This is a genomic window from Janthinobacterium sp. CG_23.4 (genome assembly GCF_029892305.1).
Taxonomy (GTDB): Bacteria; Pseudomonadota; Gammaproteobacteria; order Burkholderiales; family Burkholderiaceae_D; genus Janthinobacterium; species Janthinobacterium lividum_D.
The window spans coordinates 2069723-2992468 of sequence record NZ_JARXUX010000001.1; the positions used below are offsets into that span (position 1 = coordinate 2069723).

764 protein-coding genes, 7 tRNA genes, 15 pseudogenes and 1 riboswitch (2 of these 787 only partly in view) are annotated in these 922746 nt (G+C 61.2%); of the genes and pseudogenes, 401 read left to right on the top strand and 385 right to left on the bottom strand.

From position 1 onward, the window contains the following. The 6 genes from H4V96_RS09410 to def form a co-directional block, all read left to right on the top strand. Nucleotides 1–434, top strand: partial view of a phosphatase PAP2 family protein gene (locus tag H4V96_RS09410; RefSeq protein ID WP_029496360.1) — the 3' portion only. It extends 202 nt beyond the left edge of the window; the window shows 434 of its 636 coding nt (coding positions 203–636); the start codon falls outside the window, past its left edge; its stop codon occupies nucleotides 432–434. Between the two features lie 181 nt (nucleotides 435–615). After that, on the top strand, nucleotides 616–4143 hold the full coding sequence (smc, locus tag H4V96_RS09415) for a chromosome segregation protein SMC (protein ID WP_196855428.1): 3528 nt from the start codon (nucleotides 616–618) through the stop codon (nucleotides 4141–4143). Then, a complete protein-coding gene (locus H4V96_RS09420) occupies nucleotides 4140–5306 on the top strand; it encodes a cell division protein ZipA C-terminal FtsZ-binding domain-containing protein (RefSeq protein ID WP_196855427.1) in 1167 nt (388 codons plus the stop codon). Before smc ends, H4V96_RS09420 begins: the two co-directional genes overlap by 4 nt. Before the next feature lie 14 nt (nucleotides 5307–5320). Then, entirely contained in the window at nucleotides 5321–7681 is a 2361-nt protein-coding gene (ligA, locus tag H4V96_RS09425; RefSeq protein ID WP_196855426.1) for an NAD-dependent DNA ligase LigA, read from the top strand. A gap of 34 nt (nucleotides 7682–7715) precedes the next feature. Continuing rightward, entirely contained in the window at nucleotides 7716–8609 is an 894-nt protein-coding gene (galU, locus tag H4V96_RS09430) for a UTP--glucose-1-phosphate uridylyltransferase GalU (RefSeq protein ID WP_010397607.1), read from the top strand. Beyond that, complete coding sequence (gene def / locus H4V96_RS09435; RefSeq protein WP_196855425.1) at nucleotides 8606–9142, top strand: peptide deformylase; 537 nt, start codon at nucleotides 8606–8608, stop codon at nucleotides 9140–9142. Before galU ends, def begins: the two co-directional genes overlap by 4 nt. Nucleotides 9143–9228: 86 nt before the next feature. Here def and H4V96_RS09440 read toward each other — a convergent pair whose 3' ends face one another. The 4 genes from H4V96_RS09440 to map form a co-directional block, all read right to left on the bottom strand. Next, complete coding sequence (locus H4V96_RS09440; protein ID WP_010397609.1) at nucleotides 9229–9993, bottom strand: PilZ domain-containing protein; 765 nt, start codon at nucleotides 9991–9993, stop codon at nucleotides 9229–9231. A gap of 149 nt (nucleotides 9994–10142) precedes the next feature. Further along, a complete protein-coding gene (locus tag H4V96_RS09445) occupies nucleotides 10143–10892 on the bottom strand; it encodes a pseudouridine synthase (protein WP_010397610.1) in 750 nt (249 codons plus the stop codon). A 42-nt stretch (nucleotides 10893–10934) separates the two neighbouring features. Continuing rightward, nucleotides 10935–13502, bottom strand: coding sequence for a [protein-PII] uridylyltransferase (locus H4V96_RS09450; protein ID WP_196855424.1), 2568 nt, complete (start codon nucleotides 13500–13502; stop codon nucleotides 10935–10937). A 36-nt stretch (nucleotides 13503–13538) separates the two neighbouring features. After that, complete coding sequence (gene map / locus H4V96_RS09455; protein ID WP_029496361.1) at nucleotides 13539–14351, bottom strand: type I methionyl aminopeptidase; 813 nt, start codon at nucleotides 14349–14351, stop codon at nucleotides 13539–13541. 414 nt (nucleotides 14352–14765) lie between these two features. On the opposite strand from map, the gene rpsB reads away from it, so the two are divergent. The 18 genes from rpsB to H4V96_RS09545 all read left to right on the top strand — a co-directional run bounded on the left by rpsB (nucleotide 14766) and on the right by H4V96_RS09545 (nucleotide 31043). Then, complete coding sequence (gene rpsB, locus H4V96_RS09460; protein WP_010397614.1) at nucleotides 14766–15518, top strand: 30S ribosomal protein S2; 753 nt, start codon at nucleotides 14766–14768, stop codon at nucleotides 15516–15518. A gap of 158 nt (nucleotides 15519–15676) precedes the next feature. Further along, nucleotides 15677–16588 (top strand): translation elongation factor Ts, encoded by a 912-nt coding sequence (tsf, locus tag H4V96_RS09465; protein ID WP_010397617.1) that lies wholly within the window; start codon nucleotides 15677–15679, stop codon nucleotides 16586–16588. Nucleotides 16589–16735: 147 nt separating this feature from the next. Next, entirely contained in the window at nucleotides 16736–17452 is a 717-nt protein-coding gene (gene pyrH / locus H4V96_RS09470; protein ID WP_070347215.1) for a UMP kinase, read from the top strand. Between the two features lie 175 nt (nucleotides 17453–17627). After that, on the top strand, nucleotides 17628–18188 hold the full coding sequence (frr, locus tag H4V96_RS09475; protein WP_010397622.1) for a ribosome recycling factor: 561 nt from the start codon (nucleotides 17628–17630) through the stop codon (nucleotides 18186–18188). 99 nt (nucleotides 18189–18287) lie between these two features. Further along, nucleotides 18288–19055, top strand: coding sequence for a polyprenyl diphosphate synthase (gene uppS, locus H4V96_RS09480; RefSeq protein ID WP_029496362.1), 768 nt, complete (start codon nucleotides 18288–18290; stop codon nucleotides 19053–19055). Then, entirely contained in the window at nucleotides 19055–19888 is an 834-nt protein-coding gene (locus tag H4V96_RS09485) for a phosphatidate cytidylyltransferase (RefSeq protein ID WP_196855423.1), read from the top strand. The genes uppS and H4V96_RS09485 overlap by 1 nt, the downstream gene beginning before the upstream one ends. Before the next feature lie 8 nt (nucleotides 19889–19896). Continuing rightward, the gene (gene ispC / locus H4V96_RS09490) at nucleotides 19897–21081 is read left to right on the top strand and encodes a 1-deoxy-D-xylulose-5-phosphate reductoisomerase (protein WP_196855422.1); all 1185 of its coding nucleotides are present in this window, start codon (nucleotides 19897–19899) and stop codon (nucleotides 21079–21081) included. Further along, nucleotides 21078–22439 carry an RIP metalloprotease RseP gene (gene rseP, locus H4V96_RS09495; RefSeq protein WP_196855421.1) on the top strand — a complete coding sequence of 454 codons (1362 nt, stop codon included), beginning with the start codon at nucleotides 21078–21080 and terminating at the stop codon, nucleotides 22437–22439. Before ispC ends, rseP begins: the two co-directional genes overlap by 4 nt. 83 nt (nucleotides 22440–22522) lie before the next feature. Continuing rightward, a complete protein-coding gene (bamA, locus tag H4V96_RS09500) occupies nucleotides 22523–24859 on the top strand; it encodes an outer membrane protein assembly factor BamA (protein WP_196855420.1) in 2337 nt (778 codons plus the stop codon). A 51-nt stretch (nucleotides 24860–24910) separates the two neighbouring features. Then, on the top strand, nucleotides 24911–25429 hold the full coding sequence (locus H4V96_RS09505) for an OmpH family outer membrane protein (protein WP_010397635.1): 519 nt from the start codon (nucleotides 24911–24913) through the stop codon (nucleotides 25427–25429). A gap of 149 nt (nucleotides 25430–25578) precedes the next feature. Next, nucleotides 25579–26634, top strand: a complete 1056-nt coding sequence (lpxD, locus tag H4V96_RS09510) for a UDP-3-O-(3-hydroxymyristoyl)glucosamine N-acyltransferase (protein WP_029496364.1) — start codon at nucleotides 25579–25581, stop codon at nucleotides 26632–26634. Continuing rightward, nucleotides 26631–27113, top strand: coding sequence for a 3-hydroxyacyl-ACP dehydratase FabZ (fabZ, locus tag H4V96_RS09515; RefSeq protein WP_010397639.1), 483 nt, complete (start codon nucleotides 26631–26633; stop codon nucleotides 27111–27113). Before lpxD ends, fabZ begins: the two co-directional genes overlap by 4 nt. Further along, nucleotides 27113–27901 (top strand): acyl-ACP--UDP-N-acetylglucosamine O-acyltransferase, encoded by a 789-nt coding sequence (gene lpxA, locus H4V96_RS09520; RefSeq protein WP_010397640.1) that lies wholly within the window; start codon nucleotides 27113–27115, stop codon nucleotides 27899–27901. The genes fabZ and lpxA overlap by 1 nt, the downstream gene beginning before the upstream one ends. Next, the gene (gene lpxB / locus H4V96_RS09525; RefSeq protein ID WP_070346662.1) at nucleotides 27885–29060 is read left to right on the top strand and encodes a lipid-A-disaccharide synthase; all 1176 of its coding nucleotides are present in this window, start codon (nucleotides 27885–27887) and stop codon (nucleotides 29058–29060) included. Before lpxA ends, lpxB begins: the two co-directional genes overlap by 17 nt. 44 nt (nucleotides 29061–29104) lie before the next feature. Then, nucleotides 29105–29743 (top strand): ribonuclease HII, encoded by a 639-nt coding sequence (gene rnhB, locus H4V96_RS09530; RefSeq protein ID WP_196855419.1) that lies wholly within the window; start codon nucleotides 29105–29107, stop codon nucleotides 29741–29743. Continuing rightward, nucleotides 29740–30525, top strand: coding sequence for an RNA methyltransferase (locus H4V96_RS09535; protein WP_010397649.1), 786 nt, complete (start codon nucleotides 29740–29742; stop codon nucleotides 30523–30525). Before rnhB ends, H4V96_RS09535 begins: the two co-directional genes overlap by 4 nt. A gap of 21 nt (nucleotides 30526–30546) precedes the next feature. Beyond that, the gene (locus H4V96_RS09540) at nucleotides 30547–30744 is read left to right on the top strand and encodes a hypothetical protein (protein ID WP_010397651.1); all 198 of its coding nucleotides are present in this window, start codon (nucleotides 30547–30549) and stop codon (nucleotides 30742–30744) included. Between the two features lie 131 nt (nucleotides 30745–30875). Next, complete coding sequence (locus H4V96_RS09545; protein ID WP_280720888.1) at nucleotides 30876–31043, top strand: hypothetical protein; 168 nt, start codon at nucleotides 30876–30878, stop codon at nucleotides 31041–31043. Between the two features lie 52 nt (nucleotides 31044–31095). Here H4V96_RS09545 and H4V96_RS09550 read toward each other — a convergent pair whose 3' ends face one another. Next, nucleotides 31096–31944, bottom strand: a complete 849-nt coding sequence (locus H4V96_RS09550; RefSeq protein WP_010397654.1) for a pyruvate, water dikinase regulatory protein — start codon at nucleotides 31942–31944, stop codon at nucleotides 31096–31098. A gap of 152 nt (nucleotides 31945–32096) precedes the next feature. On the opposite strand from H4V96_RS09550, the gene ppsA reads away from it, so the two are divergent. The 5 genes from ppsA (at nucleotide 32097) to H4V96_RS09575 (ending at nucleotide 37659) form a co-directional block, all read left to right on the top strand. Beyond that, complete coding sequence (ppsA, locus tag H4V96_RS09555) at nucleotides 32097–34529, top strand: phosphoenolpyruvate synthase (RefSeq protein WP_010397656.1); 2433 nt, start codon at nucleotides 32097–32099, stop codon at nucleotides 34527–34529. 165 nt (nucleotides 34530–34694) lie between these two features. Further along, entirely contained in the window at nucleotides 34695–35192 is a 498-nt protein-coding gene (locus tag H4V96_RS09560; RefSeq protein ID WP_010397658.1) for a Dps family protein, read from the top strand. 178 nt (nucleotides 35193–35370) lie between these two features. Further along, nucleotides 35371–35787, top strand: a complete 417-nt coding sequence (locus H4V96_RS09565; protein WP_010397660.1) for an NfeD family protein — start codon at nucleotides 35371–35373, stop codon at nucleotides 35785–35787. Nucleotides 35788–35802: 15 nt separating this feature from the next. Next, nucleotides 35803–36747 carry a stomatin-like protein gene (locus H4V96_RS09570; protein ID WP_010397662.1) on the top strand — a complete coding sequence of 315 codons (945 nt, stop codon included), beginning with the start codon at nucleotides 35803–35805 and terminating at the stop codon, nucleotides 36745–36747. 603 nt (nucleotides 36748–37350) lie between these two features. After that, nucleotides 37351–37659, top strand: a complete 309-nt coding sequence (locus H4V96_RS09575) for an H-NS histone family protein (protein ID WP_010397665.1) — start codon at nucleotides 37351–37353, stop codon at nucleotides 37657–37659. 316 nt (nucleotides 37660–37975) lie between these two features. On the opposite strand, the gene smpB is transcribed toward H4V96_RS09575, so the two are convergent. Next, complete coding sequence (smpB, locus tag H4V96_RS09580; protein WP_010397668.1) at nucleotides 37976–38425, bottom strand: SsrA-binding protein SmpB; 450 nt, start codon at nucleotides 38423–38425, stop codon at nucleotides 37976–37978. Nucleotides 38426–38517: 92 nt separating this feature from the next. Here smpB and H4V96_RS09585 point away from each other — a divergent pair, with 92 nt between their 5' ends. The 4 genes from H4V96_RS09585 to guaA all read left to right on the top strand — a co-directional run bounded on the left by H4V96_RS09585 (nucleotide 38518) and on the right by guaA (nucleotide 42574). Then, nucleotides 38518–38949 (top strand): type II toxin-antitoxin system RatA family toxin, encoded by a 432-nt coding sequence (locus H4V96_RS09585; protein ID WP_196855417.1) that lies wholly within the window; start codon nucleotides 38518–38520, stop codon nucleotides 38947–38949. Beyond that, a complete protein-coding gene (locus H4V96_RS09590; RefSeq protein ID WP_010397674.1) occupies nucleotides 38942–39238 on the top strand; it encodes an RnfH family protein in 297 nt (98 codons plus the stop codon). Before H4V96_RS09585 ends, H4V96_RS09590 begins: the two co-directional genes overlap by 8 nt. 130 nt (nucleotides 39239–39368) lie before the next feature. Next, the gene (gene guaB / locus H4V96_RS09595) at nucleotides 39369–40829 is read left to right on the top strand and encodes an IMP dehydrogenase (protein WP_010397676.1); all 1461 of its coding nucleotides are present in this window, start codon (nucleotides 39369–39371) and stop codon (nucleotides 40827–40829) included. 134 nt (nucleotides 40830–40963) lie between these two features. Next, nucleotides 40964–42574 (top strand): glutamine-hydrolyzing GMP synthase, encoded by a 1611-nt coding sequence (gene guaA, locus H4V96_RS09600; protein ID WP_070346660.1) that lies wholly within the window; start codon nucleotides 40964–40966, stop codon nucleotides 42572–42574. Between the two features lie 283 nt (nucleotides 42575–42857). Here the strand turns inward: guaA and H4V96_RS09605 are convergent, their stop codons facing one another. Both H4V96_RS09605 and H4V96_RS09610 read right to left on the bottom strand, forming a co-directional pair. Then, the gene (locus H4V96_RS09605) at nucleotides 42858–43295 is read right to left on the bottom strand and encodes a helix-turn-helix transcriptional regulator (protein ID WP_196855416.1); all 438 of its coding nucleotides are present in this window, start codon (nucleotides 43293–43295) and stop codon (nucleotides 42858–42860) included. Nucleotides 43296–43618: 323 nt separating this feature from the next. Continuing rightward, nucleotides 43619–43990: pseudogene (locus H4V96_RS09610) on the bottom strand (DUF4291 family protein); the annotation flags it as partial. Nucleotides 43991–44486: 496 nt separating this feature from the next. On the opposite strand from H4V96_RS09610, the gene H4V96_RS09615 reads away from it, so the two are divergent. Beyond that, entirely contained in the window at nucleotides 44487–45515 is a 1029-nt protein-coding gene (locus H4V96_RS09615) for a PEP-CTERM sorting domain-containing protein (RefSeq protein WP_196855415.1), read from the top strand. 651 nt (nucleotides 45516–46166) lie between these two features. Beyond that, the gene (locus H4V96_RS09620) at nucleotides 46167–48398 is read left to right on the top strand and encodes an NADP-dependent isocitrate dehydrogenase (RefSeq protein WP_010397737.1); all 2232 of its coding nucleotides are present in this window, start codon (nucleotides 46167–46169) and stop codon (nucleotides 48396–48398) included. A 141-nt stretch (nucleotides 48399–48539) separates the two neighbouring features. Here H4V96_RS09620 and H4V96_RS09625 read toward each other — a convergent pair whose 3' ends face one another. The 4 genes and pseudogenes from H4V96_RS09625 to H4V96_RS09640 form a co-directional block, all read right to left on the bottom strand. After that, on the bottom strand, nucleotides 48540–49658 hold the full coding sequence (locus H4V96_RS09625; RefSeq protein ID WP_196855414.1) for a sulfotransferase: 1119 nt from the start codon (nucleotides 49656–49658) through the stop codon (nucleotides 48540–48542). A 34-nt stretch (nucleotides 49659–49692) separates the two neighbouring features. Next, complete coding sequence (cysC, locus tag H4V96_RS09630) at nucleotides 49693–50319, bottom strand: adenylyl-sulfate kinase (protein ID WP_010397742.1); 627 nt, start codon at nucleotides 50317–50319, stop codon at nucleotides 49693–49695. Between the two features lie 24 nt (nucleotides 50320–50343). After that, nucleotides 50344–52056 carry a methyl-accepting chemotaxis protein gene (locus H4V96_RS09635; RefSeq protein ID WP_043461715.1) on the bottom strand — a complete coding sequence of 571 codons (1713 nt, stop codon included), beginning with the start codon at nucleotides 52054–52056 and terminating at the stop codon, nucleotides 50344–50346. 462 nt (nucleotides 52057–52518) lie between these two features. Next, a pseudogene (locus tag H4V96_RS09640) lies at nucleotides 52519–53879 on the bottom strand (amino acid permease). Nucleotides 53880–53949: 70 nt separating this feature from the next. Between H4V96_RS09640 and H4V96_RS09645 the strand changes: the two are divergent. From H4V96_RS09645 to H4V96_RS09675, 7 genes are all read left to right on the top strand, one after another. Further along, nucleotides 53950–54201, top strand: coding sequence for a hypothetical protein (locus H4V96_RS09645; RefSeq protein ID WP_280720889.1), 252 nt, complete (start codon nucleotides 53950–53952; stop codon nucleotides 54199–54201). A gap of 56 nt (nucleotides 54202–54257) precedes the next feature. Continuing rightward, a complete protein-coding gene (alkB, locus tag H4V96_RS09650) occupies nucleotides 54258–54920 on the top strand; it encodes a DNA oxidative demethylase AlkB (RefSeq protein ID WP_010397747.1) in 663 nt (220 codons plus the stop codon). Nucleotides 54921–55037: 117 nt separating this feature from the next. Then, nucleotides 55038–55952: a GTP cyclohydrolase FolE2 gene (gene folE2 / locus H4V96_RS09655; RefSeq protein ID WP_196855413.1), complete on the top strand. Its 915-nt coding sequence runs from the start codon at nucleotides 55038–55040 to the stop codon at nucleotides 55950–55952. A 33-nt stretch (nucleotides 55953–55985) separates the two neighbouring features. Then, nucleotides 55986–56153, top strand: a complete 168-nt coding sequence (locus H4V96_RS09660; protein WP_196855412.1) for a hypothetical protein — start codon at nucleotides 55986–55988, stop codon at nucleotides 56151–56153. 101 nt (nucleotides 56154–56254) lie between these two features. Beyond that, nucleotides 56255–57073, top strand: coding sequence for a class D beta-lactamase (blaOXA, locus tag H4V96_RS09665; RefSeq protein ID WP_196855411.1), 819 nt, complete (start codon nucleotides 56255–56257; stop codon nucleotides 57071–57073). Nucleotides 57074–57296: 223 nt separating this feature from the next. Beyond that, nucleotides 57297–59750, top strand: coding sequence for a transglycosylase domain-containing protein (locus H4V96_RS09670; protein ID WP_196855410.1), 2454 nt, complete (start codon nucleotides 57297–57299; stop codon nucleotides 59748–59750). Nucleotides 59751–59792: 42 nt separating this feature from the next. Next, nucleotides 59793–61334: a cryptochrome/photolyase family protein gene (locus H4V96_RS09675; RefSeq protein ID WP_280720890.1), complete on the top strand. Its 1542-nt coding sequence runs from the start codon at nucleotides 59793–59795 to the stop codon at nucleotides 61332–61334. 161 nt (nucleotides 61335–61495) lie between these two features. On the opposite strand, the gene H4V96_RS09680 is transcribed toward H4V96_RS09675, so the two are convergent. Continuing rightward, nucleotides 61496–62062, bottom strand: coding sequence for a hypothetical protein (locus H4V96_RS09680; RefSeq protein ID WP_196855408.1), 567 nt, complete (start codon nucleotides 62060–62062; stop codon nucleotides 61496–61498). 79 nt (nucleotides 62063–62141) lie between these two features. Next, nucleotides 62142–62429, bottom strand: a complete 288-nt coding sequence (locus H4V96_RS09685) for a putative quinol monooxygenase (RefSeq protein ID WP_196855407.1) — start codon at nucleotides 62427–62429, stop codon at nucleotides 62142–62144. A gap of 516 nt (nucleotides 62430–62945) precedes the next feature. Between H4V96_RS09685 and H4V96_RS09690 the strand changes: the two genes are divergently transcribed. The 5 genes from H4V96_RS09690 to H4V96_RS09710 all read left to right on the top strand — a co-directional run bounded on the left by H4V96_RS09690 (nucleotide 62946) and on the right by H4V96_RS09710 (nucleotide 68132). Then, entirely contained in the window at nucleotides 62946–63908 is a 963-nt protein-coding gene (locus H4V96_RS09690) for a DMT family transporter (RefSeq protein ID WP_196855406.1), read from the top strand. A gap of 86 nt (nucleotides 63909–63994) precedes the next feature. After that, nucleotides 63995–64450, top strand: coding sequence for a homoprotocatechuate degradation operon regulator HpaR (hpaR, locus tag H4V96_RS09695; protein ID WP_280720891.1), 456 nt, complete (start codon nucleotides 63995–63997; stop codon nucleotides 64448–64450). A 381-nt stretch (nucleotides 64451–64831) separates the two neighbouring features. Further along, entirely contained in the window at nucleotides 64832–66013 is a 1182-nt protein-coding gene (gene hmpA / locus H4V96_RS09700; protein WP_196855405.1) for an NO-inducible flavohemoprotein, read from the top strand. A 128-nt stretch (nucleotides 66014–66141) separates the two neighbouring features. Then, nucleotides 66142–66450 (top strand): DUF485 domain-containing protein, encoded by a 309-nt coding sequence (locus tag H4V96_RS09705; RefSeq protein WP_010397770.1) that lies wholly within the window; start codon nucleotides 66142–66144, stop codon nucleotides 66448–66450. Further along, entirely contained in the window at nucleotides 66447–68132 is a 1686-nt protein-coding gene (locus H4V96_RS09710; RefSeq protein WP_010397772.1) for a cation acetate symporter, read from the top strand. Before H4V96_RS09705 ends, H4V96_RS09710 begins: the two co-directional genes overlap by 4 nt. 95 nt (nucleotides 68133–68227) lie before the next feature. Here the strand turns inward: H4V96_RS09710 and H4V96_RS09715 are convergent, their stop codons facing one another. After that, complete coding sequence (locus H4V96_RS09715) at nucleotides 68228–68683, bottom strand: Rrf2 family transcriptional regulator (RefSeq protein WP_010397774.1); 456 nt, start codon at nucleotides 68681–68683, stop codon at nucleotides 68228–68230. 472 nt (nucleotides 68684–69155) lie between these two features. On the opposite strand from H4V96_RS09715, the gene ppc reads away from it, so the two are divergent. The 6 genes from ppc (at nucleotide 69156) to H4V96_RS09745 (ending at nucleotide 79841) form a co-directional block, all read left to right on the top strand. Beyond that, nucleotides 69156–71921, top strand: a complete 2766-nt coding sequence (gene ppc, locus H4V96_RS09720; protein WP_196855404.1) for a phosphoenolpyruvate carboxylase — start codon at nucleotides 69156–69158, stop codon at nucleotides 71919–71921. Nucleotides 71922–72030: 109 nt separating this feature from the next. Further along, on the top strand, nucleotides 72031–73041 hold the full coding sequence (gap, locus tag H4V96_RS09725) for a type I glyceraldehyde-3-phosphate dehydrogenase (RefSeq protein WP_196855403.1): 1011 nt from the start codon (nucleotides 72031–72033) through the stop codon (nucleotides 73039–73041). 87 nt (nucleotides 73042–73128) lie between these two features. Further along, nucleotides 73129–74589, top strand: a complete 1461-nt coding sequence (gene pyk, locus H4V96_RS09730; protein WP_196855402.1) for a pyruvate kinase — start codon at nucleotides 73129–73131, stop codon at nucleotides 74587–74589. Between the two features lie 228 nt (nucleotides 74590–74817). Beyond that, a complete protein-coding gene (locus H4V96_RS09735; RefSeq protein WP_196855401.1) occupies nucleotides 74818–74979 on the top strand; it encodes a hypothetical protein in 162 nt (53 codons plus the stop codon). 139 nt (nucleotides 74980–75118) lie between these two features. Next, nucleotides 75119–78832: a PAS domain S-box protein gene (locus tag H4V96_RS09740; RefSeq protein ID WP_196855400.1), complete on the top strand. Its 3714-nt coding sequence runs from the start codon at nucleotides 75119–75121 to the stop codon at nucleotides 78830–78832. Nucleotides 78833–78845: 13 nt separating this feature from the next. Then, nucleotides 78846–79841 carry an HD domain-containing phosphohydrolase gene (locus tag H4V96_RS09745; protein ID WP_196855399.1) on the top strand — a complete coding sequence of 332 codons (996 nt, stop codon included), beginning with the start codon at nucleotides 78846–78848 and terminating at the stop codon, nucleotides 79839–79841. Nucleotides 79842–79856: 15 nt separating this feature from the next. Here the strand turns inward: H4V96_RS09745 and H4V96_RS09750 are convergent, their stop codons facing one another. Both H4V96_RS09750 and H4V96_RS09755 read right to left on the bottom strand, forming a co-directional pair. Then, the gene (locus tag H4V96_RS09750; protein WP_280720892.1) at nucleotides 79857–81722 is read right to left on the bottom strand and encodes an alpha/beta fold hydrolase; all 1866 of its coding nucleotides are present in this window, start codon (nucleotides 81720–81722) and stop codon (nucleotides 79857–79859) included. Nucleotides 81723–81750: 28 nt separating this feature from the next. Beyond that, a complete protein-coding gene (locus tag H4V96_RS09755) occupies nucleotides 81751–82527 on the bottom strand; it encodes a DUF481 domain-containing protein (protein WP_070347392.1) in 777 nt (258 codons plus the stop codon). Between the two features lie 454 nt (nucleotides 82528–82981). On the opposite strand from H4V96_RS09755, the gene H4V96_RS09760 reads away from it, so the two are divergent. The 9 genes from H4V96_RS09760 to H4V96_RS09800 all read left to right on the top strand — a co-directional run bounded on the left by H4V96_RS09760 (nucleotide 82982) and on the right by H4V96_RS09800 (nucleotide 94721). Then, nucleotides 82982–83668, top strand: coding sequence for a winged helix-turn-helix domain-containing protein (locus tag H4V96_RS09760; protein WP_070347401.1), 687 nt, complete (start codon nucleotides 82982–82984; stop codon nucleotides 83666–83668). Beyond that, a complete protein-coding gene (locus tag H4V96_RS09765) occupies nucleotides 83661–85025 on the top strand; it encodes a HAMP domain-containing sensor histidine kinase (RefSeq protein ID WP_196855397.1) in 1365 nt (454 codons plus the stop codon). The genes H4V96_RS09760 and H4V96_RS09765 overlap by 8 nt, the downstream gene beginning before the upstream one ends. Nucleotides 85026–85094: 69 nt before the next feature. After that, nucleotides 85095–86330, top strand: a complete 1236-nt coding sequence (locus H4V96_RS09770) for an acyltransferase (RefSeq protein WP_196855396.1) — start codon at nucleotides 85095–85097, stop codon at nucleotides 86328–86330. Between the two features lie 315 nt (nucleotides 86331–86645). Further along, on the top strand, nucleotides 86646–87620 hold the full coding sequence (gene hemB / locus H4V96_RS09775; RefSeq protein WP_196855395.1) for a porphobilinogen synthase: 975 nt from the start codon (nucleotides 86646–86648) through the stop codon (nucleotides 87618–87620). 78 nt (nucleotides 87621–87698) lie between these two features. Then, a complete protein-coding gene (locus tag H4V96_RS09780; RefSeq protein ID WP_070347389.1) occupies nucleotides 87699–89042 on the top strand; it encodes an MBL fold metallo-hydrolase in 1344 nt (447 codons plus the stop codon). Between the two features lie 53 nt (nucleotides 89043–89095). Beyond that, entirely contained in the window at nucleotides 89096–89605 is a 510-nt protein-coding gene (gene msrA / locus H4V96_RS09785; protein ID WP_196855394.1) for a peptide-methionine (S)-S-oxide reductase MsrA, read from the top strand. Nucleotides 89606–89972: 367 nt separating this feature from the next. Beyond that, nucleotides 89973–90371, top strand: coding sequence for a DUF1842 domain-containing protein (locus H4V96_RS09790; RefSeq protein ID WP_010397807.1), 399 nt, complete (start codon nucleotides 89973–89975; stop codon nucleotides 90369–90371). 129 nt (nucleotides 90372–90500) lie between these two features. Next, nucleotides 90501–91805, top strand: coding sequence for a homogentisate 1,2-dioxygenase (gene hmgA, locus H4V96_RS09795; RefSeq protein WP_196855393.1), 1305 nt, complete (start codon nucleotides 90501–90503; stop codon nucleotides 91803–91805). Nucleotides 91806–92015: 210 nt separating this feature from the next. Next, nucleotides 92016–94721, top strand: coding sequence for a polysaccharide deacetylase family protein (locus H4V96_RS09800; protein WP_196855392.1), 2706 nt, complete (start codon nucleotides 92016–92018; stop codon nucleotides 94719–94721). A gap of 21 nt (nucleotides 94722–94742) precedes the next feature. On the opposite strand, the gene H4V96_RS09805 is transcribed toward H4V96_RS09800, so the two are convergent. The 7 genes from H4V96_RS09805 to H4V96_RS09835 all read right to left on the bottom strand — a co-directional run bounded on the left by H4V96_RS09805 (nucleotide 94743) and on the right by H4V96_RS09835 (nucleotide 102768). Continuing rightward, complete coding sequence (locus H4V96_RS09805; RefSeq protein WP_196855391.1) at nucleotides 94743–95966, bottom strand: response regulator; 1224 nt, start codon at nucleotides 95964–95966, stop codon at nucleotides 94743–94745. 115 nt (nucleotides 95967–96081) lie between these two features. Further along, nucleotides 96082–97104, bottom strand: coding sequence for a hypothetical protein (locus tag H4V96_RS09810; protein WP_196855390.1), 1023 nt, complete (start codon nucleotides 97102–97104; stop codon nucleotides 96082–96084). Beyond that, nucleotides 97101–98120 (bottom strand): hypothetical protein, encoded by a 1020-nt coding sequence (locus H4V96_RS09815; RefSeq protein WP_196855389.1) that lies wholly within the window; start codon nucleotides 98118–98120, stop codon nucleotides 97101–97103. The genes H4V96_RS09810 and H4V96_RS09815 overlap by 4 nt, the downstream gene beginning before the upstream one ends. A gap of 71 nt (nucleotides 98121–98191) precedes the next feature. Beyond that, nucleotides 98192–99448 carry an alpha-xenorhabdolysin family binary toxin subunit A gene (locus H4V96_RS09820; RefSeq protein WP_010397819.1) on the bottom strand — a complete coding sequence of 419 codons (1257 nt, stop codon included), beginning with the start codon at nucleotides 99446–99448 and terminating at the stop codon, nucleotides 98192–98194. Between the two features lie 69 nt (nucleotides 99449–99517). Continuing rightward, the gene (locus tag H4V96_RS09825; RefSeq protein ID WP_010397822.1) at nucleotides 99518–100792 is read right to left on the bottom strand and encodes an alpha-xenorhabdolysin family binary toxin subunit A; all 1275 of its coding nucleotides are present in this window, start codon (nucleotides 100790–100792) and stop codon (nucleotides 99518–99520) included. Nucleotides 100793–101302: 510 nt separating this feature from the next. Beyond that, nucleotides 101303–101602, bottom strand: coding sequence for a hypothetical protein (locus H4V96_RS09830; protein WP_196855388.1), 300 nt, complete (start codon nucleotides 101600–101602; stop codon nucleotides 101303–101305). 83 nt (nucleotides 101603–101685) lie between these two features. After that, nucleotides 101686–102768: a YeiH family protein gene (locus H4V96_RS09835; RefSeq protein ID WP_196855387.1), complete on the bottom strand. Its 1083-nt coding sequence runs from the start codon at nucleotides 102766–102768 to the stop codon at nucleotides 101686–101688. A 118-nt stretch (nucleotides 102769–102886) separates the two neighbouring features. Between H4V96_RS09835 and H4V96_RS09840 the strand changes: the two genes are divergently transcribed. Continuing rightward, nucleotides 102887–103789 (top strand): LysR family transcriptional regulator, encoded by a 903-nt coding sequence (locus tag H4V96_RS09840; protein WP_196855386.1) that lies wholly within the window; start codon nucleotides 102887–102889, stop codon nucleotides 103787–103789. Between the two features lie 12 nt (nucleotides 103790–103801). Here H4V96_RS09840 and H4V96_RS09845 read toward each other — a convergent pair whose 3' ends face one another. From H4V96_RS09845 to H4V96_RS09855, 3 genes are all read right to left on the bottom strand, one after another. Continuing rightward, nucleotides 103802–104908 (bottom strand): flavodoxin family protein, encoded by a 1107-nt coding sequence (locus H4V96_RS09845; protein WP_280720893.1) that lies wholly within the window; start codon nucleotides 104906–104908, stop codon nucleotides 103802–103804. 296 nt (nucleotides 104909–105204) lie between these two features. Next, entirely contained in the window at nucleotides 105205–105633 is a 429-nt protein-coding gene (locus H4V96_RS09850; protein WP_280720894.1) for a cytochrome c family protein, read from the bottom strand. A gap of 164 nt (nucleotides 105634–105797) precedes the next feature. Beyond that, nucleotides 105798–106676: an EamA family transporter gene (locus tag H4V96_RS09855; protein WP_029496377.1), complete on the bottom strand. Its 879-nt coding sequence runs from the start codon at nucleotides 106674–106676 to the stop codon at nucleotides 105798–105800. Between the two features lie 202 nt (nucleotides 106677–106878). Here H4V96_RS09855 and H4V96_RS09860 point away from each other — a divergent pair, with 202 nt between their 5' ends. The 9 genes from H4V96_RS09860 (at nucleotide 106879) to H4V96_RS09900 (ending at nucleotide 115517) form a co-directional block, all read left to right on the top strand. Further along, a complete protein-coding gene (locus H4V96_RS09860) occupies nucleotides 106879–107811 on the top strand; it encodes an IS5 family transposase (protein WP_280720895.1) in 933 nt (310 codons plus the stop codon). Nucleotides 107812–107920: 109 nt separating this feature from the next. Beyond that, a complete protein-coding gene (locus tag H4V96_RS09865) occupies nucleotides 107921–108334 on the top strand; it encodes a hypothetical protein (RefSeq protein WP_196856668.1) in 414 nt (137 codons plus the stop codon). Beyond that, nucleotides 108331–109281 carry an IS3 family transposase gene (locus H4V96_RS09870; protein ID WP_196856667.1) on the top strand — a complete coding sequence of 317 codons (951 nt, stop codon included), beginning with the start codon at nucleotides 108331–108333 and terminating at the stop codon, nucleotides 109279–109281. The genes H4V96_RS09865 and H4V96_RS09870 overlap by 4 nt, the downstream gene beginning before the upstream one ends. 236 nt (nucleotides 109282–109517) lie before the next feature. Further along, on the top strand, nucleotides 109518–109970 hold the full coding sequence (locus H4V96_RS09875; RefSeq protein WP_280720896.1) for an AraC family transcriptional regulator ligand-binding domain-containing protein: 453 nt from the start codon (nucleotides 109518–109520) through the stop codon (nucleotides 109968–109970). After that, complete coding sequence (locus H4V96_RS09880) at nucleotides 109957–110448, top strand: AraC family transcriptional regulator (protein ID WP_280720897.1); 492 nt, start codon at nucleotides 109957–109959, stop codon at nucleotides 110446–110448. Before H4V96_RS09875 ends, H4V96_RS09880 begins: the two co-directional genes overlap by 14 nt. A 226-nt stretch (nucleotides 110449–110674) precedes the next feature. After that, nucleotides 110675–112069, top strand: coding sequence for a class I SAM-dependent methyltransferase (locus tag H4V96_RS09885; RefSeq protein ID WP_196856666.1), 1395 nt, complete (start codon nucleotides 110675–110677; stop codon nucleotides 112067–112069). Next, nucleotides 112069–113427 (top strand): HAMP domain-containing sensor histidine kinase, encoded by a 1359-nt coding sequence (locus H4V96_RS09890; protein WP_010397842.1) that lies wholly within the window; start codon nucleotides 112069–112071, stop codon nucleotides 113425–113427. The genes H4V96_RS09885 and H4V96_RS09890 overlap by 1 nt, the downstream gene beginning before the upstream one ends. Next, nucleotides 113414–114511: a hybrid sensor histidine kinase/response regulator gene (locus H4V96_RS09895; protein ID WP_196856665.1), complete on the top strand. Its 1098-nt coding sequence runs from the start codon at nucleotides 113414–113416 to the stop codon at nucleotides 114509–114511. The genes H4V96_RS09890 and H4V96_RS09895 overlap by 14 nt, the downstream gene beginning before the upstream one ends. Beyond that, entirely contained in the window at nucleotides 114504–115517 is a 1014-nt protein-coding gene (locus tag H4V96_RS09900) for a response regulator (RefSeq protein ID WP_196856664.1), read from the top strand. The genes H4V96_RS09895 and H4V96_RS09900 overlap by 8 nt, the downstream gene beginning before the upstream one ends. A gap of 73 nt (nucleotides 115518–115590) precedes the next feature. Here H4V96_RS09900 and H4V96_RS09905 read toward each other — a convergent pair whose 3' ends face one another. Beyond that, nucleotides 115591–116118 carry an SRPBCC family protein gene (locus H4V96_RS09905; RefSeq protein WP_196856663.1) on the bottom strand — a complete coding sequence of 176 codons (528 nt, stop codon included), beginning with the start codon at nucleotides 116116–116118 and terminating at the stop codon, nucleotides 115591–115593. Between the two features lie 227 nt (nucleotides 116119–116345). Here H4V96_RS09905 and H4V96_RS09910 point away from each other — a divergent pair. The 9 genes and pseudogenes from H4V96_RS09910 to H4V96_RS09950 all read left to right on the top strand — a co-directional run. After that, nucleotides 116346–116708: pseudogene (locus H4V96_RS09910) on the top strand (DNA/RNA non-specific endonuclease); the annotation flags it as partial. A 103-nt stretch (nucleotides 116709–116811) separates the two neighbouring features. After that, on the top strand, nucleotides 116812–117672 hold the full coding sequence (locus H4V96_RS09915; protein WP_280720898.1) for a DNA/RNA non-specific endonuclease: 861 nt from the start codon (nucleotides 116812–116814) through the stop codon (nucleotides 117670–117672). A gap of 22 nt (nucleotides 117673–117694) precedes the next feature. After that, nucleotides 117695–119077 (top strand): gamma-mobile-trio recombinase GmtY, encoded by a 1383-nt coding sequence (gmtY, locus tag H4V96_RS09920; RefSeq protein ID WP_280721181.1) that lies wholly within the window; start codon nucleotides 117695–117697, stop codon nucleotides 119075–119077. Then, nucleotides 119074–122136 carry a VPA1269 family protein gene (locus H4V96_RS09925; protein WP_280720899.1) on the top strand — a complete coding sequence of 1021 codons (3063 nt, stop codon included), beginning with the start codon at nucleotides 119074–119076 and terminating at the stop codon, nucleotides 122134–122136. Before gmtY ends, H4V96_RS09925 begins: the two co-directional genes overlap by 4 nt. Beyond that, entirely contained in the window at nucleotides 122133–122831 is a 699-nt protein-coding gene (gene gmtX / locus H4V96_RS09930) for a gamma-mobile-trio protein GmtX (RefSeq protein WP_280720900.1), read from the top strand. The genes H4V96_RS09925 and gmtX overlap by 4 nt, the downstream gene beginning before the upstream one ends. A 113-nt stretch (nucleotides 122832–122944) precedes the next feature. Further along, entirely contained in the window at nucleotides 122945–123322 is a 378-nt protein-coding gene (locus tag H4V96_RS09935; protein WP_280720901.1) for a hypothetical protein, read from the top strand. 31 nt (nucleotides 123323–123353) lie between these two features. Then, on the top strand, nucleotides 123354–124553 hold the full coding sequence (locus tag H4V96_RS09940) for a DUF559 domain-containing protein (RefSeq protein ID WP_280720902.1): 1200 nt from the start codon (nucleotides 123354–123356) through the stop codon (nucleotides 124551–124553). Nucleotides 124554–124909: 356 nt separating this feature from the next. Next, nucleotides 124910–125338: pseudogene (locus H4V96_RS09945) on the top strand (DNA/RNA non-specific endonuclease); the annotation flags it as partial. A 21-nt stretch (nucleotides 125339–125359) separates the two neighbouring features. Then, nucleotides 125360–125614, top strand: a complete 255-nt coding sequence (locus H4V96_RS09950; protein WP_010397849.1) for a hypothetical protein — start codon at nucleotides 125360–125362, stop codon at nucleotides 125612–125614. Between the two features lie 117 nt (nucleotides 125615–125731). Here the strand turns inward: H4V96_RS09950 and H4V96_RS09955 are convergent, their stop codons facing one another. The 3 genes from H4V96_RS09955 to H4V96_RS09965 all read right to left on the bottom strand — a co-directional run bounded on the left by H4V96_RS09955 (nucleotide 125732) and on the right by H4V96_RS09965 (nucleotide 130748). Further along, nucleotides 125732–128620: a pitrilysin family protein gene (locus H4V96_RS09955; protein ID WP_280720903.1), complete on the bottom strand. Its 2889-nt coding sequence runs from the start codon at nucleotides 128618–128620 to the stop codon at nucleotides 125732–125734. Between the two features lie 152 nt (nucleotides 128621–128772). After that, nucleotides 128773–129843, bottom strand: coding sequence for a diguanylate cyclase (locus H4V96_RS09960; protein WP_196856662.1), 1071 nt, complete (start codon nucleotides 129841–129843; stop codon nucleotides 128773–128775). A gap of 5 nt (nucleotides 129844–129848) precedes the next feature. Next, nucleotides 129849–130748, bottom strand: coding sequence for a sensor histidine kinase (locus H4V96_RS09965; RefSeq protein WP_196856661.1), 900 nt, complete (start codon nucleotides 130746–130748; stop codon nucleotides 129849–129851). Between the two features lie 286 nt (nucleotides 130749–131034). Between H4V96_RS09965 and queE the strand changes: the two genes are divergently transcribed. Genes queE through tadA form a run of 3 tightly spaced genes read left to right on the top strand, consistent with a single transcriptional unit; the run spans nucleotide 131035 to nucleotide 132638 of the window. Then, nucleotides 131035–131670 carry a 7-carboxy-7-deazaguanine synthase gene (queE, locus tag H4V96_RS09970; protein ID WP_010397857.1) on the top strand — a complete coding sequence of 212 codons (636 nt, stop codon included), beginning with the start codon at nucleotides 131035–131037 and terminating at the stop codon, nucleotides 131668–131670. A gap of 19 nt (nucleotides 131671–131689) precedes the next feature. Beyond that, on the top strand, nucleotides 131690–132136 hold the full coding sequence (queD, locus tag H4V96_RS09975; RefSeq protein ID WP_010397859.1) for a 6-carboxytetrahydropterin synthase QueD: 447 nt from the start codon (nucleotides 131690–131692) through the stop codon (nucleotides 132134–132136). Nucleotide 132137: 1 nt separating this feature from the next. Continuing rightward, nucleotides 132138–132638, top strand: a complete 501-nt coding sequence (gene tadA, locus H4V96_RS09980) for a tRNA adenosine(34) deaminase TadA (RefSeq protein ID WP_043461748.1) — start codon at nucleotides 132138–132140, stop codon at nucleotides 132636–132638. A 440-nt stretch (nucleotides 132639–133078) separates the two neighbouring features. Here the strand turns inward: tadA and H4V96_RS09985 are convergent, their stop codons facing one another. The 6 genes from H4V96_RS09985 to H4V96_RS10010 all read right to left on the bottom strand — a co-directional run bounded on the left by H4V96_RS09985 (nucleotide 133079) and on the right by H4V96_RS10010 (nucleotide 138159). Next, nucleotides 133079–133951, bottom strand: coding sequence for a CPBP family intramembrane glutamic endopeptidase (locus H4V96_RS09985; RefSeq protein ID WP_010397864.1), 873 nt, complete (start codon nucleotides 133949–133951; stop codon nucleotides 133079–133081). Between the two features lie 4 nt (nucleotides 133952–133955). Further along, entirely contained in the window at nucleotides 133956–134633 is a 678-nt protein-coding gene (locus H4V96_RS09990; RefSeq protein WP_196856660.1) for a DUF2987 domain-containing protein, read from the bottom strand. 2 nt (nucleotides 134634–134635) lie between these two features. Continuing rightward, complete coding sequence (locus H4V96_RS09995) at nucleotides 134636–135676, bottom strand: lysophospholipid acyltransferase family protein (protein WP_196856659.1); 1041 nt, start codon at nucleotides 135674–135676, stop codon at nucleotides 134636–134638. A 19-nt stretch (nucleotides 135677–135695) separates the two neighbouring features. Continuing rightward, nucleotides 135696–136637 (bottom strand): hypothetical protein, encoded by a 942-nt coding sequence (locus H4V96_RS10000; RefSeq protein WP_196856658.1) that lies wholly within the window; start codon nucleotides 136635–136637, stop codon nucleotides 135696–135698. Further along, entirely contained in the window at nucleotides 136637–137917 is a 1281-nt protein-coding gene (locus H4V96_RS10005; RefSeq protein ID WP_196856657.1) for a hypothetical protein, read from the bottom strand. Before H4V96_RS10005 ends, H4V96_RS10000 begins: the two co-directional genes overlap by 1 nt. A gap of 116 nt (nucleotides 137918–138033) precedes the next feature. Then, nucleotides 138034–138159 (bottom strand): hypothetical protein, encoded by a 126-nt coding sequence (locus tag H4V96_RS10010; protein WP_280720904.1) that lies wholly within the window; start codon nucleotides 138157–138159, stop codon nucleotides 138034–138036. A gap of 396 nt (nucleotides 138160–138555) precedes the next feature. On the opposite strand from H4V96_RS10010, the gene H4V96_RS10015 reads away from it, so the two are divergent. The 11 genes and pseudogenes from H4V96_RS10015 (at nucleotide 138556) to H4V96_RS10065 (ending at nucleotide 150051) form a co-directional block, all read left to right on the top strand. After that, nucleotides 138556–139128, top strand: coding sequence for a DUF2975 domain-containing protein (locus tag H4V96_RS10015; protein WP_196856656.1), 573 nt, complete (start codon nucleotides 138556–138558; stop codon nucleotides 139126–139128). Further along, nucleotides 139128–139373, top strand: a complete 246-nt coding sequence (locus H4V96_RS10020; protein ID WP_196856655.1) for a helix-turn-helix transcriptional regulator — start codon at nucleotides 139128–139130, stop codon at nucleotides 139371–139373. Before H4V96_RS10015 ends, H4V96_RS10020 begins: the two co-directional genes overlap by 1 nt. 369 nt (nucleotides 139374–139742) lie before the next feature. After that, a pseudogene (locus H4V96_RS10025) lies at nucleotides 139743–140528 on the top strand (Tn3 family transposase); the annotation flags it as partial. A gap of 301 nt (nucleotides 140529–140829) precedes the next feature. Continuing rightward, on the top strand, nucleotides 140830–143205 hold the full coding sequence (locus H4V96_RS10030; RefSeq protein ID WP_280720905.1) for a TonB-dependent receptor: 2376 nt from the start codon (nucleotides 140830–140832) through the stop codon (nucleotides 143203–143205). A 61-nt stretch (nucleotides 143206–143266) separates the two neighbouring features. Then, the gene (locus H4V96_RS10035; protein ID WP_196856653.1) at nucleotides 143267–144424 is read left to right on the top strand and encodes a ChuX/HutX family heme-like substrate-binding protein; all 1158 of its coding nucleotides are present in this window, start codon (nucleotides 143267–143269) and stop codon (nucleotides 144422–144424) included. A 162-nt stretch (nucleotides 144425–144586) separates the two neighbouring features. Continuing rightward, nucleotides 144587–145528 (top strand): alpha/beta hydrolase, encoded by a 942-nt coding sequence (locus H4V96_RS10040; RefSeq protein WP_196856652.1) that lies wholly within the window; start codon nucleotides 144587–144589, stop codon nucleotides 145526–145528. A 206-nt stretch (nucleotides 145529–145734) separates the two neighbouring features. Further along, nucleotides 145735–146652: a muramoyltetrapeptide carboxypeptidase gene (gene ldcA, locus H4V96_RS10045; RefSeq protein ID WP_196856651.1), complete on the top strand. Its 918-nt coding sequence runs from the start codon at nucleotides 145735–145737 to the stop codon at nucleotides 146650–146652. Nucleotides 146653–146675: 23 nt separating this feature from the next. Further along, on the top strand, nucleotides 146676–147857 hold the full coding sequence (locus H4V96_RS10050) for a DUF418 domain-containing protein (protein ID WP_280720906.1): 1182 nt from the start codon (nucleotides 146676–146678) through the stop codon (nucleotides 147855–147857). 225 nt (nucleotides 147858–148082) lie between these two features. Beyond that, on the top strand, nucleotides 148083–149207 hold the full coding sequence (locus H4V96_RS10055; RefSeq protein WP_196856649.1) for an alkene reductase: 1125 nt from the start codon (nucleotides 148083–148085) through the stop codon (nucleotides 149205–149207). 93 nt (nucleotides 149208–149300) lie between these two features. Continuing rightward, nucleotides 149301–149606, top strand: coding sequence for a helix-turn-helix transcriptional regulator (locus H4V96_RS10060; protein ID WP_010397896.1), 306 nt, complete (start codon nucleotides 149301–149303; stop codon nucleotides 149604–149606). A gap of 223 nt (nucleotides 149607–149829) precedes the next feature. Continuing rightward, on the top strand, nucleotides 149830–150051 hold the full coding sequence (locus H4V96_RS10065; protein ID WP_010397898.1) for a hypothetical protein: 222 nt from the start codon (nucleotides 149830–149832) through the stop codon (nucleotides 150049–150051). Between the two features lie 13 nt (nucleotides 150052–150064). Here H4V96_RS10065 and H4V96_RS10070 read toward each other — a convergent pair whose 3' ends face one another. From H4V96_RS10070 to H4V96_RS10105, 8 genes are all read right to left on the bottom strand, one after another. After that, a complete protein-coding gene (locus H4V96_RS10070; RefSeq protein WP_070347237.1) occupies nucleotides 150065–150310 on the bottom strand; it encodes a hypothetical protein in 246 nt (81 codons plus the stop codon). 56 nt (nucleotides 150311–150366) lie between these two features. After that, nucleotides 150367–150588 carry a hypothetical protein gene (locus H4V96_RS10075; protein ID WP_196856648.1) on the bottom strand — a complete coding sequence of 74 codons (222 nt, stop codon included), beginning with the start codon at nucleotides 150586–150588 and terminating at the stop codon, nucleotides 150367–150369. Next, the gene (locus H4V96_RS10080; protein ID WP_010397903.1) at nucleotides 150585–150791 is read right to left on the bottom strand and encodes a hypothetical protein; all 207 of its coding nucleotides are present in this window, start codon (nucleotides 150789–150791) and stop codon (nucleotides 150585–150587) included. Before H4V96_RS10080 ends, H4V96_RS10075 begins: the two co-directional genes overlap by 4 nt. A 95-nt stretch (nucleotides 150792–150886) precedes the next feature. Beyond that, nucleotides 150887–151456 (bottom strand): manganese efflux pump MntP, encoded by a 570-nt coding sequence (gene mntP, locus H4V96_RS10085; RefSeq protein WP_010397905.1) that lies wholly within the window; start codon nucleotides 151454–151456, stop codon nucleotides 150887–150889. A gap of 58 nt (nucleotides 151457–151514) precedes the next feature. After that, on the bottom strand, nucleotides 151515–152369 hold the full coding sequence (locus H4V96_RS10090) for an undecaprenyl-diphosphate phosphatase (protein WP_280720907.1): 855 nt from the start codon (nucleotides 152367–152369) through the stop codon (nucleotides 151515–151517). A gap of 288 nt (nucleotides 152370–152657) precedes the next feature. Continuing rightward, a complete protein-coding gene (locus H4V96_RS10095) occupies nucleotides 152658–152816 on the bottom strand; it encodes a hypothetical protein (RefSeq protein ID WP_157998732.1) in 159 nt (52 codons plus the stop codon). A gap of 2 nt (nucleotides 152817–152818) precedes the next feature. Then, on the bottom strand, nucleotides 152819–153460 hold the full coding sequence (locus tag H4V96_RS10100) for a hypothetical protein (RefSeq protein ID WP_196856646.1): 642 nt from the start codon (nucleotides 153458–153460) through the stop codon (nucleotides 152819–152821). Nucleotides 153461–153612: 152 nt separating this feature from the next. Continuing rightward, entirely contained in the window at nucleotides 153613–153930 is a 318-nt protein-coding gene (locus H4V96_RS10105) for a hypothetical protein (protein ID WP_196856645.1), read from the bottom strand. Between the two features lie 250 nt (nucleotides 153931–154180). Here H4V96_RS10105 and H4V96_RS10110 point away from each other — a divergent pair, with 250 nt between their 5' ends. After that, entirely contained in the window at nucleotides 154181–155257 is a 1077-nt protein-coding gene (locus H4V96_RS10110; RefSeq protein ID WP_334686047.1) for a HAMP domain-containing sensor histidine kinase, read from the top strand. Nucleotides 155258–155367: 110 nt separating this feature from the next. Here the strand turns inward: H4V96_RS10110 and H4V96_RS10115 are convergent, their stop codons facing one another. Beyond that, nucleotides 155368–156186 (bottom strand): AraC family transcriptional regulator, encoded by an 819-nt coding sequence (locus H4V96_RS10115; RefSeq protein WP_196856643.1) that lies wholly within the window; start codon nucleotides 156184–156186, stop codon nucleotides 155368–155370. Between the two features lie 111 nt (nucleotides 156187–156297). Between H4V96_RS10115 and H4V96_RS10120 the strand changes: the two genes are divergently transcribed. The 6 genes from H4V96_RS10120 to H4V96_RS10145 all read left to right on the top strand — a co-directional run bounded on the left by H4V96_RS10120 (nucleotide 156298) and on the right by H4V96_RS10145 (nucleotide 163874). After that, nucleotides 156298–157923: a methyl-accepting chemotaxis protein gene (locus tag H4V96_RS10120; RefSeq protein ID WP_196856642.1), complete on the top strand. Its 1626-nt coding sequence runs from the start codon at nucleotides 156298–156300 to the stop codon at nucleotides 157921–157923. Nucleotides 157924–158223: 300 nt separating this feature from the next. Continuing rightward, nucleotides 158224–158913, top strand: coding sequence for a DUF3334 family protein (locus H4V96_RS10125; protein WP_010397915.1), 690 nt, complete (start codon nucleotides 158224–158226; stop codon nucleotides 158911–158913). Nucleotides 158914–159278: 365 nt separating this feature from the next. Continuing rightward, complete coding sequence (locus H4V96_RS10130; protein WP_010397937.1) at nucleotides 159279–160877, top strand: ABC-F family ATPase; 1599 nt, start codon at nucleotides 159279–159281, stop codon at nucleotides 160875–160877. Nucleotides 160878–161113: 236 nt separating this feature from the next. After that, a complete protein-coding gene (nadA, locus tag H4V96_RS10135; RefSeq protein ID WP_196856641.1) occupies nucleotides 161114–162247 on the top strand; it encodes a quinolinate synthase NadA in 1134 nt (377 codons plus the stop codon). After that, nucleotides 162244–163110, top strand: coding sequence for a carboxylating nicotinate-nucleotide diphosphorylase (gene nadC, locus H4V96_RS10140; protein WP_196856640.1), 867 nt, complete (start codon nucleotides 162244–162246; stop codon nucleotides 163108–163110). The genes nadA and nadC overlap by 4 nt, the downstream gene beginning before the upstream one ends. Nucleotides 163111–163166: 56 nt before the next feature. Beyond that, entirely contained in the window at nucleotides 163167–163874 is a 708-nt protein-coding gene (locus H4V96_RS10145; RefSeq protein WP_280720908.1) for a transporter substrate-binding domain-containing protein, read from the top strand. Nucleotides 163875–163916: 42 nt separating this feature from the next. On the opposite strand, the gene H4V96_RS10150 is transcribed toward H4V96_RS10145, so the two are convergent. The 8 genes from H4V96_RS10150 to H4V96_RS10185 all read right to left on the bottom strand — a co-directional run bounded on the left by H4V96_RS10150 (nucleotide 163917) and on the right by H4V96_RS10185 (nucleotide 170593). After that, the gene (locus H4V96_RS10150; protein WP_196856638.1) at nucleotides 163917–164804 is read right to left on the bottom strand and encodes a neutral zinc metallopeptidase; all 888 of its coding nucleotides are present in this window, start codon (nucleotides 164802–164804) and stop codon (nucleotides 163917–163919) included. A 272-nt stretch (nucleotides 164805–165076) separates the two neighbouring features. Further along, nucleotides 165077–165757 carry a DNA alkylation repair protein gene (locus tag H4V96_RS10155; RefSeq protein ID WP_196856637.1) on the bottom strand — a complete coding sequence of 227 codons (681 nt, stop codon included), beginning with the start codon at nucleotides 165755–165757 and terminating at the stop codon, nucleotides 165077–165079. Nucleotides 165758–165939: 182 nt separating this feature from the next. Continuing rightward, nucleotides 165940–166716, bottom strand: coding sequence for a peptidylprolyl isomerase (locus tag H4V96_RS10160; protein ID WP_010397951.1), 777 nt, complete (start codon nucleotides 166714–166716; stop codon nucleotides 165940–165942). A gap of 116 nt (nucleotides 166717–166832) precedes the next feature. After that, nucleotides 166833–167612, bottom strand: coding sequence for a peptidyl-prolyl cis-trans isomerase (locus H4V96_RS10165; protein WP_010397952.1), 780 nt, complete (start codon nucleotides 167610–167612; stop codon nucleotides 166833–166835). 123 nt (nucleotides 167613–167735) lie between these two features. Beyond that, complete coding sequence (locus tag H4V96_RS10170) at nucleotides 167736–168029, bottom strand: BolA family protein (RefSeq protein ID WP_010397954.1); 294 nt, start codon at nucleotides 168027–168029, stop codon at nucleotides 167736–167738. After that, nucleotides 168026–168655: a septation protein A gene (locus H4V96_RS10175; RefSeq protein WP_196856636.1), complete on the bottom strand. Its 630-nt coding sequence runs from the start codon at nucleotides 168653–168655 to the stop codon at nucleotides 168026–168028. Before H4V96_RS10175 ends, H4V96_RS10170 begins: the two co-directional genes overlap by 4 nt. Nucleotides 168656–168739: 84 nt before the next feature. Further along, complete coding sequence (gene msrB / locus H4V96_RS10180; RefSeq protein ID WP_010397957.1) at nucleotides 168740–169141, bottom strand: peptide-methionine (R)-S-oxide reductase MsrB; 402 nt, start codon at nucleotides 169139–169141, stop codon at nucleotides 168740–168742. A 9-nt stretch (nucleotides 169142–169150) separates the two neighbouring features. Then, entirely contained in the window at nucleotides 169151–170593 is a 1443-nt protein-coding gene (locus tag H4V96_RS10185; RefSeq protein ID WP_196856670.1) for a protein adenylyltransferase SelO, read from the bottom strand. A 19-nt stretch (nucleotides 170594–170612) separates the two neighbouring features. On the opposite strand from H4V96_RS10185, the gene H4V96_RS10190 reads away from it, so the two are divergent. The 3 genes from H4V96_RS10190 (at nucleotide 170613) to H4V96_RS10200 (ending at nucleotide 174941) form a co-directional block, all read left to right on the top strand. Further along, complete coding sequence (locus H4V96_RS10190; RefSeq protein WP_280721207.1) at nucleotides 170613–170777, top strand: hypothetical protein; 165 nt, start codon at nucleotides 170613–170615, stop codon at nucleotides 170775–170777. 78 nt (nucleotides 170778–170855) lie between these two features. Then, a complete protein-coding gene (locus H4V96_RS10195; RefSeq protein ID WP_196856635.1) occupies nucleotides 170856–172517 on the top strand; it encodes a 3-(methylthio)propionyl-CoA ligase in 1662 nt (553 codons plus the stop codon). Nucleotides 172518–172853: 336 nt separating this feature from the next. Beyond that, on the top strand, nucleotides 172854–174941 hold the full coding sequence (locus H4V96_RS10200) for a 3-hydroxyacyl-CoA dehydrogenase NAD-binding domain-containing protein (protein ID WP_196856634.1): 2088 nt from the start codon (nucleotides 172854–172856) through the stop codon (nucleotides 174939–174941). Nucleotides 174942–174995: 54 nt separating this feature from the next. Here the strand turns inward: H4V96_RS10200 and H4V96_RS10205 are convergent, their stop codons facing one another. The 3 genes from H4V96_RS10205 to H4V96_RS10215 all read right to left on the bottom strand — a co-directional run bounded on the left by H4V96_RS10205 (nucleotide 174996) and on the right by H4V96_RS10215 (nucleotide 176745). Continuing rightward, nucleotides 174996–175844 carry an alpha/beta hydrolase gene (locus H4V96_RS10205; protein WP_196856633.1) on the bottom strand — a complete coding sequence of 283 codons (849 nt, stop codon included), beginning with the start codon at nucleotides 175842–175844 and terminating at the stop codon, nucleotides 174996–174998. 107 nt (nucleotides 175845–175951) lie between these two features. Then, entirely contained in the window at nucleotides 175952–176356 is a 405-nt protein-coding gene (locus H4V96_RS10210) for a VOC family protein (RefSeq protein ID WP_196856632.1), read from the bottom strand. Between the two features lie 95 nt (nucleotides 176357–176451). Beyond that, complete coding sequence (locus tag H4V96_RS10215) at nucleotides 176452–176745, bottom strand: DUF2798 domain-containing protein (RefSeq protein ID WP_010397968.1); 294 nt, start codon at nucleotides 176743–176745, stop codon at nucleotides 176452–176454. Between the two features lie 109 nt (nucleotides 176746–176854). Here H4V96_RS10215 and H4V96_RS10220 point away from each other — a divergent pair, with 109 nt between their 5' ends. Both H4V96_RS10220 and H4V96_RS10225 read left to right on the top strand, forming a co-directional pair. Then, on the top strand, nucleotides 176855–177793 hold the full coding sequence (locus tag H4V96_RS10220) for a LysR family transcriptional regulator (protein ID WP_196856631.1): 939 nt from the start codon (nucleotides 176855–176857) through the stop codon (nucleotides 177791–177793). Nucleotides 177794–177908: 115 nt separating this feature from the next. Next, nucleotides 177909–178112, top strand: coding sequence for a hypothetical protein (locus H4V96_RS10225; protein ID WP_010397974.1), 204 nt, complete (start codon nucleotides 177909–177911; stop codon nucleotides 178110–178112). Nucleotides 178113–178193: 81 nt separating this feature from the next. On the opposite strand, the pseudogene H4V96_RS10230 reads toward H4V96_RS10225, so the two are convergent. Next, nucleotides 178194–179563: pseudogene (locus H4V96_RS10230) on the bottom strand (IS3 family transposase). Between the two features lie 103 nt (nucleotides 179564–179666). Next, the gene (locus H4V96_RS10235; protein WP_196855817.1) at nucleotides 179667–181367 is read right to left on the bottom strand and encodes an MFS transporter; all 1701 of its coding nucleotides are present in this window, start codon (nucleotides 181365–181367) and stop codon (nucleotides 179667–179669) included. A 233-nt stretch (nucleotides 181368–181600) separates the two neighbouring features. Here H4V96_RS10235 and H4V96_RS10240 point away from each other — a divergent pair, with 233 nt between their 5' ends. The 4 genes from H4V96_RS10240 to H4V96_RS10255 all read left to right on the top strand — a co-directional run bounded on the left by H4V96_RS10240 (nucleotide 181601) and on the right by H4V96_RS10255 (nucleotide 184997). After that, on the top strand, nucleotides 181601–182779 hold the full coding sequence (locus tag H4V96_RS10240; protein ID WP_280720909.1) for an acetyl-CoA C-acyltransferase: 1179 nt from the start codon (nucleotides 181601–181603) through the stop codon (nucleotides 182777–182779). A 126-nt stretch (nucleotides 182780–182905) separates the two neighbouring features. Next, on the top strand, nucleotides 182906–183208 hold the full coding sequence (locus tag H4V96_RS10245; RefSeq protein ID WP_196855815.1) for a Dabb family protein: 303 nt from the start codon (nucleotides 182906–182908) through the stop codon (nucleotides 183206–183208). Between the two features lie 226 nt (nucleotides 183209–183434). Next, complete coding sequence (locus H4V96_RS10250; RefSeq protein WP_280720910.1) at nucleotides 183435–184430, top strand: NADP-dependent oxidoreductase; 996 nt, start codon at nucleotides 183435–183437, stop codon at nucleotides 184428–184430. 117 nt (nucleotides 184431–184547) lie between these two features. Continuing rightward, complete coding sequence (locus tag H4V96_RS10255) at nucleotides 184548–184997, top strand: GNAT family N-acetyltransferase (protein ID WP_196855813.1); 450 nt, start codon at nucleotides 184548–184550, stop codon at nucleotides 184995–184997. A 73-nt stretch (nucleotides 184998–185070) separates the two neighbouring features. Here the strand turns inward: H4V96_RS10255 and H4V96_RS10260 are convergent, their stop codons facing one another. From H4V96_RS10260 to H4V96_RS10300, 9 genes are all read right to left on the bottom strand, one after another. After that, complete coding sequence (locus H4V96_RS10260; RefSeq protein WP_196855812.1) at nucleotides 185071–186081, bottom strand: ribose ABC transporter permease; 1011 nt, start codon at nucleotides 186079–186081, stop codon at nucleotides 185071–185073. Nucleotides 186082–186117: 36 nt separating this feature from the next. Further along, nucleotides 186118–187617, bottom strand: a complete 1500-nt coding sequence (locus H4V96_RS10265; protein WP_010397990.1) for a sugar ABC transporter ATP-binding protein — start codon at nucleotides 187615–187617, stop codon at nucleotides 186118–186120. Nucleotides 187618–187699: 82 nt separating this feature from the next. Then, a complete protein-coding gene (locus H4V96_RS10270) occupies nucleotides 187700–188635 on the bottom strand; it encodes an ABC transporter substrate-binding protein (RefSeq protein WP_196855811.1) in 936 nt (311 codons plus the stop codon). Between the two features lie 104 nt (nucleotides 188636–188739). Beyond that, entirely contained in the window at nucleotides 188740–189699 is a 960-nt protein-coding gene (gene tal, locus H4V96_RS10275) for a transaldolase (RefSeq protein WP_070347250.1), read from the bottom strand. Between the two features lie 6 nt (nucleotides 189700–189705). Further along, the gene (xylB, locus tag H4V96_RS10280) at nucleotides 189706–191187 is read right to left on the bottom strand and encodes a xylulokinase (RefSeq protein ID WP_196855831.1); all 1482 of its coding nucleotides are present in this window, start codon (nucleotides 191185–191187) and stop codon (nucleotides 189706–189708) included. Between the two features lie 31 nt (nucleotides 191188–191218). After that, nucleotides 191219–192226, bottom strand: coding sequence for a LacI family DNA-binding transcriptional regulator (locus H4V96_RS10285; protein ID WP_196855810.1), 1008 nt, complete (start codon nucleotides 192224–192226; stop codon nucleotides 191219–191221). A gap of 283 nt (nucleotides 192227–192509) precedes the next feature. Beyond that, nucleotides 192510–193247 (bottom strand): NRDE family protein, encoded by a 738-nt coding sequence (locus H4V96_RS10290; RefSeq protein WP_070347252.1) that lies wholly within the window; start codon nucleotides 193245–193247, stop codon nucleotides 192510–192512. Then, the gene (locus tag H4V96_RS10295) at nucleotides 193238–193528 is read right to left on the bottom strand and encodes a DUF4936 family protein (protein ID WP_010398001.1); all 291 of its coding nucleotides are present in this window, start codon (nucleotides 193526–193528) and stop codon (nucleotides 193238–193240) included. Before H4V96_RS10295 ends, H4V96_RS10290 begins: the two co-directional genes overlap by 10 nt. Before the next feature lie 7 nt (nucleotides 193529–193535). Further along, on the bottom strand, nucleotides 193536–194666 hold the full coding sequence (locus H4V96_RS10300) for a folate-binding protein YgfZ (protein ID WP_196855809.1): 1131 nt from the start codon (nucleotides 194664–194666) through the stop codon (nucleotides 193536–193538). A gap of 176 nt (nucleotides 194667–194842) precedes the next feature. Here H4V96_RS10300 and mltG point away from each other — a divergent pair, with 176 nt between their 5' ends. From mltG to H4V96_RS10315, 3 genes are all read left to right on the top strand, one after another. Continuing rightward, the gene (gene mltG, locus H4V96_RS10305; RefSeq protein ID WP_196855808.1) at nucleotides 194843–195829 is read left to right on the top strand and encodes an endolytic transglycosylase MltG; all 987 of its coding nucleotides are present in this window, start codon (nucleotides 194843–194845) and stop codon (nucleotides 195827–195829) included. Between the two features lie 35 nt (nucleotides 195830–195864). Beyond that, nucleotides 195865–196497, top strand: a complete 633-nt coding sequence (gene tmk, locus H4V96_RS10310) for a dTMP kinase (protein WP_196855807.1) — start codon at nucleotides 195865–195867, stop codon at nucleotides 196495–196497. A gap of 66 nt (nucleotides 196498–196563) precedes the next feature. Next, a complete protein-coding gene (locus H4V96_RS10315) occupies nucleotides 196564–197592 on the top strand; it encodes a DNA polymerase III subunit delta' (protein WP_280720912.1) in 1029 nt (342 codons plus the stop codon). Nucleotides 197593–197655: 63 nt separating this feature from the next. Here H4V96_RS10315 and H4V96_RS10320 read toward each other — a convergent pair whose 3' ends face one another. Further along, nucleotides 197656–198045: a hypothetical protein gene (locus H4V96_RS10320; protein WP_196855805.1), complete on the bottom strand. Its 390-nt coding sequence runs from the start codon at nucleotides 198043–198045 to the stop codon at nucleotides 197656–197658. A gap of 295 nt (nucleotides 198046–198340) precedes the next feature. Between H4V96_RS10320 and H4V96_RS10325 the strand changes: the two genes are divergently transcribed. The 6 genes from H4V96_RS10325 (at nucleotide 198341) to H4V96_RS10350 (ending at nucleotide 202527) form a co-directional block, all read left to right on the top strand. Continuing rightward, nucleotides 198341–198973 carry a carbonic anhydrase gene (locus tag H4V96_RS10325; RefSeq protein ID WP_010398017.1) on the top strand — a complete coding sequence of 211 codons (633 nt, stop codon included), beginning with the start codon at nucleotides 198341–198343 and terminating at the stop codon, nucleotides 198971–198973. A gap of 108 nt (nucleotides 198974–199081) precedes the next feature. Next, nucleotides 199082–199882: a TatD family hydrolase gene (locus H4V96_RS10330; RefSeq protein ID WP_196855804.1), complete on the top strand. Its 801-nt coding sequence runs from the start codon at nucleotides 199082–199084 to the stop codon at nucleotides 199880–199882. Nucleotides 199883–199929: 47 nt separating this feature from the next. Next, nucleotides 199930–200580, top strand: a complete 651-nt coding sequence (locus H4V96_RS10335) for an ankyrin repeat domain-containing protein (RefSeq protein ID WP_196855803.1) — start codon at nucleotides 199930–199932, stop codon at nucleotides 200578–200580. Between the two features lie 254 nt (nucleotides 200581–200834). Then, on the top strand, nucleotides 200835–201758 hold the full coding sequence (locus H4V96_RS10340) for a methyltransferase domain-containing protein (RefSeq protein WP_196855802.1): 924 nt from the start codon (nucleotides 200835–200837) through the stop codon (nucleotides 201756–201758). Nucleotides 201759–201884: 126 nt separating this feature from the next. After that, entirely contained in the window at nucleotides 201885–202133 is a 249-nt protein-coding gene (locus H4V96_RS10345; RefSeq protein WP_029496388.1) for a hypothetical protein, read from the top strand. Between the two features lie 100 nt (nucleotides 202134–202233). Then, complete coding sequence (locus H4V96_RS10350; protein WP_280720913.1) at nucleotides 202234–202527, top strand: hypothetical protein; 294 nt, start codon at nucleotides 202234–202236, stop codon at nucleotides 202525–202527. A gap of 62 nt (nucleotides 202528–202589) precedes the next feature. Here H4V96_RS10350 and H4V96_RS10355 read toward each other — a convergent pair whose 3' ends face one another. Continuing rightward, nucleotides 202590–203708, bottom strand: a complete 1119-nt coding sequence (locus H4V96_RS10355) for a phospholipase A (protein ID WP_334686009.1) — start codon at nucleotides 203706–203708, stop codon at nucleotides 202590–202592. 199 nt (nucleotides 203709–203907) lie between these two features. Then, nucleotides 203908–205533, bottom strand: coding sequence for a tetratricopeptide repeat-containing response regulator (locus H4V96_RS10360; protein WP_010398034.1), 1626 nt, complete (start codon nucleotides 205531–205533; stop codon nucleotides 203908–203910). Nucleotides 205534–205882: 349 nt separating this feature from the next. On the opposite strand from H4V96_RS10360, the gene H4V96_RS10365 reads away from it, so the two are divergent. The 5 genes from H4V96_RS10365 to H4V96_RS10385 all read left to right on the top strand — a co-directional run bounded on the left by H4V96_RS10365 (nucleotide 205883) and on the right by H4V96_RS10385 (nucleotide 214146). Next, nucleotides 205883–206950, top strand: a complete 1068-nt coding sequence (locus H4V96_RS10365; RefSeq protein WP_196855801.1) for a GGDEF domain-containing protein — start codon at nucleotides 205883–205885, stop codon at nucleotides 206948–206950. A gap of 190 nt (nucleotides 206951–207140) precedes the next feature. After that, on the top strand, nucleotides 207141–211208 hold the full coding sequence (gene purL, locus H4V96_RS10370; protein WP_280720914.1) for a phosphoribosylformylglycinamidine synthase: 4068 nt from the start codon (nucleotides 207141–207143) through the stop codon (nucleotides 211206–211208). Between the two features lie 469 nt (nucleotides 211209–211677). After that, nucleotides 211678–212064 carry an antibiotic biosynthesis monooxygenase gene (locus H4V96_RS10375; RefSeq protein WP_070347257.1) on the top strand — a complete coding sequence of 129 codons (387 nt, stop codon included), beginning with the start codon at nucleotides 211678–211680 and terminating at the stop codon, nucleotides 212062–212064. Between the two features lie 55 nt (nucleotides 212065–212119). Then, on the top strand, nucleotides 212120–213529 hold the full coding sequence (locus H4V96_RS10380) for a hypothetical protein (protein ID WP_010398043.1): 1410 nt from the start codon (nucleotides 212120–212122) through the stop codon (nucleotides 213527–213529). 161 nt (nucleotides 213530–213690) lie between these two features. Then, nucleotides 213691–214146 carry a tellurite resistance TerB family protein gene (locus tag H4V96_RS10385; RefSeq protein WP_196855799.1) on the top strand — a complete coding sequence of 152 codons (456 nt, stop codon included), beginning with the start codon at nucleotides 213691–213693 and terminating at the stop codon, nucleotides 214144–214146. 170 nt (nucleotides 214147–214316) lie between these two features. On the opposite strand, the gene H4V96_RS10390 is transcribed toward H4V96_RS10385, so the two are convergent. The 4 genes from H4V96_RS10390 to nadB form a co-directional block, all read right to left on the bottom strand. Beyond that, a complete protein-coding gene (locus tag H4V96_RS10390) occupies nucleotides 214317–215507 on the bottom strand; it encodes a LuxR C-terminal-related transcriptional regulator (RefSeq protein ID WP_196855798.1) in 1191 nt (396 codons plus the stop codon). Nucleotides 215508–215533: 26 nt separating this feature from the next. Continuing rightward, nucleotides 215534–215983: a hypothetical protein gene (locus H4V96_RS10395; protein WP_196855797.1), complete on the bottom strand. Its 450-nt coding sequence runs from the start codon at nucleotides 215981–215983 to the stop codon at nucleotides 215534–215536. Nucleotides 215984–216671: 688 nt separating this feature from the next. After that, nucleotides 216672–217499 (bottom strand): DUF6624 domain-containing protein, encoded by an 828-nt coding sequence (locus tag H4V96_RS10400; protein ID WP_196855796.1) that lies wholly within the window; start codon nucleotides 217497–217499, stop codon nucleotides 216672–216674. Between the two features lie 216 nt (nucleotides 217500–217715). Continuing rightward, on the bottom strand, nucleotides 217716–219329 hold the full coding sequence (gene nadB / locus H4V96_RS10405; RefSeq protein WP_070347262.1) for an L-aspartate oxidase: 1614 nt from the start codon (nucleotides 219327–219329) through the stop codon (nucleotides 217716–217718). A gap of 202 nt (nucleotides 219330–219531) precedes the next feature. On the opposite strand from nadB, the gene H4V96_RS10410 reads away from it, so the two are divergent. The 7 genes from H4V96_RS10410 (at nucleotide 219532) to H4V96_RS10440 (ending at nucleotide 228907) form a co-directional block, all read left to right on the top strand. Continuing rightward, the gene (locus H4V96_RS10410; protein ID WP_196855795.1) at nucleotides 219532–220920 is read left to right on the top strand and encodes a TIGR03013 family XrtA/PEP-CTERM system glycosyltransferase; all 1389 of its coding nucleotides are present in this window, start codon (nucleotides 219532–219534) and stop codon (nucleotides 220918–220920) included. Beyond that, nucleotides 220917–222968 carry an XrtA/PEP-CTERM system histidine kinase PrsK gene (prsK, locus tag H4V96_RS10415; RefSeq protein ID WP_196855794.1) on the top strand — a complete coding sequence of 684 codons (2052 nt, stop codon included), beginning with the start codon at nucleotides 220917–220919 and terminating at the stop codon, nucleotides 222966–222968. Before H4V96_RS10410 ends, prsK begins: the two co-directional genes overlap by 4 nt. Before the next feature lie 12 nt (nucleotides 222969–222980). Continuing rightward, nucleotides 222981–224336 (top strand): PEP-CTERM-box response regulator transcription factor, encoded by a 1356-nt coding sequence (gene prsR / locus H4V96_RS10420; RefSeq protein ID WP_196855793.1) that lies wholly within the window; start codon nucleotides 222981–222983, stop codon nucleotides 224334–224336. 105 nt (nucleotides 224337–224441) lie between these two features. Continuing rightward, nucleotides 224442–224894 (top strand): hemerythrin domain-containing protein, encoded by a 453-nt coding sequence (locus H4V96_RS10425; RefSeq protein WP_196855792.1) that lies wholly within the window; start codon nucleotides 224442–224444, stop codon nucleotides 224892–224894. A 25-nt stretch (nucleotides 224895–224919) separates the two neighbouring features. Further along, the gene (locus H4V96_RS10430) at nucleotides 224920–225849 is read left to right on the top strand and encodes a hypothetical protein (RefSeq protein WP_196855791.1); all 930 of its coding nucleotides are present in this window, start codon (nucleotides 224920–224922) and stop codon (nucleotides 225847–225849) included. A gap of 221 nt (nucleotides 225850–226070) precedes the next feature. Further along, entirely contained in the window at nucleotides 226071–226640 is a 570-nt protein-coding gene (locus H4V96_RS10435) for a DUF1439 domain-containing protein (RefSeq protein WP_196855790.1), read from the top strand. A 218-nt stretch (nucleotides 226641–226858) separates the two neighbouring features. Further along, nucleotides 226859–228907 carry a M13 family metallopeptidase gene (locus H4V96_RS10440; protein ID WP_196855789.1) on the top strand — a complete coding sequence of 683 codons (2049 nt, stop codon included), beginning with the start codon at nucleotides 226859–226861 and terminating at the stop codon, nucleotides 228905–228907. A gap of 154 nt (nucleotides 228908–229061) precedes the next feature. On the opposite strand, the gene lpxO is transcribed toward H4V96_RS10440, so the two are convergent. After that, a complete protein-coding gene (lpxO, locus tag H4V96_RS10445) occupies nucleotides 229062–229961 on the bottom strand; it encodes a lipid A hydroxylase LpxO (protein ID WP_010398083.1) in 900 nt (299 codons plus the stop codon). Between the two features lie 348 nt (nucleotides 229962–230309). On the opposite strand from lpxO, the gene H4V96_RS10450 reads away from it, so the two are divergent. From H4V96_RS10450 to purT, 3 genes are all read left to right on the top strand, one after another. Next, complete coding sequence (locus tag H4V96_RS10450; protein ID WP_196855788.1) at nucleotides 230310–231890, top strand: methyl-accepting chemotaxis protein; 1581 nt, start codon at nucleotides 230310–230312, stop codon at nucleotides 231888–231890. Between the two features lie 88 nt (nucleotides 231891–231978). Then, nucleotides 231979–232515: a CPBP family glutamic-type intramembrane protease gene (locus H4V96_RS10455; protein WP_196855787.1), complete on the top strand. Its 537-nt coding sequence runs from the start codon at nucleotides 231979–231981 to the stop codon at nucleotides 232513–232515. 91 nt (nucleotides 232516–232606) lie between these two features. After that, nucleotides 232607–233836 (top strand): formate-dependent phosphoribosylglycinamide formyltransferase, encoded by a 1230-nt coding sequence (gene purT, locus H4V96_RS10460; RefSeq protein ID WP_196855786.1) that lies wholly within the window; start codon nucleotides 232607–232609, stop codon nucleotides 233834–233836. Between the two features lie 33 nt (nucleotides 233837–233869). Here the strand turns inward: purT and H4V96_RS10465 are convergent, their stop codons facing one another. From H4V96_RS10465 to H4V96_RS10490, 6 genes are read right to left on the bottom strand one after another with little or no spacing between them, the layout of a single operon-like run. After that, entirely contained in the window at nucleotides 233870–234634 is a 765-nt protein-coding gene (locus H4V96_RS10465; RefSeq protein WP_196855785.1) for an ABC transporter permease, read from the bottom strand. Beyond that, nucleotides 234631–235998: a glycosyltransferase gene (locus H4V96_RS10470; protein ID WP_280720915.1), complete on the bottom strand. Its 1368-nt coding sequence runs from the start codon at nucleotides 235996–235998 to the stop codon at nucleotides 234631–234633. The genes H4V96_RS10465 and H4V96_RS10470 overlap by 4 nt, the downstream gene beginning before the upstream one ends. Next, nucleotides 235992–236879, bottom strand: coding sequence for a hydrolase 1, exosortase A system-associated (locus H4V96_RS10475; protein WP_280720916.1), 888 nt, complete (start codon nucleotides 236877–236879; stop codon nucleotides 235992–235994). The genes H4V96_RS10470 and H4V96_RS10475 overlap by 7 nt, the downstream gene beginning before the upstream one ends. Beyond that, complete coding sequence (locus tag H4V96_RS10480) at nucleotides 236876–237751, bottom strand: hydrolase 2, exosortase A system-associated (RefSeq protein WP_196855782.1); 876 nt, start codon at nucleotides 237749–237751, stop codon at nucleotides 236876–236878. The genes H4V96_RS10475 and H4V96_RS10480 overlap by 4 nt, the downstream gene beginning before the upstream one ends. Further along, complete coding sequence (locus tag H4V96_RS10485) at nucleotides 237748–237993, bottom strand: phosphopantetheine-binding protein (RefSeq protein ID WP_010398099.1); 246 nt, start codon at nucleotides 237991–237993, stop codon at nucleotides 237748–237750. The genes H4V96_RS10480 and H4V96_RS10485 overlap by 4 nt, the downstream gene beginning before the upstream one ends. After that, the gene (locus tag H4V96_RS10490; RefSeq protein ID WP_280720917.1) at nucleotides 237972–238742 is read right to left on the bottom strand and encodes a hypothetical protein; all 771 of its coding nucleotides are present in this window, start codon (nucleotides 238740–238742) and stop codon (nucleotides 237972–237974) included. Before H4V96_RS10490 ends, H4V96_RS10485 begins: the two co-directional genes overlap by 22 nt. A 186-nt stretch (nucleotides 238743–238928) precedes the next feature. On the opposite strand from H4V96_RS10490, the gene H4V96_RS10495 reads away from it, so the two are divergent. From H4V96_RS10495 to H4V96_RS10505, 3 genes are all read left to right on the top strand, one after another. After that, entirely contained in the window at nucleotides 238929–240530 is a 1602-nt protein-coding gene (locus H4V96_RS10495) for an acyl-CoA ligase (AMP-forming), exosortase A system-associated (RefSeq protein ID WP_010398106.1), read from the top strand. Nucleotides 240531–240631: 101 nt separating this feature from the next. After that, nucleotides 240632–241855 (top strand): pyridoxal-dependent decarboxylase, exosortase A system-associated, encoded by a 1224-nt coding sequence (locus H4V96_RS10500; RefSeq protein ID WP_196855829.1) that lies wholly within the window; start codon nucleotides 240632–240634, stop codon nucleotides 241853–241855. Next, the gene (locus H4V96_RS10505; RefSeq protein ID WP_196855780.1) at nucleotides 241852–243828 is read left to right on the top strand and encodes an asparagine synthase-related protein; all 1977 of its coding nucleotides are present in this window, start codon (nucleotides 241852–241854) and stop codon (nucleotides 243826–243828) included. The genes H4V96_RS10500 and H4V96_RS10505 overlap by 4 nt, the downstream gene beginning before the upstream one ends. Here H4V96_RS10505 and H4V96_RS10510 read toward each other — a convergent pair. Further along, entirely contained in the window at nucleotides 243737–244672 is a 936-nt protein-coding gene (locus tag H4V96_RS10510; RefSeq protein ID WP_196855779.1) for a polysaccharide deacetylase family protein, read from the bottom strand. The genes H4V96_RS10505 and H4V96_RS10510 overlap by 92 nt on opposite strands. Next, nucleotides 244669–245973 carry a putative O-glycosylation ligase, exosortase A system-associated gene (locus H4V96_RS10515; RefSeq protein WP_196855778.1) on the bottom strand — a complete coding sequence of 435 codons (1305 nt, stop codon included), beginning with the start codon at nucleotides 245971–245973 and terminating at the stop codon, nucleotides 244669–244671. Before H4V96_RS10515 ends, H4V96_RS10510 begins: the two co-directional genes overlap by 4 nt. Before the next feature lie 149 nt (nucleotides 245974–246122). Here H4V96_RS10515 and H4V96_RS10520 point away from each other — a divergent pair, with 149 nt between their 5' ends. The 8 genes from H4V96_RS10520 (at nucleotide 246123) to H4V96_RS10555 (ending at nucleotide 255411) form a co-directional block, all read left to right on the top strand. After that, the gene (locus H4V96_RS10520; RefSeq protein WP_280720918.1) at nucleotides 246123–248207 is read left to right on the top strand and encodes a glycosyltransferase; all 2085 of its coding nucleotides are present in this window, start codon (nucleotides 246123–246125) and stop codon (nucleotides 248205–248207) included. Nucleotides 248208–248222: 15 nt separating this feature from the next. After that, nucleotides 248223–249692 (top strand): lipopolysaccharide biosynthesis protein, encoded by a 1470-nt coding sequence (locus H4V96_RS10525; protein WP_196855777.1) that lies wholly within the window; start codon nucleotides 248223–248225, stop codon nucleotides 249690–249692. A gap of 34 nt (nucleotides 249693–249726) precedes the next feature. Further along, complete coding sequence (locus H4V96_RS10530) at nucleotides 249727–250800, top strand: glycosyltransferase family 4 protein (RefSeq protein WP_280720919.1); 1074 nt, start codon at nucleotides 249727–249729, stop codon at nucleotides 250798–250800. Continuing rightward, nucleotides 250790–252361, top strand: coding sequence for an MBOAT family protein (locus H4V96_RS10535; protein ID WP_196855775.1), 1572 nt, complete (start codon nucleotides 250790–250792; stop codon nucleotides 252359–252361). Before H4V96_RS10530 ends, H4V96_RS10535 begins: the two co-directional genes overlap by 11 nt. Before the next feature lie 2 nt (nucleotides 252362–252363). Continuing rightward, nucleotides 252364–253557: a hypothetical protein gene (locus H4V96_RS10540; RefSeq protein ID WP_196855774.1), complete on the top strand. Its 1194-nt coding sequence runs from the start codon at nucleotides 252364–252366 to the stop codon at nucleotides 253555–253557. Between the two features lie 87 nt (nucleotides 253558–253644). Then, nucleotides 253645–254649: a 2-hydroxyacid dehydrogenase gene (locus H4V96_RS10545; RefSeq protein WP_010398128.1), complete on the top strand. Its 1005-nt coding sequence runs from the start codon at nucleotides 253645–253647 to the stop codon at nucleotides 254647–254649. Between the two features lie 70 nt (nucleotides 254650–254719). Continuing rightward, nucleotides 254720–254953, top strand: a complete 234-nt coding sequence (locus H4V96_RS10550) for a hypothetical protein (protein WP_010398130.1) — start codon at nucleotides 254720–254722, stop codon at nucleotides 254951–254953. After that, nucleotides 254950–255411 carry a MepB family protein gene (locus H4V96_RS10555; protein ID WP_196855773.1) on the top strand — a complete coding sequence of 154 codons (462 nt, stop codon included), beginning with the start codon at nucleotides 254950–254952 and terminating at the stop codon, nucleotides 255409–255411. Before H4V96_RS10550 ends, H4V96_RS10555 begins: the two co-directional genes overlap by 4 nt. 247 nt (nucleotides 255412–255658) lie before the next feature. Here H4V96_RS10555 and katG read toward each other — a convergent pair whose 3' ends face one another. After that, the gene (gene katG, locus H4V96_RS10560) at nucleotides 255659–257920 is read right to left on the bottom strand and encodes a catalase/peroxidase HPI (protein ID WP_196855772.1); all 2262 of its coding nucleotides are present in this window, start codon (nucleotides 257918–257920) and stop codon (nucleotides 255659–255661) included. 268 nt (nucleotides 257921–258188) lie between these two features. Further along, nucleotides 258189–259061, bottom strand: coding sequence for a TIGR02285 family protein (locus H4V96_RS10565; RefSeq protein ID WP_280720920.1), 873 nt, complete (start codon nucleotides 259059–259061; stop codon nucleotides 258189–258191). A gap of 374 nt (nucleotides 259062–259435) precedes the next feature. Here H4V96_RS10565 and H4V96_RS10570 point away from each other — a divergent pair, with 374 nt between their 5' ends. Both H4V96_RS10570 and H4V96_RS10575 read left to right on the top strand, forming a co-directional pair. Beyond that, complete coding sequence (locus tag H4V96_RS10570; protein WP_196855771.1) at nucleotides 259436–260407, top strand: cation diffusion facilitator family transporter; 972 nt, start codon at nucleotides 259436–259438, stop codon at nucleotides 260405–260407. 1 nt (nucleotide 260408) lies between these two features. Continuing rightward, a complete protein-coding gene (locus tag H4V96_RS10575; RefSeq protein WP_196855770.1) occupies nucleotides 260409–262958 on the top strand; it encodes a cation-translocating P-type ATPase in 2550 nt (849 codons plus the stop codon). A 124-nt stretch (nucleotides 262959–263082) separates the two neighbouring features. On the opposite strand, the gene H4V96_RS10580 is transcribed toward H4V96_RS10575, so the two are convergent. From H4V96_RS10580 to H4V96_RS10635, 12 genes are read right to left on the bottom strand one after another with little or no spacing between them, the layout of a single operon-like run. Then, entirely contained in the window at nucleotides 263083–265518 is a 2436-nt protein-coding gene (locus H4V96_RS10580) for a glycosyltransferase (protein ID WP_196855769.1), read from the bottom strand. After that, nucleotides 265515–266747 carry a TIGR04063 family PEP-CTERM/XrtA system glycosyltransferase gene (locus H4V96_RS10585; protein WP_010398146.1) on the bottom strand — a complete coding sequence of 411 codons (1233 nt, stop codon included), beginning with the start codon at nucleotides 266745–266747 and terminating at the stop codon, nucleotides 265515–265517. The genes H4V96_RS10580 and H4V96_RS10585 overlap by 4 nt, the downstream gene beginning before the upstream one ends. A 4-nt stretch (nucleotides 266748–266751) precedes the next feature. After that, nucleotides 266752–268704, bottom strand: coding sequence for an XrtA/PEP-CTERM system amidotransferase (locus H4V96_RS10590; RefSeq protein WP_196855768.1), 1953 nt, complete (start codon nucleotides 268702–268704; stop codon nucleotides 266752–266754). A gap of 10 nt (nucleotides 268705–268714) precedes the next feature. Beyond that, nucleotides 268715–269929, bottom strand: a complete 1215-nt coding sequence (locus H4V96_RS10595; protein ID WP_196855767.1) for a TIGR03088 family PEP-CTERM/XrtA system glycosyltransferase — start codon at nucleotides 269927–269929, stop codon at nucleotides 268715–268717. Then, nucleotides 269919–271520 carry an exosortase A gene (xrtA, locus tag H4V96_RS10600; RefSeq protein WP_196855766.1) on the bottom strand — a complete coding sequence of 534 codons (1602 nt, stop codon included), beginning with the start codon at nucleotides 271518–271520 and terminating at the stop codon, nucleotides 269919–269921. Before xrtA ends, H4V96_RS10595 begins: the two co-directional genes overlap by 11 nt. After that, nucleotides 271517–272803 carry a TIGR03087 family PEP-CTERM/XrtA system glycosyltransferase gene (locus H4V96_RS10605; RefSeq protein ID WP_196855765.1) on the bottom strand — a complete coding sequence of 429 codons (1287 nt, stop codon included), beginning with the start codon at nucleotides 272801–272803 and terminating at the stop codon, nucleotides 271517–271519. The genes xrtA and H4V96_RS10605 overlap by 4 nt, the downstream gene beginning before the upstream one ends. 15 nt (nucleotides 272804–272818) lie before the next feature. Next, the gene (locus H4V96_RS10610; RefSeq protein ID WP_196855826.1) at nucleotides 272819–274030 is read right to left on the bottom strand and encodes a FemAB family XrtA/PEP-CTERM system-associated protein; all 1212 of its coding nucleotides are present in this window, start codon (nucleotides 274028–274030) and stop codon (nucleotides 272819–272821) included. Next, nucleotides 274030–274881 (bottom strand): XrtA system polysaccharide deacetylase, encoded by an 852-nt coding sequence (locus H4V96_RS10615; RefSeq protein WP_196855764.1) that lies wholly within the window; start codon nucleotides 274879–274881, stop codon nucleotides 274030–274032. Before H4V96_RS10615 ends, H4V96_RS10610 begins: the two co-directional genes overlap by 1 nt. Further along, on the bottom strand, nucleotides 274878–276056 hold the full coding sequence (gene wecB, locus H4V96_RS10620) for a UDP-N-acetylglucosamine 2-epimerase (non-hydrolyzing) (protein WP_280720921.1): 1179 nt from the start codon (nucleotides 276054–276056) through the stop codon (nucleotides 274878–274880). Before wecB ends, H4V96_RS10615 begins: the two co-directional genes overlap by 4 nt. A gap of 12 nt (nucleotides 276057–276068) precedes the next feature. Further along, a complete protein-coding gene (locus H4V96_RS10625; protein WP_196855763.1) occupies nucleotides 276069–277583 on the bottom strand; it encodes a TIGR03016 family PEP-CTERM system-associated outer membrane protein in 1515 nt (504 codons plus the stop codon). Continuing rightward, a complete protein-coding gene (locus H4V96_RS10630) occupies nucleotides 277567–278496 on the bottom strand; it encodes an XrtA-associated tyrosine autokinase (RefSeq protein WP_196855762.1) in 930 nt (309 codons plus the stop codon). Before H4V96_RS10630 ends, H4V96_RS10625 begins: the two co-directional genes overlap by 17 nt. Nucleotides 278497–278516: 20 nt before the next feature. Next, nucleotides 278517–280046, bottom strand: coding sequence for an XrtA system polysaccharide chain length determinant (locus H4V96_RS10635; protein WP_196855761.1), 1530 nt, complete (start codon nucleotides 280044–280046; stop codon nucleotides 278517–278519). Nucleotides 280047–280298: 252 nt separating this feature from the next. Between H4V96_RS10635 and H4V96_RS10640 the strand changes: the two genes are divergently transcribed. Both H4V96_RS10640 and H4V96_RS10645 read left to right on the top strand, forming a co-directional pair. Next, nucleotides 280299–280922: an XrtA/PEP-CTERM system exopolysaccharide export protein gene (locus H4V96_RS10640; protein ID WP_010398170.1), complete on the top strand. Its 624-nt coding sequence runs from the start codon at nucleotides 280299–280301 to the stop codon at nucleotides 280920–280922. A gap of 192 nt (nucleotides 280923–281114) precedes the next feature. Beyond that, complete coding sequence (locus H4V96_RS10645; protein ID WP_280720922.1) at nucleotides 281115–281861, top strand: long-chain N-acyl amino acid synthase; 747 nt, start codon at nucleotides 281115–281117, stop codon at nucleotides 281859–281861. A gap of 3 nt (nucleotides 281862–281864) precedes the next feature. Here H4V96_RS10645 and H4V96_RS10650 read toward each other — a convergent pair whose 3' ends face one another. From H4V96_RS10650 to prsT, 3 genes are read right to left on the bottom strand one after another with little or no spacing between them, the layout of a single operon-like run. Next, nucleotides 281865–282647 (bottom strand): serine protease, encoded by a 783-nt coding sequence (locus tag H4V96_RS10650; RefSeq protein WP_196855760.1) that lies wholly within the window; start codon nucleotides 282645–282647, stop codon nucleotides 281865–281867. Next, nucleotides 282644–285148: a hypothetical protein gene (locus H4V96_RS10655; protein ID WP_196855759.1), complete on the bottom strand. Its 2505-nt coding sequence runs from the start codon at nucleotides 285146–285148 to the stop codon at nucleotides 282644–282646. The genes H4V96_RS10650 and H4V96_RS10655 overlap by 4 nt, the downstream gene beginning before the upstream one ends. A 3-nt stretch (nucleotides 285149–285151) precedes the next feature. Continuing rightward, nucleotides 285152–287932: an XrtA/PEP-CTERM system TPR-repeat protein PrsT gene (gene prsT / locus H4V96_RS10660; RefSeq protein WP_196855758.1), complete on the bottom strand. Its 2781-nt coding sequence runs from the start codon at nucleotides 287930–287932 to the stop codon at nucleotides 285152–285154. 219 nt (nucleotides 287933–288151) lie between these two features. Between prsT and H4V96_RS10665 the strand changes: the two genes are divergently transcribed. The 4 genes from H4V96_RS10665 to H4V96_RS10680 all read left to right on the top strand — a co-directional run bounded on the left by H4V96_RS10665 (nucleotide 288152) and on the right by H4V96_RS10680 (nucleotide 292762). Further along, complete coding sequence (locus tag H4V96_RS10665; RefSeq protein WP_196855823.1) at nucleotides 288152–289456, top strand: nucleotide sugar dehydrogenase; 1305 nt, start codon at nucleotides 288152–288154, stop codon at nucleotides 289454–289456. Then, nucleotides 289456–290646 carry an SDR family oxidoreductase gene (locus tag H4V96_RS10670; RefSeq protein WP_280720923.1) on the top strand — a complete coding sequence of 397 codons (1191 nt, stop codon included), beginning with the start codon at nucleotides 289456–289458 and terminating at the stop codon, nucleotides 290644–290646. The genes H4V96_RS10665 and H4V96_RS10670 overlap by 1 nt, the downstream gene beginning before the upstream one ends. A gap of 398 nt (nucleotides 290647–291044) precedes the next feature. Then, nucleotides 291045–292223: a hypothetical protein gene (locus H4V96_RS10675; RefSeq protein WP_010398188.1), complete on the top strand. Its 1179-nt coding sequence runs from the start codon at nucleotides 291045–291047 to the stop codon at nucleotides 292221–292223. A gap of 200 nt (nucleotides 292224–292423) precedes the next feature. After that, the gene (locus H4V96_RS10680; RefSeq protein WP_196855757.1) at nucleotides 292424–292762 is read left to right on the top strand and encodes a hypothetical protein; all 339 of its coding nucleotides are present in this window, start codon (nucleotides 292424–292426) and stop codon (nucleotides 292760–292762) included. Between the two features lie 301 nt (nucleotides 292763–293063). On the opposite strand, the gene H4V96_RS10685 is transcribed toward H4V96_RS10680, so the two are convergent. Together H4V96_RS10685 and H4V96_RS10690 are read right to left on the bottom strand one after the other, a co-directional pair. Further along, nucleotides 293064–293246, bottom strand: coding sequence for a hypothetical protein (locus H4V96_RS10685; RefSeq protein ID WP_196855756.1), 183 nt, complete (start codon nucleotides 293244–293246; stop codon nucleotides 293064–293066). Nucleotides 293247–293261: 15 nt separating this feature from the next. After that, on the bottom strand, nucleotides 293262–293411 hold the full coding sequence (locus H4V96_RS10690) for a hypothetical protein (RefSeq protein WP_196855755.1): 150 nt from the start codon (nucleotides 293409–293411) through the stop codon (nucleotides 293262–293264). A gap of 239 nt (nucleotides 293412–293650) precedes the next feature. Between H4V96_RS10690 and zigA the strand changes: the two genes are divergently transcribed. Then, a complete protein-coding gene (gene zigA / locus H4V96_RS10695) occupies nucleotides 293651–294883 on the top strand; it encodes a zinc metallochaperone GTPase ZigA (protein WP_010398191.1) in 1233 nt (410 codons plus the stop codon). 22 nt (nucleotides 294884–294905) lie between these two features. Further along, a complete protein-coding gene (locus H4V96_RS10700) occupies nucleotides 294906–295883 on the top strand; it encodes a GTP-binding protein (RefSeq protein WP_196855754.1) in 978 nt (325 codons plus the stop codon). A gap of 13 nt (nucleotides 295884–295896) precedes the next feature. Here the strand turns inward: H4V96_RS10700 and H4V96_RS10705 are convergent, their stop codons facing one another. From H4V96_RS10705 to H4V96_RS10720, 4 genes are all read right to left on the bottom strand, one after another. Then, entirely contained in the window at nucleotides 295897–296322 is a 426-nt protein-coding gene (locus H4V96_RS10705) for a transcriptional repressor (protein WP_029496403.1), read from the bottom strand. Between the two features lie 103 nt (nucleotides 296323–296425). Further along, nucleotides 296426–297784 carry an alpha/beta hydrolase gene (locus H4V96_RS10710; protein ID WP_196855753.1) on the bottom strand — a complete coding sequence of 453 codons (1359 nt, stop codon included), beginning with the start codon at nucleotides 297782–297784 and terminating at the stop codon, nucleotides 296426–296428. A 127-nt stretch (nucleotides 297785–297911) separates the two neighbouring features. Beyond that, nucleotides 297912–298097: a hypothetical protein gene (locus tag H4V96_RS10715; protein WP_196855832.1), complete on the bottom strand. Its 186-nt coding sequence runs from the start codon at nucleotides 298095–298097 to the stop codon at nucleotides 297912–297914. 41 nt (nucleotides 298098–298138) lie between these two features. Further along, a complete protein-coding gene (locus H4V96_RS10720; protein WP_196855752.1) occupies nucleotides 298139–299296 on the bottom strand; it encodes a HAMP domain-containing sensor histidine kinase in 1158 nt (385 codons plus the stop codon). Nucleotides 299297–299772: 476 nt separating this feature from the next. Between H4V96_RS10720 and H4V96_RS10725 the strand changes: the two genes are divergently transcribed. From H4V96_RS10725 to H4V96_RS10735, 3 genes are all read left to right on the top strand, one after another. Continuing rightward, a complete protein-coding gene (locus H4V96_RS10725) occupies nucleotides 299773–300483 on the top strand; it encodes a hypothetical protein (protein ID WP_196855751.1) in 711 nt (236 codons plus the stop codon). Nucleotides 300484–300595: 112 nt separating this feature from the next. Beyond that, a complete protein-coding gene (locus tag H4V96_RS10730; protein WP_196855750.1) occupies nucleotides 300596–300832 on the top strand; it encodes a hypothetical protein in 237 nt (78 codons plus the stop codon). A 15-nt stretch (nucleotides 300833–300847) separates the two neighbouring features. Further along, nucleotides 300848–302038 (top strand): low temperature requirement protein A, encoded by a 1191-nt coding sequence (locus tag H4V96_RS10735; RefSeq protein ID WP_196855749.1) that lies wholly within the window; start codon nucleotides 300848–300850, stop codon nucleotides 302036–302038. Nucleotides 302039–302051: 13 nt separating this feature from the next. On the opposite strand, the gene H4V96_RS10740 is transcribed toward H4V96_RS10735, so the two are convergent. Further along, nucleotides 302052–302582, bottom strand: a complete 531-nt coding sequence (locus tag H4V96_RS10740; RefSeq protein ID WP_196855748.1) for a GNAT family N-acetyltransferase — start codon at nucleotides 302580–302582, stop codon at nucleotides 302052–302054. Nucleotides 302583–302662: 80 nt separating this feature from the next. On the opposite strand from H4V96_RS10740, the gene H4V96_RS10745 reads away from it, so the two are divergent. After that, a complete protein-coding gene (locus H4V96_RS10745) occupies nucleotides 302663–303232 on the top strand; it encodes an XRE family transcriptional regulator (protein ID WP_196855747.1) in 570 nt (189 codons plus the stop codon). 217 nt (nucleotides 303233–303449) lie between these two features. After that, nucleotides 303450–305030, top strand: coding sequence for an EAL domain-containing protein (locus H4V96_RS10750; RefSeq protein WP_196855746.1), 1581 nt, complete (start codon nucleotides 303450–303452; stop codon nucleotides 305028–305030). Nucleotides 305031–305149: 119 nt separating this feature from the next. Here H4V96_RS10750 and H4V96_RS10755 read toward each other — a convergent pair whose 3' ends face one another. The 4 genes from H4V96_RS10755 to H4V96_RS10770 all read right to left on the bottom strand — a co-directional run bounded on the left by H4V96_RS10755 (nucleotide 305150) and on the right by H4V96_RS10770 (nucleotide 308650). Continuing rightward, nucleotides 305150–305809 carry a cupin domain-containing protein gene (locus H4V96_RS10755; RefSeq protein WP_070346910.1) on the bottom strand — a complete coding sequence of 220 codons (660 nt, stop codon included), beginning with the start codon at nucleotides 305807–305809 and terminating at the stop codon, nucleotides 305150–305152. Next, entirely contained in the window at nucleotides 305803–306921 is a 1119-nt protein-coding gene (locus tag H4V96_RS10760) for an FAD-dependent oxidoreductase (RefSeq protein ID WP_196855745.1), read from the bottom strand. The genes H4V96_RS10755 and H4V96_RS10760 overlap by 7 nt, the downstream gene beginning before the upstream one ends. A 284-nt stretch (nucleotides 306922–307205) precedes the next feature. Next, entirely contained in the window at nucleotides 307206–307907 is a 702-nt protein-coding gene (locus H4V96_RS10765; RefSeq protein WP_196855744.1) for a type 1 glutamine amidotransferase domain-containing protein, read from the bottom strand. Nucleotides 307908–308065: 158 nt separating this feature from the next. Beyond that, entirely contained in the window at nucleotides 308066–308650 is a 585-nt protein-coding gene (locus tag H4V96_RS10770; RefSeq protein ID WP_196855743.1) for a TetR/AcrR family transcriptional regulator, read from the bottom strand. Nucleotides 308651–309149: 499 nt separating this feature from the next. Between H4V96_RS10770 and H4V96_RS10775 the strand changes: the two genes are divergently transcribed. Continuing rightward, nucleotides 309150–310352: an HD-GYP domain-containing protein gene (locus H4V96_RS10775; protein ID WP_196855742.1), complete on the top strand. Its 1203-nt coding sequence runs from the start codon at nucleotides 309150–309152 to the stop codon at nucleotides 310350–310352. A gap of 131 nt (nucleotides 310353–310483) precedes the next feature. On the opposite strand, the gene H4V96_RS10780 is transcribed toward H4V96_RS10775, so the two are convergent. From H4V96_RS10780 to H4V96_RS10790, 3 genes are all read right to left on the bottom strand, one after another. Then, a complete protein-coding gene (locus H4V96_RS10780) occupies nucleotides 310484–310879 on the bottom strand; it encodes a response regulator (protein WP_196855741.1) in 396 nt (131 codons plus the stop codon). Nucleotides 310880–310882: 3 nt separating this feature from the next. Beyond that, nucleotides 310883–313342: a hybrid sensor histidine kinase/response regulator gene (locus H4V96_RS10785; protein ID WP_196855740.1), complete on the bottom strand. Its 2460-nt coding sequence runs from the start codon at nucleotides 313340–313342 to the stop codon at nucleotides 310883–310885. 384 nt (nucleotides 313343–313726) lie between these two features. Then, complete coding sequence (locus H4V96_RS10790) at nucleotides 313727–314749, bottom strand: DNA-binding protein (protein ID WP_196855739.1); 1023 nt, start codon at nucleotides 314747–314749, stop codon at nucleotides 313727–313729. Between the two features lie 221 nt (nucleotides 314750–314970). Between H4V96_RS10790 and H4V96_RS10795 the strand changes: the two genes are divergently transcribed. Beyond that, nucleotides 314971–315990: a tyrosine-type recombinase/integrase gene (locus H4V96_RS10795; RefSeq protein ID WP_280720924.1), complete on the top strand. Its 1020-nt coding sequence runs from the start codon at nucleotides 314971–314973 to the stop codon at nucleotides 315988–315990. Between the two features lie 353 nt (nucleotides 315991–316343). Here the strand turns inward: H4V96_RS10795 and H4V96_RS10800 are convergent, their stop codons facing one another. Then, nucleotides 316344–317234: a LysR family transcriptional regulator gene (locus H4V96_RS10800; RefSeq protein WP_010398233.1), complete on the bottom strand. Its 891-nt coding sequence runs from the start codon at nucleotides 317232–317234 to the stop codon at nucleotides 316344–316346. A 98-nt stretch (nucleotides 317235–317332) separates the two neighbouring features. Here H4V96_RS10800 and H4V96_RS10805 point away from each other — a divergent pair, with 98 nt between their 5' ends. The 5 genes and pseudogenes from H4V96_RS10805 (at nucleotide 317333) to H4V96_RS10825 (ending at nucleotide 324674) form a co-directional block, all read left to right on the top strand. Next, complete coding sequence (locus H4V96_RS10805) at nucleotides 317333–318898, top strand: NADH-quinone oxidoreductase subunit L (RefSeq protein WP_196855738.1); 1566 nt, start codon at nucleotides 317333–317335, stop codon at nucleotides 318896–318898. 21 nt (nucleotides 318899–318919) lie between these two features. Then, entirely contained in the window at nucleotides 318920–321472 is a 2553-nt protein-coding gene (locus tag H4V96_RS10810; RefSeq protein ID WP_196855737.1) for a DUF2309 domain-containing protein, read from the top strand. Further along, nucleotides 321469–322323, top strand: coding sequence for a DUF6671 family protein (locus H4V96_RS10815; RefSeq protein ID WP_280720925.1), 855 nt, complete (start codon nucleotides 321469–321471; stop codon nucleotides 322321–322323). The genes H4V96_RS10810 and H4V96_RS10815 overlap by 4 nt, the downstream gene beginning before the upstream one ends. 63 nt (nucleotides 322324–322386) lie before the next feature. Then, nucleotides 322387–322515, top strand: a pseudogene (locus H4V96_RS10820) (recombinase family protein); the annotation flags it as partial. Nucleotides 322516–323003: 488 nt separating this feature from the next. After that, nucleotides 323004–324674 carry a methyl-accepting chemotaxis protein gene (locus H4V96_RS10825; protein ID WP_196855735.1) on the top strand — a complete coding sequence of 557 codons (1671 nt, stop codon included), beginning with the start codon at nucleotides 323004–323006 and terminating at the stop codon, nucleotides 324672–324674. Between the two features lie 127 nt (nucleotides 324675–324801). Here the strand turns inward: H4V96_RS10825 and H4V96_RS10830 are convergent, their stop codons facing one another. The 3 genes from H4V96_RS10830 to H4V96_RS10840 form a co-directional block, all read right to left on the bottom strand. Further along, the gene (locus tag H4V96_RS10830) at nucleotides 324802–325254 is read right to left on the bottom strand and encodes a PaaI family thioesterase (RefSeq protein ID WP_010398249.1); all 453 of its coding nucleotides are present in this window, start codon (nucleotides 325252–325254) and stop codon (nucleotides 324802–324804) included. Nucleotides 325255–325286: 32 nt separating this feature from the next. Then, nucleotides 325287–325799, bottom strand: a complete 513-nt coding sequence (locus H4V96_RS10835) for a MarR family transcriptional regulator (RefSeq protein WP_196855734.1) — start codon at nucleotides 325797–325799, stop codon at nucleotides 325287–325289. A 171-nt stretch (nucleotides 325800–325970) separates the two neighbouring features. After that, a complete protein-coding gene (locus H4V96_RS10840) occupies nucleotides 325971–326855 on the bottom strand; it encodes a LysR family transcriptional regulator (protein WP_043461937.1) in 885 nt (294 codons plus the stop codon). Between the two features lie 97 nt (nucleotides 326856–326952). On the opposite strand from H4V96_RS10840, the gene H4V96_RS10845 reads away from it, so the two are divergent. Next, the gene (locus tag H4V96_RS10845; RefSeq protein WP_196855733.1) at nucleotides 326953–327537 is read left to right on the top strand and encodes a GNAT family N-acetyltransferase; all 585 of its coding nucleotides are present in this window, start codon (nucleotides 326953–326955) and stop codon (nucleotides 327535–327537) included. Nucleotides 327538–327655: 118 nt separating this feature from the next. After that, nucleotides 327656–329143, top strand: a complete 1488-nt coding sequence (locus H4V96_RS10850; RefSeq protein ID WP_280721182.1) for an MFS transporter — start codon at nucleotides 327656–327658, stop codon at nucleotides 329141–329143. Between the two features lie 296 nt (nucleotides 329144–329439). Here the strand turns inward: H4V96_RS10850 and H4V96_RS10855 are convergent, their stop codons facing one another. Together H4V96_RS10855 and H4V96_RS10860 are read right to left on the bottom strand one after the other, a co-directional pair. Further along, nucleotides 329440–330414 carry an alpha/beta hydrolase gene (locus H4V96_RS10855; RefSeq protein WP_196855731.1) on the bottom strand — a complete coding sequence of 325 codons (975 nt, stop codon included), beginning with the start codon at nucleotides 330412–330414 and terminating at the stop codon, nucleotides 329440–329442. Between the two features lie 5 nt (nucleotides 330415–330419). After that, nucleotides 330420–333392, bottom strand: a complete 2973-nt coding sequence (locus tag H4V96_RS10860) for a Tn3 family transposase (RefSeq protein ID WP_280720926.1) — start codon at nucleotides 333390–333392, stop codon at nucleotides 330420–330422. An 808-nt stretch (nucleotides 333393–334200) separates the two neighbouring features. Here H4V96_RS10860 and H4V96_RS10865 point away from each other — a divergent pair. The 3 genes and pseudogenes from H4V96_RS10865 to H4V96_RS10875 all read left to right on the top strand — a co-directional run bounded on the left by H4V96_RS10865 (nucleotide 334201) and on the right by H4V96_RS10875 (nucleotide 340212). After that, a complete protein-coding gene (locus tag H4V96_RS10865) occupies nucleotides 334201–335493 on the top strand; it encodes a TolC family protein (RefSeq protein ID WP_196855729.1) in 1293 nt (430 codons plus the stop codon). Further along, the gene (locus H4V96_RS10870; protein ID WP_196855728.1) at nucleotides 335490–337061 is read left to right on the top strand and encodes an efflux RND transporter periplasmic adaptor subunit; all 1572 of its coding nucleotides are present in this window, start codon (nucleotides 335490–335492) and stop codon (nucleotides 337059–337061) included. The genes H4V96_RS10865 and H4V96_RS10870 overlap by 4 nt, the downstream gene beginning before the upstream one ends. Continuing rightward, a pseudogene (locus H4V96_RS10875) lies at nucleotides 337058–340212 on the top strand (efflux RND transporter permease subunit). Before H4V96_RS10870 ends, H4V96_RS10875 begins: the two are co-directional and overlap by 4 nt. Nucleotides 340213–340413: 201 nt before the next feature. Here H4V96_RS10875 and H4V96_RS10880 read toward each other — a convergent pair. From H4V96_RS10880 to H4V96_RS10915, 8 genes are all read right to left on the bottom strand, one after another. Then, a complete protein-coding gene (locus H4V96_RS10880) occupies nucleotides 340414–342798 on the bottom strand; it encodes a heavy metal translocating P-type ATPase (protein WP_280720927.1) in 2385 nt (794 codons plus the stop codon). A 99-nt stretch (nucleotides 342799–342897) separates the two neighbouring features. Then, nucleotides 342898–343410: a cupredoxin family protein gene (locus H4V96_RS10885; protein WP_196855726.1), complete on the bottom strand. Its 513-nt coding sequence runs from the start codon at nucleotides 343408–343410 to the stop codon at nucleotides 342898–342900. A 32-nt stretch (nucleotides 343411–343442) separates the two neighbouring features. After that, complete coding sequence (locus H4V96_RS10890; RefSeq protein WP_196855725.1) at nucleotides 343443–344342, bottom strand: CopD family protein; 900 nt, start codon at nucleotides 344340–344342, stop codon at nucleotides 343443–343445. After that, nucleotides 344343–344711 (bottom strand): copper resistance protein CopC, encoded by a 369-nt coding sequence (locus H4V96_RS10895; protein ID WP_196855724.1) that lies wholly within the window; start codon nucleotides 344709–344711, stop codon nucleotides 344343–344345. It abuts the gene before it with no gap. Between the two features lie 21 nt (nucleotides 344712–344732). After that, nucleotides 344733–345062 (bottom strand): copper-binding protein, encoded by a 330-nt coding sequence (locus tag H4V96_RS10900; protein ID WP_196855723.1) that lies wholly within the window; start codon nucleotides 345060–345062, stop codon nucleotides 344733–344735. A 23-nt stretch (nucleotides 345063–345085) separates the two neighbouring features. Continuing rightward, nucleotides 345086–346477, bottom strand: coding sequence for a copper oxidase (locus tag H4V96_RS10905; RefSeq protein WP_196855722.1), 1392 nt, complete (start codon nucleotides 346475–346477; stop codon nucleotides 345086–345088). Continuing rightward, a complete protein-coding gene (locus H4V96_RS10910; protein WP_196855721.1) occupies nucleotides 346474–347859 on the bottom strand; it encodes a TolC family protein in 1386 nt (461 codons plus the stop codon). The genes H4V96_RS10905 and H4V96_RS10910 overlap by 4 nt, the downstream gene beginning before the upstream one ends. A 1-nt stretch (nucleotide 347860) precedes the next feature. Next, nucleotides 347861–348214, bottom strand: coding sequence for a hypothetical protein (locus H4V96_RS10915; protein WP_196855720.1), 354 nt, complete (start codon nucleotides 348212–348214; stop codon nucleotides 347861–347863). Nucleotides 348215–348673: 459 nt separating this feature from the next. Between H4V96_RS10915 and H4V96_RS10920 the strand changes: the two genes are divergently transcribed. Next, complete coding sequence (locus H4V96_RS10920; protein ID WP_196855719.1) at nucleotides 348674–349102, top strand: nuclear transport factor 2 family protein; 429 nt, start codon at nucleotides 348674–348676, stop codon at nucleotides 349100–349102. Nucleotides 349103–349141: 39 nt separating this feature from the next. Here H4V96_RS10920 and H4V96_RS10925 read toward each other — a convergent pair whose 3' ends face one another. Next, entirely contained in the window at nucleotides 349142–349486 is a 345-nt protein-coding gene (locus H4V96_RS10925) for a CzcE family metal-binding protein (RefSeq protein ID WP_196855718.1), read from the bottom strand. Nucleotides 349487–349721: 235 nt separating this feature from the next. On the opposite strand from H4V96_RS10925, the gene H4V96_RS10930 reads away from it, so the two are divergent. Both H4V96_RS10930 and H4V96_RS10935 read left to right on the top strand, forming a co-directional pair. Continuing rightward, nucleotides 349722–350201, top strand: a complete 480-nt coding sequence (locus H4V96_RS10930; protein WP_280720928.1) for a four-helix bundle copper-binding protein — start codon at nucleotides 349722–349724, stop codon at nucleotides 350199–350201. A gap of 94 nt (nucleotides 350202–350295) precedes the next feature. Next, nucleotides 350296–350712: a DUF305 domain-containing protein gene (locus H4V96_RS10935; RefSeq protein ID WP_196855717.1), complete on the top strand. Its 417-nt coding sequence runs from the start codon at nucleotides 350296–350298 to the stop codon at nucleotides 350710–350712. A gap of 187 nt (nucleotides 350713–350899) precedes the next feature. Here the strand turns inward: H4V96_RS10935 and H4V96_RS10940 are convergent, their stop codons facing one another. After that, entirely contained in the window at nucleotides 350900–352309 is a 1410-nt protein-coding gene (locus H4V96_RS10940) for a heavy metal sensor histidine kinase (RefSeq protein ID WP_196855716.1), read from the bottom strand. Beyond that, entirely contained in the window at nucleotides 352306–352977 is a 672-nt protein-coding gene (locus H4V96_RS10945; protein ID WP_076568658.1) for a heavy metal response regulator transcription factor, read from the bottom strand. Before H4V96_RS10945 ends, H4V96_RS10940 begins: the two co-directional genes overlap by 4 nt. Before the next feature lie 240 nt (nucleotides 352978–353217). Between H4V96_RS10945 and H4V96_RS10950 the strand changes: the two genes are divergently transcribed. From H4V96_RS10950 to H4V96_RS10990, 9 genes and pseudogenes are all read left to right on the top strand, one after another. Further along, complete coding sequence (locus H4V96_RS10950; protein WP_196855715.1) at nucleotides 353218–353613, top strand: hypothetical protein; 396 nt, start codon at nucleotides 353218–353220, stop codon at nucleotides 353611–353613. Between the two features lie 228 nt (nucleotides 353614–353841). Beyond that, nucleotides 353842–354957 (top strand): efflux RND transporter periplasmic adaptor subunit, encoded by a 1116-nt coding sequence (locus tag H4V96_RS10955; RefSeq protein WP_280720929.1) that lies wholly within the window; start codon nucleotides 353842–353844, stop codon nucleotides 354955–354957. Then, nucleotides 354957–358040: pseudogene (locus tag H4V96_RS10960) on the top strand (CusA/CzcA family heavy metal efflux RND transporter). Before H4V96_RS10955 ends, H4V96_RS10960 begins: the two are co-directional and overlap by 1 nt. Then, nucleotides 358033–358335: a DUF3240 family protein gene (locus H4V96_RS10965; RefSeq protein ID WP_196855714.1), complete on the top strand. Its 303-nt coding sequence runs from the start codon at nucleotides 358033–358035 to the stop codon at nucleotides 358333–358335. Before H4V96_RS10960 ends, H4V96_RS10965 begins: the two are co-directional and overlap by 8 nt. Then, nucleotides 358332–359561 carry a TolC family protein gene (locus H4V96_RS10970; protein WP_196855713.1) on the top strand — a complete coding sequence of 410 codons (1230 nt, stop codon included), beginning with the start codon at nucleotides 358332–358334 and terminating at the stop codon, nucleotides 359559–359561. The genes H4V96_RS10965 and H4V96_RS10970 overlap by 4 nt, the downstream gene beginning before the upstream one ends. Before the next feature lie 99 nt (nucleotides 359562–359660). Then, nucleotides 359661–360323, top strand: coding sequence for a HupE/UreJ family protein (locus H4V96_RS10975; protein WP_280721183.1), 663 nt, complete (start codon nucleotides 359661–359663; stop codon nucleotides 360321–360323). An 11-nt stretch (nucleotides 360324–360334) separates the two neighbouring features. Continuing rightward, nucleotides 360335–360943, top strand: coding sequence for a transmembrane anchor protein (locus H4V96_RS10980; protein ID WP_280720930.1), 609 nt, complete (start codon nucleotides 360335–360337; stop codon nucleotides 360941–360943). 110 nt (nucleotides 360944–361053) lie between these two features. Further along, nucleotides 361054–361416: a hypothetical protein gene (locus H4V96_RS10985; protein WP_196855711.1), complete on the top strand. Its 363-nt coding sequence runs from the start codon at nucleotides 361054–361056 to the stop codon at nucleotides 361414–361416. A gap of 108 nt (nucleotides 361417–361524) precedes the next feature. Beyond that, nucleotides 361525–362613, top strand: a complete 1089-nt coding sequence (locus H4V96_RS10990; protein WP_102123996.1) for a DMT family transporter — start codon at nucleotides 361525–361527, stop codon at nucleotides 362611–362613. Nucleotides 362614–363052: 439 nt separating this feature from the next. Here the strand turns inward: H4V96_RS10990 and H4V96_RS10995 are convergent. After that, nucleotides 363053–364560, bottom strand: a protein-coding gene (locus H4V96_RS10995) for an IS3 family transposase (RefSeq protein ID WP_280721166.1) whose coding sequence is annotated in 2 segments (ribosomal slippage) — nucleotides 363053–364143 and nucleotides 364143–364560 — 1509 coding nt in all. Because the reading frame shifts where the segments join, the coding sequence is not laid out codon by codon here. A 177-nt stretch (nucleotides 364561–364737) separates the two neighbouring features. Between H4V96_RS10995 and H4V96_RS11000 the strand changes: the two genes are divergently transcribed. Then, nucleotides 364738–364929 carry a hypothetical protein gene (locus H4V96_RS11000; RefSeq protein WP_196857169.1) on the top strand — a complete coding sequence of 64 codons (192 nt, stop codon included), beginning with the start codon at nucleotides 364738–364740 and terminating at the stop codon, nucleotides 364927–364929. Between the two features lie 381 nt (nucleotides 364930–365310). On the opposite strand, the gene H4V96_RS11005 is transcribed toward H4V96_RS11000, so the two are convergent. Next, nucleotides 365311–365985, bottom strand: coding sequence for a hypothetical protein (locus H4V96_RS11005; RefSeq protein WP_280720931.1), 675 nt, complete (start codon nucleotides 365983–365985; stop codon nucleotides 365311–365313). Next, entirely contained in the window at nucleotides 365969–366442 is a 474-nt protein-coding gene (locus H4V96_RS11010; RefSeq protein WP_196857167.1) for a type II toxin-antitoxin system antitoxin SocA domain-containing protein, read from the bottom strand. Before H4V96_RS11010 ends, H4V96_RS11005 begins: the two co-directional genes overlap by 17 nt. Nucleotides 366443–366818: 376 nt before the next feature. On the opposite strand from H4V96_RS11010, the gene H4V96_RS11015 reads away from it, so the two are divergent. Beyond that, a protein-coding gene (locus H4V96_RS11015) for an IS3 family transposase (protein WP_280721166.1) occupies nucleotides 366819–368326 on the top strand; the annotation gives its coding sequence in 2 pieces (ribosomal slippage) (nucleotides 366819–367236 and nucleotides 367236–368326; 1509 coding nt in all). Here the strand turns inward: H4V96_RS11015 and H4V96_RS11020 are convergent. The 7 genes from H4V96_RS11020 to H4V96_RS11050 all read right to left on the bottom strand — a co-directional run bounded on the left by H4V96_RS11020 (nucleotide 368309) and on the right by H4V96_RS11050 (nucleotide 373203). After that, complete coding sequence (locus tag H4V96_RS11020) at nucleotides 368309–368920, bottom strand: response regulator transcription factor (RefSeq protein WP_196857174.1); 612 nt, start codon at nucleotides 368918–368920, stop codon at nucleotides 368309–368311. The genes H4V96_RS11015 and H4V96_RS11020 overlap by 18 nt on opposite strands. 25 nt (nucleotides 368921–368945) lie before the next feature. Next, complete coding sequence (locus H4V96_RS11025) at nucleotides 368946–369704, bottom strand: hypothetical protein (RefSeq protein WP_196857175.1); 759 nt, start codon at nucleotides 369702–369704, stop codon at nucleotides 368946–368948. A 19-nt stretch (nucleotides 369705–369723) separates the two neighbouring features. Beyond that, the gene (locus H4V96_RS11030; RefSeq protein WP_102123992.1) at nucleotides 369724–370176 is read right to left on the bottom strand and encodes a hypothetical protein; all 453 of its coding nucleotides are present in this window, start codon (nucleotides 370174–370176) and stop codon (nucleotides 369724–369726) included. Between the two features lie 28 nt (nucleotides 370177–370204). Further along, nucleotides 370205–370987 (bottom strand): hypothetical protein, encoded by a 783-nt coding sequence (locus tag H4V96_RS11035; protein ID WP_102123991.1) that lies wholly within the window; start codon nucleotides 370985–370987, stop codon nucleotides 370205–370207. 75 nt (nucleotides 370988–371062) lie between these two features. Further along, nucleotides 371063–371659, bottom strand: coding sequence for an undecaprenyl-diphosphatase (locus tag H4V96_RS11040; protein ID WP_196855216.1), 597 nt, complete (start codon nucleotides 371657–371659; stop codon nucleotides 371063–371065). A gap of 56 nt (nucleotides 371660–371715) precedes the next feature. Beyond that, on the bottom strand, nucleotides 371716–372051 hold the full coding sequence (locus H4V96_RS11045; protein ID WP_196855215.1) for a PepSY domain-containing protein: 336 nt from the start codon (nucleotides 372049–372051) through the stop codon (nucleotides 371716–371718). A 201-nt stretch (nucleotides 372052–372252) separates the two neighbouring features. After that, complete coding sequence (locus H4V96_RS11050) at nucleotides 372253–373203, bottom strand: site-specific integrase (RefSeq protein WP_196855214.1); 951 nt, start codon at nucleotides 373201–373203, stop codon at nucleotides 372253–372255. 253 nt (nucleotides 373204–373456) lie between these two features. Here H4V96_RS11050 and H4V96_RS11055 point away from each other — a divergent pair, with 253 nt between their 5' ends. The 5 genes and pseudogenes from H4V96_RS11055 to H4V96_RS11075 form a co-directional block, all read left to right on the top strand. Then, complete coding sequence (locus tag H4V96_RS11055; RefSeq protein ID WP_280720932.1) at nucleotides 373457–374071, top strand: DNA-binding protein; 615 nt, start codon at nucleotides 373457–373459, stop codon at nucleotides 374069–374071. A gap of 21 nt (nucleotides 374072–374092) precedes the next feature. Continuing rightward, nucleotides 374093–374545 carry a hypothetical protein gene (locus H4V96_RS11060; protein ID WP_280720933.1) on the top strand — a complete coding sequence of 151 codons (453 nt, stop codon included), beginning with the start codon at nucleotides 374093–374095 and terminating at the stop codon, nucleotides 374543–374545. Between the two features lie 96 nt (nucleotides 374546–374641). Continuing rightward, entirely contained in the window at nucleotides 374642–375493 is an 852-nt protein-coding gene (locus H4V96_RS11065) for a hypothetical protein (RefSeq protein WP_196855213.1), read from the top strand. Nucleotides 375494–375581: 88 nt separating this feature from the next. Beyond that, complete coding sequence (locus H4V96_RS11070) at nucleotides 375582–375824, top strand: hypothetical protein (RefSeq protein WP_196855212.1); 243 nt, start codon at nucleotides 375582–375584, stop codon at nucleotides 375822–375824. 130 nt (nucleotides 375825–375954) lie between these two features. Continuing rightward, nucleotides 375955–376158 (top strand): annotated as a pseudogene (locus tag H4V96_RS11075) (IS5/IS1182 family transposase); the annotation flags it as partial. Between the two features lie 384 nt (nucleotides 376159–376542). Here the strand turns inward: H4V96_RS11075 and H4V96_RS11080 are convergent. Both H4V96_RS11080 and H4V96_RS11085 read right to left on the bottom strand, forming a co-directional pair. Further along, a complete protein-coding gene (locus H4V96_RS11080) occupies nucleotides 376543–377106 on the bottom strand; it encodes a hypothetical protein (protein ID WP_196855211.1) in 564 nt (187 codons plus the stop codon). Between the two features lie 85 nt (nucleotides 377107–377191). Continuing rightward, nucleotides 377192–379507: a heavy metal translocating P-type ATPase gene (locus tag H4V96_RS11085; protein WP_196855210.1), complete on the bottom strand. Its 2316-nt coding sequence runs from the start codon at nucleotides 379505–379507 to the stop codon at nucleotides 377192–377194. 98 nt (nucleotides 379508–379605) lie between these two features. Here H4V96_RS11085 and cadR point away from each other — a divergent pair, with 98 nt between their 5' ends. Next, on the top strand, nucleotides 379606–380037 hold the full coding sequence (gene cadR, locus H4V96_RS11090) for a Cd(II)/Pb(II)-responsive transcriptional regulator (protein WP_010398270.1): 432 nt from the start codon (nucleotides 379606–379608) through the stop codon (nucleotides 380035–380037). Nucleotides 380038–380187: 150 nt separating this feature from the next. Here the strand turns inward: cadR and H4V96_RS11095 are convergent, their stop codons facing one another. Both H4V96_RS11095 and H4V96_RS11100 read right to left on the bottom strand, forming a co-directional pair. Beyond that, complete coding sequence (locus H4V96_RS11095; RefSeq protein WP_196855233.1) at nucleotides 380188–381720, bottom strand: methyl-accepting chemotaxis protein; 1533 nt, start codon at nucleotides 381718–381720, stop codon at nucleotides 380188–380190. Nucleotides 381721–381804: 84 nt separating this feature from the next. Next, nucleotides 381805–382272, bottom strand: a complete 468-nt coding sequence (locus H4V96_RS11100; protein ID WP_050855920.1) for a cache domain-containing protein — start codon at nucleotides 382270–382272, stop codon at nucleotides 381805–381807. On the opposite strand from H4V96_RS11100, the gene H4V96_RS11105 reads away from it, so the two are divergent. Beyond that, entirely contained in the window at nucleotides 382271–382459 is a 189-nt protein-coding gene (locus H4V96_RS11105) for a hypothetical protein (RefSeq protein WP_196855208.1), read from the top strand. The two genes, H4V96_RS11100 and H4V96_RS11105, sit on opposite strands and share 2 nt — an antisense overlap. A gap of 119 nt (nucleotides 382460–382578) precedes the next feature. Here H4V96_RS11105 and H4V96_RS11110 read toward each other — a convergent pair whose 3' ends face one another. Continuing rightward, a complete protein-coding gene (locus H4V96_RS11110; protein WP_196855207.1) occupies nucleotides 382579–383001 on the bottom strand; it encodes a DUF2061 domain-containing protein in 423 nt (140 codons plus the stop codon). A gap of 418 nt (nucleotides 383002–383419) precedes the next feature. Here H4V96_RS11110 and H4V96_RS11115 point away from each other — a divergent pair, with 418 nt between their 5' ends. The 4 genes from H4V96_RS11115 to H4V96_RS11130 all read left to right on the top strand — a co-directional run bounded on the left by H4V96_RS11115 (nucleotide 383420) and on the right by H4V96_RS11130 (nucleotide 392049). Beyond that, the gene (locus tag H4V96_RS11115) at nucleotides 383420–387448 is read left to right on the top strand and encodes a response regulator (RefSeq protein WP_196855206.1); all 4029 of its coding nucleotides are present in this window, start codon (nucleotides 383420–383422) and stop codon (nucleotides 387446–387448) included. A gap of 623 nt (nucleotides 387449–388071) precedes the next feature. Continuing rightward, nucleotides 388072–388401 carry a hypothetical protein gene (locus H4V96_RS11120; RefSeq protein ID WP_196855205.1) on the top strand — a complete coding sequence of 110 codons (330 nt, stop codon included), beginning with the start codon at nucleotides 388072–388074 and terminating at the stop codon, nucleotides 388399–388401. 248 nt (nucleotides 388402–388649) lie between these two features. Then, nucleotides 388650–389684, top strand: a complete 1035-nt coding sequence (locus H4V96_RS11125; protein ID WP_196855232.1) for a zinc-dependent alcohol dehydrogenase — start codon at nucleotides 388650–388652, stop codon at nucleotides 389682–389684. Between the two features lie 421 nt (nucleotides 389685–390105). Next, nucleotides 390106–392049: a cytochrome c/FTR1 family iron permease gene (locus H4V96_RS11130; protein ID WP_196855204.1), complete on the top strand. Its 1944-nt coding sequence runs from the start codon at nucleotides 390106–390108 to the stop codon at nucleotides 392047–392049. A 90-nt stretch (nucleotides 392050–392139) separates the two neighbouring features. On the opposite strand, the gene H4V96_RS11135 is transcribed toward H4V96_RS11130, so the two are convergent. Then, nucleotides 392140–393987, bottom strand: coding sequence for an amidohydrolase (locus H4V96_RS11135; protein WP_196855203.1), 1848 nt, complete (start codon nucleotides 393985–393987; stop codon nucleotides 392140–392142). 149 nt (nucleotides 393988–394136) lie between these two features. Next, nucleotides 394137–395642, bottom strand: coding sequence for a DASS family sodium-coupled anion symporter (locus H4V96_RS11140; RefSeq protein WP_196855202.1), 1506 nt, complete (start codon nucleotides 395640–395642; stop codon nucleotides 394137–394139). A gap of 629 nt (nucleotides 395643–396271) precedes the next feature. Here H4V96_RS11140 and H4V96_RS11145 point away from each other — a divergent pair. Beyond that, nucleotides 396272–397045, top strand: coding sequence for a ferredoxin--NADP reductase (locus H4V96_RS11145; protein ID WP_010398329.1), 774 nt, complete (start codon nucleotides 396272–396274; stop codon nucleotides 397043–397045). 102 nt (nucleotides 397046–397147) lie between these two features. Here H4V96_RS11145 and H4V96_RS11150 read toward each other — a convergent pair whose 3' ends face one another. Further along, entirely contained in the window at nucleotides 397148–398794 is a 1647-nt protein-coding gene (locus H4V96_RS11150) for a phosphoethanolamine transferase (protein WP_280720934.1), read from the bottom strand. A gap of 229 nt (nucleotides 398795–399023) precedes the next feature. Here H4V96_RS11150 and H4V96_RS11155 point away from each other — a divergent pair, with 229 nt between their 5' ends. The 4 genes from H4V96_RS11155 (at nucleotide 399024) to H4V96_RS11170 (ending at nucleotide 401104) form a co-directional block, all read left to right on the top strand. After that, complete coding sequence (locus tag H4V96_RS11155) at nucleotides 399024–399614, top strand: type 1 glutamine amidotransferase family protein (RefSeq protein WP_196855200.1); 591 nt, start codon at nucleotides 399024–399026, stop codon at nucleotides 399612–399614. Nucleotides 399615–399677: 63 nt separating this feature from the next. Further along, nucleotides 399678–400079 (top strand): GFA family protein, encoded by a 402-nt coding sequence (locus H4V96_RS11160; RefSeq protein WP_196855199.1) that lies wholly within the window; start codon nucleotides 399678–399680, stop codon nucleotides 400077–400079. A 208-nt stretch (nucleotides 400080–400287) separates the two neighbouring features. Next, nucleotides 400288–400674: a hypothetical protein gene (locus H4V96_RS11165; RefSeq protein WP_196855198.1), complete on the top strand. Its 387-nt coding sequence runs from the start codon at nucleotides 400288–400290 to the stop codon at nucleotides 400672–400674. Nucleotides 400675–400855: 181 nt separating this feature from the next. After that, nucleotides 400856–401104: a DUF3297 family protein gene (locus tag H4V96_RS11170; protein ID WP_010398340.1), complete on the top strand. Its 249-nt coding sequence runs from the start codon at nucleotides 400856–400858 to the stop codon at nucleotides 401102–401104. A 262-nt stretch (nucleotides 401105–401366) separates the two neighbouring features. Here H4V96_RS11170 and H4V96_RS11175 read toward each other — a convergent pair whose 3' ends face one another. Both H4V96_RS11175 and H4V96_RS11180 read right to left on the bottom strand, forming a co-directional pair. Then, nucleotides 401367–402203, bottom strand: a complete 837-nt coding sequence (locus H4V96_RS11175) for a glutaminyl-peptide cyclotransferase (RefSeq protein ID WP_196855197.1) — start codon at nucleotides 402201–402203, stop codon at nucleotides 401367–401369. 26 nt (nucleotides 402204–402229) lie between these two features. Continuing rightward, nucleotides 402230–403138 (bottom strand): LysR family transcriptional regulator, encoded by a 909-nt coding sequence (locus tag H4V96_RS11180; RefSeq protein WP_196855196.1) that lies wholly within the window; start codon nucleotides 403136–403138, stop codon nucleotides 402230–402232. Between the two features lie 103 nt (nucleotides 403139–403241). On the opposite strand from H4V96_RS11180, the gene H4V96_RS11185 reads away from it, so the two are divergent. From H4V96_RS11185 to phnE, 8 genes are all read left to right on the top strand, one after another. Continuing rightward, complete coding sequence (locus tag H4V96_RS11185) at nucleotides 403242–403700, top strand: CidA/LrgA family protein (protein WP_196855195.1); 459 nt, start codon at nucleotides 403242–403244, stop codon at nucleotides 403698–403700. Continuing rightward, nucleotides 403697–404386: an LrgB family protein gene (locus H4V96_RS11190; RefSeq protein ID WP_280720935.1), complete on the top strand. Its 690-nt coding sequence runs from the start codon at nucleotides 403697–403699 to the stop codon at nucleotides 404384–404386. The genes H4V96_RS11185 and H4V96_RS11190 overlap by 4 nt, the downstream gene beginning before the upstream one ends. Nucleotides 404387–404452: 66 nt before the next feature. After that, complete coding sequence (gene mnmH / locus H4V96_RS11195; protein ID WP_196855193.1) at nucleotides 404453–405544, top strand: tRNA 2-selenouridine(34) synthase MnmH; 1092 nt, start codon at nucleotides 404453–404455, stop codon at nucleotides 405542–405544. A gap of 45 nt (nucleotides 405545–405589) precedes the next feature. Continuing rightward, nucleotides 405590–406654 (top strand): selenide, water dikinase SelD, encoded by a 1065-nt coding sequence (gene selD / locus H4V96_RS11200; RefSeq protein WP_196855192.1) that lies wholly within the window; start codon nucleotides 405590–405592, stop codon nucleotides 406652–406654. Nucleotides 406655–406682: 28 nt separating this feature from the next. Further along, a complete protein-coding gene (locus H4V96_RS11205; RefSeq protein WP_029496418.1) occupies nucleotides 406683–407561 on the top strand; it encodes a putative selenate ABC transporter substrate-binding protein in 879 nt (292 codons plus the stop codon). Nucleotides 407562–407627: 66 nt separating this feature from the next. Further along, nucleotides 407628–408446 (top strand): ATP-binding cassette domain-containing protein, encoded by an 819-nt coding sequence (locus H4V96_RS11210; protein WP_196855191.1) that lies wholly within the window; start codon nucleotides 407628–407630, stop codon nucleotides 408444–408446. Nucleotides 408447–408463: 17 nt separating this feature from the next. Continuing rightward, on the top strand, nucleotides 408464–409276 hold the full coding sequence (locus H4V96_RS11215; RefSeq protein ID WP_196855231.1) for an ABC transporter permease: 813 nt from the start codon (nucleotides 408464–408466) through the stop codon (nucleotides 409274–409276). After that, entirely contained in the window at nucleotides 409273–410073 is an 801-nt protein-coding gene (gene phnE / locus H4V96_RS11220) for a phosphonate ABC transporter, permease protein PhnE (RefSeq protein WP_196855190.1), read from the top strand. The genes H4V96_RS11215 and phnE overlap by 4 nt, the downstream gene beginning before the upstream one ends. 169 nt (nucleotides 410074–410242) lie before the next feature. Here phnE and H4V96_RS11225 read toward each other — a convergent pair. After that, a pseudogene (locus H4V96_RS11225) lies at nucleotides 410243–412920 on the bottom strand (Tn3 family transposase). 133 nt (nucleotides 412921–413053) lie between these two features. On the opposite strand from H4V96_RS11225, the gene H4V96_RS11230 reads away from it, so the two are divergent. The 5 genes from H4V96_RS11230 (at nucleotide 413054) to H4V96_RS11250 (ending at nucleotide 417191) form a co-directional block, all read left to right on the top strand. Beyond that, on the top strand, nucleotides 413054–413596 hold the full coding sequence (locus H4V96_RS11230) for an AAA family ATPase (RefSeq protein WP_280720936.1): 543 nt from the start codon (nucleotides 413054–413056) through the stop codon (nucleotides 413594–413596). A gap of 2 nt (nucleotides 413597–413598) precedes the next feature. After that, the gene (locus H4V96_RS11235; protein ID WP_196855189.1) at nucleotides 413599–414156 is read left to right on the top strand and encodes a recombinase family protein; all 558 of its coding nucleotides are present in this window, start codon (nucleotides 413599–413601) and stop codon (nucleotides 414154–414156) included. A 141-nt stretch (nucleotides 414157–414297) separates the two neighbouring features. After that, nucleotides 414298–414792 carry a GNAT family N-acetyltransferase gene (locus H4V96_RS11240; RefSeq protein WP_196855188.1) on the top strand — a complete coding sequence of 165 codons (495 nt, stop codon included), beginning with the start codon at nucleotides 414298–414300 and terminating at the stop codon, nucleotides 414790–414792. Nucleotides 414793–415027: 235 nt separating this feature from the next. Continuing rightward, nucleotides 415028–415936: a LysR family transcriptional regulator gene (locus H4V96_RS11245; RefSeq protein WP_196855187.1), complete on the top strand. Its 909-nt coding sequence runs from the start codon at nucleotides 415028–415030 to the stop codon at nucleotides 415934–415936. Nucleotides 415937–416021: 85 nt separating this feature from the next. Beyond that, nucleotides 416022–417191, top strand: a complete 1170-nt coding sequence (locus H4V96_RS11250) for an ABC transporter substrate-binding protein (RefSeq protein WP_196855186.1) — start codon at nucleotides 416022–416024, stop codon at nucleotides 417189–417191. A gap of 107 nt (nucleotides 417192–417298) precedes the next feature. Here the strand turns inward: H4V96_RS11250 and H4V96_RS11255 are convergent, their stop codons facing one another. Then, nucleotides 417299–418468, bottom strand: coding sequence for a 4-hydroxybenzoate 3-monooxygenase (locus H4V96_RS11255; RefSeq protein ID WP_010398373.1), 1170 nt, complete (start codon nucleotides 418466–418468; stop codon nucleotides 417299–417301). Nucleotides 418469–418593: 125 nt separating this feature from the next. Between H4V96_RS11255 and H4V96_RS11260 the strand changes: the two genes are divergently transcribed. Beyond that, nucleotides 418594–419505 carry a helix-turn-helix domain-containing protein gene (locus tag H4V96_RS11260; RefSeq protein WP_280720937.1) on the top strand — a complete coding sequence of 304 codons (912 nt, stop codon included), beginning with the start codon at nucleotides 418594–418596 and terminating at the stop codon, nucleotides 419503–419505. On the opposite strand, the gene H4V96_RS11265 is transcribed toward H4V96_RS11260, so the two are convergent. Beyond that, nucleotides 419502–420275 (bottom strand): IclR family transcriptional regulator C-terminal domain-containing protein, encoded by a 774-nt coding sequence (locus tag H4V96_RS11265; protein ID WP_029496420.1) that lies wholly within the window; start codon nucleotides 420273–420275, stop codon nucleotides 419502–419504. The genes H4V96_RS11260 and H4V96_RS11265 overlap by 4 nt on opposite strands. 142 nt (nucleotides 420276–420417) lie before the next feature. Between H4V96_RS11265 and pcaH the strand changes: the two genes are divergently transcribed. From pcaH to H4V96_RS11285, 4 genes are read left to right on the top strand one after another with little or no spacing between them, the layout of a single operon-like run. Beyond that, complete coding sequence (pcaH, locus tag H4V96_RS11270; protein ID WP_010398381.1) at nucleotides 420418–421110, top strand: protocatechuate 3,4-dioxygenase subunit beta; 693 nt, start codon at nucleotides 420418–420420, stop codon at nucleotides 421108–421110. Between the two features lie 10 nt (nucleotides 421111–421120). Further along, nucleotides 421121–421639 (top strand): protocatechuate 3,4-dioxygenase, encoded by a 519-nt coding sequence (locus H4V96_RS11275; RefSeq protein ID WP_010398383.1) that lies wholly within the window; start codon nucleotides 421121–421123, stop codon nucleotides 421637–421639. Nucleotides 421640–421657: 18 nt separating this feature from the next. Further along, complete coding sequence (locus H4V96_RS11280; protein ID WP_280720938.1) at nucleotides 421658–423085, top strand: lyase family protein; 1428 nt, start codon at nucleotides 421658–421660, stop codon at nucleotides 423083–423085. Beyond that, the gene (locus H4V96_RS11285) at nucleotides 423075–424337 is read left to right on the top strand and encodes an alpha/beta fold hydrolase (protein WP_196855184.1); all 1263 of its coding nucleotides are present in this window, start codon (nucleotides 423075–423077) and stop codon (nucleotides 424335–424337) included. Before H4V96_RS11280 ends, H4V96_RS11285 begins: the two co-directional genes overlap by 11 nt. Before the next feature lie 154 nt (nucleotides 424338–424491). Here H4V96_RS11285 and H4V96_RS11290 read toward each other — a convergent pair whose 3' ends face one another. From H4V96_RS11290 to H4V96_RS11320, 7 genes are all read right to left on the bottom strand, one after another. Next, nucleotides 424492–425193 carry an ABC transporter ATP-binding protein gene (locus H4V96_RS11290; protein WP_070347409.1) on the bottom strand — a complete coding sequence of 234 codons (702 nt, stop codon included), beginning with the start codon at nucleotides 425191–425193 and terminating at the stop codon, nucleotides 424492–424494. After that, entirely contained in the window at nucleotides 425186–425947 is a 762-nt protein-coding gene (locus tag H4V96_RS11295; RefSeq protein WP_196855183.1) for an ABC transporter ATP-binding protein, read from the bottom strand. Before H4V96_RS11295 ends, H4V96_RS11290 begins: the two co-directional genes overlap by 8 nt. Further along, nucleotides 425944–426945, bottom strand: a complete 1002-nt coding sequence (locus H4V96_RS11300; protein ID WP_193365530.1) for a branched-chain amino acid ABC transporter permease — start codon at nucleotides 426943–426945, stop codon at nucleotides 425944–425946. The genes H4V96_RS11295 and H4V96_RS11300 overlap by 4 nt, the downstream gene beginning before the upstream one ends. Nucleotides 426946–426950: 5 nt before the next feature. Continuing rightward, complete coding sequence (locus tag H4V96_RS11305) at nucleotides 426951–427817, bottom strand: branched-chain amino acid ABC transporter permease (RefSeq protein ID WP_196855182.1); 867 nt, start codon at nucleotides 427815–427817, stop codon at nucleotides 426951–426953. A 127-nt stretch (nucleotides 427818–427944) separates the two neighbouring features. Continuing rightward, nucleotides 427945–429147 carry a 3-oxoadipyl-CoA thiolase gene (gene pcaF, locus H4V96_RS11310; protein WP_196855181.1) on the bottom strand — a complete coding sequence of 401 codons (1203 nt, stop codon included), beginning with the start codon at nucleotides 429145–429147 and terminating at the stop codon, nucleotides 427945–427947. Beyond that, a complete protein-coding gene (locus H4V96_RS11315; RefSeq protein WP_029496421.1) occupies nucleotides 429144–429800 on the bottom strand; it encodes a CoA transferase subunit B in 657 nt (218 codons plus the stop codon). The genes pcaF and H4V96_RS11315 overlap by 4 nt, the downstream gene beginning before the upstream one ends. Beyond that, nucleotides 429800–430465, bottom strand: a complete 666-nt coding sequence (locus H4V96_RS11320) for a 3-oxoacid CoA-transferase subunit A (RefSeq protein ID WP_010398401.1) — start codon at nucleotides 430463–430465, stop codon at nucleotides 429800–429802. Before H4V96_RS11320 ends, H4V96_RS11315 begins: the two co-directional genes overlap by 1 nt. 208 nt (nucleotides 430466–430673) lie before the next feature. Between H4V96_RS11320 and H4V96_RS11325 the strand changes: the two genes are divergently transcribed. Then, nucleotides 430674–431546, top strand: coding sequence for an IclR family transcriptional regulator C-terminal domain-containing protein (locus H4V96_RS11325; RefSeq protein ID WP_280720939.1), 873 nt, complete (start codon nucleotides 430674–430676; stop codon nucleotides 431544–431546). 71 nt (nucleotides 431547–431617) lie between these two features. Here the strand turns inward: H4V96_RS11325 and H4V96_RS11330 are convergent, their stop codons facing one another. Next, on the bottom strand, nucleotides 431618–432706 hold the full coding sequence (locus H4V96_RS11330; RefSeq protein ID WP_196855179.1) for a porin: 1089 nt from the start codon (nucleotides 432704–432706) through the stop codon (nucleotides 431618–431620). A 252-nt stretch (nucleotides 432707–432958) separates the two neighbouring features. Between H4V96_RS11330 and H4V96_RS11335 the strand changes: the two genes are divergently transcribed. Continuing rightward, nucleotides 432959–434146, top strand: coding sequence for an ABC transporter substrate-binding protein (locus tag H4V96_RS11335; RefSeq protein WP_010398405.1), 1188 nt, complete (start codon nucleotides 432959–432961; stop codon nucleotides 434144–434146). Between the two features lie 50 nt (nucleotides 434147–434196). Here H4V96_RS11335 and H4V96_RS11340 read toward each other — a convergent pair whose 3' ends face one another. The 7 genes from H4V96_RS11340 to cyoA all read right to left on the bottom strand — a co-directional run bounded on the left by H4V96_RS11340 (nucleotide 434197) and on the right by cyoA (nucleotide 440980). Beyond that, nucleotides 434197–434733 (bottom strand): response regulator transcription factor, encoded by a 537-nt coding sequence (locus H4V96_RS11340; RefSeq protein ID WP_070347413.1) that lies wholly within the window; start codon nucleotides 434731–434733, stop codon nucleotides 434197–434199. Further along, the gene (locus tag H4V96_RS11345; protein WP_196855178.1) at nucleotides 434723–436072 is read right to left on the bottom strand and encodes an ATP-binding protein; all 1350 of its coding nucleotides are present in this window, start codon (nucleotides 436070–436072) and stop codon (nucleotides 434723–434725) included. Before H4V96_RS11345 ends, H4V96_RS11340 begins: the two co-directional genes overlap by 11 nt. Further along, nucleotides 436056–436898, bottom strand: a complete 843-nt coding sequence (locus tag H4V96_RS11350; RefSeq protein WP_010398409.1) for an SURF1 family protein — start codon at nucleotides 436896–436898, stop codon at nucleotides 436056–436058. The genes H4V96_RS11345 and H4V96_RS11350 overlap by 17 nt, the downstream gene beginning before the upstream one ends. Continuing rightward, nucleotides 436895–437281, bottom strand: a complete 387-nt coding sequence (gene cyoD / locus H4V96_RS11355) for a cytochrome o ubiquinol oxidase subunit IV (RefSeq protein WP_010398411.1) — start codon at nucleotides 437279–437281, stop codon at nucleotides 436895–436897. The genes H4V96_RS11350 and cyoD overlap by 4 nt, the downstream gene beginning before the upstream one ends. After that, on the bottom strand, nucleotides 437278–437916 hold the full coding sequence (gene cyoC, locus H4V96_RS11360; RefSeq protein WP_070347414.1) for a cytochrome o ubiquinol oxidase subunit III: 639 nt from the start codon (nucleotides 437914–437916) through the stop codon (nucleotides 437278–437280). The genes cyoD and cyoC overlap by 4 nt, the downstream gene beginning before the upstream one ends. After that, nucleotides 437909–439912, bottom strand: a complete 2004-nt coding sequence (gene cyoB / locus H4V96_RS11365; RefSeq protein ID WP_010398413.1) for a cytochrome o ubiquinol oxidase subunit I — start codon at nucleotides 439910–439912, stop codon at nucleotides 437909–437911. Before cyoB ends, cyoC begins: the two co-directional genes overlap by 8 nt. 84 nt (nucleotides 439913–439996) lie before the next feature. Next, entirely contained in the window at nucleotides 439997–440980 is a 984-nt protein-coding gene (gene cyoA / locus H4V96_RS11370; protein ID WP_050855916.1) for a ubiquinol oxidase subunit II, read from the bottom strand. Nucleotides 440981–441197: 217 nt separating this feature from the next. Here cyoA and H4V96_RS11375 point away from each other — a divergent pair, with 217 nt between their 5' ends. The 4 genes from H4V96_RS11375 (at nucleotide 441198) to H4V96_RS11390 (ending at nucleotide 448372) form a co-directional block, all read left to right on the top strand. Then, nucleotides 441198–442544, top strand: a complete 1347-nt coding sequence (locus H4V96_RS11375) for an MFS transporter (protein ID WP_196855177.1) — start codon at nucleotides 441198–441200, stop codon at nucleotides 442542–442544. A gap of 282 nt (nucleotides 442545–442826) precedes the next feature. Continuing rightward, nucleotides 442827–446306: a response regulator gene (locus H4V96_RS11380; RefSeq protein WP_196855176.1), complete on the top strand. Its 3480-nt coding sequence runs from the start codon at nucleotides 442827–442829 to the stop codon at nucleotides 446304–446306. After that, entirely contained in the window at nucleotides 446306–447178 is an 873-nt protein-coding gene (locus H4V96_RS11385) for a CheR family methyltransferase (protein WP_196855175.1), read from the top strand. The genes H4V96_RS11380 and H4V96_RS11385 overlap by 1 nt, the downstream gene beginning before the upstream one ends. Nucleotides 447179–447181: 3 nt before the next feature. Next, nucleotides 447182–448372 carry a hybrid sensor histidine kinase/response regulator gene (locus H4V96_RS11390; RefSeq protein WP_196855174.1) on the top strand — a complete coding sequence of 397 codons (1191 nt, stop codon included), beginning with the start codon at nucleotides 447182–447184 and terminating at the stop codon, nucleotides 448370–448372. Nucleotides 448373–448416: 44 nt separating this feature from the next. Here the strand turns inward: H4V96_RS11390 and H4V96_RS11395 are convergent, their stop codons facing one another. After that, nucleotides 448417–451614: a PAS domain-containing protein gene (locus tag H4V96_RS11395; RefSeq protein WP_142303385.1), complete on the bottom strand. Its 3198-nt coding sequence runs from the start codon at nucleotides 451612–451614 to the stop codon at nucleotides 448417–448419. 127 nt (nucleotides 451615–451741) lie between these two features. Between H4V96_RS11395 and H4V96_RS11400 the strand changes: the two genes are divergently transcribed. Then, nucleotides 451742–452632: an alpha/beta hydrolase gene (locus tag H4V96_RS11400; RefSeq protein ID WP_196855173.1), complete on the top strand. Its 891-nt coding sequence runs from the start codon at nucleotides 451742–451744 to the stop codon at nucleotides 452630–452632. 295 nt (nucleotides 452633–452927) lie between these two features. Here the strand turns inward: H4V96_RS11400 and H4V96_RS11405 are convergent, their stop codons facing one another. Next, nucleotides 452928–453974, bottom strand: coding sequence for an NAD(P)-dependent alcohol dehydrogenase (locus H4V96_RS11405; RefSeq protein ID WP_010398426.1), 1047 nt, complete (start codon nucleotides 453972–453974; stop codon nucleotides 452928–452930). Nucleotides 453975–454180: 206 nt separating this feature from the next. Here H4V96_RS11405 and H4V96_RS11410 point away from each other — a divergent pair, with 206 nt between their 5' ends. Both H4V96_RS11410 and H4V96_RS11415 read left to right on the top strand, forming a co-directional pair. Further along, complete coding sequence (locus H4V96_RS11410; RefSeq protein ID WP_070347279.1) at nucleotides 454181–455122, top strand: AraC family transcriptional regulator; 942 nt, start codon at nucleotides 454181–454183, stop codon at nucleotides 455120–455122. A gap of 168 nt (nucleotides 455123–455290) precedes the next feature. Then, nucleotides 455291–456844 (top strand): NAD(P)H-hydrate dehydratase, encoded by a 1554-nt coding sequence (locus H4V96_RS11415; RefSeq protein WP_196855172.1) that lies wholly within the window; start codon nucleotides 455291–455293, stop codon nucleotides 456842–456844. Between the two features lie 55 nt (nucleotides 456845–456899). On the opposite strand, the gene H4V96_RS11420 is transcribed toward H4V96_RS11415, so the two are convergent. Beyond that, complete coding sequence (locus H4V96_RS11420; protein ID WP_280721184.1) at nucleotides 456900–457538, bottom strand: ABC transporter ATP-binding protein; 639 nt, start codon at nucleotides 457536–457538, stop codon at nucleotides 456900–456902. A 190-nt stretch (nucleotides 457539–457728) separates the two neighbouring features. Here H4V96_RS11420 and H4V96_RS11425 point away from each other — a divergent pair, with 190 nt between their 5' ends. Further along, on the top strand, nucleotides 457729–458361 hold the full coding sequence (locus H4V96_RS11425) for an arylesterase (RefSeq protein WP_043461984.1): 633 nt from the start codon (nucleotides 457729–457731) through the stop codon (nucleotides 458359–458361). 215 nt (nucleotides 458362–458576) lie between these two features. Here H4V96_RS11425 and H4V96_RS11430 read toward each other — a convergent pair whose 3' ends face one another. The 11 genes from H4V96_RS11430 to H4V96_RS11480 form a co-directional block, all read right to left on the bottom strand. Next, nucleotides 458577–460502 (bottom strand): SurA N-terminal domain-containing protein, encoded by a 1926-nt coding sequence (locus H4V96_RS11430; protein ID WP_196855170.1) that lies wholly within the window; start codon nucleotides 460500–460502, stop codon nucleotides 458577–458579. Nucleotides 460503–460945: 443 nt separating this feature from the next. Beyond that, nucleotides 460946–461022 (bottom strand) — tRNA-Asp (locus tag H4V96_RS11435). Between the two features lie 17 nt (nucleotides 461023–461039). Further along, a tRNA-Asp gene (locus H4V96_RS11440) sits at nucleotides 461040–461116 on the bottom strand. Between the two features lie 125 nt (nucleotides 461117–461241). After that, on the bottom strand, nucleotides 461242–461514 hold the full coding sequence (locus H4V96_RS11445) for an HU family DNA-binding protein (RefSeq protein WP_010398442.1): 273 nt from the start codon (nucleotides 461512–461514) through the stop codon (nucleotides 461242–461244). A gap of 204 nt (nucleotides 461515–461718) precedes the next feature. Next, nucleotides 461719–464130 (bottom strand): endopeptidase La, encoded by a 2412-nt coding sequence (gene lon / locus H4V96_RS11450; RefSeq protein ID WP_280720940.1) that lies wholly within the window; start codon nucleotides 464128–464130, stop codon nucleotides 461719–461721. Nucleotides 464131–464403: 273 nt separating this feature from the next. After that, complete coding sequence (clpX, locus tag H4V96_RS11455) at nucleotides 464404–465672, bottom strand: ATP-dependent Clp protease ATP-binding subunit ClpX (RefSeq protein WP_010398446.1); 1269 nt, start codon at nucleotides 465670–465672, stop codon at nucleotides 464404–464406. Between the two features lie 200 nt (nucleotides 465673–465872). Further along, nucleotides 465873–466499, bottom strand: coding sequence for an ATP-dependent Clp endopeptidase proteolytic subunit ClpP (gene clpP / locus H4V96_RS11460; protein ID WP_029496428.1), 627 nt, complete (start codon nucleotides 466497–466499; stop codon nucleotides 465873–465875). 75 nt (nucleotides 466500–466574) lie between these two features. Beyond that, entirely contained in the window at nucleotides 466575–467915 is a 1341-nt protein-coding gene (gene tig / locus H4V96_RS11465) for a trigger factor (RefSeq protein WP_010398450.1), read from the bottom strand. Between the two features lie 763 nt (nucleotides 467916–468678). Beyond that, nucleotides 468679–468761: transfer RNA gene (locus tag H4V96_RS11470), tRNA-Leu, on the bottom strand. 192 nt (nucleotides 468762–468953) lie between these two features. After that, nucleotides 468954–472052, bottom strand: coding sequence for an efflux RND transporter permease subunit (locus H4V96_RS11475; protein WP_196855168.1), 3099 nt, complete (start codon nucleotides 472050–472052; stop codon nucleotides 468954–468956). After that, nucleotides 472049–473212 (bottom strand): efflux RND transporter periplasmic adaptor subunit, encoded by a 1164-nt coding sequence (locus tag H4V96_RS11480; protein ID WP_196855167.1) that lies wholly within the window; start codon nucleotides 473210–473212, stop codon nucleotides 472049–472051. Before H4V96_RS11480 ends, H4V96_RS11475 begins: the two co-directional genes overlap by 4 nt. 290 nt (nucleotides 473213–473502) lie before the next feature. On the opposite strand from H4V96_RS11480, the gene hpnC reads away from it, so the two are divergent. The 6 genes from hpnC (at nucleotide 473503) to H4V96_RS11510 (ending at nucleotide 478583) form a co-directional block, all read left to right on the top strand. After that, nucleotides 473503–474384: a squalene synthase HpnC gene (gene hpnC / locus H4V96_RS11485; RefSeq protein WP_196855166.1), complete on the top strand. Its 882-nt coding sequence runs from the start codon at nucleotides 473503–473505 to the stop codon at nucleotides 474382–474384. A gap of 46 nt (nucleotides 474385–474430) precedes the next feature. Further along, nucleotides 474431–475264: a presqualene diphosphate synthase HpnD gene (hpnD, locus tag H4V96_RS11490; protein ID WP_196855165.1), complete on the top strand. Its 834-nt coding sequence runs from the start codon at nucleotides 474431–474433 to the stop codon at nucleotides 475262–475264. After that, nucleotides 475257–476648, top strand: a complete 1392-nt coding sequence (hpnE, locus tag H4V96_RS11495) for a hydroxysqualene dehydroxylase HpnE (RefSeq protein WP_196855164.1) — start codon at nucleotides 475257–475259, stop codon at nucleotides 476646–476648. The genes hpnD and hpnE overlap by 8 nt, the downstream gene beginning before the upstream one ends. Nucleotides 476649–476776: 128 nt before the next feature. Beyond that, nucleotides 476777–476932, top strand: a complete 156-nt coding sequence (locus tag H4V96_RS11500; RefSeq protein ID WP_157998741.1) for a hypothetical protein — start codon at nucleotides 476777–476779, stop codon at nucleotides 476930–476932. Nucleotides 476933–476974: 42 nt separating this feature from the next. Beyond that, on the top strand, nucleotides 476975–477766 hold the full coding sequence (locus tag H4V96_RS11505; RefSeq protein ID WP_196855163.1) for a DUF1700 domain-containing protein: 792 nt from the start codon (nucleotides 476975–476977) through the stop codon (nucleotides 477764–477766). Between the two features lie 10 nt (nucleotides 477767–477776). Then, nucleotides 477777–478583 carry a head GIN domain-containing protein gene (locus H4V96_RS11510; protein WP_010398467.1) on the top strand — a complete coding sequence of 269 codons (807 nt, stop codon included), beginning with the start codon at nucleotides 477777–477779 and terminating at the stop codon, nucleotides 478581–478583. A gap of 16 nt (nucleotides 478584–478599) precedes the next feature. Here H4V96_RS11510 and H4V96_RS11515 read toward each other — a convergent pair whose 3' ends face one another. Next, nucleotides 478600–479841 carry a TIGR03862 family flavoprotein gene (locus H4V96_RS11515; protein ID WP_196855162.1) on the bottom strand — a complete coding sequence of 414 codons (1242 nt, stop codon included), beginning with the start codon at nucleotides 479839–479841 and terminating at the stop codon, nucleotides 478600–478602. Between the two features lie 163 nt (nucleotides 479842–480004). Here H4V96_RS11515 and H4V96_RS11520 point away from each other — a divergent pair, with 163 nt between their 5' ends. Next, nucleotides 480005–480244 (top strand): hypothetical protein, encoded by a 240-nt coding sequence (locus H4V96_RS11520; protein ID WP_010398471.1) that lies wholly within the window; start codon nucleotides 480005–480007, stop codon nucleotides 480242–480244. 50 nt (nucleotides 480245–480294) lie between these two features. Here the strand turns inward: H4V96_RS11520 and moaD are convergent, their stop codons facing one another. The 3 genes from moaD to thrC are packed head-to-tail and all read right to left on the bottom strand — an operon-like array spanning nucleotide 480295 to nucleotide 483300. Further along, nucleotides 480295–480552 (bottom strand): molybdopterin converting factor subunit 1, encoded by a 258-nt coding sequence (moaD, locus tag H4V96_RS11525; RefSeq protein WP_070347283.1) that lies wholly within the window; start codon nucleotides 480550–480552, stop codon nucleotides 480295–480297. Nucleotides 480553–480562: 10 nt separating this feature from the next. Then, on the bottom strand, nucleotides 480563–481789 hold the full coding sequence (glp, locus tag H4V96_RS11530) for a gephyrin-like molybdotransferase Glp (RefSeq protein WP_196855229.1): 1227 nt from the start codon (nucleotides 481787–481789) through the stop codon (nucleotides 480563–480565). A gap of 14 nt (nucleotides 481790–481803) precedes the next feature. Next, nucleotides 481804–483300 (bottom strand): threonine synthase, encoded by a 1497-nt coding sequence (thrC, locus tag H4V96_RS11535; protein ID WP_196855161.1) that lies wholly within the window; start codon nucleotides 483298–483300, stop codon nucleotides 481804–481806. A 297-nt stretch (nucleotides 483301–483597) separates the two neighbouring features. On the opposite strand from thrC, the gene H4V96_RS11540 reads away from it, so the two are divergent. Continuing rightward, nucleotides 483598–484338, top strand: coding sequence for an AAA family ATPase (locus H4V96_RS11540; RefSeq protein ID WP_196855160.1), 741 nt, complete (start codon nucleotides 483598–483600; stop codon nucleotides 484336–484338). Nucleotides 484339–484460: 122 nt separating this feature from the next. Here the strand turns inward: H4V96_RS11540 and H4V96_RS11545 are convergent, their stop codons facing one another. Genes H4V96_RS11545 through kbl form a run of 3 tightly spaced genes read right to left on the bottom strand, consistent with a single transcriptional unit; the run spans nucleotide 484461 to nucleotide 488137 of the window. Next, a complete protein-coding gene (locus H4V96_RS11545) occupies nucleotides 484461–485873 on the bottom strand; it encodes an L-serine ammonia-lyase (RefSeq protein WP_196855159.1) in 1413 nt (470 codons plus the stop codon). 48 nt (nucleotides 485874–485921) lie between these two features. Continuing rightward, nucleotides 485922–486887 (bottom strand): NAD-dependent epimerase/dehydratase family protein, encoded by a 966-nt coding sequence (locus H4V96_RS11550; RefSeq protein ID WP_196855158.1) that lies wholly within the window; start codon nucleotides 486885–486887, stop codon nucleotides 485922–485924. 20 nt (nucleotides 486888–486907) lie between these two features. After that, complete coding sequence (gene kbl, locus H4V96_RS11555) at nucleotides 486908–488137, bottom strand: glycine C-acetyltransferase (protein ID WP_010398487.1); 1230 nt, start codon at nucleotides 488135–488137, stop codon at nucleotides 486908–486910. Nucleotides 488138–488359: 222 nt separating this feature from the next. On the opposite strand from kbl, the gene H4V96_RS11560 reads away from it, so the two are divergent. Then, the gene (locus tag H4V96_RS11560; RefSeq protein WP_010398490.1) at nucleotides 488360–488935 is read left to right on the top strand and encodes an XRE family transcriptional regulator; all 576 of its coding nucleotides are present in this window, start codon (nucleotides 488360–488362) and stop codon (nucleotides 488933–488935) included. Between the two features lie 180 nt (nucleotides 488936–489115). Here the strand turns inward: H4V96_RS11560 and H4V96_RS11565 are convergent, their stop codons facing one another. Further along, entirely contained in the window at nucleotides 489116–491296 is a 2181-nt protein-coding gene (locus H4V96_RS11565) for a prolyl oligopeptidase family serine peptidase (RefSeq protein WP_196855157.1), read from the bottom strand. 414 nt (nucleotides 491297–491710) lie between these two features. Between H4V96_RS11565 and H4V96_RS11570 the strand changes: the two genes are divergently transcribed. Continuing rightward, nucleotides 491711–493498 carry a GGDEF domain-containing protein gene (locus H4V96_RS11570; protein ID WP_196855156.1) on the top strand — a complete coding sequence of 596 codons (1788 nt, stop codon included), beginning with the start codon at nucleotides 491711–491713 and terminating at the stop codon, nucleotides 493496–493498. Nucleotides 493499–493558: 60 nt separating this feature from the next. On the opposite strand, the gene H4V96_RS11575 is transcribed toward H4V96_RS11570, so the two are convergent. From H4V96_RS11575 to H4V96_RS11585, 3 genes are all read right to left on the bottom strand, one after another. Then, complete coding sequence (locus H4V96_RS11575) at nucleotides 493559–495016, bottom strand: hypothetical protein (protein WP_334685988.1); 1458 nt, start codon at nucleotides 495014–495016, stop codon at nucleotides 493559–493561. A 138-nt stretch (nucleotides 495017–495154) separates the two neighbouring features. After that, complete coding sequence (locus H4V96_RS11580; protein WP_010398502.1) at nucleotides 495155–495784, bottom strand: 3'-5' exonuclease; 630 nt, start codon at nucleotides 495782–495784, stop codon at nucleotides 495155–495157. A gap of 95 nt (nucleotides 495785–495879) precedes the next feature. Next, nucleotides 495880–497130, bottom strand: a complete 1251-nt coding sequence (locus H4V96_RS11585) for an Hsp70 family protein (protein ID WP_010398504.1) — start codon at nucleotides 497128–497130, stop codon at nucleotides 495880–495882. Between the two features lie 482 nt (nucleotides 497131–497612). Between H4V96_RS11585 and H4V96_RS11590 the strand changes: the two genes are divergently transcribed. From H4V96_RS11590 to H4V96_RS11600, 3 genes are all read left to right on the top strand, one after another. After that, nucleotides 497613–498341: a hypothetical protein gene (locus H4V96_RS11590; RefSeq protein ID WP_196855155.1), complete on the top strand. Its 729-nt coding sequence runs from the start codon at nucleotides 497613–497615 to the stop codon at nucleotides 498339–498341. 455 nt (nucleotides 498342–498796) lie between these two features. Beyond that, nucleotides 498797–500014 carry an MFS transporter gene (locus H4V96_RS11595; protein WP_196855154.1) on the top strand — a complete coding sequence of 406 codons (1218 nt, stop codon included), beginning with the start codon at nucleotides 498797–498799 and terminating at the stop codon, nucleotides 500012–500014. A 383-nt stretch (nucleotides 500015–500397) separates the two neighbouring features. After that, nucleotides 500398–502701 (top strand): TonB-dependent receptor, encoded by a 2304-nt coding sequence (locus H4V96_RS11600; RefSeq protein ID WP_280720941.1) that lies wholly within the window; start codon nucleotides 500398–500400, stop codon nucleotides 502699–502701. Between the two features lie 101 nt (nucleotides 502702–502802). On the opposite strand, the gene H4V96_RS11605 is transcribed toward H4V96_RS11600, so the two are convergent. From H4V96_RS11605 to H4V96_RS11615, 3 genes are read right to left on the bottom strand one after another with little or no spacing between them, the layout of a single operon-like run. After that, on the bottom strand, nucleotides 502803–504689 hold the full coding sequence (locus H4V96_RS11605; RefSeq protein ID WP_196855227.1) for a glycoside hydrolase family 15 protein: 1887 nt from the start codon (nucleotides 504687–504689) through the stop codon (nucleotides 502803–502805). A 10-nt stretch (nucleotides 504690–504699) separates the two neighbouring features. Further along, on the bottom strand, nucleotides 504700–505452 hold the full coding sequence (gene otsB / locus H4V96_RS11610; RefSeq protein WP_070347290.1) for a trehalose-phosphatase: 753 nt from the start codon (nucleotides 505450–505452) through the stop codon (nucleotides 504700–504702). Then, nucleotides 505452–507716, bottom strand: a complete 2265-nt coding sequence (locus H4V96_RS11615) for a trehalose-6-phosphate synthase (RefSeq protein WP_280720942.1) — start codon at nucleotides 507714–507716, stop codon at nucleotides 505452–505454. The genes otsB and H4V96_RS11615 overlap by 1 nt, the downstream gene beginning before the upstream one ends. 261 nt (nucleotides 507717–507977) lie before the next feature. Here H4V96_RS11615 and H4V96_RS11620 point away from each other — a divergent pair, with 261 nt between their 5' ends. The 3 genes and pseudogenes from H4V96_RS11620 to H4V96_RS11630 all read left to right on the top strand — a co-directional run. Then, nucleotides 507978–509093: a mechanosensitive ion channel domain-containing protein gene (locus H4V96_RS11620; RefSeq protein WP_280720943.1), complete on the top strand. Its 1116-nt coding sequence runs from the start codon at nucleotides 507978–507980 to the stop codon at nucleotides 509091–509093. Nucleotides 509094–509134: 41 nt separating this feature from the next. Next, nucleotides 509135–509374: a hypothetical protein gene (locus H4V96_RS11625; RefSeq protein WP_196855150.1), complete on the top strand. Its 240-nt coding sequence runs from the start codon at nucleotides 509135–509137 to the stop codon at nucleotides 509372–509374. Between the two features lie 133 nt (nucleotides 509375–509507). Continuing rightward, nucleotides 509508–510506, top strand: a pseudogene (locus tag H4V96_RS11630) (serine hydrolase domain-containing protein); the annotation flags it as partial. A 69-nt stretch (nucleotides 510507–510575) separates the two neighbouring features. Here H4V96_RS11630 and H4V96_RS11635 read toward each other — a convergent pair. From H4V96_RS11635 to H4V96_RS11650, 4 genes are all read right to left on the bottom strand, one after another. Then, nucleotides 510576–510959 (bottom strand): DUF1232 domain-containing protein, encoded by a 384-nt coding sequence (locus H4V96_RS11635; protein WP_050855926.1) that lies wholly within the window; start codon nucleotides 510957–510959, stop codon nucleotides 510576–510578. Between the two features lie 85 nt (nucleotides 510960–511044). Further along, nucleotides 511045–511323, bottom strand: coding sequence for a hypothetical protein (locus H4V96_RS11640; RefSeq protein WP_142303388.1), 279 nt, complete (start codon nucleotides 511321–511323; stop codon nucleotides 511045–511047). Nucleotides 511324–511487: 164 nt separating this feature from the next. Next, complete coding sequence (locus H4V96_RS11645) at nucleotides 511488–512300, bottom strand: ferritin-like domain-containing protein (protein ID WP_070347295.1); 813 nt, start codon at nucleotides 512298–512300, stop codon at nucleotides 511488–511490. 160 nt (nucleotides 512301–512460) lie between these two features. Next, the gene (locus H4V96_RS11650) at nucleotides 512461–513780 is read right to left on the bottom strand and encodes a D-serine ammonia-lyase (protein WP_196855149.1); all 1320 of its coding nucleotides are present in this window, start codon (nucleotides 513778–513780) and stop codon (nucleotides 512461–512463) included. Between the two features lie 258 nt (nucleotides 513781–514038). Here H4V96_RS11650 and H4V96_RS11655 point away from each other — a divergent pair, with 258 nt between their 5' ends. Further along, nucleotides 514039–514227 carry a hypothetical protein gene (locus tag H4V96_RS11655; protein ID WP_142303389.1) on the top strand — a complete coding sequence of 63 codons (189 nt, stop codon included), beginning with the start codon at nucleotides 514039–514041 and terminating at the stop codon, nucleotides 514225–514227. A gap of 233 nt (nucleotides 514228–514460) precedes the next feature. On the opposite strand, the gene H4V96_RS11660 is transcribed toward H4V96_RS11655, so the two are convergent. Both H4V96_RS11660 and H4V96_RS11665 read right to left on the bottom strand, forming a co-directional pair. Further along, nucleotides 514461–516548, bottom strand: coding sequence for a TonB-dependent receptor (locus H4V96_RS11660; protein ID WP_196855148.1), 2088 nt, complete (start codon nucleotides 516546–516548; stop codon nucleotides 514461–514463). A gap of 97 nt (nucleotides 516549–516645) precedes the next feature. Continuing rightward, nucleotides 516646–517056, bottom strand: a complete 411-nt coding sequence (locus H4V96_RS11665; protein WP_196855147.1) for a DUF2946 domain-containing protein — start codon at nucleotides 517054–517056, stop codon at nucleotides 516646–516648. A gap of 284 nt (nucleotides 517057–517340) precedes the next feature. On the opposite strand from H4V96_RS11665, the gene H4V96_RS11670 reads away from it, so the two are divergent. The 9 genes from H4V96_RS11670 to H4V96_RS11710 all read left to right on the top strand — a co-directional run bounded on the left by H4V96_RS11670 (nucleotide 517341) and on the right by H4V96_RS11710 (nucleotide 533469). Beyond that, nucleotides 517341–520958, top strand: a complete 3618-nt coding sequence (locus H4V96_RS11670; protein WP_280720944.1) for a DUF748 domain-containing protein — start codon at nucleotides 517341–517343, stop codon at nucleotides 520956–520958. Nucleotides 520959–521484: 526 nt separating this feature from the next. Then, nucleotides 521485–523215 carry a methyl-accepting chemotaxis protein gene (locus tag H4V96_RS11675; RefSeq protein WP_196855145.1) on the top strand — a complete coding sequence of 577 codons (1731 nt, stop codon included), beginning with the start codon at nucleotides 521485–521487 and terminating at the stop codon, nucleotides 523213–523215. A gap of 93 nt (nucleotides 523216–523308) precedes the next feature. After that, nucleotides 523309–523947 carry an Hpt domain-containing protein gene (locus H4V96_RS11680; RefSeq protein WP_196855144.1) on the top strand — a complete coding sequence of 213 codons (639 nt, stop codon included), beginning with the start codon at nucleotides 523309–523311 and terminating at the stop codon, nucleotides 523945–523947. Continuing rightward, entirely contained in the window at nucleotides 523944–524858 is a 915-nt protein-coding gene (locus tag H4V96_RS11685; RefSeq protein ID WP_070347299.1) for an HDOD domain-containing protein, read from the top strand. Before H4V96_RS11680 ends, H4V96_RS11685 begins: the two co-directional genes overlap by 4 nt. 73 nt (nucleotides 524859–524931) lie before the next feature. Beyond that, nucleotides 524932–525558, top strand: coding sequence for a response regulator (locus H4V96_RS11690; protein WP_010398542.1), 627 nt, complete (start codon nucleotides 524932–524934; stop codon nucleotides 525556–525558). 38 nt (nucleotides 525559–525596) lie between these two features. Then, nucleotides 525597–525959 (top strand): Hpt domain-containing protein, encoded by a 363-nt coding sequence (locus H4V96_RS11695; RefSeq protein ID WP_010398544.1) that lies wholly within the window; start codon nucleotides 525597–525599, stop codon nucleotides 525957–525959. Then, nucleotides 525956–528181, top strand: coding sequence for a hybrid sensor histidine kinase/response regulator (locus H4V96_RS11700; RefSeq protein WP_196855143.1), 2226 nt, complete (start codon nucleotides 525956–525958; stop codon nucleotides 528179–528181). The genes H4V96_RS11695 and H4V96_RS11700 overlap by 4 nt, the downstream gene beginning before the upstream one ends. Before the next feature lie 110 nt (nucleotides 528182–528291). Further along, the gene (locus tag H4V96_RS11705) at nucleotides 528292–530001 is read left to right on the top strand and encodes an ATP-binding protein (RefSeq protein ID WP_280720945.1); all 1710 of its coding nucleotides are present in this window, start codon (nucleotides 528292–528294) and stop codon (nucleotides 529999–530001) included. A gap of 48 nt (nucleotides 530002–530049) precedes the next feature. Continuing rightward, complete coding sequence (locus tag H4V96_RS11710) at nucleotides 530050–533469, top strand: response regulator (protein ID WP_196855142.1); 3420 nt, start codon at nucleotides 530050–530052, stop codon at nucleotides 533467–533469. Nucleotides 533470–533621: 152 nt separating this feature from the next. On the opposite strand, the gene H4V96_RS11715 is transcribed toward H4V96_RS11710, so the two are convergent. The 9 genes from H4V96_RS11715 to H4V96_RS11755 all read right to left on the bottom strand — a co-directional run bounded on the left by H4V96_RS11715 (nucleotide 533622) and on the right by H4V96_RS11755 (nucleotide 546149). Further along, entirely contained in the window at nucleotides 533622–534845 is a 1224-nt protein-coding gene (locus tag H4V96_RS11715; protein WP_196855141.1) for an NnrS family protein, read from the bottom strand. Nucleotides 534846–534981: 136 nt separating this feature from the next. Next, a complete protein-coding gene (locus H4V96_RS11720; protein WP_196855140.1) occupies nucleotides 534982–535644 on the bottom strand; it encodes a response regulator in 663 nt (220 codons plus the stop codon). 23 nt (nucleotides 535645–535667) lie between these two features. After that, nucleotides 535668–537563 (bottom strand): type IV pili methyl-accepting chemotaxis transducer N-terminal domain-containing protein, encoded by a 1896-nt coding sequence (locus H4V96_RS11725; protein WP_280720946.1) that lies wholly within the window; start codon nucleotides 537561–537563, stop codon nucleotides 535668–535670. A gap of 44 nt (nucleotides 537564–537607) precedes the next feature. Then, the gene (moaA, locus tag H4V96_RS11730; protein ID WP_196855138.1) at nucleotides 537608–538594 is read right to left on the bottom strand and encodes a GTP 3',8-cyclase MoaA; all 987 of its coding nucleotides are present in this window, start codon (nucleotides 538592–538594) and stop codon (nucleotides 537608–537610) included. Nucleotides 538595–538710: 116 nt separating this feature from the next. Further along, nucleotides 538711–539472, bottom strand: a complete 762-nt coding sequence (locus H4V96_RS11735) for a peptidylprolyl isomerase (protein ID WP_010398559.1) — start codon at nucleotides 539470–539472, stop codon at nucleotides 538711–538713. A gap of 15 nt (nucleotides 539473–539487) precedes the next feature. Beyond that, on the bottom strand, nucleotides 539488–540174 hold the full coding sequence (narI, locus tag H4V96_RS11740) for a respiratory nitrate reductase subunit gamma (RefSeq protein ID WP_196855137.1): 687 nt from the start codon (nucleotides 540172–540174) through the stop codon (nucleotides 539488–539490). A gap of 34 nt (nucleotides 540175–540208) precedes the next feature. Continuing rightward, nucleotides 540209–540877 carry a nitrate reductase molybdenum cofactor assembly chaperone gene (gene narJ / locus H4V96_RS11745; protein ID WP_010398565.1) on the bottom strand — a complete coding sequence of 223 codons (669 nt, stop codon included), beginning with the start codon at nucleotides 540875–540877 and terminating at the stop codon, nucleotides 540209–540211. A 21-nt stretch (nucleotides 540878–540898) separates the two neighbouring features. Continuing rightward, nucleotides 540899–542449: a nitrate reductase subunit beta gene (narH, locus tag H4V96_RS11750; protein ID WP_196855136.1), complete on the bottom strand. Its 1551-nt coding sequence runs from the start codon at nucleotides 542447–542449 to the stop codon at nucleotides 540899–540901. A 1-nt stretch (nucleotide 542450) separates the two neighbouring features. Continuing rightward, nucleotides 542451–546149, bottom strand: a complete 3699-nt coding sequence (locus H4V96_RS11755; RefSeq protein WP_196855135.1) for a nitrate reductase subunit alpha — start codon at nucleotides 546147–546149, stop codon at nucleotides 542451–542453. Between the two features lie 230 nt (nucleotides 546150–546379). Here H4V96_RS11755 and H4V96_RS11760 point away from each other — a divergent pair, with 230 nt between their 5' ends. Then, nucleotides 546380–546751, top strand: a complete 372-nt coding sequence (locus H4V96_RS11760; RefSeq protein WP_196855134.1) for a ribonucleotide reductase subunit alpha — start codon at nucleotides 546380–546382, stop codon at nucleotides 546749–546751. Here H4V96_RS11760 and H4V96_RS11765 read toward each other — a convergent pair. From H4V96_RS11765 to H4V96_RS11775, 3 genes are read right to left on the bottom strand one after another with little or no spacing between them, the layout of a single operon-like run. Then, nucleotides 546737–547432, bottom strand: coding sequence for a carbonic anhydrase (locus tag H4V96_RS11765; RefSeq protein WP_280720947.1), 696 nt, complete (start codon nucleotides 547430–547432; stop codon nucleotides 546737–546739). The two genes, H4V96_RS11760 and H4V96_RS11765, sit on opposite strands and share 15 nt — an antisense overlap. Before the next feature lie 54 nt (nucleotides 547433–547486). After that, a complete protein-coding gene (locus H4V96_RS11770; protein WP_010398575.1) occupies nucleotides 547487–548872 on the bottom strand; it encodes a NarK family nitrate/nitrite MFS transporter in 1386 nt (461 codons plus the stop codon). Between the two features lie 8 nt (nucleotides 548873–548880). Next, the gene (locus tag H4V96_RS11775) at nucleotides 548881–550125 is read right to left on the bottom strand and encodes a nitrate/nitrite transporter (protein ID WP_010398577.1); all 1245 of its coding nucleotides are present in this window, start codon (nucleotides 550123–550125) and stop codon (nucleotides 548881–548883) included. A 393-nt stretch (nucleotides 550126–550518) separates the two neighbouring features. On the opposite strand from H4V96_RS11775, the gene H4V96_RS11780 reads away from it, so the two are divergent. Further along, on the top strand, nucleotides 550519–550899 hold the full coding sequence (locus tag H4V96_RS11780) for a SirB2 family protein (protein WP_196855132.1): 381 nt from the start codon (nucleotides 550519–550521) through the stop codon (nucleotides 550897–550899). Between the two features lie 219 nt (nucleotides 550900–551118). Here H4V96_RS11780 and H4V96_RS11785 read toward each other — a convergent pair whose 3' ends face one another. The 5 genes from H4V96_RS11785 to H4V96_RS11805 form a co-directional block, all read right to left on the bottom strand. Then, nucleotides 551119–552420: a DUF5077 domain-containing protein gene (locus tag H4V96_RS11785; RefSeq protein ID WP_280720948.1), complete on the bottom strand. Its 1302-nt coding sequence runs from the start codon at nucleotides 552418–552420 to the stop codon at nucleotides 551119–551121. Nucleotides 552421–552545: 125 nt separating this feature from the next. Beyond that, complete coding sequence (locus H4V96_RS11790) at nucleotides 552546–553937, bottom strand: Gfo/Idh/MocA family oxidoreductase (RefSeq protein ID WP_196855131.1); 1392 nt, start codon at nucleotides 553935–553937, stop codon at nucleotides 552546–552548. Between the two features lie 66 nt (nucleotides 553938–554003). Next, nucleotides 554004–557051 carry a TonB-dependent receptor gene (locus tag H4V96_RS11795; RefSeq protein WP_196855130.1) on the bottom strand — a complete coding sequence of 1016 codons (3048 nt, stop codon included), beginning with the start codon at nucleotides 557049–557051 and terminating at the stop codon, nucleotides 554004–554006. 508 nt (nucleotides 557052–557559) lie between these two features. Then, entirely contained in the window at nucleotides 557560–560505 is a 2946-nt protein-coding gene (locus tag H4V96_RS11800) for a TonB-dependent receptor (protein ID WP_196855129.1), read from the bottom strand. 100 nt (nucleotides 560506–560605) lie between these two features. Next, nucleotides 560606–563956 (bottom strand): TIM-barrel domain-containing protein, encoded by a 3351-nt coding sequence (locus H4V96_RS11805; RefSeq protein ID WP_280720949.1) that lies wholly within the window; start codon nucleotides 563954–563956, stop codon nucleotides 560606–560608. A 347-nt stretch (nucleotides 563957–564303) separates the two neighbouring features. On the opposite strand from H4V96_RS11805, the gene H4V96_RS11810 reads away from it, so the two are divergent. The 8 genes from H4V96_RS11810 to H4V96_RS11845 all read left to right on the top strand — a co-directional run bounded on the left by H4V96_RS11810 (nucleotide 564304) and on the right by H4V96_RS11845 (nucleotide 574439). Next, the gene (locus H4V96_RS11810) at nucleotides 564304–565464 is read left to right on the top strand and encodes an SIS domain-containing protein (protein ID WP_196855128.1); all 1161 of its coding nucleotides are present in this window, start codon (nucleotides 564304–564306) and stop codon (nucleotides 565462–565464) included. Continuing rightward, nucleotides 565451–566413 carry an ROK family protein gene (locus H4V96_RS11815; RefSeq protein ID WP_010398601.1) on the top strand — a complete coding sequence of 321 codons (963 nt, stop codon included), beginning with the start codon at nucleotides 565451–565453 and terminating at the stop codon, nucleotides 566411–566413. Before H4V96_RS11810 ends, H4V96_RS11815 begins: the two co-directional genes overlap by 14 nt. Next, nucleotides 566413–567756: a D-tagatose-bisphosphate aldolase, class II, non-catalytic subunit gene (locus H4V96_RS11820; RefSeq protein ID WP_196855127.1), complete on the top strand. Its 1344-nt coding sequence runs from the start codon at nucleotides 566413–566415 to the stop codon at nucleotides 567754–567756. The genes H4V96_RS11815 and H4V96_RS11820 overlap by 1 nt, the downstream gene beginning before the upstream one ends. 35 nt (nucleotides 567757–567791) lie before the next feature. Continuing rightward, nucleotides 567792–568559: a DeoR family transcriptional regulator gene (locus tag H4V96_RS11825; protein WP_029496444.1), complete on the top strand. Its 768-nt coding sequence runs from the start codon at nucleotides 567792–567794 to the stop codon at nucleotides 568557–568559. A gap of 3 nt (nucleotides 568560–568562) precedes the next feature. After that, nucleotides 568563–569657 carry an amidohydrolase family protein gene (locus H4V96_RS11830; RefSeq protein ID WP_196855126.1) on the top strand — a complete coding sequence of 365 codons (1095 nt, stop codon included), beginning with the start codon at nucleotides 568563–568565 and terminating at the stop codon, nucleotides 569655–569657. 38 nt (nucleotides 569658–569695) lie between these two features. Continuing rightward, on the top strand, nucleotides 569696–571489 hold the full coding sequence (locus H4V96_RS11835; protein WP_280720950.1) for an MFS transporter: 1794 nt from the start codon (nucleotides 569696–569698) through the stop codon (nucleotides 571487–571489). Between the two features lie 188 nt (nucleotides 571490–571677). After that, nucleotides 571678–573075 carry an amino acid permease gene (locus H4V96_RS11840; RefSeq protein ID WP_280720951.1) on the top strand — a complete coding sequence of 466 codons (1398 nt, stop codon included), beginning with the start codon at nucleotides 571678–571680 and terminating at the stop codon, nucleotides 573073–573075. A 77-nt stretch (nucleotides 573076–573152) separates the two neighbouring features. Then, nucleotides 573153–574439: a DUF445 domain-containing protein gene (locus H4V96_RS11845; protein ID WP_196855124.1), complete on the top strand. Its 1287-nt coding sequence runs from the start codon at nucleotides 573153–573155 to the stop codon at nucleotides 574437–574439. Nucleotides 574440–574553: 114 nt separating this feature from the next. Here H4V96_RS11845 and H4V96_RS11850 read toward each other — a convergent pair whose 3' ends face one another. Next, complete coding sequence (locus tag H4V96_RS11850; RefSeq protein ID WP_196855123.1) at nucleotides 574554–574817, bottom strand: hypothetical protein; 264 nt, start codon at nucleotides 574815–574817, stop codon at nucleotides 574554–574556. Nucleotides 574818–575210: 393 nt separating this feature from the next. Here H4V96_RS11850 and H4V96_RS11855 point away from each other — a divergent pair, with 393 nt between their 5' ends. The 7 genes from H4V96_RS11855 to H4V96_RS11885 all read left to right on the top strand — a co-directional run bounded on the left by H4V96_RS11855 (nucleotide 575211) and on the right by H4V96_RS11885 (nucleotide 584524). Then, nucleotides 575211–575360 (top strand): hypothetical protein, encoded by a 150-nt coding sequence (locus H4V96_RS11855; protein ID WP_196855122.1) that lies wholly within the window; start codon nucleotides 575211–575213, stop codon nucleotides 575358–575360. Between the two features lie 81 nt (nucleotides 575361–575441). Beyond that, nucleotides 575442–575945, top strand: a complete 504-nt coding sequence (locus H4V96_RS11860) for a chemotaxis protein CheW (protein ID WP_196855121.1) — start codon at nucleotides 575442–575444, stop codon at nucleotides 575943–575945. A 52-nt stretch (nucleotides 575946–575997) separates the two neighbouring features. After that, entirely contained in the window at nucleotides 575998–577056 is a 1059-nt protein-coding gene (locus H4V96_RS11865; RefSeq protein WP_196855120.1) for an HD domain-containing phosphohydrolase, read from the top strand. Between the two features lie 14 nt (nucleotides 577057–577070). After that, entirely contained in the window at nucleotides 577071–578216 is a 1146-nt protein-coding gene (locus H4V96_RS11870; protein WP_196855119.1) for an FIST N-terminal domain-containing protein, read from the top strand. Further along, the gene (locus H4V96_RS11875; RefSeq protein WP_196855118.1) at nucleotides 578213–581767 is read left to right on the top strand and encodes a PAS domain-containing hybrid sensor histidine kinase/response regulator; all 3555 of its coding nucleotides are present in this window, start codon (nucleotides 578213–578215) and stop codon (nucleotides 581765–581767) included. The genes H4V96_RS11870 and H4V96_RS11875 overlap by 4 nt, the downstream gene beginning before the upstream one ends. 62 nt (nucleotides 581768–581829) lie before the next feature. Then, nucleotides 581830–583647, top strand: a complete 1818-nt coding sequence (locus tag H4V96_RS11880) for an alpha/beta fold hydrolase (protein WP_196855117.1) — start codon at nucleotides 581830–581832, stop codon at nucleotides 583645–583647. Between the two features lie 31 nt (nucleotides 583648–583678). After that, the gene (locus H4V96_RS11885) at nucleotides 583679–584524 is read left to right on the top strand and encodes a universal stress protein (RefSeq protein WP_196855116.1); all 846 of its coding nucleotides are present in this window, start codon (nucleotides 583679–583681) and stop codon (nucleotides 584522–584524) included. A gap of 19 nt (nucleotides 584525–584543) precedes the next feature. On the opposite strand, the gene H4V96_RS11890 is transcribed toward H4V96_RS11885, so the two are convergent. Both H4V96_RS11890 and H4V96_RS11895 read right to left on the bottom strand, forming a co-directional pair. Then, nucleotides 584544–585923 (bottom strand): ATP-binding protein, encoded by a 1380-nt coding sequence (locus H4V96_RS11890; RefSeq protein ID WP_280720953.1) that lies wholly within the window; start codon nucleotides 585921–585923, stop codon nucleotides 584544–584546. Continuing rightward, nucleotides 585920–586633 carry a response regulator gene (locus H4V96_RS11895; RefSeq protein ID WP_280720954.1) on the bottom strand — a complete coding sequence of 238 codons (714 nt, stop codon included), beginning with the start codon at nucleotides 586631–586633 and terminating at the stop codon, nucleotides 585920–585922. The genes H4V96_RS11890 and H4V96_RS11895 overlap by 4 nt, the downstream gene beginning before the upstream one ends. A 172-nt stretch (nucleotides 586634–586805) precedes the next feature. Between H4V96_RS11895 and H4V96_RS11900 the strand changes: the two genes are divergently transcribed. The 5 genes from H4V96_RS11900 to H4V96_RS11920 are packed head-to-tail and all read left to right on the top strand — an operon-like array spanning nucleotide 586806 to nucleotide 593192. Beyond that, on the top strand, nucleotides 586806–587939 hold the full coding sequence (locus H4V96_RS11900; protein ID WP_196855113.1) for an efflux RND transporter periplasmic adaptor subunit: 1134 nt from the start codon (nucleotides 586806–586808) through the stop codon (nucleotides 587937–587939). After that, nucleotides 587939–591043: a CusA/CzcA family heavy metal efflux RND transporter gene (locus tag H4V96_RS11905; protein ID WP_196855112.1), complete on the top strand. Its 3105-nt coding sequence runs from the start codon at nucleotides 587939–587941 to the stop codon at nucleotides 591041–591043. Before H4V96_RS11900 ends, H4V96_RS11905 begins: the two co-directional genes overlap by 1 nt. Next, complete coding sequence (locus H4V96_RS11910) at nucleotides 591030–591365, top strand: DUF3240 family protein (protein ID WP_010398638.1); 336 nt, start codon at nucleotides 591030–591032, stop codon at nucleotides 591363–591365. The genes H4V96_RS11905 and H4V96_RS11910 overlap by 14 nt, the downstream gene beginning before the upstream one ends. Then, a complete protein-coding gene (locus H4V96_RS11915) occupies nucleotides 591362–592600 on the top strand; it encodes a TolC family protein (RefSeq protein WP_196855111.1) in 1239 nt (412 codons plus the stop codon). The genes H4V96_RS11910 and H4V96_RS11915 overlap by 4 nt, the downstream gene beginning before the upstream one ends. 49 nt (nucleotides 592601–592649) lie before the next feature. Further along, on the top strand, nucleotides 592650–593192 hold the full coding sequence (locus H4V96_RS11920; protein ID WP_010398659.1) for a cytochrome b/b6 domain-containing protein: 543 nt from the start codon (nucleotides 592650–592652) through the stop codon (nucleotides 593190–593192). 9 nt (nucleotides 593193–593201) lie between these two features. Here the strand turns inward: H4V96_RS11920 and H4V96_RS11925 are convergent, their stop codons facing one another. The 4 genes from H4V96_RS11925 to H4V96_RS11940 all read right to left on the bottom strand — a co-directional run bounded on the left by H4V96_RS11925 (nucleotide 593202) and on the right by H4V96_RS11940 (nucleotide 599493). Beyond that, the gene (locus tag H4V96_RS11925) at nucleotides 593202–594188 is read right to left on the bottom strand and encodes a magnesium and cobalt transport protein CorA (RefSeq protein WP_010398662.1); all 987 of its coding nucleotides are present in this window, start codon (nucleotides 594186–594188) and stop codon (nucleotides 593202–593204) included. Between the two features lie 106 nt (nucleotides 594189–594294). Then, on the bottom strand, nucleotides 594295–596820 hold the full coding sequence (locus H4V96_RS11930; RefSeq protein WP_280720955.1) for an ATP-binding protein: 2526 nt from the start codon (nucleotides 596818–596820) through the stop codon (nucleotides 594295–594297). Nucleotides 596821–596830: 10 nt separating this feature from the next. Then, nucleotides 596831–597859 (bottom strand): NrtA/SsuA/CpmA family ABC transporter substrate-binding protein, encoded by a 1029-nt coding sequence (locus H4V96_RS11935; protein WP_196855109.1) that lies wholly within the window; start codon nucleotides 597857–597859, stop codon nucleotides 596831–596833. Next, nucleotides 597856–599493: a response regulator gene (locus H4V96_RS11940; RefSeq protein ID WP_280720956.1), complete on the bottom strand. Its 1638-nt coding sequence runs from the start codon at nucleotides 599491–599493 to the stop codon at nucleotides 597856–597858. Before H4V96_RS11940 ends, H4V96_RS11935 begins: the two co-directional genes overlap by 4 nt. Before the next feature lie 244 nt (nucleotides 599494–599737). Between H4V96_RS11940 and H4V96_RS11945 the strand changes: the two genes are divergently transcribed. Together H4V96_RS11945 and H4V96_RS11950 are read left to right on the top strand one after the other, a co-directional pair. Then, complete coding sequence (locus H4V96_RS11945) at nucleotides 599738–600754, top strand: M14 family zinc carboxypeptidase (protein WP_010398671.1); 1017 nt, start codon at nucleotides 599738–599740, stop codon at nucleotides 600752–600754. After that, nucleotides 600751–601551, top strand: coding sequence for an alpha/beta hydrolase (locus tag H4V96_RS11950; protein WP_196855108.1), 801 nt, complete (start codon nucleotides 600751–600753; stop codon nucleotides 601549–601551). Before H4V96_RS11945 ends, H4V96_RS11950 begins: the two co-directional genes overlap by 4 nt. A gap of 152 nt (nucleotides 601552–601703) precedes the next feature. Here H4V96_RS11950 and H4V96_RS11955 read toward each other — a convergent pair whose 3' ends face one another. The 5 genes from H4V96_RS11955 to H4V96_RS11975 form a co-directional block, all read right to left on the bottom strand. Then, complete coding sequence (locus H4V96_RS11955; protein WP_196855107.1) at nucleotides 601704–603398, bottom strand: ShlB/FhaC/HecB family hemolysin secretion/activation protein; 1695 nt, start codon at nucleotides 603396–603398, stop codon at nucleotides 601704–601706. A gap of 7 nt (nucleotides 603399–603405) precedes the next feature. Continuing rightward, complete coding sequence (locus H4V96_RS11960; protein WP_196855106.1) at nucleotides 603406–609606, bottom strand: YDG domain-containing protein; 6201 nt, start codon at nucleotides 609604–609606, stop codon at nucleotides 603406–603408. A 71-nt stretch (nucleotides 609607–609677) separates the two neighbouring features. Next, nucleotides 609678–610622, bottom strand: a complete 945-nt coding sequence (locus tag H4V96_RS11965) for a tetratricopeptide repeat protein (protein WP_280720958.1) — start codon at nucleotides 610620–610622, stop codon at nucleotides 609678–609680. Between the two features lie 165 nt (nucleotides 610623–610787). Next, complete coding sequence (locus H4V96_RS11970) at nucleotides 610788–611636, bottom strand: tail fiber protein (protein WP_280720959.1); 849 nt, start codon at nucleotides 611634–611636, stop codon at nucleotides 610788–610790. A 467-nt stretch (nucleotides 611637–612103) separates the two neighbouring features. Then, nucleotides 612104–613006: a LysR family transcriptional regulator gene (locus H4V96_RS11975; protein ID WP_196855221.1), complete on the bottom strand. Its 903-nt coding sequence runs from the start codon at nucleotides 613004–613006 to the stop codon at nucleotides 612104–612106. 87 nt (nucleotides 613007–613093) lie between these two features. Between H4V96_RS11975 and H4V96_RS11980 the strand changes: the two genes are divergently transcribed. Next, entirely contained in the window at nucleotides 613094–614155 is a 1062-nt protein-coding gene (locus H4V96_RS11980) for a nitronate monooxygenase (protein WP_196855104.1), read from the top strand. Nucleotides 614156–614209: 54 nt separating this feature from the next. Here the strand turns inward: H4V96_RS11980 and H4V96_RS11985 are convergent, their stop codons facing one another. From H4V96_RS11985 to H4V96_RS12015, 6 genes and pseudogenes are all read right to left on the bottom strand, one after another. Beyond that, nucleotides 614210–614620: a GNAT family N-acetyltransferase gene (locus tag H4V96_RS11985; protein WP_196855103.1), complete on the bottom strand. Its 411-nt coding sequence runs from the start codon at nucleotides 614618–614620 to the stop codon at nucleotides 614210–614212. A 268-nt stretch (nucleotides 614621–614888) separates the two neighbouring features. Beyond that, the gene (locus H4V96_RS11990; RefSeq protein WP_280720960.1) at nucleotides 614889–615836 is read right to left on the bottom strand and encodes an alpha/beta hydrolase; all 948 of its coding nucleotides are present in this window, start codon (nucleotides 615834–615836) and stop codon (nucleotides 614889–614891) included. A gap of 57 nt (nucleotides 615837–615893) precedes the next feature. Beyond that, nucleotides 615894–616016 carry a hypothetical protein gene (locus H4V96_RS11995; RefSeq protein WP_261981103.1) on the bottom strand — a complete coding sequence of 41 codons (123 nt, stop codon included), beginning with the start codon at nucleotides 616014–616016 and terminating at the stop codon, nucleotides 615894–615896. 44 nt (nucleotides 616017–616060) lie between these two features. Continuing rightward, nucleotides 616061–616534, bottom strand: a complete 474-nt coding sequence (locus H4V96_RS12000) for a DUF1579 domain-containing protein (protein WP_196855102.1) — start codon at nucleotides 616532–616534, stop codon at nucleotides 616061–616063. Between the two features lie 65 nt (nucleotides 616535–616599). After that, the gene (locus H4V96_RS12005; RefSeq protein WP_196855101.1) at nucleotides 616600–617394 is read right to left on the bottom strand and encodes a hypothetical protein; all 795 of its coding nucleotides are present in this window, start codon (nucleotides 617392–617394) and stop codon (nucleotides 616600–616602) included. Between the two features lie 482 nt (nucleotides 617395–617876). Beyond that, nucleotides 617877–618137: pseudogene (locus H4V96_RS12015) on the bottom strand (3-methyl-2-oxobutanoate hydroxymethyltransferase); the annotation flags it as partial. 118 nt (nucleotides 618138–618255) lie between these two features. Between H4V96_RS12015 and H4V96_RS12020 the strand changes: the two are divergent. The 4 genes from H4V96_RS12020 (at nucleotide 618256) to H4V96_RS12035 (ending at nucleotide 621780) form a co-directional block, all read left to right on the top strand. After that, complete coding sequence (locus H4V96_RS12020; RefSeq protein ID WP_196855100.1) at nucleotides 618256–619353, top strand: acyl-CoA dehydrogenase; 1098 nt, start codon at nucleotides 618256–618258, stop codon at nucleotides 619351–619353. Nucleotides 619354–619440: 87 nt separating this feature from the next. After that, nucleotides 619441–620274, top strand: coding sequence for an HDOD domain-containing protein (locus H4V96_RS12025; protein ID WP_280720961.1), 834 nt, complete (start codon nucleotides 619441–619443; stop codon nucleotides 620272–620274). A gap of 109 nt (nucleotides 620275–620383) precedes the next feature. Beyond that, the gene (locus H4V96_RS12030; protein WP_196855218.1) at nucleotides 620384–620815 is read left to right on the top strand and encodes a hypothetical protein; all 432 of its coding nucleotides are present in this window, start codon (nucleotides 620384–620386) and stop codon (nucleotides 620813–620815) included. A gap of 8 nt (nucleotides 620816–620823) precedes the next feature. Further along, entirely contained in the window at nucleotides 620824–621780 is a 957-nt protein-coding gene (locus H4V96_RS12035) for a DUF2145 domain-containing protein (RefSeq protein WP_280720962.1), read from the top strand. Nucleotides 621781–621804: 24 nt separating this feature from the next. Here the strand turns inward: H4V96_RS12035 and H4V96_RS12040 are convergent, their stop codons facing one another. Together H4V96_RS12040 and H4V96_RS12045 are read right to left on the bottom strand one after the other, a co-directional pair. Further along, a complete protein-coding gene (locus H4V96_RS12040) occupies nucleotides 621805–622434 on the bottom strand; it encodes an NAD-dependent dehydratase (RefSeq protein ID WP_196855099.1) in 630 nt (209 codons plus the stop codon). Nucleotides 622435–622479: 45 nt separating this feature from the next. Further along, nucleotides 622480–623760: an arsenic transporter gene (locus tag H4V96_RS12045; RefSeq protein ID WP_196855098.1), complete on the bottom strand. Its 1281-nt coding sequence runs from the start codon at nucleotides 623758–623760 to the stop codon at nucleotides 622480–622482. A gap of 245 nt (nucleotides 623761–624005) precedes the next feature. Here H4V96_RS12045 and H4V96_RS12050 point away from each other — a divergent pair, with 245 nt between their 5' ends. Next, nucleotides 624006–624644, top strand: a complete 639-nt coding sequence (locus H4V96_RS12050) for an NAD(P)H-dependent oxidoreductase (protein ID WP_010398712.1) — start codon at nucleotides 624006–624008, stop codon at nucleotides 624642–624644. Between the two features lie 57 nt (nucleotides 624645–624701). Here the strand turns inward: H4V96_RS12050 and H4V96_RS12055 are convergent, their stop codons facing one another. The 5 genes from H4V96_RS12055 to H4V96_RS12075 form a co-directional block, all read right to left on the bottom strand. Further along, entirely contained in the window at nucleotides 624702–626021 is a 1320-nt protein-coding gene (locus tag H4V96_RS12055; protein ID WP_280721185.1) for an ATP-binding protein, read from the bottom strand. Beyond that, a complete protein-coding gene (locus H4V96_RS12060) occupies nucleotides 626021–626683 on the bottom strand; it encodes a response regulator transcription factor (protein ID WP_029496456.1) in 663 nt (220 codons plus the stop codon). Before H4V96_RS12060 ends, H4V96_RS12055 begins: the two co-directional genes overlap by 1 nt. A gap of 128 nt (nucleotides 626684–626811) precedes the next feature. Continuing rightward, complete coding sequence (locus H4V96_RS12065; RefSeq protein ID WP_261981124.1) at nucleotides 626812–627423, bottom strand: DUF799 domain-containing protein; 612 nt, start codon at nucleotides 627421–627423, stop codon at nucleotides 626812–626814. Nucleotides 627424–627470: 47 nt separating this feature from the next. Further along, nucleotides 627471–627842: a DUF4810 domain-containing protein gene (locus tag H4V96_RS12070; RefSeq protein WP_196855096.1), complete on the bottom strand. Its 372-nt coding sequence runs from the start codon at nucleotides 627840–627842 to the stop codon at nucleotides 627471–627473. Nucleotides 627843–627853: 11 nt separating this feature from the next. Next, a complete protein-coding gene (locus tag H4V96_RS12075; RefSeq protein ID WP_196855095.1) occupies nucleotides 627854–628525 on the bottom strand; it encodes a CsgG/HfaB family protein in 672 nt (223 codons plus the stop codon). Between the two features lie 360 nt (nucleotides 628526–628885). Here H4V96_RS12075 and H4V96_RS12080 point away from each other — a divergent pair, with 360 nt between their 5' ends. Next, nucleotides 628886–630085, top strand: a complete 1200-nt coding sequence (locus H4V96_RS12080; RefSeq protein WP_010398726.1) for a YbfB/YjiJ family MFS transporter — start codon at nucleotides 628886–628888, stop codon at nucleotides 630083–630085. 171 nt (nucleotides 630086–630256) lie between these two features. Here the strand turns inward: H4V96_RS12080 and H4V96_RS12085 are convergent, their stop codons facing one another. Continuing rightward, nucleotides 630257–630958 (bottom strand): aspartate/glutamate racemase family protein, encoded by a 702-nt coding sequence (locus tag H4V96_RS12085; protein ID WP_029496458.1) that lies wholly within the window; start codon nucleotides 630956–630958, stop codon nucleotides 630257–630259. Nucleotides 630959–631179: 221 nt separating this feature from the next. Here H4V96_RS12085 and H4V96_RS12090 point away from each other — a divergent pair, with 221 nt between their 5' ends. Then, a complete protein-coding gene (locus tag H4V96_RS12090) occupies nucleotides 631180–631866 on the top strand; it encodes an AraC family transcriptional regulator (RefSeq protein WP_280720963.1) in 687 nt (228 codons plus the stop codon). A gap of 304 nt (nucleotides 631867–632170) precedes the next feature. On the opposite strand, the gene H4V96_RS12095 is transcribed toward H4V96_RS12090, so the two are convergent. The 6 genes from H4V96_RS12095 to H4V96_RS12120 form a co-directional block, all read right to left on the bottom strand. Next, on the bottom strand, nucleotides 632171–632548 hold the full coding sequence (locus tag H4V96_RS12095; protein WP_280720964.1) for a TIGR03643 family protein: 378 nt from the start codon (nucleotides 632546–632548) through the stop codon (nucleotides 632171–632173). 17 nt (nucleotides 632549–632565) lie between these two features. Next, complete coding sequence (locus H4V96_RS12100) at nucleotides 632566–632697, bottom strand: hypothetical protein (RefSeq protein WP_280721208.1); 132 nt, start codon at nucleotides 632695–632697, stop codon at nucleotides 632566–632568. Between the two features lie 210 nt (nucleotides 632698–632907). Beyond that, nucleotides 632908–632982 (bottom strand) — tRNA-Val (locus tag H4V96_RS12105). An 81-nt stretch (nucleotides 632983–633063) separates the two neighbouring features. Beyond that, entirely contained in the window at nucleotides 633064–633777 is a 714-nt protein-coding gene (gene dnaQ / locus H4V96_RS12110; protein WP_196855093.1) for a DNA polymerase III subunit epsilon, read from the bottom strand. 224 nt (nucleotides 633778–634001) lie between these two features. Beyond that, entirely contained in the window at nucleotides 634002–634451 is a 450-nt protein-coding gene (rnhA, locus tag H4V96_RS12115) for a ribonuclease HI (protein ID WP_010398796.1), read from the bottom strand. Then, a complete protein-coding gene (locus tag H4V96_RS12120; RefSeq protein ID WP_010398799.1) occupies nucleotides 634444–635220 on the bottom strand; it encodes a class I SAM-dependent methyltransferase in 777 nt (258 codons plus the stop codon). The genes rnhA and H4V96_RS12120 overlap by 8 nt, the downstream gene beginning before the upstream one ends. 19 nt (nucleotides 635221–635239) lie before the next feature. On the opposite strand from H4V96_RS12120, the gene gloB reads away from it, so the two are divergent. Continuing rightward, a complete protein-coding gene (gene gloB / locus H4V96_RS12125; protein WP_070347083.1) occupies nucleotides 635240–636049 on the top strand; it encodes a hydroxyacylglutathione hydrolase in 810 nt (269 codons plus the stop codon). 80 nt (nucleotides 636050–636129) lie between these two features. Here the strand turns inward: gloB and aceB are convergent, their stop codons facing one another. Then, a complete protein-coding gene (gene aceB / locus H4V96_RS12130; RefSeq protein WP_196855092.1) occupies nucleotides 636130–637728 on the bottom strand; it encodes a malate synthase A in 1599 nt (532 codons plus the stop codon). 216 nt (nucleotides 637729–637944) lie between these two features. Between aceB and H4V96_RS12135 the strand changes: the two genes are divergently transcribed. Continuing rightward, on the top strand, nucleotides 637945–638856 hold the full coding sequence (locus tag H4V96_RS12135; protein WP_280720965.1) for a LysR family transcriptional regulator: 912 nt from the start codon (nucleotides 637945–637947) through the stop codon (nucleotides 638854–638856). A gap of 183 nt (nucleotides 638857–639039) precedes the next feature. Here H4V96_RS12135 and H4V96_RS12140 read toward each other — a convergent pair whose 3' ends face one another. From H4V96_RS12140 to H4V96_RS12155, 4 genes are all read right to left on the bottom strand, one after another. Continuing rightward, entirely contained in the window at nucleotides 639040–639243 is a 204-nt protein-coding gene (locus H4V96_RS12140) for a cold-shock protein (RefSeq protein WP_010398811.1), read from the bottom strand. A 298-nt stretch (nucleotides 639244–639541) separates the two neighbouring features. Then, nucleotides 639542–639904 carry an Hpt domain-containing protein gene (locus H4V96_RS12145; RefSeq protein ID WP_280720966.1) on the bottom strand — a complete coding sequence of 121 codons (363 nt, stop codon included), beginning with the start codon at nucleotides 639902–639904 and terminating at the stop codon, nucleotides 639542–639544. A 21-nt stretch (nucleotides 639905–639925) separates the two neighbouring features. Next, complete coding sequence (upp, locus tag H4V96_RS12150) at nucleotides 639926–640576, bottom strand: uracil phosphoribosyltransferase (protein WP_010398816.1); 651 nt, start codon at nucleotides 640574–640576, stop codon at nucleotides 639926–639928. Nucleotides 640577–640722: 146 nt separating this feature from the next. Next, entirely contained in the window at nucleotides 640723–642405 is a 1683-nt protein-coding gene (locus H4V96_RS12155; protein WP_196855089.1) for an isovaleryl-CoA dehydrogenase, read from the bottom strand. Between the two features lie 11 nt (nucleotides 642406–642416). On the opposite strand from H4V96_RS12155, the gene H4V96_RS12160 reads away from it, so the two are divergent. From H4V96_RS12160 to H4V96_RS12170, 3 genes are all read left to right on the top strand, one after another. Beyond that, on the top strand, nucleotides 642417–642644 hold the full coding sequence (locus tag H4V96_RS12160) for a hypothetical protein (RefSeq protein WP_196855088.1): 228 nt from the start codon (nucleotides 642417–642419) through the stop codon (nucleotides 642642–642644). A 169-nt stretch (nucleotides 642645–642813) separates the two neighbouring features. Beyond that, on the top strand, nucleotides 642814–644553 hold the full coding sequence (locus H4V96_RS12165) for an EAL domain-containing protein (protein WP_196856917.1): 1740 nt from the start codon (nucleotides 642814–642816) through the stop codon (nucleotides 644551–644553). Beyond that, complete coding sequence (locus H4V96_RS12170; protein WP_196856916.1) at nucleotides 644550–646043, top strand: HDOD domain-containing protein; 1494 nt, start codon at nucleotides 644550–644552, stop codon at nucleotides 646041–646043. The genes H4V96_RS12165 and H4V96_RS12170 overlap by 4 nt, the downstream gene beginning before the upstream one ends. A gap of 208 nt (nucleotides 646044–646251) precedes the next feature. Here the strand turns inward: H4V96_RS12170 and aroC are convergent, their stop codons facing one another. Beyond that, nucleotides 646252–647346, bottom strand: coding sequence for a chorismate synthase (aroC, locus tag H4V96_RS12175; protein ID WP_196856915.1), 1095 nt, complete (start codon nucleotides 647344–647346; stop codon nucleotides 646252–646254). Nucleotides 647347–647769: 423 nt separating this feature from the next. On the opposite strand from aroC, the gene H4V96_RS12180 reads away from it, so the two are divergent. Then, on the top strand, nucleotides 647770–650040 hold the full coding sequence (locus H4V96_RS12180) for an EAL domain-containing protein (RefSeq protein ID WP_196856914.1): 2271 nt from the start codon (nucleotides 647770–647772) through the stop codon (nucleotides 650038–650040). 133 nt (nucleotides 650041–650173) lie between these two features. Here H4V96_RS12180 and H4V96_RS12185 read toward each other — a convergent pair whose 3' ends face one another. Continuing rightward, nucleotides 650174–650620, bottom strand: a complete 447-nt coding sequence (locus tag H4V96_RS12185) for a CBS domain-containing protein (protein WP_010398828.1) — start codon at nucleotides 650618–650620, stop codon at nucleotides 650174–650176. Between the two features lie 128 nt (nucleotides 650621–650748). Further along, nucleotides 650749–651372, bottom strand: coding sequence for a 2OG-Fe(II) oxygenase (locus tag H4V96_RS12190; protein WP_070347089.1), 624 nt, complete (start codon nucleotides 651370–651372; stop codon nucleotides 650749–650751). Nucleotides 651373–651654: 282 nt separating this feature from the next. On the opposite strand from H4V96_RS12190, the gene H4V96_RS12195 reads away from it, so the two are divergent. The 3 genes from H4V96_RS12195 to H4V96_RS12205 are packed head-to-tail and all read left to right on the top strand — an operon-like array spanning nucleotide 651655 to nucleotide 655224. Next, a complete protein-coding gene (locus H4V96_RS12195; protein WP_196856913.1) occupies nucleotides 651655–652965 on the top strand; it encodes an O-acetylhomoserine aminocarboxypropyltransferase in 1311 nt (436 codons plus the stop codon). A gap of 1 nt (nucleotide 652966) precedes the next feature. Continuing rightward, nucleotides 652967–653782, top strand: coding sequence for an alpha/beta hydrolase (locus H4V96_RS12200; protein ID WP_010398833.1), 816 nt, complete (start codon nucleotides 652967–652969; stop codon nucleotides 653780–653782). A gap of 35 nt (nucleotides 653783–653817) precedes the next feature. Next, on the top strand, nucleotides 653818–655224 hold the full coding sequence (locus tag H4V96_RS12205) for a PoNe immunity protein domain-containing protein (RefSeq protein WP_196856912.1): 1407 nt from the start codon (nucleotides 653818–653820) through the stop codon (nucleotides 655222–655224). 115 nt (nucleotides 655225–655339) lie between these two features. On the opposite strand, the gene H4V96_RS12210 is transcribed toward H4V96_RS12205, so the two are convergent. Next, entirely contained in the window at nucleotides 655340–656662 is a 1323-nt protein-coding gene (locus H4V96_RS12210; RefSeq protein ID WP_280720967.1) for a YihY family inner membrane protein, read from the bottom strand. 121 nt (nucleotides 656663–656783) lie between these two features. Between H4V96_RS12210 and wrbA the strand changes: the two genes are divergently transcribed. The 9 genes from wrbA to H4V96_RS12255 all read left to right on the top strand — a co-directional run bounded on the left by wrbA (nucleotide 656784) and on the right by H4V96_RS12255 (nucleotide 667095). Continuing rightward, the gene (gene wrbA / locus H4V96_RS12215) at nucleotides 656784–657392 is read left to right on the top strand and encodes an NAD(P)H:quinone oxidoreductase (protein WP_029496463.1); all 609 of its coding nucleotides are present in this window, start codon (nucleotides 656784–656786) and stop codon (nucleotides 657390–657392) included. Further along, the gene (locus H4V96_RS12220) at nucleotides 657392–657811 is read left to right on the top strand and encodes a DUF2069 domain-containing protein (RefSeq protein ID WP_029496464.1); all 420 of its coding nucleotides are present in this window, start codon (nucleotides 657392–657394) and stop codon (nucleotides 657809–657811) included. Before wrbA ends, H4V96_RS12220 begins: the two co-directional genes overlap by 1 nt. Before the next feature lie 11 nt (nucleotides 657812–657822). Beyond that, nucleotides 657823–659238, top strand: a complete 1416-nt coding sequence (locus H4V96_RS12225; RefSeq protein ID WP_280720968.1) for an FAD-binding oxidoreductase — start codon at nucleotides 657823–657825, stop codon at nucleotides 659236–659238. Next, entirely contained in the window at nucleotides 659235–659663 is a 429-nt protein-coding gene (locus H4V96_RS12230) for a DUF4124 domain-containing protein (protein ID WP_196856909.1), read from the top strand. Before H4V96_RS12225 ends, H4V96_RS12230 begins: the two co-directional genes overlap by 4 nt. After that, on the top strand, nucleotides 659651–662248 hold the full coding sequence (locus H4V96_RS12235; RefSeq protein WP_196856908.1) for an FtsX-like permease family protein: 2598 nt from the start codon (nucleotides 659651–659653) through the stop codon (nucleotides 662246–662248). The genes H4V96_RS12230 and H4V96_RS12235 overlap by 13 nt, the downstream gene beginning before the upstream one ends. After that, entirely contained in the window at nucleotides 662248–663324 is a 1077-nt protein-coding gene (locus tag H4V96_RS12240; RefSeq protein WP_196856907.1) for a carotenoid 1,2-hydratase, read from the top strand. The genes H4V96_RS12235 and H4V96_RS12240 overlap by 1 nt, the downstream gene beginning before the upstream one ends. Nucleotides 663325–663409: 85 nt before the next feature. Continuing rightward, entirely contained in the window at nucleotides 663410–665296 is a 1887-nt protein-coding gene (locus H4V96_RS12245) for an ABC transporter transmembrane domain-containing protein (RefSeq protein ID WP_196856906.1), read from the top strand. After that, complete coding sequence (leuE, locus tag H4V96_RS12250; RefSeq protein WP_010398851.1) at nucleotides 665293–665967, top strand: leucine efflux protein LeuE; 675 nt, start codon at nucleotides 665293–665295, stop codon at nucleotides 665965–665967. Before H4V96_RS12245 ends, leuE begins: the two co-directional genes overlap by 4 nt. A gap of 27 nt (nucleotides 665968–665994) precedes the next feature. Next, a complete protein-coding gene (locus H4V96_RS12255) occupies nucleotides 665995–667095 on the top strand; it encodes a beta-eliminating lyase-related protein (protein WP_280721186.1) in 1101 nt (366 codons plus the stop codon). Nucleotides 667096–667226: 131 nt separating this feature from the next. Here H4V96_RS12255 and H4V96_RS12260 read toward each other — a convergent pair whose 3' ends face one another. After that, nucleotides 667227–668678: an OmpP1/FadL family transporter gene (locus tag H4V96_RS12260; RefSeq protein WP_196856905.1), complete on the bottom strand. Its 1452-nt coding sequence runs from the start codon at nucleotides 668676–668678 to the stop codon at nucleotides 667227–667229. A 220-nt stretch (nucleotides 668679–668898) separates the two neighbouring features. After that, on the bottom strand, nucleotides 668899–671631 hold the full coding sequence (locus tag H4V96_RS12265) for an EAL domain-containing protein (protein ID WP_196856904.1): 2733 nt from the start codon (nucleotides 671629–671631) through the stop codon (nucleotides 668899–668901). Between the two features lie 157 nt (nucleotides 671632–671788). On the opposite strand from H4V96_RS12265, the gene H4V96_RS12270 reads away from it, so the two are divergent. Further along, the gene (locus H4V96_RS12270; RefSeq protein WP_196856903.1) at nucleotides 671789–672763 is read left to right on the top strand and encodes a thymidylate synthase; all 975 of its coding nucleotides are present in this window, start codon (nucleotides 671789–671791) and stop codon (nucleotides 672761–672763) included. 155 nt (nucleotides 672764–672918) lie between these two features. On the opposite strand, the gene H4V96_RS12275 is transcribed toward H4V96_RS12270, so the two are convergent. Both H4V96_RS12275 and H4V96_RS12280 read right to left on the bottom strand, forming a co-directional pair. Then, nucleotides 672919–675195, bottom strand: coding sequence for a TonB-dependent receptor (locus tag H4V96_RS12275; protein WP_196856902.1), 2277 nt, complete (start codon nucleotides 675193–675195; stop codon nucleotides 672919–672921). A gap of 564 nt (nucleotides 675196–675759) precedes the next feature. Next, entirely contained in the window at nucleotides 675760–676335 is a 576-nt protein-coding gene (locus tag H4V96_RS12280) for a TerD family protein (RefSeq protein ID WP_010398866.1), read from the bottom strand. A gap of 203 nt (nucleotides 676336–676538) precedes the next feature. On the opposite strand from H4V96_RS12280, the gene H4V96_RS12285 reads away from it, so the two are divergent. The 5 genes from H4V96_RS12285 to H4V96_RS12305 all read left to right on the top strand — a co-directional run bounded on the left by H4V96_RS12285 (nucleotide 676539) and on the right by H4V96_RS12305 (nucleotide 684041). After that, on the top strand, nucleotides 676539–677336 hold the full coding sequence (locus H4V96_RS12285) for an alpha/beta hydrolase (RefSeq protein ID WP_196856901.1): 798 nt from the start codon (nucleotides 676539–676541) through the stop codon (nucleotides 677334–677336). Beyond that, nucleotides 677333–677818: a dihydrofolate reductase gene (locus tag H4V96_RS12290; RefSeq protein WP_196856900.1), complete on the top strand. Its 486-nt coding sequence runs from the start codon at nucleotides 677333–677335 to the stop codon at nucleotides 677816–677818. The genes H4V96_RS12285 and H4V96_RS12290 overlap by 4 nt, the downstream gene beginning before the upstream one ends. A gap of 253 nt (nucleotides 677819–678071) precedes the next feature. Further along, complete coding sequence (locus H4V96_RS12295) at nucleotides 678072–680324, top strand: arginine/lysine/ornithine decarboxylase (RefSeq protein WP_010398872.1); 2253 nt, start codon at nucleotides 678072–678074, stop codon at nucleotides 680322–680324. A gap of 474 nt (nucleotides 680325–680798) precedes the next feature. After that, complete coding sequence (locus tag H4V96_RS12300) at nucleotides 680799–682583, top strand: DUF1800 domain-containing protein (protein WP_196856899.1); 1785 nt, start codon at nucleotides 680799–680801, stop codon at nucleotides 682581–682583. A gap of 9 nt (nucleotides 682584–682592) precedes the next feature. Then, nucleotides 682593–684041: a DUF1501 domain-containing protein gene (locus H4V96_RS12305; protein WP_196856898.1), complete on the top strand. Its 1449-nt coding sequence runs from the start codon at nucleotides 682593–682595 to the stop codon at nucleotides 684039–684041. On the opposite strand, the gene H4V96_RS12310 is transcribed toward H4V96_RS12305, so the two are convergent. Together H4V96_RS12310 and H4V96_RS12315 are read right to left on the bottom strand one after the other, a co-directional pair. After that, the gene (locus H4V96_RS12310) at nucleotides 684038–684211 is read right to left on the bottom strand and encodes a hypothetical protein (RefSeq protein ID WP_280720969.1); all 174 of its coding nucleotides are present in this window, start codon (nucleotides 684209–684211) and stop codon (nucleotides 684038–684040) included. The two genes, H4V96_RS12305 and H4V96_RS12310, sit on opposite strands and share 4 nt — an antisense overlap. A gap of 75 nt (nucleotides 684212–684286) precedes the next feature. Further along, complete coding sequence (locus tag H4V96_RS12315; protein WP_196857097.1) at nucleotides 684287–684892, bottom strand: Spy/CpxP family protein refolding chaperone; 606 nt, start codon at nucleotides 684890–684892, stop codon at nucleotides 684287–684289. A 192-nt stretch (nucleotides 684893–685084) separates the two neighbouring features. Here H4V96_RS12315 and H4V96_RS12320 point away from each other — a divergent pair, with 192 nt between their 5' ends. Beyond that, nucleotides 685085–685774 carry a response regulator transcription factor gene (locus H4V96_RS12320; RefSeq protein ID WP_010398884.1) on the top strand — a complete coding sequence of 230 codons (690 nt, stop codon included), beginning with the start codon at nucleotides 685085–685087 and terminating at the stop codon, nucleotides 685772–685774. Between the two features lie 2 nt (nucleotides 685775–685776). Further along, nucleotides 685777–687186 (top strand): ATP-binding protein, encoded by a 1410-nt coding sequence (locus H4V96_RS12325; protein WP_196857098.1) that lies wholly within the window; start codon nucleotides 685777–685779, stop codon nucleotides 687184–687186. Nucleotides 687187–687226: 40 nt separating this feature from the next. Here H4V96_RS12325 and H4V96_RS12330 read toward each other — a convergent pair whose 3' ends face one another. The 5 genes from H4V96_RS12330 to H4V96_RS12350 form a co-directional block, all read right to left on the bottom strand. Then, nucleotides 687227–687550, bottom strand: a complete 324-nt coding sequence (locus H4V96_RS12330; protein WP_196857099.1) for a FlxA-like family protein — start codon at nucleotides 687548–687550, stop codon at nucleotides 687227–687229. A 112-nt stretch (nucleotides 687551–687662) separates the two neighbouring features. Continuing rightward, nucleotides 687663–688232: a dCTP deaminase gene (dcd, locus tag H4V96_RS12335; RefSeq protein ID WP_010398891.1), complete on the bottom strand. Its 570-nt coding sequence runs from the start codon at nucleotides 688230–688232 to the stop codon at nucleotides 687663–687665. A 132-nt stretch (nucleotides 688233–688364) separates the two neighbouring features. Further along, on the bottom strand, nucleotides 688365–689165 hold the full coding sequence (locus tag H4V96_RS12340; RefSeq protein WP_010398892.1) for an alpha/beta hydrolase: 801 nt from the start codon (nucleotides 689163–689165) through the stop codon (nucleotides 688365–688367). A gap of 72 nt (nucleotides 689166–689237) precedes the next feature. Next, entirely contained in the window at nucleotides 689238–689918 is a 681-nt protein-coding gene (locus H4V96_RS12345; RefSeq protein WP_010398894.1) for an HAD family phosphatase, read from the bottom strand. Nucleotides 689919–689939: 21 nt separating this feature from the next. Further along, on the bottom strand, nucleotides 689940–690701 hold the full coding sequence (locus H4V96_RS12350; RefSeq protein ID WP_010398896.1) for a TSUP family transporter: 762 nt from the start codon (nucleotides 690699–690701) through the stop codon (nucleotides 689940–689942). A gap of 151 nt (nucleotides 690702–690852) precedes the next feature. On the opposite strand from H4V96_RS12350, the gene H4V96_RS12355 reads away from it, so the two are divergent. Further along, the gene (locus tag H4V96_RS12355; protein ID WP_010398898.1) at nucleotides 690853–691776 is read left to right on the top strand and encodes a LysR family transcriptional regulator; all 924 of its coding nucleotides are present in this window, start codon (nucleotides 690853–690855) and stop codon (nucleotides 691774–691776) included. Nucleotides 691777–691881: 105 nt separating this feature from the next. Here H4V96_RS12355 and H4V96_RS12360 read toward each other — a convergent pair whose 3' ends face one another. After that, nucleotides 691882–694305 carry a DNA internalization-related competence protein ComEC/Rec2 gene (locus H4V96_RS12360; protein WP_196857100.1) on the bottom strand — a complete coding sequence of 808 codons (2424 nt, stop codon included), beginning with the start codon at nucleotides 694303–694305 and terminating at the stop codon, nucleotides 691882–691884. Between the two features lie 347 nt (nucleotides 694306–694652). On the opposite strand from H4V96_RS12360, the gene H4V96_RS12365 reads away from it, so the two are divergent. Next, on the top strand, nucleotides 694653–696641 hold the full coding sequence (locus H4V96_RS12365; protein WP_196857101.1) for a helicase-related protein: 1989 nt from the start codon (nucleotides 694653–694655) through the stop codon (nucleotides 696639–696641). 246 nt (nucleotides 696642–696887) lie between these two features. On the opposite strand, the gene H4V96_RS12370 is transcribed toward H4V96_RS12365, so the two are convergent. From H4V96_RS12370 to H4V96_RS12405, 8 genes are all read right to left on the bottom strand, one after another. Then, nucleotides 696888–697427 carry a hypothetical protein gene (locus H4V96_RS12370; RefSeq protein ID WP_196857102.1) on the bottom strand — a complete coding sequence of 180 codons (540 nt, stop codon included), beginning with the start codon at nucleotides 697425–697427 and terminating at the stop codon, nucleotides 696888–696890. A 266-nt stretch (nucleotides 697428–697693) separates the two neighbouring features. After that, nucleotides 697694–698932, bottom strand: a complete 1239-nt coding sequence (locus H4V96_RS12375; protein WP_196857103.1) for a PQQ-dependent sugar dehydrogenase — start codon at nucleotides 698930–698932, stop codon at nucleotides 697694–697696. Between the two features lie 4 nt (nucleotides 698933–698936). After that, the gene (locus H4V96_RS12380) at nucleotides 698937–699734 is read right to left on the bottom strand and encodes a TatD family hydrolase (RefSeq protein WP_196857105.1); all 798 of its coding nucleotides are present in this window, start codon (nucleotides 699732–699734) and stop codon (nucleotides 698937–698939) included. A gap of 22 nt (nucleotides 699735–699756) precedes the next feature. Next, nucleotides 699757–700482: a lipoprotein-releasing ABC transporter ATP-binding protein LolD gene (gene lolD / locus H4V96_RS12385; protein ID WP_010398907.1), complete on the bottom strand. Its 726-nt coding sequence runs from the start codon at nucleotides 700480–700482 to the stop codon at nucleotides 699757–699759. Between the two features lie 16 nt (nucleotides 700483–700498). Then, nucleotides 700499–701758, bottom strand: a complete 1260-nt coding sequence (locus tag H4V96_RS12390; protein ID WP_010398908.1) for a lipoprotein-releasing ABC transporter permease subunit — start codon at nucleotides 701756–701758, stop codon at nucleotides 700499–700501. Nucleotides 701759–701875: 117 nt separating this feature from the next. Then, nucleotides 701876–703153: a lipoprotein-releasing ABC transporter permease subunit gene (locus tag H4V96_RS12395; RefSeq protein ID WP_196857104.1), complete on the bottom strand. Its 1278-nt coding sequence runs from the start codon at nucleotides 703151–703153 to the stop codon at nucleotides 701876–701878. Nucleotides 703154–703277: 124 nt separating this feature from the next. Continuing rightward, the gene (locus H4V96_RS12400) at nucleotides 703278–704072 is read right to left on the bottom strand and encodes a TolC family protein (RefSeq protein WP_280720970.1); all 795 of its coding nucleotides are present in this window, start codon (nucleotides 704070–704072) and stop codon (nucleotides 703278–703280) included. Between the two features lie 55 nt (nucleotides 704073–704127). Next, complete coding sequence (locus H4V96_RS12405; RefSeq protein ID WP_280720971.1) at nucleotides 704128–705060, bottom strand: IS5 family transposase; 933 nt, start codon at nucleotides 705058–705060, stop codon at nucleotides 704128–704130. Nucleotides 705061–705231: 171 nt separating this feature from the next. Here H4V96_RS12405 and H4V96_RS12410 point away from each other — a divergent pair, with 171 nt between their 5' ends. The 6 genes from H4V96_RS12410 to H4V96_RS12435 all read left to right on the top strand — a co-directional run bounded on the left by H4V96_RS12410 (nucleotide 705232) and on the right by H4V96_RS12435 (nucleotide 712892). Then, entirely contained in the window at nucleotides 705232–706284 is a 1053-nt protein-coding gene (locus H4V96_RS12410) for a hypothetical protein (protein WP_280720972.1), read from the top strand. Further along, nucleotides 706281–707981 (top strand): single-stranded-DNA-specific exonuclease RecJ, encoded by a 1701-nt coding sequence (gene recJ, locus H4V96_RS12415; RefSeq protein WP_196856833.1) that lies wholly within the window; start codon nucleotides 706281–706283, stop codon nucleotides 707979–707981. The genes H4V96_RS12410 and recJ overlap by 4 nt, the downstream gene beginning before the upstream one ends. 463 nt (nucleotides 707982–708444) lie before the next feature. Beyond that, nucleotides 708445–708531: riboswitch (cyclic di-GMP riboswitch) on the top strand. A gap of 83 nt (nucleotides 708532–708614) precedes the next feature. Further along, nucleotides 708615–711233: a S53 family peptidase gene (locus tag H4V96_RS12420; protein ID WP_196856834.1), complete on the top strand. Its 2619-nt coding sequence runs from the start codon at nucleotides 708615–708617 to the stop codon at nucleotides 711231–711233. Between the two features lie 140 nt (nucleotides 711234–711373). Further along, the gene (locus H4V96_RS12425) at nucleotides 711374–711811 is read left to right on the top strand and encodes an antitoxin Xre/MbcA/ParS toxin-binding domain-containing protein (protein WP_196856835.1); all 438 of its coding nucleotides are present in this window, start codon (nucleotides 711374–711376) and stop codon (nucleotides 711809–711811) included. A 2-nt stretch (nucleotides 711812–711813) separates the two neighbouring features. Further along, the gene (locus H4V96_RS12430) at nucleotides 711814–712509 is read left to right on the top strand and encodes an RES family NAD+ phosphorylase (RefSeq protein ID WP_196856836.1); all 696 of its coding nucleotides are present in this window, start codon (nucleotides 711814–711816) and stop codon (nucleotides 712507–712509) included. A gap of 53 nt (nucleotides 712510–712562) precedes the next feature. Then, nucleotides 712563–712892 (top strand): DUF2288 domain-containing protein, encoded by a 330-nt coding sequence (locus tag H4V96_RS12435; RefSeq protein WP_010398930.1) that lies wholly within the window; start codon nucleotides 712563–712565, stop codon nucleotides 712890–712892. A 167-nt stretch (nucleotides 712893–713059) separates the two neighbouring features. Here H4V96_RS12435 and H4V96_RS12440 read toward each other — a convergent pair whose 3' ends face one another. From H4V96_RS12440 to H4V96_RS12455, 4 genes are all read right to left on the bottom strand, one after another. After that, nucleotides 713060–713782, bottom strand: a complete 723-nt coding sequence (locus H4V96_RS12440) for an ABC transporter ATP-binding protein (protein WP_010398932.1) — start codon at nucleotides 713780–713782, stop codon at nucleotides 713060–713062. 10 nt (nucleotides 713783–713792) lie between these two features. Next, nucleotides 713793–715736 (bottom strand): branched-chain amino acid ABC transporter ATP-binding protein/permease, encoded by a 1944-nt coding sequence (locus H4V96_RS12445; protein ID WP_196856837.1) that lies wholly within the window; start codon nucleotides 715734–715736, stop codon nucleotides 713793–713795. A 7-nt stretch (nucleotides 715737–715743) separates the two neighbouring features. Further along, the gene (locus tag H4V96_RS12450) at nucleotides 715744–716634 is read right to left on the bottom strand and encodes a branched-chain amino acid ABC transporter permease (protein WP_010398938.1); all 891 of its coding nucleotides are present in this window, start codon (nucleotides 716632–716634) and stop codon (nucleotides 715744–715746) included. Between the two features lie 93 nt (nucleotides 716635–716727). Beyond that, the gene (locus tag H4V96_RS12455; protein WP_196856838.1) at nucleotides 716728–717885 is read right to left on the bottom strand and encodes an ABC transporter substrate-binding protein; all 1158 of its coding nucleotides are present in this window, start codon (nucleotides 717883–717885) and stop codon (nucleotides 716728–716730) included. A 368-nt stretch (nucleotides 717886–718253) separates the two neighbouring features. On the opposite strand from H4V96_RS12455, the gene H4V96_RS12460 reads away from it, so the two are divergent. Both H4V96_RS12460 and H4V96_RS12465 read left to right on the top strand, forming a co-directional pair. Next, a complete protein-coding gene (locus H4V96_RS12460; RefSeq protein ID WP_142303413.1) occupies nucleotides 718254–719150 on the top strand; it encodes a hypothetical protein in 897 nt (298 codons plus the stop codon). 9 nt (nucleotides 719151–719159) lie between these two features. Beyond that, the gene (locus H4V96_RS12465; protein ID WP_196856839.1) at nucleotides 719160–719567 is read left to right on the top strand and encodes a hypothetical protein; all 408 of its coding nucleotides are present in this window, start codon (nucleotides 719160–719162) and stop codon (nucleotides 719565–719567) included. 14 nt (nucleotides 719568–719581) lie between these two features. Here the strand turns inward: H4V96_RS12465 and H4V96_RS12470 are convergent, their stop codons facing one another. Both H4V96_RS12470 and H4V96_RS12475 read right to left on the bottom strand, forming a co-directional pair. Further along, nucleotides 719582–720100 carry an SEL1-like repeat protein gene (locus H4V96_RS12470; RefSeq protein WP_196856840.1) on the bottom strand — a complete coding sequence of 173 codons (519 nt, stop codon included), beginning with the start codon at nucleotides 720098–720100 and terminating at the stop codon, nucleotides 719582–719584. Next, a complete protein-coding gene (locus tag H4V96_RS12475) occupies nucleotides 720097–722130 on the bottom strand; it encodes a bifunctional 2',3'-cyclic-nucleotide 2'-phosphodiesterase/3'-nucleotidase (protein WP_280721187.1) in 2034 nt (677 codons plus the stop codon). Before H4V96_RS12475 ends, H4V96_RS12470 begins: the two co-directional genes overlap by 4 nt. 248 nt (nucleotides 722131–722378) lie before the next feature. On the opposite strand from H4V96_RS12475, the gene prfB reads away from it, so the two are divergent. The 3 genes from prfB to lysS all read left to right on the top strand — a co-directional run bounded on the left by prfB (nucleotide 722379) and on the right by lysS (nucleotide 725741). After that, nucleotides 722379–723483 (top strand): peptide chain release factor 2 gene (gene prfB, locus H4V96_RS12480; RefSeq protein ID WP_128089338.1). Its coding sequence is split into 2 segments (ribosomal slippage): nucleotides 722379–722459 and nucleotides 722461–723483, totalling 1104 coding nucleotides; the frame shifts between segments, so codons are not numbered across the junction. Nucleotides 723484–723485: 2 nt separating this feature from the next. After that, nucleotides 723486–724193, top strand: a complete 708-nt coding sequence (locus tag H4V96_RS12485) for an HAD family phosphatase (RefSeq protein WP_196856841.1) — start codon at nucleotides 723486–723488, stop codon at nucleotides 724191–724193. Between the two features lie 18 nt (nucleotides 724194–724211). Next, nucleotides 724212–725741, top strand: a complete 1530-nt coding sequence (gene lysS, locus H4V96_RS12490) for a lysine--tRNA ligase (protein WP_010398961.1) — start codon at nucleotides 724212–724214, stop codon at nucleotides 725739–725741. 186 nt (nucleotides 725742–725927) lie between these two features. Here lysS and ppnN read toward each other — a convergent pair whose 3' ends face one another. Further along, nucleotides 725928–727298: a nucleotide 5'-monophosphate nucleosidase PpnN gene (gene ppnN, locus H4V96_RS12495; RefSeq protein ID WP_196856842.1), complete on the bottom strand. Its 1371-nt coding sequence runs from the start codon at nucleotides 727296–727298 to the stop codon at nucleotides 725928–725930. A 332-nt stretch (nucleotides 727299–727630) separates the two neighbouring features. Between ppnN and H4V96_RS12500 the strand changes: the two genes are divergently transcribed. The 4 genes from H4V96_RS12500 (at nucleotide 727631) to H4V96_RS12515 (ending at nucleotide 732282) form a co-directional block, all read left to right on the top strand. Beyond that, nucleotides 727631–729136 carry an oligopeptide:H+ symporter gene (locus tag H4V96_RS12500; protein WP_196856843.1) on the top strand — a complete coding sequence of 502 codons (1506 nt, stop codon included), beginning with the start codon at nucleotides 727631–727633 and terminating at the stop codon, nucleotides 729134–729136. 133 nt (nucleotides 729137–729269) lie between these two features. Further along, nucleotides 729270–729950, top strand: a complete 681-nt coding sequence (locus H4V96_RS12505; protein ID WP_196856844.1) for a UPF0149 family protein — start codon at nucleotides 729270–729272, stop codon at nucleotides 729948–729950. Nucleotides 729951–730081: 131 nt separating this feature from the next. Beyond that, nucleotides 730082–730444: a DUF6232 family protein gene (locus H4V96_RS12510; RefSeq protein ID WP_010398968.1), complete on the top strand. Its 363-nt coding sequence runs from the start codon at nucleotides 730082–730084 to the stop codon at nucleotides 730442–730444. Between the two features lie 308 nt (nucleotides 730445–730752). After that, the gene (locus H4V96_RS12515; protein ID WP_196856845.1) at nucleotides 730753–732282 is read left to right on the top strand and encodes a hypothetical protein; all 1530 of its coding nucleotides are present in this window, start codon (nucleotides 730753–730755) and stop codon (nucleotides 732280–732282) included. A gap of 300 nt (nucleotides 732283–732582) precedes the next feature. Here the strand turns inward: H4V96_RS12515 and H4V96_RS12520 are convergent, their stop codons facing one another. Next, entirely contained in the window at nucleotides 732583–734850 is a 2268-nt protein-coding gene (locus H4V96_RS12520) for an oligopeptide transporter, OPT family (protein ID WP_280720973.1), read from the bottom strand. Nucleotides 734851–735232: 382 nt separating this feature from the next. Between H4V96_RS12520 and H4V96_RS12525 the strand changes: the two genes are divergently transcribed. Next, nucleotides 735233–737512 (top strand): PBP1A family penicillin-binding protein, encoded by a 2280-nt coding sequence (locus H4V96_RS12525; protein ID WP_196856846.1) that lies wholly within the window; start codon nucleotides 735233–735235, stop codon nucleotides 737510–737512. Nucleotides 737513–737627: 115 nt separating this feature from the next. Here the strand turns inward: H4V96_RS12525 and H4V96_RS12530 are convergent, their stop codons facing one another. Continuing rightward, nucleotides 737628–738281, bottom strand: coding sequence for a helix-turn-helix domain-containing protein (locus tag H4V96_RS12530; RefSeq protein WP_280720974.1), 654 nt, complete (start codon nucleotides 738279–738281; stop codon nucleotides 737628–737630). Nucleotides 738282–738669: 388 nt separating this feature from the next. Here H4V96_RS12530 and H4V96_RS12535 point away from each other — a divergent pair, with 388 nt between their 5' ends. Then, nucleotides 738670–739584, top strand: coding sequence for a triacylglycerol lipase (locus tag H4V96_RS12535; protein ID WP_010398975.1), 915 nt, complete (start codon nucleotides 738670–738672; stop codon nucleotides 739582–739584). 10 nt (nucleotides 739585–739594) lie between these two features. After that, entirely contained in the window at nucleotides 739595–740527 is a 933-nt protein-coding gene (locus H4V96_RS12540; RefSeq protein WP_196856848.1) for a lipase secretion chaperone, read from the top strand. A gap of 94 nt (nucleotides 740528–740621) precedes the next feature. On the opposite strand, the gene H4V96_RS12545 is transcribed toward H4V96_RS12540, so the two are convergent. Further along, complete coding sequence (locus H4V96_RS12545) at nucleotides 740622–742373, bottom strand: methyl-accepting chemotaxis protein (protein ID WP_196856849.1); 1752 nt, start codon at nucleotides 742371–742373, stop codon at nucleotides 740622–740624. Nucleotides 742374–742713: 340 nt separating this feature from the next. Between H4V96_RS12545 and H4V96_RS12550 the strand changes: the two genes are divergently transcribed. The 3 genes from H4V96_RS12550 (at nucleotide 742714) to serB (ending at nucleotide 748224) form a co-directional block, all read left to right on the top strand. Further along, entirely contained in the window at nucleotides 742714–743649 is a 936-nt protein-coding gene (locus tag H4V96_RS12550) for a 5'-nucleotidase (RefSeq protein ID WP_196856850.1), read from the top strand. 232 nt (nucleotides 743650–743881) lie between these two features. Then, on the top strand, nucleotides 743882–747325 hold the full coding sequence (mfd, locus tag H4V96_RS12555) for a transcription-repair coupling factor (RefSeq protein ID WP_070347120.1): 3444 nt from the start codon (nucleotides 743882–743884) through the stop codon (nucleotides 747323–747325). A gap of 56 nt (nucleotides 747326–747381) precedes the next feature. Further along, the gene (gene serB / locus H4V96_RS12560) at nucleotides 747382–748224 is read left to right on the top strand and encodes a phosphoserine phosphatase SerB (protein WP_196856855.1); all 843 of its coding nucleotides are present in this window, start codon (nucleotides 747382–747384) and stop codon (nucleotides 748222–748224) included. 41 nt (nucleotides 748225–748265) lie between these two features. Here the strand turns inward: serB and H4V96_RS12565 are convergent, their stop codons facing one another. From H4V96_RS12565 to rimO, 3 genes are all read right to left on the bottom strand, one after another. Beyond that, nucleotides 748266–750161: a serine hydrolase domain-containing protein gene (locus H4V96_RS12565; RefSeq protein ID WP_196856851.1), complete on the bottom strand. Its 1896-nt coding sequence runs from the start codon at nucleotides 750159–750161 to the stop codon at nucleotides 748266–748268. A gap of 175 nt (nucleotides 750162–750336) precedes the next feature. Beyond that, the gene (locus tag H4V96_RS12570) at nucleotides 750337–751503 is read right to left on the bottom strand and encodes a cystathionine beta-lyase (protein ID WP_196856852.1); all 1167 of its coding nucleotides are present in this window, start codon (nucleotides 751501–751503) and stop codon (nucleotides 750337–750339) included. Between the two features lie 423 nt (nucleotides 751504–751926). Beyond that, complete coding sequence (gene rimO / locus H4V96_RS12575; RefSeq protein WP_010398991.1) at nucleotides 751927–753282, bottom strand: 30S ribosomal protein S12 methylthiotransferase RimO; 1356 nt, start codon at nucleotides 753280–753282, stop codon at nucleotides 751927–751929. Nucleotides 753283–753577: 295 nt separating this feature from the next. Here rimO and H4V96_RS12580 point away from each other — a divergent pair, with 295 nt between their 5' ends. Together H4V96_RS12580 and H4V96_RS12585 are read left to right on the top strand one after the other, a co-directional pair. Continuing rightward, a complete protein-coding gene (locus H4V96_RS12580) occupies nucleotides 753578–755110 on the top strand; it encodes a sialidase family protein (RefSeq protein WP_196855908.1) in 1533 nt (510 codons plus the stop codon). A 40-nt stretch (nucleotides 755111–755150) separates the two neighbouring features. Next, entirely contained in the window at nucleotides 755151–755360 is a 210-nt protein-coding gene (locus H4V96_RS12585) for a DUF1203 domain-containing protein (protein ID WP_280720975.1), read from the top strand. 72 nt (nucleotides 755361–755432) lie between these two features. Here the strand turns inward: H4V96_RS12585 and H4V96_RS22490 are convergent. From H4V96_RS22490 to phaC, 3 genes and pseudogenes are all read right to left on the bottom strand, one after another. Then, nucleotides 755433–755944: pseudogene (locus H4V96_RS22490) on the bottom strand (nucleotidyltransferase family protein). Between the two features lie 197 nt (nucleotides 755945–756141). Next, nucleotides 756142–756705: a polyhydroxyalkanoate synthesis repressor PhaR gene (phaR, locus tag H4V96_RS12595; RefSeq protein WP_010399000.1), complete on the bottom strand. Its 564-nt coding sequence runs from the start codon at nucleotides 756703–756705 to the stop codon at nucleotides 756142–756144. 224 nt (nucleotides 756706–756929) lie between these two features. Continuing rightward, entirely contained in the window at nucleotides 756930–758675 is a 1746-nt protein-coding gene (gene phaC / locus H4V96_RS12600; RefSeq protein ID WP_196855912.1) for a class I poly(R)-hydroxyalkanoic acid synthase, read from the bottom strand. A 149-nt stretch (nucleotides 758676–758824) separates the two neighbouring features. Between phaC and H4V96_RS12605 the strand changes: the two genes are divergently transcribed. After that, on the top strand, nucleotides 758825–759058 hold the full coding sequence (locus H4V96_RS12605) for a hypothetical protein (protein WP_280720976.1): 234 nt from the start codon (nucleotides 758825–758827) through the stop codon (nucleotides 759056–759058). 16 nt (nucleotides 759059–759074) lie between these two features. Here the strand turns inward: H4V96_RS12605 and pgeF are convergent, their stop codons facing one another. Both pgeF and H4V96_RS12615 read right to left on the bottom strand, forming a co-directional pair. Continuing rightward, nucleotides 759075–759860 (bottom strand): peptidoglycan editing factor PgeF, encoded by a 786-nt coding sequence (gene pgeF, locus H4V96_RS12610; RefSeq protein WP_070347126.1) that lies wholly within the window; start codon nucleotides 759858–759860, stop codon nucleotides 759075–759077. Beyond that, nucleotides 759860–760885, bottom strand: a complete 1026-nt coding sequence (locus H4V96_RS12615; RefSeq protein ID WP_280720977.1) for an RluA family pseudouridine synthase — start codon at nucleotides 760883–760885, stop codon at nucleotides 759860–759862. The genes pgeF and H4V96_RS12615 overlap by 1 nt, the downstream gene beginning before the upstream one ends. A gap of 89 nt (nucleotides 760886–760974) precedes the next feature. Between H4V96_RS12615 and H4V96_RS12620 the strand changes: the two genes are divergently transcribed. Further along, entirely contained in the window at nucleotides 760975–761778 is an 804-nt protein-coding gene (locus H4V96_RS12620) for an outer membrane protein assembly factor BamD (protein WP_010399011.1), read from the top strand. Nucleotides 761779–762019: 241 nt separating this feature from the next. Here H4V96_RS12620 and yaaA read toward each other — a convergent pair whose 3' ends face one another. Then, nucleotides 762020–762790 (bottom strand): peroxide stress protein YaaA, encoded by a 771-nt coding sequence (gene yaaA, locus H4V96_RS12625; RefSeq protein WP_196855914.1) that lies wholly within the window; start codon nucleotides 762788–762790, stop codon nucleotides 762020–762022. Between the two features lie 30 nt (nucleotides 762791–762820). Here yaaA and H4V96_RS12630 point away from each other — a divergent pair, with 30 nt between their 5' ends. The 3 genes from H4V96_RS12630 (at nucleotide 762821) to H4V96_RS12640 (ending at nucleotide 765660) form a co-directional block, all read left to right on the top strand. After that, nucleotides 762821–763255: a putative toxin-antitoxin system toxin component, PIN family gene (locus H4V96_RS12630; protein ID WP_010399014.1), complete on the top strand. Its 435-nt coding sequence runs from the start codon at nucleotides 762821–762823 to the stop codon at nucleotides 763253–763255. 82 nt (nucleotides 763256–763337) lie between these two features. Further along, nucleotides 763338–764516 carry a pyridoxal phosphate-dependent aminotransferase gene (locus H4V96_RS12635; RefSeq protein WP_196855982.1) on the top strand — a complete coding sequence of 393 codons (1179 nt, stop codon included), beginning with the start codon at nucleotides 763338–763340 and terminating at the stop codon, nucleotides 764514–764516. A gap of 40 nt (nucleotides 764517–764556) precedes the next feature. Then, nucleotides 764557–765660, top strand: a complete 1104-nt coding sequence (locus H4V96_RS12640; protein WP_070347131.1) for an HD domain-containing phosphohydrolase — start codon at nucleotides 764557–764559, stop codon at nucleotides 765658–765660. Between the two features lie 82 nt (nucleotides 765661–765742). On the opposite strand, the gene H4V96_RS12645 is transcribed toward H4V96_RS12640, so the two are convergent. The 17 genes from H4V96_RS12645 to H4V96_RS12725 form a co-directional block, all read right to left on the bottom strand. After that, nucleotides 765743–766669: an alpha/beta hydrolase-fold protein gene (locus H4V96_RS12645; protein ID WP_196855915.1), complete on the bottom strand. Its 927-nt coding sequence runs from the start codon at nucleotides 766667–766669 to the stop codon at nucleotides 765743–765745. A gap of 11 nt (nucleotides 766670–766680) precedes the next feature. Beyond that, complete coding sequence (locus tag H4V96_RS12650) at nucleotides 766681–767766, bottom strand: tetratricopeptide repeat protein (protein ID WP_196855916.1); 1086 nt, start codon at nucleotides 767764–767766, stop codon at nucleotides 766681–766683. 17 nt (nucleotides 767767–767783) lie between these two features. Further along, on the bottom strand, nucleotides 767784–768698 hold the full coding sequence (locus H4V96_RS12655; RefSeq protein WP_280720978.1) for an AAA family ATPase: 915 nt from the start codon (nucleotides 768696–768698) through the stop codon (nucleotides 767784–767786). Next, nucleotides 768699–770483: a pilus (MSHA type) biogenesis protein MshL gene (gene mshL, locus H4V96_RS12660; protein ID WP_043462116.1), complete on the bottom strand. Its 1785-nt coding sequence runs from the start codon at nucleotides 770481–770483 to the stop codon at nucleotides 768699–768701. A 31-nt stretch (nucleotides 770484–770514) separates the two neighbouring features. Continuing rightward, complete coding sequence (locus H4V96_RS12665) at nucleotides 770515–770895, bottom strand: MSHA biogenesis protein MshK (RefSeq protein ID WP_280720979.1); 381 nt, start codon at nucleotides 770893–770895, stop codon at nucleotides 770515–770517. Then, the gene (locus H4V96_RS12670) at nucleotides 770880–771641 is read right to left on the bottom strand and encodes a hypothetical protein (protein ID WP_196855918.1); all 762 of its coding nucleotides are present in this window, start codon (nucleotides 771639–771641) and stop codon (nucleotides 770880–770882) included. The genes H4V96_RS12665 and H4V96_RS12670 overlap by 16 nt, the downstream gene beginning before the upstream one ends. Further along, the gene (locus tag H4V96_RS12675) at nucleotides 771638–772351 is read right to left on the bottom strand and encodes an MSHA biogenesis protein MshA (RefSeq protein ID WP_280720980.1); all 714 of its coding nucleotides are present in this window, start codon (nucleotides 772349–772351) and stop codon (nucleotides 771638–771640) included. The genes H4V96_RS12670 and H4V96_RS12675 overlap by 4 nt, the downstream gene beginning before the upstream one ends. Further along, a complete protein-coding gene (locus H4V96_RS12680; RefSeq protein ID WP_010399030.1) occupies nucleotides 772348–773292 on the bottom strand; it encodes a hypothetical protein in 945 nt (314 codons plus the stop codon). The genes H4V96_RS12675 and H4V96_RS12680 overlap by 4 nt, the downstream gene beginning before the upstream one ends. A 168-nt stretch (nucleotides 773293–773460) precedes the next feature. Next, nucleotides 773461–777198, bottom strand: a complete 3738-nt coding sequence (locus tag H4V96_RS12685; RefSeq protein WP_196855920.1) for a LamG domain-containing protein — start codon at nucleotides 777196–777198, stop codon at nucleotides 773461–773463. Between the two features lie 23 nt (nucleotides 777199–777221). Continuing rightward, entirely contained in the window at nucleotides 777222–777671 is a 450-nt protein-coding gene (locus H4V96_RS12690; protein ID WP_196855921.1) for an agglutinin biogenesis protein MshP, read from the bottom strand. Beyond that, nucleotides 777668–778567, bottom strand: a complete 900-nt coding sequence (locus H4V96_RS12695) for a prepilin-type N-terminal cleavage/methylation domain-containing protein (protein WP_010399037.1) — start codon at nucleotides 778565–778567, stop codon at nucleotides 777668–777670. Before H4V96_RS12695 ends, H4V96_RS12690 begins: the two co-directional genes overlap by 4 nt. After that, on the bottom strand, nucleotides 778564–779187 hold the full coding sequence (locus H4V96_RS12700) for a prepilin-type N-terminal cleavage/methylation domain-containing protein (RefSeq protein ID WP_196855922.1): 624 nt from the start codon (nucleotides 779185–779187) through the stop codon (nucleotides 778564–778566). Before H4V96_RS12700 ends, H4V96_RS12695 begins: the two co-directional genes overlap by 4 nt. Then, entirely contained in the window at nucleotides 779180–779758 is a 579-nt protein-coding gene (locus H4V96_RS12705) for a prepilin-type N-terminal cleavage/methylation domain-containing protein (protein ID WP_010399040.1), read from the bottom strand. Before H4V96_RS12705 ends, H4V96_RS12700 begins: the two co-directional genes overlap by 8 nt. A gap of 127 nt (nucleotides 779759–779885) precedes the next feature. Then, nucleotides 779886–780365, bottom strand: a complete 480-nt coding sequence (locus H4V96_RS12710; protein ID WP_142303414.1) for a type II secretion system protein — start codon at nucleotides 780363–780365, stop codon at nucleotides 779886–779888. Between the two features lie 58 nt (nucleotides 780366–780423). Continuing rightward, nucleotides 780424–780963 (bottom strand): type II secretion system protein, encoded by a 540-nt coding sequence (locus H4V96_RS12715; RefSeq protein WP_196855923.1) that lies wholly within the window; start codon nucleotides 780961–780963, stop codon nucleotides 780424–780426. Between the two features lie 8 nt (nucleotides 780964–780971). Beyond that, the gene (locus H4V96_RS12720; protein WP_010399043.1) at nucleotides 780972–782204 is read right to left on the bottom strand and encodes a type II secretion system F family protein; all 1233 of its coding nucleotides are present in this window, start codon (nucleotides 782202–782204) and stop codon (nucleotides 780972–780974) included. 1 nt (nucleotide 782205) lies between these two features. Continuing rightward, on the bottom strand, nucleotides 782206–783909 hold the full coding sequence (locus tag H4V96_RS12725) for a GspE/PulE family protein (RefSeq protein WP_280720981.1): 1704 nt from the start codon (nucleotides 783907–783909) through the stop codon (nucleotides 782206–782208). Nucleotides 783910–784117: 208 nt separating this feature from the next. Here H4V96_RS12725 and H4V96_RS12730 point away from each other — a divergent pair, with 208 nt between their 5' ends. The 16 genes from H4V96_RS12730 (at nucleotide 784118) to H4V96_RS12805 (ending at nucleotide 804727) form a co-directional block, all read left to right on the top strand. Further along, nucleotides 784118–784846 (top strand): ABC transporter ATP-binding protein, encoded by a 729-nt coding sequence (locus H4V96_RS12730; protein ID WP_196855984.1) that lies wholly within the window; start codon nucleotides 784118–784120, stop codon nucleotides 784844–784846. Continuing rightward, entirely contained in the window at nucleotides 784843–786297 is a 1455-nt protein-coding gene (locus H4V96_RS12735; protein ID WP_280720982.1) for an AAA family ATPase, read from the top strand. Before H4V96_RS12730 ends, H4V96_RS12735 begins: the two co-directional genes overlap by 4 nt. A gap of 107 nt (nucleotides 786298–786404) precedes the next feature. Beyond that, nucleotides 786405–788372 carry a pilus (MSHA type) biogenesis protein MshL gene (locus tag H4V96_RS12740; RefSeq protein WP_196855926.1) on the top strand — a complete coding sequence of 656 codons (1968 nt, stop codon included), beginning with the start codon at nucleotides 786405–786407 and terminating at the stop codon, nucleotides 788370–788372. Then, entirely contained in the window at nucleotides 788369–789832 is a 1464-nt protein-coding gene (locus H4V96_RS12745; RefSeq protein ID WP_196855927.1) for a tetratricopeptide repeat protein, read from the top strand. Before H4V96_RS12740 ends, H4V96_RS12745 begins: the two co-directional genes overlap by 4 nt. Nucleotides 789833–789837: 5 nt before the next feature. Continuing rightward, complete coding sequence (locus tag H4V96_RS12750; RefSeq protein ID WP_010399053.1) at nucleotides 789838–791541, top strand: ATPase, T2SS/T4P/T4SS family; 1704 nt, start codon at nucleotides 789838–789840, stop codon at nucleotides 791539–791541. Further along, on the top strand, nucleotides 791541–792746 hold the full coding sequence (locus tag H4V96_RS12755; RefSeq protein WP_010399055.1) for a type II secretion system F family protein: 1206 nt from the start codon (nucleotides 791541–791543) through the stop codon (nucleotides 792744–792746). The genes H4V96_RS12750 and H4V96_RS12755 overlap by 1 nt, the downstream gene beginning before the upstream one ends. 7 nt (nucleotides 792747–792753) lie before the next feature. Continuing rightward, the gene (locus tag H4V96_RS12760; protein WP_196855928.1) at nucleotides 792754–794313 is read left to right on the top strand and encodes a hypothetical protein; all 1560 of its coding nucleotides are present in this window, start codon (nucleotides 792754–792756) and stop codon (nucleotides 794311–794313) included. Further along, nucleotides 794310–794993: a hypothetical protein gene (locus tag H4V96_RS12765; RefSeq protein WP_010399059.1), complete on the top strand. Its 684-nt coding sequence runs from the start codon at nucleotides 794310–794312 to the stop codon at nucleotides 794991–794993. Before H4V96_RS12760 ends, H4V96_RS12765 begins: the two co-directional genes overlap by 4 nt. Then, complete coding sequence (locus H4V96_RS12770; protein ID WP_196855929.1) at nucleotides 794990–795469, top strand: hypothetical protein; 480 nt, start codon at nucleotides 794990–794992, stop codon at nucleotides 795467–795469. The genes H4V96_RS12765 and H4V96_RS12770 overlap by 4 nt, the downstream gene beginning before the upstream one ends. Next, nucleotides 795466–796188 carry a hypothetical protein gene (locus H4V96_RS12775; RefSeq protein ID WP_196855930.1) on the top strand — a complete coding sequence of 241 codons (723 nt, stop codon included), beginning with the start codon at nucleotides 795466–795468 and terminating at the stop codon, nucleotides 796186–796188. Before H4V96_RS12770 ends, H4V96_RS12775 begins: the two co-directional genes overlap by 4 nt. Continuing rightward, nucleotides 796185–796901 carry a type II secretion system protein gene (locus H4V96_RS12780; protein ID WP_196855931.1) on the top strand — a complete coding sequence of 239 codons (717 nt, stop codon included), beginning with the start codon at nucleotides 796185–796187 and terminating at the stop codon, nucleotides 796899–796901. Before H4V96_RS12775 ends, H4V96_RS12780 begins: the two co-directional genes overlap by 4 nt. Nucleotides 796902–796912: 11 nt before the next feature. Continuing rightward, the gene (locus H4V96_RS12785) at nucleotides 796913–797680 is read left to right on the top strand and encodes an ABC transporter permease subunit (RefSeq protein WP_280720983.1); all 768 of its coding nucleotides are present in this window, start codon (nucleotides 796913–796915) and stop codon (nucleotides 797678–797680) included. Beyond that, nucleotides 797680–798402, top strand: a complete 723-nt coding sequence (locus H4V96_RS12790) for a hypothetical protein (protein WP_196855933.1) — start codon at nucleotides 797680–797682, stop codon at nucleotides 798400–798402. Before H4V96_RS12785 ends, H4V96_RS12790 begins: the two co-directional genes overlap by 1 nt. An 86-nt stretch (nucleotides 798403–798488) precedes the next feature. Next, the gene (locus H4V96_RS12795) at nucleotides 798489–799061 is read left to right on the top strand and encodes a prepilin-type N-terminal cleavage/methylation domain-containing protein (protein WP_010399075.1); all 573 of its coding nucleotides are present in this window, start codon (nucleotides 798489–798491) and stop codon (nucleotides 799059–799061) included. Between the two features lie 222 nt (nucleotides 799062–799283). Next, a complete protein-coding gene (locus H4V96_RS12800; protein WP_196855934.1) occupies nucleotides 799284–803807 on the top strand; it encodes a PAS domain-containing protein in 4524 nt (1507 codons plus the stop codon). Then, the gene (locus tag H4V96_RS12805) at nucleotides 803804–804727 is read left to right on the top strand and encodes a diguanylate cyclase (protein ID WP_010399078.1); all 924 of its coding nucleotides are present in this window, start codon (nucleotides 803804–803806) and stop codon (nucleotides 804725–804727) included. The genes H4V96_RS12800 and H4V96_RS12805 overlap by 4 nt, the downstream gene beginning before the upstream one ends. On the opposite strand, the gene H4V96_RS12810 is transcribed toward H4V96_RS12805, so the two are convergent. From H4V96_RS12810 to metE, 7 genes are all read right to left on the bottom strand, one after another. Continuing rightward, on the bottom strand, nucleotides 804728–805183 hold the full coding sequence (locus H4V96_RS12810) for a MaoC/PaaZ C-terminal domain-containing protein (RefSeq protein ID WP_010399080.1): 456 nt from the start codon (nucleotides 805181–805183) through the stop codon (nucleotides 804728–804730). It lies immediately after the preceding gene. After that, complete coding sequence (locus tag H4V96_RS12815) at nucleotides 805176–805673, bottom strand: MaoC family dehydratase (protein WP_280720984.1); 498 nt, start codon at nucleotides 805671–805673, stop codon at nucleotides 805176–805178. Before H4V96_RS12815 ends, H4V96_RS12810 begins: the two co-directional genes overlap by 8 nt. Continuing rightward, nucleotides 805670–806815: an acyl-CoA dehydrogenase family protein gene (locus H4V96_RS12820; RefSeq protein ID WP_196855935.1), complete on the bottom strand. Its 1146-nt coding sequence runs from the start codon at nucleotides 806813–806815 to the stop codon at nucleotides 805670–805672. The genes H4V96_RS12815 and H4V96_RS12820 overlap by 4 nt, the downstream gene beginning before the upstream one ends. A gap of 16 nt (nucleotides 806816–806831) precedes the next feature. After that, the gene (locus H4V96_RS12825) at nucleotides 806832–808022 is read right to left on the bottom strand and encodes an acyl-CoA dehydrogenase family protein (protein WP_196855936.1); all 1191 of its coding nucleotides are present in this window, start codon (nucleotides 808020–808022) and stop codon (nucleotides 806832–806834) included. Between the two features lie 322 nt (nucleotides 808023–808344). Next, complete coding sequence (locus tag H4V96_RS12830) at nucleotides 808345–809157, bottom strand: hypothetical protein (protein WP_280720985.1); 813 nt, start codon at nucleotides 809155–809157, stop codon at nucleotides 808345–808347. Nucleotides 809158–809381: 224 nt separating this feature from the next. Next, on the bottom strand, nucleotides 809382–809885 hold the full coding sequence (locus H4V96_RS12835) for a hypothetical protein (RefSeq protein WP_196855937.1): 504 nt from the start codon (nucleotides 809883–809885) through the stop codon (nucleotides 809382–809384). A gap of 257 nt (nucleotides 809886–810142) precedes the next feature. Beyond that, complete coding sequence (gene metE, locus H4V96_RS12840; RefSeq protein ID WP_196855938.1) at nucleotides 810143–812431, bottom strand: 5-methyltetrahydropteroyltriglutamate--homocysteine S-methyltransferase; 2289 nt, start codon at nucleotides 812429–812431, stop codon at nucleotides 810143–810145. 133 nt (nucleotides 812432–812564) lie between these two features. Here metE and H4V96_RS12845 point away from each other — a divergent pair. Both H4V96_RS12845 and H4V96_RS12850 read left to right on the top strand, forming a co-directional pair. Next, nucleotides 812565–812787 (top strand): annotated as a pseudogene (locus H4V96_RS12845) (LysR substrate-binding domain-containing protein); the annotation flags it as partial. A gap of 55 nt (nucleotides 812788–812842) precedes the next feature. Beyond that, nucleotides 812843–813526, top strand: coding sequence for a pentapeptide repeat-containing protein (locus tag H4V96_RS12850; RefSeq protein WP_029496483.1), 684 nt, complete (start codon nucleotides 812843–812845; stop codon nucleotides 813524–813526). A 163-nt stretch (nucleotides 813527–813689) separates the two neighbouring features. On the opposite strand, the gene H4V96_RS12855 is transcribed toward H4V96_RS12850, so the two are convergent. Then, a complete protein-coding gene (locus H4V96_RS12855; protein WP_010399097.1) occupies nucleotides 813690–814904 on the bottom strand; it encodes an MFS transporter in 1215 nt (404 codons plus the stop codon). A gap of 443 nt (nucleotides 814905–815347) precedes the next feature. On the opposite strand from H4V96_RS12855, the gene cysC (H4V96_RS12860) reads away from it, so the two are divergent. After that, nucleotides 815348–815971 (top strand): adenylyl-sulfate kinase, encoded by a 624-nt coding sequence (gene cysC, locus H4V96_RS12860; RefSeq protein ID WP_196855939.1) that lies wholly within the window; start codon nucleotides 815348–815350, stop codon nucleotides 815969–815971. Nucleotides 815972–816459: 488 nt separating this feature from the next. On the opposite strand, the gene H4V96_RS12865 is transcribed toward cysC (H4V96_RS12860), so the two are convergent. The 5 genes from H4V96_RS12865 to H4V96_RS12885 form a co-directional block, all read right to left on the bottom strand. Further along, nucleotides 816460–817278: a sulfotransferase gene (locus H4V96_RS12865; RefSeq protein WP_196855940.1), complete on the bottom strand. Its 819-nt coding sequence runs from the start codon at nucleotides 817276–817278 to the stop codon at nucleotides 816460–816462. Between the two features lie 86 nt (nucleotides 817279–817364). Next, nucleotides 817365–817667: an Ig domain-containing protein gene (locus tag H4V96_RS12870; RefSeq protein WP_196855941.1), complete on the bottom strand. Its 303-nt coding sequence runs from the start codon at nucleotides 817665–817667 to the stop codon at nucleotides 817365–817367. Nucleotides 817668–817719: 52 nt separating this feature from the next. Beyond that, complete coding sequence (locus H4V96_RS12875) at nucleotides 817720–820830, bottom strand: filamentous hemagglutinin N-terminal domain-containing protein (protein ID WP_196855988.1); 3111 nt, start codon at nucleotides 820828–820830, stop codon at nucleotides 817720–817722. Between the two features lie 18 nt (nucleotides 820831–820848). Then, nucleotides 820849–822414 carry a ShlB/FhaC/HecB family hemolysin secretion/activation protein gene (locus H4V96_RS12880; RefSeq protein WP_280720986.1) on the bottom strand — a complete coding sequence of 522 codons (1566 nt, stop codon included), beginning with the start codon at nucleotides 822412–822414 and terminating at the stop codon, nucleotides 820849–820851. Nucleotides 822415–822606: 192 nt separating this feature from the next. Next, entirely contained in the window at nucleotides 822607–822834 is a 228-nt protein-coding gene (locus tag H4V96_RS12885; protein WP_280721209.1) for a hypothetical protein, read from the bottom strand. A 224-nt stretch (nucleotides 822835–823058) separates the two neighbouring features. On the opposite strand from H4V96_RS12885, the gene H4V96_RS12890 reads away from it, so the two are divergent. After that, nucleotides 823059–824006 carry a LysR family transcriptional regulator gene (locus H4V96_RS12890; protein ID WP_196855942.1) on the top strand — a complete coding sequence of 316 codons (948 nt, stop codon included), beginning with the start codon at nucleotides 823059–823061 and terminating at the stop codon, nucleotides 824004–824006. Between the two features lie 250 nt (nucleotides 824007–824256). On the opposite strand, the gene H4V96_RS12895 is transcribed toward H4V96_RS12890, so the two are convergent. Continuing rightward, nucleotides 824257–826524: a carboxy terminal-processing peptidase gene (locus tag H4V96_RS12895; RefSeq protein WP_196855943.1), complete on the bottom strand. Its 2268-nt coding sequence runs from the start codon at nucleotides 826522–826524 to the stop codon at nucleotides 824257–824259. 531 nt (nucleotides 826525–827055) lie between these two features. On the opposite strand from H4V96_RS12895, the gene H4V96_RS12900 reads away from it, so the two are divergent. Then, a complete protein-coding gene (locus H4V96_RS12900) occupies nucleotides 827056–829026 on the top strand; it encodes a methyl-accepting chemotaxis protein (RefSeq protein WP_196855944.1) in 1971 nt (656 codons plus the stop codon). A gap of 50 nt (nucleotides 829027–829076) precedes the next feature. Further along, entirely contained in the window at nucleotides 829077–829349 is a 273-nt protein-coding gene (locus H4V96_RS12905) for a DUF2007 domain-containing protein (protein WP_010399114.1), read from the top strand. A gap of 2 nt (nucleotides 829350–829351) precedes the next feature. Here the strand turns inward: H4V96_RS12905 and H4V96_RS12910 are convergent, their stop codons facing one another. Further along, on the bottom strand, nucleotides 829352–829900 hold the full coding sequence (locus tag H4V96_RS12910; RefSeq protein ID WP_196855945.1) for a thymidine kinase: 549 nt from the start codon (nucleotides 829898–829900) through the stop codon (nucleotides 829352–829354). Between the two features lie 291 nt (nucleotides 829901–830191). On the opposite strand from H4V96_RS12910, the gene H4V96_RS12915 reads away from it, so the two are divergent. Continuing rightward, nucleotides 830192–831595, top strand: coding sequence for a cystathionine beta-synthase (locus tag H4V96_RS12915; protein WP_280720987.1), 1404 nt, complete (start codon nucleotides 830192–830194; stop codon nucleotides 831593–831595). An 11-nt stretch (nucleotides 831596–831606) separates the two neighbouring features. Continuing rightward, nucleotides 831607–832773 (top strand): PLP-dependent aspartate aminotransferase family protein, encoded by a 1167-nt coding sequence (locus H4V96_RS12920; RefSeq protein WP_196855990.1) that lies wholly within the window; start codon nucleotides 831607–831609, stop codon nucleotides 832771–832773. Between the two features lie 88 nt (nucleotides 832774–832861). On the opposite strand, the gene H4V96_RS12925 is transcribed toward H4V96_RS12920, so the two are convergent. Beyond that, nucleotides 832862–833698: a hypothetical protein gene (locus H4V96_RS12925; protein ID WP_010399122.1), complete on the bottom strand. Its 837-nt coding sequence runs from the start codon at nucleotides 833696–833698 to the stop codon at nucleotides 832862–832864. A 133-nt stretch (nucleotides 833699–833831) separates the two neighbouring features. Between H4V96_RS12925 and H4V96_RS12930 the strand changes: the two genes are divergently transcribed. From H4V96_RS12930 to H4V96_RS12940, 3 genes are all read left to right on the top strand, one after another. Next, entirely contained in the window at nucleotides 833832–834278 is a 447-nt protein-coding gene (locus tag H4V96_RS12930) for a DUF2939 domain-containing protein (RefSeq protein WP_196855947.1), read from the top strand. 125 nt (nucleotides 834279–834403) lie between these two features. Continuing rightward, the gene (locus H4V96_RS12935; RefSeq protein ID WP_196855948.1) at nucleotides 834404–834907 is read left to right on the top strand and encodes a DUF2939 domain-containing protein; all 504 of its coding nucleotides are present in this window, start codon (nucleotides 834404–834406) and stop codon (nucleotides 834905–834907) included. Between the two features lie 103 nt (nucleotides 834908–835010). Further along, complete coding sequence (locus H4V96_RS12940) at nucleotides 835011–835223, top strand: hypothetical protein (RefSeq protein WP_010399127.1); 213 nt, start codon at nucleotides 835011–835013, stop codon at nucleotides 835221–835223. Nucleotides 835224–835277: 54 nt separating this feature from the next. Here the strand turns inward: H4V96_RS12940 and H4V96_RS12945 are convergent, their stop codons facing one another. Further along, nucleotides 835278–836669, bottom strand: a complete 1392-nt coding sequence (locus H4V96_RS12945) for an HD-GYP domain-containing protein (protein ID WP_196855949.1) — start codon at nucleotides 836667–836669, stop codon at nucleotides 835278–835280. Nucleotides 836670–836745: 76 nt separating this feature from the next. Between H4V96_RS12945 and H4V96_RS12950 the strand changes: the two genes are divergently transcribed. The 3 genes from H4V96_RS12950 (at nucleotide 836746) to H4V96_RS12960 (ending at nucleotide 839695) form a co-directional block, all read left to right on the top strand. Beyond that, on the top strand, nucleotides 836746–836934 hold the full coding sequence (locus H4V96_RS12950; protein ID WP_196855950.1) for a hypothetical protein: 189 nt from the start codon (nucleotides 836746–836748) through the stop codon (nucleotides 836932–836934). 231 nt (nucleotides 836935–837165) lie between these two features. Next, entirely contained in the window at nucleotides 837166–839463 is a 2298-nt protein-coding gene (locus tag H4V96_RS12955) for a TonB-dependent receptor (protein ID WP_280720988.1), read from the top strand. Between the two features lie 145 nt (nucleotides 839464–839608). After that, nucleotides 839609–839695, top strand: a tRNA-Leu gene (locus tag H4V96_RS12960). A gap of 386 nt (nucleotides 839696–840081) precedes the next feature. Here the strand turns inward: H4V96_RS12960 and H4V96_RS12965 are convergent. From H4V96_RS12965 to H4V96_RS12975, 3 genes are all read right to left on the bottom strand, one after another. After that, nucleotides 840082–841581, bottom strand: a complete 1500-nt coding sequence (locus H4V96_RS12965) for a nucleobase:cation symporter-2 family protein (RefSeq protein ID WP_010399136.1) — start codon at nucleotides 841579–841581, stop codon at nucleotides 840082–840084. Nucleotides 841582–841858: 277 nt separating this feature from the next. Continuing rightward, nucleotides 841859–842287 (bottom strand): hypothetical protein, encoded by a 429-nt coding sequence (locus H4V96_RS12970; RefSeq protein WP_196855952.1) that lies wholly within the window; start codon nucleotides 842285–842287, stop codon nucleotides 841859–841861. Between the two features lie 9 nt (nucleotides 842288–842296). After that, entirely contained in the window at nucleotides 842297–842776 is a 480-nt protein-coding gene (locus tag H4V96_RS12975; protein ID WP_196855953.1) for a FeoC-like transcriptional regulator, read from the bottom strand. A gap of 149 nt (nucleotides 842777–842925) precedes the next feature. Between H4V96_RS12975 and H4V96_RS12980 the strand changes: the two genes are divergently transcribed. Next, nucleotides 842926–843648: a S24 family peptidase gene (locus H4V96_RS12980; RefSeq protein ID WP_196855954.1), complete on the top strand. Its 723-nt coding sequence runs from the start codon at nucleotides 842926–842928 to the stop codon at nucleotides 843646–843648. 44 nt (nucleotides 843649–843692) lie between these two features. Here the strand turns inward: H4V96_RS12980 and H4V96_RS12985 are convergent, their stop codons facing one another. The 7 genes from H4V96_RS12985 to H4V96_RS13015 all read right to left on the bottom strand — a co-directional run bounded on the left by H4V96_RS12985 (nucleotide 843693) and on the right by H4V96_RS13015 (nucleotide 852784). Further along, entirely contained in the window at nucleotides 843693–845579 is a 1887-nt protein-coding gene (locus H4V96_RS12985) for a propionate--CoA ligase (protein WP_196855955.1), read from the bottom strand. Nucleotides 845580–845714: 135 nt separating this feature from the next. After that, entirely contained in the window at nucleotides 845715–846914 is a 1200-nt protein-coding gene (gene prpF, locus H4V96_RS12990) for a 2-methylaconitate cis-trans isomerase PrpF (RefSeq protein WP_196855956.1), read from the bottom strand. Between the two features lie 114 nt (nucleotides 846915–847028). Continuing rightward, the gene (gene acnD, locus H4V96_RS12995; protein ID WP_196855957.1) at nucleotides 847029–849623 is read right to left on the bottom strand and encodes a Fe/S-dependent 2-methylisocitrate dehydratase AcnD; all 2595 of its coding nucleotides are present in this window, start codon (nucleotides 849621–849623) and stop codon (nucleotides 847029–847031) included. 11 nt (nucleotides 849624–849634) lie between these two features. After that, nucleotides 849635–850789 carry a 2-methylcitrate synthase gene (prpC, locus tag H4V96_RS13000; RefSeq protein WP_196855958.1) on the bottom strand — a complete coding sequence of 385 codons (1155 nt, stop codon included), beginning with the start codon at nucleotides 850787–850789 and terminating at the stop codon, nucleotides 849635–849637. A gap of 75 nt (nucleotides 850790–850864) precedes the next feature. Further along, nucleotides 850865–851752 carry a methylisocitrate lyase gene (gene prpB, locus H4V96_RS13005; RefSeq protein ID WP_010399154.1) on the bottom strand — a complete coding sequence of 296 codons (888 nt, stop codon included), beginning with the start codon at nucleotides 851750–851752 and terminating at the stop codon, nucleotides 850865–850867. Nucleotides 851753–852174: 422 nt separating this feature from the next. Beyond that, nucleotides 852175–852423, bottom strand: coding sequence for a hypothetical protein (locus tag H4V96_RS13010; RefSeq protein ID WP_010399157.1), 249 nt, complete (start codon nucleotides 852421–852423; stop codon nucleotides 852175–852177). A 124-nt stretch (nucleotides 852424–852547) separates the two neighbouring features. Then, nucleotides 852548–852784, bottom strand: a complete 237-nt coding sequence (locus H4V96_RS13015) for a hypothetical protein (RefSeq protein WP_196855959.1) — start codon at nucleotides 852782–852784, stop codon at nucleotides 852548–852550. Nucleotides 852785–852959: 175 nt separating this feature from the next. Between H4V96_RS13015 and H4V96_RS13020 the strand changes: the two genes are divergently transcribed. Then, entirely contained in the window at nucleotides 852960–853817 is an 858-nt protein-coding gene (locus H4V96_RS13020; protein ID WP_196855960.1) for an MBL fold metallo-hydrolase, read from the top strand. A 187-nt stretch (nucleotides 853818–854004) separates the two neighbouring features. Here the strand turns inward: H4V96_RS13020 and H4V96_RS13025 are convergent, their stop codons facing one another. Further along, complete coding sequence (locus tag H4V96_RS13025) at nucleotides 854005–855462, bottom strand: M20/M25/M40 family metallo-hydrolase (RefSeq protein WP_196855961.1); 1458 nt, start codon at nucleotides 855460–855462, stop codon at nucleotides 854005–854007. 179 nt (nucleotides 855463–855641) lie between these two features. Here H4V96_RS13025 and H4V96_RS13030 point away from each other — a divergent pair, with 179 nt between their 5' ends. From H4V96_RS13030 to H4V96_RS13040, 3 genes are all read left to right on the top strand, one after another. Continuing rightward, on the top strand, nucleotides 855642–856172 hold the full coding sequence (locus tag H4V96_RS13030) for a GNAT family protein (RefSeq protein ID WP_196855962.1): 531 nt from the start codon (nucleotides 855642–855644) through the stop codon (nucleotides 856170–856172). 120 nt (nucleotides 856173–856292) lie between these two features. After that, on the top strand, nucleotides 856293–856760 hold the full coding sequence (locus H4V96_RS13035; RefSeq protein WP_196855963.1) for a glycine zipper domain-containing protein: 468 nt from the start codon (nucleotides 856293–856295) through the stop codon (nucleotides 856758–856760). A gap of 157 nt (nucleotides 856761–856917) precedes the next feature. Further along, complete coding sequence (locus H4V96_RS13040; RefSeq protein WP_196855964.1) at nucleotides 856918–857868, top strand: protein phosphatase 2C domain-containing protein; 951 nt, start codon at nucleotides 856918–856920, stop codon at nucleotides 857866–857868. Here the strand turns inward: H4V96_RS13040 and H4V96_RS13045 are convergent. Then, nucleotides 857849–858268 carry a DUF2177 family protein gene (locus tag H4V96_RS13045; protein ID WP_196855965.1) on the bottom strand — a complete coding sequence of 140 codons (420 nt, stop codon included), beginning with the start codon at nucleotides 858266–858268 and terminating at the stop codon, nucleotides 857849–857851. The genes H4V96_RS13040 and H4V96_RS13045 overlap by 20 nt on opposite strands. Before the next feature lie 353 nt (nucleotides 858269–858621). Between H4V96_RS13045 and H4V96_RS13050 the strand changes: the two genes are divergently transcribed. Together H4V96_RS13050 and H4V96_RS13055 are read left to right on the top strand one after the other, a co-directional pair. Beyond that, the gene (locus H4V96_RS13050; protein WP_280720989.1) at nucleotides 858622–860205 is read left to right on the top strand and encodes an FHA domain-containing protein; all 1584 of its coding nucleotides are present in this window, start codon (nucleotides 858622–858624) and stop codon (nucleotides 860203–860205) included. 323 nt (nucleotides 860206–860528) lie between these two features. Continuing rightward, the gene (locus H4V96_RS13055) at nucleotides 860529–861122 is read left to right on the top strand and encodes a metal-dependent hydrolase (protein WP_070346735.1); all 594 of its coding nucleotides are present in this window, start codon (nucleotides 860529–860531) and stop codon (nucleotides 861120–861122) included. 54 nt (nucleotides 861123–861176) lie between these two features. Here H4V96_RS13055 and H4V96_RS13060 read toward each other — a convergent pair whose 3' ends face one another. From H4V96_RS13060 to H4V96_RS13075, 4 genes are all read right to left on the bottom strand, one after another. Then, nucleotides 861177–862064: a pirin family protein gene (locus tag H4V96_RS13060; protein WP_010399176.1), complete on the bottom strand. Its 888-nt coding sequence runs from the start codon at nucleotides 862062–862064 to the stop codon at nucleotides 861177–861179. After that, nucleotides 862061–862459, bottom strand: a complete 399-nt coding sequence (locus tag H4V96_RS13065) for an OsmC family protein (protein WP_010399178.1) — start codon at nucleotides 862457–862459, stop codon at nucleotides 862061–862063. Before H4V96_RS13065 ends, H4V96_RS13060 begins: the two co-directional genes overlap by 4 nt. Nucleotides 862460–862656: 197 nt before the next feature. After that, nucleotides 862657–864969, bottom strand: a complete 2313-nt coding sequence (locus H4V96_RS13070; protein WP_196855966.1) for an SUMF1/EgtB/PvdO family nonheme iron enzyme — start codon at nucleotides 864967–864969, stop codon at nucleotides 862657–862659. Nucleotides 864970–864988: 19 nt separating this feature from the next. Next, a complete protein-coding gene (locus H4V96_RS13075; protein ID WP_196855967.1) occupies nucleotides 864989–867316 on the bottom strand; it encodes a hypothetical protein in 2328 nt (775 codons plus the stop codon). A 390-nt stretch (nucleotides 867317–867706) separates the two neighbouring features. On the opposite strand from H4V96_RS13075, the gene H4V96_RS13080 reads away from it, so the two are divergent. From H4V96_RS13080 to H4V96_RS13090, 3 genes are all read left to right on the top strand, one after another. Further along, nucleotides 867707–867964 carry a hypothetical protein gene (locus H4V96_RS13080; RefSeq protein WP_280720990.1) on the top strand — a complete coding sequence of 86 codons (258 nt, stop codon included), beginning with the start codon at nucleotides 867707–867709 and terminating at the stop codon, nucleotides 867962–867964. A gap of 146 nt (nucleotides 867965–868110) precedes the next feature. Then, nucleotides 868111–868455 (top strand): YXWGXW repeat-containing protein, encoded by a 345-nt coding sequence (locus H4V96_RS13085; protein ID WP_010399182.1) that lies wholly within the window; start codon nucleotides 868111–868113, stop codon nucleotides 868453–868455. A gap of 162 nt (nucleotides 868456–868617) precedes the next feature. Further along, nucleotides 868618–869646: a transporter gene (locus tag H4V96_RS13090; RefSeq protein ID WP_196855969.1), complete on the top strand. Its 1029-nt coding sequence runs from the start codon at nucleotides 868618–868620 to the stop codon at nucleotides 869644–869646. A 54-nt stretch (nucleotides 869647–869700) separates the two neighbouring features. Here H4V96_RS13090 and rnk read toward each other — a convergent pair whose 3' ends face one another. After that, the gene (gene rnk, locus H4V96_RS13095; protein ID WP_029496493.1) at nucleotides 869701–870108 is read right to left on the bottom strand and encodes a nucleoside diphosphate kinase regulator; all 408 of its coding nucleotides are present in this window, start codon (nucleotides 870106–870108) and stop codon (nucleotides 869701–869703) included. 10 nt (nucleotides 870109–870118) lie between these two features. Further along, a complete protein-coding gene (locus H4V96_RS13100; RefSeq protein ID WP_196855970.1) occupies nucleotides 870119–870343 on the bottom strand; it encodes a hypothetical protein in 225 nt (74 codons plus the stop codon). Between the two features lie 341 nt (nucleotides 870344–870684). Here H4V96_RS13100 and H4V96_RS13105 point away from each other — a divergent pair, with 341 nt between their 5' ends. Continuing rightward, nucleotides 870685–872577: an EAL domain-containing protein gene (locus H4V96_RS13105; RefSeq protein WP_196855971.1), complete on the top strand. Its 1893-nt coding sequence runs from the start codon at nucleotides 870685–870687 to the stop codon at nucleotides 872575–872577. Nucleotides 872578–872654: 77 nt separating this feature from the next. Here the strand turns inward: H4V96_RS13105 and H4V96_RS13110 are convergent, their stop codons facing one another. After that, nucleotides 872655–874331: a peptide chain release factor 3 gene (locus tag H4V96_RS13110; RefSeq protein ID WP_029496495.1), complete on the bottom strand. Its 1677-nt coding sequence runs from the start codon at nucleotides 874329–874331 to the stop codon at nucleotides 872655–872657. A gap of 198 nt (nucleotides 874332–874529) precedes the next feature. On the opposite strand from H4V96_RS13110, the gene H4V96_RS13115 reads away from it, so the two are divergent. Both H4V96_RS13115 and H4V96_RS13120 read left to right on the top strand, forming a co-directional pair. Further along, nucleotides 874530–876596, top strand: coding sequence for a methyl-accepting chemotaxis protein (locus H4V96_RS13115; RefSeq protein WP_280720991.1), 2067 nt, complete (start codon nucleotides 874530–874532; stop codon nucleotides 876594–876596). Between the two features lie 209 nt (nucleotides 876597–876805). Then, on the top strand, nucleotides 876806–877615 hold the full coding sequence (locus H4V96_RS13120; RefSeq protein WP_010399198.1) for a Crp/Fnr family transcriptional regulator: 810 nt from the start codon (nucleotides 876806–876808) through the stop codon (nucleotides 877613–877615). 98 nt (nucleotides 877616–877713) lie between these two features. Here the strand turns inward: H4V96_RS13120 and H4V96_RS13125 are convergent, their stop codons facing one another. From H4V96_RS13125 to H4V96_RS13180, 12 genes are all read right to left on the bottom strand, one after another. After that, nucleotides 877714–879129, bottom strand: coding sequence for a CHASE3 domain-containing protein (locus tag H4V96_RS13125; protein WP_196855973.1), 1416 nt, complete (start codon nucleotides 879127–879129; stop codon nucleotides 877714–877716). Nucleotides 879130–879274: 145 nt separating this feature from the next. Then, complete coding sequence (locus H4V96_RS13130) at nucleotides 879275–879907, bottom strand: response regulator transcription factor (protein ID WP_010399201.1); 633 nt, start codon at nucleotides 879905–879907, stop codon at nucleotides 879275–879277. A 201-nt stretch (nucleotides 879908–880108) separates the two neighbouring features. Further along, complete coding sequence (locus H4V96_RS13135; RefSeq protein ID WP_010399203.1) at nucleotides 880109–880513, bottom strand: MerR family transcriptional regulator; 405 nt, start codon at nucleotides 880511–880513, stop codon at nucleotides 880109–880111. Nucleotides 880514–880523: 10 nt separating this feature from the next. Continuing rightward, nucleotides 880524–880871, bottom strand: a complete 348-nt coding sequence (locus H4V96_RS13140; protein WP_010399205.1) for an integration host factor subunit alpha — start codon at nucleotides 880869–880871, stop codon at nucleotides 880524–880526. Nucleotides 880872–881041: 170 nt separating this feature from the next. Then, entirely contained in the window at nucleotides 881042–883468 is a 2427-nt protein-coding gene (gene pheT, locus H4V96_RS13145) for a phenylalanine--tRNA ligase subunit beta (RefSeq protein WP_196855974.1), read from the bottom strand. Nucleotides 883469–883546: 78 nt separating this feature from the next. Continuing rightward, nucleotides 883547–884563 carry a phenylalanine--tRNA ligase subunit alpha gene (gene pheS / locus H4V96_RS13150; RefSeq protein ID WP_196855975.1) on the bottom strand — a complete coding sequence of 339 codons (1017 nt, stop codon included), beginning with the start codon at nucleotides 884561–884563 and terminating at the stop codon, nucleotides 883547–883549. Nucleotides 884564–884833: 270 nt separating this feature from the next. Beyond that, complete coding sequence (rplT, locus tag H4V96_RS13155) at nucleotides 884834–885193, bottom strand: 50S ribosomal protein L20 (RefSeq protein WP_010399214.1); 360 nt, start codon at nucleotides 885191–885193, stop codon at nucleotides 884834–884836. A gap of 26 nt (nucleotides 885194–885219) precedes the next feature. Next, a complete protein-coding gene (rpmI, locus tag H4V96_RS13160) occupies nucleotides 885220–885417 on the bottom strand; it encodes a 50S ribosomal protein L35 (protein WP_010399216.1) in 198 nt (65 codons plus the stop codon). Between the two features lie 227 nt (nucleotides 885418–885644). Next, the gene (gene infC, locus H4V96_RS13165) at nucleotides 885645–886166 is read right to left on the bottom strand and encodes a translation initiation factor IF-3 (RefSeq protein ID WP_080570656.1); all 522 of its coding nucleotides are present in this window, start codon (nucleotides 886164–886166) and stop codon (nucleotides 885645–885647) included. Nucleotides 886167–886217: 51 nt separating this feature from the next. Beyond that, the gene (gene thrS / locus H4V96_RS13170) at nucleotides 886218–888125 is read right to left on the bottom strand and encodes a threonine--tRNA ligase (protein ID WP_196855976.1); all 1908 of its coding nucleotides are present in this window, start codon (nucleotides 888123–888125) and stop codon (nucleotides 886218–886220) included. A gap of 212 nt (nucleotides 888126–888337) precedes the next feature. Beyond that, nucleotides 888338–888414: transfer RNA gene (locus H4V96_RS13175), tRNA-Val, on the bottom strand. A gap of 80 nt (nucleotides 888415–888494) precedes the next feature. Continuing rightward, a tRNA-Val gene (locus H4V96_RS13180) sits at nucleotides 888495–888571 on the bottom strand. Nucleotides 888572–888719: 148 nt separating this feature from the next. Between H4V96_RS13180 and H4V96_RS13185 the strand changes: the two genes are divergently transcribed. Next, on the top strand, nucleotides 888720–889184 hold the full coding sequence (locus H4V96_RS13185) for a hypothetical protein (RefSeq protein WP_029496496.1): 465 nt from the start codon (nucleotides 888720–888722) through the stop codon (nucleotides 889182–889184). Nucleotides 889185–889216: 32 nt separating this feature from the next. Here the strand turns inward: H4V96_RS13185 and H4V96_RS13190 are convergent, their stop codons facing one another. Then, entirely contained in the window at nucleotides 889217–890326 is a 1110-nt protein-coding gene (locus H4V96_RS13190; RefSeq protein ID WP_196855977.1) for an acyltransferase, read from the bottom strand. A 160-nt stretch (nucleotides 890327–890486) separates the two neighbouring features. Here H4V96_RS13190 and H4V96_RS13195 point away from each other — a divergent pair, with 160 nt between their 5' ends. After that, nucleotides 890487–891440, top strand: a complete 954-nt coding sequence (locus tag H4V96_RS13195) for a succinylglutamate desuccinylase/aspartoacylase family protein (RefSeq protein WP_070346854.1) — start codon at nucleotides 890487–890489, stop codon at nucleotides 891438–891440. Nucleotides 891441–891447: 7 nt separating this feature from the next. Here H4V96_RS13195 and H4V96_RS13200 read toward each other — a convergent pair whose 3' ends face one another. Further along, the gene (locus H4V96_RS13200; protein WP_010399223.1) at nucleotides 891448–891777 is read right to left on the bottom strand and encodes an SMR family transporter; all 330 of its coding nucleotides are present in this window, start codon (nucleotides 891775–891777) and stop codon (nucleotides 891448–891450) included. Between the two features lie 115 nt (nucleotides 891778–891892). Beyond that, a complete protein-coding gene (gene sugE, locus H4V96_RS13205) occupies nucleotides 891893–892213 on the bottom strand; it encodes a quaternary ammonium compound efflux SMR transporter SugE (RefSeq protein WP_010399224.1) in 321 nt (106 codons plus the stop codon). A 210-nt stretch (nucleotides 892214–892423) separates the two neighbouring features. Between sugE and H4V96_RS13210 the strand changes: the two genes are divergently transcribed. From H4V96_RS13210 to H4V96_RS13220, 3 genes are all read left to right on the top strand, one after another. Continuing rightward, nucleotides 892424–892720: a helix-turn-helix transcriptional regulator gene (locus tag H4V96_RS13210; RefSeq protein WP_010399225.1), complete on the top strand. Its 297-nt coding sequence runs from the start codon at nucleotides 892424–892426 to the stop codon at nucleotides 892718–892720. A gap of 56 nt (nucleotides 892721–892776) precedes the next feature. After that, on the top strand, nucleotides 892777–893841 hold the full coding sequence (locus H4V96_RS13215) for an alkene reductase (RefSeq protein ID WP_010399226.1): 1065 nt from the start codon (nucleotides 892777–892779) through the stop codon (nucleotides 893839–893841). A 452-nt stretch (nucleotides 893842–894293) separates the two neighbouring features. Beyond that, nucleotides 894294–894905, top strand: coding sequence for a 1-acyl-sn-glycerol-3-phosphate acyltransferase (locus H4V96_RS13220; RefSeq protein WP_010399227.1), 612 nt, complete (start codon nucleotides 894294–894296; stop codon nucleotides 894903–894905). Here the strand turns inward: H4V96_RS13220 and H4V96_RS13225 are convergent. The 12 genes from H4V96_RS13225 to tssK all read right to left on the bottom strand — a co-directional run bounded on the left by H4V96_RS13225 (nucleotide 894902) and on the right by tssK (nucleotide 909919). Next, nucleotides 894902–895462, bottom strand: coding sequence for a HupE/UreJ family protein (locus H4V96_RS13225; protein WP_280720992.1), 561 nt, complete (start codon nucleotides 895460–895462; stop codon nucleotides 894902–894904). The genes H4V96_RS13220 and H4V96_RS13225 overlap by 4 nt on opposite strands. Continuing rightward, entirely contained in the window at nucleotides 895459–896097 is a 639-nt protein-coding gene (gene ureG / locus H4V96_RS13230; protein WP_010399232.1) for an urease accessory protein UreG, read from the bottom strand. The genes H4V96_RS13225 and ureG overlap by 4 nt, the downstream gene beginning before the upstream one ends. A 49-nt stretch (nucleotides 896098–896146) precedes the next feature. Next, complete coding sequence (locus H4V96_RS13235; RefSeq protein ID WP_029496499.1) at nucleotides 896147–896827, bottom strand: urease accessory protein UreF; 681 nt, start codon at nucleotides 896825–896827, stop codon at nucleotides 896147–896149. After that, entirely contained in the window at nucleotides 896827–897351 is a 525-nt protein-coding gene (gene ureE / locus H4V96_RS13240; RefSeq protein WP_196855978.1) for an urease accessory protein UreE, read from the bottom strand. Before ureE ends, H4V96_RS13235 begins: the two co-directional genes overlap by 1 nt. A gap of 12 nt (nucleotides 897352–897363) precedes the next feature. Beyond that, nucleotides 897364–899064 carry an urease subunit alpha gene (gene ureC / locus H4V96_RS13245; protein WP_196855979.1) on the bottom strand — a complete coding sequence of 567 codons (1701 nt, stop codon included), beginning with the start codon at nucleotides 899062–899064 and terminating at the stop codon, nucleotides 897364–897366. Nucleotide 899065: 1 nt separating this feature from the next. Next, nucleotides 899066–899395: an urease subunit beta gene (locus H4V96_RS13250; protein ID WP_010399240.1), complete on the bottom strand. Its 330-nt coding sequence runs from the start codon at nucleotides 899393–899395 to the stop codon at nucleotides 899066–899068. A 30-nt stretch (nucleotides 899396–899425) separates the two neighbouring features. Next, the gene (locus H4V96_RS13255) at nucleotides 899426–899728 is read right to left on the bottom strand and encodes an urease subunit gamma (protein ID WP_010399241.1); all 303 of its coding nucleotides are present in this window, start codon (nucleotides 899726–899728) and stop codon (nucleotides 899426–899428) included. A gap of 25 nt (nucleotides 899729–899753) precedes the next feature. After that, nucleotides 899754–900620, bottom strand: a complete 867-nt coding sequence (locus H4V96_RS13260) for an urease accessory protein UreD (protein WP_196855980.1) — start codon at nucleotides 900618–900620, stop codon at nucleotides 899754–899756. 130 nt (nucleotides 900621–900750) lie between these two features. Beyond that, nucleotides 900751–902955 carry an EAL domain-containing protein gene (locus H4V96_RS13265; protein WP_280720993.1) on the bottom strand — a complete coding sequence of 735 codons (2205 nt, stop codon included), beginning with the start codon at nucleotides 902953–902955 and terminating at the stop codon, nucleotides 900751–900753. Between the two features lie 174 nt (nucleotides 902956–903129). Continuing rightward, nucleotides 903130–905301 carry an ATP-binding protein gene (locus H4V96_RS13270; protein ID WP_196855610.1) on the bottom strand — a complete coding sequence of 724 codons (2172 nt, stop codon included), beginning with the start codon at nucleotides 905299–905301 and terminating at the stop codon, nucleotides 903130–903132. After that, a complete protein-coding gene (locus H4V96_RS13275; RefSeq protein ID WP_196855609.1) occupies nucleotides 905298–908390 on the bottom strand; it encodes a PAS domain-containing hybrid sensor histidine kinase/response regulator in 3093 nt (1030 codons plus the stop codon). The genes H4V96_RS13270 and H4V96_RS13275 overlap by 4 nt, the downstream gene beginning before the upstream one ends. Before the next feature lie 182 nt (nucleotides 908391–908572). Next, nucleotides 908573–909919, bottom strand: a complete 1347-nt coding sequence (tssK, locus tag H4V96_RS13280; RefSeq protein ID WP_196855608.1) for a type VI secretion system baseplate subunit TssK — start codon at nucleotides 909917–909919, stop codon at nucleotides 908573–908575. Between the two features lie 176 nt (nucleotides 909920–910095). Here tssK and tssF point away from each other — a divergent pair, with 176 nt between their 5' ends. From tssF to H4V96_RS13310, 6 genes are read left to right on the top strand one after another with little or no spacing between them, the layout of a single operon-like run. Then, on the top strand, nucleotides 910096–911901 hold the full coding sequence (gene tssF, locus H4V96_RS13285) for a type VI secretion system baseplate subunit TssF (protein ID WP_280720994.1): 1806 nt from the start codon (nucleotides 910096–910098) through the stop codon (nucleotides 911899–911901). An 8-nt stretch (nucleotides 911902–911909) separates the two neighbouring features. After that, nucleotides 911910–912905, top strand: coding sequence for a type VI secretion system baseplate subunit TssG (gene tssG, locus H4V96_RS13290; protein ID WP_196855606.1), 996 nt, complete (start codon nucleotides 911910–911912; stop codon nucleotides 912903–912905). Nucleotides 912906–912919: 14 nt separating this feature from the next. After that, nucleotides 912920–913174 (top strand): PAAR domain-containing protein, encoded by a 255-nt coding sequence (locus tag H4V96_RS13295; protein WP_010399251.1) that lies wholly within the window; start codon nucleotides 912920–912922, stop codon nucleotides 913172–913174. 12 nt (nucleotides 913175–913186) lie between these two features. Further along, nucleotides 913187–915781 carry a type VI secretion system tip protein TssI/VgrG gene (tssI, locus tag H4V96_RS13300; RefSeq protein WP_196855605.1) on the top strand — a complete coding sequence of 865 codons (2595 nt, stop codon included), beginning with the start codon at nucleotides 913187–913189 and terminating at the stop codon, nucleotides 915779–915781. Next, nucleotides 915778–917637 (top strand): hypothetical protein, encoded by a 1860-nt coding sequence (locus tag H4V96_RS13305; protein ID WP_196855604.1) that lies wholly within the window; start codon nucleotides 915778–915780, stop codon nucleotides 917635–917637. The genes tssI and H4V96_RS13305 overlap by 4 nt, the downstream gene beginning before the upstream one ends. Next, the gene (locus H4V96_RS13310; protein ID WP_280720995.1) at nucleotides 917534–918763 is read left to right on the top strand and encodes a T6SS immunity protein Tli4 family protein; all 1230 of its coding nucleotides are present in this window, start codon (nucleotides 917534–917536) and stop codon (nucleotides 918761–918763) included. The genes H4V96_RS13305 and H4V96_RS13310 overlap by 104 nt, the downstream gene beginning before the upstream one ends. Before the next feature lie 155 nt (nucleotides 918764–918918). Here the strand turns inward: H4V96_RS13310 and H4V96_RS13315 are convergent, their stop codons facing one another. The 4 genes from H4V96_RS13315 to H4V96_RS13330 form a co-directional block, all read right to left on the bottom strand. Continuing rightward, nucleotides 918919–919044, bottom strand: a complete 126-nt coding sequence (locus tag H4V96_RS13315) for a hypothetical protein (protein WP_280720996.1) — start codon at nucleotides 919042–919044, stop codon at nucleotides 918919–918921. 178 nt (nucleotides 919045–919222) lie between these two features. Next, nucleotides 919223–919606: an Imm1 family immunity protein gene (locus H4V96_RS13320; protein WP_196855603.1), complete on the bottom strand. Its 384-nt coding sequence runs from the start codon at nucleotides 919604–919606 to the stop codon at nucleotides 919223–919225. A gap of 2 nt (nucleotides 919607–919608) precedes the next feature. Beyond that, complete coding sequence (gene sulP, locus H4V96_RS13325) at nucleotides 919609–921261, bottom strand: sulfate permease (protein ID WP_196855602.1); 1653 nt, start codon at nucleotides 921259–921261, stop codon at nucleotides 919609–919611. Between the two features lie 76 nt (nucleotides 921262–921337). Then, nucleotides 921338–921481: a hypothetical protein gene (locus H4V96_RS13330; protein ID WP_280720997.1), complete on the bottom strand. Its 144-nt coding sequence runs from the start codon at nucleotides 921479–921481 to the stop codon at nucleotides 921338–921340. A 108-nt stretch (nucleotides 921482–921589) separates the two neighbouring features. On the opposite strand from H4V96_RS13330, the gene H4V96_RS13335 reads away from it, so the two are divergent. Both H4V96_RS13335 and H4V96_RS13340 read left to right on the top strand, forming a co-directional pair. Next, nucleotides 921590–922567: an SDR family oxidoreductase gene (locus H4V96_RS13335; protein ID WP_196855601.1), complete on the top strand. Its 978-nt coding sequence runs from the start codon at nucleotides 921590–921592 to the stop codon at nucleotides 922565–922567. Nucleotides 922568–922739: 172 nt separating this feature from the next. Continuing rightward, nucleotides 922740–922746 carry the beginning of a PAS domain S-box protein gene (locus H4V96_RS13340; protein WP_196855600.1) on the top strand. It continues 2306 nt past the right edge of the window, so only the first 7 of its 2313 coding nucleotides appear in the window; it begins with the start codon at nucleotides 922740–922742; its stop codon lies beyond the right edge, outside the window.

The window sequence follows — 922746 nt, forward strand, 5'->3', positions numbered from 1 at the left end:
ACTTTACTGGCTTCAGCGGTCACGCCATGCGTGCCGGCGCCGTGTTTCCGGTGCTGATGTATGTGCTGTTGCAGCGCGCCGAAGCGCGCTGGCGCCACGCCGGCGTGCTGGTCGGCGTGGCGTTTGCCGTACTGGTGGGCATTTCGCGCGTAGTCGTACATGCACACAGCGTATCGGAAGCGGTCAGTGGCTGCGTGCTGGGTCTGGCACTGGCGCTGGGCTTCATGTGGACTGCCCGTGGCGCCGTCAATATCGCCGTCAGCCACGCGCTGGCGCTGGTCAGTCTGGTACTGATGGTGGTGCTGAGCTTCAAGGCCGAGCCCATGCCGACCGAGCAGTGGCTGCAAGAACTGGCCAAGTTGCTGTCAGGTCACGAGCACGTTTTTTCCCGCGACGATTGGAAACTCGCACACGATCGCCGCCCGGTCCCTTAACTTGGCGCCAGCTGCCATTTGACGCTGTTGTTTTTTGGCCAGAAAAGCATCAGGAAATGGTATGATGAAGCACTTTTTTTCGGTGAGCGGCCAGGCTGCCATCGCCATGGCGAATATGAACTGATTATGCGCCCGCTTCGCCGATCTCAACCGCCAGCATAGGCCAGGAACTCTAAAACACGTGCGTCTCTCTTCCATCAAGTTGTCGGGATTTAAGTCTTTCGTCGATCCCACCAATTTCCAGGTGCCAGGTCAGCTCGTGGGCGTGGTTGGGCCCAATGGCTGTGGCAAATCGAATATCATCGACGCCGTGCGCTGGGTGCTGGGCGAATCGAAAGCATCCGAATTGCGCGGCGAGTCGATGCAGGACGTCATCTTCAACGGCTCCACCCACCGCAAGCCAGCCGGGCGCGCTTCCGTGGAGCTGGTGTTCGACAATAACGATGGCAAGGCGTCCGGCCAGTGGGGCCAGTACGCCGAGATCGCCGTCAAGCGCACCCTGACGCGCGACGGCACCTCCACCTATTACATCAATGGCCAGCCCGTGCGCCGGCGCGACATCCAGGATATTTTCCTCGGTACGGGCCTCGGTCCGCGCGCCTACGCCATCATTGGCCAGGGCATGATTTCGCGCATCATCGAATCGCGCCCTGAAGAATTGCGTGTCTTCCTCGAAGAAGCGGCCGGTGTGTCGAAATACAAGGAGCGTCGCCGCGAGACGGAAAACCGCTTGCACGATACGCGTGAGAATTTGTTGCGCGTGGAAGATATTTTGCGCGAACTCAATGCCAACCTGGAAAAGCTCGAAGCGCAGGCGGCCGTTGCCACCCGCTTCCACACCCTGCAGGCGGACCAGGAAGAAAAGCAGAAACTCTTGTGGCTACTGCGCAAGAATGAGGCGCACAACGAGCAGACGCGCTATGCCCGTGAGGTCGAACAGGCACAGACGGATCTGGAAGAGCAGACGGCCAAGCTGCGCAACGTGGAATTGACACTCGAGCAGATGCGCCAGGCGCACTTTGCCGTCGGCGACCGTTTACATACGGCGCAGGGCCATCTGTATCAGACGAATGCGGAAATCGGCAGCCTGGAAGCGCAGATCAAGTTCGTCATCGAATCGCGCGCCCGCCTGCAGGCCCAGCTAGCCACCTTGACGGCCCAGCGCGACCAATGGAGCAGCCAAGGCGACGAGTACCAGGAGCAGATCGAAGAGGCGCAATTTCACCTCGAAGAGCTCGCTGCCAAGGTTGAGCAAGCGCAAATGATGGCCGAACAGAAGGGCGAGCAATTGCCCGAGCTGGACGCGGCCTGGCGCGCGGCGCAGAACAAGAGCACGGAATCGCGTGCGCGCATCATGCAGGCCCAGCAGCAGCTGGAACTGGAATCGGCGCACCAGCGCAACGCCTCGAACATCCTGGCCAGCCTGTTAACGCGCCGCGAGCGCTTGCAGCAGGAAAAAAATAGCTTGAGCCTGCCCGATAGCAGCCATCTGGAAAACCTGAAGCTGCAACTGGAAGAGAAGCAGCAAACCCTGGAAGAACAGGGTTTCTATCTGGAAGAGGCTTTGGGGCAGCAGCCCAAGCTGGAGCAGGAACGGGCCGCAGCGCAGGCGCAAGTCAATGCCGAAACAAACGCTAACGCCCAGCTCGAAGCGCGTCTTTCTGCTTTGAAACAATTGCAGGAACGCGTGCAGACCCAGGGCAAGGTGCAGCCATGGCTGAAAAAGCACGAACTCGACACCTTGCCGCGCCTGTGGCAAAAGCTGCAGATCGAGGCGGGCTGGGAAGCGGCCATGGAGTCGATCCTGCGCGAGCGCACGTCGGCCTTGCAGCTGTCAAATATCGATTGGGCCAAGGCCTTTTTTGCCGATGCGCCGCCGGCCAAGCTGGCCCTGTACGCGCCGTCGACGGTGGCGCCGCTGCCCGTGGCGGAAGTAGCGGGACTGAAACCGTTCCTGAACTTGCTCAAACTCAACGATCCGGGTTTGCGCGGCTTGCTGCAAGATTGGCTGCACAATGCCTATGCCGTGGAAGACGCGGCCGAAGCGCTGGTCGAACGTGCCAAGTTGCCGCCAGGCGGCTATTTTGTCACCAGGCTTGGACATGTGGTGACGGCTTCCAGCGTGCGTTTCTATGCTGCCGATTCTGAGCAGGAAGGCATGTTGGGGCGCCAGCAGGAAATCGAGAATATAGGCAAACAATTGCGCGCACAGCAATTGCTGGCCGAAGAAGCGCGCGCCCGAGCCGTGCGGGCCGATGCTGCCGTCGCCAGCCTCACGCGCAATCTCTCGGACTTGCGCTTGCGCATACAGCAACTGACGTCTGCCGTGCATACGCTGCAACTCGATGTGGTGAAATTGTCGGAAGTCGAAGCGCGCTTCAACCAGCGCAGCACGCAGATCGGCGCTGACCTGTTTGAAATCGCCGCGCAGGAAGCCGAACAGATGCAGGCCAAGCTGGAATCGGAAGAGAAATTCGAACAGCTGGACATGGAACTGGGCAACTTGCAGGAAGCACACGAAGACGGCCATACCGACTTTTTGCGCAAGGAACAGCTTTTGTCCGAAGCGCGCGAAGCCTTGCGCGACCTGGAGCGAAACGCCAAGGACACGGAATACGCAGAAAAAGCCCAGCGCGCCAAGATCGAGGAATTGCGCCGCAATATCGCCACGGCAAGCACGCAGGCACAGCAAGTGACGGCCAGCCTGCAGGCGGGCGAACTGGAGCTGGCCAACCTGGAAAACGGCGCCGCCGCCGATGGCTTGCAGGACTTGCTCGAGCGCCGCACCACGCAGGAGCGGGCGCTGGCGGACGCGCGCCATGAACTGGACCAGATCACCCAGCAGCTGCGCCTGTCCGAAGATGCGCGCGCGCAATCGGAGCGCAGCTTGCAGCCGCAGCGCGACAAGATCATGGAAATGCAGCTCAAGGAGCAAGCCGCGCGTCTGAACCAGGAGCAATTCGCCCAGCAATTGCTGGAATCGGGCGCCGATGAAGCGCTGCTGACGGAAAAGTTGCATCCGGACATGCGGCCCTCGTATCTGCAGGGCGAAGTCACGCGCCTGACGAACGCCATCACGGGCCTGGGCGCCGTCAACCTGGCTGCGCTGGACGAATTGGCACAGGCATCCGAGCGCAAGAATTTCCTCGACGCTCAAAATGCCGACCTGACGGAAGCGATCAACACCCTGGAAGACGCGATCCACAAGATCGACAAGGAAACGCGCGACTTGCTGCAAGATACGTTCGACAAGGTCAACCACCACTTTTCCGAGCTGTTTCCCATCCTCTTTGGTGGCGGGCAGGCCAAGCTGACCATGACGGGCGACGAAATTCTCGATTCCGGTGTACAAGTCATGGCGCAGCCTCCCGGCAAGAAAAATGCCACCATTCACCTGTTGTCCGGTGGAGAGAAGGCGCTGACGGCGACCGCATTGGTGTTTTCCATGTTCCGCCTCAATCCTGCGCCGTTCTGCCTGCTCGACGAAGTCGATGCGCCGCTCGATGATTCGAACACGGAACGCTTTTGCCGCATGGTCAAGCGCATGTCCGACCAGACCCAATTCCTTTTCATTTCGCATAACAAGATTGCGATGGAAATGGCCCATCAATTGATCGGTGTGACGATGCAGGAGCAGGGCGTATCGCGCATCGTGGCGGTGGACATGGAGTCCGCCGCAAATTTTGCTACCGAGGCACAAGCAGCATGACAGACTTACAAATTACCTTGTTCGGCGCCGGCGGCGTCTTTATCGTCGGTGTTTTTTCGTATAACAAATGGCAAGAATACAAGGCCAAGAAAAGTGTGGAACGGGCCTTTTCCACCGACCACGATGACGTGCTGATGCGCGAGGGCGAGGCGCCAGCGGCGCAGGCACAGGAACCGGTCTTGCGCCAGGAGCCGCGTTTTGACGCCGCACCCAACGCCAAGGCCGAACCGTCGTTTGGCGCGTCGCCAGCGGCCGTTGTAACGGATGCGCCCGTACACGCGGAACCGTCGCTGGGCGATACCCCGGCCGAGCCGCTCCTTGCAACAGGCGCCGAGCCGGTGCAAGAAGTGAGCACCGCCAGCGAGCAGGCGACCAGCCTGGTCGACCCGCTGATCGATTGTTTGTTGCCCCTGTCGCTGGAAGCGCCCGTGCGCGGCGAGAAGATTTTGCCGGTGCTGCAAACTCTGCGCCTGGTGGGCAACAAGCCCGTGCATTTCATCGGCTTGCACGTCAATGGCGACTGGGAACCGATCACGCATGGCGGTGTGTATACCAAGATGCAGGGCGGCGTGCAGTTGGCCAGCCGCAGCACGGCCTTGAATGAACTGGAATACTCGGAATTGGTCACGCGCTTGCGTGGCGTGGCCGACGAGATCGGCGCCGAACCGGAAGTGCCCGACATGATGGAAGTGATGGCCGAAGCGCGCAATCTGCATCGCTTTGTCGCCGGTCACGATGCCCAGCTGGGCGTCAACCTGCACACGAACGGTGCACCGTGGGCCATGTCGACCCTGCTCTTCGCCCTCGAAAAGCAAGGCTTTGACGTGCGTCCTGACGGCCGTTTCGTCATGCCCGATGGTGACGGCAGCTATCTGTTCTCGCTGTCGACAAATGTCACCCTGGCCGAGGAAACCACGCCCCGTTTGACCCTGTTGCTCGACGTGCCGTGCGTGGCGCCTGCACGCGACGCTTTCGGCGCCATGGTTGCCTGCGCCAAAGCGCTGGTGGGCCGCCTCGACGCCACCATCGTCGACGATTACAACCAGGCCCTGTCGGACGCGGCACTGGCCGAGATCGCCGGCCAGGTGCAAGAGTTTTACCAGGAAATGGAAGCGGCCGATATTGCGGCCGGCTCCACCCGCGCCCTGCGTTTATTTAGCTGAAGAATCGCGTAACAATGACTGATCCGACTAACCAGGACGCCGCCCAGCGCGTCCTGGCACTCACTGCCGAACTCAATCGGCACCTGCACGCCTACCACGTGCTCGACAATCCCACCATCCCCGACGCCGAGTACGACCAGTTGTTTGTCGAACTGCAGGCGCTGGAAGCGGCCCATCCGCACTTGCGCACGCCTGATTCGCCCACCTTGCGCGTCGGCGCAGCACCGTTGCCGCAATTCGAGCAAGTCACGCACGCCGTGCCGATGCTGTCGCTGAACAATGGTTTCTCCGACGACGATATCGTCAATTTTGACCGCCGCGTGCGCGAAGGCCTGGACCTTGATGGTGCAGGAGTCGATTACGCCGCCGAAGTGAAATTCGATGGCCTGGCCATCAACCTGCGCTATGAAAACGGTTTGTTCGTGCAGGCGGCCACGCGCGGCGATGGCGCCACGGGCGAGGACGTGACGGCCAATATCCGCACCATCGCTGGCATTCCACTGCGCCTGCAGGGCGACAAGATTCCCGCTGTGCTCGATGTGCGCGGCGAAGTGATGATGTTCAAGGCCGATTTCGCCCGCCTGAACGAACGCCAGCGTGTGGCGGGGCACAAGGAGTTCGCCAACCCTCGCAATGCGGCGGCCGGCAGCCTGCGCCAGCTCGATTCGCGCATCACGGCACAGCGCAAGCTGCGTTTTTATGCTTACGGCATCGGCGCCCTTGATGGCGCCGTCATGCCAGTGTCGCATTCGGCCTTGCTGGACTGGTACGACATCCTGGGTATTCCCGTGTCGAAGGAACGCAAGGTGGTGCAGGGTGCGCAGGGCTTGCTGGCATACTACGCCGATATCGGCGCGCGCCGTCCCGCCTTGCCCTATGAAATCGACGGTGTGGTCTACAAGGTCAACGCGACGCAAGACCAGCAGGCGCTGGGCTTTGTGTCGCGCGCGCCGCGTTTTGCGCTGGCGCACAAGTTTCCCGCCGAAGAGGCGCTGACGCTGGTGCTGGGCATCGATATTCAGGTTGGCCGCACGGGCGCCATGACCCCCGTGGCGCGCCTGGCGCCCGTGTCGGTCGGCGGCGTGACGGTGACCAACGCCACCTTGCACAATGCAGACGAAGTGCTGCGCAAGGATGTGCGCGTGGGCGATACTGTCGTCGTGCGCCGTGCCGGCGATGTGATCCCGGAAGTGCTGTCCGTGGTGCTCGACAAGCGCCCCGAACCGGCGCCGCCGCCGTTCAAGATGCTGGAACGCTGCCCTGTCTGCGATTCCCACGTGGTGCGCGAAGAGGGCGAGGCGATTGCGCGCTGCTCGGGTGGCCTGTTCTGCTCGGCGCAGCGCAAGGAAGCGTTCCGCCATTTCGCGGGCCGCCGCATGATGGATATCGAAGGCCTAGGGGAACGTTACATCGATACCCTGGTCGAACTGGAATATGTGCATGGTCTGGCCGACTTGTACCGGCTGACGCTCGATAGCCTGCTGGAAATGAAAGTGCGCGCCGACGAGCGCGATGCTTCGACGCCAGAAACAGTGCAACAAGGCAAGATTCCCACGAAATGGGCGGAAAACTTGCTGGCAGGCATACAGGCGAGCAAGCGTCCGCCGCTCGAGCGTTTCCTGTTCGCGCTGGGCATCCGCCACGTGGGTGAATCGACGGCCAAGACCCTGGCCGAATGGCTCGGTAGCCTCGACTATGTGCGCCGTGCGCCGGCGGCCTTGCTGCGCGTGCTGCCCGATATCGGCGGTACCGTGGCCGAGTCGATTGCCGATTTCTTTGCCGAAGAAAAGAACCAGCAGGCGCTGCAGGCATTGCTGGACGCTGGCGTCACGCCGCAGGGTGAACGCGCGCCCAGTGCCAAGTTGCGCACGCAGCTCGAGCAGACCACGCTGCTGGCCGCCATCGGCATCCCCAAGCTCACGCAAGCGCGCAGCAAACAGCTGGTGGAGCGGGGCGTGACCCTGGACAGCCTGGCGGCGCAAGGACCCAGCTTCCACGCGGGCTTGCCTGCCGCCGTGGCGGAAGCGCTGGCGCAATGGCTGGCCGAGGCAGCGCATGTCAAGCTGCTTGTGCAATTGGACGCCCTGCGCAATGAATTACTGTCACAATTGCCTGAAATGCCAGTCTCTGGCGGCAAACTGGACGGCAAGACTTTTGTCTTGACGGGGACGTTGCCCAATATGAGCCGCGACGAGGCTGCAGAGCTGATCGAGGCGGCCGGTGGCAAGGTCAGCGGTTCGGTATCGAAGAAAACTGCTTACGTGGTGGCCGGCTCGGACGCCGGCAGCAAGCTGGCCAAGGCCGAGGAACTGGGTGTAGCCGTACTCGACGAGGCGGGCCTGCTGGCCTTGTTGGCCTTGCTGGCAAAAGACTAATCATTCAATATCTTACAGAAGCTACAGAAGACCCATGAAAAAAATTAGAAAAGCAGTCTTTCCCGTCGCTGGCCTGGGCAGCCGTTTCTTGCCTGCGACCAAGGCGCAACCGAAGGAGATGTTGCCCATTGTCGATAAACCACTGATTCAGTACGCAGTGGAGGAAGCGGTGGCCGCAGGCATCACGGAAATGATCTTCATTACGGGTCGCAACAAGCGCGCCATCGAAGACCATTTCGACACGGCCTACGAGCTGGAGTCGGAGCTGGAAGCGGCAGGCAAACGGCAGTTGCTCGACATGGTGCAAAACATCATTCCTAAGCACATCAATTGCATTTACATACGCCAGTCGGCACCGCTGGGCCTGGGGCACGCGGTGCTGTGCGCCCGTCCCGTGATCGGTGACGAACCGTTCGCGGTCTTGCTGGCCGACGATTTCATGGACGTGGAAGAGGGCGTGCGCCCGGTGCTGGCGCAGATGGCCGATGTCTTCCAGTATGAAAATTGCTCGTTGCTGGCGGTGCAGGACGTGCCGCGCGCGGAAACCAAACAGTACGGTATCGTGTCGGCAAAAAATTATCAGCCCGACCTGGAACTGGTTTCGGCCATCGTGGAAAAACCTGCGCCCGAAGTGGCGCCATCGACCCTGGCCGTGGTGGGCCGTTATGTGTTGACCAGCCGCATCTTCGGCCACCTGGAAAATATCGGTACCGGCGCCGGTGGCGAAATCCAGTTGACGGACGGTATCGCCGCCCTGATGCGCGAAGAACGCGTGTTGGCCTATCGCTACCAAGGGCAGCGCTATGATTGCGGCTCCAAGCTTGGCTATTTGAAGGCCAGCATGGCGATGGGCATGAAACATCCGGAAACGGGCGCCGCCTTCCGTACTTACTTGCAAGAAATGCAGTCGACATTGGACGCAAAATGACCGTACGCGACATTTTGAAGATGGGCGATCCGCGCCTGCTGCGCATGGCAGAGCCAGTGCGCGACTTCGATACGCCCGAATTGCACGCCTTGATCGCCGACATGTTCGATACCATGCATGCCGCCAATGGCGCGGGCCTGGCGGCGCCGCAGATCGGCGTCAATCTGCAGTTGGTGATTTACGGCTTCAAGAATAATCTGCGCTATCCCGATGCGCCGCAAGTGCCGGAGACCGTGCTGATCAACCCTGTGCTGACGCCTTTGGCAGAGCGCAAGGAAGAGGGTTTCGAGGGCTGCCTGTCCGTGCCCGGCTTGCGCGGTAGCGTGCCGCGCTGGAGCGAACTGCACTACGAAGGCGCGGACCAGTTTGGCCAGCCCATCAGCCGCGACTGCGACGGCTTCCATGCCCGCGTGGTGCAGCATGAAGTGGACCATCTGCACGGTATTTTGTATCCGATGCGTATCGTTGATTTTACGCAATTCGGCTATACCGAGGTCATGTTTCCCGATCTCGATCCGAACGACGACGACTAGGCCGCCGACATCGGGGGTCAGACCCCCGGATGCGTTAGCGCAGAGCTATGTGTTGGCGGTGTTGAGGGTCTGACCCCAGTACTCACCTAGCGCACTTTGCGGTTGCTGCCGAGGTTGTCGAGCAGGGCTTGCAATTCATCCTGCATGGCCGGCGTCAGGTTCAGGAAGCGGCAGCCGATTTGTACTTGCTCGCCCAGCAGGAAGGAGCGGAAAGTGCGCGAGAGGCGAATTTCCAGGTCGGCAATCATGACCTTGCTCGGCCCCAGTTCCAGGCGCACGCGCGACAGCTTGCGACCCACGTACAGCCCTATCGTATCGCGTGGGTGGGCGCGCATGCCGATGCCGCCGCTCGAAAAGTCATACAGCTGCAATTCATATGGCCGCCCTTCGAGCACAAACGCGGCCAGGTGGTACACGCCTAGCGGGGTTTCCAGGCGGGCCGATTCGCGTCGTTCCAGCACCAGGCAATGGCCGGGGAAGTTCGTCAGGTAGACGTTAGGGCGCCCGGGATACGCTTCCCATTCGCCGTTGACGGTAAATTGCAGCTTGGCACTCTGTACCGATGACACAAACGTGGCGCCGCCTTCAGGCAGAGTTGCGCCTTCATTGAGTTCCAGCACGAATTGCGGCAAGTCGTCGTCGACCGACAGGATGCGCGCCATGATGACATCTTCGCCGCCGGCCGGATAGATCGAGATGGCGTCACCGTTATCGGCCAGGCTGCACAGGGTTTCGCCGATATCCCACGGATCGCTCATATGGTGCGGCTTGGTGCCTGGCTCCATCGGTTCGGTGACATCTGCCAGGCTGGGTGCGCCTTTGCGCAGTGGATTGGGAATGGGATCGTTCACGACAGCGTATCTCTTTTATTCTAATGGGGAATAGTGTATAGGTTTAAGGCAATATTTACTAAGAAAATCACTATAATTGATTCTATATCACTATATTCCTGCTGCTATAAGCTGGCATGCCGCTGCGCATGCCATCTTGACGCCGTCGCTTAAAACTGTTCGTCCGCGCTCAGGTAGCGCCATTGGCCCGTTGGCAAGTCGCCCAGCTTGACCTTGCCGATGCGCACGCGTTTTAGTCCCAGCACTTTCAGGCCGACGGCTTCGCACATGCGGCGGATCTGGCGTTTCTTGCCTTCGCGCAAGGTAAAGCTCAATTGGTCTTCATTCTGCCAGCGCACCTTGGCGGGCAGCAAGGGCTTGCCGTCGAGCCACAGGCCGTGGTTGAGTCTTTTCAGCTCGCTGTCGGGCAGGGTATCGCCCTTGGTGTAGCTCACGCGCACCAGGTACTCCTTGTCGACATCGGTATCGTGGCCGATCAACTGCTTGGCCACGCGCCCATCCTGCGTCAAGACCAGCAAGCCGACAGAATCGATATCCAGACGTCCAGCGGCCACCAGGCTGCGCAGCTGGGTCGGGTGGAACTGTTCCGGGCTGCGGTCTTCCGCCCAGCGGTTTTCCGCCTTGATCAGCGCCACCGCTGGCGTGTAGCCGTCTTCGGCCTGGCCGCTGACGTAGCCGACGGGTTTGTTGATCAGCACGGTGACGCGCTTCGATTGCTCGGCTGCGGCTTGGCGTTCCACGGTAACGCGCTGGCTCGGGGTGACCTTGCTGCCCAGTTCGGACACCACTTTGCCATCGACGCGGACCCAGCCGCGCGCGATCCATTCATCGGCTTCACGGCGCGAGCACAGGCCCAGTTCGGACATGCGTTTGGACAAGCGTAATAATTCTTCGGTCATGTTGTTTCAGTTTCAGTAATAGTAGGCGCTGCGCGCAGGTCGTTACACTTTCAGCGAATCGAGTAAATCGGTTTCCAGCAATATCTGGTTGCGGGCATTGTTGAGCGCGGGACCGTCGACGAGGAAGACGTCTTCGACCCGCTCGCCCAGGGTCATGATCTTGGCCGTGTGCAGGTTGATGCGGTACTTGGTCAGCACATTGGCGATCGTATAGAGCAGGCCCGTGCGGTCGTTGGCGGCCACCGACAGCAGGTAGTACTGGCCCTTTTCATCGGGCCGCAAGTCTACCGTCGGCTGGAAGGGGAAGGTGCGCGACAGACGCGACAGTCTTCCCTTGCCCGGCGGCGGCAGCGGCGTTTGCGACTGCAACAGTTTGCCCAGCTCATGCTCGATCAGGCTGATGATGTCGCGGTAGCTTTTGGCAAAGTTCTGCTCGGTGACGAGAAAAGTATCGAGTGCATAGCCATTCCTGGTCGTGTGGATCTTCGCGTCGAGGATGCTGAAATTCTTGCGGTCGAAATAGCTGCAGATGCGCGCGAACAGGTCGGGCTGATCGGGTATGTAGACGGCTACTTGCAAGCCTTCGCCGATCGGCGCCAGCCGGCATTTTACCACCGGCAACTTGCTGTCGAGCTTGTCACACAGCGAGCGCGTCTGCCAGGCGATGTCAGAGGCGTCATGGCGCAGAAAATACGCAACGTCCAGTTGCTGCCACAGTTTCAGGTGTGCATCCGGTGGCAAGCCGTACAGGCGTAGGGTGGCCAGCGCTTCCTGCTGGCGGTTTTTCAGCTCGCGGTCGGCCGTATGCGGCTCGCCACCGAGCACGCGCAGGGTGATTTTGTATAAGTCTTCCAGTAGCTTGCCCTTCCAGGCATTCCACACTTTCGGGCTGGTGCCACGGATGTCGGCCACCGTCAGCAGGTACAGGCCCGTCAGGTGGCGCTCGTCCTTGACCACTTTCGCAAAGGCTTGCACGACGTCGGGGTCAGACAGGTCCTGCTTTTGCGCCACTTGCGACATCGTCAGGTGATTTTCTACCAGGAAGGCGACCAGTTCCGTGTCCTCTGCCGACAGGCCGTGATCCTGGCAGAACTGGGTGACGTCGGCCACGCCCAGCTTCGAGTGGTCGCCGCCGCGGCCCTTGGCGATATCGTGGAACAGGGCTGCCACGTAGAGCAGCCACGACTGCGAGAAATCGGCCATCAGTTGGCTGCAGAACGGATATTCGTGGGCATGTTCGCTCATCGTGAAGCGGCGCATGTTACGCACCACCATCAAAATATGCTGGTCGACCGTGTATACGTGGAACAAGTCATGCTGCATCTGGCCCACGATGCGGCGGAAATTGGGCAGGTAGCGCCCCAGGATGCTCATTTCGTTCATGCGTCGCAATGCGTGGATGATGCCCACGGGCGCTCGCATGATGCGCAGGAACAGGGCGCGGTTGACGTCATCCTGGCGGAAGGCGGCATCGATCTTGAAGCGCGCGTGCCACAGCGCGCGCGTGGCGCGCGAGGTCATGCCCTTCAGCGCCGGGCGTTCCGTCATCAAGACAAAGATTTCCAGCATGGCCGATGGATATTGCTCGAACGTATCGTCGGCGCTAATGTCGATCAGGCTGTTGACTTCATTGAAGCGTTCGTTGATGGGCACGGCCACATCGTCTTGCGGAAACAGCCGTGCCTCGATATTTTGCAGCAAAATCGTGTTGAGCTGGGTCACCGTCTTGGCGGCCCAGTAATAGCGCTGCATGAGAAATTCGCTGGCGCGGCGCATGTGCGGGCCGCTGCCCGTCGCTTGCAAGCCCAGCGATTCGGCGATGGCCGTCTGTATGTCGAATACCAGGCGGTCTTCGCGCCGACCCGCATGCAGGTGCAGGCGTACGCGGATATCTTTGAAGGCGCGCTCCTTTTCCATCAACTGGCGCGCTTCGGTGAGCGTAATCAGACCGCTGGTGGCCAGGGTGCGCCAGGAATTGGCCAGGCCGGCCGCCTTGGCGACCCATAAAATCACCTGCAAGTCGCGCAGGCCGCCGGGGCTTTCCTTGCAATTCGGTTCCAGGCTGAAGGCCGTGTCTTCATATTTGGCATGGCGCTGACGCATTTCCGCCGTTTTCGCCTGGAAAAATGCCTGCGGCTGCATGGCGGCCTGGTAGCGCTGCTGTAATTGCGCGAACAAGTCCGCGTTGCCGCACACGAGGCGCGCCTCGAGCAGGCTGGTTTGCACGGTAATATCAGCTTTCGATTCGACCATGCATTCTTCGACCGTGCGAATGCTGTGGCCGATCTCCAAGCCCAGGTCCCACAGCAGTTGCACCAGTTCTTCGAGCTTTTCTTGTGTCTGCGCATCGGGCGATTGCTGCAGCAAGATCAGCAGGTCGACGTCGGAATACGGAAACAGTTCACCGCGGCCATAGCCGCCCACACCCACCAAGGCCGTGCCAGGCGGCAAACCTGCTTCCTGCCAGGCGCGCGCCAGCACGCCATCGACGCTGTGGCGCAGGCTGCGCAGCAGTTTTTCAGGCTTGCCGTCGGCCTGGAAGGCCGCAATGACGACCTGGCGGTCGGCTTTCAGTTGCTGTTTCAGCTGTTCCCGAACTTGCTTTTTCATCTGGGCCCTGAGGTGGCGGTGCGTGGGATGGAGAAATCAGGCTTTGTTCAGGATCAAGGCGGGCGGCGGCGGCATGCCGGGCGAGACGGTCAGCACTTCGTAGCCCGTCTCCGTCACCAGCACCGTGTGTTCCCATTGCGCCGACAAGCTGCGGTCCTTGGTTTTGATGGTCCAGCCATCGTTCATCTCGCGGATCTCGCGGCGGCCCGAGTTGATCATCGGTTCCACGGTAAAAATCATGCCTGCTTCGAGGCGTTCGAGAGTGCCTGGCTTGCCGTAATGCAACACTTGCGGCTCTTCATGGAAGACCTTGCCGATGCCGTGACCGCAGAATTCGCGCACCACGCTGTAGCCAGCCTTTTCCGCATGTTGCTGGATGGCATGGCCGATATCGCCGAGGTGGGCACCCGGCTTGATCTGGTCTATGCCCAGCCACATGCATTCATAGGTGACCTCCGACAGGCGCTTTGCCAGGATGGTGGGGGTGCCGACGAGGAACATGCGGCTATTGTCGCCGTGATAGCCATCCTTGATGACAGTGATGTCGAGGTTGACGCTGTCGCCGCTCTTCAAGACCTTGTCGCCCGGAATGCCATGACAGATGACGTCGTTGACGGAGGTGCAAATGGCCTTCGGGTAAGGCGTGTAGCCGGGCGGGCAATAGTTCAGCGGGGCCGGGATGGTGCCTTGCACGTTGAGCATGTATTCGTGGCACAGGCGGTCCAGTTCGCCGGTCGTGACGCCCACCTTGACGAAGGGAGTGATGTAATCGAGTACTTCAGCGCCGAGTTTGCCGGCAACGCGCATGCCTTCGATGTCGGCGGCGCTATTAATACGGATGGTAGGCATGGTGTAAGTCGCAATCTGCAAAATTTCCGGCTGAAAAGCGCGGGTGAAAAGCACAGACGATTTCCATGGTGCGGAAAAAAGTCTGCAAATATGTTGAAATTATAAACGAGGCGCCCTCAATTCGCCGCCTTCTTCCCATGGCTGGGCGGCGATTTGTGCGCAAATCGGGATGAACCGCCAGCGCGGCTACGCCTGGCGCCAGCGTGGTACATCGAGCGCTTCCCCAGGAGCCGGCGATTCGCAGTGCAGACTTGATGCGGCCGTCATTTCGGTGTAGAATTCCGGGTTGCTTGAATTCTCTTTTAGGCAATGCAGTAAAACAGTGTATTTAATCAATATAAACACGCGAATCCGGTCGACAAGGGTGCCTCTATGGTGACTGATCGGATTCCAGACCCAACCCTGGAGTTAATAATGTCCGTAACAATGCGCGAAATGCTGGAAGCCGGTGTCCATTTTGGTCACCAAACCCGTTTTTGGAATCCAAAAATGGCACCGTTCATCTTCGGCCATCGCAACAAGATCCACATCATCAACCTGGAAAAAACCATGGCGATGTACCAGGACGCAATGAAGCACGTGCGTCAACTGGCTGCAAACCGTGGCACCATCCTGATGGTCGGCACCAAGCGTCAAGCTCGCGAAATCATCGCTGCTGAAGCGCAACGCGCTGGCGTGCCTTTCGTTGATCAGCGTTGGTTGGGCGGCATGCTGACCAACTTCAAGACGATCAAAACGTCGATCAAGCGTCTGAAAGACATGGAAGTGATGATCGAAGACGGTTCGATCGAGAAGCTGTCGAAAAAAGAAGCGCTGATGTTCTCCCGCGAAATGATCAAGCTGCAAAAATCGATCGGCGGCATCAAGGACATGGGCGGCATTCCTGACGCAATCTTCGTTGTAGACGTCGGCTACCACAAAGGTGCGATCACTGAAGCGGCTAAACTGGGTATCCCGGTCATCGGCGTTGTCGATACCAACCACTCCCCAGAAGGCGTGAACTTCGTGATCCCAGGTAACGATGACTCCTCGAAAGCCATCATGTTGTACGCTCGCGGTGTTGCTGATGCAATCATCGAAGGCCGTGCAGCTGCCGGTAACGAAGTTGTTGAAATGGTTAAAGCAGCCGCTGGCGACGAATTCGTCGAAGTAAACGAACAGGCTTAATTGCCAGGCTATCGCGAGATAGCTGTTTGTAAGCACAGCAGTAAGGGAAAAGGGGTGGCAGCAGCTCCCCCTTTTTTTTAACAAAAAAACGATAGTGACCGCTGGCGAGGCATATCTGCCCGGCCGCGACTGTCGACTCACCGAATCAGGAGAAACACATGGCAGCGATTACAGCAGCGATGGTAGGCGAATTGCGCGGCAAAACCGACGCACCAATGATGGAATGCAAAAAAGCACTGACCGAAGCCGAAGGCGACATGGCGCGTGCGGAAGAGATCCTGCGCGTCAAACTGGGCGGCAAGGCATCGAAAGCATCGGCACGCATCACCGCTGAAGGCGTCGTGGCAACCTATATCGCCAATGGCGTAGGCGCCCTGGTCGAAGTGAACTCGGAAACCGACTTCGTTGCGAAAAACGACGATTTCCTGGCACTGGCCAACAACGCTGCCCGTCTGGTAGCAGAACACAACCCGGCTGACGTAGCTGCCTTGCTGGCCCTGCCACTCGATGGCAAGACACTCGATGAAGTGCGCGCTGCCTTGATCGGCAAAATTGGCGAAAACATGACCATCCGCCGCTTCCAGCGCTTCGAAACGAGCAACAAGCTCGCTTCGTACCTGCACGGTGCGCGCATCGGCGTGATCGTCGAATTCGACGGCGCCGATGAGCAAGTAGGCAAAGACGTGGCCATGCACATCGCGGCCATGAAGCCAGTATCGCTGTCTTCGAACGAAGTTCCTGCGGAACTGATCGAAAAAGAGCGTTCGGTTGCCCAACTGAAAGCCGAAGAAGACGCAGTCAAAGCGGCCGCCGAAGGCAAGCCAGCACAATCGCCGGAAATCCTGGCCAAGCGCCTGGAAGGCTCGGTACAGAAGTTCCTGAAAGAAGTGTCGCTGCTGAACCAGGCTTTCGTGAAAAACGACAAGCTGTCGGTTGAGCAAATGCTGAAGGCGGCTAACACCAGCGTCAAAGGCTTCGCCATGTACGTGGTAGGCGAGGGCATCGAGAAGAAGCAAGACGACTTCGCAGCAGAAGTCGCAGCACAGATGGCTGCCTCCCAGGGAGCGTAAGTAAAGCGGGCCGAGAGGCCCGTTTTTTTGGCCCGCCCGCACCTGTTGTGCCGGGCGGCGGCATGGGCAGTTGCGCACGCCTGTCCGGCGCTGCAAAGCGCTGCGCCATGTCATACTCGAATAACCTCATTTATGGAGCCCCAGCTCATGTCAAAACCAGCCTACAAGCGCGTCCTCCTCAAGTTGTCCGGCGAAGCCCTGATGGGCGATGATCCCTACGGCATCAACCGCGCCACGATCGAGCGCATGGTGGCCGATGTGGCCGAGGTGGCGAAATTGGGTGTGGAACTGGCAATCGTGATTGGTGGCGGCAATATCTTCCGCGGCGTCGCGCCTGGCGCGCAAGGCATGGACCGCGCCACCGCCGACTACATGGGCATGCTTGCCACCGTGATGAACGCACTGGCTCTGGCCGATGCGATGCGTCACGTCGGCATCACTGCACGCGTCATGTCGGCCATCGGCATCGAACAAGTCGTCGAGCCATATGTACGTCCGAAAGCCCTGCAATACCTGGAAGAAGGCAAAGTGGTTGTCTTTGCCGCCGGTACCGGCAATCCGTTCTTTACCACCGACACGGCAGCCGCTCTGCGCGGTTCCGAGATCAGTGCCGAGATCGTCCTGAAGGCCACCAAGGTTGACGGTGTCTACACGGCTGATCCGAAGAAGGATCCGAACGCCACCCTGTTCCATACGATTACGTTCGACGATGCCATCTCCAAGCATCTGCAAGTGATGGATGCCACCGCATTCGCCCTGTGCCGTGACCAGAAACTGCCGATCAAGGTGTTTTCGATCACCAAGCCAGGCGCCCTGATGCGCGTCATCATGGGTGAAGATGAGGGCACGCTGGTTCACGTATAGAAACAAGGAGCACCGAGAAGCGGCCATGGCTGCGTTGCAGCGCCTCGCCGTATTCGTACCGGCTTCGGCGCTGCTCCTTGCCCTGAACGGTTTTCGGCACTCCCAACTGCGCGGGTTTGTTTCTTGAATCTGGCAAAGTAGAATATTCATTATTATCAAGACAAGGAGTACAGCAATGTCCTTAGCTGACGTTAAAAAGAACACGCAGGAACGCATGACCAAGTCGCTGGAAACACTGCGGGCCGACTTGGCCAAAGTGCGTACCGGCCGCGCTCATACGGGTATCCTCGACCACGTGATGGTCGATTACTACGGGTCGCCGACGGCGCTGACCCAGGTCGCCAACGTGACCCTGGTCGACGCGCGCACCATCGGCGTGCAGCCGTATGAAAAAAAGATGGCCAACACCATCGAAAAAGCTATCCGCGATGCTGATCTGGGCTTGAACCCATCGGCACAGGGCGACCTGATCCGCGTTCCTACGCCGCCGCTGACGGAAGAGCGCCGCAAGGAAATGGTCAAATTGGTCAAGAGTGAAGCGGAAGACGCAAAGATTGCTGTGCGTAACATTCGTCGCGACGCGAACGAGTCGCTGAAGAAACTGGTCAAGGAAAAAGCCTGCTCCGAGGACGATGAGCGCCGCTCGTCGGAAGAAGTGCAGAAACTGACGGATAAGTTTATTGCTGACATCGACAAGATGGTGGTCGACAAAGAAAAAGAAGTGCTGACAGTCTAGTTTTCAGTCCTTTTGATGCTGCCCGGGAAAGCACGGCTTTTCCGGGCAGTGCTATTTGGCGCATAATAGTCATCTTTTATTTTTAGTGTTCGTGTTTTCATGATCTATTCGAGTTCGACAACGGCAGTACCTGAGGTTGGCACGGTGCCGCGCCATGTGGCAATCATTATGGATGGTAACGGCCGCTGGGCAACCAAGCGCTTCCTGCCGCGCGTGGCTGGTCACGTCAAGGGGGCGGACGCCGTGCGCGGCATCGTTGAGGCCTGCCTTGCACGGGGCGTTCAATATCTGACCCTGTTTGCCTTCAGCTCGGAAAACTGGCGCCGCCCGGAAGAAGAGGTGTCGATGTTGATGCGCCTGTTCGTCACCATGCTGGAACGCGAAGTGGTCAAGATGCATGCCAACGACATCCGCTTGAAGGTGGTGGGCGACCTGTCGCGCTTCAACGACGAACTGCAAACCCTGATCGCCAATGCCGAACGCAAGACGGCGCGCAATACGCGTCTGACGGTGACGATCTGCGCCAATTATGGCGGCCGCTGGGACATCATGCAGGCGGTCAACAAAATGACGGCCGAGGCTGCCAACGATGGCCAGCCTGCCGCGCAGGCTTACACGGAAGAACAATTGGCGCCGCACCTGGCCATGGCCTACGCACCCGAGCCCGACCTGTTCATCCGCACGGGGGGCGAGCAGCGCATTTCCAATTTCCTGCTGTGGCAACTGGCATACACGGAACTGTTTTTCACCGACACTTTCTGGCCCGACTTTAATGGCGAGTGCCTCGACGCGGCAATCGCGTCTTACCAGCAGCGCGAACGGCGCTTTGGCCGTACCAGCGCGCAATTAACTGAAAAGACAAACTGATGCTGAAAACACGGATAATCACCGCCCTGGTCCTGTTGGCGGTCTTGCTGCCGGTTCTGTATCTGAATTACTTCCCTGCCTTCGCCGTGATCGCCACGGCGTTCTTCGGCGCCGCCGTATGGGAAAGCTTCCGCATTTTTAAAAATCGCCAGGCGCTCTTGATTGCTGCCGTCTGGACTGCTGCCTTCGCGTATACGTTTTTTGTCGGTAACGGCATGGCGCAGCTCAATTTCTGGTTTGCCCTGTGCGTGGCCATCTGGCTGATCCGCTTCGCGCCCTCGCTGGCGACGGGCTTGCCGCCCACCGAAGGCTTGGGCAATACTTTGCTTAGTCTGGTGTATCCGGTCACCATCGTCGGCTGCTTCGTCGCCATCATTGCCTTGTTCCTGCATAGCCCGTTGTTCCTGCTGTCCGTCATGGCGCTGGTCTGGATCGCCGACGTCGGCGCGTATTTTTCGGGCAAGGCTTTCGGCAAGCGCAAGCTGGCGCCCAGCATTTCCCCGGGTAAATCTTGGGAAGGTGCCATCGGCGGCGGCCTCGCCGTGCTCGTCATCGCCGCCATCACCATCGCTGCTGCGCCTTCGTTGCCGGTGCTGCAAGATACCTTTGCCGTGCAGTTGCAATTGCGCCGCGGCTCGCTGGTGACCTTGCTGGTGCTGCTGCTGGTCGTCGCTGCCAGCATCGTCGGCGACCTGTTCGAATCCCAATTGAAACGTCGCGCCGGCATCAAGGACAGCAGCAATCTGCTGCCTGGCCACGGCGGCGTACTCGACCGTATCGACGCGTTGATCCCGGTCCTGCCATTTGCTGCCCTGGTGGCCAGCTGGCTTTAAGGAAACTCATGCAATACATCACCATCCTTGGCGCGACCGGCTCGATCGGCGTGTCCACCCTCGACGTGCTCGCGCGTCATCCCGAGCAATACAGCGTGTATGCGCTGAGCGCGCACAGCCGTGTGGCCGAACTGGCCGCCCAGTGCTTGCAGTTCCGTCCGCAGCGCGCCGTCGTCGGCACCGCTGACGCGGCCCTTGAACTGACGCGCCTGCTCCGCGGCCAGGGCGTCGCTACGCAAGTCGATTATGGCGTCGAGGCGCTGTGCGCCGTCGCCAGCGCACCACAAGTGACGGGTGTGATGGCGGCCATCGTCGGCGCAGCCGGCCTGGCGCCCACCTTGGCGGCGGCGCGTGCGGGCAAGAAAATATTGCTGGCAAATAAAGAAGCGCTGGTCATGTCCGGCCAGCTGTTCATGGATGCCGTGCACGATAACGGCGCCGTGCTGCTGCCCATCGACAGCGAGCATAACGCCATCTTCCAATGTCTGCCGCATGCGCATGGCCGCGCGCCAGGCGCTGCGGGCGTGGCAAAAATCGTGCTGACCGCTTCCGGCGGCCCCTTCCTTACGCGCGCTGTCGAAACGCTCGATAGGGTCACGCCGGACCAGGCATGCAAGCATCCGACCTGGGCCATGGGGCGCAAGATTTCCGTCGATTCGGCCACCATGATGAACAAGGGCCTGGAAGTGATTGAAGCGCACTGGCTGTTCGGTGCGCCAGCCGAGCAGATCGAGGTGCTGATCCATCCGCAAAGTGTGATCCATTCGATGGTGTCGTATATTGACGGTTCCGTGCTGGCACAGTTGGGCAACCCGGATATGCGCACGCCGATCGCCCATGCGCTGGCGTATCCACAGCGCATCGCCTCCGGCGTCGCGCAGCTCGATTTGGCGCAAATAGCCACCTTGCAGTTCGAGCGTCCCGATTTGCGCCGTTTCCCCTGCCTGGCGCTGGCGTTCGACGCCTTGCGCGCCGGCGGCACGGCGCCGGCCCTGCTCAATGCGGCCAATGAAGTGGCCGTGCAAGCCTTTCTCGACGAGCAGATCGGCTTCCGCCAGATCGACCGCGTCATTTCCCACGTGATCGAGACCGTGCCGCATGGCGCCGCCTCCAGCATCGAGGCCGTGATGGAGCAGGACCGCCTGGCCCGCGCGGCCGCGCATGCGTATATCGCCCAGAGGCTGGCAGCATGACGCTGATCACCACCTTGCTGGCCTTTATCGTCGCGCTCGGTTCGCTGATTACCTTGCACGAGCTGGGCCACTACGTGGTGGCGCGCTGGTGCGGCGTGAAAGTGCTGCGCTTCTCGATCGGCATGGGGAAAGTGGTGTATTCGCGCAAGTTTGGCAAGGACCAGACCGAATGGGCTATTTCCGCGCTGCCGCTGGGTGGCTATGTCAGCATGCTCGACAGCCGTGCGCAAGACCTTAGCGACTTGCCGGAAAGCGAGTTGCGCCGCGAGTTCACACGCCAGAGCGTGTGGCGTCGCATCGCCATCGTCGCTGCCGGGCCGCTGGCCAATTTTCTCGTCGCCATCGTGCTGTACGCGAGCTTGTTCATGCATGGCATCGAGGAGCCGTCGAGCAAGCTCGGCCCCGTGGCCGAGCAAACGCCGGCCCATGCTGCTGGCCTGCGCAGCGGCGATACGGTTGAAGCGGTCAATGGCAAGGCTGTCGCCAGCTGGTCCGAGTTGCGCTGGGAGCTGATCCAGTCCACCCTCGACAAGCAGGCTGCGCGCATCGAAGTGCGTCGTCCTGATCGTGGCCTGCAGGAAGCGACCTTGCCGACGACCACTTTGACGCAAACGGACTTGGAAGGCGACGTGCTGGGTAAGCTGGGCCTGACGCTGGCCCGTTCCGCCCCCACGCTGATGGAAATCATGCCTGGCGGTGCAGCCGCGCGCGCCGGCCTGCAAAAAAACGACCAAATTCTGGCCATCGACGAGCAGCCCGTGCACGACGTGGCGCTCGTCATCGCCACCCTCAGCGAGGCACCGGGTCGTACTTTGCAATTGCGCCTCTTGCGCCAGGGCCAGGACCTGAGCTTGCCCATTACGCCTGACGCCGTGCCTGGCGCGGGGGCAAAGGGAGCTGTAACAGTTGGTAAGATCCAGGCAAAACTGGGGCAGGTGCCGGATATGATCAGCGTCGCATCCGGACCGTTTTCTGCCGTGCTCAAGGCGTCCTCCAAAGTGTGGGATACCAGTGTCATGAGCCTGAAAATGCTGGGTAAAATGATCACCGGCCAAGTCTCGCTGAAGAATGTGACGGGGCCCATTACGATCGCCGATTACGCGGGCCAGACGGCGCGCATCGGCCTGGTAAGTTATCTGAGCTTCATTGCCTTCATCAGTATTAGTCTGGGCGTGATGAATTTGCTACCCATTCCTGTTCTGGATGGCGGGCATTTGCTGTATTATTCGCTGGAAGTTTTGACCGGACGCCCCTTGCCGGAGCGCGTAGGCGAGATTGCTCAGCGCCTGGGGATGGGTTTGCTATTGACCTTGATGGTGCTTGCCGTCTTTAATGACGTGTTGCGATTACTTAATTAGGGCGCTGGTTGATGCCATTGCGTGAGTCGCACAAGCAATCTTTTGTGTATGTTGTCCATTGATTTAGCCATTGAATAACCCCAATGAAATTACATTCTGCTCGTTTTGCCTTGCCTTCCTTTCGTCGCAGCCTGATCGGCGCCGCCGTCATGGCCTTCTGTGCCGGCCATGCGCTGGCCGTCCAGCCATTTACTGTCAAGGACATCCGGGTCGAAGGGATCCAGCGTACTGAAGCGGGGACTGTTTTCAGTTACCTGCCCGTGCGTGTCGGCGAAACGTTCTCCGACGAGAAGAGCGTCGCTGCCATCAAAGCGCTGTACGCGACGGGTTTTTTCAAGGATGTGCGACTGGAAGTCGATGGTGACGTGCTGGTGGTGCTGGTCGAGGAGCGCCCGGCCATCGCTGCCGTGGAATTTACGGGCACCAAGGAATTTGAGAAAGACGTGCTGGTCAAGGCATTGAAGGAAATCGGCGTCGGCGAAGCCAAGATTTTTGACAAGGCGTCGGTCGACCGCGCGGAACAGGAACTCAAGCGCCAGTACTTGTCGCATGGTCTGTACGGCGTGAAGATCACCACCACCGTCACACCGATCGAGCGTAACCGCGTCAATGTGGTGTTCGCCGTCGACGAGGGCGACGTGGCCCGCATCAAGCAAATTAACATCGTTGGCAACAAGGCTTTCAGCGACAAGGAGCTGCGTGATCAGCTGGCCTTGAACACCGGCGGCTGGTTCAGCTGGTACACCAAGGCTGATCAATATTCGAAGACCAAACTGACCGGCGATATCGAGTCGCTCAAGTCCTATTACCTCGACCGCGGCTATATCGAGATGCAGGTCGACTCGACGCAAGTGTCGATCACGCCCGATAAAAAAGACATTTACCTGACGATCAATATCACCGAAGGTGAAAAGTACAAGATCGCCGGCACCAAGTTCGAAGGCGAGATGTTCGGCCGCGAAGAAGAGCTGAAGGCCCTCAATCTGATGCGCGAGGGCGAGATCTATTCGGGCGCGCGCCTGACGGCGACGAACAAACGCATCCAGGACCGCCTGGCTACGTTCGGCTATGCTTTTGCCAACGTCAATGCCAATCCGGAAATCAACCGTGAAAAGCATGAAGTGGGTTTTACTTTCTTCATCGATCCGGGCAAGCGCGTGTATGTGCGCCACATGAATATCGCCGGCAACACCACCACGCGCGATGAAGTCATTCGCCGTGAATTCCGCCAGTTCGAATCGTCCTGGTATGACAGCAACAAAATCAAGTTGTCGCGTGATCGCGTCGACCGCCTCGGCTACTTCAAGGACGTCACTATCGACACGCCAGAAGCGCAGGGCACGACCGACCAGGTTGACGTCAACGTGACGGTAGTGGAAAAGCCAACGGGTAACTTCCTGATCGGTGGCGCCTTCTCGCAATCGGAGAAGTTCACTCTGTCGGCATCGATTTCGCAGGCCAACTTCGCCGGTAGCGGCAACACCGTCGGCATCGAACTCAATACCAGCCATTACAGTCGCACGATCGCGTTTTCGCAAACCAATCCGTATTTTACGGACGATGGCATTTCGCGCAGCTTTGAAGTTTACCTGCGTACGACGGAACCACCAGCGCTCAATATCGGCAGCTACAAGATCAAGCAAACCGGTGGCCGCGTCAGTTTCGGCGTGCCATTCTCGGAAGTCGATACCATCTTCTTTGGCATCGGCGCCGAGCGCTCGCGCATCGAAACCGATCTCACCAGCCCGGTCCGCTTCAAGCAGTACGTGATCGACAATGGCGGCCCGTCGGACGGTATCGGTTCGGCTACCACCAACGCCATCCCGCTGACGGCGGCTTGGCAACGCGACAGTCGCGATAGTGCGCTGACGCCATCGGTCGGTCGTTACCAGCGCGTCAACCTGGAAGCTGACGTGATCGGTAACCAGAAGTATTTCCGTGCCATCTATGAGCACCAGTATTTCCGTCCGCTGTTCAGCAAAGTGACCCTGGCGCTCAAGGGCGAGATCGATTACGGCCACGGCATCGGCAAGCACGTGTATCCAGTCTTCAAGAACTTCTACGGCGGCGGCATCGGTTCGGTGCGTGGCTACCTGAGTTCCTCGCTGGGCGCGGTCGAACCGAGCACCAACGATGCGCTGGGAGGCGCTTCGCGCCTGATCGGTAGCGCCGAACTGCAGATGCCATTCCCAGGTTCGGGCAATGACCGCAGCTTGCGCTGGTTCGGTTTCCTTGACGGTGGCCAGGTCTACCAGGAAGGCGAAAAAATGCGTATCTCGCAATTGCGTTATTCTGCTGGCTTGGGCATCAGCTGGATTTCACCGGTGGGCCCGCTCAAGCTGAGCTATGCCAAGCCGCTGAACGCCAAGCCGACGGACCGCCTGGAGCGCTTCCAGTTCCAGATGGGCACCGGTTTCTAACCGGCCATCTGAACCGGGGCGACAGCTTTTACCTTTTGACCATGGAGTATCATGAACACCGCATCCGCTACTTTGCCCAAGTCCCTTGCCGTGATCGCATTGTGCTGGAGTTCGCTGTTGCCGGTGCAGGCGCAGGCTCAGGAGTCGAAGATCGCCTGGATCAGCAGCGAACGTATTTATAACGAATCGAGGCTGGCGAAAGCTGCCAGCGCCAAGCTGGCCGAAGAGTTCCGCTCGCGTGAAAAAGCCGTGCAGGAACTGGGCAGTCGTTTCAAGGTGGCCAATGAAGCGCTGGAAAAGGACATGCCCACCCTGAGCGAGGCCGAGCGCGCCAAGCGCCAGCGCGAGTTTTTTGAGCTGGACAAGGAACTGCAACGTCGCCAGCGCGAATTTCGCGAAGACTTGAGCCAGCGCAGCAATGAAGAGCGCAGCGCTATCGCTGAAAAAGCCAACGCCATCATCCAGCAGATGGCGCATATCGAAGGATATGACATCGTGCTGCAGGAAGCTCTGTGGGCCAGCCCGCGCATCGACATTACCGACAAGGTCTTGAAGGCGCTGGACAAGTAACAGTAACGGTTTCAAGCCTGACAGTGCCGTAGCGAGCGGACGGGAGTTGTGGTTGAGAAGCGCAGCTGTGCTAAAGCGCAGTGAGCATCGGAGGCCGCAAATCGCGCCGCGCAGCAGGCATCGTCAGGCGTTTTTATAAGGGTATATCGATGGGCACTCGACTAGGAGACTTGGTCGAACGCTTCGGTGGTCAATTGGCGGGCGATGCCAACCTGGAAGTGACAGGGATCGCACCGCTGGCCGACGCTGGCGCTTCGCACATCAGCTTTCTGAGCAATAGTAAATTTCGCGCGCAGGCCGCAAGCAGCGGCGCTGCTGCGTTGATCGTCACGCCTGCCGACGACGCGCTGATCGGCGCCGAGTACGCCGGTGCGCGCATCATCACACCGAATCCCTATGTCTATTTCGCGCGCGCGGCGCAGTATTTCGCCGCCCTGCATGAAATCAAGGCCGCGCCCGGCATCCATCCGAGCGCCTTTGTCGACGCCAGCGCGCAGGTCGATGCCAGCGCCTCAGTCGGCGTGCACGCTGTGATCGAAGCGGGCGCCGTGATCGGTGCCGACTGCGTCATCGGTCCCGGCTGCGTGGTGGGGCGCGACGCCATCATCGGCGCCGGTACCCAGTTGTTCGCCAACGTGACGTTCCATGCGCGCTGCGTGATCGGCCAGCGCGGCATTATCCACTCGGGTGCCGTGATCGGCACCGACGGCTTCGGTTTCGCCAACGAAGGCGGCGTGTATATCAAGATTCCGCAGACGGGCAGGGTGGTGATCGGTGATGATGTCGATATCGGCGCCAACACCACCATCGACCGTGGCGCCCTGGCCGACACCATCATCGAAGATGGCGTCAAGCTCGACAACCAGATCCAGATCGGCCACAACTGCCACATCGGCGCGCATACGGCCATGGCCGGCTGCGTCGGCGTAGCCGGCAGCGCCATCATCGGCAAGTACTGCACCTTTGGCGGCGCCGCCATGGTGCTGGGCCATTTAACGATCGCCGACCGCGTCCACGTCGGCTCGGGCAGCATGGTCTCGCGCTCGATCGCGGAACCGGGCCAGTACACGGGTTTCTACCCGCTGGCCAAGAATGCTGACTGGGAAAAGAGTGCCGCCATCGTGCGCAACCTGTCAAGCATGCGCGAGAAGATCCGCGCGCTTGAAAAAACAATTAAAACACTGACCACGCAAGACGAAAAATGACTACTGAAAAAAAGACCCTCGATATCCTGGCCATCAAATCGCTGCTGCCGCACCGCTATCCGCTGCTGCTGGTTGACCGCGTGCTGGACTGGGAAGCGAACAAATCCATTACCGCGATCAAGAACGTGACGGTCAACGAAGAGTTCTTCCAGGGCCATTTCCCGCACAAACCGGTCATGCCCGGCGTGCTGATGATCGAAGCGCTGGCGCAAACGGCGGCCCTGTTGTCCTTCCTGTCGATGGGCGTCAAACCCGATGAAAATTCGGTGGTCTACTTTGTCGGCATCGACAATGCGCGCTTCAAGCGTCCTGTCGAGCCGGGCGACCAGCTGAAGATGGATGTGGAAATCCTGCGCGTCTCGCGCGGCATCTGGAAATACAAGGCAGTCGGCTCGGTCGACGGCAAAGTGGCGCTGGAAGCGGAGTTGATGTGCACTATCCGCAGCGCGCAGGATGCGAGCCAGCCAGCGGGTCAGTGATGGCGGCCATCCACTCCACTGCAGTGATTGATCCGAAGGCTGAGCTCGATAGCTCGGTCGAGGTCGGTCCGTACACCATTATCGGTCCGCACGTGCGCATTGCGGCCGGCACCAAGGTCGGTCCGCATGTCGTCATCGACGGCCACACAACGATCGGCAGCGACAATCACCTGTTCCAGTTTTCTTCCATCGGTGCGCAGCCGCAGGATAAGAAATGGGCGGGCGAGGCGACGCGCCTGGAAATCGGCGACCGCAACACTATCCGCGAATTTTGCACCTTCAATACGGGAACCGTACAGGGTGGCGGCGTGACGCGTCTGGGCAATGACAACTGGATTTCAGCGTATGTACACCTGGCGCACGACTGCCTGGTGGGCAACAACACGATTTTTTCCAATAATGCCCAGTTGGCGGGCCACGTAGAAATCGGCGACTGGGTCATTATGAGCGGATTCGCCAATGTGCACCAGTTCTGCAAGATCGGCGCGCACGCCTTTGTCGGCATGAGCACCAGCCTGACGCAGGACGTGCCGCCTTTTGTCCTCTTGAACGGCAATCCGGCGCAGGCGCATGGCGTCAATATCGAGGGCTTGAAACGGCGCGGCTTCACGCGCGAGCAGATCAATGGCATCCGCACCGCGTATAAACTCATCTACCGTTCCGGCCTGACCTTGGAAGAAGCCAAGGCAGCGCTGTTTGAAGAAGAAATGGCAACGCCGGCAGCGGCGCAGCATATTCGCGCCATGCGCGAATTCCTCGGTGTGGCCTCGCGTGGCATCGTTCGCTGACCACTGCAGCGACCTGTCGGTCGCCATCGTCGCCGGCGAGGTGTCGGGTGACCTGTTGGCCAGCCGGCTGCTGTCGGGCCTGGTGCCGCAGTTGCCCGGCGCGCGCTTCCACGGCATCGGTGGCGAGCATATGGCCAAGCAGGGTTTCGTTTCCGACTGGCCGCTGGACAAGCTGACCGTGCGCGGCCTGTTCGAAATCATTCCCCGCTACCGCGAGATCAAGGGCATCCAGAACGCGCTGCGCGACCAGCTGCTGGCCGAGCGTCCTGCCGTCTTCATCGGCGCCGACTATCCGGGCTTTAACCTGGGTCTGGAGCAGCAGCTCAAGGAAGCCGGCATCCCCACCGTGCACTACATCGGGCCGCAGATATGGGCCTGGCGCGGTGGACGCATCAAGAAAATCATCAAGGCTGTCTCGCACATGCTGGTGATCTTTCCGTTCGAGCAAGAGATTTACCGCAAGGCTGGCGTGCCCGTCACCTATGTCGGCCACCCATTGGCCGAAATGATTCCCTTGCAGCCCGACGAGGCGGCCGCGCGCCGCACCCTGGGCTTGCCCGAGGACGCCAATGTGGTGACCCTGATGCCGGGCAGCCGCATGGGCGAACTTAAATACAATACGGTGGCGTTCGTGACCGCTTGCAAGCTCTTGTTGGCGCGCGACCGCTCGCTGCGTTTCGTCGCGCCCATGGCTGGCGAGAAGCAGCGCCAGTATTTTTTGCAGCTGGTTGCGCAAGCTCGCTTGCAGGACATCGAGATTTTACTCACCGATGGCGGCTCGCACACGGCCATCTGCGCCGCCGATGCGGTTCTGGTGGCCTCTGGCACGGCCTCGCTGGAGGTGGCGCTGTACAAGAAGCCCATGGTCATCGCCTACAAAATGATGCGCGCGTCATGGGAAATCATGCGCCACATGGGCTACCAGCCGTGGATTGGTTTGCCCAACATCCTGGCGCGCGAGAGCTTGGTGCCCGAACTGCTGCAAAATGCGGCCAGCCCCGAGGCCTTGGCCGACGCCATGTGGCAGCAACTGAGCGACGTGCCCGGCCGTCTGCGCCTGGCGCAGCGCTTCACGGACATGCATCACAGCTTGCTGCGCGACAGCGCGCGCGACAGCGCCAACGCCGTCATGCAAGTCATCGCTGCCAGCGGCAAATAAATCGCGAGCACCGCTTCAACCGCATTACCAACCAAAGATTCAACGTGAAAAATATCTATCCTGGCCTGTTTGACGACTTGCCATTCTCGCTCGATGAAATCATCTGCGGTGTCGACGAGGCAGGGCGCGGCCCGCTGGCCGGTCCCGTGTTCGCTGCCGCCGTGATCCTCGATCCGCAGCAGCCGATCGATGGCTTGCGCGACTCGAAAAAACTGAGCGAGGCCAAGCGCGACCTGCTGGCGCCGCAGATCAAGGCCAAGGCCCTGGCCTGGGCCATCGCCGAAGCGTCGGAAGAGGAGATCGACCGCCTGAACATTTTGCAGGCGTCGATGCTGGCCATGCGCCGCGCCGTCGAGGCCTTGAGTATCGTGCCGACCCTGGCCCTGATCGACGGCAATCGCTGCCCCGTGATGCCAATCCGCGGCATGGCCATCATCGGCGGCGACGACAAGGTCGATGCGATTTCTGCCGCCTCGATCCTGGCCAAGACGGCGCGCGATGCGGCCCTGGTGCACTTGCATGCAGCCTATCCCGAGTATTGCTTCGACCAGCACAAGGGTTACGGCACCAAGCTGCATCTGGAGCGCTTGCATCTGCATGGCGCTTCGCCCGTGCACCGCCGCTCGTTCGCCCCTGTGCGTAATGTGATTGCGCTGTTCGGCGCGCAGGAGGTGTTGGCATGAAGACGATTAGCTCGCGCGACAATGCGCAATACAAGGATTTGCTGAAGCTGGCGGGCAGTTCACAGGCGCGCCGCAAGTCGGGCCGCACCCTGCTCGATGGCGTACATCTGTGCCAGTCCTACCTGCAGCTGCGCGGCATGCCGGAGCAGTGCATCGTCAGCGAAAGCGCCTTGCAGAACCCGGAAGTGGCGGACATCGTTGGCCAGCTGGAAAGCCAGCGCGCGCATGTACTGGGTTTGCCCGACGCGCTGTACAAGGCGGTGAGCCAGGTCGAGCACGGCGTGGGTGTGATGTTCCTGATCGAGACGCCGGAACGCGCTGTCGGCGCGCCGCTGAGCGTGTCAGCGGTGCTGCTCGATAATTTGCAAGACCCGGGCAACGTGGGCTCGATCCTGCGCAGCGCCGCCGCTGCCGGTATCACGCAAGTGTATTGCAGCGCCGGCACGGCCTTCTGCTGGTCGCCGAAGGTGTTGCGCGCTGCCATGGGCGCACACTTTGTGCTCGACATCTTCGAGAACGTCGACCTGGCGGCGCTGGTTGCGGGCGCCAAGGTAAGTACCCTGGCCACCAGCGGCTACGCCACGCAGCGTCTGTATGACGTTGACCTGCGCCAGCCCGTCGCCTGGCTGTTTGGCCATGAAGGGCAGGGCGTGGCAGACGACCTGCTGTCGATGGCCACGCAGCAGGTGGTCATTCCCCACCTGGGCCAGATCGAATCGCTGAATGTGGCCGCTTGCGCCGCCGTGTGCTTCTTTGAACAGGTGCGCCAGAGCCAGAGCTGACACTTTACGCTCAGGCCCGCCATGCTTGACCTTCCGCTTTCCCTCTCGCGTGCCGACGATGCGGCTGTCACTGACGCGGCCCGGTGGCGCCAGGTCGCCGCGCTGTATCCTGCGCCGCCCGATGGCATCGTCAATCTGGAGCACGGCTACTTCGGCGCCATGGCGGCGCCCGTGCATGCTGCGTCAGCGCCTGGCCGCGCTGATCCATGCAGGTGCTGATCACGCAGTATCGGGGCTTGCAGGCCGGTGACACCGTGTTGTGGAGTCATCTCGATTATCCGGCCACGCGCACGGCCATGCGCTGGCTGGCGTAGCGCCGTGGTGTGACCAGCACTGAGGTCAGACTGAGCTTGCCGATCAGCGACGACGAGATCGTCGCCCGCTATGCTGCGGCGATGCAGCAGGCCATCGGGCCTAAACTGCTGCTGTTGTCGCAGGTAACGCCAGCCAATGGGCAGCAGTTGCCGCTGCCCGCCTTGATGGCGCTGACGCTGCTTTCAAGAGAAACGAACAGCTGACAAACCGACGCAAGCCGCCGATACCGACGCGCAGCAGGTTTGCTCAAGCGTTCTAGTACTCGCGGCGGTTCGGCTTGATCTCTTGCAGGATCGTCGTGGAGATCTCTTCGATCGATTTGGTGGTCGATGAGAGCCAGCGGATGCCTTCGCGTTTCATCATTTTTTCCGCCTCGTTGACTTCGTAACGGCAATTTTCTATGGCCGCATACTTGCTTCCTGCGCGTCTTTCGTTGCGTATTTCCGACAAACGTTCGGGCGTAATGCTTAATCCAAAAATTTTATTCTTAAACTCCAGTAGCGCGGAAGGTAGTTTGTCGCGTTCGAAATCGTCGGGAATCAGCGGATAATTGGCCGCCTTGATGCCGTATTGCATGGCCAGGTACAAGCTGGTCGGGGTCTTGCCAGAGCGTGAAACACCCACCAGAATGACATCGGCCGAGGACAGGTTTTTATGCGACTGGCCGTCGTCGTGCGCCAATGAATAGTTGATCGCTTCGATGCGGTTCTTGTACTCCTCGCTGTCGACGATATTGTGCGAGCGCCCGATGGTGTGGGTCGACATCACGCCCAGTTCCTGCTCCAGCGGTGCGACAAAGGTCTGGATCAAGTCCATATGCATGCCGCTGGACTTGCGGATCACGGCCGATAGGTCGTTCTTCACGAGGGTGGAGAAAATGATCGGCCGCTGACCGTCGGCGGCGAAGGCTTCGTTGATCTTGCGCGCCGCCTCGTAGGCCTTGTCCATGGTATCGATGAAGGGCAGGCGGATCTGGCGGAAGCGCAGATCGAACTGCGTCAGCACCGAGTGGCCGAAGGTCTCGGCGGTGATGCCGGTGCCGTCGGAAACGAAAAAGACGGTGCGGGCCGCGGAGGGCAGAGGGGGGCGTGGATCTTGTGTCATGGGTTTTCTGATCAAGATTGTGCGTCGTCAATTTGCGCCGCACAAGGTAAAATGGTTGGAACGGTATGATTGTGCTGCACGACGCCAAGAATAACAAGAACACTGTCAGTGCGCCGCGCGTAAAGATTTCTATCATCAGTAAGGGTGTCATTATGACCAACGCAGTATCGCAACAGCAGGAAGACAAGGACGCGGTGTATGTCGCCGCGTTCGAGCATTTGCGCATGACGGATGTCGAATCTGTCGGCGGCAAGAACGCCTCCCTGGGCGAAATGATCAGCCAGCTGGCAGAAGCCGGCGTGCGCGTGCCCGGTGGCTTTGCCACCACGGCGCAGGCATTTCGCGATTTCCTCTCGTATAGCGCAAACGGCGGCTTGCCGCTGGCCGAACGCATCGCCCAGCGCCTCGAAGGCCTGAACATCGATGATGTGCGCTCGCTGGCGCAAGCCGGTGCCGAGATCCGTCAGTGGATCGTGGAAACCCCGTTCCAGCCACGCCTGGCCGCAGAAATCGACCAGTTCTACGCCAAGCTGGTCGCCGATTCCGATACGGAAATGTCGTTTGCCGTGCGTTCCTCGGCGACGGCGGAAGACTTGCCGGACGCCTCTTTTGCCGGTCAACAAGAAACCTTCCTGAACGTGGTCGGCATCGACAACGTGCTCGACGCCATGAAACAGGTGTTCGCCTCGCTGTACAACGACCGCGCCATCTCTTACCGTGTACACAAAGGTTTTACGCACGCTGAAGTGGCTTTGTCGGCTGGCGTGCAGCGCATGGTGCGCTCTGACCTGGGTGCGGCCGGCGTGATGTTTACCATCGATACCGAGTCGGGCTTCAAGGACGTGGTGTTCGTCACTTCCAGCTATGGCCTGGGCGAAACGGTGGTGCAGGGCGCCGTCAATCCCGACGAATTCTATGTGCACAAGCCGATGCTGGAAAAAGGCAAGTCGCCTGTGATCCGTCGCAATATCGGCTCGAAACTGCTGAAAATGGAATTTACGCACGAAGCAAAAGCTGGCCGCTCCGTGAAAACCGTCGACGTGCCCGTCGAAATGCGCAACCGCTACTCGCTGAACGACAGCGAAGTGGTAGAGCTGGCAAAGTACGCCGTCATCATCGAGAACCACTACGGCCGTCCTATGGACATCGAGTGGGGCAAGGATGGCCGCGACGGCAAGCTGTACATCTTGCAAGCGCGTCCTGAAACCGTCAAGTCGCAGCAAAAGGCGACCGACGTGCAGGAACGCTTCAAGCTGAAGAGCACCGGCACGGTGCTGACTTCGGGGCGCGCCATCGGCCAGAAGATCGGCGCCGGCCCCGTGCGCGTGATTCACGACCCGGCCGACATGGAGCGCGTGCAGCCAGGCGACGTACTCGTTGCCGACATGACGGACCCGAACTGGGAACCGGTCATGAAGCGTGCCTCGGCCATCGTCACCAACCGTGGCGGTCGTACTTGTCACGCAGCAATTATCGCGCGTGAACTGGGCGTGCCTGCTGTCGTTGGCTGCGGCAACGCCACCGACGTGCTGAAAGACGGCACCTTTGTCACCGTGGTGTGCTCCGAAGGCGACGAAGGCAAGATCTATGATGGCTTGCTGGAAACGGAAGTGTCGGAAGTGTCGCGCGGCGAATTGCCTAAGCTCGACACCAAGATCATGCTTAACGTGGGCAATCCGCAACTGGCCTTCGACTTCCAGTCGGTGCCAAATGCGGGCGTGGGCCTGGCGCGTCTGGAATTCATCATCAATAACAATATTGGTGTGCACCCGCGCGCGATCCTGGAATACCCGAACATCGATGCCGACTTGAAGAAGGCCGTAGAATCGGTGGCGCGTGGCCACGCTTCGCCGAAAGCGTTCTATATCGACAAGCTGGCCGAAGGCATCGCTACCATTGCCGCCGCATTCTGGCCGAAAAAAGTCATCGTGCGCCTGTCCGACTTCAAGTCGAACGAGTACAAGAAGCTGATCGGCGGTTCGCGCTACGAGCCGGACGAGGAAAACCCGATGCTGGGCTTCCGCGGTGCGGCACGCTACCTGTCGGCCGACTTCTCTGAAGCGTTCAACATGGAATGCGAAGCGATGAAGCGCGTGCGCAACGACATGGGCCTGACGAACGTTGAAATCATGGTGCCATTCGTGCGCACCCTGGGGCAGGCGGAGAAAGTCATCGACCTGCTGGCGAAAAATGGCCTGAAGCGCGGCGAGAACGACTTGCGCGTCATCATGATGTGCGAAGTGCCGTCGAACGCCATCCTGGCCGATCAGTTCCTTGATCATTTCGATGGTTTCTCGATCGGCTCGAACGACTTGACCCAGCTCACCCTGGGCCTGGACCGCGATTCCGGCATGGAATTGCTGGCGGCCGACTTCGACGAGCGCGATCCAGCCGTGAAAGCCCTGCTGTCGATGGCCATCAAGGCTTGCCTGGCGCGTGGCAAATACATCGGCATCTGCGGCCAGGGTCCTTCGGACCACCCTGACTTCGCCGTCTGGTTGATGGAGCAGGGCATCGAATCGATGTCGCTCAATCCGGACTCGGTGATCGATACCTGGCAAAAGCTCGCTGCGCTGAAAGCATAAGCATCTTTTCGCCTTCTGAAAACCCGCTGCCGCTCACCTGGCAGCGGGTTTTTTTACGCCTCGCGCATAGATCTCAAGCTGATGCTGGGCGCTGCACGCGCCAGATTGATGGGGTGGCGCAAGATCAGCTAAAATGATTTCACCAACACATAGACCGGAGTTCATATGGCAAGCAAAAAACCAAGCAAGACTACAAAGATCGACATCGGTATTTCCGAGGTGGATCGCGCGAAGATCGCGGAAGGACTGTCCGGCCTGCTGGCCGACAGCTATACCTTGTACCTGATGACGCATAATTTTCATTGGAACGTCAAGGGGCCGATGTTCAACACCCTGCACCAGATGTTCATGGCCCAATATACGGAGCAGTGGGGCGCGCTGGACCTGATCGCCGAGCGTATCCGCGCGCTTGGCTATCCGGCACCGGGCACCTACAAGGAGTTCGTCAAGCTCGCCTCGATCAAGGAAATCGAGGGCGTACCGCCGGCACTCGACATGGTCAGCCACTTGGTGGCGGCGCAGGAAGCGACCGCGCGCACGGCGCGCCGGCTGTTCCCGCTGCTGGAAAAAGCCAATGACCAGCCGACGGCAGATTTGATCACGCAGCGCCTCGATTTGCATGAAAAGACGGCGTGGATGTTGCGCAGCCTGCTGGAAGAGTAAATGCCGGGCCCGCGCCCCTGCTGCTGTCCCGGCTATTGACGCCGTCAGGAATTGCGTTAGACTGTTTGCATATAAGTGTTTGGCAAGAAAAATATCAGGCAGTACTGTGCATTAAACCCCGTCGCTTATATAGGCTGCGGGGTTTTTTTATTTTCGGAGATATAAGGGTGGAGGCATCATGGCTGAATGGGTAGGCTGGTTCGTGGCAGCTGGCATGGTATTGATCCTGGAACTATTTACAGGCACGTTTTATTTGCTGATGATCGCCATCGGTATCGCCGCTGGAGGGTTGGTGGCGCTGGCAGGCGGCAATGGCTTCTGGCAGGCCGTGACAGCGGCCATAGTCGGCGTGGCGGCCACGCTGTTATTGCGGCGCAGCCGTTTTGGCAGGGCGGCGCGGCGCGATGCTGCACAGGATCCGAATGTGAATATGGATATCGGCCAAAGCGTGGCGGTCGCGCACTGGGTCGATGGCGCGGCGCGCGTGATGTATCGCGGCGCTTTGTGGGATGTGGAGTTGATTGCAGGCAGCGATGCGCAGGCCGGTCATTACACCATACGTGCCGTGCGTGGCAGCCGTTTGATTGTTGGATAACCTGGAGAGTAGATTATGGAAGTAAGCATCGGAAGCATGTCGCTGGTCTTGTTATTGCTGGCATTGGTATTTGTCTTCAAGACGGTCAATGTGGTGCCGCAGCAGCATGCCTGGGTGGTCGAGCGCCTGGGCAAGTTCCATGCGGTATTAGGGCCTGGCCTGAATATCGTCGTGCCTTTTGTTGATCGCATCGCCTATAAACATGTGCTCAAGGAAATTCCACTCGACGTGCCGCCGCAGGTGTGCATTACGCGTGACAATACGCAATTGCAGGTCGATGGCATTCTGTATTTCCAGATTACTGACGCCATGCGCGCTTCATATGGCTCGTCGAATTATATTGCTGCCATTACACAATTGGCGCAAACCACCTTGCGTTCGGTGATCGGTAAAATGGAACTCGACAAGACATTTGAAGAACGCGACCATATTAATACGGCTATCGTGAATGCCATCGATGAATCGGCGGCGAATTGGGGTGTCAAGGTATTGCGATATGAAATCAAGGATTTGACACCGCCCAAGGAAATTTTGCATGCGATGCAAGCGCAGATTACAGCCGAGCGCGAAAAGCGCGCATTGATTGCCGCCTCGGAAGGACGCAAGCAGGAGCAGATCAATATTGCCAGCGGTGAGCGCGAAGCGAACATTGCCCGCTCGGAAGGCGAGAAGCAGGCATCGATCAACCGCGCCGAAGGCCAGGCCACCGCCATCGTTGCGCTGGCCCAAGCCAGTGCCGAGGCGCTGCGCCAGGTGGCTGCCGCCATTCGTGAGCCGGGCGGCGAGGACGCCGTCAACCTGAAAGTAGCCGAGCAGTATGTGGGCGCGTTTGCGCAATTGGCGAAAACCAATAACTCGATTATCGTGCCGGCCAATCTGGGCGATATCAGTGGTTTGATCGCCACGGCGATGCAGGTGGTGAAAACGCAGAAGCCGAAAGGCAGCGTGGCGCTGCCCTGATTACTGGACTGGTTAGGTCAATAGCAAGCCCGTAGCAAGTTTTCGTCAATACTGCCCGCTGTATAGCGGGCAGTTTGCATTTGTGCTGCTCCGATTATCTGCTGGCGGCAGGATTGGAGTATCGTCGGCTTAATCAATTACGTTGAAAATTTTTTCTTCATGCTATGCTATATGCACTTTCAAGATGATGTGCTGTAAGGCGCCGCTTATTGTCTTGATAGACGTAACATCTGCTGCGCAGGATGCTGGGTGGCGCTTGCAAATGATGCGCGATTGGCGATAGTATTGAGCCCATGCGTATTTTTAATTGCAATTTATAATTATTATAAATCGCAATGAAAAAAGTACGAAAGGTGAATGCAAGCGATGGCCTTGTGTCGAATCGCAGTCGTACGAAACAGCGGTACTTGTGCAGGTCGTCCAAGTTCGATGTGTGCTCGCGTGATTGAAGACTGGTATTGCTTGAAAGCCGGGGAAACAGGTTTTTTGCGCATCGAATTGTAAAAAATAAATCAAATCTTTAGAAAAATCACCTCAGTCGCGTTACAATTGGATAGAATTTAGCTGTTCAGTTATATTTTTCAACTCACACAAGGAAATTTCATGGATCTGTCGAGCTTATCCCTGTCCGAGCTGCGCACCTTGCAGGACGACATCAAGAAGCAAATGAAGAAACGCGAACAGGATGATCTGTCCAAAGCGCGCGAGCAAATCTTGGCGATTGCCCAGAGCGTGGGCGTTTCTGTTAAAGATCTGGTCGGTACAGGTATTCGCGCTAAAACGGGCACGGTCGCAGTGCGCTATCGCAATCCGGATGACGCGACGCAGCAATGGACTGGCCGTGGTCGTCAACCGAAATGGGTTAAAGAGTGGACCGATTCGGGGAAGTCGCGCGATCTGCTGAAGGTTTAAACAACCGTTCATTCGGATGCTTGTCCTATGCAGTGCTACAGACGCGGTGCAAGGCCGCATGCAAGCATCCGTGACTTTGTTAATTTTTTTCTCATTGGTCAAGCCGGCCAAGCTATTTTACTTCTGCGCATCACCACGGCATTTTTGATCATGCCAGTCTACTTCCCGCCTGATCCAATCCCTTCCCTGTTTTAGGCCTGCCGCGCCGAGTTTTCCGCTTGTCCCAGATACTGGCAAAATAAAACCCGGCATATAGCCGGGTTTGTTGATGCGTATGCTCTTTGAAATCGCCCAGCACGCTGCGCGCAGTGGCGTATCAGCGGCGGTGTGACTTCATTGCCGCCTGCACTTCGCGCGCGCCATCGCGGTCGCGCTCGGCAGCACGCTTGTCGTGCTGCTTCTTGCCTTTGGCCAGGCCGATTTCGCATTTTACGCGGCCACCCTTGTAGTGCAGGTTGAGTGGCACCAGCGTAAAGCCGGAGCGCTCCACCTTGCCGATCAGTTTATCCATTTCCGCACGGTGCAGCAGCAGCTTGCGTGTGCGTACGGCTTCCGGGTGGATATGCGTGGAGGCGGTCGGCAGGGCGCTGATATGCGCGCCGAACAGGAATAGTTCGTCGCCGCGAACGACAACGTAGGCTTCCTTGATTTGTACACGGGCGTCGCGTATGGCTTTGACTTCCCAGCCTTCGAGCACGATGCCCGCTTCGTAGCGGTCCTCGATAAAGTAGTCGTGGAAGGCTTTTCTGTTGTCTGCTATGGTCATGAGATGGTAAATGTGCGCGGGTCGGTTAAACTACTGTCTCGCGCAAGCGCGATAAAATCACTATATTCAACATCATAGCAAATGGTTCTTCAATGGCAGTAGTACATAAATCAGTTTTTCTCGGCTATAGCGCTGAACAAATGTTCGCGCTGGTGGCAGCGGTGGAGGATTATCCCAAATTCCTGCCTTGGTGTGGTGTGGTCGAGGTGCGCGAGCGTGGCGAGAGCACGGTCGTCGCCAGCGTGGGCATACATTACCACGGCGTGCGCCAAAGCTTCACCACGTCCAACGAGAACGTGGCGCCGACTTCCATCAAGATGAAGCTGGTCGATGGTCCTTTCAAGACCCTCGATGGCGTTTGGACCTTCAAGGCCCTGCGCGCAGATGCTTGCAAGATCGAACTGGACCTGCACTACGAGTTTTCCAGCCGCGTGCTCGAGCAGATCATCGGCCCCGTCTTCGGCATGATCGCCAACAGCATGGTCGATTCCTTCTGCAAGCGCGCGGAGGCGGTGTATGGCTGAGGCGGACATCACGGTGCAGGTGTGCCACGCCCTGCCCGACAGCACCTTCCTGCGCTCCTTGCGTGTGCCTGCAGGCACTTCCATTGAGCAGGCGGTGGCGCACAGTGGTTTGTTGCAGGCCATCCCAGGCATAGACCTGGCCATCAATATGGTGGGCATCTATGGCAAGAAAAAGCCGCTCGATAGCGTATTGCGCGACGGTGATCGGGTGGAAGTGTACCGGCCCTTGCAGGCCGACCCGAAGGAGGCGCGCCGGCGCCGCGCCGGCAGCAAGCCTGTAAAAGGCTGAGCGGGCAGGGCGCCGCTGTGGTATTTGCCTGGCGAGCGGTTTTTAGCTATTTTCAATTATCTTTTCTGGGCAGCAAGGACGGAGGGCACTTTTTTCTGTATAATCTACTTTTGCGCCAATAGGAAATGCTATGCGTCTACTTCAAAAAGCACTCACATTCGATGACGTGCTGCTCGTCCCAGCCTACTCCAACGTTCTGCCCGCCGATACGTCCCTCAAAACTCGCCTGACCCGCAATATTACCCTGAATATTCCCTTGCTGTCCGCAGCCATGGATACGGTGACGGAAGCGCGCCTGGCGATCGCGATGGCCCAGGAAGGCGGCATCGGCATCATCCACAAGAATTTGAATCCGAAGGACCAGGCACGTGAAGTGGCCCGCGTAAAACGTTTCGAAGCTGGCGTGTTGCGCGATCCGATCACGATTCCGCCAGAGATGAAAATCCGCGACGTGATTGCGCTGACAGAACAATACGGCATCAGTGGTTTCCCTGTCGTCAAGGGCAAGGAAGTGGTCGGTATCATCACCAACCGCGACTTGCGCTTTGAAAAGGAACTCGACGCAGAAGCCTCCGCCAAGATGACTCCGCGCGAAAAACTCGTGGTCGTCAGCGAAGATGCCGATACGGCCGAAGCCAAGCGCCTGATGAACAAGCACCGCCTCGAGCGCGTGCTGGTGGTCAATGACGCGTTTGAGCTGCGCGGCTTGATCACCGTCAAGGATATCCAGAAGTCGACCTCGCACCCGTTCGCGTCGAAAGACAGCCAGGGCAAGTTGCTCGTCGGTGCTGCCGTCGGCGTTGGCGCCAAGGATGAAGAACGTATCGACCTGCTCGTTGCCGCTGGCGTCGACGTGCTGGTCGTGGACACGGCCCACGGCCACTCGCAAGGCATCCTGGACCGCGTACGTTGGATCAAGACCAAGTACCCGCAAGTGGAAGTAATTGGCGGCAATATCGCCACCGCCGCTGCCGCCAAGGCGCTGGTGGAATACGGCGCCGACGCAGTCAAGGTCGGTATCGGTCCTGGCTCGATCTGCACCACGCGTATCGTTGCCGGTGTGGGCGTGCCGCAAATCACCGCCATCTCGAACGTCGCCGAAGCACTCGAAGGTACGGGCGTGCCATGTATTGCCGACGGCGGTATCCGCTTCTCGGGCGATATCTCGAAAGCGCTGGCCGCTGGCGCCTCGACCGTCATGATGGGTTCCATGTTTGCCGGTACGGAAGAAGCGCCAGGCGAAGTGATCTTGTACCAGGGCCGCAGCTACAAATCGTACCGCGGCATGGGTTCGCTCGGTGCCATGTCTGACGGCTCGGCCGATCGTTACTTCCAGGACGCCACCATGAAGGCCGACAAGTTTGTGCCTGAAGGTATCGAAGGCCGCGTGGCTTACAAAGGCAGCGTGCTGGCGATCATCTTCCAACTGGTGGGCGGCGTGCGTCAATCGATGGGTTACTGCGGTTGCGCTACCATTGACGAACTGCGCGAAAAAGCGGAATTCGTGGAAATCACCTCGGCCGGCATGCGCGAGTCGCATGTCCATGATGTGCAGATCACCAAGGAAGCGCCAAACTACCGCTCCGAGTAAGCGCAACAGGAAAAATTGCCCATGGCTGCGTTACAGTGCCTTGCTCTGAATAATTTTTCCGCTGCGCTATAGCGACAGACCAGACCGGCGCCCAGTGCGCCGGTTTTGTAATGACCCCAGATAAAGCCCCCATCATGCATTCTAAAATCCTCATTCTCGATTTCGGTTCCCAAGTCACCCAGTTGATCGCCCGCCGCGTGCGCGATTCCGGCGTGTTTTCCGAAGTTTTTCCGTATGACGTCAGCGACGAATTCGTGCGCAACTATGGCGCCGCCGGCGTGATCTTGTCGGGTAGCCATAATTCCACCCTGGACGGCGATTCGCCGCGCGCGCCGCAAGCCGTGTTCGAACTGGGCGTGCCTGTGCTGGGTATCTGCTACGGCATGCAAACCATGGCAGCCCAACTGGGCGGCAAGGTGGAAAACGGCCTGGTACGCGAATTCGGCTACGCCGAAGTGCGCGCCCGCAGCCATACCAAATTGCTCAACGGTATTGCCGACTTCGTCACCGACGAAGGCCACGGCATGCTGAAAGTGTGGATGAGCCACGGCGACAAAGTGCTGGAAATGCCGCCAGGCTTCAAGTTGATGGGCAACACGCCGAGCTGCCCGATCGCCGCCATGGCCGACGAAGAGCGCCAGTTCTACGGCGTGCAATTCCATCCGGAAGTGACGCACACGGTGCAGGGCAAGGCCATGATCGGCCGTTTCGTGCATGATATCTGCGGCTGCAAATCGGACTGGAACATGCCCGACTACATCAGCGAAGCGGTAGAGAAAATCCGCGCGCAGGTCGGTAGCGACGACGTCATCCTGGGCCTGTCCGGCGGCGTCGATTCGTCCGTGGCCGCTGCCCTGATCCATCGCGCCATCGGCGACCAGCTGACCTGCGTCTTCGTCGACCACGGCCTGCTGCGCCTGGACGAAGGCAAGATGGTAATGGATATGTTCGCCAAGAACCTGGGCGTGAAAGTCATCCGCGTCGATGCGGAAGAGCAGTTCATGGGCCACTTGGCTGGCGTCACCGATCCCGAGCAGAAGCGCAAGATCATCGGCCGCGAATTTGTCGAAGTGTTCCAGGTCGAATCTGGCAAGCTGGTCAACGCCAAATGGCTGGCGCAAGGCACGATCTACCCCGACGTGATCGAATCGGCCGGCAAAGGCAAGAAAGGCCAGACCATCAAGAGCCACCACAACGTGGGCGGCTTGCCTGACACCATGAAGCTCAAGTTGCTCGAACCCTTGCGCGAACTGTTCAAGGACGAAGTGCGTAAGTTGGGCGTCGCCCTGGGCTTGCCGCATGACATGGTCTACCGTCACCCATTTCCGGGCCCGGGGCTGGGCGTGCGCATTCTCGGCGAAGTCAAGAAAGACTACGCCGACCTGCTGCGCCGCGCCGATGCCATCTTCATCGAAGAGCTGCGCAACACGCCGTACGAATTCGTCGCCGGCCAGGCCGTCGATCCGGATGCGCTGCCTGCGAACTGGTACGAAGCCACCAGCCAGGCTTTCGCCGTCTTCCTGCCCGTCAAATCGGTGGGCGTGATGGGCGATGGCCGCACCTACGAATACGTGGTGGCCCTGCGCGCCGTGCAGACGCAAGACTTTATGACGGCCCACTGGGCGCATCTGCCGCACAGCCTGCTGGGCAAGGTGTCGAACCGTATCATCAATGAAGTACGCGGCATCAACCGCGTCGTCTACGATATTTCCGGCAAGCCGCCTGCGACCATCGAGTGGGAGTGATGAGTTCGCTTTAACTGTTTAAAGTTAAAGTGAAAAATAGATGGCCGTTGATAATTCAAAAAGAATTATCAATGGCCATTTTTTTGATGTGCGTGCGCTTGATCCGTCGCGCCAAGGAAATACTTGCATTGACGTCTACACCGCGATCCCAGGTCAATGACTCCATCGAGCCATCAGGCAGTTTTTTGACGACACAGGTCAGCGCGTGAATCACGCTCCGTGTATTTCCCCGTGCGCTGCACCACTCCAGCTACCGCGACTTCCCAGCAAGGTAGTGATCCGGTTATTTCTCGCTCTTGCTTGCGGACTCGGCGCAATCCAAGGCTTTTTTTTGGATGGCTTCGAGGCCTTGACGCGCGAGGTCCAGCAACTCTATTTCTACGGTGCTGCCATTTTGCATGGACAGGCGCTGCACGGCGGAGGCCAGCACGGGGGGAAGTTCCAGAAAATTCAGGATTAGCGCCCCTCCGGCCGGCACTGGCGGGTCGATTTGCGTCCCTCTGGCGATGGGCAATGTGCCATGCACGAGCCAGGCGGTGCTGACGTCGAGGGTTGCGGCAATCTTATCTGCCGCATCCATAAGTAGTTTGGCTTTGCCTGATTCATAGCGATACAGTTGCGTGGGATTGATGCCCGCCAGTTCGGCAAGCAGCACTTGTGAGATATGAAGATTCTCGCGGCAGCTTTTGAGGCGCTCAGAAACATGGGTGTTGCCAGACATACATATTGCCTTTCAATATACAACGTTCCTGAATGACCGGCTGTGACGCAGCTGTCTCCACAGTGATGAAAGGAACGAGAGCGTTTTGCTAACCACAGCCTGGTCAATAGCAATGATTTTACCGCCCGGGAGCGGCATGGCGGCATTCCTTGTTTCGTATTCCTTCCGGTCGACACGGCCAAGGTCGAGATCGTGTACGAATGCCAGAGCTGAGTCCGCCGCGCGCAGGGGGGGGGCCGGTTGCAGTTGAGCTTGCCAATAGTTGGCCTGTGTTGCATGAGCTATCTTGCTTGACCCCGCTCTCAGGTCCTGGATGTCAACGCTCAGGATGGATGAAATACTGACGAATACGGTTTTTCTCGCGGCAGCATGTGCTTTGCTTCCTCAAACTTTTCTTGGGCGAGCAACGCATGGATTGCGTGGGCCAGCGGCGTCACATCCACCACCCTGGTTATCCATTGATTTACGTAAAGTTCTACCGCCTTTTTGCTGAGACCGATCTGAATGGCTCTGTGAGCTTGCGGCCGCAACAGCAGATCCCGCTCCGGGTCCCATTGGATACGCACGGGCGATGCCTCCTTCTTCGCCGACCATTCGTCCTTGCTCATGGATGCATCCGCGTGGCTCAGGCAACCGTGCTCCCGTGCCCATTCAAATCCCGCTCTGTTGATATTGATCGCCAGTATGCGTTGCTGACCAGCGTCTTTGAATCCTCAGTCCGCGCGAGCAGGTAGGCCTCGCTTCTGCGTTTGCCGTTGAGGCGAATGATGATCTGGGTGCGGTATCGCTGCCCCCCATTTCCCACAAGCGTTCCTTGCGGTTGAGCGGCAACACCCGGTGCCATAGGTGCCAAAATTGCCAAAAATCGTAATGAAAATGCCTAAAAACGACTTTTAGGTAAAATATGTCCCGACGCCCAAAAAAATCGCGTCTCAGTCGGTAAAAACCGGAGATCTCTCCCCGTTTTTGACGCCCAGTTAATGGCGACGGCCTGCCCGATTTGGTCGACTTTGCCTGCGACGGTGTCTACGTAGCGATCAATCCCGTGAGTGCGCTCAATCCCCCCGCTCAAATAAATTAGCGATTTTGCTTCGGCGACTCTGTTCGCCGAGACCAATATCGACACCTACCTGCGGACCCTGCTCGATGTCTATGGCAAGCGCTTGTTGGTGATAACCCACTGCCGACTAATTGTATTTTAATATCAACATTTTTGTTTTCAAAAAGGTAATTATTTTGGTGAAAAAAATTAAGATGGCGCTGGCGTTCCTTGCGTTGGCTACCGTTGGTCTGATGGAGGCGAAGGCCGCGACGGACTACAACTGGACGCAGGTCTCGCGTTGGAGGGAAGGAGTCCGCTACAACCAGGATGGTGCCACGATTTATCCCCAAGAGTGGTATCCGGCCAAGGGCTATGACGTGCGTCCCCACAAGCAGCTCTACAAGATGTTTCCCGAGCTGGTCGTCGGAGATGGCAATAACAAGGCCACCAGCGACAACCTGTGGAAGGCCTTGCTCAACTCTCCCAATGTGATAGGCAACTCGAGCAACCTGGTTCGCGCACACGACATCTCCGAAGACTGGGACATCAACTTCGTTGATCCAAACGTGTCCAACAAAAACTACTGGACTGATTGGTATGTCGACAAGGGGTGGGGCGAAGTCCCTCGCGGAGCCTATCCTTTGACCCTGACTGGCGGTCCCCAGGCGGGTCAGAGTCTCTTGGGTAACAACAATCTGTTGGCCATGGGTGATGATAAATCGGTGTGGCTGGATGTCGATGGTACTTTGAGCTACTACAATTACTTCACCGGCACGCTGGCGTTCGATTCCAAGAAGACTGCATTCTCGGGTGGCGCAGCTGGCTGGAGTGGCGCATCCCTGACCGGCAAGCTCGGTAACATGATCGGTTTCGAGCAAAATAATTTGTACTTCCTGGAAGGTGCCAATACCGTCCACGTATACAACTATGACCTTGGCTTCGTGCGCACCGACGAGTTCAGATTCGATGGCGATCTGGCTGGGCGTTCGCTGGCCGATCTCATTGATGGCAAGGTTGATGGCTATAGCTACCTTGGCTGGGACTTGGGGCCCGTAGTCGTCGGGGTGTCGGCGGTGTCGCCGGTACCGGAGCCTTCCAGCATGGCCATGTGGTTGATCGGTGGTGGTTTGTTGGCGGCGCGTCTGCGCAAGAAGCGCAAGGGCGGCCAGCAAGCTTGATTCACCTGTCACGCTTGCTTTCTGACTGACTCCAAGGGTTGGTCGGCCAGGTGCTCTCACCGGGTCGGCCAGCCCTTGCGCCTTGTATGCCGGATCTGGCATATCCCAGCCTCAAAGGGGCGCAGCTCGGGAACACCTTCTCCGATAAGGTGTCGCCATGCCAAGAATTTCTTAAATAGCAAGTCAAGGACGTGCTGTGATGACGGCGATGTGCGACGACAAGTCCGCATCGTCGAACGCCCGGTCACAAAAGCCTTTCACATCCAGTAAGTTCTAGATCGCCCTGCAACTGTGGCTGGCGCTGGCGAACGTGCGCGGGATCGTCAGAACGCGTGAGAGTGACACGATTTGCGCAAATATACGTGTATTTCTGTCTATATTTTTATGCTCGCATACATGCCCGGCCAGTCCGCAGCCATATCTTGTCGCGCGTAAAACCGTCATATATCACTGGCTGCTTCAGATATTTGCTGTCTTATATAAGATTCGTCCCCATCGGATACACAAACAGCGGCAGGACAGTCTAAAATACGTGGTGGGCAAGCACGGCGTCACCGCCGGCACACTAGCCGTCCAAAGCAAGGCTAACCGTCCTGTGTTTGGAATGAAGAAAGTTAACCACCAGGCATCACCGCATACAAGGGAATGAACATGGCAACACAAAAATCCAAAATCATCTACACGCTGACTGACGAGGCGCCGCTGCTCGCGACGTATTCCCTGCTGCCAATCATCAAAAAATTCACCGCGCCCGCTGGCGTGGACGTCGTCGCCAGCGATATCTCGGTGGCCTCGCGTGTACTGGCCGAATTTCCCGAATTCCTGACGGACGCGCAAAAAGTCCCGAATACTCTGGCTGAACTGGGCAAATTGACCCAGAATCCGGACACCAACATCATCAAGCTGCCTAACATCAGTGCTTCCCAGGGTCAATTGATCGCCTGCGTGCGCGAATTGCAAGCCCGTGGCTACAAGCTGCCCGACTATCCGGAAGATGCCAAGACGGAAGAAGAAAAAGCCTTGAAGGCCCGTTACGGCAAGTGCATCGGCAGCTCGGTCAACCCAGTGCTGCGTGAAGGCAATTCCGACCGCCGCGCACCGAAGGCGGTCAAAGAGTTCGCCCGCAAGCACCCGCATTCGATGGGCGAGTGGAGCCAGGCGTCGCAAACCCACGTCTCGCACATGCATCATGGCGACTTTTACCATGGCGAAAAATCGCTGACCCTGGAAAAGGCCCGCGATGTGAAGATGGAACTGGTCACCGCCTCGGGCAAGACTATCGTGCTGAAACCCAAGGTTTCCCTGCAAGCGGGCGAAATCATCGACAGCATGTTCATGAGCAAGAAAGCGCTGCTGGAGTTCTACGAGAAGGAAATCGACGACGCCTTCAAGACCGGCGTGATGTTCTCGCTGCACGTCAAGGCGACCATGATGAAGGTGTCGCATCCTATCGTCTTCGGCCACTGCGTACGCATTTTCTACAAGGACGCGTTCGCCAAGCACGCAGACCTGTTCGACAAGCTGGGCGTGAATGTCAACAATGGCATGAGCAACCTGTACGACAAGATCGAGACCCTGCCAGCGTCGCAAAAAGATGAAGTGCTGAAAGATTTGCACGCCTGCCACGCGCATCGTCCGGAATTGGCCATGGTCGATTCGGCCAAGGGCATCACCAACTTCCATTCGCCGAACGACATCATCGTCGATGCGTCGATGCCCGCCATGATCCGTATCGGCGGCAAGATGTGGGGCGCCGACGGCCGTCCGAAAGACGTCAAGGCAGTCATGCCGGAATCGACTTTCGCGCGCATCTACCAGGAAATGATCGGCTTTTGCAAATGGCATGGCAACTTCGATCCGAAGACCATGGGCACCGTGCCGAACGTGGGCCTGATGGCGCAGCAAGCGGAAGAATACGGTTCGCACGACAAGACGTTTGAAGTGCCGGAAGGCGGCATTGCCAACATCACCGACATCGAAACGGGCGAAGTGCTGCTGACGCAAACGGTGGAAGAGGGCGACATCTGGCGCATGTGCCAGGTCAAGGACGCGCCGATCCGCGACTGGGTCAAGCTGGCCGTCACCCGCGCGCGCAACTCGGGCATGCCTGCCGTGTTCTGGCTCGATTCTTACCGTCCGCACGAGAACGAAGTCATCAAGAAGGTACAGGTGTACCTGAAGGAGCACGACACCAAGGGCCTGGAAATCCAGATCATGTCGCAGACGCGCGCCATGCGCTACACCCTGGAGCGCGCCTTCCGTGGCCTCGATACCATCTCGGTAACGGGCAACATCTTGCGCGATTATCTGACCGACCTGTTCCCGATCCTGGAACTGGGCACCAGCGCCAAGATGCTCTCGATCGTGCCGTTGATGGCCGGTGGCGGCATGTACGAAACGGGCGCTGGCGGTTCGGCACCTAAACACGTCAAGCAACTGGTGGAAGAAAACCATTTGCGCTGGGATTCGCTCGGTGAATTCCTGGCCCTGGCCGTGTCGCTGGAAGACATGGGCATCAAGACGGGCAATGCGAAGGCTAAAATCCTCGCGAAAACCCTCGATGAAGCCACCGGCAAGCTGCTTGACAACAACAAGTCGCCATCGCCACGCACTGGTGAGCTCGACAATCGCGGCAGCCATTTCTATCTGGCCATGTACTGGGCGCAAGCGCTGGAAGCGCAGAAAGATGATGCGCAGCTGGCAGCACACTTCGCGCCATTGGCAAAAGCCCTGGCCGAGAATGAAGAGAAGATTGTCGCCGAGCTGAAAGCAGTGCAAGGCAAGGAAATGGATATCGGCGGCTACTATCTGCCCGATCCGGCGAAGACGGAAGCGGTCATGCGTCCTAGCGCCAGCCTGAATGCGGTGCTCGACAGCATCTGATGCCGTCCTGACAGGCAGTCAGTGCTTGACTGCTGCAGGATAAAAAACGCCGCCGGGAGTGATCCCGGCGGCGTTTTTCATTGCGCCGCAGTGTGCAGCCCGCAAGCGGCCATGGCCCGATGTCTGCGCTGCGCCAGAATATTAATCGTTGACGACAAACGCCTTCGGGTCGAGCTGATCGAGCGTGACGATGCTGCCGCTGTCGGCCGCGCCGCCGCTCTGGCTGAGCCGTGCATGCAACTGTGTCAGATAGTCGGCGCGGCAACGGCGCAGCACGTAGTCGCGAAAATTATCCTCTTCCAGGTCGCTCCAGGCACGCTCGCGTCCTTGCGCCGAGCGCACGCCGGCCATCTCGATGAGCGCGGGCGTGATGCTGGCGTCACCGCCGCTGAGACGCGTGTAGCCGTAGCGGTCCATATACGCTCCGGTGAGCGTTTCGATGAGCTTGATATCGTCATCCGATAGTTGCTGCCGGAATTTGTCGATATTGGCCGCGATCGGCGCATAGCAGTTGGCCGACCAGAGCGACGACAACTGCGCGATTTGCCGCGCTTCCGCCGAGGCGGCGACGTCGAGCATCTGCGGCAGGAAGCGGATGCCGAGGAAATGGCAGACCGTTTCCAGCGTCTCCTGTTGCCGCGAGAGGAAATCTTCATAGCGTATGGTCAGCACGCGCTGCCCATAGCGCTGCATGACATGGTCAGCTGCCACATGGGCTGCCAGCCAGGTCCTGGTATTGAGCAAGGTGTCGAAATCGTGGATGATGGCGCGGTTCATCGACGCCACTTGCGCGCGCGGATCGCGCACCACATTCAGGAACAGCATGTCTGGATACAGCTCCATGAGGTCATCGGCGTAGTGCACGCTGTCGAGCGACTTGTCCATTACCACCTGGGCCTGGTGGCGTTCGCCGGCGCGCAGCAGTAGTTCCCATGCCACGCGGTGGATGCTGCGCGGCTGCTCGCGCAGCGTCTCGAACAGTTCCACCGGATCGAAGACGACGCCCGGCCACTTGACCATGCTGACCGCCGCCAGGCCCACCACATCGACCACCAGGCGAAAGTAGGCACGGTCGTCGCGCAAGTCGCCGTACAGGGGCAGCAGCGGCATCATATCGATCAGGTGCAGCGGATACGGCGAATAAAACTGCGGCGACAGGTTCAGGCGCAGGCGCAGGGCATGGCTGCCGCAGCGGCGCAGGGGGATCATCATGACCGGGCGCGGGCGCGCGCCGATGCCCGAAGGGGAGCTGCTATTCATCTCATCATTCCTCGAAAAAGGTAGCCGCGCGACATCAGATGAAGCGCGGGCAAAGCTGCTGGAATAGCTGTTCGCAAGCCTGTTCCAGCGACAGTGCGGCCGTATCGAGCGATAGCGCTGGCGCCAGCGGCGCCTCATACGGCGCGGAGACGCCCGTAAAGGCCGGTATCAGGCCGGCGCGCGCTTTCTTGTACAGTCCTTTGGGATCGCGCTCCTCGCACAGCGCGCACGGCGTACTGATGTAGGCTTCGATAAAATTGTCGCAGCCGATGATCTGGCGCGCGATCTCGCGGTCGCTGCGCAGCGGCGAGATGAAGGCGCAGATGACCATCATGCCGGCGTCGTTCATCAGCCTGGCGATGACGGCGCTGCGGCGGATGTTTTCCTGGCGGTCGCGGGGAGAGAAACCCAGGTCGCCATTCAGGTGGTGCCGCATATTGTCGCCGTCAAGCACGTAGGCGAGTCGCCCCTCCGCCAGCAGCCGCCTCTCCAGCGCGTAGGCCAGCGTCGACTTGCCTGCGCCGCTCAGGCCGGTCAGCCAGAGCGTCGCGGCCTGCTGGCGGGCCAGCAGGGCCCGCTGCTCTTTGTCGACATGGCCCGCATGCGGGAAGATGTGTTGCGCTACTTCGCTTGCAGCGACGACCTGTTCCAATTTACCCATATGCCTCACTCCTATGTTGCCGCTTTAAAACTGTTCCCACTCGATTTCGCTGGGCTTGGCGACGGCGGAACGGGCCGGCTTTGCCGTGGCGAGCGTGTGCCTCGCCGCTGGCGGTGGCGCTGGCGGGCGGCTAGGCACGCGCGGCGGTGCCGCGCGCACGCTAGCGATGTTGCCCAGACTAAAGACGCTGACTACCTCGTTCAGGCTGTTGACCTGTGCCTGCATCGCCTGCGCGGCGGCGGCCGCTTCCTCGACCAGTGCCGCATTTTGCTGCGTCACATTGTCCATTTGCGTCACGGCCATATTAATTTGCTCGATACCTGTCGATTGTTCCTGGCTCGAGGAGAGCATTTCGGACATGATGCCGGTGACGCGTCGCACGCTGGCGACGACCTCGTGCATGGTCGAGCCGGCCTGTTCGACCAGCCGGTTGCCGGCCTGCACCTTGTCGACTGAATCGCCGATCAATTCCTTGATTTCCTTCGCTGCTGCTGCCGAGCGCTGCGCCAGATTGCGTACCTCGGTAGCCACCACGGCAAAGCCGCGCCCCTGTTCCCCGGCGCGGGCTGCCTCGACTGCCGCGTTCAGCGCCAGGATATTGGTCTGGAAGGCGATGCCGTCGATCACGGCGATAATGTCGACAATCTTGCGTGCCGAGACATCGATCGCCGCCATGGTGTCGACCACCTGCGCCACCACGGCGCCGCCTTTGGTAGCGACATCGGAGGCCGATTCGGCCAGCCCGTTGGCTTGGCGCGCATGGTCGGTGTTAATGCGCACGGTGCTGGTCAATTCTTCCATCGAGGAAGCGGTTTGTTCCAGCGTGCTGGCCTGTTGTTCCGTACGCGAAGACAAGTCCAGGTTGCCCATGGCGATTTGCCCCGCCGCCGTGGAGATCGTCTCGGTGCTGGTATGGACTTGCTGGACGATTTTCGCCAGGCTGTCGCGCATCGACTGCATGGCGAACAGCAGGCTGTGCGTGTCGCCGGCGCGAGTATGGATGGGCACAACCAAGTTGCCACTGGCGATCTGCCCGGCGATCTCGGCTGCCTCGTCGGGCTCGCAACCGAGTTGACGCGTCACGCTGCGCGTGATCAGCACCGCGGCCAGCAGGCTCACGACCAGTGCCAGCGAGCCTATGCTCAGCATCATCAGGCGCGCCTGGTTATAAGCCTCCTCGGCGATGGTAGTGGCTTCGCTATTTTGCTTTTCTTCGAGCGCGATCAAGGTGCGCAACAATTCCCACCAGCGCTTTTGCACGGGGCGGAATTCATAGCGCAGCAGTTGATAGGCCTCTTCCTGCTTTTGACTCAGCGCCAGCGTAGCGGCCCGTTGGATGAAGGGGCCGGCCAGCTCGCTCTGCTGGCGGATCTGTTCGAGCAGATTTCTTTCTTCGGTCGATGTGCCGCCCAATTTGCTGAACATTTCTCCCAGCTTTTGTTGTGCGGCGGCATATTTCTTTTCCTGCGCCGCGATGCGCTCGACCTCGATCTTGATTTCCTTCTCTTCTTTCAGCAAAATAAGATTGCGTAGCGCCAACGCCCGCTCGGTGACTGTCAAATCCATAGTTTGCGCCAGCCTGGTTTCAACGTTGTTGACCTTGGTTGCCTCATCCATGCGGTCCTGGATTTGCTTCATGCTGGCTAGCCCCAGCGTGATGATCAGTAACAGGAGTAAGGCGACCAGGCCAAAACCCAGGCCGAGCCGCTTGGCTATCGTTAAGTTCAAAAGTCTCATGCTGTCTCCTTAGGGCCGTGCTTGATGTTACGTATCAGCGAATGCGGATGTGTTGCGGTGTTCTCAGCGATCATAGTGATTGCGAGCACGGGAAATGTCACACATAGTCACTTTCGGCATTTGAGCAACAGTATAAATTTACTTGCGGCAACAGTGAGGACGTGCGCTATATGCCGAACATACCCCAATCCGGGCGTGGCGGCAGAGCGCGATGCATGGCAATCATAAAAATATTGCAATATAATTTAATATTTAATATTTAATATTTAATATTTAATATTTAATATTTTATATTTTATATTTTGCATGGGCCGATGTGCTGCCGGAGCAGGGCGAGGCTGCCAGCGTTGAGTCTGCTTAGTGTGCTGCCTCTGGTGCAGCGTCAACGACAAAAAAGCCCGCCTTCTTGCGAAGGCGGGCTTTTTGCTGGTTTGTTTTTTGCTTGATTCAGCGTAAAGCAGCCTAGGCCTTGGCCTTGCTTTGCCTGATCCAGTAACCGATGCCCAGGGCGCACAGCCACACGGGAATCAGGTAGACGGAGACGCGCAGGCCCGGTGTCAGGTACATGATCACCAAAATGCCGGCCAGGAAAACCAGGCACAGGTAATTGGTGAATGGGTAGCCCAGGCTCTGGAACAGCGTCGTCTTGCCCTCGGCCTTTTTTTGTGCGCGGAAACGCAGGTGTATCCAGCTGATCATGGCCCAGTTGATGATCAGTGCCGAGACCACCAGGCCCATCAGCACTTCGAACGCTTCGCCGGGCATAAAGTAATTGACCACCACGCAGGCGCCCGTGGCCAGGGCCGACACGCCCAGCGCAGCGAGCGGTACGCCACGGCGGTTCAGGCGCAGCAGGGCGCGCGGCGCATTGCCTTGCTTGGCCAGGCCGAACAGCATGCGCGTGTTGCAGTACACGCCGCTGTTGTAGACGGACAGGGCGGCCGTCAGCACCACCACGTTCAGCGCCGTGGCCACCAGGTTGCTGTCGAGTGCATGGAAGATCAGCACGAAGGGGCTGCCGCCGGTGACGACGTTTTGCCAAGGATATAGCGACAGCAAAATGCCCAGCGCGCCAATATAGAAAATCAGGATGCGGTAGATGGCCTGGTTGGTGGCGCGCGGAATCGTCGTGCTCGGGTCATCGGCCTCGGCCGCCGTGATGCCCACCAGTTCCAGGCCGCCGAACGAGAACATGATGACGGCCATGGCCATCACCAGGCCCTGCCAGCCATTCGGGAAGAAGCCGCCGTGCTGCCACTGGCCACCGACGCCTGCGGACCGGCGTTGCCGGAAGCGAGCAGCCAGGCGCCGAAAACGATCATGCCGATAATGGCGACCACCTTGATGATGGCGAACCAGAATTCCATCTCGCCGAAGGCTTTGACATTCAACAAACTGATGGCGTTGATGGCGCAAAAAAAGATGAGCGCCGAGACCCAGGTGGGCACGTCCGGCCACCAGTACTGCACATAGATGCCGACGGCCGTCAGTTCTGCCATGCTCACCAGCACATACAGGACCCAGTAATTCCAGCCAGACAGGAAACCGGGCAGGTGGCCGCAGTATTTGTGGGCAAAATAGCTGAAGGAGCCGGCCACGGGCTCGTCGACTACCATCTCGCCCAGCTGGCGCATGATCAGAAAGGCGATGACGCCGGCGATGCCATAGCCGAGCAGCACGGAAGGGCCGGCCATCTTGATGGTTTGCGCGATGCCGAGAAACAGGCCGGTGCCGATGGCGCCGCCCAGGGCGATGAGCTGGATGTGGCGGCTTTTCAGGCCGCGCTTGAGCTCTTGTGGTTCGGTATTCCCGACTGCCGTCATATGTTTTATCCTGTTTTTACGGGGCTGAGGTGGCTGATTCTAAAGCATGCACGCGCAAATCAGGAGCGAAATGCATGTTGCACTGCGGGCTGGCAAGAAACGCCATGTATCTTCGCCGAACGGCGCGCAAACTGCAGCATGCTGCGCTGGCGGCACGCTGTCATGCTGGCAAATATCGCGCGCACTCGCGCGCGAAAAGCGCTGCAGCGTTGGCGCGGCGTTCGACTGGCAGGGTTTCTTCTTGCTGCGCGAGGGCGTGCAGCAATGCGGCGTAATGATCCATCGTCGGCGCCGCAGGCTGCTGCTGGAAATGCCACGGTAGCGCAGCCATGGGGCAGGCGCGTGCGCTTTTTCCATGCTGCGCCTACAATAAGTGGCATGAACCTCTCCCTTTTTGCCGATGAAGAGCAAGCCCCTGCCGCTCCTGCGCCGCTGGTGCCGGGCAGTTGCGCGTCGGTCTTGCTGCGCGCTTTTGCCCTGCCTTATCTGGACCAGCTGCTGCCGGCGCTGGAGGCCATTGTGCTGGCCTCGCCCCTGCGCCATATGGCCACGCCGGGCGGCTTGCGCATGTCCGTGGCCATGAGCAATTGCGGCGCCCAGGGCTGGATCACGGATGGACGCGGCTACCGCTACGTGCGGCTCGATCCGGCCAGCAGCCGACCCTGGCCGCCGATGCCGCCCGTGTTCCTGCGCCTGGCCCAGCAGGCGGCGCTGGCTGCCGGCTATCCGGGCTTCACGCCCGACGCCTGCCTGGTCAACCGTTATGTGCCCGGTGCGCGCATGGCCCTGCACCAGGACCGCGATGAATGCGATTTCACCGCGCCCATCGTTTCGGTCTCACTGGGCTTGCCTGCCATCTTCCTGTTCGGCGGGGCGGCGCGCGCCGACAAGGCTGCGCGCATCGCCTTGTTGCATGGCGACGTGGTGGTATGGGGCGGCGCCGACCGCCTGCGCTTTCACGGCGTGGCACCCCTGAAAGAGGGCGAACACGCGCTGCTGGGCGCACAGCGTATCAATTTGACGTTTCGCAAGGCTAGCTGAGCTGGCGCCAGGCAGCGCATGCCATGCCTGCTATGCCTGTAACACCCGTTTAATGCAAGTAACTTGCAAGTTGACGTTTTTCTCTGCATTATATGCAACTTGTTTGCATATGGAGCCATGAGCATGACGCGCGATTGCCTTTCCTTGCCCCTGCCCGACGTGGCAGCCGGCCCCCATCTCGGCCATCCCATACCACTGGACTGGGTCGGCATGCAGGGCATCGCCTTGCCGCTGTGGATCGAGGAGGGCGGGCAGGTACAGCAAGTGCATGCCTGCGCCGACGTGCAAGTCGATTTGCCGGACCCGCACATCAAGGGCATCCACATGTCGCGCCTGTATCTGCTGCTCGATGCGTTTGCCGCCGCGCAGCCGCTCGATGCCGCTGTCCTGGCCGCCGTGTTGCGGCGCATGGTGGACAGCCACGCCGATTGCGGCAGCACGCAGGCGCGCCTGGCGCTGGCGTTCCCCGTGCTGCGGCGCCAGCCGGCGCTGTTGACGGCAGGACTGTCGGGTTGGAAGTCGTATCCCGTGCGCCTGCAGGCCAGTTGCTCCCCGCAGGGCTTTGCCCTGTCACTGACGGTGGAGATCGGCTATTCGTCGACCTGTCCATGTTCGGCGGCGCTGGCGCGGCAGTTGCTGGCTGACGCCTTTGCGGCGCAGTTCGGCAGCGCAAGCGTCGACGCCGTAGCCGCCCGCGACTGGCTGCAAGAGCATGCCAGCCTGGCCACGCCGCACAGCCAGCGCAGCACGGCGACGGTGACCGTGCCATTAACGCAACAGGCGCAGCTCGATTTGTTTCCGCTGATCGACCTGGTGGAAGCGGCGCTGGCGACGCCGCTGCAAACGGCCGTGAAACGGGCCGACGAGCAGGCGTTTGCGCGCTTGAATGGTGCTAATCTGATGTATGTGGAAGACGCGGCGCGCCGCGTGCAGGCGGCGCTGCCACACCATGCGCAGGCGCGTGTTACCGTACGGCATATGGAAAGCTTGCATCCGCACGATGCCGTGGCGCAGGCGGGTCAGCTCGCCTGAACTTTTCACTCAAGCACCGCAGAGGACGACAGCATGCCGGAAAAAATCACGCAGGGCCCTGGCGAAGGTGGCCTGGAAGAGGAACTGGAGCGCGAACGATGCGAACATGCGCTGATCGACGAGGAAAAGCTGGGCATGGACGAACTGGAAGAGGCGCACCTGAAGCGCGAACGCCAACCGGGCGCGCTTGCAGGACGCTAGTTGGCAGGATCACACGCTCACGGTGGTCGATGGTCGCTGGCACCGCGTCGCGCTGCCCAGTACAATTTCGCTTTGTCCTGCTCCCCCAACCCCGGAGGCCCATGAAATATCGCGCACTTTCCCAGTTCATCCTCGGCTTGACAAGCACCGTTCTGGCCGCCTCGCATGTCCACGCCGCTACCATTTGCACCGCCATGGCCGACGCCAAAACGGGCGCCGTCTTGCTGCAGGAAGGTAATTGCATCGACCGCGTCACCCCTGCCTCGACGTTCAAGATCGCGCTCAGCCTGATGGGCTATGACGCCGGTGTCCTCAAGGACCAGCACCAGCCGACCCTGCCGTATCGCCAGGGCTATGTGGACTGGGGCGGCGAAGCGTGGCGCCAGGAGACGGACCCGTCGCGCTGGATGCAGTATGGCGTGCTCTGGTATTCGCAGCAGATCACGCAGGCGCTGGGTGCCGAGCGCTTCCAGAAATACACGCGGGCGCTCGGCTATGGCAATGCCGATGTGTCGGGCGACAAGGGCAAGGAGAATAGCCTGGAGCGCTCGTGGATCAGTTCTTCCTTGAAAATTTCACCGTTGGAACAGCTGGGGTTTCTGCGCAAACTGGTCAATTACCAGCTACCCGTGAGCAGGCAGGCGATGCAGGAAACGCAGCGTCTGACGCGCCTGGCGGACGTGGGTGGCTGGCAAGTGCATGGCAAGACGGGCACGGCCTTCCCGCGCCAGGCCGATGGCAGCTTTGACGAAGCGCATGGCTACGGCTGGTTCGTGGGCTGGGCCAGCAAGGGCGAGCGCAGCATCGTTTTTGCGCGCCTGGTGCAGGACGAGCAGAAAAGCCTGCCATCGGCGGGCCTGCGCACGCGCGAGGCCATGCTGAAAGCATTGCCAGCCTTGCTGGAGCAGGCGCAGAAGTGACGGCCAGCGCCTGCACGTAATGACTAAGGATAAGGATAAGTTTGGTGGTGCGCAGATGGGCGCCGCCCTGCTGCTGGTGGAAGACGCTTTTATACGCGGGACGCAGTCTGGGCAATAATCCTGTCATCTTCCGTCCTTGCGCTTACTTATTTCCATCCCGCCACATTGCCCGCCCTATATACTTGCGCAAACGGATCATCCGGCATCAGACAAGGTTACAAGCATGGCATCAGGCACGGAGCAGTTTCAGGCAAAAGCGCGGCAGGCGTTGATACAGGCGCGCGCGCAGGGGAGGCGCCTGGCCGGTGTGGCGTGGGTAAAGGCAGTGCTGCTGTACCGGCGCGGCCATGCGTACTTGATGACCTTGCCGCCGGTGCGGCGCGCGCTGGTGCTGGCCTCATGGTTGATGCTGGCCGTGCTGGCGCTGCTGGTCGTATACTTGCTGCTGCTGATACCCTTGACGCCCAGCATCCACGACTTGCGCCAGGCGCGCGCGGCCGCACCGAGCAGCATGGTTAGCGCCGATGGCAAGGAATTGGCCCGCTTCGACCAGGGTTTGCAGGAACGCGTCAGCTTGCAGCAGATTTCGCCCAATGTGATCAGCGCGCTCATTGCCACGGAAGACCATCGCTTCTACGACCACCATGGCATCGACTTCACCCGCACGGCCGGCGCCATTGTGCACACGGCCGGTGGCAAGCCCCAGGGAGGCTCCACCATCACGCAGCAACTGGCGCGTAATATGTTTCCAGAGGAAATAGGCCGCTCGCGCAACCTGAACCGCAAGCTCAAGGAGCTGATCACGGCGCTGAAGATCGAGGCCACCTACAGCAAGACGGAAATCCTGGAAGCGTATTTGAATACCGTGCCCTTCCTGTACAACACCTATGGCATCGAGATGGCGGCCCGCACGTATTTCGACAAGTCCGCGTCGCGCCTCGACATCCTGGAAAGCGCCACCCTGGTCGGCATGCTCAAGGGCACAAATTACTACAATCCTGTCGGCAATCCCGAACGCTCGCTGCAGCGGCGCAATGTGGTGCTGGGGCAGATGTGCAAACATGCTGTCATCGACGAGGCGCGCTACAAACAGTTGCTCAAGCGCCCGCTGCGCCTGCATTTCGAACGCCAGAGCGAGCGGGCGCAGTCGGACAGCCATTTCACGGCCTATGTGCGCAAGTGGTTGATCGACTGGGCCGACGAGAACGATTACAACCTGGCACTCGATGCGCTGGTGGTGCACACCACGCTCGACCATGCTTTGCAGCAGGCGGCCGAGCGCGCCGTGGAACGCCAGGCGAATGCCTTGCAGGCGATTGCCGACGTGGAATGGAGCCGCGCGGGCATGCCGTCGTCCACCTCGACCGGCATGTATGCGGGCATGCAGGCGGGCAGCGTGCCGTTCGATTATTTCTGGAAATCGCATCCGGCCCTGCTGGACGCTTTCGTGCGCGAATCGGCCGACTACCGCAAGCTGACAGGCACCGGCGCCGCGCCCGAGGCGGCGCTGGCACAGCTGAAGGGCGACCGCGCCTTCATGGCCGCCCTGCGCAAGTCGAAAACGCGCCTGGAAGCGGGTTTTGCGGCCATGGACCCGGCCACGGGCGCCGTGCGCGCCTGGGTCGGCAGCCGCGACTTTGCGCGCGAGCAATTCGACCATGTATCGCAGGCGGCGCGCCAGCCCGGTTCCACCTTCAAACCCATCGTGTATGGCGCTGCGCTGGAAAAAGGCTTGAGCCCCGAGCACGTCTACCGCGATGCCGTGACGGATATCAAGGCGGCCGACGGCACGCTATGGCGCCCGACCGACATGAGCGGCACCACAGGGCGCGACATGAGTATGCGCGATGGCCTCGTCTACTCGAAAAACACGATCACGGCGCAAGTGATGCAGGATGTTGGCTTGCCTCCCATCATCAAGCTGGCGCGCGCGCTGGGCATCCGTGACAGCAAGCTGGAAAAAGTGCCGTCGCTGGCGCTGGGCACCAGTCCCGTGACCTTGCTGGAAATGGTCAACGCCTACGCCAGCATTGCCGCCCAGGGCGAGGCGCGCCTGCCGTTCGTCGTCACGCACATCACGGACCGCGAGGGCAAGGTCATCGCCCGTTTCGGCGAAGACAAACCCAAGCGCGCCATGCAGGCGGCATCGGCAGCCATCCTGACGGACATGATGCGCGGCGTGATCGACCGCGGTACGGGCACGGCCATCCGCAGCCGCTTCGGCATCCGCTCCGACGTCGCGGGCAAGAGCGGCACCACGCAAAACAATGCCGATGGCTGGTTCATTTTAATGCACCCGGAACTGGTGGGCGGCGCCTGGGTCGGCTTTAACGACGCCAGGGTGAGCATGCGCAGCAATTACTGGGGGCAGGGCGGCCATAATGCCGTGCTGGTGGTGGGCGACTTCTTCAAGGCGGCGCTGGACACGGGCAAACTGTCGCGTGACGCCATCTTCCCCGGTGGCAAGCCACCACCGCCGCTGCGCGCTGTGCAGCCGGTCGAGGAAGCACAGGACGAACCGGTGGAAGAGCCGGGAGAATTGTTGCAAGAAGGCGTGCCGTCGGCACCGCTGGCCATGCCGGTCGAAGCCGAGCAGGAAACGCATGGCAAGGCGCAGCCCGAGCCCGCTCCCGCGCCCGTTCCTGCTTCCGCGCCGCAGCCGGCACCGCAAGGATAAGCGACGCCACTCCGGCCAATTCAACCATTGCATAGAATAATCATGACCTCAACCAAGCCCACGCTGCGCCTGATACTCGGCGACCAGCTCAATGCCCAGCACCGCTGGTTCACCGAAGTCGATGCCGCCACCATCTATGTCTTGATGGAGGTCAGGCAGGAAACCGATTATGTGCTGCACCATGCGCAGAAAATCCTGGCGATCTTCGCTGCCATGCGCGAATTGGCGCGCCAGTTGCGTCAGCTCGGCCACAACGTGCATTACATCGCCATCGACGAGGCGGAAAGCAGGCGCTCGATACCGGACAATATTGAAGCGCTGATTACCCGTTATGACGCTAGCGCCTTCGAATACCAGCAACCCGACGAGTGGCGCCTGGACCAGCAGCTTTACCAGGCGGGAAGACGCTCGGCCGTCCCCTGGCGGATGGTCGACAGCGAGCATTTTTATACGACACGCAACGAGGCAGCCGATATTTTCGCCGGACGCAAGCAATGGCTGATGGAGTTTTTCTACCGTCAGATGCGCAGCAAGCATCAGGTGCTGATGGAAGACGCGAAGAAGCCCGTTGGCAGCCAGTGGAACTTCGATCACGATAACCGCAAGCCCTGGCGCGGCACGCCTGCCGAGCCGCAAGATGCGCGCACGCTGCACGACCATGGGCAATTATGGGCATCCATCGTCGCCGCAGGCGTCAACAGCTTCGGCAACCCCAAGGCCGACCAGCTGGCGTGGGCGCTGAATCGCGATGAAGCGCTGCAGCAGCTCGATGCCTTCATCGGCCGGGCATTACCGTATTTTGGCGATTTCCAGGATGCGATGAGCAGCAAGGCCTGGCGCTTGTTTCATTCCCTGCTGTCGTTTGCGCTCAATGTCAAAATGCTGTCGCCACGCGAAGTCGTCGCCAGGGCGCAGGCGGCGTATCACGCCGGCCATGCTCCGCTGGCCGCAGTCGAGGGTTTCATCCGCCAGATATTGGGGTGGCGCGAGTATGTGCGCGGTGTTTATTGGGCCAATATGCCCGGCTATGCGGAGAAGAATTTCTTTGGCCACACGCGCCCGCTGCCGGCATGGTTTTGGGATGGCAAGACGAAGATGCATTGCCTGTCGCAGGCGATTACCCAGTCGCTGGAGCAGGCGCACGCGCATCACATTCAGCGCCTGATGGTGATCGGCAATTTCGCGCTACTGGCCGGTCTGGATCCAGCCAAGGTGCATGGCTGGTACCTGGGCATCTATATCGACGCCTTCGAGTGGGTCGAGCTGCCCAACACCGTCGGCATGAGCCAGTTCGCCGACGGCGGCCTGCTGGCGACCAAGCCGTATGTCTCCAGCGCTGCGTATATCGACCGCATGGGCGATTATTGCAAAGGCTGTCATTACGATAAAAAGGCGCGCATCGGCGAGCGCGCCTGTCCCTTCAATGCCCTGTACTGGGATTTCTTCCACCGCAATGCGGACACCCTGGAACGCAATCCCCGCATCGGCATGGCCTATCGCCAGCTGGAAAAGATGGACGCGGAGGCGATCGCCGCCTTCCGGCAGCAGGCGGCCACGATGCTCGACAGGCTCGATACCCTTTAAAAGAGGACCATCAGGCAGGACCATAAAACAGGCGCATAAAACAGGCGCATAAAACAGGCGCATCAAACAGACGCATCAAACAGGCGCATCAAACAGGCGCATAAAACACGGCGATCCGGCCCCGCGCGCGCTTGTACGGTGTGCATGCCGCAAGCGCGATATTACTGCGCCGTCACGTCCTGGCGCTGGAATTCGATGCGGTTTTCCCGGTAGTCCCACTTGGTGTAGGGGCCGAACACGCGCCGGTTTTCCTTGCTGTCGGCATTCGCTTGCTCGCGCTTCATGCGCCGCGCCAGCGCCGGGTCGACGAGTGGCGCGGTCGTTGCGCTGAACACCTCATGGCGCACGCTTTGCTTGGCATCGGCGCCGCGCGAAATGATGGTGAGCTTGTGTGACGCTGGATCGAAATACAGGCGCATGGCGAAAGTGTTCATATCCTGCAGATATAAGCCATCGTCGCGCCACTGGGCATAGAAATAGTCGCCGCAGACGGCCTTCGGTTCGCGTTTCCATTCGCAGGCGAGCAGTATCAACAGATGCTGGTCATCGAGCTGCTTGATGGAAACACGGGCCTTGGCATAGCCCCAGCTGCTCGGTGGCACGGTGCTCGACGAGAGCAATTGGTACTCGCCCACCAGCTTGGGCATGGGCGCTTGCGCGGCGGCACTGGTACAGAGCGCCAAGACGGCTGCGGCGCAAGCGCCGTGTATCGAGGAAAGTACGGTCATGATATGCCATGAAAAAAGTTGCCAGATTATAAGTGACAACTTTCTTTGGGGAACGCGCGATTGAATTTCAGCGTGCGCCTTACTTCAGCTTGCTTAACTCCGCCACGTCGATCTTGACGACTTTGTCGCCCACGGCGGCCACCAGCGCCTTGAAGTGGGGCGTCGCTTCGTGCGCCGTCAGCGCCGCCTTGTCGGCCCATTCTTCGAGCATGATGAAGCGCGTCGGCATCTTGTTGTCGAGGTGTAATTCGTAGCGCAGGCAGGTGCTTTCGGCGCGACTCGGTGGGACGACGGCTTCCAGGGCGACGCGCACGGCGTCGATATGGTCGGTGTGGGCATCGATGGTGGCGACGACGATCAGGGTCATGCTAGTCCTTGTAAAGTGGTAGGGCGGATGCAGCTTAGCGCATCTTGCGCATTCTTGCCCGACTTGCCCACCTTGCTGACCTTGCCTACGTTCATCGCGAATCGTTGCTGTCGAGGTAGTCGCGCTGCTGGGGTGGCAGTGGCAGTTCGCTGCGGCTGTCAAAATTGTCGGTCGTGACGGGGCGCAGGCTGATGGACATGATCGAAGAGAGGAAAAAGCAGCACTTAGCGCTATGCGTAGAAATGATTCAATAGTCAACCCGCTTCCACCTTCCACCGCATGCTGCAGCCTGACACTACCACTATCGCGCGGGTTTGCGCGCCAAAAGCTGCGAATCGCGGCGCCCGGTTGGACCCCAAAGACACCGTGCCTTGGGTCGATCTGGCGTAAATGGTCTTTGGCCGCATGCAAAAGGCGTCAATACGGATCCCGATCCGGGAAAAGCCAGGGGCTGACGGCAGTGGGCGCCGCATGCCATACTGTCGCACTTGAAATGATGACGCGAGAGTGGCGGCCATGTGGCGTGGGATTGTGTGTGGTTTGCTGGCCGGCGCCTTCTGGGGCGCCGTTTTCATTGTGCCGGTCTTGCTGCCGGACTTTTCTCCGCTCGAGTTGATGGTGGGCCGCTACATTTGCTACGGCGTGCTGGCGGCCGCACTGATGCTGCCGCGCCTTTTGCCCCTGCTGCGGCGCTTGCGGCGCGACGACTGCTTGGCCATGCTGCGCCAGGCGCTGTCGGGCAACGTCGTGTATTACCTGCTGCTGGGCTACGGCGTCAAGCTGGCGGGCGTGGCGGCTACTTCGCTCATTATCGGCTTGCTGCCCCTGAGCGTGACGATTTTCGGGCGCAAGGATCACGGCGCGCCGCCCTTGCGCCGCCTGGCCTTGCCGCTGCTCGTGGTGGCAATGGGCATCGCCTGTATCAATCTCGATATCTTCAGCCATGCCGGCGGTGCTGGCACGGACGGCGCCAGCCTGGCCCAAAAACTGCTCGGCGTACTGTGCGCCGTCTGTGCGCTCGCCTGCTGGACCTGGTATGCGCTCGACAATGCCCGCTTCCTCAAGTGCCACGCGCAGGTCAGTGCCGTGGAATGGGCCATGCTGTATGGCCTGGCCAGCGGTGTCATCGCCTTGATTGTCGGTGCCGTAGTGCTGGCGCTGCAGCAGGCGGGCGCTGCCGACGCGGTGCCGACGCGCAACTGGTCCCAGTTCTGGCTGGTGTGCCTGCTGCTGGCGCTGGGCGCATCCGTGGTCGGCAACTACCTGTGGAACCTGGCGTCGCGTCTGGTGCCGGTGACCCTGTCGGGCCAGCTGATCCTGTCGGAAACCCTGTTCGCGTTACTGTACGGTTTCCTGTATGCGCAGCGCATGCCGCGACCGCTGGAGTGGGGCGCCATGGTCTTGTTGGCGGCGGGCGTGCTGTGGTCCGTACACGCGCATGCGCGCGAAGAATCGGCTGGCGGGGAAGAGCGGGCGTAGCGAAAAATACATCGTTGCCGGCCTGCTGTGGATACGGGGCGGGCCGTATAATGACGTTCTTTTGCTGGCCATTCAGGGAGTTCCGCTTGCAGCTACCTATCCGTTACCCGAACATGCCGCAATTGCTGTTGAAGGCCCGCGACAGCCTGCTGCAGCACTTCCGCCCCATCCTCAATCACTTCGGCGTGACCGAGCAGCAGTGGCGCATCATGCGCGCGCTCAATGAAAGCCCCACCCTCGAACCACGCGAGCTGTGCGATATCTGCCAGATTTCCAGTCCCAGCATGAGCGGCATCCTGGCGCGCATGGAAGAAATCGGCCTGATCGGGCGCAGCAAGTTCGAAGGCGACCAGCGCCGCCGCAAGGTGCAGCTGTCGGAAGCGGGCGCGAGCTTGCTGCTGCAGATGGGCAAGCTGATCGACTTGCAATATGAGCATCTGGAAGCGGCGTACGGCAAGCAAGTGTTCGAAGAGATGCGCCGCGCGCTGGACGCCTTCATCGCCCTGGAAACCTTGCCGGTGGCGCCCGCCATCCTGCGCTAAACTTTCCCGCCACGCGCATTTTTCTGCCTGCCCGAGTATCCACCGGGCGCGTGCTTTTTTTAGCACGCGCTGCCGCTGCTGTGCCATGCTGGCAATGGCGCATAAAGATGTATATGGTTTGCATGTTTAAGCATATTCCGCTACACTGGCAACACGCAAGCACAGAAGAGCGCCACGGTTAGCACTCGATTCAAACAGCGGTACCTGCCCCTCGCGCAGCACTATTTGTCGCCGCCGGCGCAGGTCTCTAGCGCGAGACGCATGCTCAGACCCCGGTTGCTGAAACGCCGGCCCGCTCCCCGCCTTCCTTGCTTACTTTGCTTACTTTGCTTACTTTAGCTAACGCTAGCTTAGCTATACCTATACCCACAGGAGTTTTACATGCTGACCCAAGCACAACGCGCCATTATCAAGGCCACCGTCCCGATTCTCGAACAGGGCGGTGAAGCGCTGACGCGCCACTTTTACAAGAATCTGTTTCGCGACCATCCCGAAGTGCTGCCGTACTTTAACCAGGCGCACCAGCATAGCGGCGACCAGCAGCGCGCGCTGGCCAATGGCGTGCTGATGTATGCCAAACATATCGACCAGCTTGCCGCGCTCGGCGATCTGGTGGCTACCATAGTCAACAAGCACGTGGCCCTGCAAATCCGCGCCGAGCATTATCGGCTGGTGGGCGCCAGCCTCTTGCAAGCCATCCGCGAGGTGCTGGGCGCCGAGGTGGCCAGCGACGCCGTCATCGATGCCTGGGGCGCGGCGTATGGCCAGTTGGCGGACATCCTGGCCGGTGAAGAAGGGCGCATTTACAAGGCGCAGGCCGCCGCACCGGGCGGCTGGAGCGGCGCGCGTGACTTCATCGTGCAGAGCAAAAATGTGGAAAGCGAGGAGATCACTTCCTTCCTGCTGGCGCCCGCCGATGGCCAGTGCGTGCTCGACTTTGCGCCCGGTCAGTATATTGGTGTGCTGGTTACTGTCGATGGCGTGGCCATGCGTCGCCAATACTCGCTCTCTGCCGCCAGTAATGGTCGCACGTACCGTATCAGCATCAAGCGCGAGCACGGTGGCAAGGTGTCCAATTTCTTCCACGCGCACGTGCAGGTCGGCGCGACCGTGCAACTGACGCCGCCTGCGGGCAACTTCGTGCTGATAGAGAGCGACAAGCCGCTGGTGCTGATCAGCGGCGGCGTGGGCATCACCCCGACCCTGCCGATGCTGACGGCGGCCCTGCGCGGCAAGCGTGCCGTGCATTTCATTCACGCGGCGCGCAAGCAGGGCGTGCATGCGTTCCGCGCGCAGATCGACGAACTGGCCGCGCAGTACCCGCAACTGCAGCGCTATTACTGCTATGCGGAACATGGCGGCGAGCCAGAAGCGCCCGATGCGCTTGGCTTGCTCGATAAAGAGCTGCTCGATCACTGGCTGCCCGCCTCGCGCGACGTCGATGTCTACTACCTCGGCCCGCAGCCCTTTATGCGCGCTGTTAAACAATACCTGCGCGAGTTGGGCGTGCCGGAACAGCAGACACACCATGAATTCTTCGGCCCCGCAGCCGCGCTGAACTGACCTTGCCAGCCCTGTGTTGCTCCTGTGAGAAAAAACCGCTGCCGTAAGGGGCGGGTAAGCCTCGCGCGGTATTGTGAACCTAAGCTCAACACTAAAAGAGCAGATTTTTACATAACGGAGGCAACACCATGCAAGACGATTTGGTACAAAAAATCAAGGGCGATCCCAATTATCATCAATTGGTCAAAGTGCGTTCGCGCTTCGGCTGGGCGCTGACGGGTCTGATGATGCTGGCCTACTATGGCTACATTTTGCTGATCGCCTTCAACAAGGAATTTCTCGCCACTAAAACGGGCACTGGTGTGATGACCTGGGGCATGCCGATAGGCCTGTTCGTCATCGTGTTTACCGTGGTTATTACCGGCATTTATGTGCGCCGGGCCAACAAGCAATTCGACGACCTGACCAGCGCCATCCAGGCACGGGTGCAAGCATGAATCGCCGCCCATTGACGCAACGCACATTCGCCTGCCTGGCAGCCTTGATCTCGCTGGCGGGCGTCAGCGGCAGCGTGCTGGCGGCCGGCGCCGACCTCGGCCAGGCAGTCAAGCAGCCCACCAACTGGACGGCGATCATCATGTTCGCCGCCTTCGTCATCTTCACCCTGTTCGTTACCAAGTGGGCGGCAGCGAAGACCAAGTCAGCCTCCGATTTCTATACGGCCGGTGGCGGCATCACCGGCTTCCAGAATGGCCTGGCCATCGCAGGCGACTATATGTCGGCCGCTTCCTTCCTCGGTATTTCCGCCGCCGTTTTCTTGAACGGCTACGATGGCTTGATCTATGCCATTGGTTTTCTGGTCGGCTGGCCCATCATTACTTTCCTGATGGCCGAGCGCCTGCGTAACCTGGGCCGCTACACCTTTGCCGACGTCGCCGCCTACCGCTTCAAGCAGGCGCCGATCCGCATTTTCTCGGCTTCCGGCACTCTCGTCGTGGTGGCCTTTTACCTGATCGCGCAGATGGTCGGCGCGGGTCAGTTGATCAAACTGCTGTTCGGCCTCGAATATTGGATCGCCGTCGTCCTGGTGGGGACATTGATGATGATCTACGTGTTGTTTGGTGGCATGACGGCGACTACCTGGGTGCAGATCATCAAGGCTGTGATGCTGCTCGGCGGTGCTACCTTCATGGCCGTCGCCGTGTTGGCGCAATTTAATTTCAGCCCGGAAGCGCTGTTTGCCAAGGCGGTCGACGTGCATGCCGCCAAGGAAGCCATCATGGGCCCCGGTTCCTTCATCAAGGACCCGATCTCGGCCATCTCGTTTGGCATGGCGCTGATGTTCGGTACGGCTGGCCTGCCGCACATCCTGATGCGTTTCTTCACGGTGCCTAGCGCCAAGGAAGCGCGTAAATCCGTGTTTTGGGCCACTACCTGGATCGCCTACTTCTACATTTTGACCTTCATCATCGGCTTTGGTGCCATCGTGCTGGTGAGCACCAATCCCGAGTTCAAGGATGCTGCCGGTAAGTTGTTAGGTGGTAATAACATGGCGGCCGTGCATCTGGCCAAGGCTGTCGGCGGTAATGTGTTCCTTGGCTTCATGTCGGCGGTCGCGTTTGCCACCATCCTGGCCGTCGTGGCGGGCTTGACACTGTCGGGCGCGTCGGCCGTGTCGCACGATCTGTATGCCACCGTCATCAAGAAGGGCAAGGCTACTGGCGCGAATGAATTGAAAGTGTCGCGCGTGACCACGATCGTGCTCGGTATTGTCGCCGTGGTGTTGGGTATTGCCTTCGAGAAGCAAAACATCGCTTTCATGGTGTCGCTGGCCTTCGCCATCGCCGCCTCGGCCAACTTCCCCGTGCTGTTCATGTCAGTGTTGTGGAAAGACTGCACCACGCGCGGCGCCACCATCGGCGGCTTCCTGGGCTTGATCACGGCGGTAGCGCTGACGATCGTGTCGAAGTCCGTGTGGGTCGACGTGCTCGGCCATCCGGCAGCGCTGTTCCCGTACGCTTCGCCGGCGCTGTTCTCGATGACGGCAGGCTTTGTCGGCATCTGGCTGTTCTCGGTGCTCGACAAGAGCCCGCGTGCGCGCATCGACCGTGCCGGTTACGAAGCGCAGCAAATGCGTTCCGAGACGGGCATCGGCGCTGCAGGTGCCAGCGCGCATTGATGCATTAATGCATTAGCTGTTTGCTGAACAAAACAATGCCCGGCTTGCCGGGCATTGTTGTTTTAGCGCACCGTCCAAGGTGCCTCGCTGCGTGCTTACTTTGCCAGGTGCAGGGGAATCACGCCCGCCGCTGCCGCTGGCACATTGCCTGCGGGTTCGAGGATGGCTGCCAGGGTGACCGTGTCGAGCACGGCCAGGAAGGCGCTCGTGGCTTGGCCCAGCTTGGCTTTCAGCAGGCAATCTGGCGTGAGTGGGCAGGTATTGTTTTCCTGGTTAAAACATTCCGCCATGAAAAAATCGTTTTCCGTCTCGCGCACCAGCATGCCGATATTGATCTGGGCCGGGTCGCGCGCCAGACGCAGGCCGCCATTCCTCCCACGCACCGTTTCGACGATGCCTGACAGGCCCAGTTGGTGCACCACCTTCATCAAGTGATTTTTTGAAATGCTATGCAAGTCGGCGATGTCCTGGATGGTCACCAGCCGGTCGCGGTGCACGCCCAGGTACATCAGGGTGCGCAGGGTATAGTCGGTATAGGCAGTCAGTCGCATGGGAGAAGAGAGTAAAGCACCCGGCAAGCCTGCAGCGCTTGAAGCTTGATGCCTTGGCAGCCTGCGATGCTCACCATGCATTGGCACAGCTTTGCTACTCGGCCTCAAGGCATTGCGCGCGCCACGGTTTGTCCGGTGGGTGAAAGATGTGGATGACATCCTTGTTTCAGCCGCCAGCATACAGGACAGTGCCTCTATATGTGACTTGCGCCGTCACTTTTCATCCTGGAAAGACAAAAGTTAATTGCCTTTCGTCTAAATGCGTAGTAAATTTTCATATTGTCACCCTGGCAAACACCGTGCGAGCCCTTCGCGGCTCATTGATTATGGATTTTATTGATGAAAATCAAGAGGATGGTGAGATGGTGAAGTAAATTTACTACAAAATGAATGATGGGCGTTTCCCTGGCCGGGAAACGCGTACGACGCAATCTGTGCGGTGCCGCCGTGTCCGCCCCAGGAAATGAATACCATGCCAATGAATGAAGTGAAAGACGAGCTGTTGAGCAGCGATATCCGTCAGCTGGGCCGTCTGCTGGGCGACGCCATCCGCAACCACTTGGGCGAGACCGCCTTTGAGCGCATCGAGCATGTGCGCCAGCTGGCGATCCGTTTTCGTCGCGATAATGATGCAGCGGCGCGTGCGCAGCTGTCGGACGCGCTGCAAGCGCTGTCGCAGGAAGAAACCACGCAATTGACGCGCGCTTTCAGCTATTTTTCGCTACTGGCCAATATTGCAGAAGACCAACATCACATCCGGCGCACGCGCGCCCATTTGATCGCCGGTTCGCCGCCGCGCCAGGGTAGCCTTAGTCATGCCGTCGGCAATGTGTTTGACGCCGGCAAGGCCGATGCGCTGGCAGCGTTCTTTGAAGATGCCTTCGTCAGCCCCGTCTTCACGGCACATCCGACGGAAGTGCAGCGCAAGAGCATCCAGAATTGCCAGATGGCCATCGCGCGCCTGTTAAGCGAGCGCGACCGCGTGCAAATGACGCCGGAAGAGGCCGAGCAAAACGAAGAAGCGCTGGGCCGCGGCATCGTTACCCTGTGGCAGACGCGCCTGTTGCGCACGAGCAAACTGTCCGTCATGGATGAAGTGGCCAATGGCCTGTCGTTCTATGACCACACCATCTTGCGCGAACTGCCAAAATTGTATTCCTCGTTGGAAACCATGCTGGCCCAGCGCGATGCCCGCTGGGAAGATGCAGAATTACCCAATTTCATGAAGGTTGGCAGCTGGATAGGCGGTGACCGCGACGGCAACCCTTTCGTCACGGCAGACATCTTGCGTAGCACCCTGCAAACGCAGGCCGACAAGGTGCTCGATTTCTACCTCGGTGAATTGCGCAAACTCGCGTCGCAACTGTCGCTGGCGCAAATACTCAATGCCTGCAGCGAGCCGCTGCGCGCGCTGGCCGAACGCTCGACCGATGCCTCGCCGCACCGCGTCGACGAGCCGTACCGCCGCGCCCTGCACGGCATCCATGCGCGCCTGGATGCGACGCGCAGCGTGTTCTCCAGCAAGGGCGAGCATGCGGGCAAGCAAGCCGACGAGGTGCAGCCCTACGCTGGTGCAGGCCAGTTGCTGGCCGACCTGGACGTGGTTCGTGATTCGCTGGTCGCCAATGGCTTGCGCGCGCTGGCCCAGGGCCGGCTGCGCCAGCTGCGCCGCGCCGTCAAGGTCTTCGGCTTTTCGCTCGCGCCGCTCGATTTGCGCCAGAATGCCGATGTGCACGAGCGTGTCGTGGGCGAACTGTTTGCGGGAGCGCAGCCGGGCCTCGTGTATCTGGATCTCGATGAAGAGCAGCGCATCGCCGTGCTGCTCGCCGAGCTGGAGTCGCCACGCTTGCTGACGTCGCCGTATGCGCAATATTCGGCAGAAACCACGTCTGAACTCGACATTTTCCGCGCCGTGCGCGAAGCTCACATCAAATATGGCAAGGAATCGGTGCCTAACTGCATCATTTCCAAGGCCGCCAGCGTGTCGGACTTGCTGGAAGTGGCGCTGCTGCTGAAAGAAGTGGGCTTGCTGCGCCAGGATAGCCGCACAGTCGATGTCAACATCATCCCCCTGTTCGAAACCATCGCCGACTTGCGCGCCGGTCCCGCCATCATGGCGCACGCCTTTGGCTTGCCGTTTTACCGGGGCTTGCTGGCGTCGCGCGCTAACCAGCAGGAAGTCATGCTCGGTTACTCGGACAGCAACAAGGACGGCGGCTTCCTCACGTCCGGTTGGGAACTCTACAAGGCCGAGATCGAGCTGGTGTCGGTTTTCAAGCAACACCAGGTCAAGCTGCGATTGTTCCACGGGCGCGGCGGTTCCGTGGGGCGCGGCGGCGGCCCCAGCTATGAAGCCATCTTGGCTCAGCCGGCCGGCGCCGTGCAGGGGCAAATCCGCTTGACGGAGCAGGGCGAAGTCATCACGGCCAAGTATGCGAATCCGGAAGTGGGGCGGCGCAACCTGGAAGTGCTGGTAGCGGCCACCATCCAGTCGACTCTGCTGCCGCAGGCGCAGCTGCAAGCGAAGGCGTCGGCCAGCGCGGGACACCTGGCCGCGATGGAAGAGCTGTCCGGCACGGCCCTGAACGCTTACCGTGAGCTGGTCTACGGCACGGATGGCTTTGAACAGTACTTCTGGGAGTCGACGGTGATTGCGGAAATTGCCGCGCTCAATATCGGCAGCCGTCCCGCCTCGCGCAAGAAATCCACGTCCATCGAGGATTTGCGCGCCATCCCCTGGGTCTTGAGCTGGGCCCAATGCCGTTTGATGCTGCCGGGCTGGTTTGGTTTCGGTTCCGCCGTGCAAGCCTACCTGGCCGCCCATCCGGCGGACGGCGCGGACGTGTTGCGCGGCATGTACACGGATTGGCCCTTCTTTACCTCGCTGCTGTCGAACATGGATATGGTCCTGGCCAAGAGTGACATCGCCATCGCCGGCCAATATGCAGAACTGGTCAAGGACAAGGCCTTGCGCGAGGCTATTTTCACGCGCATCCGCGCCGAATATGCGGCCACCCTCGATGCCTTGAAACTGATTACGGGCCAGCAAGAGTTGCAGCAAGCGAACCCGCTGATGCAGCGCTCGATACGCAACCGTTTCCCGTATATCGACCCGCTCAATCACGTGCAACTGGAGTTGTTGAAGCGTTTTCGCGAAGGCAAGCAAGATGCGGCGGCCCGCACGGGCATTCATTTGTCGATCAACGGTATTGCGGCGGGTTTAAGAAATAGTGGTTGATTAAGGCAAACCCAAGAGCGAGGGCTGGGGTCGTACCCTCAGGGTACGACCCCGGTATTTGCCAGTGGGTTGGCTTTCCGAACTCATTAGAAAACAATAAGGAGACAGCATGAGCATCAAAGTTGCCATCAATGGCTATGGCCGCATCGGCCGCAATGTCTTGCGCGCTTTGTATGAAGGCGGCAAGCAGCACGATATCGAGATCGTCGCCATCAACGACCTCGGCGATGCCAAGTCGAATGCGCATTTGACGCGTTACGACACGGTGCACGGCAAGTTTCCGGCCGTCGTCACCATCGACGGCGACAACATGATCGTCAATGGCGACCGCATCCGCGTCTTCGCGCAGCGCGACCCGGCCCTGATACCTTGGGGCGAACTGGGCGTTGACGTGGTGCTCGAGTGCACGGGCTTCTTCACCAGCAAGGAAAAAGCCTCGGCCCACCTGAAGGCGGGCGCAAAGAAAGTCATCATTTCCGCGCCCGGTGGCAAGGATGTGGACGCCACCATCGTATTCGGCGTCAACGAGCATGTATTGAAAGCCACCGATACCGTCATTTCCAACGCTTCGTGCACCACGAACTGCCTGGCGCCACTGGTCAAGCCGCTCAATGACGCCATCGGCATCGAATCGGGCCTGATGACCACGGTGCACGCGTACACGAATGACCAGGTGCTGTCCGATGTGATGCATGAAGACTTGCGCCGCGCCCGTTCGGCCACGCATTCGATGATACCCACCAAGACGGGCGCGGCCGCTGCCGTGGGCCTGGTCTTGCCGGAACTGAATGGCAAACTCGACGGTTTTGCCGTACGCGTGCCGACGATTAATGTCTCGCTGGTCGACCTGTCCTTCATCGCCAAGCGCGACACCACGGTCGAGGAAGTCAATGCACTGCTCAAAGCGGCGTCCGAGGGCGCGCTGAAAGGCATTTTGACGTACCAGACGGAGCCGCTCGTTTCCATCGATTTCAACCACAACCCGGCCTCGTCGAACTTCGATGCGACCCTGACCAAGGTCTCGGGTCGTCTCGTGAAAGTGTCGTCGTGGTACGACAACGAGTGGGGTTTCTCGAACCGCATGCTCGATACCACGGTCGCCCTGATGGCGGCCAAGTAACAAAAAGCCAGCGCTGATCGAGCGCCCCGGAATGGCCGGCCTACCAGGCTGGCCCTAGTCGCAACTTATTATAGAAAGCAGCACATTATGACTCTGCAAGTACAGCAACGCGCCACCAAGATCGTTGCCACCATTGGCCCCGCTTCGAACGATATCGCCACCCTGGTGCGCATGTTCAAGGCCGGCGTCGACGTCGTGCGCCTGAACTTCTCGCATGGCAAGGCGCAAGACCATATCGACCGCGCCCGCATGGTGCGCGAAGCGGCGGCCCTGTGCGGCCGCGAAGTGGCCATCATGGCCGACTTGCAAGGCCCGAAGATTCGCGTCGGCAAGTTTGAAGAAGGCAAGATTTTCCTGGAAAACGGCGCTTCCTTCATCCTCGACGCAAAATGGGGCGAAAACGGCGAACTGGGCAACCTCGAGCGCTGCGGCCTCGACTACAAGGAATTGCCGCGCGACCTGCGCGCCGCCGACGTTTTGTTGCTCAACGATGGCCTCATCGTTTTGACGGTCGACAAGGTCGTCGGCAGCGAAATTCACACGACAGTGAAAATCGGCGGCGAATTATCCAATAACAAGGGCATCAACCGCCAGGGAGGCGGCCTGTCGGCGCCGGCCTTGACGGCGAAAGACATGGAAGACGTGAAAACGGCGATGAGTTTCCAGGCCGATTACGTGGCCGTGTCCTTCCCGAAAAACGCCACCGACATGGTGATGGCACGCCAGTTGGCCAATATTGCCGGCGAAGCGTGGGACCACAAGCCGATGATGATCGCCAAGATCGAGCGCGCCGAAGCCATTCCTGCGCTGCAAGAGATTCTCGACGCCTCCGACGGCATCATGGTGGCGCGTGGCGACCTGGCCGTGGAAGTGGGCAATGCGGCCGTGCCGGCCTTGCAAAAACGCATGATCAAGATGGCGCGCGCGTCAAATAAATTGGCGATCACGGCCACACAGATGATGGAATCGATGATCGTCAACGCCGTGCCGACCCGCGCCGAAGTGTCGGATGTGGCCAACGCCGTGCTCGATGGCACGGATGCTGTCATGACGTCGGCGGAAACGGCCTCGGGCCGCTACCCGATCGAAACGGTGGAAGCGATGGCCGCCATCTGCCTGGATGCGGAAAAGTGGGATACTTGCAAGCTGGACGCCGATTTCCTCAACGCCACGTTCTCGCGCATCGACCAGTCGATCGCCTACGGCGCCCTGTTTACGGCTCACCACTTGCGCGTGAAGGCGATTGCCACCTTGACGGAGTCGGGTTCCACGGCCCTGTGGATGAGCCGCTGCAACATCGACATTCCCATCGTCGCCCTGACCCCGAGCGTGGGCACGCGCCGCAAGCTGGCGCTGTACCGCAACGTCAGCACCTTGGAACTGACGTCCGGCACGGACCGCGACAAGGTCTTGCAGCAGGCGGAAGACTTGCTGCTGGAACATCAAGTCGTGGCCCAGGGCGACACCGTGGTGCTGACCTGGGGCGAGCCTATGGGCAAGGTCGGCGGCACGAATGCCCTGAAAATCATGAAGATCGGCCAGCACTGATCGATGCGCGGGTGGCGTGCGCGCTACCGTGCGCCACGCCGGGCATCGCGGGGATCGCGACCGCCGGTGGGAAATGCAATCCGAACGACGCCATCGTCGCTCATGCCGTGCCGATGCGCAGGCTGATGGGCGATGGCGGCCAAGCTGTCGCCGGCACGCTGGCAGCAAACGCTTGAGCGGCCCCTTGTCGCGTGGCAGCCGCAATAGCTGTCATTGATGATAACTGCATTGCTGAAGTACTATGAAACTGTCGGCAAAGTAACTATACTCAAGATGCTTTTAAAAATCATCGTCACGCTGGCGGCAAGCTATGCGCGCCAGGGTTTGTACGCATTCCGTTTTTTCTCCCTGAAAGAGCACCTTTTTTCCGCGCTGCAGGCGCTGGCGTGATGACCGAGCCTCGCCTTGGGCGATAGTTGTCGTTGTCATTGTCGCTGTGTTAGTTCTTTGGAAAAATTCCAATCAGCGGCGCGCGGTGCGCTGCCATGTTTTGCGACCTTGGGCTTTACTCTCTTAATATTTCGATAGTATGCTGAGTTCCATCTTTGCCTTCTCGACCGATACCGTGCCGTCTGTTTATGGCACGCATGATGCCGGGCTGGTGCTATTTTCGATCGGCATCGCCATCTTTGCCTCGTTCATGGCCCTGCAGATCGCCGGCATGGCGCGCAGCAGCGAACGGGGCTTCCAGCGCCAGACGGCCATCATCACGGGCGCCATCGCATTGGGTGTCGGCATCTGGGCTATGCACTTCATCGGCATGCTGGCCTTCGATATTTGCACGCGCGTTTCCTTCGACCCCAGCCTGACCCTGCTGTCCATGCTGCCAGGCGTGGCCGCCTCGTGGGTAGCGCTGCACTTGCTGGCGCGCCCGGGCATCAGCCGGCGCCAGCTGGCGGTGAGCGGCGTGCTCGTTGGGCTCGGTATCGGTTCCATGCATTACAGCGGCATGGCCGCCATGCAAACCTCGCTGACCCTGCTTTATGAACCTTGGCTGTTTGCCCTGTCGCTGCTGGTGGCTATCGTCATGGCCATGCTGGCGCTGTGGATACGCTTCGGCCTGAGCGCCTTGTGCCAGCGCCTGAGCCCGTTAGCGGCGCTGCTGTCGAGCAGCGTGGTGATGGGGCTGGCAATTTCCGGCATGCATTACACGGGCATGCTGGCAGCGCGCTTTTCCGGCATTCCCACGGCGGGCGACAACACCATTACCGTGCAGGCCTCGTTCATGGCCCTGGCGGTGGCTCTGATCAGCGTCACCCTGACGGTCTTCGTGGCGGCCGCGAACGGCTTGCTGCGCTACCGCCAGCTGCTTCGTCACGCCAGTGTCAGCGAGTCGCGCCTGCGCGCCATCGTCGATACCGCGGCCGACGGCTTGATCACCATTGACGGTCAGGGCAAGGTGCGCTCTTTCAATCCTGCTGCGGAAAGCCTGTTTGGCTGGCGCGAGGCGCAGATCGTGGGGCGTGACGCAAGCGTGTTGCTGCAAACGGCCGACGCTGTCCAGTACCAAGCTTATCTGCGCGACTACCTGGCAACGGGTTCATCGCGCATCCTCGACAGCGGAGGCGAAGTCGATGGCCGCCACAAGAGTGGCGCGGTGTTGCCCATGCGCGTGGCGATCGGCAAGATCGACACGCCGGGGCAGCTGCTCTTCGTCGCTTTCGTCACCGACATGCGCTCTTCGCGCAGCATGGAGCAGGCGCTCAAGGATAGCGAGCGCCAGTATCGCTCTTTGATACGTAATATTCCCGGCGTATCCTTCCACTGCAGCTATGCGCCCGAATGGAAGATGATTTTCATCAGCGATGCCGTGTTTAACCTGACAGGCTGGATGCCGCAGGACTTCATGGATGGGAAAGTGAGGATAATTGACCTCGTGCATCCGGACGACCGCCAGCGTGTCAACGATACCTGCGTGCAGGCGGCCGGCGAACGGCGCGACTTCGAAAACGTCTACCGCATGATACACCGCGACGGGCGCGAGCGCTGGGTGCGTGAAAGCAGCGGCCCGGTGCTCGATAACGACGGCGTGGTAGGCTGGATCGACGGCGTCATCCTCGACATCACGGACAGCAAATTGCGCAACGCCGAATATGAGGGCAAGGTGACGGCCATCTCGCGTGCAATGGCCGTTATCGAGTTCGACCTGCAGGGCCGCATCCTGGCAGTCAACCAGAACTTCCTCGACTTGCTCGGCTACCAGCTCGACGACGTGCTGGGCCTGCACCACAGCATCTTCTGCGAAGCGGGCTATGTGACTTCGCCAGATTATGGCGTCTTCTGGCAGCAGTTGGCGAATGGCCAATTCAATACGGGCGAGTACAAGCGCATCGACAAGCATGGGCGGGAAGTGTGGATACAGGCGTCCTACAATCCTATCCTCAACACCGATGGCAAGCCGTTCAAGGTGGTCAAGCTGGCCACCGACGTCAGCGAGCGGCGCGCCATGCAGGAAAGCCTGCGCGCGGAGAAAGAGCGCGCCGAGCTGGCGGCCGAATCGAAGACCAGCTTCCTGGCCAACATGAGCCATGAAATCCGCACGCCGATGAACGCCATCATCGGCTTTACGGAAGTGCTGCTGGGCACCGCCCTGGACAGCCTGCAGCGCCGCCATCTGGGCACGGTGGGCCAGTCCGCGCGATCCCTGCTCGAACTGCTCAACGACATCCTCGACACGGCCAAGCTGGAAAAAGGCGCCACCGAGCTGGAACTGGTGGACTTTTCGTTGCCGGACTTAGTCGAGCACGTGGCGGCCTCCCTGCGCATCACGGCGCATGCGCGTGGGCTGTTGCTGCAGGTGGATGTCGATCCGGGCATGCGCCAGTTCTTCCTGGGCGACGCGCGCCGGGTGCAGCAGGTGCTGACCAATTTGATCGGCAATGCCGTCAAGTTCACTGAGGTGGGCCATGTGCGCGTGGCCGTCGGCATGCAGGACGGTCAGGTGCATATTGCCGTGCACGACACGGGCATCGGCATCCCCGCCGACCGTCTGGATAAGATCTTCGCCCCCTTTACGCAAGCCGATTCTTCCATGAGCCGTCGCTTTGGCGGCACGGGCCTGGGCACCACGATTTCGCTGCAACTGGTCGAACTGATGCAAGGCAGCATCACGGTGGAGAGCACGCTGGGCGTGGGCAGTGTGTTTCACGTGCTGCTGCCGTTGGCGCCGGGCAAGGCCATGTTGCGTCGCACCGAGCAGCCCGTGGTGGCCTTGCCGCCGCTGCGCATCCTGGCGGCCGACGACGTGCCGCAAAACGTGGAGCTGCTCCTGATCAGCCTGGGCGCGGCCGGTCACCAGGTGATCGCCGCCAGCGATGGCGAGAGCGCCGTGCGCGAGTTTAGCAAAGGTAGCTTCGACATCGTCCTGATGGACGTGCAAATGCCGCGGATCGATGGCCTGGAAGCGACGCGCCTGATCCGTGTGTACGAGCGCGAACAGGGCTTGAAGCCGACGCCCATCATCGCCCTGACGGCCAGCGTGCTGGAACAGGACCGGCGCGCCGCGCAGGCGGCGGGCATGAATGGTTTCGCCTCGAAACCGCTGGAAATGCACAAGCTGACGGCAGAAATCGCCCGCCTGCTCGATCTTGCCGTGGCCATGCCGCCGCCGCCATTGCTGGGTGCGGTGGAGCGTACTGCCACCGGCCAGGTGGATTGGCCGCGCGGTAGCGCCCTGTGGGGCGGCCACGAAGCGTTGCAGCGGGCCATTACGCGCTTCGTGCAGGCCAATGGCGACTGCGCTGCCATGCTGGCCACGGAACTGGAACGTGGCGATGGCAGCGTGGCCGGCCATTTGCTGCACCGTATCAAGGGCGCAGCGGGCAACTTGTGCCTGGTGCACATCGACAGCCTGCTGGGACGCATCGAGCAGGCGATTGCGCGCCAGTTACCGGTCGGCCAATTGCTGGTGCAATTGGCGGCCGCCTTTATGGCGCTGGGCGGCGAACTGGAGTCGGGCGGCGAGGCCCGGCCGGCGCCGGCGCACGCAGCACTCGCCAGCGCACCCCTCGATGCATGCGCCGCAGGGGCCTTGCTGCGGCAAGCCATCGCCAGCCTCGAAGGCGGGCAGCTGGACGACGCCTTGATGGCGCAGGTCGCCGTCATGCTGGCGCCGCACGGCCAGCAGCAGCGCCTGCACCTTTTGGCCTGCGCCATCGACGACTTCGAATTTGCGCGCGCCACAGGCGTGCTGCGCCAGCTGCTGGCGTGGCTGGAAGCGCCAGTGCCTGCCGACCTTTCCTGATATGGGGCTAGACATGACCTTACATAAAGACAAACCGATCCTGCTGCTGGTCGATGATGAGGCGACGAATCTGCAGGTGCTGCGGCAGATCTTGCAGGACGATTACCTGCTGCTGTACGCCAAGGACGGCGCCAAGGCGCTGGAACTGGCGCAGAAGAACCCCGTCGAACTGATCCTGCTCGACATTATGATGCCCGCCATGACTGGCTACGAAGTGTGCCGCCAGCTCAAGGCCATGCCCCTCACCGCGGCCATTCCCGTCATTTTCGTCACCGCCCTGTGCGACGTGAAGGACGAGGCGGACGGTTTTGATGCCGGCGCCGTCGACTACATCATCAAGCCCGTCAGTCCATCCATCGTGCGTGCCCGCGTGCGCACGCATTTGTCGCTGGTCGATGCCGAGCAATTGCGCCGCTCGCGCCTGCAAGTGATCCAGACCCTGGGTATGGCGGCCGAGTACAAGGATAACGAGACGGGCATGCACGTCATCCGCATGAGCTATTACGCGCGCCAGTTGGCGCTGGCGGCCGGCTACAGTGCGGCCAGGGCGGAAGATTTGCTCAACGCGGCGCCCATGCACGACGTCGGCAAGATCGGCATCCCCGACGCCATCCTGCAAAAACCGGGCAAGCTCGATGCGCACGAATGGAATATCATGCGCCGCCATGCGGAAATCGGTGCGGCCATCATCGGCGAGCATGCGGGCGGTCTGTTGAAAATTGCGCGCAGCATCGCCCTCACGCACCACGAAAAATGGGATGGCAGCGGCTATCCGCAAGGCTTGAAAGGCGCGGAAATCCCGCACGAAGGGCGCATCGTCGCCATCGCCGACGTCTTCGACGCGCTCACCAGTGAACGCCCGTACAAGCCCGCCTGGACGGTGGTGGACGCCATCGCCACCATGCAGCGCGACAGCGGTGCGCACTTCGATCCTGACTTGCTGGTGCTGTTCGTGGAACACTTGCCGGCCATGCTGGAGATCAAGGAAAAGTGGCGCGAGCCGGCGTAGGACGACGGCACTGGCCTAATCAGGCAACCGCAAAATGCGCCGTATCTCCAGGATCGCTTGCGGGCTTTCCTGCACGCTGTGCCAGGACGGGATGACTTTTTCCGACAGCGCGCCGTCGAGGTGGGCGCTGGCGTAGGGCACCACGCCGTCGCTCGATGCCGCCAGCGGCAGGCCCGGCGTGTCGTTGCCCATGATGGAGTAGTAGCGCACTTTCGGGCTAATGGGCAGGTCGGCTATCAGGCGCACGAACGGATCTTTGTCGCTGAGGTTATCGATGCTGTTGGGAATATGCAGCGCTTCGCTGCTGCCCGTGTCGAGCTGCGCCAGGCTGGCGGCGGCGTCCGACAGCTGATCGAGCATGTTGAAAGGGAGCGTCACGAGGTTGGCGATCCAGCGCGCCACCCTGTGGTTGGCGAACGCAGTGCCGCGGTGCGGCGCGGCGATGAAGATGGCGCGATTGACCTGCGCCATGGGCGTGAAATTGAGGTAGGGCGCCAGGCCGGCGCGTACTTTTTCCGCCTTTTCGCCCTCTAAATTGTATTCTTGCGTGATGGCGTCAAGCACGCTGTTGCTGGCGTCGGAGACCATCAGTCGCGCCAGCACGCCGCCCATGCTGTGGCCAATCAAGACCATGTCGTTTGCCGCATCGGCCTTGGCCGCAGGGTCGAACTGCGCCAAAGTCGTTTGCAGGGCCTGGCGGATGGCGACGTTGTTGGCGGCCAGCGGCGCGTTGCTCGGGTAGTACACTTGCCAGATCTGGTAGCGGCGGCGCAGCTGTTCGTCGCCCATCAGTTCATTTGCCACATTGATCCACGCTTCCGGGCTGCTGGCCAGGCCGTGCAGCATGACGATGGTGCGCTTGTTCGGGTCGTAGGGCTGCATCAGGTGCACCTGCGGGCGCGAAATGCCGTCGGCGCGGCCGAACAGGGTGCGCAGCGCCTGCACGCCGAAGCCGGAACGGGCCAGCCACAGGCCATAGCCGGCCGTGAAGTTGGCCGCCACGGGCAAGTCCTGGCCCGCCATGCGCGTCGATTCGTTGCGCGTCGGGTCGACCAGCATCACCATCAACTGCTGCGTGGCCAGCACTTCTTGCAAGCTGTTGCCGTCGAAGCGGATCAGCGCCGTAACGACGGGGTAGCGGGTCTCCTGGTACGGCACATGGCCGCCTGTCGACTCGCGCGGCTTGGGCATGACGGCGACCAGGTCGGCGCCGAAGCCGTCGCGCCGGTATATATTGCGCAGGCCGGAAAACGACAGCGAAGTCGCTGGCAGCAGTTCCTCGGGCAGCGTGCCGTCTTCGGGCAGGCGCAGGGCCGACAGCTCGCTGTCGATCTGCCAGCCGGCGAGGCCGATCACATGACCGTCGGGACGATACTGGCCACGGTGGTGGAACAGATTGCCGACCGCTTTCTGCACGGCGTAGTTATAGTAGTCGCGGATTTGCGTCTGCCGTTCCTCGAAGGCGCGCTGGCCCGGCGTGCGCGCCGTGTAAAACAGGTAGGCATAGGCGTAGCGGGCCGATTCGAGCCAGGCGGCCAGCACTTTGGCGCTGGCATGGCCGCCTTGCTGCTCTTCTGCCAGCGCGCTTTCGAGCCATAATTCGGAGAGTGTGGCCAGGCGCTGCTCGTCGCTGAGCAAATCGGAGCGGGCCAGGTCGGCGCGGCAGCTGCCCGTATTGGCGACGCAGGCGGCGCTGTCGCTGCCGATGATGCGCAGCACTTCGCTGGCTGAGGCGCTGAGCTTACCCGTGGTGAGGATGTCGCCGCGCCGTTGCTGCAGGTAGTCGGACGGCGAGATCGCGCTGACGGTGACGGCAGCGCAGCCGCTCAGTAGCGCCGCAGCGCAGAGCAGGGCGCAGGCGCGCACAGGCCGCATCAGCATCAGCAAGTTGAGGTGAAATGAGGGCGCGTTAGAACGAGTAGACCAGGGTCAGCGACGTTTGCGTATCCGTGTTCTTCTTGTCGTCCGGTACGCGCGTGTCGTTGCGGGCGCTGAAGGCGGCCTTCATTTGCATGGTGCCGTTGATCTTGGTGCTCAGGGCAGTTTCGGCGATGGAGTGGGTGTTTGAGGTGCCCCGTTCGACGCTGATCGTCTGCGTAAATATCGCCGACTGGCTGATTTTCCACTTCATGGAGGCCGCGCCGCGCACCGTCAGGCCGTGCTCCGATTCGCCCGCGTCGTTGGTGCCGCTGAAATAGCCAGGACCGACTTCCACGTCGACGCTTTTGTCGTTCGACTGGTACCAGCGCGAGCCATGACCGACGGCCAGGGTCGAGTACTTGGTGTAGGCGCCGAACTTGTCGTTCACGTGCGAGGCCAGCACAAACAGTTTTTCATGGTTGGACATCAGCTTGTAGGCGGCCTTGGCGGAGGCGGAAAAGCGTTCTGCCGAGCGCTCGCGCACTTTTTCCCCGTGCTCGTTCGTCGTTTCATCTTCCTTGAAGTAGCCGCTGAAGATGTACTGGTTGCTCCAGTCGTCGAGCTCCTGGCGCGCGTCGATCTTGCCCGTGATGGAGGTGCCGACCGTATTGCCCGAGGTGGTGATGGCGCCTAGTTCGGCGGAGGTGCTCCAGCTGCCGATGGGAATTTCATCGAATAGCATGCTTAGCTTGGAGTCTGCGGCGGCGGCGCTGCCGCAAGTAATGGTCGTGGCCAGCGCCAGTGCGAGAGAGTGGGTCGATTTCATGGCAGTATTCGTCTGTGGCACGCGCCAGGCGCACCTGCTGTGTGAGTGGCAGTGGTATCGATGCAGGCCGCGGCAAGCCGGGAGGCGCCGATAAGAGCTGCGCACATGCGCGCGGGCGCGGCCAAACATTCTAGAGCGCATATTGTACCCGACCCTGTCATCGTTCGCCGCACGCGCCGGTGTGCACGAATTATGTTGCAATAGTAGCAGTAATTGAAGAATAAAATATGTGGAGCAGGAGCATGAACACGCCATGCCATGCCAGCTTGTCGCTGTGGCCTGCCATTGCCGAAGCGCAACTGCCCGATTGTCAGGCTGCGCGGAAAGTAGCACTAGCCTGCATGCGCGCTGACGCCACGGGAGTGCGACAAGTCTGGCAAGTGGCGCTTGTCTGGCGTATGCTGCGGCTATTCTCTGCGGCTATTCTCTGCCCGATCTCTACAAGGAATCTCCCGTGCGTTGCCTGGTCATTGAAGACGAAGCCGAAACTTCTCGTTACATTTGTGCCGGCCTGCGCGAGGCGGGCCACGACGTCACCGCCTGCGACAATGGCATCGACGGCATGCGCCTGGCCTGCGGCGAAGATTGGGATGCGCTGGTGCTCGACCGCCTGCTGCCCGGCGAGATTGATGGCTTGGCCATTGTTGCCCGCCTGCGCGGCATGGGCTGCAATACGCCCGTGCTGGTGCTGTCGGCTCTGTCCAGCGTCGACGAGCGCGTGCGCGGCCTGCGCAGCGGCGGCGACGATTATCTGTCGAAACCGTTCGCCATCGCCGAACTGCTGGCCCGCATCGAGGCGCTGCTGCGGCGCGCCGCGCCCGTTCCCGAATCGACGCAACTGCAAGTGGCTGACCTGGTGCTCGACATGCGCACCATGCGCGTGACGCGCGCCAACCGGCAAATCGCCCTGCAGCCGCGTGAATTTCGCCTGCTGGAATACCTGATGCGCCATCAAGGCCAGTCCGTCACGCGTGCCATGCTGCTCGAAGCCGTATGGGATTACCATTTCGACCCGCAGACGAACGTCATCGATGTGCAGGTGAGTCGCTTGCGCACCAAGGTGGACAAGGAGTTTTCCCCGCCGCTGATCCATACGGTGCGCGGCGTCGGCTACACCCTGGGCGTGCTCGATAGTGCTTGACTGGCACCGCTCCATTGCGGCCCGCCTGGCGCTTGGCTATGGCGTGCTGGTGGTCGTCTCGATCAGCATCGTTTGCGCCGTATTCTATTTCGGCACCATCGGCGTGCTTGACCGCAGCGTGGACCGTAAGCTGACCGTGCTCTCGGAGCGCCTCGCGGCGCTGTACCAGCAAGGTGGCAGCAGCCGCACGACGGCGGAAATTGCCCATCTGCTGACCGACCGTACCGATAGCGACACGGAGATATTCTTGCTGGTCGACGCCGATGGCCGCCGCGTGGCGGGCAATCTGTCTTCCTGGCCCGACGCTGCCAGTCCGGTGGGGCGCTTGCTGCACCACGACGTCACGCGCGAAGGGCGCAGGGGGCCCGCGCGCATGTTGGTCCGTGAACTGGCCGGTGGCGCGCGCCTGTTTGTCGGACGCGACATGGAAGAGGGCAAGTCTATCCGCACGCTGGTACTGCGCTCGCTGGCCTATGGCGGCGCGGTGGCCATCTTGCTGGTGGTGGCGGGTGCCTGGCTGTTTCGCCGCCAGCTCGAGGCGCGCATCGGTCAAATCCGTCGCACTGCCGGGGAAATCGAGGCGGGCGACCTGAGCAGGCGCATCCCCGTCGCCAGTGAGGATGAATTCGGCTTGCTGAGCCGCGATATCAACCGCATGCTTGACCGCATCGAACACTTGATGGAAGGCGTGCGTCACGTATCGAACGCTATTGCGCATGACTTGCGCACGCCGCTGGCGCGCATCCGCAACAAGCTCGACGGCGCCTTGCGCCAGCAGCAGAGCGTGGCCGGCTACGAAAGTGCAGCGCAGGCGGCTATCGACGATATCGACGACCTGACGCGCGTGTTCGACAAGCTGCTGCAGATCGCGGCGGCCGAATCGGGCATGCGTCCCGAGAATTTCGATGACATTGACCTGTATCAGATCGGCGCTGACATCGTGGAAATGTACGAAGCCACCGCCGACGAGCAGGGCGTGCTGCTGGTGCAGATGTTTGGCGACAGCGTGCCGGCGCGCGGCGATCGCAATCTGCTGGGCAGCGCGCTGGCCAGCCTGGTCGACAATGCCATCAAGTATGCGGGACCGGGTGCCACGGTGGAAGTGTCGGCCGGCAGCGATGAAGAGGGCAGTTGGTTGGCTGTGCGCGACAACGGCCCCGGCGTGCCGAGCGAAGAATTGGCGAAGCTGACGCAGCGTTTTTACCGCCTCGACAAGAGCCGCCACTTGCCCGGCAATGGCCTCGGTCTATCCATCGTGGCCGCTATCGCCGCCTTGCATGGGGGCAGCCTCGATATCGAGGATGCGGCGCCGGGCTTGCGCCTGCGTTTCAGGCTGGTCGATTTTGTTGTTCGCTAAGCCAGCCTTGCTGTCCGTCGTGTTTTTTGCGGCGTAAGCATTGTTATATTTGATTTTTAATAAAGCATCATGATAAAATATGCCACTTTTTTGTGGCGTCGCCATTCGATGGTGGATTCTGCCCGTCGTCGGGTGGCCGCACCGAGTGATCGCTATATCTGCCTGGCTCTCATTGCTGGCGCGGCGCGCCAGTTCGACAGGCGAATATTGGGAGTAAGCATGACTGGTGCTGGCACGATGAAGGGCCATTTAAGCGGCCGTATCGTTTCTCTCGACGGCTTGCGTGGTCTGGCCGCGATGCTGGTGGCCGTGTACCATCTGCCCTTCCTGTTTGGTTTCAAGATCACGCACGCTTACCTGGCGGTGGACTTCTTTTTCATCCTATCCGGCTGGGTCATGGCACATAGCTATGAAGAGCGCATCCGCCTTGGCATGCCGTTCAAAGACTTTTTGCACAACCGTTTTGCCAGGCTGTATCCGCTGTACGCCGTCGCGTTACTCGCGGCCCTAGCCTTTACCCTGATCAAGAGCCATTTCGGCACCATGTCGACTAACATTGCATGCTCTGTGCCTAATGCGCTGATGCTGCCCTGCCTGCAGGATAGCGGGCCTACCTTTCCCTTTAACGGACCCAGTTGGTCGATTTTCGTCGAGGTTTCCATCAATCTGATCTGGTTCCTTGCCGTCCGCATGGGCATGCATACTTTTCGTCGGAAGCTCGCGCTACACCTTTGCTCGGTGCTGCTGCTATGGGGATTCGCCGTCTGGATGAACCGCTATCTGGGCGGCTATGAGTCAAACGACGTACACGAAGGTTTGTTGCGTGGCCTGTTGGGCTTTGCAGGTGGCTTGCTGTTGTTCCAATGCCGCAGGCAAACCTGGATACTGGCCTATTTTGCAGCCCTGGCGCTTGGCGTGTGCGCCACCTTTTATGCGATGGGCGATACCGCGGATGTAATACCGCTGGGCTTCGTCGTGATGGGCATACTACCCGCAACGGTATGGCTCGCCGCCCGGCTGCGGCCGGCGATAATCGAGGGCCGGGGAGCAGCTTTCCTGGGCGATTGCTCGTATGCTATCTACTTGCTGCACGTGCCGCTGGCCATGATGCTGCAAAAACCGCTGCGCCTGATGTTTCCGGGCACGGGCATATCGGCCTATGTGATGAAGGCGGCGATTTTCACCGCGATCCTGCTATTTGTCAGCAACATGAGCTATCGCTTGCTGGAAGTGCCGGCACGGCGTTGGCTGCTGCAGCGGCTTAAGCGCGGCCCCAAGGAGGCGGTAGCAGACTCCACGCCATAATGTGCTGGCGCGCCAGGCGCCAGGTCGACATTACCAACTTGTAACGCCCTTGATTTTCGCTCCCCCTGTCATCCGTTCTACCCGACACTGGCGGTTGCGTGCGCGCAGCCGCCAGTGTCGGGCTGCTCGCGGCCGTCGCCGTGCAAGCATGTCCATCGCCTCAAGGCTTCCCTAGGCGCGCTGGTATGATGAAGACCCAATCAACGGGCAAGCCTGCATTTTTTGACCTGCGCGGCTTTTTTGCCGGGTGGCCCGGCGCAATCGTCCTGATCGGCGTATACTTATTGGCGTTCCCAACCTGAAGCCAGTGATCCCATGTCAGCACTCTACCCAACTTCGCGTCTGCGCCGCCTGCGCGCGACCCCGCAACTGCGCGAGCTGTTCCGCGAGACCGAGATCAATCCGCGCGACCTGGTCCTGCCAATCTTCGTCGATGAAGGTGCCAGCGATTTCATCAACATCACCTCCATGCCTGGCGTGCGCCGCATTCCCGAAGCGAAGCTGGCGCAGGAAATCGAGCGCTACGCGCGCGCCGGTTTGCGCTCCGTCATGACGTTCGGCATTTCGCACCATAAGGATAGCCATGGCACCGATACCCTGAACCCGGACGGCCTGGTGGCGCGCATGTCGCGCATCATCAAGGATGCCGTGCCGGAAATGGTGGTCATGTCCGATACCTGCTTTTGCGAATACACGGATCACGGCCATTGCGGCATCTTGCATGGCGACACGGTCGACAACGACAGCACGGTGCTGAACCTGGGCAAGCAGGCTGTCATCGCCGCCCAGGCTGGCGCCGACATCATCGCGCCATCGGCCGCCATGGATGGCCAGGTAGCGGCGATCCGCAGCGCGCTCGACGCGGCCGGCTTCCACGACACGCCCGTGATGGCGTATTCGACCAAGTTCGCTTCCGGCCTGTACGGCCCGTTCCGCGACGCCGCCGGCAGCACCCTCAAGGGCGACCGTAAAACGTATCAGATGGACCCGATGAACCGCCGCGAAGCGATCCGCGAGTCCTTGATCGACGAAGCCGAAGGCGCCGATGCGCTGATGGTGAAACCGGCCGGCGCCTACCTCGACATCATCCGCGACTTGCGCGAAGTGACGCGCCTGCCGATCGGCGCCTACCAGGTCAGCGGCGAATACGCGATGATCAAGTTCGCCGCGCAGGCGGGCGCCATCGACGAGCGCCGCGTGGTGCAGGAAACCCTGGGTGCCATCAAGCGCGCGGGCGCGGACATGATCTTTACGTACTTCGCGATGGATGTGCTGAATAATCCGTACTAAGTCAACACGGGGCAGGGCAGCCGCCTTTTCAGCTATCATGCGCGCTGCCCAACCTGGTCCTACGATGTGTAGCCTCCTATGCCCCTGAAAATCTCCCGCATCCTGCACGCCGGCTATGTCTTCGAATGTGAAGGCACGGCCATCGCCTTCGACCCCATCGTCGAAAACCCGTTCAGCCGCAACTGCCACGCCTTTCCCCCGGTGCGCTTCGACCTCGATGCCGTGCGCCGGCTGCGCTGGGATGCCGTCTTCATCTCGCACTTCCACGACGACCACTGCTCGCTGGACAGCCTCGATGTGCTCGACCGCGCTACGCCCATCTACCTGTACTGCGTCTTCGACGAGCTATTCGCGATGCTGCGTGCGCTCGGTTTTACCGCCGTCGCGCGCTTGCATGTCGATATGCCCGTGCGGGTCGGCGCCATCGAGGTGATCCCGCGCCGGGCGCTGGACGATGATGTCGACTCGCTGTTCCAGGTGCGCGCCGCCGGCCTGAATGTGCTCAACGTCGTCGATTCCTGGATCGGTCCGGCAACCTTGGCGCAGTTGGCCGCCTTTGCTCCCTGGGACATGGTCTTGTGGCCCTTCCAGACCATGCGCGAGATTGCCGTCATCGCGCCCTCGCTGGCAGCGCGCGACCAGGTGACACTGCCCGATGACTGGGTGCCGCAATTGCGCGCCCTGGCGCCGCGTTACCTGGTGCCCAGCTCTTGCCAGTTCGTACAGGAAGATTGGTCCTGGTACAACCAGGCGATGTTCCCGATAACGTACCGCCAGTTTGCGCAGGAGATCGGTGCCGCCCTGCCTGATGCGCACATTTTTCGCCTCGATCCGTCCACGTCCGTGCTGCTCGATGCGCAGGGCTTGACGCCCGCCGCGCCGCTGCCCTGGGTCATCCCCGTGGGACCGCAGGACGTCGACTTCGACTATCGTCCGGCGCTATGCCCGCCCGCTACCGCCGACATCGCCCGCCATTTTGCGCCCTTGAATGCCGCCGAGACGGCGCTGGTGCTCGATTTTTGCCAGTCCGGCTTGCTCGAGCGCTACCGCGACATGGAACTGTCCGAAGACAGCTATTTCCAGGCCCCACGCCTGTGGCGCTTGTCGCTGTATGGCCATGACGGCGGCGTCACCGTCCTGCATTACCGCACGCATGGCGACGTGATCGATCGTGTGCCGGCCACCGGCGAGGCGCCGGACTGGACCACCGAAGTGCCCTTGGTGAAGTGCCATGCGGCGCTGGTGCTCGGTGAATCGCTGACATCAATGTATATGCGCATCAACGATGGCCCGTTTGACGCAGCGACGCAGGCAGAACTGATGGACGCCGACATCGTCGACGACCCCTTGATCCGCTGCCTGTTCAACGACGCCATCGGCGCTTACCAGGCAGCGCAGCTCAAGCGTTTGCTGGCCCGCTGAAGAAAATGCCGCGACAGGGTAAGATAAGGTCCTCAGATCAAGGAATGAACAACATGACACAAAATAACGAAACCGCGATCCTGGCCGGCGGCTGCTTCTGGGGTGTGCAGGACTTGCTGCGTCGCTATCCGGGCGTGATCGCCACGCGCGTAGGCTACAGCGGCGGCGACGTGGCCAACGCCACCTACCGCAACCACGGCACGCATGCGGAGGCCATCGAGATCATTTTCGATCCGCACACCATCAGCTACCGCAAGATCCTGGAGTTTTTCTTCCAGATCCACGACCCCAGCACGGAAGAGCGCCAGGGCAATGACCGTGGCACCAGCTACCGCTCGGCCATCTTTTACACCAGCGACGAGCAAAAGCGCGTGGCCGACGAGACCATCCGCGATGTCGACGCTTCCGGCCTCTGGCCCGGCAAGGTGGTGACGCAAGTGGCGCCAGCCGGCCCGTTCTGGGAAGCGGAAGCGGAACACCAGGATTATCTGCAGCGCTTGCCGCACGGCTACACCTGCCACTACATCCGGCCGGACTGGGTCTTGCCGCAGCGTCAGCAATAAAGGCTAGCTCGGCAGGGCAGATGCGCAGCGCTGCGAGGTGGGCGATGCATAGCCATCGCGCCCGCCGGCTGTTCAAAAGGCGCTTGCGCGCAGCAGCATCGCTGCACTCCAGCCAGCACCATTGTTTGCGCCAGATCTAAGGCCGCATGCCGCATTCATGGCAGGGTGCCCCGCATATTGGGGAATGCAGAAAAACCCTGGAATTCAAGGCAATAATGTGAGTATATTGATACAAAAACACAGGCTATGCTGTCGCTAGAGTGTTGATGCGCCCAAGCGCCATCAGCATGGCTGATAGCCAGTGCCTGTCGCCGCGCGCGATCTCTCTTTTCATGGCTCAGTAACCATTTCCCCAAAGGAGTTCATTGTGTCTTCATCTGAACTGAATGCGGTAGAACATGTCTATCTGATCGCCGGCAATCTCGGACTGCCCGGTGCACCTATCCTGAATCTGGCCCTGTTTTACCATCCCGACGATGGCAGTGTCAGCGGTGAAGCCCTGATTACGCAGTCGATCGCGCCGCCGCATGGCCGCGTGGTGATCCGTCCCGTTAGCGGTCCCGTGCATGGCCTGGGCCTGGGTAAAGCCACGCGCGTGTTCAGCCTGACTGGCGAATACGTGGTGTCAGTGCCGCCACCGGCCATAGGCAGCTACCTGGCCAAGTTCGAAGCGACATTTGTGACGGATAACAACTGGAGCGGCCACGGTTCCTTCAGTTATGGCAACCAGAAGATCGACAACGTGCCCATCGCGAAACGCGGCTAGTGTTTTTGGCCAACGGACAATGTTGCGAGCACGCTTGGCCTTGCGGGTCATGGGCGCCATCGGCCAAGGTGACGTGGCGCAGCGCTTGCTGTGCCAGGTCGGCCTGGCCATCGCCCTGGCGGTGAGCGCATGACAGGCGCCGGCTACCAAAGCGGCTTTGGCAATGAATTTGCCACGCAAGCGGTGCCCGGCGCCTTGCCGCAGGGACAAAACTCGCCGCAGCAGGCTCCCCTGGGCCTGTATGCGGAACAATTGTCGGGCACGGCCTTCACGGCGCCGCGCGCGCAGAACCGGCGCTCTTGGCTATATCGCATCCGCCCGGCGTGCCAGCATCGCCCATTTACCCTACTCGACAATAGCCGTATCGTCAGCGATTTCCATGCCATGCCGCCCACGCCGCCAAACCAGCTGCGCTGGGACCCGCTGCCGCTGCCCGACAGCAGTACGCCGGTCGATTTTATCGACGGCTGGCAAACCATGGCCGGCAATGGCAGCGCCGAAGCGATGAGCGGCTGTGCCATCCATGTGTATGCGGCTAACAGCGCCATGCAGCGTTTCTTTTATTCGGCTGATGGTGAATTGCTGGTCGTGCCGCAGGAAGGGCGGCTGGCGATTGCCACCGAACTGGGTTTGCTCGAGCTGGAGCCGCAGGAAATCGCCGTCATCCCGCGCGGCGTGCGCTTTCGCGTGACCTTGCCCGACGGCCAGGCGCGCGGCTATGTGTGCGAAAACTTCGGCACGGCGTTTCGTTTGCCCGACTTGGGGCCCATCGGCTCGAATGGCTTGGCGAACGCGCGCGATTTCCTTACGCCGCACGCGGCCTACGAGGATATCGATGGCGAGTGCATGCTGGTGGCCAAGTTCTGCGGTCATCTGTGGCAGACAACGCTCGACCATTCGCCGCTGGACGTGGTGGCCTGGCACGGCAATTATGCGCCGTACAAATACGATTTGCGCCGTTTTAACACCATCGGCTCGATCAGCTACGATCATCCGGACCCGTCGATCTTTCTCGTGCTGCAAGCACCGAGCGAAAATCCGCTCTTCGGCGCCATCGACTTCGCCATCTTCCCGCCGCGCTGGCTGGCCGCCGAACATACGTTCAGGCCGCCGTGGTTCCACCGCAATGTGGCCAGCGAGTTCATGGGACTGATCCACGGCGTGTACGACGCCAAGGCGGCTGGCTTCGTGCCGGGTGGGGCCAGCTTGCACAACTGCATGTCCGGCCACGGTCCCGATGCGCAAACGTTCGAACGCGCCTCCCACAGTGACGCCTCGGCGCCGGCAAAGGTGGCCGACACCATGGCCTTCATGTTCGAGACGCGCACCATCCTCAAGCCCACGCCCTTCGCCCTGGCCAGCGAACTGCTGCAAAACGACTATCATGCGTGCTGGCAAGGCTTGCGCAAGCACTTTGCTGCGCATCAGCCTTAAGTCCAACCGTCGTCACCCAGAGCGCCCCGACGCAGAGTTTCTTGTGCAGGGTCTTTGCCGTTTTTACGAGCAATCGCGGGTTGCCGGAAATTATTGCCGAAATTCATAGGTGCGCCCTGAGCAAGTGCCAAGCGTGCTCTACAATTATGCATCGTGCGCATCTGCGCCATTTCAATTGTATGCATAGTATGTGAAGGGAATGATAAGCCTGTGACTTCCAAGCAGATCAAGATCGCCGCCACCGTCGTCGTGGCACTCGCCGCCGGGGCCGGCATGTATCGCTACACCCGTCCTGCCGCCACCGCCACGGCGCAGGCGCCCGTCTCGGGCAACCCGGCCGCCGCGCCGCAATCCGGCGTTGATGCGGCCGCCGTGGCCAGCGATCTGCGCGACTTGCTGGGCAATTTCCGCAAGATCATCGTGTTGCTGGCCGATGAGCAAAGCTTGGCGGAAGGCGCGCGCGACGAGGCGAGAAAAGTGGGGCAGGCGCTGTTCCATGAAAACCAGGAACGCATCGCCAAGCTCGACGCCGCGCTGGACCAACTGACGGCGCCCACCAATCCCGGCCGCTTCGAGGCGCTTGATGGTCTGTTGACGTATATCGAATCGGCCCCCGGCCTGTTTGACGCGGACCGCCTGGCTTTTCGCGAACTGCTACAAAGCATGCTGGCCCACGTAGCCAAGGATAGCTCCTTGCCAGCAATCAAGCTGCACAAGCGCATTTCCGAGGATCTCGACGCGCTGGGCGAGATCGAGCGTCATTACGAGAAGGAAATCCGACAAATCTTCGGCAACCTGGGCCAGCGCGCCATCGAACTCAAGCGCGAGCGCTGGGACGATTACGTGGCGCAACTGAAAAAGCTGTACAGCCGCGAGCAGATCCTCAAGGAAAATGGCATCATCGTACCCTACACGGTGCCGCCGGCCGCGCCGTCAGACGGCACGGTGCCTGAAGCGAAGCCGGCGCCAAAAAAAGATGAGGCGGAAATCTTTGGCCTGGGTTTGCCGAAGAAAACCATCGTGCTGACCTTTGACGACGGCCCGCACCGTCGTTACACGGAAGAAATCAGCGCCATCTTGAAACAATATGGCGTGCCGGCCGTCTTCTTCAGCGTGGGGCGCAACCTCGGTAGCCTGGACGCGCAAGGGCGCGCCAAGCTCAATGCAGGCGCGCAAGTGAGCCGCAAGCTGATGCAAGAGGGCTATGCCGTGGGCAACCATAGTTTTAGCCATACACAATTGTCAAAACAGACGGGCGACAAGCTGAAAGGCGAAATCCTCGGCACCGATACCCTGTTGAAAGCTATCAGCCCCGAGCGGGCCGCGCTGTTCCGTTTTCCGTATGGCGCGCGCAATAGTGAAGGCATGGCCGCGCTGGCCGACGCCCAGTTGAAATCCGTGATGTGGAATATCGATTCACTGGACTGGGCCGACCCCGTGCCGAGCTCGATCACGAATCGCGTGCTGGCCTCGGTCGACAAGGCGGGACGCGGCATCGTCCTGTTCCACGACATTCACGAACGCACGGTGAAAGCCTTGCCGGCCGTGCTCGACAAGCTGATTGCCGAAGGCTATCAATTTGCGGGCTGGGATGGCAGTAGTTTCCAGGTCGCCAACAGCACGGCGCCCGCGCCCGAAAAAGTTGCCGTGACGACTGGCTATGCCAATTCCTGGGCCGTGGTGATCGGCATCGACGATTATGCGAAGTGGCCGAAACTACACTATGCGGCGCGCGATGCGCAGGGCATGCGCGAAACCCTGATCGACAAATTCGCGTTCGCGCCCGAGCGCGTCGTGACCTTAAAGAATGGCGAAGCGACGCGCAACAACATCCTGGCTGCCTTCCATGACAAGCTGGCCCACGGCGGCGTGCAAAAGAATGACCGTATTTTCGTCTTCTTTGCCGGCCACGGCGCCACGCGCAAGCTCAGCTCCGGGCGCGACCTCGGCTACATCGTGCCCGTCGATTCCGACCCGGCGCAGTTCGCCACGGATGCGATTGCCATGACGGAAATCCAGAATATCGCCGAATCGCTGACCGCCAAGCATGCGTTCTTCGTCATGGATGCCTGTTACAGCGGCCTGGGCCTGACGCGTGGCGCCGGTTCCAGCACGTTTTTGCGCGACAACGCCAAGCGCATAGGCCGGCAAATGCTGACGGCCGGCGGCGGCGACCAGTTAGTTGCCGATGGTGGGCCCAATGGTCATTCCGTGTTCACCTGGACTTTGCTGCAGGGCCTGGCGGGCAAGGGTGACCTGAACGGCGATGGTCTCATCACGGCCACGGAACTGGCGGCCTACGTGGCGCCGGCCGTGTCCAGCGTATCGAACCAAACCCCTGCGTTTGGCAGCTTGCCTGGCTCGGAAGGGGGAGATTTCGTCTTCGAATTGCAGAGCGAGACGGAATTTCTCAACCCGAACACGACGCAGTTATCGACGCAAGCCATCGCCCTGAACAGCAAGCTCGATGCCAAGCCGCCAGCGGCCAGCGTGACGGTGAAGGATTTGCAGGGCGGCGAACAGACGATCGTCACGCCGGGCGCCGTGCCGACGTCCACGCGCCAGTTGGCGCAGCGGGCCAATGACCGTGGTTTGCAGTTGTATAAGGAGAAACAATATGTGGCGGCGGAAGCGCAATTTACGCAAGCGCTGAAATTGCGTCCCGATTTCGCGCTGGCGGCCAATAATCTGGGCTTTGTCTTTTACAAGCAGGAAAAATACCGCGAAGCGGCGCGCTGGTTTGAACATACGCTCAAAATGGACCCGTCGCGCGCCGTCGCCTACCTGAACCTGGGTGACGCCCATGCCAAGGCTGGCGATGTCGCCAAGGCCAAGGCTGCGTACAAAACTTATCTTGAGCTGGCGCCGATGTCTTCGACGGCGCCAGCCGTGCGGCAAAAGATGGAAAAACTGTAAGCCATGTCTGCCATGCATCTGTCATGAGATAAACGAAGGAGCGCCATCTGCGCGTCCCTGATGCAGTAGCTGGTTGACGCTGGCCAGCAGGCTGGTGCCCGAGGTGGTGATGAAGCGGGCGCCGGCCATTTCCGCTTGCGTGCCGTAGTTGGCGACCGTATCCTTGCTGCAATATACGATGATGGGCAGCTCCGGCTGCACTTGCCGTACCTCGCGCACTGTGCGCACGCCCGCATCCTTGAGCCTGCGGCCGTTTTCCACCCGCCCCATGTCCGTGATGAACAGGGCGTAGCGTTTCTGTTGCAGCATGGCCAGTGCCTGGCGGGTCGACACGGCCTGGTCCACCTTGATGTTTTCCCGTTCCAGTTGTTCCACCAGCAAGGTATTGTTGCGCGGATGGTCGTCCAGCCACAGCACCAGGCTCGATGGTTTTTGCGCCGTCGGCACGCCGGCCATGGCCGTCACGGCCGCGCCGCCATCGGGCGGATGGGCCAGCAGCAGCTGCGTGACGGCTTGCTGCATGTCGTCGAGTGACTTTTGCTGTAATCGGCTCAGTTCCGTCACTTCGATTTCCTTGCCGCTTTCCAGGCGCACGGACTCATTTTTGACAAGGCTGTCGGCGCGCTTGATCATGATGGACAGGTAAATGCGCGTGAGCAGGTAGCCGATCAGGAAACCGTGCACGGAAAAAAACAGCATGATGCCGCCCACCAGCGCCATGGCCGTGGGCATGTCCGTGGCCAGGCTGGGCGCGATGAAGGCGGCCATGCTGTGCGCGCTGCCGGGCAAGCTTTTGAGCTCGATCAAGCCTACGCCGACGATGATCTTCGTCAACCAGTCCGACACCTCCACCAGGTTCGAATTGATTTCCATGGGTGTGGGCGTGCCCAAAAACAGGGTATTTCTGGCGTTGTCGGCCGCCGCATCGGCGTTAGGCGCAGGTGGCTCGTCCGTGGGCCTAGCCTTGCCATTGGCCCGCTCGTCGGACGGCGCGGCGTTGACGGTGCCCAGTGGCAGGCTGCGCGGTATGCCGAACAGAAATCCCAGCAGCATGCCGCTGACGCAAAGGCCCATGCTCCACAGCAGCGCCGGTACAGCGTGGTAGTACGGCGGCAGCAGGGCGCCCGCCATGACGGCCAGCAAGCCCGCCAGCAGGATGTATAGCAGGATGAATGGTAGCGCATCTTTCTTGCGCACCGCTGCCGGCGCACTGGCGCCGACGCTGCTGGTATCCGATTTGCCCACGGCCCCCCCAATAGATGCGGCATTGCACAAGCTGCATATGCTCATCATAGGAAGTAGGGCGGCCGTGGCATTGAGACGGCGCAAAGCGGCGACATCGCGCCAGTGTCAGTCTTTGTCAGCCGCCTCCTTGCGCCAGCGCCGATTCGCGCGCCACCCGCGTATAGGCATTGGCCAGGTCGTGCCATTGCTGTTTCGCCGCATTCAGGTGCAGCCGCTCGAGGAAACTGCCCAGCTTGTCGTTCTGCTCCGCCTTGAGCAGGTCGAGGATGGATTGCATGTCGGTCTGCGAGGTGACGACAGCGCCCAGCAGTGCTGCCAGGCCGGTCTCGGCGCCGCGGCTGCTGCTATCGAGCTGCTGGAACGCTGCCGAGATGCTTAGGATCGAACGCTTGAAGTCGTCGCGGATGGCGTTGAACTTTTGCGGCAAGCCATCCTGGCAGTGATGCGACTGGGCCGCCTGTTCAATCTGCCGCAGCGCTTCCTGGGCCGAGCGGTCGGCACCCTCGATGGCCAGGCGGATCTGTTCGTGATAGGCGCTTTGCTGCTGCAGCGACACCGCCAGCGCCTGCGTGCCCGCCTTCAGCTGGGCCGAACTGCGCTCCATGTCGCTGCTCAGCTGTTGCAGCGCCTGCGTCGCCGTTTGCCGCTGCTCGTCGTTGGGCCCGATTCCCTGGCGAATCTGCTCCTGCACCGCCAGCACGCGATCGGCGTTCGCGTCAAAGGCGCGGCTAAAGGCTGGCAAGCTGTCTATCCACGCCTGGGTGGGAGCATAGGTCGCGCCCAGGTTGCCCGCATCGCGTTCGGCGCGGGCCAGCACTTGATCAAGCTCGTTGCGCGTCCATGTGAAATCGACATTTTGCGACCATGTTTCCGTGGTCGTCTTGGTGCACATGCCAAGGCCCCACCACGCGTGCTCACTGCACCAGCTGCACTGCGTCGACAGCGGGTACGGTCCCAGAGGCTGGCGTACGGCATTGCGCATATTGGCCACTTCGCGCTGGAATTGCGCCAGTTGGCGCAGCGCGTTTTCCAGCGCGGCGGTATTGCTGTTTTGCGCCATGGCGGGCGCATGCAGCAGTCCCAGGGCCAGAGTGGCCATGGCCAGCAGATGCAGCAGGCGTGCGACGGCGCGCATCATGGCTGCCATCCCGTGGCGTTGGGCGGCGCGGGGAAGTCGAGCAGCGCGTTGCTGGCGTAGCGTTGCGCGGCGACGATGAGCGCCTGCCACAGGGGAAAGGCGTTGGCGCTGGCCAGTGTTTGCGCCAGCCAGCTGTCGTTGCCCAGTTCCGCGTCGCTGGCATCAGCCGCCAGCTGGGTCGTACCGGAACCGAGAGCACTCCACGCGGTGCGCAAGCCGTCCAGCCAATGGCTTAGCTCATCGATAGCCGCTTCCAGCCAGCCGCTATTGGCCAGCAGCAGGTTGACGCCTTCTAGTTGTAGTCGCAGCTGTTCGGACAGCGCCGTGTCGCGCGCCAGCTGCTCGCGCAAGGCGTGCAACTGCGCCTCCAGTTCCTTTTTCTTGTGCCCGCTGAACAGGCCCAGGTGCGCCAATTGTTCCTCTATCGATGCGATGGCTGCCAGCAAGCCCCCCAGCGCCTCTTGCTGCGCCTGCAGATCGGTGCCCGTCTGTGTTGCCAGCATGGCCAGCGCCGCATTCGCCGGCAAGACGCCATCCTTCCAGCTGTTCAAGCCTTGCCGCAGGGGGGCAATGGACGCGCGCGCTTCTTCCACCATCGGTCCCAGCGCATGCAGTACTTCGCGCCTGTCGCTGGCGACAACACCGGCCTCGAGCAGTGATTGTTGATACGACAGCATGCTGGCAGCCGAACTTTTCAGGTGCAAGACAAACCACACCAGGCCCGCGTACAGCATGGCCGGCCGCGTGTCCTGCGCCAGGGCGTCAGGCGATGTGGCCAGCAGGGCACGCAAGCTTTTCGGCGTGCCAAAGCGGGCAGCCTCGTCCGCTACGGCTTGCGCCGCCGCTGCCAGCGGCTTGTCCGGACCGGGCTGCTGCTTGTCCGCTTGAACGATGTAGTACGTGAGGTGCTCCCAGGCGCTGCTGCCTTCAAACGCCAGATGGGGATTGCCATCATCAACCGGTTGCCACAGTGCCGCCTGTTGCACTGCCAGCGGATATCCGAATTGTCTCGACATGGTGTTTGCCTTTCTGTATGCCAACGATCGGTATGTTTGCCCCCCGGTGCCTGAACCGGGGGGCAAAGTCATCAAGCTGCGCGCTGGTTTTCCGACAAGTGCTGGCCGAATGCGAGGTTGTCGTAGTCGACCAGCGACTGCACGGTAAACTGCTTGGCGCTGTCATCGATGGCTTGCCAGGAATCGATGGCCAGATTGGCTTTCGCCTTGACGAGGAAAGGCATGCTGCCCACGTTCGATTCCGTGATGCTGTTGCCCAGTGTGATCATGTCCGTATTCATCTGCACCCATACGCCTTCCACCGTTTGCAGGCTGCTGAGGAATTTGGACATGGCCGGCCCCACGCGCGCCATCTGCGTGTTGAAGTCGCCCAGGTCGCTGCGCAGCCGCTGTTTCTTTTGCAATTCCTGCGTCTGGCTGCTGATCTGTGTGCAATATTCGTTGTAGGCGGCACGATTCTGCGCCGCCTTGACGCCCAGCCCGACGCCGGTGGCGATGGCCGCTGCGCCGCCCACCAGCAGCGAGACGCCGCCCGTGAATGGCGCCAGCAGGCCGCCGATCAGCGCGCAGCCGACGGACGCCGTGACGGCGGCGATGGTGAAGTCGCGCCAGGCCTTGTAGGCTGCATCGCGCAGTTTCTCCAGCTCCACGATCTTCGTTTCCAGGCCGCCGATGGTGCGGTTTACATCAGCGATCATCGTCGACGAAGTGCTGGTAAATGCCTGCAGCTTGCTGTTGTATTCATTCATTTTCTGTTCGAACAGACCCAGCTTCCTGATCAGTGCCGCCACTTCGGTCGACATTTTTTGCGCCAGCGGTATCGGACCCATGGTCTGGTCGAACAGATAGGCTTTCAAGTTCTCCACCTGTTCCTTGGCCGGCAGGCCCGGCAGTTCATCGAGCACGCTTTGATAGCCGCTCACCAGCTTGGTCGAGGTGTCATGCACGCGCTGGCCCAGCCATACTGTGTGCGTGTAGATCTCTGTCGGCGGCGTCGGCGTGGCCAGCAGGCCGGGATTCTTGATCAGTGCCGCGCGCAGGCTTTTCGGGTTGCCGAATTCGGTGGAGGCGTTTTGCACGCTTTTCATTGCGCCGATGCAATCGAGTACCGTCTGCGAGCCATCGACGGCACCGTACTTGCTTTCGAAATCGCCCTTGGTGATGGGCAACTCGCTGGCCGAGCCCACATAGGCTTGCAATTCGATCCAGCTATCGCTGAACAGGGCAAACTGGCTCTTTTGTCCGGATTGGGGATTGGCCGGCGTGGTCAGGCCTGGGGGCGGTTCGATCGATGGCGTGGCGGCGGTATTGATAGCGGTAACACTCATGGTAGTTCCCTTCAGTGATCAGATCAGACTGCGTGGAAGTACGGAAAACAGCGACTGAAAACGCTGGCGTCAGGCGGCGAGCCTGGTCGCCAGTTGCTGCTGCCAGTCGGGCTGGTCTGGCGGCAAGCTGGCGCCAAAGCCGATCAGATTGGCATCGACAAAGGACCCGGTAATAAACGCCTTCAAGGCGTTGTCGAGCGTGCGCCAGCCATCGGCAGCCTTGACCATCTCGGCTTCGCGCAGCCATGGTCCGGTATGCAGGTTGTCCACGCTCAAATCGCTGGCGCGCGCGCCCAGTTCCCGCGCCGATGCGCTCCAGGCCGCTTGCACGCTGCGCAACTGGCCCAGGATGCCGTTCGATGCCGGCAGCGAGAATTTCATCAGTTCATCGAGCGCGCCCAGGTCGCTGCGGTAGCACACGCGCTTGGCGAGGAAGGCGCTTTGATCGTGTACTTCTTGTACCAGACCATCGTATTTGCCGCGCGCCACGCCGGCCGCCGCGCCTAGCGCCGCTGCGGACAGCGCCACGCCGCCGCCGGTGACGGCCGAACCGATGGCAAAGCTGCCGCCGCCCGTGGGCACGGCCAGGATCACCATGATGGCAATGCCGACGATGCCGATGACGGCCGGTACGATGCAGGCGGAAATAGTCAATGCCAGCCATTTCGAATAGGCGGCGTCGCGCGCGCGCTCCAGTTCCCCGATTTTCTGCCCCAGCGCGCCGATTTCCTTGTCGAGTTCAGTGCGTGTCTTCGATGAGCGTTCGGTGAAGGTGCGCATCAGCAACTGGGCTTCGTCCAGCGCTGTTTCGATTTGTTCGAATTCCGCAATCAACTCGCCGATTTGCGCGATGGTGTTTTGCATATTGTCGAGTATCTGGCCATTGTTGAGGAACAGGCTCTTGATGCCGGCCGTGACGTCGGCCGCCGATTCGTGGCGCGCCATTTCCGGGATGCTGCGCAAGGTCGACGACAGCGTAAAGGCATCGCGGTGCGCCCGTTCCACGGTCCAGACCGTGGCGGAAAAGGCATCGTTTTTCGGGCGCGTGCCGCTGGCCAGGAAATTCGGGTCGCGCAAGATCTTTGCCCGCAGGCTGCTGGGACTGCCGTAGCGCTCGGCCGTCTGGCGCAGCTTGCGCATGGCGTCGAAGCATTCCTTCATTTGCGAACCGGACGAGGCGTCGCCGTAGCGCTGTTCGTATTCGCCGATATCCGACGGCAGGGCCAGCACGGCCTGGATGCGCGTCTGCAAGTCTATCCATTGCTGCGAGGCCAGCACGAAGCGCTGGCTATCGGGATTGTCGCCCGGTGTCAGCAGAGTGGAAGAGGGCAGGAACAATGTCATGTAGTTCTCCAGTTCAAAGTGGTCGCCAGGCCGCGCCGTGCAGGCGTGCCGGTGTCTGACAATATGGAAAAAACCAAAGATTTTGCCGCGGCTGCGCCAGCCTGCATGGTCGACATGGCAGGGCGTCGCTTAGACGGCGAAATCACAGCGACAGCCCTGATGCGCGCGGCGGTGCGGCGCGGGCGAAAGAGCGGCAGGCGTGGCGGGAGATGCTGGCGGGCCGGTCTTGTGCGCGGATTCTGGAAGCTAGTATGCACTTTTTACATGGCAACATTCTCTCTAAAGATAACCTTGCCTCGATTTATTGAGTTGTTTTAAAACAAATGTTTTGCAGCTTGATTTTGCGCAAATGTTTGAATCTTAACGCCGGTGTTTTGCCTATCTTCAGAAGCGAGTCACGAGCAGTTCTTTTCAGGATGAACGGCACTTGTTGTCCGGCCTGTAGGTCAACGGCAACAATGGACTGTGGGAGGTGCCGCAAAGCGTGCGTAAATATAGCGGCGTGCTGCGCTATAGCCAGGGCAGGCCAGACGATGGGTACAGCGTGACGGGCATGGCGTATCGCAACAACGGGAACGCCACCGACGAGGTGCCGCTGCGCGCCGTGGAGTGCCGCAGCCCTGCCTCTTCTTTCCTTGAATTGGCCGTGCCGAGCGCCACGCGTGCATCGGCGACGATGCTGGTCTTGCTATGCCATTGCGCGATGCCCAGGTACACCAGGTACACCAGGTACAGTGCGCCAGCCAGTTCGACAGATGCATGGGTGTTCCTGGGGGAGGTCCGAAAGGGGAGTGTGGAGTCAAAACGCACTGACTGTCCGGAGTTTTCGACTCGTGCGTCAGTGGCACACGCTTGAATCAGGCTCAAGCTCAAGCTCATCTTCAGCTTCAGATTCAGGCAAACAAGCTGGCCACGACATGGTTGATAGCGGCGCCACCGGCGATCAGCCAGCAAAATAGCAGGCCGCCCAGTAGCAGGGGCTTGACACCGGCGCGGCCGATGGCTGACATGTGCGTCGTCAAGCCCAAAGCCGCCATGGCCATGGCCAGCAGGACCGTGTCCAATTCGGTGATGCTGGCCACTGTGCTTGCTGGCAACAGGCCCAGCGAATTGAAGGCCAGCACGGCAATAAAGATGAAGGCGAACCAGGGAATGGCCAGCGCGGCCGCCTTTTCCTGGCCGCTGTCGCCTGCCTGGCCCTTGCCGCGCGCCAGCACTGCCGACAGGATGACGAGGAAGGGCGCCAGCATCATCACGCGCACCATCTTGGCGATCACGGCCGCATTCGCCGTTTCCTGGCCGATTGACTTGCCGGCCGCCACCACTTGCGCCACTTCATGTACGGTCGAGCCAATGTATACGCCGAAGGCGGCAGGCGTGGCCGCCAGCACATGCCAGCCTTGATTCCATTGATACAGCAGCGGATAGACAAAGATCGCGATGCTACCGAAGAGCACGACGGTCGAGACCGCTACGCTGACGTCCTCGCTGTGTGCCTTGAGCACGGGTTGCGTCGCCATCACGGCTGCCGCGCCGCAGATGGAACTGCCGGCGCCGATCAATATGGCGCTGTTGCGCTCCAGCTTGAATACTGCGGTGCCGAGCAATATGGCCAGGCCAAACGTCGACATCAGCACCAGCGCGTCGATGGCGATGCCGGCCATGCCCACTTGTCCGATATCGTGGAACGTCAAACGAAAACCGTAGAGGATGATGCCCAGACGCAAGAACGTCTGCTTGGAGAGCGCCACGCCCGCGCCGCAAGTGGGCGCCAGGCGGCCATACACGCTGTTGCCGAGCACAATGCCCAGCATGATGGCCAGTGTCAGGGCGCTCATGCCGTGGCTTTGCATCCATGCGAGCTTGCCCAGGACGATGGCGCCATAGGCGATCACGCCGCTCAGCAGCAGGCCTGGAAGAAGGCGGCCATAGCGGTCGCAGAAACTTGTTGTGTTGCGTGTTGATAGCGATGACATGCCGTGCTCCATGGTTACTGGTGTGTTTGGCATGACTGTACAGTGCGCCTATTAAATGGTAAAACGGATTGTTTTTGTATATTCAACCTTAAAAATAGGTAGATAGGGGAGAGAAAGCGTGGCGTTAACCTTGCGGCAATTGCAAATTTTCCTGGCCGTGGCGGACACGGGCAGCACCAGTGCGGCCGGCGAGCACATTGCGCTGTCGCAATCGGCCGCCAGCGCGGCGCTGAATGAACTCGAAACCTTGCTGGAGGCGAAACTGTTCGACCGCGTGGGCAAGCGTTTACTGCTCAACGACAATGGCCGCCTGCTGTTGCCGCAGGCGCGGCAGATGCGCGACGCGGCTGACAGCATCGAGCGCCAGTTTGCGGGCGCCGACCCGTCCGTGCCCGTCAGCCTGCAAATCGGCGCCAGCACCACCATCGGCATCTATCTGTTGCCGCAGCTTTTGGCGCAGGCGGCGCTGCAGCATGGGCCCAGCATTCCGCAGGTGACGATAGCCAACACGGCCGACATCGCCGCCGCCGTGGCGCAGTTTCGTGTCGATATCGGCCTCATCGAAGGGCCGTGTCACGCAGCGGGCTTGCTGGTGGAACCGTGGCTGACGGACCAGATGTTGATCGTCGCTGCGCCCGCGCACCCGCTGGCGCAACGGCGCCGTTTGCTCAGCTTTGTGGAATTGCAGCAGGCGGGCTGGCTGTTGCGCGAAGCGGGCTCGGGCACGCGCGAGGCGGTGGAGCAAGCGCTGCTGCCACATTTGCACTATTTGCGCGCCGCAGGCGAATTCAGCAACTCGGAAGCGATCAAATATGGCGCGGCGGCCGGGCTGGGCATCGCCTGCCTGTCGCGCGTGGTGGTGGCCGATCTGTTGGCCAGTGGGCAACTGGTGGAACTGGAAACCATGCTGCCTCCGCTGGAGCGCAACTTTTACCTGCTGCGCCAGTCCAAAAAGATTCTGTCGCCGCGCTTGAACCGTTTCCTGGCACTGTGTCGCCACGCGACACGCAAGGCGGGGTAGGCCGGCGCGGCCTCATTTTGGCCGTGGAGCCTGTAATGGCGCATCGGGCGGTACCAGCTCACCCGCCCGCAGTCGCTGGACGGCTTGCGCCACGGCGCGCGCCACGTTGCGCACTTCTTCCTGCACATGGGTATCGCGGTCCAGCATCTCATGGCTTTGCGCATAGCTGTCGTAATAACCGATGTAGCGGTCCAGCCGCGATTTCGCGCCCGCATCGATGAGGCCCATCCAGTCGAGCCAATCCGACAGGCCCCGCCGCACGCCTTCGATGCCGGCCACGTCGCCATGCACGACCAGGCCATACGCGCGTCCGGCCAGGTGTTTCGGATAATTCCAGCCTTGTAATTCCAGAGCCTTCGCTTCCACGGCTTTTTTGCCATGCGTGGTCGTGGGGTCGGGGTTGCCGCCATCGGCGCAGACGAGCCGGTCTATCATCAGTTTCAGCACGCCAGGCGTCTGGTACCAGTACACGGGCGTGAGGATGATGACGGCGTGCGCGGCCGTCCAGCGCTCGTAAATGTCGGCCATCCAGTCATTTGTCTGGCGTTCGCCATGGTTCGGATAGCAGCTGCACGGCCAGTGGCACAGGGGCATGGCCGTCGAGACGCAGCCCTTGCACGGATGGATGTGCAAGTCATACGACGATGTCAGCAAGCTCAGGTCCAGCACGTCCGCTTCGATGTGCTCGGCCTGCAGCACGTCCTTGGCCCACTGCGTCATGCGCCAGGTCTTTGAGATTTCTCCTGGGCAAGAACCGTCGTTGCGCGCCGCGCCGCAGATCAGCAGCACGCGCGATGGCGTGGCTGGCTCTTTCTGGCGCGCTGCGGCGGCCAGCAGGCGCTCGCGCGTGGCCAGCCATTCCACCGACAGTTCGTAGTCGGGGTCGGCAAAACCGGGCCCCGCCTTCTGCGTGACGGGCGCCTTGCGGCCATCCTGGTAATTCTTCCAGGCCACTTCTTCCACCTGCACCAGGGCGCCGCTGACGGCGTCGAACGTGGGGTCGACAAACGAGCGGATGAATTGCAGATGAAATTCAACCCTGTCCAGCGGCGCAGGCGCCTGGCCCTGGCGCGGCTGGGGGATGGGGGGAGTGGTTGGCATAGTGGGAGTGGCGGACATGGCTTCTCCTTAAGGATGGCACTATCTTGTCGCAGGAGCTGGCGCTGGTCTGTGCGTTGAGTCACTGTGCAGCGATTAGTCAGCAAAATTGCCGTTTCAGACCCTGCGCCGCGTATGGTCTGGCCATGTAGCGCTTGCTGCGCTCGCTGCGCATGCGGGCCGCAAGGAAGAAGTCGCGGCGCGCATCGTCAACAACAAAGAGCGCAAGTGCGTGAAGTGCAGTCGGTGCCGCCGTTGTCAGCTGCGTTATGGAGGCATGTGAAGCATGCCTTGTTGCCGGCGCTAATCGGAGGTGTTTATTGCGTGCGCAGGTAGGCCAGCAGGTCCGCTACTTGCTGGGCATTGCCGATGCCCCAGAAGCGCATTTTGTTTCCAGGAATGAAATCGCTCGGTGCCTTGAGGTAGCTGGCCAGGTTTTGCTCGGTCCAGACGATGTTCGCGTTTTTCATGGCAGCCGAATATTTATAGTCGGTAGTGGAACCGGCTTTGCGGCCGATCACGCCCGTCAGCTTGGGGCCGAAGCCGGCGCGCGCCGAAGGCCCCACCTGATGGCAGGAGGCGCATTTGTGATACGCGGCCTTGCCCGCTTCGGCATTGCCCGTGAGAGCAGCGGGAGCGGCGGCGGCCTGCGCGGTAGCGCCTGGGGCCAGCAGCAAGGCGGTAGCGGCGAGCGGTGAGAACAGACGCAAAAGAAAGCTGGCAGAGATCATCAGTGAGGCTGGCATAGGCTGTAAGGACCAGAGGTCCGAGATGGCACGCGATAAGGTATTCTACAGGCGGGCAGCAAAACCTGCCGGCCAGTGGCGCAATGATGTCAGTATCCGGTGCCTGTGCCAGTGCCGGTACAGGAAGCGCCGCAGCAATGGGTAGGCAAATAGTTTGAATAGTGTCAGCGCTTGGCGCCTTGGGCACCGAGCGCCGCCATGGCCGATGCGAACACGATGCAGGCGATGGCCAGCCATTGCGTTAGGCTCAGCAGTTCCCCCAACACCGCCATCGCCGCCAGCGCGCTGACGGCGGGCGCGGCGCTGCTGAACATGCCGAACACCCCTTGCGGCAAACGGCGCAGGGCAAAGATTTCCAGGGAGTACGGCAGGGCGCTCGATAGCATGGCGATAGCCAGGCCCATCAGCGCCATCGACGGTGCCAGCAGGTCCGTGCCGGAATACGTGATGCCGATGGGCACAGTCACCATGGCCGCTACCGTCATGCCCCAGGCGACAGCTTGCCCGCCTTGCAAGGTCGAGGCGCGTTTGCCGAAGATGATATACAACGCCCAGCATACTGCCGCCCCCAGCGCGTACGCCACGCCGACCGGATCCAGGCTGCCTGGGCTACCCTGCAGCGGCAGCAATAAATACAGGCCGAACACGGCGCACGCGACGGCCAGCAAATCGCGCGGCCGGCGCGACGCCAGCATGGCCACCGCCAGCGGCCCCGTCACCTCGATGGCGACGGCAATGCCGATCGGTATCAGCGCAAACGCGCGGTAAATCAGCAAGTTCATCAGTCCTAGCACGGCACCGTAGACCAGCAAGTTCAGCACATCCTTGCGCGTCAGCCGGAAACGCCACGGCCGGAAGATCGCCAGCAGGATCAGCGCCGAAAACCCCACGCGATATGCGGTAATGCCTTCGACGCCCATGACAGGAAACAGATTCTTCGCAATCGCCGCCCCCAGATTGACGGAAATCTGCCCTCCCAGTACAGCGAGGGAAGAGAGCAAAATGCTGTCGGGCAGGGGGGAGGTCGAGGCGGATGAGGTCATGGGGCGCTATTTTAATATGCCTAAGCCTGGCAATTGCTGGCAGCTTGCTAAGCGGGGCGATATTTGATTGAATAGTTGCCGACTTTATTGCCGTATCGCGGCTTCCTTTTCGATATTTTCTAGCAAAATACGCTACAGTTAGGCTTTGTTGCACAAATCGCCGTCTTCCCCAGTTGATGCAGGATTTCGGTAAACTGGCGGCATGAGCACACCGACCAAGCAAAAGTACCGAACGACAAACTGGAAAGCCTACAACGCAGCGCTAAAGCAGCGCGGCTCGCTGCTCATATGGGTAGACCAGGACATGTGCTGGCACGGTAGTGCCAGCGGAAAGCGTGGGCGCAGTGCGAAGTACAGTGAGGCAGCAATTCAATTCTGCCTCACCATCAAGGGGCTGTTCAACCTGGCGTTACGACAGGCGACGGGCATGGCACAAAGCCTGTTAAAGCTGGCTGGATTGGATTGGGAAGTTCCCGATTTCAGCACCGTCAGCCGTCGTCAAAAGCATCTTGCTGTGACGATTACGGCGAACGCGACGACGACAGGATTACACTTACTGGTCGATAGTACCGGCATCAAGATGTTGGGCGAAGGTGAGTGGAAAACGAAGAAGCATGGTGCCGACTACCGCCGTCAGTGGCGTAAAGTACACCTTGGCATTGATGCCACGACCCTGGAAATCCGCGCCATTGAGGTGACGGACAATGCTACCGGCGATGCGCCGATGCTGCCATGCTTGCTCGACCAAATTAACGTGAACGAAGCCATCGCAAGCGTCAGTGGCGATGGTGCCTACGACACCAAGGCCTGCCATGACGCCATCGCCCTGCGTGGCGCACACGCCATTATTCCTACGCGCAAAAACGGCAAGCCTTGGAAAGACCATCGACCGGGGACCGAAGCGTGCAATACCATACTGCTTGCCATGCGGCGCCTTGGTCGTAGGATATGGAAGAAGTGGACCGGCTATCATCGACGCAGTCTAGTGGAAACCAAAATGCGATGCTTCAAGTTGCTCGGTGAACGGGTGATGGCACGCGATTTCGACCGCCAGGTCGCTGAGCTGCAAGTACGCGCCGCCATCCTCAATCGTTTCACCCGGCTCGGCACCCCGTTGACGGTGGCAATGGCCTAACTCCGTCTGGGGTAAGGGGTATTACAACCTCAATTTATTTGTGCAACAAAGCCCTTGAGACCGCCCACTTAGTCAAATGGGTGCGCCGCATAACAAGCCTGTGGCTGCAGTGGCACAGCTCACCGGAGTGCCGGAAGCTACGCTGTACCTGTGGCGCAAGCAGGCACGCGAGCAAGGCCGCGCGGTGGCCGGCGATGGGCAAAATCCCGAGCAATGGAGTTCCTCCGACAAGTTTGCGGTGGTGCTGGAGGCGGCCCCGCTGAACGCGGCTGAATTGGCGGCGTACTGCCGTCGCAAGGGATTGCTGGTGGAGCAGCTGGAACGCTGGCGCACTGAAGTCCACACGGCCTTATCTGCTGGACAGAGCCGAGCTGGCGCCACCGAACGGGCGACGGACAAAAAACGCATCCGCGAACTGGAAAGGGATTTGCGCCGCAAGGAGAAGGCATTGGCCGAGACGGCGGCACTGCTGGTGCTGTCCCGAAAGTACGAAGCGCTGTGGACAGACGGCGAGGACGCATGATTGCGTTGCCGCAGCGCCAGGAGTTGGTCGCCGATATTGAGCAAGCCTGCCAGGATGGCGCCCCTCTTGGTTTGGCCTGTGCCGAACTGGGTTTGAGTGCGCGCACCGTCGCACGCTGGCGCCGCACGGGCGAGGTCCAAGCCGATGCGAGACCGACGGCGGTGCGACCGGTGCCGGCGCACAAGCTGAGCGGGCAAGAACGCCAGCGCGTGCTCGACGTCTGTCACCAGGCGCGCTTCGCCGACTTGCCACCGGCGCAAATCGTGCCGCGTCTGGCCGACGAGGGAACCTATCTGGCGTCCGAATCGACGTTCTATCGCATACTGCGTGCTGCGCAAAAACAGCAGCATCGCGGCCGCGCCAAGGCGCCCCAGACCACCGAGCCGCAGCGCCACGTGGCCCACGGCCCCAACGAGGTGTGGAGCTGGGACGTGACGTATCTGCCCAGCCAGGTGCGCGGCATGTTCTTCTATCTGTACGCCGTCATCGACCTGTTCAGCCGCAAGCTGGTCGCATGGGAGGTGCATGCGCACGAGAGCGGCGACGAGGCGGCCGCGTTGATGGAACGGGCTTGCTGGCGCGAACGCCGCCCCCACAGCAAGCCGCTGGTCCTGCACGCCGACAATTGCGCGGCGCAAAAGGCGCACACGCTCAAGTCCAAGCTGGAGACGCTGGGCATCACGCCGTCGCACAGCCGCCCCGGCGTCTCTGACGACAACGCACATATCGAAGCCTGGTTCCGCACTTGCAAGTACGCGCCGGGCTACCCGCCGCATGGATTCGAGGACATCGACCTGGCGCGGCAATGGGTGCTGAAATTCGTCACTTGGTATAACGGCGAGCATTTGCATAGCGGCCTCTCCTTCGTGACACCAGAACAGCGCCACAGCGGCGTAGCCGACGCCGTTCTGCGGCAGCGGCGCGAGGTCTACGCGCAGGCGCGGTAGCGCCATCCGTTGCGCTGGAAACGGCCGCCACGCGCGTGGCAGGTAGCCGACGAGGTTTGGCTTAACCCGCCGTCCAAACTTGACCAGCGCCACGCCGCATGACCTGCTGAGGAAAGGACAAAATCGACGCATTCTAAAATAGATTTATGTGACAACTATCTTGACGTGTACCGGCCCATCATCAGCCTGCGCTGGTACTCGATTACGCGCGTAGCCGCGAGCTGGCCACGGCACCGTTGCTCAAGGGCACGGGCCTCGATGGTGCTGCGCTGCCATCGGCGGAAAGCCAGGTCAGCGCCGTCCAATACCTGCAATTGCTGGCCAACGTGGCGCGCGGCCTGGACAGTGCCGACACCAGCTTCATGCTGGGCCAGCAAATGCTGCCCGGTCATTACGGCGCCGCCAGCCATGCCTTGTTGCAGGCGCAGAATCTGCGCCAGGCCTTGGGCATCCTGTGCGCCTTTCATACCTTGCTGTGTCCGTTGCTGCAGCCCCGCTTGCGTGCGGCGGGCGAGTTGCAGGTGCTGTACTGGACCGATGCGTTCGGCGCACTAAGCCAGCTGCCTTTTTTGGTGGAAATGCACATGACGGCGCTGGCCGCCATGTGCCGCTGGCTGGCTGGCCGGCGAGGCGCTGCCTTGGCGCTTTTGCTTCAACCGTGCGCGGCCGCGTCACGTGGAACAGCATGAAGTGCACCTGGGCCAGGCGCTGCGTTTCGATTGCCAGGTCGATGCCATGCTCATCGATTCGGGCTGGCTCGACAAGCACTGGCCGCGCGGCAATGCCACGGCGGCCGCGCTGGCCCTGCGCTCGGCGGCAATGGCGCCCGTGCCCGCCGCCAGCCTGCCAGGCGCGTTGTACGACTATCTGCTGGCCAATATCGGCTGCGCCCCCACGCTGGAGCGCACGGCGCAGCAGTTTGGCGTCAGTCCAGCCACCTTCAAGCGCCACCTGGCGCGCCACGGCACGCATTTCCAGGCCGAACTGGACCAGGTGCGCGCGCACAAGGCCATCTATCTGTTCCATGTGCATGGCTACGACAACGATGGCGTGGCCGCTTACCTTGGCTTTCATGATGCGACCAACTTTCGCCGCTCGTTCAAGCGCTGGACCGGGCAAACGCCGCAACTGTTGCGTCATGCGCTGGCGCTGTTCGTAGCCGGTTAAGCTGAAGCGGGCGCGTCGCGTGCCTAAGCCGCAGACAGTTGTTGTAGAGGGAACAATTGCCCGTTCTACCACATCCATAGTACACTCGATCAGAGAGCGAACAGACGCGCTTTGAGGCGCTCAGGCACAGCGGCAGACGATCGGTGTGCCGTGCCTTAACCCAGCCTGGAAATTGGCGCGACCAGCGTGGTGCGCCGTGAACCGGGCAACTTGATAATGCTCAATCGTGTATTCACAATCGCAGATCGATCCAGTCGTCAGTTTCCGTAACACCCAGGGTGAGGCCGTGCGCGGCACGATGGTTAACTTGCAGCGCAATTCTCTGGTCATGGAAATCTACAATCCCTACTCGATTGTGCAGGTCAGCGAGATGCTCAATGACGTGACGGTACGCATGGGGGCGAAGAACGCCTACGTGGGCAAGGCCGTCGTCATCAGCAGTGTCAATACTGGCCTGACCGCCATCGTTTCGGTAACCCTGATCGATGAGTGGCGCGAGTTGAGCGACGTGGTGGTGGTCAAGGGCGCCGTAGCGAAAGAATCGAGCGCCTTTGTCGCCGGCTGGGGCGAGCGCTTCCGCATCCGCCGCGATTATCAGATCGTCGTCAACGAAATGCGCGCCTTTCTGACGGAAGTGGCGCGCTGGGTCGAGCAGGTCGATTTGTCCGACTCGCTGCCGAAGGAAAACGGCCGCCTGCGCGCCGATATCTTCGATGAACTGGCCTTGCCGCTGATGGAGCAAACCCAGCTGTACTTGCGCCAGCTCGAGGTGGAAGCCTCGCTCGTCGAGGAAGAGCGGGCGCCGGCCCACCGCGCGTTCGCCCAGGCGGCGTTGCACCCGTTGATCCTGCGCGCACCGTTCGTCTTTCGCACGTACACAAAACCGCTAGGCTATGCAGGTGACTATCAGATGGTCAACCAGTTGTTGGACGATCCGCGCCAGGGGCCGAGCACCTACTTCCAGATCGTCAATGCGGTATTTTTGCAGGCGGCCGTGGCCACGGCGCACCGCAACCGCATCGATATCCTGACGCAATTCCTGGAGCAAAAGGCGCGCGCGGCGCGTGCCGCCGGGCGCGTCTACAGGGTGCTCAACGTGGGCTGCGGCCCGGCCATTGAGGTGCAGCGTTTTATCGAAGCCTGCCCCGATGCGCAGTGGTTGGCCTTCGAGCTGGTCGACTTCAGCAGCGAGACGCTGGACTGGACGCGCGCGCGCCTGAGCAGCATCATGCAGCGCACGGGACGCGTGGTGGCTATCGATTATGTGCACGATTCCGTGCATAAGCTGCTCAAGCGCCGCCATGGCTCGGGCGGCACGGGCTCGCCCGGCAGTTACGATGCGGTGTATTGCGCCGGCCTGTTCGATTACCTGTCCGACAAGGTCTGTGCGCGCCTGATGCTGCACTTCGCTTCGCGCCTGCGACCAGGCGGGCGCTTGCTGGTGACGAATGTGCACGCTGACAATCCGGGCAAGTTTGGCATGGAGCATTTGCTGGAGTGGCATTTGATCTATCGCGATGAAGCGGGCTTGTCGGCCTTGTTGCCCGAACATGCGACGCAGCCGAAAATTTATGTCGACGCCACCGGTGTCAATGTCTTTGCGGAAGTGAGCATTCCTTGATGGATACGCCAGCCCTGCACGCCGGCTACGCCGCTGTTTTGCGCGAATTCCGCCTGGAATTTAGCCGCGGCGGGGCTTACACGGGCATCATGCTGATCCTGCTCGGCATGGGTCTCGATTCGGCCCTGTATCCGGACCAGCAGTCGGTCTTCACCGGTGCGCGCATCGTCGTGTCGGCGCTGATCTTTTGCGTCGTGCTTGCCATGCGCACGCGCTGGGGGCAAGAGCGCATCGAGGGACTGACTTTTGTGTGGCTGATCCTGCCGCAAATCATGATCGCCTCGATGATCGCGGTCACCGAAGGCGCCACTTCCATCTACTATGTGGGCATGACCCTGGCGATCTATTCGTCCGGCATCGTGCTGGCGTTTGGCTTGTGGCAAAACATGGTTTTCGGCGTCATTTCCTGCCTGTTGTACGTGGCCGCCTGCGCCTGGCATGCAGGCGGCTTCGACTTGCCGGGGACGTTTGTCGTCAACTGTTTATTTCTCATCATGTCGGCCAGCGTCAGCGCCGTGTTTACCCATTTCAATGAGCGCGCTCGCTTCATGCTGTTCCAGCTGAAGGCGGAAGTGGCGCAAAAGAACACGCAACTGGAAGAAACCAATAAAAGCCTAGCCGATATCAAGGGGCAGATGCTGCAGCAGGAGAAAATGGCCGCCATCGGCACCCTGGCCGCCGGCATGCTGCATGAAGTGAACAATCCCGTCAATTTCTGCATGATGGCCATCGAAATAGCCATCGAAGACCCGGCTGCCCGGCAAAGTGCGTTGGTGAGTGAGTGCCTGGCCGACGCCAAGCAGGGCATGCTGCGCGTGCAGCACATCGTTTCCGACTTGAAGACCTTCGCTTACCGCAAGAGTGGCGACCAGCTCGAAACGGGCCACTTCCAGTTTCGCAGCGCGCTCGATGCGGCCATCCGCCTGGTGGGGCATGAAACGAAGAATGTCAGCATCAGCCACGACTTGCCTGCCGACACCTTGGTGCGCGGCGACGAGGCGGCCATCGTCGGCGTGCTGATCAATTTGCTGGGCAATGCCGTGCTGTCCATGCGCAAGGGCAATGTGCCGCCGTTCGAGATCCGCATCACGGCCCGTTGGGATGACAAGCGCCTGCGCATCAGTGTGCGCGACAACGGTCCCGGCATTGCTGCGCAAGACCTGGCGCGCGTGTTCGAACCCTTCTTCACGACGCGCGAAGTGGGGCAGGGCTTGGGCTTGGGCCTGAGCATCAGCTATGGCGTGATCGAGCGCCACGGCGGCACCCTCAGCGCCGAAAGCGAGCTGGGCCAATGGGCCAGCATGAATTTCGACTTGCAGCGCTCTGACTGGGAGGGCTGTCAGCATGCACAACGATAGCCGCGCCAGCGTGCTGTATGTGGATGACGAAGCGCTCGCTTGCAAATACTTCGAGCGCAGCCTCGGTCCCCGCTATCGCGTGCTGACGGCGCAGAGCGTCAATGCGGCACTGTTTGTGCTGGCAGACAAGGGTATCCACATCGACGTACTCGTCACCGATTACCGCATGCCGGGACGCCTTGGCAGCGAGTTGCTGCAGGAAGTGGCGCAGCGTTATCCGCACATCGTGTGCATGCTGGTGACGGCGTACGCGGACAAGGACGTGCTGCTCGAATTGATCAACGGCGGCACGCTATTTCGCCTGCTGGAAAAGCCGCTCGACTTGTCCGCCATGCAAACGGCGCTGCAGCTGGCCGTGCAGACGGGACGCGAGCGTGTCGCGCGCCGCCAGGCGCTGGTGGCGATGGAGGAGTCGCTGGCCTTCCTGGCGCATGAATTGAACACGCCGCTGGCAGCCGTCGCCAATTTTGCGCGCGGCATCGCCCGGCGTACGCAGGCGCACGCCGCAGTGCAAGCGGAAATCGGCGAAGCGGCCATCTTGATGCACGACAATGCGCGTTATTGCCTGTCCGTGCTGGCCAGCTTTGTCGACACGCTGCGCCTGGCCAGCGCCGGGCCCGGCATGCAAGGCGGGCGCAGCGCGGGCAGCGCGCGTCAACTGCTGGCTACCTTGCTTGACAGCTATCCTTTGAACACGGCCCAGCGCGCCGCCATTACGCTCGAACAAGGCGAGGATTTCGCCATTGCCGAGTCGCCCAATTGCGTCGCGCTCATCGTCTCGTCCGTGCTGGCGAACGCCTTGCGCTCGGTTGCAGAGAAAGCGCATCCTGCGATCAGCATCGGCATCGATGCGGGGCGCATCACGGTGCGCGACAATGGCGCCGGCATCGCCCCGAAAATTGTGGCGCAGCTCTTGAACGACCCTATCGGTGCCAGCGGCGACGAAAGCAAGGGCTGGGGCATGGTGTTTTGTCAGCGCATGATGCAATCGTTCGGCGGCAACCTCGATATCGCCACCGAGTCTGGCAGTGCCACCACGGTGACCCTGAATTTCCCCGTACACATAAGGAGCGAGCATGACTGAGACCCATCTGCGTTTACCGGCTCAGCGTGAGCCGGTGCAAGGCTTGCCGACGATACTCTATGTCGATGACGAAGCGAACGCCCTCAAATACTTCCAGCGTGCCATTGCGCCGCTGGCCAACGTGCTGACAGCGAGCTCGGTCGAGGAGGGCAAACGCATCCTCGACGAGCACGCCGAGCGCATCGCCGTGCTGGTGTCGGACCAGCGCATGCCTGGCGCCTACGGCAATGAGTTGCTGTCATATGCCTGGGACCGTCATCCGCATATCGTGCGCATTTTGACCACCGCGTATTCTGAACTGGAGCACACTGTGGAAGCCGTCAACCAGGGGCAGATCCACCGCTACATCCAGAAACCATGGGATATCGCGGCCCTGCGCATGGAGTTGAAACAAACGCTGGAACTGGCGCGGCTGCGCAATGAACATGCCCAATTACTGCGCGAAAAACTGATGGTGCGCCAGCGGCAAGTCGTCGCCAACCGCATCGGCACCCTGTATGCGCTGTGCGCCAGCCTGGCTGGTGCGGAGCAGCAGCTGCCCGTGGAGGCGTATCTGTCGGCGGCCTTGACGGCCGGCGTCACGCCGCCCGAGCCGGACTGGCTACTGATGGATTATGCCGACCTGGTCAGTTCGGAAGCCTTCCGCAGTACCGCCTTTGCCGCCACCGTGCGCCTGCAGCTCGACACGCTTGAGCGCGAGCATCCGGGGCGCGGCGTGGAGCAAACCATCGACATGCTGTTGCCCGTGTTTGGTGCTGCTCTGCAACAACAGGGCGGCACGGCGCTGTTCCTCGATGCACGCCTGCTGACGCAATTCCTGGAGTCGCCCACCACCATGCCCGTCTCATCCATCCACGCATTCTGGCTGGCCAGCTTGCTGTGGCTGGCGCGGCGCGGCTGGTCCCTGCAGCTGAGCAAGACGGAACTCGGCCTGCAAGGCAAGGTGGTGCAGGCTGAACCGGCGCTTACGCCCGATCATCTGGCCGCCTGGATAGAGCAGTTCTGAGCGGACCTGAGCACAAGGGGGCGGCCTAAAAAACAGGGCCGCGTGACTCCTGTTTCTGCCGCTAGCGGGCGCCTCAGCGCTCCGCCGCCGCCTTCAGATTATTCAAGCCCTTTTCAAAATCCTTGCCGATCATCGTGTCCATGCTGACGAAAACCATCATGACCTTGCTGACGTAAGGGCTGGGGCCAGTCATGGTCCAGTTCACCCTGGTGCCGTCACCCTCGGTTGCCATGCTGAAGGTAGTGGTGTTGTGGCTTTCGAATGGTTTCTGGAAGTCGAGCTTGATGACAGTGCGCGTGGGCTGGGCCGCTTCCGTGATTTCCATGCGGCCGGCACCCACCTTGTCATTGCCTTGCCATGCATATTGCGCGCCCAGGCCACTGGCCGTGCCCATAAAGGTGCGGCGCATGGCTGGATCGAGCTTTTCCCATGGCGACCAGGCAGCCCAGTAATGAAAGTCCGTGATCAGGGCGGCGATTTTATCGGGCGGGGCCTTGATGACAATTTCGCGCTCGACACTGAAGGTGTCGGGCTTGGTGGTGGCATAGCCGAGGATGGCGGCGACGACGACAACGATCAGCAGCAGGGTTTTTTTGATCATATGCTCTCCAAGTGTTGAATGGTCGATGCGAATAAATCAAGACAATCTTAGCAGATATGAATAGTAGTGCGCAGCCGCTTGACCTATATTTGCGCCAGCTGCGTGCAGCGCCGCATGCACGCCCGTTGCCTCTCGCACACAGGCGCGCACGCCAGCTTTGTGCGCATTGGTGGTGAAGGCCGGCGTCCGCTAGAATGCTGGCCTGCAAAGATTTCATTTAAGGAAATATGATTCAACGATCGATCGCCAGGCTGACCCTGGCGTGCGGCTTGCTAGCCTGCGCTTTTGCCGCCAACCTGGCGCATGCCGATGCCTGTCCGGCCCATTATGTCGATGGCCGCAAGCCGGAAATCACCAACCCGAAGCTGGACGTGGCGACGCAAGAACTGTGCTACAAGGTGTTTGGCGTGATGCATTCGGGGCTGACGCGCACGCCCTTGTGGTCGGCCGAGCACTTGACGGCGAACAAGCTGGAAGCGGCGCATGATCTGTCGCGCGAGAATTCCTTCCATGCCGAACCCAAGCTGCCCGCCGCCCAGCGCGCAGAATTGGCCGATTATGCGCGCAGCGGCTTCGACCGCGGCCACATGCAACACCCGGCCCAAACCATACTCAACCCCTAACTACAACGAGTTGCATTGAGTAGACATACTCAATGTGATATACTCATCAAAATTCTAGGAGCTCACCCCCATGAACCTGCGTAAAGTTGTAGCAGGGCTAGCTGCCCTCTCTGTAGCATTTATTGGCATCGCAAATGACCGTGGCCTGCTGGACTTCGGTGTTCCACAGGAAAAGAAAGAGCGCTACGTTGGTACCACTAGCCAAGCTGAAGCGCTTGCCCTTTACTCCGCCAAGCAACGCCGGAATTCCTTTGAAGCATGTGCTGACCAGTTTCCTAGCAATAAGCTCCTCGACATAGCATACTTCACGACCACATTGAAGCCGATGGCATTGTGCTCGAACGACTTCGCTGTGCTCTATTCCCAGACCAGCAAGACCCCTCTGGTTGTCGTAGAGCGACTGTCTGCGGCGCGCCTGCTGGATGCCAAAGGCGAAGTGCGCACCAATGACTTCTTTGCTGACCCACGTATCCCTGCGAACGGCCGAGCTGAGCTGAATGACTACCGTAGCCAGCAACCGGCGGTAGATAGAGGCCACATGGCGCCTGCTGCTGACTCTCCTGACCAGATGGCAATGTCGCAGTCTTTCGCCCTTTCGAACATGGTCCCACAAGACCCGAATTCGAATCGTAAGAATTGGAACAAAGTGGAGCAGGACACCCGTAAATTTGCCCTTCGGGCACAGGGCAATGTGTTCGTGTTCTCTGGTCCGATTTTCGACCCAGGGCACGAAACTGTCGGCAAAAGCAAGGTCTGGAAACCTACTCGCCTTTTCAAACTGGTCTATGACGAAGCGACGGGGCGTGCTTGGGCCTATGTACTGCCTAACGCGGAATCCCGCATTGAGCGCCCTATAGACTACGCGACCTTTGTGAGGACCACAGACCTGAACTTGTTGGATGGCCTGCGCATTACCGGTACTATTTTGTAATCATGACGAGTAAGTCCTCTTGATGATTTACACGGAAACGGTCCTCGTTCAAGACAAAATCCGTGCTGATGCGCCCACGGTGTTACTTATAGTGGGCGTTTCTCCTTTTGAGCAGTTGCTTGAGTTCTTCAGGGAGAAGTGTGTATCGCTGACCACAGAGCGCACCTATGCCCAGGCGGCCGGGAGGTTCATCGAATGGTTATCAGTACGTGCGGAGGAATTTAAAGAGACGTCGAAACGAAGCTTGCTCTACACGGCCTTTGTCCATGATGTACGGTTCGGCACCTACCGAGACGGGAAGGACGTCTGCGGGCTTAACTGGCAACCAACCAGTCAACAAAATTTAAAGCGGTTGTCCCAGGCCTTGTTGGAATTCTGTGATTGGCTCAGCCGTCGATACGGTACGACGATGTTGAATCCAATCCACCACCAAGCCTCCTTCGCGGACCAGCTAATATTCTGGCGGAAGTGGAACAAGCAAAAGGTGGGCTCTCTGCTGGCCCATACAAAGAGCCGCTCAAAAGCGTCGGCTAACGCCCATATGGCCCGTCGGACAAATCTACCTCGTGACCACAATGGCCTACTTCAAGAGGCCAAGGCGTTTCCTGCGGAGCGGCTGGATGACCTACTCTGGAAGGGCTTTATCAACCCAGGACAGGGACATGACCCTCGCCCTTGGGTAAGGTATAACCTGCGGGACATTCTCATCTCCCTGCTCTGTGGCTATGGCGGCTGCCGAGCCTCTGAACCCCTTCACCTCTGGGTGGATGACGTCTTCGTAGACCCCGACGACCCCGAGCTGGCGCTCGTCCTGGTGCATGAGCCCAGTGACGGCTTCGCCGAATACACCGACGCTCTAACTGGCACCCGGCGCAAAACTACCCGCGCCGATTTTTTGCAGCGTTTCTGTGGTGGCCGCCGGCCGCTTACACAGGAAACAGGGCGCCGGCACGCAGGATGGAAGGGCGGTCTGCTGACTAGCCGGGAACGCAAGGCATTCCAGGTATTCTGGATTGACAAGAACGCAGGCCGCATCTTCTTGAAATTGTGGCGCATGTATATCCAACATGTTCGCCCGGTGACGCCACAGGTACCTTGGGCATTTCTTACCAAGGACAGTCAACCTCTTGGGGTGGAAGGCTTTGACGACTCCTTCAGGGCGGCTGTGCGCCGTATTGGCTTAACACCCGCCAAGTGGTCGGGAACGTCGAGCCACGGCCTACGGCATCGCTACGGACAATGGCTTAACGAGCTGGGCTTGGGCGATAAGGAAGGCCAGGTGGCCATGCACCATCTGAATGCGAAGAGCCAGGAAGTTTATCGCCAAATGGGCGTAGCTAGCGTCGCCGCCGCCATCGGCAAGCTCTCCGTGGCAACGCTCCCTCTTTTCAAGGAAACTGTATGACCCCAATTTGCCAAGTCGACCAGTTCACAACCGTTTTCAGCGACCTGACCGGGCACACCATCTATATCAACAACTCCCTAGACCAGTTTTTGGTCTCTCCTGGCCCCGTACGCAGCGATGTGGCCGAAATTGCTACCCAGTGGCTTGCGAAGGTGGACGCAATTCGACCAGAACACAGGCCTTCGCCGGGCCTGCGCAAGGCAGTAGCAGCCTTGGTCGAATGCCAGACCCGCGAAGAGGTAGCAGCCTCTTTGCAGGTGGTGCTGGTCACTGAATTTCAGGATAGGCTCACCACCAGTTCGATAGCCCGCTCTCAACGCTTCTTGGTGGAACTGATGTTGCAACTGTGGTCCTGTGGTGCGGTGGCCTGGCCTGCAAAGGAGCAACGACCATTCAGTTCCCCCTCGCTGAAGCTGGATAACCCTGGATTCACGGAGCAACCGCTTTCCTATCTGACCCGGATTCGGTCGTACCTTAATCGTGGCGGTAGTGATGACTCCGCCAACTTCCGCTTCATCCTTGACCACATCCTTGCACGGACAGGAGTGCTTGAAATTGGCGACCTGACGCCAAAGACGTTCTATCTCACAGCGGAACGAAGTCGGCAAGGCAAGATGCGGTCTACGGGCATCCAGGGTGTGCTCAGCGGCCTGCGTGAAGAGCATCACGAGCAGGCCATTGCGTGGGCGCCAGAGGACTTCGGCTTCTTTAAAGCCAAAATGGGACACTTGGCACGGGATGACAAGTTCGGCTGGTTAGTTTTGAAAGACCCGGCGATGGCAGAGTGGGCGCGGTTGGCGATTGAGCACCTGGAAGCCAATCCTGCTAACTTCCGTAAGCGGAAATCGGCAGTAAATAATTTTTTGAAGCACTACCAGGAGCATCCTGAACTGCCGCGAAATCCGGCTGAATATTTCGATATCCGTCGCCGCCCGACTACCCTGTTTGACGTCCCGGGGACGAAAGGGCGGCAGACCATGTCGGTCATCCATGAGTTCATGAACGAAGTGCTGCTCAAGGTATGTGCCCAGCCGGATGATAACGAAACACCTATCCTAATGCCGGGCTTTGCTAACCCGCTACCGCGGGCGATTTACAAGAATGCGAATCAAGGCGAGACGCACCGTGAGGCCATGCCGACCCGGCTGATTAGCTTGGCCATGCATATCCTGACCGAGAATGATTTTGCATGGGCCAAGGAAGCGGGTCGAGATAAGGATACCTTTCGCTGGCTTCACCCCGAAACTGGAGAGTTCGAGACGGTCTGGAGCCCCGTACGTGCCTACGCAATTCGCATCAAACTGTTGCTGCCTGCGCGGGCCTATCAGGTCCGCATGCTGGATAGCGGCGAGGCTGACACCTATCGCTACCTGGGTGATAATCAGTGGAAAACGAATCATGGTAAGCACCATCCACCCATCGGCGGCAAGCCCATAGAGCGGGGAGTATTTCGCCGGTACAAACGAAAGGACGGTAGCGAAGGCGCAGTGTTCTACTTCAACACCAACAAGACTGCGGACATCGAGAACGTGGTCAAGGGCTATGTCATGCCGTGGGAAAAGAAAGACGCTTTGAAACTGCTGGTTGACCTGCGGAACTGGCAGGAGAAATACAATTCGGTCAAAGGGCCAACTGCCTGGCTGGACATCATCGAGCTGAAGAAGGTCAAGCACGCAGATGACCTGGCAAAGATGGGCTCGAACTTCTTTCTGTTTCGTGACCCTGCTAACAAGACTCGCCCTGACCTGCCGGTGACCGACCCGCGAGTGCGCAATCTGTGGCTGAAGCTCATGGATGAGATGGAGCGCCGGCTGGCCAATGCGGGCGAGACCCTGAGCAATGGCGACCCCATCAAACTGATTTTGACTAGGGACCACAATGGCCAGCCGACTTCAGCCACTTTCGACCTCCACGGTTTACGGGTCTCCATCATCACGGCCATGTACGAAGAGGGCGTACCGCCGGAATACCTGATGAGGATTGTCGGCCACGCAACCGTACTGATGACGCTCTACTACACCAAGCTTAATGCCGAAACCTTGAGCCTACGGATGGATGAGGCCTTGCTAGAACGGCAGCGCAAGTCACAAGCGGAGATGGCCGGCTTCATTAAGCGAGCCAGCCGTAAAGAACTGGAGAAGGCGGTAGCTTTCCGGCACCATTCAGCCTTGGATGCCGCAGCCAGCGGTACGGGCGTAGGTTTGCTGGTTATGGACCATGGTATCTGCCCAGTCGCCGCCAAACGCTGTCACGAAGGGCTGGCCGTATCCGACCCCTCAACCGGAACTACCCGCTACCAAGCCGTTCCAGGCGGAGCTACCAACTGTGCTCGCTGCCGATTTTTCATGACAGGCCCCGCCTTCCTCTTCGGATTGGAGGCCCACGTCAATGACCTCGCTTATCGGCTAAAAAAAACGTCCTTCACCTTTGAGAAAGCGCAAGGAAAGTTCGATGCGCTGACCGACGCTCATGCTGCATCCCTTGGAGATGGCGCCCCGTTTCATCGGCAGCGTGAGTTGGAGATTACCGAAACGGCGTTCGAGTCGGCTACTGCAGAGGTGGACCACATCGCATTAAGCTTGCAGGCCGCCTATGCTCTTACCGAACAGTGTATCCGGATTGCCTCACAGGAAAAGGGAGACAACTTGGCGTTGGTTGCCGTGGGCGGTACGGGCCAGCTGGAAGCAGTGCTGTCCGAAGGGCACGAATTTGAGCAGCTCAACCGAATCTGCACGAATGCCGTACTGTTTGATGGCTTGAACATCAACTGGCAGCAGCCCAATCTGGAACGGGCACGGCTTTTCGACCGCATGCTGCGCAACTCTGGCCATGACCCCCGGTTTTCTCTGCTGGACGATGAGGCCGCGCTACAGGTGTCCAACGCCATGGGCCGGTTCCTCTATGCTCGCCTAGATGCCAATACGGTGCACGCTCTGGTAGATGGCCGCACGACGCTGCGGGCCATCGGGCTGGACAAGGCATTTATAGCTCAACTGGAACACTTGAAGCCTAAGACTTTGGACTTCGCCCGAGCAACCCATATTCTGGAACAAGCATGACTACCGAGCTTCAAACCACAGCACCGGACATCCTAAAGGATGCCCGCCAACTGTATCTTGCGCATCGTAGTGCGGCGACGAAGCCGACCAAGGTCGAGAACTTGGAAAAGTTGTGGAAGGTTCTCAACGCCATTCGTGATGACGGAGGCCGGGACTACTCGCTTGCCGAGGTCGGGCGGCGGCTTGAGAAGCTGGCGGGGCCGAAAACCCAAAGCCTTCGGAATTCTCAAGGCGCGCATTACCGGGAAATCATCACGGCTTTCGCCAATGCGGTCAGCGGAGCAACGCGGTATGTTGCCAGAACTAAGTCAAATGTCGAGCAGGCACTGGACCTCATCACGGACCCCAGTATTCGGGCGATTATTCGGGTTGCCCTCGATGACGCCAAGCGATTGAAGGTTGTGAACGACAATTTGCACGCGGCATTCAAGTCCCTTCAGGTCGGAGCAACCCTGCTGCCGCAGGCTGACATCGAGGCCGCTCAACAGCCCCCCACCCCAAAAGAGGCGCCTCATCTGTCGCCCAGGCTGCTAAATGCTATGCGTAAGGGTATCGATACATCCAGGTTGGCCCAACAAAGCCTTCGCATTGGAGAAGATGGCAGCATTGAGAACGAGCACGGCGACAAGCTATTCCCGCCAGCATTCGTACTCGCAATACAGGCTGTGTTGGGTTACAACGGCCAAAATGAATAATTACACAGCCGCATTATTCTATCTTTATTCTGTATCATAGGTTTCTTGGCGGCATAACTCTACCGCTCTATTGATGAGATATGTCAAACGCAACGACTTACAGCGACCTAAAAATGAAAAAAAACATGAAGAAAGCTTGTCTGGTGGCAGTCGCTTCGGCCTGCCTATCCACTGTGACAGTTCGCGCCGAACCCACCGTTGAATCCAGCAAGGCCGCTTTTTATGTTGGACAGGAAGCGATGGTGTGTGGCAGGGTCTACGAGGTCAAGCCGTTCGGCAAGGGAGTTTACATCAATATGGGGGCTCGGTATCCGAATCAGCACATCAGTTTTTTGGTGTGGGACACGGACCGGCCAAAATTCGAGGCTAGGTTTGGCGGACTGTCCGTTTTCCAGGGAGCCGAAGCTTGCGCCCGTGGCCTGATTGAGAACTATAAAAGCACGCTACAGATTAAGGTCGCCAATCCGCAATTCCTGCGCCTGATTAAATGAGCCTATTTGCTCTTAAACGACGAGTTTGTTTATGAACTTTAGTAATTGGCTTGAACGTCACCGAGACAAGTTGGGAAGTGAATACGAAATAATATTCGCCGAGCAAGTCCTTCCGTTAGTGGAGGGCTTGCAGTGCGACGTGGTGAGCCCCCAGTACGCCTTCGTCGACAGCGACGGCAAAAACCGCTATTGCGACTTCATTATCATTGAGTCAGAGGCCGTTCGCGTTGCTATTGAAATTGACGGCTACGACAAGCGGGGTACCGGAACGGGAATGTCGTATGCAGATTTTCTGGATTGGCAGCGACGCCAAGCATCCCTCGCCTCGCAGGGTTGGCCCGTCCTGCGGTTTGCCAATCGGGATGTCCGGGATGAGCCTCATCGATGTGCCAAGCATATCTCCCGTCTGCTTAATCGATTGAGGAAAGCGCAGACTGGACGCGTTGAAATCATCACGACTCAGAGTAAGCTACCTGGGGGCACTGCGGTCCCGGCTAAAGTTGAAAACGCGAAGCTAAGTGCTCATCCAGAAATTCTTCCGTTGTCGCCACCGGAAAGGCCAGAAAGCGCCTTAGCCAGTCGTACGGTTAAACTGCCTGTTGAGCACTTACCAGCAGTCCCCACAAAGAGAAACCATAAGCTTCTCCTCATGGTTGCTCTAACGGTACTTGTCGCTTTAGTACTCTGGCGAAACTCCCCGAGCGTGGCTACCCAAGTCGCCCCAAGCAGTTCGCCCCCGCCTAGATATGTGCCAACAGATGCTCTCCCTGCATACGCATCTCCGGCAAGAACATCTACTCTGGCGGGGGTCCCCGTACCGGTAGGTCCAGTTGGCAACAATGCAGGAAGCGAGAAACCTTCCTACGGCACACTGAATTGCAGAAACCCACTGGATTGGTCATTAGCCAAAAAATACATTGGACAAGTGGTCACTGTCATAGGACCTTTGCTCGCTACCAAGCCGATGCCCAATGTCACGGGAAGCCCGATGTGGTTAGATGTGGGGAGCCTGTATCCCAGCCAGAGTAGGTTGACAGTTGTTGTTTGGGGGAAACACTGGTCAAAATTCGATGCCCGACAATTGAACGCAAAATATTGGTCCGAAACAATATTCGATGAAGTGGGGTATGCCTCAATCTGTATCACGGGCAAAGTTTCTGAATATAAAGGTGTCCCGCAGATTGAACTGCAAGACCCCAGCCAGTTCAAGATAGCATTCCACCAGAATTGAATTGTTACGACCTGAACACGGAGACCTCCTCGAATGACAGCAAACCACCCCTTAAAGACTTCACCAGAGGCTTTTTAGTACGCCGTCGAAAATAGTCTCTCGCACAGTAACGATGATTCACGGCCATCCAACCGACGGGGTCTGTCCCTCAGGCGGAACCCACAATTGGATTCTGGAGCGGTCTCCGTATTGCCTTTGGTAGCACCGATGTGATAGTCACTCTGCACTGCCGCGCTATCGCTTGGACTCCTGGCTCCTTCGGCTTCGCCGAAAGAGCCCAGGCTGCGTACGGTGTAAACCCGGAAATTAGACATTGAAGCACAAAAACTTTGAGTATAGAACTCTGCCGGGTATTTCACATGGCGCCGAACGGCGACATGCCGGACCGCCAGAGCCAGCGCGACAGCTTTACCCTGGCCAATATGGTGCCGCAAGACGCGCGCAACAACCGCTATGTCTGGGCTGGCATCGAAGGCGCCGTGCGCAAGATGGCCAAGAAAGAGGGCGACCTGTACGTGATCACGGGGCCAGCCTTTATTGGCGGTAACTTGCGCAAGGTGGGACGCGTGCTTGTGCCCAGCCACCTGTACAAGGTCGTGTACAGCCCGCGCCAGCGCGCCGGCGCCGCCTATTTCATTGAAAACGTCGATACCAAGGCGTATGAAGTGCTGAGCATTGCGCAACTGGAAGACAGGATAGGCATCGATCTGTTGCCGTCGCTGACGCGCCAGCAAAAGCTGCGCATGCTGCGTTTGCCGAAGGTTAATAGCAAGTCCAACAATTAACACGCTAGAAAAGGAAACCCCATGTGCGCAAAGAAATTCGTCCCGTATGCCAATGAAAGCGATGTGCTCGACATCGGTGGCTTGAATATCGAAAACCGCATCGACCGCATCAGCATCAGCGGTGATATCGACCTGACCCTGGACAAGCCGGGCCTGGCGCTGGCAAAACAGCTGCAAAAACTGCTGGGCGACGTAGTGGCCCAGCTGGAAAAGCAAGCGCTGCCCGACCAGTTGCCCCCGCCCAAGGTGACGTCGGTGGCGAATCCCTTCGAGTGAGGTGGGATGCGGCTGGACGCGCTATGCATTGGCTGTGGCAGGGCGCTCGACAGGCGCGCGTGCTGCGCGCAACCCCATCCGACGGCCTGCATCGGGTGGGGCTGACACAGCACCGGCTTACTTGGCGAATGCCTGCGCCGCCGGCGTCACGGTGACCGCTTCGGGCTTGATGCCCAGCTTCATCGCGCCGATGACCTTGTCTTCATCGAGTAAGGCTTGCGGCTTGTTGCCGTCGTACTTGATGGGAGAAAACGCATCGCTGACGAGTTTTTCTTTCAAGCCGGCCGCATCCTTGGCGACCATCACCACGGACAGGTTCTTTGCCGACAGGTGTTGCTTGATGGCGCGGTTGACGTCAAGCACCGTCAGCTTGGCCAAGCCATCACGCATCAGCTTGGTGAACTCGGGCGTGCCATACCATTGAGAATCGAGCGCATAGCCCAGTTGCTGGTCTTGCGTCGAGGTCATGACAAAGACGTTTTTCATCAGGTAATCGCGCGTGGTGGCGAAATCGTCTTGCGTCAAGCCATTGTCGATGAGCTTGCCCAATTCCGTCAGCGCCACGCGCAGCGCGAAGTGGGCGTTATCGGGCGCCACCGGGCGTATCCAGATTTCGAACAGCTGCGCCTTGCGGCCCAGGTTCGGGTTCGGGAAGAACTGAACCATGCCGCGCGGGAAGGCTTCGATATACGCATAATCGCCATAGTTCATGCCGCGCAGTTCGCGGATGCGCTGGTATAGATAGGAATTCGAGGCGCGGTGTTCGCCCAGCCAGGTCTTCGCCAGCCACAGGGCGGGGAAGTCCGGGTGCGTGCGCGTCACCTCGAGCGGCAGGCCGAACGACATCGCCGTGGCGCGCGTGTTTTTCTCGATGATCTCCACTTCCAGTCCCTGTGCCTTGCGGCCCACAGGTTTTACCGTGGCCGGCAAGCCGGCGCCGGCGGGCAAGCTTGCCAGCGCCTGCGTCAGCGTCGCCGTCATGGCAGCCGAGACGTCACCGGAAATGCCCACCTTGACGGCGCCTTGCGCATACGCGCTTTTCCAGAATTGTTTCACGTCGTCGAGGGTGATGGCGTCGATGCCGGCGAGCGTGCCCAGCACCGGGTGGCCATATGGCGTACCCGCATACACATTCGTTTGCAGGCGCTCCTTGGCGAATTCCTCTTCGTTATTGTCTTTCAGGTCCAGCAACAGCGCGTTGCGCTGCGCATCCTTGAGGCGACGGAAGTCATCTTCGCGAAAACCGGGCGAGAGTAGCAGGGGCAGGGCGATGGCGTTGAACTGCGTCCAGTTATCCCTGTGGATGGAGCCCGTAAAGGTTGTCATTTCCTTGTCCGTTTGCTGGCTGAAACTGCCGGCCAGCGGGAACAGGGTCTGGTTGACTTCGTCGATCTTGCGTTCCGACGAACCACCGGAGGCCACCATGGCGGCCGTCAGCGCGGCCAAGCCTTCCTTGCCTTTGGGGTCTTGCGCGGAACCGGCCGTAAACAGCAGCTTGTAGCGGATTTGCGGCAGCGCAGATTTTTGCACCAAGACGTCGAACTTGGCGTTCAAGGCAGCCGGCAGCAGGCTGGCCAGCTTCGGCGTGGCGGCGATGGCGGCCGCCATCGGCTGGTGCGACAGGGTGGTTACCACCAAGCCGTCATCGGTCAGGTATTTGCGCGCGGCCGCCTGCAGGTCGGCCGGCGTGAGCGTATCGATCAGCCGGTAGTACTGGTTCAGGGTGGCATACGAGCGCTCGAAATGCACGAAGGAAGCCAGGGTGCCGGCGATTTGCTCGGTATTGTCCAGGGTGCGTATCAAGCCATACTTTTCGGCCGACTTGGCGTCCGCCAAGTCTTTTTCGCTCACTGGCGTGTCGCGCAACTGCGCTACCGTGGCCAGGATGGCGTCGCGCACGTAGACGGCGTCATCGATGTTTTTCACGCGCGCGCCCAGCACGGCCAGGGTCGGGTCGACCCGATCCGGCGTCATGTCGAACAATTGGTCGACCTTTTGCTCGTTTTGCACCAAACGTTTATACAGCGGCGAGGTGCGGCCGAACGACAGCGACAGCAGGGTCGCCAACGCCGCTTGATCCTTGTCCTTCACGGAAAACGCGGGTGCGTGGAAACCCACGGCTACCCACGGCAGGGTCGGCGTGGGCCAGGCCACGTGCTTGTAGACGGGGCCGCGCGGTTTCGGCTCCACGGGCACGGCCGCCTGCTGCTTGCCGCGCTGCCAGCTGCTCCAGTATTTTTCCACCAGCGCGATGGCATGCTGCGGCTCGACGTCGCCGGCGATGATGATGGTGCTGCGCTCGGGACGGTACCAGCGGTCGAAGAAGAGCTTCGAATACGCGTACTGGTTCGGCATGTCTTCGATGTCCTGGATAAAACCCATCGTCGTGTGCTTGTAGGTATGCGTGGTGTAGGCGCTGTCGCGCATCACTTCGAACAGTTTCGAGACGGGATTGGCGCTGTTCTTGTTGTATTCGCCGAGCACTGCCCGCGATTCCGTCTTGAACGCGTCTTCCGCGTAATCGAGGTGCTGGAAGCGGTCAGCTTCGACCTTCAGCACGGTTTCCAGGTCTTGCTTGGCAAACGTGGTGTGGTAATTGGTCAAGTCGTCGCTGGTGTAGGCATTCTGGCGCGCGCCGGCGCGGGTGATGACTTCCTGGTATTTCTCGGGCGGATAGGCTTTGGTGCCGCGGAACATCATGTGCTCGAAGAAATGCGCGAAGCCGGACTTGCCCGGCTCGACTTCATTGCGCGAGCCCGTCTGCACGGGAATCTGCAGTGAAACCAGGTTGGGGAAGCCGGTCGGCACGATGATGATTTTCAAGCCGTTGGCCAAGGTTTTTTCGGTCGCCTTGAATGGCAGCAGATCGGTCTTGTTGGCAGAGGCGCTGCTGGCGCTGGCCGGTTTGATGGGCGCGGCGCCCAAGTTCGACGCGGCCATGGCTGACAGCGCCAGGGCGAAAGCGGGTAGGAATGTGGGTAGCAAAGCGGGCATGACTCTTGACACGGGGGGCTCCTTCTTTTGGATGTTATGAAAGTGCAACGCCGCAGCATAGAATATTCATGCCCCCCTGCATAGGGGCAAGTGTTTTGGCAGCTCAGCGCTGGCCCGTCAACGGTGCGCCAGAAACTGCCAAGGCCTGCTGCTGGGGCGGGTGCCTAGATGAGTGTCGATTCCGGCAGGCTGATGCGGTTGCGGCCCAGGTGCTTGGCGCGGTACAGGGCGCAGTCGGCCGTGTGGATCAGCTGTCCCAGTTGCGTGCCGGGGCCGGGCAGGGCCGTGGCGGCGCCGATGCTGACGGTGACGCAAGCACCATTGAGGTGCTTGCGCGGCAGTTGCAGCCGCTCCACGCGCTGGCGGATGCGTTCGGCCACGATGGCGGCGCCCTTGAGCGACTGGTTCGGCAAGATGACGGCAAACTCTTCGCCGCCATAGCGCGCTACCATGTCGTTCGCGCGCATTTCGCTGGCCACGGCGCCCGCTACCTTGCGCAGGCACAGGTCGCCGCCCTGGTGGCCGTGGCTGTCGTTGTATTGCTTGAAATTATCGACATCGACCATCAGCAGCGACAGAGGCTGGCCCTGCCGCTGAGCGCGCTGCCATTCGGCCAGGATAGTGTCGTCGAAGCAGCGCCGGTTCGCCAGCCCCGTCAGTCCATCGCGCGTGGCCAGGCGCTCCAGTTCTCCCTGCGCACGCTTTTCATCGGTCATATCGCGCAGGGTTTCGACGACGGCGATCAGTTCGTCGCCATTGTCGCAGATGGGACTGGCATCGACCGCCAGGTAGCGCCGCCGCCCCGTGCGCGGCATGTCGCACCAGTTTTGCGCGCATAAATTATTGCCCGTGCTGCTACGGTACTGCTGCTGCAGATGTCGCGCGCGCGCATCGCCGCCGCGCCCGGCCAGCAGCAACTCGGCCAGGGTGGGGCGTTCGTCGTTGTAAAAGCAGCGGCCCGGCCCGCACATGCCCAGCACTTCGTCTGCCGGCACGCCCGTCAGCTGTACGCAGGCGCGGTTCCAGATGATCACCCGCCCATGCGCGTCGAGGACAAAGGTGGGCACCACCAGCAATTCCATCATCTTGACGGCAAAATCCTGGCTTGCATCGCAGCTTGACGCGCTGGCATGTGCATGGCTATCCGGCATGTATGCATCCTTCTCGGGCGTGAATGGGGGGGGCGCGTAGGCCATGATGCGGCGTGGCGGGCCGATGGTGTTGATGTTGAGCAAGATCTTCAGTGATGGTGCATCGCTTCTTCGTGGCAGTCTGGCAGCGGTAGCGACAGGTGCAAGGTGGTGCCGGCACCGCTGTGGCTATCGATGTGCAGCCTGCCGCCGGCGGCGGCCACGCGTTCATGCATGCCGGACAGGCCGCAGCCCAGGCGCGGCGGTGAGCCCGGCAGCCCGACGCCGTCGTCGCTGATGCTGCACGCCACGGTGCTGCCCACTTGCTGCAGGCATAGCTGGACATGCGTGGCGTGCGCATGGCGGGCAATATTGGCCAGCGCTTCCTGCAGCGCGTGGTACAGCAGGCGGCCGTGTGCGCTGCCGGCGGCGCTGTCGAGCTGATAATTGCAGCTGCAGTCGATGCCCGTACTGCGTTGGAAGTCCGCCAGCAAGGCCTTGCACGCCGCTTGCAGACCGGCATCGAGGGCGGGCGGACGAAGATCGTGGATGATGCGGCGCAGCGCCTCGATGCTGAGCTCGACATTGCGCGCCATCATGGCCAATTGTCGCTCCAGAGCGGGTGTCGCGCCATGCGTGCCCGCTTGCAGCATGGATAGGTCGATCTTCAGGGTCAGCAGATGCTGGCCCAGGTCGTCATGGATGTCGCGCCCGATGCGCAGGCGTTCCTGCTCGCGCGCCTTGCGCTGCTCGCTGGCCAGGTGCGCTTGTTCGGCGTCTACGCGCAGCTGTTCCAGTGCCTGCAGGCGCAGCGTCTGGCGGCGCTGGCGCAGCAGCAGCCGCAGCAGCAACAGCGCCAGCGCGCCCAGCAGTACGGCACAAGCGGCCATCAGCGTCGCTTGTGTGTCAGCCGGCAGCAGCGGCTCGATATGCGGGGCGGCGAGCGCGCCAGCTGGCAGGCAGGCCAGAATGCTCAGGCGGTACAGCAGGCTTAGCCAGCGTTGCAGCATGTTCTCGCTCCCCCAATGTTTTCCGTTAAGCAATGGTCTTACGAAAAATATATTAGCTTTAGGCTATTTACATTGTCTAAGCGCAAAAGCTATGCAGTTATGCCTGTCACCGCAGCAAGCTTGCCCGTTGGTGTCGCCGTGCCTGGGCGGGACGGCTTTTGCACGAAATCTGTCGCGGCGCGATATAATAGAGGGTTGTCAATCGGCTTTTGCGGTGACGGTGCTGCGCGCCGCAACCGCTGCGTACGCCCTGCGCGAGGACGCCAGCCAGCTCTTAGGAAATACAGTGACTTATAGCATCAAAGAGATTTTTTATACCCTGCAGGGCGAAGGTGCGCACGCGGGCCGTCCGGCCGTGTTTTGCCGCTTTTCCGGCTGCAACCTGTGGAGCGGGCGCGAAAGCGAGCGCGCCACGGCCGTGTGCCAGTTCTGTGACACGGACTTCGTCGGCACGGACGGCGAACTGGGCGGCAAGTTCAAGACGCCCCAGGAATTGGCCGCGCTGATCGACAGCCTGTGGCCGGCCAGCTACGCGCCCAGCAAATACGTGGTGTTTACGGGCGGCGAGCCGCTATTACAACTGGACACGGCCCTGATCGACGCCATGCATGCGGTCGGTTTTACCATCGCCATCGAAACCAATGGCACCTTGCCGGTGCCGGCCGGCGTGGACTGGATCTGTGTCAGCCCCAAGATGGGTTCCACCCTGGTCGTGCACAAAGGCAACGAAATCAAGGTCGTCATCCCTCAGTTCCAGCAAGATCTGGCTGCCTATGCAGGACTCGATTTCGAGAATTTTTTCGTGCAGGCGATGGATGGCCCGCTGGCAGCGCACAACTTGCAACTGGCCATCGAGACCTGCAAAAGCAATCCTCAATGGAAACTGAGCCTGCAGACGCATAAACTCCTGCAAATTCCTTAATTATTATTAATATAACAATATGCTGACTATCACACGCAAGCTCGAATTCGATGCGGGCCACCGCATTCCCGACCACAAAAGCCAGTGCCGCAACCTGCACGGCCACCGCTATACGGTGGAAATCACCTTGGTCGGCAAGGTCATCGAAGCGGAAGGCAATTCCGACAATGGCATGATCATGGACTTTTCCGACGTGAAAACGTTGGCCAAGCAACATCTGGTCGATGTGTGGGACCACGCTTTCCTGGTGTATGAAAAAGATACCGCCGTACGCGATTTCCTGGCCAGCCTGCCCGACCATAAAACGGTCGTCATTGACCGCATCCCGACCGTGGAAAACCTGGCCCGCATCGCCTTCGAGATCCTGAAAGCGGCGTTTACCGACCATTTCGGCACCGGCTTGCACCTGCATAAACTGGTGTTGCATGAAACCCCGAATTGCTGGGCAGAAGTGAGCGATGACTGAAATGCACGATAGCGTGCGCGACGCGCGCTATATGCAACTGGCCCTGGAGCAGGCCCAGCACGCGTGGGACCTGGGCGAAGTGCCCGTCGGCGCCGTTGTCGTCAAGGATGGGGAAGTGATCGCCGTCGGTTACAACCAACCGATCGGCCGCCATGATCCGACGGCGCATGCGGAAGTGATGGCGCTGCGCGCGGCCGCCGAAAAGCTGGGCAACTACCGCTTGCCAGGCTGCGAACTGTATGTGACCCTGGAGCCGTGCGTGATGTGCTCGGGCGCCATGCTGCATGCACGTTTGGCGCGCGTGGTGTACGGCGCGGGCGACCCGAAGACCGGTGCTTGTGGTTCCGTGCTGAACCTGTTCGCGCAGCCGGCGCTGAACCACCAGACGGCGATCGTTGGCGGCGTGCTGGCCGACGAGTGCGGCGCTTTCCTTAGGCGTTTCTTCGCCGAACGCCGCCGCGCCCAGGCCGAAGCGCGCAAGCTGGCCAACCCGCCGGATTAATGCCCGCCAGGTGAGGGCAGGGTGGCCAAGTGCTTGCCCTGCCTTCCATGCCAGCCATCCCGGTTAGTTTTTTAGAAACTTTGCGAAAAAGCACTTATCTTGAGCGCTTTGCTATTCTCAAATGAGAATGATTCGTGTTACAGTGTTGTTTTCGCCAGCAAACTTCCCTTGCGTATCGTGATCGATCGAGGTTCAAGAGCCAGCCTTTACTCTTATGCCGGATCATCATGACGACACTGTCTTTGCAGCGCTCTGCTGCGTTGTCAAGCGGCAGAGGTCAAGCCTGACAAGGAGGACAAGCGACGCGAGCTCAACCGTGCGATGTGCGTTCGTCCTGCCAAGGACGCTCGAAAGTCGGGCGCCCTTCCGCTGCGTGGTTGTCGTCAACAACACTGCCTCGCGCAAAACCGCCTGACACAAGGCACCGCGCCATTTCTGTTTCAAACAGCCGCCCGCCGCCACGACGGCTGTACGATCCGCGACGTGCGCACGCAGTGCATCAGCATGAGAATCCCCGCCAGCGTGCATAGGGTGGCAGCGACCACCGAGAGCTCGGCGCCGAACTGGCCGCCGGTGAGCCATTCGGCGCCGGTCAGGCGGGATTGAAACAGGCCCTGCTGGGCGTCGCCGGAGACGGCCACGGAAAAAATGCCGCCTTGGGAAAAATTCCAGGCGAAGTGGATGCCAATGCACAGCCATAGCCGGCGGGTGGCCATGTAGGCGGCGCCCAGCATGACACCGGCTTCGACCGCGATGACCAGGGCGCCGAGCAGACCCGAGCCGGGATTGGCGAAGTGCATCACGCCGAACACGAGGGCCGAGACGAACAAGGCTATCCAGCTTCCCAGCGCTTCTTCGAGAATGCGAAACAGGATCGCGCGGAACACCAGTTCTTCGAAGACGGCGCCGGTCACGAAGCCCGGGATGGTGGCGAGCATGGCCGCTACTTCGTTGCGGCCACTGATCTGGTAGGCGCCTGCGCCGGCCAGAGTCGTCATGCACAGGGTGAAAAGCAGCGCACCGATGCCCAGGCCCGCCGACAATTCGACGGCGGCGCCGTTGCCGCCAAGCTCGCCGACGCGACGCCGTTCGATCCACCGTACATAGCCGGCGTAAGCGCCGAGGATGCACAGCACGCTGATGCAGGCGAAGGGCCAGCGCATGGTGGCGCCGACGGTCATGTAGTAATGTTTTTTCAACGGCGCCAGCGCCGCCATTGGCGCTAACACGCACAGCAAGGCGATCACGATGCGAACGCATGCCCAGCCTGCTTGGCTGGCACGCAGCGACGGCCATGCCGCTCCGTCGCGCATGGCTTTAGTCCTCGATGAAGTCGACGGACTGCGGCCGCTGCTGCAGCGTCACGCGGGGATTGACCGCCATCGTTGCTTCATCGAACGGCAACTGCAGCACGCCGTTGCCGTCGGCGTTGACAACCCGCTCTTGCTCGCCGGAGCGGATGGTCGCGCTGGTGCGCTGGCCGGCGGGAAAGCGCATTTGAACGCCGACAAAGGTGGGCATCAGAAAACGCATCATCCCGGCCTGCGACTTGATCAGGGTGTTGACCTGGCGCACGCTGTCCATCAGGGCGGCATAGTCGAATTGCAGGCAGGCCGGCAGGACCGGGGTAACGGAAAACGAGAACCCGGCTTTTTCGCCGGCAGGCATGCTGGTCAAGACCTTGGGATTGTCGCGTGCCCACAGTGCATGGATCACCGGATCGAAGGTGCCGTCGGCGCCCACCACGATGCGCTTGCTCTCGTCGCCGTGAACGACAGTGAACACCACGTTGGCCGGCGCGATTGCCGGATTGTTCGGCTTCATCGTGCCAAGCATGCGCAATTTGTCACGCTGCGCTGCCGGGGCGGCGTAGAACTTGTCGAGGCTGGTGATTTTCATCAAGTTGCTGTAACTGGTCCATTCGCGGTCGGCGCACAGCGCGGGAGCGCAATACAATGCGGCGCAATACAGCGTCAGTGCAGGTAAGAATTTCATGGTCATGCCTCTCTTGGTATGGCGTGCATGGTGTCGGGGCAAGGCCCGGCGGATTGCATCGTCTTTATTTCCCGCAGGATTGCCGGCCAGTCGGGCAGCAAGGCGCTAAAGTGGCAGGTAGACGCGGCGAGCGTTTCCAGCCATTCTCTGCCGTCGCCGGCGCTCGACACCAGGCGGTCGGCCAGCAGGTCGCCGATCCCCTGCAAATAAAACCAGTGCTCGGGCGAATGGCGGATCTGGGCCTCGAGCTCGCGAAAGATCGCCGCAGTCAGGCCGGCGATATCGGCTTCCAGGTCACCGCTGCGCTCGAACACCAGGGGTCGGCCCAGCTTCAAGGTCGAAGCGAGCCCATCGCCGGGGCAGTTGTAGCCGACGATCACGGTAGCGCGGCTTTTCAATGCAAACAGCGCCGTGCCCGCCATCGCTGGGACGAGCCGGCCGAAAAATGGCACGTATAGGGCGTGGCCGCTGATATCGAACACGTCCGGCATCATCGTCAACGCTTCGCCCCGTTTCAGCACGCGCAGCGCTTTTATCACCGCGGTTTGATCGTTGAACAGGGCATGAAAGCCATAGTCGAGGCCCTTCAATAAGGTTTCGAAGCCTTCGGAGGTGCGGTTTTTCGAAGGCGGATTGTAGAATGCGTTGACGGTTTTCGCGTGGCCGATTTCCTTGATCAGTTTCAGGCAGCCGGCCGGGAAATTACCGTAGTGCGGTGCTACAAAAATGACCGGAGCAGCGCTTTGTTTCACCGTGTCGAGCTGGACTTTTCCATCGACCTGGACATTGCGCTCGATGAAGTCGCTCAACTGCCCGGCCGACAGTCCCGACATGTGTTCCTTCATCAGCATGAATTTACGCATCGACAACTGATGGCGCACGTACAGCGCCGCCTTGGCCTGCTCGCTCAGATGGGGAAAAGCGACGCCGACCGAGGTGGCGAACTGTTCTTTCGCGTTCCTGCTGGCGGCGGTGGGCAAGGCCAGAGCGAGGCGGGCCATGGCGATGCGACCCAGCAGCAGCAATTCTGAAATTGATCGCATGGTGGCGACTCCTGTTCACTTAAGCGGCATCGCGCATGGCGGCAATGCGCGCCATGGCAAATTGGTGGGTATGGTCGAGCAGGCCGCCGCGCGCCTGCTTCCACATACGAAAGTACGCTTCCAGTTGCTTGAGTTGATCGTTGCGCTCGATTTGACGACAATGCAAGCTGGCCCGGTACAACTGCGGCCAGGACAGGGTATGGGCGGGCATAGCGGCCGCCACCGCCGCCAGCTGCGCGCACAACCATTCCAAGGTGCTGCGCATTGCGCCGGCGGGATCGGCCACGCGGCACGCCGCAGCGTCCCATGCAACTAGGTGCAAACCAGCATCGGGCCCGGCAGCGGCGTGGCCGATGGTCAGCAAGGTATTGATCGAGTGTCGGCACAACAAAGGCTCCAGCAGCGAGAAACGGCAAGGCTTGTCGAGGAAAGTCACTGGCGCCGTCGTGCCCGTCCCCAGTGCGTGCAGCTCGGGAAAGCTGACGTAGAGCAGTGGCGCGTCGCTGTTGGCGGCGGCCTTCACGTGGCCGATCACATCTTGGGTAGAGCAGCGCGGCAGGGCACGGTCCGCCAGCGGTATTTCCTCGAGCACCGTGCGCAGCGCCGCGCTTTCGACCAGTATCAGTGGCATGCGCGCGTCGTTGGCCAGGTCCCGCATCAGCTGGATCGCCGCCGTGTTGAACGGCAAAGCGAGCAGGCAGGAACCATGCTCGAGCGCGGTAGCGAGCGTTTGCCGGACGGTGCCGTGCGGCAGCTGTGCGCTGGACTTGACGCTGATGCTGCGCAGAGACTGCCGCTGAACCAGCGCGGCCTGCGCCAGTGCGCCGGTGTCCTGATCGGGTCCGAGGAAATAGGCAGTCCCCCGGCTTGCCTGATCGAGCAGCTGGGCGTCGCGCCGCTGATGGACACGGCGCGCGCCGGTGGGAAGGAAACGCAGCATCAAACGGCGTGGGAAACGCATCAGATTTTCTCCAGGGAAGGCGTTGCACATGCGACAGTGGCGCGGGCCGTCTGCACACTGGCAACGATCTCAGACAGTGCACGGCGAAGCTTGTCAAGGAAGAAAAAGCTGCCGAGCAAAATCATGATTGGCCAAAACAAAAGTGCGCAAAACGCCCCGGCCGCCACGACTAGCTGCCATACGTGATCGATGGAAACGGGTCGCAGCGCTTGCGCAGCGGCCGACAGTTTCGGCAGCAAGGTGGTGGCCAGCAAGCCCAGTTCACGCGCCAGGAACAGGCCGAAGTAGACGAAGTAGCCGATGCTCAACACGGAATACGCGCACAGCACGCTAGAGCGCACACTGGGCCCGGCCAGCGCGCGTTTCCTCATCAACATGGCGATCATCGACGCTGTCGACTGGCGCACCTGCTTGTGCAGATTGTGCAAGCCGCTCAGATCGGACAGCAGCCAATAGCCGTCGAATTTGAACACCGGATTGAGCGTGAACAACATGGTGAAGGTGATCAGCCAGACCAGCTTGAGCGCCATGGGATCGCCGGTGAGCAGGGCGAAGGCATCAACGGCAATAAGAAAGATCGACTGAAAATACACACCGCCCAAGTCGACCACTGCCCGCTGTTTCGCCGGCAACATCCAGGCGGCGGTGACATCGGCATACCAGGCGGGAAAAATGAAGTACAAGCCAACACCGATCGCCCCGTGCCGACACTTGAAGTAGCGGCAGGCGCTGGTATGGCCGAGCTCGTGAATCAGGCCGCTCAACATGAACAGCGCCAGCATTTCGGCCGATTGGCCGGCCGTCCAGGCGCCGTGTGCGGTGCGCATTGCTGCCGGCAAGACCGCGATATGCAAGACGGCAAACGCCAGCATGAGGGCGATTGCCAGGCGCGGCGCGAACAACCAGGTCAGGAAACCGGTGACGCGGGTGGCCGCGCGGGCCGGCAGCAAAGTGAGGCTGAAAAGAAAAGGCAGCTCGCGCGTGGCTGCGGGCGCGCCGGCGAACAACGCGGGGTGCAAGCTTTGCGCCAGTTCTATCAATTGCTCGGCGGGCACGCGGTGGCCGCTTTCGGCCTCGAAGTAGTTTGCGAGCTGTGCGCTGTCGGCGGGCTGATACAGCAGGGCCACCACCAAAGCGCGGGTCTTGCCAGAAACGAGAAAATAACTGTCTTCCAAGGCCAGCAAAAACCGGGGAGAAGGGGAAACGGCACTGTCCTGGTAACGAGTGATGCCGATGCCGGGTTTGAGCCGCGGAACCGGCAGCGTGCTGGGAAGAGGCATGAGGTGGGTCCTGGCGACGATCGAAACGGTTGGACACGCCAGCTACGCCGGAGGGCGCAGCCGGGTGCCGATCAGGAGCGGGGCGCTGGTGCCCCGCTAGCCGGCACTTCCTAGAATCAGGACTCGAAAGTGCAGGTGCATTTCCAGTCGGTGCCTGGCACTTCTGGTACAGCTTCCATTTCAAAGCGGGCTTCCAGTGCTTCGATCGAGAATTCTTCGGTCATGACATTCGATGCTTTCATTTGACACTCCGTAGTAGGTTGGATTGGAACGCCACATCGACGGTGACCGGACACCCGCTTCTTCGAACCGGGCTGCTTCAACCACGTCAACGCGCAGGGCTTCGCGCTGCCCTTGAATGCACCAGCGGCGCCTGTCTTTCAGCGTAATGCTGATGAACTTCGGTACCGCATCTGCTCTCAACTGCTGAGCACACTCTAACCACGAAATTTATTACTGTAAAACAATATTTATTTGTTCTTTTACGATAATTTACGGAGCTTGTCCGGTACCAGCCCGCAGTCCCGATTTGCTTGCACGCCCGGATAACTCCAAGTCATAATGACCTTATAATAGGAAATATTTTTTACGATGAGAAATATTGTAAAAATAATTTTTTAACTTTATTCAATGAGTATATGAATACTAGCGGCTTTACCAATCCTGGCCCGTTGCAGCTCACCCGCATGTGCCAGATTATCCGTGGGCTGCTGCTGACTTTCCTGTTTGCGCAGCTCGGCCTGTTTCTGCTGTCGTGGATCATCGCGTCGCCCTTGAGCATCGGCCCCATGCACGTCGAGCTCGGGCCCGACGGCATGGCGCCAGAATCGGTGCACGCCTTGTCTTTACTGCAGCGCATGGTCGGCATGGCGGTGGGGCTGCCCGGGCTGTTGGGTTTGAGCTACGGCATTTTCCGCCTGGGGCGGGCCCTGGCCAATTTCCAGAAGGGTAAAATATTCGCGGTGGACACGATCGGCCACCTGCGCGCGTCCGCCGGCGCCATGCTCGTGTCGGTTGTGTTGTTCAACCTGGAAAAACCCTTGCGCGGCGTTGCCTTGCACCTTGCCGGTAGCACCAGCCACTATCCGCTGGCGCTCGAAGTCACCTCAAACGAACTGCTGTTGATTCTGGTGTGCAGCCTGTTTTATCTGATTGCCGGCGTCATGCATGAGGGCCGTCGCATCAGTGAGGAAAATGAGGGTTTCATCTGATGGCAATCATCATCAACCTCGACGTGATGCTGGCGAAGCGCAAACTCAAATCCAAGGAGTTGTCAAGTTACGTCGGCATCACCGAACAAAACCTGTCCCTGCTCAAATCAGGCAAGGTACGCGGCATCCGCTTTTCCACGCTCGATAAGATCTGCGAACGCCTGGGATGCCAGCCCGGTGACATCCTCGAGTGGCGTGAAGGGGGGGGGGAGACGGATGATGACGGCGGCGGCATCGACGGGTGATGGGCGCGAGAAAGGCACGTCGCGACGCAGGCAGAGGGTCAGACGCAGGCGCAGGCAGAGGGTCACGTCTGACAAGCGGACACGAACTCTGCCGTACTAGCGTGCGACTTGCCTCTGCTTATCGCATCGTTTCCGTTTTCCAGACGTGACTAGTGTGATTGTTGCGGGCGCGTCAGAAAATCCAGGGCGGCAGAGACATCATTGATGCCTCCGCCCACCGCCTCAAATCCCATAATGCGACCGCTCCGCTGCCCGCACCTTGCGGCGGTGGTGGTCCTGTGTTCCATGTGCTCATCCATCGTGGCGTTGTTGGCGTGGTAGGTGTAGCGGCTCGCGTTTGAAACGTGCCATGCTCGCATTCGACGCGTTTTCACCCGCCACTTCATGCGCCTCAAAAGCGGTGCGCAGGTTCAGAACAAGACCTTGCTGCTGTCGGCGATCCTAGCTGACTCGATGAATCTCGGCTTGACCAAGATGGCGGAGTCGAGCCCGGCGCGAGCTATTTCAACCTGCTCAGACACCGCCCGATTCACGGACCATGTGTTCGCGCTGATGCGCATGCTGGCATTCCGCTTCGCGCCGCGCATCCGGGATCTGGGCGACACCAAGCTGTATTTTTCCGCAGCAGTTGGGGAATATCCCAGGCTGAAGATCATGATCGGTGGCACCCTGAACATCAAGCATATGCGCACCCTTTGGGACGATATCGTGCGTCTAGCCTCGTCGATCAAGCACGGCACCGTGACGGCATCGCTCATGCTGCGCAAGCTCGGCAGCCATCCGCGCCAGAACGGCCTGGCGATCGGGTTGCGCGAGCTGGGGCGCATCGAACGGACGCTGCTCATCCTCGACTGGCTACAAAGCCTTGAACTGCGCCGACGCGTGCATGCGGGCTTGAACAAGGGCGAGGCGCGCAACGCATTGGCCAGGGCGGTCTTCATCCACCGGCTTGGCGAGATCCGGGACCGATGCTTCGAGCAGCAGCGCCACCGCGCCAGTGGATTGAACTTGGTGACGGCCACCATCGTAGTGTGGAATACCGTATGCCTTGAACGGGCGACGCAAGCATTGCCCGAAGCCGACAAGCTGCCCGACGACGCCATGCTGCAATACCTGGCGCCGCTGGGCTGGGAACACATCAACCTGAGCGGGGACTAGGTTTGGCCGCAGAGCCGCAACATTGAAGAGGGAAAATTCCGTCCGCTTCGGACTGGCGTAAATTATTAGCGTAATATTTTTCCGAATTCTGTGGGCGCCCCTATCCCTATGTCAGCCATGTCAGCCCTCCCGGCTGATTTTTTTGAAAACATTGCGATAAAGTATTTATCTGGAACGCTTTGCTATTCTCAAATGAGAATGATTCGTGTTACAGTGTTGTTTTCGCCAGCAAACTTCCCTTGCGTATCGTTATCGATCGAGGTTCAAGAGCCAGCCTTTACTCTTACACCGGATCATCATGACGACACTGTCTTTGCAGCGCTCCGCTGCCCCCGCCGTATTGACCTCCCGCCTGCCTGTGCGCCGGCACAACCTGGTGCTGCGCGCCGCCTTGCTGGGCCTGTTTGCCGCACCGTTGCTGCCCGTGGCTGCGCAAAATAGCGCCATCAATGCGGCCATCAATGCAGGCACTGCCGCGCAGGAACCGGCCAAGCTGCCTGTCTTCCCGGAAATCGTCGTCAGTGCCAAGCAGGATGACGCGCGCCGCGCCGGCACCAAGAGCGTGCTCGGCAGTGAAGACCTGGAGCGCCGCAATGTGACGGAAATGGCTGGCATCGTGCGTTACCTGTCTTTGATTACGGCACCAGTGGCCGCTTCGGGCAGTGGCGCCGTGTGGGATGGCGCGGGTAATACCGGCTACAACATCCGTGGCCTGGAAGGCAACCGTGTCAGCCTGGAACTCGATGGCATTGCCCTGCCCGATGCCGCACCCAAGCCGGACGGCAATACGCTCAACGCCTTCGGCACGGGCCGTGATTATTTTGACCCAGAAACTTTCCGCGAAGTGCGCATCGATTCGGGCACGACGGCCGTCAGCGGCGCCAGCCCTGGGCTGGGCGGCGGCGTGGCCTTCATCACCAAGTCGCCCGACGATTACCTGGGTGAAGGACAGGACCATTACGTGGCCTATAAGTACGCCCGCGCCACGGCAGATCGCAGCAATGCGCACACGCTGACGGGGGCCGCCAAGATCGGCGCCAAACTGCAAGGCCTGGCCGTGTTCGTACACCGCGATGGCGAGCAGACGGACAGCCGTGGCAGCACGGCGCCCAACCCCGATGACTGGCATTCGAATGCCTTGCTGTCCAAGCTGGTGTGGGCCTTGCCGGGTGAGCAAAAGCTGGACTTGACGGTCGACATGTTCGAGCGCAAGAACAAGCGCGATCTGCGCAGCAAGGTCGCCACGTTTTATCCGACCGGCGTGCAGCAGGAGTCCGCCACCAAGCGCACGCGCGTGAGCCTGGGCCATGCGGTGGCACTGAAGGATTTCGTGCTGTTCGAGCGCCTGACGTCAAAAGTGTATCTGCAAAATGCGAAAACCGATGACAAGACGCAAGGCCGCTACACCTACATGACGCCGGCGCAGCGTTCTATCGAGACGAGCTTCAGCAATGACAGCATCGGCGTAAGCTCGGAAGCGTTCAAGCACATCAATGCCGACAATGCACTGCTGTATGGCGTGCAACTGGAACAGCTGAAAACGCGCCGTCCGTGGCGTGAGGACCGTCTCATCATCGCCACCGGCCAGCATCAGATTACCAACAAGAACCGCATGGCCGATATGGATAGCACCAAGCTGGCCCTGTACGTGCGCGATGACCTCAGTGTTAACCTGGCTGGCAAGAAGGCCGTGCTGACGCCAGGCTTGCGTGCCGATTACCGCAAGGATGCGCCTAAAAATTTGCAAAACTACGCCATCGGTGTGCCCGGTGCGGCCAAGGAGGTGCGTGCCGAGAGCGACACCTACTTCACGCCCAGCCTGAGCCTGTCCGTGGAAGTGCTGCCGCAAATGGATGCGTATGCCACCTTCACGCGCGGCACGCGCCTGCCAACGGCGGCCGAACGTACGGGCACTTACGATTCCATCAGCTATACGGGTGTGGGGCAGGGCTATGCCGTGCTCGGCAATGCAAATTTGCGCAAGGAAACCAGCGAGGCGTATGAGCTGGGCTTGAAGGGCGACGTGAGCAAGGGCTTGAGCATGCATGCCTCGCTCTACCAGACGCAATACACGAACATGATCGAGTATGTGACGCAAAAGGATGACCCGGTGAATTATCCCACCATTACACGCGGTTTGTTCCGCCCGGACAACATCGGCAATGCCCGTACCTGGGGCGCCGAGTTGACCCTGCGCGCGGAATTGGGTGCCTGGGCGCCATCCTTGCAGGGCTACCACGTCGACCTCGCTACCGGCGTGGCCAAGGGCCGCTCCTTCAATACCCGGACGGGAAAAAGCGCTGGCCTGGCCTCGGTGGCACCGGCCAAGTCGGCCTTGACCGTCGGCTATGACCACGCGGCCCAGTTGTTCGGCCTGGCGCTGACGGCGGTGCATGCAGGCGCCAAGCAGGCGCCGGAAAACCTGCTCACCGGCGACTCAAGTGCGCTGTTTACCGTGCCTTCGTACACCATCTTCGACTTGGCGACTTACTGGAATGTGCACAAGAACGCCAAGATTGTCGTGGGCGTGTACAACTTGACGGATCGCAAGTACTGGGATTATGCGTCGGCCCGCAGCCTCCTCGCCGGCACCACGGCGAGCAACCGTGCCGAGATCGAACGCTATGCCAAGCCTGGCCGCAATGTCGCCGCCAGCGTCAGCGTGAATTTCTGATTTTTACCGGGGAGGGGTGTTTGCCCCTCTATTTTTCCATGTTTGATTGAATGGTCTTTTTATGAAGTTATCCAAACTCGTTCTATCCCTGCTAGGCAGCCTGCTGATTGCAAACGCATACGCGGCCCCAGCCACTTTGGCGGAACGCTGGTCCACCTTGCGCTTGGAGCAGCCGAAGCTGCAGATCCGCGATGCGGCGCGCGCGCTGGGGGTGTCCGAAGCGCAATTGCTGGCAAGCAATATCGGCAAGGGCGTCACGCGACTGCAAGCGGACGGCAATCAGCCGCGCGAAATCATGCGCGCCGCGCTGGACTTGGGTACGGTGCAAGCGATCACGCGCAATGAAAACGGCGTCATCGAAACGACGGGCGTTGCCAGCAAATTCAAGCAGGCGGGCGACAAGTCGGAACAGGCCGACGTCAAGCAGGATCCAGAAACCGAAGCGCGCCAGCGCAATATCGCAGGCGGCTACCTGGGCGGCAAGATCGACCTGCGTTTCCACTTTGAAAACTGGAAATATGTATTTGCCGTGGAGCAAGCGGGCCGCGATGGCAAGCCGACGCGCAGCCTGCAATTCTTTGACGCCAACGGCACTGCAGTGCACAAGATTTATGTGCGCAGCGAAGCGGGCGTGGCAGTCTACGACAAGCTGGTGGCAACGTTCCGCCAGCCACAGCAAAGCACCGAGCTGAACGTGCTGGCCGTGGCGCCCAAGGTAGTAGAAAAGCCGGATGCCGAGATCGACGTCAAGGAATTCCAGTTGGCCTGGACAGAGATGACGGATGTGCACCAGTTTGCGCAAATCATGCGTGAATTCCATGTGACGCGCGAACAGGCCCTGCGCCTGGCGCCGGCCGGCGTAGCCGAGCGCGTGACGCCGGCAGCGCTGCGCACCCTGCTGGAAAATGCAGCCAAGGACAAGGTCGCGATCATGGCCTTCCTGGGCAATGAAGGCGTGACGCAGATCTACAGCGGCAAGGTCGAGAAAACCATGGCCGGCGGCGGCTTCTTCAACGTGCTGGACCCGGACTTCAATCTGCACATCCGCGACACGGCGCTGCGTAGCGGCTGGGTCCTCAAGCGCGGCGGCGTTACTTCCGTCGAATTCTTCGATAGCGATGGCACGCAAGTGGTTTCCTTCTTCGGCGTGCGCGAGCGCGGCAAGGCGCAGCCACAGGCTTGGGTGGAGCTGGCCGATTCCTTGCCAAAAGCCAAGTAAGCCGCAGCGGCGAGATGGCAGCGTTGCCGCCCGGCGTGTCGGCGCGGCAACAGTTGCACTGCGCGCCGCGTGCCGGTCTCATGTCTGACGCACCTTAGTGGTATGCTAAGCGCAAGGCCGCAGCGATGGTGCCTGCGTGCTGGTTCCTGAAGAGAGGCTATCATGGCAACCATCATGGCGAACGGCCTCAACATAGCGTATGAAAGCGACGGCAAGCCGGACGATCCGTGCGTGCTGCTGGTCATGGGTATGGGCCTGCAGCTGATCTCCTGGCCGGAGCACTTTGTCGAAGGCCTAGTCGAACAAGGCTACCGTGTGGTGCGCTTCGACAACCGCGACAGCGGCTTGTCGAGCAAAATGGCGCAGGCGGGCAAGCCGTATCTGCCGCTGGCCTACGTGAAGAGCCTGCTGGGCTGGCCCCTGAAAACTTCCTACACCCTCGACGATATGGCCGACGATGCGCTGGGCTTGCTGGCAGCCCTGGGCGTAGATCAGGCGCATGTGATCGGCGTGTCGATGGGTGGCATGATTGCGCAAGTGATGGCGGCCCGCGCGCCGCAGCAGGTGCTCAGTCTGACCTCCATCATGTCGAGCAGTGGCCGGCGCGGCTTGCCCGGCCCGACGCGGGCGGCGCGCAATGCTATATTGCAACGTCCGAAACGCAATGCCAGCGGCGTCGAATTGCTGGCGCACATGGCAGCGACCATGCGCGCCATCGGCAGCCCCGCCTATCCCGTGGCGGAAAAACTGCTGAACCAGCGTATCGAAGCGGCGCTGCAGCGCAGCAGGTGCCCTGAAGGCGAGGCGCGGCAAATGCTGGCCATTGCCGCCTCGGGCGAACGCACGGGCTTGCTGGCGAGCATCCGTTGCCCGGCACTGGTCATCCATGGCGCACACGATCCCCTGATACCGCTCGCCTGCGGCATCGATACTGCGGCCTTGATCCCAGGCGCGCAACTGGAAGTGATCGAAGGCATGGGGCACGATATGCCGCCGCAGCTGATCGAGCGTCTGCTCGCCTTGATCGATGTGCATCTGCAAGGTAAGATGGTGCCCCAGATACGCTTCCAGCGATCTCAAGTAACCCGCAAGAAATTAGTGTAATTTCTGGCTTCCACAAGCGGCCTGTGCGATGTTGCCCGCAGTTTGCAGTGCAGCCTGTACTTGTACTTGTACTTGTACTTGTACGTGCGCTTGCACTGCGTCGTGGCAGGCGCCTTGCATAATATCGGCAACTGTTTGTCATCCATTTACAAGCCTATGCCGGGGATTACTTTGCCGCACCCACCACTCGACTTGCTAGGCATATTTTGAAGACACCTGAGATTGGCATCGCCATTGTGGCACCGGGCGGTTGCGCGCCCGACGAAGCGGCCGTGGCGCGCGGCATTGCCCGCTTGCAGGCGCAAGGCGCCACGGTTCACAATTACTACGACCCTGAGCAGACATTCCAGCGCTTCGGCGGCACGGATGCCGGACGTTTGGCGCAGCTCAACGCCGCTGCGGCCGACCCGGACGTGCAAGTGGTGATCGCCTTGCGCGGCAGTTATGGCATCAGCCGCATCTTGCCCGACATCGATTTCGAGCGCATGGCCGACAGCGGCAAGCTGTTTGTCGGCTACAGCGATTTCACCGCTTTCCACATGGGCTTGATGGCGAAAACGGGCCGTGCCAGTTTTGCCGGCCCGATGCTCTGCGACGATTTCACCCGCGACGAGCCCGAGCAATTTACGCTCGATCAACTGTGGTCTTGCCTGGCCGGTCCGACGCACACGGTGACGGCCACGGCAGCGGGCAATGCGCAGCTCGATGTGACCGGAACCTTGTGGGGTGGCAACCTGGCGATGTTGCTTCACTTGCTGGGCACGCCGTATTTCCCGGACATCGATGGCGGCATATTGTTCCTCGAAGACGTCAATGAACACCCCTACCGTGTCGAGCGCATGCTGCTGCAATTGCTGCATGCGGGCGTATTGCATCGCCAGCATGCGGTGGTGCTCGGGGATTTTTCCGGCTATAAACTCAGTCCCATGGATAAGGGTTACGATGTCGACGCCATGCTGGCCTATGTGCGCCAGCGCTTGCCCGTGCCCGTACTGACGGGGCTGGAATTTGGCCATATCCGCCGCCGCCTTACCTTGCCGTTCGGCGGCCTGGCGCGGCTGCAATCGGATGCTGCCGGTTTCAGCCTGCAGGTCAGCGATTATCCAACCTTGTCACGCGCGTAAATGCCATGAGCGCCAAGAGCGCCGTGAACGCCAAATCCGGCAGGTTGCTGCAGCTCGATGTGCTGCGCGGCATCGCCGTGTTTGGCATTTTGCTGGTGAATATATGGGGTTTTGCCTGGGGCACGATTTCCTTGCGCTACGGCACCTTGCCCGCGCCGCCGCCGGTACTGGACCAGCTCCTCATTTTCGCCGTGGCGGCGCTGGCACAATTGAAGTTTTATCCCATCTTCGCTTTTTTGTTTGGCGCCGGCTTTGCCTTGCAGACACGCTCCTTGCAGCGCCGGCTGGGCAGCCGGGAACAGGCGCAAGCAGCGTATCGACGGCGTTTGCGCTGGCTGCTGGCATGCGGCCTGTTGCATGGTTTTCTTGTCTGGAGCGGTGACGTGCTGAGCTCGTATGCCGTTGCCGGCATGCTGCTACTGCCGCTGGCGTCCGCCAGACTCAGCCGCGTGCGCAACTGCGCCTGGCTGGTGGCAGCCGGCTTCCTGCTATTCATTTGTCTATTGATTCCTGTGGGCCAGCAGGGCGGCGCAGCGGACACGGCGCGCGAGTTGCGCAGTTTTGCCGACCGTTACGCGATGTACACGCAAGGCAGCGCGTGGGACGTGGCCTTGCTGCGTGCCAATGACTATCTGGTCTCGCTGCTATACGCCAGCATCATGTTGCCGCATATCATAATGTTGTTCTTGCTGGGCATTTTGTGCGTGCGTTTCGGTTGGCTGACGCAGCCGCAGCGCCACCAGCGCCTGTGGCGCCGCGTGCGTGCCGTGGGACTCGGTGTGGGTTTGCCGTTCAACCTGCTGGCGGCCATCGCCATCGCCTGGCAAGTGGCGGATCCCTATCAAACCGCGCTCGACACGGCCCTGTTCGAGGTGGGTCTGTTCGCCGGCGGCCCACTGCTGGCGGCCGGCTATGTGGCTGCGCTGATGCTGGCCGGTCCCTTCATGCTGCGCTGGCTGGGCACATGGCTGGCGCCCGTGGGACGCATGGCCTTGAGCAATTATCTGCTGCAATCGCTGCTCGGCACCTGCTTGCTGCAGGGGCCGGGACTGGGCTGGGGTGCTCGATTGCGTCCGGCCGAGATGCTGGGACTGGCCGTGCTGATCATGCTGGGGCAGGTGCTGCTGAGCCGCTACTGGCTGCGCCACTTCAGTCAGGGGCCCATGGAAGCGCTGTGGCGCCGCCTTGCGCGCCTGCCGACGTGACTGAGTCGCTATCTCGGCTGTAAGCACCGGGCAGCCTCCCTTCCGCAAGCACCGCGCAAGCGCCTATGATGATGACAGGCAAGGCGATATCGGCTCGGACTGTCACATCTATTTATTAAGATATTGCGATATCGCGATATATGAATTAGAATGTCTGTCTCGTTGCCCCGCAGAGCCTGTTGCTCTTCCTCTGGCAGCTGCTGCACTCAAACAAAGGATGAAATTTTGAAACACTCGACACTTTTTACAACGACCAGCCTCGGCCCGTACACCTTGAAAAGCCGTATCGTCTTGCCGCCTCTGACGCGCTCGCGCAGCACGCAGCCCGGCAATATCGCCAATGATCTGATGGCTACTTACTATGGACAGCGCAGTAGCGCCGGCTTCATGGTGACCGAAGGTAGCCAGATCGAACCACGTGGCCAAGGATATGCATGGACGCCTGGCATACATTCGGCAGAGCAAGTTGAGGGCTGGCGCAAGGTGACGGCGCGCGTGCATGCGCAAGGGGGCATCATCTTCGCGCAGTTATGGCATGTGGGCCGGGTGTCGCACACCACGCTGCAGCCTGGAGGCGCTGCACCGGTCGCGCCATCGGCCATCCTGGCGCCAGGGGTCAGCGTATTTATCGAGACGAGTCCCGGCGTTGGTGCCTTGGCGCAGCCGTCGATGCCGCGCGCCTTGGAGCGTGAGGAAATTACCGAGTTGGTAGCCATGTATGCGCAGGCCGCTGAAAACGCCATGGCGGCCGGTTTCGATGGCGTCGAATTGCATGCTGCGAATGGCTATCTGATTAATCAATTTATTTCGGCCCACAGTAACCAGCGTGACGACGAGTATGGCGGCAGCTTGAGCAAGCGCCTGCGCTTCCTGCGCGAAGTCACGCAGGCGGTGGCCGACAAGGTGGGAAAAGATCGTGTCGGCGTGCGTTTTGCACCCTTGTTCCAGAGCACGGACGAAGCGCGCGTCTATTTGGGGCTGGTCGAGGACGATCCCCATGGCACCTACATTGAAGCGATCAAGGTGCTCGAGGAAGTCGGCATCGCCTATCTGTCCTTGGCCGAAGCGGATTGGGACAATGCGCCCGAACTCCCGGAAACCTTTCGCGTCGCTGTGCGCGCCACATTTAGCGGACAGATCATTTACGCGGGAAAATACACGGCAACGCGCGGCGAACGGGTCATCGAGCAAGGCTGGGGCGACTTGATCGCCTTCGGCCGGCCATTCATCGCCAATCCGGACTTGCCGCAACGCATAGCCAACGGCTGGTCTCTTAATGCTGCTGATCCGAGCACCATGTACGGCGGCACGGCTGTCGGGTATACCGACTACCCACGCTACGGTGCTTAAGACGCGATTGCCGGTTATCACGGGCGGCGTATTTGCGCTGTAATCTTGATCGAAAATATCGTAATATGTCGAAAAGTCGATATGGTGTGATTTATGAGTGTAGATATCAGCGAAGTCCTGAAGGCCCTGGATAACCCGGGCAGGCTGGCGATCCTTTCCTGGCTCAAGGAGCCCGCCAAAAACTTCCCCGAACAGGCCGTCGATGCCGACGAGGTCGGCGTATGCGTGAGCATTATCCAGGCCCGCGCCAACTTGTCGCAATCGACGGTTTCCCTGTACTTGGCGGCGCTGCAGCGCGCCAAGTTGGTGACGTCGCAACGGATAGGTCCTTGGACTTACTATAAGCGCCACGATGAAAACATCGCCGAGTTTCAGCGCGCGCTGAGCGTGATGATATGACGCGAGAGTCGTCGGCGCACGCGCGCAATTGAACCAGCCTGCCACTATTGGCTGACGCCTTGCGCAGCGTCCAGACTCGGGCAGTCATGCCCGAGCGGCGAGGATGCACACGGGGAGGGCGCGCGTTTGGCGTGGGTGTGGTCCAGCGTACAGACTGCGGGCGCCGATCTGGCGCACAGTGGAGCTCAGTCAGATGGCTGACGCTTCTTGCATCGGAGGAACCATGTCGTTTGAAAATCCCACCATCCACAAAGGCTTTATCATTAGCGCCACGGCCAGCCAGCGCCGCGATGGTCGCTGGGTCGGCTCGTACGTCAGCCTGAACCAGGCCTGCGGCGCGTATGCCGACACCTGCGACTACGACGATTGCAGTAATGAAAAAGAGGCGCAGCAACTGGCGCTGTCTGTCGCTTGGCGCCTGGCCGACGGCATGCAGGCCGCTTAAGCCGTACGCCGCGTCAGCTTTTGCGTCGCAAGGCCACCAGCAAGCCAAGCACGGGCAAGAATAGGGCGGTGGCCAGGCGTACGGCATTCAATGAAGCCGTCTCCACGCCCAGCACATGCGGCAGGGCCAGCAGTAACAGTGGAGCCGGTACGGCGATGGCAAAGAAAAACAGATACCATGAGTAGCCCTTCCTCTTGGCCAGCAAGGCAATCAGGGCGCAGCCGATCAGGAAGGCCAGCGGTAAATTCACAAATTCCATGGTGACGCACTCTTAGCAGGGGGAGCGCGATTATACGCGTCTCTGCCTGCGTCGCGTTAATTGCCGACCAGATCAGGCGGCTGCGGCACCCGCTTGCTACCGGCCGGTAAAGCCGCGGGCGGCAGCGCCGTGATGGTGCCGCGATAGAGGCGTTGCCGGGGATGCGCCGACGCCCCGGTCAAGGCCGCATGCACGCGCTTGTCGCTGCACGGCGTTTCGATCAGCACGGGCTTGGTGCATACCTGCTGCGTAGCGCCGCTTGCGGCAAGCGCCATCATCGAGCGCGAATGGCGCGTATTTGCTGGGCCGTTTCCTCGATCTCCCGATACGCTTCCTGGACATAGCCATGGATCGGGTGCTCATCCATCCACGCGACATAGGCGCGTTCGTCGTGCTTGATGGCAAAAGGAATATGCTGGTCGCGTATCGATACGGCTGTTTCGCGCACCAGCGAGGCAAATAGCAGCTCCAGAGTTTCCATGATGATCTCCTCGCGAGACAGCAATACAGGATGATGACTGTAGCACAAAGCGCGCCGCGCGCCATGCCGGCGCCTGTGGCGTGCGCGCCCTGGCCTCAGGCTGGATGACCGATATGCTCGTACAAAATTACGCAGCCGATGATGATCAGCACCAGGCCGCCCAGCAGTTCGGCGCGCCGGCCCGCCAGCGTGCCCAGTACCCGGCCCAGCATGACACCCAGAGTGACCATGACGAAAGTAGAAAAGCCGATGGCGGCGGCTGTCACGACAATGTTGGCGCCCAGCAAAGCTAAGCCCGCGCCCACCACCATGGCGTCGATGCTGGTGGCCAGGCCGGTGACGGCTAGCACCCAGAATGAGTGCGACTGGACCGGTGCTTCTTCCTCGTCGGCGTCGGCGAGGGCATTGCGTATCATTAATAGGCCGATGCTGCCCAGCAGGCCGAAGGCGATCCAGTGGTCCCACGCTTCCACGTATGGCGCCGCCACGCTGCCCAGGGCCCAGCCGATAATGGGCGTGATGGCTTCGATGATGCCAAAGATGAGCCCCGTGCGCAGCGCCTCGCGCCATTGCGGCTTGTGCAGGGCGGCGCCCTTGCCCACGGCGGCGGCGAAGGCGTCGGTGGACATGGCAAGCGAGAGAGCGGCGGTGGCTGCGAAATTCATCGTTGGCTTTCTGTAAAACCTGGCTGGGATGGGAGTGGAAACTGCAAACCCGGCGATTTTACCCCAGGTAGAGCACCACCAGCGAGGCCAGCAGGCAATATCCGCCAAAGAAATGCCAGCGCCCCCGTTCCAGCCAGTGCGACAGCCAGCGCAGGGCCAGCAAGCCCGCCAGGAACGAGAGCAGCATGCCCAACAGGCTCGGGCCGAGCAGGTGCAGCATGCTATTGCCGTGTTGTAGATGGTCCAGGCTGCCATTTGCCATGGCCTGGTAAAAGCGCCAGCCCTCTTTGAGCAGCACGGCTGGCGTCAGCACCACGGCCAGGGCAAAGCTGAATTCTTCCGCACTGCGTTGCGGCACGCCCATGGCGATGCCGGTCGAAATGGTGGCGCCCGAACGGGAAAAGCCGCGCAAGGGCAGGCACAGGCCTTGTACGGCGCCAATCACCATGGCCTTGACCAGCGACAAGGTGCCGCCGTCACGCGCCTTCAGTCGCGAGGACGCGATGATCAATATCCCGGCGGCGGCCAGCGCGGCGGCCATCAGTTGCGCATTGCCGAACAGGTGCTCGATTTCAAAACCGGGCGTATCCTTGCGCATGATGTGGGTAATGCCCTTCAGCAAGCCGAAGCCGACGATGCCCGTCATTGCGGTAGCAGCGGCGAGCAGCAGGACATTGCTGCGCAAGGCGGTGGCCGAACTGAAATACGTGGCGCGCCAGGATGTCCAGAAGTAGACGATGACGGCGAACATGGTGCCGGTATGCAACATCACCAGCAGCATGGTCAGTTCTGGAGACGTGGGGTCCAGGCCCATCAGTTTTTCCGCCATGATGACGTGGGCGGAACTGGATACGGGCAGCAGCTCGGCGAAGCCCTGGACGATGGAAAGAATAAATAATTGCAGGAAGCTCATGGGTATCAGGACGCGGGCATGGCAAAAAGGGTCGCCGATTCTACCTGCCGGTGGCGCCGCGCACGCCCTGCGCCGGATTACAGTTTGTCCATGTTTTGCAGCCAGGCTGCGTCTTGCCGCTTGAATACGGCGCGCAATGCGCGTTCAGGGCTATCCGATAATTGATGATAGAGGCTAGAGGCTAGAGGCTAGAGGCTAGATGCTTGCATGGGTCTCTTCCGGCATCCTTTTCAGATGCCATGGCAAGCCGGGACGCCGCCTGAGGCGCCAGGGTGCCATGGTTTCATCCTAGCAGGTGGCCAATGCCAGACCATGGTTGAACGGCGGCGGTTCCAGCACATATATTTCCAGCACCAACAGGCCCGCCAGCAATTCGCCGACGATGACCGTTTCGCCCACTACGGGGGCGCTCTTGCGCTCTTCGGCGCTGTCTGTCGGGCCCGTCAAATTTACTTGATCGTCAACAGTTCCCGTTCGCGCACGACACCTGTCTTGTCTACCGTATAGGCGACCAGCAGCGCGCCGTCGTCGGCGCAAGCATGGCAGCTTTTCATGGGCGTGGCAAACAGCAGGCGCAAGCCGCCATCGCCGATGGCCGTGCTGCCGACGAACTCGGCCGGAGCAAACGGTACGGCGCCCGGGTGGGCGCTGGCAAAGGCGCGCCAGGCGGGGCTGGCGCGGTCTTCCTCGCGCACCGCGTCTTCGTCGACGTCGATGGCCGCGCCATCGCTGCCAATGAGCAAGCTGCCTTCGTTCGTGTTGGCGCGGAAAGGATAGGTCACGGTGGCCAGTGCCGCCTTGTCCAGCGGGCGCCAGGCCGAGATGAAGCCCGCCTTGCCTGCCTTGACCAGCATCTTGGCTGCGGCGATCGCTTGCGGACGCGCGCCGTAGCGCTGCATGCTGCGCAGCAGGCAGACCTCGGGCGCGGCGCTCGGTTGCTCGCTGCGGCAGGCCGACAGCGAGCGTTCCTGCCATACGGCGCGCGCGTCGACAGGGCCCGTCTCCAGTGCAAGAGCCGCTTGCGGGGAGGTCAGGGCGCAGCACGCCAGGACGGCGCAGCGAATTAGGTGGCGGGAAAAGCGTGTAGACATGGGGAGCTTTCAAGAACGGAAACAGGAGAAGCGTCAATTATAGGAGGGGGCCGGCGTGCTGGCCCGCACCATCGGCTTGCTTCAGGGCGCTGTACGACGCGTATTGCGCGCTTTGGCGCCCGGCCAGACGGGTGGGGATCGTGGTGCGGCTATCAGGACGCAGCGCTAAGGAAGCGCGCGTCGATGTCTTCGGGCAGCGGTCCCACGGTGACCGTGGTGTGCCAGGCGGAAGGCTTGTCGTTGCCATCAAACAAGGCGATGCGCGTGTGGATAAACAGGACCGAATACACGCCAGATTTCACGTCGCGCTGCAAGTCCCAGTGCAGCAGTTCGATCGCTTCACCCAGGCGCGGCAGATGGGCGCCCGTTGGCAGCTGAATGTTCTGATTGATGAATTCCCTGCTTGGGCCCGGTTCCTTGTGGCGCGGATCGATGTAGCGGAACGAGACACTGGTAGTAATGGTTTGCATGCGCAGCACCTGCTTGGTTAGGTATCTGCTGACAATAGCACGGGACGATGATCGGCGCGTGCGCCGCACGTTGCCAGACGCGCGCATGCGCAGTTATGTTCGCTAGCAGACGGTGCTTGGCCGATCATTCGCTTAGGCTGGCGCATTGTCCATCCTTGAGATTGCCGGAAACGCCATGATGCATCTATTTTTATCCGAAAATCGCGCCGAACTGGAGCGTCGTTGCCGAGACAAAGTTGCCAAGAGGCCTTTGCGATTACCGACCGAGCAACAGTTGCAACATGGCATACCCATCTTTCTGGACCAGCTGATCCGCACCTTGAAAGCAGAGGAGGCGGGCCTGATGGTGAAGAGCCTGGCTATTTCCGGTCCCGCCGACGGCAATGCGCTGGCGATATCGGAACTGGCCGATAGCGCCACCACGCACGGCGGGCAATTACTGGCACTTGGCTATTCGGTCAGCCAGGTGGTGCACGATTATGGCGATCTGTGCCAGGCTGTCAGCGATCTGGCCCTGGCGCTGGGCGAGCAATTCGCCGTCGAGGAATTCAGGACGTTGAACCGTTGCCTCGACAACGGCATTGCCGAAGCCGTCTCCGAATTTACCCAGCAGCGCGACGTGCTGATTGCCGACCGGCAGGCTTTGCTGCTGAGCCAGCGCATCGGCTTTTTTGCCCATGAATTGCGCAATCACCTGCGTACGGCCAGCCTGGCCGTCGCCTCGATCAAGCAGGGCGGCATGGGCGTGACGGGGGCGACGGGCGCCGTGCTCGACCGCAGTCTCGTCGGTTTGCGTACCCTGATCGACCGCTCTTTGGCGGAAGTGCGGGTGGAGGCGGGACTGACCTTGCAGCGGTCGGTCTTCTTGCTCAGTAATTTTATCAGTGAACTCAGCTATTCGGCGCAGCTGGAGGCGGACTTGCTGCGCTGCACCTTGGTTGTGGAAGAGGTTGCTCCCTTGCTGCAGCTCGATGCCGACCAGGATTTGCTGCTCTCTGCGGTGGGGAACTTGCTGCAGAATGCCTTCAAGTTCGGTGCGCCAAATGGCACGGTGGTGCTGCGCGCGTATGCGAGTGGCGAGCGTGTCAAGATCGAAGTAGAAGACAACGGCGCCGGCCTGGCGCCGCAGGCCGCGCATGACTTGTTCTTGCCGTTTACGCAAGGCGGTGCCAACAAGACGGGACTGGGCCTGGGCCTGTCGATTGCCCGGCGCAGCGTGGAAGCCAATGCTGGCACCTTGAGTGTGGAAAGTGTGCCTGGTCATGGTTGCATCTTCATCATCGACCTGCCGCAGCGCGCCGCAGCTACCGCAGCGCTGGCCATCTAAGTTGCCATCCGAGCAGATTCGGGCTGGCAGAACACTTGCGGTGCCAGCGTGACGCGATTGCGCAGCCTGGAGCTGGGGCGGGGCGGCGACTCGCTGGCCATCTTCGAGATCTAGCTTGCGCCCTGTGCCAGCCAGTCGCGTGGCGACAAGCCGGTGCATGCGCGAAAGGCCCGGGTGAAGGCCGGCTGGCTGCCATAGCCCACTTCCAGCGCGACATCTTGCACCAGCCAGCCTTGCCGTAGCAGCGCCTGGGCGCGCAGCATGCGCTGGCCCGTCAGGTATTGGGCCGGCGGGCAAGCGATGGCCGCATGGAACTGGCGCGCGAAGCGGCTGCGCGACATGCCGCACAGGCTTGCCAGCGATGCCACCGTCCAGTGGCGCCCTGGGTGCTCGTGCATGGCAGTCATGGCATTGGTGAGGGCGGCGTTGGACTGGTCGAGCAGGCACGCGGCCGACATGAGGCGGTTGGCCAGCGCATGGCGTAATAGCTGGACGATCAGGACGTCGCACAGACGGTTGAGCACCACTTTTCGCCCCAGTCCGCCACGGTGGGCCTCATCGAACAGCAGTTCGAGCACGCCAGACATGGCTGGAAGTTGCGCAAGTGGCAAATGCAGGCAGGCCGGCAGACTGTTGAGCATGGCCTCATCGTCGCCGGCCAGATGCACGGTGGCGCATAGCAGTTGCGCCGTGCAGGCGCCGGTGCGCAGCGCATGCGTATGCGGGCGCGGATAGAAAACCAGCGCGGGCGCATCAATGCGCAGCACGGTGCCGTCTGCGTGGGCGAAAGTCGCCGGCCCCTCGCGCACCAGGTGCAAATGCCCCCTTCCCGGTTGCGCGGGAAAGTGGTTATTGCCGCAAAACGCCCCCTGGAAAAAAGTATCGGCTGAAAATCCAAAGCGCAGCAGCAAGGCAGACAATTGATCCATGGAAGTAAGATAAAGACGATAAGGTATAAATTGTATCCCTAAAGCAACAAAAGTTTCCACATTTTTCGCTATGATGGCGCCTTGATGTTTGTTCTGATATGGAGTGTGAAAATGGCATTATCCAACTTAAAGATCGGTACCCGCCTGTATCTGGCCTTCGGCGTCGTCGTCGCTTTGCTGGCCATATTGGTCGCCTCTGCGCAGGCGAATTTTTCCCGCCTGGATGATGCCAATGGACTCAATATTCATACCTATGAAGTCATGCGGGAGGCCGATGCCTTGCTCGTAAGCCTGATCAACATCGAGACTGGTGAGCGCGGCTTTGCCCTTACCGGCAAGGATAGCTCACTGGAGCCGCTGGCAAGTGGTCAGCGCGATTTTGCCGAACATTTGCAAAAAATCCGCGCCTTGACTGCCGACAACCCTGCACAGCTGGACCGACTGAAGACATTGGAAGGCGCACAGAAGCAATGGCTGGCGACGGCGATCGAGCCCGTGATCGGCTTGCGTCGCGCGGCGGTCGTCGATGGCAGCCTCGACGCCGTGGTGGCTGCCGAGCAGGCTGGCAAGGGCAAGGCCGCCATGGATACGATGCGCATTGTACTTGCCGATATCGGCAAGACGGAAAGTATGTTACTCGCGCAGCGTGCCCTGGATGTGGCTGCCTTGAAATTGCGCACAACGCTGGTCTTGCTGGGCGGCGGCGCGACCGCCGCTTTGCTGGCGTGCATCTTGGCGATCTTGCTGACTCGCAACATCACCGGCCCACTGGCCGAGGCGGTGGCGTTGGCCCAGCGTGTGGCGCAGGGCGATCTGAGCAGTGATATCGTCGTGCGTTCGCACGATGAAACGGGTCAGCTGATGGTCGCCCTGCGTGACATGAACACGGCGCTGGTCAGCATTGTGGGCGAAGTGCGCGAAGGTACCGATACCATCGCCACTGCGTCTGCGCAGATCGCTGTCGGGACCATGGACCTGTCATCGCGCACGGAACAGCAGGCCAGTTCGCTGGAAGAAACAGCCTCTTCAATGGAGGAGTTGACTGCCGCCGTCAAGCAAAATGCGGACAATGCGCTGGCGGCGCGCTCGCTGGCGTCGGCAGCGTCCGCCGTGGCAGTCAAGGGCGGTGCGGTAGTGTCCGAAGTGGTGCAGACCATGGGTTCGATCAATGATTCCTCGCGCAAGATTGCCGACATCATCGGCGTGATCGACGGTATCGCTTTCCAGACGAATATCCTGGCCCTGAATGCTGCCGTAGAGGCTGCCCGTGCCGGTGAGCAGGGACGCGGTTTTGCCGTCGTTGCCACCGAAGTGCGCAACTTGGCCCAGCGTTCGGCCAGCGCCGCCAAGGAAATCAAGAGCTTGATCGATGATTCCGTGGACAAGGTGGGTGCGGGCAGCAAGTTGGTCGACCAGGCCGGTGCCACCATGCAAGATGTGGTCGATAGTGTGCAGCGCCTGAGCGCCATCATCGGCGATATCACCGATGCGAGCGAAGAGCAGCGTCTCGGCATCGAGCAGGTAAATGAAGCCATCAGTCAAATGGACCAGGTGACGCAGCAAAATGCGGCCCTGGTCGAGGAAGCAGCGGCGGCGGCCACTGCGATGCAGGATCAGGCGGCGCAGCTGTCGCACGCCGTGCAAGTGTTTCGCCTGACGGACGCGCAGCAAAGCGCACAGGCCGGCGTGGCGCGCCCAGCCGGGGATCGCCCCCGAGCCTTGTCCCTGCGCGCCTAGGCCGCCGTATCCTGATCCCCACAGGTCGCGGCATATGGCATTTCCGCACAGATCGTCAAGTAAATGCAGGTATGGCTGGACGAGAATGTTACATATGGGTATTCTGCGCTTTGATACTTATTTCTACACAGAAAAAGTAAAATGACGGTCCGTGCCAGCGGTAACGCGGCTCGCACGGCCAGGCAAGGTCAGGCATGCAAAGGTGAAGTCGTCCGCTTGCTGAGCGAAACGGTTGTGTTTCTGCTCGCGACGGTCAGGTAAACAGTGCTGTCATCTTTAAAATAGTAGGAGAGATTGCTCATGGATGCAGAAAAGGATGTTGTGTACGGTACAGAAGATTTGTTAATGAGTTTGTGCAACTCGGTGGTGCGGGTACTCAACGTTGCAACGCAAAGTAAAGTCAATTATTCAGGCATGGTGCAGCGCATCACGAAGACCGGCCTGAAGCCGGACATCGGCTGCTTCGTCATGTTCGATGGCGGTTTCACTGGCCTGGTGGTGCTCAATTTCGCCGCCGATACGGCGATGGAAATCTACGAGCGCTATATGTTGCACATGGGTATGCCAAAGTCGGAACTGGCCAGTTTCTACACGTCGGACGAAGTGTCGAACATCATGGGCGAGCTGATGAACCAGATCGTGGGCGACTTTACGGGCAAGGTGCGGCGCGAGCTGCAAACGAACATCACCCAGAGCCAGCCGAAGATGCTGGTGCTGAACAAGCAGGTGATGCTCAGCGTGGACACGCCGCTGGACCGTCCGGAAATGCGCCGCGTCACCTTTTACACGGAAAAAAATAACATTTTCTATCTGGAACTGGCGATCGACCGTACCGAGTTCATCAAGTTGCACGATTTCGACTCGCGTGAAATCGATACCGACGCGCTGATGGAGACGGAATACGCGAACCGCGAACGCGACGCAGAGCCGGCAGCAGCCGAACCTGAAGACGACGATAACGCCGACCTGCTCAAGTCCCTGGGCATGTAAAAGCGCGCGCATTGCGCATCCCTGGCGGCATGCTTGCCGCCAGTTACTGCCGTTGAGTGCCGATAAAGTCTTGCTCACACATACGCCGCTGGTGCCGTTCCCAACGTAGGCGATGCCTATGAGGCGGCGCCAGCCGCCGCTGCCCAAGTAGGCGCTGACGCTCCTGCTCGCGCACCGCCACCACGTTCAATAGCTGCCGGTCCTGAGCCCCCCCCCATCCGGCGTTGCTGCATATGCCCCATGCTCTCCAGCCTGTTCGCGCTGAGGCTTTCCCCTGGTCGCTATAGAGCGATGGGGGTGGGTGCTGTATAATAGTGAAAAAGTACTTAACTACCTGTTTTCACTGGATAAAGACCCGATACCACATGCTTTCTACAGCTAACATTACGATGCAGTTTGGCGCCAAGCCATTGTTTGAGAATATCTCCGTCAAGTTTGGCGACGGCAACCGCTATGGTTTGATCGGCGCCAACGGCTGCGGCAAGTCGACGTTCATGAAGATCCTGGGCGGCGACCTGGACCCGTCGGGCGGCAACGTCATGCTCGATACCAACGAGCGCCTGGGCAAGCTGCGCCAGGACCAGTTTGCGTTTGAAGACATGCGCGTGCTCGACGTGGTCATGATGGGGCATACGGAAATGTGGGCGGCCATCCAGCAACGCGACGCGATCTACGCGAACCCGGAAGCGACCGACGACGACTACATGCAGGCCGCCGAGCTGGAAGGCAAAGTGTCCGAATACGACGGTTACACGGCCGAATCGCGCGCCGGCGAACTGCTGCTGGGTGCCGGTGTCGCCATTGAACTGCATCAAGGCCCGATGAGCAATGTCTCGCCGGGCTGGAAGCTGCGCGTGTTGCTGGCGCAGGCGCTGTTCTCGAATCCGGACATCCTGCTGCTCGATGAGCCGACGAATAACTTGGACATCAACACGATTCGCTGGCTGGAAGACGTGCTCAACGAGCGCAATTCCACCATGATCATCATTTCCCATGATCGCCACTTCTTGAACCAGGTCTGCACCCACGTGGCCGACATGGATTACGGCACCCTGAAGATTTATCCGGGCAACTACGACGAATACATGTTCGCCTCGACCCAGGCGCGCAACCAGCAACTGGCCAACAACGCGAAAGCGAAAGACAAGGTTGCCGAGCTGCAGGAATTCGTGCGCCGCTTCGCCGCGAATAAATCCAAGGCTCGCCAGGCAACGTCGCGTGCCAAGCAGATCGAAAAGATCAAGGTTGACGACATCAAGCCATCGTCGCGCGCGTATCCGTTCGTGCGTTTCGACGGCGAAAAGAAATTGCACCGCCTGGCCGTTGAAGTCGAGAATATCTCGAAAGGTTTCGATCGTCAGCTGTTCAAGAATTTCAGCATCATGGTCGAAGCGGGTGAGCGCATCGCCATCATCGGCGCCAACGGCGCCGGCAAGACCACCATGCTGCGCTGTATCGCGGGCGATCTGGCCGGCCTGCAGCCTGACCAGGGCCGCGTGAAGTGGGCGGAAAACGCCAACGTGGGCTATATGCCGCAAGACCCGACGGAAGATTTCGCCAAAGATACCAACTTGACCGACTGGATCGGCCAGTGGACGAAAGAGGGCGACGACGACCAGGCCGTGCGTTCCATCCTGGGCCGCTTGCTGTTCGGCGGTGACGATGTGAAAAAAGCCGTCAAGGTGTTGTCCGGTGGTGAAAAGGGACGCATGATGTACGGCAAGCTGATGCTGGGCCGCCACAACGTGCTGATGCTCGATGAGCCGACCAACCACATGGACATGGAGTCGATCGAGTCTCTCAACATCGCGCTGGAAAAATACGCTGGCACTCTGGTCTTCGTGTCGCATGACCGCGAATTCGTATCCTCGCTGGCCAACCGCATCATCGAGATCAAGGAAAATGAAGTGGTCGACTACCGTGGCAACTATGAGGATTACCTCAGAAGCCAGGGCATCGACTAAACACCTGTGCTAACCCATCGAGCGTCGCGCTTTGCGGCCCGAGATGCGCAGCCTGCTGTCGGGCGGTTGCATATCACGGCCACAAATCGCTGCCGCTCGCTACGGGTTTGCCAGGCGTTGGTAAATTGCTGGCGTCAGTTGGCACCATTCAAACCGACGCGCCGCGGTCCTTTTGTTCCGGCGCAACTGCTTCATTGCGTCCGTGCCGGTTTGTCCCGTTTTTGTTTGACACAGCCATGCAAACTTTAGCCATTAAATCCGTCGAGTACGAACATCCACAAGACGGAGCCAGCTGCACCGCCCACGCCTGGGCACGCACGCCAGCGACGCCATCCCCGGCCGAGAAAGCCGAACTGATCACGCGCATCAAGCGCTTGCTGATCGAGCGCGAAGCCGTGCTCGTTGCCCACTACTACGTTGATGCTGACCTGCAAGACCTGGCCGAAGCCACGGGCGGCTGCGTCTCCGACTCGCTGGAAATGGCCCGTTTCGGGCGCGATCATGCGGCCAAGACCCTGGTCGTCGCTGGCGTGCGCTTCATGGGCGAAACGGCAAAGATCCTGAGTCCTGAGAAAACCGTGCTGATGCCCGACCTCGATGCGACCTGTTCGCTCGACCTTGGCTGCCCGGTGGACGAATTTACGGCCTTTTGCGACGCCCATCCCGACCGTACGGTGGTGGTGTATGCCAACACCAGCGCCGCCGTGAAGGCGCGCGCGGACTGGATGGTAACGTCGTCGATCGGCCTCGACATCGTTGCCCATCTGCATGCGCAGGGCAAGAAAATACTGTGGGCGCCCGACAAGCATCTGGGTTCGTATATCCAGAAGGAAACGGGCGCCGACATGCTGCTGTGGCAGGGTAGCTGCCTCGTACACGACGAATTCAAGGGTATCGAGCTCGATTTGCTCAAGCAAGAGTATCCGCAAGCGAAGGTGCTCGTGCACCCGGAATCGCCCGCCAACGTGGTGGCCCAGGCTGACATGGTGGGCTCGACGTCGCAAATGATTGCGGCAGCGCAAACCATGGACACCGACACCTTTATCGTCGCCACCGACAATGGCATCTTGCACAAGATGCGCGCGGCGGCACCGGGCAAGCGTTTCATCGAAGCGCCCACGGCCGGCAACAGTGCTACTTGCAAGAGTTGTGCGCACTGCCCGTGGATGGCCATGAATGGCTTGCTGAATCTGGCGCAAACGCTGGAAAACATGCACAATGAAATCCACGTCGATCCCGCCGTCGGCCAGCTGGCCGTGCGTTCGATCAAGCGCATGCTCGACTTCGCCGCCGCCAAGAAGGCGGGCCTCAAGCCTGGTGCGGACCTGGCAAAAGAATCCACATTGTTCCAAGGAATCGGTCCAGCATGAGTACTCTCGTCAATTCTTTCGCTCCCTTCGATGCGGCCCTGGCGCGCGCGTTCGAGGGTAATTTGCTGGCCGCCTTGCTCGAAGACGTGGGTCAGTGCGACCTGACGGGCGAGCTGGTGCCGCCCGACGAGATCGTGACCGCGCGCGTCATCGTGCGTGAAGCTGCCGTGCTGTGCGGTGCGCCGTGGTTTGAAGGCATCATGAAAAGCCTGGACCGCAGCATCGATATCGTCTGGCATTATGCCGAAGGCGACATGATGAAGGCCGACAGTGTCGTGTGCACCATTGAAGCGCCGGCACGCGCCCTGCTGACGGCCGAGCGCAGCGCCCTCAATTTCCTGCAATTGCTGTCGGCCGTGGCCACCGCCACGCGCCAGTATGTCGATGTGGTGGCGGGCACCAAGGCGTCCATTTTGGATACGCGCAAGACCTTGCCGGGCCTGCGCCTGGCGCAAAAGTACGCGGTGCGCGTCGGTGGTGGCAAGAACCAGCGCCTGGCGCTGTACGATGGCATCCTGATCAAGGAAAACCATATTGCGGCCGCCGGTGGCGTCAGCCAGGCCCTGGAAAACGCGCGCATGCTCGACGCGGGCGTGCCGGTGCAGATCGAGGTAGAAAACCTGGCGCAATTGCGCGAAGCGCTGGAGGCGGGCGCCGTATCCGTGTTGCTCGATAACTTCAGCAACGACATGCTGCGCGATGCAGTGGCCATGACCAACGGCCGCGCCTTGCTGGAGGCATCGGGCGGCATCAATGTCGACACCGTGCGCGCGATTGCCGAAACGGGCGTGGACCGCATCTCTGTCGGCAGCCTGACCAAGGATGTGCGGGCCACCGATTACTCCTTGCGCATCGTCGGCTGATGCAGCGAGCCGCGCGGCGCTGGCTTGCCTTGGCTCTGCTGTGGCCGGCGTGCGCCGTGTCCTTGCAGGTACAGTCTCGCGAGCTGCTGGTCGTGGGCGCGCAGTTCGAGCGCGTGTTCGAGTACCAGGACAGTGGCGAGTATGCGGGACTGGGCGTCGAGCTGGTACGCCTGATGGCGACGCGCACCGGTTATACCGTGCGTTTTCGCATGCTGCCTTGGGCGCGTGCGCAAGCCATGCTGGTGCAGGGCCAGGCCGATATCTTGATCGGCCCCTACAAGACGCCCGAGCGTATCGCCAGCATGGGCTTTTCCGACAAGCCGTTTTACCAGGACCAGATGGTCTTCTACACGCGCCAGGATGCCAGCTTCGACTGGGATGGCGACCCGGCGGTACTGAAGAACCGCAGAGTGGTGCTGCTCAATGGCTGGGCCTATGGCACGGACTGGGAGCGCATGCGTCACGGCTTGCAGATCAGCGTGGCCAATAATGTGGAAAATGGCTTGAAGATGCTGGTGCACAAGCACGTCGATGTGTTCGTCAGCAACCGCCGCAATACCGATCCCGTGATCAGCCGCCTGGGCTATGGCCGCCAAGTGAAACCCTTGCCCAAAGTCATAGAAATACAAAACGGCTATTTCGCCTTCCCCCGTTCGCCCGCCTTCGACAAGCTGCGCCTGCAGTTCGACCAGGAATTGAATAAGCTGATAGAGACAGGCGAATTGAAGCGACTGGGCAAGCGCTACGACGTCGGCGTGCCCTGAGTGCATGCCGTCGGCTGTGGCGGCATGCTTGCTGTAGCGGCATTACAGCTGGCGCGCTTCGAAGGTGTTGCACTGTGAAATCTGGCCGCTTGCCAGGCCCTTGCTGAACCAGCGCACGCGCTGTTCCGAGCTGCCGTGCGTAAACGAGTCAGGCACGACATGGCCTTGCGACTGGCGCTGCAGCGCATCGTCGCCGATGGCCGTGGCCGCTTTCAGCGCCGCCTCCACGTCGCCCTGTTCCAGGATCTTGCGCTCCTGGTTCGCGTGGAAGGCCCAGACGCCGGCAAAGCAGTCGGCCTGCAATTCCAGGCGCACGGACATGGCATTGGCCTGGCGCTCCGACTGTGTGCGGCGCGCCTGGTCGACCTTTTCGGACAAGCCCAGCAGATTTTGCACGTGGTGGCCCACTTCGTGCGCGATCACATAGGCTTCGGCAAATTCGCCCGAGACCTTGAAGCGCTGCTGCATCAGCTTGAAGAAATCGAGGTCCAGGTAGATTTTCTGGTCGCCCGGGCAATAGAAGGGCCCGCTGGCGCTCTGGCCCGTGCCGCAGGCCGTCTCGGTGCTGCCCGAAAACAGCCGCAGCTTGGGGCGCACATAGCTGCCGCCTTCGGCCTTGAACAAGGCGCCCCAGGTGTCTTCCGTATCAGCCAGCACGATTTTCACGAAGCGTGCCATGTCGTCCGATGCCGGTGACTGGCGCGCGGGCGCCTGGCTTTCCTGCGTGCTGACCTGGCCGCCACCGCCGCTAAGCAGATTGAGCAAGGTCAACGGATTGACGCCCAGCACATAGCCGCCGATGAGGGCGATGACGATGGTGCCGATACCGATCGAGCGCCCACCAAGGCCAAAACCGCCGCCACTACCACTGCCTGCCACGCCACGGTAGTCTTCCACATTGTCGCTTTCGCGATTGCCTTCCCATTTCATGCTCTTTACTCCTGCTGTGATGGTGCGCTTGATTGCTGACGCCTGTATGGACGTTGCGCGACGAATCTTGTCATTATCGCAGTTATCAGGACAAGGACACGGGCGAGCATGTTACCCTTTGCAACTTTCCACCCATTCCACATCAGGGGCGCGCATGGCGCTCGCCAGCGAGACACACATTTCGCCCACGGCGGTAGTTCAGTACAACGCCTGCAAGGCCCATGATGTGCCAGCCTTGCTGGCCATCTATGCCGATCTCGCTGGACAGGCGTTCAGCGTGGCTGGTGCTTCAACGCTTCACGGCGGCTGAGCGGGGACAATCGCTGGCGATGCGCGTTAGTAAAGGCCACCACGTCTTCGGGCGCGTGGCGCGCGTAGTCGCGCAGGGCCCAGCCGATGGCCTTGCGGATGAAAAACTCGTCTTCCTGGGCCAGCGCCAGTGCTGCATCGAATAGCCAGCCGGCATCCGTGTTAGCGCGCCAGCCCAGTTGGTGCAGCATGGCGATGCGGCGCAGCCAGAAATCCGTGTGGCGCATGGCGTCATCCATATGTGCATGGGCGTCGCCGCCGCGCCGCAGTTCGGCCTGCAGTACGTCGCCGATGACGCCCGCCATGCCATCGACGCTGTCCCACCACGCGCGCTGGCGCGCCAGCGCCAGCAGGGCGGGGACGTGAGCTGGATTCAGTTGCCTCTGGTATCGGGCCAGCAGGTCGAGCGCCACGTGCTGGTATTCGCGCTGCGGCTGCTGCCACAGCAGTTGCGCCTGTTCCAGCAAGACATCTGAACCGACACCTTGCAAGCGCGCCAGCCAGGTGTTGGCGGCCAGGCGCCGCTGCGGCGCGGCCACCCCCAGGAACACGAACTGGTTGCGCAGATAAGCCTGCATGGACACCGCGCGTGCGGGATCGGCGGCCGCTTCCAGCGCGGCTGTCAATGCTGTCTGCAATTGCATCGCATCTCGCTTTCTTCCAGGCGTAAAAAAAGCGCTCCGAAGAGCGCTCTAGTCTGGCTATCCAAGCGGCTGACGACACCACGGCGCGTGGCAGCGATGTGTGGCCGAGAAGCGCAAGCGTACGCGAGTACGCTCAACGTTGCAGGGCGCACAGCGCCACACGCCAGCCTGGATTGGCGCTATTACTGGACTTTTGCCTTCTTCATCAGTTCATCGCGGTAGGTGGCGAGTTTCTTCTGTTGCAGCGACTCGGCCACTTGCCCCTTGACTTCTTCCAGTGCCGGCAGCTTCGTCGCACGGGTTTCTTCCAGCTTGATCACGTGGAAACCGAATTGCGATTGCACCGGTGTTTGCGTGACTTGGCCTGGTTTCAGGGCGACCATGGCGTCGGAGAATGGTTTCACGTACGAAGCTGGGCTCGCCCAGTCCAGGTCGCCGCCATTGGCTGCGGAGCCGTCTTTCGATACTTTCGCCAGTTCTTCAAACTTGGCGCCGCCTTTCAGCTTGGCGATGATGTCTTTCGCTTCCGCTTCGGTGGCGACCAGGATGTGGCGTGCGTGGTATTCCTTGTCGCCAGCCTGTGCCTTGAACTTGTCGTACTCGGCCTTGATTTCAGCGTCCTTGACAGGGTTTTTCTTGACGTAGTCAGCCAGCAGGGCATTGATGATGATGCTTTGACGGGCATTGTCGATCTGCGACTTGATTTCGGCACGCGTGCCGTAGCCTTGCTTGTCGGCTTCCTGGATCAGCACTTCACGGCCGATCAAGTCTTTTTTGATGGCTTCGCGCAATTGCGGCGAATCAGCTTGCTTGCCTTGGGCGACGACTTGCTTGACGACCTGGTCGAGGCGTGACGAAGGGATGGCCTTGCCATTGACGGTGGCGACGTTTTGCGCGAACGCAGGAACCGCTGCGACGGCGAGCAGGGCTAAGATCAGGCGGGCTGGCTTCAAAATCATGTTCATTCCTAATAAATATACAAAAACCGATACAAGAGATGGCGACTGTCGTGCAGTTGGCATTGAGGCGCACAATACACGACCGGCGCCGAAAAGGGCGCCGGGGAGGTCAGTTCTTACTGAACTTTCGCTTTTTTGATCATTTCTTCCTGATACGCTTGCAGTTTCTTTTGCTGCAGCGCTTCGGCGATCTGTGGCTTGACCTCTTCCAGGGTCGGCAGTTTTGCCGCGCGCGTGTCGTCCAGCTTGATCACGTGGAAACCGTTAGGCGTTTGCACCGGAGTCTCGGTGACTTGGCCTTTTTGCAGCTTGACGAAGGCGTCGGAAAACACTTTCGGGAAGGACGATGGGGCTGCCCAGTCCAGGTCGCCACCATTGTCGGCCGAACCGGCATCTTTCGATTGCTTGGCCAGGTCTTCGAACTTGGCGCCGCCTTTCAGCTTGGCGATGATGTCTTTCGCTTCGGCTTCGCTGGCTACCAGGATGTGGCGCACATGGTATTCCTTGTCGCCGGTCTGGGCCACGAAGCGATCGTATTCAGCCTTGATTTCAGCGTCGTTGACTGGATTCTTTTTCAGGTAGTCGCCGACCAGGGCGTTGATGACGATGGCCTGGCGTGCGTTCTCGATTTGCAGCTTGACAGCGGCATCTTTACCGAAACCTTTGTTTTCCGCTTCTTGCATCAGCACTTCACGGCCGATCAAGTCCTTCTTGATCATTTCGCGCAATTGCGGCGAATCCGGTTGCTGGCCTTGGGCGACGACTTGCTTGACGACTGCATCAACGCGCGACGATGGGATAGGCTTGCCATTAACAACGGCAACATTTTGCGCAAAAACAGGTACCGCGACAACGGCGAGTAGTGCGATCAGCAAGCGGGCTGGCTTAAAAGTCATTATTAAATCCTGTTAGGGAAAGTTTCGTAAAAAACGCATGGAAAGAAAACGCCTACATGACGCTTGCGGCAAGCGGCAAACCAAGTTTCCCTGGTATGCCGAAACGCCATCCCATCCTGATACTCATACTGCTTCGGACGGCGCCAAGGCAACAATTGCCAATGCATGTATCTCATTATGCATCATATCGTGCACGGAATCATACACCAGTCGATGCCGCATGACGAGCCTGAGCCCCTCAAATTGACGAGAAATAATGCGTAGATTGTAATGGCCTCCGCCCGAAGCGGCGCCCGCATGACCGCGGTGGCGCGCCGAGTCGTCTTCCAGCACGCATTCCAGAGGAGAAAGTGCCGTTTCCAGACGGCTACGGATGCGCTGCATGCGCGTTTCTGGCGAGCTAGCTATTGTGTTCATGCTTCTTCCTTGATATGTTTGGCCAGGAACAGGGTTTGCGCCACGATGAAGGCGAAGAAAATGCCGGTCGCGCCAAACGCTTTGAAGCTGACCCAGACGGCCATGTCGCCTTGGAACAGTACAAAAGCGACGAACAGGTTCAATGCGCCGATCGCGCCAAAGAAAATGATCCAGGCGGCCAGTAACTGCTTCCAGACTGCATCGGGCAATTGCACTTGCGCTTCCATGGTCTTGCGGATCAGGTTTTTCTTGAAGCCCACCTGGGCAATCAGGAGGGCCAGGCCGGACAGCCAGTAGATCAGGGTCGGCTTCCATTTCAGGAAGAAATCGTCATGCAGATAAATGCTGGCGCCGCCGAACACGACAAAGATGAACAGCGACAGCCACAGCATGGCGTCGACCTTGCGCCCGCGCAGCAGTAAATAGCTGACCTGGCAGGCGGTGGCGACGATGCCGACCACAGTGGCGAGTATCCATGGTGCCTGCTCAGGCTTGATCAGGCCGCCCGATACCAAGCCGGACAGGTATTGCTGCACCAAATCATGCGTGGCCGTTTCATACATGCCGCCCAGTTTGAAGGCGGCGAAAAAGGCGATCAGGGGGAAGAGGTCGAATAGAAATTTCATGGCGAGACTTTACTATGAGCGTGGTGTAAACATCTTAGGAATAACTTAGGAGCAACATTCGTGCTCCCAGTGACCCCTGTGGCCTTACGGCTGTGGATCGAAGCGCAAGGAGGCCGAATTGATGCAATAGCGCAAGCCGGTTGGCGGCGGGCCGTCCGGGAAGACGTGGCCCAGGTGGGCGTCGCACACGGCGCAGACAATTTCCGTGCGCACCATGGCGTGGCTGCGGTCAACGATTTCCGTCACGTTAGCCGGGTCGAGGGCCTGGAAATAGCTGGGCCAGCCGCAGCCGGAATCGAACTTCGTGTCCGAGGCAAATAATGGCGTATTGCAGCAAACGCAGGTGTAGATGCCGTGTTCATGGTGATCCCAGAACTTGCCTGTGAAGGCCCGCTCCGTGGCCGCATGGCGCGTGACCTGGTATTGCATGGAATCGAGCATGGCGCGCCATTCGGCGTCGGTTTTTTTGACTTTATTCGTGGTCATGGTAGTACCTCAGGATGAGCAACTGACTTCAAGGTGGCTGGCCCAGTCGGGTGGCAGGGCCGCATAGTGATGGTGTTCGGGCTGTTCGTCAAATGGCTTTTGTAAAATTTCCAGCAAGGTTGTCACTTCCGTGTAGTCCTGCTGCTGGGCTTTTTCGATAGCCACTTGCGCCAGGTAGTTGCGCAGCACGTATTTCGGGTTGACCTGGTGCATGGCCACTTGCCGCTGCGCATCGACACTGCCTTCCTGCAGCAGGCGCGCGCGATACGTCGCGGCCCAGGCATCGAAGCCGGGGCGGTCGATGAACATGTCGCGCAGTGGCGTGTCATGCTCGGGGGCGGCCACCTGCAGTGTCGCCAGGGTGCGGAAAAAGTGGGTGAAATCCACGCTGTTCGCTTGCATCAGCGCAAACATGCTGTCGAACAGCGTCGTATCGTCGTCCTGCTGCGCCTGCAAGCCCAGCTTGGCGCGCAGCAAGCCATTCATCTTGTCCGCAAAGGCGGGCTGGTACGCGTCCAGCGCCGCCTGCGCCTCGGCCACCTCGCCGATCAGCGGCAGCAGCGCCTGGCCCAGCGCATGGCAGTTCCAGTGGCCCACCTGCGGCTGATTGGCGTAGCTATAGCGGCCCTGCTGGTCCGTATGGTTGCAGATATGTTGCGCGTCAAACGCTTCCATGAAGCCGAAGGGGCCGTAATCGAGGGTCAGGCCCAGGATCGACATATTGTCCGTGTTCATCACGCCATGCATGAAGCCGACCGCTTGCCATTGTGCAATCATGTGCGCGGTGCGCACGCACACTTCGTGCAGCAAGGCTTGGTAGGGATTGGCTGCAGCGCGTAAATGCGGGTAAAAGCCATCGATGACGTAATCGGCGAGGATTTTCAGCTCTTCCGGCTTCTTGCGGTAAAACCAGTGTTCGAACGAGCCGAAGCGGACAAAACTCGGTGCCATGCGCGTCACGACGGCCGCCGTCTCCACCGTTTCGCGCATGATGCCTTGTTGCGAACCCATGATAGACAGCGCGCGCGAAGTGGGTATGCCCAGCGCCGCCATGGCTTCCGAGCAGAGGAATTCACGGATCGACGAGCGCAGCACGGCGCGTCCGTCGCCCATGCGCGAATACGGCGTGGCGCCAGCGCCTTTCAGCTGCAGCTCCAGCGGACCGTCTGCGGTGGCGAGATCGCCCAGCAAGATGGCGCGGCCATCGCCCAGTTGTCCGGCCCAGACGCCGAACTGGTGGCCCGAGTACACGGCCGACAGTGGCCTGGAGCGCTCGGCGACGACGTTGCCGCTCAGCAGCGCCACAAAGTCCGGCTCGGCCAGGCGCGCGCAATCGAGGCCGACCAGGCTGGCTGCCTGCGCGCTGGCGGCCACGAAATACGCGGCGGGCAAGGGCGTCGGCATCAAATGCGTATAGAACGCCGGCGGCAAAGCCGCAAAGGCATTATCCAGTGGTAAGGTAGTAGCGCTGATGGCGATTCCATTCAAAAAAAGAGATGGCGGCAAACAGCGCCAGTCTGGAGTGCGATTTTACCGCACCGCGCCAAGGCGTGTGGCGGGCGCTGCGGCGGGTGCTTGCGCGGCACAAAACGATAGCGAAAATGCCATGTTGCATTGCAATATCGAAATGCGTTGACGATTTCCGCACGCTCGTACGAAACTAGGGCAGTCTTTCCAATCCAAGAATCACCAAATATTCATTCCAGGAGACACGATGGCGGCATTTCCCTTGAGTCCAGTAATGGGCCAGATGATGAATCAGCCCCTGCTGATTTCGAGCATTATCGAGTTTGCAGCGCGTCATTATGGCGCCAGTGAAATCATTTCCCGGCGCGTCGAGGGTGATATGCACCGCTACACTTACCGCGCATGCCACCAGCGCGCGCGCCGCCTGGCGAACGCCTTGCATAGCCTTGGCGTCGGCATGGGCGACCGGGTTGCCACCCTGGCCTGGAATGGCTATCGTCACCTGGAAGCTTACTATGCCGTGTCTGGCTCGGGCGCGGTGCTGCACACCATCAATCCTCGTTTGTTTCCCGATCAGATCGCCTATATTTCAAATCACGCGCAAGACCAGGTTTTACTGTTTGATTTGACGTTCCTGCCGGTGGTGGAAAAAATTGCCGCCGACTGCACGTTTGTGCGCCACTTCGTCCTGATGTGCGAGCGCGACCGCATGCCCGCCAGCAGCGCCATCCCCGACCTGCTGTGCTATGAAGACTTGATCGCCACGCATAGCGACGATTACACCTGGCCCTTGTTCGACGAGAATGCGGCCGCCACGTTGTGCTACACATCCGGCACCACGGGCAACCCCAAGGGCGCCCTGTATTCGCACCGCTCGACCGTGCTGCACGCGTATGCCTCGGCCATGCCCAGTGCGCTCAACGTGCGCTCCTCCGATACGGTGTTGCCCGTCGTACCCATGTTCCACGTGAATGCCTGGGGCTTGCCATATTCCGTGCCCCTGTCGGGCGCGCGCATGGTGTTTCCCGGCGCGGCGTTGGATGGCAAGTCACTGTACGACTTGTTCGAGGCGGAAAAAGTGACGTTCTCGGCCGGCGTGCCAACAGTCTGGCTGGGCTTGCTGAACCATGCCTTGCAAAACAAGTTGACATTTTCCACCTTCCGCCGCACGGTGATCGGCGGTGCTGCCTGCCCGCCGGCCATGATGGATACCTTGATCGACAAGTTCGACATCGAAGTCATCCACGCCTGGGGCATGACGGAAATGTCGCCACTGGGCACGGCGGGCGGCTTGCAGAGCCAGCACCTGGACTTGCCGAAGGAGGCGCAGCGCAAGATCCTGCAAAAGCAGGGTCATGCCATTTACGGCGTGGACATGAAGATTGTCGACGACGATGGCAAGGAGCTGCCATGGGATGGTGTTGCCTACGGCCACTTGCTGGTGAAAGGGCCGTGGATTATTTCTTCGTACTACAAGAATGAGGGCGGCGACGTGCTGCAAGATGGCTGGTTCCCCACGGGCGACGTGGCCACCATCGACGCGGATGGCTATATGCAGATCACGGACCGCAGCAAGGACGTGATCAAGTCGGGCGGGGAGTGGATAGGCACCATCGACCTGGAAAACCTGGCCATGGCGCACCCGGCCGTGCTGCAAGCGGCGTGCATCGGCGTGTTTCACCCGAAATGGGATGAGCGACCCGTGCTGGTGGTGGTGCTGCGCCCGGGCATGGCGCTCACGCGCGAGGCCTTGCTGCAATTTTTTGACGGCAAGATCGCCAAGTGGTGGACGCCGGACGACGTGCTGTTCGTCGATGCCTTGCCCACAGGCGCCACCGGCAAGATCCAGAAGAACAAGCTGCGCGAGCAGTTCAAGGGCCACCAGTTGCCCGTAATGCCGTTCAGTTAGTGTGTTAGTGATGCTATTTTTAGCCCAAGAACCAGGACAGGGGTCGGACCCTGAGGGGGAATGTGCTTCAATGGAGCACATTCCGATCACGAAGTGACCGACCCCAGCTCTTTGCCTCTGGGGTTAGCAAATTTAGTGGCGCTCATAAATCACGCCAAAATCCTTAACTGAACGGCATTAACCAGTTGCCCGGCATTTAGCGAAACGCCGCGCGTAGGGCTGCTGCTGCTGCTGCTGCTGCGCCAGGCCCGTCTTTTCGGGCCTGCACTCGCACCGCCAAGCAAAAACCGATAATCCGATACACCGATACACCCGATACTCCACTAAGGAAGCGACATGAGTGCTCAATATCAAGTGAACGGCGCCGTTGCCGTCATTACCCTCGCCAATCCACCCGTCAACGGCCTGGGACTGGCCACGCGCACGGCTGCCGTCGCGGGCATCCGCCAGGCCTTGGCCGATGAGGCTGTGAAAGCCATCGTCATCACGGGCGCTGGCAAGGCTTTTTCGGGTGGCGCTGATATCAAGGAATTCAATTCGCCCAAGGCGCTCACGGAACCGACCCTGCACACCCTGATCAATGTGGTGGAAAGTGCGAGCAAGCCCGTGGTGGCGGCCATCCACAGCGTCTGCATGGGGGGCGGCCTGGAACTGGCGCTCGGTTGCAACTACCGCGTGGCCGCGCCCGGCGCGCAGATGGCCTTGCCGGAAGTCAAGCTTGGCATCTTGCCCGGCGCGGGCGGCACGCAGCGCCTGCCGAGAGTCTTGGGTCTGGAAATGGCGCTCAATATGATCGTCTCTGGCACGCCCGTAGCGTCCGAAAAGCTGGCCGGCACGGCCTTGTTCGACGAGGTCACAGCCCCCGGCGCGGACTTGCTGCAAGCTGCCGTCGCCTTCGCCACCAAGGTGGCCGATGTGCGTCCGTTGCCAACAGTACGCGAGCGCAAGGTGGACTACCCGAACCATGCAGCCTTTTTACAGTTCTCGCGCAATACGGTAAAAGCCATGTCCGGCCCGTTTCCTGCGCCGCTGAAATGCGTCGATGCCGTGGCGGCCGCCGTGACGATGACATTCGACGAGGGCTTGCTGTACGAGCGCGAACTGTTCATGCAACTGGTGCAGTCACCGGTATCGAAAGCCCTGCGCCATGCTTTCTTTGCCGAGCGGCTCGCCAGCAAGGTGCCTGACGTGCCATCCGACACGCCCGTGCGCGCCATTGCCAGCGCGGCCATCGTGGGCGCCGGCACCATGGGCGCGGGCATCGCCATGAATTTCGCCAACGCGGGCATTGCCGTAACCTTGCTGGAAACGCGGCAGGAAGCGCTGGACAAGGGCCTGGCGACGATACGCAAGAATTATGAAAACACGGTGAAAAAGGGTAAATTGACGCAAGAGAAGGCCGAGCAGCGCATCGCCCTGGTCAGCGGCACCCTGGCGTATGCCGATATCGCGCAGGCTGACATCGTTATCGAGGCCGTTTTCGAAGAGCTGGCTGTCAAGGAAGCCGTGTTCAAGCAACTCGACGCCGTCATGAAACCGGGTGCCATCCTTGCCTCGAACACCTCGACCCTGGACCTCGACAAGATCGCTGCGTTCACCCAACGCCCGCAAGATGTGATCGGCACACATTTCTTCAGCCCGGCGAATGTCATGAAGCTGCTGGAAATCGTGCGTGGCGCACAGACTGGCAAGGACGTGCTGGCCACGGCGCTGGCGTTGTCGAAAAAGTTGAAAAAAACGGGCGTGGTCTCGGGCGTCTGCGATGGCTTCATCGGTAACCGCATGATCGAGCAGTACAGCCGGCAAGCCGGCTTCCTGCTGGAAGAAGGCTGCTTGCCGGAACAGGTGGACAAGGCGGTCGAGAAATTCGGCTTCGCCATGGGTCCGTTCCGCATGGGCGACCTGGCCGGCAACGACATCGGCTGGGCCATTCGCAAGCGCCGCGCTGTGGAAAAGCCGGAAGTGACGTATTCGAAGACGGCTGATTTGCTGTGTGAACTTGGTCGCTACGGCCAGAAGACGGGCGCCGGCTGGTATGACTACAAGGCGGGCGACCGCAAGGCCTATCCTTCGGAGCAGGTGAACGCCATGATAGTCCAGCACTGCGCCGATATCGGCGTGGCGCGGCGCAAGGTCAGCGACGAGGAAATCGTCGAACGCCTCGTGTATGCGCTGGTCAATGAAGGCGCGCGCATTCTGGAAGAGGGCATCGCCCAACGCGCCTCGGACATCGACATGGTGTATCTGACGGGCTACGGCTTCCCCCTGTTCCGTGGCGGCCCGATGTTTTATGCCGATACGCTCGGCTTGCCCAATGTACTCGATACCATTGCCGCTTATGCGAAAGGCCGCCACGGCGACGCGTGGACACCGGCGCCGCTGCTGCTGAAACTGGCGGGCGAGGGCAAGGGATTTAATAGCTGAACGTTAAACCCCAAAATAACTGCCGGGGTCTGACCCAACGGGTCTGACCCCGGACTATTTCTTCTTCACCACCATCTTGATCGCCTCGTTGACGATGACGGGATTGTCTTTCTGGATGTAATAGCCGGTGCCGGTGATGCGTTCAATGGCGGGCGCACCGGACAGGCGCTGCCACTCTTGTTCCTGCGCCTGCAGCACGTTTTCAAACGACCCCATTTCTTCGATGCCAAACTTGTCGCGCACCAGCAGCATGGCCGGCACGCGCAGTGGACTGGCCATGTCGATATGCTGCAGGCATTGCGTCTGGGCATCGAATTCGGCCGATTCGGTACTATTGAACATCAGCTTGCGCCGGGTTTGCACGAGCATGGCGTAGGCGGACGCGTCTTTTTGCAGGCGGCTCCATTGCTGCGGATGCGTGGGATCGAGCAGTATCAATCCGGCCACGTCCTGCGGGTACAGCTTGGCATACACATACTGGTACAGCCCACCCAAGGCGTGGCCGACCAGTACATAGGGCGGCTTCAAGCCCGCTTGCGCCAGCAGGGCGCGCTGCTGGGCGGCAATGGTGCACGGGTCGCGCGGCGTGCTGGTTTTCTGGCTGTCGCCGTAACCAGGGCGGTCGTACACCAGCACTCGGTGCTGTCGCTCTACTTCGGGCACGACCTTGGCCCAGACATCCTTGCCGTCGCCCATGGCTGACTGGAACACCACGGGCAAGCCGTTCTGGCCGCTCAGGCTGTAGGCGATGCTGGCGTCGGGCAGGGCGGCCGTGGCCGGCACGCCTTGCGTGGCCGGCGAGGAGGGCAGCAGCGAGCAGCCGGAAAAACAGCCTGCCAGCAGCAAGCCGGCGCTGGAGAGGAGCATGGTGCGCGCAGGGCGGCCGACGAGTAGATGATGCATGAATCTCCTTCTTGGTGCAGGGACCGGGTAACAGTATGGCGTGCCAGCCATTATAGGCAAATCCTATGGAAGTGGAAATGCCGAACAGAGGCGGTTTCCCCGTCCTGTCAACCGGCCTCGGCGCGATGGCACACGGCTTCGATGCGGTTGCCGTCCGGATCGCACAAAAAGGCCGCGTAATAGCTGGCGTGATAGTGGCGCAGGCCGGGCGCGCCCACGTCGATGCCGCCGTGTGCCAAGCCGGCGTGCCAGAACGCATCCACGGCCACACGCGTAGCGGCCTTGAAGCAGCAATGGCGGCGCGGCGCGTCGTTGGGCCTGGGGGCCAGGCGTACGGAAAAATAGCTGCGTTCAGGGTGTTCAGCATCGCTGCGCTCGCCATAGCCTACCCAGGCGTCGGCATGGTCGCTGCCCACCTTGGGCACGCCCAGCGCGGCGAAGATGGCATCGTAGAAGCGCTCGGCGCGTTCCAGGTCGGCAACGGTGAGGGAAACGTGATCGAGCATGGGCATTCCACTAACAAAACCAGGACGGCCATAGCATAGCCCGGATCAGGGCGGTCGTGGGCCGAAGTGACCGACAGACACTGGCGGTGGCTAACTGGCGGTTAAGGGCGTTTGTTGCAAGTACATGGCGTAACTGGTGCGCAGACGGGGCAGGCAGGTGCCGGGCGGGTGAGGCGCGCTGCGATACCACGGCTGATCAGCTGCACGCGGGGCGCAAACAGCATCACGGCGCAGAAGGCCACGGGCCAGGCGGCAAAAAACGCATGCCGCCAGCGGGGCAGGAAGTCCGCTTGCAAGCCGATATTGAGCCAGGTGACCCAGGCGCTCATCAGCAATGTCATCACCAGCGACATCAGGAAGGCGAACACGCAGCGCAGGCGCAGAGCTTCGGACATGGGGCACTTTCACAATGTAGGATAGGCTAGCGTAACGAATTGCAGCAATCTATACTAGAGGCATATTTTCAATTTCAAATTCCATAAATGCAATCATGCGAGGGGGCTCATGCTTGATGACTTGGCCTTGTTTGTCGCCATCGTGGAGGCCGGCAGCCTGCATGCTGCGGCCGTCAAGGAAGACTTGCCCGCCGCTACCGTCACGCGCCGGCTGCAAAAGCTGGAAGGCCAGCTGGGCTACCGCTTGCTCAACCGCAGTGCGCGCCGTTTGCAACCGACGGCGGAAGGCTGGCAATACTACGAGCAGTGCCGCCCCCTCGTGCATGCGTTGCGCCAAGCGACGCAGCAGCTCGATGCCAGCCTGTCGGCCGTCTCGGGCTGCATCCGCGTACTGGCACCGGTGAACTTTGCCAGCGGCTTGCTCACGCCCGCCTGGGTCAGCTTCATGCAGCAGTACCCGGATATCCGCCTGGAGCTGGAATTGTCGAATCTGCTGCAAGATCTGGTCAGTAGCGGCGCCGACCTGGCCATCCGCGTCGGCGCGCTCGACGATTCCTCGCTGATGCAGCGGCGCCTGGGCAGCGCCGCGCTGGTGATGGTGGCTGCGCCGGCCTATCTGGCGCGTGCAGGCGTACCGCGCGACTTGCAAGAACTGTCACTGCACCAGTTGATCGTGGCCGAGCCGCTGCGCACTTGGCGTTTGCGGCGGCCAGGCGATGGCGCCGAGATGCTGATCGAACCGCAGGCGCGCCTGCGCGTCAATGAAATGCGCCTGGCTGTGGAAATGGCGGACGCGGGTATCGGCATCTTGCTGTGTCCGCTTCTGCAATGTCGCGATGAAGTCGCTAGAGGCAGCCTTGTGCGTGTGCTGCCCGACTGGATGCCGCAGCCGCGCCATGTGTATGCCGTGTGGACCCAGCGGCGCTACCTGCCGGCCCGCGTGCGTGTGCTGCTCGAGCACTTGGTGGCGTTTGCGGCGGACAACCCGTTGTTGAACGCAGCATTGCTGAGGCATGAGGCCGTCTTGCCCTCACCGTCTCCACTTTGACATACCGAGCTCTTGTACTTTTTGCCAGGATCGCGTTAAGATAAAGCTTGTTCGCTTGCCAATTCGGCAATCTGGTGTTTTTACGCGCAATACGTCCCTATCCATGAGAGTAGCAATGAAATATCTGATCGTCCCTTTTTTGCTGGCCATGGGTGGCTGTGAAGTTTTGTATGACGCGAACCGGGACAAGATCGGCGAGTATTGCAACAGCCTCAATAATTTTGACGACCGCAATGCCTGCCGCAAGCGCAACCAGACCAGCTACCAGCAATACGTGCAGCAGCGCGACCAGGTGAAAAAGAGCAAGAGCGACCAGTAAGCTCGCCGCCGCATACGCCGTATAAAAAATAAACGCCGCTGATGAGTGAACTGACCCCGTAAAGTTGGACGGTTAAGTTTGTTAGGCGGCCAAGGGCTGGGTTCTGTATTGCACGGGACTCAGCCCTTTTAGTTTCATCTTAATACGGTCGTGATTATAGTAGTGAATGTATTTCTTGATGCCGGTTTGTAGCTCTTCGACGCTGCTGAATTTGTTCAGGTAAAAGAACTCCGATTTCAGCACTGCGAAGAAGCTCTCCATTGCCGCGTTATCGAGGCAGTTGCCCTTACGCGACATGCTTTGCACAACGTGCTTGTTCCGCAACGCCCGCTGATACGCAGGCATTCGGTATTGCCATCCCTGGTCCGAATGAAGAATGGGGTTCTCGCCCGCTTTAAGCTTCGCCAGCGCCTTCTTGAGCATGACACCCACCAGTTCGAACGCTGGCCGCCTGGCGGTCTCAAATGCAACGATTTCGCCGTTGTACAAGTCCATCACCGGAGATAGATACAGCTTCTCGCCAGAGACATTGAATTCCGTCACGTCGGTGACCCATTTCTGATTGGCGCATGGTGCATCAAATTGCCGCTTCAGAACGTTAGGGGCAGCGTGGCCTACTTCGCCTTTGTACGAACGGTATTTCTTTGGCCGCACCAGTGACTTGAGACCGAGCTTGCCCATCATGCTTTGAACGGTCTTGTGGTTGACCTTTTCGCCCAGCTGCCGAATCGCCGCTGTGACCCTCCGATAGCCGTAGCGCCCCTTATGGAGGGCAAAGATGATGCCAATCTGCTTTTTCAGTTCCTGATGCTTGTCGCAGACCTGCGCCGCCTTCTGTTGATAGTAAAAAGTGCTGCGCGCCAAGCCGGCCAGCTTGAGCAGGCCAGCCAGGGGAAAGTGCTGCCTTAGTTCAATAATTACTTGCGCTTTTTGCGTGCTGTCGCCTGCGGTAGCTGCTGTGATTGAACTAAGGCCCGCAACTTTTTTAGGTAGGCCACCTCCATGCGCAACTGATTCACCTCTGCGACCAACTCCTCGTGGGTACGCTCTGAATCATTAACGGGCAAAGATGGCTTTGTGTCTGGAGGGCTGGGCATTTTCGTGGGTCTGCCACGGCGACGTGGCATGAGGGCGTCTATACCGCCCGTATGATAGCAGCGCTCCCATACGCCCACGGCGGCATGATGCCGAATATTGAAAACTGCAGCAGTCTTGCCATAAGACAAGTCATTGGCCCACATATGTTGCAATACCGAAAGCTTGAAGTCTGCATCATAGTGGCTGAACTTCTTTCGCAAGCCGTCCTCACCATGCTGGCGAAATAGTCCCACCCACTTGCGAACCATGGAGTAAGGAACACCATGCTGGTTCGCCAAGAATTGGAAACCACTCGCGCCGGCAAGGTATTGCTTGACCACTGCCAGCTTGAACTGTTCTGCGTACTTCGACATGAAAAACCCCAATAGGTTGGTGTCCAACTTATTGGAGTCAGTTCATGAGTCAGCGGCGTTTTGCTTTGCTGGCCCCGGCCTTGCGGTCGGGGCTGGCGCCGCATCAATCGTCGGCGTAGATGTTGTTATCCTTCGTTTCCTTGACGAACAGGGTGCCGATCACGACAGTGGCCAGGGCCACGACGATCGGATACCAGAGGCCGTAATAGATGTCGCCCTTGAAGGCCACCAGTGCGAAGGCCGTGGTCGGCAGCAAGCCGCCGAACCAGCCATTACCCACATGGTAAGGCAGGGACATCGAGGTGTAACGTATACGCGTGGGGAACATTTCCACCAGCATGGCGGCGATCGGACCGTACACCATCGTCACATACAGCACCAGGATGAACAGCAGCAAGACGACCATCGGCTTGTTGATCTGGTCCGGATTGGCTTTCGCAGGGTAGCCCGCTTCCTTGATGCCGGCGCCGATTTCTTTCTTGAGTACCACTTCGCGGGCCTTGCTGTCGGCATCGAAGTTCAGGCCATCGGCCGTCATGACGGCATTGAACGAGGCAAATTCCTTTGCCCCGATGCGCACCTTGGCGATTGAGCCGGCCGGTGCGTCTTCCTTCGTGTAGTTCACCGAGCTGTTCGACAGGAAGCCTGTGACGATGTCGCACGACGAGGGGAACTTCTTGGTTCCGGTCATGTTGAACTGGAAGTGGCAGGAAGCAGGATCGGCCACCACCACCACGGGCGAGTTCTTCAGTGCCGCTTCCAGCTGCGGATTGGCAAAGTGGGTCAAGCCGTTGAAGATGGGGAAGTAAGTCGCTGCGGCAATCAGGCAGCCGCCGAGGATGATGTACTTGCGGCCGATGCGGTCGGACAGGCCGCCGAAGAACAGGAAGAACGGCGTCGCCAGCAGCAGGGCGATGGCGATCAGCACGTTGGCCGTTGCCAGGTCCACTTTCAGGGTCTGGATCATGAAGAACAGGGCGTAGAATTGGCCCGTGTACCAGACGACGGCCTGGCCGGCGGTCAGGCCGATCAGGGCCAGGATGACGATCTTCAGGTTTTTCCACTTGCCGAATGCTTCCGTCAGCGGCGCTTTCGAGGTCTTGCCCTCGGCTTTCATCTTGGCAAACGCCGGCGATTCATTCATGGCCAGGCGGATCCACACGGAAATACCGAGCAGAAGGACGGAGACCAGGAAGGGAATACGCCAGCCCCACGCTTCGAAATCCTTCTCGCCCGTGGCCAGGCGGGTGCCCAGAATGACCATCAGCGACAGGAAGAAGCCCAGCGTTGCCGTGGTTTGTATCCATGCTGTGAACGCGCCGCGCTTGCCTTCAGGCGCGTGCTCGGCCACATAGGTCGCCGCGCCACCGTATTCGCCGCCCAGCGCCAGGCCTTGCAGGATGCGCAGGATGACGAGGATGATCGGTGCGGCGATGCCGATGGACGCATAGCCCGGCAGCAAGCCGACGATGAAGGTGGAGCCGCCCATGATCAAAATGGTGATCAGGAAGGTGTACTTGCGGCCTATCATGTCGCCCAGGCGGCCAAAGACCAGCGCGCCGAATGGACGCACGATGAAGCCAGCGGCAAACGCTAGCAGCGCAAAGATGAAGGTGGTGGTGGGGTCGCCGATGAAAAATTGCTTGGCGATGATGGATGCGAGCGAACCGTACAGATAAAAATCATACCATTCAAAGACGGTGCCGAGCGAGGATGCAAAGATGACCTTGCGTTCTTCGGGTGTAATCGGCGTTCCCTTGCTGGAAAATTTCCGTACGTCGGCTGAGCCGGATGGTGTTGCCATGGTTTGTCTCCCTATGTTTTATAGTGAACCATTGCCGTAGTCTTTTTGACCATTCTTGCAATGGCTGGGTTGGAGTTTGTGCCCCGAACCTTACGCCATGCTTGCTTGAAACTTACGCCAAACTTACAAATTATTATCTGTCATAGCTTTGCGAACGACCGTACTTAAATGTGCTATTCTGCTTTCGAAGACTTTATGATGAAGCACATAATATTTCCACAAGGAGACACAGCATGAATGAAGCCGTCATCGTTTCGACCGCCCGCACGGGCCTGGCCAAGTCCTGGAAGGGCGCGTTTAATATGACGCACGGCGCTGCCCTGGGCGGCCATGTACTGGCCGCTGCCGTCGAGCGCGCGCGTATCGAGGCCGCCGAAGTGGAAGACGTGCTGGTCGGCTGCGCCTTCCCGGAAGGCGCCACGGGTGGCAATATCGCGCGCCAGGTCGCCTTGCGCGGCGGCTGCCCTGTCACGACGGCGGGCATGACCGTAAACCGCTTTTGCTCGTCGGGCTTGCAGGCGATCGTCCTGGCAGCGCAGCGCATCATTGCCGGCGAAGGCGATATCTATGCGGCCGGCGGCGTCGAGTCGATTTCCTGCGTGCAAAATGAAATGAATACGCACATGGCGCGCGATGTCTGGCTGCAGCAGCACAAGCCGGAAGTGTACTGGCCCATGCTGCAGACGGCTGAAACCGTGGCCAGCCGCTACCAGATTTCGCGCGAGCGCCAGGATGCGTATGGCGTGCAAAGCCAGCAGCGCGCTGCCGCAGCCCAGGCGCGCGGCCTGTTCGACGCAGAAATCGTGGCAATGCGCACCATCATGGGCGTGGCCGACAAGGACAGTGGCATGTTGGTGTCGCGCGAAGTGACGATCTCTGCCGATGAAGGCATCCGTGCCGACACCACCTATGAAGGCGTGGCCAAGAATCGTTCGGCCATGCCGGGCGGCGTCATCAGCGCCGGCAACGCCAGCCAGTTTTCCGACGGCGCTTCGATGGCCATCGTGATGAATGCGAAAGTGGCGCAAGCAAAACGATTGCAGCCGCTGGGCGTCTTCCGCGGTTTTGCCGTGGCCGGCTGCGAACCCGATGAAATGGGCATCGGCCCCGTGTATGCGATTCCGAAACTGCTGAAAAAGGCGGGCTTGACGGTGGCCGACATCGGCCTGTGGGAACTGAACGAAGCGTTCGCCGTGCAAGTGCTGTATTGCGCCGATACCCTGGACATCCCCATGGATCGCCTGAACGTGAACGGCGGGGCGATTGCCGTCGGCCACCCGTATGGCGTGTCGGGCGCACGCCTGACGGGCCACGCCTTGATCGAAGGCAAGCGCCGCGGTGTCAAATACGTGGTGGTAACCATGTGCATCGGCGGCGGGCAGGGCGCGGCCGGCCTGTTTGAAGTGCTGTGATGTGGTGTTAAGTTAGTCTGCGGGCGGCTTTCAGGGCCGCCCGTTTGCGTTGCTTTCCCTGTTTCTGCAAGGCGCGCCAATAGCGGTTACAGTCATGCTTCATTTATAGATAAGCAGCCTGCCACCATGATCAAGCATATTATTTTCTGGAAACTGTTAGACCACGCCGAAGGTGCCGACCGCGCCACCAACGCCTTGAAATTGAAAGCCTTGCTCGATTCCTGCGCCAAGCTGGTGCCCGGCATCTTGAAATTCGAGGCAGTCATTGCCCAGCCGGGGCTGGAGGCCACCTATGACCTCGTGCTGTATAGCGAATTCGCCAGCCGCGCAGCGCTTGATGCCTATCAGAACCATCCCGAGCACGTCAAAATCAAGCCATTTTTCGCCGCCGTGCGTGAAGCGCGGCAATGCATGGATTATGAAGTGTGAAAACCCGTTAACTCCAAAGCGAAGGGCTGGGGTCAGTCGCTTCGCGATCGGAATGCGGCCCACTGGGACGCATTCCCCCGGCGGCTCTGACCCTAATGCCGTTAAGTTAGTGTTAGTGATGCTATTTGTAGCCCAAGAACAAGGACTGGGGTCGGACCCGGCGGGTCCGACCCCAGCTCTTGCTTCACGGGCTAAATTTTAAACTTCACCCAAAACAGGATCTCATATGACCACCTACCAACGCATCGTCCTCGCCTCGCGCCCAACGGCCGAAGTGCAGCCAGATAACTTTCGCCTGGAAACGGCGGATATTCCCGCCATCACGGATGGCCAGTTGCTGGTACGTAACCAGTTCCTTTCGCTCGATCCGTATATGCGCGGGCGCATGAGCGAGGGTAAAAGCTATGCGGCGCCGCAAGCTTTGAATGAAACCATGATAGGCGGCACGGTCGGCGTGGTACTCGAATCGCAGCATCCGACGTTTGCCGTCGGCGATACGGTAGTCGGTACCTTGGGCTGGGCTGAAGTGGCCGTCTCCGATGGCAGCATGCTGCGCAAGGTCGACACGACGCACATTCCTGCCTCGGCCTACCTGGGCGCTGTCGGCATGCCCGGCATGACGGCATGGTATGGCTTGAACCAGATCATGGCGCCGAAGGCGGGCGAAACGGTGGTCGTGTCGGCCGCCAGCGGCGCCGTCGGCAGCGTCGTCGGGCAGTTGGCGAAATTGAAAGGCTGCCGCGTGGTCGGCATTGCCGGCGGCGCGCAGAAATGCCGCTATGTTGTCGAGGACCTCGGTTTCGATGCCTGCATCGACTACAAGGCCGGCAATCTGGCGGCAGACCTGGCGGCAGCCACGCCGGACGGCATCGACGCCATCTTTGAAAACGTGGGCGGCGCCATCTTCGACGCAGCCCTGGCGCGCACCAATGCGTTTGGCCGCGTGGCCATCTGCGGCTGGATCGCCGGCTACAACGGCGAAGCGACGCCGCTCGACAATGCGCGCTTCATCCTGACCAACCGCCTGAGCGTGCGCGGCTTTATCGTCTCCGAGCAGCCGCAATGGTGGACGCAGGGCTTGAGCGAACTGGCTACCTTGGTGGCGACGGGCAAGCTGAAGTTCCGCGAATCCGTGGCCGATGGCCTGGCCAGCGCGCCCGAGGCCTTCATCGGTCTGTTGCAAGGACGTAACTTCGGCAAGCAGTTGGTGAAGCTGGGCTGATTCTCGTCTGTCGGGCGGGCCGTGCGATAATCGCGGCCTGTCTCTGTCTGTTTTTAGCCCCAACCTCTAGCCCCAACCTCTAGCCCCAACCTCTAGCCCCTACCTCTAGTCCCTACCATGACCAAGCACACCATCCGCCTCGGCGACTGGGCCACTCTGGGCCCTGACGCTACCGCCATTCGTTTTGAAGTGTTCGTCGATGAACAGAAAGTGCCGGCCGAGATCGAACTCGACGACATGGACGCGGTCTGCCTGCACGCCGTCGCTGTTGACGCTGCCGGCAACGCCATCGGCACGGGCCGTCTATTGCCGGATGGCCATATTGGCCGCATGGCCGTGCGCCAGCCGGGCCGCGGCACGGGCGTGGGCGGCGCCATTTTGACCGCGCTGATGGACCAAGCCCGCGAACGCGGCGATGCAGCGGTGGTGCTGAACGCGCAAACCGTGGCCGCGCCATTCTATGCGCGCCACGGTTTCTTGCCGCAGGGAGAGCAGTTTGAAGAGGCGGGCATAGCGCATGTGGAAATGCGGCTGGTGTTCCAGGCTATTGTCGGATTACGCGCGTAGCGCTAATCGGACCTACGACGTCAACGGTGGGTCGGGTTAGCGCGCAGCGCGTAACCCGACACCACCAGCACAATCAGTTCTGCGCGTGCGACTGGCGCCATCTGTCGAGAATCACGGCCAGCACGATTACCACGCCTTTCGCCACATACTGCCAGAACGATGACAGGCCCAGGATGGTCAAGCCATTATTCATCACGCCGATGATCAGCGCGCCGATGACCGTCCCCCAGACGGAACCGACGCCGCCCATCAGGCTGGTGCCGCCGAGCACGACGGCTGCGATGGCGTCGAGCTCATAGCCGGTACCCCAATTGCCGTTGGCCGCGTACAAACGGCTGGCCGACATCGCGCCACCGAGGCCCGCGAACAGGCCGCTGATGGTGTAGACAAACATCAATACGAAGCCCACCTTGATGCCCGTCAAACGGGCTGCCTGGATATTGCCGCCGACAGCGTAAATATGCAGGCCCAGCGTCGTCTTGCGCAGGATAAACCAGGTCAGCAGCACTACCGCTGCGGCCAGCCAGATCAGCCAGGGAATGGTCAGGAAGCTGCCGTTGCCCATCCATTCGAAGCTGGGGATTTCCGTATTCAGCACGCTGGTGCCGTCGGCCAGCAGGTAGGCTGCGCCGCGCAGGGCCGTCATGGTGCCCAATGTCACCACGAAAGGATTGAGGCCGACGAGCGCCACCAGCACGCCGTTGAGCGCGCCCAGCAGCAGGCCGACGATCAAAAAGGTGGGGATAGAGAAGCCGGCGAACTGCGCCGACAGCGACATCAGCATGCCCGCCACGGCCGAGACGGCCAGCACGGAGCCGACGGACAGGTCGATGCCGCTGGTCAAAATAACGAAAGTCATGCCGGACGCCAGCACGATGTTGATCGACACCTGGCGGAAGATGTTCATGGTGTTATTGCTGGTCATGAAGGTCGACGTGCCGTCGGCCGAGAAATACACGGTCAGGCCGTACATGGCCAGGTAGAGTACGACCAGCACGGGCAGCATGCCCAGGCGGCGCATCAAGTTCGAGGCATTGAAGGGTTCGCTGGCGCGCGCGGCGCCGCTGGTGGTACTCGTTGTCATGCTCTATCTCCTGAATGATTATTCTAATGCGTACTCTTATGCCGCTTCCAGCTCGGTGGCGTAGGCAAGGATGTTTTCCTGCGTGATGTCGTCGCCCGTCACTTCGCCCGTCAAGCGTCCCTCGCACATCACCATCACCCGGTCGCAGATGCCGACCAGTTCGGCCAGTTCGCTGGATATGCACAATACGGCCGTGCCCGCATCCGCCAATTGGTGGATGATCTTGTAAATTTCACTCTTCGCGCCCACGTCCACGCCGCGTGTCGGTTCATCGAGTATCAACACTTTCGGTGCGATTGCCAGCCAGCGCGCCAGCAACACTTTCTGCTGGTTGCCGCCAGACAATCCCCCCACGATGCCGTCCGGCCCCGACACTTTCACGTTGAGGTTGGCAATCGCCTCGCGCGTGAGCTGCGTCAGGGCGCCACGCTTGAGCACGCCCGCCGTGGCATGTTTGTCCAGGATGTTCATCGACATGTTTTCCATGGCCGACAATTGCATGAACAGGCCCAGGCTCTTGCGGTCTTCCGGCAGGTAGCCGATGCCGTGGCGTATCGCCGTCAGCGGCCGCTGGATATGCACTTCCTCGCCGTCGAGCCACACTTGCCCCGATTGCTTCTTGTCGGCGCCAAAGATCAAGCGCGCCAGTTCTGTGCGGCCCGCGCCGACCAGGCCGGCCAAGCCCGTCACTTCGCCCGCATGCAGGGAAAACGAGGCAGGCTTGACCTTGCCGCCGCCCACGTTTTCCACGCGCAAGCGCTCGGGACCACGGCTGCTGCGCCGCTGGTGTGCATAAAAGTCGTCGGCGGGACGGCCCACCATCATTTGCACGACTTTCTTTTGATCCAGCTCATCCTTGCCCAACTCGCCCACATAGGCGCCGTCGCGCAGCACCGTGATACGGCGTGCCAGGCGTTCCACCTCGGCCATGCGGTGGCTGATATACAGCACGGCCAGGCCCTTGTCGCGCTGTTCTTCGATGATGCGGAACAATTGTTCGGTTTCCCGGTCGGACAGGGCGGCAGTGGGCTCGTCCATGATCAGGATGCGGCTTTCGTGCACCAGGGCGCGGGCGATCTCTACCTGTTGCTGCTCGGCAATCGACAGGGTCGACACCATGGTGTCTGCGTCGAAGCGGGAACCGAGGTCGGCCAGGATGGCATTCGTGCGCGCACGCATTTCGCCGCCCTTGACGGTCCAGAACGGTCCTTGCGGTTCGCTGCCCATGAAGACGTTTTGTGCCACCGTCATGTTCCTGGCCACGCTCAATTCCTGGTAAATCAGGTTGATGCCCAGCGCGCGCGCCTCGCCCGGGTTGCGGATCTTGATCGGCTTGCCGTCGAGAATGATTTCACCTGCGTCCGGCGTGTACACGCCCGAAAGGATTTTCATCAGGGTGCTCTTGCCGGCGCCATTTTCGCCCATTACGGCATGGATTTCGCCGCTGCGCACCGTCAGGTGCACGCCGCGCAGCGCACGTGTGGCACCAAAGCGCTTCTCGATGCCGCGCATTTCAAAAATAATATCGTCGCTCATGACTGTCCTCGCTTGCTGGTGAAACTGCTGCCCGCCACCGGCACAGGTCGGGGCGGACAACACGTGGTTCAGGTCAGGCAGCTCAGTTTTTTACCCAGCCCGTGTAAGTGGCGACGTTTTCCTTGGTGATGGCCGGCGTCGGCAACAGCACCATGCTTTGCTTCGGCGTGCGCCCGTTCATGATGTCGTAACCCATCTGCACGGCGTCGGTAGCCATGCGGTAGGGGTTTTGCGCCGCAGTGGCGGCAAACAGCCCGGCCTTGTTTTTCAACGCATTCTGGGCATCGGGTGCGCCATCGACGGCCGTGATCAGCTTCACGTCCGTACGCTTCGATTGCTTGATCGCCAGTTCGGCGCCGATGCCCGTCGGGTCATTGATGGCGAACACCGCGTCGATCTTCGGATGCGCCGTCAGCAAGTTCGACATCACGGTCATGCCGCCATCGCGGCTGCCGTTCGCGTTCTGGTTGTCGGACAGGATCTTGATATCCTTGAATGCGGCCAAGGTTTTCTTGCAGCCATTCACGCGGTCGATGACGGAAGTGACCGGTGGGCCATTGAGGATGACCACATTGCCCTTGCCGCCGATCTGCTTGGCCAGGTAGGCGCACGACACGTCGCCGGCCATGGTGTTGTCGGACATCACGGTGGCCGATGCGCCCACGGCGCCCACGTCGACGGCGATCACGACGACGCCCGCATTGCGCGCTTTCTTGATGGCTGGCGCAATGCCTTTGGAATCGACAGCGTTCACGATGATGATGTCGGTCTTGTTGGCGATGAAGTTTTCAATCTGGTCTACCTGGGTGTTCAAGTCATACTTGCTCGACACTGTGGTGACCTTCACGCCAGGGCCACCGAGTTTTTTCGCGCTTTCTTCCGCGCCGCGGCCGATGGCGACAAAAAACGGATTGGCCAGGTCGCCCACGCTCACGCCGATCGATTTCAATGGCTTGTCGGCAGCAAAGGCGCTGCAGGCGGCGGACAGCAGCAAGGTGGCGGTAATGACTTTTTTCATGAGAATCTCCAAGGTTTTTATTGTGAAAAGCGATTGGTGCTACGGGTGAAAACTTGATTGTTGCCTTAATGTATAGCCTTGATTCATAGCCTCAATACATAGCCTTAATGGCTGCGCAACTGTTCAATCATGGCGTCCAGCTTGCCTGCATCGATGGCAAAGCCGCGTATGCCTTCGGCCAGCTTTTCGCTTGCCATCGCATCGTCATTCAAGGCGTAGCGGAAAGCCGCCTCGTCGTAAGCGACGGCTGGCTGCGCCGCGCCCAGGTCCATGCCCAGCGCGCGCTCGAACGGTACGCTGGACGCTTCCAGCTGGGCCAGCAAGTCCGGGCTGATGGTCAGCAAGTCGCAGCCGGACAAGGCCGTGATCTGCCCGACGTTGCGGAAGCTGGCGCCCATCACTTGCGTGGTGATGCCATGTTGCTTGTAATAATTGAAGATGCGCGTGACCGATTGCACGCCGGGATCGTTAGACAGGCTGCGCGCCGCTTCGTCCCAGGCCGCGCCCAAGGATTTTTTGTGCCAGTCGTAGATACGGCCGACGAAGGGCGAAATCAGGCGTACTTTTGCGTCGGCGCAGGCGACCGCCTGGCAAAACGCGAACAGCAGGGTCAGGTTGCAAAAGATGCCCTCTTTTTCCAGTTCGCGTGCCGCCTGTATGCCTTCCCAAGTGGCGGCGATCTTGATCAGCACGCGCGCGCGCGGGACGCCGGCTTGCTCGTACAGGGCGATCAAACGGCGCGCCCGGGCCACGCTGGCGGCGCGGTCAAAGCTCAAGCGGGCGTCGACTTCGGTCGACACGCGGCCCGGCACGACTTTTAATATTTCCAGGCCGAAGCGTACCAGCACGGCATCGACGATATCGGCCAGCGAGGCATTTTTATGGGCAGCAACCGTGCTTTCCAGCAAGGGCGCGTAAGCGGGCTGCAGCACGGCTTTCAAAATCAGCGACGGGTTGGTGGTGGCATCTTGCGGCGCGAAGCGGGCCAGTTGCAAGAAGTCACCGGTGTCGGCGACGACGGTGCTGTATTGTTTCAGTTGCTGCAGTTGAGCATGTTCAGGCATTGCTGCTTATCCTTTGCTGAGTTGGTGCAAGGCTTGTACGGCGGGAAACAGGCTACGGTAGCGCGCGTAGCGCAGGCTCAACGCAGCGCTGTGCGCGGCATCGGGCAGGAAAGTGTTTTTGACGGGCAAGCCCTGCGCCAGCAGGCTGGTGTCGCCGATGGCGGCAAAGCCCAGCTTGGCCGCGCCCAGGCTGGCGGACAGTTCGCTGTTATGCAAGGTGCGCATCTCGCGTCCCAACACATTGGCCAGCAATTGCGCCCAGTACTGGCTGCGCGCGCCGCCACCCACCAGCATGCAGTGGGGCACCACGGCACCGGTCGAGGTGACAGCTGCCATGGCGTCGCGCAAGGCGAAGGCCACGCCTTCGAGCACGGCGTAGCCGAGCTGCGCCGGCGTGCTGTCGTGGCCCAGTTGCAAGAAGGCGCCGCGCACTTGCGGGTCGTTGTGCGGCGTGCGCTCGCCCGACAGATAAGGCAGGAACAGGGGCGCGGATGGCGCGCTGGGCGCATCGAGCGGCAAGTGTGCTTCGACCAAGGCCAGCAAGGCTGCCTCGTCGGGCTGGCCCAGCACGCTAGTGGCCCAACGCAAGCAGCTGGCGCCCGACAAAATCGCGCCCATCGCGTACCAGCGCCCGGGCAGGGCGTGGCAAAAGCTGTGCACGCCGCTGTCGGGCTTGCCCAAAGGTTCTTCGGTGACGGAAACGATGGCGGCGCTGGTGCCCAGGGAAATAAAACTGTCACCGCCATTGACGGCGCCGATGCCCACGGCCGAGACGGGGTTATCGCCGCCACCACCGGCCACCACCACGTCCAGGGGCAAGCCCAGTTGCTCGGCGATGCTTGCCAGCACCTTGCCCGTGGCCGCATCGCCTTCGGCCAGCGCCGGCATCTGTGCCAGCGTCAGGGCGCAGGCGCTCAGCATGGGGGCAAACCAGGCACGCTTGGCTTCGTCCAGCCACAGGGTGCCGGCCGCGTCGGACATATCCGTCAGTTTGATCCCCGTCAGGCGCAGGCGTAGATAGTCTTTCGGCGACAGCACGCAGGCGATGGCTGCAAACGCGGCTGGCTCGTGCTTTTGCAGCCACAGCAGTTTTGGTGCCGTCAAGCCTGCCATCGGCAGGCTGCCCGTGATGTCAGCGTAGGCCGGATAGTCGCGCGCCAGTGAGGCGGCCTCGGCTTCGGCGCGGGCATCGTTCCACAGGATGGCCGGGCGGATCACGGCGTCATGCGCGTCGAGCAGCACGGCGCCATGCATCTGGCCCGACAGGCCGATGCAGGCGATGCGCGCATAGTCCTGCGGCCAGCTGGCGCGCAGCTGGCCCAGCGCGATGATGCAGGCGGCCCACCAGTCCTGCGGCGCTTGTTCCGACCAGCCCGCTTGCGGGCGGTGCACGTCGAGGCGCACGCAAGCCTGGCCGCGCACGCTGCCCGTGCTATCCATCAGCACGGTTTTCAGTTCGGAGGTACCAAGGTCGATACCGAGGGAAATCGCTGGATGCATATTGTTTTACGCTAAAAGGTCAGGGGCAGCCGCAGGAATTGCGCACGCGCAAGGTCGGCGACAAACGCTGCACGCGCTGGGCGCGGTCTGGGTTGGCGATACGTTCGATCAACAGGTCGACGGCCATGGCGCCCAGCTCTTCGAGCGGCTGCGCCATTACCGTCAGGCGCGGGCTGAAGTAATCGGCCCAGTCGAAATCATCGAAACCGGCCAGTGCCACGTCTTGCGGCACAGCAATGTGCGCGTCGCGCAAGGCGTGCATGGTGCCGATGGTCATCAGGTTATTGCCCGCCACGATGGCGGTCGGGCGCTGCCCCGGTGGCAAGGCCAGCAATTCGCGCGTGGCCGCGCCGCTACGCTCCAGCTTGGAGTCGCCCGAGCGCAGCAGCGCGGGGTCAAAAACGATATTGGCCTGTTGCAAGGCCAGGCGGTAGCCCTCGATGCGCTCGTGTGTCGTGGACAAGCCCGGTGCGCCACTGATGAAGCCGATGCGGCGGTGACCGTGGGCAACTATCAGGTGCTGCACCAGTTGCGCCATGGCGGCGATGTTTTCCACCCCCACCTGGTCGAACGGCTGGGGCGACATGCGGTCGACCAGCACGGAAGCGATTTTGTTGTTGTTCAGATAGTCGAGCGTGCGGTTGTGCGCCTCGCCCGAGGGCGCCAGCACGATGCCGTCAACCCGGCGTTGGTGCAAATTGTGCACCACCTTGAGTTCCTGCGCGGGATCGTCATGCGTATCGGAAAACAGCATCATCAAGCCGTGGCGCGTACAAGCGGCTTCGATGGCGCGCACGGTCTCGCTGAAATAATGATTGGTGAATGCAGAAATGGCCACGCCGATAGTGCCCGACGAGGAGCCGGCCAGCGCGCGCGCTAACATGTTCGGCACATAGCCGATCTGCTGCATGGCCGCGTTGACGGCGGCAACGGTTTTTGGGCTGACCTTGCGGGTGCCGTTGAGTACATGCGAAACGGTCGACAACGATACGTCCGCCGCCCGCGCGACATCTTCCATAGTGGCCATACTGTCTCCGGATGTATTTTTTATTGTGTACTGCGATAACGAGCGGCTGTATCGCCGCGTATGAATCTATCGTAAAAAAATCCAGATGTATTTTTATCCATCTGTGCTGCGATTGGTCGCGGCTGTGTCGTTGCGTATGAATCTATCGTAAACAAAAGAAAGCGCTTGCGCAAGCGCTTTCTTTTTCTGCGCGCAAGCGTTTTAAGCAGTGATTGGAGGGTAGTGCCGAGGAAGTCGTGGCGGTATTTGGGGTCTGACCCGGCGGGTCAGACCCCAGAGGGGCTTACTGAATTACCAGCTCATGCAATTCGCCGGGTGAGTTCGGGAACAGTTTCACGACAGTGGAAGTGCGCGTGCCATAGCCCGGCGTTTCGATACAGACGGCCGATAGCTCGCGCTCGAGGTCGATCGGCACGCCGGTGTCGGGCAAGCGGAAGTCGGGCGCGCGCGTGGTGTCGGCCAGCATGTCGAAATACGCATCGTCGGGCGCGCCCTGGCATAGCAGGCTGGCGAACTGGGCCTTGGTCTTCAGCACTTTCGGCCACGGCGCATCGAGCAGGGCGTTCGACAAGCCATAGATGCCCGGTTGCAACGGTTGGCCATTGCGCGCATCGTCATCGCCCCGATTGGAGAGCCAGATCAGCGTATGCGCGTCGCCCAGCACCAGATTAAAACCGTTGTAGGCTTTGCATCCGGGACGAATTTGCGCGATGTAATCTTGCGGCGACAGCGTGCCGGCAAGATAGTCCGCCACCAGGGCGCCGCGCGAGGGGGCGTCCGGGTTGCGCTCTTGCGGGCTACGGATATTGGTGATGGCGGCAAAGCGCGAGCTGCCGCTGCCGGCCTGGGTGATACCCATCCAGCTGCCACCAGCTTGCAGGTCGCGGCCCGCATACACTTGCGGGTGTTCCGCCCAAGCGCCGGCGGGGGCGCTGGCGCGTGCATAGAATTCATCGCGGTTGGCGGCGGCAATCAGCGGGATGTGCGGATTGACTTTCCAGGCAAAAACGATCAGGCACATGGAGGTAAATCCATGAATACTTCCGTATGGCGCGTACCGGCCGTGAGGGCCAACAAGCCCGCCGCGGCGGCAGCAGCAGCGAGCTGTTCGGCAAAACCTTCGCCGACCACGGGGTAGATTTCCATCCACGTCTGCAAGCCATCCTTCACTTCCGGCCGGCGCTTGATCTGTGGCGCCACGCCGGACGCGGCCGCCAGCTTGGCTTGCATGGCGCGCACGCGCGCCTCCAGCGCCTGGGCGTGTGCTTCGCTTACTTGGTAGTAAATGTATAAATCTTTCATGGCATTCTCACAAGTCGAGTGCGTCGAGCGCATAAGGCATGGGCAGGAAATGCACGGACACGCCCTGGGCCGAGCCGTAGCGCACGGCGCCGGCTGCGCTTGAACCCTCGGCGATCGCGCCCAACTTCATTTCAACGAGGGCGTCGATGCCACCGTTGCCGTTAGGCGCGGTGTTGACGAGCATGCCGCAAGGCTGCTCCGGGTCGCTGACGGCGAACAGTTCGCCGCCGGCTACTGCCGCCGCATCATCAATGCTGACGAGGGTGGTGCGGCGCTTGAGCTTGCCCAGGTACTGGCTGCGCGCGACGATTTCCTGGCCCGGGTAGCAGCCTTTCTTGAAATTGACGCCGCCCAGCAGCTCAAAGTTGACCATTTGCGGCACGAATTGCTCTTGCGTGGCCGCCGTGATTTGCGCGATGCCGGCATGAATTTCCGACAAACGCCAGCTATCGTTGCCGCCTTTGTGCAAGGACGCGGCCAGCTGCGGCCACACCTCGCACGCCGTGGCGGCAGAGGTCAGCCACTCATAGCGGGCGCTGCCGCATGCGTCGGCCACGCGCAGCAGGGTGCCCAGTGCATGTTCGACCTTGCTGAACGGCGTGGCGGGCAAGCTGCTGAACCAGGTGGACAGAGCCGCGCCCGCTTGCTTGCCACCGAGTCCCAGGATGACCTGATTCGCTTCATCGGCGCAGGCATCGTGCAGCTTCGCCTTGGCGCGCAGCACGAACATTTGCAAGCGCTTCTGGATGGCTGGCTGTATGCTGCGCGGCAATTGCAGATAAATGGTGGTGGCGTTGCGCCACATCAGGAAACTGGCCAGCAAGCGGCCCTTGGGCGTGCAGTAGCCGGCCAGGCGTACTTGCTCCTGGCTCAGGTGCTCCACGTCGTTGGTCAGCTGGGCGTGCAGGAAACTGGCTGCGTCGTCGCCGCTCAGGCCGATCAAGCCCTGGTCCGTGATGGCCGCGACAAAACCTTCTTGCAGCTGGGACACTGACAGGGACTGGCCAAAATCGGCGATGGGGGCGGCAGTGGTGGCGACGCCGGTGAGCACAGCGCCGCTGTCGGGCGTGCCATCGAGGGTAGCGGAGCGGGCGCCTTGTGCCGTTAAAAATTGATTCCAGTTATTCATAATTTCCATTAGATCAGCGATTAAGCATTATCATTACGGCTTCATTATAGTGATCTCGCGCAAATTGCGTCGGCAGCGGCAAAATTGCCAGTGATCGAGCCGCTTTGCGCGCACTTTGTTCACAAATGAACGAGCATAACAAGCGGGCGCTGTTTGCCAGCGCCCGCATCACAAGAATCGGAACAATGGCTTTCTTTAAAAAACTTGTAGTCAGTTCGCTCATCGCCGCCATCGGCGTCGGTGCTACTTTTGTGTACTGGGCGCAGCAACCGATCACTGCGCAAGGCGAAGCGATCGCGTTTACGATCACGCCCGGCAGCGGCGCGCATGCGGCCGGCCAGCAGATCGCGGACGCTGGCGTGCCCATTGTGCCCATCCTGTTCAACATGCTGGCGCGTATCGAAGGCAAGACCTCGAAGATCAAGGCTGGCTCCTATGAGTTGAAGCCGGGCACCACGCCGCAGCGTTTGATCACGCAGCTGGTACGCGGTGAATTTGCGCAGGAGTCGCTGACCATCATCGAAGGCTGGACCTTCAAGCAGATGCGCTTGGCGATGGCCAGCCACGCGGGCCTCAAGCACGATACCGTGGGCTTGTCCGACAAGGAACTGATGGCGAAAATCAGCCCGGAATACCGCTTGCCGGAAGGCTTGTTCTTTCCCGATACCTATCTGTTTGCCAAGGGCGCCAGCGAAATGCAGATTTTCAAGCAGGCGCACACGGCCATGATCGCTCGCCTGTCCGAAGCGTGGGATAAGCGCGATCCGGCCCTGCCCTATAAAAACCCGTACGAGGCGCTGATCATGGCGTCCATCGTGGAAAAGGAAACGGGGCAAAAGTCGGAGCGCGCCATGATCGCCGGCGTCTTCGTCAACCGCCTGAAAACAGGCATGCTGCTGCAGACCGACCCAAGCGTGATCTATGGCATGGGTGATAATTTCCACGGCAAGATCCGCAAACGCGACCTGGAAGCGGACACCCCGTACAATACCTACACGCGCGGTGGCTTGCCGCCCACGCCGATCGCCTTGGCTGGTGCCCAATCGCTGACGGCGGCGCTGGCGCCGGCCCGCACGCAGGCACTGTATTTCGTCGCGCGCGGCGACGGCACCAGCCAGTTTTCGACCAACCTGCCCGAGCATAACCGCGCCGTGAACCAGTATCAGCGGTAATTGCCGGCATTCATTATCATCAAAGTAAGAGTTTCATGACACAACACTATCAAGCCCGCTTCATTACCTTCGAAGGCATTGATGGCGCGGGCAAGTCGACGCATATCGGCTTTGTCGCCGACTACCTGCGCCAGCGCGGCGTACGCCTCGTGTCGTCGCGCGAGCCGGGCGGCACCAGCCTCGGTGAAAAGCTGCGCGAACTGCTGCTGCATGAAAAAATGCACCTGGAAACGGAAGCCTTGCTGATGTTCGCCAGCCGCCGCGAGCATATCGCGCAAGTCATCGCACCTGCTCTGGAACGCGGCGAGTGGGTTATTTCAGACCGCTTTACCGATGCCAGCTTCGCCTACCAGGGCGGTGGCCGGGGCATGGACTTGCGCAAGATGGAAGCGCTGGAAACGTGGGTGCATCCGCATCTGCAGCCCGACCTGACGTTCCTGTTCGACGTGCCTTTGGCCGTGGCTAGAGCCCGCCTGGACGCCACGCGCACGCTCGACAAGTTCGAGCAGGAGCGATCGGAATTTTTTGCCGCCACGCGCAACGAGTACCTGCGCCGCGCGGCGCAGTTCCCTGAACGCCTGCGCATTATCGATTCCACGCAAAGCATCGTTGACATTCAAGTCCAGCTCGCGCAATTGCTTGATGTTCTGCTTGAGCAAAGTGCTTGAGCCAGGCCTTGCAAGGCGTGGATTTGAAAGAAGATGAATAAAAGAAGATGAATAAAAGAAAATGATATGACCAGCTCTCTCTATCCCTGGCAACAGGATGCCTGGCAGCAATTGCAAGCCTTGCGTCCGCGCATGCCGCACGCCATTTTGTTCCATGGCGCGCAAGGCATCGGCAAGGCCGATTTCATCGAGCATTTCGCGCAAGCCTTGCTGTGTGAAGACGTGCGCGCGGACGGCCATGCCTGCGGCGCGTGCGCCTCGTGCGGCTGGTTCAGCCAGGGCAACCATCCCGACTACCGCCGCGTGCGTCCGGAAGCACTGGAAGACGAGGTAGCCGATGACGGCGAAGACGGTGAGGGGACAAAGAAAAGCGCCAAGACCAAAACGCCGTCGAAAGACATCAAGATCGAGCAAATCCGCAACCTGGCCGACTTCATGAACATTTCCACGCACCGCCAAGGCTTGCGCGTGGTGGTGCTGTACCCGGCCGAGGCGCTCAATACGCCGGCCTCGAACGCCTTGCTGAAAACTTTGGAAGAGCCGCCGCCGGGCACCTTGTTCCTGCTGGCATCGAATAGCCTGGACCGTTTGCTGCCGACCATCCTCTCGCGCTGCAGGAAATTTGCCTTGCCCATGCCCAGCCACGCGCAGGCCTTGACCTGGCTCAAGGAGCAAGGCTTGAACGATGCCGACAGCTGGCTGCGCGAGCAGGGTGGTGCACCACTGGCTGCGCTGGCGCAGTCCGAGTCGGGTGGCCGCGAGGAAACGGAGCAGTTGCTGCAAGTGCTCGCTAATCCCGGTGTGGAAGCGGCCCTGAAGGCGGCCGATAAATTGCAAAAGGCGCCATTGGCGCCGCTGGTGGCGTCCTTGCAGCGCTGGCTGTACGATGTGTTTTGCGTCAAATTGTCTGGCACCATCCGCTACTATCCGCGCCACCGGCGCGAGCTTGAAGCGCTGGCTGCACGCATCAACGTCAGCCGCTTGATGGCCGCCATCAAGGCAGCCAACGAGCGCCGGGCGATTGCCGAGCATCCCCTGTCGCCCAAGCTGTTCCTGGAAGACATGCTGCTCGACTATGCATCAAGTTGCCAATAGAATCAAACCCTTGCGTTGCCAAGTTAAGCCAGATTGTTTAGTTCTTGAGGCGCCAGTCATGGCTTAGCCGCAGGCGCGCGTGCAACTGCGGTATTGCACTTCACACGCTTGCTGGCGTTCGGCGCGCCGGGTGCGGAAGGCCTGGGCTTGCGTCGGCTGCAACTGCTGCGACTGTGCTCGCGTTTCGCCGCTTGCGGCAACGTAGGGGTTGCTGCTGGGCTTCATCGACAGCAGCGGGTTGGTGTCGTCTTCTGTTGCTTGCTGCACTTGTGCGCGGCAATCCTGGCGCGCCGACGCACACATGGGTGCGCACAAGCCCGCCACGGGGCTGGCCTTGGGGGCGTCGCGCCGGTCTTGCGCTTGTGCTTGTGCTTGCGTTTGCACTTGCGCATGCGTAGGCGTCGTCACTGCCAGGCAGGCGAGTAATATCAAAGGGCCGGCAAATTTCAGCATCAACACTCTCCACGTTTCCGCGCGCAACCCCATGGCGGCACATCGGCCATCCACTATACATCTTGATAACTCTTTTTGCCTAGCGCGTCGTACTGTTTGCCCGGCCCGGCGCCATGCCAAGTGCCAGGTCGAGGCTTGCCCGCTGCTGTAAAACGGGCCTGTAGCGGCGCATGAGCAGTTCGTCGCGCTATCGTTCGTGTGGGCGCGGGTGCCCTGGCAGCCTGCGGCAGGGCAATAGGCGCGAACCGGTACCAGATCAGCGATAATATCGGCATGCCAACCACCGTATTTACTTATGCGCGACATAATTGCTGGATTTTTACGCTTCCAAAAAGATGTTTTCCCCACGCGCCGTGCGCTGTTCAAGACGCTGGCCACGGGACAAACCCCCAAGGCTTTGTTCATTTCCTGTTCCGACAGCCGCATGGTGCCGGAACTGGTGACCCAGCGTGAGCCCGGCGAGCTCTTCGTTATCCGCAACGCCGGCAACATCGTGCCTTCGTATGGTCCCGAACCGGGCGGCGTGAGCGCCACCGTGGAGTTTGCCGTGTCGGCCTTGAACGTCAGCGACATCGTTATTTGCGGCCATTCCGATTGCGGCGCCATGAAGGCGATTGCCACCTGTGCCTGCCTGGATCACATGCCGGCCGTGCGCAGTTGGTTGCACCATGCCGATGCGGCGCGCATGATCAACGAATCGGTCGAGCATCCGACGGAACAGTCGCGCATTGACGGCATGGTGCGCGCCAACGTGGTGGCGCAACTCAATAACTTGCGCACCCATCCTTCGGTAGCCTTGGCCATGGCGCAAAACAAGCTGACCCTGCACGGCTGGGTGTACGACATCGAGAACGGCTCGCTCGATGCGCTCGACGAATCGAGCGGCAATTTCGTTGCGCTGGCACATCACCCTGCCTCGCAGCTGTAATCGACTGCAATCGACTGCAATCGACTGCAAGCGTGCGTAGCGCCTTGGCAGGGGATGGCGCAGCGTTTCCCCTGCCAGTTTTTGCACTCTCCGGTACAATCGTGCCCTATGTATATCGATTCCCATTGCCATATCAATTTCCCCGAGCTGGCTGCTCGCATGCCCGAAATTCTTGCCAAGATGGCCGAGAACAAGGTGACGCACGCCCTGTGCGTGTCGGTCGACTTGCCGGACTTTCCACAGGTGCTGGCCCTGGCCGAGCAGTATCCGCATATTTTCGCTTCCGTTGGCGTGCATCCCGACTACGAGGACACGCCTGAACCGTCCGTGGACGACCTGGTGCGCCTGTCCGACCATCCGAAAATCATCGCCATCGGCGAGACGGGCCTCGACTATTTCCGCCTGACGGGTGACCTGGAGTGGCAGCGCGAACGATTCAGGACCCACATCAAGGCCTCAAGAATCACGCGTAAGCCCCTGATCATACACACGCGGGCAGCCAGTGCAGACACCATCCGCATCATGCGTGAAGAGGGTGCTGGCGTGTCCGACGGCGGCGTGGCCGGCGTCATGCATTGCTTTACAGAATCACTCGAAGTGGCGCGCGCGGCCATAGCCATGGGTTTCTATATTTCCTTTTCCGGCATCGTCACCTTCAAAAGCGCGAAAGACTTGCAAGCCGTGGCCTTGGAAGTACCGCTCGAACGCATCCTGATCGAGACCGATTCGCCCTATCTGGCGCCCGTGCCTTTCCGTGGACGCATGAACGAACCCGGCTATGTGGCCCACGTGGCCGAGTATTTGTCGATCCTGAAAGGCATCCCGCTGGAGCAGGTGGCGCGTCAGACGACGGAAAATTTCTTCAAGTTATTTAGTCAACTGCCAGCACAATCAGCTGCAGTAACTTAATCAGCTGCAGTAACTTAATCAGCTGCAATAACTTTGTAAGGCTAAGCATGATGAAAAAACTCGTCCTGGCGCTGCTCTTGTGCTGCGCCACTGCCAGCCAAGCGGCGCCGGAGCCCGATGCCTTCTTCCGCGCCGTCTCTGTCAACAATGTCAGTGGCGTGCGCAGCATGCTGGCCGAAGGCATGAATCCGAACCAGCTGGACGCGCAGCGCGGCGACATTGCGCTCGTGCTGGCCCTGCGCGATGATGCGGACAAGGTCTTCAAGCTGCTGCTCGATACGCCCGGCATCGACATCGACGCGCGTTCTGCGAATGGCAACACGGCGCTGATGATGGCCGCTTACATGCACAAGCAAGACGCCGTGCAAGCCCTGCTGGCCAAGGGCGCCAAGGTCAATCAGAGCGGCTGGACGGCGCTGCACTATGCGGCTGCGGCCGGCGACTTGCCCAGCATGAAGATTTTTCTGCAGCGCGACGCCGTGCTCGATGCGCGCGCGCCTGCCAACATCACGCCGCTGATGTTTGCCGCCCGCGAAGGGCAGGAAGACGCCGTCAAGCTGCTGCTATCCTGGGGCGCGGACGCCAGTGTGAAGAGCGACCACGGCTGGACGGCGACGCAGTTCGCCCAAGCCGCCGACAAGCCCGGCGTGGCGGCCATCATCGCAGCGGCGCAAAAGGCGCGCGCCGCGCGTAATTGATCTTTCTAGCAATATTTTCCATGCCAGCGCCGAAACTGGCATGGAATTGCCTCTCACCTCAGCCCTTTGTTCTCCCTGCCTATTAACGATAATGATCTTGTCGCATTAATCAGGAGATTTTTTGCATGGGCACTAAAGCCAATCCCAGGCGCCGGCTGCTGTGTTGCCGCCCCTCACGCAGCCCGTGCGATATCACTGCTTTCTGGAATGACAAAACCGATAGGCCATCGGAGCCAGACTCCAAGAGGACAGACATGCTGAATGAACGAGAAATCGAGAGTTGTTACCTGGGGCAATTTATCCCCGTCCATTATCACCACAATATGTTGATGGATCAGAACCGTATGCACGGCTTCAAGTCGGCGATCGATTACGCGGTGAAACCCGGCATGAAGGTGCTGGAACTCGGTGGCGGTACCGGTGTGCTGTCGTGGTTCGCCGCCGCGCGCGCCGACAAGGTCTGGTGCGTGGAGTTCAATCCGGACATGGTCAAGGAAGCGCGCAAGATGCTCGCGCTCAATTCGAACGGAGAAAAAGTCGAAGTCGTCCACGCGGATGCCTTCGAGTACCTGCCGCCCGAACCCGTCGATGTGGTCATTTGCGAAATGATCCATGTGGGCATGCTGCGTGAAAAGCAGGTGGAAGTGATCGAATCGTTCAAGCGCCGCTACCTGGCCCGCTTTGGCGGCCCGCTGCCCATCTTCCTGCCTGAAGCCGTTATCATGGCCGTGCAACCGATGCAGCAGGAATACGATTTCGAAGGCTTTTATGCACCCATCGTGCAATTCCAGGAAACCACGGCCATCCATCCGGGCGTGCAGGAACTGGCAGCGCCGTCCGTGTACAGCATCATCGACTTCAGCCAGCCCACGGATAGCGTGTTCGGCTTTGACGGCAAGTTTGTCGTCGAGCGCAGCGGTACGCTGAACGCCTTGCGTTTCGTCACCAAGAACATCCTGGCCGTCGTACCCGAGCGCTCGAGCACCATCGACTGGCTGAATCACTACATGTGTTTGCCGTTGGCCACGCCGGTGTCCGTGAAGGCTGGCGACGTGCTGCAAGTGAGCTTCCAGTACCGCGCGGGCGGCTCGATACCCTCGCTGGAAGCGTCGATCCGCGCGCAGGTGATTTACGATGTCAATCTGCAGCCCGCGACGCAGAACGCCGTCTACGCCTGAATGCTTGTGTAACGGTGTTGTCGGGCTTGCCGATGGCTATTTGTGCAACGCCGCAGCGATTTCATCCTGCGGCGTTCGTCCATTCAGGGTATATTTCGTGTTTTACCACTGGACAGCTTTATTATCATGGAACAGATCGATCAGCGTTACCTCGTGCAACAGAACAAAATCAGCGATGGCGAGACCAAGCCACCGGTGTTTGCCAAGGTAATGCGCAGCAAGGAAGGCGTGTTTGAAGGCGTGTCCTTCATCAAGTCGAAGGATAAAGCCACCATCATGACCATCGCAGAGGCCAATCAGGCCATCAAATGGGCTACCAGCAAGAAGCCCAACGCGCATGAATACATCACGAAAGTGATTTGCGTCGGTCAATAGTCGGTCAATAGTCGGTCGATAGTTGGCCAATAAGCTGCTTGCAAGCTACCGTTTATTCCCGTTTTTACGCCGTTCATCCTCGCATTCTGCATTTCATCGCATGCTCGTTGCCGCCACGACGGCGCTTTTATATAGTGCTGTCACGGTAGCGGGGCAAGCACGGCTTGCTCCGCACATTTTATTCGAGGGCAATGCGATGCTGGGATTTGTGCTGTGGATGCTGCTTTTGCTGCTGTGCTGGCCCCTGGCCTTGCTGGCCCTGCTGCTGTATCCGCTGGCCTGGCTGCTGTTGCTGCCATTTCGCTTGATCGGCATCGGCGTCGATGGCGTGTTCGAACTGCTGCGCGCCATCGTCATGCTGCCGGCGCGCGTGCTCGGTGGCGCACGGCGCTAAATTGGATATCGCACAAAAAAATGGCGCCTTCGGCGCCATTTTTGTTTGCTACACGGCCTCGCTTACAGGTCAACCATGAAGCCGGCGCCGATCGATTTCTGCGAATAGTTGTAGTCGATCAAGCTCTGGCCATAGCCTGAGAACAATTGCAGATAGCCTTTCAGGTTGGCCTTCAGTGGGAAAGCCCAGCTTGCCTGTAGCGAACCATGTTTCTTGCTGAAATTGCGGCGCGCGGTAACGGCGTATTCATGGCCCTTGTCGCGGTAGCTCAGGCGCAAGTCGCCATGGCCCATATAATCGGTGATGTCGATATTGTCGTTGTTGTTTGCGCTATTGTCGAGGCGGTGCCAGAGGCGGGCCGTGACGGCCAGATTGTCTTTTTCCACGCCCAATTCGGCATACACCCGGTTCCAGCTGCGCGACAGGGTCGAGGTCTGGCCGTTCGACTGGTGCACCAGGCCGAAGTTCAGGTAATTGAATTCCAGACCGGCAAAATTCTTGTTGATCGGCACGACCAGCATGAATTCCGGCTGATAGTTGGTCTCGCGGAAAGGGCTCGATGCCTTGCGGTTATATGCTTGCCAGAAACTTTGCTGCGTATAGCCGAACCACATGTCGATCGGTGTACCGGCGATGTCTTCCAGCATCTTCATCTTGAAGCTCAGCTGGAAGGTCAGTTCCACGTGCTGGCTCTTGATGCCGGCCGGCGTGAAATCCTGGAACGGTTCGTCGTTCGAGGCATCGCTGTAGTTGGCCAGCAGCAGATAGGTGTCGCGGTGCGGGCGGAAGTTGAACAGGCCACGCTTGGATGCCTGGTTGAGTTCCCACGATTGTTGCGTGCGCGAAATCGGTGCTTCCGGTGGCGTCGCGCCAGCCTGCGCGATCGCCGGAATGGCGGCATTCACCGCTGCCGGCGTGGCGACGCCAGGCGGGCTGACTGGCGTAAAGGGGGCGGCTTCAGCGGCAGCTGCCAAAGTGGTGGCCGCCGTGGCGGGGTTGCCGCCGGCGGCGATGGTGGCCTTTTCCGCCGCCTTGGCCAGGGTGTCGAAGCAACCCAAGCGAGCACTGGCATCGCCAAGCACGGCGCAACGCTGCATTTGCTGTTCCAGTTCGCCGGCCATGGCCAGCGCTGGCGACGCCAGCAGGGAGGAGAGAATTATTTTTCTTAGTTCGATAGTCATAAGCTGAGAGGGGCATGTCATTCGGTGCGCACCTTGGCGGGCATGCCGGCGGCGTCGCCTTGCACGGTATTTCACCGTGCGTATTACTCATAATCATGATTGCCAGATTAATCGCATTGAAAGTATAGCTGAATCTCTTGCCTTACTTGCACAAAGCACGTGCACGTTCGTCTGGCAGGGGGAAGGGCGCAGGTGGGAGTCAGGTAGCGATACCATACTTTTGCTGCGTGCCAGCGTATTGCTGCTTGAGCGACTCCAGCTTCGGATGCTTGGGGTCGATCTTGCGGATCACTTGCATCTGGTGCTGCGCCTGTTCCGCTAGCGGAGCTTCCCAGCCCAGCGTGTTGAGCTGGCGCAAAATGGCCTCGACGGAGGCGAACAGCACGGGCAGGTTGCCCGGCGTCTTGCGCAGGGCTTGGCGCAGCACGAATACTGCCCCCTTGAGCTCACCGCTTTCCGATTTGCTGGCCGCATCGTGTAGCAATTCCTGCACCTGGTGCGTAATTTGCTGGCCCATGCCTTGCGCCAGGTCGTGGCGACCCGCCTTTTCAAACACGTCGACGGCCGCTTCCATCGTCACGTCGCTGTCGGCCTCGTTGACCAGCTTCATCATGACGTCGGAGGCGGCCTGTTCCAGCTTGTTTTTCAAGCAGCTTTGCACCAGGCCGACTTTCAGCTGCGTTGACAGACCTTGCGCTGTGTCCAGGGCGGCGGCGGCCAGTTGCAGTTCGCTGGCGGCGGCGTTGTCGTTACCCGACAGTTCATGCAACATGGCAGCCGAGATGGCGCGGCAGGCTTGTACGTTGGCACTGCTGCGCAGGGAGCGCTCCATGTCGCGCAGCACAGTGCTCGCTTGCGGTGCATCGCCCTTCTTGACCAGCGTTTTTACCAGGTTGACATGGTCTTCTGGGTCGCGGAATTCAGAGTACTTTGCTTTGCTCACTACCTGCTTGTAGGCCCGTTCGGCTACGCCGAGATCGCCGGTGTCAAACGCGATGCTGCCAAGGTGGCGCCAGCGGCGCACCATGTGCGGCGAGATCGCCACCGCGTCTTCGAGGATTTGCTTCGCCTGTATCTGCTGGCCCATGGCCTCATAATTTTGCGCCAGCAGGTCGTAGGCGGCCATGAAGCGGGGATAGGTTTCCACCAGTTCCAGCAGCTCCTGCTGCGCATCTTCATGGCGCTGCTGTTTGAACAGGGTACTGGCCAAGCCCAGATGGGCCCATGCCATCGGCCGCGTGGCCAGCATGTCGGCGTACAGCTGTTCCGCTTCCTCCCATTCATCGAGGGCGATGTGCAGCTCGGCGCGCAAGCGTGTGAAATCGCCCGCCAGGCGCGGATACTGCAACTCGGCCGCGCGGCAGCTTTTTACCGCTTCGCGCAAGTCGCCTTTGTCGATCAGTTGATAGGTGGGCAGGAAAATGCCGCGCCGCTCAATGGCCCGGGTGATGCGTCCGCTCAGCACATCGACGGTGAACGGTTTTAATATGTAGTCGGACGGGGTCAGTTCGGCCGCGCCGATCACCCTGCTGTGGATGGCTTCAGAGGTCAGCATGATGAAGATGGTCCACAGGCCGATCAGCTTGTGATGGCGCAAGTCTTCCAGCAATTGCTGGCCATCCTGGCCGTCCGTGCCGCTACCAAGATCGTATTCGCACAGGATGATATCGAACGGTTTCTTCATCAGCAAGCGGATCGCCGCGCCCGAATTGACGGCATACTCCACCTTGGTGATGGCCGCCTGACTCAGCATGTTTTGCAGATTGCCGCGCATGCTCGGGTTCGGGTCGACGATCAGGACAGATAAGTCGCTAGCTTCTGGCATGGTTCAATTCTCGTTCATCCGTTTGGTCGTTTGCTGGAGCTTTTCTTGTCTGTATTTGCCTGCAGCATTATTTATTCTTAGCATACTGCAAAGCCCCTTGATACGGCCAGTAAAATGCAGGCAATCTGACGTACTGCGCGAGGGCGGGCGCGCCCGGCGCCGTCCGACGTTGTATTTAGTGACGCGCGGGCCGCATGCGGCGGTGGCGACACCTGTTTTTACATCCATCCCTGGACTGGCGTGATAGCGTTGAAGAAATACAACATTTGTTGCTCGCCGCGTCATGTCGCATGAAGGCATGCGCAAGCTTGCACGGGCGCTTTATCCTACTCTGGTGTCGATAACCGTCATGCGCATACCTGATCTGGCTACCTTGCACCGCTTTGCCGTTGCGCTTGTGCTTGGCGGCAACCGCGCACAGCAGCTTGCCTATTTTGCAGAAGTGTGCCGGCCCGTCATGGTCTTGCAGATGCTCAGTATCATCGCCTATGGGCTGGGCTGGCTGATGATGCCAGAACCCTATCACCCAAACTTGGCGCACGCCGTACTGGCGTTGCTGGGCATGCTGGCCAGCCTGCTGATGCGTTACCGCTGCACCGGCTTGCTCGCGCTCAATATCACCGGTGTCTGCGCCGTGCTGACCCTGACCTTTGGCCTGCGCACCATGACCGACGCCGTTGGCACTGCCAGCTTCTGGGTCTTGCCCTTGGGCGTATTCCTGACGCTCGTGATCGCCTCCATCTTTAACGGCGGCCTCAGCTATCTGGTCGTGGTGGTGGGCGTGTGGTGGATCGTCGGCCGTGACCTGTATCCCGTCAATGCCGGCTCGCCCGACCAGTCGTGGGCACCGCTGATGATCGCCGCCAGCGTGCTGTTCGGGCTGGCCCTCAATGGCAGTGCCAGCTTATTGCGATTGCGGAAGTATCAATCCAGACTGGAATTGACGCGCCTCGCTTACCTGGACAGCCTGACGGGCTTGAATAACCGCCGCATGTTCACGCAGTGCGCCCAGCAGATGCATGGCGCATCCGATGGCGCCATGCTGCATTTCCTGATGATCGATATCGACGATTTCAAGGTCATCAACGACCAGCAGGGTCACGATGTTGGCGACGAGGTGCTGGTGCGCACAGCCGCCATCATCGCCGACAAGGCGCAAGGCCATTTGTGCGGCCGTCTGGGTGGTGAGGAGTTCGGCGTCATCTACACGGGCAGCGGCGAGGCCGTGCGCGTCTTTGCCGGCGCCCTGGTCGAGGCCGTCGGCCAGGCTTTCCATGCGACGCAGTTCGTGTCGATCAGCGTGGGCGTGACCGAACTGGACAGAAGCAAGGAGTTGGCCTACAGCTACCGGCTGGCCGATGAAGCGCTGTACCTGGCCAAGCGCCAGGGCAAGAACCGCTATGTGATCGTCTTATGATGGCCTGAGGGTGTTGTTGGCGTGTCAAAAACTGCCGCGTTGTCGGGCAGAAGCGGGGCGCAGCGCCAAGTCGCGGTCATAAGGCAGGGGTAAAACGGGTATAATGCGCGCAAAGGAAATTTGCCGTACGAAAGATATTGTCATACCTACCTTTAACCCGCAGCCACGCTGCATCAACCACCTTCCAATCATGTTGATACTGCCGGGTTCCAATGCCCTGTCCGTTTTCCGTAGCCACCGTCTGTTAAGCCAACTGCAAGCGGTTTCGCCTGCGATCGTTGCCGTACAAGCGCGCTACGTCCATTTCATCGATGCCAGTGCGCCTCTCACCGACGACGACAGCACGCGCCTTGGCGCCTTGTTGACGTACGGCGAGCCGGCCCACGCTGACAATACGGAAGGCGTTGCCGAAGAGTTCTTCGTCATCCCCCGTTTCGGCACGATTTCGCCGTGGGCCTCGAAAGCCACCGACATCGCGCACAACTGCGGCATGGCGCACATCAAGCGCGTCGAACGCGGCATCGCTTTCCGCATCAACCTGAAATCGGGCATCCTGGGTAGCGCGATTCTAGCCGGCAAATTGACTGACGCGCAGTTGAACGCCGTGGCCGACCTGCTGCATGACCGCATGACCGAATCCGTGCTGCGCAGCGCCGACCAGGCACAGGACCTGTTCCGCACCCTCGAAGCGCGTGCGCTCGAATCGATTGATTTGCTGGGGCAGGGCAAGCGTGCGCTGGAAACGGCGAACACGGAACTGGGACTGGCGATGTCGGAAGACGAAATCGACTACCTGGACGCCGCCTTCACCAAGGCTGGCCGCAACCCGACGGACGTGGAATTGATGATGTTCGCGCAGGCGAACAGCGAGCATTGCCGCCACAAGATCTTCAACGCCGACTGGACCATCGACGGCGTGGCGCAGCCAAAGTCCTTGTTCGGCATGATCAAGAATACGCATGAACTGCAACCGAAGGGTACCGTCGTCGCCTACAGCGACAATTCTTCGATCATGGAAGGGGCGACTGTCTCGCGCTTCTACCCGCGCGGTGCAAACCATGAATATGCGGCTTCAACCGAACTGACGCACACCCTGATGAAGGTGGAAACGCATAACCACCCGACGGCGATTTCTCCCTTCCCCGGTGCCTCCACGGGCGCTGGTGGCGAGATCCGCGACGAAGGCGCGACGGGCCGCGGCGCCAAGCCCAAGGCTGGCTTGACCGGTTTCACGGTATCGAATCTGTCGCTGCCGAACGCCGTGCGCAGCTGGGAAACTGCCGCTTCCGTGACGGCGCCAATGACATCGCGTCTGGCGGCGGATCAGGCCGATCAAGCGACTCAATACGGCAAGCCGGAGCGCATCGCTTCGCCGCTGCAAATCATGATCGAAGGCCCGCTGGGCGGCGCTGCGTTCTCGAACGAATTCGGTCGTCCCGTATTGGGCGGCTACTTCCGCACGTATGAACAGAACGTCGGCGCAAAAGAAGCGGGCGCCCCTGACGCCGTATTCGGCTACCACAAGCCGATCATGATCGCTGGCGGCATCGGCAATATCTCGGCGCAGCACACGCACAAGAACGACATCCCCGTCGGCAGCTTGCTGGTGCAGCTCGGTGGCCCGGGCATGCGCATCGGCATGGGCGGCAGCGCCGCCTCGTCGATGACCACCGGCAGCAACACCGCCGACCTGGACTTCGATTCCGTCCAGCGCGGCAATCCGGAAATGGAACGCCGCGCCCAGGAAGTCATTAACGCTTGCTGGCAAATGGGCGTCGACAATCCGATCATCTCGATTCACGACGTGGGTGCGGGCGGCTTGTCGAACGCTTTCCCGGAAATTACCAACGACGCCAAGCGCGGCGCGATTTTCGACCTGCGCAAGATCCCGCTGGAAGAATCGGGCATGGCGCCGAAAGAAATCTGGAGCAATGAGTCGCAGGAACGCTATGTGCTGGCCATCGCACCGGAAAGCCTGCCATTGTTCCAGGCCATGTGCGAACGCGAGCGCTGTCTGTTCGCCGCCGTCGGCGTGGCCACCGAAGAACGTCAACTCAAACTGATCGACCCGCAACTAGGCAATGAGCCGGTCGACATGCCGATGGACGTCTTGCTGGGCAAGCCGCCGAAGATGCAGCGCGACGTGGTCCACGTGGCCAACGATTTCCCTGCCATCGACCTGACGGGCATGGACCTGGCCGATGTCGCGCAAAAAGTGCTGCTGCTGCCTGCCGTGGCCGACAAATCCTTCTTGATCACCATTGGCGACCGTAGCGTGGGCGGCATGACCGTGCGCGACCAGATGGTAGGACCATGGCAAGTGCCGGTGGCCGATTGCGCCGTCACCACCATGAGCTTTGAAGGCTATCTGGGCGAAGCGATGGCCATGGGCGAACGCACGCCGCTGGCCGTCATCGACGCCGCCGCCTCGGGCCGCATGGCCGTGGGCGAAGCCGTCACCAACATCGCCGCCGCAGCGATTGCCGACATCTCCGACATCAAGCTGTCCGCCAACTGGATGGCCGCCTGCGGCCAGCCTGGCCAGGACGCAGCGCTGTACGATACGGTGAAAGCTGTCGGCATGGACCTGTGCCCGGCGCTGGGCATCAGCATTCCCGTCGGCAAGGATTCGCTGTCGATGCGCACGACGTGGAAAGACGACAGCACGGGCGCGGCGAAAGCCGTCACGTCGCCAGTGTCGCTGATCGTTTCCTCGTTCGCGCCAGTGACAGACGTGCGCAAGTCGCTCACGCCGCAACTGAAGACGGACCAGGGCGATACGTCCTTGATCTTGATCGACCTCGGTCGCGGCAAGAACCGCATGGGCGCTTCTGCGCTGGCACAAGTCATGGGGCAATTGGGTAATGAGACGCCGGACGTCGACAGCGCGGAAGACTTGAAAGGCTTCTTCGCCGCCATTCAAAAGCTGAACAGCGACGACAAGCTGCTGGCCTACCATGACCGTTCGGACGGCGGCCTGTACGCCACGCTGACGGAAATGGCCTTCGCCGGCCACACGGGCATGTCCGTCAACCTGGACATGCTGACCATGGAAGGCGAGCATTCGAGCGACTGGGGCGACGCCAAGAACTGGGCCGGCCAGGTAGCCGAACGCCGCAACGAACTGACCTTGCGCGCCTTGTTCAGTGAAGAGCTGGGCGCCGTCATCCAGGTGCGCGCGGAAGAAAGATCCTTGGTCATGGACGTGCTGCGCACGTTTAATCTGGGCGCCTGCAGCCATATCATCGGCAAATTGAATGACCGCGACGTGATCGAATTCATGCGCGACGCCAAGCTGATTTACACCCAGCCGCGCGCAGCGCTGCACCGCCTGTGGAGCGAAACGAGCTGGCGCATCGCCCGCCTGCGCGACAACCCTGCCTGCGCGGACGCCGAATACGACCGCCTGCTGGATGTGCAAGACCCGGGCATGTCGCCTGTCGTCACCTTCGACCAGAACGACAACATCGCCGCGCCATTCATCGCCACCGGCGTGCGTCCGCGTGTTGCCATCCTGCGCGAGCAGGGCGTTAATTCGCACATCGAAACGGCCTACGTGATGCACCAGGCAGGCTTCACCGCTGTCGACGTGCATATGAGCGACCTGATTGCGGGCCGCGTCAAACTCGACGACTTCCAGGGCGTGATCGCCGTGGGTGGTTTCTCGTACGGCGACGTGCTGGGCGCGGGCGAAGGCTGGGCGAAAACCATCCTGTTCAACGCCAGCCTGGCGGAACAGTTTGCGCGCTTCTTCAACCGCAAGGACAGCTTCGGCCTGGGTATCTGCAACGGCTGCCAGATGATGAGCAACTTGAAATCGATCATCCCCGGCGCCCACGCCTGGCCTAAATTCACGCGCAACAAGTCGGAGAAATTCGAAGGCCGCTTTGCCATGGTCGAAGTGATGGACTCCCCATCGATCTTCTTCAACGGCATGGCCGGCACCCAAGCCGGCATCGCCATCGCCCACGGCGAAGGCTACGCCGACTTCTCGCAAACGGGCGACATCACCCAAGTCAGCAAAGCCATGTGCTTCGTCGACAACAAGGGCGCCGCTACCGAAGCGTACCCGTACAACCCGAACGGCTCACCGGAAGGCATCACCTCCGTGACCACGCCAGACGGCCGCTTCACGGTACTGATGCCGCACGCAGAGCGCGTGTTCCGTTCGGTGCAGCAGTCGTACCACCCTGAAGCATGGGGCGAGGATTCGCCGTGGATGCGCATGTTCAGGAATGCACGGAAGTTTGTGGGATAATTTATTTAGCTATTTACGGCGCGGCGTCTCGCTTCAAGACGCTGCTGCTGGGATAGGAATGAGAAAGCCGCTGTCGGGAGACAGCGGCTTTTTGTTTTTTGTAATTAAAGTGCTGCGACGAGGAGAGTGGGCATCATCTCCTGGCGTTACAAGCCCTTCGCCACCCCCACAATCACCACCGCCGACTGGCGGTCATGGAGACGGAGACGCCCGATTCCTTGGATGAATGGAGCGGTAAGGTCAAAAAAAGACATATTTTCAATTTGTAAGTATTGGTGAATTTTTGGCAACATTAAACGGTGCAGAATCGGGCATCGTATATTTTGCAAATTCAATAATTCTTCATTGATATCGTCTGATCTATGCTGGCAAGGGCAAGGGCAAGGGCAAGGGCAAGGGCCGCGGCACTGCTGGCAGCAGCAAGATTCTTAACCGAGATTCGTGGGCAGCGCTTGCATGAGGAGCATTGATGATGACGCCATATCCTGATGATGCGCTACATCTGACGTCCGAGTGGTTTATTCTGCCTGGCTGCGAGGCGCAGGTGGAGCAAGCGCTGCCCGTGCTGGTGCAAGCCGTGCTATCGCAGGAACCCGATACGCTGGCTTATCTCGTTCACCGCCCGCGCGCGGCGACCAGCCAGTTTCAATCGCTGCCGCCAGCCAGTCCCCAGTCGCTGCTGTTTTTTGAAATCTATCGCAACGACGCTGCGTTCCTGCGACATCTGAATGGGCCGGTGTTTCAGGCGTTCGTCGCCGAGCACGGTCATCTGTTTATTGCTTCTGAGGGGCGGCCCTTTACTAAGGTGGCGTTTCTCTCGCGGGTGCACGGTTTTGTGCGCAGCACGCCTGCCTAGGCCACATGGCTGCCCGGCTATCGATTTTTTCGTCGTCCTTCAACTGGAGAAAGTCATGCAAAAAATTGCAATGTTGGCCTTATGCGCTGGCATATTTGCCAATGCCAGCGCGCAAACCATTGATCCGTTCGCCAATTCGCAGCTGCCGCCGCCTGCCGGTTATAGCGGCCCCGTGTTTGCCTTGAGCCACGCCTATCCGGCTAGCCAGACCATCCCGGCGATGCCCTGGCGCGCAGCCATCAACAATGGCCAGATCACGACAGCGAATGCGGGCGTCTATGCTGAGGCGCTGAAGGCTGCCATCGGGGCGGATATGCGCGTCATGTTACTCGACTACAAGAACTGGAATGCCGGCCAGCGCGGCTGGTACAACGAGCCGTGGATGGGCGCGACCTCGGTTGCCAAGCAGCGCGTGCGCATGCGAGAACCCCTGCGCGGCATGTATGTGGGCTCCGATGAGCTGGATGCTAATCTATTCAAGGCGAGCGGCCTGAAACGACCGATCACCACCTATGTCCTGACTTACTACGACAAGACCGCCGCCGTGACGCTCAACAAGGTGTGGGGTGCGACGGCGCAGGAACCCAATCTGACGGCGCAATCGACGCAATTTGCCGAAGGATCGGTGATCATCAAGGCCGCGTTCGTCACGGCCGGGCCGGCGCTCTGGCCCGTCATGCAGGGCACTGTCTCCTGGCCCGCGTATGTGAGCGTCAACGCCACGCTCCCCAAGCCACCTACGGCGCCAATGTTGACCAATACCTATTTGATGCAGTTTGATATCATCGTCAAGGACAGCGTTGCCGCGCCGAAGACAGGCTGGGTCTTCACCACGCTGGTATACGATTCGCGCGTGGCAAAGACCGGTGACATCTGGGACAAGATGGTGGTACTGGGCGCACAATGGGGTAATGATCCGCAGGCCAGTGACCCTGCCATTGTCAAGCCTGTGCTGCAGGAAAACTGGATGAACCCGAATGCGCCCGCTTATGGCAGCGCTACCCTGGGCTGGGGAGGACGCCTTTCCGGCCCGAACGATGGTGCGATAAATAATATCGCCTATCCAGTAGGGAAGAAACCCACCCTCAAATATGCGCGCAACGCACAAAGCTCGTCCTGCATGAGCTGCCACAGTTCCGCGCAATGGAACCTGGCCAGCCATTCCATGCCGTCGTTCTTGCTGCCAATACTGAACTCCGGATCCATCCAGCTGCCCAAACCGCAGAACGGCACCGATTTCATGCTCACGCCGGCGCCCGGTTCGGCGCTATGGATGAAATGGTTTCAAAACCGCAAAGGCGACGTGCCGATGGATGCAGGCAACATCGCCGGCGACTTCGACATGGTGCTGACCTTCAAATCGTTGCCAAACTGGTATGCATCGACCCATACCCCGGGCGTGGCGCATACACTGATGAATTTCGACTTGCAGGGCAAGCGCCTGCCCAGCAAGGAGGGCGAGTAACACCGGGGGCCATGCAGGCGCTGCCTGCACGCCTGCCGGCGCGGCGTGCCTTGGTGCCGTTACCGGCGGCCGGTCAATGCTTGCAATTCAGGCACTCACCCCTATATAGGTCGCAGTGGCAGCGTAGCGCTGCCGCACCTACACCAACCCGGAGATACACCATGAGTTTCGATTCCTTTTTGTCCAAACTGAAGACCAAAGCGAGTGAACTGAAAACGGAAGCCCTGAAGTACAAGAACAAGGATTTCCTAAATGCCGCCATGGCCGGCTCTGCCCTGATCGCCATGGCCGACGGCAACGTCAGTGCGGAAGAGAAGCAGAAGATGGTGAAGTTTATTGAAAGCAATGATGCTCTGTCGGTATTTACCACCACCGACGTGATCAAGGCTTTCCAGGAATATGTCGGCCAGCTGGAATTCGACAAGGATATCGGCGAAGCCAAGGCCTATCAGGCGCTGGGCAAGATGAAGTCGAATGTCGAGGCGTCGCGCCTGCTGGTACGCATGATCATCGCCGTGGCGTCGTCGGACGGCAATTTCGATGCCAACGAGCAGCGCGTGGCCAGCAAGATCGCGCGCGAACTGGGTTTGACTCCTGCGGAGTTCGAGCTGCAATAACTGCCAGGCCAGCCGGCCCCGGTTGCCTAGATTAACCCTTGCACCCCCACGGCGGCGTGCCCTCCGACGTAGGGCATGCCATCGTCACTTTGCCCATCCTGTAGCAGATTTCGACCGGCTGGCCGCGGCGAAACGGGTCGTGTAGCGCTGTCTCTGGCAAGGTTCTGACATCATGTTGATCTCGCTGCATTGCTGGCGGCCATGCCAGGTGTGGACGTGCCAGCACGCGCACCGCCTGCGCTTTGGTGTATGAGTGCGATCAGTTCGCCCTGGCGTGCCGTGCCGGTCTTTTCGTAGATATGGTGCAAATGGGTCTTGACAGTGTTGATGGAGACGCCGCCGCCGGCGGCAATGTGTTCGATGGCAGCGCCTTGCGCCAGGGCTTGCGCGACCAGCGATTCGGCTTGCGTCAGCTCGAACAGCTGCTGCAGCGCAGGCGCGGCGATGGCTGGCGCCTGCGGATTGCGCGCCAGCACCAGGGCGCACGGGCGCTGGCCGACCGGGCTTTGCTGCGGCTGGAAGGGCGCCACCGTCAGGCACAGGCCGGGTGCACCCGGGCGCGGCAAACGCAGGGCGCTGGCCACGGGCGCGACGACCCGCTTGCCGCGGCTGGTGCCGATGGCTTGCCGTACGGCTTGCTCCAGTTGCGGCAGCGCGCACCAGCGGGGGCTGCCGCTAGCCGGGCAATGCAGGCTGCGCTCCAGGCTGGGGCCGAATAAGGCCAGCGCGCTGGCATTCGCGTAGAGCACGCCGAGCTGTGCGTCGAGCAGCAGCACCGCCGTGTCGAGCGCGTCGAGCGCCGCGCGCGTGGTGCGTTCCCGCATGCTGCTCAGCGCCAGGCGGGCGCGGATGCACAGGGCGCGCTGCAGGTGCGGCAGCAGCGCTTGCAATTGCACCTGCAGCAATGTGCTGTCCGCAAACGGCCCCTGCGTGTACTGGCGGTGCACGCCCAGCAGGGCAACTTGCCCGGGCGCCATGGGCAAGATTGCGCCGATGACGTGGTACAGCGCATGCGGGCGGCAAAAGTCGGCATAGAATTCCGTGCGCTCGAAGTCGTGAGGCCGAATGTGATCCGCGCTGCAGTGCACTTGGCCCACGCCCAGCCGGTAAGCCAGCTGCGCCCAGATGTCGTGCTGCCAGTAATACGCTTCATACGCGCTGACGGTCTCCTTGCCGAAGCGCCCCACAGGATTGAGCAGCTGCGCGCCGCTGTCGCTTTGCAGGATCAGGCTGGTGTCACTGGCGCCGCCGAACGCCTCGGCCAAATCGCGGCACAGCTGCGGCCACAGCGCGTCATCGAGCGCCGCGTCATACAGGCGGGCGATCAATGCCTCTTGCTGCACTGTCATCGGCATGCTCATGGCGTGCGCCAGCTTGTGCCACGCCGTCAGCGGCTTGGCGAACCGAGCACGGCGACATGTTCGCCCTGCGTGCTACCGTCCGCCAACTGGCGCGCCGGCACTACCATCACTACCTCGCCACCCACGCTGCCATCGTCGTGATGGTCGATGCGTACTTTCAACTGGCGGTCCAGTGCGACAAAGGAATTGCGGCCCGTGGCGACGATGCGGTGCTCGTCCTGGTTGCCTATGCGCGCATACATGATGGTGCCGGCACGGCGTAGCTGCAGGGTATCGCCATTCGACAGGTCGTAGGCGCCGGCGAATTGCCTGAACTCTTCGTGCATCATGTAACGGGGCTGTGCCGGCAGGTCGATGCGCAGCGCATGGCCCGGCACTTCCACGGTGTTCCCTTGCGGTATGGTTTGCGCTGTGGCCGGCATGGTGGCGGCGGCGGTGACCAGGCCCAACAGCGTGCTCAGAATAATGGTTTTCATGATGTTGTGCCTCTATGGTTGAGTGCCCCTGACGTGTCGCCCGGTCGGACGGCTTGAGGCAGGAGTCATTCTAGGCAAGGGCACTTTGCGGCGCATCATTCATCCGAATGAGATGGGGATCGATATTTGCAGGGTGCTGGTGTGTGGAATGCCTCCATGCTCTTGCACGCTCTTGCGGCTCCACATCAAGATAGGACAGATTCTTGCGTCAGGCAACGTCAGCCATGGCAAGGTGCTCTCAGCAATATTTCTATTGGTATAAGGCAATCTGCAAACGCATGCGGGAAATCGCGGCGTGGAATGTAAAACTTTCCGCGCTCGTATTCCATTGCTTTCTAAGCAAAACAAAACATGTAGCAGAAAAAATCGCAGACATGAATGTGCGCATCCAGTGGTAATCGGTTGGGTCGCCGAGAGTGTGGGCATAGAGCAGATTGCCGAAAATCGCTCCAAGGGCAGTCAAGACATAGATACTAAAAATCTTTTTCGTTTATTCCTTTGAATAAAAAATACGTTAATGGTGACGTCATCGACTGCTTAGGGCTCATCGCTGCCGTTGTCAGGTTCCGCTCCAAAGCGGTAATTTCAGGCCTCCAAGGTTACTCATGAATTGGAATTCGGTAGACGTGCTTGATTGAAGAAGGATATCTTGCGTTTTACTCGGTAACTGCTTGACGGCATCCATTCCTTAATTGGCTAGACCACTACCTTTGGCTGCGTTAGGGGAATAGGTCAACCCGAACCGTTTGACATAGTCAGCCAGTGGCTCCAGGCCGATGCTGCGTCTGCGCTCGTCGACATGGGCTTCGTCCTCGATTGGTTGGAGTCGCAGCGGATTGGTGCTCAATTGGCTGCCGTAGCGCTGCAACTTGCCGTCGGCGATACGCACGCGGTCATCGAGCATCGCGAAATGGCTGCCGAGGGCATCACTGCGTTTAACCGCATCGTGCAGCAGCGGCAGGTACTTGCTCTGACTAGCGTGGTCGGCGTGCTGCAGGACCAGGAAAGCGGTCTGTGAAGCGGCGCCGGCAAAACGCAGACCGGGCCAGCCGTAGGCATCGATAATTTCCGCCAGCCGTTTCATGTTGGCGACGTCGATTGCAGTCTGCTGTTTCCACTCGTCCGGGGTAAGGTCGCCGTTTTCTGGGCGTCCGCGGTACAACTGATCGGGACCAGCCATCGCCTCGATGTCCTGTACTGCTTTCACACGCTCAGCACTAATCGCTTCGGTGCTTAGCACAACTTCTTGTCCAAACAGAACGATTGCTTGCCCGGCCGGCGGCGTGAACCTGCCTTGCACGTTGCCCATGAAGCGCGCTTCCTTCACACCGGTGTCAATACGCTTGGCCATGGCTGATAGCTCGACCTTGGCACCGATCGGAAATATCATCCCGGCAACGGGTTTGCCGTCAGCGTAAAACGAAATCGTGGTCTGTGTCTGCCCACCATCTGCATAGCTTGGCTCAGTTATGCAGGCGAGAGTGGCAAGAAGCAGATATTGCGGCCGCAAGGTCATTTCGATTCTCTCTATAGAAAGCGTGCAGGAAAATTGTGCGACTGCGGCAGATAGTCGACAGGTGATGTATCGCGAATGCGCGAGAATCTGACATAGCGGAGCGTAAAAGAATCTCACTGACGCTACTTGAAGGCCGCTTCTGGCTTAAAGCAGAACACCGCAATGACGGATCGCACAATGCGCCTGCTTTGAGAAAGCAGGCGCTTGCTTTGTCGTCTACCTATGCGGCGGCGTCAGTACGCTGGCGATGGCCTTTGGCAAGGTTTCAGGATAGTCGCGGCTGAAGTGCAGGCCACGGCTTTCGCGGCGCGACAGGGCGCTGTTGACGATCATCGAGGCCACGTCGACCAGGTTGCGCAATTCCAATAGATCATGGGTGATGCGGAAGTTGCGGTAGTACTCGTCGATTTCCTCTTTTAAGAGGGCGATGCGATGCTGGGCACGTTCCAGGCGCTTGGTCGTGCGCACGATGCCCACGTAATTCCACATGAAGCGGCGCAGTTCGTCCCAATTGTGAGAAATTACCACTTCCTCGTCCGCATCCGTGACCCGGCTTTCATCCCAGTCGGGCAGGTACGGCGTGCCCAGCTTTTCCTTGCTTTCGATATCCTGCGCGCAGGCGCGGCCGATGACGATGCATTCGAGCAGGGAATTGCTCGCCAGGCGGTTTGCGCCATGCAAACCCGTGCAGGCCGTCTCGCCCACGGCGTACAGACCCGGCAAGTCGGCGCGACCGGACAGGTCCGTGACGACGCCGCCGCAGGTGTAGTGAGCGGCGGGCACGATGGGAATCGGCTGCTTGGTGATGTCGATGCCCAGTTCCAGGCAGCGCGCGTAAATCGTCGGGAAGTGTTCGATGAGGAACTCGGCCGGTTTGTGGCTGATGTCCAGGTGCACGTAATCGAGGCCGCGTTTCTTGATCTCGAAGTCGATGGCGCGCGCCACCACGTCGCGCGGTGCCAGCTCGGCCCGCTCATCGTGGGCCAGCATGAAGCGCGTGCCCGCTGCTGCGCCCGCTTCGGGCGGCAGTTTCAGCAAGCCACCTTCGCCACGGATGGCTTCGGTGATCAGGAAGGATTTCGCATACGGGTGGTACAGGCAGGTCGGGTGGAACTGGATGAATTCCATGTTTGAGACGCGACAGCCCGCGCGCCAGGCCATGGCGATGCCGTCGCCGCTGGCCGTGTCGGGATTGGTTGTGTATAAATACACCTTGCCCGCACCGCCCGTGGCCAGCACGGTGTGCTCGGCAGCAAAGGTGTGCACCTTGCCCGTTTGCTCATCTTGCACGTACAGGCCGTGGCAATGCGGTTGCGCATTGCGCTGCGTCGGCTTCATGGCCAGCTTGTCGGAGGTGATCAGGTCGATCGCGCAATGGTGTTCGAACAGACTGATGTTCGGGTGGGAGCGCACCTTTTCTTCCAGCGTCACTTGCACGGCGTGGCCGGTGGCGTCAGCGGCGTGGATGATGCGGCGCTGGCTGTGGCCGCCTTCGCGGGTCAGGTGGAAACCCAGTTCAGCCGTGGCGTCGCGTGTAAACGGCACGCCTTGTTCGATCAGCCATTCGATCGCTTCGCGGCCATGCTCGACGATGTAGCGCGTGGCGCTCTCGTCGCACAGGCCACCGCCCGCGATCAGGGTGTCTTCGATATGCTGCTGGTGGCTGTCGCCCGAGTCCAGCACGGCCGCGATCCCGCCTTGCGCCCAGTTGCTGGCGCCATCGAGCAGCGCGCGTTTGGAAATGATCGCGACAGTGCGCGTTTCAGCTAAATGCAGTGCAACCGATAAACCTGCCAGGCCACTGCCGACAATCGCTACATCAAATTTCATGACATCTATCTCTTTTGGGGGAAGCATACTATATGCCATTTCCCCACATTCGGTAATGTGTTGAGATAAATTCTGCCAGCGAAAGATGGCGGGGGCTGTAGCTTGTGGCGCATCAATGTCTTCGCGCAACAGTTGGCCATTATGGTAAGACAGCAGCAAGTGGCCCCGTGCGCGGCCTGCTGCTTTTGCCGCAGGAGCAGCCATGATCCGCATCTTCAGCCATTATGTGTCGAAAACAGCGTTCATTTTGCTGTTGCTGGAAATCCTGATCCTGTTGCTGTCGGCCACCCTGACCTCGCTGCTGTGGCTGGCGGACGGCAGGCGGCCACTGCCGGTGGGCGAGGTCTACCTGTCATCGACGATCTTTGCGCTGGTCATCGTGCTGTGCATGAGCGCGCTGGGCATGTACCAGCACCGCTCGCGCGAAGATATCCGCAACACCTTGCTGCGCATCTTGCCATCGTTTGCGCTGGGTTTTGCCGTGCTCAGCGTCTTGATCCGTTTCGTCCCGTCCTTGCATTTCGGACGCGGCAGCGTGCTGATCTTCGGCCTCGGTGCCATCGGCGTGTTGCTGGCGCGCCTGGTGGTGTTCAAATCCTCGCAATCGGCGCTGATGCAAGGCCGGCTGATACTGGTGGGTGGCGGTGCGCTGGCGCGCGAATGCATGGACTTGGCCACCAGCAAGATCGGTTTCCACCAATTTACAGTGGTCGGCTGCATCGATGTGGCGGGCGAGCAATGCTGCGTGCCGGCCTCGGCCTTGTTGCCGGCTGAACCCTCGCTGCTGGCCATGGCCCAGCGCCATGCCGCGCATGAGATCGTCGTGTCTGTCAGCGACCGGCGCAATGGCGCGTTTCCTGCCAAGCAACTGCTGGAATGCGCGCTGGGCGGCGTCAAGGTGATCGACGCGGCCACGTTTTTCGAGCGCGAAGCGTGCCAGATTCGCATCGATTCATTGCAACCGAGCTATCTGATCTATGGCGGCGGCTTCGACCAGAGTTTTCTTCGCGCCGCCTCGAAGCGGCTGTTCGACCTCGCGGCCAGCAGCGTCATCTGCCTGGCGGCGCTGCCGGTGATGCTGCTGACGGCGATCTGCATTCGCCTGGAAGACGGTGGCCCGGTGTTTTATCAGCAGGAGCGGGTAGGGCGCGACGGCTTGCCCTTCAAGGTGCTGAAATTTCGCAGCATGCGCTGCGATGCCGAGCGTGACGGCAAGCCCATCTGGGCGCTGGCCAACGATGCGCGCGTCACGCGCGTGGGTAATCTGATCCGCAAGCTGCGCATCGATGAGCTGCCGCAGATGCTCAATGTGTTTCGCGGCGAGATGAGTTTTGTCGGGCCACGTCCCGAGCGCGCTTACTTTGTCGAACAATTGAAGCAGCAGGTGCCGTACTACAACATTCGTCACAGTATCAAGCCAGGCATTACGGGACTGGCGCAGGTGCGCTATCAGTATGGCGCCTCCGTCGACGATGCCGTAAAGAAGCTGCAATACGATTTGTATTATGTGAAAAATAATAGCCTGTTTCTCGATTTGCTGATCCTGCTCGACACGGTGCAGGTGGTGCTGTTTGGCAAGGGTAGCCGATGATGCGGGCGCAGTCGGACTGGCTGGCGGCAACTGATGCTGCGGCGCTCAGCCATGGCCTGGCGTCGCTGGCCTTCTTCGTGCTGGCATTGCTATTGATCAGCAACTGGCGCGCGCGACAAAATGCGCGCGCCTTGCTGGCGGCTTGCCTGGCGACGGGCGGCTGGGCCACGGGCACGGTGGTGCTGGTGCTGCTGGGACAGCGCATCGCGCTGGCCGGCGATGCGCTGGAACTGTTGCGTACCCTGGCCTGGCTGGTGTTTTTGCTGCTGCTGATCGAACCGTCGCGGCCCCGCTTGCGCCTGGTGCTGATGGGCATCACCGTGACGGCGCTGGCGCCCTGGTTGTGCTCCATGGCCTCAGCCTGGCTGGCGCTGCCTTTGCCAGCGCGCATTATCGCCAGTGCCTGCCGTTTGCTGCTGGCCGTGCTGGGCATGCTGCTGGTGGAACAGTGGTATCGCAATACGCCGCCCTTGAATCGCTGGGGCATCAAGTTCGCCTGCCTGGGCGTGGGCGGCCTGTTTGCCTACGACTTTTACCTGTACAGCGACGCCTTGCTGTTTCGCGCCATCAACGACGACATCTGGGCCGCGCGCGGCATCGTCGACGCCCTGTGCGCGCCCTTGTTGGCCGTCTCGGCGGCGCGCAATCCGGGCTGGGCGCTGGGCCTGTCCGTCTCGCGCCAGATGATGTATCGCTCGGCCGCCTTGCTGGGCTCGGCGATCTATTTGCTGGCCATGGCGGCCAGCGCCTATTATTTACGCTATTTCGGCGGCACCTGGGGCGCCTTGATGCAGATGGCCTACCTGGGTGGCGCGGCCCTGTTGCTGGCCGGCGTGCTGTTTTCCGGTAGCCTGCGCGCCAAGCTCAAGGTCACGATCAATAAACATTTTTACAAGGCCATCTTCGATTACCGCGAAGAATGGCTGCGTTTTACGCGTGCCTTGTCCGCAGATGGCCCGGCGTTGGGCGAACGCGCGATACAGGCCATGGCGCAGTTGGTGGAAAGCCGCGCCGGCGCGTTGTGGATCTTGCGCGAACAGGGGCAGTTTGTCGCGGCCGCCAACTGGAACTGGCCGCCCAGCACGTGGAGCGAAGCGGCGTCCGGCAGCCTATGCCAGTTCCTGGCAGCAAAATTATGGGTAATCGACGTGTCCGATTGTCAGCAAAATCCCGGTCATTACGGCGGTTTGGTCTTGCCGCCAGCGCTGCTGGCGCTGCCCGACGTGTGGCTGCTGGTGCCCTTGATGCTGCATGGCCAGCTATTCGCCTTTGTCGCGCTGGCGCGGCCGCGCACGCGCATAGGCTTGAACTGGGAAATTCGCGACGTGCTGAAAATTGCCGGCAGCCAGGCCGCCAGCTACCTCGCGCACCGCGAATCGCTTGACACTTTGTCGGTGGCGCGCCAGTTCGATTCGTTCAACCGCCTGTCCACCTTCATCGTGCATGACTTGAAGAATCTGGTGTCCCAGCTGTCCTTATTATTAAGCAATGCCGAAAAGCACCGCGCCAATCCTGCTTTCCAGCAAGATATGCTGGGCACGCTCGACCATTCCGTGCAGAAAATGAGGACCTTGCTGCAAAAACTGGCGCGCGGCGAGGCGCCGGAAGCGCCGGCGCCGCTGCAGCTCGATAGCTTGCTGCGTCAGGCCGTGGCCGCCAAGGCCAGCCTGGCGCCAGCACCACGGTTGGAAATCGTCGATGGCGAGCTGACGGTGCTGGCCAACCGAGCTCGGCTGGAGCGGGTGCTCGGTCATCTGATCCAGAACGCCATCGAGGCCACGGCCAGCGATGGCAAGGTGGCCGTCCGGCTGCGCCGCGAGCAGCACACGGCCGTGGTCGAGCTTGACGATACGGGCCAAGGCATGAGCGAGCAATTCATCCGCGAACGTTTATTTAAACCGTTTGACAGCACCAAGACGGCCGGCATGGGCATCGGCGTATTCGAAAGCCGCGAATACTTGCGCGAAGTGGGCGGCAGCCTGGAAGTGCGCAGCGCCCCCGACATCGGTACGACATTTCGCGTCATCCTGCCGCTGCACGCGGCCTAGCAAAGGAGTGCCATGGGCAAGCAAAAACTGCTGGTCATCGAAGACGATCCGGGCTTGCAAAAGCAGTTGCACTGGAGTTTTGACGGCTATGAAGTCTTGCTGGCGGGCGAGCGCGAGGCGGCGCTGGCGCTGGTGCGGCGCCATCAGCCGGCCGTGGTGACGATGGACTTGGGCTTGCCGCCCGATCCGGACGGCGCCACGGAAGGGCTGGCCACCCTGCAGCACATCCTCGCGCTGGCGCCGGACACGAAAGTCATCATCCTGTCGGGTAACCAGGAGCGCGCGCATGCGTTGAAGGCCATCGCACTGGGCGCCTACGATTTCCACCAGAAACCGTTCGACGCCGACATGCTGGGCCTGGTCATCGCGCGCGCGTTCTACCTGCACGCGATGCAGCAGGAAAACCGCCGCATGCTGCAGACGCAGGCGGACTCGCCGCTGGCCGGCATCGTCAGCCGCGACCCCGGCATGCTGAAACTGTGCCGCAATGTGGAAAAAGTCGCGCCCTCGTCGGCCAGTGTGATGCTGCTGGGCGACTCGGGCAGCGGCAAGGAACTGATTGCGCGCGGCTTGCATGCGCTGTCGAGCCGCCACGCCCAGCGCTTCGTGGCCATCAATTGTGCGGCGATTCCTGACAACCTGCTGGAAAGCGAGTTGTTCGGCTATGAGCGGGGAGCATTTACGGGCGCGGCGCGGCAAACCCTGGGCAAGATCGAGTTGGCCCACGGCGGCACCTTTTTTCTTGACGAGGTGGGCGACATGCCGATGGCCTTGCAGGCGAAATTGCTGCGCTTTTTGCAGGAAAGAGTCATCGAAAGGGTGGGCGGACGCGCCGAGATCGCCGTTGACGTGCGCATCGTCTGCGCCACGCACCAGGATTTGAACATGCTGGCGCAGCAGGGACGCTTCCGCGAAGACCTGTTTTACCGCCTCGGCGAAATTATCTTGCGCATTCCACCCTTGCGCGAGCGTGCCGGCGATGCCGCCTTGCTGGCCCAGCATTTCAAGAATAAGTTTTGTGCCAGCGAAGGCAGGAGCAGCCTGCATTTCAGCGCCGAGGCGCTGCAGTTGATCGAAAGCCATGGCTGGCCCGGCAATGTACGCGAGGTGGAAAACTGCATCAAGCGTGCCGTCATCATGAGCGATGGCCCGCAAATCGCGGCCGCCGACCTGGACTTGCCCGCCAGCGCCCAGGCGGCACCGCAAGAGGAACCGCTGAACCTGCGCCTGGCCCGCGAAGGGGCCGAATACAGGGTGATGGTGCGCGCACTGGCGCGGGCCGATGGCAATATCGCCCGCGCCGCCGAGTTGCTCGGTGTGAGCCGGCCCACGCTGTACGACTTGATGGGCCACCACGGCATCAAGTAGGCAGGTAAATAAGTGAGTGTATAAAAACCAATATTGTGTATGGCGGCGCACATACGCTGGCGCCGTCATGACGCATCCTTGTCTCATCCACAACAAGGAGGCGCCATGAATGCGATCAATTTATTAATGCAGGACCACAAGGCCGTCAAAGCCTTGTTTGCTCAATATGAAGGCTTGAGCGACCGCTCATTTGCCACTAAGAAAAAGCTGGCCGACCAGATTTGCCAGGAATTGACCGTGCACACGCAACTGGAAGAGGACATCTTCTACCCGGCCGTGCGCCGCCCCATCCACGACGGCGACCTGATGGATGAAGCCCTCGTCGAGCACGCAAGCGCCAAGGAACTCATTGCGCAAATCGAAGCGATGGACCCCGCCGACGACCTGTACGACGCCAAGGTCAAGGTGCTGTCCGAGCAGATCGAGCACCACGTCAAGGAAGAGGAAGGCGACATGTTTCCCAAAGTGCGCGATACGGCCGTCGATCTTGACGCGCTGGGCCAGGAAATGGCCGTGCGCAAGGAACAGCTGACGGGCATGGCCGCCGGAACAGCTTAAAAATCAACAATCAACGGAGAATTCCATGCAAGCGACACAATTGTCTATCTCGGACCTGAACAATCCTGGCGTGTCCTGGGGCGCCGTGCTGGCTGGCGCCGCCGCAGCGGCCGCCTTATCTTTCATTTTACTGATCCTCGGCGTGGGCCTGGGCCTGTCGTCCGTGTCGCCGTGGTCGTTCAACGCCACGGCCATCGGCGTGTCGAGCATTGCCTGGCTGGCCTTCATGCAGCTGGCCGCGTCTGGTATCGGCGGCTACATGGCGGGCCGTTTGCGCGTGAAATGGAGTTCCATTCACACCGATGAAGTGCATTTTCGCGATACGGCGCACGGCTTGCTGGCCTGGGCCGTGGCCAGCCTGATCACCGTGGCCGTCCTGGCCGGCGGCACGCGCGCCGTACTCAGCGGCGCCATCGATGCGGGCAGCGGCGTGGCGGCGGCAGTGTCGCCGGCCGCAGCGGCGCGTGCCGGTGCGGCCGGTGCGAAGGCGGGCGAGGGCGGCAGCAGTGCCAATGCGCTCGATTACTACTCGGACATGCTGCTGCGCGCAGCTCCCGTGTCCGCTGTGGCGACTGGCACGCCTACGCTAGAGAACCCTGGTGTCACGCTGGCCGAGCAGCGCGTGGAAATCGGCAAGATCTTTGCCAGCGGCCTGTCTACGGGCAGCCTGGCCGCCGATGACCGCGTCTACCTGGGCCAGGTCGTGGCCAGCCGCACCGGCTTGACGCAGCGGGACGCAGAAGCGCGAGTCGACGCCGTCTACGGCCGCGCCGCCAAGGCCGCCGCCGATGCCAAGGCCGGTGTCCAGCAAGCGGCCGAGACGGCCCGCAAGGCCGGTGCCCACACGGCACTGTGGATGTTCGTCGCCTTGCTGCTGGGCGCTTTCGTCGCCAGCCTGGCAGCAACATTCGGCGGACGCCAGCGCGACCATGAGCGCGTGTTGCGCGCCATGTGAGCATGTATTAAATCCCCCATTTCAATTTAGGAGAGTGCCATGCGTTCCATCCTCTTGCTGCTGCTGGGCATTCCATTGCCCATCGTCATACTCGTCGCCTTGTTCGTGCATTGAGTAGGCATAAGCTAACGTAAGGAAACGGCGCCTGCCGCAAGCTGGCGCCGTTTGTGTTGAAGCGGGCGCATGTGTAAGATGGCGCCATCTTTGCACCGAGACTATCCATGAATGTGACTGCTATCCATCCCTTGCTGAAAACCGCCGCCATTGCCACTTTGGCCTGCACGCTGCTGGCTTCGTGCTCCACCCTGATCGGCCCGCGCGACGTGAATGTGTCGCTGAGCAAGATGCAGCAAGGCTTGGAGCGCCGCTTTCCCATCGACAAGCGCGTGCTGTCGGTGCTGGACGTCAAGCTGACCCACCCGCAACTGTCGCTGCAGCCCGAGCGTGAAAGAGTCGCTCTGGGCGTGGATGCGAGCGTCTTGCCGCCGTTTATACGCCAGAGCTGGCGCGGCAGCCTGGCCATGTCGGGCCGTTTGGTGCTCGACGCCCGGCGCAATGCCGTCTACCTGAGCGAAGCGAGCGTGGACAAGGTCAGCATCGACGGCCTGGATGAAGCGCAGCAGCGCCAGTTCGCCAAGGTGGCCAGCCTGGTGGCCGATCAGCTCATGCATGAAACGCCGATCTACACCTTCAAGCCCGATGAATTGCGCTACGCAGGCGTGCAATTCGTGCCCACACAGATCAGGACGACAGGCAATGGGCTGACCGTGACGTTCGAGCCGGTAAAGTAAGCTAGAAGAAATGTGGCGTGCGGCTGGTGTATCTATTTAGCTCACTATCGAGCCTGCCGCCAGCGACGCGGGCTTGAGCTTTGCCTCGGCGCCCATCGGATTACTGGAATTGTTTAACTGTTATTGTTGCCCACTGGCAGGCCGACTATAATCCGGCCTCCCATGCCTGGACACAGCATGTTCCCCAATATGAAGTTAAAACAATTAAAGGAATCTTCGTGAAACGCTCACTCATCAGCGCCGCCTGCTGCGCCCTGTTCGCCTTATCCTCGCCCTCACTGTACGCCCAGCAAGGTGCTACCGCCGCCGCGCCGGTCTCCGGCATCGACCTGAAAACGCTGGACCCGGCAGTTAGCCCCCGCGATGACTTTTACGGCTACGTCAACGGCGTCTGGACCCGCAATACGCACATCCCGGCCGACAAATCCGTGTGGGGCACGTATATTGAGTTGCGCGAAATCGCCCAGGGCCAATTGCGCGGCCTGATCGATGCCAGCGTCAAGAACCCCGGCAAGCCCGGCAGCGAAGCGCACAAGATCGCCGATCTGTACACGAGTTTCATGAACGACAAGGCGCGCAATGCGGCCGGCTTCAAGCCCTTGCGCGCCGAGCTGGCCCGCGTTGCTAGCGTGAAAGACAAAAAAGACTTGCCGGCGCTGTTCGCTTACTTGCAAGGCAATGGCATCGCGACGCCGTTTTCTGCCTATGTGGCGCCCGATGCGCAAGACCCCGAGCGTTACACGGTCAATATCAGCCAGTCCGGCCTGGGCTTGCCTGACCGCGATTACTACCTGAAGGAAGACGACGCCAAGCTGCAAGCCGTGCGCGCCAAATACCTCAAGCATATCGAGAGCATGCTGGCCATGAGCGGCGACCAGGGCGCGGCCGAACACGCGGCGCAAATCCTCGACCTCGAAACGCGCCTGGCGGGCGTGCAGTGGACGCGCGTGCAAATGCGCGACCCCGTCAAATCGTACAACCGCGTCGATTTCGATAAATTCGCCGCCTTGGCGCCGGCCTTCGACTGGAACGCTTACTTTACCGCCGCCGGCCTGGCGCCCAAAGCGTCCTCGGCCGTGGTGCGTCAACCGAGTTTCATGACCGGCTTTTCCGACACCGTGGCCGCCGTGCCGCTGGCATCGTGGAAGAGCTATCTGAACTGGCGCATCATCGAAAGCTATGCGTCCTATCTGGACAGCGCTAGTGTCAAGGAACGCTTTTCCTTCGACGCCACGGTGCTGCGCGGCGTGCCGCAAAGCGAACCGCAGTGGCAACTGGCGCTGCGCTTTACGGACAACGCCATCAGCGATGCCGTCGGCAAGCGTTATGTGGCAATGTATTTGCCGCCTGAAACCCGGCCCCGCGTGATGGCCATGTTCGACAATTTCGTCGCTTCATTCAAGGATGGCATCGAGCAGCTTGACTGGATGGGTCCGGAAACCAAGAAGGAAGCCCAGCTCAAGCTGGCAGCCTTGAAGCCGAAGATCGCCTATCCGGACACGTGGCGCGACTACAGCAGCATGCAGACGCAGCCGAACGACCTGATCGCCAACGTGCGCGCTTCGCGCGTGTGGAGCCGCCAGCAAAACCTGGAGAAATTGGGCAAGTCGGTGGACCGCGATGAATGGTCGATGACGCCGCAAACGGTGAACGCCAGCTACAGCCCGTCGCTGAACGCCATCACCATCCCGGCCGCGATCCTGCAACCGCCATTTTTTAATGTGAAAGCCGAAGATGCCGTCAATTACGGCTTGCTGGGCATTACCTTCGGCCATGAAATCAGCCATGCCTTCGACGATTCGGGCAGCCAATATGATGCCAAGGGACGTTTGCGCAACTGGTGGACGGCTGAGGACCGCGCGGCCTTCAAAGCGCTGGCCGCCGGTCTCGTCAAGCAATATGGTGCCTACAGTCCCGTACCTGGCTACCACATCAATGGCGAACTGACGCTGGGTGAAAACATCGGCGACAATTCCGGCCTGTCGATCACCTACAAGGCTTACCAGCGTTCGCTCGGTGGCAAGGCATCGCCCGTGCTCGACGGCCTGACCGGGGAACAGCGGCTGTACATCGGCTTTGCGCAGAAATGGCGCGCAAAATTGCGTCCCGAAGCGGCGATTGCGCAGATCAAGAGCGACCCGCATTCGCCGGGCGAATTTCGCGCCAAGGGCACGGTGAAGAACCAGCCCGGCTTCTATGAAGCGTTCGGCATCAAGCCCGGCGACCCGATGTATCTGCCGCCCGAGCAGCGCGTGATCATGTGGTAATCAGCTAGGGTAGTCATTCAACCGCGCCGGGGACTATTGCCTGGCGTGGGGCTGCAAGCCTCAGCCCTGGTCGAGCCTAGCATGTATGCTTGATACAAAAAAACCGCCCGAAGGCGGTTTGCTTGTGTGTGAGACAGTGCGGCAACTACATCAGCTAAATAAAGTAGATCAGCGCGGCCACGCCCACCACGAGTGCCACGCGGGTGATTTGATACGCAGTCTTGTTCCACGCCTTGAAGCGGCGGCGGTACTGGCCCATGGTCCAGGAAATCTGGAACAGCTTGCTCACGCCGCCGACCTGGTCGCCCAGTTCGTTGGGCGAGGCGGCGGCCGTCATCAGGGTGCGACCCAGCCAGCGGTTCAGCGCTTGCGCCCAGCGGTAGCGCATCGGGCGTTCGATGTCGCAGAACAGGATGACGCGGTCGCTGTCGGCATCGTTGCGGGCCCAGTGGATATACGTTTCATCAAACATCACGGCCTGGCCATCGCGCCAGCTGTGGCGCTCGCCATCGACGTCGATGAAGCAGCGGTCGTCGTTGGGCGTCTGCAAGCCCAGGTGGTAGCGCAAGGAGCCAGCGAATGGGTCGCGGTGCGGGTTGAGCTTGCCGCCTTGCGGCAGTTCCGCGAACATGGCCGCCTTGATCGAGGGAATCGATTGCAGCAGCGCATAGGTTTGCGGGCACATCTGCTGTGCCGACGGGTGGTTCGCGTCATACCATTTCAGGTAGAAACGCTTCCAGCCATACTTGAAGAAGGAATTGAAACCCACGTCATTGTTTTTTTCAGCTGCCTTGATCTTTTTCATTTCCTGCATGCGCAGCGCTTCATCGCGGATGATTTGCCAGTTCTGCTGCAAGGGCGCCAGTTCCGGGAATTGATCCACGGAAAGATAAGGCGTCGCCGGCACCTTGGAAAAAGTATGCATGAACAGGTTCAGCGGCGCCATGAACGAGGAGTGATCGAAAATCTGGCGGCGAAACGGCAGGCGCACCTTGCCACGAAAATGAATATGTAAAACGGAAAACACAAAAATGCCCAGTAAGGCCCACTTCATACACAACCTCGTTTTTTAAGAATGCGGCAATTATAACCAGTTAATGCCAGCGCCACGCCGTGCCACGCCGTGCCACGGTCAAGGAAAGATGACACAGCGGCCCTCATCGATGCGCCGTTACTTGCCTCAAAGCATTAATTTTGCGCTTCGCTTATAATTTAATCCGCTTTTGTATGGCGTGGGGCGTCTCCCGCGCGCCCACATTGTCCGAAATTAAAAACTGACTGCCCAAAAAACGCCAGTTAGCGAGCCGTTCTGCGCCATGCAGGACAGGCAACACGACGGCGAGCAGATCGCTGGCTCTAGCGAAACCGGCAATAAACAACTTTAGACAGGACAAGAACAACAATGATGTCATTCAATCGTTTGACGATAGGCGTGCGCCTGAGCGCAGGCTTTGGGCTGCTGGTTTTACTCATGCTGGTGCTCGCTACCTTCGCTTTGCTGCGCATCGCTGCCATCTCTGGCGCCATGGACGCGCAAGATAAAGTCCAACTGGAAAAGCTCGACCCGCTGTACGTGGCGCGCGAAGCACTCGACCAGACGGGCCTGGCCGCCCGCAATGCGTATATTTTTTCTGACCAGGCTGCCGCAGAAAAAGAGCTGGCCATCCTCGACAGTCAGAAGGCGCTGTACCTGGAGGCGCTGGCCCGACTGGCGCCGCGATTTGCCGGCGATCCCCAATTCGAGAAAGTCAGCACGGGCCTGAAAAGCATGGCGCAGGAACTGCAGCGTCCGCGCCAGTTCCGCACGGCGGGACAGATGGAGCAGTACGGTACCTTCCTCGTCGATGAGTGCAGCCCCTTGCGGCGCAAGATCGTCGCCGACATCGATACCATGCTGAAAAGCGTGCAGCGCGAATCGGAGCAGGCCAACCTGGCCGCGCGCGCCATCTACGGCCAGTCGCTGCGCTGGATCGGTGTGCTCGCTGCGCTCGGCGTGCTCATTTGCATTGCGGTCGCCACCGTCATCACGCGCGGCTTGCTGCGCCAGTTGGGCGGCGAACCGGCGTATGCAGCCGCTATCGCCGGACGCATCGCGCTGGGCGAACTGGCCATCGACGTGCACACGCGCCACGGTGACGACAGCAGCTTGCTGTTTGCCATCAAGACCATGCGCGACAACCTGGCCTCCATCGTCGGCAAGGTGCGCCTGGGTACGGAAAGCATCGCCACGGCCTCGACCGAGATCGCTTCAGGCAACCGGGATTTGTCGCAGCGCACTGAGCAGCAAGCCGGCTCGCTGGAGGAAGTGGCGTCGTCGATGGAAGAACTGATTTCCACCGTGCGCCAGAATGCGGACAACGCGCAGGAGGCGAACCGCCTGGCGCGCGAAGCATCAACCGTGTCGGAGCAAGGCGGCAAGGCCGTGGTCGAAGTGGTGCACACCATGGGCCTGATCAATGCATCGTCGAACAAGATCGTCGACATCATCGGCGTGATCGACAGCATTGCCTTCCAGACCAATATCCTGGCCCTGAATGCAGCCGTGGAAGCGGCGCGCGCCGGTGAGCAGGGACGCGGTTTCGCCGTGGTCGCCACCGAGGTGCGCAACCTGGCACAGAGGTCAAGCGCGGCCGCGCGCGAAATCAAGACCCTGATCGACGATTCCGTCAGCAAGGTGGGCACGGGCACGCTGCTCGTCGAGCAGGCGGGCGCCACCATGCATGAGGTAGTGGCCGGCATTGGCAGGGTGACGGGCATCATGGCCGAGATCAGCCGCGCCACGCAGGAGCAGGGCACCGGCATCGAACAAGTCAACCGCGCCATCGTCGACATGGACCGCGTCACCCAGCAAAACTCGGCCCTGGTGGAGCAGGCCGCCGCTGCCGCGCAAGAACTACAGGAGCAGGCGGCGCAGCTGGAACAGGAAGTGGGCATCTTCAAACTGGCCCAGTCGGCCAACGCTCCCCTGCGCCTGACGGCTTGACGGCCTGAGGCGGTTGGCGCACCAAAACGGCGCGCCAACAGCGATATTGCGCGCTACAATGAGTGTTGGATCACCTTCAGGACTTCTCATGCAAGTGCGCAGCAGCCATGATCTATCGAGCGCGGACGACGACAAAGCAGCGCCGCCCGTGCTGCAGCTAGCCCTTGCCGGCCTGTGCTGGGGCTTACTTACCTGCGTGCTGTGCTTTGCCATCCTGTTCCTCTCCAAATGGCTAATGCCGCCCGAATACTGGGGTGCGCAAACCGACTTGGCCAAGTTCAAGCGCGAAATGTCCTTGCCCTTGCTGGTGTTCTGGGTCGTCATCTATTCGCCCATCCTGGAAACCTTCCTCGGCCAGCTGCTGCCGCTGGAAATACTCAAGCGCCTGGGCGCCGGCCGCCATCTGAGCATCGTCATCGGCGCCATGCTGTGGGGCATTGTGCATTACATCAGCGGCGGCTTGCTGCATGCCATCGTCGCTCTGGGCTCGGGTGCCATGTTCAGTTTTGTCTACCTGCGCTACCGCGCTCCCTGCGTGGCTGTCGCTTACGCGACGACGACATTTTCCCGCGCTTGCACCAATATTGCCATCCTCATCGCCGTATTCTATGGCCTTGAAGCTTGAAGCTTGAGCGAGCACGGCACCCGCGCCCTGTCCAATAGGGCCGGCATTTGTTATAGTCCCAGCCATCTTTCCAACGCCACCTGACCCTGCCATGACCTCAAACAATAGCAGCACCATCGCGCCGCGCACCTTCGGCACGCCCCTGTCTTCCACCGCCATCAAAGTCATGCTGCTGGGCTCGGGCGAACTGGGCAAGGAAGTGATCATTTCGCTGCAGCGCCTGGGCGTGGAAGTGATCGCCGTCGACCGCTATCCGAACGCACCGGGCCACCCCGTGGCGCACCGCTCGCACGTGATCGACATGAGCGACGGCGTGGCGCTCGCTGCCCTGATTGACCTGGAAAAGCCCGATTTGATCGTGCCGGAAATCGAAGCCATCGCCACCGACACCTTGGCGGCGCTGGAAGCGGCGGGCCAGATCACCTGTATCCCGAACGCGCGCGCGGCCGTGCTGACGATGAACCGCGAAGGCATTCGCACGCTGGCGGCCGAAACGCTGGGCGTGGCGACCTCGCCATATCGCTTCGCCAGCAGCATGCAAGAGTTGCAGCTGGCGTGCCAGGAAATCGGCTTCCCCTGCGTCGTCAAACCCGTGATGTCGTCGTCGGGCAAGGGCCAGTCCAGGCTCGATAGCGCCGCCGATGTGGAAACGGCGTGGGCGTATGCGGCCAGCGGTGGCCGGGTCGATACGGGCCGCGTGATTGTTGAGGGCTTCATCGACTTCGATTATGAAATCACGCTGCTGACCGTGCGCGCCGTGGGCGCTGCGGGACACATTGAAACGCAGTTCTGCGAGCCGATCGGCCACTTGCAGGTGCAGGGCGACTACGTGGAATCGTGGCAGCCGGCGCGCATGGCGCCGCTGGCCCTTGAGCGTTCGCGCGAGATCGCCCGCAAGGTGACGGACAACCTGGGCGGCCTGGGCCTGTTTGGCGTGGAGCTGTTCGTCAAGGGCGACATGGTGTGGTTCTCGGAAGTGAGCCCCCGTCCACACGACACCGGCATGGTCACCATGGCCAGCCAGGTGCAGAGCGAGTTCGAACTGCACGCGAAAGCCATCCTGGGCTTGCCCGTCAATGTGGCGCTGCGCTCGCCCGCCGCCTCGGCCGTCATCTATGGCCAGCTGGAAGCGAAAGGCATCGCCTTCGAAGGCGTGGCCGACGCCTTGAGCGTGCCGGGCGCTGACTTGCGCCTGTTCGGCAAGCCCGAATCGTTCGCCCGGCGCCGCATGGGCGTGGCGCTGGCCACGGCCGACGATACCGACACGGCCCGCGCGCGCGCCGTGCTGGCCGCGTCGAAAGTCAAACCCGTGCTGCGCTGATGCCGGACGCCAGCCTGGCTGCGCGGTTCGCCGTTATTCCCCGCCAGGCTGCTCGACCGGCGGCACGGCTGGCGGCATGAGCGGTGGCCTTGCCGCTTCTGCCGCTTTTGTTGTCTCTGCTGCTTTTGCCGCCTCCGCCCCCTCTGCCGCTGGCACCGCTTTCTGCGTTTCAATGATGGCGGGCCGTGCTTCGCGCCATTTTCCTGCCGCTTTTAGCTTGTTCTTCAGTCCCGGCAGCGGAAAACCCAGCGCATAGGCCTTTTGTGCATGCGCGTTGGCCTTCTCGTACTCCTTCTTTTTGACATACATCAAGCCCAGGTTGTACTGGATGGTGGCTTGTTCCGGCGCCAGGCGGCCGGCCGCATCGAGCTGCTCTAGCGCCGCCGCATCCTGGCCCGTGGCCAGCAGGTAGTTGCCGTACACCATGCGCGCCGTCACGTCGTGCGGCGCGAAGCCGATTGCCCGTTCGAAAAAGCAGCTGACCGTATAGCGCGCGCCCGCTGGCTGCGCGCTTTTCAGGCGCAAGCCCAGCTTGGCCATCGAGGCCAGCGCCCGGTGGTGGTTCGGGAAGTGTTCCAAGGTGTAGCTGATATCGGCGCCCAGGCTGCCCGTCATGCCTTGCGTGAGCGTTTCCACGGCGCGCGAGAAATGGAAGTTCTCGACCACGGGCAGACCGGCGCGGTCTTCCGCGCTCGTGTAGTCGCCGCCCGGCGTATGCTTGACGTAGGGTGGACAAACGGCAGCGCCGGCATGGACGCAGCAGGCGGCGAGGGTGCAGGCAAACAAGCGATGCTTCATGCGGCTCTCCTGTGGCTGATCTGGTCCAGCAAATTGGCCAGGGCCTCGCTGCGGGCTTGCCGTGATTGCTGGGCGATGGCGGTGGCGCTGGCCAGCGGGGCGCGGCCTTGGCGCGCCAGTGCCAGGAAGCGCAGCAGCGCGCGCGCGCAGTCGGCGCTGGAAGCGAGCTGGCCGATGGTGTCGATGCCGCAGTGGCGCAGCTTGGCCGCGCTGTCGCCAGCGAGGTCGGTCAGCGCCAGGATAGGCCGGCGGCAGCGCAGGTATTCATACAGCTTGGCGGGAATTTGCGCATTGCAGTTGGCTGCCTGCAGCAGCAGCAAGCCGTCGGCGGCCTGCATTTCTCGCAGCGCTGCGCCATGTGGCTGCAAAGGTTCCAGGCGCACCAGGTCCTGGATGGCGTATTTTGCCAGCAGGCTGGCCAGCCATGCGTCGTGGCCCGTGGCGCGCAGCACCAGCTGAAAATTGCGCGCATGCAGCACGCCGTCGTGGCGCAACTTGGCCAAGGCCTCGAACAGGGCTTGCGGATCGCGCTCGGATGGATAAATCACGCCGCTGTGCAGCAGCAGGAAGCGTGCATGGTCGCTGCGCTGGCTATGCTGTCTATGCTGGCTGGGCGGCACCTCCAGTGGCGTGGCGCCTTCGTCATCATCATCATCGTGGCCGTTTTCGATCAGGCTGAAGCGTTCGCGTCGCAGCTGTGGCAGGCGCCGCTGGTGTGCCTCGATGGCGCCCGGCGTGGTGCAGACGATGGCCGCACTGCGTGCCGCGATGCGCTGCTCTATCCAGGCATGCATGCGGTACAGGCGCGCGTCGGGCGGATACGGTGCCAGCGGGTCGCTGTCATCGAGCATGGGGTCGCGCTGGTCGGCTATCCATGGCAGGCCGCTGAGTTTTTGCAGGGTCATCGCGATCAGGTGCGCCGTGGCGATCGGGTACGTCGACCAGATGGCGTCGGGGCGGTATTGCCGTATCATCCGCAGGCCGGCCGGCACGGCGCTCAGCCACCAGGAACTCCAGCGGTCGGGCAGCGCCAGGCAGCGCGGATAGCGCCCGGCGATGGCCAGGTGGCGCGCCGCGTCAAGCGCCAGGGTGCGCCACACGGTGGCTTGCGTGCCGATCCGCGCCAGCTGCGCATCTAGCTGGGTATCGAGCTGTGTTTTGAGCTGTGTCTTGAGCTGTGTCTTGAGCTGTCTATCGCTGCGCTGCGCATACGCGAGCGGTGCGGGACTGAGTATCAGCGGCTGCCAGCCGTAGCGGGGCAAATGGCGCGCAAAGCCCAGGGTGCGCAAAATGCCGCTGCCGCCCGCCAGCGGCGGAAAGTGGTAGGCCACCATCAGCAGCCGTTTTGGCGCAATCTCTACCATGACTGCAGCCATCGTGCGCACAGTTGTTCGACTTCGCCGCGCCAGGCGGCGCTGGCGAAGGTGTGGTTGGCGCCAGCCACCTGCGCCTGCGTCCATTGCGCGCGCGCGGTGACGACGCGCCAGGCAGCATCGCTATCGAGCAAGGCTTGCCACTCGCGCGCGCCGAGGTCGTCGCCACTGAGGATCAGCAGCACCTTGCCCGGAAATTGCGCCAACGCCCGCAGCAAGGCAGGCGCGGGCGCATCGTTTTCCGGTGTTGCCGGTCCCTGCATGGCGGTAGCCACCTGCCGCAGCGACGCCAGGCTGGCGCCCAGCTGCAGTCCACCGCCGGCCAGCTTGCGCCAGAACGCGCCTTGCAGCAAGCGTGGCAGATAATAATGGCGCAGCGTGGCGCGCGCCAGGCCGGCGCTGCTGCGTACCCACGGATTGAGCAGGATCAGGGCGCTGATGCGTGGGTCACTTGGCGCATGGCAGGCGGCGGCCGTGGCGCCATCGCACAAGCCCCACAGCACCACTTCGCGCAAGGATGGCACGGCGTCGAAGAATTGCGCGAGTGCGCCGCCGATATCGGGGCTGGCGGCGCGATAATCGCGCGCGCTGCCCTCGCTGTCGCCCATGCCGCGCAGGTCGAAGCGCAACACGGGCCAGCCTTGCGCGGCCAGCGCCCGGGCCAGCAAGACGAACTGACGGTGGCTGCCCACCCGGTATTGGGGCCCGCCCGTGACGATCAATATGCCGCGTGGGCCTGGTGCGGCGGGCAGGCTGAGGATGCCGACCATGCGCGCTTGCGCCTCGGTCTCAGTCTCTGCATCCCTGGCGGCGCTGCGAAAGCGCAGCGCCAGTTGGTACACGGTGGGTCTGGCGACCTGGTCGCGTTTCATAGCGTCATCCATGGCGCGTCGAGCCAGTCGCAGCAAAGTTTTCGCGTCGCGTCCAGCAATTGCGGACAAGCGAGCAGCTCGCCGCTGTGCCAGAACGGGCCATCGCCGAAGCTGGCCACGTGCACGGCTGCACCTTGTTCGCGCCACTGCTGCGCCAGCGCCGGCGATGGCAACGATGGCAGCATTGGCGTACAGGCCTGCTGCGGCGCCTGATACTCGAGCCAGTAGACGGGCACCGTGGGCAGCAGCGCCGCTGCGCTGACGCCATCAATGGCCAGCGCCAGCGCCGGTGCCAGCAGGTAGCCGGCCACTTCCACCGATGCACCGTTCTCCAGTGCGGCGCGCGCTTGGCCCGGCGCTTCGCGTGTGCCGCCGGCCAGCATGTTGCTTGCCAGGCGCAGGCGCAGGAAGCGGTCGATGCTGCGCCGTCCATCGAGTTCGGGCTGCCATAGCAGCAAACGCGCCAGTGGCAGCGACGCGCGGCTGGCAAAATCGAGTGCAAGCAGGGCGCCCAGGCGCAAACCCCAGACGGTCAATGGGCCGTCGACGCGCTGCGCCAGCCAGGCGCAAGCCAGGTGCAAATCGTTGTGCCAGATGTCCCAGCGCGCCTCGTCGAATTCGCCGTCGCTGTCGCCGCAGCCAAACAGGTCGATGTGCAGCACGCAGTAGCCGGCGGCTGCAAAGACGCGTGCCTGGGCGGCGCTCACGTGGCGGCTTTTATTGAGTTCTTCTGCAAACGGATGCACGTAGACGATGGCGCCGCGCGCTCGGCGGCCCGGTGGCGGCAGGTGCAGCAGGCAGTAGCGCTGGCCGCCGCTGGCGGGCAGGAAGAAAGGCTGCAGCGCCAGCGTGTCGAGGGCGGCGCTGCTCATGCTCGTAGCTGTGCAAACACAAAATCGTGCAAGGTGCCCACGGTGGCGAAGTGGCGCGCGTGAATATCGTCGTCGGCCACGCTGATGCTGAAATGCTCTTCCAGCGCGGCGATCACGCCGATCACGGCCATCGAGTCGAGTTCCGGCACGCTGCCCAGCAGCGGCGTGTGCGCTTCCAACGCGCGCCCGTTCAAGCCCAGCGTGCGATCGAGGATGTGCTTTACTGCTTCAAGATGCGACATGTGAGCTCCAGGGAAGGGTAGTGCGGCAGGCTGCTGGTATCGAAGTCCAGGCAGACAAGATCGTCGGGGCGGCGCGACAGGTGCAGATAGGGCGGCAGACTGGCGGCCATCCATTGCCAGCGGCCGCAGCGAAGAAAGGTGGCCGTGCCCAGCGCGTGCATGCCCAGGCGCGCATGGGCGCCCAGCGAGGCGCGGTTGAAACGCGAAATACGGCTGCACGACCAGCGCACGCCCTGCGCATACAGCACGGCATTGGCTTCTTCCCACAGGCGGGCAAAGACCAGGCCGCCCCGTTGTGCGGGATGCACCCACACGTCCAGGTCCCAGGACGACTGGCTGGAGGCCAGCGCATAGCGGGCGCGCACCTCGTCTTCCCGGTAGCCGTGGCGCAGCAGCCAGATCCAGCCAGCCATGTCGGCCTTGCTGGTCTCTGCCTGCCTGCGCGCCACCAGGCATTGCGCACCCTGGCGGTAGCGTTCGCTTAGCGCACCGGGTCGGCGTTCGGGACCGGACGGCAAATCGGCCTGCGTCAGGCAGGGCGTGACTGTGATCGACTGGCCGCGCCCACGGCACAGCGAGCCGGGTGCCACGGCTTGTGCCACGAACTGGTAGCGATGCAGCGCGCAGCGCCCGCCTGGCACCATCGCCAGCAGGCGCGCCAGGGCTAGCCAGCTGCTGTCGCACCAGCCCAGCTGGCGAAGGCTGGCCGCAAGCCGTTGTAACCGTGGAAAACGCGTGAAGCTAATCATGGCGATCAAGGATGGGGCGGCTATGCAGCCAACGCTGTCCATTAGAGCGCAGCGGCGAGCGGCGGTCTTGCGCCGCCTCAAGCTGTGTTGTTGAAACTGTTAACTGATCAAAATCAAGACCGCTGTGGCCATTTGTCTGAATCATAGGGGAAGGCATGGCGATCATGGCAACCCGGAGGCGAGACGATGGCGACACTGATACACGAGCTGATCTTCGACGCGGCGCAGCGCGCGCCCCACGCGCCAGCGTTGTCCTGGCAGGGCGAGGAAATGTCTTATGCCGCGCTGGCGCAAGCCGTGTGCGAGGCGTCCAGCAACTTGCTGACCCTGGGCTTGCAGCGTGGCGCGCGAGTGGCCGTGTACCTGGAAAAACGCCCGGAAAACGTCAGCGCCATGTTTGGCGCGGCGGCCGCCGGTGCTGTGTTCGTGCCCGTCAATCCCTTGCTCAAGCCGGAACAGGTGGCGTACATCCTGGCCGACTGCAACGTGACCATCCTTGTCACTTCGCGCGAACGCCTGGCGCAGCTGGGTCCCGCGCTGGCCGCCTGCCCGGACTTGCAGACGGTGCTGCTGACGGGGGAACCGCGGCCGCAAACCAGCCTTGGCCGCGTGCGGCTGCTGGCGTGGCGTGGCGTCGCCGCCGGCGCATCTACACCCACCCCCCTGCGCCACGCCGTGATCGACACGGACATGGCCGCCATCTTGTACACATCGGGCAGCACCGGGCGTCCGAAAGGCGTGGTGCTGTCGCACCGGAACATGCTGGCCGGCGCGCTCAGCGTCGTCAGTTATTTGCGCAACACGCCGCAGGACCGGATTTTGTGCGTCCTGCCGCTCAGTTTCGACTACGGCTTGAGCCAGCTGACGACGGCGTTTGCCAGCGGCGCCTGCGCCGTGCTGATGAATTACCTGCTGCAGCGCGATATCGTCGAAGCCGTGGAGCAGGAAGCCATCACGGGCCTGGCCGCCGTGCCACCGCTGTGGTTACAGCTATCGCAGCTGAGCTGGCCCCTTTCCACGACGCTGCGCTACATCACCAATTCGGGCGGCGTGATGCCCAGAGCCACGCTAGAGCGCTTGCGCCAGTCGCTGCCGCGCACGCAGCTCTACCTGATGTATGGCTTGACGGAAGCGTTCCGCTCCACCTATCTGGCGCCGGAACAGCTGGAGCGGCGCCCCGATTCCATCGGGCAAGCGATCCCCAACGCGGAAGTGCTGGTGCTGCGCCCCGACGGCAGCGTCTGCGAAGACGACGAGCCGGGCGAACTGGTGCACCGTGGCGCGCTGGTGGCGCTCGGCTACTGGAACGATGCGGCGCGCACGGCAGAGCGCTTCAAGCCCCTGGCGCCGCGGGCGAGCGGGCTGGTGTTGCCGGAACTGGCCGTCTGGTCGGGCGACACCGTGCGCCGCGATGCCGAAGGTTACCTGTATTTTGTCGGTCGCAGCGATGACATGATCAAGACGTCCGGCTACCGGGTCAGTCCGGCCGAGATCGAAGAGGTCGTGTATGCGAGCGGGCTGGTAGGCGAGGCGGCCGCGCTGGGCCTGCCCCATGCCGCACTGGGCCAGGCCATCGCCTTGCTCGTCACGCCTGCGCAGGGCATGGAATTGCTGCGCGACAGCGTGCTGGCCGCCTGCCGCGCGCGACTGCCCAGCTATATGGTGCCGCTGTGGGTGGAAATTCGCGACGGCGCGCTGCCGCGCAATCCGAATGGCAAGATCGACCGTCCATTGCTGGCCAGGGAACTGGCGCGCGTCTATGCGGTCCAATCAGGAGATGGCGCATGAAGGACTCGATCCGCCCAAACAGCACGGGTGTGCTCTCCGATGTTCCCTTGAATTTTTCTTTGCTTGCGCCCCCGAATGCGCCTGTGCACGTGCCTTCTCATATGCCTTCGCATGCGCCCTTGGCTCAGTTTGCCGTGCAAGGCGATATGCTGGAGCTTGGCGGCGTGTCTTTGCGCCGGCTGGCGCAGAGGGTCGGCAGCACACCATTCTACGCGTATGAACGTGCGCATATCACGCGCCGCGTGAGCGCACTGCGCGCCGCCTTGCCTGCTGGTGTGCATGTGCATTACGCCATGAAGGCCAATCCCATGCCGGCCGTGGTGCAATGTCTGGCAGGCTTGGTCGATGGCATCGATGTGGCCTCGGGCGGCGAACTGGCGACGGCGCTCGATACGCCGATGGCGCCGCAGTGCATCAGTTTTGCGGGGCCGGGCAAGCGCGATGGCGAACTGGCGCAGGCCGTGGCCGCCGGCGTGCTGATCAATGTGGAATCGGGCGCGCAGGTGGAGAGGGTGGCGCTGGCCAGTGAACGGCTGGGTGTGACGGCCAGGGTGGCCGTGCGCGTGAACCCCGATTTCGCGCTGCGTCGCACGGGCATGCGCATGGGTGGGGGCGCGCAGCCGTTTGGCGTTGATGCGGCGCTGGTGCCAGCGCTACTGGGCCGCATCGGCCAGCTGGGACTCGATTTTCATGGCTTGCACCTGTATGCGGGTTCGCAAAACCTGTCGGCGGCGGCGCTGGTCGAAGCGCAGGCTCTGAGCGTGCAACTGGCTTTGCAACTGGCCGACAGCGCACCAGCGCCCTTGCGCACCTTAAATATCGGCGGCGGCTTCGGCGTGCCATATTTTCCCGGCGACCAGGCACTGGAACTGGCGCCCGTGGCGCAAGGCTTGCAGCGGCAACTCGCCATCCTGGCCCGGGCGGCGCCCGGCGCGCGCCTGAATCTGGAGCTGGGCCGCTACCTGGTGGCCGAGGCAGGCATTTATGTGTGCACGGTGCTCGAGCGCAAAGTGTCGCATGGACAGGTATTTCTCGTCACCGATGGCGGCTTGCACCATCATTTGGCCGCGTCCGGTAATTTTGGCCAGCTGATACGCAAGAATTATCCGGTCGCCATCGGCAACCGCCTGCAAGGCGGAGCGCGCGAAGTGGCGTCCGTCGTGGGACCGTTGTGCACGCCGCTGGACTTGCTGGCCGACCAGATGGAAATGGCGCGCGCCCAGGAGGGCGACCTGGTGGTGGTGTTCCAGTCGGGCGCGTATGGCTTGACGGCCAGCCCGACCGCCTTTCTCGGCCATCCGCTGCCGGCCGAGGTGCTGGTATGAGCGGCCTGTGCGGTTGGCTGGCGGCGGCTGGCGCTGCAGCGAGCGGCGCTATAGCGAGCGGGGCGGCGGGCGGCGCATCGGGCGTCGCCGTGGCCGATGCCAGTAGCGCCGCGCTGCAGAACATGGCTGCGCCGCTGTCGCGTTTCGATGGCGCGCCCCTGGCCATCAGCGTCAGCGATGTGGGCGGCGTGGCCGTCGCCGCCATCGATGGCAGCGGCCATGTGCACCAGCAAGATGGCTTGCAAGTAGCCATCTGGGGCCGGCCCGTGCTCGACGGTTCGGCCGAGGACGTGGCGAGCCGCTTGGCCTGTCTCTGGCTGAGCCGGGGCGTGGCCGCTTGCACCAGCCTGTCGGGGCCATTCGCGCTGGCCATCCTCGACGCCGTTTCTGGCCAGCTCTTGCTGGCCGTGGACCGCGCCGGCATGCATCCGCTCAGCTATGCAAGCAATGCGCAGGGCCTGTTCTTTGCCACCTCGATGGACGCCTTGCTGGCCCATCCGTCGGTGCGTGGCGTGCTCGACCCACAAGCCCTGTATCACTATCTGTATTTCCACATGGTGCCAGGTCCGGCCACCGCTTACCTAGGCCAGCAGCGCTTGCTGCCGGGCGAATACCTACTGATGCGCGGCGGCAAGCAATGCAAGGGCAGTTACTGGCAGCTGGCCTTCCAGGAACCAGGTGCGCGCCGCGCGCGTGCCAGCTTTGCCGCCAACAAGCAGGAGTTGCTGCGCTTGCTGCGCCTGGCCGTCGAAAGCAGCCTGGGCCCCGATAGCAGCAACACGGGAGCGTTTCTGAGCGGCGGCACAGATAGTTCCACGCTGGCCGCCATCATGGGGCAAGTGACGGGTCGGCCCGCGCGCACCTATTCCATCGGTTTTGATGTCCCCGGCTATGACGAAATGGCCTATGCGCGCCTGGCCGCCAGCCACGCCGGTAGCATCCACCACGAGCGCTACGTGACGCCAAGCGACGTGCTGGCAGCGATTCCCGCCATGGCGGCCATTTTCGACCAGCCTTTCGGCAATGCCTCGGCGATTCCCGCTTACTATTGCGCGCAGATGGCACGCGAGGACGGCGTCACGCGTTTGCTGGGCGGCGATGGCGGCGACGAATTGTTTGGCGGCAATGAGCGCTATGCGCACCAAGCCTTGCTGTCGCAGTACCAGCGCTTGCCCGTCATGCTGCGCCTAGCCATCATCGAACCGCTGCTATTTCGCCAACGCAGGGGCAAGCCGTGGCGGCTGGGCGACAAGGCGCGCAGCTATATCACGCAAGCGAGCCAGCTGCTGCCGGCCAGGCTCGACGGCTACAACTTGCTGCTGCGCCATGGCCACCGCACGGTACTGGAAGCGGACTTTATCGACAGCATAGACCCGGACCTGGCGCCCGGCTATGTGAATGGCGCCTATTGGCAGCGGCAAGGCCAGGGCTTGAGCCAGATCAATGAACTGCTGGCGCTGGACATGCGCTTTACGCTGGCCGACAACGACCTGTTCAAGGTGCGCAAGGCTTGCGAGCTGGCTGGCGTGGAAGCCACATTTCCTTTCCTGCACGATGCGATGGTAGCGTTTGCCGCGCGTCTGGCACCGCGCGACAAGCTCGATGGCAGGCAGCTGCGGCCGTTCTTTAAGCGGGCGCTGGCGGACATATTGCCGGTGGCCATCGTACGCAAGAAAAAGCACGGCTTTGGCTTGCCTTTCGGCCAGTGGCTGCACAGTCATGCGCCGCTACGCGAATTTGCGTTTGACAACCTGACGCAGCTGCGCGGGCGCGGCATCGTGCGCCCCGCCTTCATCGACGATTTACAAGGGCGCTTGCTGGCCGAACATCCGGCCTATCACGGTACCATGGTATGGCTGCTGCTGATGCTCGAACAGTGGCTCAGCCAGCATCCGGGCGCGCTCGGTGCGCTTGCCGGCGGTTTTGCCGCAAGCGCCACAGAAACGCGAGCCGTCCTCGACCCCACGGCGTAAAGCGCGGCAGTTGCAGCAGGTCCAGCCCCGCGCCGGGACGCGCCACGCCCCAGTCCGTAGCCACGGCCGCCTGGAAACCCAGGCTGTCAAGCATTGCCACGTGCTTCGCGCCATAATCACGTCCGGCCTTGCCGTTCGGATACGCAAACAGGGTGACGGGCGCCTGGATCAAACGTTCCAGCTGGCGCTTGCCGTTGGCGATGTCCAGCCGCGCGGCACGCTCGGGCAGGGTAGACAAAATCGGGTGACTCGCTGTGTGCGCGCCCAGGCCCATGCCGGCCGCGTGTAACTGGCGCAACTGCGCCGTGCTGAGCATGGCGGGCGGAGCGGAGCCGGTGCCTGCCTGGCGGCGTATCTGCATGGCCAACTGCTGGCGCCGGCCAAACGGCAGATATTTCAGCTGGCCCAGCAATGTGGCGATGGCCGCTTGCCGCTGCGCCAGGCTGGCGACGGGCAGGCAGTCCAGGCCGATCTCTCGCAAGTCGAGCACGGGCATGGTCACATGGCGCACCGCCTCGATCACCGTGTCATTCCACATCTGTCCACCGTCCAGGTAGCCGGTGGCGATAAAAAAAGTGGCGTGCAAGCCCAGACGCTGCAGCAGCGGCAGGGCGACTTGCGCATTGTCTGCATAGCCGTCGTCGAAGGTGATGCAGGCAGCGCGCGGCGGCAGGCTGCCATCTTGCAAGCGCTGCACGGCCACGGCCAGCGGCAGCGGCGTATAGAAACGCTGCAACAGGCGCATCTGGCGCTCGAACAGGCGCGCATCGACTGCACCGGGAAACAGGGGATCTGGCCGTGCCAGCACGCGGTGGTAGATCAAAATGGACAGGCTGGACGTCATGGCTGCTCCGCGATGGAGGCCCGGGCCTTGGCCTTGGCCTTGCCCTGGCTTGTGCCGGGCGTAGTCGCTGTCGCTGGCTGCTCGACGATGATGCGCGTGGCGATCAGGGCTGCCATCAGGTAGTACGGCATGTCGAAATACAGCAGGCTGAGAAAGGCGCCGCCCACGCCAAAGCCGATCAGGCTGGCCTGGCTCATGGTGGCCAGGCCGTGCGCCCAGCGCAGTGCCGGCTGGCCCCGTGTGCGCCCGATAATGGCGGCGGCAGTACGCCAGGTGGCAATGCCCAGCGCCAGGTAAATCAACAAGCCGACGAAGCCGTGTTCGCCCATCGCCTGGAAGTAGATGCTGTGCGCAGCGTGCACATCCATGGGGTTCGGCGCGTAGCGGGCGAAGATGGCGGCGTCGGAGACATCGAAGCCGCCGCCGAGAAAGCGGTCGCGCGCCAGGTTCCAGGCCATGCGCCAGGCATTCAGGCGGCCCATGGCGGACACGTCATCCTGATACGTGTTGATGGTGTCCATGCGTTCGGCCCAGCGCTCGGGCATGAAGGCCAGCAGCAGCGGCGCGACCGCACCGAGCAGCGCGCCCAGCACCAACTTGCGCTCGCTCTTGACCCACATGAACAGGCTCATGGCGGCAATGGCCAGCAGGGCGCCGCGTGAATACGAGCCCAGCGCAGCCAGTGCCGACAGCAGCATGGCCGCCGACAGGCCGTGGCGCAGCCAGCGTTTATCAGTGTTTTGCTGCAGGTAATACATGAGGGGGATGGTGATGACCAGGGCCAGGGCCAGCGCGTTGTTATCGCCAATAAACGTCTCTTCCGGGCCCCAGACGCGTTCCGTACCGCCGCTGCGGATAGTGAAGAGGCCGCCTTTCACCCCGTAAAAGCCGAGCGAAGCCACCAGCACCCATACGAGACGCACAATGTCGCGCCGCGTGCGTATCACCATCATGATCACAAAGCTCATCAGCATGATCTTCATCACCTTGTTCCACTGCACCCACGACGCTTGCGGCAGCAGGGCGAACAGCGCCGTGACATTCATCCACGCGACGAACAGCAGCAGCAGCACGCTGACGGGCGTGAGCGGCAGGCTTTTCGGCTCGCGCGTTATCAGCAGGCTGAGCATGGTGGCGATGGCGATGATGAAGGCAAACGGCAAGTGGTTGGCAAAGCCCCACGCTTGCGTGTGCGGATTCATCACGCTGACCCATACCCACATCAGGCCGCCGATGGCCGGTGACTTCAGGATGAAGGGCAGCGACCCGAGGATGATGATGGTGATCACGATGTCGCGCATGAACGGGGATGCTCCTGGTTTTGCCTGCATGGTACTGATGTCGCTCAACTTGCTGTCGGGCAGGCTCGGTACACTCGATTGACGCGATTGACTCGGTGAATACTTTTCAGTACCCAGTTTTGTCATGCTAAGACCAAGGAGGCATGTCCTTGTTGACCGTTCTCATGGCGACCTACAATGGCGCCGGCACGTTGCCCCAGGTATTGCGCGCCTACATGCGGCTACGCCCGCCTGCAGCCGGCTGGCGCCTGCTCATCGCCGACAATGGCAGCACGGACGGCACGGCGCAGGTGATCGCCGCTTTTCGCGGGTGCTTGCCCTTGAGCTCAATCTATGTGGCGCGGCGCGGCCGCAGTCCCGCCCTGAACGGCGCCGTCGAGCATGCCTTGCGACAGGGCGGCGATGGCAGCGAGCTGTTCGTCTTTGGCGACGACGACGCCATGCCGGCACCCGACTGGCTGTGCCGCTTGCAGCGCTGCGCGCGCGATCACCCGGGCTACGCCCTGTTTGGCGGCGCCATCGTGCCCGCCTGGCGGGAACCTCCGGCGCAATGGCTGCTGCGCCTGACGCCCGTCGGCGTGACATGGGGCATCACCAGCCCCGACCTGCGCGACGCCCCCATCTATCCGGGCCTGGTGTGGGGCGCCAACATGGCGATTCGCCGCCGCATCTTCGAGTCGGGCGCCCGCTATGACGAGAGTATCGGTCCGCAAGGGAGCAATTACGCCATGGGCAGCGAAACCCGCCTCAACCTGGAGCTGCATGCGGCCGGCAACCCTTCCTGGTTCTGTCCCCAGGCCCGCGTGGCGCACATCATTCGCGTCGCGCAAGTGCAGCGCGCGTCGATACTGCGCCGTGCCATGCTGTTTGGCCGTGGTCAGTGCCGGCTGGCCACGCTTGGGCCCAGCGTGGAGCTGCTGGGCGTGCCGCGCTGGATGCTGGGCCGATACGTGCGCGATACGCTCGGCGCCGTGCGCGCCTGGCTGCGGCGCGACCGCGCCGCGCTGTTCTTGCACCAGTGGGAACGGGCCTGGTTGCGGGGGTTTTTTCATGAAGCATGGCGGGGACGGCGCAAACGCCTGCCGCGCATCGTCATCAGCAGTTATTCGGGTGAGCTGGGCGGCATGGAGCTGCGCCTGGCGCAAGAGGCAAAAGTACTTGCTGCGAGCGGCTATGACAGCGTGCTGGCCCTGCGGCGCTTTCCCGGTTTTCAAGCCTGGGCGCAACACTTGCGCGCCAGCCAGATGCAAGTGCGCGTGTATGAACCGCCGCTATTTCTTGAACACTGGGCGTGGCGCCGTTGGAGTTTATTGCGCGCGCGGCTGACGGGGGCTTGGCGGCTGCGGCAGTTGCGGCCTGATTTGGTCCATGTGGCCTTTTGCTGGACCAGTTATGGCGCTTCCATCGTGTGGCTGGCGCGGCAGTGCCGCCTGCCTGCCGTCATCAGCGTGCACAATGCGTTTCCTTTGGAACCGTTCAGTACTTGGCAGCGGCCACTGCTGCAGGAAGCGTTTCGTAGCGTGAAGGGCGTGTATGCCGTGTCTTCCTCCGCCATGCGCCATTTTCTTGATTTGTACCGTGACATGCTGGCGCCGCAGACGCGGCTGGCCGTGATACCGAACGGCGTCGATACGGACACTTTTATTGTCTCGCCGGAACGCAAAGTGCTGGCGCGGCGCCAACTCGGGCTGCCGCCCGACGCGCTGGTCCTCGGTTGCGTGGCGCGACTGTCGGCGCAAAAGCGTCCGCAAGCGCTGCTGGCCCTGTTCGCCAGCCTGGCCGTGCAATTCCCTCAGTTATATTTAGTGCTGGTAGGCACGGGGCCGCTGGAAGCCATGCTGCGCCTGCAAGTGCAACAGGCGCGATTGCAGGAGCGCGTGGTGTTTGCCGGCTTCCAGCAGCGCGTCGAGTTGTTGATGCCTGCCTTCGACTTGCATGTGCTGCTGAGTAAAAACGAAGGCTTCGGCATTGCCACCATCGAGGCCATGGCCTGCGGCGTGCCGGCTGTGGGCACGGATGTGCCGGGCACCCACGATATCTTGCACGATAGCGCAGGGGGACTGCTGCTGCCGCTCGACGACGAACACGCTGCTTGCGCGCTCGTGGCCAAGCTGCTGATGGACGCGCCCCGGCGTGCCCGCATGGGACGGCTGGCGCGCGAAGAAACCGTGCAGCGCTATTCGATGTCACGCCTGGAACGCCAGTTGCGGCAGTTCTATGCGGGCCTGGTGTAGGCGCGGGCGGCCCGCATGAGCACCACCCGCGCGTCGTTTTCCTTTTCGTTCGCCGAAAGATACACGGCACTGTTGCTGGGCATTATCGCCAGCATGGTGCTGGCGCGCCTGCTGACGCCGGCCGAAGTGGGCGTGTATGCGCTCGCTGCCGTGCTGGTGGCGCTGGCGCAAGTAGTGCGCGATTTTGGCGTGGGACAATACCTGATCCAGGAAAAGCAGCTCGATGCCGTGAAACTGCGGGCCGCGCTGGCGACCAGCTTGCTCGTTGCCTGGCTGCTGGCGAGCCTGGTACTGCTGCTCAGCGCGCCGCTGGCGCGGTGGTATGGCGAACCACGGCTGACCCTGGTGCTGCGCCTGCTGGCCATCAATTTTTTACTGATTCCGTTTAGCGCCTTAACCTTACCCATGTTGCGTCGGCAACTGCGCTTTCGCGCCATCTACGCCATTAATGCCGCCAATAGTGTGGCCAACGTGCTGGTGGCCGTGCTGCTGGCGCTGCAGGGCTACAGTTATATGAGCATGGTGTGGGCGGCGCTGGCCGGTTCTTGCGCCTCGCTGGCAGTGAGCTTGCTGGTGCGCCCGCGTGAACTGCCGTGGCTGCCGGGATGGCGCGGCATGGGCGCCATCGCCCGTTTTGGCGCCTATGCGACCGGTGGCAGCCTGGTCGACGAGGCGGGCGTGGCGGCGCCTGACCTCATCATTGGCAAGCTGCTCGGCATTGAAAGCCTGGCCTTGTTCGGCAAGGCGCAAAGCGTACTGAATATTTTTAATCAGGCCATCACCAGTGCCATTTCTCCCGTGGTGTTTCCCCTGTTCGCGGCGCGCGCGCGCGGAGAGGGAGGGCAGGGTGGGGCGCAACTCGTGTATCTGCGCACGATCAGCTACATGACAGCGTTGGCTTGGCCCTTCTTTCTCTTTCTCGCCTGCATGGCTTTACCTCTGATCAAGGTCTTGTATGGCACGCAATGGCTAGGATGTGTGCCCTTGATACGCATCATATGCCTGTCGTCGGCCGTGTATAGCATGTTTAGCATGGCCCGCTACCTGTTCGTGGCGACGGGCCAGTTGCAGGCGCAGGTGCGCCTCGATGCCTGCGCTGGCGTCATCAAAGTGGCATTGCTGCTGGCGGCGGCACCGTTCGGTCTGGTAACCGTGGCCTGGGCCGTGGTGCTCAGCAATGTACTGCGCAGCTGGCTCAATTATCGCTGCCTGCGGCGCTTGAGCGCACTCGACTGGCGCATCCTGGCGCGGACATTGCACAAGAGTTTGCTGCTCTGCGGTCTCAGCGGCATGGCGCCTGTCGCTGCGCTGTTGTGGCTACCCATGGATGCGCCGGCGCTGCTGGCGCTGACGGGCACGGCGCTGCTCACCTTGCTGTGCTGGCTGGGCGCAATTTTTCTGTTGAAACATGAGCTCGCCGGCGAATTTCTGTTGTTGCAACGCAAGCTGGCCGACCGCTGGCTGGCCGTCAAATCATCGCACTGAGCTATCAGCGGCGCGGGCGCACGAAAGGATGACCATGCGTGTCGGTATCTTGTCCTACCCGATGCTGTTCCAGCGCGACGGCGGCTTGCAGATCCAGGTGCGCGAAACCATAGCCGCCCTGAACCGGCTGCCAGCCAAGGCGGCGCGCCCCATGGAAGTGCAACTGGTCGATGCCAACCATGAGCGGCTGGCCGATTTTGACGTGCTGCATGTTTTTTCGGCCAGCAATGGCACTTACCGCATCATGGAAGCGGCCAGCGAGCAAGGTGTCCCAGTGGTGCTGTCGCCCTTGCTATCGCCTCAATGGGGCCGCGCCTGTGCCTGGCGCGCGCGGCTGGCCGACCGGCTGGCAGGGCGTTTGACGCAGTGGATGGTGCAAACCAGTTATGCGCAAACGCGGCGCGCCTTGCAGTTGGCCGACATGGTCATTGCGCTGGGCGAGGCCGAGCGCGACGCCATCGTGCAAGGTTTCGCCATGCGCGCCGAGGCCATCCGCGTCTTGCCGAACGGGATTAACGCGCACTTTTTTACAGCCAATGGCGATCTGTTCTTGCGTGAAACGGGCATCGCCGAGCCCTTCGTGCTGATGGTGGGCAGCATTTCGCCGTATAAAAACCAGCTGGGACTGGCGCTGGCGCTGGCAGGGACGGGCTTGCGCCTGGTGCTGATCGGCGCTGCCCCGCGCGAACAACACGCGTATTTCCAGCAGTTGCTGGACTTGCCACACGTCAGCTGGCTCGGCACGCTGGAGCACGCCGCCCCGCTGCTGGCGAGCGCCTACCATGCGGCCGGCGTAGTGGCTTTGCCCAGTCAGGGCGAAGTGTTGCCCTTGAGCGTGCTCGAAGCGCTGGCGGCCGGTACGCCCGTCGTCATGACGGCGCAAAGCGCGCTCGATTTGCCCGATTCCGCGTTCGCGCTGCGCAAGCTGCGCTGGGACGATGGCCACGCGCAGCGCCGGGCCATCCTCGAACTGCTGGCGCACCCGCCCGAGCGCACGCGCGTGCAAGCGCTGGTGCAAGGTTTTACGTGGGAACGGGTGGCGGCGCAGATTGCCGAATGTTACTACCAGGTCCAGTTCTTGCCTTCCAGGAGGCAATATGCTGTTTAATTCTTTCGCCTTCCTGTTCGGCTATCTGCCCATCGTGCTGGCCGGCTATTTTCTGCTCGGTCGCCGGGCATCCGCAGGCAGTGCGCCTTCCAGCTGGCGCCGCCTGGCGCCGGCCATGTGGCTGGCGCTGGCCTCGCTGTTCTTCTATGCCTGGTGGGAGGTGCGCTATCTGCCGCTGCTGCTGGCATCGATTTGCTTCAATTACGGCGCCGGGCGCCTGCTCGGCGCCAGCGCTGGCGCAGCGCGCAAGCGCGTGCTGCTGACGGCGCTGGCGCTGAACCTGGGTTTGCTTGCCTACTACAAATATGCGAATTTCTTCATCGATAGCGTGAACGCGGTCGCTATCGCCGGCGGTAGTGGTGGCAGCCTGCCATTGCACGCGCTCGACATCATCTTGCCGATTGGCATCTCTTTCTTTACCTTCACGCAGATCGCCTTCCTCGTCGATTGTTACCGGGGCGAGGTGCGCGAATACCGCTTCATCCATTATGTGCTGTTCGTCAGCTATTTCCCGCACCTGATCGCCGGGCCCGTGCTGCACCACCGCGAGATGATGCCGCAGTTCGCCGACCCGGCCAATGTGCATCCGCGCGCGGCCAACTTCGCCATCGGCTTGTCAATTTTTACTCTTGGCCTGGCAAAAAAGGTGCTGATCGCCGACAATCTGTCACCGCTCGCCATCCCCGTCTTCGCGGCCGGCGCCACCCCCACCCTGATCGAGGCGTGGATCGGCGTGCTGGCCTACACCTTCCAGCTGTACTTCGACTTTTCCGGCTATTCGGACATGGCCATCGGCCTGTCGCGCCTGTTCGGTGTGAAATTGCCGCTCAATTTCAACTCGCCGTACAAGGCGGCCAATATCGCCGAGTTCTGGCACCGCTGGCACATGACTTTGTCGCGTTTCCTGCGCGACTATGTATACATTCCCCTGGGCGGCAGCCGCCATGGCGAGGCCATGCGTTACCGCAACCTGATGCTGACCATGCTGCTGGGCGGCCTGTGGCATGGCGCCGGCTGGACCTTCGTCATATGGGGCGGCTTGCACGGCCTGTACTTGGTGCTGCTGCAGGCGTGGCAGAGTGTCTTTGGCGCGGCGCAGGCGCGCTGGTGGCCGGCTTGGTGCTCAAGCTTGCTGACCTTTCTTGCCGTCATGCTGGCCTGGGTCTACTTCCGCGCGCCCGATGTCGCCACGGCCTCCGATATCGCCGGCGCGCTGGTGGGGGCGAACGGCGTGAGCTTGCCGCGCGCCCTGGTCAGTCACGCGGGCCTCCTCGCGCAGTGGGGCCTGCATCCGGCCTTCGACGGCATCCGCTGGATCGAACTGGCGGGGCCGGGCTTGCCGGTGCTGCTGGTGGCGATGCTGCTGGCGTTCAGGGCGCCAAACACGCAAGAAATTTTCTTTCTCTACGAGCCCGCCATTGAAAGAATATTGCAGTCTGCAGGTCGCTGGAACTTCAACTGGCAACTCACGCGGCGCTGGAGCGTGGGCTTGGCAGCGCTGTTTGTTGCCTGCATCTTCAGCATGAACCGCGTCAGCGAATTTCTCTACTTCCAATTCTGAGCATGGATACCAACGCCCGCCGCTACCTCGCCATCTTCCTTGCCTGCGTGCTGGCCGTGCTGGCCATTGTTTCGGGCATGAATTATCACGTCGATCCGTATTTGCTGCATCAGTGGGACAGCCCGTTGGTGCAGCGCCTGCGCCCGACGGCTGAAAAACTGTCCGTGTGGGGCAAGACCTATGCCGTGGCGCGCTATCGGCCGGCCGTCGTCTATATCGGCAATTCGCGCACGGAAATGGGCTTGCCGGCGAGCAGCATGCGTACTTTGTTCGAGGGCAAGAGCGTCTTCAACAGCGCCGTGTCGGGCGCTTCGATCGGCGACGCCATCTTGCTGGCCGAGCATGCGGCCAGGGTCAGCCATGTCGACACCATGGTGTGGGGCATTGACGCACCCTCGTTTTCCCTGGCGCGCGGTTCGGCCGGCGTGGAGCCGGGCTTGACGGACGATGGCCCCGCCTTTTTCGTGCGGCGTGCCTTGCTCAACATCAAACGCGGCCTGAGCGTGGACATGACGCACGACTCTTGGCGCATCCTTAGCGGCAGCTACGATGGCGTCTGCCTATCCAGTCTAGCCCTGCACGGCCAGCGCGACCAGGCGTGCATTACCAGCCGCAAGCATGGCTGGGCCGGCACGGCGCGCGCATTCACGCCACGCTTGCAAGAGTTTGGCGACGGCCCGGTGCCGACGGCGCCCGCGCTGCTCGCCTTCGACACCAGCGTCGGCAAGCTGTGCCGGGGTGGCACGCGCTTGCGCCTGTACATCAATCCCACCCACGCGCTGACGCTCGACGCTCTGTATTGGCGCGGCAAGTGGGATGCCATGCAGCAGTGGCAGCGCGACCTGGCGCAGATGGCCGGACGCTACCGGCGCGAGGGCTGCGACGTGCGCCTGTACGATTTTTCAGGTTTCAACAGCATCACCAGCGAACCGATCCCGCAAGTGACGGGTGTGCCCGCGATGCGCTATTACTGGGAAGCGTCGCACTATCGCGACAATGTGGGCCAGTTCATCCTGGCGCGCCTGTTCGGCGGCGCGCCGCAGCCGCCGGCGGACTTCGGCATCGAGCTGACGGACACCGGCATCGCGGCGCACCAGGCGGCGATGCGCGCCGCACGCGAGCGCTATCATGCGCAGCACGCCGCCGAAACGGCGTATCTGCGCCATGCCTTGAGCTTGCCGCGCGCGCCCAAATAGGCGGCCAGCGGTAGCAGGCGTACGCCGGGGGCCACGGTGCTTGCGCTATGATGCTGTATTTACATCGAGCTATTTCCAGGACTCACCATGAAAATCGCCTTCTTTGCCAGCCAGCCCTACGATCGTCGCTTCTTCGATGAAGCCTTGGCGTCCCAGCCCGATTCCGCCAGCATCGAACTGGTGTATCACAGCGCCTTGCTGAGCGAGGAAACCGTGGTCCTGGCGCAAGGCGCCCAAGCCGTCTGCGTCTTCGTCAACGACGTGCTCGACGCGCCGGTGCTCGAAGCGCTGCACGGCTACGGCGTGCGCGCCGTCCTGCTACGCTGCGCCGGCTACAACAATCTCGACTTGCAAGCGGCCAAGCGCCTGGGCCTGTTTGTCGCCCGCGTGCCTGCCTACTCGCCGGAAGCGGTAGCCGAATACACGCTGGCCCTGGTGCAAACCCTGAATCGCCATACGCACCGCGCGTATGCGCGCGTGCGCGAAGGCAATTTCTCGCTCGACGGCTTGCTCGGCGCGACCTTGCATGGCAAGACGGTGGGCATCGTCGGCACGGGCAAGATCGGCCTGGCCACGGCGCGCATTTTCAAAGGTTTCGGTTGCAAGGTGCTGGGCCACGACCCGTATCCGGCGCCCGCGTTTGCGCAACTGGGCACCATGGTGGAATTGCCGCAATTGCTGGCCGAGTCCGACATCGTTTCCCTGCATTGCCCCTTGATGCAAAGCACGCGCCACATGATAGGCGTGGCGACGCTGCCGCTGATGAAGCAGGGCGCCATGCTGGTCAATACCTCGCGCGGCGGCCTGATCGACACGGGCGCCGTCATCGAAGCACTGAAATCGCGCCAGCTCGGTTCGCTGGCCATCGACGTGTACGAGCAGGAAAGCAATCTGTTCTTCCAGGACCGCTCGTCCGACATCATCGATGACGACATCTTCCAGCGCCTGATGACGTTGCCGAACGTGCTGGTGACGGGCCACCAGGGCTTTTTCACCATCGAAGCGCTGCGCGAGATCGCCGCCATCACCTATCACAACCTGCAATGCTTCCTGCAGGGCAAGGCGTGCGAAAATAGCGTCCTGGCTGGCTGACGCCGGTTTTTAGGTGCAGCCGCTGCAGCTGCACTTCGGGCTTTATCCTTTTAGTAATCTATATTTTTCCATGACACATCACCTGATTACGCACCGCGGCATCCGCATCATTACCCTCACCTCGGCGCAGGATGTGGCAGCCCACTGCGCGCCTGGCCAGACGGCCATCCGCGAGCAGGACGACGGCTGGTGGCTGTATTTTATGGACCAAGACGGCACGCTCGACGGCTACGATAGCCCGTTCGCCAGCCATGCCGAAGCGCTGTGGGCGGCCAAGGCAGCGGCCGAATTCAGCGCGCAATGAAGGCCAGTCCGTGGGCTTGCCTGGGATTGCCGCGAGCGCCCGTGCCGGAAGCGGAAAGCGCAGACTACGGCGCCTGCCGCGCCGAACTGCACGGCAAGCGACTGGTCTTGCGCGTGGCAAAAACCACGCCGACGAAAACCGGCCAGTTCGTCACCGTCTGGAAGCGACTCCACCCCGCTGCCGAGATCGCCCCGCTCGATGCAGCGGACAGCGTCGATTTCCTCATCATCGCCGTGAGCGACGCAGCGCAGCATGGCTTGTTTGTCTTTTCCCGCGCCGTGTTGATCGAACGCGGCGTGATGTCGCGCGCGGGCAGCGGCGGCAAGCGCGCGCTGCGCGTGTATCCGCCCTGGTGTACGCCAAAATCGCTCCAGGCACTGCACACACAGCGCTGGCAATCGGCGTGTTTTGTGGCCGCGGGCGACCAGCTGCGGCTCGAGCAGCTGTGCAGGGAATGATTGTTTGCCGTTGAATTGATCGATGCCGTGTTGCTGAGCAAAACCTTTTGTGGCTAGATGCGGCACGCTGCGCGCCGCTGGCTTTTGCCTCAATGAGTGGAAGTTTTTTGGAGGGGCGAGCCTGTCGTGTAAGTTGCGTTCCCCGACCGGCAGCTTTTTGCCAGACGCTGTCAGTACAAGCTAAGGCGAGTGCGTCGTCATGATAGTAAATGGTCCGCCTGGTAGGCGGACCATGGCATTGAATCGCTTAATTCACAGCAGGGGCCAAATTTGTGTCGAAACGGTCGAGGTTCATCACCTTGGTCCATGCCGCCACAAAATCGTGCACAAACTTCGCGGCCGCATCGGCGCTGGCGTATACCTCGGCGATTGCGCGCAGTTGGGCGTGCGAGCCAAACACCAGATCGACGCGCGAGGCGTTCCACTTGTGCGCGCCCGTCTTGCGATCACGTCCCTCGAAGCGGTCCAGGGTGCGCGAAACCGGTGCCCACTGCGTATTCATATCGAGCAGTTCGACAAAAAAGTCGTTGCTCAAAGCACCTGGGCGCTGGGTGAACACGCCATCCTGGCTGCCGCCGACATTGGTGTTCAGCACACGCATTCCGCCAATCAATACCGTCAACTCTGGCGCCGTCAAGGTCAGCAGTTGCGCTTTATCGACCAGCAATACCTCGGCCGGCACACTGTAATGCGTCTTCAGGTAATTGCGGAAGCCGTCGGCAATCGGTTCGAGTGGCTCGAATGACTGCACATCGGTTTGCTCTTGGGTAGCATCTGTGCGCCCTGGGGTGAACGGCACGACGACCGCATGGCCAGCATTCTTTGCTGCCTGCTCTACGCCCACATTGCCTGCCAGGACGATCAGGTCGGCCAGTGATATATACTTGCCGCCGGTGTTGAATGCTTGGGCAATCTGTGCCAGGGTGGCGAGTACCTCACTGAGCTGTTCCGGCTGGTTGACAGCCCAGTCTTTTTGCGGCGCGAGGCGAAGCCGGGCGCCGTTTGCGCCACCGCGCTTGTCCGAGCCGCGAAAGCTCGATGCCGAAGCCCACGCCGTGGCGACGAGCTGGGCCACCGTCAAGCCCGATGCCTGCAGCTTTTCTTTCAGCGCCGCGACGTCCTGCTCATCGACCAGAGCATGCTCGACGCCGGGGACAGGATCTTGCCAAATGAAGACTTCTTTTGGTACTTCGGCGCCAAGGTAACGCGAACGCGGGCCCATGTCGCGGTGGGTCAGCTTGAACCAAGCGCGCGCAAATGCATCGGCGAACTGGTCCGGGTTTTCAAAGAAGCGCCGCGAGATTTTTTCGTAAGCCGGGTCCATGCGCAGCGCCAAGTCAGTTGTCAGCATGGTAGGGCGATGGCGCTTGCTGGCGTCATGTGCATCCGGGATGAGTCCGTCGCCGCCTTTGGCGACCCACTGGTGTGCGCCAGCCGGACTTTGCGTCAATTCCCATTCGAAGCCGAACAGGTTCTCGAAATAATTGTTGCTCCACTGCGTAGGTGTGCTGGTCCACGTCACTTCCAGGCCACTTGAGATGGTGTCGCCACCTTTGCCGGTGCCATAGCTGTTGGCCCAGCCTAATCCTTGCGCTTCGATACCGGTACCTTCAGGTTCGGAGCCGACGTGCTCTGCGGCGGCGGCGCCGTGGGTTTTGCCGAAGGTATGGCCGCCGGCAATGAGTGCGACGGTTTCTTCATCGTTCATCGCCATGCGCGCGAAGGTGTCACGGATGTCGATGGCAGAGGCGAGCGGATCTGGCTTGCCGTCCGGACCTTCCGGGTTGACGTAGATCAGTCCCATCTGCACGGCGGCCAAGGGATTTTCGAGATCGCGCGACTGTGGCGCTTCGCTATCGTCGTCTTTTGGCAGCACGGCGTTGACTTTGTCGACTCCGGGCGAACCTTGTGAGTAACGCACGTCGCCGGCCAGCCATTTGTTTTCCCGACCCCAGTACACATCCTGGTCCGGTTCCCACACGTCTGCTCGGCCGCCAGCGAAGCCCAGCGTCTGGAAACCCATGCTTTCGAGCGCCACGTTGCCACTCAAAATATACAGGTCGGCCCAGGAGATTTGCTTGCCATATTTCTGCTTGATGGGCCACAGCAGGCGACGTGCCTTGTCGAGGTTAACGTTGTCGGGCCAGCTGTTCAGTGGCGCGAAGCGCTGCTGGCCACGGCCGGCACCGCCGCGGCCATCGCCTGTACGGTAGGTACCGGCGCTGTGCCATGCCAAGCGGAGAAACAGACCGCCATAGTGCCCGAAGTCGGCCGGCCACCAATCCTGTGAATCAGTCATCAAGGCGGTGAGATCCTGTTTCAACGATGGCAAATCGAGCGTGTTGAAGGCCGCCGCGTAATCGAATTGCTGCGACATCGGGTCCGATTTCGACGAATGCTGGTGCAGCAAATCGAGGCGCAACTGCTGCGGCCACCAATCGCGGTTAGTCGTGCCCACACCCGCTGCAGCATTGAAGGGGCATTTAGCTACTGTTTTTTCTGTACTCATCGCTGATCCTGTCTTTAAAAAAAGGGGGGGAGAATGCAACATAGTTCGAAATCGAAATATATGTACCGAGTATAAGTACCAACGATTGATTGGTAAAATCAATTGTATTTATCAAATTGGTAGTAATTAACTATGAGCCATGCTGTTCATTAGGGAACAAGGTGCGAATGATCATGATAGCGCGCTTGAACGTGGCAGCATGAGTTCAGCTGTGCCGGGCATGGAAAAATCCGTGTTTCGCTCAACAATGCGACACACGCTTGCATGTTTATGGCCCATCAAGATGCAGCATCGGTTTTTCGCGCCGTCGGTAAAAGGCGCCGAATTGATCTGCGTAGCGTCGGCGGGTATACTCGCTCAGCCAGGCCTCCACGCTTTCACGCATCGCCTGCGCCCCTTCCCGGGTCCCCAGAATGTCGTCTATCTTTCGTGCTGTCGCCTTGCCCCATGCGGTCTTCGGGCAGGCGAAACCAAACTTGATTGGTTCTCCATTGCTGGCGATAGGGAAGCTGCGCACCGCAGCCAGTTTGTCGTTACGGCTTTGGTAATAAGAGAGGATGAAATCATAGTCGATCGTATAGTCGACACGGTTAAGCAGCATCATCGCGAAGATAGATTCGCCGTAGTTGCTGATCGTAGTCAGCGTGAGTGGGGCATCCGCAGGCCGCTGGCGCAGCATGTTGTCGAGCTGCTTGCCGAAACTGCGCTTTTCGCTGATCAAGCCACGTAGTTTGTGCTTGGACAGCAGCAGCGGCAAATCGACTTCCTGCCTGGCATTGAGTGGCAGCGCGCCCGCCACCTCGGAGCGCGCCAGCAAATGCAAGGGCGGCAGCACGCCTGTTTCGACAATATAGGCGCTTTTCAGCCGCTCGGGGTTGCTCAAGGTGAAGCAATAACAGGCAGGCTGGCCCGCTTTTAGCATGGCCCAGCTGCGTTTCAAATTGGCGTAGACGAAGCGGTGCTCGACCTGCGGCCAATGCGCAACGATGTAGGCGATTTCTTTGTCGACAATGCCGGACCCAGGCTTGTCATTGCTGCGTATCGATATCGGTGGCAAATCCGGAATCAGCCAGGTCATCACGGCTTGCTCTGCAGAGACGTCTTGCACGAACAAGCTCATTGCCAGCAATATGCGACGCATTTGTGCTCCATAGTCGAGGATGTCCCACTATTATCACCATAGTTGGGGCTGAAAACACGCGATAGGATGAAATTTTTTATGAAAAAGACCGAAATGGCAAGGCTTGCGGTGCTGTCGTAATATTGATATTAAGGCCATATTTTTGCGCACCGGCACCTATCCCCGCAGCCCGGCACGTCGCAAGGCGCGGTGCACAATGTCTGCAGCAGTGTTCATCAAAAGATTGCAATATTGTAACTACTACCATTAAATGAGAAGCATTAAGATAGTAAAAATATAATTTTTATTTTGCTTCGGCATGCACGATAATTTGGCTTTGCCAGTATGCTGAGCCGCACAGACTTGATCGATCAACCTTGCCATTGTGAACCCCTATGACGCCAACAGAATTCGAAGATGAGAACGAGAATTCTTCACACTTCGCCTTGGAGCGAGCAGCTGCAGCGTCGCGTAGCACCTGGGTGAGTGTCGCCGTCAACCTTTGCTTGAGCATTGCACAGATTTGCATCGGTATCTATGCCAAGTCACAAGGCTTGGTGGCCGATGGCATTCACTCGCTCACCGATCTCGTGGCAGACTTTGTCGTCTTGTTCGCCAGTCACCACAGCAAGAAGGATGCCGATGAGAACCACCCCTACGGGCATCAGCGATTTGAAAACGCCGCTTCGTTCATTCTCGGCCTCTTACTTTTGGCCGTCGGCGCAGGCATGGTGTGGAGCGCAATATTGAAGCTTGAGTCGCCAGAGAGCATCGCCGAAGTACACAGCATCGCCTTGTGGATGGCTGGTCTGGCACTATTGGCCAAAGAGTGCCTGTTTCGTTATATGCTGGCGATAGCCAAACGCATCAAATCGAGCATGCTGATCGCCAATGCGTGGCATGCCCGCTCGGATGCTGCGTCCTCATTTGTCGTTGGCGTCGGCATCATCGGCAATCTCGCCGGCTACCCGATACTGGACCCGATTGCTGCACTGATCGTTGGACTCATGATTCTGAAAATGGGTTGGGGCTTTGCCTGGGACGCGCTGCATGACTTGATGGATAGGGCGGTGGACGAGATAGAACTCAGTGCCATACGCGAGACGCTATTGACGACGCCCGGCATCAGTGGCGTGCATGATTTGCGCACGCGAAAAATGGGCGACATGATCATCGCCGATGTCCACATCGAGGTCGAGGCATCACTGACGGTCGAAGCGGGACATACGATTGCTGTCGATGCGCGCCGCCGCGTGCTCGAGCGTCATCGGGTTCTCAATCTGATGACGCATATCGATCCATGGCGGCGACCGGATCTGGATCACGCAAGTGCGTCGCCGTCGGCCACGCCGGAAAAGGCGGGATGATATGTCGCTCCAGCCAGGCAGTGGAGGATTGACAACCGCGCAGGCTGCAGAAAGCTTGCTGAAAAGTGGGCCGAATGCCTTGCCTGCCTCGCGTCCCTTGAGTGCCGCACGCCTGCTGCTCGATGTCGTATCCGAACCGATGTTTTTGCTGCTGGTGGCCTGCGGCATCATCTATCTGCTGCTTGGCGACCGCAATGAAGCGCTGATGCTGCTGGGCTTTGTGTGTCTCGTCATGGGCACCACCTTTTTTCAGCGCAGGCGCACGCAACGCTCGCTGCATGCCTTGGGCGACCTTTCCTGTCCACGCGCCCTGGTGATACGCGATGGCAAGCAGGAGCGCATCGCTGGCAGGGACTTGGTGCCTGGCGACCTGGTGCTGCTTGCCGAGGGCGACCGCGTGCCGGCCGATATCGAACTGCTCAATGCATCGAATTTGACGGCCGATGAGTCCATGCTCACGGGCGAGTCCGTGCCGGTAGCCAAGCATGGCCGCGGCGACACTGGCGACAGTCCGGCCTGCCTGGTGTATTCCGGCACCCTGATCACGCAAGGCACGGCCAGCGGTCTGGTGGTCGCCACCGGACCCGATAGCGCGCTCGGTCGCATCGGCGCCTCGCTTGCCAGCATGGGCAGCGAGCTGACACCGATACAATTGGAAACACGCCGCGTCGTCAGCCATGTCGCCATCGGCGGCTTGTGCCTCGCCGCAGGCCTGGCATTGGCCTACTGGTGGCTGCGTGGCGACGCTTTGCAAGGCTTGCTGGCTGGACTGACGCTGGCCATGGCGATCCTGCCTGAAGAATTGCCGGTCATCTTGACGCTTTTCCTGGGCTTGGGCGCCTGGCGCCTGGGGCGGGAAAGCATTTTGGCGCGCAGCATACCGGCGATCGAATTACTCGGCGCGACGACACTGCTGTGCGTAGACAAGACGGGGACGCTGACGGCCAACCGCATGGACGTAGCCCGGCTTTGGTCGGAGCAGTCGGCCCATGATTGCCAGCGCAGTCCCGCCGCTGCCTTGCCGGAAGAGCTGCACGGCTTGCTCGAATATGGCGTGCTGGCTAGCCATCGACGCGCGTTTGACCCGATGGAGTCGGCCATCGTCGAGACCGGCGCGCGCTTGCTGGCGCATACCGAGCACCTGCATGCCGACTGGCAGCTGATTGACGATTATCCGCTGTCGCGCCAGATGCTGGCCATGTCGCGGGTGTGGCGATCGCCGGACCATGGCGCGCTCCTGGTGGCGGCGAAGGGCGCGCCCGAGGCCATCATCGACTTATGCCATTTGCCGCCAGCGCGCGCCGCCAGCATCGCGGCGCAGGTGCTGGCCATGGCAAACGACGGTTTGCGCGTGATCGGCGTGGCCAGTGCCACCTTTGCCGCGTCGCCCTTGCCGGACAGCCAGCACGTTTTTGATTTTCAATTTCTTGGGCTGCTGGGCTTACACGATCCGCTGCGACCAGAAGTGCCCGATGCAGTGGCGCAATGTCATGCGGCGGGCATACGCGTGGTGATGATCACGGGCGACCATCCCGCCACAGCGCTTGCCATCGCGCAGCAGGCCGGTGTCGCCGGCAACGCCAGCGGTTTGATGTCCGGCGTGGAGCTGACCGCGCTGGATGACGCGGCGCTACAGGCGCGCCTGGTTGATACCGATGTCTTTTGCCGTATCGCGCCAGAGCAAAAGTTGCGCTTGGTGCAAGCTTTTCGCAGCCGTGGCGAGATTGTTGCCATGACCGGTGACGGCGTCAATGACGCGCCCGCTTTGAAGGCGGCCAACATCGGTGTGGCCATGGGCGCGCGTGGCACCGATGTCGCGCGCGAGGCGGCAGCGCTGGTATTGCTCAACGATGATTTTTCTTCCCTCTTGCTTGCGGTGCAGCATGGCCGGCGCCTGTTTGCCAATCTGCGCAAGGCCATCGTCTTTATCGTCGCGGTGCATGTCCCCATCGTTGGCCTGTCCATCGTGCCGGTGCTGCTGGGCTGGCCCTTGCTCTTGATGCCCGTGCACATACTGTTTTTACAAATGGTGATCGATCCCGCCTGCTCGATCGTGTTTGAGGCCGAGCCGATCGAAGCCGATGCCATGGTAAGCAAGCCCAGACGGCCGGACATGCATTTGTTCGACCGTGAAATACTCGTGCGCGGCTTGCTGCAGGGCGCAGGATTGTTGGCCATGCTGCTGGCCTTCCACGTGTGCGTGCGCTCGATGGACTATTCCGATGCGGTGGCGCGCACGACGACCTTCCTCAGCCTGGTGGCGTCGAACCTGGGACTGATCTATGTCAATCGCCAGTGGACCGAGCCGTCATGGAAGAGGGGGTTGAAGTCGAACCGGGCATTCGCATGGATAGGCCTCGCGGCCTCGCTATTGCTGCTGCTGGTACTGGGTGTGGCGATCATCCGCGAGCTGTTCGCCTTCGCGCTGCCGGACATGCTGTTGTTGCTGCCGTGCGCGCTGGTCGCCGCGCTCAGCATCGTCTGGTTCGAGTGCGTCAAGTGGGTCTTGCCGACATGGCGATGGCTACGCGGCGCGCGCTTGCGCACCTGATGATGGAGCACATCGGCATCGAATACTTCGCGGCGTCCGGCGCGTGACGCTGATGTACAGGCTGTTGCCGATGCTGGCCAGGTCCGCTTGGCTGGCAATCCCTCCTTAGTCACCTCACACCACCTCACACCACCTCACTCACCACATAGCGGTACTTGCCCGACGCTTCCGCCGCGATCTCGTCGACTTCCTCGATGACGATGTCTACCTGGGCACCGAGCCTGGCCTGAAAGCCGGTCACGATGGCGTTGCGGGTGGCGTCGTCCAGGCGCGCCACGCATACCAGCAGCACGCGCGTGCGCAGCAGGCTTTCCTGGATGATCTTGAAGCTGCGTACCTGCGGCAGTTCGCGCACGATGTAGACGAGGGCCAGGCCGTGCATGACGCTGCCATCGCAGGCCGTGAGAAAATCCGTGCTGCGCCCTTCGATCTTTTGCAGCAGGGGCAAACCACGTCCACAGGAACACGCTTGCGTGCCCAGCGCGCCCATGTCCCCCGTGGCGTAGCGTATAAAGGGATAGTCCTGCGTGGCAAGATGGGTGACGACGATTTCGCCCGTGGCCCCTGGCGGCAGCGGCTGGCCCTGGGCATCGACGATTTCGACGATGAGGTCTTCTGCCGTGATGTGCATGCCGCCGTCCGCGCATTCGTGCGCGATGAAGCCCGCGTCGCGCGCACCGTAGCCGTTGGCCACGGGGCAGCCGAAAGCGGCGGCGATTTGTGCGCGCTGCTCGTGGTACAGACGTTCGGCCGTCACGAACGCCACTTTCACGCCCAGGCCGTTGAGCGGCAGGTCGCGCGCGCTGGCATGGCTGGCGATGCGGCACAGGGCCGATGGATAGCCGAACAGCATGCGCGGGCGCCAGCGGTGCAGTTGCCTGACATAGCCATCGAGGCGCACGGGCGACATGGCAAACGCGGGTAGCAGGATGCTGCGTAGCAGCGCATCGCGCAGGCGGCGCAGGCGATCCTGCGCATGCAGCTCGATGGGCGAACCCCACAACACGGCTTCGCGGTCGCCGATGTCCACGCCCCACCAGCGCGTGGCGCGCCACTTGGCCGCGATGTCGTGGCTGATCCTGCGCCGACCGAGGAAAAATTGTAGCGGCTCGCCGCTCGAGCCGCCCGTGGCGAAAGGGCGCAAGCCGACGGCGCGGGTAGACTTGAAGCTGTCGCGCGCGCGCGCAATATCGCTCTTGCGCAGCAGCGGCAGGCGCGCCAGATCGGCCAACTGCCTGACCTGGCCGGGGTCGAAACCGCTGCGCGCGAACAGGGCGCGGTAATGCGGTACGTGCTCTCCCGCGTGGCGTAGCAGCGCGCGCAGGCGCGCCAGCTGCCATTGCTGCAATTGCTGTGCGCTCCACCACTGCGAGCGTTCCAGCCGGCGCAGCAGGCGCGTGCTGTGATGACCCTTGCACCATTCATGCAGGGGAAACAGCCAGTGCGCGACGCAGCGTGTGTAGGCGCCCGGACGCGGCGTGGCGCGGATGCGGCGGTAATGTGCGGCCAGACCGGGCGCGATGCGCTTCCAGCTGAAGGTGGAAGCGTGCGCCAGGCCCGCGTCGACCAGCGCTTGTGTGCGCGGCGGGTCGCGCAGCAGCGCCATGATGGCCTGCGCCATGGCGGCCGGCTCGCCGGGTGGCACCAGCAGCGCCGTCACGCCGTCCTGCAGCAGGGCCGGGATGCCGCCCACGTTGGTGCTGACGACGGGCACGCCGCAGGCCAGCGCTTCAAGCACGGAAATGGGCATATTGTCGGCCAGGCTGGGGTTAAGCACGATATCGCTGGCCTGGTACAGCGCGGGCATGGCGGCGTTGTCGACCGGGCCGGCGAAGCGCACGCAGTCCAGAACGCCGAGCGACTTGGCAAGGCGCGCCAGCGCCGCGCCTTGCGGCCCGCCGCCTGCCAGCACCAGGCGCGCCGTGGGAAAGGCCAGTCGCACGATGGCAAAGGCGCGCACGGCGCTGGCATTGTCGTACAGAGTGTCCAGGTGGCGCGCCACGAGGATGCACGGACCGTCGGGCGACGCCGCGCGCGCCGTGGCCGGTGCAAAGCGCTGCAAGTCCACCACGTTCGGCACGATGTGGGCCGTATGGCCATATTGCTCGAAGATGCCGGCCAGATAGGCCGAGGGCACGACGATGGCACTGGCGCGGCGCAGGCTCAATGCCACCAGGCGCGGCGAGCGGGCCAGGAAGGCGGCCGCTTCGCCGCCGCGATAATTGAGCAGGGCAGGTTTGCCTTTCAGACTGGCGATCCACAGGGCGGGCGCCGCGTGCAAATGCCAGGACCAGCCGGAATTGGCCATGATGTGGAACAGGTCGACCGTATTGGCCATGCGCCACAAACGCCACAGGAACACGGGCAGCCGCAATGCAGCGCGCAGGTAGCGGATGCGCGCCAGCCAGGGCGGCAGTACGCTGTCGTTGACGGCCAGCAGCTGCACGTGGGCACCATCGTCGCGCAGCAGGCGCGCCAGCTGCGCCGTCTGGTTGGCCATGCCGGCGGCTGGCGGCGGCAGCGGGCCGACCAGGGCGATACGCAAGCCCGCGAAGATCATGGCAGCCCTCCCGGCACTCCCGCACCCCTGCGCGCCGCAGTCAAACGCGCATACACGGGCGCATAGCGGCGCACGCTGGCATCCCAGCTGCGCTGCGTCTCGACGAAGACACGCGCTTGGCGCCGCAGCGCCGGCCAGCTGGCAGGTGTCAGCAGCAGCGCCAGTATGGCTTGCGCCAGCGCCTCGGCGTCACCGGCGCGAAACAGCATGCCTGTCTTGCCATGTTCGAGCAGTTCGCGGTGCCCGCCCACGTCGGAGGCGACCACGAGCCGGCCCTGCGCCATCGCTTCGAGCGGTTTCAAGGGCGTCACCAACTGCGTCAGGCGCATGGGCAGGCGTGGATACACGCAGATGTCGAGCAGCTGATAATAGCTGGCCACCTGCGCATGCGGCACGCGACCGACGAAGACCACGGCGCTTTGGAGACCCAATTGCGCCGCCAGCGCGCGCAGCGCCTTTTCTTGCGGACCGCCACCTGCCAGCAACAGGCGCAGGCTTGGCTGCGCCGCCAGCAGGCACGGCATGGCGCGCAGCAGCAAGGCCAGGCCCTCGTAGGCATAAAACGAGCCGATGTAGCCGATGACAGGGCCGTCGTCCAAACCCAGGCTGTGGACCAGCGCGGGATCGGCAATGGCATCGACGACTGCGGCATCGACGGCGTTCCCAATGACCGTGATTTTGTGCGCAGGCACGCCGCGCGCGCACAGCTCGCGTCGCAAGCCTTCGCAGATGGTGGTGACGGCGTCGGCGCGGCGCAGCGCATACGTTTCCAGCGCGCGCGTGAGGCGGTAGCGCAGGCCGCCTGGCCGGCTGCTACCCTGGTCGGCGGCCGCGTCTTCCCACAAGGCGCGCACTTCATACACGACGGGAATGCCCAGCGCGCGCCCCGCGTTGAGGGCGGCGATGGCGTTCAGGGCCGGCGAATGCGCATGTAAAATATCTGGCTTGAGGCGCTGTGCCAGTTGGCGCAGGCGCACGGCCAGACCGATGATGACGGCCACCTGCCTCAGTACGGGCAGACGCGCCCACCAGCAGGCATTCGGCGCCGTGCGGTAGAAATGCCAGCCATCGACCAGCTGCTGCGCCCCATCGGACGCTCCCTGCTTGGCACTGGTCAGTTGCATGGTGTGCCAGCCCAGTGCACGCTGCTGGCGCAAAATGGCCAGGGTACGAAAGGTGTAGCCGCTATGCAGGGGCAGCGAATGGTCGAGGATGTGCAGGATGCGCATGGACTCACTCCATTGCCATGGCCGGGGCCTGCAGCGGCGTCTTGCGGCCGTGCACCGGCAGCACCTGGCGCAGGAAAGCCTCGAACATCAGCAGCGCCCACAGGGGCGCGCTGTAGTCGCGCCGTCCGCTGGCGTGCTGATCGAGCAGCAGGCGCACGTAATCCATGTCGAACAGACCGCACTGCACCAGGGTGGGGCCCAGCAGTCGCTGTTGCAGGCGCTGGCGCAGCGGGCCGCGCAGCCAGGCGGCCAGTGGCACCGAAAAGCCCATCTTGTGGCGGTACAGCAGAGTGTCGGGCAGCAGCGGGTGCAGGGCCTTTTTCAGCAAGTACTTGCCGACACCGCGCCGCAGCTTGAAATGCGGCGGCAGGCCTGACATCCACGCCACCAGCTCGTGGTCGAGCAGGGGCGAACGCACTTCCAGCGCATGCGCCATGCTGGCCCGGTCCACCTTGGTGAGGATGTCGCCTGGCAGGTAGGTTTTCAGGTCCAGATACTGCACTTGCGACAGGGGATCTTGCGCGGGACTGGCCAGCGCGTGCCGGCGCAGCACTTCCACGGCGCGGTAGCCTTGCAGGCTGCGCCGCAGCTCGGGGCTGAACAGGCGCGCGCGCATGGCGTCGCCGAGCAGGCTGACGCCATGAAAATACGCATCCGTCGTGTCGCGCGCCAAGCCCTCGAAGGTCGTCTTGGCGCGCAGGAAGCGCGGTGCCCAGTCGGCTTTCGGGTAGAGCCGCCCCAGGGTGCCGAACAGTGACTCGCGCAAGCCCGCCGGCAGCAAGGGGGCCAGCGCCTTGCGCACCCTTTCCTCGCGCGCGTGCAGGCGGTAGCGTCGATAGCCGGCCAGGCTTTCATCGCCGCCGTCGCCCGACAGGGCCACGGTGACGCGCTGGCGCGCCAGCTGGCAGACTCTGTACGTGGGCAGGGCGGAACTGTCGGCGAACGGTTCGTCGTACAGATTGGCCAGCAGGTCGATCAGTTCGAAGTCATCTTGCTCCACCTGGCGTGCGTGGTGCGCCGTGGCGTAGCGGCGCGTCACCTGCTCGGCATAGCGCGTTTCATTGTACGCCGGGTCGCCAAACGAGATGGAGCAAGTGTTGATGGGTGTGGTGCTTGCGCCGGCCATCAGCGCCACGACGGCGCTGGAATCGACACCGCCCGACAGGAAGGCTCCCAGTGGCACTTCGGCCACCATGCGGATGCGCACCGCTTCGCGCAGGCGCGCCAGCAATTCGTCGGCTGCCTGCGCTTCGCTGGCGGGTGGATTCGGCGTGAACGGAATATCCCAGTACGCTTGCGGCACGGGCAAGGCCTGGCCCGCGCGGATGCAGAGGGTATGCCCGGGCGGCAGCTTGCGCGCATGCTGGAAGATGCTGCGCGGCTCGGGTACGTAGCCGTACGCAAAATACTCTTCCACGGCCAGCGGGTCTAGCGCGTGCGGCATGGCTGGATGGGCGAGCAGGGCTTTCAGTTCGGAGCCGAACAGCAGGGTGCCATCGTCCGCCTCGGCGTAATACAGCGGTTTTACGCCGAGGCGGTCGCGCGCCAGAAATAGCAGATGGCGCCGGCGGTCCCACAGGGCGAAGGCAAACATGCCGCGCAGGTGCTGCACGCAATGTTCGCCCCACTGCTCCCAGGCGCGGACGATGACTTCCGTGTCGCTGCTGGTGCGGAACTGGTGGCCAAACTGGCGCAGTTCGGCCGTCAGGCTGCGATAGTTATAGATTTCACCATTGAAGACGATGGCGATGCTGCGCTCGGCGTTGAACAGCGGTTGCTGGCCGCTGGCCAGGTCGATCACGCTCAGGCGCCGGTGCGCCAGTCCCAGCCCCGGCTCGCGGTGCAAGCCCGCTTCGTCCGGCCCCCGGTGGCGCAGGCTATGGTTCATGCGCGCCAGCAGCAGCACGTCGATGTCGCGCTGGCCCTGCAAATCAAAGATACCGCTGATGCCGCACATGGGAAGCCTTTCAGGCAGAGGTGGACAGGGGAGAGGGCTGGCACGCGCCCGTCAGGCGGTCGTACACGGCCAGGTAGGCGCCGGCCATCGCGGGCAGGCTGTGTTCGGCCAGCACCTGGCGTCGCCCGCGCGCGCCATGGCAGTAAGCCAATTCGGGCATGCGGTAGTAGTCGAGCATGGCGTCGGCCAGCATCTGGGGCGAACCGGGCGGCACCAGAGTGCCGCTCCAGCCCGACTGCACCAGTTCGGCGTTGCCGCCGACCTGGGTGGCGACGATGGGCAACCCGGTCGCCATCGCTTCGAGGATGGTGTTCGAGCTGCCTTCGGCCAGCGAGGGCAGCACGAACAGGTCCATGGCGCGCAGCAGCTGCGCCACGTCGTCACGCGTCCCGGGCAACCAGGCCAGATGGGCCACGCCAGCCTGCTGCAGCAGGCTCAGGCATGCCTGGCGGCACGGCCCGTCGCCCACGAGGATCAGGCGCAGGCGCGCGCGCGCGCGCGGCTGCGCCAGCAGCAGCAAGAACGCTTGCACCAGCGACGCATGGTCCTTGACGGCCACCATGCGCCCCACGCTGCCGATGACGAAGGCGTCATCGCACAGGAAACCGGGCGGCCCCACGACGGCCGGTGCCCCCAGGCGCGGATGGAATTGCATGCTGTCAACGCCATTGCCGATGTGCGATACCTGTGTGGGCGCCGCGCCGATGGCATCGACCAGCCATTGCCGCAGGTCGGCGCTGACGGCAATGATGTGCTGCACCAGCGGCAGCATGCATTTGCGCAGCAGCCGGTATTTGCGACCGGTGCCGTGCAAGTCGCTCATGTCGCGCCCGTGTTCGCCATGCACGCGCAGACGCACGCCGGCCATGCAGGCCAGTAGCTGCACTTCGAGACAGCCCAGGTTGCGCGTGTGCACGATTGCCGGTTGCAGTTGCTTCAGTACGCGGTACAGGTGCAGATAGTGGCGCCAGTCCTTGCCTTCGCGCTTGTCCAGGCTGATGATATCGACACCGGGGATGATCAGGCGCTGGCGAAATGCGGTGGCGTTTTTCAGACAGACGATGGCATGCCGGTAGCGCTGCGGCGGCAAATGATTGATCAGGTTGAGCAGGCCGTTTTCCAGCCCGCCCACGTCAAGCTGGTGAATCACATGCACGATCAGGGGGGCGGCATTGGCCGCTGTCGTGCGGTAGGTGGCAGTGTCAGTGTCAGTGTCAGGGGCCATGCGGCAGCTCCTGCAAGCGTTGTTCGATGACCGGTAGCGCTGCCTGCAGGAACGCTTGCAGGCGCGCGCGCGGCGGCGGCGCCAGCTCGTCGTAGGTGGCAAAGACGATGATGTCGGCACCATCCTGGCGCGTGCCCAGCAGCTTCGCTTGCGCCAGCAACAGTTTGACCAGCACGGGCCGGGCCGTGACGATGCCGCCCTGGCGATACACGCGCCACACCAGCAAGCGTTCGCCGGCGTGCGCCAGCACGCTTTCGCGTACGGCCAGGGAGCCGCTGGGCAGGGTGAGCTCTTGCACGCGCTGCGCCAGCGCCATCGAGCGCGCGCCATATGGTGCAGACTGATGCGTCAGCAGTTCGGCATCGCGCGCCTGGCGCGCATACCAGTGCAGCTGCAACATCACTGGCGCGCCGTCGCCCGCCTGGCGCACATACGTGGCGGCAAACAGCGCAGGCGCGCCCGCATACGGCGCCTGCCAGATTGGTCCGCCCGGGACCGCGCCGTGCAGGCGTCGCCAGGCGGGCGGATCGGGCAAAGTCAGTACGACGGCCGAGCCTGGCGCTGCCGCTGCTGCTCGGTGGGTGGCCAGCGCCAGCGCCGGCCACAGCGCCGCCAGCAGTACACAAGCTAGGCTGGCGCGTATGACGGGACGCATGCCGGCCCTAGCAGCGCCAGGGGGCAAGGGCGGCGCGCGCGGCACGCCGCTCTGGGGCGCCAATTCGCGCCAGCGCGTCGCCAGCCAAAACAGCAGCAGCGCCACCAGGCCAAAAAACAGCCAGCCATAAATCAGGTGGTCGAGACCCACGGCCAGGCGCATATTGCTCAGGTGGCCCAGCATCACGATCAGGTAGGCCCGCAGGCCGTTGGCGAGGATGGGCACAAGTAGGGCGGCAGCCATGACGGCCATGCGCCGCCGCGTGCTTTGGCAGTGCAGATGGGCGAACAGGGCGCCCAGAGCCAGCGCAGCGATCAGGTAGCGCAAGCCACTGCACGCTTCTACGACCGACCAGTTACCGCTAGCCAAAGAAAAATTATTGCCATCGCGAAACACGGGTATGCCCGTCCATTGCAGCGCGGTCACCGTGAACGCGGCCGTGAAGTCGATCAGGGGCGCCAGGAAGAATTCGCCAAATGGCACGGCGAGAAACAGATAGCCGAGGGGAAAGGCCAGCAGGCGCACGGCTGGCCAGCCGAGGATGGCCAGCACGCACGCGGGCAGCATGGCCGTGGCCGTAGTTTGTTCCACCACGGGGACGTTGGCGGCGTCGGCCAGCAGCCAGACAAGCCCCAGGGCTGCCAGCAGCAGCAAGCCTGGCGACGACGGCTGGGGCGCCAGCGCGGCCAGGTGGGAGCGCTGGCGCCAGGCCAGCCAGCCACTGATGGGCACGATCAAGAAACCGTGCGCGAACGTCTGCGAGCGCGACCACAGTTCCAGCATCGACCAGAAGGTGGCGTGATACAGCAGAATGACGGCGGCCAAGGCCGGCAGCAGGGCCGTCAGGGCGGGCTGGGCCGTCAGGCCTTGGCCAGGGCCGCACGCCAGGACGGCCGCGTCTGGCAAACGGGCGACGCTGTTGCGCCGCAGGCTCATGTGGAGATCTCCCGCACGGGCTCAGTCGGCGCTGCGGCGCTGCCGCCGGCCTCGGCCTCGGCAGACAAGCCGAGCATGACGCCCAGGCCGCGCAGGTTGCGTTCCCAGTCGTAATCGTGCACGACCAGCCGGCGTGCCGCCACGCCGATGGCCGCGCAGCTCCCTTCGGCGGCACCATCGTGGGCGTTGCGCAGCACGCGCGCGGCATGGTGGATGAATTCGGCATCGTCGCGCGCCAGCAGCAGTTCCAGGCCCGGCTGGGCGGCAATGCCTTCGAGCGCCTGCGGCGTTGCCAGCACGATCTTGCCCATCGCCATCGCTTCGAGCACCTTGTTTTGCACGCCGCGGGCGATGCGCAGCGGTGCCACGGCCAGCGCCGCGCCGGCCAGATAGGGCCGGACATCGGGCACCTTGCCCGTCACCACCACGCCGGCCACCTTGGCCAGCGCCGTTACGGCGGGCACGGGCGCGCTGCCGACGATGTAAAACTGCAACTGGGGAAACTGGCGCCGCAGCGTGGGCCAGACGTGGCGCACGAACCATTGCACGGCGTCGATATTGGGCCAGTAATCCATGGCGCCCGTAAATACCAGCGCCTGCACGCCGGGCCGATACACGCCGGGCTGGGCTGGCATGGGCTTGAAATACGCCGTATCGACACCGTTGTTGACATGCCCCGTCTTGCGCTGCGCCATGGGCGCGCACTGGCGGAACAGAGCCGCTTCGGCCGGCGAGACAAAGCTGGCGGCCGTGAACTGCTGGGCGATATGGCGCTCGTACTGCAATAGCAGCTGCGCTTCGCGCCGGTACAGCAGCGACATGGGCCAGGGCTTGCTGTCGCCGTACTGGCGCCATTTGTCGGAATCGACATCGACGAAATCGATCACGCGGTGCAGGGCGTGGCGCGCGGCGCCATCGATGTATTGCGCCATGGGCCCGGAAAAGGCCAGCGCATGACGCACCTTGCCGCTATATAGCAAGCCATCGACCCATTGCAGCAGGCGCGCATCGCGGTAGTAATGTACGCTCATGGCTTGCCGCGACAGCAGCGCCTGCAAGGCGCGCCAGCGGGCAGTGGCGCGCCGCAAGTCGATGAAGCGCGTGCTGGCGCACAGGGCAGCGACGGTTTTCGCATGTTGCCAGTCGTCGTCATCGTCGATGAAGCAGCCGAGATGCACGCGGAAATGCCGGCTCAGGTATTGCAGCATGTGCCACGCGCGTATCTTGTCACCCTTGTTGGGCGGATACGGCAGGCGGTGGGTGAGCAATAACAGTTCGCGCATCGTGTATCCCCTTGCTTAGCCCAGCTGGCGCACGATATGCGGCCCCAGCAGGTTGGCCAGCGGCAGCGGCAGGCGCCGCCAGAGGCGGATGAAGAGCGCGTATTTGGGGTTCAGTGGGTTGACTTCCGGCAAGGCCTTGGCGCGCACGAGCCGATAGGCATACGGCAGCGCTTGCGCGGTAAAACCCCAGTTTTTCTTGAAGTCGAAGGCCCCCGTGCCCAGCTTGCTGCGGCCGAAATCGAACAGGCGGTAACCGCGCGCGCAGGCACGGCGCATCGCTTCCCAGTACATGAAGTCGTTGGCCCCCGTGCTGCGCGCCAGTGGCGTGCCGCCGCCGTAATACGGCAGCACTTCATCGCGGAAATAAAATAGCAGCACGCTCGCTTGCGCCTGCCGGCCGTGATAGACGGTGAGGATCTCGCAAGCGCTACCGAAGACCGTGCGTAGCAGCGAAAAATGGCGGCGCGCGAAGACGGGCGTGCCCAGCCGGTGTAGGCTGGCTGCGTAAATTGGGTAGAAATGCGCGAGGTCATCTTCGACGGTGCTGTGCAGGCCGGCCGCCATGGCCTTGCGCACGACGGCGCGCTGCTTGCGGGGAATCAATAGCAGATTCTGTTCGGCATCCGGCTGCAAGGGACGGCGGAAGGTCGCGTACAGGGGCTTGTGCAGCCAGCCTGCAGCGGCGCTCTCCCGCGTATTTTTTTGCGCACCGTCCTGCGCATCGTCCTGTACCTTGTCTTGCGTCTTGTCTTGCGTCTTGTCTTGCGCATTGCCCTGCACATCGTCTTGTAGCTCGCGCCAGCGGTATTCCAGGTGCCCCACACCAAGACGCCGCGCCAGCGCCTGCGCGGCGGCGTCGAGGGCCAGCCGCGCGGCCGGGTTGGCGCCGGCGATGCCGCCGTACACGCAGAATGGCAGCGAGACGAGGGACGAGCCGAACAAACGGCTGCGCATGTGGGCCAGCGGCAGCACGCCGACGATGCGCCCGTCCTGTTGCGCGTACAGGAAATGGCAGTCATGCTTGAAACCTTGCTGCACGATGGTTTGCCAGCCGGCGCGGTGAAAGAAGGTGGCCTCGGGACAAGCTTCGACAAAGGCATCCCAGCGCTCATGCTCGTGCGCCTGCAGCGAGCGCACCACGATGGCAGCGGCCTGCGCAAGCTCGGGCTGGGCGCAGAAGGCGGCGCTGGGGCGCGCGGGATCGGGCGGAAGGCTGGCCTCGTGCATCATGTGCTTTCGAGAAAAATACGGTCCATACGGTCCCAAGCGAAGTCGGCCGTCAGGCGCGTCAGCCGCGCTTCCATGCGCCCCAGGTTCAGGTAGTGGCGAAAGCGCGTCTTCATGCTCAGACCCGGCGGGCGCGGCTGGCCTGGATCGAGTTCCCAGGGATGAAAATAGAATATGCCAGCTTGCCCGTCGCACGAATTGATGCGTCGCAAAAGCCAGCGCGACAGTGCATACGGCAGCAGGCGAAAATAGCCGCCGCCGCCGGCCGGCAAGTTGCGCCCGCGCAGGCGCACGGTGCTGACGGGCAGTTCCAGCACGCCGTGCGGCCCGCGCGGGCGCCATGCATAGCGCGGAGAGTCCGGCATGCCGTAATGGTCGTGGCGGATAGGGTAGATGCTGGAACTGTAGCGGTAGCCTGCTTCCTGCAGTACGTCGAAGGCCCACAGATTGGTCGCACCGATGGAAAAGCTGGGCGCCCGGTAACCGCGCACGGCCAGCCCCGTCAATTGTTCCAGGATGGTCTTGCTATGGCAGACATCGTCGGCGAACTGTGCGGCTGACTGCTCGCTGGCGCGCAGGTGGGCATAGCCATGGCTGGCCACTTCGTGCCCGGCCTCGGCCACACGGCGCAGCATGGCCGGATAGCGTTCGGCGATCCAGCCCAGGGTAAAAAAAGTGGCGTGGATGCGGCGGCTCTCGAGCAGCAGCAAAATGCGCTCGATATTGGCCTCGATCCGGCATTCGAGGCGGGGCCAGTCGGCGCGCGCGATGTGTGGCGCAAAGGCCGATACCTGGAAATAGTCTTCCACGTCGATGGTCAGGGCGTTGCGTAATATTGCTGGCGGCGTCATGGCAGACTCCGGCGCGCTGCCAGCCAGGGCGCGATGACGGCGGCGATGCGCGTGGCTGCATGGCCATCCCACAGCGGTGGAATGCAGCCCTGCTTGCCGCCTGTCTCCAGAATGGCGCGTGCCAGCGCCAGGATGGCGGTCGGGTCAGTGCCAGCCAGTGTATTCGTGCCAGCGCTGACGGTGACGGGCCGTTCCGTATTGGCGCGCAGCGTCAGACAAGGCACGCCCAGGGCCGTGCTTTCTTCCTGGATGCCGCCCGAATCGGTCAGCACCAGGCGCGCGCCTTGCATCAGGCCCAGCAATTCCAGGTAGCCCAGCGGCGGCAGGCAGACGATGGCATGGCGCGCCAGCACGGGTTCCAGGCCTGCCAGGCGCAAGCCGGCCAGGGTGCGCGGGTGGATGGGAAACAGCAGCGGCAACTGCTGCGCCAATTGTCCCAGCGCCTGCAGCAGCGCTTGCAGCTGCGCCACGTCGTCCACATTCGACGGCCGGTGCAGCGTCAGCAGGCCATACGCGGGTGGACAGGCATAGCCGTGCGCGCGCAGCGTGGTGGCAGGTGGCACGGCGCGCGGCAACTGCTGTCGCAGGCTGTCGATCATGACGTTGCCGGTAAAGTGGATGCGCTCGGCGGCGATGCCTTCGCGCAGCAGGTTGGCGCGCGCGCCTTCTTCGCTCGTCAGCAGCAGGCTGGACAGTTGATCCGTCAGCACGCGGTTGATTTCCTCGGGCATGCGCCGGTCGCCGCTGCGCAAGCCCGCCTCGACGTGGATCACGGGGATGGCCCGCTTGGCCGCCACCAGCGCGCAGGCCAGGGTGGAATTGACGTCGCCCACCACCAGCACGGCGTCCGGTGCCAGCGGCGGTGCGGCGTCGAGCACGGCATCGAAGCGGCGCGTGATCTCGGCCGTCTGCTGCGCGTGATTGGCCGAGCCGACGTCGAGGGCGATGTCGGGCGCGCGCAGGCCCAGGTCGGCAAACAGCTGGTCGTTCATGGCGGCATCGTAATGTTGCCCGGTGTGCAATAAAGTTATGCGCACGGCAGGCGCCTGGCGTGCCAGGGCGGCCAGGATGGGCGCCATTTTCATCAGGTTGGGGCGCGCCGCTACCACGCACAGCAGGTGCAGATGCGCGCTGGACGGTGGCGAACGATCGGACCTGCTGGACATGCTGGACATGCTGCGGCCTCCTTAGAATTGCATGGTGAGCGTCGCGCTGACGCCGTTTTCGTGATAGCCGTCGCCCCGGTTGCTGGCGTGCCGCGTGTGCCGCACGTCGATGCTGGCCGTCATGTTTGGCTGCAGCAGGCGCGTATAGCCGGCCGTCACGCTGATGTTATTGTCGCGCCGTGGCACGCTCAGCGAACGCACGCTGGCGTAGCCGGCATTGATATTGACGTTGCTGCGCGTACTGGCTTGCCAGCTCCAGCCGACGTTGCTGCCAATCTGGCGCGTGCGCTCTTCGCTGCCGAACTCCAGGCCTGGCAGCAAGACACTGTCGATGCCGCTGGCCGTTTGCGCCGTGCGCTCGACGACTGTGACACCAAAGATCATCGTGCTTTTGGGCGTGGCGCGCGCCATCGTCAGTTTCAACTGCTTTTGCAGGAAGTAACTGTGGCTAAAATAATGGATGGCGCCCTGTTCCGGTCCCAGGCTGTTGGCGTAGCGCAGGAAGGCAATGATGCGCAAGCGCCTCTCGCGTGCATTCGGAAACATGCCGCGCCATAATTGATCGAGCAACTGGCCCGCGTCGCGCTCGCCCAGGCGCGCGAACTGCATCGGCATGGTGGTGATATCTTCGCTGTAATTGAGTTGCCAGTTGGTATGGCGCTGCAGGAATGTGGCATCGACGCTGTAGGTGTTGCCAAAAAAGCGCTTGCCCGTGCTGAAGGCAAGGCTGGTGCGCGGTGAAGGCGTCCACACGCCGCCCAACGACCAGAAACGGCCTTCCGGTGCCTTGCCGCTGCGCGCGATATAGCCTTCCTTTTCCATGCCGCCGCTGGCCATGGTCGCCCATTTTCTGCTCAACGTGTAACGCAAACCCAGGCTACTGCGCTGCATGCGCACTGGCGCCAGCTTGCTGTCCTGCGTGCGGCGCACGTTGTGGCTGGCGTTCCAGTCCCAGCCCATGCTGTGCGGCTCGCCGCTGAGCTGCAATTGCAGCTCGTCACTGTGTACGGACTGCAATTCGCCGCCACTGTTGAATGTATTGCGCGTGTAGCGCAGTTCGGCCGTGGCCAGGCCGCGGAAGCGGTGCCGCAAATAGGGGCTGATGCCGGTGGTGCGCACGGTGCTGGTATTGTTTGTGTCGGGCAGCGCGTCTATCAGTTGCGGGCCGAATGGCGAGAGGTTCTGCCGGCTGACGCTGGCGTTGGCATCGATGAAGAACCAGTCCTTCGCCAGCTCGGCATCGGCCGCGGTATGCAGCGCGTGATTGTCGCTATTGCCGCGTTGCCCCGAGAGCAACTTATGCCAGCTGTAATCGAGATCGACGCGCAGGCGCGGGCCCGTGCCGATGAGGGCGATGGCGGGCGCGATTTCCGTGATGAAATCAGCTTGCGCCTGGCCTGGCGGCGCGCGCAGCGCATTGTCGGTGTAGCTTGCACGCAGGCGCTGCGAGGGTTTCACCAGCCAGTCGACCGCTAAGGCCGGCACGGACAGCAGCAACGATAGCAAGGGCAGCCAGCGGCTAGTCGTAATGGCCATAGCCGTAGTAGTTGTTGCCGGGGAACGATTTGGTTTTGTTATAGATTAAATGTATGTGTTCGCACGAATCGATCTGGCGCAGCGCTTCCTTGACGGCGTGCTGGGTCGTCGTTTCCGCCTCGACGACCATCACCACTTGGCCCATCTGCCCCACCAGCGCGTGCGCTTCGCTGGTGATCAGCAAGGGCGGCGAGTCGAAGACGACGACGCGGTCGGCGTAGCGGCTGGCGATCTCGGCCAGCAGGCGGCTCATGGCCCGGCTGGCCAGCAATTCTGTCGCGTGCTTGTTGCTGCGCCCGGCGGGCAGGATGCTGAGGTTGGCGACGTTGCTTTTCAGGATCACGTCTGCCATCGCCAGTTGCGGGTCGAGCAGCACGTCCATCAGCCCCGGTTCGGGCGGCAGACCCAGCACTTTCAGCACCGACGGGCGCGCCACGTCGGCATCGACCAGCAGCACCGTGATATCCATTTCCATGGCGATACTCATGGCCAGGTTAATGGCGCAATACGTCTTGCCTTCGCCGGGCATGGCGCTCGTGACGACGATCAAGTTGCCGTGGCGGATGGCCTCGGCGCCGCTGGCGCGCGCCTGGCGCAGCAGCGGGCGCTTGATGATACGGAAATCTTCGGCCACCGAACTGCGTCCGCCTTCCTGCGTAAGCATGCCTTGCTCCGCCAGTCGGGTCAGATTCAGGCTGCGGTACTGCGGATTGCCGGCCGCTGCCGCGATGTCTGCACAATCAGCGCTATCTGTGCTGTCTGTGCTGTCTGTGTTAGCCATGCCCTCCACGCTGGCCGCGCCCTCCACGCCATCGGCACTGTTCGCCATATACGGCACGGGGACTTCGGCCACGCCCAGGATGCTGGGTGCCTGCCTGCCGTTATCCTTGCTGCTGCGCTCCTTGCTGGTCATCGTCGCTCCCGTGGCGTGGTCTAGAATTTGAGCAGCGCGGCCGTCATGACGCCGCCGTACAGCAGCAACAGGCTGCCCAGGCAGGCGCTAAAGGCATAGCGCGCGCGGCGGCGGCGCACTTGCTGCAACGGCGTCCAGTTCATCGATACCGTGCCCAGCACGTTCAAGCCCGTGGCATCGCGCAGTTCGGCGGGACTGAGAAAGGTCGGGCGTACCTGGCTGATCAAGAGGGCCGTGGCGATGCCGGTCACCAGGGCTGCGCCCAGCGCCGCACTGAACAGCAGCGGACGGTTCGGGCCGACGGGCGCATATTGCACCGTGGGCGGGTCGATGATCTTGAAGGCCATCATCTCGGTGTTGGAACTGAGTTCGCCCGAGAGTTTCGCCGCTTCGCGCCGGCCAATCAGCTTTTCGTAGTTTTCCTTGTTGATGATGTAGTCGCGGTTTAGCTGCGCCAGCTGCGATTCCACCTCGGGCACGGCGTTGCTTTTTGCCAGCAGACGCTCATTGCGCGTGTTGTATTCCTGCACGCGGGCGCGGATAGCGGCCACCTTGGCGTCCGCCTCCGTCAGCGCCACCTTCAACTGCTGCAGCATGGGGCTGTAGTTCTTGCCCGGGTCGCCGGACGCCGTTTTCAGCTTGCTTTCCTCGATCTTGCGCTCTTCCAGTTGGGCAATGAGGCGCTTCGAGGCGATAATGTCGGGATGCAATTCCGTAAATTGCATGCGCAAGCTGTCGAGGTTCTTGTTGAGTGAGGCGATGCGCTCGTTGAGTTCCGGATGCGCGATAGCCGACGCGTTCGGCTCAAGGTCGAGCACCGGCTCGTCGCCCTCGATCTGGCTGAGGATGGCCTTGCGCGCCTGTTCTGCCTCGAGCAGCTCCAGCTTGGCAGTGTTCAGGCTATCGGACGACATCAGCAACTGGCTGCCATAGTCGATGCCCTGGCGCGGCAGCAGCAACTGGTTGCGGATCTTGAATTCCTTCACCAGGTTTTCAGCCGCGCTGAGCTTTTCGTCGTAATTCTTGATCTGCTCGTCGATAAATTGCACGGCTTTCTGCGAATCGCCCTTTTTGCCCTGGAAACTGCCTTCGACAAAGATGGTCAGCAGGCTTTGCACCACGTCGCGCACCAGTTTCGGGTCGCGTCCGCTATAGCTGATGGTGTAGATATCGTAGGCATTGGTGCCGCTGATCTTGATGCGGCTCATCAGTTCGTCGAGCCGGGATTCGTGTTCGCGCACGGTCTTCGTCCCCAGGTCGAGGTCGACCATGCGCATCACGCGCTCCACGTTCGGGCGGCTGAGCAGGGTGCGGCTCATGATGGCCACCTGCTGTTCCGTGTTCGGCACGCTGGTCATGCCCGCCAGCAGCGGCTTGAGGATGGTTTGCGTATCGACAAACACGCGCGCCGACGTTTGGAAGTCGTCGGGCAGGCTGATGATCTTGATGAAGCCGCCGATGGCCACCAGCCACGCCACCAGCACGGCATGCCAGCGGTATTTCCAGATGCCTTTCAGGCTGGAAAGCAGCTGCTGTATCAATTCCTCCATGTCGCTTCCTTCCGGTGACGGTGCTGCACGCTCGATGTCCGAGCGGCACGAACAATGGCGTCTTGCAAGAAATGCTTGCCCGTTGAGTAAGCAAAGTATAGAACCCCCACGCAGCAAGATTTCCTCAGATGATTGCTTCTTGATACGCCTCAAGGTTCGCTTGCCGGGTTTTAATAATCATAGGAAGTTCGCGGCCCAGGCTGGTTCTGCGGGGCCGGACATGGACGCGCCATCGAATCGAGGAGGCCCCGCATGAATCGCTTACGCCGTGCATTTGTATGCCACACGCTGGTCTTGGCGGGCGCCGCCGGCATGCTGGGGGGCTGCCGCACACGCTATGCACTGGCACCGGCCGACGACAGCGCCCCCATGCACGACTACCTGATCGGCCCGGGCGACACCGTCAACATCATTGTCTGGCGCAATCCGGAAGTGTCGCTGACGGTGGCCGTGCGGCCGGACGGCAAGATCACCACCCCGCTGGTGGAGGATTTGCCTGCCAGCGGCAGGACTTCGACCCAACTGGCGCGCGACATCGAACAAGCGTTGAGCAAGTTCATCCAGCAACCGGTGGTGACGGTCATCGTCACCAATTTTTCGGGCCCGTACGGCGAACAGATCCGGGTCATCGGCGAGGCAGCCAAGCCGCAGGCGCTGCCTTACCGCCTGGGCATGTCGCTCATGGACGTGCTCATCGCCGTCGGCGGCATCACCGACTTTGCCGCCGGCAACAAGGCCAGCATCATCCGCATGCGCGATGGCAGACAGCAGCAGCTCGGTGTGCGTCTGGACGACCTGCTCAAGGATGGGGATATTTCCGCCAACGTCATGATGCGCCCGGGCGACGTGCTGTTGATACCGGAGAGTTTTTTTTAAGCGTGAGCTCAACAACGCTAAAACAGTCATGATATTCGTGCTTTTCGGCAAATTTCAGCGCGCCCTAATGACGCCTAAAGGTCAATTCTTTTGCTTTTTTAACTGATGCTGGGAACTTTTTAAGTTTTTATCTTGTCACAAGGCATAGGCCCCCAATCCATCCCGATGGTTGCCGATGAACGTGAGGACAAGATGAGCTTTGAAGATGAACCCATTATTTCCTTCGACACGCCAGGTACTTTCAGTGACCTGGTGGTGGGCGAAGGCAAGATCGACCCGGCCATGGAGCACGAGCTCGACCTGCAGCGCTTTCATATTCGCATGGCCAATTCGCGTGGTCGGCGCGAGGCGGCCAGTTTGCTGATCCGCAAGATGTATGGCTGGCGCGGCTATGCCGTCAATCCCGGCACCGCGCATGTGCTCAATAAAATCACCCTGTTTGCAGAAACGGCAGGCGCCACCGTCGGTACCATGACTTTGTGCCTGGACAATGAGGAGACGGGCTTGCCCGCCGATGAAAACTTCCGCGACAAGCTAGACGTGCTGCGTGAGGAAGGCCGGCGCCTGTGCGAACCGTCGCGCCTGGCCATCGACAAGGGCGTGAGCAAGCGTGTGTTTGCGGCGCTGATCCATATTTCTTATATCTACGCCCATAATATTCACGGTTTTACCGATTATGTGATCGAAGTCAATCCGCGCCATGTGGTGTTTTACAAGCGCATGCTCGGTTTCAACGATTTTGGCGGCGAACGAGAGTGCACGCGCGTGGGCGCGCCGGCCGTGCTGCTGCGCCTGAACCTCGACTATATGCGAGCCCAGATCGACAAATACGGCGGCATGATGGAACAGCACGGAGGGGAGCGCTCGTTTTACCCCTATTTCTTTCCGACATGGGATGAGCCTGGCATGACCGAGCGGCTGCGACAGGGACGCACCTGAAGGTCATTTTTCTTTCAGCAAGATCGATTGCATATGGCTGCCCGGAATCGCATAGCTGATGCCGCTCGGCGCGCTGATGGCGGCCTCTTTCAAACCTTTGAGATAGACCATATTGACGATGCCGTAGACGATGCCGGTCTCGGGGTCGTACAGGGGGCTGCCGCTGCTGCCCGGATATGCCGTTGCGTCCAGTTGGAACACGATGTACGGTGTTTTTTTCAGTTGCGCCAGGCGCCGCAGGTCCAGGCGCTGTGCATTTTCGCTCGGTATGACCACCGGCGTCAGCGACGATACGATGGCGCGGTGCGTCACGTGATATAAGCCCAGCAAGGTAGCCAGCGGAAAGCCGGTAAAGGCCATGGCTTGGCCTTCGCGCACGGTGGCCGCGTCGCCCAATGTCAGGGCGGGCAGTGGCGCGCCCGTGAAGCGCAGCAAGGCCAGGTCGTGCTCCGCGTCCAGCGCCTGTACCTTGGCGTGGCGAAATTGCGCCGTCTGACCCTGGCCCGTGAGTATGCCGATGACTTCGCCGGGATTGGCGTCGAGCATGTTCTCGATGACATGGGCGCAAGTAAGCACGCTCAAGCCGTCGCCTGCCACGAAGCCTGTGCCGACGAAACGCATGGGCGGCGTGCGCGTCTTTTCCAGGCTGGCCACGCCGACGATGGACGGTTTCACGCGCGTAACGACTTGCGCCAGGGTGTCGTCGGCGCGGCAGGGCGCGGCGACCCAAGCCAGGACGAGGCACGATCGCAGGGCAAAGAAAAATGTGTATGGCATGGCTTTCATGGCGGCGCACTTTCAGCGGCAAGCGGTGGCGGGGGCTGCAGCAAGGCACACAGCAGCATCAGATAGAACAGCACGGCGATGCGCGGTACGTCGAGCAGGCTGTCGAACAGGCCGACGACGAGAAAGCCCAACAGGGCGGCGACGCAGGCCAGCGCGCCCTGGCCGGTCTGCGCCCGTACGCCCTGGCGCAGCAGGCGCAGACCGGCCAGGACCAGCAGGACCAGCATGGATAGTGCGCCGCACCAGCCCGTTTCCACCACTAAGTGTAGCGCCAGGCTCTTGATATGCCACGGCAAGTGATGATGGTCGCTGCTGAAAAACCAGTAATTGTTGGCCTGCGCAAAGTCGCCGTTGGCGATCAATTCCTCACCGCCGGGCGCGCGCAGGCTCAGATTGTCGATGTCGATCACGGACGACGTGGTCGTGCCGCTGGCGGCCAGTTCCAGCTGCACGGGCGGGCGCAGCAGCCAGGCGCCCGCGCCCAGCGAGCCGCTGTCGAACGGTACTTCATAGTGCTGCCACGCGCTGGCCGCAGCATCGGGTTGCGGCAGGCGCAGGCGCAGTGCGATAGGCGCGCAGTTTTGTGCGTACAGCAATTGTCTCTGGCACAGGCGCACCAGCAGCAAGGGCATGGCGTCGGTTCGGCGCGCGTCGAGCGCCAGGGTGTAGCGCGTGGCAGGCTGCACGGGCAGGCGTTGCAACAGGCGCAGCAATTCGCCATAGCCGGCGCTGTAGCCGGGACTGGCCAGGCGCACATAATAGTTGCCAGGCGCGCTGTTTTGCGGCGCATACGCGATGCTGGCTGGCACTTCGCCCGCGGGATTATGCCAGTAATACGTGGCAGGAAAGCTGCCCATGCCCATGCCAAACAGCTGATCTTTCCAGTCGGACGGCTGCATGGCCAGTACTTGCCGCCAATGGCGCAAGCGGCCTTGCATGTCGAAGGCGGTGTTGGCAAAACGTTCGGTGGCGTAATAGCTGGCCGAGATGGGAATGGCCAGCAGCAGTACGATGGCCCCCGCGCCCGCCATGCTCAGGCTGGTGCGATCGAGCCGCCACAGTGGTGGATGCAAGCGTCCATTGCACAGCATCAGCATGGCCAACAGGACGACCAGCCCGGCTGGCGCCAAGGCGCGAGCGCCGGCCCAGTGCCAGCCTATCCAGACGACATTGCACGCCAGCATGGTCCATGCCATCATCGCCAGGCTCAGCCTGGCTGGCTGGCTGGCATCGCTGCTGCACGGCCCCACAGGGCCGGGCAGCAGCACGACCGCCAGCAGCACGGTGGCCAGCGAAAAGAGGAAATACGGACCTTTCAGCAAGCCGCTTGCCTGCTGGCCTTCCCCTAGCGGCCACCAGCTGGCCAGCAGCCCCTGCAAGCATAGCGCGCACAGCACGCTGGCCGGCGCCAGGCGCCATGGCAAGGGCCGCGCTGCCAGCACGAAACTGGCCGCGAGCAGCAGCACGGCGGCGAGCAAACCCCGGTAGCCGGCCACGCTGAACATGTGTACAAGCAGGACGCTGCCCAGGCCGGCTAACAGCAGCCTTAGCATGATGCCACGCACGGCTAGCCAGCGAGCCTGTTGCCGCGCCGCGCCGGAGGCTACGCGCAAGGTTTGCCAGAAGGCAAGCAGCAAGAGCGCTGCCAAGGCCGCTGCAAGGGCTGCATACAGGCCGCGTGAAAAGGTGGCGCATGCCGCGTGCAGGGCCAATGCCAGCAGTAGCAAGGCCAGCGCCGCCTGCCAGCGGCTGCGCGCGCGCGCCAGCCACAGTCCCGCAAATGGCAGGCTCAGGGCCAGATAGCCATCCAGCGCGGCGCCGCCCGTGTGCATGGCGGAAAACGGCGCCGTGATGCGGTAGTCGCTGGACAGGTTCATCAAGCCGGGAAACACGGCCCTTTCCCACAGCGCGAACAGCGACACCATGGCCAGCCCGGCCAGCATGCCCGGCAGCGCGTAGCGGCGCAGGGCGGACGCGTCGCCATCGCGCAGTAACAGCGGCAACAGCAGCATGCTCCAGGCCCAGGCCTTGCCCAGTCGCAAGCTGTTGTAAGGGCTCAGGTAATTATCCCAGGCATACACGTCCAGGGACGGCAGCGGCAGGACGCCGCGCAGCAGCGCTGCCAGCCACGCCAGGGTGCACAGCAGCAGGCAGGCGCGGGCGCAAGGCGCTAGCTGCATCGCTGCGCTCTGGGCCGGTCCGCCCAGGCGCCAATAGCCGCAAGCGACCGTCAGCATTAGCAGCACGTCAATTTCTTCGAGGAAGAAGCGGCCCGTCCACGGTGCCAGGTCCAGCACGGGCAGCAAGGCGGGCACGCAAAACAGCCAGCAGGCCGGACGCCAGCGCAGCAGTAAAAAATAGGCGGGCAGCAGGGCAGTAAACAGCAGGCCCGGCCAGCCATGTCCCAGCGGATAGTGGCGCAGTGCCAGCATGCAGGCGGCGCCTGCCAGCAAGGCCAGCAGTCGTGCTGCCAGGGCGGGCAGGGCTGCGGGCGCCAGCATGGCCTAAAGCTGGGTCAGCAAGGCCTGCGCCTCGGCCCGCTGCGGGAAATTCTTGTGAGCGGCAAGCAGTTGTTCCAGTTGCTTGCGCGCTCCCGGCTTGTCGCTCGATTTGGCCAGTGCCGCACCCAGGTGGTATTGTATTTCAGCTAACTTTGGCGCCAGGCCGGCGGCCTTGCGCAGCAGGGTAGTCGCCTGCTTGACATCGCCCTGTTCCAGCACGATCCAGCCCAGGGTATCGAGCACGATGGGATTGTCCGGCACCAGCTTGAGCGCCTGTTCGGCCGTTGCCAGCGCGCGCGGATCTTGTTGCTGTTGATATGCCCACGCCAGGTCGTTCAGTGCCGCCACATTGGCCGCGTCCTTGGCAACGATGTACTGCAGCTGTTCGATGGCCGAGCGGTATTGCTTTGCCGCCAGTTTGACGCCGGCCACGTAGCTGCGCAGTCCCAAGTCATCGGGCTTGTCTTGCAGCCAGGCCGCCATGCGTGCATCGGCCTCGCGCAGCTGGCCGGCGGCCAGCAAGGCGCGGTATAGCTGTACCTGCATAGGCCCGATATTGCTGAGCTGGAGGGCGTGTTGGTACAGCTTGACGGCGTCCTGCGGCAGTTTCTGCGCCATCAGCACATCGCCTTCGAGCTTGTAGCCGGCCGCCAGCTTCGGCTGCTGATGCTGCACTTGGCGCGCCACGGCCAGCGCGTCGTGCTGGCGGTTCAGGGCCAGCAGCAGCGCCACTTCGACCACGCGCGCTTCGAGCAGCGTAGGATCGAGCACTTGCGCCCGCTTGACCGCTTGCAGCGCATTCTGGTGCTCGCCCAGCGCCAGATGCAGGCTGGAAATGCGCATCTGCACCGGTGCCGATGTCGTCTGTATGCTGGCCAGCTTGCTGTAGCTGTCGAGCGCCGCCTGCGTCTGGCCGGCGCCGTATTCGACCTGCGCCCGCATGGCCAGTGCATCGGCGTCGCCCGGGTGGCCAGCCTGCAGGGTACGCGCCAGTTCCAGCGCCTTGTCCGGCGCGCCTGTCTGCAGGTAAAAGTTACTCAGCAGCAAAGCCGGCGCAACGGCGTCGCGATTGTCGCGATGGCCACGTTCCAGCCAGCGCCGCGCCTCGTCCGTCTTGCCCTGCGAGGCGGCCAGCTTGGCCAGCGCCGCGCACAGGTCGGCGTTTTTTGGCGCTTTCGCCAGCGCTCGCTCGAAGCGCTGTTGCGCTTGTTGTGGTTTTTTCCCGGCCAGGTCGAGTTGCGCCAGGTTGTTCAGGGCCGCTAAGTACACAGGGTCCATCCCCAGGGCCTGCTCGAAACTGGCGCGCGCGGCAGGCACGTCGCGCAAGGCCAGGTAGACGCCGCCTTTCAGGTTCAGCAACAGTGGATTCGTGCCTTGCTGCTGTTCCAGCATCTTGACGGTGGCCAAGGCTTTGTCGTTCTGCTGGTTGCGCAGCAAGGTCAGCACCAGTATGGTGCCCACCTGCGGCGTGTTCTTGTCGAGCACGCTGGCGCGTTCCAGCTCGTCGATGGCACGGCTGTTCTCGCCCATGCCCAGGTGGCTCATGCCCAGCGCTGCATGCAGCCTGGCCGTGTCCGGCGCCAGGGTATTGGCCTGTTCGAAAAACGCCGCAGCCTTGTCATAGCGGCGCGCGCGCAAATGCGCCTCGCCCGCCAGCGACAGCAATTCCACGTCGTTGGGAAAGGTCGATAGCGCCGGCTGTAGCAGGTCGAGGGCGGCGTCCGTTTTGCCGCGCATCAGTTCGATCGACGCCATCATCTTGAGCGCGTACACATGTGTGGGATAGACGGCCAGGAAGCGCTGCAAATAGGTTTCCGCCAATTGCGGCGAGCCCAGCTTCAGTTGCACGGCGCCAGCGAGCAAGATGGCTGGCATGTGCTCGGGCGCCGCCCTGAGCACCAGTTGCAACGATTGCAGGGCCGCTTTGTTCTTGCCTTGGCGGAAATCGAGCATAGCCTGGACTTGCAGCAGGCCCAGGCTGTTGGGTGCCGTTTTGCGCGCCGTGGCCAGCTGGGCGGCCGCTTCCAGGTAGCGGTTTTCCAGGATATCTAGGTTGGCCAGGTCGATATGGGCCTGGGTATTGTCCGGCTTGAGCTTGAGAATGTGCATGTAGGCCAGGCGCGCTGCGCCGTTCTTGCCTTGCAGGCGCAGCAGGTCGCCCTGCAGGCGCAAGGCGTCGAGGTTGGCGGGCGCGTTGTTCAACGCTTGCGCCAGCAGCAACTCGGTCGCCGACAATTGCTGCTCCTGCGCCGCCAGCCGCGCCAGGCCCAGCAAGGCCTCGACCTGGCCGGGATGGGCTTCCAGCAGGCGCGCAAACACGGCGCGCGCCTCGTCCTGGCGACCCAGGGCCAACAAGGCATCGCCGCGCAGGGCCAGCACGTTGGCGGGCTGCGCCGCATCGTCGGCGATCTCGGCCAGGACTTTGTCGAACTGGCCCAGCATCAGCCAGGACTTGCCCAGCAGTGGCATGACTTGCTGCGATGCTAGCCCCAGCGACCTTGCCTTGCGCAATTCTTTCTCGGCAGACAGCGCTTCGCCCGTGTCGATATAGATGCTGCCCAGCAGTAAGCGCGCTGGCGCGCTGTCCGGCTCCTTTTGCAACAGGTTCTTCAACTGGATGATGGCGGCGCGTGCCTCGCCCTTTTGGCGGTACTGCTGCGCGTCGGCCAGCAGGGAAGCGCTGCTCTGCGTGCCGTGGCACCCCGCCAGCAAGGGCAGCAGCAGGGTGCAGCACAGCGCGACGGCCGGCAAGCCGGGAAAAGGGCGGGGCAGGGAACGGACCATGGAAGTCTCCGGTAGCGGCGTGCATCAGCGATGGGCATGGCCTAGCTTAAAAAAATGGCCGTCGCTCTCCTTGATTGCGCTCAACTAGGTGCCGATTCTGCACGCGCCTGCTTATCGTCAATCCGCATTTCTTGTTCCCGCTCAAGAATGACCGGGCCGGCGACCGTAGAATTTCCCGCACGGCGATGCTCAGGCCGCAACCATTTGGAGCACATGCACATGGACAGCAGCGTGGATAGCAAGGCGGTCGTGGTGGCGGTGGTAGGGCTCGGTTATGTCGGCTTGCAGCTGGCCGTGGCGTTTGGCATGCGCCAGCGCACCATCGGCTTTGACTTGTCGACACGCAAGGTCGAGAATTATCGCAACCATGTCGACCCCACCGGCGAAGTCAGTACGGAACAGTTGCGCGCGGCGCAGTGGCTGAGCGTGGGCTGCGATCCGGCCCAGCTTGAACTGGCCGATTTCATCGTCGTGGCCGTACCCACGCCCGTCGACAGCGCGCACAATCCCGATTTCTCCGCCCTGGCCGGCGCCAGCGCTGCCGTCGGGCGCCATATGCGGCGCGGCGCCATCGTCATCTACGAGTCCACCGTGTATCCGGGCGCCACCGAGGAAATCTGCATCCCCATCCTCGAGCAGCATTCTGGCCTGCGCTGGAAGGAAGATTTTCATGTGGGCTTTTCGCCCGAGCGCATCAACCCTGGCGACAAGGCGCATACCCTGCACAGCATCCGCAAGGTGGTCTCGGGTGACGACGCTGCCACCCTGGACAAGGTCGCTGCCCTGTACGAAGGCGTGGTCGCAGCCGGCGTACACCGCGCGTCGAGCATCCGCGTGGCGGAAGCGGCCAAGGTCATCGAAAACACGCAGCGCGACCTGAACATCGCGCTGATGAACGAGCTGGCCATCATCTTTGACCGTATCGGCATCGACACCGAGGAAGTGCTGCAGGCGGCGGGCACGAAATGGAATTTTTTGCCATTCCGGCCCGGGCTGGTGGGCGGCCACTGCATCGGCGTCGACCCCTACTATCTGACGCACAAGGCGGAAATGCTGGGCTACCACCCGCACGTGATCCTGGCCGGGCGCCGCATCAACGACGGCATGGCCAAGTTCGTGGCGGAAAAAACCATCAAGGAAATGGTGCGCGCCGGTTTCAAATTGAAAGGTTCGCACATCAACGTGCTGGGCCTCACTTTCAAGGAAAATTGCCCGGATCTGCGCAATTCTAAAGTGGTCGACATGATTCACGAACTGCAATCGTACGGTGTGCAGGTGCATGTGCACGACCCCGTCGCCGATCGCCGCGAGGCGCTGGAACAATACGATCTATTGCTGGAAAGCTGGGAGCAACTGCCGCGCGCCGAAGCCATCATCAGCGCCGTCTCGCACCAGGCCCTGCTGGCGCGCCCGCTGGCCGATTTCCAGAGCAAGGTGCTGGAAAACGGTTGCTTCATCGACATCAAATCGCATTTTGACCCGCGTCCGCTACAGGACGGCGGCCTGCATGTGTGGCGGCTGTGATGCTGACCGACGCTGGCGATGTGACAGCAGCGACGGCGCAGGACGTAGCCGGCGCCATGGCAGACCCGGCTGCTAGTGCCTACGCGCAAACCTGTGCGCAACTGGCCAGGACGCCGCGCCGCTGGCTGGTGACGGGCGTGGCCGGTTTCATCGGCTCGCACCTGCTGGAAACCTTGCTGCAACTGGGCCAGGAAGTGCGCGGCCTGGACAATTTCCTGACCGGCCACCGGCATAACCTGGAGCAAGTGCGTGTCAGCGTGGGCGTAGCGGCATGGCGACGTTTCACCTTTGTCGAAGGCGATATCCGCGATCCGCAGGCCTGCGCGCGCGCTTGCGGATCGCAAGGCGCCAACGCGGTTCATGCTGATCACGACGCTGCCGGCGGCAGCCTGGCCGGCAGCAGTCGTGCCGATACTGGCGGCCCTGTCGACTACGTGTTGCACCAGGCGGCGCTCGGTTCTGTCTCGCGTTCGCTGGAAGACCCGCTGCTGTGCCATGGCGTCAACATCAACGGTCACCTGAACATGCTGGCCGCCGCGCATGCTGCGGGCGTGCAGCGCTTCGTATATGCCGCGTCCAGCGCTACCTATGGCGACCACCCGGCCCTGCCGAAAGTGGAGCAGCATATCGGCGCGCCCCTGTCGCCGTATGCCTTGAGTAAATATGTCAATGAACTGTATGCGCAAGTGTACGCGCGCTGCTACGCCATGCAAACGATCGGGCTGCGCTACTTCAATGTCTTCGGTCCGCGACAAGACCCGCTGGGTGCCTATGCCGCCGTCATTCCCCGCTGGATTGCCGCCATGCTCGATAAGCAGGCTGTACACATCCATGGCGACGGCGCCACCAGCCGCGATTTCTGCTTTGTACATAATGCGGTGCAAGCGAATATCCTCGCTGCCACGCGCACGGACCCGAACGCCGTCAACCAGGTCTATAACGTCGCCGTCAACGCCCGCACCAGTTTGACGCAGTTGCACGCCACCATGCAACAGATGTTGCTCGCTACACTAGCGCAACATGTGCCGCTGGCGCCCGAATATGGCCAATTTCGCGCTGGTGACGTGCGCCATTCGCAGGCGGACATCACCAAGGCCACCCGTTTGCTGGGCTATGTACCCACGCATGACCTGGCGCAAGGCTTGCGTCACACCATCGCCTGGTATGTGGCGCAGGCGGGCCTGGCCTGAGGTGCGCATTTGTTGTTGATCCGTTGCGCGTGGGGGGAGGTGATGCGCAGGAGGTGTGCAACGGGTGCAAGAGGTTTGCAAGAGGTGCACAGGAGGTGCCTGCGCGATGTGCGTACTGGTGGCCGAGCGCCATGCTGCGCAATACCTGCATTGACTCGGACTCCGATCAGCAGGGTCAAGCATGGAGTTTGAAATTTTAAATTTTAGATTCCAAGCATACGGCATCGCCTACGCCCGCATGCCTGATTTCGCTCAACGTTGACAGAGGAACTATTTTTTCCTTCCTTGCCACAGGCGGCGCGGTGCCGTCATGCGTCAGCACAGTTCAATCTGGATCAATACCGCTTGCCGCAGCCCGCCCACACTGAATATTCAGAGCGACCCACGAGGAGTACATGATGATAGGCAATGACAATGGTTTTAGTGCCCCACCAGGCAGCAGTGGCAGGGGGCAAAACGCGGATGATGAAGAGGCCGTCGGCCAATTTTCCGCCCCCGGCGAAGACGATAATATGGTCGAGAGCGCGTCCGTCTCCGACCTGCCCGACGCCTTGAGCGGCGTCAGTATGGAATTGCTGGAAATCAAGCGCAGCATCGAAGACGGCATGCATCAGAGCCTGGCCCAGGCAGGCGGCGTGCGCGCCGCCGATGCCTTCAGCGACGGCGGCAATATCCAGGGGGTATCCATCGGCCTGGGCGAGGGCGCCAGCGACAGCTCGTCTGGCGAACCGGGCTTGCCAGCGTTGACTCTGTACGTGGCCGAACCCACTTCCGTCGACCGCGCCAAGGCGGCCATCGTGGGGGCCATGGGTGTGCGCGCCGTGGCCAGCGACAGGGTGCCGGTCAACATCGTCGTCACGGGCGTGATCGACGCGCAGCCGCATCGTTTCCGCTTGCGCCCAGCGCCGGGCGGCGTCTCGGTCGGGCATTTCCGCATCACGGCCGGCACTATCGGCTGTCTGGCCGTCGGGCGCAGCGCGCCGCGCAACAGCCGCTTGATGATTCTTAGCAATAATCACGTGCTGGCCAATTCCAACGGCGCCGCGTTCAACGACTGCATCGTGCAGCCGGGTCCCATCGACGGTGGCCGCTGCCCGCAAGATCAAGTGGCCGTGCTGGAGCGCTTCGTGCCCATCAATTTCAGCGGCGGCGTCAATTTTGTCGATTGCGCCACCGGCTGGGCCTGGCCAGACAGGGTGCGGCCCGAACTGGTCTACCTGAGCGGCGGCGTACCAGCCTACTTCCGCATCAGCAATGCGCTGGTGGCACCCTCGCTAGGCATGCTGGTCGGCAAATCCGGGCGCACCACACAATTGACGCAGGGCCGCATTACGGGGCTAGGCGCTACCATCAACGTCAATTACGGCGGTGGCAGGATCGCCTTGTTCCGGGACCAGATCGCTATCACGGGCGTGAGCGGAGCGTTCAGTGCGGGTGGCGATTCCGGCTCGTCCATCTGGACCTGGAACCAGCAGCGTAATCCCGTCGGCCTGTTGTTCGCCGGCGGCGGCAACATCACCTTCGCCAACCAGATGCGGCGGGTGGTGGTGGCGCTCGACGTCAATCTGTACACCTGAACAAGCTGGTAGGAGATGGCGCGGCGGCGGCATGCCGCCTTGCATAACGCTGCCTTTTGCACGATGATGATAGATAGCGTCGATGCCTGGCCGTGGGTAGCGCGTAGCGGCCAGCCTTGGTTTTATCGGGCCATCGTGCATCGCTGCGCCGGATGGCCCGATGCTGGGGTGTATCATGGAATGCATCAGGAGGATGTGTCATGTCAAACAGTAAATTTGCACAATCGCCATATACCGTCTTTGAGGACGCCGCCATGCCGTACTTGCCAGATGAATCTCCTGGCCCTGCGATTGCAGGGGGACCCTACGTCCATGCAGCGCCCCAGGGGCGCCTGGAAGCGGCAAGGCAGCGCAATGAGCGGGCGTTGATGGCCATCGACGGCGTGGAAGGCGTCAGCCTGGGGCGCACTGCCGTTGGTCAGGACGCGATCATCGTGTATCTGCGCGACGCGTCCGTCAAGCGGCGCGTGCCCTTGCAGGTCGATGGCTACCCGGTAGAGACGAGCCTTACGGGCCAGATCGATATCCAGCGCTGGTAGACAGTAAGTAGACCCGGCTGCTTTGACGACTGGGAGCCGGGGCGCAAGGTGCTAGGGAGCAAGCATTGTTTCCAGGACTGCCCAGCCGTCTCGCCAGGACCTGTCCCTGCACTGTCAGGGCTGAGCCTGTATGCCAGGCTCACCGCGCTTGGGCGGGCGTCGCATAAGATTAGTGCCATTGCCGGGCTGGCCGCCGCCGCGCCGCTGTCATGTCATCCCATCAGCTTGCCCACGAACACACTGCGTGCCCGGCAAACTCATGCTTCCAGCAGGCATTCCACCGCGCAAGATGGGTCAGCCTTCATGTGGCTTGAAACCTGTTGCAGTTATTGTGCCGGTGTTCCGTCGCTTCCTTCATCAGGTGGCCCGCGCGGATGGCGTCGTCCGCTTGCACCGTCATGGCCAGTTCCTCGATGGCGGGCGGGTATTCGTGCTGAGCCGCTTCTTCCAGCATTGCACGGCCCTTGAGCTGGTCGCGCGGCACGCTGCGGCCTTCGCGCTAGGCGTTGTACAGAAGGATCATGGCGTGTCGATTGCCCAGTTCGCTCGATTTTTCCAGCCAGCGCGCCGCGATACTTGAATTTTTCGCTACGCCTTCGCCGTTCGCCGCCAGCAGGCCCGGCATCAACGGCGACAAGCTGCCTGCCATTGCTGTCTGCCCGCCATACCCCAAGACGAAGATAGTGACCTGAAGTCAAGCCTAATGCTGGCCTGATTGGCATCGCCATGCGTGTGCGATGGCAGCTGCAGGCCAGAGGCGGGAGCGACAGGCAACGATTGCCACCAAAATGCAATCAAGTTGCATTATAATTGTTAATGCAGGTAAATTGCATTTGATGGTTTAAGCTCCATGATCAGCCCTATTTGGCTCCACCCTGAAGGAATCCCATGCCCCAGTTGCAGCGCAAACTCCCCGTCACCGTCCTATCCGGCTTTCTCGGTGCCGGCAAGACTACCTTGCTTAACCACATACTGCGCAACCGCGAAGGCAAACGCGTGGCCGTCATCGTCAACGATATGAGCGAAGTCAATATCGACGCCGCGCTGGTCAAGGACAGCGCCGCAGCGGCCGGCGCGGCCCTCTCGCGCACGGAAGAAAAACTGGTGGAAATGTCCAACGGCTGCATCTGCTGCACCTTGCGCGACGATTTGCTGCAGGAAGTACGGCGTCTGGCTGCCGAAGACCGCTTCGATTATTTGCTGATCGAATCGACGGGCGTGGGCGAGCCGATGCCCGTGGCCGCCACCTTCGACTTCGAGGATGAGCACGGCGACAGCCTGAACGATGTGGCGCGCATCGACTGCATGGTTACCGTGGTCGACTGCGCCAACCTGCTGGCCGATTTTCATAGCGAAGACAGCCTGGAGCAGCGCGGCGAAACCGCAGGCGAGGGCGACGACCGTCAACTGGCCAATTTATTGACGGAACAAATCGAGTTTGCCAATGTCATTGTCCTCAACAAGGTTGACATGGTGCAGGCCGATGAGCGCCTGCGCGTACTGGCCATCCTGAAGGCCTTGAATCGGGCAGCACGCATCATCGAAACCAACCAGTCTGTCGTGCCCCTGGACGCCATTTTGGGCACAAATCTGTTCGATCTGGAGCAGGCGGCCGCCATGCCGGGCTGGGCGCAAGAGCTGGCGGGGATCCATACGCCAGAAACCGAAACGTATGGCATCGGCAGCTTCGTCTACCGGGCGAGAGAGCCATTTCACGCGCAGCGTCTGCATGACTATATTTCCCAGCCGATTCCCGGCGTGGTGCGCAGCAAGGGATATTTTTGGCTGGCCAGCCGCCCTGAATGGGTAGCGAGCCTGTCTGGCGCGGGCAAACTGATGAATATCGAGCCCGTGGGCTTGTGGTGGGCTTGCGTGCCGAAGGAGCGCTGGCCCACGGATGCGGTCTCGCTGGCGGAAGTGAAGGCGGGCTGGAGCGAGGTATACGGCGACCGCTACCAGGAGCTTGTCTTCATCGGGCAGGACATGGACCAGGCCGCCATCGAGGCGGCCTTGAGACAGTGTCAACTCAACGATACAGAGACGCGCCAGGGCATGGCCGCCTGGCGCAAGCTGCCCGACCCCTTCCCGCAATGGCAGCGCATGGAAGAACTGGAAGACTAAGCGTACAAAGAAAGCATGCCTCATGACAGAATTGATCCCCGTGACCATCATCACGGGTTTTCTCGGCAGCGGGAAAACCACCTTACTCAAGCGCATATTGCAGGCTGATCACGGCGTGCGCATCGCCGTGATTGAAAATGAGTTTGCGGCAGAAAGCATTGACCATGACTTGCTGCTGCGAGAAAGCGACGAGCAGATCGTGGAAGTGAACAATGGCTGTATCTGCTGCAGCGTGCGGGGCGACCTGATCCGCATCCTGGGGCAGTTGCAAGCCAAGCGCGCAGCGCAGACGATCGCCTTCGACCACGTGATCATCGAAACGACGGGTCTGGCCGCGCCTGGCCCGGTGGCGCAAACCTTCTTTGCCGAGCCGTCTGTCAGCGAGTTTTACATGCTCGACGCCATTTTGACGGTGGTGGACGCGCGCCACGCACAAGAGCAATTGACCTTGCACCAGGAAGCGCAGGAGCAGGTAGGCTTTGCCGACCGCATCTTGTTGTCGAAGACGGACCTGGTCGGCAAGGATGAGCTGGCCGCACTGCGCCAGCGTTTGTTCGCCATCAATGGCCGCGCCCGCATACAGAAGGTGCGCTTTGGCCACGTACCGCTGCGCGATATCCTGAATATTCGTGGCTTCCATTTGAGCGCCATCGTTGAGCTGGAGCCCGATTTCCTGGGAGAATTAGGCCACCGCCATGGCGACGGCGTGCAATCGTTCGTCTACCACCAGTCCCAGGCCCTTGATTTACTTCAGGTGGAAAACTTTCTCGATGCCGTGGTGCAGCTGTTCGGCAGTCAGCTGATGCGTTACAAGGGCATTCTCTACGTTGCCGACGTGCCATGCCGCGCCGTGTTCCAGGGCGTGCACATGCTGATGGGATCGGAACTGGGTGCGCCGTGGCGCGATGGCGAAACGCGCGCCAGCAAGATCATTTTCATCGGTCGCGATTTGCCGCAGCAGATGCTGACGCGTGGACTGGATCGCTGCGTGCTCAGCTGATGCCAGAATGGCCTTACTTGCAGCGCGGGCACAGGCCCTTGATTAAATAATCGACTTCGTCGCCGCTAAAACCTTCGGGCAAGAGCACCGGGGCAGGCAGCTTGACTTCATTGAAACAGGTGACGTTCGCGCATTTGGTGCACTGGAAGTGTGCGTGTTCGTGCGCCTGGTGGCCGGCACCCGCACTGAAGCGCCACACCTGGTCGGCGCCCGCGATGCGGTGCACCAGTTCATTTTCCGTCAGCCATTCGAGCACCCGGTACAGCGTGACGGAATCGATATCGCTGTCTTGCGACAGTGCCTGCTGGATTTCATGGTGGGTCAGTGAACGGCTTTGCAGCATTAAAAAGTCGAGCACCTTCACGCGCGTCTTGGTGACGCGGGCGTTGGTGTTGCGTATCAACGATTCGGCTTGCGGTGTAGAGGATGTTGTCAACATGATATGGCCTGCTTGCGGCGGATCGGCGGGCGGCGTCATCGCCGTGCCTTTGCCACCCTATGGGCCGTATCTTAGCATGCGTGCCGACAAGCATGAAGCCGCGTCATGTTTTGAACGCCCAATAGCGACCGGCTACGGTATCGACGGGGTCGAGAAAGCGCTGGTCGGCACGCGTATTGTCGCGTATCAAGTAAAACATGTCGGCAAGAGCCGAGCGCTTTTCCGCAAAGTACGCGTGCTTCATGAAGCTCGTGTCGACGCCCGTGGCGTCGATGGTTTCCACGCCAGCCACGATCAGCATGCCGGCGCCACTGTCGCCTGCGCGCGGGTAGCCGTGCACGGCTTGCGAGGCGGCCAGGGCCAAGTCTTGCGATGAGGCATACAAAGTGACGGGGTTGCGCGCGCCGGCCAGTTGCGGCGCGATATCGTGCTTGAAGATGGCTGCGTCGATATCGGGCGCAGACAAGATGAGTTCCGTGATTTTTTGCGCCAGCTGCGGCTGCGCGGCCAGCAAGTCGGCCACGGCCCGCGTCAGCCCGCGACTACCCATGCTGTGTCCTACCAGATACACTTGCGCCGCCTCCGTGCTGGCGAGAAAGTCGGCCAGAAAGTTGGTGATGTGGGGCGTGCTCCATTCGATATTGTTTTCATCGATGGTGTAGCCGGCCACGTCGCCGCGCGACGGCCAGCTATAAAATACGGGGGCGCCATCGAAACCGAGGTCGTAGGCCATCTGGCCCGTGCGCCGGGCCGCATCCTCGAAGCTCACATTGTAGCCGTGGAAGAAGACAAAGGCGCTCTTGCCAGCCGAGGCGCGTATCTGCGTTTTCAGGGCGGCAAAGAAATTATCGCGGCCCTGCACTTCGGCCGTCAGCAGCACGACGTGTTTGGCCGGGTCGTTGCGAAACTCAAGGCGCCATAGCGACGGCGACTCCAGCTGGCCCATGCGGTGGTCGCGGGGGATGCTGATGTCGCAGCTGCCATAGCTGAGCTGGCCATCGCCGCCGCCATTGCCGCTACTCATGCCTTTGCTGCGTTCGCCGCTGAAGCGCTGGGCCGGCGGCTTGCCCACATTGCGCTGGCGGTCGGTGGCGAAATACACTTTCACCACCGCATAATTGGACACCACGGCGCTCTTGTCGGCTGGCGCGGCTGCCGTTTCTACCTCTGGCAGCGGTGAAGGCAGGCGCTGCAGGGTATCGAGCAAGCGCTGCGCGGCAAACAGCGTTCCCATGTCATCGGGCACGTTTGCCGCGGCCAGGGCCGCCGACAGCGCCAGTTGCAGCTGGGGATTGGCCGGCGCCGCTTCCAGCGCGGTGATGGTGGCCAGGATGGCGGCAGCGCCGTCGCACTTGCCGATGGCCAGCTTCAGGCGTTGATATTGGCCGGTGACAGCCTCGGGCGCATGGCTGGGCACGCCATGTTCGATGGCCGCCAGCACGGCGGAAGTGATCAAGTCCATATGCCACCTGCCTTTCAGGTCACTATACATTGAATATTGATTTATATTGCCATAAAAGCACGCGCAAAGCGATTTGTCCAGCTTCCCGCGCAACAAGCGCGGCCAAGCCAGTGCCAATGACGTAGACCTAAATCGTTCTGCCGGCGCGGTACACGGACAGCAGGACCGTCACGCCCGGCACGGAATCGGAGCAGAAGGCTCGCGGGTCGAGGAAATCGACACCGGCAAACTGCATGCAAATGTCGGGGAGGATGGAAATTGCCTGCATTTCCCAACGCGAATGGGCCATTTTGTTGATTTTCTCGGCGTGCATGATGTCTGGCTTGATGCTGATTTTCTCTTGCTGTTAGGGCGCTAGCTGTCACGCTTGACGGCGTCGGCGGTTTGCACGAAAGGGCGGCAATCGATGGGGACGTCGAAAATGAAGCGGGTGCCCGTTTCAGGCGCGCTGTCGACGGCGACGCTGCCGCCGTGGCTTTCGGCCACGTTTTGCACGAAGGGCAGGCCGATGCCCCAGCCCGGCGCGGCGCTGCCATTCTCGCGGCGCAGATAGTCGAAAATGCGTTCGGCCTGTTCCGGCGCGATGGCCCGGCCGCCATTATGAACGGTGATGAGCAGGCGCTCATGCACCGCTTCCACGTACACATTGATGGGCGCGTCGGCGCCATACTTGAGGGCATTGCCGAGCAGATTTTCCAGCGCCCGCCGCAGCGAGTTCTCGCACCACCAGCCGACGACGGTCAGGCCGCTGACCTGGCATTTGTCGGGCTGCTGCAGATTGACCTGGCTGACCACGGCGTGCACCAGGGGCATCACATCGAACTGGCTCAGCACCAGCGGCAGTTGCTGGCCATGGTAATAGCTGAGGCTATCGAGCAATTCCTCGATCATGCTGTCAAGCCGTTTGCAATGCTCGGCAATCTTGTGCGCCAGCAATACCATCCGTTCCGGGTCCGCCGGCCGCAGCAGCAACTGGGCGCTGGTGCTGATCACGGCCAGGGGGTTACGCATGTCATGCGACAGGCCAGCGGCGATGCGTCGCCGGAAGCCTTCGTGCATGCTGGTAAATTCGCGTATCGATACGCGGATGCCCATATCGATCGATTCGTTGAGCACACGCCAGTCTTTGCTGCGCAACATGATGCCGGCGTCCTGCGCGACGGCGGCAAAGCAGTCGCGAAAAATCTGGTATTCCTGGATCACTTGTTCCGGCCCGTAATTGGTCATGCGCGCCCGTTCATTGCCATGTGCAGCAGGGACGTTGCTGTTGCTGGTGGCGTTGTCACGCGGATGGCCCGGCGTCAGCGCCTCTGCCAGATGAAGGAAAAAGGCCGGCAAGGTATTGATGAGTATGGGCGTGAGCAATTGGTCCGCGCCGCGCACACTGGCGCGCACGCGCGTCTCCCACGCGTTAAGAACGGCGTCGCGCATGGCGAAGATGCGCTGCGCGCGCTGCAGTTGCTGGCGCCTGCCTGCCTGGCGCCGCAGCGCATGATCGGTGGCAATATTCACCCGAACTCCCTCACAGCAATGGCTATGCTTTCGATAGTATGCGCCAATTGCGCCATCGGGGGAACGCCTTATTGCCCGGCATCGCGCTACCGCAGGGGAGGCTACAAGCGGAAAAGGAGGCTGACTATGCGTCCAGGGAAAAGTTTTGTGGATCATCATGAGCAGGCGCAAAGCCTGTATCGAGTTCGGCGTGGAAAGCAGCGATCCTCCACGTGCCCTTGACGCCGCGCTCCCAGGCGGCATACGGGCAGGCAGCTTGCTTTTGCGCAGCAGCGGACTGGGAATGCTGAGCAATAGCGGCAAAGCATGGCACCCACCTCATGCGCTGCTCTGTCGATACCCTGGTGATGCATAGGTGCCAGGTGCCGAATTGCGCCAGAAAAAGGCGCGGCAGGCGACACCTTGCAAATTTATCAATTCGCAAGCGCAAGTGTCGCTAGAATAGGCTATCGCGCCCGGCGCCCACAGGAAACCGTATGCCATTGCACCACCATCTACAAGTCGTTTTCACGCGCAGGCAGATACGCTGGAGCTTGAGCCTGAAAGGCGCGGCCGTTGCGCTGATCCTGGCCATGCACGCGCTGGGTCTGTATTTCCTGCTCTTGCCAGCGCGACAATTCAAACAATATACCGAAGTGGCTTTCATGACCCTGCTGCCGGTACGTCCGCCGCCAGCACCAGCGATGACCTTGCCCATGCCGATGCCCATGCCGATTCTCATGCCGATTCTCAGACCCATGCCCATGCCCATGCCGCGCGCGCGGGGCAGTACGCGGCCCGTTACCATCGAGACAGCTCCCGTGACAGCGCAGGCGATCAGCGTGCCGGTCGACGACTTGCCCGCCGCGCCCGTCACGGCGCCGTCGAGCGCCGACTTGCGCACGCGTGCGCGACTCGCCGCAGGCGCCGCCGACAAGGCCGTGCGTGCCGAGCTGAAGCAGGAACAACCATGGCTGGCCACTACCGAGCTCAAGAGCGCAAGCAGCTTCCAGAATCTGGTCGCCTCGGCGTGGCGCGGCGGTCCGCTTATCCGCGTGGAGCAATACCTGACGGCCGATGGGCGGCCCGCCACGCGTGTCGTCAGCCCCGGCGGTGCCACCTGCTATGGCATGGATGCGAATCCGGGCGCAGGCGCCGATCCATTCAAGACGGGCGGCAAGGTAAAACGCGTGCCTTGCCCAGGCTAAAGAGCGCCCAAGGCACACGGTTTTTACGCCCATTGCAGGGCTTGCTCCACGGCTGGTCGTCAAATATGCTAAGTTGCTTCTGCACTTCATGTTGAAACGAACCAAGATGCCCATGCTGCCCGAACTTCTCATGCTCGCCCCCAGGCCTTCGGCTGCCGTCTATGCGCAGCTGGAACAGCAATACAGCCGTCACCACGCCCGGCAAATGCGGGTGCACGAGCGCAACGCCTGGCGGCTTGAACACGCATCAGGCGCTGGCGCAATGGCGGCTCGATCTTCTGGCGGCACACTTGGTCCGCTTGCCCTGATTGAGGCCAGGCACGCCCAGGCTCTCACCTTTTACCAATAAGAATGAAAGAGATGTATGGAATTAACTAAATCGCTGCTGCGCACGCGCGGCGGACATGACAGCGGCAAGGTGAGCATGATCGAACTGTTCTTCGACCTGGTGTTCGTGTTTGCCGTGACGCAACTGTCACACGGTTTGCTGGCGCACCTGAGCGCCATGGGCTGGTTGCAGACAGGCTTGCTGCTCATTGCCGTCTGGTGGGTATGGATCTTCACATCGTGGATCACCAACTGGCTCGACCCTGAGCGCATTCCCGTGCGCATCAGCTTGTTTGTGCTGATGCTGGGCGGCCTGATCATGTCGGCCTCGATACCGGAAGCGTTTGGCACGCGCGGCCTGGCCTTTGCAGGCGCCTATGTCGCCATGCAAGTGGGGCGTCCTTTGTTTGCCTGGTGGGCCGTGCGCGCCGACACCGTGGCGCGCCGCCGCAATTTCCAGCGCATCGCCCTGTGGGCCGCTTTGTCCGGCGTTTTCTGGATCGCCGGCGGCGTCGCATCGCCCGAGCAGCGCATGTTTTGGTGGGGCGCGGCTTTGCTGATCGACTTGGCCGGTCCATGGATGCAGTTCAGCCTGCCCGGCCTGGGACGCTCGATGATCGCCGACTGGGATATTGATGGCAGCCACATGGCCGAACGCTGCGCCCTGTTCGTCATCATCGCCCTCGGCGAATCGCTGCTGGTGACGGGCACCACCTTCGCGGGCCTGGAGTGGACGGCTGCCAACTGGCTGGGCTTTTTCTCGGCCCTGGTCGGCAGTGTCGCCATGTGGTGGCTGTATTTTGACACGGGCGCCGAAGCGGGCCGCCACCGCATCGCCCATGCGAAAGACTCGGGCAGCATCGCCCGCAAGGCCTACACATATATCCACGTGTTGATCGTGGGCGGCGTGATCGTTAGCGCCGTGGCCGATGAGCTGGCCCTCGTGAGTCCGGACGAAGCGAGCTTCGCCGGCATCAGCGCCTTGCTGGGCGGGCCGATCCTGTATTTACTGGGCAATGCGCTATTCAAATGGGTCAGCAACGACCGTGCCACGCCGCCGCTGTCGCATTTGCTGGGCATCGGCATCATCCTGGCGCTGATCCCGATGGCTTACGGTCGCCTGTACACGCCTTTGACTCTGGCCTGCATCACCAGCGGCGTGCTGGTCCTGGTGGCTGCGTGGGAACATACTGCCTTGCGCCGTCTGCCGCCGGAGCTCGATGCGTGATGCTGGTGTAAGCTTAGCCGGGCGGCGTCACGCCGTCCGGATCGCTGCGCGTATCGAGTTGCAGCTGAAAGAACGCCAAGTCCAGCCAAGTGCCGAACTTGGTGCCCACCTGACGCATCAATCCCACTTCGTCGAATCCCAGTTGCTTGTGCAAGGCGATCGAGGCGGCGTTGCCGGCCTCGATGCCCGCCACCATCACGTGCTTGCCCAAGCCGCGCGCGCGCACAATCAATTCCCCCATCAGGGCCTTGCCGACGCCGGCGCCGCGACTATCGGCGCGCACGTATACGGAATGCTCGACCGTATGGCGAAAACCCTCGAATGGGCGCCAGTCGCCAAACGAGGCGTAGCCTGCCACCTGCTGCTGCGCATCGATGGCGACCAGCACCGGATAGCCGGCGCGCGCGCGCTCAGCGAGCCAGGCGGCGCGGTTGGCTACATCGACGGTCCGCTCATTCCAGATAGCCAGGGTGTTGCTCACGGCATCGTTGTAGATGGCCGTAATTGCCTCGATATCGCCGATCAGGGCGTCGCGTATATGCATATTGATTTCCTCGCTGGGCGTCTACTATAATGGACAAATCATAGATTGGCGACCCCGCCTTGTCCACTAGAATCCGATGTATGTCCACTAAACCAGACGAATTGAACCAGCGCATCGGGGCCCGGGTGCGCCTCGAGCGCGACAGCCTGGGCTGGTCGCTGACGCACCTGGCAGCCCGTTCGGGCGTGTCGCGCGCGATGGTGCACAAGGTGGAACGCGGTGATTGCAGCGCCACGGCCACCTTGCTGGCACGGCTGTCGGGTGCCTTCGGCCTGAGCATGTCCGAACTGATCGCCCGTGCGGAGATGCGCGAAGGGCGCTTGCTGCGCAAGGCTGAGCAGCCCGTGTGGATCGACCCGCAGAGCGGCTATGTGCGGCGCCACGTGTCGCCCGCGTCGGGCATACCGCTCGACCTGGTGCATATCAGCTTGCCGCCGGGCGCGGTGGTGGCGATGCCAGCGGCCGCTTATGTGGCGCGGCGCCAGCTGATCTGGGCGCTGGCCGGCAAGCTCGTCTTCATCGAAGGCGACACCCGCCACGTGCTGGACGAAGGTGATTGCCTGGAGCTGGGTGCGCCCGCCGATTGCGTGTTCAAGAATGAAACGTCGGTCGATTGCACTTATGCCGTGGCCGTGCTGAAGCAGGGCTGAAGCAGCATCGTCTTGAATCAATTGATGGTCGCCGCCGCGCGCAGTTGGGCTTAGCACCTGTTTCGGTCGGGCACTGCCGGTAAAAAAATAAAAAAAATGTAACTATTCAGACAGTTTCGTGTGCGCCGTCTGCACTTGTAATATGATGCAATCGAGCAATTCATAGCAATCATATAACTACCGCAGCTAATCCTCGGTGACGGCACGGGAGGCGCGCATGCGCAACAAACGCATTATCATTACCAGCGTGCTGGCGGCAGTCATCGGCGTGGCGGCCCCCCTGAGCCTCGCTTTTTACCTGTCGTCCGTGCGCGCCGAACAGGGCGAGCAGGAACGCCTGCGCCTGCTGGGCCGCTACGCCCTCGAACGTGCCCACCGTGCTATCACTTCGGCTGGGGCCGTCCTGCGCCGCGCCGATGCGCTCGACCTGCTACCTTGTTCGGCAGCGCATATTGAGCAACTGCGCCGCATGACCATCACCGAGCGTAGCATCGACGATATCGGCTATGTCGAAAATGGCTTGCTCGAATGTACCTCTACGGGCATCGAACAGGCGCGCATCGTTGTCAAGCCAGCACAGTACACGATGGACAATGGCATGGGCCTCGATTTCAAGCTGTACCCCGTCGTTAGCGGCGGCAAGCGCATGGTCGGGCTGTCTTACCGTGCCTATAAAGTGTTGATCGATACCGTGAGCTTTTCCGATGTCATCATCGACGATGACATCCAGATGGCCGTGGCCATGGGCAAGCGCGGCGTGCTCGACACTTTGCATCATCCCGACCCTGTGCTGGTGCACCGCTTGCTCGCCGACGAACGAGCGGTGCACGACGCCATGCACGCTGACAGCATTCATGCGCTGCTGTACCGCGATGGCTTGACGGCCATCATGATAGAGCCGCGTAGCAAGCTGAACGCGAGGCTGCGCCGCGAACAATTGCTGCTCTTGCCGTTGGGCCTGCTAATGGCCGCCTTCATCGTCGGCATCGTCATCTGGCTGTCACGGCGCCGTTTGTCACTGCTCGGTGAACTTAAGATCGCCATCGAGCGGCGCGAATTTTTTGTCCATTATCAAGCCATCATCGCGCTCGACACGGGCGTGTGCGTGGGCGCCGAGGCGCTGATACGCTGGCGCCGTCCCGACGGCAGCATGATACGGCCCGACCTGTTCATCCCCGTGGCCGAGGAAGGTGGCTTGATGCTGCCCATTACCGACCAAGTGATCGATTGCGTCATCGCCGATATGCGCGCCGCCCTGCAGGCCGACCGCGCGCTGCACATCGCCATCAACCTGTGCGCCAGCGATATTGAAACGGGCAGGGTGCTCGATGTGCTCGAACGGGCGCTCGACGGCACCGGTATCGAGGCGCGGCAGATCTGGCTGGAGGCGACGGAACGCGGTTTCATCAATGTGGAAGCGGCCCGCGCTACCATCGAAAAAGCCCGCGCGCGCGGCCATCAGGTATCGATTGACGACTTCGGCACGGGATACTCAAGCCTGTCGAGCCTGCAAAACCTGCCGCTCGACTCCCTTAAAATCGACAAATCCTTCGTCGACACCATCGGCACGGACGCCGCCACCAGTAGCGTCACGCCGCACATCATCGACATGGCCCGCGCCTTGAGCATGCAGATCGTCGCTGAAGGCATCGAAACACAGCAACAAGCCGATTATTTGCGCGAGCGCAAAGTGGAATTCGGCCAGGGCTGGCTGTTTGCGAAAGCGCTGCCGGCCGCAGACTTTCTCACTTTTTACAGCAAGCGCCGCACCCGCTCGACTGCATCCGCGAGCGGCTGAACGTTTGCTTCACTGCAGCATGCGCGCAAGAATGATGGCACCGGCTTTGCCCAAATCGGTATGCGCATATCACTGTGCCGTGGGTAAGCGAGGCATCAGGCGCAAAGATGTCCGGTGATTTAGGTCTTCGTCAAATGGCGTTTCACCCAAAGCGTCGCCGTCTCGGAGACGATGCGCGCATCGAGGCGGGCGCCCGCCGGCAGGCGCAACCAGCTCCAGGCGCGCAAGGTGTCTGCGCCTTCTCGCACCTGGCCTTGCAACACCAGCAGTTCTGCGCCATAGGGGAAAGTTTCTTGCCATGTCTGGCCGCCTTGCCAATATTGTGCAGTGACGCTTTCACGTGCATCGTGGTGCAAATCTTGCACCAGCACACCGGGACGCTGGGCATCGCCGTGCTGCGGTGCACGGCCCAGGTCAACTTCGACGAACTGGCGGTCATGGGCATGGAATTGGCGTAGCTTGACAAAAATGACGGTACCAGCTTGCGAGCCCGGCGTGTGCCGACTGCCCGGTGGATTGCGCACGTAGCGGCCCACCGGGTGATCGCCCATTTCGTCTTGAAACACGCCATCGAGCACCAGATACTCCTCGCCCATGTCGTGCGTATGTGCTGGGAACATCGAGCCCTTGGCGTAGCGCACGATGCTGGTGGCCTGCGCCACCTCGTCGCCTATGCGCGCCAGCATGCGCCGCTCGACGCCCGCTTGCGGTGACGCCACCCACGGCAAGTCCTGGGCATGCACCAAGGCACGGATGGTGTGGTCGGCATGGATCAGCATGAGGCCTGCCCACGCCATTCCTGCACCACCATTTCGGCAGAGCGCGCCGCGCCTTCGAGGTAACCATTGAAGTCGTCGGCAAATTCCGAGCCGCCCAGATACACCAGCGCGTCCCACGGCGCCGGCAGCTTTCTCGGCGGCTGGGTCGGGTGGCTGTTGACCGGCAAGGCATCAGCAGGCGTCGCGGTGTGCGGGTCCTGCGCCCAATCTTTGAGATGCACCCATTCTGGCGCAGTTGCTTCTGGCCCGAACAATCGGCCCAGTTGTTGCAAGCTGCGCTGAACCAACTCGGCCTCACCGATTTTGGCGCGCCATGACGCAGAGACTCCCACAAAACCAAAGAGTGCAGCCGATAGGCCTGAGGCATCGCTGGCATCGTGGATTTCCACCAAGGGCCCGGCCTTGCTGGCAGCGTCGCCCGACAAGCCCGCCTCGCGCCAGAACGGCGTTTTATAGGAGGCCACCAATTTTGCTTGCCCCGCCATCCACGTGGGCGAGCGCTGCCACTGCGCAGTCAAGCTCGCGGGCAGCTCTGGCTCCCAGCGGATGCGTTCGGCCAAGAGGCGCGGCGGCAAGGTGATGATTGCCGCAGACCCGCGCCACTGCTGTTGGCCCTGCGGGCCGTCGACGATGACGCTCACCGCGTTGTCAGGCGCATGGCGTATCAGCGTGACCTGTGCGTTGAACAACATCTGCGTGCGTTCCAGCCGCGCCGACAGCGCATTCAAGAGCGCCGCCGCGCCCCCTTCCCAGCGCTGGGACGACGGTACTTGCACGTAAGTCGTTTCTTGGCGCAGCACAGCGTGGTTTTGCATTTCCATGACGGCGGCCCCGTGCTGGTGTTGCGCAAACAGCTTCAAGCCCAGCGTAGCGCTCCAGTGGCTGAGTCGTTCATTGATCTCGGGCCATACCCAACTGGGGCCCAGGTCGACAAACGGTGCGCCGGTGTGGGCGGCATCGCTGAGCACGCGCCCGCCGATGCGGTCGCGCGACTCGATCAGCAGCACCGATTGTCCCTGTTGCTCCAGCAAGTACGCACTGAGCAAGCCAGCCAGGCCCGCGCCGATGACAATCACGGCATCTGGCGGGGCACGAAAAGAAGTGTCCATCATAGGGGGTAGAACCTTTACGGGTTAAATAACTGCCGCCCTGGGGCGCAGGTCAAGCTCTTGCATCCGGGTGCTAGGGGGGTGTTCAAAAATTGCCAGTAGCGCTGGACCACGTCACTTGGGAGCATACTACGCTGCCGGCGGCGATCAGCATGCTTTTCACTTGCATGGTGTGTTCTCGTTTGAGCGAGCACTGGCGAACGTGTCGCCACTTGTGAAGAGAGATGGCGCCTTAGACCCGTTCAACACGCTTTTATGGACGCACCGAACGGGGCAGACTTGCTCGATCAGCTTTGGAGTCGCAAGGCCAGGGCTGCGGCCAGAGGCGGCGCCGAGGCCGGGCTTTGGCCCGTCATCAAAGCACCATCGACGACGACGTTGGCCTCCCAGTTGGCTTTGCTCTGGTACTTTGCGCCACGGCCTTTAAGCTCGTCTTCCAACGAGAACAACAGGTGTTTGAGCAACTCAATTTCAGTGTCTTCGTCATTTTTGAAGCCGGTCAAATTGACGCCCTTCACCAAATACTCGCCGTTGGGCAGTCTCACATCGCGCAAAATGGCCGGGGCGTGGCACACCATCGCGATGGGGCGATTGCTGGTGTAAAAATCCTCGATCAATTTGATCACGTGTGCATCGTGGGCCAAATCCCACAGCAAACCATAGCCGCCTGGGAAAAAGACCGCGTCGAAGGTGTCGTAGTTGATGTTGCGCAATTTGCGTGTTGCTTTGGCCGCGTGTTGCGCCACCTCGTCGGCCATAAAGCGTTGGGTGTATTCGGTGGTGAACGGTGCTTTCATGCTCAACCAGTCAATTGGCGCCTCGCCACCGTTAGGTGAAGCGAGCACCACCTCGTAGCCCGCTTCGGTCAAGATGTAATAGGGCGCAGCCAACTCGGTAAACCAAGTGCCCGTGTGTTTGCCGCTGATGCCCATTTCGTCCACCGACGACATGACCAATAAAACGCGCTTTTGTTTATTACCTGTGCTCATGAAAAACTCCTCTGCCGCAATGGCATTTCGATATCAAAAAATAGATGCGTGTACCAGTACTCGCACCCTGCTTTTGCAACACTGGCGGAAAGACTTCAGCCAGTGTTGCTCTTTCGCATTACCTACCTATTAAATGGTAGGCAATACGTTTAAAAAAATTACACAATCAAGCTGGAAAGAAACACATCGCTTATGCGGCGTGGCCCCAGCGGAGACTTCAGGCTGCGCCCGACCAACATCGCCCCTTCAAGCAGCGATAGCAAGGTTTCCGCCAACACTGGGGCGCCCTGTGCGCTCTTCAGGCTGCCACTTGCCAAGCCATCCTGTATCACATCCGTGAGCCATGCCACATTGAGCTGAAAGAAATGCCGCACTTCCAGGTTCACTGCAGCGTCCAGTGAATTCGATTCCGCCCCCAGCATGCCGCAAACGCACAGGTGATGATCATTCATGAAGGTCGTTTCAAATAGATCCGCGTAGGCTTGCAGCCGTTGCGTTGCCGGTTTGACTGCCGTGAGAATCTGGCGCAAGGCGCCGTCAAATTGGTGGGTGTAACGCTGAGCCACCGTCACGCCCAAATCCACTTTGGATGCAAAGTGATGATGAATGCTGGCCTTGCGCATGCCCACCAATTGGGAAATGTGCTCAAACGAGAACCCGTTATAACCGACTTGCTGAACCAACACTTGCGCCGCATCTGCGATGCGCTCAGCCGATGGGGAGAGTTCTTGTAATGTCGTCATGGTGTTTTCGCGCCTAATCTACTTACCTATCAGTTGGTAGGTATGATTATGGCAGGAAAATATGCCGTGTCAAGGATTTTCCGATAAGCAGCTATTTGCTCGCCAGGGCGCACAGGGCTAGTAGCAATTGTGAAACGGTTACTAGGGGTAGTGTGCACATCGCAAAAACATTCACCCAATTCCACTCCGAGGTGCAGCCGCAGCAGTTATGCTTCGGGTGCCTCAGTAGCTTGCTGCTTTAGCGTGTACTAGCGCAAAAGCAGTGGCGCGGCGCGAGCAATGGCAGGATCGAGGAAATGTGAGCACGCTGCCGCCGCTGATTTACACCCAGGTCCAGCCGTAGAGACAAAACGATCTGGAGGCGTCGTCTGCTCCCCAGCAACTCAGAAACTTAACCTTAAGCATGATCCTGCTCAGCTATTGCAGGCAACATGCCCATCACATCGAAGACCGAGTTCCGCGCCGCGACTTAGCGGGCACGTAATCGCAGGAGCCAGGTATGACCCAGTTGAAAAAAATTAAAGTTGTCGAACTCAGGCTGGGAATGTTCCTGCACGGGTTTGACGGACCTTGGCTGAAGCACCCATTCTGGAGGTCCACGTTTCTGCTGACGGAAGCTGCCGACCTTCGGGCGGCGCAGCAATGTGGGCTAGATGAGTGCTGGATCGATACGGCGCGCAGCAAGCAAGAAGCGGCAACGCACACAGAAAAGGGACAGGCGCTGCCACTCGCGGAGCCGCCAGGCGCAGCGCAAGCGAACGTCGCGGTCAGCTTCGAGCAAGAATTATCGCGGGCGCGATTGATTTGCGGTCAGGCACGCGATGCCACAGCGGCCATGTTCAACGAAGCGCGCCTAGGCAGGGCCATCGATCCTGACTCATGCCTTCCGCTGATCGAAGAAATTACGCAGTCGGTTTCGAACAATTCCTACGCCCTGATTAGCCTCGTGCGTCTGAAAACGAACGATGACTACACATATATGCATTCAGTGGCCGTCTGCGCGCTGATGGTGGCACTGGCAAAAAACCTGGGGATGGATGAAAACGGCTGCCGCGACGCCGGCCTTGCTGGCCTGCTGCATGACTTGGGCAAGGCCAACTTGCCACTTGAATTGTTGAACAAACCAGGCAAGCTCAGCGCCTCCGAATACGACCTCGTGAAGCGTCACCCGCAATACGGACATGATTTACTTGTGCAAAGCAAGCTCAGCAATGCAGCAGTGCTGGACGTCTGCTTGCATCACCATGAAAAAATCGACGGTAGCGGCTACCCCGAGGGTTTGAAGGGGGATGACATTTCCTTGCTGTCACGCATGGGCGCCGTTTGCGATGTGTACGATGCCATTACGTCGAACCGTGCCTATAAACCGGGTTGGGATCCAGCAGATTCGATCGCGCAAATGTTGTCATGGCACGGACATTTTGACAAAAAAGTGCTGAACGCCTTTATCAAGACAGTCGGCATTTACCCAAGCGGATCGCTGGTCAAGTTACGCAGTGGAACAGTCGCGGTGGTCGTCGAACAAAATGCATCTGCGTTGACCAAACCGATCGTAAAAGCATTTTTTTCGAGCAAGTCTGGGGCGCGCATACCTATCGAGAGAATCGATCTGTCCGGTCCGGGAGAACGTGAAGGTATCGTGGGACGCGAGCCCAGGGATAAATACGATGCGGCGTTCATCGATGCCTTGTGGGCTGGATAAACTTCAGTTTGAATCCGACTGGGGGGGCATACGCAAGCGACGGCTGCCCCAGTACGCCTGCACGCAAAGCGAACAGGGGAGGATAGACATCGACCACCAGGATCAGCGGCTGCGCGTCGACATGCCTGCGCTCACCCAATAAGGGCCCGCTCAAATTTAGTGGTGATGTCGAGAATTTTTTGCGTCGTGTAAGGTTTGATCACGAAGCCTTTTGCTCCTCCGCTGAGCGCTGCCAGAACACGGTCCAGTGAGCTGTCCGCGCTAACCATCACCATGAAAGCATTGCTGCCGACCGAACGTGCATGTTCAAGCACGGCCATGCCATCCATTTTCGGCATATGTATGTCGAGAAAAACCAGTGCGGACCGATACTCCGGCAGCTCCAGCAGTTGGGCGGCCTGGCGGCCGTCGACAGCGAAGGTGATGGCTCGGTAGCCGAAGCCGCGCAGCATCGATGCCAGCACTTCGCGCATCAAGGGTTCATCCTCGGCGATGATCACTGGCGTGGACAAGCGGTTATTTTTCATGGTTTAACAATCCTTGCAATCGATAAGTTCTTCCAGCGCCCTCAGTTGTGCGTATGCATCGCGAGCGGCGTCGGTATTGCCTGCCCTAGCTGCGCGCTCGATTGCTGCTGTCAACTGACTGAGGCCAGGATAGCCGAACGAGGCGCCGGTGCCGCACAGCGTATGACAGAGCTCGGCCGCCGCATGCAGCGAATTTTGCCGCAAGTGTGCATCGAGTTGTTGCAGGCTTGCCGGTAAGGAGTCGATGAACGCGCGGCGAATGTCGGCGTAGCCAGGCAAATCTTCCAGGCCGCCAAGCGCTGCCGTGTTGATGTCCTGCACCAATAATTGAGACAAGCGGCGCGCCAGCACCTCGACGTCGATCGGCTTGCTGATGCTGCACGCAAAGCCAGCTTCCCTGTACGCCTCGATATCTTCCTGCATCACATTGGCGGTCAGCGCTACCAGGGGGCGACCATATCCGGCGCCCTGCAACACCTTGGCAGCTTGAACACCATCCATCACGGGCATCTGTATGTCCATCAATACCAGGTCGAACTGGCCCTTGAGCGCTGCCTGCACTGCCTGCGCGCCGTCTTCCACCACCTCGACCGTCAATCCCAGCCGGTGCAGCAGCGACACGATCAGCAGGCGGTTATCGGGGCCATCCTCGGCCAGCAGTACGTGACCGGACAACATCATGTCGGGCGCCATTTCGCGCGCGACATTAAGTGTCACAGGTGCGCTATCGACCCAACCGGCTTGCTCCACCATGGGTGCATGGATCTCTAGCTCGAACACCGCGCCTTGCTGGAGCTTGCTGCGCACTTGCACAGCACCTTTCATCTTGGTTGCCAGTTGGTGCACCAGATGCAGCCCCAGGCCGGTACCGCCATATTTTCGCGCGATGCTACTGTCGACCTGGGTGAACGGCTTAAACAGCATTGTCAACTGATCGTCCGACATGCCGATGCCGCTATCGCGCACGCGCAACTTCAGGCGCTGTTGCTCGCTGTTGTACTCAAGCTCGAGCGCTACCGCACCGAGTTCCGTGAACTTGACGGCATTGCTAGTCAAGTTGAACAGTATCTGCTTCCAGCGTGTAGGGTCGCCCATGACCTGCGCGGGAAACGGATAATCGACATGCAAGCTGAAACCGATGCATTTGCTGGCAGCTTGTGCCGCCATCATCGTTTCTACGCCGCTGGCGACATCGACGGGGGAAAATGGCAAGTACTCAAGATGCATGCGGCCCGCTTCTATTTTGGAAATATCGAGTATGCCGTTGATAATGTCGAGCAAGTGGCGACCATTTCGCACGATGATGGACCCGGCATCGCTGGCCGGGCCGCTGATGACGGTGCGCTGAATAATTTCGGCAAAGCCGATGATCGCGGTCAAGGGCGTGCGGATTTCATGGCTCATCATCGCCAAGAATTCGGATTTCGCCGTACTGGCCGCCTCGGCTTCGGCTTGCAGGGCGCGCGTCCTGTCCAGGTCCCGCTCGCGGCATTTCAGGGAAAATATCAGCACCATGAAAGCCGCCAGCATGGCGCAGGCGCTGATCCCTCCTACCAGCGACAGCGCTAGCGAGAATCTGCGCCATTGCGCCAGATAAAGCTGGTCGGTCACGGTGACGTTAATAATCAGGGGGAAATTGTCGATCAGCCGCGCCGCGCCCAGGCGCGAGACGCGCTCGCCGCCTTGCGAAAAGCGCGGGCTTTCGATTTGCACGACGCCGTGCAATTTCTTTAGGCCATCGATCACTTTGAAGCTGCTGCCACTGGGGTTCAGCTCGGCCATCAGCTTGTCTTCGTGCGGCCAGCGCGCCAGTATCATGTAGTCGCGGCGGTACAAGGTTACCGTCGCGTCGGCACCCAGATTGATCTTGTTGTAAAAATCGCTAAGGAAAGTGCTCGAGAAACCGACCAGCGCAAGACCGAGAAACTCGCCGTTGGCCCCGTTCAGACGCCGGCTCAAGTAAAACGTCCATTGGCCGTTGCCCTTGTTGCGCACTGGTCGCGAGATGTGAATGCCCAGATTCGGCTGCTGTAAATGCGCCTGAAAATAATCGCGGTCCGCTAGGTTGATCGGTGGCGCCGGATGTGATCGCGTGAAGTTGATGACGTCGCCATTCGCCGCGACGATGGTGGCCACGTCGACTTGCGGCAATCCCTGCGTCTTGTCGCGCATGCTGGCGAACTGCGCCGCAGTACCCATCTTGAGGCGCAATTGATCGTCCGTCGTCGCGCCGCTGACAGTGACGCTCTCGGCGATGCTGTTCAACACCAGAATCGCCGATCTGACTTCCTGCGCCGTTTGCTCGGCCAGGAGCAGCGACAAATTGTTGAGCTGCGTACTCCATTCCTTGGTCGATTGCTCGCGCGCAATGAGCACGGCGGAACCGACCGTTGCTGCGATAGCGAAGACCAGGAAGCCAGCGAGCAAGCTTGCAATTTTGCTGGATCGAAAATTGCTCGTCATGGTTGCTCTCCTGCGGCCACTATAGCACGCCGATCGTCTTTCCACCGGGCAATATGTTAGTCAACAATCAAAAAATGCTCACCTTCATATAATGGCCATACGATGCGTCGCAGATCATCGCGGCGCGCGTATGCGATGCAGGTCAGCGCGGATGCCAGCGAGTTGGCGCTGTTTTAATTGCAGATCGCTACAGCCAGGCTGCCACTGAGCGCGCCAGCATGGACAAGCTTTGACGACATATTCAAGGCTTGCGGTTGATGCAGCCAACTGCGCAGACGCGTGCCCTGCGGCCCCATGTGGCAGGCGAAACAATGGAGCAAGGCTTGAAGGCTGGCGCAGCGCGTCACGCAGGCACGCTCGCCAAGCCCGAGCATGTCGCCGGGTTCAAACAGTGCGTTGCTGCTTGTTGTCGAGCAATAGCGCCAGGTGCGCCGCCATGCCGGCGTTGTCGCGCAGCAAGCCGTCGCGCTCTTGCGCCAGGCCTGTCGCCTTTTGCTGCGCCACCTGGGCATTGTCCGCCAGCATGTCGAGCTGGCGTTCTTGCGCGCTCAGCGCCACCTTGGCATCGCTGAGCGCCTGCAAGGCCGTGTCCAGCTTGGCCAGCAGGGCTTCGGCCGATGCAGCCGCCTGCAGATACTGAAATTCAAACTGGTCGCGCTCGGGCCGCACGGTGGCCAGGGCGGCGCGGTCGGCAGCCGCTTCGCCCGTCAGGCGCGTCTGCTCCAGCTGCAGCTGCGCCAAGCGCATGTCTTGCTGCACCAGCGTCGCTTGCTGGCCTTGCAAACGCTGTTGCAACTGCGCGTTTTCCTGTTCCAGCCGGCTGATTCGTTGCTGCGCCTGGGTCCGATCTTCACTGCGTTGGGTCGCCGCCGCTTCCTGATAGTGATCGAACTGCGCGCGCACCTGGGCCAGTTGACGGTTCAAAGCGGCGATTTCCTCGCTCCGGTCGGCCAGGCGCTGCGTCAGGCCGGCGTTGTCGCTGTGCAGGGTGGCCAGGGTGACGGCGCGAAAATGGTGTTCTTCCTTCAGTTGCGCCAGCGCTTGTTGAGTGGCGCGCAATTCCTGGGTGAGCGCGGCGCGCACCTCGGTCAGCGTCAACCGTTGCGCTTCCGTCTTCTTGAGTTTTTCCAGTGCCGCCTCGAGCTCGGCGCGGTTCTGCTGCATGCCCGTTTCCAGCTGCTGCGCCACGTCGCGCTGCTGCTTGTCGTACACGCCACGCATCGCCTGCATCAGTTCGGCCGGCAAGCCGGCCTCCGTTTTCACGGCGCCCGCACCCTGGAACTCTTCCTTCCAGCGCTTGAGCAGGGGAGCGATGGTGCTCTTGCTGCCCGTGCTGCCCAGTGCTTGACGCACGCTGTCGACCGTGGGATTGCGACCATCGGCAGCGACGATTTGGGCTGCTTTCATAACATCAGAGTACAGAATGCCGGTGCGGGCCATAAAACCACCTATGAGCGAAATTTAGTAACGTATTACATGATACGTAATGCGGCGTAATATTACGACTTAAATTTTCATATTTTTTGAAAAATATAAGTTGCTATAAGATCGCTTATCGCGTGTTATGGCCGTGTTTTACATGCTATTCTGTGGCTCCCCCAGTACAAAACCGCGATTTCACTGCCGCCATGCCTGATTTACCCCTCTCTAAACGCCGTCCCGCCGTGCCGAAAAGCGCCAACATCCCGGCCCTGCCATTACACGCCGCCTTGGTCGATGCCGAGTTGGCCGCGCGCCAGCAAGCTTTTCTCGCCGCCGCGACATCCGATAACACGCGCCGCACCTACCGCTGCGCCATCCGCCACTTCCAGTGCTGGGGCGGGGCGCTGCCGGCCGACGAGTCCGCCGTCATCCGCTATCTGCTGGCCTACGCCGATAGCCTGAACGCGCGCACCCTGGCGCTGCGCTTGACAGCCCTGTCGCAATGGCATGTGTACCAAGGCTTTGGCGATCCTGCGTCCACACCCACCGTGCGCAAGACCTTAGCCGGCATCGCCCGCGTGCATGGCAAGCCGAAAAAAAAGGCCAAGGCCCTGCCTCTGGAAGATTTGGAAGTGATCGTCACGAGACTGGCGGCGCTGGGCGGCATCAAGGCCCTGCGTGACAGCGCCTTGCTGCAGCTGGGATTCTTTGGTGGTTTTCGGCGCAGCGAGTTGGTGGGATTGACGCTGGAAGACATCAGCTGGGAGCCGCAGGGCATGGTCATTACACTGCCGCGCTCAAAAACGGACCAAACAGGCGAGGGCATCGTCAAGGCCATTCCGTTTGGCGACGCCGTGTGCTGTCCGGCCACCGCCTTGCGCGCCTGGCTGGCGGCGGCGTACATCCGCTCCGGGCCGCTGCTGCGCCCTGTCAACCAGTGGGGACATGTGAGTGCGAAAGCGCTGCACGCGAGCAGCATCAACACGCTGCTGGAAAACTGCGCGAGCTTGGCGCAACTCGATTACGTGCCGCAACTGTCCAGCCACAGTCTGCGCCGCGGCATGGCCACCAGCGCGTACCGGGCGGGCGCCGATTTCCAGGCCATCAAGCGCCAGGGCGGCTGGCGCCACGACGGCACCGTGCATGGCTATATCGAAGAGGCGAGCCGCTTCGAAGAGAATGCGGCCGGCAGTTTACTAAAGGCCAAGAAAAAACCGGCGACCTGACAGCGCGCGACCAGACCTGCCAGCGTACCGGCAACAAATACGCGAACAGGCCGCTAGATACGGCTAATGTCGCCGCCGCAGCACGCCCAGCGTGTCCAGAGTGCCGCTAAATAATGGGTTTGCGGTGCAATGGAAGGCCAAAGCGGGTTCAGAGGGAGGTCTGAGCCGGAAGCCCGGAAAATTTTTCCATCCGGCTCCCGGGCTGGGCAGCCAAGCCCAGCCGGTGGGGGTGTGCTGGAGCGTATGCGCCGCGCCTTTGCGCGATCAGCGCATGGCCGCTGTCGTTCAGGTAAAAATAGCGCGCCAGGCTTGGACAAGCTGCCATCGATAAGCTTGCCGCATTTGTCTAGCGATCAGGTGTCGGGCGCGCCAGCAAGCAACTGCTCAAGCACTTCAATACGGAGCCGACGCGATGTGGTGATGGCGTAGAAGCGCTCAAGCAAGGCTGTTGACTGGCCCACAACGACGAGAATGCCGGAACGCAGCTCATCTTGAACCACCACTTCGGGCAACAATGTCAGCCAGCCACTGTCGCGCGCAATCAGGCGCAGCATGGCCATGTCATCGACCTCGGCGCGTAGTCTGGGACTCACACCTGCCGTGGCACATAGCGCGTCGAATTGGGCGCGCAAGACATGACGAGGACCTGGCAACGCAATATCCAAGCCATTGAGATCTTCCGGAATGCGCAGGCTTTGCGATGCCCAATTGCTCGCAGGACCGACCAGCGAGATCAACTGGCTGCCCAAAAAACGGCAGTGCAAACGGCGATCAGGATCAGCCGGCACGGTCTCATTGGCGAGCACCACATCTAACTGATGCTCTACCAGCCGAGTCAGCAGGCCCTCGAGCAGCCCGGACTCCAGTGTCAACACAACGGCGGGGTTTGTCAGCACGGGTCGAATCCAGTTTTCCTGATAATTGCGCGACAGCGTGGCCACGCTACCCACACGAAGGCGGGCAATCCCTGCTGAGCGGCCTTCCAAGCGTCCCAGCATTTCCTGGCCGAGACCGAAGATGTTGTCGGCATACGCCTGCACAAGTTGCCCCGCGTCGGTCAGGATCAGCCGACGACCTTCGCGGATAAACAAGTGCTCGCCTATCCGGGCCTCCAACTGGCGAATCTGCGCCGAGACTGCTGATTGCGAGGTGTGTAGCTCCTCTGCAGCCCGGGTCAGATGTCCGAGCTTGGCAACGCGCCAGAAATAAAATAGGTGATGAAAATTGAGTTGATTGAGTTTCATCGTTCTGTTTTGAGTATGTCATCGTTCTTATTAATCTATTTTACAGAAGTTTCTTTACAGAGCATCATCCTCGCAACAAATATAAGTAAGGCTATGCGATGGATATTACCCACGTTTTGTATTTAACTTGTGCCTTGGCACCCATCGCTTTGATGGCTGCGTTGGCCGGCTTGACGCGACTTGATTCGATCTCGATACCGCGACTGTGGCGCCTGTTTCAGCTGGTTTCGATTTCCGCGCTGGCATGCACCGGCATGTCGCTTCTGGTGGGTGCCAATGGCGCACCTTGGCCAGGCGTTGTGACAGCGACATCGTTGAGTCTGATTCTGGCTTTGCTGGTGCAGCTGCTTGGCACGGTCATCGCTGCGTTTTCTGCCCGTTATCTGGAGGGGGAGGTCGGCCAGCGACGCTATGTAGGCGTGCTGGCCACTGTGCTCGCTAGTGTCCACCTGCTCTTGATGGCCGATCACTGGCTCGTGCTCATCGCGGCCTGGGCATCCGTCGGCATCGCATTGCAGCATCTGCTGTGCTTTTACCCGGATCGCCCCTTCGCCCTGCTGGCGGCGCACAAAAAACGCATTGCCGATCGGCTAGCCGATGTGATGCTGCTCGGCGCCAGCGCGCTGGCATGGCTAGAGGTCGGCAGCGGTTCGCTCTCGGCTCTGTACTTGCATTTGGCAAAGCCGGGCCTGTCCGTATCCCTGCAAGTAAGCGCCGTCTTACTCGTGTTGGCCGTCATCCTTCGCACTGCCTTGCTGCCGGTGCATGGGTGGTTAATCCAGGTGATGGAAGCTCCCACCCCGGTCTCTGCACTGTTGCATGCTGGCGTGGTCAATCTTGGCGGCTTTGTGCTGATCCGCTTTGCGCCTATGCTCGAACAAGCCCCGCCAGCGCGTATGCTGCTGTTGGTATTCGGCCTGGCGACGACCGTACTGGCCGGTATGGTGATGCTGACACGCATCAGTATCAAGGTCCGCCTGGCCTGGTCAACCGTTGCCCAGATGGGTTTCATGTTGCTTGAGTGCGCGTTGGGCCTCTACACTCTGGCCGCTCTCCATCTGATTGGCCATTCACTCTACAAGGCCCATGCCTTCCTGTCGGCATCGAGCGCCGTGCGTCAGACCCGATTGCAGGTTTTGCGCGGTACGCCATCACCCAGTATCACCAGCCTGGTGCTGGCACCGGTGCTGACGATTTGCGCTGTCCTGTTGGTGCTGAAACTGGCAGGCCATGCATTCTGGCCTTGGTGGTGGAGCGTGGTGCTTGGCCTCGCCTGGGCTCCCTTGCTGTGCTTACCCGCTGTGCACACCGACTGGCAAGCACGCAGTGCGCAAGCCTTTTTCGGGTGCGTGATGGTCGTTGGCCTCACGCTGGCCACCACTGCAGGGCACGCGCTGCCTCTTGGCCTCCAGAATATTCCTCACCAAGGGCTCGGTTTGATCGCCTTGATCGGCATGGCGGCCTTGTATTTCTTTCAGGCGCTGCTGCAAGTGCGACCGCAATTGCTGGCTAACTGGCGTCGCTGGAGCTATGCGGGATTTTATCTGGACGAGGCCTACACGCGTCTGGCGCTCCACCTTTGGCCCACTCGCTGGATGCCCAGGGCCACCCCACAGTGTGCGCCGGAATCGGCCACATCGCCGCGCACCGATGCTGTGCGCTAAATTGCCAAACAGGACAATCTCATGACAGACATACTTGCCAACGACGCCGCGCCGGCTACGGCGAACACCACGCAAGCCCTTGCCGATCTTGCGGCGCTACATGGCGCGATCGAGCACGCGTGCAGCCAGGCCTGCCACGCAATTGCACCCGCATGGCCGCTCGATAGGGCCATTGCTGTCAATCCACATTGGTCCCGTATCAACATGCCAGTGCGCCGAGTGGCCGCACGCATGGCCGTGCTCGGCGGCATCAAGGTCTTTCCACCGCGAGAACAGCAACTGCGGGCGTGGCGCGAAGGGCGGATTTGCGCTGCCGATCTGGCGCTCGCTTTGCGCCAGTTGCCCGAGGCGCAGGCGACCGGGCTCGGGCCTGAGCAGTGCGCCCATGCGCTGCAAGCGAGCGCCCCACCAGCGCAATTGCCCTTGCTCATTGATGTGCTCGACAACGATCCCAACCGCCATGCGCGGCTGTCCTGGCGCGAGGCCATCACGCACCAGGTGAGCCAAACCTGCGCCGCTTACTTCGATGTACATCAGGCCATTTGGCAGCCAGAGCGCACCCAGGGCTTGTACGGCTTTTGGCGAGACACCCTGCAACACGACCATGGAATCGGTTTGTTGATGGGCTTGCCGCGTTTGGGCAGTGCCGTCGGCGCCTTGCCAGCCACCGCCATTGAGGCAGAGCGCTGGGTGATGCAGCGCCTGGGTCTGCCGCAGGCAGTGTGGGCGGACTACCTTGAATCGGTGCTACTCACGGTCAACGGTTGGGCTTCATGGTGTGCCTACCTGGCCTGGCAGGCGCGATTGGAGCGGGGCACGGCCGACGCACACCTGCGTGAGCTGTTGGCAATTCGTTTAGCTTGGGGCGCACTGCTGTTGGAGTGCAAGGATGACGGCGCGACCGGGCAGGCGTTTGTCGCACTTCAGCAAGGCTGGAGCCAGGCCCCCTTACTGCTTGAGCAGGCCGAGCAGGCTTTTTTGATCGACGAAGTATGGCAATTGGCCTTGGAGCTTGCTTATCAGCGCAACCTGGCGCAGCGGCTGGCCGTGGCAAGCAGCATAAGCCTGGTGCCGCAAGAGATTGAAGTCCAGGCGGCCTTTTGCATCGACGTCCGCAGCGAGCCACTGCGCCGTGCCCTGGAGACCGCATGGCCGGGCGTCCAGACGCTTGGCTTTGCCGGTTTTTTCGGTCTCCCAGTGGCTTACACGCCATTGTCGACGCAAGCCCGGCGACCGCAGTTGCCTGGCTTGCTAGCGCCTTCCATCGAGGCCGGTGATTGCATCATGAGCACAGACTCAGCCGAGCGCGCAGCCGACCCAGCACGGCAAAGCGCCGCCAGTCGCGAACGTCAACTCCGATTCGCCATGGCAAGTCAATGGCAGGCTGCAAGCCGCTGGCCTGGGGCAGCGTTCTCTTTCGTCGAGGCGGCCGGTTTGGGCTATCTTGGCAAGCTAGGGACTTGGCTGCTGCCGAGTAAGCGTGGTCGCGCCAACGACGACCTGGCAGGACTGCCAGCGCGCTATCGCCCCATCTGTCGCCCGCAACTGCTGGGTGTACACCTTGAAGCCAAAGTGACGCTTGCGGCGCGGGTACTTCACGCCATGGGTCTGGATCAAAACGTAGCGCCGATGGTGCTTCTCGTCGGGCACGGCAGTCAGTGCGCCAACAACGCCCACGCGGCCGCATTGGACTGTGGCGCCTGCTGCGGACAGAGTGGCGAAGTCAATGCGCGTAGCTTGACGCAATTGCTCAACGATCCAGCAGTGCGCCAAGGTTTGCAAGCGAAAGCGCTCAGCATTCCCGAATCGACCGTGTTCGTGGCAGCGCTGCATAACACCACCACCGATGAAATCGAGGGCTTTGACCTTGATCTGCTGCCCGAACATTCGCGCGCTCGCTGGGAGCGCCTGCAAGCGGTGTTTTCCCAGGCCTGCGATCAGGTACGCCGCGAGCGCGCGCCCAGCCTGCAACTAGACCCGCACGCACCGCATGATGTGCTGTTAGCTCAGCTGCGCCGCCGTGCCAACGACGGCGCGCAAACGCGACCAGAATGGGGGCTCGCGGGCAATGCGGCTTTTCTGATCGCGCCCCGGCACAGAAGCGGCGGCGTTGTGATGGATGGACGCAGTTTCCTGCATGACTATGACGCCAGCCAAGATGGTGATGGAAGCGTACTGGAATTGCTGATGACCGCGCCCATGTTGGTCGCGCATTGGATCAACTGGCAATACCATGCATCTACCTGCGATCCGCTGCGGCTCGGCAGCGGCAATAAGTTGCTGCACAACGTGGTCGGTGGCAACCTCGGCGTCTTCGAGGGAAACGGCGGCGATCTGCGCATCGGGCTGTCCCGTCAGTCGCTCCATGACGGCCAACGCTGGGTGCACGAGCCCTTGCGGCTGACCGTGGTGATCGATGCGCCGCAGGCGGCCATTGACATGGTGATCGGCAAACATGCTGTGCTCCGGCAACTGCTCGACAATGGCTGGCTCCACCTCTGGCGCTTCGCGCTCGCTCGCTTCGAGCGTTACGAACACGGAACATGGCTTCCATTGTGTCTGGAGGTCGAATGATGGCGCAGCCGTCCTGTTACAAAGGAAGCCGGGTGGCCCTGCTGACCCAGCATGGAAAGGAAGCTGTGATCGCACCTGTGCTTGAGCCTATCCTGGGTTGTTCGATCGAACTTGTTACTGGATTCGATACTGATCAGCTGGGCACCTTCACAAGGGAGACGCCACGGCACGGTACCCAACTGGAGGCGGCCAGGCGCAAGGCAAGAAAAGGGATGGAGCTTGCGCATGCTTCGCAGGGAATCGCCAGTGAAGGCAGCTTCGGTCCTGATCCCCATACGGGCATGTTTCCTTGGAATGTGGAGCTCGTGGTCTGGATCGATGAGCATCTGGGAATCGAAGTTGTCGGCATGGCCCAGGGTGCCGCGCCGAACGATCATATCCAGAGCGGCGACTGGCAGGCAGTGGCTGAGTTTGCCAAACGCGTCGGTTTCCCAGGGCACCATTTGGTGCTGCGCCCCGATGGGCAAAGCGATGCGCGCATCTGCAAGGACATTGCCGATTGGACGCGGCTCAAAACGTGCTTCGACAGGTGTGTTGCTCAATCACGTTGCGGCAAGGTGTTTGTCGAGTTGGATTTGCGCGCCTTCGCCCATCCTCGCCGCATGAAATACATCGAACAGGCTGCCGGCGATCTTTTGCAGCGCCTGCAATCGACCTGCCCCGCATGCAGCGCCCCCGGTTTTTGGATCAGCGCACGGCAACCGGGACTGCCGTGCGCATCGTGTCGCTTGCCAACCCAAAGTTATCGCAGCGAAGTGTGGACGTGCCTGCGCTGTGAGCATAGGCGCATCGCTGAGCGGACAGACCGGTCAGCAGCTGACCCTGCGCATTGTGCTTACTGCAATCCTTAAGGCGCTGACAAACACTCTCTGACTGAGAAGTTACGTCGCAATGACTTGACATATGTCTTCAACGACACACAGCGGGCGCAGCTCCACGCCTTGCTTGTGTTCGCCCGCGAAAGCGACACGGTAATGGTGCGCAGCCGCGACGGTCCAGCGCGCAACGTGGACGATCTGCACCCGCTGGTGCAGACGTTGACCATGTGCCAGTGACTTAAGCGGGTTTGACGTTCCACGGCTGCTCAAAGCCCAATAAGGCCGACTGGAAGCGCACTACGCGCAGTGCAAGGCTGACTAGATGTCCACAACATCGCCACTTCAGCCCTTGAGCGCGAAAAACTTAACTTGACGCAATAAAATCTAGTTTTTGGATTGATTTTTGTGATTTTTCGTGAGAAACTAAATACATCAAATAAAAAGAAAACAACAAATAAAACGAAATAGCCAAATAATATATCTCGTTTATAGTGCACCTATCCCCGTGCCTTTTGAAAGCGCCGCTGATTGCATAGCGCCTACCTGGCCCGCTACGCCTGTTCATTGCGCTAGTCCATTGAAATGTTGTTCACGCTGCACCATGCATGGCGAGACCCGATCACCTGAGTGTAGTAAGGTTTTGACAACATATCTACGTTGATCTTCAAGCAGAGTGCGCAAGCAAGGTTCAAATCTGACATTAGGGGAATATTGTGAAGAATTTATCGGTACGCGCTCAGCTTGCAGTGGCCTTCGGTGGCGTGGTGATCTTATTGGCAGGCATTGCCATTTTTGCTATTTCCAGCATCTCGAATCAGGCTTCCGGCTTTGAAAAGTATGTCAATGGGGTGCGGGCGCGCGCTGACCTTGCGCATCTGGTGCTGGAATCCGTTGGCTTGCGCGCAGTCGCCGCAAGGAATCTTGTTATCGTCAGCTCGCCGGCAGACATGGAGACTGAGAAGCAGTTGGTGTCCCAGGCGCATGCGGCTGTGGTGTCAAATTTGAATACACTCAAGCAGCTCGCGAAACAATCTTCTACGTCTGAAGAGGCGCGCGGCATGATAGATAACATTGTCAAGATAGAAAGCCAATATGCGCCCGTCGCCTTGGGTATCGTGGACCTTGCACTACAAGGCAAAAGGGATGAGGCGATTAGCAAAATAAATAAGGAATGCCGCCCCTTGTTAATGGCCTTGGTCTCCGCAATGGATGCTTATGGGAAATCAACAGCGCTGCGTTCAAGCGAGCTGATCAAGGAAGCAGAGGAAGACTTTAAGTCGGCAAGAAACAAGCTCATTTTTTTCAGCATCCTCGCCACCGTACTGGCCATTGCCGCTGGAGCGCTGATTTCGCGCCGTCTGCTGGCAGCATTGGGGGCGGAACCCTTAGTCTTGTGCGACGCCGTGAGCAAGGTGGCCAGTGGCGACTTGACCGTAGACCTCAAGGTCAAAGCCACCGACAGCACCAGCATCTTGGCTGCACTGCAGCGCATGCAGCTTTCGCTCGCCAAGGTAGTGGCGTCCGTGCGTCAGGATTCGGACACGGTGTTGACGGCAGCAGCAGAAATTTCAGCGGGAAATAACGACTTGTCTAACCGCACTGAGCAACAGGCCAGCGCACTGGAAGAGACGGCATCTTCGATGGAAGAACTGACATCGACTGTGAAACAAAATGCAGAACATGCACGCCAGGCCAACATGCTGGCAATCAATGCCTCCGATATCGCCACCAAAGGCGGTGCCGTCGTTAGCCAGGTGGTCGGCACGATGGACTCAATCAGCGAAGCATCGCGCCAAATTGTTGACATCATCAGTGTTATCGACGGAATCGCTTTTCAAACCAATATTCTTGCCCTCAATGCAGCGGTGGAGGCGGCCAGAGCCGGCGAGCAAGGACGTGGATTTGCCGTGGTCGCTTCGGAGGTGCGCGGCCTCGCACAGCGCAGCGCCAGTGCCGCCAAGGAAATCAAGGTATTGATAGACAATTCGGTTGAACGTGTTGATCTCGGCACCAAGCTCGCTAACGATGCCGGTGTCACCATGTCTGAGGTGGTGGGCAGCGTGAAACGCGTCACCGATGTGATTGCGCAGATCGTTAGCGCAAGCGAAGAGCAAACGACGGGCATCGAACAAATAAATCAGGCGATCAGTGCGATGGACAGTGTCACACAGCAAAACGCCTCCCTGGTTGAAGAAGCTGCGGCTGCCGCCGAATCGCTGCGCGATCAAGCTGGAAATCTGGTGCAGACCGTCAGCCTATTCCAGATCGGCGTCCATGCTCAGCGCCACAGCGCAACGCCAGCGCACCCCCATTCGGCTAAATCGTCGGCAAGAGCATCTGCATCACCCCGTATTGCACGGTCCAATCTCGCGCCTTTAGCGTAAAGCGACAAGTGCCGTCCTGGCCAGGTCATGCAAGAGTGCTGCTGGCCTAAAGAGACTTTATCGGCGCATTCACCGGGCCTGAAACGGTCCGCCTGGCTTTGCGCATCGGCGCTGCGGCCAGTGCATATTATGCGCCGGCTTGCTCCCGCGGGCGGATGATCATGCAGGTGGCCGTCGCATGGGCGTATACCTTGCCGGCCTCGTCGCGGATCGTGCCTTCCGAAATGACCAGATTGCGCCCCGCATTGATGACCTTGCCTTCCGCGAAGACGGTCACGTTGAACGGCAGGGGACGGCACATCTTGATGTTCAGGTCTGTCGTGCCATAGCTTTCGCCAGCGGGCAAGACTGTGTGCGTGGCGCAACCGGTGACCGTGTCGAGCACGGTGGCGGCGAAACCGCCGTGCACACCACCCATGGCATTGGTGTGGTTTTCATTCGCCGTCGCCGTGAAAATGACTTTGCCGTGCTCCACCGTGTGCGCATCCATGGGTATGGTCTTGGAAATGCCGGGCCGGGGGAACAAGCCTTGCGCGAAAGCTTGCATCAATTGCAAGCCGGTCATGTCGTTGGGGTGCATGGTAACTCCTGTGGGTAAGGGTAAGGGTAAGGTTAAATGTCTTGTTGGAAACGCAGGCGCGAGGCATGCAGCAGGAAGCGGGCGACGACGGCCAGCTCTGCTTCGCTGAAACCTGCTTGCAATTGTGTATTCAGGCTGTCGAGCAAGGGGAGGGCGGCGCGCAGTACGTCAGCGCCCTTGGGCGACAGGCGCAAGGCACCGGCGCGCGCATCAAGCGCACACTGGCCACGTATGATCAGGCCGTTCTCTTCCATGCGCGCCACCAAGCCCGTCACGGCCGAGTTTTTCAGTTGCAGCGCGCGGCCCAGATCCTTCAGTTGGCAGCCTTCCTCGCTCTTCAGGGCAAACAAGGCGACGACTTGCGTGCCGGAAAACCCCAGTTCACCGCTCAAGACGGCATCGGCCGAGCGAAACAAGTTCTGGCGCGCCAGGTTGAGCAGATTAAACAGGTGCGGCGAACGCTCTCCTAGCGGGCAGGCTACGGCATCGGGGAGGTCTGGCTGGGGCGAGGTATTGTTACGCATGCGCAGCATATTACTACGCATGCGTAATAAATCAAGCGCAGCAAGTTTTCAAGGTGTGGGTCGCTCTGGCATCGGGCAGTGTGCCAGTGTGCACAAGATTGCCGCCAGATACGCGGCGCGCGCGTCGGCTTGACGATACCGCCGATGCAGCCGATGGCCAGCGCCGCCCGATTGCGGCGCGGTGCGCGCGTATCATCCCAGCCGTGGCCCATCGAGCAATAATTCTGCCAATCTGCTCGTCAGCCACAAACTCGTCTCGCTGAGCTTCTTGCCATGAATCGATAGGCGCCGCACGGGCAGGCGCGACAGGGCCAGCGCAGGGCAGGGTACTTCCTGCAGATATCCTTTGTAATTGTCGTAGTTGGCGATGTTGAGCGGCAAAATCGCCCAGCCCAGCTCGTCGGCGACCATTTCCGCAATGCTGTAAAAGCTGTCGGAAAACCAGACGGCGGGGCTGAAGGCGTGTTCGCGGTTCAGCTCGGAATCCATTATCAGCTGGCGGTAGCGGGTCAGCTCGTTGCGGCTCACTTCCTGGCCATGCGCCATCGCGTGGCCTTTTGCCACGAATACGCCTTGTGCCACGCTGCCGATATGCTGCTGTTCGAGCACAGGCGAGATGGGGCCACGGTCGAAGTGGAAGGCCACGTCGGCTTGTTGCTGCTCCACGTATTGCGCCACTTCCGACGCGGTGGCGTTGAGCATCACCAGTTCCAGCGCCGGGTAGCGCGCCGCCAACTCCTTGACCAACTTGCTGATGGCCAGATAGGGCAGGGCTTCGTCCAGGGCCAGGGTCAGCTGAGCTTCCGGCGCCGCGCTCAACAGCTGGGCGCGCAACTGCAATCGCTCGGCCTGGCGCAACAGTTCGCACGCTTCCAGGTGCATCACCTTGCCCGCTTCCGTCAGCACGGCGCTGCGGCGCGAGCGGTCGAACAGTTCCACACCCAATTCCGCCTCCAGCAAACCAATCGAGGTGCTGACCACCGATTGGGCACGCCCCAGCCGGCGTGCCGCGCCCGAGAAAGAACCGGCCGCGACGGACGCTTCAAAGTAGCGCATTTGTTCCAATGTCCATTGCATGGCTTCCACCTATCTGTTTTTCAGATGGATTTTAACTTGAATGCCATTCAGGGGCGACATAAAATGCCTTTACCAATTCAACAACATGAGATCCGCCATGAAAAACGCCCAAGCCCATACCCCCGCCATCAGCTTCAACTGGTGTCACGACGCCAGCGCCGAAGATACCTTGTGCAAGTTATATCTTGACAACGTCAGCGCCGATTATATTTCCCATTCGGAACTGCAGGGCGAACGCGCCGACGCGCCTGGCAACTGGCGCGCTGACTTGCCTGAGGTGATACGCGGCGAAATCCGCGCCGCCCTGTCGCACGATTGGGCGCATGGCGATTCGACCCTGCTGGCCGTCGCCACTGCCGGCGACGCCATCGTCGGCATGGCCCTGGTCTCCATCGATACGCGCCAGCGCGCCTCGAAATCATTCGCCGCGCTCGATGACCTGGTCTTGCTGCCCTCCGTGCGCGGCAGCGGCATCGGCAGTCAGCTGGTGGAGTGGGTCGCCGACGAGCTGCGCAGCCACGGCATCGCCCGCTTGTTCCTCGAATGCGGCGCGCACAACTTGACGGCGCAAACATTTTTCCGGGGCCGTGGCTTCAAGCAAGTGTCCGTCGTCATGCTGCGCGAACTCGACGCTGGCACAGCGAGCGCCGCCGTGGATGACAAGGATGGCGACCGTGGCTGACGCCCGCCGCCCCCGACAAGGCCAGGCCCGTGGCAGCCTGGAACGTAAATATTTGCGCAGCACCAAATTCATCCAAACCGATAGTTGTTAAATAATACATGAGTTGTTTATGCATCCAATGAAAAAATGGCTGACGCTGGCCATCGTCTCCAGCGCCCTGTTCCTGATCGTGGTCGACATGACCGTGCTCTACACCGCCTTGCCCGCGCTGACGCGCGACTTGCAGGCCACATCCTCGCAAAAACTGTGGATCATCAACGTCTACGCGCTGGTCGTCTCCGGCCTGCTACCCGGCCTCGGCACGCTCGGTGACCGTTTGAGCCACAAGCCCGTTTTCCTTGCCGGCTTGGCCGTGTTTGGCACCGCCTCGCTATGCGCCGCGTTTTCGCCCGCGCCCGAATGGCTGATCTTTGCCCGCGTGCTGTTGGCCATCGGTGCCGGCCTGATGATGCCGGCCACCTTGTCCATCATCCGCCTGACCTTTACGGACCACCGCGAGCGCTCGTTTGCCATCGGCGTGTGGGCGGCGATTGCCTCCGGCGGCGCCGCCTTCGGTCCCGTGCTCGGTGGTTTCCTGATGCAACACTATTGGTGGGGTTCCGTCTTCCTGATCAACGTGCCCATCGTCCTGCTGACCCTGGTGCTGGCCACCATCGTCCTGCCGAAACGGGCTGGTAACCGCGACAAGCCGTGGGATCTGGCCGGTTCTTTGCAAATCATGATGGGCCTGCTCGGTGGCGTGTATGCGATCAAGGAGCTGGGCAAGTCGCAGCCTTCGTATGCGTTGGCTGCCGCCTCGTTCGCCGTGGGCGCCTTCTTCATGCTCAAATTTGTGCGCCGCCAAAAACGGCAAGCCAAGCCGCTGATCGACTTCGCCCTGTTCCGCGAACTGCCGTTTTCCAGCGCCGTCGCTGCCGCCATGGTGGCCTCCGCAGCCCTGATCGGCATGGAACTGGCGCTGAGCCAGCACATGCAACTGGTGCGTGAATTGTCGCCGCTGGAAGCGGGCTTGCTGCTGTTGCCGCTGCCGCTGGCCTCCGTGTTTGCGGGACCATTGACGGGTTTCATGCTGCCGCGCGCCGACAAGGCCATGGTACTGTGGGGTTCATTGTTGCTGTCCGGTATAGGCATGGCATTGTATTTGGTGCTGCATGACGCCGCCGTCTCGGCGCAAGTGGTCAGCCTGGTGATTCTGGGCCTGGGCTTGGGCGCCGTCATGACGGCCGCCTCCAGCGCCGTGATGCTCAACGTCGCTCCCCAGCAAGCCGGCATGGCTGCCTCGATCGAGGAAGTGTCGTACGAGCTGGGCGCCGTGATCGGCGTGACGGTGCTGGGCACCATCCTGTCGGCCGTCTACAGCGCCACTTTGGTGATCCCGGAAAGCGCGGGCCTGTTGCCCAATGCGCATGACACGCTCGACGCGGCACTGCTGGCCGCCGAGCAATTGCCGGCCGAACTGGGCTTGCAAGTGTCGGCGCTGGCCCGTTCGGCCTTCGACAAGGCATTTATTGTCGTGCTGGCCACGGCGTCGGGCATTTTGATAGTCTCGGCCATGGCGATTCGCCACCTGCATTTGCGGGTGCGCCGCGCGATCTGCTCGATCTGATCCGTCAACGCTTGAGCCACGGCGCCACCTTGTCGCGCAAGACGGTTCATTGGGCGTCGTGCACGGCCTGGTTGGGCTCGTGCACGGCGCGTTTCAGCACCGTAACATCCCTGGCCGGCGCGGACGCGTGCCCAGCGCGGGCTGGTCGACCTTGGCGAACATGCCGTCGCCGCGCAGGCCGATGAACTGAAGGTACGAATAGTCATCGGCCGCCTCGGCGGCGGCGAGCGCCTGTGGCGTGGCGTAGAACGGCGCCGGCGGCCACCAGTCGTCCTATTCTATCTAGTGGCCGGAAACTATAGCGTGCAATCCTGCGCCTGCTTGCCGGCAATAAAGCGGGTACTGGCCTGTTCAAAGCAGGCAGGCGCCGTCCATAAAAGGAAATGCGTAGCGTTGTGCACGGTGGACAGCGCCACCTTGCCGGCCTTGCTCTGCGTCAAAACCTGCACTTGCGCCTGTGCGCCCGCGTACGGCGTCTTCGGATCCAGTGTTCCCTGCAGCACCAGGGTTGGTGGCACTTTCATCGGCAAGGCCCCGAAATAGGCGTCGCGCGGGTAGGTCGGCAAGCCGCCACCCAGCAGGATGCGGGGCAGGGGACTGGCAAACAGCAAGTCCGCCTCTTCGCGGTCGATGTCGATGGCGGCCCAGCCGGGGCGCAATGATGGCTGCAGATTATTTTCCGAATTGCTGATGATGTTGACCAGCGGTATCGACAGCGGCGACTGGGGATAGTTGCCCAGGCTGGCCGCCGCCTGCGTCAGCATGGCGCGCACCGATGCCAGTTCCGCATCGCCGCCCTGGTCCAGGTCGCGCAGCAGATACGCGATGCGGGCGCGGACGGCCGGCACGTCGAGCATGGCGCCCAAAAAGTTTTTCAGGTTCTTGCCGGGAATCTTCGCCAGCAAGGCGGGATCGGCTTGCGCCTTGTCCAGCACGCGCCGGTACAGGGTTGCGGCCGGCTCGCCCAGTTCCGCATGGCAGGATGCCTGCGCGTCGCAGCGGGCCAGCACCTGCATGCCGACCGTGTTGACCACGTGCGAACGCTGGCTCAAGTCCCAGCGCGCATCCGTTTGCGGCGGCACCATCGAGTCGAGGATGACGCCCTTGACGGGCAGCGGCCCCAGCTGCAAGGTGCGCAAGACCAGCTGCGTGCCGTAGGACACGCCATATACATACACGGGCGGCTTCTTGCTTCCGCGTTCGCCTTCGATCAGCGCTTTCAGAGGGCCGGCCGGGATTGCGGCTTTTACCGCAAAAAGAAGTCTAACCAATTGATTTATTTAGTAAATTCGACTTTGTAGTTCATCGGGGTCACCTCTCGCTCAAGGTTCAGCATGTATTCGCCGAATCGGTTGATGTGCCCTTTACGATATGGCGCTAAGCCGCGAAGTACCTCCTCCGTTAGCACATATCCCTTGGCTTGTATTGCCTTGAGGAGCCGCGTCATCTCATGGACATTGTGCAAGATGACCATGTTCGCAACGAGCTGGTTGTATTTGATAACCTTGCGCTGTTCGTGCCGAACGTTTTCGGCAATGATACCTTCGCCCCCAAAAAACAGCCATTTGATGAAGCCGTTGAATTCCTCGCTCTTGTTGGTAGCGGCGTGAATGGTACGACGCAGTTCCGCGTCGTTGATGTACTTGAGCAGGAACATGGTCCGATGTACCCTGCCGAGCTCGCGGAACGCGTAGTAGAGCTTGTTCTTGCGGCTAGCCGTGCCTGGGCGGCGCAGGATCGTCGATGGCGCGATCTTGCCCGCTTTGATGGAAATGACGACGCGCAGCATGTCCTTCAGATGGCGCGCGATCAGTTCCCAGTCGATCGATCCACGGAACAAGCTGCCGATATTGTCATACTGGTCGGCCTTGTCCGCCTTGAAGAAGACCAGATCTTTGATATTGCGGATGCGCGGCATCAGGTCGATACCCAGCAGTGAAGCCAGGCCAAACACAGGTGTGCTTTGGGCCTGCGTATCGCCGTGCAGCGTATCTGGCTGGATATCCGATTGGTTGTTAATCAGGCCATCAAGGATGTAAACCGCCTCATAGACTCCGCATGGAATAAAGTGGCTGAACAACGCGATGTACTTGTCGGACACATGGTAGTAGCCAATGCCGCCGTATCCACCGTAGCGGATATGGTATTCAGAAAGCAGATTAGCCTCGTAAATGTTCCATTTGGTACCGTCGGCCGACGCGCTCTTTCCCGAACCCCAATAACGTGGCAACGCGAAGCGGTTGTATGCATTGATCACCTTGACGATTGCCTTGTCCAGGCGCTGCTCGGTGACATGCTTGAGATTGAGCCAGGCCACCTGCCTGCGGCTCAAGCCCTTGATCGAGCGCGCGGTCTGCGTGGCGCCCAGGTTACAACCATAGCAAAACAACGTAGTGATGAAGCGCTTGCGCGGATCGTCTACTTTGGCCTCGAAGCCGGACAACGGACCGAAGAGTTTATGCAAGTCCAACCATTTTTCTGTCTCGGTCAATACATCAAGGATGCTCACCGGATCCATTTCATTGGTGACCATCTGCTCGATGGCGTCAAGTTCCGGCGGCGGCTTTGGACGCTCCATGCGACGGATCACAATGCCGCTCCCGTCGATATCGGCAAGGCTATTCTCCGGGAAGCGGCTGTCGACGTCGCGCGCCAGGTTGCCCAATTTTTCCAGCAACTGCGCGACAAAAGCCTGTGCCTCTACCGGCAGCCCTACTAGTTCGCCATAGGCTTTAACCTCGCGCTCGTATTCTTCCCATCCCACCAAATGGTTGCGATAATCATCGTAGTCGCCGCTGTGCTCGACGTACAGATCGCCCGACTTGAGTTCATCCATGACTTCCGTCATCACGGCGAGTTCGAAATACTTGCGATGCACACTCGCTGGGGCGTTGGCTGCGACTCGGCCAAAAACCAGCTTGCGCCACTTATCGGACATCCAGTCCAGTGCCAATTCAGGTAGCGCACCTTCTGCCGCTGGCAGTTGTTCCTTGTGGCTGGAGCGATGCTTTTGGATGATGACGATCGCCGCCAGCAGGCTCTGATCCTGGGAGCTGGATTTCAGGCTGAGCGCTTCGAGGCACTTGAAGAGCAGGCTGCGCTTGCCGACATACCCGACCAGCATGAACGGATAATAGTTATTGCCAGCATACGCCATGTGCTCGTCGCATTCAGTAATCCATGCCGCCAGATCCCCGTCGAGGGATTGCTCGACCCGGGCGACGCGCTCCTCTTCGCTGGCCTCTTCGCTCAGGACGGTCAGCACTTCGCGGAACTGTCCGATCAAACGCTCAATCTGTTCGGCGTGCTGCAGGTGATATTGCCGCAACCGTTCCTCGGCGCCGTTATGCAAGCTGCGGATGGTCTTGATGAAGATTTCGGCGATATCGTCCATTGCCTTCTGCAACTGGCTTTGAATCAGCAGCACGATGAGGGTGTGGCGCTTGAGTGGCTTGATCCGCCGCATTTCCGCCACATCTAGGGCACGCGCCTCCAAAACGAGTTGTTCACGCTTGGTTGCGGCGATGGCCTCAGTATTGGGCAGGTCCTGCGCCAGCGCGATCATGGTGTCAATGTGGGCCAAGAAATCCGTCACCGCACGCACATTGGGCTGCTTCGGCTCGCGTTTGAGGCTATCCCATATGCGCAGGTTCTCACCGGCAGTGAGCATGTGTTCAAGACGCTCGACCACGCAAGTTGGCAATCCGCCAGCCACCGCCTTATAGATGCCGTCGTTGACGCTGGTGCGGGACTGGCGAGCCAGCCTGAACAAGTAGGTGAATCCAGGCAGTTCCAGGCGACGCTGGACCAACTCCTCAATCAGGACATTGATAATGTCGGGTAGTTCCTGCTTGGTATGGGCAGCCTGCAGGGCCTGATCTTCCAACCAGTATTCATCGGACGAGTCCATCACCCGGATCCCCACGTACCCGCGCAGACGGCGCTGGTGTATTGTCTTGCTACCGGATTGATCATATTGTGCCAGTGCCCGTTTTGCCGGAACGCGCAGACCGCTATGTTCGCAGATATGCCGCACCACGATAGCCGGGACGCTCGACAAGGGGACGAAATAACCAAGCCTTTGCAGCAGCATAAGTTGGATCAGCAAAAAAGTACGATGCGATGCTTGGCGATAAAGAGTGAAGATATGGTCAATTTGAGCGCGCGAAGGCGTGTAGATCGCCCCGAGCTCCTGCACAGTGAACTCTTGTTTCAGGCGTGGATAAGCCGTTTCATGAATATTCGTCATTGAAATCAGTCGACACCGGTCCAGTGAGGGAATTGCCGGAAATGGTGCATCGATTGCAAGTTTTTTGTCAAGCAATTAAACGTAAAGCATTCCAATCCGGCGACATATGTCTTTGACCTTCCCATTATGGTAATGCGTAAAGTGATGATACCTGTCATTCGGATCCGTACTTGGTCACGGTCAAGTGCAGCGCAGCAATACCTTGACAGTGGGTTTGATACAACCTAGGCTACGATTACTGTCCATATAGATAGTTTATGAAGACCTCCCGCACAGTGAGATTGTTCACGACTCTTGTCGCGATACTTAGCATGCTGTTCATGCAGCATGCGGTTGCTTCGTACCTGTGCCCTGGCGTACCGATGGGAGGCGGTGGCTCTGTTGTAGCCGCAGGTGTTGGGGCATCTGCGACGCCCGCGATGACAGATTGCGCTGGCATGGACAGTGACCAGTCGACGTTGTGTCAAATTTATGCTGTTGGAGATGCATCCAGGCAGTCGCTGGACAAGACACCTGTCGCCGACCCCCCATCTTTCGTCCCTGTTGTCCTGCTTTTGACGTTAGCTATTTATGACACTCCCGTAGTGTATTCAACAAAACCTCCTTTGCTCATTACCTTGGCGAGGCCAACAGCACCGCCTATCGCTATCCGTCATTGCTGTTTCCGTATTTGATACTCCAGACTGCCTAGATCGTCATCGCCTTGTCGGGTTCGACAGGGCGTTGTTGCCCATCGCATTCTGGAGCTGCCATGCCAATCCCGTACTCCGTGCAGTCGCATGCACGCGTCGTCCGTCTTCGCCCATTCATGAAGACGACGCTCGCTCTCGCCCTTACTTTTCCGCTGCTTGCCTTCGTTCATGATGCGCGCGCGGCCCCCCTGCCAATCACCTTCACCGAGGCGCTGCAGCAGGCTGTCGCCCGCTCGCGCCAACTTCATGCGCAGGACCAGGCAACTGTCGCTGCACATGAAATGGCGGTAGCGGTGGCGCAGCGCCCCGATCCCACTCTCAAGGTCGGCATCGATAATGTGCCCTTAAGTGGCAGTGATCGCTTTAGTTTGAGCGGGGATTTCATGACGATGCGGCGCATCGGCATTTCGCAGGAACTGACACGCGCCGATAAATTGCGCTGGCGTTCCGCACGTCTTGAGCGCGAAGCCGACAAGGCGCAGGCGCAAAAAGATGTCGCACTCGCCGCGATTCAGCGCGACGCGGCGATCTCCTGGCTCAACGTCTACTACATTCGGAAAATGTCAGTTGTTCTGACAGAACAAGTGGTCTTTTCCCGCCAGGAAATTGACGCCGCTACGGCCGCCTATCGGGGCGGGCGTGGCAGCCAGGCTGACGTGCTGGCTGCGCGTTCTGCCTTGTTAACCCTTGAGGACCGAGCCAGTCAGGTCGAACGCGACCTCAATACGGCAAAAAACATGTTGGTGCGTTGGACCGGCAGCAGCGGCGAACTTGCCGATGCCAGCATGCCCGACTTGGGCACCATCCCTCTGGACCCGGTGTTGCTCGACACTGAACTGGCGCACCGCCCGCAGATCATGGTGTTGAATCGGCAGGAAGAAGTCGCCCAGGCCGACGTCAATCTGGCGCAAGCGAATCGGCATCCGGACTGGAGTATCGAGTTCGCATTCCAGCAGCGCGGCGCGGCCTACTCGAACATGGTCTCCGTTGGCCTATCCCTGCCATTACAGTGGGATCGCAAAAACCGGCAGGACCGCGAACTAGGCTCCAAACTCGCCTTGGTCGAACAAGCGAGGAGCGAACGCGACGAACTGCTGCGAGAAGATGCCGCCAACATCCGTGCCTTGCTCATCGAATGGAGGAGCGGCCAAGAACGTAGCGAGCGCTACGCGCTCCAACTATTGCCCCTTGCCGACGAGCGAAGCCAAGCGGTCCTGGCCTCCTATCGTGGCGGAAAAGCCTCTTTGGCTGAGGTGCTCGCTGCCAGGCGTAACAGTGCGGACATGCACGTTCAGTTGCTGCAGTTGCAGATGAATACAGCCCAGTTTTGGGCACAGCTTCGCTTCCTCTTTCCCGACATCGCAATCACGCAGATTTCCGCAGTACATCGCCAGCAGGAATTCAAATGAACAATAAGAAATTACGCGTCCTAGTACTTGCGGGTGCCCTTGCAGCGGTCGCTTTTGCCGGTTACCAGTTTGGTGTACGACAGGCACATCAGGCAGTATCGCTAGGTGACGTCAAGGCGGTATCCGGCAACGCAGCAGGCGCCGCGAGTGCTGCCAACAAGAAACCATTATATTGGCATGACCCCATGGTGCCGGGCCAGAAGTTTGACAAACCCGGTAAGTCACCGTTCATGGATATGCCGCTAGTGCCCGTCTATGCTGCGGGGGATGGTGAGGACAGTAATGTTACGATCAGCCCGCGGGTCCAGCAAAACCTGGGCGTGCGTACAGCGCTCGTCACATCAGGAAGGATGTCCGCCGGCTTGGTTGCCGTCGGTAACGTTGCCTATAACGAGCGCGACGTGGCACTGGTGCAGGCGCGTAGCGGTGGATTTGTAGAGCGCTTGTATGCGCGTGCCCTGCTCGATCCAGTGAAAAAGGGGCAACCCTTGGCTGACTTGTATGTGCCTGATTGGATAGCGGCACAAGAAGACTATCTGGCGAGCCGTCGTATGCAAGGCAATGAAACAGCATCCCTGGTCGACGCTGCCCGCCAGCGCATGCGGCTAGTTGGTATGAGTGAGGTGCAAATCCGGCTAGTCGAATCGAGTGGCAAGGTCCATCCTCGCCTGACAGTCTCAGCACCCATCAACGGTGTGATCGCAGAACTTGGCGCCCGGGAAGGAATGACCGTCTCCGCCGGTGCACCGCTGTTTCGCATCAATGGGCTCGCGACAGTGTGGGTCAACGCGGAAGTGCCCGAGAGCGTGGCGGCCAAGGTTCGCCCCGGTGATGCCGTCGAAGCGCGGGTACAAGCGCTACCCGGAAGTATTTTCAAAGGCAAGGTGAATGCCATTTTGCCGGAAGTTAATGCTACGACGCGAACCCTGAAAGCCCGTGTGGAGCTGGCTAACCCCGGCGCCCAGTTGTTGCCCGGCATGTTTGCTACGTTGACCTTCGCGTCAAACAATGGCGCCGATGTTTTGCAGGTGCCATCGGAGGCAGTCATCCAGACGGGTACACGCAGCGTTGTCATGCTTGCCCAGGAGGGTGGCAAGTTTATGCCCGTCGATGTGGAGGTCGGCAGCGAAGGCAATGGTCTCACCGAAATCCGCAAGGGCCTGTCCGCTGGCCAGAAAGTGGTCGTCTCGGCGCAGTTCCTGGTCGATTCCGAGGCCAGCCTGAAGGGAACCACGACACGCTTGAGCGATACGCCATCCCCGGACGCAGACCAGGTACCCCCGCGCCACCATGGCGTAGGCAAGGTCGAACAGATCGGCAAGGATGAGATCACCATCTCGCATGGCCCTATCACATCGCTGAAGTGGGGTGCGATGACGATGGGATTCAAATTGCCGTCCAATGGGTTGCCACCCAATATTCGTATAGGTGACCGTGTTGCATTCGAGATCAAGCAAGGCGAGGATGGCAGCTTCGAGATCGCGGCTATTGCGCAAGCTACCGGTGTGCCGAAAGTCGGAAACATGCCCATGGGCGGCACGAAGGCACCCGCGGGAGTGGCGAAATGATCGCAAAACTGATCCGCTGGTCTATCAGCAACCGTTTTCTGGTCTTGTTGGCGACTGTCTTCATTACGGTTTGGGGCATCTGGTCGCTCGCGCGCACGCCGCTCGATGCGATTCCCGACCTGTCGGACGTGCAGGTTATTATCCGTACCAGCTATCCGGGGCAGGCACCACAAATCGTTGAAAACCAGGTCACGTATCCACTGACCACCACCATGTTGTCAGTACCGGGTGCCAAGACGGTGCGCGGATACTCGTTTTTCGGTGACTCCTTCGTCTATATTCTGTTTGAGGACGGTACCGATCCATACTGGGCGCGATCACGCGTGCTGGAATATCTGAACCAGGTGCAATCACGCCTGCCACCGCAGGCAAAAACCGCGCTGGGACCGGATGCGACTGGCGTCGGCTGGGTCTATGAATATGCGCTGGTCGACCGTAGCGGCAAGACCGATTTGTCGCAATTACGCGCCTTGCAGGACTGGTTTCTCAAGTATGAGTTAAAAGCGGTACCCAACGTCTCGGAAGTGGCCAGCATTGGCGGCATGGTGCGCCAGTACCAGATCGTGCTCGATCCGGACAAGATGCGCGCCTATAACATTCCGCATGGCAAAATCGTCGACGCCGTGCAGAAAGCCAACCAGGAAACGGGCGGGTCCATGCTGGAATTGGGCGAGGCTGAATACATGGTACGGGCCTCCGGTTATCTGAAGTCGCTGGACGACTTCCGCAAGATTCCGTTGACGACGACTGACGCTGGCGTATCGGTCCGGCTGGGCGATGTCGCGCGCATCCAGATTGGGCCGGAGATGCGGCGAGGGATTGCCGAATTGAATGGCGAGGGCGAAGTTGCTGGCGGCGTAATCATCATGCGTTCCGGGAAAAATGCGCTGGAAACCATCGATGCTGTCAAGATCAAGCTGGAAAAGCTAAAAGCGAGCTTGCCGCCCGGCGTCGAGATCGTCCCAACCTACGATAGGTCGAGCCTGATCAAGCGCGCCGTGAGTAACCTGAAAGAAAAGCTGATCGAGGAATTCATTGTTGTCGCTGTGGTCTGCGCGCTGTTCCTGTTTCACTTGCGCTCGGCGCTGGTGGCCATTATCACGCTGCCGATCGGTATCTTGATCGCTTTTATCGTCATGTATTATCAGGGAGTTAATGCCAATATCATGTCGCTGGGCGGTATCGCCATAGCCGTCGGCGCGATGGTCGATGCCGCCGTGGTAATGATCGAGAATGCCCATAAGCATATTGAAGCCTGGAATCATGCCCATCCGGGTAAACAGCTGAAGGGCAATGAGCACTGGCGCGTCATTGGCGACGCTGCGGTTGAGGTCGGGCCAGCACTGTTCTTTTCGCTTTTGATCATCGTTCTCTCGTTCATTCCCGTGTTCACTCTGGAAGCGCAGGAGGGGCGCATGTTTTCGCCGCTGGCCTTTACCAAGACGTATGCGATGGCGGCGGCGGCTGGGTTGGCGGTGACGCTGATTCCCATTTTAATGGGCTATCTGATCCGAGGCCGGATTCCCGATGAGCAAAAGAATCCCCTTAATCGTTTCCTGATCGCGATATACCGCCCCTTGCTCGATGTCGTACTGCGTTTTCCAAAGCTGACTTTGCTGGCGGCAGCACTGGTAGCAGCCATCACGATCTGGCCCATGACCAGGCTCGGCGGCGAATTCATGCCGCCACTGGATGAAGGCGATGTGCTGTACATGCCGTCGGCGTTGCCCGGTCTGTCGGCCGGCAAGGTCGCACAGTTGTTGCAGCAGACCGACCGGCTGATCAAAACGGTACCTGAAGTACAAAGCGTCTTCGGCAAGGCCGGCCGAGCCGAGAGCGCCACTGATCCGGCGCCGCTGGAAATGTTCGAAACCATGATCCAGTTCAAGCCGCGCGATCAGTGGCGCCCTGGCATGACGCCGGAAAAATTGATACAGGAACTGGATCGCACCGTCAAGGTGCCTGGGCTGTCCAACATCTGGGTGCCGCCGATCCGCAACCGGATTGACATGTTGGCCACCGGTATCAAAAGCCCGGTCGGCGTCAAGGTCGCAGGCGCTAGCTTGCAGGAAATTGACCGCATCACTGGTGAGATAGAACGCGCAGTCAAGAAGGTGCCGGGCGTCTCCTCAGCGCTGGCCGAGCGCCTGAATGGCGGACGGTACATCGACGTCAACATCGATCGCGACGCGGCCGCCCGCTACGGCTTGAATATTGCAGATGTGCAAAGCGTGGTGTCAGCGGCGATCGGCGGCGACAATATCGGTGAAACGGTCGAAGGATTGCAGCGTTTCCCGATTAATGTGCGCTATCCACGCGAGGTGCGCGATTCAGTCGAGAAACTGCGCCAGTTACCGGTGCTGACAGAGCGGGGGGCGCAAATCCGGCTGGGTGATGTCGCCGCGATCCGCATCGACGACGGTCCACCGATGCTCAAGAGTGAAAATGCCCGGCTGTCAGGCTGGGTGTATGTCGATATTCGCGATCGCGACTTGAGTTCGACTGTGTATGACATGAAGCAAGTCGTCGCCAGGGAAGTCAAATTGCCGGCGGGTTACTCCATTGCATGGTCGGGGCAGTTCGAATATCTGGAGCGTGCCACTGAAAAACTCAAAATCGTCGTGCCAGCGACCTTGCTTATTATCTTCGTGCTGCTCTATCTGACCTTCAAGCGTTTCGACGAAGCGGCCTTGATCATGGCAACGCTGCCGTTTGCGCTGGCCGGCGGCATTTGGCTGCTGTGGTTACTCGACTATCACCTGTCAGTTGCCGGCGGCGTCGGCTTCATCGCGTTGGCTGGCGTCTCGGCCGAATTCGGCGTCATCATGTTGCTTTATTTAAAACATGCCTGGGATGAACGTCTGGCGAACGGTAACGCCAGTGAAACCGATCTGCTCGATGCAATTCGTGAAGGTGCGGTCTTGCGCGTGCGCCCCAAGGCGATGACGGTGGCGGTCATTATCGCCGCCTGGTGCCTATCATGCTGGGCACCGGCACCGGGTCGGAGGTCATGCAACGCATCGCCGCGCCCATGGTTGGCGGCATGATCACCGCGCCGCTGTTGTCCATGTTTGTGGTTCCTGCGGTCTATCTGCTGCTACGCCGGCGTCAGACCCGTGCCGTCGGCACGGCAGCAGCAGAGGAGAGTTAGCCTTCATGAGACCGCTTGGCACCTACCGCTCGACTAAGCACTTCGTGTATTTCGCGAGGTGTGCGGTGGTGTTGTTCGGTTTTATCTGGTGCAGCCAGGGGTGATCGCATCTTTCCAGGTAGTGATAGGGTTTTCACATGACACGTCATATTTTTACCAATCGGCCAAGGAGGCTGGTGGTATTGGTACCCTGATTGATGCTCAAGAGCGCCGGTTGCTTCCACGTAACCGCAGCGCATTGGTAATGACAGACACGGAACTCAGGCTCATCGCTAACGCGGCGATCATCGGCGATAACAATTGGCCAGTAAATGGATACAGCACGCCGGCAGCCAGGGGAATGCCCAATGCATTGTAGATAAAGGCGAAACCCAGGTTTTGCCACATGTTGCGAACGGTATCCACTGAGATTCGCCGGGCAAGAGCAATCCCACGCAGATCTCCTTTTACTAGTGCTACGTGAGCGCTATTGATGGCCACGTCTGTTCCTGTACCCATGGCAATGCCGACGTTAGCCTTCGCCAGCGCGGGGGCATCATTGATTCCATCGCCGGCCATGGCGACCACCTTGCCTTGCTTTTGCAGTTTTTCTACCAAAGCCAACTTGTCCTGTGGTTTTACCTCGCCATAGAACTCCGTGATGCCCAGCCTTTCGGCCACGGACCGTGCGGTAGTGACCCCATCGCCAGTCGCCATGATCACGGTCAGGCCTTCAGCGCGCAAGCCCTCTATGGCCTCACGCGTCGTTGCCTTGATGGGATCCGACACGGCGATCAGTCCTGCCAAAACGCCGTCAGAGGATAGATACATGACGCTAGCACCTTCTGTCCTCAAGCGTTCCGCGACGTCTGCAAGCGGTTTCCAATCGACTTTGTCAGCATCCATCAGGGCCGTGTTGCCCAGCGTGATGTGCACCCCACCAAGCGTGCCGCGCACGCCAATACCGCTGGCGGACTCAAAACTGTCAGGTTTTGTTAGCACCAGTGCTCGCCTGTTCGCTTCGTTGACGATAGCGTGCGCCAAAGGATGTTCGCTGCCCTGGTCGATGCTCGCCGCCATTTGCAGGACGTCTTCGTCCTTGAAACCGGGCGCTGCGACCACGCTGTTAAAGGAAGGCTTACCTTCAGTGAGGGTGCCCGTCTTGTCGACAATCAGTGTGTCGACCTTCTTGAGGTCTTCTATTGCCGCGGCATCCCGAAAGAGCACTCCCTGGGTGGCGGCGCGGCCTGTGGCGGCCATAATGGACATCGGCGTGGCTAATCCCAATGCACATGGGCAAGCAATGATCAGTACTGCAACGGCGTTTACAAAGCCAAAGACCCAGCTCGGTTCAGGGCCATACATTCCCCATAACACGAACGTCAGTAGCGCTATGGACACCACCACGACCACGAAGTAGCCTGCGACACTATCGGCGAGTCGTTGCATAGGCGCGCGGGAGCGCTGTGCCTGCGCAACCATTTGTACAATTTGAGACAACATCGTGTCGCTGCCGATTTTTTCGGCACGCATAATCAGGCTCCCGCTGGTATTGATCGTTGCGCCAATCAAAGTGTCTCCGGGACGCTTTGTCACAGGTAAGGGCTCGCCAGTCAGCATTGACTCATCGAGCGAGCTCTCGCCATCGAGCACTACGCCATCAACAGGTACCTTCTCACCGGGTCGGACACGGAGTTTGTCGCCGACGTGGACGTGCGTGAGAGGAATATCGTCTTCGGTACCATTATCCTGAATGCGTCGAGCCGTCTTCGGAGCGAGTCCGAGTAAGGATTTGATTGCGGCGGAAGTTTGGGAGCGTGCGCGCAGCTCAAGTATCTGTCCCAGTAGCGTGAGCGAAACAATGACTGCTGCGGCTTCAAAATAGACGCCTATGCGGCCATGTGCAGCAAAGGTAGGCGGGAAGAAGCCCGGTGCGATGGTGGCGACGACACTATAGCCATAGGCAGCCATTACGCCAAAACCAATCAAGGTCCACATATTCGGGCGCATGCGTGCCAGCGATTGCGCCCAGCGCCTGAAAAATGGCCAGCCGGCCCACAGTACGACAGGGGTACTTAATGCGAATTCAATCCAGTTTTGGCCTGGCAGCCCCATTTCAAGGAACACATGTCCAAACATCGCCAACAGGAACACCACCAGGGTCAAAGGCAGCGTCCACCAGAAGCGGTGGCGGAAATCGACTAGCTCCGGATTTTCTGCCTCATCTAGCGTCGGCATTTCAGGTTCGAGCGACATGCCGCAAATGGGGCAAGTTCCCGGTGCAGGCTGGCGTATCTCTGGATGCATGGGGCAGGTGTAGACTGCTCCCTGCTGTAGCGAATGCTCGGGTCCGGGCGCCGCATTCTCTCTATCGATGAAGGAATCTGGCGCTGCGTTGAACTTTGTCATGCATTTCCCGCTACAGAAGTGATAGACCGTACTTTTGTAGGTGATTTCTTTTTCGGGATTTGCGCCAACGCGCATACCGCATACCGGGTCAATGAATGGTTTTTCGTCTACTGCCTGCCGCGCATCGTCGGGTTCAGTTTTACTGTGGCTGTCGTGATGATGCTCGTGTGCATGATGCTCGGCGTCAGTTCTACTCATGAATCACTCCTTGGGCAGATTCGCCTGTTTCGTTGGCTGTGGTGGAACCAGCTATTGCGGCAACGGCGGGAATTGAACATTCCCGCCGAATGAAGCCATCTATTTGGCAGAAACCAATACCAGTCCCTTCATGCCAGCCTCAAAGTGACCGGGTTGTAAGCAAGCAAATTCCACTTTGCCGGCTTTGTCGAACTGCCAGACAATGCTTCCCGATTTTCCAGGCGTTAGGGTCACCTGATTGGGTTCCGCATGCTCCATCTCCGGAAACTTTGCCATTTGTTGGGCATGTTCTTTCAACTCGCTCTCAGAACCAATGACCATCTCATGCTTGATCTTGCCGGAATTGTTGACGACAAAGCGAATGGTCTCGCCCCGTTTCACGGCAATAGACGCTGGGCTAAAGCGCATGGTGTCGTTCATATCGACAGTGACGGTACGCGTCACTTTTTTCGGGTCGCCCGCCTTGCCCACAAGAGATGCGTTCTGCTCATTTGCGCCATGCTGGTGGCCACTATGTGCTGCTGGGCTGATATCCGGCACCGCAGCATTGCTGAAAGTGCTCAAGCTGGCCAGTAACATTATTGCAATTGCATTTAAGGTCATCTTTTTCATATCGTACTCTCTTGTAGAAAACCGTCGCGGCATTACATCGCGGTAGGTGGTTGTTGAGTGGTAAGAATTGCCGCCGCCAACAGCGCACCGAGTAGTAGCAAGGTCTCTACTTGTAAAACGACTCTCACCAGCGTGACGCCGCGCAAGGAGCGGGAGGCGGCAGGTAGTCCGCGAAATTTGTTGTAGCCGCCGAAGGCAATGGCAAGAAGGACCAATGCAACTTTGACCAGTAAAGTGATGCCGTAGGTGGTATGAACAAGATGCTCGGAACTCCCCACTCGGTGCCAGGCGCTGTAGATGCCAGTAGCAATAATGGCAACTACTGCAAGCATTGCTGCCTGGGACATCAGTTCGAGGTATTGATCGGTGGACCCCGTATCAAATTTCCTTATCCGCGTCTCATGCAGAACAAACCAGCCGGACACCATCACCGCACCAGTCCATAGGCCGATGGCAAAAAAATGGATTGCTTCAACTGCTAGCGGAATAGTCCAGAAGCCTTCCTCGCCCGCATGCCCCATGGACGCCCGTATTGCAGAAAAAACAGCCAAAAGGAGAATGACAGCAATATCGCTGCTGCGGTCGATTCCGCCAACTAATCGCACAAGAAAGAGGGCAAGCATCGCCACAATAGTGGCGCAGCCTGCATGTCCGTAGTCGGTTGTAGACACCATCATCCAGAACATCGGGCAGGCTTCGCGCAGGCCCACACCTCCCATGATCGCCGTCGCGCTCAATAGTGCCGATGCACTAGCAACCGTGCTGATTGCCGCCGCCATCAAGTCAAGTTTGCGCAGCGCAGGCTCGAAATAATCATGGTTGACGCCGCTGGAACGCATCCAGTAACGTGCAAACCATGATCCGACGAGCCAGGCAAAGCCGAGGTTCAGCAGCAAAGCTGAACTGACTTGCAACAGCGAGACTGCGTCCATTTATTTCACCGTGAACTTCAAGTCGCCTTTACGACGATGTCCATCGTGTCCTGCAACTGCCCAGCTCACGGTATAGGCACCAGCGTTCAATGTTGGTACTTCCAAGCGTAAGACGGCTGGATTCGCGGCATCGACCTTTGCCTTGCCTGCAGCGACGGCTTTGCCTTCGCTATCACTCAGAGTGATTGAGCTAAAGGCTTCTTCCACCTTTTCGTTGAAGGTCAGCGTAATCGCCTTTGGTGCAACTGCCAGGGAGGCACCAGGTTCGGGATTGGCGCTCTTCAAGCTCGCATGTGCCATGGCAAATGGGGTAGCCAGCGTTGCCGCCAATATGGATGTGGCAAGAATAATGTTCCGCAGGGTCTTCATCTTCAACTCTCTTTGTTAAATTTACTTGACTGCTTCGATGGAGGTGACCGTCAATGCGCCGCCAACTTTTTCCACCACGAAACGTACTTTGTCGCCTTGTTTGACCTTGTCGAGCATTGACGGCTCTTTGACTTTGAACATCATGGTCATCCCTGGCATGCCCAGGTTCTTCAACTCACCATGCTTGATGGTCAGCTTGCCGGCGTCCTTGTCCACTTTCTTGATTTCCCCATCGCTCATCGCGTCTTGCGTCGCGGAGGCGCTCTGCTGCTGGGCGAACGCCACGGAGGTCGTTGCCACGGATGACAGGCCAATCAAGGTTGCCAATACAACTTTGTGCAGGTTTTTCATGATGATTCCTTTCAGTTAAAAAATTAGTGACCGCTATGTCCGGTCGGCTTACGAACAGTGACTTCAATATTGGGTTTGTTCATCGTTGGCATCGACTGCCCTCCAGCGTTAGTGGCACGTTCGGGTTCAGGAAGGGCGCCCGTCCACTCGTATGCCACAGTTCCGGCCGGATGCTTGTACCAGCCAGGATCGGAATAGTCGCCGCGCTTCTGGTCCTTGCGCACCTTCAATACGGTGAACATTCCACCCATCTCAACCCCACCGAACGGTCCTTCACCTGACATCATCGGTAAAGTATTATCTGGCAGCGGCATTTCCATGCCTCCCATGGAGCCGCCCTTGTCGCCCATCACCATATACTCAGGGACGATTTTGTTAATTTTTTCAGCAACCCCGCGATGGTTGACGCCGATCATTGTCGGTACTGAGTGGCCCATTGCATTCATGGTATGGTGGGATTTATGGCAGTGAAGTGCCCAGTCACCCAGATCCGTAGCGACGAACTCGATGGCGCGCATTTGTCCTACTGCGACATCGGTGGTGACTTCAGGCCAGCGCGACGCCGGTGGGGTCCAGCCGCCATCCGTGCCAGTGACGAAAAACTCATGGCCATGTATATGAATAGGGTGGTTCGTCATCGTCAGGTTGCCGACACGGATGCGTACCTTGTCACCTTGGCGCACTGGCAATGAGTCAATGCCGGGAAATACGCGGCTATTGAATGTCCACAGGTTGAAGTCCAGCATGGTGTTGATCTTTGGCGTATAGCTTCCCGGCTCCACGTCATACGCGTTGAGCAGGAAAACGAAATCACGGTCCACAGCATGGAGCGACGGATCCTTTGGATGGGTGACCCAGAATCCCATCATCCCCATTGCCATTTGGGCCATCTCGTCGGCGTGGGGATGGTACATAAACGTACCTGGCCGTTTGGCCTCGAATTCGTAAACGAAAGTCTTTCCAGGAGCGATACCCGGTTGCGTAAGGCCCGTGACGCCATCCATGCCGTTCGGCAATCGCTGTCCATGCCAATGAACACTGGTGTGCTCAGGTAGCTTGTTGGTCACGAAGATACGCACACGGTCACCTTCGACCACTTCAATTGTCGGCCCTGGGGATTGACCGTTATAGCCCCACAAGTTGGCTTTCATTCCTGGTGCAAGTTCACGCACTACGGGTTCGGCCACCAGATGGAATTCCTTTACGCCATTTTTCATCCGCCATGGCAATGACCAGCCGTTTAGGGTCACGACCGGATTGTAGGGCCGTCCAGTGGGGGGCGCCGGGGGAATGTGTGTCTTGGCATTGTCCATCAACATTGCCTCAGGCAATGACGCGGCACCAGCCTTGCTAACGGCAACGGCACTCACCGCTACAGCACCTGCACCTCTGAAAAAGTCTCTACGTGAAATCATGGCATGGTCCTTGTATCGTTCATACTTCCACCGCTGATGGCGGATTGAAGTTTGGTTTCCGCTATCCAAAAGTCGCGCTGGGTTTCGATGGCGGTATTCACGCTCATCAGTTGCTCGCGCGAGTCCGCCAGCAATTCGAACACGCTGGCAAGCATCCCGTTGTAGCGAAGCAGAACCTCGTCGGATATTTTTTTCCGCAGCGGCACAACATCGTCGCGATAATGACGGGCGATGTCATAGCTGGTACGGTATGCGGAGTAGGCCTCCCGCACCTCTGAGCGTGCCCGCACGGCGATGTCGGTGGTGCGATGGACGGACTGCATATAGAGCGCTTCCGCCCGCGCGACCTTGGCGCCACCCCAATCGAAGATCGGTAATTCGAGGGAAATCTGGTAGCCGTTCTCGCGTGGCAAGCCTGTCGTACTCTTGTTGGTGTAGCCGGCATCAAAAACGTTGATGAAGCCAGTTGCCTTTGTTAAGCCAAGTGCTGCGGCCGTTGCTTCGGTCTCGCGGCGGGCCGACAGCATATCGAGGCGTTGTGACATGGCCAGTGCTTCCGCATTGTCCGTTTCCCGCGGCTTTTCCGGCAGAGGAGGCAACCTGTCCGGCAGTGTGAAGTTTTGCTGCTCTCCCCACAGGCCCAGGAGGCGAATGAGCTGTTCGCGCGTGGCTGTTGCTTCATGCTTGGTCCTCGCCAACTGTGTCAACGCATCTTGGTAAAACGCACGCTCACGGGCCTGGTCAAGCGTGCTCCAGTTTCCGACCTTGGTCATGCTGTCGGCAAGTTGCGATGATGCTTCGGCGGCGCCACGCACTTGCTCCGCGAATGCGGCCGATTGGGCCGCCGCAACCGCCATAAAATATGCCCGACGTGTCTCTGCCGCCAACTGCACAGCCTGAGCAGCTGTTAGCAGCTTTGCTTGTTCAAAGCGTCCTTGCTCAATGCGTCGACGTGTGGGCAGCGTCAGCAGGCCCGCAATGTCAAACATCACACTGCGATCGATTTCCGCGTTGCCACCACCGCTGATGCGGCCGAAACTAAAACTTGGATTGCGCATCCGTCCAGCTTGTACAAACTCAGCCTCCGAGACTCCCAATTCAGCGAAGGAGACCTTCAGCGCTGCATTATTGAGCAGTGCAATCTGGACCGCAGAATCAGGCGTCAGTGGCGCGGACAGCAGTGATTGCACCTGTGAAGTGGACTGCTGGCTGTCTTTCAGCGTCTCTTTCGTGAAGGGCTTGACTTGTCCAATCCGCTCTTGCGTTAACCGAGAGACATCATTTAAGCCACCATCCGGTGAAAAGCTAGCGCAACCTGCAAGAAATACCACACCGAATACAGTGGCTACCCGACTGGGTGCTGGCAACGATAATCGCTTCATGTCATTTGCCTTTCATGTTCATTTGATGGCCTTTGTGCGGATCGTTCGCCGAAGACGGCTTGGGTTTTTCCTGGCCTTTTGCCTCGGGTACCATTTCCATCGTCATGTCCCCCTGAGCGCCATGCTGAGAGCCCCCGGTCACATCTTGATTTGCCTGAATCCAGGCCTTATCTGGAGATACCGGGGCTTCCCCAATCGGCTTAACATCAGCAAAAGCAGAGACATATTTCAGCGGCGGCACTATGGCCTTAGCATCCGTCACCGCCGCAGTGGTGCTAGCGGGTTGAGCCGATTGTGCATAGACAACCGGCGAGAAGCTAACCGTTGCCAGAAGCAATAAGTGGAAGCGTTGCATGATTCTCTTTCAAAATTGACTGCTTACGGGGTGGATACAGCACGAGGTGAGGCGAACGCCAGTGCATGATTTCAGCAATCGGCGGGGAAGGTGGTGTGAAAAGAGCTCAAGGGGCGCGAGGAACGGGTGGTAGCCATTATCAGCTCCATGCCAATGCCTCCAAAAGTAGGGCGAGGTATCCGCTGTCCTGCACCTTACCTGTGCCAGCTTGCTTACAATGCGCCTCAGCATACGATTCATCCGCGTATCCTCGCCGTGGTGCTCCACCAGGTTGCTTGCACATTACCCGAACCAACCGAGATGAAACCGACCACTCACGCTACACCTTCCAATTAACGGAAGGTCAAGCATATTTCAGTTTGCCAGAGTATTTTCACTTCCACCTTGCCACAATCACCGCCCGCTGATTTAATTGCATCACCGCAATTCATCATATAGACAAAAAACACTGGAGACCTCGTGCGCCAACTGACTTCCCTTATCGCTATTTCCGTATTCAGTCTCCCTCTATACGCCGCCACACCAACTGAAACTGTTGCTGCGTTTCACGAAGCGCTCGCCAGCGGCAAGTCCGAGCAGGCGAGCACTTTGCTTAGCCCGGAAATTAAAATTTACGAATCCGGGCATGTTGAGCGTTCACGTGATGAATACGCTGGCCATCACCTGCCTGCCGATGCCGCCTTTGCTAAGGCCACCAAAAGCAAAGTGCTCAAACAAAACGAACGTATTGATGGAAATCTGGCAGTCGTGATGCAGGAAACCGAGACAACAGGACAATTCCAGGGCAAAAATGTGCACTTATTCGGCACAGAAACAGCTTTGCTCGAAAAACAGGGCGACCAGTGGGTCATCTTTCATCTTCACTGGTCGTCCCGCAAATCTCAGTAACTTCATGTGCCAGCAGCCCACAGGCGGGCTTACATGCACTTAGTTGGCGTAGGTCGGGTTAGGTGCCACGTACACGCGTATGCCGTGGGTATTCGCGCCAGAGGGCGCAATTGCCGAAAAGTCAAAGCTTGCATTGGCGCGCAGCGTATCGAACTGCCAAGTGAACGTCTTGCCATCCACGTCAAACTTGACGACGTCGCCTTGGGTGACATTGACATACTTGGTAGCTGACGAAATCGTGATGGCGCGGGTGGCGGACCTTGCTGGAGCAGCACTGCCGAATGCAGGACTCGAATGCATTTCGCCTTGGTGTGCCATCGCTGCGAGCGGGCTGAGCGCGATGACAGCGAAAACGGCGACGATGTTTGCTTTGAGCGATTTCATTAGAATGTCCTTACCTTTCACTTGCGGGTTAATGAAGCTGTGAATCCGATGAAGCTATTCTACGCAGGGGACTCGCACGCCCGAATGACGGAAACATTACATTTACATTACAGAAACCTCAGCAGTTCCACGGTCAAGTACCTTTCCTCAATTCGACTTGAGCTAACTTTTTTAGTGACTTTTCATCCGCAGCAAGCAGGCTGGATAGGGCGATCGGAAAACGCCTGAGCTGGCGGTGCAGCGCGGCAAGGGATGCGGCTCGTTGAGTAATCGTGGATCGACGTGCGATGCCGTACATACAGGTAGCATTTTTGCGGAATATGATGTGATGTTGTTATGTCATTTCATCATTTTTGATAAGGAACTTGGCATGAAAAATTCATCAAGTATGGCGGTCTCGGAGATGCAGTCTTGCATCGATGCGTGCGCACAATGCCATCAAATATGTTTGAAGATGGCCATGACCCATTGTCTGAAGATGGGTGGAAAACACGTCGAGCCGGATCATTTTCGTTTGATGGTGAACTGCGCCGAAATTTGCCAAACCTCAGCAAATTTTCAGCTGAGTGGTTCTGCGTTCAGCGCCCGTTTGTGCGCTGTTTGTGCCGATATCTGTCAAGCTTGCGCTGATAGCTGCCGCGAACTTGACGGTATGGAAGAGTGCGTGCAGGCATGTGATGCGTGCGCGTCCAGTTGCCGTAGCATGGCGGCCTGATTATCAATTGGAAAAATTGCTGTCCAATACACAACGCCTCCTCCGCCTGGTTGACATGGATGGGGATTTTTCAACAGCCTGTTAGGAGAGAAATATGCATACCAACAACAAAATCAGTAGTCTGGGCATTGCGCGCAATCTGGCATGCACGCTCGCAGTGGCTATATCGGCATACACAATACCGGTGGTAGCCACCGCGCAGACGTCGGCGTCTTCCGCAGGCAAGATGGAAATGGGCGCAAATGCTTCCAGCGACGCTTCAATGAAAATGCGTAAGTCGATGGACGACATGCACGAAAAAATGGGCCAAATGAAAATGACCGGCGATGTTGATCACGATTTTGTGATGATGATGCGGTCTCACCATCAGGCGGCCATTGATATGGCGCAAGTTGAAGTCGATACCGGCAAGGATGCAGCCATAATCAGCGCTGCAAAGAAAATCATTGCCGCGCAAAAGAAAGAGATCGCGCAATTCGACGCCTGGATGAAGAAACATCCAATGAAGTAGTGCGGTTGGCGCCCAACGGGGGCGGCGGAACCACGCCGCCGACATTTAACAGCGGCAAAGGCATTTGTGACATCGAACAACAAGATGCCTTTTCTCCCGTCGGCGATTGCGCTAATGGTGGTGTGAGGCTATGGGGTAATCCTTGGTAATTTCAAGGTGCCTGTCCTCGCAAACTCGCCTCGAACGATCAATGGGTGATGGGTGCTGGAAAAAACAGCGTGAATTCGGTCACTCCGTCGGGCTCACTCGTGACGTTGGCGCGGCCATGGTGAAGCGTCATGATGGATTTGACGATTGAAAGACCCAAGCCAGCGGAGGCTGACGTACTGGACCTCGATTTATCGGAACGGTAGAATCGGTCAAACAGCCGCGGCAGATGTTCTTGCATAATGCCTGGGCCAGGATTGGAAACGGAAACCACGGCCCCGTCGTCGTCAGCTATCGCCTTGAGCGTGATGGTTTCATCCTTTGGGGTGTACCGAATGGCGTTCGATACAAGGTTGCTCACCGCGCGGCGAAGCAGGAGCCCATCAGCAAGCACTTTACCAGTGGCGATGACGATGATTGATATCCCGGCGTCGGATGCCGGCCCTTCAAAATACTCGGCGATTCGCGTCAGCTCAACATCAATATCAAGCTGTTCAGTTGCAAGCAAAACTTGGTCATGGTCAGCCCGCGCCAAAAATAATATGCTTTCCACCATTCTAGCTAGACGGCCAAACTCCTCGTAGTTAGATGAGAGCAGGTTTTGATATTCCTCCGATTCTCTGGGGTGAGACAGGGCAACTTCTGTTTGCACCATTAGATTGTTAAGAGGCGTACGCAAATCATGTGCCAGGTCATCTGCGAACTGGGAAAGGTTATTAAAGCTGTTTTGCAGGCGGTCAAGCACCTCATTGAACGAATCAGCCAGTATCTGGAATTCCTTCGGGGCTGATTTTGCATGCAAGCGCACTTCCAAATTGTGCGCACTGACTTGCTGAGCTTGCTGCGCGAAGAGCTTCACTTTGTGCAACGCGCGACGAACAAGCAGAAACCCCAGTAGGGCTGTTAGCACAGCACCAAAGAAGCCTGAAGCAAGAACTTTTAGCTTGTATGCAGATAGAACAGCTGCGTGACTCTCTTCGCTCCGGGCGAGCGTGATTTGCACCACGGAAGCTGTCGAACCAACGGTACCTAGCGCTGCGATGACCCTTAGGTTGGGTTCGCTATGCCCTAGCGCAGCACGTACATGAGATGGCTCTGGCATCGTCTCAGCCGGCACAGCGCCATTGGCATGCATAAATGAACGTTCACTAGTATTGCGGGTTAATTCTTCACCGTCTTGTGCCTGCATAACGAGCAAAAAGCCGCCATGCAAATCGACCGCATCTAAAAAGCGGTGCGGATCCACACGAATCGATTCTACACTCGGTGTTTCCTCAAGCATATGCCTTATGAACACAATACGGTCAACAAGGTCTGCATCATCCCGCGCCTGGAGCTGTGCTGCGAGTGCTTGATAGAGATAGATGCCTAAGGCTGAAAATACAATTGCCGAGATGCAGGCGAAGAGCGCCCCCAGCTGAGTTGTGAGAGACCAGTTCTTGATCTTCATTGTCTATCTTCTAACACATAGCCCATACTCCGAATCGTATGGATCAGTTTGACCTCGAAGGGGTCGTCAATTTTTGCACGTAGACGGCGTACCGCGACATCCACCACGTTCGTGTCGCTGTCAAAATTCATGTCCCAGACTTGCGATGCAATCAACGGCCGGGACAAAACTTGTCCGACCCGCTTGGATAACAAATGCAAAAGTGCAAATTCTTTTGCAGTCAAATCAATCCGAACACCGGCCCGTATGACTCTTCGCTTGGGAATGTCCAGTTCCAGATCGGCAATCTGAAAAATATCAGCTTCTCTGATCGGCCCTCGGCGCAACAACGTTCGAATACGAACAAGCAACTCAACAAAAGCGAAAGGCTTGACCAAGTAATCATCCGCACCAAGCTCCAGACCTTTGATGCGGTCATCGAGTCCATCCCGTGCGGTAAGAAACAGCACCGGCGTATCGACCGTTTTGCGCAATTCAGCGATGATTTGCCAACCATCTAAGCCCGGAAGCATGACGTCAAGCACGATCAGGTCATAATGGGCAGTAGTGGCAGCGTGAAGTCCGTCGGGCCCAGTTCTCGCCAAGTCAACCACAAAGCCAGACTCGTTCAGACCTTTCTGAATATATTCGCCCGCCTTTTGCTCGTCTTCCACCACTAATAATCGCATGTCACTTTTCCACTCGTTCAACTGCTGTGTCCACGTTATGCGGATGGCGAAGATCGCCGTCGGTCTCTGTCTTCAGTCTACCTTGGAAAGGTGACAGTCGTCTAACGCCAGGATTACAATCCTGTCAGAATTGAACTCTTTACCATTCCAAATTAAAATACGATCAAAGGTTCCTGCACTTTTTTTAATTTTCACAATAGCGCCCTCGCAAAGTCATGACAGGCGTGATACATTCCGGGCATGCGCAAGTCTCTCTCCCACTATCTCGCTTTTTTTCTGTTCGTCATGTTCATGACGAACAGCGGCGCATGGATGGGGAGTAGCGTTCGCCTGGCACATGAGATCGCGCATATCGGCCAGCTCGAACAGGATGCAGGTGAGCATGAGCATGCCCACCTAGGCCATAGCGACGACGGCGATCATGATGATCGCGGCAATGACGTGCCTGGCAAGTCCGGACACCAGGCATTGCACGCCGTTGACCACCTTCAGTTTTTCCCGCATACCGCCTTTGGCGGCTTTTCCATGCCGGCCGCGGACGCCAATGTCCCACCGCAATTTGTCGTCCTGCGCTTGCCGCTCCCATCGTTCGATCCCCCGTTTCGCCCCCCTTGTAGCGACGCGCTGACAGCCTAACTCCGTCTGTATGACCGGAGGCTTGCGCCCCCACTCATGCATTTGCTGGAGTGGACGCGCGCCCGGATGCGTCGCGCGTTCCTGTCTTCGTTGCATTATCACTTTGTGCTGCCTTCCTTCATCCGGCGCCGCCTATATGGCGCGCTAGGTGGATGTTGGCGTGCCTGGCCTGCGGGCCTTGGCCTCGATCACCCCAGTAGCCCTGTTTCTAGTACTCAGGAAAGAATCATGAAAACAAGAAAAATACTCTCGCCCTTGTGCCTGGCGCTTGCGCTGGCATATTGCATGCCGTCGTTCGCCGTAGAACGACCGGCCAATTTTGCTGTCACACAACAGCAGATGCAAGCCCTCAATATCCAAGTGCGGGCTTTACAGCGCGATGCCGAACTTGTCGTGCTGAGCCTGCCTGCGCAGGTAGCATTGCCCGCCAGTGGTGAGCAGATCGTCAGCTCGCCCGTGGCGGGCCTGGCGGTGCAGCTGTATGTACAGCCGAACCAGATGGTCAAGCGCGGCGCACCTTTGCTACGCCTGGTCAGCCAGGAGCTCGGCCCTTTGCAATTGCAAGTGCTGCAAGCTGCGAGCCGCGCCGGCCTGGCTCGCCAGACTGCACAGCGCGAACGTGCTTTGTTTGACGAGGGCATTATTGCCCAGCGCCGTGTGCAGGAATCACAGGCGGCACTGCAGGACAGCGAAGCGACGTTGCGCCAGGCCAAAGCTGCGCTGCGCCTGGCCGGTCTGTCGGCGCAGGCGATCGAACGCATTATTGCCAGCGGTAAACTGGAGGATGGATTAACGCTCATGGCCTCCCAGGCCGGCATCGTGACTAATATCGAGGTCAAGCCGGGCCAGAGGGTCGATCCCACCACCGCCTTGCTGCACCTGACACAACTGGATCGCCTGGCACTGGACATCCAGGCGCCCGCCGCCGAATCTGCGGCTTGGCGGGTCGGCGGCACCTTGCAGATAGAGGGACGCAACAGCAAGGCACGCATCGTCAGTATCAGTCCGGTCGTCGCCCCCGGCAGCCAGACGGTCGCTATCCGCGCAGAACTCGATGCCGGGACCAGCGGCTTGCGGCCCGGTGAAATGGTCACCGTGCAATTGCCATTGAGCGCCAATACTGCCGCTTGGGACGTGCCGCTGGCCGCACTGGCGCACGACGGCAAGCAAGCCTACGTGTTTGTGCGCTCAAAGGAAGGTTTTGAAGCCCGCCGGGTGACCGTCGTGAGTAGTGCCGGGCAGCGCGTGCGCGTGTCCGGGACGCTGAAGGCGGGCGATCATATCGCCATCTCTGGCGTCGTGGCCCTGAAAGGCTCCTGGCTGGGCGAAAAAGGAGGCAGCTGATGTTAGCCCGTCTGATTCAGGCTTGCCTCTCGCAACGGCTATTTGTCCTGCTGGCGGCGTTGATGCTGAGTGGTGCTGGCTGGTATGCCTTCAACCAGTTGCCCATCGACGCTTTTCCTGACGTCTCAAGTACGCAGGTCAAGATCATCATGAAGGCTCCCGGCATGACGCCGGAAGAAGTGGAAAGCCGCATCGCGGTGCCGATCGAAGTCGAAATGCTGGGCATTCCCAAGACCAAGGTCCTGCGTTCGGTGACGAAATATGGCCTGGCCGACGTCACTATCGACTTTCAGGACGGCACCGATATCTTCTGGGCCCGCCAGCAGGTCAGTGAACGGCTGGCCGGTATCACGGAGAGCTTGCCGGGTGGTATCAGCGGCGGCATGGCGCCGATTACCACGCCGCTGGGCGAAATGTTCATGTTTACCATTGAGGGCGGCGGCCTTTCCCTGGCCGAGCGCCGCAGTTTGCTCGACTAGGTGATCCGTCCCGCCTTGCGCACAGTATCGGGCGTGGCTGACGTGAATGCCTTGGGCGGTGTGGTGCGCGCCTTCGAAGTCGTGCCCAATACGCTGGCTATGGCTGCCGGCGGCGTTACCCTGGCTCAATTGAGCGAAGCAATCCGCACCAACAACCGCAACGACGGAGCCGGGCGCCTGGGTGAAGGCGATGAGGTGTTGCTGGTGCGCAGCGAAGGCAGCATTACCAGCCTCGATGATCTGCGCGCGGTCGTCGTCACGGTACAGAATGGGGTGCCGCTACGTGTGGGCGCACTGGCCGAGGTGCGTATCGGTTCGCTGACACGCTATGGCGTCGTGACTCAGAGCGGCAAAGGGGAAGCTGTGCAAGGTTTGGTGCTTGGCCTGGCCGGCGCCAATGCGCAGCAAGTGGTCGAAGGCGTGCGTAGGAAGCTCGGTGAGATCCAGCCTACCTTACCCAAGGGCGTCACCCTGAATGTCTTCTATGACCGGGCCGAGCTCGTCTCGAAAGCCGTTGGCGCCGTCTCTTCGGCGCTGCTGGAGGCAACAGTGATTGTCGTCGTCCTCTTGGTTCTGTTCCTGGGCAACATGCGCGCGGCGCTGACGGTCGCACTGGTCTTGCCGCTGGCGGCGCTGATCACGTTCATTCTCATGCGCGGCTTCAATATGTCTGCCAATCTGATGAGTCTGGGAGGCCTGGCCATTGCCATAGGCATGCTGGTCGACGCGGCCGTGGTGGTAGTGGAGAATATCGTCCAAAGGCTGGCGCACGACCCGACGGCTGGCAAGTTACCCCGCCTGCATACGATTTATCGGGCGGTGCGCGAAGTGGCCGTCCCTGTCACCTCCGGCATCGTCATCATCATCACGGTATTTTTGCCGCTACTAACCCTGCAGGATCTGGAAGGCAAATTCTTTGCCCCGGTCGCACTGGCCATCGTCTTTGCACTGGCCGGCTCGCTGCTGCTGTCGCTGACCGTCATTCCCGTCCTGGCCTCGTATCTGCTGCGCGACGTGGCGCATCAGGAACCATGGCTAACGCGCAAGCTGCTGACCTGGTACGAGCCGGTGCTGGTCTGGAGCATGCGCCGGCAACGGGTGGTCGCCATCGGCGCCGTGGCCATGCTGCTCGGCGCGGGTGTGGTCTACACGCAGGTGGGCAAGACGTTCATGCCCACCATGGATGAGGGCGACCTGATTGTCGGTATCGAAAAACTGCCCTCCGTCAGTCTGGAACAAAGCGCTGCGCTGGACCTCAAGATCCATCAGGCATTGATGCAAGCGCTGCCGGAAGTCACTGGCGTGGTGGCCCGCGCGGGCTCGGATGAAATCGGCCTCGATCCGATGGGCTTGAATCAAACCGACACCTACCTCTTGCTCAAGCCAAGAGGTGAATGGCGAATGAAGGGCAAGGAAGCCTTGATAGACGAGATCCGCAAGGTACTCGATCAGTTGCCTGGCATTAAGTACAGTTTTACGCAGCCGATCGAAATGCGTGTGAGCGAGATGATCATCGGCGTGCGCGGCGATATCGCCGTGAAAATCTTTGGTCCCGATCTGGCGCAGCTGAACCAGTTTGCGTCGCAAGTGGAAACTGTTCTGAAAACCATACCAGGCAACCAGGATGTGTACACGGTGCAAAACGATGGTGTGCAATACCTGCGCGTGGCCGTCGACCGCTTGCAGGCTGGCCGATTGGGCCTGAGCGTCGAAGAAATCCAGGATGCGCTGCGGGTCCAGATCGAAGGCCAGCAGGCGGGACATGCGGTCGAGGGCAACCGACGCACGCCTATCTTGCTGCGGGCCGACGAATCTGTCCGTCTGTCACCGACGGATTTTGCCGCCGTGCGCATTACCGCCAAGGACGGCAGCAGCGTGCCGCTCAGTACCGTCGCCAAGCTGGAACGGGCCGAGGGACCGGTCAAGATCGACCGCGAGATGGGGAGCCGCTATAGCGTGGTGATTGCCAATGTTAGCGGACGCGACCTGGTGGGTTTCGTCAACGAAGCCAAAGCCAGTGTGGCCAAGACGCTGACGTTGCCAACCGGCTACCGCATCACCTGGGGTGGCCAGTTCGAGAACCAGCAGCGCGCGGCCGCCCGCTTGAGCGTTGTTGTTCCGGTGGCATTGGGCTTGATCTTTATCGTCCTGTTTTCGACCTTCCGCTCGGTGCGCCAAGCCCTGCTGATACTGTCGATTATCCCGTTCGCCCTAGTGGGCGGCATCGTCGCCTTGTGGGTCACAGGCGAGTATTTGTCGGTGCCGGCATCGGTCGGCTTTATTGCCTTGCTGGGCATCACCGTACTTAACGGCATCGTTCTGGTCAGCTATTTCAATCAGCTGCGTGCCGAGGGAATGGCCTTGGCCGAGTTGGTGGTGCAAGGAGCACGCCGACGCCTGCGCCCGGTGATGATGACCGCCTCCATCACCGCTTTTGGCCTGATTCCGCTGCTCTTCGCCAGCGGCCCGGGCTCGGAAATCCAGCGCCCCTTGGCCATCGTGGTGATTGGCGGCCTGATCACGGCGACCGCCTTGACCCTGTTGCTGTTACCCATTCTTTATTTGCGCTTCGCGGTGGCGAAGCAGGAGAAATCTCATGACTGAACTGTGTTTAACCTTGCTGTGTCCTCCACCGCTGGAAGAGCGCGTGCTCGACACGCTGCTGATGAGCAGTGAAATTTCTCTCTTTACCAGCACTGCGGTGGCCGCACACGGCTTGGCGCACGACCGGCTCAGCACCACCGAGCAAGTGCTTGGCCTTGCCAAGATGACGCGCATCGATGCACTTCTGCCGGAAGAGCATCGGGAAAAGGTGCTGTCCATGCTGCGCCAGGTCTTGCAGGGCGGCAGTGTGCGCTATTGGCTCACGCCCATTACCGAAACGGGGGAGTTGTTATGAAGTATGGATTTCTCATTGCGCTGGCGGCAGGTGTGGTCCAGGCCGCACCACTGCCGCCGACGCCCGGCTTGCTGCCAACAGCGATGGTCCGCCTTTTGTTAGACCAGGATCCGGAGGTGGAAGCTGCCCGTGCCGGGCGCGAGATGCTGCGCCAGGATGCGGCGCTAGCGCAGGACTCGCCTTACGAATGGACCGCCAAGGTCACTGCCCAGCGGCGCACCGTGGAAGCGGGCCCGCATTACAAGGAGTGGAATGCGGGCGTGGAGCGCACGCTGCGCCTGCCGGCCAAGGCAAGCGCGGATCGCCGCATCGGCCAGGCGCTGCTGGAAGAGGGAGAGGCGCGCTATGGTGAGGCCTTGCACGAGACCGCCCGTGAATTGTTGGGGCTGTGGCTGGATTGGGCACACGCGGAACAGGCGCTGGTTTTGGCAGCTGAGCATCAGCAGGCGGCCAGCGACAATCTTGCAGCAGTGAACAAGCGCGTCAAGGCCGGCGATGCCGCCGCGCTCGATGCCAGCCTGGCGCGTGGCGACCTGGCCGACCAGCAACGCGTTAATATCGAAGCCAAAACGGCGGCCGCTGTTGCCTGGGCGCGTTTGCATGCTCGTTTTCCGGGCTTCCGACGCGAGTTGACCACCGTGCCGTCCTCGCTCCCACTTGCCGAGTCGCCTACCTTCTGGCGTGAACGGATCCTGGCCCAGAGTGATGAACTCAAGATTACCGAGGCGCAGCTGCTTAAGGCGCAAGGCGTCAGCGCGCGCATGCGCGCCGAACGCACGCCAGACCCCACGGTTGGCCTGTACACCGCGTCGGAAGTGGGTGGGCGTGAGCGCATCACCGGCATCATGTTCAGCATTCCTTTGCCTGGAGCGCATCGGGCCGGGCGCGACAGCCGGGCAGTGCAGGCGATGGAGGTGTCCCAGCATGAAGTCGCGCTGAAGCGACGCGCCCTTGACGGTGCCATCGCTGTGTCGCTTGCTACTGCGCAAGGCGCGCATGAAAGCTGGCAGGTGGCCGAAGCGGGCGCGGCGGACATGCGTGACAACGCGCGCCTGCTGCAACGTGCCTACACCCTGGGCGAAGCCGATCTGCCTACGCTACTGACGGCGCGGCGCCAGGCCACCACCGCCCAGCAAAACTCCCTGGCGGCGCGGGTGGCGGCGGCACGTGCCTATTACGGCGTCCTGGTCGACGCGCATGTGGTGTGGGACATGGACCATGAATAAGGCATTTTTCCAGGCGTCGCCCGACGCCATGACTTTTAACAGGAGCACTACGTGAAATTGATAACGAACAAACCGGGCCTTGGCGCCTGGTGGAGTTGGCTGGCCGGTACCTTGCTATGGCTGTGCGCTGGCGTCGCGGCGGCGCATGGCGTGTCCGAGTCCGACAAGGGTTTTCTGCAGGCCAGCAGCGGCATGCAGATCCTGCCGTATATTTATCTGGGGGCCAAGCACATGGTCACCGGTTACGATCATTTGCTGTTTTTGTGCGGCGTGATCTTCTTCCTGTATCGCATGAAGGATATCGGCCTGTATGTGACGCTGTTTGCCATAGGCCACAGCACTACCTTGCTGCTGGGTGTGATCAACGGCTGGCACATCAATGCCTATTTCGTCGACGCCATTATCGGCTTGTCCATCGTGTATCGCGCATTCGACAACCTGGGCGGCTTCCAGACGGTCTTTCGGGTACAGCCAAACAAGCGCGCGGCCGTGCTGATTTTCGGTTTCTTCCATGGTCTGGGACTGGCCACCAAGCTGCAGGACTTTTCTCTGTCCGCCGACGGCCTGGTGCCGAACATGATCGCCTTCAATGTCGGCGTGGAGATCGGCCAGCTGCTCGCTCTGAGCATGATCCTGATCGCCATGCGCTACTGGCGCAGCACCACCAGCTTTGTACGGCATGCCGCCACTGGCAATTTCGTCCTGATGACGGCCGGACTCATTCTGGCCGGCTACCAATTCACCGGCTTTCTCAGCAAATAGGAGCACGACCCATGACATCCACACCCATGAACGGCGGCATTTCGGTCGCTAAAAAAGAACTGTTGCGCGGTACCGGCTTGGCGGCCTTGGTTGCCGGCCTCATTTTGACGGTCGCGATCCTGCCTGCCGAATACGGCATCGATCCCACTGGAATCGGCAAGGCGCTGGGCTTGACCACCTTGCATCGCCCGGCGGCCGCCGCTGCCGACAGCGCACCCGCACCGCAGGGCTCGCAGGTAACGGCGCCCGGCGAGGCACGCGCACGAACGATTGCCGCCAAGCAAACCGTGCCATACCGCTCGGACGAGCAGGAAATTACGCTGGCTCCCGGCAAAGGTCTGGAAGTCAAAACCCACTTGGCCAAGGGTGCAACGCTGATTTATTCCTGGGAAACGAAGGGTGGCGCCGTGGTCAACCATGATTTTCATGGCGAGCCGGTCAACGCGCGGGAAGACGAGTTCGAGAGCTTCATCGCCGACAAGGGCGTGAGCAGCTCCAGCGGCTCGCTCATCGCGCCCTTTACAGGTGTGCACGGCTGGTACTGGAAAAACAAATCGGCCGAGCCGGTGACCCTGGTGCTGCGCTCCAGCGGTTTCTACGCGGACATTTACAAAAAGTAAGTAATACGATTGGTTTGCTGTGTGCGGCGCTAATGATACGGTGCCGCGCCCATGTACGACGGCTTATCGCGGCGAGGCCGACCAAAATCGCCGCATCCATGGAGAATTGCATGAAAAAAGTTATGTTGACGTTGGCCACTTTGTTGCTCGTTTCCGGAGTACCTGGCGCGTGGGCCCACACCGACCACGATCATGACGAGGCGCCGGCCCAGATCAAGCTCGAATTGAAGGTCGGCAAGATGGGAGCCACGGTGTATGCCAAAAGCGCGGGCAAGAATTACGCGACGGCAGGCGCAACTGGCGTGTTGACAATCATGACGGGCAATACCAAGACCGACGTCGCCTTGCAGCCCGGCGCGGACAATACGATGATCGCCAAGACGGCGGTGCCGCTGGCCGCGGGCACCCGAGCCCAGGCCAGCATCACCTTCACGAACAAGAACACAGTCAAGGCCGAGCTGGTCGCCAAGTAAGGCACCATGCGGCCCCTCACCGGGCCGCAATGAGGGTTGCGCTGCCAGGGTGTGCCGGATCGTGCATACTGGCAGACTAAGTAAACCAATACGTTATGAAAGCATGGTATGGCATTTTCTTCATCTTCACCCAGTCACAGCACGCATCAGGGTGTCGTGTACGCCTTACTGGCGGCGGCCCTGTTTGGCGCCAGCACGCCCTTTGCCAAAACGCTGGTAGGGCAGGTCGCTCCCGTCACTCTGGCAGGAATCCTGTACCTGGGCAGCGGACTGGGCTTGCTGGGCTGTTTCTTGGTGCGCGCGGTGCTCACCCGCAACTCCAAGGACAAACCCGCCACGCTCACGACTGCGGATTTGCCATGGCTCGCGGGGGCGATTGCCTTCGGCGGCATTGCCGGGCCGGTCCTACTGATGTTCGGCCTGACGCTGACGCCTGCCTCCTCGGCATCGTTGCTGCTCAATATCGAGGGCGTGCTGACTGCCATGCTGGCGTGGTTTGTCTTCAAGGAAAATTTCGACCGCCGTATTTTCATTGGCATGTTGCTGATCGTCGCCGCTGGCATCCTGCTGTCCTGGGAGCAGGTGCCAAAACTGGGCGTGCCTTGGGGCGCGATCGCCATTGTGGGCGCTTGCCTGTGCTGGGGCATCGACAACAACCTGACACGCAAGGTGTCCGCTAGCGATGCCTTGCAAATTGCGGCATTGAAGGGCCTAGTAGCCGGTTCCGTCAACCTGGCCATCGCCATGGCCTTGGGTTACACCTTGCCCAGCGTCAGCATTGCCCTGAACGCAGGATTGGTCGGCTTTTGCGGCTACGGCTTGAGCCTAGTGATGTTCGTGCTGGCGTTGCGCCACCTGGGAACGGCCCGCACGGGCGCTTACTTCTCGGCGGCGCCGTTTGTCGGCGCGGTCATCTCCTTGTTCATGCTGGGCGACATTCCCGGGCTGCTGTTCTGGCTGGCCGCAGCGTTGATGGCCGCAGGCATTTGGCTGCATTTAACGGAAAATCATGAGCACGATCACGAGCATGAGCCGCTGTTACATACGCATGTGCACAGCCACGACGCCCATCACCAGCATACGCACGATGACAGCTGGGACGGCAAGGAGCCGCATGTGCACACCCATCAGCATCTGCCGCTGCGCCATGCGCACCCCCATTATCCTGACATCCATCACCGGCACGATCATTCATGACTCTGGTCAAAAAGAAGATTGCATGGGGCGAAATCGCGGATTCGCACAATGTCGCCGAGTTTATGGGTGTTGAGGGTGAATTCGTACGTTCCCAGGTAGATGGAATGCTTGGAAGGACCAGCAATGGATTGACGAGGTTGGAGCTAACGTCTGAAGGATCGCGCCGCCATTGCCTACGGTGTTCAAACCGCTAACGAACATGCTAGCCCTTTTCTTTCTTACTGGTCCATGTGGTTCCAAGCATACCGCTTTAGAACCGTTCAATGTTCTCTCCTCGAGACAACTCCACTAAATAGCCGTTGTAGCGCGGAAGCCAAACCCACAACATATCCATTAGTAAAGCACCATCATCTGTAATCTGTCGGACGAAGTGATGAGATATATAGCATTGCGTATGGGAGTTATCAGCGGTAGTTGTCAACAAAGATGTCGCGTCAAGTCATGCAGCTTTTCTTAATTCCTCTGGTGGTTTCCGTTCTGGATTCAGCCAGACTTCATCGTTCAATTCCCAATCCCGCGTAGTCCCGGCCCAGCGCTCAGGATGGCGTTGTTTGGCGGCCTCGTAGACTTGCTTGCGGTATTTTAGGATCGCTCCGTCCCGACCATCATGGCGCTGCGCAGGCGTCACGAATTTCAGGCCGCTGTGCTTGTGCTGATGGTTGTACCACTGCACAAATGACAGCGTCCATTGTCGCGCCTTTTCGATACTTTCAAACGGTTTGCTCGGATAGTTTGGCCGGTATTTGCAAGTCCGGAACAGCGACTCGGCGTAGGCGTTATCGTTGCTCACACGGGGTCTGCTGAACGACGGCATGATCCCAAGCTTTTCCAGCGTCGCCAACATTGTGGAGCCTTTCATTGAGCTGCCATTATCCGAGTGGAGCACCACCTCACGCCCGGCCAGCCCCTCGGCCAAGCTGGCCTTGCGCATCAGCAGCGACGCCATTTCCGCAGACTCGGCGACGTTCACTTCGTGCGCGACGATCTTGCGGCTGTAGACGTCAAGAACCATGTACCAGTAAAGATACAAGCCTCGCACGCTGGTCGGCAGCCAAGTGATGTCCCACGCCCACAAGCGGTTCGGCTCGGTTGCGCAGTGGCTTGTGACGACCCTTGTGCTGGGCTTCTTGGCTCGGCCGCGGTGATGCTGCTGCTTCTCGTCTTTCAATATCCGGTAGACGGTCGATTCTGATGCTAGATACTCGCCCCGATCAGCCAAGGTCGGCACGATCTGGCTAGGTGGACTACTGGCAAATTCAGGGCTGTTGGCAACCTTCACAATCTGCTGGCGTTCCTCTTCGCTCAATTTGTTGGCCGGTGCCACGCGCCGACTGCCTTTGCGCCCGTCCGCCTGACTGCCATCACTGCCCTGCATCCAGCGCTGGTAGGTTCGAAGGCTGATCTCCAGCGCACCACACGCCTGCGCACGGCGACATCCGCCGTCAACAGCTTCTTCAACTAGCGTAATCACTTGCTGGCGATCTGGGGCGCAGATCAATCGTCCTCTGGCTCCCCCCAGATCGCCTGGGCTTTTTTTCTGAGAATGATCAGCGCCGCCGCCTCCGCCAGTGCCTTCTCTTTACGCTGCAAATCCTTCTTCAATTGCTTGATTTCCTTGCGGTCGCTTTTGCCTTGCGCGCGCAGTTCGCGGTGACGCTCGGCCGGCGCTTCATTGGCCTGCTGGCAGGCCTCGCGCCAATCGGCAACCTGCTCGACGAACAAGCCTTTGCTCCTGCAGTATTGAGCCAGTTCGGCCTCGTTCATGCGTGCTGTCTCCAGCACCACCCCAAATTTATCCGCCGACGACCACACCACGGCATTCTTTCCATTTCCCGGCACCGCCACTCCCTGAGATTGTAGATTTCGTCGCCAAGTATAAAGTGTCTGTTCCGAGATACCATTCTCCTTCGCCAAGGCCGATACCGGCCTGTTCTCCGGCGGCATCATTTGCCGAAGGATGGCTTCCTTGCGCTCTGCTGGATACTGATTCACTATACGTCTTTGCTCCGCCCCCGGATGGATTAAAGTGATTCAAGTGACGCGACATCTATCCTGACATAGGGGGCAAGCAAAATCATCGCGCCAACAGGGCAAATTCGCTTCCATGGACGCTCGGACCTGACATTGCACAACAACGCCCGCTATCCGTCTTTCGTCTACACCTCGCTGGACCCTGTGGTTGCCATGAACAGCGCCTTGCGCCGAGCGGGGATGAAGCAGGTCAACGGTCCTCCCGTGGTGTATATGCTCACACTGCGCGATCCGCTCAATGCAATTTGGGAAATGGCGGCAAGCCGCATGAGTGGGAACTACTGATGGAGACAAATCTATCTTGCGTCCATGTAAAGCCGCATCTTGGAACACTGTTCGACATTGTGCAGGCAACCATCGGGCACTGAGCTGAGCTGATCTTAGGCTCACATAAGAGTGTGAAGCACCATTCGATGTTGGTTTGAGCCAGCTACTGATCCGCAAAAACTCAAAGGCCAGGCCCGCTATGACGACTTACCTTTGCTATCCATAGAATGCGGCCGACCAATGGTGCGGCGATTTCATCGATAGCAGCCCAATCTGCGACCTGGATGACTAAAATTGAGAATCCGTGAGCACCTTTTCTTCAGGCCTGCGGCGGCCCCGAATAGCGCCCCTTTCGCCGCGCAGAATCTAGGGGAGATCATGTGAAATTCGCAGACTCAATCAAGTTCCAGGCGTGGAAGCAAATATTGCATAAAGCTCGTCGAATTCGGCTTGAAGCTTTTGCTTCTCTTCGACGAGGGCATTTTTTTCATCGACAAGTCTGTTATTGATCGCGCGGACCTCTTCGACTGCCTCTGGGGAAAAGGAGCGCACCTTGGCATAGGATGCCTGTTCTTGGGGCTTGTTGCCCTTGCCCGGATACATGTTGTGCGCTGGGTCAAACCAGACCACATGGAACACCTTGTCCCACACAAAGCCATGGATTCGACCCCAATTCGTTCCAAGCCTCACTTCGAAGGCCCTGCTCACGACTTTTTTTGCGTCGGCGGTCACTGCCGGCAAATCCTTTTTGTCTGGACGTTCAACGATCAATTTCGCAACGACCGCCTCGATCGTCGAATCCGGGAATTTGTTGTGCAATCCATTCTTCGTGTTGAAAATGGATTTTGCCTTCAGCGAGCTGTGGGTCTGCTGAACTATTTCGTCCTCAGTGCTTTTCTGCAAATCAGTGATGCACTCAAAGAGCTTCACGTAATAATCGCTGTTGAGTCCATGGAGAAAAAAATAACCGTCGTCATCCCAATCGACGTGTTCGAACGACACTGCAAGCTTTATTGAGGTCGCGAGCTGAAATGATTTCTCGGCAAGGCCGGAATACTTATTTTCCCGCGCCATCTTGACGAAGCTGAGCTTGGAAGAACCGCGACAACGCATCCTTTGAAATGACCGCGCTGCTTCCCTGCGATTCTGGAATGCCACCTCTAGCATCCAACCAAGGCGCCTCTCTATGAGTCATCGTGCTCAGCGCTGCGCCATCGTAACGACCATAGGCCGCAACGATGTCGGCCACATCGGCCTCCATAGCTTTGTCCTCAACCTCTGCGGGGAGTTCGACATCGATCGCGCGCCAAGAGTAGCTGCTGTATTTTTGGTAGAGCTCCGGAATCACCGGGCCGTGCTGCCAGGCTTGGAAATCCTCTGGGAACAATTCTTTTCCGTCGGCGAGCATATATCCCTGCGCGTAATAACATAGCTTCTGCAATTTCATCGGCGAGGGGCTTTCCGCAAAAATGGCGCGATGAATTTGGATCAGCGTTTGCTGCAACGTATCCAGATCTTTTGACAATGCCATGATTTCCTCACATGTTTGCCCACAATTTGCAGGGCATTAAAATACATTAGTTTTATTCTAACAACATTACAAGAATCATCAAAGGTCTTAGTGATTCCGAGCAGACGCGCGGACACTACGGGAACTGGGCGAACTGCCGAGGGAATACCTCTTTCTAAGTGAAGTAAGTCGCCTCGCACAACATCAGTAATCCAGCGCGCTAATTGAGCCTCTGCGAACTTTTCAGCCCGCTAGCATAACATGCGCGCGCAGAGTGCACCCCCTATGTCAGGATAGATGTCGCGTCACTTGAATCACTTTAATCCATCCGGGGGCGGAGCAAAGACGTATAGTGAATCAGTATCCAGCAGAGCGCAAGGAAGCCATCCTTCGGCAAATGATGCCGCCGGAGAACAGGCCGGTATCGGCCTTGGCGAAGGAGAATGGTATCTCGGAACAGACACTTTATACTTGGCGACGAAATCTACAATCTCAGGGAGTGGCGGTGCCGGGAAATGGAAAGAATGCCGTGGTGTGGTCGTCGGCGGATAAATTTGGGGTGGTGCTGGAGACAGCACGCATGAACGAGGCCGAACTGGCTCAATACTGCAGGAGCAAAGGCTTGTTCGTCGAGCAGGTTGCCGATTGGCGCGAGGCCTGCCAGCAGGCCAATGAAGCGCCGGCCGAGCGTCACCGCGAACTGCGCGCGCAAGGCAAAAGCGACCGCAAGGAAATCAAGCAATTGAAGAAGGATTTGCAGCGTAAAGAGAAGGCACTGGCGGAGGCGGCGGCGCTGATCATTCTCAGAAAAAAAGCCCAGGCGATCTGGGGGGAGCCAGAGGACGATTGATCTGCGCCCCAGATCGCCAGCAAGTGATTACGCTAGTTGAAGAAGCTGTTGACGGCGGATGTCGCCGTGCGCAGGCGTGTGGTGCGCTGGAGATCAGCCTTCGAACCTACCAGCGCTGGATGCAGGGCAGTGATGGCAGTCAGGCGGACGGGCGCAAAGGCAGTCGGCGCGTGGCACCGGCCAACAAATTGAGCGAAGAGGAACGCCAGCAGATTGTGAAGGTTGCCAACAGCCCTGAATTTGCCAGTAGTCCACCTAGCCAGATCGTGCCGACCTTGGCTGATCGGGGCGAGTATCTAGCATCAGAATCGACCGTCTACCGGATATTGAAAGACGAGAAGCAGCAGCATCACCGCGGCCGAGCCAAGAAGCCCAGCACAAGGGTCGTCACAAGCCACTGCGCAACCGAGCCGAACCGCTTGTGGGCGTGGGACATCACTTGGCTGCCGACCAGCGTGCGAGGCTTGTATCTTTACTGGTACATGGTTCTTGACGTCTACAGCCGCAAGATCGTCGCGCACGAAGTGAACGTCGCCGAGTCTGCGGAAATGGCGTCGCTGCTGATGCGCAAGGCCAGCTTGGCCGAGGGGCTGGCCGGGCGTGAGGTGGTGCTCCACTCGGATAATGGCAGCTCAATGAAAGGCTCCACAATGTTGGCGACGCTGGAAAAGCTTGGGATCATGCCGTCGTTCAGCAGACCCCGTGTGAGCAACGATAACGCCTACGCCGAGTCGCTGTTCCGGACTTGCAAATACCGGCCAAACTATCCGAGCAAACCGTTTGAAAGTATCGAAAAGGCGCGACAATGGACGCTGTCATTTGTGCAGTGGTACAACCATCAGCACAAGCACAGCGGCCTGAAATTCGTGACGCCTGCGCAGCGCCATGATGGTCGGGACGGAGCGATCCTAAAATACCGCAAGCAAGTCTACGAGGCCGCCAAACAACGCCATCCTGAGCGCTGGGCCGGGACTACGCGGGATTGGGAATTGAACGATGAAGTCTGGCTGAATCCAGAACGGAAACCACCAGAGGAATTAAGAAAAGCTGCATGACTTGACGCGACATCTTTGTTGACAACTACCGCTTTCCACCTCTTCGCCCCATCCGTAGATACGGTCTTCCAGATCACTGCGGGAAAGAATTGCACCGGGGCGTGCCAGCAATGCTTGCAACAACGCGAACTCACGGTTAGAGAGTTGCGCCGGGGCACTACTGTTGACTGCGGCCTCTCGCGTGGCTGGATCAAGCGAGACAACCCCGTTGCTGAGTATGGGCGTTGCGCTGCCTCCCTTGCGTCGTAGCACGGCGCGCATGCGGGCCAGCAGTTCGGCCATTTCAAAGGGCTTGAGCACGTAGTCATCGGCCCCGCCATCCAAGCCGCGCAGTCGATCATCGAGGCCGTCACGGGCGGTGATGATGAGCAGTGGAACGGGGTTGTCCTTGGCGCGGATGTTGGTCAACACCTCCAGCCCATCCTTGCCAGGCAGTCCAAGGTCGAGCAGCACCAGGTCATAGTGCTGGCAACCCAATGTCGTAAGGGCAGTTTGACCGTTTTTTACCCAGTCGGCCGCATAAGAGGCGTCTTTCAACGCCCCTTGGATGGCTTCGCCAATCATGGTGTCGTCTTCGACCAGCAAGACTCGCATTATTCCTCCTTCTTATACCGATAATTCAATGCGCTGTTCTGGCAGCCCTTTGCTTGAATAGCAAAATACTAGTCAAAATGAAGGCGAATAATGCCGCTGATGCTGAGTAACGACTCAGAGCCAGGCCGCCTGCACTGAGCGGCTTATCCAAAAAATCCCCCACCACGGCACCGAGAGGTCGAGTCAAAATGAATGCTGTCCAAAAAAGCAGGGTCCGCGACACATTTGTCCAATGGTAAGCTGCAACGACCAGTGCCAACAAGACGCTGAACACTATAGCGGCGCCGGTGTAGCCCAAGCCAGCGGTACCGGCTGTCCAGTCGCCCAGTGCCGTTCCCAAGGTCTGAGAAAACATGATAGTTACCCAGTAGCATATCTCGGCTTTCGGCGAACTGAGCGTGCTGACCGACACTGAGCCTAGTGTTCGATGCCATATAAATAGGGAACCGAACAACAAAGCTATAAGTAAGGTCGAGCCACCAGCGTACCCGATACCAAGTGATCGGTCTGCAAAATCAGCCAGCGTCGTGCCGACTGTGGTAGTTGCAATGATGGTTGCCCAGTAAAGGAAGGGGTGAAATTTCTTGGCCTTGATTTGCGCAAATACCGCTGTCAGAAATACCGCCAAGAAAATAGCAGTACCAATCAGGTACCCCAAATTCATGGACATCGAAACGGCATCGCCAGCTGTTTCGCCGAGCGTGGTGGCTGCAATCTTGATGATCCAGAAAGCGAGCGTCACTTCAGGGACTTTGCCTAATGCTTTTTCGGTTGAAATATTCATCTCAATTCCTGTTTGCTAGTTAGTGCTTGGCTTGGAGGGAGTCAAAAATGGTCACCAGGTCAGCTAAAGCTTTTTTGCAGTCGATTTGACTGGGCACATCTGCACGTAGGGCGCTAAGGGCGCGGTCAAGGGCTTTGTCGAGCATATGCCAGTCAGTCGCTGCACGGGGCTTCAAGCCTGCTTCCGCCGAGTCCCATGCGACCTCCAACTCCTTGATCCGCGTTTTAGCAGCTGGCAGATCGCCTTTGTCGACGAGGGCAGCAACCTCTGCGGTGATGGTCCGAAACGCAGACAGATCCCCAAGCTTGGATGCAGTCTTTGCCTGCAGTGCAGAAGTAGCCTGACTTGTTTTTAATGAAACAGAGCCTGCCGTACCGGTGTTGGTAGACTTTGAGCAGCCAGCCGCAAGGGCCAAGAGAGCGATGGCCGATAGTGTGGTAACGGAGTGAGTTAGCGAATGCAGATGGCGCATGATTTCTCCTTGAGTTTTTCGATAGAGTTTATTCGACGGCTTGTGCATTCATGCGATTGCCAACGCTAAACTGCGCGACGGCCACCAGCATCACGATCACGGTTAGGAATAGAGCACTGGTCCACATGGCACCCATGCCGAGGCCCCCATAGGCCTTGGCCTGCGTCAGCAGGTCGCCAAGTGCGGCACCGAAGGGGCGAGTCAGGATGTAGCCTATCCAGAAGGTCAGAACGGCGTTGCCGCCCATGCGCCATACCGCATAGGTGATAGCGATCAATATGCCGAATGACATCGCCCCCCATGTGAAGCCCAGAGCGATCGCTTCGGTCGCCAAGTCACCTGCCGCCGTGCCCAGTGCAAACGTGCAAAGGATGGCAGACCAGTAAAACAACTCCCTGCGCCGTGTGAAAATCTCATGGATGGACAAAGTACGTTCCACCCAAAACCAAACCGCAAAAATTCCTGCCAGCGCCACGGCAAATGCTGACGTGCTGACATACAGGCTCACGCCTAGCCCATCGGTGAGCAGGTCGGTAATCTGGGTGCCCACCACGCTGACCAGCACGACCGAAAGCCAGTAAATCCAGGGCGTGTAGCGCCGCGTTCGTAACTGTATGATTAGGGCAACAGCCAACAGCGCGCCCATCACTGTGCGAGTCATGCTTTGGCCGAAGCCAGCATTGACAGCCAGAAAGTCGGCTCCTGTTTCTCCGACCGTCGTGGACATGATCTTGATGACCCAGAATGAGAGCGTCACTTCGGGGACTTTGTTGAGCCAATTTGATGTGGAAGGCATGGTCAGCGTATTCATGGCGTTGTTTCCTGCAAGGGCTGGTTGTTCTTGGGGCAAGTTTGACCGGCCAAACTTAGGCCAGCCATAGGCCCATCACTTGCGCACCCATCCAATTTGGATGAGTTTTCGGAAGAGACTTCGATGAACGCTCAGGGTAAGGCGGTAAGCGGCGGGCAAATACATGCGTACTTCACGAAAGGCCAGCCACGCACTCAGCACCCCGACCATGGCCGCACCCACCATGTCCAGCGGGAAATGAACGCCGAGATAGATACGCGCCCAAGCAACAGGCAGCCCCAATAATGCCAGTGCCAGGCCAGCCACACGTGAGCTGCTGTGCATCAGGAAACTAAAGGCGACGGCCCATAGGAGCGTCAGATGGTCGCTCGGGAACGAAGAATCAGCCGCATGGGGAATCAGGGTGTGCCCCAGACCGATCATGAAAGGACGTGGATGTTGCGAAACCAGCCCAATGATCTGGTTGATGAGCAAGCCTGCTAGACCTGACGCGGTCGCTTCGAGCAAAACCTTGCGGGTATGTTCGCTTCCGCGTAGCCAGCCGAGCCCAAGGATGGCCGGGAGCGCCCAAATGGCATATTCAGCGAAAATGGTGGCGACGGCCAACAGCAGCGTGCTTGGATGCTCTGGTGCATTAAGCCAGAGAAATAGTGCGTGATTGAGGTTTTCCATTTGTTCTCCGTGGCCGGATCACCCCATAGGGGTGCCCCGACCATAGTGGCGTATAGTCAATCTCGCTTGTCGTGGTCGTCGTCACGATCCGCTTTGTCTTCGGCGGACGAAATGACCGTGCCTTTGTCGGCATCGACTTTGACATCAAAGACCTTGGCCCCACTGACGACTTCCACGTCGTAGACCCAGCCCTGTTTCGAGTTTTCGTACTCAGCGCGTGCAGCTTTGCCATTGGCGTGTTGCTCGGCAGTGGTGACAGCCTGAGCCAGCGGGATTTTGGCTTTGGTGATGGCCATGGCATCGTTTTCCATGCTGCCTTGGGCGGCATAGGCAACGGTGGCCGCAGCGGCGATGGCTGCGGCCAGGATAGAAAGTTTGCTGTAGCGATTCATGGTGCTTCTCCAAAAAGAACGCAGGTATTTGCGTAATGGAGAGACTACGGAGGATGACTTAGCTGGCACTGAGCCGCTGCAAAATAGTTTAGTTTGCTTTATTTTCCGTTTTCTGCGACGCCTCCAGGGAGGACGGCCCATATCAAACCCATCACTTCATGTCAGTTGGCCCTGCATACGGGCTCCAACCCAAATGTTTGATTACTTGCTCGCAGGAGGAAGAAGGTTCTGCTCGATGCGGCGTCGGTTAAAGGAATCTTCCCTGTCAATGTAACGCATGGCAGACTGTGCGTTTTTCCAGCCGACATGTTCCATCAGCGTTTTCAGATCCCACCCATTGGCAGTCGCCCAGGTGGCAAAGCCGCGGCGCAGCGAGTGGGCGCTGTACAACTCAGGTGCATCCACGCCAGCTTCTTGCAGGATATTACGCAGGAGCGGCACCAAGCTATCGATGTTCAATCCGTTGACGCCGATGTTGCCCCAGCGATCAATGGCACGAAACACCGGTCCAGCCGTCAATTTCGCTGCGGCGATCCATTCCTCATAAGCGCTGACCGGGCACAAGCGCGACAACAACGGCACCTTGAAATTGCCACCCTTGAGCTGGTGATCGCCTTTGGTGCGCGGCAAGAAACAAGTCATCCCTTCACCTGGCGTGATGTGAATATGCTCGATCTGCAAGCGCGTCAGCTCATCGCCGCGAAACCCGCGCCAGAAACCGAGGAGAAACAACGCTTTGTTGCGGCGGTACCGCAACTCGGTGGCCAGTTCACGCTGGGATTGCGCGGCGTCGACGTTGGCCGTCAACCAGTGATCGACCGCCATGAGTTGATCGATCTGGAATGGTTTTGCCCGCTTTTCCTCGGCTGGGTGCAGCGTCTGGATACCGCGTAAGACTTGGCGTACTACTGGAGCCTTGGTTGGGTCGGGAAAGCCCTGGTCGAGATGCCACTGGGCTAATGCGGCCAATCGCTGACGCAGGGTGTTGATAGCATACTTGCCGGCTCGGTCGGCTAGGTAGCGTGCCACGCTATCGGATGTCGTTGGCAAAAAACCACCCCATTCAACTTCAAAGTCGCGGACCGCGCTTCGATAGCTCTTTCGCGTGTTCTCGCGCGTGGCAGCCTGCAGAAAGAGGTCGATATCAGACATGGCATGGTAAGGCAGAAAAAGCGGGCGGGAAAGGTCGGCTGGGTAGATCGTCGCTAGTGGCGTTGCCAATTATGTCCGGTGCTATCGGCAAATGTACAGCAAACGCGGAAAAAATGGCACGAAAAGACGTCTGACACAGGATAACCTTATATTATCCGGCCTCAATTTCAAGCCGAATATCACCTTGATTTTCGCGAAAAATGGTATGTAATTACATGGTACGTAAGACGTTATCTTATTTCATGGAGTGGCCATGGCTCGTGCTGGACTGTATCACTCAGATGTCAAAAAAGCACGCGATGCCTTGCTTGCGCAGGGGCGTCACCCTTCGGTTGACGCTGTTCGTGTGGCGTTGGGTAACACCGGGTCCAAGACCACTATCCACAAGTACCTCAAGGAACTGGAGGCTGAGGACGGCGGCGCCGGCGGTAAACGCTCATCGATCAGCGACGCCTTACAGGATCTGGTCGAGCGGTTGGCCGCTCGGCTGCAGGAAGAGGCAGATGAAGACGTAACGGCGCTCCGCGCTGAAGCCGACGCGAAGGGGGCCGCGCACGTGGTTTCCTTACAAGCGGCCCAGATGGAGAACTCGCAGCTGCGGTCTCGCGTATTGGAGCTTGAAATAGCCCTAGAAAAGCAAGGCGCGGCACTGGTGGCCAGCCAGGCCGATCATCAAAGCGAATCGACCATGCGTTTGGTCGCCGAGCAGCAGGTGGCGGATCTCGTGCAGCGCCTAGCCGAGAACCAGGCACATCACCAATCGCTGGAAGAAAAGCATTTGCATGCGCGCCAAGCGCTGGAGCACTACCGCCAGTCCGTAAAGGAGCAACGCGAAGCCGACATACGGCGCCACGAGCAGCAGGTCTAGCAGGTGCAGGCCGAGCTACGCTTGGCACAGCAAATGATCGCTGTGAAACAAGACGAAACGACCCGCCTGAACCAGGAGGGAGCGAAACTGGTTGCCGAGATGGCGCACGCTAAGCAGGACCTATATGAGCAACTGACGCGGGGCCGCAAGCTGGAGGAGAAGATCGACACGCTGCAATCCTCGCACACCCACGCTGCCGATACGGAGCGCCAACTCGCCGGAAAAATCGCCGAGGCAGAGCTGCTGGCTGAACAGCTGAGGGACGCCAACGATCAGATGGCGCCCGTCCGGGCCCAAGTCCGCGAACTAGAGCTTTTACTTGCGCAGGCAAACGCGAAGCTGCAGGCGCAGGTGCAAATTGGCGAGCAGATGCGGGCCTACCTCGACAAGATCGCGGCCGCTCCAACAATAGAACGGGCAAATCATTGTGCTTCTCCGGTCGCTACGGCTGAACTCGACGATGCGGGCCTCTGATTGCTCGCTTTAGGCTTCGGCACATTCATGTTCTAATTGTGAAAGGGCGAAGTTCGTGAGCGGAATATGTCAAATTTATTGAGAAGGTAGGTCGATATGGGACAATCAAAAATCAAGCAGCGTGAAGGCTTTCCACCAAAGCTTATCGAAGAGTGGGAAGCGGACGATTGCGTCAATTTCGCGGTCGCATTGGCTAGGCTAACTGGCTGGCTGCTTCACGTCGACTGGATCGTCAAATCGCTACCGCCATACGATGATGTATCGGACGACAAACTCTCACCCTTGCGTGTCTACGTCCAAGACAATCGTGAGGGGATTTTTGATGTGCGCGGAGTGAAGACACTTGTCGAATTCCAAGAAAGCACAATTGCCAAACGCGCTATAAGAGTCCTGACGGCATTGAGGATTAATGGCGGAGTGCTCACGCGGTTCTACTCTGAGAACAAACTATCCACGCTGCCATTGCGAAGCTTGCCGGATGAAAGTAAGATCGCGCAGGCTATGGAGGCAATCAAGGCGAATCCCACCTATCTCGAAGCAATCCCCCCAAAGCCGCAGTCGCGTATTCCTATACACGATGCCGCTAGATACACTTTTGGAGGGTGCGTCGCTTATGCCGAAGCTATGCATGAGCTGACAGGTCTACAGCCCGTCGCAATCTTGGGGAAGAAATTTTCCCCACTGTACAGCGCAACGGAGCGCTCTAGCGATGGCTATGTCCACAGTATTGTCGTGCATCCTGACGGAATGGGGGAGGACGCATGGGGTATCGCGCCCATTCAGGATATAGCTGGGCGCTTTGGGGCGGTCGAGTTTGAGATTAGTAGCGATACCCACGGAGAGGTCGTTCAAAATTATCATCGAACTTCCAGCGATAAATATGAAGCCGAACTGAAGGTTGCTCGCCAATTGATAGCTCAATATCGACTGGAATCGAGTGCCGCATAACGAGCGAGGCCCCGTCATCCTGGCCGACCCTCATCTTGAAGTCGCTTGAATGGTCGGCCCCAAAAAGTAAAGTTTGAGGGGTCTATACATGGAAAATCAATTTATCGAAACACCTGAGAATTATGCTGCTGCGCTCAAAGAAATAGATGTACTTATGTCAGCAGAACCTGGAACTGCAGAAGGACGGCGCCTAGAGATTTTGGCGGACCTCGTTCAGAAATATGAGGCGAAACATTTCTCGATGTACCTTCGTACAGAGGCAGATGAGGGCCTGCCGATTGACGAGGAGATCCCTGGCCGGCCTAGCGCCACATCAAACCGTGCACATTAACCGGTATGGTGAATACACGCTCGGTCAGGAACTATAACTGCCACTGATGAACTACATAACGAGAATTTTCTAATAAATCAAACAGTTACAGCATGATTTGGGTATTTTTACACGAATCACGGCCGACCCGCGACTCGGTCGCAAAATATGGAAGAAGTGGACCGGCTATCATCGACGCAGTCTGGTTGAAACCAAAATGCGTTGCTTCAAGCTACTCGGCGAGCGGGTGATGGCCCGCGACTTCGACCGACAGGTAGCCGAGTTGCAGGTTCGTGCCGCCATCCTAAATCGCTTCACCCGATTGGGCACGCCTACAACGGTGGCCATACCATAAATCCGTCTGGGGTTTGGGGTTTTACGCGCTTAGCTTATTTGTGCAACAAAGCCTTTTCGAGGGGATGGGCACATTTAGCCGTCCAAGAAGGGAAAATCTACCCCAAAAAAGTAAAAGAATGATGCTAACGAACACAAAGCCTTGGACGAAAATCGTCAAATTGACCGGCGTTTCAATGGGCAGCCGAGGCTACTTTTACATTTTTTGGGGATGGGCACAAATAGCCAACTTAGATCAAATTCTGGGAATTTTTACAGGAATCCCGGCCGGCATTAGGTAGATGCTGGCCGGTACAGCGATACTCGTGGGACATAAAATTTTCTGTACAGCCAATATTCCTGCCGTGAGTATGCAATTAATATTTCTTTCCATGTAATCAATAGCTTAGTTAGCTTTTCGCGAAAAAAACCGCAATCCCGGCCGACCCTCTTTCAGGTCGCGCGCCGCCATGGTGATGGAAAACTGGCCCGCGTATTCCGGCATCAAGTTGATGCCGGCAAAGCAGCTGCCCCATTCGGCGCCGGCCAGTGCGCGGCCACCGGGACTTTGTTCGGACTCTTCCAGCTTGCACAGGCGAGACGAATGGCCCGTGCCGCGATGGTCGGGGATGAGGAATTCAAAACCGGGAAAGCTGCGGCGCAAGGTGGGCAGCAAATTGTAGAACGAAGCGCCCGATTCGCCGGGGCCGCCCGCCACCAGCCACAAGGTCCCTTTGGCTGGCTTGTCGGCAGGCACATCGGCGGCAAACTTGCGCACGAAGACGTGCATAGCATCCGTGTCGCCGACGGCGCGGCCCTGGGCATCGTAGCTGCCGGGCACGTTCAATCCCGAGCACAGGCTGCCGGGGGCGGCCGTATCGGAGCAGGGTGTGAAAAACAGCGGTTCGGCATGCAGGGAGGTGCCAGCCAGCAGAGTGGCCAGCAAGGTCAGGCGGGGAAGAAAGGTCATCGGCTACTTTGGCGGCGGTGGAGGTCAGCCGCCAAAGTAGCGTTTTTTACACTAATTGTCCAGATGGAAAGTTTTCCACGCGGACTTATTTGGTTTTACTGCCGCGCAGCAACCTGAGGCCGTTCGCCACCACCAGCAAGCTGGCGCCCACGTCGGCAAACACGGCCATCCACAGGGTCGCCATGCCGGCCAGGGCCAGGCCAAAGAAGACGGCCTTGATGCCGATGGCGAAGCTGATGTTTTGCACGAGGATATTGCGCGTGCGCTGGCTCAGGCTGATGAATTCGGGCAATTTCCCAAGTTCATCGTCCATCAAGGCAACATCGGCCGTTTCGATGGCCGTATCGCTGCCGGCCGCGCCCATGGCAAAGCCGATGTCGGCCTGCGCCAAGGCCGGGGCGTCGTTGACGCCGTCGCCCAGCATGGCCACCACGCCGAATTGCTGCTGCAGGGCCTTGATTTCATCGAGCTTGTTTTCCGGCAGCAACTCCGCCTTGACCAGACTCACGCCGACTTCAGCGGCGATGCGCTGCGCCGTCAACAGATTGTCGCCTGTCAGCATCACCGTGGTGACACCGAGCGCATTCAATTTGGCGATGGCAGATGCCGCCGTGGGGCGCAGCACGTCGGCCACGGCGATCACGCCCAGCGCGCCGGCGGTGCTCGCCAGCACCATGGCTGTGTACGCTTGCTGTTCCAGCCGCGCCAGGATGGCTTGCAGTGCCGGCGACAAGACCTTCAGTTCCGCCATCAGGCGCGCATTGCCCAGATAATAGCTCTGGCCGGCAATATCGCCTTGCACGCCGCGTCCATGCAGGGCGGCAAACTGGGTCACGGGCAAGTGGCTGCTGGCGGGCGGACCGGCCTTGACGATGGCGGCGGCCAAAGGGTGGGCGGAATTGGCGTCCAGGCTGGCGGCCAGCAAAAGAATGGCGTCGCGATTGCTGCCCTCCATTGCCACCACGTCCGTGACGGCCGGTTTGCCCATGGTCAAGGTGCCCGTCTTGTCGACGGCGATGGCCTTGATGCGGTAGCCCGTTTCCAGGAATTGTCCGCCTTTGACCAAGATGCCGCGCCGCGCGGCAGCCGTCAGGCCGCTGACCACCGTGACGGGCGTGGAAATGACGAGCGCGCACGGGCAGGCAATCACCAGCATCACCAGCGCCTTATATACCCAGGCCATGAAGGGCGCGCCCAGCAGCAAAGGCGGCAGCACGGCCACCAGGATGGCGAACACGACGACAGCGGGCGTGTAGTAGCGGGCGAAATTGTCGACAAAGCGCTGCGTGGGCGCCTGTTTTCCTTGCGTTTCCTCAATCACCTTGACGATCTTGGCCAGCGTGCTGTTGCCGCTATTGGCCGTCACGGTGACGTCGAGCAAGCCCCGTTCATTGATGGTGCCCGCATACACGACGTCGCCTACGGCCTTGTCCACCGGCATGCTTTCACCGGTAATCGGCGCCTGGTTGACGGACGATGCGCCGCTAGCGACCACGCCATCAAGGGCAATGCGCTCGCCCGGTTTCACGCGCATCAAGGTGCCGATGGCTACCGTGGCCACGCTTACTGGCTGCCAGGCGCCGCTGGCGTCGGCCATCGTCGCCGTGTCGGGCGCCAGCTGCATCAGGCTTTGTACGGCGTTGCGCGCCCGGTTCAGCGACAAGCCTTCGATCAATTCGGCAATGGCGAACAGAAAGATGACCATGGCCGCTTCCGGCCACTGGCCGATGGCGATGGCGCCGAAAACCGCTAGGCTCATCAGAAAGTTGATGTTCAGCGTGAACGTTTTCAGGGCGATCCAGCCCTTTTTCAGGGTCGGCCAGCCGCCCGTGGCGATCGATAGCAGGGCCAGGGCGATGACGAGCGGCGAACTGTCTGCCTGCGTGGTCCACGCCAGCGCTTCGGCAGCGGCAGCGGCCAGGCCGGACACCAGCAGCAAGCCTTTTTGCCTGCCGGACAGGCTGCCTTCGTGCGGGTCGCGCGCAACAACGGCGTCCGCCTGCATGGGAATCGCCTGCATGCCGATGGCGTGCAGGGCCGCTTCCACCGTGGCCAGCGAGGGCAGGGTGTGGTGCACATCGAGCACGCGGTTCATCAGATTGAAATCGAGGCCCACCACGCCGGCCATCGTGGCCAGCTTGTTGCGGATCAAGCGTTCTTCCGTAGGGCAATCCATATTGGCGATGCGGTACTTGGCCGTGCTCGCGCCGGCGATGGCGGCGCTGGGCAGGGCAGGCGAGGGCGGGGCCGCCGGCGCCGCAGCGCATGCATGCTCGCTGGCACAGCAACTGGCCGCCTTGGGCGCAGCGGCCGGGGCGCCTTCGTGCTTGTGCTCATGCTCATGCTGATGGTCGTGCTGATGGTCGTGGTCCTGCGCGTGTTTATGGCTATCGTGCGGCATCGCATTATCTTTCAGGATTCGTGTATGCTTTCATTAGAAACCCTGTAGCCGCTACAGGGTCAAGCGAAATTTGCACGAAAGACTGAAAAGGGGATGCCATGCGTATCGGGGAACTGGCCAAACGGACAGATTGTGACGTGGAAACCGTGCGTTACTATGAAAAGGCGGGCTTGCTGCAGGAACCGGGACGCAACAGCGCCGGCTACCGCGAATACCGCGAAGAACACCGGGAACGGCTGCAATTCATCCGTCATTGCCGTTCGCTGCAGATCGGCTTGACCGATATCCGCGCCTTGCTGGAGTTTAAGAACAATCCTGCCGAAGGCTGCCAGAGCGTCAATGAATTGCTCGATCATCACATTCTGCGCATCGCCGAGCAGATGGCCAATTTGCACACCTTGCAGCAGCAACTAGTGACCCTGCGCCACCAGTGCGACCAGCCGCAGCCGTCACAAGACTGCGCCATACTGCAAAACCTGTCCGGGGCGGCCAGCGGCCACGACTGCGCCTGCCATACCGAACTCCATTGATCGTTGTGATGCATGCAAACACTGTGACCTGGCAGCGCTATAGCGGCCAAGGTCCCGCGGGAACGCTGCTGCAGGAAGAGGACGACCCGGCGCTGGCCGCGGCAGGCAAGCCATGCCTGACTGCGCGCTAGCGGCCATGCAGATCCAGCGCTAAGACGCCGGCAGCGGCGCACTGCCTTCGCCCAGGCGGAAGGCGTCGACTACCCTCAGCAAGTCGTGCGCCTGGTCCTGCAGATTTTGCGCGGCGGCGGCCGATTCCTCGACCAGGGCGGCGTTGCGCTGGGTCAATCCGTCCATTTCCGTAATGGCATTGTTGACTTCCTCGATGCCCTTGCTCTGGCGCTGGCTGGCCGCCGTGATGTCGTTCATGATGTCCGTCACCTGCTGAACCGAGGCGACGATGTCGCCCATGGTGCGCCCGGCGCTGTCGGCCAGCTCGCTACCTGTTTCTATCCTGCCAACGGAATCCTCGATCAACTGCTTGATTTCGCGTGCCGCCGTGGCCGAGCGCTGCGCCAGGCTGCGCACTTCGGTGGCGACAACGGCAAAGCCGCGCCCCTGTTCGCCCGCGCGCGCCGCTTCCACGGCCGCGTTCAAGGCCAGGATGTTGGTCTGGAAGGCAATGCCGTCGATGACGCCGATGATATCGACGATGCGCCCGGAGCTGGCCTTGATCGCGCCCATCGTCTCGACTACCTGGCCCACCACACGGCCCCCCTCGAGCGCCACGTTCGAGGTTGACAGCACCATCTGGTTGGCCTGGTGCGCATGACTGGCGTTTTCGCGCACGGTATCGGTCAAGGCATGCATCGACGTTGCCGTTTCCTGCAAGGAATGGGCTTGCGACTCCGTGCGGGCCGACAAGTCCGCATTGCCCAGCGCAATTTCACTCGCTTCCACCGTGATGGTCGAGCCCGCCTGACGGATCTCGCCCAATAAAGTGTTCCAGTTTTTCAGCACCGTGGCCAACGCCCGCAGCAGCTTGCCTACCTCGTCGTTGCCCCGAACATCGAGACGCATGGTCAGGTCGCCGGCGGCCAGGCTTTCGGCGGCGCGGCAGGCCGCGTCGATGGGGCCCACCACAGAGCGCGCCACCCAGGCAGCGATCAGGGCCAGCAGGGCAAAGCCGAGCGCCATGCAGCCGAGCGACAGCCAAGCGGCGCGCTGGCCTGCGTTTTTTGTCTCCAGCAGCGCATCGGCAGTGTGGCGGTCCAGGTTGAGCATCACCTGACGTAGCTGGCCACGCACTTGCTGGTAGTGCGTGGCGGCATTTTGCATTGCGGCCACGCCCGTATTCGGGTCCATCGAAGCCATGTCCAGCGCCTGCGCCACGCTGGCACGGTAGCGCTCGATGCCGGGCAGGGCCTGGGCCGCTTCCGTCGCGGCGCCCGAAAATGTCTTCAGTTGCGTCAAGCCTTGCACGATGGCGTTCAACTGGCCATCCGTTTGCGTGCCGAATTGCTTGAATTGCTCCTCCGACAGGCTGGCGGCGATGGCGATCTTCGCATACACATCGGCATGCACCTGGCCCAGGGCAATCGCTTGATGATTGGCCAGCCGCTCGGCCGTCAGGGTGACGTCTTTCAGTTCGCGCATGCGCTGCTCGTTCTGCTGCATGGCGAAATACGACAAGGCCCCCATGGCCAGCAGGCAAGCCAGCGCGACCAGCGGGACGATCAACATCTTCTGTGCGATTTTCACATGAGGTCCCTATCGTTGAGAAATCGGTGTGCCATCGCGGCGATGGCGGCGATGGCGGCCCGCCCGCTACATGTAAATGCCGCCGCAGACGACGGTCTCGGCCAGCTTTTCGCAATACATGATCTTCGGCTCGATTTTCTTGTTTTCCGGATTCGTGAATTTGTATTCCTGCCAGAACGTACCCTTGCTCCTGGCCAGCTCGACGCGTTCCTTGACGAAGGCCTTGCCATCGATATCCTTCAGTTCGATCAAGTTCTTACCCACCATTTTCGGGTTGGCGCCATGCGCGGCGACCGTGCCATCGAGTTTATAGACGACCAAGTACAGATCTTGCTTGATGAAATCGGGCGCTTTTGCCGTGATATCGGCATACGTCTTCGCTTCGCCGGCGCTCTTTATTTGGGCTACGCCTTTCTTGACCATGGCTTCGGCATCGGCGCGTGTCGCGCCGCCTTCGGCAGCAGCGGCCACCAACGGTAAGGCGCAGGCGGCAACGATGAACGACAGGCAAACGGCGGGGGCAAACTTGGGCATGAAAATCTCCTTCACATTGCGGCAGGGGAAAGCCGGCGCGAAACCGGTGCTGGGGGCGGCGCCACTCGGCGTGCCGACGTTGCATGGTAGCGCGATGCTGGCAAACATGCATTGGTGCAACATATATTTTTTCAGGCGGGCGTTTTTGCAACGGCGCGTGCACCTGGAAAAAACCGAGTTTTCATAGGAGAAAGTGGGTTGCCGACTATCGCGATGCTAGTGTGGTATCCGCATCGCGCCGCCAGTTGGCCACGCGCATCCGCTGATGTGGCGATGCCCGTATGAGCCGCGCCTCGAGATCGGTGATTACAGGGGGGCGAGGCGCGCAGCACCGCGGCATGCCAGGCGAGAGCGGACTCGTTCCAAAAGTCGGTCGTGAAAAGGCAGGGCAATCACGTTGCAGATCGGCTCGACTACGGCCAGCAAGCCGCCGAAGGCCATGGAACCCGTGGCCCAGTACATGACGCTGAAAGCGACGCCCATATGCAGGGCCGTCTGGCTAAGCTTTTCGCCGGCCAGGGCGACAAAGCCCCGGCGGCTGGCGGCGTAGCGGCGGCGTATTGCGTGCCAGGCTTTTTCATGCCACGGCAGCAGGGCAACGTTGATGATCGGTTCGATGAGTGCGGCCAAGCCACCGAGCGCCAGTGACCCCGTCAACAGATAGGCTAGACTGAAGGCGATCGACATGTGCGTGCTGACCTGGCTGAATGTTTTGATGGCGGTGAACAAGGGATGCTCCTTTTTGTTGAATGTGCTTACTCCTGACTTGAATAGTAACGATTCTCATTTGCAAAAGGAAGAAAAATAATCCAACCGGACTCATAGCTTGCATCTATGACTTCGTACTTATTGGCAGAAGGCGTAGCGTTGTCCATGCTGGCGGCGGCACAATTACCGTCAAACTTGAGTGGATCAAAGAGTTTGAACCCAGGCGCGCCGTTCGCTCGCTTGTGCGTGCAAGAAGCGCCGAGGGAAGGTATGCAAGGTAGGCCGGTACAAGACGTCTCAAAAAGACAATACTGGTCGAATTTCTGTTACATTAAGGTGGGCCAGAGGACATGGCGAAGGGCCTCCCTTCGAGCCGATTCCCGCCAAGCTGCATTTGGCGCTGGCGGGCATGGGGAAAGCTGAGACTAAGGAAAATTATATGACGCGTTTTCCCTTTCCAAGCAACGAAGTGGAACGCCTCGATTCACTTGATAAACTGCAGATTCTTGACACTGAATCAGAGAAAGAATTTGACAGTCTGGTGCGTGTAGCGTCCTTGGTTTGCGAAGTACCGATAGCGTTGATTAGCCTCGTTGCGCATGACCGTCAGTGGTTTAAGGCAAATATCGGGCTGCCAGGCGTGTTCGAAACTGAGCGGAAACTGGGATTTTGCGCACACACGATTGTTCAGGACGACCTGTTCGAAGTTGAAGACGCCCTGCAAGATCCTCGGTTCCGCGATAGTGATTTAGTGCTCAAGGAACCCTATATTCGGTTTTATGCCGGTGCTTCGCTCACGCTGTCTGATGGCGCCAACGTTGGTACTATCTGCGTCATCGACCGCCGCACGCGCAAGCTCGACGATCGCCAACGCGAAGTGCTGCGGCACTTGGCACACGCGGTCGTCAAGCTGCTTGAGGGGCGCCGTGCCCTGATCGAGGAGAGACGGATCACCGCGTTTTCCCATGCGACCGTATCTGCCCTCGACGACACCATGTCGCGTCTTAAATCGAATGAGCTTTTGCTCAACCGCACGGGCGAGGTTGCCGGTGTCGGAGGATGGAAGGTCGATTTGACGACCCAACACATCGAGTGGTCCAAGGAAACTTGCCGTATCCATGGCGTGGCGCCAGATTTTGTGCCAGATCTTGCTCAAGCAATCGCATTTTATGCGCCGGAAGCCCGAGATCTGATTCAGACAGCGGTGGAAACTGCCATGGCAACCGGAGCGCCATGGGATGTGGAAGCGCCTTTCCTGCGCGCCGACGGCGCGCGTATCTGGGTGCGTTCAGTCGGTGAAGCCGAATTTGAAGCCGGCAAACCGGTACGATTGTTTGGCGCCTTGCAAGACATAACGAAGCAGCGCATGCTCGTCGATGCCATGCAGTCCGAAAACAAGCAACGGCGTATTGCCCAAGAGGCACTCGAGCAGGCCCAGGCAGATCTACAAACAATTCTCGACCATACGCCAGCGTTGGTGGTGTACTGGGATCGCGATTTGCGTAACCGATTCGCCAACCGAGCCAGCGTGGAATGGTTTGGACTGTCGCCAGAGGAAATGCGCGATCGGCATTTATCGCAGGTCCTTGGACCGATGGCTTTCGCTGACATGGTCCCCCGTCTTAATTCCGTCCTGTCAGGCAATAGCGAACTGTTCGAGGACACGATCACCCTGGCATCGGGAGAGCGGCGCCAGGCCATGTTTTCTTATACACCCGACACCAAGGCTGGCCGGATTGATGGCATATACGGTGTTATCAGTGATGTCACTCAAATCAAGCGGGCCGAAGCCGGGCAAGCTCATGCTTTAAGCAAGCTGCAAGGCGTTTTGAATGCAGCGCGCGACTTTTCGATCATTCAGACCAACGTTGACGGTATCATCGAACTTTTCAGCCCCGGCGCCGAACGTTTGCTCGGCTACGCTGCTGCCGACATGGTGGGACTGTTCACGCCAGCCATCCTGCACCTGGAAGACGAGCTGCTGACGCGCGGCGCGGCCTTAACGCTTGAGTACGACAGGCAGATATCGGGCTTCGAGGTATTAATTGCCGAAGCGCGAGATGGAATTTCCGTGTCGCACGATTGGACCTATGTGCGTAAAGATGGCATGCATCTGCCCGTCAATCTGACTGTCACCGCAATACGCAATGCGGATGGCCAGATCGACGGCTATCTTGGCATTGCCAAAGACATCAGCGTTGAGCGAGATATCCGCAGCGTGCTGGCCAATGCACGCGATCAGGCGGAACAAGCTAGCCTGGCCAAGAGCCAATTTCTGGCCAATATGAGCCACGAAATTCGCACTCCCATGAATGCAGTGCTGGGAATGCTCGATTTGCTGCGATACACGCAACTGTCGGCACTCCAGCGCGAGTATGCCGATAAGTCACGCTCGGCTGCCAGTTCGCTACTCGGCTTGCTGAACGATATCCTCGATTTTTCACAGGTAGAAGCGAACCGGATAGAGCTCGAGACCGCCGCCTTTTCCGTTGAGGCGCTATTGCGCGATTTGTCGACCATCCTTTCCTCGCTGATTGGCGACAAAGACGTCGAGGTGCTGTTCTCGGTCGATCCGGCGCTGCCGCCATGGTTGATGGGCGATGTGACGCGCTTGCGCCAAGTGTTGATCAATTTGGCCAGCAATGCGCTTAAATTCACCGAGCAGGGGGAGGTAAGTATCGTCATTTCCCAGCTGCGGCGCGGCGAGCATGGGAGTGACATCAGGTTTGAAGTAAATGATACGGGAATCGGCATCGCTGCTGATAATATGGACCACATCTTCGAGGGATTTACGCAAGCCGAGGCCTCGACTGTGCGTCGCTTTGGCGGAACCGGATTGGGTCTCACGATCAGCCAGCGCCTGGTCTGCCTGATGGGCGGCAAGCTGCAGGTTGAAAGTACAGTTGGCGTCGGAAGTTGCTTTCACTTTCAGGTGACTCTTGCAGTGCCTGCCATAGCGCCGCTGTCGTTGCCTGAAAATACAGTTGCACCAACCCGCCTGCGCGTGCTGATTGTGGACGATAGCCCATCGGCACGCACGATGCTAAGCGCCATCATTACTTCTTTCGGCTGGACAGCCGTGACGGCGGGCAACGCCAGCGAAGCGTTGACGACACTCGACGAGAGCGCGAGGGCAAAACTGGCGTTCGATGCCGTCTTGATTGACTGGCGCATGCCTGGGATGGATGGCTGGGAGTTGGCAGCCCGGATCCGCTCGCACTCCAGCGCTGCACCGATGGTATTGATGGTGACTGCTCACGGGCGCGATGCGCTGGCCGAGCGCCTGGAATCAGAACGTGGAATGTTAAACGGTTTTCTGACCAAGCCTGTGACGCCCTGCATGCTGCGCGAAGCGATCGTCGCGGCGCAAGCAGGACATGTCATGACAACCGAAGCGCAGGCGCCCCCGCTGCGTTTGCAGCGCCTATCTGGCCTGCACGTGCTCGTCATCGATGACAATGCGATGAATCTGCAAGTGGCGCGCGAACTGCTCCTGCACGAAGGCGCTGAAGTCAGCGTCGCCAACGGTGGAGCGCTCGGCTTGTCGATGGCGCTTGAGGCCGAGCCTGGCTTTGATGCCGTGCTGCTCGACATTCAGATGCCGGAAATGGACGGCTATGCCTGTGCCATGCGCATGCGTTCGAGCATGCGACTGCACAGCACACCAATCATTGCCATGACTGCCAACGTGATGGCGCGGGAACGCGACGCCTGCATGGCTGCCGGCATGGACGCGCATATGGGAAAGCCGATTGATATTGATATTATGGTCGACCTTTTGCAGACCCACTGCCAAGCCAGTCTTGCGCAGGGGGCTGTCTCGGAAACAACGGACTCGACGCCACCAGCGCCAGAACCATTGCCTGGTTTCGACCAGCCGTCATTCATCGACCTCCCTGCGGCTCTTTCCCGGCTCGGGGGCAACCGTACGCTGTTTCTCAGCCTGGCGGTGACATTTTCCACCGAGGCGAAGGCCTTTATCGCCGCTTTGAGCGAACAGTTGCCATCGCCGGATATACGCTCGGCTGCTGACCTTTTACACACATTTAAAAGCGCCGCCGGCATTGTCGGCGCCGCACCGTTGCAGTCGTACTGCGCCGCTTTGGAACAGCAACTACGTCACAATATCCACCCCTCTGACGTTAGCCGAGTGCTGGCCGAAATGGGTAGATTGGTACACGCCAGCATCGCAGAACTTGCCAACGTGACAGCCAAGCTAGCAGACGCGCTGCGGGCAGAGGGCACGACAACATCAGTAGCATCGCCGGTATCGCTGCCGATGCGCGATCTGCTCGATGAGTTGGCATTATTGCTGAAGGGGTCGAACATGCGTGCGCTCGCCGTCATGGAGCGCATTGAGCTCATGCATGGCGGAGCACATCTGGCCGACCTCTCTGCCAGTGTCGCGCGCTTGGATTTCCCCGCTGCGCGCCGTCATTGCGAGCAATTACGTGCGCAGTTTTCATGAGCCATGTCAGTACTGCACCGGGCAGGCAATGTTGAGTGAAACGCAACGCCTTCGGCGCAACGGCTCGCCGTTGGCAGCGGATACACAACTATATTTGGCAAAGGCGGCAGGGCGTGGACGTGTCAGTTCGGAATCTCCACATTAAAACGCATTGAACTAAAAGCAAGTTTGGCTTGTTTCCTATTTTCTTTTAAAAATCACAGCGCCGCTAACTGGCCCGCAACAAGTCAACAAAATAGTCGGGAAAGCCGAAAAATCCTCGGCGTACGATTTTCCTGTTTCGTCATTTCACCATTGAGCACTAAGGTCAGCATCCATTGGGTTTTCAAGCGCGCATTGGTGGCGCGTCGCTGGAGCCGGCAACTTTGGTCGTTCGCCTAGGCCGCGAGCACGGTGTCAACGCCAAGTATCATTGTTGACAACTACCGATCAGGCCGCTGGCGTCGAAGGCCTGGCTTTTTTATTATCAATGCGCATCTACGACAAAGTATCTATGACAAGGTTCTCTGCAAGTTTGGCGCATCGAACAACCGCATGCTGGCCGAAGGCCTGATGCCATTGCATCGCGCCGCCGATGCCATCTAAGCGTTGAGCATGGCGATATCATCGTGCGCCCGGCGCCGATGACAAACGAAGATGAAATTGAATACGAACTGAGCATGCGCTACGCGCCACTCAAAGGCAACGTCGTGTCGCGCAGGACAGTGGAAGACTTGATCGGCTGCATCATCGAAGCGCCAGACATGCAACAGCACGCCAACCTGGGCGTGAACAAACAAAATACAGACAGGGGACGAGCCGTACTCTATGCCGCTTATCCAAGCGTTGGCGCCCAGCGGCGGCGACAGCAGCGCACGGACGGGGGAAATCGCATTTGCGATTGGAAAGTTGGGGAAATGCGGTTTTTTTCAAATCCGTCCGTAACTTCGCATAATTTATATTATGTAAAATAGCCGGTGGGGAGTGGGATGCTTTATTTGGTATTCCAAGTGTTCTAGCTCACCACATCTGACCTAACGCTAAACATTGATGTAAATCAAACATTTTTCGAACTGTCTGCAGCAGAATGCAATCATTCGCAAGCCTCTGTTGACCAGACTGTGACAGTGCGCTTGGCTGGTGCAACACGACTAGTGACTTGCCCCCAGCCCGGCGCCGGCGCCCTACGCTATGCATGACCAACTTCATAAGGAAGAACATGATACCCACTACCATGAAAGCCGCAGTTGTCGAGGAACTGGGCCAGCCGCTGGTGCTGCGCGATGTCCCCGTGCCGGTTCCCGGACCCGGCCAGATTCTCGTCAAGACGGAAGCTTGCGGCGTTTGTCACACCGACTTGCATGCGGCGCGCGGAGACTGGCCCGTTAAGCCGACCCCGCCGTTCATTCCTGGCCACGAAGGCATCGGCCTGGTGGTCGCCATGGGCACCGGCGTGACCGAGGTGCAACTGGGCGACCGCGTCGGCGTGCCTTGGCTCTACTCTGCTTGCGGCCATTGCGAACATTGCCTGGCTGCCTGGGAAACCGTGTGCGCCGAGGCGCAGTTCGGCGGCTATACCAAGAATGGCGGCTTTGCCGAATACATCTTGGCAGATCCACGCTACGTCGCGCATATTCCGGCCGGCTTGTCCGCCGTGCAGGCGGCGCCGATTATCTGCGCCGGTGTGACCAGTTACAAAGGCATCAAGGAAACCGGGGCGCGACCGGGCCAGTGGCTGGCCGTGTCCGGCATCGGCGGGCTCGGCCACCTGGCCATCGAATATGCGGTGGCCATGGGCCTGCGCGTGGCGGCTGTCGACATTGATGAAGGCAAGCTGGAGCACGCGCGCGCCCTTGGCGCCGAAGTGACCATCAACGCCCGCCAGGGCGATCCCGTTGCCGTCCTGCGCGAGGCGACCGGGGGCGGCGCGCACGGTGTGCTGATTACGGCGCCGTCGATTGATGCCTTCCAGCAAGGCGTGGCGATGACGCGCAAGCGCGGCACGTGCGTGCTGGTAGGTCTGCCGCCGGGCGACTTCCCGACGCCGCTGTTCGACGTCGTTGCTAATTGCATCACCATACGCGGCTCCTTCGTCGGCACTCGCCAGGACATGGCCGAGGCACTCGCCTTTGCCGCCAACGGCAAGGTCAAGGCCGGCGTGGAATTGCAGCCACTGTCGGCAATCAATGACATCTTCAGCCGCCTGGAGCATGGCAAGGTTGCTTCGCGTATCGTGCTCGATTTTAGCGGCAACTAAGTGGCAACTAAGCAATAACTAAGCAGCAACTAATTAGTAACTAAGCAGCAACCAGGCAAGACGGTGTCTGTGCGCGGCGGCCAGAGTGCCGTCGCTATGCTGACAAAGCCAGCGCGGCCGAACTGGCCCCGCCCGCTCGCCATGCCTGGGCATCGCTGGCTATAGATCAAACGGTGGTCTGCAAGTGGATGACCCTGGCAGCTGCCTGGCCACAAGACTCTACGCGCAGCCCGCATCGTAGCAGTATCCCGCCTGCCGCCTCATCGGCCCGCCTTGCAACGCATTCCATTCTCCAGCCACCTGCTCAAGCATATTGACAGGCGCGCCGCTTTTGCCCCCCCGCACGCAGCCGTGCTGCCGTTGACACCCTGCACTGTCTATCCTATAGTCGCCCGGTTGATAATAAATGAGAATGAGAATCATGTTCATTGGAATGAGGAAATGGCTCGTCTGCTACCCGCTCGTGGCCGCCAGCCTGTTGCTGGCCGGCAGCGCACAAGCGCAAGTGGCCGATACTGGCGCCGGCGCCAAGCAGTTGTGGCAATTGATTGATTACGTTGCCGTCGATTACAGCGGTGCTGTCGAGCATGGCAAGGTTGCCAGCGAAGCAGAATATGCAGAAATGCTCGACTTCACGGACAACGCAACGACACAGATCGCCGCCCTGCCCGCCCACGCTTCAAAGGCGGCCATTGCCGCTGCCATCGCCCAATTGCGCGCCGCCGTCGTCGCCAAGGCGGACGGCGTGGAAGTCAAGCGTCTGGCCCAACATGCAAACGGCTTGTTGATTGCCGCCTACCCGATTCCCGTGGCACCCAAGGTGTTGCCCAATTTGGCGCGCGGCGCCGCTCTGTATGTGGCCCAGTGTGCTTCTTGTCACGGTGTGGCCGGTGGCGGCGACGGTCCGCTGGCAGCCGGCCTGGAACCAAAGCCGATCGCCTTCACAGATGGCGAACGGGCGCAGTCGCGCAGCCTGATGGCGCTGTATCAGGTCATCTCGCAAGGCGTGGCGGGCACCTCGATGGCCAGTTTTGGGCAGTTGTCGGAAAACGAGCGCTGGGACCTGGCCTTCTTCGTGGGTGGCATGTCGCACGATGCGGCGGCGCGTGCGCACGGTGACAAGCTGTGGCAGGACGATGCGCGCAGTAAAAGCCTGTACCCGGACCTGGCCGCCGTGACGACCCTGACCCAGGAAGCGGCGGCAGCCAAGCTGGGCGCGGACCAGGCGCAGGCGCTGACGGCCTACTTGCGCAGCCATCCCGACAAGGCTGAAGCGCACAAGCCGACCGGCCTGGCCCTGTCGCGATTGCGCCTGGAAGAAAGCCTGGTCGCCGTGCAAGCGGGCGACCGCGCCGCGGCCACGCGCCTGGGCCTGTCGGCCTACCTCGACGGTTTCGAGCCGATCGAGCCGATGCTGGGGGCGCGCAACAAATCGCTGCTGCTGGCCGTTGAAAACGCCATGCTGGCCTACCGTTCCGCCGTCGCCAAGGGTACGGTAGCCGACGCCGAGGCGGCGGGCGAAAAGCTGCAGCAATTGTTTGCCCACGTGGAAGCGGAGCTCGGCAACGCCAAGGCCGAGCCGATGACGACCTTTATCGGCGCCCTGACGATTTTGTTGCGCGAGGGCGTGGAAGCGCTGCTGATCGTGATCGGCATCATCGCCTTCTTGCGCAAGGCCAAGCGCAACGATGTGCTGCCCTATGTGCACGGCGGCTGGATCAGCGCGCTGGTGGCGGGCGCCCTGACGTGGGTGGCAGCAACGTATCTGGTCACCATCAGCGGCGCCAGCCGAGAAGTGAGCGAAGGGCTCGGGTCCGTGTTTGCAGCCCTGGTCTTGCTCAGCGTGGGCCTGTGGATGCACCAGAAGAGCAGCGCCGGACGCTGGCAGCAATACCTGCACGAGAAAATCACGGCAGCGATCTCGCGGCGCTCCGCCTGGGGCTTGTTCGCCCTCGCCTTCATCGCCGTCTACCGCGAAGTCTTTGAAACCGTGCTGTTCTATTCCGCCCTGGCGGCCGATGGCAACGGCGGCGCCCTGCTGGGCGGCTTCCTGGTGGCCATCATGTTGCTGGTGGTGATTGCCTGGGCCTTGCTGCGTACCAGCGCGCGTATGCCTATCGACAAGTTCTTCTCGCTGACGTCCGCCTTCGTGGCCGTGCTGGCAGTCATACTGATGGGTAAAGGCGTGGCTGCATTGCAAGAAGCTGGCTGGGTTGGCGTCACCCCGGTCGACTTCATGCGCATCGACCTGCTGGGTATCTTGCCCACGGCGGAAACTCTGCTGGCGCAGGCGGCCATCGTGCTGATCGTCGCCGCCGGCTATGGCTGGAACCGCGTTAGCGCTGGCAAGCACAAGCCGGCCTGAGCTTGACAATCCCCGCTGGCAACGCCCGCATGCGGGCGTTGCCCAATGACGGTCAGCTGCCATTGGGCTTGGCGGGGACACTCGTGGGCATTAGGTCTTGCTGTGTACTTTAACGCCGGCCTGCCAGGTTTCTTCGACTACGATGTCACGCAGCTTGCGCACGCTTTCGTCGAGCGGGTCTTGCGCAAGAATCACCAGATCAGCCTGCTTTCCGACTTCCAGCGAGCCAACCAGATGGTCGAGGTGACAATGCCAGGCAGCATCGAGCGTGACGGCGCGCAATGCTGCCATCCTGCTCAGACGCTCTTCCTGATTCAGCACCGCTTTCTCGCGCGAACCTTCCATGGTGCGAAATACCGCCTGTTCCATCATGCGCAAGGCGCCCAGTGGCGAGACGAAATGGTCAGAGTGCAGGCTGACGTGCATTCCCGCATTCAATGCCGACTGGCAGCGGTCCAGCAACTGGGCGCGCTCCTGGCCGAAAATGGTGTTCTGGAAGGTGTGCCCCCAGTAGCCGACGTGGCCAATGAGGAAGCTGGGGTTTAACTGCAGCTCAGCCATTTTATCGATGGCATCATCATTGAGCAGCGATGCGTGCTCTACCCGCAGGCGCAGCTGGCGCCGCTTCTGCGCCTGCTCTTCGCTGAGGCCACCTGGCTGTGGCGTCAATACCTGCCTGTAGCTCTCCAGTACATATTGCACCGCCTTGTCGCCATTGGCGTGCACCAGCACCGGCCAGCCGTGCGCCACCGCCTTGTCCAGCATGCGGGTAAACACGGAGGTGTCCTGGTAATTGTTCAAGCCGGTGTCGGGCACGTCAGGAATGGCATGTTCATGCGAGCAGGCATAGGGCTGGCTCTGGTAGCCGGTCAAACCCTGGTTCGAGCCATCTGCGATCAGCTTAATCGCCCTGAGACTGAAACGCTGCTCGCCTTGGCTGTCCAGATCCGGCGTGTAGGTCTGTAGCCAGTTGTCCAGTACCTCTTCTTGAGGCGGGGTGAACAGTGCGGCGCCGATACGCACCGGACCGAGCTGTGCCGCCAGTTTGAGCAAGCCGATTTCCAGTTGTGGCTGGTCGGTGGCACCCAGGCCGGCGTCGAATACGCTGGTAAATCCCATCGCCGATGCATCGTCCAGTACCTGCTTCAGGCAGCCGACAAATTCCAGTAGCTTGGGAAGCGGCGCGACCTTCAGCGCTGCGCTGATACCAATCTCGGTCAATACACCGGAAGGGGTGTCCTCGATGTTTGCCGCCTTCATCGCAGCTGTGTTGAGATAGGCCAGGTGGCCGGAAGAATTCATCAGCAAGATGGGCACCGTGCTGCTCAGCGGGTCCAGCTGGGTGACGGTGATGTCTTCCCAGGGCTGCATCAGCGAGGGATCGATGCCAAAACCCAGCAACCAAGGCTGGCCTTTCTTGTCTTTCGGCAGCTTGTCCGGCTGTGCCAGCGCGGTGCGAATCTGCTGGCTGATGCTCTGGAAACTGTATTCCAGATTCAACTCCTGTTGTCGCGGTGCCTGCTGGAAAGGCGTCAGCGACAGCCAGCTCTTGTACAGCGCGCTGGGCAGGACGTGCATATGCGGTTCGACAAAGCCAGGCAGCAAGGTGCGCCCGCGCAGGTCTGTTTCGTTGGGCTGGTGCGCTTGCATGGCCAGGCGCACCTCGGACAGCGTGCCGATGGCAATGATGATGCCGCCGGCCATGCCCAGTGCCTCCACCTGCGCGCTGCCGGCGCTGGCCATGGTATGAATGATACCGTTATGAAAGATCACGGCTTGCGACATCAGTGTCTGCGCGTGCTGGGCGTAGGTTTGCTTAAACGCCGCATCGAGTTCACCGCCGCGCGCGGTTTCCGTCAACAGGCCGGTCGTCAGTTCAGGCAAATAAGGCAGGTTGCAGCAGGCGCAACCTGCCTCGGCAGCATAGCGATTTGCCAATCAAAAAGACTCAAACATTGTCACGTCACTGCACATGCCTGTCATTGCTTGTTTCAGGTCAACAATACGTCAACAATTTTCACTTTATCGGGAAAGGCGCGCACTGCCCTCATTGCAGTGCGCCGGCGTGCCAGTTGGTGCAACTCGTCTTACCAGTAACCGAGCAATTTCCACCAGGTCGTGCCGACAACGGCAAAGATCAGCAATTCCACCACGCACATGATGAAGCCCACACGCCACCAGTTACCCATCGTCACGAAGCCACTGCCAAAGATGATGGGCGAGGTGCCTGTCGCATAGTGCGTCAAGGTCATCATGATGGCCGAGCCGGCCGTCATCATCAGCATGAAGGGCACGTGGTATTGGGCCGGGATCAGGTGCAAGCCCACGGTCAGGAAGGCTAGCAGCATGGCGCTGATGTGGGCTGTCGTACTGGCAAAGAAGTAATGCGAAAACACGAACACCAGCACCAGGATAGCGGCAATCGGCAGCCAGTCCATGCCGCTGGCGACGATGGCCGCCTTCATGCCGGCCGAGAACCAGGCGATCACGCCCGTTTTGTTCAATTGCTCGGCCATCATTACCAGCGCGCCAAACCACACCAAAGTGTCCCAGGCGCTCTTTTCGGACAGCACGTCGTCCCAGTCGATGGTGCCGGTAATAATCAACACGAACAAGCCGACAAAGGCGACCACCGTCGCATCGAGCGAAAACGCGGGACCAAACAGCGTGGCGGGCACATTGGCCCACAGCAACAGCAGCAAGGCAAACGTGCCCAGCATGACTTTTTCCGACGGCGACAGCGGCCCCATGCTTTTCAATTGCGCCTTGGCGTAGGTGACGGCGTCCGGTGTGACTTTCAGTTCGGGCGGCGACAGCCAATAGATAATCACGGGCATCGCCAGCAGGCAGACCAGGCCCGGCAGCAGCATGCACAGGGCCCAGGTGGTCCATGTCAGGTGAAAGCTCTGGCCGCTGGCCTTGGCGACAAAATCGACCACCAGCGGATTGGGCGCCGTGGCTGTGAGGAACATGGCCGAGGTAATCGGGTTGGCGTGGTAGTTGACGAGGGCCAGATAAGTGCCTACTTTACCTTCCGTACCCTTGGCCGGGTCCGAGTCGAAGGCGTTGGCGATCGACTTCATGACGGGGTGGACGATGCCGCCACCGCGCGCAGTGTTACTTGGCGTAAATGGCGCCAATACCAGTTCGCAAATCGCCAGGCCATAGCCGATACCCATGGTGCGCTTGCCCAGCAAGGAGATAAACAGCAGGCCGATACGGCTGCCCAGCCCCGTCTTTTTGAGTCCGCGCGAAATCAAAATCGCCACGACGATCAGCCAGATCAATGGATTCGAGAAACTGCTGAGTGCATCCGTGATCGCGCCCTTGGACGAGGTCGACGTCACTTGTGATAATGACACGATGACGATGGCCATCATGGCCATCACGCCGATGGGCATGACTTTTAAAATGATCGCCAGGATGGTGGTGAGGAAAATTGCCACCAGGCCCCAGGCTTTGGGCGTCAAACCATCGGGGACGGGCAGCAATAGCATGCTCACCAGCAAGGCCGTGCAAAGCAGGGCGGGGACGAGGCGGAATGGGACGGCTTGCTTGAAATGCAGGAACATGTCGCGCACTGTTTTATACATCTGTATGACCTTTCGCTGTGGGTCAGGCATCCTGAGGAGCGGAATCATGCATGCAGATTCCGGGCCTGAAAGGCACAAGAAGCGCGCCCTTAAAATGAATGATGCCCAACAATTCTATTAGGAAATATCATACACGCAAGGTTTCCCCACACCCTGCCCCATTTGGCGCATCTTTTCCGGCAATTGCAAAATCGTTGATCTGCGCGCGACATATTTCACATCATCGTTCACACCATCGCCCCTCATGCCGCCAAACCGACAAGGACGCCATTGCAAGCACGCAAGCATCGATCGATGCACTGCCCTGCCATCCTGTGCGTATTGCCTGCGGGGTGCGCCTGCCATGTAACACTTGCGCTGGGCCGCGTTGGCAGCAGCTCTTGAGCGGTGCCCTGAAAAAGTGAGCCAGGTCAAGAACGCGCATGGCCATGGCCCGGTTGCGGGCAAATTTCAGCCCCGCCTTGCCATTCGCACTATAATGTCGGCACCGCGTGCGGCAGCAATGGCGGTGATAGACGGTAACAATTTCGTGTGGACGCCAGTACAATAGCGTTCGGGCCTACACAGGGTTTCACTTTTGCCAGCAGTTGCCAGCAACTAACCATTTTTTTGACCAGCCAACAACCACTATGAGTTCGATGAATGAAGAGCGCGTATTAAGCGTGCACCACTGGACGGATACCCTGTTCTCCTTTACCACCACGCGCGACCCGTCGCTGCGTTTTTCGAATGGTCATTTCACCATGATTGGCCTGCGCGTCGATGGCAAGCCTTTGCTGCGCGCCTACAGTATCGCCAGCGCCAACTACGAAGACCACCTGGAATTTTTCAGCATCAAGGTGCCGGGCGGCCCCCTGACCTCGCGTTTGCAGCACTTGCAAGTGGGCGACACCGTCATCGTCGGGCGCAAGCCGACGGGTACGCTGGTGTCCGACTACCTGCTGCCAGGCAAGCGCCTGTACATGCTGTCGACAGGCACGGGCTTGGCGCCTTTCCTCAGCATCGTGCGTGATCCCGATATCTACGAGCGCTTCGACGAATTGATCCTCGTGCACGGCGTGCGCCAAGTCGATGAACTGGCTTACCGCGAGCTGCTGGAAGAGCATTTGCCGAAGCATGAATTCTTGGGCGAAATGGTCAGCGACAAGCTGCGCTACTACCCGACCGTCACGCGCGAAGACTTCCGCAACATGGGGCGCATCACGGCGCTGATCGAGAATGGCAAGCTGGCCGAAGACCTCGGCTTGCCGGCGCTGAATCCGGCCGAAGACCGCGTCATGATCTGCGGCAGCTCGGACATGCTGCGCGACCTGAAAGAGATGCTCGAAGCGCGTGGCTTCAAGGAAGGCAATACCTCGACGCCTGGCGACTTCGTTGTCGAGCGCGCGTTCGCCGAGAAGTAATCGGCAACTTATCGTCAAATCATCGGCAACACACCAGGGGCCCGGCCCCGCCGCTTTGCGCGGCGGGGCCGGGTTTTTTTATTCTTAGCTTAAGGGCTTGGCTTAAGGTGCCAGCACTGCCCCGCGCTGGTATTGCAAGCCATTCATGAAGCGCGGCACGGCTTGAAAGGTGCCGCTGAGGATATCGTCATGCGCAGCGTAATAGCGTGTCTCGATCTTCAGCAAGCCCAGCACGGTCGCATCGAGCTTGTCAGTTTGATACGGCCGGCTTTCCAGCGCGGCGCGCGCGGTCGTTGATTGTGGCGCTTGCCTATTGCTCCAGATCAACATGGGAATTTCATAGCCGCTTTTATCGGACGCGGAATGGCCCGCGTGGTTGCGGTTGTAGCCCACTTCCTGGCCATGGTCGGAAACAAACAGCAGTGAGGTGGCGCGGTCTGATTTGGCCCTGTCGGCCATGCCGATCAGGGTGCCCAGCACGTAATCGCCATAGCGGATGGCGTTATCGTACTCGTCGCGCTGCTTGCGTATGGCACCAGATCTGCCTTGGCGGGCCATCTGCGCGCTGACGGCGTCATGCGCCTGGTCGAAATACGCAAAACGGCTGGGATAGCGCATGGCATAGCTAGGGTGTGCGCCCAGCAAGTGCACCACGATCAGTTTTTTCGGCGCGCTATCGGCCAGTGCGTGGGCGAACGGCTGGAACAGCTGGTCGTCGAAATTATTTTCGCCGCGGCCGGTGCCATAGTTGATGAAGTCGCTCTCATCGGCCTCGCCTGCCAGTAGTCCGATCCAGCCATCGTTACGCGTCTGGTTCGAGACCCAGAACGTCTTGTAGCCGGCCGCCTCGGCCAGCATCAGCAAGTTGGGCTTGGCCATCCACGCATCGGGGTTGCCGATATCGGCCGGTGTGAGCATCGTCATCATCGATTCCACCGTGCTGGACGCGGGTGAAATCACATCCTTGAACACCAGCAGCTTCGCACGCATGGCGTCGAGCTGGGGTGTGGTCGCGCGCGGGTAGCCATACAGCGACATCGAGGCCCGGTTGGTACTCTCACCGATCACCAGGATGACGCTGCGCGCATCCTCGCCCGTATAGTGCACCTGCCAGTCGCGCGGCGCGGCCATGGACGCCGTCAGCGCATGCTGCATGGACTGCATCGCTGCAAGCTGCGCATTGTACTGCTGGTAGCGCAGCGGCCAGAACAAGGCCGGATTTTCGCGCCGCATGGTGGTATTGACGTGCAGCAGCACGAGAAAGACGGCCATGCTGACGGCAAAACCCTTCGCCAGCATTCCCGGCGCGGCATGCTCACGCGCCGCTTGCCAGCGCAGCAGTTGGCGGTCGGCCAGCAGCAGCAGCGCCGCCACGAGTACAAAGCAGCCCATCGCTTGCGCCAGGGCGATGCTGTTGTGCAAGAAAAATTCTCGCGTTTCTGTTTGATCGGTCGCAAAAATTGCCTGTAAGACAGCATTGGGATTGGGTCGCATGCCAAAATAGCCACGCAAAAAACCTTTGACGGCGGCATCGAGATAAAACACAAGCACCACGATGCGCAGCAACATGGTGACCGCGCCGGCGCTGGCGTTTCCGCGCCAGGCATTTAACACGCCGCACAGGCCCAGCAGGAAGGCGGCCAGCAAGACGCTCAATTTCAGCAATTCATTGGCACTTAACTGATCGAAGAGATAGAACAGCAACAGGCCAGCAATGCTGGACAGGACACGGCAAAACAAAATCAGCATGGAGGCGATAGGTAATAGGTGACAGGTAATAGAATAGCTAATAGGCATTCAAGCTGGACAGGTCCACGCGAACGCAGCCGGCGATTGTAGCGCAATCGCCCCTGCAAGGTGGTAGCGACGTTGCAAGCCCACTCCTGCCAGAAACTGTCCGTATTTTTTGTTATGCTTTCGCTACCAGCAGGCTAGCCAGCCTGTACTATCGATATCTCAACCTGCGACAGGACTTTTCATGCCACGTGCTATCACCATTCTGAGCGAGAACTTTGCCGATTGGGAAACCGCCCTGTTCAATGCCACGGCACGCCAGTATTACGGCTTTTGTACGCAGTTCGCCACGCCGGGCGGCCTGCCGGTCACCTCGTCCGGCGGCATGCAAGTCACGCCGCAACTGGCGCTGGAGGCCATTTCTCTTGATGAACTCGACTTGCTGATGGTGTGTGGCGGCAGCTACTGGCAAAGCGGCAAGGCGCCTGATCTGGGTCCCTTGCTGCGCGCCGCGCGCGATAAGGGCGCGGTACTGGCAGGCATTTGCGACGGCACCCGCGTGCTGGCGCAGGCAGGCGTGCTCGATAAAGTGCGCCATACTTCCAATTGCGCCGACAATCTGCAACAGCTTGGCTATGCGGGCGGCGCCATGTACCAGGACGTGCCCTGGGCCGTGGCCGATCAGCGCATCGTCACGGCGCCCGGCACGGCACCCATCACCTTCACGCAAGAAGTGTTGCGCGCCCTGGGCATCGCCGACCAGAAGCTGGCGGCCTATCTCGCCTTGCATGGTGCCGAGCACGGCAAGGCTTCCGCAATCCAGCCTGCGCGCTAGTCGGCAGCCAGCGCGCGCAGGTGCGCCAGCATGACAGTACGGCATCGCGCTAAAAGACCCACGATGAAAAAAACCTACCATGGCAGTTGTCACTGCGGCAGTGTGCGCTTCGCGGTCGAGATCGACTTGGCGGCTCCCAGCCTGCGCTGTAACTGTTCCTATTGCCTGAAAATGCGTTGCTGGGCCAGCCAGGTGCCGCCCACCTCCTTCCGCTTGCTGGCAGGAGAAACGCACTTGAGCCAATACCGCTTCGGCGCCGGGCGCGAACGCCACTATTTTTGCCGCCATTGCGGCGTGCGCCCGTTCGGCTACGGCGAGTCCGCGCGCAGCGGCCCATTTGTTGGCATCGGCATCAACTGCCTCGATGACGCCTCGGTGGCCGAGCTGGCCCAAGTGCCCGTCACCTTTGTCGATGGCTGGCATGACGCATGGGACACGTCGCCGCAGGAAACGCGGCATCTGTAAAAATGCAATGCAGAAATGGTTGCCACGCATGACGGAGTTTTCCTACGTGGCGACAGCTAGTACCCCTATGGTTAAGCCGGCGTCCGGCAGCGAAAATGACCTTAACGGTGCTGCACGGCGCCGGAGGCAAGGCAGTGGCACGCTTAATCCATCCTTACGCCATCCTTGCTGCCGATGATGACGCAAACTAAGCAAAGGGGTAACGATCATGACTTCAAACAGCAATGACAAAAGCCTTAATCAGTCGAGCAAACAGCAGTCGAGCAAACAGCAATCGGGCAAGCAACAGTCAGGCGACCAACAGTCAGGCAACAAGCAGTCGGAAAACCAACAGTCAGACAAGCAGCAGCCGGACAAGGCATCGGCCAGCCGCCAGTCATCGGGCGGCACCCACGACGGCAAGCAGGGGCACAATGCCGAGGCAAACCGCCCAAGCAACAAGAATGACGGCGACAAGCAATCTGGCTCGCAACAAATGGGGCCAGGCAAGAGCGCCAGTGAACAATCAGGTTCGGGCGCCGGCTCGCACGGCGGCGCGCATGACAAGCGCATGGAAACGGGGCGTCAAAGCCACAAGGATAGTGACAAATCCTGATTGCCGAAGCGTGTGATTGCCGGTAAATCTGCCGGCACTTCGCGGCAGCAAGGGCCGGTGCGGCAGAGCCGTGCCGGTCCGTGGGTGCCGTAGGGCCAGTCACGCTATCGCCTGGGCGGCCCGACGGGTGAGGTGCGAAAGGCCGTTGTCTGGATCGGCATTCTGGGCGATAATTACGCCCATGAACGATACCACCACCTTACCCCCATTGCCCGATCGCCTGTCGATCGACCCTAGCAGCCCTTACCACGTCGCAGCCGTGTTCGAGAACGACGTCGGCATCCGCTTCAACGACAAGGAACGTCTTGACGTGGAAGAATATTGCATCAGCGAACGCTGGATCAAGGTCGCTTCCACCAAGTCGCTCGATCGCCGCGGCCGTCCGCTGCAGATCAAATTGAAGGGCAAAGTCGAAGCGTTTTACCGCTAAGCAACACATGCAGTAATCATCGAGGCCGATCTTCATCGGCCTTTTCTACGTCTGCAGATATCCCCCCGCATTCGCTAGTCGACTGGCGATCAAGCCGACAGCTGCCGCTGGCAGGCGCAAGAAATCAGCCCCTGACCGTGCCTGCCCCCCACTCCCCCCCCACCCCCCCTTGCCTTCGTAGTCGCTGGCGCTGACCTCGATAGCAAAAGCACATTTTCATGAGGCGCCATCAAGGCGAAGCAACACTGTCCGCCAGGCAGCATCAACGGCGCTCAATTTCAATCAGCTCGATTTCGAACAGCTTGGGCCACAGTTTGCCCGTGACAAACAAACGCTTGCCGCGCGCATCCCAGGCGATACCGTTGAGTACGGCGTCAGGGTTGGCCGTACCTCGCTGCTCGGGCGGCAGCAAGCCCGACAAGTCGATCCAGCCTACGACCTTGCCGCTGGCCGGATCGATGCGGGCGATCACGTCGGCGCCCCACACATTGGCAAACAGCTCGCCGTCGACCATTTCGAGCTCGTTCAGGCGCTCGATGGGGCGCCCCTCGGCCTTCACTTCGAAGCGGCGCATTTCGGCCAGGGTTTTCGGATCGAGCACGCGGACGGCGGAACTGCCATCGCTCATGTAAACAAATTGACTGTCGCTGGCCAGGCCCCAGCCTTCGCCCTGGTAGCTGAAGGTGCGCTTGAGCTTGAAGCTCTTCTGGTCGAACACATAGCCAGTTTGCGAAACCCATGTCAGGCCCAGGATCTCGTCGCCGACGGCGGTGATGCCTTCACCGAAGACTTTTTTGTCGAGCATGCTTTTCTGCAGCACTTTGCCCGTCCTCAATTCTACCTTGCGCAGCGAGGACTGGCCGTTTTGGCCCGTACTTTCATACAGGTGACCATCCTTGAACAGCAAGCCCTGGGTGAACGCCCGGGCGTCGTGCGGATAAGCATTCTTGACAAAGTAGCCATACACGGGAATGGCGGCTTGGGCGTAGCCCATTTCGCTCATCAGACCCATACTGCATAACAATCCCAGCAGCAGTGAGCCGGTGCTGCGTTTGATTTTGGCTGTACCCTTGGCGTTGGCGTTGGCGTTAATGTTCATCTGCTCGGGCGGAAGTTGGCTGATGCCTATTGTAACCGTGGCGCATCGGCCATGCGCTCCCTGACGAGCTCGAGCCAGGCGCGCGCGGCAAACGACAATCGTCCGCCGCGGCGCCAGGCCAGCATCAGATTCCACTCCACGGGTGGGCCGGCCAGCGGAATGATGTCAAATTGCGCTGGCGCTAGCGTGTCGCAATACATCTTCGGCAGCAGGCAAATACCCACGCCCAGACGCACGAGCGAGGCAATGAAGTCCCACTGGCCGCTGCGGCCGGTGATGCGCGGCGCAAAACCGGCCCGCTGGCAGGCATCGAGCACGATCTCGTTCAGGGCAAACGCGGCGCCGTAAAAGATGAATGGACTGTCGGCCAGCTCGGCCAGGGCCACGCTGCTGCGGCCCTGCCAAGGCGAGCCGGGCGCGGCCAGCAGGCATAGCGGTGAGCGCACGAGGGGCAAGGCTTCGAAATCCTGCCAGGTTGCGGCATTGCCCGGGTAGTCGAGCATGGTGCCCAGCTCCACCGTTCCCGTGCGCAAGTCGCGCTCGATCGCTTGCGTGCCGCTTTCATACATCTTTAACTCGATGCCCGGGTAGCGCTGGTGGTATTCGGCCAGCCATGGCGCCAGGGTGGAATGCGTCTGCGGCGACACCCCCACGCGCAGCTCGCCCCGCTCCAGCTCTTGCAAGTCGCGCAATGCCACCTTCAGTTCCGCGTGCAATGCCAGCAATTCATGCGCGCGCGACAGCACCACCTTGCCCGCGTCGGTCAAGCTAAAACGCTTGCCGGCGCGGTCCAGCAAAGCCAGGTCCAGCGATTGCTCGAGCTGGGCAATCATCTTGCTGACGGTGGGTTGGGTCACATACAGCTTGGCGGCCGCGCGTGTAAAACTGTTCTGTTCGACCACCTCGACGAAGTAGCGCAGCGAGCGGATATCCATGATGCATTCCAATATCGAATGATAATCATAAGTTTAAGTCATTTTATCTTTTGATGTGGCGTCACTACAATGAAAACTTCCCCCAGCCGCTAGAAAGCCCGCCGTGAAAGCCTTACATCCTCCCAGCAGCGTCCTGCCATCCCTCCCCGCCTGGCGCCAAAGCGTGCTGACCGCGTGGCAAGTGGGTATCCTGATTGCCGCCTGGTGGCTGGCGGACGAGGCCGCTTCCGCCCTGCATTTGCCGTTTTCCGGCGGCGTGGTAGGCCTGTTCGTGCTAGTGGCGCTGCTGCTGGCGGGCTGGCTGCAGCCGGCCGCCATCGAGCTGGGCGCGAACTGGCTGCTGGCGAACATGCTGCTGTTCTTTATTCCGCTGGTCGTATCCGTGGTGCAATTTACACAACTACTGAAGACACAAGGGGTGATGCTGTTCGTAAATATCGGCCTCGGTTTTGCCAGCGTGATGCTGGCTACGGCGTTGACGGTGGAATGGGTGTGCCGCTATGAGCGCAAGCTGCGCCTGCAAAAACTGCTGCGCCTGCGCGCAGCCAGGGCGGCAGCATGAGCACCTTGCTGCTGTCCCTGCTGTTCTTGCTGCTGACGCTGGTCTTGTTCTATGCCAACCAAGCCGTGCACCGCCGCTATCCACATTTTTTGCTGACGCCCGCCATCTGCACCTCGGCCATCCTGATCCTCATCGTGCAGCTGACCTCGACGCCGTTCGCCACGTATTTTGGCGAAACGCGCTGGCTGCCATGGCTGCTGGGGCCGGCCACCGTCGCCTTCGCACTGCCCATCTTCCAGGAGCGCAAGCTGATACGCAAGCATGGGCTGGCCTTGTCGCTGGGCAGTTGCGCCGGCATCGTCGCCTCCGTGGCCGCCACCCTGCTGCTGGATCGGCTGCTGGGCGTGCACGGCGACATGGCGCGCAGCCTGCTGGCGCGCTCGGTCTCGACGCCCTTCGCGCTGGAAGCGTCGCGCCAGATGGGCGGCTCGGCCCAGCTGACAGGGATTTTTGTCGTGATGACGGGTTTGTTCGGCTTGCTGCTAGGCAAGCCTTTGCTGAAACTGCTGCCCTTGCGCATGCGCATCGCCCGTGGCGCCCCGTATGGCGCAGCCGCGCACGGTTTCGGCCTGTCCGTGGCGCGCCGCGTGGGTACGGAAGAAGGCGCCGTGGCCAGCTTGACAATGATCTTCTCGGGCGTCGTGACGGTACTGCTGGCGCCGCTACTGGGCAGATTGTTAGGCTAAGGCGCCACGGCGCAGGCCTTTATCGGGGATAATACGTCTTTCCCCATTTGAAGCAGCCGCGCCACGATGAAATACCCTGCAGTCCTGCCTTTCAGCGACATCCTGTCCCGCTTGCACGAATTCGATGCCATCATCGATGTGCGCAGCCCGTCCGAGTTCGCCGAAGACCACTTGCCGGGCGCCATCAACCTGCCCGTGCTGGACGACGAGCAGCGCGTGCGCGTGGGCACCCTGTACAAGCAGACCAGCGCCTTCGAGGCGAAAAAGCTGGGTGCGGCGCTGGTGGCGAAAAATATCGCGCGCCATATCGAAGAAGGTTTCCTGGGCCACCCGCACGATTGGAAGCCCCTCGTCTACTGCTGGCGCGGCGGCAACCGCAGCGGCGCCATGGCGCACATCCTGGCACGCATCGGCTGGCCCGTGACGCAGCTTGACGGTGGCTACAAGGATTACCGGCGCCATGTGAACGCCGAACTGGCGACCCTGCCTGAACGCTTTGACTTCATCAACGTGCTGTGCGGCCCCACGGGCAGCGGCAAGAGCCGTTTGCTGCAGGTACTGAATAAGCAAGGCGCGCAAGTGATCGACCTGGAAGACCTGGCCGCCCACCGCGGCTCCGTACTGGGCGGCTTGCCGGACGCAGACCAGCCTTCGCAAAAGGCGTTTGAAAGTGCGCTGTGGCAGCAACTGCGTCATTTCGACGCGCAACTGCCCGTATTCATCGAATCCGAAAGCAAAAAAGTGGGCCGTTTGCGTGTGCCCGACGCGCTGATGGACAAGATGCGCGCAGCCGAGTGCACGGATGTGCAGTTGGCCACGCAACAGCGGGTGCAACTGCTGATGGATGATTACGCGCATTACGTGCTCGACGCCGAGCGTCTGAACGTGCAGCTGGCCCTGTTGACGCAGCTGCATGGCCACGAGAAAATTGCCCACTGGCAGCAGCTGGCCACCTCGGGCCGCATGGCCGAGCTGGTAGAACAGTTGCTGGTGCAGCACTACGACCCCGTCTACCGGCAATCGATCGCCCGCAACTTCAGCCGCTACGCCCAGGCGGCGCCGCTGATCTTGCCCGATATTTCAGAACATGCCTTTGAGCAAGCCGCGCGTGCATTATGTGCTATCGTCGGCGCACCCCGTACCGCTAGCGCCGCGTGAGCGCTGGCGCGGCTTCTAATGAACTTTTTGAGCAGGATGACGACCATGTCCGATAGCGCAGCAACACCCAATACACCCATCCGATTGACCGAGTTTTCCCATGGCGGCGGCTGCGGCTGCAAAATTGCGCCCGGCGTACTGGCCGACATTTTAAAGGGCAGCGGCGGCTTTCCCCTGCCCAAGGAATTGCTGGTCGGCATAGAAACCTCGGATGACGCGGCTGTCTACCAGCTCAACGACGAGCAGGCGCTGATCGCCACCACGGATTTCTTCATGCCCATCGTCGATGATCCGTTCGACTTTGGCCGCATCGCCGCCACCAATGCCATTTCCGACGTATACGCCATGGGCGGCACGCCCATCATGGCACTGGCTCTGGTCGGCATGCCGATCAACAAGCTGCCGGTGGAAACCATCGGCCTCATCTTAAAGGGCGGAGAAACCATCTGCGCCCAGGCCGGCATCCCCATCGCGGGCGGCCACACCATCGATTCCGTCGAGCCCATCTATGGCCTGGTGGTACTGGGCTTGGTTCACCCCTCGCAGGTGAAACGCAACGCCGGTGCCCGCGCCGGCGATAAGCTGGTGCTGGGCAAGCCGATCGGCGTGGGTATTTTGTCCGCTGCGCTGAAGAAAAACGCGCTGGACGCCGATGGCTACGCGTCCTTGATCGATAACACCACTAAATTGAATACCCCGGGCAAGAAACTGGCCCTGCTCGACGGCGTGCATGCGCTCACGGATGTGACGGGCTTTGGCTTGCTCGGCCATACGCTGGAGCTGGCGCGCGGCGCCAAATTGCAGGCGCGCATCGCCATGCAAGACGTGCCGCTGCTGCCGCAAGTGCTGCAACTGGCGCAAAATGGCAACATCACGGGCGCCTCGGGGCGCAACTGGCAGGGCTATGGCGCGCAAGTGGCGCTGGACGACAGCCTGAGCGCCATCGACAAGGCGATTTTGACGGACCCGCAAACGGCCGGCCCTCTGCTGGTAGCCTGTGCGCCGGAAGCCGTCGAGCAAGTGCTGGCGATTTTCCGCGCCGAAGGCTTTGGCGACGCCGCCGTCATCGGTGAGATGCAGGAAGGCACGACCGGGGTTTCAGTATTTTAATGAACAAATTTTTTGCAAAGGCAGTCCCATGACCAAGTTCTCCACCTCATTGAACAAGTTCCCCGCCATCCTGGCCACCGTCGCCGCCACCCTGGCCATCCACAGCGGCCTGGCGCAAGCGCAGCAAGTGCTGCGCGTGTCCGCCATCCCCGATGAAGCACCGACGGAATTGCAGCGCAAGTTCAAGCCGCTGGGCAGCTATCTGGAGAAAAAGCTGGGCATGAAGGTGGAATTTACGCCCGTCACCGATTACGCGGCCTCGGTCGAAGGCTTGATCAACAACAAGCTCGACATGGTCTGGTTCGGCGGCTTTACGTTTGTTCAGGCGAACGTACGCAGCGGCGGCAAGATCGTGCCCCTGGTGCAGCGCGAGGAAGACACGAAGTTTCGCTCCGTCTTCGTCACCACCAGCAAAGACATCAATCAGTTGTCCGACCTGAAGGGCAAGAACTTCACGTTCGGTTCGGAATCGTCGACCTCGGGCCACTTGATGCCGCGCTACTACCTGCTGGCAGCCAAGATCAACCCGGACACGGACATGAAGCGCATCGCGTTTTCCGGTGCGCATGACGCCACCGTCGCCGCTGTCGCCGGTGGCAAGGTCGATGCCGGCACCTTGAATATTTCCGTGTGGGAAAAATTGCTCGAAGCGAAAAAGGTTGATCCAAGCAAGGTGCGCGTGTTTTACACCACGCCCGGCTACTACGATTACAACTGGAGCGTGCGCGCCGACATGAACCCCGTGGTGCGCAAGAAGCTGACGGACGCCTTCCTGGCGCTGGACCCATCCACGCCTGAAGGCAAGGAAATCCTCGAGCTCCAGCGCGCCACGAAGTTCATCCCGACCAAGGCCGAGAACTACAAAGATATCGAAGCTGCCGCGCGCGATGCCGGTCTGCTCAAGTAAAGCAAGCCAATCCGCTGGCCGGCGCCGCCACTGCGGTGCGCTGGCCAGCACTTTCCCCACTCTCGCATGACATTCCAACTTCACAAGGTCAGCGTCCACCACGCGGGCGCCGCCAGCAATGCGCTGGCCCTGCGCGAGCTGGACCTGAACGTGGCCCAAGGTGAACAGATCGCCCTGATCGGCCCTTCCGGCGCCGGCAAGACCAGCTTGCTGCACACACTGGCCTGCGCGCTGCGCCCCGCATCGGGCAGCTTGAGCGTACTGGGCAGTTCTCCCTGGCAGATCGGCAGCGCCGAGCGCCACGCCTTGCGCGCGCGCTTGTTCCTGGCGCCGCAAACGCCACCGCTGCCGCCGCGCCAGCGCGTCGTCAATGCCGTGCTGGCGGGACGCTTGCCGCAATGGAGCTTGTGGACGGCGATCCGTTCCCTGCTGGCGCCCGTCGATCCGCGCGCCGCCTGGGAAGCGCTGGGCAAATTCGAGCTGCAAGACAAATTGTATGCGCGCGTCGATCGCCTGTCCGGCGGCGAACGCCAGCGCTGCGGCATGGCCCGCGCGCTGGTATCGAATGCGCAAGTGTTCCTCGTCGACGAACCGTTGTCCGCGCTCGATCCCACACTCGCTGTGCAGACGATGAATGTGCTGCAAGCCGAAGCGACAGCGCGCCATGCCACGCTGATCTGCAGCCTGCACCAGGTGGACATCGCGCGCGCCTGCTTTACGCGCATCGTCGCCCTGCGCGACGGCCAAATCGTCTTCGACGCGGCCAGCGCCGAGGTCAGCGACGCCATGATCGAACAACTGTACCGCAACAAGGCCGACGCCGCGCCCCAGGCCGAGGCCGATGCGCTACAAGCGAACCTGGACGCTGCGAGGCCGCTTTGCTGAAAACCGCGAATGCCGCCATGCCGCGCGATCCGGCCTGGCGCGCCCGCCTCAGTGCCGCTGCCGTCGTGCTGCTGGTGCTGTGGCCGATGCTGGTGCAGGCTGAATTTAAGCCGTGGATTTTATGCGATGCGCAAAGCCTGGCGGCCACCTGGCAATTCATTGCCAGCTTCGTGCCACCCGCCCATACACTGGAATTTTTGCACCTGGTGGCCATTGCCAGTTGGGAAACCATCGCCATGGCCACGGCCGGCATGGCGCTGGCCATGCTGGGCGCCATACCCCTGACCCTCCTGGTGACGGAGCGCCTGTCGATTTCGCGCATCGGCTCTGGCCAAGTGTCGCCGCTCGCCGCTGGCGTGCGCCATTGCGTGCGTGCGCTGCTGGTGCTGCTGCGCAGCGTGCCGGAACTGGTGTGGGCCTTGTTATTGGTGCGCATCGTCGGTCTGGGGCCGACGGCGGGCGTGATTGCCATTGCCCTCACGTATTGCGGCATGCTGGGCAAGGTGTATGCGGAAGTGCTCGAATCGTCGGACGCCGCCGCCTGCAACGCCTTGCTGCACAACGGCAGCGGCCGCCTGCAAGCCTTGCTGTACGGCGCCCTGCCCGAATCGGCCGCCGAATTGGTGTCCTACACGATTTACCGCTGGGAGTGCGCGATCCGCGGCTCCGTCGTGATGGGCTTTGTCGGCGCCGGTGGCCTGGGCCAGCGCATGGATGAATCGATGAAGATGATGGCAGGCAATGAGCTGGCCACCATGCTGATCGTGTTCGTGCTGCTGGTGGCGGGCGCCGACGCGGTCTCGGCAATGCTGCGCCGGAGACTGGCATGAAGAATGACACCTCCATGCTGCCTGTTTCGCCTCGCGTGCGCTGGTCGACCTGGGCCTTGCTGGCCGGCTTAGTGCTGCTGGTCATCGCCAGCTTTGCCACCCTGCCCTTGAAATGGGGCGAATTCTTTAGCGCCGATGCCGTGCGCACGAGCGCCGACTTCCTGCACGGCTTCGCCCCGCCCGACCTGGCACCCAACTTTTTGATGAAAATTGGCGTCGCCACCTTCGAAACCCTGGCCATGTCGGCCATCGGCACGGTGATTGCCGCTCTCCTGGGCGCGCTGCTGGCCCTGCCCGCCAGCGGGCGTTTCGGTACCCTGGCCCGCAATGCCACGCGCGCAATATTGAACGTGCTGCGCTCGATCCCCGAACTGGTGTGGGCCTCCATCCTGCTGATCGCCGCCGGCCTGGGCCCATTCGCGGGCACCCTGGCGCTGGCGCTGCACACGGTGGGCGTGCTGGGACGCTTGTTTGCCGATGCGTTTGAAAATTGCCCGCCCTTGCCGGCCGCCAGCTTGCGCATCAATGGCGCGCGTCCCGCCGCCACTTTCCTGTACGCCACCTTGCCGCAGTGCGGCCCGCAAATGATGTCGTATACCCTCTACCGCTGGGAAAACAATATCCGCGCCGCCGCCATCCTTGGCGTCGTCGGTGCGGGTGGCCTGGGGCAGATGCTGAAATACCACCTGTCGCTGTTCCAGATGCCCAGCGCCGCCACCGTCATCGTCGCCATGCTGCTGATGGTGGCCGCCGTCGATGGCCTCAGCTACGTGCTGCGCCGCGCCATGACGCGATAAATGAGACTGTCTACAGCATGAAAAACTGCTCCTCGCCGCCCGCTACTGACTGCATGCCAGCGCGGCCCCGCTCGCAGACTTTACCGGCAGGTGGCAACTGCAACGCACCACCGTCCCGCACCATAGCGTCATCAAGGGGGCGTCTCAGAAAACGGAAAAAAATCGTACGCTAGGACCCGGCGAACGGACGTAGCGGCCTGAACTTGCCCGCGCCAACCTTGGCGCTGCTGCGCCAGAGGTAATCGCCGGTCAGGTTGATGTGTTCCCAGCCCAGCGGCGACAGATACTGCAACAGCGCCTCATCGACGGCATGACCGTTGCCGCGCAAAGCATGCGCGGCGCGCTCCAGATAGACCGTATTCCACAACACGACAGCCGCCGTCACCAGGTTGAGGCCGCTGGCCCGCTAGCGCTGCTGCTCAAAGCTGCGGTTGCGGATTTCGCCCAGCCGGTTGAAGAACACCGCCCTGGCAAGCGCGTTGCGTGCTTCGCCCTTGTTCAGCCCGGCATGGACGCGGCGGCGCAGTTCCACGCTTTGCAGCCAGTCCAGAATGAACAGAGTCCGCTCGATGCGCCCCAGCTCGCGCACGGCCACGGCCAAGCCGTTCTGGCGCGGATAGCTGCCGAGTTTGCGCAGCATCAGCGAGGCCGTCACCGTGCCCTGCTTGATCGAGGTGGCCAGCCGCAGAATTTCATCCCAGTGGGTACGGATAGCTTTGATGTTCAACTTGTCGCTGCTGATCATCGGCTTGAGGGCGTCATAGACCGTTTCACTCTTCGAGATGAACAGCTTGGTGTCGCCCAAATCGCGGATGCGAGGCGCGAAGCGAAAACCTAGCAGGTGCATCAGCGCAAAAACGTGATCGGTGAAGCCCGCCGTGTCGGTGTAGTGCTCCTCGATACGCAAGTCTGACTCGTGGTACAGCAGGCCGTCGAGCACATAGGTCGAGTCGCGCACACCGACATTGACCACCTTGGTGTGAAACGGCGCGTACTGGTCGGAGATGTGGGTGTAGAACGTCCGTCCTGGGCTGCTGCCATATTTCGGGTTGATGTGCCCGGTACTCTCGGCCTTGCTGCCGGTTCGGAAGTTCTGGCCATCCGACGATGACGTGGTGCCGTCGCCCCAATGCCCGGCGAAAGGATGCTGGAACTGGGCGTTGACCAGTTCGGCCAGCGCCGCCCCGCAGGTTTCGTCGCGGGGATGCCAGGCTTGCAGCCAGGCGAGCTTGGCATAGGTCGTGCAGGGCACGACTCGGCCATCTTGGTCAGGCCCAGGTTGATTGCGTCGGCCAGGATCGTGGTCAGCAACAGGTTCTTGTCCTTGGCCAGGTCGCCCGATTTCAGGTGCGTAAAGTGCCGGGTGAAGCCCGTCCACTCATCGACTTCAAGCAGCAGTTCGGTGATCTTGATGTGCGGCAGGATCATGGCCGTCTGGTCGATCAACGCCTGCGCGGTGTCGGGTACCGCTGCATCCAGCGGCGTGATTTTCAGACCCGACTCGGTGATGATGGCGTCCGGCAGGTCATTGGCCGCCGCCATCCGGTTGACGGTGGCGAGTTGAGCTTCAAGTAGTTCCAGGCGTTCGCTCAGGTACTGGTCGCAGTCGGTGATCACGGCCAGCGGCAATGCGCTGGACTGCTTGAGACTGGCGAACTTCTCCGGTGGCACCAGGTAGTCCTCGAAGTCCTTGAACTGGCGTGAACCCTGCACCCAGATGTCACCGGAGCGCAGCGAGTTCTTGAGTTCCGACAGCGCACACAGCTCGTAGTAGCGCCGGTCGATGCCAGTGTCGGTCATCACCAGCTTCTGCCATCGCTTCTTGATGAAGCCGGTCGGCGCGTCGGTAGGCACCTTGCGGGCGTTGTCGGTATTCATGCCGCGCAGCACCTCGATGGCGTCGAACACGTCCTTGGCTGCGGGCGCGGCCCGCAGCTTGAGCATGGCGAGCAATTCCTGTGCGTAGCGGCGCAAGGTGGCGTAACTCTCGCCGATGCGGTGGAGGAAATCGAAGCCCTCGGGCTGGGCAAGCTTCTGCGCCTCGGTGACGCTCTCGGCGAAAGCGTCCCAGGACATGACGGCTTCGATGGCGGCGAACGGGTCGCGGCCCGATTGCTTGGCATCGATCAGCGCCTGGCCGATGCGTCCATACAGCCGCACCTTGGCGTTGATCGCCTTGCAGGATGCCTGGAACTGCTGCTGATGCTTGTTCTTGGCGGCGTTGAACAGCTTGCCGAGGATGCGGTCATGCAGGTCGATGATTTCGTCGAGGCGGCGGCGATGCGTGTCCGCCAGTGATTCGGACAGGGCTTCGTAGATGCGCCGGTTGGCGCGGGTAATGGCCTCGGCGCAGACCCGCTCAATGACATCCAGCGCCGGGATGATAATGTGTCGGTGGCGCAGCGTGTCGAAGACGCTAACAGCTAGCACGATGCCCTTGTCCGTCTGCAATGCCAATTCGGCGGTGGCATGGACGGCCTGCCGGTAGTGCGCCAAGCCGAATGGCTCCACACCCAAATATGCACGCAGCTCAAGCAGATGCTCGCGCCGGGTTTCTTCCCTCTCTGCATACTGTGACCAGCACGATGGATCGATGCGCAGTTGTCGTCCGATCCATTGCAACAGGGACATTGGCAGGGAGGAATCGGGCAGCAAGCCTTGACCAGGGAAGCGCAGCAAGCACAACTGCACTGCGACGCCCAGGCGATTGGCGTCGCCTCGCCGCTGGCGAATCAGTGAGAGCTCAGTTTCACCGAAGGCATAGTGCCGGATGAGTTTATCTTCGGTGTCGGGTGGCAACAGTAGGCTTGCCCGCTCGGCAGCGGACAGGACCGAACGGCGCGGCATGCAATCTCTTTCTTCTTGAAAACGAGGGTTTTTGAGAGGCTACACCAGGCCACCAACATGACACGCCAAATCAAGGCGTTGCAATTCTCGAAAATAGTTCTGGAAATACTATTCTCGATCCATTAGTCTTGCAATGAGTTTCGATAATGAAAGCGACCCAAAAATGTCTCCCATCTATCTCATCGAAGGCCCGGTTGGTGCGGGCAAATCAACTTTCGCTAAATCTCTAGCAACCCAATTGCAAGGTACGCATATCGCACTCGATGAGTGGTTCTCAAAACTGTTCAGTCCAGATCGGCCGGTAGAGGACGTAATTACTTGGTATCTGCAGCGCAAAGACAGATTGTTGGATGTCATTTGGAGTCATGCAGTAGGCATGTCTAACGCAGATCAGGTTCCGATCCTTGAACTCGGATTGATACAGCGGCAAGCCAGATATGACCTGTATGCCAAGGCTCACGAGATTGGCGCAACACTTAAGTTATATGTGCTGGACGCGCCCGTGGAAGTACGCCGGCGACGAGTAAGGCAACGCAACGAGCAACGTGGATCGACATTTTCAATGGTGGTCCCAGATCACATCTTTGAAATAGCCAGCAACATGTGGGAAGCCCCTGATCAAACCGAGATCGCTGCCTTCGATGCCAAAGTTCTTACGACTGAGAAGCAAGGTTGACGATGCTTATCGGCTATGCCCGTGTTTCGACGCAGGATCAAAATCTAGAGTTGCAGCGCGAAGCCTTGACCAAGGCCGGGTGCCAGAAAGTCTTTGAGGATAAGGTAAGCGGTACTCGGGCCGACCGCCCTGGCTTGGCCAAGGCGCAGGAAATACTGCGTGAGGGTGATACCTTGGTGGTCTGGAAGCTGGATCGATTGGGGCGCAGCGTTAAGCAACTGGTTGACCTGGTCGGCGAGCTGCACAAGCAGAGCATCCAGTTCAAGAGCCTGACCGACGCTATCGACACCGGTACGCCATCTGGCCGGTTTTTCTTCCACGTCATGGCCAGCCTCGCCAAAATGGAGCGTGAGCTAATCGTCGAGCGTACCCGCGCCGGACTGGATGTTGCCCGCCAGCTTGGCCGCAAGGGCGGTCGCAAGCCCAAGATGACCGAGAGCAAGATCGAGTCAGCCAAGAAGCTGCTGGCCAGCGGCGTGCCTGCCAAGGACGTGGCCAAGAACCTCGGCGTGTCCGTTCCTACGCTGTACCGCTGGGTGCCAGCCTCGACGCAGGCTTAGCGTACGATTTTCCCCGTTTTCTGAGACGCCCCCATCAAGCACGGTGGCGAGCCGCACGATCGAGCGTCATGATGCTGGCAGGAACATACAAGTAGATTTCCCCAACCATGGCCGCGCCACCAGTGAAAGAATCTTGCCGATTTGAACAATATCATTATCCGCGCCAGCAGCGCGGCCGACTGGCCGGCACTGAAAACCACGCGCCTGGCCTCCCTGCTCGACACCCCCACGGCCTTTGGCGCCAGCCACGCCAGCGCGGCCCGCTTTACCGATGCCGACTGGCAACAGCGCGCCATTAGCACGCCGCTGCGCACCTTTTTCCTCGCCTTTGATGGAGAGCAAGCCATCGGCCTCGCCGCGCAAGTGGTGGCCGGCAATGGCGAGTGCCATCTGATCGCCATGTGGGTGCAGCCGCAATGTCGGGGTCTGGACGTGGCGCAGCGCCTGCTCGACGCCGTGAAACAATGCGCCGTCGGCAATGGCCACGCCCGGCTGGTGCTCGACGTGGCAGCCGAGAATGCGCGCGCGGCAGCGTTTTACCAGAAACAGGGTTTTGCCTTTTTGCCGGAATGGGCGCCGCTGGAAAGCCACCCGCATATCCAGGTGCAGAAGATGGCGTGGCGGGCGCCAGCATAAGCCCAAGCAGCCCCTCTTTCTGCAATTGCAGCCCGTGATACGCCTGCTTGCTCACCCCCAAGGATGCACTGTGCTTGATTCGATTTTCGACGCCATCGTCTGTGCTGCAGACCTTAGTCGAAGCAGTGCTTCACCAGTCCCATGTGGGCAGCGCAGAAAACCGGTGTTGCCACCACGATCAATCCATGAAGTACAATGGATATATCTGATAAATTCATGAACATGGCTCATATAAATGCTTGAACGCATCCACCTCAACATCGTCCAGCAAGTCGAGAAACAAGGGTCCTTGACAGCCGCTGCGGGCGTGCTGAACCTGACACAGTCGGCGCTGAGCCACAGCATGAAAAAGCTGGAGCAGCAACTGGGCACCGACGTCTGGCTGCGCGAAGGGCGCAATCTGCGCCTGACGCAGGCCGGACAGTACCTGCTGGCGGTGGCGAACCGGGTGCTGCCGCAATTGGACCTGGCCGAAGAGCGCCTGGGACAATTCGCACAAGGCGAGCGCGGTGCGCTTCGCATCGGCATGGAATGCCACCCTTGCTATCAGTGGTTGCTTAAAGTGGTTTCCCCCTATCTGACAACTTGGCCCGACGTGGATGTGGACGTCAAGCAGAAGTTCCAGTTCGGCGGGATAGGCGCGCTCTTCGGCTACGAGATCGACCTGCTGGTCACCCCCGACCCGCTGTACAAGCCGGGACTGAAGTTCGAGCCCGTGTTCGACTATGAGCAGGTGCTGGTCGTGGCCAAGGGTCATGCCTTGGCTAGCGCGCCCTATGTGGAGCCGCAGCAGCTGACGCAGGAAGTGCTGATCAGCTATCCCGTCGACATCGAGCGCCTGGACATCTATAACCAGTTCCTGCTGCCGGCCGGCGTCACGCCCAGGCGCCACAAAGCCATTGAAACGACCGACATCATGCTGCAAATGGTGGCCAGCGGGCGCGGCGTGTCGGCCCTGCCGCGCTGGCTGGTCGAGCAATACGCGAGCAAGATGGACGTGGTGCCGGTGCGGCTCGGTGTGCACGGCATCGCCAAGCAGATCTTCCTGGGCGCGCGCGAAGCGGACACCGCCATCGACTACGTGCGCGCTTTCATCGCACTGGCCCGCCAGCCCGTCGTCGCCAGTGCGCAAGCCAGCAACTGATGGCGTCCAGCGTCGAACGCAAACGACTTTCATGACCGGAGCTGGCAAGGCACCAGGCAAACGCCATCACTATAAAGAATGCCCCATGAAAATGAAGACCTGGGCCGGGATCGCAATGGTCGCCGCCCTTCCCTTGGCTAGCGGCCACGCCACGGCGCAAGAAACAATACGCATTGGTGTCATCGCTGCCCTCACGGGCCCGTTTGCCAACACCGGCAAGCCATTCGAAGATGGCATCAAAACGTACTTGCTGCAGTACGGCGACCGTGTGGCCGGCAAGAAAATCGAAGTCATCTACCGTGACGATGGCGGCACCAACACCGAGATGTCCAAGCGCGCGGCGCAGGAACTGATTACGCGCGACAAGGTGAGCTTCCTGATCGGCTTTTCGCTGACGCCTAGCGCGCTGGCCGTCGCCCCCATCGCCACCAGGGCCAAGATCCCGATGATCGTGATGAACGCTGTCACCACTGGCATCACCGCGAAATCGCCGTATATGCTGCGCACCGGCATGACGATGCGGCAGATGACCGAGCCATTCGGCACCTGGACGGCAAAAAACAAGGTCGGCAAGGTCTACACCCTGGTCAGCGACTACAGCACCGGCATCGATGCCGAAGCGCGCTTCGTCAAGGCCTTTAGCGCAGGCGGCGGCAAGATCGTGGGCTCGTCACGCGTGCCGCTGGCGAACCCGGACTATTCGCCCTTCGTGCAGCGCGTCAAGGATGAAAAACCGGATGCACTATTCTTTTTCGCACCTGGCGCGGAAGACGGCATCGGCGTGCTCAAGGCCTTCAGCGACAAGGGTCTGGACAAGGCGGGCATCAAGTTCCTCGGCGTCGGCGACATGAGCAGCGACTCGCCTACCCTGGAATCGCTTGGTGACCGAGCGCTCGGCGTCATCACGGTGCTGAACTACTCAACTGCGCTCGACAATGCGGCGAACAAGACTTTTCTGAAGGCTTACGCGGCAGCAAATCCCCAGCGTCCACCTGCCACCTTCGTCGCCGTGACGGCCTATGACACCATGGGCATGATCGCCGAAACCATCCGCACGCTCCATGGCAACGTGAGCGCCGACGCGGCGCTCCGGGTGCTGTCGAACATGAAGTGGAGCAGTCCGCGCGGTCCGATCAGCATGCATCCAGAAAGCCGCGACATCGTACAGAATATGTATATCCGCGAAGTCAAGAAAGTCAACGGCAAGCTAGTCAACCAGCCTGTCGCCACCCTCAAGGACGTCATGCCGAATTAAATCTCTGCGTAGTCCAATGCCGCAGATGGCGCGCGGTGCTGCTTGCCTGGAACGCTGTTGTGCTTTGAGCACCACGACAATGAGACGCACCCCGGCAATGAGACCACTCAGAATGCGCCAACATAGTTCTCCGCCAGCGCCGTTGCCATGGCACGCGAGTTGACAATGTTGGCCAGTTCGGCGCGCTGCATCTCGCGTTCGAATGGCGTAGCGTCGGCGAAGGTATGCAGCAGGCGCGTCATCGTCCAGGAGAAGTATTCGGCGCGCCAGATGCGCTTCAGCGCTGCGTCACTGTAGCCATTCAAACGCTCCTCGCTGCCCTGGCGATAAAACTGTTCCAGCCCGCGCGCCAGCAACTGCACGTCCGATACGGCCAGGTTCAAGCCCTTGGCGCCGGTCGGCGGCACGATGTGCGCGGCGTCACCTGCCAGGAACAAACGCCCGGCCTGCATGGGCGTCGAGACGAAACTGCGCATGCCGATGATATTTTTCTGAAAAATATGCCCTTCTTTCAGCTTCCAGCCGTCGTGGTTTTCCAGCCGCGCATGCAGTTCGGCCCAGATGCGGTCGTCCGACCAGTTGTCCACGTGGTCGTTCGGGTCGCACTGGAAATACAGCCGCTGCACCGTCGGTGTACGGGTACTGACCAGGGCATAGCCGCGGTCATGCTGGGCGTAGATCAATTCTTCGGACGATGGCGCCGATTCCACCAGGATGCCAAACCAGCCGAAGGGATAAATGCGCTGGAAATTCTTGCGCAGCTCCTGGGCAGGCATGGCCGGTCGCGCCACGCCATGGTAGCCATCGCAGCCGATGATGAAATCGGCCTCCAGGGTATATGCCTCGCCGCCATGGCGGTAGCTCACGCGCGGACGCAGGGTCTGCGTGTCATGCAGTTCAACGTCGGCGACCTCGAATAGCACGCTGCCCTTTGCCGCCAGCCGTGCCGCCACCAAGTCCTTGATCACCTCGTGCTGCGGATAGACGGTGATCGCCTTGCCCGTCAATTCGCTCAAGTCGATACGGTGACGGGCGCCATCAAAGGCCAGCTCGATGCCATGGTGCAGCGCGCCTTCGCTGCGCATGCGCTCGCCGACGCCGGCCTGCGTCAGGATGTCCATCGTGCCCTGCTCCAGCACCCCGGCGCGGATGGTCGACTCGATGTCGGTGCGCGAACGCGCTTCCAGTACCACCGATTCGATGCCCTCCAGATGTAGCAGATGGGATAACAGCAGGCCGGCCGGGCCGGCGCCAATGATGGCGATTTGAGTACGCATGACAGTCTCCGATGTTGTGGTGGTATGCCTGCATGGTAGCGGCGCAGGGAAGAAAAAAACATGGATGAAATACGCTAAAACTTGTACTATTTATACACGCCTAACCTTTCAAACAATGTCCATCCATGCAAGATACCGCCTTGACGAGCACACCGGAAATTCCACAGTTCTCGCTGTATGGAGAACAATCAGGGGCGGAAAACGCGGAGTTTGTGCATATCGAATTGATCGAAACGCGTAGCCGCCTTCACGACTGGCATATCGCCAGGCATACGCATCCAGGCCTGTTTCAGGTACTTTTTTTATTCGGCGGCCAGGTCAGTGCCAGCGTCAACGACGCGCTGTGGCAGCGTACTGCCCCCGTCGCCATCACCATCCATTCCTCGGTGGTGCATGGCTTCGACTTTTCACAGGAAGCGCAAGGCTACGTGCTGACAGTGGACCAGAACGTGATCTTCACGGTGGCGCAAAATCACGTCGACCTGTATTCATCGCTATTCGTTGAACCGCTGGCGATTGACCTTGCCAGCGCGCCCGACATACATGGCCGCCTCGATTCGCTGCTACAAAACCTGCTGGTGGAGGCGGCCTGGCCGCAATATGGACACACCCTGATGCTGGAATGGCTGGCGCGCAGCGCTTTGCTACTACTTGTGCGCGTGCATGCAGAGCACCGGCTGGCAGACCAGTCGGGACGCAGCGACTTTGAGCTGTTCAGTCGTTTTCGCGCCGCAGTGGAGCAGCACTACAAGCAGCAATGGCAAGTGGGCCAGTACGCCGATGCCTTGCGCGTCACGCCGACGCGATTGAATCGCCTGTGCCTCAAACTGGCGGGAAAGTCCGCTTTCGACATCACGCAGGACCGCTTGATGCTGGAAGCGTGCCGAAAACTCACCTATGTCCCCGCCAGCATCGCCAGCATCGCCTATGAACTGGGGTTCCAGGACCCGGCCTATTTCAGCCGGCTCTTCAAGAAGCGCATGGGCGCCACGCCCAAGCAGTTCCGCCGCCATTCGGACGAAGGCCGCGAACCTTAGAGCAAGGAACTCAGCTCGACCTGTATCTTGATCAGCGCAGGCAAACAGCGCTGCACCATCTGCTCGATCGGAATGCGCCCCGCATGCACGCTGATATTCATCGCCGCCACTATGTCACCGCGAAAATTTTTCAATGGCACCGCGATGGTGCGCAAGCCAAGTTCAAGTTCCTGGTCCACCAGCGCATAGCCGCGCGCCCGCGCCCGCGCGATTTCCAGCAGCAGCCGCTCCTTGCTGACGATGGTGTGCTCAGTGATCTGCTCCGGTTCTGCGCGCGCCAGGAAGGCGTCGGCCTGCTCTGGCGTGAGGCTGGCGAGCAGCATGCGGCCATTCGCCGTGCAGTAGGCAGGTACCCGCGTCCCAGGCTGCAAAGTGGCCGACACCAGCTGGCCCGCACTCACGGCGGCCACGCACACCAGTTGGTCGTGATCGAGCACGCCCACGGATGCCGCCTCGCCCAGCGCGTAGGCGAGCCGATACAACAGCGGCTGCACCACGCGTGGCAAGCGCGCTGAATGCAGATAGGACTGTCCCAGCCGCAGCACCATCGGCGTCAATGAAAACAGCTTGTTTTCATGCCGCATATAGCCGAGGTGCGTCAGCGTAATCAGATAGCGCCGCGCCGCAGCACGCGTCAGGCCCGTGCGTTCGGCCACTTCCGCGATGCTCAAGCGGCTGCGTTCCTGGTCGAACGCGGCGATCACTTGCAAGCCCTTCTCCAGTCCGGCGATCAAATCGCGGCTGGCAGGCAGCTCTGTTGCTAATGTCATTGTGTAGAAAAAACCTGATTTGGGCGCTATTCGCACAAATTGTGCGCATAGCGAATATAGCACGCCATGGCGACCTTGTAAGGATGGTAGCGCTTGCCTACCATCGTTTCACCCTGCCACATGACATAACAAGGAGACAGCTTTGAAATTCGATGCCATCGCCCCCGGCGTATATCCGGAATTGATCTACCCTCCCTACAAATCGACCGCCAAGCGCGGCCCCACGCAGCCGCTGCTGCGCCTGGACGCCAGCGTGCCAGTCACGCACAACATCGTGCCCTCGCCGCGCATCTTGTTGCCGCATGACATGGATCTGACGACCCAAGGTGATGCCGCACCGCTGGGCGAGAAAATCGTCGTCACCGGTCGGGTGCTGGACGAAGATGGCAAGCCGGTGCGCAATTCACTGCTGGAGGTGTGGCAATGCAATGCCGCCGGCCGCTACCGCCACAAGCGCGACCAGCACGATGCGCCGCTGGACCCGAACTTTAACGGCTGGGGCAAGATGATGACCGATGATGCGGGCCGCTACCGCTTCGTCAGCATCAAGCCCGGCCCCTACCCCTGGGGCAATCACGAAAAGGCATGGCGCCCTGCGCACATCCACTTTTCCTTGTTCGGCAATGTCTACGCCCAGCGCCTGGTGACGCAGATGTACTTCCCCAGCGATCCGCTGTTTGACTACGACCCCATCTTCCAGAGCATTCCCGACCTGGCCGCGCGCCAGCGCCTGATCTCGCGCTTCAGCCTGGAACACACCGTCGACGTTGACATGCTGGGCTATGAATTCGACATCGTCCTGCGCGGACGCGACGCTACGCCGTTTGGCATTTAAGGATACTCACATGAGCAATATCACGACTTCGCAAACCATCGGCCCATTTTCCCACGCAGCCTGGCAATGGGCGGTAGACCTGTGCGCCGCCGACCGCCTGCAAACGACTGCGCCCACCATCGTCATCCACGGCAGCATTTTTGATGGCGACGGCGTGCCCATCAACGATGCGCAGATCGAGGCATGGCAGCCCGCTGGCGCCGCAGCCGAATCAGCCCAGGCCATGCCCGGTTTTCGCCGCGTGCCCAGCGACGACGCGGGCAACTTCAGTCTGCGCCTGTCACTATGCACACAGGCGCCCGGCGAACCGCTGGCCTACATCACAGTATTCGCGCGCGGCCTGGTGAAACATCAGTTCACCGCCGTGTTCCTGGACAGCGACACGCACCTGGCGCAATCGGCCATACTGGAGCAAGTGCCGGCCGCGCGCCGCGCCACCTTGCTGGCCACCCAGGCGGGCGACGGCCAGTACAACTGGAGCATCCACATGCAAGGGCCGCAAGAAACGGTATTTTTCGACTATGTGTAATGCACAACGGGAGGCGCTGTGAGCGTATCGATCTTTGACAGCTTCCTTACCACCAGCGAGATGATCGCCGTGTTCGACGACGCGGCGATCGTGCAAGCGATGTTTCGCTTCGAGCAGGCACTGGCGCAGGCGCAAGCCGACGAAGGCATGCTCGCGCCAGCCGCCGCGCATGCCATCGCCTCGGTCTGCAACGCGCAGCTGTATGACATTGCCGCCATCATCAGCGACGGCCGGCGCGCCGGCAGCCTGGCCATTCCTCTGGTGAAAGAGTTGACCCGCACCGTCGCCCTGTACGATGCGCAAGCGGCCAGCAAGGTCCATTGGGGCAGTACCAGCCAGGACGTGATCGACACGGCCATGGTGCTGGCCACGCGCGACGCCCTGCTGCTGCTTGAGCATGGCTTGAACAGCTTGGGTCAGCACTTGCTGCGCCTGGCGCAGCAGCACCTTGCCACGCCGGTGCTGGCGCGCACCCTGATGCAGCCGGCGCAGGTGACCAGCCTGGGCTTCAAGCTGGCCGGCTGGCTGGCGCCACTCGTGCGTGCACGGGCGCGCTTGCGCATATGCGCGCAGCAGGCCCTGCAACTGCAGCTCGGTGGCGCCGTCGGCACGCTGGCCGTGATGGGCGAGCAAGGTCCGGCGGTGGCGCGCCGCATGGCCGATGCACTGGGCCTGAAGGTGGCCGATGCGGCCTGGCACACGCAGCGTGATGAATGGGTGCGCCTGGGCCTGGAAGTGGCCGTGCTCACTGGCAGCCTGGGCAAGATTGCCACCGATCTGAGCCTGATGGCCCAAGGCGAGATCGGCGAACTGGCCGAACCATCTGGCAATGGTCGCGGCGGTTCGTCGGCCATGCCGCACAAGCGCAACCCCGTCAGCGCCATGATCGCGCTGGCCGCCGCCACGCGCACGCCGCAGCGCGCCGCTGCCCTGCTGGCCAGCATGGGCCAGCAGCACGAACGGGGCCTGGGCAATTGGCAAGCCGAAATGGCAGAATGGCCGGGCCTGTTCCTCAGCGCGCATGGCGCCCTGCAGGCACTCAACGATGCCTGCGCCGGCCTGCAAGTCGATGCGCCGCGCATGGCGCGCAATATCGACGCACTGCAGGGCCTCGTGTTTGCAGAAGCGGCGGCAGCCTACCTGGCGGCTGCCATCGGCCGGCCGCAGGCGCATGCGCTGCTGGAAAACATGAGCGGCAAGGCGCTGGCCACGGGGCGCCACCTGGCCGACATACTGGCCGAGGCCGTGCAAGCCGATGCCACGCTGGGCGCACAGGTCGATCTGGCGCATTTGGCGACCCTGTTCGATGCCACTGCTGCGGCCACGCCTGCACGCACGCTGGCGCAACAGCAATTGCAGCGCTTGCGTAGCGACATCGCCACCCTGGACGCCGTCCCCCACCCGACCCTTACTCACCATCTATCGCGAGGCCAGCATGCGCCATGACCCCATCGACCACGACTTCGAGCGTGGCCTGAACAACCGCCGCGCCATCCTGGGAGACGCCTGGGTGGAACGCTCGCTGGCGAACGCCAACAGCTTCAATAGCGACTTCCAGAACCTGATCACGCGTTTTGCCTGGCATGAGATTTGGGGCCGTCCCGGACTCGAACAAAAGACCCGCCGCGCCATCGTCCTGGCGATAACCGCCGCGCTGGGCCGCTGGGAGGAATTCGAACTGCACGTACGCGCCGCACTGCTCGGCGAGGCATCGAACCGTTTGACACCGGACGAACTGAAGGAAGTGCTGATGCAGTCGGCCATCTACGCCGGCGTTCCTGCAGCCAATACGGCCTTCACGCACGCCATGGCGATCCTGCACGAACTGGGCCCGCAGATAGGCTATACGCTGGCCCCCGTGGCACCTGCGGCCAGCCACCATCCAGGCACGGGCTTTGAAGGGCGCAGTGGCGGCAAGCCATCGCTGCACTACAGTGTGCGCGCACCGCGCAGCGGCAAGGCGCCGCGCCACACGGTGGTGCTGAGCCACGCGCTGGGCTGCGATCTGAGCATGTGGGATGCGCTGGCCACGGCCCTGGCCGAAGATTGCCGCGTGATCGCCTATGACCATCGCGGCCATGGCGGCTCGGAAGCGCCTGCCGGCATGTACGACATGGCGACGCTGGCCGACGATGCCGCAGCCCTGCTGCGCGAACTCGATACGGGGCCGGTGCTGTGGATAGGCTTGTCGATGGGCGCCATGGTAGGCCAGGAACTGGTCTTGCGCCATCCCTCGCTGGTGCGCGCCCTGGTGCTGGCCAACACCACTTCCGGCTATCCGGGCGCCACACGCGAACTGTGGCAGCAGCGTATCGCCACCGTGCAGTCGCAAGGCGTCGATGCCATCGGCGACGCCGTCATGGGGCGCTACTTCACGCAGGACTTCCGCGAGCAGCATGCCGCCACGGTGGCGCGCTTCCGGCGCCGCGTGGTCAGCACCGACGCTGTCGGCTATGCCGGCTGCTGCCATGCCGTCGGCGAGGTCGATACCACTGCGCGCCTGGGCGCGATCGCCGTGCCGACCCTGGTCATCGCAGGAGCGCTGGACCAGGGTACGCCAGTGGCCATGGCGCAGGTCCTGGCCGATGCCATTCCCGCAGCGCAGTTGGTCGTGCTGCAACAAGCCTCGCACCTGAGCGTGATCGAACAGCCGCAGGCGTTCGATCACGCCGTACGCAGCTTCATCGCCCACCTGTAAAAAAATGGCGGCGTCCTTCAAGGCGCCGCCATCTTGCGTGCTTACTTAGATTCCCTCTTCACACGCCCGTAGCGCGCACCTGCCGGTGCTGGCAGAATTGGACTGCTCTCTGACATGCAACAGGCGGCCCGCGTTGCAGGTCGCTTCACTGACATCAAGCCACCGAGACCAGCCGATCGAGCTTGTCGCCATCGGCCAGCAGGCTGGCACTGTCGGAATCGTGCACAATGCGCCCCCGGTCCAGCACGATGGCGCGCTCGGTCAGCGACAGTGCCAGGCGCGCATGCTGCTCCACCACGATGACGGACAAGCCTTCATCCTTCACCAGCCGGCGCACTATGCGCACCAGTTCCTGCACGATGATGGGCGCCAGTCCCTCCATCGGCTCGTCGAGCAGCAGGATGCGGGGATTCGTCATCAGGGCGCGGGCGATGGCCAGCATCTGCTGTTCGCCGCCCGACAACTGGTTCCCCATGTTCTGGCGCCGCTCCAGCAGACGCGGAAAGATCGCATAGATCTTTTGCAGATGCCATGGGCCGGGGCGGGCCACCACCGTCAAATGCTCTTCTACCGTCAGCGAGGGAAACATGTGGCGCTCCTGCGGTACCCAGCCCAGCCCGGCGCGCGAGCGCTTCCAGGTAGGCACGCGCGCCAGGTCGCTACCGTTCCAGCGGATCGTACCCCGGTGCAAGCGGGTCAGCCCCATCAATGTCACCAGCAAGCTGGTCTTGCCAACGCCATTGCGTCCCAGTAGCGCCAGGCTGTCTCCCTCGTTCATCGACAAGGACACGTCTTCCAATACGATCGATTCGCCGTAGCCGGCGCTGACCTTCTCCAATGCCAGCAGCTCACGCATGTTCGGCCTCTCCCAGATAAACTTCCTTGACGCGCGGATCGGCCGCGATCTCTGCCGGCGTACCTTCCGTCAGCACCTTGCCTCCCACCATCACCGTGATGCGATCGGCGAAGCGGAACACCAGTCCCATGTCGTGTTCGATGAACACCACCGTGACATCGCGTGGCAATTGCGCGATCACTTTGAACAGTTCCCGGCTTTCGGCCGAAGGAATGCCGGCGGCCGGTTCATCGAGCAGCAAGATGGACGGCTTGGTGGCCAGCGCGAGGGCTATTTCCACCAGGCGCTGCTTGCCGTATGCCATGCTGCGCGTGATGCTGTTGATCTCGTCCGTCAGTTTCAGGCTGGCAAGCAGCGCCATGGCCTCCTCGACCACCTCGCTCTGGCTGGCGACGGTCTGGTACCAGACCGACTGCAAGCCGCGTCGCTCGCTGATCGCCAGCACCACCGATTCGAGCACGGTCATGCCGGCAAACAGATTATTAATCTGGAAGGTGCGCGTCAGGCCCAGCTTGACGCGCTGGTGCTGCGGCAAATGCGTGATATCGGTCTCGCCCAGCCACACCTTGCCAACGCTGGGAGGGAAGGTCCCCGTCAGCAGGTTGATGAAGGTGGTCTTGCCGGCGCCGTTCGGGCCGATCAACGCATGGCGCGCACCGGGCTGGAACGTCAGGCTGACGTCGCTATTGGCGGCAAAGCCGCCCCATTTCTTCGACAGCGCTTCGGTGCGCAGTGTCATCGCGGCGGTGTTCATGCTTTCTCCTTGGCAAACAGTTTTTGCAGACGCTCCAGGCCGCCGAGGACACCGCCGCGTGCGAACAGCACGATCAGCACCAGCAGCATGCCGATGTAAAATTGCCAATACGTGGGATTGAGGCCGGCGATAAAGTCTTGTGCCAGCATAAAGACGGCCGCGCCGATCAGCGCACCATACAGGCGCCCCGTGCCGCCCAGCACCAGGATGATCAATAATTCTGCCGAGCGCGAAAAGCCCAGCATGTCCAGGCCCACGAACTGCGTAGTCTGCGCCAGCAGCGCGCCAGCCACGCCGGCAACGGCAGCGCTGATGGTAAAGATGACACCGAGGCGACGGTTAACGTCCACGCCGATGGCCGGCATGCGCTGGCCGCCTTCGCGTATGCCGATCAGGCTGAGGCCGAACGGCGAATGCACCAGCCTGCGCAGCGCCACGAACAGCAGGAACAGCACCGCGAAACTGTAGAGGTAGGCCGTCTTGCCCTCGAGGTCAAATTCGAACACACCGAACAGTTTGCCGAGCATCATGCCGGACAATCCATCGACGCCACCCGTGATGAAGGCGGCCTTGTTGGCCGCTTCGAACAGCATCAGGCCGATGCCCAGCGTGACCATCAGGCGCGTCAGATCCTGTCCGCGCACCACCAGGAAACTAGTCATGTAACCAAACACGCCGGCCACCAATGCCGCCGCCAGCAAGCCGCTCAGCGGCTCGCCCCAGCCATGCACGGCCAGCAGGCCGGCCGTGTAAGCGCCCAGGCCAAAAAAAGCGGCATGGCCCAGCGACACGATGCCGGCATAACCGAGTATCAAGTCGAGCGACAGGGCAAACAGGCCGACGATCATGATCTGGCTAATCAGCACCAGATAGCCGGTAAAGGCGAAATAGGCGCCCACCGGCAGCAGCCAAAAAGCGATTTCCAGTGCTCGCCAGCGGCCATCGGCCAGGCGCGGCGCAGGCGCGGCAATGCGCGCGACGACGGGAACTTCATGCATGACACTCATGCTTTTCTCCTCATCAAGCCGACGGGGAAGACGATCAACAGCACCACCATCAAGCCATAGATCACGAAAGCACCCATTTGCGGCACATAGTATTTGCCGGCGACGTCAAAAATGCCGAGGATGAGCGCAGCCACCAGCGGCCCCTTGATGGTGCCTGCGCCGCCGACGGCGACCACCAGCAGGAAGTACACCATATACTTGAAGGGGAACGTCGGGTCCAGGCCCAGCACGTCTATGCCGAGGCCGCCGCCCAGGCCGGCCAAGCCCGAACCGAGCGCGAAGGTCAGGCTGAAGACGCGGCTGACATTGATGCCCAGGCCGGCCGCCGCTGTCTGGTTGTCCACCGAGCAGCGGATCTGCGCGCCGAAGCGCGTGCGCTCGATCAGCACACCCAGAGCTGCGGTGACCAGCACCACCACGCCGATCAGGAACAGTCGATAGGCGCCCACGTCCAGGCCGAACAGCGCAACCTGGCCGCGCAGCCAGTCAGGCAGCAGCACCGGTTGCTGGGTCGGGCCGAAGAAATACGTGGCACCCGCCACCGCCATGAACGTCAGACCGATGGAGAACAGCACCTGATCGAGGTGACTGGCCTTGTACAGGCGGCGGTACAGCGTACGCTCGAGCAGCAGGCCGACCAGCGCGCAGATGAGGAAAGCGAGCGGCAAGGTGGCCAGGAAAGGCAGGCCCAGCTGCGATAGCAGCATGACGCAGACATAGCCGCCCAGCATGGCAAAAGCACCGTGCGCCAGATTGATGAAGTTCATCATTCCCATCGTTACCGACAGGCCTACACTGATGATAAATAACAGGCTGCCGTAGGCGATGCCGTCGAATAAAACGCCGATGAAGTTGCCTAGCATATGCCGGCCCTCCGCGCGCGCGTGCTGCGATGTGCAATAGTCACTGCTGTCTCCTTTTTGTTTCTTGTTGTTTTGTATGGTCTTGCTCGCCACCGCATGCCGGCGCCATGCAGGCCACGCCGCCAGGTCATACGCGTTCGATGACGATGGCGATACCCTGGCCGACGCCGATGCACATGGTACACAGTGCATAGCGCCCACCGCTACGTTGCAGTTGGTACATCGCCGTCGTTACCAGGCGTGCGCCGCTCATGCCAAGCGGGTGGCCAAGGGCGATCGCGCCGCCGTTCGGATTGACGCGCGGGTCGTCGTCGCGCAAGCCTAGCATGCGCAGCACGGCCAGCGCCTGCGCGGCGAATGCCTCATTCAATTCGATGACGTCCATTTGGTCCAGCGTCATGCCCAGCTGTGCCAATACCTTTTGCGTGGCAGGCGCCGGACCGATGCCCATGACGCGCGGCGCCACGCCAGCGGTGGCCATGCCGACGATGCGCGCCTTTGGCGTCAGGCCGTGCCGCGTGGCCGCTTGCGCGCTGGCCAGCAGCAAGGCGCAGGCACCGTCATTGACGCCCGAGGAATTGGCCGCCGTCACGCTGCCATCGGGGCGCACCACGCCGCGCAATGTGGCCAGCGCCTCCAGGCTGGACTGGCGCAGGTGCTCGTCGTGTTCGAACAGCTGCGGCTCGCCCTTCTTCTGCGCGATGTGCACGCCGACGATTTCCTGTGCCAGGATGCCATCCTTCTGCGCCTGCGCCGCCTTGCGCTGGCTATGGAAGGCAAACAGATCCTGGTCGGCGCGACTGATGGCGTCGTCTTCAGCAACATTTTCTGCCGTTTCCGGCATCGCATCGGTACCATACAGCTGGCGCATCAAGGGGTTCGGGAAACGCCAGCCGATGGTGGTGTCATAGATGGCAGCGTTGCGGGAAAAAGCCGTTTCCGCCTTGCCCATCACGAATGGTGCGCGCGTCATCGACTCGACGCCACCGGCCAGCATCAGCGCGCAGTCGCCAGCAGCGATGGCACGCGCGGCGCTGCCCACGGCATCCATGCCGGAACCGCACAGGCGGTTCACGGTGGAGCCGGGCACTTCCTGCGGCAAGCCCGCCAGCAGCGCCGACATGCGCGCCACATTGCGGTTGTCTTCGCCGGCCTGGTTGGCGCAGCCATAAATCACGTCATCGATGGCATGCCAGTCGACGCCGGGATTACGGCGCATCAATTCACGCAATGGCAGCGCACCCAGGTCATCGGCGCGCATATCTTTCAGCGCGCCGCCATAACGACCGATAGGGGTACGGATCGCATCACAGATAAAAGCTTCTTTCATGGCGTCTCTCCAGGCAGCGATTGAATCAGCGCAGCGCCCGTGCGGGCCTGCAGTTCGTCAAAGTCCAGGCCCTCCGCCATTTCGCAGACCAGCAGGCCGGCCGGCGTGACGGCCAGCACGGCCAGGTCGGTATAGATGCGGTCGACGCAGGCAACCGCAGTGAGCGGGTAACTGCATTGCGCGACGATCTTGCTTTCGCCCGCTTTGGTCTGGTGATCCATCATCACGAATACCTTGCGCGCGCCCAGCGCCAGGTCCATGGCGCCACCGACTGCGGGAATCGCATCGGGCGCACCCGTATGCCAGTTGGCCAGGTCGCCGCCGGACGACACCTGGAAAGCACCGAGTACGCAGATATCAAGGTGGCCGCCACGCATCATGGCAAATGCATCGGCATGGTGGAAATAGGCGCCGCCCGTCAGCAGCGTCACCGGCTGCTTGCCGGCGTTGATCAGGTCTTCGTCTTCCTCGCCGGGCGCCGGTGCGGGGCCCATGCCCAGCAAGCCATTTTCGCTGTGCAGGAACACTTCGCGATCAAGCGGCAGGTAATTGGCGACCCGGGTCGGCAAGCCGATACCGAGGTTGACATACGCGCCATCGGGAATATCCTGGGCCACGCGGGCCGCGATGTCATCGCGTGTATAGCGCTTGATCATGCTTGCTCCCTGACAACACGTTGCACATAAATGCCCGGGGTGACGATCACCTCGGGATCGAGTTCGCCCAGCGCCACGACATCATGTACCTGGGCAATGGTGCAGCTTGCTGCTGCGGCCATGATAGGACCGAAGTTACGCGCCGCCTTGCGATACACCAGGTTGCCCCAGCGGTCGCCGCGATGTGCCTTGATCAAAGCGAAGTCGGCATGGATAGGTGATTCCAGCACGTACTGGCGGCCATTGATCAAGCGCGTTTCCTTGCCATCAGCCAACAAGGTGCCATAGCCAGTGGGGGTAAAGAAGCCGCCTATGCCGGCGCCAGCGGCGCGGATGCGTTCGGCCAGATTACCTTGCGGCGTGAGTTCGAGTTCGATCTCGCCTGCGCGGTAGAGCGCATCGAACACTTGCGAGTCGCTCTGGCGCGGGAAGGAACAGATAATCTTGCGCACCCGTTTGGCCTTGAGCAATGCTGCCAAGCCGGTTTCTCCATTGCCGGCGTTATTGTTGACGATGGTGAGCTCGCGTGCTCCTTGCGCGATCAGGGCATCGATCAGTGCAGCAGGCATGCCGGCGTTGCCGAAGCCACCGATCATCACGGTGGCACCGTCGGGAACGTCGGCCACCGCCCGTTCCAATGATTCATATATTTTATCGATCACGATATGGTCTCTTGAGTAAAGGTCTAACTTGCCAATCTATTCGCTTTGTTCGATAATCGCACTAATGTATTATTACCGCACAAATAAGTGTACCCATGCGTGGCCCTCGTGGTCAAGCTAAACATGCGCTGCACACAAACCGCAGCGACTCGACTAGAATCAGCCGTACATTGCGGGCACGCTCCAGCGTCGCCGCACCAACCCGATCATGACCATGCCCAAACCAGCCACTAAACCAGCCACCAAGCGCCCCATCAATTCGCCGTCCGAGGCCATCACCGAGCAAGACGCTGCCGAACTCACCATTGCCGAGCAGATCGATGCGCTGACCGATCCCAACTTCATGACCTCCCTGGCGCGCGGCCTGGCCGTGCTGCGGGCATTCAGCGACTCGCGCCGCGCTTTGACGATCGCACAAATTAGCCAGAAAACCGGCATCCCGCGTGCGGCGGTGCGCCGCTGTCTGTATACGTTCCAGCAACTCGGCTATGCTGAGGCGGAAATGAACAATTTTTCATTGCGCCCGAAAGTGCTGACGCTAGGCTATTCCTATCTTTCATCGACGCCACTGGCCGTGTCGTCCCAGCCCTACCTGAATAACATCAGCCGCGCCCTCAATGAATCGTGCTCGCTGGCGGTACTCGACGACAGCGAAGTGCTGTACGTGGCCCGCTCGGCTACCTCGCGTGTGATGTCGGTAGCACTGAACGCGGGCAGCCGCCTGCCCGCTTACTGCACCTCGCTTGGACGCGTGATGCTGGCACAGCTGGAAGCGGACGAACTCGATACCTACTTTGCACAGGCCAAATTACGCCCGATGACCGAGCGCACCATTGTCTCGGAAAAGCAGCTGCGCGAGGTGCTGGCAGGGGTGCGCCGGAACGGCTATGCGATCAATGATGAGGAACTGGAACTGGGTCTGCGCTCCATCGCGGTGCCCGTGCGCGGCGCGTCGGGCAAGGTGCTCGCTGCACTGAACGTCGGCGCGCAGGCATCGCGCGTGAGCGCCACGCAAATGGAACAGGAATTTTTGCCCGTGCTGCAGCGCGGCGCAAAGGAATTGTCGGTGCTGCTGCCCTAGCAGAATTGGTGTCGCCAGGATGCCAGGATGGGGGGGCGACGAGCGCCCCCTCTTTGAACCGCCAGCCCCGCTTAGAACGTATGACGCAGGCCGCCCATCATGCCGTTCTGCGTCTTGCCCGCACCCACCGTGCCGCCCGCATCAAGGGCAACGGCTGATGTCCCCTTGTTCTTCATCTGCCCTACAGCAGCGTACACGGCAGTGCGCTTGGATAAATTGTAAGTCAGACGCGCCGCCAGCATGGTGACATCCGATGCACTCGCCTTGGTGTCACGGTGAGCCACTTGGGCATCGAGCAAGAAGGCATCGAAGCGATAGTTGAAGCCAAGGTAGTACAAATCGCTATCGAGCGCACCGGTGCTGGCGCGCAACTTGCGCTCGACAATGCCGGCGCCAATTTTCGTTGGTCCCACCATCACGTAAGCGTTCAGGGTCGAACGTTTATCCGTGTTGTCGCTGCTGCTCATGCCACCGGCGGCACCCACATTGCCATGCATGACATCGTATGAGGCGCTGACGCCGAAGCCCTTGCTGTCGTAGGCCAGCATCGCTGTCACCTGACGGCAAGCCTTGGCATTGCCTGGTACCTCCCCGGCACAAGCGGTGGCAGCAGGCCCACCTGCGGCCGATCCGTCACGACCGAAACTATAGGTGGCACCTACGCTCACGCCAGAAAAGACGCCCAGGTAGCCCAGTGCATTGTCGCTGCGCGCGTTCGGCAGGTAAGGATCGATGCTGCCGATGGCGAACAGGTTCGGACCCAGCACGTCGGCTTTCATCGTCGCAAGATAGCTCATGTTGTGCTGGCGGCCCACAGTAATGCTGCCTAAGCTGCCCTTCAAGCCCACGTTCGCCTGGCGCCCGAACAGGCGTCCGCCCTGGCCGGTCGCACCAGTATCGACGCCAAAGCCATTTTCCAGCACAAATACGGCTTGCAGGCCGCCGCCTAGGTCCTCGATGCCCTTGAAACCGATACGCGAGGGGACGGAGCTGCTCAGTGACGGCATCTTGGTGATGGCGTCACCGAGTGCATTGGCGTTGGTCGTGTAGACCAGGCCGCTGTCGATGATGCCATACATGGTCACATTGCTTTGCGCCATGGCCGTGCTGGCGCACAGGCCGCCGAGCAGCGCCACGGCGCTACGGATCGTGTTGTTCATACTGTTGTCTCCTCCGGGTTGTAAAACGGGGTTTCCTGCTGGATGCAGAATTTTTATCCATCTTATTGTGTGCGATTATCGCACAAGCAGTTGTTTATCGAACGGAAATTGCGATACTATTGTTCCCGTGATGCATTGTCAAGAACGTATTGACGCTAGCCGTTGCGACAGTATCGCCCTTGCGCGACAATGCGGCACCGTGCCAGACCGTATGCTGGCCCACCATAAAAATGCAATAGATAGGAGACTGAAATGACGATGAAAAAAGCAGCGGCACTGGCGATGCTGGTCGGAACAAGCCTGCTCCACGCCGGCCTGGCACAAGCACAGGACACCATCAAGATCGGTGTGATCGCCGCGTTTTCTGGTCCATTTGCCGATTACGGCAAGCAGATGGAAGGCGGTATCAAGACTTATATGGCGCAGCATGGCGCCAGCGTGGCGGGCAAGAAGATAGAGATCATCCTGAAGGACACCACCGGTCCCTCGCCGGAAATCGCCAAGCGCCTGGCGCAGGAATTGGTAGTGCGCGACAAGGTCGATTTCCTGGCAGGCTTTGGCTTGACGCCGGAAGCGCTGGCGGTTGCGCCGATTGCCGAGCAGGCCAAAAAACCGATGATCATCATGAACGCGGCCACCTCGGCCATCACCAGCAAGTCCAACTATATCGCGCGCTTTTCCATGACTCTGCCACAGATCTCGGCGCCGATGGCCACCTGGGCGGTCAAGAACAATATCAAAAAAGTGGTGACTCTGGTGGCCGATTACGGTCCCGGCATCGATGCCGAAGCTGCCTTCAAGAGCGAACTGGTCAAGGGCGGAGGAACGGTGACCGAGGCGATCCGCGTACCGCTGCGCAATCCGGATTTTTCGCCCTACATCTTGCGTATCAAGGATGCCAAGCCAGACGCGGTCTTCGTTTTCGTGCCTGCTGGCGAGCAGAGTATCGCATTCATGAAGGGCTACCGCGAACGTGGTCTGGCCGAAGCCGGCATCAAGGTTATCGCCACCGGCGACCTGACGGACGACCATGTGTTGCCAGCGATGGGTACGGCAACCCTGGGCGTGATTACTACCTTCCATTATTCGGCGGCGCACAAATCGCCGGAGAACGCTGCATTCCTGAAGCATTTTGCCAGCACCAATCCAGGCGCGGGCAGGCCGAACTTCATGGCAGTTGGCGCCTACGACGGCATGGCCGCTATCTATGAAGTGGTGCGCAAATTGAACGGCAAGATCGATGGTCCGCAGGCAATGGCCGTGCTAAAGGGCATGAAACTGAACAGCCCGCGCGGGCCGATCATGATCGATCCTGCAACGCGCGATATTGTACAAACCGTGTATGTGCGCAAGGTTGAACAAGTCGACGGCAATGTCTACAACGTGGAATTCGATCAATTTGCGAACCAAAAAGATCCCGGCAAAGATCCCGGCAAGTAAGCACTAAGCAGTTCGGATCAGCATTCGCCAACGCTTCGCTGTCGCAGCGCCTATTTCACGCGCTGCTTTTCCAGCTTGCGCGCCAGCGTGCGCCGGTGCATGCCCAGCCTTCTCGCCGTTTCCGAGATATTGAAATCCGTCTCGGCCAGCATTTCATGGATGCGTTCCCATTCCAGGGTCTTGATGTTGCTGACGCGGTTCGACAGTTCAATATCGGCATTGCCGGCAACGTGGCCGAAGGCCGTCTCGATGTCGTCCGTATTCGATGGTTTTGCCAGGTACTGGCAGGCGCCCAGTTTGATGGCTTCGACGGCCGTGCCGATGCTGGCGTAGCCGGTCAGCACGACGATCAGCATTTCCGGGTCGTGCTGATGCAGCATCTGCACGCAAGCCAGGCCCGAAGTATTGCCATTGAGCTTCAAATCGACGACGGCGTAATCGGGGCAATGCTGTTCCAGCAAGGCACTCGCTTCATCGAAATTGGTGGCCAGGATGACCTCATAGCCGCGCCGCTCGAACGAGCGGCCCAGGGTGCGGGCAAATGCGGCATCGTCTTCGATGATGAGTAACAGGCGCTCATCTTGCATGGTGATCACTTTCTTTTTCCAGTTTGATGGCCGCCAGCGGCAAGGCCAGGTGCACCAGCGCCCCGCCCTGCACCCGGTTGCGCGCCGTGACCGTACCGCCGAGGGTACGCGCAACATTGACCACCAGGAACAGGCCAAGTCCGCCGCCAGGCTTGCCCTTGCTGCTTTGATAAGGCTTGCCCAGATGCATCAGCATCGATGGCTCGAAGCCGGGACCGGCGTCGGTAATCACCAGGTGCAGTGAATCGGCTTCGCGCGTGGCTTCGAAGCGCAGCCAGTCGGGCGACGCTTCCAGCGCATTATCGAGCACATTGCAGATGGTTTGTTTCAGGGTCGAATCGAAGACCACGGGCACATCGTGCTCGATGCGGTTATCGTACTCGAACTGCTGGATCGGCCGGCTGCTGCGCCACTCGTCGACCAAGTCGTTGAGGAAGGTGTTGATCGTCGTTTTCACGGACGATTCGCCGCGCGCCTCGCCCGCCGAGAGCAAGATGCCGCTGACGATACTTTTGCAGCGCCGCAATTGTGCCTGCATTTCCGTGATTTCTTCCAGCAATTCGCTGTTCTTGCTCAGCTCCGGCATGCGGCGCCAGTCACCGAGGATGACGGACAGGGTCGCCAGCGGCGTACCCAGTTCGTGCGCTGCGCCCGAGGCCAGCAAGCCCATGCGAATGATGTGTTCTTCTTCGGCCGCGCGCTGGCGCAAGTCGGCCACCTTGGCGTCGCCGGCGCGCTGGTTGCGGTTGATGCGCGTGATGAACACCACCAGCAAGGCGGCATTCAAAATAAAACAGATCAGCAAGCCTTGCACGTACAAGCTGGAAAAACCGCGCTCGGGATCGATCGGCAAGATCAAGGGGCCGGGCAGCAAGGCCAGGCCGGCCAGGCACAGGCTGGTAATGGCCACCATGATCCAGGTCGACCACGCTTCGAGCAGCATGGCGCTGAGGAAGACTTGCAACAAATACAGGAAAGTAAACGGGTTGCTGATACCGCCGCTCAGGTAGAGCTGGGCCGTCAGTATGGTGACGTCGACCAGCAAGGCGAGAAACAGCGCCGTATTGGAAACGGGCTGGCGTTCGTGCCAGCGCAGCAGGCTGGCTAAATTGAAAGCGATCAGGCAGGACAGCAATTCGAGCATGTAAGGCACAGGCAAGGCGATACCCAGCCCGAGGCCCACGCCAACGATGGTACTGACCTGGCCGATCACGGCCAGCCAGCGCAGCTGTATCAGCAGTTTCATGTTCTGGTGGCCGGCCGGATGCTCCATCTCGGGGGCTACGGCACCGCGCTCCAGTACTTCGCGATTGGGCAGGATCTCAATCCGGCCCGACATGATCACTTTCTTGCTCTTTATCAAGGCTTTTCTCACGCGCGCGGCGGCGCCTACTCGCGCGCACCAACCACCAGCTGATGCCCGCTACCATCAAGGCCAGCGCAAACCATGTCAGGGCATACACGAGGTGGTTGTTGTGGAAGGAAATTACGGTCAGGCCGCCGACGGGAGCGTCACTGGCAGTTTCCGATTTTTCCTTCGCATCGACAAAGTAAGGCGCCACGTTGGTCAGCATGTGCGAAGCGCCGATGGCAGCCACATCGCGCGAATACCAGTGCTGCGTGGCAGGACTGTTTTCGCGCAGAAAACCGCCACCCGTTTCGCTGATGCGCAACAGGCCATCGACATGAACGATGCCGGCCGGCGTGCTGGCGGCGATGCTTGCGCGTTTCGCCACGAAGCCGCGGTTGACCAGCACAGTGCTGCCATCGGCCAGGCGCAAGGGCGTCACCAGCCAATAGCCGCTGCCCAGTGCGGTCGTGGCCTGCACCAGGGTGTTGAAAATGGGGAGATAAGTACCGGAGAGTCGCACGTGGCGGTATTCATCGGTTTGTGGCGTAATGCTGGCCCAGGCTGCAGGTCCAGGTGCGTCCGTTGCGGGCGCATGTACGCGTTGTTCGACGCGCTCGATCAGGTCAAGCTTCCAGAACAGACGCTTGACTTGCCAGGTGCCCAAGGCACAGAAACCGGCAAAAATGATCCCCGCAAGTATGGCCAGTGCAATGCTTGAATAATGCACAGCCATGCCGCGTGGGCCTGGCGCGGCATCTTGCGATGCAGCGCCAGGGGCGCGCCCGGTGTTGCTTGGGCGCGGTTGACTCATCATGGAGCCGTTTTCGTATGCATGTACTCAGGCATCAGATCGGGCATCATGTTGTGGTTCATGTGGTACATGACCCACACTGAACCAGCCATGGCAATGACCACCATCATGATGGTGAAGATCAGCGCCATCATGTTCCAGCCGCCTTCGGACTTGGTGTTCATGTGCAGGAAGTACACCATGTGCACCACCACTTGAACCGCTGCGAACGCCAGCAGGACCAGGCCCATGGTACTCGAGTCGGTGATGACTTTCGTCATTACCAGCCAGAACGGAATGGCTGTCAGGATCACCGACAGGATGAAGCCGATAGTGTAGCTTTTCAGGCTGCCATGATCGTGTTGGTCATGGTGTTGGCTATCGCCGTGTGTGTGGTGGTCGCTCATGGCAGCACTCCCATCAGGTAGACAAAGGTGAAGACGCCAATCCAGATGACGTCCAGGAAGTGCCAGAACAGCGACAAGCACATCATGCGACGGCCGTTTTCCGGGGTCAGGCCATGCTTGTTCAACTGGAACATCAAGGTCACGAGCCAGATTATGCCGAACATCACGTGCAAGCCGTGCGTACCGACCAGCGCGAAGAACGACGACAGGAACGCGCTGCGCTGCGGACCGGCACCTTCGTGGATCAGATGAATGAATTCATATATTTCCAGCGACAGGAAGGCCAGGCCGAACAGGCCCGTGATGCCCAGCCAGACCAGGGTGCTGCGCAATTGCTTGCGCTGCATGGCCAGCATGGCAAAGCCGTAGGTGATCGACGACAGCAACAGCATGGCTGTGTTGACGGCCACCAGCGGCAGGTCGAACAGCGCGGCGCCCGTCGGGCCGTCCGCGTAGTTGCGGCCCACCACGGCGTACGTGGCGAACAGACAGGCGAAGATCAGGCAATCGCTCATCAGGTAGAGCCAGAAACCGAGCAAGCTGCCGTTTTCCGGGTGGTGCTCGCGCACAAAGTAGCTGCGCGTGCTTGGTGCGGCGCCAGCGGCGCCGGTGTTATGGGCGATGGTATCAGACATGGCTGCTCAGCAATTTAGTATAAGCGTCTTCAGTACGAATCACTTCTTCCACAGGAATGTAGTAATCGCGCTTGTAGTTAAAGGTATGGACGATGATGGCGATCAGCATGATCATGAAGCTGATGCCGGCGACGAGCCACATCTGCCAGATCAGGCAAAAGCCAACCGCTGCGCTCAGTGCGGCGATCGCGAAACCAGCCCAGGTATTCTTCGGCATGTGAATCTTCATGAAACCGGACGTCGGACGCTGGTACGCATGTTTTTTCATGTCAGTCCATGCATCGAGTTCGTGCACTTGTGGCGTGAAGGCGAAGTTGTAGTCTGGCGGTGGCGACGACGTCGACCATTCCAGCGTACGACCACCCCATGGATCACCGGTCACGTCGCGCAGGGCGTGACGATTGCGGTAGCTGACGACGAACTGGATCAGCATCGAGCCGATGCCCAGTGCGATCGAGACGGCGCCAAACCAGGCGATGATGGTCCAGATTTGCAGCGACGGATCTTCAAAGTGGTTGACACGACGGGTCACGCCCATCAGGCCCAACACATACAGCGGCATGAAGGCCAGGTAGAAGCCGACCAACCAGAACCAGAACGAGCATTTGCCCCAGAAGGTGTCGAGCTTGTAACCGAAGGCTTTCGGGAACCAGTAGTTAATTGCAGCAAATACACCGAAGACCACGCCGCCGATAATCACGTTATGGAAGTGGGCAATCAGGAACAGGCTGTTATGCAACACAAAGTCCGCTGGTGGTACGGCCAGCAGCACGCCGGTCATGCCGCCGATGGTGAAGGTGACCATGAAGCCGATCGTCCACAACATTGGCAGTTCGAAGCGGATACGGCCGCGGTACATGGTAAACAACCAGTTGAAGATCTTCGCGCCCGTCGGGATCGAGATAATCATCGTCGTGATGCCGAAGAAGGAATTGACGCTGGCGCCCGAACCCATGGTGAAAAAGTGATGCAGCCATACCAGGTACGACAGAATCATGATGACGCAGGTGGCGTACACCATCGAGGCGTAGCCGAACAGGCGCTTGCTGCTGAACGTGGCGACGACTTCCGAGAACACGCCGAACAGCGGCAGAATCAGAATGTAGACCTCTGGGTGACCCCAGATCCAGATCAGGTTGACGTACATCATGGCGTTGCCGCCCAACTCCGTCGTGAAGAAGTTAAAGCCGGCAGCGCGGTCCAGCGACAACATGGCCAGAACCGCCGTCAGTACCGGGAAAGCGGCGACGATCAGGATGTTGGTGCACAAGGCGGTCCAGGTAAAGACTGGCATTTTCATCCAGGTCATGCCTGGCGCGCGCATCTTGACGATGGTGGCGATCAGGTTGACACCGGACAATAGCGTGCCGACCCCGGCAATTTGCAAGGACCAGATGTAATAGTCTACCCCCACGTCCGGACTGCCGACGATGCCCGACAGCGGTGGATACGCCAGCCAGCCCGTGCGGGCGAATTCGCCGACGAACAGCGAGGCCATGACCAGGGCGGCGCCCATGGCAGTCATCCAGAAGCTGAAGTTGTTGAGGAATGGGAAAGCCACGTCGCGCGCGCCGATTTGCAGCGGCACGACGTAGTTCATCAGACCCGTCACAAAAGGCATCGCGACGAAGAAAATCATGATCACGCCGTGGGCGGTGAAGATCTGGTCGTAATGATCGGGTGGCAGGAAGCCGGCATTGTCGCCAAAGGCGATTGCCTGCTGGGTGCGCATCATCAGTGCATCGGCAAAGCCGCGCAGCAGCATGACCAGGCCCAGGATCATATACATGATACCGATTTTTTTATGGTCGATACTGGTGATCCAGTCGCGCCACAGGGGAGCCCAGAGGCGGAAATACGTCAGTGCCGCAACGAGTGCGATACCGCCCAGGCCAACCATTGCAAAGGTCGCCAGCAGGATAGGCTCGTGAAATGGAATTGCATCCCAAGTCAGACGGCCGAAGATAAGCTTCGTCAGATCAATATGGTCTAGCATTGTTACTCTCAGAGAAAAAAGGGAGGCGCCTGGCAAACGGCGCCAATATCTACAACGCAATGCGCTGCGGGATTCATGCAGTCGTTACTTGGCTTGAACACCCTTTTCAACTACTACATCGCTAGCGACTACTGCCGTTACGGCCGCTACCGGGCTATTTGCCATCGTCAATTTATATGGTTCGACCGGCGTTACACATAGGGCGTCGGACACGATGGTACGGTTCAAAATTGCCTTATACAGATCGCTAGGTACGGCGCTAAAACGACGTACCGGGTCGCGCTCGCTTGGCTGGGCCAGCGACAGGTAGTCGTCGCGGTTCAGCGCGCCGCCACCGGCACGTGCCGATGCCACCCATTTGTCGAAGTCTGCATCATTCACGCCGTGGAACTTGAAGTGCATGCCCGAGAAACCGGCACCACTGTAGTTCGCCGAGAAACCCTTGAATACGCCAGGCTTGTTGATGACGGCATTCAATTGCGTTTCCATGCCCGGCATGGCATAGATCTGACCTGCCAGTGCGGGGATAAAGAACGAGTTCATGACGGACGAGGCGGTGATCTTGAAGCGGATCGGACGATCGACGGGTGCATACAGTTCATTCACGGAAGCGATGCCTTGCTCGGGATAAATGAACAGCCATTTCCAGTCCAGCGCCACCACTTCGACGATCATCGGCTTGTGGCTGGCAGGAATCGGGCGATTGGCGTCGATACGGCTCAGTGGGCGATAAGGATCGAGGGTGTGGGTACTGATCCAGGTCAGCAGGCCCAGCACGATAATGATCAGCAGGGGCGCGCCCCAGATGATCAGCTCGAGGCGAGTCGAGTGGTCCCAGTCCGGCTCGTATTTGGCCGCGGTATTGTTTTTTCTATAGCGCCATGCGAAAAGCAGGGTCAGGGCGATTACCGGAACGATAATCAACAGCATCAGCAATGTCGAGATGACAATCAGATTGCCTTGCTGAACTGCGATGTCACCGGACGGGTTCAGTACCACCGTATTGCAACCAGCCAACAATGCGAGAGGTAAGAGAGGCAGTCCGCGACTAACTTTTAATGAAAACATCAGGAAAGTCCAGTACAGGGGATGAAGATATGTTACTGTATTCTCACTGGAACGCGTTGGCAATTGGACGTTTTGTCCTACCCCCTTGCTCGGACTTTTGATAGGTATTTGCGGACTTTTCCTACAACTATCTATCACATAGTCCTACTCCGGGCGTGAGACACCTGGAGTATGTTACGCGTTGGCCTAAGTCGAAACTATATTGGAGACGATCATCATGTCCAGCACACACATACACAGCGGGAATGTACCCGCCGACTCCTCCCCGCACTCCCCGCACAATGCCAGCGGGAAAGCCACAGTCGACTCACATATCGACCCCGGCGAGATCGCCGTCGGCGTGATCATCGGCCGCGCTTCCGAATACTTTGACTTCTTCGTCTACGCCATCGCCTCGGTGCTAGTGTTTCCGCGCGTCTTCTTTCCGTTTGAAGAACGCCTCGAGGGCACATTATATGCCTTCCTGATTTTCTCGTTTGCCTTCATCGCCCGTCCGTTCGGCACCCTGATCTTCATGGAGATTCAGCGCCGCATGGGACGCAGCGCCAAGCTGACGCTGGCGCTCTTCCTGCTGGGCGTGTCGACGGCCGGCATCGCCTTCCTGCCGACCTATGCCCACCTGGGCTTTGCTGCCATTATCTGGCTGTCCGTGCTGCGTATCGGCCAGGGCGTGGCGCTCGGTGGTTCGTGGGATGGTCTGCCATCGCTGCTGGCCCTGAATGCGCCAGAAAACAAGCGCGGCTGGTACGCCATGCTGGGCCAACTGGGCGCACCCTTCGGCTTCCTGATCGCCGCCGGCTTGTTCTGCTTCATGTTGGTCAACCTGAGCGATGAAGACTTCCTCGACTGGGGTTGGCGCTATCCTTTCTATGTGGCTTTCGCGATCAACGTCGTCGCCCTGTTTGCCCGCCTGCGCCTGGTGTCGACGCCAGAATATGCACGCCTGCTCGATGAACGCGAACTGCAACCGGTGAGCATACTTGAAATGAGCCGCGGCCAGGGCCGTAACGTGCTGATCGGCGCCCTGGCAGCGCTGGCCAGCTACGCCCTGTTCCACCTGGTCACCGTGTTCCCATTGTCCTGGATTTCCGTCTACCAGACGCGTTCGGCCTCGGACTTCCTGCAAGTGCAAATGCTGGGCGCCGTGCTGGCCGCCATCGGCGTGGTGATCTCCGGCTTGCTGGCCGATAGAGTGGGCCGTCGCACGACCCTGGCCGTGCTGGCCGTGCTGATCGCTATCTTCAGCGCATTCGTGCCGACCCTGATGGGCGGTGGCAATGCCGGCCAGGACGTGTTCATCCTGGTCGGCTTCAGCCTGCTGGGCTTGTCCTACGGCCAGGCAGCGGGCGCCGTGACGGCCAACTTCCCTGCCCGCTTCCGCTACACGGGCGCGGCCCTGACATCCGATCTGGCCTGGCTGGTCGGTGCCGGCTTCGCCCCGCTGGTGGCGCTGGGCCTGTCGGCCAACTTCGGCCTGGCCTATGTCAGCTTCTACCTGCTGTCGGGCGCCGTCGCCTCGCTCGCTGCCCTGAGCCTGAACCGGGCGCTGGAAATTCGCGACTGATACCCGTCGCTGCAGCAGTTGCAAGCACACAGCGCCGGATTCGTCCGGCGCCTTTTTTATACCAGAGCGCTCACGGCTATGCATGCTCTGTTTCGGCAGGGGTTAGCCATGTTTCACATTTCAACTGTACGCTAGCGCACTTTGCAACGCCTTGCAGCGCCTTGCGAGCAGGCGATCCAGCGCCAGGCTGTTATGCTGGCGCACGCTTTGTTTGAACGCCAGAAAAATTGCTTTTCAATTAAAATTGCTTTTCGCGCCAGCCTTAAGCCTTATATGGATATGATGAATACCAAAACCCCGATCGATTCCTTCAGCTTTCGCCGCATCCTCGCCCGTAACGTGACCTTGCCGCTGGTCATCGGGGTCGTCACGGCGCTCGTGTTTGTCGGCCTGATCGCCTACCTGCTCTCGGCGCTGCGCTCGGTCGAGCATTCCGAACGGGTGATCGGTAATGCAAACGAGGTCATGAAGTTGTCGGTCGACCTGGAAACGGGCATGCGCGGCTACCTGCTGACGGGCGATGAAACGTTTTTGGCCCCGTACAAATCGGGCAAGGCAAAAATCAGCGTCGAAATGACTACCCTGCTCGACCTGGTCTCCGACAGCGCCATCCAGGTCGATCGTTTGCGGCGCATCCGCGCGCTGCAAAAACAGTGGATGGAATACGCCGAAAGCGTGATCGCGCAACGCCGCAGCAACCAGGAATTTCTCGCACGCGTGCGCCAGGGTGAAGGCAAGCTAGAGTTTGATGAAATTCGCCGCGACTTTCTTACCTTCCTGTCCATGGAGCAGCGCTTGCGCCAGGAACGCGCCGATACTGCCGAGAGCCGCACCATACTCGCCGTACTGGTATTCCTCGCTCTCAGCCTGGGCATGTCCGGCTTGCTGGCCTATTTGGGACGGCGCGAACTGCTGCGTCTATCCGACATCTACAACGATGCGCTCGAACAGCGCGGCAAGGACAACGACGTGCTGCAGGAGCAAGCCTGGCTGCGCACGGGGCAGACCGAATTGGCGGCTCACACCAGCGGCCAGCTAGGCCTGCAGCAACTGGGGCGGCACGTGCTCGATTTCCTCGCCCACCGGCTCGACGTGGCCGTGGCCACCCTGTACGTCGTCGACGACGATGGTAGTCTGCGTCGCACGGCCGTATACGGCTTCAGGCAACAGGGCGTGCAGGACAAGCAGGTGATCAAGCTGGGCGAAGGCCTGGTGGGCGAGACAGCGCGCGAAAAACGCCTCAAGCATGTGCAGCAAGTACCCGACAATTATCTGAGCGTGACATCGAGCCTGGGCAGCGGCACGCCGCTGGAACTGATCCTGGTGCCCGTCAGCAATGAAGGCATCGTCAACGGCGTCATCGAACTGGGCTTTACGCATCGCGTCAGCGCCCGTGCCAAGCAATGGCTGAACCTGATTGCCGCCAATGTCGGCACCTCGCTGGAAGCGGCCCTGTACCGCCAGCGCCTGCAAAACGTGCTGGAAGAAACCCAGCAACTGAATGAAGAGCTGGAAGTGCAGCAGGAAGAATTGCGCACCGCTAACGAGGAGCTGGGCGAGCAGTCGCGCGTGCTGGAACAGTCGCAAGCCCACCTGGAAGAGCAAAAGGCGGCGCTGGAACAGTCGAATCAGCAACTGGCCGTGCAGGCGCTGTCGCTGGACCAGAAAAACATGGCCATCGTCCAGGCACATGCCCAGCTCGAGGCGCGCGCCGAAGAGCTGCAGCGGGCCAGCCGCTATAAATCGGAATTCCTGGCCAATATGTCGCACGAGCTGCGCACGCCGCTGAACAGCTCGCTGATCCTGTCCAAGCTGCTGTCGGACAACACCAGCGGCAACCTGACGCCGGAACAAGTGACGTTTGCGCAAACCATTTATTCGGCCGGCAACGATTTATTGAGCCTTATCAACGATATCCTCGACATTTCCAAGGTCGAAGCGGGCAAGCTGGAATTGACACCGGCAGCCGTGCCCTTCGACGAACTGCTCAGCAGCATGAAGATGCTGTTTGGCGCCCAGGCGCAGCAAAAGAAACTCGTTTTCACTACGAGCGTGGCGCCGGACGCGCCGCCGTTGTTGCTCAGCGACCGCCAGCGTCTGGAGCAAATCTTGAAAAACCTGTTGTCGAACGCCATCAAATTTACCGATACCGGCACGGTGTCCTTGCACGTCAGCACCGATGCGGCCGGCCAGGTACGCTTCCAGGTGCAAGATACCGGCATCGGCATCGCCACTGAGCAGCAGCAAAAAGTGTTCGACGCCTTCCACCAGGCCGACGGCACCACCAGCCGCTGCTATGGCGGCACGGGCCTGGGCCTGTCAATCTCGCGCGACCTGGCAGCCTTGCTGGGCGGCAGCATCGAGCTGACCAGCACGCCAAGCCAGGGCAGCACGTTTTCCTTGCTGCTGCCGGCGGTCATGCCGGAACGTGTGGCGACAATGACGCAGCAGCAGCAGCAGCAGCAGCAGCCTGCACAAATCAGCGCCACGCCGCCCAGGGCAACGCCCGCCGTCCAGCCCGTCCCGCTAGCCACCTTCCTCGACGACCGCAACAGCGTGGCAGCCGGCAAGACCGGCCAGCGTTCCGTGTTGGTGATCGAGGATGAACCGGCGTTTGCCGGCATCCTGTTCGAGCTCGCGCATGAAATGCAATACCGCTGCCTGGTGGCCCATGGCGCCGACGAAGGCTTACGACTGGCGCAACAATTCCTGCCCGACGCCATCCTGCTCGACATGGGCTTGCCCGACCGCCCGGGCTTGCTGGTGTTGCAGCAGTTGAAGGAAAACCCGCTGACACGCCACATTCCGGTGCACATCGTGTCCGGCAATGACCAGATCCAGGAAGCCATGCAACTGGGCGCCGTCGGTTATGCCACCAAGCCGCGCACGCGCGAGCAGTTGAAGGAAGTGTTCCGCAAGCTCGAGTCGAAGTTCACGCAAAAGATGAAGCGCATCTTGCTGGTCGAGGACGATCAACGCCAGCGCGAAAGCGTGGTCCACCTGATCAGCGATGACGACGTGGAAATCACCGCCGTGGCGCTGGGCGAGCAGGCGCTGGAATTACTGAAGACACAGATTTTCGACTGCATGATCATCGACTTGAAACTGCCCGATATCGAGGGTAACGAATTGCTCGAACGCATGGAACATGAAGAACTGTGTTCGTTCCCGCCCGTTATCGTCTACACGGGCCGCAACTTGAGCCGCGAGGAAGAGGCGGATCTGATGAAGTATTCGCGCTCCATCATCATCAAGGGCGCCCGCTCGCCCGAGCGCCTGCTCGACGAAGTGACCTTATTCCTGCACAAGGTGGAATCGGAACTGTCGAGCGAGCGCCAGGGCATGCTGCAGCAGGTGCGCAGCCGCGAACGCGTGTTTGAGGGACGCAAGATTTTGCTGGTCGATGACGATGTGCGCAACATCTTTGCGCTGACGAATGCGCTGGAGCAGAAAGGCGTGGTGGTGGAAATTGGCCGCAACGGCTTCGAAGCCATCAGCAAGCTCAACAGCGTGGACGATATCGATCTGGTGTTAATGGATGTCATGATGCCCGGCATGGATGGCCTGGAAGCGACGCGGCTGATCCGCGCCGATGGCCGCTATAACAAACTGCCCATCATCGCCATTACCGCCAAGGCCATGAAAAATGACCAGGAAGAATGCCTGCAGGCGGGCGCCTCCGATTACCTGGCCAAGCCGATTGACCTGGACCGTCTGTATTCGCTGCTGCGCGTGTGGATGCCGAAAATGGAACGCATCTGATGCCTCTGCACACGGACACGCAACTGCATGCACTGATGGAGGCGATCTGTCAGCGCTACAGCTATGATTTTCGCAACTACTCCCTGCCCTCGCAGCGGCGTCGCCTGAACCAGGCGCTAGAGCGCTTCGCTTGCGCGGACTTGCCTGCCCTGCAGCAACTGGTGCTGGACGACCCTGCCGCTTTTGGCAAGCTGTTGCAGATGTTGACCGTGCCAGTCACGCAAATGTTTCGCGACCCGGCTTTTTTCCTCGCCGTGCGCCAACACGTGGTACCCGTGCTGAAAACCTATCCATCGCCGACGATTTGGGTGGCCGGTTGCTGCACGGGCGAGGAAGCGCTGTCGCTGGCCATCGTGCTGCACGAGGAAGGCTTGCTTGAGCGCAGCACAATTTACGCCACCGACATCAATCCGCAAGCGCTGGCCACGGCCGCGCGCGGCGCCTATCGGCTGCAGCGCCTGTCCGACTATGGCGACAACTACCTGGCCGCCGGCGGCCTGGGCCGGCTGGCCGATTACTACACGGTCGAGCATGCTACCGCGCAGTTCGACCAGCGCCTGCTCGACAGGATCAACTTTGCCGACCACAGCCTGTCCACGGACAGTGTCTTTATTGAAGCGCAATTGATTTTATGCCGCAACGTGCTGATTTACTTCAATAAAACCTTGCAGGAACGCGCTCTGGGTTTGTTCCACGACGCGCTGTGCCATCGCGGCTTCCTCGGCCTGGGCAGCAAGGAAAGTACCCATTTCACGCGCTTTGCCGTCGGCTTCGACCCATTGCCGGGCGCCGAAAAGCTCTACCGCAAGCGTGCGCTGTCGCACGCCGCCCCCCCCCCATTACGCTGCACGGCATGGCCATGCCAGGAATGAAACATGACAATTGAAACAAGTACCAAACTGCTTATCGTCGACGACTTGCCGGAAAACCTGCGCGCGCTCAATGCCCTGATCCGCGAGAGCGACCGCAGTGTCTACCAGGCATCGTCCGGCGAAGAAGCGCTGACCCTGCTGCTCGAGCACGATTTCGCGCTGGCCATCCTCGACGTGCAAATGCCGGAAATGGATGGTTTTGAGTTGGCGCAATTGATGCGCGGCACGGAAAAAACGCGCCATATTCCCATCGTCTTCGTCACCGCGGCCGGCAAGGAAATGAATTTCGCTTTCCAGGGCTATGAAAGCGGCGCCGTCGACTTCCTGCATAAGCCGCTCGACATCAATGCCGTGCAAAGCAAGGTCAACGTCTTCGTGGCACTGCACCAGCAGCGCAGCGAGACGCGGCGCCAGGTGCAGGCGCTCGAACACAGCCGTCAGCAGCAGGAAGCGTTATTAAAACAATTACGCGTCACCCAGGCAGAACTGCAACGCTCGCTGCGCCTGCGCGACGAATTTATGTCCATGGTGGCGCACGAGCTGCGCACGCCCTTGAATACCTTGTTCCTGGAAACACAGATGCGCACCGTCAACCTGGAACGGGGCAATCTCGCCGCCTTCGAACCGGATAAGCTCAACAAGATGGTGGCGCGCGACGGGCGGCAAATCCGCAGCATGGTGCGCCTGATCGACGACATGCTCGATGTGTCGCGCATCAGCAGCGGCAAGCTGTCGATCCGCCGCGTAGCGGTCGACCTGGTCGGCCTGGTGCGCCGCGTGGCAGACGACCTGGGCGCATGTGCAGCGGCCACGGGCAGCGTGCTCGAAGTGCTGGCATTCGAACCCATCGACGGTGACTGGGATGTCTTCCGCGTGGAACAGATCGTTGTGAACCTGATCAGTAATGCCTTGCGCTATGGCCAGGGCCAGCCGGTCGAAATCAGCCTCGCGCGCACGCAGAACAGCGCCATCATCGAAGTGCGCGACCATGGCATCGGCATCAGTGCGCGCGACCAGGAACGCATCTTCGACGCCTTCGAGCGCGTCATGCACCAGGACCACACGGGCGGCCTGGGCCTGGGCCTGTTCATTACCAAGCAGTTGGTGGACGCGCATGGCGGCGCCATCACTGTGCAAAGCGCGCCCGGCAACGGCGCCCTGTTCAGCGTCACCCTGCCGCTGTCTGGAAGCTGAGGCAGACAAGATAAGCGCACTGTAAGCGCACTGCCGCCAGCCGACTACGCGTCGCGCCGGCGCGTCTTCAGTGCGCCAGCCAATTCTTCGAGGCCAAATGGTTTGCGCAGGAAACGCGCGCTGGCGTCCTGCATCAGGCTGGCGCCCCAGTCGTGCCCTGACGCAAACACCACGTCCAGTTGCGGCCAGTGCACACGCGCATGGCGCGCCAGTTCCAGGCCGGACATGGTGGGCAGACTGATGTCGGTCACCAGCACGTCCAGGCCAGGCATGGCCAGCAGGGGCAAGGCTGCCTCGGCGCTGGCCACGGCATGCACGGTATGGCCGAGCATATTAAGCATTTCCGTCGTCATTTCACGCGCATCGTCGTTGTCTTCTACCAGCAAGATGCGCCGTCCCGACGGATCGGGCGCGCCCACCAGGCGGCGGTCGGCCAGCAGGTGGCGGATGCGCCGCGCCAAGTCTTCGCGCCGATAAGGCTTACTCAACAGCTCTACGCCCGGATCCAGCCGGCCACCTTGCATGATGGCATTGTGCGTATAGCCTGAGGTAAACAACACGGCCAGTTCCGGCAGCAACAGCCGGGCTTGCTGCGCCAGCTCCTTGCTGCTGACAGGGCCAGGCATGACCACGTCCGTAAACAGCAGGTCGATGGCCACGCCCGTGCCCAGCAGGGCCAGTGCCGAGGCGCCATCGTCCGCATGCAGCACGTCGTAGCCCAGGCCGCGCAGCATGTCAACGACAGTATGTTGCACGGGAGCATCATCCTCCACCACGAGGATGGTCTCGCTGCCGCCCAGTACAGGCCCCGTCAGGCCCGCTGGCGGCTCGGCCAGCTTTTCCAGCGAACGCGGCAGATATATTTTGAAGGTTGTGCCGGCACCCGGCGCGCTGTGCACCTTGATGTGGCCCGCGCTCTGGCGGATGAAGCCGTAGGCCATGGACAGGCCCAGGCCCGTGCCATCGCCTTCGCGCTTGGTGGTAAAGAAGGGCTCGAAAATCTGGTCGATCACGTCGCGCTCCATGCCATGGCCCGTGTCAGTAATGGTCAGCAGCACGTATTGCCCTTCGAGCACATCGGCATGCAGGCTGGCGTAGGCGGCATCGAGGGTGACGTTGCTCAAGGTAAAAGTAAGGCGTCCGCCCCCCTGCATCGCGTCGCGCGCATTGATGGCCATGTTCAGCAGCACGTTTTCCATCTGGTTCGGGTCGACCAAGGTATGCCACAAGCCCTCGCTGATGAAGGTTTCTTCGCTGACAGCTTCGCCCAGGGCGCGGCGGATCAACTCGTGCATGCGGCGCAGCAAGCTGCCCAGGTCCGTCACCAGCGGCTTCAACGGTTGACGCCGCGCAAAGGCCAGCAGTTGCGATGACAGTTTGGCGCCACGCTCGACGGCCGAGGCGGCCGAATCGAGTCGCCTGGCCGCCTGCGGATTGTCGGCCACCGTCAGTTTCAGCAGCTGCAAATTGCCGGAAATGATTTGCAGCACGTTATTAAAATCGTGGGCCACGCCACCGGTCAGCTTGCCTATCGATTCCAGTTTTTGCGCCTGCAATAACGCTTGCTCGCTGCGCATCAGCGCCAAGCGCGCCTCCTTTTCATCAGTGACATCGCGGCCGATGGCGTGGATCAGCTTTTGCGCTGGCACGGCCGTCCAGGAAATCCAGCGGTAGCCGCCATCGCGGCGCCGGTAGCGGTTTTCCATGCGCAAGGTGGGCGCGCCATGGGCCAGGCGCGACAAATCCTGCAAAGCCGCCATGCGGTCGTCGGGATGCACGAGGCTGATGAAATCCATGCCCAGCGATTCGATTTCAGGACGTTCGAGGATTTCACTCCAGGCGGGATTGACAGCGATAATCATGCCGGCCAGGTCGGCCACCAGCATGATGTCGGTCGACAGCCGCCACATGCGGTCGCGGTCGGCCGTACGGTTGGCCATTTCCACTTCCAGCGAGGAATTGAGGTAGGCCATCTTTTCCAGCACGTTTTTCTGCTCCTGCACGTCGGTATTCGTGCCCACCCAGCGCAGCACCGTGCCTGTCTCGTCGAACAACGGCAAGGCGCGTGCCAGGAACCAGCGGTAGGCGCCGTCGCTGGCGCGGCGCATGCGGAACTCGTATTCGTAAGCGCTGGCCGTGGCAACGGCCCGTTCCCAGCTTTGCTGCATGGCCTGCACGTCGTCCGGATGCATGCAGTGGCGAAAGCCGCTGGAGACCAGGGACTTCATCGACTGCCCCGTGTATTCGCACACCTGTTCATTGACCCAATAGGTGGCGCCGCTGCCATGCGCCAGCCAAGCCTGGTTGGGCATGGCCGAGGCGAGCGAACGGAACTGCGCCTCACTGTCGAGCAAGGCATTGCGCGCCTGCCAGTGCTGGTCGATATCCTCGCAGGAGCCATACCATTTCGCCGGCTGGCCGCGCGCGTCGAGCCGGCAATAGGCGCGTGTATGCACCCAGCGGTACAAACCGTTTTGCCAGCGCACCCGCATCTCTTGGTCGAAAGGCTGGCCGCTGTCCACCGATGCGCGCCACGCCGCCAGACAATGGGGCACATCGTCGGTATGCAGGGCATCGAGCCAGTTGCTGCCCAGGCCGCTGCAGCCGGTCCATTCGCGCCAGCGCTGCGCCACATAGTCGAGCTTACCGTCGGGGTCGGCCGTCCACAGCACTTGCGTGTTCAGCTCGATGGCGTAATGAAAGTGTTGCTCGCTATCGTGCAGCGCTTTTTCCAGCTGGCCCCGCTCGATGACATGCGCGGCCACGCGCGCGGCCAACACCAGCAATTCGATTTCGGGTTGCGTGGGATAACATGGGGCCTGGAAAAACAGGCCCAGCACGCCCAGGATATGCCCCTTGGCACCGAAGACGGGGGCGACCCAGCAGGCGCGATAGCCATGCAGCATGGCTTCCTTGCGGCCCGCGCTCCAGTGGGCGTCGCGCGAGATGTCGCCGCAATACACGGGCGCACCGGAAAAGGCCGCCGTGCCGAACGGCGAAGCTTCTGCGCCGCCGTGGCGCACGGCCATACACAAGTCTTGCGGCAGGCTAGGGGCCGACAAAGCGTAAAAGCGGTCGGCGTCATCGATCAGCACGAGACAGGCATGTGCGCCGCCCTCGGCCAGGTCTTGCAGCGCCAGTAACAAATGTTCCAGCGCATGGGGCAAGTCGGTGCCTGCGGCGATATTGCCCAGCGCGCTATGCTCTGCGTCCAGCAAGGAAAGAATGTTGTTTGCGTGCACCGTGTCGACAAGGGGAAAACTGATGCCCGAAATATACCATGGGGCAGCCCTCTTCCAGCTAAAACAGCGTTCTGCGACCACGCGGCGCTATGCTAAAGTATTGTTCCCTTCTCAAGCGAAACCAACGATGTCCACCTTCTTGCCATCCGCCCTGCTCGCCTCCGTCGACGGCGCCGTCGTCGCGCCCATGAGCCTGGACGACTACCTGGCCCTGGACGGCCCCGCGCCCACGGCGCGCATCGCGTATGGCTGCGCGCCGTCGCAATACGCCCAGCTGTTCCGGCCCGAAGGCAGCGGGCCTTTCCCCGTCGTCGTACTGGTGCATGGCGGCTGCTGGACGCTGGCCTTCGGCGGTATCGAGCAGATGCGCAACGTGGCAGGCGCGCTCGCCGCGCAAGGCATTGCCGTCTGGAATGTGGAATACCGTCGGGTCGACGAGCCGGGCGGCGGCTATCCGGGCACCTATGCAGACATGCACGCGGCGCTGGACAGCCTGCAGCAGCACGCCGCCCTGTACCAGCTCGACGTGAAGCGCATCATGGCCATGGGCCACTCGGCCGGAGGCCAGTTGGTGCAATGGATCGCCGGGCGCGAAAAACTGCCGAAGAATAGTCCGCTGTACCGCGACCAGTACTTGCCAGTGCCGCATATCCTCAGCCTGGGCGGCCTGGCCGATCTGCGCCACGAACGCGATTTGATCAAGCGCAGCTGCGAACGCGACATCGAGCAATTGGCAGGCTGCGCCAGTACTGAGCGCCCCGACATCTACAGCGACACCAACGCGGCCGACCTGATACCGAATGGCAGCCGCACCGTGCTAGCTACCGGCGAGCTCGACACCATCTCGCCACCGCGCGTCGCGCACGACTATGCGGCCAGGGCCAACATGGCCGGCGACCAGGCACAAGTGCTGATTTTACCCGGCGCCAGCCACTACGACGAGATCGCGGCCACGTCGAATGCGTGGCAGATGATTTTACCGGTGATCAAACAGATGCTGGGAATCGAGGCGAAATGAAGCGCCCATCGTCTGCTTCCTTGGAGCCGCGCATGCGTTCGATTGGTGGCGTGCAGGCTTGGTCGCTATATTTTGCGCAACAATCGCCTTCATCTGGGCCTCAAAAAAGAGTGAGCCCAGCTTGCGTCCAGCTAGGCTAAGCTACGTCAAGCTGCTGTAGATAGGCGACCAGGACGATAAGGTAGAAAAAAAACACTACTTCGGGGTCCGCCGAAAAGTCTGCATCCAAGCTCAATCGTCCACGATTGCGCTTCGATGAGAAGACGGGGCGACAAGGCCCCGGGGTTTTTCGGACTTACAAAGAGGCCATGTCGATCACGAAGCGATAGCGCACGTCGCTCTTGACGACGCGCTCGAACGCTTCATTGATATCCTGGATGCGGATGATCTCGATATCGGAGACGATATTGTGCTGGCCGCAGAAATCGAGCATTTCCTGGGTTTCCTTGATCGAGCCTATCATGGAGCCCGACAGGCTGCGCCGCGCGCCGACCAAACCGAAGGCACTGATAGGCGGCACGGCACCATCGGGAATGCCGACGATGACCATGCTGCCATCAACTTTCAGCAAGTTGATGTACTGGTTCCAGTCGATCGACGCACCCACCGTGCAGATGATCAGATCAAAAGTACCGGCCAGCTCGCTGAAGGTTTGCGCGTCATTGGTGGCGTAGTAGTGGTCGGCGCCCAGGCGCAGGCCGTCTTCGCGCTTCGACAGCGTCTGGCTCAGTACCGTCACTTCGGCGCCCATGGCGTGGGCTATCTTGACACCCATGTGGCCCAGGCCACCCATGCCCAGGATGGCGACTTGCTTGCCAGGGCCGGCTTTCCAGTGCTTGAGCGGCGAATACAGCGTGATGCCGGCGCACAGCAAGGGCGCGGCAGCGTCCAGCGGCAGGTTGTCGGGGATCGACAGCACATAACCTTCCTTGACGACGATACTGTCCGAGTAGCCGCCTTGAGTGGCCGTCTTGCCATCGGCTTCCAGGCCGTTGTAAGTCTGGATCAGGCCTGGCATATACTGTTCCAGGTCCACGTTGCGCGTCTTGCAGGTGGTGCAGGAATCGACGAAGCAGCCCACGCCCACATGGTCGCCCACCTTGAACTTGCTGACGTTGGCGCCGACGGCGGTGACGACGCCGGCGATTTCATGGCCGGGCACCATCGGGAAGGCAGCGCCGCCCCATTCGTCGCGTGCCTGATGGATGTCGGAATGGCATACGCCACAGTATTTGATCGAGATGGCCACGTCGTCTGCGCGCGGGGCGCGGCGCTCGAACGTGAACGGTTGCAGTGCGGAGGTGGGGCCCAGTGCGGCGTAGCCTTTGGCGATGGTGGTCATGAAATCTCCTGTATCTATAGGTGTGTGACGAGGGGGCGCGTGCTGCGCATGCGATGCTTGCAGTGTGCCTGAGAATGACGGCCACCGTTACCGCGATCCTGCAAGACCTTTGCACGATCCTCCAAATCTGCGTAAGATCAGCTCCTGCCGTGCCGTGCCCTGCCCTGCCCTTCATGACCTTGACATTAACATTGACACTGACACCCATGTCCACAGCACTCGCTCCACAAGATGAAATCGTCGCCCTGATCAGCCGCCACGCGCCGCGCAACGGCGACTACGCGACCGCCATCGGCAATCTGACCTTCCACCGCCAGTCGTGCGTCACCGACTCGCTGTTCCATGCGGCGCGCCCCAGCGTGGCCATCATCGCGCAAGGGGCGAAGGACGTCACATTGGGCAGCGAAACCTTCCATTACAGCCGCATGCAGTATCTGCTGACTTCGGTCGACCTGCCGGTGCAGGTGCGCGTGGCGCAAGCGAGCGAAGAACAACCGCATTTGTGCGTAGTGCTGGGCATCGACATCGTTGACGTGGCGGCGTTGCTCGACAGCGAGGGCGCCAACGGCGGCGCGGTAGCGCAAAAGGGCGTTCCCGCCACGCGCGGCATTTCCGTCAGCGACGTCTCGCCCGACCTGCTCGACGCCATGCTGCGCCTCGTCCGCCTGCTCGACAAACCGCAGGAAATCGCCGCGCTGGCACCCTTGATTCGCCGCGAACTGACCTATCGCCTGCTGAACGGCCCCGTCGGCGCGCGTCTGCGCCACATGGCGCTGAGCAGCAGCCAGTCGCACCAGGTGGGGCAAGCCATCGACTGGATCAAGCACCATTACGCACAGCCGCTGCGCATCGAGCACCTGGCCAGCATGGCGAACATGAGCATGTCGTCGCTACACCACCACTTCAAGGCAATTACGGCCATGACGCCGATGCAGTACCAGAAGCTGCTGCGCTTGCAAGAAGCGCGGCGATTGATGCTGGTCGAGCAGATCGACGCTGGCACGGCAGGCTACCGGGTCGGCTACGCCAGCGAATCGCAGTTCAGCCGCGAATACAGCCGCCAGTTCGGCCGCGCGCCCATGCGCGACGTCGGCCAGGTGCGGGCGCAGCTGAGCGGCGCCGGCATGGCCTATTCCGGCTTGGCGTAAGCGCCCCGGCCCGACGTGTCGCAGATGAACACCTCGTCTGGCTAGAAATAGTATCACTAACACTCACTGAACGGCATTAGCTAGACAGGGGCGCTTTTCAGGCGTGCGCGCCTTGCCTTGCGCGCGGATAGGCCGTATGTTGAAGGCATACTAACAAAGGAAAGCAGCATGACTTCGAACGACTTTGCCAGCACCGCCCTTCCCCTCTATTGCATCGCCGAACTGCGCGCCATCGAGCAAGCGGCCATGCAAGACTTGCCGCAAGGGCTGCTGATGCAGCGTGCCGGCCAGGCTGGCGCAAGTGCCGCCCTCAAGCTGCTGCACGCCACGAAAGACGGCAACGCGGGGCACCGGCGCGTACTGGTGCTGGCCGGCCCCGGCGACAACGGCGGCGATGCGCTGGAAGCGGCCGCGCTCCTGGCCCACAGCGGCACCGAGGTGCGCGTATGGCTGGCGGGCGAGGTGCAAGCCACCTCGCCCGAGCGCGCACAGGCGCTCAGCCGGGCGCGTAACAGCGCCGCGAGCTTCATGGACGCGGCCAGTACCGTGGCCTCGGCCGTCGTGGGCAGCGCGCAGTGGCATCTGGTCATCGATGGCCTGTTCGGCATCGGCGCGTCGCGCCCTTTGGCCGGCGAATGCCGCGCAATGGCGCAGCTGGTCAACGAGCTGGCATGCCCCGTGCTGGCGCTCGACGTGCCCAGTGGCTTGCACGCGGACACGGGCGCCATCGACGGCGTCGCCATCTGCGCCACGCACACGCTCACCTTTATCGGCGACAAGCCGGGCCTGCATACGGCAAACGGACGCGATTATGCGGGCGAAGTGGAAGTGGCCGCGCTGGCCATCGATGCTTCCCTGCTGCCACCGGCCAAAGCCCAGCTAAGCGGCCTGCACCTGTTCGCCCGCCAGTTACAGCGGCGACGTCATAATACGCACAAGGGCAGTTACGGCAGCGTGGCCATCGTCGGCGGCGCGCAAGGCATGGCGGGCGCACCCATCCTGGCAGCCCGCACGGCGCTGCACGCGGGCGCGGGGCGCGTCTACATCGCATTTCCCGACGTGCCACCCGCGTTCGACAGCGGCCAAGCGGAACTGATGTGTCGCCGCGCCCAGGACGTGGATTTCTCTGGCCTGCACTTTGCCGCGCTGGTGGCAGGGCCTGGCCTGGGCGACGACGTCGACATGGTCGAGCTGCTGCAGCGCACGTTTGAGAGCGACAGCGCACTGCTGCTGGACGCCGATGCGCTGAACCTGATGGCAGCCGAAGTGGAACTGCAATCGGCCCTGGCCGTGCGCACGGGTCCGGGGGCGACGATATTGACGCCGCACCCGCTGGAAGCGGCCCGCTTGCTCGATATGACGCTGGCCGAGGTGCAGGCTGACCGCCTGGGCGCGGCGCGCCAGCTGGCCGCGCAGCTGGGCGTGATCGTGGTGCTCAAGGGTTCCGGCACGCTCATCGCCGCGCCCGATGGCGGCATCGTCATCAATAACACGGGCGGCCCCGCCCTGGCCACTGCCGGCACGGGCGACGTGCTGTCCGGCCTGTGCGGCAGCCTGCTGGCGCAGGGTTGGCCGGCATGGGAAGCGGCAGTGGGCGCCGTGTGGCTGCATGGCGCGGCGGCCGACGCGCTCGTCGCCGCTGGCAACGGCCCCATCGGCCTGACAGCTGGAGAATTAATCCCGGCGATACGCAAGCTGATCAATGCCCTGTCGCAGGCTTAATGACGCAGGCTTAATGACGCAGCTGACTGGCGTCAGACCCTGCGGGTCCGACCCATCAGACCAATCTGCCCGCCGCAATCGTAATGGTGCGCCCGCAGCGGGCCGCAATCGAACTGTCGTGCGTGACGAGCACCAGGGTCGAGCCGCGCTCACGGTTGAGTTCGAACATCAGCTGGATCACCGCTTCGCCCGTGGCGGCGTCGAGGCTGCCCGTCGGTTCATCGGCGAACAACAACGGCGGCTCGGTGACAAACGCGCGCGCCAGGGCCACGCGCTGCTGCTCGCCGCCGGACAAGTATTTCGGATAGTGCTTGAGGCGGCTGCCAAGGTTGACCCTGCCCAGCATGGCTTGCGCCTTTTCCTTCGCCTCCGGATCGCCGCGCAATTCCAGCGGCAGCATGACGTTTTCCAGCGCCGTCAGGTGCGCCAGCAACTGGAAGGACTGGAACACGAAACCGAGCTTTTCCTTGCGGAAACCGGCGCGGCCATCTTCGTCCAAGGCGAAGATGTCGGTGCCGTCGAGGATGACCTTGCCCTCGCTGGGCGTATCCAGGCCGGCCAGCAAGCCCAGCAAGGTGGACTTGCCGGAACCGGAGGCGCCGACGATGGCCAGCGTCTCCGCCGTTTGCACGGTAAAATCGACATGATGCAGGATGGTGAGCTCACCATCGGCATCGGGTACGCGCTTGGCCAGCTGGACCACTTCGATGGCCGGCTGGGCATGTTGGCTGTTTTGGCTATTACTTGCGGCGAGCCGCTGGGCCGCTCGCGGTGCTGCTGTCTCGGATGGGAGAACACTGGTGGAAGTCGCTTTAGGGAATTCGGACATGCTGATCTATCTTAAAAAATTTCGTGAACAAATAAGTAGCAAGGGCAGTAGCCGCATGCGGCGGCGCGCACTGTCCCTGCTTCCTGCTGCAGCCCTGCTGCTGGTATCTGGCATGACGAATGCCTATTCTGCACCAAAAACGCTGCTGGTGCTCGGCGACAGCCTCTCAGCCGAATATGGGCTGGCAAGGGGTACGGGCTGGGTGGCGCTGCTGGAACAGCGCCTGGCGGCGCAAAAGAACGATACACGCATCGTCAACGCCAGCATTAGCGGCGAGACCACCAGCGGCGGGCGCGCGCGCCTGCCCGCGCTGCTGGCCAAACACCAGCCCGATGTCGTACTGATCGAACTGGGCGCCAACGACGGCTTGCGCGGCTTGCCGGTAGCGGCCGCTGAAGCGAATCTGCGCGCCATGGGCGCAGCGGCCAGGCAATCGGGCGCGCAGGTGGTGCTGGTGGGCATGCGCATGCCGCCCAACTATGGCCGCGCCTACGGCGAACAATTCTATGGCGTATACGGCAAGCTGGCCAAGGAATGGAAGGCGCCGCTGGTGCCCTTCATGTTCGAAGGCATCGCCGACCAGCCACAGCTATTCCAAGCCGACCGCATGCACCCGAATGCGCAGGCGCATCCAACGATCCTGAAAAATATCTGGCCGCAGCTGTCTCCCTTGCTGAAAGCCAAGTAAGCCGGTTCATAAGCTCACTTAATTTTCATCCCGTTTTCACCCCGAAGGCCGAACTGCCGGGGTCGGCCCCTCAGGGGGATTACGCTCCAATGGAGCGTATTCCGATCACGAAGTGACCGACCCCAGTCTTACGCAGTTGGGTTACATAAAGTGCCCGACTCGCAGACAAAAAAATAGCCGCTCCTGGAGCGGCTATTTTTATGCGTTGCGACCGATTATGGTGCGGTCGGCGCTGCTGCGGCTGGGGCGGAGACCGGCTTGACGATCTTTACCTTGGCCTTGTTTTTCAGGTACTCGACGTAATCAAACATTTCCTGCTGTGCCAGGATGCCGCTGATCTGGTCTTTTTCTTGCTGGCGACGCGCAGCATCGACTTGCGCCGGCTGCTGTACCTTGCCGATGCGGTAGATGCCGTAACCGAGCGCTGGCAAGTCCACGCCAACGTAGGCAGGCAGCTTGCTCGTGTCGGCTTTCATGACTTGCGCGATGGCGGCGCGGTTGATGCCGTCGAGCTTGCTACGCGACACCCATTGTGCGGCGCCGAAACCGGTCGCATCACCAGTCGCCTTCAAGGCAGCCAGCTTGGCTTCGCCAGCTTTTTTGGCCAGCTTTTCCGCTTCTTCCAGTGTCACGCGCTGACGTATCATCGCTTCGACTTCGGCCAGTGGCCGCTTGCTTGCTGGCTTGAATTCCACCACGCGGCCAGCGATCAGCACGTTCGGTGCGACGCTGACGGCTTCCGTGTTGCGCTTGTCCTTCAAGGAATCGTTCGAGAAGATGGCGCTCAAGAACTTGGCGTTGTTGAACGGCGCCTTGCCCAGTGCTGGCGACGGCGTGCGCGACAGGTTGGCGGCGCTTTCGACTTTCAGCTTGAGCTTGTCGGCCACCGGCTTGAGGCTATCCGATTGCTCGTAGACCGTGTTGGTGAACGTTTCCGCCATTTCCGAATATTTCTTGGCAGCAAATTGCTTGCGCAGGTCAGCCGTGATCTCGCCGCGTACTTCGTCCAACGCTTTCACATGCTCTGGCTTGAGCGAGGTGACGGTCAGGATGTGATAGCCGAAATCGGAAGCGACGACATCGCTGATCTCGCCTTGCTTGAGCTTGCTTACCGCGCTCAGCATTGGTGCTGGCAAGCCATCCTTGCCTATCACGCCCAGGTCGCCACCTTGCTCTGCCGAAGCAGGATCTTCCGACTTGGCTTTCGCCACGGCGGCAAAACTGGCAGGCGTTTTGCGCACGTCAGCCAAGATGGCTTCCGCCTTGGCCTTGGCGGCTGCCTTGTCGGCGGACGAGGCGTCTTTCTTGACAGCGACCAGGATGTGGCTGGCCTGGCGCGCTTCCGGCGTCGCGTAAGCTTTCTGGTTCTTCGCGTAATAGCTGCTCACGTCGGCATCGCTGACGTCGACTTGCTCACCGGCGGCGCTGCCGTCGAGCACCACGTATTCGATCTTGGCTTGTTCCGGGATTTCGAAGAACTTACTGTTCTTGTCATAGAAAGCCTTGATCATGGCGTCCGTCACTTTGACTTGCGACACGTACTGGGCGATCGGCAACAGCAATTCCTGCACTTCGCGTTCTTCCGACGTGATGTCGGACAGGCGCTTCGAGACGCTGCTCGGCGCGAAAGCGCTGCCTTGCACGGCGCCGGCCAGTTGCTGCAGGGCCAAGTCGCTGCGGCGACGCGCGTCGTACATCTGCGGCGTCATGCCTTGAGCCGCCAGCATGGCCTTGTAGCGTTCCAGGTCGAATTTACCGTCCGGCAAAGTCAAGCCCGGAATTTCCAGCACTTCCTTTTGCAGCACGGCATCGCTGATGACGAGGTGGCTACGGCCCACTTCGGCAGCCACGGCGCGTTCGGCGATCAGGTTATCGAGGATGCTCTGGCGCGCTTGCGGCGTATCAAACATTTTCTGGTCGAACTGCTCGCCCATCATCTGGCGATAGCGGTCGATCTGCTGGCGTTGCGCTTCTTCGTATTGCTGCTGCGTAACGACCTGGTCGCCGACCTTGGCGATGGTGTTCGCGTCATCGCCGAAGCTTTGGTAGCCGCTGATACCGACCAGTGCAAAAGACGGGACGATGACCAGCATCAAAAGAAACTGCATCAAGCGTCGATGGGTACGAATAAATTCAAACATGGTCAGCCAATTCGGGATGAGTGGATCACTATAAAAAAAGGCGAACATGCGTTCGCCTTGATTTCTTCGGCGGAATGGACGGGACAGATGTCCACTTCCCCTTTAGATTCAACAACTTGGCGCTGGAACTAAAGCAGGATTCTGACGCCCAAGCCATTATCTCCTGATTCTACAATGCCCATAGCGCTATAGCAAGAGTAAATCAGGGAGCGCGCCCTGCCCCGGCGCCGCATGGCTGCTCAGGCGCCAAGCAAAACATAGCCGGGCCATTCAACAGCGGAAAGCTTGAAGCGGATTTAATTGCAAGGGCCAGCCATTTAAAAAGCCGCCGTCGCAGAATTGAAATGACAGGAGCGCCAAGATAATCGGACGCATCGGATGCATAGGACGACGCATAAAGAAAAACCCGCGCTACTTATTCAGCAGCGCGGGTTTCTATATTCTGGCGGAGCGGACGGGACTCGAACCCGCGACCCCCGACGTGACAGGCCGGTATTCTAACCAACTGAACTACCACTCCTTAAGAGCATATTTTTTTGGCGGAGCGGACGGGACTCGAACCCGCGACCTCCGACGTGACAGGCCGGCATTCTAACCAACTGAACTACCACTCCGAAAAATACACAGTACTACTTGCATTTACATCCAGGATTGCGATTCAATGAACTTCAACCCTGAAATCGCGGCACCGTTGGGCACCGCCAAATGCTTTCGGTGATTGTCACCTCACCGAAGTGCATTAGTTTACAGCATCCTTCAAAGCTTTACCAGCCTTAAATTTTGGAACTTTTGCCGCTTCGATCGTGATCGCTTCTTTGGTACGCGGATTGCGGCCGGTACGCTCAGCGCGTTCGCTAACCGAGAAAGTGCCAAAACCAACGAGCGTCACGCTGTCGTTGTTTTTCAAAGTTTCCGTCACGCCGCCGATAACAGCGTCGAGTGCGCGCGCAGCGGCGGCTTTGGAAATGTCAGCTTTTTCAGCAATGTGGTCGATCAATTCAGTCTTGTTCACTAGCATCCCCAATTACAAAGGTATAAAACGTTTACCGTATCGTTGCGGCACTTCTGGCACCACAGCTGTCCGGCGAAAAAAATGTGCAGGCGTATTAAACAAGCCACACTGTATATGTGTCAAGCGCTTTGGGAGCGCAATTCACGTTTCAATATAAAACAAGCGCTCTAAAAGCGCTTGTTCGGGGAAAAAAGGGGAAAACAGTTAGTGTTTTACCACCTCGCCAGCCGCATCCGGTTTCGCCGCAGCGGCCGTGACAGCCTCCACTGCCGCGACTTCTACCAGCGGTTCCGGCGTGCGCTCGAGGGCAATTTCCAGCACTTTATCGATCCAGCGCACGGGCACGATTTCCAGCTTGTTCTTGACGTTGTCCGGAATTTCGGCCAGGTCCTTCACATTTTGCTCTGGAATCAAGACCGTCTTGATGCCGCCGCGATGGGCCGCCAGCAGCTTCTCTTTCAGGCCGCCAATCGGCAACACTTCGCCGCGCAAGGTGATCTCGCCCGTCATCGCCACGTCGGCACGCACGGGGATGCCCGTGAAGACCGACACCATCGCCACCGTCATGGCGGCGCCAGCCGAAGGACCATCCTTCGGTGTCGCGCCTTCCGGTACGTGGATGTGGATATCGCTCTTCTCGAACACGTCGGCCTTGATGCCCAGGCGCTGTGCGCGGCTGCGCACCACCGTGCGGGCTGCCTCGATCGACTCTTTCATGACGTCGCCCAAGGTACCCGTACGGATGATGCCGCCCTTGCCCGGCATCGACACGGCTTCGATGGTCAGCAGATCGCCGCCCACTTCGGTCCACGCCAAACCGACCACCTGGCCCACTTGGTTTTCTTTCTCCGCGACGCCGAAATCGTAGCGGCGCACGCCGAGGAATTTATCCAAATTCTTCGAGTTGACGATGACTTTTTTGTCGGATTTCTTCAGCAGCAGCATCTTCACTACCTTGCGGCAGATCTTCGACACTTCACGCTCGAGCGAACGTACACCGGCTTCGCGCGTGTAGTAGCGGATGATGTCGCGCAAGGCCGACTCGGCTACCGAGATTTCATCTTCCTTCAAGCCATTGTTCTTGATCTGCTTCGGCAGCAAATAACGCTGCGCGATGCTGGTCTTTTCGTCTTCCGTGTAACCGGACAGACGAATCACTTCCATACGATCTAGCAAGGCTGGCGGAATGTTGTACGAGTTCGAGGTGGCCACGAACATCACGTCGGAGAGGTCGAAATCGACTTCGATGTAATGGTCGGAGAACGTATGGTTCTGTTCCGGATCGAGCACTTCGAGCAGGGCCGACGATGGATCGCCACGGAAATCGGCGCCCATCTTGTCGACTTCATCGAGCAGGAACAAGGGATTGCGCACGCCGACTTTCGCCAGCGATTGCAAGATCTTGCCCGGCATCGAGCCGATATAAGTGCGGCGATGGCCACGGATCTCGGCTTCGTCGCGCACGCCGCCCAAGGCCATGCGCACAAACTTGCGGTTCGTGGCACGGGCGATGGACTGGCCCAGCGAAGTCTTGCCGACGCCCGGAGGGCCGACGAAGCACAAGATAGGCGCTTTCAGCTTGTCGACGCGCTGTTGCACCGCGAGGTATTCCAGTATGCGTTCTTTGACCTTGTCGAGGCCGTAGTGGTCGCCTTCAAGCACTTTTTCGGCATTCGCCAGGTCGTTATTGACCTTGGATTTCTTTTTCCAAGGCAAGTTGACCAGGGTCTCGATGTAGTTGCGCACGACGGTGGCTTCGGCCGACATCGGCGACATCAGCTTGAGCTTTTTCAATTCGCTCGTAGCCTTGTCGAGCGCTTCCTTCGGCATCTTGGCCGAAGCGACTTTTTTCTCCAGCTCGTCGAGGTCGGCACCATCTTCGCCCTCGCCCAGTTCTTTCTGGATCGCCTTGACTTGCTCGTTCAGGTAATACTCGCGCTGCGACTTTTCCATCTGGCGCTTGACTCTGCCGCGGATACGCTTTTCCACCTGCAAGATGTCAAGCTCGCCTTCGAGCTGGCCCAGCAGGTGCTCTAGGCGCTTGGCCACGCTGAAAATTTCCAGGATGACTTGTTTTTGCTCAAGCTTCAGGGGCAGATGCGCAGCCACCGTGTCGGCCAGGCGGCCGGCATCGTCGATACCGGACAGTGAGGCAAGGATTTCTGGTGGAATCTTTTTGTTCAGTTTGACGTACTGATCGAACTGCTGCACGATCGCGCGGCGCATGGCTTCGACTTCCGACTCGTCGCCCGGCTCGGACTCGAGCGGCGTGAGGTCGGCGATAAAGTGCGTCGGGGCATCGCTGATATGGTTAATGCGGGCACGCTGCGCGCCTTCGACCAGCACCTTGACGGTGCCATCGGGCAGCTTCAGCATTTGCAGAATATTGGCCACACAGCCAATTTCATAGATATCCGAAGGCGACGGCTCGTCCTTCGCGGCTGCTTTTTGAGCGGCAAGCATAATGCTCTTGCCCTGCTCCATCGCAGCTTCCAGCGCCTTGATCGACTTTGGACGGCCAACGAACAGCGGTATCACCATATGCGGGAAAACGACGACATCCCGCAACGGCAATAACGGCAGTTGAGTTTGCTCAGTTAATTTGGAAGTTGTCATGGCGTACCTTATAGAAAGCGTGTTTACGATGTTGGCGCTCGCTGCCAAAACACAAGACCGGCGAGAATAAATAATTCTGCGAAACAAACATAGTGTCTATTTCGCAAAACTCACCCGCATGACTTTAACAAATGCAGTGGTAATAATAAAAAAGCCACACGCAGCTAAGCGCCGCGAGTGGCTTTACGATTGAAGCCTGCACTCATTAATTTAAATTGTACTGCCATGCATTAGGTAATCAAAACCCTTTTTATGCATTTGTCTCGGCAGTTTTCAATTTTCTCCGGAGGCCTTGGCAGTCTCTTGATAAATCAATAAAGGTTTAGCGCCACTGGTGATGGTATTTTCGTCGATGACGACCTTCACCACGTTTTGTTCGCTCGGCAATTCGTACATGACGTCCAGCAAAGCATGTTCCAGGATGGAGCGCAAGCCACGCGCGCCGGTCTTGCGCGCCAGCGCCTTCTTGGCGATCGCATGCAGGGCGGCCGGACGAATCTCCAGTTCAGCGCCTTCCATCTCAAGCAACTTCGAATACTGCTTGATCAGCGCATTCTTCGGCTCGACCAGAATCTGGATCAGTGCTTCTTCCGTCAATTCGGCCAACGTGGCGATGACGGGCAGACGGCCCACCAGCTCCGGGATCAGGCCGAACTTGACCAGATCTTCCGGTTCCGCTTGCAGCATCAATTCACTGGCCGAACTTTGCGACTTGCTGCGCACCGTGGCCGAGAAGCCGATGCCGCTCTTTTCGGAACGGTTGGCAATCACCTTCGACAGCCCGTCGAAGGCGCCGCCGCAAATGAACATGATATTGGTCGTGTCGATTTGCACGAAATCCTGGTTCGGATGTTTGCGCCCGCCTTGTGGCGGCACGGAAGCCATCGTCCCTTCGATAAGTTTCAACAAGGCTTGCTGCACGCCCTCGCCCGACACGTCGCGCGTGATGGACGGATTGTCGGACTTGCGCGAAATCTTGTCGATTTCATCGATGTAGACGATGCCGCGCTGGGCTTTCTCGACGTCATAGTTGCAGCTTTGCAGCAGCTTCTGGATGATGTTTTCCACGTCTTCACCCACGTAACCGGCTTCGGTGAGGGTGGTGGCGTCGGCGATCACGAACGGCACGTTGAGCATGCGCGCCAGGGTCTGTGCCAGCAGGGTCTTGCCCGAACCGGTAGGACCGACCAGCAAGATGTTGCTCTTGGCCAGTTCGATGTCGTCTTTCTTGCCCAAATGCTTGAGGCGCTTGTAATGGTTGTATACCGCCACCGACAGGATGCGCTTGGCAGTTTGCTGGCCGATCACGTACTGATCGAGCAAGGCGGCAATTTCTTGCGGCGTCGGCAGGTCCGATTTGGTACCGGTCACCGTCTCGATGCTCGACGTTTCATCACGGATGATGTCGTTGCACAGGTCGATACACTCGTCGCAAATGAACACGGACGGGCCGGCGATGAGTTTCTTCACCTCGTGCTGGCTTTTGCCGCAGAACGAGCAATACAGTAATTTTTCGCCGCTAGAGGATTTTTTGTCTGACATAAGGCATTTTGGTTGGAACTGCATTAACAATATTGCAAAATCGCAAGCCGGAGTGCGGCAGCAGCCTGCAAAGGCCGCCACCATTGGCGCAAGTAAATAACGCGCACAGACTCCATGCTACCCGAAATAAAAGCGAAACGCCCGAACGTTTGATCGCCCGGGCGTTTGCTTGTATACTTAACAATACCGGTAGGGGCTCATCAAGCGCGGCTGGTCAACACTTTGTCGATCAAACCATACTCAACGGCCTCGTCGGCGGACATGAAACGGTCGCGGTCGGTGTCCTTGGCGATCTGTTCGATCGACTGGCCCGTGCGCTCGGCCATGATGCCGTTCAAGCGGGTACGCAGGTAAAGAATTTCCCTGGCCTGTATCTCGATGTCGGACGCCATGCCTTGCGAACCACCGGACGGCTGGTGAATCATGATGCGCGAGTTGGGCAGCGAAAAACGCTTGCCCTTGGCGCCAGCGGCCAGCAGGAAAGCGCCCATCGAGGCAGCCATGCCCGTACACAGGGTCGAGACGTCCGGCTTGATGAACTGCATGGTGTCGTAAATGGCCATGCCGGCCGAGACCGAACCACCTGGCGAGTTGATGTAGAGCGAGATTTCCTTTTCCGGATTTTCGCTTTCCAGGAACAGCAGCTGGGCGACAACCAGGTTGGCCATCTGGTCATTGACCGGGCCGACCATGAAAATCAAACGCTCCTTCAGCAGGCGCGAGTAAATATCATACGAGCGCTCGCCGCGACCGCTTTGTTCCACCACCATCGGCACCAGGCCGAGCATCTGTGTGTCCAGCGCCGGATTACGGTTCATACCTGTCATTTCATTTCCTTGTGAAGCAGTTAGGGGATGCTGCCACTGTCTTTCGGCAATAACGGCATCCCAATACCAACTGGTTTACGCTTGTGCGTTGCTTCCCATCAGTTCGTCGAAGGCAACTGCTTTCGACGTGACTTTCGACAGGCCCAACACGTAAGTGACGACGTTTTCTTCCAATACAAGGGCTTCGATCTCACCCAGACGACGACGGTCGCTGTAGTAGTACTTCAGCACTTCGCGTGGATCTTCGTAGCTTTGGGCGAAATCTTCGATTTGCGCCTTGACTTGCTCAGGCGTTGCCTGCAGCGTGTTGTCGCCCACCAGTTGCGACAGGATCAGGCCCAGGCGTACGCGACGCTCGGCTTTGTCTGCGAACAGTTCTGCTGGGAAAGGCACGTCCTTGACGTTCATGCCGCGCTGCGCCATGTCTTGGCGGGTCATTTCAGCCAGGCGCTCGGAATCCTGAGCGATCAGCGTTTTAGGCACGTCCAGCTCAGCAACTTTGATCAGCGCGTCCATGACGGCTTCCTTGTTGCGTGCTTTTACGCGGCCAGCGACTTCGCGCTGCAGGTTGACTTTGATGTCTTCGCGCATTTTGGCCAGGTCGCCATCGGCAACGCCCAAGGACTTGGCGAATTCAGCATCGACTTCCGGCAAATGCGCCCATTCCAGCTTTTGCAGCGTGATGGTGAACGAAGCGGTTTTGCCGGCCACGTCCTTGCCATGGTAGTCCTCAGGGAAGGACAATGGGAAAGTCTTGGACTCGCCCACTTTCAGGCCCAGGGTCGCTGCTTCGAATTCTGGCAGCATGCGGCCTTCGCCCAGCACGAAAGCGTAGCCTTCAGCTTTGCCGCCTGGGAATTCAACGCCGTCGATAGAACCGACGAAGTCCACGGTCACGCGGTCGCCATTGGCAGCGATCGGCTCACCGCCGTCGCCATGTTCGCCAGCTTCGCCCTTGGTGTGGAAATGCACGCGTTGCTTGCGCAAGATATCGATGGTCTTGTCGATTTCGGCTTCCGACACGTCCGCTTGCACGGTTTCGATTTCAACGGCCGTCAGGTCGCCGATAGCGACTTCTGGATACACTTCGAAGGTAGCGTCGAAAGCCAGCTGGCCTTCGGCTGCTTCTTCTTTCGGCACGATGTTCGGGAAACCGGCCACGCGCAGATTGTTTTCGTTGGCGGCGTCGTTGAACGCGCGGCCGACTTTGTCATTCAACACTTCGGATTCAATTTGGTAGCCGTATTGTGCTGCGACCATTTTCAACGGCACTTTGCCCGGACGGAAGCCCGGTGCCTTAGCCGTACGGGCTTGCACTTTCAGGCGCTTCTCAACTTCCGTGCGGACGTCCGTCAGCGGGAAGGAGATCGTGATACGACGTTCGAGTTTGCCCAAGGTTTCGACTGCAGTTGCCATGTAAAAAATCGTCCAAAAAATAAACACTGTTGGTGCGAGAAAAGAAGACCCGACCCCTTGCGCCATCACTGACGGCAAGACTTGGGTCCAGCTTCACTCGCTCGCATATTCATCTGCAAAAGTACGGGAAGACGGGACGATGGACCTGGTCTACCCGGCGCAGGGAAAACCCGCACCAGGCACCAAACAATCCGCCGCTTCCAGTACTGCGACAGGGCTCCGAGCGTCCAGCCATGCTTGTATGTCAATACAGGGCCGGCCATCATTCGGTAAAGCGTGGCATTATAACAAAGGACTTCGGGAAAGTGGCTGGCTTTGCAGCCCGGCCACAGAGGATACCAGCGGCGGCGAACGAGTCGCTACAGCCTGGGTAGCCCTGTCTTTACTCTTGCCCCGGCATTCTTCATTTCGCCAGAGACAGGCCTTCCAGCCTGCTTCCCTCATTAGTATATGCGAACTGTCGCTCGGTCCGAAACAAAGAAATGCGCTCTTGACGAAGATTTCAGCCAAAAAACCTTGGATTTAGCCCAATTTGGCATTTTTTTCAGGAAAATCTGTGTCGGTGACCAGCCCTGCTACCCAGTGACTGGCAAAAAATGACGCGCACGGGCAAGCCGAATCAGGCCAGGATAGACGGGAGAAAAGCAGGAAAGGCGCCTAAGACGAGATTAAAGAACACGCGGCTGAAAAGCACGAGGCCCACATACGAGAGCCTGAAGAACAACTTGATGGTGCTGCACTTCCGGGCTGGAGCAACCCGGAATGGTGCGGATGGGGAGACTCGAACTCCCAAGCCGAAGCACTGGCTTCTAAGACCAGCGTGTCTACCAATTCCACCACATCCGCATTATCTGCTACTTGACGCAAGCTGCACGCTGCGCAGGTTTTTAGCCTGCGCACCCCCTGATTTTAACAACTCGGGAGCGATCTGACCAGCCTGGACTTGCCAGGCAAGCGCTCGCTACAGCAGAGGCGGCATTTTACTGGATTTCTCAGAGGAATGCCGCCTTTTTTATGCCTATGGCCTGAGGTAATTATTTATGCTTGCTCCTTGGCTGTCACCAGCGGCTTCTTGACGCGAAACCAGGCCGCATACAGGGCCGGCAGGAACAGCAGGGTCAAGGCCGTCGCCAGAATCAGGCCGCCCATGATGGCCACCGCCATGGGGCCCCAGAAGACGGAGCGCGACAGGGGGATCATGGCCAGCGCGGCAGCGGCGGCCGTCAGCACGATGGGACGGCAGCGCCGCACGGCCGAGTCGATGATGGCATCCCATGGGGCCGAGCCATCCTTGATGTCTTGCTCGATCTGGTCGACCAGGATCACCGAGTTGCGGATGATCATGCCGAACAAGGCAATGACGCCCAGGTTGGCGACGAAACCCAGCGGTCGGTGCAGCAGCAGCAAGGCAAACGCGGCGCCCGCCACGCCCAGCGGGCCCGTCAGGAACACCAGCAGCGAGCGCGAGAAGCTGTGCAGCTGCAGCATCAGCAAGGTGAAGATGATAAAGATGGCCAGCGGCAAGTTGGTCGCGATCGACGCTTCCGCCTCACCGCTGCCGGCCGCCACCCCTTTCACGGTGATGCGGTAGCCGGCCGGCATCTTGGCGCGCAAGGCATCGAGCTGCGGCGCCAGCTGCGTCGACACGGTCGCGCCCTGGATGGCGTCGACCACGTCCGATTGCACGGTAATGGCCCATTCGCGCTTGTCGCGCCAAACCACGCCCGGTTCCCATACGAAATGCACGCGCGCCAATTGCGAGATGGGCACGGACTTGCCCGTCGCGGTCGCAATATTCGTGTCATTGAGTACAGAAATCGTCGACCTTTCGGCCAAAGGCTGGCGCACCTGGATATCGATCAGCTTATTGTCTTCGCGGAACTGGCCGATGACCGTACCCGACAGTATCGTATTGGCCGCCTGCATCACGGTTTTCGAGGTGACGCCGAGCGCGCGCATCTTGTCCTGATCCAGATCCAGGCGCAGCACTTTCACCGATTCATTCCAGTTGTCATTCACACCCAGAGTGTTCGGATTGGCGCGCATGACCTCCTTGACCTGGTCGGCAATGGCGCGCACACCGGGCACCTCGGGCCCCGTGACGCGAAATTGCACGGGATACGGCACCGGTGGCCCGTTGGGCAACAGTTTGACGCGTCCCCGCACTTCCGGGAAATCCTTCTTGAAGACCTCGATGATCTTTTGGCGCAGTGGCTCGCGGTCCGCCAGGCTCTTCGGCAAGATCACCACTTGCGACACATTCGTCTGCGGGAAGATCTGGTCGAGCGGCAGATAGAAACGGGGGCTGCCGGTGCCGACATAGCTGGTCACACTGTCCACGCCGTCGAGCTTGCCCACAAAGGCTTCGAATTTCTTCACCTGCTGTTCATTCGCGGCAAAGGTCGTTCCCTCGGGCGACCATAGTTCCACCATCAATTCGGGACGGCTGGAATCAGGAAAAAACTGCTTTTCGATGAAGTCAAAGCCATAAATGCCCAGCGCAAAGATGGCCAGGGTGGCGGCGATCGTCGTCTTGCGCCATTCCACGCACCAGGTGACGGCGCGGCGGAAGCGGCGAAAGTTCGGCGTATCGAACAATTCATGGTTGTTGTGCGCGTGCGGCTTCACTTTCAGCAAGACGTAGCCGATGTAGGGCGTGAAGACGACGGCCACCACCCAGGAAATGATCAGCGCCAATGCATTCACGGAGAACAAGGAAAACGTGTATTCGCCGGCGGCCGACTTGGCCAAGCCGATGGGCAAGAAGCCCGCCACCGTGATCAGGGTGCCCGTCAGCATGGGCATCGCCGTTGACGTGTAGGCGAACGTGGCCGCGTCGAAGCGCGACATGCCCTCTTCCATCTTGCGCACCATCATCTCGACGGCAATGATGGCATCATCGACCAGCAAGCCTAGCGCAATGATCAGGGCGCCCAGCGAAATCTTGTGCAAGTCGATGTCGAGCAGGCGCATGAACAGGAAGGTGACAGCGAGCACCAGCGGGATGGTCAGCGCCACGACCAGGCCGGGCCGCACGTCGATGCGCAGCGGTTTGGTGTGCAAGCCCAGCGCGACAAAGCTGACGGCCAGCACGATCAGGATGGCTTCGATCAGCGTATGCACGAATTCGCCCACGGAGGCCGATACGGCTTCCGGCTGGTTCGACACGCGCTGCAGCTCTATGCCCACCGGCAACTCGCTCTTCATGCGCGTCACCGTCGCTTGCAGGGCCTTGCCCATGTCGACGATATTGCCGCCCTTTTCCATCGACACGCCCAGGCCGATCACTTCCTTGCCATTGAAACGCATCTTGTCCTTGGGAGGATCGATGAATTCGCGTTTCACGCTGGCAAAGTCACCGAGGCGGAAGGTCGTGCCGTTGGCGCGTAGTTCCAGCCTTTCCAGATCCTTCACGGTGACCATCGCTCCCGTCACGCGCACTTGCAGATTATCCGTCGGCGTCACCAGCACGCCCGTGGCGTTGATGCTGTTTTGCTCGGACAATTGCTGCACGATAGCGTCAAAAGGAATACCCAACTGGGCAAACTTCTTGTGAGAAAAGATGATATTGATCTTTTCATCTTGCACGCCGAACAGTTCCACCTTGGCTACCTGCCCCACGGCCAGCAATTGCTGACGCACCTTGTCCGCGTAATCCTTCATTTCCGCGTAGCTAAAACCGTCGCCGGACAGGGCGAAGATGGAGCCATACGTGTCGCCGAACTCGTCATTGAAGAACGGGCCCACCACGCCGGCCGGCAAACTGCCCTTGATATCGCCGATCTTTTTGCGCACCTGATACCAGGCCGCTGCCGTTTCCTTGGGTGGCGCCGATTCGCGCAGCTCCAGCAAGATCAAGGTTTCACCGGGCTTCGAATAGCTGGTGATTTCATTGATGTAAGGCGTTTCCTGCAGCTTCTTTTCCAGCTTGTCCGTCACCTGCTCGGCCATCTGCAAAGCGGTGGCACCGGGCCAGTACGCTTGCAAGACCATGGCGCGGAAAGTGAACGGCGGATCTTCATCCTGACCCAGGCTGGCGTAGCTGATCATGCCGCCGATCAGCAGCACGGCCATCAGGTAGCGCGTCAGCGGAATGTGTTCGAGGGCCCAGCGCGACAGATTGAAGCCGCCCTTCATTTGGCCGCCCCCAGGCTGACGGCGGCAGCGGCAGCGTCAGACTTGCTGACCGGTTCGGCGCCAAGAATGGACACTTTCTGGCCAGGCTTGAGCAGGTTGACGCCGGCCGTGACCACCGTCTGCCCCGCTTTCACGCCCGAGGTCAGCAGCAATTCATTGCCCGCCACGCCACCCACCGTCACCGGCACCAGCTTGACGGCGCCGTTTTCCACCACCCATACGGAGCTTTGCGACTTTTCATTAAACAGGGCCGTCAGCGGCACCTTGATCTGCGGCGTCGCCTTCTGCGAAGCAAACTGCACCACGGCCGTCATGCCCAGGCGCGCTTGCGGCGCATCGGGGATGCTGACCTTGGCCAAATAGGTACGCGTGGCGGCATCGGTCACGGGTGATACCAAGCGTATCTTGCCCGGCAAGCCCTGCTTCGGATCGGCCCATAGGCGCACCGTCACATCCTTGACACCACGCAAGGTTTCCACCTGATCTTCGGGAATGGCGATCGCCACTTCCTTCTCGCCGCTCTTGGCCACCTGCACCACGGGCGTGCCCGGCGCCACCACCTGCCCCACTTCGGCCTCGATGCGCGTGACGACGCCATCGACATCGGCCAGCAAGCTGGCATAAGCGGACTGGTTCGCCTGGCCGCGGTACAAGGCCTGGGCCGCTTCCACGTTCGCCTGCGCCGCCTTGTAAGTCGCATCCTTGCCATCGAGCACGGCCTGGCTGACAAAATGTTTCTCGCGCAAATCCTGGTAGCGCTTCAGTTCGGCGCGCGCCAGGTCACGGTTCGTTTCTGCGCTGACCAGCGACGCCTTGGCCTGGGCCTGCGACAGCTGCAAGTCGAGCGCATCGAGCTGCATCAGCACTTGCCCTTTCGTCACCGTGGCGCCCACCTCGACCTTGCGCGCGACGATCTTGCCGCCCACGCGAAAACCCAGCTGCGACACGACGCGCGGCACCACCTCGCCTGCCAGCTCGGCACGCACGTCAACGTTGGTACTGGACAACACCATCGCGCGTACGGGGCGCACCTCCTGCACTTTGACGACAGTCTTGGAACAGGCCGCCAAGCTCAGCGCCAGGGCGGCGGCGGCGATCAGCCGCAGGGTGGGCAATGCGGGTACGCCGGTCTCGCGGCGCGGGGTTTTCAGTGCAAACAAGGTATTTTCCTTTACTATGCGGGCTGTTAGATTTTTGCGTGAGGAAACTTTTCACTTACGAAATGGTGCTGGCGAAACTTTTTCGCACGCGATATCCTTGAATTTGTGACAATATCAGCTGACTCATGACAGGGAGTGACGCCCCTAATGACTTTCTGGTTATTAATTATAATCGGCTGTAAAAGTTTTTAGTGACTTTTACGTCATTAACAGTGAGACGTACAACGTTCGGCAAGCCTCCCGTGCTGGCAGGCTGCCGCACAAAACTGCAAGACTAGAGAAGTGTGTTCATGCCTGTAGACCATTACGAAAATTTTCCTGTTGCATCGTTCCTGCTGCCACGCCGCCTGGTGCCCGCCGTCGAAGCCATCTACGCCTTCGCCCGCAGCGCCGACGACCTGGCCGATGAAGGCGACGCCACGCCGGCCGAACGCCTGGCCAGCCTGCACGCCTACGAAGAAGCGCTGGGCCGCATCGCCCGCGAGCAAGACCACGTCGGCGAGAACGGCGCCATGTTCGAACGCTTGGCTGGCGTCATCGCCAAACACCGACTGCCGCTCAAGCCGTTTTACGATTTGTTGTCGGCCTTCAAGCAAGATGTGGACACGACGCGCTACGCCAGTTACGACGACGTGCTCGATTACTGCGCCCGTTCCGCCAATCCGGTGGGGCTGCTCATGCTGCATCTGTACGGCGCAGCCGATGAACAGAATGTACGCGATTCCGATGCAATATGTTCAGCTTTGCAACTAATTAATTTCTTGCAAGACGTCGCCATCGACCAGCAAAAAGAACGCATTTACCTGCCGATGGAAGACTTGAGCCGCTTTGCCGTGTCCGCCGCCGCCTTTGAGCGGCCCGAGGCGCACGGCAAATGGAGCGCCCTGATGCGCTTTGAAGTGGCCCGCACACGCGCCCTGATGCTGTCCGGAGCGCCGCTGGCCCTGCGCTTGCGCGGGCGTATCGGTTGGGAATTGCGTCTCGTCGTGCAAGGAGGTTTGCGCATCCTCGAAGCGATCGAAGCGGTCAATTACGATGTATTCCGGCGCCGCCCCAAGCTGGAAAAGCGCGACTGGCTGATCATTTTTTGGCGCGCGCTGCGCATGTCGCGCAAAAGCCTGTATCAAGAGGCACAAGTAAAAACGGCTTTTCCCCCGTCGCCCACTCGGTAAGACGATAGAATAGCGGCTTCGATGTGCAACCCTTGCTCTTTTGACTATGTCTCCCGACGAATACTGCCAACAAAAGACCGCCCAGAGCGGCTCCAGCTTCTATTACAGCTTCCTGTTCCTGCCCGCCGAGCGGCGCAAGGCCATTACGGCCCTGTACGCCTTCTGCCGCGAAGTCGATGATACGGTCGATGACTGCACGGACGAAGCCGTGGCGCGCACTAAACTGGTTTGGTGGCGCAAGGAAGTGAAGGCTATGTACGAGGGCAAGCCGACGCATCCCGTAATGCGCGCGCTGCAGCCGCACCTGGATATATATAAGCTGGAAGAAAAGCATCTGCAAGCCATCATCGACGGCATGGAAATGGACTTGAACCAGACGCGCTACCTCGATTACCAGGCCATGAGCCGCTATTGCTGGCATGTGGCCAGCGTGGTAGGTATCTTGTCGGCCAGCATCTTTGGCGCGACACGCCCGGAAACCCTGCTGTACGCAGAAAAACTGGGGCATGCCTTCCAGTTGACCAACATCATCCGCGACGTGGGCGAAGATGCGCGCAAGGGGCGCATCTACCTGCCGATCAGCGAATTGCAGCAATTTAATGTGACGGCGGCCGACCTGCTGAATGCGCGCCACAGCGAAAACTTTGAAAACCTCATGCGTTTCCAGGTGGCGCGCGCGCAACAAGCGTATGAGGAAGCGTACGCGCTGCTGCCGCTTGAAGACCGCCGCGCCCAGCGCCCGGGTCTGATCATGGCCGCCATCTATCGCACCTTGCTCAACGAAGTCGAGCGCGACGGCTATCACGTCTTGAAACAGCGCATCTCGCTCACGCCGATCCGCAAGCTGTGGCTGGCATGGAAGACCTGGGTGCGTGGCTAAGTTCGTGGCTAAGTTCGTAGCTAACACTAGCGTAAAGCAACGCTATGGCGTCATCGGCGCCGGCTGGGCTGGTTGCGCGGCGGCCATGGAACTGGCGCGCGCCGGCCATGGCGTCACCGTCTTCGAGGCGGCGCGCACCCTGGGTGGGCGCGCGCGCCGCGTCGAGCGGGAAAACACGGTCCTCGACAACGGCCAGCACATCTTGCTCGGTGCCTACACAGAAACCTTGCGCCTGATCAAGCTCGCGGGGCAAGATCCGGCCGAGCTCATCCTCACCCTGCCCCTGCAGATGCGCTATCCGGCAGATTCTGGCGGCATGGATTTCATTGCGCCGCGCCTGCCCGCGCCGCTGCACCTGGCGTGGGCCCTGCTGCGCGCCCAGGGTTTGTCGTTCGCCGACAAGCTGGCCCTGATGCGTTTTTCCACCGCCATGCGCACCATGGGCTGGCAGTTGTACCACGATTGCACGGTCAGCGAGTTGCTGCTGCGCTTCGATCAGACCGAGCAATTGAACCGCCTGATGTGGCACCCACTGTGCCTGGCGGCGCTCAATACCCCGCCCGAACGCGCTTCGGCGCGCGTCTTCCTCAATGTGCTGCGCGACAGCCTGGGCGCATCGCGCCGACGCGCTTCCGACATGCTGATCCCGAAAACGAACCTGAGCGCCCTGTTTCCCGAAGCAGCCGCGCGTTACCTGGCCCAGCATGGCGGTGAAGTGCGCACGGGCGCCAAGGTGAGCGCCTTGCAAGCCTTGCCCGATGGCCGCTGGCAGCTCGATGACAGCGCAAGCTTTGACGGCGTAATCGTGGCCACCTCGTCCGTGCAGGCAGCGAGCCTGCTGCACGGCGTGCACGATGCGCGCCTCGACGAGGCGATTAACCGCATGCAAGCGTTCACGGCAGAAGCCATCAGCACCTGCTACCTGCAATACGACGCCTCGGTGCGTCTGGACTTGCCGTTTTACGCCCTCGTCGATGCGCCGCAACAGCAGCACTGGGGCCAGTTCGTGTTTGATCGGGGCCAGCTCGACGCGCGCCAGGCGGGCTTGCTGGCCGTCGTCATCAGCGCGTCCGGCCCAGCCGCCGAGCAAGGCCACGCGGCGCTGGCGCAAGCCATCGCGGCACAACTGGCGCAGGTGCTGCAGCGTGCGGAACTGGCGCAGCCCGTCTGGACCCAGCTGATCACGGAAAAGCGCGCCACCTTTGCCTGCACGCCCGACCTGGTCCGCCCCGGCAACGCCAGCGGCATGCCGGGCCTGCTGCTCGCTGGCGACTATACGGCCAATGCTGACCGGAAGCACGATTATCCGGCCACTATCGAGGCTGCCGTGCGCAGTGGCGTGGCAGCGGCCAAGGCCCTTACCACGGGCAAACTGGCACAGTAGACGACGCTGCATCTTGTCCTGTTACCACTCGCCCCCGCGATATTGCATTCTGTCGCACCGCGCTGGTGCGCCTGAGTGCGCTTGAGTACAGTCTGAGCATTGACAACGGCCATGCGACGGACAATACCATGCACACTACCTTGCACTTAAAAAATAGTTTGAAAGCCTTGGCGTTGCTGGCAGGCGTCGCGCTCGCTACCCTGATCGTCATTCACGTACCGCCAGCGCCGCCAGCGCCATTACTGCTAAGCCAGGCCAGCATGCTGCTGCCGACGCTGGGCTAAGCGGCGCGCCGGCACAGGGACAGGAACAGGAACAGGAGCACTATGATGAACAAACAAGACTATCTGGAGGCGCTGCGGCGCGCGCTGGCGGGCTTGCCACCGGACCTGGTGGCCAAGACGCTGGACTATTACGAACAGACCTTCATCGAAGGAGCGGCGGCTGGCCGCAGCGAGCACGAGGTCGCCGAGGACCTGGGCGACCCGAAGAAAATTGCCCTGACCTTGCGCAGCAGCACCCGGCGCCAGGCTTTCGCGCACAAGAAAAGCCCCGTCAACCTGCTGCGCCTGCTCGTCTCGCTGCTGGGCCTAGCCATCTTCAACCTCTTCATGGTCGTGCCGGCCGCCGTCTACGCGGCGCTGCTGACCACGCTGTATGGCGTCGGCCTGAGCTTTTATCTGGCCGGCATTGCCATCACGGCCAGCGGCCTGTCCGGCGCCAACGAACTGGTACTCGATGGCCCGCTGCGCCACGTCTTCATCCATGACGATGACGGTGGCGAAGGCGGCGAGCGGCGCGAAACACGCATCACCATCGGCGACACGGGCATCGAAGTCGATCACCTGCCCGGCCCGTCGCAGCGTGAAGCGGCAGAAACCGAGGCGCCGGGCGCTTCATCGCGCATGATGGAGCGGGCCGAAGCGCTGGCCGGTGGCGGCATCCGCATCTCCACCGACATGGAGCGCGATGCACGCACCACGCAAACGGTCTTCGGCATAGGCATGCTGCTCGGCGGCATCGCCATCTTTTTGCTCAGTCTGGTGGTGACGCGCTATACCTTGATCGGCATCAAGCGCTACATCGCCATGAATGTCTCCCTGCTCAAAGGTCACTAGAAAGGCTGCCATGAAACGCTTGTTCAACGTTGGCCTGTCCATGCTCGTGCTGGCAATGGTCTTGATCGCCCTGTCCTATGCCGCGCTGCGCGCCAAGGGCATCAGCAATCCCAGCAGCGCTGCCGGGCGCGCCGTGCGCAGCGAAACGCGCCCGATTTCCGCCGGCATCAACAGCATCGACCTGGCCGGCCCCATCGACCTGGTGCTGCGCCGCGGCGCCACGCCATCGATGAAGGTGAACGGCGAGCAGCGTTTGTTGTCGAACGTCGCGACCAGCGCCGACGGCACGACCCTGCATATCGGGCCGAAAGGCATGCTGTTCCACCATCGCCAGCCGCTGCAGGTGGAACTGGTGCTGCCATCGCTGGTGCGCGTGGAAGTGCACGGCAATGGCGACAGCAAGATCACGGGATTTTCCGGCGACAGTTTCATTCTGGAATTGACGGGATCGGGCGACGTCAGCTTTACGGGACGCTACAAACAGGTACAAGCGACCGTCAACGGCAGCGGCGACCTCGACATCAACGCCGGCAACAGCGACAGCGTGGTGCTGGAAATGGTCGGCTCCGGGCGCATCGCTGCCAGCGGCAACACAAAATTCTTGCGTGCCGACCTGAGCGGCTCAGGCGATATCGATGCCGAGCACCTGTCGGCCGACAAGGCCAGCGTCAGCCTGCAAGGCTCGGGCCAGAGCACCATCTTCGTGCGCGACGCCACCAACCTCAGCCTGCGTGGCAGCGGCGATATTCACGTCCACGGCAACCCACGCCAGCGCGATGCGCAAAAAAATGGTTCAGGCGACATCATCTGGCACTAATAATGACGGCGATGCTTTAACGCGTCGATTCCAGCCACGCTACCGCTTGCTCGCCGGCCGCCTTGCCTTGCGCCAGGCAGGCCGTCAGCAAATAGCCGCCCGTGGGCGCTTCCCAGTCCAGCATTTCGCCGGCCACGAACACGCCCGGCATGGCGCGCAGCATGCTGCCGTCGATGCCGTCGAAGACCACGCCGCCGGCGCTGCTGATGGCTTCGTCGATGGGGCGCGGGCGCTGCAAGGTAACGGGCAGCAGCTTGATGGCGCGCGCCAGCTTGGCCTCGTCGGCAAAGTCGGCCGCACTCAGGCACTCGCGCAGCAAGCCCGATTTCACGCCTTTGATACCCAGCCGGCTTTGCAGATGGCTGGACATGGAACGCGCGCCACGCGGCCGCGTCACTTCCTCGAACACCCGTTCGCTGCTGAAATCGGGGGTCAGGTCGAGCCAGATGGTGCTGCTGCCCTGAGCGGCAATTTGCTCGCGCAAGGCCGCCGAGAGCGCATAGATCAGGCTGCCTTCGACGCCGCCGGCCGTGATGACGAACTGTCCCTGGCGCTTCACCGTCAAGCCATCGATGTCCTGCGCCGTGATGGCCACCGTGGCCAGGTGCTCGCCCGCGTAACGGCTGCTGAAATGTGCGCTCCAGTCGACGTCGAAGCCGCAATTGGCCGGCGCCAGCGCTGCCACGGCCACGCCCTGCCCTTGCAATAGCGGCACCCAGGCGCCATCGGAGCCCAGGCGCGCCCAGCTGCCGCCGCCCAGCGCCAGGATCACGGCGTCGAACGAGCGCAGACATGCGCCATCCGGCGTGGCGAAAACCAGTTGGCCATCTTGCCAGCCGGTCCAGCGGTGGCGCATGTGAAATTGCACGCCCGCTTCGCGCAAGCGGTGCAGCCAGGCGCGCAGCAAGGGCGCGGCCTTCATATCGGTGGGGAAGACGCGGTTCGAGGAGCCCACAAAGGTGTCCACGCCCAGGCCGTGCGCCCAGTCGCGCACATTCTGCGGGCCGAACTGGTCCAACGCCGCTTGCAAGCGACTCGCTTGCCTGGCATAGCGCGAGACAAAGGTTGGGTAGCCTTCTGCGTGCGTAATATTCATGCCGCCGCGTCCAGCGAGCAGGAATTTTCGGCCGACGGACGCCATGGCGTCGAACAATTCCACCTTAGCCCCCTGGTCGGCGGCCGCCTGGGCGGCCATCAGGCCGGCGGGGCCGCCGCCGATGACGGCGATATGAAACGGAGCGGAAATGGAATGGGTCATGGCAAGCCGGGAAAACGCTGAAAACCCCGGCATTTTAGTCGAGATAAGGCACGGGGATAGCAATAATGCCGAAAAATGCTGCATACTGCGCTCGGATGCTGCAGTCAAAAGCGGCGAGACTTGACGCGACAACGAGACAACGAGACGACAAGAGGAGAAACACATGGGTGCAGGATTCTGGATTTCCCGTTATTTGCTGGCCAGCTCGATTTTATTCATCATCCTGATGCTCGTCGAGTACAGCAAGGGCGCCACCAGCGGCGCAGATATTCTCAGCACCCTGGCCTGGTCGCTGGTGGCGTCGGCCATCTTTATCGGCTCGAAGTACTGGCGCTACAGGAAAGCCATCGCCTGCGCCACTTGCAGCGACAGTACGCTCAGCAAGCCGAAAACCAAGTCCTGATGAAAAAACGGCCACTTCGATGAAGTGGCCGTCGCATTTGGCAAGCGCGATCAGCCGCCCGTCACGGGTGGGAAGAACGCCACCTCATCGCCTTCGGCTATCACGGCATCGGCATCGCACATCACCTGGTTGAGCGCCATGCGCAGCGCGCGGCCCTGCGCCAGCGCAGACTCCCAGTTGCCGCCGCGGGCGATCAGCAAGGAGCGCACGTCACCGACCGTGCGCAAAGCTGCGCTCACTTCGAGTACTTCCTGTGTCGTGCCCACCAGCTCGCGCACGCTGGCGAAAAAACGCAGATTGATCTTCATCAAGGCTTCCTTAGTACAGCAATTCGTTGAACGGGATAAAGCGCAGCATGTCGCCGCGCGCAATCGACAGCCCCGGCGGGCAATCGATCAAGCCATCGCCCCACACAGTGGACGTCAGCACGCCCGAACCCTGGTTGGCAAATAGCTCCAGTTCGTCGTGCTGATTGATCTTGGCGCGTAAAAATTCGTTGCGCTTGTCCGCCTTCAGGCGTTCAAAACTGGCCGGCAGCTTGTAGCTGCGCGGCGCCAGATTGCCGGCCACGCCCTGCAGGCGCAGGATGAAGGGACGCACGAACAGCAAGAACGTGACAAAGCTCGACACGGGATTGCCGGGCAAGCCGACGAAGAACGCCTGATTAACTTCGCCAAACGCCAGCGGCTTGCCCGGCTTGACGGCGATCTGCCACATGTTCAGCCGCCCTTCCGCTTCCACGGCCGGCTTGATATGGTCTTCCTCGCCCACCGACACGCCGCCCGAGGTGATGATCAAATCATTGCCCTGGGCCGCCTGGCGCAGCACGGCTTTTGTCGCTTGCAGGCTGTCTGGCACGATACCCAGGTCGGTGATCTCGCAACCGAGGTTTTCCAGCAGGGCGCGCAAGGTAAAACGGTTCGAGTTGTAGACGGCGCCGGGCGCCAAAGGCTGGCCCGGCATGGCCAGTTCATCGCCCGTGAAAAAGACGGCGACGCGCAGCTTGCGCAACACCGGCAACTGCGCCAGGCCGACCGAAGCGGCCAGGCCCATTTCCTGGCTGCGCAGACGCCGGCCAGCAGCAAGGATCTCGCCGCCGGCGCGGATATCCTCGCCCTGGCGGCGCACCCACTCACCCGCCTGCGGCACGTGGTTTACCGTCACCACGCCGTCGGCCGCCGTGCACTGTTCCTGCATCACCACGCAATCGGCGCCGTCCGGCAGCAAGGCGCCCGTAAAAATGCGCGCCGCCGTTCCCGGCTGCAAGGGCTGGCCCACGTGGCCGGCCGCGATGCGCTGCGACACGGGCAAGCTGGCAGCGCCGCTGGCGCAATCGCTCGCGCGCACGCAATAGCCGTCCATCTGCGTATTATCGCGCTCGGGCACGTTCAAGGTCGAGGTCTGGGCAAGCGCCAGCACGCGGCCGTTGGCGCGCATGGTGTCGATGTGCTCCACCTCCGTTACCGGGCGCGCCGCGCACAGCATGAACGCTTGCGCCTCGGCCACCGACAACAGGGGTTTTCGTACAGTGCTGGTGTCTGTCATTGCAGTGGCGCTCATTACAAGCCCGTGGCGGCGCTGATATACGCCTTCATTTTCTCGACATCGGTATCCATCACGATGAACTTTTGCGGCAAGTCTTCGATGTTTTCGAAGCCCGCTGGCCGTTCGGCGTCCACGCCCAATGCATCGAGGATGGTTTCGTTGAACTTGGCCGCCAGCGCCGTTTCCAGCACGATCATCGGCACATTCGGCTCCAGGTGCTCGCGCGCCACCTTGATGCCGTCGGCCGTGTGCGTATCGATGATGATGCCGTAGTCGTCGGCCACGTCGCGGATGGTGTCGAGGCGGTCCTGGTGCGTGGACTTGCCCGACTTGAAGCCATACTTGGCGACCAGCTTGAACTCGTCGCCATCGCTGCCAGGCTTGCCGGACAAATCAAAACCGCCGTGGCTGTCCACTTTCGCAAACAGCGCACGTACACGCTCGCCGTCGCGGCCAACCAGGTCGTATATGAAGCGCTCGAAGTTCGAGGCCTTCGAAATATCCATCGACGGGCTGCTGGTGTGGTAAGTCTCGGCCGACTTGCGCACGCGGTACACGCCGGTGCGGAAAAATTCGTCGAGCACGTCGTTTTCATTCGTCGCCGCCACCAGTTTCGAGATGGGCAAACCCATCATGCGGGCGATATGGCCGGCGCAGATATTGCCGAAGTTACCCGACGGCACCGTAAACGACACTTTCTGTTCGTTGCTGGTGGTAGCCGACAGGTAGCCGCGGAAGTAGTACACGACCTGCGCCACGACGCGCGCCCAGTTGATGGAGTTGACGGTGCCGATCTTTTGTTTCGCCTTGAACGGCAAGTCGTTCGAGACGGCCTTGACCATATCCTGGCAGTCGTCGAACACGCCTTCGACGGCGATGTTGTAGATGTTCGGGTCTTGCAGGCTGAACATCTGCGCCGTCTGGAAGGCGCTCATTTTCTTGTGCGGCGACAGCATCAAGACGCGGATGCCCTTCTTGCCGCGCATCGCGTATTGGGCCGCGCTGCCCGTGTCGCCCGACGTGGCGCCGAAAATATTGAGTTCGGCGTCATGCTTGGCCAGCGTGTATTCGAACAGATTGCCCAGCAACTGCATGGCCATATCCTTGAAGGCCAGGGTCGGGCCGTTCGACAGCGCCTGCAGCATCAGCGTGGTCTGTACGCCCTTGACGCTATTTTCTTCGAGCAAGCGCAGCGGCGTGATGTCGGCCGCGTTTTCACCGGCGCGGACGTTTTTGTAGACGGCCTTGGTATAGGTTTTCGCCGTCAATGCCTTCAAATCCGCAGCCGGGATATCGGTGGCGAATTTCTTCAGGATTTCGAATGCCAGGTCGGCATACGACAATGTGCGCCAGGCATTGAGCTCGGCACCAGTGACTTGCGGGTAATGTTCTGGGAGATACAGTCCGCCATCGGGGGCCAGTCCGCCCAGAAGGATGTCGGAAAATTGCTGCAAAGATGACTGTTGCGACTGCAATGGCGCTTTATCAGCGCGGGTAGACACGTAGTGCATAAATTTGAAGAGTCCAGTTGAGCTGAGTGCGGTTGATCATGAATTGCAGCGGATATTATAGTGCCACAGGCTACCCAAGGCGAATCGCATGCGCAAGCAGCCGTGCTGAGCGGCGCGCTTGTTGCCAAACAGCAGCGCCTGGCAAGGCTGACATCGTTTAAAAGCATTGCACTTTTGAAATTTGTTTGACCAGATCAACGCGCTGCATAAAGGATGCGCGCCCATGCTGGTGTGCGCGCGCGATTTGCGCCACACTCGTCCTTGTCGGCCGCAGTGCGGCCATTCATGGAACCGGCCATGTCGCTGAGTAAAAAACCGTATCTGCAAAGTGCCACGCTGCGCCCTGACGCCGTCGTCGACCTGGACAACTATCCGTTCACCATCCCCGCTATCCGCGACTTCGTGCGCATGGATTTTCATCGCGACGTGACGTTTTTTGTCGGTGAAAATGGCAGCGGCAAGTCAACCATGCTCGAAGCGCTGGCCGTGGGGTTGGGCTTGGGCAAGGATGGCGGCACGCGCAATGTGCGCATCGCCGTGCCATCGGACCAGGAATCGCTCTTGCATGCGCATCTGCGCCTGAGCAAAAGCTACAAGCAGCCGGACGACAGTTATTTTTTGCGCGCCGAGAGTTTTTTCAATGTCGCCACCTATATGGATGACATGCCCGAATACCTGGGCAGCTACGGCGGCAAGTCGCTGCATGCGCAATCGCACGGCGAAGCGTTCATGGCGACCTTGATCAACAAGCTGAGGGGCAAAGGCCTGTATCTGCTCGACGAGCCCGAGGCAGCCCTGTCGCCCAGCCGCCAGATGGCAGCCCTGTCGGTGATCCACCAGCTGGTGCAGGATGACTCGCAGCTGATCATCGCCACCCACTCACCCATCCTGCTGGCCTACCCGAACGCGAAAATCCTGATGTTTAGCGGCGGCGGCATCCACGAAGTGGCGTACGAAGACACGGAACACTACGCCGTGACGCGCGATTTTTTGAATCACTACCCGAGAAGGCTGGAGCAGCTGTTTGAGGAGGAGTGAAGTTGGTGGCTGAGGTGGTGATGTCGGCTTACGCCCTGCGGGCTAAGCCGACCTACGCCGACCGTGGCGTATCGTAGGTCGGATTAGCGCTGCGCGCGTAATCCGACACCACCATCAGCACATCAACAAGCGGCGTGATTCACCGTGATGACGTGCACGGCAAGGCCACCCAAGGACGTTTCCTTGTACTTGTCTTGCATGTCCGCGCCCGTCTGGCGCATGGTTTCGATGACTTCATCAAGGCTGACGAAGTGCGTGCCGTCACCCTTCAGCGCCAGCGAGGCGGCCGTGATGGCCTTCACGGCACCCATGCCATTGCGCTCGATGCAGGGGATCTGCACCAGGCCGCCGATCGGGTCGCAAGTCATGCCCAGATGGTGCTCGATGCCGATTTCAGCCGCGTTCTCGATCTGTTCATTCGTGCCGCCCAGCGCGGCCACCAGGCCGGCCGCCGCCATGGCGCACGCCACGCCCACTTCGCCCTGGCAGCCTACTTCGGCGCCCGAGATCGAGGCATTACGTTTGCACAGCATGCCAATGGCCGCTGCCGTCAGCATGAAACGGCGCACGCCGCCCACAGGGTCGCTGGGTCGGCAATCATGCGCGTAATAGCGCAGCACGGCCGGGATGATGCCGGCGGCGCCGTTGGTCGGTGCCGTCACGACGCGCCCACCGGCCGCGTTTTCTTCGTTGACGGCCATCGCGTACAGGCTGACCAGATGCACGGCATCGTGCGGCAAGTCGTTGGCGCGGTTGTCCGACGCTTTCGTCTCCTGCGCCAGACGCCATAATTTGGCGGCGCGGCGCTTGACGTTCAAGCCGCCCGGCAAATTGCCCGTCGCTTCCAGGCCGTGCGCGATACAGTCGCGCATGACGTGCCAGATGCGGTCCAGGCCTTCATTGAGTTCCGTCTCGCTGCGCTTGACGCACTCGTTGGCGCGCAGCATTTCCGGGATCGACAGACCACTTTCCACGCCATGCGCGAGCAGCTGCTCCATGGTATCGAAGGGAAATACGACCGGCGCTTTGGCGGCCGATTCCGCTTCGCCTTGCGCCTGGCCCGCAGCATGCCCTTCGCCCTCTGCACGGATAAAACCGCCGCCAATCGAGTAAAACACCTTGTCGACGCGGCTGCCATCGGCCAGTATCAGGGTAAAGCGCATGCCGTTCGGGTGTTCGGGCAAAGAGACACCCTTATGCCAGATCAAGTTCGCCGCTGCCGTAAACGGCACCACGTGCGTACCCAGCAGCGCGACCTCACCGGCCGCATCGATGGCGGCCAGCTTGCTGTCGACGGCATCGGGCGCCACGTCTTGCGGCGTTTCGCCCATCAAGCCCAGAATGACGGCCTTGTCTGTGGCATGACCCACGCCCGTCAGCGCCAGCGACCCATACAAGGCTGCCTCGACGCCCACTACCTGGTCCAGCGAACCGTATTCGACCAGAAAACGCCGCGCCGCCGCCATCGGCCCCACAGTGTGGGAACTCGACGGCCCGATGCCGATCTTGAACAAGTCAAATACGCTCATATCCATGTAGTGTCTCTTTATATTGGTATTTTTTTATTAATTATTGTGCAATCTTCAGGCAGCTTTGGCGTGCTGCCCTGCGTCGACATTGGCCAACATATCGGTGACCATCTGCTCGACGCCGATCTGCGCTTTCCAACCCCAGTCGGCGCTGGCCTTGCTGTCGTCGAGACTTTGCGGCCAGCTGTCGGCGATGGCCTGGCGGCTGTCGGGCTTATAGCTGATCTTGAAGTCCGGCACCGTACGCACGATGGCTTTTGCCAGCTGCTCGGGGTTGAACGACACGCCCGCCACATTGTAGGACGAACGGATCTTGATCGATGCCGCCGGCGCATCCATCAGTTCAATGGTGGCGCGGATGGCGTCTGGCATGTAAATCATCGGCAAGGTGGTGTTCGCATCGAGGAAACATTCATAGCGCTCACCGCGCAAGGCTGCATGGAAAATGGCGATGGCGTAATCGGTGGTACCGCCGCCCGGAGGCGATTTATAACTGATGATGCCCGGGTAGCGGATGCTGCGCACGTCCACACCATACTTGTTGAAGTAATACTCGCACAGGCGTTCGCCGGCCAGCTTGCTGATGCCGTACATCGAAGTCGGGTCCATCACCGTCATTTGCGCGGTGTTCGCCTGCGGCGTGTTCGGACCGAAAGCGGCGATCGACGATGGCCAGAAGATGCGCAAGGGTTTGCCCGCGACACCGCGTTCGCGCGCCAGTTCCAAGATATTGAGCAAGCCATCCATGTTCAGGCTCCAGGCCTTCAATGGCGCCGCCTCGCCCGTGGCCGACAGCATGGCCGCCAGCTGGTAGACCTGGGTGATGTGCTCGTCGGCGATGATTTTCGCCAAGCCGTCCTTATCCAGTACGTTCAATTGCGCGTAGCGCTTGGCCTGGTACAGATTGTTTGTGCCGATATCGCCGGCGATGACGTTGTCCGCGCCGTGCTGCAGCGCCAGCGCGCCCACCAACTCACTACCGATTTGGCCGTTTGCGCCGATGACTAAGATGCGTTCCATGCTATGTCCCTGAATTCTTATTAATTAGTAGTGGTAGTGGTCGTAGTGAGCAGGCCCAGTTCCTGGCCGGCCTGCTCGAAGGCGGCCAGCACTTGCACTAGCTGTTCGCGCGTGTGCGCAGCGGACAGCTGCACGCGCACGCGGGCCTGGCCCATCGGCACGACCGGGTAAAAGAAACCGGTCACCAGCACGCCCAGTTCATACAGGCGGGCGGCGAATTTTTGCGCCACGGGGGCATCGAACAGCATCACCGGCACGACCGGATGGGTGCCCGGCTTGATGGTAAAGCCGATGCGCTCGATTTCGCTGCGGAAGAAAGCCGTGTTTTCATGCAGGCGGTCGCGCAGTTCGGTCGATTTGGCCAGACGCTCCAATACCGACAGCGAGGCGCCGGCGATCGATGGCGCCAGGGTGTTCGAGAACAGATAAGGGCGCGATTTCTGGCGCAGGGTGTCGATGACTTCCTTGCGCGCCGCAGTAAAACCGCCCATGGCGCCGCCCAGGGCCTTGCCCAGCGTGCCCGTGATGATGTCGATGCGGCCCATCACATTGTGGTGTTCGTGCGTGCCGCGGCCCGTCGCGCCCATGAAGCCGGAAGCGTGGCATTCGTCGATCATCACCAGCGCGCCATACTTGTCAGCCAAGTCGCAGATCTTGTCGAGTTGCGCAATCGTGCCATCCATCGAGAACACGCCATCCGTGACGATGACCTTATGGCGCTTGCCGGCGGCAAGCGCCGCTTGCAATTGCACTTCCAGATCGGCCATGTCGTTGTGTGCATAGCGGTAGCGGCCAGCCTTGCACAGGCGGATGCCGTCGATGATGGAAGCGTGGTTCAGCGCGTCCGAGATGATGGCGTCGTTTTCATCGAACAGGGGCTCGAACACGCCGCCGTTGGCGTCGAATGCGGCCGCGTACAAAATCGTGTCCTCGGTGCCCAGAAATGCGGAAATCGCCTGTTCCAGTTCTTTGTGCACGGTTTGCGTGCCGCAGATGAAGCGCACGGACGACAGGCCGTAGCCGTATTTTTGCGTGGCGGCAATAGAGGCTTGCTGCGTCTGCAGATCGCCGGACAGGCCCAGATAGTTGTTGGCACACATATTAATCAGGGTACGGCCATCGTCGCATACCACTTCGGCGCCCTGGCGCGAGGCGATCACGCGCTCGGGCTTGTACAAGCCCTGCTGGCGCAATTGATCGAGATTCTGTTGCAGACCGCTGAAAAAGGTGTTCTTCGCTTGCTCGCTCATGATGATCCTTGTGTGTCCCTGTTGTATCGGTGGTATCCGGGTGACCTCAGCGGCCATAGGGGAACAGCAGCCGCTTGACCGGTGCGCGCAGTATGCTGTACCGTGAAGCGCTGTTTGAAGTCTACACGTTTCCGTGCTTTTCCTCAAAATCCACTATGTCGAACTGAAATTCAATATAGTGGATATTACCCAAGCCTACTGAACTTTGCAAGCCACCTGCCGATGAAAACCAGCATTTCGACCAATTCTCCACCCGAAGTGGGTGCAACACTGCAACGGCTGCGCCTGGCGCGCGGCCTGACACTGGAAGATTTGTCGCGCATCGCGGGCGTCTCGAAGTCCATGCTGTCGCAAATCGAGCGCGAAAAAGCCAATCCCACCATCGCCATCACGTGGCGACTGGCCAACGCCCTGGGGGTACAGATCGGCGAATTACTCTCCAACGCAGAAAAAACCGTGGAAACCATCCGCATCACGGACGCCCACGAAACCCCCACCCTGCCAGGCGACCATGCGGGCTACGTGCTGCGCATTCTGGGGCCGATGGAACTGGCCGGCAAATACGAGTGGTATGAAGTGACCCTGGCGCCGGGCGGGGAACTGGCGTCGCAGCCGCATGACCCGGGCACCACCGAGCATTTGACAGTGATCCACGGCAACCTGGAACTGGAAGTAGGCATGGCGAAGAAAAAGGTCAAAAATGGCGGCACGGCGCGCTATCCGGCGGACCAGCCGCATACTATCCGGAATCTGGGCAAGACCGAAGGCAAGGCCTTACTCGTGGTCATCCACCGATAAGCCTCGCCAGCAACTGCGTCAATTCGGCATCGTTCGGCATCGACGTGGGCGGCCTCGATCATTTAAGCTTTCAGTCGATGTCTGAAAAGGGGCTGCTGGCACGCATCGCGCCTTGGCATCGGACGTAAAAAAGCGCGGGCCAACTGCACCCGCGCTTTTCAAGACAGAAAGATGAGCAGATTACTGCGCCGCCACCTTGGCTGGCTCCGCCACTACCGGCGTCATCTTCAGCGAACGGCTGAGGAAGCCCCAGCGATCGGCCACTTCTTCGATCTGCTTGGTCGTCGGCTTGCCGGCGCCATGGCCGGCCTTGCTGTCGATGCGGATCAGTACGGGTGCCGCGCCGCCTTGCGCTGCCTGGGCAGCGGCAGCGAACTTGAAGCTATGGGCCGGCACGACGCGGTCGTCGTGGTCGGCCGTGGTGATCATGGTAGCCGGATAGCAACCGCCCGCCTTCAGGTTGTGCAGCGGCGAGTATTTCACCAGTGCCTTGAACTGCTCGGCGTCATCGGACGAGCCGTAGTCAGGCACCCAGCCCCAGCCCACGGTGAACTTGTGGAAGCGCAACATGTCGAGTACGCCCACTTGCGGGATGGCCGCAGCGAACAAATCCGGGCGCTGCGTCATGGCCGCGCCCACCAGCAAGCCACCATTGCTGCCGCCGCCGATCGCCAGCTTGGATGGCGAGGTGACTTTGTTGTCCACCAGCCACTGCGCGGCGCCAATAAAATCGTCGAACACGTTTTGCTTGTTCAGCTTGGTGCCAGCCTGATGCCAGGCTTCGCCATATTCGCCGCCACCACGCAGGTTGGCCATCACATAGACGCCGCCCATTTCCACCCAGGCAAGATTGGCCACGGAGAAGCTTGGTGTCAGCGAAACGTTGAAGCCGCCATAGCCGTACAAATAGGTCGGATTCGTGCCATCGAGCTTCATGCCTTTTTTCGAGACGATGAACATCGGCACCTTGGTGCCGTCGCGGCTGGTAAAGAATTGCTGGCGCGTTTCAAAGGCGTTGGGATCGAAATCGACTTTTGGCTGGCGGTACATCGTGCTCTTGCCCGACTTCATATCGTAGCGGTAGATGGTCGCTGGCGTGGTAAAGCTGGTGTAGGAGTAGAACGTTTCCGTATCGCCACGTTTGCCCGCAAAGCCACCGGCCGAACCGATGCCCGGCAACGCCACTTCACGCACCAGTTTGCCCTTCAGGTCGACGATCTTGATTTGCGTTTGCGCATCTTTCAGGTAGTCGAGCACCAGTTGATTGTTGATCAGGTTGACGGCAACGAGGGTTTCCGCGCTTTGTGGCACGATTTCCTTCCAGTCGGAAGGCAGAGGTTTGCGCGTGTCGATGGCAATGACGCGCGATTTCGGCGCATTCTTGTCCGTCTTGAAGAAAAATACCGGGCCGTCATTGTCGATGAAGGCATACGCAGCGTCGAACGCTTCGAGCAAGCCTACCACCTTGGCGTTCTTCTGGCGCAAGTCCTTGTAAAAGACACGGTTCTTGCGTTCCGTACCCTGCGTGGCCGTGATGATCAGGTAATTGCCGTCGTCGCTGACGGTGCTGCCACCAAATGCCCATTCTTTCTGGTCAGGACGTTCGAAGACCAGTACGTCATCGCTTTGCGGCGTGCCGATTTTGTGAAAATACAATTTCTGGAAGTAATTGATATCGGCCAGCTTGGTCGCTTCGTTTGGCGCGTCATAGCGGCTGTAGAAGAAACCCTGGTTATCCTTGGTCCACGAAGCGCCGGAGAACTTGGCCCACTTGATGTGGTCCGTCAAATCCTTGCCCGATTCGATGTCGCGCACTTTCCACTCGTTCCAGTCGGAACCGGAAGCGGACGTGGCATAGGCCAGGTATTTGCCATTCGGACTGATCGAGGTACCGGCCAGCGCCACCGTGCCATCGCTGGACAGGGTATTCGGGTCCAGCAGCAGACGCGGTTCGTCCGTCAGTTTTTTAACCGTGTACAGCACGGCCTGGTTTTGCAAGCCGTCGTTGCGGCTGTAGAAGTAACGCCCGCCCTGCTTGCTTGGCGTAGAAAAACGCTCATAGTTCCACAGCTTGGTCAGGCGCTGCTTGATCGTGGCGCGCTCGGCGATGGTGCCCAGATACGACTGCGTCAGCTGGTTTTGTGCCGTCACCCACTCGCCCGTCTCAGCGCTGTTGGCATCTTCCAGCCAGCGATAGGGATCAGCGATGGTGGTGCCGAAATAGCTGTCTTGCTGGTCGACTTTTTTGCTGACCGGATACTTCACGGGAGCGCTATCGTCGGCTGGGCACGATTGCGCCATGGCATTGCCAGCAAAAGCGGCCAGCAAGCTCAATATGAGGGTTGTACTACGTAATTGCATGGGTGGTTGTCTCATTGTTGGATGTCGAAGAAAGCAAGCCGCTCAAACGTACGGCGCGGCTGCCCATGTTGACTTTCGCCAAGAGAAATCATAGCGCGGATTGATACTTTTAAAGCACAGTTATCTGCTGGATTTGCCGTCTTTTGTTTGGGGAAATGCGGTGAACTACCGTCACAAATTACTGTATTGGCGAGAATTGGCACACTGACGGACAGGCAAGAAACATTATCAAAAGCAAACCCGTTTCATCAAGCCGTCATAAATCTTCGTTACCATGCTCATATGTTCATGGCCCGTCCAGAGGCCGTGCCGCCACATCCTCCTATGCACACTCTCGCCCTCCCTTCCGCCACCGCCGCGCCGCCCGGCGCGATACCATCGAATATAGCTTACCTGAAGCCACATTCTGCCTCCATGTCCATCGAGGCAACGAATGCCTTGCACGAGATCCTGGCAGGGCGCAAGCTCAGCGCCCTGTTCCAACCCATCATCCACATGCACAGCGGCGACATCATCGGCTACGAAGGCTTGATACGAGGGCCTTCGGATAGCCCCCTGCACGCGCCGATGAATCTGTTCAAGGTGGCGCGCGCACATGGGCTGACGCTGGAAGTGGAACATCTGTGCCGGCAAGTGGTGCTCGAGCGCTTTGCAGAACTGCAACTGCCAGGGAAATTGTTTCTTAATGTCAGCCCTGAATGCTTGCTGCTGCGCAATGCGCGCCATGGAGAAACCCTGGGATACATCGAGCACATCGGCATCAACCCGGACCGCGTCATCATCGAGCTGACGGAAAACCAGCCCACCTACGATTACGAACTGATGCGCGAAGCGGTGCTGCATTACCGCAACATGGGTTTCCAGATAGCCATCGACGACCTGGGCGAAGGCTTTTCCAGTCTGCGGCTGTGGTCAGAATTGCGCCCTGAATACGTGAAAATCGATATGCATTTCATTCAGGGCATCAATAATGACCCGGTAAAACTGCAATTCGTGCGCTCGATCCAGGAAATCGCGGAAAAGTCAGGCACCCTGGTGATCGCCGAAGGTATCGAGGCACAAACGGAATTGCTGGTCTTGCGCGACCTGGGCGTGGCGTTCGGACAAGGCTATCACCTGGGCCGACCGAATGCAGTACCGGCACGCGCCCTGCCGGCCGAAGTGCTACAGGCGCTGGGGCGCAATGGCGTAGCCGTGTATCCACAGCGCAGCAGCCTTGAAAAGAACGGCGCCAGCATCCGCAAGCTGCTGCACCAGGTGGCCGCCGTTTCGCCCGAGAAAAACAATAACGAGGTATACCAGATCTTCCTGAAGGAGCCGAAGCTGATGATCATTCCCGTCGTCGACAATGGCGTGCCGCTAGGCCTGATCAGTCGCTTCGTGATGATCGACCACTTCGCCCGCCCCTACCAGCGCGAACTGTACGGCAAGAAATCGTGCAGCCTGTTCATGGATGCCACGCCCCTGATTGCCGACCACGAGACGAGCTTGCAGGAACTCAGCTACACCATGGTGCAATCCGACGCCCACCATCTGTTCAACGGTTTCATCATTACCGAACAGGGCCGCTACCTGGGCATGGGCACGGGTCACGACCTGATGCGCGAAATCACGCAGATGCAGATCAATGCGGCGCGTTATGCCAATCCGTTGACGCAACTGCCCGGCAACGTGCCCATCAACGAGCATATCGACCGTTTACTGCACAGCGCCGCCCGTTTCTGGGTCTGCTATTGCGACCTCGACCACTTCAAGCCCTTCAACGATGTGTACGGCTACCGCAAGGGCGACGACGTGATCCAGTTGACGGGGGAAATCCTCAGCAGCCATTGCGACCCGAACCGCGACTTCATCGGCCACATCGGCGGCGACGATTTCATGATTTTATTCCAGAGCGAAGACTGGGAAGTGCGCTGCCAGGCCATACTCGAGCATTTTGCTACCGCCATCCTCGCCTATCACAGCACGGGAGACTGCGAACGGGGCGGCTACATCAGCGAAGACCGGCAGGGGAAAAAAGTGTTTTATTCATTGATCAGCTTATCGTTGGGCGTCATCAAGGTCGGGGCGCACCAGTACTACACGCACCATCAGATTGCCACACAGGCGGCCGAAGCGAAGAAGCAGGCGAAGAAGATCCACGGCAACAGCTTGTTCCTCGACCGGCGCCAAGGCACGGGCATGGCGAGCCTGGGGCCTTAAGCGGGAAAATTGCGGTATTGCTCGACGAACTCACGCTCATGCGCGCACCGGCGCTGGACGTCAGTGGCGCGGCGGCAGCGGCGGAAAGCGACCCTGCTGCCATTGCCGCATAAGCTGTTGCGCTTCCTGTAACTGTGCCGGTTCCAGCCTGGCGGCGGCCGCTTCCCTGGCCATGGCCGCCGCGCTATCGCCGCTCTCGGCCGCCAGCGCCAGCCACATGTAGCCGCACAGCAAATCCTTTGCCACGCCGCGCCCGCTGTTATACATGCCGCCCAGGTTGTATTGCGCCAGCGCATAGCCCTGGCTGGCCGCGCGCGCATACCATTGCACGGCCAGGCTATCGTCTGGCGGCACGCCATGGCCATTCGCATACATGACGCCCAGATTGTTTTGCGCGCTGACATCGCCCTGCTCGGCGGCCGTGCGATACCAGCGCACGGCACAGACATCGTCGCGTTGCATGCCCTGGCCATTGGCATACATCACACCGAGGTTGAACTGCGCATTCGGCGCGCCCTGGGCCGCCGCCCTGGCATACCAGTCCAGCGCCTGGCGCCAATCGCGGACGATACCGCGCCCGCCCGCATACATGCCACCCAGATTGTATTGCGCCATGCAATGGCCCTGCAGGGCGGCGCGCCGGTACCAGAGCACGGCGCGCGCCTCGTCCATGCCCACGCCCTGGCCGTGCGCCAGCATCAAGCCGAGGTTGAACTGGGCATCGGCGTCGTCCTGCTCGGCCGCCCGCTGCAGCCACGCATAGGCACGCAGTTGGTCGGGCGCCACGCCCAAACCTTGCGCATACGCCACGCCGAGTTGCCGCTGCGCCATAGCCAAGCCTTGGGCAGCGGCTTGGCGAAACCAGGCCAGCGCCTGTGCATCGCTTTGCGCCACGCCCTGCCCACGCTTGTAGATCAGCCCCAGATTGAGCTGCGCCTGCGCATCGCCCTGCAAGGCTGCCTTGCGGAACCAGGCCAGGGCCAGCGCATCGTTCTTTTCCGCGCCCAGCCCCTTTGCATACGCTACACCGAGCAAGAATTGCGCGCTGGCCATGCCCTGCTCGGAGGCGCGGTAAAACCATGCCAGAGCCAACTCGTCGCTCTGCAGTACCCCGCGCCCATTGCGGTACATCTGCCCCAGGTTCTGCTGGGCTGCAGCATCGCCCTGGACGGCCGCACGGCGAAACCACAACACGGCGTCTGCATCACTCTGCGCCACGCCCCTGCCATGGTAATACAGGGCGGCCAGTTGGTTCTGCGCGAAAGCCAGGCCTTGCAAAGCGGCAAGGCGTAGCCAGGCGAAGGCGCGCGCATCGTCTTGCGCCACACCCTCGCCTTTCTTGTACAGCAATCCCAGGTTGAACTGGGCGTAGGCATTACCCTGCTCGGCAGCCGTGCGAAACCAGATATACGCCTGGTGCTTGTCTCTGGCAGTATGGTGCTTGTCCATGTGCGCCCCCATCGACATCGCGCTTGCCAGCAGAGCGCGCAAAGCGGCGGCCCAGGGCGGCGAAATCACGTGTTGCCTAAATTTTAAATTCGATGCACGGGAAGGACTTGAGCAGGCTCAAAAAAGATAATAAAATTATATCGTTTTGATGAGCCCGCCTTGATGCCAAAAGAGGGCTTGCACGCCAGAACAGGCGTGCGGCGGACATTAGGAGCGCGCGGGGTGCTTTTGCAAAAATTGCGGCACTTTCGCGGCCGCCAGCTTGTTCAGCGACACCAGCAAGTCGGCGTCGACATCGGCGATGCCGTAGTTGCTGCGCAAATGGCGGCCGATATGGATCAGCACTTGCGCCGCCACTTCGGCATCGGACTCGGCTCTGTGGGCGGCGCTCTTGAAGGCGATGCCCAACTGGCTCGACAGCAAGCCCAGCTTATAGCTGGCCAAGCCCGGAAACACGCGACGCGACAGTTTCAAGGAACACACGAGCGAGCGGTGCGCGGGCGTCAGGTTCAGTCTCGCGCTTTCCGCGCGCAGGAATTTTTCATCAAAACTGGCATTATGCGCCGACAAGGCATCGCTACCGATGAACTCCAGCAGCTGCGGCAGCACCTCGGTCACGGGCGGCGCCTTATCCACCATGGCCTGCGTGATACCCGTCAAGCCCGTGATGAACGAAGGAATACGCGCATTGCAATTGATCAACGTCACATAGCGGTCTGTGATCCGCCCGTCCTCGATGCGCAAGGCAGCCACTTCGGTGATGCGGTCGCCCATATCGGGTGACAATCCAGTCGTCTCGAAGTCGATCATGACGATCGGTTTGTCAAACACATGCATGGGGTGCTCTTTCGTAGGTGCAACGATAAGTGTCTCGATAAAATGCGCAGGGCAAGGCGCGGCAACGCCGCCACGCACACGCCACCCGCATTTTATCAGCCGAACTTGCGCACGGCGTCCAGCGCGAGTCCGGCGCCGATACTGCCGAACCGGTCGCCTTCGACCTTGCGCGCGGCCGGTACCAGGGCAGCGATCTTTTCGCGCAGCAAGCGCACGCCGGAAGAGCCGCCCGTGAAGAACACGGTGTCTACGGCTTCCGGCGCCACGCCGGCGTCGCGCAGCAAACGCAGCACGGTTTCTTCCACGGAACCACACAGGTGAGCGATGGCATCGTCGAATTGCGCACGTTTGAGCAACAGGCTGTGCGCGGGCGACAAACGCTCGAGCTCCAGCTGCACTTCGGCCGCGTCGGACAGGGCAATCTTGCCCTCTTCCACTTTCATGGCCAGCCAGTGGCCGGCACGCTCGTCGATCAGCTTTTGCAGACGTTTCACTTTGTCTTGCTCGCGTGCATCGCGGCACACGTCGGCCAGTTGCACCCAGATTTTCTTGGTGTACGCCAAGTTGATCGTATGCCAAGTAGCCAGGTTGAAATAATAACTGGAAGGCACTTCGCTATTGTTATGCAGGCGGCTGCCATAGCCGAGCAAAGGCATGACGGACGACAAGCTCAGGTATTTATCGAAGTCCGTGCCACCGATATGCACGCCGCCGGTGGCGAGGATGTCGTCGCGCCGTTCGGCTTTTTTCGCCCGCTGCGGCGACAGCCTGACCAGCGAAAAATCGGACGTACCACCGCCGATGTCGGCGATCAGTACCAGTTCTTCCTTGTCGATTTGCGACTCATAGTCGAAGGCGGCAGCAATCGGCTCGAACTGGAAGGCGACATCCTTGAAGCCCACGGAACGGGCCACTTCAGCCAGCGTATCCTGGGCCAGCTGGTCGGCCTGCGCATTGTCGTCGATAAAGAAGACGGGACGGCCGAACACGGCCGACGAGAACTCGCGGCCAGCCGATTGCTCGGCGCGGCGCTTCACTTCGCCAATGAATTGCGCCAGCAACATGCGAAATGGCAGCGCGCGCCCGCCCACTTCCGTCTGGCCATCGATGAGACTGGTACCCAGCAAGCTTTTCAGCGAGCGCATCAATCGCCCCTCGTAACCGGCCAAATAGCCAGCCAGCGCCGCGCGGCCAAAGCTGACTTCCTCGTCCTCCGCATTGAAGAAGACGACGGACGGTAAGGTCGTCTTGCCATCTTCCAGGCCGAGCATGGTGCTCTGCCCGGGACGTGCCCAGCCTACCGTGGAATTTGACGTGCCGAAATCGACGCCGCAAGCATTGGCCATGTCGACCCTTCCCTGAATAAAGGGGCATTATCTTATCAGAAGGCAGGCCATAGCACCAGAAAAATACTTGCGCCACGAGCAAGGCAGCAAGCTTGCTTTACGTCAAGTAGCTACGGCGCACAACAGCGACTCTTGTGCAAGGTCCGCCGGAAAACCCGGCAAGCGACCGGCGCAGCGCCATAGAACGCGCAGCATCGAGGCATGATGGCCGCCGCCTGAAAGAAAAAAACCCGCATCGCTGCGAGGTTTTTCACTTCCAGGGCCAGGCAATCAAGCAAAAAGTTTACCCTTGAGCATATTCAAGCCCTGGCTGACGAGGTCATTGCCTTCTGGCTATTGAGTTCGGCACAACATGCAAGCGTCAATGTTCGGCAGCCCACCCATGTGGGCGCGCTCTTTTATGCCAATCCTTATGCCAGCCCTTATGCCAACCCTCTTGCCAGCCATCTAGCGACTGGCATGCCACCCGCCATGAGGCCCTATTGGACACGCCGTTGACCCTGCCCGGCATTTGCTGGCCCCTGCAAGCGAGTACTGGCCATCTTGCCGTCACCAGCACCCACATCACGGGCCACTTTCACGCCGGCGCGGGCGAAGACGCCATCGTGCTGTGCGCCCTGCTGCCGGCCGGTAAATTTCGCAATGGCGCGGCGCGCCACTGGTGCCGCACACATCAATGCTACTGGGGCACGCAGGCCGACCTGGCCGATAAGCTGGCAACGCAGCTGCTGCGTTGCCGCCAGCATGCCAGCCCCATGGGCTATATGCTGTATCCGCCGCTGTTCGACCCCGCCCGCTTTCACGCCAGCACCTTGCGCCTGGGGCCGGACGGCTTGCTGCAACTGCGCGCCAGGGCCGATGACGGCGACGCCCTGATGGCGCACGACACGGCCGCGTTGGCCATCGACTGCCGCGCCCTGCCCGGTCTCTTCCCGCCCGACATCGTGCAGCTCAATATCACGCCACCGGCAGCGCATGCCTATGTGGCCGCATTGCAGGCCGGCGCAGCGCTGGACTGCAGCGACTGCACCCGCTGCGGCCATCCGCACCTGGACCTGGGCAGCTTCGCGCTGGCCCCGCACCGGCGCCACAGCTGCGGCCAGTGCGGCCATGACGCCTCGCATAGCGCCACGCCTATCGTCTCGTCGCCGCTGTGGCGCTTGCGCCAATACGCCTTGCGCAACCGCACACGCATCACCGAATGGCTGTGACAGTGCGCGCTGCCATCGTCGGGACTACGCTGGCAGCGATCCTCGTTCGGTAATATGCACAGGACGTGACGGATTTGTTGCACGCCATCGTTGTGGCGGGTCTGTCAGCACTACAGCAGTCGTGAGTAAGGTGAGTAAGGTAAGTAAAGCAAGATGCAAGGAAGTCCATTTCGGCCTTGGCCACCTTTTCTGTGCTTGCCCTGTAGCGGCATCGGGCGCATTTCGTGTTATCGTTAACAACAAGAACGGTCACTGGTGTGTGCAGTGCAGCAGATTTCAGCCATCGCCCAGCACGGCCTGCCCGAATCTCTTACTATCTCGCCTTTGCGCAGTTCTTATCGCCCGCAAATACGGCCGGCCATCGCCTCTGGTGGCGCTTGGCCAGCTTCGGCTGGACTTCCGGCTGGGCCACAGCGCCTCTCCACCCAATCATTGTTTACCCGAGCAACTAGAACATGCACGCCTCCGTAGATCCCCTGATACCGCGCATTACCGCGCCTTTTGGCGCCGGCTATGCCGACCTGGCCCTGGCCCTCGGCGGCCTTGCCATCGGCACGGGCGAATTCGCCTCCATGAGCATCTTGCCCGTGGTGGCAGACGACCTGGGCACAAGCTTGCCGCAAATGAGCCACATGATCAGCGCCTATGCGCTGGGCGTGGTCATCGGCGCGCCGCTGATCACGATCTTCCTGGCGCGCATGCCGCGCCGTCTAATGCTGATCTGTCTGATGCTGATGTTCGCTGGCGGCAACTTGCTCAGCGCCATCGCCCCGAACTACGGCTTGCTGGTGGTGGCCCGCTTTGTGGCCGGCATCCCGCATGGCGCGTATTTTGGCGTGGCAGCGCTGGTGGCGGCCGCCCTGGCCGAACCGGACAGGCGCGGCCAGGCCGTGGCGCGCGTCCTGATGGGTTTGACGGTCGCCAATATCTTCGGTGTGCCGCTGGCCACGTATATCGGCCAGACTCTGGGCTGGCGCTCGGCCTTCTTGTTGGTCGTCGCGCTGGGCTTGCTGACCATGCTGATGGTGCGCATCTTCGTGCCCATGGTGGCTGCCGGGGATGCCAGCCCGCGCCGCGAGCTGGGCGTGTTCCGCCGCCTGCAAGTATGGCTGACCCTGCTGATGGTGGCCATCGGCTTCGGTGGCATGTTCGCCGTCTACACCTTCATCACGCCCACCTTGCTGGAAATTACGAAAGTGTCACCCCTCGTCATCTCCATTTTGCTGGCCATCATCGGTGTCGGCATGACCCTGGGTAATTTGATCGGCGGCTGGCTGGCCGACCGCTCGCGCCTGTGGACCATCTTTGGCGTGCTGCTGTGGAACGTGGCCGCGCTGGCGGCCTTCACCTACTCCAGCAGCAATGTCTGGCTGACGGCGATCAACCTGTTCGCCATCGGCGCCGGCATCGCCGTCGCCCCTGCCGTGCAAACACGCTTGATGGACGTGGCCGGCGACGCACAAACGGTGGCCGCCGCCCTCAACCATTCCGCTTTTAACATCGCCAACGCCCTGGGCGCGTGGGCCGGCGGCATCGCCATCGCCACGGGCATGGGTTTGCGCTCGACGGGCTGGGTCGGCGCGATGCTGGCCTGCGGCGGCATCGTCGTGCTGGGTATTTCCGTGCTGGTGGAAAACCGCAGCCGTCAACAAGGCAGCGCCCAAGCGGCATAAGGGTTGCGCCATGCAGCTGCCTGCCAAGGCGGCTGCATGGCGCATCGCCCGTTGCGGCGTTGGCCGCCTCCGCCAGCAAGCCTTGCAGCAATGCCACGCTGCACCATCCCTCGTCAATATTTTCCAGACTGCAGCGCGCGCACGGCCGCTGGCAGATGCCGGCTGTCTGCGCTGGGCGTTTCCGTGCGCCAGTACGCCAACTGAGCACTCATGGGCTCAAGCGGTCAATTCCATCAAATGCAATTAACTTGCAATAGCAAGGTCTGCAAGCTACTATTGCAACCCTGTTGCATTGACACCATTGCGCTGCGTCTGCATTCGACGCCAGTACCCCATCCCGCTTTTTAGAGATTTTTATGCGCCATCACGTATTCGCAGCTGCCATGCTGTCTACTAGCCCGCTCGCTTACGCGGCAGAGGACATCACCGTGCAGAGCATCAACGTCCGGGCAGACAAGCCTACGGCCATCGACAACATCGTTGTCGTCGACAATACACAAGCCCAGAACAGGACGCTGGGCGGCATGCTCGAACATGTCTCTGGCGTGCAAAGCAGCGCCTTTGGACCGCATGCGGGCGCGCCGGTAATTCGCAGCCTGAGCGGCAGCCGCGTGCAGATCCTGGAAGATGGCCAGTCCATCCTCGGCATGAATGCGCTCAGTGGCGATATCAATATCGCGTTTGAGCCGCTTTTCGTGCGCAGCGTCACCGTCAACAAATCATCCGATAGCGTGCGTTTCGGCGGCAATGCGATCGGCGGCAGCGTCGACGTCGATTCCGGCCTCATTTCCAGGACCATGGAGAGCACGCAAAAGAACCTGGAATTTGTCCTGCGCAAGGGCTACAACGATACCGACGCCCAGGGCTTGCGCATGAACTTCAACGACCAGCAGCACTTCTCGACCAATTTGCAGATGTCGTTCCAGAAAATCGCGCATTACGCTATTGCTGGCAACAGCAAGGCAGGCGTGTGCAACAGCCAGCTATTTCCTGCGCAGGGCGGCGTGAATATTTTTTTATCCGATAGTTGCCAAAAGGAAGCGCGGATCCAGCAGGTCTACAACAAGGCTTCGCAGCCCTTTATCGATCAATTCATGACAGAAAATCCGGACTGGGCGGACGGTGATTTTTCCTTCTACACCAATAAGCCGACGTCCGTCTGGCAGCGCAAGACCTACGTCAACCCGGCTAACCCCGCTTATGTCGCAGGTACGCCATCGATGACCCAGAACAAGATCAACAAGGATGTAACGCCCGATTACCATGGCACCCTGGGCAATAGCTATGCCAGCAATTCCCACTTTGCCGTCGGCAGCACCTATTTTTTCGATCGTGGTTACGTGGCAGTCAGTATCGATACCAAGAATAGCGCGTATGGCGTGCCCGGCTTTTCCATGGAAAACAAGTCTTTCGGCGCGAAGTATGACGCGGCGCTGCCTGTCGGCGTGGTGATACAGCAGGATAAATATGCGCTGGAAGCGCTTCTGCGAGAGCCCGTCGCCTATATTGAAAGCGCGCAACTGCGCGTATCTCGACTGAGCAATGCATCGGCAGAACTTCTTGGCTCTGCCAGGGCGAATGACTACCGGTTCGACACCAGGCAAGCCGAGCTCATGCTTGCGCACCGGCGCGCAGGGCCCTTGAGCGGCTCGCTTGGCCTGAGCCACAAGGCCAGAGATATTGCCGGTAGCGGCTCGCAACTTTACCTTCCCGATGCAAGCACCATGAGCCGCGCGCTATTCGTCAAGGAAAGCCTGGACTTCGACTGGGCCACCTTCGATGCGGGCTTGCGCCATGAAAAAGTGGAGCACGAGATCCGCAAGAGCGGATTCAAGACCTCGAGAAATGCGAGCAATTCCCAACTCAACGACAAGGCGTTCAGCCTGAACAGCTATAGCCTGGGGGCCTCGGCCAAGCTAGGCCAGCTTTTCGGCGCGAAGCTGCGCTATACCGACTCGGAAAGAGCGCCCGATATCAACGAGTTGTATGCAAGCAATCGGCACTATTCGATCCTGGCCCAGGAAGAAGGAAACCAGAACCTCAAGGCAGAACGTGCAAGCAATACCGAACTTACCGGCTTGTTCGGCAATGGCGGCTTCAAGTTGTCGGCAACGGGCTACGTCATGCAGTACGAGAACTATCTCTACCTTGGCCACTCGGGAGCCCAAATGGCAAACCGCCTGCCCTTGAAGTATTGGAAGCAGACCGATACGACGGTCAAGGGATTCGAGCTCGACGTGTCACAGGACGTGCAACTTGGCAACTACGGCAAGCTCAATCTCTCCGCATTTGCCGACCTGGTCAAGAACAAGGCAGACAATCCGGACAAGCTGCGCGCGCATAACGACGGCGAGTATCTGCCCAATATGCCCACCAACCGCTACGGCGCGAATTTGCTGTGGCAAAACAAGGGCTGGAAGGCCAGGGTTTCCAGCACTTACTATGCCAAGCAAAAGTATCTGGGCAAAAGTGTCGGCACGGAAGTGCCGCTCGACTGCTACACCATGCTGAACTTTCAGCTGAGCCGCGAACTCCAGGTGCCCAATTCACCGTTTGCCGGAGTCGAAGTGTTTATCAGCGGCACCAACTTGCTCGATGAAGATGCCAGGGCGCACAATTCGCCACTGAAATACATTGCGCCCTTGCCAGGCCGCAGCTTTCAAATTGGCTTGAGCGCCAGGCTTTAAGGCACGCGGGGGCCGCTGTGGTTGCCGTCGCCGCTGACGGCCGCGCCATCGCTGGCGCGCGCCCTGAAGGTCAGACCCTGGACCTGGCTTTTGGGTTCAGCTTAAACCGCACTATCCCACGGCGCCGACAACCTCACGGCGCAATTGATCAAGCCCACCATCGAGTACGTCTGCGGGAAGTTACCCCACATTTCGCCCGTCACCGGGTGCGTGTCTTCCGACAGCAGGCCCAGGTGGTTGCGCGCCTTTAGCATCGTTTCGAAGATCTTGCGCGCCTCGTCTTTCCTGCCGATGCGCGCCAGGGCGTCGATGCGCCAGAAGGTGCAAATGTTGAAGGTCGTTTCCGGCTTGCCGAAGTCGTCGGGCGCTTCGTAGCGGCGCATGTAGGGGCCGTCGCACAGCGACGCTTCGAGCGCGTCGACGGTAGCGATGAAACGCGGGTCCATCGGGTCGATGAAGTTCACTTCCGCCATCAGCAAGACGGAGGCATCAAGGTCGTGCCCGCCCAGGCTTTCGGCAAACGCCTGACGCTCCTCGCTCCACGCTTCGCGCAGCAGGCGTTCGCGGATCAGCACGGCGCGGCTGTTCCAGTGGTCGGCGCGCTCCGGCAAGCCCAGTTGATGGGCGACCTTGGCCAGGCGATCGCAGGCGGCCCAGCTCATCAGCATGGACGAGGTGTGGACCCGGGCGCGCGTGCGCAACTCCCACATGCCCGCGTCCGCCTGCGCATGCAGCCTGAAAGCCTGTTCGCCCACGGCTTCGAGCGCGGCAAACTCGGCCTTGCCGGCCTGGTGGAACAGACGCTGATCGAGGAAGGACTGCGCCGCGCCCAGCACGATATTGCCGTAGACATCATGCTGGAAGTGTTCCTGTGCCTGGTTGCCCACGCGCACGGGACCATTGCCGCGGTAGCCGGGCAAGTGGGCTAACGTCGATTCCGGCAATTGTTCTTCCAGGCCGATGCCGTACAGGGGCTGGATATGCCCGCCCTTCGAGCGGGCGACGATATTCGTCAGCCAGCGCAGATACTCTTCCATCGTGCCCACTTCGGACAGGCTATTGAGGGCGCGCACGACAAAGAAGGCGTCGCGCAGCCAGCAATAGCGGTAATCCCAGTTGCGGCTGCTGCCCGGCGCTTCGGGGATGCTGGTAGTCATGGCGGCGATGATGGCGCCCGTATCTTCATATAGAGACATTTTCAAGGTGATGGCGGCGCGGATGACCACGTCTTGCCATTCCAGCGGCACGGCCAGGCGGCGCGTATAGCTGCGCCAGTAATTGATGGTATCCTTTTCAAAGATGCGCGCCGTCTCGTCGATGCCGCCGGCCAACGTTTCATCAGGCCCCAGCAAGAAGTTGGCCGTGCCACCCAGCACGAAATACGTTTCGCTCAGCACATAGTTGAGCGAAACATCCGTGTTCAGGCGCAAGGTCTGTTCCGGCCCTACATAGCGGATGTGGTGGCTGCCCTGCGTGATCTGCGGCGCCAGGCGGCCCCAGTCGTAGCGGGGGCGCAAGCGCACCCGGATGCGTACGGCCTGATCGAGCGGACGCACGCGGCGTATCAGCATCAGCGGGCGGAACATGCGGTCACGGCTGAGGAAACGGGGCGCGAAATCGGTGATTTCCACGCCGCGCCCCTCGGTATCGTACAGGCGCGTGCGCAGCACGGCCGTGTTCGGCTCGTAGCATTGCTCGCTGCGCGCGTGGTTTTCAATGTCGATGCCCCACACGCTGCCGTTTTCCGTGGCATCGAGCAAGCGGTTGAAAACGGGGTCGCCATCGAAACGGGGCAGGCAGGACCAGACGACCTGCCCTGCCTGGTCGATCAGGGCACTGAAGGCGCAATTGCCCACCACGCCGCAGTTGAGGCTAGCCTGGGCGGGCGTGACCGGTGCCGACGCACTCGCTGCGCCAGCGGCGCAAGCGGCCAGCGAGCCGGCAGCGCCGCTGGGCGTGTCATACGCTTGTTGCGGAGATTGCATCATCATCTGCTCCTTATGAGGAAATGGCGGCAGCCAGCAGCGCGGCGCGCAAGGCGCCCGGACTGGCCAGACGCAGGATGGCGGCGCTGGGACCGCTGCCCACTTTGACGCCCTGCCCACGAACTTGTTGTACAAAGGCAAAACCTGCCTCGTCAGTGGTGTCGTCGCCCGCGAACACGGGCCGGCGGCCGGCGAATGGCGCTTCACGCATGAAGGCGGCGATGGCGCCGCCCTTGTCGCTGGCGGCCGGCTTGGCTTCCACGACCATTTTGCCATGCAACAGCAACAACCCCGGGCACGCTTGCACGGCGGCCGTCATTTCCTGCGAGCACAAATGTTCGAGTTCCGGTGCCAGGCGGTAATGCAGGGCGACGGCGCCCCGCTTTTGTTCCACCAGCAAGCCTGGGTGGGCAGAGGCCAGCGCCAGCGCGCGCGCCAGCACGGATGAGACATCGGGCGTAGCGGCCACATGCAGCGCGCCATCCGCGCCGCGCCGCTCCACGCCATGCACGCCCGCCACCGGCAAGAGCAGCGGTGCCAGCATGGCATCGATCTGCGCCACGGGGCGCCCGGAAATGAGCGCCAGCGCGCCGCCATGGCGCTCGGCCAGCAGGGCCAGCGCCTGCACGATGCCCCCTTCCAGGTGCACGCCATCGGGCGTGGGCGCCAGGTCGACCAGGGTACCGTCGAAATCGAGGAAGACGGCGCTGCCAGGCTTGCTCAGCAGTTGCAGTACGGCGGCGCTATCGTCAGGCATCTGCATCATCAGATCCCCTTGCGCCGCTTGCGGCGGCTATGGGCATCGATCTTGCTCATGACTTTGTCGCGCTGACGCAAACGGGCGGCATCGAGCAGCATGCGCCCGGCCCAGCGGTAGACATTGAAATGTTTGACACGCGCACGCATGCTCTTCATGCGCTCGCGCTGCTCCACGGGCGGCATCGACAGGCCGCGGTACAGGGCCTCGGCGCCTTGCTCGATGTGATATGGATTGATAATCAGCGCTTCATGCAGTTCGCGCGCCGCGCCGGTGAACTGGCTCAAGACAAGCACGCCCATCTCATCGTCGCGCGCGGCGACGAATTCCTTGGCCACCAGATTCATGCCGTCATGCAAGCTTGTCACCATGCACACTTCAGAAGCGCGGAAATAGCGCTGCAAGTCTTCCTGTCCATGCTGCTCGGCTTTCAACAGGATGGGGACATAGCTGCCGCTGCCGAAGCGGCGGTTGATGCGCTCGACCATCTTGCGCACGCGCGCATCGAAACTTTGATATTCGTCTAGCGAAGCGCGGCTGGGGGCGGCGATTTGCACAAAAGTAAAATGGCCAAGCATGCCAGGCTGCTGTTCGAGCATGCGCTCGACGGCCTGGAAGCGCTCGACGATGCCTTTCGTGTAATCGAGCCGATCCACACCGATGCCCAGCAAGTGATCGGGTGCCACACCCAGTTCGGCACGGATTTGCGCGCGGCAAGTGGCTGCGTCAGGCTGCTCGCGATGCTCCTCGGGCCAGGCGATGGAAATCGGGTAATCCTCGACCTGCGTCATCTCGCCGCCATAGGAAATCGTCGACGCTTCCGGCGCGATGCGCGTTTCCAGGTAGCGGTCTACCGTTTCGAGGAAATTCTTGCGGTGGAATGGCGTGTGGAAGCCCAGGATCGTGCTGCCCAGCAAGCCGTCGAGAATTTCCTCGCGCCACGGACAAATGCCGAACGATTCCGAATTCGGCCAGGGGATATGCCAAAAAGTAATAATCGTCGCTTTTGGCAAGGCTTCGCGCACCATGCGCGGCAGCAAGGCAAAATGATAATCTTGCACCAGCACGACAGGGTTGTCCGTCTTCGCCTCGGCGATCACCGCTTCGGCAAAGCGGCGGTTCACTTTGACATACTGCTCCCAGTCAGAGGAGCGGAACACGGGGCGCACGTGGGCAATATGGCACAGCGGCCACATGCCTTCATTGGCAAAACCATAATAATAGCCTTGTTCTTCCTCTTGCGTCAGCCATACGCGGCGCAAGGTATAGCTGGGATGATCGGGTGGCACTGGCACATGGTCGAATTTATCCACCGTTTCGCGGTCGGCGGAACCGGCGCCATGTGCGATCCAGGTGCCGGAACAGGCGCGCATCACCGCTTCGACGGCCGTCACCAGGCCGCTGGCCGGGCGCTGCACGCTGATGCCCGTGTCCGTCATGGTGTGGATGTACGGTTCGCGGTTCGATACCACCAGCACTTGATCTCCCGCCAGGTCTGCTTCGAGCAAGCCGCGCAGTTTTTCCGGCGTCCACTCCGAGTTCCAGCCACTGTCGCCCTGGCGCTCCAGATGGTATTGCTGCAGCAATTCGCGCAAGTCGCCGATCAGCGGCTGCATTTCCGGCGGCGGCGCGGCGCCGACGGGCGCATTGGCGCTCTGGACGGCCATGGCGCTGCGCGGCATCAATTCCCCCCGCAACATATCCTTCACGCCCGACAGCCAGCCGCGCCAGCTCAGGTGAGCGACGCACACGCTTATCAGGGAAATGAGCACGGCCAGTACGGCCAGGAAAGCAAAAATGAAGCGCTTGGTATCGGTATTGCGGCGTTCGACAAAACGCATGTCCTGCACCAGCACCAGGCGCCCCAGCTCGGTAGTATCCTGTATGACCGGCGTTTCGCTGAGGTGGACTTGCCCCTGCGGCAGTTGCGCCAAGGATTTGTACAGACCGCCCGCTGAAGGCGTGCTCCAGCAGCCGATCGAGGCCGGGTATTGCGCGGATTGGTAGACCAGGTGGCCGGCATGATCGCAAAAGCCGATGGCGATCAGGCGTTCATCACGCATGGCGCCCTGGAACAACGCGCCGATGCGCGTGGCATCTTGCGCGGGCAGGGCTTCGCTGAGCGAGGGGCGCAGAGTTTCAGCGAGCAATTGCGCCCGGCTGTCGAGGTCACGCACATACCAGCGCAGGGTGATGTTGTCGAGCAGCGGCACCACAATATAAGCAAACAATCCCAGCACCAGAGCCAGCGGCAGGATGAAACGCAAAGACATTCGCAGTGATCGTACTATCATCGTTTTCCTTTGCAGACATAAGCAAACATTGCAAGTATGACTATATTGCAAAAATGGCGGCGCCGGTTTGCAGGCCGTGTTGAAACGTCAACGTGGCTTGGCGCAGCGCAGCAATAACTTGCAGTATCGACCTTGCCGCAACTCTTATCCGTTCGGCAACGCACGTCCCTGCGAGCTCACCTGCCCGTAAAATAGCCGCTTCCGGCAGCCATTTCACTGACACAGAAGGAGTTTTCGCCTATGGATCTCAGCACGTTTCACTCACTGATGGGAGGCCCGCTGCGCTCGGCGCTGAGCGTGCTCGTTTCGGCCCTGCTGGTCACCGTGCTCGCCATCGGCTTGCACCGGGCTGGCATCGGCTTGCTGAAAAAACTGGCCCATGGCCGCCCGTTTACCACCAATGTCACGCGCGTGGCTTTCCGCGCCAGCCAGCTGTGCGTGATCGTCTTCGGCTTGCGCATGGTGCTGGCCGGTGCGCCCGACAACACGCCGGGCTTGGTCGCCGTGTCGCACCTGGCCAGCGTGGCGCTGATCATCGCGCTGACCTGGCTAGCCATGCAATGCATCAAGGCGCTGTCCATCACGATTTCCGACATCCACCCCGTCGACGTCGCCGACAACCTGCGCGCGCGCCGCCTGATCACGCAAGCGCGCGTACTGACGCGCAGCGCGCACGCCATCGTGGTGATCCTGGGCCTGGCCTTCGTGCTGCTGACCTTGCCTGGCGCGCGGCAGATCGGCGCCAGCCTGCTCGCTTCGGCCGGCGTGGCGGGGCTGGTGGCCGGTATCGCCGCGCGCCCCGTGCTCGGCAATTTCATTGCAGGGCTACAAATTGCGTTTTCGCAACCCATCCGCATCGACGACGTGCTGATCGTCAATGGCGAATGGGGCAAGGTCGAGGAAATCAAGGGCACCTACGTGGTCGTGCGCGTGTGGGACGAGCGCCGTTTGATCGTGCCGCTGCAGTGGTTCATTGAAAATCCGTTCGAGAACTGGACGCATAGCTCGTCCGCCCTGCTGGGCACGGTGTTCCTGTGGCTCGATTTCAGCATCGCGCTCGAACCGCTGCGCGCCGAACTGACGCGCATCTGCGAGTCGGCCAGCCAATGGGATGGCCGGGTCTGCACGGTGCAGGCGACCGATTCGAACGAGCGGGCCGTGCGCGTGCGCTTTCTGATCAGCGCGCAAGATTCTGGCCTGGCCTTCGAATTACGCTGCATCGTGCGCGAGCGAATGCTGGCGTTTATTACGGCCAACTTCCCGCACGGCCTGCCCCGCTTGCGCTCCTCACACGACCCGATCGAAGTGCGCGAAATGCAGGCGCAAAACGACAGCGTGTCGCGGTACATGGCGTAAACATCGTGCGGCGCGCTGCCCCTTGTCCACGCGCCGCTGCCATGGGCCGCAATAGCACCACCGCCTGGCTCATCCTGATCGATGGTCTGCTGCTGGTGCGCGAACGGGCCGGTATCGGCATTGGCGTCGTCATCTTGTCCATCGTCGCGTACGGCCTGACCGTCCACCCCCTGCTGGAACGCTACTGGCGCAAATCAGCACGGGCCAGATCCCTTTGCATTTGCTGTAAAGCAATGTTTCGCCAATTGCACCTACGGCGGGCGGAAATGTTGTTAAGATAATTAAAAACAAGCAAAGAGAGCATCAATGAAACGAAGAAGCATGCTGCAACTGGGCGTCTCACTGGCACTGCTGCAAACGGGCTGCGCCACCGATCCGACAACGCTGGCGTGGGAAACGCAATTTGACGCCTTCATGCGCGATGGCCTTGCCCGTACTGAAACGCCGGGCATGAGCGTGGCCGTGGTGCGCGGCGAGCAAACCATCTTCGCACGCGGCTATGGCTGGGCCGATATCGAGGCCAGCAAGAAGGCCGACGCTAACACGGCGTTCCATATTGCCTCCGTCAGCAAGCTCGTCACGGCGACGGCCGTCATGATGCTGCTCGAACAGGGCGCCTTCCAGCTCGACGACAAGGTGGCGGCCTATCTGGACTTCCCGCTCATGCATCCGAAATTTCCCGACGTGCCCATCACCTTTCGCCATTTGCTCAACCATACGTCGGGCATTTCCGATGCCGTATACGAAAAAACGACGGCGTTTGCCGTGCAGGGCGACCCGCGATTACCGCTGCGCGATTTCGTCAAGGGCTACCTGTCGCGTGGTGGCGCCTGGTATGACGCCGATATGTCGTTTGCCGCCCGGCCTGGCACCGAGTGGCGCTACAGCAATGTGGCTATCGCCCTGCTCGGCTATCTGGTGGGCCGCTTGAACCCCGATGGCCTCGACGCCTACGCGCACGAGCACCTGTTCGAGCCGCTGGGCATGGACAGCACGGCCTGGAACCTGGCCAGCTTGCCGCGCCGTACGGTCGTCGCGCAGCCGTATGCGCACAAAGAACCGGGCCTGCAACTGCTGCCACAGGTCGGCTATCCAGACTGGCCGGCCGGCCTGCTGCGCAGCTCGGCGCATGACTTGGCCCGTTTCCTGGCCATTTTCAGCAATGGCGGCCGGGTCGATGGCCGCCGCTACCTGCAAGATTCTACCCTGCAATTATTTTTTGCCCCGCAAACGGCGCCCGTCGTACCGGCCGATTCGTCCGTGCGCCAAGCCTTGGTGTGGCAGCTGCGCGATGTCGACGGCAAGGCGCTGGCCACGCACAGCGGCGGCGATCCGGGCGCCGCGTCCGTCGTCTGCGTCGACCGCGCCAGCAAGACGGCCGTGCTGGCCTTCGCCAATGTCAGCGCCGACAAGGAATTTCGTTCATTTCAGAAAGAAGTCGTGCTGCGCCTGCTGGCGCATGGCGCCGGCGACCAGGCAAGGCTAGGCGCCGAACCAGCCGCGCAGCTTCTCGGCGGCGCTTTCCTTGACCTCGGCCGTGATGTAGGTGGCCACCGTGGCGACGGCCGCCGCGAGCACGGCCAGGTCATCCGCATAGCCGATCACGGGCGTGATGTCGGGAACCGCATCGATGGGTGAAATGAAATAGCCGAGCGCGCCATAAATGGCCGTCTTGGCCCACAACGGGGTATTTGGCTGCTGGGCCGCGTAATATAGCCACAGGGCTTTCTCGATGACTTCGCGTCCCGCCGTCCTGGCGAACTTGACGACCTTGTCCCAAAAGCTGTCTTGCGTGTATTTCTTTGCATACTGCTTGTCGGCCTGGGGGGCGTGATTTTCTTCCAACTTCTTTTTTCTGCCAAACATCTGCTGCTCCTGTCTAATGCGCAAGCCGTTACGCATGCGCACCTTAGCATAACGGCGCGCCGGGTAGGCCGCATGCAAGCTTGGCTCAAGCCTGGCGCCCCGGCTGGGGCTGGAGCTTGACTTGGCACTGGCGCGTGAGCTCGTGGGCGAAGCTGCTGCAGACCGGCAAGCCGGCTTGGCCGGCATCGCGCGCCACGGCGGCTGGCGCGGCGGCGCTCTCCGGCGCATCGCCGGGAGACAGCAGCGTGGCCGCCAAAATAGCGAAGGTGAACAGGCAAATGAGCAGCAATGGTTTGTTTACGTGCATCGACTGCTCTGGCTTGTGCATCGCGTACTCCATCGGATTGCTTGGTTGTTGTAGCATGGAACCGATCATCGCGTGTTTCCGCAGGGCATACAATCAGACAGTTTCGACAAGATGGGTAGGACAATGCTGACAATGCTGGCAGCGCCGGCCGCAGCAACGTCAGGATATGGGCGTGCAGGGCCTTTACCTGCAGCCTGCCCGGCGTCGCTTGCACGCTGGCCTCAGGCAGGCAAGTCGGACAATTCCAGCTCCGAAAAGCCGGCCCGGCGCCGTGCCTCGAGGTTGAACGGGCCGCGCAGGGTGGGCGCTTCGTAGCGCAGCGCCAGCGCGGCGTAGGTGGCGCGCAATTCCAGGCCACGCTGCTCGCACAGGTAGCCGTACCAGCGGTTGCCGATTTCCACATGCCCCACTTCATCGCGCAAGATGATGTCGAGAATGGCGGCGGCGGCCATGTCTCCGGCCTGCGCCAGCTTGGCGCGCAGCGGCGGAATCGCGTCCAGGCCACGCGCTTCCAGGGTGCGCGGCACCAGCGCCATGCGCGCCAGCACGTCGGCGCGCGTCTTGTCGACCATTTCCCACAGACTGTCGTGGCCGGGGAAGTCGCCATAAGTATGGCCGAGCACCTGCAGATGCGCCTGCAGCATGGCAAAGTGCGTCGCTTCTTCCTTGGCCACGCGCAGCCAGTCCGTATAGTAGTCAAAGGGCAAGTCCGGGAAGCGCCACAGGGCGTCGAGCGCCAGGTTCATGGCATTGAATTCAATATGCGCAAGCGCGTGCACCAGCATGGCGCGCCCTTCCGGCGTGATCATCGAGCGCCGCCCGACCAAGCGCGGTGGCACCAGTTCCGGGCGCTCGGGACGGCCCGGCACGGCGCCGCCGGGCACCAATGACGCTTGCGCATCGAGCGCCAGCTGCGCTTCGGCCATGGCCGCCACCATCGCCACCTTCGTCGCCGGGTCCGGTTCGAGCAGGCAAGCGAGCGCAGTGGCGCGCAATTCCGGTGGCGGTGTCGGGTTCAGTGGGGGTGGCTGCATGGGAATTCCTTCGTGCGCGTCAACTGCGCATAAACAATGAGGCCTGCAGTGTAGCAAGTGCCTGCCCCACCAGCCAGTGCTGCAGGCACTTGCCGGTCCAGCCGATGCCGCCGCAGCAGCGGCCATACTGCACCAGGCGCGCAGGCGGGCCAGGCCGGCATCAACCGGCGACGGCAGCCAGCAAGGCGCGGCCATGCACCACATAGGCCACCATTTCTTGCTCCGGCACCATGCTGCCGCCCGTGCCCCACACCAGATGCGTGGCAGTATCGCCGTGCTGCTGGTATTGCGGCGCGGCCAGCACGGGCTCGATCCCCGCGAAACCGGCCACGGCGGACGGTTCCAGGCGCAAGCCTTGCGTTTGCGCAAGCGTCGCCAGCAAACGGTACAGCTCGTCATCCGTGACGGTAGCGTAACCGTCGATCAAGCGCTGCATGGCCCGCCCAACGAAACCGGACGCGCGTCCCACGGCCAGGCCATCGGCAGCCGTCAGGTTGTCGATGCCGATTTCCTGCACGCTGATGCCTTCATGCAAGCCCGTGTACACGCCCAGCAGCATGCACGGCGAGTGGGTCGGCTCGACAAACACGCAGTGCACAGCATCGCCAAAGGCCAGTTTCAAGCCAAAGGCCACGCCGCCGGGACCGCCACCGACGCCGCATGGCAAGTACACGAACAGGGGATGCTGCGCATCGACTATGACGCCGTTTGCGGCGAACTGCGCTTGCAGGCGCTGGCCCGCCACCGCGTAGCCGAGAAATAAATCGTGCGAGTTCTCATCGTCGACGAAGTGGCAGCGGGAGTCGTTCTGCGCCTGCCTGCGCCCCGCTGCCACGGCCACGCTGTAGTCGGTCGCGTATTCGACGACGGTGACGCCGTGGCTGCGCAATTGATCCTTTTTCCATTGCCGCGCGTCAGCCGACATATGCACGGTAGCGCGAAAGCCCAGGCGCGCGCTCATGATGCCGATCGACAAGCCCAAATTGCCCGTCGAGCCGACGGCGATTGCATACTGGCCGAAAAACGCCCGCACGGCGTCGCTGGCGAGCAGGCTGTAGTCATCGTCCTCTTGCAATAAACCGGCGTCCAGCGCCAGCATTTCCGCGTGTTTCAGCACTTCATAGATGCCGCCGCGCGCCTTGATCGAGCCAGAAATGGGCAAATGGCTATCCTGCTTGAGCCATAACTGACCGCTCGGCATGCCCAGCGCCGCCTGCATGGCGGGCAACGGCACGACGGGCGACTCGATGACGCCGCCGCTGGCCTGCGTTTCCGGGAATGCCTTGGCCAGGTAGGGCGCGAAGCGCGCCAGGCGCGCGCTGGCGTCAGCCACGTCAGCGGCCGTCAAGCCCACGTCGCACAAGGCCTCGGCCGCCGGCGCGATGCCAGGATTGAACCAGCTCAAGGGCTGCAAGGCCATCAATGCTGTCACAAGGGGAAACTTTTCGCACAGCGCGGCGATGGCGGGAATAGGCAGCATGACAACCTCGTGTAGAAACAAGCCATGATTAAACCGCATCCGGGTGCCGCTGGAAAACGATGGTTAATCAGACAATGGGGAGCCGGAAGCGCCTGCCAATAGCTAAATTTAATTATTGAATGCACTATCAATTAAAGAAAAATTTCCACAAAGTCACAAAAATAAGTTATCTTTAAGGCAAAAATAAGGAGACATTTTTTTCTCTTTTCTACCGAGGTAAAAATGCGTTCCAAAAATGAGAAAACCAATGCTGCGAATATGGACATCCTCGACTGCGCAAGGCAAGACGATTTGACGGCCCAAAAGGTCGAGGTGGGCGTTATTTTTCAGGAAATGCTCGATACCGCCACGGCTGCCGCCTATCTGGCCAAGAACAAAGTGCCGATCGCCACTGCGCTGCGGGTGCTGACAGGATCACGGCGCAAAAAGAACGCAGGCGAAAATTGATGGCGCTGCGGCGGCTTACTCGGCGCTGGCGCTCGATAATCGACACCGCACGCACGCGCTGCCATTATTCAAGACACGCCGGGTGGGTTGCCAGGCACGTTGCTGGCAGCGTTGCCGCACTTGAGGCCATGCGCACTTAGTCACGCACATCTGCCCCTGCTTTGTCTTTGCGACGAAACCTGAGGCGGGCGCCTTCCGCAGCGGCTGCAGGAAGGCGCCCGCTGATTACGCCCTTAGAACTTCAGTTGCAGCCCAAGATCAATCGACCGGCCCTCGGCCGGCAAGGCTTGCAGCACGCCGCCGTTCGCCTTCAGACCCGACAGATACACGCCCCCCAGCGGGTCCGAGTAGGCGCGGTTGAACAGATTGCTGACGCCGGCGCTCAGGCTGGCCATCTTGCCCAGCGCTACGCTGCTGCGCAGATTGACGAGGGCATAGCCGCCCGTCGCGGGCTCAAAGCGACGCGCATCGACCTTGTCCTTGCGGGCAACCATCTTCGTTTCGATGCGACTGCTCCAGGCGCCCAGCGTATGCTCGACAGCCAGCAAGGCATTGAACGGCATCATGCGATACAGGTCGCCGCCATCGCTGCGCTTGCCCCGCGTCCAGGCAGCATTGCCCGAGGCCACGATGCGCCCCCGGCGCGCGCTGCTCGCTAGCGGCAACTGCCACGCCATATTGGCGCCATACAGCTTGGCATCATGGTTGGCAAAGCGCAGCAAGTTGCCATTCGCACCCATTTTCATATACGGATGAAAAGACGCCAGCACATCGACGTCGATGTAATTGTCGACCTTGCTGTAATACGGGTTCACGCGCAGGAACCAGCCCTCTTCGCCGCCGCCATGCCAGTCGGCCGTGAAGGCCGCCGTATGGGCCGTTTCGGCTTTGAGGTCGATATTGCCCACGTAGCCGTTGCCGTCGCCAAACCAGTTGGTCATGGTCATGGCCATGGAGCCGCGGCCCCATGAGTAGCGCTCGTACAGATTAGGCGAGCGCACCTTGCGCGCCAGCGCGAATGCATAGTCGCTGGCCGCGTCCGGCGTGAAGGTGGCTTGCGCCATGGCATCGATGTTCGTATCGCGCTGGCTGCGGCTGCGCGCATTGAAGGCCTTGGCGGCCATCAGGTCGGGCATGTTCATCATATTGGTGCCATATGCTTGCACCTCGCCCGTGTCCATGCGCACGGACTCGCCGCGCAAGCCCAACACACTCGTCCAGCGCGCAGCATGGCGCGTTTCCAGTTCAGCAAACAGCACGGTGCGGTCGCGCTTGCCATCGTTGATGTTCAGGTACGTGCGCGGCCCCATCATCATCGAACCGGGCACGGCCGGCCAGTAATCGTCGAGGCGCAAGCCATGCCACTCCTGCCCCAGGCGCAAATCACCGGCAGCGGTCGGCACGCTAGCCATCAGTGCATAGCCGGTGTTGCGGCCATGCGTCAGCATCGGCATCGTGCCCTTGCGCTCGGCCGAGAAAAAGCCCATTGCATGTTCGGTCTGCTGCCAATAGGCGCGCGCATCGAACACGCCCCAGGCAAATGTGCCCTGGTAAGCGAGATTGGCGAACTGGCCGTGGTTGTCCGTCATGTCCATATACTGGCTGGGAAAGCCCTGGTAGGGAATGTGCTGCACGCCGGCGCGCAGGGTCAGCTGCTGGCCCTGGCCTTTTGCCGCCAGTACCATGGCCTGGTTGATGCTTTCATACATGCTGCCCAGCACCTTGTTGCCGTGCCCATCGTCATAGCTATGGCCGCGTGTATAGGCGCCGCTGTAGCCGACGCTCAGGCTGTCGCTGGCTGCTGCGGCTTGCACGCTGGTGGCCACGCTATTGTTGACGCTGCGGCCAGACACGGCAAAACTGCCTTGCGTCAACAGCCCTGCGCCCGGCTGGGCGAACACGGGCGCGTTCGATTGCACCTCGATACTGCCGGCGATGCTGTCGCCACCGACGCTAACGGGCGTCACGCCAGCGATCAGGCGTATGCGCTGCACTTGTTGCGGATCGATGTAGGACAGCGGCGCATTCATGTGATTGGCGCAGGCCGACGTCAGCTCCATGCCATCGATACGGATCTTGATGCGGTCATCGGCAAAGCCATTCACCACTGGCAAGCCGGACACGCCGCCGCCTGCCGCCACGCTGTAGCCGGGCGTGCTGGAGAGCAGCAGCGCCGTGTCGGCGACGGGGCGGTAGCCTTCCTTGACGCCAGCAACGATGACTTTCATTTCAGGCAAGACGATGGTCTCTGCGTCACTGCGGGTTTGCGCCACGACGGGCATGGCGATGGCGAGGGAAATCAATAACGGTATATGTTTCATGCTGCTGCTTTCAGATTCTGTAGAGGTAAAGCGAACGGACGCAAGCGCACGACGCACGCGGCGCAAGGCAGTTCAGGAATTCAAGAAAAAGGACAGATCAGAAAGCGGCGGGCGGGCCACGCGGCTGGACGGGCGTCCAGGCGAACAGGGGCGTGGCCGATGGATAGAATAGCTCGGGCAACAAGCCCGTGATGAGTTCGCCGGAAACGCGCACCAGGGAGCTCGGCGGCATCGACAAGGTGTCGGCATGCATGCTGCAGCAGGGGCAGTCGGCCATGCGCATCGCCGATTTTTCAGGCGCGGAAGATTCTTGCGTGCCGTCGCCCATGGGCATAGGCATAGCTTGCAGGCGCAGGCCGCCCGCCACCGAGCAAATTTCCAGGCTGGGCAAGGCCAGGCCGCTGGCGAGCGTCAGCGCGCGCGACACCGTAGGGGCGAGCGTGGCCAGGAAGATGGCGATACACGCGATCCACAGGACGATACTAGCTTTGCCTTTGCTGATGAACATGGCAACATAATATCAGGGCAAGCACCGTGAGCCCAGTGCGCAGGTCAAGCCGCCACGACAAATCCGCCGTCTTCGACAGCTTGATGGCGCGCGGCGCACCGGACGCACGGTGTCGACGCGTCAGCGCCACATCGGCGGCGTCGGCAGCATCGGCAGCAACAGTTATCGAGGGTAGCTGTTATCACATGAATACGTTTTCATTTTGCAAACGAGGCCGCAAAAAGGCATACTGACGGCCACGGCGCGCAGATATGCCGCCTAACAAGATACTAAAAGGTCAGTTCGTGAACACAATCGACAATAAAAGCGTGCAGACGAAAACATTTCGCTGGAAACGCTGGCAGCGCTGGCAGCGCTGGGCCTTAGGCGCGGGTTGCGCCCTGGCCGCCTACAGCGCGGCCGGCTTCTGGCTGCTACCCTACGTCATCAAAAACCAGCTGCCCAAATTGGCCGAGAAAGAACTCGCGCACCGGGCCAGTATCGGCGACGTAGGTTTCAACCCGTTCACCTTGCGCCTGGAAGCGCAGCGGATTACCTTGACGCAAGCGCCCGGCGTGATTGCCAAGAGCGGCTTGAGCGGATCGAGCGACACGCACGGCACGCCGCTGCTGTCGATCGGCGCGCTGGCCGTCCAGCTGGAATGGAAATCCATCGTGCGCCGCGCCTGGAGCCTGGCGGAAATCCGCATTACGGCGCCGCAAGCGCAGCTGACCATCACGCCCGATGGCAAGTTCAACTTGGCCGAACTGCTGGCCACCTGGCAACGCCGCCACCCGGACAAGAGCGACGGCGCCATGCCGCGCCTCGTCATCGCCCACTTTGCGCTGGAACAAGGCAAAGTGGACTGGCAAGACCAGAAAGCCGGCTATGCGGACAACTTCGCGCCGATCAACTTTACGCTCGACAATATCTCCACCCTGCCCGACACCAACGGCAACTACAGCCTCAGTGCCGACGCGGCGCGTGGCGGCAAGCTGCATTGGCGCGGCACGGCCTCGCTCAGCCCGATCCGTGGCGAAGGCGAACTGATACTGAACGACGCCTCCCTGCCCGGCTTGGCCGCGTATTTGAAAGCTTATACGCGCGCCAGCGTCGTCAGCGGCAAGCTGTCGGCGCGCCTGCCCTACGCTTTTTCTTATGCCGAAGGCAAGCTCGAAGCGACTGTCAAAGGCGCTGGCCTGGCTTTGCGCGACCTGGCGTTAGCGCGCGACGGCAAAGGCGCAGCATTCACGTCGCTAAATACTTTAGGCATCGCCGGCGTCAACGCCGACCTGGCACGCCACAGCGTCAGCGTCGATAAAATCAATCTGTACGGCGGCAAGATGGCCGTGCGCCGCGATGCCAAGGGCCAGATCGACCTGGCAAACCTGATGCTGCCTGACCATCACCGATCGGCAACATCGGCAACACCGGCAGCATCAGCCGGCGCGCCGGCGGCGCCAACCACCGCTGGCAAGTGGACGGTGGACTTGAAACAGCTGGCACTGGCCAACGTGGACGTGTCCGCCATCGATGAAAGCGTCACGCCGGCGCTGCAACTGAGCGCGAAACAATTGCAACTGCAGCTGCAATTGGCGATGCAGCAAGGACAGGCGGGAAACAGCATCATTGTCGATGGCGTCAATTTTAGCCTGGCCGACCTGGCCATGCAGCGCGGCGCGCAAACGCCGTTCAAGCTGGCCCGCTTCGGCTTTACGCAAGGCAAAATCGATGTGGCGGCGCGCACCATCGACCTGGGCGCGCTGACGGCCAGCGGCGCGCAAATCGATCTGACGCGCAACGGCCAGGGAGAGTTCGCGATTGCGCAAAAACTGCCCGCATTTACCTCTGCCGCAACTATCACAAACAAGGCAGCGCCAGCCGCGCCGTGGTCCGCCAAGGTAGACCAGGTAGAACTGAGCAAGTTCGGCGCCCGTTTCGATGACGCGGGTACTGGCATCAAGGGCAACTTGCAAGATGCCCGCCTGTCTCTGCGCAACGTCAGCAGCGATATGCGGCAGGCGCTGCCGTTCGAGCTTGGCGTGGGCTTGCGCGAAGGCGGCTTGCTCGCAGCCAAGGGCAAGTTCGTGCCAGGCTCGGGCGCCGTCGATGCGCAACTGCATCTGCAACAGCTGACCTTGCTCCCCCTGCAAGCGCTGCTGGCGCAGCACGTGAAACTGACGCTGGCGGGCGGCTCGCTATCGGGCAACGGCCGCCTGACGATGGGCGGCGGCGCAGCAAAAGCGCCCAAGGTCCAGTATGTGGGCGGCGTCGATATTGCCGGCCTGGTACTCAATGAAACCGATGGCAAGCGCTTCGCCTCATGGAAAAGCGTGCGCGCCGACAAGCTGACGGCCAGCGTGGGTCCCGATTTTGTCGACATCCCCGAACTGCGCGTGGTCGAGCCGAACGCCCAGCTGATCATCGAAAACGACCGCAGCCTGAACGCGCAGCGCCTGCTGATCAAGGCCCCGGCCCCGGCCCCGGTCCCGGTCCCGGCGCCAACAACGACAATGGCAACGGCGACGGTCCCACTTGCCAGCGCCACGCCGGCCGCCGACGCCGCCTTCCCCGTGCGCGTGCGCCGCGTGCGCCTGGAAAATGCCAAGCTGGACTTTGCAGACCTGAGCTTGCGGCCCCAGTTCGCGGCCAAGATTTATGCATTGAATGGCCTCGTCACGGGCCTGTCGACGCAAGCCGATGCACGCAGCCAGATCGAACTCGATGGCCGCATCGACGAATTCGGCATGGCCCGCGTGCGCGGCCAGCTGAACCCGTTCGCGCCGACCGACAACACGGACTTGAACGTGCTCTTCAAGAACGTCGATATGGTCGCCGCCTCGCCGTACACGGTGAAGTTCGCTGGCTACAAAGTGGCAGAAGGCAAGATGTCGCTCGATTTGCAATACAAGGTGCGCAATCGCCAGCTCGACGGCAGCAACCAGATCGTGCTCGACAAGCTGACCCTGGGCGAACGCATCGACGGCCCGGATGCCCTCAAGCTGCCGCTGACACTGGCGCTGGCCATCCTCAAGGATAGCGACGGGCGTATCGAACTGGGCTTGCCTGTGTCGGGCGATATGAATGACCCGCAATTTAGCTATGGTGCCTTGGTCTGGAAAGCCGTGGGCAATGTGCTGACGAAAATCGTCACGGCACCGTTGCGCGCGCTGGGCAGCATGCTGGGCATCAGCGCCGACAAGCTCGATGCCATCGAATTCGATGCAGGCAGCGCCGTGCTGCTGCCGCCCGAGCGCGAAAAACTCAAACAGGTGGCGCACGTCCTGGCCAAGCGCGAACAGCTCAAGCTCGCCGTGCCGGGCCAGTACAGCGACACCGATGCCAGCGCGCTGCGGGCCCAGGCGGTGCGCCGCAGCGTCATCACCAAGGCCGGCATCAAGCTGAAAACGGGTGAAGAAGCGGACGAAGCAGCGGGGCCGCTGGACTTGGGCGAACGCAAGATACGCAGCGCCCTGCGCGAGCTATACGGCGAGCGCTTCGGCAAGGCTGCGCTCGAGCAGCAAAAGAAGGCGGCGCAGGCCGCTGCCACTGTGGTGGTGGCCGCAGCCGCATCGGCCAGTGCCACAGTCGGCGCCTCGGCCAGCGCATCAGCGAGCGCATCGAGCACGGCGGCAACGGCCAACATCGCCGTTCTGCAACGCCTGGGCAAGCTGATCGAGGGTGAGCCGCAAGTGGCCGATACAGGCGCGTTCTACCACGGCCTGCGCGAGCAGCTGGAAGCGAGTCAGCCGCTGCCTGCCGACGCCTTGGCGACACTGGGCGCGCAGCGCAGCGCGGCGATCTTGGCCGCCTTGCAGCAAGACGGTACGCCGGCAGCCAGGCTGAACGCAGGCGCGCCGGAAAAAACGCCGGCGGCAACAGGCAAGCTGGTGCAACTGACGCTGGGCTTGGCGGCACAGTAAAAAGCCTTAATATGCCGCAAGCTAGCGCAACCTGGCGCAACCTTCCGCAAGACAGCGCAAGACAGTGTCTGCGCGCCGATAATCTGACACCGTCGCCGCAGGCTGGCGCCGGGCTTGACCAGCCCGGCACCAGCCTGCAAGACTAGCTTTCCACGGCAAACGGTACGCCCGTCTGCGGCGGCAAGTCCACCCCCATTGCATTGCCTTTGCGGTGCCCATGCCCGTGCGAACTTTCGCCTCAGCAGTGGGCACGGTGTTTTGCTGCGCCGGTCGATGACGGGCGCCAGTCGCGAGGTGCTGCGCCGGCAAGCGCTTGGCCCATCAAAGATGGCTACGCGATGTTGGTTTTTCGTCACAACCGATACTCCCTGCATCGCGCCCCTCACCCGTCAATGTCGACACACAAAATAAGTAATGCGAATAACAAATTTCTCGAATAAATTGAATTTTTGCCGTAAAATGAAAATTGATAAGCCTGGAAACCGATTTTCTTGATTTTCAACCTACACGTGGAGCGCCACTCATCATGACCATCGCCAAACGCCTGTATGCCTTGATTGTCTGCGTCATCCTTGGACTTGCCGCGCTGGCAGGCTTCAGCATCTATCAAATGGGGCGCGTCTACACGGCGGCCAGCTATGCCACGGTCAACACCGTTCCCAGCTTGCTGACCTTGAACCAGATCTTCGTCCCTTTCGCACAGATGCGCACGGCCGTCTGGCAACATATGGCCAGCAAGGATGGTGCCGCACGCGACAAACTGGAAGCGGGCATCAAGGAAGCGCGTGCGGCAGTCGGCCAGGCTTTGGACAAATATGAGAAAGAGAATATTTCCGACGAGCAAGACAAGGCGCTGCTGGCCGCGGAGCGCGCCATCCTGTTGCGCTACGACGGCCTGCGCGACAAGGTCATGGCCCTGTCGAAGGCGGGCAACACCGACGCGGGGCGCGACTTGCTGCTGCAGAACCAGCCCTTCATCAAGGAACTGGTCGAAGCCCTCGACGCCCACCAACGCTACAACGAAAAACTGGGCAATATGGGCTCGGTCGATGCCGCCGCCACTGCTGCCAGCGCGCGCTGGATGTCGATCAGCCTGGCCCTGGCCGTGACGGCCCTGGCGGCCGGCATGGGCTTGCTGCTGGCGCGGCGCATCGTCGCCGCGCTCAATAGCGCCGTCGGTGCAGCCCGCACCATCGCTGCTGGCGACCTTAGCGTGCGCATCAGCGCCAGCTCGAACGACGAGGTGGGCCAGTTAATGACCGCCATGGCCGACATGAACCAGAGCCTGGTGCGCATCGTCTCCGAAGTGCGCTCCGGTACGGAGACCATCAATACGGCTTCGAGCGAGATCGCGGCGGGCAACCTGGACCTGTCCGCACGCACGGAACAGCAAGCGGGCTCGCTGGAAGAAACCGCCTCGGCCATGGAGGAATTGACGGCCACCGTGCGGCAAAACTCGGACAATGCGCGCCAAGCCAAGCAAATGGCCGTCAGCGCCTCGGAAAAAGCGGTGCGCGGCGGCGAGGTGGTGGGTGACGTCATCCGCACCATGGAAGCGATCGACAGCTCATCGAACAAGATCGCCGACATCATCAGCGTCATCGACGGCATCGCCTTCCAGACCAACATCCTGGCCTTGAATGCGGCCGTGGAAGCGGCGCGCGCCGGGGAACAAGGACGCGGCTTTGCCGTCGTGGCAAGCGAAGTGCGTAACCTGGCGCACCGTTCGGCGGCGGCCGCCAAGGAAATCAAGACGCTCATCAGCGATTCCGTGGAGCAGGTGGGACAAGGTGGCAAGCTGGTTCAGCAGGCCGGTGCGGCCATGCAGGAAGTGGTCGACACGGTACGCAACACGACCGACATCGTCAGTGAAATTTCGGCCGCCAGCGCCGAGCAAAGCACCGGCATCGACGAAATCAACCGCGCCATCACGCAGATGGATGAAGTCACGCAGCAGAATGCGGCGCTGGTGGAAGAAGCGGCGGCGGCATCGCAATCGTTGCAGGAGCAGGCGGGCACCCTGGCCGGCGTGGTCGGCGCCTTCAAGCTCGATCATGATCAGGTCGGCGCGGTACCACAGAAGACGCCGGCGCGCCAGGCGCCAACGGCCTCGCAGCCTGCAGCGCGCAAGGCGGTGCCGCCCAAACTGGTCGCCCAGCGCACGTCTGCCACTGCCGCTGCCACGACTACCGCCACTAACCATTCCCGCAGCAAACCGAGCACCAATGCCGACGGCGGCGACTGGGAACAATTCTGAACCAAGCACCACGCTGTATCAGCGGCATCGATCGTTCTGGAGCATCATCATGACATACGTTTTCAATCACGCTCATTACACGCAGGCATGGCCATGAACGCCTTGCTGGCCGTCCATCCCGGCCTTCGTTGCGACAACGTCTCTCTGGTGGGGCCATCACTGGCCCTGGCAGGCCTGCTGTTGCTGCTGGCCGCCCTGCTCTGGCACCGCCTGCGCTGGCAGCCGGCTGGCCGCGCACCGGCCGCCAGTGCAAGAGTTGCCGATCTGCATCAGCAACTGCCTAAGCGCCGGGCTACCTTGCCGGCCAAGGCGCCAGGCACAGCAGCGCCGCCAGAATCGGAGCCGCTGGACCAACCGCCGTTCCAACTGGCCCATCTGGACGCCATGTTCGGTTGCGACCGGCGCCTGCAAGGTGAGATTCTGGCCCTGTTCGTGGCCGAAACGCGCGACCGCCTGGCCGGTATCGCCCATGCACTGCGTTGCGAACGCCCCGCCCCGGCGCGCATGCTGGCACAGGAAATTGTCGACAGTAGCGCCGCCATCGGACTGCTGCCACTGCAGGCCCTGGCGCGCCAGGCCGTGCATGCAGGCTTTTCCAACGATATCGGCGCGCTGCGCCACTTGCATGCGCGCCTGCTGAAGGCGCTCGAGGCGCTGTCGCAAGCGGTCACAGCCCTGCAAACGGCCACCGCGCTGGCGCATGACTGCGACGACTTTCGGCACCGGCCATGAATGCGCACATTGATCTGGCGAGCCGGCTTGGCGGCGCTGTCCTGCCCTCGTCGGCCTGGCGCCGCTACTGGCTGGCGACGCTATGCCAGCAGCAGGTGCGGTTCGATGCGCTGGCCGAACAACTGGGCTGCGATCCTGCGCTGACAGGCAGGGTCATCGGCCTGGCGAATGCCGCCGTGTCACCCGGTGAACGCAAGCATGCGGCTATCGATGCCGCGATGCTGGCCGCCATCGGCCTGCCCGCCCTGCGCCAGGCATTCGCCATCCGGGCCCTGCCAACGGGTACCCACGCGCACTTCGACGAACAACAATTCTGCTCGTACTCACTGGCCATGGCTTGCGCCGCCCGCGTGCTCGGCGATGCGCTGCAACTGGCGCCGGCCAAAGAGCTCTACACATGCGCCTTGTTGGCCAATATCGGCCAACTGGAGCTGGCCATGCGGCATCGGCAAGTGTACGCACAGCGGCCGGGCCAGCACGGCAGCGCCGCCAAGGCACTAATGCTGTGCGAAGAATCGCGGCGCTTCGACCGCCATCATCTGGCGCTGTCAGCCAGCCTGATGCAGCACTGGGGCATGCCGGACATGCTGTGCAACGCCGTGCGCTGCCATGCCGCGCCGCCCGGCTGCGGGCAGGCCGGGCGCATCACAGAGTTGGCCTGGCTGCTGAAGCTGGCCAGCAGTTTCGCCCAGCTGATACTGCGCAATGGCATGGGCGAGCGCGAGCCAGCCCTGGCCGCCGCGCGGGTACTGGGTCTGGATGCGGCGCACATGGAAACCTTGCTGCGCCACAGCAGTGCGGAATGGAGCGAATGGCGCGAGATCATGGAAGCGCCCACCAATCATGCCCTTTGCCGCACGCGCACCAGAGCCCGGCCAGCGGCACGGCAGGTTTTTAGTGAATTTATCTAATTTGTTAAAATTGATTTTTTTAGCCTAATTGCGTATCATTCCAGCCACCTTCATCCCGAGCATAAAATCCATCATGCACACTGCAGACGTATGCACTACCCAAAAGGCTGCCGAGATCCTCGGCATCTCAGTCACATCGGTGCAGCAACTGGTCGAAGCAGGCGTTATCGAAGCCTGGAAGACCAAGGGTGGCCACCGGCGCATTCCCCTCGCAGCGGTCGAGGCCTACAAGGGCAATCCCGGCCAGCAAGGCCAGGATCAGCGCATGGCGCGCGCCAGCCGCGCCGCGGCATCGGGACGCCCGCCGTCCATCCTGGTGATCGAAGACAATCCGATCGAGCGCGCGCTGTATGAAAAGCAGATCGGTTCATGGGGCTTGCAGGCAAGCTTGCGCTTTTGTGAGAACGGCTACCAGGCCCTGATGGAAATCGCCCGCGACCAACCCGACATCCTGTTGGCCGACATCATCATGGAGGGCATCGATGGCTACGAGGTCATCCGTACCATTCTGGCCGACCCACTACTGGCAGACATGCATATCGCCATGCTGTCGAGCCTGACGCCAGAGGAACTGGAAGAACGCGGTGGCGTGCCGCCAGGCGTGGTGTTCTTTGCCAAACCCGTCAATTACGACGAGCTGCGTGGCTATCTGCGCGCCTGCTGCGCCGGCCATGCGCGGCGCAACAGCCTGGCCGTCTAGCCCGCCACCGCTGTTCCTTCGCCCTGGAGCCCCCCCCCATGCAAGCCTATCGCCACATCGACCCAGCCGTGCTGTTCAAGGCCGCTTGCCATGACCTGGAAATGTTCCGCGCCCTGTCCCAGACCTACCTCGATACGGCGCCGGCCATGTATGCGAGCGTAGAGAAAGCCGTGCACAGCGGTACGGCGCAGGCCATCGTGCATAGTTGCCATACCTTGCGCGGCACCGTGGTCTTGCTCGGCGCCCACGCCTTGACGGCGCGCCTGGCAGAGCTGGAATATCTGGTACGCCACCAGGGCGTAGCGGCAGCCGGCTGGCTGGCCGAAACGGCAGCGCTGGTCGGCGCAGTGGAGCAAGAGGTACGCCGCAGCATGTGCGAATATACAGGCGCGCAGGCATGAACGCACGCCAGGGCGTGCTACGCCTGGCGCACCGCTATCGGCCGCGCACCACGGCAGCCGTGGTGGGTTTGGTGCTGGTGTGCCTGCTGGCGCTGCTCATCGTCGTTTCCGGCGTGCTGCTGCAACGCGAAGCGGTCGATGACTGGAAACAGGACCTGTCCAACCTGTCGCTACTGCTGGCAGAGAACACGGCGCAAAGCATGACGGCGGCCAGCCTGGTGCTCGACAGCGTGAGTCACGACATCGGGGCCGCCACGCCCGCGGACGCGCGCGCGCTAGCCGCCGTGGCCAGCACCGAGGCCATGCACCAGATGCTGCGGCACAAGATCGGTGGCGTACCGCAAGTGGATGTCGTGTCCATCGTTGGCAGCGATGCCAGCGTGCTCGCTTTCAGCCGCGCCTTTCCCGCGCCGCCCTTGCGCCTCGATGAACGCGATTACTTCGAGTATCACCGGCGCAACCCGAACGGCGGCATGCATGTCAGCGCGCCGGTGCAAAACAAGGGCAACGGCGCCTGGACCTTCTACATCAGCCGGCGTATCAGCGCTCCGGACGGCCGCTTTCTGGGCATAGTGCTGGTGGGGCTGTCATGCGACTTCTTCAGTAAATTCTTCCAGAACAGCAGCATCGGCGAACACACGGCCTTTTCCCTGTACCGCAGCGACTACACGCTGCTGGCGCGCTGGCCAGCCGTGCCCGCCATGATGGGCAAGCGCAACCTGACGGGCAGCACCTACCTTTTGCTGGAACAGGGCAAGACGCATGGCGTGCTGCAGGTGGAGCGGCCGTGCGCGGCCGAACAGGGACGCACGGTCGACCGCCTGGCCGGCGTGCGGCTGGTGCGCGACTATCCGCTGGCCATCAACGTGACCATTACGGACGATGTCTACCTGGCGGGCTGGCGGCGCATGCTGCGCACCATGGGCAGCGCGGCGCTCATCAGCCTGCTCGTGCTGGCGCTGGCCATCGCGCTGATCATGACCCTGTTGCGGCGCCAGGAGCGCGACGCGGCCGGGGCGCTGGCGCTGCAAGCGCGCGCGGAAGCGGGCAATGCGGCCAAGTCGCGCTTCCTGGCCATCATGCGTCACGAGATCCACTTACCGATGGTCGGTATCGCCGGCATGACCGAAATGCTGCAGGGAACTGAACTCGACGCGTCGCAACAGCAATATGCGCAGCGCATCGGCGATGGCGTACAACACCTGAAGCGCGTCCTCGACGATATCGTTGACCTGTCCAAGGTGGAGGCAGGCCAGATAGACATCGCGCTAAGCGATTTCAACCCGCAGCAGCTGCTCGATGAGGTGCTGGCGCTGCAGTGCCCGCAAGCAGACAGGAAGAAGCTGCAACTTGTCAGTGATATCGACAACAGCGTGCCACAGCGAATTTGCTCGGACCGTACACGCATCGCGCAAATCCTTGGCAATCTGCTCAGCAATGCCATCAAATTTACACCGTCGGGCAGCGTGACAGTGCACCTGCGCCTGGAAGCGGCAACGCCGGACGGCGCCAGCGCCTGCCTCGTCGCCAGCGTCAACGACCAGGGCATCGGTATGAGCGGGCAGCAGCTAAGCCGTATCTTCGCGCCGTTTGGCCAGGCCGACGACAGCATCAGCGGCGCCTATGGCGGCACGGGACTGGGCCTGAGCATCTGCAAACACCTGGTGGCGCTGCTGGGCGGCGAGATTTCCTGCCGCAGCGAGCCCGGCGCCGGTTCCCGCTTCACCGTGCGCATTCCCTGCCAGGCGCTGCAGACGCCGGGCGTCGCCACGCCAGCGGCAGTGCCTGCCTTGCCCGCACCCGCATCGGAGCAAGGACTGGGGCCGACACCAGGGCCGGGACCGGGTGCGCGCATCCTGCTGGTCGAGGATACGGCCCTGAACCGCCAGTTGGTGTGCCTGCAATTGGCCGCCCGTGGCTACCACATCGACACGGCGGAGAATGGCGCACTGGGCCTGCAAGCCCTGGCCGAGCAGCAATATGATCTGGTCCTGATGGACTGCATGATGCCCGTCATGGATGGCTACCAGGCTTGCCTAGCCTTGCGCGCCCGCGAAGCGGCCAGCGGCACGGCGCGCCTGCCCGTGATCGCACTGACGGCTGGCGTTACCGAGGACGACCGGCAGCGCTGCGTGGCGGCCGGCATGGACGATTACCTGTCCAAGCCCTTTACGGCCGCCCAACTGCGCGCGATGGTGGAGCGCTGGATACAACACTGTTGACATAAAAATCTATTTATTCGATGAAATCAACTATATTCGCTATAATTGATAAAGGAACGTAGCAGTGCCGCTGGGCATCCGCGCGACATGGCAGACCTTGCGAAGGCAGCATGCGAAAGTACCGATACTGGAAGGCCGTGGCGTGGGAAAGCTGCGATACGCGCACCTTGCTATGGTTCTTCATGGCGCTCCTGCTGGCGGGACTGTGGAGCATCACCGTGCTGCAATTGCAGCACGCGCACGACAGCGCCATCGCCGATGCCAGACGCGATGCGCGCAGCATGGCGCGCGTGTTTGACGAACACGCGATGCGCACGATCGAAGGGGCGGACCAGGCCGTCACCTATCTGCGCAGCCGCTACCAGACGCTGGGCAAGCGCCTCGACATCGTGGCGGACCTGCAGCAAGGCCTGCATCGCGCCCCGTTGTACAACCTGTTGACCATCGTCGACGAACACGGCGATACTTTACTCTCTAGCCGTCCCTTCAAACCGACCAATCTGGCCGACCGCGAGCACATCCGGGTACACATGCAGCGCGACAACGGCGAACTGTACATCAGCAAGCCCTTGCTGGGCCGCGTATCGAAGAAATGGTCGATCCAGATGACGCGCCGTATCAACCATGCCGATGCCAGCTTCAAGGGCGTGGTCGTGGTCTCGTTGGACCCGTATTACTTTACGCGCCTGTACGACGAAGTCGACCTGGGCAACAACAGTTCCATCGCGCTCGTCGGCAGCGATGGCGTGGTGCGCGCGCGCCGGGTTGGTGCCGTCAACAGCATCGGTCAGGATATTAGCGACAGTAAAGTATTCGCCTTGATGCAAGGTAAAACGCGCGGCGGCTTTACCGAGCGCAGTCCGGTCGATGGCACGCTGCGCATTTACGCCTACGAAAAACTGGCCAACTACCCGCTCTACATACTCATAGGACTGGACCGCGACACGGTATTTGCCCACTACGTCTCGCGCCGCAACCAGGCCTTGCTGATGGCAGCCGTGACGAGCGCACTGATCGTGCTGTCGTGGGCTGCGCTGGTGCTACTGATTGACCGCCTGGTCGACAGCCGCGCCAGGGCCATCGCCGCCAGCGAGGCCAAGTCGCGCTTCCTGTCGAATATGTCGCATGAATTGCGCACGCCCCTCAATGGCATCCTGGGTTTTTCCGAGCTGCTGCTAGAGCAGCTGCGCGAGCCGGAACAAGCCGCCTGCGTGCAAACGATACACGATAGCGGGCGCCAGTTGCTGGCGATGGTGGAGGCGGCGATGGAACTGAGTGCGCTCGAAAACGACCAGGTGCGACTGAAGCTTACTGCCGTGCCGCTGCACCAGCTGATGGCGCTGGCGCTGGCGCCGCACCGGCAGCGCGCGGCGCGCAAAGGCTTGCAGCTGGCCGTGCACGTCTCACCGGCAACGCCGCCCAGCATCGATTGCGACCGCGTCCGCTTGGTGCGCGTGCTCGATATCGTGCTCGACAATGCCATCCGTTACACGCCCACAGGACGGGTCGATGTCCACGTCACGCTCAATGGCGCGGACCTGCAGATCGAGGTGCGCGATACAGGCACGGGCATCGCGCAGGCGCAGCAAGCGCGCATCTTCGACAAATTCTCGCAGGCCGACGATACGCCCAGCCGCGCCCACGGCGGTGCCGGCATGGGGCTCGCTATCGCGCAGCAGCTCGTCACCTTGATGCGCGGCAGCATCGGCGTGGAATCGACGCCGGGCCAAGGCGCTAGCTTCCGCCTGCGGCTACCGCTTGGCGGTACGGCCAGCGCAACGGCGCAAGATATCAAATTGACCACACTATCACATGCATAGTCGCACACAAAAGTTGTTCTCCGTGCGTATCAGGTATAGCATCGCCACATGACTTACCACACTGATGCGGCGGCGGTACGCAGACTATGGATCGAATGGCTGTTTTTGCTCCTCGGGCTGCTCCTCGTGGCTGCCGCCCTCGCTTACGCGCATCTGGGTGAAGCGGCGCGACATGACGGGGCCGAGCGTGAACGGCTCAGCGTGATGACGGCGTTGCTGGCTAAAAATATCGAAGTCGACCTGGCGGCAACCAACCTGGTGCTGAGCGGCGTGATCCGCGACTATCTTGGCGCCGGTGCTGCGGGCCCCGGACCAGCCCTGCCACGGCGCTTGGCGGCGCTGGTCGACGCCATGCCGGGCGTGCGCACCATGCTGGTCCTCGATGCGAAGGGCAAGCCGGTCGCCACCAATATGGCAGAACTGGTCGGACAGGATTTTTCGCGCCGCGACTATTTCCAGTGCGCGCGCGACGCTCCAGATGCGCGCATGCTGTACATCTCGGCGCCGTTTCTTTCCTTCGAGCGCGATCTGGTCATCACGGCGTCGCGCATCGTACAGGACCAGCAGGGCCGCTTTGCCGGCATGGTGGTGGCCACCCTCGATACCGAGTACTTCACGGCCAAGTTCCGCACCGCCATGTATACACCCGACGTCTGGGCCGTGGTGTTGCATGGCGACGGCCGCCAATTCATGAACTACCCCAAGAGGACTGCCGATGGCGGCAATATGGATGTCCCCGGCAGCTTCGTGCGGCGCTTCCGCGACAGCGGCTATCCGGCTGGCGTCCTGAGCGGCGTCGCCACTGGCGCTGCCAGCGCAGAGCGCATCATGGCCATGGCCACCATCGCGCCGCCCGCGCTGCACATGGACCGTGCCATCATCATCGGCCTGAGCCGCGAAGAAGCGGCCATCAGCGCCCCGTTGCAGCGCCAGGCGCTGACCTACGCCCTGTGCTTTGCCATGCTGGTGCTGACCGCAGCGAGCCTGCTGTTCTGGAGCCAACGGCGGCGCCGGCAACAGGCAGCTTGGCGTGTGCAACAGGAAACGGAGCAGCAGGCCATGCAAGCGGTGTCCGACAGCGAGGCGCGCTTTCGCACGTTGATCGAAGATGCGCCCTTGGCCATCGCCATCCTGCGCCACGGGCGCTTCATCTACTCGAATCCCCGCTACCGCAGGCTGCATGGCTATTCGCTCGAAGACGATCTGAACGGCGCAGCCTGGTCTTCCATGCTTTCCGCGCAATCGCAGGCGACACTGGCCACCAACGAAGCGCTGATCGAGGCCGACTCGCCCAGCGAACAGGTGTTCGAAGCGTTCGGCCTGGACAAGCAAGGCTTGCCCGTGCCCATGTTCAAGACCACGACGCGCGTGATGCTCAAGGATGGACCGGCGACGCTGATCTTTGCGCAGGATATTTCCGTGCAAAAGCAGGCCGAAGAGGCCATGCTGCTGGCGCGCGATGCGGCCGAGGCGGCCAACCGCAGCAAGGCGGAATTCCTCGCCAACATGAGCCATGAAATCCGCTCGCCGCTGAACGCCATCCTTGGCATGGCATGGCTGCTGGAACGTGGCAGCCTGAGCGGGGAAGGACTCGATATGACGCGCAAGATCCGCGCCGCCGGCCAGTCCTTGCTGGGCATCATCAACGACGTGCTCGACGTATCAAAAATCGAGGCGGGCCACATGACCATGGAGCAGGCGCCGTTCCGCCTGGCCGAGGTGATCGAAAAGATCGCCGCCAGCATGGGCGTTGCCGCGCATGACAAGCCCATCACCGTGCGGATCGGACCGCTGCCCGAAGGCGTGGACCAGGTACTGGGCGATGCGCTGCGGCTGGAACAGGTGCTGGTGAACCTGACCAGCAATGCCATCAAATTTACGGCGCAAGGCACGGTCGAGCTGTTGACCACGCGAGAGAGCGGCGACGGCGACGCTGCAGTGCTGCGTTTCAGCGTGCGCGATACGGGCATCGGCATCGCCCCTGAAGTACAGGAAACGATCTTTTCCGCCTTCGCCCAGGCCGACACGTCCACCACGCGTCGCTTCGGCGGCACCGGCCTGGGCCTGACCATATGCCGCCAACTGGTCAGCCTGATGGGCGGCTCGCTGCACCTGGAAAGCAGCCTGGACCGGGGCAGCGAATTTAGTTTCACGCTGCCGCTGCAACTACTGCCCGCCAACGCCCTGTCCTCACCCGACATGAAAGCCTTGCATGCCCTGCTGGCCGACGCCAACGCCGACACGCGCGAGGCCGCTGCTGCCGTGGCGCGCGCCCTGGGCTGGAGCGTGCATGTGGTGTCCGATGGGCGGGCGGCCCTCGACTATGCGCTCGCCTGCGCCGATGGCGAGCGGCCCGGCGTCGTCCTGCTGGCCGCGCGCATGCCCGAGCTGGACGGTATAGCCACGGCACGCGCGCTGCGCAAGCACTTGCCGGCGCAGGACTGCCCCGTCGTCATCCTGGCGGACAGCGGCGCGCCGGTCACGCAAGCAGCGCAGCACCATGCCGACCGCGCCGACCCGGCCGACGCCGTACTCAACGAAGCGGTGACAGCGTCCAGCCTGTACCACGCGGCGCTGCAAGCGCGCCAGCAGCGCGCCAGGGATGCCGGCATCGATACCAGTGTGGTGACGCTGGAAGAGCGCGTGCTTGCCGGCGTGCGCGTGCTGGTGGTCGACGACAGCGAAATCAACCGCGATGTGCTCAAGCATATCCTGCACGACCAAGGGGCAGTGCCATCGTTCGCCTGTGATGGCAGTGAGGCGCTGAACTGGCTGCTGGCCCACCCCGCTGCCGTCGACATCGTGCTGATGGATGTGCAAATGCCTGTCATGGATGGTTTGCAGGCGACGCGCGCGCTGCGCCAACTGCCGCAGTTTCAAGACCTGCCCGTGGTGGCATTGACGGCCGGGGCATTCCAGACCCAGCGTACGGCAGCACTGGAAGCGGGCGTGAATCATTTCATCAGCAAACCATTCGACGTGCCACAGACCATCGCCCTGATCGCGCGTGCACATCGCCGCCATGCGCAGGCACTGCCAGCCCTTACTGCGGTCATCGACGACGTGACGACGCCCGTGCCGACATACGGCGCGCCAGCCGTGATCGACCTGGCGCAAGGCACGGCCCAGTGGCTCGATGAAGCGCTTTACCGCCGGCACCTGTCGCGCTTTGGCAGCACCTATCGCAACTCGGTGGGCGCCATGCGCGCCCTGCTGGCGGCCAACGCCGGCGACGATGCCGCCGCATTGGCGCACAAGCTGGCCGGCGATGCTGGCATCCTGGCCCTGCCCGCCACCTTGCAAGCGGCGCAGCAAGCAGAGCAGTTGCTGCGTGCCGGTGCCGATGCGTCGGCCGCCCTCGATACACTGGAACAGGCGCTGGCGCAGGCCACCGAAGCGGCCGCTGCCATCACGGCACAGACGCCGCTACCCGGTCAGCCAGCCTTGGCGGCAAAAATGGCACCATGACGCGGCAAATAATCGTGCTGGTGAAGCATGCACTAACCAGTGCTGCGCCTGCAAGGGCAAGGGTTTGCGCTAGAAATGCAATGCTGGGCTGCTGTAGGCCAGAGAACAATTGCATGCATAAACTGTTGGCCTGGCGCCGTATCTGGCAGCACCTACCCTTCGCGTCCATCTATCCTGGCGCGCCACAGGTAGGGCGCATACACGCACGCATACAAGCCAAAGGCCAGTGACCAACAGGCGCCTGCCGCCAGCAGCAGCGGCATGGCCAGCGCTGCGGGACCGACGGCGGCCAGCAGGCGTGCCAGCGCGCCCAACTGTATCAAGCAGTACATCGCCGCTTCCGCGCGGCCACCCTTCAGCGGGCGCCCCGTGTGGCCCAGGGTGGTGCGTGTCATCATGCCGATGATCAATCCCGCCATCGAGCCCACCGTCAGCGCGTGAAATGCGGCGCTGGCCGGCAGCAGCCCCAGGCTGGCCAGCGCCAGTAGCGCAAAACCGACGCCTATCCATGCATACGACAGGTGCAAGATCCACAGCAGGGGCACGCGCACGGTGCGCTGCGGCTGCCAGGCCAGCACATTGAGCAGCGACATGGCGCTAGCGACCAGGGCCAACGGCGCCGTCAACCACGCTGGCGCGTCTGCCAGCCACGCGATGGCCGCCGCAGCCATGCAGGCCGCAGCGAGCAGCGCGCGCTTCGGACTGGCCACGGGCGGGCGATTTGGATTGATGTTTGGCGCGCCATTGCGGGTAAACATGGGGATCACGCGTGCGCCGATCACCGATTCGATCAAGACAATGATGAAGATGGCCGCCTGCACGGGCAGGAACAGCGACAGCGGCAGCGCGCCCAGCACGGCCGCATGGAACAGGCCATTGGCCAGCGCCAGCAAGGCCAGCAGAGCGACGAGGAACAAGTTGCGGGTATTGCCAGAACGGCGCAGTACCCGATATAGGGGCCACGCGGCCAGCGGCAGGAACAGCCACTCGACCACCGCCGCCACCAGTGCGGGGCTGCACAGCATGGCGATGCGCCCTGCCAGCCACAGCGCTACCAGCGCCATCAGCTGGACACCGTGCGGCGTGGGCAAACCCGTCCAGTTGCGCCCCGCCGTGTACAAAAAGCCAACGATGACGGCCAGCGCGAAGCCGAAGACCATTTCGTGCATATGCCAGCCCAGGCCCACTTGCAGGCCAGGCGCAAGCGAGCCGGCATAACTGGCCAGCCAAAGCGCAATACTGATGACCGCAAACACGGCCGCCAGCAAGTAAAACGGTCGAAAACCCAGCTGCCAGAGAGCATGACGGGCATGCCAGGGAGCGGCGCCGGCTGTCGTGGAAGGCGGGGAAGGCTCGCTGATCGGGGTGATGGACATGGTGGACTCGCGATAAAGATATATTCAATATACTACTTTAAACGCGCAAGAACTGCCATCGGCAAAAAGGACTAGGCGCTAGCGACAAGTGAGCATGGGGTCTGACCCGGCTGGTCAGACCCCATCACACCGGTGCCTACTTGCCCTGGCGGTGCTCGACCGCATACACGGCCGCCTGCACGCGGCTGCTGAGATTGAGTTTTTTCAGCACGTTCTGCACGTGGATCTTGACCGTGCTCTCGGCCAGGTCGAGGGTGCGCGCAATGGCCTTGTTGCTCTCGCCACGCGACAGGCAGTCGATGATTTCCTTTTCGCACGGCGTGAGCTTGTCGAGTTCCGATACTGGCTCTTCGCGCCGCGCGCCCGCCTGCAACTGCGCCACCAGCTTGCCCGTCATGGCTTCGGCGATGACGACTTCGCCGGCAGCGGCGCGGTGGATGGCGCGCACCAGGTAATCGGCGTCGATATTTTTGATCAGGTAGCCGCAGGCGCCCGCACGCAGGGCCGTCGCCAGGTCTTCGGCGTCTTCGGAGACCGTCAGCATGACGATGGCAGTGTCGGGACAGTCGTGCTGCATCAGTTGCAGCGCTTCGACGCCCGACATACCGGCCATGTTCAAGTCCAGCAGCACCACATCGGGTTGCAGTTGGATGGCGCGCTTGATGCCTTCCACGCCATCGGCCGCCTCGCCCACCACGCAAAAGTCGCTAAGGCGCTGCAGCAGCGAGCGGATACCGCTGCGAAACAGCGCATGGTCATCGACCAGCATGACGGTGATCGGTTTGACGAGAGTCTCCATTTTTTGTACTTTCAGAGTGTGGCTTATGCGGCGCGGCGCTGCTCGCGCGACAGGTGCAGTTCGACCGTGGTGCCGCCACCGGGATGGGCGTGCACATCGAACGTGGCCTCGATGCGCTGCGCGCGCTCGCGCATGATCTGGATGCCGACATGGCTATCGCCCTTTTTCAGCACGGCCGCAGCATCGAAGCCGACACCATTGTCGCTGATCGTCAGGGTAAAGTCCTGGTGATCGGCGAGGCGCACCTCGACATGACTGGCCTGGGCGTGCTTGCGGATGTTCGACAGCGCTTCCTGCACGATAAATAGAAGCTGCAATTGCTGTTCACGGGGGAACGGCGCGCCGTCGACATCGGCCAGCAGTTCGGCCTCGATGCCCGTCTGGCGGCGAAATTTGTCGACAGCCGCGCGCAGGGAACCGATCAGGTCGTCCTCCATCAGGCGGCAGCGGAAGTTGGCCAGCAGTTCGCGCACGTCCTCATAGCTTTCCTTCACGCCCGCATGCAGGGCCGGCACGATGTCGGCCACTTCATCGAAGCGCGCATTGCGCACGGAGTCGTCGAGCATCTGCACTTGCAGGTTGAGGAAATTGAGGCTTTGCGCGATGCTGTCGTGCAAGCCCTGCGCCACCAGGTTACGCTCTTCGGAAATGGCCATCTCGCGCTCGCGCGCGGCCAGGCGCAGGTTTTCCAGCGCGATGCCCAGTAGTTGGCCCAGCGTTTCGAGTAGCCCCAGCTCGCGCGCGGAAAATACGCGCGCATGGCGGAAATGCAGGTTGAAAAAGCCCAGCTGCTGTTCGTGCGCATGGATATGGAAGACCGAGACGGTGGCAAAGCCCTCGCGGTGGCAGCGCAGTTCGTGCGCCTTGTCGATGCGGCGCATGTCGTGCACCTTCGCCACTTTCATCTCGACGGCGCTGCCGCACAGGCACTCGCCCACCTTCAGGCAATGCTCGGACGCTACCAGTTCTTCCGACAGGCCGTGGTGCACCACCATGTGCAGGTTGCCCCGCTCGGCATCGAGCACGCGCACGGTGGAGCCGTCGGCCTCGAAATAATCGACGATGCGCTGCATGAAGCCGTCGCAAATGTCTTTCAGCGGCTGCGGGCGCTGCAGGAAAGCGGCGCTTTCATACAGCAGGGCCAGTTCCCGGTTGCGGTACTCCAGGGTGGCCGTCTTGCTGCGTACGCCCTCTTCCAGGTTGCCGTACAGCGCTTGCAGGCGGTCGGCCATCTGGTTGAAGCCACTGGCCAACTGGCCGAATTCGTCATTGCTATCGACGGCCAGGCGCACGCTGAAATCGCGTTCCTTCATGCGCTGCATACCCAGGCGCAGCCGCGTCACCGGTTCGACGATCAGCATGAACATCAGATAAATCATGCTGACCGTGCCGATGACGGCCATGCCCACCAGGATCAGCTGCGAGGCGCGCAGCCAAAAAGTGCGCTGCTCGCTATCGTGCTCGATCAGCCGCACCAGCTGATCGACCTGGCCAACAAAGGTATCGGCGTCACGCTCGAACTGAGGCCCGCGCGCGCTCTTATCGGCGACCAGGGCGGCCGGTCGCAAGGACCCGCGCCAGGCAGCGCCGATGCGTCCGAATTCGGCCTTGATGGCGCTGCTGGGAGGCAGGAACAAGGGACGCTGCGGGTCGCCTTGGCCGATCTTGGCCAGGGTCTCGTCGATCAGCAGCACCTGTCGGCGCGCCTGCACGACGGCGTCGCTGGCGTCGCTGACAAGCAGCAGGGACAGGCGGTAGGTCTGCATGCGCAGGCGCCCCGTTTCATTGATGGCGGCAGAACTGCCTTCGAGCTGCCACGACAGGAACAAGGTGCAGCCGATGGCACTCAATGCCAGCGCCAGCATAAGCAGCAGCGCGCCGACGATCTTGGTCGACAGTTTCTGCCAGGAGGAAAACATCGCCTTCAATTTCATACCGCCCTTGAATGTAAATACAAACTACCTCAACCGCCCGTCTGTGCCATGAACCTCACGATTTTATCGGGCTGCGAATTGAAATCATGCTGCTGCGGCTTGAGTTCGATGGCGGCGCGGATCGCCGCTTCGATCTGCGCATCGCTAGCGCCGCCGCGCAACAGGGGACCGAAGGCGAATTTCTCTTCCTGGCCCAGGCACAGATACAGAGTACCATCGACGGACAGGCGCACACGGTTGCACGTGGCACAAAAATGCTGCGACATGGGCGTGATGAAGCCGATGCTCGAGCGACCGTCGGGCGTTGCCATATAGCGCGCCGGCCCGCCACCGAGTTCTTGCGCCTGCGGCACCAGGCCAAAGCGCGCGGCCAGGCGCTCGCGCACTGGCCCCAGCGGCATATAGCGGGCATTGCGGCCCGTACTGCCCATCGGCATGGCTTCGATCAGGCGCAGGATGAACTGCTGCTCGATACAGAAAGCCGCCATGGCCTCGATCTGGTCGTCATTGACGCCGCGCATGGCCACCATATTGATCTTGATCGGCTCAAAGCCGGCCGCCTTGCCCGCCATCAGGCCGTCCAAAATAGGCTGCAAGCTGTCGCGGCCCGTGATCTGCTGCATGCAGGCGCGGTCCAGCGAGTCCAGGCTGACATTGATGCGATGCACGCCCGCCGCGCGCAGGGCCACCGCGTGCTTGCCCAATTGGGTGGCATTCGTCGACAGCGACAGATCCTGCAAACCGGGCAGCGCAGACAGCTTTTGTGCCAGTTCGGGCAGTGCACGCCGCAACAGCGGCTCGCCGCCCGTCAGGCGCACGCGGCGCGTACCAAGGCGCACGAAAATGCCCAGCAAACGCTCGATCTCATCGAACCTCAGCCAGTGCTGCGGCTCCTCGAAACCGTGAAAATCCTTGGGCATGCAATAACTGCAGCGCAAATCACAGCGATCGGTAACGGACAGCCGCACGTAATCGATCGAACGGCCAAAACGGTCTTGCAACTTGCTACCCTGCATGACACTACTCCTGTTTCTAGCTCGATTGTAAGGGCTGGGGCACGATCTGGCTGCGCCCCAGAAGGCGTAGCGCACTACGTCTTCCAGCCTACGCATTTCAGCCTAGGCATTAAAACCTACTGAACCAGCGCGCTGGCGGTGCCTTCGACGCTCGCGCCTTCCAGCTCGATGCCCGTAATCTGCGCGCGCCCCACCAACAAGTGCAGATACTGGTGCACGGCGCGCTGCCACGCGGCGCGCGACAGGCGGTCGGCGATCTGCGCCTGCACCGCCTCGTAGGCAATCACCTGGCCTTCGACGCGGCGCAGCACCTGCACGATGTGGTAGCCGAAGCGTGTTTCCAGCAAATGAGCGGCCAGCGCGCCCGCTTCCAGGCGCAGCAGCAGCGCGTCGAATTCCGGCACGCTCTGCCCCGGTGACAGCTGGCCCAGGTTGCCGCCCAGGGCCCCGGATGGGCAGTTCGAGTACTGCGCTGCCAGTTCGGCGAAGCGGTGCGGCGCCTGTTTCAGGGCATCGAGCACGGCTTGCGCCGTCGTACGCAGCAGCGCCAAAGGTGCTTCCGGCGTCACCTGAAACAGGATGTGGCGCGCCTCGACCAGCGCCCCGCTGCGAAACAGCTGCGGGCGCTGCGCATAAAAGCTGCGGCACGCCGCATCGTCGGCGGCCGGCACGCGCACTTCCTGCGCGAACAGCGCCTCGATGCGGTCGTCAATACTGCCGCCCTGCACGCCGAGCCGCTCGGCCTCGTCTTGCAGCAGCCGGCGCAGCACCAATTCATGCACGGCCTGTTTCAACGGATTGCCGGCGCTGTCGTGATGCGGCAGTTCCTGCGCGATGTCGGCATCGTCGATATCGATGCCATTGACAGAGATCCCCATGACATTGCTCCTTTTTTAGCGGCGGCGCACCAGTTGATAGGCGCGACCGAGATAGGCGACTGCGCCAAAGCCGCTCCACACATACACCAGACGGGTGAACGGGAAGATGGCAAACAGCGACATGCCCATGAACAGATGCAGCTTGAAGATCAGCGGTGCCTCAACGATGAAGCTGGCTGCGTCAGCGCGGAAGGTGACGATGTGCTGCGCCCAGTTCATCAGCAAGACCATCATGTGGCCATCCATGTGCGAGGCCGACACAAAGATTGACGACAGGCCCAGCAGCAAGGTCAGCAAAATCCACAGCATCACCAGCTTGTCGCCGGCCGTGGTGACGGCGCGCAGCCGGTCATTGGAAAAGCGGCGCAGCAGCAGGATCAGCAGACCGGCAAGGCACAGGCCGCCCATGATGCCGCCAGCGGCCATGGCCACGCCCTGTTTCAGGCTATGCGTCACGCCCAGCGTATCCCACACCCAGACGGGCGTGAGCAAGCCGGCCGCATGGCCGAACAGCAGGCCGATGATGCCGATGTGGAACAGGATATTACCCAGGCGCAGGCTGCCACGGTGCAGCAGCTGGCTGGAATCGGACTTCCACGTGTATTGCTCGCGGTCGAAACGGATCAGGCTGCCGAGGAAAAAGATGGCCAGCGCGATGTATGGATAAATGCCATACACAAATTGATGCAAGTAATTACTCATGATGTACTCTCCTCATGCGGGCGCAGGCGGCCAATTAAGCGGCGCGCCGCGGCTGCGGATGAAAATGCACGGGATGGACGCCGCCTGGGACCTGGCCCAGACCTTGGCCCTGACCTTGGCGCAGCAATGGCTCGACGCCATCCGCACCGGGGCCGAAGGTTTCCAGCGCTTCATCCATGTCGCGGATCGGCGGTTCGGCCAGCATTTCGGCCGCCACCGGGCTGAGGCGTTCAAGCAGCGTGAAGACGGGCGCATACGCACTGCCGTTCGCTGCCAGCTTGCGCCCGATATGCGCGAGCACATGGACAGCATCGCCCAGCAGCGGCGCCGAAGCTGCCTCGTCGATGTGCGCCAGAAATTCCAGGAACAGCGGCACGAAGTCGGGCAAATCGTCCCCCGTCATCTGCAAGCCGTGGCGCTTGTATTCCTGCATCAGGTCGACCATGGCCTGGCCCCGGTCGCGCGATTCGCCGTGAATATGCTCGAACAGGTGCAGCGAATGCGACGGGTTGCGGTCGAACGTAGCCACGTACTGCTGCTGCAGATCGATCAGACTGCTGCTTTCAAGGTGCGCCAGCAAGGGCCGCAACAGCGCATGCTGCTCCGGCACGACCTCCAGCGCAGCGTCCAGTTGCGACAAGTGCGCGATCAGCTCGGGCTCCGGATACAGCAGCAGGCGCGATAGGATGTGATAGTGATTCATAGCGTGTCTCATCTGAGTTCCTTAAGCGCCTGGCGCCGTTTTGCGCGACTTCGGCATCTGCATGAAGATCGCCGAACCGTGTTTTTTCTTGCCGAACAAGGTCGGCTCACTGCTGCCGTCCGAGCAGCCATTGCCGAAGCTGAAGCCGCACGAGCCCTTCTCGTTGAAGCTGTCCTCCGCCATTTCCTTGTGGCTGCTGGGGATGACGAAGCGATCTTCGTAATTGGCAATCGCCATGATGTGGTACATGTCCTCCACCTGCGCCTTGCTCAAGCCCACCTGCTTCAATACCGTCAGGTTCTCGACTTTCTCGACCGTTTTGCTGCGCATATAGGCACGCATGGCCAGCATGCGGTCCAGCGCCGAGACGATGGGCGGCTGGTCGCCGGCCGTCAGCAAATTGGCCAGGTATTGCACGGGAATGCGCAGGCTTTGCGTGTCCGGCAGCATGCCGTTGACGCCCAGCTTGCCCGATTCGGCCGCCGCCTGGATCGGTGACAGGGGCGGCACATACCACACCATCGGCAAGGTCCGATATTCGGGATGCAGCAGAAACGCCACCTTCCATTCGACGGCCATCTTATAGACGGGCGACTTGACGGCCGCTTCCAGCCAGAGGTCGGGGATGCCCTGGCGGCGCGCCTCGGCGATGATGGCCGGGTCATGCGGGTCAAGGAACAGATCGAGCTGCGCCTGGTACAGGTCCTGCTCCTGCGGCACGCAGGCAGCGGCCTCGATCTTGTCGGCGTCGTACAGCAGCACGCCCAGGTAGCGGATGCGCCCGACGCACGTTTCAGAGCACACGGTAGGCTGGCCAGCCTCGATGCGGGGGAAGCAGAAGGTGCACTTCTCGGCCTTGCCGGACGACCAATTGTAGTAAATTTTCTTGTACGGGCAGCCGGAGATGCACATGCGCCAGCCGCGACACTTGTCCTGGTCGATCAGCACGATGCCGTCGTCTTCGCGCTTGTACACGGAGCCCGATGGGCAAGAGGCCACGCAAGTCGGGTTGAGGCAATGCTCGCACAGGCGCGGCAGATACATCATGAAGGTGTTTTCGAACGTACCGTACATCTCCTTTTGCATGTTGTCGAACAGTTTGTCCTTGCTGCGGTGGGCAAATTCACCGCCCAGGTCATCTTCCCAATTCGGACCCCATTCGATTTTTTCCATCTTTTTCCCCGTCAGCACGGAAATTGGACGCGCCGTCGGTGGCGTTTGCGACAGTGGTGCGCTTTGCAGGTGCTCGTAGTCGTAGGTGAACGGCTCATAGTATTCGTCGATGGCCGGCAGATTCGGGTTGGCGAAGATATTGGCCAGGACCTTCAAACGGCTGCCCTGGCGCGGCTCGATCCTGCCCGCGTCCGTGCGGCGCCAGCCGCCATTCCATTTGTCCTGGTTTTCCCACTGCTTCGGATAGCCGATGCCCGGCTTGGTTTCAACGTTGTTGAACCATGCGTACTCGACGCCGTCGCGGCTGGTCCATACGTTCTTGCAGGTGACGGAACAGGTGTGGCAGCCGATGCACTTGTCCAGGTTCAGCACCATGCCGATTTGCGCTCTGATTTTCATACTATGCTCCTTCTTCCTGCAACGGGCCTTCAAGCCAGTCGACCTTGTTCATCTTGCGCACCAATACGAATTCATCGCGGTTGGAGCCCACCGTGCCGTAGTAATTGAAGCCGTAGGCCAGCTGGGCGTAGCCGCCGATCATGTGCGTCGGCTTGGGCACGGCGCGCGTCACCGAGTTGTGGATGCCGCCACGCTTGCCCGTCATCTCCGCGCCGGGCACGTTGATGACCTTTTCCTGGGCGTGGTACATCATCGTCATGCCGGCCGGGATGCGCTGGCTGACGATGGCGCGCGCCGTCAGGCTGCCATTGACGTTGAAGACCTCGATCCAGTCGTTGTCGACGATGCCGGCCGTTTTCGCGTCCGTCTCCGACAGCCACACGTGCGGTCCGCCACGCGACAGGGTCAGCATGCGCAAGTTGTCGGAATACGTGGAGTGGATGCCCCACTTCTGGTGCGGTGTCAAAAAGTTCAGCGCCAGTTCCTTGTTGCCATTCGGCTTGCTACCCAGCAGCGCTTGCGTCGTCTTGGTGTTGATGGCCGGCTTGTACACGCACAGGCCTTCGCCGAAATCGCGCATCCACAGGTGATCCTGATAGAACTGCTGGCGGCCCGTCAGCGTGCGCCATGGGATCAGTTCATGCACGTTGGTATAGCCTGCCGTGTAGCTGACTTCTTCACTTTCCAGGCCCGACCAGGTAGGCGAAGAGATGATCTTGCGCGGCTGCGCCTGCACGTCGCGGAAGCGGATGCTGTCATGCTCGCGCGGCAGCGCCAAGTGCGTATGCTCGCGTCCCGTGATCTTTGAGAGCGCGGCCCAGGCCTTGACGGCCACGTGACCATTCGTTTCCGGCGCCAGCGTCAGTATCATTTCCGCAGCATCGATGGCCGTGTCCAGGCGCGGCTGGCCCTTCGACACGCCTTCGTCAAGCACCGTGCGGTTAATGCAGCGCAATACCTCGACTTCATGCCCCGTTTTCCAGGAAATACCCTTGCCGCCGTTGCCGATGTTTTCCAGCAGCGGTCCGATCGAGCTGAACTTCTTGTACACGTCGCGGTAATTACGCTCCACTACCGTCATGTTCGGCATGGTCTTGCCCGGGATGGCGTCGCATTCTCCGGCACGCCAATCCTTGGGATCGAAAGGCTGGCCAAGCTCTCCCGGCGTATCGTGCATCAGCGGCGTGAGGATGATGTCTTGCTGGGTACCGAGCAGTTCGCCGCCGATTTCCGAGAATTTCGCGGCAATGCCCTTGTAGATTTCCCAGTCCGACTTCGATTGCCACAATGGCTGCACGGCTTCGGACAGCGGGTGGATGAAGGGGTGCATGTCCGAGGTGTTCAAGTCATCCTTTTCATACCAGGTAGCCGTCGGCAGTACCACGTCGCCATACAGGCAGGTGGTCGACATGCGGAAGTCCAGCACCACCAGCAAATCGAGCTTGCCTTCGGCGGCGGGACGCACTTTCACCTGTTTCGGCGTGATGCAGTCGTCTTCGTCGCTAAGCAAGCCATTCTGCGTGCCCAGCAAGTACTTCAGGAAGTACTCATGGCCCTTGCCCGAGCTGCCCAGGATATTCGAGCGCCAGACGAACATATTGCGTGGGAAGTTGGCCGGATTGTCCGGGTCGTCGCAGGAAAACTGCAGCTGCCCCGCCTTGATCTGGTCGAGCGCATACGCCGCTGGCGCCTGCCCTGCCGCCTTGGCGGCCTTGGCCACTTCCAGCGGATTGGTTTGCAGCTGCGGCGCCGATGGCAGCCAGCCCATGCGCTCGGCCTTGGCGTTGTAGTCGAGCAGGGTCAGCTCTCCCGTGCCGCCGGCCGCCGATGGCGAGGCAATGTCGCCCGTTTCCAGCTTTTCGTGGCGCCATTGGCTGGTGTGCGCATAGAAAAACGAGGTGCCGTTCATCTGGCGCATCGGGCGTACCCAATCCTGGGCGAAGGCCAGCGGCGTCCAGCCTGTTTGCGGACGCAGTTTTTCCTGGCCCACGTAATGCGCCCAACCGCCGCCGGACTGGCCGATACAGCCGCACATCATCAGCATGTTGATGATGCCGCGATAGGTCATGTCCATGTGGTACCAGTGATTCAGGCCGGCGCCCACGATGACCATGCTCTTGCCGCGCGTCTGGTCTGCGTTTTGCGCAAACTGGCGCGCCACGGTGATGACGTCGGCGCGTTTCACGCCCGTGTGCTTCTCCTGCCATGCGGGAGTGTAAGGCACGTCGTCGTCATAGCTTTCGGCCACGTTTTCGCCACCGAGGCCACGGTCGATGCCGTAGTTGGCCAGGGTCAGGTCGAACACGGTGGTGACCAGGGCGGTCGTGCCATCGGCCAGGCGGATGCTTTTCACCGGCACCCTGCGCAGCAGCATATCGGCTGCATCCTTGCCACCGAAGTAGGCGAAGCCCACTTCCATGACCGCGTCGCTATCGTTGATCATGGACAGCATCGGCACGATAGCTGCGCCGCTACCGCCGGCCTTTTGTTCCAGGTTCCACTTGCCCGACTCGCCCCAGCGAAAGCCGATCGAGTCGGCCGGCGCCGTGATGGTGCCCGTGCTTGCGTCGACGACCAGGGTTTTCCATTCGGGATTATTGGTCTCGTCGAGGTTGTTATCGAGGTGCGAAGCGCGCAGGAAGTAGTCGGGCACCAGGGTGCCGTTATGCTCCTTGAGCAGCACCAGCATGGGAAAGTCCGTGTACTGGCGCGCATAGTCGCGGAAATAGGCGCTCTGGCCTTCCGAGTGGAATTCCTTGAGAATGACGTGGCCCATGGCCAGCGCCAGCGCGGCGTCCGTGCCCTGCTTGGGGGCCAGCCAAATGTCGCCGAACTTCACCATTTCGCCATAATCGGGCGAGATGGCGACGGTTTTCGTGCCCTTGTAGCGCACTTCCGTGTAAAAGTGGGCATCCGGGGTGCGCGTCATCGGCACGTTCGAGCCCCACACCATCAAATAGGTCGAGTTGTACCAGTCAGCCGATTCCGGCACGTCCGTCTGCTCGCCCCACACTTGCGGGCTGGCCGGCGGCAAGTCGCAATACCAGTCGTAGAAGCTCAGGGCCACGCCACCGATCAGCGACAGGTAGCGCGTGCCGGCGGCATAGCTGACCATGGACATGGCGGGAATCGGCGAAAAGCCGACGATGCGGTCCGGGCCGTATTTCTTGATCGTCAGCGCATTCGCGGCGGCGATGATTTCATTCGATTCGTCCCAGGTGGCGCGCACAAAGCCGCCCAGGCCGCGGATGGATTTGTATTGCTGCGAGCGCACGGGGTCCTGGCTGATCCAGTCCCAGGCCGTGACTGGGTCCATGGTCTTGCGCGCTTCGCGCCACATTTCCATCAGGCGGCCGCGCACCATCGGGTATTTCACGCGCTGCGCCGAATACACGTACCAGGAATAGCTGGCGCCGCGCGGGCAGCCGCGCGGTTCGTGGTTGGGCAGGTCGGGCCGCGTGCGCGGATAATCGGTTTGCTGGGTTTCCCAGGTGATCAGGCCATTCTTGACGTACACCTTCCAGCTGCATGAGCCGGTGCAGTTCACGCCATGCGTGGAACGCACGATCTTGTCGTGCTGCCAGCGCTGGCGATAGGCGTTTTCCCAGGTTCGGTCTTCATCGACCACGGTGCCATGGCCGTTGGAAAACGGCTCGGCGGGCTTGCTGAAAAATTTAAGGCGGTCCAGAAAGTGACTCATGCTACCTCCACATTACGCCGCAGACAGCGGCGCCAAGTCTTAAAAAACGCTGCCAGCACGATGGCTCGAGCGTCGATGCAAACAGTCTATCGATGCGTCCTGCGCGGCGGTATTGGCAAGAAGTCGGTTTCCCGCACCAGGAATGCATAGGCAGGTAGTCACTATTGCCTATGGGCGCCTCAGGCCTGCTGCGGTATACCTGTCGCCATCGTTCAACCAGGAGAAAAACCATGAGCATTACCGATTACGCCAGCCTGCTGCGCAGCGCCGGCCAGCAGGAACAGCCGCAACGCTTGCTGTTTACCTTTACCCAGGCGCAGGACCAGCCGGGCGGCCAGGGCAAGTCGCTCACGCCCGTGATGTGCGCCGACAAGCTGCCCGATGAACTGGGCAGCTTCGAGACATTGATAGAGGAATCGAGGCAGATGCAGACGCACTGGGACGTGGTCTTCGTAGCAGGATTGGCGGGGCGCGACGGCCAGCCGCCCGCCGCGCAGGACTGCGAGGTGCCCCTGCGCGCCATGGTGACGGCCATCGAGCAAGGCCGCATCGACAGCCTGCTGGCGTTTGATCGCAGCGGCGACCTGTTACGCTTTAACTGAATCCGGCCAAGGGCGCTCGTGCAGATGACGCGCCCGTTCGATTGGGCAAACCAGCGGCAAGAACTGCTGCTGGCGCGCCGAATACGCCATCAGTGCCCCGCTGTCGATGTCAAAATACCAGCCATGCAGTTTTAAGAGCCCCTGCTCCACCCGGCGCTTCAGCCAAGGGTAGGTCAGCAAGTTATCCAGCGACTGCAGGATGCTGGCCAGCTCGCACGCATGGTGCTGCTCTTGCGAAGAGCGGTGCGCCAGCTCGCGCCGCACGCGCTGCGCCACCGGTTCGGCAATGCGCATCCATTGGACCACGAAGTCCGTTTCCTGTCCTTGCGCGCACGGCTGCGGTTCCAGCAGCGCGCGGATGCCGCCGCAACGCGCATGTCCGAGCACGATGACCCTGGCCACTTCAAGCTTGCAGACGGCGAACTCGATGGCCGAACTGACGCCAGGCGGCGCGTCGGGCGTGCATGGCGGCACCAGGTTGGCGATATTGCGCACGACGAACATGTCGCCCGGGTCGCTGCCCGTCAGCAGCATCGGATCGACGCGCGAATCGCAGCAGCCTATGAGCAAGGTCGTGGGCCGCTGGCCGTCGCGCAGGCTGTCATACAAGGTCTGCGGCTCGCTGAAGTACTGCTGCTGAAACAAGCTGAAGCCGTTGACGAATTTTTCCAGTTCTTCCATCACATACTCTCATTTCCTGAACACCTGGCAAGAACGACTTGCCAGGCGTTCTAACTAGCAAGGCATCGGTGCGTTCTTGCGGGCGTAGCAGCACCAGGTAATGGCGATGCAGCTCACATAAAAACCGATGAAACACCATAAGGCCGCGTCGGGGCTACCCGTCAGCGCAATCGAGGTGCCATAACTTTTCGGGATGAAGAAGGCACCGTAGGCCGCCACGGCCGATGTGAAGCCAAGAACCGCCGCACCTTCCTTGTTGGCGTCAACGATGGCTTGCTCCTGCGCCGCCTTGCCTTTGCCGGCGGCCGCGCGCTGGTGCTCCGTCAAGAAGATCACGGGGATCATGCGGAAGGTCGACGCATTGCCGATGCCCGTGCCGGCGAACAGCAGCATGAACATCCAGAAGAAGCCGCTGAAGCTTCCACCCACGCCAGCTTGCGGCATGAAGTACAGCACGCCCAGCACGGCAACGATCATCAGCAGGAAAGACCACAGGGTGACACGGGCGCCGCCCAGTTTATCGGAAATCACGCCGCCGGCCACGCGCGCCAGCGCGCCCACCAAGGGGCCCAGGAAGGCGTAATCGAGGGGATTGACGTCAGGGAACTGGATCTTGATCAGCAGTGGGAACGCGGCCGAATAACCGATAAAGGAACCGAAGGTGCCCGTGTACAGCCAGCACATCAGCCAGTTGTGCTTGCGCTTGAAGATCACTGCCTGTTCAGAAAACGACGCCTTGGCCGAGGCCAGGTCATTCATGCCAAACCAGGCCAGCAAGGTACTCAGGGCGATGAATGGCACCCAGATGAAGCCCGCGTTTTGCAGCCACATGTCCTTGCTCACGCCATTTTTGAGCCAGGTCAGCGAATCACCGCCCCAGGCGCCGAAGACGGCGAAAGTGATTACCAGCGGCACCACAAACTGCACCACCGACACGCCCAGGTTGCCCAGGCCCGCATTCATGCCCAGCGCGAAGCCCTTGCTCGCCTTCGGATAGAAGAAGCTGATGTTGGCCATCGACGAGGCGAAATTGCCGCCGCCGAAGCCGCACAGCAACGCCAGGATCAGCATGGTCGGATAGCCGGTGTGCACATCTTGCACGGCCAGGCCGATGCCGATGGCGGGAATCAGCAAGGAGCCCGTGGAAATGGCCGTCCAGCGGCGGCCCCCGAAGATCGGCACCATGAACGAATAAAAGATGCGCAAGGTGGCGCCGGACAGGCCCGGCAAGGCCGTCAGCCAGAACAGTTGGTTGTTACTATAGGTAAAACCGATGTTGGGCAGATTGACCACCACCACGCTCCACACCATCCACACGGCGAACGCCAGCAGCAGCGCGGGAATCGAAATCCACAGATTGCGCGCGGCCGTGGCCTTGCCCGTGTTTTGCCAGAAGCTCGGGCTTTCCGGCTCCCACGTATTGATCATGTAGCGGCTCATTGGTTTGCTCACAGCGTTACTCCTACAGGTTGAGGGAAAGTCGCTGCACGCAGCGGCTTGAACGAGAAATACATCCAGACAAGCGATACGCAGACGGTGCCGTACAGGAGCATGAAGGCGCTCGAACGCACACCGGTGAGGTCCACCAGGGCGCCGAACATCACGGGCAGAATGAAGCCGCCGAGACCGCCGGCCAGGCCCACCACGCCAGAGACGGCGCCGATATTGTCGGAAAAGTCGTCGCCGATGAACTTGAAGACGGAGGCCTTGCCCACGGCCATGGCGATGCCGACGATGAACAGCAGCGCGGTAAACCATAGAGGCGACAGGCCGATGTGGATAGCCAGCGGCCCCGTCACGGTCTCGATCACCATCTGCGTTTGCGGATACGACAGCAGGAAGAAGCACACCCAGCACACCCACATCACGGCCCAGGTGACTTTCGCCGCACCATATTTATCGGAGATCCAGCCGCCAAATGCGCGCAACACGCCGCCCGGCAGCGAGAAGCAGGCAGCGAGCAGCGCCGCGTGCTTCAGGTCGTAGCCATATTCGGCCACGTAATACTTCGTCATCCACAGCGCCAGCGCCACATAGCCACCAAACACCACCGAGTAGTACTGGCAATAGCGCCAAACGCGCGGGTCCTTCAGCACCTTCATCTGCGCCGCAAAGCTTTCGCCCGATGGCGCCAAGTGCGATTTGTCCGTGTACGAAAACAGCCAGAAAACGATGGCCGTGGCCAGCATGGCTAGCGCATACACCTTGGGCAGCATTTGCCAGCCGAAGGCGGCGACGATGCCCGGCGCGACGAACTTGGTCAGCGCGGAACCGGAGTTGCCGGCGCCGAAAATACCCATCGCCAGGCCGCGACGCTCCTTCTCGTACCAGCGTGCCACATAGGGCGTACCGACCGAGAAGGAGCCGCCCGCCAGCCCGACGAACATGCCCAGCAAGAGAAAGTGCCAGTACGCGCTGGCGTAGGAAATCAAGTAGATCGGCACCACGCTGGCCAGCATCAGCAAGAAGAAGACGCGGCGTCCGCCGTATTTGTCCGTCCAGATGCCCAGCGGTACGCGCACGAGGGAGCCCGTCAGCACGGGCATGGCGGCCAGCAGGCCGAATTGCGTTTCCGTCAAGCCCAGGCTGGTCTTGATGGGAATACCGAGTACGGCAAACATCATCCATACCGCGAAGCAGATCGTAAACGCGAAGGTACTGCTGATCAGCACGCACGCCTGCTTGCGCCGCATGCCCGGCTCGACTGCCTTGTTACTACTGTTGTTCTTAGTGCCATCTAGGGTAGCCACGATGTTTCTCCATGAATGCACTGGCCGTCTGGCCAGCCGTCCCGACCAGCTTACGTGGCGCAGGCGAAAGGCACTATCGGCCACAGGGTGATTATGGAAAGGCAATCTGGATAGCCGCATCGGCAAAAGTGACTAGATGGCGCGGTGCGGGCCTAGGCTGGATGGCGGGCGTTTTACAAAAGGACGCGTTTTTGGCACACTCGGCGCCTGCAGAACAGGCACGAAACAGAGCAGATCATCACCCGCGTGGCCCGGCATGGCGTCCCGACATATGGCGCGGCGCGCCAAAGGCGGCTATGCTGTCGCCACCATCAATCAACGCCCCCGACATCACGCATGGACTATCTGAGCCTCAAGCATTTCCACATGGGCTGCGCCGTCGCCAGCGGCTTTCTTTTCCTCTTGCGCGGCGCCTGGATGCTGCGCGCCTCGCCCGCCTTGCAACAGCGCTGGGTAAAAATTCTACCGCATCTGGTCGACACGGCCTTGCTGGCCAGCGCCATCGCCCTGGCCGTATGGAGCGGCCAGTCGCCCGGCAGCCAGCCCTGGCTGGCTGCCAAGCTGTGCGCGCTGCTGGGCTACATCGTGCTGGGCACGATCGCTTTGAAGCGGGGCAAGACGCCGGCCGTGCGCGGCGCCGCCTTTGCCGGTGCCATACTGCTGTTTGCCTACATCGTCGGCGTGGCTGTCACCAAGCAGGCCTGGCCACTGTCGTAGCAAGCGTGAGCGTCAGAAGATAGAGCGCAGGGCAAGGCACGAAGCACGAAGCACGAGTTAGCGGCCAATATCGAACAAAGTTTCGAACCGAGCTTCGCGCGCTGTTTCGAGCAGAATCGCGGGCGCCTCGGGATCGGGCGCACTGAACGGGCAAGCCGGCCACTCACTGACTATCGCGGCATCGAGGCGATGGTGGGCAAGCGGCCGGGCTGAGGGCGCTTATTGCATCGGCAAGGCATTCACATCAACGACAGGCATCTGGCCTGTCGCGGGCCGCGTGAAATTCTGATCGGTTTTCACGTAAGCGGCAAAGAAGCCGCCGTTATGCAGGTAAAACTTGCCGTTTTCCAGGCCGCCCGCATAATCCATGCGCTGCGCATTGGTGGCCGTGGCGTCGCCCGTGAAGCGCCCTGCCGTCACTTCGGACCAGGCGCCAGCGCTACTCCTTGCCCACTGGTTACCGAACTGAACGCGGCGCTCCATGTAGCCGTTCGTGTCGATGAAGTTTTCGAGGAAGGAATGCACGCCCGTCAGGTAGGTGGAAATGGCCGGGAGCTTCCAGGTAGCGATATAGCGCCACCGGCCCGTTTCCGGCGCGAAGAACCAGGCCGAATATTCGCTGCTACCCTTGCCGTCGGGCCGCGCGCGGGTGATGAAGCGGTACGTGGTGCCGGCTGCCCAGTTATACGACAGGTAGGTCTGCCCGCCAGTGCCCTCGCCGCCAAAGGCATTGTCGGTCACGCCGGCGCCCTTGCTGACCAGGGTGGTTTTCGCGCCATTGTCGGCATCCCAGACGGAAAACAATATCCAGCGCTCGCTTGGCGACTTCACCTGGATGCCCAAGTAGCCCTGGCCAAAACCGTTGGCCATGAAGTAGGAGCCGATGGCATCCTGGCCCACGGGTATCGTCATCTCATTGTAAAAATACTCGGTATTGGCCGGCACCGTGTAGCCCATGTGCACGGACGGCCCGCGCCGCGACCAGTAGTAATTTTCCGTATCGTCGGCATAATTGAGCGTGGCGCCTGCTGTCACCTTCAGCGCGGCGACCTCGCCAAAGGTGGCCTTGGCGCGCGTCAGTCCCTGCAATTCCACCTTCACATAGCCGGCCGTCGGCACGTTCACCGTGCCCACCGCGTAAGTCTTGCGTGCCTTGTCGGTCAGCTTGACGTCGAACGACTTGCCGTTGATCTTTACGCGCACGGTGCTGCTGCCGCCATCGGCCAGGCTGGCATCGAGCGCCACCTGAACGGAGCCTGCTCCGGAGACGCGGAAATACGTGCTGGCGACGGCATCCGGATTGCTCCAGCCAGTCAAGCCTTGCTCAGTAATGTCGGCGCCGTCCTCACCTCTGGTGATATAGGCATTACCAGCCAGGGCCACCGTCACTGGCACGGCCGTGCTGCTGGCCAGCAAGGCCGTGCCGTCCGTGGTGGCGGTGGGGGCGGTGCCGCCGCACGCTGCCAGCAGCAGGGACATGGCGGAAAGGACTGCATAGCGTAATGAACTTCTGTGTTTCATCAACATCTCCTCGTGGTGCGGCGCGCAACGGACACAAAAAGGCCTGCAGCGAGCGCCGCGGTTTAAAAAACAAACGGGTAAAAAAACCCGCTACGGCACCAGGTGCGGTAGCGGGTTGTGCCGGCTTAGTACTTGCCGTCGAGCGCGAAGATCGGCTGGCGCGCTTTCCACTGGCCGCCCGTAAAGTCAGGGAAGTCCAGGGTCTGGAAGTTGGCGGCGATCGATTGCTCGGACAGCGGCGTGATGGCGCTCCAGGTCACCGCATCGTAAATATCGATCGGCATCGGCGCATTCGCCTTGAGCGCTTCGACAAAGGCGTGGATGACGAAGAAGTCCATGCCGCCATGACCCGCGCCTTCGGCCTGCGCCGCATATTTGCGCCATAACGGGTGCTCATACTTGTCCTGGTAGGCCTGGAAGTCATCCCACTCGTGCGCCTTGCTGACACCTTCGATGTGGATAGCATTGTTCAGGTCCATCCACAGGCCGTCCGTACCTTGCACGCGGAAGCCCAGCGAATACGGACGCGGCAAGCTGGTATCGTGCTGCAAGATGATGGTTTCGCCGTTTTCGCACGCCAGCGTGGTGGTAACGATATCGCCGAGCTTGAACTTCACCTTGGCGTTCGCATGCTGCGCGCCGCCCGGCTGCTTGACAATGTAGTCGTGCAAGCCGCGCGCCTTGCTGGCAAAGGCGTTGATGCGCGTAAAACGGTTGCCGCGATTGATGTTTGTATACATGGCGCAGGGGCCGATGCCATGGCTCGGGTACAATTCGCCATTGCGCTCGACCGAGTGCTGCGTGCGCCAATGGGCCTCGGACCAGCCTTTTTCGCCGAATTCCACACCGCCGCCGTACGGCTTGCCCGGATTGCCGCTGTTGAATTTGACGGCGCGCAGGTCATGCTGGTAGCCGCCCTGCAGGTGCAGCAGTTCGCCGAACAGGCCGGCGCGCACCATCTGCAACGCAGCCATCACATCGCGGCGGTAGCATACGTTTTCCAGCAACATGTACGGCGTGCCCGTCTTCAGCTGGGTATTGAGCACATCCCAGTGGTCTTGCAGGGTAATGCCAGCGACTACTTCGCATCCGACGGCAATCTTCGCCTGCATGGCGGCGATCGCCATGAGCGCGTGGAATTCCCACGGCGTGGCGATGATCACGCCATCGAGGCCGCCGGCGTCGAGCATGCGCTTGTACGCTTTCTGGTCGCGCTCTTCGCCATAGGTGCGCGGACGCGGCTTGCCGGCTTTGGCCACCTGGCCCAGCGCGTGTTTCAGCATGATCGGGTCGATATCGCACAGGGCAACGACTTCCACGTCATCGCGGCGCACCAGTTCGGCCAGCAGCACCTGGCCGCGCATGCCTGTGCCGATCAGGCCAAGACGAACCTTGTCGCGGCCGGTGGCGGTGGCGGCGTTGGCGGCGCCAGGCAGCAATGTGCTGCCGGCCATGGCGCTGCCGGCCAGCGCGGCGCTGGCGGACAGGAAATTGCGTCGATTGATTTGTATTGTCATTCGTCTCTACTCGCTTCCATTGGTAATGTTCTTCGCCGACCCGCCATGCAGCGGACCGGCGACAGTTTAATAAGTGTATTCAGCCGTGAAACGCACCGAACGCGGCGCCGTGCGTCCATCGACCTGCAGGTAATTGCGCGAGATGGCGCCATGGTCTTCGCGCGTTTCGGTGTAGCGGGTCACGGTCTGGCTGTTGAACACATTGAAGACGTCCACTTTCAAGCTCAACCCTTTGACGGCGCCGGGAGTATAGGCCAGGTTCATGTCCAACTGAGCTTGCCACGGCAGGCGGCCCTGGCTGCCGCGCGGCGCAGGCTTGCCATTGCAATAGAAGTAGGAATCGCCGTAATTGTTTTCGAACTTCAGCGCATCGGGCAGCGCGCCGATGCAGTTGCGCGGCGCACCCGAGGTCAGCGACAGGTTGGCGCCCAGCATCACGTCCGGCATGACCTGCATGAAACCGTAGGCCTTGAAGGCGTGGCGATGGTCGCCCGGCAGGTAGCCATAGGCGTTGTACATCAATTCCTTGTGGTCGTCGCTGACCGTCAGGCCCACATCGCCGCCGCCGACGCTGTCCGTCTGGCCTTCCATATTGCCCTTCAAGACGGACAGGGTGTAGGTCAGCTTGCCGTACCAGCCATTCGTGTACGGGTGCTCGACAAACATGTTCAGGGCACGGTAGGTACGCGACGGCAGCGGATTGCCCCATTCTGCCGCCGAAATATCGACGCGGCGCAAGCCCTTGCCATCGTCGAAGTCCACCATCAGGCTATTGTCGCGGCCTGGGTTGATGATGGCGCACTGGAAGCCGCTCCAGTTGCTCGTGTCAACGCTGTTGCGCGTGGCCCAGGCTTGCAGCGGGCGCTCGTCGCAGACGTCATCGTTGGTATCGTTCAGCTTACGGTACAGCATGCTGGCGCCCACCACCAGCTGCTTGGAGAGGGCGCGTTCGAAGCCCAGCGAGAATTCATCCTGCGACAGCGGTTTCAGCCCAACGGCCGTCACTTCGCGCGCATCGCGGCTCTGGCCATACGCGTTGTTGGCCGAATACGGCTTGCTGATGGCATGCAGGCCCGTCGGTGCGCCAGTGACGGGATCGACGCCCGTGTAGGTGTACATCTCGCTGGTGGCCAGGAAGGGGCTGGCCATGTTGCTCGACAAATTCGATGGCACCGGCAGGTGGTAGCGCCCGCCGTTGGCGAACAATTTCAGGCTGCCGTCACCCAGGTAATCCCAGGTGGCGCCCAGGCGCGGGGCGATCATGTTGCGCTGCGAAACGAAGGCCACGCCATCGCTGCTGTAGTTGGTGAACTGTTCCCGGCGCAGGCCCAGATCGAGCAGTACGCGCTGCGTGACCTGATAGTGATCCTGGATGTACTGCGCCGATTGCACGCTGGTCGGACGCGCCAGGTTGGCGTTCAGTTCCTTGCTGACGTAATAGCCCTGCTTGCCGTAGCCGCCGCCCTGGTACGGCGTTTCAAAGGCGCCGTTGATCGGCAGATTCGGATCCTTGACCTTCTCGTAGCTCCAGCGGTAGCCGCCGGCCAGGCTCAGGCCCACTTTCGATTCCACGTCGATGCGGTCGATGCCGCCACGCAGCGAGTGCTTGCCCAGCTTGTATTCGAGGTCCAGGCGCTTGGCCTTCTGGCGGTCTTCCGACGATGGGTCGACCAGGGTGCCGGTCACCGTTTGCGGATTGGAATAATTGAGGCCTGGCACCTGGGTCGAGGTGTTCGACGAGGTCTGTGCCAGCAGCGGATTGTAGCCATTCGGTGTGCGCGTGTGTGAGGTGCGCGATGCGCCCATCATGGCCGTCAGCGTCAGCTTATCCGTCAGATAGCCCGTGTACTTGAAGATGTCGATATTCGCGCCTGGCGCAGCCGACGAACCGCAGCAATTGATGGTGGTCTCGCTGCCGCCGCCAGGCACGTTGTTGCGTTTCAGCGTGGCATAGTCGAAGCCATAGCTTTGGCTGTCCGTGGTCGTGCGGTCATACAGCTTGGTATATTCAAAGTGATGGTCGTCCGTCAGGTTGTAGTCCAGCTTGGCCATCATGCGGTCAACCTTGCTCTTGCTCTCGCGCCAGCCGTTCGGCAGCACCTTGTCCACCAGGTCGTCGCGCGCACCGGCAACGGCGCCGCCGTCCGTGCGCGTCTGTTCCAGCGCCACAAAGGCAAACAGCTTGTTCTTGATCAGCGGCCCGCTGCCGTACAAGCCGACGACCTTGCTGCTGCTGCTGTTATCGCGATTCCAGTACTTCAAGGTGCCGTCCGTGAGCGCATTGGCGCCCGTGTTCGGGTAGTATCGGTTTTCCGTTGTGCCCTTCAGCGAACCGGGGATGATGGAGACCTTGCCGCCAAATTCAAATTTGTTGCCGCCGCTCTTGGTAGTGATGTTGATCACGCCGCCCGTGGAGCGGCCAAATTCCGAACCATAGCCGCCGGACAGCACCTGCAGGTTGGAGATCGCGCCAAACGGCAGCTCCGACGCGCCCACCTGTGTCAGGAGGTTGGTGATGGGGAAGCCATTCACGTAGAACGCGTTTTCCGACTGGCCCGAGCCGCCGATCGATGGCGCATTGCCATACACGCTGTTGGTGCCGCGCGCCACGCCCGGCGTCAGCTGCACGATGGAAGCCACATCATTCCCGACCGGCAGCGCTTTCAATTCCTTGGCGGTGAAGATCACGCCATTGTTGGTGTTCGACACGTCGATCGAGTTGCGCGACGCTTTCACCACGACGGTTTGCTCCTGGCCCACGGAACCGGCCACGCTGGCCGGACCGAAGTTCGCTTCCGCACCGGCGCCGATCAGGGCTTCGACTTCCTGCGACGCTTCGACCGAACCGGCACGCAGCACGCGCACCGCATAGCGTCCTGGCGGCATGGAATTGGCCACGTAGCGGCCCGACGTATCCGGCGTCAAAGTGCGCTGCACACCCGTCGCCAGATTTTCCAGCACCACGCTGGCGCCGGCCGGCGTGCTCACTGCGCCAAAAATGGTACTGGTGGCGTTCGACTGTGCCCAGGCCTGGCCTGGCACGCCGGCCGCCAATGCGATCACGATCGCTGCGGCGCGGCTGATGTCGCGCAATTTGAATCGGGTGGTATGCATTCTTGTCTCTCCGTCTATATCGAGGGTTATACGCGCCCTCCCCGCTCCAGGGCAGAGTCGGAGGGACGCAATTTTTATGTTGTTCGTCGAGCGGTGCAGCCAGGCAGTTGCACTTTTCGGGAAATCGGTCCGTATCGGCCGATCTTCGTTTTAGTAGGATTACTTTAAAAAGAAAAAGAAGTAGCGTCAACAAAAAGAAAGCTAAAACGCAAAATTGTCGCCAAATCGGGGGCAAAAATGCTATTTATCTTTCGCTTTTATGCATTGCCTGGTAGTTAACTTTCGTTATCGTGGCGTAGCAGATACACGCGCCAAAAAAAATCGGGCAAGCCCGAGCCAGAACAGCCCAATAATGGCGGGATGGAAACGAGAAAAAAGAAATTTTCATCCGTTCTATCTTACGTTTATCTTTCGCATTGCGCATTTCGAAACATTAATTTTTTTTCATCCCAATCGCCCAGCCCATCACAACGCAAACCGCGCCGACGGGCTGGGGCAGCGTCAAGCCTTAAAAGAACTTGTAGCTGGCAGAGAGGGCAAACTGGCGGCCGAACAGGTCCTGGCTATGGTTATAGCCTTCCCAGCCATTCGGATCGTAGTAAGGCTGCTTGTTGAACGCATTTTTCACGTTCAGGCCCACGTCCAGGTGCTTGATCGGCTTCCAGCTGAAGGCCAGGTTGACCGTGGTGTAGGACGGCGCTCCCTTGCACTGTCCCGCCGGCAGGGCAACGGAAGCCGCGCTGCAATTTTCCGGCGTGTTGTCCTTGTCCCACGGACCATAGGCCCAGCGCGTCTTGCCCGAATAATTGACGAACACGCTACTGATGACGTTGCGGTAGCTCCAGTCGGCATTCACAGTGGCGCGGTAGCGCGGCGAATCATAGTAGCCGACGGTATTGCCCTTGATATCGCTGCCATCTTCGCTGTTATGGCTGTCGCGCTTGCGGATGGTGGCCGCGATGCCGGTGCTCAGCTTGCCCCAGTCCCCCAGCGCAAAACGCGTGCGGGCGTCGATGTCGATGCCGTCGATCAGGGTCCGACCGCGGTTCGAGTACGAGTTAATCAAGCCGCCCAGGTTGCCGACCGAGTAGCCTGGCACGCCAGCGGCGCACACGCCCGCATTGGCCGGATTGGCGCACATGGCCGCCACCGCCGCCATGTTGCCGCGGTCGGCGTCAGTCAGGCCATTGCGGATGGCACTCGACGTACCGGCCAGCGTCGGTCCATACTTGCCCACCAGTTCCGTGAACAGTTCGTTGAAGTCCTGGCGCACGATTTCATCACGGCGATACACAAACCAGTAATCGACCGAAATGCTCACATCCTTGGCCGGCTGCATGACCAGACCGAGGGTCGAAATCTTGGCCTTCTCCGGACGCAGGTTCTGGTTCGGCGGCGTCAGGCCGCCTACCGTCGTCGAGCAGTTCGAATTGAGCAAACTCTTGCCCAGGTCCGCATCGGTAGCCACTTTGGACTTCATCAAGGCGCGCGCCATGGCATTCGTTTCGTCGCAGCGCAGCGTGTCGCGGATACCGCCCACCTGCGCAAAGACGCCGCCGCTTCCCGCTTCGGCAAGGTTGGGCGCGCGAAAGCCTTCGGAATACGTCCCGCGCAGCATCAGGTCGGGCCGTGCGCGCCAGATCAGGCCCAGCTTGGGTGCCAGGTTGGCGGCGAAATGCGGGTATTTATCCAGCCGCGCGGCCGCATTGACTTCCAGGGTATCGCTAAGCGGCACCACCACTTCGCCAAACACGGCGGCGATGGTGCGCCGGCCGTCGAACCAGGAACCGCCCTGCTGCGTGATCAGGCCATTGGCAGCATCGGCGTTGCCGGGCGTGAGAAAGCTCTCGCGCATGATGTTGGTGCCCACGGCGGCGCGCACTTCGCGCTCACCGAGCTTGAACAGGGTGCCTTCGAGCTTCGCATCCCAGGTCATCAGCTTGGTCCAGGATTCGATGGCGAAGGTGGGATAGGCGGCCCGCAGGAGCGCCGCGTTGGCGTCGCTGATTTCACCGAACTTGTAGGCGGGATTGTCCGAGATATGCGTGCGCCCGCTGACGGGGTCCTTGGTGAACGGACCGAACGCCTGTTCAAAACCCTTGATGTTGATATTAGCGGTCTGGAACAGCGTGGAATGGCTGCCCGCTACGCTGAGCGCCGTTTCAACATCCCAGCCGCCGCCGATGCTGCCGCGCAGGCCGACCAGCACACGGTAGTTTTCATCGATATTCTTTTGCCCGAAGTGCCCCGTCGCATCCTGCAGCAAGTAGTTCAAGCCTGCCGCGCCGCCCATTTTGGCCACCATGTCAGCATCGAGCTTGCCTTTCAGGTAAGCGTTGTTGGGGCTCAGGTAAGGTGTGGCAAAGGTATTCAGGGTATTGCCGGTGTTGCGCGCGAACCAGTTGTTCGTGCTGCCGCTATTGAAGCTCGACGGCCCGTTCTCGCCGCGCATCTTGATGTGGGTGAAGGCGCCTTGCGCGAACGCTTCCATGTCGCCACCCAGTTTCAGCCGGCCGCTCAGGTAAGCCGTGGCGCGCTCCGAGGTGGGGCCCGTGTCGAGCTGGTTGGGCAGCGCATTCCACACGCAGCGCGTGCCCGATGCTTCCTTGATGCTGTTATTGCAGCCATTGACGGCGCGCTGGCTGCGGGCATTGTTGTTGGCTTTGTCGAAGACAAAGAAGGTCCCCGGATTCATCACGCCCGGTTCGCTGCCGACGCCCACGCGCATGTTTGGAATGAAATTGGGGTTGTTCACATAAAAATACGCGGGACGCTTGCGCCAGGTATCGGCCAGCGCGATGCGGTCGCGCTGGTAGACGTTGACGGAAGCGTAGATGTTGTAACCATCGCTGGCCAGGTCGCCCAGGCCATACAGCACGCTGGCCTGGCGCTCGCCAAACGCTTTCACGCTGGGCGAAAATTCGCCATTGGCACGCGCTTCCAGACCCTGATAACTCTTCTTCGTGATCACGTTGATGACGCCTGCCACGGCATCGGAGCCATACACGGCCGATGCGCCGTCCGTCAAAATTTCCATGCGCTCGATGGCGGCGGCCGGAATGGCGTCAATATTGACGAACATGGTCTGGAAGCCTGCCGGCGCGCCATAGAACGACAGGCGGCGGCCATTGAGCAGCACCAGGGTGCCCTGCGCACCCAGGCCGCGCAAGTTCGCTTGCGAGCCGCCATCCGAGCCCGAGAACATCGAACGGAAGTCCTGCTGCGCGGGACGGGCAGCAGGCAGATTGTCGAGCACCTGCAGCAAGGTGAGCGCGCCCATGTTTTCGATCTGCTTGGCGCTGATGACCTGCACCGGCGACGCCGTTTCCGCGTTGATGCGCTTCAGGCTCGATCCCGTCACTTCGACGCGCGCCAGCTTCTCTCCCTCGGCTGCCAGCGCCGTTGACGCCAGCCCTACCGCCATCATGGCGGCCATCAGTTTTTTCAAGTGCATTCCCATCTCCCTTTTTATAAGTGATTTATTTTCGTCAGGCTGCAAGAGCCCCTCCCCGGTCCGAAGAGGGGCTCGTTTTTAGTGAAATGATGCAGTGTGTCTAGCGCGGCGTGACTGTCGCGCCCTCCGTGCCGGTGAGTACGGCGTTGCCCCAGTTGCCGCAGACCTGGGACGGTCGGCTACCGCGCGCGCCCAGGGTACGCAAACTGAGCTCGCTCAGGCCGCGCACGTCGATTTCCGGTTTGACCACTGCGGGAGCCGAGACCAGGCCGCTGTCATACAGCAGCCGCTCACCGCTCCATACCTGGAATTGCAAGCCCCCCGCGCTGCGGCAGCTGTCGTCCACGCCCAGGTCGGCGCGCAGCAGATTCCAAGTGCCCGTCAGTTGCAAGTCGATGCTGCTGACAGGACCCACGCCGAGGCCCTTGCGAAACCACAGCCCGTTCATGCGCATCTCGGCCGCCTTGCCGGCCGGCCGGTCACGCGCGATATTTTTCGCTAACGCCAGGTCCGACAGATAGCGCTGTACTTCGGCGCCTTCGGCCACGCGATGCTCAAGCACGCGGAACTCGGACAACGTCACTGGCGCCACGTCGGCCGCCAGCGCCGCATCGAACGCGCGTGCCAGCGGCTCCGCTTGCGCCGCCGTGACCATCGGGTCGGCGGACGCCGCGCCATCGCCTTCCGGATTGTGCGTGCTCATGACGCGAAAGCGCAGCAAGCGCCCGGCCGCGGCACGAAAATTGATCGTCTGCGCCCCCTGTTCCAGCTTGAGGGTGCCGCGCGTAAGGGGTGCACCCCACTCGCCATTGTTATCCCCGATGTAGATTTCATAGTCGCGCACCTGGCCATGCTTCCAGTACTGGTCGTTGCGCGGCGCCAGTTCGATGCCGTCCACCAAGCGCCGTTCCGTGAAACCGATTACCCACTCGTGCGGACCGCTTTTCACCGCAGGGCTGCGCACGGTGCGGAACCACGTCTCGGGCTTGCCATCGAAGGCGTTTTCCAGCCGATAGCCGCTCTCCTCGCCAGGGCGCGTCACCACCTGCATGGCATCGGCCGGCAAGGCGCGGCCCGGCACGGGCGCAGCCGGGAAGTGAGCGTCCAATCGAGCCACGCTCAGCGCGCCGTCGACGCGGATGCGCAAAGGCTGGCCGATATCCTGCGCCGCCACTTTCACGTGCACAGTGCCTTGCCTGTCTGCTGCGTCGAAGTACCAGCCTTCGAGCGCCTTGTCGTAGGCAGCGCGATCGCCAGCGTCGGCCAGCAATCGCTGTCCCGCCTTTACCGCTACCGGCCGCTGGAGCGCCAGCATGCGCAGCGCATAGCCGCGACGCGCTTCCTGGCCCGCGTACTGGCCTTCGACGCCGCCGACGTCGACTTGCACATCGCCGCCCGTCTGGTGCATGCGAATCACTTGCTGGCTGAAGGCGCCGCCCTGATACTGGCGCGTGTTGCCGTCATCTTCATACAGGGTGTATTCGGAATCGCCATGCGGATAGATATCGAGCGTGAGCTGATCTTTCGGCTTCTGGCCGTCATACAGCATTTCCGGATACATGGGCACGATGGCGCCGGCGCGCACAAACACCGGCAGCTTGTCCAGGCTTACCTGCAGGTCCAGGTCGCGCCCCTTGGCGTCGGCCGTGGCCTGGCGTCCATCCCAGTAGTCGTACCAGGTGCCTTGCGGCAGGTGGATGCCCTTGCGCCAGCCTCCGCTGACGGCCTGGCTGCGGTAGACGGGCGCCACCAGCACGTCGCGCCCCAGCAGAAATTGATATTTGTAGGCTTCCGTGTAGGCGGCCGGATCGTGCGGGTAATCCCACATCAGGCCGCGCACCAGCGGCGCGCCCGTCTGCTCGGCTTCGCGCACCAGCGTGTACATGTACGGCGTCAGGCGCATCTTGAGCTTCAGGTAGCGGCGGTTGATGTCGCGGTAAGGTTCATCGAACCACCACGGATGCTTGCGCTCGGCTGCGGCCCAGCCGGACATGCCCATCAGCACGGGCGTAAAACTCTTCCACTGCAAATCGCGCAGATAGGTTTCCGGGCTGCCGCCAAAGATGGCGTCCACGTCGCCGGAGGCATACGCCTGGCCGGACAGGCCCGAGCCGATCAGGGTAGGGATGTGCCAGCGGATGTAGTCCCAACTGGCGCTCTGGTCGCCGGTCCACGCCACGGCATAACGCTGGATGCCGGCCCAACCCATCACCGTCCACAAAAATGGCCGGCTGTCGGAGTTGTTCAAAATGCCGTCGTAGGCGGACTTGTTCGCATCCATGGCGAACTGATAGCCCTTGCCCGTCCACGCCACGTCCAGCTTTTGTACGCGGCTGCCCGCCTGGCTCACTTCCCAGGCGATCTTGTCGACGCCGTTTTCGGTCCACAGGCCCGTACGGAAACCGTAAGCGGCCAAGCCCTTCACCGTAGCGGGCAAATTCGTGTAGCCACAGCCGTAGCCATCGTTGGGTAAAATCCAGCCGCCCGGCATATCGTGTTCTCGGTACTTGCGCGCCACGCTCTCGACCACGTCGGGCGTCTTGCCGGTGGGGCCATCGGTCCAGCCCTTCGGCACGGAACCTGGCTTTTTCACGTTATCGCCATCGTTGTAGCAATCGGCGTCGCCGTATTCCAGCGCCCAACGGGGCAACATGCGCGCACGCCCCGTCAAGTCGGTGTAGCGGGCGACGACGTCGCGCAAGTGCTTGCCGACGAAGAAATACGCGTCGAAGCGGCCTTCCGCATGCTGCAGCGAGATCTGCTGCTGGTCGCGCAAGTCGTAATTACCATCGGACCAGGTATTGCGCAGCACGCCCCAGCCGCGTGAACTCATCAAAAATGGCGCGGGATTGGGCCGGTCGCCCTCTTCCCACCCTCCCGAATACGACACCGGCACCTGCTTACCCTTGAATTCGAAGCGGCCATTTTGCTGGCCGCCGCCGAAAAAGCGCTCGCCCGGCAAGCTGGAAAGGACTTGCACGCCCTGCTTGTCGTCCAGCGACAGCGGCTGCACTTCGCGCCACAGCGGCACCGGGTCACCCTTGCGAAAAAGGCTGAAGCGCAAAGGCTTGCGCTCGATGCGCAGACTCAGAGCCTCGGTGCTGATCAAGATATGCTCGGCCTGCTCGCTGAGTTGATACGCTACATGCGCAGCAGGCAGGCCCACGACTATCGGTGCAGCCTTGTCGCCCGGCCCCGTCAAGCCCCCCTTGCCACCCGCCTCGATACGCAGCACGTCCACCTGCGGCAGGCTGATACGCAGCTGCATACCATTATCGCTACGCAAGTCCCAACCCAGACCCTCCCCCTTGGCCATGTCGGCCGCGTGCACGGCGGAGAGGGATTGCAAATTACCGATAGTGGCGCCCTGCAGGCCAGGCGCAGCCAGGGTAGCAAGAGCGGCGAGGACACAGGCGGCAAGGGCACGGCGGGGAAGCGGGAGGGGTTGCATGTGCTGGCTTTCAGGAAATCGAAGTGATAGAAATACTTTAAGAAGAAAAATTAATATCGTCAACATAAAGAAAGTTAAAGCGCAAATATATTCATAAAATACGCAAAATATGCGCATTTATCTTACGTTTAATCAAAATGTCATAAATAATACTTTCACTATCGTGGCATTTCAGCGACAACCGCCCCCATTACGGCATTTCATGCGGCGCTGCCACCGCATTCCAGCCCCGTAAAACACCATTATTTCGCAAGTTACCAAATAATTTACTTTCGTTTTACTTTCGTATTTGACTTTTCGAAATTTAGTGCCTATGCTTTCTCCAACAAACACTTTACTGACCTCTCATGACTACCCTACTTCAGCGTGACACTCAAACCTGGCGCGACATCGGCGGCCTGCACACGGCCGAGGAAATCGCCCACCAGCCGGCTATCTGGCGCGCGCTGAGCAGCATTTTGCGCGACGCACAAGCGAGCCTGGCCGCCTTCCTCGGCGATGCGCTGTCCAACCCGCAGCAGCGCGTCATCCTGACGGGCGCCGGCAGCTCGGCCTATGTGGGCGAAATCGTCGTCGACACCCTGAATGCGGCCTGGCCAGCGCAGATCCGCGCCATCGCCACCACCACCTTGCTGACGCACCATGCGCTGTACCTGGAAGCGGCTGCGCCCACCCTGCTCGTCTCGTTTGCGCGCAGCGGCGACAGCCCCGAAAGTCTGGCGGCCGTGGAGCTGCTGCGCCAGGTCGTGCCCGGCGCGCGTTTCCTGAACATCACCTGCAACGCCGAAGGAAAGCTGGCGCGCCAGGGCGCCAACGACGCCAACACGTATAACTTGCTGATGCCGGAAGGCAGTTGCGACCGCGGCTTCGCCATGACCAGCAGCTTTAGCAGCATGCTGCTGGCGGCCCTGTCGGTGCTGGGCAAGGACACGGATTTGTCCCGCCTGGAGACCCTGGCGCAGCTGGGCGAACAAGCCTTGCGCGACTGGTCGGCACCGGTGGCGGAGCTGGGCAACACCCCCGTGCAGCGCGTGTTCTACCTGGGCAGCGGCCCGCTGGAAGCGCTGGCCAAGGAAGCAGCCCTGAAAATTCTGGAATTGACGGGTGGCCGCGTGATGGCGATGGCCAATACGCCACTCGGTTTCCGCCATGGCCCGAAATCGGCCGTCACCACGCAATCGCTGGTCATCCTGCTGCGCAGCAGCAAGCCGCTGGCGCGCCAGTACGAGGACGATCTATTAAAAGAACTGCAGCGCGACGGCGTGGCGCAAGCCTGCCTGACGGTGGGCATCGGCGGCGACTTATCTGCCAACTTATCTGCCAACTTAGCGCCCGACGCGCAGGCCTGGCCCGACGCCTGGCTGGCCCCGCTGTGGCTGCTGATGGCGCAGCAATATGCACTGCACCAGTCTGCACTGTTGCAACTGCGTCCCGACAATCCATTCGCCGGCGGCATCGTCAACCGTGTCGTGCAGGGCGTCACCATCTATGGCCATGAGCAATTCTAATCACATAGCGGCTTACCACGGCATCGACATCGGCGGCAGCAAGATGGAGCTGGTGGCCTTTGCAGACCGCGACGGCGCGCTGACGGAAGTGTTCCGCGAACGGGTGGCCACGCCGGGCGATGATTTCAGCGCCTTCGTGCAGGCGGTCGTCGACCTGGTGGCGCACGGCGACGCTGCACTGGGCACGACGGCAGCTGTGGGCATAGGCTTGCCCGGCGTGATCGACAGCAGCAGCGGTCGACAACTGAGCTCGAACGTGCCCGCGCTGAACGGGCGCCTGGTGGCGCAAACGCTGCAGCAAGCCTTGCAGCGCCCTGTCGCCATCGGCAACGATTGCCAGTGTTTCGCCCTGTCGGAAGCGCAAGGTGGCGCGGCCAAAAATAGCGCCAGCATGTTTGGCGCCATCCTCGGCACGGGTGCTGGCGGCGGCTATTGCGTGGGCGGCCAGTTGCTGCGCGGTTTTAACGGCGTGGCTGGCGAATGGGGCCACTGGAGCCTGCCCGCCAGCGTACTGGCGCAGCACGGCCTGGCCGAGTATCGCTGCGCATGCGGCAAGACGGGCTGCCTGGAACGCTATGTCTCCGGCCCCGCCATGAGCAAACTATATGCGCACTTTGGCGGCGAAGGCACAGAACCGCTGGCCACGCTGTCCATCGTCGCACGCGCCAATATGGGCGACGCCGTGGCCAAGCGCACGGTGGAGGTGCACCTCGACGTGCTGGGCCACGCGCTGGCCGGGCTGGTGCTGGCCTACGACCCGCACGTCATTGTGCTCGGTGGCGGCCTGTCCAAGCTGCCCCACCTGTATGACAGACTGCCGGTGGCAGTCAAACGCCATCTCTTCCCCGGCGTGCACGTGCCGCCCATCTTGCCACCGCACTTTGGCGATGCCGGCGGCGCGCGCGGCGCGGCCCTTTTGATACGACAACATACGAAGGCGTCAATATAATGAAGCAAGTGGAAAACCCGACCTTTACCCTGTCCCCGATCCAGCAAGTGATCAAGGCGCACCGCCGCGGCGAACGCGTGGGACTGTATGCCGTGTGCTGCAGCCACCCGAGCGTGCTGCGCGCCGCCATGCGCGTGGCCAGCGAGTACGACACCGTGCTGCTGGTCGAAGCGACCTCGAACCAGGTCGATCAATTCGGCGGCTACACGGGCATGACACCCAACGTTTTCCGCGACAGCATGTTGGCGCTGGCCCGCGAACAGGGTTTTCCGACTGAGCGCCTGGTGTTGGGCGGCGACCACCTGGGCCCGAACGCCTGGCAGCACCTCGATGCCGCTACCGCGATGGCCCACGCCGAAACCCTGATCGCCGCGTATGCGGCGGCCGGTTTCCATAAAATCCACCTCGATTGCAGCATGCGCTGCTTGGATGACCCTTTGCAACTCGACGATGAAACCGTGGCCGCCCGTTCGGCGCGCCTGTGCATCGTCGCAGAAGCGGCGGCAGCAGCGGCCGGTTTCGCGCCGCCTGTCTACGTGATCGGCACGGAAGTGCCGATACCCGGTGGCGAAGCATCGTTGGCGCAAGCCGGCGCCGTCACCAGTGCGCAGGCGGCGCGCCGCACCCTGGACGTGCACCGCCGCGCCTTCCTCGACAATGATCTGCATGGCGCGTGGCGCCGCGTCATCGCCATGGTGGTGCAGCCGGGCGTCGATTTCGATCAAAATAGCATCGAGCACTACGCTGCGCCGGCGGCCGCCACACTGTCGGCCTTTATTGGCGAGCAGCCTGGCCTGGTGTTCGAAGCCCACTCCACCGACTACCAGCGCGAATCAGGCCTGCATGCCATGGTGCGCGACCATTTCGCCATCCTGAAAGTGGGCCCGGCCGCCACCTTCGCCCTGCGCGAGGCGCTGTACGCGCTGTGCCAGATCGAGCAGGAACTGCTGCCGGCGCACGCCACTTCACAGCTGATGCAGGTGCTAGACGAGGTGATGCTGGCCAAGCCCAAGCACTGGATCAAGCACTACCTGGGTACGCCGGAGGAACAGCGATTGATGCGTCGCTACGGCTTGAGCGACCGCTGCCGCTATTACTGGGGCGAGCCGGAAGTGGTGGCCAGCGTCGCCAAACTGCTGGCCAACCTGGACGCGCTGGCGATTCCACTACCGCTGTTGAGCCAGCATTTGCCGCAGCAGTACCAAGCCGTGGTGCAGGGCAGCTTGAAAGCGCAGGCATCGGCCTTGATCGAGCACAAGATCGGCAGTTTGCTGGCGCAATATGCGCGCGCCTGCAACCGCAATACGGCCGTCCCCGTCGTTGCCGAAGCGGCTATCTGTTAAGCTCGATATCTTCATTTTTTACTGAGCCCGCCACCATGCGAAATACCAGCCAACGCCGTGAATCCATCCTTCGAATGCTTACCCAGCAGGGCTCGGTGCAAGTGACCGATCTGGTGGCAAAGCTTGGCGTGTCTGCGGTCACCATCCGCAGCGACTTGAATGCGCTCGAAGCGCAGGGCATGGCCACGCGCAGCCACGGCGGCGCGACCCTGACGCGCACGCCGCCGCTTGAACACACGATCAGTCAGAAGGATGCCATCAACCACGCGCAAAAGGAACGCATCGGCGCCTATGCGGCGCGACTGGTGGAAGCGGGCGATAACATCATCATCGACTCGGGCACCACCACCATTTCGCTGGCGCGCCATTTGCGCGACGCGACCGGCGTGACGGTGGCCACGAATGGCCTCAACATCGCCTGGGAACTGGCCGACGCACCCGGCGTGGACCTGATCCTCACGGGCGGCCTGCTACGCAAGCAGTCGCTGTCGATCCAGGGCAGCCAGGCCGAAACCTGCTTGCAAGCCTACAGCTTCGACAAGCTGTTTCTGGGCGTGGACGGCTTCGACCTGCAGTTCGGCGTGACCACCCACCACGAAGCGGAAGCGAGCCTGAACCACAAGATGGTGGAACGGGCAAAGAAAATCATCGTCCTCACCGACGCCTCCAAGTTCGGCCGCGTCAGCCTGCACCGCATCGTGCAACTGGACCGCGTCGATATCGTCATCACCGATGCCAGCATCAGCCAGGAGTACCGCGAAGGGCTGCAAAAGCTGGGCATCGAACTTTTTATAGCGGAATAACACATGCTGAGCGGCAGAATCCTTACCCCCTCTGGCTGGATCACGGGCAGCATCGCCTTTGACCGGCGTATCGTCCAGATACAAGAAGACACTGCCGCCGACAGCGCGCTGACCATTTTGCCCGGCTTTATCGACCTGCACGTACACGGCGCCGCCGGCGTCGACATCATGGAAGGCGCAAACGCCGGCGCCAGCGTGGCGCAGGTGCATGCGCGCCACGGCACCACGGCCCTCTTGGGCACCACCCTGACGGCCAGGGAGCCGTCGATCTTGCGCGCCCTGCAAGGCCTGGCCGGCGTCATCGCCGCACGCCCCGCCAACGGCGCACGCATGCTGGGCGTGCACCTGGAAGGGCCGTTTTTAAATTTGCACCGCCTGGGCGCGCAGCCGCCCGACGTGGTGCAAGCGAGCTTGGCGCAGGTACAACGCTTTCACGCCATTGCCCCCATCAAGGTGCTGACCATGGCGCCGGAAATCCCCGGCCACCTGGAACTGATCCCGCAACTGGTGGCGATGGGCATCCGCGTGCAGATCGGCCACAGCGCCGGCACGTATGACGAAGGCGTGGCGGCCCTGAAAGCCGGCGTCTCCGGTTTCACCCACCTGTACAACGGCATGACGGGCATGACGCACTACGACCCCGGCATGGTGGGCGCGGCGCTCGCGCATGCCCAATACGCGGAAATCATCCCCGACCTGCAGCACGTGGAAAAGGGCGCCCTGCGCGCGGCCCTGCGCGCCATCCCGCGCCTGTACGGCGTCACGGACGCCACCTCGGCCACCGGCATGCCGGACGGCGAATATGGCCTGGGCACGCAGCGCGTCTACAAATGCCTGGGCTGCGTGCGCCTGGCAACGGGTTCGCTGGCCGGCAGCGTGCTGACCATGGACCAGGCCCTGCGCAATTTCGTCGACCTGGGCCTGGACCTGGCCGACGCCTCGAACCGCTTGTCGCTGTATCCCGCCGATTACCTGGGCGAATCCGAACGGGGCCGCCTGGCGCCGGGCGCCTGGGCCGATATCGTCGTCCTCGATGCCAACTTGCAGCCCGTGTCGGTCTTCGTCGAAGGCGTGGCCATCGATCTTTCCACCCGCTAAAGCACCTCAAGCTACCTCAACCCCGTCCCGGAGTTTTCATGCACGACACGTCACACAAGGCCCCCGTGTGGGCCATGCGCTACCTGCTATTTATTGCCGGCATGGGAGGCTTGTTGTATGGCATAGACATCGGCATCATCGCCGGCGCCCTGCCTTACCTGGAATCGACGGCCTCGGTGGCCTGGAAACTGACGGCCCAGCAGCTGAGCTTTATCGTCGCCGCCGTGCTATTGGGTTCAGTCCTTTCTTCCCTGTTCGCCGGCGCCCTGGCCGATATGCTGGGCAGGCGCTGGGTGATGTTCCTCGCTGGTGCCTTGTTCAGCGCCAGCATCCCGCTGATCGCCCTGGCCGACGGCTACACGCCGCTGCTGCTGGGTCGTCTGCTGCAAGGCATCAGCGGCGGCTTGATCGGCGTCGTCGTGCCGCTGTACCTGGCCGAATGCCTGCCCGCGCAACAGCGCGGACGCGGCGCCGCCCTGTTCCAGCTGCTGCTGACCATCGGCCTGGTGGCCGCTGCCCTGATCGGCCTGCAGCAGGCACAGACGGTGGAGACGGCCACGCAAGCGGCGCAAGCCTTGCCCGAAGCGGGCCGCAGCGCCGCCATCTTCACGGCCAAGGACCACGCTTGGCGCAGCATCTTCTGGGTCTGCCTGACGCCTGGCCTGGTATTTACCATCGGCGCCATGCTGCTGGCAGAATCGCCACGCTGGCTGGCACAACGCGGCCGCATCGCACAGGCGCGCGACTCGCTGCTGCGCACGCGCCTGCCCGCTGCTGCCGACCTGGAACTGGGCGACATGCTCGCTACGCCCGAAAATGCGGCCAAGACGAGCGGCAAGGACAAGCCCAAGGAGGCGCTGCTGAGCCGTCGCTACATGCTGCCCTTCCTGCTCGCTTGCCTGATCCTCGCCTGCACCCAGGCGACGGGCATCAATTCCATCCTCGCCTATGTCGTCAATATTCTTAACCAGGCAGGCTTGTCCGGTGCCTCGGCCAACATGGCGGACGTGCTGCTAAAGGTGTTGAATGCCGTGATGACGGTGGTGGCGGTGCTGCTAGTCGACCGCAAGGGCCGAAAATTCCTGCTGATGCTGGGCACGGGCGGCATCGTCGTCTCGCTGCTGGCGGCCGGTTTGCTGTTTCGCGGCGCCGAAGCGCACCTGGCTGACGTGCGCCCGGCCATCGCCGCGCAAGCGCAAGCGGATGCTCTTACGCTGCACCTGGACAGCGCCACCCTGCAAGCGCTGGGCGCGGCGGCTGACGGCACGCCGCAGCAGCTGACCATCGCCTACGCCTATGGCCCGTTCAGCAACGTGAAAAGCCTGCGCAGCGACGACCCGGTGCTGCGCCAGGTCAGCATCGCCCGCGCGGACGCCGTGCAGCCTGACAGCGTGATCGGCGTGTTTTTCCGCAAACTGCACCTGAACCCATTCGCCGACCCGGCCGCCGGACGCGAAGCGCCGCTGCGCATCGAGAAGGCCAGCCTGGGCCCAGTGCCCTCGTCCACGCATGGCTGGCTGGTGGCCGTTGCCATCTGCGTATTTGTCTCCAGCTTTGCCGTGGGACCGGGCGTGTGCGTCTGGCTGGCCCTGTCCGAGCTGATGCCTACCCGCATCCGCTCGAACGGCATGAGCATCGCCCTGCTGGTAAACCAGTTCGTCTCGACGGTGATCGCCGCCATCTTCCTGCCGACGGTAGGCTTGCATGGCTACTCGACGCTGTTCTTCTTTGGCGCCGGCTGCACGGTGCTGTATTTCCTGGCGGCAGCATTTTTATTACCCGAGACGAAGGGCAAGACACTGGAAGAAATAGAAGCGCACTTCGCCAGGTAGCCGCCTGCCTTATTGTGCAGGTGCAGCATCGCGGGGCTTTTTAAGCTGCCGGACAAGTTTGCAGACCGATGCGCACGGCACTGTAGAGTTTTTCTTCTGGAAAAACCACCGGCTGGGCTAAAATCTGGCTGCGCCGTGCTACTTACGGGGCGGCAATGGCGCCATGACAAAGATTACCAGGAGAAAAAGTGAGCTTATTTAGAACCAAAAATTTGGATGACATGATCGCCCACAGCAAGAAACCGGGAGGATTGGCGAAAGTGCTTGGGCCCTTCGATCTGGTGCTCATGGGCATAGGTGCCATTGTCGGTACCGGCATTTTCGTGCTCACCGGCACCGGCGCGCTGACCGCCGGCCCCGCCCTGTCGCTCTCGTTTGTCGTCGCTGCCGTCGCCTGCTGCTTCGCCGCCCTGTGCTATGCCGAATTCGCCTCCACCGTGCCGGTGGCCGGCTCCATTTACACTTACAGCTATGCCACCCTGGGTGAGCTGGCCGCCTGGATGATAGGCTGGGACTTGCTGCTCGAGTACGGCCTGGCCGAAGCCGCCGTTTCCGTCGGCTGGTCTGGCTACTTCCAGTCACTGCTGGCGGGCTTTGGCATCACCCTGCCTGCAGCCCTGACGGCCGCGCCAGGCGCCCTGCCCGGCGTGACCACCTTTATCAACCTGCCAGCCCTGGTCATCATGCTGCTGCTGACGGCCATGCTGGGATGGGGCGTGCGCGAATCGGCGCGCCTGAACAACATCATGGTCGCCATCAAGGTAGGCGTGGTGCTGCTGTTCATCATTTTCGGTGCGCGCCACGTACAACCGGCCAACTGGCAGCCCTATATGCCATTCGGCTACCACGGCATGCTGAGCGCAGCGGCCCTCGTGTTCTTCGCCTTCATCGGCTTTGACGCCGTTACCTCGGCCGCCGAGGAAGTCAAGAAGCCATCGCGCGACTTACCGATCGGCATTATCGGTTCCCTGGCCGTGTGCGCCGTACTGTACGTGGTGGTGTCAGCCATCATGACGGGCATCGTGCCATATCAAAAATTCCTCGGCGTCGACCATCCCGTCTCGCTGGCCCTGCAGTATGCGGGCGAAAACTGGATCGCCGGCTTCGTCGACCTGGGCGCCATTCTCGGCATGACTACCGTGATCCTGGTGATGGCCTTCGGCCAGACGCGCATCATCTTCGCCATGTCGCGCGACGGTTTGCTGCCCAAGCGCCTGTCGAGCGTGCATCCGCGCTTCCACACGCCGTTCTTCGCCACCTGGCTGGTCGGCATCGTCTTCGGTCTGATCGCTGCCGTGATCCCGCTCAACATCCTCGCCGAGCTGATCAACATTGGTACTTTGGCCGCCTTCACCATGGTGTCGATTGCCGTGGTGGTGCTACGCAAGAAGCGTCCCGACTTGCCGCGCGCCTTCCGCTGCCCTGGCGTACCGTATGTACCGGCGCTGGCAGTGATACTGTGCGTGGGCCTGATGACTTTCCTCAGCTGGGTGACCTGGATGGCTTTCAGCATCTGGCTGGTGCTCGGCCTGGTCATCTATTTCAGCTACGCGCGCCGGCGCTCGCTGCTGCACCCGGCGCAGTAAAAAGTCCCTTGCAGCGACATATTGTGTCGCTGCGCCAGTTAAGATGGCGGTCTCGCAACCTGTGCAGGCCGCCATCCATGCAACCTTCCCCCGACCTCATCGCCCAGCTCGAGCAGAGCACGGACCAGCTCAAGCGCGCGCGCCTGCGCAACATGCAAGGGCTGGCCGTCGGCTTGCTGCTACTCGCCGCCCTGGTGTTTGCCGTCGCCCGCTCGCAGCGCGGCGGCCATCCCGCCTGGGGCTATGTGGAAGCATTCGCCGAAGCGGCTATGGTGGGGGCGATTGCCGACTGGTTCGCCGTCGTCGCCCTGTTCCGCCACCCGCTGGGCATCCCGCTGTGGCATACGGCCATCATTCCCAATAGCAAGACGGACATCGGCCGCAGCCTGGGCGCCTTCGTGGAGAACCATTTCATTACCGAGCAAGGCATCGCCGAGCGCATCGTGCAAGCCGATCCCGCCGCGCGCCTGGGTGACTGGCTGGCGCAGCCTGCGCACGCGCAGCAGTTCGCTAGCGCCAGCGCCGGCCTCGCCAGGCAGTTGCTGGCGATGGCCGACCACGACACCGTGGGCCGGCTGCTGCGTGAACAGGCCAGCAGCTACCTGGGCCAATTGAACCTATCGCAAGTGGCAGCCGACTGCATCGACGCGCTGATCGCCGACGGCAAGCCGCAGGAGCTGCTGGACTTTTTGCTTGACCGCAGTGCCGCCTACCTGGACGATGAGCGCCACCACGCCGCCATCGGCGACTTCGTGCTGGGCGCCTTCCAGATCGAAAACGCGCTGGTGAAAAAAGCCTTGAAAGCGTATGAGCCGCGCATGCTCGCCTCGCTGCAAAAGCTTGCCGTCGCCGTGCGCGTCGATCCGCAACACCCGCTGCGCCAGCGCATCGCCGGCTGGATCGCCGACAGCGCACTGCACCTGAAGGCCGATCCGCACTGGCAAGTGACGCTGCGCCGCTACCAATTGCAGCTGATCGCCAGCGACACGCTGCAAGCCACGCTGGGCACGCTGTGGGAGCATATCCGCACACGCCTGCTGGCCGACCTGCACGCCGAGCAGCCCGTGCTGGCGCAGGCAATCGCCAGCCTGGCGCGCAAGACGGGCCTACTGCTGGGCGCGGATGCGGCTGCACGGCAATGGCTGAACGACGCCATCGTCACCGGCAGCGGCGCTCTCGTGCGCCACTACCGGGGCGAAGTGGGCGCCTTCATCGCCGGCCGGCTGGACCTGTGGAGCAAGGAAGAAATGAGCGAGCGCATCGAACTGGCCATCGGACGCGACCTGCAATTCATCCGCATCAACGGCACCATCGTGGGCGGCCTGGCCGGCCTGCTAATTTACGCCCTCAGCCATGCCTTTTAAACGCTATTTGTCCGTACGGCACCTCACGGCGCTCCGCCGGCGCGATCCGACACGGCCACACGCGCTGCAGCACTGGCATGCATGGCATGGATCAGCAGCAGCAACTGCAGGCGGCTAAGGCGCCCCAGCTCGGGCCGCACATGCCACCACGCCGCACACGGTACTGAACAACATCGGCATGCCGGCGCACTCCATGGCCATGCAGGTCGCTGCCGGTATCAGCGCCAATAGCAGGACCAGGTAGGCGATCAGCTTCAGGCGCCGCACCGGTGAGCGCAACAGGCCCGCACCCGACTCTTGCGCCTCGCGCATCGAGCCAGACGGCCGCCGATCCCTGTACACAGCTTCGCTGCCCATTGTCGGTATTTTCCTACGCATGTCCGTTTCCTCCATCCAGCGTTACCCTACTGGCATGCCAGGTCGGACGCACCACGCGCGTGCCGCACTGCATCTTTGGAGTTTGGCGCATAAATTTATCAAATACAACAAATAAATCCACAAAAAATAGTTTTCCCTATCAATCAGCAAGCGACAGGCGCGAAAGATCTTCCCGGCCCCTCAGTGAAAGGGGCAGCTACACACTGCCATTTTCGTCAAGGCCTGCATTTTTTCTGTGTACAAAAAACCAAATATAATCATCATAATCGTAATATTTGTTTAAATCATTTTTATTTGATGTATGATCTCTTTTAGCGCAAAATCAAGGCATTACGCCAGCCATGTTTGCTGCGATCACCCGATATCTTTGCCTTCTGTGTAGGAGATAAGCCCATGCATAGCCTCTTGGCCTTGCGCCCGCTCGACGCCGCCGCCAGCACCGTCGATATTGGCAAACGCGAATGGAAAGCTGGCTTCATGCAAGCCGGCGCCTCACCACAGCAGGCCAAGAGCAATCTGCGCCCACGCGTCGAACCAGTCTGATTACAAGTTTGATTACAAGTTTGATTACTAGGCAAGCCTCGCATCTTTATGCATCACGCATCACTTGACAGGAGCAAACACATGGAAAACACCACGGCACGTGCCGCAGCAGAGAGCCAGCTGGCACAAGAGGGCGCCCGTGAATTGCTGGTCTTTGGCCTGAACAATGAGGAGTACGCGATTGACATCGGCCTGGTGCAGGAAATCCGCGGCTATAACGCCGTGACCCACATCGCCAATGCGCCGGCCTTGCTCAAGGGCTTCATCCACTTGCGCGGCAGCATCGTGCCGCTGATCGACCTGCGCATCGCGCTGGGCCAGGCCGAGCCCGTATATGACGCTTCAACGGTGGTGATCATCCTCATCTTCGCGCATGGTGCCAGCGGCATCGTCGTCGACCGCGTGGCCGATGTGGTGCAGCTGGCACCGGCACAGATCAAGCCCCCACCGCAACTGCACGGCTCGACGATAGCCGGCCATGTGACGGCCATCGGCAGCGTCGATGAACGCATGCTGATCGTGCTCGATATGGACAGCCTGCTGTCAGGCTTGGGCATGCAAGCCCTGGGCAAACTGGCGGCGTGAGCCAGCCAGCCCATTCTGCACCGCCACCTGACCGACTTACGCCGGAGACCCCATGAGCATCCTGATCGTCGACGATAACGACACCAACCTGAACTTGCTATCGACATTGGCCCGTAAGGCCAGCAGCACCGAAGCCGTGTGCATGAGCGACCCTATCGATGCGCTGCACTGGTGCGAGTCGCACGTACCGGATCTGGTCTTGCTCGACTACCGCATGCCCAACCTGTCGGGCAACGAATTCCTCAGCATTTTCCGCAAGATGCAGGGCATGGCCGACATTCCCATCATCATGGTCACCACCGAGAATGACCGCGCCGTGCGCAAGCAAGCCTTTTCGCTCGGTGTCACGGAGTTTCTCACCAAGCCCGTCGACACCATAGAGTTCAGCCTGCGCGTGCGCAATCTGCTGGCCCTGCGCACGGCACAAACCATGCTGGCTGACCGCGCCAAGCTGCTCGAACATGAAGTCAGCGAGGCCATCGCCAATGTCACGGCGCGCGAAATGGAGCTGGTCACGCGCCTGGCACGGGCGGCCGAATTTCGCGACCCCGAAACAGGTGCGCACATCATGCGCATGGCGCGCTACTCGGCGCTGATCGCCCGAAACCTGGGCATGGATGCGCAGTGGCAGGAAATGCTGCTCAAGGCTGCGCCCATGCACGATGTGGGCAAGCTGGGCACGCCCGACCATATCCTGCGCAAGCCGGGGCGGCTGGACCCGGAGGAAATGGCCATCATGCGCCAGCACGCTGAGATCGGCGGCCATATCCTTGCCGGCAGCGATTCGCCACTGATCCAGCTGGCCGAGGAAATCGCCTGCGGCCACCACGAAAAATACGATGGCAGCGGCTACCCACGGGGCCTGGCGGGCGAACAGATACCGCTGTCGGCGCGCATCGTCGCCGTCGCCGACGTCTTCGATGCGCTCAGCTCGGAACGCCCATACAAGCGAGCCTGGCCAGTGGAGCAGGCGCGCCTGTTCCTGCAGCAAAACAAGGGCAGCCATTTCTGCCCACGGTGTACCGACGCCTTCCTGGTCGCCTGGGACGAGGTGCTTACTATCCGCAACAGCCTGCCCGACCCCATCGAGCACCACGCCCAATCACTGTAAGCGAGGAACCTGCCATGCGCGTGCAACAACTGATCTTGAAAAACCGTGCCGACATCGATGCCGTGCTGGCGCCCCTGGCCGCCATGCAGCCGCAGCTGGTGCTGGTCTTTGGCGCCTGCGCCTACTTCACCGGCCCCGAACTGACGGCGGCACTGCGCCGCCAGTTACCGGGCGCCGTCATCGCCGGCTGCTCCACGGCCGGCGAAATCGCCGGCAAGCGCGTCTACGACGACAGTTGCGTCATCACCGCCATCGACTTCAAACACACGACGGTGGCCATCGCCGACGCCATCATCTGCGACATGGCCGACTCGCATGACGCGGGCGAGCGCCTGGCCCAGGCGCTGCCGCAGGACGACCTGAAGGCGGTGTTCATGCTGGGCACCGGTGTGGCCATCAACGGCAGTGCGCTCATCGCCGGCCTGCAAGCGAATCTGCCACCGGGCGTGACCGTATCGGGCGGGCTGGCCGCCGACGGCGGCGCCTTCCGCCAGACCTGGACCCTGGGTCCGCGCGGTACAGCCGACAACACCATCGTCGCCGTCGGCCTGTACGGCGAGCATATCCGTCTCGGCTACGGCAGCCATGGCGGCTGGGAGGCGTTCGGCCCGGCGCGCAAGGTGACGCGCAGTGTCGACAACGTGCTGTATGGGCTCGACGGCGCGCGGGCGCTGGATATCTACAAGCTGTACCTGGGCGAGCATGCACGCGCCCTGCCCGGCTCGGGCCTGCTGTTCCCGTTTGAAATGCTCTCGGCCGCGCATGAAAAAAGCCAGGTCTTCCGCACCATCCTCGCCGTCGACGAAGAACAGGGTTCGCTGACCCTGGCCGGTGACATCCTCGCCGACGGCTACCTGAAATTGATGCATTCGAGTACCAACCGGCTCATCGACGGGGCCGAAATAGCCGCGCGCGGCGTCCAGTTGCATGCCGATGCGGTCGGCGATCAGTTGGCCCTGCTGGTCAGCTGCGTGGGGCGCAAGCTGGTCATGGGCGACCGGGTCGAAGAAGAAGTCGAAGCGGTCGCCGACTTGCTGGGCAACGGTGCCAGCCATATCGCCGGTTTTTACTCGAACGGTGAAATCGGCATCTCGCAACCGCATGGCGCGTGCCAGCTGCATAACCAGACGATGACCGTCACTGTCATGAGCGAAGCATGAACCGCACCCTGGCACGCCAATTGAACCGCGTTTGCGATATCGACTCGGACAGCGCCCGCATCGCCTTGCTGGCACAGGCCGAGGCCCTGGGCGCGCAAGCGGACATGCCGCGCGAACTGGCCGGCTTCCTGGCCGGCCTGCCGGCCCTGCTGCTGCGCATCGACAACGCTTACGAACAATACGAGCGCGACCTGGACTTGCGCTCGCGCAGCCTGGAACTGAGTTCGATGGAACTGAGTACGACGAATGACCTGCTGCGCACGGAACTGGCCAGCCGCAACCGCGTCCTGCAATTGCTGCGCGTGGCAGCCATGCGACTGCGCGACAACGACGATTCCGACCTGCACCTGCCGCAAGAAAGCGACATCGAGGGCCTCTCGGTGCTGCTCGCAGAGCTGGTGTCACAGCAGGAACTGCGCCGCATCGAACTGCAAAACCAGCGCTTTGCGATGGACCAGCATGCCATTGTCAGCATCACCGATACGGCCGGCGTCATCATTTACGTCAACGACAAGTTCTGCGCCATCAGCGGGTACACGCGCGAAGAACTGATCGGCAATACGCACCGCATGATCAATTCGCGCACGCATCCCAAGGCCTTCTTTACACAGTTGTGGAAAACTATCGCCGCGGGCCAGGTATGGCATGGCGAAATCTGCAACGACGCCAAGAACGGCGAGCAATATTGGGTGGACGCCACTATCGTGCCCTTCCTCGATGCCGCCGGCAAGCCCTATCAATACATCGCCATCCGCACGGACATCAGCGACAGCAAGCGCATGGCCGTGGCCATCGCGAAAAGCGAGCGCGAATACCGCAACGTCGTCAACAGCCTCAATGAAGTGGTCTTCCGCACCAACTTGAACGGCGCATGGACCTTCCTCAACCCCGCCTGGCACGCCATTACCGGTTTCAGCATCGCCGACAGCATCGGCAAGAATGTGCTGCAATTCATCGATATGCGCGACCGCGACCGCGCCGCAGCCGGACTGTCCCAGCTGCTCAATGGCGAGATGGAGAGCATGCGCCATGAAGCGCGCTACATCAACGAGGACGGTAATGTGCGCTGGATCGACGTCTGCGCGCGCGCCGAACGCGATGGCCAGGGGCGGCTGGCCGGCGTCACCGGCAGCCTGACCGACATCACCGAGCGGCGCCTGGCGACGCGCGAGCTGCGCCACAACCTCAACTTTGTCGATGCGCTGATCGAAACCATTCCGATTCCCCTGTGCCTGAAAGATGGTCAGGGCCGCTACCTGCGCGCCAACCGCGCCTTTTGCGCCTTCTTCCAGCTAGACAAAACAGACATTCTGCACAAGACGGCAGCCGACATCTTGCCGCAGCAAGAAGCGCAGCAGGTGGCGCAACAAGACCTGCGCCTGATGCTCGACAAGGGCAATCAGACCTATGAAGAGCGCATGACCGTCGGTGGGCGCCAGGTCGATGTACTGATCAGCAAGGCGGCCCTGCTGAAGTCCGACGGCAGCCTGCAGGGCCTGGTGGGCACCATCGTCGACATTTCCAGCCAAAAGGCGGCTGAGCGGGCGCTGCTGCTGGCCAAGGAAGTGGCCGAATCAGCGAGCCGCTCAAAAAGTGAATTCCTGGCCAACATGAGCCACGAAATCCGTACGCCGATGAACGGCATCCTGGGCATGACGGACCTGGTTCTCGATTCGGAACTCGATATCCACCAGCGCAAATACCTGGAGATCGTCAAGGCTTCGGCCGACGCCCTGCTGGGTATCATCAACGATATCCTTGATTTCTCGAAGATCGAAGCGGGCATGCTGACCCTGGAAAGCATACCCTTCAACCTGCGCCAACTGATGCAGGAAAGCATGCGCGCCCTCGCCGTGCGGGCCCAGGTCAGCGGTCTGGAACTGGTGCTCGACGTTGACCCCGCGCTGCCGCAAACCTTGCTCGGCGACCCTGGCCGGCTACGCCAGGTACTGACCAACCTGGCGGGCAACGCCATCAAGTTCACGCCGCACGGCGAGGTCACTGTCAGTGCCCGGCTGGGCGCCTGCGACGACGGTAAAGCCCAAGTGCAGCTGTGCGTGCGCGATACCGGCATCGGCATCGCCGCCGACATGCAAGAAGCCGTCTTCGACGCCTTCCAGCAGGAAGACGGCTCGACCACGCGGCGCTTCGGCGGCACGGGACTGGGCCTGTCGATCACGCGCCGGCTGGTGAGCATGATGGGCGGCAGCATCGGCCTGTCGAGCGAATTGGGCAAGGGCAGCAGCTTCACGGTGGACCTGGCCCTGAACATCGGCGAGGACCAGCCTTGCCTGACGCCACCGGACGCCTCGCTGACGGGGCGGACGCTCCTGCTGATCGACGACAATTCCAGCAGCCTGAGTATCCTGCGCCAGATCTTTGAAGGCAGCGGCGCCGCCGTTACCGCCTGTACATCGGGCGAGGCAGCGCTCGAGCATTGCCGCAGCGCGCTACCGGTCGACTGCATCATCATGGACTTTGCCATGCCCGGCATGAATGGCTTCGGTACGGCATCGGCCCTGGCCGCACTGCCGCACTGGAGCGAGGTACCCATCGTCATGCTATCGTCCAGCGGCAACCTGGCCGACGCGGCGCGCTGCCGCGAACTGGGCATCGAGGGCTATCTGCTCAAGCCGGCCAGCCCCGAGGAATTACTCGCCATCACGATGAGCGTGCTGGGTACCTGCCGCGGCGCGCCCAGCGCTACGCCCGCTGTAACGCAGCATGGCGTGCGCGAAGGTACACCCAGCCTGGACATCCTGCTGGTCGAAGACAATGCCATGAACCGCGAACTGGCCACCGTGCTGCTGTCGCATGCGGGCCACCGGGTCACGCATGCGGCGAATGGCCAGCAAGCACTCGACTGCCAGGCCAGCGGCCATTTCGACATGATATTGATGGACTTGCAGATGCCGGAGATGGGCGGCTTCGAAGCCACCGCGCAGATACGCCAGCGCGAAGCGCAAGGCATGGCGCGCAGCGTCATCATCGCCATGACGGCCAGCGCCTTCGAAGGCGACCGCGAACGCTGCATCGCCGGCGGCATGGACGACTACCTGTCCAAGCCTTTCCGCACCGCTGCCTTCCAAAGCCTGATCGAGCAGCATGTGTTGCAAATCAGCAAGCCCGCACTCGCGCCCGCCATGACGCCAGCCGAGCCCTTGGTCGTGACGCCAAGCGACAGCGCGCCACGCTTCGACTACGGTGCCGCGCTGGCCAATGCCGATGCCGAAGTGATCGGCATCATCGGCGCTTCCTTCCTCGCCGACTTGCCGCAGCAACTGGCCGCCTTGCGCGCAGCACTGCAAGCGGGCGACCGGCCCACCGCGAGCCGGCAGGCACATACCCTGGCCGGCTTGCTGGCCAACTTCCATGCCATCCCCGCCGTCGCCATCGCCGCAGCCATCGAGCGCGAAGCGGCAAAGGCGCCACAAACGACGTTGCTGGCGCGCCTAGATGCGTTTGAGGAGCAGTTACGCCTATTCATGCAGCAAACGGGCACGGCCATCCAGACGGCAAGCAAGCTATGGCACGCATCCGGGCAAACTTGATGTAGATCATAATTTTTTGAACAAGCTCTTGCTATCCTGCAAATAAATGACAGGAGTCCTGGATGAGCAAGACACAGATGGCAAACGTGGGGCAAAAAATTGACTATGAGCGCCAGGGCAGTGCCTGGCAAGGCGCAGCGGGGGCCTGCTATCCGGAGAGTGCGCCGGAAGGCGCCAATCTGGACCTGCTGCTGAACGCTTGGCTGGGCAAGTTCACGGGCACCATTTCGCCAGCCGCGCTGGGCAATGCCTATGCCGACTGGCTCAGCCACCTGGCGCTGGCGCCATCTAAGCAGCAAGCCCTGTTGCAGGAAGCGTGGAAGAACATCGGCCGCTGGCAGCAGTACGCGTTGCAATCCGCGCTGCAATTGGCCCAGGCCGGCAGCGCCAGCGCACCGCCGTGCATCGCGCCGCTGCCGCAAGACCGGCGCTTCGAAGACCCGGCCTGGCAGCGCTGGCCGTACAACCTGCTCTACCAGGGCTTCTTGCTGCAGCAGCAATGGTGGCACCGCGCCACCACGGGCGTGCGCGGCGTCTCGCCGCACCACGCCGATGTCGTCACGTTCACCGTGCGCCAGTGGCTCGACATGCTGGCACCGTCGAACTTCATGCTGACCAATCCCGTGGTGCAGCAGGCCACGCTGGCAAGCGGCGGCGCCAACCTGGCCAACGGCGCACAGCACCTGGCCCAAGACTGGTGCCGCGCCGCCATGGGAGCGCATGCGCCCGACCAGCGCCACTATAAGGCAGGCGACAACGTGGCCGTCACGCCGGGCAAGGTGGTCTACCGCAATGCGCTGATCGAGCTGCTGCAATACGCGCCGGCGACAGAGCGCGTGCATGCCAAACCCCTGCTATTCGTGCCGGCCTGGATCATGAAGTACTACATACTCGACCTGTCGCCACACAACTCGCTGGTGCGCTACCTGGTGGAGCAGGGCTACACAGTGTTCATGATTTCATGGAAAAATCCGCGCGAAGAAGACCGCGAGCTGTCGCTGGAAGACTACCGCCAGTTGGGCGTGATGGAAGCGCTCGACGCCGTTTCGCGCATCACGGGCGCGCCGCAGGTGCACGCGGCCGGCTACTGCCTGGGCGGCACCCTGCTGGCGATTGCCGCCGCAAGCATGGCGCGCGACGGCGACGCGCGCCTGGCCAGCCTCACCATGCTCGCCTCGCAGGTGGACTTCAAGGAACCGGGCGAACTGTCGCTATTCATCGACGAGAGCCAGGTGAGCTTTCTCGAAGCGTCCATGTGGAAACAAGGTTACCTCGATACGCGGCAGATGGCGGGCGCCTTCCAGCTGTTGCGCTCAAACGACCTGATCTGGTCGCGCCGGCTGCGCCATTACCTGCTGGGCATCGAGGAGCAGGACAGCGACCTGATGGCTTGGAATGCGGACGCCACGCGCATGCCCTGCAACATGCATGCGCAATACCTGCGCCGTTTGTTCTTGCACAATGACCTGGCCGAAGGTCGCTACCGCACTGCAGGGCGCCACATCGCCCTGCCCGACATCGATGCGCCCATCTTTGCCGTCGGCACGCTGACGGACCACGTGGCGCCATGGCGCTCGGTCTACAAACTGCAGTTGCTGACCGATACGGACGTCACTTTCCTGCTGACCTCGGGCGGCCATAACGCGGGCGTGGTCTCGCCACCAGGCCAGACGCACCGCAGCTACCAATTGGCCACGCAGCGTCATGACGCGCCCTACCTCGACGCGGACAGCTGGCAACGCGACGTGCCGCGCCACGACGGCTCCTGGTGGCCCGCATGGCAAGCCTGGCTGGCAGAACGCTCGGGCACGCAGGTGGCGCCGCCGGCCATGGGCCCCGACCTGGCTGATGCGCCGGGCACGTATGTGCTGCAAACCTGATTACCGATACCTGACATCCGAGGAAAACACCATGCCCTACACTACCCTGCTGGTCCACGTAGACAATTCGCGCCACAGCGCCCAACGCATCCGCCTGGCCGTGCGCCTGGCCATCGCCGAAGGCGCCCACCTGATCGGCTCTGCCATGAGCGGCCTCTCGCGCTACGCGTACGGCGGCGGCGTCAACGCGCTGCAATTCGCGCCGGCGCAGATGCAGGTGCTGCGCACCCAGGCCAGCGAGGCCTTGCACGAGTTCGAACGCATCGCCTGCGAAGAGGGCCTCGGTAGCTACGAAACGCGCTTTGTCGACGATGATGCGCAAGGCGCGCTGCTGCTGCAGGCGCGCTATTGCGACTTGCTGATCCTGGGCCAGACCGACGCGCAAGATACGCCATCGCGCGTCATCGCCGGCACGCCCGAATACCTGATGCTCCATTGCGGCCGGCCTGTGCTGATGGTGCCGCATGCAGCCGATGCTGCGCCAGCGGGCGCCGCGCAGCATCCGCTGCTGGCCTGGAACGGCAGCGCCGAAGCGCTGCGCGCCATCACCGATGCACTGCCGCTGCTGCAAGGCGCGCAGCAGGTGACCCTGGCGGTCGTCAATTCGCATGCCCAGCCCGACGCGCATGGCGAGCAGCCGGGCGCTGACCTGGCCCTGTACCTGGCACGCCACGGCGTCAACGTCGAGGTACTGCAGCACGACACAGCGCCGGGCCAGGACGTGGGCACGGCCCTGCTGGCGATGGCGGCGCAGCGGCGCTGCGACCTGCTGGTGATGGGCTGCTATGGCCACATGCGGCTACGCGAAGCGCTGCTGGGCGGTGTCACGCGCAGCGTGCTGCAAGAGATGACCTTGCCGGTGCTGGTATCGCACTGACAAGGTCGGGCTAGCGTGGCTAACGTGGCGCGGGAAAGCGCAGCGTCACCACCAGGCCCGTGCCATCGGGCCCGGCGTCCAGCTGCACGCTGGCGCCATGCGTTTCGGCGATGCGCCGCACGATCGACAAACCCAGGCCGCTGCCTGGCTGGTGCGCACCAGCGGCGCGGAAAAAGCGTTCGAACACGCGCTCGCGCAAGTGCTCGGCGATGCCCGGTCCCGTGTCACTCACGCACAGCAGCACGCCATCGGCCTCGCTGCGGCAAGACAGCGCCAGCGTGCCACCGGCCGGGGTGTAGCGCATGGCATTGTCCATCAGGTTACGCGCCAGTATCAGGACATGGTCCTGCTGCAAACGACATGGCGCCGTAGCCAGGTCAGCCTGCAACAGCAACTCCTGGCGCTGCGCCTGCGCCATCCAGGCGGGCAGCTGTTCGGCCAGCACGACGGCCAGGTCCAGCACGGGCAGCTCGGGCGACGGCTGCGACTGCGGGTCGAGCCGGGACAGCGTCAGCAACTGTCCCACCAGGCGCGTGGCGCGGTCCACGCTCAGGCCCAGGCCCGTCACAGACTCGCTGCGTTGCGCATCGCTGCGGGCGCGCTGCAAGACCTGCAAGTTGGTCTTGATAGCGGCCAGTGGCGTGCGCAATTCATGCGCGGCATCTGCCGTGAAGCGCTGCTCTTGCTCGCGCGTCTGGCGCACGCGCACGAACAGGCGGTTGATCGCCTGCAGCAGCGGCTGCACCTCCATGGGCGCGCCCCTTACGCTGACGTTGGCGAGATCGTCGGGCGTGCGCAGTGCCACTTCATCGGCGCAGCGACGCAAGGCGCGAAACACGCGGTTGATGCTCCACCAGATGGCCAGCGCCGCCATGGCCGCCATGGGCAGTCCGATGGCCAGCAGTTTGAGGGCGAAACGGCTGCTGATTTCCTGGCGATGGCTGGCCGGTTCGGCCACCTGGATCTGCAATTTCCCGCTGTGATTCCAGCTCGTGTAGATACGCCATTGGCCGCCTGCGTTGCTGCGCCAGCTGTAGCCAATCTCGGCTGGCGCGGCGAACGCCTGGTCTGGCGCCCCAGCGTTCTTGTACAGCAGACGGCGCTGCGTATCCCACACCTGGAACAGCAGATACTGGCGATGGCTGCGGTTTTGCGCTACCGGTATCACCAGCGCCGCGCTCACGCCATGTTCCTGCACCTCGTGCTCGGCCAAAGCGAGCAGCAAATGCCCCGTCTCGGCCAGCGACTGGTCGAACAATTCCTGGCTTTCGCGCCCCGCTTCCAGATACACGATGATGGCGCTGAAGCCCCACAGAGTGAATGTCAATCCCAGCAGCACGACCAGCAGCGTGCGCCGCAGCGACCATGCGCCCGCGATACCTGGGATGGCGGGGATCATGGACGCGCCTGCGTATCTGGCATAGCGGGCATATCGGGCTTGTCGGGCTTGTCGGGCTTGTCGATACTGTAGCCGATGGCATGCACGGTGCGAATCAGCGCCTTGCCCAGCTTGCGCCGTAAATGGTGGATATGCACCTGCAGCGCATTGCTGTCGATTTCCTCGCCCCAGCTGTAGATACCCTCTTCGAGCTGCACACGGCTCAGTACGCGCCCGCGCTGCTCGACCAGCATCAGCAAGATGCCCAATTCCTTGCCCGTCAGCGGCACCGCCACGCCCGCCCGCAGCACTTGACGTGCCGCGACATCGATGACGATATCGCCATGCACGATTTCTTCGCGCGTACGCCCGGCAGCGCGGCGGCAGGCGCTGCGGATGCGCGCCGCAAGTTCATCGAGGTCGAAGGGCTTGACGATGAAATCGTCCGCGCCCGCGTCCAGGCCGGCGACCCGGTCGGCGATCTGGTCGCGCGCCGTGACGATCAAAATCGCCCCGTCGTAAGCGCTGCGGCGCAGCGCCGCCAGCACCTGCATGCCATCTTCGCCGGGCAAGCCCAGGTCGAGCAGCACGCAAGCGTAGCGATGCAGGCGCACCGCCGTGCGCGCGCTTTCGCCCGACTGCACCCAGTCGACCGCATAGCCGCCCTGCTCCAGCCCCATCTGCGTGGCCCGCCCCAGCTGGGGGTCGTCTTCCGTCAGCAATATGCGCATCGTTTATCTGTCCTGTCGGCTGTCTTGTCTGGAGTTCATATTGGCAGCTTAAGCGCGGGTTGTTAAGAACTTCTTAATATCTGCCGCCCACCATCAGGCCACTCTTCACTTCCCGGAACGCCATCCCATGCATGCTAGCCCCCATCTTAACTGCTGCCGGCCCCACCGAACCATGCTGGCCGTGCTTTGCTGGCCGCTGCTGTCGGCCGCCGCGCCGGCGCCGCAGCAGCTGCACCTGAGCGCACAGCAAATCAGCCGCGCCGGCATCGCCACCGCGTCTGCCCTGAGTGCACTGGCCGCCGACGCGCCGCCGGCCGGCAACGATCAATACCTGTCGGGCACCGTAGTGACGCCGCCCGGCGCGAGTGCCCTGGTCAGCGCCATGCCGGGCGGCGTGGTGCAGGACGTGCATGTGGCCACCTTGCAGCAGGTACGGAGCGGTACGCCACTGCTGACGCTATTCAGCCAGCCCTGGCTGGAATGGCAGCGCGACTATCTGGAAAAGTCCAGCGCGGCCAAGCTGGCCGCCGCCAGGCAGGCGCGCGACGAGGGACTGTACAGCGACGGCATCATCGCGCGTGCGCGCCTGGAAGAAAGCCGCGATGCGGCCCAGTTGGCAGCACTGGCGGCGCGCGAGCGCGAACAGGCGCTGCGCAGCGCCGGCCTCGATGGGACAGCGTTGCGACGCCTGCGCGACAGCCATGCGCCGTCGCCCTTGCTGACGGTGCGCGCCAGCCAGGCCGGCACGGTACTCGAATTGCCGGTCCAGCCAGGGCAGCGCGTCGAAGCCGGTGCGCTGCTGGCGCGCACCGCCGCCAGCGGCCCCCTGTGGGTGCAATTGCAAGCCTCGCGTACCCAACTGCCGCTGCTGCGCGTGGGCGACCTGCTGCAGGTGGAGGGCTGCGCCAAGCTGCGCGTGACGGCCATCTCTCCCGTCGTCGACAGCGCCACGCAAAGCGCACAACTACGCGCGCAGCAAGTGGGCCAGGACCCGTGCCTGAAGGTGAACGCCTTTGTCGAAGCGCGACTGCTGCGCGCGGCGCCGCCGTCGGACAGCGTGGCCGTGCCGGCAGCGGCGCTGGTGCAGCGCATGGGCGAGGCGCGGCAAGACTATGTGTTTGTCGCCAATGCCCACGGGTATGCGGCCGTACCCGTGCAAGCGACGCCGGCTGGCGGCGGCATGGTGTGGGTGCGCGGCGCTCTGGCGGTCGGCGACGCGGTGGCCGTGCGCGGCTTGGCGGCACTGAAGGGCAGCTGGAGCGGCCTCGGGCCTGCCTCGCTTTCCGCCAGCCAAGGAGGCAAGTGATGCTGGCCCGTCTGATCGCCTTGTCACTGTCGCAGCGCCTGCTGGTATTGGTGCTGGCCGCCCTGATGACGGCGGCCGGCGTGCAAGCGTTCCTCACGCTGCCGATTGACGCCTTTCCCGATGTCTCCGGCACCCAGGTCAAACTGATCCTAAAGGCGCCCGGCATGACGCCCGAAGAGGTCGAGGCGCGCATCGTCGCCCCCGTCGAGCAGGAACTGCTTGGCATACCACGCCAGGCCGTGCTGCGTTCGCAGTCAAAATATGCGATCGCCGACATCACGCTGGACTTCCAGGAAGGTACCGATGTGTTTTGGGCGCGCCAGCAGGTCAGTGAACGGCTGGCCGGTGTGCTGAAAGACTTGCCAGCGTCCGTCAGCGGCGGTCTGGCGCCCATCACCACGCCGCTTGGTGAAATCTTCATGTTTACCATCGAAGGACCACTGAGCCTGATGGAAAAACGCACGCTGCTGGAATGGACCATCCGTCCCCAGCTGCGCAATATCGCCGGCGTGGCCGACGTCAATTCCTTGGGCGGCATGGTGCGCAGCTTCGAGGTGGTGCCCGACTTGGCCGCCCTGGCCGCGCGCGGCCTGTCGCTGGCCCAGCTGCAGCAAGCGCTCGAAGCGAACAACCGCAGCGACGGCGCGGGTCGCCTGGGCAGCGGTGAAGAGGCGCTGCTGATCCGCAGCGACGCGAGCATCCGCACGCTAGCCGACGTACGCGCCATCGGTATCGATAGGCGCGGCGGCATGGCCGTCACCGTGGGCCAGGTGGCGACCGTGCGCATCGGCGAGTTGACGCGCTACGGCGCTGTGACCCAGGATGGGCGCGGCGAAGCCGTGCAGGCGCTGGTGCTGTCCATGCGCGGCGCGAACGCGCAGCAAGTGGTACGCCAAGTGCGGGCGCGGCTCGACGCACTCGGCCCAACCCTGCCCAAGGGGACCCGCATCAGCACCTTCTACGACCGCGGCAAGCTGGTGGAGCGGGCAGTGGCCAGCGTCACGGGCGCGCTGGCCGAGGCGACCGTGCTGGTGATCGTGCTGCTGTATGTCTTCCTTGGCAATCTGCGCTCGGCACTGGTGGTGGCCTGCATCCTGCCGCTGGCGGCGCTGGGCACCTTTCTGCTCATGCAGGCGTATGGCCTGAGCGCCAACCTGATGTCGCTGGGCGGCCTGGCCATCGCCATCGGCATGCTGGTCGATGCCGCCGTGGTGGTAGTGGAAAACATCGAAGCCCATGGCGCCCACGCACAAGCGGACGTGCCGCGCCTGCACCGCATCTACCGGGCCGTGCGCGAAGTGGCGCTGCCCGTCAGCGCCGGCATGCTGGTGATCATGATCGTCTTCCTGCCCCTGCTGACCCTGCAAGGCTTGGAAGGCAAGCTGTTCGCGCCCGTAGCGCTCACTATCCTGTTCGCGCTGGCCGCCTCGCTGCTGTTGTCGCTGACCGTCATTCCCGTGCTCGCCTCGCTGCTGCTGCCGGACAGGCACACAGGCACACCGCGCCTGGTGCAAAAAATGGAAGCGGCCTACCTGGCCCTGCTCGAACGCGCGCTGGGCCGCGAACGCCTGGTCGGCACCGTGGCAGTGGCGGCCCTGCTGCTGGCCGCCGGCGTCTTCCTGCAGGTGGGCAAATCGTTCATGCCCACGCTGGACGAAGGCGACATCATCATGCAGATCGAAAAACTGCCATCGGTCAACCTGCAAGAGTCGGCGCGCCTGGACCTGGCCATACAGCGGCGCATCCTGGAACAAGTGCCCGACGTGCGCCGCATCGTGGCGCGCCTGGGATCGGACGAACTGGGGCTCGATCCCATGGGTTTGAACGAAACCGATTCTTTCCTGGTGCTCAAGGCGCGCCAGCAATGGCAGAGTACGGACAAGGAAGCACTGATCAGTGCCCTGCGCGCGGCCACGGCAAGCTTTCCGGGCGTCAATATCAGCTTTACCCAGCCCATCGAGATGCGCACTGCCGAAATGCTGTCCGGCGTACGCGGCGACGTGGCCGTCAAGGTCTACGGTCCCGACAACAAGACACTGGGTGCGCTGGCCGCGCGCATCGTGACCCAGTTGCAAACGCTGGCCGGCAGCGAGGATGTACTGACGACGCAAAACTCGGGCGTGCTGTATCTGCAGGTCGACATCGACCGCGTGGCTGCCGCCCGCCTGGGCTTGTCCGTGGAACAGATTCAGGGCGACCTGCGCACCCTGATCGAGGGCCGTCAGGCCGGTATTGTGATCGAGGGCGGCAAGCGCCTGCCGCTGCTGCTGCGCGGCGGCGAACAGCTGCAGCTGTCGGCCGAGCTGTTGCGCCAGTTGCGCCTGCCGATGGCGAATGGCCCCGCCATCGCCCTGAGCCAGGTGGCCAGCCTGCGCACGGTCGACGGCCCGGTCAAGGTGGAGCGCGAAAACGCCTCGCGCCTGGTGGTGGTGCGCGCCAATGTGCGCGGGCGCGACCTGGTCGGCTTCGTCGATGAAGCGAAGGCGCTGGTGGCGCGGCAAGTGCCGCTGCCGCCCGGCTACCGCATCGCATGGGGTGGCCAGTTCGAGAACCAGCAGCGCGCCGCCGCGCGCCTTGCACTGGTCGTACCGGTCGCGCTGGCGCTGATCTTCCTGCTGCTGTTTTGCACCTTGCGCAGTATCCGGCAAACCCTGCTGGTACTGGTCAATATCCCCTTCGCGCTGACCGGCGGCGTGTATGCACTGGGCCTGACGGGCCAATACCTGTCCGTGCCCGCCTCGGTGGGTTTCATCGCGCTGATGGGCATCGCCGTACTCAATGGCCTGGTCATGATCACCTGCTTCAACGACCTGCACGCACGCGGCGTGCCTCTGGCCCAGCTGGTGCTGCAAGGCGCCGTGCGGCGTTTTCGCCCCGTCATGATGACGGCCTGCATCACCGGCCTGGGCCTGGTGCCGCTGCTGCTGGCCACGGGTCCCGGCTCGGAAATACAAAAGCCATTGGCCATCGTCGTCATCGGCGGCCTGCTCAGCGCCACCGTGCTGACCCTGGTACTGCTGCCCTTGCTGTTCCGCCACTACGGCGTGGCACAGCCAACGATCCTTATTGCCCCCCTGACTGGAGCCATCCATGCCGCACCCTAACCACGCACCCTACGCACCCTGCGATGCCATGCTGACGCTGGCCATCCCCACGGCGCTCGAAGAAGACGTGCTCGATTTCCTGTTGCTGCACCCGGCCTGGGCGACCGGCTTTTCCGTGCTCGAGGCACAAGGCATGGGCCAAGGCGCGCCCTTCCCCTCCAGCATGGAACAAGTGCGGGGACGCGGACGGCGCAAGCTCGTCATGATCGCTGGCGTCGATGCCGACCTGCGCCTGCTCGTGCAAGCGCTGGCGGTGGCGTTGCCCCAACCCGACATCGCCTACTGGATCAGCCCCTTACTGTGCCACGGGAGACTGGCATGAGGGCGCGCGCCATGGCGCTGCTGCTCGTGGCGGCCGGTGCGCAGGCAGCGCCCGACACACTCTACGCGCTGCCGCCCGAAGCGCAGGTGCGGCGCGTGCTGGCCAGCTTGCCGTCACTGCGGCAAGGAGCGCTCAATACGCAACTGGCCGGTGCCGAACGCGACAAGCTGATCGCCGGTCCCTATGAATGGACGCTGCGCGCGGGCGCCAGCGGCCGTCGCGCGCCCGGCGGCGAACGCTATCTGGAACAGGAAATGGCGCTGGAAAGGCCGCTGCGCTGGTTCGGCAAGGCGGGCCAGGACCAGGCGCTGGGCGAACAGGGCCTGGCCGTGGCGCGCGCGCTGTATGCGGACGCCTGGCATGAGGCGGGACGTGCCCTGCTGCGCGATTGGTTCGACGCGCTGGGCGAACTGGCCGGCGTGGCGCGCCTGGAAGAGCAACTGGCCGTGACGCAGCAGTTGCAAGCGGCGGCCGCGCGACGCCTGCGGGCCGGCGATGGCGCCGCCCTCGAACTGCTGCAAGCCGATACGGAACAGCAGCGCGTGCTGGCCCTGCTGCAGCAGGCGCGCCAGCGCAGCGAGCAACCGCTCACGCTGCTGGCCGTCAGCTACCCCGGTTTGCCCCTCCCACAAGACGCTGCCCTGCCGCTGCCGCTGCCGCAGGCCAGCACCGGCAGCGACAGCGTGCCGGCCTGGGTCGAGCGCATCGCGCACGACAACCACGAGTTGCAATTGGCCCAGGCAGAAGCCGATCTGTACGCCATGCGCGCCAGCCGCCTGGCCAGCGACGCCATGCCCGATCCCACGCTGGCGCTGCGCGCAGCGCGCGAGCGCGATGGCCAGGAGCGGGTCTTCGGCGTCAGCCTGTCGTTTCCCCTGCCCGGCGCCGGACGCGCGGCCGACAAGTCGGGCGCCGCCATCAAGGCCTCGATGGCGCGCGAACGGCTGGCCCAGACGCAACTGCGCGTCACCCTGGCGGCCCGGCGTGCCGCCAGCGATAGCGTGCATAGCCACGCGATATGGGCTACATTGCAGCAGGTGCAACAACAAACCATCGGCCAGGCCGAGCTGATGCAGCGCGCCTACCAGGCGGGCGAAGGTACGCTGAGCGCCGCGCTGGCCGGTCGCCGCCTGGCGCTCGACGCGGCACTGGCGGCGCAAACGGCACAGATCGAGGCGCTGGCGGCCCAAGCGCGCCTGCAGCTCGACGCGCACGCCATCTGGTCCATAGACTGATGCGACGCCAACACGATTCATCCACGCGACTTACTGAGAAAGAAATACCATGCACATCGATAACTTAAGCACACCAGGCTGGCGCTATGCAGCTCCAGCCCGCATTCTGCACTGGCTGATGGCCGTGCTGATCCCCGCCATGCTGGCCCTGGGCTGGTATATGATGGAAATAGAAGACGAGCCGGGCAGCGAGGTGTATTTCAATCTACATAAATCGCTGGGACTGCTACTGTTGCTGCTGCTCGCAGCGCGCGCCGCCTGGCGCCTGGGCCACAGGCCGGCAAGCCTGCCTCCATGCGTGGTCGCGTGGCAAGCGCGCCTGTCGCGCCTGGGTCACGGCCTGCTGTATGCGGGCATGCTGCTGGTGCCGGCGACCGGCCTGGCGGGGGCGCTGCTGAGCCAGAGCGGCGTGGCCTTCTTCGGCCTGGCACTGCCACGCTGGTTTGCGCCCAACCACGCGCTGGCCGAACAATGCTTCGAACTGCATGAACTGGGCGCCTGGACCCTGGCCGGCCTGATCGGACTGCATGTGCTGGCGGGCCTCAAGCATCTGCTGCGCGACAAGGACGGTGTGTTCCAGCGCATGCTGTAGCGCGGCAAGCTACAGCCAGCGCTCGCGCTTCAGGCGCCGGTGTAGCCAGTAGCAGCCGACAATAATGACAACGATCACGGCCGGATAGCTGCCGCGCCACTTCAGTTCGGGCATGAATTCGAAGTTCATGCCATACAGGCTGAAGACCATGGTGGGTACGGCCAGGATGGCGGCCCAGGCGGCCAGGCGCTTGACTACCTCGTTTTGGCGGATCGAGATTTGCCCCAGCGCCACCTGCATGGCCGAATTGACCAGCTCGCGCATCTGCCCCGCCGTGTGCGTGACGCGTTTGACGTGGTCGAGAATGTCGCGGTAGTAGATGCGGTTTTCCTTGGGCACGATATCGCCATGGAAACGGATCAGCTGGGTGCAAATGTCATGCAGCGGGTTGACCGCCGCATCGAGCTTGAGCAGCTCTGTCTTGAGCTGGTAGAAATCCTGCAATTTGTCTTCGCTCAAACTGGGCTGGAACAATTGTGTTTCATAGTGCTGGAATCTGGCCTGCAAATGGTCGATGCAGGGTTGATACTGATCGACGATGAAGTCGATGATGGAATAGAGCACATAGCCGGGACCGCTGGCCAGTTTTTCGGGTAGGCTTTCTTTGCGCTCACGCAACTTCGCATAGCCGGCCGAGGTGCCATGGCGCACGGTGATGATGAAGCGGGGGCCGAGAAAGACGTGGGTTTCGCCGTACACGATGGCGTCGCCGTCCAGGGTGGCCGTATGCATCACCATGAATAGGGTATCGCCGTACTCTTCCAGCTTGGGCCGCTCATGCGCGCCCTGCGCATCCTCGACGGCCAGCTCATGCAGCCCAAAGGCGGACTCCAGCGCGTGCATGGCGATATCGTCGGGGCTGGCCAGGCCTATCCACACGAAACAATCGGGCTCGCCGAGGAAGTCGCCCACCTTGTCGATATCGAAATGGGCGATTTTCTTGCCATCGCGATAGGCTTCGCAATTGACGACGGCGGCGTGGGTGCTCAAGTCCATGGTGATGTTCGAACAATGTTGACGATTTGGGGAGGCCAGTATAGCGGAAAGCACGATGCCCACCGCGCGCCGGGCCGGGACGAACATCAGAAGTCGCGGCATGGCCCTAGCCCGTCGACATGACCGCGTTCAAGGCGCGCCGTAATTCTTTCAGGCGGGGTGGCTTGCCCAGCACGCAACTGACGTGTTCGGGATAGTCGCTGTCGGCCGTCAGGCGCTGCCCCCATCCCGTCAGCATGATGATGGGCGTGCTTGGCGAACACTGGCGCACCGCGCTGGCCACCTTGCGCCCGTCCACATGGGGCATGCCCAGATCCGTGACGACCACTGCAAAGTGCGCGTGCACATCGCGCGCATCATGCGCAGCCTGGAAGCAATCGATGCCGGCCTGGCCGCCATCGGCGCAGACCACTTCGTGGCCATCGATTCCCAAGATGTCGCGCAAGCACTTGAGCACCATCGGGTCGTCATCCACCACGAGGATACGCAGGCGCGGCGGCACGGCATGGGCCGTCTCGACCACTTCTTCCACCACGCCAGCGGCGCAGGCGGGAAAAACCAGGCGCACCGTCGTGCCCAGCCCCGGTGCCGTGAGGATGTCGATGCTGGCGCCATGGCGTTCCATCATGCCATACACCATGGCCAGGCCCAGGCCCGTGCCGCGCTCGCCCTTGGTAGTGAAAAACGGTTCCAGGCAGCGCCGGCGCGTATTGTCATCCATGCCGATGCCCGTATCGCTCACCTCGATCTGCACCTGGCGCGCTGCCTGACCGGGCACACCGATGCAGCTGGTGCGCACAGTCAGGTTGCCGCCGTCCGGCATGGCGTCAACGGCATTGAAGACCAGGTTGGTCAGCGCTTCGCGGATTTCGCCCACGCTGCCGGGCAGCATGGGCAGCTCGTCCGCCAACGCCATGTGCAGGGTGATGACGATGCCGCGCTGCAGCGGCATGTCGCTCCAGCGGGCGCGCGTCAGGTCCAGCACCTGCTGCACCACCAGGTTGGCATTGATGGGCGACGGCGCCAGTTGCGGTTCGCGCTGGCGGTAGAATTCGCGCATGCGCGCAACAGTGGTGGCCACGTCGTCGATGGCGCGCTCGATGACTTCCAGGTAATGCCGGCCCTGCGCACTGAGATTGGTTTCCGTCTCCAGCAAGGACTCGGTGTACAGGGCAACGGGGGAAATGGCGTTATTGATGTCGTGCGCGATGCCGCTGGCCATCTGCCCCAGCGCGCGCAGGCGTTCCTGCTGCATCACCGACTGATGCGTCTGGCGCAAATCGTCATAGGCGCGCTGCAGCGCGCAATAGAGCTGCGTCTGGTTGGCAGCCAGTGCCACGTGCTCGCTCAGCTGGCTGAGGAATTCGCATTCGCCGCTGGTGAAACTGTGGGCGGCATGGCGCGCCACGATGAGGATGCCGAAAACCGTATTTTCAGCCAGCAGCGGCGCCATGACGAGGGCACGCAAGCCCCCTTGCGCCAGCCGCTGCGGAAACGGAAACGCTACCTCGGCGATATCGGCTTCATACACGAGCTTACCGCGCACGCAGCTCGACAAGCCATTTTCGTCGATGGGGATGTGCGCCTGTTCGCCCATCATGAAGGCGTGCGCCAGCGCCTCGCTGCGCACGCCCACGCACGTCACCTGCAGCGCGTGCTGCGAAGGCTGGTACAGGCACATACAGCAGAAATCGACGGGCAGCTGCTCTTCCAGGCTGCGCACCACCACCTGGAAGATGCTGTGCAAGTCCTGCCGCTCGCCGATCGAACGCGTAATGTGCTGCAACAGGTTCAGGCGTTCGAGCTGTTCATGCACCTTGCGCTGGGCCAACTGGCGCTCGGCGATCTGCGTTTCCAGGGCGATATTCGTGTGCCTCAGCTCATCGCGCGAGACGGTGGTGCGGCGCAGCTTTTCCGTCATGCCGTCGAAAGCGCGCGCGAGGTCGCCGATTTCATTGCTGGTGTCGAGGCCGAGCACAAAATCGAGCTTGCCGGCGCCGACGATCAGCGTGCCCTGGCGCAGCCTTTCCAGCGGTCCCGTGACGCTGCTCATGGTGAAATAGATCAAGCCGGCCACCAAGGCGATGATCATGCCGCCACAGAGCATCACGGCGAAGTTGGCCCGCTGCTGCGCATCGAGCACGCCTTGGCGGCTCAGTTCGGACAGTCGCGTCGCATCGGCGATCATGCGCTGTACCTTGCCCATGATCTGGCCGGACAGGCGCGACTCCAGTTCGCCCAGCACCTCGCGCCGCTGCAGGTCCTGCCCCAGCTCGCGGTGATTCGCTACAAACAGTTCGAACAGAGCGCCAACGCCCGTCAGATCGAGCTGCAATTCGCCCAGCAGCGCACGCTCCTCGCCGGTATTGAAAGCGGGCGTGGCCAGCAGGCCCATAGACAGCGATTCGCTGCGCAACTGCCACTGGGAGCGCGTGCGCGCGCCATGGTGCTGCGCATATTCTATCGACAGGTAACGCAGCGACGTCACCGCTTGCACGATATCGCCTGCGGCCTTGTTCTTCGCCAGTTCGCGCTGCATCGCCATGGTGGTGGAGAACAGCGTGGCGACGACGATGGCTACCAGCACCACGCAAAACAATTGGGCCATCTTGAAGCGGGTGACGATTTTCACGGTGGCTTTCTCAATGAATGACCGTCATGGCCGACGGCGCCACGTCTTCCAGGGCGTCCAGGTAGACGGCATCGAGGAAATTTGGCATGTCGCTGCGTTCGGCCAGCCGGTTCTTGATGGCCCAGCGCGCCTCGTCTTCCAGCGCCAGCAGCAAGCGTTGGTCGAGCACAATGGCAAACTGGTAGTCGTGCCAGGCCGCCTGCAGGCGCGCCGCCTCGCTGGCCGATGCGTTGGGAAACAGGGCGCGCGCGGCCTCAGGCTCATCGCGGCAAAAGCGCGCACCGGCAAGCAGCGCGCGCAGCACCTTGCGCATCGTCGCCGGATGATTGCGCACATAATCGCCGCCACCAGCGACGTTGAACAGGCCCGCATACACATCTTCGCCATAAAAGATGGCCGCGTTGCCCGCGATGGCATGGGTCATGCCTGCCAGGAAGGGCTCCCAGCCGGCCGCTGCGTCGATCTCGCCCCGGGCCAGCGCGCCAGCCAGCTGCTCCGGCGCATAGTTGCGCAAGGTAACTTCGCCGGGCAGCAGTTTCTGGCGGTTCAAAAAAGCGTCCAGCGTGAAGTGACCGGAGGTGCCAAGGGTGACGCCGATGCGCTTGCCTTTCAGGCTGGCCGGCGTCGACACGCCGCGGTCCAGCCGCCCCACGATGCCGTGATCGCGCTCGGCCTCGAAGATGCTGGCGATGATGACGACAGACTGCTGATTCAGGCTGGCCAGCACCACGGGAATGTCGGAAACGGTACTCAATTCGGCGCGGCCCTGTAACACGGCTTGCAGCGACGCCTTGCCCGACGAATACGGTTGCAGCAGCGCGTCGATGCCCTCGCGCGCAAAATAGCCGTGTGCGCGTGCGGCCAGCACGGGGCAGCTGCCCACGTACTCGACATTCACGGCCAGGCGCAGCACTTCCACCGGGCCGGGCGGCGCGACGGCATGGGTCTTGAGCCGCCAGATGGCTGCGACGGCCAGCGCCAGCAACAGCGCGATGGCCGCCAGCCAGATCATCGGCCGCGCCGGTGCCATGCGGTTCATGCGCTGCGCTGCGCCGTGGCCGACTCCAGCGCGCTGTTGATGGCCTCGAAAAACGCCAGCACGTCGATCGGTTTGGTGAGATAGCGGTAGAAACCGGCTGCCAGTCCCTGGTGGATATCGCCCGGCCTGGTCATGGCTGTCAGGGCGATGACGGGAATATGCGCGGTACGCGGATCGGCGCGCAGCAGCTGCATGACTTGCGTGCCGCTGATGTCGGGCAGGTCACTATCCATCAGTATCAGCTGCGGCAGGTGATGGCGCGCCATGTCCAGGCCCGTCTGGCCGTCACTGGCCGACAGCAGGTCGAGGTCAGGACGAAAATGGATCAGGCCCGCCACCAGCGTCACATTCAGGGGATTGTCTTCCACGTACAGCAGTGTCTTGCGCTCCGGCAGGCACATCGGTTCCTCGACGCGGTGAAATACGGGCAGGCGAGCACTTTCCTGCAGCGGCTGGCGCGCCGGGCAACTGGCGATATCGATCCAGAAGGTGCTGCCACGTCCGGGCGTACTGGCCACGCCTATGCTGGCCTGCATGGCTTCGGCCAGGCGCTTGCTGACCACCAGCCCCAGCCCCGTGCCCTCTTCGTCGCGCACATCGCGCCCGAGGCGGTTATAGGGCTGGAACAGCGCCTCGAGCTGCGCGGCACTCAAGCCACCACCGGTGTCGCGCACGGACAGGCGCAGCTGGTGCGCATCGACGGGCTGGCAATCGACGTGGATCTGGCCCTGTTCGCAGTTGTACTTGACCGCATTCGACAGCAAATTGAGCAGCACCTGCTTGAGGCGCGTGCGGTCGGCCAGTACATGCAGGCCACCCGCTTCCACGAACGTCAGCGTAATGCCGCGCTTGTGCGCCAGCGGTTCCATCATTTTCCAGCATTCGTGGTAAATGTCGGTCAGGCCCACCGCTTCCATCGACAGCGACAGATTACCCGATTCGATCCTGGCGATATCGAGGATATCGTTAATCAGGGTCAACAGATGCCGGCCCGCGCCAAAGATGTGCGAGGCGAAGGTTTTCTTTTCCTGCGCCGTCGAAGGGATGGAATCGGACATCAGCATCTGCGAAAAGCCCAGGACGGCGTTGAGCGGCGTGCGCAGCTCGTGGCTCATGCTGGACAGAAAATTGGTCTTCTCCTGGTTCGCCCGCTCGGCCACTTCGCGGGCCAGCTGCAAATCCTTGTTCATGGCGTCAAGTTCGGCCGTGTGCTGGCGCAGCAGCAATTCCAGGCGCGCATTGGCGATGCGCAGTTGGCGCGTCTCCAGCGCCCGCGCCAGTATCAGCAGAATGCCCGACACCTTGAACGGCTTGACGACATAATCGAGCGCCCCCGCCTTCATGGCCTGCACGGCCGAGGCGATCGTGCCTTCGCCCGTCATGATGATGCAGGCCAAGTCAGGATCGATCTGCCGCGCCGCCTCCACGACGGCGATGCCGTTCATGCCCGGCATCATCAGGTCGACCAGCAGCAGGTCGAACGATTCGATGACCAGCAACGATAGCACCGCCTCGCCTGAATCGAGCCCCGTCGTGTCATACGCCTGGCCGCGCAAGGTATCGCACAACGCGCGCACGTGCATCAGCTCGTCATCGACGATGAGTATCCGCGGCAGCATTGATGAGCTATTCATGCATTCTCCTGGCGGCATGGCCTTGCAAACCGGGCACTTGCTGCGCACCTACGTTTCGAGCATAGCACTTGAAAATTACTAAAAATACACGCTTTGTCACGTGCAAGGATGCGCGGCCTTCACTGCCAGGCGCTGCAGCAGCTGATCGAGCTGTACAGGGCCAGCAAAAATTTCGCCATGCGCGATGTCTGGCGCGCCAACTATTTCGGCTACACTGGCTATCACTTTCCCTTTCAGACGCCTGATGATCGAAAAGAATCTGCCCGAGCTGGTCATGCTGAAACGCCTCATCGACGAGGGCGGCAGCCATCTGGAAGTTGCCGCGCCCTGCAGCATCGCCATGGATGGGCGCGCGTTTCCCGTGTATTCGATTGCCATGGGCAATCCCAGTCCCGACGTGCCCGTGCTGGGCTTTTTTGGTGGTATCCACGGCCTCGAACGCATCGGCACGCAAGTGCTCCTGTCCTTCCTGGAAAGCCTGATCGCACGCCTGCGCTGGGATGCCACCCTGCACCAGCAGCTAGATACCATGCGCCTGGTATTCATGCCGCTCGTCAATCCGGGCGGCATGTGGCAAGCCACGCGCTGCAATCCACGCGGCGTGGACCTGATGCGCAACGCGCCGCTGAGCGCGCGCGAAACAGTGCCGTTCATGCTCGGTGGCCAGCGCTACAGCGCCCGCCTGCCCTGGTATCGGGGCGCAGCTAGCGGGCCGATGGAGCTGGAAAGCCAGGCCCTGTGTGACCTCGTCGAACGCGAACTGCTGTCGCGCCAGTTCAGCATCGCCCTCGATTGCCATTCCGGTTTCGGCTTGCGCGACCGCATCTGGTTTCCCCACGCGCATACCAAGGTGCCGATCGAACACTTGGCCGAGATCGGCGCGCTGGAAGAACTGTTCAGCCAGAGCTACCCCAACCACAACTATGTGTTCGAGCCGCAAAGCCGGCAATACCGCACGCATGGCGACCTGTGGGACTATCTGTACCTGAACGGCACCAGCTACAGCGGGCGCGTGTTCCTGCCGCTGACGCTGGAAATGGGCTCGTGGCTGTGGGTCAAGAAAAATCCGCGCCAATTGTTCAACCGGGTCAGCATCTTCAACCCCACGGCCGCGCACCGCTTGCAGCGCGTGCTGCGGCGGCACCTGGTGTGGTTCGATTTCCTCATGCGCGCCGCCAGCAGCCATGGCCGATGGATACCGGAAGGCTTGTTGCGCAAGGCGCAGCGCCGGCGTGCGCTGGCGCAATGGTACGAATCATGACGCCGCCCGCCTGGATTTTATTGCGCGGCCTGATGCGCGAACAGCGCCACTGGGGCGGTTTTCCTGCCCGGCTGGCGCAATCGCTGCCCGGCGCGGCCATCGTCACGCCCGACTTGCCCGGCAATGGCGAGCGGCACGCCATGGACAGCGCCACGCGGGTGGCCGAGATGGTGGAATTTTGCCGCCAGGATTTGTCCGAACGGGGCATCGCGCCGCCCTACCGCCTGCTGGCCCTGTCGCTGGGCGGCATGGTGGCGGTCGAATGGGCGCAGCGCTATCCGCAGGAAGTCGCGTTATGCGTGCTGATCAACACCAGCATGCGCCCGCACAGCCTGTTCTACCGTCGCCTGCGCTGGCAAAACTACGGCGCGCTGCTGCGCCAACTGCTGCTGGGCGACAAAAGTAGCCAGGAAGCGCTGATATTGCGCCTGACGAGCCGCAGGCATGCCCATGGCAATGCCGCGCTGCTGGCCGATTGGCTCAGTTTTCAGCAGCAATACCCGGTCAGCCGCCGCAACGCGCTGCGCCAGCTACTGTCGGCCGCCCGCTACCGCGCCCCGGACCGCCGCCCCGCCATGCCCGTGCTGATCCTGGCCGGCGTGCGCGACCGCCTGGTCGACCACCGCTGCTCGCAGCAACTGGCGCAGGCATGGGACGCCGCCTGCATGCTCCACCCCGGCGCCGGCCACGACTTGCCGCTCGACGATGGCGATTGGGTGGCGGACACGCTGGTGCAATGGCTGGGGAAAATGGCCCCACAGCCAGGGGACATCGCGCCCGCTGCTGACAACAACTGAGCGTTGCGCCTTGTATGACTCATGCATCAGAAAAATCCGTGCCAAAAGACATGCATCACGGCTTTTTTCACGCAGGCGCGCCTTCTGCTGGGCGATAGGCTCTCAGCCAAGGATGGCGGCCAAGTCATTTTCTGACCTGGCCGTTTGTCCGATCAGAATGCCTTGCTTACGAGCAGCCAGGCACGCGCCGACGACTGCCGGGACAACAGCGCAGGCACCGCGCCCACGCGGGTTGCCACGGAAGCACTCGCGCGCCACAGGTCGGGGCCGACCCAGCTCAGACCGACACCGGCGCCGGACAAGGTCGCACTGTTCACAGTCACGACCCAAGGCTGGCGGTTGACCTTGACATAAGCATTGTCGATAAACACCTGTGCCTGCCATGATCCTGACAACAGCCGTCCCAACTCATGGCGTATTTCCACACTGGCGGCATAGCCGGTGTCGCCTGAAAGCGCACCGATGTCATAAGCACGGACAGTATAAGGGCCGCCAATGGCCATCTTTTCGGCGGAATCCAGATTGCGGTCTGCCCATTGCCCGGCAAAACTGAGATACAGCGAGTCGCGCGGCGTCAGTCCCTGCAAGCGGGCGAGATTGACATTCCACTTCGAGAATGTACCGCTCGAACGCGCGGTCGCGGCATCCGATGCGGCGGCGGCGGCATCGTCAAAACTGGTACGTCCGCTAGTCCAACTCAGCGATCCTGTGCTCATGCCGCCTGCCAGCAGGCTGTCGCGATAATCAGCGTTGATACTGGCTATCCAGTTACTGAGCTGCCGGTCTGTACGGATGCCGGTGAGATCGACGCGATCATGCAGCGTCTTGGCTTCATATTGCAGTTGGGCATAGAGGTTATATTGCCTGGTACGAATCAATGGATGTCTTACCCACAGGCTGCCGACTGCCGCAGTGCCATTCGCATCAAGGGCGCGGGCAGTGCTGCCGAGCTTGTAACGCAGTGCAGAATATGCGGTGCCGATCCGGGTCCCCTGACCGTTGAGCAGCGTGTCATATGCCGCCCGGAGATAATTCATGCCTTCGCCGGTGGTGGTCATGTTGGCGCTCAGTATGTCACCGGCATGGAATGGATTGACAATATTGATATTGCCGCTCAAGCGCGTGCGGCCGATATAGCGGTTACCGTAGTTATCCAGCGACAAGTTAGCCAGCGTCGCCGGAATGTACCGCGTCTCGATATCGATGTCGGACGTACCGGTGGTCGCTCCCGGTTTGAGTACCGCATTCACGCCCACGCCTGGCACGTCCGACAGCAACAGCAAAGCATTGTTGAGTTCGTCATCGACAATTAACTTTCCTGTAGCGAGCGGCTTCAGAAAGGCCTGGAGTAAATCATCGCTCACCTCGCTTTGATTCTTGAGCCGGACGTTGTCATAGTGCGCCTCGACGACTTGGATAATAACGACGCCGTCGGTAATCGACTGCACCGGAATGAAGGCCCGTGTAATTGGAAATCCATGCGCTTGATAGTATGCGGTAATGCGCCCGGCGAGCTCTTCGAGTTGCGCCAGCGTCAGATCTTTACCTTCCTGATCGGCAATCAATGCATGCAGCGTTGCTGTAGCAAACGCAGTGTTGCCTGTGATACGCAATTTGCCCACGTGGAACGGCTGCGAAGGCGGCATGCCGACATCGATTTTCGGCTGCACCTCAAGGATCGGCGCCATCGGTTGCGCCGCCTTGGGAATTGGTGGTTGCAATTGTTGCAGAATCGATCCGGCGTTGGGCGGCACTTGCTGACCAGCGGCTTGGGCCTCCAGCGACGCAAGCAACAACGCAGCGAACAAGGGTTTCATCAGGAAAGGCTGTTTGGATAGGGTATTCATATATTCTTCACTCTTTGCTGCTGGTAGCAACGAGCGGCAATTGCATGCCGCCATTTTGAATTTTCAGTAGCGGCGCGGGCGTGCCAAATCCTGTTGCAGTATTGATTAACGGCAGGCCCATCGTCTCTTTCGAGCGCTCATTACTGTCGCTGTTGCTGCTGCCGGAGTCAGTCATCTGCTGCACCACCAGCGTCGTGGACAGGTTCAATACTTGCGATTGCGCCAAGGCTTGCGGCGGCAGCAAGGACGACTGCATTTGCGTCACGGCGCTTTGAACTTGCTGCGTCGGCGTGTCGGGCACAACGACAGGCCCTCCCGTGATACTGGCGATTGCCTGTGCTTGTCCGGTAACGATGTAATTGCCGATATCGGCACCGCCATAAGTGCTGCTCAGATTGACCGTCTTGCCAACACCAGCGGCGGCGTCGGAAAACTGGCCGGTCGACGCGAGTGTGATGTCATCCGAGCCAAACTTGCCTGCCAGCGTCGCATTGGCGGTGCTGACCGTGGCGGCAGTGCTACCGTCGAAAGCTTTATCGGCTGCAGTGATGCCACTGACCGTCAGCGCTGCACGGGCAATGCTCGCCGTCAGGCCGCTCGGTTGCGTCACCACGTAGTTGCCGGCATCGAGCCCGGCCAGGGTGTAGCCGCTCACGGTCACCGCCTTGTTGGCGCCGGCGTTCTTGTCCGCAAAGCTGCCCACGCCCGCCCCCGTGACCGACACGCTGTCGCTGCCCAGGGCCGCCACGACGGCCGTGCCGCTCAGGGCCGCGCCGGTGGTGGCGTCATAGGTTTTATCGATGGCGGCGATGCCCGATACGGCCAGGCTGGCCTTGTTGATGGTTGCCGTCAGGCCGCTCGGTTGCGTCACCACGTAGTTGCCGGCATCGAGCCCGGCCAGGGTGTAGCCGCTCACGCTGACCGCCTTGTTGGCGCCGGCGTTCTTGTCCGCAAAGCTGCCCGTTCCGCTGCCGGCCAGCGTCACCGAGTCACCACCGACCAAGCCCGAGTACGCCAAGTTGGTGGTGTTGAGCGTGGCCGTGGTAGTGGCGTCATAAATTTTATCGAGCGCGCTGATGCCGGTCAGCGTGATGCCTTTGGCAGTGACCGTATAGCTGCTGCCGGCCAGGCCAATCGCGTTGTAGTTGCTGGCCAGGCCGCCGTTGCTGCTGCTGCCCAGGCTCAGGCCCGTGGCGCTGGCAAGCGCCGCACCGCTTTGCACATTCTTGCTGCTCAAATTCGAGGCGTCGCCGGCGCCCGTAACGCTGAACTGCTGCCCGGCCACGCCGGTCGCCGTCAAGGTGCTGCCCGCCACCGACGTGGCGCCGTCGTAGGTTTTGCTGCCGGACACGATGACATCAGCCTTGTTGATGGTGGCGCTCACGCCGGCCGGCTGCACCACGTCGTAATTGCCGGCGTCAGCGCCAGTGAGCGTATAGCCCGTCACGCTGACCGCCTTGTTGCTGTTGGCATTGGCGTCGGCAAAGCTGCCGGTGCCGGTGCCCGCCACCGACACGATGTCGCTGCCCAGTGCGCTCACGCTGGCCGCGCCGCTCAGGGTCGCGCCGGTGGTGGCGTCATAAGTTTTATTGGCTGCCGCAATGCCCGACACCACCAGGCTGGCCTTGCTGATGCTGGCCGTCAGGTCGGTCGGCTGGATGACCACGTAATTGCCGGCGTCGGCGCCCGACAGCGTATAGCCGCTCACCATCACGGTCTTGTTGACACCGGCGTTCTTGTCCGCAAAGCTGCCCGTGCCGCTGCCTGCCAGCGACACCGAGTCACCGCCGACCAGGCCCGAGTAGCCAACACTGGCGGTGTTGAGCGCAGCCGTGGTAGTGGCGTCGTAAATTTTATCGAGCGCGCTGATGCCGGTCAGTGTGATGCCTTTGGCAGTGACCGTATAGCTGCTGCCGGCCACGCCAATCGCATTGTAGTTGCTGGCCAGGCCGCCGTTGCTGCTGCTGCCCAGGCTCAGGCCCGTGGCGCTGGCAAGCGCCGCACCGTTTTGCACATTCTTGCTGCTCAAATTCGAGGCGTCGCCGGCGCCCGTAACGCTGAACTGCTGCCCGGCCACGCCGGTCGCCGTCAAGGTGCTGCCCGCCACCGACGTGGCGCCGTCGTAGGTTTTGCTGCCGGACACGATGACATCGGCCTTTTGGATGGTGGCGCTCACCGCGTGCACCACGTTGTAGTTACCGGCATCAGCGCCAGTGAGCGTATAGCCGGTCACGCTGACCACCTTGTTGCTGCCGGCATTGGCGTCGGCAAAGCTGCCGGCACCGGTGCCCGCCACCGACACGATGTCGCTGCCCAGTGCGCTCACGCTGGCCGCGCCGCTCAGGGTCGCGCCGGTGGTGGCGTCATAGGTCTTGTTGGCGGCGGCGATGCCCGACACCACCAGGCTGGCCTTGCTGACGCTGGCCGTCAGGTCGGATGGTTGCGTCACCACGTAATTGCCGGCGTCGGCGCCCGACAGCGTATAGCCGCTCACCGTCACGGTCTTGTTGACACCGACATTCTTCGTCGCAAAATTGCCGGTGCCGCTGCCTGCCAGCGACACCGAGTCACCACCGACCAGGCCCGAGTAGCCAACGCTGGCGGTGTTGAGCGCAGCCGTGGTAGTGGCGTCGTAAATTTTATCGAGCGCGCTGATGCCGGTCAGCGTGATGCCTTTGGCAGTGACCGTATAGCTGCTGCCGGCCACGCCAATCGCATTGTAGTTGCTGGCCAGGCCGCCGTTGCTGCTGCTGCCCAGGTTCAGGCCCGTGGCGCTGGCAAGCGCCGCACCGCTTTGCACGTTCTTGCTGCTCAAATTCGAGGCGTCGCCGGCGCCCGTAACGCTGAACTGCTGCCCGGCTACGCCGGTCGCCGTCAAGGTGCTGCCCGCCACCGACGTGGCGCCATCATAGGTTTTGCTGCCGGACACGATGACATCGGCTTTGTGGATGGTGGCGCTCACCGCGTTTGGCTGCACCACGTTGTAGTTACCGGCGTCAGCGCCAGTGAGCGTATAGCCGGTCACGCTGACCACCTTGTTGCTGCCGGCATTGGCGTCGGCAAAGCTGCCGGCACCGGTGCCCACCACCGACACGATGTCGCTGCCCAGTGCGCTCACGCTGGCCGCGCCGCTCAGGGTCGCGCCCGTGGTGGCGTTATAGGTTTTGTTGGCGGCGGCGATACCCGACACCACCAGGCTGGCCTTGCTGATGCTGGCCGTCAGGCCCGATGGTTGCGTCACCACGTAATTGCCGGCGTCGGCGCCCGACAGCGTATAGCCGCTCACGGTCACGGCCTTGTTGACACCGGCGTTCTTGTCCGCAAAGCTGCCCGTGCCGCTGCCTGCCAGCGACACCGAGTCACCGCCGACCAGGCCCGAGTAGCCAACGCTGGCGGTGTTGAGCGCAGCCGTGGTAGTGGCGTCGTAAATTTTATCGAGCGCGCTGATGCCGGTCAGCGTGATGCCTTTGGCAGTGACCGTATAGCTGCTGCCGGCCACGCCAATCGCATTGTAGTTGCTGGCCAGGCCGCCGTTGCTGCTGCTGCCCAGGTTCAGGCCCGTGGCGCTGGCAAGCGCCGCACCGCTTTGCACGTTCTTGCTGCTCAAGTTCGAGGCGTCACCGGCCCCGGTGACGCTGAAGGTCTGGCCGGCTACGCCGGTCGCCGTCAGCGTGCTGCCCGCCACCGACGTGGCGCCATCGTAGGTTTTGCTGCCCGCCAAGGTCAGATCAGCCTTGTTGATGTTGGCGGTCAGGCCGCTCGGCTGGGAGATCACGTAGTTGCCTGCATCGGTGCCGCTCAGCGCATAGCCGGTGACGGTGACGGCCTTGCCAACGTCGGCATTGGCGTCGGCAAAGGTGGCGCTACCGGCACCAAGCGTGACGCTGTCGCCGTTGACGATACCGGCGGCGACACTGGCGCTGCCCGACAGTGTGGCCGTAGTGGTGCCATCATAGGTTTTGCTGTTGGCTGTCAGGCCGGTGAGGTTGATGGTTTTGGCCGTGATCGTGGCGGTATTGCTGTCGAGACCGCTGATGAAGTAGTTTTTGCTGTTGTAGCTGATGACGGTGGTGCCATCGCTGGAGGTGCTGGTGACGGCACCGGTGCCGGTCGCGGTCACGCCGGTGATGGTGACGGTTTTGTTGGCGCCGACATTCCTGTCGGCAAAGGTGGCCTGCGCACTGGCGGTATTGAGCGACAGTCCGCCCGGCAGTGCCACTGCGGGATTCAACCCTGACACGGATGTCATAGTGGAACCATCGTAAACCTTTGAGGCAGACGAGCCGCTCACATTGATGGCCATATAGGCCGTCAGTTTACTGGCGTTATCGACCAAGTAATTGCCATAGGGCGTCGGAGTGTTATAGCTGTCCGGATTGTAATAGATGGAGATGGTGCTTGTAATATCAGCCAATGAAAGGGCATTCTGGTGAGTCAAGGAAGTACCTTCAAAATTGACCGTGCCTGTCCCTGTGGCGGTATTGTCTGCCCTCAGCACGACATTGCCGGAGCCTTGAACGTAGACGCCACCATCAATCTTATCGCCAGTGGGGCTGGCTGAATGTTTCACATTCTGCGTTATTTTGAAATCAATGTTACGGTAAGCACTCAGCGTGAGCGTGTTGTTACCGAGTGTCCAATTAATGCCGGCATTGCCGTTGTCATAGTCAACCGCGAAGCCTATGTAATCGAGCACGATGATATCGCCATTGCCGGACGCTCCCGTACACGTCGGCATACCCGTGCAACTGGCCGAAGATCCGGTGGTCTTGATGGTCACGTTGCCATTATTGAGCGCAGCCGTCAAAACCCGCGTGTCGACATTGATGGGGTAAAAAACGCTATTTAACCCGCTGTTAAAGGCACTGCCATTGCCTATCGTAATATCATCGGGATCCAGCAGCCAGTCGCCTGCCACGCCATGGGGCGCCGCTGTATTGACAGCCGCGCTGGCATTGATGCCCAAGTTCTTGCCCGAAGTTTCCACCTGGCCGCCGTTGCCGGCAGTGCTGCCCCCGCGTGCCGTGATGCTGCCATTGAACTGCGTGGCGCCATCCGACCAGACCGCAACACTTCCGCCGTTACCAGCGGTCATGGCATCGGCCTTGATCGCCGCGCCCGCCTGAACCGTGCTGGTGTGCGCATTCTGCTCGGGGCCGGCGCCGAGGAAATTGCCGCCGATTAGCGCCGTACCGCCGCCGGCGCTGCCTGAAACATCGGTCAGACTGCCTGCCGCCAGTGTGACGGCGCCGCCAAGCACTTTCACGGCGCCGCCCGTTTCGCCGTGTCCAAGGCCGGATGCATCGAGCGTGCCGCTATTGCCAGCGGCGCCAGCGCTGCCGGCCTCCAGCACAATCACCCCGTTGACATTCTGCACACTGCGCGCCTGAATAATACCCGTGTTATTGACCACGCTGGCCAGCACGGTATCCCTGGCGCCGGCCGACAGCCAGACCGCGCCGCCGTCGGCATTGATCAGACCACCATTTTCAGCCAGGTTGTTCAGCGTGCCCTGGTTCACTTGCAGCTGAACCAGGCTATCGCCGGAAAACGACAGCGTGACGTCGCTGCCCGCGCCCAGCGCCACCGTCCCCGCCCTGGCGTTGATCGTCCCCGAATTACTGACCTGGTTGCCGATGAAGGCAACATAACCGCCGTTGCCGGTATTGATCGTACCCTGGTTGATGATGCTGCCGGTGCCGCTGCCCATGAATCGGCGCGTGGCGCCGCCCAGGCCGGCGTCGCCGGTGTCGAGCGTCGACGCCACCAGGCCGCCGACGTTGACTTGCGATCCGCTGCCAAACAGCACGCCATTCGGATTGATCAGATAAACCTGGCCGTTGGCGTTGAGCGCGCCGTAGAATTGGGTGGCGCTATTGCCGCCGATGCGGTTGACGGCAATGGCGCTGGCCGACGGCTGGACAAAATTGACCGTCTCGCCGCTGCTGGTATTGAACGACTGCCAGTTCAATGACAGGTTCTGGCTCGCTTGCGTCACCGTGGTGGTGGCGCCGTTCTGGTTGATGGTGCCGTTGCCGGCGGTAACCTGGCCGCCGGTCGGCCCCGCCATGGCCGAATGTGAGGCCGCCAGCAACACGCTGGCGATGAGGCGGCGATTGGCCGACTTGCCCTTGCCCCTGGCGCGTTCGTGGACGGCCACCCAGGTTTGGTGGACATGACTCCAGACGAGTCGATAGATTCTGTTCATGGAAGCATGCATGGTGATTTTCCCTGGTGATAGGCGAACTGCATCAGCAACGGCGGCGCCTGTGCTTGATTTTATTTAACAGTAAATTTATTCAGATGCTCGGCTACGCGGCGGTCGAGCTCGGGTTTCCACTGCGGTGGCATCACTTGCTGCAGCAGTTGTTCAATACCTTCGATTTCAGCGATGTCCGCCGCCTTGCTGGTGCTGGCTTTGGCCGCGCGGCTCCACATGTAAATCTTGGCCAGGCTGTCCGGCGTCAGCGCGCCGGTGGCAGGGTCCGGCGCGCTGTTGCCATACAAAATGGCCACCGGCAAATAAGCGGGCGCATACCCGTCGGAGGCCGCGTGCTCGAGCCAGAACAAGGCCAGGGCCAGGTTGGCGGCGCCGCCCTCGCCCTGTCCCAGCATCACGCCGAGGCGGTATTGGGCCACCACCAAACGGTGTTCCGCCGCCTGCTGATACCAGTAGCGCGCAGCCGCGAGGTCTTGCGGCACATCCTGATCGTCTTTGTAATAGTCGGCAAGACGCAACATGGCCGGCGCCGAGCCGGCCTGCGCCGCTTGCGCACACAGAGCCAGGCCGCGCGCGACATCCTTGTCGACGACCTGGCCACGAATATACAGTTCCCCGGCGGAGCAGTTCGCATACGCGATGCCTGATTGCGCCGCCTTCTGATACCACGCCACGGCAGCCTTGCCATCGGCGGCACGCCCAGTGCCGGCGGCCAGGCAATCGCCGAAAAACTGTTGCGCCGCCGGGGTCTTGCCTTGCGCCGCCTTGCCGAACCAGGCACAGGCTGCGACAGCATCGCGCGGGCGTCCCCAGCCCTCGCGTTCAATCAGTCCCAGGTTAAATTGCGCCAAAGGATTGCCGGCGGCAACGCGCGCATACTCCTTGTACGCCAGCCCATAATCGTGCGCTGCCAAGGCCTTGTTGGCGCGCGTCAACTCGGCAGAAAGGTCGCGCGCAGCGGCGCCCGCGTTCAGCGTGACCGCAAACAGCGCGGCAGTGATCATTGCATCAACATTACGCAAAGCAGCATCCCAGCTAAAATCGTTATTGGTGGCCTGCTCAGCCACTGCAGCATCTCCAGTGACGGACGCAAGCGCCGTCCCGGCTGGCAATGAGGCGCTGCTGGCGCGCCTCATTGCCGACCAGCACAACATCGGCATTACTTAGTCTTAGTCGCGGCTCGGATACAGGGCATTTTGCGCCGCGATATAATACGTCAGTGCAATATACGGCGGCCTGATATCAATCGCCGCACCCGTCCCGACGCTATTGGTTTTGCCGCTGACGGTCGCAGTGCCGCCCAAGGTTCCTGCCGCGACTGCGCCGCCTGGCACGCTAGCGGTTGCGGTACTGGAAGGCAGCGTTACCGACACCTTGCCGCCGCTGATGGCACCGGCATTGAGCGTGGCATCTGGCGTCGCGCTGGAATAGACGTTAACGAGAGGGCTGGTGCTCTTGCCTAGATAGTTACCGGATGGCGAAGTGACACCGCCCGAACTACCGACCACGTTCAGTTTCAAGTCCGACACCGTGCCGGTGACGACGCTGCTGGCGATATTGACCGTGCCACTCAGCGTAGGCAATACCGTGGCAACGCTCACCCCACTCAGGGCAACCGGAAGCGCGGTCACGGTGAACAAATGCGGCGGCAACTGGTCTGTCGTCAGGGTGATGGCACTTTTCCCGCCTTTATCGCCCGTGTTGTAATTGACGCCGTCGGCAGCGATCACGAACCTGCCGCGCAGGTCGGGCAGCTTGAAGGTCACATTATTAGTTTGGCCGTAAGTGGTACCGATCAGGGAGTACAACGCCGTATAGTTATTGATCGATAAATCCTGCCCGGCAGCGAGCACATACTGGCGATTAAAAGGACCGAACGTCAACGGCACGGCCATGACGCAAATACTCGCCAGCACCGGCGTATCGGAGCAGGCGAAACTGGCGGGACTCCAGGCCGCCGCAAGCACACCTGCGAACAGCGCGACGTTAGAAACACGATTCCTGACGAATGATTTCAACTTACTCTCCTTGGTATGACATATAACAGGTTATTATGGCTAATTTAATAACTTTTTACACGCGAAATATTTGAGAAACCAGTCAATTAACTGCTGCCAATAATAATTTAGAATCCACGGTCGTGGCTAAATATTTTTTGTCACTCATTACATTAAAACATCATTTCCGAGAAGTCTGCCTGCATAAACTTGAAGAAGCGCTGCGTATCGGAGCATTATCATGTGTTCAATTCATCATCGCGCCGGTCGACCGCCCGAACCGATAAACACACCTGGTGACAAGCAAGTCCTGGCGCTGCCCCGCTCGCGTCATTTGCCTCTATTCTGTTGAAACCTGCGAAAACGCGGGAATATGCTGACGACTTCATTTATAACAACGCGCTGGAACGTGCCCACATGCGCAGGAATGGAACCGTCATTACAACTGGCACCGGCCGCATCAGGACATTGCTGGCAAGGCCCCGAGGTCACGACTCAGATCCAGTCCGCATAAGCTCTTGCAACTTCACATCTAGCTGTACCAGCAAATGCTGGAACGCGGGCACGTCGAATCCCGCGCGCCATACCAGCAAGGTGTCGGCTTGCCCAACCGAAAGTGTTTTCAGGGTGGCAGGCGCGTCCGACAGCGCCAGCACGCTGGCCGGCAACAAGGTCACGCACGCGCCGGCCGCCACGCAGGCGATCATGGCGTGATACGAACTGAGCTCCTGCACCCGCCACTGCGTGCTGCCGGCCACGCCCAGCACCTCTTCGGCGATGCTGCGGTAGGTGCAGCCCTGCGGAAACGCCGCCAGCGAGCGCGTGCGCACGTCCACAGCGCGGCGCACCGGCCCTTCGCTGGCCGGCAGCAGCAAACATAATTCCTCACGCCACACGGATGCCGATGCCAGGCCAAGTTCACCCAGCGCGGCCGCGCCGCCGAAGGCTGGCGGCAAGGCCACGAAGGCGCAATCGAGTAAACCCGTGCGCACTTGCTCGATCAGGGGGCGCGACGGCCCCGTGCTCAGCGCCAGGCGCGTCGCCGGATACCGGGCGTGATATGCAGCCAGCAGCGCCGGCAAGCGGCTGGCCGCCGTGCTTTCCATGCTGCCGACGCGCAAGGTGCCGCCCTCGCGCCCGCCCGTGACGACATGCCTGGCCTCTTCCGCCAGTGCCAGCAGACGCTGCGCGTACTCGAGAAAGCGCTCGCCCGCCGCCGTCAGTGCCATGCGTTTATTGGTGCGCACGAACAGTTGCGCACCCATATCGGCTTCCAGTTGCTGGATGCGCGTGGTGACGCTGGACGGTGCGCGGCCCAGCCGCGCTGCGGCCTGGGTGACGCTCAACTCACTGGCCACGGCACAAAAAATCGTCAATGACTCCATTTCCATCATGTTCTTTCTTTCAGAATGATTATGCTATTATATTCTTATAATAAGAATTAAATGCGGCATCCTCAACTTGATGAAGGAAACATCATGACCACGTCCCAGCACTTCCTCGACCGCCTCGGCTTGCAATTGCCCATCATCCAGGCGCCGATGGCGGGCGTCTCCACGCCGCGCCTGGCCGCCGCCGTCTCGCATGCGGGCGGCCTGGGTTCTCTGGGCATCGGCGCCGGCAGCGTGGCGCAGGCGCGCCAGATGATCATGGATACGCGCGCGCTGACGAATAAGCCCTTCAATGTGAATGTGTTTTGCCATGCGCCGGCGGTGAGGGATGCGCGGCGCGAAGCGGCCTGGCTGGCGCATCTGGCACCCCTGTTTGTGGAGCTGGGCGCACCCGTGCCAACGCAGCTCGATGAAATCTATCCAACGTTTGTCGGCGATGAAGCGGGATTCGCCCTGTTGCTGGAGCAGCGCCCCGCCGTCGTCAGCTTTCATTTCGGCTTGCCTGCGACGGAGAAAATCGCCGCCCTGCGCCAGGCCGACATCTACACCATGGCCACGGCCACCAGCGTGCGCGAGGCGATGCTGATCGAACAGGCGGGGGTCGACGCCATCGTGGCGCAAGGCGTGGAAGCGGGTGGGCATCGCGGCGTCTTCGATCCGCAAGCGCCGGACGAGCGCCACAGCACCAGCGTGCTGCTGCGCCTGCTGGCAGGCCGCAGCACGCTACCCCTGATCGCCGCCGGCGGCATCATGGATGGACGAGGCATCCGCGCCGCGCTGGACCTGGGCGCCGTGGCCGCCCAGCTGGGCACGGCGTTCGTGCTGTGCCCGGAATCGTCGGCCAATGCCAGCTACCGCGCCAACCTGCGCAGCGCGCGGGCAGCATCCACGCGCCTGACGAGCGTGCTCTCGGGCCGCCTGGCACGCGGCATGGTGAACCGCCTGATCGAGCATGGCGAAGCGCCGGGCAGCCCGCCGCCAGCCGATTACCCCGTCGCCTACGATGCCGCAAAACAATTGAACGCGGCAGCTAGCCAGCACGGCGACAGCGAATTTGCCGCCCAATGGGCCGGCCAGGGCGCCCCGCTGGCGCGGGAAATGGGGGCGCAGGAACTGGTGTTGACCTTGGCCAGGGAAATGGCGGCTTGATTTCAGCATGCCGGCCAGAGAGATATCTGGCTCGACGCTGCGGGCGCAGTGTACTCAGGTGGCTGCCTTCAATTGCATGCCGGACGCATCTTCCGGCCGCGAGGAAAATCCCAGTTTTTCATAGAATATCGACTTGCCTTTGGCGCTGAAAAGCTGAACATCTGCAATGCCAGCGTCGCGACAACCGTCAAGAATGGAACTGAGCAAAGCCGCACCGATTCCCCGATGCTGAAATTCGGGGTGAACAATCATCTCGGTGACAAACGCGTGCAAGCGGCCATCCGAAATGACACGCACAAAACCAACAAGTTTGCCGCTCAAATAAGCGGATCGCGAACACCAGGAGCCGACAAGTGCATCTTGATAAAACGCAGTCCCGCGTGATACCGGCCCCCAGCCAGTCGTGTCGTACAGTGCCTTGAACGCCTCGGCGCATGGCTGATCGGATGTGTAGTTGATATTCATAGGCCAGATTACATGGTGCGATTTCGCTGGAAGTTGACTCGATTTAAACCAGTGGCGCTGTGACGTGCGTATCGACCCAGAATATCGGCCCCTGCCATTGCTCATTGTCAGGTTTCTGACTATCCGGCGTTCCTTGAGCTCGGCGCGTCAAATTTTAATCTTCATGTATTCAGGTTCGCATTCTGGCTGTATTACACTGCAATATTGCCGTTCCAGGTTGAAAAGGATAAATTGGTGAATTATTGGTCTTTCCACCTGTATTGCATTGTCATTTCCTGGGTATCATTCCCATCGTACCCAGCCACGTTTCGACCAACATGGGCCACTTCGTGATTGGAAGCTGCGTAGGACGGAGCCCAAACGCGTGCCCTCCCTCGGCGAACAAATGCATCTCCACGGGTACATTTGCATTCTTCAGGGCCGCATAATAGAGAAGAGAAAACTCTACCGGGTCTACCGGATCGTCTTGCGCATGCAGCAGGAAAGTCGGAGGTGTTTGACTGGTCACTTCAATGCTTGGGTTCAACTTTGAAAGGTCATTTTTATAGTTGACCGACATATGGCCAGGATAAACAGACACCGCAAAATCGGGACGACAACTTTCCTCGTCTGCCTTGTCAACCGGCACATAGATCCGTTGACGATGCGTACTGATTGACGCGACCAGGTGACCGCCTGCAGAAAACCCGAGCACCCCAATCTTGTTCGGGTCAATTTTCCAGTCAACGGCATGATGGCGAACGAGGCCCAACGTTCTCTGTGCATCTTGCAACGCCGTATGCGTCTTGGGAATGACACGGACATTACGGATTTTATCCCAGTGGGGACCTGATCCGGGGACACGATACTTCAACAGCACGCACGTAACACCAATCGATGTCAGCCAGTCACAAACTTCCGTTCCTTCCAGGTCGATGGCCAGCGCCGAATAGCCTCCGCCGGGAAAAACGATAACGGCAGCGCCCGTGCTCCTTCCCTGTGGCGAGTAAATTGTCATCGTAGGCCGCGTAACGTTGTCCAGTTCCAGCCAGGGCCGTCCTGCGATGAGCCGATCTTCCCGTAACGTCACCTCGTCTTCCGGTCCAGCGGCTGATTTCGCGTCAGGTATCGCGCCAGGCCAGATCGGCAATTGCTGCTGTCCGCTGGCAGGCTGCCATGCAGCCGCGTGCACATTCGTACAAGCAAGCACCGCAATAGTACTGAGAAGATATTTCACAGAATTTCATTCCAGACATGGTGAGCCGACAAAATTTGATGCCGAAATCAGAGTCAGTCATTCAATCTGACTGACTGCTTCTGCGCGCTTGCCGTCGTTGACAACCTCAGCCTTCAAGGCTGAATGGCTGCCATTGCCTGTGTGGCGCGCACGAAATCCATCATCCAGTTCATTTCCCATTTTCTTCCTTGGTCCTTGGAAAAAGCCTGATCCCAGCGCGGATTTTACCCAAGTGTGGCAGTGCAGGTAAAGCGTACTTTGATTGCCTGGCCATCGAGTAGGTCATCTGCAAAAAATACGCCGATGTGATTGGAGAATTTTCCAACGACAGGGACATCGAGCGTCGTCGGATTGCGTGCATCGAGCCACCAGATCGACCAGGTGCCGGATTTCACACAAAACGAGCGCAGGGCAAGGGCCCGGAAGCTAGCTTCCGGGAAGTAGAGAACGTTATCCTCCAGGTTTCCAAAGCCACCCAGTGTCTTGACGGTCGAAGAGAGCCCGTCAAACTCCGTCCATTGCTTGCAATTGGTGAATCTGGAATTGAGCCGGCGATGTTTCACCAGCCAATCGCCGATGATGAAATCAAAATCTCGGGTGGGGCGTTTTTCTCGGCGGGCAAGTGCATTGATGGTTTCCTGGATGGGACTTAACGCGTTGCTCGGCCTGACTTTGCATTGCCGGCAAGAAAAATGCATACTTTGTCACATCCGTGAAAATGTCCGCTACTGGCCGTCTGCCGCCAACATCTGCAATCGCCCCATTAAGGCAACCTGTGCCGCAAAGTCGGCTCGATATTGCGCGCATGCAGCCAGCGCACGATATCTTCCAGCGTGGCGTCCTGCAGCAGCAAGCCCGGCGCACTGGCGGACGTTGCCACTGGCAATGCGGCGACGACGGGAGCGGGCAAGACGACAGCCAGCCCCGCATGCCCCTGCAATTTCGCCAGCGCCTGCGCGAACTGGGTCGGGTTGATGCTGCGCAAGCTTTCCAGGAAGCCCAGCTGGGCGGCTGGCGGCGGCGGCATGTCCAGGCCCGGTTCGTCGACGAAGGCGGCGCCCATGCTGGGGTGGATGAAGGCGGCCCACTTGCCCGACGGCTGCAAACATGGCGGCAGCGCCACCTGCTCCACGTCGTCTGGCGGCGCGGTGGCGAGGATGTCGGTCGAGGCAGGTAAAAAGGTCGAGCGCAGCAACTGCACGAACTGGCGCGCCTGGGCGACGGGCACGGGCGCGGCCAGCGACAGCCACAGCTGGAACGCCGTACCCGAGATGCTGACGGCGGGCGCCGGCAAGTCCAGCTCATGCTGCACGGCATTGGCGATCGTGCACAGCGCGCTCCAGTGCGCTTCGCCGCCGCCCTTGCCGCCAAACTCCAGCACCAGCGCGCGCGTCAGGCCGCTACTGGTCACGAGTTGTACGGCCACCGTCTGTTCGCCCGACAGATGGCGCGCCAGCACGGCCGGCATCAAAGGCTGCGCGCCGCCCTGCGCATCGACGTAGTGCTGCTGTTCCTCGAACAGGTACAGGCGGGTGAGTTCGGAAATCAGTTTATGCATGGGCGGCCTCGTAATGACGTTGAGCAACACTTGCCAACGTGCCCAGATTATAGCCGCCCCGCCCCAAGCGCACCGTCCCGCCCGGCACCAAACACCAGCGCGCTGGCCACGGCGAACAGGCAGGCGGCTATGCCGCCATACAGCATCACGGTCCCAAATCCCTGTGCCAGCGCCAGCTTCGCCACGCCGGCCGGCAGCGCGCCGGCACCCTTGCCTGCCGACAATCCTTCCACCATGGCGCGCAGCGCCGCCGCATCCATCCCGGCAGGCACATGCTGGCGCAAGGCGGACTGGATGCCTGCGACGAGAATAAAGCCCAGCAGCGCGATATTGATGGAAAGGCTGACCATGCGCGCACTGATGTCGATGCTGGACGCCATGCCGGCCCGTTCGCCGGGCACGGCGCCCGTCGTCGTGTTGGTGACGGGCGTGTTGGTCAACCCGAGGCCCGTGCCCGCCAGCAGGCAGCCGGACAAGATCGTCAGCCAGCTGGCGCCCTTCAGCTTGACCATATGCGCTCCCGCCCGCAGCAGCTGGACGGCATTATCCTACGCCGCTTGCGGCGTGGCAGAGCTGCCGAACGGCATGTCGGTCGCCAGGCTGGCCGGGTGGCAGGCGATGTCGGCGACGCTGACGGGCAAGGTCGTGCCCTGCCCTTGCACCACATTGCCAAGCGCGGCGCCGACCAGCAGCTTTTCCACGCCACAGGTATTCATCAGGGTGGCGAAACGGGCGTCATAGCAAACAGGCGAAACGCTGGACGAGCACCGTCGGCGCAGCGCCTAGCGGAAATCACCTTGCCCCCCGCAACCGTGCACGCTGTGCGAAAATGCCCGCCTTTGCCATTGCCGGACTTTACTCATGCCGCACGCTGCCATTGCTACCCTTTCCGAGCGCGACGCGCGCCGCATCGCGCGCCATGCGCCGGCGGCCGACGCCGCCCGCTTTTTGCATCCGGCGCAGCAAGCCTTGCTGCACCGGCGCGGCTGGCTGACGATGCTGGCGCCGCGCAGCGCGGGCGGCACCGAGCTGCCCCTGCCGCAAGTGGTGCGCCTGGAAGAAGCCGTGGCCGCCGTCGATGGCAGCATGGGCTGGGTACTGACCCTGTGCGCGGGCGCGGGCTGGTTCGCGGGGTTCTTGGAACCTGAGCTGGCGCAGGCCATTATCGGCACGCCGCGCGTTTGCCTCGGTGGCAGCGGCGCGGCCACCGGTTTTGCCGAGGAAGAAGGCGACGGCTACCGCATCACCGGTAGCTGGGACTACGCCAGCGGCGCGCCCATGGCGACCCACTTTACCCTGAACGCCCGCCTGCAGCGCGATGGCCAGCCCCTGCTCGATGCGCAAGGCCAGCCGCGCATCCGCGCCTTCCTCGTGCCCGCCGCGCTGGTGCAGCTGGTGCCCTCATGGAACAGCCTGGGCATGCGCGCCAGCGCCTCGCACAGCTACCGCATCGACGCAGAATGGCTTGCCAAGGAACACGGTTTCACCATCGATGCGACCACCGCGACGGCCGACGGCCCCCTGTACCGCTACCCCTTCTATTCACTGGCCTACGTGACCCTGGCCGCCAACGTGGCCGGCATGGCCGGGCATTTCATGCAACTGGCCGAGGAATGCATGCGCCACCGCCGCCATGCGCGCGCCGGCTTGCCGCTGCTGGAGGTGCCGGAAGTGGCCGCCATGCTGCAAGGCAAGAAAGACACCTGCGCCGCCGCGCGCGCGCGTTTTTACGCCGTGCTCGATGACAGCTGGGCAACGGTGGCAGGCGGCGCGGTGCTGGACGACAACACCATGCAAGCCGTGCAGGCCGCTTCGCTGGCCCTGGTGGCCGCCGCGCGCTCAGCCGTCGATGGCGCGTATCCGTACTGCGGCCTGTACGCGGCCCGCGAAGACAGCCGCATCAACCGCGTGTGGCGCGATTTTCACACGGCCAGCCAGCATGCATTGCTGCTGCCCTGACAGGCGCATGACTGAAAAGGCCGCCGGACGCCATGCGGGCCGGATTGCCTGATACTATGAGGCATTGCAATTTCGCGGCCCCTACCCATGCACGTCAACACGCTCAGCAGCCTGGCACAACTCCTGGCCAGTGCCGAAACGGAAACCCTGGCGTTTCCCACCAGCATCAACACGGCCCTGCTGCTGCAAAAGGAACTGGCCAATCCCGATTGCCACTCGTCCGACATCAGCCGTCTGCTGCTGTGCGAACCGACCTTGTCGGCGCGCGCCGTGGCGCTGGCCAATTCGGCCCTGTTCGCGCCCGGCCAGGCGCCCGCCATCACCAGCGTGCGCGCCGCCGTCGAGCGGCTGGGGCACCGCAACCTGCATGCGCTGGCGACGGCGGCCGTCATCCGCCAGCAGAACGCGGGCATCCGCGACGAAGCCTTGCGCGCCCGCGCCACCGAGCTGTGGGCACACACCGTGCACGTGGCGGCGCTGGCGCATGCGCTGGCCGGCGCCGTCACGCATACGGATGCCGATACGGCCCTGTTCGCCGGCATCGTGCATGAAGTGGCCGGCTTTTATTTGCTGGCCCAGGCCGACAAGACCCCGGGCCTGTACGCCCACCTGGAAACGCAGATGGCGTCCGCCCTGGAAGTGATCGGCCGCTCGCTGATGCGCCAGCTGGGCGTGCCGCTGTCGGTGGCCGATGCCGTCAACGCCTTGCCCGGCTCGACCATCATGCTGCCGCCCGAGGGCTTGCGCGACACCCTGCTGCTGGCCAAGGCGCTGGCGCCCGTGCCTTCGCCGCTGCCGCAGGCCAGCGTCACCGTCAGCGCGTCGCTGCAAGCCTACCTGGAGCACGATCCCGTGCTGCAAGTGCTGCGCACGCAGCCATCGGCCGAAGCGCAGAGCCTAATCAAGGTCCTGCTCAGCTAAACCACGATCTGCTATGATCATGTCGGCCGGGATGGGCCCGGCTTGCTCTCATGCGATTGCTATTGCGATATTAGTACACTGGAGAACTGCCTTGACTACCTCCTTGCGCATGCTCGGCCTGGCCGCAGCGCTGAGCTTAGCTTGCAATGCCAACGCCGACAGCGTCGTTTCCTCGGCCTCCAGCGCCGGCTCCCAGTCGAGCGGCAGCATTTCCGATTCGCTCAATGGTTCAAGCAACAGCTCTTCGCGCGACAACAAGGTGGCCAATGGCCCTTACCGCATCATCGACGTGGCCGCCGTACCGGGCCAGGCCGGCATGACACGCATGACCATGCAAGCCGATGCCATGGCAACGCCGCTGGTGCTGGACTTGCCCCAGGCGGCGCTCGACAAGGAGCAACTGGCGCAGGGTGACCTGGTGCATGCGCAAAACCGCGCCTACGGCATCGAATTTTCGCGCAACGACACGCGAGCCGCCTTCTTCCTGGTACTGGCCGACGACTGGTACGGCGAACTGGCGACGCGTCCGGTCAGCCTTTGATCGCGGCGGTGACGCCGCGCCTGCTGGCCAGCTGCGCCGCCCTACTCTTCGCCTGCGCCGCGCAAGCAGGCACTTCTATGGCGTCCGCGCGCTTTTGCGAGCGCACCCAAGAACTGACGGCCACGGAACAGGACCGCCTGTTGCGCTTTGCCGCCGTGGTGCGCGAGGAACTGGCCGCCAGTGTAGGCAGCGTGGCCCTGATCAGCCGCTCCGGCCTGGACCTGGGCCGCTTCGGCATCCGCTATTCGCACGCGGCACTGGCCTGGCGCCACGACAATGACACGGGCTGGTCCGCGCGCCAGCTGTATTACGCCTGCGACGAAGGCCGCCCGCGCATCTTCGACCAGGGCACGGCCGGTTTCACCATGGGCACGGATAATCCATCGCTCGGCTACATCTCGCTCGTGAAACTGCCGGCGCACACCGTGTCGCCCCTGCGCCACACCCTGCTCGACCCCGTGCGCGTGCAGCAATTACTGGCAGGCCGCTACAGCGCCAACGCGTATGCCTACAGCCTGCAATACCAGAATTGCAATCAGTGGGTGGTGGAATTGCTGGCCGCCGCCTGGGGCGAGCTGGTCGCAGGCAAGGATTTGCGCGCACGCGCCCAAGACTGGCTGCGCGCCGCATCTTATGCACCCGCCCGCGTCGACGTGGGTTCGCGCTGGCTGATGCTCGGCTCACTCTTCGTGCCGCTGGTGCACATGGACGACCACCCGGCGCAAGCCATCAGCACGATGCAACTGTCAGTGAGCCTGCCGGCCAGCCTGGAAGCGTTCGCGCGCCAGCACCTGCCCGCCAGCGAGCGCGTCGAAATTTGCCATGACGGCAAGCAGGTGGTGGTGCACCGGGGCTGGGAAGCGATCGCCGACGGCTGCGTGCCCGGCGCGAACGACCGGGTTATCGCCCTCGACGACGACGCGCCCCAGCCGCTGCAAGACGGCCTGCACTTTCAGCAACGGTAAGCACTGTCATATTGGGGGCGCCCTTCACAACAGGTGTTCCGACGTCACGACATGCACCCCGGGCGCAGCCGTCATCGCCGCTTCGAGCAAGGCGCGGGCGATGCGCGGCGCCGGATTGATGCGCCAGCGCGCCGGCAGCACGGGCCCCAGCACGCGCAGCAGGCGCAAGGCGGCGCCCTCGCCCGCGCGCGCCACGTCGCGCTCGCCGCCGATCAGGCCCGGCCGCACGTGCGTGAGCGAGGCAAAACCCAGGTGCTCCAGGTCGCGTTCCAGCTGGCCCTTGACGCGGTTGTAGAAGATGCGCGAAGCGGCGTTGGCGCCGGCGGCCGAATTGAGCGCATACGTGCGCGTGCCCGCCGCCAGCGCCAGGCGCGCCACGGCCAGCGGATAGTCGTGGTCCACGCGCAAGAACGCCTGCCGCGTGCCGGCCACCTTCATGGTCGTGCCTAGGGTGCAGATGAAGGCGTCTGCCTGCCACCAGGGTGCATCGGGCGGCAATTGATCAAAATCAACGAGGGGCGCGTGCAATTTCGCATGGGGCGGCAAGGCCTTGCGCACCGGCGCCACCACCGTGCTGACGCGCGCGTCGGCGAGCGCCAGGCGCAGCACTTCGCGGCCCACCAGGCCGGTGGCACCCACAAGCAGTAATTTCATGGCTTTCCAGTTAAAGTTGCTGTCAGCCAGCACCATACACGGAACTCAGGACAAGCGCAGCGCCAGTGCGGCCAGGGTCAGCAGCAGCACGGGGACGGTCAGCACGATGCCGACACGGAAATAGTAGCCCCAGGAAATGTGGATATTCTTGCTGTCGAGCACATGCAGCCACAGCAAGGTAGCCAGGCTGCCGATAGGCGTGATCTTCGGCCCCAGGTCGCTGCCGATGACGTTGGCGTAAATCATCGCTTCGCGCACGGCGCCTTGCGCCGTCGCCGGGTCGATGGCCAGCGCGCCCACCAGTACCGTCGGCATATTGTTCATCACGCACGATAGCAAGGCCGTCAACACGCCTGTACCCATGGCCGCGCCCCATACGCCATATTGCGCAAAGTGATTGAGCATGCCCGTCAGGTAAGCCGTCAAGCCCGCATTGCGCAAGCCGTACACGACCAAGTACATGCCCAGCGAAAAGACGACGATATGCCACGGTGCATGGCGGATCACGTCGCGCGTGGAAATCACCTCGCCCTTGCCGGCCACGCCCAGCAGCAGCGCGGCGCCCACGGCGGCGATCAGGCTGATGGGTACGCCGAGGTGCTCCTGGGAGAAAAAGCCCACCAGCAGCAGCGCCAGCACCAGCCAGCCGGCGCGGAAGGTGGCCAGGTCGCGGATCGCGGCACCTGGGCGCTTGAGTTGCGAGGCATCGTAATTGCGCGGGATATCCTGGCGGAAAAAGAGCAGCAAGACGCCCAGCGTGGCACTCACGGCGACGACGTTGACGGGCAGCATCACGGACGCGTACTGGGCAAAGCCGATCTTGAAAAAATCGGCCGAGACGATATTGACCAGGTTCGACACCACCAGTGGCAAGCTGGCCGTGTCGGCGATGAAACCGGCCGCCATCACATAGGCCAGCGTGGCTTTGGCGGAAAACTTCAAGGCCCGCAACATGGCGATAACGATGGGCGTCAAAATCAACGCGGCGCCGTCGTTGGCGAACACGGCCGATACCGCCGCGCCCAGCAAGACCAGCAGCACGAACAGCTTGCGCCCGCTACCACCGCCCCAGCGCGCCACGTGCAAGGCGGCCCACTCGAAGAACCCGGCCGCGTCCAGCAGCAGGCTGATGATGATCACGGCGATGAAAGTCGCGGTGGCATTCCACACGATATGCCAGACGACAGGGATGTCGGCCCATTGGATCACGCCGGCCAGCAAGGCCACACAAGCGCCGATGGCGGCGCTCCAGCCGATGCCCAGGCCGCGCGGTTGCCAGATAACGAGGGTCAAGGTGGCGAGAAAGATCAGGAAAGCGATCAGCATGGTCTGAGTTCCGGTAAATGGCGTGTTTAATTATTCCATAATACTGGAAATATGGAATTACGCCAATAACCTACACCGTGCTGTCGCATCCTTGCGTGCCGGCTGCGCGGGAAAGAAGGCGGCGGCAAGGACGGGCCTGCAACGCCTGGCGTAGTGCGCGAGGCAAGTTCTTCGGCCCTTCGCACTTGAAATGCCTGAATCGGCTATTATTTTCCACCTGACCTATTCATTTTAAAGGGATTTACATGTCCGATTTGCTTGAAACACTGCAATGGCGCTACGCCACCAAGAAGATGAACCCGGCGAAAACGGTGCCGCAAGACAAGCTCGATCGCATTTTGGAAGCCGTGCGCCTGACGGCCAGCTCCAGCGGCCTGCACCCGTATGAAGTATTCGTGGTGACCAATCCGGCCCTGCGCGAGCAAATCAAGGCGCATGCGTGGAACCAGTCGCAAGTGACGGACGCTTCGCACGTGCTGGTGTTTGCCGCCTGGGATAATTACACGGTCGAGCGCATCAACACGATGTTTGACCTGGTCAACACCGTGCGCGGCTTCAAGAATGAAGGCTGGGAAGCGTATCGTCAGCAAATCCTGGGCACGTATCCGCAGCGCGACGCGGAAACCAACTACCAGCATGCAGCACGCCAGGCATATATCGGCGTGGGCACGGCCCTGATCGCGGCGGCAGAAGAAAAAGTCGATTCGACGCCGATGGAAGGTTTTGATCCGGCCAAGGTCGACGAGATCCTGGGCTTGCGCGAAAAAGGTCTGCGCTCCGTCGTCATGTTGCCGCTCGGCTATCGCGCCGACGAAGGCGACTGGCTGGTGGACTTGAAAAAAGTGCGCCCCGCACGCGAGCAGTTCATCACCGAAGTGGCATAAGCGCCTCGCCCATCATTGAAAAGCGGATACTGGTGACGGCATCCGCTTTTTTTGCTTTCAGGCTCGCTGCGGGAAGCGTACCGTCACCTGCAAGCCGCGCCCCGCTTGCGCATCGGATAGCGCGATATCGGCCTGGTGGTGTTCGGCGATATGGCGCACGATGGACAGGCCCAGGCCGCAGCCCCAGGCGTCGTTGCCGTCAGGGCGGAAGAAGCGGTCGAACAGGCGCGCATGGTGCTGGCGCGGCACGCCGGGACCGTTGTCCGATACGCGCAGCACGGGCCTGCCCTCTTCCAGCGCGGCCTGCAAATCGACCCTGCCGCCCTGCTGCGTGTAGCGCAAGGCATTGTCGATCAAGTTATTGAGCAACACTTGCAAGCCGTCGGGATCGGCCTGCACCTGCACCGGCCTCGACGCCGACGCCGACGCCGATTCCAGCACGCCCAGGTCGATCGCGCGGCTATCGGCCAGCGCGCTGTGATCGGCCACGGCCGCTTCCAGCAGTTGCCTCAGATCAACTATTTGCAACTGACTGGGCACCAGCGCCGTTTCATGGCGCGCCAGGCTCAATAGCTGGCGCACCAGGTGCGTGCTGCGGTCCAGCCGTTCATGCAGCCGCGCCAGGGCGACGCGGCGTTCTTCCTCGCTGCCGGCCCGCTCGGCCACCTGCAACTGCAGTTTCAGCGCCGTCAGCGGCGAACGCAATTCATGCGCCGCATCGGCGACGAAGCTGCGCTGCGCCGTCAACGCCGCTTCGAACTGTCCCATCAAGCCATTCAACGCCAGCGCCACCGGGCGCAGCTCAGGTAGCATGTCGTGCGCCGCCAGCGGCGTCAGGGCCGAAGGCGAACGGCCCGCCACCGATTCGGCCAGCCGGTGCAGGGGCGCCAGCGCGCGCTCCACCACGACGACGATCAGCAGTGCCAGGATCAGCGCGAACACCAGCAACGGTACGCCGGCGCGCATGGTCATTTGCCAGGCCAGTTGATTACGCACGGCCTGCGCCTGCGCCACCTGTACGTAACGGTTGCGCCGCGTCTCGCCATACAGGCGCCATTGCTCGCCGCGCAGGCTGACATCGGCAAAGCCATCGAGCCCATAGCGTGGCAGTGCCGGCTGCTGCGGCAACACCGATAGCGCCTGGCCACCCTCGTCCCACGCCTGCAGAACGAATCCTTCTTCCGGGTCGTGCACGGCAAACAACCCCGTCGGCGGCGCAAATTCATCGGGCAAGGCTACGGCCAGCTGGCGCAGCTGCAAATCGGCCAGTTCATTGCTTTCCTCCAGCAGCGAGCGGAACAGCGAAATGCCGGCACCGAGCACGCACAGCAAGGTAACGGCCAGCAAGCCCAGCAGCAACTGGCGGCGGATGGTCATCAAGATGCTAGCCGCATCTTGTAGCCCACGCCACGCACGGTCTGGATAGCATCGGCGCCAAACTTCTTGCGCAACTGGTACACGTACACGTCGACGGTATTGCTTTCCACTTCGCTATCCCAGCCATACAGTTTTTCGCTCAGTTGCCGCTTAGACACAACCTTGCCCGGATGGTCGAGCAAGGCGCGCAGCACGGAAAACTCGCGCGGCGGCAGCCTGATCTGCGCACCTGCGTAGCTGACTTCGTGGCTGGCCAGGTCCAGCATCAATGCGCCATGCTCGATGACGGAGCGCGAACGGCTGACGCGGCGGCGCAGCAGCGCACGTATGCGCGCCAGTAATTCATCGAGGTCAAACGGTTTTACCAGGTAATCGTCGGCGCCGCTGTCGAGTCCTTCGACGCGGGCCCGCGTGCCATCGCGCGCCGTGATGATCAGCACCGGCAGCTCGGCACCGCGCGCACGCGTGGCACGCAGCACCTCCATGCCCTCCTTGCCGGGCAAACCCAGATCCAGCAACATCAGATCGTAGGCGAAGCCGGCCAGCGCCAGCTCCGCATCGTGACCATCGCGCACCCAGTCCACGGCATAGCACTCGCCGCGCAAGCCCGCGACCAGACTTTCACCGATCATCGGATCGTCTTCCACCAGCAACACGCGCACGCAGACCCTCACAATCGCAAAAAATAGCGATATCTTACCTTGGCTGGGGCAAGCCGGTTTGGCACTGACCACGCCGGCAAGCACCTGCCCTGGCGTATGCAGGACAGGTGTGCGGTGCTAACGGCTGATTACTGCGCCAGGTAACGTTCCGAACGGGGGCCGTACAACAGGCCGTTCGGCACGCCCGCCGACAACATACGCGCATTGGCCGTGCCAGCGAGGGGGTGGCTGGCATCGGTGCTGCTGTTGATGATCTGCTTGACAGCCGCCGTCACCAGCATGCCGACCAGGCCGCCGCCACTGCTATTATTGCCTTCGTTGCTCGATGCGCTGGCTGCGCCCTGCCACAACAGCGTGCCTGTCTTCAGGTCGACCAGTTTGGCATCGACCGACACCACCGTGTAGCTGTCGATCACGGCATACGTCGTGCCGTACTTGGAGATCGTCACGTACAGGCCCGCGTCAGCGCCAAAGATATCGTTGAGCTTCTTGGCATCGACAGCGTGGATATCGGCGGCATTCGTCAAGCCGTTTTGCTTGAAGGTTTCACCGACCACGGCCACCGGCAGCACATAGTAGCCCGCTTCGGCCAGCGGATAGGTCACTTGCGCGTAGACGCTGTTGCCGGCATTGACTTCCGGCGAGTTGTTCAATGGTGGCAAGACCACGATCGAACGCGGCTTGGCCGCCTTGAAGGCCGTGTAGTCATAAGCGGCCTGTTTGGTAGCGCAACCGACCATGACGATGGCGGGACCCAGGCACAGGGCGATTTTCAATATGCGCGAGATCATAATTTTTCGCCTTTTTTCAATTTACCCAACAGAAAGTCCATATACGGCGTCGACTCCGGGAAGAGTTTTTTCTCATCTTCGAATTGCGCGACGACCTGCTCGGGCTTGCCCGCGATCGAGTACAGCATGCCCAGGTGGGCATGGAAACCCGGCGGCGCACGGTTGCCCTTCGCGGCGATCACTTGCAGGTCTTTTTCCATGGCAGCCATCTGCTGCTCCGGACTTTCGCCCTTCAGGTATTCGTACACTTGCGGCTGATAGCCTTCCCATTGGTACAGGGTCTTCGATTGCGTGGCGCAACCGGTCAGTGCGGCACAGGCGAGCAGTGCCAGCAGGGCAGCGCCCTTGTTCATCATTGTCTGTTTCATCGGATACCTTATTATTTGCGCATTGCGCCCGCTTCGACGCCAGCGACCAGGCGCTCTACCGCTTCGCGCATGGCCAGGTCGAGGACCTTGCCGTTGAGGGTGGCGTCATAGCTGGCAGTGCCGCCAAAGCCCAGTACTTCACGGTTCGACAAGCTGTATTCGCCGGCGCCGGCCGCCGAATACACGACTTCCGAGGTGGCGATGTTGACGACGTTCAACGTTACTTTGGCATACGCTACTTGCGTCTTGCCACGGCCCATGATGCCAAACAATTGCTTGTCGCCTACTTCCTTGCGGCCAAACTCGGTCACGTCGCCGGTCACGACGAAGTCAGCGCCCTTGATGTTCTGGCCCTGCTTCTTGAATTCGGCTTCTTGCTTGAGCTCGGCCATGTTATCGCGGTCGAGCACATTGAAACGATTCGACGTTTGCAGGTGCGCAATCAGGATCGTTTTTGACTGGCTGCCCAGGCGATCGACGCCATCGGAAAAGATGCCGCGCATAAAGTTCGAGCGGTTGTCGAATTTACCGACCGCGATCAGGGTTCGTGGCCCTACGTAAGGGCGATCTGCGCTGGCAACCGTAGGGACAGCCAGGGCTTGTGACGATTCGGAAGCGCAGCCAGCCAATGCCGAGCCGATCAGCGCTGCCATCAACAACGCGCCAGGTTTATTCTTGTTCATAGTGCCTTTATGGTGTGGAGGAACAGGAGCAACCTGCAAGTGAATTTCGGCAAGTTAATTTCCTATTTGCAATTATATGGGACTGCATGCATGACAATACTCTCCAAAAGTAACGATAGCGACGATTGCATTGTTGTCAGCCATGTTACAGCGCAGCAACGGCTTGACTTAGCGCCGCCGATTCATTAACTTAGCAGCCAATAGGTAGAAAATCACTACTGAATGAGTAGTCAATGCGTGGCAAAAAAGCATCAGCGTGCCATCAGCGCCGTAGTCACTGCCGCCACAGACCTTGCCCGCCGACCGGCCTACCCGGATGCCAACGCCACTGCACGCTTTCCTCTGGATGGGTCTCAGGCCATGCCGACACACGATCATTGCCCCTCCCATCCGCTGGCCACGGCGCTGGCGCTCTCGCTGGGCGCCGCAGTCGCCCTGGGCATGTCGCGCTTTTCCTATGGCTTGCTGCTGCCGTCCATGCGCGCCGACCTGGACTGGTCTTACCTGCTGGCCGGAGCCATGAACACCTTCAATGCACTCGGCTATTTTATCGGCGCCCTGGCTACGCCAGCGCTGATGCGCCGCCTGGGCGTGTGGCGCTTGCTGCTCACCGCTTGCGTGCTGGCCAGCATCTTCATGCTAATGTCGGGTCTGGTCAGCGATACGCCTACCCTGTTCCTGCAGCGCGTGTGCGCGGGCGTCGCCAGCGCCTTCATTTTTATCGCCGGTGGTGTGCTGGCGGCGCGCCTCGGTTCCATGCACAGCCAGCGGGCCGGCTTCTACATCGGCCTGTACTACGGCGGGACGGGTTTCGGCATCGCGCTGTCGGCCCTGTTGGTGCCGGCCGCGTTGACGTCGGCCCATGAGCACGGCGCCGCGCATGCCTGGCAATGGCCATGGCTGGCGTTGGGCATCGCCTGCCTGCTCGCCACCGCCATCATGGCCTTGCCGGCGAAAGCCATCGGCGAGTCGCCGCGCGCCCTCGACACGCCACGCCGCTTCGCCTGGCGCGATTTCGCCCCCAGCCTGGCCGGCTATTTCATGTTTGGCGTCGGCTACATCGGCTACATGACCTTCGTCATCGCCCTGCTCAATGAGCAAAGCATGCCGCCCACCTTGATCACCGTGTTCTACACCTTGCTGGGTTTGGCGGTAGTGGCATCGTCGCGTATTTGGGCGCGCATGCTCGACCGCTACAAGGGCGGCGAGTCGCTGGCAATATTGAATGGCGTGCTGGGCCTGGCCACCATAGTGCCCGCGTTGACCAGCTTTGTGCCCCTCGTATTCCTGTCCGGCTTGCTCTTTGGCGCCGTATTCCTGTCGGTGGTGGCCTCGACGACGGCCCTGGTGCGGCATAACCTGCCGCAGCAATCCTGGACGGCCGGCATCAGCGCCTACACGACGGTATTCGCGCTGGGCCAGATCATCGGCCCCATCGCGGTCGGCTGGGTCGCCGATGGCCCGGCCGGACTGGAGCGGGGCTTGATCGCCTCGTCCATCGCCCTCTTCATCGGCGCGGCGCTGGCCGCCCGGCAAAAAGCGCTGGCGCCGGCCATTTAGCACACTGCAAGATGGCCTGCCTTCGCAGCAAGAACACAATGCACACCGATGCACAAAAAATCCCGGCAACGATACATGCCGACACGCGGCAATTCATGCAGGGCCTGTCCGCCCGGGTGCGCGCAGGCGATGCGCAGCCACTGGGCGCCGTGCCCGCGCAAGGAGTGGCGCTCAACTTGCGTGACTGTCCAGGACGAAGTCGACGGCTGCTTGTGCATGTAGCCGGGTGCTGTCGAGCAGGGGCAGGTCGCTGTGCTCCTGCTGCAGCAGCAGGCTGATTTCTGTGCAGCCGAGGACGACGGCTTGTGCACCGCGCGCGGCCAGCGCATCAATTGCGCGCAGGAACACAGCACGTGAGCAAGCTCGCACAATACCGGCGCACAGTTCGGCATAAATGATGTCGTGCAAGGCAGTTTGCTGAGCGTCGGGAGGCAGCAGGACTTCCAGGCCATGCAGCGCCAAGCGGTCGCGCAGAAAGCGTTGCTGCATGGTAAACGAGGTGCCGAGCAAGCCCACCGTATGCAGTCCCAGTGCCTGTGCCGCAGTGCCCACGGGATCGGCGATGTGCAGGAAAGGCAATGGCGTGGCCGATGCAATGTCGTCGGCGAGCACATGCATTGTGTTGGTGCACAGCACGATGCCGTCGGCGCCTCCTGCCTGCAGACGTACGGCCGCATCGCGCAGGATGGCGCCGGCATCTTGCCAGCGACCTGCATGTTGCGCTTGCGCGACGGGGCCGAAATCGACGCTGTAGAGCAGCACGGGCGCAGAGCGTAGCGGCCCACAACGGGCGCGTACGCCCTGATTGATGATGCGATAATATTGAGCACTCGATTCCCAGCTCATACCGCCGATCAAGCCTATTGTTCGCATATACTTTCCTGTCTTAAGTGGTAGATGTAGTGCTGTGAGCCCGGCTAGTATCTCCATGACCAACATTTTGATCTATCAGGAAATTTCACATGGCACGGCCACTTATCGAGGACATTACAGGCGGCGCAATGCCTGTGGTAACGCGCGCTGCAAGCGGACTGTGCCTGCAGCTTTTGCCGGGCGTGCCTTACAGCGCGCGCGACCCCTCGCAGTCACAGAGCATGGGCGTGTCGCTGCAACGTCAGCGGGGCGTGCATGCGATAGGCTCCGACCGGCGCGTCGATTTCGATACATGGCCCGGCGTCCTCGCTTGCACGCCTGCCGGAATTGATATTTTTTCCGAATCTGAGCACGGTGGCGAATATCTGGTACTGCGCTGGCGTGACGCCGCGTTGAGCGACGTGCCGCAGGACGCTAGGCAGCAGAGGCGCGTAGAAATGGCCGGGCACCGGCAGGCTCTCGCTCTGGCGCTACGCCTGCGGCGGCTAATGCTGGCGACCCAGGCCGATCCACTGGCTTTGGAACACGCAGCCTTGGCATTGCTGTCGCTGCGGCAGGTATATCAAGAGGCACCCCGACGCGTGGCGCGGGCTAACATGGCGCGGGTGCTGGAGCGCATCGCTTGCCAATTTGACCAAGGACTGACCCTGCAACGGCTGGCTGCAGACGAAGGCTTGCCACTCCTGCGCTTCCTGCGCGACTTTACTCGGGCGACAGGCATGACACCGCATGCCTACATCGTAGAAACGCGCGTGCAGGCGGCGCGGAACATGCTACTGGAGGTGGACAGGCCTCTGGCAGACATCGCTTATGCCAGCGGTTTCGCTCATCAATCGCACATGGGCAGTGCCATGCGCGCCGCCCTGGGCTTGACGCCAGGCCAGTATCGCCAGTTGCTGGTGACTTAAATCGTGGGTGGCAGACAAAGCGAAAAGGCCGGTCGACCGAATGAGAACACCTGCTAGACCGGCCAGATGCATAAGCAACAAACGGTCGGCATCGATGTCGGACAGTATCGACAGGCAAGCATGGCGGCAGCGCTGACAACACAAAAGCCTGCCGCCATGCCAATTCATGAAACATTCAGGCTAGAGCCATGCGTAGGCCCGACCCAAGCTTGGCCCCATGACTGATAGCGGGCGCGTTGCGGTGCGCGACACAGTGCGCTGACACCCGAGCATTACCGGGAAAGCATGTTTTGGTGGACGTGCGCTATTGGCGCCGACTAGAGCATTTGAAACGGGTAATGTCAGCACTTCTGAGTGCGGCATGCTTGCTGCTTCTGCCATGCGTGCGCTGGCGCCACATACGAAAGCTTGATGCTTTCATTTCCGTGCGCATCAGTTCGATCACCGCTTGCTGGTTCAAGCCAAATTGCATCTCGATGGCATCGAAGGTAGTGCGGTCCTCCCACGCCATTTCAACAATACGATCAATTTCTTGGTCGCTTAAAACACGCTTTTGCATAATTCTCCTTTTTCGTCCAAGCACCATAGATAGGACCTTTTGATGACACAAGCGCGTCATCGCTTTGACCGGCGTCCACCGGCGTCCGTAGGCTAACTGCAATGGCGCTGGCACCAGCATCATCAAAGTGGACCCCAGTGTCAAGGCAGGAATGAATTTAGTTTAGGCTGTGCTTGAATCATCGCGCCGCCGCCGATACCCGTACGGTACACATTGCTTGGCGTGTCGTTGCCCAGCGCCTGGTGGAACCGTTCCTCGTTGTAAAGCATCATGTGCGCCGCCAAGCCCATAAAGTTTCTTAAGTAATGCACCGATCGCTTGAAATGGCACATCGCTACCTTGGTCGAACTGCGATCCCGCTATCTGATACTGGTAAAGCTCGAGGGGAAGGACACCGTACAGGCCAATTACACAGGCACAAAAAAATCCGACCACGTCATGTGTCGGCTTTAATGTAAGTACTTGATTTTGTTACGAATTCTTGGTGGGAAGTGCAAGTTTCGAACTTGCGACCCCTGCAGTGTGAATGCAGTGCTCTACCCCTGAGCTAACCTCCCGAAGCGAGGCGAATTATCGCATAGGTGTTGCGGCATCTGCAAGGGCTGGCAACAGGAAATTTAGTATGCGAGGCTTTTTTCTCAGCTTGCCAATGGTGGCGCCAGGACGGCGGTCCAGATGCATTGGCCTTTGGCGGCCTTGTCCAGGCCGGCGATGGTCGCTTCATGGGCGGCGAGTTCGTCGGCAGTGGCGCTCTGGAAGATGACTTCGGCGAGTGGCACGATTTCCAGTACGGTACCATCGGCAGCGACTTCCACTTCTTCCATGCTCAGGCTGTTTTGCCCGCGCGTCATGGCCAGGTAGACGTCGGCCAGCAATTCCGAGTCGAGCAGCGCGCCATGCAGTTTGCGGTGGGCGTTCGAGACGCCGTAGCGGTCGCACAGGGCATCGAGCGAGTTGCGCTTGCCTGGATGCATTTCCTTGGCCTGCACCAGGGTATCGATGACGCCATGCACCTGCTCATGCACGGGCGGCAGGTTCAGGCGCTTGAATTCCGCGTTGAGGAAGCCGATATCGAACGGGGCGTTGTGAATAATCAATTCGGCGCCGGCGATATACGCGCGCAATTGTTCCGCGATCTGCGCGAATTTTGGCTTATCGCTGAGAAATTCCGTCGTCAATCCGTGGACGGCGAGCGCGCCCTCTTCCGAATCACGCTCGGGATTGATGTAATGGTGAAAATTGTTCCCCGTCAACATACGGTTGTTCAGCTCAACCGCACCGATTTCCAGGATGCGGTCACCTGTGCGCGGATTGAGGCCGGTGGTTTCAGTATCGAGAACAATTTGACGCATGGCAGATTCAGTCGTAAAAGCAAAAAGCGAAGGGCACAGTATAGCAAAGCTGCGCCCTTCGCTTACAACTAGTTAGGCCCGGACGCCCGTCAAAAACGTCGTCAGCGGCAGCGATTTGCGGCCAAGAAGCGCAACCGTGCTCACTCTAGCGTCGCTGCGCTGGTGAGCAGCGCCGGCCGGCAATGCGCGAGGCAGGAAGCGCAGCCGGCTGAGCTTGCGGGCGCTTATGCGCGCACGGTTTCCACGCCCAGGTTGGCCAGTGCATCGGCCCGCTCGTTGCCAGGATGACCATTGTGGCCACGCACCCAGCGCCATTCCACTTCATGAACGGCCTGGGCCGTATCGAGGGCCTGCCACAGGTCGACGTTCTTGACGGGAGCCTTGGCCGCCGTTTTCCAGCCACGCGCCTTCCAGCCGTGTATCCATTCACTGATACCCTTCTGGACATATTGGCTATCGGTATAAATCACCACTTGGCAGGGACGTTTGAGCGCCGTCAAGGCTTCGATCACGGCCTGCAATTCCATGCGGTTATTCGTCGTGTTCAGTTCCCCGCCATAAATTTCTTTCTTGGCACCGTCGGCCACCATCAGTGCGCCCCAGCCGCCTGTGCCGGGATTTCCCTTGCATGCGCCATCGGCGTAAATTTCTACCTTGTCTTCAAACTTAGCCATCTTGCTGTTCCCGCCTTTTATTCGTGACCGGTGCGCCTGCGGGCGCCGTCGCCGGTTTCTTGGTCCACGCCGGACCGATCAAACGCATCCCTTTGACACGCTTGATCGCCTGCACTATATACACTGCACCCAGATATGGCCACCAACGCGTACCCGCCTTGTCCATGAAGGCGTTGCGGCGCAGCCATTTTTCTGTCCTGCAGGCAGGTACGTAGCAGCCAAAATAGCTTTGACTGACGCCCATGTTGAGCAATTTTAACCAGTCTTTCATGCGCGCCATAGAGATCAGCTCGCCCGCCTGCGGCAGGTAATGGCGTCCCGTGAACCTCGCCAAGCCCTGCCGCACGCCCCACAGGCTGGCCGGATTGAAGCCGCAAACGATCACGCGCCCCTCCGGTATCAGCACGCGCTCGACCTCGCGCAAGACCTGGTGTGGCTCGGCGGCAAATTCGAGTACGTGCGGCAAGATCACCAGGTCCAGACTTTGCGATTCAAACGGCAGTTCATCGAAGGCCGATACCAAGGTCAGGCGCCGCTCCTGCGGCGAGCGTGACGGCAGGCGCGAATCGAGCAGCCATTTGTTCGGCATGCGGCTGGCGGCCAGCGCGTCGAGCTGGGGCAAGCCGATCTGCACCGCGTTGTAACCGAAGATGTCGACGCTCAGGCTGTCGAGGCATTGCTGCTCCCAGGCGCGCACATACAGGCCGGCCGGCGTCTGCAGCCAGCCATCAAGCGCTATAATGGATTTTTCGGATGCCGCACTGTCCATTCAGTTTTCTCTCTTGCTCATGACACACTCCCCTGAACACGCTTTATCGGTACTTGCCGTGCCTGCCTTTGCCGACAACTACCTTTGGCTGATCCACGACGGCCGCCATGCCGCCGTGGTCGACCCTGGCGATGCGATGGCCATCCTCGATGTGCTGCAAGCCCATCGGTTGACCTTGTCCGCTATTTTACTCACACACCACCACGCCGACCACACCGGTGGCGTACCTGAATTGTTGCAGCATTTCGCCGTGCCCGTCTTTGGCCCGCGCCATGAGGCTATCACAGCCATCACACAGCCGCTTGCCGAAGGCGATGTCGCCTATGTGGCCGCACTGGGATTGCAGATGACGGTCATCGACGTACCCGGCCATACCAAGGGACATATCGCTTACGTGCGCCAGCGCGACGAGCGCAACGGCTCGCCGTGGTTGTTTTCCGGCGATACCCTGTTTGCCGGTGGCTGCGGCCGCCTGTTCGAAGGCACGCCGGGTCAAATGGCAGACTCGCTGGGCAAACTGGCCGCCCTGCCCGACGACACCGAGGTATTTTGCGCGCATGAGTACACCTTGTCCAATCTGCGCTTCGCTAACGCCGTCGAGCCGGGCAACCTGGCCTTGCAGGAACGCATCGCTATCGACACGGAAAAGCGCCAGCAAGGCTTATCGACCGTGCCGTCGACGATTGCGATGGAAAAAGCCACGAATCCCTTCCTGCGCTACCGCGAGCCGGCGATTTTGACCAGCCTGAAGGTAGAAGGCAAGCTGGCCACCGACGCCTCCCCCGTGGAAGCGTTTGCGGCGCTGCGCATGTGGAAAAACAACTTTTAAGCTTCTGTTTCTAAAAAGAAAAATCCCGGCGATGCCATCAGGCATCGTCGGGATTTTTTTATCGATTTACTTGATCAGGATCAGATTTCTTCGTACAGGGGCAAAGTCAGGAATTCGGCGAACGATTCCGACGTCGACATTTCCTCGAAAATCTGGCCGGCACGCACATAAGTCGGGCCGTCGCCGCCGGGCGCATCGCGCTGTACCTTGGCCAGCTCTTCAGGAATCATGGCGCGCACCATCTCGGCCGTCACCTTGCGGCCATCTTCCAGCACACCCTTGCTCGATCGAATCCACTGCCACACTTGCGAGCGGCTGATCTCGGCCGTGGCCGCATCTTCCATCAGGTTGTGGATAGGCACGCAACCGTTGCCGGCCAGCCAGCTGCCCAGGTAGTGGATGCCCACGTTGATGTTGTAGCGCAAACCTGCTTCCGTGATGGGCGCTTCGGGCTGGAAGTTCAGCAAATCCGACGCCTGGACGTCGATGTCGGGACGCTGCTTGTCGATCTGGTTCGGCTTGTCACCGAGCACTTTCGTGAACTCGCCCATGGCCAGTTCCACCAGACCCGGATGGGCAACCCAGCCGCCGTCGTAGCCGTCGGTGGCGTCGCGCGCCTTGTCGTTGCGCACGCCGCCCATGGCGATGTCATTTTTTTCCGGATCGTTCTTGATCGGGATCAAGGCCGCCATGCCACCGATCGCTGGTGCGCCGCGTTTGTGGCAAGTTTTCAGCAGCAGCAAGGCATAAGCGCGCATGAAGGGCGCCGTCATCGTCACTTTTGCGCGGTCGGCCAGGCAGAAATCCTTGTCGAGCTTGAATTTCTTGATGCAAGAGAAGATGTAATCCCAGCGGCCCGCGTTCAGGCCCGAGCTGTGTTCTTTCAGTTCGTACAGGATTTCATCCATTTCGAAGGCTGCCAGGATGGTTTCGATCAGCACGGTTGCCTTGATCGTGCCTTGTGGCAAGCCCAGTTCGTTTTGCGTCATGACGAAGATGTCGTTCCACAGGCGCGCTTCCAGGTGCGATTCCATCTTCGGCAGATAAAAGTAGGGACCGGCGCCGCGTGCCAGTTGCTCCTTGGCGTTGTGGAACATGAACAGGGCAAAGTCGAAAATGCCGCCGGAAATGCGCTTGCCGTCGACCAGCACATGCTTTTCATCGAGGTGCCAGCCGCGCGGGCGCACCACGAGGGTGGCGATCTTGTCATTCAACTTGTATGACTTGCCATTTTGCTCCAGCGAAATGGTCTTGCGCACGGCGTCGAACATATTGATCTGGCCCGTCAACTGGTTATCCCAGTTCGGCGTGTTCGAATCCTCGAAGTCCGTCATATAGCTGTCGGCGCCGGAATTAAATGCGTTGATGACCATCTTGCGCTCGACGGGGCCGGTAATTTCCACGCGGCGGCATTCGAGCGCCTGTGGAATCGGCGCAATCTTCCAGTCACCGTCGCGAATATGCGCGGTTTCTGGCAGGAAATCAGGACGTTCACCCGCGTCGAGACGCTTGGCGCGCTCCACGCGCAGGGCCAGCAATTGCTGGCGGCGCGGCTCGAATTGACGCGTCAGCTTGGCCACCAGCGCCAGCGCTGCCGGGGTCAGTATCTGTTCGTAGCCGGGTTTGATTTCACCCGATATGTGCATGCCCTCTGGAAGTGCGATGGTGTTCTGCATCATGAAGTTCTCCGGTTTTTAATCAATATAAGAAAAAGTAATCTGGCGATCCAAGTATAAGCGGAACGATTGCGCTGGCAAGCCGGACAAAGGTGCGAAAACACTCTGCCGGGCGGCACGTTTGTTCTATAGTATTGCACTATAAGGCATGGAAACGAGATTAAAAATCACTTCATCTATGCGTTTTTATCACAAGTGATGGCATAGCAGGAGCACGGCATGGGACAGTTCAGACAAATATCAACGTTCGTGGAAGTGGTGGCCAAGGGCAGCCTGTCGGCAGCCGCGCGCGCAGAAGGCATCGCCCCGGCCATGATAGGTCGGCGCCTCGATGCGCTGGAGCAGCGCCTGGGCGTGAAACTGCTGCAGCGCACGACGCGCAAACTGGCCTTGACGAATGAAGGCGCTGCCTTCCTCGAAGATTGCCAGCGCATACTCGGTGAGCTGGAAGAGGCGGAGGCGGCCGTGGCCGAGCGCAGCGTGAAGGCCAGCGGCCATTTGCTTATTTCCGCGCCGGCCGGCTTCGGGCGCCAGCACGTGGCGCCGTTGATTCCCTCGTTTGTGGCCGAGCACCGTGACGTGACGGTGTCGCTGAACCTGAACGACCGCCTGGTCGACCTGATCGGCGAAGGCATCGACGTGGCCATCCGCATCGCCAGCCTGTCCGATTCCTCGCTCGTCAGCACCAAGTTGGCCGATAACCAACGCGTGCTGGTCGGCTCGCCCGCCTACCTGAAACGGGCCGGCACGCCGCGCATCCCGGCCGATCTGGCCAAACACAACTGCCTGGCGATCAGCAGCGAAGGCAGCCAGCGGGGCTGGACCTTCCGCGAAAACGGCAAGAATGTGATTTTGAAGGTGGCGGGCAATATGGTCTGCAACGATGGCGAAGTGCTGCACGACTGGGCCCTGGCCGGCAAGGGCCTGGCTTGGCGGTCGATGTGGGAAGTGGGCGCGGAAATCGCCTCCGGCCAGTTGGTGACGGTGCTGGACCAGTTTGCCGCCCCGGGAAACGATATTTACGCCGTGTTCGCCCAGCGCCGCCATTTGCCGCTGCGCATCCGGGCCTTCGTGGATTTTTTAAGGCATTCGTATTCGCAAGCCGATTACTGGCGCGAACGCACTAACTGAGGACACCGGAGGGGCCAAGCACAGCGGCTGACTCAGCGGAGGTCGGCTTAGACGGTGACGCAAAGTACGTCGAAAAGAACGCGTGGCCCTTAAAACACAGGTGAAATCCATGCCTCACAGAAATTTAGGCGAAAAAAAATCCTCGGAGACCGAGGATTTCTTTATTTCGTTTGATCCAGCGTATTAGATTGGCTGAATGTTCGAAGCTTGCTTGCCTTTAGGGCCAGCGGTCACTTCAAAAGAAACGCGTTGGTTCTCTTGCAGGGACTTGAAGCCGTTCGACTGGATAGCCGAGAAGTGAGCGAACAGATCTTCGCCGCCTTCGTCAGGGGTAATAAAGCCGAAACCCTTCGAATCATTGAACCATTTTACGATGCCAGTTGCCATTACAATTTCCTATTTCAGTTAAGTTGGGCTTGCGCCCGTTATATCGTTTGAAGCAAGAAAGAAATGACAGACAAACTGCACAACTACCTCGAATCCAACGATGCCCAATTATACCAACAAAACTGAGGAAAACCATTCTTTCGCAAAATAAACTTGCGAACACTACTTTAATAGTCAAATCCCCGTCTTGCTGCACCCTGTACCAGCGGTCTGGAGACACTATATCCTAATCTGCAACGTCGATGCCTTGCGTTGCATCAAATGAATCATTGCAACCACATCTTTATGGCGCTGTCATTCACGCACTGAAATGCGTCGCGCCCGCATCGAGCGCCGCCCAATGCAGCAGTGTCTCTACTTGACCCCGCACGGCCGGCCATTCTGCCACTGCCTGCGCGGGGGCATTGAGCATGGCACGCACCTGTTGCTCGATACGCCGGCACTCCTGGCCCAGCACGGCAAAGCCGAAGGTCGCGGCCGAGCCGGCCACCGTGTGCAGCGCGCCATGCAGCGCCGTCAATGGCTCCAGACGTGGGCCTTCGCTATCGCAGCGGCCGCTTGCCTGCTTGATCGCCTGCATCAGTGCAGGCACGCGGGTCGCATATTTTTCATTCAGGGCGCGCATGCGCGCGCGAAAATCCGGGTCGATCAAGGTTGCCATCGCCATACTCGCCTGAAAGGCTTACTTGGTACCGAAGATGCGGTCGCCGGCGTCGCCCAGGCCCGGCACGATGTAAGCATGGTCATCCAGGTGCGAATCGAGCGAGGCGCAGAACATCTTGACGTTCGGATGCGCGTTCTGGAACACCGTCACGCCTTCCGGTGCGGCCACCAGCGCCAGGAAGATGATCTGCTCGTCCGTCACGCCCCGCTTCTTCAGCACATCGACGGCGTAGACGGCCGAATTGCCGGTCGCCACCATCGGGTCGCACAGGATGAAGGTGCGCTCGTTCAAATCAGGCAGGCGCACCAAGTATTCCACCGGCATATGGGTGGCCGGGTCGCGGTACACGCCGATGTGGCCGACGCGGGCCGATGGCACCAGGTTCAGCAAGCCGTCGCTCATGCCGATGCCGGCGCGCAAGATAGGGACGATGGCCAGTTTCTTGCCTGCAATGACAGGCGCGTCGATCGTGACCAACGGGGTCTTGATTTCACGCGTGGTCAGCGGCAGGTCGCGCGTGATTTCATAACCCATCAGCAGCGTGATTTCCTTGAGCAATTCGCGAAACGTGCGCGTCGACGTGTCGTGCTCGCGCATGTGGCTCAGCTTGTGCTGGATCAAAGGGTGATCGGTAATGAACAAATTCGGGAAGCGTGGATCTTGTTTCATATTGTTTTTCTTTCTCTACTCTCTGACGCTGCGGCAAGCCTGGGCCACAGGCGTACTGTGTGTCGATAAAATGATGGATGGGTGCATTATCCCAGCCCATAGCCCGCCTGTGGCCGGAATTTTTGAATTAATCAGATTTATTGAGCTCAACACTCGCGCAGTGCGCGCGCCAGGATGGCCGCACAATCGGCGCCCGCCGGCAAGCGGCCATACGCCCCGCCCGGCGCCTGCACCAGTCGCGACTGCAGGAACACCTGCGAGATAAAGGGCGGCGCGTGGCGCAGCAGCAATCCCGCCTGCACGGCCAGCACGATGCGCTCGGATAATCGCCTGGCGCCAAATTCATCCATCTGCGCCCCTTCCAGGTCGGCCAGCAAGCGCCTGCGGTACTCAGTGAAGGCAGCGTCGGCGTCGCCGGCCAGCGCCAGCTCGCCCGCCAGGGCGTCGCGCGCGGCCGGCGACTTGCCGAAGGCGCGCAAGACGTCCAGGCACATGACGTTGCCCGAACCTTCCCAGATCGCGTTCACGGGCAGCTCGCGATACAAGCGCGCCAGCGGCGCATCTTCCACATAACCGGTGCCGCCCAGCACCTCCATCGCCTCAAAGCCGAAAGCGGGACCGCGCTTGCATATCCAGTACTTGCCAGCCGGCGTGAGCACGCGTGCCAGCATCGCTTGCTGTGGATCGTCTTTTTCATCGAAACAACGAGCCAGGCGCAGCGCAAAGGCCGTGGCCGCTTCCGATTCCAGCGCCAGGTCGGCCAGCACGTTTTGCATCAAGGGCTGCTCGACTAGCGGCTTGCCGAACACGGCCCGCTGGCGCGCGTGATGCAATGCCTGGCTCAAGGCGGCGCGCATGATGCCCGTGCTGCCCAATATGCAGTCGAGGCGCGTGTGGCTGGCCATGTCCAGGATGGTGGCAATGCCCCGCCCCGGCTGCCCTAGCAGCCAGCCGTAGGCATTGGCGAACTCGACTTCCGCCGAGGCATTCGAGCGGTTACCCAGCTTATCCTTCAAGCGCTGCACGCGGATGGCATTACGGCTGCCATCGGGCAGGTAGCGGGGCAGGAAAAAGCACGACAAGCCGCCCTCCAGCGCCTGTGCCAGGATTAAATGGGCGTCGCATTGTGGCGCCGAGAAAAACCATTTGTGGCCGACGATGCGCCAGGCACCGCTGGCCTCGTCGCCGAACAGGGCTTGCGCCTCGGCCGGCGGCACCGGCACGGCGCGCGTGGTGTTGCTGCGCACGTCCGAGCCGCCCTGCTTTTCCGTCATGCCCATGCCGACCAGGGCGCCGCGTTTGTGCTCCACGGGCAGGGAGCGAGGATCATATTGGCGCGACAGGATCTTCGGCAGCCAGCGCGCGGCGATATGCGGCAGATCAAGCGCCTGGCGCAAGGCCGGCACCGAGGCGTAGGTCATCGTTACGGGACACTGCGTGCCGTTTTCCACCTGCCCTATTAATATGTAGGCCGCCGCGCGCGCCACCTGGGCGCCAGGGCCAGGCGAAGTCCACGGTGACGCGTGCGCACCGGCTCCCACAAGGATGGCCATCAGCGCATGCCAGGCCGGATGAAATTGCACTTCGTCGTTGCGGCGCCCGGCCCGATCGAATTGCTGCAGCTCGGGCACATGGATATTGGCCAGGCGCGCCAGCGCATACGTCTCGGCGCAGCCCAGCTTCGCGCCCAACGCATCGAGCTCCTGCAGCGCCGCGCCACCGCCCTCGTGCCGCAGCGCCTCGATCAAGGCGGGATCGCAGGCGAACAGATTGACGTTTTCAAACGGCGTGGCCTGGTTGAAAACTTCATGCGTGTCAAAGGCATTCATGGAGGCCTTGCGTGATTTGTTATCATGGCGCCCTTGCTATCCTTGGCGCAGCGTCAACACCTTCAACTACCAGACTAGCGCAAAGCGCATGGCAAGGCAAGCGCGCGCCAGGAAGCAAGCGCAGCAGCATATTTCCCCAGGAAAAGAAAAAATCTGCGCGTATCGCGCACGATGATTTTTTTTCATGGAAGGCAAGAATATTTGCAAAACCTGAAGCAATGTTGCTCTATTTCATGTAACCAAATGTTTTTCAATGATACATTTCGTGTAGATCGCGTTCCGATAGTTACTCTCGGCCGAAGATGGCGCGCGTAGCGCACGATGCACTCTTTCGTTGGCGCCCCTGCACTGCTGGGGCGCTGGCAGTGACAACAGATAAAAGATAACAAAAAGGTAAAATCCAGCACGATGTTTTCCAGCACCCCATCCGCCGCCCACCGCGAGGCACGCCACGAGTTGGACAACCTCATGGAAGAGGCCGGCGACCTCGTGTTCCGGCTCGATACGGACGGCCTGATCCTGTTCGCCAGCAAGCGCGCGCACACCCTGTTCAGCGCGCCATCGGGCCTGTGCGGCCATTTGCTGCTGCCGCTGGCCGCCGAAGCATCGCGCGCCGCGCTGCAGGCCGCACTGCAAGATTGCCTGGAAGAACCGGGGCGCCTGGAAGTGCGCCTGCAAACGCCGGACCAGGAAATCTGGTTCGAGCTGCGCCTGTCTTCTTATATGAATGCAGACGGCATCGCCGAATTGCTGGTGGTCGGGCGCGACACATCGGCCCAGCACAACACGGAGGAACGCCTGCGCCACATGGCTACGCACGATGCGCTGACGGGACTGCCGAACCGCCTGCTGCTGTCGGACCGCATCCGCATGGTCATCGCCCAGGCGGCGCGTTCCCGGCAGAGCTTTTACGTGGCCACCATCGGCCTCGATGGGTTTAAAAAAGTCAACGATGGCCTCGGCCATCCCGTCGGCGACGCCGTGCTGCGCCTGGCCGCCATGCGCCTGCGCAAGACGCTGCGCGACAGCGACACGCTGGCGCGCGTGGGTGGCGATGAATTCGTTGCCGTACTGCCCGGCAGCGCCACCGATGCGCAGATCAAGCTGGTGACGGGGCGCCTGCTGGCAACCCTGCAAGCGCCTTTCGAAGTCGATGGTCACACCATCTACGTGGGGGCATCCGTGGGCGTCTCGATCTATCCACTGCACGCCGACGATGAAGTGCGCCTGGTGGCACTGGCTGATGCGGCCATGTCGCGCGCCAAGGAGACGGGAAAGGCCCGCTGCCTGGTCTACAGCCCGCGCCTGAACGGTCCGTCGGAACATGACATCTCGCTGGAAGCGGCCATGTTCAACGCCGTGCGAGAAGGCGAGTTTTTGCTCTTTTATCAGCCCATCGTCGACGCGCACACGCGGCAAATCCAAGGTTTCGAAACACTGATGCGCTGGAAGCACCCTACCCTGGGCCTGGTACCGCCGGTGCGCTTCATCCCGATTGCCGAAGCCAATGGCCTGATCAACCTGCTGGGCGCCTGGGCGCTGAAGTCGGCCTGCGTGCAGCTCAAGCAGTTCCAGGACGTGGCCAAGCGGCCGCTCTACATCTCGGTCAACATCAGCCCGCGCCAGTTCCGCAATGACAAATTCCTCGACGTGCTCGATGACGCCATCGCCTTTTCAGGCCTCTCGGGCGAACACCTGGTGCTGGAAATCACGGAAGGCACGCTGATGACCGACCCCGTGCATGCGGAAACCATCCTCGTCAAGATGACGGAGCGCCGCGCGCGCATCGCCATCGACGATTTCGGCACCGGCTATTCCTCGCTCGCATATTTAAAGCGCTTCCCCATTTCCGTACTGAAGATCGACCGTACCTTCATCAAGGACTTGCCCGGATCGAGCAAGGATGCGGCCATCTGCAACACCATTCTCGACCTGGCCAAGCATTTGACTTTGTCCGTGGTGGCCGAAGGCGTGGAAACGGAGGAGCAGATGCACTTCATGGCGTCGCGCGGCTGCCAGTATGTGCAAGGCTATTTGACAGGCAAACCGATGCCGGCCCATGCTGCGCTATCAGCCTTGAGCGAAAGAACCTATGCGACGCTGGTGTCCACGCCGCATGCCCATGAACAGCGCGGAGGGGGGCAATGAATCCATGTCATTTCTCGGTGCCGACACAGCTCGGCAAAAACACCCTGGACCTGCTGTGGGCGCGCACGCGCCAACAGGGCGACATGCCCGGCTTCGCGAAAGCCATCAGCGCCATCCTCGGCGCCATGCGCGGCGAGGATGACCATGAATTCGACATCACGCAAACGGTGTTGTCCGATCCTGTCCTCACGAACAAGGTGCTGCGACTGGCCAATAGCGGCATGTATTCAGCTTTCGGCCAGCGAGTCAACACGATCTCAAAGGCCGTGCTGGTGCTGGGCATCGATGCCATCGGCCATCTGGCGCTGGGCTTGAAACTGATCGAGGAACTATCGCAGGCCTCACCCGACTCCGTCAGCGCCCACGTGGAAATGGAAAAGGCCGTGCTGGCCGGAATGGTGGCGCAGCAGGTAGCCACCAACGCCGGCAACGTGCAGGCGGAGCAAGCCGTCGTCTGCGCCATGCTGCACACTCTTGGCCGCATGATGGTGACGTTCTACATGACCGATTTCTGGACGCGCATGCAGGCGCATGCGGGTGCCGGCAATGAGGCGGCGGCGCGCGAAATTCTCGGTATATCGCTGCCGGAAGTGGGCTATGCCACGGCTGCCCACTGGGGCTTGCCGCAGCACCTGATCAACGGCATGCACCCGATGGAGCCGTCGCTCGACAACGCCCCCCTCAACGGCACGGACTGGATGGCGGGCCTGTCGACCATGGCAGCGCGCTGCGCCGACTCGCTGTGGCATGACGATGCGGCCGGCGCGGCACGGGTGCATTCCCTGATCGACGACTATGCCGATACGCTGGGCATGACCTCGACGGACCTGGCGGTGGCCGTGGACAAGGCCAAGACAATGGCTGCGGCCGACCTGTCGATCGCGCCCTTGTCGAAACCGGCCGAACGGCGCGCGCGCCAGCTGGCCTCGACGCGCATGCGCGCCGAGGGCAATCGCATCCTGATCGGCGGCCTGGCCGACTTGCGCAGCGCCATCGGCAGCGCCAACCCGGGCCAGATGGTCTCGATGGCGCTAGAAACGCTACACCAGGGCTTTGATTTTTCGCGCTCGGTGGCTTTCGTGCGCAACCACCGCGATCATTTGTACTCGGCGCGCATCAGCATGGGCGAAGGCATGGCCGATCTGCAAGACCTGATGGTGTTTGGCGACGCCTATGAGCCGAACGTGTTCCACGCGGCCCTCAATAGCGACCGCGTGATTTTCATCGACAATGCGCGCGACCCGAAATTTGCCGCCAAGCTGCCGCAATGGTGGAAAGCCACGCTGTCGGAGGCGCGCAGCTTTATCGTACTGCCTCTGTCGGCCAACGGCCACCCCACAGGCTTCTTGTACGGCGACTGGGACGACAGCTTCCCGCCGATCCAGCTGAACCAGACGGAATTTAGCCTGATCAACGAGATACGGGCGTTATTGGTGCAGTCGGTGGAGATGCGCCACCAGCTGGAGCTGGTGGCAAATAAGGTTGCATGAGAACACCTGACCAAACCTACTGCGCGTCGGTATAGGCGGCCTGCGATGCTCACCGTACCTTCGTACGGTTGCGCTTCTCAGCCACCTCTCCCTTCCGCTCGCTACGGTTTTGTCAGGTGTCGCAAGCGTCGTTGTTAAACGAGAAGACGACCATCATGGGTCGTAGGTCGGATTAGGGCCGCAGGCCCGTAATCCGACGACCTTCAGCTTACTTCAACTTCGGCGTCTTCACCGAGACATCACCGCACTGCGCGCGGTGCATCAGGGCATGGTCGATCAGTACCAGCGCCAACATGGCTTCGGCGATCGGCGTGGCGCGGATGCCCACGCAAGGATCGTGGCGGCCGAACGTTTCCACCATCACGGCATTGCCCTCTTTATCGATCGAACGGCGCGGCGTGCGGATCGACGACGTCGGCTTGATGGCGATCGAGACACTGATATCCTGCCCCGTCGAGATGCCACCGAGTACGCCACCGGCGTTATTGCCGATAAAACCTTGCGATGTCAGTTCGTCGCCGTGCTCGGAGCCCTTCTGCGCGACCGAGTCGAAACCGGCGCCGATTTCCACGCCCTTGACGGCATTGATGCCCATCATGGCATAGGCGATGTCGGCATCGAGCTTATCGTAGATGGGCTGGCCCAGGCCGACCGGCACGTTTTGCGCCATCACATCAATACGCGCGCCGATGGAATCGCCATCACGGCGCAATTGGTCCATGGCCGCTTCCATGCGCCCGATCAGGTCGGCATCGCCGCTGGCGGCAAAGAAGGGGTTCGCATGCACGTGTTCCCAAGACTGGAACGGCACGGCAATGTCGCCCAGTTGGCTCATGCAGCCCTTGAAGGTGGTGCCGTACTGCTGCAGCAGCCATTTCTTGGCGATCGCCGCCGCCCCCACGACGGGCGCCGTCAGGCGCGCCGAGGAACGCCCGCCGCCGCGCGGGTCGCGCACGCCGTATTTATGCCAATACGTGTAGTCGGCGTGGCCGGGGCGGAAGCTTTCCGCGATATTGCCGTAGTCCTTGCTGCGCTGGTCTTCATTGCGGATCAGCAGCGCAATCGGCGTACCCGTGGTCACGCCTTGATACACACCAGAGAGAATTTCCACAGTGTCCGATTCCTGGCGCTGCGTCACGTGGCGCGAGGTGCCCGGCTTGCGGCGGTCCAGCTCGGGCTGGATATCGGCTTCCGACAGGACCAATCCCGGAGGACAGCCGTCGATCACGCAGCCGATAGCCGGGCCATGCGATTCGCCGAAAGTGGTAACAGTAAACAGTTTGCCAAAAGAATTGCCGGACATAATAGGAAGTGTGAAAGACTGTAAAACCCAATTCTACCAGCCTGCGGGGCAGGCCATGCCGCCAATGCAGCCGCAAAGCGCGATATTGCGCCGTGCGCATCGCCATTTTCATATCTCGGGGAGTTTTTGATAGAAAAAACATCAAATAGGCGTTGCAAGAGTGCAATGCAAGAAAAATTGCACTCAACAGCAGACTTAAAAAAGCATTTTGCTTATTAAATAGCTATATACTTAGGTGTTAGCGCGCCCACAATATCCGATGCCAAGCCGGGACTGTGCTGCGCCGAGAGCATGTCACAAAATGCCCAGGGCCAGGCGTCGTTGCCGAAGACAGTACGCATGTACGGCAAGGCAGCCCAACAACGCCATGGGCTTTTTTGACGCGCTCGTAAAAAATATCGAGTCATCTTGGAGAAGCTATACATGCCCGCACCGATCATCCCCCTTGACGCCAACAAGGACGATCACGACGACCTGGTATTCCTCAATGAGCCACCAGCGGCGCCGCTGGCCGTCGCTCCGCGCAGCGTGTGGCGAGTGATGATCATCGACGACGATGAAGACGTCCACTCCACCACCACTTTCGCCCTGGGCAATCTGGAAATGCAGCACCGCCCGCTCGAATTCATACACGCGTATTCGGCCGGCCAGGCGCGCGAACTGCTCGAGCATGAATGCGATATTGCCGTCATTCTGCTCGACGTGGTAATGGAACAGGACGATGCGGGCCTGCATCTGGTGCGCTACATCCGCGAAACCTTGAAGATGACGGATGTACGCATCATCCTGCGCACGGGCCAGCCCGGCTATGCGCCGGAAATTGACGCCATCCGCGATTTCGACATCAACGACTACAAGACCAAGTCCGAGCTGACGCGCATCAAGCTGTTTACCACGGTAACGGCAGCCATCCGCTCCTACGAGCAGATACGTTCGATCAGCAACAGCCGGCGCGGCCTGAGCCGCATCGTCCACGCCAGCACTGAGCTGATGGCGCTGCACGGCGTGCAAAACTTCTCGGCTGGCGTGCTGGCGCAGATCGCCGACCTGCTGGGTATCGACGCCGATGGCGTGCTGTGTTTGCATGATTTGCATGATTTGCAAGACGACAGCACCAGGGAGCTGCTCGTGTCGGCCTGCACGGGCAGCTTTGCGAGCCTGCCGCACAGCGCCCTGTGCCGCCTGCAAAACCCGCGCGTGACGGCAGCCATCGAGCACTCACTGACACAGCGGCGCAATGTCTACGCGCACGACTATGCCAGCCTGTACTTCGCAGGCAAGACCAGCCGCGACGCCGCCGCTTACCTGGTCCTGCCACGCCCCCTCACCGCCATCGATGAAAGCTTGCTGGAAGTGTTTTGCAGCAATGTCGCCGTGGGCCTGGACAATGTCGAGCTGGTATCGCATCTGCACAATGCCGCCTTCTACGACCAATTGTCGAAGCTGCCCAACCGCACGCGCCTGGTGGAAATTCTTGAGGCCACCATGGCCAGCCCCGCGCGCGGCGACGCCACCGTGGCGCTGGTCGACCTCGACCACTTTGCCGAGACCAACGACGCGCTGGGTCACCAGTTCGGCGACACCTTGCTAGTCGCCGTGGCGGGCCGCCTGCAAACCCAGCTGGGGCTGCATCTGACGGTGGCGCGCCTGGGCGGCGACATCTTTTGCGTGCTGGGCGACTCGTCGCAAGTCAATCCGGCCAATATCCTGGCACTGTTCCAGGCTCCCTTCTATATCGATGGCCAGGGCGGGCAGCTGTCGGCCACCTTGGGCCTGGTCCGGCTGGGCGAACATGTGGGCACCAGCGCCGATGCGCTCAAGGATGCCGATATCGCCCTGAAACGGGCCAAGAGCCAGCAGCGTGCCGGGCACTTCTATTTCTCGCGCAGCATGGGCATCGAAATCCGCGAGAGAGTACGCATGATGCATGCGCTGCGCACGGCCTTCAGCCAGAACGAGCTGTTTGTCGTCTACCAGCCGCAGATCGACCTGACCACGCGCCGCCCCGTGGGCGCCGAAGCGCTGCTGCGCTGGCAGACACCGGATGGCAAGTTCATCTCGCCCGACCGTTTCATCCCGATTGCCGAATACTCGGGCATCATCATCGACCTCGGTGAATGGGTGCTGCGCACGGCTTGCCGCGAACTGGTGTTGCTGCGCGAGCAAGGCCACCGCAACTTCGTCATGTCCGTCAACGTGTCGCAAGTGCAGTTCCGCCACCCGCTGTTTTTGGAAATGCTGCGCGCCGCGCTGAACGATACGCAGGCGCCCCCCGAGTTCATCGAACTGGAAATCACGGAATCGATGGCCATGGAAGAGCCGGACCTGCTGATCAAGATGTTATGGCAGATCAAACAGACGGGCGTGAGCATCGCCATCGATGACTTCGGCACCGGCTTTTCCTCGCTATCGTACCTGCAGCGCCTGAAAATCGACCGCCTGAAGATCGACCGCGCGTTTGTGACAGAAATCACGGGCTCGGCGCGCGGCAGCAGCATCGCCGAAATGGTCATCCAATTGGGGCGCAACCTGGGCCTGGGCGTGATCGCCGAAGGCGTGGAAGATGAACGGCAAGCACAAATTTTGCAGGCCTTGGGCTGTCCCATGGCGCAGGGCTTTTTGTTTGCCCGCCCGATGACGGCCAGGGCCCTGGAAGCCTGGCTGAACAACGAGGCGCTGCAGGGAGCGGCCTAGTGCCATGAGCTCGGAAATGCACAACGCCGGCGGCGTTGTTTTTACTGCACTCAAATCGTCTTTAGCACTTAACAACCCGTCGCAAGCGGAAAAACTTGTGACCAAGAAGCGCAGCAACCTTTATCAGGTGTGCTTAATCGGTCGTTTCGGCCGGCCAATCGCGAATATATGCCTTGAGCATCTGGTTTTCAAAACTTTGCGCTTCAAGCACGGCGCGCGCCACGTCGTAGAAGGAGATGACGCCCAGCAAGGTCTTGGCATTCATGACGGGTAGATAGCGCGCATGTTTTTCCAGCATGATGCGGCGCACTTCATTGACTTCCGTGTCGGGCGTGACGGTGATCGGATGGTCATCCATGTGCTTGCGTACGGTGCCGCCGCCGATCTGGCCCGCGTTTTCATGCAAGGCGTTCAACACTTCGCGGAAGGTCAGCATGCCGACCAGATCACCAAACTCCATGACCACCAGCGAACCGATGTCTTTTTCAGCCATGGTATTGGCCGCGTCTAGCAGGGGCTGGTCAGGCGTGACCGTGTAGAGAATATTGCCCTTGACTTGGAGAATTTCAGATACTTTCATATTGGCCGTCCTGTCCGCGTGATTGGTATTTTGATTATGCTAGCCCTGAGTGCGACTGTAGCCTATGCCTGCGGAAAAATCCAGCCTTGCGCGCAAACAAATCGAAGGCGATTGCGCGCAACTTTTCCTCATGCCCTACGGCGTAACCAGCCGGCGATCGAAAGACGTTGGCGCGCCGTCGGCAATACCTCGTGCAGCATCTCACCCGACAAGAACATGGCCATGCGTCCCGCGACCGGGGCGATATCGACGTGGCCGCCATCCTGCGGGTGCAGGCGCAATGCGCCGCCGTGTTCGGGTAGCCAGTCGTCGTTCAGATACAGTACAACCGACACGGTGCGCTTGTCGTCGTCGCGAAAACGGTCCAAATGGGCCCGGTAAAAGGCGCCCGGCGCATAGACGGCGAAATGGCTTTCATACTCTTCGAGCCCCAGGAACAGCTCGCCATTGAGACTTTGGCGCAGCGCTTCCATGTGCTTCAGATAGCTATCGCAAGCCGTCGAACGGCCCGCTTCCAGCCATGCGATATGGTCGCCGCGTATGTCCGGCTGCAATAGCGGCGCATGACCGCTGCCCAGGCCTGCGCTTTTCATCTTGCCGCTGAGCATGGATTGCTCGCATTCGACGGCCAGTTGGCGACTAAGTTCAGCGGGGATGAATTGCTCCTGCACGTACCAGCCTGCGCGACACAAGCCGTCGGCGATAGATGGTCCGGGCACGGCAAGGGCGCCGTCGAACGAGATTGCGGGCATAAATTCTTTCCTGGTGGACATACATGAGAGTGCGCCTGAAGCCCAGGATTTCGTTCGCTTGCAACTGCTTGCCCGCGGTGCGGCGCACGCGCAAAGGTCGAACAGCCCGAATATCACTGACCCGGCATCGTACCACCGCCACGCGCAGCCGTTCACTTTTTTTCAACTTCAAGTACGCTGCGCGACGCGCCAGCACGGCACCATGCGCCCTGCACGCGCGCCCTTTTACTCAGCTGCAAATCAGGTTACGATCTTGCCACTATAAAACTTGGCGGAGACACCATGAGCGGCCCGAAATACCCCGGTTTCGACACTTTAACCCTGCATGCGGGCGCGGCGCCCGACCCGGCCACGGGCGCACGCGCCACGCCCATCCATTTCACGTCCGCGTTTGCCTTCAAGAGCTCGGAGCACGCGGCCTCGCTGTTCAACATGGAACGGGCCGGCCACGTATACTCGCGCCTGTCGAATCCCACCAACGCCGTGCTCGAGGAGCGCATCGCCGCGTTGGAGGATGGCGTGGCCGGCATCGCCACGGCCAGCGGCCAGGCCGCCATGCACCTGAGCTTGAGCACCATCGCCGGTGCGGGGTCGCACATCGTCGCCTCGCGCGCCCTCTACGGCGGCTCGCACAACCTGCTGGCCTACACCCTGAAACGCTTCGGCATCGAGACGACCTTTGTCGACCCGCGCGACGTCGATGCCTGGCGCGCCGCCATCCGTCCAAATACGAAAGTGCTGTTTGGCGAAACTCTGGGCAATCCCGGCCTCGAGGTGCTCGATATCGCGACCGTTGCCGCCCTGGCGCACGAACACCAGTTGCCGCTGATGCTAGATTCGACGTTGACCACGCCCTACCTGCTGCGTCCCTTCGAGCATGGCGCCGACCTGGTATTGCACTCGGCCACCAAGTTTTTGTGCGGCCACGGCACGGCCATCGGCGGCTTGCTGGTCGATGGCGGCACCTTCGATTGGCAAGCGGCGTACGACAAGACGGGCCGCTTTGCCGAGCTGTGCGAACCATATGACGGTTTTCATGGCATGGTCTTCGCCGAAGAATCCACGGTGGCGCCGTTCGCCCTGCGCGCGCGGCGCGAGGGCTTGCGCGATTTCGGCGCCGTCATGAGCCCGCACAATGCCTTCGCCATCTTGCAGGGCATTGAAACGCTGGGCCTGCGCATGGACCGCCACGTGGCCAACACACGCAAGGTGATCGACTTCCTGCTGGCCAATCCGGCAGTGGAATCCGTATCCTATCCCGAACTGCCGTCCCACCCCGACTACGCACTGGCGAAAAGCCTGCTGCCAAAAGGCGCGGGCGGTGTCTTCACCTTCCGCCTGCGCGGCGACCGCGCGGCCGGCCAGCGCTTTGTCGACAGCCTGAAGATCTTCTCGCACCTGGCCAACGTGGGCGACGCCAAGTCGCTCGTCATCCACCCCGCCTCCACCACGCATTTCCGCGTACCCGACGATCAACTGGCGCAGGCGGGCATCACGCAGGGCACCATGCGCCTGTCTGTGGGCCTGGAAGACGCGGACGATTTGATCGAAGACCTGGCCCGCGGCCTGAAACTGTCGCAGAAAGGTGCCTGAGATGTTATTTACCATCGAAAACAGCACGCTCTACTGCTATACCGGCGGCAAAGCGTTTGACCCGAATCAGCCGACTGCCGTCTTCATTCACGGCGCGCAGAACGACCATTGCGTGTGGGCCCTGCAAACGCGCTATTTCGCCCACCACGGCTGGAACGTGCTGGCCGTGGATTTACCCGGGCATGGCCGCAGCCAGGGCGCGGCGAAAAGCAGCATAGAGGAGTTGGCGCGCTCGATACTGGCCGTGCTCGACGCTGCCGGCGCGCCCAAGGCCATGCTCATCGGTCACAGCATGGGCTCCCTGATCGCGCTGGAAGCGGCATTCCTTGCACCTGCAAGTGTCAGCCATCTGGCCATGCTCGGTTCCACCTACCCGATGAAAGTGTCTCCCGCGCTGCTGGCAACGGCGCTGCAGGACGAACAAGCTGCCATCGACATGGTCAATATCTGGTCACATTCGTCGATCGCGCAAAAGCCGTCGTTTCCCGGCCCCGGCTTCTATGCCATGGGCGGCGCGCGGCGCTTGAAACAGCGCATCGCCGCCCGCAACCCCGAGCACGTGCTGCATACAGATTTTTTTGCCTGCAATGCCTACGCGAACGGCGAAATCGCCGCCGCTTCGGTACACTGCCCGACCTTATTCATTGTCGGCGCGCGCGACATGATGACGCCGCCCAAATCGACCCGGCTGCTGACAGCGGCAATCGCGCATGGCACGCTGGTGCAAGTCGACAGCGGACATGAATTGATGGCCGAGCAGCCTGATGCCGTGCTCGACGCGCTGTTTGCCTTTGCGCAAACAGCAGCAGCGCAATGAACATGGACCAAACGGACTTTTTTTAGGATAGATGGATGATGTTGCTCAACACTCTGCTCGATGAATTGACTGGCCGTGGCAGCGGCACGGAAGCGGCGCGGCACGAGCGCTATCACTGGCTGGAACAACTGCGCTGCAGTAATGCGCAAGCTGCAGCAGGCGGCCCGATGGCCGGCATCCCGGGCCACCACTGGTACCGGCTGCCACAGGCATTGACGGTGGCAGGCCAGCATAGCGACCTGCTGGTCGGCACCCTGAACGCCCAGTACCTGGTCTTCGCGGGCAGCCACGCGGCAGCGTTTGCGGCCGAACTGGGACTGCAATACGACGCCAACAACCGCATCGACCGCCCGGGTGGCCTCGACGAACTGCTCGACGCCTACGCAGAACAGGCCGATGGCAGCTGGACCAGCGTGGCCGATGGCCCGCCAGCGCCGCCGTTAGCCGGTTGGGATGATGTTTATTTCCGCGTGCGCGACTTGAGCGATGGCAAGGCCATCCAGAGCGTCACCACCATCGCCTACGAGAGCAGCCGCTTTCCCGGCTACACGCTGCTAGGCACAACCATGGTGGGCGCGGGCGCCATCGCCCACGACGACGAGACAGCGCAGTATTTGCAGCAAATCTTCGCCGACTGGGCCATCCAGCGCCGCTGTGCGCACGCTTGCCCCTCTTCAGCGGCGCCCTGGCCATACACGCCGCGCCAGGCGCCGCCCGCGCCGAACGGCATGCCGTTCGATGTGGCCCGCAACCTGGCCTACCTCGATGCCTTGCTGGCCGCCTACGCCCGCGCGCAGGCGCAGGCGCACATCGACGCTGGCGATAACGCCTATTGGGCTTGCGCCGCCGCCAGCACGGCCTACCAGGTTTTCTCGCTGCGCTACACGGCAAGCTTGCCTTTGCCGGAAGTGGAAACGGCGCTGGAAGCGGCCGTCGCCGCCTGCGAAACGGCGCGCGCGGCCCTGGGCGCAGCCTACGCTGACGATGCCTTGCCCGCCTTCGATTTCCAACAATTGACGGATTACGCCCGCACCCTGCAGTTGCTGGGCGCGACCTTGCTGTTCGAGCGCCACGACCTCGCTGGCCGCCTGGCCGCCCTGCAAACAGCCTTCGATGGCGAAGATGGGGTGTATGAGGCGCTGCTGTCCACCATCGATCCGCAGCGTCCCAGCGTCGACGAGTGGTATTTCGCCGAGCCCTATTCGGCCCTGTATGACTGCCTGGAAGCGCACGCTCCCGCGCAGCAGTTGGAGCACCTGCAGCATTACGTGCGGACCTGGCATGCGGCGCTGGTGCAAGAAGACTGGTTCAACGGCCATTTGCGCGCGCAAGGCCTGGGGGGCTACTACGGCCTGTGGGCCTTCGAGGCAGCCGCCGTGGCCAAGCATCTGAAACTGGAACGCAGCGCACTGGCGCACTGGGTGATGCCGGCATCACCCTGACATTGACAGGAAAAGGTGTTGCACGTGATCTTTGCGAACGCCCGGGCGCTGAACCCAATACTGTATCAAACAGGGCCTGCAGGCGAGAGGCAAGTCATCGCATTTGCAGCCTCGCTCAACTACAGCGCACGACGCCGAAATGCTGCGCCAGAGTCAGGCCCAGCCCGTTCTCCACGGCGTTTTCCACCTGCGCTGCCAGCGCGGCGGCATCGATGGCCGCCTTGATGTCGCGGTCATTGGTGGATCCGGCCGGATAGCCTGAATTGACGCGCATGCCGCCGAAGACGAATAAACGGTAAACATCGGCCAGGCTGATGCGGTTGACATTGCCCAGCAAGACCCAGTGGTCGGAACCGTCGGCCACGCGCTTGCCCCACTGCACCCGCACGGCGCCATCCACGTTGACGCGTCCCACCCAGCCCTGCTGCACCATCTTGTCGAGCAGCGTTTCCATCTCTTCGAAGCCCAGGCGCGTGCTGCGGCGGATCTCGGCCGCGCCCACCAGAGCCGAATCGGCGCAATGGCAAGCCTGGTGCAGCACTTTTAAAATGGCGACGGCGTCAACGAACTCGCTGCCGGGCGCCGCCTCGTACCACCAGCGCTCATATTTCACGACAGGCAAGGCCGCTACCAGCAAGGCGCCCACCAGGGTGATCATCCAGCTCAAGTAAATCCACACGAGAAACAGCGGCAAGGCGGCCAGTGCGCCATAGATGCGCGAATAGGTGGGAAATTCCTGGATAAATTCACCGAATCCCCGCTTGGCCACCTCGAACGCCAGCGCCGCCAGCAGACCGCCCCAGGCCGCGTCGCGCCAGTCGACGTCGCGGTTCGGCACGGCGATGTAGAGCAGGGTAAACGCCAGCATGGTCAGGCCGATCGACACCAGGGTATAAAACACGGCGCCGAGGAAAGGCACGGCCCCCACCACGCCACTGGTGGCCATGAAGAGGCGCGACGTCACCGTCAGCGACACACCCACCAATAGCGGCCCCAGGGTTACGATGGCCCAATAGACGAGCAGGCGCTTGCTCCAGCGGCGCTCCTGGCGCACGCGCCAGATACGATTGAAAACGCGTTCGATCAAGCCCATCATGCCCACCGAGGTGAGGATCAGGGTGGCCGCGCCGATGGCCGACAAGCGCGTGGCTTTCGAGGCAAACGTCGTCAGATAGTCGAGGATGGTGTTTGAAATGCCCTTGGGCATCACACTTTGCACGAAATAGTCTTCCAGCGCATGGCGAAAAGTATTAAACAAGGGGAAAGTGGTGAAGATGGCCAGGGCCAGGGTGAACAGCGGCACCAGCGCAAACACGGTGGCGAACGTCAGGCTGCCGGCCACTTGCGGCAAGCTTTCCTCGCGCACGCGGCGGCGCGCGAACTGCAGCAGGTCGCGCGTTTCGGACCAGCTCAGGCCGCGCACGACGGCCAGTCCCATGCTCGGGGCACGCCACAGATATTGAAAGACGGGTAGTATATATTTTGAAAACATGTGCAAAATTAGAACGGCGCCATGACAGCAGTCGTATCAGGCTGTAAAGCGCCCTATAATACCAATGATGAAGCCAACCAATCTGATTATTCTCGTATTGTTCTATTCACGCCATGGTGCCACGCGCCAGTTGGCCGAGCTGATAGCGCAGGGGGTCGAAAGCGTGCCTGGCTGCGATGCGCGCTTGCGCACCGTGCCAGCCGTCTCGACGGTGACCGAAGCGACGGCACCCGAGGTACCGCCCGCTGGCGCGCCCTATGTGGAACTGGAAGACTTGCAGGACTGCGCCGGCCTGGCCTTGGGCTCGCCCACGCGCTTCGGCAACATGGCCGCTGCCATGAAGTACTTCTGGGATGGCACGGCCAGCGATTGGCTGTCAGGCAGCCTGTCCGGCAAGCCCGCCTGCGTGTTCACTTCCACGGGCAGCCTGCACGGCGGCCAGGAATCGACCCTGCTGTCGATGATGATTCCACTCTTCCACCATGGCATGCTGGTCATGGGCCTGCCCTACACGCATCCTGAACTGATGACGACATCGACGGGCGGCTCGCCGTATGGCGCCACGCACTGGTCGGGCATCGCCGGCGACAAGGCGCTCAGCGACGATGAAAAGCGCCTGGCCATCGCCCTGGGTCGGCGCCTGGCGGAAAACGCCGCAAAACTGGCGGGCGCATGATGCACGGCGTACTGCACAAGTATTTTCACTGGGGCGCCATCGCCAGTCTCGTTACCCTGATCATCTGGTGCGTGCTGTGGGAAACCGTCGTCGCGCCGCTAAAGCCGGGCGGCTCGTGGATCGTGCTCAAAGCGGTGCCTTTGCTCATACCGCTGTATGGCGTCATCAAGCGCGATGTCTACACGCTGCAATGGTCGTCGATGGTGATCCTGCTGTACTTTACCGAAGGCGTGGTGCGCGGCTACAGCGACACGAACAGCACCTCGGCCCTGATGGCCTGGGGCGAAGCGCTCATCGTCTGCATCTATTTTTTCTGCGCCGTGCTGTATCTGCGCCCGTATAAAAAGGCGGCCAAGCGCATAGCCAGGGAATTGCTGGAAAAAGTAAATACAGTCAATAAAGTGAGCATCAAGAAATGAGTGAACAGCCCATGCGTGCACAAGCCGATTTCCTCGCCGCGTGCCGCGAGCTGCTCGGTGACGCCTACGTGCTCACCGTGGACGCCGAGACAGCCCCCTTCCTCACCGACTGGCGCGGCAGGTTCACCGGCAAGGCACTGGCCGTGCTGCGTCCCGCCACGGTAGAGCAAGTGGCAGGCGTCATGCGCGCTTGCGCGCAATGGCAAGTTCCCGTCGTGCCGCAAGGCGGCAATACAGGCTTGGTGCTGGGCAGCATCCCGGACGCCGCGGGCACGGCCATCGTGCTATCGCTGGCGCGCCTGAACAGCATCCGCGCGCTCGACCCCGTCAACCGCACCATCACGGTCGACGCGGGCTGCATCCTGCAAATCATCCAGCAAGCGGCCAGCGCCGCCGGCTGTTTATTCCCCCTGTCGCTGGCGGCCGAAGGCAGTTGCACCATCGGCGGCAACCTGGCCACGAATGCGGGCGGCACGGCCGTGCTGCGCTACGGCAATACGCGCGAACTGTGCCTGGGCCTGGAAGTAGTCACGCCGCAGGGCGAGATCTGGAGCGGCTTGCGCGGATTGCGCAAGGACAATACCGGCTACGATTTGCGCGACCTGTACATCGGTGCCGAGGGCACCCTGGGCGTGATCACAGGCGCGGTCATGAAACTGTATCCGCAGCCCAAAGCGTGCATCACGGCGCTGGCCGCCATGCCCTCGCCCGCCCACGCCCTGCGTTTATTGAGCCTGATGCAGGACCATTGCGGCGCCAGCCTGACGGGTTTTGAATTGATGTCGCAGTATTGCTTGCAGTTGGTGGCGCAGCAGTTCCCCCATCTGCCGCGTCCTTTCGCCGAGCCGCATGGGCAATATGTGCTGCTTGAGCTGTCGAGCAGCACGTCCGAGGCACACGCCGTGGAACTGCTCGAAGCGAGCATCGGCTCGGCGCTGGAAGAAGCGTTGATCGACGACGCCGTCGTCGCCAGCTCGGTGGCGCAATCCGAAGGCCTATGGCAGCTGCGCGAGCATATTCCGCTGGCGCAGGCACAGGCAGGCAAGAACATCAAGCACGATATCTCGCTGCCCATTTCCCGCATCGCCGACTTCATCGCCGTCACGGATGCGGCCCTGGAAGCGGCCTTCCCCGGCTGCCAGCGCGTGTGCTTCGGCCACCTGGGCGATGGCAACCTGCACTACAACGTGGCGCCGCCAGCGGGCATGACGGACACGCTTTTCCTGTCCAACCAGGATGCCATCAACCGCATCGTGCATGACCAGGTGCACGCTTTTGGCGGCTCCATTTCGGCGGAACACGGCATCGGGGCACTGAAGAAGGCGGACCTGGTGCGCTACAAGTCGCCGCTGGAATTGCAGCTGATGCGCGCCGTGAAGCAGGCGCTGGACCCGCAAAACATCATGAATCCGGGGAAGGTCCTGTGAGAACAGCATGCATCCGCTTCCTCATCTGCGCCGGCTTGGCCGGCCCCGCCGGCGCGCAAGATGTCTACAAATGCGTGCAGGACGGCCAGACCAGCTATAGCGCCACGCCCTGCACCGGCGGCCAGCTGCAAATTCTTGACCTACCCGCGCCGCCGCCTGCCGTCGACAAGGGTGCGGCGACGCGCCAGGAACGCGTCGCCAGCCAGATGGAAGCGGCGCGCAAGAAGCGTGAAAGCCTGGAAGACCAGGCGCGCGAACGGGCCGCCAAGCAGATCGAGGCGCGCGACAAGCATTGTGCGCAGCTGCGCCTGGCGCAGAAGTGGACGGCGCAGGATGCCGTCGGCGCCAACGACAAGCAGCGCGAGGCGGCGCAATTGAAAGCGCGGCGCGCCGGCGAACGCCTGGCCATCGAATGCCCGAATTGAGCGCACAGTTGGCCAAGCCGGCGACCCTGCGCCTGCTGTCACGCTGGCTACTACTGGGCGAATGGCGCGCGCATCCCGTACGCGCCCTCGTCGCCATCCTGGCCATCGCCATCGGCGTAGCGCTGGGCTTTGCCATCCACCTGATCAACGCCGCCGCCTTCAATGAATTTTCCACGGCCGTCAAAAGCCTGTCCGGCCAGGCCGACGTGCAAGTGGCTGGGCGCGAAGCATTTTTCGACGAAGCCATCTACCCGTGGCTGGCGCAGCGCGACGGCGTGGCCTTGGCCTCGCCCGTGCTCGATCTGCAGCTTGCGGTGCCTGGCCGCGCGGGCGAGAGCGGCGCCCCACTGCACATCCTCGCGCTCGACGTCTTTCGCGCCGGCTTCATCTCGCCCGACCTGATAGGCGCACCGGCCGAGGGCCAGCCTTTCGACACCTTGGCCGACGATACCGTCTTTTTATCGCCGGCCGCCTTGCGCTGGCTCAAGCTGGCGCAGGGCGACATGATTGCCCTGCAATCGGGTACGCGCACGGTGTCGCTGCGCGTGGCCGGTTCGCTGCAAAGCGCGCGCGCCGGTCAGCGCATCGCGGTGATGGATATCGGCGCGGCGCAATGGCGTTTCAATAAACTCGGCAAGCTCTCGCGCATCGACTTGAAACTGCGCCAGGGCGTCAACCGCGATGCTTTCCAGGCAGCGCTGAGCAGCGCGCTGGAAACGCAGTATCCGGGGCGTTTCCAGGTGGGCCAGCCGAATGACGAAAACCAGAATAGCCGCAACAATAACCTCAGCCGCGCCTACCGGGTCAACCTGACGGTGCTCGCCCTCGTGGCCCTGTTTACGGGCGCCTTTTTGGTATTTTCCACGCAAGCCCTGTCCGTCATCCGCCGCCGCGCTCAGTTCGCGCTGCTGCGCGTACTGGGCATGGAGCGTGGCCAGCTGCTGCGCCAGGTGCTGCTCGAGGGCGCCAGCCTGGGTATCGTCGGTGCCGGATTGGGCATCGCCGGCGGCTATGGCTTGGCGGCCGTTGCCTTGCGCTTTTTCGGCGGCGACCTGGGTGCCGGCTATTTCGCCGGCGTGCAGCCGCAGGTGCAATTTACGCCCGTCGCCGCCCTCGTGTATTTTTCCCTCGGCCTGGGCGTAGCCTTGCTGGGCTGCGCCGCGCCCGCGCTGGAGGCGGCGCGTGCCGCTCCCGCCATCGCCCTGAAATCGGGCAGCGAGGAAGCCGTGACGACGCGCCTGGCGAAAACCTGGCCGGCACTGGCTTGCCTGCTGCTGGCCGGCGCAATGACCTTGCTGCCAGCCGTGTTCGAGCTACCCCTGTTTGGCTATCTGTCCATCGCCCTGCTGCTGATCGGTGCCATCGCCCTGATGCCACAGCTGGCGGCCGTGGTTTTCCGTTGTCTACAGCGCGCCTGGCTACGCACGGACGCGAGTGGCCACGCACCCGTGCGCAGCCTGACCCTGGCCCGCCTGGCGAACGCTTCGGGCCAGGCCGGCATCGCGCTTGGCGGCGTGCTGTCGAGTTTTAGCCTGATGGTGGCGATGGCCATCATGGTGTCGAGCTTCCGCGTTTCCGTCGATGACTGGCTGCTGCAGATCTTGCCCGCAGACGTGTATATGCGCACGACCGCCGGCGGCGCAACGGCGGGCCTGAACCCGCGCGAACAAGCGGCCATCACTGCCCTGCCCGGCGTGGCCCGGGTGGATTTCCAACGCTTGCGCTCGCTGTCGCTGGCACCCGACCGACCCAATGTGGTGCTGCTGGCACGTCCCATCAACCTGGCCGATCCAGAAAAAAGCATGGTGCTGGTGGGCGACACCATGCGCGTGCCAGATGGCGCGAAAGCCGTGTGGCTGTCCGAAGCGGCCGCCGACCTGTACAGCGTCAAACCGGGCCAGCGGATAGCCCTGCCGCTGGCCGGCGGCCTGCACCAGTTCTTCGTCGCCGGCATCTGGCGCGACTATGCGCGCTCTTCCGGCGCCATCCAGATGCCGCTCGATGAGTATCGCGCGTTGACGGGCGACCTCGATGTCAGCGATGCGGCACTGTGGCTGGACAAGGACGCCACGGGCGAGCAACTGCAGCAGCGCCTGAAGGCCCTGCCATTTGGCGCCAGCCTGGAGGTATCGAATCGCTCGGCCATCCGCGCCCTGAGCCTGCAAATTTTCGACCGCAGCTTCGCCGTCACCTACCTGCTCGAAGCCATCGCCATCGTCATCGGTTTGTTTGGCGTGGCCGCCACGTTTTCCGCACAGACCCTGGCGCGTGCCCGCGAATTCGGCATGCTGCGCCACGTGGGCGTGACGCGCGGCCAGATTTTAGCCATTTTGGCGCTCGAAGGCGGCACGCTGACGGCGCTCGGTATCGCTACCGGTTTTGTCCTGGGGCTCTTGATCAGCTTTGTGCTGGTCTTCATCGTCAATCCGCAATCGTTCCACTGGACCATGCAACTGCACCTGCCGTGGTCCATGATCAGCATCGTGGCCGGCGCCTTGCTGACGGCAGCCGCCGCCACGGCACTGATCGCGGGCCGGCAAGCCCTGTCCGCTGGTCCCATCCGCGCCGTCAGGGAGGACTGGTAATGCGCCGTTTGACTTGTCTATTGTTGTTATACAGCGCCGCCGCCATCGCCGCGCCGCCCGCCTTTGCCCCCGTCACGCCGCTGCCGACCGGGCAAGGCCTGCGCCTGCCGCATGACTTCGGCGCCCATCCCGCGTATAAAACCGAATGGTGGTACGCCACCGGGTGGGTCAAAACCAGCGGCGGCGAACAGCTGGGCTACCAGGTGACCTTCTTTCGCAGCGCCACGGCCGCCGACACGATGAACCCCAGCGCCTTTGCGCCGAAACAGCTGATCATCGGCCACGCGGCGCTGTCCGACCCGAAGGTGGGCAAGCTGCTGCACGACGAGAAAAGCGCGCGCGAAGGTTTCGGCCTGGCCTACGCCAAGGTGGGCGACACAGATGTAAAACTCGACGACTGGCGCATGCAGCGGCAAGCCGACGGCAGCTACAAGGTCAGCCTGGCCGCGCGCGACTTTAGCTTGCAGCTGACCCTGACCCCCACCCAGCCCGTGCTGCTGCAGGGCGAAGGCGGCTATTCGCGCAAGGGCGCACGGCCCGCGCAAGCGAGCTACTACTATAGCGAGCCACAGCTTGCTACCCGTGGCAGCATCGCGCGCGCCGGCGGCAAGGCGGAAACCGTGACAGGCACCACCTGGCTCGATCACGAGTGGTCCAGCCAGGTGCTCGATGCAAACGCCAGCGGCTGGGACTGGCTAGGCGCCAACCTCGCTGATGGCGGCGCCCTGATGGCCTTCCAGATCCGCAGCAAGACAGGTGCTAAACTATGGGCACATGCGACATGGCGCGAGGCGTCCGGCAAGGTGACGCAGTTCGCTCCCGGCGAGGTCGATTTCACACCCAAGCAGCTATGGCGCTCGCCCCGCACGCAGGCCCAATACCCGGTCGCCACCGAGATCCGCACCGGCACCACGCGCTGGCAGATCAAGCCCTTGCAGCCCGACCAGGAACTCGATTCGCGCCGCTCGACCGGCGCCGTGTACTGGGAAGGCGCCGTCACGGTGGAGCGCGATGGCCAGCCGGTGGGCCGTGCCTACCTGGAAATGACGGGCTACGTGCAGCCAATAAGCTTGTAACACATAATTAATAATTAATAATTAATAATACACAATACATAATAAGCAATCAATACCGGATACAGTACCTACCAAGCGGAAAACAATGACAACGAGCACAGATACAGGCAATACCAGCAGCACCGCAGCAAGCCCCACCCCCGCCACCGCCCCTGATACCGGCAGCAGCCGCGAACTCAAAAAGGGCAGCCTGGCCGCCTTCAAGGGCTTGATGCCCTTCCTGAAGCCGTACCGCAAGCAGTTCTTCCTCGCCGGTATCGCACTGGTGGTGGCAGCCGCCTCCACCCTGGCCATCCCGGCCGCGTTCAAGCAGATGATCGACCTGGGCTTCGGCGGCGCGGCCGGCTCGAAAAGCATACAGCACGTCGACCTGGTATTCCTCGCGCTGTTCGGCGTGGCGTCCATCCTGGCGCTGGCCACGGCCGCGCGCTTTTATACAGTATCGTGGCTGGGTGAACGGGTCACGGCCGACATCCGCAGCGCCGTGTACCGCCACGTCGTCACGCAAAGCCCGAAATTTTTTGAAACCACGCAGACCGGCGAAGTGCTGTCGCGCATCACCACCGACACGACATTGATACAGGCCGTAGTCGGCACCAGCATCTCCATGGCGCTGCGCAATGTGCTACTGTTCCTGGGCGGCCTGGTGATGCTGTTCGTCACCAGCGCCAAGCTGGCCGGCATCATCATCGGCTTGCTGATCCTCGTCGTCGTGCCCATCATCGTATTTGGCCGTCGCGTGCGCAAGCTGTCGCGCGATTCGCAGGACCGCATCGCCGACGCTTCGGCCATGGCTGGCGAAATCCTCAATGCCATGCCCACCGTGCAGGCGTTCACGCACGAGAAAATCGAATCGAAACGCTTTGGCGACTCCGTCGAAGGCGCCTTCATGACGGCCATGCGGCGCATCCGCGCGCGCGCTCTCTTGACCATGATCGCCATCCTGCTCGTCTTTGGCGCCATCGTCTTCGTGCTGTGGCTGGGCGCGCGCGCCGTGCTGGAAGGGTCGATGACGGGTGGCGATCTGGGCCAATTCATCCTGTACGCGTCCATCGTGGCCGGTGCCATCGGCGCATTGTCGGAGGTGATGGGCGAAGCGCAGCGCGCCGCCGGCGCCACCGAGCGCCTGCTGGAGCTGATGGCCGTCAAATCGGAAATCGAATCCCCGGTCACGCCGCTGCCGCTGCCCGCACGCGCCGCCACTGGCGCCGCGCTGTCGCTGGACGATGTCATGTTCTCGTACCCGTCGCGGCCGGACACCCACGCACTCGATCATGTCAGCCTCGACATCGGCGCTGGCGAAACGGTGGCAGTGGTCGGTCCTTCCGGCGCCGGCAAGACCACCCTGTTCCAGCTATTCCTGCGCTTCTATGACCCGCAAAGCGGCAGCATCCGCCTCGATGGCGTCGACATCAAGCAACTCGACCTGCATACCCTGCGCGACGCCATCGGCATCGTGCCGCAAGATACGGTGATCTTCTCGGCCGACGCCATGGAAAACATCCGCTACGGCCGCGCCGGCGCCAGCGACGAGGAAGTCATCGCTGCTGCGAAAATGGCGGCCGCCCACGAATTCATCGAACGCCTGCCGAATGGCTATAAATCATTCCTCGGCGAACGCGGCGTGCGCCTGTCCGGTGGCCAGCGCCAGCGCATCGCCATCGCCCGCGCCCTGCTGAAAAACCCGCCGCTGCTGCTGCTCGACGAAGCGACGAGCGCGCTGGACGCAGAATCGGAACGCCTGGTGCAAAAGGCGCTGGAAGCTGCCATGGTGGGCCGCACCACCGTCATCATCGCGCACCGCCTGGCCACCGTGCAGCGGGCCGACCGCATCATCGTCATGGAAGACGGCAAGATCGTCGAGACGGGCACGCATGCGTCACTGGTCGCCATGAAAGGCGTGTACGCCAATTTAGCGGCCCTGCAATTCCATCACGTCCAGCTCACCCCAGCAGAAGCAATTGCATCATGAACGCACTTTTCCACGCCAACCTGGGCATCACCGATTTCTGGACCTTTTTCCTGGGAACCATCTTCATCGTCATCCTGCCCGGCCCCAACTCCATGTATGTGCTGTCGGTCGCCGCCCAACGCGGCGTGCGGCCAGCCTACCAGGGCGCCTTCGGCATCTTCGCCGGCGACCTGATATTGATGGTGCTGTCAGCCTGCGGCGTGGCCTCGCTGCTGAAAGCGAGCCCAGCGCTGTTTTATGTCGTGAAATACATCGGTGCGGCCTACCTGGGCTGGATCGGCCTGCAGATGTTGATAGCTTGCTGGCGCAAGCTGCGCACGCCCGCCCCCGCCGACGGAGAAACGGCGGCAGCACCTGCCCCCGTCAAGGAAAGCGCGCCATTTCGCAAGGCCTTGATCATCAGCCTGATGAACCCGAAGGCCATTTTGTTCTTCATCTCGTTTTTCATCCAGTTCGTCGACCCGGCATTCCCGAATCCCGTGCTGTCCTTCATCGGCCTGGGCATGACTTGCCAGGTGATCAGTTTTACCTATCTGACGGCCATCATCTTCGTCGGCGCGCGCCTGGCCGAGACCTTCCGCCGCCGTCGCCGCCTGTCGGCCGGCATGGGCGGTGGCGTGGGCGCCATGTTCATCGGCTTCGGCGCGAAACTGGCCACCGCCACACTTTAACTGCACTGGAGATTTAGCGTGACCGCCTTGACCGAGATTGAACTGCGCCAGCGTTGCCACAGCGTCCTGCCTGGCCACCGCCAGCCTTCGCCGGCGGCCACCTTTGCCGCCATGGCCGCCTGGTGCGACGCCAACGACATCGCGCACGATACCTATGGCGACGGCGCGCTGATCGAACAGTTCGAAAAAAAGATCGCCAGCCTGCTCGGCTTCGAAGCGGCCGTGTTCTGCATTACGGGCACCATGACGCAGGTGACGGCTCTGCGCCTGGCGTGCCAGGACCGGGGTTCCTCGCTGGTGGCGCTGCATCCCACTTCGCATATCTTGCGCCACGAGCGCGGCAACCACGCCTTGCTCGAACACTTCAAGGGTTTGATGCTGGGCGACCCGCACCGCCCATGGACGGTGGACGACTTGCGCGCCGTGCCCGATGCGCTGGGCGCTGCGCAGGTCGAATTGCCGATGCGCGAAATCGGCGGCCAGTGCCCTGCCTGGAAAGATTTGAACGACATCAAGCGCCACTGCCGCGAGCACAACATCCATCTGCACATGGATGGCGCGCGCCTGTGGGAAGCGCAAGCCGGTTTTGGCCAGCCCTTGTCCACCATCTGCGACGGCTTCGATTCTGTGTATGTCTCGCTGTACAAGGGCATCGGCGGCCTCGGTGGCGCCATGCTGGCCGGCAGTGACGCGTTTGTCGAACGCGCGCGTGCCTGGTTCCACCGCCAGGGCGGCAACGTCGTGCATCGCACCCCCTACGTGGTGGCAGCGGCCATGCAGTTCGACGCGCGCATTGCCGCCATGCCGCACTATTTCGAACGCACGCAGTGGCTGTACGCGCTGCTGCGCGACTATCCGGCGATTGCCGTCAACCCTGCCCAGCCGCAGGCCAACATGCTGCACCTGCATTTGCCCGTCTCGCGCGAGCGGGCCATCGCCATCCGCAACCAGGTAGCCGAAAAGCACGGCATCTGGCTCTTCGGGCGCGCCAGCCACGGCGCCCTGCCCGGGCACAGCGTGGTGGAATGGTATGTGGGCGATCAGTTGCTGGAACTGCCAGACGACACCGTGCGGCTGGCCTTGACCTTGCTGGACCAGGGCATGCGCAAGCAGGCAGCAATTGAATGACAGGCGCAGGTTGGGGTAGGTCGGGTTAGCGCGCAGCGCGTAACCCGACACCACCACTGTCGTTCCCAAAAAAAAGCGCCCTGAGGCGCTTTTTTCATTTCATGGTGGCCGGATTGGCCGCCACTACCTGCTTAGAACTTGTAGTTATAAGCGAGACCGATCAACTGCATGCGGGTCTTGAACAGGCCCTTGGTGGTTTCACCGTTGCCGGTGCAAGCAGCGGTGATTGGCGACACCGGCGTGCAGTCGTTCTTGTAGTTCATCGGCGCATCCTTGAAGTCGATGTAGCTGTAGGCCAGGTCGATCGAAGAATTGGCGTTCAGCTTCCAGTTCGCACCGATCGAGTACTGCATGCGGTCGCTGTCGGGCAAAGCCGGGTGGCGCAGCTCGGCGCTGCGCACCGGTGCCTGATCGTGGGCGATACCGGCGCGCAGCATCAGGCTCTCGCTGTACTTGTAGTTGCTGCCCAGCGAGACGCGGTAAGTGTCTTTCCAGTTTTGGCGGATACGCTCGACGCCTTCGGCCGTCGGCGGGAACTGGATGTCCAGGTTCTGCAGGCGCGAAGTGCGGGTCCAGGTGACGTCGCCCATCAAGGCCCAACGATCATCCATCTGGTGGAAGGCGTTGACCGATACGGTTTCCGGCGTACGCAATTCCACCAGCGCTTCTGAGTTGGCCTTGCGCGATGCCTTGGCAACGAAAGCATTCACTGCAGCATTATTCGACACTTGCGAGAAATCCCAGATAGTGATGCCTTTGAGCTTGTGCGAAATCGATGAACGGTAGGAAATACCGAAACGCGTGCCTTCATTCATCTGGTACAGATAGCCCAGGTTGAAGCCAAAGCCCCAGTCGTGACCATTCATGGAGGCATGGCCATCCTTGGCGCCTTGCAATGCCAAACCCGCAGCGTCCTTGGCAGCCTGCCCCTGCGTCATGCCGATGGAATCTAAGAAAGCCTTCGATGCTGCTGGCGCTTTGTCATGCAAGTAAGCAACCGAACCGGGTACATCCACGCCCTGGCCCAGTTCCGCCTTCATGTATTCGGCCGTGATGCCGAAGCCAAACGCGTGGTGCTGATCCAGTTTGAACGATACGGAAGGATTGAGCGCAATGGCTTCGAGCTTGATGTGGGTGATCGCATAGCGGCCGTACCAGTCATTGCCATAGTCGAGCTTGGCGCCGTAGGGCACGAACAGGCCGGCACCGACAGTCCACTGCTCATTGATTTTCTTGCTGGCATACAGCGCTGGCGCAACCACCGCGTCCGGGGCGTAGTCCTTGGTAGCGGCAAATGGCGCACGTGCAGCGGATGGGTAAAACGCCTTCGAACCCATATCCTGGTAGGTCGAATGCGGGACCACGATGGTGCCGCCGCCAACGAACTGCGTACCTTCCAGGCGCGACAGGCCGGCCGGGTTGTAGAAAATAGTCGATGCGTCGCCCGCTTCGGCGCCGCTGGCATCGGCCGTGCCTTGGGCGGCAACGCTTTGCGAACCAAAACGGTAGCCCGATGCTTGAGCGGTAGAGGAGATGCCGGCGAACGCGGCAACGATCAGAAGGGGCAGATATTTATGTTTCAAGTTAGTCTCTTTATTATATATGTGTAATTTTCTTCGGCGCACTATTCGGGACATTTCAAGCTGTCCCGCCTTGCACTTTTCTTGCCGCCGCGAATTGCCTCACTGACGGCATGCGCGAAGCATATAATATTTTTTAGAAAAAAGCGAACGTTCGGTCTTTTTTGTGGCGGAGCGATATTTTCCTCGCCAATCGCGCTCTGCAAGGGGCTGGCATGGGCGCTTATCGCGGTATCAGAAAGCGCTGCTGCATCAGCGCCAGCATTTGCTCTGCCGGCACGGGGCGCGAAATGAAATAGCCTTGCACTTCGTTACACTGCAGCGCACGCAGGATGTCGAGTTGCTCGCGCGTCTCCACCCCTTCGGCCACCACGCTCATGCCCAGCGCATGCGCCATCGACAAGATGGCGCGCACAAAGACCTCGCCCTGCTCCGAACGGCCCAGCTCCATGGTGAAGGCGCGGTCAATCTTCAAGCCATCCATGGCGAACTTCTGCAACTGCGACAACGAAGAATAGCCGGTGCCGAAATCGTCGACCAGCAGCCGCACGCCCAGGGCGCGGATGGCTGACAGTTGCTCCACGGCGCGATTCTGTTCATCCATCATGGCCGATTCCGTGATTTCCACCTCGATCAGCCGTGCATCGATGCTGTAGCGCGTCAGCGCAGACGCCAGCACCTGGTGCACATCGCCACGGCCGAACTGGCGCGCCGAGACGTTGATGGAGACGGGCACCAGTTCCAGCCCGCTGGCCTGCCAGCGCGCCATTTGCAGGCATACTTTTTCGATGACAACTTCGCCCAGCTGCGAAATCAGGCCGCTGCTCTCGGCCACGGGAATAAATTCCAGCGGCGGCACCATGCCATGCTGCGGATGATGCCAGCGCACCAGCGCCTCCATGCTGCACAGCTCGCCGCTGAAGGCGTCGACGCGCGGCTGGTAGACGACGAGGAACTGATCCTGCTCCAGGGCCACCACCAGGCTTTGCTCCAGCTCGCGGCGGTTGCGGATGGTCTCGTACAATTCCGGCTGGAAGAAGCGGTAATGGCCCTTGCCTGCCCCTTTCACGGCGTACATGGCAATATCGGCGTTCTTCAGCAGCACTTCCGTTTCGGCGCCATCGCGCGGGTACAGGCTGATGCCGATCGAGGCGCCCATCTTGTGGCGTTCGCTGCCTTGGTAAAACGGTTCGTCAAAGGCCAGGGCGATGCGCTGCGCCACCTGTTCGGCACGGCTATCGTCTTCCACCGGATCGAGCACGACGACGAATTCGTCACCGCCCAGGCGGACCACATGGTCGCCCGGCCGCAACACGGCCTTCAGGCGCAGCGACGCGGCACGTAACACCTTGTCGCCTTCGGCGTGGCCCTGCGTGTCGTTGATATCCTTGAAACCGTCGAGATCGATGAACAGTAGCGCCAGCATCTGCTGCGCGATGGCAGCGCGCCCCAGGGCGCCGGGCAGGAATTGCTGCAGCCAATAGCGGTTGGGCAAACCCGTCAAACCATCTTCATTGGCCAGACGGCGCAAGTCGCGCTCATGCTCCTTGGCAGTACTGATGTCTTGCAGGGTCACTGCCAGACGGTCGCCGCTACGCACCAGGCGCCGGCGTATCCAGCGCAAACTGAAGGGATTACCTTCCGGCAATTCGATCTCTTCCTCGGAAAAACCGGACTGCATGGCGGCACGGTAATGCTGCATCAGGTCGCGGAAATACGGCTCGTGGGCGCGCGACTGCAAGCGCATGCCCAGCAACTGCTCGCGGCGCACGCCGAAGTAGCCGGCGCCCGGCTCGTTGCAATCGACGATCTCGAAATCGAGGATGTTGCTGTCCTCGCCGCGCAGGGCGGCAATGATGTAAAAGCCGTCGCTGGTGCCTTCGGTAGCCATGCGATAAGCGTTGCGCACGCCTTCGGACTGGTGATGACGCCATGCCAGGCGCAGCGACAACACGGTGGCGACGGCGGCAAAGGCCAGCAGCAGCACGCTGACGGCCAGGGCGATGCCGATATAAATGGTGCGCGTTTCCTCGTAGGGGTGCAGCAGTTCGCCGTCCGACAGTCCGACCACGGCCGTAAACGGATAGGCTTTCAGCGCCTGCCAGCCTACATAGCGGCTTTGCTGGTCGGAAAAAGCGATCCTGCCGCCCGAATGCATGGCGCCGCTCTCCGTTTCCAGGAAGCTGGTATCGAGAAACGGCCTGCCGTGGCCGCTCTGCATGGGCAAGACGCGCGAACCGAGGCGCGTGCTGAACAGCTCGCCCTCCTCGCCCACCACGGCGGACATGCCGAACTTGCCGAAATTGACACTGTTGTAGAATTCGGAAAAATAGCTGGAATGAATGGAAATGAGCAATACGCCGTCAAAATTACCATCCTCGTCTTCCAGCCGGCGCGTGAAGTGCACCAGGCTTTCATCGGCGCCCGATGCTGCGGCAGCCGCTACGCTGGCGCGCCCCAGCGCGATGCGCAGCGCGCTGGAATTGCTGCGCCAGTGGCGCAGCAGGATATCGCTGCGCTCGTTGACCCGCAGCCGCTGCAGCGGCGCCGTGGTCGTCACGGCATGACCCTTGCGGTCGAGGATGGCAACGATGGCAAATTGCGGCAAGGCATACATGCCCCGCGTCTTCAATTGGTCGAGACGCAGCTGACCGTGCGAATGCTCCCACTCATACTTGAGCTGCAGGGTCAGCTGCTCCATCTGTTCCAGAGTGCGCAACAGATACTGGCCATATGCTTTCGACAAGGAAGACACGCTCTCGAGCGCCTGCTGCTGCGCCACCTTCTTTTCCGCTTCCAACTGCAGCAAGGTGGCCGTCCACAACACCGCGCACAAGACCAGCCCAAGCAAGGGCCAAGCCAGGATCAGGCGCAAGTTAGCCTTGAGAAAATCAGCCCTGCTCATCTCCACCATGGCGCCGTTATTATTGTTATTTACAAATTGTCGCAAGAACATGGTGCAGCATCTGTCGTTTCTATGTATTTCTTTAAGGACACACAAATTACCACAAAGTCATGTGTGCAGGTGTAACGGTAGCGTATTTATGTGTGCTGACGACAGCCCACCTGTCGTGCCTGCGTTACAATCAGTACCCTTACCGTTGGAGAAATACATGCAGCAATATCAAGATTTGATCAAGACCGTGCTCGAAACGGGCAGCTGGCAAGACAACCGCACGGGCATCCGCACCCTCAGCGTGCCGGGCGCCATGATGCGTTTCGACTTGGCCAACGGCAACTTCCCTGCCGTGACGACCAAGAAACTGGCTTTCAAATCCGTGATCGGCGAATTGTGCGCCTTCCTGCGCGCCTCGCGCAACGCGGCACAGTTCCGCGCGCTGGGCTGCAAAGTATGGGACCAGAACGCCAACGAAAATGCGCAATGGCTAGCCAATCCCTACCGCGCAGGCGAGGATGACTTGGGTCCCGTGTATGGTGTGCAATGGCGGTCATGGCCCGCCTACAAACTGCTCGCTGCCGACCAGCCGGCACAAATTGCCGATGCGCAAAAGAACGGCTTTACGCTCATCGCCCCCATCGTCGACGCTGGCGTGCAAAAAGTATTGCTGTACAAGGCAGTAGACCAGTTGCGCGAGTGCCTCGACACCATCATGACGAACCCGGGCAGCCGGCGCATCCTGTTCCACGGCTGGAACCCGGCCGTGCTCGATGCCGTCGCCCTGCCCGCCTGCCACTTGCTGTACCAGTTCATCCCGAACGCCAGCACGCGCGAGATATCGCTATGTTTATATGTACGCAGCAACGATATCGGCCTGGGCACGCCCTTCAACATCGCCGAAGGCGCAGCCCTGCTGCACCTGGTGGCACGCCTGACGGGCTACACGCCGCGCTGGTTCACCTACTTCATCGGCGACGCGCACATCTATGAAAACCACCTCGACATGGTGGAAGAACAATTGAAGCGCACGCCATTCCCGGCGCCGCGCTTTGTCATTTCCGACCGCGTGCCCGACTATGCCAAGACGGGCAAGTACGAGCCGCAATGGCTGGAAAAAATCGAACCGTCGGATTTCTCGCTGGAAGGCTATGAACACCATGCGCCCATCAAGGCGGCGATGGCCGTCTGATGCCGGTCAAACAGCTGGCAGCGATGCAGCGCCAGCCGTTTGACCAACGACAGGGCAGCGAGTTCGTCCGATCAACGCTGCCGTTCACGGCGACGCGTGCATGATCGACATGCGCACGGTTTCATCGACTTCCGGCAGCACATCGCGCCAGCGACCTAGCCCGGCTCTGCACCCGGGCCACCAGCACCACCTGCGCCACCCGGTCCGCGTCCGCCCGGCGGACCAAAACGCGGTTCGCGCTCACCCTCTTTTGCTGCCGACGTCGCGCCGCCGAGGCGATACGACAGCCCCACATACAGCATGCGCCCATCGAAGCGGCGCGTGCTTGTCTCGCGCAAGGAAGCGCTGTTGATGATGGTTTCCATCTTGTTGCTGCTAAACACATCGGTCACGTTCATGACCAGGCTCAGTTGTGGCGTCACCGTGTGGCGCAGACTCAGGTTCAAGGTATTGTTCGGCGAGCGGTAGCCCTGACCCGAGAGCGTTTTTCCTTGCATTTGTAGGGCTAATTGCAGCTGGTTAGCCGGATTGATCTGGTAATTGAGGCGTGCGCGGCCACTCAGGGCATTCGCCGTGCGCGTGCTGCGGTTGCCCAGGTCGTCTGAGCTGGTTTGCTCGCTGCGCGCCAGGTTGCCGCTCGTGTTCAGCGTCAGGGCCGGGGTCAGCTTGCCGCTGACGCTGAACTCCAGGCCACTCGAATGGCTGCCCTCGCCGTTTTCGCGCGTCGTCAGCAGCACGTTGTCGCTAATAAAATAGCGGTAATCAACGATAGCGTCCGTGTCGCGCCGGTGGTAGGCGCGCAAGCTGCTTTCCAGGCCTAAGAGCTTGGTTTCATAGCCGATCTCGAAGGCATCGGTCTGCGTGGGTTTGAGCTTGGGATTGCCGGTCGAGACATTGAACTCGTCACGGTAAACCACGTAAGGGTTCAGGTCGCCGGCGCTCGGGCGGCGCAGGCGGTGCGCATAGCTGAAGCGGACATTGCTCTCGTCACTGACCTTGTAGGTAGCAAACAGGCTGGGAATATAGTTGACGTAATTGTTGCTGGCCTCGATGCCACCGGTGATCTGGCGCACGTGCAAGTCCGTGTATTCGGCGCGCAAACCGGCCAAGGCGCCCCAGCGCTCGCTCAGGCGCATCTGGTAGGAACCGTACAGCGCGACAGTGCGCTCGTCGAGCTCGAAACGGTTGCTGCGCATGGGATTGAGCGTTTCCACCAGGCTAGTGGGGTTGATGTTGGTGTACAGGGTGTCGAAGCTGCTCTGGTTATCGGCCACTTTATAGCCCAGCTTAGCCGTGCCGCCCGCCAGTGGACGCTCATAGTCGCCGCTGAAGTCGACGATGCGGTTGCCCGTATCGCTGTGCTGGCGCGCGCGGCTGTCGAAGGCATGCACGGGCGCGAGCGTGTAGGTATTGACGTAATCGCTGTCGCTCTCGTTGGCCGACGACGATACGCGCAAGTCGATTTTCAGGGTTTCACCTGGCAATTCGCCCTTATGGTCGTAGCGCGCCCCCCAGCTGTAGTTGCGGCTGTCGCCATTGCGCACGGTGCTGCGCACATAGTCACCGATGCGGCTGCCCGTGCTGTCGCCATTGATGTAGCGGTCGAGCGAACGCTGGTCGTTGCCGCGCCCGTTATACGACACGCTGGCGGCCAGGGTATCTTGCGTATTGAGGTTGTAATTGACGCTGCCGTGCAAGCCCAGCGAGTCATTCAAGCCATTGCTGGTGGAATGCTGGCTGCTGGGGGCAAAAGCGCCCATACCGGGCACCAGGCGGTCCAGGCGCTCACGGCTGACCTCGCCGACAGAGTTGCGGCCGTCGTGGCGCACATAGACGCCGCCCTGGTAGCCCCAGGGACCGTCGTTGTAGCTGCCAGACACGCCGCCGTTATAGCGTCCAGCGATACCCGCATTCGCATTCACGCTAGCAAAGCCGCCCGGCTTGCGGTTACGTCGCATCACCAGGTTCAAGATCGGCCCCCCTCCAGCCTCATTGCCGAACTGCGCGCCGGGATTGTTAATCACTTCCACCGATTCGATATCGTCAGCTGCCATGGCGTTCAGGGTAGCGCCGCGCGCATCGCCCTGCAGCATGGCCGAGGGCTTGCCATCGATCAATATCTGCACATTGCTGCTGCCGCGCAAGGATACGGAACCATCGGCACTCACGGCCACCGACGGCACATTACTCAAGGCATCGGCCGCCGTGCCATTGCTGCTGCCCACGTCGGACTTGACGTCGTAGACTTGCCGGTCGATGCGCCCGGTGGGACGCTCGGCCGTCACGCTGACGGAAGGAGAAGCGTCAATGGCAGGCGCCTTGGCCGGCACCGGCTTGACGATGGCGTCGCTGGTGACAGTTTGCGCTTGGACGGCGCTGCCGGCGACTAGCAGGCTGGCGCCCGCCAGACAGTGGAAAAGGTTTGTATGCATTTGGCTTAAAAATAATCGTCACGCTAAGGATGAGGCTCTACACTACAGCGAGAGAGCACTTTTAAAGCATGCCACGATTAGCGCAGCCAAAGCAAATGCCAGGCCTTGTTTTTACTTCAATTTACAAATCTCTTCCACTTGTAGCCGCACAAGCTCATTCGATCAACCGTACGCTAGCGCACCAAGCCATGGCCGCGCGCCAGTGTCAGCCAGCGCAGAAACTCAGTCATCGATAAATCTCCCCGCTGCGCATCACCGTGTTCAACGGGCAAACCGACATACAAGTCGTGGGCGGTGACGAGCGGGCGCTCGATGACAGCGGCAAGCGCTGAGCCGAGTCCAGGTTTTCCATGGGATTATTTATTCAGCAGTGGGAGCCTCGGACCAGGGCGCAGGGCAAGGCGCGTCGTCCGAAGGCAGTACGCATGTACAGATGCGTTGAAAAAACCATAGCGAGCGGCAGCGAGTTATGGACGAGGCGCGCAGCTGTGCCTGGTCTGGGCCGCCGAGGCAGTGAGCATCGGCGGCCGAAAATCGCCACGACAGCAGGTTTTGACCGCTGTTTTAGGCGTTGATCCCGAAAGAGCGTGCCAGCGGGCCCAGGCCGCCCTTGAAACCCTGGCCGATGGCCTTGAATTTCCACTCGCTGCCAGCGCGGTAGATTTCGCCGAAAATCATGGCCGCTTCTGTCGAACCATCTTCCGACAGGTCGTAGCGGGCAATTTCCGCGCCGTTGTCGCCATTGAGGCAACGGATGAAAGCCTTGCCCACCATGCCGAAGTTCTGCTTGCGGGCTTCGGCGTCGTGAATCGTGACGGCCACGGCGATCTTGTCGATGTCGGCTGGCACGCTGGCCAGGTCGACGGCGATTTTCTCGTCGTCGCCATCGCCGCCGCCCGTGGTGTTGTCACCCGCGTGGACGATGGAACCATCCTGCGACTTCAGGTTGTTGTAAAAAATGAAATCAGCATCGGAACGCGCCTTGCCATCCGTTTTCAGCAGAAAGGCGCTGCCGTCCAGGTCAAAAGCGGCGCCATCGGTGGCGCGCGGGTCCCAGCCAAGGCCAATCACGATTTTCTTCAAGCCAGGAGCTTCCTTGCTCAGGTTGACATTGCCGCCTTTTTGCAAACTGATCGCCATGTTAATTCCTTTTCAATTAGTGGGTTGCATTCGGTGCTACAAGTCATTTCGCCGGCACTCCGGCTTGATGCGCTATGAGCCTACCATAAAGTGCCTGCTTGTCAGTCGCGTACTATTGAAAATAATGCCACAAGAAAAGACTGTACCGCCTCCCGGATGAGCAAAATGACGGATAATACTGCTCGACAAAAATTTTCATCACCATGAGCGATACGACCCCTGGCTTGGACTTGCCTGAAGGCAGCACGCGACTCGTTTGCATTCCCGGCACCTTGTGCGATGAACGCCTGTGGTCGCGCCTGGTCCCTGCCCTGGGCGACGCCTTTCATCTGCAGCACCTGCCCTTGCATCAGGCGCGTACGCGCGCGCAGATGCAATCGATGATAGCCAGGCACTGCACTTCACCAGTGCATCTGCTGGGTTTTTCGCTGGGCGCCTACCTGGCGCTCGAACATGCGCTGGCGCACCCGCAGTGCATCAAGTCCCTCACTTTGATCGCCAATTCGGCCAAAGGTTTGCAGCCGACCGAAATGAGCGCGCGCCAGCGCATCGTCGCCATGCTCGAACGCAACGCCTATACGGGCATCACGCGCCAGCGCCTGCGCGAACTGCTGCACCCGTCACACTTGCACGACGCCAGCATCACTGACCTGATCTTACAGATGGGACTGGACCTGGGCAAGGAGGTGCTGCTGGCGCAATTTATCACCACCATAGCCCGCCCGGACCTGATGGCGCGCTTGCCGGAGCTCGATTGTCCCGTGCTGATCGTGGGCGCAGAAGACGATCAGCTGGTCCCTGCCGACGACTTGCGCGCCATGGCGACTCGCCTGCCGCAAGCGACCCTGCACATGCTCAGTGACGACACCGGTCACATGATCCCGCTGGAGGCGCCGCGCGCGCTGGCCGCCGCCCTGCGCGCGCATCTGGAGGCGACAGACAATTTAAAGGATAATGTCGTGCATCGGGCCATGCCCCCACCACTTTCACAGAACCAATGAGCCATTTGACCATCATCGTCGCCACCGACCAGCAAGGCGGCATCGGCATCGACAACACCTTGCCGTGGACATTACCGGAAGACCTGGCGCACTTCAAGCGCATGACGACTGGCCACCCCATCCTCATGGGCCGCAAGACCTTCGATTCCATCGGCCGCCCGCTGCCAAACCGCCGCAACATCGTCATTACGCGCAATGCGCAGTGGCGCCATGAAGGCGTGGAAACGGCGGCGTCGCTGGAAGAGGCCATCGCCCTGCTCGACGGCGCAGAAGGCTATGTCATCGGCGGCGCCGAGATTTACAAGCAAGCATTACCGCTGACACAGCGTGTGATCATCACGGAAATCGGCCAGACATTTGACTGCGACGCGTTTTTTCCCGCCATTGAGCATGCCGTTTGGCAAGAAACAGCGCGTGTATCGCAGGTTTCGGAGAAATCTGGCCTGCCTTACGCCTTTGTCACACTGCAACGCAAAGCCTGATAAGGTTGGGCTGTAACGTTGATAATTGCGTGGGCAAAACGTTGCTGTAATACCCCTGTCACACCGTTGCGTCACGCTGGCGCTCTTTCGTGATGTTTTGAGACCATATTTTTTTCCCGCAGACGCCGCATTTCTGCGAGAATCCCGTTCTTATTTTTTTTATGCGGCTGCCGGGTTTCACGACCGCCTGACCGTCGCGCCCTAGTCCGCCCCTCGATTACGTCAGGGGCGGCTTGCTTTTTTGGAGACATGCATGAAATTTCGTTTCCCTATCGTCATCATTGACGAGGATTTCCGTTCTGAAAATACGTCCGGCCTGGGTATTCGCGCCCTTGCCGCCGCAATGGAAAAAGAAGGCATGGAAGTGCTGGGCGTGACCAGTTACGGCGATTTGTCGCAATTTGCCCAACAACAGTCGCGCGCGTCGGCCTTCGTGCTGTCGATCGACGATGAAGAGTTCGGTGCCGGTTCCGTCGAAGAAACCGACCACGCACTGAAGTCCCTGCGCGCCTTCGTCGAAGAAATCCGCTACAAGAACGCCGATATCCCGATTTATCTGTATGGCGAAACGCGCACCTCGCGCCATATCCCCAACGATATCTTGCGCGAACTGCATGGTTTCATCCACATGTTCGAAGACACGCCGGAATTCGTCGCGCGCCACATCATCCGTGAAGCGAAATCCTACCTCGACGGCCTGTCGCCGCCGTTCTTCCGTGCGCTGGTGCACTACGCCAACGACGGCTCCTACTCATGGCACTGCCCCGGCCACTCGGGCGGCGTGGCATTCCTGAAGTCGCCGATCGGCCAAATGTTCCACCAGTTCTTCGGTGAAAACATGCTGCGCGCCGACGTCTGCAACGCCGTCGAAGAGCTGGGCCAGCTGCTCGACCATACGGGCCCAGTCGCCGCCTCGGAGCGCAATGCGGCGCGCATCTTCAATGCCGACCATTGTTACTTTGTGACCAATGGCACGTCGACCTCGAACAAAATGGTGTGGCACTCGACCGTGGCGCCGGGCGACATCGTCGTCGTTGACCGCAACTGCCACAAGTCCATCTTGCACTCGATCATCATGTGCGGCGCCATTCCCGTGTTCCTGATGCCGACGCGCAATCACCTGGGCATCATCGGCCCTATCCCGCTGGCTGAATTCACGCCGGAAAGCATTGCCCGCAAGATCGAAGCGAATCCGTTCGCGCGCGAAGCGAAGAACAAGAAACCACGTATTTTGACCATCACCCAATCGACTTACGATGGCGTGATCTACAACGTGGAAACCCTGCGCGAAATGCTCGATGGCAAGATCGACACCCTGCACTTCGATGAAGCATGGCTGCCGCACGCCACCTTCCACGATTTCTACAAAAATATGCACGCCATCGGCAAGGACCGTCCGCGGGCCAAGGAATCGATGATCTTCTCGACCCAGTCGACGCACAAATTGCTCGCTGGCCTGTCGCAAGCCTCGCAAATCCTCGTGCGCGAATCGGACACGGTCAAACTGGACCGGGATGCCTTCAACGAGGCCTACCTGATGCACACCTCGACCTCGCCGCAATACTCGATTATCGCCTCCTGCGACGTGGCCGCTGCCATGATGGAAGCGCCGGGCGGCACCGCGCTGGTGGAAGAATCGATCATGGAAGCGCTCGATTTCCGCCGCGCCATGAAAAAGATCGACCAGGAATGGGGTCAGGACTGGTGGTTCCAGGTCTGGGGTCCGGAAAAATTCAACGACGAAGGCATGGGCCAGCAGGAAGACTGGATGATACGCGCCGAGGATGACTGGCACGGCTTCGGCGACCTCGCCCCCGGCTTCAACATGCTCGACCCGATCAAGGCGACCATCGTCAACCCGGGCCTGTCGCTGGACGGCCAGTTTGGCGAGACGGGTATTCCTGCGTCCATCGTCACCAAATACCTGGCCGAGCACGGCGTCATCATTGAAAAATGTGGCCTGTACTCGTTCTTCATCATGTTTACCATCGGCATCACCAAGGGCCGCTGGAATACTTTGCTGACGGCCTTGCAGCAATTCAAGGACGACTACGACAAGAACCAGCCGATGTGGCGCATCTTGCCGGAATTTGCGGCGGCCAACCCACGCTACGAAAAAATGGGCTTGCGCGACCTGTGCCAGCAAATCCACGATTTCTACAAGGCCTACGATGTGGCGCGCTTGACGACGGAAATGTATTTGTCGGACATGATCCCGGCCATGAAACCGTCGGACGCGTTCGCCAAGATGGCGCACCGCGAAATCGAGCGCGTCGCCATCGACGACCTCGAAGGGCGTATCACCTCCATCCTGCTGACGCCGTATCCACCGGGCATTCCACTGCTGATCCCGGGTGAGCGCTTCAACAAGACCATCGTCGACTACCTGCGCTTCGCACGCGACTTCAACGAGCGCTTCCCCGGCTTCGAGACGGATGTGCATGGCCTCGTGAAACGCGAAGTCGATGGCAAGCGTGGTTACTTCGTCGACTGCGTCCGCCAGTAACGATGCGCTAGGAGCACCGCTGCCTACATGACGCCGCCTGATGCAAATCAGGCGGCGTTTTGCATTGCAGGCCAGCGCACACGCTGGTGCCAGATCAAACCGCGACGATAGCAGGCATCCGGGATGGGCGACTCATGCGCGCGTGGCGACGGCATGGCGAACGGCATTTCGCCGATAGCGTAACAACCATCGTTTCCGATGCAGTGATTTTCCCTCTCAAGATGAGTTTTCGAACAAGCTTAATTGGCGGAAATGATTACGTCGCTTATACGCCACAGTACAGCCTATGCATAAAAAATATTTTTCATTTTTAAAAAATAAACTTCGGCTTAAAAACCTGAAAAATGCATCAAATTCATCTAAAAGCACCTTAAAAATTCATGTGATCAACACGCAAACAGTTATTTGGACGCGGATTCCGGTAAGCAAGCCCTACAATTAGCAGGTCATATTTTTATTGCCCTAGGGAAACTAATGACTTACCGTACCTTACGCCACTTACTGGCCATCGCATCGCTGACCGTACTTACGGCCTGTGGCGGTGGCGGCGACAGCCAGTCCGATACTGCCCGCAATCCGGACATTTCGGTCGTGCCGCCAGCAAGCACTGTCCCCGGCACAACGCCGGGCAACACCACGGCACCGCCACCCCTGAGCACACCCCCAAGCAAACAGACGAGCACATTTACGCGCCCGCAAGCATCGCGCTTCCTGGGCCGCGCCACGTTCGGGCCGGACATGGCGGCCATCGAGGCGCTGGCCGCCAGCGATAGCGAGGCTTGGTTTCGCACACAGTTTTCCAAGCCACAAACCTTGCACCGCAAGTATATCGACGCAAAATATCCGGCCGCAGGCGCGGCGGCCAGCAAGGCTAATCCGACCGATTTCTATGAATCGTTCTGGCAGCAGGCGGTACGCGGCGATGACCAGTTGCGCCAGCGCGTCGCCTTTGCGCTCAGTGAAATCTTCGTCGTCTCCACGCAAAGCCAGGCCGTGTGGCCGCAGACGCGGGGCCTGGCAAGCTATTACGATATGCTGGGGCAACAGGCGTTCGGCAACTTCCGCACCCTGCTACAGGGCGTGGCCACGCATCCGATGATGGGGCTGTACCTGTCACACCTGCGCAACCAGAAGGAATCGAGCACGCGCACGCCCGACGAAAATTTCGCGCGCGAAGTCATGCAATTATTTACCATCGGCCTCTACCATCTGAATGCGGATGGCTCAGTGAAATTGTCTGGTGGCAAGCCGATCGACACCTATACGCGCGACGATGTGAGCGCTCTGGCGAAAGTATTCACGGGCTGGAGCTGGGCTGGGCCAGACCAGGCCGCGAACCGTTTTTATGGCAGCGTGGCCGATCCCGATCGCGACTGGAAACCGATGCAAAACTACGCGGCGTTTCACTCCACCAGCGAAAAACACTTTCTCGGCGTGAGTGCGGCAGGCGCCGGCGAAGGCGAAGCGGACATGGCGCTAGCCCTCGACACCCTGTTCAACCACCCGAATGCTGGCCCCTTCTTTGGCCGCCAGCTGATCCAGCGCCTGGTCACCAGCAATCCCAGCCCGGCCTATGTGGGCCGGGTCGCAGCCGCCTTTGCCAACAATGGTGCGGGCGTGCGCGGCGACATGCAGGCCGTGATCCGCGCCGTGCTGCTGGACCCCGAGGCACTGGCGCCAGCCGGCAGCACCCTGCGCACGGGCAAACTGCGCGAACCGCTGGTGCGTTTGGGCAACTGGATGCGCGCCTTCAACGCCAAGGACGCCGCCTTGCAATACCGCATCTATTACCTCAGCGATCCACTCTCGGGGCTGGGCCAGAATCCCATGAATGCGCCGTCCGTGTTCAACTACTTCCGCCCCTCCTACGTGCCGCCCAATTCGGCGCTGGCAGCAGCGGGCCTGGTGGCGCCGGAAATGCAGATCACGTCGGAGCCTTCCGTCACCGGTTACCTGAACTTCATGCAAGATGCCATCCGCGGCGGCGTGGGGGAAAGCCGCGCCGTGCGGGCCGACTACACGGCTGAACTGGCCCTGGCCAGCGAGCCGGGCGCCTTGCTGGACCGTATCGACTTGCTTTTAATGTCCGGCAATATGTCGTCCCGGCTGCGCAGCAAGATCCTCGCTGCGGTCACGAGCATCGCCATTCCCGCCGCCAGCGCCAGCAACGCCGCACAAGTGACGACGGCGAAAACCTACCGCGTGCACCTGGCCATTTTCCTGGCCATGGCCTCGCCTGAATACCTGGTTCAAAAATAAGGAAGCGACATGACGACCACCTCCCATTTCTCGCGCCGCCGCTTCCTCGGCTCCATGCTGGGCCTGGCCGGCAGCACGGCTGCGCCATTCGCCCTCAACCTGGCAGCCATGGGCCAGGCGGCGGCGCAGTCAGCCGACGGCTACAAGGCCCTCGTGTGCCTGTTCATGGCCGGCGGCAACGATGCCTTCAACACGGTGCTGGCCACCGACACGCCATCCTGGAATGAATACCTGCGCTTGCGCAACACAGGGGGTAACGATTCGATCCACCTGGCCGGCGTCGGTGAAACAGGCGGCGTACTGCCGATCACGCCCGCCACGGCGCAAGCGGGACGCAGCTTTGCCTTGCACCCCTCCCTAGCCCCCCTGAAAGACTTGTTCGACGGCGGCCGCGCCGCCATCATCGCCAATGCGGGCACCCTGATACAGCCTGTGACACTGGCGCAATACAAAGCAGGCAATGTGGCGCTGCCGCCGAAGTTGTTTTCGCATAACGACCAGCAATCGACCTGGCAATCTGGCCTGCCGGAAGGCGCCAGCGTGGGCTGGGGCGGACGCCTGGGTGACCTGCTGGGCACGGGCAACGGCAATGCAACGTTTACGGCCATCTCGGCTGCGTCGAATGCCCTCTTCCTCAGCGGGCGACAGGTGCGCCAGTTTCAGGTGGGACAGGCGGGCGCCGTGCCGATCCGCAATATCGGCGGCAGCGGCTCTCTGTTCGGCACCACCGAGGGCGAGGCCGCTTTGCGTGACATCATCAGCACGGCGAGCGACGACATGATGGAACAGGAACACGTGGCGACAGTACAGCGCGCCATTTCCAGCCAGAGCGTGCTGAGCGGCGCCATGCTGGCGGCCGGCGCGGGTGGCGTACCCAATCCGCCACCCTACATCAATCCGAACACGGGAGCGTCCGGCGTCAATCAGTTGGCCGTGCAATTGCAGACCGTGGCGCGCATCATCGGCGGGCGCGGCGCCCTGGGGGCGAAACGGCAAGTGTTTTATGTGACCTTGGGCGGCTTCGACACGCATGACCGCCAAAAGGAGCTGCATGGCGACCTGATGGCGCGCCTGGCGCACGCGCTCGCGTATTTCGACGCCACGCTGGCAGCCCTGCAGGGCGCCGACGTGCGGCGCCAGGTGACGACGTTTACGGCGTCGGACTTCGGCCGCACCTTCAGCAGCAACGGTGACGGCACGGATCACGGCTGGGGTGCCCACCACTTTGTCGTGGGCGGCGCCGTCAAGGGCGGCGACATCTACGGCACTTTCCCCGCCACGGGCCTGGGCCATGCGCTGGACGTCGGCTCCGGCGTGCTGCTGCCGACCACTTCCGTCGAACAGTACGGTGCCACCCTGGCGCAATGGTTCGGCGTGGCCGACAGCCAGCTAGCCGACGTGTTCCCGAATATCGGCAACTTCAGCCGGCGCGACTTGGGTTTCATGACAGCAACTTAACCGTTCACGGCAGGGCTCAGGGTGACGGCGTAGCCGGCCAGGCTAGCGCAGCTACCGCTGGCGTTGAGCAACTGTAACTTAATAGTGAGCGACATGGCCGCCGCCACGCCCATGGCGCCATTAAAACTGGCACGGATATCGCTGCGCACCACGCCCGACTGCTTCAGCACGTTGATGCTGCTGGCGCCATGCGTGTTCGTGCCAGTGCCAGCGCAAGACTTGCTGCCGCTCAGTCGCCTGCCGCATCATTTCGAGCTCGCTTGCCAGACCGTGATCATGTCATTCCATACATACCCCAACAAATGGGGCAAGCCCGCCAAGTCGAGGTTCAGGCTGGCGCACAGAAACAGGACGTGCGTGGCCCGTGGCGAAAGCGCCTTCCTGGCAGCCGGAGCGAGCTTGCGCTGTTCTGGCGTCAGCACGGCCAGCAATTGCTGCTCCAGCCGCGCCTGCAGCAAGCAGATCTTTCCCATGGCTTGTGCAGCCGTGTTCGCCAGCGCGCCGGCCTTCGCATCGTCGTAGGCGCTGGACCCGGCCAGCTCGCGCAGCTGCGCATGGGCCTTGAAAGCGATCGTTTCCTGTTCCCGCAGCAAGGGCGCCTGGGCGTAGGCGGCGGCGAAAACCTTGTCCTGCTGCGCCTCGCTCAACTCGATGCCATGCAGAAACGGCGGCAAACGTGGCATGCCGTGAATGGGGACGTGACCCAGGTCTGGACCAAAGCCGGGCGGTGGCCCCGGCATGGGGCTTGGCGGCGGGCCATCCGGCGCAGATTCTTGCTGGGCCAGCGCCAGCAGCGGCATGCTGCAAGCGGACAGCAGCACCAGGGATACTGCGACGCTAAGGTGTTTCATCGGGCTTTCCTTTCGTCGCGGTCAGCCCTGATTGTCGGCGCCTGGCATGTAAAGCAACGTTAGGGCCGCGTAAAAGCGTGTAAAGGAAGCTGTGCAAATGGAAGCAGACGCATGTAAAAGCGGGTAAAAGGGACCTGATCCGCCCCTGCTGACTGCTATCATCGGGCGATATTCACCCGAAAAAGCACAGGCATGAGCAAGGTTTTGTTAATCGATGACGACGTGGAACTGGTCGGCATGTTCCTGGAATACCTGACGCAGGAAGGTTTTGACGCCCGTGCCGTGCATGACGGCGAAAGCGGCGCGGCCGAGGCGCTGACGGGCCTGTACGCCATCGCCGTCCTCGACGTCATGATGCCGCGCATGAATGGCCTGGAAACCCTGCGCCGCATCCGCGCCGGCAGTAACCTGCCCATCCTGATGCTGACAGCGCGCGGCGACGACACGGACCGCATCGTGGGCCTGGAGCTCGGTGCCGACGATTACGTGACCAAGCCGTGCACGCCGCGTGAGCTGACGGCGCGCATCCGCGCCATCCTGCGCCGGTCGCAAGCAGCGCCACACGACAGTTCGGGCCTGGCGCCGCTGGCCGTGGGCCAGTTGACAATGTGGCCGGAACAGCGCCGCGTTTCCTGGGCCGGCGCGCACCTGGCGCTAACGAGCACGGAATTCAATCTGCTGGAAGTGCTGGCGCGCAATGCGGGCAAGCCCGTGAGCAAGAATCAATTATCGGAACTGGGCCTGGGCCGGCCCTGGGCGCGCTTCGACCGCAATATCGACGTGCACTTGAGCAGCCTGCGCCGCAAGCTGGGCAGCCTGGCCGACGGCCGCTCTTGCCTGCAGACCGTCTACCGTCTCGGTTACCAGCTGATCAAGGAGTAAGCGTGGGCCGTCTGTTCTGGAAGTTTTTTCTGTGCATCATGCTGGCGCAAGTGACGGCCACCATCGGCATCGGCGGTACCTTCTGGCTGAAAAACCGGGCGGCGCAGCAGGAGCGGGCCGTCGATATCGATACCAGTGCGCCGGCGCAAATGATCATCGAGGCCGCCAGCGCCACCGTGGAAGCAGGCGGTAGCCAGGCCTTGCGGCAATTCCTGGGCAAGCTCGAACGCATGCGCGTATTTGCAGTCGATGCCAAAGGGCAAGAACTGATGGGCCGCACAGTGCATCCCGCCATGCTAAACAAGGCCCGTGCCATGCCGGGACAAAGCGAGCACCATACCGTCGTGCGCCAGGTCATCGGCAGCGATGGCGTGCGCTACCTGCTGTTCCTGCCCTCGTCCGAGCGCTTTCGCACTGGCGAAGCGGGCGCCCCGCCGCCACGCGGCGACTTCGGCCGCGGCATGCTACCCGGCCCGCGCATGGACAGCCCCTACCGCACCTTCATTCCTCTGGCCGCCGCCATCGCCGCCAGCCTGCTGTTCTCCTTCTTGCTGGCCTGGTATTTTGCGCGTCCCATCCGCGATCTGCGGCAAGCATTCGAGGCTGCCTCGCAAGGCGACCTGGCGCCGCGTTTTCACGCCAGCGGCAAGCGCGGCGATGAATTGACGGACCTGCGCCGCGATTTTGACCGCATGACAGGCCGTTTGCGCAGCCTCATGGAAAGCCAGACGCGCTTGCTGCATGATGTATCGCACGAACTGCGCTCGCCGCTGGCGCGCTTGCAAGCTGCCATCGGTCTGGCGCACCAGCAGCCGGACAAGATGGACGCCTCGATGCAGCGCATCGAACGCGAAAGCGAACGCATGGATAAGCTGATCGGCGAGCTGCTGACCCTGTCGCGGCTGGAAGCGGGCGCCGGGTCTCCCCTCAGCGAAGACGTCGGCATCGCCGACCTGTTGCACGACGTAATGGAAGATGCCCGCTACGAAGCGAAGGCGCGGCAGGTGGGCATCGCCCTGGCGGGCGACGCGGTCATTGCCGACGCCACTGTCACGGGCCGGCCGGAACTGCTGGCGCGCGCCGTGGAAAACGTGGTGCGCAATGCCATCAAACACAGCCCCGACAGCGGCACGGTGAAAATGAATTTGTCGCGCCTGCATAACGGCAAGCAAGATCTGCTGCGCATTGCCGTGCTGGACCGCGGCCCCGGCGTGGCCAGCGCCGACCTGGCGCGCATTTTTGAACCGTTTTTCCGCGCTAGCCATACCCAGCACAGCACGGACGGCCATGGCCTGGGCCTGGCCATCGCCCAGCACGTCATCAGTGCCCATGGGGGCCGCATAGCGGCCAGCTTGCGCAATGGTGGCGGGCTGTGCGTGGAAATGCTATTGCCCGTCAAAACGCCAGGCTGACTTTCCGGCGAGCCTGGCGTTTTGGCGCGAGGATGTGCTGCTACGCCTGCGTATCGATGATGCTGCCCAGGGTCGACGAGACGGATTTAGCCGGACTCATCGCCGTATCGGCGCTACTGGCCGCCTGAAGAGCTTGCTGCGCCGCCTGTAACTGGGCAATTTGCGCCTGCAAGGCCAAGATTTGCTGTGCCAGCTGCTGTTGCAGCTTCTGCGACGCCTCCGTCTGCTCGCCCTTTTGCGATTCCGTCAATTCTTTTTGCGCCGCCGTAATCTGTTTTTGCAGCGCCGCGATCTGCGAACTGCTGCCCGAACTGGCGCTACTGGCCGCGCCGACTGCGCTGCCTGAACCGATTGCCGCTACCATGATGCCTCCTCAGTGTTTCAATACCAAGGTTAACGGCAAGCATGGGGCGTGGATGTAGGGCGGCAGGTGTAAAGGCAGGTAAAGACAGCTAGCGCCCCACTCTTCAGAATAATCAGGTCTTGGGCAATGTCACGCCAACCTGGCCCTGATATTTGCCACCACGGTCCTTGTACGAGGTTTCGCACACTTCATCGGATTCGAAGAACAGCACTTGCGCCACGCCTTCATTGGCGTAGATTTTCGCCGGCAACGGTGTCGTATTGGAAAACTCCAGGGTCACGAAACCTTCCCATTCCGGCTCGAACGGGGTGACGTTGACGATGATGCCGCAACGCGCATAGGTGCTCTTGCCCAGGCAAATCGTCAGCACATTGCGGGGAATGCGGAAATACTCGACCGTGCGGGCCAGCGCGAATGAGTTCGGCGGAATGATGCAATAGCCCTTGCCGGAGACATCGACGAAATTATTTGCGTCAAAATTCTTCGGATCGACGATGGTGGTGTTGATGTTGGTGAATAACTTGAACTCGTCGGCGCAACGGATGTCATAGCCATAGCTGGAGGTGCCGTAGGATACGATGCGGTTGCCGTCGCGTTCCTTTACCTGGCCCGGTTCGAACGGCTCGATCATGCCCGTTGTTTCCGCCATGCGGCGTATCCATTTATCGCTTTTAATCGTCATCGCAGGGGCTTCTTTCTAGAATATCGGAATGGCGGGGCTGCACGCCTGGCGCAGGCGCGGCCCGAATGGCAGGATTTTACTTGAAAACCCGCCACTGTTGGCCCTTGCAACATGAAAATCGTTGGCCTGAGGCTACTCTTTAGCCAGCAAGGAAGTGACCATCTCGCGCACCACTTGCGCCGTCAGTTCCGGGTTTTCCATGGGAAACAGATGCCCGCCCGGCACCTGGCGGAAATACTTGCCGACCAGCTTGCGCGTGGCTTTCAAGCCTGCCTGGCGGCATTCCACCGATTCCGTGCCGCCGATAAAACCGATGGGCACGGGCAAGCCGTTCTTGACGAGGCCGCCGATGTGATGCGGCAGACTGCGGTAGACCTGTGTTTCCACTTCGCGCGTAAAGCGCAGCTGCACCCCTTGCGGATGCGGCGCCAGGCCGCTATCGATATAGTCGTGCAACACTTGCGGCGCCCAGATGGCGAACATGTCCTTGGCGGCAAAGTGGGCATACGCGGCTTGCGCGTCGGGCCACAGCTTGCGCCGCCGGGCAGAAAAGCGCGAAGGGGAAAAGCGCTCGCCCAGCGCCGTATTGCGCGCCAGGCGCACCAGCAAGGCGCGCCAGCCCGCCACCACGGGTGAATCGAGCAAGACCACGCAGCGCACCAGGTCGGGCCGCTGCTTGGCCACCATCACGCTGAGCATGCCACCGAGCGAATGGCCGACGAGGATCACGGGCGCGCTGTAGCGGCGCTCCAGCTCATCGATATACTCGCGTACCAATTCCGGCCAGCCCGTGCTGACCGGGTATTCGGGGTCGTGCGCGTGCATGTCGAGCGCTTGCACGGCGTAATGTTGGCTAAGCAAGCCGAACAGCTTGCGGTAAGTGCCGGCCGGATAACTGTTGGCGTGGGCAAAGTGCAGTTGCGGGAGTGTCATCGTAGGATGGTGCCGGTGAATGCAATAGACAATTGTAATGGCATGCTGGCAAGGCGTATCAGAGGAAGGCCTCTAATTGCCCGCGCCCATGGCCATGCCGGGCACGAAGGAGGCCAGCACTGCGCTCAGCTCGGCGCTTGACTCCACCACGCAAAAGGCATCATCGAACGCATGCTCGCGGTTCATATGATTGCGCACAATAATGCATTCCAGCCCGGCTGCGTTGGCGGCGCGCAAGCCGCGCGGCGAATCTTCCACGGCCACGCACTGGGCGGCGCTTAGCCCCAGGCGCTGCAAGCCCAGCGCGTAGCCGTCAGGGGCCGGCTTGCTTGCCCCATACATTTCACGCGTCAGCACGAAGTCAAAGTGCGGCAACATGCCGGTGGCCGCATGGCTGATCTGAAAATGCTGTGCGTAAGCGCTCGTCACCACGCCCATGGCCACATGCGGGCGCAGCGCCGCCAGCAACGTTGCGATGCCAGGCATAGCGAGCCGGCGCGCCTGGCGCAAGCGTTGCCCAAACAACACGCTGCGCTCGGCGCGCAAGCGCTCGACCAGTTCGATCGCGTGGCCCCGCCCCAGCAACACATGCCAGGCGCCATAGTTATTATCCAGGAACCAGTCAAAAAATTGCTTTGGGGTCAAGTCTATGCCGTAGGGCAAAAGCAAGTCGCGGTTGCTTTCGTAAAACAATTGCTCGGTGTTGACCAGCACGCCATCGTTATCCCACAACACGCCGCAGATGGTTTTCATGGCTAGGCTCGGTTCAATAACTTACTTGAAAAAGATATCGTAAGACAATTTGACGATCAGCAACACCAGCAGCACGAGGAAGAGGATGCGCACGAAGGCGGCGCCGCGCCGCACGGCGATCCAGGTGCCGGTCAGGGCGCCCAGGATATTGCACACTGCCATCGGTGCGGCCACCGCATACACGACGTGGCCGGCGGGAATGAAAAAAGCCAGGGCAGCGACGTTGGTGGCGATATTGACCAGTTTCGAGCAGGCCGAGGCAAGGATGAAGTCGAAGCCGAAGACGCGGATAAAGAGGAAGATCAAAAAGCTGCCCGTACCCGGCCCGAACAGGCCATCATAAAAGCCGATGGCGCCGCCGATGACGATGGCGAGGATGCGTTCGCGCCCACCGATGGGGCGCGCTACGCGCGTGGTGCCGAAATCCTTCTTGATGAAGGTGTAAATGGCCATGATGATGATTAACACCAGCACCATGGGGCGCACCACCTGCTGCGGCACATAGGACACGGCAGCGGCGCCGATGAAGGACATGATGAAGGCGCTGGCCACGGCCGGCAGCACCAGCAGCCAGGGAATATGCACCTTGCCGACAAACGCGCGGGCGGCAAACGTGGTGCCGCAGGCCGACGCCAGTTTATTCGTGCCCAGCAAGGAGGTCGAGGCCATGTTCGGCATCAGGTTGAACAAGGCTGGCAGCTGTATCAGCCCGCCCCCGCCCACAGCGGCATCGATCAGGCCGGCAAAGAAGGCAAATAAACACAGCAGCGAGATGGTCAGCATGATAAGCAATGAGAAATGAGCAACAGCGGCAGTATAGGCGCCTTGGGCTTTTCCAGATGCAACTTCAAATTGCGGAAAACGCAATCATCCGTAACGCTTGACGGAATGCACCGCGTGCGCTCTACTGGCCTCTTTTGCCGGGAGTCATGCAATGTCGATGAAACTGATGTGGGAGATACGCGCCTTTTGCAGCGTGGTCGAAAAGCGCAGCTTCATCCATGCGGCACGCATGCTGGGACGCTCGCCGTCGGCCGTCACGCGCGCCATCCAGTTCCTCGAAGACGCCATCGGCGCCGAGCTGATCGTGCGCACGCAAAAGCAGTTCACGCTGACGACGGCTGGCGAAACCTATTACGCGTCAGCCAGGCACTTGCTGGAAACGCAGGCCGAGGCGGAAGACCAGCTCGCTGAACTGAGTAATTCGCCACAAGGCTGGGTGCGCCTGTCAGCGCCGGAAATTTTGTCCTTGGGCTTCTTGCCCAAAGTGGTGGCGCAATTTTCACGCGACTACCCGAATGTGTCGGTGGACATCCATTTCTCGGACAAATCGATCGACCCGATCCAGGAAAAGCTGGACTTTGCCATCCGCGGCGCCTTCCCACAGTCCAGTGAGCTGATCGGCTACCCGCTGTGGAATTACCGCCGCTATATGTACGCTTCGCCCGACTATCTACAACGCATGGGCGCGCCCGACGAACCGGAAGAGCTGGCCGGCCACGACATCATCATGCACTCGGCTCCGCGCATCCTGCGCGACTGGCATTTCGTCTCTGCGACGCGCAACGTGCGCTACCAGGTACAACCGCGCTTCCGCTTTACTTCCGGCATCGCCACTTTCCAGGCGGCCCTGGAAGGCGCCGGCATCGTGCGCCTGGCCAGCTGGCTGGCGGAACCGGCGGTCGCCAGCGGCAGCTTGCGCCGGGTCTGCACGGCGTACCGGTTGACGTCGTCCAAGGAGCTCGACCCCAGCATCCACGCCGTGTACGGCAGCTCGCGCATGGCCAAGGGGGCGCGGCTGTTTTTGGAATATGTGCGCCAGCAAGGGCTCAAAATAGCGGATGAACGCGTCCTGTAGCGTCTATTGCGTCTATTGCGCGACGATGGTGTCACCATACACGGCAAACTGCACGCCATCGACGCCAAGGCCAGCTACCATCGGACTGCCCGTCATAGCGCAGCGCTAACGTCCATGCCAATAGCGCGGCCGCCAGTGCCGATACAGCGTCACGTCGATACCCTCGCCAAACGCCAGCACCACAGCCCCCGTCACATCGGTGCGCAGGCGCGTGATGCCCATGTCGCCATAGCGCGCATACACCTGCGCTTTCGGATGTTTATAGCGATTGCGGTGCCCGACCTGGAAAATCGCCAAGCCCGGATGGACGGCGTTCAAGAACGCTGGCGTGGAAGACGTTCCGCTGCCATGGTGCGGCGCCAGCAGCACGTCGGCCGCCAGCTCACCCTGCGCCGAGCGCGCCAGCAATTGCGCTTCTTGCGCCGCTTCGATGTCGCCGGCCAGCAAAATTGCATGCTTGCCTGCCGTGATTTTCAGCGTGCAGCTGCGGGCGTTCGGTTTCAATGAAATGTCCGTGTGACTGGCAAGCAGTGGATGCAACATGGCGAAGTGCACGCCTTCCCAGGTCCAGCTCTGGCCTGCCATGCAGTGCAGATAGGGCCGCTGCGATTCGCGCCGCACCTCGATGGCCGGGTGGCCATCGAACAGCGACGAGGCCAGCCAGCCCACGTCTATGTTTTCCAGCAAAGAGACGGCACCGCCCGCGTGATCGAGGTCACTGTGGGAAATGATGACGCCATCGAGCTTGGCAATGCCACGCGCGCGCAAGTAAGGCACGATGACGCGGCTGGCGCCGTCGGAATCGAGGCTGTAGGCGGGCCCCGTGTCGTACAGCAGACGATGGCCATGCGTTTCCACCAGGACGGCCATGCCTTGCCCCACGTCAAAGGCCGTAATCCACATCTGGCCTGGCGGCGGACTCGACGGCAAGGCCGTCAGCAGCGGCAGCCAGCCCAGCATACCGGCCCAGCGCTGCGGCCATCCGCGTGGCGCCAGCAGCCATGCCGTGCCAAACAAGGCCCAGCAAAAACTCCACAGAGGCGGCGCGGGCGCCGTCCACACGGCAAAGCGGCGCGCACCCAGCCATTCCAGCACCTGCGCCAACATTTGCACGATGGCGTGCGCCAGTAGCAGCAACGCATCGGACAAGGGTGCGGGCAACAGGCTGCCGGCCAGCGACAAAGGCGTAACCAGCAGGCTGATGACGGGAATGGCCAGCGCATTGGCCACCGGGCTGACCAGCGATACTTGCGAGAACAGCAGCATCGTCAACGGCACCAGTCCCACCGTTACCACATACTGCGTGTGTGCGCCCAGCGCCACAGCGGCGCGCAAGCGGCGCCAGCGACTGGCGCTCTCGGGCAAAGGCGCCGTGATACGCCCTGCCGTCGCATACAGGATGGTGGCGACGGCGCCGAACGACAGCCAGAAACCGGGCCACAGCACGGCCCACGGATCGAGCAGCAGCACCACGCCCAGCGCCAGGCAGAGCACGTGGCCTATGCTGGTGATGCGTTCCAGCCACAAGGCCAGCGCCACCACCAGCAACATATACAAGGTGCGCTGCGCGGGCACGCCAAAGCCGGCCAGCAGCACATACACCAAGGCTGCCAGCGCACCGGCCAGGGCCGCCACCTTTTGCGCCGGCAGCAGCAAGGGCAGTTGCCTGTGCGTGAAAAATGAGCGGCGCCACAGCACCCCCGCTCCGAGCGCGAAGAGGCCCGCGATCATGGTGATGTGCAGACCGGAGATGGAAATCAAATGGCTCACGCCCGTGCGGTTGAACACTTGCCAGTCCGACTGCCCGATGGCGCGCTGGTCACCCACCACCAGCGCCACGATCACACCCGCGTACTGCTTGCCTTCCAGGCTGCGCAATATGCGCGCGCGCAACGCCGCGCGGCTCGCTTCCACTACATTGCCGAAGCCGGGCACGAAAGCGGCCAGGCGCAGATTCGACATATTGGCGCTTGGCTGCGGGCGCACATAGCCGGTGGCGCGCACGCCCTGTTCCAGCAGCCACGCCTCATAGTCGAATCCCATCGGATTGGCATTGCCGTGCGGACGCTGCAGACGCACCGTCAAGCGCCAGCGCTCGCCCGGCTGCACGTCGCCCACCTCGTGCGTCACTGCATCGCGAAAGCCCGCGTACCAGGACAGGACAATCAAGGGTGGCACCTTCGCCCCCAGCGCTTTTTCCACGGCAAAATTGAAGCGCACGCCCTGCTCGAAACGGTATGGCAGGCTGGCCACCGTGCCAGTGACGCTGATGTCGCGCCCTTCATCGGCCAGCGCCAGCTGCGGCGCCAGCGCGGCCTGGGCAAGCCACGCAGCCCAGTAAAAACCGAGTCCCACCCCAGCGGCAAAGCCAACGATGCAGCGCCAGCGCACGTGACGGTGCAGCAACAGACCGGCTGGCAAGCCCAGGCCCGCGATCAGCAATAGCAGCAGGCCTGCATGCGGCGGCAATCCGGCCTGCATCTGCAGCCCGGTGGCGCCGGCGGCAAAGCCGAGTATCAGGATGCGCATGGGAAGGCGGGGGCTAGGTAAAGGTAAGGGCAAGATGAAATCGGGGCAAGATCGCGGCAAAATTGCGGCAAGATCGTCAGCCGCTGCGTCAGGGGCTCAGGTACTGTGATCGCTTTCCATGCTGTGCCGTCTGATCTGGCGCAATGGTGGGTAGACAAAGCCGTTCGTGCGTGCAATGCGCCGCGACTTTAGTAAGCATCCTGTCCCCGCTGCCCCTATCGACAGGAGCGCAGCCGAAGGCGCTACGCCGCACGCTGACGGAAAAGATGGCGACCAAGGCCGGGCAATACCGACAGCAGCCATCAACGGTATAATCGGCCTCGCTTACTTCAACACCCAGGCACGACATGACTTCCTCCGCACTCCCCCCCGTTACTTCCACCGATATTTCCGACAGCAGCGAAGACAATAACGACGCTACCCTGGTCGCGGAACTGGGGGAGCTGGCCGAGCATATCCGCTTGGTCAAGATGGAAGGGCGCGTCTTCGTGCGCTTTTCCGGCACGGTCAAGGCCGGGCATCTGCTGGTGCCGTATGCGCTGGTGCCAGCGCAGGGCGTGCTGGCACGGCCGGCCAAGTGGCGCAAGATGGAACGCGAGGCCAAGCTGGCACTGGTGCGCGAACGGGCCAGCGCGGCCGTCTTCGAGGAGCTGCGCCAGCATGTGATGGATTTCGTCGCCGATATCGCTGGCCTGAGCGAGGATGTGGACACGGACCCGATGCTCTTCCTGCACACCTTGGCCGACATGCAGACGTCGGAGCCGGCGGGCATGATCTTCGACCGCATCCGCCAGCGCTTCAACCACGCCATCGAGCGCCAGCAAGAAGAGCAGCACGCGGCGCGCACGCGCCAGAGCATCAACCTGGCCGAGTATCCGGCCTCGTTCGAGATGGCGCGCCGCCTGCCGCGCCGCTTCATCGCCCTGCTGGGGCCAACCAATTCCGGCAAGACGCACCGCGCCATAGAAGCGCTGGTCAAGGCCAAGAGCGGTATTTACCTGGCGCCCCTGCGCCTGCTAGCGCTGGAAAACTACGAACGCTTGCAAGAAGCAGCGCCGCACGGCAAACCGCTGGCGGTGAACTTGATCACGGGCGAGGAACGCCGCGTCGTCGACGGTGCCACCCATGTGGCCAGCACGGTGGAAATGCTGGACACGAAAACCGTCGTCGAAGTGGCCGTCATCGATGAAATCCAGATGCTGGGCGACCCGGACCGGGGCGCCGCATGGACGGCGGCCGTCTGCGGCGCGCCGGCCCACACAGTGTACCTGGTGGGTGCGCCCGAAGCGCGGCGCGCCATCGAGGCGCTGGCCGAGCGCCTCGACTGCCCGCTGGAAGTGCATGTATTAAAGCGCATGGCGCCCCTGTCGATGGAGCCGACCGCCGTGCGCAAAGTGCGCAACCTGCGCCGCGGCGACGCCGTCATCGCCTTTTCGCGCCGCGAAGTGCTGATGTGGCGCGACATGATCACGGAAACGGGCCTGTCGGTGGCCACCGTCTACGGCAACCTGTCGCCCGAAGTGCGACGCGCTCAGGCGCAGCGCTTCCGCGACGGCACGGCCGATGTCGTCGTCGGCACGGATGCGCTGGCGATGGGCCTGAACATGCCCATTGCGCGCATCGTCATGACCACCTGCGTCAAGTACAACGGCCGCGAAGAAGAAGAGATTTCGGCGGCGCTGGCGCGCCAGATCGCCGGACGCGCTGGCCGCTACGGCGTCCACGAAGAAGGGCTGGTAGCGGGCTACGACAACGAGACGCATGAAGTGATGCGCGCCCTGCTGAAGGAAAAGCTGCATCCGCTCAATACCAGCGGCTTCGCCGTGGCCCCTTCGCTCGAACATTTGCACCGCATTTCATCGGTAACGGGCGAGCTATCGCTGTCAAAACTGCTGCGCCGCTTCATCCACAATATCGACGTGCCGGACGGTTTCTTCTTCCCCCGCATCACGGAAGAGCAGAAAGAGCGCGCCGTCTGGCTCGACACCCTGCCACTGTCCGTAGCCGACAAGTTCGCCCTGTCGCTGGTGCCGATATCGAGCAAGGTGCCCTCCTTGCAAGCCGCGTGGGAGCACTGGGCGAAGAATCTGTCGCAGGGCAAGGCCAGCACACTGCGCCAGCATGCATATGGCGGTGGCACGCAGAATCTGCAGCAGGTGGAAGACACCTGCCGCTACTACTCGGCGTATGCGTGGCTCAGTTACCGCCTGCCGGAATTTTTCCCCGATATCGCCGTGGCGCAAAACCTGTCGCGCGATGCCTCCGAACGCGTCGACTCCATCCTGCGCGCGCACAATGCGGCATCGCGCGGACGCGCGGGCAAAAAGTTCAAATAAGCTGTGATTTTCCGAAATAGATGCGACGCAAGGTGCGCCCGTGTAAGGCGGCGCCCAAGCCATTTTGCTAATAGCTGCGACGATTTTCCGCTCAATAGCTGCGACTGACCCACAGGCATATCGAAATAGCTGCGAGTCACTTCTTGCCTGACCTGACGGCTAAGGTAACGGCGCAGCAGAGTCAAGGATCGGGACCGGCTGCTTGCGCCCCATTGCGGACAGTCGGCCCAGTGCGATAGACAGGGTTTATTCGCTCGTATGGAACTGCATCATTTCGTGTATCTCAGACCGATCCATCGTCAAGTCGACCTTGAACGGCGTATTGTCGGAGCTGCATATCACCAGCGAACAGTCATTCCGCCCGTTCAATCGGATTCCAGCAAGAACCTTGACGACGTTGGCGCTCGACTTTGGAGCCGACCCTAGCGTTGATACGCACTGCACGCAATGAGGTCCCGATCCAAGTAAACCAGAACTGTCCTTGGCTGGCTCCAGCCATTCCTCACGCCACAACATTTTGCTATGGGCTACGGTAAAGGGCAGGCTCAGCTCGGTCCACATCAACGGGTACTCTAACGACACATGGTGCCGGCAGATAGGGAACACCTCGAACCATTTCCCTACTGACTCCTCCTCTACAGCGAAAGCAATAACTTCCTCGTTGTCGAGTCGAAGCGCCGCGAAACTGTACTCCGAGTGAAATGCGTGGACAGTGCGGCCCTCAAGCTTGGGCAGGCTGTCATAGCAACTCACTATGCTTGAGTACATGGTCTGTTCGTTTGGCATGATTGTATTTCTTGCTCTTTCAGTCGTGACCGTCCGCTCCTGGCCGAAAGCGGAAGTTCGTCGCCGCAGTGTAACTCAGCAAGAAGCGGTGGACTTCGCTACTTTACGCCCGTAGTCGCAGCAATTTCCAACACGTCGCAGTTACTGCGGAAAGTCGCATAAGCATCCACTGATTTCCAGAGGCCAGCCCTGGTCCGTGATGCGATGGCCGGCCGATTGCAGGACGATGCGCCGACCTCGCTCTGCGCGAGGCCGGGCAATAGGCATTACGGTTTGGTCGCCTCATAGTGCAGTTTCAGCACCAGCCCATTATGGTCGTCGGCCATGTAGATATCGCCATCCTGGCCCAGCTTCACGTCGACGGGCGCGCCCCTGCCCTGCTTGCCCTTGCGTTCCCAGTTGCCGATCAACTCGACAGACTTGCCCAGCGGCGCACCGGCCTTGTCGGGCAGCAGCGCCACCAGGCGATGGCCGTTGCTGCGGTAGCCGTGGTAGCCGATGATCAAGCTATTTTTGTATAACTCCGGGTAGCGGCTGGCCGTGTAGAAGGTCATGCCCAGCGGCGCGGCGTGAGCCGGCAGCAGGCGCTGCGGAGCGACGTACTCGGTGGCGCAAGCCGTCTTCGGATACTCCGGGCTGGCGACATTGTCGTCGTAGCAGTACGGCCAGCCGTAATGCCGGTCGGCCTTGATCAAATTGAGCTCTTCGTGCGGCAAGTTTTCATCGCTTTTCAGCTGCGGCATGGCGACTTGGATGGCGTCGCGCGCGTTTTCCGCCTGCCACAGTTCGCCCGTGGCCGGATGAAAGGCCAGCGCCATCGAATTACGCAAGCCGCGCGCATGCGTGCGCCAGCTCGTCACCGTACCGTCCGGCCAGGCCATCTTGTATTCGCGGATGGCGCCCAGCGCTTGCGGGCCTTCCGCAGCAGCGCAGGGCTTGGACGGATCGGGCGCCTGGCCATCGTTCTCGCAATGATCGGTGCTCGAACCCACGTTGACATACAGGTCGCCCGTGGGGCCAAAGCGCATCGTCGTCAGCAGGTGCAAGCCCAGTCCCGGCAGGCGCGGCGTCTTGGCCGTGCCGCCGATCACATCGTTGACGGTGCGGGCGGGGTCGCGCAAATCGAAGCGGAAGATACGCCCCACCTCGCCCACATAAACCATGCCGTCCGGCCCTTGCACGATGCCGTTCGGGCGATCAAGCTTGTCGAGCAGCAGCTTGCGTGCGTAGCCGGGGCCTGCCGCCTTGCGCTGCAATAGCCACAATTTACCCAGCTTCGGCGCCCATCCCGCCATGTCCGTGACGAGGATGTCGCCATTCGTCAGCGGCAGCACGCCACGCGGAAACTTCAAACCGTCGGCCAGCACGGCCACGCAAAAGCCGGCCGGCGTGGCGACGTCGAGGCGCGGCATGCCGTCACACTGGGCATTGACGACTGCCATGGCGGGAGTGGTGGCGCTGACCAGGCAGGCCGCCAAGGTGCTGGTGAATTTTTTCAGATGCATGGTCTTATTCCATCAACGGTAGTCGGGGCAGTACGGCGCGCGCGTTGGCGCAGGTCGCAGCGGCCACTTGCGCCATATCCAGGCCGCGCAGTTCGGCCAACATGGCGCCGATACGCGGCAATTGTTCGGGACTGTTGCGCCCAGGGTGTAACCAAGCCGGGGAAATATCGGGCGCGTCCGTCTCCAGCACAATGGACGCCAAAGGTAGTTCGGCTGCCATGCGGCGTATCTGCAGCGCGCGGGTAAAGGTCATGGCGCCGCCAAAACCAAGCTTGAAACCGAGGTCGATATAGCCTTGCGCCTGCTGAAAGCTGCCGTTGAACGCATGCGCGATGCCGCCGTTCGGACGGATCTGGCGCGCATGCTTGAGGACGATGTCCTGCGAGCGGCGCACATGCGTCAGCACGGGCAAGTCGAAGTCGCGGGCGATCTTTAGCTGTTCGCGCAAAAAATGCTCCTGCTTGGCGCGCATCGCCGGTTCGCACAGCATGGGGATAAAGAAATCGAGGCCGATCTCGCCGATGGCCACAAAGCGCGGGTCGGTCATGGCCTGCGCCACGGCCTCGCGCAGGGCGATCAAATCGTCCTCGGTGGCCTGCGGCACGTAGATCGGGTGTATGCCCAGCGCATAGCAGGCGTTCGGCACCGTTGCCGCCAGATCGCGCACGATGGCGAAATTGGCCCGTTCGACGGCGGGAATGACGATCATCGCCACCCCATCAACACTGGCGCGCGCGGCCACTTGCAGCGACTCGCTGCCAAATTCATGCGCGTCGAGGTGGCAATGCGTGTCGATCCACAGCATGGCGGCTCCTTGGTATTGTTCAGTATTGATACGGCTGCAGCCCTTCGTCCGTCAGGCGCAGCACGCGGTCGCAGCGCTTGGCCAGTTCGATATCGTGCGTGACGATGACGAAGGCCGTGCCCAGAGTACGCGACAATTCCAGCATCAGGTCGAAAATCTGTTCTGCCGTGGCATGGTCGAGGTTGCCAGTCGGCTCATCGGCCAGCACGCAGGCCGGTTGCGTGACGAGGGCGCGCGCCAACGCCACGCGCTGGCGCTCGCCGCCCGACAATTCACCGGGCGTGTGCGTGACGCGCTTGGACAGGTTCACGCGCGTGAGAATCTGCTGCGCCAGTTCGGTGGCCTGCGCGCGCTTCATGCGCCGTATCATCAGGGGCATGGCGACATTGTCCAGCGCGGAAAACTCGGGCAGCAGATGGTGGAACTGGTAAACGAAGCCCAGCGAGGCGTTGCGCAAGTCGCCGCGCGCCTTTTCACTGAGGGTAGCGAAATCCTTGCCCAACAAGCTCACCTTGCCGCTGGTGGGCGTATCGAGCCCGCCCAGCAGGTGCAGCAGCGTCGACTTGCCGGAACCGGAAGCGCCGACGATGGCGACCCGCTCGCCCCGATGGATGTCGATGTCGATGCCGGCCAGGACCTGCACCTTGTAGCTGCCTTGCGTAAAAGTCTTGCCCAGGCCGCGGCAGGACAGGACGGCAGAAGCAGCGGCAGCGCCGTTGGAAACAGGTTTGTTCAAGTCGGTCATGGTAGTAGTCAGTGGTTTATTCATAGCGCAGGGCTTGCGCAGGTTTCACGCGGGCAGCCCACCAGCTTGGGTACAGGGTTGCCAAAAAGGCCAGGATCACGGCCAGCACGCCAATCTTGGTGACGTCGGGCCAGCGCAAGTCGGACGGTACGGTGCTGATGAAGTAAATGTCCTTGGAGAGGAACTGCACGCCCAGCAAATGCTCGATGAAGGGCACGATGACGTCGATGTTCACCGCCACCAGCACGCCGCCGCCCACACCCAGCAGCGTGCCCAGGATGCCCACCAGCGCACCCTGGATCATGAAAATTTTCATGATCGAGCCGGGAGACGCGCCCAAGGTGCGCAGGATCGCAATATCGGCCTGCTTGTCCGTCACCGTCATCACCAGGGTCGACACCAGGTTGAAGGCGGCTACGGCGATGATCAGAGTCAGGATGATGAACATCATGCGCTTTTCCGTCTGCACGGCGGCGAACCAGTTGGCGTTCAGTTTTGACCAGTCGCGCAGCCGCAGATCGCCCGGCATGGTTTTTTTCAGCTGCGCCGCCACTTGCGGCGCCTGGTTCATGTCCGCCAGGCGCAAGCGCAGGCCGGATGGGCCATCGAGGCGCAGCAAGCGCTGGCCGTCTTCGATATTGATGAAGGCCAAACCGGCGTCGAATTCATTGTGGCCCGCCTGGAAGATGCCGCTGACGGTGAAGCTGCGCATGCGAGGCAGCACGCCGGCCGGCGTGACCTGGCCCTGCGCCAGCATCAGGGTGACTTTTTCACCGAGGTTGACGCGCAGGGCGCGCGCCAATTCGATGCCCAGCACGATATTGAAGGTGCCCGGCTGCAGCGCCTTGAAGCTGCCCATGCGCGTCTGGCCGGCCACATCGGAAACGTTCGGCTCTTCCTCGGGCAGCACGCCGCGCACGATGGCGGGACGCAGCGCATCGTCGCGCAGCAGCATGCCCTGCGTTTCCACGAATGGCGCGGCGCCTTTCACGGCCGGATTTTTAAAGGCCTGCGCCGCCTCGGCGCGCCAGTCCGGCATGCTGCCGCTGTTGTCGAATACTTCCACGTGGGCCAGCACGGACAGCATGCGGTCCGTCACTTCCTTCTGGAAGCCGTTCATCACGGACAGCACGACGATCAACGCCGCCACGCCCAGGCCAATGCCGGCCATGGAAATGAGGGAAATGAAGGAGATAAAACTGTTGCGGCCACTGCGCTTGCCGGCCCGCGTGTAGCGCAGGCCGACCAGCCATTCGAAAGGAATATTTTTTAACATGCTTGTGATGTGATTGATTCTTGTGTAAGCGACATGCCACCGTGCTGACCCAACGGCGAAGTGCCGGGGTCGGACCCTGAGGGTCCGACCCCAGATTCTGCCTTGGGGGTAATTTTCTTACTCATAGCGCAGCGCCTCGGCCGGCTTGACGCGCGCGGCGCGCCAACTCGGGTAAATGGTCGCCACCAGCGCCAGGCCAAAGGCAATCAGGCCGATCTGCGCCACGTCCAGCCAATGCACGTCGGATGGCACGGCGCTGATCTGGTAGATTTCCTTGGAGATGAAATGCAGGCCGAAAATGCCTTCGATGAAGGGCACGATGACGCCCACGTTGAGCGCCAGCAGCACGCCGCCGATGACGCCCAAGGCACTCCCCAGCAAGCCCACCAGTGCGCCCTGGATCATGAAGATCTTCATGATGGAGAACGGCGAGGCGCCAAGGGTGCGCAAAATGGCGATGTCGGCCTGTTTGTCGGTGACCGACATCACCAGTGTCGATACCAGGTTGAACGCGGCCACGGCGATGATCATGCTCAAGATGATGAACATCATGTTCTTCTGGCTTTGCACCAGCGCATACCAGCTGGCACTGGCGCGCGACCAGTCGCGCATCCACAGCTGCCCCGGCATCGACGCTTTCAGTTCGCGCGCCACCTGCGGCGCCTGGTTCATGTCATGCAGGCGCAAACGCAGGCCGGACGGACCATCGAGCTGCAGCAACTGCTGCGCGTCCTGCATGTTCACAAACGCCAGACCGGCGTCAAGCTCATTGTGACCTGCCTCAAAGATGCCGGCCACCTTCAGCGCGCGCATGCGCGGCATGGCGATGCCATTGGCCGCCTCGCCCGCCCTCGGTTCGCGCTCCAGCATCAGGGTGACGTTTTGCCCCACTTTGACGTCGAGCGCCTTGGCCAGATCGATGCCCAGCACGATGTTGTACGAACCTGGCGTCAAGTCCTTGAAACTGCCCTCTTTCATCTGGGAGGCCACGCTGGAAACGCTGCCTTCCTGCTGCGGCAGCACGCCGCGCACGATGGACGGGCGCATGGTTTCATCATTGAGCAGCATACCCTGGGTTTCCACGAAGGGCGACACGGCTTTCACTTGCAGGTTGGCGTAGGCGGCGCGCTCCTGCGCTTGCCAGTCGGGCATGGAGCCGCTGGTATCGAACACCTCGACATGGGCCAGCACTGACATCAAACGGTCAGTCACTTCCTTTTGAAAGCCGTTCATCACGGAGAGCACGACGATCAGGGCGGCCACGCCCAGGCCGATGCCGGCCACGGAAATGAGGGAAATGAAGGAAATGAAGCTGTTGCGGCCACTGCGTTTCCCGGCGCGCGTATAGCGCACGCCGACCTGCCACTCAAAAGGAAATTGTTTGATGATGCTCATTGATGCTCATGCGCTCCCGCGACAAGGTAATATGCGAGCGCGCAGTTTGCCACACAATGGCCATTTCATGCATGAAACTGCATGTGAAACAGCGCACGCTGGCACCAAATCTGGCGCCAGCGCCCTATTGTGCCAGCCCAAACACCTGCAGTAGCTGCCCCGCCAGCGCATATTGCCGCATCTGCGCCAGGGTCAAACGATGCAACTGGTCGATGCGCCGCTGCTGTATCGTGAAGTAGCTGTCGCGCGTCTGGATGATCTGCTGCAGGTTGCGCCGCCCCGCCTCGTACTGGATACTACCGCCGCGCACGACAAAGGCCATCTTCTTTTCCTGCTCGTCGAGTAGAGCCAAGGTGCGCTGCGCATTGGCGATACGCGGCAGCATGCTGGCCAGATCGGCGCGCATGCCCTGCTCGGCGCGCGCCACATCTGCCTTGGCCGCCTGGGCCCGGCTGACGCTCTCGTCGCGCTGCGCCAGGCTGCCGCCGCCGAGCGGAAACTCCCAGCTCACGCCCACCGACCAGCCGCGCTGCTGTATCGTCGATGGCGGCGGCGTCGTCTTGTTATTGAGCAGATGGCTGACATCGAGGTCGATTTTCGGCGCCAGCGTGGCCGCCACGCTGCGCACGCGCAGTTGGGCCGCCGCCGCCCGCTCGCGCGCGGCACGCAACTGCGCCTGCTGCGCGTCGGCGTTTTCCAGGGCCTGCGCCGGCAGCGGCGCAAACGTGAAGTCGAGAAACTGCGCCACCGGCTCGAAGGCCAGCGCCTCAAGCTTGATCTGCGCGGCCAGACGGTCCGTCAACACGCCGTCGTGCACCAGTTCCGCGTCCAGCTGCGAGCTTTGCGCCAGTTCGCGGTCCACTTCCGACGATTTTCCCAGCTCCGCCTGGCGCGCTACCTGCTTCACCAACAGCGTCACGTGGCTTTGTTGCACAAATAAATTAAGGTTGTAATACCCCTTACCCCAGACGGAGTTAGGCCATTGCCACCGTCAACGGGGTGCCGAGCCGGGTGAAACGATTGAGGATGGCGGCGCGTACTTGCAGCTCAGCGACCTGGCGGTCGAAATCGCGTGCCATCACCCGTTCACCGAGCAACTTGAAGCATCGCATTTTGGTTTCCACTAGACTGCGTCGATGATAGCCGGTCCACTTCTTCCATATCCTACGACCAAGGCGCCGCATGGCAAGCAGTATGGTATTGCGCGCTTCGGTCCCCGGTCGATGGTCTTTCCAAGGCTTGCCGTTTTTGCGCGTAGGAATAATGGCGTGTGCGCCACGCAGGGCGATGGCGTCATGGCAGGCCTTGGTGTCGTAGGCACCATCGCCACTGACGCTTGCGATGGCTTCGTTCACGTTAATTTGGTCGAGCAAGCATGGCAGCATCGGCGCATCGCCGGTAGCATTGTCCGTCACCTCAATGGCGCGGATTCCCAGGGTCGTGGCATCAATGCCAAGGTGTACTTTACGCCACTGACGGCGGTAGTCGGCACCATGCTTCTTCGTTTTCCACTCACCTTCGCCCAACATCTTGATGCCGGTACTATCGACCAGTAAGTGTAATCCTGTCGTCGTCGCGTTCGCCGTAATCGTCACAGCAAGATGCTTTTGACGACGGCTGACGGTGCTGAAATCGGGAACTTCCCAATCCAATCCAGCCAGCTTTAACAGGCTTTGTGCCATGCCCGTCGCCTGTCGTAACGCCAGGTTGAACAGCCCCTTGATGGTGAGGCAGAATTGAATTGCTGCCTCACTGTACTTCGCACTGCGCCCACGCTTTCCGCTGGCACTACCGTGCCAGCACATGTCCTGGTCTACCCATATGAGCAGCGAGCCGCGCTGCTTTAGCGCTGCGTTGTAGGCTTTCCAGTTTGTCGTTCGGTACTTTTGCTTGGTCGGTGTGCTCATGCCGCCAGTTTACCGAAATCCTGCATCAACTGGGGAAGACGGCGATTTGTGCAACAAAGCCTTAAAAAATGATTGAATTCATATTATTTTGATGTTTTTTCGACACCCTCCTATTCGAGGAAGATGATCTAGCCCTACTCGGGCATGACCACAATCGCCTACAATCTCGGGATGAATCAACTTACCCTCGTCCTGCCCTGCGCCTTGCCCAATGCCGAACTGGCCGCCGACCTGCTCAAGGTCTTGCAGGCACCCGCCCTGGCGGCACTGCTGTCACGCACATCCACTTGCAATTTGGAAACTTTTGACAACGCCAAGCGCCTGCTGCCGCACGAGGCGTGGCTGGCGCACGCCTTGGGCCTGGCGCCCGCAGCCAATGGCGAGGCGGCGCAAGCGGCCTTTGCCGCGCAGGCCATGCGCGGCTACGGCCTCGTGCCGGAACCTGGGGCGCGCTACTTCCTGCTGCATCCAGCCCACCTGGCCATCGCCCGCAGCCATATCAGCCTGGAAGATTTGCGCCAACTCAGGCTGAGCGAAGCCGATGGCCGCGCCCTGTTCGACAGTGCTGCCCCGTATTTCGACGAAATCGGCCAGCCCCTGGCGTACGGCGATGCGGGCACCTGGTTCATGCGCGCCGATGCCTGGAGCGACTTGCAGTGCGCCTCGCCGGACGCCGCCACCACGCAAGACCTGTCCGTCTGGATGCCGGAAGGCGAGCACGCGCGCGCTGCGCGCCGTCTGCAAAACGAAGTGCAGATGCTGTGGCATGAACACCCTGTCAACGCGGCGCGCGAGGAGCGCGGCTTGAAAGCCATCAACTCCTTCTGGATCTGGGGCGCCAGCGTCGCCACGGCGCCCGCGGAGCTTTGCGCCGCCAAGCTGCATACGCAGGACGCGCCCGGCTGGCTGGCAGCGCTGGCGGAACCGGCCCGGCGCGATGCCAGTCCAAACAGTGTGCTGGCCGAGCATGCCGACGCCGTCGTCGTGCTGGGCGGACTGATCGAGGCGGCGCAGGCGCAGGAATGGGGCATGTGGCTGCAACAGTTGCAATCACTGGAAGCGGACTGGTTCACGCCCCTGCTGGCGGCCGTAAAAGACGGCCGGCTTGGGCAACTGCGCCTGGTGCTGAGCCACCGCGATGCCTGGCTAGCTTGCAGCACCAGCAAGAATGCGCAACGCAAATTCTGGCGCGCGATGACCCTGAACAAATTGAAAACAACATGACCCGTACCCGCATCGCCACCCGCCCCTGTCCTTACCGCGAATCCGAACTGCTGCGCCAGGGCGGCATCCACCCGGTGCTGGCCCGCCTGTACGCCTCGCGTGGCTTGTCTGACGCCGCGGAACTGTCGAGCGAACTGGCGGCCCTGATGCCGCCATCGGGCTTGCTGCACATAGGCGCGGCCGGGGCCTTCCTGGCCGACGCAATTGCCGCCAAGAAACGCATGGTCATCGTCGCCGACTACGATTGCGACGGCGCCACCGCCTGCGCCGTGGCCATTCGCGGCTTGCGCGCCATGGGCGCCGACGTCGATTTCATCGTGCCCAACCGTTTTGAATACGGCTACGGCCTGACGCCGGAAATCGTCGAACTGACCGCGCGCGAAAAGTCGCCCGACATCATCATCACCGTCGACAACGGCATTGCCAGCATCGACGGCGTGGCCGAAGCGAACCGGCGCGGCATCGAAGTGGTCGTTACCGACCACCATTTGCCGGCCGACACCCTGCCCGACGCGGCCGTCATCGTCAATCCCAACCAGCCCGCCTGCGGTTTCCCCAGCAAACACCTGGCAGGCGTGGGCGTGGTGTTTTACGTCTTGCTGGCCCTGCGCGCAGAAATGCGACGACGCGGGATTTTCGATGCGCAAACGCAACCCAAGCTCGACAATCTGCTCGACCTGGTGGCGCTGGGCACGGTGGCCGACGTGGTACGCCTCGATACGAACAACCGCATCCTCGTCGCGCAAGGCTTGAAACGCATGCGCAAGGGCAATATGCACGCGGGCGTGGCCGCCCTGTTCCGCGTGGCGGGCCGCGAAGCGCGCAGCGCCACGCCGTTCGACCTGGGTTTTGCCCTGGGCCCGCGCCTGAATGCGGCCGGGCGCTTGCAAGACATGTCGCTGGGCATCGAATGCCTGATCACGGACGACGAAGGGCGGGCTTGGGCGCTGGCGCAGCAATTGAACGACATTAACCTGAAGCGCCGCGAAATCGAGGCGGAAATGCAGGATACCGCCCTGCTGCACCTCGATGCTTTCGAACCGGCCAACAGCAGCACCATCAGCGTCTTCGACGCATCCTGGCACCAGGGCGTGATCGGCATCGTCGCCTCGCGCCTGAAGGAAAAATTCTACCGCCCGACGATCACGTTTGCACCGGGCGCGGACGGCTGGATCAAGGGCTCGGGCCGGTCGATTCCCGGTTTCCACTTGCGCGACGCGCTCGACCTGGTGTCGAAACGGGCACCGAGCCTGATCGACAAGTTCGGCGGCCACGCCATGGCGGCAGGCCTGACCATCCGCGCCGAGGCCTTCGACGCGTTTTCCCAGGCCTTCGAAGCCGTGGGCCAGGCCTGGCTCAGCTCGCAACAGCTGGAACGGGTAGTGGAAACGGACGGCCCGCTGGAAGACGCGTATTACACGACGGCCTTCATCGAACTGATGGATGGCCAAGTATGGGGCCAGGGCTTCGCCCCGCCCGTCTTCTGCGATGAATTTCGCGTCGTCAGCCAGCGCATATTGAAAGAGCGCCATTTGAAGCTGCTGCTGGAAAAAAACGGCGTGCGCTTCGACGCCATCTGGTTTGGCCGCACGGACGCCCTGGGCGAACGCACCAGGGTCGCCTTCCGCCTCGATGCGAATGAATACAATGGCACGACCAAAGTACAACTGATGGTGGAACACGCGGAACCTGTGTAGTGACACCTGACAGTACCTACTGCGCGTCGGTATAGGCCGCCTGCGATGCTTAGCGCACTAGAAGTACGGTTGCGCTTCTCGGCCACAAATCACTACCGCTCGCTACGGTTTGCTCAGGTGCCCTGAGATTAGTCGCCTTGTTGCCATGCTGGCGGCCTGCCGCGCAGCGCCGTAACCAGGCATGGCGTGCGAGGATTGATGCATGAAAACAATATATTCGGTAAATTCATGAAATTATCAGGAAAGACAAGCACCGTTATCTGGGAGAAACACTGTTTCGCATCAATATCCCTCTGATAACCTTGCTTTTAATACTTAATCAAGCTGGCATTATTGCATTCAATAATGGGAAAATCCGCAACATTAAATTGCCAAAATAAAACTATTGATTTAAAATAGTTAACACTTATTTGGCGAATTCGCTAGAATTAATAAGGCATCAGGGAGTGTAGCGATGCATGATTAATTCTGAGGGCAAACCCGTCGAAAGACGGGGACGCAAAGCCACCGGCCTACCGCGCGCAAGCGCTATGGCAGCGGGGCTACCAATGCAGGGCTGACACCGCCAGTGCGCGGCACCATGCCTCGATGCGTTGTAGAAATGTGGCCCTCGCCAACCCGGAGAGTTTCGCCATGAAAAAAATCATCCCGCCACATCGCCGCCACGCTCGGCTGCTGCTGGGCGCCACTGCTGCCCTCCTGCTGGGCGCTTGCGGCCCAGGGCAGGAAACATCGACCCCGCCCGCCGCCGTCGCCACGGCTGCGACACAGTTTAGTGTTGAAGTGCCAGTCATCCCCGCCGATGTCGGGGCGCTGGTGGTGCAACCGATGTTCCATGCGGCCCCGATGCTGCTCGATGCGCCTGACGGGCGCGACAGCGCCAACAGCAGCGGCTCGGCCCGCTGGCGGCCGCACTTGCAGCGAGTGCCCGGCGCCATGCAGGAAATGAGCACGCGCCGTTTGACGGCGCAAACAATTGTCGCCTCGGAACAGGTGGCGCAAGAAGTTGCGCCACTGCTGGACGGCGGCGCAAGCGACATTGCCGCGCCCCTGGCCGGCAGCAGCGTGGTGGCTACCTATTCCCCCGCGCAAATCCGCGCCGCCTACGACTTGCCCGCCCTGCCTGCGGCGGGCACGGCACTGACGCCGGCCCAGGCGGCACAGCTGGGCGCGGGGCAGACGATCTACATCGTCAACGCCATGCATAACCCGAACGCGGCCGCCGAACTGGCCCTCTTCAACCAAAAGTTCGGCTTGCCCGGCTGCACCAGCAAAGTCATCGCCACCAATGCCACCCTGCCATTGCCGCCTGCCTCGACCAATGGCTGTGAATTTTCCATCGTCTACAACACGCCAGCGAGCACCATGACGGCTACCGCGCCCGCCTATAATTCGGGTTGGGCCATGGAAATCGCGCTCGACGTGCAATGGGCGCATGCCACGGCGCCGCTGGCGCGCATCGTGCTGATCGAGGCACCCGACGCTTCGGTCAACAGCCTGCTGGGCGGCGTGCGCCTGGCCAACCTGATGGGACCAGGCGTCGTGTCGATGAGCTTTGGCGCCGCCGAAGGCAACTGGACCGCTTCCGTCGACAGCGCCTTCACGGGCAAGAACATGACTTACCTGGCTGCCACGGGCGACTCGGGCAACGGCGTCTCCTGGCCGTCCGTGTCGCCCAATGTGCTGGCCGTGGGCGGCACCACGCTCAGCTACAGCGGCAGCGGCGTGCGCAGCGAAACGGCCTGGTCCGGCACGGGCGGCGGCATCAGCGCCTATACGCCATTGCCAAGCTACCAGACAGCCAACGTACCCGGCCTGAGCAATCTGTTGCGGCGCAACGTGGCCGACGTGGCCTTCAATGCCGACCCGGCCACGGGCCAGTACACGGCAGTGATGACACCGGGCAGCAGCACCGCCAGCTGGCTCAGCGTTGGCGGCACCAGTCTGTCCACCCCGCAATGGGCCGGCCTGGTCGCCATCGCCAACGCTAACCGCGCGCTGCAAGCAAAGACGGCGCTCGGCTTGGCGCATACTATGCTGTACGGCCAGATCGCTACCGTACCGGGCACCTTTGCCAGCAGCTTTGCCGATATCACGCGCGGCAGCAACGGTACTTGCGGCGTGTGCACGGCCAGGATCGGCTATGACCCGCTCGGTGGCCTGGGTACGCCCAACGTAAAAAACCTGCTGGCCAGCCTGTCGGGCGGACAGATTGCGCCAACCGCCCCCGTGGTGGCGCCGGCCAGCATCAGTGGCACGGCCGGCAAGCCGCTGTCGTTCACCGTCTCGGCCAGCGCATCGAACCCCCTCAGCTATACCATGCTGGGCGCGCCGGCCGGCATGAGCATCGCCGCCACGGGCGTGGTCAGCTGGGCCGCGCCGTTGGCGGGCACGTATGCCGTCACCATGCTGGCCAAGGATACCGTCAGCGGCCTCAGTGGCCAGGGCGCATACAGCATCGTCATCGCGCCCATCGCGCCGCCTGTCGTTGCCGCCGGCGCCATCGCGGGCAAGGTGGGCACGGCGCTGGCATTCAATGTCAGCGTCACGGCCGCCAATCCAGTCGGCTACGCGCTGAGCGGCGCACCGGCCGGCATGAGCATCAGCAGCGCAGGGCTGGTGAGCTGGGCCGCCCCCGTGGCCGGTACCTACACCGTCACCGTGACGGCCACGGACAGCAAGACCGGCTTGAGTGGCAAGGGCATTTATACGGTGGCCATCGCCGCACCGCTGCCACCGGTAGTGAGCGTCGCCAGCGTCAGCGGCAAGCCCGGCGTGGCCCTGTCGTTTACCGCCACGACGGTAGCGCCCAACGCCGTCACCTATAGCCTGTCGGGCGCGCCGTCCGGCATGACCGTCAACGCCGCCGGCGTCGTCAGCTGGGCCAACCCCGTGCTGGGCAGCTACAACGTCACCGTCATCGCCAAAGATAGCAAGACGGGATTGACGGGCCAGGCCGTGGCTGCGGTAAAAATCGCCGCCGCCGGCCCCACCATCAGCGCCGCTGCCCTGACGGGCGTGGCGGGCAAGTCATTAAGCGGCAGCATCGTGCTGACAGCACCCGGCGCGAACGCGCTGCAGATCTCGATCAGCGGCGCGCCGCTGGGCATGCAATTTTCCATGAGCGGCTTGACGATCACCGCCACCTGGCCGCAACCGATCACCGGTAACTACGCCTTGAAGGTGGTGGCACTGGACAATAACGGCTTGACGGCGCAGCTGACCGTGCCGGTGACTATCACGGCAAAATAAGCTGGCGCGGCACGCCTGCCAGCGGGGCGCAGCGGGAGACACATCCTGCTGCGCCGCGTTTTTCTTGCGCGCTGCCTTTGCAACAAATCCAGAAAAGGAGTATAAATAGTCCATAACCAGAGTTTCACACAAGGAATGCCATGCATCTCGCCTACGCCTACCCCAAGAGCCGCTTCGAGCCGGCCGTGCTCGTCGACCTGAATGCCAAAGCTGAACGCGAGCGCTTGTCGCAAGCGGCACTGAAAGGGCTTTTCAAGCTGGCCATCGCCTGGAAGTTGCGCGACGACGAGGCGCGCGAATTGCTGGGTGGCCTGTCGAGCAGCGCCTATTACGAGTGGAAAAAGCACCCGGACCGCGTACTGGAAGTGGACCGCATCACGCGCATTTCCTATTTGCTCGGCATCTACAAGGCCTTGCACATCCTGTACGGCGACAAGCTGGCCGACGAATGGGTGAGCTTGCCCAACAAAAACGCCATCTTTGGCGGCCGCACGCCGCTGTCACAGATGCTGGCCGGCGGCTTGCTGGCCATGCAGACGGTGCGCAAGCTGCTCGACGCGCGCCGCGGAGGCCTGTAAGCATGCCCGCCGCGCAGGCGCACCTGCCGCCGCTGGCCGCCTTGCGCCAGATCGACACCTGCCGTTTGATTCCCTCGCGCTTCGCCGACATGGAAGACTCCGTGCTGGCGCCCCTGGCCGAGGACGACAATCATCTGCGCGAGTTGTTTGAACTCGATAACGCGACCAATGCGCGCCTGGTGGCCGAGTACGGCGGCGCACCAGGAATTGGCGTGGACGAGCTGGTTTTTGGCGTACCGCACTTTCGCATCATCAACGCCGCTTACACCTACGCCCGCCCGGAAGGGGCGCGTTTCAACGATGGCGAGCGCGGTGCCTGGTATTGCGCCTTCGACATGCCAACGGCGCTGGCCGAGATCATTTTCCACAAGACCGTGGAATACCAGGAAATCGACTATTTCGACGATAGCGTCAGCTACCAGGCGCTGCTGGCCGATTTTTCCGCCAGCTTCCACGACCTGCGCGGCCAACCCCGCTACCAGGCTTGCCTTGACCCGGCCAGCTACATCGCCTCGCAAGAGCTGGCCGCCATCCTGCTCGAAGCGGGCTCCATGGGCGTGATCTTCCCCAGCGTCCGCCACGCCAGCGGCACCAACCTGGCCTGCTTCCGCCCTGCCCTGGTAGGCAATGTTCGCAAAGGCGCCGTCTATCGGTTAACATGGCAGGGTACGCCGACGCCACGCGTGGAAGCCGCATAAGGCAAGCCAAGCGCGCGCAACGGCACCCGACTCACCGCTACTTGATATACCGCATGCAAACCAATCCTGAAAAAGACACCGAACTACGCCTCAAAGTCAACAGCGAAACGGCCCGCCTGGCCTGGAGCGAACTGGAAAAGCACTTCGCCCAAGGCAATGTCGTCTGGGTCGCCAATGAACTCGACCTGGTCGAAGTGGCCGTGCGCATTTCGCACGACGACAAGACTACCATCACGCAATGGATGGTCGATGGCAAAGTGGCCAAGGTGTCGGACCAGCAGGCGCTGGACTGGCAAGCGGCCGACGCGGCCCTGTGGGCGGTCGTCGTCAGCCCGTTCATTTTGGTGCAGCAGGAAAAGCCCACCAAACCCACCAAACACTAAGGGCCACGCCACCACATTGCGTCGACGCTGCAAATTGAACTCGTGTTGCAATGGGCGGGGTAAAAATCATCCTCCTGCACGGCAAGAAACAGAAGCGCGTAGCGTAGCGGATTGACAATGTGCAGCGTAGCGCATTGTCAACACACTTCAACGCACCTCAACGCGCATCAGTGCCCGCCGCCCAAGTAAGCGGCGATCACCTTCGGATCGTTCTTCAAACTCTGGGCCGGGCCATGCACGGAAATGCTGCCGTTTTCCAGCACGTAGCCGTAATCGGCCACGTTCAGGGCGGCGGCGGCGAATTGTTCCACCAGCAGCATGGTCACGCCTTCGGCTTTCAGGCGCGTGATGATGCGGAAGACTTCCTCCACCAGAATGGGTGCCAGGCCCATGGACGGCTCGTCCAGCAAGATCACTTCCGGATTCAGCATCACGGCGCGGGCCATGGCCAGCATCTGCTGCTCGCCGCCCGAAAGCGTGCCGGCCAGCTGGTCGCGCCGCTCCTTCAGGCGGGGGAACAGCTCCAGGGCCTTGTCCAGGTCTCCCTTGATGTCGCCCTTCGGGCGCGCCCGCGTAAAGCGGGGAAAGGCCCCCAGCAGCAGGTTGTCGGTTACTGACATGGAGGCGAATACGCGCCGCCCTTCCGGCGAGTGGGCCAGGCCGGCACGCGCGATGCGGTGCGAGTCTAGCCCCGTGACATCGTTGCCGCCCAGCGTAACGGTGCCCGATTTGGGTTTCAGCATGCCGGAAATGGCGCGCATGGTAGTGGTCTTGCCGGCGCCGTTCGAGCCGATCAGGGTCACCAGCTTGCCCTTCGGGACCTCGAATGAAATACCGTGCAGGACTTCGACTTTGCCGTAGGCGGCGTGCAGATTATGAATGCTCAGCATGGTCTTCCTCTCAATGCGCCGCAGGGCTCAGGGTGTCGGCGCTGCCGCCCAGGTAGGCTTCGATCACTTTTGGATCGCTCTGGACCAGCGCGGGTGCGCCTTCGGCAATCTTCTGGCCGAAGTCCAGCACCGTCACCACGTCCGACAGCGCCATCACCACGTCCATGTGGTGCTCGATCAGGATGATGGTGATGCCGTGCTCGCGGATCTTGCGGATGATGGCCATCAACTCCTTGATGTCGGGCGCCGTCAGGCCCGCCGCCGGCTCATCGAGCAGCAGCAGGCGCGGATTGAGGCCCAGCGCGCGGCCGATTTCCAGCAGCCGCTGCTTGCCATACGGCAAATTGCGCGCCTCTTCGTTGGCCAGGTCGGCCAGGCCGACGAATTCGAGGATGCTGGCGGCGCGCTCGCGCGCGGCCTTCTCTTCACGTTTGTAGCGCGGCGTGTGCAGCATCACCTCCAGCACATTCGATTTGAAGGTGTTGTGCAAACCCACCAGCACATTCTCGGTGGCCGTCATCTCGCCGAACAGTTGCACGTTCTGAAAAGTGCGCGCCACGCCACCCACGGCGATTTCGGACGGCGTGCGCCCGGAAATCACGGCGCCGGCAAATTCCACCCTGCCCGCCGTCGGCTTGTAGATCCCCGTCAGCACATTCATCATCGTGCTCTTGCCCGAGCCATTGGGCCCGATCAAGCCATGCACGGAGCCCTGCGTAACGTTCAAGTCCACCAGGTTGAGCGCTTTCAAGCCGCCGAACTGCATCAGCGCCTGGTCCACGCGCAGCAGCGTTTCGCCACGCTGGCCGCCTTGGGCGTGGTCAAAAGGCGCCACGCCATGCGAGGCGACGGCCAGCACATGGCGCCGGCCCTTGCTCACAAAACTCATCAAAAAGCCGACGATGCCGTCCTGCAGATAGTAGACGACAAATAAGGTCATCAAGCCGAAGATGGTCAGGCGCCAGTCAACCATGTTGTCGAGCTTGTACGAGTAGGCGGCCAGGCCGATGGTGGCGACCAGGGGCACGAGCACGCCGCGCACGGTGGAACGCTTTTTCGCCAGCATGAAGATGGAACCGATCACGCCCAGCACGGCGGCGGCGACGGCGATCTTGCGAAATAGTTCGATGTCCGCCAGCAAACTGGGCAGCATGACGACGATCAAGGCGCCGATCAAGGCGCCCGAGCGCGTCTTGCGACCGCCCATGATGACGGCGAGCAGGAACAATATCGTCAGCTCGAAGTTATAGGTATTGGGCGAGATGTACTCTTCCGAATACGCATACAGGCTGCCGGCCAGGCCGGCGAAACCGGCGCTGATGACGAAGGCGTACACCTTGTAGCGGTAGACGGACACGCCCATGCAGTCCGAGGCGATGGGACTGTCGCGCAGCGCCTCGAAGGCGCGCCCCAGGTTCGACTTCAAAATACGGTGCACGAGCACCAGCGAGATCACCATCAGCGCGGCGACCATGTAGTAATACTCCACTTCGCTCAATTTGTGGCCGAACAGTACGGGTTTGTGGATCTTGATGCCCATCGGCCCCTCTGTCAGGAAGCTCATCTCGTTGATCAGAATTTGCACGATGGTGCCAAAGGCCAGTGTCACCATGGCCAGGTAGGGACCCGTTACGCGCAAGGCCGGCAAGGCCAGGATGGCGCCAAACGCGGCCGCGCCGACGATGCTGGCGGGGATGGCCAGCCAGAACGACAAGCCCAGCTTGAACACCAGCACGCCCGTGGCGTACGAGCCGATGCCGAACAAGCCCGCGTGGCCCAGCGACACCTGGCCCGTGTAGCCGACGACGATATCGAGGCCAAACAGCAAGATGGCGTAGATCAGAATGGTCTCGGCCAAGTGGATATAGTAAGGGTTCGGGATAAGGATGGGAAACAGCACGAGCGCGGCCAAGCCCGCCGCACTCAGCGCCAGCATAGTGATTTTCTGGTTCATGTGATCCTCAGACTTTCTTGATCGCGGCTTTGCCGAACAGGCCCGATGGCTTGACTGCCAGCACCAGCAGCAACAGCAGCAGGCCTGGCACTTCCTTGTAGCCAGTGGAGATGTAATAGCCGGTGGTCGTCTCGGCGATGCCCAGTATCAGGCCACCGACGATGGCACCCACGCCCGAAGTCAGCCCGCCGATAATGGCCACGGCAAACGCTTTCAAGCCCAGCGAGGCGCCCATGGTGGCCCCAGTCAAGGTCAACGGCGCCACCAGCACGCCCGCAAAGGCGGCCGTGGCCGACGACAGCGCGTAGGAAAAAGTGATGACCATGCCCGTATTGATGCCCATCAGACCGGCCGCGTCGCGGTCATTGGCTGTCGCCACTACAGCCTTGCCGTAAATGGATTTGCGGTTGAATACTTCGACGGCCAGCATGATGGCCAGCGCGCCGACGATAACGGCCACCTGCATCTGCTGCACATTGGCGCCAAACACCTGGAACGGCGCGGCCGACAACGGCGACGGGAACATCAGATCATCCTTGCCCCAGATATTTTCCGCCACGTTCTTGAAAATGATGGCCAGGGCGATGGTCGACATGATCCAGCCGAATTCGGACTTGATCTTGATGGCGGGCCGCACGCCTATCCATTCGACGAACACGCCCTGCAAGGCGCCGAAGACGATGACGATGGGGATCATCAGCAAATAGCTCATGTAGGGGCCGCCGTGAATGGTGCCCACCAGCGAGAGGCCCACCAGCGCGCCCAGCATCAGAGATTCGCCCTGGCCGAAATTGAGGGTGCCGGAAGTGGCAAAGGTCAGCTGATAGCCGAAGGCAATGACGGCATAAATCATGCCCAGCGCAATGCCGCTGAAGACGAGCTGCAGGAAGATTTCCATGGTATTCCCCGGAAGACGAAAGATGAAAAAATGGCCAGTCCTGATTCCTCAAGGCTGGCCATTGCGCGGCTAGATCGTTGGAATTAGCCGAACTTATTTGGCAAGGACGACCTTGCCGTCATTGACTTCGCCAAACACGGTCAAGTCGGCCGTGATCGCTTCATGGTTGGTCTTGCTGAACGGCTTGTTGTAGGTGGTGACGGCGCCTTCCACTTTTTCATTCAGGTTTTCCAGCGCGGCGCGCACTTTCGGGCCATCCGTGCCACCCGCCTGCGTGATGGCGGCAGCCAGCAGATAAATGGAATCATAGCCTTGCGCGGCAGAGACGGCCGACGGCATGCGTCCGCCCGATGGCTTGTAGGTGGCCACATAGGCGTCGATAAAGGCCTTGCGTTTCGGTGTGCTGGCATCCTGGATGAAGGTTTGCGGCATGCGCGTGCCATTGCCGTTCTTGCCGGCGTTATCGATGAAATTGCCCATGGCCAGGGTCCAGCTGCCGATCAGCGGCACTTTCCAGCCGAGTTTTTCCATGCCATTGGCGATCTGCGCCAGTTCCGGGCCGATGCCGTAGGTCAGCACCACTTCCGCGCCCGCCTGCTTGGCTTTGAGCAGCTGGGCCGTCATGTCGACATCCTTGATGTTGTATTTTTCAACGACAACGGCCTTGATGCCCTTCTTGTCCAGCGCCTTTTCCAGGTCTTCGCGACCCAGCTGGCCATAATTGGTGGAATCGGCCAGGATCGCCACTTTCTTGAACTTGCGGTTCTCGATCGCCTCGTGCACGATCATGCCGGACTGAATAGTGTCATTGGCCGCGTTGCGGAAGATATAGTTGTCCGGCTGGTCGGCGAATTGCTTGGTGACGATGGAGCCCGTCGCCACATTGTTCATGACGGGGATTTTCGCTTCCTGGTAAAACCGCTGCGAAGCGAGGGCCACGCCGGTATTGATGTAGCCGACAGTGGCGGCAACCTTTTCCTTGTTGATCAGTTCCTGGGCGATTTGCACACCGCGTTCATTCTTGGCTTCGTCGTCGCGCTCGATCAGCAGCAGCGAGCGCCCCAAGACGCCGCCCTTGGCATTGATTTCAGCGACGGCCAGCTTGACGCCGTCGCGCATCGAAACGCCCATCGGCGCGGAACCACCGGTGAACGGACCGGACACGCCGATCTTGATGGGGTCGGCTGCGACTGCCGCCTGCGAGAAACCCAAAACCAAACTTGCCACGAGCAATTTCTGTTTCAAATTCATTCTCATCTCCTCTGATACAACATTTTTAAAGCCACATATTTTTATAGTCGTACGCTGGATAACCGCCCCATCGATAAATCATTGTAGGTTAGTAAACATGCACCAGCAACAACTACATATGACGCGTCGCAACATGTGTAAGACGCCCAATTGCTTGGTCTATTGTCAGTCTTCTGTAAGGAAAATATGAAGCAAACCCAAAATGACTTGACCAGCGAGGAGAAAGACGAGTGTCGATCTCCGGTAAAACACGCTCCACCTCGCCCGCTTGATCCGCCGCAAAGCCGAGCCGTCGTTGACTGCTAAGGTGAGGCATCTCCCTGCATCCGCACGGGTCTCTCCAGCACCACCACCTGCATGGAGGCATCATGCCGCTACCCCTGAGAAGATCGCTTGCCCTTTCCCTCGCTGCACTGCTGCTCAATATGTTCAGCGGTTGCGCCAGCTTCACATCCGTCGACAACTTTGCACGGACGGGCCAGCAAATGACCGTCACCTTTCCCCCCATTGCCAACGCCACCGTAGACAGCTGCATCAACAACGAGTTGCGCAGGAACCTGATTTCCACCGACGGCTTCGACCCTGCAGCCGCCGAGCAACAGGCTAGGCGCGGCTGTGACAAGATCGCCGATTCGAATCAAAAAATACTACGCCTGAACGATGTCCTGGCGCGCTACGCTCAAGCCCTGCAAGTTCTGAGTGGCGGCAAGGTGGCCCACTACCATGATCAGTTTTCCGGCCTCGGCGAAGCCCTGGGCAGCATCCCGGTTCCCGGCAGCGACAAGCCGCTGCTCGACCCGGGGCAGGTAAGCCTCATCATGAAACTGAGCGAACAACTGAGCCGTTTGCTGACGCAGGACATGCAGAAATCAGCCATCAACGAACTACTCGCCCAGCAAGAGGCCATCGCCGCCATCACCAATGCGCTCAATACCTATGTGCAGACGGTGTACCGCGACAGGATCGCGATCGAACGGCGCGACAGCGGCGTCTTGCAAATGGCCCTGCATGAAACGGCACGCGCAGAGCCGCTGGCGACGAATTACGTCAGGGTCCGACTGTATCGCGACGAGAAGCAGCTAGGCGAACGCGCAAAAATTCCCGATAGCTATGCAAGGGCCGTCAAAGCCTTTCAAGACAACCTTGACAGCCTACGCAAATCACACGACGACAGCGCACAGCTGCAACAGCAATTGAAGGAGTTCTCCCGGCGCGTCGATGAACTGAAACTCCAGGTGGCCTTCCTTGCACCTGTAAACTGGTAGGAGGACATCATGGCAACGATCAACAAACAGGCCACCTTGAAGGCATTAGAAATCGCCAATAACCTGTCCGAGATTTCCACCTTGCTGCTGGCGTGGCGGATCAAGGGGCGCAGAACGCTGAGCACTGAGGAAAAAGGGGAATTGAAGGAACTCGAAGATCACCTCAATGAACTGGTGGCCAGCTTCCAGGCGCACGGCATCGACATGATCGCAGATGGAGCACAAGATGCCGCCAGGCAGGCCGACCAGGCGATCGATACCGCCAATATGGCGCTGGAGAAAATTAAGACCGTCAAGCATGCGATTGACGTCACCGCGGCCGTCGTCAGTGTTGCGGCGACCTTGCTGTCAAAAGACGTCATGGGCGTGATCGGCGCAACGAAAGACCTTCAGGCGTTGGTCAAGGCTAGCGGTTAATCAAAACGACGCCATCAAGGCTCCTGCCCCCGGTGCCCCATCGCATGCTCAGCCATCCTGAAAAGCAACGCTGACTGTGCCTCGCTGCGCTCATAGCCCATCGTCCCGTCATTCGTGACGATGGCTTTTTGCATCAAGGCTTCCGGGTACTCCTGCGCGCAAGCCGCATCGAGCCAATGGCGAGCCTGCGTTTCATCTATGGTCTGGAGCAGGTTCGCCAGGATAAACATCGCAGGCGCCACGCCACGCTGGGCAGCCAGTGCCAGCCAGGATATGGCGGACGCCGTATCCAGCGGCCCGCCCAAGCCATTCTTGTGCATCAGGCCAAGATAATAGGCGGCGGGCCCGCTGCCCTGTTGCGCCGCAACTTTGAACAGCGCGCGCGCCTGCGGCTGGCTTGCCGCAGCGCCGCGCATCAAGGCCTTGGCCTGAACCAGCTGATTGCCAGCCTCATCCTGCGCTTGCGCTTGCCCGGGCGTCAGCGAGGAACAGACGAGCGATAACAACAGCGCGCCAGGCAGTAGCCAGATCATTTCGACATGTCGAGCTGGTACAGCGCAAAGCCCTTGCCGGCGCCATCGTCGGCCTTCAGCTGCGTGACATTGTCGATGCCGGCCGCTTGCGCCAGGTCGATAACGTTCGGCGCCGAGTGGAATACCACCGGCCCTTGTGTGGCGACCTTGGCGAAAGTCCAGCTGCGCGCCGAACCGTTTTTCGCCCGCGTCAGGTTTTTCTGCTGCGTGATGTAGGCAATCAAGAGTTCCCGATTATTGTCGGGCGAGGCCACCACCGTGTTGCTGCCATCAAGGCCGGGGAAATTGCCGCCGCCGCTGGCGCGGTAGTTATTTGTCGCGATCAAGAATTGCTGTGCCGCATCCACCGGCTTGCCCAGGTACGTCAGACCCCGGATACGCTGGCCGGGCGGCTGCGTGACATCGATCTGGTAGCGCACGTCAGCACTGCTAATGGCATCGAAGTTGTAGCTCGGATGGGCCGTATTGACCAACTCCTGCGGCTCGCGCTTGTTGGGGGCGATGGTATTGAAACGCTGCGCCGCCTGTTCCAGCCAGGCCTTCAATTGCGCGCCATTCATCTTCACGCCATACAGCGCGTTCGGATATAAATACAAGTCAGCCGCATTGTTCAGCGCCACATTGCCCGCCTTGACGTCCGTGTAGTCGGACACGCCGGCCGAACCGCTCTTGAACGGCGACGACATCGACAGCACAGGCAAGTGCGCGTATTGCGGCAAGTTCGCCTTGACGTAGGCGGCCAGATGGAACGCCTGCGCCTGGTTCACCACCTCGATGGCGCTGACATCGCCCACGTCGGCAAAATACGTCGACATGCGGAAATCTGTGGTGCCCACGGGCGTCTGCACGTAGGCTATCGTCGCTGCGTGCTCTTCGGCCACGAGTTTGGCGATGGCTGCATCGGGCGCCACATAACTTTTATCCGCATTCTGGATGCTGCGCGCCTCCACCGTGGTGGCACTCTTGTCGACGCCCCACTGCTTGCCGTCGTGACGCAGGGAGAGGCCGATCACGCCCAAGTGCTTGCCCCACAGATTGGCCATCACGGTGGGCACGCCATGGACCAGCCCTTTGACTTTATCGACGCCGGGCAAATTGAATTGCGGTACCGTGCTGCTGGCATTCGGGAACAACTGGTGCGAATGGCCGATCAGCATGGCATCCACGCCCGGCACTTGCGACAGGTAGTAATTAGCGTTTTCCATGCTGGGCGAATACGCGCTGTCATCGAGACCGCCGTGCGAAATGGCCACCACCAGTTCGGCGCCCTTGGCGCGCATCTCGGGGATGAATTTTTCCGCCGTCTCACGCACGCCCTGCGTGTAGACGCGCCCTTCCAGCCAGCGCTTGTCCCAGGCCATGATGGTGGGCGGGGCGAAGCTGATGATGCCTACCTTGACGCTGCTGCGCACGGCCTTGCCATCGGGGCCAGTCGCCGTGATCTGCTTGTTGATGATGTGATATGGCGCGAACAAAGGCTGGCCCGTCTTGACGCTGTAGACGTTGGCCAGCACTTGCGGGAACGCGGGACCGGCGCAGCGCGGCTTGCTCGCATCGACGCCGTAGACGTCGAAGCGGTTGCCCGTCACCTGGCTCAGGAACGCCAGGCCGTAATTGAATTCATGGTTGCCGATGCCGCCGCCATCGACCTTCAGCACATTCATGGCCTTGTAGATAGCCAGGGTCTGCTCGCAGGCCAGCGGTTTCACGAGCGCCTGGTAGTCGGCCAGGGCCGTACCCTGGATGGTGTCGCCGTTATCGAGCAAAAGATTGTTCGGGAACTGCGTGCGCGCCTGGGCGATCAGGGTCGCCGTGCGTTCCAGGCCGACCGACGGTTCCGCCTGCAGCTTATAGTAATCATAACTGAGCACATTCGCGTGCAAGTCCGTCGTCTCCAGCAGGGCCAGGGTGGCGCTGCTGCCCGCTGGCGCGGCGGCGGGCGCCTGGTCCGGTCCGAGGGCGGCGGGCGGCAAGGCGCTGCAGCCGGCCAGCAGCAGCGGCAACAGGGCGAGACGGGGGCGCTGGCACATGAGTTGACGCATAAGGTGACGCATGAAGTATTCCTGTAGAAAGACAATATCGTCCGCATCATACGCAGCACGGCAGCCCCCAGCAAGCCGTACGAGGCCCGCCGCAACAGGTGCAATCTTGTCGCAAATACCGCAAAATCGCCAAGCCATTGCCGCGCGCGGCAGCGATTTCCCGCTCTTGGCATCAGAAACGGGCCGCGCTCGCGTATAATCCAAGGTTTGATTTCATCATAGAAGACCAGAATATTATGGAAGCCGAACGCATCAATATCATCTCCGCCCTGCTCAACGACCTGACGGTCCGCGAAGCCGAACTTCGGAGGTATCTTTGACTTCACTGTCAAGTCGGAGAAACTAGAGCAAGTCAACGAAGAACTGGAAGATCCGACCGTCTGGAACGATCCCAAGCGCGCCCAGGAACTCGGTAAAGAGAAGAAGGCGCTCGAAGCGATCGTCTTCACGCTGACCCGTGCTGATGCCGACCTGCGCGACACCCGCGATCTGTTCGACATGGCCCGCGAAGAAGGCGACGAAGAGACGCTCGAAGCGATCGAGCAAGACGTACAGGAAATCCGCAAGGTCATCGAAAGCATGGAATTTCGCCGGATGTTCAACAATCCGATGGACCCGAACAACTGCTTCATCGACATACAGGCCGGTGCCGGCGGCACGGAAGCCCAGGACTGGGCCTCGATGCTGCTGCGCCAGTACCTGCGCTATTGCGAACGCAAGGGCTTCAAGGTCGAGATCCTGGAGCAGTCCGACGGCGAGGTAGCCGGCATCAAGACGGCCACCCTGAAAGTCGAGGGCGATCACGCCTACGGCTTCCTGCGCACGGAAACGGGCGTGCACCGCCTGGTGCGCAAGTCGCCGTTCGACTCGGCCAACGGCCGCCATACCTCGTTTACGTCGCTGTTCGTGTATCCCGAAGTCGACGATTCGATCGAAATCGACGTCAACCCGGCCGACATCCGCGTCGATACCTATCGCGCGTCGGGCGCCGGTGGCCAGCACATCAACAAAACCGACTCTGCCGTGCGCATGACCCATGCGCCGACCGGCATCGTGGTGCAGTGCCAGAACGACCGTTCACAGCACCGCAATCGCGCCGAAGCGATGGAAATGCTGAAAGCCAAGCTGTACGAACATGAACTGCGCAAGCGCATGAGCGAGCAGCAAAAGCTGGAAGACTCGAAGACGGACGTGGGCTGGGGTCACCAGATCCGCTCCTATGTGCTGGACCAGTCCCGCATCAAGGACTTGCGCACCGGCTTCGAGACGGGCAACACCAAGGGCGTGCTCGATGGCGACATCGACGAATTCATCTCCGCCTCGCTGAAACAGGGCGTGTAAGGATGAATGCACCGGCATCGGCATCGGCATCGGCGCAGCGTGCCTTCCTGTTCGACATGGATGGCACGATCGTCGACAACATGGCCTTCCACACGCGCTCGTGGCTGGCGTTCTTTGAACGTCAGGGCCATGTGCTCGATGCGGACACCTTTTTCCGCGCCACGGCAGGACGGCAGGGCCGCGAAATCATCGCCAAGTACCTGGGCGACGAAGCCGACCACGCTAGCTTGCTGGCTGAAAAGGAAGTCGTCTACCGCGAACTGTATGGCCCGCACCTGGCCACTGTGGCCGGGTTCGAGCGCTTGATCGCCAGCGCGCGCCAGCACGGCGTGGCACTGGTGGTGGGCACGGCCGCGCCGGACGAGAACATCGCGTTCACACTCGACGGCCTGGACCTGCGGCACCGCTTCGACGCCATCGTCGGCGCCGCCGACGTGGCACGCGGCAAGCCGCAGCCGGACGTTTTCCTGAAAGGCGCGCAACTGGCCGGCGCGCTGCCGCAAGACTGCATCGTCTTTGAAGACGCGCCCCTGGGCGTGGAAGCGGCGCGCCGTGCCGGCATGCGCGTCGTGGTGCTGAGCACCACCCTGCCGGCCGAAGCATTTGCCGCATACGACAACGTCATTGCCATCGTGCCCGATTTCTCCGCACTCGACGTCGACGCACTGTTTGCCAGCGTGGCGCCTGCTCTGACGCCACATCATCAATAATCACCAACGAAGAACACCATGACTACGGATATCCAAGAACAAGCCGCCGCCCCAGATGAAAACAAGATCATCGCCGAGCGCCGCGTCAAGCTGGCCACACTGCGCGAACAAGGCATCGCCTTCCCGAACGATTTCCGCCCTGAGCACAAGGCGGCCGATCTGCACGCGCAATACGGCAGCAAGACGCGCGATGAGCTGGAAGAAAATCCCGTGCACGTGGTGCTGGCCGGGCGCATGATGCTCAAGCGCGAAGCGGGCAAGAAAGCCGCTTTCGCCACCCTGCAAGACGCTTCCGGCCCGAAGGCCGACGGCCGCATCCAGATCTACGCCACCCTTGATCTTACCGGCGAAGCGGCCATGGCCGCCCTGCACCACTATGACCTGGGCGATATCCTGGGCGTGACGGGCACCCTGTTCAAGACCAAGACGGACGAACTGACCATCAAGGTCACGCAACTGCGTTTGATCACCAAGTCGCTGCGCCCGCTGCCAGACAAATTCCACGGCCTGGCCGACCAGGAAACGAAGTACCGCCAGCGCTACGTCGACCTGATCATGAACGAGGAGACACGCCGCACCTTCAAGGCGCGTACCGCCGCCATCTCGTCGATTCGCCGCTTCATGGAAAAGAACGAGTTCATGGAAGTGGAAACGCCGATGCTGCACACGATTCCGGGCGGCGCCGCGGCAAAGCCGTTCATCACGCACCACAATGCGCTCGACATGCAAATGTACCTGCGTATCGCGCCCGAGCTGTACCTGAAGCGCCTGGTCGTGGGCGGCTTCGACCGCGTGTTCGAGATCAACCGCAACTTCCGCAACGAAGGCGTGTCGATCCGTCACAACCCAGAATTTACGATGATGGAATTCTACGCCGCCTACACCGACTACAAATGGCTGATGGACTTCACGGAAGCGGTCATTCGCCAGGCTGCCATCGATGCGCACGGTACTGCCAGCCTGACCTACGGCGGCCGCGAGCTGGACCTGGCAAAACCGTTCCACCGCCTGACCATCGTCGAAGCGATCAACAAGTATGCGCCGGGCTACAGCGCCGAGCAGTTGAGCGATGCCGAATTCATCAAGGAAGAGCTGAAGAAATTCGGTGTCAAGCCATTCGCCACGGCCGGCCTGGGCGCGCTGCAACTGGCGCTGTTTGAAGAAACGGCCGAAGCGCAGCTGTGGGAACCGACCTACATCATCGATTACCCGGTCGAAGTGTCGCCTCTGGCGCGCGCTTCCGACACGGTGGCCGGCATCACCGAACGCTTTGAACTGTTCATGGTCGGCCGCGAGATCGCCAACGGCTTCTCCGAGTTGAACGATGCAGAAGACCAGTCGGCCCGCTTCCTGGCGCAAGTGGCCGCCAAGGATGCCGGCGATGAAGAGGCGATGTTCTATGACGCCGACTACATCCGCGCGCTGGAATACGGCATGCCGCCAGCCGGCGGCTGCGGCATCGGCATCGACCGTTTGATGATGATCATCACGGATTCGCCCAATATCCGCGACGTACTGCTGTTCCCGCATTTGCGCCGCGAAGACTAAGCACGCACGCAAACCGATAAAAAGCCGCCTGATCGCAAGATCAGGCGGCTTTTTTACGCTTCTTCGCCGTTTCCCTGCAAGCATCCAGCCGCCCCATCTGTACAGCGTGCTCAGCGCCGTCCCGGCGCGCCGAAGGCGGTAATTTTGCTGCCGCTTACTGAGTCCAAAACAGCAAGCCAAGGCAGCTTACTGCATCACGGTATAGCAAGGCACGTACGCCGTGCCCGCCAGCTTCATGCGGTGCTGCGCCACGAAGGAGGCGAGCAAGGCATCCATGGGGCCCATGATGTCCTTGTCGCCATGGATTTCGAAGTTGCCGTGCTCTTCGATCGAGCGTATGCCGTCGTCCTTGACGTTGCCCGCCACCACGCCGGAAAACGCGCGGCGCAACTGCGCTGCCAGCAAGTGCGTGGGCTGGTTCTTGTGCAAGCTCAGGTTGCGCATGTTTTCATGCGTGGGGTGAAACGGCTTCTGGAACTCGTGGTCGATCTTCAGCAGCCAATTGAAATAATAGGCATCGCTATGGGCCTTGCGGAATTCACGCACCAGGCGTATGCCTTCGAGCATTTCGCGCGCCACCAGTTCCGGGTCGTCGATGATGATTTTATAGCGCTGCTGCGCTTCCGGGCCCAAGGTGTCGCTGATGAACTGATTGATCTGCACGAAATATTCGCGCGAGGTTTCCGGACCCGTGAAGATCAAGGGAAATGGAATATCGGCATTGTCGGGGTGTAGCAAAATGCCGAGGATGTACAAAATCTCTTCGGCCGTGCCGGCGCCACCGGGGAAGACGACGATGCCGTGGCCGGCACGCACGAACGCTTCCAGGCGTTTTTCGATGTCCGGCATGATGACGAGGTCATTCACGATGGGGTTCGGCGATTCGGCGGCGATGATGCCCGGCTCGGTGATGCCCAGGTAGCGGCCATTGTGCAGGCGCTGCTTGGCGTGGCCGATGGTGGCGCCTTTCATGGGACCCTTCATGGCGCCGGGACCACAACCGGTGCAAATGTCGAGGCCGCGCAAGCCCAGCTGGTAGCCCACTTCCTTCGAATAATTGTATTCGGCGCGGTTGATCGAATGACCACCCCAGCATACCACCAGATTCGGGTTGAGCTGGGTTTGCAGCACGTTCGCGTTGCGCAAGATGTGGAACACGGCGTCCGTCACGCCTTCCGTGCTGTGCAGGTCAAATTTCGGGTTGCCCGTGACCTCATCGCTGACGAAAATAATGTCGCGCAGCACGGCAAACAGGTGCTCGTGAATGCCCTTGATCATCTTTCCATCGACAAAGGCGATGGCTGGCGCACCCTTGATATCGAGCTTGATGCCGCGCTCGCGCTGGATGATGGAAATTTCAAACGATTGGTAGCGCTCCAGCAAGGCGCGACCATCGTCGATGGTGCTGCCGCAATTCAAGACTGCCAGCGCACAGCGGCGGAAGGTGTTGTACAGGCCGCCCTGGCTGGTATCGAGCAGTTTATTGACTTCCGTCTTGGAGAGCACGTCCAGGCGGCCTTCCGGTGAAACCAGAGTATCGATAACGTCGTGTTCCATAATGCGAAAAATCCCTTTAAAAATCGATGCTCGAAGGTCATGCAGCCTTAATATACGACAAATTTGCGACAAATATACGACAAGTCAGGCAAGTTGTGCTGTGTCGCCGCAAAATCGCCCGGCCATCCTTGCCTGCAAACCGGTTTGACTCATATGAAACAGTCATTCTTGCTAATGCGAATCGAAACCTTCGCTCAGCGCAATTTGTAGATTAGAATGCCAGCCTATTGGAATTCCCGTGCGTGAGGTTCTTCATGAGAGTGCCCGCCGCACGCAGGCTTCCATAAGTGTGTTGTATCGATAGACTATAATAATTTTTCAGGAGGAACCGCATGAGCGGTGCGACTACGCCCAACAAGGAAGCCGTTATTCCGGAGTTCAAGCAAATTATGGGCCATCCAAGCCCATTGTGGATGTTGTTCATGACCGAATTCTGGGAACGCTTCGCGTTCTACGGAGTTCGCTGGGCACTGGTACTGTACATCGTTGCCCAGTTCCACGGCGGCGACGCTTCAGGACAGGCAGCGGCCAACCTGACCTATGGTTCCTTCCTCGCGCTGGTGTACGCCGGCGCCCTGTTCGGCGGTTACATCGCCGACCGCGTCATCGGCTACCAGCGCTCGATTCTGCTGGGCGCCATCTTCATGGCCGCCGGCCTGTTCTGCATCTCGGTGCCCAACCAGGATATCTTCAACCTGGGCCTGGCCACCATGATCGTCGGTAACGGCATGTTCAAGCCGAACATCTCGACCATGGTCGGCAAGCTGTATACGACAGCCGATCCGCGCCGCGACAGTGGTTTCACCATCTTCTACATGGGCATCAACATGGGCGCCATGGTCGCGCCTGTCTTCACGCAATGGCTGGCCGAGTCGATCTTTGGCACCAGCGCCATGCCTTCCTACAAGATGGTCTTCATGGCCTCCGGTTTCGGCATGCTGATCAGCCTGGTATGGTTCTTCATCGGCCGCCGCGCCCTGAAGGGCATAGGCGCACCGGAAGCCGGTTCAGGCAACCCGATGCGCGTCGTCTGGGTAGCCGTCGGCTCGCTGTGCGTGATTCCGCTGATGTACTTCCTGCTCACCGTCGGCGCTGAAAAGCTGCAAATCGTCCTGACCGTGTTGTTCGCCGGCCTGGCCGTGATGTTGATGATCGAAGGCATACGCAACGGTAAAGTTGCGCGCGACCGCGTCATCGCCATGCTGCTGATCTTCGTCTTCAACATCCTGTTCTGGATGTTCTTCGAACAGGCAGGCAGCTCGTTTACCTTCCTGGCCGACAAAATCGTCAACCGCGACCTGGGCTTCTGGATCTTCCCGACCGCCTACTTCCAGACCGTCAATTCGGTGGCCATCATCGTCTTCGCGCCTATCATCGCCGCCGTCTGGGTCTTCCTGGCACGCCATAACGTCAATCCATCGATCCCGCGCAAATTCGGCCTGGGCTTGCTGGGCAATGCGCTGGCCTTCGGCCTGCTGATCTTCGCTCTGTCGAGCCTGGTTGGCGCCGATAACAAGATCCCGTTCTGGACCCTGACCACCGTGTACGTGCTGCAATCGATCGGCGAGCTGTGCCTGTCGCCTATCGGCCTGTCGATGGTGACCAAGCTGGCGCCGGTGCGCCTGGTGGGCCTGGGCATGGGCGGCTGGTTCCTCTCTACGGGTATCGGCAACAACCTGTCGGGCATTTTCGCCAGCCACGTCAGCGGCGAAAGCGGCATGTCGGTGCAGTCGGCCCTGTCCGGCTACACCTTCGGCTTCTGGTCCCTGCTGGGCGCCGGCGTCATCCTGTTCCTGATCGCACCGCTGATCAACAAACTGATGCATGGCGTGAAGTAAGCGTTCTGCCTTGGATAAAAGCGGCGGCCTGCGGGCCGCCGTTTTTTATTCCGGCACCGGTTTTACGCTTGCCGGGCGGTACAATACCGCCATGGCCAGCGGCCCCCCCCGAGCAACCCCGATAAAGAATCCCATGTCCAGTATCTCCACCACCTCCCCTCTCTCCGACGACGAATACGCCGAACTCGACACCCTGCTGGCAGCGCCAGCGCTGGCCAATGCCGCCATGGACGTGTCCATGCTGGAAGGTTTTCTCACGGCCGTCGCCCTGAGCCCGAAACACATCACACCCGAGCAATGGCTGCCCTGGGTCTGGGACAAGGCAGCGGGCAACACTGCGCCCGCGCCGGACGCGGACAGCGAACGAGCGGCCAGCCTGGCGCAGCGCCACCACGCCTACATGGTCGAATGGCTGGCGAAGGACCCGGACAGCTTCGAGCCCATCTATGTATGCGGCCCCGAGTGGAGCGTACCGGCCTGGTGCGCAGGCTTCCTGCTTGGCACCAGCCTGGACAAGCCACAGTGGGCAGCCCTGGCCGTCAACCAGCCGCACTGCCTGGCACCGTTCCAGTACCTGGCGACAGCCAGCGCGCTTGACGACGACGCAGCCGAAACGGCCATGGATGGCGTGATTCCCGCTGTCATCGCCATCAATGCCGGCTGGGCACGCCAGCGCCACCTGAAAAGCCAGGCACAAAGCCAGCCCGGCGCCACCGTGCTGCGCGAAGTGCCAAAGACAGGGCGCAACGACCCGTGCCACTGCGGTAGCGGCAAGAAGTACAAAAAATGCTGCGCCGATGCCGATAGCGCGTAAAAAATGTTCTATATGATGTTCTATCGGGCCAAAATGTGACAATGCGTGAGTATTGACAATACACAACTGTGTATAGTGAAAAGATTGTTGAAATGCAACAATGTTAATCAATATCACCACACAGGAATTCCATGGAAGAGCGCACTTTTTTTGAGCAAGGCGATGTCAAGGTTACCAACGCCCGTTTCGTCAGCGGTGGCCAGACCTATGCCATGAGCAATGTGACATCGGTCAAGCCATTTGAGAAAAAACCGCCACGTGCACTTGCCATCATCATTGCCTTGATTGGCCTGGGCATCATGGTCGGCAGCAGTCCCTTTTTCGGCCTGCTGGTGCTGGGAGCCGGTCTCGCCGTCCTGTTCCTGGTCAAGCCGGTCTACCACGTGCTGCTGGCAACTTCTGCCGGTGAAACACGCGCCCTCATGACCAAGAACCGCGAGTATCTGAACCAGGTTGTCCAGGCCGTCAACGAAGCGATGATCCACCGCGGCTGATCGCACTGCACTGCCATCACGGCGGTGCGGTAAAATCAGGTGTGCGTATCGGACTGCCCTTGCAGCCGGTACGCAGCCCCAGCCATTACGGCCACCGCCACCGCCAGCTTTATTCTTGCCGACCCTTGCGCCTTCTCCTCGCTTCCCTGCTACGCTTTCTCAGCCGACATCTGCTGCAATTCCTGCTATTCGTTGCCATACTCGCAGCCGGCCATGCGCTGCTGGAACAGGCACGCCAATTTCACGCTGGACAGGCCCGGCTCGGTATGTTGCGCGATGGAGCAAGTCATGCCGACACCCGCAAAGCAATGTTGAGCCGGGAGACGCAGGCGCGGGTAGACGGGCTGCGCCAGGCTTCCGACCAAGCCATCGCGACGCGCATCGCGCATATCGACATGGCACTGGGCGCGCTGCGGCAAACGGCAGCAGCGTGGTCCTTCACCCTGGCACTACCCACAGGCAAAGATCTCGGCGACGCCATCGCCAGGCAGGCCGAGCAGCACATCCGCATCGAACTGCTGTTGCAGGAACGCGCCTATCTACAATCACTGCGTATTGCCCTCGGCCATGAAAGCGCACGCCAGCTGCTGCAGCGCCTGCATGGCGAACATCGGCAGGCTTACCAGACACTCTGCGCCAACCTGGCCAGACAACAGGAGCAGATACGAGCATACCCGCTGCGCGCTTATCTCCCGGGTACGGCGCAACATGCAGCGATGGCCGCGATGCAGGCCGAGGAAGCGCGCCTGCGCGAGGCCAATGCGCTGGCATATCAGCGCTACCTGGCGCAGCGCCAGCACCTCGCTCCTGTCGACGCCGGCAGCATCGCGTCATTCCAGATAGACCAGGCACGCCTCGACTCATGCCTGCGCGATCTGGTCCATGCCATGGCGTCGATGGAAGGACAGCTGCGCGACAACTGGTGGCGCGCATTGCGTGAACTATTCGCCCGTTACGGGCCCACGGCCGCCCTGCTAGTGCTGTCGGCGATCCTGCTGCCAGTCGCCATCAGGGCCTTCTTTTACTTCGTGCTCGCGCCGCTGGCCGCGCGCATGCCGCCGCTGTCGGTCGCGCGCGAGCTGCAAGTAGAGGGCAACGCCCTGGCCTTGCCACAGCCGCTGCTAACGCCAGGCGAATCGCGCATCTCCGCCGTCTCGCAGGCGCTGCAACTGCAGCCAGGCCAGCAGATGCTGATCCATCCCGCCTACCTGCAAGCGTCGCCCGTCAATAGCACCAAGCGCACGCAGTGGCTGCTGGACTGGCGCTTCCCTTTCACCAGCTTGGCCGCCGGCATGCTGCTACTGACACGCTTGCGCAGCGAGCAAGCAGCATCCGTGACCATTTCCGCCAGCGACGATCCGCTGCTGGAAGTGGCCATCGTCCACCTGCCGGCCGGCTGCGCCTTGGTCTTCCAGCCACGGGGCCTGGTGGGATTGATCTGCGACGCGGGCCAGCCGCTGGCGATATCGAGCCACTGGCGCCTGGGTAGCCTGCACGCATGGCTCACCCTGCAGCTGCGCTTCATCGTCTTTCGCGGCCCCGTCACCCTGATCGTGCGCGGCTGCCGCGGCGTGCGCCTGGAGCGCGCAGGCCAGGGCCGCTCGATCAGCCAGTGCGCCACTTTGGGCTTTAGCACCGACGTGCTGTATTCGACCCTGCGCAGCGACACCTTCATGCCTTACCTGCGCGGCCAGCAAGCCTTGCTTAACGACCGCTTCGATGGCGACAACGGCGTCTACCTGTATGAAGAAACCGCGCGGCACGGCAAACAAGCGGGCAAGGCAAGCAGCTGGTTCGAGGGCTGCGCCGATGCGATCTTGAAAGTGTTCGGCATCTAGCCGACGAAGGCCTGATGAGCGACTGATTTCCTGTTTGCCGTTTTTCTCGAGAAGCGGGATCCCTATGCGCGAGTGCAGAGGTACTCGCATGCACGCCTGGCCTTGCTCGATGCTGCGCCGCTGCATACGCCGATACTGCGCGCCGTGTAGCAAGGCCTGCGAAACGCATGTCGATGGCAGCCTGTTCGAAGCGCGGCGTTTTGCGGCCCGCCCTGCCCTGGCGGCCCGACCGGGCGCGCATAAAAAAAACCGCCCGGTATCATCACGATCCGGGCGGCTTGCATTCGACAATACCCGGCATCAAGCCAGCTTGCTAGCCGCCTTTTTCTCGCGTGCGACGATATACAACAGCACGATGATGAGCGCATACGGCAGCAGGGACAACGCATCCGAGTGCAGGCCCGCGTAGAACGGGTTGCCGTGTTCGGCCCAGTCGGCCATCATCTGGTCGAAGTGCGTCAGCACGCCAGCCGTAATGGCGATGATGATGCCGGCCAGTGCGCCGCCGGCGATGTAGCCGGACGCCAGCAGCACGCCCGAACTGCGGTCACCCGCCAGTTGGCGCTCTTCCTCGTTCAGTGTTGCGTTGTGTTCCAGCTTGTTGTTGCGGCGGTCCGCCAGCCAGCGTACCAGGCCGCCGACGAAAATCGGCAAAGTGGACGACAGCGGCAGGTACACGCCCACCGAAAACGCCAGCGATGGGATGCCGGCCATTTCCAGCACCACGGCGATCATCACGCCAAACAGCACCAGCGTCCACGGCAGTTGCTGGTCGAGGATACCCTTGATGATGTAGGACATCAGCACGGCCTTGGGCGCATCGTATTTTTTCACTTCCGAACCGTCGGGACGCTTGCTGTAATGGCCATTGATACCCGGATCGACCAGGTAAGCCAACTGGCCATCGTCCTTGACAAAATATTTGCCGGCCGGGCCGCCCACGGTATCGGTCTTTTGCCAGACTTTATACGTATTGTGGTCGGTGTCGGCTTGCGGGCCATGCAGCTCGCCCGTCACTGTCAGTTTCGACGCGTCCACCGTCAGGCCAGGCGCCACTTGCGCGGCCGGCACATAGACGGTGCTCGCCTCATTCAGCTTGAGCAAGATGGGGCCGAGGATCAGCGCCGACGACAGTGCGCCCGCCAGGATCGCGTACTGCTGCAGGCGCGGCGTGGCGCCCACCAGGTAGCCAGTTTTCAGGTCTTGCGAGGTGGTGCCGGCATTGCTGGCGGCGATGCAAACGATGGCGCCCACCGACAGGGCCGTCACATAGTAACGCCCGCCCGTCCAGCCCATGATCAGGAAGATCAGACAGGTAAACAGCAAGGTGGCCACGGCCATGCCGGAGATCGGGTTCGACGAGGAGCCGATTTCACCCGTCAGGCGCGACGACACGGTGGCAAACAGGAAGCCGAAGACGAGGATCAGCAGCGCGCCGAGGAAATTCATGTGCAGCGGCGTGGCGAAGGTGATCACGGCGATGATGGCCAGGCAGCCGATGATGACCCATTTCAGGGGGATATCCTGCTCGGTGCGCAGCGTGGAATTGCTCTTGACACCCTTGCCGATGCCTTTCAGGCCGGCCGACAGGCTGCGCCAGATCATGGGCATGGCGCGCACCAGTGAAATCAGGCCGCCGGCGGCCACGGCGCCCGCGCCGATGTACAGCACGTAGGCGCTGCGCACGTCGTCGGCGCCCATGTCGCTGATCAACTTGGTGCCGGGCGAGAGCACGGTGGTCAGGCTGTCGCCGAAAAACTTGATCATCGGGATCAAGAGCAGATAAGACAATACGCCGCCGGCCGCCATGGTGGCGGCGATGCGCGGGCCGATGATATAGCCCACGCCCAGCAATTCAGGCGAAATCTCGGCACCGATGGAGCCGCCCTTGAGCGGCGCGGCAAATTCCACGCCCGGTGTATCCTTCCAGCCCTTGAACGAGATATTGAAGACTTTATACAGCAAGCCGACGGCGAAACCGCCGAAGATGATCTTGGCGCGACGCTTGGCGTCCAGTGCGGCGGCCGAATCCTTCTCGATGCTTTCACCGGCGGCGATGCGCGATTCTTCCGTGGCAGCGGCCTTCAGCACTTCGGCGCAAGCCGTGCCTTCGGGGAATTTGAGTTCCTTGTGCTGATCGACGATCATGGTGCGGCGCATGGGGATCATCATCAGGATACCGAGCAAGCCACCGAGGATACCGACCAGCATGACGCGCGACATTTCCAGGTCGAAGCCCAAGATCAGGATGGCGGGCATGGTCACGCCCAAGCCGAAAGCCAACGACTCGCCGGCCGAACCGGCCGTTTGCGTGATGCTGTTTTCCAGGATAGACGAATCCTTGCCGCCCACCTTCTTGGCCAGGCCGAACAGGGTGATGGCGATCACGGCGACGGGGATCGAGGCGCTGACGGTCAAGCCCACTTTCAGCACCAGGTACAGCGAGGAGGCGCCAAACACCATCCCCAGAATGACGCCCATGAACAGCGCGCGGAAGGTCATCTCGGGCAGCTTCGCATCGGCCGGAATATACGGCTTCACGGCGCTCGGCATTGCATCTTTTGCCATAAAAAAATCCTTGTGTCTAAGGAATGCCTGAGCAAACCTAAGCGCGTCGTGATCTGCGGCCTGCGATGCTCACTGTACCTGCGTACAGTTGCGCTTCTCGGCCACAACTCCCTTTCGCTCGCTACGGTTTTATCAGGCGCTCATTAGTAATGATGTAAAAATAAACAGCCCGGATTGACGCCCGGGCTCTTTCTTGAAGCCGAGACTATCGCACAGCCGCGTTTCGATGAAAAGGTTTTTTGCTCCCGGTCCCGGACCGCGCCCGCACCGGAAGCGCTGGCGCCTTGGTCTATAATCGCTGCCACCGTGCCTTGCACGCTCACGTGAGACTGCCTTGACTGCCAAACGATCCGGATTCCCCTGGCCTTCCCGCCGCGCTGCCATGCGCGCTATCATCCTCGCCGGCTGCACCGCGCTGGCAGCGGCCATACTGCTGGCTGCCTATCTGTTCCTGTACGTGCGCCCGCGCCTGCCCGAGTTAGGCGTCATCACCGACTACCAGCCGAAGATACCGCTGCGCGTGTACACGGCTGACAATGTGCTGATCGGCGAATTTGGCGAAGAGCACCGCGACTTCGTGCCGATAGCGCAAGTGCCGGAAATGATGAAAAGAGCCCTGCTCGCCATTGAAGACGGCCGCTTTTATGAGCACCACGGCATCGACTTCGTGCGCGTCGGCGGCGCCGTGCTGTCGAACCTGCGCCACGGCTTTGGCCACGGCGGCGGCTCCACCATCACCATGCAGGTGGCGCGCAACTTCTTCCTGACGCGCGAAAAAGTCGCTTCGCGCAAGCTCAATGAAATCATGCTGGCCCTGAAGATCGAAGCGGCCCTGTCGAAAGAGCAAATCCTCGAGTTGTACATGAACCAGATGTACCTGGGCCAGCGCTCGTTCGGCTTCGGCAGCGCGGCGCAGACCTACTTCGGCCAGCCTTTGTCGGAACTGTCGATCGCCGAAATGGCCATGCTGGCCGGTTTGCCGCAAAATCCCTCGCGCCATAACCCCATCAGCAACCCAAAGAAGGCGCACGCGCGCCAGAAACTGGTGCTCAAACGCATGCGCGAACTCGATTACATCAGCGAAGGCCAGTACCAGCAGGCGCTGGCGCAACCGCTGCGTTTCAATACGCGCGGCAAGCAGGGTTTTGAGACGCACGCCGAATACGTGGCCGAACTGGCGCGCCAGGCCGTGTACGCTCAATTCAAGGAAGACAGCTATAGCAAGGGCATCAGCGTCTACACGACGATTTTGAAAGCGGACCAGGATGCGGCCTACGCCTCGACGCGCCGCAACGTCATCGCCTACGACCAGCGCCACGGCTACCGCGGCCCGGAAACCTTCATCGACATGCCGGCTGAGCCCGAGCAGCGCGACGACGCTATCGATGCTGCACTACAAAAACGCCCGGACAGCGACGGCTTGATCGCCGCCGTCGTCACGCAAGTAACGGGCGGTATGGTGCTGGCCGACACCGGTGACGGCGACGCCAAGGCCATCACCGGTGAGGGCTTGCGCTTTGCCGCATCGGCACTCTCAAGCAAGGCGAGCGCCGGCATCAAGCTGCGCCCGGGCGCCGTGATCCGCATCACCAGGGATGGCAAGGGCAACTGGGCCATCACGCAAGTGCCGCTGGTGGCCGCCGCCTTCGTCTCGCTCGATGCGCAAACGGGCGCCTACCATGCAATGGTGGGCGGCTTCGACTATAAGCTGCAAAAGTTCAACCACGTCACGCAGGCCTGGCGCCAGCCCGGTTCGGCCATGAAGCCTTTCGTGTACTCGGCGGCGCTGGAAAAAGGCTATTCGCCGGCTACCCTGATCAACGATGTGCCCCTGGAAATGCAGGCCGGCGGCAAGGTGTGGGCGCCGCAGAATGACGACTTCAAATTCGATGGCCCCATCACCATGCGCTATGCGCTGGCGCAGTCGAAGAACGTCGCCTCGGTACGTATTCTGCGCGCGCTGGGCGTGTCGTACACGCACGACTTCCTGGAAAAATTCGGTTTCGATCCAAAACGCCAACCCAACAACCTGACCATGGCGTTGGGTACCGGTTCCGTCACGCCCGTGCAAATGGCGGGCGCCTACGCCCTGTTCGCCAATGGCGGCCACCAGGTGGAGCCCTACCTGATCGAGCGCATCGTCGACGCCAAAGGCAGCGTACTGATGCAAACGAAGCCACCGGCCGCGAACGACGACAAGACCCTGGCGCTGGACCCGCGCAATGCCTTCATGATGGACAGCATGCTGCGCGAAGTGACGCGCACCGGCACGGGTGCGGCGGCGACGAAAAAACTGGGGCGCAGCGACATCGCCGGCAAGACAGGCACCACCAGCGATGCCGTCGACGGCTGGTTTGCCGGCTACGGCGGTGGCATCGTGGCGGTGGCGTGGATGGGTTATGACGAGCCAAAATCGCTGGGCGGACGCGAATTTGGCGCCACCCTGGCCATGCCGATCTGGATCGACTACATGCGCATCGCGCTGTCGACGCGTCCGCAAGTGACGCGCGCCGTGCCGGCGGGCCTGAGCCAGGTCGATGGCGAATGGCTGTATGACGAGTTCATCGACATGAATGGCGTCAAGACGCTCGACATGGAGGTGGAAACGCCGACCGATCCGGCGGCAGTGCCGGAGACGCTACCCATCGAAACCACGAACTGACGCAGGTATCTTGTCGGATTACGCTTCGCTAATCCGACCTACCTATTACTGCATCAATCACCAATCGTAGGTCGGGTTAGCCGGGACGGCGTAACCCGACAAGTGCCGCCGAGGTTTACACAGCGGTCATGCTCAAATACCCGTGCACCGTGCTGACGACGCTGTCGGCGAAATCGTCGACATTCACCTTCGCGGCGCGGTACTTCCAGCGCTTCACGTACCAGTCCTGGAACAGGGCCAGGCAGTGCGCGGCCAGCAAGGCCGGATCGCCGTGCGGCTTCGGCTCGATTTGCCCGATGGTGGCGGCGATCAAGGTCTGCACATACAGCTCCGAATTCTTCGCCATGCTGCGCTGCTGCGCCTGCAGCACGCGCGAATCCATGAAGACAAAATAAAACCACGGCTGCAGCACTTCGGACAGGTAAATCGACGAGCGTATCATCGCCTCCAGGCGGTCCAGCGGCGACTTCACGTCGGCGAACAGCTGCGGCAGGGCTTGCGTGGCGTGGCGCACCACGTCCTCGATCATTTCGGCCAGTTGGTCCTTGCTGGCGATGTAGCCATACAGGCCGCCCATCGACAGCCCGGTCTCGCGGCACAGGTCGCGCAAGCTCATGGCGCGAAAGCCGACGTCATTGGCCAGGCGGAAGGTGGCGACGAAGATGCGTTCGAGATTTTCCAGCGCCGGCTTGCGGCGCTTGACGCCGATGCGGTCAGCGTGACGGTCAAGAATATATTCCCAGATATTTTCGCCGTTTAAAGGCGTCATCTGCTGAAACTGTTCAAAATTAAAATGGGTCGACAAGTGCATTCCCAAATAACGGTGTAGAAGCGAGGTCTAAGCAATGCCAGCATTGGGCACTGCAAGACGGCGGGACGGCTGAAGCCGCGCCGATTATAGCCCAGGAAAACCACTGTGACATTGCAACTATGCAATGGGCGCACAGACGATGCCAAATACCGACAGTTATTGCGCTGCATCATGCAATTGTCTGCAATCTGAATCGAGCAATGCTACAGTCATAAAACCGAGCGCTCGCTAGATTTGATCCATCAATAGAATGTGCAGGGGCGCACGGCGCATCGCTACAGCATCGACATTTCCACACTTAATCGACCATGCATTGCGTCGATCACTGACACATTACGGAGACAAAATGAAGACTCGCTTCTGGCAACTGTTATTCACCCTGCTGCTCACCATCGCCGTCCTGCCTGGCACCGCCAGCGCCACCGGCTACACACAGACGAAGTACCCGATCGTGCTGGTGCACGGCCTGTTCGGCTTCGACAAGCTCGGCCCCGTCGAGTATTTCTATGGCGTGCCGGCCGCCCTGCGCAGCGGCGGCGCGCAAGTGTATGTGAGCACGGTTTCGGCGGCCAACAGCACGGAAGTGCGCGGCGAACAATTGCTGTCGCAGGTGCAGCAAATCCTCGCCGTCACGGGAGCGGCCAAAGTCAACTTGATCGGCCACAGCCACGGCGGCCCCACGGCCCGCTATGTCGCTTCCGTGCGGCCCGACCTGGTGGCCTCCGTCACCAGCGTGGCTGGCGTCAACAAGGGTTCCAAGGTGGCCGATATCCTCAGCGGTGCCATTCCCAACACCAGTGGCGCGCTGGGCAATGCGCTCGCCTCGCTCATCGGCATTTTGTCGGGCAACAAGGGACTGCCGCAAAACGCCAGCGCCTCGCTGGCGTCGCTGTCCACGGCCGGCGCGCTGGCCTTCAATAAACGTCACCCGCAAGGTATCCCCACCACCGCCTGCGGTGAAGGCGCCTACCAGGTGCAAGGCGTGTACTACTTTTCGTGGAGCGGCGCGCAACCGTATACGAATCTGCTCGACGTCGGCGACCCGGCCCTGGCGGCCGTCAGCCTGGCTTTCGGCGACGTCAAGAACGATGGCTTGGTCAGCAGCTGTTCGAGCCACCTGGGCCAGGTGATACGCGACGACTACGCCATGAACCACCTCGATGAAGTCAACCAGTTCGTCGGCATCGTCAATCTGTTTGAAACCAACCCCGTCACCGTCTATCGCCAGCAAGCGAACCGCCTGCAAGGCCTGGGACTATAAGGAGAAGCGCATGCACGCGAAATGGATTGTCGGCGCTAGCTGGGCAGCCCTGGCGCTGCTCGTGGGCTTGTACCTGGCGCTGCGCCCGGGCGAGCCACCCGACGCGCAGCAAGAAAAACCGGAACCGGACCTGTTCGCGTTCGTGCGCTCGATGCAAGGCACGCGGCCAGACGGCAACGTGACGGTGGCCGCAGGCGACAAGCTGGTGCTCGATGCGGAGCTGGGCCACTTGTTCGACTACTACCTGGCGGGCCTGGGCGAAAAGCCGCTGGCAGCCATCCGCAGCCAGATCGAGGCAGATCTCGATAAACGCCTGGCGCCGGTCCCCGCCCGCGAAGCCAGGCGCCTGCTGGACGCCTGGCTGGCCTACAAGCAGGCGCTCGCTGGCGCGCAACAAGCCTTGCCCGCGCAAGCAGATCCCGCTCGGGCGGCGCGCGCGCGCCTGCAAGCGCTACGCGCGCTGCGCAGCAATTACTTTACGCCCGAGGAAAGCGCGGGCCTGTTCGGCGCCAGCGACGCCTACGATGACGATGCCGTAGTGCGCATGGCCATCCTGGGCGACGCCACGCTCGATGCAGCGCAGCGCCAGGCGCAACTGGCGGCGCTGGACCGGCAACTGTCGCCGGCCCAGCGCGCCGCGCGCGATGCACCACTGCAGGTGGCCCAGCTCGATGCGGCCGTGAAGACGCTGCGCGCCCAGGGCGGCGGCGAGAATGAAGTCTACCGCCTGCGCGCCAGCACGTTTACGCCAGCGGCGGCAGCGCGCCTGGCGGAGCTGGACCGCGAGCAATCGCAGTGGCAACAGCGCATCATAGCCTATCAAACGCACAAGGCGCAGCAGGCAACCCTGCCCGACGGCGCGCAGGATGGGGCAGCGCTGCAGCAACTGCGCGACGCCAGTTTTACACCGGAAGAACAGCGCCGGCTGGGCGCCTACGAATAGCGGCCAAGCCAGCCGGATCGACAACGCGTACAAAGTGTGCAAGGCGGCGTGCAAAGGCAGCCGTGCGCAAGTGCAGGCTGACGCCATCGAGCTGTCAGAACACTTCCCACTCCGGCTCGCGCGACGCGCTTTGGTGCGAGGACGCGACAGCATTGAGGGCCGGCCGGCCCGCAGTTCGATGCGCTGCCGGACGCACTAGCGCACTGTTGGCCAGCGCGGCGCGCGGCGCGGCCGCCTTCGCACGCACGACAGGCGCTTGCATGCCATCGAGCTTGAAGACGCTGACCACCTCGGCCAGATGGCCCGATTGCTCGTGCAGCGATTCGGCTGCGGCGGCCGCCTCTTCCACCAGCGCCGCGTTTTGCTGGGTCACCTGGTCCATTTGGCCGATGGCCTGGTTGATCTGGTCGATGCCCATGCTTTGCTCCTGCGTCGCCAGGCTGATCTCGGCCATGATGTCCGTCACGCGCTGCACGCTGGAGACGACTTCAGCCATCGTGCCGCCCGCCTCGGCAACGAGCTTGCTACCCGCATCGACCGCTACCACGGAGTCACCGATGAGGGTCTTGATTTCCTTGGCCGCCGCCGCCGAGCGGTGCGCCAGGTTGCGCACCTCGGTCGCTACCACGGCGAAACCGCGTCCTTGCTCACCCGCACGCGCCGCTTCCACGGCGGCATTCAGAGCCAGGATGTTGGTCTGGAAGGCGATGCCGTCGATAACGGAAATGATGTCGACGATCTTGCGCGAGGAATCGTTGATGCTATCCATGGTCTCGACTACCTTGCGCACCACGGCGCCGCCTTTTACGGCCACGCCCGAGGCGCTCAGCGCCAACTGGTTGGCCTGCTGGGCATTGTCGGCATTTTGCCGCACGGTGGACGTCAGCTCTTCCATCGACGACGCCGTCTCTTCCAGCGAGCTGGCTTGTTCTTCCGTGCGCGAGGACAGGTCCAGGTTGCCGCTGGCAATTTGCGACGAGGCCGCAGCCATCGTCTCGGTACCGCTGCGCACCTGGCCGACGATATTGACCAAGCTGGAATTCATGTCTTTCAGCGCCTGCAGCAGCTGGCCCGTTTCTTCCGTCGTGAGCACCTCGATATGGCTCGTCAGGTCGCCCGAAGCCACCGTTTGCGCCACTTTCACGGCCAAATTGATCGGCTGCGTGATGGCGCGCGTAATGTAGGCGGCGCAGACCATGCCCAGTGCCGAGGCCAGCAAACCCATCATCAGCATCAGGCTTTCCGAGCGCTGCACAGCCGCGCTGCCATCCTTGACGCTCGTGTCGGCCACGTCGTTATTGAGCTTGATGATTTCATCAAGCGTCGCTTCAGCCTTGTCGAATCGGCTGCGCGAATCCAGATAATGCTTGTAGAACGCCACGAACAGGATCTTTTGCTGCTGCTCGTCGCGGTTGTCGGCCAGCTGGCGCAAGGTGGCGCGCACCTTGTCGTCATCGCCCTTCCAGGCAGCCCACTCATCGAGGAAGCGCTTCCACAACACGGCTTCCTCGGGCGTTTGCGGCAACGGCTCATACAACTTGCGGCCCGCCTCGATATTGCTCCAGGCCTTGCTGCGCAGCTGCAGCGCTTGCGCGAACTTGTCTTGTGCTTGGTAATTACTTTCATATATCGCGGCCGTCAAGGTGGCGGCGGCGACGGCCGTCTGGCCCTCGCTCATCATCATCAAGCCCTGGATCGACGGCAGGCGCACTACGCCGATTTCATTGACGGCGTTGCCCACGGTGCCGATGCCCGCGTAACCGCAACTGCCCACCACCAGCAAGGCTGTCATCATCACGGCGACAAGGGTCGCCAGTTTCCATTTGATCAGTAAATTCTTAAACATGGCTAAGTCCTTTATAAAGTCACGACGGCTGCTGGCAAGGTTCGGGCTGGCATATGCGAGTTAAACGGCTGACATTTGTATAAAGGTGGCGGGGATGGGGCGTACGCTTCGTTACAATTGGAGAGATTTTCTAAGCACAAGCATAAAGGAAAAAGGAAATTACTGACAGGTACCTACTTGATGCAAGACAAGATTTATTTCTTTACTGTAGTGCGTGTTGCAGGGCGGGCAAAAAAATGACTTGAAACTAGCTTTTGGCAAAAAAAAACGCCATGCGCCAGTACTGGCTACGCAGTTAATAGTCGTATAAGATGGTCAACACGCACACCACAGGAACAGCATGGCCTATCCTATCGAACAAAAACTGGTGATCGGGGTCGCTTCCAGCGCCCTCTTCGACCTGGCCGAATCGCATCAGGTCTACCTCGACAACGGCCCCGAGGAGTACCGCAAGTACCAGCAAGCGCATATCGATACGGTCCTGCCGCGCGGCGTGGCCTTTCCCTTCATTCGCCGCTTCCTGAACATCAACAAACACTATCCACGCCAGTCGCCCGTGGAAGTGGTGCTGTTTTCGCGCAACTCGCCGGAAACGGGTCTGCGCGTGATGCACTCAATCGCCCACTACGGCCTGGATATTTCGCGCGCCGCCTTCATGACGGGCCAATCGCCCTACCCCTACCTGCCGGCCTTCAACGCCTCGCTCTTCCTCAGCGCAAATGAAGACGACGTGCGCAGCGCGCTGGCCTGCAACTATCCGGCGGGCCTGGTGCTGCCGTCGCGCACGCAAGACGACGAGAACGACGAAGAGCTGCGCGTGGCCTTCGACTTCGATGGCGTGATCGCCGATGACGAAGCGGAAACCGTGTTCAAGCGCAACAACGACGTCGATGAATTCCACGCCCATGAAACCCTGAACGTAGGCACGCCGCACCGCCCCGGCCCGCTGGCCGACCTGTTCCAGAAGCTGGCCAGCATGCAGCGCCTGGAAGAGAAGGCGCAGCGGCGCGACCCCGGCTACAAGAAGATCCTGCGTATCGCCATCATTACGGCGCGCGGCGCGCCCTCGCACGAACGGGTCGTCACAACCCTGAAAAGCTGGGGCGTGGCGGCCGACGAAACGTTTTTCCTGGGCGGAATGGACAAGTCGCGCGTGCTGGCCGTGTTCAAGCCACATATCTTCTTCGACGATCAGCTGAGCCACCTGAAATCGGCGGGCGGCACCATCCCGATGGTGCATGTGCCCTTCGGCATCGCCAATGTCCGCGCAGGCTGACACCTGCTGCGCATCGTCATGTACGCCCTGCGATGCTCGGCGTACTATGCTCGGCGTACTAAAGTACGGTTGCGCTTACTGGCCACAAGTTACTGCCGCGAGCGACGGCTGTCTCAAGCGCGCAGATAAGGGCGATAGTCTATAATCTCGTCTGTCAGCGCCGTCACTGGCGGCGCTGCCCGCACCACAGCTATTCCACTCAACTGCCTCTGCCACTAGTGTCATCGCCTGCATGTCCTTAGACTTAAAAAAAGCTCTCCCCAAGCCCGGCAACCGCTACGCGCTGCCCGCCCTGTATGGTTCGTCCGATGCCTATGCCCTGGCGCTGGCCGCACTGGAATTGAAAGCGCGCGGCCAGATGCTGGCCGTGGTGGTGGCGCAGGCGAGCGACGGCCAGCGCCTGCTCGATGAAATCCCTTGGTTTGGCGGCGCGGAACTACGCTGCCATTTGCTGCCGGACTGGGAAACCCTGCCCTACGACGCCTTTTCGCCGCACCAGGACCTGGTCTCCGAGCGCCTCGCCACGCTGCACCAAATCCAGACGCGCCAGTGCGACGTGCTGATCGTGCCGGCCACCACGGCGCTGGTGCGCCTGGCGCCGCCCTCCTTTTTAGCGGCCTACACCTTCTTTTTCAAGAAGGGCGAAAAGCTCGACGAAGCGCGCTTGAAGTCGCAACTGACGCTGGCCGGCTACAGCCATGTCTCGCAAGTGATGTCACCGGGTGAATACTCGGTACGCGGCGGCCTGCTCGACCTGTTCCCCATGGGGTCAAGCCTGCCTTACCGGCTCGACCTGTTCGGCGACACCATCGAAACGATCCGCACGTTTGACGCCGACACCCAGCGCTCGCTGTACCCGGTGCACGAAGTGCGGCTGCTGCCGGGCCGCGAATTTCCCATGGATGAAGCGGCGCGCACCACCTTCCGCAACCGCTGGCGCGAGCAGTTCGAGGGCGACCCGTCGCGCTCGGTCGTCTACAAGGACATCAGCAGCGGCATCGCCTCGGCCGGCATCGAATACTATTTGCCCCTGTTCTTCGAGCAAACGGCTACCCTGTTCGACTACCTGCCGCCCGACGCTTCACTGGCCCTGGTGGGCGAAATCGATGCAGCCATCGGGCGCTTCTGGACCGATACCGAGTCGCGCTACCGCTTTTTGAAGGCGGACCGCGAGCGGCCGATTCTGCCACCCGAATCGATCTTCTTGTCCGACGAGCAGTTCTTCGGCCTGGCCAAGCCGTATCCGCGCCTGGCGATTGCGAAATCGAACGATGCGCTGGCCTCCGAACTGTCGGCGCCGGTGCCGAATATCGCCGTCAACCGCCGCGCCGACGACCCGCTGGCCAACCTGCGCAGCTATGTGCTGCAATCAGGGCGCCGCGTGATGATCTGCGCCGAATCGAACGGCCGCCGTGAAACATTGCAACAGTACTTCACCGAATACGATCTGCAGCTGACGCCGGTGGAAGGCTGCGACGGCTTCTTGCAATCCGACGCCAAGCTGATGCTGGGCGTGGCGCCGCTGCACGCCGGTTTCGAGCTGTTCACGCCGGACAGCAAGCTCGCCTTCATCACCGAGACGGAACTGTACGCCGGCTCCGGGCGCAGGGTTGGCAGCAAGAAGCAGGAGGGCGTGACGCAGGTCGAATCGATGGTGCGCGACCTGTCGGAGCTGAAAATCGGCGACCCCGTGGTGCACATCAACCACGGCATCGGGCGCTACATGGGCCTGACCAGCATGGACCTGGGCGAAGGCGAAACGGAATTTCTGCACCTTGAATACGCCAAGGACACCAAGCTGTACGTGCCCGTGTCGCAGTTACATGTGATCTCCCGCTATTCTGGCGCTTCGCCGGAAGACGCGCCGCTGCACTCGCTTGGCTCGGGCCAGTGGGAAAAAGCCAAGAAGCGCGCGGCGGAACAGGTGCGCGACACGGCCGCCGAGCTACTCAACCTGTATGCGCGCCGCGCCCTGCGCCAGGGCCACTCCTTCGAATTTTCGGCGCATGATTACCAGCGCTTCGCCGACAGCTTCGGCTTCGACGAGACGCCGGACCAGGCCGAGGCCATCCGCAACGTCATCAAGGACATGACTTCGGGTAAACCGATGGACCGCCTGGTGTGCGGCGACGTCGGCTTCGGCAAGACCGAAGTGGCGCTGCGCGCCGCCTTCATCGCCGTCATGGGCGGCAAGCAGGTTGCCATCCTGGCGCCCACCACCCTGCTGGCGGAACAGCATGCGCAAACCTTTGCCGACCGTTTCGCCGACTGGCCCGTACGCATCGCGGAATTGTCGCGTTTCCGCAGCGGCAAGGAGATCACGCAGGCGTTCAAGGGCATGGCCGACGGCACCATCGACATCGTCATCGGCACGCATAAACTGCTGTCCGATGACGTGAAGTTCACGCGCTTGGGCCTGGTCATCATCGACGAGGAACACCGGTTTGGCGTGCGCCAGAAGGAAGCCTTGAAAGCCTTGCGCGCGGAGGTGGACGTGCTGACCCTGACGGCCACGCCGATTCCGCGCACGCTGGGCATGGCGCTGGAAGGCTTGCGCGACTTTTCCATCATCGCCACGGCACCGCAAAAGCGCCTGGCCATCAAGACCTTCGTGCGCAGCGAGGGCGAAGCCATCATCCGCGAAGCATGCTTGCGCGAACTCAAACGCGGTGGCCAGATCTACTTCCTGCACAACGAGGTGGACACTATCCAGAACCGCCTGGCCATGCTGACGGAACTGCTACCCGAGGCGCGTATCGCCGTGGCCCACGGCCAGATGCACGAGCGCGACCTGGAAAAGGTCATGCGCGACTTCGTCGCCCAGCGTTTCAATATTTTGCTGTGCACGACGATCATTGAAACGGGCATCGACGTGCCAACGGCGAACACCATCATCATGCACCGCGCCGACAAATTCGGCCTGGCGCAGCTGCACCAGCTGCGCGGCCGGGTCGGACGCTCGCACCATCAGGCGTACGCCTACCTGCTGGTGCACGACGTGCAGGGTCTCACAAAACTGGCGCAGCGCCGCCTGGACGCGATTCAGCAGATGGAAGAACTGGGCAGCGGCTTTTACCTGGCCATGCACGACCTGGAAATTCGCGGTGCCGGCGAAGTACTGGGCGAGAGCCAGTCGGGCGAGATGACGGAAATCGGCTTCCAGATGTATTCGGACATGCTTCACGAAGCCGTGCGCTCGCTGAAAGCCGGCAAGGAGCCGGACCTGGCCGCGCCATTGGCCTCGACGACGGAAATCAACCTGCACGTGCCGGCCCTGCTGCCGGCCGACTTCTGCGGCGACGTGCACGAGCGCCTGTCGATCTACAAGCGCCTGGCCAACTGCGCCACGCAGGAAAAAATCGACGATATCCAGGAAGAACTGATCGACCGCTTCGGCAAGCTGCCCGACGCCGTGAAAGCGCTGATCGAGACGCACCGCCTGCGCATCGGCGCGAAAACCGTGGGCATCGTCAAGATTGACGTACATGGCGAGGCGGCCACCCTGCAATTCATGGCCAAGCCGCCGATCGACCCGATGCGCATCATCGATTTGATCCAGAAGAACCGCCATATCAAGCTGCATGGCCAGGACAAGCTGAAAATCACGGCCACCATGCCCGACCTGGCCGCGCGCGTGACACAGATCAAGACCACCATCAAGCAATTGACGGTGTAGACTATTAGATAACCTTACGCGGGACTGCCCCCATGACCAATACCACTTCCATCACCATGAATCTGATCCTGCAAGACGCGGACGGCGACATGGCCAGGCTTGAGCGCATCGCCGCCCTGGCTGCGCCCGCGAGCATCACGCGAATCGGCCCGAACGCCGTGCACTGCGAGCAGATCGCCTATTCTCCCGCGCTGCGCCACACCATCGAAGTGGCGGCGCAGGCGGCGCAGCTGGACGCCACCTATATGATGGGCCAGCGCGAACTGAATGAATTCAAGCTCGTGGCGATGGACATGGATTCGACCCTGATCACCATCGAGTGCATCGATGAAATCGCCGACATGCAGGGTTTGAAACCGCAGGTGGCGGCCATCACGGAGGCGGCGATGCGCGGCGAACTCGATTTTTCCGCCAGCCTGAAGCAGCGCGTGGCCTTGCTCGAAGGACTAGACGCGTCAGCCCTGCAGCGCGTCTACGACGAGCGCCTGAAGCTGTCGCCGGGTGCGCAAACCATGCTCGCTGCCGTACAGAAAGCCGGCCTGAAAACCCTGCTGGTCTCGGGCGGCTTTACCTTCTTTACGGAGCGCCTGAAGCAGCGCCTGGGGCTCGATTTCACGCACGCGAACGAACTGGAAATCGTCGATGGCAAGCTGACCGGCAAAGTCTTAGGCGGCATCGTCGACGCCGAAGAAAAACAGCGCACGGTAGAGCGTGTCTGCGCACAGTTGGGCATCACGCCAGCGCAAGCCATCGTCATGGGAGATGGCGCCAACGACTTGAAAATGATGGGCATCGCCGGCCTGTCGGTTGCCTTCCGCGCCAAGCCCGTGGTGCGTTCGCAGGCGGACGTGGCGCTGAACTTCGTGGGGCTCGATGGTATTTTGAATATCCTCAACTGATCTTGCCCGGGCATGGCTGCGCGGCCATGCCCGGGCCTACTCTATAGCTGCCACAAGCGCAGCGGCAGCAAACCCCACCAAGCCAGCACCAGCAGCAGTTCCAGCGCCGCCAGCAAGGCCACCCAATCCCATTTCGCCCACGAGCCCGCCTCGGCCGCCGTGCCACGGCTGCGCCAGCAGCGCGCCAGGCCGAACGCGACGGCCAGCGGCAGCGTGCCCGTGAGCAGCGCCAGCAGCACGCTGGCGATGCTCACGTCGCCCAGGCTTAGGTAGGATTGGAAGTAAAACAACGGTGCGGGCAAGAGCAGCGCCAGCAGTGACAGCAGGGGCGCGAACAGATGGTCGCCCCGCCCCAGCCTGCGCAGCGCAGCGCGCCAGACGCCCACCACCAGCACATACAGCAAACCGAGCACGCCCAGCGCCAGGCTGCCCCACAACACCAGCATGCGCAGCATCGACACCCGCTCATAGTTGCGCAAGCCGTCGCTGAGGATATGCTTGCCATCGTCTTGCAGCAGCACATGCGATGGCATGCTGCGATCGCTGGCGCGAAATAGCAAGCCGCCCACCGGCTCCAGTTCCTTAGGCTCGCCCTGGAACGGGATCAGAAATAGCGACTCGCCATCCCATTTCAGGCGCGTAAAGCCGAAGACGGCATCGACCCAGGCCATGCTGGCCATGGGACTGGGTGACGGCACGTACACGCCCTGCCAGTTTTCCAGCGTGGGCGCGGGCGTGCCCTGCGGGGCAGGCGCGCGTAGCGCCAGCGCCAGGTCGCGCAGCAGCAGACGGTTGAAGCGTTCATAGTCGGCCTGTTCCACATCGGCATTGAAGGCCACGAAGAAGGCGCTGCCCTGCTCCGGATAGAGGCACAGCATGGCGCGGAAACCGACGGTCGTGCCAGGATGGCAGGCACCGACCACATTGTGACGGTCGCGCACGGCAAGCGCCAGGCCGTGGCCCGTTGCCAGGCCCGCCTGCACCGCATCCGTGCCGGCTGGTTCGGACAAGGCACCCATCAGCGCCAGGTCGATGAAGCGCTTGCCCTGCAGCTTGCCATCACCCATCAGAAATTGCGCCAGCTTGCCCATGTCGGCCGCTGTGGTGGTAAATTGCGCGGCCGGACGCAGGTACTGCGGCACTGCCGGCTGTGCCACCCCATGCTCGAAGTGGCCCATGGCCAGGCGCGGGTCAAGCTGCGCGCCTGCCGGTGTGCTCATTGGTGTGCTCATCTGGGTAACAAAGCCAAACGTACTGTCCGCCATCCCCAGCGGCTGCAGCAACTGGGCATCGAGGTAGCGCTCGTACGGCTGGCCCGTGACCTTCTCGATCAGCATGCCCAGCAAGCCATAGCCCATGTTGGAATACGCGTAACGGCTGCCGGGCCGGGCGCGCACGCGCAGCAGATTGCGCCCGCCCTCAAAAGCCTCGGCCAACGGCGTCTGCGGCGCCGGGTGCAGGCTGAACGCCTGCCAGAGACGCACATTATCCAGGCCTGACGTATGCGCCAGCAGGTGGCCGATGCGCACGGGATCGCTGGCCTGCCACGGATTTTTCAAGGCCAGTTCCGGCAGCACCTGCTGCAAGGGCGTGTCGAGCGTGAGCCGGTCTTCGCTGACCAGGCGCAAGACGCCCAGCGCCAGCGCCACCTTGCCCACGGAACCCACCTGCACGCGCGTGTCAGCCTGCATGGGTATAAGCCGGCTGACATCGCGCAAGCCCGATGCGCCGACTCTGACTGTTCCATCTGGCAAGACCTCACTCCAGACGGCGCCGGCCAAGCCCTCTTCCTTCAAGCCGGAAGCAAACTGCGCCTCCAGGGCAGGGTCGGCGGCGTGGGCCAGCGTGGCGCACAGCAACAAGGCCGGCAAGGGAAAGCTACGCCGCAGCCAGCATCTGGCGCGCGCGGCCCAGGTGAGATATCGATCAGCTTTCAACAATGTATTCCACCTTTTTCCTTGTATTGCGCTGCTGCGCAACCTAGCTTGTCAGCATAAAAACTGGGCCAACAATCAGGCAGGCTGGAAGCTGCATGTCATAGGGCATGTCATGGGGCATGGCCGGGCTGCGGCAAGCCTGCCGCCTGCCCGATTGCCGCTTGCCCACTTGCCGCTACATCGCTGCGAACGCGCGTTCGATATCGGCGATCAGATCCTGCGGCTCTTCCAGCCCCACATTCAGGCGCACCAGCTGGCCCGGCAACTGCCAGCCCTTGCGCATGGCGGCGATGCGGTATGGCATCACCAGGCTATTCGCACCACCCCAGCTGTAGCCTATCTTGAACAGCTGCAAGGCATCGACGAAACGATCTGTCTGCTGCTCCGTGTAGCGGGCATCGAACAGCACGGAAAACAGGCCGCCGGCGCCCGTGAAATCGCGCTGCCAGATGGCATGCCCCGGACAATCGTCGAAAGCCGGATGCAGCACCGTGGCGATCTCGCGCCTGCCCTTGAGCCAGCTGGCCACCGCGCGCGCGCCCGCATCATGGGCGTCGAAGCGCAGCTTCATGGTCGGCAAACCGCGCAGCACCAGGTAGGCGTCGTCCGCCCCCACACCCAGCCCCAGGCGCATGTGCGCCAGCGCCAGGCGCTCGTGCAGCGCCCGCTCGCGCGTGATCAGCGCCCCCATCAGCACATCCGAGCCGCCCGACTGGTACTTCGTCAGCGCCTGCATGATGATATCGACGCCCAGCTCAAAGCCGCGCAGGGCCAGGCCTGCCGACCAGGTGTTATCCAGGGCGACGAGCACGCCGCGCGCATGCGCGGCCGCGCAGATGGCGGGCAAATCCGGCACTTCCATGGTCACCGAACCCGGTGCTTCCGTCCAGATCAGCTTGGTATTTTCCTGGATCAGGGCGGCGATGCCGGCGCCGATGAGCGGATCGTAATAGCGGGCCGTGATGCCGAAGTCCTGCGCCAGCCAGCGTCCCAGTTCGCGATTCGGGTTGTAGATGTTTTCAGGGAGCAAGACATCATCGCCGCTCTTGAGCAGGGCAAAGTCCGCCATGGCGATGGCTGCCAGGCCCGACGGTGCCAGCAAACAGTACTTGCCTCCTTCGATCTCGGCCAGACGCGCTTCCAGCGTGAACGTGGTGGGCGTGCCGTGCAAGCCATAGGTGTAGGCATTCTTCTCTTTCCAGTCGCCCGAGCGCATGGCCGCGACGTCCTTGAACAACACGGTCGATGCGTGATGGATAGCGTTGGGAAAGGCGGCAAAGCCTTGCGGTGCCTGGTAATCGCTGTGGATCAGCGCCGTTTGCGGAGATTTGAGTGTGGTCATGGCGTCGTCGGCATAAAAAAAAGGCGGGCCAGCAATTGCTGGTCCGCCATGATTGTAAGGGCTTATGCCCTAGTCTGCCGTACATATGGCAGAGTGTTACACCTGCATAAAAAACGTTCAGGCCAAGGCGCGCTGCCGAAGACAGTACTTTACTGTACGGCAAGGCAACGCAACGCAGGCATGGACATTCGATTGCAAGGGCCTATGCCCTATTACACCTGCATAAAAAACGTTCAGGCCAAGGCGCGCTGCCGAAGACAGTACTTCACTGTACGGCAAGGCAGCGCAACGCAGGCATGGACATTCGATTGCAAGGGCCTATGCCCTATTACACCTGCATAAAAAACGTTCAGGCCAAGGCGCGCTGCCGAAGACAGTACTTCACTGTACGGCAAGGCAGCGCAACGCAGGCATGGACGTTTTTTACTCGGCAGCGCCCCACAGATCGTGCGCATCGGCCGAGGTGATGGTCACGTCGACGAATTGACCAACGGCCAGCTTGCGGTGCGGTTCGAACGGAGGCTTGACGTAGACGACGCCATCGATTTCCGGCGCGTCGGCGGACGAGCGACCCACGCCGCCGGAGCGGGTGACTTCATCGATCAGCACGCGCACGGTCTTGCCGACCTTCGCTTGCAGGCGTTTTTTCGAAATTTCTTCCTGCAGCAGCATCACGCGGCCACGGCGCTCTTCGCGCAGCTCTTCCGGCACAGGGTTGGCGATGGCGTTGGCGGTCGCGCCTTCGACGGGCGAATAGGCGAAGCAGCCCAGGCGGTCGATCTGCGCTTCCTTGAGGAAGTCGAGCAAGTACTCGAATTCCGCTTCCGTTTCGCCAGGGAAACCGGCGATGAAGGTCGAGCGGATGGTCAAGTCCGGGTTGATGGCGCGCCAGGCCTGGATGCGGTCCAGGTTTTTCTCGCCACTGGCCGGGCGCTTCATGCGCTTGAGCACGTCAGGATGCGCATGCTGCATCGGAATATCGAGGTAAGGCAGGATGTGGCCGCCGCTCATCATCGGGATGATCTGGTCCACGTGCGGGTATGGATAGACGTAATGCAAGCGTACCCAGGCACCGTAGGACTTGGCCAGTTCGCCCAGCGCTTCCGTCAGCTGCGTCATGTGCGTCTTCACGGGACGGCCATTCCAGAAGCCGGAACGGAATTTCACGTCCACGCCATAGGCCGAAGTGTCTTGCGAAATGACCAGCAATTCCTTGACGCCGGCCTTGAACAGGTTTTCCGCTTCGATCATCAGTTCGCCGATCGGGCGCGAGACCAGGTCGCCGCGCATCGATGGGATGATGCAGAAACTGCAACGATGGTTGCAGCCTTCGGAAATTTTCAGGTAGGCATAGTGCTTCGGCGTCAGCTTGACGCCTTGCGGCGGCACCAGATCAAGGAAGGGCGCATGCGGTTTCGGCAGGTGCAGGTGGACCGAATCCATCACCTCGGCCAGCGCGTGCGGGCCCGTGACGGACAGCACTTTCGGGTGCACCTTCATGATGATGTCGTCGCCGGCAGCATCTTTCTTGGCGCCCAGGCAACCGGTAACGATGACCTTGCCGTTTTCAGCCAGCGCTTCGCCGATGGCGTCGAGCGACTCTTGCACGGCGGCATCGATGAAGCCGCAGGTATTGACAATCACCAGATCGGCGCCAGCGTAGGATTTCGCCGTTTCGTAACCTTCGGCGCGCAGTTGGGTCAAGATTTGTTCGGAGTCGACCAGCGCTTTCGGGCAGCCGAGCGAGACAAAGCCCACTTTCGGCGCAGCACCTGGCATGGCCAGCATGGCCTCTGGCTTGGCGGAAGGAACGGCAATACGGTGAATTTCAGACATAGTTGGCAGCTAGTAATATGGTGAGGCGAATCGGCTATTGTACCCCGAGCCGCCCTTGGCTGTCAGTGGCGCTCTGGTTTTGCTGCGGGATATGCAACGGTGGGAGCCACGGGCGACCTGCCCTGAGCATATTCTTTCACGCATTCCATATCTGGCTGCAGCCCATACTTGGCTAATGTACTTGTTATTTCATACACAGTCTCGCTATAATAAGATTTTATTGCACTGTGGAAATAAAATGTTCATCAAAAATTTCGTTGCCTACGTTTTTGCAGGAGCCGTCTCTGCGCTGATGCTCGGTGGCTGTGTCACAACGCATGTGCAGCGCCCTCTCAGCGCCGGCGTGCCCTCCGAAGGTACGGCCGTTACTGTCAGCATTACTGCCAACACTGATGAGGTGAACGGATTGGGCCAGATCACCTTGGGCCGCCTGAGTAGCGCAGACGCAGTATCGAGCCTGGTCCTGCAGCAATATATCCTGAACCAGGTTGCCAAGGATATGGCGCGCGACACGACTCTTTTCATGGGGACCCTGCCGCCGGGGAAATACTACTTCAGTCAACTGGCCGACGCCGGCAAATCAAACCGCTACATCAAAATGGGCAGCGGCCTGGGCTTATTTACTGTGGAGGAAGGCAAGCCGGTCGATCTGGGCCGCCTGATCGTCACGCCTCTTTATGGCGAGCGTGTACTGGTCGGCCGCAGCGTGCGGGTGCGAGACAACCGCACCCTGCTCGAACGCTATTCTCCCGAGCACCTGAAGCTGTTTGCACCCGAAAAGACAGTCAGCTGGTCCGGATCGCGCAGTGATACGGATCGCGCTGAGGAAGTCGCCATGGCCCGCCCCACCGGCGCCGAATGCGTGACGGAGCTACCAGACGGTAGCGTGGCGGCCGCAACCCGCATGGGCACAGTGCTGTGGCGCAGCCCTGGGGGAACATGGAAACAACTGGCCAGCGACAAAATAGAGACGCTGAACTGCGTGCAGCCGGTGCAAATGCCGGATGCAGACTTGCTGGCCTTCGGCGAGTTCGGCACCCTGCTGCGCCATGCGCCGGGACAGAACAAGCTTGAACCGATTGACACTGGCAACCTTCCCTATGGCAATCTGGTCGGACTGGCTGGCAATATGGACGCTGGCTGGTATGTCGCCGTCCAGCGTAACAATGAAGTCACGATTTATCATTCCACCCGTCTCGAGCGCGGCGAGTGGAATCAGGTACGCAGTGAGAAGCTGGGGAAGTGGCTCCTGAACCAGGACACCTGGTTCTGGCTGCGCGATATCGGCACAGGCTTTGCCTACACGTCGACGAAAGGAACGCTGCACCTCTACGACTACGCCAGTGGCCAGTGGTCAGCGCGGGCAATGCCCGATCGCCGTGTGGATGCGATGCGCATCAGCGGCAGCGGCATGTGGAGCCTCATAACACAAGGTTACGGGCCATTTGCGATCACCTCCAGAGATGCTTTCGTTTCAGTGAATCAAGGTCAAACCTGGCAAGAGGTCACCGCTAGCCACATTGCGCTGGTTCAGCGTACCGATGGCACCCTGCTGCGTTTTGAAAGCAGTCTGATGAGCGATACGACCTTACATGCCAGTAGCGACATGGGCAAAACGTGGACACTGGTGGACGCCAAACCGAAATCACGCGAGTTGACCCCGCTTAAATCGGGTGCGATTCTGGGAAAAATAATGCGCTGGAGCGTGCCGGCGCAATTTGAAATATCGAACGACGGCGGTAAAAGCTGGACTGCCGAAAGCATGAAGTGAAAGTTCTGACCGTCAGTCGACAATGCCATGCCCACCCGATGTGAACGATGACTACCAGGCGGCATCCGTGCCGTCTGCCTGGATCGACTTGCAGAGCAAGAGCCGGATGGCGGACGCGCCTGAATATGTGGTGGAAGGCACGTCGATTGAAACCCTGATTGAGCAGATCTTTGGCAATCAGGAAGTCAGCTATATCCACGTCCACAACGCCAGACGCGGTCGCTACGCTGTCCGGGTTGACAGGGCATAGGTAGCAATGGATTGCAGGTGCGATTCTCAGGCTCCTGCATCGCTTATCATCAAATGCAGGCTATGAGCTTGCTCAGTCCGGTTCCAAAGCACGGCAGGAAGCAGCACCTGGGAATTCAATACGTAGCTTGGGCCAGGTACCTTGCCAATTCTTGCCACGCACGCGGCCTGCGTAGACCGATTGCTTCGCTGTCAGAAATCGCTCTGTCGGCCGGACCACCAGATCGAAAAGATCATGCAGGCCGAAAGGAGCCGCTATATCGATGTCTGCAAGGTCATTGAGTCGCACACCCACGGCAGTGGCGGTTTCCGGCCAGTATCTCATGGCATCGGAAGCGGTCAGGTAAGGCAGGTCCGCATGGCGTCATGCGCCTGTGTCGCCTTGCTTGGGTCGTACCAGATGACGTCGATATCGTGAGACAGTGGCGAAGGCGAACGTTGGTGCAAATGATCCCAGACACAGCATCGCACAAATCCCGCGGCAACCCAGCAATCGGGCAGATCAAGTTCCCTGACAAGACGAAGGACATGCATACGCTCATTATCGGCTGCAATCATTGCCTGCAATTGCTCAAGCAGCGCCATATATACTCCTCGTGGACCTGCAGTTGCATATCAAACGAACGCTGCGATGTCATCCTTGCCGGACAGCGTCTGTCCATCAAGGAAAAAGGTTGCACCATGCTCCGATCAAAACCCGGCACACCAAGGCGATATGGCGCCTGAATGCACAACGGCACAGGAACTCCTGTGCCGTTGTGCAACATAAAAACCGGATCAGCTTATTTTTTGTCCGTCGGCGGCACCGGCGGAACGAACGGAAAGGTGCCGAACAGATTCTTGCTCTGGCTCTGCATCTGCTCCTGCATTTGCACAAACAGGCTCTTGCTCTGGTCGATGTAATTATTCATCATGCCCTGCATCATCGGGCCCTGGACGTTCATGAACTGGGTCCACATTTCCGGGCTGAATGGTTTGCCTTCGAAACTGCCAGCCGATGTGCCCGTAAATTTGTGCTGGATATCGGTGAACGCTTGCACGTTCTTTTCCAGGTAGGATCCCATCATGCCCTGCATGGCATGGCCATAGTAGCGGATGATCTGCGACAACACGCTGCTCGAGAACATGGGCGCGCCGTTCGCTTCCTCTTCCAAAATAATCTGCAGCAAGATGCTACGCGTTAAATCTTCGTTGGATTTGGCATCGACGACGGTAAACACCTCATTGTCCAGCACCAGTTGCTTGACATCCGTCAAGGTGATGTAGGAACTGGTTTGCGTGTCGTACAGACGACGGTTGGGATATTTTTTAATCAGGCGGTCTATACTTTTTTTTGCACTACTCATCACAAGTTCCACTTATTGCGCCGCAGCGCATACTGAGTTGATCCGAAAAAAAAGCGAACGTGGGTCCGCTTTCGCACCTGCCTACTTTTTCCATTATAGAGTGGAAAACGGCTCCACTACGCATCAGGGTAGTTGATTCCCACATTTATTGCAACGCAACTAAAAGTAGATTACTGACAAGGCCAGTGCTGATGCCGGCCTTGTCAGGCAAAACACTTCGTGACCTAATCTGCCCTGACTTTAACATACCGCCCGGGCGCTGCCTCGATTGCCGCGTGCCGCCTGTTGCCCGGCTTGCCTGGCGCCTTCACTTGTGCACCACCGTGCTCGGCCAGGAAGGCCGCCCATTCGGGCCACCAACTGCCAGCGTGCTCGGTCGCGCCTTCCATCCATTGCTCGGCAGTCAAGGGGCGGGCTTTCGCCGTGCGGGCGCCTTTGCCTGCGTCGTTGCTCCAGTAGCTGCGCTTTTTCTTCGAGGCCGGATTGATCACGCCCGCAATATGGCCTGAGGCGCCCAAAATGAAACGGTTGGCTTTCGGCTTTTTCGGGTTCAGCAAGACCGTACTGGCGTAGGCCGCACCCCAGGGTACGATATGGTCTTCGCGCGAACCGTAGATGAAAGCGGGCGCATCGATGCTGCCCAGGTCAATCTGCTCACCGGCCACGGTCAGCTTGCCCGGCACTTTCAGACTGTTTTCCAGATAAGTGTGACGCAGATACCAGCAGAACATGGGACCTGGCAAGCCCGTACCGTCGCCATTCCAGTACAACAAGTCGAACGCCGGCGGCTCCTTGCCTTTCAAGTAATTCGACTGTACGTAGTTCCACACCAGGTCGTTCGGCCTCAGGCTGGAGAAAGTACTGCCCAGGTCGCGGCCCGACATCAGGCCACCGTTGGCCAAAGTCTGCTCGCGTAGCGCCACTTGCGGCTCGTCAATGAAGACGTCGAGTGCACCGGCGTCGCAGAAATCGAGGAAGGTGGTCAACAGGGTCAGGCTGGCGGCTGGACTCTCGCCACGCGCCTTGAGCACGGCCAGCGCCGTCGAGACGATGGTGCCGCCGACGCAAAAGCCGAACATATTGAGCTTTTCCTGGCCGGAAATGTCTTGCGTCACCTGAATCGCCTCGAGCACGCCTTGTTCCACGTAATCGTCCCACGTCAGGTGCTGCATGCTCAGGTCAGGATTGCGCCAGGACATCAAAAAGACGCTATTGCCCTGCTCCACCGCGTAGCGCACGAGCGAGTTTTCTGGCTGCAAGTCAAGGATGTAGAATTTATTGATGCACGGCGGCACCATCAACAGGGGACGCTGGTGTACCGTGGCCGTCGTTGGCGTGTACTGGATCAACTGGAACAAGGCGTTTTCAAACACTACCGTGCCGGGCGTGGTGGCGACATTACGGCCCACTTCGAAGGCCGATTCATCCGATTGCGAAATACGCCCCTTCTGCATGTCGGTCAGCATATTGCTCAAGCCCTTGGCCAGGCTTTCGCCCTTGGTTTCGATCAAGGTTTGCTGCGCGTCGGGGTTGGTGGCGAGAAAGTTGGCGGGCGACATGGCGTCGACGATTTGCTGGACCGCAAAGGCAATCTTTTGCTTCTGGTGCGGCGCCGCTTCCACGGCATCGGCCATGGCACTGAGAAACTCCGCATTCAGCAGGTAGGCTGCCGCATTGAAGGCCGACACCGGACTGGCGTGCCAGGCAGGCGCGGCAAAGCGGCGGTCGCTCAGCTGCGGCGCCTTGCCAGCCATGAAGTCGGCCCACAAGCCCGTCAGCTTGGCCACGTAAGTATTTTTCAGTTGTTCGATCACGTCCGGCTTGATGCTGGCACCGGCATCCTGCAAAATGCCGGCAATCGGATTACTGGCCGGCTGCGGTACCATGTTGAACCATGTCTTCCAATGCTCAGGATTGCTGATCTGCGCCATCCATTCCTTGGTCATCATTTGAGGATCGGGCATATGCATAAATATCTAAGTCCATTCAAGATTGAGGGACGCCGAACAAAACCTGCTGCTTCGGTTTTGTCAGGTGTCGCAAACGTAGTCAAAAATAAATACTTCGGAATCAACTGCATGCAAACTGTTACTCACTGCCACACCCACTGCCACAGCATATGATGCTCATCACCGCTATTGCCTGGATCTACGTCGTCGGCCTCATGGCGCTGACGGAATCGTCCATCATCGCCGGGGTGATGACCTTCGTGCTGTACTGCATCGTGCCGCTATCGCTCCTATTCTATCTGACAGGCTCGCGGCGACGCAAACGCAAGGCCGAGCGTATCGCAGCCATGCAGGCGCGCGCACTGGCCTCTTCAGACGATAAAACAAAAACGGCAGACACATGAGTGTCTGCCGTGCAGATTATTTGCGCCAGATCAAGCTGGCCTGTCTTCCCGTGACGCCATCGCGCCGATACGAGTAAAACTGCGCCGCATCGCTGACGGTGCAGTATTGCCCACCCGCCACTCGCACCACGCCATCGCGCAGCAGCATGGTACGCGCCAGCGCGTAAATATCAGCCAGATACTTGCCCGGCTTGCCGGCGATGGCAGCGAACGCATCCGACAGCACTTGCCGCTCGGCAGCATCGCGCGCACCGTCGCGAAATGCCTGCAGCACGTCCTGCCCTACCTCGAACTGCTGCGGACCAATGGCAGGCCCCAACCAGGCGAGGATTTCCCCCGCCCCTTGCGCCCGCATGCTGTCCACCGTGCGCTGCAGGACGCCATTGGCCAGGCCGCGCCAACCCGCGTGGGCAGCGCCGACGACTTGGCCGTCGCTTGAGCTGAACAGCACAGGCAGGCAATCGGCCGTCATCACCACGCACACGGCACCGGCCTGCGTGGCGACGCTGGCGTCGGCATCAGGTAGGCAACCATGCACGCTGGCGGCGTCGGCCACGGCCACGCCATGCACCTGCGACAGCCAGGCAGGCTGCGCCGGCAGCATGGCGGACAGCCGCGCACGGTTGGCCGCCACGTGCGCAGGATCGTCGCCCACGTGCGTGCCCAAATTCAAGCCAGCGCCGCCCTGTCCATCACCGTAAGGACCCTGGCTGACGCCGCCTGCACGCATGGTCGCCAGAGCGCCCACGTTGGCGGGCAAACCGGGCCAATCGGGTATCAGGCAAGGCAACGCTGGCGGCATCAGACCTGTTCCGGCTCGGCAATGCCGGCGGTGGCGATCAATTGCGCGAAATCATCGGCCAGCGGCACGATCCACTCGCACGCTTCCAGGGTACCCGGATGCACCAGACCCAGGCGGCGTGCCTGCAATGCCTGGCGCGAGAAGACGGACACCAAGTGCTGCTTGCCATACACCGAGTCACCCACCAGCGCAAACCCCAGGTGCTGCATGTGCACGCGAATCTGGTGCGTGCGCCCTGTTTCCAGACGGCATTGCATCAGGCTCACGGGACGGCGGTCGAGTTCGCCGCTACCGATCAATGCATAGTGCGTGATGGCGGGCTTGGCGGTGAAATTCTCCGACACGGCCATCTTGACCCGGTCGCGCGGATGGCGCGCGATCGACGCATCGATGGTGCCCGCCATTTTCGGCGTGCCCCATACCAGCGCAAAATATTCGCGCTTGACGGTGCGCGCCTGCAACTGGCGTACCAGATCCGTTTGCGCGGCCAGGGTCTTGCCCACCACCATCAGGCCGCTGGTATCCTTGTCCAGGCGATGCACGATACCGGCGCGCGGCACGCCAGCCAGTTGCGGGCAGTGGTGCAGCAGGCCGTTGAGCAAGGTGCCCGACCAGTTGCCTGGGCCTGGATGCACGACCAGCCCTGCCGGTTTATTGATCACGATGATATGTTCATCTTCGTGCACGATGTTCAATTCAATCGCTTCGGGCTTAAAAGCCTCGTCTTCCGGCGCGCTTTGCGGCAGAATGACGATCTTCTCGTCGCCATAGGCGGTCATATTGCGTTTCGCAACTTTTCCATCGACGGTCACGAAACCGGCTTCCACCCACAATTGCAAGCGGCTGCGCGAGTATTGCGGCACCAGCTTGGAGATGACTTTATCGAGGCGGTGGCCGCAAGCGTCCGGCGTCAGTTCCAATGTAATCGGGAGCATGATCTCGAAGGCGTCGTCGGCGGCAAAATCGCCGTCAAACGCATCTTCGGCGCCATGCTCAGAAAGGGAGTCAAACGCGGAGTCAGCCAAATTAGGCTTCGGAGTTAATATCACAGCATTCCCATCGGCTATAATCAGCCTATTGTAAAATCTTGGTTAAAACCTTCTTGCAAAACGTCATGCAAAAAAAATTATCGTTGGTAGTCGCTTCAGTCGTTCTGCTCGGCATGTCCGCTTGCAGCTTGTTGCCTGAAAAAGTGGACGAGACCAAAAACTGGTCCGTTACGAAATTATACTCGGAGGCGCGTGAAGAAATGGCCGGGCAGCATTATGAAGCTGCAATCGGCCTGTTCCAGAAGCTGGAGGCTAACTATCCTTTCGGCAACTATGCCCTGCAAGCGCAGATGGAGATCGCTTACGCGTATTATAAGGCGGGAGACCAGGCGCAGGCACTGGCTGCCGTCGAACGCTTCATCAAGTTGCATCCTAACCACGCCAATGTAGACTATATGTATTATTTGCGCGGCTTGGTCAGCTTTAACGACCAGATCAGCTTCCTGAACTTCCTGTACGAGCAAGATCCGACAGAGCGCGACCCGAAAGCCACGCGCGAAGCGTTTGCGGCCTTCAAGCAACTGATCGACAAGTTCCCCAATAGCAAGTACGCGCCCGATTCCCTGGCCCGCATGAACTATTTGATCGATGCAATGGCGAAATATGAAGTGCACGTGGCGCGTTATTACTACCGCCGCGGCGCCTACCTGGCAGCTGCCAACCGCGCACAAACGACGGTGAGCGACTTTGCCGCTTCGCCAGCCATCGAAGAAGCGCTGTTCATCATGTACCGCTCGTATGACAAGCTGGGCTTGACGGACCTGCGCGACGATACCTTGCGCGTGCTGACCAAGAACTACCCGAACACGGCATTCCTCAGCCCGGAAGGGGTGAACAAGGATCGCAAGTGGTGGAAATTCTGGCAGTAAGCTAATAAAATACCGGGCTAGCCCTAATGCCGTTCAGTTAAGGGTTTTGGCGTGATTGATGAGCGCCAGTAAATTCGCTAACCCCAGAGGCAAAGAGCTGGGGTCGGACCCGCCGGGGGAATGTGCTTCAATGGAGCACATTCCGATCACGAAGTGTCCGACCCCAGTCCTTGTTCTTGGGCTAAAAATAGCATCCCAACACTAACTGAACGGCATTACCGGGCTAGCCCGGTTTTTTTACTTATTCGCCCACTTTTCGCCTAAATACCCAGCTGGTGTCATTCGACGCTTCCGGCACGAAAGCGTAGCCATCGACGTCGAACTGCTTCAGCTGTTCGGGATCGCGGATCGCGTTCACGGTCGCATAGCGGGCCAGCAGGCCGCGCGCGCGCTTGGCATAGAACGAGATGATTTTATACTTGCCGTTCTTCCAGTCCTCGAACACGGGCGCGATGACGGGCACGTCCAGCTGGCGCGGCTTGACGGATTTGAAATATTCTTCGGAGGCCAGATTAAGCAGCACCTTCGCGCCCTGCTCTTGCGCGGCACGGTTCAAGCCATTGGTGATGGTGTCGCCCCAGAACGCATACAAATCCTTGCCGCGCGTCGTCGACAGGCGCGTACCCATTTCCAGGCGATGCGGGTGGATCAGGTCGAGCGGACGCAGCAAACCGTACAGACCCGATAAAATGCGCACGCGCGCTTGGGCGTAGTCGAGCTGGGCCGGCTGCAGGCTACGCGCCTCGAAACCGGCATACACATCGCCATTGAAAGCCATGATGGCCTGGCGCGCCTCGGCCAGCTTGGGCGTCCAGGACGCGTAGCGGGCCACGTTGAGGGCCGACAAGGCGTCGGAGATGCCCATCAGGCTGCCCACTTCGGCGGGCGAGAACTGGCGCATGCGCTCGATCAACTGGGCGCTATGGTCGAGAAAATCGGGCGTGCTGTGCAACGCGGTTGTTGGCGGCGTCTCCAGGTCGAGACTCTTGGCGGGCGAAAGCACGATCAACATAAATTATCACTACAAAATAGAATTGCCGACATGATACCTGCTCCACAAAAACTCGTCCTCGACACCAACGTTTGCCTCGACCTCTTCGTCTTCAACGACCCGCGCTGGGCGGGCCTGCTGGCGGCCATGGAAAGCGGCGCCGTGCACGCCATCACGCGTGAAGATTGCCGCGCGGAATATCTTGTCGTATTGCATTACAAACATTTGCCGCTCGATGAAGCCAGCCGCGCTGTCGCCGCCGCCCGCTTCGATGCCCACATCAGCGTCGTGGCGCCGCCCGCATCGGGCGTGCGCCTGCCTGTCTGCACGGACAAGGATGACCAGAAATTCCTCGAACTGGCGCGCGACGCCAACGCCGACATCCTCATCACCAAGGATAAGGCGCTGCTGAAACTGGCCCGCAAGACGGCCAAGGCCGGCATGTTCAAGATCATGTTGCCGGAAGGCTGGGCATTGCCAAGCTGAGCCATTAAGGACTGCACGCAAGGCCACGCGCTGCGCTAGAATAGGAGGCAATTCCACTATGCGCACCGCGACCCTACCGTTCATGCACAGCCCTTCCCCGCCCTATCTGACTCCCACCCTCTGCACGCGATTGCCTCTGGTGGGCACCACCGTGTTTAGCCGCATGTCCAGCCTGGCGGCCCAGCATGGCGCCGTCAACCTGGGCCAGGGTTTCCCCGATTTCGATTGCGCGCCGCAACTGGTCGACCTGGTCAGCGAGGCCATGCGCGCCGGCCACAACCAGTATCCACTGATGACGGGCGCCGCGCCCTTGCGCGCAGCCATCGCCGCGAAGATCGCCAGCCTGTACGGCCACAGCTACGATGCAGGCACGGAAATTACCGTCACGGCCGGCGCCACGCAGGCGCTCACCACCGCCATCCTGTGCTGCGTCCATCCGGGCGACGAAGTCATCGTCATCGAACCGGCCTACGACAGCTATCTGCCCGCCATCGCGCTGGCCGGCGGCGTGCCCGTGCTGGTGTCCATGGAAGTGGGAGACTGCGGCTACAGCGTGCCGTGGGACCAGCTGGCCGCTGCCGTCAGCAGCAAGACGCGCTTGATCATCATCAACACGCCGCACAACCCGACGGGCACCATCTTGCGCGCTGACGACGTGGCGGCGCTGGCCGATATCGTGCGCGGCACGCAAATTTTGATCTTGTCCGACGAAGTCTACGAACATATGGTGTACGACGGCGTGCACCATGAGTCGCTCGCCCGCCACCCGGAACTGGCGGCGCGCAGCTTCATCGTCTCCAGTTTCGGCAAGACGTATCACGTGACGGGCTGGAAAGTTGGCTATGTGGCGGCACCAACAGCCCTGACGGCGGAGTTTCGCAAGGTACACCAGTACAACGTATTTACCGTCAACACCCCGATGCAGCACGGCTTGGCCGGCTATATGGCGGACCCGCAACCCTATCTGGACTTGCCTGCGTTTTACCAGCGCAAGCGCGATATGTTCCGCGACGCTCTGGCGGGCAGCCGCTTTACCCTGCTGCCGGCCGACGGCACGTATTTCCAGTGCGTGCGCTACGATGCCATTTCACAAAAGAGCGAAGCGCAGTTCGCCGAGTGGCTGACGGCAGAGATCAAGGTGGCCGCCATTCCTGTCTCCGCCTTTTACGCGCAGGGCAAGGAGTCCGGCATCGTGCGCTTCTGCTTTGCCAAGAAAGATGAGACCTTGCGTTTGGCGCTGGAGCGCCTGCGCAGCATATAAGCGATAACGGCTCTGCCACGGCGGAGCAAAGGATGACAGCATGGTACAGCGTCGCATCGGCCCGGCCGACCTGGTTCCCGGCGAGCCCCTGCCCTGGGATCTGTTCCTGGCCGAGCACAGTGCCGGCCCGCAACTACGCAAGGGGCAAATCATCACCGACGGCGCGCAGCTGGGCCGCTTGCTGCAACTGGGCTTGTACATCGGCACGCCCGAGCAGCCATCGGTGCTGCGCCTGCTGAACGAGGCGGCGCAGCGCCTGGAGCGCTTGCTGCTGGACTTGCGCAGCGAAAGCAATGCCGAGCGCGACGTGCGCGACATCGCCCGCGAACTGCTGCGCGCGCTCGAGCACGATGCCGACATTGCCTTAGCCAGCATCTTGCTCAATCAAATCGCCGCTGTCTATGCCGTGCGCCACTGCATCGAGACGGCGCTGCTCGCCATGCTGGTAGGACGCGGCATGCACAAATCGAATGATGAGCTAGTACTGATCGGTGCCGCTGCGCTGACCATGAACGTGGGCATGCTGCGCCACCACGACAGTTTCCAGGACCGGCGCGGCCCCCTGAATGACGAAGAAATGCGCGTCGTGCGCCAGCACCCGCAAGAGAGCACGCAATTGCTGCGCTGCGCCGGCGTCGATGACGAGGAATGGCTGAGCTGCGTGCTCTTGCACCATGAAATCGACGACGGCAGCGGTTATCCGCAGGGACGCACGGCCGATGAAATCTTGCAAAATGCCAAACTGATCGGCCTGGCCGACCGCTATTGTGCCCGCGTCTCGGCGCGCAACTACCGCCGCTCCATCGTGCCCGACCAGGCGCTACAGCACATCTTTCTCGACCCGGGCGTGTCCATCGATCCCTTGCTGAGAGAACAGTTCGTCAAGCTGCTGGGCAAATATCCACCGGGTACCCTGGTGCGCCTGCGCAGCGGCGAACTGGGCGTCGTGACGCAACGGGGTGCCGCGCACGTGCATCCGCTCAGCGATCCGCTGGGCGCGCCGCTGGGCGCCGCCACGCTGGCGCAACTGGCACCGCGCGACACGCTCGACAGCGAGTTCGCCATCGTCTCGTCACTGCACGAAGACGATGCCGGCTTGCATTTCAGCATGCGCAATGTGTGGGGCGAAGAGGCGCGCTTGTAAAGCTGCCTCAGCTGTTTCGGCGGCGAGGCACGGCGAGACACGGCAAGACACGGCGAGACAGTCTTGCGCGCCTGAGCGCGATTCATTTCACTGACTTCAAATACGCCCGCAAGCCATGCGTCAGCACCAACGGAAACACGCTCGCATGGTCTTCGTCCTCGAACACGCGCAGACGCGTCTTCAAGCCGGGAAACTTGCGCGATGTCAGCTTGCCGTCGAACTCGCGCAAGTCGGCCAGCATGTCGGCCTCTTCCTCCGAGCGTGAACGCTGCTTGCCCGCCGCCAGCTTTTCCAGGGCGCCGATGCCAAAGAACACAGACGCAGGCAAGTCCCGGTGACTGGCCGCATACGCTTGCTCGCGCTCGAACATCACGCCAGCGTCATACCACAGCGACGGACTGCCGAGGATGTAATGCTCGAAGCTGCGCGGTTCGCTCAGCAGCAATTGGAGGCCCAGCAAGCTGCCATACGAGTGGCCAATAAACACCTTGCGCTGCATGTTCACGCGGTAATGCTGGGCGATGAAGGGAAAGACTTCGCCCGTGACAAACTGGCCATAGGCCTTCGCTTCACCGAACGCCGGTTGCCGCCCCGCCATGTCCGAACGGTAATCATGCTTGCGCGGCGTGGTAGGCGTGTAGTCGCGGCGGCGGCTGTACACCCCGCCATCGCCGTTGGCGTAAGACAGGCCGACCACCACCACTTCTTCCAGCCCGGCATGCTTGTTCAGGCGCTGCGCGATACTACGCACGACGGGAAACGCATAATTGGCGTCCACGACAAACAGCACCGGATAGCGCTTGCTGCCCTGCCGGTAAGAATCGGGCAAGGCCACAAACACCTGATAGTCGCGTTTCAGGGCTTGTGCACGAATGTCGCGCACCTCGGTATTTTCCAGTACGTAGCTAGCGGGTGCGCTGGCGGGTGCAGCCGGCGCACTGTTGGCAAGCAAGCAGAGCGAACAAAAGAGGATGAGCACACTGCGCGGCTGCAAGCTGGTTTCTTTCATCGAGGTAAAAGTCACTTCGTCGCAACCGTTGTCAGCTGCACCAGCTTGCGCTCGACAAACGCCTGCAACTGGGGCGACAGGGTTTGCAAACCCCTGGCCCGCTCGTAAGCCTGGCGCGCCTGAGCTGGGTGGTTATCGGCCTGCAAGGCTATCCCCAGGCCCATCCACCAGACGCCGTTGTCGGGCGCCGTCTGCAGGGCCAGCTGGTAGTGCTCGGCTGCTTCGCGATAGCGCTGCTCGCGCTGCAGCACGGCGGCCAGGAAAGCCTGGTATTCGCCGTTGTCGGTGGCGTACGGCAAGCTGCGCATGAGGCTATCGAGGGCCGCCGCGCCGCCGTTGACCTGGTCCAGCTGCAAACGCGCCAACATCATCGCTTGCGCCGGCTGTTTCGGGTCCAGTGCAAGGCTCAGCTGCAACTGCCGGGCCGCCTCGTCGGGACGCTGCGCTTCGAGCAGCAGGCGCGCCAGGGTTTCGCGCGCACCCTGGTGGCGCGGGTCCAGCTGCAAGGTCTGCTGCAAGGCCAGCATGGCGTCGGCGACGCGGCCATCTTGCAACTGGGTCAGCGCGCGCCGGTATGTATTGTCCACGCGCTGCTGCGCTGTGACTTGCTTGCCGTCAAGGATAAGCTCGCTGGCGGCAGGAGCTGCCGTCTTCACCGCCGCCGCAGAGGCAGGCTTGGCTGGTTGTTGCGTGATGCGGCCCATTTCAGCAGCACGCAGCTTGGCCGGCGCGACCGTCTGCTCGGCCGGCAACACCGGCTCGGGTGTCACCGGGGCCGTGGCGATCGGCGCCGGCGCAGCAACTGGCGCAGGCGCAGGCACAGCAACTGGCGCCGTCACCGGCACGGGTATCGGTGCCGCCACCGGCAACGGCGTGTTGGCTACGCTGACGAGCACCGGCGGCACGGGCGGGCGTTTCAGGTAGACCCAGCCCAGGGCGATAGCGGCGGCCGTCAAGCCGGCCGCGCCGCCAAAGACCAGCGCGCGCGACACGCCGCGTTCGCGTTCGGGCACGCTGCGGATGCCGGCCGCGTCGCCGCGCACATCGGGGGTGCCGCGGGCATCGAGGTCTTGCAACATCTTGTTAATCAGGCTCATCTACGGGCTCATCTTCGTCATCGGTTCAATAAAGTCCAGCTCACGGCGCAGGCGGCGAGCAGCACGCCGCTGCCAGCGAGCCAGGGCCAGGGGCGGTGCCAGCGCGCTTGCCAAAAACGGGGCTTGCTGGCCAAGGTATCGCTGGCGGCCAGCGCCACGTGGCGCCCGCTGACCTGCTGCCGGCCTTCGCCATAGGCCAGCATCAGCGCCTTGTGCGCCATGATGTTAATCAGGCGCGGGATGCCGCCGGAAGCCTGGTAGAGCTTGCTCACGCCGCCACGGCTGAACAGGCGCGCGCCATCGAAACCGGCCACGCGCAGGCGGTGCGCCACATAAAAGTCCACGTCGTCGCGCGACAAAGGTCCCAAGTGATAGTGAAAGGTGATGCGCTGTGCCAGCTGACGGATTTCCGGCAGGGCCAGCTTGACGTCCAATTCGGGCTGGCCGAACAGCACGATTTGCAACAGCTTGCGCTTTTCCGTTTCCAGATTGGTCAGCAAGCGCAAGGCCTCCAAGCTGTCAACGGGAATCGCCTGCGCTTCATCGAGGCACAACAACACGCGCTTGCCCTGCGCTGCCAGGTTGAGCAAGCGCAAGTTGAGCGACTTCAGCAGCTGATGCTGATCGGCATCTTTCTCCAGCAGGACATCGAGGTCGTCGGCCAGCGCCAGCATCAGTGAACGGGGTGGCAAGTTCGGATTCGGGATGTAGGCCGTGACGAAGTCCGGCCCCAACGATTGCATGAATTTGCGGCAGAGAAAGGTTTTGCCGGTGCCCACTTCGCCAGTGATCTTGATGAAGCCCTCGCCATTGCGCGCCGCCACCAGCAAGGTGTTAAGCGCCTTTTGCGACTGCGGGCCGTTGAAGAAGAAACTGGTATCGGGCGTGAGGCCAAACGGCGCCTCACGCAAGCCGAAATGGGCCTGGTACATTTAGCGCAGCTCCGAGGGACGGCGCGGGTCGAGCGCCTCGATGCGCTTGCCCGAATCGAGCAAGTCCTCGCTCCAGCTATTTGCGCCATCGACGATGGTGGGCTTGATCAGCACCACCAGTTCGCGCTTCTGTATTACCTGCCCCGTGTTGCGGAACAGCGCGCCCAGCAAGGGAATATCACCCGCGCCCGGCACTTGCGAGCGGTCGGCGGTGGTAGCCTGGCGCATCAAGCCGCCGATGGCAACGATGCGCCCATCCTGGCTACGCACCATGCTATCCATCTCGGAAGTGCTGGACGCGGCCAGCGGCAGTTTCAGCGAACCGGCGCTGCCCAGGTCGATTTCCTTGTTGACCGTGGTGACCTGGCTGACGGAAGGATGCACGTGCAAGATGATATTGCCCTGATCATCGATCTGCGGCGTCACGTCCAGCACCACGCCGGAAAAGAAGGGCTGCAGCGTGACATTCGGGCTGGAGGTGGTGCCGCTCGTGTTGCCGGTCGACGTCACGGTAGTACTGACGCCAGTGACAAAGAATTCGTCGGTGCCTATCTTCAGCACGGCCTTCTGGTTATTCATGGTGGCGATGCGCGGGCTCGACAGCACGTGCACCGAGCCCTGCGACTCCAGGAAAGAGAGCATGGCGGCGAAGTTGGCTGTCTGGAAAGCCAGGCCGAACATGGAACCGGCTGCGTTCGCCGCCGAACTGAGGCCAAAGCCACTGCTGGCCGTCAAGCCGTTGCTATTGGTCATCTTGGGCGGCTGGCCGCCGTTGAACGGCAGCGGCGCCAGGCTGCCACCGGGCTGGATGAAACCGGTCGAAATGCGGTTCGTGTGGCCGCTCTTGATGGAGGCAAACGAAGCCCAGTTGATGCCGGTCTGGAAATTATCGTTCAATTCCACTTCGAGTATCTTCGCTTCCAGGATTACCTGGCGGTCCACCGACAGTTGCGTCGCCTTCAGGTACAGGTCGACGGCGCGCAGTTCATCGGGCATGCCGCGCACGACGACGACGCCGGACTGCGGGCTGATTACCACCTTGCGGCCATCGGCCGTGCCGCCGATGATGGCACCCAGCGATTCTTTCAATTCTGCCCAGAAATTGCTGTCCGACGTGGTGCTGAGATTGGCACTATCCTGCTGCACCTGGCTGCCGCCCTGGCCCGACTGCTGCGGCTGATTCTGCGACTGCTGGCCGCTATTGCCGCCGCTTTGGCCGCTGTTGCTGGTGCCGGAATTCGACACCGACGTCGAGGAGACGCGTAAATTCGACGTGCCCTTGCGGTTACCCGTCAGGTAATTGACCTGGAACATGCGGGTTTGCATGGTGAGGGGGCGAATTGCGATGCGCGTGCCTTCGATCTTGTAATCGTAGCCATACAGTTCGCGCACCGCATCGAGCGCTTCGATCAGCGTCACATCCTTGAGGTTGGCGGAAATATTGCCCTGCACATCAGGATGGACGAGGATGTTGTAACGCGTGCCGGTGACGAGCGAAGCAAAAAACTGGCGCGCCGGAACGTTGCTGAAGGCAACGTTAAACCGCTCATCGAGCACGCCGCGCGCCTTCGGCAGTTGCGCCGCCAGCGCGCTCGCCTGCGGCAGCAGCGCGTTTTCCACTGCTGCGGACTGAACTGCCTGACTGGTCGTGGCGCTGGCGGCGGCCACCTGCTCCTTGATGGCATTGTAAGTGTCGCGCTTGACTGGCGCCACGTTGCAGGCGCACAAACTTACGGCAACGCCCAGCACGCCGGCTCTTTTGCCTATTTCAAATATCTTCCGCATTCCCGCCTTGTGTTTATTGGGTGACATGAACCTATTTCCTTCGCATCTGCACACCGTCGTTCACCTGCGCCGCTTTCGGATACAAGCGCAGCGTTTCAAGGGTTTTACCGCGCCGCAGCACCACGCTTGCCTCGCCGATGCTGACCAGCACGGCGCCACCGATCCTGTCGCCGGGGCGCACGCTGACGCCATCGATCACGGCCAGGCGCCGCCCGCCCGGTTTATTCGAAATCAATAGCGACTGCAACTGCGGCGCCGCCGCGCGGGCAGACACGGCAGCGCTGTCGGCCGGCACCGCATCGGGCGGCCTGGTCGGATCGACCAAGCCCTGAGCAACAGCACTGGGCGCCAAGGACAGCAGCACGCTCGCAACGGCGACATAGCGCCTGGCGCGCATCACAGCGCGATCCATTTTTCGTCCAGGCTCAGCGTGTACAGGGTCAGGCTCAGCGTGGCGTTCGGATACTGCTCGACCTTCATGTTGACCTTGCCCCAGAACACATGGGCCGGCATTGCCTCAAGAGCGTCCATATAATTCACCATGTCCAGATAATTTCCACGCAATACGACTTCCACACCATGGCGGTATAGCAGGGCCGGCGCCTTCGCCGGGGCGATTTCCGCTGTCGCCGGTGCAGCGGGCGCAGCGGGTGCAGCGGGCGCAGCCGCAGGCGTCGCTGTCCCTATCGCGGTCGCGGTCGCTATAGCAGCGGCGGGAGCAAGACCTCCGTGTCCCATCGGGCCAGACGGCAAGGTGAGCAAGGACACCAGCTGCAAGCGCGATTGCTGTTTCAGCAATTGCTGCAGCATCGGCACGACACGCTCCGGTGCCACCAGGCCATTTTGTGTGGCCTGCAAGGCATGCCGCATCTGCCCGGTTTCCTGCCTGGTGCGTTCCAGCCGGATCCGGTCTTGCTGATCCGGATCACCGGCATGCGCCGCCAGCTTTTGCGCCACTTCGCCATCGATGACGGCGGCCGCCTGCTGTCGCTGCGCTATCGCGTCAACTAGCACCTTGCTGCGGCTCATTTGAGGGTCGAGCACCAGATAAAAAACGATAAAAACCAGCAGCGCGGCAGCGGCGCCAAAAATCATGGCCCGCTCGCGCACGCTCAGTGCATCGATTTTCAGGGTGAGTTTCTGCCATTGTTGTTTCATTCTTTCACCGTCCCTGCCGCGCCGCCGGCCGGCGCCGCAGACGATTGCAAACTGAATTCGATAAATCGCCGCGCGGGTGCAACCACGGCCTCGGCCAGCGCACCGGCTGACGCCACCGGCAGCGCCGGCGCCGGCGCGGGCGCGGGCGCGGGCGCGGGAGTTTGCGCCGCCGCCATATCCAGGCGCGCAAATGATTTTCCTTGCAGCACAGACTGCCTGGACAGGGCGCTAATATACTGGGGCACCAGATCGGGCTGCACGGTGCGCCCCTGCAGACCGATCTCCTTGCCGGCGCCGACGATGCTCGCCTCCGTCAACCACAGACCATTGACCCTGGCATGGGCAAAGGCACGGAAATAAGCGGCATAACCGTGTGTATTGCCCAGCTCGCCACCTTGCAAGATAGTTTGCGCCTCCAACAGGGCGGCGCGGTCGGCTTGCGCCTGCCCCAGCGCGCGCGCGATGAGGGGATCCTTCTGCGGCGTGGGAAAACGCGTCAGCACATCGGCCCGCCGCGCCTCGCGCGCAGCTAGCATGAGCTTGCTATCAGCCGCAGCGCGTTCCAGCACGGCCAGTTGGCGCGCGCCATACAAGGCCAGCGCACCACTGACGAGCAAGATCAGCCCCAGTCCCTGCGCCATGCCCTTCGCCGACAATACCTGCTTCTGCTTTTCAAACGCGGGGTTGAACAGATTGATTTGCTGGCTCACGCGAGTACCCCCTCTTGTCGCAGAGCTGCACCCAGGGACAGGAAAAAGCGCGCCTGGCTGGCGGCCGCTTGCAAGTCGGGCACGCGGGAAAAATCAAACAGCAGCGCCAAGTCCAGCAGCTCCACAGGCATGTACAGATTGTCCGCCAGGTAGCCATGCAAACCCTCGCTGCCGGTCGGTGCCAGCACCAGCTTGGAGATGCTAATAAAATGAAACTGACGCTCGAAATGATCAAACGAACGCTGCAATTCCAAAGTGATCCTGTCGTAATACTGCTGCCGCCGGGCCTCGTCGACATCGGCCAACTGGGCCAGCGTGACATCGATGCGGCGCGCCAGACACAGTTCGGCATCAAACGTCACCGTCAACAAGCCGCCCTCGCCGTCGAAAGACAGCATGGCCAGGCCGCGCCCCTGCGGCTCCATCAGCGCCGCGACATTGCGCTGCGCCATTTCCGGTATGTCGACCACGGCCAGCGCTATCTTGCACTCGCTGTAAAGTGCCTGCCTTTCGGCCAAAGGGGCGTTGCGCGCGGCGACGGCGAACAGGGACTGGCCGCGCACTGGCGCATTTTTATCGACCGGGATGCCAACGACGTCAATGGTGGCCTCGGCCAGCGGAAAGTCCAGCATATCTTTCAAGCGCCAGCCGACGGCAGTTTTCAGTTCCTCCGGCGGCACATTCGGCGCATCGAGTGTCAGCAACTGGTACTCGCCTGCGCCGAGCAGCGTGCTGCAAAGGTGCGACTGGGCGTGCATCTCCTTGTTCAGCCTTTCCAGGGTGGCGGCCGGCACGGGTTTGCGGCCGGCATAAAACGCTGCGGCCCGCACCAGCGGGCGCTCGCCAGTGCGCCGCTCGACGACGGCAGCACACATGCCCTCCGCAGAAAACGATGTCGCCAGCCAGCCGTCCTGTTTTTTTGCTTTTACGAAGAAACTCATGCAACCGATCCCGAGAATAGAAGTGCTCCGGCAACGTTGCCGCGCCAATGATGCATGAAATCAATTTTAATTCATCGTATGGAAGAACAGTCTAAAAAATAATATATTGATAATATATTTTCAAGAAAACACCACGAAAGTCATCTCCTTGCACAAAATGCCCTCCCATCAAAACATCTCGCGGATAAATATCAGCGGCTCGCTCTTAAACACGCCGATGGTTTCACGCGCCTGGCCCGGCAAATAGGGAATCAGGGACTGCAGCGTCAGCGTGCCTTTTTTCGTCACCGGCGCGGCCGGCTTGGCCAGTAAAACGCTGCCGACACCCTGCACCAACAGGCCGCTATCGAGCGGCAAGCTGGTGGCGGCCGGTAGCTGGGCATCTGTCAAATTAAGATAATTGGTCAACAGTAAATTCTTGCGCAACAAGGCCGTGCAATTGTCCAGCACATTGTCGACGAACAGCGTGCCGTTCCAATATTGCGCAGCCATCGGCACGAGCAAGGCGCGCCGTTCGGAACCATACATATTGGCGACCTGCAGGCGCCCGTGGCGCAACTTGGTATTGCCCACCGCCACACTGGCTGCGGGGGTGACGGCTAGTCCATTGACGCTGGAAATGAGCGCCCCATCGGCGTCGCTGATGGACACCAGCAGCGAAAAGTTGTCGTACGGCCCGTCCTGGCCGCTGGGCAAGCGGTTGAAACCATACTGCACCGCCACGCCGGTCGCGGTGGGCAGGATCGCTTGCAGCAAGCCAGGCGGCGCCAGGGTCAGCGTACCGGCACCGGCCATGTCTGCCTGCACCTTATATACGGCATTGTCGCCGCTAAACTTGATCAACTCCCCCGCCGACAGGCTGCCGCTGCCGGCCAATGTCACTTGCGTGCTGCCCACGGCGTAGCCGGCGCTGTCGGTGGCATAACTGCGACCGCTGCGGCCCTGGCTCCACGCAAAGGCGGGCAAGGCGGGCGACAGGCGGCTGGCGGCCAGCGTCGCACTGCCATTGCGGGCGCCCACGCTCACGCTAGCGAGGGCTGGATAAGCGCTGCCGTAGCGGCCCAGGATTTGATTGCCCTTGCTCAGAGCCGTCACGCCCAGCGCGACGCCCAGTTCGCGCTGGCTCATGTAGGTCAAGTCGCCGCAGGCGGCCGTCAGCGCCCCCGTGAGCGCGTAGTGGTCAGGAAAAAAGCGGCCATAGACGGGCGCGGGACTTTGCGTCTGGTTGGCGATATTGCAGCCAAACTTGCCGCCCACGGCCGTATTGCTGCTGCTGCCGGTCACGCAGTTGCCCGGCTGGTCGACGCTGGTGTAGGAATTGTCGAGCACCGCGTCGGGCAGCATGCGGAAGGTGCCGACATCGCTGTACGTCACGCCGCTATTGCTGGCCACACCGCTGGCCAATACCGCCTGCCCCAGCGGAAACGGACTGGCACTCGAGCTCGAGCCCAGGCGGTCGCTGTAATCGGTGTTACTGATGAAGCCGGTGATTTTTTGTCCGGCGGCGGAATTGTCGACCAGCGGCGTGCCGTTATAGCCGGCAACGGCCGCCGCACCGAGGGTGAACGGGGTGCCCGCCGGCAGACTGGGCGTGCCGCTCAGGGCGCTGTTGCTCATGTTGGAACTGAGCGTAAACTGTTGCGGTCGCACCGCAAAATTATCGGTCGAACAAGCCACATTGGCGGTGACGCACACGGCCGCCGTGCAAGTGACGCGCACCCGCACATCGCGGTAGGCGCTGTACTTGGGCGCCACGGCGCTGATGGCGTTAGCCGGGATGCTCACATTGGCGCTCGAATAGCCGCCCACGAACGTGGCCAGGCCCAGCGGAATGACCGCCGTCTGGGTCAGCGGACAGTTATTCGCCCCTAGCGCGACACCGGTGGCGGTGTTGGCCAGCAAATCAACCGTGGTCACGCCAGCGAAAGTCGTTTCCAGGCTGGCATCGCTCTTCAGTTTTACCAAGTCGAGCTTGAAAGCCGTATCGGCCAACTTGGTATTGAGGCGGGCATAGCTGATACTGCTGGTGCTGGGCACGCAACGCGGCGTCGTCGCCTCGCAGGCGTTGAAGAGCGCCACCGCGCACGCCTTGATCACCAGCGACTGGTCCTCCTGCTCCGTGAACTGTCCATCCGTCACATTCACGCTGACCGTGGCAGCCGTGCCGCTGCTCAGGCCGAACACAGCCTGGTATTCACCGTTGAACAGATAACTTGCCACGCCATCGTTCAAGGTACCATTATTGAGCACGCCATAGCCGGCGATCAAGGCCCAGTCGCCTATGCCGTTCGATGTGCTCAGCACGATTTGCGTGGTATTGTTGGGCATCACGATATTGTTATGGTTGACGTCATGCGCCGTCACCGTGACCGTGCTTTGCTGGCAGGTCAGGCCCGTGCCCGAATTGCTCACCGCATAATGGCTCAGGCAACCAGCCTGGCTCAGGTTCTGGTCGCGCTGCACCAGCGCCAGGCCACCTTCATAGTTATAGGCACGCAATTCGTCGATGGCGCCATCGGCGGAATTGCCGCTGCCGTTTTGCCCCGTCACCGTGCTGCGGTTATCGCCGATATACACGCTGCCAATGCGCGGCGACGCCACCGCCGCCGTGGTGAACGCCGACTCCTTCTGCAGCACCCCGTCGACGTAAATGCGCAGGCGGTCGCTATTGGCTGCCGCCAGCGCATTGAAGCTCCAGCTCACGGCAATGTGTTTCCAGGTACCGGCGGGCACGCTATTGGCGGCCGTTTCCACCACGCGCTGGTTGCCCAGACTGTCGGTGACGACAAAGCGCAAGGCACCCGTGCTGCGCCGCACGAGAAAAAACCATTCATTGTTCATTTGCGTGGCATCGAGCAATTGTGCATCGCGCGCCCCGCTGCCGGACCAGGCCGTATTGGCCTTGTACCAAAATGTGATCGTGCCGGCGCCGCCCATACTGACGGGCACGGAAAGACCGCTATCGATCGCATCGATGGCAGTGGCGCTGGTATTGAGTGGGAAACTGGCGGCACGGCAGACGCGACCGGCGGCGATCGTCTGGGCGCCGCCCAGCACCGTGCCATCGCGCCCGTTGCCGCTGGTATCGCTCACTTGCGCCGGCGTATTGTTCCAGCTGGGCTGCTCCATGCGGTACTCGAGCACGGGGCGGGGAATATAAAACTTGATGGCTGAATTGCTAACCGGGAAGCCGGTCTGCGGCGTGTCGTAATCGTTGCTGTCGGCCTGCCAGCCAATCTGCCCCAGCTTGCCAGAAGGTCCCGCCACTGCCGCGCCGTACTGGTAGATGAATTCGCCGTTTTCCTGCAAGATCAATTGCAGGCTGTAAGAGCCAGTGGGGTTGGAGCCCGTGGTCCATTCCGGCACATTACTCCAGGTCACCACGAAGCTGCGATAGGGGGCGGTGCCGATGGTGGCATAGCTGATGTAACACGTGAGGCGGCTGGCGCAAGCGGTGTTGTAGCTGGGCAGTTCCAGTTTCGAGGTGGGATCGAGGTCATTGCCATAGATGCGCATGGTGTAATTCAAGCTGCTGTTCGGATAGGGCTGCGTCTGTACCGGGCTGCCATAGCCGCAAGTAACATTGTTATTGAATTGCAACCGTCCGTTCGTCATCACGCGCACCGTGCTGAAGGCAACGCCCGAATACATGAAGCTAAAGCCGATGGGCAAGGCATCACTGAGCGTGTCGTCAAGGATGGGCGGCGTGGTGCCGCAGCCGGCGGAACCGTTGAAGCGGTAAGGCGAGGTGTTATAGCCGAGCTTGGCATGACTGCTGGCGTCGATCCAGCTATAGGCAAAACTGGTGTTGGCGTAGGTTGCCGCCTGGGCCGACGCACAACAGAACATGGCCAGAGCGACCAGTCGGGCCAGTGCAACTAGCCATAAAGTGGTGACTGCCTGCATATTATTCCTTTCTAGCGGCGTGCTCAAAATTCCGCCTGCACGACGCGTTGCACATAATCAGGATGGTTGGTGGCGTTGGCGGTGGCGCAGACACTGGCCACAGGCTGGTTGCAGGCGGTCGCAATGACCTGAAAACGCGGCAGCGCACCCGCCGCCTGCGTACAGCGCACGGTCACGCTAAAGCCACTCAGGGCGCTATTTGCGGGCAGCGCAAAATGGCTGCTGGCGACACAACTGCCGTCCACGCGCTGCCGGTATACGCCCCACTCCATGCCGGCCCTGGCCGCCTGGTAGGCGCGCGCGCCCTGCACGTCCAGCGCCGACTCGGCATGCTGCATGGTCGAGATGGAGAGCAGCGCCACGCCCAGCGCGGACAGCACCACCAGCAAGAAGATGGCGGTGACGATGCTGAAACCGCGCGCCTTGCGGTATGGCGGGCGCCCATGCGGCATGGGGGAAATGGATAGCGTCATGGCGAATTATTAATCTGTGCCTGCTGCACCAGCGTGACCTGACCCGCGTTGCCACCGGGTACGCCCAAGGTCAGGCTAATACGCACCAGGCCGCGCTGCAGGTTGGGCAGCGTATCGAAGGAAAATTCGCATTGCGCGACCTGCATCGCCATCAGCGCTGCCGACGACGCGCTAGTCAACGGCGCGGCAGCGGCGCTGACCGGCTGGACAGGGTCGATGGCATAACCGGCATAGCGCGTCAGCGTACCGGTGCCGTTTGTATTTGGCGCGCAGTGATAAGTGACGACCGTACTGACCACCTGAAAACGATAACTGAGCGAAGGCATGGACGGCGTTTGCGCGACGAAGGGGTTGCTGGCCAGCGTGACATTGTTGCCGTTTATCGCTGTGACCCGGGCGCGGTTGCATTGCCCGCTGCAATTATAGGCGTCCACGGGAGGCTGATCGCCGAGGTTATTGACGACGATAAAGTCGCCGGCAACAATGGTTTGCAAGCCGGACGGCGCGGTGCCGACGATGCTGAAGATAGTCGAGTTGGCCACCGGCGTGCTGGGATCAAAGGCCAGCACATTGCCCGGTGTCACGCTGAGATCGTCGTCTTCCGACAAATAGCGCCCACCCGCCTTGGTCAGCAGCAGCTCCAGATAACTGCCGCTGCTATTGCTCGTCACGCGCACGCTGTTGGGCAAGGCCAGGCGCACCTCGCGCGTGATGCGACGGGTCGCCAAATCGGCCGCGTCCGCCAATTCGGCGCGGGCGCTCACATCCAGGTAACCTTGTATGGGAGCGCGGATAAATACCGTCACCATGCCGGCAACGATGGCCGTGATGACGATCACCACGATCAGTTCGACCAGGGTGAAACCGCGTTGCCGGGGCGTGGGGAAAGTCATCATGGGACGGCATTGCCTGCGTAGCGCGTGCGGTAGCCGGCCAGCACGATCTGTTGATTCGTGGCATAAGTCACGGTGACCGTAATGCGCAAGACATTCATGTTGACGGGCGCAGCGGTCGATGCCAGGCCGGCGCCGGCCAACCCCAGTGCCGCGTCGGGAGCAATGGCCACGCTCACCGCATAGCCGTCAGGAAAGCGGTTTCCAGCAGCGTCATCCGGGTAGATCACGGAGGCATTGAAGGCCCGCACATAGTCGCTGACATTGTAATACGGGCGCCCCGTGGCGGGCACCACCGCGCTGACATTTTGCGGCGTATTGCAGCCGTCAGGGTTGGTGGCGCTGTCGTACTGCGCGGCATTCTTCGCCTTCTCGGCTGCCGGATCGGCAAGCGGATCGCAAAACGTGAACCGTGCCCCTTCGATCTCATCGAGCATGGCTTCGGCGATCGCCAGCGCCTGCTTGCGCAATTGCGGATCGGCGCTGCTGGCCGTGGTGCGGGCGAAAATTTGCAGCAGTCCCACGACGGCGATGCTGACCACAACGATGAAAATGACCAACTCGATCAGGGTCACGCCGCGCTGCGCCGTCCTGCGCACAGGCAAGACGGCTATGCTAGTCATGGACATAGCCGGTCTCTCCTTCGAGCACCAGGTTGCGCGTCATGTCCGCGCCATTGATGCCGATGCTGACGCGCGCGGGAAAGCTCGATACAGGCTCGACATCGCCCACACGGTAAGGACGGCCCAGGGCATTGAAGTAAAAGGCGGCCGCTTGCAGCGGCACGCTATAGCTGATCTTGTTGGGCGCCCCCTCGCACAGCCATGCCGTGACATTCGCGCAGGCAGCCAGGGTGGCCGTGCGGCCACTGTTGCTGCCAGCTGGCGGCAAGACACGGTTGGCCGCCTCGCAGGCGGCGCTAAAACACAGGGCGATGCGGCTGCCGTTGAGCAGCACGAACACGGGCCTGTTTTGCGCAATTGCCAGTTTTTGCGCATAGCGCAGCATGCTGACGTTTTGATCAGCAAAGCTGCGCGCATCAAAACTGTCTTGCTGAAAGAAGCGCGGCATGGCGAAAGCTGCCACGATACCACCCACCACCAAGACGGCGATCAGTTCGACCAGGGTAAAGCCACGCTGCTGGCGCCCACGGCTCGCCCGTACGGCAAACATCAAATCCGCTGGAAACAACATCGTATCCACGCACCTATGGCAAAGGACGGCATGCCGGCTGAAACATGCCAGGACAAATAGAAAGCGCCTGGCGAACCAGGCGGATTGCATGCGGCGCACATGGCCGCCGCATGCGCAGCTTACGCTATTAGCAATTGCTCAGGGCAGGTGAAACACCCACCTGCGCCGCCACAGTCGCCGTGGCGACCGTATAGGTGAACGCGCAGGTAAGATGGCTTGCATCGGCGGCAATCGATACCGGCGCCGTACCCGAGACATTGTAGTCATTCAAGCCACCTGCGGCGAGTACGATGCCAGCCGCATCAGGATAGCCGTTCGCCATCGAAATGGTAGTGCCTTCCATTTGTACCGTGACGGTCCCAGTAGTAGGCGAGCCATTGACCAGCCATTGCGCGTGGGCAAGGGAAGCGGCAGCCTGTACCGAGGCGCGGGCGCCGTTGACTTTCGCCAGGCGGGCGTCGGCCGACAAATTGATAAAACGCGGAATCGCGGTGGCCGCCAGTATGCCCAGGATGACGATGACGACGACCAACTCGATCAGCGTAAAGCCCGCCTGGCCACCTTGTTGAAAACGACGAATCGATTGCTTACTATTGCTGATCTTCATGCTGATCTCCAAAAAATCAAAAAACACCATAGACAAAATTTATCTACACAATATCGAACTATTTCAGCCCGCCCGCCTCGCCCATCTGCATCAGTACCACCTGAGGCATCTCAACCGAGATTGAAGGGCTGGCCGAATTAGGGGGAGCTGGCTGCAAGCTTACCTTGAATTGAAGCAACTCGGAATGGTATCCGCCAAAAGTGTTGCTCCGATTTAATATATATATCAATTCTGCATTACTTTGATCAAAAAACCAATGACTTTGGGGGAGTTTTGCTATCTCCGGCGTCGCATACTCGCCCAAATAATTGGGCGGCTTTTCAAGCAGCCAATCGACGGGATTCTGCCCGACCAGCGCCGGCAACTGGTTTTGCCGGTCAGCTGCATACAGTTGCAGCACTTTCATGCGCAGGCCCGCGCGCAAAGCGACGATCGTTTGCTGCACCGCGACCCGCTCCGCTTCGCGCTGAACCAGCGTTAAGCGGCTCAGCAACACGAGCGCCAGCACGGTGATAACGGACACCACGACGGCCAGCTCAAACAAAGTAAAACCGCGCTGCCTTGCCTTGCCAGCCGCAATACTTTTTTGGGGCGACATGCACGCTCTCATTTTTGCAGGGCCACCTTGCCCAGATCCCACACTGGCAAGAAGATACCCAGCGCCAGCACCAGCGTCATGGCACCAAGGAAGGCGATCAGGATGGGTTCGATCTGCGCAGACAGTGTCTTCAATTCGTAATCGACTTCGCGCTCGTACATCTGGGCGATTTCATTCATCAAATCATCGAGTGAACCGGACTCTTCGCCGACGGCGATCATTTGCAGCACCACCGGCGTGAAGACGCCCGCCGTCACCGAAGTGCGCAAGATGCTGTCGCCGCGCTCGACGCCGTCGCGCATCTGTTCGACCCGGGCGCACAGATAGGCGTTATCGACCGTTTGCGATACCACCGTCAGCGCCTGCACGATGGGCACGCCGCTGGTGCTGGACAAGGCGAAGCTGCGCGCGAAACGCGCCATGGTGCCTTTCAGGATGATCTTGCCGGCGATGGGGAAGCGCAACTTGTAGCGATCCCAGGTGTAGCGGCCGGGAATGGTGCGCAACCAGGCCCGGAAAGCGGTTATCGAGGCAATAGTCACTACCAGCAGCAAGGGCCAGTAATTGACCATGAAGGCCGACGTGCCGATCAGGATGCGGGTCATCAAAGGCAGTTCGGCGTTGAAACTGGCGAACACTTTCACGAATTGGGGAATCACGAACATGTTGACGATGACCATGGCGATAAGCATGGCCACGATCACGAAAGTGGGATAGCGCGTCGCCGTCTTCACGCGCGCGCGCATGTCGCGGTCAAATTCCAGGTGATCGAACAGGCGCAGGAACACTTCATCGAGGCGCCCCGTCATTTCGCCCACACGCACCATCGACAGGTAAAACGGCGTAAACACGGTGGGGTGGCGCGCCATGGCAGCCGACAGTTCGCGTCCCGCGTCGAGCGACTCGCGCACATCTTTGATGACGCGGCCAAATGCGGGACTGATGGCCGACTCCTGCAGGCCAGCCAAGCCGCGCATGATAGGCACGCCAGCCTTGAGCAGGGTGTAGAGTTGGCGGCTGAACAATTGCACATCCATCGAGCTGACTTTTTTCTCCGTCAGCCTTTGCCACCAGCCGATATCGGCACCGGTGGTGGCGGCTTTTTTGGTCGCCAGGATTTCCACCGGCGTCGCGCCGGTGGAAAACAATTGGTCGGCCACGGCGCCGCTGTCGGCGCCTTCCATCACGCCGCTCAGCAACTCGCCGCTGGCATTGCGCGCCTTGTAAGCAAAAAATGGCACGTCAATCCTCGCTCTGGTTGCTGATGCGCATCGCTTCCATCACCGTCGTGCGGCCCTGCGCTACCAGCTGCACGGCGTGGCGGCGCAGCGTCTCGCCCGCCATTTGCTCCTTCGCCACCTTCATGAAGTGGGAAGGATCGGCATGGTTGGCGGCATCGGCCACGGCGCGCGTGATTTCCAGCAATTCGTACACGCCCGTGCGGCCCCGGTAACCCATGCCGTTGCAATGCGAGCAACCCTTGCCGTGAAAATACTGATTGCGCTCGACCAGCTCGCCCAGTTCCAGGCGCAGCCATTCGTATTCGTTGGGCGTGGGCACGTAGGGCGTGCTGCAACTTTCACAGATCACGCGCACCAGGCGCTGCGCCAGCACCGCTTGCAGCGAGCTACCCACCATATAGCGCGGCACGCCCATGTCCATCAGGCGCAGCGGCGTGCTGATGGCGTCGTTCGTGTGCAGCGTCGACAACACCAAATGGCCCGTCATGGCAGCACGCAAGCCGATTTGCGCCGTTTCCTGGTCGCGCATCTCGCCCACGAGCACGATGTCGGGATCTTGCCGCAGGGCCGAGCGCAGCACGCGGGCAAAGTTCAGCTCGATCTTCTCGTTCACTTGTACCTGGTTAATACCGGGCAAGCGGTACTCGACGGGATCTTCCACCGTGATGAGCTTTTTTTCCACCGAATTGAGTTCGGCCAGGGCGCAGTACAAGGTCGTCGTCTTGCCGCTACCGGTTGGCCCCGTCACCAGCACCAGGCCGTTCGGGCGGCTCACCATGGCGCGGAACTGTTGCACCAGCTTGGGCGGCATGCCGATGGCGTCAAGGCGCAAGGTCGTGCCGCCCTGATTCAAGAGCCGCATCACCACCGATTCGCCGTATTGCGTCGGCATGGTGGAAATACGCACGTCGATGCGCTGGTTTTTCACGCGGATGGCGAAACGACCGTCCTGCGGCAGGCGCTTCTCGGAAATGTCCAGGTCGGACATCAGTTTCAGGCGCAGCGCCAGCGAACTGGCGATCTTGCTGTCCGCTTCCGTCTGCAGGTGCAGCACGCCGTCGATGCGAAAGCGGATCTGCAACCGGCCTTCCTGCGGTTCGATGTGGATGTCCGAGGCGCGCACCTGGGTGGCATCTTCGAACACCGATTGCAGCAGCTTGACGATGGGCGCCTCTTCCAGGCCCGGATTGGCGGCCAGGGCACCGAAGTCGACCGACACGTCGCCCAGGTCCTGCTCCAGCTCGCGCGTCAGGCTGGAAATATCTTCCGTGCGACGATAGATGCGGTCGATGGCGGCCAGCACCTCCGTTTCATTGACGACGGCCAGCTCGATATGGCGCTTGACCAGGCGCGCGATCTCATCGTACGCGAACAGGTCGGTGGGGTCCGACATGCCGACCAGCAAGCCCTCACGCCGGTCTTCCAGCACCAGCGCGCGGAAACGCCGCGCCTGGGTTTCCGGTAGCAGCCGCACCAGTTCGGGACTGATGTTAAAAAACTTCAAATTGATGTAGGGAATATCAAGCTGGCGCGCCAGGGCGCCGGAAATTTGCTCTTCCGTAACGAAGCCGTGCTCGACAAAAACGCGGCCCAGCTTGCGCCCCGAACGCTTCTGTTCCGTCAAGGCCTGGCCCAACTGTTCTTCCGTCAGCAACTTCTGCTGCACCAAAATTTCACCGAGCCGGACTTTCTCTGGCCTTGCCATGCTTACTCCTCGACAAATTCTTCAGACGATGCACGCCAGCGGCGCGTACGGGTATTTTATTCCAGAACCTGTTGTTTCTTACAGAAAATACATTGCGCAGCTTGATTTTCGCGCATTTCAGCACGCTGCAAGGAAACACTTGCCGCCCACCCGTCGCCGTGGCAATAATGCTGGTCGTACGTCGTCTTGCCTGCCACCTATTGCCCCTATGAACGCCTGCGCCATCGAGTTTAACAATGTGCATCTGCAACTGGCCGGTAGTGCCGTGCTGCGCGGCGTCGACCTGCAGGTACGCGCGGGGGAACTGTTCGGCCTGGTCGGCGTCAATGGCGCTGGCAAGACTAGCGTGCTCAAATGCCTGCTGGACTTTTGCACGCCCGAACGGGGCGACATCGCCATTTTCGGCCAGCCGCACCGGCATGGCGCGGCGCGGCAACCGCTGTCTTTTCTGCCGGAACGTTTCCAGGCGCCCCACTACCTGACGGGCGGCGACTTCCTCGCTTATTTGATGCGCCTGCACAAGGCGCGCCCTGATGCGCAAGCCGTGCAACACACCCTGAGCGCGCTGGACTTGGCGCCGGAGGCCTTGCGCCGCCCCGCGCGCGAGTATTCGAAAGGCATGATGCAAAAACTCGGACTGGCCGCTTGCTTGCTGTCGGGCAAGCAGCAACTGCTGCTGGACGAGCCGATGAGCGGGCTCGACCCGAAAGCGCGCGCACAGTTCAAACAAGTGCTACGGCAAGCACGCGCGCAAGGCCGCGGCGCCTTGCTCACGTCGCATGCGCTGGCCGACGTGGAAGAGTTGTGCGACCGCATGGCCATCTTGCATCGGGGCCGCATCGTGTTTGCCGGCACGCCCGCCGAATGTCGCGCGCGCCATGGCGGCGCGGCGGACGCCAGCCTGGAGCAGGCTTTCCTCAATTGCATCGCAGCATGAACAACGACCCGCACGCTACACGCCAGAGGCCGCCCGACCGGCATTACGCGCCCTCCCCGCACGGCATGTATCTGCGCCATTTCGGCTTGCGCACGGCCCCCTTCGGCATCACGCCAGACCCGGCCTTCTTTTACCCTGGCAATACGCGCGGCGAACTGCTGGCGGCGCTGCTGTACGCCGTCACACAAGGCGAAGGCATCATCAAGCTGACGGGCGAAGTGGGCAGCGGCAAGACCATGCTGTGCCGCATGCTGGCCGAACGCCTGCCGCCCCAGGTTGACGTGGTGTACCTGCTCAACCCCCGCCTGGAACCGGATGAAGTCTTGCACGCCATCGCCGCCGAGCTGGGCCTGACACTCGATGGTTGCCGCGCCGACACCGTGCTGCGCGCCCTGCATGGCGAGCTGATCGCCCGACATGCGGCCGGGCGCCAGGTGCTGCTGCTGGCTGAAGAAGCCCAAGCCATGCCGGGTGCGACCCTGGAAGCGCTGCGCCTGCTGACGAATCTGGAAACGGCCAGTCACAAGCTGCTGCAAATCGTCCTGTTTGGCCAGCCGGAATTGCAGCTTACCCTGGACTTGCCACAGTTCCGCCAGCTCAAGGAGCGCATCACCCATAGTTTTACCGTGCCGTGCTTGCCGCCGGCATTGCTGAACGACTATCTGACGTGTCGCCTGGCCGCCGCCGGCCGCACAACACCGCTGGTTTTTACGCCGGCCGCACTGCGCCGCTTGGCGCGTGCTGCGCAGGGCATCGTGCGCAGGATCAATATTCTGGCCGACAAAGCCTTGCTGGCGGCATTTGCCGACGATGCGCAGCAAGTCAGTGCGCGCCATGTGCGCCTGGCCATCGCCGACAGTGCGTTTTACCGCGCGCCATGGCATGCAGGCAAGCTGCTGGCGGGCGCCTTGAGCGCGTTGATGCTGTTGCTGGCCGCTGCGCTGCTGTGGCAATGGCTGATGCCGGGCCACAAGTCGGGCATGGCGACGGGCATGGCGGCGCCCGCCACGTTCCCGGCAGCACGCTGGCACGCCGCCCCGCCTGCGCCGCCTGCGCTGCTCGACAGCAAGCTGGCCGAATCGCGCGACTGGCTGGCACAGCAAGGATCGCAGCAACTGGTCCTGCACATTGCCAGCCTGCCTGCCAGCGAGACGACCGCGGCAGAAAATTTTTTGCAGCAGGCGCAACAAGCCATCGGCCTGCACAACGTGCACGTCTTTCGTCTGCCTGGTACAGTGTCCGCAAGCAAGTCGCCACAACAGGCACCCGCCAGCGCCGCCGCGCGCCTGGCCATCGTCTATGGCAGCTTTGCCGACCAGACCAGCGCCGAAGCCGTCTGGGCGAGAATAGCCCCCGCATCGTCGCAGAAAATATTTCTTAGCAGCATAGATAGTATCCGCGCAGAAATTAATGCCACCACCCCGGCACAGGCGGGGCGTGGCGCACCCTGACTTTATTTCGACATATTCCCCCCCGGGCCTGCACAGCGGATTGCTTTTAGGCGATCATGCTAGTTAAAATTACAAAAGCACAACACGACTCAAAGGGCGAACTTTTCATGACTCAACACCCTATTCCTGTGCTGGCCTCTTGGGTCACTCTTGCCTGCAGCGCCATGCTGGCCGGCTGCGCCACGCCTCAAACGCCGCTATCGCCTGGCCACGTCAATGCCGCGCCCCCTCCTGCTGGCGCCATTCCCGAACCGGTGCAGCAAAGTAGCGCGCTGGCCGCGCCCGTGCCGGCGCCCAAAGTGGAAACCTATAGCGTCACCGTGCACAAAGTGCCCGTGCAATCGCTGCTGTTTGCGCTGGCGCGCGATGCTGGCATGAACATCGACATCCACCCGCAGATCGAGGGCAGCGTCACCCTCAATGCACTGAACCAGACCTTGCCGCAACTGCTGTCGCGCATCGGCAAGCAAGTCGATATGCGCTACGAAATCGATGGCAAGAATCTGATGGTGCTGCCCGATGCGCCGGAGTGGCGCAATTACAAGGTCGATTACGTTAACATCGCGCGCAGCACCAACAGCAGCGTGAATATCGCCACGCAAATCTCCACGGCGGGGGGCGGGTCGAACAACGCGAGTAATCCCGTCGGCAGTACGCAGGGCGGCAATGGCAACAACAATTCGACCACCCTGGTAGTGAATCGTTCGGAAAATAATTTCTGGTACAGCCTCGAAAAGAATATCCGCGACCTGCTGCGCGAAACCACGCTCAATGACGTACAGGTGGACCCGTTGGCACAGCTGAACCAGCAATTGACGAACGTGCCCAGCCAACAAGGGCAGCAAGGCCAGCCGCAGAACCAGGCCGGCAATTTGCCTGTCACGGGCGCGACCGGCCAATACGGTGCGCAGCCGCCGATGCAAGGTGGCGGCCAGAATGGCGGACTGTCGGGGTCGGGGTCTGGGTCTGCGCCGGGCCAGCAGGTGGCCGGCCAGAGCGGCAACCCTGGACAGGCACTGGACGCGAACGGCATGCCGCTGTTAAAACTGGCCAACAAGGGTAGCCCCTCGTCTGTCGTCGTCAACGTCGAAGGCGGATTGATCGCCGTGCGGGCGACGGGGCGCCAGCATGAAAAGATCGCGCAATTCCTCGATGCGGTATTGCACAGCGCCAAGCGGCAAGTGCTGATCGAGGCAACCATCATCGAAGTGCGCCTGAGCAATGAATACCAGCAAGGCATCAACTGGGCGCGCCTGACGGGCAGCCTGAGCCTGACCCAGAAACAAGTCGGTTCTGCGGCCCTCAGCAGCGGCGTGACACCGGGCGCCACGCCCGGCATCTTCCTGCTCAATTATCTGAAAGACAGTTTTTCCACCACCATCCAACTGCTCGAATCGTTCGGCAAGGTAAAAGTGCTGTCCAGCCCGAAGATTAGCGTACTCAACAATCAGACCGCCATGCTGAAGGTAGTCGACAACAATGTCTTCTTTACCATCAAGGTGACGCCGGCCGTGATCAGCTCGACGGGCACCATCAGCACGCCAGCGACCTATGAGTCGAAACTGGAAACGGTGCCCGTCGGCTTCGTCATGAGCGTCACGCCGCAAATTTCCGACAGCGATGAAGTGACCTTGAACGTGCGCCCCACCATCACGCGCATCGTTGGCTACGTGCAAGACCCGAATCCGGCCCTGGCCACGGCGAATGTGCAAAGCCGCGTGCCCGTCATCCAGGCGCGCGAGCTGGAATCGATCATGAAGGTGGGCAATGGCCAGATCGCCGTGATGGGTGGCCTGATGCAAGATTCCATCGACAATGCCCGCGATGGCGTGCCGGGCCTGTCCGGCCTGCCTTTGGTGGGTAATTTATTTACCTACCGCAACGAAGCGAGCAGCAAGACGGAGCTGGTGATTTTCATGCGCCCGGTGGTGGTCAAGGATGCCAGCATCGACGGCGATTACCGCGACTACCGCTACCTGCTGCCCGGCCAGGCGCCGCTCAATACCCAGCCGTACACGGATGGCCAACCGGCCGCCGGCCAGCCGCAGGCACGCCTGCAGGGAGGCTTCCCATGAGCTTGCTGATGCAGGCGCTCAAGAAGGCCGAGCGCGCCAAACAGAACAGCCTTTCCGACGAAGAACTGGAAAAGCCGTCCGAGGCCTACGACCAGGTACTGGAGCTGGCACCGGCCGATGCCGTGGCACCGCGTGCCATGCCGGCCGCGCCACCCGTGCAAATGGCCAGCACGCTGAGCCTGGAAGCGCTGCCGGAGTCACCCGCGCCGCCGCCCCAGCCGAGCAGTACCCAGCCGGCTAGTGCCCAGCCGGCTTCGCCGCCAGACCCGCAAGCGGGCGCGCAAGCCGGTGCGCAGCAGTCGACTCGCCCCGAACCACCGCCCGCCCGGCCACGCGCCAGCCGCAGCAATACGCCGCCGAAAGGTCCCACCGGGCCCATCAGCGTCGATCCGGCCACCGTGCGCCTGGCCATCCTGCTGGCGATGCTGCTGCTGGTGGCCGGTTCCATGGCGTATTGGTACTGGCGCGCCAGCACCAACCCAGGCGCGAGCGCCAACTTGCCCGGCGTACCCATGCCGCTGACGGACGCCCCGGGTGCGTCCGGTGTTGCCGGCCCCATCGTGGTGCTGCCGGCAACACCGGCCGCGCCACCCGATACGCAGCCCTCGGGCGCAACCTTGGCACCGGACTACCCGCGCGATGCGCGCCAGGCAGCCGGTGCGGCTGAGCAACAGGCGATGAACCAGCAAGCCATGATACAAGCGGCGGCGCAGGCGGCAGTGGCGGCGCAGCTGGCACGCACGGCGCCGCCCGCCCCACCGAGCCTGCCGCCCGTGGCTGCGCCCGACAACAGCCAGATCCAGGTACAGCGCAGCGTTGCTGCGCCGCATATCAACCCCGGCGTGCAGCAAGCCTATCTCGCCTTCAACGGCGGCCAACTGGGTCTTGCTCGTCAGCAATATGAAACAGTGCTGCGGCAAGATGCCAACAACCGCGACGCGCTGCTCGGGCTGGCGGCAGTCGCCCTGCGCGAGAACCAGGGCGCACAAGCGGCGTCGCTGTACCTGCGTTTGCTGGAAATCAATCCCGACGATGGCGAAGCGCTGGGCGGCCTGATCGGCCTGCGCCAGGGCGACGTGGTGCAGAGCGAGGCAAAGTTGAAAGCCATCCTGGCGCGCAGCCCCGACAGCGCTCCCGTGCTGTTTGCACTCGGCAATGTGTACGCAAAGCAACGCCGCTGGTATGAAGCGCAGCAACAATTTTTCCGCGCCTATGGCGCCGCGCCCGGCAATCCCGACTATGCTTTCAACCTGGCCGTGGGCCTGGACCGGCTGAACCAGCCCAGGCTGGCCGCCACGTATTACCAGCGCGCACTGGACCTGGCGCAAGCCACGCCCGCCGCGTTCGACCGGACCGTGCTGCAGGCGCGCCTGCGCGACTTGGCTGGCGCCACGCCAGCGGTGGGCGCTAACGCGGCAAACCAGGCAGACCCGGCCATCATTATTACCCGTCAAGAATAAGCGACATGGCAGAACAGGCAAAACTTCCACTGGGCAAATTGCTGATCCAGAAAGGCGTGATCAGCGAAGATCAATTGCGCATCGCCCTCATCGAGCAGCGGCGCAGCAGCGAGCCGCTGGGCAAGCTGCTCATCACTTTGGGCTTCGTCACGGAAGCGACCGTGCGCGAGGCGCTCAGCGAAAACCTGAAACAGGTCAGCGCCGACTTGTCCAGCCTGGTGGTCGACGCCATCGCCCTGAAACTGATCCCGAAGGACGTTGCCAAGCGCTACCGCGTGTTTCCCATCGTGTATGAGCGTCAGGCGGACAATCTGATACTGGCCATGGCCGATACCAGCAACATCGTGGCGCTCGATCAAATCAGCGCCATGCTGGTCAAGGGCATCACGATTTCTACCGTGCTCGTCAACGAATCGGATATTTCGCGCGCCATCGACCAGTACTATGGCTTCGAACTGTCGATCGACGGCATCTTGCACGAAATCGAAACGGGCGAAGTCAGCTACCAGAGCATGGCCTCGCCGTCCGATGAGTACAGCCAGCCCATGGTGCGCCTGATCGACGCGCTGCTGGCCGACGCCGTCCAGAACGGCGCCTCGGACATCCATTTTGAGCCGGAACAGTCGTTCCTGCGCATCCGCTACCGCATCGACGGCATCCTGCGGCAAATCCGCAGCTTGCACAAATCGTACTGGCCCGCCATGGCCGTGCGCCTGAAGGTGATGTCGAACATGAATATCGCCGAGGCGCGCGCGCCGCAAGACGGACGCATCAGCATCAAGTTTTCCGGTCGACAAATCGACTTCCGCGCCTCGGCGCAGCCCACCACGCATGGCGAAAACGTCGTGCTGCGCGTGCTGGACCGGCAAAAAGGCATCGTGCCGCTGGACGCCCTGGGCTTGGCCGAGGCGGAACTGCAGCTGTTGAAACTGATGATCGCGCGCCCCGACGGCGTGATCCTGGTGACGGGCCCGACGGGCAGCGGCAAGACCACCACCCTGTATTCGATACTCAACCATATCAATACGGAAAGCGTCAACATCATGACCCTGGAGGACCCGGTCGAGTATCCTATGAATATGATACGCCAGACCTCGGTCAACGAATCGGTCAAGCTGGGCTTTGCCGACGGCATCCGCTCGATGATGCGGCAAGACCCGGACATCATCCTGGTGGGCGAAATCCGCGACCGCGAAACGGCGGAAATGGCCTTCGCCGCCGCCATGACGGGCCACCAGGTGTATTCCACCCTGCATACGAGCTCGGCCATCGGTTCCGTGGCGCGCCTGCTCGACATCGGCATCCTGCCCGACATCATGGCCGGCAACATCATCGGCATCGTTGCGCAGCGCCTGGTGCGCCGCTTATGCCCGCATTGCAAGGAAACGCTGATCGCCGACAGCGTCGAGCGCCGCCTGCTGGGCCTGGCGGCCGACGCTGCGCCCGTGTCCATCTGCCGCGCCGTCGGCTGCGAGCGCTGCGCGCACCAAGGCTACAAGGGCCGGCTAGCCATCATGGAAATTCTCAAGATGACGGCCGAACTCGATGAATTGACGGCGCGTCGCGCGAGTAGCCGCGAATTGAAGAACGCAGCGCGCGCGGCCGGCTTCAAAGGGCTGGTCGACGACGGCATGCGCCGCGTGATGGAAGGCGTGACGACCCTGGAAGAAGTGGGCCGCGTGGTCGACCTGACGGAAAGGCTGGCCTGATGGCGCAATATGTCTACCGTGCCATGGATAGTGCTGGCCGCCTGGTTCCCGGCAGCATGGAGGCGGCCAACGTGCCGGACCTGGAAGCGCGTTTGCACCGCATGCAGCTCGACTTGGTCGATTGCAGGATAACGGGCCAATATCTGGTGCTGCTGGGCAAGCGCATCATCCATCGCCGCGACCTGATTAATTTCTGTTTTCACATGGAACAATTGACAGGCGCGGGCGTGCCCATCCTGGAAGGCTTGAACGACTTGCGCGAAAGCACGGATCACCCGCGCCTGCGCGAAGTCGTCACGGATCTCATTGAAAGCATCGAAGGTGGCCTGCCGCTGTCGGGTGCGCTGGGCCAGCATGGCGACATCTTCGACGCCACGTTTACCAGCCTGATACTGGCCGGGGAGCAAAGCGGCAGGATCGCCGATGTGTTCAAGAACCTGTCGGAAAGTTTAAAGTGGCAAGACGAGCTGGCGTCGCAGACGCGCAAGATCATCATGTACCCCGTCATCGTGGCGGTGGTGGTGGCGGCCGTGACGTTTTTCCTGATGATTTATCTGGTGCCGCAGCTGACGGCCTTCATCCGCAACATGGGCGGCGAGCTGCCGCTGCATACGCGCGTGCTTATTGCCGTGTCGAATGTCTTCATCGCTTACTGGTATCTGCTGCTGGCCTTGCCCGTGCTGCTGTTTTTCGGCCTGCGCGCCCTGATCGGCCGCAGCGAGGCGGCCCGTTACACCTGGGATGGCTTGAAACTGCGGCTGTGGCTGGTCGGTCCCGTGCTGCACAAGATCATCCTGGCCCGCTTTGCCACTTTTTTTGCCTTGATGTATGCTTCCGGCATCACGATACTCGAGTGCATCCGCCTGTCCGAAGGCATTGCCGGCAACCAGGTGGTGGCAGCCGGCCTGCGCCGCGCCGCGCAGCTGATCAGCGAGGGTCACGGCGTCACCGCCGCCTTCCAGCACACGGGCATCTTCCCGCCGCTGGTGGTGCGCATGCTGAAGGTGGGCGAGGCCACGGGTTCGCTGGACACAGCCTTGCGCAATGTCAGCTATTTCTACAACCGCGAAGTGAAGGAATTGATCGAAAAAGTGCAGGCCATGATCGAACCCACCATGACGGTCATCCTGGGCTTGCTGCTGGGCTGGATCATGTTGTCGGTGCTGGGGCCGATTTACGACACCATCAGCACAATCAAGACCTGAGGCCGCCGTGTTGCGCAAACAATTACTCTACATTACCAGCGACGCCCTGTGCGCCTACGACTGGGACCAAGGCGGGCTGGGCCAGGGCCAGACCTTCCCTGCCAGCGCAGTCGGGCTGGACGACTTCGCCGCATGGCTGCAAGACACGCAGACAGCGCGGCGCGATGTCCCCACTTACCTGCTGACGGACCTGATCGAGGAAGATTTCCAGCACCAGTTGCTGCCCCACGTGCGCGGCAAGGCCGGCCGTGCCTTGCTGCAGCGGCGCAAGCAACAATTGCACCGCGATACGCCCTACCGCGGCAGCACGCTGCTGGGCCGTGAAAGCACCGGCCGCCACGACGACCAGGTACTGTTCTTTGCGCTGACCAACCCCAGCTTGCTGCAGCCGTGGACGGAGGCACTTGAGCACTTGCGCGTACCGGTAGCGGGCATGTATTCGACCAGCCTGCTCAGCGTGGCGCTGGTGAAAAAACTGTCGATCACACACGAACACCTGCTACTGGTAACGCAGCAATCAGGCGGCTTGCGGCAAAGCTATTACGAAAAAGGCCAGCTGCGCTTTTCGCGCCAGACCCTGGCCATCGCGCTCGATGGCGTGGCCGTGAATATTGCGCTGGAAACGGAAAAGACGCGGCAGTTTCTCACCAGCACGCGCATGCTGGCGCGCGGCGACGTGCTCAATACCGTGATCCTGGCGCCGGCCGCGCAGATCGCCAAGCTTGAACTGTTGTGCGACAACGGTGTGGAAGTGGCCTACCACTTCATCGACCTGCAGCTGGCAGGCGAACGCGTAGGCTTGCGCCAGACGCCCGCGCTGGCCGACGAATTGCTGCTCACTTTGCTGGGCAAGCACCCGCCGCCCAGCCACTATCCGCCCGGTACGCTGGCCCGCTATTACCACTTCCGGCGCGCGCGCAATGCGCTGTATGGCGCCAGTGCGCTGATCGGCGGGTCGGCTGCCCTGTGGTGCGTGTTTTGCTTGTCCAGCGGCATCAGCGCCGACGCCGCCACGCAGCAGTTGGCGCAAGAGACGGCGTCCTACCAAGAGCGCTACCGTAGCGTCATGTCGACACAGTCGCCAGCGCCGGCCAAGACGCAAAACATGAAAGTGGCCGTGACCCTGGGCCAAATGATGGCCAGCCAGGCGCCGGAACCGGGCCGCCTGCTGGGCATGCTGGGCACCGCGCTGAACCAGGCACCGCAGGTGGCGCTCAGCCAGTTGCACTGGCATGCGGGCCAGCCCGCCGCGCGCGACACAGGCAGCCTGGCAGCGCAGCAGCGCGCCAGCTTGCAGGGCGGCAGCGCCCAGGCAGGCATTCCCGTCGCGCCGCCGCAGGCGCTGCGCCTGGAAGCGGACGTGGCCATGCCGAACAATGACTACAGCGCCGCCCTGGCCGCCATCACGGCCTTCGCGCAAACCCTGGCGCGCCAGCCGGGCTTGCAGGTGACGATCGAGGCCATGCCACTGGACTTGCGCCCCAGCGTCGCCCTGTCCGGCAAGAGCACCGCTTCGTCGCCGGACAGCCAGGCCCGCTTTACGCTCTTGCTCGCGTGGCAGCCATGAGCGGCCCGCTCAAGCAAGCGCCCTTGGCCGGCATGAAGCGGGCCGGCACGTCCAGGCGCACACTGCCCGCCTGGATGGGAGAACTGCATCTGGTGCGCAACGCTGCGCTGTGCTTTGTACTGACCCTGCTGGCCAGCCTGGTGCTGCTCAGCCTAAGCACCGCCTATTACGCACGCGAAGCGCAACAATTGGAGATGGCACGGCGCACGCGCTCGGCGGCCACCTCGCTGTTCAACCACGCGGAAGCGGAAAAGCAGGAAATCCGCGCCTACGAACCGCAATTTTTGGCCTTGCGCAAGAGCGGCCTGATCGGCGAAGAAAACCGCCTGGCCTGGATCGACACCATGCGCCGCAGCCAGGAACAGCGAAAATTGTTACCTATCAGCTATGACATCAGCCCGCAGCAAGGATTGCAAGTGCCATCGTCCATGGTGATGGGGCAATATCGTCTGCGCGGCAGCCGCATGCGCCTGCGCATGGATTTGCTGCACGAGATGGATTTGCTGAACCTGTTTGACGATTTGCGCCAGGCCGGCTATTTCGCCGTACAGGATTGCACGCTCAAGCGCCAGGCAGCGGCCGGCGGCGGCAGTGAGGCGCCACCCACCGTGGGCGCCGAATGCGAGCTGCTATGGCTGACTCTGGGCAGCATGGCCGTGCCCGAAGCGGGGCGGCCATGAGATGTCCCCCCATCCTGTGCCCCTCCGCCCGGTGCACCCTCGTCCTGTGCGCGCTGCTGGCCGGCAGCGCAGTGACCGCCCACGCCCAGTCGCCCCAGCTCGGGCGATTATTCCTGTCACCCCAGCAGCGGGCCCAGATCGATGCGCAGCGTTACGGGCCACCGGCGGCCGATCCGGCCCTGACGCCGGCCACAGCGCCAGCGCCAGCGCCGCCTTCACCGCCCGTGGAATTGAATGGCGTGTTACTGCGCAGCAGTGGCCGCTCCACTGTCTGGCTGAATCAGGAAGCGCAGAACGAACCGCACAACCGTCTCGTGCGCGACAAGTCCGGCATGCAGGGCACACTGACTTTGCGCCTGTCGACGGGCCAGGTGGTGCTACTCAAGCCTGGCCAGCGCTATGACCCGGCCAGCGGCACGGTCACCGAGGTGCAGCAGATGCAGCAGATGCAGCAGATGCAGGATACGCAACCATGATGCCGCGACAGCGCCAGCACGGCGCCGCCCTGCTGCTGCTGCTGGCCGTCCTCAGCCTCGCCGCTGCCAGTGTGCTGATCGGCGCCTTCGGGCGCAATACGCAGCAGGCCGAGCGTCAGCAGCGCACCCTGGCCACTCTGGCGCAGGCGCGCGAAGCCTTGCTCGGCTTTGCTGCCACGCAGGGCCGGCTGCCGCGTCCAGCCGCCTCCGCCCTCGATGGGCGCGAGCGGGCCGCCGACTGCGCCGACGACGCCGAATGCAACGGCTTCCTGCCCTGGGTCACGCTGGGCGTGGCGGGCGTCGATGCCTGGGGCAAGCTGCTGCGCTACAGCGTCACGCCGGCAATGGCGCGCGCGCCCATCGTCTCGTTCTCCGCCATCGCCGACCGGGTCGTCCTCACGCGCGGCGAGCGCGGCGACTTCGCCTTCGTCGCCGGCCAGGCGCAATGCGACGTCAGCGCCCAATGCCTGCCCGTCGTGCTGTTCTCGCAAGGCAAGGATCACTATGGCATGGCCGCCAGCGGCGTGCGGCAACGCAATACGGCGCGCGACAATCTCGACGAGGCGGCCAACGACAGCGCCAGCGCCAGCCGCAGCTTCATCACCCGCCCTGCCAGCGACAATACCGCGCTGCCGGGCGGCACCTTTGACGACATGTTGACCTGGATTACCTTGCCCACGCTATACCAACGCATGCGCGCCGCGCGCAACCTGCCATGAACGCCCGTCTTTTGCGGCATCGCCGCCAGCATGGCTTTTCCCTGATCGAGATCGCCATCGTGCTCGTCATCGTGGGCCTGATGATAGGCGGCCTGGTCACGCCGCTGACGGTGCAGCTGGAACAACGCAAGGTGGCCGAGACGCAAAAGGCCCTGGACGAGGCGAAGGAGGCGCTGACCGGGTACGCGCTGCGCTACGGCTACCTGCCGTGTCCCGCCATCTCCGCCGGCAATGGACTGGAAGATCGGCGCGGCAGCCGCTGCCGAGGTGAAAAACGCGCCGGTTTCCTGCCATGGGCCACCTTGGGACTGCGTGCGGGCGACAGTTGGAACAATCTGTTGCGCTACAGCGTGACGCCCGCCTTCAGCGACAGCGGCCTGCTATTTAGCCTATCGACGCCGCGCGACATCAGCATCGTCACGCGCAATGGCGGCGCGCTGCAGCAAGCGACGGCGCTGAACGATATCCCCGCCATGATCATGTCTTATGGCAAGAACGGCTTTGGCGCCACCAGCTTGCAGGGCCAGCGCCAGGCTGTGCCTATCGGTAACAATGTCGACGAGCGCAATAATGGCGCGAACGCCACCACCGTCATCAGCCGCGCGGCCAGCGGACCGCAACAGCCAGGCGGCGAGTTCGACGACCTGGTCGCCTGGCTGTCGCCGAACATCCTGTTCAACCGCATGGTGGTGGCGCAAAGGCTGCCCCGCTGATGCGCCCGGCCATGCTCACACCAGCGCTCACCATCGCCCGCTACACGCTGCTCGAAGCGCTGCGTAGCCGCCTGCTGTGGCTATTCGTGCTGGCCGCCTGCGGCTGCGCCGGCCTGGCCGGCTTCCTGCAGCAACTGGCGCTGACGGAAAGCGGCGCCGTGCAGGCGGCGCTGCTGGCGGCCACCTTGCGCCTGGCCAGCGTCTTCCTGCTGTCCACGTTCATCATCACCAGCATGGCGCGCGAAGCGGCCGATAGGGGGCTAGAGTTGCTGCTGGCACTGCCCATGCCGCGCGCAGCCTATCTGCTGGGCAAGTTGCTGGGCTACGCAGCACTGGCGGGCGTGCCCGCCGTGCTGTTTGGCCTGCTGATGGCGCTGTTCGCCGCGCCTGCGCACAGCGCACTGTGGGCCCTGTCCCTGCTGGCAGAACTGTGGATCGTCGCCGCCTTCAGCCTGCTGTGCGCGGCCAGCCTGCAACAGGCCTTGCCCGCGCTGGCCGCTACCGGCAGCTTCTATCTGCTGGCGCGCATGCTGGGCAGCCTGCAACTGCTGGCGCACGGCGGCCAGACGGGCGACTCTTGGCTGCAGCGGGCAACGGCAGCCAGCATCGACGTGCTGGCCCTGCTCTTGCCCAGCCTGGACGACTTTACGCGCACGGAGTGGCTGCTGTATGCGAGCGGCGACTGGCAAGCGCTGGGCCGCGTGGCGCTGCAGACGGCCATCTATGTCGGCTTGTTGAGCAGTTGCGCGCTGTGCGACTTTTACCGCCGCAACATCTGATGGCTGGCGCGCCGCGTCCCTGGTCGAGCGTGCCACGCCCTCTGTGCTGGCTGCTGGCTGCCTGCCTGCTGCTGCAGCTGGGCTGGCGCCTGTCGCAGCAGTACGCTCCCGCCCAGGCACAGCCGCTGCCTGCCCCGCCGCCGGCCGCCGTGGCACGCTTAGCCAGCCTGGGCGAGCCGCTGGCGATGTCGAAGGCTATGTTGCTGTACCTGCAATCGTTCGAAGACCAGCCCGGCCTCAGCCTGCCGTGGCGCCAACTCGATTATGACCGCCTGGCGGCTTGGCTGGAGACGGCGCAAACGCTCGATCCGCGCAGCCAATCTGCGCTGCTGGCCGCCAGTGTCGTATATGCGGGCGTGGCCGATCCACAGCGCGCGCGGCGCATGCTGGCCTTTGTCGCCGACAGCTTTGCCACCGACCCGCAGCACCGCTGGCCTGCCATGGCGCAGGCGGTACTGGTGGCAAAACACCAGTTGCACGACTTGCCGCTGGCGCTAGTCTACGCGCGCGCACTGCGCCAACTGGCGGCAGGGCCGCAAGTGCCGTCCTGGGTGCGCGAGATGGAAGCGTTCATCCTGGAAGACATGGATCAACTCGACAGCGCCCGCCTGCTGATCGGCGGCCTGATCGCCAGCGGGCAAATCAGCGATCCGCACGAGCTCGCTTTCCTGGCGCGCCGGCTCGACGAACTGAGCAAGAGGAAAGCAAAGGCGGCGCCATGAGCCAGCATCCAAAATGCCATGCGCAGCCGATAATATTTGCAGTAAACTGCGATATCAGGCCCCTGCACTTTTTTCAAGGAATTTCCATGCTCCCACGCCGCCAGCAAGGCTTCACGCTCGTAGAAATCGCCATTGTCCTGGTCATCATCGGCCTGCTGCTCGGTGGTGTGCTGAAAGGACAAGGCTTGATCGACAGCGCCAAGGTGAAAAACATCATCCAGCAGTCGAATGCACTGACGGCCGCCGTCAACGCCTACCAGGACAAGTTCCGCGCCCTGCCCGGCGACGATATCCAGGGTACCGTGCACGTGCCCAACTCGGCCGGCAATGGCAATGGCGATGGCCAGATCGGCGACGGCCAGCCGCGCGAATTCACCCTCGCGCCGCAGCACTTGGCGCTGGGCGGCTTCATTACCGGCGCCTACAACGGCACCTCGCAATTCATGACCAGCGCCCAAGGCGGCGCCGTCTACCTGTACAACGATGAAGTGGGCGGACGCGCCGGCAATGGTATCCGTTTTGACAACTTGCCCGAGAGCTACGCGGAGCAGATCGACAGCAAACTCGACGACGGCGTCGCCAGCACGGGCAGCGTACGGGCGAACATGCCATATGGCAATGCCGGTGCGATCATCCCCCGCATCGCCGTCTTTTTCTGACCTGCCAGTCATTATCACAACAAAACCATGCACGATGCCCACCTCGCCCGCCTGCCATCGGCGCAGCGCGGCGCTGCATCGGCATGCCTGGCACAAGCTTTTTTTCATTGCGGAAACTAGGCTTGTCAGAGCAATCAATTTCGTCTAGCATCATTTCATTCAAGATCAGTCAGTAGCCGCTTGAGCCTGCCTGTCGACTCATTCATTCTGGGAGCTTTCCGAGTGCAAGCTTTGGCTTCGATACGCTCAAGAATTTCATGGCTGGTGCTGGCCTCGGTTATTCCGACGGCGCTGGTATTTTTCGTGCTCGTCGCGCAAAGCTACACGCGCGAACGCGACCATGTCGTCAGCGAAACGGCGCAAGCGGCGCGGGCAGTCGCCGCCGCCGTCGAACGCGACCTCAATGGCGCCGAGATGGCTGCGCGCATCCTCGCCGCCTCGGCCGCCCTGCAAGCGGACGACATCGGCGCCCTGCGCGCCCTGAGCGACAGCCTGCTGCAGCCGGGCCTGGCCATCAGTGCCTTCATCGTGTCCGACACCGAGGGACGCCAGCTGATCAATACTGCGGTGCCGGCTAGCCAGGCAGCGCCTCCCTTGCCACGAAAATGGGCCGCCAGCATGCAACGCGTACGCGACAGCGGCAAGGCGCGGCTGACCAGCCTTTCCAGGACGCCCGACGGCATGCCGCAACTGGCCCTGAACCTGCCCTTGCCTCGCGCTAACGGTGCCGCCCATGTATTGACGGCGCTGTACCCGCCCGACTACCTGCCCTTGCTGCTGCGCGAACTACAGCTGCCCGCCTACTTGGGCGCGGCTATCATCAATGCCGACGGCATCCATGTGGCGCGCACCCTGGCGCCGCAGCGCTATGTGGGCCAGCGCAGCGTGGCGCCGCTGCTCGAACACATACGCCAGGCGCGCGAAGGCGTGTTGCGCCATGACACTCTGGAAGGCCTGGACGTGTATACCGGCTTTCGCCGCGCTCCTGACAACAGTTGGGCAGTAGCCGTCACCATGCGCAACAGCACGGTGGCCGAAGCGCTGCTGGGCTCGGTGGTCACCGCTTCTGTCATCCTGGCCCTGCTGCTGGGCGCCGGCTATGCCCTGGCTTGGCGCGTAGGCGGCCGCCTGGCCCGCACCTTGCAGGAAATGACCGAGCAAATCCACGCGCTGGCACAGGGCAAACCCTTGCTATCGAACAAGCACGCGGACCGCGAATCGGCTGACATGGCCAGCGCCCTGGGCGCGCTGGAGCGCGACCTGCGGCGCCACCGCACGCAACTCGAAAGCCTGGTGGCCGAGCGCACCTTGGCCCTGGAAAAATCCACGCGCCTGCTCGAAACCGTGTACGCGACGGCGCCCATCGGCATGCTGTTCGTGGGCCTGGACTTGCGCATCGTCATGATCAACCATTACCTGGCCGCCATCAACGGCGCCAGCGTAACCGAGCATCTGGGCCGTCCCGTGGGCGCCATGCTGGTCGACGACACCGTGCGCGCGGACGTCGAGCGCTGCGTGCGCCAGGTGCTGCAGACGGGCATGCCGATCGTTGACCGGGAGTTGAACGGCCATAGCGGACGGCAGCGCGAACAGCTCAGTGACTGTATCGTCTCGTACCATCCGATTTTCGGCCCAGAACAGCAGTTGCTGGGTGTCTCGGGCCTGTGGCTGGACATTACCGAGCGCAAGCGCAGTGAAGCAGAGTTTCGCCGTTCGAAGCATCTGTTCGGCAGCATCATCGAAAACATCCCGGCCATGATTTTCGTCAAGCGCGCCGACAAGCTGAGCTTTGAAATAGTCAACCGCCACGCAGAACTGACCTTGGGACGCTCGCGCGAGCAATTGCTGGGCAAGACCGATCACGAGTTCTTCCCGCCGCAGCAGGCGGCCGCCTTCTTCAGCGCCGACCGCAAGCTGCTGGCCACCGGGCAGATGGTGGAAATCGAACAGGAAGCGCTCAACGCGGCCGACGGCAGCACGCGCCACTTCACCACGCGCAAGGTAGTCTTGCGCGACGATGCCGGGCGTGCCAGCCACGTGCTGGGGGTGTCGATCGATATCACGGAGCGCAAGCGCGCTACCGAAGTGCTGCACGCCACCACCTTGCGCCTCGAGCAGAGCGAACGCTTCATCCGCACCGTCACCGACAACCTGCCCGGCATGGTGGCGTACTGGGGCGCCGATTTGCGTTGCCGATTTGCAAATAATTTCTATAATGAATGGTTCAGCCGCAGCAGCGCCGAGCTCGACGGCATCCACATGCGCGAATTGCTGGGGCAGAAACTGTTCGACGTGTATGCGCACCATGTCCAGGGCGTACTGGCAGGCCGGCCGCAAAGCTTCGAGCGCGATCTGCTCAGTGCCACCGGCCAGGTGTGCCATACCTGGACCAACTACATCCCCGATATCGACGACAGCGGTGGCGTGCGCGGCTTCTTCGTCCTGGCCTCGGACGTGTCCGAACTCAAGCACACGCAATTGCGCCTGTACGAGCTCAATGAGCAAATGGTGCGCGCGCGCGACAAGGCCGAGGCGGCCAGCACGGCGAAGAGCGAATTCGTCGCCAACATGAGCCATGAAATCCGCACGCCCATGAACGCCATCATCGGCCTGGCGCGCCTGCTCGAAGAGTCGCCGCTGGAGCGGCGCGAGCGCAGCTATGTCGGCAAGATCCAGATGGCCACGCAGTCGCTGCTCAATATCGTCAATGACGTGCTGGATTTTTCCAAAATCGAGGCAGGACAGATGATGCTGGAACAGCGGCGCTTCCAGCTCGAACGCATGCTCGACAGCATAGGCGTCTTGCTCGCCAGCAGCGCCTGGGCGCGCGGCGTGGAGCCTGTATTCGTGCTGGCACCGGGCGTGCCGGACGACCTGATCGGCGACGCCCTGCGCGTGGAACAAATCCTCATCAACCTGGTCGGCAACGCCGTCAAATTCACCTCGCAGGGAGAAGTGGTGCTGGCCATCGCCATGCTGGCCGAGGATGCGGCCAGCGCAACGCTGGAGTTTTCCGTGCGCGACACGGGCATCGGCATCGGCGCGGTCGAGCAGGAACGCATCTTTGACGCATTTTCACAGGGCGACAGCAGCACCAGCCGCAAATATGGCGGCACGGGACTCGGGCTGGCCATCTGCCGGCGCATGGTGGAATTGATGGGAGGCAATCTCAGCGTGAAAAGCGCGCTCGGCGAAGGCTCCGATTTCCGCTTCAGCTGCCGCTTCGATAAGGTGGCGCCGCAGTCCAAGCCGCCAGACAAGAGCGCACCTACGGCGCTGTCGCTGCTCATCATCGACGACAACGCCAGCGTGCGCGCCATGCTGGAACACTGGTGCGCGGCGCAGGGCTGGTACAGCCGCAGCGCCGACAGTGGCGCCGCTGGCCTGGCGCTACTGCACGCCAGCGCTGGCGGCCTCGATGGCCTGCCGCCGGCAGACCTGGTGCTACTCGACGCGGCCATGCCCGACATGGATGGCATTTCCTTGCTCACCGAGATGCGCGCCGCCGCGCACTTGCTACTGCCGCCCGTGATCATGCTGGTGGCCGAACCGGACCGCGAAAACCTCGAACGCCTGGCCGACAGCCTGATGCTGGCCGGCATCGTCTCGAAACCGGCCACCCCGGCGCGCCTGCTGGCGGCCGTCACCGCCGTGCGCGAAGGGCGCAGCGCACCATCGGCGCTGCCCGTCTCGACGCCCCTGTCGGGCTTGCTGGAAGGCATGCGCGTGCTGCTGGTAGAAGACAATGAAATCAACCAGGAAGTGGCACAATACATCTTGCTGCACTCGGGCGCGCGCGTGGACGTGGCCGCCAACGGCAAGCTGGCAGTCGACTTGCTCACCAGCACACCTGACGCCTGGGACGTGGTGCTGATGGATTTGCAGATGCCCGTCATGAACGGCTACGACGCCACGCTGGCCATACGCGCGCTGGGCTTGCCGGATCTTCCCATCGTCGCCATGACGGCCAATGCCATGCACGAGGACCGCCTGCGCGCCATTAGCAGCGGCATGAATGCGCATGTGGCCAAGCCCATCAATGTCGACGACATGATCGAGACCCTGAACCGCCTGGTGCCGGCAACCGGCGGCGCGGGTGACAGCGCCACCCAGACCGACCAAGCCGCCGCGCCCATGCCGCAAGTGCCGGCCACGGTGCCCGGCATCGACCTGGCTGCAGCCCTGCAGCGCTTCGGCGGCGATTACGGCGCCTTCCTGGCACTGCTCAAGCGTTTTGAAAATTCGCAAGGCGACGCCGTCGAGGAAACCCGGCGCCTGCTGGCCGAAGGCCGGACGCTGCAGGCAAAGCAGTTGCTGCACCGCGTGTGCGGCGTGGCAGCCAACCTGGGCGCCGTCCACATCGCCAGCCTGGCTGGCGCTGTGGAAAAGGCACTAAAAGAGGGACACGCGCGCGCCAGCACAGACTTGCTGGTGCAACTGGAACTGGCGATGGCCGAAGTCATCGAAGCGGCACGCACCCTGCCCTCGCCCCTGCGACGCAGCCAACCGGCACAGAGCGCGCCGGCCAGCGGGCAGGTCGACCTGCGCGATGGCCTGGCCGAACTGCTCGTCTTAATCCGCAACCACAACCTGAAGGCGCTGGCGCAATTCCGTGTCCTGCACCCTGTCATCGAACAGTCAGACCGGGAAGCGGCGCTGGCGATGGCAAACGCGATTGAAACATTGAACTTTTCTGAGGCGGAAAAACTCGTGCTCGATCAGCTAAAACGAGAGGAAAACAAGTGAGCTGGACCGACCTTGCCATGAACGGGCGTATCCTTATCGTCGATGACGCCATGGAAAACATCCAGATTTTGCACCAGTTGCTGCGCGAGGAACACGAGGTGTTGTTCGCACTAAGCGGTGTAAAAGCACTGGAAATTGCACATAATCAACTGCCGGACCTGATCCTGCTCGACGCTGTCATGCCCGGCATGGATGGCTACGCCGTCTGCAATGCGCTGCGCGCATCGGCCATACTGAGTGCCATTCCTGTCATTTTCGTCACCGCCCTGAACCAGCCCGAAGACGAGACGCGGGCGCTGGAAGCGGGCGCGGTCGATTTCATCACGAAGCCGTTCAACGCGGCCGTCGTGCGCGCCCGCGTGCGCAGCCAGCTGACCATCAAGCGACAAGCCGACGCCATGCGCGAATTGTCGCTGACCGACACGCTGACGGGCGTGGCCAACCGGCGCAGCTTAAACGAGACCATGGATAGCGAGTGGCGACGCTGCGCACGTGACGGCATGCCGATGGCCATCATCATGGCCGACATCGACCACTTCAAGCATTACAACGACACGTATGGACACCAGGCGGGGGACCTGTGCCTGCAGCAGGTGAGCGCCGCCCTGCGCCGCTGCGCCGTGCGCTCGTCTGACCTGCTGGCGCGTTACGGCGGCGAGGAATTCATCATCCTGCTGCCGCAGGAAACGCGCGAAGGGGCCGAAGTGGTGGCCCAGCGCGTCCTCGACGAAGTGCACGCCCTGCACATCGCGCACGCCAAGTCCAGCGTCGGCCCGCACGTCACCGTCAGCCTGGGCTTGGCCAGCGTCATGCCCACCAAAGGCATGGACCCCAGCGCCCTGATCCGCGCCGCCGACGCCCTGCTGTACCGCGCCAAGCAAACGGGACGTGACAGGTATTGCGCGTCGGCGATAGAGTAACTAGGCATGGCAGCGCATCAAAAACTGCGCCACGCACACCGGTTTCGTGTCACCCTCGCGCTCCATGGTGACGGCCCAGTTCACTTGTGCCCCTTCCGGCAAAATATCCACGGAAATAATGTCGAGGCGCGCGCGCAAGCGGCTGCCGACGGGCACGGGCGCGGGAAAGCGCACCTTGTTCAAGCCGTAGTTGATGGCCATGCGGATGCCGGCCATATTCAAGGCACCGGCCAGCATGGCCGGCAGCAACGATAAGGTCAGGAAACCGTGCGCCACGGTGCAGCCGTAGGGCGACTCGCGCGCGCAGCGCTCGGCATCGACGTGGATCCACTGATGGTCGTCCGTGGCGTCGGCAAACATGTCGATGCGCTGCTGGGTAATAGTGAGCCAGTCGGAAACGGCCACATGCTGCCCCGACAAGGCTTGGAAACCAGCAATGCCGACGATGTCACGCATGCGACTGCTCCGCTTGCGCCAGCGGACGGCGGCCGAACATGCCCATGCCTTCCACCGTCGTCACCACCTCGCCATGCTGGTTGCGCACGCTCCACAGGGAAATGACGATGCCACGGTCCGGCTTTGACGTCGATGGCCGTACTTGCTTGACCTGGTAAGTCAGGTGCAGGGTATCGCCCGCGCGCACGGGTTTGAGCCAGCGGATGCTGTCCAGGCCGGGCGAGCCCATGCTGGACGAGTGCTTGAGCAAGTTGTCCACCACCAGACGCATCATCATGCCGCAGCTATGCCAGCCGCTGGCGATGACGCCCTTGAAGATGGTTTTTTCCGCTGCCGCATGGTCGACATGAAACGGCTGCGGGTCGAAATCCGTGGCAAAGGCGATGATTTCGGCCTCCGTCACATGGCGCTGGCCCAGCTCGATTTCCAGGCCCTGCGTAAAATCTTCGAAATACCAGTGCTTGGGTTTGATTCCGGTCAATACGGTCATACGGTCTCCGTGGGCAAAAAGCCCGGCTGGGCGATAAAGCGCTCGATATGGTGCTCCACATCGCCCAGGGTCAGGGCGATCATGGAGAGGCGCTTGAAATGATGGGCGGCGGGCAATTCGTCCGTCACACCCATGCCGCCATGCAATTGCACGGCTTGCTGGCCGATAAAGGTGGCGGCCAGCCCCACGCGCGCCTTGGCAGCGGAGACCACACGGCGGCGCTCCGCCACGTCGGTGCTATCGACCTTGGCCGCGGCCAGCATGGCCATCGACCGCGCTTGCTCCAGATGGATGAACATGTCGGCCATGCGGTGCTGCAAGACCTGGAATTTGCCGATCGGCACGCCGAATTGCTGACGCGTCTTCAGGTAGTCCAGGGTGGCGGCAAAGAGGGCATCCATGGCGCCCACGGCTTCCGCGCACAGCAGCGTGGCACCGTAATCCACGGCAGCATCCAGCACGGGCCAGCCCTGCCCCGCCTGGCCAATCAGAGCCTCATGCCCCAGCACCACTTGCACGAAGGTCACCGTGGCCGCACGCTGGCCGTCGATGGTGCGGTAGTCGCGCACGCAAACGCCGGGCGCGTCACTAGGCACGAGCAATAGCGCAATGCCATCCGTGTCCATCTGGCTGCCGCTACTGCGCGCCGAGACGATGAGAAAGTCCGCCTGCGCGCCATGGATGACGACGGTTTTCTCGCCGTCGAGCACGAAACCGTCGCCGCTGGCCGTGGCCGTGGTGGCGATGTCGTGCATAGCGTGGCGCGACTGCCGCTCACCGAGCGCGCAAGCGAGCTTCAGGCTGCCGCTGGCCACCTGTTCCAGCACGCCCTCGTGGCCGCCCGCCAGAGTGAGAACGCGGGCCCCCAATATAGTGGCGAAATACGGTTCGACCACCAGCGCGCGCCCAAGTTCCTGCATTACCAGCAGCATATCGACGGCCGTGCCATCGAAGCCGCCTGCGCCGGACGGTAGCGGCAAGGCCGTCATGCCCAGCTCGGCCAGGGTGGCCCAGGCGGCGCTGGAGACGCCCGTGGCCGAGTGAACGATCTGCTTGCGCGTTTCAAACGGGTAATCCTTGTCGGCCCAGCGCCTGAGCGCGTCGGCAAATTGCTGCTGTTCCTGATTCATGTGAAAGTCCATGTCGTCTCCTTCTGCCTTACAGGCCCAGGATCATCTGCGTGATGATGTTTTTCTGGATTTCATTCGAGCCGCCATAGATCGATGTCTTGCGGTAATTGAAGTAATACGCGGCCAGCGGCGCGGCCAGGTCGTCGCCGCCAGCGCTGTGCGGCACGCTGCCGTCGAGAAATGCTGGGTCGAACGGCAGGGCTTGCGGGCCGATGGCTTCGACCATCAACTCCGTCAGCTGCTGCTGCAGCTCGGAACCGCGCACCTTCAGCATGGAAGCCTGCGCTCCCGGCCCCTTGCCCTCGTCGCTGATGACGCGCAAGACCGTCATTTCCAGCGCCATCAATTCGATTTCCAGGTGGGCCACCTTGGCCGCAAAAGCAGGATCGTGCAGCAGCGGCGCACCGCGCTTGGCTTGCTGCATGGCCAGTTGCTTGAGGAAGGTCAGTTCGCGCTTGGAGCGGCCCACGGCGGCGATGCCCGTGCGTTCATGGCCCGGCAAATACTTGGCGTACGTCCAGCCCTTGTTTTCCTGGCCCACCAGATTGCTGACGGGCACGCGCACATTGTCGAAAAAGACTTCATTGACTTCATGCTCTTCATCGAGCAGGCTGATGGGGCGTACGGTGATGCCCGGCGTTTTCATGTCAATGAGCAAGAAACTGATGCCTTCCTGTTTGCGCACGGTCGTGTCCGTGCGCACCAGGCAAAAGATCATGTCGGCGTGCTGGCCCAGGGTGGTCCAGGTTTTCTGGCCATTGACGATGTAATGCTCGCCATCGCGCTGGGCCGTGGTTTTCAGGGAAGCGAGGTCGGAACCGGCGCCCGGCTCGGAATAACCCTGGCACCACCAGTCGTCGCAGTTCAAGATGCGCGGCAGATAATAGGCTTTTTGTTCGGCGTTGGCGAAGGCCATGATGACGGGCGCCACCATATTGACGCCAAAGGGCAAGATCGGCGGCGTGGCGGCGCGCGCGCACTCGTCTTCCCAGATGTGGCGCTGCACGGCGGTCCAGCCGGTGCCGCCGTATTCGACAGGCCAGGCCGGCGCAGCCCAGCCTTGCTGCGCGACAATCTTGTGCCAGCGCACATAATCATCTTTCGCCAGGCGCAAATGCTGGCGCACCTTGCGCTGTAAATCGGCGGGCAAATGGGTGCCCAGGAAGGCGCGCACCGTGTCGCGGAACGCCGTCTCCTCGGTCGTGTAATGCAGGTCCATGTCTGTCTCCTTGTTCTTATCGATTGCCGTGATGACTGCACGCAAGGAAGTTCAGCGCACAAAAAAAGCACGACCGTTCTCGATGATTGTACAACAGAATCGGGGTAGCGCCACGCCTTTTACCAAGGCCTGCGCTGGCTGGAATTGGCTGCAATTGGCTGTAATTGGCTGTAATTGACTACCATTGCCCCGCTCAAGTCGGTGGTGCATTTCTTTGGCATAAGCTATTGGGCTGCAGAGTAAGCAAGCTCGGCAACTTCATCATGTCGCGCAATGTTAGGCAATGACAAAAGGGCGGACGAAGCACTGATGCTGGCCAAATTCAGCCATATGAATGCAGCAGCACCTGCACCGCAACGATCTTGACGATGGTCATGCTGGGGAAAATCATGGCATCGCCCAGGTTGGGACGGTCCGACTTGGCCAGGCGATTGGCCAATACCGGCACGGCCGGGTTGCCCGTGGCGCCGGCGGCAATGCCCAGCAATTCGGGAAACGGCAGACGCAGGAAGACCTTGCCCAAGATCACCACCAATGCCACCACCACCAGCACCGTCACGGCACCGAGTGCCAGCATGGGCAAGCCATCGGCGCCCACTTGCTGCACGAAGGGCAAACCGGACGCCAGGCCCAGGCTGAACGAGCCCATCCACGGCAAGGGTATCGGCACCAGCCCCAGCAGCACGCCCAGCACCATGCCCATGCCCAGCGAGACATAGCTGAACTCGGCTGTGGCCGTAATGGAATTGCCAAACAGCTTGCGCACCTCGGCCGCATGTTTGGCCGGCGCAACAGCCATCGTGCCGTCGAACGCGCTACTGCCCTTCATCAAATTGTGTTTTTGCCCGGCGCCGCGCAAGCCGGCGAAAAACTGCACGCCATATTGCACGCCGATACCGTACAAGAACAGCAGCAAGCCTAGGGAGCCAACCATCGGCGGCGGCACGGCCCCGGGAGCGAATGCGCCCAGCGCCAGCCCGGCGAACAACACGCCCCCCACGCCCAGCGAAAAACCGAACACGCTAACGCGCCCCAGCGCATATCCGGCGCCGATGACGAGAAACAGAGCGAGGATGGGCGTGGACTCCAGCGTGTGGCGACATAGTTGAAGTATCAGACAACCTTGATCTGCCAAAAGCCCAGTCTAGCACGCACAAAGGTGACATGATGGCGATGATGGCAAGCAAGCGTGTGCACCTGGCTGCGCTCAAAAAAGGCCAAAAGAAAGCCCGCTACGGGAGCGGGCTGAATCTAATTCCTGTGAGGAAGTAGAGGAGACAGGTGCAATGATGCCGTATCGCAACATAACAATCCAATCGTATGTTGTGATGATAGAGATATGTTTCATCAATATCTCGTTCAGACCGTTCCAAAAATAACAAGCTTTCGATGGCTACCTCGCGTGCGCGTCAGCAGCACGCGAGCGCGCTCCACCGGTACGCAGGTCTGTGGTGCAAACCCCGCCGGCACTGTCTCGGCATCGCGCTTGAGCACCGTCGCATCGTTGACAACATCAAACTCTGCGCGCTTGAAAATCAATTGTTCAATGCTGTTGTCGCCGGCTGGCGCCGGTTTGACAAGGATGAGCGACCAGTAGCCTTCATCACCCAAAAATTGTTTTTGCGCCAGGAATGCGTTGACCTTATCCGCGGGAGGCTCCGATCCATCCAGGTCGCTCTGGTAGGTGGTCAGCGGACACAGCAGTGTCCCGGCCGGCCACCCCATCTCCGGCAGCGCTGTGACCGTGTCCGGATGCAACTGGGCCAAATGGCGATCCAAGCGATGGCGTTCCTCCGAGCATCCTGCCAGCGCCATCAGCACCGTCAGCGCAAGCGTGCCGGCGGCACGCAACAAAGACTTCATCAGCTGGTCTCCTGTTGAACGGTGGGTTTAAGTGAGCGAGTATATCAAGCGACGAGGCTGTGATAGCCAGCACAGTAAAGCGCACGGACAAAAAAAGCCCGCTACGGGAGCGGGCTGAATCTAATTCCTGTGAGGAAGTAGAGGAGACAGATGAATGATCGCGCATCGCAGCATCATTATCCAATTGTATGTTGTGATGATAGAAATACGATCCGGCTATATCTGAACCATATACGCCTCCCCTGCCCCCGTTATCCTCAGGCCACGTTGTCGCCACGCAAGGTTTTTGCTGCCGCCACCATGTTCGCCAGCGCCGCAATGACTTCTTTCCAGCCACGCGTCTTCAAGCCGCAATCAGGATTGACCCACAGGCGCTGCGCGGGGACGCGCTCGGCCGCCTTGCGCATCAGCTTAACCATCTGTTCCTGGCTTGGAATGTTGGGCGAGTGGATGTCGTAGACGCCAGGCCCGATTTCATTGGGGTAGTTGAAATCATCGAAGGCATCCAGCAATTCCATGTCGGAGCGCGAAGTTTCGATCGTGATGACGTCCGCATCCATGTCGGCGATTTGCGCGATGATGTCGTTAAATTCCGAGTAGCACATGTGCGTGTGGATCTGCGTTTCGTCCGCCACGCCATTGGCCGTGATGCGGAATGATTCGACGGCCCAGCGCAGGTACTCGGCCCATTGCGATTTGCGCAGTGGCAAGCCTTCACGCAGCGCCGCTTCGTCGATCTGGATCACGCGGATGCCGGCCTGTTCCAACTCCTGCACTTCGGCGCGGATGGCCAGCGCCAGCTGGTAGCACGACACGGAGCGGGGCTGGTCGTCGCGCACGAAGGACCAGTTCAAGATGGTGACGGGACCCGTCAGCATGCCTTTCATCGGTTTATGCGTGAGCGACTGGGCGTAAGTGCTCCACTCGACCGTCATGGCGCGCGGGCGGCTGATGTCGCCGAACAAGATAGGCGGCTTAACGCAGCGCGAACCATACGATTGCACCCAGCCGAACTGGCTGAAGGTGTAACCGTCGAGCTGTTCGCCAAAATATTCGACCATATCGTTGCGTTCCGCTTCGCCGTGCACCAAGACGTCCAAGCCCAGCGCTTCCTGTTCCTTGACGCAATGGGCGATTTCCTCCTGCATCAGCTTCTTGTAACTGGCCTCATCGAGCTGACCGCTGCGCAACTGGCTGCGCGCCTGGCGAATGTGCGCCGTCTGCGGGAAGGAGCCGATGGTCGTCGTCGGGTACAGTGGCAGTTGCAGCAGTGCAGCTTGCTTGGCGGCACGCACGGCATAGCCGCTGGCGCGCTGGCCCAGACTCGCATCGATGCGGGCCACGGCCGCTTTGACGTCCGGATTATGCACGCGGCGCGACTGGCGACGCGTTTCGACGGCGCCATGGTTGGCATCGAGCGCCGCCTGCACACTGGCGCGACCATGGTTCAGGGCACCAGCAATGGTGTGCACTTCATCGAGTTTTTGGCGCGCAAAGGCCAGCCAGGAACGGATATCGGCATCGAGCTTTTGTTCGCTGTCGAGGTCAACAGGTACGTGCAGCAGCGAGCATGACGGAGCAATCCACAGACGCGACTGCAGGCTCGAGTGCACCGGTTCCAGCCATGCCAGCACCGCGTTCAAGTCCGTCTTCCAGATATTGCGCCCATTCACCACACCCAGCGACAGCACGCTGCTGGCGGGCAATTGGGCGATCACTTGCGCCACTTCATCGCGGGCATTCACGGCGTCCAGGTGCAAGCCTTGCACGGGCAATTTGCACGCCAGTGCCAGGTTGTCTTGCAACTTGCCGAAATACGTGGCCAGCAGCAGTTTGACGTGATTGACCTTGCTCAAGGCGTCGTAGGCTGTCACCAGCGCCTGCTGCCAGGCGCTGTCGAGTTCGGTGACCAGAATCGGTTCATCAATCTGCACCCACTCCACGCCCTGCGCGGCCAGTGCCTGCAGCAATTGCACGTAGACGGGCAGCAAGCCTTGCAGCAGCGCCAACTTGTCGGAATCATCCTTGGCCTTGCCCAGCCACAAATACGTAACGGGACCGATCAGCACGGGCTTGGCTTTCACGCCGAGCTGGCGCGCTTGCGCCAGTTGCTGCAGCAAGCGGGAGCTGTCGAGCGTGAATTGGGTGTCGGCTGCGAATTCCGGCACGATGTAGTGGTAATTGGTGTCGAACCATTTCGTCATTTCGCCCGCGTGGACGCAGCTGCACTCGCTGTCGCTGGCCGAGCGGCCACGGGCCACACGGAAATAGTTATCGAGCGCCGCGCCGTGCAAGCCGCGCACGCGCTGCGGCAAGTTGCCAAGCGTAAAACTCAGATCCAGCACCTGGTCATACAAGGAAAAGTCGCCCACGGGCACCAGGTCCAACGCGTTCTGGTCTTGCCATTGGCGCTGGCGCAATTCGGCAGCCTGGCCTTGCAGCGCTTCCAGCGTGCTTTGGCCCTTCCAGTAATCTTCCAGGGCGAATTTCAGTTCGCGTTTGGCGCCGATGCGCGGGTAACCCAGATTGTGTGTCGTGACGGTCATGACGCTGCTCCTTGTGAAGTATGAGCACATCATAGCCACTCTGATCCATAAAAAATAATGGTAAAATTTAATACATCCATTATAAAAATTCATGTGAGTCATGCTCGAACGTCTACTCTTGGCCGTGCTGCGCGACGTCGATGTCGACGTGAAACAGAAGTTCCAGTTCGGCGGCATCGGTGCGCTGATCAATGACGAGATCGACATGCTGGTCACGCCCGACCCGCTGCCTCGCATCACCGTGCATTTCGAAGCAGCGTGCCTACGAGCAGGATTTGGTGGTCAAGCACCAGCATCGCCTGGCGGGACAGGAAGTGATCACGCCGGCGCAGTTGGCCGAAGAAACGCTGATCACCTCATGTTTTCCGCCGCACCATTGCTCCCCTGCTTTTTTCTTTAGGAATGAGACGCATGACAACACACACTACCGCAGTGAGCGGCATGACCCTGGACCGCGCCGGCATCGAGCAACAACTGGCGCAATCCGTGCACCACTTCATCGATTGCGCTTTCGACGACGCAGACTTGTCGCGCCTCGATTTGCAGGGCTGCACCTTTGAGCGCTGCACCTTGGCCCTAACGAGCTTGTTCGCCAGCAAGTTGGCGCGCAGCACCTGGCGCCGCTGTCGCGCCGGCAGTGCCGATTTTGAATCCGTCGACGCCGTCGATGCCACGTTTGAAGGCTGCGACCTGAACAACACGACATGGCGGCGCGCCAAGCTGGCCTCGGTCACCTACCGGGGCTGCAAGTTGACGGGCGCATCTTTCGAGGAAGTAGCCCATCTGGGCCTCAGCTTCGAAGACAGCCTGCTGGTGGGCGCCGATTTGCGCGGTTTTTCCTTCCGCAAGGCGATCTTGAAACAGCTGGACTTTTCTGACGCCTACCTGGCCGGCTGCGATTTCCGCGACGCCGTCTTCGAAGACTGCAGCCTGCGCAACGCCACCATCAAACTGGCGAAATTCCAGGGGACCGACTTGCGCGGCGCCGACATCGACGGCTTTACCTTGAGCGATGCATCCTTGCTCAAGGGTGCCGTCATCACGCATGCGCAGGCAGCGAACTTCATGCGTGCGCTCGATCTGCTAGTGATTTAATGTCAATAGACAAAAAAATGCCCGCTGCGGGAGCGGGCTAAATCTATTTCCTTGGAGGAGATAGAGGAGACGAAAGCATCTTGCGCCATTGCGGCATTTCATGCCACTTTATATTCATGATGATAGAAATATCTGCCAGTGATAATGGCGCGCGAGCAGGGTTTCAAGCCGTGCGGCGCGTAGCCAGTGGTACAAATTCTGCCAGCCACACCAGCAGGGCCAGGCCCGGAAACGCCATGCCAGTGAACAACGTTGCTGGCCAGCCGTAGCTGGCATACACCCAGGCGCCGATGGCAGAGCCAGCCGCGCCACCGGCAAAGAACAGCGCGAAATACAGGCCATTCAAACGGCCCCGCACTTCCGCGCCCAGGCTGAAGATGGCGCGCTGGCCCAGAACCAGGTTGGCTGCCACGCCCATGTCGAGCACGATGGAAGCGATGACCAGCAAGCCCAGCGCTACATGTTTCGACTCTGGCGCAAACATCGGCAAGGCAAAGGCGCTGATGCCCAGCACCAGCGCGGCGGCCGTGGCCGGCAAGGTATGGCCCGCATCGGCCAGGCGGCCGGCGATGGGCGAGGCAAAGGCGCCCGCCATGCCCACCAGGGCAAAGATGGCGATGCCCGTTTGCGACAGGCCGAACGCGGCACTGGCCAGCACCAGCGGGGTGACGGTCCAGAACAGGCTGAAGGCGCCAAACAGGCCCGCATGATAAGCGGCGCGGCGGCGCAGCACGGGGGTGCCCAGCAGCAGATGCCACAACGAGGCCATCAAGGCCGGATAGCGCATATTGGCGACAGGCTGGCGCGCGGGCAAGGCGCGACGCAGGACAGCCGCCAGCGCCAGCATCAGCACGGCGGCGCCGCCAAACACCACGTGCCAGCTGGCGTGCGCGGCCACCAGCGAGGCCACGGGACGGGCCAGCATGATACCCATCAACAAGCCGCTGACCACCTTGCCCACCGTTTGCCCCCGCGTCGCTTCCTGCGACAGGTGGGCGGCAAACGGCACGATCACTTGCGCCGCCACGGAACCAAGGCCGATCGCCAGCGCGGCGGCCAGGAACACGATGGTGCCCGTGGAAAGGGCTGCCACCATCAAGGCCATGGCCGTCACCAGCAGGGCCGTGATAATCAGGCGGCGATTTTCCAGCAAGTCACCGAGCGGCACAATAAACAGCAAGCCCAGGGTGTAGCCCACTTGGGTCAGGGTGACGATCAGTCCGGCCGCCTTGGCCGACAGGCCAGTCGATGCACTAATGGGCCCGACCAGGGTTTGCGCGTAATACAGGTTGGCCACGATCAGGCCGGACGAGATGGCTAGCAACAGCACCATGGCGGGCGAAATATCGTGTGGCGCAGAAGATGCGGCCTGGTGCATGGTGTTTCCTCGCTTCAATAGAGATGGCGCTATTCTAGGCAAAAACAGGCCTCAGATAATTAGTGCATAATCGACTTACACTTTTCACATAAGATGAACAATCGCCATGAACAAGATCAAGGCCATGCAGACCTTCGTGGCCAGATGCCGGACATGCAGGGCATCCATATCTGCGCTCGGAGATCGAGGACCGCCTCTTCTACGACCATTCGGGAAACGACCTGATCAAGGGCGTCGTCGACAGCTACGCCGCAGTGCTCAACAGCGCGCCAGCGGCGATGCGAAAACCATGACCTAGGACCAGGGCCACGCTCAGCCCATAGCCCTGCTACAACATCCGACGAATACGGTACATCAACCCAGTGTCGCACTTGGCATTTGCTAGCGCCCCTTGCCCGCCATGGTGGACAATGGCGACTGTGCAATGAAATAAGCTCGACTCCATGAACAACAACCTTTTCTGGCAGCATTCTAGTGTGACGCGCGACGCGCGCGAACAGCTTAACGGCCATCGTGCGCTGGTGATCTGGTTCACCGGCTTGTCCGGCGCCGGTAAGTCCACGCTGGCCATGGCGCTGGAACATGCGCTGCATTGCCAGGGCCGGCACACGCTGGTGCTGGACGGCGACAACATGCGACAGGGCCTATGCGCAGACCTGCGGTTTTCCGCCCAGGAGCGGCATGAGAATCTGCGCCGCGTCGCCGAAGTGGCCAGGCTGACGGTACAGGCAGGCGTCATCACGCTCGCTGCCTTCATATCGCCGCTCGATGCAGACCGTGCCATGGTGCGCGACATCATCGGCGCGCCCGACCTGTTCGAGGTCTATGTAAAATGTCCGCTGGCAGTCTGTGAAACACGCGATGTGAAGGGCTTGTACCGGAAAGCCCGGTGCGGAGAGATTTTGGACTTCACCGGCATATCGGCACCTTACGAAGTGCCTGGGACGGCGCACCTGGTCCTCGATACGAGCACGCTGTCCGTGAGCGACTGCATAGGCCTGATCCTCGATCAGCTGCAACTGCGCGTCAAACTTCCTCTATTACCTCCGGCAAACCGAGTTAGCTGAGCAATCCATAACGGTTCCATCGCTCTCCACACCCATTTTTTGCCCTCATCGAGATGACGCAGATCATCTCGATGCGCATGGTGAGCGCTTGCTCTTTGAAACCGCCCCGTCTTGCATGCAGCTTAAAAAGCTGATCCGATATTTTATTTGCAAGGTCAGACAAAAAACGCCTTCATCGGCAAGCCTACGGACATCATCAAGCCCCTTTGGAAGCTCTGGCAAGGCCTGCTGCGCCGCAATCGACGACAATTTCAGCAGTTGCCAATGCGCATAAAGCTATGCCTTACTTTGACCAAGCGACGGCTAATGTGACAACATTTTTCGCTGATTTCAGGGCCTTGTTGTTCCCTCACGCCAACGCTCACCTGAGCGCCGGCTGCAGCCGCAGCCTGGCCACGAAGGTGCAGCGTGCGCTCAACAAAGGACTGTGCGCCGACATCGCGAGCATACTTGGCGCCCGCCGCTAAGCGCCGCAGGGCAAGCACACGTCAGCGCTTTGGATAGAACCATGCGTAGTACCAAGCACAAGCGTGCTCGATATGTTCCTGGATACGCGGAGGGATAGTGTGCGGCCCGGGCGGCACGACTTGGGCGTGTTGACGATGCAAGTATTTATTGCGGTAATGGCTGTCGCTTTCGTGCGCGCGAACGACGAGCTTCGCCGGATCTATCCTGTGAGGTGCCACCCCCAGCCAAGCGTAGACCGCAGCCATCGTCTGCGCGGGCTGCGCCATCAAATCCTCAAACTTCACGAAGTAAAGCCGGCTTTTTATCGCCTGCGGCAAATCCTGCACGGCCTCGATCGACGACAACGGTGCGCCGATGGCCTTGTCTTTGGCGAACAACTGATCAGCACGACCGAAACGATCAAGGTCGGCCAGGTGGTCGATGAAGTCGATCAAGATGGTCTTTTGGTGCTGCGCTTCGATGGAGCCATAAATCTGCCCCAGTTCACGAATTGGCACCAACAATTTTGCACTTGGGTCGAGGTGCAACAAAAACTCTATGCAGTGCAACCATGCGCGGTTCTTATCGACCACCACAGGTTTGCCATGCCCCGCGTGCCAACCGGACAAGAACCCTTGCATCGCCGACTTGAGGTGCGCGTAGGTGATATCGGCTTGCGCATCAAGCTGGGAAAGAAAAAACTGGTCGTCGCTGATGCTGTGCCGCGTCGCCAGCAATGCATTGCACAGCGGCGAGCTATGCCCCTCGGAATGCATTTCCGGATGCTCTGCCAACAACTGGCACAGCAGGGTGGACCCCGCCCTAGGCAGACCGGCAACGCCAACAAAACGTGATGTCATGATTTAGGTTTCTGTTGCTCAATATTGTCCGCGAGATGAGACAGGCAGGGCCGATGCATCAAGCCGAAATTAATCTGACACATGCGCTACTGCCCGGCTCGCGCTGAAATGACGATTGTCGTGCTTTGACCACCCACCGTTACCATTACCTGCATCGGGAATGCGCCATCGGGCACGGCTGTCGCTGCAAAGATCCTGGTTTTAGGATTAAACGATAACCAGGCCGGTAGTGCCTCGCCAGCGACTGTCGTTACCTGGACAGTGACGTTCACATCGGTCCCTGTGCTGTTCACTTGTTGTGGCAACGGGAAGCTGAAACCACTACCTGCTGTCGCCATTTCTTTCGGCACGGAGACCGTAATGATGCCGCCTTCATTCAGGCTCGCCACCCGCTGCACAGAAATCGAAATACCAGCTTCGCCAGACGGCCCAGCGGAAGCTTTACTGGCTGCGGCAACCGGCGCTGGGGTACTTGGAGCGGCCGGCTCTGGGGTACTTGGAGCGGCCGGCTCTGGGGCACTCGGGGTGACCGTCGTGGGCGCGGTCGGCGTTTCGCTTGCAGGCGGAGCCAACGGAGCCGGTGTGTTGGCTGCAGGGCTGGGCAAAGTCGGCGGCGCTATCACAGGTGGCACTCGGGGAAGCGGGTTGATGGTCAGCGTGCCGTTCGCGGTGGTGAAAGTTAGCCTGGCCGTACACGCGGCTCTTGTCGTCGGCAGTCACCGTCAGGTGCGCTTTGCTTACCTCCCAGTTCACCGCATTGCCTGCCACAAGTGCATAGTTGGCGTTTCCAAGGGTAACACCGCGGGTATAGGTAGGACTGTAACTGCCAGCGCCGGAAGTCGATGCTGGCGCCCCGGTCCAGACCACGGTTCCTGTTGGCGCGGCGTCGGTGACAAGTACACCGCCAGCGGGGTCGGTGTAGTAGTCATAGCTGAACGTGCTTGGCGCAGTGCCGTATACACTATTACCAGTGACTGTCAAGCGCAGATAAACCGGCGTCAGGCAGTTGAAAACACACAGTGCGGGATAGCCTCCATTGACACCAGGACTGACACTCCATAGCTTGGCCGCCGTCGTGAAATCCCAAGCGGGGTTCACGCTGCCGTTGGCGCTCGTTGCAGTGTCAAAATTTGCCCGCGTCTTCATGTCGGCGGTGCTCATGCCGGTCATGCCGCTCACGTTGCTTGCGCCCATCCCGGTCGACTTTCCTGACGTTGTGGTGTCCCAAAAGTTGTTTGTGGCGCTGCCGGCAGCAAAATAGCCGCTGCCAGCCAGGCCGCCACCTGAGCCGCTCACCAAACCTGTGGCGTAGCTATTGCGCATAGACCCGTACGTTACGGTCGTGCGACCTGATCCCAGCAAGCCGCCAACACTGCTCGTGCCGCTGACATTTCCAGTGGCATAGCTGTTGGTAATAGTAGCGTAATTACCATACCCGACCAATCCGCCAACAATGCTCGTTCCCGTCACATTGCCCGTGGCATAGCTGTTGGTAATGGTCCGGGCAAATGACACCAGCCCGCCCACGTAGTCCACCCCGCTCACCGTGGCGCTGCTATAACTGTTCGCGATATTTCCGTATCCGCCCACCATGCCGCCGACTCGCGTTCCGCCACTCACCGTTCCGGTGACGTAGCTATTGCGTATCGTTCCATTACCTCCCGTCAATCCACCGACATTGTTCGCCCCCTTCACGCTGACGCCGAGCAAGCCGACGTTGCTGATCGTGCCGCTTGCAAACAGGCCGACGGCATTGCTGGCCGGCCGGTTGATCGTGAGGTTGCTGATGGTATGGCCCAGTCCATTGAATTGACCGGTGAGCGCGCCAATCGGCTGGAAGCCATAGAAACCGGCGCCACCGCTATTGCATGTCGTACAGGCGTTCCAGCCAGAGCTTGCGGTGGCGTCAATATTGCCGCCAAGGGCATAATTAAGCGCCAAACCGCCGCTCATCCCTTGTAAATCGGCGGCGGTCACGCTTCCCGCCGCACCCAGGCTGTTGATCACCGTGTAAGCGGCGTTGTTGATGGAAAGCATGCCCGTACCGGATCGCCCGGCGAAATCGACCCGCCCTTTGAACGCGCCGCTGGCGTCGATGCCGACGTTCACATTGCCGCTGCCTGGCAGCAAGGAAAGCGCCGACGTACCACCGGCGGTCATCGTCGCGTTGATATTGATGTCGTGGTGTGCGATGAGGGTAAGGGTGTTGGCGCTCCAGGCGAGGTTGGCATTGACGTTGATGTCGCCCAGGTCCGTGCCGTTGCTCGTTGCGGAGGTCGCGATGCTGACGCTACCGGCGGCGAGCGCCGTTTGCAGTGTGCTCGCGCCGATACCGCTGGCGGTACGCGCCGCCGTTCCGGCGGCGATGGTGAAGTTGGTCGGGTCGATCAGCCACGTTCCGGCCCGGCCTTGCGGCGCGGCGGTGCTGACGAGCGTCTTGTCACCGATCTGCACGCGACCGGCCGACGTCTCGATAAAGCCGCCGTTGCCCCCGAGCCCGCCGCCGCGCGCGTCGATGCTGCCGTCAATGTCGGCCCCGCTGGCGTGGTTGGACAGGTCAGCGATCAGCGTTGCCGTGCCGACGTTGCCGCGGCCATGCGACGCGGCATCGACCCGAATGCTGCCGGTGTGGCTGATGTGGTCGCTCGCTTCGAGACGGATCACGCCGCCGTTGTCGACCAGGCCGCTGGCTTCCAGCGTGCCGCTGTTGTTGACGACGCCGCCCTGCAAACGGTTGGCCGCCTGCGCCGAAAGAATGATGAGTCCACCGGGCGCTCGCACGGCATTGCCGTTGTCCACCAGCGCGGAGAGCGCCGCCGGCGTTACGCGCACGTTCGCCAGATCACCGTGGCCGCCGAATTGGAGCTCAAAGCCGTCGCCGGCGGCCAGGACGACCGTTCCCATCTGCGCCACGACGACGCCATTGTTGCGTACTTCCGGCGCCAGCAGGGCGACATAACCATTCAGCCCGGCGCTCAGGCTGCCTTCGTTAATGACAGATCCACTGGCGCCGCCTTGCGTGAAACGGTAACGTCCCGCCATGAAATCGTCGTTGCCGACACCGTGTGTAGTGGCGGTGAGCGCGCCGACGTTGACGCTCGCGGAGCGGCCGAAATACACGCCGTTGGCATTGCTGAGAAATACTTGTCCATTGGCGTTGATGCGCCCGAATATCTGGCTGACATCGGAGCCAAGCACGCGATTGAGCGTGGCGCTGCTACTCGATGGCTGTATGAAATTGAGCTGCGCCGCGCTGCCGAGATTGAAACTCTGCCAGTCGATTACCGCGCTATTCGTACTTTGCTTGATGGTCATCGTCGCCCCCGCTTGCGCGATGCTGGCCGAACCGGCGACAACTTGCCCCTTGCCGGGTAACGCATTCGGGGCCGGCGGCGGAGCGGCAAATGCCAGGGCGAAGGGAACGAGCAGGCTGCTAGCGGCGGCCACGATAACGGCGCCTGAGGCGCGCTTGCCGCGGCCCTTGGCCAGCTCCGAGACGGCCGTCCAGGTGTTAGTCGTTTCGTTCCAAATTAAACGGTAGGATTTATTCATTGCGTGGTCCGGAGAAATTTAGAATGGCTGACTGGCAGCCAACCAGAAGCGGTTTTTGCTGAACGATCCGTCTTGGTCGGTACCGGCAAGCGTCGGGTTAGGGTTGCTGCCGAGACGACGCGCCCAAGTGGCCTTCAGGCTCAAGCCGAACTCAGCTTGCCATGCAAGCATCGCGCCGGCGCCCTTGAGGCTGTAGTTTCCGCCGCCGTTGTAGTTGCGTATGCCGCCATGGTCGTAGAATCCGGTCAGGACAACGCCGCGCTGCAAGCGCCAGCGTATTTCGACGTTAGCGAGATTGCCGCTGGCGCCACCGCCCTCGCTGGTCGGGTAGGCGCGCACGCCATCGGCGCCGCCCAAATAGAACTTCTCCGAGGAATCGAGATTTTTCCCGTTCGTTTCCTGGCCGGAAAGCGCAACATACAAGGACAGGTCGCCGCCCAGGGCTTGCTGACGGGAAAAGTTGTAGCGCAGTTTGCTGAAGCCGCCGTCGAGCGCCGCGTCTTCACCCGGATCAAGTTTCCCCATAGCGACACGACCGGCCAGCAGCGTCAAGGTGGCACTGCTGGCGCCGCCTCCGCCGAAGCCGTCGAACAGGTTGCCATTCAAATTGAGCGCGAGGGCATTGCTGCGGTAACGCGATTGCGTCGCGAACGAAGACTCGTTGTCGAAGCGCCTGATGTCGTAGTTGATGCCCAGGAACAGATTCTTGAAACGGGAACGGACGAGTGGGTAGTAGGCATCGATTCCGGCCGTGGCGGAACTGCCCTTGCCGTTCAGGGCGGCAAATTCGGCGGCGGTCAATCGATAAGCGAGCGCGGATGCACTCGCGCCCAAACGCCAGCCATCGGCGCCGACCGGCAACGTATACGCCAGCCGCAAATAGTCCGTGCCGCGTGTATGGATGAGGTTGCCGCCGAGCAGATCGCCGACACCCAGGGGACTCGTGAGATTGAGGTTCGCGGTCAGGCGATTGCTGCCGGTGGAGCGGGCGCCGAAGTTGTCCAGACTGACTTCGCCGAGTACGAACGCCTCGTCGGCCAGCTTAATGATCAGGTCGGTTTCGCGCGCATTGCTGCCCTCTTGCAAGCGGCCGGAAACGGCGACGCCAGGCAAATCATCGGCCAGCAACAGGGCGCGGTCGAGCGCGGTCTTATCGATGACAGTACCCTTCGCTTGCCGCGCTTCGAAACCGCGTTGCAGCTGTTCCAAAGTCAATCGCTTGGCAGCCGGACCTTCGAGTTTGACGTTGCCGAACATAGCCTCGACGATCTCGATAGTCACGCTGCCATCGTGAATATCCTGCTCGGGCAGGTAGGCGCGAACGATCCATCCTCGCTTGCGGTAAACTTCAGCGACGGCGGCGGCGGCTTGTTGCATTTCGGCGTAGCCAATGGGCCGGTTCAGATATTGCGCGACGACATCTGCCAGTTCTGCATCGCTGAGCAAGACATTGCCGGAAAATTGGAACCGCGTCAGCGTAACAGTGGCGCCCGATATCGGCTTCATGGCTTGTGGCGCCGGGCCGATTTTCGGTGGCGGGCTTTGCGGGAGGCCGACGCCGCGCTCCTTTTCGATCTGCTGCAAAATCTGTCCGGCGTTGGTCGGTGTGGGAGTTTGCGCCGTGCCTGGCAATGCTACTGCAGACAGCGCAGAGAACACGATGAGGGGGAGCGTAGAACGTGGGATCGAATGCACTGTGCCGTCCGTATTTGAAGATTACCGTATGGAATTATTTCTATTAATCAATTATCGAAAATTAACTTGTGCGAGGTGCAATTATTTGGCGGCCCGCAGCGGGCGCGGCGCGCGCGAATCGGTGGCCCAGTATGGCGTGCGGGGGCAAAGAGCCCCATTCTGCACCTGCACTACGGTCACGGCAGTCACATTGAACACATCGTCGGCGTTGCTGCCGCGCGACAGATCATGGGCCGGCTTGCGCTGGCCTGTGTTGGCCTGTATTGGCACCAACACCAAACTCGACCGATCAATCGGTCGCATATTCATCGATATGCGTTCGCGGGCAGAAGCAAGCCTGCGGTTCGAGAGTTTCTGCGCTCGTAGTTTCTGCGCTCTTACATCTTGGCCCAGGTAAGCATGCTTGGAAGGGCGCAGTCAATGAAGGCGAATCTCTGGAAAAGGTGGACCGAAGGGGCTGGGTCGGCAAAAACAGGCCTCAGAAAATTGGTGCATAATCGACTTATACTTTTCACATAAGATGAACAATCGCCATGGACAAGATCAAGGCCATGCAGACCTTCGTGCGCATCGTTGAGGCCAACAGCTTTTCCAAGGCGGCCGAGACGCTCAATTTGCCGCGCGCGGCACTGACGGCCACCCTGCAAAAACTGGAAGCCTATCTGGGCACGCAATTGCTGCAGCGAACCACGCGCCGCCTGTCGCTGACGCCAGAAGGCGCCGATTACTTTCGCCACTGCATCGATATCTTGAAGGCTGTCGACACGGCGGAACTGGCGTTCCGCGGCCCCGAGGCAACAAAACCGCGCGGCTTGCTGCGTATAAACTTGCCCAATACGGTGGGCCGGCGCCTCGTCATGCCGCATATCGCGCAATTCCACGCCGCCTATCCGGACGTGCAATTGCAGCTGAGCCTGACAGACCGCCTGATCGACCTGACCCAGGAAGGCATCGATTGCGCCTTGCGCGTGGGCACCTTGCAAGATTCCGCCTTCATCGGCAAGCAAGTCGGCCTGATGCGCTTCGTCACGTGCGCGGCACCGGCCTACCTGGCGCGGCACGGCACGCCGCAGACACTGGCCGACTTGGCCACGCACATGGGCATCATGCATTACTCGGGCCGCACGGGACGCGCTTTCGACTGGGATTTCATGCAAGGCAAGGAAGTGCTGCGCGTGCCCATGACCGGCCCCATCGCCGTCAACGATGCCGACGCCAGCGTGGCCTGCGCGCTGCAAGGGCTGGGCCTGGCGCAGGCAGCCATGTACCAGGTGCGCGAGCACCTCGACAGCGGCGCGCTGGTCGCCGTGCTGCCCGAGCATCCGCCAACGCCCATGCCCGTGTCGCTACTGACGCCGCAGGGGCGCTTGACAGTGCCCAAGGTACACGCGTTTTCGGCCTGGATAACTACGTTGCTGGCGGCAAATGCCGATGTGCAGGGCGCGCGCGCCATCCCGGGCGTCAGCATAGGGGCGCGCTGAAGGTGCGCCCATGCTGGGCGCACAAAAAAAAGCCCGCTGCGAGAGCGGGCTGAATCTATTTTCTTGGAGGAGAATAGAGGAGACAAGTCAATTATGCTGCATCGCGACATATCAATCCAATTGATTGTTGGAATGATAGAAATACACCAGACGGATAACTCTCCTTCACGCCAAAGCTGGGGTCAGTCACTTCGTGATCGGAATGTGCTCCATTGAAGCACATTCCCCCAGAGGGTCTGACCCAAGTTCCTTACTTCGCTGCCGTCACCGGCGTCGCCTTGATGTCCGCGCCATGTGGCAAGACCTTGGACGCCATGCGGGTATCGGCTTTGATCAGCGTCACTTCGTCGGCCAGGATGCGCGCCGCTTCGTTCAGCAGCACGTCCTTGGCGCTCTTCGCGGCCGTTTCAGCGTCCAGTTCGGCGCTCAGGGCCCGCTCATCGCCTTGCAAGCCGTCATCGGTACGCAAGGAGCCCTTCACGGCGGCGATCTGCTTGGCCGTCTTGCTGGCCGCTTTCGCGCCCTTCAGTGCATCTTTCGGATCAGGAATCACCACCAAGTCATCGGCAGGATTGGCAATCTGCGCGATCATGCGTTTTTCACGCGCCTTGGCACGCGCTTCCTGGACATCGCGCTCCTTGCGCCGCACGGTTTCATTGAGCGAAATTTGATTTTCCTTGCGCTGCTTGACGACCAGAGCGATATCATCGAGCAAGTACTGGAAATCCTTGTCCTTGGCCACGCGCGCTTCATGTTTCTTGTCGAGCAGCGACACGATTTCTTTCAGGTCGCCCGTCGGCATGTATTGCGCCCGCTTGATGGCCACCCATGGCAGGGCATTCTCGTAGCTCGATTCGCCGAAGTTTTCCGTGTCCGACATGGCTGGCAGCTTGATGTCAGGGGTGACGCCGCGCAACTGCGTGGTGCCGCCATTGATGCGGAAGAATTGCGCGATGGTCATTTTCAGCTCGCCAAAGCGGGCTTTTTCGCTGCCGCCAAAGCGGTCGAGGTTAAACAGGGTCTGCACCGTGCCCTTGCCGAAGCTGCCTTCGCCGATGATGACGCCACGACCATAGTCCTGCACTGCGGCGGCGAAAATCTCGGAAGCCGAGGCGGAGCCACGGTTGATCAGCACGCCCATCGGTCCATCCCAGGCCAGGCCCGCATTGGTATCGCTTTCTACATCGACCTTGCCTTCGGCATTGCGCTGCATCACCACAGGCCCCTTGCCGATGAACAGGCCCGTCAGTTCGACCGCTTCATTGAGCGAGCCACCACCGTTGTTGCGCAAGTCGATCAGCACGTTGTCGACCTTCTCCTTCTTCAACTCGCCCAGCAAACGGGTGACGTCGCGCGTGGCGCTCTTGAAATCCTTGTCGCCACGGCGGCGCGCTTCGAAGTCCTGGTAGAACGTCGGCAAGGAAATGACGCCGATGCGCCGCTTGGCACCATTTTCTCGCACTTCGATGATCGATTTCTTCGCCGCCTGCTCTTCCATGCTGATTTTCTTGCGCACCAGCGGCAAGACCACGTGCTTGGCGTCCGGGCCGGCATCGGCCGGCAAGATGTCGAGGCGCACGGTGGAATCCTTGGCGCCACGGATCAGCTGCACCACATCGTCGATGCGCATGCCCAATACTTCGATGATGGGACCGCTTTCGCCCTGCCCCACGCCGACGATGCGGTCGCCCACTTTCAGCTTGCCCGACAAGCCGGCCGGGCTGCCCGGCACGACTTCGCGCACCACCGTGTATTCATCGCGCGTCTGCAGCACGGCACCGATGCCTTCGAGCGACAGGCGCATGGCGATGTCGAAGTTATCCGAAGCGCGCGGCCCCAGGTAATTGGTGTGCGGTTCAATCGACATGGCGTAGGCGTTCATGAAGATCTGGAACACGTCTTCGCTGTTGAGCTTGCGCGAACGGGCGGTGTAACCTTCATAGCGCTTGTCCAGCGTCTCACGGATAGCCTTGTCTTCCTTGCCCGCCAGTTTCAGACGCAGCCAGTCATTCTTGACACGCTTGCGCCACAGGTCGCGCACTTCTTCATCGTTCTTCGGCCAGGCGGCCTTTTCACGGTCGAGCTGATAGCTCTCGTCGGCAGTAAAGTCGAACTTGGTTTTCAGCAATTCACGCGCATACGCCATGCGCTCGTCGAAACGCTGCTGGTACAGGTTGTAGATGGCAAACGGCGGCGTCAAGTCTTCATTGATGATGGCGTCGTCGAGCTTGCTGCGCAGCGGCGCGAAACGGTCGATGTCGGCTTGCACGAAGAACAGTTTCTCCGCGTCCAGGGACTTGAAATAGCGGTCGAAGATTTTCTCGGACATGGCGTCGTCGAGCGGCGTCGGCTTGTAATGGACGCGTGTCAATACGCGCGATGCCCACAGCGCGGCCTGCGTTTGCTGGGCCAGTGGCTTCATGGGGGTCGCAGGGGCGACGCCCTTGTCCGTCTGGGCTGCGCCAGCGTGGGCTGACAGGGCAAGCACCAGGGTGACCAGCATCATTTGCTTCTTCATCGGCGTCTCCGAAAATTAGTTAAATCACTCCAGGCGGCGCAACTCTACATGCGCCAGCGAGCAAGACAGTAAGGGGAGTACACGACTGGTCTGCACATTATTCTACAGGATACGCCCTGCCAGTCTTCCGTGGAGTCGTAGTTTCTTCCTGCAAGCTTAACCGCGGATTAAAGGCGGCGTCTCATTCATTACAAAGTGAAACATTCCGAAGTGAAATATTCGTAAGGATGGGCGTGCACCGCAAGCGAGGACCAAAAAAATGAATCACACCAACCCAAACAAGTCAATTGAATTGACTGCTCATCCTTGATTTAGCCGATGTTTTTCGCAAATAAATAATTCTTACGGGAAATGCTTAGTAGCAAAAGGTAAGCAACATGCTATCATGGCACCCTTACATTCGGCTTGCATGTGTACAGCACCAAGCAAAAGCACCTCTGCTGCAAGCGCATTTCCCACCAGATCCCCTCCCTGCATGTCATGTCATGACCAGGAATGGCCGAGCTGATTACCCTTTGCCAGACTCAAACTATGCCTACAATTTTGTTCTCACCCCGCCACTGGAGTGTCGGGGGAAAAATTACCGTCTTCACATTTTTCCTGGTCAGCCTGATCCTGGCCAGCCTGACTTCCCTGATGAGTAGCTATACCTCGCGCGTGCTCGAACAGCACGCCGAAGCGGCTATCATTAGCGAGCTCGATAGCGTCATGACGACGACAGAAGTATTCCATACTGCCATGGTCAACGAGGCGGCCAGCTTCGCGCGCCTGTTCGCGGCCGAATTTCCCGGCCCGTTCGCGGTCGATACGGGCGCCATGGTGGCCGTGGCTGGCAAGGCCACGCCGGCCCTGGCCAATGGCGGCAAGGTGCTCAACCTCGACACGGCCATCGTCGACCGCTACACGGCACAGACGGGCGTCATCGCGACCATCTTTGCCGCCAACGGCGATGAATTCGTGCGCATCAGCACCTCGCTGAAAAAACAGAATGGCGAACGCGCCATCGGCACCCAGCTCGACCACAACCACCCCAGCTACGCCCCCTTGCGCGCAGGCAAAAGCTTCGTCGGCATGGCCACTTTGTTTGGCAAGCAATTCATCACCCAGTACGACCCCGTGCGCGATGCGAGCGGCAAGGTGGTGGGCGTACTGTTCATCGGTCTCGATATCAGCAAGAATCTGGCCATGTTGAGAGATAAGATTCGCCAGATCAAGATCGGCCAGACCGGCTATATCTATATCGTCGACACGGCGCCCGGTGCCAATTATGGCCACCTGGTGCTGCACCCGAATCTTGAAGGCAAGAGCGCGCTCGATTTCAAGGACAGCGATGGCCGCCTCTTCATCCAGGAAATGCTGGCGCAGAAGAACGGCGACATGCGCTACACCTGGACGGCACCGGGCGAAACGCTTGCCAGCGCGCGCGAAAAGCATCTGTATTATCGTCAATTCAAGGATTGGCAATGGGTCATCGCTGGCGGCACGTTCACCGACGAGATCACACAAGAGGCACGCCAGTTGCGCAACCAGCTGGCCATTTACGGCTTCCTCGCCCTGCTCATTTTTGCCATGCTGCTGTACTGGCTGGTGCGCACCCTCGTGGCGCGCCCGCTGGCCACCGCCGAAAAGGCTGCCGCGCAAATCGCCGCCGGCGACCTGACGGTGCGCCTGGAAACGAGCAGCCACGACGAAATCGGCCGCCTGCTGCGCGCCATGAACAGCATCAGCAACAACCTGTCGCAAGTGGTCGGCAATGTGCGCGGCAGCGCCGGGCAAATCGCCACGGCGTCTGGCGAAATCGCCAGTGGCAACCTGGATTTATCGAGCCGTACGGAACAGCAAGCCAGTTCGCTGGAAGAGACCGCCGCCTCGATGGAGGAACTTAGCTCGACCGTGCGCCAGAACGTTGATCACGCAAAACAAGCAAGCCGGCTGGCGCACGACTCTTCCAGTCTGGCAGCCGAAGGCGGCGCGGCCGTGGCGCAGGTGGCCGCCACCATGGACGCCATCCGCAGCTCATCGGGCAAGATCGCCGACATCATCGGCGTCATCGACGGCATCGCCTTCCAGACCAACATCCTTGCCTTGAACGCGGCCGTGGAAGCGGCGCGCGCCGGCGAGCAGGGACGCGGCTTTGCCGTCGTCGCCACCGAGGTGCGCACCCTGGCGCAGCGCTCGACGGCTGCCGCGAAAGACATCAAGGATTTGATCCAGGCATCCGCCGGCACGGTGGACCTGGGCCACGCGCAAGTGAGCCAGGCCAGCGCCACCATGGATACCGTGGTGGCCAGCGTGCAGCAAGTGAGCACCATCATGGCCGAGATCGCGCAGGCGAGCGAAGAACAGCGTAGCGGCATCGAGCAAGTCAACCAAGCCATCGCCCAGATGGACCAGGTAACCCAGCAGAACGCGGCCCTGGTGGAAGAAGCGGCTGCGGCCGCCGACGCGCTGCAGGAGCAGGCACAGGAGCTGAACCAGGTGGTAGGTGTGTTCAAGCTGTAAAAGACGGCCCGGTGCTATGATGGCGCACACCATTCAAACCCGGAGACGCGATGCACAACGACTACGTTTTGATAGCCCGGCTCATGATACCCACGGATGCGCACGTCATCCGCGGCTGCCTGGCAGCGGCCGGCATCGACGTCATCCTCACGGACGACCAGCACATGCAGGCCAATTTGCTGCTGGCGCCCGCCATCGGCGGCGCGCGCGTGCTGGTGCGAGAACAAGACTTGCAGCGCGCCCGTGACATCCTGGCCGCCTTCGAGCGCGGCGATTTGGCGCTGGCAGATGATGCCGACGTCGGTGCGCCGGCGGCCGAGTAAGCCTAAGAGTAGAAACAGCGTCCGCACGCCTGGCGGTAACGTTCGTTGCCGCCAATACTGATCTGCTCGCCTTCCTTGATGCGGCGCCCCTGTTCGTCCACGCGGATGTTCATCGTGGCCTTCTTGCCGCAAGTACAAATATTCTTCAATTCCTCGATATCGTCGGCCAGCGCCAGCAAATAGGCCGAGCCAGGAAACGGCTCGCCCTTGAAATCCGTGCGCAAGCCATAGCAGATGACGGGCACGCCCTTCACTTGCGCCAGCTGGTGCAATTGCTGTACTTGTGCCGTGCTGAGAAATTGCGCCTCATCGACCAGCAAACAAGCCACCTGGACAATATCGTTGAGGAAATTCGTGTCGGCATCGAAGATATCGACCTGGCGCTGCGGCCCCAGGCGCGAAGTGACCCGGCCCACGCCATAGCGGCTGTCGATGGCCGCCGTGTACAGGCGCACCTGCTGGCCCTGCTCTTCATAGTTGTGCGCGACTTGCAACAAGGCCGTCGACTTGCCCGCGTTCATCGCGGAATACCGGAAATAAAGTTTCGCCACCGCAGCCTGCCCTGTCTGTTTGATTTTCAATACTATTTAGTATCTTTTCGAGGCGTGATTATAAATCGCAACGCGACGCTTGCGGCAGCTTAATACGCGTGTCATTGGCGCGGCAAGCGGGCCAAAAACGGCGCATACTCGCCAAGCGCACGCCGCCACCGATATGCGCAGGATGTATATGCAAGCATACAAACATTCGTTCGCCGCGCCCGTCCAGCGGCCTACACTGCGCGGCATGGAAGGCGGCCCGGGACACAATCGCTGGCCGCTGTTTCCCTGACAGGAGCGAACATGAATGATCGAATGCCATCCCCATCCCCATCTCCACTCCAGCCGCCAGCGCTATACACGCTGATCGGCAATACGCCACTGGTCGAAGTGACCAGGCTGGACACGGGCCTATGCCAGCTGTTCCTGAAACTGGAATCGCAAAATCCTGGCGGGTCCATCAAGGACCGCATCGGCCTGTCCATCATCGAAGCGGCTGAAGCCGACGGCCGCTTGCAGCCAGGCGGCAGCATCATCGAGGCCACCGCCGGCAACACCGGCATCGGCCTGGCGCTGGTGGGCCGCATCAAAGGCTACCGCGTGATTTTAGTGGTACCCGACAAGATGTCGACAGAGAAAGTGCTGCACCTGAAAGCGCTGGGCGCAGAAGTGCACACCACGCGCTCGGACGTGGGCAAGGGCCATCCCGAGTACTATCAGGATTACGCGGCGCGCCTGGCGCGCGAACTGCCGGGCGCCTTCTTCGCCGACCAGTTCAACAATCCCGCCAACCCACTGGCGCACGAAACGGGCACCGGACCGGAAATTTGGCAACAGAGCGGGCATGACGTCGATGCCATCGTCGTCGGCGTCGGTTCGTCCGGCACCCTGACGGGCCTCACGCACTACTTCCGCAAGGTGCAGCCCAAGCTCGAATTCGTGCTGGCCGACCCGCAAGGCTCTATCCTCACCGAATACATCGAATCGGGCACAGTGAGCGACACCAGCGGCTCGTGGGCCGTCGAAGGCATCGGCGAAGATTTCATCCCCGCGATCGCCGACATGCACAGCGTGCGCCACGCGTACACCATCACCGACCAGGAAAGCTTCGACAGCGCGCGCGCCCTCCTGCGCGCCGAAGGCATCCTCGGTGGTTCGTCCACCGGCACCCTGCTGGCCGCCGCCCTCAAGTACTGCCGCGAACAGAGCACCCCCAAACGCGTGGTGACTTTTGTATGCGACACGGGCACGCGCTACCTGTCAAAAGTCTACAACGATGGCTGGATGCGCGACCAGGGTTTACTGCAGCGGGCCGTGTCGGGCGATTTGCGCGACCTGATCGGGCGCCGCTATGACGAGGGCGATGTCGTCAGCGTGGCGCCGGGCGACACCGTGCTCACCGCCTTCAACCGCATGCGCGCCAGCGACCTGGCGCAGCTGCCGGTCATCGATAGCGGCCAGCTGGTCGGCATCGTCGACGAATCGGACTTGCTGCTGCACGTGTCCGGCAACGCCGCCCATTTTGCATCGCTGGTGGGCAGCACCATGACAACGCAGATCGAAACACTGGCGCCGTCCAGCGGCTTGCCGGCCCTGCGCGCCACCCTGGAGCGAGGCTTGACGGCCGTCGTCGCCGATGCTGACGTCTTCTATGGCCTGATTACCCGCTTCGACCTTCTCAACCACTTACGCAGGACGCTATCTTGAGCCAGCACACCATGCGCAAAAGCCATCTCGCCACGCGCGTCATCCATGCTGGCCAGTCGCCCGACCCGTCGACGGGCGCCATCATGGCGCCCATTTACGCCACCTCTACCTTCGTGCAGGACAGCCCCGGCGTGCACAAGGGCCTCGATTATGGCCGCTCGCACAATCCCACGCGCTGGGCGCTCGAACGCTGCGTGGCCGACCTGGAAGGCGGCAGCGCTGGCTTCGCGTTCGCCTCCGGCCTGGCCGCCATTTCATCCGTGCTCGAATTGCTCGACGCAGGCAGCCATATTGTCGCCGGCGACGATATGTACGGCGGCACCTACCGTTTGTTTGAACGCGTGCGGCGGCGCTCGGCCGGCCATGCGTTCACCTATGTCGACCTGACGAATCGGCAAAACCTGCTCGCCGCGCTGCGCCCGGAAACGAAGATGGTGTGGGTCGAAACGCCCACCAACCCGATGCTGAAACTGGCGGATTTACGCGCGATTGCCGAGATCTGCCGCGCGCGCGGCATCATCGCCGTGGCCGACAACACCTTCGCCAGCCCGCTGGTGCAACGCCCCCTGGAACACGGTTTTGACATCGTCGTGCACTCGACGACCAAGTATTTGAACGGCCACTCCGACATCATCGGCGGCATCGCCATTGTGGGCGCAGAAGAGCACCAGGCGCAATGGCGCGAGCAGCTGGGCTTTTTGCAAAACTCGGTGGGCGCGATTGCCGGGCCGTTCGACAGCTTCCTCGCCTTGCGCGGCGTCAAAACCTTGGCCATCCGCATGCAGCGCCACTGCGCCAGCGCGCTGGCGCTGGCGCAGTGGCTGGAACAGCAAAAGGAAGTGAAAACCGTGTTTTATCCGGGCCTGGCGTCGCACCCGCAACACGCGCTGGCGCAGCGCCAGATGGACGGCTTCGGCGGCATCATCTCGATCGATCTCGACACCGACCTGGCGGGCGCGCGCCGCTTCCTGGAACGCTGCGAAGTGTTCGCCCTGGCCGAAAGCCTGGGCGGCGTGGAAAGCCTGATCGAACACCCGGCCCTGATGACGCATGCCAGCATTCCCGCCGCACAGCGGGCCAAGCTGGGCATAGGCGACGGCTTGATACGGCTGTCGGTGGGAATTGAAGACCTGGAAGACTTGCGCCATGACTTGCGCACCGCGCTCGATGCAATTTGATCGACCCCACTGCATCACACGCCGCGCATAAGGCAGGGCCGACTTCCACGGCCGTCCTGATGCTGGCTTAGCCTGCACTACGGCAAGATCAGGAGGCGTCGATCAACGCGGCAATGCGCTCGTTGAGCGCCACGTTTTCCGCCTGCAGCTGCGCATTGCGCTGCTGCAGGCTGGCGATCTCGCCGCGCAGGCGCGCCACTTCGGACGGCTGCTGGGCAGCGTTTTCCGCCCACGGCTCATTGCCCGTCTCGGGCGTATCCCCAGATACATGCACCTTGGGCGTGCGCGCGATGCGCGTGGCGGCGCGCTGTTCGCGGACTTCCTTGGCGGCCTGGCGCAGCAGTTTCTTGCCGCCGGCGACGGCCGCCACCTGCTCTTCCGGCGGCAGCGATGCCACGGTCGCTGCGGCATTGATGGAAATGGTGCCCGAGCGGACCGCGGCCACCAGTTCCGGCGCGGCCGCCTTCTGGATCTTTTCGATCTGGCTGATCTGGTTGCTGCTCAATCTGGCCACCTTGGCCACCTCTTCGCGCGTGCTCATGGATGGCTTGGGCGCGTTTTCGCCTTCGGGCGCATCCTGCGCGCTGACAGGCGCCGGGCTGCGCGCGGCAACGATCTCCTTCTTGCGCAGGGCCAGCACGCCGCGCTGGAAGTCCGATACACTGCGGCGCGCCAGGTGATTGTCGATCATCCACAGCATGACATCGTCGAGCGAGATAAAGCTGGTGTTCTGGATGGTCTTGAATTCGATGCCGTGCTGGCGGCAGATGGCGTAGCGGTTGTGGCCGTCGATCAGCACGTCGTTCCACAGCACCAGCGCGTCGCGGCAGCCCTCGGCCAGCAGGCTGCGCTCGAGCGCCGCGTATTCGCTGGCGGTGAGCGGGTCGATATACGACTGCAGCACCTGATTGATAGTGATATTCATGGTTGTCCTTAGTAATGCGGCGCGATGGTCCGCACCGGCACGCATGCTACACCATCGGCCGCCGCTGGCCGGGTAAAATCACGGCGACACCGATCGTCCCCATCGCCCCATAGATCACCACACCACCGAGACCATGAAAAGAAAGTACGCCACTGCGGTGATTTTTAGCGTCGCCGCCCTAGGTTTCACCTGGGTCAGCCCCTACATCGCCATGTACCGCATCAGCATCGCGGCGAAGGCCGTACGCCTGGAAAACCTGGCGCAGCAGGCGGACCTGCCCGCCGTGCGCGCCAGCGTAGCGCGCCAGTTGCGGGCCGCCGGCGACACGGCCAGCGAAGACGACTTCAAGGAAATGCTCGACACCATCGTCTCGCCGCCCGGCATTACGGCCTTGATCCTGCACGGCAAGCAGGGGGCCGATGGCAAGCGCCACGACTTCGGCATGGCTTACCGCTCGTGGAGCGAAGTGACGCTGCAGCGCCGCGGCACTGTTCCCGCCAGCAGCCAATTTTTGCTGCGCCGGCATGGCATCTGGGACTGGAAATTGACAGACATACGCTTGCCACCAGAATTACTCTAAAGAAACTTGATTCAAAACAATACTTACTTAAACCGCCATATTAATTTTGAGAAATATTATGTAGAATATCAACACTTCAGGCGCACTGAGTCGCCAGGCATCCGAGAAAGTACACGATGAAAAGAATGCTGCTTTTCGCTGTCATGGTCCTCGTCGCGCTGGCCGGCGTCTTTTACGGCAGCCCGTATCTCGTCATGAACAAGATCCACGCGGCGACCTTGGACGAGGATGCCCAGGCGCTGGCGGCGCAAATCGACCTGAACCAGCTGCGCGGCAGCCTGGGCCAGCAATTGCATGCCTTGTTCTCGGCGCCGGAAGTCGCCGACGACATCAGCCCCGACGTTATCGCCCCCTTGCTCGATACCATGCTGATGCCCGAAGGCATCGTCGCCTTGATGAAGCTCAATGACCGCTACGAAAAACCGATCGCCAAAGTGAGCGACGTCAGCGGCCGCCAGCGCAGCGCCAAACCTGACTACAAGCTGCGCTACACCTCCTGGGACAGCGTGGTGGTGCAGCGCGCCCACAGCAAGAGCCACATCGGCGAGCTGACCCTGACGCGCGATGGCCTGTGGCACTGGAAACTGGTGTCGGTGGCGCTACCCAAGAGTCTGCTGGCCGACGCCTGAGGCGCCGACGATGTCTCGACGATGGCAGAGCATGCCATGAAGTTAGCGCCGCCTGCCTGTTCTGCAATGCTATTATCGGATTTTGATATCCATCGGAGGCAGCATGTCAGACTTGGTACAACACGCCCTGGCCCATGCGGGCAAACCGGCCACTACGCCCTGGGTGGTGACCTTGATCAGCGGTGAAAAACTCACCGGTCCCATTTCCCCGCTCAGCGACGGCTGCTACGCCATCGGCCTGGGGCAAATCAAGTATTTTTCCAGCGACAAGGTCGCCTGCCTGAATGTGTCGGGCGCGGGCGCGTTTCCCATCTAAGCAAGCAGGCGCCAGTACTCGCTCACTGAGTCAGTCATTCAGTCACTCAGTCATTCATTCACTGACGCCGTCCAGTTGCGCGAGGTCGGGCAAGCACGCTAACGCCGCTTTCAAGGCGGCAAAACATTGCGCGTCGATGGCTGTGCCCACCGTCTCGGCCATGATCTCGAGCGCTTTCGGAATGGGAATTGGTCCCCGATACGGCCGGTCGGCCGTGATGGCGTCGAAAATATCGGCCGTGGTGATAATGCGCGTTTCCAGGCTGATGTCGTCGGCCGTCAAGCCTCGTGGATAACCGTTGCCGTCGAGCCGTTCATGGTGCGCAGCTGCCACGACAGCCAGTTCGGCAAACGCGTCAATGCGTGACAGAATCATTTCCGTATAGTGTGCGTGCTGCTGCACGGCCCGCCACTCATCGGCGTCGAGCTTGCCAGCCTTGTCGAGCACGCTGTTGCTGACGCCAAGCTTCCCCACATCATGCAGCAAGGCACCGCGCTTGAGCCAGCGACGCCGCTCGGGCGTCAGGCCCAAGGTTTCGGCGATCATGTCCGTATACAAAGCGACACGGGCGCTGTGCCCGCTGGTGTAAGGGCTTTTCGAATCGACCACTTGGCCAAACGCGGCGGCGATATCGTCGAGATAGTCCTCATCGACCGGCACGCAACGATTCGCCGGTTCCAGCGCCGCCACCGCAGAGGTGATTTCCTGCGACCGCAACATGGACCAGAAGGCATCCGACTGCGCCACCCGCTCGAATGCCTGCACCAGTTGCGGATCAAACCAGTTGCCCGCGCGCTGGCGCACCTCGGCCTGGGCGGCGCGCGCGCCATCAGCCGTATGAAACACGTCGATCACCTGCGCCAGCAGCGCAATGCGCGAGAACAGGGGAATCGCCTGGCCTGCCAGTTTGTCCGGCTTGCCCTGGCCGTTGTAGTGTTCATCGAGACTGTAGATGCCCTGTGCCACGGATTCCGGAAAGCGCAGCAGGCGCGCGATCTCGGCGCCGCGCTGGCAGCGCGTGGCGATCAGTTCGTGCGCGATGCGCGGACCGTCGCGCAAGATCGTCATCACGGCGCGAAAGCGCTCGGCCAGGCCCACCTTCAGGCCCGTGTGCTTGAGAACGAATTTAAGCACTTGCGGCAGGCTCTCGCCCACCGTCTTGAAGCCTTGCTTGAAAGACAGATCATCCGTCAGGTAAAGCTCGCAGATGCGCGCGGCATTGCTGCTGCAGCCCAGGTCCTTGAGCAGCAGGGTGTAATACAGATTCCACAAGTCTTCATCCGCCATGCCCAGTTCGCGTCCCACGTGCATGCCGATCCAGCAACAACGAATGCAATGACCTTCTGGCTGCCCCTCCGTGATGTCCAGGGCCTGGCTGAGGGCGGCGATCAGTTCGGAGAGCCGTATGCCGTCAACGATCGGCAAACTTGCGGGTGAAATTAACATGGTAGAAATAAAAGTTTCTAATTGGCAATAAATTACATTTTACGCGAAATCTGCTCTATCTATGCCTTGTGGCAACATGGCCGACCGTGCACGCGCCGCGCTGCATACGCTGGCATGCAGCATTCTTTGCATGATGTTGCGTTACAACAACATCATTTTACAGAAAGAAAAAGGGGAAACTGTCGTATTTTCCACACCGCGCCATGCCCATGTGGAGGCCAGGGTATCGGCATGTTTGCGTTGGCGTAAGGAAAAGCTTGTGTGACAAAGTGCCCCGTAACGCTGCTAAAAGCCTGTCGGCCCCTCGACTATGCACCCGCCCGATATTGACGACAAATACGATTTTATTCGCGTATTGATTCGAAAGACATATAAATAATCTTGCCTAGAAATGGCATGAAGGTCAAAACTTTCCGTGCTAGCATGATCTTTCGTCTAGCGCACTTACGACTGCCTGGACCCTACTAACAAACTTGACCACCAGGAGCAGTTCATCATGACACCGCATGCCAGCCACCACGCCAGCGCGATACGCCGTACCCTGATTACCCTGGCAATCGCTGCCGCCTTTCCCCTGCAAGCGATGGCACAGGACAGCATCCCGGCGCCAACTGGCGAGGCACAAGCTGCGCCGGCAGCACAAGCCGGCCCTGGCCAGCTGGAAACGGTGATCGTCACGGCGCAGCGCCGCGCGGAAAACATCAAGGACGTACCCATGTCCATCGCCACCCTGAAAGGCGACAAGCTCGACACCCTGACCGCCGGCGGCGCCGACATCCGCTTCCTCAACAGCCGCTCGCCCAGCGTCTCGGTCGAATCCGATTACGGCCGCACCTTTCCCCGCTTCTATATTCGCGGCCTGGGCAATACCGACTTCGACCTGAATGCCTCGCAACCGGTGGGCCTGGTGATGGATGATGTGGTGCAGGAAAACGCCATGCTCAAGGGTTTCCCCGTGTTTGACGTGGACCAGGTCGAGGTGCTGCGCGGCCCGCAAGGCACGCTGTTCGGGCGCAACTCGCCGGCCGGCGTGATCAAGTTCGATTCCGCCAAGCCCGTCTTCAATACGGAAGGCTACCTGAGCGGCGGCTTTGGCAAGGATGGCATGAAGAACCTGGAAGGCGCCTTCAACGTTCCCGTCAGCGACACGGTGGCGCTGCGCTTTTCCGGCCAGACGCAGCGCCGCGGCGACCGCGTGCACAACCCGCGCCCCACCGGCACGCGCGACTTCGAAGGCTATGAAGACAGCGCCGCCCGCCTGCAGGTGCTCGTCAAGCCCACGCGCGATTTGACGGCCCTGTTTAATGTGCACGCGCGCAACCTCGACGGCACGGCCACGCTGTTCCGCGCCAACATCCTGAAACAAGGCACGAATGAGCTGGTCGACAACTTCGATTACGGCTCTTACCTTAGCGACGGCATCAACCGCCAGCACCTGAAAACCAAGGGCGGCAGCATGCGCCTGAAATGGGACTTGCCCGGCATCACCCTGCATTCGATCACCGGCTACGAAAAGCTTGATTTCTTCAGCCGCGCCGACGTCGACGGCGGCTATGGCGCCGTATATGCCCCACCGATGGGCCCCGGCTTCATCCCCTTCGTCGTGGAAACGGCTGATGTGATCCCCAACCACAAGCAGATTTCACAGGAATTTCGCGCAGAATCGAGCAGCAAGGGCCCGCTGCAGTGGATAGGCGGCCTGTTCTACTTCAAGGAAGATATCCAGATCGACAGCATCAGCTTCGACAGTCTGGCACCCGGCAATCCGCAAAACAGCGCCTACGCCACGCAAAACCAGAGCTCGAAATCGTACGCGGCGTTCGGCTCGCTCAATTACACGGTCTCGGATGCACTGAAACTGCGCGCCGGCTTGCGCTACACGAGCGACAAGAAGGATTTCTCGGCCAAGCGCGTAGAAGCGACCACGGCCGGCCCATTCAACCTGAATGACACCTCGCACAACGTCAGCTGGGACGTGAGTGGCACTTATATACTGAGCCCAGAAACGAACGCCTTTGCGCGCATCGCTACCGGCTATCGTGCGCCATCGATGCAAGGGCGCCTGAACGGCCTGGGCGACCGCCCGTCGCAGGCCGGCGCCGAAAAAGTGCTGTCGGTGGAGGCCGGCATCAAGCAAGACCTGTTCGACAAGCGCGCCCGCCTCAGCCTGGCCGTATTCCAGTACCGCGTGAAGGACAAGCAATTGACGGCCGGCAGCGGCGTGGTCAACATGAACCGACTGCTCAATGCCGAGAAGGCCATCGGCCAGGGCGTGGAACTCGATTTCCAGGCCAACCTCAGCGACTCGCTCAGCATGACCCTGGGTGGCAGCTATAACCACACCGAGATCCAGGACAAAAAACTGTATGTGCAAAGCTGCGGCAACGCGCAAAACACCCCGTCCAGCGGCTGCACCGTCACCGACCCGGTCGGCCCGTTCGTGGGCACCGCTTACATCAACGGCAACCCGCTGCCACGCGCGCCGGAATGGCAAGCCAACGTTACCTTGAAATACAGCATCCCCGTCGCCAACGGCGAGTTCTACGCCTACACCGACTGGTCCTACCGTACCAGCTATAACTTCTTCCTGTACGAAGCGAAGGAATACAAGGCCAAGGAATTGCTGGAAGGCGGCTTGCGCGTCGGCTACAAATGGGACAAATACGAACTCTCCGCGTATGGCCGCAACATCACCAACCAAATCCAGGCGCTGGGCGCGATCGACTTCAACAACCTGACCGGCATCGTCAACGAGCCACGCACGTATGGCGTGCAGTTCAAGGCGACGTTTTAATGGCGCTTAGATAAAACCAGGCTGTTCGGCCCAACCGGACAGCCTTTTTTCCCGCCACTGCTGATACCTGGCCGTGGATGCGAGACCATCACTCAGGCACAAGATGGCATTACCGGCATCACCTGTGCTAAAATCTCGCCGCGCTGCCCGGATGGTGAAACTGGTAGACACTGGAGACTTAAAATCTCCCGCCTGTAAGGGCGTGCCGGTTCGATTCCGGCTCCGGGCACCAGCGCACATGCAATATACAGAGATAGTGACGACTATTTATCTCGCTCCTGCCAGTTCCGCAAAACTAGCTTTGTTCCGCAAAAACTCTCCGACGCACTTGTAGCCCCCTCTCTTCACTTGTGCTGGGCAGTCAGTTTCTTCGGGCAAATCACCAACTATTTAACCTTCGCCTGAACTTCTGCAAGGATGGCTCCTACATTGAGCTCTACCGTCCATTGCCCAACAATGCGAGGTCTTCCACCATGCATCAGCTGCTTTCGCTGACCTTGCTATGTGCTGCGGCAGGCCACGCCAAGGCTGCGAGGCACCATTGCCTCGCCCTCAAGCTACTGCCACCTTGCTGATCCGCATGCCCCGCGCGCCGCGTTCACGGCGGCGCGCTACGCCTCACTCACTGCCGTGGCTATTCTCGCGCGCCTGCTCCTTCGCCACTTCCGTTGATGCCAGTCCATTGAAGAACAGATTGAGCAGCACGGCAACGATGGCGGCCAGCAAGATGCCACTGTGCAGCAGGGGTGACAGGACCTTGGGCATGTGCTGCGCGTACTGCTCCGCCACCAGCGGCAGCATGCCAAAGCCGATCGACAGGGCGACGATGAACAGGTTGTTGCGCTTGCTTTTGTAATCGACGCCGGCCAGGATGCGTATGCCCGTGGCGGCGACCATGCCGAACATCACCAGCCCTGCCCCGCCCAGCACGAACGCCGGTACGGACTCGGCCGTTTGCGCGATCTTCGGAATCACGCCCATGACCAGCAAGATGATGCCGGCCGACACGCACACCCAGCGGCTGCGCACGCCCGTGACGCCCACCAGGCCGACGTTCTGCGAGAACGAGGTGTAGGGAAAGGTATTGAAGATGCCGCCGATCAGGGTGCCCAGGCCATCGACGCGCAAGCCGCGGCTGATATCGTCCTGCCTGATGCGCTGGTCCGTCATTTCGCCCAGCGCCAGGAACATGCCCAAGGACTCAATCATGACGACGATCATCACCAGGCTCATGGTGACGATAGCGACCACGTCAAAGGTCGGCATGCCGAACTGGAACGGCGTGACGATGGCGAAGGCCTTGGCGCTGGCCACCTTGGAAAAATCGGCCTTGCCCAAGGCAAACGACAAGGCCGTACCGGCAATGATGCCGATCAATACCGCGATATTGGACAGGAAACCACGACCATACTTGGCCACCAGCAAGATAACGGCCAGCACGAAGAAGGCAATACCCATGTTATCGAGCGCGCCGTAGCCGGGATTGGCAATCAGGGGCACGGGACCCGGCGGCGCAGGCAAGCCGGCCGCAGCGGCGGCAGCGGCCATCTTGAGGAAGGCAGGATCGGCAATTTGTGCCATCGAGGGCGGCCCGCCCATGGCCCAGTTGACGCCCACGCGCATCAACGACACGCCGATCACGGCGATGATGCTGCCGGTAACCACGGGCGGAAACAGGGCCAGCAGGCGGCTGATGAAGGGCGCGATCAACATGGAGACGATGCCGGCGCCGATCACGGCGCCAAAGATGCCGCTGATCCCGAGTGCCGGATTGTTCGCCATGGCCAGCATGGGACTGACGGCGGCAAAGGTCACGCCCATCATCACGGGCAGGCGAATGCCGAAGTACTTGCCTAAGCCCAAGGATTGGATCAGGGTCACCAGGCCACAGCAAAACAGGTCGGCACTGATCAGCGCGGCCACCTGCTCGGGTGGCAGCTTGAGGGCGCGGCCGACGATCAGCGGCACGGCGATGGCGCCCGCATACATGACGAGCACGTGCTGCAAGCCCAAAGTGAACAGTTTGCCAGCGGGCAGGATTTCATCCACGGGCGATGGCGCAGCAGGCAGTGCGCGGGGCACGTCGCGGTGGATGGATTTCAAGCGGGGAGAGGCCATTTACGCTCCATTTCCTGGGTTACTGCAGCCCGGATGGGCGCAGATGAAAGGGAAAAGCAAGAGAGAAACGGGACGACAGAAACACGACGATGGTCGATGATGCATGCGAAGCTCCTTGGATGGGACGACTCCAGCAAGCAATGCATGCTTCATGCCAGGTAGAATTGTATACAGTTTGTGGCGACAAACCAGCATGACTGTGCATGGTGCCCCCTCCCTTCGCACCGATTTCAGGCGTGCCGCTTGGTCCACGCACTAAAACAGGACGCCAGCGTAGTCAACGTCGCGCGCGCACCGCCTTGAGCGCAGCGGCCGCATCGGCCGCCAGTTCACCGATATCCTTGTCGCGGCGCCGCTCGAACCAGCGCACGCTGGCACGCACCAGCCACCACGCGGGCAAACCGACAAGTGCCATCAGCGGTGCGGCAATGAACAGGAAGCCCGTGGCTGGATCACAGCCATACAGCGCCGCCACCGTTTGCGCGCTGTCAAACAAGCCGGGCCACCACGCCAGCACCGCCGACACCAGGACGGGACCGGCAAAGGTGGCAATGATAATGCTGGAGCAAATACGCATGAGCGCCTCTTTGTAACTGCGTGGCCACATGACCATGAAGCTGAGCAAGGCGGCAAAGAAGGCGGCCAGCAAGGGCACGCCCAGCAGTTTGATCCAGGCAGCCCCTGCGGCGGTGATATCGATATGCATGATGTGCTTTCAGTTGCGGCAAAAAAGAACTGCGCTTGGCAGTTCGCTGTCATTCATTTGAGAAGGCCGCTTGCCGCCCTCCCCTTGCGCCGTTCCAAACAAGGCCGCCACCAGCGGATCGCGGCGCGCCGCACCGCGCGCCCAGCAGGCCGTGCGACATACCTGCGGCGGCAGCTCGGCCCAGCCGTCGAGCTCCTCGTCCGCTTCGCCCAGCGCGTACAAGGCGGGCCGCTGGCGCCGCGGCTCAGTGCAATGGCGCTGCGCCAGGTGTATCTGTCCCATGGCGCACATATGCCGCAAATAGCGGCTCATGGTGCCCGCATCGAGGCCCAGCAAGGCAGACAGTTGCGCCGCACTGGCCTGACCCTGCTCGCGAATGAACTGCGCGATACGGGCGATATGCAGCTGCGACTTCTTGCTGCGTCCCTGTAACTGGCGCCCCTGCCCTGGCCGCGCCCGGCTTTCCACCAACTGACTACTGTTCAACATCTGCCTGATCTCCCATGATGCTGCCTGCCGGCAGACGCTGTAGTGCGTTTGCGACAGGCAATGAATAGACTTTATCAATCGCTAATGTTAAAGTCAAGCATTTGGTAATTTATCAAACGGTAAATTTCAGGTTTAATGGGAACATGAATATGTATCAATACAGACGCGACCGCCTGCTGGCCCTGATCAGCGAGCACTACGACAACACGCGCAAGAAAGTTTCCGACATCAGCGGCTGGAGCGAGGCGCGCATCTCGCAAATCCTCTCCCCCACGTACCGCGAGGGACGCGCCTTCAGCGAAAAAATCGCGCGCAAGCTGGAAGCGGACCTGCAGCTCGATAGCATGTACTTTGACCAGGGAGCGGCGCCCGACCAGGCGGCGCTGGCGGCGCGTGCTTTGGGCGCCTTAGGTGAGGTGCAGCCGGTGGCGGTAGTCGATGGCGACGATGCGCGCTTCTACCCGATCCGCAAGGTCAAATTGCGCCTCTCGGCAGGCATTACCGGCTTTGCCATCGAAGCGGAAACACACGATGGCAGCACTATCAGCGTGCCGCGCAGCTGGGTCGAGCGCAATGGCTACCACCCTGAAAAACTGGTGGCTATCAAGGTCAAGGGCGAGAGCATGGAGCCGGCCCTGTACGAGGACGACGTGGTGATCATCAATACAGCCGACAAGCGGCCGGCCGACGGTATTGTGTTTGCCATCAATTACGAAGGCGAAGCGGTGGTCAAGCGCATGGCGCGCGATATCGGCGAATGGTGGCTGACCTCGGACAACCCGGACCAGCGCAAATATCACCGCAAGCTATGCCGCGGCAATGAATGTCTGATCGTGGGCAGGGTCGTGCGCAAGGAAAGCGACCGCATTTGAGAACAAAGTCTATCATTTGATAAACTCTGTTCTCATCATGGCGCTTAAGCCAATGCTGCCTGGATCTGCTGCAGCGATGCCGGATCATCCATCGACGTCAGGTCGCCCGGGCTGCGCCCTTCGCAGATAGCCTGAATGGAGCGGCGCAGCAGCTTGCCCGACCGCGTCTTCGGCAACTGTGCCACGAACAGCACGCGCGCGGGCCGCGCCACGGCGCCCAACTGGCGGTCGACCACGGCCATCACTTCGCGTTCCAGCGCCGCTTTCGCGTCCAGGCTGTCGAAACCCTGCGGGTCTTTCAGGATCACGAAAGCCATCGCCACCTGGCCTTTGAGCTTGTCTTCCACGCCCACCACCGCCACTTCCGATACATTCGGATGGCTGCTGATGCTTTCCTCGATTTCGCGCGTGCCCAGGCGGTGGCCGGCCACGTTGATCACGTCATCGGTGCGGCCCAGGATGAAGTAATAGCCGTCCGCGTCGCGCATGCCCCAGTCGAAGGTGGAATACACTTGGCGGCCGCTGAAGGTGGACCAGTAAGTGTCGACGAAACGCGCGTCGTCGCCGTAGACGGTCTGCATGCAGCCGGGCGGCAGCGGGCCTTCCAGCACCAGCACGCCCTTCTCATTGGTGCCGCACTCCTCGCCCGTCACTTCGTTAAGCAGCTTGACCTGGTAGCCGTACATGGCCAGGCCCGGGCTGCCCAGGCGCGTCGGCGTATCGGACACGCCTTTCGCCACCGACAAAATCGGCCAGCCCGTCTCCGTCTGCCAGTAGTTGTCGATGATGTCCACTTTCAGTTCGTCGGCGATCCATTGCGAGGTGGTTTCATCGAGCGGCTCGCCGGCCAGGTACAGCGCTTTCAGGGAGGACAGGTCGTGCTTGCGCATCAGCTCCACCGGATGCTTGCGCAGCACGCGGATGGCAGTCGGCGCCGAGAACATGCGCGTGACCTTGTATTTTTCAACGATGCTCCACCAGATGCCTGCATCGGGACAGATCGGCAAGCCTTCGTACAAGATGGTGGCCATGCCGGCGATCAGCGGGCCATACACGATGTAGGAATGACCCACCACCCAACCGATATCGGAGGTGGCAAAAAAGGTTTCGCCGGGCTTGCCGCAGAAGTTGTACTGCATCGACGATGCCAGCGCCACAGCATAGCCGCCCACGTCGCGCTGCACGCCCTTGGGCTTGCCCGTCGTACCCGAGGTGTACAGCACGTACGACGGCTCGTTCGATTCCAGCCAGGTGACAGGCACCTGCGCGTCCAGGTGCTGCTCGCGCAGGGTCGCGTAATCGACGTCGCGCCCCGGCGTCAGTTGCATCGGCAGCAGATGGCGATCGACCAGCAGCACTTGCTGCGGCTTGTGCGCGGCGATGCGGATGGCTTCATCGAGCAGCGGCTTGTAGGCGATCGCCTTGCCGTTGCGCGAACCGGCATCGGCGGAAAACACCAGTTTGGGCTGCGCATCGTCGATGCGGCTGGCCAGGCTGTTGGCGGCAAAACCGCCGAACACCACGGAATGCACGGCGCCGATGCGGGCGCAAGCGAGCATGGCGAACGCCGCCTCGGCGATCATCGGCATGTAGATCAAGACGCGGTCGCCCTTGACCACGCCCAGCGACAGCAAGATGGCGGCGCAACGCTTCACTTCGCGCTGCAGTTCGCGAAAGCTGTAGGTGCGCTCGGTATTGGTTTCGGTGGAAATGGCGATCAGCGCGGCCGCGTCACCGTGGCTATCGACCCAGCGGTCAACGGCGTTGTGGCACAAATTGGTGGTGCCGCCGACGAACCATTTGGCGAACGGCGGACGGGAATAATCAAGCACTTGCGAAAACGGGGTATGCCAATCGATCTTGTCCGCTTCCTCGCGCCAAAAAGCCTCCGGCGTGTCGATCGAGCGTTGATAAAATGCAGCGAAATTCATGTCTCCTCCGGTATGCGTGTAATCTGTGCCTGGCCTGGGCGAACTGCCCTGGCCAGCACTTTATGTGTGCTACCTGTTTGCCACGTGTGTGCTACCTGTGTGCCATCGGCCTACCACCTGCCTGCGTATTTCTGCCTAAAACGCGTCGCCGGGAACGCGCACAGTCCCTTCCATCAGCACGCGCGCGCTGCGGCTCATGATGGCTTTGGTGACGCTCCATGCGCCATCGACCTGCGCCGCCTCCGCCCCCACCATCAGGGTGCCGGACGGATGGCCGAAGCGCACGGCGTTGCGAAGGCCGCCGCCCGCCGCCAGGTTCACCAGAGTGCCGGGAATGGCCGCCGCCGTGCCGATGGCCACGGCCGCCGTGCCCATCATGGCGTGATGCAATTTACCCATCGACATGGCGCGCACCAGCAGGTCGATCTCGGCGGCTTCCACTTTTTTGCCGCTCGACGAAACATAGCTGGCCGGCTTGGCGACAAAAGCCACCTTCGGCGTGTGCTGGCGCTTCGCCGCTTCATCCAGATGGGAAATCAAGCCCATGCGCAAGGCGCCGTGCGCGCGGATAGTTTCGAAACGGGCCAGCGCGGCGGGATCGCCATTGATGGCGTCCTGCAGTTCCGTGCCCGTGTAGCCGATGGCGTGCGCATCGACAAAAATCGTCGGGATGCCGGCGTTGATCATGGTGACTGTCAGGCGACCGATGCCGGGCACGTCGAGCTCATCGACCAAGTTACCGGTAGGGAACATGGCCGAGCTGCCACCATCGCCACCCTCTTCTTCCGCAGCCGGGTCGAGAAATTCGAGTTTTACTTCGGCGGCCGGGAAGGTCACGCCATCGAGCTCGAAGGCGCCCGTTTCCTGCACTTCGCCATGCGCCATGGGAACGTGGGCGATGATGGTCTTGCCGATATTGGCTTGCCAGATGCGTACCGTGGCCACGCCGTTGTGTGGCAGGCGCGCGGCGTCCACCAGCGCGCTGGCGATGGCGAACGAACCGACGGCCGCCGACAGGTTGCCGCAATTGCCGCTCCAGTCGACAAAAGGCTTGTCGATGGAAACCTGGCCGAACAGATAATCGACGTCGTGATCCGGCTTATCGCTTGCCGCCACGATTACTGTCTTGCTGGTGCTCGACGTGGCGCCGCCCATGCCGTCGATCTGCTTGCCGTACGGGTCGGGGCTGCCGATCACGCGCAGCAGCAAGGCATCGCGCGCCGCGCCAGGCACTTGTGCGCTGGCGGGCAAATCGTGCAGGCGGAAAAACACGCCTTTGCTGGTGCCGCCACGCATATAGGTGGCGGGGATCTTGATTTGGGGTTGATGGGTCATTGGAGTTCCTGCGTTGAATGTGTCCTTAAACCCAACGGCGAAGCGCCGGGGTCGGACCCTGAGGGTCCGACCCCAGAACTTGCCTTTGGGACAAATTACGCGATCACATCACCACTACGCCGCCTTCGACGACTCGAGGAAATCCTGGGCGAAGCGTTGAAGAACGCCACCCGCCTCGTAAATCGAGACCTCTTCGGCCGTATCGAGGCGACAGGTGACCGGCACTTCGAGCGTTTCACCGTTCTTGCGGTGGACCAGCAAGGTCAACGTGGAGCGCGGCGTGCGCTCGCCAACGACGTCGTAGGTTTCGCTGCCATCGAGGCCCAGTGTCTTGCGGTTCACGCCGGGCAAAAACTCCAGTGGCAGCACGCCCATGCCCACCAAATTGGTGCGGTGGATGCGCTCGAAGCCTTCGGCAACGATGGCTTCCACGCCGGCCAGGCGCACGCCCTTGGCAGCCCAGTCGCGCGAAGAACCCTGGCCATAATCGGCGCCGGCGATGATGATCAAGGGCTGCTTGCGCTCCATGTACACCTCGATGGCTTCCCACATGCGCGAGATGGTGCCTTCCGGCTCGATGCGCGTGAGCGAACCGGCCTTCACCTTGCCATCCTCGATCACCATCTCGTTTTTCAGGGTCGGGTTGGCAAAGGTCGCGCGCTGCGCCGTCAAATGGTCGCCCCGGTGCGTGGCGTAGGAATTGAAGTCTTCCTCGGGCAAGCCCATCTTCGCCAGATACTCGCCAGCTGCGCTATCGAGCATGATGGCATTTGATGGCGACAAATGATCGGTCGTGATGTTGTCGCCGAGGACCGCCAGCGGACGCATGCCTTTCAATGGACGGGCGCCAGCGAGCGCACCTTCCCAGTACGGCGGACGGCGGATATACGTGGTATTCGGACGCCAGTCGTACAGCGGGCTGACCTTGATGCCGTCGTCGACCTGCGCGGCAAACATGGGAATGTACACCTTGCGGAACTGCTCCGGCTTGACACTGGAAGCGACGATGGCGTCGATTTCTTCGTCCGATGGCCAGATATCCTTCAACTGGATAGGCTTGCCATCCGGGGCGATGCCCAGCACATCCTTCTCGATATCAAAGCGGATGGTGCCGGCAATCGCATACGCCACCACCAGCGGCGGCGAGGCGAGGAACGCCTGTTTCGCGTACGGGTGGATGCGCCCATCGAAGTTGCGGTTGCCCGACAAAACGGCCGTGGCGTACAGGTCGCGCGACACCACTTCTTCCTGGATGACAGGATCGAGCGCGCCCGACATGCCGTTGCACGAAGTGCAGGCAAACGCCACCACGCCAAAGCCCAATGTTTCGAGCTCCGGCATCAGGCCCGCTTCCTGCAAATACAGTTCCACGGTTTTCGACCCTGGCGCCAGCGAGGACTTGACCCACGGTTTGCGTGTCAGTCCCAGGCGGTTCGCATTGCGCGCGATCAGGCCGGCGGCGATCATGTTGCGCGGGTTGTTCGTGTTGGTGCAGCTGGTAATGGCGGCGATGATGACGGCGCCGTCCGGCATCTTGCCCGGCTCGTTTTCCACTACGCCGGAGATCCCGCGCGCGGCCAGTTCCGACGTCGGCACGCGGTTGTGCGGATTCGACGGCCCGGCGATATTGCGCACGACGGACGACAGATCGAACGTCAGCACGCGCTCATATTGCGCGTCGACCAGGCTGTCGGCCCATAGGCCAGTCTCTTTGGCGTACAACTCCACCAGCTTCACCAGTTCATCGTCGCGGCCCGTCAATTTCAAATACTTGATGGTTTGCGCGTCGATGTAGAACATGGCAGCGGTGGCGCCAAATTCCGGCGCCATATTGGAAATCGTGGCGCGGTCGCCCAAGGTCAGGTGCGCAGCGCCCTCGCCAAAGAATTCCAGGTAAGACGAGACGACCTTTTGCTTGCGCAAAAATTCCGTCAGCGCCAGCACCGTGTCGGTAGCCGTGATGCCCGGCTGTGGCTTACCTGTCAGCTTGACGCCGATGATGTCGGGCAAACGCATCCACGAGGCGCGGCCCAGCATCACGCTTTCCGCTTCCAGGCCGCCCACGCCGATGGCGATCACGCCCAGCGCGTCGACCATGGGCGTGTGCGAATCCGTGCCCACCAAGGTGTCCGGATAGGCTACGCCATCTTGCACCTGGATCACGGGCGACATGCGCTCCAGATTGATCTGGTGCAAGATGCCATTGCCTGGCGGGATCACGTCGACGTTTTTAAACGCCTTCTTGGTCCAGTCGATGAAGTCGAAACGATCTTCATTGCGGCGGTCTTCGATGGCGCGGTTCTTGGCGAAGGCGTCGGGGTCGAAACCGCCGCACTCGACGGCCAGCGAATGGTCCACTACCAGCTGCGTCGGCACGACGGGATTGACCAGGGCCGGGTCGCCGCCCTGGGCCGCGATGGCGTCGCGCAGGCCGGCCAAGTCGACCAGGGCGGTCTGGCCCAGGATGTCATGGCAGACGACGCGCGCCGGAAACCATGGAAAATCGAGGTCGCGACGGCGCTCGATGAACTGGCTAAGCGATGCGTTCAAGGTCGCCGGGTCGCAGCGGCGCACCAGGTTTTCGGCCAGCACGCGCGAGGTATAGGGCAAGGTGGCGTAGGCGCCTGGGGCGATCGCATCGACGGCGGCGCGCGTGTCGAAGTAGTCTAGCCCTGTCCCCGGCAAGGGCTTGCGATGCAGGGTGTTCATATTAGAGGTCATTATTTGCGGTCCTTGATGGGCACGAATTCCAGGTCTTCCGGGCCCACGTAGTTGGCGCTCGGGCGGATGATCTTGTTGTCGATGCGCTGTTCGATGATGTGGGCGGCCCAGCCCGAAGTGCGCGAAATGACGAACAGCGGCGTAAACATCGCCGTCGGCACGCCCATCATGTGGTACGACACGGCCGAGAACCAGTCCAGGTTCGGGAACATGTTCTTGATTTCCCACATGACCGATTCCAGGCGCTCGGCGATGTCGAACATTTTCGTGGAACCGGCTTCCTGCGACAGCGAACGGGCCACTTCTTTGATGACCACGTTGCGCGGGTCGGAAATCGTGTAGACGGGGTGGCCGAAGCCGATCACCACTTCCTTGCTGGCCACGCGCTCGCGGATATCGGCTTCCGCTTCGTCGGCATTGTCGTAGCGTTTCTGGATATCCAGCGCCACTTCGTTTGCGCCGCCGTGTTTCGGGCCGCGCAGCGCGCCGATGGCGCCCGTGATGGCCGAGTGAATGTCCGAACCCGTGCCGGCAATGACGCGGCTGGTGAAGGTCGAGGCATTGAATTCATGTTCCGCGTACAGGATCAGCGACGTGTGCATGGCCTTTTCCCACGACGCCGATGGTTTTTCGCCGTGCAGCAGGTGCAGGAAGTGGCCGCCGATCGAGTCGTCGTCCGTTTCCACTTCGATGCGCTTGCCGTTATGGCTGTAGTGGTACCAGTACAGCAGCATGGAGCCGAACGACGCCATCAGGCGGTCGGCGATGTCGCGCGCGCCCGGCGCGTTATGGTCGTCTTTTTCCGGCAGCGTGCAGCCCAGGACAGACACGCCGGTGCGCATCACATCCATCGGGTGGGCAGCGGCCGGCAGCGCTTCCAGCGCCGCTTTCACTGCTGATGGCAAGCCGCGCAAGGAGCGCAATTTGGCTTTGTAGCCTTTCAGTTCAGCGCTAGTCGGCAATTTTCCGTGCACCAGCAGATAAGCGATTTCCTCGAATTCGCAGCTGTCGGCCACGTCCAGGATGTCATAGCCACGGTAGTGCAAATCGTTGCCGGTCTTGCCGACCGAGCACAGCGCCGTATTGCCGGCGGTGACGCCGGACAGGGCGACGGATTTTTTAGGCTTGAAAGTGGCGGCTTGCGGTGCGGTCATTGTGTTCTCCAGAAAATGATTGTCAGTCCAGCGCGGCGGGCCCGGGATTCCCACGGCCCGCTCTTTTATCGGTGCTTACTTCTTTTGCGCGGCGAACAGCGCATCGAGCTTTTGCTCGAAGTCGTGGTAATTGATCGATTCATACAGTTCCATGCGCGTCTGCATGGTATCGACGACATTTTTTTGCGTGCCGTCGCGGCGCAGGGCGCGGTAGACGTTCTCGGCCGCCTTGTTCATGGCGCGGAAGGCCGACAGCGGGTATAGCGCCAAGCCCACGTGGGCGCTGCGCAATTCGTCCAGCGTGAACAGCGGTGTAGAACCAAATTCCGTGATGTTGGCCAGGATAGGCACGTTGACGGCCTTGGCGAACGTGGCGTACATGTCCAGGTCCGTGATCGCTTCCGGGAAGATCATGTCGGCGCCCGCCTCGACACAGGCGACGGCGCGTTCCAATGCCGCTTCCAGGCCATCGACGGCCAACGCATCGGTGCGCGCCATGATGACGAAGTTCGGGTCGGTGCGCGCATCGACGGCGGCCTTGATACGGTCGACCATTTCCTCCTTGCTGACGATTTCCTTGCCCGGACGATGACCGCAGCGCTTGGCGCCCACCTGGTCTTCGATGTGCAAGCCGGCAGCGCCGAACTTGATCATCGATTTCACGGTGCGCGCCACGTTGAAGGCGGAAGAACCGAAGCCCGTGTCGGCATCGACCAGCAGCGGCAGGTCGCATACGTCGGTGATGCGACGGATATCGGTCAGGACGTCGTCCAGGCTGGAAATGCCCAGGTCGGGCAAGCCCAGCGAGCCGGCCGCGACGCCGCCGCCAGACAAATAAATAGCTTTATAGCCGGCACGCTTGGCCAGCAAGGCGTGGTTGGCGTTAATGGCGCCAACGACTTGCAAGGGGGATTCTTCCTGGACGGCCTTGCGAAATGCGGCACCTGCGGAGTATTGAGTCATGTCTTCACCTTATGGGATTCGGGTCGTCCCGAATGTTTCATGGACTTGCTATGAGCATCAGTGTTGCAAATGCCGTGCCAGCACCTTGCACGTGCCCGGGAAGGGTGCCACAGCATGGTGAGATACGAGGGGAAATGGCCTGTATCGGCCGCTTGCGCACGCTCACGCAGCAGGACAGCGCTGCCGCGTTAAGTGTAGACGGTGTTTCATTTTTGTTTCAACTATTTCAGTTGAAACAAATGTTTGAAACATGCAACACGCAACACGCAATCATTGCCGAAGCCAAAGCAGGCGCTCGATCAGCCGGCAATCAGGGGGGGGGGAGCGAAAGACGCTGCGGTGCGCAGCAGTAATTGAATGAAAAACAGCCGGCGGGCGCCGGCTGCAGCAGTACTGGAAAACCAGGAATCAAGACTCGGGACTCAGGCCAGGCGTACCAGCGGGTTGGCGATGATGTTGTCGATCTGGCGCACCGCCTCTTCGCAGGCGGCGGCAATGGCACCCTCCTCGTCGTCGCGCACGAACTGCATGGTCGAGCCTTCGAACACTTCCAGGCCTTCCGCAGTGGCGCGTTCGATGTCGCAACTGGCCGACCATTTGCCGTCGCTGGCGGGCACGGCCAAGGGAACGATTTCCCAGCCTTTGTAGTGAATTTTAGAACTGCTACCCATACGGTGCCTCCTTCGTGACTGACTCAATAATGGAAATCGTAGCATGAAGCGCAGCTGGTAGCGACGTGTTTCAGGCAGCAGCACGTGCTCAGGCTCACTTTCGGACGAAACGATTTGCGCTGGCTCAAGGACGCAACAGATTATCCACTTCCGTCCTCGCCACTTCCAAGCCGGCCGTGCAAGCCGTCTCGGGCGCCGCGTAGCCGCCCAAGGTGCGGCTACGCGTAATCGCTTGCGCCGCCGTCTCGCCTTCGCGCTGCAGGCGGTAAGTAAAATCCCACAAATCGTCATTATCTTTTTGCGCGGTGACCGACATCGTAAAACCGCGGTACTCTTCGCTGCGTGCAGTGGTATCGTGCATGAGCTCTCCTTGTCAAAAAGAGCTTAGCACGCGGCAAGCGCGAGGGTGCGCACGACTGGGACAGACGTTGACGCGCACGCTTATCTGTTTTCCGCATGGAAAATGTCAGTTTCCAACATTTTTTAGCCTACACTGACGATATAATGTTCTTCCCTGTCCGTCCCTTGCCGCCGCGATGACCCCACAAATCCAAGCCTTCTTCGACCCCGCCACCGCCACCGTCACCTATGTTGTGTATGAGACCGATGGCCGCGACTGCGCCATCATCGACTCCGTGCTCGACTACGATCCGAAGGCCGGCCGCACCTCGACCACCTCGGCCGACAAGGTGATCGCCTTCGTGCGCGAACACGGCTTGCAATGCCGCTGGCTGCTGGAAACGCATGCGCATGCCGACCACCTATCGGCCGCGCCCTACCTGCAGCAGCAACTGGGCGGCGACGTGGCCATCGGCGCCGCCATCCAGACGGTGCAACGCGCCTTCGCCGCCGTCTACCACCAGGATGCAGCCAAGGCCGACGGTTCGCAGTTCGACCAGTTATTTGCACCCGACCAGGTATTTCATATTGGCCAGTTGGAAGTGCGCGCCCTGCACGTGCCCGGCCATACGCCGGCCGACCTGGCTTACCAGATCGGCGATGCGGTGTTTGTGGGCGACACCTTGTTCATGCCGGACGTGGGCTCGGCCCGCTGCGACTTTCCCGGCGGCTCGGCATCCCTGCTGTACCGCTCCGTGCGGCGCCTGCTATCGCTGCCGCCGCAAACGCGGCTGTTCATGTGCCACGACTACCCGCCCAACGGCCGCGCGCCGCGCTGGGAAGTGACGGTGGCCGAACAGCGTGCCAGTAACATCCATTTGCGCGACGGCATCACGGAAGAACAATTCGTGGCCATGCGCACGGGCCGTGACGCCACGCTGGACATGCCGACATTGATCTTGCCCGCCATCCAGGTCAATATCAACGCGGGCAAGCTGCCCGAGCCGGAAGACAATGGCGTGCGCTACCTCAAGATACCGCTGGACGCGATCTGACTCCGCCCGCACTTCTGTAGACGCACCTCCTTTATTGTCACCACGCAAGTTCCACCTCAGGCAAGGCGCATGCAGTGCAGATCGCCTGAGCTTGCTTGGGCGAAAACATTTCCGTCCTGCTATGGTTGAGCTTAGCCCATGATGCGGCTGGCCCCATGCAGGGCCATTCGCAGCAAGGCGACTTCATTTAGTCCTGCTGCGGCGCGCGCCCAATCTCGCCGTCGATATTGGCCAGGAACCAGGCTAGCGACGACATCAGCGCCACGTTGCGCTTCAGGTTCTCCGGGTCGACCTTATCCAGGGTGTCGGCCGGCGTATGGTGGTAGTGGAAATAGCTATGGCTGTCGACCAGTGGCTCGAAACTGGGCACGCCGCCCGTTTCCAGGCGGTGCAAGTCGCCCGTGCCCAGCGCGTCGCGGCGCGTAAACGCGTGCGCGCCCATCGCTTGCAGGGCGGCGCGCAGGGGCGCGAAGAGTTTTTCCGACTTCGCTTCCACGCTGGCGAGGATGCCGAACGGGCGCCCGGCGCCGCTGTCCATCTCGATGGCCGCATATTGTTTGCCGAGCGCCTGCTTGTGGGCCTCGAAATACGCCTGCCCGCCACGCCCGCCGTTTTCCTCGTTCATCCAGGCGATCACGCGGATGGTGCGGCGCGGACGGTAGTCGAGCTTTTTCAGGGTTTCCACCACGCCCATGGCCGCCACCACACCCGCGCCGTCGTCGTGCGCGCCCGTGGCCAGATCCCAGGAATCAAGGTGACCCGAGACCACCACCACTTCGTCGGCTTTGTCCGTACCGGGCCAGTCGGCGATCACGTTGTAGCTGTCCGCGTCGGGCAGGTTTTGCGGCGTCAAAGTCAGGTGCATTTTCAGAGGCCCGCGCGCAGCCAGGCGGGCGATCAGCAAGGCGTCTTCCACCGTGACGGCGGCGGCAGGAATGCGTTTGTTGTCATCGAGCCCCGTAGCGCCCGCGTGCGGGATGCGGAAGTTGGCGCCGCCGATCGAGCGTACCAGCGCGGCAGCCGCGCCCAGTTCGGCCGCCGCCTTCGGTCCATTGAAACGAAAGCGCGAGCCCTGGCCGTAAGTGACGCCAGCCAGGCCGCGCTCGGCCATCTCCTGGTCGAACGGCGTATCGATCAGCACGATAGCGCCCTTCACTTGCGCTGCGCGCGCCTTGAGTTCCTCGAAGCTTTTGACGATGATAAGGGGCGCCGTCAGGCCGGCAGCCGGGGTGGCACCCGAGCCGCCCAGGGCGGTGAGCACCACGCGCTGCGAGACGCCCTGCGGACGGCCGGCGTAATCGACGATTTCCGCCGTCTCCACGCCGCGCACCCAGTGCGGCACTTTCACGGGCTGCAAGGTGACGCTGGCGCCCAGTTGGCGCATGGCCTCGGCCACCTGCTGCACGGCGGCGGCGGCGCCGGCCGAGCCGGACAGGCGCGGGCCGATCAAATCGGTCATGTCGGCCAGGCGCGCATACGCCCAGTCGCTTTGCAGCGCCGTATCGCGCACCTGCGCCAGCGCTTGCGGCGCATTGCCTGGCGCGCCAGCCAAGGCGCCGGCGCTGGCGATACAGCCAAGGGCGAGGGTAATGGCGAAGCATAAAGAGGGACGGCGCAGTGGCGCGCCAGTGGGGTTGGTATGCATGTAATTCCAATTCCAGTCAACAAGGTCGAAGCGGGTGCAGCGTGGCCATGGGCAAAGCAAGGCAAGGTTTTCCACGATAGCGTATTTGTTCTGTCATTGCAGCAACTTTTGCGCATTCGATTGGCGCCTCCCGCCACAGTCGATTACCATGCAGAGCATGATCGCTACCGGATACCGCCATGCTCAAGGGAACCCTCTGCACCGTCCGGCATGTGCAGGCCGCCGACCTCAGTACCTATATTGCGCTCGTCAACGACCTGCCCTCGCGCGGCGAGTTTTTCTCCATGCAGTTCAAGTCGCCCGAAGCCATGCGGCGCGATTTCCTGCAATCGGGCTTTGTCACCGAGGATAGCGAATTATTCCTCATCGAAGACAAGGCGCAGCACATCATCGGCACGATCACGCATTTCAAGAGCCGCACGCCAACCGCGCGCGAGATCGGCTATCGCCTGTTCGAGCGGCAGCGCGACGGGCGCGGCTACATCAGCGAAGCGACGCGCCTGCTGGTCGACTACCTGTTCAAGGCTCATCCCTATCACCGGCTGGAGCTGCTGATGGACCCGCTGAACATCGGTTCCGAGCGCATCGCGCAAAAGAACGGTTTTACCCAGGAAGGCTTGCTGCGCCAGGCATTCTTTATTAATGGCGTGATGCGCGATGTCAAAATGTACAGCCTGCTTCGGCCCGAATGGCAGGCGCGCATGCCCTGACTTGTCACCCTCGCGGCGGGAATGTAAGGAGTTGTATTAGACGTGGAACAAGCTTGTGACAGCAGCTATAGTCCACTCCATGCAGATCATTGTGATCTCGCCGCAATGGAAGGAAATGCCATGTTAAACAAAAAACTGCTGGGTGCGGCAATGGTAGCGGCGGTGGTGGTGTCTTCGGCCGCAGTTGCCGGTGACCGCAACTTCAATACCGTTGCAGGCGCCGTCGTCGGAGCAGCCATTGGCAACAGCACCGGCGGGGGTAACGGCGCGATCGTCGGTGGCGTGCTTGGCGCGGCCATCGGCAACAGCATCAGCACGCGTGACCGCCATGACCGCTACGACCGCTATGATCGCTACGACAGCCGTGGCGGCTATCGCGGCAGCTACCGCGAAACCTATTATGCGCCGCGGCCGCGGCCGGTCTACTACGCCCCGGCGCCGCAGCCCGTGTACTACGCGCCACCACCGCGCTACTACGGCCCGCCGGCTGTCATCTATGTACAGCCGGGTCGCGGTTACTACCGCGACCATGGCCGCCGCGACTACCATGAACGCGAGCGTGACCATGGTTGGGACCATCGCCGCTAAGGACTGCCCCGCACCTGCACCATGAAAAACCTGCGCCAGCCTGCTGCCGCAGGTTTTTTGTTATTTTTGTTAGATAAGCAAGGTATCGCCGACGCACAATTTCGGCTAAGCTGTGTTCTATGATCAACATTACTGGCCGTCTCGACCGCAGCAACCGATGCATTTAATCCAAGACGCGCTCGACTTCGGTCCCTGGCTCGATGCTGCCGCCAGCAGCAGCGTGGGTGCCGGCCCGGCGCCACGGCGCGAGAACCAGGATAATTTCCTGCTGATCGATGCCAGCGGCCACGCCGTTTGCCTATCGCAGCAGGCGCCATTGCACTGCCAGGTGCCGGGCTGGCCGCGCGGCCATGTGCGCGCCGCCGTACTCGATGGCATGGGCGGCCACGGCCAGGGTCGCGAGGCGGCAGAAGCGGCCGTGCAAGGCTTGCTGGGCGTGCCCGCCTGCGGCGATACGGCCAGCCTGGCAGCCAGACTGGACCAATTGCATACGCGCTTGCAAGACAATTTTTCCAGGGCAGCACCGGCACAGGCGCGTCCGCCCGGCACCACCCTGACCTTGCTGGAAATACCGCCCGGCGAAGCGCCACTGCTGTATCACGTGGGCGATTCACGCCTGTATGAACTTGTTGACGGCCTAGCCAACATCCTCACCGTCGACCACGTGCCAGCCACCGCGTACGCCATGCGCGGCGCGCTAGACGAGGCGCGCTGGCGCGCTGCCGTGCATGGCGAGCACCATCCGCAAATATCGCAGGCTTTTATTTTAGGCAATGCCATCAGTGACAGCTGGCAACTGGCCAAGCCCCTGCGCGGCCTCGATGCATCCACCTTGCCATCGTTCCTGGCACACCTGGGCGACCGCCGCGTGCTACGCGTGCGCCCCGGCGCCCACTATGTGCTGGCCAGCGACGGCTTCTGGGCCTGCGACGATCCGCTGGCCCTCATTGCCCGCTGGCCAGCCTTGTGCGCCGGCAAGACTGCAGCCCAAGCCGTCAGTGCCTTGTTTGACGACTTCCTGTCGCAGCCACCAAAAGGCTTGCATAGCGATAACATCACCTTGCTGGCGCTGCGTTTCGGTGCCGCTTTCAGCGGCCCAGGCGGCTAGCTGCCAGATAACCGGCCGTGGCCGACACGGCCGACAACACGCTGCCCCAGGCCATGTCGAGCACCGTCAAGCCCAGCGGCCAGCCGCGCAAAGTGGCATAGTTGCTCAAATCGTAGGTACCGTAAGCAAGCAGTCCCAGCAGCGCGCCCAGTGCTGCCGCCGTGCGCGCACGGCGCGCGCGCAGGCCAGGCAGGATGGCAAAGACCAGCAACCCCGCCACGTACAGCAGATAAAACAGGATGGCCGGCGCCCAGCGGGGCGACTGCGCCAATAGCGGCCCCAACGCTGCGGAGTACACGGAGGGCATCAGCACTCCCAGCCACAGGGCATCGATGGCCAGGAATACACACAAGGTGGCACCATAGGCTATGGCAAGCTGGAACGGACGTTGGACAGGCATGGTCATCTTTCGGAGTCAGGCGGCGTGTGAAGGTTGCGCAGGTAACGCTGCGCCAGCATACTACCAAACGCCATCAGGTTCGGATGGCGGGCACTGAAATGGGCAGCCGGCGCAGGCGCGTGGTGACGGGAAAAAATGCATGACATATTAAAATAGCATGTTAATAAATACATGAAATATTCTTTTATGCAATAGTTTCCGCAACATGTGTTGTGAGGTGTCAGCAAAGACATCAATTTGGCTAAAAAGAGCGTGTTCCGCGCTGCGAAAGTTGCCAAGCCGGAGCAAAAGCGCGTAAGCTCTTGGCTAACACTGAGGGCAATATGTCCCCGCTCGATTCGAGTCAAAATGTCATGAAAAAATGCAGCAACCCGGAGCACCCGCACTGTACGTTCTGGGTCTTGCCTGGGGATACAGTATGCGCGGGCAACCACCCGCAAGCAACGACTACTCCCAGCAGCTATGACCTGTTGTCCGCACTGCGCAACGCCCGTTCCGAACCATCGGCAACGGCGTTAGCGCACGCCCGGGCACATGACGCTGCCTCACAAGGCGTGAAGTGCGTCGTGTCGCCCCCGGCCGCGCCGCCGACACTCAGGCCCGCTCCCGCTCCTGCCCCCGCCGCCGCAGCGGCGCTCCCGGCCTACCAGCCAGCGCAAGCCCATCTGCACATCAGCGGCTTTGATCCCCGCGCGGCAGGCGGACGGCAAACGCTGAAAATGGCATTGCGCGGCATGAGCACGGCCTGCGCACCACAACTGACGCTGCGCCTGCGCTCGGAGCTGATCCCGCGCGGCCATGTACAGCATGATTTCGTGCGCACCACGCGCGGCGACTGGCGCCCCGTGTTTGTCGAGTTCTCCTCGCGCAACAAGGAACATGGGCAATACCAGATCGAAGTCGAAGTGCATAGCCACGTCGATGGCGCGGTGGCGCAGAAATGGGTCTGCACCTTCGTCATCCTGGTGCCGCGCCGCGACGCCACCCTGACGGAAATTCATCAAATCTTCCTCAGCACGCACAAGAACGTGCGCGTGATGGCCGACGACGCCTCGATTGCCCGCGTGACCGGTGGCGACGGCTGCAACCTCGACGTGATGGCGCGCAATGCCGGCATCGCCCACGTCGACTTGTCGGCGCCGCAAGGCAAGATCGACATGGGTTTTACCACCATTGCCTGGGACGAGGAATTGATCGAAGTCGACTTGCCCGCCGCCAGCCACTGCCATCCTCACCCGAGCCAGGCCGCCTGTCTCGTCAATGCGGCGCCGGAAGCGGGCGAACAACGCCAGATCCGCCTGTTCGCACTGGAAGAATGCCTGTTGGGCCGCTTCGAGCTGGTGGACCCGGAAGCGGACGTACTGCTCAGCCATTTCGGTCCCGACGGCCAGGACAACAATGGCCTGACGCGCCGCCTGTCGGGCCGCCATGCCATCATCCGGCGCAGCGGGCAAGGCTTTGAAATCGAGGACGTGTCGCGCTATGGCATGCTGCTCGACGGCGTGTGGCCGGGCAAGCACAAGCCCGTCGCCCTGCGCCTGGGCATGCGCATCGAATTGTCCGCCAGCATCAAGGGCATCGTCGTGCTCTGCGTGACGGCCATCCTTGCGCACGGCGTGATCCTGCACCGCATTGACCACGGCGCGCGCGCCGAATGTTTTTACCTGCTGCTGCCGGAAGCCCAGCCCTCGCCGGCCACCCACCTGGCCACGCCGCAAGCGAGCTGCCTGCCCTTACTATTCCACCGCAATGGCGGTTTCTGGCACCGCGATAGCGCCACTGGCAAGGACACAGCACTGGCACCGGCCACCGCTCTGGATAAACTCAGCGGCTTCGCGCGGCACAAGCGCTTCGCCAGCGAACCGTATCCGGAATGCTGGATCATCCGCACCGAAGGCGCGGCGCTGTGCGATAGCAACAGCGCACTGACCGCATAGCCCCCTCCATACGCCAGCGCCTGAAAAAACGTCTGACGGCTATCTGCCATAGGCACACGCTTTTCAAGGCAATAGCTGCGCCCATCAACCGACTGCTTCCAGTATCGCGCGCTCTGCGCCACTACCTTATCAGGAACACAATGCACTTGCGCGGCCAGCATGGCGTGACGGACTGCCTGGCAAGACCCTCCGACACATAATTTAACAAATTATCGCCATATATTCTGCAAATACTCCCCATTCACGCCCGTGTATACTGTATATTCATCCAGTTAATATCCCTCGCATTTCACAAAGCGTCCGCGTGACGTTTAACATTTCCTATGGCTTCCAACAAAGCGCATCATGCGACCGGTTGGGCGGCCGGCGTGATCGCCGCAGCCCTCGTCGCACACGCTGACGCCGGTGGCCCCTATCAAGTGCTGAGCATGCTCGCCTTTGTCATGGGAGCACTCGGCGGCACGGCGCCGGACTGGCTGGAAGTAGCCTGGTGGGCACGCACGCACCGGCTATGGATCACGCACCGCACCTGGACCCACTGGGGCCTGGCCTGGATCGCCCTGCTCGTCTACACCTACCTGCAATTGCCGCATCACTTCTGGGCACCGCCCCTGTTTGGCTTTGCCGCCGGCGGCATCATGCATCTGCTGGCCGACTGGCCCAATCCGCTGGGCGTGCCTTGGATTTTCCGCCGCCACTCGCTGCGCTGGTGGAAAAGCGGTCGCCACGACCTCATCGTCATCATGGCCGCCTGGCTGGCCGCCAGCGTCGTGGCCGATCACGTATTTTTTGAGGGCATCCACCTGCGGCGCACCCTGCTGGCGCTCAGCAGCCTGCTGCACTGGTCCGCCGGCGCACTCCAAGCGGCCTGGGAGGATCTGCAACAGTGGCAGCAGCGCTGGCGCCTGGGCGACTGACGCCCGTTGACGCCAGCCGGTGGCAGTAATCAAGCCAGACGCCCCTGCAGGGGGCTAGCTTGCAGGACGCAACGGCGCCTTCGGCAACGCAATGAACTCCGTCTCGCCCGGCACTCGCCCCATGCGCTGGGCGCTCCAGTCATCGGCCGCCTGCGCCAAGCGCTCCTTGCTCGATGAGACGAAGTTCCAGAACAGGAAGCGGTGGCCATCGAGCGGCTCGCCGCCGATGACAACAAACTGCACTGGGCCGCTGCCTGCCGCCACCACGGGTGCGGCGCCTCCCTCAAGCAAGGCCATGCTGTGCGGCAGCAACGCCACGCCATCGATCAATATCTGTCCGCTGATCGGGTAGATCGCCGCTTCCGCCGGCAAGCCCTCCAGCAGCAGCGCCTTGCCCGCCTGCAGCGCCACGTCCAGGTACAAGGTCTGCATGTAAGTGCGCACGGGCGAGCTCTGACCAAAGGCCGTGCCAATCAACACTTTCACGATAGCGCCATCGAGCGGCACGACGGGAATGTCGGCCTGCGGCGTGTGCGTGAAACTCGGCTCATCCTCTTCATGCGCCTTTGGCAGCGCGGCCCACAGCTGCAAGCCATGCGTGCGATGCGGCTGGCCAGCAAGGTCGTGCGGCGTGCGCTCGGAATGCACGATGCCGCTCCCGGCCGTCATCAAGTTGATGGCGCCCGGTTCGATGCGCTGGTAGGAACCGATGCTGTCGCGGTGGTCGATCGCGCCCTCGAACAAATAGGTGACGGTGGCCAAGCCAATATGCGGATGCGGGCGCACGTCGTGGTTGGCGTCGGGCGCGACGTCGATGGGACCGAAATGGTCAAAGAAAATGAAGGGTCCGACGGCCTGCTTGACGGCCGAGGGCAGCAGACGGCGCACGACAAAGCCGCCACCGAGATCCTTTTCATGGCTCTTCAGGATGGCCACGCTCATGCCAGCACCGTCGTCACTTCGGTGGTAACGGCCGTCATCAGCTTGTGCAGCGGGCATTTGCCGGCTGCGGCCAGCAATTCCTGGCGCTGCGCGTCGCTCAAGTCACCGCTCAGATGCACGGTGGCGGCCAGGCGATACACGCCCTTGCGCTCTTCGCTGGCATCGCGCTCGGTCGACACTTCCACGTGTTCCAGGGGAATGCCCTTGTGTTTGGCGTACCAGACGACGGTGAGCGCCTTGCAGGCCGACAGGGCCGCGTCATACAGGTCGTGCGGCGACGGACCGGCATCGCCGCCGCCCTCTGCCACCGAGACGTCGGCGGAAATGATATGGTCGCGCACGTGCACGATGTGGCGCATGGCTTGCGACTGGTCGCGGATGGCGGTGATGGTCATGGCGTTCCTCGCGGCGTTTGGAAAGCCACAATGTACACCGTTTGCCCGCTTGGCGCAGTCGACTCGGGGCCCGCAGGGGCAGACAGACGGACAGCATGGACAGCGGGCGGTGTTTGAACACGCGCACTCGAGCATCGTCAAGATGCATGCAGCATGCAGCAGTATCACTTCCTTGCCAACATGATGGCATGCCTCCCCTAATCGAGCGTGCGCGCCACGCGAAAGCCCACGATGTCGTTCGACAGCACGGTGGAAAAACCGTTGCGCAGGGCCGAGCGCAGATAGCGCGGATGGTACAGCCAGGAACCGCCGCGCAGGACGCGCCGGCTGCTGTCGCTACCGCTTTCCCATGCGCTGCCATCAGCGGGCGCGCCGGCGTAATTATCATGCACCACGTCCTGCACCCATTCCCACACATTGCCATGCATGTCGAACAAGCCCCATGAATTGGGCGCGAAGGTGCCCAGCGCGCTGGTGCCGCCCCGGTACCCGCCGCGCGGGCCGCCGTTATAGACATACAGGCCGTCGTAGTTGGCTTGCTCGGTGCTGATCGTGTCGCCCACGTTGAAGGCCGTGCGCGTGCCGGCGCGGCAAGCGTATTCCCACTCAGCTTCGCTGGGCAGGCGGTAATGCCGCCCGGTGCGCGCGCTCAGCCAGGCCAAGTATAGCTGCGCGTCATTCCAGCTTACGCCGACCACCGGATGCTGGTCGTTCTGCACGAAACCGGGATTGTCCCAGTCCGTTTCCGAACCACCCACCCATTGCGTCGCCTGCACAAAGGTGCGCCATTCGCCCACACTGACAGGGTGGCGCGCCAGCGCGAACGGCCGTTCGATGCCAACCCAGTGCTGCGGTGTCTCGCGCCCCAGCCAAGCCTGTTGCGAGCCGGCCTCGATGGCGACCTTGTGCTCCATCTCGTGCGCGCCCATCTGAAAGCGACCGCTGGGAATGAGCACCAATTCCGGCCCCTGCCCCGCGCCATCGAGGAAAGCATCGCGCAAGATGCCTTCGGCATTGGCCACCGGCTCCACGTGCTGCGCTTCTGCTGCCGGCGCCGGTGCCGGCACCGGCGCCGGGGCAGTTGCGGCAACGGCGCGGCTGGCCTCTTGCTTGCGCGCGCGTTCCTGCTCGGCGCGATACGCCGCCTCCGCCTTGGCGACGATAGCCTTGCGCTGCAATTGCTGATGCTGCTGCAAGGCGCTGGCGGCATCGGCTTCGCGGCGCGCGCGCAACTGGCCGCGCAGCGCTTCCTTGCGCAGCTTGCGCGCCTCTTCCGCTTCGACATGGCGCTGCGCTTCCTGCTCGCGGCGCAGTTTATCCTGCCGCTGCTTTTCCAGCGCGGCGGCCTCGATTTCCGCCTTGCGCCGCAGGTCCAGTTCTTCCTGGCGCGCACGTGCTTCCTTCAGCGCCGCTTCGCGGGCCTGCTCGGCCGCCACTGCCGCTTCCTTTTGCTGCTGCGCAGCGCGCGCCTGCTGCTGGCGCGCCTGCTCGGCCAGCTCCTCGGGCGATGGTCCGACGGCACGCTCCAGTGATTCCAGCAAGGCTTGCACCGATTGTGGACGCAATTGCGCTGTCATGGAAAAGCCGTTCTGCAGCACTTGCCACTGTTGCGCGTTGAGCGCTTGCGGCTTCGAGGGAAGATGGCTGGCGCCACGCGCATCGTCGAAGGGCATGCGCCCTTCAAGCATCTGGTAAATCATCACCGCCACTGCATACACGTCCTGGCGCGGACTGGGCTGGCGCTGGTGCGCGCCCGCCTCCGGTGCCCGATAGCCGTGCGTGCCCGCATTCGGCGTTTCCAGCCCCAGGCTGCTGCCTGCATTGCGCACGCGTGTAGCGATGCCGTAATCGAGCAGCTTGATGTCGCCTTTCGCGGTCAGGAAGACATTGCCCGGCTTGATGTCGCGGTGCACCAGCTTGTGCTTTTCCCACGCATACGACAGGGCATCGGCCACCGGCTGCAGCAATTGCTGCACCGTCGACAGCGACAGCGCACCCTGGCGCCCCAGATAGTGCTCGAGATCTTCGCCATCGAGGCACTCCATGATGATGAAATAACTGGCCGTGGCAGGGTCCTGCGCCCATTCGTAGACGCGCACGATGTTTTCATGCGCAAGCTTCCTCGCCTGCGTGGCTTCCTCGATCAGCAGCTTGGCGTGCGTGGCGCTCTGCGTCAGTTGCGGCGGCAAAATCTTCAGCGCCACCATTTCGCTGCTGCCCAGCTCCGCGTGGGTGGCCAGGTCAGTGGCTTGCCAGACTTGCCCCATGCCGCCCGTGCCAAGCAGGCGTTCAAGCCGGTAGCGGCGGTTTTGCGGGCCGATTTCCTGGCCTGCCATGAAGCCCAGTTCCGTGCCCTGGCGCACGGGCAGCGGCGCGGGCATGGCGCCCGGCGGCGCGTACTCGGCATCGAGGATGGCGTTCTTGCGGCGTTCAAATTCTTGCTCGCTGAGCAGCCCATCGTCATGCAGGGCGCGCAGTTCGCGCAGTTTATCTCGTGCTTTTTGCATCATCAGGGGTGATACGCTTCCATCAAGGCTGCAGGGCAACGCCGCAGGCGGCGCAAAATTGATCTTCAGGATGGCCCACGCGCTGCGCATGCCCGTTCTTGCAGCGCAGCGGTGCCGCGCTGGCGGCGCCTGGCTGCAGCGCCTGCGCCACGGCCACGCCCAGCTGCACCTGCGCCGACAGGCCATGCGCATGCGCCGCATTGTGCAGCGTGATCAGGTCGAGCTGCTGGCGCCGTTCACGCTCAAACTGGCCGTCCAGGTAGCTGCGCTCCTGCGCCACGCTATCGTGCGCCATGCGTATCGCATCCTGCGGCGCGATACTGTTCTCGGCTGCCGCCAGCGCCGCCAGCGCGTGGATCTGTTCGGCGCTCATGCCCGCCTGCAGCTGCGCCTTCAACACTTGCGCCAGCGCGGCTGCATTTTGCCCGGCGGCCATGGCTACCTTGCCAGTGTCGCTCAGAGAACCGATCTTCTCAATGCGCTCGATGTCGATGCGCGCCAGTTCGGCCGCATGCGCCTGCTGCGCCAGCAGGGCGTCGTATTCCCCCTTCCAGCGCGCGTAATCGCTTTCGCGCTGCTGCGCCATGGCCTGCAAGTCGCGCTGCCATTGCGCTTCCTGTTCCAGCTGGCGCAGTTGCTGGCGCTGCTCCTCGATGGCCAATGCGTCGAGCTGCGCCAGCTGCGACTGCTGCTGCAGTTGGCGCGCATGCACGCCATCAGCCTCGATGGTGCGCAGCAGTTTTTCCTGCTGCGCGATGGCATCCTCGCGCGCGCCGCCACGCCGCAGCGCCGCCACTTTTTCCGCAATTTCTGCCGCCTGCACTTGGGCCGCTTCATCCTTGTGGGCCTCGGCGCGCAGCAGTTCGCGCTGGCGCGCCAGCTGCATCTGGTCTTCCCACTCCTGCACCCGCTCGGCCTCGCGCTTGCGCGCGGCATTGACCAGCATCAGCCCCTGCCAGGCGGCTTGGTGCTGCTCCGCCTCCAGTTGCGCCTCGCGCTGGGCCGCATCCGCTTGCGCCTGGCGCAGGCGCGCCAGTTGGGTGCGGCGGCCCGTCTCGTCGTCGATCAGCAGCGCGCTTTCGATCTGCTGCGCGATCGACTGCAAGTGCACTTGATGGGTAAAGCGCTGCTGCGCCAGCTGGAGCTGTTCGCGCCCATGCAACTGCGACAGTTCCAGCTCGCTGCGCATCTTGATGGCGGCCAGCGCGCGCACGTGTTCCCAGTTGGCTGCTTCATCGGCGCGCTGCGCGCCCTTTTGCGCCAGCTCCTGTTCCAGTTCGCCCAGCGCCAGCGCGGCGCCATGCTCAAGTGCCTGGCGCCGCGACTTCGCTTCGAGGATGCGGCCATACAGGTCGATCTGGCGCCCGCGCAGCGCTTGCAGGCGCTCCGCTTCCTGGTGCCCCAGCTCCGCCTTTTCCAGCGTCGCATCCTGTTGCAGTTCGGCGCGCCGGTGCGCATGGCGCGCCGCCAGTTCTTCACGGCCGATGCGCTGCCATTCTTCTGCGTCATACAGCTGGTCGAGCTGGCGCATGCGTTCCAGACTGTGCTGTTCCAATTGCTGCGACGCCAAGCCGCCCAGCCACAGCGTGCCGATGCAGGCACCAGTGTCGCCCTTGCCCTCGCTCTCGCGCTTGTCGTGGCGCAGGCTGAGGGTCTCCACGCGCGCCACGGCCAGGCCGCTAGGCGCCAGGCGCTGGGTCAGGGACGATTGCAGGCGTTCGTTCAATTCGGGCCGCAAATCGGCATTCGCGTCCATCTCGTGCAGCACCCGGCTGCCGATGAATTCGAGCACAATCTGGCGCACCGACGGCAGCAGCAAGGCGTGCAGATGCGCGCGCGTGACGGCGCCTGGCGCACGCATGAACTGGCGCCCGAACGCATCGGACTGGCCCAGCCCGATATCGACGCGCAGGGACGCGGTGACGTTCAGCAACTCCGCGCTGGCCAGGCCAGGCAAGTCGAATTCCAGGCTCACAGCGTCGGCGCGCGCGATCAGCACTTCGGCCGGACGCGCCGGCAACAGCGCCGGCAGTCGGGCAAAGAAGGCGGCGCTGTCATAGCTGCCAACCGGTACCAGGGTGAAAGCGTCCGACTGCACGATCCAGGCGCGCGACTCGGCGGGCACCTGCAAGCGGCGCGCTGCATTGCCGAACAGCGAGGACAACTCGCGCACGCCAAAAAATAGAGCCAGTTGCCCATCAGCAAGATGCCATTGATTGGCATGCAGCACCGCATCGCTGTCGGGAGCGCCCAGTGACAAGCCGCATTGCGCGCAATAGCCGGCGGCCGCGCCGTTCTTATGCTCGCAGCGCGGACAGCGGGCGCCGCCAAAACCAAACAATTGGAACATGTGTGACTCCTGATGAAAATGATTGCGCGCGCAAGTGTGCGCAACACGGCTGCCATGCCGATTCTAGCAGGCCAGCTGGCGCTGCACCTTGCGCGCGCCAAGCGTGCAATCCATGCGGCAATACGTGATGCAAGACATGACACACAGCAAGCGCACAACACTGCATCGTGTCAAATAATGCCATAGGGCAATTGCATTCATATGCCAGGATACAGGGCTAATTAGGCCTCAATTCAAGCGCTCGCCCACCCGTCCCGGGAACGGCATTTCAGCGCCGTTTTTCTGCAAGCCATGCCGCCAAAACTACGCCTGGTCGCATGCGCATGGCGCACCGGCGCACGCTACGCTACAGTGCAGACATCGCCAACCGCCCACCCGACAGGACCGATCATGAACACGCCAAAAAACACCTTGAAAAACATGGAAGCCATCTTCACCATCGCCGTTGCCATCGCCTGCGGTGCCAGCTACGCCAGCTACGCCAGTTTCACCCAGCCAACAGCTGCCGTCACGAGCGCTGCGGTACAAACCGGCGCCATTCCCGTGGTGGTGGTCAGCGCCAAGCGCATGACGGAACAAGAAAAGAAAATCTCGCTGATCGAAGAACGGCAAGCCTTGCTGGCCAATGCCAGCGCCAGCGCCTTGTGAGCCGTCCATGCTGACGCCAGGGCGCCATTGCTCTCGGCCACGCAGACACAGTATTGTGTCAGTTGTAAGAAGTTGCATCAAAGGCGATCAGCGCGCCGACAAGTGGCTATAGTCCATTTCACGCAATTACCGAAATGGAGCACCGCATGACACCCATCGCACTCTACGCAGCAGCCATGCTTGCCGTCAGCACCGCGGCCTTCTTGCCCGCGCAGGCGACAGCACAGAATCAGCTCGGCGTGAGCATTGTCGTTGGCAACGCCCCGCCTCCGCCACGGTTTGAAAGCGCGCCCGCGCCGCGCGCCGGCTATGTCTGGGCGCCAGGCTACTGGAACTGGGACGGGCAGCGCCATGTCTGGAGCGGCGGCAAATGGCTGCGCGAACGCGGCGGCCAGCAGTATCGCCACGCCGCCTGGAGACAAGAGAACAATCACTGGCGCCTGGAGCGTGGTGACTGGGTCGCCGCGCAAGTGCAGCCCCGCCGTGAGTAACACCTGAGCAAAACTACTGCGCGGCGCTCGGCAGTCGCTCGCTACGGTGCTGTCGGGCGTCGCACGATAGCAGGAACGACAAACCGGCCTTGTCATTGTCCCGACACATCTCTGTATTAGAATCGCGCGACGATCAATCATACTGCGCGAGAAAGATTCACGATGGCAAAGGAAACTGCCGGTTTCACCTACGGTTCGGACACCTCGGGCCTGGTTTGGGGCTTCCTGTTTGACCGCGAAGCGCAGCCGCTGGCGCTGGACTCGGCCGCCGCAGGCGCTTGGCTGGCCGATGGCGCGGCCAGGCCGGCGCAGCAATTTGTCTGGCTGCACTTCAATTTGTCGCATGCGGCCAGCGAAAAATGGCTGATGACGCATACGCAGCTGGCCGACGAATTCTATGAAACCCTGCACCAGGGTTCGCGCTCGACGCGCATCGAACAGGCGGAAAACACCCTGATCGCGGTGGTCAACGATGTGGTACACAATTTTTCATTCGAAGCGTCCGACATTTCCACCATGTGGGCCAGCGTGGAGCAAAACCTCGTCATCACGGCGCGCCGCGCGCCGCTGCAGTCGATAGAACGCCTGCGCCAGGCGGTCATCAAGAACCACGAGCCTATCCGTTCGTCGGTGGAACTGATGATCCATCTGCTGCGCGACCAGGCCGACGTATTGGTCAACATCGTGCGCGATGCCGTGGCGCGGGTCGACGATATTGAAGACCACTTGCTGGCCGGACGCCTGGTGCCCAAGCGCGAAGACCTGGGCGCCATGCGGCGCGTGCTGGTGCGCCTGCAGCGCCTGCTGGCGCCGGAACCGGCGGCCCTGTTCCGTCTGCTGCAACGCCCGCCCGCGTGGGTTTCCGAGCTGGACAGCCTGGAACTGCGCCAGTCAACGGAGGAATTTTCCGTCGTACTCAGCGATATGTCATCCTTGCAGGAGCGCATCAAGCTGCTGCAGGAAGAGATTGCCGCCAGCGTCAACGAGGAAAACAGCCGCAGCCTGTTCGTGCTGACCATCGTCACCGTGCTGGCCTTGCCGATCAATATCATCGCCGGCATGCTGGGCATGAATGTGGGGGGAATTCCGCTGGCGCAACACCCGCAGGGTTTCTGGATTATCGTGGCCATCATCCTCACGTTTACCGTCGTGGCGGGATGGCTGGTGGTGCGCGTGCAACGCAACAATTAATGCTTAAAAACTCGGCCAGACGGGCGAACGGCAGGCGCCGTCCGCCATCGCTGCTTAGCGGTGATACTCACCGGCACGTTCAGGCTGATACACGATTTCCTCGATCTTCACCTTCACCACGCCGCCGGGCATGGGCCAGGCGATGCTGTCGCCTATGGACAAGCCCAGCAGTGCGCTGCCGACCGGTGCCAGTACGGAAATGCGGTCGGCCTGGCCTTCCACATCCTTCGGATATACGAGCGTCAGGCAGAACTCATCCTTGTTTTCTACCGTGAAGCGCACGGTAGAATTCATCGTCACCACGGTGGGCGGTATTTCTTGCGGCTCGAGCACCTCGGCACGGCCCAGCTCATCGAGCAAGGCGACCTTGTCCGGCGACAAATTATTTCCCAAGGCATACAACAACGCTTCGAGTCGTTCCAGGTCTTGTGACGACAAAATAATTTTTGGTTTTATTTCCAAGATATCCTCACTATTCATCATTAGGGCGACGTCCGGTTTTGCTGGCGGCAGCGTGCTTGGCTGCGCCAGACAAAACAAACAGCATTAGAACGTCCATCATCAGCAGATTATGGACGAACTCTCGGAGCAAGGCCATAGCGTTCTCGCATTGCTCATTAAAATTTATTAAAATCAATGACTTGCAATGACGAATGCAAACAAAGAATGCACCCCTGCCAGGACGGCTGAAACCCATGCAATTACTCTTCATTGCACTTTTTCCGGCAGCATATTTTCAGGAGAAAATACGCCATCAAAAAAAAGGCTGCCAATCAAGCTTGCATAATTATTAGAAAAATACGCGCCGCTTATTGCGCCTCACTTATCGCCTTGCAAGCGACAAGCGGCCTGTACCATGGCCAATAAATTGCCGCGCGCCCTGTACTTTCGCACTACAAAATGACAAAATATCGGTCTTAACAACACGTTGAGAGTTCCGGCTCACTTCGGTTTTCATCAGACTGGAACGTAAAGTATGGCAGGGCAAGGCGGAATCACATGGGCCGGCGGCAAGCGAGCCCGGCAGGAGAGTGCGTCATGATGACGCCATTGATGCTGCCCTCGGTGCCCTTGCCCGGTGACCGGATAGCCAGGCTGAACCTGGTCGCCGCAGCCGGCATGCTGGCCATGGCCAGCCTGCTGCTGATCTTCTTTCAGTTATTTTCCCTCCAGACCTCTTTGCAGCGCAACCTGCTCATCCAGGCCGAGATGCTGGCGCCAGCGGCTACCCGGGCCATGCGCCAGGACGATCGTCTTGCGGCGCAACTGCTGCTCGCCCCCCTCGCCGCCGCCCCGCATATCGAGCAAGCGCTGCTCTATAGTCCGTATGGCACGCCATTTGCCCGCTATGCACGCAGCGCCAGCGATGCCTCGCCCACAGCGCCGCGCAGCGGCCTGCAGATCGACTACCTGAACGGCAGCGCGGCCCAGCTCCTGGTCTTGCCCGGCGGCGGCGCACTATATCTGCGCGCCAGCCTGACGCCGCTGTTCGGCAGCCTGGCGCAATTTTCCGCCTTCACCCTGCTCGTTTGCCTATGTGCATTCGGCCTGACGCTGCTGATGGTGCGCCGCACCCGCACCGCCGCCCAGCAAGCAGAAACCCATTTGCACTACCTGGCCCACGTCGACCCTGTCACGCAACTGCCGAACCGCCATGAATTCAACAGCGCCCTTGCCTACGCGCTGACGCGTGCTGACCGCCAGGACAGCAGCGTGGGACTGCTGCTGCTAGACCTCGACAACTTCAAGGTGGTCAACGATACGCTGGGCCACCACTGTGGCGACCAACTGCTGAAACTCGTTGCCGAGCGCCTGGTGTCGATCCTGCGCAGCGCCGACATCATCTGCCGCATAGGCGGCGACGAATTCGTCGTCATCGTCGAACCGGCAGACGACGCCTCGGAATTGGCCAGCGTGGCGCGCAAGGTCCTGGCCGTGCTGGCTGCGCCGTTTGCGCTCGAAGGCCACCAGCTGTATGTCAGCGCCAGCATCGGCGTGAGTCTGTATCCATTCGATGCGCAGGACGTCACCACCCTGACGCGCAATGCCGACACGGCCATGTACCATGCCAAGCACCAAGGCAAGAACCGCTACGCCGTGTTCCAGTCAGAAATGGAATTGCGCGCCCAACGCCGCCTGCGCATCGAGGCGAACCTGCGCCGCGCGCTGCAAAACGAGGAACTGTATCTGCACTACCAGCCGCAAATCGACTTGCGCAGCGGACGTATTGTCGGCGTGGAAGCGCTGATACGCTGGCATTGCCGCGAAATGGGGCAGCTCAGCCCCAGCGAATTCATTCCCGTGGCAGAGGAAAGCGGCATCATCGTCGAGCTCGGACGCTGGGTGCTGCAAAGCGCCTGCCGCCAGGCGGCTCTCTGGTGCAAGGCCGGCCTGCTCGATTCGCTCGAACACGTGGCCGTCAACCTGTCGGCCTGCCAGGCGCGCGACCCGGGATTGATGGATGATATCCGCGCCATCCTGCACGAAACGCAGCTGCCGCATGGCTTGCTGGAGCTGGAAATCACGGAAGGGGTATTGATGGACAATATCCACGCCAACGTGGAATTGATGCGGCGCCTGCAGGAAACTGGCATCCATCTGTCGGTCGACGATTTCGGCACCGGCTATTCCTCGATGTCCTACCTGAAGCGCCTGCCCATCGATCAATTGAAAATCGACCGCAGCTTCGTGCACGACTTGCCAGGAGAAGGTGAAGCTATCGTCACGGCCATCATCGCCATGGCGCACAGCCTGCATCTGAAAGTGGTGGCCGAAGGCGTGGAAACGCTGCAGCAAGTGGAGTTTTTAAGAAAGGCTGGCTGCGACAACGTGCAGGGCTACTTCTTTGCACGCCCGATGACGGCGGCGCAGTTGACGGCATTGCTGCTGGAGCGGCGCGATTGGAGCACGCGCACGATCGTGCCGGCGTAGGGCCTGAACCCAAGTGCAAGGACTGGGGTCGTACCCTCAGGGTACGACCCCGGCTGTCGATGGGTCTGACCCGGTACTTAAGCCAGCTTGGCCGAATGCTCGCGCGTCGCGTGGAACGTCAGCTTCGGCCAACGCTCTTGCGTCAAACGCAAGTTCACGCCCGACGTGGCCAGGTAAGCCATGTTGCCAGCCGCATCATAGGCCACGTTGTGACCCAAGGCATCCTCGAAATCCTGCAAGACGCGCTTATCGTCGCAGCTGACCCAGCGCGCGCTGCTGATGCTGGTGCCCTCGAACACGGCATCGACGCCATATTCGTTCAGCAAACGACTGGCCACGACTTCAAACTGCAGCACGCCGACGGCGCCCAGTACCAGTTCGCCGCCCTGCACCGGCTTGAAGACCTGTACTGCACCCTCTTCGCCCAACTGCTGCAAGCCCTTGTGCAACTGCTTGATTTTCAGGGGATTACGGATGCGCACGGAGCGGAAGAAATCTGGCGCAAAGTAGGGGATGCCGGTGAAGGTCAGCATCTCGCCTTCGGAAAAACTGTCGCCGATCTGCATGTTGCCGTGGTTTGGCAAGCCGATGATATCGCCCGCATACGCCTCTTCCACCTGTTCGCGCGAGGATGCCATGAAGGTCACCACGTTCGACACCTTGATCTCGCGCCCCAGGCGCAAGTGCTTGACCTTCATGCCGCGCTCGAAACGTCCCGAGCACACACGCAAGAAGGCGATGCGGTCGCGGTGCGCCGGGTCCATATTGGCCTGGATCTTGAAGACGAAACCGGTAAACGGCTGTTCGGACGGCGCTATCGAGCGCACGGTCGCATCGCGCTCGCGCGGCGCCGGTGCCCAGTCGACCAGCGCGGAGAGAATCTCGCGCACGCCGAAGTTGTTGATGGCCGAACCGAAGAACACGGGGGTCTGCACGCCGGAGAGAAATTGCTCCAGGTTGAACGGGTTCGAGGCGCCGTGCACCAGCTCCACTTCCATGCGCAACTGGTCCATCTCCAGCGGGAACATCTCTTGCAGGCGCGGATTGTCGATGCCTTTGATGATCTCGAAGGCGCCGTCAGCTTTTTCTTCGCCGGCCTTGAACAGCATGATCTCGTCGTTCAGCAGGTGATACACGCCGCGGAAGTTCTTGCCCATGCCGATGGGCCAGGTGACGGGCGCGCACTGAATCTTCAGCACCGATTCGAGTTCGTCGAGCAGGTCCAGCGGATCGCGCGTCTCGCGGTCCATCTTGTTCATGAACGTGACGATGGGCGTATTGCGCATGCGGCACACGGCCAGCAGCTTGATCGTCTGCGCTTCCACGCCCTTGGCCGCATCGATCACCATCAGCGCCGAGTCGACGGCCGTCAGCACGCGGTAGGTGTCTTCCGAGAAGTCCTGGTGGCCCGGGGTGTCGAGCAGGTTGACGACGTGGTCGCGAAATTCGAACTGCATCACCGAAGAAGCGACGGAAATGCCGCGCTGCTTCTCGATCTCCATCCAGTCGGACGTCGCATGGCGGCCCGATTTACGCGCCTTGACAGTACCGGCCATCTGGATCGCGCCCGAGAACAGCAGCAGTTTTTCCGTCAGGGTAGTCTTACCCGCATCCGGGTGGGAAATGATGCCGAAGGTGCGGCGGCGCTGCACTTCGCGCGCGATCATGGCAGGCGCTTTGCTGCTGACTGACGCCGCAGCGTTGCCCGCATTATCGCTGGAATCGGGGGTAGTAATGTCGTTCTCGTTGGCCATATTGGTGACCATAATATGGCCCTCGCAAAAAACCCTCGATTTTACAGAAGGATCGCCCTTCCGTGTGAACTGCTTCACTCTGGCGCACGGCAAAATTAATGACACGCCCAGGCCACAGGGTCGTGCATTTCATCAAGGGGTCACAATCTACAGGCAACATTGCACTGCACCAATGCTATCACCCATCCTGGAAAATCGATGAAAATCCTCCTCACGCCCGCCATCCGACTCATGCAGCGCCTGCGCTTGCTACCCAAATTCATGCTTGTCTGCCTGGTCTTCCTGCTGCCGCTGGCACTCGCGACGACCCTGCTGATCTCGGAGCTAGGCAAGTCGCTGGCCCAGGCGCAGGATGCGCAACGGGGCGTGGCCTATGTGCGCCAACTGCAGGACGTTACACGCTTGCTGCAGCAGCGGCGCGGGGTCGAACACTTGCGCCTGAGCGGCAAGGCGAGCATGAACAATACGGCCTTGAATGCGCGTATCACGACGACGCTGGTCGACTTGGGACGCTTGCCAGCAGGCGCAGGCCTGCCCCAGGCGGCCGAGCTGACACAGCAGTGGCAAGCCCTGCTGGGCCGCCAGGCGGGCCTGGCGGCACGCGACAGCTACGCGGCGCACACGGCGCTGCTGCGCCAGGCGGCCAAACTGGGCCAGTTGGTGGCCGACCGCTCGCACCTGGGCCTGGACCCGGATGCGGGCGCCAACCACCTGAGCGCCGTCTTCACGGCCACCCTGCCCGACTTGGCCGAGAGCCTGTCCGACATCGCCGGGCGCGGCGCCGCCTACATCGACACGGGCCTGTTCGAAGCAAACGAAGACCAACTCGTCAACGCCAACGCCCTGATCGCGCGCCACGAACTGGAGCGCCTGCCAGCGCGCTTCGACGAAATCATCGCCGCCGAGCCAGCCTTGCAGGCCAGCTTGCAAGGCGCACTGAAAGCCGTGCCGGTGGCGCTGGCCTTCCTCGAACGCAACAAGAATGAAGTGATGAATTCCTACAACCAGAGCTCGGGCGCGCAATTCCACGCGGCCGGCATGCAAGCCATCGACGCCTTGCAGACGCTCTCCGGCACCGCCGCCACTGGCCTGGACAGCCTGCTGGCGCAGCGCATTGCCCGCGATGAGGCGCGCCGAGGCCTGATCCTGGCCGCCATGCTGCTGGTGCTGCTGGCCGCCGCTTACCTGTGCGCTGGCTTTTATGCTGCCTTCGCGCGCGACGTAGCACAATTGCGTCTGGCCGTCGGCGCGGCGGCGGCGGGCGACCTGTCGCAACGCATCACCTCGCAGGCGCAGGACGAAATCGGCGACCTGGTACGCGACTTTGGCGCCATGACGCACGGCCTGGCCACCCTGGTGCAGGAAATCCGCGGCGGCGCGGCCATCATCGCCGCCGCTGGCGCCGATATCGCCCAGGGCAACGCCGCCCTATCCGGCCATACGGCCACGCAAGCCGATGCGCTGGGCGCCACCGTGGACTCGATGCGCGAACTGACGGCCACCGTCGGGCGCAACGAAGCGCACGTAGGACAGGGACGCACACTGGTGGCGACGGCTGCCGAGGTGGCCCTGCGCGGCGGCAAAACGGTGGGCGCCGTGGTCGAGACGATGGCCTCGATCAAGGCAAGTTCGCACAAGATCGTCGATATCATTGGCGTCATCAACGGCATCGCCTTCCAGACCAATATCCTGGCCCTGAACGCGGCCGTGGAGGCGGCACGCGCTGGCGAACAAGGACGCGGCTTTGCCGTCGTCGCCTCTGAGGTGCGCAGCCTGGCGCAGCGCTCGAACGAGGCGGCGCTGGAAATCAAGCGCCTGATCGGCGATTCCGTGGCCACCGTCGATGCGGGCGGTGATCTCGTCAATGCCGCCGGCAGCACCATGCGGCAAGTCGTCGATGCCGTACAACAAGTAGCGCTGGTGATCGGGCGCATCAGCAGCGCCGGCGCCGAGCAGAATAGCGAAATCGCCCGCATCAACCAGGCGCTGGCGCAAATCGATGACATGACACGCCAGAACGCCGGCCTGGTCGACGAGGCGCGCACTGGTTCCCAGCGCCTGCACCAGGAAGGCGAGGCGCTGACGCAGGCCGTCAGCCGTTTCCGCTTGAGCGAACACAATGTGCCTGACGCGCGCCAGGCAAGCCTGCGCGGCGGCTTGCCCAGCGTACGCCCGGCCGGCCTGCGCAGCGCCAACAAGCCTCGCGTGTTATCACAAAATCGTACAGGACGGCGCGAGGATCAACAGTCAAACGTGCGCACGTAGGACAAGGACTACATTTTTACCTCAAATGAGACTACAAAGTGGCGACTGCTAATCTTATGTTCGCCACTTACATAAGCTTTTAAAGTAGCTACATCGCGATCTGCAGCGCGCGCTCGATAAAATCGCCGTCACCACATGGGTACGGCAGCTTTTTTTTGATCAGCAACGCGGCAGTCGCACTCCGATGTAAAAAGCCTGTGAGGAATACTATGAGCCATACTCAACTTATCGCCCCGATCCAAAAGAACCAGTTGCTGCCGCGCAGCATGCCGGCGGCCGGACGGGAAATCAAGCTTGCGTCACGGGTTAGCCTCAGCAGTGCTCAACAGAATGAGTTACTGGCCGCCCTGCCGCGCGCCGCGCTCGAATCGCTGTTCGAAGGCCTGGAACTGGTGGAACTGCCTTTCGGCAAGGAACTGTACGCCTACGGTCATCATCTGGAGTACAGCTATTTCCCCACCACCGCCATCATTTCGCTGCTGTATGTGATGGAAGACGGCGCCACGACGGAAATCGCCGTCGTCGGTCATGAAGGCGTGGCTGGTGCCTCGCTGCTGGCAGGCGAGCGCGCCATGTGCACGGCCGTCGTGCAAAGTGCCGGCTACGGTTACCGCCTCAAAACGCAAAGCTTGCGCGACGCCTTCAATCAAGGTGGCGCCCTGCCGCAGTTGCTAATGCGCTATACCAACGCCCTGTTTGCGCAAATGGCGCAAAATGCGGTCGGCGGGCGCCATAGCTCGATCGAGCAAAAACTCTGCCGCTGGCTGCTTGACCGCCTGGATCGCTCGCCATCGAACGAATTGAAAGTGACGCAAGAACTCATTTCCATCATGCTGGGCGTGCGCCGCGAAAGCATCACGGCCGCTGCCGGCAAGCTGCAAGAAGAAGGCTTGATCCACTATCGCCGCGGCAATATCACGGTGCTGGACCGCGCTGGCCTCGAATGCTACGCGGGCGAGTGCTACAAGGTCGCCAAGACGGAATACGACCGCTTGCTGCGCGACGTTTCGCGCTGCTAATGCGCGGCTGATCTGAATAGGCAGACTAGATAGAAAAATGGCCGGGCTATATGCCCGGCCATTTTTACGTTCATTACGTTCATTACGTCCGTGTAGCGTCAAGCGCCGCCATCTTCGTCGATTTCTTCCGGTTCCGCCGTCAGCGGCAGCGGTATCAACGCTTCCACACACGTGCCCTTGCCGTCCGGCCCCTGGCGCACGGTGAGGGTACCACCGAGCAGCAAGGCCCGCTCGCGCATGCCCAGCAAGCCGTGCGACATCGGTTTTTGCAGGGCATCTTCGCTGATGCCGATGCCGTCATCGATTACGCGCAGCACCAGGCCGTGTTCATTGCGTTTCAAGCTCACTGTGACCATGCCGGCACGCGCATATTTGAGGATATTGGTCAACGATTCCTGCACGATGCGAAACAGCGCGATCGTCAGCGTGGCTTCGCGATTGTCAATATTGATGGCCACGTCCGTTTCGCAACGCACAGAACTCATGCGCATGAAATCCTCGCAGTAGCTTTCGATGGCGGCGCATAGGCCCAGGTTGTCGAGCAGGCTGGGACGCAAATCTTCGACAATGCGCCGCTTCAGTTCCACCGTTTCGAGCAGGGTCGCCTTGGCGCGGCGCAGTTGCGCGGCCAATTCCGGCTGCGTGTGCGCCAGTTGCTGCGTGACGGCGCCCAGGTCCATGCTGATCGAGGTCAAATTGGCCCCCAATTCATCGTGCAACTCACGCGCCAGGCGCGCCTTTTCCACCTCATTGACGCTGATCAAATGGCGCGACAGCACGGATAACTGCTGCGTACGTTTGCTGACCGTCGACTCCAGGGTGTCATTGGCATTTTGCAAGGCATACTCGACGGCGGCGCGGTTCTGGAAGCTGCGCCGCACCAGCTGATAAAACATGATCAGCACGAGGATGGCCAGTGCATTGATACCGATACCAAGCAGCACGGCTTTCTGATACTCATGGTAAAAAGCGGCGCTGCCGGACGCCAGCGCTTCATTCTGTTCGCGCGTCATGATCACTACCTGCAGGCGGATTTCATCCATCGTGGCGCGGTCATCGGTCACGCGCGAGATATTGACGATTTCGGCCAGCCCACCCTGCTTGTAGACCTCGACTGACTCTTGCAGCATTAACATCTTACGACGGATCAAGCTTTTCAATTGGCCCAAGTTTTTCAGCTGCGTAGGACTGCCAGCAAGCAAAGTTTGCAGCTCATTGAATTCGTTTTCTATTTCGGTGATCGCGGTCTTCGACGGCCCCAGATACGTTTCGGAGCCAGAAATGAAATAGCCACGCAAGCTGCTTTCCGCATCGAGCACGAGCACGTTCAGATACTGCAGGCGGTCTGCCACGCGAGCGCTCTGGCTCAGCAAGGCATTCGCGCCCTTCAGCGATTGCAGATTATGGAAGAGACTAAAACCATTGAGTACAAGCAAGAAGGCACAAGCCACGCACAGGATGGTCTTGTAGAGGGGCAGGCGGTGATGTGGGGCCGGTTCAACGGTAAAATACATCCTGATGGGCATCCTTAGCAAGGTTCGACACGGGAGAAAACACCGAAGCCGACCGATTATAATCCTCGCCACAGACTGCTGCACTGCACAAGTCGTACCCGGCTAGCTCGCTGAGCGATCATGCTGCCATGATCACACTGCCGGACTAGTCAAGCAAATTGTTTTTCATTGCGTAATAGGTCAAATCGCTGTTCGATTGCAAGCCCATTTTTTCCATGATGCGCGTACGGTAAGTACTCACCGTCTTGATGCTCAGTGACAAAGCGACACCGATATCGGACACGGTGGCGCCGCGCGCCAGGCGCAGGAAGACCTGGAATTCACGGTCCGACAGTTCTGTATGCAGGGCGGCATTCGTATCGCGGTCAAACGACTGCGCCAGCAACTCGCCCACCGTGGAACTGACGTAGCGCCGTCCCTGGAACACGGTACGCACGGCCGTCATCAGCTCATCGGCTTCGCATTCCTTGTTCAGATAGCCATTGGCGCCCATCTTGAACAGGTTCAAGGCGTATTGTTGCGCCGGATAGCCGCTGAGGATCAGCACCGGCAATTCAGGCTGGCCCTGGCGGATGGTGCGCAAGGTATCGATGCCGCTTTGATCGGGCATGGCTATATCGAGCAGCAATACATCGCAAATTTCGCGGCGGGCGATATCGAGCGCTTCCCGCCCGGTACCGGCTTCCGCCACCACACTGAAATCGTCAGACGACGAAAAAATCTGTTTGAATCCAGCTCGTACTATTTGGTGATCATCACAAATGGCAACGCGTATCATTGTTTCCCCTTAAATTTTCCTGGCATGGGAAAGACTACCGGAACCTGGATGCTGCTCCGGCTTAGCGTCACTAACAAAAACGCAACATTCGCATTATATTCAAAATATGGCGCACCCCAGGACACCGGGAGCAACCGGGCAGCTAGCCCATGCAATACAGTCAGCCGGTATCGGACAACTCCACCTATATTGGTACAAATCTTATTTTAGCAAGTTTAAAATCGCCATTAATTCATTGCGTATCCACGCGCGGTCCAGTGGTTCTTCCTGCGATACAACAGCCATGGCCGGCGGCAAAGGCAGCTCATTGACGATGCCATGCGATGCCCCACGGCTATCGAGTTTGTTGCGCGCGCCACTGATCGTAAAGCCTTGCTCATACAACAATTCGCGGATACGGCGTATCAGCAGCACCTCATGGTGCTGATAATAACGACGATTGCCACGTCGTTTGACCGGTTTTAGCTGAGAAAACTCCTGCTCCCAGTAGCGCAGTACATGCGGTTTGACGCCGCACAACTCGCTCACCTCACCGATCGTGAAATAGCGTTTCGCCGGAATGGGCGGCAAGGCGATCAACTCGGTTTTACTGATGCGCTCGTTCATCGCCACTCACTCAGGCAGCACGTGCCAGCGGACTGGTCTCTTCGACCATGCTTTTCAGCTTCTGGCTCGCATGAAAGGTCACGACACGGCGTGCCGTGATGGGAATCTCTTCGCCCGTCTTCGGATTGCGGCCCGGCCGCTGCGGCTTGTCGCGCAACTGGAAATTGCCGAAACCGGACAGCTTGACGGCCTCGCCACGCTCGAGCGCATTGCGGATTTCATCGAAAAAGGTCTCGACCATATCTTTCGCTTCGCGCTTGTTCAGGCCCACTTGCTCGAACAACAGCTCAGCCAGTTCCGCCTTGGTCAAGGTGGGTAAATCTTTTTCCGCTTCCTGGCGCACTTTGGCAACCAGCATGGCCCGATGCAGATCGGCGGCCAGTGCGGATTGCAGTACGGCGGAATCAACGTCGCTATTATTAATTTTCCTGCCCTGCCTTTTCTGTACGCCCGAACCCGCCTTTCGGCAAGCTCGTCTACGGTTGACGACGCACTGGCCGTCACGCTAGGCGACGGCCAGTCCGGTAATTACGAACGCAGTTTCGCGTCGTGGCCCTGCTTGGCAGCATCGATCAAAACAGCCATCAGGCCATCGACGACATCGTCTTGCAGGGTATTTTGAGTATCTTGCAAGCTAATCCGGAAAGCAAGGCTTTTTTCATCCGCTTCCAATCCTTTTCCGCGATATTCATCAAATAAAACAATGGCTTGCACGATACGCGCTGCTGCGCTTGCCTTGGCGGCAGCCCGGAAGCTGTCGAGCAAATCTTGCACCGCCACCGATTGCTTGACGACGACGGCCAGATCGCGACTGGCGCCTGGGAATTTCGAGATTTCCTGGTACACGGGCACGACGCGTTGCGTCAGGGCAGCGGCGTCGACTTCGAACAGCACGGGCGCCAGCGGCAAATCGTACTTTTGCATCCAACGCGGGTGCAATTCACCGATGAAACCGATCACCTTGCCATCGAGTTCCACGTTGGCCGAGCGGCCAGGATGCAGGGCCGGGTGTTGCGCCTTGGTGAAACGCAACACCAGCGGCGCAAACAGTGCCTCCAGGTCCGCCTTCACGTCGAAGAAGTCGACCGTGCGCGCAGTCTGGCCCCACTGCTCGTCGGCGACCGCGCCGTAGGCCATGGCCGCCACACGCTTAGGCTGGGCGTAGCCGGCCACCGACAAGGGACCGTTTTCCACGCTGTCGTCGCGCTGGTAGATGGCGCCCACTTCGAAGATGCGCACGCGGTTGGTCTTGCGGTTCAGGTTGTAGCGCACGTTGGCGATCAGGCTGCCGATCAGCGAAGAACGCATCACGCTCATCTGGCTGGCGATCGGGTTCTGCAACTTGATGGGGTGCGTGTTGGCCGAGAAATCGCGCTCCCATGCCGTGTCGACAAAGCTCATGTTCACCACTTCCTGGAAGCCCAGGTCGGCCAGCGCATGGCGTACCGCAAACAGGGAGCGGGTATTTTCAGGTGCAATCTGCATCACGTTCGCCGCTACGGGCGGCAAGGTCGGGATGTTTTCAAAACCGTACACGCGCGCCACTTCCTCGATCAAGTCTTCCTCGATCTCGATGTCGAAACGGTAGCTGGGCGACGTCACGCAAAACACGCCGTCGGCCAGGGTGAATGGCAGGGCCAGGCGCCTGAAGATATCGGCGATCAGCGCGTCGTTGAGCGGCACGCCGATGACCTTTTGCGCGCGCGCCGTGCGCATCGACACCGGCTGGCGCTGCGGCAAGTTCACCACATGGTCGTCGACGGGGCCGACGGTGGTTGCCGGCGTGCCGCAAATTTCCACGATCAGGGCGGTGATGCGTTCGATGTGCTCGACGTTGGTGGCGAAATCGACACCGCGTTCGAAGCGGTGCGCCGCATCGGTAGAGAAATTCAAGCGGCGCGCGCGGCCTTGAATCGCGTTCGGCCACCAGAATGCCGCTTCCAGGTAGATGCTGTCCGTATCGTCCGATACGGAACTGGCGTCACCGCCCATGATGCCGGCCAGCGATTCGATTTCCTGCTCGTCGGCAATGACGCCTAGCCACTCGTCGACGGCGATGGTGTTGCCATTCAACAGCTTGACGGATTCGCCCGCCTTGCCCCAACGTACGTCGAGGCTACCGTGGATCTTCGCCAGGTCAAACACATGGCTAGGACGGCCCAGTTCCAGCAGGACATAGTTGGAAATGTCGATCAGGGCCGACAGTGGACGCTGGCCGCTGCGCTCGAGGCGCTGCTTCATCCAGTCCGGCGTGGCGGCACGGGCGTTCAAGCCGCGGATGACACGGCCCGTGAAACGGCCGCACAGGTCCGGCGCGCTCACGGTCACTGGCAAGACTTCGTCACTGGAAACGGGCACGGTGCGGAACTGCGGCACATTCAAGGCCACGCCCGTGAGGGCCGACACTTCGCGTGCCACGCCCAGCACGGACAGGCAGTCCGCCTTGTTCGGCGTCAACTTGATGGTGAATTTCAAATCGTTGAGCGCAAAGTAATCGCGAAAATTCTGGCCGATCGGCGCGTCGTCCGGCAATTCCAGCAAGCCGGCGTTTTCTTCCGACAATTTCAATTCGCGCGCGGAGCACAGCATGCCTTGCGACTCGACGCCGCGCAGCTGGCCCACCTTGATTTCAAACGGCTTGCCGTCGGCGCCCGGCGGCAGCACGGCGCCGGCCATCGCGCAGACGACTTTCAAGCCTGGGCGCACGTTCGGCGCGCCGCAAACGATGTTGAGCATGGTGCCCGTGCCGACGTCGACCTGGCACACATTCAGGCGGTCCGCGTTCGGGTGTTTTTCCATCTCCAGGACCAAGCCTACCACCACGTTCGAGAATGGCGGGGCGACAGGATCAACGTCCTCGACTTCGAGACCGGACATGGTCAGCAGATGGGCCAGTTCGTCCGAAGTCATCTTCGGATCGACCATGGTACGGAGCCAGTTTTCGGAAAATTGCATAATCAAGCCTTCAAAGGGTCAAAGCTCACAGCGCGAGCGTACAGGCGCTCAAGCGCCATGAATCAAACGGAACAACGCTTAGTTGAATTGCTTCAGGAAACGCAAGTCGCCTTCATAGAACAGACGCAGGTCGTTGATGCCGTAGCGCAGCATCGTCAAGCGTTCCAGGCCGGAGCCGAAAGCAAAACCGATGAATTTCTCGGGATCGAGGCCGAAGTTCTTCACCACGCTCGGGTGCACCTGGCCGGCGCCCGACACTTCCAGCCAGCGGCCCTTCAATGGACCAGAGCCAAAGGCGATGTCGATCTCGGCCGATGGTTCCGTGAACGGAAAGTACGACGGACGGAAACGCACTTGCAAGTCATCCGTTTCGAAGAAAGCCTTGACGAAATTCAGGTATACGCCCTTCAAGTCGGCAAAGCTGATGTCTTCGGCGATCCACAGGCCTTCGACCTGGTGGAACATCGGCGAATGGGTCGCATCGCTGTCGACGCGGTAAGTGCGACCCGGCGCGATGACCTTGATCGGCGGCGTGTGCGTGCGTGCATAGCGCACCTGCATCGGGCTGGTGTGCGTGCGCAGCAGCAAGGGCTTGCCATCGCTGTCATTGCCATCGATATAGAAAGTGTCCTGCATGGAACGGGCGGGATGATTTTCCGGGCTATTGAGCGCCGTGAAGTTGGTCCAGTCGTTTTCGATTTCAGGGCCGTCAGCCACGTCGAAGCCGATCGAGCGGAAAATCTCTTCGACGCGTTCCCACGTGCGCATCACGGGATGGATGCCGCCGGGCATGCGGCCACGGCCTGGCAGGGTCACGTCGATCGCTTCAGCGTTCAGGCGGCCTTGCATTTGGGCATCGGCCAGCGCATCACGGCGCGCCGTCAGCGCGTCTTCGATCTGCACTTTGACGGCATTGATCAAGGCGCCTTGCGCCTTGCGCGCGTCCGGGTCGAGCTTGCCCAGACCCTTCATCATTTCGGTAATCTGGCCAGTCTTGCCCAAGTAGCGGGCTTTGGCGTTTTCAAGTGCGGCAGCGTCTGCGGCGGCGATAAAGTCAGCCTGGGCCGAGACGACGAGTTCTTCTAGGGAGTTCATGCGGCATTTCCTGTTTTGGACATCAATTCTGGACTTGCTTATCAAAAGTCCAATAATCAAAAACGGAAACGGGGCATAAGGTTTACACCCCTGCCCCGCTCTTTGTGACAACCGACCTAATCTGCTGCGCGTCGTGATTTACGGTTTGCGATGCTCACCGTACTTTCGTACGGTTGCGCTTCTCGACCGCAACTCCCTTCCGCTCGCGACGATTTTGTCAGTTGCCGTTCTAACGCCACCCTACGGATGACGTTGCGCAATCACCGTTGCTTACGCAGCGATTTTTGCTTTAACTGCGTTGACAATCGCAGCGAATGCTGGCTTGTCCATCACAGCCATATCGGCCAGGACTTTACGGTCCAGTTCGATATTTGCTTTTTTCAAGCCGTTCATGAATACGCTGTACGTTACGCCATGCTCACGGGAAGCGGCGTTGATACGGGCGATCCACAGGCGGCGGAAAACACGCTTCTTGTTGCGGCGATCGCGGTAAGCGTATTGGCCAGCGCGCATAACTGCTTGCTTGGCAACACGGTATACACGGCTGCGGCGACCACGGTAGCCTTTAGCTTGAACAAGAATCTTTTTATGACGGGCACGAGCTGTAACCCCACGTTTTACTCTAGGCATAGTAACTCCTTAAATTGAGTGTGAGATTAAGCAGTCGGCATCATGCGGTAGACGGATTTCACGTCAGACGCAGCGACATTGGTGGTACCGCGCAGAGCGCGTTTCAGCTTGGTGGTTTTCTTGGTCAAGATGTGGCGTTTGAACGCATGACCACATTTAACAGTACCACCCGGGCGCACGCGAAAACGTTTTTTCGCAGAGCTTTTGGTCTTCATTTTAGGCATAGCAATCTGTCCTCTTACGGACAGCTCCATTTATAACAGGATTGCAGGTGGCAACACGACGCTGCGCTTAGATGCCTGCTTTCACATGTTGTGCAGCGGATGCGAGTCCGCTACAGTTCGCGCGGCCCACACATTGCTGAGCGGGCCGCACAAATTCTGCCTGGGATCTAGCATTGCACCAATGCAGGCACAAACTGCGTCGATCCACAGTAAAACACTATTGTAGCTTACTTCTTCTTCTTAGGCGAAAGAACCATGATCATTTGGCGGCCTTCCATCTTCGGGAACTGCTCGACCTGGCCATGCGGCTCCAGATCGGCTTTCAGACGTTCCAGCATGCGGAAGCCAATATCCTGATGCGCCATCTCACGACCGCGGAAACGCAGCGTGATTTTGGTTTTATCGCCATCCTCAAGGAACTTGATGAGATTACGCAACTTGATATTGTAGTCACCATCATCAGTCCCCGGACGGAATTTAACTTCCTTCACGAGGATGATCTTTTGCTTCAATTTGGCTTCGTGAGCTTTTTTCTGCTCCGAATACTTAAATTTGCCGTAGTCCATCAAACGGCACACCGGTGGCTGCGCTGTAGGCGCAATTTCCACCAGGTCGACGTTTGCCTCTTCCGCCAGGCGGAAGGCTTCAGCCAAACTTACGATACCGAGTGGCTCGTTATCGACCCCGCTTAAACGCATTTCAGGGGCAGTGATTTCGCCATTGATGCGATGTGACTTGTCAGTAGCTATTGTAGTTTCCTTTAAAAATCTTGTAAGACGGTCGTGCAGCGAGTTTCCTCGTCAGGCCTTGGTGTCGACTTCATGTTTGAGTCGCTCAATCAGGGCATCGACGGACATGACGCCCAGATCGACATTGCCCCGCGCCCGCACGGCCACTGTATTCGCATCCCGTTCTTTGTCGCCAATTACTAAGATGTAAGGCAATTTTTGTACGGAATGTTCACGTATTTTATAGGTAATCTTCTCGTTACGCAAATCGGCCTGTACGCGCAGCCCCGCTTTGCGCAGTTTTGTTGTAACTTCCTGTACATAGTCGGCTTGAGCATCGGAAATATTCAACACCGACACTTGCACCGGCGCCAACCACAAGGGCATGGCGCCCGCATAGTGCTCGATCAGGATGCCGATGAAACGCTCCAAGGAACCCACGATCGCGCGGTGCAGCATGATCGGTACCTGGCGCGTGTTGTCGACGGCCACATATTCAGCACCCAGACGACCCGGCATCGACGGATCGATCTGCACGGTGCCCACTTGCCATGCGCGGCCCAGGCTGTCTTTCAGGTGATATTCGATCTTCGGACCATAAAACGCACCCTCGCCCGGCAATTCTGTCCATTCCACGCCACAGGCGCGCAAGGCCGAACGCAACGATTCCTCGGCGAAATCCCACGACTCTTCCGTGCCGATGCGATTATCGGGACGCAAGGCCAGTTTCACGTCGATATTCGTAAAGCCGAAAGCCGTGTACACATCCATCGCCTGCTGGTGGAAGGCCGTCACTTCGCCGGCAATCTGCTCTTCCAGGCAGAAGATGTGGCCATCATCTTGCGTAAAGCCGCGCACGCGCATCATGCCGTGCAAGGCACCCGATGGCTCATTGCGGTGGCATTGACCGAATTCGCCGTAGCGCAACGGCAAATCGCGGTAGCTGCGCATGCCATTGTTAAAAATCTGGATATGACCGGGGCAATTCATCGGCTTCAACGCATAGGCGCGGTTTTCCGATTCCGTGATAAACATGTTTTCACGATAATTATCCCAATGGCCGGTTTTTTCCCACAGACCACGGTCGAGAATTTGCGGCGCCTTGACTTCCTGGTAGCCGTTGACCTGGTACACATTACGCATGTATTGCTCGACCTGCTGCCAGATCGACCAGCCTTTCGGGTGCCAGAAGATCAGGCCCGGCGCTTCTTCCTGAAAATGGAAGAAGTCGAGCTGCTTGCCCAGCTTGCGGTGGTCGCGCTTTTCCGCCTCTTCCAGATTGTGCAAATACAGTTCCTGGTCTTCCTTCTTGGCCCAAGCCGTGCCGTAGATACGCTGCAGCATCTCGTTTTTCGAGTCGCCGCGCCAGTAGGCACCAGCGAGCTTCATCAGCTTGAATACTTTCAGCTTGCCCGTCGATGGCACGTGAGGGCCACGGCATAAGTCCGTAAACTTGCCTTCGGAATACAGCGACACCTCCTGGTCGGCCGGGATCGAAGCGATCAGCTCTGCCTTGTACGCTTCACCGATACTCTTGAAGTAGTCTATGGCTTCGTCGCGCGCCAGCACTTTGCGCGTGACTTGCTCATCCTTCTTGGCCAGCTCCGTCATTTTCTTTTCGATCGCCGTCAAATCTTCCGGCGTGAACGCACGCTTGTAGGCGAAGTCATAGTAAAAGCCGTTGTCGATCACGGGACCGATGGTCACTTGCGCGTCCGGGAATAACTCCTTGACGGCATACGCCAGCAAGTGGGCCGTCGAGTGGCGGATCACCTCCAGGCCATCGGCGTCCTTGTCCGTCACAATCGCCAGTTCCGCGTCTTGCTCGATCAGGTAAGAGGTGTCGACCAGCTTGCCGTCGACCTTGCCGGCCAGGGCAGCCTTGGCCAGGCCGGTACCAATATTGGCCGCAACCTGGGCCACGGTGACCGGGCCGTCGAATTGACGGGCGGAACCATCGGGAAGTCGGATTGTAAGCATATTGATCTCCATGTCGGCGCTGGCGCCAGGTAAAACTGCGGTATGTAATGGGTAAAATAACTGAAAGGAAAACGCAGACGCAAAAAAACGCGGGCTAGCCGCGTTTTTCACTTTCTTGAGACAAAGGAAACCCGTTCGACTAGCGTCACTCCCAAAGCTTGGTAGTAGTTCGCGGTGTCATAACCGATTACCCTTTCTCTTTCACTGCATTCTGGTGGGCGGTGAGGAATTCGAATCCCCGACCCCTTGGATGTCGACCAAGTATTCTAACCAGCTGAACTAACCGCCCGTAAAACTTTTGTTGATCACTGTATTTCAAATGACCGCTCGCCGCTTGCGCCAGCTTGAAAACTGCGTACTGCAAAATTCTGGTGGGCGGTGAGGAATTCGAATCCCCGACCCCTTGGATGTCGACCAAGTATTCTAACCAGCTGAACTAACCGCCCCGAAGACCAGCATTATAGAGAGGCTTTCCCAGAATGACAAGGGCTGTTTTGCAGGAAACTTTAATCTGTTTTTCACCCGCTTCCCGGGCGTCAGCCTGCTTAATACAGCGTCGGCCCGGCAGGCGCGAAATGCCGCTAGAATCGCGGCATGAACTCCACTCTATTGAACTGGCTGAAAACCCTGAGCCGCGTCTGCGGTTTCGAAACGGCCGATTCCTTCCCGCCCGGCCACGTCTATGCGCGCACGCGCTGGAATGGCGCGTACTTCGATATCGCGTCCGATGTCAAACCGGACGAGATGGAACGGCGCCTCTGCGCAGCCATCGTCAACACGCCCAGCGTCTTTGCCTATATCACCCATCCCACGCCGCGCATGCAGCGCGCGCTGCTGAACGTGATCCACGAACGGCTGCGGCGCCAGCCCGGCGCGGGTGCCACGGACCTGGTCTTGTTATTGATCGATGCCTACGCCAGCGCCCACACCATGGAAGCGGTGCCTGGCTTGCGCACCCTGATCTGCGACACGGCACAGGAAGACACGAATCTGCGCGTGCATGCCATCCTGGAATTGCTGGCGGGCACGCCGCGCGGGCTGGACGTGATCGACATGTAATGCTGGACAACATGCAATGATCGACTATTAGCTCAAGCGTGGTTGGCCGGCACATAGCGCGCCCGCAAGCGCATGAACGGCGCCTCCACCAAGCTATACAAGAGCCAGCCCGTGGCGATACTGAGCAGTATCATCACCAGCATGGCTGGCAGGCTGTCCGGTGCATAGCCCATATCGTGCAAGATCGGGCGCAGCAAGATGCACAGTTGCTTGTGCAACAAATAAATCGCATACGACCACAACGCCAGGCTGGCCGCGCCCGGCACGCGCAGTTGATAGAGCACACTGGCGGGACTGAGCGCGGCGAGCAGCAGCACAGTGAAACTGGCAGCCAGGGCCGGATAGCCGAACACCGTCACACCATAGCCATAATGATCGGTGAGAAATACATACATCACGAGCGCCGTCGCAACGATTCCCGCCAGCAAGGTGCGGTTGCCGTGCGCCGTGAGGCGCGTCCAGGCGCGAGGGTGGTAATTTTTTAGCAGCGCCAGCGCCACGCCCGCTACCAGTTCGTCGCAGCGGCACCACGACGCGTAATAAATATATTTGTAATAGCCGAGACCGCCGCGCGGCACTTGCACATACTCATCCCATGCATAGGCGCGCAGCAGCATGCCGACAATACAGCTCGCTGTCACGGCCAACCAGGCCCATAGCAGCGACTTGCGGCAGGCGGCGACAAGCAAGGCCAAGGCCGGCAACAGCACATAGAATTGCTCTTCCACGCACAGCGACCACGCATGCGAAAACGCCGTGCCCGGCGTCAAATTGATGTTTTGCGTAAATGTCAGCAATTTCCACAGGGGAAGCAGCGCACTATCGCCGCGAAACGTGGGCCACAAATAATACAGCGCCAGCACGGCATAGAAACTGGGCAAAGTGCGCAGCAAACGCCGCGCATAGAAACGCCGCAGGGAAAAACCGTGCTCGCTGCGCAAGGCCGCAAAGATCTGGTTGCCGATCAGATAACCGCTGAGGGCAAAGAACAGGTCCACACCCATCCAGCCGACTTCCCCCAAAAAACCAAACGCTGCGCCCTCACTGACGAACAGCACATAATGGTGCATGAAGACGAGCACGATGGCCAGCGCGCGCAAGGTATCGAGACCGTACAGGCGTGGAGAAGAGGAAGACGACATGGAGATCAACAAGGAAAAACAACGGTGGCGCCGATCATGCCATGACCAGGCCGGGCATGGTTAACTTCGTCATCACATTTTTAAGGGAGCCAGCGGCGAATCCCGCTAAAATAAGCCGACCCCGTTTTCCATTCCAGCAACAGCATAGGATATGTCCAGCATGAGCAGCACACTCCACTTCAAATCCATCAACTACACGGGCCAAGGCAACGGCCCGCGCCTGATCGTCACCGGCGCCGTGCACGGCAATGAAACTTGCGGCACCAAGGGCATTGAGCGCGTGATGGCTGAACTCGACAGCGGCGCCCTCTCCATCGTGGCCGGCAGCGTCACCTTCGTGCCCATCACCAACCCACTGGCCTATGCCAAAGGCGTGCGCAGTGGCGAGCGCAACCTGAACCGCAATTTGTTTCCAAACGATAATCCACAGGATTTCGAAGACCGCATCGCCAACTGGCTGTGCCCATTGCTGGGCCAGCACGACGTACTGCTGGACTTGCACTCTTTTAATGCCGACAGCCAGCCCTTCGTCATGGTGGGGCCGCGCAACAACGATGGCCCGCTGCAACCATTCCAGCACGAAGACCAGGAACGCGCTCTGGCGCGCCGCCTGGGCGTGCGCCGCTTCGTCGATGGCTGGCTGCATGCGTATGGCCAGGGCGTGCAACGCCGCCTGGGCAATAGCGAGCAGGTGGGACTGGTCTTGCGCTACGGCGTAGGCACCACCGAATACATGCGCTCGACAGGTGGCTATGCCTTGACGCTGGAATGCGGCCAGCATGCCGACCCGGCTGCGCCAGATGTCGCCTACCGTGCCATCATGAATACCTTGGCCTTCCTCGGCTTCATTGATGCACCGCCACCGCCAGCCATCGCCGACGCCGACATGGAAGCGCTGAACATGGTCGTCGTGCATGACAAACTGCACGCGGATGACCGCTTCATCAAGACCTGGTGCAGCTTTGACAAGCTCAAACAGGGTGAGCAGATCGGCGTGCGCGCGGACGGCACGCCGGTGACGGCCGAATTCGATGCTTACATCCTCTTCCCGGACGTCAACGCGCAAGCCAATGCCGAGTGGTATTACCTGGCGCGGGTAGCCAACAGCTTTTAACTGATGACTAATGGCCGACGGACTTGGAGAACAGGTTAATCACCAGCACGCCGGCAATGATCAGCCCCAGGCCGATCAAGGCCGGCGTATCGAGGCTTTGCTTGAACCAGAACCAGCCCACGGCGGAAATGAGCACAATGCCCACGCCCGACCAGATGGCATACACGATGCCGGTAGGAATAACCTTCAAGGTCAGGGACAAACACCAGAAGGCGATGCCGTAACCGACCATCGTAATGATGCTTGGCCACAAGCGGCTGAAGCCGTCGGATGCCTTCAAGGCGCTGGTGGCGATGACTTCAGCGATGATGGCGATGGCCAAGTAGCAATACGTCATGGCGAGGCTCATGCGGCAGTCCTTTCAAGGTACATGGGAATAACAATGCCCTGCCCGCGCGCCGCCTGGTCGATCCGGCTGGCCCGACGGCGCGGGCGCATCGGGGACAAGGAGCTTACTGCGGGCTGAGCAACTTCAAGCCCAGGATGCCGCACACGATCAGGGCGATGCAGGCAATGCGCGCGGCGCTGGCCGGTTCGCCCAGCACCATGATGCCAAAGATAGCCGTACCCACGGTGCCGATGCCGGTCCAGATGGCGTACGCCGTGCCCAGCGGCAAGGTGCGCAAGGCCAGACCCAGCAGCACCACGCTGCCCAGCATGGATACGGCCGTCAGCACCGATGGCAATAGACGGCTAAAACCGGCACTGTATTTGAGGCCGATGGCCCAGCCAATTTCCAGCAAACCTGCCAAGACCAGGATGATCCACGCCATACATATTCTCCCAAGGTGGCAGGGTCGTCCCCGCCATGCAGCCCCATATCGAGCGGGGCCGTCCCCAGGAGCAAAGCTCAAAGTATACCATTGGCTAAAACCTCTTGCCTTCAGCACGCTTTGCACTTATATCGTAATATACCGATATTAAAATCCACAAAAGACGATACACACATCGTCGACAGACGAACATCGATCGGGGAACACAGCATGGACATCGACGCCATCCACAAGGCGCTGGCCAATCCCGTACGCCGACAGATACTGCAATGGCTGAAGGAGCCAGAACAGCATTTCGCCCAGCAAGACCATCCGCTCGATTTCGGCGTCTGTGCCGGACTGATCGACCGGAAGCTGGGCCTGTCGCAATCGACGGTCTCGGCCCACCTGGCCACCTTGCAAAAGGCTGGCTTGATTTGCGCCAGAAAAGTCGGGCAGTGGAGTTTCTTCAAGCGCAATGAAGACACTATCGAGGCATTTCTGCAGCAGATGCAGCAAGGTTTATAAGCGCAGTCCCATTCATATCGCCGTCCGCGGCACTTTCGACAGGAAAGATAGCAATCATGACAACCTTATTCGACCCCATCACTATTGGCAGCCTGCAACTGAAAAACCGTATCATCATGGCGCCGTTGACGCGTTCGCGCGCCGACAATCCGGGCCGCGTGCCGAACGCCCTGATGGCTGAGTACTACACGCAGCGCGCTTCGGCCGGCATGATCATCTCCGAAGCGACGGCCGTCACGCCGCAGGGCGTGGGCTATGCCGCCACGCCAGGCATCTGGTCCGAAGAGCAGGTGGAAGGCTGGAAACACATCACCAAGGCGGTGCATGACGCAGGCGGCCTGATCGTGCTGCAACTGTGGCATGTGGGCCGCATTTCCGCGCCCGCCTTCCTCGATGGCGACTTGCCCGTGGCGCCCAGCGCCGTCAAGCCGGCCGGCCATGTCAGCCTGCTGCGCCCGAAACAGGAATTCGTCACACCGCGCGCGCTTGATGCGCAAGAGATTCCCGGCATCGTGGCAGCCTATCGCCTGGGCGCCGAGAATGCGAAAAAGGCCGGCTTCGACGGCGTGGAAATCCATGGCGCGAATGGTTACCTGCTCGACCAGTTTTTGCAAGACAGTACGAACTTGCGCACCGACAACTACGGCGGCTCGATTGAAAACCGCGCCCGTCTGATGCTGGAAGTGACCGATGCGTGCATCGCGGTATGGGGCGCCGACAAGGTGGGCATGCACCTGGCGCCGCGCCGCGACGCGCACGACATGGGCGACTCCGACCCAAAGGCCACCTTCGGCTATGTGGCGCGCGAGCTGGGCAAGCGCGGCATCGCCTTCATCTGCGCGCGCGAAGCGCTCGGTGAAGATCGCCTTGGCCCCTACCTGAAGCAGGAATTTGGCGGCGTCTACATTGCCAACGAAAAAATGGACAAACCGGCAGCGCTAGCCTTGTTGGCCAAGGGCGAAGCCGATGCCGTGGCCTTTGGCCTGTGGTTCATCGCCAACCCCGACCTGCCCATCCGCCTGCACAGCGACGCGCCATTGAATCAGCTGAACCCAGACACCCTGTATGCCCCCGATGCGGCCGGCTACACGGATTACCCGGCGCTGGCAGCACAGGCTTAAACAGCACTCCAGCAGACGGCAGCGCCACGACGGCGCTGCTGTCGGACCTTCGACGCCATCGGCAGCAGCAGCAGCAGCAACAGCAGCAGCAGCATCGTGCCGGCTGGCGCGCGATGACACGCCCCCCCGTTTCAAAGAGCTCGGCCATCACTTTAGCCATCCGCGCATGCTCCCCTGCGACATCGTCGATATCGCTTCTCATACTGCGGCTGCCTCTCGGGCAGATCAACACCGCATCAAGTTTTGACCACATTATGCGCATTGAGTGCCCGCCAGAGTAGCTAAGCGTCGTTAAAATAGTCGCAACTATCGCCCCGACGCCGCATGAATAGCGGCCTCGGCTGCTTGTCGCCACCGCCAGCCGCGTATAGAATGCCTGCGCAGAATTTTTACTTCAAGGAAAATGGCCACCAGCGCCATCCGATTAAGAACAGTGTCACTGAAGGGTATCAATGGACGATTTATTTGTACAAGCGGGCGACTTGCCGACCTGGCACCAGCGCTGCGCCTTGCGCGTGCTGCACCTGTTTGGCTGGCGCATGCGCGCCCGCCCCCTGCCGGGGCCGCGCGGCATCGCCGTTGTCTACCCGCACACCTCGAACTGGGATTTCATGGTGGGCTTGTTCGGTAAATGGGCGCTATCGCTGCCGTTCCGCTGGCTGGCCAAGGATTCCCTGTTTCGCGGCCCGATGGGCAAGGTGCTGCGCTACCTGGGCGGCGAAGCCGTCGACCGCAGCACCACCAGCGGCACGATTCAACGCCAAGCCGAGCGCATGCTGGCCGCCGACTGGTACTGGCTGGCCATCACGCCGGAAGCGACGCGCAGCTACCGTCCGAATTGGAAAAGTGGCTTTTATCACCTGGCCCTGGCTGCCAAGGTGCCGCTACTGCTGGTCTACATCGACTACCCGAACAAAGTGCTGGGCGTCGTCGACCATTTATACTTGACCGGCGACAAGGACGCCGACATGGCCGCCATCGCCGCCGTGTATGCGGGCCACCAGGGCTTGCACCCTGAAAAAGCGGCACCCATCGTGCTGTCCGACAAGCGCCCCGGCGCTTAAGCAAGCCCCATCAACACCAGGCCGGCGGCCGTCAAAGCCACGCCGGCGACACGCAGCACGCGCTCGGCCAGCACCTGGCCGACAAAACGCCCCGCACACAGCAGCATGGCCGAAGCAAGCATAAAGCCGCACGCGGCCGAGGCTGCGGGCAGTTCCTGGCCATGCGCATTCCCATGCGCCAGAGCGAACATGCCCGCTAACAACATACCCAGCCAGTTCGGCAAGGCCAGCCCCAACGCGATGGCCAATCCCAGCAGCGCCACCTTGGCCGCGATGCCCGTTTCCAGGCCGGCAATACGCCAGCCCGCCATGCCGGCCAGCGCACCGAACAACATCATGCCGAGAAAGATGGCGGGCTGGGCCAGGCCGCGACGCTGCTGGCCGCCCCATATACCCAAGCCCAGCATGGCCAGCAAATGGTCTAAGCCCGTCAATGGATGGGCGAAACCAGCCAGCAAGCCGGCACTGTCGCCGTGGCCGGAATGGGCCATGGCAGGCAAAGCCAGCAAATACAATGCGGCCACAGTAGCCGTTTTTATCATCTGTCTTGCGCTCATTGCAGCTCCTTGCCTGGTTGGTCGAGCAGACCTTGCTCGCGGATAAAATCAATGACGACCTGCACGCCGTCGCCGCTGCGCAGATTCGTCAACACAAAGGGGCGCTCGCCGCGCATGCGTTTGGCATCCTGCGCCATCACGTCCAGGTTGGCGCCCACATACGGCGCCAGGTCCGTCTTGTTGATAATGAGCAAATCGGAGCGCGTGATGCCGGGACCGCCCTTGCGCGGGATTTTTTCGCCGCCAGCCACATCGATCACGTAAATCGTCAAGTCCGACAGTTCCGGACTGAAGGTAGCGGCCAGGTTATCGCCGCCAGATTCGACCAGGATCAGGTCGAGGTTCGGAAAATCTGCCTGCATGCGCGCGATGGCCTCCAGGTTGATGGAGGCGTCTTCGCGGATTGCCGTGTGCGGGCAGCCGCCCGTCTCCACGCCCATCAGGCGCTCGGCCGGCAAGGCGTCCGCGCGCAGCAGGATTTCCATGTCTTCCTTGGTGTAGATGTCATTCGTGATGACCGCCATGTCATAGCGTTCGCGCATGCCCTTGCACAGCATTTCGCACAGCGCCGTCTTGCCCGAGCCGACGGGCCCGCCGATGCCTACGCGCAGCGGATTGGAGGTAATCGTTGTCATGTTGTGGTGTCTCGTTGTGGTGTCACGTTGTAGTGTCTGCTTGTAGGATTCAGGAACGGTACAGCCGGCTGTACTGCACTTCGTGCCGCATCGACAGCAGCGACAGGCCGGGCGCCCAGTTGCCCATCTCCGCGTCTGCTATGGTTTGCGCCGTGCCGGCCGCCGCTTCAAGTTCAGGGCGCAATGACAGCAATAAACGCTGGCCCGCCACCTGCCCCAGCGGCACGGATTTCACGCAGACGAGCACCTGGTTTTCCGCCCAGGCGAACAGCATCGCCAGCAGCGCTTCTTGGCGCGGGATCGCCAGCGCCACCACGGCGCAGGCATAGGCTGTGGGCAGCGCCACTTCCGGCTGGCTCTGCAGCATGTCGATCAGCACGCCATCGGCTACGCCCAGCTCGGCCAGCAGCTTGGTCAAGGAATAGCCCATCTGGATAGTTTCGGCGCGAAACTCCGCCGTGTCGCGCGAGGCGATAAAGCGCTCGCTCCAGCACTGCACGGCGCACAGGTCCTGCGCTTCAAACGCCTGCATCAAGCGCCAGCACAAAGGCGCTTCCCAGCGCGCCATCACCTGCGCCAGATGCTGCGAGATCCAACCGCGCGCCGTCACCGCGTCCGTCACAAGGCCTGCTTCGAGCGCCGCTTCCAGCCCCTGCGAATAGCTGTAGGCGCCTATCGGCAAGGCCGGGCTGGCGAACTGCAGCAGATGCAGCAAGGCCGATGCCTGCATCATGCGGCGCACGGCGCATCGCCGGGGCGGTGGATTTTCTGCCGCAGCGGCACGGGCGCCAGCAAGTGCTGGCCGTGGCCGTCGTGGTGCCCATGGCCGCCGCCGTATGCGCCAGCTTCCGGCTCGAACGGCGCGTCTTCTTCCGTCACCAATGCCTGCAAGCCTTGCAGCATCTCCTTCAATACCGGATCTTTGCGGATGCGCAAAAAACCATCGCCCACCTGCGCCTGCGTGTGGCGATTGCCCAGATGAAATGCGCAACGCAGCAGGGTGTGGGAATCGAGGCACTGCACCAGATAGGTCGGTTCGCGCGCGGCGACGATCTGCACCACCTGCCCGCTTGGACCCGTCATGCGTTCGCCGTCGCGCAGTACAGTGCCGCGCACGGTGAACACGGCCACCTCGTCGCCATTCGACAGCACGGCGCGCAGCCGGCATTTTTCGCGCTGATCATAGGGCAGCACAAGTTGCGCGAAGGGCGTGCGGTCGTCGTTCGCACCGAGCTTGGTATGCAATGTGAGCATGATGCCTCCTGTTTAAAATAGAAAATAGCGCTGCGCCATGGGCAGCACGGCGGCGGCCTCGCATACCAGCAGCTGGCCGTCGGCACGCACGGCATAGGTTTCCGGGTCCACTTCCATATGTGGCGTGGCGCCGTTATGGAGCATGTCTTGCTTGCGCAAGCCGCGCATATTCTGCACGGCGATGACGGCTTTATTCAGTTTCAACTGATGCCCAATATCGAGGTCGTAGGCCGCCTGCGAGACAAACGTAAAAGATTTTTTCAGGCCGCCGCCAAAGGCGCCGAACATCATGCGGTAATGCACCGGCTGCGGCGTGGGAATCGAGGCATTCGGGTCGCCCATCTGCGCGGCGGCGATCATGCCGCCCTTTAAAATCATCGATGGCTTGACGCCGAAGAAGGCCGGCTTCCACAACACGAGATCGGCGATCTTGCCCGCCTCGATGGAGCCGACTACATGGGAAATCCCATGCGTGATGGCCGGGTTGATCGTGTACTTGGCGATATAGCGTTTGGCGCGGAAATTGTCGCTGCGCGCCGTGTCGGGCGCCAGCGGCCCACGCTGCACCTTCATCTTGTGCGCCGTCTGCCAGGTGCGCATGATCACTTCGCCAACACGGCCCATGGCTTGCGAGTCCGATGACATCATGGAAATGGCGCCGATGTCATGCAAGATATCTTCGGCGGCGATGGTTTCGCGGCGAATGCGCGACTCGGCAAACGCCACGTCTTCGGCAATGGCCGGGTCCAGGTGGTGGCACACCATCAGCATGTCGAGGTGCTCGTCGAGCGTGTTGACGGTAAACGGGCGCGTCGGGTTGGTCGACGAGGGCAGCACGTTCGACTGTCCCACGGCGGCGATGATGTCGGGCGCATGGCCGCCGCCCGCTCCTTCCGTGTGAAACGTGTGGATGGTGCGATCCTTGAAGGCAGCCAGCGTGTGTTCCAGGAAGCCGCCTTCGTTGAGGGTGTCGCTGTGCAGCGCCACCTGGATATCCATGCGATCTGCGACTGACAGGCAGTTGTCGATGGCGGCCGGCGTGCTGCCCCAGTCTTCGTGCAGCTTCAAGCCAATGGCGCCCGCGCGCACCTGCTCTTCCAATGGCAAAGGCAAACTCACATTGCCCTTGCCCATGAAGCCCAGGTTCATCGGGAAGGCATCGGCTGCCGCCAGCATGGCGTGCAAATGCCATGGCCCCGGCGTGCAGGTGGTGGCGGCCGTGCCCACGGCAGGTCCCGTGCCGCCGCCCAGCATGGTCGTCACGCCGCTCATCAGGGCTTCTTCGATCTGCTGCGGGCAGATGAAGTGGATGTGCGTGTCGACGCCGCCGGCCGTGACAATCAAGCCTTCACCGGCGATGATCTCGGTCGCGCCGCCGATGACCAGGGTCACGCCGGGCTGGATATCCGGGTTGCCCGCCTTGCCGATGCCGAAGATCAGGCCATTTTTCAGGCCGATATCGGCTTTCACGATGCCCCAGTGGTCGAGGATGACGGCATTCGTGATAACGGTATCCATCACCTCGGCAGCGCAACGCTGCGACTGGCCCATGCCGTCGCGGATCACCTTGCCGCCACCGAATTTCACTTCTTCGCCGTAGATCGCATAATCGTGCTCGATCTCGATGAACAGCTCCGTGTCGGCCAGGCGGATGCGGTCGCCCTTGGTGGGGCCGAACATCTCGGCATACGCACTACGGGCAATGCTGGCCATATCAATCCTTTCCTGGTGGAGTGTCTTGCAGTTCGCCCATCACTGCGCCATTGAAGCCGTAGACCTTGCGCTCACCTGCCAGCGCCACCAGCTCCACCGTGCGCCGCTGGCCCGGCTCAAAGCGCACGGCGGTACCGGCAGTAATATTGAGGCGCATGCCGTAGGCACGCCAGCGCTCGAAGTCCAGCGCCGGGTTGACTTCAAAAAAGTGGAAGTGCGAGCCGACCTGGATAGGCCGGTCACCGCGATTGGCCACCACCACGGTGGCCGTGGCGCGATCTGCATTGAGGGTGATTACGCCTTCTTCCAATTTGTATTCGCCTGGTGTCATGAGGAACTCCTTTCAATGTCGCTGGTATGCTTACACTATCGGATGATGCACGGTCACCAGCTTGCTGCCATCGGGGAAGGTCGCTTCCACCTGAATATCGGGGATCATCTCTGCGATGCCATCCATGACGTCGGCGCGCGAGAGTATTTTGCTACCGTCCGACATCAGCTGCGCTACCGATTTTCCATCGCGCGCACCTTCCATGATGGCGGCGCTGATCAAGGCCACCGCTTCCGGATAATTCAATTTCAAGCCGCGCGCCAGGCGCCGTTCGGCCAGCAGCGCGGCCGTAAAAATGAGCAGCTTGTCTTTTTCGCGGGGAGTCAGGTCCATGGTTTTCCTTGTGCCTCTTTTCTGATCAAGTGTTCCAGATACGGGGTACGACGGCATCGCGCCCCAGCATGGCGGGGCGCAGTAGCAGCCAGGCAGCCAGCATGATCCTGCGCGCCGCCTCACTGTCGCCGCACAGCAGGCGTACCACCACCAGCGATTTCATGTGCGTGGCGCCGAATACGGCGCCAACCGGCACCTCGATCTCGCGCAAGGCAGCCAGCACGGCGGCAGCAAGGGGGCGGCCGACGGCGATCAGGGTGGCGCATACCGTGTGGCCAGCCAGGCCAAGGGGACTGGCCATCAGCGGACCGCCGGCAGCCAGCATGCCCTGCTCCCACCACAGCAGCTTGCCGCCGCGCCGGATCTGCACCTGCTGGGCGATGCTGCCCTGGTTAAAAATTTCGCCAGCAGCGCTGCGACCCAGGCAGACGATGTCGCAGCCGATGTAGTTGGCGTTCGCCGCCAGTTCCACCTCGTGGCGCAGGCGCACGCAAGCCTGATTGAAAAAGATGCTCTCCTGCGGCAGCCACTCGATGGTGGCGCCGCTACCGGCGCGCAGCACGATGTGCTGGCCCGAGACATGGCCGTTGGCACGGTACCACTTGGCGGCGCCCGGTGACGTGAGAAAGGCATGCGCGCCTTCGCCCACCGTAGCATCGACGGCCAGCTGGTCGCCGCCCACCACGCCGCCGGGCGGATGAATGATGATGGCGTGGCAGACGGCCCCGCCTTCCGGATACAAAGGCTTTTGCACACGCAAGGGGCCGCTGTGCGTGCGTTCGACCAGGCGGCTGACACCATCACGCCAGGCAAAACCCAGGCGCAAATGCGCCTGCCAGGCGTCATGCGCGCGGGCCTGTGAGGGGATGGCTGGGTGGGTGCTGTCTGGCATACGGGCAATCGCGTAAATAAGCGACTACCTAAGCAGGATATGTGCCAGCGTCAGGAGAAGAAATAGCGAACATTGCGCACCACGCGGCGGTGGACGCACCGGCATGGTGCACCGGCCGCACCGCAGTGTTTTATGCCAAGGCCAGAGTACGCCGTTCGCGCAGCAAGACCGTAAACGGTGCCGCCGCCAGCGGAGGGCTGAAATAATAGCCCTGCATTTCGTCACAGCCATGTTGCGTCAGGAAGTCTACCTGTGCACGCGTTTCCACGCCTTCGGCGATGACGCGCATGTCGAGGTTGTGCGCCAGCGAGATGACGGAACGGGCGATGGCCGCGTCGCTGCTGCTGGTGGTGACGTCGTCGACGAAAGACTTGTCGATTTTCAGCACGTCGATGGGGAAGCGCTTCAGATAGCCGAGGCTGGAATAGCCGGTGCCGAAGTCGTCGAGCGAAATGCCGACGCCGATATCCTTCAGGCGCGTGAGGGCCGCCACTGCCTTGTCCGGGTCGCCCATCACCGTGCTTTCCGTGATCTCGATACCCAGGCAGGCGGGCGTGATAGCGTATTTGCGCAATACCGCCTCGACGAACGGCACCGTGTGATCCTGCGCGAACTGCTTGCCCGACAGGTTGACGGCCACCTTGATGCTGCCCAGGCCCGCGTCGAGCCAGGAGCGAATTTGTGCGCATACGCTTTCGAGCACCCATTCGCCGATGGCCGTGATCAAGCCGTATTCCTCGGCCAGCGCGATGAACAGGCCGGGCGGCACCTTGCCCAGCACCGGGTTATCCCAGCGCAGCAGTGCTTCCGCGCCCAGCAAGGCGCCCGTACGCAAGCACATTTGCGGCTGGTAATGCACCTTGAATTCATCACGGCAGATGGCGCCGCGCAGTTGCTGCTGCATGGCCAGCCGGGCGCGGATATCGCTACCCATGCGTTCCGTGAAGAAAGCGTAATGATCACGCCCCATTTCCTTGGCGCGCACCAGGGCCGTGTCGGCGTGACGCAGCACGTCGTCGAGGCTGTCGCCATCGGCCGGGCACATGGCGATGCCGATGCTGGTGGTCAGCGCCAGGCGCTCGCCGTCGACGCTGAGCTCTTCGCGCAAGCCGGCCAGAATGGTTTGCGCCAGCGCCAGCGTGCGCCCCAGCAAGACATCGTCGTGCAGCAGGATCTGGAATTCGTCGCCGCCCTGACGCGCCACCGTGTCACCCTCGCGCACGCAACCCGAGAGGAAACGCGCCACCACTTGCAGCGCCTTGTCCCCCACGGCCTGGCCATGCGAATCGTTGATATTCTTGAAGCGGTCCAGGTCTAGGCACATCAGCACCACTTGCTGGCCGTCGCGCAGGGCGTTGGTGCGCGCTTGTCCAAAGCGCTCGCGCAGCAGCACGCGGTTCGGCAAGCCGGTCAGCGCGTCGTGGTAGGAGAGGAAGTCGATCAGATGCTGCTCGGCCTTGCGCTCGCTGATATCGAGGAAAACGCCCACGTAGTTGATCACGTCACCGTCCGGGCCATGCACGGTCGACACGCTGAGCAAACAGGGATAGGTGTCGCCACCCTTGCGCCGCGTCTGTACTTCGCCCGACCAGCAGCCGCTGCTATGTAAGCCCTGGCGCAAGGCCAGCAACACCGCTTCGCCCGTGTGCTCGGCGTGCAGGCGCATGATGTCGGTACCCACCACATCCTGCGCCGCGTAGCCGGTGATGCGTGTAAACGCAGGATTGGCCGTGACGATGACGCCGCTCGGATCGGTGATCAGGATGGCGTCCTGGGTGGCCTCAAAGACTTGGCCCGACAGGCGCAGCAATGCTTCATTGGCGCGGCGGATCTGCACTTCGCGTGCCAGGGTGCTGGCCACCTGCTCCAGTTCGGCCGTGCGTTCGACCACGCGCCGTTCCAGGTTGGCCCGCTCTTGTGTCAGCTGCAGCTGCGCCCGCGCCAGGCGCACGTGCGCATCGGTGCGAGCAAGAATTTCCTCGGCCTGGAAGGGCTTGGCGATGAAATCGACGGCGCCCAGCGCAAAGCCGCGCACCTTGTCGTCCGTATCGTACTGCGCCGACAGGAAAATCACCGGCACCTGGCACAGCGACGGTATCTGCTTGAGGCGGCGGCAGACTTCAAAGCCATCGAGGCCCGGCATGCGCACGTCGAGCAAGATCAGCTCCGGCGGGCGCGCCTGGGCCGTCCACAGCGCCAGTTCACCGTTCGGCGCCTGGCGCACCGCATAGCCGGCGCCGCTGAGCAAATCGCTCAACAACTTCAGCGAAGCAGGTGTATCTTCAACAATCAGTACTTCGCCCTTAGCATTCACTTCGGAAAAATCGCGGTGCATGTAGCAGTTCTCTCAGCTTTGGATGAGGCGCGGCAGTCAATTGCCACGCTGGACAAGACATTTCGTTGCAATGAGCTACATACCATCATCATAATCTTTATTGCAATTTAGCACCATCAATCCACGGCACTGAGCCCTTCTTTCATCGCATTTGATGTTGTCAGCCCACACTTTTCAGCTAGGCGCCAGCGCGACCTCACTGTCCAACAAGATGCAGAGCTGCCGGTACTGATGCTGGTCGAGCATGGCTTGCAGCGGCGCCAGCAACGGTGCCGCCGCCGGCGGCAAGGCCGCCAGCAACTGCCCCACCCTGACCAGGTTCAATTCGCGCAGTGCTGTCTGCAGGGCGGCGCGTTCGTCCCGGGACAGCAATCGCAAATCTTGCGCCTGCAGTAGCGGCGCCACTTGCGCCTGCAGCGACATGACTGGCGACATGGGTGCCTGCACCTGTGCCGGCACCTGCGCTGCCTGCGCGGGAATGCTGAAACGGAAGGTAGCCCCCTGCCCCGCCATGGACTCCAGCGTCAGTTCGCCTTTCATCAACTGCACCAATTCGCGCGAGATGGCCAAGCCCAGGCCCGTGCCATCCTTCGGTCCCGCGCTGTCGGCCTGCACGAATGGCTCAAAGATGCGCTGCTGGTCCTCCGGGGCGATGCCGATGCCCGTATCGCTGACGGCGAACGACAGGCACCATGTGGCGTCATCGCGCCATTCGGCGCGCACGCGCAAGGTGACCTCGCCGCTGCCGGCGAACTTGACGGCATTCGACATCAGGTTCAGCAGCACCTGGCGCAAGCGCGTCGCATCGAGCAACACTGCCGCCGGCAGATCCGTGCAATCGAGGCGCAGGGCCAGTCCCTGCTGCTCGGCGCGCATGCCCAGCATGTCCATGACTTCCTGCAACAGGGGTGCCAGCGCCACCACGCTCGCCTGCGCCTGCAAGCGCCCAGCCTCGCCCTTCGACAAGTCAAGAATTTCATTGATCAACGTCAATAAATGCTTGCCGGAGCGGTGGATGATGGCCAGGTTGCGCTTTTCCTCGTCCTGCATATTGGGCGAGGCGGCCATCAGGCGCGAAAAACCGATCACGGAATTCAAGGGTGTGCGCAATTCATGGCTCATGTTCGCCAGGAAGGTGCTCTTGGCACGGTTCGCTGCCTGTGCCTGGCTAACGGCCACCGACAGGGCACTCGTGCGCTCGGCCACCAGCTCTTCCAAATGATGGCGGTGGCGCAGCAGTTCCAGTTCAGCCTCGCGGTGCGCGGTGATGTCGTAGTTGGAGCCCACCAGGCGCATGGGCCGGCCCAGCCCATCGCGAAAGATCACGGCATCGGCCTTGATGTAGCGGATGGTGCCATCGGGCCACAGGATGCGGTACTCGTGCGTGAACGCCTTGCCGCTGCCGAGCGCGGCGCGCAGAGCCTCTTTGACGGCCGGCACGTCCTCTGGCATCAGCGCCGCGCGCCAGATCGCCGCGGGCGCCATGGCGCTGGCCGCATCGGCCTTGAACTGCGCATACATCTGTTCATCCCATTGCAATGCGTCGCTGCTGACGTTCCAGTCCCAGATGCCGATGCTGGCCGCACCCGTCGCCATCTGCACGCGCTCTTCGCTGCGTTGCAGGGCACGGTAGCGGCTGTCGAGTAGCGCCACCATGTCGCGGATGGAACGGTACAGAGTGCGCAGCTCGCCTTGGAACCACGCTTTCGGCGGCGTGCCGAATGCTTCGCCCTGCCCCGCCTTGACGCCCGCCGCGTACTGGCCGATGATCTTCAAGGGCTTGAGCATCAAACACCACATGAGCAGCCAGATGCTGGCCAGCAGGATTGCGTCGAGCGCCACGATCATGGCGCCGATGCCCAGCGCGCGCTGCCGCAGCTGCGCGTTCAGCAGGGCCGGCGTCGCATAGACGGCAACGCCGCCGATCACTTGTCCGCCTATCGTCACGGGGCGCCGCTGCACCAGCCAGGCCGGATCGGGCGATAGCGAGGAAAGGCTGTCGATACTGCCGTCGGCATTGCGGCGCAGGGCCAGCGCTTCCTTGCCGATGCCCGGCGTCAGGGCAGCGGCTACCAGTTCGCGCTTGCCCAGCATGCTGCGCATGATGGCCTGCATCTGCTTTTCATCCAGATTCCACAATGGCAGTTCGATGGCCACGGCCAACTGGTCAGCGCTCACTGACAGGCTGTCATGCAGCTGCTGCCAACGCTGGCTGCGTTCGGACTGGTAAAACAGTACGGCAAACACCAGCAGCAAGGCCGTGACGACGAAGGTCAGCGCCACGCTGACGGCCAGCACGATGGACACGCCACCGAGGCGGGCGCCTTTGGGTGTGTAAAAAGTCATGCGTCTTCGCCCTGCGGCTCGCAGTCCAGCTGCGCCAGCAAGGTGCACAGCGACTGATACTGGTGCTGTTCCAGCATCGCGGCGATGTGCGCGGACAGTTGCGGCAGGCTGGTTGCCACGCCGGCCAGCACGATGGTGCTGCGCCGCAAATCGAGCGCTTGCACGGCTTCGAGCAGTGCCTGCCGTTCGGTCGCGCCCAACTGGCCCAGCGCCTGCTGCAAGTCAAAAGCTGCCACCGGCAAACACGGCGGCGCGGCGGCTGTGCGCTGGAAGCGAACACCAAGTTGCTGCTCCAGCATGGCGAACAGGTGTTCTTGCTCGATCGGTTTGCGCAGGAAGCCATCGGCGCCGGCCGCCAGGGCCTCCTGCTTTTCTTCCTCGAAGGCGGAAGCGGTCATGATCACCAGGCGCGGCTGCACCAGTGTCGTTTGCGCGCGCAGCCAGCGCGTCAGCGCCAGGCCATCCATGTCCGGCATGCGCCAGTCGCTCAGCACCATGTCATAGCGCTGCGCCGCCAGCATGGCTTGCGCCTGCGCGCCGCCAGCCGCTTCCTGCAGCTGGAAGCCCAGCGGCGCCAGCAAGCCCGACAGCAGCTTGCGGCAGTTGTCGTCATCATCGACCAACAGCACCATGCGCCCGCGCTGGCCCGGCGGCAGGCGCGCCACGCGGCCCGGCGCCAGCGCCGGGACGGCCGCTTGCTGCAGCAGCGGCGCACGCAGGTCGAAACGGAATACGGCGCCTGCGCCCAGCGTGGATTCGACACTTAGCTCGCCGCCCATCAGGCGCACGAATTCGCGCGAAATGGTCAGCCCCAGTCCCGTGCCGGCCTGCGCCACCGCGCTGTCGGCCTGCACGAAGGGTTCAAAGATGCGTTCCAGATCCTCTTCCGCAATGCCGCTGCCGGTATCGCGCACGGCAAACGCCAGCGCCATCTGCCCACCTTCTGCCGCCTGGCACGTCAGCGACAAGGTGACGCTGCCGTGCTCGATGAACTTGAGCGCGTTCGACAGCAGATTGAGCAGCACCTGGCGCAGCTTGGCGCCATCGAGGCGCACCAGCGGTGGCACGCCGAAACGTTCGAGCTGCAGCGCGATGCCCTGCTCGCTCGAGCGCATGCGCACCATCTCGAGCACCTCATCGAGCACGCCATTCAAGTCCACTGGCCCGGTTTGCAGATGCATGCGGCCCGCTTCGATTTTGGATAACTCAAGGATATCGTTGATCAGGGTCAGCAAATGGTGACCGGCACGGTTGATGATGGCCAGATTATGCTTTTCTTCCTCGAACATACTGCTCGAATCGGCCATCATCTGCGAAAAACCGATCACGGAGTTCAAGGGCGTGCGCAATTCGTGGCTCATATTAGCCAGGAAGACGCTTTTCGCCCGATTCGCCGATTCGGCCTCGGTGACGGCCACCGACAGGGCGGCCGTACGCTGCTGTACCAGTTCCTCCAGGTGGTCGCGGTAGCCAAGCAATTCCTGCTCGCTATGCTTGCGCTCGGAAATGTCGACGATGCCGCTGCGCATTAGGCGCCGCCCGTCCATGGGCAATTTCACCAGCCGCACTTCGCAGGGGAAAATGCTGCCATCGGCACGCCGCACATTGCGCTCCACCAGGACCGGCTCGCCCAGCATGGCGCGGCGCAGATGCTCTTCCATCATCAGTCCCAGCGGCAGGCCATCGGGCTGATTGCAGCTATACAGATCGAACGGCCCACGTGCCAGCAAAGCCTCGCGCGACAGGCCCAGCATGCGCTGCGCGCTGCTGTTGGCATCGACGAAGCGATCCAGGTCCAGGTCGTACACCAAGATGGCTTCCGGCGCATGCTCGACCAGTATGCGGAAGCGCTGCTCGCTCTCACGCGCCTCGCTCTCGGCGCGGCGCAGGCGCCGACGCTGCAGCAGCAAGATGCTCAGCAAGCCGGTCATCACGATGAAGACGCCGCCCGCCAGCAACACGGCAAGGCGGTGTTCCTGCCACAGTTGCGGCGGCCGGTTGAAGAACACAGTGTGCGGTGGCAGGCGGCTGATGTCGGCATCCCAACGCTGCAGCTGTTCCCAGTCATACATCGGCAGCAGGCGGGCCGGCGGCAGCAAGGTGCCTGGCGCGGTGGGTGCCTGGCCGGCCAGCACGGCCAGCGACATCTGCGCCACCTGCTGCGCGGCCTGTTCGATATGCAGGATGGAGCCGCCCAGGATGCCCTTGCCGAGCGCCGCGTTGTACATGCCAAAAGTGGGAACATTGGCCAGTCGCGCCAACTGCATGGAAAACTGCACGGGCGTGGCGATGGCGCCGTCCACGTCGCGGTTGACATTGCCCGCCACCAGCACGGTATCGGCGGGCAAGTGCGCCACCTCCGCACGCATCTGTGCCAGGGTCAGCTTATCGAGGTAGCGCATGGTCACCTTGCCCTGCCAAGCCAGCGCCGCCTGTTGCATGCTGCGCTTCAAGGCTTGGTCGGCCTCGCTGGTGCCGACGGCCATGACGATGGTTTTGGTCTCCGGAAACAGCGCCATGGCTTGCGCCAGCGTGCCAGGAAAATCGACATTCGCCTTTTGCTGCCAGATGGCAGGCGGACTGCCGGGCGGCAAGGCCTTGCCCGAGCTGTTAATCGCCAGCACAGGCACGCCGTGCGTCAGCGGCACCAAGTCCGACAGCAAATAATCGAGCGCGGGCTGCTGCATGGCGATGATCAGATCGGCCTTGCGCCCCATCACTTGAGTGTATCTCAAAAGCAACAAATCGCGCATCTCGTTGCGTAGCGCGGGATCGCCCTGGGTATTGAGGTTGAGATACTCGACCATGATGTCTTCGCTGGCCAGGCCAGCGGCGGCCATGGCGGCAAGATAGGTACGCGTGTACGATTCCACGCCGCCGCGGCCATATTCGTAAGCGTTGAGGAACAGCACGCGCTGGCCGTGATGCGACGGCGCAGCGGCCGCCGTCAATGCTGACGCCGATGCCGACAAAGCGGCGCCAGGCGCGGCGATACAGAAGCCCAGCAGCAATGCGCGCCAGCAGCGGCGCACCGCTGCCCTGCCCATTCCGCCGCCAGGGCGCGAGCCGCCCGACACATCACGCATCATTCGCCATGCCCATGCTCACTCCCACCTGTCACCGTGTTTCGACTGTGCGCTGATGGATCAGCCACCAATACTTACGAAAACATGATAACGTCAACTGCAGGGGCAAGTCTATTGCTTAAAACAATCTTTTCACAATACGCCGGCTTGCAACGCCAAGCGTCGTTAGGCGTAGTTAGGCATCGTTATGCAGCGCTGGCGCTGATGCCGAACAATTCCAGCTTCAGCCCTTTGATGCCAGACGGCACATAAATCGCAATCGCCTGGGCCTTGATCATGCTGTCATAAATACGGCCCTTGTTTTCGATCGAAAAATAATAGGTATTGGGCCGCACTGGCACTTCAGCAGGGACCTGGGCCATATGGCGCAACTCGGCACCGGGAAGTGCTCGGCCCAGTAATAATTCGATATTGTCAGGCGATGAAATTTTGAACTGCAACGGCACCGTGGCGACCAATTCCAGCGCCGGCATATCGGCGTTGACGGCAAGACAGAGTTCGGTCTGAGGGTCAATCCGCTTGGCATCGAGCACGCCGTAATAGTGGGTGTTTTGTTGCGTGTCATTGGTCAGCGCAATCGGGAAGTGGCGCGACAGAAGAACCGTATCGATCAAGTCGCGAATGATGCCATCGAGCTTGCCGAAACCGGGAGCGGCGTCCTCGTGACAGTAAACTGGCAAGTCGCTCAGTGTGTATTTTTTTGAAAACGTCATCAAGCCACCAGCCAGTGCCATCAATTTTTCAAATAGATACACCGGATGGTGACGCCGGTAACTGGCGCAATGACTGAGCGTGGCGCTGGCCATGCTCAAGGTATTGAGCATCCAGAACGAGGAAACATCGCCGCCGTGAAATTCAAGCATATTTTTACCCGGCTGACGGTGGCGGCTGTACAGCGCCTCAATTTTCGCGCCCATGCGCTCGATCAGCGCATCGAGCATTTTCTGCAGCGTCGGCTCGGCGCTGATGGTCAGGCCAGGCGCCATGAAGCCGGTATCGATTTCAAAGCCGCCGTTGCCGGCGCGGTACAAACGAATGAGCGGGATGGCAAGGTAATCATTTAGGGGATCGAGCTGCGACAGCAGATACACACGCTTCTTCAGGTAAGCGACGTCTATGCTGACCGCCTCGCTGTACAGATCCGGGGTTTCGATATCCGCCTGGACATAGCGCGCTGCTGTAGAACTGACATTGCCACCATGTGCCTGCAACGCCGGTAGCGCGGCATAAAAAGTAAAACTGTGTTCGCTCGACGGTAGCTTGGACAAGTCAACCGCACTGGGTAATACATCGCCGAGCGGCGCCTCAAACAGTTCTCCATCCTGAAATACGAGCGACATGGCGTCGGCCCGCAGACTATTGTTGGCCAGTGCATCCGCATTCCAGCGGACACCATGCACGCCCCATAAATGGGGATTAATCAAGGAAGCCAGACGTTGCAGGCGCGCTTCATGATAGCGGTCCAGCTGCTGGAATTGCTGGGGCCCGATGGCCAGGCCCTCGGACCAAAGTAATTTGGATGGCAATGTCATGACGTTCTCCATGTTGACCGTTAGCATCTTGCTGCCTTGCCAGTCTGATGTCGTCAGCGTGGAAGTCCTTGAGGTTGCGCAGCAAGCCTGTCCAATTATTTGCGCAAACGCAATTTTGCCTTGAGAAAACGCTCGGATACTGTTCATTCCACCGCGTAGACACAGGAAAAATCAAGATGGAGGATTTGCTGCCGTATTTCGAGCACGAGCTGGTGATGCTGCGGCGACATTGCCGTGAGTTTGCCGAACGCTATCCGAAAATTGCCGGCAAATTACACCTGTCAGGCGAGTCCTGCGAAGACCCGCACGTCGAACACTTGATCGAATCGGTGGCCATGCTGGCAGCACGCATCTCCAAAAGGCTCGATGACGACTATCCGCAATTTACCAAAGCCTTGTTCGAAGCCCTGTTCCCCCATTATCTGCGCCCCTTCCCATCGTGCACCATCGTACAACAGCCAACCCCGGCGGCAGGAGCGGGCATATTCCACCTGCCAGCGGGCAGTGAAATGGATGCGCCGCCTGTGCGCGGCGTGCGTTGCCGCTTCAAGAGCGTCTACGACATGACGACAGGCGCAGCGATACTGGAAAGCACGGTTTTCGATGCGATGATCAAGGCGCCACCCGGCGTACGCCTGCCAGCATCGGCCTGTTCCTCGCTGAACATCGGCATCCGGCATCTCGATGCGGCGCCCGCATCGCTGCGCATTTTCATCGATGGCGAAGCTTCTTTTTGCGCCGCATTGCGCGATGCCTTGTTCATGCGCACGGTCTGCGCTTTTGTGTCCATCGACGCGCTACAGTGGGTGGCCTTGCCCACCGTGCCTGTGACACCCGTCGGCTTCGCCGACACGGATGCCTTGATACCTTTCGGTGCGCGTTCGCAGCCGGCCTACCGCATCCTCAGCGAGTATTTTGCCTATCCGGAAAAATTCAATTTCTTCGACCTCGATATCGCAGCGCTCAGTGCTGCCCTGCCGCCTGCTTGCCAGCGCTTTACGCTGCACCTGTGCCTGTCCGGTTTGCGGCCCGATGGCGCTGCGGCGCGCATGTTGTCTAGCATTTGCAGTAACAATTTAAAGCTGGGCTGCAGTCCGGCGGTCAATCTCTTCCGCCAGGAAGGCGTGCCGATTTGCGTCACCCGGCAAAAAACCGACTACTGCGTGCTGGCCCATGCGACCCATGCGCATGGTTACGAAGTCGTCTCGGTCGATGCGGTGCGTTTGTTGCGCCAACGCGGCAGCGAAAGCACGCTGAGCGAACTTCGCCCGCTGTACAGCCTGCGCCATGGCGAGGGCGCGGCGCAACAAGACCATTACTGGGTCCTACGCCACGACATGGCTTTGGCTAGCAACAGTCCTGGTCACGAAAAGAGAATCACGCTGATCGATAGCGACTTCAATCCCTTGCTACAGGAAAAGGCCAGCTTGTCGCTGTCGTTAACATGCAGCAACCGCGATCTTCCGCTTGCGCTCAAATACGGCCAGCCGCAAGGCGACTTGCAACCATGCAGTGGCGGCGCGGCGCGGCACATGCTGCGACGCCCCAGCCAAGCGCAACGCTTTTCACCTGACGCGGGCCTGCACTGGCGCCTCATTTCGCATCTGGCGCTGAATCATCATGCACTGGTCCAGGAGGGTTTGCCGGCGCTGCGCGAAATGCTGACGCTGTATGACCTGTCCCGATCGGCAAGCTCGCAACGCCAAATCAGCGGCATCGTCGCGCTGGCGCACGCGCCAACGACGACCTGGCTACGCCACAAGCGCGGCACCTCGCTGGCGCATGGCGTGGAAGTGCGCATCACACTGGACGAGGAAGCGTTTGTCGGTAGCGGCATGCACTTGTTTGTGCAGCTGGTCGACCACTTCCTGGGGCTATACGTGCACATCAACAGCTTCATCGAACTGGTGGTGCTGTCACTGCAAAGCGGAGAGGAGCTGATCCGATGCAAGCCAAGAAGCGGATTGCAAAATCTGGTGTAATCGCACACTTGCTCGCCGAACCGTACCGCTACCAGTTCGTGCAGGCCGTGCGTATTTTGCTGTGCTGGCTACGTCGGCAGGACGTGTCATATGCGCAGGCCTTCAGCCAGATATTGCGCTTCAAGAACAGCGCGTCGTTAAGTTTTCCCGCCAGTGAAATCGAGCAGCTCTCGCTCGACGAGAATGAACAACTGAGCCTGACACCGACGTTCATGCGTTTTCTGGGCGTCGGCGGCACCTTGCCCTTGCACTATTCAGAACGTATCGCCGCCTACCGCTGGTCGAGCAAAGACCCTGGCGCCTCGGCCTTCCTCGATATCTTTTCGCACCGCATGGTCGTGCTGTATTACCAGGCGTGGGAAAAGTATCGACTCGAATCGAGCCTCCAGACCCAGGCCAAAGACGCACAACTGCCTTTGCTGACGGCGCTGGCCGGGGTGCAGCGCAGTGCGCTGCCGTCGAGCGCAGAAACTGATGCCGTGCCGCAGGACGTCGCGGCCTGGTATGCGGGCCTGCTACGCTGTCGCCCCGTCTCGGCGCAAGCGCTTGGCCGCGTACTGGCCGAGTACTGCGGCGTACCGATCACCGTGCAACAATTTGCCGGCGGCTGGGACTATCTGGAAAAAAATCGGCGCAGTCTGCTGGGCGGTGTCAACTTTACCCTGGCGCGCGGCGCGACGCTTGGCCTGCGGCTTTGGCGCCAGGACATGCGCGTCTGCCTGCATATCGGCCCGCTCGATCCTGCCGGCCTGCAACGCTTCCTGCCGCGCAGTGCAGGTGCGGCGGCATTGGCAAAGATGCTGGCACTGTTTGGCGTACCCGACTTGCAGTATGAAGTGCGGCTGATATTGAGTCCGCCATGCATGACTCCCCTGCTCCTCAGTTCGCACCCGTCAGAACGACGGCACCTTGGCTGGACGACGTTCTTGCAGACAGCACAAGGCAAGGTGCGCGCCGCCGAAGTGCGTTATTTGCTGCCACTGACTTGCGCAACTCATCTTTGAAAAGCGAGGCAAACATGAAACATGCGGGACGCGGCGTTATCCGGCTCGGCGATGCAACCGATCACGGCGGCAAGGTCACCAGCGCATCGTCGGGCAGCACCGTCATGGGTAAGAGCGCGGCGCTGGCCGATGACACAACCTTCTGCCCCAAGTGCAAGGGCAGCTTTGCGATTACCCCGGACGGCGCCGGCGCAAAACACATGGGCAAGCCGTACGCCTATGACGGCGATGCCACCGCCTGTGGCGCCCACTTAATCTCATCGCTATAAGAGAGGCAGACCATGCATGCAGACATCCAGGCCGCGCTATCGGCCTTCGACCTCGCCGCGCAGGAACGGCGCCTGTTGAAGATCGATTTCCCGCATGAAGATGGGCCAGCTGGCACCATCGTGCTGGTCAATTCGCTGATCGCCACGGAAGAGATGTCGCGCGACTTCCGTTTCGAAGCCGAATTGCTGTCCGATGACGCGCATATTGCGCTCAAGGCCATGATGGGCCGCATGGTGACCATTTCGATGCTGCGCGACGATGGCACGCTGCGCTACTTTAACGGCTATGTGGGCGAGTTTTGCCTGCTGCGCGCCGATGGCGGCTTTGCGTGGTACCGCATGGTGCTGCAACCATGGCTGGCCTTTGCCCGCCTGCGCCAGGACAATGTATCGTTTCATGGCCAAAGCGTGATGCAGCTGACCGAGACGACGTTTGCCCACTACGCGCAGCGCGACTGGAAAAGCAGCATCCATGGCGACGATCCACAGATCACCTGCGCCAATCAGCACAATGAAACCGATTACAACCATCTGCACCGTCGCTGGGAAGCGCTGGGCTGGCATTACTGGTACGCACACCGCGCCGATGGCCACACGCTATGGCTCGCAGATAACAGCACCTTCGCTGACATCATCGATACGGCGTCCGGCGACGGCGCCATGCGCTTTCACGCCGAATCGGGCTCCATGGAAGACGATGGCATGCACCAGTGGCAAGCCGTGCGCCGGATCGGTTCCGGCCAGCTGACCTTGGCCAGTTTCGACTATAAAAATCCACAACCACGCCTTGCCAGCGGCTATTCATTGAATCGCCAGGGCGATGTATTCGCCCATGAACTATACGAAAACACGGGCGCGTACGGCTATCAGAACATCGATGAGGGAACATCGCTGGCGCAACGCCGCATGGAAGAAAACGACCATCTGCGCCAGTACTTCGAGGCGGCAGGCAATCACCGTGGCGCACAGCCTGGCCTTTGCTTCCGGCTCGATGGCCATTTCAGCGCCGAAGAAAAGCGCTATCAACCTGGCCAGGAGCGCCGCGACAGTATCGCCGAACGCGAGTACCTGATTTTGTCAGTCGTGCATCGCGCCAGCAATAATTATCAGGTTGGTCCTAGCACAGCGTCCCACTATGTCAACAATATAGTGTGCGTGCGGCGTGACATTCGTTGGCGGCCGGGCCGCGGCTACAACAGCACGCCGTGCGTGGTTGCCAGTGTGCAGACGGCGCTGGTGGTCGGGCCGGCCGGAGAAGAAATTCATACCGATGCATTGGGACGCATCCGCCTGCAATTTCACTGGGACCGCCTGGGTAAATTCGATGCACGCAGTTCGCCATGGATACGCGTCATGATGCCGATGGCGGGAGCGCACATGGGACAAATCGCCTTGCCGCGCGTGGGGCAAGAAGTCGTCGTGCAATTCCAGGACGGCAATATCGACCATCCGATCGTCATCGGCGTGGTCTACAACAGCGCCAATCCACCGCCATGGCACCTGCCGCAGCAGCGCGCCCTGTCCGGCTGGCGCAGCCGCGAGCTGGGCGCCCGCAGCGCCAACCATCTCGTGCTCGACGATACCAAGGGGGCGATCCAGGCACAGCTGCGCAGCGAGCAGCACGACAGTCGGCTTTGCTTGGGCAACATCACCCGCATCGATGACAATGCCGGCCGCAAGGACGCACGCGGCGTGGGCTTTGAATTGGCCAGCAACGCCTGGGGCGCCCTACGCGCTGCCAGAGGCATGTTGATCACCACCGAAACATCAACAGGCACTGGATCAGTCAAGCAACTCGACGAAACACAGGCGCGCCTGGCGCAAGCACGGCAACTGCAGCAAGGCTTGGCCGGCATGGCCGTCGACGCGGGTGCGCAAGACAGCAAAGAGCAACAAGGCGCCGTCGCCGAGTCCATCGAGCGGCAAAACGCCGCGATCAAAGGCGCCAGCGGCGATTTCCCTGAACTGTCCGAAGCACATCTGGTGCTGGCCAGCCCGGTCGGCATCGAGCTGAGCACGGCCCAATCCATCCACCTGGCCGCCAGCGAGCATGTGGCGCTCAGCAGCAGCAAACATATTTCCCTCGCCAGCGGCGACAGCATGTTCGCCAGCATCGCCAAGAGCTTCAGCCTGTTCGTGCACAAGGCCGGCATGAAACTGATTGCAGCCAGCGGCAAGGTGTCCATCCAGGCCCACAGCGACGAGGTGGAAATCCTCGCCCAAAAAGTCTTGTCACTAATCAGCGAAGCGGACTGGGTCAACATCAAGGGCAAAAAAGGCATCCGCTTGCACGGCGCCAACCACATGCTGGAAATCAGCGACAAGGTGCAATTTTTCACCTCATCGCCTGTGCTCTTCAACGGCAACCTGGAAACCTTGGCGCCGAAGAGCGTGTCGCAGGAATTTAATGAACGGCCACATAGCAGTTTTGATCAGGAAGTCTTGCTAGTGAATGTCGACGATACGCCCGCCGTTGGCGTTGCTTTTGAGATCCTGCGCGATGACGGCAACATGAGCGGCAAAAGCGCGCAAGACGGTTCCACGCAACTACAAAAATCCACCGGCATGGACAGCTATGTGATTCGCTATAAAGGAGAACTGCCATGAGTGGCAACGATGAGCTGAACAAGCGAGGCAATCATCCAAGACAATTTACACAGGGTGTGGGCGGATGGGCTGAGTATGCAGTGCAGATGACCAGAACCAGCGATACAGCACGTCATGAAGTCGCCAAACCACCTGGCAAAGTGATACCGATCATTTTTCTGCCAGGTGTCATGGGCAGCAACTTACGACTGTCCAAAGAGCGGCAAAAACGGTTGGAGCGCCCGGACAATCGAGCATGGCGACCCGACGACTTGATGGGAGCGGGAGGAATGACAGATATTGCCGCCGGAACTGGCCTGGGCGGATGGTTCAAAGAGGCTACGCCTGAACAACGTCAATTGGTGTTTGACCCTAACGAAACAGAGGTCGAATATTATCATTACACAGAAAACAATGGGCGATTTGACGCAGAGGGACCAGAAACAATGGCTTCCGATATGCGGCATCAGAATGTTCCTGACAGCCTGACACCCATCCTCCCCCTGATGGGCGCGAACAGAATCACCCCCGGCAATGGTCCTGTGCAAGGGAAACCGCAAGCGTTCGCAACTCCAGCGCAGGTGGCGCGATGGCGCGGCTGGAGCGAGGTATTGTTTGATGGCGCTTATGGCTCCATGCTCCAGCACACTGAAAAACACATGAACAACATAGTGTTAGGCGGAAAACTGCATCCAGTCTGGCGCGGGGCAAGTGGCTTGAGTGCGTCGGTGATGCAAGACCCTTCTACGTTTGGTGGCGCATCGGGCAATCCCATAACTGAAGAAGACTTGAAAAAAATCGCGGCATGCTGGTATCCAGTTCACGCAATGGGCTACAACTTTGTACAGAGCAATGGCGTCACTGCCGTGACCATTGCCAAACGCCTAAGAGGCTTGGTCAAAGGCTATCGTGAGCGGGGCTTCAAATGTCATGAAGTCATTCTGGTCACGCATAGCATGGGTGGCTTGCTAGCCCGCGCCTTGATACACCCTGACTATGGAAAAATAGTCAACGACAAGGACCTCACAATACTCGGCATTTATCACAGTGTTATGCCAGCCATCGGCGCTGCGGGAGCATACAAGCGCATGCGCTTCGGTTTTCAGGAAAAAGACACTACCGCAGGTAAATACGAAGCAGAGATACTTGGCATCAATGGTATGCATGCCACCGCCATTCTGGCGAATGCCCCGGCACCGCTGGAGATGATGCCTGGCGTCGTCTACGGTGAAAAATGGCTCAGGGTGGTAGATCAGCAAGACAAAGAACTGTGGAGCTGGCCGCGCGAGGGTACTACGGCATTAGATGCCATTTATTTGCAGCCACCTAATGCGTGGTGGCGGCTGGTAAATCCGGAATGGATTAACCCGGCAAATATAGCGGAAAAAAGCGGCGGTGGTTTGATCAATGTTAACCGCAGACTTAAAAATGCGTTTGACTTTCTAGAATCAATAAAAGATACATTTCATCCCCTTACTTATGCAAGCTATTGCGCATCACCGAATCGCTTAAGCTATGGCAATGTTACATTCAAAGTAATCGACGGACTTAATAGCGAGCAACCAGATGCTAAAGAAAAAATCAAGTCACTCGCTCCCGAAAAATGGATACTGCAGGGAGACAATGCAAAAAATGAGCTTATTGTTCAAGCGGGCTCTCGAAAAATACGATTAAGACTAATGCCAGCCACTGCCGCCGGCGATAACACAGTCCCGTCAAAAAATTTAGAAAATTGCTTTAAAAAGGAAAGACTATTCATTCATGGAGTGAAAAATGGAACTGATTACGGGCACCAAGATAGCTATTCAAATCCTAATGTACTCGCTTCAGTGTTGTATTCCATTATACAAATCGCAAAAACCGCAAAATGGTCTTGATCATGCTCAATCAAAAAATAAAGCAATATTTCTTTTTACCATCGTTGTAGCGCTTGGATTATTTCAGTCTTGCAAAGCAAAAAGTGCTATCGAGGAGAATGCCGTGTCAGAAAATATCCCTTTTACTAAACGTCTTGAAGTACTCTTTCTGCAAACGAAATTGGCATGTTTTGGGCGCTACACCCTGCGCATACCGCAAGAGACAGAATTAATTTTTGGAGAAACATCACTACCATCGAGAATTGAAATAAGAACCGATGGATTGACAGGGCGCGACAAAAAAGTCTTAGAAGATATTGACCGAATAAAATTTAACAATCCCACTTCTGAAATTATCTACAGTGGAAAATTTCCAGTCGAAAACAGCTGGCAGCTTCAATATTTTTCTGATAAATATGCCAAAGAGGAAGGCGATGTATATTTTAATACATACATTACCAAGAAAAATATCACATTCACAATAGGAGATTCGATCCCTGAAGGAAAAACAAGAATGGATGCCGCTACCAGACAAATAGTTCGCGCAAATAGTTTGCGATTACGTGAAGAATCCGACATTCCGGCAGAACCAGGAAATTGCATTTCTTACGGCTTCATCAAGGAAAGCAGCTATGACGAACAAGAAATAGTTAGTGCAGGCCTATATTTCCCCAGCTTCCCTGACGTGACATTTTCAGTCAGCTCAAATAAAAATGCATATATGGATTACCCGAGTGAATTGTATGAAAAAATGCATACTGAACTATCCCTATTGGGACGTATTGATATAGCCAAGAAAAGGCAAGGCAATCGCTATCCCAAGAGAACTCTGCTGCGCGAGGGCAAACGCAACGTCCAACACTGGCAAGGCGAAGAATCGCTGATACGACGAACAGATGGCGTACACGATTTTGAATGGGCATTGGTAGGCAAGCCGAAAGACATCGCAAATCCATCTGTGCTGGAGGCGCATATGTACACCAAAGTCGCCCACAACATGGTCGGCGCCGCCAAAGCTGCGTCGCTGAGCGACGAGGAGGCCATCGCCTTGTGGGACAAGCTGCTGTCCAGCCTGAAGTTCCGGGTGAAAGTGCCGGGCGCGCCGCCGGGTTCGTACTACATCGATCCGGACCAGCCAGCGCAGTGATGCGCTGGACAAGCATGGCCGTTTGCACCAAAGCTTGCATGCCCATCACCATGCACCCCGCCCTGCCACCCCGATATCGATCACTGTTGGGCTTGCGCCACGCACTATGCGCCGCAACAGATCGCCGTATGGACGGCCTCGTCCGCGCCAGATGCCTATGCCGCCCAGCCGTCGTGGTGCAAGCCCGACACTTCTTGCGTATCGACCACCTCGCGCATAAAGTAAGCATGGCGCTCGGCGGATGCTAGCCCCGCTACCTGCTTGAACCCTTCAAGATACATGTCGGTCCCATACCCGTCACTGCGGTTCGCAGCAGCGCGTCAGCATGTCCAGGGCATCGAGTATCACGTTTTCAGGCCAGTCTTTCCGCGTGGCGGTGAGCAAACCTGCATGGCATCGAGCACGGCGCGCCCGTCGCGCTCGATACCGGCGAGGATGGCATCCGTGATTTACGCCCTATCAATCCGCCTGCCACGCGATGCCGGCCGGCTGCGCGCCGCCTGTCCTGAAAAATTCGACAAAGGCCCGCTGGCATTGTTCCACCTCCACGCACCAGGCCTCGGGATATTCGTCCACCTGGCCATTGGCCAACAGATAGCTGCAGACGCCGTCTGCCTCCTCGTCGCCCAATGTATGAAAACTCAGGTCATCCTGCCCCGACAGATACATCAGCGAGGCATTGCCACCATTGCGCAACATGCACAGGGCCGGGCCCTGTTCCGCACCCGTGGCCCTGGTCAACCATAATTGACATTGCGCCAGCGCGCGCGCCTCGCGCAGCGCTTGTTCCAGCGCAAGGATGCTATCGATCACACGCGACTCGCCGTGCAGATTCAGTTCCATGCTCACGCCTGTTCTCCATTGCTTGCGCCGCTCAAATCGTTCATCGCCAGCGCTGTGCTCAGGTACAACTTGCCGCCCAGCTCTTGCAGCAGGCTGCTCTGGCGCAAGCGGTCCATCACGGGTCCCTTCACTTCGGCCAGGTTCAGGCTGATGCCGCGCTTGATCAGCACGCCGTTAAGCTCGATCAAGCCCAGCAAGGCTGTACTGTCGATCTGGTTGACAGCCGACAGCACCAGCACCAGGTGGCGCGCCGTCGGATGGGCACGCAATTCATCCTCGACACGCTCGGTAACAGCTTCCACATTGCCGAAGAACAGGCCGGCGTCTATGCGCAGTAGCAAGACGTCCGGCAAAGTTTGCGCCTCATAGCGTTCGACGTTGCGGAAGTGCTCGCTATTCGGGATGCGCCCCAGCACGGCGATGTGCGGGCGGCTGGCGCGCCAGATCAGGGTGCCCATCGACAGCAGCACGCCGATCACCACGCCCGCCTCCACGCCCAGCACCAGCACGCCGGCCGTCGTTGCCAGCAGGGCCAGCGCATCGCTGCGGTCGTAGCGCCATGACAATTTCAAGGTATCCCAATCGAGCAGGCTGGCCACGGCAAAGATAATGGTGGCCGCCAGCACGGGCAGCGGCAGCAGCGCCAGCCAGCCCGTGGGCGCCACCAGCGCCAGCGCCAGCAAACCAGCCGTGATGATGCTGGCCAGCGGCGTGTTGGCGCCCGCCTGGAAATTGACGGCCGAACGCGAGATCGAACCGGTGACAGGGAAGCCGCCCGACAGCGCGCTGGCCACGTTGGCCGCGCCCAGGCCCAGCAATTCGCGATTCGTATGCAGTTTTTCGCCGCGTTTTTGCGCCAGGGTCTGGGCGGCCGACATGCTCATCAAAAAGATGATAAAAGCGATCAAGAGCGCCGGCGATAGCAAGGTGCGCCAATGGGCGCTGGACGTGGCCAGGTTCAGGCCCGGCAAACCGCTGGACACATGGCCCGTCGTCTGCACCCCCATCGTTTCCAAGCCGCCATAGGCGACCAGGCCGATGCCAGCCAGCACCAGCACCATCGGCGCCAGGCGCGCGCCCACATCAGCCGCCACCTTGTTCAAGCCACAGCGCTGCAGCAGGCGCGAGGCGTAGCGCTTGGCCAGAAACAGGAATAGCAAGCCGGACAGCCCCAGCACGAGGCTGGGGGCATGCCAGTGAGGGATGCTGGCGCCCAGCAAGGGGGTAATCTGTCCCCATATAATCAGGATCGCGGCGCCATTGCTGAAACCGCTGATCACGGGACGCGACAAAAAACTGGCCATGAAGCCCAGGCGCAGCACGCCGCACAGCAGCAAGACCAGGCCGCTGATGAAGGCCAGTTGGGCGGCCAGCACAATGTACAGGGAAGAACCGGGGTCGGCCAGCGGTGCCAAGGCGGCGGCCGTCATCAGCGAGACGATCGCCATGGGACCCACCGACTGCGTCATGCTGCTGCCGAACAAGGCATACAGCACGGGCGGCAGGATGCTGGCGTAGATGCCCACCACGGGCGGCAAGCCGGCCACCAGCGCGTAGGCCATACCCTGCGGCACCATCATCATGGCGACAACGATACCGGCAGTGATGTCCCCGGCCAACAGTGGACGCCGGTATTGCCTGAGCCAAAGCAGCATGATGAAATCCCAAAATCTGAAAACCGAAGCCTATCATGCGTTGAGGCCGGCTAACAGGCGTACTTGTCAACTATGCTCAGTCTTGCTGCGATTGCGCCTTCCTGGCAGCAAGGATCTGCACCGACAAGGCCGCATCAACGACGCAAAGGGCCAGCAGCCTGGCGACCGCCTGCTGGCGCCGCGCATGCGCCGCTCGGCTTATGCCGCTCCCAAAAATCATGTCCATCATCTTATAAATTGACGCCTGTTTGCGCCATTCTGTTAGCGAACGCACGGTTGGCGGCCGCTGCCGCGCCGATACTGAATCTTCGTTTCCACGGAGGCCAGCATGAACGAGAACAAGGAGCAGTCTGCCGGTAACTTGCAGCGCAGCATACAGCAGGAGCAAGATCACCGCGACGCCGCCGCCATAGACAAGCGGGACAGCAAAGCACCGCTGCCAACGGGCAGCCGCAGCCAGCCTGCCCCTCCCCTGCCCGCCCAGCATCTGGACAAGCCCGGCATCGAAGCGCAGATGCAATTGAAACCGCGCTTCCTGGCGCCCGACTACTGCGGCAGCGGCAAGCTGACCGGCATGGTGGCCATCATCACGGGTGGCGATTCTGGCATCGGCCGCGCCGTGGCCGTGCTGTACGCCCGCGAGGGGGCCGATGTCGCCATCATTTACCTGAATGAACACGCGGATGCTAACGAAACGCGCCGCTATGTGGAAGCGGAAGGCCAGAGCTGCCTGCTGATCCCCGGCGACGTGCGCGAGCAAGGCTTTTGCCGGCAAGCAGTGCGCGAGGTGATGGAACGGTACACGCATATCGACATCCTGGTCAACAACGCCGCCTTCCAGGAACACGCCGAATCGCTGCTGGACCTGAGCGAGGAACGCTTCGACCTCACAATGAAGACCAATGTCTACGGTTACTTCCACATGACCAAGGCCGTGCTGCCCCATTTGCAGCGCGGCGCGGCCATCATCAACACCGGGTCCGTCACGGGCTTGCATGGATCCAAGTACTTGCTCGACTATTCCACCACCAAGGGCGCCATCCACGCCTTCACCATGGCGCTGGCCGGCAACTTGCTTGAAAAAGGTATTCGCGTCAACGCCATCGCGCCGGGCCCAGTCTGGACTCCCTTCAATCCGGCCGACAAGACGGCAGAAGAAATCCGCACATTTGGCGCAGACACTGACATGCGCCGCCCGGCCCAGCCAGAAGAGTTGTCACCCGCTTACGTCTTTCTGGCCTCGCCCGCCTGTTCCAGCTACATCACGGGCATCGTCTTGCCCGTCACCGGCAGCGTGGGGACATAGGGCTAGGCACACGCCCAGGGAAAGCAGCACCGGCACAGCGCAACACGGGGCCACCTACAGCGTACCCGGAGGGGAAACGCCGTGCAAAAATGCATTGACTTTGCTGCGGCTCCTCGCTAACTTAAGCATACAGCATGCCGCCCGGCAAGCCTTCTCACGCGTGGGGAAAAACATGGATG

Coding starts and splice junctions, on each gene's coding strand:
- H4V96_RS09420 (WP_196855427.1), top strand. CDS start 4,140: ATGACAGACTTACAAATTACCTTGTTCGGCGCCGGCGGCGTCTTTATC.
- ligA (WP_196855426.1), top strand. CDS start 5,321: ATGACTGATCCGACTAACCAGGACGCCGCCCAGCGCGTCCTGGCACTC.
- galU (WP_010397607.1), top strand. CDS start 7,716: ATGAAAAAAATTAGAAAAGCAGTCTTTCCCGTCGCTGGCCTGGGCAGC.
- def (WP_196855425.1), top strand. CDS start 8,606: ATGACCGTACGCGACATTTTGAAGATGGGCGATCCGCGCCTGCTGCGC.
- H4V96_RS09445 (WP_010397610.1), bottom strand. CDS start 10,892: ATGACCGAAGAATTATTACGCTTGTCCAAACGCATGTCCGAACTGGGC.
- H4V96_RS09450 (WP_196855424.1), bottom strand. CDS start 13,502: ATGAAAAAGCAAGTTCGGGAACAGCTGAAACAGCAACTGAAAGCCGAC.
- map (WP_029496361.1), bottom strand. CDS start 14,351: ATGCCTACCATCCGTATTAATAGCGCCGCCGACATCGAAGGCATGCGC.
- rpsB (WP_010397614.1), top strand. CDS start 14,766: ATGTCCGTAACAATGCGCGAAATGCTGGAAGCCGGTGTCCATTTTGGT.
- tsf (WP_010397617.1), top strand. CDS start 15,677: ATGGCAGCGATTACAGCAGCGATGGTAGGCGAATTGCGCGGCAAAACC.
- pyrH (WP_070347215.1), top strand. CDS start 16,736: ATGTCAAAACCAGCCTACAAGCGCGTCCTCCTCAAGTTGTCCGGCGAA.
- frr (WP_010397622.1), top strand. CDS start 17,628: ATGTCCTTAGCTGACGTTAAAAAGAACACGCAGGAACGCATGACCAAG.
- uppS (WP_029496362.1), top strand. CDS start 18,288: ATGATCTATTCGAGTTCGACAACGGCAGTACCTGAGGTTGGCACGGTG.
- H4V96_RS09485 (WP_196855423.1), top strand. CDS start 19,055: ATGCTGAAAACACGGATAATCACCGCCCTGGTCCTGTTGGCGGTCTTG.
- ispC (WP_196855422.1), top strand. CDS start 19,897: ATGCAATACATCACCATCCTTGGCGCGACCGGCTCGATCGGCGTGTCC.
- rseP (WP_196855421.1), top strand. CDS start 21,078: ATGACGCTGATCACCACCTTGCTGGCCTTTATCGTCGCGCTCGGTTCG.
- bamA (WP_196855420.1), top strand. CDS start 22,523: ATGAAATTACATTCTGCTCGTTTTGCCTTGCCTTCCTTTCGTCGCAGC.
- H4V96_RS09505 (WP_010397635.1), top strand. CDS start 24,911: ATGAACACCGCATCCGCTACTTTGCCCAAGTCCCTTGCCGTGATCGCA.
- lpxD (WP_029496364.1), top strand. CDS start 25,579: ATGGGCACTCGACTAGGAGACTTGGTCGAACGCTTCGGTGGTCAATTG.
- fabZ (WP_010397639.1), top strand. CDS start 26,631: ATGACTACTGAAAAAAAGACCCTCGATATCCTGGCCATCAAATCGCTG.
- lpxA (WP_010397640.1), top strand. CDS start 27,113: ATGGCGGCCATCCACTCCACTGCAGTGATTGATCCGAAGGCTGAGCTC.
- H4V96_RS09535 (WP_010397649.1), top strand. CDS start 29,740: ATGAAGACGATTAGCTCGCGCGACAATGCGCAATACAAGGATTTGCTG.
- H4V96_RS09540 (WP_010397651.1), top strand. CDS start 30,547: ATGCTTGACCTTCCGCTTTCCCTCTCGCGTGCCGACGATGCGGCTGTC.
- H4V96_RS09550 (WP_010397654.1), bottom strand. CDS start 31,944: ATGACACAAGATCCACGCCCCCCTCTGCCCTCCGCGGCCCGCACCGTC.
- ppsA (WP_010397656.1), top strand. CDS start 32,097: ATGACCAACGCAGTATCGCAACAGCAGGAAGACAAGGACGCGGTGTAT.
- H4V96_RS09560 (WP_010397658.1), top strand. CDS start 34,695: ATGGCAAGCAAAAAACCAAGCAAGACTACAAAGATCGACATCGGTATT.
- H4V96_RS09565 (WP_010397660.1), top strand. CDS start 35,371: ATGGCTGAATGGGTAGGCTGGTTCGTGGCAGCTGGCATGGTATTGATC.
- H4V96_RS09570 (WP_010397662.1), top strand. CDS start 35,803: ATGGAAGTAAGCATCGGAAGCATGTCGCTGGTCTTGTTATTGCTGGCA.
- H4V96_RS09575 (WP_010397665.1), top strand. CDS start 37,351: ATGGATCTGTCGAGCTTATCCCTGTCCGAGCTGCGCACCTTGCAGGAC.
- smpB (WP_010397668.1), bottom strand. CDS start 38,425: ATGACCATAGCAGACAACAGAAAAGCCTTCCACGACTACTTTATCGAG.
- H4V96_RS09585 (WP_196855417.1), top strand. CDS start 38,518: ATGGCAGTAGTACATAAATCAGTTTTTCTCGGCTATAGCGCTGAACAA.
- H4V96_RS09590 (WP_010397674.1), top strand. CDS start 38,942: ATGGCTGAGGCGGACATCACGGTGCAGGTGTGCCACGCCCTGCCCGAC.
- guaB (WP_010397676.1), top strand. CDS start 39,369: ATGCGTCTACTTCAAAAAGCACTCACATTCGATGACGTGCTGCTCGTC.
- guaA (WP_070346660.1), top strand. CDS start 40,964: ATGCATTCTAAAATCCTCATTCTCGATTTCGGTTCCCAAGTCACCCAG.
- H4V96_RS09605 (WP_196855416.1), bottom strand. CDS start 43,295: ATGTCTGGCAACACCCATGTTTCTGAGCGCCTCAAAAGCTGCCGCGAG.
- H4V96_RS09620 (WP_010397737.1), top strand. CDS start 46,167: ATGGCAACACAAAAATCCAAAATCATCTACACGCTGACTGACGAGGCG.
- H4V96_RS09625 (WP_196855414.1), bottom strand. CDS start 49,658: ATGAATAGCAGCTCCCCTTCGGGCATCGGCGCGCGCCCGCGCCCGGTC.
- cysC (WP_010397742.1), bottom strand. CDS start 50,319: ATGGGTAAATTGGAACAGGTCGTCGCTGCAAGCGAAGTAGCGCAACAC.
- H4V96_RS09635 (WP_043461715.1), bottom strand. CDS start 52,056: ATGAGACTTTTGAACTTAACGATAGCCAAGCGGCTCGGCCTGGGTTTT.
- H4V96_RS09645 (WP_280720889.1), top strand. CDS start 53,950: ATGCATGTTGCACTGCGGGCTGGCAAGAAACGCCATGTATCTTCGCCG.
- alkB (WP_010397747.1), top strand. CDS start 54,258: ATGAACCTCTCCCTTTTTGCCGATGAAGAGCAAGCCCCTGCCGCTCCT.
- folE2 (WP_196855413.1), top strand. CDS start 55,038: ATGAGCATGACGCGCGATTGCCTTTCCTTGCCCCTGCCCGACGTGGCA.
- H4V96_RS09660 (WP_196855412.1), top strand. CDS start 55,986: ATGCCGGAAAAAATCACGCAGGGCCCTGGCGAAGGTGGCCTGGAAGAG.
- blaOXA (WP_196855411.1), top strand. CDS start 56,255: ATGAAATATCGCGCACTTTCCCAGTTCATCCTCGGCTTGACAAGCACC.
- H4V96_RS09670 (WP_196855410.1), top strand. CDS start 57,297: ATGGCATCAGGCACGGAGCAGTTTCAGGCAAAAGCGCGGCAGGCGTTG.
- H4V96_RS09675 (WP_280720890.1), top strand. CDS start 59,793: ATGACCTCAACCAAGCCCACGCTGCGCCTGATACTCGGCGACCAGCTC.
- H4V96_RS09680 (WP_196855408.1), bottom strand. CDS start 62,062: ATGACCGTACTTTCCTCGATACACGGCGCTTGCGCCGCAGCCGTCTTG.
- H4V96_RS09685 (WP_196855407.1), bottom strand. CDS start 62,429: ATGACCCTGATCGTCGTCGCCACCATCGATGCCCACACCGACCATATC.
- H4V96_RS09690 (WP_196855406.1), top strand. CDS start 62,946: ATGTGGCGTGGGATTGTGTGTGGTTTGCTGGCCGGCGCCTTCTGGGGC.
- hmpA (WP_196855405.1), top strand. CDS start 64,832: ATGCTGACCCAAGCACAACGCGCCATTATCAAGGCCACCGTCCCGATT.
- H4V96_RS09705 (WP_010397770.1), top strand. CDS start 66,142: ATGCAAGACGATTTGGTACAAAAAATCAAGGGCGATCCCAATTATCAT.
- H4V96_RS09710 (WP_010397772.1), top strand. CDS start 66,447: ATGAATCGCCGCCCATTGACGCAACGCACATTCGCCTGCCTGGCAGCC.
- H4V96_RS09715 (WP_010397774.1), bottom strand. CDS start 68,683: ATGCGACTGACTGCCTATACCGACTATACCCTGCGCACCCTGATGTAC.
- ppc (WP_196855404.1), top strand. CDS start 69,156: ATGCCAATGAATGAAGTGAAAGACGAGCTGTTGAGCAGCGATATCCGT.
- gap (WP_196855403.1), top strand. CDS start 72,031: ATGAGCATCAAAGTTGCCATCAATGGCTATGGCCGCATCGGCCGCAAT.
- pyk (WP_196855402.1), top strand. CDS start 73,129: ATGACTCTGCAAGTACAGCAACGCGCCACCAAGATCGTTGCCACCATT.
- H4V96_RS09740 (WP_196855400.1), top strand. CDS start 75,119: ATGCTGAGTTCCATCTTTGCCTTCTCGACCGATACCGTGCCGTCTGTT.
- H4V96_RS09745 (WP_196855399.1), top strand. CDS start 78,846: ATGACCTTACATAAAGACAAACCGATCCTGCTGCTGGTCGATGATGAG.
- H4V96_RS09750 (WP_280720892.1), bottom strand. CDS start 81,722: ATGCTGATGCGGCCTGTGCGCGCCTGCGCCCTGCTCTGCGCTGCGGCG.
- H4V96_RS09755 (WP_070347392.1), bottom strand. CDS start 82,527: ATGAAATCGACCCACTCTCTCGCACTGGCGCTGGCCACGACCATTACT.
- H4V96_RS09770 (WP_196855396.1), top strand. CDS start 85,095: ATGATAAAATATGCCACTTTTTTGTGGCGTCGCCATTCGATGGTGGAT.
- hemB (WP_196855395.1), top strand. CDS start 86,646: ATGTCAGCACTCTACCCAACTTCGCGTCTGCGCCGCCTGCGCGCGACC.
- H4V96_RS09780 (WP_070347389.1), top strand. CDS start 87,699: ATGCCCCTGAAAATCTCCCGCATCCTGCACGCCGGCTATGTCTTCGAA.
- msrA (WP_196855394.1), top strand. CDS start 89,096: ATGACACAAAATAACGAAACCGCGATCCTGGCCGGCGGCTGCTTCTGG.
- hmgA (WP_196855393.1), top strand. CDS start 90,501: ATGACAGGCGCCGGCTACCAAAGCGGCTTTGGCAATGAATTTGCCACG.
- H4V96_RS09810 (WP_196855390.1), bottom strand. CDS start 97,104: ATGATGCGCGCCGTCGCACGCCTGCTGCATCTGCTGGCCATGGCCACT.
- H4V96_RS09815 (WP_196855389.1), bottom strand. CDS start 98,120: ATGTCGAGACAATTCGGATATCCGCTGGCAGTGCAACAGGCGGCACTG.
- H4V96_RS09820 (WP_010397819.1), bottom strand. CDS start 99,448: ATGAGTGTTACCGCTATCAATACCGCCGCCACGCCATCGATCGAACCG.
- H4V96_RS09825 (WP_010397822.1), bottom strand. CDS start 100,792: ATGACATTGTTCCTGCCCTCTTCCACTCTGCTGACACCGGGCGACAAT.
- H4V96_RS09835 (WP_196855387.1), bottom strand. CDS start 102,768: ATGTCATCGCTATCAACACGCAACACAACAAGTTTCTGCGACCGCTAT.
- H4V96_RS09845 (WP_280720893.1), bottom strand. CDS start 104,908: ATGTCCGCCACTCCCACTATGCCAACCACTCCCCCCATCCCCCAGCCG.
- H4V96_RS09850 (WP_280720894.1), bottom strand. CDS start 105,633: ATGCCAGCCTCACTGATGATCTCTGCCAGCTTTCTTTTGCGTCTGTTC.
- H4V96_RS09855 (WP_029496377.1), bottom strand. CDS start 106,676: ATGACCTCATCCGCCTCGACCTCCCCCCTGCCCGACAGCATTTTGCTC.
- H4V96_RS09860 (WP_280720895.1), top strand. CDS start 106,879: ATGAGCACACCGACCAAGCAAAAGTACCGAACGACAAACTGGAAAGCC.
- H4V96_RS09870 (WP_196856667.1), top strand. CDS start 108,331: ATGATTGCGTTGCCGCAGCGCCAGGAGTTGGTCGCCGATATTGAGCAA.
- H4V96_RS09890 (WP_010397842.1), top strand. CDS start 112,069: ATGGATACGCCAGCCCTGCACGCCGGCTACGCCGCTGTTTTGCGCGAA.
- H4V96_RS09895 (WP_196856665.1), top strand. CDS start 113,414: ATGCACAACGATAGCCGCGCCAGCGTGCTGTATGTGGATGACGAAGCG.
- H4V96_RS09900 (WP_196856664.1), top strand. CDS start 114,504: ATGACTGAGACCCATCTGCGTTTACCGGCTCAGCGTGAGCCGGTGCAA.
- H4V96_RS09905 (WP_196856663.1), bottom strand. CDS start 116,118: ATGATCAAAAAAACCCTGCTGCTGATCGTTGTCGTCGTCGCCGCCATC.
- H4V96_RS09915 (WP_280720898.1), top strand. CDS start 116,812: ATGAACCTGCGTAAAGTTGTAGCAGGGCTAGCTGCCCTCTCTGTAGCA.
- gmtY (WP_280721181.1), top strand. CDS start 117,695: ATGATTTACACGGAAACGGTCCTCGTTCAAGACAAAATCCGTGCTGAT.
- H4V96_RS09925 (WP_280720899.1), top strand. CDS start 119,074: ATGACCCCAATTTGCCAAGTCGACCAGTTCACAACCGTTTTCAGCGAC.
- gmtX (WP_280720900.1), top strand. CDS start 122,133: ATGACTACCGAGCTTCAAACCACAGCACCGGACATCCTAAAGGATGCC.
- H4V96_RS09935 (WP_280720901.1), top strand. CDS start 122,945: ATGAAAAAAAACATGAAGAAAGCTTGTCTGGTGGCAGTCGCTTCGGCC.
- H4V96_RS09940 (WP_280720902.1), top strand. CDS start 123,354: ATGAACTTTAGTAATTGGCTTGAACGTCACCGAGACAAGTTGGGAAGT.
- H4V96_RS09950 (WP_010397849.1), top strand. CDS start 125,360: ATGTGCGCAAAGAAATTCGTCCCGTATGCCAATGAAAGCGATGTGCTC.
- H4V96_RS09965 (WP_196856661.1), bottom strand. CDS start 130,748: ATGCTGCAACGCTGGCTAAGCCTGCTGTACCGCCTGAGCATTCTGGCC.
- queD (WP_010397859.1), top strand. CDS start 131,690: ATGCTGACTATCACACGCAAGCTCGAATTCGATGCGGGCCACCGCATT.
- tadA (WP_043461748.1), top strand. CDS start 132,138: ATGCACGATAGCGTGCGCGACGCGCGCTATATGCAACTGGCCCTGGAG.
- H4V96_RS09985 (WP_010397864.1), bottom strand. CDS start 133,951: ATGCGCGACGGAGCGGCATGGCCGTCGCTGCGTGCCAGCCAAGCAGGC.
- H4V96_RS09990 (WP_196856660.1), bottom strand. CDS start 134,633: ATGAAATTCTTACCTGCACTGACGCTGTATTGCGCCGCATTGTATTGC.
- H4V96_RS09995 (WP_196856659.1), bottom strand. CDS start 135,676: ATGCGATCAATTTCAGAATTGCTGCTGCTGGGTCGCATCGCCATGGCC.
- H4V96_RS10000 (WP_196856658.1), bottom strand. CDS start 136,637: ATGCGTTTCCCACGCCGTTTGATGCTGCGTTTCCTTCCCACCGGCGCG.
- H4V96_RS10005 (WP_196856657.1), bottom strand. CDS start 137,917: ATGCCTCTTCCCAGCACGCTGCCGGTTCCGCGGCTCAAACCCGGCATC.
- H4V96_RS10010 (WP_280720904.1), bottom strand. CDS start 138,159: ATGAAAGCATCGAATGTCATGACCGAAGAATTCTCGATCGAAGCACTG.
- H4V96_RS10015 (WP_196856656.1), top strand. CDS start 138,556: ATGAATACTAGCGGCTTTACCAATCCTGGCCCGTTGCAGCTCACCCGC.
- H4V96_RS10020 (WP_196856655.1), top strand. CDS start 139,128: ATGGCAATCATCATCAACCTCGACGTGATGCTGGCGAAGCGCAAACTC.
- H4V96_RS10030 (WP_280720905.1), top strand. CDS start 140,830: ATGACGACACTGTCTTTGCAGCGCTCCGCTGCCCCCGCCGTATTGACC.
- H4V96_RS10035 (WP_196856653.1), top strand. CDS start 143,267: ATGAAGTTATCCAAACTCGTTCTATCCCTGCTAGGCAGCCTGCTGATT.
- H4V96_RS10040 (WP_196856652.1), top strand. CDS start 144,587: ATGGCAACCATCATGGCGAACGGCCTCAACATAGCGTATGAAAGCGAC.
- H4V96_RS10060 (WP_010397896.1), top strand. CDS start 149,301: ATGAGTGTAGATATCAGCGAAGTCCTGAAGGCCCTGGATAACCCGGGC.
- H4V96_RS10065 (WP_010397898.1), top strand. CDS start 149,830: ATGTCGTTTGAAAATCCCACCATCCACAAAGGCTTTATCATTAGCGCC.
- H4V96_RS10070 (WP_070347237.1), bottom strand. CDS start 150,310: ATGGAATTTGTGAATTTACCGCTGGCCTTCCTGATCGGCTGCGCCCTG.
- H4V96_RS10075 (WP_196856648.1), bottom strand. CDS start 150,588: ATGATGGCGCTTGCCGCAAGCGGCGCTACGCAGCAGGTATGCACCAAG.
- H4V96_RS10080 (WP_010397903.1), bottom strand. CDS start 150,791: ATGGAAACTCTGGAGCTGCTATTTGCCTCGCTGGTGCGCGAAACAGCC.
- mntP (WP_010397905.1), bottom strand. CDS start 151,456: ATGAATTTCGCAGCCACCGCCGCTCTCTCGCTTGCCATGTCCACCGAC.
- H4V96_RS10090 (WP_280720907.1), bottom strand. CDS start 152,369: ATGAGCTTCCTGCAATTATTTATTCTTTCCATCGTCCAGGGCTTCGCC.
- H4V96_RS10100 (WP_196856646.1), bottom strand. CDS start 153,460: ATGTCTACACGCTTTTCCCGCCACCTAATTCGCTGCGCCGTCCTGGCG.
- H4V96_RS10105 (WP_196856645.1), bottom strand. CDS start 153,930: ATGCAAACCATTACTACCAGTGTCTCGTTCCGCTACATCGATCCGCGC.
- H4V96_RS10115 (WP_196856643.1), bottom strand. CDS start 156,186: ATGGATCAATTGTCTGCCTTGCTGCTGCGCTTTGGATTTTCAGCCGAT.
- H4V96_RS10120 (WP_196856642.1), top strand. CDS start 156,298: ATGGCATTATCCAACTTAAAGATCGGTACCCGCCTGTATCTGGCCTTC.
- H4V96_RS10125 (WP_010397915.1), top strand. CDS start 158,224: ATGGATGCAGAAAAGGATGTTGTGTACGGTACAGAAGATTTGTTAATG.
- H4V96_RS10130 (WP_010397937.1), top strand. CDS start 159,279: ATGCTTTCTACAGCTAACATTACGATGCAGTTTGGCGCCAAGCCATTG.
- nadA (WP_196856641.1), top strand. CDS start 161,114: ATGCAAACTTTAGCCATTAAATCCGTCGAGTACGAACATCCACAAGAC.
- nadC (WP_196856640.1), top strand. CDS start 162,244: ATGAGTACTCTCGTCAATTCTTTCGCTCCCTTCGATGCGGCCCTGGCG.
- H4V96_RS10150 (WP_196856638.1), bottom strand. CDS start 164,804: ATGAAATGGGAAGGCAATCGCGAAAGCGACAATGTGGAAGACTACCGT.
- H4V96_RS10155 (WP_196856637.1), bottom strand. CDS start 165,757: ATGCAATTGCAGACAGCATTGACAGCCGCGCTGGAAGCGGCCGCCGAT.
- H4V96_RS10160 (WP_010397951.1), bottom strand. CDS start 166,716: ATGATTTTGAAGCCAGCCCGCCTGATCTTAGCCCTGCTCGCCGTCGCA.
- H4V96_RS10165 (WP_010397952.1), bottom strand. CDS start 167,612: ATGACTTTTAAGCCAGCCCGCTTGCTGATCGCACTACTCGCCGTTGTC.
- H4V96_RS10170 (WP_010397954.1), bottom strand. CDS start 168,029: ATGAACACAATAGCTAGCTCGCCAGAAACGCGCATGCAGCGCATCCGT.
- H4V96_RS10175 (WP_196856636.1), bottom strand. CDS start 168,655: ATGAAATTTCTATTCGACCTCTTCCCCCTGATCGCCTTTTTCGCCGCC.
- msrB (WP_010397957.1), bottom strand. CDS start 169,141: ATGACCACGAATAAAGTCAAAAAAACCGACGCCGAATGGCGCGCCATG.
- H4V96_RS10190 (WP_280721207.1), top strand. CDS start 170,613: ATGGCGATTCCATTCAAAAAAAGAGATGGCGGCAAACAGCGCCAGTCT.
- H4V96_RS10195 (WP_196856635.1), top strand. CDS start 170,856: ATGGCGGCATTTCCCTTGAGTCCAGTAATGGGCCAGATGATGAATCAG.
- H4V96_RS10200 (WP_196856634.1), top strand. CDS start 172,854: ATGAGTGCTCAATATCAAGTGAACGGCGCCGTTGCCGTCATTACCCTC.
- H4V96_RS10205 (WP_196856633.1), bottom strand. CDS start 175,844: ATGCATCATCTACTCGTCGGCCGCCCTGCGCGCACCATGCTCCTCTCC.
- H4V96_RS10210 (WP_196856632.1), bottom strand. CDS start 176,356: ATGCCCATGCTCGATCACGTTTCCCTCACCGTTGCCGACCTGGAACGC.
- H4V96_RS10215 (WP_010397968.1), bottom strand. CDS start 176,745: ATGTCCGAAGCTCTGCGCCTGCGCTGCGTGTTCGCCTTCCTGATGTCG.
- H4V96_RS10220 (WP_196856631.1), top strand. CDS start 176,855: ATGCTTGATGACTTGGCCTTGTTTGTCGCCATCGTGGAGGCCGGCAGC.
- H4V96_RS10225 (WP_010397974.1), top strand. CDS start 177,909: ATGAAATATCTGATCGTCCCTTTTTTGCTGGCCATGGGTGGCTGTGAA.
- H4V96_RS10235 (WP_196855817.1), bottom strand. CDS start 181,367: ATGGCAACACCATCCGGCTCAGCCGACGTACGGAAATTTTCCAGCAAG.
- H4V96_RS10240 (WP_280720909.1), top strand. CDS start 181,601: ATGAATGAAGCCGTCATCGTTTCGACCGCCCGCACGGGCCTGGCCAAG.
- H4V96_RS10245 (WP_196855815.1), top strand. CDS start 182,906: ATGATCAAGCATATTATTTTCTGGAAACTGTTAGACCACGCCGAAGGT.
- H4V96_RS10250 (WP_280720910.1), top strand. CDS start 183,435: ATGACCACCTACCAACGCATCGTCCTCGCCTCGCGCCCAACGGCCGAA.
- H4V96_RS10255 (WP_196855813.1), top strand. CDS start 184,548: ATGACCAAGCACACCATCCGCCTCGGCGACTGGGCCACTCTGGGCCCT.
- H4V96_RS10260 (WP_196855812.1), bottom strand. CDS start 186,081: ATGACAACGAGTACCACCAGCGGCGCCGCGCGCGCCAGCGAACCCTTC.
- H4V96_RS10265 (WP_010397990.1), bottom strand. CDS start 187,617: ATGAGCGACGATATTATTTTTGAAATGCGCGGCATCGAGAAGCGCTTT.
- H4V96_RS10270 (WP_196855811.1), bottom strand. CDS start 188,635: ATGAAAAAAGTCATTACCGCCACCTTGCTGCTGTCCGCCGCCTGCAGC.
- tal (WP_070347250.1), bottom strand. CDS start 189,699: ATGCCTGAACATGCTCAACTGCAGCAACTGAAACAATACAGCACCGTC.
- H4V96_RS10285 (WP_196855810.1), bottom strand. CDS start 192,226: ATGGCCACTATGGAAGATGTCGCGCGGGCGGCGGACGTATCGTTGTCG.
- H4V96_RS10290 (WP_070347252.1), bottom strand. CDS start 193,247: ATGTGCCTGATCGTTTTTGCCTGGAAAGTCAATCCGCACATCCCGCTG.
- H4V96_RS10295 (WP_010398001.1), bottom strand. CDS start 193,528: ATGAAAGATTTATACATTTACTACCAAGTAAGCGAAGCACACGCCCAG.
- H4V96_RS10300 (WP_196855809.1), bottom strand. CDS start 194,666: ATGGAAATTATGAATAACTGGAATCAATTTTTAACGGCACAAGGCGCC.
- mltG (WP_196855808.1), top strand. CDS start 194,843: ATGGCTTTCTTTAAAAAACTTGTAGTCAGTTCGCTCATCGCCGCCATC.
- tmk (WP_196855807.1), top strand. CDS start 195,865: ATGACACAACACTATCAAGCCCGCTTCATTACCTTCGAAGGCATTGAT.
- H4V96_RS10315 (WP_280720912.1), top strand. CDS start 196,564: ATGACCAGCTCTCTCTATCCCTGGCAACAGGATGCCTGGCAGCAATTG.
- H4V96_RS10320 (WP_196855805.1), bottom strand. CDS start 198,045: ATGCTGAAATTTGCCGGCCCTTTGATATTACTCGCCTGCCTGGCAGTG.
- H4V96_RS10325 (WP_010398017.1), top strand. CDS start 198,341: ATGCGCGACATAATTGCTGGATTTTTACGCTTCCAAAAAGATGTTTTC.
- H4V96_RS10330 (WP_196855804.1), top strand. CDS start 199,082: ATGTATATCGATTCCCATTGCCATATCAATTTCCCCGAGCTGGCTGCT.
- H4V96_RS10335 (WP_196855803.1), top strand. CDS start 199,930: ATGATGAAAAAACTCGTCCTGGCGCTGCTCTTGTGCTGCGCCACTGCC.
- H4V96_RS10340 (WP_196855802.1), top strand. CDS start 200,835: ATGCTGAATGAACGAGAAATCGAGAGTTGTTACCTGGGGCAATTTATC.
- H4V96_RS10345 (WP_029496388.1), top strand. CDS start 201,885: ATGGAACAGATCGATCAGCGTTACCTCGTGCAACAGAACAAAATCAGC.
- H4V96_RS10350 (WP_280720913.1), top strand. CDS start 202,234: ATGCTCGTTGCCGCCACGACGGCGCTTTTATATAGTGCTGTCACGGTA.
- H4V96_RS10355 (WP_334686009.1), bottom strand. CDS start 203,708: ATGACTATCGAACTAAGAAAAATAATTCTCTCCTCCCTGCTGGCGTCG.
- H4V96_RS10360 (WP_010398034.1), bottom strand. CDS start 205,533: ATGCCAGAAGCTAGCGACTTATCTGTCCTGATCGTCGACCCGAACCCG.
- H4V96_RS10365 (WP_196855801.1), top strand. CDS start 205,883: ATGCGCATACCTGATCTGGCTACCTTGCACCGCTTTGCCGTTGCGCTT.
- purL (WP_280720914.1), top strand. CDS start 207,141: ATGTTGATACTGCCGGGTTCCAATGCCCTGTCCGTTTTCCGTAGCCAC.
- H4V96_RS10375 (WP_070347257.1), top strand. CDS start 211,678: ATGATGACGCCATATCCTGATGATGCGCTACATCTGACGTCCGAGTGG.
- H4V96_RS10380 (WP_010398043.1), top strand. CDS start 212,120: ATGCAAAAAATTGCAATGTTGGCCTTATGCGCTGGCATATTTGCCAAT.
- H4V96_RS10385 (WP_196855799.1), top strand. CDS start 213,691: ATGAGTTTCGATTCCTTTTTGTCCAAACTGAAGACCAAAGCGAGTGAA.
- H4V96_RS10390 (WP_196855798.1), bottom strand. CDS start 215,507: ATGAGCATGCCGATGACAGTGCAGCAAGAGGCATTGATCGCCCGCCTG.
- H4V96_RS10395 (WP_196855797.1), bottom strand. CDS start 215,983: ATGAAAACCATTATTCTGAGCACGCTGTTGGGCCTGGTCACCGCCGCC.
- H4V96_RS10400 (WP_196855796.1), bottom strand. CDS start 217,499: ATGACCTTGCGGCCGCAATATCTGCTTCTTGCCACTCTCGCCTGCATA.
- nadB (WP_070347262.1), bottom strand. CDS start 219,329: ATGAAATTTGATGTAGCGATTGTCGGCAGTGGCCTGGCAGGTTTATCG.
- H4V96_RS10410 (WP_196855795.1), top strand. CDS start 219,532: ATGATCCGCATCTTCAGCCATTATGTGTCGAAAACAGCGTTCATTTTG.
- prsK (WP_196855794.1), top strand. CDS start 220,917: ATGATGCGGGCGCAGTCGGACTGGCTGGCGGCAACTGATGCTGCGGCG.
- prsR (WP_196855793.1), top strand. CDS start 222,981: ATGGGCAAGCAAAAACTGCTGGTCATCGAAGACGATCCGGGCTTGCAA.
- H4V96_RS10425 (WP_196855792.1), top strand. CDS start 224,442: ATGAATGCGATCAATTTATTAATGCAGGACCACAAGGCCGTCAAAGCC.
- H4V96_RS10430 (WP_196855791.1), top strand. CDS start 224,920: ATGCAAGCGACACAATTGTCTATCTCGGACCTGAACAATCCTGGCGTG.
- H4V96_RS10435 (WP_196855790.1), top strand. CDS start 226,071: ATGAATGTGACTGCTATCCATCCCTTGCTGAAAACCGCCGCCATTGCC.
- lpxO (WP_010398083.1), bottom strand. CDS start 229,961: ATGAAGTGGGCCTTACTGGGCATTTTTGTGTTTTCCGTTTTACATATT.
- H4V96_RS10450 (WP_196855788.1), top strand. CDS start 230,310: ATGATGTCATTCAATCGTTTGACGATAGGCGTGCGCCTGAGCGCAGGC.
- H4V96_RS10455 (WP_196855787.1), top strand. CDS start 231,979: ATGCAAGTGCGCAGCAGCCATGATCTATCGAGCGCGGACGACGACAAA.
- purT (WP_196855786.1), top strand. CDS start 232,607: ATGACCTCAAACAATAGCAGCACCATCGCGCCGCGCACCTTCGGCACG.
- H4V96_RS10465 (WP_196855785.1), bottom strand. CDS start 234,634: ATGAAGCATCGCTTGTTTGCCTGCACCCTCGCCGCCTGCTGCGTCCAT.
- H4V96_RS10470 (WP_280720915.1), bottom strand. CDS start 235,998: ATGGTAGAGATTGCGCCAAAACGGCTGCTGATGGTGGCCTACCACTTT.
- H4V96_RS10475 (WP_280720916.1), bottom strand. CDS start 236,879: ATGAAACGCGACCAGGTCGCCAGACCCACCGTGTACCAACTGGCGCTG.
- H4V96_RS10480 (WP_196855782.1), bottom strand. CDS start 237,751: ATGAGCAGCGCCGCCCTCGACACGCTGGCGCTGCAGCCTTTCTTCCTG.
- H4V96_RS10485 (WP_010398099.1), bottom strand. CDS start 237,993: ATGTCGCATCTTGAAGCAGTAAAGCACATCCTCGATCGCACGCTGGGC.
- H4V96_RS10490 (WP_280720917.1), bottom strand. CDS start 238,742: ATGATTAGCTTCACGCGTTTTCCACGGTTACAACGGCTTGCGGCCAGC.
- H4V96_RS10495 (WP_010398106.1), top strand. CDS start 238,929: ATGGCGACACTGATACACGAGCTGATCTTCGACGCGGCGCAGCGCGCG.
- H4V96_RS10500 (WP_196855829.1), top strand. CDS start 240,632: ATGCCTTCGCATGCGCCCTTGGCTCAGTTTGCCGTGCAAGGCGATATG.
- H4V96_RS10505 (WP_196855780.1), top strand. CDS start 241,852: ATGAGCGGCCTGTGCGGTTGGCTGGCGGCGGCTGGCGCTGCAGCGAGC.
- H4V96_RS10510 (WP_196855779.1), bottom strand. CDS start 244,672: ATGACGTCCAGCCTGTCCATTTTGATCTACCACCGCGTGCTGGCACGG.
- H4V96_RS10515 (WP_196855778.1), bottom strand. CDS start 245,973: ATGCGCGACATCGTGATCACCATCATCATCCTCGGGTCGCTGCCCTTC.
- H4V96_RS10525 (WP_196855777.1), top strand. CDS start 248,223: ATGAGCACCACCCGCGCGTCGTTTTCCTTTTCGTTCGCCGAAAGATAC.
- H4V96_RS10530 (WP_280720919.1), top strand. CDS start 249,727: ATGCGTGTCGGTATCTTGTCCTACCCGATGCTGTTCCAGCGCGACGGC.
- H4V96_RS10535 (WP_196855775.1), top strand. CDS start 250,790: ATGCTGTTTAATTCTTTCGCCTTCCTGTTCGGCTATCTGCCCATCGTG.
- H4V96_RS10540 (WP_196855774.1), top strand. CDS start 252,364: ATGGATACCAACGCCCGCCGCTACCTCGCCATCTTCCTTGCCTGCGTG.
- H4V96_RS10545 (WP_010398128.1), top strand. CDS start 253,645: ATGAAAATCGCCTTCTTTGCCAGCCAGCCCTACGATCGTCGCTTCTTC.
- H4V96_RS10550 (WP_010398130.1), top strand. CDS start 254,720: ATGACACATCACCTGATTACGCACCGCGGCATCCGCATCATTACCCTC.
- H4V96_RS10555 (WP_196855773.1), top strand. CDS start 254,950: ATGAAGGCCAGTCCGTGGGCTTGCCTGGGATTGCCGCGAGCGCCCGTG.
- katG (WP_196855772.1), bottom strand. CDS start 257,920: ATGAGTACAGAAAAAACAGTAGCTAAATGCCCCTTCAATGCTGCAGCG.
- H4V96_RS10565 (WP_280720920.1), bottom strand. CDS start 259,061: ATGCGTCGCATATTGCTGGCAATGAGCTTGTTCGTGCAAGACGTCTCT.
- H4V96_RS10570 (WP_196855771.1), top strand. CDS start 259,436: ATGACGCCAACAGAATTCGAAGATGAGAACGAGAATTCTTCACACTTC.
- H4V96_RS10575 (WP_196855770.1), top strand. CDS start 260,409: ATGTCGCTCCAGCCAGGCAGTGGAGGATTGACAACCGCGCAGGCTGCA.
- H4V96_RS10580 (WP_196855769.1), bottom strand. CDS start 265,518: ATGATCTTCGCGGGCTTGCGTATCGCCCTGGTCGGCCCGCTGCCGCCG.
- H4V96_RS10585 (WP_010398146.1), bottom strand. CDS start 266,747: ATGCGCATCCTGCACATCCTCGACCATTCGCTGCCCCTGCATAGCGGC.
- H4V96_RS10590 (WP_196855768.1), bottom strand. CDS start 268,704: ATGTGCGGCATCAGCGGTATCTTTGATTTGCAGGGCCAGCGCGACATC.
- H4V96_RS10595 (WP_196855767.1), bottom strand. CDS start 269,929: ATGGCCCCTGACACTGACACTGACACTGCCACCTACCGCACGACAGCG.
- xrtA (WP_196855766.1), bottom strand. CDS start 271,520: ATGAGCCTGCGGCGCAACAGCGTCGCCCGTTTGCCAGACGCGGCCGTC.
- H4V96_RS10605 (WP_196855765.1), bottom strand. CDS start 272,803: ATGCGCGAACTGTTATTGCTCACCCACCGCCTGCCGTATCCGCCCAAC.
- H4V96_RS10610 (WP_196855826.1), bottom strand. CDS start 274,030: ATGCACGAGGCCAGCCTTCCGCCCGATCCCGCGCGCCCCAGCGCCGCC.
- H4V96_RS10615 (WP_196855764.1), bottom strand. CDS start 274,881: ATGACGCCGCCAGCAATATTACGCAACGCCCTGACCATCGACGTGGAA.
- wecB (WP_280720921.1), bottom strand. CDS start 276,056: ATGTCCAGCATGTCCAGCAGGTCCGATCGTTCGCCACCGTCCAGCGCG.
- H4V96_RS10625 (WP_196855763.1), bottom strand. CDS start 277,583: ATGGCCATTACGACTAGCCGCTGGCTGCCCTTGCTATCGTTGCTGCTG.
- H4V96_RS10630 (WP_196855762.1), bottom strand. CDS start 278,496: ATGACCAGCAAGGAGCGCAGCAGCAAGGATAACGGCAGGCAGGCACCC.
- H4V96_RS10635 (WP_196855761.1), bottom strand. CDS start 280,046: ATGGAGGAATTGATACAGCAGCTGCTTTCCAGCCTGAAAGGCATCTGG.
- H4V96_RS10640 (WP_010398170.1), top strand. CDS start 280,299: ATGAATCGCTTACGCCGTGCATTTGTATGCCACACGCTGGTCTTGGCG.
- H4V96_RS10645 (WP_280720922.1), top strand. CDS start 281,115: ATGAGCTTTGAAGATGAACCCATTATTTCCTTCGACACGCCAGGTACT.
- H4V96_RS10650 (WP_196855760.1), bottom strand. CDS start 282,647: ATGAAAGCCATGCCATACACATTTTTCTTTGCCCTGCGATCGTGCCTC.
- H4V96_RS10655 (WP_196855759.1), bottom strand. CDS start 285,148: ATGCTGGCGCCCGCAGCCCTGCCCGCCCTGGCAGCACGACTGCTGGCC.
- prsT (WP_196855758.1), bottom strand. CDS start 287,932: ATGGTCCGTTCCCTGCCCCGCCCTTTTCCCGGCTTGCCGGCCGTCGCG.
- H4V96_RS10665 (WP_196855823.1), top strand. CDS start 288,152: ATGGACAGCAGCGTGGATAGCAAGGCGGTCGTGGTGGCGGTGGTAGGG.
- H4V96_RS10670 (WP_280720923.1), top strand. CDS start 289,456: ATGCTGACCGACGCTGGCGATGTGACAGCAGCGACGGCGCAGGACGTA.
- H4V96_RS10675 (WP_010398188.1), top strand. CDS start 291,045: ATGATAGGCAATGACAATGGTTTTAGTGCCCCACCAGGCAGCAGTGGC.
- H4V96_RS10680 (WP_196855757.1), top strand. CDS start 292,424: ATGTCAAACAGTAAATTTGCACAATCGCCATATACCGTCTTTGAGGAC.
- H4V96_RS10690 (WP_196855755.1), bottom strand. CDS start 293,411: ATGGCAGGCAGCTTGTCGCCGTTGATGCCGGGCCTGCTGGCGGCGAAC.
- zigA (WP_010398191.1), top strand. CDS start 293,651: ATGCCCCAGTTGCAGCGCAAACTCCCCGTCACCGTCCTATCCGGCTTT.
- H4V96_RS10700 (WP_196855754.1), top strand. CDS start 294,906: ATGACAGAATTGATCCCCGTGACCATCATCACGGGTTTTCTCGGCAGC.
- H4V96_RS10705 (WP_029496403.1), bottom strand. CDS start 296,322: ATGTTGACAACATCCTCTACACCGCAAGCCGAATCGTTGATACGCAAC.
- H4V96_RS10710 (WP_196855753.1), bottom strand. CDS start 297,784: ATGGACTTGATCACTTCCGCCGTGCTGGCGGCCATCGAACATGGCGTG.
- H4V96_RS10715 (WP_196855832.1), bottom strand. CDS start 298,097: ATGCACGCCGAGAAAATCAACAAAATGGCCCATTCGCGTTGGGAAATG.
- H4V96_RS10725 (WP_196855751.1), top strand. CDS start 299,773: ATGCCATTGCACCACCATCTACAAGTCGTTTTCACGCGCAGGCAGATA.
- H4V96_RS10730 (WP_196855750.1), top strand. CDS start 300,596: ATGCTGCCCGAACTTCTCATGCTCGCCCCCAGGCCTTCGGCTGCCGTC.
- H4V96_RS10735 (WP_196855749.1), top strand. CDS start 300,848: ATGGAATTAACTAAATCGCTGCTGCGCACGCGCGGCGGACATGACAGC.
- H4V96_RS10740 (WP_196855748.1), bottom strand. CDS start 302,582: ATGCATATACGCGACGCCCTGATCGGCGATATCGAGGCAATTACGGCC.
- H4V96_RS10745 (WP_196855747.1), top strand. CDS start 302,663: ATGTCCACTAAACCAGACGAATTGAACCAGCGCATCGGGGCCCGGGTG.
- H4V96_RS10750 (WP_196855746.1), top strand. CDS start 303,450: ATGCGCAACAAACGCATTATCATTACCAGCGTGCTGGCGGCAGTCATC.
- H4V96_RS10755 (WP_070346910.1), bottom strand. CDS start 305,809: ATGCTGATCCATGCCGACCACACCATCCGTGCCTTGGTGCATGCCCAG.
- H4V96_RS10760 (WP_196855745.1), bottom strand. CDS start 306,921: ATGATGGACACTTCTTTTCGTGCCCCGCCAGATGCCGTGATTGTCATC.
- H4V96_RS10765 (WP_196855744.1), bottom strand. CDS start 307,907: ATGAGCACAGGTAATAAACAAAAGCGCGTTTTATTGGTCATGTCGTCG.
- H4V96_RS10770 (WP_196855743.1), bottom strand. CDS start 308,650: ATGACGACATTACAAGAACTCTCCCCATCGGCTGAGCGCATCGCAGAT.
- H4V96_RS10775 (WP_196855742.1), top strand. CDS start 309,150: ATGACCCAGTTGAAAAAAATTAAAGTTGTCGAACTCAGGCTGGGAATG.
- H4V96_RS10780 (WP_196855741.1), bottom strand. CDS start 310,879: ATGAAAAATAACCGCTTGTCCACGCCAGTGATCATCGCCGAGGATGAA.
- H4V96_RS10785 (WP_196855740.1), bottom strand. CDS start 313,342: ATGACGAGCAATTTTCGATCCAGCAAAATTGCAAGCTTGCTCGCTGGC.
- H4V96_RS10790 (WP_196855739.1), bottom strand. CDS start 314,749: ATGAAAGCAGCCCAAATCGTCGCTGCCGATGGTCGCAATCCCACGGTC.
- H4V96_RS10795 (WP_280720924.1), top strand. CDS start 314,971: ATGCCTGATTTACCCCTCTCTAAACGCCGTCCCGCCGTGCCGAAAAGC.
- H4V96_RS10800 (WP_010398233.1), bottom strand. CDS start 317,234: ATGAAACTCAATCAACTCAATTTTCATCACCTATTTTATTTCTGGCGC.
- H4V96_RS10805 (WP_196855738.1), top strand. CDS start 317,333: ATGGATATTACCCACGTTTTGTATTTAACTTGTGCCTTGGCACCCATC.
- H4V96_RS10810 (WP_196855737.1), top strand. CDS start 318,920: ATGACAGACATACTTGCCAACGACGCCGCGCCGGCTACGGCGAACACC.
- H4V96_RS10815 (WP_280720925.1), top strand. CDS start 321,469: ATGATGGCGCAGCCGTCCTGTTACAAAGGAAGCCGGGTGGCCCTGCTG.
- H4V96_RS10830 (WP_010398249.1), bottom strand. CDS start 325,254: ATGCACCCCAACGACATGACCGGCTTGCAATTGATGCAAGCTTTCGCG.
- H4V96_RS10835 (WP_196855734.1), bottom strand. CDS start 325,799: ATGCGTAGTAATATGCTGCGCATGCGTAACAATACCTCGCCCCAGCCA.
- H4V96_RS10840 (WP_043461937.1), bottom strand. CDS start 326,855: ATGCAATGGACATTGGAACAAATGCGCTACTTTGAAGCGTCCGTCGCG.
- H4V96_RS10845 (WP_196855733.1), top strand. CDS start 326,953: ATGAAAAACGCCCAAGCCCATACCCCCGCCATCAGCTTCAACTGGTGT.
- H4V96_RS10850 (WP_280721182.1), top strand. CDS start 327,656: ATGAAAAAATGGCTGACGCTGGCCATCGTCTCCAGCGCCCTGTTCCTG.
- H4V96_RS10860 (WP_280720926.1), bottom strand. CDS start 333,392: ATGACGAATATTCATGAAACGGCTTATCCACGCCTGAAACAAGAGTTC.
- H4V96_RS10865 (WP_196855729.1), top strand. CDS start 334,201: ATGAAGACGACGCTCGCTCTCGCCCTTACTTTTCCGCTGCTTGCCTTC.
- H4V96_RS10870 (WP_196855728.1), top strand. CDS start 335,490: ATGAACAATAAGAAATTACGCGTCCTAGTACTTGCGGGTGCCCTTGCA.
- H4V96_RS10880 (WP_280720927.1), bottom strand. CDS start 342,798: ATGAGTAGAACTGACGCCGAGCATCATGCACACGAGCATCATCACGAC.
- H4V96_RS10885 (WP_196855726.1), bottom strand. CDS start 343,410: ATGAAAAAGATGACCTTAAATGCAATTGCAATAATGTTACTGGCCAGC.
- H4V96_RS10890 (WP_196855725.1), bottom strand. CDS start 344,342: ATGGACGCAGTCTCGCTGTTGCAAGTCAGTTCAGCTTTGCTGCTGAAC.
- H4V96_RS10895 (WP_196855724.1), bottom strand. CDS start 344,711: ATGAAGACCCTGCGGAACATTATTCTTGCCACATCCATATTGGCGGCA.
- H4V96_RS10900 (WP_196855723.1), bottom strand. CDS start 345,062: ATGAAAAACCTGCACAAAGTTGTATTGGCAACCTTGATTGGCCTGTCA.
- H4V96_RS10905 (WP_196855722.1), bottom strand. CDS start 346,477: ATGATTTCACGTAGAGACTTTTTCAGAGGTGCAGGTGCTGTAGCGGTG.
- H4V96_RS10910 (WP_196855721.1), bottom strand. CDS start 347,859: ATGAAGCGATTATCGTTGCCAGCACCCAGTCGGGTAGCCACTGTATTC.
- H4V96_RS10915 (WP_196855720.1), bottom strand. CDS start 348,214: ATGCAACGCTTCCACTTATTGCTTCTGGCAACGGTTAGCTTCTCGCCG.
- H4V96_RS10925 (WP_196855718.1), bottom strand. CDS start 349,486: ATGAAATCGCTCAAAGCAAACATCGTCGCCGTTTTCGCTGTCATCGCG.
- H4V96_RS10935 (WP_196855717.1), top strand. CDS start 350,296: ATGCATACCAACAACAAAATCAGTAGTCTGGGCATTGCGCGCAATCTG.
- H4V96_RS10940 (WP_196855716.1), bottom strand. CDS start 352,309: ATGAAGATCAAGAACTGGTCTCTCACAACTCAGCTGGGGGCGCTCTTC.
- H4V96_RS10945 (WP_076568658.1), bottom strand. CDS start 352,977: ATGCGATTATTAGTGGTGGAAGACGAGCAAAAGGCGGGCGAATATATT.
- H4V96_RS10950 (WP_196855715.1), top strand. CDS start 353,218: ATGCGCAAGTCTCTCTCCCACTATCTCGCTTTTTTTCTGTTCGTCATG.
- H4V96_RS10955 (WP_280720929.1), top strand. CDS start 353,842: ATGAAAACAAGAAAAATACTCTCGCCCTTGTGCCTGGCGCTTGCGCTG.
- H4V96_RS10965 (WP_196855714.1), top strand. CDS start 358,033: ATGACTGAACTGTGTTTAACCTTGCTGTGTCCTCCACCGCTGGAAGAG.
- H4V96_RS10970 (WP_196855713.1), top strand. CDS start 358,332: ATGAAGTATGGATTTCTCATTGCGCTGGCGGCAGGTGTGGTCCAGGCC.
- H4V96_RS10980 (WP_280720930.1), top strand. CDS start 360,335: ATGACATCCACACCCATGAACGGCGGCATTTCGGTCGCTAAAAAAGAA.
- H4V96_RS10985 (WP_196855711.1), top strand. CDS start 361,054: ATGAAAAAAGTTATGTTGACGTTGGCCACTTTGTTGCTCGTTTCCGGA.
- H4V96_RS10990 (WP_102123996.1), top strand. CDS start 361,525: ATGGCATTTTCTTCATCTTCACCCAGTCACAGCACGCATCAGGGTGTC.
- H4V96_RS11005 (WP_280720931.1), bottom strand. CDS start 365,985: ATGGCGCGGGAAAATAAGTATTCCGGCCTTGCCGAGAAATCATTTCAG.
- H4V96_RS11010 (WP_196857167.1), bottom strand. CDS start 366,442: ATGGCATTGTCAAAAGATCTGGATACGTTGCAGCAAACGCTGATCCAA.
- H4V96_RS11020 (WP_196857174.1), bottom strand. CDS start 368,920: ATGCGAGTCTTGCTGGTCGAAGACGACACCATGATTGGCGAAGCCATC.
- H4V96_RS11025 (WP_196857175.1), bottom strand. CDS start 369,704: ATGAATATTTCAACCGAAAAAGCATTAGGCAAAGTCCCTGAAGTGACG.
- H4V96_RS11030 (WP_102123992.1), bottom strand. CDS start 370,176: ATGCGCCATCTGCATTCGCTAACTCACTCCGTTACCACACTATCGGCC.
- H4V96_RS11035 (WP_102123991.1), bottom strand. CDS start 370,987: ATGAATACGCTGACCATGCCTTCCACATCAAATTGGCTCAACAAAGTC.
- H4V96_RS11040 (WP_196855216.1), bottom strand. CDS start 371,659: ATGGAAAACCTCAATCACGCACTATTTCTCTGGCTTAATGCACCAGAG.
- H4V96_RS11045 (WP_196855215.1), bottom strand. CDS start 372,051: ATGAATCGCTACAGCAAACTTTCTATCCTGGCCGCAGCCATCGCCGCT.
- H4V96_RS11050 (WP_196855214.1), bottom strand. CDS start 373,203: ATGTCTGATATCGACCTCTTTCTGCAGGCTGCCACGCGCGAGAACACG.
- H4V96_RS11055 (WP_280720932.1), top strand. CDS start 373,457: ATGGCTCGTGCTGGACTGTATCACTCAGATGTCAAAAAAGCACGCGAT.
- H4V96_RS11065 (WP_196855213.1), top strand. CDS start 374,642: ATGGGACAATCAAAAATCAAGCAGCGTGAAGGCTTTCCACCAAAGCTT.
- H4V96_RS11070 (WP_196855212.1), top strand. CDS start 375,582: ATGGAAAATCAATTTATCGAAACACCTGAGAATTATGCTGCTGCGCTC.
- H4V96_RS11080 (WP_196855211.1), bottom strand. CDS start 377,106: ATGACCTTTCTTCCCCGCCTGACCTTGCTGGCCACTCTGCTGGCTGGC.
- H4V96_RS11085 (WP_196855210.1), bottom strand. CDS start 379,507: ATGCCGCACGATAGCCATAAACACGCGCAGGACCACGACCATCAGCAC.
- cadR (WP_010398270.1), top strand. CDS start 379,606: ATGCGTATCGGGGAACTGGCCAAACGGACAGATTGTGACGTGGAAACC.
- H4V96_RS11095 (WP_196855233.1), bottom strand. CDS start 381,720: ATGTTGATCGTCCCGCTGGTCGCGCTGGCTTGCCTGCTGGCCATGGGG.
- H4V96_RS11105 (WP_196855208.1), top strand. CDS start 382,271: ATGAAAATCTCCTTCACATTGCGGCAGGGGAAAGCCGGCGCGAAACCG.
- H4V96_RS11100 (WP_050855920.1), bottom strand. CDS start 382,272: ATGCCCAAGTTTGCCCCCGCCGTTTGCCTGTCGTTCATCGTTGCCGCC.
- H4V96_RS11115 (WP_196855206.1), top strand. CDS start 383,420: ATGACGCGTTTTCCCTTTCCAAGCAACGAAGTGGAACGCCTCGATTCA.
- H4V96_RS11120 (WP_196855205.1), top strand. CDS start 388,072: ATGACAAACGAAGATGAAATTGAATACGAACTGAGCATGCGCTACGCG.
- H4V96_RS11130 (WP_196855204.1), top strand. CDS start 390,106: ATGTTCATTGGAATGAGGAAATGGCTCGTCTGCTACCCGCTCGTGGCC.
- H4V96_RS11140 (WP_196855202.1), bottom strand. CDS start 395,642: ATGTATAAAACAGTGCGCGACATGTTCCTGCATTTCAAGCAAGCCGTC.
- H4V96_RS11145 (WP_010398329.1), top strand. CDS start 396,272: ATGAGTTCGATGAATGAAGAGCGCGTATTAAGCGTGCACCACTGGACG.
- H4V96_RS11150 (WP_280720934.1), bottom strand. CDS start 398,794: ATGCTGATTTTGTTTTGCCGTGTCCTGTCCAGCATTGCTGGCCTGTTG.
- H4V96_RS11155 (WP_196855200.1), top strand. CDS start 399,024: ATGCCACGTGCTATCACCATTCTGAGCGAGAACTTTGCCGATTGGGAA.
- H4V96_RS11160 (WP_196855199.1), top strand. CDS start 399,678: ATGAAAAAAACCTACCATGGCAGTTGTCACTGCGGCAGTGTGCGCTTC.
- H4V96_RS11165 (WP_196855198.1), top strand. CDS start 400,288: ATGACTTCAAACAGCAATGACAAAAGCCTTAATCAGTCGAGCAAACAG.
- H4V96_RS11170 (WP_010398340.1), top strand. CDS start 400,856: ATGAACGATACCACCACCTTACCCCCATTGCCCGATCGCCTGTCGATC.
- H4V96_RS11175 (WP_196855197.1), bottom strand. CDS start 402,203: ATGAACATTAACGCCAACGCCAACGCCAAGGGTACAGCCAAAATCAAA.
- H4V96_RS11180 (WP_196855196.1), bottom strand. CDS start 403,138: ATGGATATCCGCTCGCTGCGCTACTTCGTCGAGGTGGTCGAACAGAAC.
- H4V96_RS11190 (WP_280720935.1), top strand. CDS start 403,697: ATGAGCACCTTGCTGCTGTCCCTGCTGTTCTTGCTGCTGACGCTGGTC.
- mnmH (WP_196855193.1), top strand. CDS start 404,453: ATGAAATACCCTGCAGTCCTGCCTTTCAGCGACATCCTGTCCCGCTTG.
- selD (WP_196855192.1), top strand. CDS start 405,590: ATGTCCGATAGCGCAGCAACACCCAATACACCCATCCGATTGACCGAG.
- H4V96_RS11205 (WP_029496418.1), top strand. CDS start 406,683: ATGACCAAGTTCTCCACCTCATTGAACAAGTTCCCCGCCATCCTGGCC.
- H4V96_RS11210 (WP_196855191.1), top strand. CDS start 407,628: ATGACATTCCAACTTCACAAGGTCAGCGTCCACCACGCGGGCGCCGCC.
- H4V96_RS11215 (WP_196855231.1), top strand. CDS start 408,464: ATGCCGCGCGATCCGGCCTGGCGCGCCCGCCTCAGTGCCGCTGCCGTC.
- phnE (WP_196855190.1), top strand. CDS start 409,273: ATGAAGAATGACACCTCCATGCTGCCTGTTTCGCCTCGCGTGCGCTGG.
- H4V96_RS11230 (WP_280720936.1), top strand. CDS start 413,054: ATGAGTTTCGATAATGAAAGCGACCCAAAAATGTCTCCCATCTATCTC.
- H4V96_RS11235 (WP_196855189.1), top strand. CDS start 413,599: ATGCTTATCGGCTATGCCCGTGTTTCGACGCAGGATCAAAATCTAGAG.
- H4V96_RS11245 (WP_196855187.1), top strand. CDS start 415,028: ATGCTTGAACGCATCCACCTCAACATCGTCCAGCAAGTCGAGAAACAA.
- H4V96_RS11250 (WP_196855186.1), top strand. CDS start 416,022: ATGAAAATGAAGACCTGGGCCGGGATCGCAATGGTCGCCGCCCTTCCC.
- H4V96_RS11255 (WP_010398373.1), bottom strand. CDS start 418,468: ATGCGTACTCAAATCGCCATCATTGGCGCCGGCCCGGCCGGCCTGCTG.
- H4V96_RS11260 (WP_280720937.1), top strand. CDS start 418,594: ATGCAAGATACCGCCTTGACGAGCACACCGGAAATTCCACAGTTCTCG.
- H4V96_RS11265 (WP_029496420.1), bottom strand. CDS start 420,275: ATGACATTAGCAACAGAGCTGCCTGCCAGCCGCGATTTGATCGCCGGA.
- H4V96_RS11275 (WP_010398383.1), top strand. CDS start 421,121: ATGAGCAATATCACGACTTCGCAAACCATCGGCCCATTTTCCCACGCA.
- H4V96_RS11285 (WP_196855184.1), top strand. CDS start 423,075: ATGCGCCATGACCCCATCGACCACGACTTCGAGCGTGGCCTGAACAAC.
- H4V96_RS11290 (WP_070347409.1), bottom strand. CDS start 425,193: ATGCGTGAGCTGCTGGCATTGGAGAAGGTCAGCGCCGGCTACGGCGAA.
- H4V96_RS11295 (WP_196855183.1), bottom strand. CDS start 425,947: ATGAACACCGCCGCGATGACACTGCGCACCGAAGCGCTGTCGAAGAAA.
- H4V96_RS11300 (WP_193365530.1), bottom strand. CDS start 426,945: ATGCATGAAGTTCCCGTCGTCGCGCGCATTGCCGCGCCTGCGCCGCGC.
- H4V96_RS11305 (WP_196855182.1), bottom strand. CDS start 427,817: ATGCTAGGCAACTTCATCGGCGTTTTATTCGACGGCATCGCCTACGGC.
- pcaF (WP_196855181.1), bottom strand. CDS start 429,147: ATGAAAGAAGCTTTTATCTGTGATGCGATCCGTACCCCTATCGGTCGT.
- H4V96_RS11325 (WP_280720939.1), top strand. CDS start 430,674: ATGACCATGCCCAAACCAGCCACTAAACCAGCCACCAAGCGCCCCATC.
- H4V96_RS11330 (WP_196855179.1), bottom strand. CDS start 432,706: ATGAACAACACGATCCGTAGCGCCGTGGCGCTGCTCGGCGGCCTGTGC.
- H4V96_RS11335 (WP_010398405.1), top strand. CDS start 432,959: ATGACGATGAAAAAAGCAGCGGCACTGGCGATGCTGGTCGGAACAAGC.
- H4V96_RS11340 (WP_070347413.1), bottom strand. CDS start 434,733: ATGCAAGATGAGCGCCTGTTACTCATCATCGAAGACGATGCCGCATTT.
- H4V96_RS11345 (WP_196855178.1), bottom strand. CDS start 436,072: ATGTCGGGCCGGATTGAGATCCTGCCCAATCGCGAAGTACTGGAGCGC.
- H4V96_RS11350 (WP_010398409.1), bottom strand. CDS start 436,898: ATGATGAGTCAACCGCGCCCAAGCAACACCGGGCGCGCCCCTGGCGCT.
- cyoD (WP_010398411.1), bottom strand. CDS start 437,281: ATGAGCGACCACCACACACACGGCGATAGCCAACACCATGACCAACAC.
- cyoC (WP_070347414.1), bottom strand. CDS start 437,916: ATGTCTGATACCATCGCCCATAACACCGGCGCCGCTGGCGCCGCACCA.
- cyoB (WP_010398413.1), bottom strand. CDS start 439,912: ATGCTAGACCATATTGATCTGACGAAGCTTATCTTCGGCCGTCTGACT.
- cyoA (WP_050855916.1), bottom strand. CDS start 440,980: ATGTTTTCATTAAAAGTTAGTCGCGGACTGCCTCTCTTACCTCTCGCA.
- H4V96_RS11375 (WP_196855177.1), top strand. CDS start 441,198: ATGTCCAGCACACACATACACAGCGGGAATGTACCCGCCGACTCCTCC.
- H4V96_RS11380 (WP_196855176.1), top strand. CDS start 442,827: ATGAATACCAAAACCCCGATCGATTCCTTCAGCTTTCGCCGCATCCTC.
- H4V96_RS11385 (WP_196855175.1), top strand. CDS start 446,306: ATGCCTCTGCACACGGACACGCAACTGCATGCACTGATGGAGGCGATC.
- H4V96_RS11390 (WP_196855174.1), top strand. CDS start 447,182: ATGACAATTGAAACAAGTACCAAACTGCTTATCGTCGACGACTTGCCG.
- H4V96_RS11400 (WP_196855173.1), top strand. CDS start 451,742: ATGTCCACCTTCTTGCCATCCGCCCTGCTCGCCTCCGTCGACGGCGCC.
- H4V96_RS11405 (WP_010398426.1), bottom strand. CDS start 453,974: ATGACCACCATCGCCAAAGGCTACGCCGCACTGGGCCCCACCTCCGCA.
- H4V96_RS11410 (WP_070347279.1), top strand. CDS start 454,181: ATGTCCACAGCACTCGCTCCACAAGATGAAATCGTCGCCCTGATCAGC.
- H4V96_RS11415 (WP_196855172.1), top strand. CDS start 455,291: ATGACTTCGAACGACTTTGCCAGCACCGCCCTTCCCCTCTATTGCATC.
- H4V96_RS11425 (WP_043461984.1), top strand. CDS start 457,729: ATGCGGCGGCGCGCACTGTCCCTGCTTCCTGCTGCAGCCCTGCTGCTG.
- H4V96_RS11430 (WP_196855170.1), bottom strand. CDS start 460,502: ATGTTTGAATTTATTCGTACCCATCGACGCTTGATGCAGTTTCTTTTG.
- lon (WP_280720940.1), bottom strand. CDS start 464,130: ATGACAACTTCCAAATTAACTGAGCAAACTCAACTGCCGTTATTGCCG.
- clpX (WP_010398446.1), bottom strand. CDS start 465,672: ATGTCAGACAAAAAATCCTCTAGCGGCGAAAAATTACTGTATTGCTCG.
- clpP (WP_029496428.1), bottom strand. CDS start 466,499: ATGACAGGTATGAACCGTAATCCGGCGCTGGACACACAGATGCTCGGC.
- tig (WP_010398450.1), bottom strand. CDS start 467,915: ATGGCAACTGCAGTCGAAACCTTGGGCAAACTCGAACGTCGTATCACG.
- H4V96_RS11475 (WP_196855168.1), bottom strand. CDS start 472,052: ATGAAGGGCGGCTTCAATCTGTCGCGCTGGGCCCTCGAACACATTCCG.
- hpnC (WP_196855166.1), top strand. CDS start 473,503: ATGCCTGTAGACCATTACGAAAATTTTCCTGTTGCATCGTTCCTGCTG.
- hpnD (WP_196855165.1), top strand. CDS start 474,431: ATGTCTCCCGACGAATACTGCCAACAAAAGACCGCCCAGAGCGGCTCC.
- H4V96_RS11500 (WP_157998741.1), top strand. CDS start 476,777: ATGCACACTACCTTGCACTTAAAAAATAGTTTGAAAGCCTTGGCGTTG.
- H4V96_RS11505 (WP_196855163.1), top strand. CDS start 476,975: ATGATGAACAAACAAGACTATCTGGAGGCGCTGCGGCGCGCGCTGGCG.
- H4V96_RS11510 (WP_010398467.1), top strand. CDS start 477,777: ATGAAACGCTTGTTCAACGTTGGCCTGTCCATGCTCGTGCTGGCAATG.
- H4V96_RS11515 (WP_196855162.1), bottom strand. CDS start 479,841: ATGACCCATTCCATTTCCGCTCCGTTTCATATCGCCGTCATCGGCGGC.
- H4V96_RS11520 (WP_010398471.1), top strand. CDS start 480,005: ATGGGTGCAGGATTCTGGATTTCCCGTTATTTGCTGGCCAGCTCGATT.
- moaD (WP_070347283.1), bottom strand. CDS start 480,552: ATGAAGATCAATCTGCGTTTTTTCGCCAGCGTGCGCGAGCTGGTGGGC.
- glp (WP_196855229.1), bottom strand. CDS start 481,789: ATGACAGACACCAGCACTGTACGAAAACCCCTGTTGTCGGTGGCCGAG.
- thrC (WP_196855161.1), bottom strand. CDS start 483,300: ATGCACTACGTGTCTACCCGCGCTGATAAAGCGCCATTGCAGTCGCAA.
- H4V96_RS11540 (WP_196855160.1), top strand. CDS start 483,598: ATGTCGCTGAGTAAAAAACCGTATCTGCAAAGTGCCACGCTGCGCCCT.
- H4V96_RS11545 (WP_196855159.1), bottom strand. CDS start 485,873: ATGGATATGAGCGTATTTGACTTGTTCAAGATCGGCATCGGGCCGTCG.
- H4V96_RS11550 (WP_196855158.1), bottom strand. CDS start 486,887: ATGGAACGCATCTTAGTCATCGGCGCAAACGGCCAAATCGGTAGTGAG.
- kbl (WP_010398487.1), bottom strand. CDS start 488,137: ATGAGCGAGCAAGCGAAGAACACCTTTTTCAGCGGTCTGCAACAGAAT.
- H4V96_RS11560 (WP_010398490.1), top strand. CDS start 488,360: ATGAAAACCAGCATTTCGACCAATTCTCCACCCGAAGTGGGTGCAACA.
- H4V96_RS11565 (WP_196855157.1), bottom strand. CDS start 491,296: ATGCAATTACGTAGTACAACCCTCATATTGAGCTTGCTGGCCGCTTTT.
- H4V96_RS11570 (WP_196855156.1), top strand. CDS start 491,711: ATGTCCATCGAGGCAACGAATGCCTTGCACGAGATCCTGGCAGGGCGC.
- H4V96_RS11580 (WP_010398502.1), bottom strand. CDS start 495,784: ATGCATGTGTTTGACAAACCGATCGTCATGATCGACTTCGAGACGACT.
- H4V96_RS11585 (WP_010398504.1), bottom strand. CDS start 497,130: ATGGCCAATGCTTGCGGCGTCGATTTCGGCACGTCAAATTCCACGGTA.
- H4V96_RS11595 (WP_196855154.1), top strand. CDS start 498,797: ATGCACGCCTCCGTAGATCCCCTGATACCGCGCATTACCGCGCCTTTT.
- H4V96_RS11600 (WP_280720941.1), top strand. CDS start 500,398: ATGCTGTCTACTAGCCCGCTCGCTTACGCGGCAGAGGACATCACCGTG.
- H4V96_RS11605 (WP_196855227.1), bottom strand. CDS start 504,689: ATGATGCAATCTCCGCAACAAGCGTATGACACGCCCAGCGGCGCTGCC.
- otsB (WP_070347290.1), bottom strand. CDS start 505,452: ATGATGCAGATGCCTGACGATAGCGCCGCCGTACTGCAACTGCTGAGC.
- H4V96_RS11615 (WP_280720942.1), bottom strand. CDS start 507,716: ATGTCTTTGCGTTTCATCCTGCCGCTGGCTCTGGTGCTGGGATTGTTT.
- H4V96_RS11620 (WP_280720943.1), top strand. CDS start 507,978: ATGGATCTCAGCACGTTTCACTCACTGATGGGAGGCCCGCTGCGCTCG.
- H4V96_RS11625 (WP_196855150.1), top strand. CDS start 509,135: ATGGGCCGCAATAGCACCACCGCCTGGCTCATCCTGATCGATGGTCTG.
- H4V96_RS11635 (WP_050855926.1), bottom strand. CDS start 510,959: ATGTTTGGCAGAAAAAAGAAGTTGGAAGAAAATCACGCCCCCCAGGCC.
- H4V96_RS11640 (WP_142303388.1), bottom strand. CDS start 511,323: ATGCTACAACAACCAAGCAATCCGATGGAGTACGCGATGCACAAGCCA.
- H4V96_RS11645 (WP_070347295.1), bottom strand. CDS start 512,300: ATGCAGCCACCCCCACTGAACCCGACACCGCCACCGGAATTGCGCGCC.
- H4V96_RS11650 (WP_196855149.1), bottom strand. CDS start 513,780: ATGCTGCCTATTCCCGCCATCGCCGCGCTGTGCGAAAAGTTTCCCCTT.
- H4V96_RS11655 (WP_142303389.1), top strand. CDS start 514,039: ATGGACATCCTCGACTGCGCAAGGCAAGACGATTTGACGGCCCAAAAG.
- H4V96_RS11660 (WP_196855148.1), bottom strand. CDS start 516,548: ATGAAACATATACCGTTATTGATTTCCCTCGCCATCGCCATGCCCGTC.
- H4V96_RS11665 (WP_196855147.1), bottom strand. CDS start 517,056: ATGTTCATCAGCAAAGGCAAAGCTAGTATCGTCCTGTGGATCGCGTGT.
- H4V96_RS11675 (WP_196855145.1), top strand. CDS start 521,485: ATGACCATCGCCAAACGCCTGTATGCCTTGATTGTCTGCGTCATCCTT.
- H4V96_RS11680 (WP_196855144.1), top strand. CDS start 523,309: ATGAACGCCTTGCTGGCCGTCCATCCCGGCCTTCGTTGCGACAACGTC.
- H4V96_RS11685 (WP_070347299.1), top strand. CDS start 523,944: ATGAATGCGCACATTGATCTGGCGAGCCGGCTTGGCGGCGCTGTCCTG.
- H4V96_RS11690 (WP_010398542.1), top strand. CDS start 524,932: ATGCACACTGCAGACGTATGCACTACCCAAAAGGCTGCCGAGATCCTC.
- H4V96_RS11695 (WP_010398544.1), top strand. CDS start 525,597: ATGCAAGCCTATCGCCACATCGACCCAGCCGTGCTGTTCAAGGCCGCT.
- H4V96_RS11700 (WP_196855143.1), top strand. CDS start 525,956: ATGAACGCACGCCAGGGCGTGCTACGCCTGGCGCACCGCTATCGGCCG.
- H4V96_RS11705 (WP_280720945.1), top strand. CDS start 528,292: ATGCGAAAGTACCGATACTGGAAGGCCGTGGCGTGGGAAAGCTGCGAT.
- H4V96_RS11710 (WP_196855142.1), top strand. CDS start 530,050: ATGACTTACCACACTGATGCGGCGGCGGTACGCAGACTATGGATCGAA.
- H4V96_RS11715 (WP_196855141.1), bottom strand. CDS start 534,845: ATGTCCATCACCCCGATCAGCGAGCCTTCCCCGCCTTCCACGACAGCC.
- H4V96_RS11720 (WP_196855140.1), bottom strand. CDS start 535,644: ATGGAGACTCTCGTCAAACCGATCACCGTCATGCTGGTCGATGACCAT.
- H4V96_RS11725 (WP_280720946.1), bottom strand. CDS start 537,563: ATGTTTTCCTCCTGGCAGAAACTGTCGACCAAGATCGTCGGCGCGCTG.
- moaA (WP_196855138.1), bottom strand. CDS start 538,594: ATGCAGGGTAGCAAGTTGCAAGACCGTTTTGGCCGTTCGATCGATTAC.
- H4V96_RS11735 (WP_010398559.1), bottom strand. CDS start 539,472: ATGGGGATCTCTGTCAATGGCATCGATATCGACGATGCCGACATCGCG.
- narI (WP_196855137.1), bottom strand. CDS start 540,174: ATGAGTAATTACTTGCATCAATTTGTGTATGGCATTTATCCATACATC.
- narJ (WP_010398565.1), bottom strand. CDS start 540,877: ATGAATCACTATCACATCCTATCGCGCCTGCTGCTGTATCCGGAGCCC.
- narH (WP_196855136.1), bottom strand. CDS start 542,449: ATGAAAATCAGAGCGCAAATCGGCATGGTGCTGAACCTGGACAAGTGC.
- H4V96_RS11755 (WP_196855135.1), bottom strand. CDS start 546,149: ATGAGTCACTTTCTGGACCGCCTTAAATTTTTCAGCAAGCCCGCCGAG.
- H4V96_RS11760 (WP_196855134.1), top strand. CDS start 546,380: ATGAGCATTACCGATTACGCCAGCCTGCTGCGCAGCGCCGGCCAGCAG.
- H4V96_RS11765 (WP_280720947.1), bottom strand. CDS start 547,432: ATGGAAGAACTGGAAAAATTCGTCAACGGCTTCAGCTTGTTTCAGCAG.
- H4V96_RS11770 (WP_010398575.1), bottom strand. CDS start 548,872: ATGAGCCGCTACATGATCAATACGTGGGAGCCGGAAAGCCCGAGCTTC.
- H4V96_RS11775 (WP_010398577.1), bottom strand. CDS start 550,125: ATGCGGCGCAAGCAGGCGTGCGTGCTGATCAGCAGTACCTTCGCGTTT.
- H4V96_RS11780 (WP_196855132.1), top strand. CDS start 550,519: ATGGACTATCTGAGCCTCAAGCATTTCCACATGGGCTGCGCCGTCGCC.
- H4V96_RS11785 (WP_280720948.1), bottom strand. CDS start 552,420: ATGAAACACAGAAGTTCATTACGCTATGCAGTCCTTTCCGCCATGTCC.
- H4V96_RS11790 (WP_196855131.1), bottom strand. CDS start 553,937: ATGACAATACAAATCAATCGACGCAATTTCCTGTCCGCCAGCGCCGCG.
- H4V96_RS11795 (WP_196855130.1), bottom strand. CDS start 557,051: ATGCATACCACCCGATTCAAATTGCGCGACATCAGCCGCGCCGCAGCG.
- H4V96_RS11800 (WP_196855129.1), bottom strand. CDS start 560,505: ATGCACTTGAAAAAACTGATGGCCGCCATGATGGCGGTAGGGCTGGCG.
- H4V96_RS11805 (WP_280720949.1), bottom strand. CDS start 563,956: ATGCAACCCCTCCCGCTTCCCCGCCGTGCCCTTGCCGCCTGTGTCCTC.
- H4V96_RS11810 (WP_196855128.1), top strand. CDS start 564,304: ATGACTACCCTACTTCAGCGTGACACTCAAACCTGGCGCGACATCGGC.
- H4V96_RS11815 (WP_010398601.1), top strand. CDS start 565,451: ATGAGCAATTCTAATCACATAGCGGCTTACCACGGCATCGACATCGGC.
- H4V96_RS11820 (WP_196855127.1), top strand. CDS start 566,413: ATGAAGCAAGTGGAAAACCCGACCTTTACCCTGTCCCCGATCCAGCAA.
- H4V96_RS11825 (WP_029496444.1), top strand. CDS start 567,792: ATGCGAAATACCAGCCAACGCCGTGAATCCATCCTTCGAATGCTTACC.
- H4V96_RS11830 (WP_196855126.1), top strand. CDS start 568,563: ATGCTGAGCGGCAGAATCCTTACCCCCTCTGGCTGGATCACGGGCAGC.
- H4V96_RS11835 (WP_280720950.1), top strand. CDS start 569,696: ATGCACGACACGTCACACAAGGCCCCCGTGTGGGCCATGCGCTACCTG.
- H4V96_RS11845 (WP_196855124.1), top strand. CDS start 573,153: ATGCAACCTTCCCCCGACCTCATCGCCCAGCTCGAGCAGAGCACGGAC.
- H4V96_RS11850 (WP_196855123.1), bottom strand. CDS start 574,817: ATGCGTAGGAAAATACCGACAATGGGCAGCGAAGCTGTGTACAGGGAT.
- H4V96_RS11855 (WP_196855122.1), top strand. CDS start 575,211: ATGCATAGCCTCTTGGCCTTGCGCCCGCTCGACGCCGCCGCCAGCACC.
- H4V96_RS11860 (WP_196855121.1), top strand. CDS start 575,442: ATGGAAAACACCACGGCACGTGCCGCAGCAGAGAGCCAGCTGGCACAA.
- H4V96_RS11865 (WP_196855120.1), top strand. CDS start 575,998: ATGAGCATCCTGATCGTCGACGATAACGACACCAACCTGAACTTGCTA.
- H4V96_RS11870 (WP_196855119.1), top strand. CDS start 577,071: ATGCGCGTGCAACAACTGATCTTGAAAAACCGTGCCGACATCGATGCC.
- H4V96_RS11875 (WP_196855118.1), top strand. CDS start 578,213: ATGAACCGCACCCTGGCACGCCAATTGAACCGCGTTTGCGATATCGAC.
- H4V96_RS11880 (WP_196855117.1), top strand. CDS start 581,830: ATGAGCAAGACACAGATGGCAAACGTGGGGCAAAAAATTGACTATGAG.
- H4V96_RS11885 (WP_196855116.1), top strand. CDS start 583,679: ATGCCCTACACTACCCTGCTGGTCCACGTAGACAATTCGCGCCACAGC.
- H4V96_RS11890 (WP_280720953.1), bottom strand. CDS start 585,923: ATGATCCCCGCCATCCCAGGTATCGCGGGCGCATGGTCGCTGCGGCGC.
- H4V96_RS11895 (WP_280720954.1), bottom strand. CDS start 586,633: ATGCGCATATTGCTGACGGAAGACGACCCCCAGCTGGGGCGGGCCACG.
- H4V96_RS11900 (WP_196855113.1), top strand. CDS start 586,806: ATGCTGGCCGTGCTTTGCTGGCCGCTGCTGTCGGCCGCCGCGCCGGCG.
- H4V96_RS11905 (WP_196855112.1), top strand. CDS start 587,939: ATGCTGGCCCGTCTGATCGCCTTGTCACTGTCGCAGCGCCTGCTGGTA.
- H4V96_RS11910 (WP_010398638.1), top strand. CDS start 591,030: ATGCCGCACCCTAACCACGCACCCTACGCACCCTGCGATGCCATGCTG.
- H4V96_RS11915 (WP_196855111.1), top strand. CDS start 591,362: ATGAGGGCGCGCGCCATGGCGCTGCTGCTCGTGGCGGCCGGTGCGCAG.
- H4V96_RS11920 (WP_010398659.1), top strand. CDS start 592,650: ATGCACATCGATAACTTAAGCACACCAGGCTGGCGCTATGCAGCTCCA.
- H4V96_RS11925 (WP_010398662.1), bottom strand. CDS start 594,188: ATGGACTTGAGCACCCACGCCGCCGTCGTCAATTGCGAAGCCTATCGC.
- H4V96_RS11935 (WP_196855109.1), bottom strand. CDS start 597,859: ATGAACCGCATGGCACCGGCGCGGCCGATGATCTGGCTGGCGGCCATC.
- H4V96_RS11940 (WP_280720956.1), bottom strand. CDS start 599,493: ATGAATAGCTCATCAATGCTGCCGCGGATACTCATCGTCGATGACGAG.
- H4V96_RS11945 (WP_010398671.1), top strand. CDS start 599,738: ATGATCGAAAAGAATCTGCCCGAGCTGGTCATGCTGAAACGCCTCATC.
- H4V96_RS11950 (WP_196855108.1), top strand. CDS start 600,751: ATGACGCCGCCCGCCTGGATTTTATTGCGCGGCCTGATGCGCGAACAG.
- H4V96_RS11955 (WP_196855107.1), bottom strand. CDS start 603,398: ATGAATACCCTATCCAAACAGCCTTTCCTGATGAAACCCTTGTTCGCT.
- H4V96_RS11960 (WP_196855106.1), bottom strand. CDS start 609,606: ATGAACAGAATCTATCGACTCGTCTGGAGTCATGTCCACCAAACCTGG.
- H4V96_RS11965 (WP_280720958.1), bottom strand. CDS start 610,622: ATGATCACTGCCGCGCTGTTTGCGGTCACGCTGAACGCGGGCGCCGCT.
- H4V96_RS11975 (WP_196855221.1), bottom strand. CDS start 613,006: ATGGAAATGGAGTCATTGACGATTTTTTGTGCCGTGGCCAGTGAGTTG.
- H4V96_RS11980 (WP_196855104.1), top strand. CDS start 613,094: ATGACCACGTCCCAGCACTTCCTCGACCGCCTCGGCTTGCAATTGCCC.
- H4V96_RS11985 (WP_196855103.1), bottom strand. CDS start 614,620: ATGAATATCAACTACACATCCGATCAGCCATGCGCCGAGGCGTTCAAG.
- H4V96_RS11995 (WP_261981103.1), bottom strand. CDS start 616,016: ATGGGAAATGAACTGGATGATGGATTTCGTGCGCGCCACACAGGCAAT.
- H4V96_RS12000 (WP_196855102.1), bottom strand. CDS start 616,534: ATGCATTTTTCTTGCCGGCAATGCAAAGTCAGGCCGAGCAACGCGTTA.
- H4V96_RS12005 (WP_196855101.1), bottom strand. CDS start 617,394: ATGCATAAACTGATTTCCGAACTCACCCGCCTGTACCTGTTCGAGGAA.
- H4V96_RS12020 (WP_196855100.1), top strand. CDS start 618,256: ATGCCGCACGCTGCCATTGCTACCCTTTCCGAGCGCGACGCGCGCCGC.
- H4V96_RS12025 (WP_280720961.1), top strand. CDS start 619,441: ATGCACGTCAACACGCTCAGCAGCCTGGCACAACTCCTGGCCAGTGCC.
- H4V96_RS12030 (WP_196855218.1), top strand. CDS start 620,384: ATGCTCGGCCTGGCCGCAGCGCTGAGCTTAGCTTGCAATGCCAACGCC.
- H4V96_RS12040 (WP_196855099.1), bottom strand. CDS start 622,434: ATGAAATTACTGCTTGTGGGTGCCACCGGCCTGGTGGGCCGCGAAGTG.
- H4V96_RS12045 (WP_196855098.1), bottom strand. CDS start 623,760: ATGCTGATCGCTTTCCTGATCTTTCTCGCCACCTTGACCCTCGTTATC.
- H4V96_RS12050 (WP_010398712.1), top strand. CDS start 624,006: ATGTCCGATTTGCTTGAAACACTGCAATGGCGCTACGCCACCAAGAAG.
- H4V96_RS12055 (WP_280721185.1), bottom strand. CDS start 626,021: ATGACCATCCGCCGCCAGTTGCTGCTGGGCTTGCTGGCCGTTACCTTG.
- H4V96_RS12065 (WP_261981124.1), bottom strand. CDS start 627,423: ATGGTCGGTTGCGCTACCAAACAGGCCGCTTATGACTACACGGCCTTC.
- H4V96_RS12070 (WP_196855096.1), bottom strand. CDS start 627,842: ATGAAACAGACAATGATGAACAAGGGCGCTGCCCTGCTGGCACTGCTC.
- H4V96_RS12075 (WP_196855095.1), bottom strand. CDS start 628,525: ATGAACAAGAATAAACCTGGCGCGTTGTTGATGGCAGCGCTGATCGGC.
- H4V96_RS12080 (WP_010398726.1), top strand. CDS start 628,886: ATGCCGACACACGATCATTGCCCCTCCCATCCGCTGGCCACGGCGCTG.
- H4V96_RS12085 (WP_029496458.1), bottom strand. CDS start 630,958: ATGCGAACAATAGGCTTGATCGGCGGTATGAGCTGGGAATCGAGTGCT.
- H4V96_RS12090 (WP_280720963.1), top strand. CDS start 631,180: ATGGGCGTGTCGCTGCAACGTCAGCGGGGCGTGCATGCGATAGGCTCC.
- H4V96_RS12095 (WP_280720964.1), bottom strand. CDS start 632,548: ATGATGCTGGTGCCAGCGCCATTGCAGTTAGCCTACGGACGCCGGTGG.
- H4V96_RS12100 (WP_280721208.1), bottom strand. CDS start 632,697: ATGATGCTTTACAACGAGGAACGGTTCCACCAGGCGCTGGGCAACGAC.
- dnaQ (WP_196855093.1), bottom strand. CDS start 633,777: ATGCGTCAAATTGTTCTCGATACTGAAACCACCGGCCTCAATCCGCGC.
- rnhA (WP_010398796.1), bottom strand. CDS start 634,451: ATGGCTAAGTTTGAAGACAAGGTAGAAATTTACGCCGATGGCGCATGC.
- H4V96_RS12120 (WP_010398799.1), bottom strand. CDS start 635,220: ATGGACAGTGCGGCATCCGAAAAATCCATTATAGCGCTTGATGGCTGG.
- gloB (WP_070347083.1), top strand. CDS start 635,240: ATGACACACTCCCCTGAACACGCTTTATCGGTACTTGCCGTGCCTGCC.
- aceB (WP_196855092.1), bottom strand. CDS start 637,728: ATGATGCAGAACACCATCGCACTTCCAGAGGGCATGCACATATCGGGT.
- H4V96_RS12135 (WP_280720965.1), top strand. CDS start 637,945: ATGGGACAGTTCAGACAAATATCAACGTTCGTGGAAGTGGTGGCCAAG.
- H4V96_RS12140 (WP_010398811.1), bottom strand. CDS start 639,243: ATGGCAACTGGCATCGTAAAATGGTTCAATGATTCGAAGGGTTTCGGC.
- H4V96_RS12145 (WP_280720966.1), bottom strand. CDS start 639,904: ATGGCAACCTTGATCGACCCGGATTTTCGCGCGCGCATGCGCGCCCTG.
- upp (WP_010398816.1), bottom strand. CDS start 640,576: ATGAAACAAGATCCACGCTTCCCGAATTTGTTCATTACCGATCACCCT.
- H4V96_RS12155 (WP_196855089.1), bottom strand. CDS start 642,405: ATGAATGCCTTTGACACGCATGAAGTTTTCAACCAGGCCACGCCGTTT.
- H4V96_RS12165 (WP_196856917.1), top strand. CDS start 642,814: ATGTTTTCCAGCACCCCATCCGCCGCCCACCGCGAGGCACGCCACGAG.
- H4V96_RS12170 (WP_196856916.1), top strand. CDS start 644,550: ATGAATCCATGTCATTTCTCGGTGCCGACACAGCTCGGCAAAAACACC.
- aroC (WP_196856915.1), bottom strand. CDS start 647,346: ATGTCCGGCAATTCTTTTGGCAAACTGTTTACTGTTACCACTTTCGGC.
- H4V96_RS12180 (WP_196856914.1), top strand. CDS start 647,770: ATGCCCGCACCGATCATCCCCCTTGACGCCAACAAGGACGATCACGAC.
- H4V96_RS12185 (WP_010398828.1), bottom strand. CDS start 650,620: ATGAAAGTATCTGAAATTCTCCAAGTCAAGGGCAATATTCTCTACACG.
- H4V96_RS12190 (WP_070347089.1), bottom strand. CDS start 651,372: ATGCCCGCAATCTCGTTCGACGGCGCCCTTGCCGTGCCCGGACCATCT.
- H4V96_RS12195 (WP_196856913.1), top strand. CDS start 651,655: ATGAGCGGCCCGAAATACCCCGGTTTCGACACTTTAACCCTGCATGCG.
- H4V96_RS12200 (WP_010398833.1), top strand. CDS start 652,967: ATGTTATTTACCATCGAAAACAGCACGCTCTACTGCTATACCGGCGGC.
- H4V96_RS12205 (WP_196856912.1), top strand. CDS start 653,818: ATGATGTTGCTCAACACTCTGCTCGATGAATTGACTGGCCGTGGCAGC.
- H4V96_RS12210 (WP_280720967.1), bottom strand. CDS start 656,662: ATGGGACTGGCCGTCGTGCGCGGCCTGAGCTGGTCCGAAACGCGCGAC.
- wrbA (WP_029496463.1), top strand. CDS start 656,784: ATGAAGCCAACCAATCTGATTATTCTCGTATTGTTCTATTCACGCCAT.
- H4V96_RS12220 (WP_029496464.1), top strand. CDS start 657,392: ATGCACGGCGTACTGCACAAGTATTTTCACTGGGGCGCCATCGCCAGT.
- H4V96_RS12225 (WP_280720968.1), top strand. CDS start 657,823: ATGCGTGCACAAGCCGATTTCCTCGCCGCGTGCCGCGAGCTGCTCGGT.
- H4V96_RS12235 (WP_196856908.1), top strand. CDS start 659,651: ATGCCCGAATTGAGCGCACAGTTGGCCAAGCCGGCGACCCTGCGCCTG.
- H4V96_RS12240 (WP_196856907.1), top strand. CDS start 662,248: ATGCGCCGTTTGACTTGTCTATTGTTGTTATACAGCGCCGCCGCCATC.
- H4V96_RS12245 (WP_196856906.1), top strand. CDS start 663,410: ATGACAACGAGCACAGATACAGGCAATACCAGCAGCACCGCAGCAAGC.
- leuE (WP_010398851.1), top strand. CDS start 665,293: ATGAACGCACTTTTCCACGCCAACCTGGGCATCACCGATTTCTGGACC.
- H4V96_RS12265 (WP_196856904.1), bottom strand. CDS start 671,631: ATGTTCTTGCGACAATTTGTAAATAACAATAATAACGGCGCCATGGTG.
- H4V96_RS12270 (WP_196856903.1), top strand. CDS start 671,789: ATGCAGCAATATCAAGATTTGATCAAGACCGTGCTCGAAACGGGCAGC.
- H4V96_RS12275 (WP_196856902.1), bottom strand. CDS start 675,195: ATGCATACAAACCTTTTCCACTGTCTGGCGGGCGCCAGCCTGCTAGTC.
- H4V96_RS12280 (WP_010398866.1), bottom strand. CDS start 676,335: ATGGCGATCAGTTTGCAAAAAGGCGGCAATGTCAACCTGAGCAAGGAA.
- H4V96_RS12285 (WP_196856901.1), top strand. CDS start 676,539: ATGAGCGATACGACCCCTGGCTTGGACTTGCCTGAAGGCAGCACGCGA.
- H4V96_RS12290 (WP_196856900.1), top strand. CDS start 677,333: ATGAGCCATTTGACCATCATCGTCGCCACCGACCAGCAAGGCGGCATC.
- H4V96_RS12295 (WP_010398872.1), top strand. CDS start 678,072: ATGAAATTTCGTTTCCCTATCGTCATCATTGACGAGGATTTCCGTTCT.
- H4V96_RS12300 (WP_196856899.1), top strand. CDS start 680,799: ATGACTTACCGTACCTTACGCCACTTACTGGCCATCGCATCGCTGACC.
- H4V96_RS12305 (WP_196856898.1), top strand. CDS start 682,593: ATGACGACCACCTCCCATTTCTCGCGCCGCCGCTTCCTCGGCTCCATG.
- H4V96_RS12315 (WP_196857097.1), bottom strand. CDS start 684,892: ATGAAACACCTTAGCGTCGCAGTATCCCTGGTGCTGCTGTCCGCTTGC.
- H4V96_RS12320 (WP_010398884.1), top strand. CDS start 685,085: ATGAGCAAGGTTTTGTTAATCGATGACGACGTGGAACTGGTCGGCATG.
- H4V96_RS12330 (WP_196857099.1), bottom strand. CDS start 687,550: ATGGTAGCGGCAATCGGTTCAGGCAGCGCAGTCGGCGCGGCCAGTAGC.
- dcd (WP_010398891.1), bottom strand. CDS start 688,232: ATGACGATTAAAAGCGATAAATGGATACGCCGCATGGCGGAAACAACG.
- H4V96_RS12340 (WP_010398892.1), bottom strand. CDS start 689,165: ATGACACTCCCGCAACTGCACTTTGCCCACGCCAACAGTTATCCGGCC.
- H4V96_RS12345 (WP_010398894.1), bottom strand. CDS start 689,918: ATGAAAACCATCTGCGGCGTGTTGTGGGATAACGATGGCGTGCTGGTC.
- H4V96_RS12350 (WP_010398896.1), bottom strand. CDS start 690,701: ATGCTGACCATCTCGCTGCTGTGTTTATTTGCCTTCTTTGCCGGCCTG.
- H4V96_RS12355 (WP_010398898.1), top strand. CDS start 690,853: ATGTCGATGAAACTGATGTGGGAGATACGCGCCTTTTGCAGCGTGGTC.
- H4V96_RS12360 (WP_196857100.1), bottom strand. CDS start 694,305: ATGCGCATCCTGATACTCGGCTTTGCCGCCGGCGCCACCGGGCTGCAG.
- H4V96_RS12365 (WP_196857101.1), top strand. CDS start 694,653: ATGACTTCCTCCGCACTCCCCCCCGTTACTTCCACCGATATTTCCGAC.
- H4V96_RS12370 (WP_196857102.1), bottom strand. CDS start 697,427: ATGCCAAACGAACAGACCATGTACTCAAGCATAGTGAGTTGCTATGAC.
- H4V96_RS12375 (WP_196857103.1), bottom strand. CDS start 698,932: ATGCATCTGAAAAAATTCACCAGCACCTTGGCGGCCTGCCTGGTCAGC.
- lolD (WP_010398907.1), bottom strand. CDS start 700,482: ATGACCGACTTGAACAAACCTGTTTCCAACGGCGCTGCCGCTGCTTCT.
- H4V96_RS12390 (WP_010398908.1), bottom strand. CDS start 701,758: ATGTTAAAAAATATTCCTTTCGAATGGCTGGTCGGCCTGCGCTACACG.
- H4V96_RS12395 (WP_196857104.1), bottom strand. CDS start 703,153: ATGAGCATCATCAAACAATTTCCTTTTGAGTGGCAGGTCGGCGTGCGC.
- H4V96_RS12405 (WP_280720971.1), bottom strand. CDS start 705,060: ATGAGCACACCGACCAAGCAAAAGTACCGAACGACAAACTGGAAAGCC.
- H4V96_RS12410 (WP_280720972.1), top strand. CDS start 705,232: ATGAATCAACTTACCCTCGTCCTGCCCTGCGCCTTGCCCAATGCCGAA.
- recJ (WP_196856833.1), top strand. CDS start 706,281: ATGACCCGTACCCGCATCGCCACCCGCCCCTGTCCTTACCGCGAATCC.
- H4V96_RS12420 (WP_196856834.1), top strand. CDS start 708,615: ATGAAAAAAATCATCCCGCCACATCGCCGCCACGCTCGGCTGCTGCTG.
- H4V96_RS12425 (WP_196856835.1), top strand. CDS start 711,374: ATGCATCTCGCCTACGCCTACCCCAAGAGCCGCTTCGAGCCGGCCGTG.
- H4V96_RS12430 (WP_196856836.1), top strand. CDS start 711,814: ATGCCCGCCGCGCAGGCGCACCTGCCGCCGCTGGCCGCCTTGCGCCAG.
- H4V96_RS12435 (WP_010398930.1), top strand. CDS start 712,563: ATGCAAACCAATCCTGAAAAAGACACCGAACTACGCCTCAAAGTCAAC.
- H4V96_RS12440 (WP_010398932.1), bottom strand. CDS start 713,782: ATGCTGAGCATTCATAATCTGCACGCCGCCTACGGCAAAGTCGAAGTC.
- H4V96_RS12445 (WP_196856837.1), bottom strand. CDS start 715,736: ATGAACCAGAAAATCACTATGCTGGCGCTGAGTGCGGCGGGCTTGGCC.
- H4V96_RS12450 (WP_010398938.1), bottom strand. CDS start 716,634: ATGGAAATCTTCCTGCAGCTCGTCTTCAGCGGCATTGCGCTGGGCATG.
- H4V96_RS12455 (WP_196856838.1), bottom strand. CDS start 717,885: ATGAATTTGAAACAGAAATTGCTCGTGGCAAGTTTGGTTTTGGGTTTC.
- H4V96_RS12460 (WP_142303413.1), top strand. CDS start 718,254: ATGCCGCTACCCCTGAGAAGATCGCTTGCCCTTTCCCTCGCTGCACTG.
- H4V96_RS12465 (WP_196856839.1), top strand. CDS start 719,160: ATGGCAACGATCAACAAACAGGCCACCTTGAAGGCATTAGAAATCGCC.
- H4V96_RS12470 (WP_196856840.1), bottom strand. CDS start 720,100: ATGATCTGGCTACTGCCTGGCGCGCTGTTGTTATCGCTCGTCTGTTCC.
- H4V96_RS12475 (WP_280721187.1), bottom strand. CDS start 722,130: ATGTGCCAGCGCCCCCGTCTCGCCCTGTTGCCGCTGCTGCTGGCCGGC.
- H4V96_RS12485 (WP_196856841.1), top strand. CDS start 723,486: ATGAATGCACCGGCATCGGCATCGGCATCGGCGCAGCGTGCCTTCCTG.
- lysS (WP_010398961.1), top strand. CDS start 724,212: ATGACTACGGATATCCAAGAACAAGCCGCCGCCCCAGATGAAAACAAG.
- ppnN (WP_196856842.1), bottom strand. CDS start 727,298: ATGGAACACGACGTTATCGATACTCTGGTTTCACCGGAAGGCCGCCTG.
- H4V96_RS12500 (WP_196856843.1), top strand. CDS start 727,631: ATGAGCGGTGCGACTACGCCCAACAAGGAAGCCGTTATTCCGGAGTTC.
- H4V96_RS12505 (WP_196856844.1), top strand. CDS start 729,270: ATGTCCAGTATCTCCACCACCTCCCCTCTCTCCGACGACGAATACGCC.
- H4V96_RS12510 (WP_010398968.1), top strand. CDS start 730,082: ATGGAAGAGCGCACTTTTTTTGAGCAAGGCGATGTCAAGGTTACCAAC.
- H4V96_RS12515 (WP_196856845.1), top strand. CDS start 730,753: ATGTTGAGCCGGGAGACGCAGGCGCGGGTAGACGGGCTGCGCCAGGCT.
- H4V96_RS12520 (WP_280720973.1), bottom strand. CDS start 734,850: ATGGCAAAAGATGCAATGCCGAGCGCCGTGAAGCCGTATATTCCGGCC.
- H4V96_RS12525 (WP_196856846.1), top strand. CDS start 735,233: ATGCGCGCTATCATCCTCGCCGGCTGCACCGCGCTGGCAGCGGCCATA.
- H4V96_RS12530 (WP_280720974.1), bottom strand. CDS start 738,281: ATGACGCCTTTAAACGGCGAAAATATCTGGGAATATATTCTTGACCGT.
- H4V96_RS12535 (WP_010398975.1), top strand. CDS start 738,670: ATGAAGACTCGCTTCTGGCAACTGTTATTCACCCTGCTGCTCACCATC.
- H4V96_RS12540 (WP_196856848.1), top strand. CDS start 739,595: ATGCACGCGAAATGGATTGTCGGCGCTAGCTGGGCAGCCCTGGCGCTG.
- H4V96_RS12545 (WP_196856849.1), bottom strand. CDS start 742,373: ATGTTTAAGAATTTACTGATCAAATGGAAACTGGCGACCCTTGTCGCC.
- H4V96_RS12550 (WP_196856850.1), top strand. CDS start 742,714: ATGGCCTATCCTATCGAACAAAAACTGGTGATCGGGGTCGCTTCCAGC.
- mfd (WP_070347120.1), top strand. CDS start 743,882: ATGTCCTTAGACTTAAAAAAAGCTCTCCCCAAGCCCGGCAACCGCTAC.
- serB (WP_196856855.1), top strand. CDS start 747,382: ATGAATCTGATCCTGCAAGACGCGGACGGCGACATGGCCAGGCTTGAG.
- H4V96_RS12570 (WP_196856852.1), bottom strand. CDS start 751,503: ATGACCACACTCAAATCTCCGCAAACGGCGCTGATCCACAGCGATTAC.
- rimO (WP_010398991.1), bottom strand. CDS start 753,282: ATGCCAGGTGCTGCGCCGAAAGTGGGCTTTGTCTCGCTCGGCTGCCCG.
- H4V96_RS12580 (WP_196855908.1), top strand. CDS start 753,578: ATGTTCATCAAAAATTTCGTTGCCTACGTTTTTGCAGGAGCCGTCTCT.
- phaR (WP_010399000.1), bottom strand. CDS start 756,705: ATGAGTAGTGCAAAAAAAAGTATAGACCGCCTGATTAAAAAATATCCC.
- phaC (WP_196855912.1), bottom strand. CDS start 758,675: ATGCATATGCCCGATCCTCAAATGATGACCAAGGAATGGATGGCGCAG.
- H4V96_RS12605 (WP_280720976.1), top strand. CDS start 758,825: ATGATGCTCATCACCGCTATTGCCTGGATCTACGTCGTCGGCCTCATG.
- pgeF (WP_070347126.1), bottom strand. CDS start 759,860: ATGCCGCCAGCGTTGCCTTGCCTGATACCCGATTGGCCCGGTTTGCCC.
- H4V96_RS12620 (WP_010399011.1), top strand. CDS start 760,975: ATGCAAAAAAAATTATCGTTGGTAGTCGCTTCAGTCGTTCTGCTCGGC.
- yaaA (WP_196855914.1), bottom strand. CDS start 762,790: ATGTTGATCGTGCTTTCGCCCGCCAAGAGTCTCGACCTGGAGACGCCG.
- H4V96_RS12630 (WP_010399014.1), top strand. CDS start 762,821: ATGATACCTGCTCCACAAAAACTCGTCCTCGACACCAACGTTTGCCTC.
- H4V96_RS12635 (WP_196855982.1), top strand. CDS start 763,338: ATGCACAGCCCTTCCCCGCCCTATCTGACTCCCACCCTCTGCACGCGA.
- H4V96_RS12640 (WP_070347131.1), top strand. CDS start 764,557: ATGGTACAGCGTCGCATCGGCCCGGCCGACCTGGTTCCCGGCGAGCCC.
- H4V96_RS12645 (WP_196855915.1), bottom strand. CDS start 766,669: ATGAAAGAAACCAGCTTGCAGCCGCGCAGTGTGCTCATCCTCTTTTGT.
- H4V96_RS12650 (WP_196855916.1), bottom strand. CDS start 767,766: ATGAGCCTGATTAACAAGATGTTGCAAGACCTCGATGCCCGCGGCACC.
- H4V96_RS12655 (WP_280720978.1), bottom strand. CDS start 768,698: ATGTACCAGGCCCATTTCGGCTTGCGTGAGGCGCCGTTTGGCCTCACG.
- mshL (WP_043462116.1), bottom strand. CDS start 770,483: ATGCGGAAGATATTTGAAATAGGCAAAAGAGCCGGCGTGCTGGGCGTT.
- H4V96_RS12665 (WP_280720979.1), bottom strand. CDS start 770,895: ATGGATCGCGCTGTGATGCGCGCCAGGCGCTATGTCGCCGTTGCGAGC.
- H4V96_RS12670 (WP_196855918.1), bottom strand. CDS start 771,641: ATGAAACAACAATGGCAGAAACTCACCCTGAAAATCGATGCACTGAGC.
- H4V96_RS12680 (WP_010399030.1), bottom strand. CDS start 773,292: ATGAGTTTCTTCGTAAAAGCAAAAAAACAGGACGGCTGGCTGGCGACA.
- H4V96_RS12685 (WP_196855920.1), bottom strand. CDS start 777,198: ATGCAGGCAGTCACCACTTTATGGCTAGTTGCACTGGCCCGACTGGTC.
- H4V96_RS12690 (WP_196855921.1), bottom strand. CDS start 777,671: ATGACGCTATCCATTTCCCCCATGCCGCATGGGCGCCCGCCATACCGC.
- H4V96_RS12695 (WP_010399037.1), bottom strand. CDS start 778,567: ATGATGACTTTCCCCACGCCCCGGCAACGCGGTTTCACCCTGGTCGAA.
- H4V96_RS12700 (WP_196855922.1), bottom strand. CDS start 779,187: ATGACTAGCATAGCCGTCTTGCCTGTGCGCAGGACGGCGCAGCGCGGC.
- H4V96_RS12705 (WP_010399040.1), bottom strand. CDS start 779,758: ATGTTGTTTCCAGCGGATTTGATGTTTGCCGTACGGGCGAGCCGTGGG.
- H4V96_RS12710 (WP_142303414.1), bottom strand. CDS start 780,365: ATGAAGATCAGCAATAGTAAGCAATCGATTCGTCGTTTTCAACAAGGT.
- H4V96_RS12715 (WP_196855923.1), bottom strand. CDS start 780,963: ATGTCGCCCCAAAAAAGTATTGCGGCTGGCAAGGCAAGGCAGCGCGGT.
- H4V96_RS12725 (WP_280720981.1), bottom strand. CDS start 783,909: ATGGCAAGGCCAGAGAAAGTCCGGCTCGGTGAAATTTTGGTGCAGCAG.
- H4V96_RS12730 (WP_196855984.1), top strand. CDS start 784,118: ATGAACGCCTGCGCCATCGAGTTTAACAATGTGCATCTGCAACTGGCC.
- H4V96_RS12735 (WP_280720982.1), top strand. CDS start 784,843: ATGAACAACGACCCGCACGCTACACGCCAGAGGCCGCCCGACCGGCAT.
- H4V96_RS12740 (WP_196855926.1), top strand. CDS start 786,405: ATGACTCAACACCCTATTCCTGTGCTGGCCTCTTGGGTCACTCTTGCC.
- H4V96_RS12745 (WP_196855927.1), top strand. CDS start 788,369: ATGAGCTTGCTGATGCAGGCGCTCAAGAAGGCCGAGCGCGCCAAACAG.
- H4V96_RS12750 (WP_010399053.1), top strand. CDS start 789,838: ATGGCAGAACAGGCAAAACTTCCACTGGGCAAATTGCTGATCCAGAAA.
- H4V96_RS12755 (WP_010399055.1), top strand. CDS start 791,541: ATGGCGCAATATGTCTACCGTGCCATGGATAGTGCTGGCCGCCTGGTT.
- H4V96_RS12765 (WP_010399059.1), top strand. CDS start 794,310: ATGAGCGGCCCGCTCAAGCAAGCGCCCTTGGCCGGCATGAAGCGGGCC.
- H4V96_RS12770 (WP_196855929.1), top strand. CDS start 794,990: ATGAGATGTCCCCCCATCCTGTGCCCCTCCGCCCGGTGCACCCTCGTC.
- H4V96_RS12775 (WP_196855930.1), top strand. CDS start 795,466: ATGATGCCGCGACAGCGCCAGCACGGCGCCGCCCTGCTGCTGCTGCTG.
- H4V96_RS12780 (WP_196855931.1), top strand. CDS start 796,185: ATGAACGCCCGTCTTTTGCGGCATCGCCGCCAGCATGGCTTTTCCCTG.
- H4V96_RS12785 (WP_280720983.1), top strand. CDS start 796,913: ATGCTCACACCAGCGCTCACCATCGCCCGCTACACGCTGCTCGAAGCG.
- H4V96_RS12790 (WP_196855933.1), top strand. CDS start 797,680: ATGGCTGGCGCGCCGCGTCCCTGGTCGAGCGTGCCACGCCCTCTGTGC.
- H4V96_RS12795 (WP_010399075.1), top strand. CDS start 798,489: ATGCTCCCACGCCGCCAGCAAGGCTTCACGCTCGTAGAAATCGCCATT.
- H4V96_RS12810 (WP_010399080.1), bottom strand. CDS start 805,183: ATGCGTGACATCGTCGGCATTGCTGGTTTCCAAGCCTTGTCGGGGCAG.
- H4V96_RS12815 (WP_280720984.1), bottom strand. CDS start 805,673: ATGACCGTATTGACCGGAATCAAACCCAAGCACTGGTATTTCGAAGAT.
- H4V96_RS12820 (WP_196855935.1), bottom strand. CDS start 806,815: ATGGACTTTCACATGAATCAGGAACAGCAGCAATTTGCCGACGCGCTC.
- H4V96_RS12825 (WP_196855936.1), bottom strand. CDS start 808,022: ATGGACCTGCATTACACGACCGAGGAGACGGCGTTCCGCGACACGGTG.
- H4V96_RS12835 (WP_196855937.1), bottom strand. CDS start 809,885: ATGAAGTCTTTGTTGCGTGCCGCCGGCACGCTTGCGCTGACGGTGCTG.
- metE (WP_196855938.1), bottom strand. CDS start 812,431: ATGACCGTCACGACACACAATCTGGGTTACCCGCGCATCGGCGCCAAA.
- H4V96_RS12850 (WP_029496483.1), top strand. CDS start 812,843: ATGACAACACACACTACCGCAGTGAGCGGCATGACCCTGGACCGCGCC.
- H4V96_RS12855 (WP_010399097.1), bottom strand. CDS start 814,904: ATGCACCAGGCCGCATCTTCTGCGCCACACGATATTTCGCCCGCCATG.
- cysC (WP_196855939.1), top strand. CDS start 815,348: ATGAACAACAACCTTTTCTGGCAGCATTCTAGTGTGACGCGCGACGCG.
- H4V96_RS12865 (WP_196855940.1), bottom strand. CDS start 817,278: ATGACATCACGTTTTGTTGGCGTTGCCGGTCTGCCTAGGGCGGGGTCC.
- H4V96_RS12875 (WP_196855988.1), bottom strand. CDS start 820,830: ATGAATAAATCCTACCGTTTAATTTGGAACGAAACGACTAACACCTGG.
- H4V96_RS12885 (WP_280721209.1), bottom strand. CDS start 822,834: ATGAATATGCGACCGATTGATCGGTCGAGTTTGGTGTTGGTGCCAATA.
- H4V96_RS12890 (WP_196855942.1), top strand. CDS start 823,059: ATGGACAAGATCAAGGCCATGCAGACCTTCGTGCGCATCGTTGAGGCC.
- H4V96_RS12895 (WP_196855943.1), bottom strand. CDS start 826,524: ATGAAGAAGCAAATGATGCTGGTCACCCTGGTGCTTGCCCTGTCAGCC.
- H4V96_RS12900 (WP_196855944.1), top strand. CDS start 827,056: ATGCCTACAATTTTGTTCTCACCCCGCCACTGGAGTGTCGGGGGAAAA.
- H4V96_RS12905 (WP_010399114.1), top strand. CDS start 829,077: ATGCACAACGACTACGTTTTGATAGCCCGGCTCATGATACCCACGGAT.
- H4V96_RS12915 (WP_280720987.1), top strand. CDS start 830,192: ATGAATGATCGAATGCCATCCCCATCCCCATCTCCACTCCAGCCGCCA.
- H4V96_RS12920 (WP_196855990.1), top strand. CDS start 831,607: ATGCGCAAAAGCCATCTCGCCACGCGCGTCATCCATGCTGGCCAGTCG.
- H4V96_RS12925 (WP_010399122.1), bottom strand. CDS start 833,698: ATGAATATCACTATCAATCAGGTGCTGCAGTCGTATATCGACCCGCTC.
- H4V96_RS12930 (WP_196855947.1), top strand. CDS start 833,832: ATGAAAAGAAAGTACGCCACTGCGGTGATTTTTAGCGTCGCCGCCCTA.
- H4V96_RS12935 (WP_196855948.1), top strand. CDS start 834,404: ATGCTGCTTTTCGCTGTCATGGTCCTCGTCGCGCTGGCCGGCGTCTTT.
- H4V96_RS12940 (WP_010399127.1), top strand. CDS start 835,011: ATGTCAGACTTGGTACAACACGCCCTGGCCCATGCGGGCAAACCGGCC.
- H4V96_RS12945 (WP_196855949.1), bottom strand. CDS start 836,669: ATGTTAATTTCACCCGCAAGTTTGCCGATCGTTGACGGCATACGGCTC.
- H4V96_RS12950 (WP_196855950.1), top strand. CDS start 836,746: ATGGCCGACCGTGCACGCGCCGCGCTGCATACGCTGGCATGCAGCATT.
- H4V96_RS12955 (WP_280720988.1), top strand. CDS start 837,166: ATGACACCGCATGCCAGCCACCACGCCAGCGCGATACGCCGTACCCTG.
- H4V96_RS12965 (WP_010399136.1), bottom strand. CDS start 841,581: ATGGCCTCTCCCCGCTTGAAATCCATCCACCGCGACGTGCCCCGCGCA.
- H4V96_RS12970 (WP_196855952.1), bottom strand. CDS start 842,287: ATGCATATCGATATCACCGCCGCAGGGGCTGCCTGGATCAAACTGCTG.
- H4V96_RS12975 (WP_196855953.1), bottom strand. CDS start 842,776: ATGTTGAACAGTAGTCAGTTGGTGGAAAGCCGGGCGCGGCCAGGGCAG.
- H4V96_RS12980 (WP_196855954.1), top strand. CDS start 842,926: ATGTATCAATACAGACGCGACCGCCTGCTGGCCCTGATCAGCGAGCAC.
- H4V96_RS12985 (WP_196855955.1), bottom strand. CDS start 845,579: ATGAATTTCGCTGCATTTTATCAACGCTCGATCGACACGCCGGAGGCT.
- prpF (WP_196855956.1), bottom strand. CDS start 846,914: ATGACCCATCAACCCCAAATCAAGATCCCCGCCACCTATATGCGTGGC.
- acnD (WP_196855957.1), bottom strand. CDS start 849,623: ATGAACACCCTGCATCGCAAGCCCTTGCCGGGGACAGGGCTAGACTAC.
- prpC (WP_196855958.1), bottom strand. CDS start 850,789: ATGACCGCACCGCAAGCCGCCACTTTCAAGCCTAAAAAATCCGTCGCC.
- prpB (WP_010399154.1), bottom strand. CDS start 851,752: ATGACTCAATACTCCGCAGGTGCCGCATTTCGCAAGGCCGTCCAGGAA.
- H4V96_RS13010 (WP_010399157.1), bottom strand. CDS start 852,423: ATGGGTAGCAGTTCTAAAATTCACTACAAAGGCTGGGAAATCGTTCCC.
- H4V96_RS13015 (WP_196855959.1), bottom strand. CDS start 852,784: ATGCACGATACCACTGCACGCAGCGAAGAGTACCGCGGTTTTACGATG.
- H4V96_RS13020 (WP_196855960.1), top strand. CDS start 852,960: ATGACCCCACAAATCCAAGCCTTCTTCGACCCCGCCACCGCCACCGTC.
- H4V96_RS13025 (WP_196855961.1), bottom strand. CDS start 855,462: ATGCATACCAACCCCACTGGCGCGCCACTGCGCCGTCCCTCTTTATGC.
- H4V96_RS13030 (WP_196855962.1), top strand. CDS start 855,642: ATGCTCAAGGGAACCCTCTGCACCGTCCGGCATGTGCAGGCCGCCGAC.
- H4V96_RS13035 (WP_196855963.1), top strand. CDS start 856,293: ATGTTAAACAAAAAACTGCTGGGTGCGGCAATGGTAGCGGCGGTGGTG.
- H4V96_RS13040 (WP_196855964.1), top strand. CDS start 856,918: ATGCATTTAATCCAAGACGCGCTCGACTTCGGTCCCTGGCTCGATGCT.
- H4V96_RS13045 (WP_196855965.1), bottom strand. CDS start 858,268: ATGCCTGTCCAACGTCCGTTCCAGCTTGCCATAGCCTATGGTGCCACC.
- H4V96_RS13050 (WP_280720989.1), top strand. CDS start 858,622: ATGAAAAAATGCAGCAACCCGGAGCACCCGCACTGTACGTTCTGGGTC.
- H4V96_RS13055 (WP_070346735.1), top strand. CDS start 860,529: ATGGCTTCCAACAAAGCGCATCATGCGACCGGTTGGGCGGCCGGCGTG.
- H4V96_RS13060 (WP_010399176.1), bottom strand. CDS start 862,064: ATGAGCGTGGCCATCCTGAAGAGCCATGAAAAGGATCTCGGTGGCGGC.
- H4V96_RS13065 (WP_010399178.1), bottom strand. CDS start 862,459: ATGACCATCACCGCCATCCGCGACCAGTCGCAAGCCATGCGCCACATC.
- H4V96_RS13070 (WP_196855966.1), bottom strand. CDS start 864,969: ATGATGCAAAAAGCACGAGATAAACTGCGCGAACTGCGCGCCCTGCAT.
- H4V96_RS13075 (WP_196855967.1), bottom strand. CDS start 867,316: ATGTTCCAATTGTTTGGTTTTGGCGGCGCCCGCTGTCCGCGCTGCGAG.
- H4V96_RS13080 (WP_280720990.1), top strand. CDS start 867,707: ATGAACACGCCAAAAAACACCTTGAAAAACATGGAAGCCATCTTCACC.
- H4V96_RS13085 (WP_010399182.1), top strand. CDS start 868,111: ATGACACCCATCGCACTCTACGCAGCAGCCATGCTTGCCGTCAGCACC.
- H4V96_RS13090 (WP_196855969.1), top strand. CDS start 868,618: ATGGCAAAGGAAACTGCCGGTTTCACCTACGGTTCGGACACCTCGGGC.
- H4V96_RS13100 (WP_196855970.1), bottom strand. CDS start 870,343: ATGGGTTTCAGCCGTCCTGGCAGGGGTGCATTCTTTGTTTGCATTCGT.
- H4V96_RS13105 (WP_196855971.1), top strand. CDS start 870,685: ATGATGACGCCATTGATGCTGCCCTCGGTGCCCTTGCCCGGTGACCGG.
- H4V96_RS13110 (WP_029496495.1), bottom strand. CDS start 874,331: ATGGCCAACGAGAACGACATTACTACCCCCGATTCCAGCGATAATGCG.
- H4V96_RS13115 (WP_280720991.1), top strand. CDS start 874,530: ATGAAAATCCTCCTCACGCCCGCCATCCGACTCATGCAGCGCCTGCGC.
- H4V96_RS13120 (WP_010399198.1), top strand. CDS start 876,806: ATGAGCCATACTCAACTTATCGCCCCGATCCAAAAGAACCAGTTGCTG.
- H4V96_RS13125 (WP_196855973.1), bottom strand. CDS start 879,129: ATGTATTTTACCGTTGAACCGGCCCCACATCACCGCCTGCCCCTCTAC.
- H4V96_RS13130 (WP_010399201.1), bottom strand. CDS start 879,907: ATGATACGCGTTGCCATTTGTGATGATCACCAAATAGTACGAGCTGGA.
- H4V96_RS13135 (WP_010399203.1), bottom strand. CDS start 880,513: ATGAACGAGCGCATCAGTAAAACCGAGTTGATCGCCTTGCCGCCCATT.
- H4V96_RS13140 (WP_010399205.1), bottom strand. CDS start 880,871: ATGCTGGTTGCCAAAGTGCGCCAGGAAGCGGAAAAAGATTTACCCACC.
- pheT (WP_196855974.1), bottom strand. CDS start 883,468: ATGCAATTTTCCGAAAACTGGCTCCGTACCATGGTCGATCCGAAGATG.
- pheS (WP_196855975.1), bottom strand. CDS start 884,563: ATGAACTCCCTAGAAGAACTCGTCGTCTCGGCCCAGGCTGACTTTATC.
- rplT (WP_010399214.1), bottom strand. CDS start 885,193: ATGCCTAGAGTAAAACGTGGGGTTACAGCTCGTGCCCGTCATAAAAAG.
- rpmI (WP_010399216.1), bottom strand. CDS start 885,417: ATGCCTAAAATGAAGACCAAAAGCTCTGCGAAAAAACGTTTTCGCGTG.
- thrS (WP_196855976.1), bottom strand. CDS start 888,125: ATGCTTACAATCCGACTTCCCGATGGTTCCGCCCGTCAATTCGACGGC.
- H4V96_RS13185 (WP_029496496.1), top strand. CDS start 888,720: ATGAACTCCACTCTATTGAACTGGCTGAAAACCCTGAGCCGCGTCTGC.
- H4V96_RS13190 (WP_196855977.1), bottom strand. CDS start 890,326: ATGTCGTCTTCCTCTTCTCCACGCCTGTACGGTCTCGATACCTTGCGC.
- H4V96_RS13195 (WP_070346854.1), top strand. CDS start 890,487: ATGAGCAGCACACTCCACTTCAAATCCATCAACTACACGGGCCAAGGC.
- H4V96_RS13200 (WP_010399223.1), bottom strand. CDS start 891,777: ATGACGTATTGCTACTTGGCCATCGCCATCATCGCTGAAGTCATCGCC.
- sugE (WP_010399224.1), bottom strand. CDS start 892,213: ATGGCGTGGATCATCCTGGTCTTGGCAGGTTTGCTGGAAATTGGCTGG.
- H4V96_RS13210 (WP_010399225.1), top strand. CDS start 892,424: ATGGACATCGACGCCATCCACAAGGCGCTGGCCAATCCCGTACGCCGA.
- H4V96_RS13215 (WP_010399226.1), top strand. CDS start 892,777: ATGACAACCTTATTCGACCCCATCACTATTGGCAGCCTGCAACTGAAA.
- H4V96_RS13220 (WP_010399227.1), top strand. CDS start 894,294: ATGGACGATTTATTTGTACAAGCGGGCGACTTGCCGACCTGGCACCAG.
- H4V96_RS13225 (WP_280720992.1), bottom strand. CDS start 895,462: ATGAGCGCAAGACAGATGATAAAAACGGCTACTGTGGCCGCATTGTAT.
- ureG (WP_010399232.1), bottom strand. CDS start 896,097: ATGACAACGATTACCTCCAATCCGCTGCGCGTAGGCATCGGCGGGCCC.
- H4V96_RS13235 (WP_029496499.1), bottom strand. CDS start 896,827: ATGCAGGCATCGGCCTTGCTGCATCTGCTGCAGTTCGCCAGCCCGGCC.
- ureE (WP_196855978.1), bottom strand. CDS start 897,351: ATGCTCACATTGCATACCAAGCTCGGTGCGAACGACGACCGCACGCCC.
- ureC (WP_196855979.1), bottom strand. CDS start 899,064: ATGGCCAGCATTGCCCGTAGTGCGTATGCCGAGATGTTCGGCCCCACC.
- H4V96_RS13250 (WP_010399240.1), bottom strand. CDS start 899,395: ATGACACCAGGCGAATACAAATTGGAAGAAGGCGTAATCACCCTCAAT.
- H4V96_RS13255 (WP_010399241.1), bottom strand. CDS start 899,728: ATGGACCTGACTCCCCGCGAAAAAGACAAGCTGCTCATTTTTACGGCC.
- H4V96_RS13260 (WP_196855980.1), bottom strand. CDS start 900,620: ATGCCAGACAGCACCCACCCAGCCATCCCCTCACAGGCCCGCGCGCAT.
- H4V96_RS13265 (WP_280720993.1), bottom strand. CDS start 902,955: ATGCACCGCGATTTTTCCGAAGTGAATGCTAAGGGCGAAGTACTGATT.
- H4V96_RS13270 (WP_196855610.1), bottom strand. CDS start 905,301: ATGACTTTTTACACACCCAAAGGCGCCCGCCTCGGTGGCGTGTCCATC.
- H4V96_RS13275 (WP_196855609.1), bottom strand. CDS start 908,390: ATGATGCGTGATGTGTCGGGCGGCTCGCGCCCTGGCGGCGGAATGGGC.
- tssK (WP_196855608.1), bottom strand. CDS start 909,919: ATGACATTGCCATCCAAATTACTTTGGTCCGAGGGCCTGGCCATCGGG.
- tssF (WP_280720994.1), top strand. CDS start 910,096: ATGGAGGATTTGCTGCCGTATTTCGAGCACGAGCTGGTGATGCTGCGG.
- H4V96_RS13295 (WP_010399251.1), top strand. CDS start 912,920: ATGAAACATGCGGGACGCGGCGTTATCCGGCTCGGCGATGCAACCGAT.
- tssI (WP_196855605.1), top strand. CDS start 913,187: ATGCATGCAGACATCCAGGCCGCGCTATCGGCCTTCGACCTCGCCGCG.
- H4V96_RS13305 (WP_196855604.1), top strand. CDS start 915,778: ATGAGTGGCAACGATGAGCTGAACAAGCGAGGCAATCATCCAAGACAA.
- H4V96_RS13310 (WP_280720995.1), top strand. CDS start 917,534: ATGGAACTGATTACGGGCACCAAGATAGCTATTCAAATCCTAATGTAC.
- H4V96_RS13315 (WP_280720996.1), bottom strand. CDS start 919,044: ATGTATCTTGAAGGGTTCAAGCAGGTAGCGGGGCTAGCATCCGCCGAG.
- H4V96_RS13320 (WP_196855603.1), bottom strand. CDS start 919,606: ATGGAACTGAATCTGCACGGCGAGTCGCGTGTGATCGATAGCATCCTT.
- sulP (WP_196855602.1), bottom strand. CDS start 921,261: ATGCTGCTTTGGCTCAGGCAATACCGGCGTCCACTGTTGGCCGGGGAC.
- H4V96_RS13330 (WP_280720997.1), bottom strand. CDS start 921,481: ATGATTTTTGGGAGCGGCATAAGCCGAGCGGCGCATGCGCGGCGCCAG.
- H4V96_RS13335 (WP_196855601.1), top strand. CDS start 921,590: ATGAACGAGAACAAGGAGCAGTCTGCCGGTAACTTGCAGCGCAGCATA.